The following is a 922,746-nucleotide window of genomic DNA, read 5'->3' as shown; positions in this document are numbered from 1 at the left end:
GGGTTTCCAGCCATTGGCCGTCTTTCCACTCGCCGGTGGTGCGCAGCATGTAGCCACTGGGCATGCTGTTGTTGGCGTCGTCGTCCGTCGCGGGCACCTCTTGCTGGGTGTACGAGCTGAGCTGCACCAGTTCGCCATCGCGCATTTGCCAGCGACTCACACGCATCCAGCAGCAGCCGCGATCGGTTTGCGAATGGATGATGCCGTCCTTGGGGTTGACCGAGAACATCCCGCCGGAGGTCTCGTTCGCCAGGGTGCTCAGCGGGCCGTTGAGTACCCACTGCGTATTGTGCGGGTCTTGCAGGTACACGTCGTAACTGTACTGGAAGTCCTTGGCGGCGCCGGTGTCGTGGCGGATAGCCAAGTCCTGGCGACCGTCGCCATTGATATCGGCGAAGTACAGCAAGCCGGACTCGCCCACCAGGTGCGCCGCATCGGTTTTACCGTCATTGTCCAGCGGCACATTGCCTGCCGGCGTTTCCAGCTGTTGGAGAATCTGCAGGGTGGCGTTGTCGCGCACCGTGACCAACGCCCGCGCCCGCTCGCGCAAGTCCTGGGGGACCTGCGGGAACAGCACCTCAACCAGGAACTGCCCACTGGGGTCATTGACCGAAAACGAACGGGGTTCGGCGATGGCCGAGGTGGCCAGGGACAGAGAAAGCAGCACACCGCTGACGAGCGAACGCATCCAAAGCATCCTTGCTGAAATTCGGGGGCGGCAGTGTAGCGGTTGTTTTCGAACAAATCGCTGTTTGGGTGCGCACATTGGCTGATATGTTTCGTGCCTCCCCCGCCAAGGAAAGTGCCATGCAACCATTAGCCGCAACCGCCGCGTTATTGATCATCGACATGCAGCAAGGCATGCACCAACCGGCGCTTGGGCGGCGCAACAACCCCGACGCCGAGCGGCACATGCAGCGCCTGCTGGGCGCGTGGCGGCAGGCGGGCGGGCCGGTCGTACACGTGCGGCATATTTCCCGCACGCCAGGCTCCGTCTTCTGGCCGGGACAGCCAGGCTGTGAGTTCCAGGCCGCGCTGCAACCGCTTGCGCACGAACATGTCGTCGAAAAAAACGTCCCGGATGCGTTCACACACACCGGGCTGGAGCGCTGGCTGCATACCCGTTCGATCAGGCAACTGGTGATCGTCGGGGTGATCACCAACAACTCCGTCGAGGCCACCGCGCGCTCGGGTGGCAACCTGGGGTTTGAGGTGATTGTGGCGTCGGACGCCTGTTATACGTTCGATCAGACAGACCTGTCGGGGCGCCTGTGGCCGGCTGAGGATGTACACGCGTTGTCGTTGAGCAACCTGGCGATGGACTACGCCAGGGTGGCCGCGACCGATGAGATCCTGATATCGAGTTAAAACACCGCCGCTTTCACGCGGGCCAGCGCCACTGTTGGCGCAGCAACAGTGGCCGGGCAGCTTGTGCTGAATCCACACACGCCATTGCGCCGCAAGACGCTCATATCCCTTTGAAATAAAAGCAATTTCCTCTCTGGCATGGCGCGTGCAATCACCCTTGCATTAACCCCGAAGGATGCTCCCATGCCCCACACCCTGCCCCAGGCGCTGTTGCGCCAAGCACACACGCGCGGTTCAGCGGTTGCCTTGCGCTACAAGCGTCTGGGCATCTGGCAGGTGCGCACCTGGAGTGAACTGGCCGGCGATGTCGGCGAGCTCGCCGCTGCTCTGCACCAGCGGGGTTTGAGTGGCAACGACAACCTGTTGATCATCAGCCAGGCACGCCCCGAAGCCTTGCTGCTGGCATTGGCCGCGCAGTGGTTGGGCGCCAGCGTTACCTTGCTGGACCCCGAGCACGACAACCGCGCGGTGTTGGCCGAACGGCGGCCCAGCTTCGTGCTGGCGGAAGATCTGCAGGCGGTGCAGCAAATCGGTGAATACCGCGTGCTGATATACCTCGACGGGCGCGGTTTGAATCATCCGCACGCCGCCGGTTTGATCGCCTATGCCGACTTGAGCGCAAACGCTCCCGCCCCCGCCTGCGCCACGCAATCAAGCGCCCTCGCCTTTGTGTTTCACGCAGGCACCCCCGTGCAATTAAGCCATGCCCAATTGTTGGCCGGCGCCCGCACCCTGATCGCCCGAGAACACCTGACCAGCGATGAAGAAGCCCTCGCCGCGCGGGTATTCGCCGCCAGCGGCCAGGCGCGTTACCTGCTGGCGCCCTGGCTGCACGCCGGCTTCCGCCTGAATTTTCCCGAAGCGCTGGCCACCCGCGACACCGACCGTCGTGAGTTGGGCCCGACCCTGGTGCTGGGCACCCGCGAATCCTATGGGCGCCTGGAACAGTGGGTGGCTGAACGCCTGCCGTTGCCGGGTACGTTCAGTCATCGCCTGTACCGCTGGGCCATGCAACCCACCCCGTCGCCCGTTCGGCGTTGGCTGGGCCGCTGGCTGGTGCGCCGCCCATTGCTCGATGTGCTGGGCATGAGCCGCCTGCGCGTGCCGTTGCTGGTGGGGCCGCCACTGGCCCCGCGGAGCGCGGCATTCTTTGGCGCGCTGGGTGTTCACCCCGGACATTGGCACGAGCCTTCCCCCCGCCACGCACCTACCGACCCCTTGCTGTCCCGGACTGCCTGAAGAGCCCTCCATGCGCGCACCCACTGACTCGGTTTTACTGCGGCTCGATGATATTTCCCTGTCGTTCAAGGGTATCAAGGCCATTACCTCTATCAGCTTCGACGTCAAGGCCGGCGACATTTGCGGGCTGATCGGCCCCAATGGCGCCGGTAAAAGCTCGCTGCTCAACGTGATCAACGGCGTCTACCATCCCCAGAGCGGCAGCATCCGCTATGCCGGCCGAACCCGCCGACGCATGCGCGCGCACCAGGCCGCCGAAGGTGGGATCGCGCGTACCTTCCAGAACATCGCGCTGTTCAAGGGCATGAGCGTGCTCGACAACGTGCTCACCGGGCGCAACCTCAAGCGCCGCAGCAGTTGGGTCGAACAGATGTTGCGCGTGGGCCGCGCCCCTCGCGAGGACGACGCCCACCGCCTGCATGCGGAACAGATCATCGCCTTTTTGCAGATTCATCCCTGGCGTCACGTGCTGGTAGGCACCCTGCCCTACGGCCTGCAAAAACGTGTGGAACTGGCCCGCGCCCTGGCCTCTGAACCGACCCTGTTGCTGCTGGATGAACCCATGGCCGGCATGAACGCCCAGGAAAAGGCGCAGATGAGCCAGTTCATCCGCGACATCAACCATGCGTTCGGCACCACCGTGGTGTTGATCGAACACGATATCGGCGTGGTCATGGGCTTGTGCGACCACGTGGTGGTGCTCGACTACGGTCGCAAGATCGGCGACGGCACGCCCGAACAGGTGCGCGCCAACCCGGCTGTCATCACCGCCTACCTGGGAACCTGAGCATGCAATTTTTTTTCGAAGTGCTGATCGGCGGCCTGTTGGCGGGGGTGATGTATGCGCTGGTGGCGATTGGTTTTGTGCTGATCTACAAGGCCTCCGGCGTATTCAATTTTGCCCAGGGCGCCATGGTGCTGTTCGCCGCGCTGACCTTTGTCAGCCTGCTGGAACGCGGCTTTCCGTTTGCCTGGGCGTTCTTCGCCACCCTGGCGAGCATGGTGGCGCTGGCCTTGCTGATCGAAAAAGTGGTGCTGCGGCCGCTGGTCAATCGCCCGCCGATCATCCTGTTCATGGCGACCCTGGGCTTGTCGTACCTGATCGAAGGGTTGGCGCAATTTCTATGGGGCGCCCAGGTACACGGGCTGGACCTGGGCATCGCCGATGAACCGCTGGAAATCCGCGGCATGCTGCTCTCGCAATTCGACCTGTTTGCCGCCGCTACCGCCGCCGGGCTGGTACTGGCCCTGTCACTGCTGTTCAACAAGACACGCATCGGCCTGTCGTTGCGTGCGGTGGCCGATGATCCGCTGGCATCGATGGCGGTGGGCATTCGCCTGCCGCGTATCTGGGCGCTGGTGTGGGCGGTGGCCGGGTTTGTCGGGCTGGTGGCGGGCCTGCTCTGGGGCGCGCGCCTGGGCGTGCAGTTCTCGCTGTCGCTGGTGGTGCTCAAGGCGCTGCCGGTGCTGATCATCGGCGGATTCTCGTCCATCGGCGGCGCGATTGTCGGCGGCCTGATCATCGGCGCGGCAGAGAAAATCGCCGAGATCTACCTCGGGCCAATCATCGGCAGCGGCATTGAAAACTGGGTGCCTTATGTCCTGGCCCTGGTGTTTTTGTTGGTGCGACCGGCCGGGTTGTTCGGCGAGCGCGCAATCGAACGGGTTTGATGGTTTTTTGAGGAACTGCCTGCATGCTGTATCAAGAAGTCGGTCAAATCAGCACCTCCTACGCGGCCGAGCGCCGCACCTTTCGCCTGCGCCAGGACCGCATCGGGTTGTGGCTGCTGCTGGGCTTTGCCTTCGTGGCGATGCCCTGGCTGGGCAACGACTATTGGTTCAGCGCGATTCTGGTGCCGTTGCTGGTGCTGTCCCTGGCCGGGTTGGGCCTGAACCTGCTGACCGGCTACGCGGGGCAATTGTCGCTGGGCTCGGCGGCGTTCATGGCGGTGGGCGCGTTTGCCGCCTACAACCTGCAACTGCGCGTACCGGGTTTGCCCCTGCTGGTGAGCTTCGCCCTGGGCGGTGTGATCGCCGCGCTGGTGGCGGTGTTCTTTGGTCTGCCGAGCCTGCGTATCAAAGGGTTCTATTTGCTGGTGGCAACCCTGGCCGCGCAGTTCGTGGTGGAGTGGGTACTCACCCGCTTCAGTTGGTTTACCAACGACAACGCCTCGGGTGTGATCACTTCGCCGCCGCTGCGGGTTGCCGGGCTGGATTTCAGCTCGCCGCGTGGCCGTTATGTGCTGACGCTGGCGGTGGTGGTCGCGTTGTTCTGGCTCGGCAAAAACCTGGTGCGCAGCGAACTGGGCCGCAACTGGATGGCGGTGCGCGACATGGACACTGCCGCGGCCGTCATCGGCATCCGCCTGCTCAAAGCCAAGCTGCTTGCCTTTGCCATCAGCGGCTTTTACCTGGGCGTCGCCGGTTCGCTGTGGGCCTTCACCTACCTGGGCACCGTGGAGCCCCACGGCTTTGACCTGAGCCGCTCGTTCCAGGTGCTGTTCATCATCATTATCGGCGGCCTGGGCAGCGTGCTCGGCAATGTGCTGGGCGCGGCGTTCATCGTGTTGTTCCCGATCCTGCTGGGCAACCTCTTCGCGTGGTTGCCCGCTGGGTTGATGGACGCGGGCCAGCTGGAAAACATCCAGAAAATGCTCTTCGGCGCGCTGATCATCACCTTCCTGATCAAGGAACCTGAAGGGCTGGCCCGGCTGTGGCAGCGCTTTCGCCAACGGGCCAGGGTCTGGCCGCTGCGTTACTGAACTCCCCCCTACCGCTCTCGAGGAATTGCCTTCATGACACACCGCTTATCGCTGCGCCGCCTGGCACTGAGCCTGGCCTTGATGACCGCCGGGCTTGCCAGCGGCGCCCAGGCCGCCAACGAACAGTACTTCCCGCTGCAAAGCTACCGGGTCGGGCCTTACGCGGCCGGCGGTACGGGGTTCTTCGGCGGGTTTATAGACTACCTGCAATACATCAATGCCAAGGGCGGGGTGAATGGGGTCAAGTTGACCTGGAGCGAATGCGAGACCGAGTACGTGGTAGAAAAAGGCGTCGAATGCTACGAGCGCCTCAAGGGTGGGCTCAACGGCGCAGCGGCGGCGGCCACCAACCCACTGTCGGTGGGCATCGCCTACGCCACGCTGGACCGCTCGACCGCCGACAAACTGCCGCTGATCACCATCAACCACGGCCGTACCGACTCCACCGACGGCAGTGTGTTCCCCTACGTGTTTCCGCTGCAACTGAACCCGTATTCGGAAGTCTCGGCGATCATCAACTACATCGGCCAGCGCGAAGGCGGTGCCGACCAGCTCAAGGGCAAGAAAATCGCCGTGCTCTATCACGGTTCGCCCTACGGCAAAGAAACCAACGGCGTGCTGGAAACCCTCGCGAAAAACGCCGGCTTCGAACTGACGTTGCTGGAAGTGCCACACCCCGGCAACGAACAGCAATCGCAATGGCTGAACATCCGCCGCCTCAAGCCGGACTGGGTAATCCTGCGCGGCTGGGGGGTAATGAACCCGGTGGCGCTCAAGTCCGCGCAGAAAGTCGGCTACCCGGCCGATCACATCATCGGCAATATCTGGAGCAACTCGGAAGAAGACGTAGTGCCGGCCGGCAACGCGGCGAAGGGCTATATCGCGATCACCACGCACCCGTCGGGCACCGACTTTCCGGTGCTGCAAGGCATCAAGCAAAGCGTCGTCGACGCCGGCAAAGGCAACCTGGCCGACCCGAAACGCTTCGGCACGGTGTACTACAACCTCGGCGTGGTAAACGGCATTCTCAACGTCGAAGCCGTACGCCTGGCCCAGCAAAAATACGGTGACAAGCCCTTGACCGGCGAGCAGGTCCGCTGGGGCTTCGAACACCTCAACCTCGACGACGCACGCCTGCAAGCCCTGGGCGCCAAAGGCCTGGTGCAACCGCTGAAACTGTCCTGCGCCGACCACGAAGGCGGCGGCGCGGTGCGCTTTCAGCAATGGGATGGGCAACGCTGGAACCTGATCAGCGACTGGGTACAGGCCGACCGAGCCTTGTTGCGGCCGATCATCGAAGCATCGGCGGCGCAGTATGCGAAGGAGAAAGGCATCACGCCGAGGGATTGCAGCAAGGAACAGTAGGATTACTCAGCTGCAACGCAATTCAAACGTGGGAGGGAGCAAGTCGAACCGTCGCACCGCCCCTCCCACCTTTAGACCGCAGTGCTTCAGTTGACTCCCAGCTCCACCACCCCGCCATTCAACCGCACCGGCCACACCCGCAAGCGCTGGTTCGGCGCCTCCAGGCACTGGCCGTCCTGCAAACGGTAATGCTGTTTGTAGATCGGCGCAGCCACCACCAGCTCCCCCTTGATACTGCCCACCAAACCGCGCCCGATCACGTTCGCGCCGGATTCCGGGTCGTGGTTGTCGATGGCGTACAGCGTCTGGTCCTGCGCGCCGGGCAGGTAGAACAGCGCCACCTGCGCGCCGTCGAGCCACACCACCACGCCGGAGTTGCTCACCAGATCGGTCTCGTTGCACACGCTTTTCCAGGCGGCCAGGTGTCGCTGAGTGTTGGGCTGGCTCATCAGGCAATCTCCTCGATGACGGGAATCAGGTTGAGTTCGGCGGCCATGATCGGCCGGCGCTGGCCACGTTCCTGGACAAAGTGGATGTCCGGATCGGGGCGCTTGTCGTTGACGAAGGTGCGAAAGCGCTTGAGTTTTTCCGGGTCTTTAAGGGCATTGGCCCATTCGCATTCGTAGCGGTCGACCACAAGCTGCATCTGCGCTTCCAACTCGGCACCCAGGCCCAGGCTGTCGTGCACGATCACATCCTTGAGGAAATCCAGGCCACCTTCCAGGCTTTCGCGCCACACCGAGGTGCGCTGCAGCTTGTCGGCGGTGCGGATGTAGAACATCAGGAAACGGTCGATGTACTGGATAAGCGTGGCGTCGTCGAGGTCGGTGGCGAACAGTTCGGCATGGCGTGGGCGCATGCCGCCATTGCCGGCGATGTAAAGGTTCCAGCCCTTCTCGGTGGCAATCACGCCCACATCCTTGCTCTGCGCTTCGGCGCACTCACGGGTGCAACCCGACACCGCGAACTTGAGCTTGTGCGGCGAACGCAGGCCCTTGTAGCGGTCCTCGATCAGCAAGGCCATTTTCACGCTGTCCTGCACGCCATAACGGCACCAGGTGCTGCCCACGCAAGACTTTACCGTACGCGTGGATTTGCCATAGGCGTGCCCGGTTTCAAAGCCGGCGGCGATCAGTTCGGCCCAGATGTCCGGCAGCTCGTGCAGTTGCGCGCCAAACAGGTCGATGCGCTGGCCGCCGGTGATCTTGGTGTAGAGGTCGTATTTCTTCGCCACTTCGCCGATCACAATCAGCTTGTCGGCGGTGATCTCGCCGCCCGGAATGCGCGGCACCACAGAGTAGGTGCCGTTCTTTTGCATGTTGGCCATGAAGGTGTCGTTGGTGTCCTGCAACGGCACCAGCGAGGCGTCCATGATCGGTTGGTTCCAGCAGGAAGCCAGGATCGAGCCCACCGCCGGTTTGCACACGTCACAGCCGGTATGGCCGCGCCCGTGTTTGGCCAGCAGTTCTTCGAAGGTGATCACCCCTTCCACACGCACCAGGGCGTACAACTCCTGACGGGTATAGGCGAAGTGTTCGCACAGGCTCTTGTCGACGCTGACGCCACGGGCAATCAACTCATGCTCGAAGACCTGCTTGAGCAAGCCGGCGCAACCACCGCAACCGGTGCAGGCCTTGGTCTGCGCCTTGAGCTGGCCGAGGTCGCTGCAGCCGGCATCGATGGCCGAGCAGATCGCGCCCTTGTTGACGTTGTGGCACGAGCAAACAGTGGCCGACTCCGGCAACGCGCCTGGCCCAAGGGTGGGCGCGCCGGCGGACGACGGCAGGATCAGGCTGGCCGGTTCGGCGGGCAGCGCAATCGCGTTCTGCATGTATTGCAGCAAGGTGTCGTAGTAGCTGTTGTCGCCGACCAGCACCGCGCCGATCACATGCTTGCCACTTGCGTCCACCACCAGGCGGCGGTAGCTGGCGCTCGCCTCGTCGACGAACTGATAGCTGCGCGCACCCGGCGTGTGGGCGTGGGCGTCGCCAATGGAGCCCACGTCGACGCCGAGCAACTTGAGCTTGGTCGACATATCGGCCCCTACGAACGGCTCGGCGGCCTGCCCGCACAACAGCGCGGCAACCCCTCGGGCCATCTGGTACCCCGGCGCGACGAGGCCGAACAGGCTGCCGTTCCACGAGGCGCACTCGCCAATCGCGTAGATGTGCGGGTCGCAGCTCAGGCATTCGTCGTTGATCACCACACCGCCACGCGGGCCGATTTCCAGGCCGGCCTGGCGTGCCAGCGCGTCCTGGGCACGGATACCGGCCGAGAACACGATCAGGTCGGTTTCGAGAAACTCGTCATTGGCAAAGTTCATGCGGTAGCGGTACTGCTCGCCCGCGCTGATCGACTGAGTGGCGCGGGACAGGTGCACACCCACGCCCAACCGCTCGATCTGGGCCTTGAGCGCCAGGCCGCCAAAGTCATCCAGTTGCACCGGCATCAAGCGCGGCGCGAATTCCACTACATGGGCTTCCAGGCCGAGGCTTTTCAAGGCATTGGCGGCTTCCAGGCCGAGCAGGCCACCGCCGACCACCACGCCACGCCGGGCATTGGCCGCCGCCGCGCGAATGGCATCGAGGTCTTGCAGGGTGCGATACACCAGCCGCGAATCGCCTTCGGCGCCTTCAATCGGCGGCACGAACGGGTAAGAGCCGGTGGCCAGCACCAAGCTGTCGTAGGCCACACAGCCTTGCGCGGTGATCACCTCGCGGCGTGCGCGATCAATTTCCAACACCGGTACACCCAAGTGCAAGGTCACGCCCGGCGTCTGGTACAGCGACGCCTCGGACAGCGCCAACGACTCGGCGTCGCGGCCGGTGAAGTATTCGGACAGGTGCACACGGTCATAGGCACGCATCGGCTCTTCGCTGAACACATGCAACTGGTAGTGCTCCAGCGCCCCGCGCTGGATCAACTGCTCCACGCAATGGTGGCCGACCATGCCATTGCCGACGACGATCAGGGTTTTCAGCTCTTTCAGATTGGCGATCTTGGAATTCATATCAGCACCCGACGACGCTCATCACGGTTAAAAAAAGCAAAAAAAAACGCCTGAAACCTTACGGTTCCAGGCGTCTTTGCCTGTTCTTTTGCGGGATCGGTTCGGACGACATCGCCGGATCCATCGCTTTATGCCCATGACCTTTTATGGCCTGTCGATCGTCGTTGACCGAGTGGGGTTGAAGGGGAGCTTGCAGGCTCTGTGCCAATCCGGCGCAAGCCTGTTGTCACGGCTGCGCAAGGCCTTCAACCGCGCCCAACACCTGCGATTGCGCCTCCAAGTGGTGCGCCTCGCCTCAAAACAGCGCACCTGCCCCCGCCGGTTTACCGATGCGGCGTGTGGCGAGCGAGCTTGCCCCGCGCAGTACAGCAAGCCCCGCGCCTCACCAAAAGCCGCTTATGCCACGGGTTGGAAAAGCTGGCGCGTGACTTGCTAGGAACACCTCAAGAGCAATCAACGCTGATTGCCCACACACGACAAAGGCGCCGTGCAGCCCCCGTTTTCAAACGGAGGGTTGCAGGGCGCTTTTTTGTTGTCGGGCAAAAAAAGTTTCGAGGGTTACGGATGGCAAACCAGAACGTACACAGCGTCTGTCCTTATTGTGGCGTGGGCTGCGGCATCGTCATGCAGGTCCAGAACAATAAAGTGGTCAAGGTCGTCGGCGACAAGGACCACCCCACCAACTTCGGCCGCCTGTGCACCAAGGGCACCACCTGCGGGCAAGCCATCGCCGAGTCCGGGCGCATGGAAAACGCTTACCTGCGGGAGAACCGCGAGCACGACCCAGTGCGTATCGCCATGGATACCGCCATCGACGAAACCGCCGGGCGCTTGCGCCACATCCTCGACCGCGATGGCCCCGATGCGCTGGCGTTCTACGTGTCCGGGCAGATGTCGCTGGAAGCCCAGTACCTGATCAATAAACTGGCTAAGGGTTTTGTACGCACCCGCAATATCGAATCCAACTCGCGCCTGTGCATGGCCAGCGCGGGCAGCGGCTACAAACTCTCGTTGGGCTCCGACGGCCCGCCGGGTTCCTATGAAGATTTCGACCGCGCCGACCTGTTCTTTGTGATCGGCGCCAATATGGCTGACTGTCACCCGATCCTGTTCCTGCGCATGATGGACCGGGTCAAGGCCGGGGCGAAGCTGATCGTGGTTGACCCACGGCGCAGCGCCACCGCCGATAAGGCCAACCTTTATCTGCCGGTCAAACCGGGCACCGATCTCGCCCTGCTCAATGGTTTGCTGCACCTGCTGGTTAAAAACGGCCATACCGACCCGGCCTTTATTGCCGCGTTCACCGAAGGTTGGGAGGCCATGCCGGGTTTCCTCGAGGATTACCCGCCGCATACCGTCGCCCAGATCACCGGCCTTGCCGAAGCGGATATCCGCCAAGCCGCCGAGTGGATCGGCCACGCCGCCGAATGGATGAGTTGCTGGACCATGGGCCTCAACCAGAGCACCCATGGCACGTGGAATACCAACGCCCTGTGCAACCTGCACCTGGCCACCGGCGCAATCTGCCGCCCCGGCAGCGGGCCGTTTTCCCTCACCGGCCAACCCAATGCCATGGGTGGCCGCGAGATGGGCTACATGGGCCCGGGCCTGCCGGGGCAACGCTCGGTGCTGGTGGCAGCCGACCGCGCCTTTATCGAGGACCTGTGGCAAATCCCCCACGACAGCCTGCCGCGCGAAGCAGGCACCGGCACCGTGGCGCTGTTCGAGCAGATGGCCGCCGGGCAGATCAAGGCGTGCTGGATCATCTGCACCAACCCGGTCGCCAGCGTGCCGAACCGTCAGACCGTGATCGATGGCCTGCGCGCCGCCGAGTTGGTGATCACCCAGGACGCGTTCCTCGACACCGAGACCAACCGCTACGCCGACATCCTGCTGCCCGGCGCGCTGTGGGCCGAAGCCGAAGGGGTGATGATCAACTCCGAGCGCAACCTGACCTTGATGCAAAAAGCCGTCGAGCCTCCCGGCGAGACCTTGCCCGACTGGCAAATCATCGCCCAGGTCGCCTGCGCGATGGGGTTTGCCGAGGCCTTCACCTACGCATCCGCCAGCGAAGTGTTTGAAGAAATCAAACGCGCCTGGAACCCCAAGACCGGCTACGACATCCGCGGCGCCAGTTACGCGCGCCTGCGCCAACAACCGCTGCAATGGCCGCTCGCCACGGCGGATGCGCCGGCTCGCAACCCGATCCGCTACCGTGATCACGGCACCCTCGCCTTCGCGACCGACAGCGGCAAAGGTCAGTTTTTCCCGCGCCCGCACATGCCGCCGGCGGAAATGCCCGATGACGCCTTCCCCTTCGTGCTCAACACCGGTCGCGTGCAGCACCAGTGGCACACCCTGACCAAGACCGGCAAGGTCGCCACCCTGAACAAACTGAACCCCGGCCCGTTCGTGGAAATCCACCCCGACGATGCCGCGCGGCTGGGCATCAGGGCCAAGGACCGGGTGCAGGTGCGCTCCCTGCGCGGCCACGCGGTGCTGCCCGCCGTGATCACCGAGCGGGTACGCCCCGGCAGCTGTTTCGCGCCGTTTCACTGGAACGATGTGTTTGGCGAGCACCTGGCGATCAACGCGGTGACCCACGACGCGGTCGACCCGATTTCGCTGCAGCCCGAATTCAAGTGTTGCGCGGTTGCCCTGGCGCGGGTCGAGTTGATCGATCACCAGTTCCTCGACCAACCGGCCTCCACCCATCCTGACCTTGCAGAGGACCTCGCCATGTCGCGCGCCGACGCTTTCGCCGAACTCGCCGGTATTCGCAATGGACCTGCACCGTCACTCAGTGATAGCGAGCGCAGCTACCTCGCCGGGTTCCTCAGCGGCCTGCAATCCGTTGCCGGGAGCCAGGCCCACGGGGTACCGGTGATGCCGGCGAGCGCGCCGTTGGCCGAGCAAACGCGGCTGTGGCTGGACGGTATGCTCGCGGGGTTATTCAGTCGCGCGCACACCACCCCGGCGCCCTCCCCGGACGTCACCCTGTTGTGGGCCTCGCAAACCGGCAACGCCGAAGCCCTGGCTGAACGGTTCGCCAAGCGCCTGCGCGAAGGCGGCATCAGCGTCGAACTGAGCGCGATGGCGGACTTCCCGGCCAGCAGGTTGGCCAACACGCAGAACCTGGCGCTGATCAGCAGCACTTTTGGCGACGGCGACGCGCCGGACAATGGCGAAGCCTTCTGGCACAGCCTCAGCACCGTCGAAACACGCCTGGAGTCGCTGCGTTTTGCAGTGCTGGCCTTGGGCGATACGAATTACGACCAGTTCTGCAAACACGGCAAGCGCCTCGACCAGCGCCTGCTGGAACTGGGCGCCACACGCCTGTTGGAACGGGTGGACTGCGACACCGAATTTGAAGAACGCGCCGATGCCTGGCTGACGCGCTTGCAGCAAACGCTGCACCCGACAAAATCCGTTATCCAAGCCACGCCCGCCGGCAAAACCAAGCTGCACGGCTCACGGCTGCTGCTCAACCGGCACCTGAACCCCCACAGCCAACACAAGGAAACCCGCCAGTTCGCCCTCGACCTCGCGGACTCGGGGCTGACCTATGAACCCGGTGACGCCCTTGGCGTGCGGCCGCGTAACTGCCCGGAATTGGTCAGCGAACTGCTCGACCTGACGCGCCTTGGCGCCAACACCACGGTAAACATCGACACCTTCGGCGATGTGCCGCTGCAACAGGCCCTGACCCAGCATTTCGAAATCGCCCGGCCCAGCAGCGAGACCCTTGCCTTTATCGCCGAGCGCAGCGCCAACCCAGGCCTTGAGCAATTATTGCGGCCCGAGCACAAGGCCCAACTGAACGAGTGGCTGTGGGGCCGGCAACTGGTGGATGTGCTGCAACACTACCCCATCGACTGTTCGGCGGATGAGTTGCTCGGCACCCTCAGGCGCCTGCAACCGCGCCTGTACTCGATCGCTTCCAGCGCCAAGGCGCACCCGCAGGAAGTGCACCTCACCGTGGCGGCCGTGCGGTATGGCAAGCGCAAGGGCGTGTCGTCGACCTTCCTCGCCGACCGTGTCGGTGACGGCGAGGTGCCGGTGTTTGTGCAACCGTCCAAGCACTTTCGCACGCCCCGCGACGGCGATGTGCCCATGATCATGATTGGCCCGGGAACCGGCGTGGCGCCGTTCCGCGCGTTTTTGCAGGAACGCCGCGCCCTCGGGCACCCGGGGCGCAACTGGTTGTTCTTTGGCGAACAGCACGCCGCCAGCGACTTCTATTACCAGGACGAACTGCAAGGCATGCAACGCGACGGTTTGCTTACCCATCTGAGCCTGGCGTTCTCGCGCGACCAGGCGCAGAAGATCTATGTGCAGGACCGCATCCGCGAACAGGGCGCCGAGCTGTGGCGCTGGTTGCAGGACGGCGCCAGGCTGTACATCTGCGGCGACGCCAGCCATATGGCCAAGGATGTCGACCAGGCACTGCGTCAGGTGGCGCAAACCCACGGCGGGCTTGGTGCGCAGAGCGCCGTGGAGTATTGGCGCCAACTGAGCGAGCAGAAACGTTATCTGCGTGATGTGTATTGATTGGATACAGAACAATCGCGTTTTGTATTGTGTACAAAAAACCCTAAAGATTTACCTTGGCCGGGCCGAAACATCAGTGATAGCAAATCGCCGTGGTTCTTTTTCTGGAACCTGACGATTTGGCCGCCCTCTACGCTGATGGTCGTCTCGATGAAAATTAAAAATAAGCTTGTACTGGCTTTTGTCTCCGTTGCGTTTATCCCGGTAAGCCTGGTGGCGGTGATCTCTGTGATGAATACACGGACCCAGGCGGTCGATCAGTTCATCGACGGCAGTACCCGCGAAATCCGCCAGATCGACGGTAACATCCGTCAGTTCTTCGACGGCACGCAGCAAAACGTCGATCAGATGGCCACCGATCCTGTATACACGTCCATCGACACGCTGAAGAACTACCAACCCGCCGACGCCGCGAGCCAGCCGATGCCGGCGGCCGCGCAGGCGGTTATCGAGCGCTTCGCGCGTTTCGGCGCGACCCACCCGGCGGCGGCGATCCTGTCCATCGGCCTGGAAGACGGTACCTACGTCAAATGGCCGGATGACCCGCAACTGGCTAAATACGATCCCCGCGCGCGCCCCTGGTACAAGGCGGCAATGGCCAGCCCCGGCAAAACCGTGCGCACCCCGGCGTATTACTACGACAAAGACGACGTGGCCCTGGTCGGCACCGCGCGCGCGTTGCTGGACAACGCCGGCAAAGCCAAAGGCGTCTTCGTGGTCAGCGTGTCGCTGAAAAACCTCACCGAGCTGGTCAAGAGCATCAAGCTCGGCGAAAGCGGCTACGTGATGCTGATCGAAGACGGCGTGGTGCTGGTCGACCCGCGCGACGCCGCCCACAGCTTCAAACCGCTCAAGGATCTCGGTGCGGCCTATGCGCAGCTGGCGAATACCGCCCAAGGCTCTACCGATGTGGAGATCGACGGCGTGCGTTACATGGCCAACGTGTGGACCTCCCCCGGCCTGGGCTGGCGTTATATCGGGCTGATCGAACACAACGAAGTGATGGCCGAAGCCACGCGCATGACCTACCTCACCGTGGCCATCGTCGGCGTGCTGGTGCTGATCTTCGGGTTGCTCGCGGCGGCGTTTTCCAAGGTCATCGTCAAGCCCATCGGCCAGGTCAGCACCGGTTTGCAGTCCATCGCCCAAGGCGAGGGCGACCTGCGTCATGAATTGCAGGTGCAGGGCAAGGATGAAACCGCCGAACTGGCGGGCTGGTTCAACAAGTTTCTCGCGGCCATTCGCCAATTGATCCAGCACATCGGCGCGGCCTCGGCCAATTTGCAGAACGCCTCGAAGGTCAACAGCGAGGTGGCGCATAACATGAACGAGGCCGCCGGGCGCCAACGCGAGGCAGTGGAACTGGTGTCGACGGCATTCAACGAAATGGTCGCCACCGCCAACGAAGTCGCCCGTTCGTGCAGCGGCGCCGCCGAGTCCGCCGAAAATGGCCACCGCCGCGTCGCCGAAGGCAAGCAGCAGATCGAGCTGACGACCGAAAACGTCAACCGCCTGGGCCGCCGCCTCACCGAATCGTCCCAGGCCATGGTCGAGCTGGAGGCCGGCAGCCGCAGCATCAACCAGATCCTCGGCACCATCCGCGCGATTGCCGAACAGACCAACCTGCTGGCGCTCAACGCCGCGATTGAAGCCGCGCGGGCCGGCGACCAGGGCCGGGGGTTTGCGGTGGTTGCAGACGAAGTCCGCGCACTGGCCAAGCGCACCTCCGATTCCACCAGTGAGATCGAGCAACTGCTCGGCACCCTGGGCAGCAAGACCGAAGAAGTCACGCAGAAAATGGGCAGTTGCCTGGACCTGTCAAAGGCCAGCGTGTCGTCCATCGAAAGCGCGCGGGACAGCTTTGAGGGTATCCAGTTATCGGTGAATGAAATCCGCGACCAAAACCTGCAAATCTCCGCCGCCGCCGAGGAGCAACACAGCGTCGCCGAAGAGATCAACCGGCACATCCAGCAGATCTACGACGAAGCACGGCTGGTGGAAAGCCTGGCCAACTCCGCACAGGACGACTCGGGACGGTTGTCGAACCTGTCGGATGAGCTGAATGGATTGGTGGGGCGGTTCAAATCGTAAAGGGCTGGATGCCGGCCCGGCGGTGAACACCGATGTCGGTAACAACAGAGATCAAATGTGTGGGGGCTTGCTTCCGATAGCGGTGTGCCAGCCACCCCACCAGCCAGCCCTGCCGCCGCCATCGAAGCCTCGCTGAAGCTCGACATCTCCCGCAGGGGGATTGGCGGCGGCTGCAGTTCTCATGTGCGATGCACCTCAATCACCACCCCCTCCTCCTCACTCGGCACACAGAAATGGCGTGTGATCAGATCAAACTCGGCATCCGTCGCGGCGAAATCATGGTCACCGCGCGCATTGCGCGCATGCAGCCGTGCACGGCACGTGTCGTCGTCGAGCTCGAGGTAGTGCAGGCGGTGCGGCACCTGGGCTGCCTGGGCCAGGCCAACCAGCCATTCGCGTTGGCTCAGGGTATTGGCCGGAAAATCCAGCACCACGTTATTGCCTGACGCCAGCAGGTTGATAACCAGCGGCCCCAACACCCCACGAATGCGCTGGGCGCAGCGCAGGTAGTCGCTGATCGACAGGATTTCGCCGGGGTACAACTGCGCAAGCCACTGGTCTTCGCTCAGCAGTATCGCGCCGTGTTCAACGGTGAGGCGGTGGGCAAGCGTTGACTTGCCCGAGGCGATCTTGCCGCACAGCAGGTGCAGGGTTGGCATGGGGATGCTTCCTTTGTGTGGCACTGAAGCATGCCATCTTTGACGCTGTTTCCTAACATTTCAGCGTCAATTGCCCTGAACTTTCCTACTTGCGCTGCGTTCACTTCCTATGTGCTGCCCCGACCTGGGGCGTTGATAACGTTGGAAAGCAACAAGGAGTCGCCGCCACCATGACTACCCTCTCCACCTACCGCCCTACGCCAGGCCCGCTGCACGCGACCTTGCTCGCCGGCACCGTGCCGTTGTTCCTTGGCGCCCTGCTCAGTGACATTGCCTACGGCAAGACCTACCAGATTCAGTGGGCCAACTTCGCCTCGTGGTTGATTGCCGGCGCGCTGGTGTTTGCCGGGCTTGCGCTGTTGTTTGCGCTGGTCAACCTGGTGCGCGCCGAACACAAGGCCGGGCAGCCGCTTGCGTACTTCCTGTTGTTATTGGCGACGTGGGTGCTCGGCTTGGTCAACGCGTTCCAGCATGCCAAGGACGCCTACGCGATGATGCCCACCGGCCTGGTGCTGTCGGCGATCGTTGCCGTACTGACGCTTGCGGCGACCTGGATCGGGCTGCGTTCGGGAGGTGCCCGATGAAAACGTCCAGCACATTGACCCTGTTGAGCGCCGCCCTGTTGCTGAGTGCCTGCGGTGGTGAAGGCGACAAGACCCAGGCCCACGGCCCCGATCCCAAACTGGCCGAGCAACAAAGCAGCCTGATACCAAGCATGAAAATCGCCGAACCGACCCCCTGGGGCGAGCAGAAACCCAAGGTACCCGAAGGCTACAGCGTCACGGCCATCGCCACCGACCTGGCGATCCCGCGACAGACGCTGGTGCTGCCCAACGGTGACGTCCTCGTCGCAGAAGGCCGTGGCGGCAGTGCGGCCAAGCTCAAGCCCAAGGATGTGATCGCCAGCCTGATCAAGGCCCAGGGCAACACCCAGGTCAAGGGCGGCAACCGCCTGACGCTGCTGCGCGATGCCGATGGTGACGGCACCTACGAACTGAAGACGGTGTTTGCCGAGAACCTCAACGCGCCCTACGGCCTGGCGTTTGCCGACGGCAAACTCTATGTGGCCAACCAGGACGCGCTGGTGCGCTTCGATTACACCGACGGCCAGACCAAAGCCGCCGGCGCGCCGACCAAAGTCACCGACCTGCCGGCGCAGATCAACCATCACTGGACCAAATCCCTGGCCATCAGCGCCGACGGGCGCCAGCTGTATGTGGGCATCGGTTCCAACAGCAACGTCACCGAACGCGGCATGGAAGTGGAAATCGACCGTGCCATGGTCTGGCAGATCGACGCCGCCACCGGCGCGCATAAACCCTACGCCACCGGCCTGCGCAACCCCACGGCACTGACCATGCAACCCGGCACCGGGCAACTGTGGACAGTGGTCAACGAACGTGACGAACTCGGCCCCGACCTGGTGCCCGACTACCTGACGTCGGTGCGTGAAGGCGCCTTCTACGGCTGGCCCTACAGCTACTGGGGCCAGAACGTCGACCCGCGCGCCCAACCGCAGGACCCGGCCAAAGTCGCCGCCGCGATCAAACCGGATTACAGCCTGGGCTCCCACGTGGCCGCGCTGGGCGTGGACTTTTCCATCCCGGCCATGGGCGACACGTTTGCCGACGGGGTGTTTGTGGGTGAACACGGCAGTTGGAACCGCCCGAACCCGGTGGGCTACAAGGTGATCTTCGTGCCGTTCAGCAACGGCAAGCCATCCGGCGAGCCGATTGATTTTGCGACCGGTTTTCACGGGGACGACGGCAAGACCCGCGGGCGCCCGGTGGGGGTGACGGTGGACCCAAAAGGTGCGCTGATCATCGCCGATGACCTGGCCAATACCGTGTGGCGGGTGACGCGGACTCAGTAACCGCTGATACCTGTCTGCCTGATGGAGATCCAAATGTGGGAGGGCTGTGCCCCTCCCACATTAAACTGCGCAGTTTGTAAGATTTTTATACGATCAATATTGATTTTTCGACTGGCGTTCGCGGGGGACGATGGCCCCCAAAGGTGCTCAGCTGTCGCCTTCACTCTGCAACTGCGCCTCCAGCCAGCCGAGCAACGCCGCTACCTCTGCCCGGCTGCCCGCCTCTTGATGCCGGTAAATCGAAATCGCCTCGGGCAGGTACACCCGCTCGGCGCATGGCCGCACCAGCGCACCACTTTCAATCAACCGGCCCGCCGTACGCTGCCAACCCATGGCGACTCCGTGCCCCTCCACTGCTGCCTGCAACATCAGCGGGTAGCTATCGAACGTGACACTGCGCGCATCCTCGGCCAATGCCTGACCGAACACTTGCAACCAGCTTTCCCACTCCATCAGGTGCGGAGGCTCGGAGCTGTGGTGCAAAAACGTGCATGACTGCAATTGGGCCAGCGACAGCGGTTTTGGCGCGGCGAGATAGGCCGGGCTGCACACTGGAAATACCTCGTCGGAGGCGGTGAACATCAACGGATGCGCGCCACTGGCGCGCCGCGTGCTTTGGAGGGCGACGTCGAAGGGGTCATTGAATTCCGTCAAAGGGCGGGTGGAGGTCACTACCTGGATTTCGATCTGTGGGTATTGCTGGTGGAAGCTCGACAGACGCGGCATCAGCCAATAAAACGCTTCGCACAACTGACAGAGCAACACCACCCGGTTGCTGTGTGGTGAGGCTCGCAAGCGGGCGGCGCTGTCACGGATGCTGTGCAATGCGTCGCTGACCACGCGCGCCAGGTCCTGCCCTTGCGGGGTGAGGAACACCGCACGGTTGCGCCGATAAAACAGCTTCACCCCGAGGTTGTCCTCTAGCCCGCGTATCTGGCGGCTGATGGCGGCCTGAGTAATGTGCAGCTCATCACCCGCCTTGGAAAAACTACCCAGGCGCGCCGCCGCTTCAAACGGCAACAAACTGGCCAGGGGCGGTAGGGTTTTGCCGAGCGTATTCATAATGGGAGGTTATGCATCCAGGGCCGAGAACTCGTTTGTAGCACAGCGGCAGGCCTGGGCACCATGCACCCACTCCCTGATGGATAACCCTGATGAACTCAATGCAAACGTCGATGCGCACCGGCGTGGCGCTGGCGGTGGTGGCGACCCTGGGCTGGGCGCTGAACTTCATCACCCCTTACGTCAGTGGCGCCTATAGCCTCTACGACCTGATGGTGGTGCGGTTTCTGATTGCAGGAATATTGGGCCTGATGGGTACCCTGCTGTACCGTGCCCACCTGCGTGTGCTCGGGCCAGGCCAATGGTGCGTCGCCGCAGCGCTCGGCGCACTCGGTTGCCTGGGGTACGGCGTGTGCATCGCTGCGGGTGTGGTATTCGGCGGCCCGGTACTGACGCCCACGTTGGTCGGCCTGGTTCCGGTGTTGCTGGCGCTGGTGGGCAATGCCAGCGACAAGACCGTGCAGTGGCGTCGGCTGGCGACGCCGCTGGCCAGCGTAACGGCAGGGTTGTTGCTGTCGAATCTCAGCAGCGCGCATCAGCCGTCATTGGGCATCGTCGCCTGGCTGGCCGGGTTGTTTTTTTCGGTGGGTGCAGTGGCCTTGTGGGTTGGCTTCAGTGTGATCAACCAACGGCAATTGATGAAACTGCCGGCGTCAGCCACCGGGCTCTGGAGCGCGCTGATGCTGCTGGGCGCAGGGCTCGCGACGCTGTGCCTGCTGCCTGTTGCGCTGGCGCTGGGCTTGCTCGAACTGCCAACCGCAGGTTTCAGCCTGCCCCAGGCAGGACCGTTGTATGCCTGGGGTTTGATCATCGCGGTGATGTCCACCGTGGTGGGCGCCTGGGCCTGGAACGCCGCAACCCGGCGCCTGCCCATGGTACTGAGCGGGCAATTGATTGCCCTCGAGTCGCTCTTCGCCACGCTGCTCGGCCTAGGGTTTCACGGGCGCTGGCCAACGCCGACGGAAACGGCAGGCCTGGCCGCCGTGCTGATGGGCGTGGTAATGGCGGTGCGGATCATCCTGAGCGGGGCAAGCGTCCCTGTAAAACGGGGCTTGATCGACTCAAGCCCCGGCCGCTTTACAGATCAGTGATTTCCTTGTGGCGCGGCACCAGCGTCTTCATCACGCTCCAGGCCACCAGATACGCCAGCGCGCAGATGGCGAACATGATCATGTAGCCGGTGTGGATGTCGTTGATCGACTTGTAGTAGTCGAACACCCAGCCGCCGATCTTGGTCATCACCACGCCGCCCAGACCACCGGCCATGCCGCCAATGCCCACCACCGAGGCCACGGTTTTCTGCGGGAACATGTCGGACACGGTGGTGAAGATATTGCACGACCACGCCTGGTGCGCGGAGGCGCCCACGCCGATCAACACCACCGGTACCCAGAAGCTGATATAGCCGAGCGGTTGGGCCAGCAACACCACCAGCGGGAACAATGCGATCACCAGCATGGCCTTCATGCGGCCGTCATACGGCGCATCGCCACGCGCCATAAAGTAGCTGGGGAACCAGCCGCCGCCGATACTGCCGACCATGGTCATGCTGTACAGCACGGCCAGCGGCATCACGATATCGGCGCCTTTCATGCCGTACTGCGCCGACAGGTAAGTGGGCAGCCAGAACAGGAAGAACCACCATACGCCGTCGGTCATGAACTTGCCGAAGGCAAAGGCCCAGGTCTGGCGGTAGGTCAGCAGCTTGAACCACGAGACTTTTTTCTCGGCCGTGCCGACGGGCGCCTTGGCAAACGGCTGCACGGTCTGGTCGCTGCGGATGTAGGCCAGTTCTTCGGCCGAAAGACGTTTTTGCTGCTCGGGTTTTTCATACACCGCCGCCCACACCGCCACCCACACGAAGCCGAGCATGCCGATGACCATAAAAGCCGCTTCCCAGCCCCACATGCCGGCAATCAAGGGCACGCAAATCGGCGCCAGGATCGCGCCGACGTTGGCGCCGGAGTTGAAGATACCGGTGGCCAGTGAGCGTTCTTTCTTGGGGAAATATTCGGCGGTGGCCTTGATCGCAATCGGGAAGTTACCCGCTTCGCCAATCGCCAGCACAGCGCGCGACAGCATGAAACCGGCAATCGACACCGGAATCACCGCCAGCCCGATGGCCCCGCTGACGGCGGCGATGCCCTCGCCCATCGGCACCGAGAACGCATGCATGATTGCGCCGGTGGACCAGATCGCAATCGCGATGACATAGGCGGCCTTGGTGCCGATCTTGTCGACAAAGCGCCCGGCGAACAGCATGGAAATCGCATACACAAACTGGAACACCGCCGCGATGTTGGCGTAGTCGGTGTTGCTCCAGCCAAATTGCGTGGACAACTGCGGGGCCAGCAGGCTGAGTACCTGGCGGTCGAGGTAGTTGACGGTGGTGGCGAAAAACAGCATCGCGCAGATGGTCCAGCGATAGTTGCCGACCGCCTGGCCAACACGATGGGCACTGATGGGCTCGTTCAGATTCATGGCATCACTTTTATTTTTGTTAGGTAGGACATAGGTAACGTCATATGTCGTCGTACAACTGTGGCTTTTATATCGGGCCGCTCGCGGGGTGTCAATCTGAAAAATCGCGAATTGTCGAGGTATCACGTGGTTACTAAACGTTTCAGGAAAGCCAGGTTGTAGGATGACAAACGGTTTTAATCCTCAATTGAGAAAAAACACGCTTAAAGGTGAATTATTTCATGTGCGCTTGTATCTGAACTGACAGAGCGGTGCTGTCGCAGTGATAGCACTCCCCTTGTTCAGTTTTAGAGTGGTTCGCATGAAATTACGTAAGAAGAGCGTCAAACCCATCGGGTTGAATGACATCACCATTGTCGACGACACCAAGGTGCGCAAGGCGATCACCGCCGCCGCCCTGGGTAACGCCATGGAATGGTTCGACTTTGGCGTGTATGGGTTTGTCGCCTATGTGCTGGGCAAGGTGTTCTTCCCGGACGCCTCGCCCAGCGTACAAATGATCGCCGCACTCGGCACGTTCTCGGTGCCCTTCCTGATTCGCCCGCTCGGCGGCCTGTTCTTCGGCGCGCTGGGCGACAAATACGGGCGCCAGAAAGTCCTTGCCGCGACCATCGTGATCATGTCGCTCAGTACCTTCGCCATCGGCCTGATCCCCGGCTATGCCTCGATCGGCATCTGGGCGCCGATCCTGTTGCTGCTGTGCAAGATGGCCCAAGGCTTCTCGGTGGGCGGTGAATACACCGGCGCGTCGATTTTCGTTGCCGAATATGCGCCGGACCGCAAGCGCGGTTTCCTCGGCAGCTGGCTGGACTTCGGCTCGATTGCCGGTTTCGTGCTCGGTGCCGGTGTGGTGGTGCTGATCTCCAGCGTGCTGGGCGAAGCCGAATTTGAAGCGTGGGGCTGGCGCCTGCCGTTCTTCCTCGCCCTGCCCCTGGGCATCATCGGCCTGTACCTGCGCCACGCGCTGGAAGAAACCCCAGCGTTCCAACAGCACATGGACAAGCTCGAACAAGGCGACCGCGAAGGCCTGAGCCAAGGCCCCAAAGTCTCGTTCAAGGAAGTTGCCACGCAACATTGGCGCAGCCTGCTGACATGCATCGGGATTGTCGCGGCCACCAACGTGACGTACTACATGCTGCTCACCTACATGCCCAGCTACCTGTCGCACAACCTGCACTACAAAGAAAACAGCGGCGTGCTGATCATCATCGCGATCATGGTGGGCATGCTGTTCGTGCAGCCGTTCATTGGTTTTGTCAGCGACAAGATCGGGCGCAAGCCATTCATTATCGCCGGCAGCATTGGCCTGCTGTTTCTGTCGATCCCGGCGTTCATGCTGATCACCAGCGGCAAGATCGGCCTGATCTTCGCCGGCCTGTTGATCCTGGCGGTGATCCTCAACTTCTTTATCGGCGTGATGGCCTCGACGTTGCCGGCGATGTTCCCTACCCACCTGCGCTACAGCGCGCTGGCGAGTGCGTTCAACGTTTCGGTATTGATCGCCGGTGTCACCCCGACCGCCGTGGCCTGGTTGGTGGAAAGCACCAACGACCTGTACATGCCCGCCTATTACCTGATGGTGTTTGCGCTGGTCGGCCTGGTCACCGGCCTGACCATGAAGGAAACCGCCAACAAGCCCCTGCGCGGCGCGGCACCGGCGGCGTCGGACATGGAAGAGGCCAAGGAGTTGCTGCAGGAACACCACGACAATATCGAGCAGAAGATCGAAGACATCGATGCGCAGATTGCCGAATTGGAAGCCAAGCGCAAGAGCCTGGTGCAGCAGCATCCCCGTATCAACTAAACCCTTACCCCGCGTGGTGGCCGAGGCCACCACGCTGCCGGAGTGTTCAGCATGCTTTCGAGCGTCACCGCCCCACAATCGCTGCTCAGCCCGGAAGAGCGCGCTGCGATTGCCGAAATAGAAGCCACCACCAGCATCCTGCAACTGGTCACGCGCCTGACCAACATGCGATTTGCCGGCATCGCCAAGTTCACGGACCAGGACTGGATCGTGTGCTCGGCCTACGACCCCATGGAAATGGGCATCAACGTAGACGATGTACTCGACCTGGAAACCACCCTGTGCAGCGAGTTCTGCGTCAACCCGCAGACCTTGTTCATCCCCCAAGTCAGCGCAGACGGCCGCTTTGCCACGCGGCCCGTGGTCAAGCAATACGCCATCGAAAGTTACGCGGGAGCGCCGATCTTCCTGCCTGACGGTCGCCTGTTCGGCGCGCTGTGCGCGCTGGATTCGCGCGCGATGCTGTTTGACGACCCCAACCTGCCGGAAACCCTCAGCCTGTTCGCCCGGCTGATCGGCTGCATCTTCTTCGCTAATTTAACGGCGAATGATTGCTAGGCGCCGATTGGCCACGCAGGTCGGCGATATCGCGCTTGGGCGGCACACCGTGTCAGTGGCCGCGCCGTGCGCTGCCGCAGCGCCTGAACCTCTAAATATTTCGCCGGGGCCGCCGATAGCCTGTCATACCACTGACTTGCAGCGAGGCCCTGCGCAAAATAATGCCCAACTCTCTCGCCCCTATCGTCCGCTCGCTCTCCTCTCGCACCAGCTTGTCGCTGACGCGCACCTCACTGTTCAACTTCATGATCCTGCTGGCCGGTGTGTTTGCGGCCGCGGCGTACTCGCTGATCTACCTTGCCCACGACATGGACCGGTCAGAGCAAGCCGAGAGTGCATTTCATACGCATAAAGCCATGCAGGCGATGGAGAAGTCCATGCGTTTGAACGTCAAGGACTACGCCTTCTGGAGCGATGCCTATCGGCATCTTCACCTGCATGTCGATGAAGACTGGGCCTATACGCGCGGCAATGTCGGGGCGACGTTGTACCAGGATTTCGGTTTCCAAGGCGTGTTTGTGGTCAACGATGCCGACCGCACGGTGTATGCAGTGGTCGAGGGCGAACAGCAACCCTTTGAGATCAGCGAGTGGCTCGACCAGCCCCTCACCGCCCTTCTCGAACAGGCGCGGGCGGGGGTTGAAAACGAAACATCGGTGAGCACCCTCATCAACGTGCGCGGCAACCCTGCGCTCGTGGCCGCCGCCGCCATCACGCCAGGCACCGACCCCACGGTGGTCGCCGATGAGCGGCGGGCCTCGGTGCTGGTGTTCGTCAATATTCTTGACGGCGCCAAACTGGGCGTGATCGGCGATGACTTCGGCGTGGCCAAGCTGCACATCGCCACAGCCGCCGACATCGCCAAGGGTGTGTCGCTGCCCCTCGGCGACAACGGCAGCGCGGGCAGCCTGTATTGGCAGCCGGAGCAGCCCGGCAAGCGTTTGATGGGCGTCGCCCTGCCGCTGCTGGGCCTGGCGGCGTTGCTGGTGTGCCTGATGACCTGGATGATTTTGCGGCGCAGCACTGCGGCCGCCCTTGCCCTCGATGCCAGCCATGACTCGTTGCAAAACAGCCAGAACGCCTTGGCCACCAGCGAAGCGCGCTTTCGCGATGTGGTGGAGGCCAGTTCCGATTGGGTGTGGGAGATCGATGCCGAGTGGCGCTTTACGTATTTGTCGGAGCGTTTCGAAAGCGTCACCGGCTTGGCCCGTGATACGTGGATCGGCGCGGCGATGAACGACCTGCTGGAGACCGAAGACGGCTTGCTGTCGCAATGGTTGTGCACGCCGGGGCGCCGCCCCGACCTCAGCGTGCAATGCCTGTACCTGGATGCTAAGGGGCAAGAGCGCACCACCCGGTTGTCGGCGCGGCAAATGCCCTGTGGCGGGTTTCGTGGCACGGCCACCGACGTGACCGAAGAAGTCGAGGCGCGCCGGCGTATTGAGTTTCTGTCCCTGCATGACGCCCTAACCGGGTTGCCCAACCGTACGCGCCTGCAAGCCTTCCTCGACAGCAAACTCAAAGCGCTGCCGCCGCCGGAACGCCCGCTGGTCATGCTCAGCCTGGACCTGGACCGCTTCAAGCCGGTCAACGACTTGCTCGGGCATGCCGCCGGCGACCGCGTGCTCAATGAAGTGTCGAGCCGCCTGAGCGCTTGCGTGCGCCATGGCGACCTGGTGGCGCGGGTCGGTGGCGATGAGTTTGTGCTGATCCTGACCGATGCCGGCACGCAGGACGACGTCGAAAACCTGTGTCGGCGCTTGATCGGGTCGATCGAGCAGGCCATCCGCATCGATGACCAGGACGTGTTTATCAGCGCCAGCATCGGCATCACACTGGCGCCCAATGACGCCAGCGAGGTCACCGAGCTGCTGCGTTACGCCGATATCGCGCTGTACGAGGCCAAGGCGGCCGGGCGCAATACCTGGCGGTTTTACTCGGGTGAGATGAACGCGAAAATCATCGAACGCCGCCGCCTGGAAAGCGACCTGCGCTATGCGATCAAACATGAGGAATTGCGCCTGCACTTCCAGCCACGCTATCGCATCGCCGATGGGCAGATGGTCGGGGCCGAAGCGCTGGTGCGCTGGCAGCACCCGGTGCGCGGGCTGATCGCCCCGGACACCTTCATCCCGATTGCCGAAGAGTCGGGGTTGATCCTGTCCCTCAGCGATTGGGTGCTAGCCACCGCCTGCGCCTGTGCCGCCAAATGGCCGGACAACCTGTTCGTGTCGGTGAACCTCTCGCCCATCGAATTCAAGCGCGGCCACCTGGTACAACGCGTACGCCAGGCGCTGAATACCGCGGGCATCGACCCGGCGCGGGTTGAGCTGGAAATTACCGAGAGTGTCATGCTCGAAGATGCCGTTGTCGCGCTTGAGGTGATGCACACCCTCAAGCAGTTGGGCATTCGCATCGCCATGGATGATTTCGGCACCGGGTATTCATCCCTCAGCTACCTGCGCGCCTTCCCGTTCGATGGGCTGAAAATCGACCGCAGCTTCCTGACCCGGCTCGAAGACAGCGAGGGTGACATGGCCATTGTCCAGGCCATCATCGGCCTCGGGCGCGCCCTGACACTCACGGTGACCGCCGAAGGCATCGAAACCGCCGAGCACCTGGCCATGCTCAAGGCCGTGGCCTGTGATGAGGGCCAGGGTTACTTCCTCAGTCGCCCCATGGATATCGATGCGTTCACCAACCTGCTGATGGATGATCACCAGCGAACCCATCAGGCATAACGCACGTGGGTCAGTAGGACAGTTCTACGCGCGAGGCGTGATGCGCTATTTGAAAAAGTGACTCGGCGTCTTGCCGAACTGCTTCTTGAACATGCTGGTAAACGCGCTCGGGCTGTCATAGCCGAGCGCCAGGGCCACGTCGATGATCTTCTCGCCCAGCGCGATGCGCTCCAGTGCCAGCAGCAAGCGTGCCTGCTGACGCCATTGGCCGAAGGTCATGCCGGTTTCCCTGCGGAACAAGCGCTGGATGGTTTTCTGGTCCAGGCCCAGGCGTTCGCTCCAGTGCGCGACGGTGGAGGCGTCGCCGGGGTCCTGTTGCAGCGCCAGGCAGATTTGCCGTATACGCGGGTCGCCAGGCTGCGGCAAGGACAACGGCAGGGCCGGCAACAGGGCAAGCTCATCGAGGATCAGGTGCATGATCCGGGCGTCCCGCGAGTCCTCGGCATAGGGCGGCTTCAAACTGACCGAGGCCTTGATCAGCTCGCTCAGCAGGGGCGAGATGCTCACCGCCTTGGTCTCGGTGGGCAGGTTGGGGAAGCTGTCGGCGCGGACAAACACGCTGCGCATCTTCAGCGGCCCCACGCACCGCAAGGAATGCACATGCCCGCTGGGCATCCAGAAACCGCGATGGGGAGGCACCGTCCATTGGTTCTGCGCCGAATGCACGACCATCACGCCTTCAGTGGCATAGAGCAGTTGATGCTTATCGTGGCTGTGGTCGGGGATCACCCAATTTTCCGGGTAATCGGTGGCCGAACTGATCACGGCCCAATCGCCCTCGTCGATCTCTTGCAGGAATTTATCCAGGGATTTGATCATTTCGCCCTTTTTGCGACAGTTGTTGCCCCGATTTCGCGAGACAGGCATTTTTCAGGAATCTAGCATAAACCCCGAAACAATTTGAAATGGGCAGCCGGCTCAAGTACTGGCTGCCCCTGTTCGCTGCCTTGTATGGAATGCCTGCATGTCGACACTCACCGCGTCACCCGCTGCTGCAACCAGTACACCCCACGCCAGCCCCTTGGTTATGCGCATCCTTGGCGCGTGCGCCCTGGCGCATCTGATCAATGACCTGATCCAGGCCGTGCTGCCGTCGATCTATCCGATGCTCAAGGCCAACTACGGGCTGACATTCACCCAGGTGGGAATGATTACCCTGACGTTCCAACTGACCGCCTCACTGCTGCAACCGTGGATCGGTTACCACACCGACCGCTATCCCAAGCCCTGGCTATTGCCGGCCGGCATGGTGTGCACCTTGATCGGTATTTTGATGCTGGCATTTGTCGGCAGCTTCCCGGCGATTCTGCTGGCGGCCGGGCTGGTGGGCGTTGGCTCGTCGACCTTCCACCCGGAAACGTCCCGCGTGGCACGCCTGGCTTCCGGTGGCCGCTACGGCCTGGCGCAGTCGACGTTCCAGGTCGGCGGCAACACCGGGAGTGCCTTGGGGCCCCTGCTGGCAGCGGCGATCATCATCCCGTACGGCCAGGGCAATATCGCCTGGTTCGGCCTGTTTGCGGTGTTCGCGATTCTGGTTTTGTACGGCCTGAGCCGCTGGTATCGCAACCACCTCAACCTGTTCAAGCTCAAGCAGGGCGGCAAGGCTACCCACGGGCTGTCCAAAGGCCGCGTGACCTTTGCTCTGGTGGTGTTGGCCGTGCTGGTGTTTTCCAAGTACTTCTACATGTCCAGCCTCACCAGCTATTTCACCTTCTACCTGATCGAAAAATTCAACCTGTCGGTGGCCAACTCGCAGTTGTACCTGTTCCTGTTTCTGGGCGCGGTGGCGGCGGGCACCTTCTTTGGCGGGCCGATCGGCGACCGGATCGGGCGCAAGAAGGTCATTTGGTTCTCCATCCTCGGCGCCGCGCCGTTCACCCTCGCCCTGCCCTACGTCGACCTGTTCTGGACCGCCGTGCTCAGCGTGGTGATCGGCTTTATCCTGGCCTCGGCGTTCTCGGCCATCGTGGTATTCGCCCAGGAGCTGGTGCCAGGCAACGTGGGAATGATCGCGGGCGTGTTCTTCGGCCTGATGTTCGGCTTCAGCGGGATCGGCGCGGCTTTGCTGGGTTTGCTCGCCGATAGCCATGGCATCGAGTATGTCTACACGCTGTGCTCTTTCTTGCCGCTGGTAGGCATCCTGACGATCCTGCTGCCGTCGACCAAAGGCGTGTGACCGACCCGTTGCGCAGTGCCTTTGCACTGCGCAGCGTCATGCAGGCTAAATCGTGCTTAAATCCCCGTTTGGCAGCCCCGTGCGCTTCTCTGCGTATCGCCACTCGCTAGGATTACCGCATGCGCCTGTCAGACTTCATCCTTAGCAACCTCGAACCCATCCTGCAGGACTGGGAAGACTTCGCCAGCACGATCCAGACACCCGGCGCGGCACTGGACCAGGACGGCCTGCGCGATCATGCCGCGCAGATGTTGCACGCCATCGTCCAGGACCTGCGCACCACGCAGACCGTGCAGGAGCAGTTGGACAAGGCCCAGGGCCTGGCCCCCCAGGGAGACGCGGAAACCCCCGCCGAAACCCATGCGGTCACACGCTTGATGGCGGGGTTTTCCATCGACCAGATGGTGTCCGAATACCGTGCGCTGCGTACCAGTGTGCTGCGCCAATGGCTCAAGCGTGTCAAGGGCGGTACAGCGCTGGATGTCGATGACATGAACCGTTTTCATGAAGCTATCGACCAGGCCCTCGCCGAATCCATCGCCAGTTATTCGCGGGCAGTGGAAGCCTCGCGCAACGTGTTCCTCGGCATCCTCGGTCATGACCTGCGCACACCACTGGGCGCTATCTTGCTTGGTGCCGATAGCCTCAGACGCTCACAACTGGGGGGCGAACGCGACAGCCGCGTGGCCACCCAGATCTACACCAGCGTCCAGCGTGCCAGCCAAATTGTCGGCGACCTGTTGGACCTGACACGCTGCCAGATGGGCCCCGGTATTCCGGTAAGACGCACCCAGGTCGACCTCGTGCCGATCTGCGAGCGTATCGTTGCCGAGATCCAGGCATTTGATCCGCACGCCCAGCTACGATTCGAGTCGGCCCCATCGGCGGCGGGACTGTTCGACGGCGCGCGCATGGAGCAGGTGTTTTCCAACATCATCAGTAACGCCGTGCATCACGGCGACTTGCATTCGCCCATTGCGGTGGCGCTGACGGTCACGCCAGACCACTGTGTGTTCAGCGTGCATAACCAGGGCCCGCCGATCCCGAATGACGTGCTGCCCTTCATTTTCAACCCCATGGGGCGCTTTTCCCAACGTTCGGTGATTGAGCATGGCCCGACGGAAGGCCTGGGGCTGGGTCTGTTTATCGCCTCCGAAATCGTCGCCTCCCACCAGGGTTTGATTGAGGTCGAATCCGACAGCCGGCACGGCACGGTGTTTCGTGTGACGGTGCCCCTCAACGGCGCTGGAGCAGCTTGATAGCCGATTGCCACTAATGCTCCGAAATGCCTGTGAAACGCTTACAATCGCGTTTGTCCACGCACCTCAGGCAGACCCGGCAACACATGACACTCGACCCTCCTACCATTTTGGCCCTCACCGTCGCCCTGGCCGCCGCGGCCGCCCTGTACCTCGCGGTGGAATGGCGCAGCGTGCGCGAACCGTCGCTGCTGTTCTGGAGCGCCGGTTTCGCCACCATTAGCCTTGGCTCCACGCTGGCGCTGCTGCGCATCAACGGTTTTTTAGTCATCGGTATCTGGTTCGCCAACGGCTTGCTGGTGAGCGCACATTTTCTGTTTTTGCTCGGCGTGGCACGGTTTACCCAGGTGCGCGTGTCGCGGGCGTGGTTGCTGATGGTCGCCGTCTGGTTTGGCATGCTGGCCCTGCCGGCCGACCCGTCATGGTCCAAAGCCATGCTGGTGGTGCAGTCGCTGCTGGTCGCCCTGCCCACCTTGCGTGCCAGCTTGCTGCTGCGGCCCCATGGCCGGTCCTTGAGCGTGGGTGCGGTGCAACTGCGTTTCGTGCTGCTGATCCATGGGCTGTTCTACGTGATCAAGGCCCTCTCGGTCGTGGTCCCCGGCACGCTGATCGACCTTGCCGCGTTCAAGGGCGAAATCATCCAGGTTTCCCTGGTGGAAGGCGCGATGGCGATCATGTTGATTGCCTTGTCCATGACCGGCTCCGAGCGCTACCGCCGCGAACAACAGATCGCCCGCCTCGCCGCCCGCGACCCACTCACCGCCCTCTACAACCGCCGCGCCCTCGACCTGCGCGCCCCGCGCCTGCTGGCGCAGATCTCGCCGGCCCAACCCGGCGCCCTGCTGCTGATCGACATCGACAACTTCAAAGGGGTCAACGACCTCCACGGCCACACGGCGGGCGACCGTCTGTTGATCGCCCTGAGCGAGATGATCCGCGGCGTCGTGCCCAAGGGCGCACTGGCGGCACGCTTGGGCGGCGATGAATTTGTGATCCTGCTGAGCCCGGCGTCTACCGAGCAGATTGTTGAGCTGGGCAGCGACTTGCGCGGGCAATTCCAGCAATTGGCCGCGCAGAGTTTCAGCACGCCGCAACCGGTGACGTTGAGCATTGGCGCGAATCTGTTCGATCAGCCGGAGAGCCTGGCGGTGTTGATTGAACAAGGGGATTGGACGTTGTATGAGTCCAAGCGGGGTGGGCGCGACAGTATTCGGTTGGTGGATAGGACCGGGCCGGGGGCCTGATGCGGATGAGGGAGCGGCGGTCTTGGAGGCCGTTCATAGCAACCGGGCAATGCTCACGCCGCCGAGTCCGAACAAATTAACGCCCAGCACCCGCACACACAGGGCGTAGAGCTTAATCGGGTCAGTCATCTCGCCGCCCATTCACCACGATGTAAAGTAATGGCCCCACCGACACGAACACGGCGGTCAGCAGAAAATACGGTAGCACCGACATCAGCCTGCGCCCTCGCCGACGCGCATCCCGATACATCCATACGCACGCCAGTACCGCCATCAGGTATAGATCAATCACCACCTGCGCGGTGTCGGGCCGTGATAGCAGTTCCCGTCCAAAGGCCGGCAGCGATTGCTCGGCGGTGAGCATCGTCACCAGGGTATACAGCGAAAACCCGAGCAAAGCGGCCAGGGCGAGAAAGGGTCTGGGCATGGTCTGTTCCTTGACGTGATCGAGCCTCACCTTAGTGATAAGGTTTGGCCCCTCGCAATGACCTCGGAGGTCATCAATACGCCATGGACAACCCTGCCACCGCCGGCGAACACCTGCGCCAGTTACGCAAACAGGCCAAGCTCAGCCAACTCGACCTGGCCTTGATCACCGGCGTGTCCCAGCGCCACCTCAGTTGCCTCGAAACCGGCCGCGCCAGGCCCAGCCCGGTTACGTTGCATGCATTGCTGACCGCACTGGATGCGCCGTTGGAACGCGCCAACCGCGTGTTCCTCGCCGCCGGTTACGCCCCGCGCTATAGCGCCACCCCGCTCGCGTCCCCGGCCATGGCCGCGATTCGTGAAGCGGTCAGCCATGTACTGCATGCCAACAACCCGGCGCCGGCGATTCTGCTGGGCAGTGAGTGGCAAGTGTTGGCGGCGAATGCCAGCGCCGCCGTGCTGTTTGCGCTGCTGGGCATCGAGCCCCGGGCGGCCGACGACCTCAACCTGTTGACCACCCTGCTGCAACCCGGCGGCCTGGGTGACCACCTGCTCAACGCCGAAGAGATCCGCACCCTGGCCTGGCAACGGGCAGCTCGCGAGGCGCTGGGCAACCCGGCGTTGGCCACGTTGCTGGCGCGCCTGCCGCCGCCCACCCACACCCAACTGCCCAACGAAATGCCACCGCTGGTGCTGACCCGCGTGCGTTCAAGCCGGGGTGAGCTGAGCTTTCTGTCGACGTTCACCACTTTCGGCATGCCCCAGGACATCACCCTGACGTCACTGCGTATCGAGCATCTGATTCCTGCGGACGACGCGACCTGGCAGGTGATGCGCGGCGCCTACGCCGATTATGCCGCGCTGGTTTTGTGAAATATCTGTACGTAGACTGCGGCGATACCACAACTGAAGGCGGCGAAGAAAACGTCATGCAAGTTACCGAAGTCTCCATTGCCCAATTGCGCGCTGCGCTTGAATCCGGCCAGACCACTGCGGTGGAACTGGTCAAGGCTTACCTGGCCCGGATCGAGGCCTACGACGGCCCGCAGACCGCCACCGCGTTGAACGCCGTGGTGGTGCGCAACCCGCAAGCCCTGGAAGAAGCCGAGGCGTCCGATGCGCGCCGCGCCAAGGGCCAAACCCTGGGGCCATTGGATGGCATCCCCTACACCGCCAAAGACAGCTACCTGGTAAAAGGCCTGACCGCGGCCTCCGGCAGCCCGGCGTTCGCCAAACTCGTTGCGCATCGCGACGCCTTCACCATCGAACGCCTGCGCGCCGGTGGCGCGATCTGCCTGGGCAAGACCAATATGCCGCCGATGGCCAATGGCGGCATGCAACGCGGCGTGTATGGCCGCGCAGAAAGCCCCTATAACGCCGGCTACCTCACCGCGCCGTTTGCCTCCGGCTCGTCCAATGGCGCCGGCACCGCAACGGCGGCCAGCTTCGCCGCGTTCGGCCTGGCCGAAGAAACCTGGTCGAGCGGACGCGGCCCGGCGTCCAACAACGGCTTGTGCGCCTATACCCCATCGCGCGGCGTAATTTCGGTGCGCGGCAACTGGCCGTTGACCCCGACCATGGACGTGGTGGTGCCGTTCGCGCGCACCATGGCCGACCTGCTCGAAGTGCTCGACGTGGTGGTGGCAGAAGACCCGGACACCCGTGGCGATTTGTGGCGCCTGCAACCCTGGGTACCCATCCCCAGCGTCGCCTCGGTGCGCCCAGCCTTCTATGCCGAACTGGCCGCTCCAGCCGAAGCCCTCGCCGGTAAACGCTTCGGCGTGCCGCGCATGTACATCAATGCCGACCCCGACGCCGGCACCAGCGAAAAACCCGGCATCGGCGGCCCGACCGGGCAGAAAATCAACACCCGTGTCAGCGTGATCGACTTATGGAAAGCCGCACGCGCGGCGCTGGAAGCCGCCGGCGCCGAAGTCATCGAAGTGGATTTCCCACTGGTCTCCAACTGCGAAGGCGACCGCCCCGGCGCGCCGACGGTGTTTACCCGCGGGCTGGTCTCCAAAGAATTCCTGCACGACGAGTTATGGGAGCTGTCGGCCTGGGCGTTCGACGATTTCCTGCGCGCCAACAACGACCCAGCGCTCAACCGCCTGGCGGAGGTAGACGGCCCGCAGATTTTCCCCCACGACCCCGGCACCCTGCCCAACCGCGAAGACGACCTCGCCGCCGGCATGGACGAGTACGTGCGCATGGCGCAACGCGGTATCACGCCGTGGGACCAGATCACCAGCGTGCCCGACGGCCTGCGCGGCCTGGAGCAAACCCGGCGCATCGACCTGGAAGACTGGATGGACACACTGGGCCTGGATGCGGTGCTGTTCCCCACCGTGGCCGATGTGGCCCCGGCCGACGCCGACGTGAACGAAGCCAGCGCCGACATCGCCTGGAGCAACGGTATCTGGGTGGCCAACGGCAACCTCGCCATCCGCCACCTGGGCGTACCCACCGTCACCGTGCCGATGGGCGTGATGGCGGATATCGGCATGCCGGTGGGGCTGACGTTTGCCGGGCGTGCTTATGATGATTCGGCGCTGTTGCGTTTCGCGGCGGCGTATGAGGCGACGGGCAGCAAGCGCCTGGTACCGCCGCGTACGCCGCCGTTGGCAGTTGAGTAAACGCGGCCCGGGTGCGAGATAAGCCCGTTTGATTGCAGTTCAAATCAGCGGGTATAGGGCACGGCAATCAACAGGATTGCCGTGCCGTGGGTCAGCGTCGCCGCCAGCACGCCGTAGCGCATACGCACCAAGGCGCAGGCCAAGCCTTCCAACAAGGTAAACAACAACACCGGCCAAGCCACTGCCTTTGACCCACACAACCAGTCGCCACAACTCGGGCGCCGCCCGTGCAAGCAACATAATCAGTAGCAGCGACAGGCAACCCAGTGCCCCCAACACGAGTGTATTGGCCGAAAAGGCGATCTGTACGTCGCTGCCGACCGCCCACAGGTCTAACGGCGTCATCGCATCTCGCATCAGCACAAACGCCGCCAGCAAGATCAGGATACGCATCGCCACCAGTGAGCGTGGCGTAGCCGCCCACCACACGCCAAATAGCAGCAGGCCAGGCAGCAGATGAAAGAGGTAGTTGACCAGCACGCCGAAGGCGGACGTCATCACCCCCGTGGGCCCGCATTGCGGCGTAACCACTCATCCACCACGTCACCCAGGGTCTTGGGCGTTTCGTCGCGAATCCAGGCCATGAACGGGCGGTCGAATTTGAACGCAGGGCCACAGTGCAACAGCATGAAGCGGCGTACGTTCTGGGTGTTTTTATAGCCAGGCGTCACCGGCGTGGCGCGGGTGAGAGGGTTGCTGTGCCAGTCAAAATCCATTTTTGTTCCCGGGCAGTTTTTGATGTCCGCAGTAGCATAGCTATCTGCCAGCTATCTAGGAAGCAACCGGGTATTCCGAGTAAAACTGGTAGATGTGTTGAGACGTCGTATAAGGGCTTCCTATGCTCAACTGCCCATCTTTTCTGAATATTTCAGATTTCACTTCCCCTCCCCCTAAAAAATATTGCATGGTTGTACGACGACTCAAACTGTCGTAAACATCAACAACAATAAGGAACCCCCCATGCAAAACATCAAAGTGCTGATCGGTTTTCTGTGCCTGTTCAGCGGCTACGTCACGGCTGCCCCTGCCGATCAGGATGTCGCCCAAGCGGTCGACCACCTGACCCAAGCCATGCTGCACAAAGACATCAAGCAGTTGCAGGCGCTCACCGCCGAGCAGCTCACGTACGGCCACTCCAGCGGCAAGATCCAGAACAAACAGGAGTTCATCGCCGATATCGAGACCGGTCGCAGCGGCTTCAAGACCCTGGAAATGCAGAAGCAGACCATCACCCTGCAAGGCGATACCGCCCTGGTGCGCAACCACTTTCACGCCCAGGCAGTGAACAGCGGCGTTGAAGTACCCACCGACATCGAGAACTTCCAGGTGTGGCAGAAACAGAAAGGCCACTGGTTGCTGATCGGTCGTCAGGCGTTCAAATTCTGATCGCCCGCGGGCTCACCACGCCACCACCTGGCGCACCTTGAGCAACGCCCCGCGCAGCGCCGGCATATCCACCGAGCCCAAGGCCAGGCGCAGCGCGTGGGGCACTTGGGCCGAGACGGCAAATGGCTCGGCGGTCGACACCGAGATGCCCTCGCGCAGTAGGGTCATGGCGACTTGATCGGCGCGGGCCTCCTCTGCCAATGGCAACCACAAAAAGTACGATGACGGGTGACTGCTATACGCCAGCCCCTGCAACACGTGCGCCGCCAAGGCTTGGCGCGCCTGGGCGTCATGGCGTTTTTGCGTTTCCAACTGCGCCACCGTGCCATCTTCGAGCCAGGCCACGGCAATGGCGCTCATCACACCGGGCACGTTCCAGGTGGTCGCCATGACGGCGCGTTCCAGCTGTTTCGCCCAGGCCGGCGGTGCGGCGACAAACCCCACGCGCAGCCCGGTGGCGACACTCTTCGACAACCCACCCACGTACACCGTGCGCTCCGGCGCCAGGCTCGCCAGCGGGGGTGGTGCGTGTTCGGCCAGAAATGCGTAGGCCGCGTCCTCAATGATCATCAGGTTGTGCTGACGGGCGACAGCAACCAGCCGTTCGCGTTGCGGCAGGTCCATCACCCAGCCCAGTGGATTGTGCAAGGTCGGCATGCTGTACACCGCGCGGACCGGGCGCTTGCGACACAGGGCGTGGAGGTAATCCAGGTCCGGGCCACGGGGGGTCACCGGGATGGCGACGATTTCCAGGTGCAGGGTTTCGGCCAACACCTTGAACCCCGAATAGGTCAACGCGTCCACGGCGATCACATCCCCAGGCTTGAGCAGCGCCATCATCGTTACCGCCAGACCATGCTGCGCACCGCTGACCATCAGCACCTGCTCGGCTTCCACCGTCAGGCCCCGGCGCAGCAAGTGCCGCGCCATCGCTGCACGCTCATGCAGACGTCCGGCATGGGGTTGGTAACGCAGCAGCGCCTCCAGGTCGCCGGACAACGCCAATTGGCGCAACGCGGTGCGCAGCAGTTCGGCCTGGCCCGGCAACGACGGGTAGTTGAAGTTGAGGTCGAGCAGGCCGGTCGCTACCGTCATTTGCCCACTGCCCTGCCCCGGCGGCAACGAAATCTCGCGCACGAAGGTGCCGCGCCCGGTTTCGCCGCTGACCAGGCCCATGGCCGCAAGCTCCGAGTACACACGGCTGGCGGTGACCAGGGCAAGGCCATGCTCGGCCGCCAGTTGGCGATGGGTGGGCAGGCGCGTGCCGGGGAGCATGTGCCCCGAGCGAATGGCTTCGGCGAAGGAGTCGACCAGCAGCTTGTAGCGGGCACGGGGCATTGGCGATGTATCCATGACAATTTTTTGATTGTCTTGATCTTCGATCCTAGGATGGCTCTCACGCAACCTTTCTTTGTTTCGGACGCCGCCCATGGAACGCACCTCCCCGCTCGACACCCCGGACAGCAATACCCAGGGCTGGATCAACGGCTTTATCGGCGTGCTGATTTTCAGCGGCTCGTTGCCCGCCACGCGCCTGGCCGTGCTGGAGTTCGACCCGGTGTTCCTCACCCTGATCCGCGCCACCATTGCGGCGCTGCTGGGGCTGCTTTTGCTGTGGCTGTTCAAGGAAAAACGCCCCATGCGCAGCCAATGGGTACCGCTGGTCATCGTGGCGCTGGGCGTGGTGATCGGCTTTCCTTTGCTCACCGCCCTGGCGCTGCAATACGTGACCTCCGCGCACTCCATCGTATTCATCGGCCTGCTCCCCCTGGCCACCGCGATCTTCGGTGTGCTGCGCGGCGGCGAGCGACCGCGCCCGGCGTTCTGGCTGTTTTCGGTGCTGGGCAGCGCCCTGGTGATGGGTTACGCCTTGGCCCAAGGCTTGAGTGCCGCGCCTGCCGGTGACGTGTTGATGCTATTGGCGGTGCTGGTGTGCGGCCTGGGATACGCCGAAGGCGCCAAGCTGTCGCGCAGCCTGGGCGGCTGGCAGGTGATCTGCTGGGCGCTGGTCGTGTCGCTGCCGGTGGTGCTGCCGTTGAGCCTGGCCCTGGCGCCATCCAGCTTCACCGGCATCAGCTTGCCAGCGTGGCTGAGCCTGGCGTATGTGTCGTTGTTCAGCATGTTGATCGGCTTTGTGTTCTGGTACCGCGGGCTGGCCCAGGGTGGCATCGCCGCCGTCGGCCAGTTGCAGTTGCTGCAGCCGTTCTTCGGCCTGGCACTGGCGGCGGGCCTGCTGCATGAACAGGTAAGCCTGGGCATGGTACTGGTGACGGTTGCCGTGATCGGCTGCGTGGCCGGCGCCAAGGAGTTCGCCCGCTAGCGCTGCGGCGCGACCATCTTGAACTTGATACGGATGTCGTTGGACACCACGCTGTTGCCGGCCCACTCCCCCTCGCCGATCTTGAAGTCACCTCGCTTGAGGGTGAATTCGCCGTCGAATATGCCAATGCCATCCAGCTCCTTGAGCAGCACCTGCACGTCAACCGGGCGGGTGGTGCCCTTGATGGTCAGGTTGCCGCTGATCTTGAAGCGGTTGTCGCCCAGGGCCTTGACCGCCGTGGACTCATACACGCCCACCGGATAGGTGGCGGTATCAAACCAGGACGCGCGTTGCAGGGTGTCATTGGCATCGTCGCTCCCGGCGTTGATGCTGGCGAGCTGAATCTTCAGCAACGCGTGCCCCGCCTCAGGTTTGCGGGTATCGAAGGTCAACGTACCCTCGAACTGGCCGAAGGTGCCGTAGACCTGCTGCCCCAACTGTTTGTAGGTAAAGGTGATCTGGCTGGCGGTGGGGTTGACGTCCTTGTACTCCACGGCCTGGGCGCTGGCGATGCAGCCCAGCACAAGGGTAAGCCCCAACAGTCGACGTTTCATGCACCGCTCCGCAAAAAAATGGCTGTATTCCCATCAGGCGCGGGTCCTGCTAAACAGAGTAACCGCCCATTACAACAAGGAGTTTGCATGCACTTCCCTTCTCTGCAAGACATCACGGCCCCGGAAGGCATTTGCTACGGTTGCGGCAGCAGCAACCCCCACGGCCTGCACATCAAGAGCCGCTGGGACGAGGACCGCATCCACGTCATCGCCGAGCACCAACCCGAGCCTCAATACAGCGGCTGGCCCGACCTGGTCTACGGCGGCCTGATCGCCATGCTGGTGGACTGCCATTCCAACTGGACCGCCATGGCCTACCACTACCAGGCCGAACACCGCGAACCCGGCAGCCTGCCGCGCATCGACTGCGTCACCGGCAACCTGGGCATCAAATTTATCAAGCCCACCCCCATGGGCGTCCCGCTGACCCTGCGCGCACGGGTCGAAGGCGACGTGGGGCGCAAAAGCCGCGTGGTCTGCGAGGTATACGCGGGCGACGTGCTCACCGCAATCGGTGATTCAGTGTTCGTGCGTGTCGACACCGGCCATCTGGCCGCCGCCGCCCATGGCCGCGAGAGTTGAACCTGGTCTACATTGATTGCCACCACCCCTCGAGGATTGCACCGATGGCTCGTCTCACCGCGCAGGACTTTGCCCCCGAACTGCTGGAACTCTACGACGGCTACGCACATGGCAAGCTCAACCGCCGCGAGTTTCTCGACCGCGCCGCGCTGTTCACCTTCGGCGGCCTCACGGCATCGGCCCTGCTCGCCGCCCTGAGCCCCAACTACGCGCTGGCCGAACAAGTCAAATTCACCGACCCTGACATCGTCGCCGACTACGTCACCTACCCCTCGCCCAAGGGCAACGGCACGGTGCGCGGCTACCGGGTGCGCCCGGCCAAGGCGGCAGGCAAGTTGCCCGCCGTGGTGGTGGTTCACGAAAACCGTGGCCTGAACCCTTATATCGAAGACGTCGCCCGACGCCTGGCCAAAGCCGGGTTTATCGCACTGGCGCCGGACGGCCTGAGCTCCGTCGGCGGCTACCCCGGCAATGACGAAAAAGGCGTGGCGCTGCAACAGACCGTCGACCCTACCAAACTGATGAACGACTTTTTCGCGGCCATCGAATGGCTGATGCACCACGACGACAGCACCGGCAAGGTCGGCATCACCGGCTTCTGCTACGGCGGCGGCGTGACCAACGCAGCGGCGGTGGCCTACCCTGAACTGGGCGCGGCGGTATCGTTCTACGGGCGTCAGCCGCAAGCCCAGGACGTGCCGCGCATCAAGGCGCCGATCATGTTGCATTTCGGTGAGTTGGACACGCGGATCAACGAAGGCTGGCCGGCGTATGAGCAGGCGTTGAAGGCGGCGGGCACGACCTACGAGGCATTTATCTACAAGGGCGCCAATCACGGTTTTCACAATGATTCGACGCCACGCTATGACGAGGCCGCGGCGAATCTGGCGTGGGAACGCACCCTGGGATGGTTTCGCAAATACCTGGTTTAACCCGCGGCAGCCTGCAACAGCCAGCCCTTGAACGCCGCCATCGCCGAGGTCTCGCTGCGCGACTGCAAGCGCGTCAGCCAATAGCTGCCGGTGGTGATGCCCACGTCGAACGGCTGGCGGATCACACCCCCCTCCAGCTGTCGCGCAAACATCATCGCTGGCGCCAACGCCACGCCGGTACCTTGCAGGGCCGCTTCCATCATCGCCAGCGACGAGTCAAACATGATGCTGCGCGGCACCAGGGTGTCGGCCGGCAAGCCGGCGGCGTGGAACCACAGGCTCCATTCATCGGCGCGGTAGGAACGCAGCAAGGTGTGTTTCAACAGGTCACGCGGGGCGTGCAATTGCTCGGCAAGCTGCGGCACGCACAACACGGTCAGCGGCGCTTCCAGCAATGGGCAGGCGTACGTGCCGTGCCAGGCGCCGGCACCGAAGCGAATCGCGTAATCCAGGCCTTCGGCGGCAACATCGACGCGGTTGTTATGGGTGGACAGGCGCAAGTCAATAAACGGGTAGCGTGCGTGAAAGTCCGGCAGACGCGGCAGCAGCCATCCCACGGCAAAGGTACCGACCGCGCCGACCGTAAGCACCTCACGGTAGTGGCCGCCTTCGAACTGGCCCAAGGTGGTGGCGATGCGGTCGAAGGATTCGCGCAGCACCGGCAGCAGCGTTTCGCCTTCGCGGGTGAGCATGAGCCCCCTCGGCAGCCGCTTGAACAAGGTGACATTCAACTGCGCTTCCAGGCTTTTGACCTGATGGCTGACGGCCGCCTGGGTCACGCATAACTCAATGGCCGCGCGGGTAAAGCTCAAGTGCCGGGCTGAAGCCTCGAATGCACGCAGTGCGTTGAGGGGCAGGTGGGAACGCAGCATGGTTGACCCTAAATTTTCTAATGGCTGGTGCGAAATATGATCGGTTGCCTCCAGGCGCCAAACTGCCTAGATTTGCGGCGCCTGCTCAGGCTTTGACCGCCAATGCTTCACCTACATGGAAGCGAAACATCATGCACGAAAAGTCTCATCTCAACGTACGAAACATCTTTATTTGCGCCTTACTGCTCGGTTCCGGCACTTGCATGGCCGCCCCCGATTTGCGCAAGGTCGTGGACGATAACGTCGAACCACTGATGCGACAAGAACAGATCGCCGGCCTGTCGGTGGCCGTGGTGAGCCGAGGCCAGGTGCAATACTTTAACTACGGTGTCGCCTCCAAAGAACAACAGCAACCCATCACCCAAGACACCCTGTTCGAAATCGGCTCGGTGAGCAAAACCTTCACCGCCACCCTCGGCGGTTACGCCCAGGCCACCGGCAAGCTCAAGCTCGCGGACAAGGCCAGCCAACACCTGCCGACCCTCAAGGGCAGCGCCTTCGACCACATCAGCCTGCTGCAACTGGCAACCTACACCCCAGGCGGCTTGACCCTGCAGTTTCCGCCGTCGGCCGACAGTGCCCAGACCATGCTCAGCTACTTCCAACACTGGCAACCGACTTACGCCCCCGGCGCCCAACGCCTTTATTCCAACCCGAGCATCGGCCTGTTCGGCTACCTCGCCGCACAAAGCCTGGGCCAGCCGTTCAATACAGCCATGGAAAACACGCTGCTGCCCAAACTGGGCCTGAACAACACCTACGTCCACGTACGGGCCGACAAGGCCGCGCTGTATGCCCAGGGTTATGACAAACAGCACAAACCGGTGCGCGTCGGCCCCGGCGCACTGGACAGCGAAGCCTACGGCATCAAGACCAGCGCCCACGACCTGGCGCGCTACGTGCTGGTCAACATGCACCCCGACACCCTGGAAAAACCCCTGCAACAAGCCATCGCCACCACCCATACCGGCTACTACACGGTAAACGGCACCACCCAGGCCCTGGGCTGGGAGTACTACCCCTACCCGATCACGCTGCAAGCCTTGATCGACGGCAACTCCACGCCCATGGCAATGGAGCCGCACACGGCCAATTGGCTGGCGACACCGCACGTACAACCCGCCAACGTCCTGTTCAACAAAACCGGTTCAACCAGCGGCTTTGGTGCCTATGTGGCGTATGTGCCGAGCAAGGACATCGGCGTGGTGATCCTGGCAAACAAGAACTACCCGAATGCCGAGCGGGTGAAAGTGGCGCATGCAATTCTGAGTGCGGTGGATCAATAACGCCACTACCTGAGCACGCGCTTGTAGTAATCATCATCAGCAGCAGGTTGGAAGTGAATATCACGAATAAACGCTTCCAGCCTTTTGTTTTTTCGCTGGGTACAGGAGTGTCCAATAACGGCCAGACCGTTGAGGATCCGGCAGTAAGTTTCTTCCATCACGACTATTGCAAGATCGAGCACACCCGCGTCGCCAAATGCTCGGATGATTTCATTCTTTTGGTCAAAGGAGCGCTTTTCCTTAGATAACGGCTGCCCGGCCAGGATCATTAAAAATGACTTTGGCCCTCCTTCGAGATCCGTCGCGAAGCCTTTCTTCGCAAAATGCGGAATATGATTCACATCGCAATAATCATTCACGTATCGATAGTAGACGGCCAGGTCATACAGCAACGCTTTCAACGCCAAGTACGTGTCCTCATCCACAGGCTTCAAACACTGGCAGGCATTCAATAAAAAAACGAAAAAACAGCCCGTATTGGCCTGAGCGATCAACCTGTAGTCGTCCAGCGAAGGCAATGCCGTGCCTTCACTGGCACACACGTCAAGGTGCTGCCCAATATGCAGGGCTTCGAGGCTTTCGAGACCGGTGGTGATGACGCCCTCGTTACCCAGGGAAGCAAGACGTTGGAGACCAGCCAGGTACCCGTGCATTCCTGAAATAATCGCCACCGTCGCACCGTAGGTTTTCCATACCGATGGTTGCCCCCGACGTAGGCAGTCCGCATCGAACACATCGTCATGTATCAACGAAGCGGTGTTCATCAGTTCAACCGACTCACACAACACATGCGCCTGCGCTGCTGGCACACCAAACAGCATGGCAAGCGCCCAGCCAAGCTCAGTGCGGATCAACTTTCCCTGGAAGCGGGACTGGTAGGCGAACGGCTCGATCCACCGAGACTTAGCGCGTGCATAGCCCGTGTTATCAAAGCCGTAGAAAGAGCTGTTCATAGGGCAGGCCTTATTCGTGCAATGTGTTTACTCGCCAGTAAAAGACCCTCACACTGCCAGGCCACCGCTTTACCCAGATATTGATTCCTGCACTTAACCTTAGCGACGTGCACGTCAAACATGCTTTTTTTTAGCAATTAAGAACACTCAACATATAACGCAGAGGCTTATCCCGCCCTGATAGTTAAATAACTGGCTTCGCCAGCAAATCCTAACTTCATTCAAAACCTCTAACGCTCGTTCCCAGGCTCATCTATCTTACATACCAAGTTCCTTTCAAACACCACTGGATACATAAGATGACCGGGTTACTGTCTGCCGGGACGACTTTTCCACTGAGCCCCTACACGGACGAAGCGCAACAACATACTCGTCAGTGGCTCAGCCGCATGGGACTTGGAACCACGCCCCATGCGGCCCATCAATTAGATATCTACGTACCGGGCACTTATGCCGGTTACATGTGGAGTGATGCGCCTGCGGACATACTGATGATTCTGTCAGACCTGGTGGGTTGGTTCAGTTGCCAGGATGACCTCGCCGACGAGGACTGCAGAGACCCTGAAGTCCTCGAACGCCTGATTCGTGGCGTATATACCCACGCGTTCACCGCAAATACGGTGAGCCGCGAACCGCTCGCCTGTGCACTCGCAGATATCATGCGCAGAGCTGCTCGGCTGATGCCACCTATCTGGAAGCAGCGCGTCGCAGAGCAATATGCAACTTACCTCGCTCCATGCGCCATCGCCCTGATGCATCGCTTGCACCACACCCAGCCGGGTAACGAAGGTTATGGACACCTTTGGCAAAATGCCGGTGGGTTCCAGGTGTGCCTGGAGTTCACCTACTTGGCGCAAAACATCAACTTGTCATCAGACCTTTACTACAGTGCTCCCTGGCAGGAACTGCGCAGCGTGGCGCTGAACTTGTTCAAGGCGGTTAACGATGTGTTGTCGTTTCCCATCATGGAAAACCCCGACGAGGATGTATTCAACCTGCTGACTCATCTCAGGCACGCCCATGGAAATTCCGTACACCAAGCAACCCAGAACGTTTCCCAGCGTATTGAGCAGTGGGCTGAGCGCTTTGCACACGCCCAGGCCGTGCTACCCGCACAACTGGCAATCCTGGGGTTTGACGAGCGCAGCCAGGAACAAGCGAAAATCTGCGCCCAGGCCCTGCATAATCAATGGCGCGGCAATATCGCCTGGCATCTGGTAGCGCCGCGCTACCAGACAGTACGCTTCAATGGCGAATGAAAAACACCGGGGACCTCTCCGGCCTGGAAAAAGGCCGATACACGGAGGGCCGCTTCACCGGCACGCAAGACGTGGAAAACGCCATCAACCCACATAGCACGGTGATTCATTCGCCAGCACTGAATGCGCTTCGACCTGGCCCGTTAACAGTCTTTGACAGTTTCTCGACAAAGCAGTCAAAGACCTTCAAGCCGCCCACCAATAGCATTCGAGCCTCCAAACCCTCTGTTGGAGGCTCCTCATGCTTGGCACATTGCGCAGTATTACGCTGCTTGGCTGCCTGTTGGGCAGTGTCGGCTGTCATCGCCAGCCGCCTGCCCCGCCGCCGATTCCCAAGGGCGACTACAGCGCGATCATTCGCTACCTGCAAACCCGCATTGTGCAGGACATGGCCCGGGAGCACATACCCGGGCTGTCCATCGCGCTGGTCAACGGCCAGGAGTTGCTCTGGGCCCGTGGCTTCGGCATGGCCGACACGGCCATGGGCATTGCGGTGACACCCAATACCGCGTTCCGGGCGGGCGCAATCTCCAAGCTGTTGACTGCCGGCGCGGCGCTGCAATTGGTGGAGCAGCGGCGCCTGGCGCTGGATGCGCCGATCCAGCAGACCCTGCGCGAATTCCATGTGCGCTCGAGGTTCCACCAGGACCCGCACGACGCTGACCGCGATATCACCCTGCGCCGCCTGCTCAGCCATCAATCCGGCCTGCCCAGCGAACATCTGCGCGACCTGCGCACCGCCTTCGCCATGGGCCAGATGCCGATGCGCGTGTCGGGTGTATGGCTGAGCGCGCCGCCCGGCACCCAGGTGGCCTATTCCAACCTGGGCTACACACTGGTCGGAGCGGCCATCGAACGCAGCAGCGGCAAGGACTTCGAAACGCAACTGCAACAGGGCCTGCTCACCCCTCTGCAGATGAACCACGCGAGCTTTGTGGGCACCGCCGCGCAATCGAGTTATCGCGCCGTGGGGTATGAGGACGGGGTCGCGAGCGCCGACGCTCAAGTGCGCGACCTCGCCGCCGAGGGCTTGTGGGCCAGCCCCAGAGACCTCAGCCATTACGTGCAAATGCTCTTCGCCGGCGGGCTCTACAAGGGGCAGCGGCTGCTGCACAGCCAATCGATCGATGAGATGTTCCGCCAGCAAAACACCGGCAATGCCCTGGACTTCGATTGCCAGATGGGCCTGGCCTGGTTTCTCGCGCCGTGCGGTGACGAGCCCATCGTCCCTGGCGTGCGAACCTTCCAGCACAGTGGCGGCGGCGATGCGTTTGCCGCGCAATTGAGCCTGCTGCCCGATCAGCAACTGGCCGTGATCATTATGGCCAACGACAGCAACGCCGAAGACCTGGTCGCCCGGCTGAGCACCGATACCCTGCGCCTGATGTTCCAGGCCGCCACCGGCGCACCCGCGTGCAGCGCAGACTGCCAGCCGCCGAGCCACGGGCTCAAGCTGCGCCAGGTACCGACAGCCACCGACCGCAAGCGCCTGGCCGGCTTCTACGCCACGGCCTGGGGCGTATTGCGCATCAAGGACGACAACACGCGGTTGGCCGTTGAATGGGCTGGCGACACCTTCGAACTGGTACGCGATGAAGAGGGCTGGCTACGCGCGCAGAAAAAGCTGCTGGGCTGGTGGCCCAGAGACCTCGGCGAACTGGGCCGCGTGCAATTGGATGTGGTCACAGTGCTGGGCAGACGGATGCTTACCGCGCGCAGTTACGGCCAGCGCATTGCCGTGGGCGAACGCATCGAGGCACCGCCCCTGCCCATGGCCTGGGCCAACACCGTCGGCACCTATCAAGTACTCAATACCCACGAACCCAACGCGCCGTTGAGCGGCATCAGCGTGCGCCTGGAAGACGGCTTCCTGGTGATACGCGGCCAACTGCACAGCGAGCCCCTGACCGACTACATCCTGCTGCCGGTGGACAACGCCCATGCCGTACTCGCCGGCAGCGGTTATGGCCTGGGTGACACCGTCAGCCGCCAGATCAACGGCCTCAGCGCTTCGGGCTATGCCTTCAAACGTACCGACTCCCCGCACCCACCCTTGAGTTTCCGGCAAAAATAAAACCGGGCGGCTGGACGCCGACCGGCTCGAAGGCAGGGGTGAGATCAGGTCATGTGCGCAGATGGGGTGCTGGGCTACACGTTCCGATCGTCCGCGGCTTTAGACATGTTGTTCAGCATAGGCCCAGGTCATTCGAAACGAGGCCCCGCCCCATTCCGAATCCAACACATGCACCTGCCCGCCATGCCACTGCGACACCCGCTGCACCAGCGCCAGGCCGAGGCCGAAGCCGCCGGTACGGCGGTCGCGGCTGGCGTCCAGGCGCATAAAGGGCTGGAAGATTTTCGCCCGGCCCTCTTCGGGCACGCCAGGACCGTCGTCGCACACCCGCACTTCATAGCCGCTGCCGAATGTGATCAGCGACACCTCCACGCGGCGCTCGGCGTAACGGATGGCATTGCGCAGCAGGTTGATCACCGCCCGCGCCATAAAGCGCGGTTCGATCTCGATCACGTCCACCTCGCAGGTGCGCAACGACAACTGAATACCCGCCGCCTCAGCCTCCAGGGCCACGCTGCCGATCACACTGTCGAGCCAGCTATGGGCTTCGATGCGTTCGCGAGTGACCTGGGTCGCGCCGCGCTCCAGGCTGGCGTAAGTGAGCAGCTCGGAGACCATTTCTTCCAGCTCACCCAGGTCGGCATACATATCAGCGATCAGTTCGCCGCGCTGGCGCGGATCGGCCTGTTGCTTGAGCTGATCAAGCTCGAACGACAAGCGCGCAATCGGCGTGCGCAATTCGTGGGATACCGCGTTGGTCAGTTCGCGCTGGTTGGCAATCAGGCTTTCGATGCGTTCCGCCATCTGGTTAAAGTGCCCGGCCAGCTCACGCACCGTGGAACGGCGCGGTAGCAGGATGCGTGACCCCAGGTCGTTGTCGCCGAAACGCTGGGCGGCCAGGCGGATATGCTCCAGGTCGCGCCAATGCGGGCGTACCCAAAAATACAGCACGATCGCCAGGCACACTCCGAGAAACCCATAGGCCCACAGGTACAGCCACTTCGGCTCTTCCGGCAGCTTGATTTCCAGCAACTGCGGGCCGCCATCGATAGTCGCCAGAAACTCCATGAAGTCGCCGCGCACCACCAGCAGGCCGTCGTTGAGCAGCGCCTGTTCGCGGGCTGTGAGGCTAAGGCTGTCTTTGGGCACCAGTTTCAGGCGCAGCCCGTAATGGGCTTGCAGGTCGGCCAGGCGGGCCTGGCGCGCATCGCCAAGCACCGGGCGCAATTGCTCCACCAAACCATAGGCGGGGCCACGCATGGCTTCGCGGTTATAGGTTTCGTTGGCTTCGGGCAGCAGTTCGTCGAAGGTGTAATTGACCAACCAGATCGCCCCCGCCAGGCCGAAAGCCAGAATCACATACAGGCGCAGAAACAGGCGCAGCATCTAAACCTCCCACGCAAACGGATTGAACAGGTAGCCCTTGCCCCAGATCGTCTTGATGCACACCGGCTCGCGCGGGTTGTCGTTGAGTTTGCCGCGTAGCTTGCTGATGTACACGTCGACGCTGCGGTTGAGGCCGTCAAACGCGATGCCCCGCATGCGGTTAAGAATGTCATCGCGGGACAGGATGGTGCCCGCGTTACTGGCCAGCAGCCACAGCAGTTCGAACTCCATGGTGGTCAGGTCGATCTTGTCGTTCCCCAGGCTGACCACCCGGCAACTGCGGTCGATCGTCAACCGGCCGAATTCCACCGCACCGCGCACCGTTGGCTCCGGCGCCTGGCGGCGTTGCAGCGCACGCAGGCGTGCCAGCAGCACCGGCGGCTTGATCGGTTTGATCACATAGTCATCGGCGCCGGACTCCAGGCCGAGGATGTGGTCCAGGTCATCTTCCTTGGCGGTGAGGATCACGATAGGCGTGTCGGACACCGCGCGAATCCCACGGCAGACGTGCAAACCGCTCTGGCCGGGCAGCATCAGGTCGAGCACGACAATCTTGGGCTTGAAATCGAGGAACGCGGCCAACGCCTCGTCGCCCCGGTGCACCACCCGCACCTCGAAACCATGCTGCGCCAGAAAATGCGCGACCAGCCCTGCCAGCTTCTCATCGTCCTCAACGAGCAAGACCTTGCCCAGACCCAGGTTTTCCATAAGTTCTCAGTGTGCAAACGCCGATTGAAGAGGCGGCATTATAGGTGGCAAGCTGCGCAACTGAATCAACTGGCCAGCAGCGCCCGATGAAGCTTCATCCTTTTAAGAGTTTTTAACAAATAGCCTGCAATTTTTAACGCCATTCACAGGGAGTTGTATGCGCAAGGATTACCTGGCGTTCTTTGTCTCGCTGTTTCTGTCACGGCTGGCCGATCAGATTCTGCTGTTCATCGTGCCGCTGATGGTGTTCCAGAGCACCCGCAGTGTGTCGTGGGCCGGGCTGGCATTTTTTGTCGAGTCACTGCCGCGCTACCTGGCGTTTCCCGTGTGCGGGGCGTTGTGCGACAGGTTTTCGCCGGTGCGTATTCTGCATATCAGCCAGGTTTACCGCGCCGTGGCCTGTGGTGTGGCGGTGGCACTGTACGGGATGTTCGAAGGTATTTACTGGCTGGTGATGCTGTCGGCACTGTGCGGGGTGTTGACCACCCAGGGCATCATGGCGCGGGAAGTGCTGATGCCGCATATCTTCAAGCACTACACCTATGCCAAGACCTTGTCCTATTCCCAAATCGCCGACCAGAGCGGCCTGGTGCTCGGCCCGCTGGTCGCGGCGCTGTTGCTTGAGGTGTGGGCCTGGCAGTGGGTGGTGCTGGGCATCGGTGGGCTGTTTGGGCTGGCGGACCTGGCCATGCTGACCTGGCAACGCCACACCACGGTGAACCTGCAACGCCACGCCCAGCAACATGATATCGGGCTGCAACCGCTGCGCATCGCCTGGGGGCATATTCGTAGCCTGGTGGAGCTCAAGCGGGTCATTACCCTGGCCATCGGTGTGAACCTGTTGATCGGCGTGACGCTGGCCACTTCGGCGGCAATGGTCACGGGCCAATACGCGGCCAGCAAGGATGCCTACGCCCTGCTGCAAGGCGCGGGGGCGATGGTTACCCTCGTGATTCTGTTTTACCTGGCGCGCTCATCATTAGGCTTGAAGACCATGGGCGGGTTGTCGTATTCGATGATTGCCGCCGGGGCATTGATTATGGCGATCAGCTCCAATGTGTGGGGCTATGCGCTGGGTTTCCTGCTGGTCAGCGGTTTCGACAAAATGTTCAACGTGTACCTGCGCAGCACACGCCAGCGGGTGATTCCGGTGCAGGACTTCGGCAAGACGGTAGGCGTGATCACCCTGCTCAACAACCTGCCGCAACCGCTGGCGGGCTTGATGGTTGCCGTGCTGGCCGCACCGCTGGGCGCGCAAACGGTGATGCTGCTGCTCACAGCGATCACCCTCTTGATCGGCGTGGCGGTGGCCTCAGGCTGGCACGCCACTGTGAAAGCGGAACTCGATGTCGGGTGACTCGATCAGTTCCTGCTCGGCCGCCCTCACCCGCTCGATCACCTGCGCGACGTCCTTGGCGTCGCCGTACTGGTAGGCCAGCTTCAGGTAACCCTGGAAGTGCCGCGCCTCGCTTTTCAGCAGGCCGAAGTAGAACTTGCCGAGTTCTTCGTCCAAATGCGGCACCAGCGCTTCGAAACGCTCGCAACTGCGCGCTTCGATAAAGGCGCCGACCACCAGGGTATCCACCAGCTTCACCGGCTCATGGCTGCGCACCACTTTGCGCAAACCCGAGGCATAACGGCTGGCGTGCAGTTGGCGCAGCTCAATCTTGCGCTTTTTCATCAGGCGCATGACCTGCTCGTGGTGCACCAGTTCTTCACGGGCCAGGCGCGACATCATATTGATCAGGTCGACATGGCCGTGGTACTTGGCGATCAGGCTCAGCGCCGTGCTGGCGGCCTTGAATTCGCAATTCTTATGGTCGATCAGCAGCGTTTCCTGGTCGGCCAGCGCCGCCTGGACCCAAGCGTCGGGGGTGCGGCAACCGAGGAATTCGTGGATGTCTGGCAGGTTCATCGGGCTCACGGGCAAAAGGATCACAAAAGGTCGGCGATTATACCGACCACGCCGAAGACCACCAGCCACTGGCCTTGATGTGCATCAACATGACGTGCCGCGCCAGGCAACTATAGTTATTCAACGCCCGCCCCTTTTGGAGATCCCGACCATGCAAGCCATCCGCAGCATCCTGGTGGTCATCGAGCCCGAGCATTCGGAAAGCCTGGCCCTCAAGCGCGCCAAGCTGATCGCCGGGGTGACCGATGCACACCTGCATTTGCTGGTCTGCGACAAAAAGCATGAGCATTCGGCGCTGTTGAGCCTGCTCAAGGCCGGCTTGCAGGAGGCCGGCTACAGCGTCACCACCGAACAGGCGTGGAACGACAGCCTGCATGAAACCATCATCGACGTGCAGCAGGCCGAAGGCTGTGGCCTGGTGATCAAGCAGCACTTCCCCGACAGCCCGTTGAAAAAAGCACTGCTGACCCCGGCGGATTGGAAGCTGTTGCGTTATTGCCCGACGGCGGTGCTGCTGGTCAAGACCGCCACGCCCTGGGCGGGCCGCGTGATCCTGGCGGCGATTGACGTGGGCAATACCGACGGCGAGCATCGGTCGCTGCATAACTCGATCATTGATCACGGTTTTGACATCGCCAGCCTCGCCAAGGCGCAGTTACATGTGATCAGTGCCCATCCGTCGCCGATGCTGTCGGCCGCGGACCCGACGTTTCAGCTTAAAGAAACCATCGAGGCGCGCTATCGCGAGCAATGCAAGGCATTCCAAGCCGAGTTCGACGTGGATGACAGCCACTTGCATATCGAAGAAGGCCCGGCGGATGTGCTGATTCCTTTTGCAGCGCACAAATACCAGGCAGCCGTCACCATCATCGGCACCGTGGCGCGCAAGGGGCTTTCCGGCGCGCTCATCGGCAATACGGCGGAAGTGATCCTCGATGCCGTGGAAAGCGACGTACTGGTGCTCAAACCGCAGACGCTGATGGATCACCTGCAGGAGCTCGCAACCGAGCACTGACGCTGATCTCCAAAACAATGAAGATCAATATGTGGGAGCAAGCCCCCACATTCTGGACTTGTGTTGTCAGTCGGCGAGCGCATCTCTCAGGAAACCGGGCGCGATATAGCGCTGGTAATGCGCCTCGGACAGGATAAAAAACTCGCGGTCGATGGCATCGCGCAAGTCCGGCAAGGGCCAGTCGCGAAACTCCGGCAACAGCACCATGCCATAGGCTTGCAGATTGGAAATCACCCGCGCGCCCCGAGCGATCAGTTGGTAGGCCCAGCAGTAAGGCGACTGGTGCGGCACGAAGCGGATCTTGCGCTGCTCCAATTGGCCACGCAGGGTGCCGGGGTCAAAAATTTCCACTTTGCCGGCCATGACCTGCACCAGCAGTTGCTCCAGGCGCAGCCATACTGCGCGCTTTTCTTCTTCGTCATAGCCGTTCCACTGGATCACTTCGTGGTGGAAGCGCTTGCAGCCGCGGCACACCAGATCGCCGTAAACCGTGGAGCACAGGCCGACGCAGGGGGTCTTGATGGTTTGGTTGGGCATGGGCAACGACACGCAAATCAGCGAAACAGTGCGCCATGTTAGCCCTTTGTCTAAGGTTGATCACCCAGCAAACTTGCCGTGGCAACTTACCTTTAGAAATTTTTTGCCGTAGAATCACCCGGCCTTGTAAGGCGCCAATAATCCGCTGGAAGCTGTTTTCAAAGCGTCACGAGCACAGTCGTTCCTTCAGAACGGTGTTGGCGATGGTTATTACCCGGTAGGTCAATAGCCAACGCCAACCCTCATCAGCTCCGTTCTGCAGGCGTAAAACTTTGAAAGCAGCTTCTGTAAGGAATGCCGGCAGCGCTGGCTTTGCGGCCCAAAAAGCCCCCGAGCGCATGCGTGCCGTTCATTTCTGGATGAGCGTCCCGTGGGACCACTGATGAGGGTAATAACTGTGCTTGAAGCCTACCGCAAACATATCGAAGAGCGCGCAGCCCTGGGTATCGTTCCCCAGCCGCTTAACGCCGAACAAACCGCAGGCCTGGTCGAGCTGCTGAAAAATCCTCCGGCTGGCGAAGAAGAATTCCTCGTTGACCTGATTACCAACCGCATTCCACCAGGTGTTGACGAAGCTGCCTACGTCAAGGCCGGTTTCCTGTCTGCCCTGGCCAAGGGCGAAGCCACTTCCCCCCTGATCGACAAGAAACGCGCCGTTGAACTGCTTGGCACCATGCAAGGCGGCTACAACATCGTGACCCTGGTCGAGCTGCTGGACGACGCCACACTTGCGCCTGTCGCCGCCGCCCAACTCAAGCACACCCTGCTGATGTTCGATGCGTTCCACGACGTGGCTGAAAAAGCCCGCAACGGCAACGCACACGCCAAAGCCGTGATCCAGTCCTGGGCTGACGGCGAGTGGTTCCGCAACCGCCCTACCCTGGCCGACAAGATCAGCCTGCGCGTGTTCAAGGTCACCGGCGAAACCAACACCGACGACCTGTCCCCTGCCCCGGACGCCTGGTCCCGCCCTGACATCCCGCTGCACGCCCTCGCCATGCTGAAAATGGCGCGCGAAGGCATCGTGCCGGACGAGCAAGGCAAGACCGGCCCGATGAAGCAGATCGAAGAAATGCGTGGCCAAGGCTTCCCGATCGCCTACGTCGGTGACGTGGTCGGTACGGGTTCGTCGCGTAAATCGGCGACCAACTCGGTACTGTGGTTCTTCGGCGACGACGTGCCTTACGTGCCGAACAAGCGTGCCGGCGGCTTCTGCTTCGGCAGCAAGATCGCTCCGATCTTCTACAACACCATGGAAGATGCGGGCGCTCTGCCGATCGAATTCGACGTGACCAACATGAACATGGGCGACGTGATCGACCTGTACCCACATGCTGGCAAAGTCTGCAAACACGGCACCGATGAAGTCCTGACCACCTTCGAAATGAAGACGCCGGTGCTGCTGGACGAAGTCCGCGCCGGCGGCCGTATCCCGCTGATCATCGGCCGTGGCCTGACCGACAAGGCTCGCGCTGAGCTGGGCCTTGGCCCTACCGACCTGTTCAAGCTGCCTGAAGCGCCTGTCGACACCGGCAAAGGCTTCACCCTGGCGCAGAAAATGGTCGGCAAGGCCTGCGGTCTGCCGGAAGGCAAAGGCGTTCGCCCAGGTACTTACTGCGAACCGAAGATGACCACCGTGGGTTCCCAGGACACCACCGGTCCGATGACCCGTGATGAACTCAAAGACCTGGCGTGCCTGGGCTTCTCGACCGATCTGGTGATGCAGTCCTTCTGCCACACCGCGGCCTATCCAAAGCCGATCGACGTAACCACCCACCACACCCTGCCTGACTTCATCATGACCCGTGGCGGTGTATCGCTGCGTCCAGGCGACGGCATCATCCACAGCTGGCTGAACCGCATGCTGCTGCCGGACACCGTCGGCACCGGTGGTGACTCCCACACCCGCTTCCCGATGGGCATCTCGTTCCCGGCCGGTTCCGGTCTGGTCGCGTTTGCCGCAGCCACTGGCGTGATGCCACTGGACATGCCGGAATCGATCCTGGTTCGCTTCAAAGGCAAGATGAAACCTGGCATCACCCTGCGTGACCTGGTTCATGCGATTCCTTACTACGCGATCCAATCGGGCCTGCTGACCGTAGAGAAAAAAGGCAAGAAAAACGCCTTCTCCGGCCGCATCCTGGAAATCGAAGGTCTCAACGACCTGACGCTGGAGCAGGCTTTCGAGCTGTCCGACGCCTCGGCCGAACGTTCGGCTGCCGGTTGCACCATCAAGCTGTCCAAAGAGTCCGTCACCGAGTACCTGAACTCCAACATCACCCTGCTGCGCTGGATGATCGGTGAAGGCTACGGCGATGCACGCACCCTGGAACGTCGCGCCCAAGCGATGGAAGCCTGGGTGGCCAACCCTGAGCTGATGGAAGCCGATGCCGACGCCGAATACGCCGAAATCATCGAGATCGACCTGTCGGAAATCAACGAGCCGATCCTCTGCGCACCAAACGACCCGGACGACGCTCGTCTGCTGTCCAGCGTTGCCGGCGAGAAGATCGACGAAGTGTTCATCGGCTCGTGCATGACCAACATCGGTCACTTCCGCGCTGCCGGCAAGTTGCTGGAACAGGTCAAGGGGCAGCTGCCAACCCGTCTGTGGCTGTCGCCGCCGACCAAGATGGACGCTCACCAATTGACCGAAGAAGGCTACTACGGCATCTACGGCAAGGCCGGCGCGCGCATGGAAATGCCGGGCTGCTCGCTGTGCATGGGTAACCAGGCACGTGTTGAGCCGAATTCGACCGTGGTGTCGACGTCGACCCGTAACTTCCCGAACCGCCTGGGTGACGGCGCGAACGTCTACCTGGCCTCGGCTGAGCTGGCGGCAGTGGCGTCTACCCTGGGTCGCTTGCCGACTGTCGAAGAGTACATGGGCTACGCAGCGAAACTGGACACCATGGCCAGTGACGTCTACCGCTACCTGAACTTCGACCAGATCGCCGAGTTCCGCAAGATCGCAGCAAGCGCCAACATCCCGGTGATTCAAGCCTAAGGTGTTGATGTAAAAAAACGCCGCGTATCGCAAGGTACGCGGCGTTTTTTATGCCCGGAATACGGTGTTCACAACACTGAAAGGCAAATGTGGGAGGGGGCTTGCTCCCGATGGCGGTGATTCAGTCATTCATATGTGACTGATACACCGCTATCGGGAGCAAGCCCCCTCCTACATTTGGACCTGAACAGTCCTTGAGAACTGTCTCAGACTTCAAGCCATAAACGAATACACCAACGCCGTAATCGCCACCAACCCTACCGCCGTGACAAACACATTGGACGCTTGCCCACGGTACTTGGCCATGGCCGGCACTTTCCGGATGGCGTACATCGGCATCAGGAACAGGATCGAAGCGATAATCGGCCCGCCCAGGGTCTCGATCATCCCCAGGATGCTCGGGTTCAACGTGGCGACAATCCAGCACACCACGAGCATGAAGGCAGCGGTCATGCGGTCCAACGCCTTCGGTGCGGGGCGACGGCCGCTCTTGAGCACCAGGCCCTTGAGGCCTTCGCTGGCACCGATGTAGTGGCCCAGGAACGACTTGGCAATCGCCACGAACGCGATCAACGGCGCAGCAAATGCGATGGTCGGGTTGTTGAAGTGGTTGGCCAGGTACGACAGGATCGACAGGTTCTGCGCCTTCGCTTCGGCCAGTTGCGCGGGCGACAGGGTCAGCACGCAACTGAACACGAAGAACAGCACCATCACCACCATCAGCAGGTGCGCGCGGGACAGGATCTGCGAGCTGCGCTCATCGGCGTGGGCACCGTACTGGCGCTTCTGGTCGACCGCAAAGGCGGAGATGATCGGCGAATGGTTGAACGAAAACACCATCACCGGAATCGCCAGCCACAACGTATTAAGCAAGGCCGAGGGCGCCGGCACGACACTGGCCGTGCTGAGGATGCCGCCGTTCCAATGCGGCACCAGGTAAACCGCCAGGAACAACAGCGCAACGATAAACGGGTACACCATCAGGCTCATGGCCTTGACGATCACCTGCTCACCGCACCGCACCACGGCCAGCAGGCCGAGGATCAGCACGAACGACAGGATCGCCCGTGGCGGCGGCAGGATGTGCAACTGGTGCTCCATGAAGCTACTGACCGTGTTGGTCAACGCCACGCTGTAGATCAGCAGAATCGGGAAAATGGCGAAGAAGTACAGCAAGGTGATCAATGCACCGGCCTTGATGCCAAAGTGCTCCTCTACCACGTCGGTAATGTCGGAACCTTCGCGGCCCGACAGCACGAAACGGGTCAGGCCACGGTGGGCAAAGAACGTCATCGGGAACGCCAGCAGCGCCAGGATCACCAGTGGCCAGAAGCCCCCCAGGCCAGCGTTGATCGGCAGAAACAAGGTACCGGCGCCGATGGCGGTGCCGAACAGGCCGAGCATCCAGGTGGTGTCCTGGCGGCTCCAGCTCGAAAGGGTTGCAGGTGTCGTTGCATAGCGTTCGTCGACGCTATTGGCCTGATCATTCATCCGGTCGGATCTCCGCATTTACACGGCCGGGACGAGTCAGAAAAACCTGACAGGCAGCGCCCCGACCATAGAAGGGGCCGGATTGTCCGGGATTCTCGTGAATAAGCAAAGACTTAGCTGAGGAACGGTTAACCGGTGCAGATGTCGGAATAAGCCATGCGTGACACTGGAAAGCGTCGCCGTAGCCCGTAGGAAATGCCCTTACTGCTGTTGACAGTCACTTCTGCGCGCCCGCATGATCGGCCCATGATGCCTATTCAGTTGAACCTCACCCGTACCACCACCACGACCGCTTATGGCGGGTCTCGCGGTGGCTGTGGGTGCTTGAGCTAAACACTTCACGGATACACCCCAAGGCCCCGCCAGCAATGGACGGGGCCTTTTTATTGCTCCGTCCACCTGGCCTTCGCAAGGAGCAACACCATGGCTGACGCCCTGCTTATCATCGACATGCAAACCGGCTTGTACGATGGCCCGGACAAACCCTTCGAACGCGAACGCGTGCTGGGCGCCATCAACGGCTTGATCCAGCGTGCCCGTGCAGCCGCCGCGCCGATCTTCGTGGCGCGCCATACCGGCCCTGTCGGGTCACCGCTTGAGGCCGGCAGCCGGCCGTGGCAGCTGTGGCACGAACTGGACGTTGATGCAGCCCGCGACCACCTGTTCAATAAAACCCGCCCCAGCTGCTTCCTGGGCACCGATCTGGCACGGCAACTTCACACCGCAAACGTGAAGGAGCTGGTGATCGCAGGCATGAAAACCCAGTTCTGCATCGACACCACGTGCCGCGTAGCGGTAGAGCTGGGCTTTTCGGTGGTGCTTGCCGAAGATGCCCACACTTGCATGGACACGCCGACGCTGAAGGCAGAGGCGATTGTCGAGCATCACAACGCCACGTTGGCCGGCGCGTTTGTGAAGCGAGTAAGGGCGGCGAACGTAGCGTTCCGATGAACTGGGCGGGGTGGAAATTTTCCACCCCAACTAAACGATTCAGCCTACACATCCCGCATACTCTCTCCTCCAACCCCAAGGAAGATCCGTCCGATGACCCCTACCGTCCTGGTCCTGGTTGAAACCATCAACGACTACCTGCCGATCATCGAGAGCAATGACTTTCATGTGATCCTGGCACCGACGCCCGCCGAACGCGCCCAGGCCATCAAGGCCCACGGCGGCCAGATCAAGGCCGTGCTGACCCGCGGCCCCCTGGGTTTATACGCCGAGGAAATCGCCGCGCTGCCGCTGCTGGAGATCATCTGCGTGATCGGTGCCGGGTATGAACACGTAGACCTGCAGGCCGCCAGCAATCGCGGGATCGTGGTCACCAACGGTGCCGGAGTGAACGCGCCATCGGTGGCGGACCACGCGATGGCGCTGTTGCTGGCGCTGGTACGTGGTATCCCGCAGACCGACGCAGCCGTACGGCGCAGCGAATGGCCCAAAGTGATGCGCCCGTCCCTGGGCGGCAAGCAACTGGGCATTCTGGGCCTGGGCGCCGTGGGCCTGGAGATCGCCAAGCGCGCGGCCCTCGGGTTCGGCATGCAGGTGAGTTATCACAACCGCCAGCCACGCGATGACGTGGACTACACCTACTGCGCCACCGCCGTGGAACTGGCACGCACCTCGGACTTCCTGATCCTGGCCACGCCCGGCGGCGCCGGCACGCGCCACCTGATTGATCGCAACGCCCTCGACGCGCTGGGACCGAACGGTTACCTGGTCAATATCGGCCGTGGCAGCGTCGTGGTCACCGCCGACCTGATCACCGCCCTTGAGCAACGCCGCATCGGTGGCGCCGCACTGGATGTGTTCGACGACGAGCCGAAGGTGCCCGACGCCCTCAAGCGCCTCCCCAACACCGTACTCACCTCGCACGTTGCCGGGCTGTCGCCCGAAGCCGCCCATGACACCGTGCAGCGCGTGGCCGACAACCTGGTGGAGTTCTTCGCCGGTCGCGCGGTGCTTACGCCGGTCACCCTGCCCCCGCCCGCAAAATGACCGATCAGGCACGCTGATCATCATTTAACACGCTAACCTATTAAGCCGCCCCGACCTTGTCGGTGGGCGGTTGTGCGCATTAGATTAGCCAATAGTCCAAGGCCTTAAAAATAAGCAGAAGGGATAAGCATGGCGCTGAACGACCAATCGACCCAGATTCGACCCGGTGAAGAACTGGATGCCAGCCTGATCGATCCCTACCTCAAGGCCCATATCCCCGGCCTGAGCGGCACGCCGACCATCAGCCAATTCCCTGGCGGCGCGTCCAACCTGACTTACCTGCTGGAATACCCCGGCCAGGAATTCGTGCTGCGCCGCCCGCCCTTCGGCCACAAGGCCAAGTCCGCCCACGACATGGGCCGCGAATACCGCATTCTCAACCAGCTCAAAGATGGCTTCCCGTATTGCCCCAAAGCCTATGTGCACTGCACCGACAAGTCGGTGATCGGCGCCGAGTTTTATGTGATGGAGCGCGTCAATGGCATCATCCTGCGCTCCGACCTCCCGGCCGAACTGGGACTTGATGCCACCAGGACCGAGGCGCTGTGCAAGAGCTTTATCGACAAATTCGTCGAACTGCATCGGGTCGACTACAGCGCCTGCGGCCTAGCCGACCTGGGCAAGCCCGAGGGCTACGTGGCGCGCCAGATCCGTGGCTGGAGCGAGCGCTATGAAAAAGCCCTGACCCCCGACGCGCCGAAATGGGAGGCGGTACGCGCCTGGCTCCACGACAAGATGCCGGCCGATCACCCCACCTCCAGCATCGTGCACAACGACTACCGCTTCGACAACGTGATCCTCGACCCGCACAACCCGATGCAGATCATCGGCGTACTGGACTGGGAACTCACCACCCTCGGCGATCCGCTGATGGACCTGGGTAACACCCTCGCCTACTGGATCGAGGCAGCGGACCCCGCGCCGGTGCAACTGATGCGTCGCCAACCGAGTAACGCCCCCGGCATGCTCACCCGCCGCGAATTTGTCGACTATTACGCCGAACGCTCGGGCATCCGGGTCGACAACTTCGACTTCTACTACACCTACGGCCTGTTCCGCCTGGCGGGCATCGTGCAGCAGATCTACTACCGCTTCTTCCATGGCCAGACCCAGGACAAACGCTTTGCGCAGTTCATTCAGATGAACAAGCTGCTGGAGCAGATGAGCCTGAACGTTATCGGTAAATCAGCCCTTTAAGGAATTCCCATGTCCAAGACTCACTTGTTCGATCTCGACGGCAAAATTGCATTCGTGTCCGGCGCCAGCCGTGGCATCGGTGAGGCCATCGCCAAGTTGCTGGCCCAGCAAGGCGCCCATGTGGTCGTCTCCAGCCGCAAGCTGGAAGGCTGCCAACACGTCGCCGACGCGATCATCGCCGCTGGCGGCAAGGCCACGGCCGTGGCCTGCCATATCGGTGAAATGGAGCAGATCAGCCAAGTGTTCGCCGGCATCCGCGAGCAATTCGGCCGCCTGGATATCCTGGTCAACAACGCCGCCACCAACCCGCAGTTCTGCAACGTGCTGGACACCGACCTGGGTGCGTTCCAGAAGACCGTCGACGTGAACATCCGCGGCTACTTCTTCATGTCGGTGGAAGCCGGCAAGCTGATGCGCGAGAACGGCGGCGGCAGCATCATCAACGTGGCCTCAATCAACGGCATCTCGCCGGGCGTATTCCAGGGCATCTACTCGGTGACCAAGGCCGCCGTGATCAACATGACCAAGGTGTTCGCCAAGGAATGCGCCGAGTTCGGTATTCGTTGCAACGCCCTGCTGCCGGGCCTGACCGATACCAAGTTCGCCTCGGCGTTGGTGAAGAACGACGCGATCCTGAAAATGGCCCTGGCGCAGATCCCGCTCAAGCGCGTGGCCGACCCAAGCGAGATGGCCGGTGCGGTGCTGTTCCTGGCCAGTGATGCGTCCAGCTACACCACCGGCGTGTCGCTGAATGTGGACGGTGGTTTCCTGTCCTGACAGCGCCTGGGTTTGCTCAGATCGATTTGCGGGTAACCTTGGCGCAGATCGATCTGCCTCAGGATGAAACATGGAATTGCACATCGTCATCAGCGGCCGCAAGGACCTGGCTGCCCAGCTTTATCAACAGTTGCGCGAAGCCATCGCCACCGGGCGACTGTGTGCGGGCGCGCAACTGCCGCCGAGCCGGCTGCTCGCCGAGCAATTGGGCATCTCGCGCAAAACCGTATCCGATACCTACGCCACCTTGACTTACGAAGGCCTGCTGGTTGGCAGGATCGGCCGCGGCACCTTCGTCAATGCGTGGGCGCCGCAGCCTGGTCGCGTGCAAACCGCCACCGACCTGGCCTGCGCCGATAACCTGGCGAAATGGGCCGCACTGCCCTCGCCCATGCGCCACCCCACCCGCGACAGCATCTTGCGCTACGAATTTATCGGCGGCGCCACCAGCCGCCACCAGTTCCCCCAGGATGAATGGCGCCGCTGCACCCAGGACGCGCTGCGCCGTATCGCGCAAAACAGCGGTTTCTACAGCCAGCCCGAAGGCCTGCCGGCGCTGCGCAGTGCGATTGCCGGGCATATCGCGTTTTCCCGGGGAGTCAAATGCCGCGACAGCGACATCGTGGTCACCAACGGCGCGCAGCAGGCATTGGACCTGCTCGCCCGCGTCGTGCTTGAGCCGGGCAGCATCGTCGCCATGGAAGACCCCGGCTACAGCCCGGCGCGTCAGTTGTTCATGGCAATGGGCGCCCGCGTTGCCAGCGTGCCGGTGGATGCCCAGGGCATCCGGGTCGAGCAGATTCCCGAGGGCGCGCGGCTGATCTACGTGACACCGTCCCACCAGTTCCCCCTCGGCATGCCCATGAGCCCGGCGCGCCGCGAAGCGTTGCTGGCGCGTGCGTTCGAACTGGGGGCGATCATCATTGAGGACGATTACGACAGCGAATTTCGCTACGAAGGCCGGCCCACCGACTCCCTGCAAAGCATGGACACGCGCGGCGCAGTTGCATACGTGGGCACTTTCTCCAAGACCCTGCTGCCCGAGTTGCGCCTGGGCTACCTGGTACTGCCACCGGCGATATACCCCGCGGTGCTCAAGGCCAAGCAATTGACCGACCAACACAGCTCTACCCTGGCGCAGTGGGCGCTGGCCAAGTTCATCAGCGAGGGCTACCTGCTCAAGCACATCCGGCGCTGCCACACGGTGTATGCCGGGCGCCGCGAACGCATCCTGCAACGCCTGGCGGGCGATTTGTCGCCGTGGTTCGAAGCGGTGCCCAGCGTGGCCGGGTTCCACATGGCGGCCTTGTGCAAGGTGCCGGTGAATATCCCGCTGCTCAGAGAACTGGCGCGCCAAGTGGACGTCGGCTTGTACCCGCTGGATGTGTTCTTCCAGGACGCGCCGGTGCGCCAGGGTTTGATCATCGGGTTTGGGGCCATCGAGACCCTCGATATCGACCCGGCGCTGGACAAGGTGCGCGATATCCTCCAGCAGATTGGCTAGGGGTTTTTTCAGAAATGTGGGTGGGGGCTAAATGTGGGAGCAAGCCCCCTCCCACAGTTTTAACCGCCTTCAGTCACCGACTCACGGGCGTTTGAACTGGCGCCGCAGGTCTTCAATGCCCTCGCGGCAGAAGCACCCTTCAAGGTGATCATTGACCATCCCCATCGCCTGCATCAGCGCATACATCGTGGTTGGCCCCACATAAGTCCAGCCGCGCCTCTTCAAGGCCTTCGACAACCGCACCGACGCCGGCGACGTCGGGTTAACCGTCCAATAAGCCAGGTCCACCACCGCCGGGCGCTCATCCTCAGCGGGCTCGAACGCCCACAACCACCGCGCCAGCGAGCCGGTTTCAGCCACCAACTCACAGGCACGGCGCGCATTGTTGATGGCGGACACGATCTTCGCCCGATTGCGCACAATGCCCGGGTCTTGCATCAGCCGCTCGATATCCGCCTCGCCATACTGCGCTACCTGGCTAAAATCAAAGCCATCGAATGCACGTCGAAAACGCTCGCGCTTGCGCAGGATGGTGATCCACGCCATGCCCGCCTGGAAACCTTCCAGGCAAATCTTCTCGTACAGCTGGATATCGTCCGCCACCGGCACGCCCCACTCGTGGTCGTGGTAGTGCGGGTATTCGGGCGCCGAGGTGCGCCAGGTGCAATGGCTGCGTCCTGCCGCGTCGGTAGTCAGTCCTGGTGTGTCCATCCCTCACCTCATGAGCCGAGGGGCGGATGATAAGCGAAAATTTTTGCACCCCGCCAACCGCTCAAGCATCGCCCTCGGCGAACCACTGGTCAGACCGGGACCCGCCAGCCGACGAATAATCGCTTGTTATTTCAAAAATACCTGGCCTAGACTGGCCACGCACTGGACTTACCGGTATGACCACAACAATTAAGCCCTGGAACCACCAGGGCACCGAATAGAGATCCCTCCCATGCTCAGATGGTGCTCGCGTTCGATTTTCCTCCAAGTCGTCATTGGCCTGATGCTCGGCATCGCCTGCGGCCTGGCCCTTCCCGAATTTTCCTCGCAACTCAAACCTTTGGGTGACGGCTTTATCAAGCTGATCAAAATGCTAATTGGCCTGATCGTGTTCTGCGTGGTGGTCAGCGGTATTTCCGGCGCCGGCGACCTGAAGAAAGTCGGGCGCATCGGCCTCAAGTCGGTGATCTACTTTGAAGTGCTCACCACCATTGCGCTGGTGATCGGCCTGGTCATGGCGTTCAGCACCGGTATCGGCCAGGGCGCCAATATCCATCTGGAGCAACTCTCCTCCGCCGGCCTGAATGAACTGGCCGACAAGGGCCAGCACATCAAGGGCACCAGCCAGTTCCTGATGGACCTGATCCCCAACTCGGTGATCGGCGCCTTTGCCGACAACAACGTGTTGCAAGTGCTGCTGTTCTCGGTGCTGTTCGGCAGTGCGCTGAACCTGGTGGGCGAAGCGGCCTCGGGCATCACGCGGCTGATCAATGAGCTGAGCCATGTGATTTTCCGCATCATGGGCATGATCGTGCGCCTGGCGCCTATCGGCGTGTTCGGCGCGATCGCCTTCACCACCAGCACCTACGGCCTCGATTCGCTGCAACACCTGGGCAGCCTGGTGGGTTTGTTCTACCTGACCTGCTTCGCTTTCGTCGCGCTGATCCTCGGCGTGGTGATGCGCGTGTCGGGGCTGCGCATGCTGCCACTGCTCAAGTACTTGCGCGAAGAACTGCTGATCGTCATGGGCACCGCCTCCTCCGATGCGGTACTGCCGCAGGTCATGCGCAAACTCGAACACCTGGGTATCGGCAGCTCGACCGTGGGCCTGGTGATTCCGACGGGATATTCGTTCAACCTGGACGGTTTCTCGATCTACCTGACCCTGGCCATCGTATTTATTGCCAACGCCACCGGCACGCCGCTGTCGATGACCGACCTGCTGACCATCCTGCTGGTGTCGCTGATCACCTCCAAGGGCGCCCACGGCATTCCCGGTTCGGCGCTGGTGATTCTGGCGGCGACGCTCACCGCGATCCCGGCAATTCCGGTGGTGGGCCTGGTGCTGGTGCTGGCGGTGGACTGGTTCATGGGTATCGGCCGCGCATTGACCAACCTGATCGGCAACTGCGTGGCCACCGTGGCGATTGCGCGCTGGGAAAAAGACATCGATATCCAGCGCGCCAACAAAGTGCTCGACGGCCAGCAAGGGTACGCCTTCCAGGCCAAGAAGCCGGTATTGCCGGCGCATCAGGAGTTCTGAAGCAATTCGATGAGCACCACAAATCAACGGTGGGAGGGGCTTGCTCCCTCCCACACTGGACCTTCCTCGTATCGAATAATGGGTTCGCAGCTTAAGGAGCATACGACGTGATCAGCACCTCAACCGTCGTCAATTCAGTGGTAGAAAAACTGCGCGCCGCGCTCAAGCGGGGCCAGTGGCGGCGGGGTGAAATGCTGCCCGGCCAACGTGAGCTGGCCGAACAGATGGGCATCAGCCGCCCCAGCCTGCGCGAGGCGGTGATCGTGCTGGAAACCCTTGGCCTGGTGCGCTCCATGCCCGGCAAAGGCGTGGTGGTGCTCGAAACCAGCGTCAGCGAACCGCAATCGAGCGACGCCGTGGCGCATGCCAGCCTCGAAGATATTCTGCAACTGCGCTACACCCTGGAGCCATTCATTGTCGGCCTGGTGGCCCAGACCATCAGCAGCAAGGATGTCGGCCAACTGCGCCTGACCCTGATGGACATGCGCGAGGCCCTGGAGGCCGGTGATGCCGAAGCCGGGATGAACGCCTACATCGGCTTCCACGAAGAGCTGTTTGCCCTCACCTCCAACCCGATCTTCCAGAACGTGGTGCAACAGACCCGCGACGCCCTCAAGCAAAGCGCCCAAGTGCTGCGCAATTCCCCCGAACACCTGGCCGAACGCCTACAGGAAAACGAAGCGGTAGTACGCGCCATACGCAACAAGAACAGTGCCTTGGCCAGCGCCGAGATGCGTCGGCACATCCTCCAGGAAGGCCTGCGCATGGGCATCGCCCTGAACATCCCGGACGACCATCTGGGCAGCTGATTTTTTGGAGACGACCATGACCGTCCACGCTCTGCAACGCGAGCCTTTCCTCCCTGCCCTGCGCCTGGTGGCCGGTAAAAAGCCTTCAGTGGATGACATCTACCCACGGCTGTTCGACGCGATCCTTGAACAACGCATCGCGCCGGCCAGCCGTTTTACCGAGGAAAGCCTGGGTGAAACCTTCGGCGTGAGTCGCAGCGTGATCCGCCGGGTGTTGGCCAAGCTGTCCCATCAGCAGGTAATCATCCTGCGCCCCAATCAACGCGCCCAGGTGGCGGCGCCGGATACCCAACAAACCCGGCAGATTCTCGAAGCACGGCGCATGACCGAAATCACCGTGGTGCAGCTGGCGTGCGCCCAGGCCACACCCGCACACATTCGCCAGTTGCGCGAACTGATCGCGTGCGAACGCGATTGCATAGAACGCGACCAGCGTGGGCCGGCGATTCGTTTGTCGGGGGAATTTCACCTGCATTTGGCGTCGATCGCCGGCAATGGCCCACTGGCCCAGTTCCTGAACAGCCTGGTGCCGTTGACGTCGTTGGTCATTGCCCAATATGAAGCGAAAGCCTGCACGTATTGCGCGTGGCAGGAGCATGTGGCGATTGTGGACGCGATTGAGCATCGGGACTCAACCACCGCAGTGGCGTTGATGACCCAACACCTGGACCACCTGGAAAGCAAATTACTGAAACACCACTGACCTCCAGACTATAAGGTGGTCCAAATGTGGGAGGGGGCTTGCTCCCGATGACGGAGTGCCAATGAATGCACCTCTTACTGACCCACTGCTATCGGGAGCAAGCCCCCTCCCACACTGGACCTTCAGCACTTGATAAATAGTGTTCCAACAAAAAGCCCCCGCCTCTTACGAGACGGGGGCTTTTGGTTTAGTCGCTAAATCAAGCCGGTTGCAGTACCGACTGACCGCTCAACGCCAGGTCCAGCAGTTCACGGTTGGCGACCGCATACATGGCGTAGTCCGTGCCGACCGCGGCACGGATTTCCACCATCATGGCGCGCCAGCGATCGGCCATGTCCTGGTGCTGCTCAAGCCACAGGGCCACGCGGGCTTCCATGTCTTGTGGCGCATCGGCCATTTGCAGTACCGAGATGGTGATCGCGCGTTGCTGCCAGTCCACATCGTCACGGAACGCTTCGCGCGCCTGGGCCTGCCAGTTGTTGGCCACGGGCAGATCACTGATCTGCTGCAGGTACCACGGCAAGTCCAAAGCGCTGCCGACGGCGAAATAAGCCTTGGCCACTTCGGCGGCGTCATGCCCGGTCACGTCGGCGGCTTCGATGATCGGCAGCAAGGTGTACAGGTGGGTGGTACCTGCAACCATGCGCGCCAACAACTCCGGTACGCCGGCCTGGGTGTAGGCCTGGTAGCGGTTCTGCCAGCCTTCACGGGTCGGGCCTTCCAGCAACTCGTCGAGCTTGAGCCCCAGCGCGGCCAGGTGCGGACCGAAGTGCGCGGTGTCACGGCCAGCATCTTGCTCGTTGCGACGGCTGCGCAGGAACCAGCGCGTAGCACGACGGCCCAGGCGCATCAGCTCGTCCATCAGCTCCAATTGCACGTCTGCCGAAACCTGGTGGTCCAGGGCTTCGATCTGACGGAACCAGTGCGGGAGGTGGAAGATGTCGCGCACGATCACATATGCGCCCGCCACGTTCGCCGGGCTCATGCCGGTCGACTCTTTGAGTCGCTGAACGAAGGTGATGCCCATGTGGTTGACCAGGTCGTTGGCGATCTGGGTGCTGACGATCTCGCGCTTCAAACGATGGCGACGCATGGCTTCGCCGAATTTCGCCACCAGGCTCGGTGGGAACGCGGTTTCCATATCACGGGTGAGGTAGTCGTCATCCGGTACCAGCGACTTGAGCAACGCTTCCTTGAGGTCGATCTTGCTGTACGAGATCAGTACCGACAGCTCCGGACGGGTCAGGCCCTTGCCGGCGGAGGCGCGCTCGGCCAACTGGTCTTCAGTCGGCAGGTACTCAATGGCCCGGTCCAGCTTGCCACGGCCTTCCAGGTCGCTCATCAGGCGCTTGTACTCGGCAGCTCGCTCGTAAGCCTTGCGGGCAGCCAGGGACAGGGCCTGGGTTTGCTTGTAGTTGTTGCCCAACACCAGGCTGCCGACTTCGTCGGTCATGCTCGCCAGCAACTGGTTGCGTTGCTTGTCGGTCATGTCACCGGCCTGCACCACTTCGTTGAGCAGGATCTTGATGTTCACTTCGTGGTCGGAGCAGTCCACGCCACCGGCGTTGTCGATGAAGTCGGTGTTGGAGCCGCCGCCATTGAGGCCGAATTCCACGCGACCCAGCTGGGTCATGCCGAGGTTGCCGCCCTCGCCCACCACCTTGCAGCGCAACTCGTTGCCGTTGACGCGCAACGCATCGTTAGCCTTGTCGCCCACATCGGCGTGGCTCTCGGTGCTGGCCTTGACATAGGTGCCGATGCCGCCGTTCCACAACAGGTCCACCGGCGCCTTGAGCAAGGCGTTCAGCAGTTCGGTCGGGGTCAGCTTGTCGGCCTGGATGTCGAAGCGTTCTTTCATCTGTGGCGAGATGGCAATGCTCTTCGCGCTACGCGAGAAGATACCGCCACCTTCGGACATGATGCTGGTGTCGTAGTCGGTCCAGGCCGAACGCGGCAGCTCGAACATGCGCTGGCGCTCGACGAAGCTGGTGGCCGGGTTCGGGTTCGGGTCGATGAAGATATGCAGGTGGTTGAAGGCCGCGACCAGTTGCAGCTTGTCGGACATCAGCAAGCCGTTACCGAACACGTCGCCGGCCATATCGCCGACGCCGACCACCGTGATGCTGTCTTCCTGCACGTTGATGCCGCGCTCACGGAAGTGACGCTGCACACCCACCCACGCGCCCTTGGCGGTGATGCCCATCTTCTTGTGGTCGTAACCGGCGGAACCGCCGGAGGCGAACGCGTCGCCCAGCCAGAAGCCGTAGTCGATAGCGATGCCGTTGGCGATGTCGGAGAAGGTCGCAGTGCCCTTGTCCGCCGCCACCACCAGGTACGGGTCATCGTCGTCATGACGCACGACGTTGGCCGGAGGCACCAGGGCGCCGTCCTTCAGGTTGTCGGTGATGTCCAACAGGCCGGAAATGAAGATGCGGTAGCACGCGATGCCCTCGGCCGCGATCTCGTCCCGGCTGCCGCCCAACGGCAGGCGACGCGGCAGGAAGCCGCCCTTGGCGCCCACCGGCACGATCACCGAGTTCTTCACTTGCTGGGCTTTTACCAGGCCCAATACTTCGGTGCGGAAATCTTCTTCACGGTCGGACCAGCGCAGGCCGCCCCGCGCCACGTTACCGAAGCGCAGGTGCACGCCTTCAACTCGTGGCGAGTACACAAAGATTTCAAACTTCGGCACCGGCTTGGGCAGCTCGGGGATGGCACGCGGGTCGAACTTGAAGCTGAAGTACGACTTGTTCTGGCCGTTGGCGTCGGTCTGATAGAAGTTGGTGCGCAGGGTGGCCTTGATCAGGTCCAGGTAGCGCCGCAGGATGCGGTCCTCGTTGAGCACCTGAACGTCGTCCAGGGCGCTGAGGATCGCTTGCTCCAGGCGTTGCTGCTTGTCTTCCAGGTCATCGGCGGTGAGCTTGCGCGCCAGGTAGAAACGGGTCTTGAACAACCGGGTCAACTCGCGGGCGATGTCGGTGTGGTTGTTCAGGGTGCTGGCGATGTAACCGAGGTCGAAGCCCAGGCGGATCTGCTTGAGGTAACGCGCATAGGCACGCAGCAGCGCGACGTCGCGCCATGGCAGGCCGGCGGTGAGTACCAGGCGGTTGAACGCATCGTTCTCGGCATCGCCATGCACGATATGCACGAACGCGTCCTGCAAGGTGTCGTTGAGCTGCTGGATATCCAGGTTCACGCCTTCGGCGGCGATGAACGCAAAGTCATGGATCCAGAACTCGCGGCCATTGGCGTGGCGCAGGCGATACGGGAACTCGCCCAGCACGCGCAAACCGAGGTTTTCCAGGATCGGCAGCACGTCGGACAGCGCCAGCGGCGTGTCGGCGTGGTAGAGCTTGCAATGCAGCTCACGCTGGCCGGAGACCTGGCCAAGCGGCTGGTAGAAGCTCATCACCAGTGGGTTGGCTTCGGTCAGGCTGAGCAGGTGCTGCATGTCGACCACCGCCGAATGCGCGGCGAAACGCTCGCGGTAACCGGCGGGAAAGCCTTTCGGGAAGTCCGCCAGCACGTTGGTGCCGTGGGCTTCGCCGAAGCTCTCCACCACCAGGCTGGAGTAGTCGTCCTGCCAGCTGCGGCAGGCCTGTACCACTTCTTTTTCCAGTTGCAGCGGGTCGATATCGAGGCGGTTCTTCGGGTCTACCCGCAGAATCAGCTGGACCCGGGCCAGCACGGATTCGGAGAAGAAGGTCCAGAACTCGCAGTCCGAGGCTTTCAGGCGATCCATCAGCACTTGCTGGATCTTCTGGCGCACTTCGGTGGAATAGATGTCGCGCGGCACATAGGCCAGGCAGTAGCAGAAACGCCCGTACGGGTCTTTGCGCAGGAACACGCGGATCTTATTGCGTTCCTGGATCTGCACAATCGACATCACGGTGCTGAACAGCTCGTCGACCGGGGTCTGGAACAGGTCATCCCGCGGCAGCACTTCAACGACTTGTGCAAGCTCCTTGCCCAAGTGCGCCTTGGCCTGGAAGCCCGAGCGGCGTTCGATCTCGGCGACCTTGCGGCGGATGTACGGAATAACCCGCACGCTTTCGCCATACACCGACGAGGTGTACAGGCCCATGAAGCGGCATTCCTTGACGACCTTGCCGTCGGCGTCAATCTCGCGGATCGACACGTAGTCCGGGTAGGCCGGGCGGTGCACGCGGCTTGGGTGCGCGGCCTTGGCGAACGACAGCACGGTCGGTTCACGCAGGTACGACACGGCGTAGTCTTCGATGCGCAGGTCATCGGCGGTGAGGCCGGCGCGCAGCAGCTTGGTCAGACCGAGGAACGAGCCGGCGTCATATTCGATATGACCGCCGTCCGCCTCGTCACGTACCACGAATTCTTCATAGCCAAGGAAGGTGAAGTGGTTGCCCACCAGCCATTCCAGGAAGTTCTTGATCTCGGCTTTTTCTTCGCCGTCGATGCTGAACCGGCTGGCGTCGATCCCGGCGAGCAGGTCCTGGACCTTGGCTTTCATCGGCTCGAAATCGGCCACCGCCACGCGCACTTCGCCCAATACCTGTTCGAGTTCCTTGCTCAACACGCTCAACTCGGCGGTGTTGGCGCAGCGGTCGATTTCCAGGTACATCAGCGATTCTTGCTCGATGCCTTCGCCCTGGGTGCCTTTTGGCAGGACTTCCAGCAACTCGCCCTTCTTGCCACGGCGCACGCTGAGTACGGTGGTTTGCAGGGTATGGATGCTGTAGCCACGGCGATTCAGCTCGGTGCGTACCGAGTCCACCAGGAATGGCAGGTCATGGTGCAGCACTTCGACCGCGGTGTGGGTCGACTGCCAGCCATGACGTTCGTAATCGGGGTTGTAGACCCGCACTTGCGGTTGGGTGTGATCAAAGCGCTCAAGCAGGCGCCAGGCAGACAGGGTGCAACCGGCCAGGTCGGAAAGGCGACGCTGGGTCAGTTCGTCCAGGGAAATGATGCCGAAGAATTGTTCAGCGAACAGCGCCACTTGTGGCAGTGCCTGTTCACTGATGTGCTGCGCCAGTGCCGCTTGCAGTTGATGCTGGAAGTCGGCCTTGCTGGCTGCGGTGAAGAACGCCATCTGTGGTACTCCGCTTGGGCTTGTTATTGATGGAAGCGTCGCGTGTTATCCCCTTGCGGGGAGACCGTCAGCTCTGATCGCTGGTAGCCAGTTAAGCACCATAAACGAATCAGGGTGACAGGTGGGTGAAGCTGGACAGGACAGTCAGGTCACATACAACTTCCATAAGATGCGCACCTTGCCGGGTGACGGTACGACGGGCAGGTCAGGCGCCTGGAACGTGCACATCCGTTGCGCAGCTTAACGAGTGTAGAAGCCCTGCTCTTGCAGCGCTGCGACATATTCGGTCATCGGTAAGCAGGCTAGGGGTTGCGACGGGTGCAACCTGGGATTTGCGGCGGATAAACAGGCAATTTTCAAACCCGCGAGTACCGAAAATGACTGGTTTGGCCCGTAAGGTCATGCCCCGGTTGTGACAGGGCATGCAGCGAAAAATTCGCCGCAATGGCACAATTACCCCGCGCAACGCCCTACCCCACACAGGATTCCCCATGCTGCAGCTGAAAACCGACGCCCTGATGGCCACCCCGTGCGACGAAGAAGAAGACAACATGGCCATGCTCTGCTGCCACGGTAAAAACGGCGAGATGTTCATGCTCAGCCGTTACCCTGATGAAGATGAGGTTGAGCTGACCTGGGATTACGAGCCGTCAACCCTGGATGGGCTGAAAGTCACCTTGAGTGACACCACCCTGGTGATTGAGCTGGCGGCGGGCGATGCCGATGCGCTGGGTGGCAAGGACCAGTTGGCGATCACCCACGCCACGGCTGCCTCCGACCTGGCCGAGGTAGAGACAACCCTGCGAAACATCCTCAACGGAACCGGCACCTTCACCCGGACCTAAGCTGCACCAACGATCAAATGTGGGAGGGGGCTTGCTCCCGATAGCAGTGTGTCAGTCAGCTTATTTGTAGCTGATACACCGCTATCGGGAGCAAGCCCCCCCCACATTGATCGTGCTCCTACACAAAATTCCTACAAGTTTTGCCAAAAATACCCGTCACTCCGTTAGTCGCCTTACCCCGCGATGCATTAAAGTAAGCGCCCCAGGCCGGTGTTTTTTCCCTGACACCCAGGCTCATCTTTCCAGGAACCGTCATCGATGGAACATCGTGAAGCGCTGCTTGCGCTGCGAACCTTTCTTTCTACGCAGATTCTCGGCCAGGAAAAACTCATCGATCGCCTGCTGATCGCCCTGCTCGCCGACGGCCATATGCTGGTAGAAGGCGCGCCGGGGCTGGCCAAGACCAAAGCCATCAAAGAGCTGGCCGAGGGCATCGAAGCGCAGTTTCATCGTATCCAGTTCACCCCCGACCTGTTGCCCGCCGACATCACCGGCACGGAGATCTATCGCCCGGAAACCGGCAGCTTTGTGTTCCAACAGGGGCCGATCTTCCACAACCTGGTGCTGGCGGACGAAATCAACCGCGCGCCGGCCAAGGTGCAATCGGCACTGCTCGAAGCCATGGCCGAGCGCCAGGTCAGTGTGGGGCGCAGCACCTATGACCTGTCGCCGCTGTTCCTGGTGATGGCCACGCAAAACCCTATCGAACAGGAAGGCACCTACCCGCTGCCCGAAGCGCAGCTCGACCGTTTCCTGATGCACGTCAAGATTGGTTTCCCGGACGCGGCCGTGGAGCGGCGCATCCTGCAACAAGCCCGTGGCGAAGCGCTCAACGGCGAAACCAAGCCCGAGCGCCGCGTCAGCCAGCAGGCAATCTTCGCCGCGCGCAAGGAAATCCTCGGCCTGTACATGGCCGATGCGGTGGAGGAATACCTGGTGCAACTGGTCATGGCCACGCGCACCCCGGCCAAGTTCGACCCGGAGATGGCCGAGTGGATCGCCTATGGTGCAAGCCCCAGGGGTTCCATCGCCCTGGACCGTTGCGCGCGCGCCCACGCCTGGCTGGCCGGGCGTGACTTCGTGAGCCCGGAAGATATCCAGGCCGTGCTGTTCGACGTGCTGCGCCACCGCATTATCCTATCGTTCGAGGCCGAAGCCGCCGGCATTGACCAGGACCGCGTGGTGCAACGCATTCTCGACGTCGTTGCCGTCGCTTGAAGCCGATGAACGCCAGCGATGGTATCCGCGTCACGCTCAGTGAGTTGATTGAGATGCGCCACCGCGTGCGCGAAGTGCAGCTGTTTTCCACGCCCAGTCAGCGCAGCCCATTGATCGGCCTGCACCACTCCAAGCTGCGTGGGCGCGGGGTCGACTTCGACCAAGTGCGCGTGTACCAGGCCGGCGACGATGTGCGCACCATCGACTGGCGGGTCACCGCACGTACCCAGGAGCCGCATACCAAGCTGTTCCACGAAGAGCGTGAACGCCCGATTTTCATCATGGTCGAGCAAAGCTGCCGGCTGTTTTTCGGTTCGGGGCAGATGTTCAAATCCGTGCTCGCGGCCCAGGCGGCCAGCCTGATCGGCTGGGCGGCGCTGGGGCATAACGACCGGGTCGGCGGGTTGGTGTTCGGCGACAACGAGCACTACGAAATCAAACCGCGACGCAGTAAACAAAGCCTGTTGCAACTACTGAACCGCCTGGTGCGGGTCAACCAGAGCCTCAACACCGAAAGCCGCCCGGAAGCCGACGCCCTGGGTATGGCCCTGCGCCGTGGCCGCGAGGTGCTGCGCCCCGGCAGCCTGGTGATCGTGATTTGCGATGAGCGTGCGTTGAGCGAAGGTGCCGAACAACAGTTGAGCCTGCTGTCACGCCATTGCGACCTGCTGCTGTTACCGGTCTCTGACCCGCTGGACCATGCCCTGCCCGCCGCCGGGCTGCTGCGTTTTGCGCAGAGAGGCGCACAGTTGGAACTGGACACGCTCAATTTTGATTTGCGCCAGGCCTACAAAGCCCAGGCCGAAGCACGCATCGCCCGCTGGGAATTGCTCGCACAGAAGCTGCGCGTGTTGCTGATGCCCTTGAGCACCCAGAGCGAAATGGTCGAGCAACTGCGCGAATACCTCAACCCGCAACGCCCGGCTAAAAAACAATGAGCAACCTCGACCAACTGCAACCGCTGATCGCCCCGCCGCCCATCGGCTTCTGGCCACCCGCGCCGGGCTGGTGGGTGTTGCTGCTGGTAATCCCTCTGCTCGGTTGGGGGTTATGGTCGCTGCGCCGTTTTGTGCCCGCGCGGCGCCCGCTGGCGCGTGCCGAACAACCGCTGGACCCGCTGCGCATCGCCGCCCTGGCGGAACTGGCACTGATGCCCAAGCCCTACGACGGCGCGCCTGCCGGTGCCTGGCTGCAACAACTCAATGGCCTGCTCAAGCGCCTGTGCCGCAACGACTACCCCTATAGCCAGAGCCACACCCTCAACGGGCGCAAATGGCTGGCATTCCTCGACAACCGTTGCCCGGCCGCCGGCCTCACGCGCTGGATGGTGCTGGTGGAAGGCGCCTACAAGCCCGAATGCAAACTCGACGACAAGGCCATCGCCGGCCTGACCCAGGCCGTCGACACCTGGATTCGCAAACATGTTTGAGTTCGCCTGGCCGTGGATCTTCGCCCTGCTGCCCTTGCCCTGGTTGATGCGCTTGATCCTGCCGGTGGCCGACAGCGGCGAGCCGGCACTTAAAGTCAGCTACCTCGGCGACCTCGAAGGCCTAGCCCGGCGCCGTGCCCGCGCGAACCTGCCGGGCTGGCGCCAACAAGCGCCGTTCGTGGTGCTGTGGCTGCTGCTGTTGAGCGCCGCCGCACGCCCGCAATGGTTGGGTGAACCGCTGCCGATTGCCGCCAGTGGCCGCGATTTGCTGGTGGCGGTGGACGTGTCCGGCTCCATGGATTTTCCCGACATGCACTGGCAGGACGACGATGTAAGCCGACTGAGCCTGGTCAAGCACCTGCTCGGTGACTTCCTTGAAGGCCGCGACGGCGACCGCGTGGGCCTGATCCTGTTCGGCAGCCAGGCCTACCTGCAAGCGCCGCTGACGTTCGACCGGCGCACCGTACGCACCTGGCTGGATGAAGCGCGCATCGGCATCGCCGGCAAAAACACCGCCATCGGCGACGCCATCGGCCTGGCGCTCAAACGCCTGCGCCAGCGTCCGGCGCAAAGCCGCGTGCTGATCCTGGTCACCGACGGCGCCAACAACGCCGGGCAGATCGACCCGCTGACCGCCGCGCGCCTGGCGGCCGAAGAAGGTGTGAAAATCTACCCCATCGGCATCGGCGCCGACCCGGAGCAAACCGGTTCCCTGGGCATCCTCGGCGTCAACCCGAGCCTGGACCTCGATGAACCGGCGCTCAAGGCCATCGCCGCAGCCACCGGCGGCCAGTACTTTCGTGCCCGCGACGGCGAAGAACTGCAAACCATCAAGCAGACCCTCGACCGACTCGAACCCGTCGAACAACAACCGACCCAGGCGCGCCCGGCCCAGGCGCTATACAGTGGCCCATTGGCGCTGGCGCTGATTCTGAGCATGTTGCTGGTGATTCAGGAACGTTGGCCGAACAATGCACTGCAACGCTGGTTCAACAAACTGTCGAGCAAGGGGATCTTCCTGCAACAGCACCCGCAATGGCGCCAGCGCCTGCAACGCCTGCGCTTGCGGAGGCGTCGATGATCGACCTGTGGCCGCACTGGTTCCGTCCCTGGTGGCTATTGCTGCTGCCGCTGCTCGGCTGGTTGCTGTGGCAGTTATGGCACCGGCAAAAACGCGCCGGCCGCTGGCAGATGCTCCTGCCGCCGGCCTTCCATGCCGTGCTGCTCAGCGGTGGCAATGGCCGCGAGAGCAAATCCCCCTGGGTGGTGCTTGGCATGGCCTGGCTGCTGGCCGTGCTGGCATTGCTTGGTCCCAGTTGGCAACGGGTGGAACAAACCAGCCAGAAGCCTTCCGACCCGTTGGTCGTGTTGCTGGAGCTGACCCCGGAAATGCTCGCCACCGACAGCCCGCCCAATCGCCTGGAGCAGGCACGCCGCAAACTGTATGACCTGCTGCAGGCGCGCAGCGATGCGCAAACCGCCATCATCGTGTACGCCGGCAGCGCCCACACCCTGGTGCCGCTGTCGGACGACCTGGCCACCAGCCGCAACCTGCTCGAAGCCCTGCGCCCCTCGATCATGCCCGAGCCCGGCCACCGCGCCGACCTGGCCGTGGAGAAGGCCCTGGGCCTGCTCAACCAGAGCGGCCTTGGCCAAGGGCGCCTGCTGCTGATCGGCTCGTCGTTGTCCAAACAGGAACGCCAGGGCATTCGCCTACTGCTGCAAAGCAACCCGTCGCCGCCCTTGTCGATTCTGGGCATCGGCAGCCGCGAAGGCACACCGGTGACCCAGGAAAGCGGCGAGTTCCTCAAGGACGAACAAGGAGCGATCCTGGTGCCGCGCCTCGACAGCCCGACGCTCAAGGCCTTCGCTAGCGAGATGGGTGGGCGTTACCGTGCGGCGCGCCTGGACGACAAAGACCTGCGCCAGCTCGGCGTGCTCGACCCGCCGCAAGCCCTGCGCAACGACGGCCAGTTGCTGCACCTGGACACCTGGGCCGACCAGGGTTACTGGCTGCTGCTGCCCTTGCTGCTGCTGGCGGCCTGCGCCGGTCGCCGTGGCTGGCTGCTCTGCCTGCCGCTGCTGCTGATGGCCGCGCCGCAGCCCAGCTATGCTTTTGAGCTTCAGGACCTGTGGCTGCGCCCCGACCAGCAAGGCCAATACCTGCTGAAGAAAAAGCGCCCGGCCGAGGCCGCCGAGCATTTTCAGGACACCCAATGGCAAGGCGTGGCGCTGTACGAGGCCGGCAACTATGCCGAGGCCATCAAACGGTTTGCCGAGGGCAACGATGCCTACTCCCATTACAACCGCGGCAACGCGCTGGCCAGGTCTGGTGAGCTGGAAGCCGCCATCGACGCCTACGAACAGGCCCTGGAAGCCCAGCCCGACCTGCAACCGGCGCTGAAAAACAAGGCCCTGGTGGAAACCCTGATGCAGCAGCAGGCGCAGCCCGAGCCCGAGCCGCCGGCAAAAAACGAAGATGACGAAACCACCCAACCCGGCCAAACTGCGCAACCGGGTGCCACGGGGCAAAACGCCACGGGTGGCGAGGAATCGGCCCAGGGCCAGGGCGAAGCCGGCGCCGGTGATACCCAGGCCGGCGCCCCGACGCACACCGGCAATAACGAAGTACCGGGCAGCGAGCTGGGCGACGAGCGCACCACCACGCCGCCGCTGCTTCCCGCCAACGCCAGTCTCGACGGCGAACATCGCCAAGCCCTGGAACAATGGCTGCGGGAGATCCCGGACAACCCCGGCGAGCTGCTGCGCCGCAAATTCTGGTACGAACAGCAACAACATCAGGACAAGACTCGATGAGCCGCCGCACCACCCTTCTGCTTCTGCTCGCGTTATCGGCAAGCGACGCCCAGGCGGCGAACCTGGTTGCCAGCGTCGACCGCAGCCGCCTCAATTCCGGCGAGACAGTAGAACTGACGGTGGAATCGAGCGACGTCACCCAGTTCGGCAAGCCCGACCTGTCGCCGCTGGATGCGCAGTTCGAAGTCAGCGGCACGCGCCAGCTCAACCAGCTCACCACCCTGGGCGGCGATAATCACGCCACCACGCGCTGGATCATCACCCTGCTGCCCAAGGAAAACGGCACGGTGGTGATCCCACCGTTGCAGGTGGGCGACTACCAGACCCAGCCGATCAGCCTGCAAGTGATGGAAACCGCCAGCCAGAACACCAACGCCGAACTGGCGCCGGTGTTTGTCGAAGCCAACCTCGACCAGACCAGCGTGTACGTGCAGGCCCAGGCGCTGTTGACGGTGCGCGTGTACCACTCGGTGTCGCTGTATGACGACAGCAGCCTCACCCCCTTGCAAATTCCCGATGCACGCGTGGAGCAGTTGGGCGAGTCGCGTACCTACGAAAAAGTCATCAACAGCATCCGCCACGGCGTGATCGAAACCCGCTATGCGATCTACCCGCAGCACAGCGGCACCCTGGATATTCCGACGCAGACCTTCAGCGCCACGTTGGTGGAACCCCGCCCGCCACAAGAAAACACCCTGCAAGGCACCAAGCCCGGCAAGCTGATCCACGTGAGTTCGGCGCCGCTGGCGTTGGCGGTCAAGCCCAAGCCGGCGCTGTATCCGGCCGACACCCCCTGGTTGCCGGCGCGCAGCCTGACCCTGAGCGAAGGCTGGAACCCGGAGCCTGAGCATGTACAAGTCGGCGATTCCCTGACGCGCAGCCTCACGGTCAAGGCCGAAGGCCTGTCCAGCGCGCAACTGCCCGCACTGCCGAGCACCGACATCAATGGCCTGCGCCGCTACCCGGACCAACCGGTGCTGGGCAACCAGACCAGCGACCGCGGCCTGATCGGCAGCCGCGAAGACCGCGAAGCGCTGGTGCCCAACCGTATGGGTACGCTGGAGTTGCCGGCCGTTGAAGTGGTGTGGTGGAACACCCACGAAGACCACCTCGAACGCACCAGCCTGCCCGCACGCACCTTGCAAGTGGCCAACAACCCGAGCCTGATGGTGGACACGCCCGCCACACCCACCATCATCACCGCGCCGGACGATAGCCGCCTGTGGCTGTGGCAACTGAGTACCCTGCTGCTGGCCTGCACCACCCTGCTGGGCTTCGGCCTGTGGTGGCGCGCACGCTCGCAACCGGCGGTACTGCGCGCCGCGCAAACCGGCCCCAGCCCACGCACCTTGCTCGACGACCTCAAGCGCGCCACCCAGGCCAACGACCCGCACGCCACCCGCCAGGCCCTCGACGCCTGGGCGCGCCAACAGCCGGAAACCCTGGCCGACATGGCGGCCCGGTTTGTACCGCTGTCGGACGCGCTGGATGGCTTGAACGGCGCGCTGTACAGCGAGAGCGGCCAGTATTGGCTGGGTGAAGACTTGTGGCGGGCGATCAAGGCCATTCCAATGGCCGAGCGTGAACTGGAAACGGCTGCGGATGCCACCAGCTTGCCGCCGCTGTATCCCAAATGACCCACTCTCTCTGGCATCACAAAATGCCTGTGGGAGGGGGCTTGCTCCCGATGGCGGTGAGTCAGTTACAGATAAGCCGGCTGACCCGACACTATCGGGATCAACCCTCCCACATTTGACCGGCGTCATCCCGGGCACCCCATCGGCTTTTACAGGTAAACTCCCCTCCTTTTCATCTTCTCCACGGAGTTCGCCTTGCGTCTGTTCCACACCTCCGACTGGCACCTTGGCCAAAACCTGCACGGCCAGGAACGCGACTTCGAACATGCCTGTTTCCTTGAGTGGCTGCTGCGCCAGATCAGTGACCACCACCCCGATGCGCTGCTGATCGCCGGCGATATATTCGACACGGTCAACCCGCCGCTCAAGGCCCAGGAGCGTCTGTATGACTTCATCATCAGCGCCCACGAGCAAAACCCTACGCTGACCATCGTGATGATCGCCGGCAACCACGACTCCGGTTCGCGTATCGAGCTGCCGGCGCCGCTGATGCGCCGTTTGCGCACCCATGCGCTCGGTTGCGTGCTGTGGCTGGATGACGGCCAACTGGATGCCGAGCGCCTGCTGATTCCCCTGCCGGATGCCAAAGGCAAGATCGCCGCGTGGTGCCTGGCGCTGCCGTTCCTGCGCCCCGCGCAAGTGACCGGCGCGCACCTGGGTGACGACTATCTGCGCGGGATCGGCCAGGTGCACGAGAGGTTGATCGCCGCCGCCAACGCCAAACGCAAAAAAGGCCAGGCGCTGATTGCCGTCAGCCACGCGCACATGGCCGGTGGCTCAGTGTCGCAAGACTCCGAACGCAGCCTGGTCATCGGCAATGCCGAGGCGCTGCCGGCCAGCCTGTTCGACAAAAGTGTCGGCTATGTTGCCCTCGGCCATTTGCACAAGCCGCAAAAGGTCAATGGCGAAGAGCGCATTCGTTACAGCGGCTCGCCGATTCCACTGTCGTTTTCCGAAATCGGCTACAAACACCAGATTCTCGACGTAACGTTCCAGGGCCAAGCGCTGGTCAGCGTCGAACCTATCCTGATTCCGCGCTCGGTCAACCTGCAACGTCTGGAAGCGGCGCCCCTGGCCGATATCCTTACGCAATTGGCCGACCTGCCCGACGTCGATCTGCTGGCCGAAACCCAGCGCCATCCCTGGCTGGAAGTGCGTGTGCGCCTCGACGAGCCGCAACCGGACCTGCGCCAGCAAATCGAAACCGCCCTGCAAGGCAAGGCCGTGCGCCTGGTGCGCATCGCCGCCGAATACGCCGGTAAACGAAGCAGCGAGCACCCAGACGACGAACGCTTGATCGAACTCGACCAGCTCACGCCCCAGGAGCTGTTCAGCCGCGCCTGGCAAGACAGCTACGGCAGTGAAGTGGACGAACAGACCTTGCAGGACTTCGCCGTGCTGCTCCAGGAAGTGCAACACCAGGAGGAGCAGCCATGAAGATCCTCGCCATCCGCCTGAAAAACCTCGCCTCCCTCGCTGGGCCGTTCGAGATCGACTTTACCGCCGAGCCCCTGGCCAGCGCCGGGTTGTTTGCGATTACCGGGCCGACCGGCGCCGGCAAAAGCACCTTGCTTGACGCCTTGTGCCTGGCGCTGTTTGGCGCCGTGCCGCGCCTGGGCGATACCGGCCAGGCCAAAATGCCCGATGCCGACAGCGATATTGCCATCGGCGACCCGCGCACGCTGCTGCGCCGCGGCACTGGCGGCGGCTATGCCGAGGTGGATTTTGTCGGCGTCAGCGGCCGTCGCTATCGGGCGCGCTGGGAGGCCAACCGCGCACGCGACAAGGCCAGCGGCAAGTTGCAGAACAGCCGCCAGAGCCTGATCGACCTGGACAGCGAGCAACTGCTGGCCAGCCAGAAAACCGAATACAAAACCCAGTTGGAACTGGCCCTGGGCCTGAATTTCGAGCAGTTCACCCGCGCCGTGTTGTTGGCGCAAAGCGAATTCAGCGCCTTCCTCAAGGCCAACGACAACGAGCGCAGCGAACTGCTGGAAAAACTCACCGACACCGCGCTGTACAGCCAACTCGGCCGCCGCGCGTTCGACAAGGCCAAAGAGGCCAAGGACGCCCACAAGCAGTTGCAGGACCAGGCCACCGGCGTAGTGCCCCTGGCTGCTGAAGCACGCGCCGACCTGGACCAGCAACTGGCCGACGCCCAGCAACAACTCAAGACCCGGCAGGCCCAACTCAAGCAGTTGGAGTTGCAGCACACCTGGCTCAAGGAATTGCGCGAGTGGCAGGAGCGCCAGCTCAGCGCCACCGAGCAACTGCAACGCGCCGAGGCCGAGTGGGCCGGCCAGGGCCAGCAACGCCAGGACCTCAGCCGCCTGGAACAGTTGGCGCCGCAACGCCATCACTTCGCACGCCAGGCGCAACTGAGCGCATTGCTGACGCCTCTGGCCGCGCAGATTCAGCAGCATATCGAGCAGCAGAGCGCGCTGCAGCTACGCCAGGAACAAGCCCAACAGCAGCAGGCAGCCGCCCAGGCCGCCTTGGCCGATGCCCTGAAAAACCAGGGCGATGCGGTCGCGCCGCTGCGTCAGGCTTTCGACGAACAAAGCACCCTCGCCCACTTGACCAAAGACCTGGCCAAGCGCACCGAAGAGCACCTCCAGCAGCAAACCGCCTACACCGAAGGCCAAACCCTGCTCAATGGCTTGCTCGAAAAGCAAGCGCAGGTTGCCGGGCGCCTGCAACGCCTGGGCGCCGAGCTTGAGCGCAGCACGGCCCTGGCGCCGTTGAGCGAGGGCTGGACCTACCAGCGCGAGCGCCTGCAACAACTCATGGTGATTGGCAGCCGCCTGAAAAAGGGCCAGGAAGAACTGCCGCAACTGGAAGAACGCGCCACCCGCGCCGCCGAACAACTCAGCGCACAACGCGAGTCGCTGGACCTGCTGTACCAAGAGGCCGGCGCCGAACCCCATGCGGTGGCCGAGCAGATCCAACTGCTCGCCAGCCTGTTGCAGGACAATCGCAAGCAGCAGCGCGCCTTTGAAGACCTCACGCGCCTCTGGGACAGCAGCCAACAGCTGGACCAGCAAGCCGTCACGCTGACGCAAAAACTCGCCGACGCCCAGCAACAGCGTGAACAACTCAACAAGGCCGGCCTGCAAGCCAAGGCCGAACTGACGGTCGCCGAGCAGACGCTGACAGTGACCAAGCAACTGCTCGAACGCCAACGCCTGGCGCGCAGTGCCAGCGTCGAAGAGTTGCGCGAGCAGTTGCAGGACGACCAGCCCTGCCCGGTGTGCGGCAGCCATGAGCACCCGTACCACCAACCCGAAGCGCTGCTGCAAAGCCTCGGCCGCCATGACGAAACCGAAGAGGCCACGGCGCAGAAAGCCGTCGACACCCTCAAGGAACAACTCACCGAGCTGCGTGGCGAAGTTGGCGGGCTGATCGCCCAGCAAAAGGAGTTCCTGCACCAACAGGAGCAAGTGGCCGCGCAACAACAGGCGCTCCAGCCCAGCCTGGATGCACATCCGCTGGCCGCTTCGCTGTTCAACCAGGACGCCGCCAAACGTAGCCCCTGGCTGGCCCAGCAACTGGCCCAACTGACGCAAAGCATCAGCCAGGACGAACAGCGCCAGGCCGCCCTGCTCAACCTGCAACAAAACGCCGGGCGCTTGCAGCAACAATTGCAAGCCGCCCAGGACGCCAGCCAGCAAGCCCGTCAGTTGCTGGTGGACCAGCAGCGCGAACTGTCCAACGACCGCGAACGCCTCGACGAAGAACTCAACGCCTTCGCCAGCCTGTTGCCGGCCGAAACCCTGGAGGGTCTGCGCAAGGAGCCCGCGGCAACGTTCATGCAATTGGACCAACAGGTCAGCCAACGCCTGGAGCAACTGGGCCACCAACGTGATGAGCTGGCCGAGCAACAGGAACGCCAACAGGTCATCGAGAAACAACAGACCCACCAACAGCATCGCCAGCAGCAACTTGAGGCATTGGCCCAGCAGGTCGGCGAGCTGGCCACACATCAGCAAGCCGCCGAGGGAAAACTGCGCGACTTGCTGGGCGAGCACCCCAGCGCCGAACAGTGGCAGCAGCGACTGGACCAGGCCGTGGCGCAGGCGCGCCAAGGCGAAACCGACGCCAACGCGCACCTGCAAGAGACGCGCAATGCGCTGGTGCAACTGGCCGCCGACCTCAAGGCCCAACAGGAACGTCAACAGGCGCTGCTCGCCGAACAGCAGGCGCTCGACGCCAGCCTGCGCGAATGGCGCGCGTTGCAGCCCGAGCTGGATGATGCCGGCCTTGCCCGCCTGCTGGCCTTCGACGACGCGCACCTCAACGCGCTGCGCCAGCAATTGCAACACAGCGAGAAGGCCGTGGAACAAGCCAAGGTCCTGCTGCAAGAGCGCGAGCAGCGCCTGGCCGAACACCAGGCCCTGCACAACGGCAACCTGCAAGCCGAACAACTGGACAGCGCCCTCGCCGCCCTCAACCAGCAACTGGCCGAGGGCGACAAACAGGTGGCTGAACTGCGTGCGCGCCAAGCCGAAGACCAGCGGCGCCAGGACGCCAACAGCGCCCTGGCCGACCAGATCGCCAGCGCCTACGACGAGTGGCAACGCTGGGCGCGCCTGAATGCACTGATCGGCTCGGCCACCGGCGATACGTTCCGCAAGATCGCCCAGGCCTACAACCTTGACCTGCTGGTGCACCACGCCAACGTGCAACTGCGCCAACTGGTGCGACGCTACCGCCTCAAGCGCGGCGGCAGCATGCTGGGCCTGCTGGTGATGGACACCGAAATGGGCGACGAACTGCGCTCGGTACATTCGCTGTCCGGCGGCGAGACGTTCCTGGTGTCGCTGGCACTGGCTCTGGGCCTGGCGTCGATGGCGTCGAGTACGTTGAAAATCGAATCGCTGTTTATCGATGAAGGCTTCGGCAGCCTCGACCCCGAGTCGCTGCAATTGGCGATGGACGCGTTGGATGGCTTGCAGGCCCAGGGCCGCAAGGTAGCGGTGATTTCCCATGTGCAGGAAATGCACGAGCGCATCCCGGTGCAGATCCAGGTCAAGCGTCAGGGCAACGGCTTGAGCACCCTGGAGGTCAAGTGAACGAGGCGCTGCTGTATTCGTTCAGGCGCTGCCCTTATGCGATGCGGGCACGCCTGGCGTTGCGCTACTCAGGGGTCGCGGTGCGCATTCTAGAGGTCAGCCTCAAGGCCAAGCCGGCCGAGATGCTGGCGCTGTCGCCCAAGGGCACGGTGCCGGTGTTGAGCGTGAACGGGCAGGTGATTGATGAGAGCCTGGCGATCATGCAATGGGCCCTGGCGCAAAACGATCCTGATGACTGGTTGCTCCAGGGTGAGCCGAGGGTGTTGGCGCTGATCATGGAAAACGATCAAGCGTTCAAACACCACTTGGATCAATACAAATACGCCGAGCGCTACCCACAGCAACCGATGGAATTTTATCGGGCGCAGGGTGAGGTGTTCTTGCAGCGGCTGGAGGGGTTGCTGGCGCAGCGAGACTACCTGCTGGCCGATCATCTGAGCCTTGCCGATGTGGCGCTGGCGCCATTCGTGCGCCAGTTCGCCCATGTGGATCGAGAGTGGTTCGCGGCGACGCCGTATCGGCGCTTGCAGGATTGGTTGCGGCGGTTTTTGGAGTCGCCGCTGTTTATCGCCGTCATGGCCAGGCCTTAACGCAAAGTCGGAGGGGGGGCCAACTCAGCTTGCCCCCCACATTGGATTTCAGTGTGCTTGAACCTTGTGATCCAACGCGGCGTAAAAATTGGCGCTTTGTTGCAGGTATTTCTGGGTGTAGGCGCTGGTGCTCGATGGCTTGCCGGCGACTTCCACACTGGCCGCAGCCGGCAGTGCAACAGTGGCCGATACGGCGGAAGCAGCGATAACAGAGAAGAGATTGAAGTTCATGGCGGTAACCCTTGTGTTCGTTTGGTTGAGTGGCCGGGAAGGCCTTGGAACCAAACTTACGCTCCGAGGGTTACGCCTTAGAAATGCTTTGAAACAGTAGCCGCTATCACTGCAATTAATACAAAGGCTCAGGCCCCGCACGGCGGGGCCTGTGGCTTATTGACGCAGCAGGAACTTGAGGTCGCTGGGCGCATCGATCGGCATTTTTTGCACGGTTTTACCCAGCAGGCCGGTGTTGGGGTCACGTTCGACCACTACGATTTCGTTGCTTTTCTGGTTGGCGATCAGCAAAAACCTGCCGCTGGGGTCGAGGCTGAATTCGCGCGGGTGGTCGCCCTCCACCGAGCGCTGCTGCACTTGCTTGAGGTGCGCGGTGGCCGGGTCAATGCTGAACACCAGGATATGGTTGGCCGTGCCACGGTTGCTTACATACAGGAACTTGCCATCGCTGGAGGCGTGCAGCGCGGCGCCGGCTTTGTCCGACACCGGTTGCCCGGCCGCATAGTCCACCAACTGGGTTTGGGTCAATGTGCCGTCGTGGTAATCGAACACCGCGACCTGGGCACTCATCTCGGTGGTCAGCCAGGCATGCTTGCCATCGGCGCTGAACAGCAGGTGGCGCGGGCCACTGCCCGGCGGCAATTGCACCGAGGCCGGGGCGGCCGCGGTCAACGGCTGCTCGTGGCTGGCCTTGGGGTCGTAACGGTAGACAAAGACCTTGTCGGCCCCCAGGTCCTGCACAAACACGTACTTGCCGTCCGGCGACGACACGACCGAATGCACATGGTTGGACGCCTGGCGTTCAGGGTTCACGCGGCTGGCCGGGTGCCCGCTCAGTTGCACCGGCGGCGACAGTTTGCCGGTGGTGTCCACCGGCAGGATCGCCAGGCTGCCGCCCGGATCTTCCTGCACCGAATAGTTGGCGACGAACAGGTAACGCCCGTCAGCGGCGACGCTGGAATGGGTGGGCTCGTTGCCCAGGCTCTGCACCTGATTGATCAGGGTCAGTTGGTGGCTCTGTGGGTCGATGCGGTAGCTGCTGACGCGGCCGACGGCGTCTTTCTGCCCTGGGCCGTTCTCGTTGACCACAAACAGGTGCTTCTGGTCCTTGGAGACCGTGAGCCACGAAGGGTTGGCCGCCTTGGCCGCCAATACCGGCTTGCCCTGCAACCGGCCGGTACGGCTGTCGAACTGCACACGGTAAATGCCTTCGCTGGTGCCGGCGGTGTAGCTGCCCACCAACAGTTCATAGGTGTCGGCGGGTGCGGCCTGTACCGACATCGCACCCACACTGCCCGCCATCAGCAGGGGCCAGAATTTACGCATCATCATCGGCTTCGTCCTCGTCGTTATTGTTGTCGCCTTTGACAGCCTGCAGGCAAGCCAGGTGATGCTCACCGTCGTCATTGCTCAAGCGCCAGCGCTGCAAGGACTCATCAAAGGTCGCGGCCTTCAGTTGTTCTGGACTGAACGTCCAACGCTTGAGTTCCCGACCGTCCATGCTTTCGATGCGCAAAGCTTCCTCGAAGGTGAAATCAAAGGCGTGCAGTCCGTCGATGATCAGCATATCGCTGTCTTTCAGGGCGGTGCTCAGGTCAAGGGCATTCATCACAAGTCGATCATCTTAAAAAGAAAGGCCGCCATGATAGGCGAGTTTCGCCCACACACCCACCGCTACCGTGAGCCTTGAGGTAACCCGATACCCCTTCTCCCCCTCTGGAACGGCGTTAAGTAATCGCGCATCGCTGCGATGCTCGATTATTCATTCCGGAGAACACTACATGCCGTCCCCCTCGCCCAGCGTGGCCAACACTGTCAGCGCGATGTTCGCCGACTGCCCCAGTTTCGAATCCGTTGTACAAAATCTACTGGCGAAGACCATCGCCGAGCAGTACCCCGACCTGAACCTGAACCTGGACCAGGTCCGACTGGCCAGCCCTGCCCCCACTGCCGGTTGGACCCATCAACTGCTCATGCCCCGCGTGCTCGACTACCTGGCGACGGGCGCCGTACTGGGCATGGGCGAGGTGGACTCGCGCGCGCCGTTTCTTACAGAACAGCCGCCGACCCGCTTGAGAACCCGCGCAGGCGCTGCACTGGATATGCAGCGCATCGACACCCTGATCAAAGAGCTGCCCTGGTCGGTCCCGATCGCCCTGCAAAACGCGCTGACCGACTACTGGAACAACACCGACGACCCGGCCCACAGCCGCTGGCGCCAGATCAGCGACCTGCTGGCGCAAACCCTGCAAATCGCCACCCTGAAACAACCGGGCCTGAGCGACGTGGAGCGCGAGACGCTGCAACAGATCATCGACTGCGCTGACTACGATCAACGCCAGGCGCAAAACGGCCCGACGCAGACCTATGTGTACGCCCTGGAAACCCGTCTTGACCAACAGGAGGCGTTGCTGAGCCCAGACCTGCTGCTGGTGCGCACCGTGCAGACCCGGATCATCGTTCTGCTGTGCCGGCCCGATGGCATGATCAAGTCGTTCGCCTCGATTGACGCGTTCGGTCAATATTGGGGCGCACACATTGCCGATCAGTACCGTTTCGATACGCTGACCTGGACGCGCTACGAGGTGCAAGGCAATGTGTTCGACCAACAGGCGGCGCTGATCCTCAACCAACAATTGAGCAACCTGCAAGCCCTGCGCCTGCCCTGCACGCTGGGACGAGCCACCCTGCAAGCGCTGTTTCGCGAACTCAGTGACCCCGCACGCTACTTTACCGACACCCCCCAGGCCGACCCGCTGCTGGCGAACCTGGGGCGCACGCAACTGCCGGCCTGGCTGCAAAACGCCTCGCCCACTCAACAACAGGCCTACCGCCAATACAGCCTGGGGTTGGCCGGCAGCAAAATCCTCAACAAAGGCCAGACGTTTCTCAGCGGCATTAGCGATATTCGCCGCTACACCGTCGGCGTGCTGTGCAAGGCCCTTGAGGCTGAACAGCAACGCGCCCTGAGCGGCGACGAGCAGCCCTCGCTCCCAGCCAGCTATGACCCCGATAACGTGCTGCTCACCTTCACCAAATACGCGGGCTACCCCGGCGCGCCCGGCATTGCCGATGCGAGGCAGATGAGCCTGACTGAACTGGCCATCACCAATCTGGCCGGGCGCCCCGGCGGGACCCTCACGTTGAAACACCGTGATGGCCTGACGCTGCCGAGCTGGTTGACGGCAGACTTCATCACGCGCACCGACGGCCTGATCGAAAGCGTCGACATCGGCCAACGCTACCCCGACGCTCTGAAACAACAGCTGCTGGGCGACGCCCCGCCCGTGGAAGCGCGTACGCGCCTGTTTGCCGAGCAACTGCGCTATCAATTGCCCCTGCAAGCACTGGAAACACACCTCAAGCAAGAAGGCGGGATCACCGCCACCGGCGCCCGCTACGTCGCCGCGTTGGTACAACCCGGGGCCGATGCGCGCAAGGTGGACGATCAAGCCGTGGCCATTCGCTGCCTGGCGTTGCTGCGCAAAGCTGAAGCGGTACCGGACATCGTCGCGAACATGTTCATCATCGAACCCCTGGACAACACGCAAGGCCCTCACCTGCTTTACCGCCCGCTGTACGCCGAGCCGCTGCTCGAATTCGCCACGCGCCAAGCGTTGCTCACTGCCATCGCGCAGCCGGGGGCGTTGCAAACCAGCGTGCTGACCTGGCTGTCCGACAAGGCCCGCCCGATCTACGACAACGGCGGTTTCCAGGAGCCGCATTACGTACGTTTCGGCCAGGGCGACGAGTTCGCCCCGCTTGAAACCCCGGCGCCGGCGCAACTGGCCAATGACGGCGCCAGCCACGAACTGCTGCAATACCTGCTCAACGGGCAATTGATGCAGTACCTGTATGGCAGCAACGCCAGGGCGCTGGTCGGCCAGGCCAGCCATGAATCGGTGTCCACCCGCAGCAGCCGCTGGTCCGCGCTGATGGAAGCCGGCGGCGTGGTGTTCAATACGCTGTTGCTACCGCTGCTGCGCGGGCCGGCGTTACTCACCGCCTGGTTGATGACGCTGACCGCCAGCTTCGAGCGGGACGTGCCCGCGCTCAACAGCGCGGATCCGGTCACGCGGGAATTGGCCGCCGCCGACGTGGTGCTGAACATGGCAATCGTACTGGGTGAGCTGGCCCCAACGGCGACAGCCGCCGCGCCATTGCCAACCGAGGTCACGGAGGGCGCACTGCGTCTGCCCGCACCGCGCCGCTTGCCGGAGCAGTGGCCGCAACCCAAGGCAGCCGCGATCACCGAAGGGGTGGTGGTCATGGCCGGCCAGTTCCCAGGCGAGCGGCGCACAGCCTTGGATATGGGTTTCGCCGGCGCACACCGGCGACTCTCGGCATTGCAGCAGGCGCGCCTGTTGCGCCTCAAGGTGCCGCGCCCGGCGGCGTTGCCGCAGCCGGTTGTTTATGGTCCGCGTAAAGGGCTGTACGTGATCCACAAAGAATGGCACGTGTTGATTGAGCAGAACCTGTACCGGCTCAGATTGCTGGACGACGACAGCGTGGTGATCGTCGACCCGTTCGACACCACTCGCCAAGGGCCCTATGTACGCGCGGATGCTCAGGGCCGCTGGTCGGTGGACCTCAACCTGCGCCTGCGCGGCGGCATGCCGCTCAAGCGCGTGGCAGCGGAGCGCGAGCGCAAGGCCAAGCGGAAACTGCAACTGACCGACCAGTACAACGACTTCGTGGCCCAACAGGTCGCGCTGCAGCAGGCGCTGGATGTGTCCCAAAGCGTCATGGAAAAATCCGAGCAGGACCCACGCTTCACCGCGTTGCAACGCGCCAGCCAACGGCGCAAGTTCGAGACCGCCCTGGAAAATCAGACCCGCGTGTTCCAACAGCTGCTCGATACCCAGGACGAACGGGTGCAACACGGCATTCCCTTGCCCGCGGATACCCTGCTGGTGCTGATGGAAAACACCATCAACAACGCGCGCAAAGCCGTGGTGATCGCGGAAAAAGACCGAGCGCAGCTTTACGCCGATAACCGCAGCTTCACCACGGGCGGGCTGCAACTGCGGCAAATCATCCGCAATCAATACGCCCGCTACCTGGCATTCATCAATGAGCTGATCGGGATCAATGAGCGCAGCATCCGCAACCTTGAACTCAAGGACCGGCAACTGGCGGCCCTGTATAACCTCGGCGAGGACGGCGTTAAAACCTACGAACGCCTGACAGCGGACCGGCCGGAAGATGAAATCAGCGCGCTGGGGGTGACCAAGCTGCAACTGCTGAGCCTGCGCGTGCTGAGCATCAAGGAGGTGGAACTGGACCTGATGGAAGGTCTGAACGCAATCATCGAGCCGTTGAATGTGCAGGTTCGCTCCCACTCCGAACTCAAGCTCACCGAACTGAGCCCGGTTGAACTGCGCGAAGCCCTGGAGAGCCTGGTCGAGCATTACGGGCAGGCACTGGACGGCCTACAGGGGTTGCGCGAAGTCAACGGCGAAGAGCTGGAAACCGAGCACTTCAATAAGATGTTCACGCTGGTCGAAAAACTCTACGAGGACGCCAGCCAACAATTGGCCAGTGAAGTCAAACCCGACCCCAAACCCCGTCGGCGCCCACCCAAACGCCCCAAAGTCAGAACCGGGCGGGCTTCCAAAAAACTCATCAGGACGCGCAGCGGCGGTGTGGTGATCGGTGACCTCACACCCGCCGCCACCAGCCAGTCGGTCGACCTGGTCGAGGTGCGCTCGGAGGACGATAACCAGCTCATCGCCACCTACTCACGCCGTGAAGCCGAGATCTGGGACGAAGTGCGCGTGGTACGCAAGCCGGACCCGCTGCCGTCCCGACCGATCAACGAGCTGCGGGGTAAAGCGCGCAAGCTGTTCAGCCAATTGGACGGCCACCTGAGCGGTGCCGAGCGCTATAAAAAACTCTGCCGTCACCCACAGGAAATCCAGGAACTGCTCAGCAACGAAGCCTCGCGCCTGGACAAACTCGCGACCGAACTGGACACCGCGATCCAGGCGCAGCCCAGCGCGTCCAGGCTGGCGGCGGACCAGGGCCTGGTTGAGCAGATGCGCGAAGGTGTCGCGCGACTCCTGCGCAAGGGGCATGAGCTGCGTATCGCGTTGAGCCTGGAACTGCCCCCCACCAATGGCAACCTGCAGTTTCTGGTCGATCAAAACCTGGTGCAGGTCGCGGCGCTCGGCGAGCGCATCGCGATGACCGGTGCGCGTAAAGACTTCATCCAGGAATATGCGATCAATGACCGCGAGGGCTACCCGCTGTGGTACGCACACTTTCACTACAGCACCGCGCAAACGCCCAAAGCCGATTACAGCGTGGCGCACCTTAAAACCAAAGAGCAACGCCGTCAGAGTTATTACGCCTTGCTGGAGAAAGCGCAAAGCTCACAGGCGGTGGTAGACATTCATCGCGGCATGCTCGGTAAACCACTGGCCGAACGCTGGTTTTTACCGTTGGCCCACTGAAGGCGAACAGCGGTAGCCGGCTAACACCTGGGTGGTCCAGCGGGCCTTAACGTACACAGGCATCCCTTCTCTCTCGTAAAGGAATACCTGTGACTGACAACCCTGTGAAATCCGCCGTTGAAGCCCAATTTGCCACGCGCCCCAGCTTACGCTCGGTGGTCGAGCGCCTGCTGGCCGACAACCTCAAGGAGAAATACCCACCGTTGACGTTGCCCGTCACGTCGCTGCGCCTGGCGCTGCCCCGTGACGGCGGCGGGCGTGGCCTGACACCGCTGCTCAGCGCCGCGCTGGACTACCTCGCCACGCAACGCCTGCCTGACCTGGCGTCACACAGCGGCCTCGATGCCTACCTGAGTGACGCCACCGGCACCCGCCTCACCTTCGAGTCCAACGGGCCACGCAGCTACGACCTGACGGTGATCAGCGCGCTCATCCGCGAACTGCCGCTGATCCTGGCGGTGGGTTTTCAAGACGCCTTGACCGCCTACTGGAACCAACCCAGCGACGCAGACGGCAGCCGCTGGCAGTGGTTGGCCGCTGTGTTGCAGGGCCGGCTGCGCACCTCGGCGATCCGCCAAACAGGCAGCGATGCCCACGCACTGCAACGCCTTATACACCTGGCCGACTACCCCGCGCGGGAAACCCGCAACCGGCACACCGGCCCGCTGGCTTCGCTGCATGCCTACAGCGTGGAGACCCGGCTGGCGCATGGCGACACCCGCGTGACGCTGCAATCGAGCGATATTGTGCTGGTCGACGGCGAGCAGGTGTGGCTGTGCAGCCTGCAAGGCCGGATCGACAGCTTCGCCAGCCTGGACGCCTTCGGCGAAGCCTGGGGCCGGCGCATGGCGCAGCAGTACGTCGCCGACAGCCTGACCTGGCACCTGTACGAGCCCGACGGCAATATTTTTGAAGTGCAGGCCGCGCTGATCCTCAACGAACACCTGGACAACCTCGCGGCCATCGACTTGAGCGTCGTCACGCCCCTTAACGAGCTTGAGCAGGTGTTCCATAGCCTCACCGACCCCGCCGCACAACTTGACCCTCCAGCCGACACGCCGCCCCAGTCCCTGGCAACCCTGCGTACCGCCCTGCCCGGCTGGTTGCAGCACGCATCGGCCGGCGCGCGCTTTGCCTACCGCCAATGCCTGCTTGAACAAGCCAGCGCCCGGCGCGTGCATGCGGGTAAAACCTGGCTGGACGGCCTGCACAGTATCCGCAGCTATGCCACGCAACATCTGAACAACCAGCTGTGCCTGGCGCGCAATGCCTGGCTGACGGGCCAGCGCACCTGCGAATCCGGCGTCTCGATTTACCAGGCCGACAACCTGCAACTGAGCTTCGCCGTGCCGGTAGGTAGCCTCGGCAGCGGCTACATCGAGCCCGTGCGCATGAGCCTGGTGGACCTGGCCTTGAACAACCTGTCGGGCAAGCCCCAAGGCCGCATGACCGTGCGCAGTACCGACGGCCAGGCGATTGAAGCGTGGTTGACGCCGGACGTGGTGGCGCAACTGGTGCAACGGGTCGACGTCGGCCGCAATTACCCCAACTATATTCGCCGCGAACTGCTGGGCGACACCGACGCGGCACAGCAGCGTAAACGCCTGTTCATCGCCCAGCGCCCGCTTCAACTGAAAAGCCAGGCGCTGGAACACGCGACAAAGCGCGAAGCGGGTTTGACCCCCAAAGGCTTCGAGTATGCCGCCGCCGTGGTCGGCGCCAGCCACGCCGAGCGATATGTCGATGACAACGAGATCGTCATGCGCCCGCTGGCCTTTGCGCGTAAACCCGGCGCCACGGCGGACGTGGTGCAACACATGTTCATCATCGAGCCCCGTAACGGGCTGTCCGGGCCGCACCTGCTGTATCGCCCGGCCTATGCCCAAGCGTTGATGGAGTTCAGCAGCCGCGAGCAGTTGCTGGCGGCCATCGTGCAACCGGGCGAGTTGCAGGACAGTGTGCTGGCCTGGCTGGCCGACAGCGCACGCGCCATTTACAGCAACGGCGGCTTCACGCAACCGCATTACGTGCGCATCGGCGGCATCGGCGCGGAATTCGACCCGCTGCCCGCCGTGCCGAAACCGGCAAAACTGGCCGACCCCTTCGATGAAAGCAACGACGAAATCCTGCAGTCGCTGACCAATGGCCAATTGATGGAATACCTGTTTACTAGCGAGGCGCGCCAATTGCTGGAGCAGGCTGACCGCGAGTCGACCTCCAATGCCGAAAGCCGCTGGAAGCTGATCCTGGAAGGCGCGCAGTTGGGCTTCAACACCTTGTTGATGTTGGTACGCGGGCCCTTGGCGGCAGCGGGCTGGCTGTTGCAACTGGCGCAGGGCCTGGCCCAGGATCTGCCGGCCTTGGCCAGCAATGACCCGATCGCCCGGGAACTGGCCTGGGTCGACTTGCTGCTGAACACCGCAATGGTGCTGGTCCATCAGGTCACCTCCACCTCTGCATCGCCGCGCCCGATCATCGATGAGCACGCTCACCAACGGGCCCTTGCCCGGCTGCCGTTGAGACGCACGCCAGGCGAAGCCTCCCCAGCCCTGCCGACGGTCAAACGCGGGGCCTTCGGCCTGCCCGCCGAACCACCGGGCGGCGGTCATACGCTGCTCGATTTTGACCGTTCGCTGGCCAGCGATGCAGCAGCGGCGCGCTTGTTGGAAAAGCTGCTTGAAGTCAAGGTCGCCTGGCCCACACCTGTGCCGGAGCCCGTCAGCCTGGGCGCGCTCAAGGGCCTGTACAAAATTGACGGGCATTGGCATGCCTCGGTGGGCGGCCTGCTCTTTCAGGTCAACGTGGTTCCGGGGTTTGGCGAGGTGTTCATCGTTCATCCGCAAAAACCCGCGCATCCAGGGATCAAACTCAAGACCGACGGGCGCGGCCACTGGACCTTGGATCGCGGCCTCAAACTCGAAGGCGGCGGGCCGAAACGCATCGCCGCCCTACGCGAGGCAAACCGGCGCAAGACCCAGGAACTGGTGGATCGCATGCAAGCGTTGAGCCTTGAAATAACGCCCAGGATGCACACCTACCTCGAGTCCCAGGCGCGCATGAACAGCGCCTATAAGGCCCTGAAAAAACAAGCCGACACACTGCGCCTGGTGTGGACGCTGCTGCAAAACGCCAGCGAGGCACAGCAGCCGGCCTTGCAGGCGCGACACCTGCGCGAGATGCAGGACTACGCCAAGCGCCGGGCCCACTACGACATTCTGCTCGACGCCCTGCAAACCCAATTCGACCAATCACTGCCCTCACGCCTGGAACTGGTTCAGGTCGGCCAATCCCTGGAAAAAGTCGCAGGCGCCGCCGGCAACGTGCAAGACCGGGCCAAAGTGCTGAAGACCATCGGCGAACAACAGATGGCCCTGCACTTCTATCAGGTCGAGTGGGCGCGCAACCTGCAAATGACCGATCGCGGCGAATCCATGCTGGCCCTGAGCGAACGCATGGTGATCGACAACCTGTGGGGCGATAACACCGCGTTTGAGCAATACGTGGCTCAATCGATCAGCCTGGCGGACGCCATCGAGCGTATGGCCGAGTCCACGCGCAAGATAGAAACCACCCTGGATCAACTGGAGCAGGACTCAGCCGCGGGTCGCGCCATGCGTCAGCAACTGCTCGCACAAATCACCAACCCTCAGGAGTTTTTCCCTGACAGCTTGAAGCTGCGGGCGTTGATCCCCCTCATCAAGGCCAGCGTTGAGATCGGCAGAATGCTGCCGGCGCAGGAGGCCTTTTATGTCGAGCGCCTGAAGCCCGGTGCCTTGATCCAGGCGCTGTTTTCACACATCGAAGTGCGCAGCAGCGCGGACTACCCACTGGAAGACCAGCGCGGCGTGTACGAGACCGTCCTCGACAACTACCGCGAATACGAAAGTGCGATCCAGGCGCTTAAACTCATCAACCCCAACCGCCTCAAACCCGCCAGCGCGCGGTTGCTTGAAGGTCTTCACTACGCACGCACCTTGGCGCAAAACGAGCTGGAAGCGGTGGTGCGCAAACAGGAACAGCTGGAGGTGCAACTGCCGCTGTCCAAAACCCTGCGGCCCAAGGCAGCCACCAAGCGCGTGTTCAAAACCGCCGGCAAGCAATACCTCATCGGCGAACTCCAGCCGGCCGATGCTCAGGTCAAAGTCGAACGCTACACCATCAGCGATGCACTCTCCGGCACCACCGTCACCACGTTCGAACAGCGCCCGGACGGCTGGACCGACGTGCGCGAACCGCAACCTACCGCCGCGCCGCCGGTTGCACCGGCCCGCGAGTTGGCCACGCTCAAAACCCTCGGACAGGCGTTGATCAACGGGCGCGCCGCGATCGAACGCGTCATTGCGGCCCAACAACAAGCCCTCGAATCACCGAGTACCCGGCAAACCGTCAACCCCGGCGACTGGGATGCCCTGCTCAATAGCCAGGCCGCCCAACTCACGGCGCTCGCCGATGAAGTGGCGCGCGAGCATCTGGACAAACCCACGGCCAACGACCTGATCGATGACTTCAAGGCCAATGCCAGGGACATGCAGCGCATGGCGCAACGGGTATGCAGCGCGGCCTACAAACGGCAATGGCCGACGCAGGAGAGCCTGGATTATTTATGGCGCCAGGGTGAGATCGACATCAACCTGACAAGCCCGGCCGACCCGCAACGGCCCACCCTCAGTGGAGATTTTTTCACCGAGTACGCGGTGTATGACAAAACCCCCAAACCGCCGACGGTGCTGTGGTATGCGCATTTCCACTACGCCACCGCCGACGCGGCGCCGGCGGACTACACGCGGGCGCATCTGAAACTGGCCGAGCAGCGCAAATACACGCAGAAGGATCTGCTCAAAGCTCACGTACAGGCGGCGTTGCCGGGCACCGAGCCGGTGCGCCAGATTCTTTACGTGCTGATCACGCCCCCCGTGGACCAGTTGTTCCTGGCGATTGCGCCACGCAGCGGCCCGCGCTGATCGCGGCGCCAAACAAAACGCCCGACGGTCAAGGTCGGGCGTTGCATTTCAACGGCGTCGCGGCCGCGTCAGTGGGCAAACAACGAATTGCCCTTCTGGCCCGCGAGTTTCTCGGGTTTGATCAGGAACCGCGCCAGTGCCGGCAGCAGCCACAGCGCCCCGAACATGTTCCACAACAGCATGAAGGTCAGCATCAGGCCCATGTCGGCCTGGAACTTGATCGCCGAGAAGATCCAGGTGCACACGCCGATGGCCAGGCACAGGCCGGTGAACAGCACGGCTTTACCGGTGGACTTGAGCGTCTGGTAATAGGCTTCCTGCAACGGCAGGCCCGCACGCAAAAAGCTTTCCAGGCGGCTGTAGATGTAGATGCCGTAGTCCACGCCGATGCCCACGCCCAACGCCACCACCGGCAAGGTCGCGACCTTGACGCCGATGCCCATGAACGCCATCAGCGCGTTGCCCAGCACCGAGGTCAGCACCAACGGCAGCACGATGCACAGGGTCGCGGCCCAGGAGCGGAAGGTGATCATGCACATGGTCGCCACGCACAGATACACCAGAATCAGAATGGTCAGCTCCGACTCTTTGATCACTTCATTGGTGGCCGCTTCGATGCCGGCATTACCGGCGGCGAGGATGAATTCCAGGCCGTCCTTGTTGTTCTCCCTGGCGAACGCCTGCACCGCATGCACCGCGCGGTCGAGGGTTTCGGTCTTGTGGTCGTTGAGGAACACCAGCACCGGCGCCAGCGAGCAATTGTTGTTGTACAGGCCATCGGCACGCGCGATGGAGTTGTTCAACACATCCGGGTTGCGCGACAGGGTTTCCCATTTCAGGTTGCCTTCGTTCATGCCCTTGATCATCTGCTTGGACACCGTCACCAGCGAGATCGCCGACTGCACGCCCTCGGTGTTCTGCATCTTCCACATCAACTGGTCGATGGGCGCCATGGCTTCATAGCGCGAGCAGCCTTCGGCCTTGGTCTTGACCATCACCACCAGCACGTCGGAGCTGGTGGAGTAGTTGCTGATGATGAAGTTGTTGTCTTTGTTGTAACGCGAGTCCGGGCGCAGTTCCGGTGCGCCTTGGTCGAGGTCGCCGATCTTCAGGTTCTGGCTGTACCAGAGGCCGCCGCCAAAGGCGACCAGCGCCAGCAGGATCGAAACCGGTGCCACTTTGGCGCTGGCGAACCTGGACAGCAGGCGCCAGAACGGATGGTCACGGTGCGCGTCCTTTTTGCTCCTGGCAATGGCGCGGTGGCTGATGCCGGCATAGGAAATCGCCACCGGCAGCAGGATCAGGTTGGTAAACACGATCACCGCCACGCCGATGGACGCGCCGATGGCCAGTTCGCGGATCACGCCGATGTCGATGATCAGCAGGGTAATGAAGCCCACCGCATCCGCCAGGATCGCGATCATCCCCGGCAGGAACAGTTGCCGGAAGGTGCGCCGTGCGGCGGTGAGTGCGTTGTCTGCCTCGCTCGATTGCAGGGCGATGCCGTTGATCTTCTGCACGCCGTGGGAAATACCAATGGCGAAGATCAAAAACGGCACCAGCATCGAGTACGGGTCGAGCCCGAAGCCGAAGAAATGCATCAGCCCGAGTTGCCAGACCACCGCCACCAGCGTTGTGCTCAACACCGCGACGGTGCTGCGCAGGCAGTTGGTAAACCACAGCAACAGCACCAGGGTGATGACAAACGCGATGCCGAAGAACAACACCACCATCACCAGGCCGTCGATCAGGTCGCCGACCTTCTTGGCGAAGCCGACGATGTGGATCTTGACGTTGGGGTTCTGCGCTTCGAACTTGTCGCGGATCTTGTCTTCGAGCTCATGGGAGAACTTGCGGTAGTCCAGGGCCAGCAACTTGCCCTGGTCCTGCGGGTCCGGGTAGGCCTCCAGCAGCGGAATGTCGACGATGCTCGACTTGAAATCGTTGGCCACCAGGCGCCCGACCTGGCCGGACTTGAGTACGTTGTTGCGCAGTTGGTCGAGGCTTTGCGGCGAGCCGTTGTAGCTTTGCGGGATGACTTCGCCGCCGGCAAAACCTTCTTCGGTCACTTCGGTCCAGCGTACGCTGGGGCTCCACAGCGACTTGAGGCCCGAGCGGTCGACGCCGGAGATGTAGAACACCTCGTCGTTGATCTGGCGCAGGGTCTCCATGTAGTCCTTGGTAAAGATGTCGCCGTCCTTGGCCTCCACCGAAATGCGCACCGTGTTGCCCAGGTTGGCCAGGTCGTTGCGGTGTTCCATCATCTTTTCGATGAAGGGGTGCTTGAGGGGGATCATCTTTTCAAAGCTGGTGGAGGGGCGAATCAGGGTTGCCTGCCAGAACAGGAACACGCTCACCAGCACGCAGATCGCGATGACTGCCGGGCGGTTGTTGAAGATCAGGCGCTCAAGAAAGGTCGCTTTATCGTTGTGATGACTGCTCATTCTTTGCCCGCCTTCTTATTGTTTTGTCGGTTCAGCGCCGGCTGGCGTGGCCACACGAACGCCACCCTGCCCGACCAGAATCAAGTTGCCGTTGCCGGCTGCCGTGACCGCCGACAGTGAAATACGGTCCGGGCGATTGAACACGCTGAACGTTTGGCCGTCATCGTGGCTGACCACCACGCTGCCGCCGTTGCCGACCACCACGATGGAGCCATCGTCCAGCAAGGTCGCGCCCGACAGGCCGAACTCCAGGGCACCGCGCGCGGCGTTCAATGGGACCTGCTCCCAGGTGCCGCCGAAATCGGTGGACCGGTACAGGTTGCCACGCAGGCCATAGGCCAACAGTGTCTGCGCTTGCGCGGTGCCGATGACGCCAAACAACGAGCCCTCGTAGGGGCCTTCGAGCTTTTCCCAGGTCTGGCCGTCGTCGCTGGAGCGGAACATGCTGCCCTGCTCGCCGACGATAAACAGGCCGGCGTCCTTGATGGAGGCGATGGCGTTGAGGTGATATTGGTCTTCGTTGTCGAGGCGGTCGCTGACGTCGGCCCAGGTCTTGCCGCCGTCGGTGGTTTCGATCAGCGCACCGTAGGCGCCTACGGCCAGGCCGTGATTGGCGTCGTTGAACCACACATCGAGCAACGGCGCTTCGCGCTTGAGGTCCTGGTATTGCTGGGTCCAGGTGGCGCCGCCGTCAGTGCTGGCGAGGACTTGCGCATCGTGGCCCACGGCCCAGCCGTGTTGGTCATCGACAAAAAACACAGCGGTGAGCAACTGCCGGGTCGGCACTTTGGCCTGGGCCCACGTGGCGCCCTGGTCATCGGAATAGAGGATATGCCCGCGATCACCGACCGCCACCAGGCGCTTGCCGGCCTGCACCACGTCGATCATCAGGCCTTTGGCGGCCTTGGGGGATTCAATCGCAAACACTGCGCCGGCCGGGGTATCGCCGGCGGCGTGGACGGCGGTCGGCAACGCGACGGCTCCAAACAGCGAGAGCGCTGTGACCAGCAACGCGACCTTGCGTGCGGCGCGTGGGCGGCAAACAACCCAACCCATGACAGGCTCACTCATAGACCTTTCTCCCATTTATTATTGTTAGGTCTTGTCTTTGCTTGCCTTGCCGGGCGCTGAAACCTGCAATCTAGAGCGCCTGAACGAAGCAGGGGCCATCCTATCGGGCTTTGGAATCGTCTGACAATCAGCGCTACGTTATCTTTTGTTAACTGGCGGCTTTTGGCCATGTGGTGAATATAGCTGCATTCGCCAGGCTGATTGTCGGCGGGGGAATGAATTTTTATTCCATCTATTGAATTCAGGGAATTTTTATTCCATTAATGCACGCTCTGAAAACAATAATCCAAAGGACCACGGCAATGCGTGAACTCGGAATCGGCTTGATCGGCACAGGCTTCATGGGCCGAGCCCATGCCTTGGCATTCAACAACGCGCGGGCGGTCTTTGAACTGCCGGTACACCTCAAACTGGCCGCGCTTGCCGATGCCGACACCGAACGCGCCCAACGCTGCGCCACCGCCTGGGGCTTTGCCCGGGCCCATGGCGACTGGCAAGCGCTGATCGACGACCCCAAGGTCGATGTGGTGGCCATCACCACGCCCAATCACCTGCACTACCCCATGGCCATGGCCGCGATAGCTGCCGGCAAAGCGGTGTATTGCGAAAAACCCCTGGCCGTGAGCCTCGAACAGGCCGACGCCATGCGCCGCGCCGCGACCGCCGCCGGCGTGGTGACACGGGTGGGTTACAACTACCAGCACAACCCCATGATCACGTTGGCGCGGCAGCTGATTGCCGATGGCGAGCTGGGCGACATCATCAGCTTCCAGGGCGAGTTCAGCGAAGACTTTATGGCCGACCCGGCCTCACCCTGGTCATGGCGCTGTGAAGTGGCGCACGCCGGCGGTGCGTTGGCGGACCTGGGCAGCCACTTGCTGTCGATGGCGCGTTATCTGGTGGGCGACGTGGTCAGCGTGTGCGCCGATACCCACACCGTGCACGCCCAGCGCCCGGCCACAAAAGGCAGCCACGACCTCAAGGCCATTGCCGTGGACGACCAAGTGCATGCGCTGCTGCGTTTCGCCAACGGCGCGCGCGGCACCGTGAGCAGCAGTTGGCTCAAGCACGGCTACAAAAACCACCTGAGTTTTGAGATCAGCGGGACCAAAGGCACGTTGGCCTTCGATCAGGAATGCTTGAATGAACTGCGCCTGTACCGTCTCGGCCAGGACGGTTTCCAGCGCGTGCTGGCCGGCCCCGCCCTGCCCGGTTACGCCGCGTTCAGCCCAGCGGCGGGGCATCAGTTGGGCTACAACGAACTCAAGACACTGGAGGTGCAGGAACTGATCATGGCGCTGGCGGGCCAAGGCGCGGATGGCACTGACTTTGAGGCGGCATGGGAAGTGGAGCGGCTGGCGACGGCCATTCGCGTGGCGGCCCAGGAAGAACGCTGGGTCAAGGTGAACTCGGTCTGAAACACAGCGCAAACCCCCTGTGAGAGGGGGCTTGCTCCCGATGGGGGAGTGTCAGTTGATGAATCTGTTGCTGACCCACTGCCATCGGGAGCAAGCCCCCTCCCACATTTGGATCACCTGCATGCGGTTACATCAGCGCAAGGCTCGGCGCAGTACTTTGCCCACGGTGGTCTTGGGCAATTCTGTGGTGCGAAACTCCACATACTTGGGCACCTTGTAGCCGGTGAGGTATTCCCGGCAGTGGGCGAGGATCTGCTCCTGGGTCAGGTTCGGGTCTTTGCGCACCACGATGATCTTCACCTTCTCCCCCGTCACGCCATCCTCCACCCCAATCGCCGCCACTTCGCCTACACCGGGGTGCAACGCCACCACGTCTTCGATTTCATTGGGGTACACGTTGAAGCCCGAGACCAGGATCATGTCTTTCTTGCGGTCCACCAGGCGGATGTACCCACGCGCGTCCATCACGCCAATGTCGCCGGTCGACAACCACCCCTCGGCATCCAACACTTCGGCGGTGGCCTCCGGGCGTTGCCAGTAGCCTTGCATCACCTGCGGGCCGCGCACTTGCAGTTCGCCCTGCTCGCCAATGTCGGCCAGCTCGCCGTCTTCACGCATAAACCGCACCCAGGTCGACGGCAGCGGCACGCCGATGCTGCCGGTGAAGTCCATCTCGCGCATGCGTGAGATATCGATAGGGCTGATGCTCACCACCGGCGAGCACTCAGTGAGGCCATAGCCTTCGATGATCGGCAGCCCGGTGACCTCCTTCCAGCGCTTGGCCACCGCTGTGTGGGTGGCCATGCCGCCGGCGATCACCATGCGCAGGTCGGAAAAATCCCGCGCACAGAACGCTTTGTTCTCAAGCAAACCGTTGAACAAGGTATTGACCCCGGCAATGCCGTTGAAGCGCTCCTTGCGCAGGATCATCTGCACCCGTTTCACGTCCCGGGGGTTGGCGATCAGGATGTTGCGCCCGCCCAGGCACATGAACATCAGGCAATTCACTGTCAGCGAAAAGATGTGGTACAGCGGCAGCAAAGTGACGTTGGTTTCCTGCTTGCCCTGGTCCAGTTGATCGCCGACCCAGGCCTTGGCTTGCAGCAGGTTGGCGATGATATTGCGGTGGCTGAGCATCACGCCCTTGGCGTCGCCCGTGGTGCCGCCGGTGTACTGCAGGAAGGCCAGGTCATCAAGAGCCAGGCTCACCGGCAGGTGATTGAGCGCCCGCCCCTGCTTCAAGGTGTGGTTGAAGCGCACTGAACCCGGCAGATTGAACGCCGGCACCTGCTTTTGCACCCGGCGCAGGATGAAGTTCATCGCCGCGCCCTTGAAGGCGCCGAGCAAATCGCCGATGGCCGCCACCACCACGCGCTTGACGCTGCTGCCGACGATGACTTTTCCCAGGGTATGGGCGAAGTTTTCGAAGATCACGACGGTTTCGGCGCCGCTGTCCTTGAGCAGGTGCTTGAGCTCATGGGCGGTGTACAGCGGGTTGACGTTAACCACCACCGCGCCGGCCAGGATCGTGCCCAACAGGCAGATCGGGTATTGCAGGCAGTTGGGCATCATCAGCGCCACGCGGTCACCCGGCTTGACGCCCTGGCCCTGCAGCCAGGCAGCGAACGCGATGCCATGGACCTGCCAATCGGCGTAGGTCATTTCGGTGCCGATACTGACGTAGGCCACGCGCTCGCGGAATTTCTCCAGGTGTTCCAGGAACACTTCGCGCAACGAGGGGTAATCCTCGATAGCCGCATCGATGTCTGCCGGGACGCCGGGCAGGTAAGCGTTCAACCAGACCCGTTCGGTGTGTTCCAGGCTGATAGCGTTCATGGCAGTCTCCTTGTTGTTGTTTTTGGGTTGGCGCTATTTTTCGACGATGGCGGTAATGCCCAGCCCGCCCGCCGCGCAGATCGAGATCAACCCGCGCCCCCCACCGTTTTCATGGATGATCTTGGCCAGCGCCGCCAATTGCCGGCCACCGGTGGCGGCGAACGGATGGCCGCAGCCGAGCGAGCCACCGTTGACGTTCATTTTGGCGCGGTCAATGCTGCCCAGCGGTGCATCCAGGCCCAGGCGCTCGCGGCAGTAATCGGCGTCTTCCCAGGCCTTGAGGGTACACAGCACCTGGGCGGCGAAGGCCTCATGTATCTCGAAGAAATCAAAGTCGGCAAAGCTCAGGCCCTCGCGCTTGAGCATGCGCGGCACGGCGTAGGCCGGGGCCATCAGCAGGCCTTCGCTGCCATCGACGAAATTCACCGCCGCCGTCTCGCCGGTACGCAGGTAGGCCAGCACCGGCCAACCATTGGCGGCCGCCCATTCCTCACTGGCCAGCAGCACCACCGAGGCGCCGTCGGTGAGCGGCGTGGAATTGCCCGCCGTCAGGGTGCCGTTCTGCCGGTCGTAGGCGGGTGCCAACCCGGCGAGTTTTTCCAGGCTGGCATCGGCGCGCAGGTTGTTGTCGCGAGCCAGGCCACGATGGGGGCTGATCAAGTCGTCGAAAAACCCGCGTTTGTAGGCGGCGTCCAGGCGCTGATGGCTGGTGAGGGTCAGTTCATCCTGAGCCAGGCGCTTGATCTGCCAGCGCTGGGCCATGGCTTCGCAGTGCTCGCCCATGGACAAGCCGGTGCGCGGCTCACCGTTGCGCGGTAACAGTGGCTTGAACAACATCGACGGACGCACCTTGAGCAACGCCTTCAATTTGTCGCCCATGCCCTTGGCGCGATTGGCCGCGAGCAAGGTGTGGCGCAGGGATTCGTTGATGCCGATCGGCGCATCCGAGGTGGTGTCGGCGCCCCCGGCGATGCCCACGTCGATCTGGCCCAGGGCGATTTTATTCGCCACCAGCAACGCCGCTTCAAGGCCGGTGCCACAGGCCTGTTGCACATCGTAGGCCGGGGTATCAGGCGACAGCGTGGTCGACAGCAGCGATTCGCGTGCCAGGTTGAAGTCCCGTGAATGCTTGATCACCGCGCCGGCGGCAAACTCACCCAGGCGCTGGCCGTGCAGGTTGTAGCGATCCACCAGGCCTTGCAGCGCGGCCACCAGCAGATCCTGGTTGCTGTCGTGGGCATAGACGGTATTGGAGCGCGCAAAGGGGATGCGGTTGCCGCCGATAATCGCCACGCGGCGGGTCGCGGTCGGATTGAAGCTGTAGTCACTCATTTAACGCTCTCTTTCCAAATGAACAGCCCACGCATATGGGGTTTGTCGCCAGCAAAATTACGCACCTCGAACTCACGGCGCGGGCCGCTCGCGGGGTGGTTCCACAGGGCGACCTGGCCGGGCAGGAAGATCGGCAGCTTGAAGTCGCAATGGGCCTCGGCCTGGTCCAGCCCACCCGGCGGTTGCTGGGCGGCAAGGGCGCGGCCCAGGGTCCACATGCCGTGGGCGATGGCACGGCGAAAGCCAAAGATCTTCGCGCCGATCACTGAAGTGTGAATCGGGTTGAAATCCCCGCAGACGTGGGCAAAACGCCGGCCCAGATCGGCCGGCAACACCCAACGCTGGGTGCGTAGCAGGCCGTCTTCCTGCAACGCCAACCCATCGTCCCAGGGCTCGCCGATGGGGTCTTTGACGTCGCGGCGCAGGTACAGGCTGTCGCTCTCCCACACCAGGGCGCCCGCGCCATAGGCCCGGGTGGCAATGCTTAACGCCTGGCCCTTGGGATGGGCGACCCAGCGTGCGCAATACACCTCCAGGCGCAGCACCTGGCCCGCCTGCAAGCGCTGGTGCTGACGAATACGGTTGGCCAGGTGCACCATGCCGCTGGCCGGGTACGGAAAGCTCGGGCGCGTGAGCAACATCAGGTGCAGCGCGAACGCCAGCACATGCGGATACGACAGCGGCACGCCCTGCTCGGGCCGGAAACCGCAGGCACGCCCATAGGCGGCGATGTCGGCCGCGTGCAGCTCCACCGCCGGGCGCACCAGGCGCTCCTTGGGCAGCGCCGGCATGCCGTCGGGCTTGGGCTTGCGCAGCGCGCGCGCGCCGTCCAGCAGCAGGCGCGTGCGTGAGGGTGGCGGGTCAATAATCTGCGTTACGTAGTCCATGAGGTCAGGCTCCCAACAGGCTTTGGCCGCACACCCGCACCACCTGGCCATTGACCCCGCCCGAGGCCGGGTGCGCGAGCCAGGCGATGGTTTCGGCCACATCGATCGGCTGGCCGCCCTGGCTCATCGAGTTCATGCGCCGCCCCGCTTCGCGGATCATCAGCGGGATCTTCGCGGTCATCTGGGTCTCGATAAACCCCGGCGCCACGGCGTTGACCGTGACCTGTTGCACCGCTGCGCGCGGCGCCAGGCCCTGCACCAGGCCGATCACACCGGCCTTGGAGGTGGCGTAATTGCTTTGCCCGAGGTTGCCGGCAATAGCGGAAATCGACGACACGCACACGATGCGCCCGCCGGGGTTCACGCCCTGGTTTTGCAGCAGTGCATGGCTCAGTTGCAATGGCGCCTCCAGGTTGACCGCCAGCACACTGCGCCAGGCCGCTTCGGGCATTTTGGCGATGGTCTTGTCGCGGGTGATGCCAGCGTTGTGCACCACCACATCGAACGCACCGTATTGGCTGACATGGGCCAGCAACCGTTCAGCGGCATCCGCTGCGGTGATATCCAGCGGCAGCGCCGAACCGCCGACGCTGGCGGCAGCCTGTTGCAGGGCGTCCTGGGCCTGGGGCACATCCACACACACCACATGGGCACCGTCGCGCGCCAATACCTGGGCGATGGCCAGGCCGATGCCACGGGACGCACCGGTGACCAACGCACGCCGACCCGCGAAGGGGGCGTCCCAGTTGACGGCGTAGTGGTCGTCCACGGTTTTATCCACGCGCACCACTTGCCCCGACACGTAGGCCGAGCGGCGCGACAGGAAGAAACGCAGGCTGCTCTGCAACGCGTCTTCGCTACCTGGCGCTACATAAAGCAACTGCACGGTGATCGCCCGGCGCAGTTCCTTGGCCAGCGAGCGCACCAAGCCTTCAAGGGCGCGTTGGGCGATGGCCTGGGCCAGGTCCTGGCAGTGTTCCGGCGCGGTGCCGAGTACCACCACGCGGGCGTGCTGGCCGAGGCGTTTGGCGTTGGCGTGAAAGAACCCATAGAGCTCGTCCAGCTGTTGCACGTCGCGGATGCCCGTGGCATCAAACACGGCGCCCTGCACCTTGACCGTGGACGGCGCCTGCAGCGTCGCCGGGGTGGCGGCCACTGTGTCGGTGGCGCTGAAGACACGCTGCACCTGATCAACCAGGCGCCCTGCCCCGGCGATGATCACCGGGTTGGCCAAGGCTGGCTGGCCGCTGCGATAGCGCTGCAACGGCAAGGGTTGCGGCAAGCCGATAGCCTGGGCCAGGCGATGGCCCCAGGGGGAATTGACGAATGAAAGGTAGTTGTCACTCATAAACACAAATCCTGCCTTGTAAACCCAGTCAAATGTGGGAGGGGGCTTGCTCCCGATGGCGGTGGGTCAGCTACCCATCAGTTGGCTGAAGCACCGCCATCGGGAGCAAGCCCCCTCCCACACTGGCCGCGTTACCGATCTAATTTACCGAGGCGTTTTCGCCCTGGCTGGTACGCCGCTTGGCCGCCGGTTCGAGCGCTTGTTTGCGTTGCTGCAAGGCTTCCAGCAACCCGAAGTCCTGCGCAAAGTCGTCCACCTGGATCGCGTGGTCGGCGTATTCCACGTAGCGCGCCAGTAACGCTTCCTCGTCATCACTGATCAGGTCCAGCGCCCGCGCCTTGACGCGCCAGGCGGTAAACGCCGTGGTGGAGATCGGCAACGGTTCGATCAGGCCCTGCTTGATGGCGGGCTTGAGCCGGGCGTCGATCAGCTCGACTTGCGGCAACAAACGCAAGCCCAGCTCGCCGTAAGCCAATTTGTCGATTTCCGGGCGTGGGATGTAGGAATCGGCCAGCAACCGGTCGCGGGTTTCGCCCGGTGTCTGCACCACATCGGCCACCTGCGCCAGCAACCGATCCGAGGGTTTGCGCAACGGGATGCCGAACGGGAATGTCAGACCGCGCACCACGCCGGCGGCAATGTTGGAGGGGTAGTTCTCGAGCACTTCGGCGAGGGCTTCGTGGGCGCGCAGCAAGGCATCCTGCGCCGACCAATGCACCAGCGGCAGGTCGGCCTGGGGTCGGCCATCATCCTCAAAGCGCTTGAGCACGCAGGACAGGATGTACAGCTGCGACAGCATGTCGCCCAGGCGCCCGGTGATGCTTTCCTTGCGCTTGAGCGCACCGCCCAGCACGCCCATGGAAATATCCGAGATCAACGCCAGCACCACCGACAGCCGATTGGCCTGGCGGTAGTAGGACGCCAGCGCCGGGTCGGTCTTGGCCGGGGCGGAAATCAGCCGCCCGCCGGTCAGCGCATGTACCGCCGCGCGCACGGTGTTGGCCAGTACGAAGCTCACATGGCCGAACATCGCGCTGTCGAAATCCTCCAGCGCCTTGCGCCGGTCGAGGTTGCGCGCCGCTTCCATCTCGCGGAACACATACGGATGGCAGCGAATCAGGCCCTGGCCAAAGATGATCAGGCAGCGCGTCATGATATTCGCGCCTTCCACCGTAATGGCGATGGGGCTTTGCTGGTAGGCCCGGGCCAGGAAGTTGTTGGGCCCCATGCAGATGCCTTTGCCGGCGACGATGTCCATGCCGTCATTGACGATGATCCGCGCGCGCTCGGTGACGTGGTACTTGGCGATGGCCGAAATCACCGACGGTTTTTCACCGGCATCCAGGGATGCCACCGAGACCTTGCGCACCGCATCGCAGGCATACAGATGCCCGGCCATGCGCGCCAGTGGCGCTTGTACGCCTTCGAACTTGCCGATGGGCAGGCCGAACTGTTTACGCATCGCCGCATAGGCCGTGGTACCGCGCACGGCGACCTTGCCCAGGCCGACGTTGGCCGACGGCAAGGAAATCGCGCGACCGGCGGCCAGGCACTCCATCAGCATGCGCCAGCCATTGCCGACCTGTTCGCGGCCGCCGATCACCCATTCCAGCGGGATAAACACGTCCTTGCCGGTGGTCGGGCCGTTCTGGAACACCGCGTTGAGTGGCCAGTGGCGACGGCCGCTGTTCACGCCGGGGTGGGAGGTCGGGATCAGGGCGCAGGTAATACCGAGGGAGCCCGGCGCGCCGAGCAAACCGTCCGGGTCTTCGGCGCGAAATGCCAGGCCAAGCACGGTAGCAATGGGGCCGAGGGTGATGTAGCGCTTGTCCCAGGTCACACGGAAACCCAGTACTTGCTCACCCTCGTGGGTGCCTTTACACACGATGCCCAAATCGGGAATCGCCCCGGCGTCCGAACCGGCATATGGGCTGGTCAGGGCAAAGCAGGGGATGTCTTCGCCACGGGCCAGGCGCGGCAGGTAGTAATTGCGCTGGGCGTCGGTGCCGTAGTGCAACAGCAGCTCGGCCGGGCCCAGGGAGTTGGGGACCATCACCGAAATCGCCGCCGCCGAGCAGCGGGTCGACAGCTTCATCACCACCTGCGAGTGCGCATAGTGAGAGAAGCCTTTGCCCCCGTATTGCTTGGGAATGATCATGCCCAGGAAGCCCGCGTCCTTGGTGTACTGCCAGCACTCAGGAGACATGTCCTGCCAAATCTGCGTGGTTTCCCAATCGTTGGCGATGTCGCACAGGGTTTCCACTTCGTTGTCGAGGAAGGCTTGCTCCTCGGCGCTGAGCTTAGCCGGCGCGGCGTGCAGCAAGCGCTGCCAGTCGGGTTTGCCGCTGAATAACTCGGCGTCCCACCACACGGTGCCGGACTCGATAGCCGCACGCTCAGTGTCGGACATTGCCGGCATGATCGTACGAAACAGGCCCAGGGCCTTGCTGGTTAACAAGGCGCGGCGCAGGGGTTTGATTGTCATCAGCAACGCGGGCGCGATCACCAGCAATGCCGCGACGCCAGCACCAACACCTGCCACCACGTTAAACACGTAACCCAGCGCCAGCCAGATTACGCCAGCGCCCAACCACAAGGTCGCGGCAGCTTGTCGATACGCCAGGGCAATCGCAGCCGCGAAACCCACCAATAACCAGATAACCATGGGGATACCTCTACTTGATTCAGGGTATGGCTTAAGTGCGGCAGGTCGGATGAGCTGCGGCGTAAAACCACACTACAAACTTGAGAAAGCAAATTCAAATTTTGTTTTGAAATTTTTATTTAATACGTGGACGAAAAAACAGCGGCTGATCGGGTCAGCTCAATAGGTTGATTGAACAAGAAAATCGAAACGGGTCGCGTGGGCAACCCGTCGATGCTTCACCCAGATGCACGCCAACAGCGAGATGCGCTAACTGTTGGCGTCTCACGGATGTCGCCGGATCAAAACTCGTAAGTGGCCGATACGCTAACCACATCACCACGCGCCTCTGACTTGCCGTCCAGGCTGGCGCCACCAAGGCGATCGACGTTTTTGGTCCTCAACTTGACGGTCTCCACAAACTGGTGGGAATAAGCGCCGTCGACACTCAAGCCTGGAATTGCGCTGACTTTGTAACCAAAGCCAAGGGACACGAAGGTGCGGTCGCCATCAGGAATACGCGGATCACGGGTGGAGTCCGGCGTAGGCGTCTGGTCGAAAGAAACACCGCCACGCACTGTGAAGTCATCGGTCAGTTTGTAGTCAGTACCGTACGAGAACTGCCAGGCATCTTTGTAGCGATAAGGTATCGACACAATGGTGCTTCCCTCGGATTTAAGGGTCAGCGCCTTGAACGTTGACCAGTCTGTCCAGGTGGCACTAAAGCCGATACCCCAGCGATCATTGATTTGGTGCACCCAATCGAAGGATGCGTTGGCCGGAATATCCAGTTGCGTGGAAGCATTCGCGCCATCGGGGTAAAGATGAAGGCCCGGGTAAGCCATCTCTACGAGGGTTTTTCCGTCGACCACAGGCGTGGTCATCAGTAACCGAGATTGTTCGTCGGCGTAGATGTTGTATTTACCCTCTAACTTGTTCTTTATTTTCGCGTGGTAGTTCAGGCCCAGGGTGTCTTGAGCCGTCGGCTTCCAGGCAATCCCGGCGAACCAGCCCAAGGATGTATTGTCGACTTTGACACGCATCAACGAGAAGCCTTGACCCGCTGCGAAGGGGGTAAAACCGAAGTCTGCGGATTGTGCCGCTGCGGCAAACAAATCGACGTTCTGGCTTACAAAGCCGGACGTATGCTGAAGAATTGCACCGCCCCCAATGGAAAATTCGTCTGTCACTTTAAACGACAGCGAACCGGTCACTCCGACCGTTTCGATCTTGGTATCGACCGCGAAGTCCCTGCCTTTCCAGTCACTGTCATAGCTTGTCCTCGCCCCCATCGGCACCACTTGGCTGAGGCCGAAGGCCAAGCGATCGTTAATAGGCATGACCATGAAGCCGGTAGGCACCCATGCCTCAAAACCCGCCTGTCCGCCGTCTCCCGTGCGTGTGTTATAGATCGCGTTAAAGTCAGGATCCAAGACCGTGGACGAAGTGGGTCGCCCCGAATAGTCGTACGCGCTGCCCTTGTACTTGATGTCGATATTTGCGTAGTTGAGCGTGAACTGAGAGATGTTCTTGTCGATAAATGCCATTGCTGCCGGATTGTTATAGGCCGCTGACGGGTCGTTTTTAAACAACGACCCCCCGCCAAAGGCACGGCCCCAACCGGCGGCGTTGGTAGTAGGCGTCATGTATGCCCCCGCCTGGGCAGAGCCGGCAGCAACCATCAACCCACCGAGCAATGCCAGCCCCAGGAAGGTTTGCGCCTGTGGTTTTTTATTATTCATGCTCCACTCCTTTGTTGTTTTTATGCAGCACCAACAGGTCGACCCCGATGGCTTGTCTCAACAGGTGCCTCTTGCGAGGCACCTGTCTTTACGTGGGTGATCAGCCCAACGAGCGCGGTAGAACGCTTAAGGAACGATCTGCAGCAGCGGCGTGGTGGTCACAGTGACACTCAGACTTTGCAGAGTGCAGGACGAACCCAGCGGCTGACTGGTCGGGCTGCTGGTCAGCGCGCCAGTGCTATTGTTGTAGGCCACCGTGACGGTCGATGGACCGCAGTTAGAAGCGGGGTACAACACAGAGGCCGGAATGGTGTAGCCAACGTTGGTCACATTCCCGGCGCCCGCAGTACCACTCAGGCTGGTGGCAGTCAGTGTCCACGGCACACCGGTGATCTTAGGCAGTTTGCACAAGCTGTTAGAGCCGGAGACGGTGACATTGGTGATACTCGCAACCCCCACCGTATTCACAGAACCATCAAACTTCACGTCACACGTGATGGGCAGTTGAAAAGAGGATGGCGACTTCACCGTTAGCGATCCGGAGGCGGAGAAATTACTGCTGACGGGAGCGATACTGACGGCGTTCGCCATGGAAGCCGCACCCATGCAAACAGTCAAAGCAGTCAACGACACGAGAGTTTTCAAACTTTTCATTGTTGTTCCTCACATGTAATGGCGAGTCATTCGCCAGGGGGTAATGGCCATGAACGAGAGGTCACGTTGAAACTGCAGAACTTCCCTTTCCAGCCAAATTTCAATTCAATGAGCGCTGTACACCTGAAGCGCGTTATTCAACAACTTTGAAGTTCGGTGGCATCTTGATCGACACCGTCTTGATCTTGCAGTCTTCGCCGATCGGGACATTGCTGGCTTCCAACTTGCCGGTGGCGTTATCCCACGTACCCTCGGCGGTCGAAGGACCGCATTTGCCCCCCAGGCCGAAGGCGTGCACATCCACGCTGATCTTCGACATCGAGCCGCTTTTTGTGTCTTTGGCAACCAGTACCCACGGTAAGTTGATGGCCTCGACCCGGCTGCACTTGAGGCCGCCGTCGAACTCGACTTTGTCGACATTGACCGAGGAGCCATCAGCCGCAACGTTGCCGGCCACCTTGATGGTGCAATCGGCGCTGATCAGCTTGCCCTTTGAAAAACTGATGGGGCCCTGGGCCGTGAAGGCGCTGCCGGCCGGTTCGATGCGTGCGGCCTGGGCCTGGTGATAGGCAATAAGGCCCAGTGCGGCCAACAGCACATGGGCGGTGAACTTGGCAGGTGCTTGCATGGTGTACGTCCTTCCCTTTAATTATTGTTGTTCGGGTCAAACCACTTTCTCGGGGCGATAACTACCCGCGCGGCGATTAAGCCCCGAGTACACATATAACGTGCAACGTGTTTAGAACGGCTTGGCGTTGCCGCTGTATTTCTCCAGATACTTCAAACGCTGGGACGGCTGAAGATTGGTCAACCTGATATCCCCGGCGTAATGATTAAGCACCCGATGGTCCATGCGCCTGCGCCACAAGTACGGCACATAAGCCCAGACAATCATGCTCGCGTAACCGTACGGAAGTTGCGGCGATTCATCGAAGTGGCGCAACGACTGGTAACTACGGGTCGGGTTGGCATGGTGGTCGGAGTGCCGTTGCAATTGGAACAGAAAGATATTGGTGACAATCCGGTTACTGTTCCAGGAATGCCGAGGCGAACAACGCTCGTAACGACCATTGGGCAACTTCTGGCGTTTAAGGCCGTAGTGTTCGACGTAGTTCACCACTTCCAACAGCGAGAACCCGTAGATGCCCTGGATAAGCAAAAACGGAATCACCGCCGCCCCCAGCCAGGCAATCATCGCGCCCCACAGCACTACGCTGTACATCCAGGCACTGAGCACACCGTTCTTCCAGTGCCAGGCCGGCAGGCCGAGTTTGCGCAGGCGTTCGCGCTCCAGGTTCCACGCCGAGTGGGCGCTGAACCACACCGAACGCGGCAGGAATGCCCAGAAACTTTCGCCAAGGCGCGAGCTGGCAGGGTCTTCCGGGGTGGCAACACGCACGTGATGACCGCGGTTATGTTCGGTGTAGAAGTGCCCATAGAACGTCGGCGCCAGCGTGACCTTGGCCAGGAACACTTCCAGTGCGTTGGGCTTGTGCCCCAGCTCATGGGCGGTGTTGATGGCAATACCGGTGGCCGCACCGGTCGACATGGCCATGCCCAGGTAGGTAAACCCACTGGGCGTGCCATGTAGCTGGGTGCGGGCGGTAATGTAGCTCGCCACGTGGGAGAGCCAACTGGACGGGTCGAGGCTGGCGGTAGCCTGCACCAGGCCACCCTGCATGATCCACTCTATGCCGCCGGCGGCCAGCCAACCGGTGATGATCACCGAACTGATCACCAACAGCACGCCGGTGTAGACGATCCAGCGGTAGTAACGTTGGGATTCAAGGTGGCTGACGGCGGATTCGGGCGGGTTGCTCACGTCTTCACCGAGCAGGCCGTCGATCAGCGGGATGAGGCCGAAGATCACCAATACGCCGACCCACCACAGCTGCTGGATACCGGTGGAGATGGCCAGGGCCCCGGAGAGTAATGGCGTGGCCAGAGGCATGATACCCAGCCACCACAGATGGCGCTTGCCATCGGCCCATACGCTTGGCGCTGCCAGAGTCTGGTTCATGGCAGCCTCCGCACGCTGGCAACAGGCAGGAAAAACAGGTTCAGGGAGTACTGGGTACTCCGGGAAATCAACCATGCGATAAAAGACGTTTTTTTCATTTTTATTCGCTCTTAGGCACTGCAAAAATCATTTCAAAATAAATATTGAAATATTTTTTTAAATAAATAACGCGGAATCGTTAGGTCGTCAACTACTTTTTCAAGGCCTTTTTACGATGACCGACCAGTCTCTTTTTCAGCGCTTTGGTCAGGTCTCTAGGGCAAGCATTTCGGACCGTACAACCCGCCATGAAGGCCGAGATTATTTGTTCACCAACGCAAAAGGCGCGTGCAGCAGCTTGGCGTTTTGCGGCGGCTTCGCGCGTTTGGCCACCTGCAGCACCGTCTCGACCACACGCGCCGTGGCGGTGATCGGCAACATATGGCCGCGCCCTTCCACCAGCTGCAGCTTGAGGCCCGGCACCTTATCGGCGAGCGCCTGCCCGTGCTTGCGAAAGTCCAATACCTTGTCGCGTGCGCCATAGATCAGGCCGATGGGCAAGCTCAGTTGCGCATAGCGCTTGACCATGTCCGGCAGGTGATCGTTGACCAGGGCGATTTCGCTGGAGGCTGCGTAAAAGTTGCCTGGGCGCATGCCCAGCAGCCCGCCGCCGCGAGTGGCGAAATCAGCAGGGGCCGGGTCGGGCGCGAATACGCCCTTGACCACCGCGCCTCGGGTCAACAGCCCGATGGGCACCGTGAGGGTGTGGGCCACCCAGCGCCGCAGCCAGGCCGGGCGCACCGCCAGCGACCAGAACACCGGTGGCAAGGTCGGTTGGGGATGGGTCAGCGGCGCCACCAGCACCAGGCCCGACACCGACTCGCGATGGTCAAGGGCCAGCGCCAGGGAAATCGCGCCACCGAGTGAATGCCCTAGCACCAGCGGTTTATCCAGGCCCAACCTGTCGATAAACGCCGCCACCTGCCGTGCCTGGGCCGGCAGGTCTGCCGCCGTGCCTTTATGGCGAGTTGAATAACCCGAGCCCGGACGGTCGAGAGTGATCACCCGAAAATGCTCACGCAACTGGCCGGACAAGGCATAGGTCAGGTTGCGACTGCTGCCCATCAACCCATGGATCATCACCAGCGGCGGGCCCTTGCCCTCTTCAACATAATGAAAGCGCTCGCCATCGACCTCCACGTAGCGCCCGTCGCTTGGAACGGCCGCTTCAATGCGCCGTGTCATCCAGGCACTCAACGCCCACAACACCGCACTTGCACCCGCCGCAGCGGCAACCCATTCCACAGCCATAGCTCGGTCCTCTGCATCCCTGCCGCTGGCGACCTGACCGGAATTGATCGAGACCGCAGCCACCGCGCGCGCCCTGGATTCGGATCTCGTTCCAGCTGAGCGCGTCCGTCGGACAAGTCGCACATTCGAAACAAGAACCTGGCGCAGGCGGTATTTTCAGGTAGATTATTTAAAATCTTTTTTAAAATAATTAATTCAATTTTCCTTTGCAATGGTGTTCTATCTAAAAGACACAACAAAAACAGGAGCACATCCGATGCCCACCAAGGACCGCCTATGAATGCCCACAGTGATTCAATCGACGTTGCCATCATCGGCTCGGGCTTTGCCGGCCTGTGCATGGCGATCCGGTTAAAAGAAGCCGGCTTCAACGATTTTTTTATCGCCGAGCAGGCCGACACCCTCGGCGGCACCTGGCGGGACAACCACTACCCCGGTTGCGCCTGCGATGTGCAGTCCCATGTGTATTCGTTTTCGTTTGCGCCCAACCCTGACTGGACGCGGCAGTTCGCGCCTCAGGCCGAAATCCGCGCCTACCTTGAGCAGTGCGCCAAGCGCTTCGAACTGGCGCCCTACCTGCGGTTTGGCATGGCCCTGCAACGGGCGGTGTTCGATGAGCAGCAGCAACGCTGGCAATTGAGCTTCAGCGATGGCCGCCAGGTGAGTGCGCGGGTGCTGGTGTCGGGGATGGGCGGCTTGTCGCGCCCGGCGTTGCCGGATATTCCGGGGCTCGACAGCTTCAAGGGTAAACGCTTCCACTCGCAGCAGTGGGACCACGACTACTCCTTGAAAGGCAAGCGCGTGGCGGTGATCGGCACCGGCGCCAGCGCCATTCAATTCGTGCCGCAGATTGCGCCGCAGGTGGCCCACCTCGATCTGTTCCAGCGCACCCCGCCGTGGATCATGCCCAAGCCCGACCGCGCCATTGCCCCGCTCGAACGTTGGTTGTTCAAGCACTTGCCCTTCACGCAACGCCTGGTACGCGGGGCTTTTTACTGGGCTCTGGAAGGTCGCGTGGTGGGCTTTACCTTGCACCCGCGGCTGATGAAAATGGTGCAGAAGATCGCCCTGCGCCACCTGTACAAGCAAGTGGCACGCCCTTCCCTGCGCAAAACCCTGACGCCGGACTACACCATCGGCTGCAAACGCGTACTGATCTCCAATGACTACTACCCGGCGTTGTCGAGCAGCAACGTCGAGGTGATCACCGACCACGTATTACGCATCGAAGCCGATGGCGTGATCACCGCCGACGGCATCAAGCACCCGGCCGACTGCCTGATCTTCGGCACCGGTTTCCAGGCCAGCGACCCGCTGCCCCGCGATTGCATCATCGGGCGTGACGGCGTGGACCTGATGGACACCTGGCGCGAGGGTGCCCATGCCTATAAAGGCACCACGGTGCCGGGTTATCCCAATTTGTTCCTGATTATCGGGCCCAACACCGGCCTGGGGCATAACTCGATGATCCTGATGATCGAGGCTCAGGTGACCTACATCCTTGACGCGCTCAAACACATGCAGCGTCAGCGCATCGCCACGGTGGACGTCAAACCTGCCGTGGAACAGGCCTACAACCGCCAACTGCAAGACAAACTCAAGCGCACCATCTGGAACACCGGCGGCTGCCAGAGTTGGTACCTCGACCCTCGCACCGGCAAGAACACCACCCTGTGGCCCGGCTCGACATGGCGCTTCAAGCAGGTCACCCGCCAGTTTGCGCTCAAGGACTATGTGACCGAGCAGTTGCCGGTCAGCCCACCCGCGCGCCCTGCCACGGCGCCCTATCCCAGCGCAGAAGGCAGGTTGTCATGAAAACATTCAACGGTCGCGTGGCGGCCATCACCGGCGCGGCATCCGGCATGGGGCGCGCCTTGGCACTGGCATTGGCGCGGGAAGGTTGCCACCTGGCGCTGGCGGACAAAAACGCTCAGGGGCTGGAACAAACCCTGGCCCTGATCAAGTCCTCGACCCTGGCGCCAGTCATCATCACCCTCCAAGTGCTGGATGTGTCCGATCGCCAGGCCATGGAGGACTGGGCCGCGCGCTGCGTGGCAGAGCACGGCCAGGTCAACCTGGTGTTCAACAATGCCGGGGTGGCGCTGTCCAGTACCGTGGAAGGCGCGGATTATGCCGACCTGGAATGGATTATCGGCATCAACTTCTGGGGCGTGGTCCATGGCACCAAGGCCTTCCTGCCTTACTTGAAGGCCAGCGGCGACGGCCATGTGATCAACACCTCCAGCGTGTTCGGCCTGTTTGCCCAACCCGGCATGAGCGGTTACAACGCCAGCAAGTTCGCCGTGCGCGGGTTTACCGAAGCCTTGCGCCAGGAACTGGACCTGCAACGCTGCGGCGTATCGGCCACCTGCGTACACCCCGGCGGCATCCGTACCGATATCTGCCGCAGCAGCCGCATCGACGCGAACATGACCGGTTTCCTGATCCACAGCGAACAACAGGCCCGCGCCGACTTCGAAAAACTCTTCATCACCGACGCCGATCAGGCCGCCAGGGTCATCCTGCACGGCGTGCGTAAGAACAAACGCCGCGTACTGATCGGCCGCGATGCGTATTTCCTCGACCTGCTCGCCCGTTGCCTGCCGGCGGCCTACCAAGCGCTGGTGGTGTTCGCCAGCAAGCGCATGGCACCCAAGCAACGCCGACCGGTGTTTGAAACCAACGACGAGACCCGTCTCTGAACAGGAGCACGCACTATGCTGCCCATCCGCCGCGACCTCCGTTTTGCCCTGCCTGCCGAGCGCATCAAGGACTGGCATGAACAAGGCCCGTTCATCACGCATTTCTTCAACGCGTTATCGCTGCTGTTTCCCCAAGGCGAACTGTTTTTCATGGACAGCGTGCGCCACTACCGCCAGCGCATCGATGATCCTGAATTGAAACAGCAGATCCAGGGTTTCATCGGCCAAGAGGCCATGCACAGCCGCGAACATGTGGCCTACAACGACCTGATGCAGGCCGCCGGCCTGCCGGCACACACCCTCGACCGGCGCCTGAAATTCATCCTCGACCTGCAAAAAAAACACTGCCCGCCGGCCTTCAACCTGGCCATCACCATCGCCCTTGAGCATTACACCGCGATGCTTGCCGAGATCCTGCTCAGCGACCCGACGCGCTTCGGCGATTCGCTCAAGGGCTACCAACAGATGTGGTACTGGCACGCGCTCGAAGAAACCGAGCACAAGGCCGTAGCGTTTGATGTGTGGAACACGGTGATCAAGCCCGGCCCCAAGCGCTACCTGCTGCGCACCGGCACAATGCTGACCACCACGGTGTTCTTCTGGCTGGTGGTGCTGGACTTCCACCTGCGCCTGTTGATCGCCGACCGCAAGGCGGGTGGGCTGCTCAAGGGCTTCTGGCGCATGCTGAAGTTTCTGTATGGCCCCAAGGGGGTTTTCCCACGGATGCTGCGGCCGTGGCTGCACTACTTCAAACCGGGTTTCCACCCTTGGGATCACGACAACCGAGCGCGCCTCAAGGGCATCGAGGGCTTGATCGAGGAAATCGAACAGACGCGACGCGGCTACGAATCAGCCTAGGTGTCGGCCAGGGCCACGCGCTCGCGCACAAAACCCTCCACCTGATCGCCCGGCAGTGCCTTACTGAAATACCAGCCCTGGATAAACAACTCGGTGCCGGTATTCAAGAAGGCCAGCTGCTCGGCGGTCTCGACCCCTTCGACCACCACCCCCAGGTTCAGCGCCTCGCAAAAACGCAGCATGCCGGTCAACACCTGGGCACCCTTGGGGTCGTGCTGGGCCACCACGAAACTGCGATCGATTTTGATGAAATCCACGGGAAACTGGTGCAGGTAACTCAAGGCCGAAAAACCGGTGCCGAAATCGTCGATATAGACCTTGGCGCCGATGGCCTGCAACTTCTGGATGGTGTGGCGCGTGGCCTGGATATCACTGACCAGCGCATCTTCGGTAATTTCCACCGACACCTGCCCGTGGGCCTGGGCCAGGATCTCCACCAGGCGTTCGCCGTAGCCGGCGTCGGTCAGGGTGGCGCTGGAAATATTGATGGTCATCGGCAAGGCAAAGCCCAGCTTTTGCCATTTCTGGTACTGGCGAACCGCCTGGGACGCCACCCACACATCCACATCCGGCATCAACCGCGCCTGCGCCAGCCACTGCAGGAACTCCCACGGCGAATGCACGGTGCCCTGGGCGTCCCGCGCACGCATCAACGCTTCGCAACCGGTGCACAGGCCGGTGCGGGTCGAGACTTGCGGCTGGAATTCGAGATAGAACTCATAGTCGCTGATCTGTTGGATACGGCTCAGCTCGTTGGCTTGGCGCGCCAGGACTTTGTGGGATGCCAGCACCGGGTCCAGCTCGCGCAAGCGGCCTTTTTCTTCCAGGCCACGAAAGGTCATGTCCAGCGACTTGAGATACACCGTGCCACCCTCGGCGGGCTGGCGATGAATCGCCCGCACGTAGGGCGCATATACCAGGGTTCCCAGCCCCAGGAGCGTCACTTGCAACGCCACCGCCGCCAGGTCGCCATGAGTGCTGAGGTAGGCATTGAGCAGCACCGGTGCGGTGAACGGCACACTGGCCACCGCCGGGGACACCCACCCCAGTTGCACCACGCTCAGCGCCACCATGGCGTTCAAGGCGGGCACCACCAGAAAAGGGATGAACAAGCGTGGGTTGAGGATGATTGGCAAGCCGAACAGCAACACTTCACTGACGTTGAACAACGACAGCGGCAAGCTCGCTATCGCCACCAGGCGCATCGACTGGCTTTTGGAAAACAGCAGGATCGCCAGCAACAGGCACAACGCGCCGCCCGAGCCGCCGATAAAGGCAAAACTGCCGAGCAGGCCGCTGTTGAGCACATACTTGATCGGCTCGCCCGCCGCCAATGCGGCACCGTTGAGCACCACTGCCTGGTCCAGCACATCGAACAACGGCTGCAGGGCGTACACGCCGTGAATGCCAAAAAACCACAACAGCGAGTTCATCAGGGTGGTAAACAAACCACTGCCGTAAGGCGACTCCAGGGCATCCAGCACCTGCGGCCCCTGCAACTGCGCCACATAGGGCACCTGCAGGAGCAAGGACAGCACCACCACCAGCGCCAGCGCGGTGATGGCGCCAGGCACCACCATATTGATCGTACCTCTAAGGTTGTGCCCCACCAGGTCCTCATTGACCAGGCGCGTCCAGCGGTAGCGGTGCAGCCAGGCAATGGCCGGCACATTCAACAGCGGCGAAGCGATGGCGATAAACAGCACGAAGGTCGCCGAAGCACGCGGGTATTCGCGCAGGATATACGTGGCCACCACGACATGGGCCAGGCACAGGAACGCCACCGGCAACTGCGGCAGGCGATACTGGATCGCCAGCATATAACCAATGGACGCGGCCACCAGCAGCGGGATCACCGAGCTGATCTGGTTGTGCAGCCCCGCAAGAAAAGCCACGACCTGTCGATCAACACCCAACACCCGCGCACATTCGGACAGGATCAGAAAAAACGCCGAGACCAACAGGCACGGCAGGATCCACAACAGCCCTTCGCGGATCGCGCGTAACGACTCGGTACCGGCCAAAGCAGCCAGACGCTGGGTAAAGAAAAGTTTGAATAGCGTTTGCGCCATGACACATCCCTCTGCCCATCGCCCACTGCCCTTGCAAGGCAGGGCCGGAAACTCCGGGGCTAACGCTACACGTCATGGCACTGGAAGCGAAAGCCTTTTGCCCGGTATACGGGTGATTTTTGCGCAATGAGTGACCGCCTCGACGGGCAGCGCCTCGCGGGCCCCGCTCGGGTACTGAGCGCCTATCTGGTATTGTTCGCGCACCGCCCGATACATGCCTGGGTAAATCCACCCTTACGCAGCCGCGTCCGCTGTCATGCGGCCCGGCACGCGGGCCTTGTTCCACCTGATTTGGAGCACACGCTTGTCACCACCTGGCGATAACCACCAGCGCGCGCTGGACCGATTCCTCAACGAGCACCCCGACGTCGCAGCGGAGCTGGACACCCTGAACCCGCTCGCCGCCCAGGCCAAGGGTGAAACCCAGGCGCAGTATCGCGCCGAACGGCTGCATGAAGCCTTCGAAGCCGAGGCGGAACGCCAAGGGCTATTTGCCTGGGAATTAACCCTCAAGCTCACGGCGGACTCCCCCGAAGCCTTCGAGACCCAGCGCCTGGAAGTGCACAAGGAAGTGGCCCAGATGGCCGGCCTGGGATGGGACGAATACTGCAAGTTGCATGACTTGGCCGGTTAACGCTCAAACCACAGCCACCCGCGGTGCCGCTGCCCGCCCAGCGCTTCGCGTAATTCGGCGGCGCTCAGGGTTCGATACGCCGGGTCCGTGGCCAACGCCGAACGCAGTGCCGGCCAGCAGTGTCTTGGCAATTGACGAGGCCGGTGCAGGGGTTCATTGAGCTGCCGCACACGCCCACGGGCCAACGCAAAGAGTACGCAGGCCGCGCCATACAGGTCGGTACTCGCGCACGGGTACGCGCCGGCTATCAGTTCCGGTGCCGCATAGGCAGGGGTCCAGGCGTTCAAACGGCTGCGGTTCAAACCGGGCAGCCCGGCGGCCTGCTGCGCCTGGGCATGGCCCAGGCCAAAATCGAACAAACGCACGCCCTGCTCGCCCACCATAATGTTGGTCGGCTTTACGTCCCCGTGCACAACGCCTTGCTGGTGGACGGACGCCAGCGCATCCAGCAGCTGCAAGGCCAAGGGTTGCAGCTCGTGCCAGGGCAACCCATCCGGGCATTCCAGCAGCAAGCGGTCCAGGGTCAGGCCTTGCAGTAACTCCATGGTGAAAAACGCCGCCTGGCAAGCGGTGTCGACCTCGAAGGTAAACAGGCGCACCACGTGCTCATGTCGCAGGCTTCGGGTCAGTGCGAACTCGCTGTACAGCAACACATGGCCATCGCACGACTCAGTCAGCGTTTCGCCCAACAGTTTCAGCGCCACCCGCGCATCGGGCTCGCCGAACGCCTCGTGCAGCAGGTCACGGGCACGATAGACCACCCCCATACCGCCAGAACCCAATACCCGCTCAAGCTGGTAACGGCCCGCAAGCAGGGTCGACGGGCCGATGCGCGCGCTCATGGTTGAACCACCACGGCCGTCAGGTCGTCGCGGGCCGGCCCACGCAACGCGTCGGCAAACAACCGGTCCACCACCTGCCGGGGAGTGCCCGCATTCAACGCACGGCCCAACTCGCCATGGCTGAGCCCCTGATACAACCCGTCGCTGCACAACAAAAATACATCCCCAGGATGCGTACTGAGCTCCAGTACCTCCAGGCTCAGAGGCTGTCGACCGCCGAGGGCACGGGTCAGCGCCCTGGCATCCGGATGGGCCCGAGCCTGTTCCGGGCTCAGTTGCTGGGTGTCCATCAGGTGTTGGCGCAGAGAATGATCCCGCGACAGCTGGTACAGGCGCCGCCCACGCCATAGGTAGCAGCGACTGTCCCCCGCCCAGATGCAGGCCGCGCGCTGACCGTCCAACAACAACACGACCACCGTGCTGCCCATGATGCCCTCGCCGGCTTGCTGCGCCGGCTGCCCAAGCCGGCAGTCCAGCCATCGCAAGCATCGCCGCACCGCCTCGACCCGCTCATCGAGGCTGCCCTGGCCTGGCAACGCCGCCAGGCTGCTGATGACCCACTGACTGGCCACATCCCCGGCACGGTGGCCGCCCATGCCGTCGGCGACCGCCCAACAACCACGCTGTGGGCCGTCAAAGAACGCGTCCTCGTTGCGAGCACGCATCTTGCCGCGTGACGTACGCCCAATGCTGCGCCAGCGGGCAGGCATCTGGCTCACAGCTGCTCCGGCAGGCGAAAGGTGCGCCATGCGGCCATCTGAAACGGGCCGGGATTGCGCTGGCTGGTGAGCAGGAAGTTAGCGCGCAGCCCTCCGAGATCGGCCTTGAGCACTTGTGCATCGCGACCGCTGGCGGGCTCGCTATGCATCAAGTCCAAAAACCGGAACAACGACCACGGCCCACTGTTCTTTTCGATCCCCAGCGGCCGCTCCATACCCCGCTCCAGCACCAGGCTGCTGCGGCCGTTGTCCGCGTCGCTTGGCCAATGGAATGCCATGGGCACGATCGGACCATGCCGGTACTCAAGCTGTTTATCGCCAATGCGCAGCACCGCACGGCTGACCGCCTGATCCAGGCTATAGGGTGCCAACGTGAATCGAACGGCCCACTCCCCCTGCTCTTCACTGAAAAAACCCTGGCGAATCATGTGTACTTTCACCAGTTGTTCCAACAACGAACGTGACACCGGCAGGCTGCGGCCATCCAGGCCGCGCAAGCGATAGCGGCCGCCCTCGGCACTTACGAAGGGCCGCAGGTAATGGTCATAAAAGCGTGCCATGCCTCCCCGAGGCTTGAAAAACTCCTGGAAGTCACCGAGGGCGACATCGCTGCCGGCATGGGCATTGAACGGGTAGCGGCGTTGAATCGCCTTAGCATAAAAACCATACACCTCACTTTGATAACGCTGATTCATAAACACATAGGCATCCTCCAGCAGCAACCGCCAACTGTCGTCGGCAATGCCTTCGAACCACCCCTTGAGCGGCGACGGCAGACGCACCGCGGCATCACGCACCTTGCCCAACAATGGCAACTGCCCCTCCATACGATGCTTGACCAGGTTGAATGCCGCCTGTTCGGGCGCGCCCTCGCGGTGAAGGGCCGCCAGTTGCTGCTGCCATTCATCGAGTAGCCGCAACGCCTGTGTCAGTTCGACGCCTGGGTTCTGCTCGGTGTCGAGCAAGCGGTGCAACGGTTCGAAGCGCCGTTGCAATGCGCGTCGCGCCGTATCAGGCGTCGCCTGCCCTGGCCCGCGGCCGGCCAGCACGCTGGCCCCCTCGAACGGAACCTGTGCGGCCAACTCGCCTACCTGCTGGCTGATGGCTTCAGCGCGATCACCCGGCAGCAATCGGGTGTTTTCCCTCACCCGTTGCAACAGTTGCACCAACGGCGACTGGGCTGACGCCAGGCTGGCCAGCTCATCGGCATGCTGCTTGAGGCCGTCGCTCGGCTGCAGGCGGACTTGGCTGATGGCCTGGCTCCAGGCGTCGGCGTACTCGCTGAAATAGCGCTGTTCCAGCACCAGCATCAATTGGCGCAGGTCCATGGCGCTGAGGTCGCCGTTTTCTCCCAGCAGCCAATTATCCTGGGCAATGGCATTGACCAGCCTGGGGCCCTGCTTTTCAAAATACTGCACATACCGTTTGGTGTAGAAACCGGGGATAGGTTGCTCCGCAGCGGCAAATCCGGGGCCTTCTACCAGACGATAGGGTTCCAGGTCGCGGGCTTGTTCGCGCAGCACCCGATAGACCCCTTGCGCCAATGACTCTCCACGCAGGTCCTGGCGAGCGTCTGCCACCAGCGCAGTGTTCAAGGACGCCACGAAGGGTTGCTCTAATAGCTGCGCGAGGTGTTCATTCAAGCGGTTCTGCGCCGAGGCATTCCCGGCATAACGCTGCGACCAATAACCGGCCATGCGCCGCGCCAGCCATGCGTTGTCGCGACGCTCGCGCAGGCTGAGCATCAGGTAGGCGCGCAAGCTGTCCGGCAGCGCCTCGCGATCCCCCAGGTCGGCGCGCACCTGTTCTTCGAGCAGCGCGGTCAGCAAGGGTAGCAACTGCTGATGCAGCGCCTCTGCATAGGCCCGGGTCAGCAGTGGGCGGCTTGGTTCACCTTGATACAAGCCGGCCCGCTCGTGCCACTGACTGTCCTGCGCCGCCGGGAACAACCGCATTGCAGCCAAACGACTGTCCAGCAACGGCAGCAACGCCAGGGTAGCGTCCAAACCGGCATCGGCGGGCGACAGTGGTTGAGTCAGTTCCGCCAACCGCATCAGGCGCTGGTGGTTGAGCCCGTAGCTGTGAGCCCATAGCCCGCCCGCCCCGGCGAGCACCAGGGACGCCGCCAGCGCCAACAGCCCCTGGTGTCGCCGGATGCGTTGGCGCTCCGACGCATGCAGCCCGGCAAGATCGGCCTCGGCAAAGATCACCCGGTTGAATACCCCCTGAATGAAGTAGGCACGTCGCTCACCCGCCTGCGCACAGGTCAGGTAAACGCCACGCAACCCATTGATGTGCTGGAAACGATGAGCGGAAAACGCAGACTCCACGAACTGGCACAGGCGTTCGCCGATTTGCGCAACGTGCCGAGGAAAATCAAGCATCTGGCCACGACGCTCAAGGTTACGCTCGTGCTGCAAGCGCGCAGTCAGCTCTGCCACAAGGCGTTGCAGCAACCCCTCGAACGCCTGGCGGACCTCGGCCATTGCGGTCCCCGTGTTGCCTGCGCCGACATACACGCCCAATACCGCATCTGCGCTGTCACCCTGGGGCGCGTCGAAGAACTCAGTGAAGCCGGGCAGTCGATCCGCCTGGGTCAGCACCAGATAGATCGGCACGTCCAGGTGCAATCTCTGTTGGATATCCTGTAAGCGGGTGCGCACGTGGCGTGCATGCAAATCCAGGTCATGCTCATTGCTGCCAAGCAGCGTCTCTACCGCCAACGTCACCACCACGCCATTGAGCGGGCGCGCCCGACGCCGCGACTTGAGCAACCCCAGAAACGTCGACCAGCCCGCGCCGTCCACCGCACCTTCAGGTTGATCCAGGTATCGCCCTGCGCTCTCGACCATCACCGCTTCGTCGGCCAAGTACCAGTCAAAATACGCGGTTGTACCTGGGGGCACCGACTCGCCCCGATCCAATGGCAAGTGCAGCCCTCCGGCGGCCAGGACACCGGTCTTGCCACTGCCCTGCTGGCCAATCAATAGGTACCAGGGCAAGGCGTTACGCCAACGGTCGCTGCGCTGCGCATAGCGACGGGTAGTCTTCAGCGTGTGCAGGGCCTCCTTGAAACGCCCGCGCACCTGCCTTTGTTCGTCGTCGATCAGCCCCGTGCGTTGATACCGCTCCTGGTACTCAGGCTGCTTCAGTCGTGCAGTACGGCGCGCGCCCACCACGACCATCGCCAGCCCCCACAGCAGAAACAACCCACTGATGGTCACCAGGCGAGCCGTCGAGCCCTGCCAGAACCGGTGGTCAGCCACTGCCAGCAACGGCCCAAAAAACCACACCAGCAGTGCGCTGGACAGCACCAGCAACAGGCTCCAGACCCAACTTTTGCGCAGCACGGTGCCCGCGCCCTTGAAGAATGCGTTCATTCATTGCTCCCAGCGTTACAAGGGCGTCCGCGTCTGATCCGGCGCCAAAGGTTGAAAAAGTTGCAGCACCGTCACGCGCTCATTACCCAAGACCCAGGCAAACCCCGAGTACATCGCCAGCAAACCGGCACACGCCAAAACAGCGACCCAGGTGGCCGACACAATGCGCAGCCGCGCGCCTGGCACGCGCCCTGCGTTCGCGGGGGTAAATATCGGCAGGCGCTCGCCGCGTACATGCCGGATCTGTCGATACAAGGCATCTCGGATGTCCTCGAGCTGCGCCCCTCCCCGCTCCATAACCCGGTACTTACCTTCAAACCCCATCGACAGGCACAGGTACATCAACTCAAGCATGGCCACGTGCTTGACCGGATCGCGGCTCAGCCGCTCCAGCAGTTGGAAAAACTTTTCGCCACCGAAGGTTTCGTTATGAAAGCGGCTCAGCAGGCTCGTCTTCGACCAGTGGCTACGACTACCCCATGCAGTGGTGACGACCGCTTCGTCAATTACGCTGCACAGCACGTAACGCGCGGACATCACCTGGCTGTTCGCTACGCCCTGGTGCAGGGCATGTGCTTCAAACGCGGTAATGGCCGACGACAGTCGGTCATTGAGGCTCTGCAAGCTCTCCCGAGCGGTGCTGCTTCTGAGTTCAACAACCTGTGACAGCAGGTCCCAGGCGGCTGCCACCAGAGCATTGGGCCCCATCTTGAAACCCTGGGCGCCTTGCAGGCTGGCGGTGTAGATCATCCGGTCTTCCAATTGCTCAAAGCGTGGTGGCGAGGGGTAATCCGTCACCGCGGCCTGCGCCGGGGCACGACCCTGGCGGTCGAGCAGAACGGTTTTTTCGTCCTGCGGGTATTCGCTGTCCATGGTCATGGCGTTCAGTTCCTGATGGCCCAGAAGTTGAGTTCAAGCGCCGCAAACTCGCCGCTGGCGTGGAAGGCAAAACCGCCGGACTGTTCCAGTTGCGTGATATCCCGGGCACTGAGTTCGAGCATGAAATAGGTCTTGCCGGCATGGAACGGAATCTGGCGTGGCGCCACCGGCAGCGGTTTTACCTTGATACCGGCCAGGTGCAGATTGACCAGCTCACGTATGCGCTCAACCGGTCCAACCTTGAGATGCGCGGGCAAACGGTGGCGCAGTTCTTCCGAATCGCAGTGGGCGGTTGCCGCCAGAATGAAGGTTGCCGCGCCCAACAATTTCAGATCGCTTACGGGGCACACCAGCACCCCGTATTGCCGTGCTTCCAGCGGGAGTTCGATGGCGTGCTGTTCCAGCACCGCTGACAGCACCTTGCGAATACCGTCCATTAGCCCACGAAAGCTCGCCCCCTGATCTCCATGCCGATAACACCCTTCCACCTGCGCGCGTTTGTCGTCGACGGCGAAGGTAGACAGCTCACCGAGAATCGACAGCAATACCCGGTACACCGCCTCCGGACGCACCTGGCTTTGGCTCAGGTAGTGACGCAATAGCACCTCGGTACGATTGATCAGTTGCAGCATCAGAAAGTCGCCGAGCTGGGCACCGGCCGAACCTCCATTGCCCTGGACGCGGGCGGCAATCGCATCGCCTCGGGCAGCCAGCAGGCTGACCACTTCCTTGACGCATGACGACACATAGCCGGCGCTCTGCACATAAATAAACGTCGGTACGAAGTCCGCGTCCAGCTGTACGCCGGCCTCTCGCGTGGAATCGAGCACCTGGGCTACCTGGAGCTTCACATGCAGCGAATCACTGGGTTGTTCCCCCAATTGCAGGTGTAGATCCGGGCGGGCGCAGTGGATCTGGCAGTGAGCGTTCATACCGACATTCGAGTCTGCGATCTGTGTTTCGTAACTCACATAACGCGCCAGCACATCGCTTTGCTCTGGCTGGCGCACGTCCAGTTGATTGCCGATGGCCAGGGGCAACGCCAGGAACACGGCTTGCCCAGCGGTGTCGGCGGGTACCTGCAACACCAGCGGCGGCATGGTGTTGTTCAATTCGAACAGGCTTCCATCGGGAAATACCCCGCTGGCCTGGTTGACGACCAGCTTGCCCAGATTCAGGTACTGCACATCGATGTCCAGCGTCAGGAACCCCCAGCCATCCCTGCTCAGCAAGCGGCTACGGTTGAGCTGTTGATGGTAATAACGGTCGTTGTGCTGCAAGTGCTGCGGACGCAGCAGCATGCCCTCCCGCCAGATGACTTTATCAATCTGCATTTCAGTTCTCCGACCGGCCGGCTTGAGGGCCGACAGCGCGAACCCCCGACTCGTCAAGTAACAACTGCGCGCGCGTCAGTTGCTGCCGGGTAACGGGCAGTACCAGGCGCCATTGCACATGCGGCAGGTCGCGATAGGCTGCCAACACGCCGATATAACGACTCTGCGGTTCGATGCTGAGCTTGAGCACCTGCTGTTCACCGGGGCGCAACTCCAGCTCTTCGCTGTTGACCCAGTCTTTGGGCAGTGCCTGCTCGGCGTGGCTATAGAGGCTGAAGAAGTCAGCATTTTCGAACGCCGCCGGGTGCCGCAACTCAAGCAGGCGCACGACCACCGGAGAGGGCCGGCCGTGAAGATCGGGGTTGACTGTGTCGCTGGCCGTCAAGCTCAGGTCGAGCTTGGTCAAGGTTGAAAACGGTGAAAGGCTGCCACAACCGGTCAATAGGCCCAGGGCAAGCAGCATTGATATAAAGGTGGCTCGATACATGATTGTCATCCCGGATAAGCCGCATGCAGGGCGCCGACGAGACGCACCTGCTCCTCATACGCTTTGGAAAAGTCGTTGCGTAACAGCTGCTCGCCCAAGGGGTGCTCCTCGCTCAGGCGCATGTAATGGCGTTGGTATGCCCGCCAACGAGCGCCGTCGGTAGCGAACCGGGGCGGGTTGCCCTCACGTTCGAAGCAGAGCAGCAGATGGCCGGGGGCAAACGTCGCGAGCGCGCTGCGCACCGCTGCACGGCAGGCCACGACCAAGGCCAATTGGTGAATTTGCATCTCCCGGCACGCCTGGGCGATCGCCAATTCGGCAGGCAGTTGGCCCGAATCGCCTGCGCCCAACAGCGACGCCAAGGCTGCCTGTGTGTCGCCGCAATCTTGCAAGGGGTTGCGGCGCGTGCGCGCCAGCGCTGTGCCGTCCAGGTTCAACTCACTGTTGAGCTCATCGCGGGTCCGCAGGCTCTGCTGCAACCCTTCGATGGTTTGCCTGAACAGTCTCGCGACCTTGATCGCCAGGGCTTCGCGCCCCAGGGTATCGAGTGCATCCATCTCCACGCCCAGCACAGCGCCGAACTGTGACCAGAACCCTTCACCTGCAGGCGTCGTAACGGTCTGCGCCGCACTGGAAGGCCCAGGGCTGGCGGGTTCGGCCCAACTCGGCACGATCAAGTGGTCTTGTTCTACGGCACCGTGGGAAAGCAGGCCTCCGGGCATTTCTGCACGGGGCTCCGATGCATCCAGATGCTCGGGTAACTCGCTGCCCGGTTGCTCACGCTCCAGGCCGTGCAAGGGGTCCAGTATCAGAAACGCATCGTCGGGAATCGTCTCGTTGCCGGCAAAGGCCGGCCGGTCATAATGCGCCCCCTGCCCTATCAGTTGAGCGCGAATGCTCACCGCCCCCAACTGGTACACATCACCTTCGCTGATCAGACGCGCCTGGCCTTTGCACAACCGCTCCGTGCTGCCAGACACGCCGATACCATTGCTGCTGATATCGGTGAGAAAGTATTGGCCGTCTCGGTAACCGACCAAACCATGGAGACTGGAAAGCAAGCGATCGGGATCGGCAATCACCCAGTCACACCCAGCCCCACGCCCGATCACGCCGCCGACGCCGTCGAAAAGCTTGCGGGCCGGCGGTTCGCCGCTCCCGCTATCACACACCTCAAACACTAACTGCATGGCAGGTTTTCCCAACTCAATGGCCTCGACGGGGCGCCTGGGAGTCACCCAGCGCACGGTAATCAGCATCATCAAAAACGTAATTGCCGTTACAACCGCTCAGCAAACACAACACAAGCACCAAGGCGTGCCAGGGGCGAAGAAGCATCAGGTATCTCCCAGGAAAATGAGGCTGGCGTCGAAGCACCAGGTCCATGCGCGCACCATTCAGCCTTCCCCTCGGGCATCGCTGCAGGGAATATTCAGACGTGCCAGGCGGTACAGCAGCGTGCGGCGCGCAACCCCCAACTCACGGGCGGTGCGGGTTCGGTTGCCACGGTTCTTGTGCAGGCAGTCGATCAAAAATACCCGCTCAACCCGCTCCAGGCGTTGGCGCAACGTTGCATCGAGGGCCATGGCAGTCGGCGCTGGCGACAGGCACAAATGCGCGGGCAAGATCACACCGTCATCGCAGAGCAGTACGGCACGTTCCACCAGGCATTTGAGTTCGCGCACATTGCCGGGGAAAGCATGGCTCGACAGTTGATCCAAGGCCGCACTGGACCACTGCACCGACGTACAGCCGAGTGCCGTACACGCTGTTTGCGCGAACTCTCGCGCCAACAGCAACACATCACCGCCCCGCTGACGCAAGGCCGGCAGTTCGATGGGAAATTGCGCCAATCGGTAGTAGAGATCCTCACGGAAGCTGCCTTCGGCCACCATTGCAGCGAGGTCGCGATGGGTCGCGGCGATGATGCGCACATCGACCTTGTGGGCTGCACTGGCTCCCAACGGACGGATTTCGCCCTCCTGCAACACCCGCAGCAACTTGGCCTGTAATGACAGCGGCATATCGCCGATTTCGTCCAGCAGCAATGTTCCGCCATGCGCGGCGTCGAACAGCCCTGCATGGTTACGCTCGGCGCCGGTGAACGCACCCTTGCGATAGCCAAACAGTTCACTTTCCAGCAACCCTTCGGGAAAGGCGGCGCAGTTCTGCACCACAAAGGCTTTGCCGCTACGCGGCCCGCTGGCGTGAATGGCCCGCGCCACCACCTCTTTTCCGGTCCCGGTCTCGCCGCGCAGCAAAACTGTGTACGAGGTGTTCAGCACCTTGCCAATCAAACGGTAGGTTTCGTCCATGGCTGTGCTGTTGCCGATCAGCCCATACGCCGTCCGGGCGACCGGCGTGCCAGGTTTTGTCGGGGAAGCGCTTTGCACAAGGCGCAGCCCCTTCAAAACGCCCAGCTGGTTCAAGGCGAAACTCCCCAGCAACCGCAATGACGGGCCATGGCCCTGCAAGGATCGGGGACGCTGGCTGGCGCATAACAACAGGCCCGTCACGCTCGCGCGCCGCCCCGACAATGGCACGCATGACAACGCCTGCCAGGGCAACCTCGCGGCCGGCAGAAAGGCACTTTCGTAGACGCTGTTGGCCAGGTCCTCCAGGCTCAAAGAGTGGCCCTGGCTGAGGACATAGTGCAGCAATTGCTCATGCTGGAAGTCATGGCTACTTGCCGGCTCGCCAAGCGCCAGTGCGCCGGGCAAATGCTGGGCAATCAGGTCGAGGCGCCCTGTCACCTCGTCGCGCCAATACAATTGGGCAAGTTCGCACTGGCTTAGTTGTGCCGCAGCCGTCACACAGAGCTGCGCTAACGTGGTCTCGTCAGCGTCGATACCCAAGCGAGCGAACCAGGTGAGCAGCACATCGGCGTAGTCCAAGGGATGGGGCAATTGGGCAAACAGATTGTCGCTCATTGGCTGAACTCACAGGTCGGTTGCCCGCCGGCATCCAGGCATGCATGGACCCGCGACAGGGTTTCGCCGCAGGCCATTGCCTCCAACAGGCGATCAACCATCTGGGGCAACAGGTGGATCTCGATCCATTGGTCGATATACCGCGCACCGCTGTCCCAGTGGTTGCAACGCTCGGCCATATAGGTGATCAGTTCGCGCGTGTAACCGAACGCCAGGTTGCGCAGTTTCAGCCGTTGCCCCAGGCGGTCCAGCTTGAGCCTTGCCAGGTCATGCAGCACTTCACCTACAACCGGGTAATAGGGCACGACACGCATGCGCGCCAGCAGCGCCGGCTTGAAGTAATCGCGTAGCAGCGGATGTATCGCGTCTTGCAACACCTGCGGATCTGGCCGCCGGCCCCCTGCGCATAGATCGACGATGCATTCGCTGCCCAGGTTGGAGGTCATCAGGATCAGCGTGTTACGAAAGTCGATCTCTCGGCCTTCGCCATCATTGGCCAACCCTTTGTCGAAGATCTGATAGAACAGGTTCAGTACGTCCGGATCGGCCTTTTCGACCTCGTCGAGCAGCACCACCGAGTAAGGTCGTTGGCGCACGGCTTCCGTCAGTACCCCGCCCTCGCCATACCCCACATAACCCGGCGGGGCACCGATGAGCCGAGACAGCGCGTGCTTCTCCTGAAACTCAGACATATTGAGGGTAGTGACAAACCGCTCACCGCCGTACAGCAAATCCGCCAGGGCCAGGGCCGTTTCGGTCTTGCCCACGCCACTTGGGCCCACCAACAGAAACACCCCAACCGGAGCGTCGGCCTTGTTCAGACCGGTGGCGACCGCGCGTTGGTTACGGTCGAGCGCCAGCACCGCGTGCTCCTGACCGAGGATGCGTGAGCGCAACGCGTCGGCAAAACCAGACACTGTTTCACTGTGTTCAAGTGCCAACTGCTCAACCGGAATACCGGTCCAGGCACTGATGACCTGTGCCACCAATCGCGGGCAGACACGCGCCGGTTCGACCCGCGCTTGCGACTCAAGCCAGGCTTGCTCCAAAACCCGACGTTCGATCTCGACAGCCGCCAATCGCACGTTCAATGCGCACAAGGATTGCTCGTCCACCGGTAGCCCGGTGTCCTTGTCTCGACTCATTGCCTCGCGCTGCTGCAAGCCTTCAGCATGCTCGGCGTTCAGGCGCTGGAGCGCCTCAGGTGCGGTTGCCTGGCTGATTCGTGCGCGGGCGCAGGCAGTATCCAGTACATCGACGGCCTTGTCGGGCAACTGCCGCCCGGCCAGGTAACGGGCGCTCATGTGAGCCGCCGCGACAACGGCATCGTCACGGACATACACGCCATGGCTGGCTTCATACACCGGCGCCAGCCCGCGCAGGATCGAAATTGCCTGCTCCACGCTGGGCTCGCCGACCAGCACCGGCTGGAAACGTCGCGCCAAGGCAGGGTCTTTTTCGAAGTATTTTTTGTATTCAGACCAGGTGGTGGCCGCGATGGTGCGTAGTTCACCGCGCGCCAGAGCCGGCTTGAGCAGGTTGGCGGCGTCACCGCCACCCGCCTGGGCGCCCGCGCCCACCAGCGTATGCGCCTCGTCGATAAACAGAATCACAGGCTGCGGCGAGGCGTTGACCTCATCGATCACGCCTTTGAGACGGCGTTCAAACTCGCCCCGAATGCTGGCGCCGGCTTGCAGCAAGCCCATGTCCAGCGTGAGCACCCGTACCGCCTTGAGGGGCTCCGGCACCTGTGAGTTGACGATGCACAGGGCCAGACCCTCGACAACGGCGGTCTTGCCCACCCCGGCCTCGCCGACGAGAATCGGATTGTTCTTGCGCCGGCGCATCAGTATGTCGATCAACTGAGCAATCTCTACGTCACGGCACAACACCGGGTCGATACGCCCTTCATGGGCCTGGCTCGTCAGGTCATGGGTAAAGCGCGCCAACAACGACTCACCCCTGGCTGACGAGGGGATAGCGGCAACCTGACTCAACGTAAACTCAAGCACACGCTGCGTATCCAAACGGCTCAAGACCCTTTGATAGGCGCTGCCCGCGTGCTGGGGGTGACGCAAGATCGCCAGTAACAAGGCACCGTGGTCCACTTCGGTCTGGCGCAGTTCCAGATGCGCCACCATCAACGCTTGTTGCAACCATTGCACAAGGGCCGGGGCGAACACCGGATTGCGCGACGCGCTCGCCTGCCCCTTGGGCTGCAGTGCGGCTTCCAGTTCGCCAGCCTCGACCTGCGCATCGGCCAAGGCCCGCACCAGCAGGCCATCCCGTTGTTCAAGCATGGCCAGCAGCAGGTCTTCAACCAGGACGTCGCTGCCACCGCGCATCACGCAACGTTCGGCCGAACGCTCCAAATCTCGACGGGCCAGGGGCGTCAATGTGTTGATAAGTTGTTGCAGGTCTACATTCATCATAATCACTCGTCCCTAATGAGCATTGCCGGCCACGATGACCACACCATCGGCGCACTCGTGCGCCAGCCAACTGGCCCAGCCCAATCGACAGACGTTGTGCTCGCCGATGCGCAACGGCCTTATTTCCTCCCTGGTCAACACCAGGCACAGGTCATATTCCAGGGGCGCCCGTGCGGTCAGTCGAACCAGCGAGCACAACTGCGGATAGTCCGCCCCCGTGGGTAAAAACCCATGAAAACGCTCCCAGTCCAGGTTTTGTATGTGCACCCTGAACTTACCGCTGCGATCCGCGACCCGGCTTCCCAGCACCTGGTCCGAACCCAACGCGCTGTGGGTGACGCCTAAGCGGTTTCGCTGCAAGTGAGCAATCACCACTGTGCGTTCAACCCATTGCTCGATAAACAAACGGTTGTGCTTGAAGTAGTAACGCAGCACCGTCTCGATCAAGGCAGCCGAATGCACTCTCAACCCAAGCAAGCCCAGGTACGGCAGCAGTCGCTTGCAATCCACTTGCGCCGCCGTGCGGATTTGTCGCCCCCTCAGCCCGATCAGCGCAAACATCTGCTCGGAAAAAGCATCAACTGCGCCTTTCTGGAAACTCGCGCGGTAGCGGTACTTGCGCCAGATCGGCAGCATCAGCCGCTGCAAACGATGGTGAAACACATCCAGGAAGTCTCGAGTTACGTGACCGCCCAACCCGTCGGCGAACGCCTGCTCGCCATAAAAAGCCGGCAGCGGCGAACCCGCACCGCAAAGGCCCAGCACATTGAGGCGAAGACGCGCGCGCAACTGCCCGCGCTCAACAAAAAATTCCACCCGCTCGATATCGTGGCCAGGAAAACCAAGACTTGGATTCGCCTGGAATTCCAACCGGTCATACAAGGCGTCGTCATCCAACGCAGGATGCGCGTCGCGCAGGCGCTTGAGCACCTGCACGACCGCCTGGAACAACGAATACTCGCGGATGACGCGAGTGAGTTCCGTCAAAGCAGAGGCTGCTGGCCCATCCGGGGTGGCCATAGGTACACGTCTCCTTGTGTGCTGATGACTCTGAGTTCGTGGTAAGCATTGAGGCTGGCGTAGAGCGCAAAAAATTCGTTGAGCACCGAGGCGAATACAAATGCTTCTCCCTGGCCCAGAAAGCCCTGGGCGTCGATGTTGAGGTCGACCCGCAATCCCCGAAACGGTATTCCACGGTGCAGGCGGTCGACGGCCACATGACTGATGGACCGCAATGCCCCCAGCCGCCGTTGGCTGATCTTCAATGCTTGCCGGTCGTGATAACGCGGCAGGTCGTAGGTTTCGAGGATGACCTTCAACGCGTTGATATCGCTCAGTGACAAGTAGTTGAGCGACATGTTGCTGATTAGCCGCCAGAGAAAATCCTGGTCCAGAGGCGGCGCAAAACTGGCGGTGGGGACGCTGATATTGCGAAACGACAACCCCTCCGGGGTCTGTTCGCAAGGTTGGTTGATCTGCCCAGCCTGCAATTGCCGGGGCAGGTTGTGATTGGTGCATGTCAGTTCGACCGAGAGTGTTTCCTGGACATGTGCCTGGCCACCGCTGAACCCCAGCCATGTATCGAGGCCGGTGTGTTGCGCCGAGGCGCGCTGGCGGATGCTGTAGCTCGGGGGCGCGGCCGACACATCGGTATCGCCGTCATGCTCGAAAGACTCAAACGGTACGTAGGTGTGATACCCCAACCCACCAGGGCGCCACCCCGTGACCTTATCCACGGAAAATACACAGGCGCTCCCTCGCGCATACTCCCCGGGAACCAGCAGGTACTCATCCTGTTTACCGTCCAGGCGAATCGGCACCGCATCGTGTTTGAACAGGTTGACGATGGGCGTGCAATACAGCTTTACGTTATCCAGTGTGGGTCGCTGGAGTTCCTGGGGCTGCGCGCGCAACGCGAAGCACAGCCTTATGCCGCAGGCCTGCTTGAGAAGCTCATCGGGCAAACGTTGCACTGCATCAAGCCCGGCCACCTCGACAAACAAGTACTTGTCAGGGAAAGCGAAGTACTCCTGCAGATGGCGGTACCCTCGAAAGGTATTTTGTGGATAGGGAATAAGCGCCTGCTCCTCGGCAAACCCCACCGGCTGTACCTGGTCGGCGTCCAATCGCAGCGACAGGGCCTCGCCGTCAACGCCTGTGAGTACCTCTCCATCGCGCCCCAACGGCAGCAATTCGATACCCTCCAGGTGACGCAACAGGCTCAGGTACAACCCTTGGCTTATATAGCGATCCCCCGCCAGATGCAGGCGCAACCGTTCGAACCGCACCCCACTGAAGTTGCCCTCGGCACTCATGTCCAGGCGCAGGCTCAACACGCCCTGCTCCCCTTGAACGTTGTAGTCGAGCGCGCTCAGTTGCAGCGGCAGGACCTCAGTGGCGTAACAGGTCTGAAAGCGGCAGCGCTCGCCCTCGACACATGCGCTTTCGACAGGCGTGCCTCGCGCCACCAGCACACCTGGACCTGCGTGCTTCAACGGGTCGAACTGCAAGATGCTGAACGCCGGCATGGGCCGCATGTAGTTGGGCCATAACAGGTGCATCAATGAGTGGGTCAGCTCAGGCAGTTCGTCATCCAGCTTCTGGCGCAGGCGACCGGTGAGGAACGCAAACCCCTCCAGCAGACGTTCTACATCCGGGTCTTGCCCAGGTTCCGCAAGAAAAGGCGCAAGCGCCGGATTGCGCTCGGAGAAACGTCGCCCGAGTTGACGCAATGCACTGAGCTCGCTTTGGTAATAACGGTTAAAAGACATCCGGCGACACCTCGACCTGTCCGGCGTCACGCAGTCGGGCGGTGAACACCACGGGCTGCGCCACCCCGTCGATGCTCAGCGTCGCTTCAATGGCAAACGCCAGGACCAGCACGTCGTGATCCCGAGGCAATGCCCGCACTCGCACATGCTTCAGGCGAGGTTCGTAGGCCCGGATAAAACGCTCGATGAGCAAGCGCGACTGGCTCAAGGATTCATGCAGGCTGCGGTTCATGTCATTGAAGTCCGGCAAGCCGTAATCCGGCAGCGCCTGCACACTTCCCGCGCGGATGCTGAGCATTTTCCCCAGGTGAACCGCCACCGAGGTCATGCCGCATGGCGAAGTCGCTGCCGGGCAATCAAGCCGCTCGAAAAGGCTTTGGTTGGGGCCCCTCCCCTGACGCCTGCTCATTCTTTGTCGAGCTTGCCAACCAGCGACAGCGTAAAGTCGGCCCCCATGTACTTGAAGTGCGGACGTACGCTCAAATTGACGCGGTACCAGCCAGGCTCGCCCTCGACGTCACTGACAACGATGCGTGCCGCGCGCAGCGGTCGCCGCCCGCGCACTTCGGCGCTGGGGTTTTCCTGGTCCGCAACGTATTGGCGAATCCACTTGTTCAGCTCCAGTTCCAGGTCGGTACGCTCCTTCCACGAGCCCAGTTGCTCGCGTTGCAGCACCTTCAAGTAATGGGCCAGGCGGTTGACCACCATCATGTAGGGCAGTTGGGTACCCAAGCGGTAGTTCAACTCGGCTTCCTTGCCCTCGGCACTGATGCCGAAATTCTTGGGCTTCTGCACCGAGCTGGCGGAGAAGAACGCCGCATTGTCACTGCCCTTGCGCATCGTCAAGGCAATGAAGCCTTCTTGCGCCAGTTCGTATTCGCGACGATCGGAGACCAGCACTTCAGTGGGAATCTTGGTTTCGATTTCGCCCATGCTGTGGAAGTGATGCAACGGCAAGTCTTCCACCGCGCCGCCGCTTTGCGGGCCAATGATGTTCGGGCACCAGCGGAACCGCGCGAAACTATCGGTTAAACGCGTGGCAAATGCGTAGGCGGTATTGCCCCATAGGTAGTGCTCATGGCTGTTGACCACGTTTTCCCTATAGGCAAAGGTCTTGACGGGGCATTCAAGGGGGTCGTATGGCGTGCGCAGCAGGAAGCGTGGCACGGTCAGCCCTATGTACCGGGCATCTTCGCTCTGGCGAAAGCTCTGCCATTTAGCGAATTGCGGGCCTTCAAAATGGTCCCTGAGGTCCTTCAGGTCAGGTAGGCCAGTGAAGCTTTCCAACCCGAAAAAAGCCGGCCCGGCGGCGGCGATAAAAGGCGCGTGAGCCATACATGCCACGCTGGAAACGTACTGCATCAGTTTCACATCCGGGGCGCTGGGAGAGAGAAAATAGTTGGCAATGATCGCGCCCACCGGCTGGCCGCCAAACTGACCATATTCGGCGCTGTAGACATGCTTGTAGAGCCCCGCCTGGGTAACTTCCGGCGAGTCTTCAAAGTCATCGAGCAGGTCTTGCCGTGAGACGTTCAGCAGCTCGATCTTAATGTTCTCGCGAAAGTTGGTGCGCTCGACCAACAGCTGAAGCCCTTTCCAGGCCGCTTCCAAAGCCTGGAATTGGGGGCAGTGCAAAATCTCATCCATCTGCCGGCTGAGCTTTTCGTCAATCTCGGCGATCATCCGGTCAACCAAGCGTTTCTTGACCGGTTCACCGCTGTTTTGCGGTTTGATCAATTCTTCGATAAATGCCGAGACGCCACGCTTGGCAATACCATAGGCCTCGTCGTCGGCGCTGAGCAGCGTTTGCGCAATGATGTTATCGAGGATGCTGCAATCATCAGCGGTGTGGGCAGTGATCGGGTTCTGTTTAATGCTCATGGCGTCAGGGTCCTTTTACTGAAAAGTGTCAGGCGCAAGGGCTATTGAGCCCCAACTCCGCGAGTACCCGGGCGCGGCTGTCGTCGTCGGCCAGGGCATGCTCAATGGCCTTGCGAAAGCCCGGCGTATTGCCCAGCGGCCCCTTGAGGGCCATCAATGCTTCACGCAAGGCCATCAGTTTGTGCAACTCGGGAATCTGTTCCACAAGGTTCGCCGGGGTGAAATCCTTCATTGAATTGATCTGCACCCGAATCGGTAACTCTTCGACGTCGGCGCCCTCCTGAAGGCGATTGGGTACGCTCAGGGTCAGGCTTAATGCCTGCTTGGCCAACACTTCATCGAGCGTGTTCTTGTCTATGGCGATGGGTTTGCGATCTTCGAGCTTGCGCACGTCTTCACGCTGGGTGAAATCCCCCAATACCAACAGTTTCAACGGCAGCTCGACTTCCTCTTGCGCCCCGCCGATGGCAGGTTTGAAGGTGATATTGATGCGTTCCTTGGGTGCTACCGAACCTTCTTTGGCCACGGTATTTCTCCTTTTTCATGGCTCGAAAGCCTATTCAAGTACCGCTTCAAGATCGAAGAGGCACAGCCTGCGGTGGGTGTCTTCCTTGCGCTCGCGAGCGGTATGGTTGTGTGGCATCAGGTCGCAGCAGCGGTACAAAAACTGAGCGACCTGCAAGGCCAGTTCAGGCTCCCAGCGCTCCAGGCCCGTGCGCTGCAATTCGATATCCAGGTGCTCAAGCTGGATCTTCGCCAGCTCATGTTTACCCGCGTGTATACACAGTCGGGCCTGGACCAACTGCCAATGGAAGCGGGCGCGGTCACTCCGGGCGGCGCACGCGCCTTGCTTGAGTGCCTGCACGGCCGCCTTGAGCCCGTCCTTTCGCAGCCTGGGCAGCACTTCCTGCAACGCGACCTCCCAGGGTTGCGCATCCGCCACCCCAACGGGAGCCTCGGTTTTTTTCAGGTGACGGGAAACATGCAACGCAATCCAGTCGCGAGTGACCGTGTCGGCAAACGGGGCGCCATCGTGAAAGCGAAACTCCGGCAGATCCGGAAAGCGCTGTAGCAACAGTGCGAAGCTGACCTCGAGTTCAGTCATGGCCAGGTCCGCCTGCAAGGCTTCAAGACACTGCCAGGCCATGCGTACCCCATCGAACCAGAACATCGCACCCGCCAGGCTGGCCTCGAGTTCAAGCAGCAGATCGGCATGCTCGCCCTGGGCGAAACGCTCCCGGTAACGCTTGAGTTTGTCCGGTGCCGGCCCACGCAATGCGGTGACCCGCTGATTGTCGGCGTTCGGATAACTGACGATGACCAGCCATGCCAGTGTGCGATTGAGGCTCAGCGCACGCAGGTCGGTAGCCTGCTGGCGCAGCCACCAGGCACATAACGGACGAGCCTGTTCCTGAAGGGCACGCAACAATTTATGTGCGTCTTTTTCGTTGTTGAGCACCGGCTCGGGCTTGAGCAGTTGGGTAGTCGCCTGCTTGACCTGGGCAATGACCCCACTCACAGCGGCTGCGGGCGCCTGGCCTTGCGCGGCGCGCTCAAGGCGTTGGTCCAATTGCCGGCGAATGGGCAGCAACAGTGGCGCGTCATCGCCCAAATGCAGACTCCAGCGTTCATCAAGGTGCGTCAGAAGCTCCAGCATCGATCGGAACAAGGGTTGCTGGTCTTGAAGCGCCAGGTTTTGCGCAAACAGCGAGTCAAGCCTCAAGGTCAACCAGCCGAATGCTGCGCTGCGGGTACGCAGCTTTTGCGGGTACACGGCAGCCCAATGGTGGTCACACAGGTGGCGCAGCAACCCGAGCCCCGCCAGCAGGCCAGGGAACGATTCGCGCTGGTACAGCGCCCAGGCCAGCCAGACAGCCACCCGTAGATCCTTGGACCGCTCACGCAACAGCAGCTCGCTGGTTTCCACGACTTTTTGCCAATCCGGCTGGCCGGCACCGTGAATGGACTGCACCTTTGCCAGCTCGACTTCCAAGGCTTCGTATTCATTCGAATAGCGCATATCGCTGCCGGCAAAACTTGTTTGCGAACAGGGCAACTGACCGAGATCAAGGTAATAGGCGCAGAGTTTATTCAAATAAGCCATGGTGAACCGCAGATGAACATCAAGATCCGAGCGACGAACCAACACACTGTTTAAATAGTGCGCCAGCGCATCAATTAAACTTCGCACCTTCTGCCGCGAAGTTCGCAAACCTTAGCCATGCAAATACCATTCGGCAAGTATTGGGACGACACTTAAGAAACATCCTACAGCCCAGTAAAACCCGCATGTGCGCAGCATTTTGCGCAGGTAAAACCTTGAACAGCGCAGGATTAAGCTGCAAACAGCACTCACGGGCTCGCCATCTCAATGAGCAACTAAATGCGCAGTAATGTGCAAACAACACTGCACTATAAGAACTTGAAAATCAGCAAACTTATTTAAATTAATATCTTATTGCCCATCAACCCCGCGCCGTTATTGGCGCTAGCACTTTCTGGCACACTTCTTGTTAGAGGCATAGTTCCAACCAGCACAGTTGCCGGCTGGAACTACCTCTCAAATAAGGCAAGGAAACCCGTCATGCCAACACCCGCGTATCTTTCTATCACCGGTGTCAAGCAAGGTTTGATTACGGCAGGCACATTTACCCAGGACTCGGTAGGCAACATCTATCAGGAGGGCCACGAGGACCAGATTCTGGTCCAGGCTTTTTCCCATCAGGTGATCATTCCGCGGGACCCGCAGTCGGGCCAGCCAACGGGCCAGAGAGTTCACAAGCCGTTGATGATCAGCAAGGTCTTCGATAAGTCCTCACCGTTGCTGTTCAGCGCATTGACCAGCGGCGAAGAGGTCAAGTGCAGGCTGGAATGGTTCCGGACCTCTTCGGCCGGCACCCAGGAACATTACTTCACCATTGAACTGGAAGGCGCGACCCTCGTGGACATCCAGTCGCGCATGCCCAACTGTCAGGACCCGGACAACGCGCACTTTACGCACCTGGAAGATGTGTACTTCACCTACCGCAAAATTGTTTGGACCCATGAAGTGTCCGGTACCTCGGGTTCGGATGACTGGCGCAGCCCGGTAGCGGGTTAAGTCGGTTGCGGGCAGAAACGGTCGCCAAGGACGGCGCCGTTTCTGCCCAGCCGCTACACCATCGCCAAAGGGTGCTTGCGCTTGGGCGCGCCAAACACACGGTCGATCGCGTCCAGGTCGTGCTCGTCGAGCACCAGGTTGGCGGCGGCCGCGTTAAGCCGCACATGCTCCGGCGTTACCGCCTTGGGAATGGCGATTACGCCGTCCTGGCGCAAAACCCAGGCCAGGGAAACCTGGGCGGGTGTGACGTCGTGGCGCTGGGCAATCTGCTTGAGGGTCGGGCTGGACAACAGTTCGCCGCCCTGCGCGATCGGGCAGTACGCCATCAACGGCAAATGGTGCTGTTGCCACCAGGGCAACAGGTCAAATTCGATACCGCGCTCTTGGATGTTGTAGAGCACCTGATTGGTGGCGCAGGCCGGGGATGCGAGCTCCTGCAGGTCGGCCACGTCAAAGTTGGAGACGCCCCAGCGGCCGATCTTGCCGGCCTCGCGCAGGCGTTCGAAGGCTTCGACGGTTTCTTCAAGGGGGTATTGGCCCCGCCAATGCAGCAGGTACAAATCGATATGGTCGCTACCCAGGCGCCGCAGGCTGGCGTCGCAGGCGCGCGGAACGCCCTTGTGGCTGGCATTGTGCGGGTACACCTTGCTCACCAGGAACACCTGGTCACGCTTGCCACGAATGGCTTCACCGACGACCTCTTCAGCGCCACCCTCGCCGTACATTTCAGCGGTATCGATCAGGGTCATGCCTTCGTCGATTCCCAGTTGCAACGCAGCGACTTCCTCCCGGCGCCGGCTCGGGTCTTCGCCCATGCGCCAGGTGCCCTGGCCAATGACAGGGACGGGCACACCCGCCAGATCGATGGTACGCATAACAACCTCCTGATGAGTTCGCGGGTTAACAGTGTGGCATTGACCGGACAAAAGGGTTCAACCGAAGTATGGTTGGCGTCTGCCAAGTCGCCAGGAAGGACCTGCAATGCTGTTTGTCGTTATGCTCGGGGGCAAGCACCCACGGGCCAAGATCGAAGTGCATGATGTGGTGTTTGCCGTCGCGGACACGCTGCAAGCCACCTACCCACAACTGCGTGATGCGTGGTTCGGCAGCCCCAAGGGCATGCACATTGATTCGTGGATGGCCGTGGATGGCGTCGACGGGTGGAAAATCGAACTCAGCCATCTGGCGCCACAAGCGGGTGCGCATCATCTGTACTTCATCAACCTGGGCGGTTATGAAGCCGACAGTTTCGGTGAGGCGCACCACTATTTACTGGTGGTCGCCCGTAACAAACAGGAAGCCAAGAGCAAGGGCAAGCAACAGATGCTGCGGCATTGGTCTCAGGCGCATACGGATGCGGTGATGGACATTGATGACTGCCTGCCGATCGACCTGGTGGACGGTCGTTACCTGCATCTGGTGCAAGACCCGCACCATCCCATCATCCGGCAGAACGACTATATCGTCCTGGGTTGAGCGCCCAACTGCGCCGCCCAGGCAATCCATGGGAACTTTGCCGGGAAATAACCGCCTGAATCCGGTACGCTCACCCTTTTCATTCAAGGAGTTACCCACCATGGCCAAAGCCACCGCCCGTCACATCCTCGTTTCCACTGAAGACAAGTGCAACGAACTCAAGGCCCAAATCGAAGGCGGCGCTGATTTCGCAGAGATCGCCAAAGCCAGCTCCAGCTGCCCATCAAGCCGCGACGGCGGCAACCTGGGTTCGTTCGGTCCAGGCCAGATGGTTAAAGAATTCGACACCGTGGTATTCAGCGCTCCGGTCAATACCGTGCAAGGCCCGGTCAAGACCCAGTTCGGCTACCACCTGTTGGAAGTCACCAGCCGTCAGGACTGATGCCTGGATGATGCTTGAAACAACGGCCCGCCTTTTGGTGGGCCGTTGTGCATGTGATGACTGGCGACGCTGATGCCGTTAGCGTACAAATCCTTATTCTTCTTCACCCGGCGTTCAAGACTGATAATGCGATTGGCCTTTTCGACCCTATTGAGCTCCACCCTCGCCCTGCTGCTGGCCAGTGCCGCCGTGATCGCGGCGCCACAACCGTACCTTACGGTGTATGGCGAAGCGGCCAAGTACCCTGCCGGTTTCACCCATTTCGACTATGCCAACCCCAATGCCCCCAAGGGCGGCAGCCTGCGGCGCTCGGCGATTGAGATCGGGCGTTTTGACCATGTGCTGCCCTATATAGACAAAGGTATCGGCGTGTCGCAGGTCGATGGCTGGCTGTATGCGCCCCTGGCCCTGCGCTCCCTGGACGAACCCTATACGGTCTACGGCCTGGTCGCCGAAAAGATGGATCGCGCCGATGACGGCCTGTCGCTGCGCTTCTACCTGAACCCCAAGGCGCGCTTTGCCGACGGCAAGCCCATCACCGCCGAAGACGTGCGCTACAGCTTTGATGTGTTGATGACCCAAGGCAGCCTGCGCTTTCGCACGTTGTTCGCCGACGTAAAGCACGTTGAAGTGGAAAGCGAGCGCCAAGTGCGCTTCGACTTTTCCAGCAATGAAAACCGCACCCTGCCCCTGGATATCGCCACGCTGCCGGTGTTCCCCGAGCACTGGTGGAAAACCCGCGATTTTGCCAATGGCGGCGGCTACGAAGCGCCGCTGGGCAGCGGCCCGTACAAGGTCAGTAAAGTCGACGCCGGCAACACCATCACGTTTACCCGCGACCCGGACTGGTGGGGCAAGGACCTGCCGGTGAGTCGCGGCCTTTACAACTTCGATCACCTGAGCCTGGAGTATTTCGGCGATACCGAGGTGGCTCGCCAGGTACTGCGCGGCGGCGCCTACGATTTCAACCGTGAGTTCTCCGCCACCGGCTATTCCATCGGCTACAACGGGCCGGCCCTTGACGATGGCCGCTTGCAACGCGCGCATTTGGCCAAGGAAATGCCACAACCGGCCCAGGGCTATGTGTTCAACGTGCAGAAGCCGATGTTCAAGGACCGCCGCGTACGCCAGGCACTGGCAATGTTGTGGGACTTCGAATGGGCCAACCGGCAGATGATGCGCAATATGTACATCCGCCAGCAGAGCTTTTTCTCCAACAGTCCGTTGGCCGCCAGCCAGTTGCCCACGAAGGAAGAACTGGCGATTCTCGAGCCGTTGCGCGGGCAAGTGCCCGAGGAAGTCTTTACCCAGGTGTTCAAGGCGCCGGTCACCGATGGCAGCGGCATGATCCGCGACAAGCAATTGCAAGCACTGGCGCTGCTGGAAGAGGCCGGCTGGAAACCGGACGGTGACCGGTTGGTAAATGCCGAAGGTGAGCCGTTGGAATTTACCTTTCTCAACGCCCAGGCGGGCCTTGAGCGCCTGTTGCTGCCCTACAAGCGCAACCTGGCGCAGATCGGCATTACCCTGAACATCCGTCGCATCGATTCCTCCCAGTACGTCAACCGTTTGATGGCGCGGGACTACGACATGATCGTCACCGGTTTTCCGGTCACCACCTCGCCAGGCATGGAGCTGTACAACTATTTCGGTTCAAGCGCAGCCTTCGATCCGGGCGCCAACAACTACATGGTGCTCAAGGACCCCGCCGTCGACACGTTGATCAAGGGCCTGGTCAAAGCGGACACCCAGGCGCAGATGCTCACCTACGCCCATGCCCTGGACCGGGTGCTGCAATGGAATTACCTGTGGATCCCCAATTACTACCCGCCCGGCACCTCCGCCGCGTGGTGGAACCGCTTCGGTCGCCCGGCCATCGAGGCCAAGAACGACGAAGCCCTGGAAACCTGGTGGGAAATCAGCCCCACGCCACTGACCCATGAGCAAATGAACGCCGAGCTGAAAAAACGCGGAGGGGCACGCTGATGTTTGCGTATATCGTGCGCCGCCTGCTGCTGATCATCCCGACCCTGGTGATCATCCTGCTGGTGAATTTCGTGATCGTGCAGGCCGCCCCCGGTGGCCCAGTGGAACAGGCCATCGCCCACCTGCAAGGGATTGGCGGCGGTGGTGTCGGCGGCTCTTCCGGCGAAGGTGTGAGCAGTGGTTCACGCGCCAGCCGTGGCCTGGACCCAAAGCTGATCAAGGACATCGAAAAACAGTACGGTTTCGACAAGCCCGCGCCGGAACGCCTGTGGCTGATGCTCAAGAGCTACGCTCAACTGGACTTCGGCAACAGTTTTTTCCGTGGCAAGACGGTGATCGATCTGATCCTGGAAAAAATGCCCGTCACTATCTCCCTGGGCCTGTGGGCCACGCTGATCACCTATCTGGTGTCGATCCCCCTGGGCATTCGCAAAGCGGTGCGCCATGGCAGCAGCTTTGACGTGTGGAGCAGCACCGCGATCGTGATCGGCTATGCGATGCCCGCGTTCCTGTTCGCGATGTTCCTGATCGTGGTGTTCGCCGGTGGCACCTCGCTGAACTGGTTCCCGGTGCGCGGCCTGGTCTCGGAAAATTTCGAAGAGCTGAGCACCGTGGGCAAGATTGCCGACTACTTCTGGCACCTGGTGCTGCCGGTGACGTCCCTGGTGATCGGCGGGTTCGCCACGCTGACCATCCTTACCAAGAACTCGTTTCTCAATGAGATCACCCGCCAGTACGTGGTCACCGCGCGGGCCAAGGGCTTGAGCGAGCGGCGCGTGCTGTACGGTCATGTGTTCCGTAACGCCATGCTGTTGGTGATCTCCGGAATTCCCCAGGCGTTCATCAGCGTGTTCTTCGCCGGCTCGCTGTTGATTGAAGTGATCTTCTCCCTCGATGGCCTGGGCCGCATGAGCTATGAAGCCGCCGTTTCGCGGGATTACCCGGTGGTGTTTGGTTCGCTGTTTATCTTCACCCTGTTCGGCCTCTTGATAAAACTGATCGGTGATCTGTGCTACACCCTGGTGGACCCGCGTATCGACTTCGCCGCGAGGAACGCCTGATGCTCAATTTATCTCCCGTGGCCCGTCGGCGTTTTGAGCGTTTCAAGAAGAACCGCCGGGGCTGGTGGTCGCTGTGGCTGTTTATCGGCCTGTTTATCCTGACCCTCGGCGGCGAGTTGATCGCCAACGACAAACCGTTGGTGCTCAGCTACCAGAACGCGCTGTATTTCCCGGCATTCAAGCGCTACACCGAGCAGCAGTTTGGCGGCCAGTTGCCCTTTCAGGCGGATTACCGCAGCGATTACGTGCAAAAGCTGATCAAGCAGGACGGTGGCTGGATGCTGTTCCCACCCATCCCGTTCAGCGACGACACGCCCAACTACGAACTGACCCGCCCTGCCCCCAGCCCGCCCTCGGCGGTAAACTGGCTGGGCACCGATGATCAGTCCCGCGATGTGCTCGCACGGGTGATCTTCGGCGCGCGCGTATCGATCCTGTTCGCCTTGGCGCTCACCGCGATCAGCGCGGCCATCGGCATTGCCGCCGGGGCCTTGCAGGGCTACTACGGCGGCTGGGTCGACTTGCTCGGCCAGCGCGTTCTGGAGGTGTGGTCGGGCCTGCCGGTGCTGTACCTGCTGATTATCCTGTCAGGGTTCGTCGAGCCGAACTTCTGGTGGTTACTGGGGATCATGGCGCTGTTTTCCTGGCTGGCGCTGGTGGACGTGGTGCGCGCCGAATTCCTGCGCGGGCGCAACCTGGAGTACGTCAAGGCGGCACGCGCGTTGGGCCTGGGCGATGGCAAGATCATCCGTCGGCACATCCTGCCCAATGCGATGACCGCCACGTTGAGCTACCTGCCGTTTATCCTGACCGGGGCGATTTCCACCCTCAGTGCCTTGGATTTCCTCGGGTTCGGCATGCCCGCCGGCAGCGCCTCGCTGGGCGAGCTGATCGCTCAGGGCAAGCAGAACCTGCAAGCGCCGTGGCTGGGTTTGACGGCGTTTTTCACCCTGGCGCTGATCCTGTCGCTGCTGGTCTTTATCGGCGAGGCGTTGCGTGACGCCTTCGACCCACGTTCATGAGTGAGCCCCTATGAACCTGATCGAAATACGCGACCTCAACGTCGCCTTCAGCGGCCAGACCGTGGTGCGCAACCTGTGCCTGGACGTGCGCCCCGGCGAATGCTTGGCGCTGGTGGGCGAGTCCGGCTCGGGCAAGTCAGTCACCGCCCATTCGATCCTGCAACTGCTGCCCGAGGCCGGCACCCACACCACCGGTTCCATCAAGTATCGCGAACAGGAGTTGATCGGCGCATCCACCGCCACGCTGCAAAAACTGCGCGGCAACCGCATTGCAATGATTTTCCAGGAGCCGATGACGTCGCTAAACCCGCTGCACAGCATCGAAAAGCAAATCGGCGAAACCCTGCTGCTGCACAAGGGCCTGGGCGGTAAGGCGGCGCAGGCGCGCATCCTCGAACTGCTTGAACTGGTGGGTATCCAGAAACCCCAGGAACGCCTCAAGGCCTACCCGCACCAGTTGTCCGGCGGCCAACGCCAGCGGGTGATGATCGCCATGGCCCTGGCCTGCGAGCCGGAACTGCTGATCGCCGACGAGCCCACCACCGCGCTGGACGTGACCGTGCAACGCAAGATCCTGTTGCTGCTCAAGTCGCTGCAACAACGCCTGGGCATGTCGCTGTTGCTGATCAGCCATGACCTCAACCTGGTGCGCAGCATTGCCCAACGCGTGTGCGTGATGCGCGCCGGCGAAATCGTCGAGCAGGCCGCATGCGAGACCTTGTTCACCGCACCGCAACACCCCTACAGCCGTCTGTTGCTGGACGCCGAGCCTTCCGGCGACGTGTTGTGTGCCGACCCGCGCGAAACCGTGCTGGAAGTCAACGACCTGAACGTGCACTTCCCCCTCGGCGGCGGGCTGTTTCGGCGCAAGACCTATTTGCACGCGGTGAATGGCATCAGCCTCAGCGTGCAGCGCGGCAAGACCCTGGGGATTGTCGGCGAGTCCGGCTCGGGCAAGTCCACCCTGGGCCAGGCGATCCTGCGTTTACTCGACTCCACCGGCAGCATCCGCTTCCAGGGCCATGCCCTTGACCCGCTCAACCACCAACAGATGCGCCCGTGGCGCAAGCAGATGCAGGTGGTGTTCCAGGACCCTTACGGCAGCCTCAGCCCGCGCATGTCGGTGCAGCAGATCATCAGCGAAGGCCTGCAAGTGCATGCGCCGTGCAGCCTGGCCGAGCGCGACGCCCAAGTGATCCAGGTGCTCAAGGATGTGGGCCTCGACCCGGCCAGCCGCCACCGCTACCCCCATGAGTTTTCCGGAGGCCAGCGCCAGCGCATCGCCATCGCCCGCGCTTTGGTACTCAAGCCGGCGCTGATGCTGTTGGATGAGCCGACCTCCGCGCTGGACCGCACGGTACAAAAACAGGTGGTCGCGCTGTTGCGTGAGCTTCAGGAAAAATACGGCCTGACCTACTTGTTCATCAGCCATGACCTGGCGGTGGTGCGCGCCATGGCCCATGACATGATCGTGATCAAGGATGGCAAGGTGGTGGAGCACGGCGCGAGCCATGCCGTATTTGAATCGCCACAGCATCCCTACACCCAGGAGCTGCTGGCCGCCGCGTGTGGGCTGTCGACATGAACAGCCGCCTGACGGACTACCAACACGTTCGCGGGCTGGCCATCCAGTCGCTGTTCGAGATCATCGAGCAGTCCAGCGAAGGCACGGTGATTGTCGACCGTGACGCGAATATCGTCTGGATGAACGAGCGCTACGCCAAGCGCTTCGGCCTCAAAAGCGCCGAAGAAGCCATCGGCCAAGCGTGCGAACAGGTGATCTCCAACAGCCTGTTGCGCCAGGTCGTGCGCACCGACCGGCCGATTTTGCTGGATATCCAGGACACGCCCAAAGGCCCGCTGGTGGTAATGCGCCTGCCGATCCACGACGATGCCGGCGAGGTGATCGGGGCGATTGGTTTTGCGCTGTTCGACGAACTGCGCAACCTGTCGCCATTGATCGAGCGCTACCTGAGCATGCAGCAGGAGCTGGCCTCTACCCGCTCGCTGCTGCGCGCACGCCAGAGCAAATACAATTTCGCGCACTTTATCGGCACCAGCGCCGCCAGCCTCGAAGTCAAGCGCCGCGCCCGGCGCAGCGCGAGCGCCGAGTCGCCGGTGCTGCTGCTGGGGGAAACCGGCACCGGTAAAGAACTGCTCGCCCAGGCCATTCATGGTGCATCGCCGCGCGCCCACAAAGCTTTCGTCAGCATCAACAGTGCCGCCATTCCCCATGATCTGTTGGAGGCCGAATTTTTCGGCACCGCACCCGGTGCGTTTACCGGCGCCGACCGCAAAGGGCGTCCCGGCAAGTTTCAGATCGCCCAGGGCGGCACGCTGTTTCTCGATGAAATCGGCGACATGCCCTTGCCGCTGCAAAGCAAGCTGCTGCGGGTATTGCAGGAGAAGGAGTTCGAGCCGGTCGGCTCCAACGAAATGCTGCACAGCGATGTGCGGGTGATTGCTGCCACGTCGATGGACCTGGAAGCGGCGATCAAACGTGGCGAGTTCCGCGCGGACTTGTATTACCGCCTGAATGTGCTGCCGATCCAGGTGCCGCCGCTGCGTGAGCGTTTGGAGGATATTCCTGCGTTGAGCGAGGCGATCCTGGAAGAGTTGCGCAGCCAGCATGAACTGGATCGCGAAGCGCTGGCCCTGCTCGCGCAACATGCGTGGCCGGGGAATATCCGCGAGTTGCGCAACGTGTTGGAGCGTGCCGCATTGTTAAGTGATGACCTGGTGTTGAATGCGGGAGAGATTCGCGCGGCGATTGGCACGTTCAGCCCGGTGGAACGCGGCACTGGCGTGGCGCCGGTTGAGGGCGAAACGTTTACGGCGGCGCGGGAGCGCTTCGACCGGCAAGTGATCGCGGCGGCGCTCAAGGCTTGTGAGGGGAATGTGGTGGAGGCTGCCAACCGGTTGGGGCTGGGGCGGTCGACCCTGTACAAGAAAATGGTCGCACTGGGCATCAACGATTCTCAGTAAAGAGACTAAATTCTCCATATAAAGACAAACCCTGTGGGAGGACGCTTGCTCCCGATAGCGGTATGAAAGTCACTGTATTAGCTAGCTGACCCACCGCAATTGGGAGCAAGCCCCCTCCCACAGTTGATTCATGCATGTCTCTAAAATGAGATATTCTTTCGAGATCGCTTCGAAGTACCGAAAAATACCTTTTAATATCAATACGTTAACTAACTGGCACAAATCTCGCTATAGCCCTCCCCAAAGCACCATCCCACAAAAATAACAATCCAATCTGGAGACACACCATGAGTGTGATCATTGCCCTGGCAGCCCTGGCGCTGCTGATGCTGGCTGCCTACCGTGGCTATAGCGTTATCCTGTTCGCCCCCATCGCCGCCCTCGGCGCCGTGCTGCTCACCGACCCGTCCGCCGTTGCCCCGGCCTTTACGGGGGTATTCATGGAGAAAATGGTCGGGTTCATCAAACTGTATTTCCCGGTGTTCCTGCTCGGTGCGGTGTTCGGCAAGCTGATCGAGCTGTCGGGCTTTTCGCGCTCGATTGTCGCGGCCGCGATCCGCTTGCTCGGCACGCGCCAGGCGATGCTGGTGATCGTGCTGGTCTGCGCCCTGCTCACCTACGGCGGCGTGTCGCTGTTTGTGGTGGTGTTTGCGGTGTACCCGTTCGCGGCGGAGATGTTCCGCCAGAGCAATATCCCCAAGCGCCTGATCCCGGCGACCATCGCCCTCGGTGCGTTTTCGTTCACCATGGACGCCCTGCCCGGCACGCCGCAGATCCAGAACATCATCCCCAGCACCTTCTTCAACACCACCGCCTGGGCTGCGCCTTGGCTGGGCTTGATCGGTACGGTTTTCGTGTTCTGCGCCGGCATGCTCTACCTGGCACGCCAACGCAACAAGGCGCAGCGCGCCGGCGAGGGCTATGGCACCGAACTGCGCAACGAACCGGAAACCGCCGAAAACCTGAGCCTGCCCAACCCATGGGTCGCGCTGTCGCCACTGATCCTGGTCGGCGTGATGAACCTGTTGTTCACCCGCTGGATCCCGCTGTGGTACGGCAAGACCCATAGCCTCAGCCTGCCGGGCATGAGCACCCCGGTGACCACAGATATCGCCAAGCTCACCGCGATCTGGGCGGTGCAGGCGGCGTTGCTGGTGGGGATTATCGTGGTGCTGGTGTTCGGCTTTTCGGCGATCAAGAGCAAGCTGGCCGAGGGCAGTAAAAGTGCGGTCAGCGGTGCGCTGCTGGCGGCGATGAACACCGCTTCGGAGTACGGCTTTGGCGCGGTGATTGCCTCGCTGCCGGGCTTTCTGGTGCTGGCGGACTGGCTCAAGGGCATCCCCAACCCGCTGGTCAACGAAGCGATTACCGTGACCCTGTTGGCGGGCATCACCGGTTCCGCCTCGGGCGGCATGAGCATCGCCTTGGCGGCCATGTCCGAGAGTTTTATTTCGGCGGCCCACGCGGCCAATATTCCTCTTGAAGTGCTGCACCGGGTCGCGGCCATGGCCAGCGGCGGCATGGACACCCTGCCCCACAACGGCGCGGTGATCACCTTGCTCGCGGTCACCGGGCTGACCCACCGCGAAGCCTACAAGGATATTTTTGGCATCACGATCATCAAGACGCTTGCGGTGTTCGTGGTGATCGCTACTTTCTATGCCACCGGCATTGTGTGAGGTTTGTATGACGACATTGAACGGCAAGACCGCGCTGGTCACCGGTTCCACCAGCGGCATCGGCCTGGGGATCGCCCTCAGCCTGGCCAAGGCCGGCGCCAACCTGATTCTCAACGGCTTCGGCGATGCCAGTGCGGTGATCGCCCAAGTGCAGGCGTTTGGCGGCAAGGTCGGGCATCACCCGGCGGATGTCAGTGACCCGGCGCAAATCGCCGACATGCTCGCCTACGCCGAGCGCGAATTCGGCGGCGTGGACATCCTGGTCAACAATGCGGGGATCCAGCACGTGGCCGCCGTGGAAGACTTCCCGGCCGAACGTTGGGACTCGATCATTGCCATCAACCTTTCTTCGGTGTTCCACAGCACACGCTTGAGCCTGCCGGGCATGAAGGCCAAGGGCTGGGGGCGTATCGTCAATATTGCCTCGGTGCACGGCCAGGTCGGCTCCGTGGGCAAGGCCGCCTATGTGGCGGCCAAGCATGGCGTGATCGGCCTGACCAAAGTGGTAGGCCTGGAGACGGCCACCAGCAATGTGACCTGTAATGCTATTTGCCCGGGCTGGGTGCTGACGCCGCTGGTGCAGAAGCAGATCGATGACCGCATCGCCACGGGCGTGGCCCCGCAACAGGCGCAGCATGATTTGCTGGCCGAAAAGCAGCCGTCGCTGGAGTTCGTGACGCCGCCGCAATTGGGTGAGTTGGTGTTGTTTTTGTGCAGTGAGGCCGGCGCCCAGGTGCGTGGGGCCGCGTGGAATATCGATGGTGGTTGGCTGGCCCAATAAGACCAAACACCGCCCCTCCCACATAAGAATTCCAGTGCTTGGAAGACCTGCACAAGAAAAGAGACTTCGCTTATGTCCGACATCCTCTGGCAACCCTCCCCGGAACGCATTGCCAACAGCCGAATGGACCAGTTCCGGCGCTTCATCAACAACCGCCACAACGTGCAGCTCAATGACTACCCCGCCCTGCACCAGTGGAGCATCGACCAGCGTCCCGACTTCTGGCGCGCCATCGTAGCGTTCTTCGACGTACAGTTTCGCAGCCCGCCCAGCGCAGTGCTGGTCGAAGACCTTGAGATGCCCAGCGCGCAGTGGTTTCCCGGCGCGACCCTGAACTTTGCCGAACACCTGCTGCGTCGGCGCGATGAGCATGCGGCCGTGGTTGCGATCAGCGAAGACGGCCAGCGCGAACAACTCACCTACGCCGAACTGGCTCAGCACGTCGCCGGTTTACAGCGCAGCCTGCGCGCAGCCGGTGTCACCCTGGGCGACCGCGTGGCGGCGTGCATGCCCAACACTTGGCAAACCCTGGTCGGCATGCTCGCCACCACCGGTTTGGGCGCGATCTGGTCGTGTTCCTCGCCGGACTTCGGCACCCAGGGTGTCATCGACCGTTTCGGTCAAATCGAGCCCAAGGTGCTGATCACCTGTGCCGGTTACCGCTATGCCGGTAAAACCATCGACCAAAGCCGCAAACTCAATGAGATCCTCGACCGGCTGCCGTCCCTGGAGCAATTGATTGTGCTGCCGTATGCGCGGCCCCAGGCGCGGGTCGAGGACTACCACACCCAGGCGAACGTGGCGCTGTGGGCTGATTTTTACCAAGCCGGCGGCGAGCCCGAATTCGTCGCGGTACCGTTCGACCATCCGCTGTACATCCTCTACTCCAGCGGCACCACCGGCGTGCCCAAATGCATCATCCACGGCACCGGCGGCGTGCTGCTCACGCACCTGAAGGAACACGGCCTGCATGCCGATTTGTCGAGGGAGGACTGCCTGTTCTACTACACCACCTGCGGCTGGATGATGTGGAACTGGCTGGTGTCGGTGCTGGCGATCGGCGCCACGGCGGTGCTGTATGACGGCTCGCCGTTTCACCCAGGCCCCGAGCGCTTGATCGACCTGATCGATGCCGAAAGGATCAGCGTGTTCGGCACCAGCCCCAAGTTCCTCGCCACCCTGGAAAAAGCCGGGTTGCAACCGCGCCGCAGCCATGACTTGAGCAGCCTGAAGACGCTGATTTCCACCGGCTCGCCGCTGTCGCCGCAGAGCTATGACTACGTGTACCGCGAAATCAAGGCCGAGCTGTGTTTGTCATCGATGTCCGGCGGCACCGATATCGTCTCCTGTTTTGTGATCGGCAACCCGGTGTTGCCGGTACGGCGCGGCGAGATGCAGTGCAAGAGCCTGGCGATGGCGATCGAGGTGTGGGACGACCAGGGCCACCCCTTGATCGGTGAAAAAGGCGAACTGGTGTGTACCCGGCATTTCCCGGCCATGCCCATCGGTTTGTGGAACGACCCGAATCAAAAGCAGCTGCGCGCGTCCTATTTCAGCCAATTCCCCGGCGTCTGGGCCCAGGGCGACTACGCCGAGCAACGCCCGAACGGCAGCCTGTTGATCCACGGACGCTCCGACGCGGTGCTCAACCCCGGCGGCGTGCGCATCGGCACGGCGGAGATCTATCGCCAGGTGGACAAAGTCCCGCAGGTGCTGGAAAGCCTGGCCATCGGCCAACGCTGGCAGGACGATGTGCGCGTGGTGCTGTTTGTGCGCCTCGATGACGGGGTTGCGCTGGATGATGCGCTGGAGCAGCAGATCCGCCAGGTGATCCGCGCCAACACCACCCCTCGCCATGTACCGGCCAAGATCGTCGCGGTCACGGATATCCCCCGCACCCTCAGCGGCAAGATCGTCGAACTGGCGGTGCGCAACGTGGTACACGGCGAGCCGGTGAAAAACACCGACGCCCTGGCCAACCCGCAGGCGCTGGAGGAGTTTCGCAACCGCCCCGAGCTGGCGTGAAGATGAAAGGTTTCAGCCCACCGGCACTCCTTTGAAGACAACCCCCAAATGCGTGCTATTTTTTGGGGGTAGTCACTCATTCCCGACTCACGGGATAATGGGTGTTGTCATTTTTCAAAGCGTTACGCTCAGGGCTTTTTATGAAGGAAACATCCACCGTTAGCGAAGCCGCTGCGTTGATTGCACGGCTGGACTGGGCACGAAGCCCGCTCGGTGAGGCCAATGACTGGCCGCAAAGCCTGCGCACCGCCGTGGACATCGTCGTCCACTCGCCGATGCCGATGCTCCTGCTGTGGGGCAGCCAACTCATCCAACTCTACAACGATGGTTTCGCCTTGCTGGCGGGCAACAAGCACCCCGAGGCCATGGGCCAGCCGGCGCACCAGACGTGGCCGGAGCTGGAGAGCTTCACGGCACCGATCTACGAGGCCGTGCTCACCGGCCAGGTGCGCACCTTCAGCGAGCAGCGGTTTGTGCTGCAACGCGATCACCGCGACACCGAGATCTGGCTCGACCTGACCTACAGCCCGGTTCGCGATGAAAGCGGCGATGTGGCGGGTATTCTGGTCACCGCCATCGAAACCAACGAACGTCGCAGTAAAACCCTTGAACTGCAGCAACGCTCCGAAGACAGCCTCAAGGCCCAGCACAACACCGAGCAACGCCTGCAACTTGCCCTGGCGGCCACCGACGCCGTGGGCACCTGGGACTGGGATATCGGCGAAGACCGCTTTATTGCCGATGCCCACTTCGCGTATCTGCATGGCGTTCACCCCAGCGACGCCGGCCTGCTGCCGATCAGCGATTACCTGCACGGCGTCCACCCCGAAGACCGTGGCACGGTGGCGCGCAGCATCAAGCACTGCATCACCCACGGCACCGAATACGCCGAGGAATACCGCCTGTTGCAAGCCGACGGCCAAGTGCGCTGGGTGTTTGCGCGCGGGCGTTGCTACCAGGACCGCCACGGTCGCCCGGCGCGCTTTTTAGGTGCCGCGCTGGACCTCACCGAACGCAAGAACACCGAACAGGCCCTGCGCCAGAGCCAGACCGAATTGCAGCTGATCATCAACGCCATGCCGGTGCTGATCGGTTACGTCGACCACGAACAACGTTTTCGTCTGAACAATAGTGCCTATCTCGAGTGGTACGGCATGACGCCTCAGGAGCTGTACGGCAAGACCATCCGTGAAGTGCTGGGCGATGAGGTGTATGCCGGGCGCGCAGACAAGATCGCCGCGGCGCTCAAGGGCAAGGCGTGCAGTTTCCTGACGGTCACCCCTCATCGCGACGGGCGGCCGCGCCATGCGCTGATGAAGTACCTGCCGCGCTTCAGCAATGACGGCTCGGTCAATGGCTTTTACATTTTTGTGATCGATGAGACCGAACGCAAACTCACCGAAGAAGCCCTGCGCCATCTCAACGAGAACCTCGAAGAACGCGTGGCCCAGCGCACCCAGGCGCTGGCCGAAGCCAACCAGCGCCTGCAAAACGAAATGTACGAACGTGAGCGCGCCGAAGACGCATTGCGCCATGCGCAAAAAATGGAAGCCGTGGGCCAGCTCACAGGCGGTATTGCCCACGACTTCAACAACATGCTCACCGGGATTATCGGCAGCCTCGACCTGATGCAGCGCTATATCGCCGCCGGGCGCAGTGAGGAAATCGGCCGTTTTACCGATGCCGCCGTGTCTTCGGCCCATCGCGCAGCCGCCCTCACCCACCGCCTGCTGGCCTTCTCGCGGCGCCAGTCGCTGGATCGCCAGCCACTGGACCCAAACCAATTGGTAGCGTCCCTGGAGGACCTGTTCCAGCGCACCAAAGGCGCGCACATCACGCTCAAGGTGCAACTGGGCCAAGACATCTGGCCGGTCAACACCGATGCCAGCCAATTGGAAAACGCCCTGCTCAACCTGGTCATCAACGCCCGCGATGCCATGCCGGATGGCGGTGAGCTGCTGATCGAAACCGCCAACAGTTACCTGGACGGCACCGACATCACCACCCTCGAACCGGTCAAGGCCGGCGACTACGTGATGCTCGGCGTGTGCGACAACGGCAGTGGCATGGCGCCGAAGATCCTGGCCAAGGCGTTCGACCCGTTCTTCACCACCAAACCCATCGGCCAGGGCACCGGCCTGGGGCTGTCGATGATCTACGGCTTTGCCCAGCAGTCCGGCGGCCACGTGACCATCCAGAGCGAACCGGGCCAGGGCACCTGCGTGCGCCTGTACCTGCCGCGCCTGCACGGCACCGCGCTGGAGAGCAGCCTGCCCGCCAGCCTCGGCGAAGCGCCGGTGGCATTGGCCGGTGAAGCCGTGGTGGTGGTGGAGGACGACCCGGCGGTGCGCATGCTGGTGGTGAATGTGCTCGACGAACTCGGCTACACCGCTCATCAGGCAGCGGACTCGCGCACCGCATTGCCACTGCTGGAGTCGGACCTGCGCGTGGACTTGCTGGTGACCGATGTGGGTCTGCCGGGGATGAATGGCCGACAACTGGCGGAAATCGCCCGCCAGCGTCGACCTGGCCTCAAGGTATTGTTCATGACCGGCTACGCCGAAAAAGCCGCCGAGCGCCAGGGCTTCCTGGAAGACGGCATGGACATGGTGGCCAAGCCGTTTTCGATTGACCTGCTCGCCACTAAAATCCGCAGCATGATCAACGCCGATGATTCAGTTCAGGCATAATCGCGCGCCGTCGCCTACCTGGTAGAGCCTTATGAAAGCCCAAGCCCGTCACATCCTGGTAAAAACCAGCGAAGAAGCTGAACAGCTCAAGCAGCGCATCGCCAAGGGTGAAGCCTTTGATGTGCTGGCCAAGAAGTACTCCACCTGCCCCTCCGGCAAGCGCGGCGGGGATTTGGGTGAAGTGCGGCCTGGGCAGATGGTGGGGGCCATTGATGCGGTGATCTTCAAGAAACCGGTCAAAGTGGTGCACGGGCCGATCAAGAGCAAGTTCGGGTATCACCTGGTGCAGGTGTTTTACCGCGACTGAGGGGTTGGCTTTAGAGCCGCTATCGGAGCAAGCGGCCATTCACCTCGGTATCAACGCCCCCGGCACCTGAATCACCCGACTCGCCAGCCGATGCCCCGCCAACGCCGCCTCCGCTGGCGAACCGCCCTTGAGCCGACTGGCCACATACGCCGCACTGAACGAATCCCCCGCCGCCGTCGTATCCACTACCCTCTCGACCTTCAATGCCGGCACAGCAAAGTGCTCGGCATTGCAACGGATCAGGCATTCATTCGCGCCGCGCTTGAGCACCACTTCGGCAATCTCCGGGTACGCCGCAAACACCTGCTCGCTGTCGGCAAAACCAAACAGCGCCTGCTCGTCGTCCTCGGTCAGCAAGGCGATATCCACCTCGGCCAGCACTGGGCGATACGCCGCGCGCGCCGCCTCGACACTGGCCCACAAGCGCGGCCGGTAATTGTTGTCGAACACCACCTTGGCACCGCGCCGACGGGCCTCAATCAAGGCCAGCAGCAAGCGCTCACGCCCGACTTCGCCGATTACCGCCAGGGTGATGCCGCTCAAATACACCACGTCGTAACCCGGTAACGCCGCCAGAATGGGTTCAGCCGCAGGCGTAGTGAAGCACTCGCGCACGGCGGCCTCGTTGCGCCAGTACAGGAATTTACGTTCGCCGCCGGCATCGGTCTGGATGCAGTACAAACCGGGCAGCCGCCCAGGCAGGCGCTGGACCCTTTCCAGCCCCAGGCCCTCGTCGGCCCACTGCCGGCACATGGCGTCGCTGAAACTGTCATCGCCCAAGGCGGTGACGTAGTCGACGCTGCCGATAGCGCCCAGCTCGCGGCGCAGGTACACCGCCGTATTCAGGGTGTCGCCACCGAAGCTTTGCTGCAGGCTGCCGTCGGCGCGGTGTTGCAGTTCGATCATGCATTCGCCGATCAGGGCGATGCGCGGGTTTGTGTTCATGCCTTGTGATCTCTGGTGTGGCGGGTGGCCGCTGCGCGACTCGGTCTAGAAGCAGGTATGCAGGCTTTCGATCACGCGCAACTCTGAATCCACCAGGCACCCCACCTGCCACTTATCGAACGTCAGGCATGGGTGGGAAGTACCGAAGGACATAATGTCGCCGACCCGCAACTCGACCCCCGGCGCCACCACCATGAACGCGTGCTGATCCATCACCGCCGTGACCTTGCACGCGCTGACATCATCGCCTTCGGCCGGCACGATCCCGGCCTTGTAACGCTTGAGTGGCACCGGCAAGCCGGCGTCGTAAGCCACATCGCGCTTGCCCATGGCGATCACCGCAAAGCCAGGCTCAGGCAACGATTGCACATGCGCCCAGACTTCCAGCGCTGGGCGCAGGCCTTCGTTGAGATCAGTGCGGCGGTCGAGCACGCAGCATTGCGCGTCTTTGTAGATGCCGTGGTCATGGGCCACATAACTGCCGGGGCGCAGTACGCTGAGGAAACGGCCGGCAGCGTTCTGCTGCTCAAACGACTCAGCGATCAGGTCGTACCAGGCCGACCCCGACGCGGTGATGATCGGCTTGGGCAAGTCGAAAGAACCGCTGTTTTGCAGGTCTACCGCCAGACGCACCAGGCTCGCGGCGAAGTCGCGAATGCCACTGATGGCGTGCTCGCCATGGATCACCCCTTCATAGCCTTCAATGCCGGTGAGGGCCAGGGCCGGTTGGGCCTTGATCGCCTTGGCCAGGTCGCGCACTTGCTGTTCACTGCGGCAACCGCAACGGCCGCCGACCACACCGTATTCGATCATCACGTTCAGGCGCAGGCCACGGGCGGCGAAGAACCGCCCAAGATCGGCGACGTTGTCCGGGTGATCGACCATGCAATGGAAGTCAAACGCCTCGTCGGCCAGCAACTCGGCAATCAACGCCATGTTCGGCGCGCCCACCAGTTGGTTGGCCATCAATACACGACGCACACCACCGGCATAGGCGGCGCGGGTCTGTACCGCGTTGGCCAGCGTGATACCCCAGGCACCTGCCTCAAGTTGGCGCTGGAATAGCGCCGGCATCATGCTGGTCTTGCCATGGGGCGCCAACTGGGCGCCGCTGTTGCTGACAAAATCCTGCATCCAACGGATGTTGTGCTCCAGCGCCTCGCGATGCAGGACCAGGGCCGGCAAGCTGACGTCACGGACCAGGTGTGCACCGAGGGTAGCGGCGCCTTTTTCAACGGCGTTGATGGCGGACATGGAAAACTCCTATTCGTTGATGCGACGGGCCAGGTTGTTGGCGCTGTCGATCAACACCCGGCGATAGTCGTTGTAATTTTTAATCGCGTCGGCGCGTGGCGCGACAATGCACAGGGTCGCGATGCTGACGCCCTGCGCGTCCCGCACCGGGGCGGCAAAGCAATGGGTAAAGGTGTCGGCCACGCTGTCGAAGGAGAAGAACCCATCGAGGGTGGCCTGACGGATTTGCGCCAGGAACGTGTCCAGCGCCAAGCGCTGGCCGTCCGGCAGGATGAAATCGTCGGGGTCGATCAGCTCGACAATCTGCTGGTCGCTCAAGTGCCCCAGCAACAGGCGCCCGGAGGCGGTCCACGGAATCGGTGCGTTTTCGCCGATGTCCGAGGAAATCCGGAAATGCCGCTCACCTTCGCGCATCAGCGCCACGGTGTATTTGCGCCCGTTGAGCAGGCACATCTGCGCGGTTTCGTGGGTTTGGCTGACGATTTCCTGCAAGGCGTGGTCGGCCTCGCGGGTCAGGTCGAAGTGGCGCAAGTGCGCCTGGCCGAGAAAGTACAGCTGGCGGCCCAGGTACACGTGGCCGTCCTTGCCCACGGTTTCCAGGATGCGCCGCTCCAACAAGGAAGCGACCAGTTCGTAGACGGTGGACTTGGGGCTGCCGATGCCACTGGCAATATCATTCGGACGCAGGGGCTGGCCGATCTCCTTGAGGAAATCGAGGATATCGAATGCACGGTCCAGGCCTTTGGCGCGGCGTTTGATGGTGTCTTCGGTCATGACAGTTTTCGGTCCGGTAAAAGGGTTGTGCTGCACAGTGAACCCTGTGGGAGGGGGCTTGCTCCCGATAGCGGTGGGTCAGTGTCAGATGCATTCATTGACACCCCCTCATCGGGGGCTTGCCCCTCCCACACTTGATTTGCCGTGCTTTCAAGAGTCGGGCAATTTAGCCCTTTTTCTTGTAGGCCACGCAATCGATCTCGACCTTGCAATCGACCATCATGTTGGCCTGCACACAGGCCCGCGCCGGGGCGTGCTCGGGGCTGAAGTATTCGCCGAACACCTTGTTGAAACTCCAGAAGTCCCGCGGGTCTTCGAGCCACACGCCCACGCGCACCACGTCCTTGAGTTCGTAGCCGGCTTCTTCGAGGATCGCTACCACATTGCGCATAGTCTGCCGGGTTTGTTCGATGATGCCGCCGGTGATGATTTCACCGTCCACCGCAGGCACCTGACCTGAGACGTACAACCAACCGTCCGCCTCCACCGCGCGGGCGAAAGGGCGCGGCTGACCGCCGCCGGCAGTGCTACCGGCACCGTAACGAGTGATGCTCATAAAAAATGCTCCTGATTAAAAACGAATATTCTTCAAAAATTCAGCCAGGCGCGGCGACTGCGGCCGTTCGAATATGTCTTTCGACGACCCCTGCTCCTCGATACGCCCCTGGTTCATGAACACGATCTTGTCTGAAACTTCATAGGCAAAACGCATTTCGTGGGTAACCAGCAACATGGTCATGCCCTCTTCCGCCAGCCCCTTGATGACGCTGAGTACCTCCCCGACCAATTCCGGGTCGAGGGCCGAGGTGACTTCGTCGAACAGCATCAGGCTGGGGTTCATGGCAATGGCGCGGGCAATCGCCACCCGCTGTTGCTGGCCGCCGGACAACTGGCCGGGGAAGTGGTTGCGACGTTCCAGCAAGCCGACGCGGTCCAGCCATTTTTCGGCCAACGCCACCGCCTCATCCTTGCCCATTTTTTTGACCTTGAGCAGGCCCAGGGTGACGTTTTGCAACGCGGTCAAATGCGGAAACAGGTTGAACTGCTGGAACGCCATGCCGGTCATCGCACGGTGTTGGGCAATCACGCGCTCCGGGTGACGCACGCGCTTGCCACCGATATCGCTGTAGCCGATGGACTCGCCGTCCAGGGTGATCCGGCCGCCCTGGAATTCTTCCAGCAGGTTGACGCAACGCAACAACGTGGTCTTGCCCGAGCCGCTGGAGCCGATCAAGGTCACCACGTTGCCGCGCTGCATCGACAGGTCGACGCCCTTGAGCACTTCGACCGCGCCGTATTGTTTACGCAAACCGCAAATGTTCAGCAGCGGCTCGGTTGTTTGAGGTTGGTTCATGGCAAGGCCACCCGTTTTTCTATGTAGCGCCCGAATAACTCGATGGCGTAGTTGATGACAAAGAACATGAAGCCGGCGAACAGGTAGAACTCCAGGGTCATGAAGGTGCGCGCGATCACCTGTTGGGTGCTCAGCAGCAACTCGGCCACGCCGATCACCGAGAGCAGGGTCGAGGCCTTGACGATTTCCGTGGAGGAATTGACCCAGGTCGGCAGGATCTGGCGCAGCGCCTGGGGCAACAATACGTAGGCCAGGGATTGGCGAAACGTCAGGCCAATCGCCTTGCCCGCTTCCAACTGCCCACGGGGAATGGCTTGCAGCGCGCCGCGCACGATTTCCGAGACGTGGGAGCCACAGAATAAGGTCAGACCGACCGCACCGGCCTGGAATGCGCTGATCTGCCAACCGAGGGCCGGCAGCATGTAGAAACAGGCCAGCACCAGCACAAACACCGGCGTGCCACGGATCAGATCCACGTAAAGACGAAACGGCGCACGCATCCAGAATGTGCCGTAGGTCAGCACCAGCCCGGCAAAAATACCGATCAGAGTGCCGAAGATAATCGCCAGCGCCGAACAATAAATGCTGGTTTGAAACCCCGCCCAGAGGGTGTCCCGGGCGATCCACAACTCCTGCAGCCAACTGGGAGACTCGTACATGCAAACCCTCCTTAACGACGGATCGCCAGACGCTGTTCCAAGTAACGGAGCAGCATGGCAATGAGGTAACAGGCCGCCACGTAGAGCGCGGTCGTGACCAGCCAGGTTTCAATTACCCGGTAGCTTTCAACGTTGATCTTGCGGGCGTAATACGTCAGTTCGGGCACCGCGATGGCAGCGGCCAGCGAGGTGTCCTTGAACAGCGAGATAAAGTTGTTCGACAGCGCGGGCAGCACGTTGCGCAGCATCACCGGCACGGTGATATAAGCGCGGATACGCCACTCACCGAGGCCAATCGCCAGCCCGGCTTCACGCAGCCCCTTGGGAATATTCAACAGCCCGGCGCGGAATACTTCGGTCAGGTAGGCACCGGCGTAGAGCGACAAGGTGATGATGAACGAGGGGATCTTGTCCAGCCGGACCCCCAGGCTGGGCAAGGCGAAGTAGATCAACAGGATCAGCACCAGGATCGGCGTATTGCGGATCACCGTCACATACACCGAGGCGAAGAGGCGCAAGGCGCGGTGCCGGGACAGCATGGCGAAGGCCATCAGCAGGCCGATCACGCAACCGATGGCGATCGACAGCACAGCCAGTTGCAGGCCCAGGCCGAGCCCCGCCAGCAAGGTGTCGAAATCGCGCCACACGGCGGCAAAGTTCAACTGGTAGTTCATGGTCAGCAGTACCTGATTGGGGCGCCCTGACGGGCGCCCCGGTTAGTCCGAATCACTTGAATTCAACAGGGAAACCAATCGCCGGCTCGGGCAGATCAACGCCAAACCATTGCTTGAACGAGGCCTTGTAGGTGGGGAATTCCACACCGGTCATGGCTTCATGCAGGGCGGTATTGACGAAGTTCAGCCAATCCTGGTCGCCACGCTTGACTGCGCACGCATAGGTTTGCGGGCTCCAGGCGTAGGCCGGGCTGCGGTAACGGCCGGGGTTCTGCACCATCAGGTATTTGACCGAGGACTGGTCGGTGGCGGCTGCATCGGCGCGGCCGGAGTTCACGGCCTGGTACATCAGGTCGACGCTGTCGTACTGGTCGACCTTGGCCTTGGGCAGCGCCTGGTGCACCAGTTCTTCGGCATACACGTTTTGCAGCACGGCCACGGTAACGCCGTCGGCGGCGGCCTGCAGGTCTTCAATCTCTTTGTACTTGCTGTTGGCCGGTAGCAGCAGGCCCACCCCTTCGCGGTAGTACGGCAGGGTGAACGCCACTTGCTGCGCACGGCTGGCGGTGACGGTAATGAACTGGCAACTCATGTCGACCTTGTCGGTCAGCAGGTTGGGAATACGTGCGTCGGACGACTGCACCACAAACTCGACCTTGGACGGGTCATTGAACAACCCCTTGGCCACGATGCGACCGATGTCGATATCGAACCCTTGCAACTTGCCATCCGCTCCCTGGAAGTGCCACGGCGCATTGGTACTGCCTGTACCCACGATCAGGTGCCCACGCTTGAGCACGTTATCGAGCTTGCTGTCCGCCGCCTGCACGATGCCTGCGAGGGAAGCCGATGCGGCGAAGAGAAAAACACACGCTTTGAACACGGAAGGTCGGTGATGCATGACAAGCACTCCAAGGGTTGTGTATTCCGCTATAACGGAACTTAGTATGTAACAACGGAATAGACAGCAGAAAGTGTGCCACACATCTGAAGGGCAACCTATCGTCGTCATAAACTCGTTTCTAATCAGCTAGATGGACGGAGCCAGGAGATGAGGCGTTGCGCCAGCATCTGAAATCAAATTGCTACCGAAGGCCCCACACAGGGGTGACAGCGCCACGGAGGTGCATCACCGCCCCGTTACCGGGCATGACCGCCCATGGAAACTTCCTCGGGCTGAATTGGCGGTTGGCCCCGCAAAATGACAACGCGAGCGCGTCTACCTGTGAAGGTTGACAGTAGACGCTGGGAATCCTGTGACTTAGCGTACCCACGACAACATTAAAGCCGGGTGCACAAGGAGGTTCTCATGGGCGTAATCACTTCGGTTATCAAGGACCTTGATGAGTACCATCGGATCCTGAAGAAACACACGCTGGTCATCGTGCTGTTTACCTCACCGTACTGCCAGGCATGTCTCGGGCTTGGCCCACGCTTCCACCGCGTTGCCGAACGGTACGCCGACCGCGTCAAAAGCCTGCTGCTGGACACCAGCCAAACCCCGAGAATCGACGGCGTGGACGGAACCCCTACCCTGGTGGTGTACAAAAATGCCCTTGAGGTAGAAAACCTCAAGGGCATCGGTGAACCGCAGGAACAGGAAGCGATCCTGGAGGAAGTATTCAGTGACTATGCGCCAACGGTACTAACGCCACCTGTGTCACCCGTCGCTCCTCCACCGCCGCAACCGTCAAGCGCCAGCCCTCATGTTCCAGGCTGTCGCCCACCCTTGGCAGGCGATCTAGCAGACTCACTACCAACCCTGCCAGGGTTTGATAATCCTGGGTCGCGACCGCCTTGAAGCCGGTACGCTGACGCACTTGATTGAGGTTCAAGGCGCCGTTGGCACGGAAGCCACCGCCTTCCTCGACAATATCCGGCCCCTCGATCTCACTGGCATCCGGTAACTCACCGGCGATGGACTCAAGGATGTCGGTCATGCTCAATACGCCCATGAAATCCCCGAATTCATTGATCACAAAGGCGATATGGGTCGACTCCTGGCGCATCTGCTCCAGAGCATTGAGGATCGAGAAGCTCTCCAGCAGGTTGATCGCGCGGCGCGCCAGGTGCTCCAGGTTCAGCTCGTTGCCGGCCAGGCACGCCTTGAGCAACTCTTTTTTGTGCACAAAACCCAAGGGCTCATCCACCGCGCCATTACGGATCAGCGGCAAGCGCGAGTAGGACGAATGCATCAGCTTCAGACGAATCGAATCGACATCGTCCGTCAGGTCGATGAAGTCGACCTTGGCCCGCGGCGTCATCAGGCTGCGGATCGGCCGCTCAGCCAATTGCAGCACACCGCTGATCATCACCCGCTCACGACGGTCAAACAGCGGGCCTTGCGCCGCATCCGTCTCACCCAGAAGGTCGGCCACCTCCTCGCCCACTTCTTCCACCGCCAGGCTGCGACCGCCCAGCAAGCGCATCACCGCATGGGCGGTTCGCTCACGCACCGGCAACACACCCTGCGCCGACTTTTTGCGACGAGCGCGAGCAATCTGGTTGAACACCTCGATCAGGATCGAGAAACCAATCGCCGCGTACAGATAACCCTTGGGAATATGAAAGCCCAGGCCCTCGGCAGTCAGGGCAAAACCGATCATCATCAAAAAGCCCAGGCACAGCATGATCACCGTGGGATGAGCATTGACGAAGCGCGTCAGCGGTTTGCTGGCGACGATCATCAGGCCAATGGAAATGATCACCGCGATCATCATCACCGCCAGTTCATCGACCATGCCCACCGCGGTAATCACCGCATCCAGCGAGAACACCGCATCGAGCACCACGATCTGCGCCACGATCGGCCAGAACATCGCGTAAGCCACATTGCCCGCGCGCTGCGCCACATGACCTTCAAGGCGTTCGTGCAGCTCCATGGTGGCCTTGAACAGCAGGAACACACCGCCAAACAGCATGATCAGGTCACGGCCGGAGAAGCTCTTGTCGAACACTTCGAACAGCGGCTGGGTAAGGGTCACCAGCCAGGAAATACTCGCCAGCAGGCCCAGGCGCATCAACAGCGCCAGGGACAAACCGATCAACCGCGCACGGTCGCGCTGTTCCGGCGGCAACTTGTCGGCCAGGATCGCGATAAACACCAGGTTGTCGATGCCCAGCACCAGTTCCAGCACAATCAACGTCAACAGGCCGAGCCAGGCCGTTGGGTCCGCTAACCATTCCATTTATAAAGCCTCTTTAACGATGTTCAGAATGCCAGACACAGCAATGCGCGATCAGTGGACCGGGACAGGATGAGTAGACGGAATACGGGATGCTTCAGCTGGAACAGCGACAGCGGGTGTCTTGGGAAAAGACGACTGGGAGGCTCCGAGAGGGTGTTCATGCAAGTCCTGCGATGGGAAAAGGACTTGAATCGTACAGGCGAAATACAAATGTCCTACAACGCAAAACTATTACAAAACCTGTCTCTATAAGCAGCGGATGATCACAACGTACGAGGGCTTGCCCCTTCCCACACTGTGATCCCCTGTTGAATCAGGATTTTCGGGTGGCGTCGTCCAACGCCAAAATGGTGTGGGCATTCGTGACGGTGGTTGCGAGGGTATTGATCACCCCCGAGCGCAAAGCCCCCAGCGTCGCCGCCGCCTTGGTGTTCTCACTGGCAATCGCCACCACGTCGGGAATCCGAAACAACTCTTGCACCGTCAAGCCGATCACTCGCCCCTGGATGGCGTTGACCGCCGGCTGGCCATGAATGTCGATAAAGTCATAGCCCATCATGTCGCCCACGGTGCCGGACAACCGCGCCTGGGCGATTTCCTGCGGCGAGAACCACCCCATGCGCACCATGTTGCTGTTTTCGCTCATGTCGCCGATGCCGATCAGCGCAATATCCGCCCGGCGCGCACGGTCCAGGGTCGAGCGCACCGTATCGTTGTTGATCAACACGCCGCGCAGTTCCGGGTTGGCCACCAGGGCCGGGGCGTACAGGCTTTCACTTTCACCGCCAAAACGCAGGGCCAGGCGACGGCAGATGTGGTCAGGGTTCATGTATTCGCCCGCCTTGAGCGAGCCGCCGATGGCGCAAACAAACGTACAGTTGCGCGTCACCGGCAAGAACACATTATCGGCAACGGCCCCGACGTTGCGGCCCATGCCCACGGCGACGATCATGCCGTCACTCAAGGTCTTGTTCAGGTAATTCGCCACCAGGCTGGCGACGGCCGAGCGCTGGGTGTCGGGGTCGCTGTGATCGACGGCGATCAGCGCGCGATCCAGCTTGAAGCGCTCCACCAACGCCCGCTCCAGCTCGTTGTTCATTGCCGGATGCTGCAACACACGCACCTCGACAATCCCCTCATCGCGCGCGCGCTTGAGCAAGCGGCTGACTTTCGCGCGCGACAGGTCGAAGCGCTTGGCGATGGCTTCCTGAGTGACGTTCTCGAGGTAATAGAGCATCGCCACTTCGGTCATCTGATCGATATCGCTGGCAATGCGCTGGGTACTGTCACTCATGGGGACGGGCTTCCGTTTCGGCGTCAAAGGCGCATTCTCCCGACTCTTGCCCTGTTACGTCCACTACTGATGCCCATCACGCTCGATCGCATTGATGCGCTCAACCTTGGCCCCGGAACGCGCCGCTTCGAACTCAGACTCCAGGAACGATTTGACGATGCTCTTGGCCAGCTCGGCGCCGATCACCCGCGCGCCGATGGACAGAATCTGCGCATCGTTACTCTTGCGCGCACGCTCGGCCGAGTAGGTGTCGTGAGCCTGGGCCGCGCGAATGCCCAACACCTTGTTGGCTGAAATAGCCATGCCGATACCGGTGCCGCACACCAGTACGCCGAGCCGCTGCTGCCCGTTATTGATCGCATTGGCCACCGCCAGCGCAATGTCCGGGTACAACACCGGCGCCGTGGAATGGGTGCCGAAGTCGGTCACCGGATAGCCCAGTGCCTCGATGTGGCGCTTCAACAGCTCCTTGAGCTCAAAACCCGCTTCATCGCATCCGATAGCCACCGCAAAAGGTGTGTTCATGGCGTCTGGCTCCACTGCCGTGATCGTGCCCAAGACCGATCATATGATCAATCAATGAAATTTTGCTCAGTCATTTCTCAGGCATCTTACAGCCACTGTCAAGCATGTTTTCACTGACTCGGCGGTCAAATCCGTCTAAAGGGGCCTTATTGACCCAATTCATCAGAATTGTAGCTTTTACATGAAAGGGATTGACTGATCAGAATTTCATTTGATACACATATGATCACAGCGAAACATGACTGTGCGACCTAATAAGAATTCACAGCACGAGGACACGCCGATGGCCACGCCATTACTGCTCCAGGCTGAACATGTCGCCAAGGCTTACGCCGGCATCCCTGCCCTGCGTGACGGGCGCCTCTCTCTGCGGGCCGGCAGCGTCCACGCCCTGTGCGGCGGCAACGGTGCAGGTAAATCGACTTTCCTGAGCATCCTCATGGGGATCACCCAGCGTGATGCCGGGACCCTCCTGCTCAACGGCGCACCGGTGCAGTTCAACCGCCCCAGTGAAGCTCTCGCGGCGGGGATCGCGATGATCACCCAGGAGCTGGAACCCATCCCCTCTATGACCGTCGCCGAAAATATCTGGCTGGGCCGCGAACCGCGTCGCGCCGGCTGCATCGTCGACAACAAGACGCTCAACCGCCGCACCCGCGAGCTGCTCGAAAGCCTGGAGTTCGACGTCGACGCCACCAGCCCCATGCATCGCCTGAGCGTGGCGCAGATCCAACTGGTGGAAATCGCCAAGGCGTTCAGCCATGACTGCCAGGTGATGATCATGGACGAGCCGACGTCGGCCATCGGCGAGCGTGAGACCGAGACCCTGTTCAAAGCGATCCGCCGCCTCACCGCGCGAGGCGCAGGCATCGTGTATGTATCGCACCGCTTGAGCGAGCTGGCGCAGATCGCCGATGACTACAGCATCTTCCGCGATGGCACATTCGTGGAAAGCGGGCGCATGGCCGATATCGACCGCGACCACCTGGTGCGCGGCATCGTCGGCCAGGAACTGACGCGCATCGACCACAAGGTCGGCCGCGAATGCGCCGCCAACACCTGCCTGCAAGTCGACCACCTGAGCCGCACCGGCGAATTCCATGACATCAGCCTGCACCTGCGCCAGGGCGAGATTCTCGGCATCTATGGCCTGATGGGCTCGGGCCGCAGCGAGTTCCTCAACTGTATCTATGGCCTGACGGTGGCGGACTCCGGCAGCGTCACCCTGCAAGGCAAGCCGATGCCGGCGGGCCTGCCCAAGGCGACTATCAACGCCGGCATGTCGCTGGTCACCGAAGACCGCAAAGACAGCGGCCTGGTGCTGACCGGCAGCATTCTGTCGAACATCGCGCTGTCGGCCTACAAGCGCCTGTCGAGTTGGTCGCTGATCAATGCCCGCAAGGAAAACCAACTCGCCCAGGACATGGTCAAGCGCCTGCAGATCAAGACCAGCTCCCTGGAACTGCCGGTGGCTTCCATGAGCGGCGGCAACCAGCAGAAAGTGGTGCTTGCCAAATGCCTGTCCACCGAACCGGTGTGCCTGCTGTGCGACGAGCCGACCCGCGGCATCGATGAAGGCGCCAAGCAGGAGATCTACCACCTGCTGGACCAGTTCGTACGTGCCGGCGGTGCGGCCATCGTGGTGTCGTCGGAAGCCCCGGAACTGCTGCACCTGAGCGATCGCATCGCCGTATTCAAGGGCGGCCGGCTGGTGACCATCAGCACCGACACTGCCCTTTCCCAGGAAGCCTTGTTGAGTCTTGCCTCATGAACGCCAAAACACTCTCCGCCCCCGCCACCGTGCCTGTCACCACCGCGCCGCGCAGTCGCCTGCGCCTGTCCCTGGACCGCTTCGGCCTGCCGCTGGTGTTTATCCTGCTGTGCGTGGTGATGGCGTTCTGCAGCGAATACTTCATGACCTGGCGCAACTGGATGGACATCCTGCGCCAGACCTCCATCAACGGCATTCTCGCCGTGGGCATGACCTACGTGATCCTGACCAAGGGCATCGACCTGTCGGTGGGCTCGATCCTGGCCTTTGCCGGATTGTGCAGCGCCATGGTTGCCACCCAGGGCTACGGCTTGCTGGCCGCCGTCAGCGCCGGGATGTTCGCCGGGGCGATGCTTGGGGTGGTCAACGGTTTCATGGTCGCCAACCTGTCGATCCCGCCGTTCGTGGCCACCCTCGGCATGCTCAGCATTGCGCGCGGCATGACCTTTATTCTCAACGACGGCAGCCCGATCACCGACCTGCCCGACGCCTACCTGGCGCTGGGTATCGGCAAGGTTGGCCCGATTGGGGTGCCGATCATGATCTTCGCGGTGGTCGCGCTGATTTTCTGGATGGTGCTGCGCTACACCACCTACGGCCGCTATGTGTATGCGGTGGGCGGCAACGAAAAAAGCGCGCGCACCTCGGGTATCGGCGTGCGCAAGGTGATGTTTTCGGTGTACGTGGTCTCGGGCCTGCTCGCCGGGCTGGCCGGCGTGGTGCTGTCGGCGCGCACCACATCCGCCCTGCCCCAGGCCGGGGTGTCTTATGAGCTGGACGCGATTGCCGCGGTGGTAATCGGCGGCACCAGCCTGTCGGGCGGTACCGGCAGCATTGTCGGCACGTTGTTTGGCGCGCTGTTGATCGGCGTGATCAATAACGGGCTGAACCTGCTCGGCGTTTCCTCCTATTACCAGCAGGTCGCCAAGGGCCTGATCATCGTGTTCGCAGTACTGATCGACGTATGGCGCAAGAAAAAACGCTAGAGAACGCCCCACTACAACAATAACTGGAGTTCCGCTCATGAAACTGGGTACCACCTTTGCCGCCGCGGCGGCTCTCTCCCTGCTCGCCAGCAGTATCGCCCTGGCCGCCGACGGCAAGACCTACAAGGTCGGCGCGGCCGTCTACGGCCTCAAGGGCCAGTTCATGCAGAACTGGGTACGCGAGTTGAAGGAACATCCGGCGGTCAAGGACGGCACCGTGCAGTTGACCGTGTTCGACGGCAACTACGACGCCCTGACCCAAAACAACCAGATCGAAAACATGGTGACCCAACGCTTCGACGCCATTCTGTTCGTGCCGATCGATACCAAGGCCGGTATCGGTACCGTCAAGGCAGCCATGAGCAATGACGTGGTCGTCGTGGCCTCGAATGCCAAAGTTGCCGATGCCAGCGTGCCGTATGTGGGCAATGACGACGTGGAAGGCGGACGCCTGCAGGCCCAGGCCATGGCCGACAAGCTCAAGGGCAAAGGCAATGTGGTGATCATCCAGGGCCCGATTGGCCAGTCGGCGCAGATCGACCGGGAAAAAGGCGAGCTGGAAGTGCTGGGCAAATACCCCGACATCAAGATTATCGAGAAAAAGACCGCCAACTGGGATCGCGCCCAGGCCTTGGCGCTCACCGAGGACTGGCTGAACGCGCACCCCAAGGGCATCAATGGCGTGATCGCACAGAACGACGACATGGCCCTCGGTGCCGTGCAGGCCCTGAAGTCCCATGGACTGACCGCCAAAGACGTGCCCGTGACGTCGATCGACGGCATGCCGGACGCGATCCAGGCGGCAAAAAAAGATGAAGTCACCACCTTCCTCCAGGATGCCCAGGCCCAATCCCAAGGCGCGCTGGACGTGGCATTGCGCGCATTGGCCGGTAAAGACTACAAGCCCCGGTCGGTGATCTGGGAGCGGTATGGCAAGGATGTGAAATGGGCCGATGGCACCGCCAAGAACTACATCCTGCCGTGGGTGCCGGTGACCAATGCCAATGCGGATGCGCTGTACAAACAAGTCAGCGGCGGCAAGTAGTTATTGACTTGAAATACAGCCAAGTGTGGGAGGGGGCTTGCTCCCTCCCACACTTTGATCTCCCCTCTGCTTAAAAATGGAGTCTGTTCATGTCTGGTTTCTGGAACCAAGCCTTCGACCTCACCGGCCGCTGCGCGGTGATCACCGGAGGCGCCGCCGGCATCGGGCTGGCTTGCGCCCACCTACTGGCGGAGCGCGGCGCGCGCGTGGCCTTGCTGGACCGCGACCCGACGGTGGTGGACGTGGCCGCCAAGCTGGGTGCCGGGCACCTGGGCATCGCCGTCGACCTCGCCCAGGTCGGCCAGATACAGCACACCATCGACAGCGTATTCGAACAGTTCCAACGCCTGGATTACCTGATCAACAGCGCCGGCGTGGTACTGCTGGACAAGGCTCTGCAGGTCAGCGAAAGCGCCTGGGACACCACCCTGGATATCAACCTCAAGGCCAGCTTTTTCGTGGCGCAAGCCTGTGCCCGGCACATGCTCGCCCAAGGCAGCGGACGCATCGTCAACCTCGCCTCCCAGGCCGCCGTGATCGGCCTGGACCGGCACGTCGCCTACTGCGCGAGCAAAGCGGCCATCGTCGGCATGACCAAGGTATTGGCCATGGAATGGGCGCCCCGGATTACCGTCAACGCCATCTCGCCCACCATTGTCGAGACCGCCCTGGGCAAAAAAGCCTGGGCCGGCGACGTGGGTGAGCGGGCCAAATTGCAGATCCCGGCGGGCCGTTTTGCCCAACCCGAAGAAATCGCCGGGCTGGCGTTGTACCTGCTCAGCGACGCGGCCCAGATGGTCACCGGCGCCAACATGGTGATCGACGGCGGCTACAGCATTCAGTAATTGATTTTTTTCGTGAGGTCCTGTCATGTCCACCGCTACCGAACGCACACCAGAACAGCTGTCCCCGGCTATCCCGAAAACCATGCAGGCCGTGGTCTGCCACGGCCCGGAAGACTACCGCCTGGAAACCGTCGACGTCCCCACCCCCGGCCCCGATGAAATCCTCACCAAGGTCGAGCTGTGCGGCATTTGCATGGGTGATATCAAGACCTATCGCGGCGCCCCGTCGTTCTGGGGTGACGCCGAGCAACCCCGCTACGTGAAGCCACCGATGATCCCTGGGCATGAGTTCGTGTGCCGCGTGGTCGCACTGGGCCCTGGCGCGGAAAAGCGCGGCGTGGCCGTCGGTGACCGGGTGATTTCCGAGCAGATCGTGCCGTGCTGGGGCTGTCGCTTCTGTAACCACGGCCAGTACTGGATGTGCCAGAAGCATGACCTCTATGGTTTTCAGAACAATGTGCAGGGCGCCATGGCCCAGTACATGATCTTCACCAAGGAAGGCATTATTCACAAAGTGCCGGAGTCCATTGCGCCTGACGAGGCGATCCTGATCGAACCGCTGGCCTGCTCGCTGCACGCGGCGGAACGCGCGAATGTCGACCATGACGATATCGTGGTGGTCGCAGGCGCCGGCACACTGGGCCTGGGCATCATCGGCGCCGTGCGTTTGCGCAATCCGAAAAAACTCATCGTGCTGGACATGAAACCCGAACGCGCCGCCCTCGCCCTGCGCATGGGCGCGGACGAGGTGTGGAACCCCGCCGAAGTGGACGTACTGGCGAAAATCCGCGAGATCACCGACGGCTACGGTTGCGACATCTATATCGAAGCCACCGGGCACCATAAAGCGGTGAACCAGGGGCTGGCGATGCTGCGCAAGTTGGGGCGGTTTGTCGAATTCAGCGTGTTCAACGACGAGGCCACGGTGGACTGGTCGATCATTGGCGACCGCAAGGAACTGGATATCCTGGGCTCGCACCTGGGGCCGTACATGTACCCGAGGGCCATCGACTTTATCGGCAACCGCAAGATCGACATGCGCGATGTGGTGACCCACAAGTTTGCGCTGGCGGACTTCAAGGAGGCGTTTGCAGTGATGGAGCGTGGCGATAAATCACTCAAGGTTGTACTGCAGCCTTAAGCCCACCACCTATCCAAAGGTCTGAGGGGGCTTGCTCCCGATTGCGATTTAACAGTGATAGATAAGCTGACTGACACACCGCTATCGGGAGCGCCCTCCCACCCTGGATAGTGGTGAACCAATAAAAAAAAAGGAGCCCGCGTTATGAATCGAGTCATCAACGATCCGGACCAAGTGGTCGAGGACATGCTGCGCGGCATCCTGGTCGCGCATCCCGAACTGCGCCAATACGAGGCCAACCCGCGCGTCATCGTCAAGGCCAGGCCATCGGGCCAGGGCCGCGTGGGCATCGTCACCGGCGGCGGTTCGGGCCATGAGCCTGCGTTTCTCGGCTATGTCGGCCCGGGCCTGGTCGACGCGGTGGCGGTGGGCGAGATTTTCTCCTCGCCCACCGCCAAAAGCTTCTTCGACGCCTTCCGGGCCGCCGACCAGGGTGCCGGCGTAGCCTGCCTGTACGGCAACTATGCCGGCGACAATATGAACGTGAAGCTGGCCATGAAGATGGCCGCCAGCAAAGACATGCGCATCCGCACAGTGGTCGCCAACGACGACGTGGCCTCGGCGCCCAAGGCCGAGATTGCCAAGCGCCGTGGCGTGGCTGGCGAAATTTTCATGTGGAAGGTCGGCGGCGCCGCTGCCGCCCAGCATTACGATCTGGATGGCGTGATTCGTGTTGCCCAGAAAACCGTCGATCACTGTCGCTCGATCGGCATCGGTCTCACCCCCTGCACCATTGCGGCCGTGGGCAAACCGAACTTCCAGATCCCCGCTGGCCAGATGGAGCTGGGCATCGGTCATCATGGCGAACCGGGCATTCAAGTCATCCCTGTCGAACCGGCCGCCGCGATGGCCGAACGCATGCTCGCGCCGATCCTTGAAGACCGCGATTTCAGCCAGGACGACAGTGTGGTGGTGCTGGTTTCGGGGCTCGGCGCCACGCCGGTGATGGAGTTGTACATTTTCTACGCTGAGGTCGAAAAACAGCTCAAGGCCAAGGGGCTGAAGATCCATCGCTGCTACGTCGGCAACTACTTCACTTCCCTTGAAATGATGGGCGTGACCCTGACCCTGCTCGGCCTCGATGCCGAACTCAAAACCCTCATCGACCAACCCTGCCGCTCCATCGGCATGACCCAGGCGGACTGAACCATGAGCCAGCATTTTTCCACCCACGAGGGCAGCGCCATCGTCGCCGACCTGGTCAGCGTGATCACGGCCAACCGTGAGTACCTCAGCGAGGTCGACGGCGCCATTGGCGACGGCGACCACGGCATCAATATGGCCAAGGGTTTCGCCCATTGCGGGCGCACGATCGAAGGCCGGCAGTTGACCCTCGCCGAAGCACTGGATGAACTGACCCTGAGCCTGATGGAAGGCATCGGCGGCTCTATGGGCCCGTTGTATGGCAGCCTGTTCATCGGCATGGCCGATGAAGTGCGGGGCAGCGAAGACATCGATGCCGCCACCTTCGCTGACCTGCTGCGCGGCGGGCTGACATCGCTTCAAGACATTACCGAGGCCGGTGTAGGCGACAAGTGCCTGATGGACACCTTGATCCCGGCAGTGGAAGCCTTTGAACAGGCACATGCCTCGGGGGTGACCTTCAACGGCGCGCTGGACGCGATGAAAGCCGCCGCGTCCCAGGGCCGCGATTCGACCAAGGACCTGGTAGCGAAGATCGGCCGCGCCAGTCGCCTGGGCGAACGTTCACTGGGCGTGCTGGATGCCGGAGCGGTGTCGTGCTGCCTGATCCTTACGCGGTTGGCGGACTCTATCCAGCCCCGCTTGACCTGACAGGGCCGCAAGCCCGCTCCCACAAGGGATTACCTGGATTTCAGTTTTAGGTTACCAGAAGCGCTGCTGGGTCAAGCGGCTCCACCAGGTCAGCAGCACGCGGTCCACCGAACCGCTGGCCGCCAGGCCCACGCGCTCCTGCAGGCTTTTACGCTCGGCATAGTGCAGGTGGAACACCTCGGCGGTCTTGGCCTTGGTGGCCAGGTATTCGTCGCTGGTCTGCAGTTCGTCGACCAGTTGTTTGTCGAGCGCCGCAACACCCAGCCACACTTCCCCGGTCGCGACCTCATCAATCGCCAATTGGGGGCGATAGCGCGACACGAAGTTCTTGAACAACTGATGGGTGATGTCCAGGTCTTCCTGGAACTTCTCGCGGCCTTTTTCGGTGTTTTCGCCGAATACCGTGAGGGTGCGCTTGTATTCACCGGCGGTCAGCACTTCAAAGTCGATGTCGTGCTTTTTCAGCAGGCGGTTCACATTGGGCAACTGCGCCACTACGCCGATGGAGCCGAGGATGGCGAACGGTGCGCTGATGATCTTCTCGCCGATGCACGCCATCATGTAGCCGCCGCTGGCCGCTACCTTGTCGATGCACACGGTCAACGGCACGCCCGCCTGGCGGATACGCGCCAGTTGCGAGGACGCCAGGCCGTAGCTGTGGACCATGCCGCCGCCGCTTTCAAGGCGCAGCACCACTTCATCCTTGGGCGTGGCCAGGCTCAGCAGCGCGGTGATCTCGTGGCGCAGGCTTTCGGTGGCCGAGGCCTTGATGTCGCCGTCAAAATCCAGCACGAACACCCGTGGCTTGGCCTCGGGTTTATGCTTGCTGTTCTTCTTTTCGGTTTTGCTTTCGGACTTGCGCAAGGCCTTGAGTTGGTCCTTGTCGAGCAGGGTCGATTCCAGGCGTTCACGCAGGCCTTTGTAGAAATCATTGAGCTTGCTGACCTGCAATTGGCCGGCGGATTTGCGACGACCTTTGCTGCGCAATGCCGCGAAGCTGATCAGTACCACCAGAATAGCGACCACCAGGGTGACGGTCTTCGCCAGAAAGCTCGCGTATTCGGCCAGGAAATCCATGTTGCTCCTTACAAGTGCAGTGCGCCAGGCGCGGATTGTCCCAGCATACCGGCGGCCAGGCGTTCGGGCCAGTGATCAAACCGCCAGCAACCCAGCACTCCAACAGCCTTTTAAAACAAGCGTATGTTTTTTCATTGACAGCTCCCTGGCATCCTCATAACCTCGCCAGACTTTCAACGTACCGGGAAAACGGACGTGGGCAGCATCTATCTGATTCGACATGGCCAGGCCTCCTTCGGTGCAGACGATTACGACGTGCTGTCGCCCCTCGGCGTGGAACAAGCCCAAGTCCTCGGTCGCCACCTGGCCGACATGGGCCTGGTATTCGACCGCTGCATAGCCGGCGACCTGCGCCGCCAACAGCACACCGCCAGCGCTACGTTCGATCAATACAGCGCCCGGGGCCTGCCGGTCCCGCCGCTGGAAACCGACGTCGCCTTCAATGAATTCGACGGTGAGGCCATTATTCGCGGGTTGCTCCCTGACCTGCTCGGCGCCGAACCCAACGCGATGCACATCCTGCGTAACGGCGCGCAAAACCGCAGCGAATTCCAGCGCATCTTCGCCCTGATCATCGAGCGCTGGCTGGCCGGCACCTATGATCCGCCAGGGCTGGAAAGCTGGCAGGGGTTCGTCGAGCGCGTTCAAGGCGGCCTGCAACGTATTCTCGAGGCAGCGGACAATTCGCACAAAGTCGCCGTGTTCACCTCGGGCGGCACCATCACCGCCCTGCTCCACCTGATGACCCGAATGCCTGCCGCCCAGGCCTTCGAGCTGAACTGGCAAATTGTTAACACCTCGCTCAACCAGCTGAAATTCCGCGGTCGCGAGGTGGCACTGGCTTCCTTCAACAGCCATACCCACTTGCAACTGTTGAAGGCGCCGCAGCTCATCACCTTCCGGTGAATTGCGGCCAACCGTGACCCCAGGGTCACTGGACTCTACCCCAAAGGATCGAAACCATGACTGACGTAGCTAAAGCCGTAGAAGCAATGAAAGCCAAATTCAACCCAAGCGCTGCCGAAGGCCTGGACCTGGTATTCGGTTTCCGCATTGACGACACCAAGAATTTTTCCCTGGTTGTCAAAGACAAGACCTGCGAGCTGCAAGAAGGCGAAAACCCGGACGCCCAAGTGACCCTGGTCATGGACAGCGAAACCCTGGAAGGCATCGTCGACGGTTCCACCGACGGCATGCAGGCCTTCATGGGCGGCAAGCTGCGCACCGAAGGCGACATGATGCTGGCGATGAAGCTGAGCGAGTTGTTCCCTTCCTGATTCTCGGGCAACCCTGAATCTCTGTGGGAGCGGGCTTATGCCCGCTCCCACATTTTTTTGCGTCGCTGGTAGCTCACCGTCAACGCCGGGTACCTACACAGTGGGGCGCAGCCCGGTTAGAAGATCGCGTAGGTGTAGTTGAAGATCAGACGGGTCTGGTCCTGGTCGGCGGTGCCGGTGTTTTTGCCGTGATAGGTACCGGTACGCAAGGTGGTACCGAAGCCTTTCAGCGGACCTGCCTGCACCACATAGTCCAAGCGGAAGTCGGCTTCGTTTTCTTTCTGGTCGGGGCCACCGGCGACATTGGACTTGATGTCCTTGCCGTCCAGATACGCCACGGACGCCTTCAGGCCCGGTACGTAGGCCTTGAAGTCATAGGCATACTGGCCGAAGTTGACCTGCTCGCCTGCCCGGGAGAACTGGCCGACCACCGCATCGGTAAACAGGTAGAAGTCGCTGCCGCCGGCGCCTTGCGCGTGCGGGTCGGCCAGGCTGCCCTGGTTGACCCAGACGAAGCCACCGTCATCCCCCACGCCAATGTGGCCGAGCATCAGGCTGCTGCCACCCAACTGATAAGTGAAGGCTGCGCTGTAGGTTTTGTTGTCCACTTCGCCAGCATGCTTGGCATAGCCGCCGTTGTTGTTGAACGCATAGCCACTCGAACCATTCTTGCCGTCGCTGGTGCTGTCGAAGTAACGCAGGTCGGTCTTGAACGATTGGTCATTGCCCAACGGCAGCACGTGCACCAGGCCTACATAGTTCTGTTTGTAGAAGTCCTGCAGCTGCGCGTAGTAGTACTGCAGCGTCAGGTTTTTTGCCAGGCTGTTGTCGGATGAACCGAAGGGTTTGTAGTCCACGCCACCGAATTTGAAGCTGTCGCTATCGCGCTGGCCACCGGCAACGCTCAACCCCGTGGAGTTACTGGAAGCACGGCCTTCGACGCGGTTCAGCTCACCGCCGGTGAAGGTCACGTTGGGGATGTCGTTCGAAGTCAGAACGCCGCCGTCAAAGGTCTGCGGCGCCACACGGCTGTCGTTGGCGACCAGGATGGGCAACACCGGTGCCAGGCCACCACCGACGTGCAATTCGGTCTGGGAAATCCTGAACTTCACATTACCCGCAGCGCGACCAAAGGAGTCGGCAGGTTCGGTACCGTTGTTCCTGGTTGGAAAGAAGCTGTTGCCGTTGCCCGCCAGGCCGGGGCCGGCGGCGTGACCGTCGCCGCCATCGAGGCGCAAGGCACCGAACGCCATCACGTCGAAACCGACGCCGAGCGTGCCTTGGGTAAAGCCGGATTTGTAGTCAAAACGCAGCGCGGTTGCGGCTTCGCGCAGGTCGTTGTTGGTACCCGAGCGGTTGTCTGCGCTGTAGTACATGGTTCGTGAGCTGACGGACGCATGACTGTCCTCCACAAAACCGCTGTGACCGTTGCCCGTGCCCAGCGCGCCGAGCCCGAAATCATCCGCGCAAGCCTGCTGTGCCAGCACGGCGGCGGTGATGGATAACGCCAGTGTAGATAGCTTCATTAACGACGGCCCCTGAATATTTTTTTATGTAAAAGGTGTGCGAAACGGCGTTTTCATCCCTACAAACGTGACGATTGTTTCATGGGGGCCGGGGCGGACTCCGTGAAGAATAAGTTAGGAAAACCGCTCGAAAATGAAGTTTTGCCAGGCGCGGTTTTTGACATATTCGTGTCATCTCATTCATTTGCAGAATGAAGTCCAGAGGAATCTTCGTTTGCAAGCGCACCCTGGGCCCAACAAAATCCAGAAAACGGTCACACCTATCACGTCCGTCATCAGGAATTTTTCTATGCCAAGTACCGCACATGTGAGCCCCGACGAGATCCGCAAGGGCTTTTCCAAGGCCATGTCCGATATGTACCGAGATGAAGTTCCCCTGTACGGCGCGCTGATGGATCTGGTGGCCGAGGTCAACACTCGCGTGCTCCAGAGCGAACCGGGTGTGGCGCAACAACTGCAACGCACCGGCGAGATCCAGCGCCTGGACAGGGAGCGCCACGGTGCCATCCGCCTGGGCACTGCAGCGGAACTGGCGACCATCGGCCGCCTGTTCGCAGTGATGGGCATGCAGCCGGTGGGCTATTACGACCTCACGCCGGCGGGCGTGCCGGTGCATTCCACAGCGTTTCGCGCGGTCCATGAGCATGCGCTGCAAACCAGCCCGTTTCGTGTGTTCACCTCGTTGCTGCGCCTGGAGCTGATCGAAAATCGCGAGTTGCGCGCTTTCGCCGAAACCGCCCTGGCCAAACGGTCGATCTTCAGCCCAGGCGCCCTGGCGCTGATTGGGCAGGCGGAAACAGACGGCGGCCTCGATGCCGAGGACGCCGCGCACTTTATCCGCGAGGCCCTGGAAACCTTCCGCTGGCACCACGCCGCCACCGTCACCGCCGCGCAATACCAGCAACTGAGCGACCAGCACCGCCTGATCGCCGACGTCGTCGCGTTCAAGGGCCCGCACATCAACCATCTGACTCCGCGCACCCTGGACATCGACCAGGTGCAGGCCGCCATGCCCGGCAAAGGCATCACGCCCAAGGCCGTGATCGAAGGCCCGCCGCGCCGCCAGTGCCCGATCCTGCTGCGCCAGACCAGCTTCAAAGCCCTTGACGAAGCCATCGCCTTCACCGACGCCCAAGGCAGCCACAGCGCACGTTTCGGCGAAATCGAACAACGCGGCGTCGCGCTGACGCCCAAGGGCCGCGCCCTCTACGACCAACTGCTGAACGCCGCCCGCGACGAACTGGGCGCATTCCCCAACGAGGCTAACGCCGCACGCTACACACAATTGATGGAGCAGCACTTCCAGGCCTTCCCCGACAACCACGCACACATGCGCGAACAGGGCCTGGCGTACTTCCGCTACTTCGCCACGCCAAAAGGCCTCGCGGCACGCGGCCACGCCGACCAACCACGCACGCTGGAGGCTCTGGTCGCCGCCGGCCACGTCGATGTAGAGCCGTTGGTGTATGAGGACTTTCTACCGGTGAGCGCGGCGGGGATCTTCCAGTCGAACCTGGGGGATGGCGCGCAAAGCCACTACGCGGCCCATTCGAACCAGGCGGCGTTCGAACAGGCGCTGGGGCGCAACACAATTGATGAGCTGAAGTTGTATGCGCAAACGCAGCAACGCTCGGTGGATGCGTGCCTGGACGCACTGCTGGCCTAAACCCGATGCCCGCGCCGCTCCAATGGCAAAGGCGTGTGGGTGGCGAGGGCGTGTCAGTTGATGCATCGGTGCCTGACACACTGCTATCGGGAGCAAGTCGAATCGTCGCACCGCCCCTCGCCACGGTCGTTGCGGGACTGCTTAACCCAATCGCCCCACAATTTCATCTTTGATCAGAAGCCGCTTTTTCTTCAGTTTCTCAACATCTTCATCGCTGGCACTGGCTGATTCCGCCTTGAGCACCTCCCCGTCGGCAGCGTCATATTGCGTGAGCAGCGAGTCCAGGCGTTTATCGTTCGCCCTGCGTTCGTGAACGACTTCCTTGCTCAACCCCAAATCCTGATACAGGTCGTGTTTCACTGGCATGGCGTACCTCCGCATGTTGATCAATGGTCTACGCCCTTGAAGCTAGCCCATTCCTGGCGGTCTTGTCATGTTTGCGCTCAATACGCCCCGTTCGTCGCGGTAACGGCGATGGGACAAAACCTTTGCGACGCCCTGCCCTCAACAATAGATCGTCATTCGAGGGAGACCGGTTTCATGACTCACGCGGCTACCACTGTCGACACTCAATGCATCAACACCCTGCGCACTCTGGCCATGGACGCCGTGCAGAAGGCCAATTCCGGCCACCCCGGCACGCCCATGGGCCTGGCGCCGGTGGGGTATACGCTGTGGAGCCGGTTCCTGCGGTATCACCCGGCGCATCCCGACTGGCCCAACCGCGACCGTTTTGTGTTGTCGGTGGGGCATGCGTCGATGCTGCTGTATTCGCTGTTGCATCTTGCCGGTGTGGTGGAGATCGATGCCCAGGGCCAACGCACCGGGCAACCGGCGATCAGCCTGGACGATATCAAGCAGTTTCGCCAAGCCGACTCAAAAACCCCAGGGCATCCGGAATACCGCATGACCACCGGCGTCGAGACCACTACCGGGCCGTTGGGCCAAGGCTGCGCCAACAGCGTGGGCATGGCCATGGCCGAGCGTTGGCTGGCCGAGCGCTTCAACCGCGACGGCCAGGTGTTGTTTGACTACAACGTCTACACCCTGTGCGGCGACGGCGACATGATGGAAGGCATCAGCAGCGAAGCGGCATCGATGGCCGGGCATTTGAAGCTGGATAACCTGTGCTGGATCTACGACAACAACACCATCAGCATCGAAGGCCACACCGAGTTGGCGTTCAGCGAGGACGTGATCAAGCGCTTCCAGGCGTATGGCTGGCACACCTTGCACGTCGCCGACGCCAATGACTTGCAGGCATTGAGCGAAGCCCTGGAGACCTTCCAGGCCAACACCGGCGCACCGACGCTGATCGTGGTCGACAGCGTGATCGGCTACGGCTCGCCCCACAAGCACAACACCGCTGCCGCCCATGGCGAACCGCTGGGCGATGAAGAAATTCGCCTGACCAAGGCGGCGTATGGCTGGCCGCAGGATTCGAGCTTCCTGGTGCCCGATGAGGCACGCACGGTATTACGCGACGCGCTGCAGGCGCGCGCCGAGCCGCTGTACCAGCAATGGAACCGGACCCTGGCCGCTCTTGACCCGCAGTTAGCCGACGAACTGCGGCGCATGCGCGCCGGCGAAATGCCCGCGCAGTGGCAGGCAGATCTGCCGGGTTATGCGGCGGATGCCAAAGGCGTCGCCAGTCGTGCGGCAGGCGGTGAGGTGTTGAATGCCTTCGCCCGGCAAATCCCCTGGCTGATCGGTGGCTCGGCTGATTTGTCGCCGTCGACCAAGACCCACCTCACCTTCGACGGCGCCGGGCGTTTCAGCGCCGACGACTACCGCGGGCGTAACCTGCATTTCGGCATTCGCGAACACGCCATGGGCGCGATTGCCAATGGCATGGCGCTGTCCTACCTGCGCCCGTACACCTCGACGTTCCTGGTATTCAGCGACTATATGAAACCGCCGATCCGCCTGGCGGCGATCATGGAGTTGCCGGTGGTGTTTGTGTTCACCCACGACTCCATCGGCGTGGGCGAGGACGGGCCGACCCACCAGCCCATCGAACACCTGACGCAATTGCGCGCCACGCCGGGGCTGCTGACCCTGCGCCCTGGCGATGCAAATGAAACCCTGGAGCTGTGGAGAGTCGCCCTGGCGCAAACCCATCGGCCGAGCTGCGTGGTGCTGTCACGCCAACCGCTGCCGACCCTGGACCGCACGAAGTATGCGGCAGCGACTGGCGCAGCCAAGGGCGCTTATGTGTTGGCCGGGGCGAACAAGCCCGAAGTGGTCCTGATCGGTACCGGCAGCGAAGTCAGCCTGGCCGTGGCGGCCTATGAACAGCTCACCAACGAAGGGGTCGCCGCGCAATTGGTGTCGATGCCCAGCTGGGAATTGTTCGAAGAACAGGACCAGGCTTACCGCGACAGCGTGTTGCCACCGGCGGTAAAGGCACGGGTAGTGGTCGAACAGGCAGGGCCGTTGGGATGGGACCGTTATGTCGGACAAACCGGCGCCAAGGTGGTGATGAACAGCTTTGGCGCGTCGGCGCCGCTGGCCAAGCTGCAGGAGAAATTCGGCTTTACGGTGGAGCATGTGGTGAAGCAAGCCAAAGCGCAGATCCAACTGAATCAACACTAAACCACATGTGGGAGGGGGCTTGCCCGATAGCGGTGAATCAGTCATGTAAATTTCTTCTGACCCACCGCTATCGGGAGCAAGCCCCTCCCACATTTGAAGCTTTTTTGCGCTTAGGTGAGTGCCCGTGCCAGGAATGGCGCGGTGCGACTCTTTTTGCTCCTGGCGACTTTCTGTGGCGTGCCACTGGCAACCACCTTGCCCCCCAGATCCCCTGCTCCCGGCCCGATATCGATCACCCAGTCACTCTGCGCGACCACGCGCATTTCATGCTCGACCACCACCACCGTGTGCCCCGCATCCACCAGATGGTTGAGCTGGCTGAGCAGGCGATCCACATCCCGTGGATGAAGCCCCGTGGTCGGCTCATCCAGCACATACAAGGTCGCGCCCCGGGCGTTGCGTTGCAGTTCGGTGGCCAACTTGATGCGTTGCGCCTCGCCGCCGGACAGTTCGGTAGCCGGTTGGCCAAGCCGCAGATAACCCAGGCCGATATCGCGCAATACCTGCAACGAACGCAACACACCCGGCTGCTCGGCAAACACCTCGACGGCCTGCTCAACGGTCAGGCCCAGCACCTGGGCGATGCTCAAGCCCTGCCATTTGATCGCCAGTGTCTCGGGGTTGTAGCGCGCCCCATGGCAGGTCGGGCACGGCGCGTACACGCTGGGCATGAACAACAACTCGACGCTGACAAACCCTTCGCCCTCACAGTTGGGGCAACGGCCCTTGGCGACGTTGAAAGAGAACTGGCCGGCATCGTATTGGTGCTTCTTCGCGGCGGGCGTGGCGGCGAACAGTTTGCGCACGTTATCGAACAGCCCGGTGTAGGTCGCAAGGTTCGAGCGCGGCGTGCGGCCAATGGGTTTCTGGTCTACCTGCACCAGGCGGCGGATATGTTCCAGCCCGCTGCTGATGCGGCCACCGAGGGGTTGCGGCGCGTCATCTTCCAGGCTCTGTTCTTCGTCATTGTCGACCACGCGCCCAAGGCCTGCGCCCACCAGTTCCAGCAGGGCCTGGCTGACCAGACTGGACTTGCCCGAGCCGGAAATGCCGGTCACTGCGGTGAAGCAACCCAGCGGGAATTCCACGCTCAGATCATGGAGGTTGTTACGCGTCACACCCGCCAGTTTCAACAGGTGACGGGGTTCACGGCGCGCCTGATTCGACGGGCGCGGTTCGGCAAACAGATAGTCACGGGTCTGCGATGCCTGCACATCCACCAAGCCGGCGGGCGGGCCGCTGTACAGCACTTGCCCGCCCTGCTCGCCGGCGGCCGGGCCGACATCGATCAGCCAGTCGGCGCGGCGCATGGTTTCCAGGTCGTGCTCCACCACAAACAGCGAGTTGCCGGCGGCTTTCAAACGCTCAAGCGCGGTGAACAGCGCCTCGCCATCCGCCGGGTGCAGCCCTGCCGACGGTTCATCCAGCACATAGATCACGCCAAACAATTGCGAGCCCAATTGCGTGGCCAGGCGCAGGCGTTGCAACTCGCCGGACGACAACGTCGGCGTGCTGCGTTCCAGGCTCAGATACCCCAAACCCAGCTCGGTCAAGGTGCTGACGCGCTCCAGCAAATCCTGGGCGATACGCTGCGCGGCCAGGCGCTTTTCCACGGACAGTTTCATCGTGTCCTGCCCCGCCGCCACCGGCCGCAGCAACTCGGCCAACTGCGCCAGCGACAGCTGCGACAACTCGCCAATGTCCACCCCGGCGAACTTCACCGAGAGTGCCGCCCGGGTCAGGCGCTTGCCCTCGCACAACGGGCAGGCGCTGCCCTGCATGAACTGCGCGACGCGCTTTTTCATCAGCGCGCTCTGGGTATGGGTGAACGTGTGCAGGATATAGCGCCGCGCGCCGCTGAAGGTGCCCTGGTAGCTCGGCTCCAGCTTGCGCTTGAGCGCGTCGCGGGTTTGCTGCGGGGTGAAGCCGGCATACACCGGTACCGTGGGGGTTTCTTCGGTGAAGAGGATCCAGTCGCGGTGTTTTTTCGGCAGGTCACGCCAAGGGGTATCCACGTCGTAACCCAGGGTTACGAGTATGTCGCGCAGGTTCTGGCCCTGCCAGGCCAGGGGCCAGGAAGCTACCGCGCGCTGGCGGATGGTCAGCGATGGATCCGGCACCATCAGCGCTTCGGTCACTTCATACACGCGGCCCAAGCCATGGCATTGCGGGCACGCGCCCTGAGGCAGGTTCGGCGAAAAGTCCTCGGCATAGAGCATCGCCTGCCCTGGCGGGTAACTGCCGGCGCGGGAGTACAGCATGCGGATCAGGCTGGACAAGGTGGTGACGCTGCCCACCGAGCTGCGCGCGCTTGGCGTACCGCGCTGTTGTTGCAGGGCCACGGCGGGCGGCAGGCCCTCGATGCTGTCCACGTCGGGCACGCCCACCTGGTCGATCAGGCGCCGCGCATAGGGCGCCACCGACTCGAAATAGCGCCGCTGAGCCTCGGCATACACCGTGGAAAACGCCAGGGACGATTTGCCCGAGCCCGACACGCCGGTGAACACCACCAAGGCGTCCCGGGGAATGTCCACATCGACATTGCGCAGGTTGTGTTCGCGGGCACCCCGCACCCGCACGAAGCCTGGGCGTTGGGCGGTGATCGAAGGGATGTTGCGCGGTGAAGTCATGGTCAACCTTGTCTTGCGGTAAGCACGCGGCGCACGCGTAACGTCAGGGCTTCGGGGCTGTAGGGCTTGCTCAGCAGATGAATGTCGCGGCTCAGCAGGTGGTTGCTGGAGAGGATGTCGCGGGTGTGGCCGGAGGTGAACAGCACCGGCACGGGAGGCGTTTGCCCGCGGGCCCACTGCGCGAGGTCGGTGCTTTTGACGCGGCCCGGCATTACCACGTCGGTAAAAATCAGGTCCGGTTGCAGGCCGTCTTTGAGCTTGAGCATGGCCTGGTCGCCGTCTTCGGCGGTGAGCACGGTGTAGCCCGATTGTTCGAGCACTTCCACGACGGTCAGGCGCACGCCTTCATTGTCTTCGACCACCAGGATCGTTTCCTGGCCGCCCTCGGGCGCCAAGGGTTCGGCCGATGTTTCCGGGCGTTCCTCGCCCAGGTTGCGCGGGAAATACAACTGCACCAAGGTGCCCTTGCCTTCTGCGCTGCACACATCCACGTGCCCGCCGCTTTGGCGCACAAAGCCGAACACCATGCTCAAGCCCAGGCCGGTGCCGTGGCCGTCGCGCTTGGTGGTGAAGAACGGTTCGAACACCTTGGCCTGGATCGCCGGTGACATGCCCACACCGGTGTCGCTCACCGCCAGGCGTACGTATTCGCCGGGGCTGATGCTTTTGCCGATGCAATCATCGGGGTTGAGGATGATGTTTTCACCGCTGATGCGAATCACGCCCTCGCCCTTCATGGCATCCCGCGCATTGATCGCCAGGTTGAGCAAGGCGTTTTCCAGTTGGTTGCGGTCGACATGAATGCGCCACGGATCACGCGGCAGTTGCACATCAATGCGGATGGTTTCACCCAGTGCGCGCTGCAGCAGTTCGCCGAGGTTTTCGTAAATGCGCAACGGGTTGTACACCGCCGGAGACAATGGCTGGCGACGGGCAAAGGCCAGCAGTTGTGTCGACAGCTTGGCGCCCCGCTCCACCGCTGCAATGGCCGCGCTCACACGCCGCTGCACCTGGGGGTTGTCCGGTTCATGGCGGGCCAGCAAATGCAGGTTGCCGGCGATCACTTGCAGCAGGTTATTGAAGTCGTGGGCCACGCCGCCGGTAAGGCCGCCGATGGCTTCGAGTTTTTGCGACTGGCGCAACTGCTCCTCGGCGGTGGAGCGCGCCTGCACTTCAGCGGCCACGCGCTGTTCGAGATTATGGGTGAGTTCCTGACGCACCTGTTCGGACTTCACCAACTCGGTGGTCTCGACCACAATCGCCAGGACGCCGGCCGGTTGCTGGTCATCGCCGGCGACGGGGCTGTAATACAGGTCCAGCCATACGGTTTCCGGTTGTCCGTTGCGCAGCAGCACCAAGTCCTTGTTGTTGAACGACAACGTGCCTCCGGCCAGGCAGGTGTCCACCACATGCCGGTTGAAGTCGGCCACTTCCGGCCAACCCAGCTCCACCGGCGTACCCAGCAGGTACGGGTGGCGACCACCGGCAAACGCCGAGTAGCTGTCGTTGTAGATCATGTGGCCCAGGCGCCCCCACAGCATCACCATCGGCACCGGTGAGGCAAGCATCATTTGCACGGTACAGGCCAGGCTGGTGGACCACTGGTCGATGGGCCCGAGGTCGGTTTTTGACCAGTCAAAGCCGCGTATACGCTGAGCCATTTCACCGGCCCAACCTTCACAGCCATGGGAATTGGATAAGAATTGCATTGTTAAGCTCTGGGCAAAGACAGGACAGTCGCCATTTTTGGAGCTTACACCGAGCAGATGGTTTCATTTGGTATAAATTTGGCAGTAACCACCACGCTGTCCCCAGGCTTCAGTGAAAATCCCGGCTGCGCACATCGATGCCTTCCAGCAATACGCTGAGGTCGGTCAAACGCCCGGCGATCAAGTGCCGCACCTCGCCCACCGCCTCCCACCGCCCGTCCACTTTGAGCAGCCGCGAGCCGACCAGGGCCTGGCGCTGACGTTCGGCCAGGTCGCGCCAGACCACCACATTGAGGTTGCCGAATTCGTCCTCCAGCGTCACAAAAGTCACGCCGCTGGCGGTGCCTGGGCGTTGCCGACCGGTGACCAGGCCCACCACGCTGACGTTACGCCCATGCTCCACCGCCATAAGCTCGCGGGAACTGCGGCACCGACGCTTGCGCAACTCATCGCGCAGCAACGCCAGCGGGTGCGGCCCAAGGGTGGTGCCGAGGGTGGCGTAATCGGCGCGCAGGTCTTCGCCCAGCGTGGGCGCGGGCAAGTCCACCCGCGTTTCATCGCAGCCGGGCAACCCGGCAAACAGCCCCAGTTGTTGGTGTACGCCGGCCACGTCCCAGCGCGCCTGGTGCCGGTTGCCGGCCAGGGCGCGCAAGGCGCCCGCGTCGGCCAACAACGCTTGGGCGCGGGCATCCAGCCCGGCGCGCGCGCCCAGGTCGGCAATGTCGCTGAACGGCCGGCGCTGACGGGCGGCTTCGATGCGCCGCCCGTCCTCTTCGCGAAACCCGCTGATCATGCGCAGCCCCATGCGGATCGCCGGTTGCTGGCCGTCGATGGGCTCCAGGCTGCAATCCCAGTCGCTGGCTCGCACATCCACCGGGCGGATCTGCAAGCGATGGCGCCGCGCATCCTGCAGGATCTGGTCCGGGCTGTAGAAACCCATGGGCCAACTGTTGATCAACGCACAAGCAAACGCCGCCGGCTCGTGGCATTTGAGCCAGCAACTGGCGTAGGTCAGCAAGGCGAAACTGGCCGCGTGGGATTCCGGAAAGCCATAGCTGCCAAACCCCTTGATCTGCTCGAAAATCTGCGCCGCAAAGGCTTCGGTGTAGCCGTTTTTCAGCATGCCGGTGCGCAGGCGCTGCTGGTGCGGTTCCAGGCCGCCGTGACGTTTCCAGGCGGCCATGGAGCGGCGCAACTGGTCGGCCTCGCCAGGGCTGTAGTCGGCGGCGACCATGGCGATCTGCATCACTTGTTCCTGGAACAGCGGAATGCCCAGGGTGCGCTCCAATACGCTTTTAAGTTGCGGCGACGGGTAAGTGGTTGCTTCTTCGTTGTTCCGTCGGCGCAGGTACGGATGCACCATGCCGCCCTGGATCGGCCCCGGTCGCACAATCGCCACTTCGATCACCAGGTCATAAAACGTCCTGGGCTTGAGCCTGGGCAACATCGACATCTGCGCCCGCGATTCGATCTGGAACACACCGATGGTGTCGGCCTTGCTGATCATCGCGTAGGTGGCCGGGTCTTCCTTGGGGATCGTCGCCAGGGCCAGGTCGAGGTCACGATGACGGCGCAGCAGGTCGAAGCACCGGCGAATCGCGCTGAGCATGCCCAGGGCGAGGATATCCACCTTGAGCAGGCCGACCGCGTCCAGGTCGTCCTTGTCCCATTGGATGATGGTGCGTTCGGCCATGGCGGCATTTTCCACCGGCACCAGGGTGTCCAGCGGGTATTCGGAAATCACGAAGCCGCCGGGGTGCTGGGACAGGTGCCGGGGAAAGCCGATCAATTGCCCGGTCAGGGTCAACACACGGCGCAGCAACGGGCTGTCGGGGTCGAAGCCCGCTTCGCGCAGGCGTTCCAGTGGCGGCGTCGCATCACTCCAGCGCCCGCAGCAGTCGGCCAGGGCGTTGATCTGGTCCGGCGGCAACCCCAGCGCCTTGGCCACGTCGCGCACCGCGCCGCTCGCGTGGTAACTGCTGACCACCGCCGTCAACGCCGCGCGGGTGCGGCCATAACGCTGGAACACGTATTGCAGCACTTCTTCACGGCGCTCGTGTTCGAAGTCCACGTCGATATCCGGCGGCTCGTTGCGTTCCTCTGACAGGAAGCGCTCGAACAGCATGTTCGTCAGGCTCGGGTTGATCTCGGTGATACCCAAGGCAAAACACACCGCCGAGTTCGCGGCCGAGCCTCGCCCCTGGCAGAGGATCGAACGGCTGCGGGCAAAGCGCACGATGTCGTGCACCGTGAGGAAATAGCTTTCGTAACCCAGCCTGCCGATCAACGCCAGTTCGTGATTGATCTGTTGCAGGGTCTTGGCATCGATACCCTCGGGCCACCGCTGGGCGATACCTTCTTCGGTAAGAACGCGCAGCCAGGATTGCGCATCATGCCCCTCGGGTACCAATTCGCGCGGGTAGCGGTAGCGCAACTGGCCGAGGTCGAAGGTGCAACGGCGCGCGATGCTCAGGGTCTCGTCAAGCAAGGCTTGCGGGTACAACGCATTCAGCGCATCGAGACTGCGCAAATGCCGCTCGCCATTTGGGTGCAGGCGCGTGCCGGCGTCGGCCACCGAGACGTGATGGCGGATGGCGGTCATGGTGTCTTGCAGGGCGCGTCGACCACGCGCATGCATGTGCACATCACCGCAGGCCACTGCCGGGATATCCAGGCTCGCGGCCAACTGCAGGCGCTGCTCCAGATGGCGCGCATCGTCCTGGCCACAGTGCAGGTGCACCGCCAGCCACAGGCGCCCGGCGAAAGTACGGCGCAGCCACTGGATCGAGGCCTGGGTGTCGCTGTCTTGCGCGACCCACACCGCCAGCAGGCCGTTGAGGGGTTGGTCGAAGTCTTCTTGCAGCAGGCGATAACGGCCCTTTTCGGCGCGGCGTCGGGCCAGGGTGATCAGGCGGCACAGGTACTGGTAGCCGCTGAGGTCTTCCACCAGCAGGACCAGTTTCGGGCCGTTTTCGATGCGCACTTCGCTGCCGATAATCAATGGCAAGCCCACCGCCTTGGCCGCCTGCCAGGCACGCACGATGCCCGACAACGTGCATTCATCGGTGATCGCCAAGGCGCTGTAGCCCTGGCGCTTGGCGCGCTCGAACAACTCCAATGCACTGGAAGCACCGCGCTGGAACGTGAAGTTGGACAGGCAATGCAGCTCGGCGTAGCTCATGCGAACCAGCCTTGCAGCCACAGGCCATCGGCTTGCCCCACCGTGCGGTAGGCCCAGCCTTGCTGGCCGGCGCGGGTCTGGATCAGGTAGTAGTCGCGGCGGATGTCGGCGCCGTCCCACCAGCCGGTTTCGATACGCTCCGGCCCCATGAGGATCCGCACGCCCTGCTCGGCCAGCAAGGTGGGCTCGTTGAGCAGCCAGCCGGGACGTTGCACCTTGTTCAAGGTCGGGCATGGGCGAGTGTCCGCCGCCGCTTGCCAGGCGCATTCGGGCCGATGGTCGGCGTGAAAGCGCAGGCCTTGCACCGCCTCATCGCCCAGGCGCGCGCGCAGGCGTTCGCGCAGTTGCTCCCAGGGCAGGGTCTGTTGCGGGCGGTCGTCGAACAGGTCCTGGCGCTGCGGCACAAATACCGGCAAGTCGCGGGCCACCAGGCGAAAGCCGCGCACCGGGGCGCTGACTTGCAACTGCTCCAGGCGCCCACGGGCCAGTTCGAAGAGCATCGCAGGTTCACGTTCGGCGCTGAGCAGGCCGACCTTGATCACGCTGTCGGGCGCCTGGGCGTGTTCCAGGTGCAGGTCAAAACGCTGCACGCCACTGTCGCGACCACACAGGAATGCCGACAAATCGCCGGTCAAGCGGCGCAGCGGAAACAGCAGCGCCTGGTGGGATTGCACGTCGAAATTCAATTCGATGCGTTCATCGAACTGGTCCGGCGGCTGGTAAAACCCAAGGGCCAAGGGGCGTTGTCCGGTCAGTGCATCCAGGTGTTTGAGCAACGTGGCGTCGAAACGCCGCGCCAAGGTGTGCCGGGGCAAAGCCTGCACCTGCGCCAGGGTACGCAGGCCCATGCGCGACAATGCGGTGGCGGCCTGGGACTCAAGGCCGGCGCGGTCGATGGGCAGCGGCGCCAAGGCTTGCGCCAGGGCCTCATCCGCGACGGCCAGGCCATCGTAGAGATTGGCCAGCACCCGCGCCGCGGCCGGGTTGGGTGCGGCGACGATACGGTGACGAAAGCCCAGTTCGGTCAGCTCTTTGCGCAAACGCGCTTCAAACTGCGGCCAGGGCCCGAACAGTCCCAGGCTCGATTCGATTTCAAACAACAAGGCGCGTGGGTAATACAGGCTGACCTGGGAGCTGAACTGATAGGCCCAGGCGGCCAGGAACTGCTGCCAGCGTTCGATTTCGGCGGGGTCGTATTCGGCGCTGGCAAAGGTCTTGGCCAGGGCATGCGCCGCCGTCAGCGATTGGCCGGGACGCAGCCCCAAGGTACGGGCAGCATCGTTGACGGTTTGCAGCACACGCCGCTGCGGCGTGCCGGCCAGCAACGCCAGGGGTTGCTCGGGTTCGGGATGCACACGCTGCACGCCGTCCAGTGCCAATTGCGGGAACACAATACACACCCAGCGCATAGCAACCTCAATGCCCGCTCAGCGCAATCGGCGCCGGATGAGCCAGGCCGCCACGGCATTTGAGCACCCGCACTTGGGCAGGCCTGGCTTCGACGGTCAGGCGCAGGGCGGCGGGAGATGAGTTGACTGCCTCGCTGATGGATCGCCAGGCAAACGCCAGGGTCTGCCCGGTTTCCGCCGCCACCTGCAAACGCCGCAACGCGCGATCATCGGCCTTGCGCGGCCAACACAACACCGCGCCGCAACTGCCGGAGCGCAGGCATTGCTCCACCGCCCACAACGCGTCGCGCTCCTCGGCCTGCACCACCGAGAGTTGGCGTAAATCGACCCCGGCGTTCTGCCAGGCGTGGGGGTACGGCGTATACGGCGGGGCCACCAGCACAATGCGTTCTCCCGCCGTGGATAAGCGCGCCAGGGTCGGCAGCACCAGTTGCAATTCGCCGATACCTTCATTGGCCAGCAGGATTTCACTCAGGGCCGACTCAGGCCAGCCGCCGCTTGGCAGCACCGCATCCAGCGCCGTAAGCCCGGTAGGATGCACACTGGCCGGCGGCGCGGCGGGCCGGCCTTTCCAGACGCGGCCGCCATTGAACAGCGTATCCAGTGCAACCACGGCGCCCATCAACCTTGCCTCACCAGGCCGCAGAACACCCCTTCAATGGCCAAGTCCTGGTCAGGCCCCACCACAATGGGTTGATACGCGGGGTTGCGCGGCAACAGACGCACGCTGTCGCCATTGCGTTCGAAACGCTTGATGGTGACTTCACCGTCCAGGCGCGCCACCACGATCTGCCCGGTCAGGGCCTCGGCACTGCGGCGTACACCCACTAGGTCGCCGTCGAGAATGCCGTCTTCGATCATCGAATCGCCCTGTACCCGCAGCAGGTAATCCGGCGTTTTCGCGAAGGTAGCGGGGTCCAGTTGCAGGCGGCTGTGTACGTCGGCATCGGCGCCAATCGGCCGGCCAGCGGCGACACGCCCGAGTACCGGCACATCCAGCCATTCGGGACGGGCGGGTTGATTGAGCAGGCGAATACCACGGGCCTGATTGGGGTTGACCTCGATAAAACCGGCTTCGGTCAGCGCCACCACGTGTTTACGCGCGACGCTGCGCGAGGCAAAGCCGAACGCTTCGGCAATCTCGGCGAGGCTGGGGGGCTGGCCTTGCTGCGCGATACGGTCGCGGATAAAGGTCAGGATGGCGGTACGGCGGGGGGTCAGGTTCGTCATGGAGTACATTTGTACTCCTGTAGGAATTTTCTGACAATAGCCGGTAGTCGCGTAGCAGGGAACGTGAGTTGTTGAAACGTCCCACATAAGCGCCGGATAAGCTCTACTCCCCTGCCCTGAAAACCTCTGCAAAGTCCTTCGCCTGAATGTACAGCGCGAGGGAGTGCAGATGGTTTGTTTGGTGATGGGCCTGGTTGATGGGGCCGTGTCTTGATTCCGGTCATTGCCAGCCTGGTCCTGGCCCCCATGGATGCCAAGGCGCCGGACGTTGAAGGCGTCTTGCGTGATTTGCGGGCATGTCTCAACACCTTTGACGACTGGGCCGAAAGCGTCTGGAGTGGCTCGGCGCTTGAGGTGGAGCAGGTTTTCAAAGTCGGCGAAGAGGTTGCGTTGATCGCGCCGGTCTCTTCCAGAAAACCCAGCACAGTGGTCGCCACGTGTGATGCTCAGGGGTCGATGACCCTGGTGCATCTGTTTGAAAGCACGCGCTTCGTGCCTATCGGCAACACGCCGGTAATGCTGCAGGCCATCGCCCGGGATGGCAGCCCGACGGGACCGCCCATCCATCGAACCATCGGCCCCGGCGGCACGCTTGAAATCCAGGAATGTACCCGCGACCAACAATACCAAATTACGTTTTATCCCGACGTTTCCACGGATCACGTCAAGGCGCTGTATGCCTCCTATCAATCGGTGATCGCCGGGCTGGAAACGGGCCTGCGCGATGAGTGGGCGAAGACCTTCAAGCCCCAGTGGGACGAGTTTGCCGACGCCCCGTCTTTGCAACGCAGCGCAATGCAAGGCGCGGCGTTTTCCAGCGGTTTGGCTCAGGCGCTCTACAACCTGTGGGACAACATCACGCAGGTGTATGAGCTGTTATCGGATCTACAGGCCAACAGCGAAAAGTTGTTGGCGTACATCTCTCAGGCCGACCTCGATGAACTGCTGACGCTCGGCAGCGACGCCATTGCCCACGCGTTGCTGGTGCTGAGTGATGAGCCGCTGTTGTTCATTTTTATCTCGGCGATGGTCAGCTGGATACGCCTGCTGCCGCCGCCGCAGATGTTCGAATTGCTCGGCGAGATCACCGGCGAGGTCTTGATCAATCTACTGCTGATGTGGGCGACGGCAGGCACGGGCGTGACGCTGCGCCTGGGTGCTCAGGCGCTGGGGGCCATCAAGTCCGCACGGGTGCGGGGGTTGTTGGAGCTGCTGGCCAGGCACCTTGTGAGGCCAGGGTTGGAACCGCATGTCGCAGCGGCCAGGCCATTGCTGCTGGGCAGCGCGCCAACGCCGATCAAGACGATTCCGGTTGCGCCGTTGAAGGCTGGGGAACACGTGGTTTCGAACCCTGTTCCGTTGGTTCGTAACAAGTCCCAGCGGACGGTATTGGTTCGGCAGGAGTCTGTCGATGATGTGCCGGTCGTGGCTACGAATCCCAAGGGTGACGCGGCGACTTCGGCGGACAAAACAGCGACCAATGGCTGCCCGGTGTCGATGGTCACTGGGGAGGAATTGCTCACCCTCACCGATGGTGTTTTGGACGGGATATTGCCGTTTGAGTGGACCCGTTTGTACCGCACCAGCGCGGTGGAAGTGGATGTTGGGCTGGGGTTTGGCTGGAGTCATTCGCTGGCGCAGCGGCTTTCTGTTTCGGGCGATTCGGTGGTGTGGACCGACCATGAAAACCGTACTGTTTCGTTTCCACTGCCGACCGAGGCGCGACCGGCGATCACCAACAGCCTGGCTGAAGCGGCGATCTATTTGGGGGCTTCGCCGGATGAGTTAGTGCTGGCCCAGGCCTCGCGGTTTTATCACTTTCGTGACGGGGTGCTGGTCTCGATCAGCGATGCGTATGACAACCGCCTGCGGATTGCGCGGGATGTGTTGGGGCGTATTGCACGGTTGGATAACGGTGTGGGTCGCTCGTTGTGTTTGCGCTATGAACTGGGCCGCATGGTGGCGGTGGATTACCAGGTTCAGCGGGCCAAGGGGTACGAGCCTTACGAATGGATCACGGAACAGAACGTTGTTTCCTACGCCTATGACGACGCCGGACGACTGGTTTGCGCGACCAACGCCGTCGGCGAAAGCGAGGTTTATCGGTACGACGAGCAGCATGTGATTCTTGAGCGGGGCTTGGCCGGTGGCGCGAGCTTCTTTTGGGAATGGGAGCGCTCTGGCAAGGCGGCGCGGTGTGTCCGGCACTGGGCCAGTTTTTCGCAGATGGATACGCGGTATGTCTGGGAGGACAACGGCCGCGTGGTCGTGCATAACGCCGATGGCAGTCAGGAAGTGTATGTCCACGATGACCGCGCACGGCTGGTGCAGCGCATTGATCCGGACGGCGCCCAGCACTTCAAATCCTACGATGACAAGGGTCGACTGACGGTCGAGCAGGATCCGCTCGGGGCGGTGACGGCGTATCAGTACGACGATGCCGGACGCTTGGTGGCGTTGTTTCCGGGAGATGATGAACCGACGTCCTACGAGCATGACAACGGCTTCGTACGGGTGGTGCGGCGTGGTGAGGCGGTCTGGAAATACGAGCGTAACGACCAGGGCGACGTGACGCGTAGGACCGATCCCGATGGTGAGGTGACGGACTACAGCTACAACAAGTACGGGCAACTAACGGGCGTTTGGTATCCCGACCACAGTTGTCATCGGCTGGTGTGGAACGAACGCGGCCAGCTCATTGAAGAGCAACTGCCCAATGGCGGCGCCAAGCGCTATCGCTACGATGATCTGGGCCGCCAGATTGCCCGCGAGGATGAACAAGGCGCGCTGACCCAATACCAATGGGACAGCGTCGGCCGATTGATTCGCATCGTGTTGCCAGGCGGTGCCACGCGAGAATACAGCTACAACCCCTACGGAAAAATCACCGCCGAACGCGACGAACTCGGCCACGTCACCCGCTACGAATACGCCGACGGCCTACACCTGATCAGCCGCCGCCTCAACGCCGATGGCAGCCAGGTCAACTACCGCTACGACAACGCTCGGCTGTTGCTCACCGAAATCGAAAACGAAGTCGGCGAAACCTACCGGCTCAACTACCACCCCAACGGCCTGATCCAGCAGGAAATCGGCTTTGACGGCCAGCGCACCGCCTACGTCTACGACCTTAACGGCAACCTTCAGGAAAAAACCGAACACGGCGACGATAGCAGTCAGCTAGTTACCTTTTACCAGCGCGACCACGCCGGCCGACTCGTACGAAAAACCCTGCCCGACGGCAACAAGGTCGATTACACCTACGACCGCCAGGGCAACCTCCTCAGCGTCGACGACGGCCACTGGGCGCTGGCGTACGAGTACGACGCCCAAAATCGCCTCACCGCCGAGCATCAGGGCTGGGGCACTTTACGCTATGGCTATGACGCCTGCGGCCAGCTTCAACATTTACGCCTGCCGGACAACAACCGACTGGTGTTCAACCACGCCAAAGGTGGTCATTTGGCGACAGTTGAGTTGAATGGCGAAACGCTGACCTCGCACCTCTTCAAATCCGGCCAAGAACACCAACGCCAACAAGGTCAACTCCTCAGCCACTACCACTACGACGACCAACACCGCCTGCACGCCCACACCGTCACGCAACAGGAAAACCACCTCTACCAACGCCACTACGATTACGACAAATCCGGCAACCTCACCCGCCTCAACGACACCCGCAAAGGCGAACACCACTACCGCTACGACCCGCTCAACCGCCTCACCCGCGCCGACCATTCGCAAGACCTGCAAGAACGCTTCGGCCACACCCCAGCTGGCAATCTACTGATGCACGACCGCCCCGGCCCGGACATCGTCGCCGGCAATCGGTTGATGATTCAGGGCGACCGGCACTACGACTACGACGCCTTCGGCAACCTGATCCGTGAACGGCGCGGCAAGGGCCATCAACTCGTTACCGAGTACCGCTACGACTGCCAGCATCGATTGATCGGCCTCACTCAACCAGACGGCCACACCGCGAGCTACCGCTACGACCCGTTTGGGCGACGCATCAGCAAAACCGTCGATGGCATAACGACCGAGTTTTTCTGGCAAGGCGACAAACTGATCGCCGAACACCATGCGGATCGGCATCGCAGCTACCTCTACGAACCGGACAGCTTTCGGCCGCTGGCCTTATTGGAAGGGTTTGGTCCCAAAGAAACCAAACCCTACCACTACCAACTCGACCACCTCGGCACGCCCCAAGAACTCACCGCTCCAGACGGAGAAATCGTCTGGTCCGCCCACTACCGCGCCTACGGTCAAATCAGTCGTCTAGATAAAAGCAAAATCGACAACCCTCTACGCTTCCAAGGCCAATACTTCGATCCGGAAAGCGGGCTGCACTACAACCGCCATCGCTACTACAATCCGGACATTGGTCGCTACCTGACGCCAGACCCGGTGAAGCTGGCGGGTGGGATCAACGCTTACCAGTACGCGCCCAATCCTACTGCATGGGTGGATCCGCTTGGGTTGAGCAGGTGTCCGGGTGCCGATGGATGTAAACCGAAACGTCGCACCGAAGATCCGGTGGGAAACGTTAAGTTTAATGCGGGAGATGTAGCCCCCCCTAAAGGGTCAGATACCAAGTTATCAAGAAATGGAGCTTTTAGAAGGGCAAAAGAGATTGGAGGCATACCGCAAAACACTCAACCAATCATGATCTATCGGGAGACCATCCGTGACCAAGATCGTCATATCATGGGCCGCGTGTACGTTTTCAGCTTGAAAAAACACCACCTCACTAGAATCCACGAGCATTCTCTAGGCCACATAGCAGGTAATCACGGACCACATTTCAACACCAAAAACACAGTACATGAAATCAAAACCCCCTTAAAAATCGGTCATGACTCACACACGTACTTTAAGAGATAAAAATGAAAACTATATATATAAATGAATCTGGAGTAAGGCCATGGGAAACCATAAATCCAACGAATGATGCCAGGTTCACCACCACGACATTATTAGACCACGACTTCAATAATGTCTGGGAATCTTGGTGTGATGTAATGGCTTCCTTATTAAACAAATGGCCTATTAAAAGAGAGTGGTCCGCAACAACAAATATCGACTTCAACTCAAAAACAGAAGAATACCTATTCAAAAAAAATACGGCGGACACACTTAACATCGGAGATTTATGTAAAAAAAATGAAAAAAGCAATATTTATTCCACCATTAAAAACTGCCCAAGCAATCCTCGAAAAATACAAAATCTGGCCTTAGGGGGCTCACATGAGGTCGTTCTGTTAATTCAAGAAACCGAAACTGAAATAGAAGACCTCTGGCGCAGAATGACTCTATTTGAAAAACGTATCACAGCCGAAAACATCAGCATCTTCCTGGAGTCCCAACCAAATATGCTGTTATGTAGATTTTACGATTCAGAAACCCACGCAGCAGCTCAGTTCATCTATCAAGCCCATCACGAAAATGAGATCATTTTAAAAAAAATAAAAGCCCGCTTCAAAAAATTAAGCATTGAAGATGTTCACCACTACATAAACGGTACAAAAAAACACAACCACACAAGTAATTGAATGTAACGCTGAGGGATATGGATGATATAGAACGACATTTTCCCAACGTGAAATTTTGTAAACCTAATCAGCCATTGAACAAAACAGACCATGGGACTGAAGTACTCGACATCTCAGGGGGAACCATTAAATAAGTAACTTGCAAGCATGACGAATTACTGATCGCTTTTACCAACCACCAAAACGAACCTTCATTGAATATCTTTCACAGCGCCTATTGCCTTCAAAGGGGTTAACGTGATCGGCAACGAAATATGCGAAATACATAACGAAGAAGACGTTATTTTTTCGCAAACCGTGAAACGTACATCGACTTTGATTATGGTCCTGATGACAGGATCAACGATTCCTACCCCTGGCTGCTATATATTTACGCCTGCGAGTTACATCTCCGATACCAAAAACACACCAACAAACGAGTCGTTGGAGCATGATTTCAACGAGTACCTGAAACCAGGAAAAGCCAAGAAAACTCCCGGTTCCATGTCCAATTCCCAAGCCTGATAAGCGATTAGGCCCTCAACTCCACGCCACCACCAATAACCCCGCCCCCAACACCAGGCACAACGGCGAATAAAACCACGTATCCAGCCGCGCAAACCGCGACCCACTGACCTTCTTGAAAAAACCCACCAACTCCGAATCCCCAATTGCCCTGGCAAACATCACTACGGCAATCGCGCTGATCCCCCACTGCAACGCCCGATGGGACACCGGCGAAAAGTACAACCCGGCACGCAGGCACACCAACAGTGCAATCGCCACCAACCCCATCGCCACCAAAAAGGTGCCCAGTGCCGAAGGTTTGAACGCCGGGCGTGGCCCGCTGGCGAATTCACCGGGAAGTTGGGGGATGGCGGCGAGGCTGCCGAGTTTGCCGCCGGCGGCCCAATACAAGTGGACCATGCTGATGCAGGTAAAAATGCCGACAATCCACCGTGCGACGACGAAGCTCATGACTGGCTCTCCCTGGAAAAGTGCGAAAAAGCATAGTCGCCCTGAGATTTTTTGCAGGCATTTCGTCGGCGGCTGATGGTAAAGTGCCACCCCATGAAAATCGCCCGTGCCGATCGCTCGCTCATTGCCTGGATGCTGTATTGCTGCGTCCTGTTCAATGTGTTCGCCTGCAGTATCGGTCACGGGCAGATGGTGGGGATGCAACTCAATGGGATTGGCGGTCAGTTCTGTACCGTAGACCCGCGCACCCAGGCCCCCAAGCCGACCCACTCCACCGGTGAGAACCTGCCCACGCTGTCCAAGGCGTTCGGTTGCCCGCCGTGTTCCACCGGCGGCATGGGGCCCGCGCTCAGTTCCAGCCTGAATGTGGCGGTGTTGCCGCAACCTCACGCCCCACCACCGGCCATCGTTCTGGCTGCTGACATCCCTGCCCGCTTCACCTGGCCCACGGCTAACCCGCGCGCGCCGCCCGCTTTCGCCTGATACCTGCGCTTTTTGATCTGCACTGACCTGCGTTTCCGTAAGAAAGTACGTACGGCTGTGCGTTGTTTTCAAGCCACGTTTTTCAGGATTCAACCATGAAGCATTTACCCCTGTTGGCAGGCCTGTTCGGCTGCCTGCCTGTCTGCGCCTGGGCGCTCGAACTGGCCCCGACCACCATCGATGGCCAACCAACGCCCGAGCCCGGCCTGGCCCTGGACCAACCCAGCGGCGTGGCGTCGCGGTTGGGGCTAAGCGTGCGGGAGACCCCGGCGTCGGTAGCCATCGCCAACCGCAATGATATCGAACGCCATGGCGCCAAGACCTTCCGCGATGCGGCCAACACCCTGCCCGGCGTCAACGCCAGCGCGCCGCCGGGGTTTGGCGGTTTTGTGTCCTATCGCGGGTTTACCAGCAGCCAGATCACCCAGATGTTCAACGGCATCAACGTCGCCACCGGCCTGGATCTATGATCGGGTGGAACTGGTGGGCGGCCCCTCCTCCCTGATCAACGGCGCCGGCGCCGTCGGTGGCTCGCTCAACTATGTGACCAAGCTGGCCACCCGCGAGGAACAGGCCGCCGAGGGCCAACTGACCTATGGCAGCTACGACACCGCCGGCATGGCCTTCGGCGTCAACCATGCGCTCACCGAGCCGAGCGCCGAGGTGCAGCATTACGCGCGCCTGGATGTGAGCCGCAACACCAACCACAGTTATATCGACCGTGACCAGCGCGACGCCTGGAGCCTGGCGTTTTCCTTACTCAGCGACCTCACACCCAGCCTGTCCCACACGCTGGCCTTGGAGTATCAGGATGAGCATGAAGACAGTCCTTACTGGGGCACGCCGGTGCTCAACCCCAAGGCTGGCGAATTGAAGATCGACACGCACAACCGGTTCAACAACTACAACGTCGCCGATGGCCGCTACGAGCAGCGAACACTGTGGGCGCGCTCGATCATCGACTACCGGATCAACGACAGCACCACGCTGAAAAACACCCTCTACCATCTCGACAGCCAGCGCGATTATCGCAACCTGGAAACCTACCAGTACACCGCCGATAACCGTGCGGTGAACCGCTCGACTGCCTACCAGGTGCGCCATCAAGGTGAACAGAACGGCAACCAGTTCGAACTGCGCCATGACGCCAGCTTGCTGGGGCTGGCGACCACCTGGTCCGGCGGTTTTGAGTACAAGGTCAACAGCACCACCAACAGCCCATTGAATGTATCCGGCAAAAGCACGGTGGACCCAAACCACTACAACCCTGGCAATTTTTATGACATACCGGGCACCCGGCCGGGATTCGTAAGGGACAAGACCAACGCGGTGACCACCCAAGCGCTGTTTGTGGAAAACCGGCTGGGCCTTAGCGACAAACTATCCCTGCTCACTGGCCTGCGTTACGACGCTATCGACCTGGATGTCACCAACCACCGCGTGGTCACGGCGAGCAACCCCCGCCACTTCAAGCGCAGTTGGGAACCGGTGACCGGCCGCGCCGGCCTGACGTACCAGTTCATGCCATCCGCCAACGTGTACGTGCAATACAGCACCGCCGCCGAGCAGCCCACTACCACCACACAAGTATTTGATGTATCGACCGGCAAACAGTGGGAAGTGGGCAGCAAGTTCGACTACCTGGACGGTCGTGGCTCCGCCACCGTCGCGGCCTATCGGATCGAGCGCAAGGACTTTGCCGTGACCGATCCGCTGGACCCGACCAACAGCATCCCGGTCGGCGCGCAGTCGTCCAAGGGTATCGAGGTGGCCAGTTCGCTGCGTATCACTCCAGCGCTTCTGGCAGAGGGCAACTTCGCCTGGGTAGACGCCGAATACGATGAGTTCAACGAGAAGATCGCCAGCGGCGCTGTGGTCTCACGCAAGGGCAACACGCCAACCAACGTACCCAAGCGTGTAGGCAACCTGTGGCTGACTTATGATTTTGCCGATGACTGGCAAGGCGGGGTGGATACGCGGTATGTGGCCCAAGTGTATGCCGACAATGCCAATACGCTGACCGTACCGGCCTACACCCTGTTCGGCAGCTTCCTGCGCTACAAGGTGGACTCGCACACCTCGGTGACCGGTCGGGTACGCAACCTGACTAACGCGGTGTACGCCGAGTTTGCCCATGTGTCGCCGGCTTACTATTTGGGATCGCCAAGAACGTTCGAGGTGGCCGTACACACCCGGTTCTAAGCCCGGCAATACCCTCCGAACGCGGGAGCAGGCTTGCTTGCTCCCGCACTTTTGAGGACCACTCGAAAGCAAGAACGGGGGTTATTTCAGACTCGCTTCAACCTTCCCCGCCACCTCCTCGGTCAACCATGCCTTCCACACCTCAGGGTGTTCTTTCATAAACACCTGGGCCACCTCGCGTGGCGCCGTGTGATTCTCGCTCATGGTCGCCAAGGCTTTATTCAATGGTTCGATCGGAAACTCGACCTTTTCAAAGAATGCCGCGATCTGAGGGTGTTCTTTCTGGAACGGCGTGGACACGCCGATACTCAACCTGGATGCCAACGACCGCGTCGGCTTTGGATCAGGATTATCCGCATCCGTCAGGGTTTTCCAGGCCTCGGCGTCGAACGGTGGTTCCTCCAGCTGGATGAGTTTGTAGCGCCCCATCAAAGGCGTAGGCGACCAGTAGTAGAACAAGACCGGTTTGCCCCGGCGTATCGACGAGGCGATCTCGGCATCCAGTGCCGCGCCGGAACCGCTGCGGAAATTCACGTAGCTGTCGTCCAGGCCATACGCCTTGAGTTTCTGTTTGTTGACCACTTCCGAGGTCCAGCCGATGGGGCTGTTGAGAAAGCGCCCTTTACCGGGGGACTCCGGGTCTTTGAACACGTCCTTGTAACGCGCCAGGTCCTTCACGCTTTTAAGCTCCGGCGCCAGCGGCTTGAGCCCTTTGGCGGGGTCGCCCTTGACCACGTACTCCGGCACCCACCAACCTTCGGTCGCGCCTTTGACCGTATCGCCCAGGCCCACCACCTTGCCTTCGGCCTCTGCCTTGACCCACACCGGGCTGCGGCCGGCCCACTCTTCGCCGATCACCTGGATGTCATTCTTGGCCAGGGCGGTTTCCAGGGTGATGGTGGTGCCGGGCAAGGTGTCGGTGGGCAGGTCATAACCCTTCTCGACAATCACTCGCAGTATTTCGGTGATCAGGCTGCCGCTTTCCCAGTTCAGGTCGGCAAAGTGCACCGGTGCCTGTGCGGCACAAACCGGCAGCGAAGCCATGGACAGGCTCAGGGTCGTCAGCGACGCGGCCAACAGCGTTCTCAATCCTTTCATGCCCTTGCACCTCGCGATATCGCAGCAGATAGCGGACGGCTTTGCTGCTTATGCGCGAAGCCTCTGAGTAGTTAAGTCAACTCAACTGTAGTAGAGGTTCCGGGAGATAGGAGATGTTCGCAGGATGTGCGGATTATTCACTAGCCTTGAACGTGACCAATTCACCCTTGCGCCACTTGGCGGCCTTGCCGGTCACGGCCTTGAGGGTTTTGGTCAGGCCTTCCTGCAATTGTTCGTTGGCGGCAAACACCAGCATCACACTGTGGCCTTCCTTGAACACGATGCCCTGGCCTTCGGCCGAAGAAACAAAGGCGTAGTCGCCCAGGCCATACACCGTCAATTTGATATCGCGAAACTTGAGTTCGAACTTGCCACCTTCGCGACTGGGTAATACCGCTGCGCGGAAATGGTCGCCTACTTTGAGTTCCAGGCGGGGTTTGTCATCCACCACCATCGCCGCTTCGGTATCGATTTCAGCGATGTAGATGCCTTCCGGCGTCTGCTCAGTGATGTAGACGAAACGGGATTGAAACTGCTTGACCAACTTTGCGCGCAAATCACCCAGCACGAACAACGCGTGCATATCCAGATTACTGACTGCCAAGGAAACGCCCCCACATCGAAAAGAGCGCCGTCCGCCAAAGGCGGGCAGCACAAAAAAACGGCCATTTCGGCACGGTTACACACATTTTTTGAAAAAAACTGAAGAAGATCCCGCTGCCCTGCCAGAGGCAGGTACAGGCGTACACGACAAGCCTCACGCGAGGTCATCCTGCGCCACAGGAAATCACAGGTTCAATAGCCAGAGAATACCGGTCGACCCGCTTCAGAGAATAACCCTATTAAAAACGCAGTTTCCGACAGCTCATACAATTGAAAACACGAGCGCTGGAACCAGGTGCCACCCGCCGACGACAATACTAAAACAGCTACGGGGGTCAAAACCACCCGTAACGCTGCTGGTGTATCAACAAGATCGATCGACAGGAGCTGACCATGCAACGACGTCACTACGACGCTACGTCTTCCCGCACTCGTTCATCATGTCAGGAAGAACGGCAATACTACTGCTTGCACAGCGTCAAGGGGTACTCCAATTCAATTCTTTACCAAGTGGTACCCGCCGGGCGCAACTTCTTTCATATCCTTGAAGTGACCAGCGGCAGAATCAAAGGCTTTCGCAGTGACCACATCCAGGCCTGCGAACTGGCCAAGCAGTTGGAAACCAGCCTGCACGGTGCAATCGTTTCGTCACCTGGATGACTTTACTGCGCCGTCGCCCCTCAACAACTGCCATACTGGCCCGTCGATTGAAACTTGCCCCGTGCGGGTCAGGTTTCATCAGTGCAGTTGATTACCTCGAAGGGAAGGCGATACGTGACGGAATTTGATATTGGCGAATTTTTCATCCATGGCGACGCAAGGGAAGTAGACGGTGAGTTTCAAGCGGTGATCGTGATGCGTGCCAAGCCGCCGCTGACTGCCGTCACCCTGCATCAGGTTGAAAAAGACCGCTGGTTCAAGACCCTGGACACCGCCGCTGCCGCCGGAAAAGAATCCGCCCTGGCACTCAAGACGGCCGTGGATTCAGGCGCATTGACTTCCTGACAATCCGATCGAACTCCTGCGCGGCACAGCTCTCCCATGCATAACGATGCTCAGCCTGCAGGGAGAAACCCATGGATACGACTAGCCCAACGCTGCAAACCTTGTTCGAACAACTGGGCCTGGATTCAAGCCAGGAAGCCATCGAACGATTCACGGCAGAGCACCGCCTGCCAGACGATATAAAGCTGATCGATGCGCCGTTCTGGAGCGAGCAACAGGCCGCTTTCCTCAGGGAGCAGTTGCATGTCGACGCAGAATGGGCGCCGGCCGTGGACGACCTCAACGCCCTGCTGCACGAACCTCCCCAGGCCTGACGCTCTTCGCGGCTTGCGGCTTATACCCCAGGCGCAAGCCGCCCCAATGCCGCCCCTTGACCATGATCGGCACCGACAAGTCGTGCATCAACTCGCCGGTATCGCGGGTGTAGGTCTGCAATAACACGGCTTGTTGATGGCTGCCGCAGCGAATCCCGGTACGGTCGTCAAACTTGCGCTTGGTGCGGTTCTGTACCGCATCGACCTGGGCGTCGCCGGTCAAGGCCTGGGAAAACGCATTATTGTGCGTGGGCACATAGCCCTGCTGTGTGCAGGCGATGGCAAACACCAGCCCCTCATGACGCGGCAACAACGCTTCCTGGATCGCCGGCAGGACCTGATCGGTGTAGCCGTCAAATCGTGTGTGGTACTTGCTCGGACGAGTGTTGGGAATGGGCGTGTAAGTGCGGTCGAACAAATCGTCCAGGCTGATGCGATTTTGCTGCACATCGGCCTCCATTTGTGCCGCTATGCGGCTGGCGCCCTCACGCGCCAAGTCGTAGACGCGCTGGTGATAGTCGTCCAGCCCGACTTCCGCCAGGCGCTCGCTGATGGTTTCGGCCTGCCCTTCCATTTGCACCGCGGCATCGGCCAGTTGCCGGGTTTGCTGGTCGCTCACGTCCAGATCGCTGCGCATCTGCTCCACGGCATGGAACAGGCTGTCGAGTTGGGTGCGGTTGGTATCGGTGCCCAGGGCGATCTCATTGACTTGCCCTTCCACATCCGCCGCCAGGCTGGCGATGCTGTGCAGCTGTTCGCCGGCGCGTTCCACCTGCTCGACGCCAGTGTTCAGGTCCGCTGACAACTGGCGAATCTGCTCCACCACCTGGGCCGTGCGCTGCTGGATATCCGCGACCATCACCCCGACTTCATCGGTGGCCGTGGCCGTGCGGCCGGCCAGCCCGCGAACTTCGTCGGCCACCACGGCGAAGCCCCGCCCGTGCTCCCCGGCGCGCGCCGCCTCAATGGCGGCGTTAAGCGCCAGCAGGTTGGTCTGGCTGGCGATGGACTGAATCACCAGGGTCACGCGCTGGATTTCTTCGCTGCGCTGGCTCAAGGCCTCGATCAGCTCGCGACTGGCATTGGCGCGCTGGCTGAGCTGGTGCATGCGGGTGATCGACTGGGCCAGCACCTCACGGCCTTCGGTACTGCGCTGATGGGCCTGGCTGGCGGCGCCCAGGGCGTCGCGGCTCAATTGCGAGGTGACCTGCTCGGTGCTGATCATCACTTCGGCGCTGCTGACAATCTGCTTGGCCGCACTGAGTTGGGACTGTACGCGGGCGGCCAACTGCTTGACCGAATAGGCCACGCCGGCAGCAGACAGTGCGTTATGGCTGGTGGTGTAGGACAGGTCGCGGGTCAGGTCGCCAATCGCATCGTTGGCCGCGGATTGCGCCATGACCGGCTTGGAATGTTTAAGGCGCGGTAGCCAGATCACCAGTACCGCCAAAGGCAGGCAGAGGTAAAGCGGCAGGTTGGCAAATGCCAGGCCCAGCAATACCAGCACCAGGGCGGTGCTCTGCATAAGCGGCGTGAGCCAACCGGGCAACCCGCGTACCACCGCTTGCGGTGGCACTGCTGCGCCCATCAGAGTTCCGTCTCCAGCCATCGTCGTTACCCCGCTGCTTGTCGTTATTGTCTCTGCATTAAACGCCACTACCAGGCCATTATCCATGGGCCTTTAGTGGGGTAGCGTGCAATAGATCAATAGACGGGAGGAGTAACGGGTCTTTCTCTGGGGGACCGCTTGAACAATCCCCCAGTTTCACCGCATCAGGCTTGGCGCTGGTGCTTGTCGATCTGCTCGTGGCGCTCTTGGGCTTCGATGCAGTACTTGGTGGTAGGGCTGATCAGCAGGCGCTTGAGGCCGATAGGCTCGCCGCTGTCATCGCACCAGCCAAAGGAATCTTCCTTGATGCGTTCCAGTGCCCGCTCAAGCTGCGGCAGCATGCGCTGGTCGCGGTCGATGGCGTTGACCAGCCAGGTGCGCTCTTCTTCCACGGAAGCGGCGTCGGCCGGGTCAGCCGGGGTATCCAGGCTTTCAATGGCGATACGGTTCTGTTCAATGCGCTCGTGGTGTTCCACTTTCATGTCTTGCAGCAACTTCTCAAAAAAAGCGTGCTGTTCGGCATTCATGTAGTCATCCGCCGGCATGGCCAGCAACTTTTCCTTTGTCATTGATTTCTCTATAAAAAATACGTGCATTAAGGCGAATAAGGGAGCGTTCCGGTCGACCTTTGCAGGCCTCGGAAGGGCGCCATCCATTCCAAGCGCCACCCGGCACTCAATTTACGAGGGGCGGCAGTCTAAGGCCGACTTGAGGGCGCAGCAACTGAAAAGACAGGCATTTTTACCGATACAACCCCAAAAGGCACCAGGACGGGCTTGGCGAACGGTTATCGGAGTGCGTTTATAGCAAGAAATTCAGTCTTGTGGAGCTATATAGAAGACAAACGGTTGAAACAGACGGTTGATGATCCATTGTGGGAGGGGCTTGCCCCCTCCCACATGGAGTTGTGTTGCCCTTTAAGCCGTATCAGCGCTTGAGCTTGCGCTTGTTGCGGTATTGGTCGATGACGACGGCCACCACGATGATCAAGCCCTTGATGATGTCCTGGATATACGCGTCCACACCGACAAAGGTAAACCCACTGGCCATCACGCCCAGGATCAGTGCGCCGATCACCGTGCCGGTGATACGCCCTACCCCGCCCGCCAGGCTGGTGCCGCCGATCACTGCCGCCGCAATCGCATCCAGCTCATAAGACATCCCCATGCCTGCCTGGCCGGTGGCGGCGCGGGCCGAGGCCACCACGCCAGCCAGGCCTGCCAGAAGACCGGCGATGCTGTAGACGATGATCAAGTGGCGCTTGACATTGATCCCCGAAGTCCGCGCCGCCTGCATGTTGCCGCCGATGGCGTAGGTGTACTTGCCGTACTTGGTGTAGCGCAGGGCGATATGGAAGATCACCGCCACCACCAGGAAGATGATCACCGGCATCGCGCCATGGCCGATGGCGGTGTACGAATCCGAGAGCATGCTCACCGGCTGGCCTTCGGTGTAATAACGCGCCAGGCCACGGGCCGAGACCATCATGCCCAGGGTCGCAATAAAGGGAGGAATACCGGTGACGGCGATGATACTGCCGTTGATCGCCCCGGCCAGCAACCCCACCCCCAGGCCCATGGCGACCGGGATCCAGACCGGCAAGTCCGTCAGGCTGGGGAATACCGCCCGGGAAAAATCGGAAGTCTGCGCCAAACTCGCGGCAATCATCGCCGACAGCGCCAGCACCGAGCCGGACGACAAGTCGATCCCCGTGGTAATGATCACTTGGGTCACGCCAATGGCCAGCAGGCCGATGATCGACACTTGCAGAATCATCAGCACCAGGCGCTGGGAATTCATCAAAAAGCTCTGGTCCCGCACAATCCAGCCGAACATCTCAAACACCAGGCCGATGCCGATCAGCACCAGGAAGATGCTCAGCTCGGTAGGCAATCGCCGCCGGTGCTTGACCGGTACCGTGGCAGGCTTGTTGTCTGTTATTGCGTTCATAGCCAATCACCTTCTTATTCTGTGGCGCGGGCCAACCGCAGGCCCGCGCGGCTGCTCGTCAGTGGACCGCGGTCATACCGGAGGCCAACTGCATGACTTTTTCCTGGGTCGCATCCGCGCGGTCCAGGGTGCCCATCAGTTCGCCTTCGTGCATCACCATCACCCGATCGCTCATGCCCAGCACTTCGGGCAGCTCCGAGGAAATCATGATCACCGCCATGCCTTCGCTGGCGAGGAACGAGATCAAGCGATAGATCTCGGCCTTGGCCCCCACATCGATGCCCCGGGTGGGTTCATCCAGGATCAACAACCGTGGGTTGGTCATCAGCCAACGGGCGAGCAAGGCTTTCTGTTGGTTGCCGCCCGACAGGGTGTCGATGCACTGTTCCAGGGACGGGGTTTTCACCCGCAGCTTCTTGCACATGTCTTCGCACAGCGCGCGCAGGGCTTTCTGCTGGATAAAGCCATTGCCTGAATAGTGCGACAGCACCGCCATCTCCATGTTTTCCAGCACCGACAGGCAGGGGAACAGGCCACTGAGCTTGCGGTCTTCGGTCAACAGCGCAAAACCTTTTTCAATAGCCATGTGCGGGTCGCTGATGCGTACCGCCTGGCCATCCAGGGTGATCTGGCCACCGTCGCTTGGGGTAATGCCGAACAGGGTCTCCGCCACGTTGGTGCGGCCCGAGCCCATCAACCCGGCGATGCCGAGGATCTCGCCGGCGTGCAGGTCGAACGACACGTCCTTGAACACTCCGTCCAGGCGCAGGTCGCGCACCGACAGCAGCAAGTCGCCAATCGGAGTCTCACGCACCGGGAACAACTGGCTCAGTTCACGGCCCACCATCATCGAGATCAGGCTGTCACTGTTCATGCTGTCGGCGCGTTGCAGGCCGATATACTGGCCGTCACGGAACACCGCCACTTCATCGGCGATGGCGAACACTTCGTTCATTTTGTGGGTGATGTAGACGATCCCTTTGCCCTGGGACTTGAGGTCGGCAATGATCGAAAAGAGGTGGGCGACTTCCTTCTCGGTAATCGCCGATGTGGGCTCATCCATGATCAGGATGTCGGAGTCGTAGGACACCGCCTTGGCAATCTCGACCATCTGCCGCTCGGCGATGCTCAGGTTGCCCACCTGCTCTTCCGGGTCGAGGTTGATGCGCAGGCGCGCCAGCAACTCGGCGGTGCAGCGGTGCATTTCGCGATGGTTGACCATGTGCAGGCTGTTGAGCTGCTCGCGGCCGATCCAGATATTCTCGGCGATGCTCATGTGCGGCATCAGGTTGAGTTCCTGGTGGATCATGGCGATCCCGGCCTTTTGCGCCGCCAGCGGTGTTTCAAACACGATCGGCTTGCCGCGCAGGCGGATTTCACCGGCGTCGGGCTGGTAGATGCCGGCGATGATTTTCATCAAGGTCGACTTGCCCGCGCCGTTCTCCCCCATCAGCGCCAGCACGGTGCCGGGGCGCACGCGCAGTTGCACATCGGCCAGGGCCACGACGCCGGGAAAGCCTTTGCTGATATTGACGATTTCCAGCAGGTAGGGTTCTTCCAGCGGCAACGGCTGGATACCGGGAGGCTGCGAGACAGCGGCTTGAGCGAGCATAAAGAAGTACTCCATCGGCAAGGCGGGCACGACCGCCCTGCCGTTTCGTTGTTGTTATGTCAGGGCTACTTGAACTTGGCGACGTTGTCCGGCGTGATCAGTTGGAACGGGATGATCACGTTCTGCTCGATGGGTTCGTTCTTGGCCATCTTGCGCGCCGTTTCGACCGACTTGTCCGCCTGGCCCTTGGCATCCTGGAACGCCGACACCGTCATGTCGCCCTTGGTGATCGCGTTGAGGCCATCCGGCGTGCCGTCGACACCCGCGATCAGCACGCCTTTCTTGCCTGCCGATTTCAGCGCCATGGACGCGCCAATCGCCATTTCATCGTTATTGGCCAGCACCGCGTCGAAATCGCGGCCTTGAGTCAACCAGTCATTGACCAAGGTCATGCCCCTGTCACGCAACCAGATGCCGGTCTGTTCCTGCTCGATCTTGATGCCTGGGTACTTGGTCAGGACCTCCTTCACGCCCTTGGTGCGGTTGGTGGTGGAATTGTTCGCCAGGTCACCCAACAGAATCACGACGTTGCCCTTGCCGCCGAGTTTTTCGGCGATGTATTGCATTTGCAACTTGCCGGCCTCGATGTCATCGGACACCACCGCCGCGACGCCTGGGGCGAGCGTCGCGCTGTCAGGACGGCGGTTGACGAACACCAGCGGAATTTTTGCAGCGGTAGCGGCCTTGATAATGTTCGCCGTAGAGGCGGTGTCCACCGGGTTGACGATGATGGCGTCGACTTTCTGGCTGATAAAATTCTCGACCTGGCTCAGTTGCTTGACCACATCGGCGCGGGCGTCTTCGAACTGCAACTGCACGCCGTCACCTTTTGGATAGGACTTGGCTTGCTTGTCCATGTCTTCGCGCAGGTAGGTTAGGAACGTGTCATCGAAGGCGGACATGCTCACGCCTATCTTCAGGTCGGCAGCCGAGGCAACACCGCTGGCCAGGAGCATGGACAGGGCCAGCGCGGTAAAACGGATCGGGGTCTTCATGAACGGTCTGTCTCCAGTTTCTTGTTGGTTTTGTGGACGTTGCGTTTATCAGAGGTTGCGTTTATCAGCGCTCGGCGGGCAGTCGCACGACCGGTGCGCCGGGAATGCAGCAGACCAGCGCGCCGTGGTTTTCGACGCACAGCACATTAAGGAAGGAGAAGTAGAACGGCCGGGCGCGGGGCAGAGCGCGGGGCGTTTGGGCGGGGCGTAAAACTCGCAGTACAGCGTTGAAGATTTTCATCTGACGGTACCTGGTTGTTTTTGATCTTGTTTTTGTTGAGTCGCCGGGGATCGGGCCCAGACGTACTTTATGCAACCTGGAAAAGACTTTATTGGAAAATAATTTCCATATCAACTTGTTTTAGAATTTAATTCTATTTTTGTTGAAACCACCTGCTGGCGCTCGGCGCTCAGGCGTGCGGCGTCCAATATACGGGTGGTTTCCAGGGCGTCATAGGCGCTCACGGGCAACACGCCCTGCCCTTGCACAGCGGCTTGCAACTGGCGATAGAACTGCGTCCAGCAACCTTTCTCCGACGGCACCCGCTCGCGCTCCCCGCCGTGTTCGAACCAGCCCCAACGGCGATGCTCTTCAGCGCCCCAGTGCTCGCCTTCGGTTTTCGGTGATTTGCCGGCCATCAGCGCTTCTTCCTGACCGTCGAGCCCCTCCACGGTGTAACAGCCCGCACTGCCACTGACGCGAAAACGCGGGGCCTGGCTGTTTTGCAGGGCATTGCCCCACAGGTGGGAAATCACCCCGTTGGCGTGGGTCAGGGACACGAAAAAACCGTGGTCGACGCTGGGGTGTTCGGCCGTGTAGTGCAACTGCGCGAACACCCGGTCCACCGGGCCGAACAATTGCAGCGCCTGGTCCACCAGGTGGCTGCCCAAATCGCGCAGCCAGCCACCGCCGCTGGCGTTGCCCACCGCTTGCGGGCTGTAGCGTTCCACCCGCGACTCAAACCGGGTAATGGTGCCCAGGGCACCGGCGTCGATGAGCTTGCGCAGGGTCAGGTAATCCGAGTCCCAACGCCGGTTCTGGTAGACGCTCAGCAACACTTCATGGCGCTCGGCGGCAATGATCAGTGCATGGGCCTGTTCGGCGTTGGCGGCGAAGGGTTTGTCGCTGACCACCGCCAGGCCATGTTCGATGGCTTCCAGCACCAGCGCCGGGCGGCCTTTGAGAGTGGTAGAGATAACGAGGGCGTCGACCCCGGCTTCGACGATCTGGCCGATGCAGTCGAAGGCTTGGAGGCCGGGGTGGTCGGTATTCAACTGTTGGCGGCGCTCGGGGGAACGGGTGACGACGCCAACAAACGTGGCGCCGGGCAGTGTTGCAATCAGCGGCGCATGAAAAAAGCGCCCTCCATGGCCGTAGCCGACTAGTCCGATTCGCATGAACTCACTCCTTCTTAGAAGTGGAAACCGAGTCAAATGTGGGAGGGGGCTTGCCCCCGATAACAGTGTGTCAGTCAAAAAAAATTTATCTGACCCACCGCCATCGGAGGCAAGCCCCCTCCCACACCGACTGCATTCCACCTGTGGATTTGCGATCAGCCGTAGAAGTGCGGGCGATCCGGCAGGCTGATCTTGACGATCTGCTCACTGCCCTGCGCCTGGATACACGCATCCGCCGCCACCGCCGCCGCGAAACCATCCCACGCCGACGGCCCACCGACCTGGCCAGCGCGCACGCTGTCGATGAACGCCTGCAACTCCACGTCATACGCGCCGATGAACCGGTCTTTCCAATCCATCAGAATCGCATTGGACAACTTCGCGCCGCTGCGCAGTTGCACCTGGGAAGGCTCCGGCAATTTGGCGATACCGGTCTCCCCCACCACTTCGCACTGGATGTCATAGCCGTATTGGCAGTTCACGAACACTTCCACGTCGATACGCGTGCCCTTGGCGGTCTCCAGCAGCACGATCTGCGGGTCGCGCAAGTGCGCCAACGCCTTGCTGGTCTTGCGCGGAAACACCACTTGCACGGAAACGTAGTCGTCGTTGAGCAACCAACGCAGTACGTCCAGCTCGTGGATCAAGGTGTCGGTGATCGCCATGTCGGTCTTGTAGTTCTCACCTACCGTCGGGTTGCGGTGGGCGCAGTGCAGCATCAACGGCTCGCCGATCTGGCCGCTGTCGATCACCGCCTTGAGGGCGCGATAGCCTTCGTCATACGGACGCATGAAGCCCACTTGCACCAGGCGCTTGCCGTGGGCCACTTCGGCGTCGACGATCCGGCGGCAGCCTTCGGCAGTCACCGCCAGGGGTTTTTCACAGAACACCGGTTTGCCGGCGGCGATGGCGGCGAGTACGAATTCTTCATGGCTGGGACCCCAGGAGGTCACCAGGATGGCTTCAACCTGTGGCGAGTTGATCAGCGCATGGCCGTCCGGGTACACCTCGGCGCCCAGTTTCAAATCCGCGACCACCTTGGCCGCTTGCTCAAGGTTGATGTCGGTCACCGCCACCACCTGGCTATTGAGCAGGGTCTGGCTGCAACGACGAATATGGTCACGGCCGATGGCACCGGTACCGATCACTCCAAGCTTCAACGACATACAAACACTCCTCTTGTTATTAGTACTGCCGGGCCTTCGCCAGGTGTTCATTGAGTTTTTTTGCAGCGGCATTCGTGCGTTCGCTGGTGGACACCTGCGCCACGCCCACCCGCCACCACGACAGGTAGCCGTGGACCATGGTTTTGGGCAGGACCTTGATGTCGATCAGGGTCGAGACCGTTTGCGTGCGCGCATCGGCCAGCGCGGCCTGGAGTTGCTCGACGCTGCTGACCTTGTAGGTCTTGCAGCCATAAGCCGCCGCGCTCATGGCGAAATCCACCGGCACCAGGCCGCCGTCGAGCTTGCCGCTCTCGGGGTTGCGGTAGCGGAACTCGGTGCCGAAGCTGTCCATGCCGTTACCGATCTGCAGGTTGTTGATGCAACCGAAGGCCATGTTGTCCAGCAGCACCACGTTGATCTTGCGGCGCTCCTGGATCGAGGTGGCCAGCTCGGAATGCAACATCATGTAGGAGCCATCGCCGACCAGCGCATACACCTCCTTGGTTGGTTCGGCCAGCTTCACGCCGAGGGCGGCGTTGATCTCGTAGCCCATGCACGAGTAGCCGTATTCGACGTGATAGGTGTTCACGCCTTTGCTGCGCCAGGCGCGCTGCAGGTCGCCGGGCAGGCTGCCGGCGGCGGCGACGATGATCGCATCGTCGGCCAGGCTGTCGTTGAGCACGCCGAGCACCCGGCTCTGGGTCAGGCAGGAACCGGTCAGCTCGATAAATTCACGCAGTACCGCACGGTCCAGGTGGTCGTCGACTTCCGGCACGAAGGCATCGCCCGAGTACTCCACCTGATGCACACGGTCCACTTCGGCATCCAGTTGCGCCTTGGCGTCACGCACCTGTTCACCCCAACCGGAGCGGTAATCGCCCAGGGCGTCGGCCAGCGCGTCGAGGGCAACTCTGGCATCACCCAGCACCTGTACGCCGTCGAGTTTCAACGCATCGCAGGGGCTGATATTCAGGTTGAGGAACTTGACCTCGGCATGCTTGAACAGCGACTTGGACGAGGTGGTGAAGTCGGTGTAGCGGGTGCCGATGCCGATGATCAGATCCGCCTCGGGCGCCAACAGGTTGGCCGCCAGGCAGCCGGTTTCGCCAATGCCGCCGACGTTAAGCGGGTGGCTGGACACCAGCGCGCTTTTACCCGCTTGAGTCTCGGCGAACGGAATATCAAAGCGCTCGGCGAAGGCTTGCAGCGCGGCATTCGCGCCGGCGTACTTGACCCCGCCACCGCAGATGATCAGCGGTTTGCGCTTGCCGCGAAAAGCCGCCAACGCATCGCCGATCATCGCCGCGCTGGGCGGGCGCCGGTCAATACGGTGCACGCGCTTTTGCAGGAAGTAATCCGGGTAGTCCCAGGCTTCGGCCTGCACATCCTGGGGCAGCGCCAAGGTCACGGCGCCGGTTTCCGCCGGGTCGGTCAACACACGCATGGCATGGATCGCGGCGCTCATCAGTTGCTCGGGACGGTTGATGCGGTCCCAGTACTTGCTCACCGAGCGAAATGCATCGTTGGTGCTGATGCTCAAGTCGTGGAACTGCTCGATCTGTTGCAGCACCGGGTCGGGCTGGCGACTGGCGTACACATCGCCGGGCAGCAACAGCAACGGAATACGGTTGGCGGTGGCGGTCGCCGCGGCGGTGAGCATATTCGCCGCGCCGGGGCCGACCGATGCGGTGCACGCGTAGATCTTGCGGCGCAAATGCTGCTTGGCAAAACCGATGGCGGCATGGGCCATGCCCTGCTCGTTGCGGCCCTGATGCACCACCAGGTCGCCACTGTCCTGCTCCAGCGCCTGGCCCAGGCCCAGCACGTTGCCGTGGCCGAAAATCGTGAACACCCCGGCGACAAACTTGCTCTGTACGCCATCGACTTCGACGTATTGGTTATCCAGAAACTTCACCAGGGCCTGGGCCATGGTCAGTCGGGTTGTGGTCATGTCGCCCCCCTTAACGTTTTTGCAGGTGGGCAATGCTTGCGCCCAAGGCCTGCTGGATATCCGCCAACTCATGCACACTTTTCGCGAACGGCTCGAACGACAGGTAGCCGCTGTAGCCGGTGCTGAGCAAGGTGTCGATCTGTGCGGCATTGCCAAGAATATCGCCCTCGCCCACCAGTACGCGGTGGCCGTCACGGATCGAGTTGAGCGGCGCCTGGGCATCTTCCACGCCGGAGATATGGACCAGGCCGGTCAGTTGCGGGAAGAACTCCTGCTCGCCGGCCAAGTGATGGTGGAACGTGTCATGGACCAGGCGGAACACGTCCAGGCCACCGATGGACTGGATCGCGTCCACCGCCACGCGTTTGCGGCGCATCGAACATTCTTCGAACCCCAGGGGCTCGACGAAACCCAGAAGCCCATACTCGCGCAGGATCGGCGCCAGCTCGCTCAAGGCGGTGCGCAAACCGGCGGCGCGCTGCGCCTCATTGCGCGTGTCGCCGGGCTCATTGAACGGGCACATCACCAGGCCTTGGGCACCGCATTCACGGGCATAGGTGGCCAGCTCGATCGCCTGGGCGCGGCGTTCGTCGTTCCAGACGTCAAAGGGGTACAGCGCGTTGATCGACAGCACCGTAATGCCCTGCGCCGCGCATAACTCACGCACGCGGCTGGCGGGCGTGCCGTATTCGATTTGACGGTCTGCGAGGTCATTGCGGATCTCGATGGCGTCGCACTTGAGCGCAACCGCCAAGCCGATGAAGTCCGGCAGGGACAGGTTGGGCGCGACCATGCGGTTAAGGGCAAAACGTAGAGGCGACTTCATTGTTGTTGTTCTCCGTCCAAAACCGCTTAAAGGTCCAGCAGCCAGCTGTGCTGCGGGTCGTTGTGAAAGTGCCAGGCACGCTTGGGGCCGGCCATGACGTTGAGGTAATAAGATTCGTAGCCATACGGCACGCTGACCGGGTGATAACCCTTGGGCACCACCACCAGGTCGCTGTTTTCCACCGCCATGGCCTGGTCGATGCTGCGATCGTCGGTGTACACCCGCTGGAACACGAAGCCCTGGGGCGGGTTGACCTGGTGGTAGTAGGTCTCTTCCAGGAAGCTCTGGTGCGGCAGGTCGTCGGTGTCGTGCTTGTGCGGCGGGTAGCTCGATGAATGCCCCGACGGCGTGCGCACTTCCACCACCAGCAGCGAATGGGCCGGCTCGCTGTCGGGCAGGATGTCGCACACATAACGCGTGTTGGCGCCTTTGCCGCGCACACTGCGCTTGCAGTCTTGGGGGCGGATCAGGCGTGGTTCGTAACCCTGCGTACCGGGCGCGGCGCACACCGCAATCTGCACGTCGCTCAAGGCGGTAACCTGGGCCGAGGTGCCAGGCGGCAGGTAGGCGGCGAACGGCGACTTGTCTTCAAATACCGACTGGCGATCACCGAGGTTCTGCCAGTTGAACCCTTCGCCTTCGATATTCACCCGGCCGCTGAGCAGTACCAGGCACAGCTCCTTGTCGCCGGCGCTGACCGGCAGCGTTTCGCCCAGGCTCAAGCGGTAGGCACTGAAACCGACGTACTCAAGGCGCCCTTGTTCCAGGGCAACCATGGTCTGCCCGCGTTTGCTGCTTTTAACCAACAAGCTCATGGTTGGGTCCTCTCATTGAGCAGAGCGCGCAAGGTGTCGTAACCCTTTTTCGCGTAGATATAGCTGGGCGCCACGGCCGGGTCCTGCTCGGCTTCCACCACCAGCCAACCCTTGTATCGCGCGGCCAGCAGCACATCGAGCAGCTCGGCAAAGTCGATATCGCCATCGCCGGGCACCGTGAAGGTGCCGTTGACGATGCAATCGGGGAAGCTCCACATCTGGTTGCGCGCCAGTTGCACCACGGGCTTGCGCACGTCCTTGAAATGCACGTGGCAGACGCGCTCGATATGCGTGCGCAGCACTTGGAGAGGCTCGCCGCCGCCCATGTAGCAGTGGCCCGAGTCGAACAACAGACCGACTTCCGGCCCCGTTCGCCGCATCAGTTGGTCGATGTCTTCGGGGGACTCGACGTAGGCCCCCATATGGTGGTGGTACGCCAGGCGCACGCCCTGGGACAGGGTAAAGCGCGCCAGTTCCGTGAGCTTGTCGGCGTAGTCCTGCCAGGCCTGCTCGCTGTGAAAACGCGGGCGTTCGATCAGGCGAATGCGCGAGCCCTGGATCGAATCGGCCACCTCGCCGTACACCAGCACCGTGGCGCCGTTGTGTTTGAGTAACTCGATATGGCCGGCAATCGCGTCGATTTCCTCGGCCACCGAACGCCGCGCCAGGCGGCTGGAATACCAGCCGGAGACCAGCGCCAGGTCATAGGGGCGCAGTACCTCGCTCACGCCCTTGGCATCCTTGGGGAACTTGCCGTTGAGTTCAAAACCTTCGTAGCCGATCTCCTTGCCTTCGCTCAAGGCGGTGCTCAGCGGCGTTTCACCACCCAGGGCCGGCAGGTCGTCGTTGCTCCAGGAGATCGGGTTGATGCCAATTCGGATTGCGGGCATGGCTGCACCTTTTTGTTGTTTTACCTGAGATCGCTTGGATCTGCTTTATGTGGGAGGGGGCTTGCTCCCTCCCACATTTGATTGCATTGCACCTGTAGAGCGGTGTTCAGCCTCGGGCACTGCGCCAGGCGTTGATAAGCTGTTCGAACGTGGCCTGCACCTGCTGGACCAGGGTTTCATCATCGATCTGCCCCGCCATCCACGCCTTGCTCGGCTCCTGGAAGATCGTGCGACCCACGGCAAACCCTCGGCAGGTAGTGCTCAGGCGTGCTTGCCGAAAGCCGTCGGCCAAGCATTCCGGCGAGGCGTTGAGCCCCAGCAGCACCACGCCACGGCAATACGGGTCGCGCTCGTTGATCAGCGCATCGAGTCGTGTCCACTCCTCGGCCGTCTGCGCTTCGATCTTCCACCACGCCGGGTAGATGCCCAGGTTGTACAAGCGCTTGAGGCTGCGGTAGAGCACGTCCGGGTAGGTGGACGGATGATCCTTGGGCGGGATGACTTCCAGCAGCAGTTCATGACCGCTGACCACAGAGGCGTCGTACACCGCCTTGAGTTGCGCCTCCTGTTCCAGGCGCAGCATGGGCTCGTCGTCGGGATGGTATTGCACCAGGCACTTGATGATCTGCTCCTGGGGCCAGGCGATCAGATTGCTGCCAATCGAACGGCCGTGCTCGAAGGCCAGCGGGCGCGAGTTCTGAACCTCAACCGGGCGCGCGACCCACCAGCCGCGACCGCTGGCGGCGTTGAGCGCGTCCTGGCCGAAGCGCTGGTCGGCCAACAGGCCCACGTCGGCGTCAACGCCCTGCTCGGCGAGCTTGTGTTGCACACGTTCGATGGCCTGGATAAACAGCTGCTTGATATCGCTGATACGCGCCGGGTCCTGGCCGCCGCGTTGCGCCAGGTCGACCAATTGCCAGCGGTGGTCAAACGCGAAGATGAACAGTTGCTTCCAGGCCTTGCGCGGCACGCTGACGCGATGCAGTCGCTGCAGGGTCACGTCCTGGTCGGGCCGGGTGATCGGCACCGGGCTGTTGAACAGATAATCCAGCTCGGCCGGGGTTGGCATCGCCGGGGCGCAGGCGTGGCGCGACACCACCAGGCCACCGCAGGCGTTGGCCAGTTGGCTGCAACGCTCATCGCTGGCGTCGTTGAGCCAACCACTGAGAAAGCCCGACATGAACGCATCACCAGCGCCCAGCACGTTAAGCACCTCCACGCGCACACCGGGGTAGATCGCGCCGTCTTCCAGGCGCGCAGGAATCGCCCCGTGAATCACCGTGCAGCCCTGCGGGCCGAGCTTGACGACCAACGTAGCCGGGGTGATTTCGCGCACGGTACGCAGCGCGGTGAGCAGGTCTTCACTGCCGCCGGCGATCAGGAATTCTTCTTCGGTGCCCACGATCAAGTCGAAACGCGGCAGGATCTTCTGCACATGCGCGCTGACCGTCTGGTCGGCGACAAAACGGGTTTCACCGTCGGCCTTGCCCGCCAAGCCCCACAGCACCGGGCGGTAGTCGATGTCCAGCACGCGCTTGACGTTGTGTTTGGCGGCGTAGTCCAGGGCCTGGATGCTGGCCTTGTACACGTTGTCGGTAGAAAAATGCGTGCCGGTGATCAGCAGCGCTTTGCTGGAGGCGATAAAGGCTTCGCTGATGTCCTCGGCGCGCAGGGCCATGTCGGCGCAGTTTTCGCGGTAAAACACCAAGGGGAAGGTTTCGCGGTCCTTGAGGCCCAGCAACACCAGGGCGGTGAGGCGTTCCGGGTCGACCTTGATGCCGCTGACGTCGCAACCTTCGCGGGCCAGGGATTCCACCAGGAAACGCCCCATATGGTCGTCGCCCACACGGCTGAGCATCGCCGACTTGAGCCCCAGCCGCGCGGTGCCGAAGGCGATATTGGCGGACGACCCGCCGAGGTACTTGGCGAAGCTGGACACGTCCTCAAGCCGCGCACCCACTTGCTGTGCGTAGAGGTCGACGCCCAGGCGCCCGAGGCAAATCAGATCCAATTGACGCCCACTGGCAAAACGAGTCTGGCCCATGCTGGCTCCTGTTATTTTTATCAGCCTGCGTTGTGCCGCCGTGGCGACGGCAAACGCTCTTGGTGGGAGCAGACTAGAACGTTCAGCGACGCCAATCAATATTTATTCCAGAATTATTTTTAGTGGAATATTTTTTCCAATAAGCCGGCATAATGGCACGCCAGCCGCCGTGCATCGTTTCAGCAGGCCACGGGGGCCGTGATGCCGGGGTATTTTTTTGCGCCTACCCTGTAGACTTGCGCCACCCATCAGCGCATCAGACGAACACGCCAGAAGGATTGCCCATGTCCCGCACCGATCCCGAGACCACCCTGGAAGCCCCCCTCGCCAGCCCTCCGATCAATGCCGAACGCCTGTTGCAGCTGATCACCGACGAATACGAAAGCCTGCCCCGCCAACTCAAGCGCATCGCCAGCTACATGAGCCAACAAAGCGACCGGATCATGGTCGACCGCATCAGCGACATCGCCCGCGAATGCGAAGTACACCCCTCGGCCATCGTGCGGTTTTCCCAGCGATTCGGGTTCAGCGGGTTCAGCGAGATGCAGGCACTGTTTCGCGAGGCCTACACCCACAAGACCACGCCGGTGCAGAACTACCAGCAACGCATCCGCAGCATGATCGCCAATAAATCCCAGAAGGCCAGCGGCGGCGACCTGGCGCGCGAATGCGTCAACGCCACGCTGTCGGGCATCGAGCGCCTGGGGCTGGAACTGGATGACGTGGCGTTCGACAAGGCCGTGGACCTGGTGGTCAACGCCGACAATATCTATGTGGTTGGTGTGCGCCGCTCCTTTGCGGTAGCGGACTACCTGGTCTACAACCTGCAGCACACCAACAAACGCATTCACCTGATCTCTGGGCTGGGCGGCAGCTACCGCGAACAGATGCGCAGCGTGCGCGCCAATGACCTGGTGATCGCCATCAGCTTCACGCCCTACGGCAAAGAAACCCAGCACTGCCTGCGCATCGCCCAGCATCACCAGGCCAAGACCCTGATCATCACCGACAGCAACCTGTCGCCCCTGGCCAAGCGGGCGAATGCGGTGCTGTTGGTGAACGAAGGCTCGTCGTTTGCCTTCCGCTCGTTGAGCGCCACCCTGTGCCTGTGCCAGGCGTTATTTATTGCGGTGGCGTACCGGTTGGAGTTGAAGGTGGATGAGATCCACGAGCAAGTCGGGTTCGACGACTGACTAAATGGACCGCGCGGGGCTCGGGGTCAGTGCATGAAGATCGCGATCAGGATGATCACCGGGATCGGCACGCCGAGGAACCACAGAAGTAATGAACGCATGATGCTCTCCTTGAATGAATGGGCCTTGAATTAACGAACGTAGGTTTCGGTATCGACGTACACCACCGCATCGCGACGACGACCGCCGAAGGTGGCAGCGAAGCTGGCGAAGAATGCACCGATCAACAAGGCGATGAACATCCACAGCGCGGTCCAGGCCGCGACTTTGGCGGCGGTGTCGGCGGCCTGTTTGGCTTTGAGCTTGGCGTCTTCGACGGCTTTACGGGCGTCGCCGTAGACCTTGTCGATACGCGCTTCGGCGTCGGCCTGGCTGAGGTTGGTGCGTTGGCTGATCAACTGCGCCAGGTAGGCGCGGTCTTCAGCGGCGAGTTGGCCATCGTTGCTCAGGGTGCGCGCAAAGATCCGCGCGACCACGCCATGGGCGGCGTCATCGCTGACGGCCACGGGGCGATCATCGCGGAACAAGCTGTCGACGTAATAACCGAAGTCGTCGCCCTTCACGCCCTGCGTCGCAGTACCGGCGGCCTGGGCCGCACCCGAGGCCACGCTGGCCCCGGCTTGCACGCCGCCGCCGACCACACTGCTGACCGAGCCGACCACCAGGGTCGCCGTCACCAGCGTGGCCACCGCCCAGGCCAGGAAACCATGGGCGGTGTCGCGAAAATACACCTCATCGCCATGCATATTGGCCCACTTCACGCGCAAGCGGCCGGCGATGTAACCGCCCAGCCCGGACGCCACGATCTGGGTAAACGCCAGCCAAACAATGGTGGAAATGCCCAGCCCCTTTGCGCTGATACCGCTGCCGGCCCACGGCGATACCGCCGAAAAGCCCAGGCCGAAGCCCAGCAATACCAGGATCAGGGACAATGCGGCCGCCGCAGCGGCCCCGGCAAAAATCGCCCCCCAGGAAACCCCGGAGCGCGTGCTCGATTCTTGCAGCATGGATGAGGATGTGATCATTGTTGTTGTGCTCCTGGCAGAAAAAGGGTGTTACCCACTCCAAATTGCAGGCGCCGTGCCAGTCGACAAATAAAACAAAACCTTTATATTTCAACCACCTAACTAAATTGAACTTACCCGAACCATGCAACTTGCAATAAATGACAGCGTGAGGCGGGCGTAATGCATTCCCACGCCCAGCCCTGCGTGGGCGAGAGCGGGCGCGCGATTGAACGGCGGCGGTTCTGCAAAACATGAAGTTTTATTTAGGAAGCGTTCAGGCATTTGTTGGCAAAATAGCCGCACTTCAGTGTGAATCGCTCACCAGGTAATCCTATGACCCGCATTTTGACCATCGAGGATGACGCTGTAACGGCTCGCGAGATCGTCGCCGAGCTGAGTAGCCATGGACTGGACGTAGACTGGGTGGACAACGGCCGCGAAGGCCTGGTCCGTGCCGTGAGTGGGGATTACGACTTGATCACCCTCGACCGCATGCTCCCGGAATTGGATGGCCTGGCCATCGTCACCACCCTGCGCACCATTGGTGTGTCCACGCCAATCCTGATGATCAGCGCCCTCTCTGATGTGGACGAACGCGTGCGCGGCCTGCGCGCCGGCGGTGATGACTATCTGACCAAACCGTTTGCCTCCGATGAAATGGCCGCGCGCGTCGAAGTGCTGCTGCGGCGCAAAAGCACGGTCAAGGAATTTGAAACCGCGCTGCGCGTGGCCGACCTGGAGCTCAACCTGATCAGCCGCGAAGCCAGCCGCGCCGATCAGCCCCTGAGCCTGTTGCCCACCGAATACAAATTGCTCGAATTCCTGATGCGCAACACCGGGCAGATCCTGTCGCGAATGATGATTTTCGAGGAAGTCTGGGGCTATCACTTCGACCCCGGCACCAACCTGATCGACGTGCATATCGGTCGCCTGCGCAAGAAAATCGATCCCCCGGGCCTCACGCCGCTGATCCGCACGGTACGAGGTTCGGGTTATGTCATTGCTGAACCCCTCTAAAGGCTGGCGTTCTTCCAGCAGCCGTTTGCTGGCGCTGTACAGTTCGCTGTTCGTGGCCTGGAGTTGCATCCTCATGGGGGTGCTGTATTTCGAGGTGTCCGGTTACCTGAGTGATCTGTCGCGCCATTCGCTGATGCAGCGCCAGCACCTCTTCCAGCGTTTTGACGGTGAAGAGCTGGTGGAAGCGTTGACCACCAGCATGACCTTCGACATGAAGGGCGTAGACGCCTACGGCCTGTTCGACGAGCAATTCCACCCGCTGAGTGGGCCGATCCGCGCGATCCCGCCCGACCTGCCCCTGGACGGCAAGATCCACCCGCTGAGCAACTGTGTCGACTCCGACGACCCCAAGCTGCCCAAGGACAGCTGCGATGCCGTGGCGACCCACACCGACGACGGCCGCTGGCTGGTGCTGGTGCGCGCCAACGGTTCGCTGTTCGGCGTGACGCGGATTATCTGGCACGCGTTGTTGTGGGCGCTGTCGTTGACGATTATCCCAGGCGCGGCCGGCTGGCATTTGCTACGTCGCAGGCCGTTACGGCGTATCCGTGGGATCCAGGCCAGTGCCGAGGCCATCGTCGCCGGCGACCTCACCCACCGCCTGCCGCTGTCCAATCGGCGTGACGAACTGGACATGCTCGCGGCCATCGTCAACGCGATGCTCGACCGCATCGAGAAGCTGATGAACGAGGTCAAGGGCGTGTGTGACAACATCGCCCATGACCTGCGCACCCCGCTCACCCGCCTGCGGGCGCAGCTCTACCGCATCCGGCAAGAGGCCGATCAGGGTTGCGGCTACGCGCTGAAACTGGACGACGCGATTGCCGAGACCGACACCCTGATGGCACGCTTTCGCGGGCTGTTGCGCATCTCCGAACTGGAAGACCACCAGCGCCGTTCCGGTTTCCTGGTCATGGACCCGCTGCCACTGCTGCGCGAATTGCACGACTTCTACCTGCCGCTGGCCGAAGAAGGTGAATTGCAGCTGCGCCTGGAAACCCCGGAGTCCCTGCCGTGGATCACCGGCGATCGCGCACTGCTGTTCGAAGCCCTGTCCAACCTGCTGAGCAACTCGATCAAGTTCAGCCCGGCGGGCGGTACGGTGATTTTGCGCGGGGTCAACGATGCCGGCAGCACCCGCATCGAAGTGCACGATTCCGGGCCGGGCATACCGGTAGCGGAACGCGCGGCGGTGTTCCAACGGTTTTACCGCGTGGATGAAAGTGACCAGCAAGGCGGGTTCGGATTGGGCTTGTCGATCGTGGCGGCGATCATCAACCTGCATGGGTTCAGGCTGGAGGTGGGCAGCAGTCAGCAAGGCGGCGCACGCTTGGTGCTGGAGTGCCGCCAGCAACTGATGCCCGAAGCCTGATCGATAAGCCGGCGAGGTCCAAATGTGGGAAGCGGCTTGCCCCCTCCCACATGCGTCCGGCATTGCCGGCTAGAGCGAGTCAGGCCGGGAAGTTCGCGCGCAGCGCCTCAAGCCCACCCTGGTAGACGCCAGTAAACAGCTCTTGCGCCGCCTCCTCCGTAATATCCGCCGTCGGGGTAAACACACCGGACCAGGTCACCTTCGCCGACGTGTCGGTCAACGCCTCGACCTGCAACGTCGCCAGGTACGCACTCACCGGAAATGGCGACGCTTCAATGGTGTAGCTGTAGGTACGCGCCACATTATCGAAGGTCTGCAAACGCTCGACGATCGTACCGCCGTCAGCGGTGGTCAGGTGACGCAGGCGGCCGCCTTCGCCAGGTTCGCTCTTGGCGATCAAGGGTAGCCAGTCCGGCAGGCTGTTGAAGCCGCCCACTAATTGCCAGACCGTGTCGGCCGATACCGGGATTTCAATCACTGCAAATGCTGTTGGCACGGTAAATCTCCAAACGTCATGGGAAAACGTTGCCCAGCCTGCCACGCCATGGCCTTCAATGCATCAATTCCCGCAACTGATCGACCCGCTCGGCACCCTATGCCCCTGCCCCAGCGGCCCAAGCGCTCACTTTGAAATGCAGCTAAAAAGTGGGAGGGGGCTTGCTCCCGATTGCAGTGGGTCAGTCAACCGATGCAGTGACTGACCCACCGCCATCGGGAGCAAGTCGAATCGTCGCACCGCCCCTCCCACAGGTCGATCTTCACTTGGCTCGGGATCAGTTCTTGTAGTCGGTATCCGTGCGTTCCAATTGGCGAATCAGTGCATTCCAATGCCGCGCCACGCCGGGGCCTTCGCCGCTGCTGTGGGCCTTGGCCTGTTCTTCCACCTTCGCCACCACCGCCTGCGGCGGGAACACCAACTCCGCGTTGCCGGCCGCCTGGGCCGCGATCTGGATATTGCATGCGCGCTCCAGACTTTGCAGTTGCTGGAACGCATGCTCGACGCTGATACCCGCCGTCAACAAGCCGTGGTTACGCAGGATCATCACGCTCTTGTCGCCCAGATCCGCCACCAGCCGCTCACGTTCGTCCAGGTCGAGGGCGATGCCTTCATAGCCGTGGTACGCCACGCGCCCGGAGAAGGCGATGGAATGCTGGGAGATCGGCAGCAAACCGTCCTTTTGCGCCGACACCGCAATGCCGTCGCGGGTATGGGTGTGCAACACCGCTTGCAGATCAGACCGCGCACCGTGGATGGCGCTGTGGATCACATAGCCGGCGTAGTTGATGCCCAGGCCGGTGGGGTCGTCGACGAGGGTGCCGTCAAGATCGACCTTGACCAGGTTGGAGGCGTTGATTTCATCGAACAACAGCCCGAAGGCATTGATCAGGAAATGTTCCTGCGGGCCCGGCACGCGGGCGGAGAAGTGCGTGTAGATGTGGTCGGTCCACTTGTACAGCGCCGCCAGGCGGTAGGCGGCGGCCAGTTTGACGCGCACCTCCCACTCCTCTGGCGTAACGCGTTGGCGGACGGTGCTGGAAACGTTGGAAATCGAGGTGACGCTGCTCATGGCAAAACTTCCTGGATGGCCTTAAGGTCTTCCAGGCAAGCCTAGGGGTTTGCAAAAAATAATAAAAAGCACATTTTAATCTAAGCTAATTATTATTTTTTTTCATATCAAGCTGCATCCTCGATCTTCTGCAAAGAGGCTGCGACCCACTGGCCGAACGCATCCACCGGCCCTTGCAGGTTGCCCAGAAAATGCGGGTAGATCAGCCACAGGTTCATCACCGGCTTGAAGTCCTTGAGCGGCATCACCGCCAAGTGTTCGCGGTGCGCGCTGCGTTCCAGCAACGGGCGCGGCACCAGGCCCAGGCCCAGGCCATCGGCGACCAGGCCCAGTTGCAGCTCGGTGCCGAAGGTTTCCAGGTTGACCCGCAACGCCAGGCCCTGGTCGGACAAGGTGCGCAGCAAACCGGCACGGAACCCACAGCCGTCCGGGTTGAGGACCCAACCGTTCTGGTACACATCCGCCAGCTTGCACGGTTTTTTCGGCAGTTGCGCCTTGGCACACACCACCACCAGTTCCATCTTGCCGATGGACTCCCCGACGATGTTGTCCGGGAAGATCTTGCCGGCCGGGAACAACGCCGCCGCCGCATCCAGCTCGCCGCGCTCGATCTTGCCCACCAACTGGCTACCCCAGCCGGTGGCGACCTGCGCGCGCAGCTCAGGGTATTCGCTGCGCAGGTGCTTGAGCGCATCCAACAGCACCACATCGCCGATGGTCTGCGGCACGCCCAGGCGCAACAAGCCGGTGGGCGGTGCGTCGGTGGCCACCAGTTCGCGCAGGGCGTCCATCTCGCGCAGGATCAAGCGGCATTGTTCATACACACGGGTGCCGATCAAGGTGGGCTTCAAGGGTTTGGTGTTGCGGTCGAACAACTCCACCCCCAGCGCCTGCTCGAAGTTCTGCACGCGGCGGGTGATGGCCGGCTGGGTCAATTGCAACGACTCGGCGGCATGGCTGATGGACTGGCAACGAATCACTTCGACAAAGGCATCGATATCGTCAATTTTCATTTGGGCCGCACATAGAGAACAGTCATTAAGATGTGTGCGAAGCATAGTTGCGCGAACGGCATCTGGATAGCTCGGCCTGTGATCGATAACGTCTAAGCCTAGTCTGCCCGGTTCTAAATTACCTTCAGCTATAAGCTAATCATTAAAAAATAGCATATTAAATATAAACATTATGCTTAGATAAACCCATCACCACCGACCACTCACTGGAAGCGCCATGACCCAGGCCCGACACCCCGAGAGACTCAGAGCCTTTATAGGCGCCCTGGCGGAACTGATCGACGGCAACCCACGCGAAGGCGACCTGCTGCACCGTGGCGGCAAGCTCCTGGCGCAACTGGTCAGCCATGACGACTGGCTGCCCGACGAATTTGCCCAGCCCGATCCCGAGCGCTACCAGCAGTTTTTACTGCACGCCGACTCGCGCCAGCGCTTCAGCGTGGTCAGTTTTGTATGGGGGCCTGGGCAAAGCACGCCGATTCATGACCATCGGGTATGGGGGCTGATCGGCATGTTGCGCGGCGCGGAATTGTCCCAAGGCTTTGAACGCGCGCCCGATGGCCGCCTGGTCGCCGAAGGCAAGCCGATTGAACTGGTGCCAGGCCAGGTGGAAGCCGTATCGCCCAAGGTCGGTGATATCCATCAGGTCAGCAACGCGCACAGTGACCAAGTGTCGATCAGCATTCATGTGTACGGCGCCAATATCGGTGCGGTACGCCGCGCGGTGTACCAGCCCGACGGCAGCGAAAAACTGTTTATTTCCGGTTACTCCAACGCCTTTCTCCCGAACATCTGGGATTTGTCCAAAGAAAAGAGCCCTGCCCTATGAGCACACCGACCCGCAGCTTCTCGCAGATTCGCCAGGCCCTGTTGGCGCGTGAGGAAATCGCCCTGATTGATGTACGCGAAGAAGCGCCCTTCGCCCAAGCCCACCCGTTGTTCGCGGCAAACATCCCCTTGTCCAAGCTGGAACTGGAGGTGTATTCGCGCATTCCACGGCGCGATACCCAGGTGACCGTCTACGACAACGGCGAAGGCTTGGCCAGCCGCGCCGCCGAGCGCCTGCTTGCACTGGGCTACACCCAGGTGAGCCTGCTTGAAGGTGGCCTCCACGGTTGGCGCAGCGCCGGCGGTGAGCTGTTTATCGATGTGAACGTGCCCAGCAAGGCCTTTGGCGAACTGGTGGAGAGCGAGCGCCACACGCCGTCGCTGGCCGCCGAAGAGGTACAGGCCCTGCTCGACAGCCAGGCCGATGTGGTGGTGCTCGACGCTCGCCGTTTCGACGAATACCAGACCATGAGCATCCCCACCAGCATCAGCGTGCCCGGTGCCGAGCTGGTGCTGCGCGCCCGGACACTCGCGCCCGACCCGGCCACCCGCATCATCGTCAACTGCGCCGGGCGTACCCGCAGCATTATCGGCACTCAATCACTGATCAATGCCGGCGTGGCCAACCCCGTTTCAGCGCTGCGCAACGGCACCATCGGCTGGACCCTGGCCGGGCAGACACTTGCCCATGGCCAGGCGCGCCGCTTTGCCCCGACCGCAGAAGAACACCGCCACATTGCCGCCCAAGATGCGCGCCGCGTCGCCGACAAGGCCGGCGTCGGCCGCGCCACCCTGGCGGATCTGCAACGCTGGCAGCAGGAAACGACCCGCACCACCTACCTGTTCGATGTGCGCACCCCGGAAGAATTCGAAGCCGGCCACCTGCCGGGCGCGCGCTCCACCCCGGGCGGCCAGTTGGTGCAGGAAACCGACCACGTCGCCAGCGTGCGCGGCGCGCGGCTGGTGCTGGCCGATGATGACGGCGTGCGCGCCAACATGTCGGCGTCCTGGCTCGCGCAGTTGGGTTGGGCGGTACACGTGCTGGATGATTTGCAACCCGCGCACTTCAGTGAGAAAGGTGCCTGGGTCGCCCCGGTACCCGTCCCACCCCAAGCCGAACTGATCAGCCCGCACACCCTCGCCGACTGGCTGGGCCATGGCGATACCGTGGTGCTGGACTTCACCGCCAGCGCCAACTATGTCAAGCGCCATATCCCCGGTGCCTGGTGGGTGTTGCGCGCGCAACTGCCCCAGGCCCTGGCCAAGGTGCCCGCCACCGAGCGCTATGTATTGACCTGCGGCAGCAGCCAACTGGCGCGCCTGGCGGTGGCCGAAGTCGAGGCCCTCACCGGCAAACAAGTGTTCCTGCTGCAAGGCGGCACGGCGGCGTGGATCAACGCGCAACTGCCGCTGCAAGAAGGTGAAACCCACCTGGCCTCGCCGCGCATCGACCGCTATCGCCGCCCCTATGAAGGCACCGACAACCCCAAGGAAGCCATGCAGGCCTACCTGGATTGGGAGTTCGGCCTGGTCGACCAGTTGGCCCGCGACGGCACCCACGGCTTTTATGTGATCTGACCTGTCTTCCCGCCTGCACCTGACCGGTGCAGGCCGCACCGACCCCTTTCCCGGCGGAGGTAACCACACCTTTCAATATCTGCCTGGAGCCTATCGCCCATGACATTCGCCACGCCCTTCAAACGCCTGCTATTGAGCGCCGCCCTGGCCGTCGGCCTGGCGACCACCGCCCACGCCGCCGACCTGCAACCGTTGCGGGTGGCCAATCAGAAATCCACGATCAAGGCACTGCTGGAAGCCTCAGGCGAAACCAACAATGTGCCCTACACCATCCAGTGGTCGGAATTCCCTTCCGCCTCGCCGCTGGGCGAAGCCCTGAATGCCGGCGCGGTGGATGTGGGTGCCCTGGGCGATGCGCCGTACGTGTTCGCCCTGGGTGCCGGTGCCGCGCTCAAGGTGGTGCGCATCATCCACGCCGAAGGCCGCAACACCACGGCGCTGGTGGTGCCCAAGGACTCGCCGATCAAGACGGCGGCCGATCTCAAGGGCAAGAAGATCGTCACCGGGCGCGGCTCCATCGGGCATTACCTGGCGATCAAAGCGTTGGCCGACGCCGGCCTGACCAGCCAGGACGTGCAATTCATCTTCCTGCTGCCCGCCGAGTCCCGCCTGGTGCTGGATAACGGCACCGTCGATGCCTGGGCCACCTGGGACCCCTACACCACCGTGGTCACCTCGCAAAGCCATGCGCGGGTACTGGTCAGCGGCAAGCAGTTGCTGAGCAATCACCTGTACTTCGCCGCCACCAGCCAAGCCATCGCCGACAAGCGCCCGCAACTGGAGGACTTCGTCGCCCGCGTCGATCGCGCCTATGCCTGGGCCAACACCCACCCCGAGGAATACGCCGCCGCCCAGGCAAAAATCACCGGCCTGCCGTTGGCGGTGCACATCGAAGTGGCGAAGGACACCCATCTGTCTCCGGTCGCGATTGACGACAGCGTGATCCGTGGCCTGCAAGCCACCGCCGACACCTACCAGAAAGAGGGCCTGCTGCCGCGCCACATCGACGTGTCCCAGGGCTTCGACAAGCGCTTTAACGCCACGCGTACCCCCAACGATCAAGCCTCGCGCTGAAGGAGCAGAACATGAGCCAGTCACATCCATCCACACCACGGCATTTGAAACTGGGGGCCATGGTGCATGGCGTCGGCCACGGCTGGGGCGAATGGCGCCACCCGCAGGCGCAACCAAATGCCAGCACCCATTTTGCGTTCTACAAGCAGCAGACCGAGTTGGCCGAAGCCGCCAAATTCGACTTTGTGTTCATCGCCGACAGCCTGCATATCCATGCCAAATCCAGCCCGCATTACCTCAACCGTTTCGAGCCGCTGACCATTCTGTCGGCATTGGCCGCGCTGACGACGAATATCGGCCTGGTCGCCACAGTGACCGTCAGCTACACCGAGCCCTACCAAGTGGCGCGCCAGTTTGCCTCCCTGGACCATATCAGCGGCGGCCGCGCCGGTTGGAACGTGGTGACCTCCTGGCTCAGCGGCACCGCCGATAACTTCGGTAAAGCCCAACACCCACCCCATGCCGTGCGCTATCGCATCGCCAAGGAACACCTGAATGTGGTCAAGGGCCTGTGGGACTCCTGGGAAGACGACGCCTTCACCTATAACAAGCACAGCGGCGAATTTTTCACCCCGCACAAGCTGCATGCGTTGAACCATAAGGGCGAGTTTTTCTCGGTTAAAGGGCCGTTGAATATCGCCCGTTCGCGCCAGGGCCAGCCGGCCATTTTCCAGGCCGGCACCTCGGAGGACGGGCGCAACTTCGCCGCCGAAAACGCCGACGCGATCTTTGTGCATGTGGAGAGCATCGAGGAAGGCCTGGCCTACACGCAGGACCTCAAGCGCCGCGCCAAAGGCTTTGGCCGCGACGTGAACAGCCTGTCGATTCTGCCCGGCATTCGCCCGATTGTCGGCCGCGACGCCGCTGAAGTGGAAAGCCGCTATCAGCAAGCCGTGGACCTGGTCACCGTGGAAGACGCCATCGTCGCCCTCGGCCGCCCGTTCAACGACCACGACTTCAGCCAATACCCCTTGGACGAACCCTTCCCGGAACTCGGTGACCTGGGCTCCAACAGCCAGAAAGGCGGCTCCGATCGCATCAAGCAACTGGCGCGCGACGAAGGCCTGACCCTGCGCGAAGTGGCCTTGCGTTTCTCGCGGCCCAAGCGCGATTTTGTCGGCACCCCGGAGCAGGTCGCCGATGCGATCCAGGCGTGGTTCGAGGCCGGCGCCAGCGATGGTTTCATCATCAATTCGGTGCTGCCGGACGGTTTGCAGTACTTCACCGAATGGGTGGTGCCGGTGTTGCAACAGCGTGGCCTGTTCCGCAGCGAATACAGCGGCCAGACCCTGCGCGACAACCTCGGCCTGGCAGTGCCGGCCAATCGCTACAGCGTCGTCCACGCCCCGCAAACGGCATTGGCTTGAACAATGCCCCTGCCCTTTTTTTGACCGAGTACTTGTTATGACCCAACCGTCCTTACGCTCCGTGGAAGTCGCGCACTTCGACGCCCTGCTCGAACGTCTCACCCTTGAGCTGGCCGACACCGCGCCGCAGTACGATGAAAGCGGCGCCTTCCCCCATGCCAATTTCAAACGGTTGCACGAGCACGGCCTGCTCGCCCTGACGGTGCCCAAGGCCTTGGGCGGCAGTGGGGCCAGCCTGCCCCAGGCACGCAGGGCGATCAGCGCAATTGCCAAGGGCGAGCCGTCCACGGCGTTGATCCTGGTGATGCAATACCTGCAACACACGCGCCTGCAAGACAGCAAGAGCTGGCCTGCGCACCTGCGTACCCAAGTGGCGACGCAAGCGGTACGCAACGGCGCGCTGATCAACGCGTTGCGCGTCGAGCCCGACCTCGGCACCCCGGCCCGTGGCGGCCTGCCGGCAACCACCGCCGTGCGCACGGCCGAGGGCTGGCGGATCAGCGGGCGCAAGATCTACTCCACCGGCAGCCATGGCCTCAGCTGGTTCAGCGTCTGGGCGCGCAGCGACGACGCCGACCCGCTGGTGGGCACCTGGCTGGTGCCCAAGGACAGCCCCGGCATCCGCATCATCGACACCTGGGACCACCTGGGCATGCGCGCCACCTGCAGCCATGACGTGGTGCTCGACAACGTGCTGGTGCCGCTGGATCACGCAGTCAGCGTCAGCCCCTGGAGCGCGCCGCAACCCGAGCTGGATGCCGAAGGCTTGCTGTGGATGTCGGTGTTGCTGTCCTCGGTGTATGACGCCGTGGCCCAGGCCGCGCGCGACTGGCTGGTGAACTGGCTGGAAGAGCGCCAGCCGTCCAACCTGGGTGCCGCGCTGTCGACCCTGCCGCGCTTCCAGGAAACCGTTGGGCATATCGACACCCTGCTGTTTGCCAACCGCAGCCTGCTCGACGCCGCCGCCGAAGGCCATACCCCGGCGGCCCATGCGGCGCAGTTGAAGTACCTGGTGACCCATAACGCCATTCGCGCGGTGGAGCTGGCCATCGAGGCCTCGGGCAACCCCGGCCTGTCGCGCCACAGCCCGTTGCAGCGGCACTACCGCGACGTACTGTGCAGCCGCGTGCATACCCCACAGAACGACGCCGTGCTGCAAGGCGTCGGCAAAGCCGTGTTCGCCCAACGCCAGAAGGTACGCGCATGAGTCAGGTGATTATCGCCAGCCAACTGGACGAGGACTTCAACCAGGTGATCCGCGAACGCCTGGCGTCGCTGCATCCCCAGGCCCAGGTAATCGGCGTGCCCATCGGGGTACCGAGCGACCTGCCGCCCCACGCGAATATCCTGCTGCTGCGCCCGATCAACGTGCGCGGCTACACCGCCCCAAACACCCCACCACCGGGCTGGCCCTACGGCGCGCAATGGGTGCATCTGGTTTCATCGGGCATCGACTTCTATCCGCAATGGCTGTTCAACGGCCCGCCGGTCACCACCTCGCGCGGCAGCGCCGCCGACAACCTGGCCGAATTCGCCCTGGCGGCGATTTTTGCCGCATCCAAGCATCTGCCGGACATTTGGGTGAAAGACTCACACTGGAATTTCACCCCATTGCGCCCACTCAAGGGCACCACGTTGGGCCTCTTCGGTTTTGGCGCGATCGGTGAGCGCCTGGCGCACAAGGCCCAGGCATTGGGCATCAAGGTGATAGCGCTGCGGCACAGCCAGGCGCCTTTTGCGCCAGGCGTGGAAGCCGCCAGAGACATCCACGATCTGTTCGCCCGCGCCGACCACCTGGTGCTGGCGGCGCCGTTGAACGAGGCCACCCGCAACATCGTCGACCGCGACGTATTGGCCGGCGCCAAGCCAGGGCTGCACCTGATCAACATCGCGCGCGGCGGGCTGCTGGATCAGGAGGCGCTGCTCGAAGCACTGGACAACGGCCGGATCGGCCTCGCCTCACTGGACGTGACCGAGCCGGAACCCTTGCCGGACGGGCACCCGCTGTACAGCCACCCACGGGTGCGTGTGTCGCCACACACATCGGCGATTTCAACCAACAGCCGGCAGGAGATCGCGGATACGTTTTTGGCCAACCTGCACCGCTACCTCCGTGGCCAGGCCCTGGAGAACCTCGTCACTGCGCCGCTCAACAGCCGCTAGCCAGGCGCTCGCGCAGAAACGCCACCAGCGCCTGTACCGGTCGCGAACTCTGCCGGTGCTGGGGATACACCGCCGACAAGGTCAGGGCCTCAGGCGCAAAATCTTCGAGAATCGTGACCAGGCGACCGTCCTTCAACGCATCGCCGACGATAAAGGTGGGCAAGTACGTGACACCTAAGCCGGCAATGGCGGTGTCACGCAGCAGATCGCCGTTGTTCACGCGCATGCGACCGCTGACATTCAGCGCCTGCAGCTTGCCTTTGAAGCGCCACTGCACCTGGCGGCCATGACCATAGGGCAGGCAGTCATGCTCGGCGAGGTCTTCAGGTTTTTGCGGCGTGCCACGCAGCGCCAGGTACCCGGGGCTGGCGCAGTAGACGCGTTCGATACTGGCAATACGGCGGGCAATCAGGGTGGAATCTTCCAGGATGCCGATACGCAGCACCAGGTCGTAACCCTCGCCGATCAGGTCCACCGGGCGGTCGCTGAGGTCGACTTCCACCGACACTTGCGGGTGGCGCTGCAGGAACAACGGCAACAGGCAGCCCAGGTGCGCCATGGCGAACGACAACGGCGCGCTCAGCCGAATGGTGCCGCGCGGTTCGCTGTTCTGGCCGGCGATACCCTGCTCCACCTGTTCGACTTCACCGAGCAGGCGCAAGGCCGACTCGTAGTAACTCTGCCCCAGCGGCGTGATATCCAGGCGACGTGTGGAGCGGTTGAGCAGACGTACGCCGAGGCGGTCTTCCAGCTGGATCAGGCGGCGACTGACGAACTGCTTGGACAGGCCCAGTTGCTCGGCGGCAGCGGTGAAACTGCCGGACTCCATGACCTGGCAGAACAGACGCATGTCTTCGAAGGGGTTCATTGTCGCTTCTCGGTGGACATTTATTGGATTTATAACTGGATAGTCGCAACACCACAAATCAAATGTGGGAGGGAGCTTGCTCCCGATAGCGGTGGGTCAGTCTCAGCATCAATGACTGATACACCGTTATCGGGAGCAAGTCGAATCGTCGCACCGCCCCTCCCACAAGGGACTGCCTACAGCTCTGAGACCGAATTACTTGGCAGTCAACGCCGAGTAGCTGTTCATCAGGTTGCGGTAGTTGGGGATGCGCGGCGACAGCAGGTTGGCCAGGCCTTCCATGTCGTTGCGCCAGTCAACTTGCAGCTCGCAGGCCACGGCGAACCAGTTGACCAGTTGCGCACCGGCAGCGGTCATGCGCGCCCAGGCGGCTTGTTGCACGGTTTCGTTGAAAGTGCCGGAAGCGTCGGTGACCACGAACACTTCAAAGCCTTCGGCGAGGGCGCACAGGGTTGGGAACGCTACGCATACGTCGGTCACTACACCGGCGATGATGATCTGCTTGCGGCCGGTGGCTTTTACCGCCTTGACGAAATCTTCGTTGTCCCAAGCATTAATCTGGCCAGGACGGGCAATGTACGGCGCGTCCGGGAACAGCTCTTTCAACTCGGGAACCAACGGGCCGTTGGGGCCGCTCTCAAAGCTGGTAGTGAGGATGGTCGGCAATTTGAAGAACTTGGCCACGTCGGCCAGGGCCAACACGTTGTTCTTGAATTCGTTGGGGGAGAAATCCTGTACCAGGGAGATCAGGCCAGTCTGGTGATCGACCAACAGTACGACGGCATCGTCTTTGTTCAAGCGTTTGTAAGTCATGGGTTAACTCCTTCGTGGGTTTTTAATAGTCAGAACGCAAAGCATGAGCAGCCAAACGCACCCCAGAAGCCCTGGAAGTCGCTGACCGGCACACTGGAAAGGCGGGCTTTTTCATGGCCGTGGGCATGCACGCCGCAGGGGCCACTGCATTGGTGTACTTGAGCTTGCAAAGGTGAACTGGGGCGCCAGTGGCCCGGCACCTTGGCCACCGGCGACCAGTCGGGCAGCACCGGCACGCGCGGCGGTGCGTAATCTTCGAAGTCGCCGGCGCCGTACACCACGTTGCCGCCGACCACGGTCAGTACCGATTCAATCCACTTGATGGCTTCTTCATCGACGCTGAAAAAATCCGCCGACAGCGCCGCAACGTCCGCCAATTGGCCGACCTTGATCTGGCCTTTCTTGCCCTGCTCGGACGAGAACCAGGCGCTGCCGTGGGTGAACAGCTCCAGCGCGGTGAGGCGCGGCAGGCCTTCGGCGTGCAGTTCCAGGCCACCGACGGTGCGCCCGCTGACCATCCAGTACAGCGAGGTCCATGGGTTGTAGCTCGACACTCGCGTGGCGTCGGTGCCCGCGCCTACCGGCACACCCTCGGCGAGCATGCGCTTGATCGGCGGCGTGGCCTCGGCGGCCTTGGCGCCGTAGCGCTCCACAAAATATTCGCCCTGGAACGCCATGCGGTCCTGGATCGCAATACCGCCGCCCAGGGCACGTACGCGCTCGATGTTTTGCGGCGTGATGGTTTCGGCGTGGTCGAAGAACCACGGCAGGCCATTGAACGGGATGTCGCGGTTGACCTTCTCGAACACGTCGAGCATGCGCGAGATGGATTCGTCGTACGTGGCATGCAGACGGAACGGCCAACGTTGCTCCACCAAGTGGCGCACCACCGGCTCCAGTTCCTGCTCCATGGTCAATGGCAGCTCCGGGCGCGGTTCGAGGAAGTCTTCGAAGTCCGCCGCCGAAAACACCAGCATCTCGCCCGCGCCGTTGTGACGCAGGTAGTCGTCGCCCTGGTGCAGGGTGACGCTGCCGGTCCAGTTTTTGAAGTCGCTGAGTTCTTCCTTGGGCTTTTGAGTGAACAGGTTGTAGGCGATGCGCACCGTCAGCTGTTTGTCCTTGGCCAATTGCTCGATCACCGCGTAGTCATCGGGGTAGTTCTGGAAACCACCGCCGGCGTCGATAGCGCTGGTGAGGCCCAGGCGATTGAGTTCGCGCATGAACTGTCGGGTCGAGTTGACCTGATATTCCAGCGGCAGTTTCGGGCCCTTGGCCAGGGTCGAATACAGAATCATCGCGTTGGGCCGCGCCACCAGCATGCCGGTGGGGTTGCCATTGCTGTCGCGCACGATCTCGCCGCCCGGCGGGTTCGGCGTGTCCTTGGTGTAGCCGGCCACACGCAGGGCGGCACGGTTGAGCAAGGCACGGTCGTACAGGTGCAATACGAACACCGGGGTGTCCGGGGCGGCCTGGTTGAGTTCCTCCAGGGTGGGCATGCGCTTTTCGGCGAACTGGAATTCGTTCCAGCCGCCGACCACGCGCACCCATTGTGGCGTGGGGGTGCGGTCGGCCTGGTCCTTGAGCATGCGCAAGGCATCGGCCAGGGATGGCACGCCTTCCCAGCGCAGTTCGAGGTTGTAGTTCAAGCCGCCACGGATGAGGTGCAGGTGGGAGTCATTGAGCCCCGGGATGACGGTGCGACCCTTGAGGTCGATCACCTGGGTGCCGCTCCCCTTCAGGGCCATGGCTTCACCGTCGGTACCGACCGCAACGAAGCGGCCCTGGCGGATGGCGACGGCCGTCGCGCGCGGGTTTTCACGGTCCACGGTGTGGAATTGGCCATTGAACAGAATCAGATCGGCGTTCATAGGGTTTCCTTTACAGAGGCTTCGAGCCAGGGAGCGAACAGGCGGGTGGCGGCCGGCATCAGCAGGTAGACCACCAGCAGGACGATGGTCAGGGTGACCAGGAAGGTCGAGACCACGTAGTTGGACAGGAACGGGTGCAACCGCAGGATCGGGCCCCAGATAAAGGGCAGCAGCAGGGTTTGCGGCAGAATCACACACAGGCTGACCACCGCCTGCTTCCAACGCGGCGGCTTGGCCGCACTGTCGGCCAGGGGCGAGAACCAGAACTCATTGGCCGCGCCGATTTCGGTGTTGTCGCCGTCGGCCAGCATGGGCGAGGCTTCGGCGATCAGGGTGTTACGTTCGGCGGAGTCGAGCCAGGTTTGCAGGTCATGGGTGGAGCGGTAGCGCAATACACAGGTGAACAGCGTCAGGCCGTTCTGCCGGCTGCGTACCACATCCACGCCGAGGTGGCCGGGACGCTCGCCGGCGATACGCACGATGCGGCGTAGCCAGGCTTCGTAGTTGGCTTCCTGGCCTTGTTTGATCAGGTGTTTGACCACCAGGGTGACGACTTCGTCAGGCCCTGTTTTTGCTGCTGGGTCCATGGGGTGCCCCTCTGCCTTGATGTTTCAGCGATGAGGGGAGTTTGCCGGGGTTGGGGCTGGGGAAAATTGGATGTACGTGCTGTTTGGAGTGAAACCACGGCTACCCCGGCAACGGAATCACCCGCAACGCCCGCACCGACTTATAAGAAAAACTCGAATAGATCTCCTTAACGCAAGGCAACGTCTGCAACACCTCCCGCGCAAACTCACCAAACGATTCGAGGTCCGTGGCCACCACTTCCAGCAAAAAGTCATAGCGCCCCGACACGTTATGGCACGCCACTATCTCCGGGATTTCCAACAACCGCTGCTCGAACGCTCGGGCGATTTCCTGGGTATGGCTCTCCATCATGATGCTCACAAACGCCGTCACCCCATAACCCAGCGCCTTGGGCGAGAGGATCGCCTGGTAGCCGCTGATCACCCCGCTGTCTTCCAGGTTGCGCACCCGGCGCCAGCAGGGGGAGGTGGTCAGGGAGACGCGCTCGGCCAGCTCGGCCACGGTTAAACGGGCATTGCCTTGCAGGGCGTTCAACAAGGCTTTGTCGGTACGGTCCAGAGTGACGGGCATGATTTGCCTCTATTCATGGTTTTTTGAGGATTTTCGTCCCAGGACACGGGATTTTTCGGCAAATTTTGCAATGTTCATCTGCCGTTATGAGCATAGCATCGTAGGAAATAAGGAGCGCCCGACATGAACAATAAACACCCTGCATTCGGCTTTTCCACCCGCGCCATCCACCACGGCTACGACCCCAAGGACCACCATGGCGCGCTCGTGCCGCCGATTTACCTGTCGGCCACATTTGCCTTTCCCACCGCCGAATATGGCGCGGCCTGTTTTGCCGGTGAAGCCTGCGGCCACTTCTATACGCGCATTTCCAATCCGACCCTGGCGCTGCTGGAAGCGCGCATGGCCAGCCTGGAAAACGGTGAGGCGGCGGTGTCGTTCAGTTCCGGCATGGGGGCGATTGCGGCCACGTTCTGGACCCTGCTGCGCCCGGGCGACGAGGTGATCGTCAGCCAGACGCTCTACGGCTGCACCTTTGCCCTGCTGCACCATGGCATCGGCGAATTCGGCATCAAGGTGCGCCATGTCGACCTCACCGACCTGGCCGCCCTGCAAGCGGCGCTGAGCCCCGCCACGCGCATGGTCTACTGCGAGACCCCGGCCAACCCCACCCTGCAACTGGTGGATATCGCCGCAGTAGCCGCCCTCGCCCACCAACAGCCGAATGTGACCGTGGTGATCGACAACACCTATTGCACGCCCTACTTGCAACGCCCCCTGGAACTGGGCGCCGATGTGGTGGTGCACTCGGCCACCAAGTACCTCAGTGGCCATGGCGATATCACTGCCGGTATCGCCGTCAGTTGCCAGGCCCTGGCCCAGCGTATTCGCCTGCAAGGGCTCAAGGACCTGACCGGCGCGGTGATGTCGCCCCAGGACGCGGCCCTGTTGATGCGCGGTCTGAAAACCCTGGCCCTGCGCATGGACCGCCATTGCAGCAATGCCCAGGCAGTGGCCGAGGCCTTGCAGGCGCACCCGGCCGTGGCGTGGGTCACCTACCCCGGCCTGCGCTCTTTCGCGCAGTACGAACTGGCGGCGCGGCAGATGAGCCAGGCCGGCGGCATGATCGCCTTCGAGCTCAAGGGCGGGATCGACACCGGCCGACGCTTCATGAATGCCCTCAAGGTGTTCACACGCGCGGTCAGCCTGGGCGATGCCGAATCCCTGGCCCAGCACCCGGCGAGCATGACCCACTCCACCTACACCCCGCAGGAACGCGCGCACCACGGTATCAGCGAGGGGTTGGTGCGCTTATCGGTCGGGCTGGAAGACGTCGCCGACCTGCTGGCGGACGTGCAGCAAGCCCTGGCCACGTGCACCCGCGCTTGTGCGGCGACGCCGTAACCCAAAAGGCCTCAGGTCGCCTTCACCTTCAAATGCCGCGCGTACCAGGGGCGCTGCGGCACCCGCTTGAACAAGCCCTTGAGCGCGTCTTCATCGGCGCCGAAGGTAATGCGCAGCGCGAGCTTCATGGTTTCCGGGGCCATCTCCATCGAGCGCCCAATCTGCAACCCCGGCGTGGTACTGCAGCCATGGGTGTCGGGCCCCAGCCACGGGTCGCCGACTTCGACCCAGCGCCCCGGCGCGAACCAGGCCACGCCGTTGACCTCCAGGCGGTTGACCTCGCCTGGGTGGAAGCGCTCGTGGGCGCGATACCAGTCTTCGATACGGTCGTCGATCCAGCCGTGGAAGTGCCAGAACACCGGGTTGACGTGGGAGGAGAACGGGTCGCCGAGGAAGTCGTTTTCCGCCGCATACCAACGCGCAGCGAAGTCCGCAGGGTCGCGGGCAAAAGGCACGGGCGCGCCGTTGGAAGGGTCGCGGGGCACCGAGGCCCAGCGCATGTGCAGCCAGTCGTGCAGGCCCAGCTCCATTTCGGAACCGAGTTGCCCCAGGGTGAATCTGGCCAGGTAGCGTGGGTCGCGGTACTGGGATTCCCAGACCTGGAAGTTGCTGTGGTAGGTCTCGGCCGCCTTTATGTCGCTGACCCATTGGGTGTATTCGCTGTCGTCCGGCGCCGACCAGGTGGGCGGCAGCGCGAAGCCGTCGTGGTTGTCGAAATAACGCACGAAACCCAGGCGGTCGCGCTCCAGCGCCGGCTGCGGCTCGGGAAACGCCGGCCACGACGGCAAATCCTGCAGGGCGCGCGCCGTGCCGAGCATATGCCGATGCATGAAAAAAAAGTCGATGCCCGAACCGTTACGGTCCTTGTGTTTGCCCCGTGCGTCGCGTTCCTTGCCCCGGGGGCCGGGTTGCCAGCCAATGCCTCGCAGGGCGTCGCGCTTGTCTTCGGAGAGCTTGTGCCACTGGTCGCGAGTGGCGTGCCACAGTTGGTGGAACAGCCGGTGCTCGGGGGCGATCAGCCAGGCCAGCAGGGTCGGGTTCAGGCCGATACGCTCGCGGGCTTCGGGAAACACCTGCTTGTGGGCGATAAAACGGTTGTCCCGCTCCGTCAGGGCCAGGGCGCGATTCAGGTCCAGGATCTGGCCGCTGAGCGTGCCGCTGCCGGCATTGCCGAAGTCGGCCCAGACCTCGTCGAGGGTCATCTTGAACTCATAGGCGGGCGCGCCATCGGCCGCATCGCGATCGATCAGGCGCCAATAGAGCAAGGCACCCTCGCCCGTCAGCACGTCACCCAGCACGCGGTAGCGCGGTTCGCCGTCGGCACGCAGGTGGGCGGCGGTATCCAGGTAGCCGCGCAGGCCACGGCCACGGGGGGCGATGTCGAGCATCAGCTCCAGGCCTTGCAACGGCAAGCCTTTGAGGCCCGCATCACGACCTTCCAGGCGCAGGCTCCAGACCCCACGCAAGCTGTTCGCCAACTGCTGGCCGGCGGTGTCGGCCAGGTCTACCGTGGCTTCGCCGGGGGTGATCGGAAACTCTTCCGCACGCGTCAACTCGCGATGGGCATAGAAGGCTGCCGGCACGGCCGCGCCGGTCAGCGCCAGGCCTGCGATGAACCCACGTCGAGAGATGGTCATTGTCTACCTTAGGAAACGGTTTTATCAGAGCTAGAACGTTTGCAGGCCGGGGAAATTTACCGCCCACCGGCCGGCGCCTAAATTTAAGCGCCCAGCACTCGTTCTTCCCTGATAGCGAAGGCCTCAACTGACTGAGATGGCAATGACAAAACCACGTTCGAAAAAGGCGCTGTATATCGGCTTGCCGCTGGCACTGGCCATCGGGGCCGGTTACCTGGTCTGGGATCACTGGTTCAAGGGCAACGCCGGCTACCCGCTGGAGGTGATCAAGCAGGCCAATGAGCTGCAGGACCGCCTGCTGTCGTTCGACAGCCATATCACCGTGCCGGTGGATTTCGGCACCGCCGGCAACGAGGCGGACAAGGACGGCAGCGGCCAGTTCGACCTGGCCAAGGCCAGTCGCGGCCGCTTGTCCGGTGCCGCCCTGACGATCTTCGGCTGGCCGGAAATCTGGAACGGCGCCAACGCACCGCACAAGCCCACCGAAGGGTTTGTCGAAGCGGCGCGCCACGAACAGGACGTGCGCTACAAGATCATCAGCGGCCTGGTGCGCGACTTCCCCAATCAGGTCGCCATCGCCTATACCCCGGATGATTTTCGGCGCCTGCACGGCGAAGGCAAATTTGCGATTTTCATCAGCATGCTCAATGCCTACCCCCTGGGCAACGACCTGAACCAGCTGGACCTGTGGGCCGCGCGCGGCATGCGCATGTTCGGCTTCAGTTATGTGGGCAATAACGCCTGGTCGGACTCGTCGCGCCCGCTGCCGTTTTTCAACGACTCGGTGGACGCGCTCGACGGGCTGTCGGACATCGGCAAGCAAGCGGTGCAGCGCCTCAACGACCTGGGCGTGATCATCGATGTGTCGCAGATGTCGACCAAGGCCCTGGAGCAAGTGGCACAGCTGAGCCGCACGCCAATGGTGGCGTCCCACTCGGCGCCACGGGCGGCGGTGGATATCCCGCGCAACCTCAGCGACAAGGAGTTGCAGTTGATCAAGCACAGCGGCGGCGTGGTGCAGATCGTGGCCTTCTCCGCCTACCTGCGCCCGCTGAGCCAGCCGACCCAGGACAAGCTCAACGCCCTGCGTGCCCGCTTCGACTTGCCGCCGCTGCCCAACCTGGCCATGGCCCTTATGCCGGGCGACGCGATCATTGCGGCCTGGCCCGAACACAAGTTCGGTGAGTACGCCAGCGCGCTGTACGCCATCCTCGATGAAGAACCCAAAGCCACCCTCAAGGACCTCGGCGACGCGATCGATTACACCGTGCGCAAAATCGGTATCGACCATGTCGGCCTGTCTTCGGACTTCAACGACGGCGGCGGCATCGACGGTTGGAACAATGTCGGCGAAATCCGCAACGTCACCGCCGAACTGATCCAGCGTGGCTACTCCGAGGCTGATATCGCCAAATTGTGGGGAGGCAACTTCCTGCGGGTGTGGGACCAGGTACAAAAAGCCGCCAAGCCATTGGCCAATCGTTAACCCTGCGCGAAGTAAGCCCATGACTAACCGCCGTACGTTTCTCAAGCAGGCCGGCGTCATCGCCGCCAGCCTGCCGCTGGGCACCGCCCTCTTGCCTCCTGCCCAGGCCGCCACGCCGCAAGACCCATGGACGGGGTTCAAGCAGCTGTTCAACCAGGACCCGAGCTACCTGCACTTCTCCAACTTTCTGCTGGCCTCGCACCCCAAGCCGGTGCGCGATGCCATCGAACGCTACCGCGCGCAGATCGATCGCAACCCTGGGCTGGCGATGGACTGGGACCTGCAGGAAACCTGGAAACGCGAAGGCCAGGTGCGTGAGTGGGCCGGTCGCTACCTCAAGGCCACGCCCGCGCAGATCGCCCTTACCGGCAGCACATCCGAAGGGTTGGCGATGATCTATGGCGGGATCAAGCTGCGGCCGGAGCAGGAGATACTCACCACCGTACACGAGCATTACGCCACCCAGAGCGTGCTGGACTTTCGCGCGCTCAAGCAAGGCACTCAGGTGCGCCGGATAGCGCTGTTCAACAGCGCCAACCAGGTGTCCACCGATGAAGTGCTGGGCAACATCCAGCGCGCCATTCGCCCCAATACCCGCGTATTGGGCATGACCTGGGTGCAGTCCGGCAGCGGTGTGAAACTGCCCATCGGCGAAATCGGCAAGCTGGTGCACGAACACAACCGCCACCGCGACGAGCAGGATCGCATCCTGTATGTGGTCGACGGCGTGCACGGCTTTGGCGTGGAAAACCTCGACTTCCCCGATATGCACTGCGACTTTTTCATCGCAGGCACCCATAAGTGGATGTTCGGCCCGCGGGGTACCGGCCTGGTCTGTGCCCGCGAAGCCGAAAACAAGTACGTCACACCGATGGTGGCCACGTTCTCCGAAGACCAGGACTTTGCCACCACCATGACGCCCGGCGGCTACCACGCATTCGAGCATCGCTGGGCAGCCGACGAGGCCTTCAAGCTGCATTTGCAATTGGGCAAGGCACAGGTGCAGGCACGCATCCATGCGCTGAATACCGAACTCAAAGATCAATTGCTGGCACAGCCACAGGTCGAACTGGTGACGCCGCGCAGCCCCGAACTGTCCGCCGGTTTCACCTTTTTCCGGGTCAAGGGCCGGGACAGCGACGCAGTCGTGGCCCACATGATGAAAAACCGCGTGGTGATCGATGCGGTGGAACGCGATGTCGGCCCGGTGATCCGCACCGCCCCCGGCCTGCTGAACAACACCGATGAAATCCAGCGTTTCATGAGCCTGCTACGCCAGCGCGCATGACACCCACTTTCCCTTTGAACGAGAGGCTCAGATGATCCCAGCCCGACTCAAACCCTTGACCGCCCTGGCGCTGACCGCCTTGTGCGGCGCCCTGCTGCCCAGCCTGGCCCAGGCCGCCGCGCCACAACCGGGCAAAGTGTTCAAGGACTGCAAGGACTGCCCGGAAATGGTGGTGCTGCCCGCAGGCACCTTCACCATGGGCACCCCGGAAGACGAAGTCGGCCGCGAACCGGATGAAGGCCCGATGCATGAGGTGACCTTCGCCAAGCCGTTCGCCATGAGCCGCTTCCACGTCACCGCCGCGGAGTGGGACAGCTATGTGCGCCAGACCGGCGTAAAAATCGCTGACGGCGACACCCGGCCCGGTCGCGAATGCATCGCCAGCAAGCCGCGCTACCCGCAAGGCCCACGCCAGCCGGCGGTGTGCATGGACATGGACGACATAAAAAACTACGTAGCCTGGCTGTCGAAAAAAACCGGGCAGTCGTACCACATGGTCAGCGAGGCCCAACGCGAATACGCCGCACGCGCCGGCTCGACCGGCCCCTTCCCCTTCCCTTTCGATGAAGGCAAGGGCTACAGCATCGCCAAGCACGCCAACACCTATGGCCCTGCGGATGGCTACAGCTATTCGTCACCGGTGGGCAGCTACCCGCCGAACGCATTTGGCATGTACGACATGCATGGCAACGTCTACGAGCGCGTCGCCGACTGTGAGCACGCCAACTACATCGGCGCGCCAACCGACGGCAGCGCGTGGGTGGAACCCAATTGCGAGGGGTATCAGATTCGCGGCAACGACTGGGGCGAGGCGCCGGTATTTTCACGCTCGGGCAACCGCAACACGATCTACCCGCAGACGCGGGGGGACTGGATCGGGTTCAGGGTTGTGCGTGATCTCTGACGGGGTTTGAGCCTGGTCGAAAAAATCCCTCGCCGGCCATCGGCGAGCGGCTAAATTTAGCGCCTGGCCAGACGTTTCACTGGGTATCTGTCTCGATCCCCAAGGAACTCACCCGTCATGTCCCAGCCCAAGCGCGGTGCAATTCATGAATTGTTCACCCTACTGAAACCCTTTCGATGGGTGGTCATCCTGTCCATCCTGCTGGGCATGGTTGGCGGCCTGAGCGTGACCACGCTGCTGGCGACCATCAACAGCGCGCTGCATGCTGAAACCGGTCTGACCCAAGCCGTGGTGCTGCTGTTTGGCGGGCTCTGCCTGATGGCCTTGTTCAGTTCGATCTGCTCGGATATCGGCACCAACTACGTAGGCCAGCACATCATCGCCAAGCTGCGCAAAGAACTGGGGGAGAAAGTCCTCTCGGCACCGATCGAACAAATCGAGCGCTATCGCAGCCACAGGTTGATCCCGGTGCTGACCCACGATGTCGACACTATCAGCGACTTCGCCTTCGCCTTCGCCCCCCTGGCCATTTCCCTGACCGTCACCCTCGGCTGCATGGGCTACCTGGCCATGCTTTCATGGCCTATGTTCCTGCTGCTGGTGGTGGCGATCATCATCGGCACGGTGGTGCAGTTCCTGGCCCAGGGTGCGGGTATCAAGGGGTTCATGGCGGCACGGGACGCCGAGGACGAGTTGCAAAAACACTACAACGCCATTGCCGAGGGTGCCAAAGAGCTGCGCATCAACCGCCCGCGCCGCCAACGCATGTTCGTGTCGGGCATCCAGGCCTCCGCCGACTTCATCTGCAAGACCCAGGTGCGGTCGATCAACACCTTTGTGATCGCCAAGACCTTCGGCTCGATGCTGTTTTTCGTGGTCATCGGCATGGCACTCGCGCTGCAAACACTGTGGCCCAGCGCGGACAAAACCGTGATGAGCGGTTTCGTACTGGTGCTGCTGTATATGAAAGGCCCGCTGGAACACCTGATAGGCACGCTGCCAATCGTTAGCCGGGCAAAAATCGCCTTTGGTCGTATCGCCCAACTGTCCGAACAGTTTTCATCGCCCGAGCCGCACCTGCTGCTCAATGCTCAAGGCGAGCAAGCCTGCCCGGTGCACAGCCTGCAATTGAACAATGTCAGCTACACCTTCCCGGCCGTGGACGGCAACGCGCCGTTTACCCTCGGCCCGGTCAACCTGAGTATTCGCCAGGGCGATATCGTGTTTATCGTCGGCGAAAACGGCTGTGGCAAAACCACGCTGATCAAGTTGCTGCTGGGGCTTTACGCGCCGCAACAGGGCGAAATACTGCTGAACGGGCAGCCCATCGATCCGACCAATCGCGATGAATATCGCCAGCTGTTCACCACGGTGTTTGCCGATTACTACTTGTTCGATGATGTGGTGCAGGGCGACCAGCAAATCCCCGAGGACGCCAATAAATACCTGGAGCGCCTGGAGATCGCCCACAAAGTCAGGGTCAAGGACGGCAATTTCACTACCACCGACCTGTCGACCGGGCAGCGCAAACGCCTGGCCCTGGTCAACGCCTGGCTGGAAGAACGCCCGGTACTGGTGTTCGATGAATGGGCCGCGGACCAGGACCCGACGTTCCGACGGATCTTCTACACTGAGCTGCTGCCCGACCTCAAGCGCCTGGGCAAGACCATCATCGTGATCTCCCACGATGACCGCTATTTCGATGCCGCCGATCAACTGGTCAGAATGGAAGCCGGAAGGGTACGGGTCGAGGCCGACGCCGTGGCCTGATCGGCACCGGCACGCAGGCGCGTCAGTAAAGCCCCTGGGAACTGGTGTTCCAGGGGCTTTTTCATGGGTGGGCTAAATTGCTGCGTACCTGGCTCGTATTTAACAGCAGCGAAGAACAGTACCGACGCACCACGTCTTCGCCGTCGCTATTGCCTGTTTCCCTTTAGCTGGTTTTTTGGAGCTTTTGATCCGGTTTTGCTTACGCGGCGCGTCTAATAATAATTCTTATTAACTAAAAGTCTGCCAAGACACCACTGGAGCCCTTTCACGCAATGAACACCCCAACTCCAAGCTGCTCTGCGACAACCGCCCTACGACCGATATTCAAGAAAACCCTGTTGGCCAGCGCCATGGTGGGCATGGTGCTGGCCTCCAGTCAGTCCCAGGCCACTCCTGTTGCATTGAATATTCCGGCGCAACCCCTTTCCAGTGCGTTGCAGGCCTTGGGCCATCAAGCCGACCTGCAAATTCTATACGGGGCTGACACGGTAAAGGGGCTGCAGTCGGCACCGGTGAACGGCACGCTTGAGCCCGCACAGGCACTTGATACCCTGCTGGGGAGCAGCGGCATCAACTATCAGCAAACCGGTAACACCATTTCGCTGACACCGCCCGGTACCGGCTCTTCGTTGCAACTGGGTGCCATCAGCATTTCCGGCAAGGCACCCGGCTCAACCACCGAAGGTACTGGCTCCTACACCACGGACTCCTCCAGCAGTTCGACCCGGCTGAATATCCCGCTCAAGGAAACGCCGCAATCGATCACCGTGATCACCCAGCAACGTCTTCAGGACCAGCACCTGACCAACCTGACCGATACCCTGGAAGCCGTTTCCGGCATTACCGTGGTGCGTGAAGGCCTGGGCGCCGATACCGACAGCTACTACTCGCGCGGTTTCGCCATCAACAACTATGAAATCGATGGCGTGCCCACCTCCTCGCGTCTGGACAACTACACCCAGAACACGGCCATGTATGACCGCATCGAAGTGGTCCGTGGCTCAACTGGCCTTATCAGCGGCATGGGCGACCCGTCCGCCACGATCAACATGATCCGTAAGCGCCCCACCGACGTGGCCCAGGTGAGCATTGGCGGTGAAGCCGGCAGTTGGGACCGCTATGGCGCCAGCGTCGACGTGTCCGGCCCGTTGACCGAGACCGGCAATATCCGCGGCCGCCTGGTAGTGGACTACAAGAACCAGGGCGCCTGGATCGACCGCTACAAGCAAGACAACAACCTGGTCTACGGCATCACTGAATTCGACCTGTCGGACACCCTGCTGCTGACCGTCGGTTTCAGCTACCAGACCCAGCACACTAACCAGCCACCGCGCAGCGGCTTCCCGCTCAAATACAGCGATGGCAGCCTTACCGACTTCAAGCGTTCGTTCAACACCAGCGCCGACTGGTCCTACTACGACCACGAGCAAACCACCTTCTTCACCTCCCTTGAAAAGCAGTTCGAGAACGGCTGGAGCGGCAAGGTCGAGTACAGCCGCAACGAAAACAAATACGACTCAGAAATCGTCTACCTGGCGGGAGACATCGACAAGACCACCGGCCTGGGTGCCTACGTCATGCCCAACAAGTTCCAGGGCAACCCGATCCAGAACGCAGTGGATGCCTACCTGACCGGTCCGTTCCAACTGTTTGGTCGTGAGCACGAGTTGATCACCGGCGTGACCTTGTCGCAGATCCGCAACGAAAACGCACCGGACTACGGCGGCTGGGTTCGTCCCGGCGGCAGCTACGACGGCACCATTGGCGCGATCGGCGACTGGAACGGCAATGTCGCCAAGCCGGACTTCGTCAATACCGGCCGCCAGGACTTCGAAGAGAACCAGTACGGCGCCTACCTGACGTCGCGCTTTCACCTCAACGATGACACGACGCTGATCGTCGGTGGCCGCGTAATCGATTGGAAGCAGGACGACGAGACCCGCTACTTCTCGGGCGACGTGACCCAATCCAATCGTAAGGAAACCGGGGTCACCATCCCATACGCCGGCCTGGTCTACGACCTGAGCGAGATCTGGTCCGTGTACGCCAGTTACACCAAGATCTTCAACCCGCAGTCGTTGCAGACCACCAGCGGTTCCTACCTCGACCCACTGGAAGGCACCGGCTACGAAGCCGGCGTGAAAGCGGCATTCAACGAAGGTCGCCTCAACACCAGCCTGGCCCTGTTCAAGGTCGAACAGGACAACCTGGGCATTGCCGATGGCAGCAACCTTACCCCGTCCGGCTGGCAAGCCTACAAAACCAGCAAGGGCACCACCACCCAGGGCGTGGAATGGGAATTCAACGGCGAACTGGCCGAAGGCTGGCAAGCGGCGGGCGGTTACACCTACAGCGTCTCCACCGACCAGGATGACAAGCGCATCGCGACCCAGATTCCGCGCCACAGCTTCAAGACCTTCACCTCGTACCGCCTGACCGGTCCGCTGGATAAGCTGACCGTCGGCGGCGGCATCAACTGGCAGAGCAAAACCGGCTTCGACCTCAAGTACTACGAGCAGAAAAGCTATGCGGTCACCAACCTGATGGCGCGTTACGACATCACCAAGAACCTGTCGGCATCGGTCAACCTGAACAACGTGTTCGACAAGGAGTACTACTCCACCACCAGCGCCGGGGTTTACGGCGCGCCACGAAACCTGATGACGTCGTTCAAATACAACTTCTGATCACACCTCGGGCTCCGGTAGTTCAGGAGCCCCTCTCAATAAAAAGGCGCATCAGCTTGGCTGATGCGCCTTTTTATTGGTTGCGATATTCAACGTGAGGTTTAACGGGACAACAGACACGCATTAAAAATGCATCACAACCTGACCGAACGGACAGTAGCAATAAACGCCTAAAACCCGGACATTCGATTTCTCACAAGAACTTAAATTCGTACCAAGGAGAGTCCTATGTCAGGATCAGGTGAAGGGCCCATTGAGTTGGGCCTTACTGAAATCAATGCCGTAAATGAATTACCCATTACTATTCCTGGCGGAATCGGCAGCGGGGGTAGTGGGGCCAATGCAACCAAGATCAATAATGAAGTCCGAACTATAAAAGCCATTGACCTTACGGCCAACAAACTTATTGACACATTGGACACTCATTACATAGCCGAGATCGATAAAAACGATAAAAATCTGTTAGTAGCCACTGAGGCTACGCTTACCGAACTTGAAGGGACGGCTGGTACCGGTAGCCAGTTGCCAATGGAGAAAATAAACCTCCGACTGGAAGCCATCAACAAACTGACAGCCTCGAAAAGCACGGAGCTTGAAATTCAAAAGAGTATTGTCAGTGCTTATTTCTATAAAGACCCGTTGACAGATACTCGAAGGAATGTAGTCGGTACATTCGGCACTCAACTTGGCCGTCAAGGAAGAGATAGGAATCACGCCAGCTTCATTCGTTCATATCAAGCGGCTTATGCAGCTAAACTGATCCAAGCACAAATTGACGTGCTCAACACGCAAGCAGCGGCGGCACGACAGGCATTGCTTGAGGCGCGCCAGATTCAAGCGGCCAACCGGTTTTCTGTATCCGGCCCAGCGGCAAAGGCCGGTGCGTTGCTTGTCACCACCGCCGGTACCGTGATTTCGGTGGAGACAACCACACTCTCGCTTCGCGCTGCGGTCAGTGCGGCCATCGCCGCACTCAATGGTTTGGTTGCCAGTGTCGGCGCTGGACTTATCGTGGGTATTTCAGCACTTTTCTACTCGCCAAAACTCGCGAATGGCGAATTGCCCGAACGCTACACGTTCAGTACCCCGCTCTCAGACCTCCTACCCGATACAACGGATGATCTAAGCGCTATTGCGGCGGAAGGTGGCACGATTGACTTGCCTTATCGACTCAGCTCAAAAACCGCCGCCAACGGGCAATCAGAAGTTTTCGTAGTCAAGACCGATGGGGCCATACTGCCTTCGCGCGTGAACGTCTTGGCAGCGACCTATGACGCGCAACAAAATCTGTATAGCGTCACGACGGCAAACACACCGCCCCGTACCCTGACGTGGACGCCTATCGTTGAGCCGGGCAATAACTCGTCCACCACACCCGCCGAACAGAGTGAACCTGCGATCTACCCCGGCGCCACGGTAACGCCCATTGAAGGGCGAACAGATATATTCCCTGGAGTAGTCGAAGCCAGCTTTGATGATTTCATCACAGTGTTCCCTGCAGATTCGGGAATCCCTCCAATCTATGTGATGTTCAAGGATAGACGGGAGGATCCTGGGGTGGTGACAGGAAATGGACAACCTGTAACGGGCAACTGGTTGGATGCTGCATCGCGAGGGGAAGGCGCGGCTATCGCATCGCAACTTGCTGATCAATTGAAGGGGAAAGAGTTTAAAAACTTCAAAAGTTTCCGAAAATTCTTTTGGACTATAGTATCTCTTGACCCCGTGCTATCGGCTCAATTCAAAGGCGCGAACAGGACGCTGATTAAAAATGGAACGTCTCCTTTCACAATTCCCAGCGAACAAGTTGGTGGACGTGGCCAATTTGAAATTCATCATATTATTCCCGTTCACCCCTCCGGGGCTGTATACGACATTGACAACATGCGCATCATGACACCTAGGCTGCACATCCAAACCCACTCAAAAAAAGGGGATCAATAACATGCTATTGAAAGAAAAGTACGAGGACTACACAGAGGCTGAATTCCTCGAACTGCTTGAGGAGTTTTTTACAAACAAACACAACCTTGAGGATGACGCACTTGGAAAACACATCAATACACTCGCAAACCACTTTACGAAAGTCACAGAACACCCAGAAAAAAATGGCCTTATCTTCTATCCGGCAGAAGGCGTAGAGGATAGCCCTGCTGGCATTCTTAACGTCGTCAAAAAATGGCGAGCCGCCAACGGCAAACCCGGCTTCAAACAGCCCTGAACCTACAAGCTCCCTACCGCACGTGACGGCAGGGAGCCGGCTCCTCCTCCAACCGTTACGCGAATACCTCCCGCAACGCCTGCGCGATCTGTTCCTGCGCTTGCTCAGCCTCGTCAATGATCGCCCCCATGCGCAAGAAGTCATGGGTCATGCCCGGGTACACCGTCACCTTTACCAACGCCCCGCCCTCGCGTAGATGCGCAGCGTAGGCCAGGCATTCGTCGTGCAGCGGATCGCATTCGCCCAACACCATCAACGTTGGCGCAAGGCCTGGAGGCACCGCGCCGAGCAGCGGTGAAAAGCGTGGGTCGCGGCGATCGGCGACGTCGCGCTCGTACAGCCCGTAGAACCATTGCAGCGTGTCTTTTTCCAGCAGGTAACCCGAGGCGTAACGCTCCAGTGAGGGTGTGCTGCGGCTGGCGTCAGTCACCGGGTAAATCAGCACTTGCAGGCGTGGCTGGACCGCCGCGCGTTCGGCGGCCAACTGCGTGGCCAACACCGCCACCAGGCTACCGCCAACGCTGTCACCGGCCAGCGCCAGGCGGCGGGTGTCGATGCCCAACTCGGCGCCCTGCTCTACCAGCCACTGCCAGGCGTCTGCGGCATCGTGGGCGGCGGTGGGAAAACGCCATTGCGGTGCCAATCGGTAAGCCACGGACACCACCGCGCAGCCGGCGATTTCAGCCAGGGCGCGACACAGGGCATCGTGAGAATCAAGGCTGCCGACCACGTAACCACCACCATGAAAGTACAGCACGGCCGCCGAAGGCGTGGCTGGGCTCAGTGGGCGGGCACTGTATAACCGCGCAGCCAACCGCTGACCATCACGGGTCGGGATGCTCACGCTGTCGACCTGCTCGAGGTCGGCGGCACCGGCGTCCATCATCTGCGATGAAAGGTCGAATTGTGCTCGCGCCTCTTCAGGCGACAACTGATGCATCGCCAGGTTTTTTCCCGCCGCGCGACCGCTGTTTACCAACTCAAGAAACGCGGCGATATCAGGATTCAATGACATATAAAAACACTCGCTGAGCCGGGCGGGCGTGGTGCCTCGCCCGGCGTTTATTCCAATAATGTTCAGATGACCGCGGCAGGCTGTGCCAGCGCATTGACCAGCCCCTGCAACACCGACTCGGCGCGCGGCACATCGAAGTGACCACAGCCAAGCACATGCCCGGTGGTGGCCTGCCCCAGTTGCGCGGCCAGGCGCGCGGCCTCGTCGGCACGACCCTCGGTCCACCAGCATTCAGGTTGCACCGGCAGGTGTTCACACGCCGCCAGTTGCAACGAGAGGCGCTTGAGGTGACGTGCCACCATGAACACCTGGGCCAGTTCCTCGGCACCGAAGCCTGGACGGTGTGCATCGCCCCCTTCACAGGTCAAGGCTTCGGTAAACAGCTGGCGCAGGTTGTCGGGCGTTTCCGCGCCGGACGGTTGCAGGTGCGGTGCCAGGCTATGCCGCGTCACGTCGACAAATTCGCGCAGGTCGGCCTGCCAGTCATCCGCCTGGGCTGCCGGTTCACCGGGCACGTAAGTGTCCAGCAAGCCGAGCAGCGCCACCGTCTGCCCCTGGCGTTGCAACTCCGCCACCATCAACGCCGCCAGCGTGCCCCCCAACGACCAACCCACCAAGTGGTAAGGCCCTTGGGGCTGCTGTTGGCGCAAATAGCCGACATAGTCGCGGGCCATGTCCTGCAGCGATTGATCCTTCCACAGCGGGTCGAGCAGCATCCGCGACTGGAGGGCGATCACTTGCCGTTCAGCGCCCAACGCGCGAGCCAGCGGTTCATAGTCGAACACGGTGCCAAAGCCGGCATGCACGCAGAACAGGGGCGCACGCCCCGCCACTGCCGGGCTGAGTGCCAATAACGGGGAACGCTGTTCAGTGGCCGCAGCCTCGGTGGTGAGTTCACCAATCGTCGGTTTTTGCATCAGGTCGCGCAGCTTGAGGCTAAAACCCTGGCCCTTGAGCGTCCGGCAACGTGCGACCAACTGCAGGCTGAGGATCGAATCACCGCCCAGTTCGAAGAAGTTGTCGTCCAACCCAACACGCTCAACCTTTAGCAAGGTCTGCCAGATAGCCGCCAGCGCCTTCTGCACCTCGCTCATCGGTGCCACATAGCCCGCCGTCGCCACACTGGCGGATGGCTCCGGCAGCGCCTTGCGGTCCAGCTTGCCGTTTGGCGTCAATGGCAACTGTTCCAGACGGATCAAATGGGTGGGCACCATGTAATCCGGCAGACTGCCTTGCAGTTGCTCGCGCAGGCGCTGTACCAGACCTTCGTCGGCGCTGCCGTCAGCGGCGATGACATACCCCAGCAGCTGTTTGCCGCTGCCGGTATCGCGGGCGATTACCACGGCGTCACGCACTTGGGCACTGTCTTTGAGGCGCGCCTCGATTTCACCCAGCTCGATCCGGAACCCACGGATTTTCACCTGCTGATCAATTCGCCCCAGGTAGTCAGCGGTGCCGTCCGCACGCAGCCGCACCAGGTCACCCGAGCGGTACATGCGTGCGCCATCACGCCGCGAAGGGTCAGGCACAAACCGTTCGGCGGTCATTGCCGGCCGGTTCAGGTAGCCACGCGCCAGCCCTTCACCCCCCAGGTACAACTCGCCGGCCAAGCCATTGGGCAGCGGGTTGAGGTCCATATCCAATACCTGGGCACTGCGGTTACCGACGCGGCTGCCGATAGGTGCATAGGGCGCACCGCAAACCGCGTCGGGGCCGGCTTTCCAGATCAGCGGCGTCACGACTGTTTCCGTCGGGCCATAGCCGTTGATGATGAACTGCGCACGCAAGGCGCGTTGGGCCAACTCGAAACTGGCCTGCGCCACCGCATCCCCGCCAAAGCAATAGATGCGCACGGGCGGAGGGTTGCCGTCGCGCTCAGCGTGCTCGGCCAACTGTTGCAGGTACACCGGCGGGAACGCCGCCACCGTGACGCCATGGGCGTGCATGGCGGCATAGGTCTGCTCGGGGGTCCACAGGCTGTCATCGCGGATCAACAAGCGGCCACCGTGCGTCAGGGTGGTCAACCAACGCTCGTGGGCGCCGTCAAAGGCGAACGACATGAAGTGCAACTCGCAATCGGCGGGGCTCATCTCATAGCGCTCACCAATGGCCTGGCAATGCATCGCCAGCGGGCCATGACTGACCGCCACGCCTTTGGGCAGCCCGGTGGAACCTGAGGTGTAGATCACATAGGCGAGGTTTTCGGCGTGAATGCTCAGCTTGGGGGCGATGGCCGGGAAGGCGTCAAGCACCAGCTGATCAAGCGCCAGAACATGCACACTGGCCGGTATCGGCAACTGCGCAGCCAGGGCCTGCTCGGTCAACAACAGTGCAATACCGGAGTCCTGCATCATGTAGGCCAGGCGTTCGCTGGGGTAGCTGGCGTCCAGCGGCACATAAGCGCCACCGGCCTTGAGCACCGCCAACAGCGCGATGATCATGCCCTCGCTGCGCGGCAAGGCCACGCCGACCCGTACATCCGGGCCGACACCTTCGACGATCAATGCCTGGGCCAGGCGGTTGGCTCGCTGGTCCAACTCGCTGAAGGACAAGCGCCGCTCGGCAAACAACACTGCGCCGGCATCACCCTGAAGGGTCGCCCACTGAGCGATGCGCTCATGCACCCATTCCGCTGTGCGTGCCGCTGGCGCTACGCCGGCCCCGGACGCAGTGGCCAGCGGCAGACCGATGGCGCCCAGGGCTTGCCCGGCATCCTCGGCCAGACGCAGGAGCAGGCCTTCCATATTGGCGCGAATGCCTTCCACTGCGGCGTCGTTGAAGTGTTCGCGCAAGTACATGTATTCGATCACCAGGCCGTCTTCGAGGGTCACCATCAGGTCCATCGGGAAGTCGGTAAGGCCGGCGCTGGCGGCGTCGCCGAACGCCAGGCTGCCGTCCTGCCATTCGCGCAGGGCCTGGTCGATCGGTTGGTTCTCGAACACGATAATGCTGTCGAACAGCGCCTGTCCGGCCTTGCCTGCCCAGCGCTGGATATCCGCCAGAGGCGTGTATTCGCGCTCGCGCATATCCAGGTTATAGGCCTGCAACTGCCGCAGCCAATCACCCACGGTTTGCTGGGGCGCGATCTCCTGGATCACCGGCAAGGTGTTTATGAACAGGCCCAGGATACGTTCCGAACCCGGCAGGCTTGCCGCACGCCCCGACACGGTGGCGCCAAACGTGACACTGCGCTGACCGCTGTAGCGACTGAGCAGCAGCAACCAGGCGGCTTGCACCAATGTGTTCAGCGTGACCTGCTGGCTTTGGACGAAGCGTTTGAGCGCATCGGTCGCGGCCGCGTCGAAGCGGCTGTACAACGCCTTGTGGCCCTTGCCCTCGGGCACCGCGTTGACGGTATCGGCCAGGTAGGTCGGCTGGTCCAGTACGGCCAGTTGTCGGCGCCAGAACTGTTCGCCGGCCCTGGCATCCTGGCGTTGCAGCCAGCCAATGTAATGCTCGTACGGCAAGGCCGGTGCCAGCGCCTGCCCGGAGTATTGGGCCAAGACCTCGCCGATCAACTGCGAAATGCTCCAGCCGTCGATCAGGATGTGGTGGTAAGTCCACACCAGTTGATGGCTGTTGTCGTCCAGGCGCACCAGGATGATCCGTTGCAGCGGCGGCTGGTCCAGGTCAAACCCCTGCACGCGTTCGCTGTCGGCCAACGCTTGCACGCGCTGCTCAACGTCGGCGCAACCGCGCCAGTCGAGTTCGCGCAGCGGTACTTCCAGATGGTCCATGACAAACTGCAGCGGTTGCTCCAGGTCTTGCCAGACGAAGCCTGTGCGCAGGATCGGATGACGCGCGAACGCCACCGCCCACGCCTGCTTGAACCGTTCCACCTGCAAGCCGGTGACCGGCAGGCACAACTGGTTCACATACAGCTCGGCATCCGGGGCGTTCAGGCCCAGGAACAGCATGCCTTGTTGCATCGGCGATAACGGATAGAGGCTTTGCACCCGGGCGTGCGGGATCGGCAAGTCCTCTAGCTGCTCGGCGCTGAGGCCGTGCAGCACTTGGCCTGGAGTGGCCATGAATTGCGCGTCGCGATCATCCAGAGTGACCACACGCAGTGCCAACGTGCGCACGGTGGGGAACTGGAACAGGTCTTTGGGGCTCAGGCCCAAACCCAACTCGCGGGCGCGGCTCACCACTTGGATCGACACGATGGAGTCACCGCCCAAGGCGAAGAAGTTGTCGGTGACACCCACTTGCTCCAGGCCCAGCACCGCTTGCCAGATACCCACCAGGGCTGTTTCGACCGCTGATTGCGGCGCCACATACGCCTCTTGCACCTGCTCGGGCACCGGCAACGCCTTGCGGTCCAACTTGCCGTTGGCCGACAGCGGCAGTTGCGCCAATGCCATCCATTGCGCGGGCACCATGTAATCCGGCAAGCCGCTGTGCAGGTGAGCGCTCAGCTGCGCCTGCCAATCGGCGTCCGCCGCCGGCTCCAAAACGACGTAAGCCACCAGCTGCTTGCCATCGCGAGCCACCACCACCGCTTCACGCACGGCGGCATGTTCCAGCAGGCGGGCCTCGATTTCGCCCAGTTCGATACGCAGGCCGCGGATCTTCACCTGGTGGTCGATACGCCCGGCGTATTCGATCACCCCATCAGCGCGGTAACGCGCCAAATCGCCGGTGCGGTACAGCCGCTCACCGGCCACGAACGGGCTGGCGACAAAGCGTTCGGCGGTCAGGCTTGGGCGCTGGTGGTAACCCCGCGCCAGGCCGACGCCCGCCAGGTACAGCTCGCCGGTCACACCCGCCGGCAGCGGCTCCAGGCTGCTGTCGAGGATATATGTGGCCAGGTTGGCAATCGGCTGGCCGATCGGCACGCTGTCACGGCCTTCGTCCATGCAGGTCCAGTGGGTCACGTCGATGGCCGCTTCGGTCGGGCCGTACAGGTTGTATAGCCCCGCGTTCGGCAACTTGGCGAAGACCTGCTGCTGGATATCCACCGCCAGCGCTTCACCGCTGCACACGATGCGCTTGAGGCCGGTGCAGCTGCTGACGGCGTCGTCCTGCAAAAACGCCTGCAGCATCGACGGCACAAAGTGCAAGGTGCTCACCTGTTCACGGTTGATCAACTCGACCAGCTTGGCCGGGTCACGGTGATCACCCGGCGCCGCCACGACCAGGCGCGCGCCGGTCATCAGCGGCCAGAAGAACTCCCACACCGACACGTCGAAGCTGAACGGGGTTTTCTGCACCACCGTGTCGCTGGCGTCCAGGCCGTAGGCGCCTTGCATCCAGCACAGGCGGTTGGTCAGCGCTACGTGGCGGTTGCCCGCGCCCTTGGGCTTGCCGGTGGAGCCGGAGGTGTAGATCACGTAGGCAAGGTTTTCGCCGGTCAGGGCCACGCACGGATTGGACGTGTTGTAAGCCGCCAGCCAGTCGCCCGGTTGATCCAACGCCACGCTGCGGATCGACACCGGGATCGGCAGGCGCTGCAACAACGCTTCCTGGGTCAGCAGCAACTGAATGCCGCTGTCTTCGAACATGTAGCTCAGGCGATCCTGTGGGTAGTCCGGGTCCAGCGGCACGTAGGCGCCGCCGGCCTTGAGGATGGCCACCAGCGCCACAACCATTTCGATGGAGCGCTCGGCCGCCACGCCCACCAGCACGTCCGGGCCAACGCCTTGCGCGATCAGGTAATGCGCCAGTTGGTTGGCGCGCTCGTTGAGCTGGCGATAGCTCAGGCGCTCTTCACCGAACGCCAGCGCCGGCGCGTCCGGGGTGTGCCGCACCTGGGCTTCGATCAGTTGCTGCACGGTGTGCTGCAATGGGAAGTCGGTGGCGGTGGCGTTCCAGCCGTCGAGCAAGGTGCTGCGTTCGCTGGCCGGCAGCAGGTCGATATCCCCCAGCAGCGTCTCGCCCTCCAGGCAGCCCAACAGGTTCAACAGGCCTTCGGCGATCTGCTCGATAGCGGCCGTGCGGAAACTGCCCAAGTCATAGCTCAAGTGCAATGACAAGGTCTCGCCGAGGTTGACCAGCACCGTCAACGGGTAGTTGGTCTGCTCGTGGTTGGTCACGGTGCCGAAGCCCAGGCCACCGCTTGCGCCTTGCTCCAATGCGGCGGAGACCGGGTAGTTTTCGAACACCAGGATGTTGTCGAACAAGGCTTCACCGCCCTGCCCGGCCCAGCGCTGGATATCGAACAGCGGCGTGTGCTCCTGCTCGCGCAGGGCAACGTTCTGGCCTTGCAATTGCGCCAGCCAATCGGTCAGTCGCTGTTCCGGTTGTGGGCGGGCCACCACCGGCAAGGTGTTGATGAACAGGCCTATCTGCTGTTCAACCCCAACCAGTTCAGCCGGGCGCCCCGACACTGTCGCGCCGAAGGCAACCGTGTCGTGGCCGGTGTAGCGTTGCAACAGCAACAGCCACGCGCTCTGCACCAGGGTGTTGAGGGTGACTTTCTGCTGACGGGCGAACTCGCCCAGGCGCTGGGTAAAACCGCGATCCAACACACGCACATGCTCGGCGTGCCCGCCGGCCAGCGCCTCGCTACCCTGGCTGATGCTATGGGCCAGGCGCGTCGGTTCACTCAACTGGGCCAACTGCTGCTTCCAGAACGCTTCACTGACAGCCCGATCCTGGCGTTGCAGCCAGGCGATGTAGTCGTGATAGCGCCCGGCAAGCGGCGCCACCGGCGCACCGCTGTAGCGTTGCAGCACCTCACCGAACAACTGCGCATTGCTCCAGCCGTCCAGCAGGATGTGGTGATTGGTGTAGATCAGGTGATAACGATCGGTCGCCGTACGTACCACGGTCAGGCGCAACAGTGCGGGCTGTTGCAGATCGAACGGCTGAACGCGCTCTTGCTCGGCGAGGTCATCCAGCGCCGTTGCAAGCGCGCTGTGCTGTTGCCAGTCATGAAGACTCAACGGCACCACCACGTGCTTGTGCACCACTTGCACCGGCCGCTCGAACGCGCCCTGCCAGAGGAAGCCACTGCGCAGGATGTCATGTTCATCAATCGCCGCCTGCCAGGCCGCGCGGAAACGCTCGACCTGCAAACCGTCGACATCGACACGCAACTGGTTGATATACGCGCCGCTTTCCTGCTCGTACAGGCTGTGGAACAACATACCGTGCTGCATCGGCGACAACGGGTAGATATCGGCAACCGCGCGGGCCGCCCATGGCAAGCTGTCCAGTTGTGCCTGGGTGAGGTGCGCCAGCGGGAAATCCGACGGTGTGACCGCGCTGTGGGCGTCATCACAACAATGGGCGACCAGTGCACTCAGTTCGCGCACATAGTCGTCCGCCAGGGCCTGAATGGTCTGCGGTGCAAACATCCTGTGGCTGAAGGTCCAGCTCAGGCTCAACTCGCCGCCATACACCTGGCTGTTGAGCGTCAACCAGTTGGCCAGCTCGGCGTCCAGGCTTTGCTCGGCACCGGCCGACTCGCCCGCCGGCACGAACAAGGCCTGGTCATCGAACTGGTTATCGAACTGCCCCAGGTAATTGAACGTGATGCGCGGCATCGGCAGGCCACGCAGCGCGGCCTGGCTCGCTTCGTCACCGAGGTAGCGCAACGCACCAAAACCGAGGCCTTTGTGCGGGATAGCGCGCAATTGCTCCTTGACCGCCTTGATCGACGCGCCGAGGTCGTCCGCCACCTGCAAGCGCACCGGGAACAGGCTGGTGAACCAACCCACGGTGCGGGTCAGGTCCAAGTCGTCGAACACCTCTTCACGGCCATGCCCTTCGAGGGCGATGCCCGTGGCGTGATCACCCGTCCAGCGAGCGATCACGCGTGCCAGGGCCGTCAATAGCAGGTCGTTGACCTGGGTACGGTAAGCGGCCGGCGCCTGTTGCAGTAATTGCCGTGTGGTGGTCACATCCAATTGCGTCTGGATCGTCACCGCATGCCGATTCAAGCGCTCGCCGCCCTGGAAGTCGCACGGCAACTGCGCGGTGCCGTGCAACTGGGCCTGCCAGAACGGCAACTCGGCTTGCACGCCGGTGCTGCGGGCATAGCCCTGCAAACGCGTGGCCCATTGCTGGACCGCACTGGTCTTGGCCGGCAGGCGTATGGCCTGGGCGGACGGAACCTGTGCGTAGGCGCTTTGCAGATCCTCCAGCAATACACGCCAGGACACGCCGTCGACGACCAAGTGATGAATGATCAGCAACAGGCGCTGGCTGCCGTCCGCCAGCGTCGCCAGCAAGGCACGTAGCAATGGCCCGTCTTGCAGGTTCAGGCTGCGTTGGGCTTCAAGGCCTGCTGCGGCAAGGTCTTGCGGCCGGTCAAGGTTGACCTGCGACAGCAGCGAATACTGCGCTTGCACGTCGCTGAAGTGGGCCGTCCAGGCGCCCTCCTGCTCGGTAAACCGCAGGCGCAACGCGTCATGATGGGTGCAGACCGCGTCCAGTGCGCGCGCAAGGCTCGCTGCGTCGAGGGCATGGCGTGGCTTGAGCAATACCGATTGGTTCCAGTGATGACGCTCGGTACTCACTTCTTCAAAAAAGTGCTGCTGCATGGGCAACAACACTGCCGCGCCCGTCAGCGGGGATTGATCAATTACCAGCGCTTCGGCACCGGTCTTGGCCACCAACGCCAGGCTTTGTACCGTCTGATGCTGGAACAGGTCTTTGGGCGTGAAACGAATACCGGCCTGACGCGCCCGGCTGACCACCTGGATCGACACAATGGAATCGCCGCCCAGGGCGAAGAAGTTGTCGGTGACGCCCACTTGCTCAAGGCCCAGCACCGTTTGCCAGATACCCGCCAGCGTCACCTCGACCGCATTCACCGGTGCCACATACGCCTGTGCCTGGGCCGTTTCGGGGGCCGGCAACAGGTTGCGCGCCAGCTTGCCATTGGGGCTCAACGGCATCTGGGCCAGCAACAGGATCGACGCCGGCACCATGTACTCGGGCAGTGTTCGCAGCAAGTGGGCTTTGAGTTGCACCGCATGATCAACGCCGCCAAAACCGGCCTCGGTGGGCACCACATAACCCACCAGCTGCTTGCCATCGCGAGCCACCACCACCGCTTCACGCACGGCGGCATGTTCCAGCAGGCGGGCCTCGATTTCGCCCAGTTCAATACGCAGGCCGCGGATCTTCACCTGGTGGTCGATACGCCCGGCGTATTCGATCACCCCATCAGCGCGGTAACGCGCCAAATCGCCGGTGCGGTACAGCCGCTCACCGGCCACGAACGGGCTGGCGACAAAGCGTTCGGCGGTCAGGCTTGGGCGCTGGTGGTAACCCCGCGCCAGGCCGATGCCCGCCAGGTACAGCTCGCCGGTCACGCCCGCCGGCAGCGGCTCCAGGCTGCTGTCGAGGATATATGTGGCCAGGTTGGCAATCGGCTGGCCGATCGGCACGCTGTCACGGCCTTCGTCCATGCAGGTCCAGTGGGTCACGTCGATGGCCGCTTCGGTCGGGCCGTACAGGTTGTACAGCCCCGCGTTCGGCAACTTGGCGAAGACCTGCTGCTGGATATCCACCGCCAGCGCTTCACCGCTGCACACGATGCGCTTGAGGCCGGTGCAGCTGCTGACGGCGTCGTCCTGCAAAAACGCCTGCAACATCGACGGCACAAAGTGCAAAGTGCTCACCTGTTCGCGGTTGATCAACTCGACCAGCTTGGCCGGGTCACGGTGATCACCCGGCGCCGCCACGACCAGGCGCGCGCCGGTCATCAGCGGCCAGAAGAACTCCCACACCGACACGTCGAAGCTGAACGGGGTTTTCTGCACCACCGTGTCGCTGGCGTCCAGGCCGTAGGCGCCTTGCATCCAGCACAGGCGGTTGGTCAGCGCCACGTGGCGGTTGCCCGCGCCCTTGGGCTTGCCGGTGGAGCCGGAGGTGTAGATCACGTAGGCAAGGTTTTCGCCGGTCAGGGCCACGCACGGATTGGACGTGTTGTAAGCCGCCAGCCAGTCGCCCGGTTGATCCAACGCCACGCTGCGGATCGACACCGGGATCGGCAGGCGCTGCAACAACGCCTCCTGGGTCAGCAGCAACTGAATGCCGCTGTCTTCGAACATGTAGCTCAGGCGATCCTGCGGATAGTCCGGGTCCAGCGGCACGTAGGCGCCGCCGGCCTTGAGGATGGCCACCAGCGCCACAACCATTTCGATGGAGCGCTCGGCCGCCACGCCCACCAGCACGTCCGGGCCAACGCCTTGCGCGATCAGGTAATGCGCCAGTCGGTTGGCGCGCTCGTTGAGCTGGCGATAGCTCAGGCGCTCTTCACCGAACGCCAGCGCCGGCGCGTCCGGGGTGTGCCGCACCTGGGCTTCGATCAGTTGCTGCACGGTGTGCTGCAATGGGAAGTCGGTGGCGGTGGCGTTCCAGCCGTCGAGCAAGGTGCTGCGTTCGCTGGCCGGCAGCATATCGACCTCACCCAAGGCACGCTCGGCAGACTCGGCAAGCCGGGCCAACAGCGTCTCCAGGCAAGCCGCCAACCCGGCAACGGCGCAAGCATTGAACTTCGATTCCATGTAGCTGAACTGGAATGCCAGTTGCTCGCCCACGTTAACCAGCAACGTCAGCGGGTAGTTGGTGCGTTCATGGCTGTGTACCGCTCCAAAGCTCAGCTCGGCAGGCTCGCTGTGCTGCAACGCTTCGGAGACCGGGTAGTTTTCGAACACCAGAATGTTGTCGAACAAGGCTTCACCGCCCTGCCCGGCCCAGCGCTGGATATCAAACAGCGGCGTGTGTTCATGCTCACGCAACGCACTGTTCTGTGCCTGCACCCCTTGCAGCCATTGCGCAACACTTTGCTCAGCGGATGGGCGAGCAATGACCGGCAATGTGTTGATAAACAGGCCGATTTGCTGCTCGACGCCTTTGAGTTGTGCCGGGCGCCCCGACACCGTCGCGCCGAAGGCTACCGACGCCTGGCCACTGTAGCGCTGCAACAGCAGCAGCCACGCCGCTTGCACCAACGTATTGAGCGTGACCTTGCTGGCCCGCGCGAAATCACCGAGGTGCCGGGTTTGCGCGCGATCCAGGGTCAGGAAGTGATCGCCATAACCGCTGGCGGATACACCCGCGTGCGGGTTGTAAGCCAGCGCCTGCGCCAGGCGCGTGGGCTCATCAAGCAAGGCCAGTTGTTCGCGCCAATACCCTTGGCTGACATCAGCGTCCTGGGCTTGCAGCCAGCCGATGTAATCGCGGTAGCGCCCGGGTGCGCCTGCAGGCGCCTGGCCGCTGTAGCGTTGCAACACTTCGCCGAGCAACTGGGAGCTGCTCCAGCCGTCCATCAGCAGGTGATGGCTGGTGAAGATCAAGTGGTGCCGTGCAGTGCCCGTACGTACCAATTGCAGGTTGAGCAACGGCGCCTGCGTGAGTTCAAACCCCTGCTCGCGCTGGCTGGCGGCCAGTTCATCGAGGTCGCTTTGCAGCGTCTGGCGGCCTTGCCAATCGTGCAGTGCGTAAGGCAGATCGACCTGCTTGAATACCACCTGAACCGGCTGCTCCAGCTCGCCCTGCCAGACGAAACCGCTGCGCAGGCTGTCATGCGCATCCAGCGCCGCCTGCCAGGCCTGGCGCAAACGCTGCGGATCAAGGCCGTCGACATCCAGACGCATCTGATTGATGTAGTCCACGCTATCGGGCTCATACAACGTATGGAACAGCATGCCCTGCTGCATCGGCGACAGTGGGTAGACGTCCTCGATACGCGCCACCGCGATCGGCAGCGCATCCAACTGAGCCTGGTTCAAGCGTGCCAGCGGGAAGTCCGATGGCGTCACCCCTTGGTGGTGGGCGCAGTGTTCGATCAGGCCAACAAGTTCCTCCTGGAAATCAATGGCCAGGCGTTGAATGCACGCGGGATCAAACATCTGCGAACTGAAGCGCCAGTCCACACTCAGTTCCCCGGCGTACACCTGGCCATTGAGCGTCAGCCAGTTGCCCAGTGGAGCCTCCAGGCTGTGTTCGGCGCCCGCCTGTTCGCCGGATGGCGCAAACAGCGCGCCCTCGGCCTCGTCGAAGCTGCCATCGAACTGGCCCAGGTAGTTGAAGGTGATGCGCGGTGTCGGCAATGCCCGCAAGGCCTGCTGCACCTCTTCGTCGCCCAGGTAACGAAGCGCGCCGAACCCAATCCCTTTTTGGGGAATCGCGCGCAGTTGCTCCTTGATGCCTTTGATCGAATCAGCCAGGGTCGAGGCCGGCGAAAGCTTGACCGGGAACAGGCTGGTGAACCAACCCACGGTACGTGTCAGGTCCAGGTCGTCAAATACCTCTTCACGGCCATGACCCTCCATTTGAACCAGCGTGGAAGCCTGCCCCGTCCAGCGGCAAATCACTCGCGCAAGCGCCGTCAACAGCATGTCGTTGACCTGAGTCCGGTAGGCCGCGGGCGCCACTTGCAACAGCTGTCGCGTCTGCAGGCTGTCCAGGCGACTTTCTACGGTGTGGGCGTAACGGCTTTGCAGGCTGCCATCGGCACGCTGACGCGGTAAATGTGCAGGGGCACCGTCCAGCTGCGCCTGCCAGAACGGCAGCTCGGCCAGCAAGGCAGGGCCACTGGCATGCGCCTGCAAGCGCTCGGCCCAGGTTTTGAACGCGCTGGTCTTGGCTGGCAGTTGCGCCGTGCCGCCGGCGACCAACTGCCGGTAAACGCTCTGCAAGTCTTCAAGCAAAATACGCCAGGAGACACCGTCCACCACCAAGTGGTGGATCACCAGCAACAGTCGCTGGGAGCCGTCGGCAAGCGTCGCCAGCACCGCACGGGCCACGCTCCCACGCGCCAGGTCCAACGAGCGCTGGGCCTGCTCACACAGGTCCAGCAAGGCTTCGGCATCTGCGACCTGGGCTTGCCACAGCAGCGGCGCGGCCTGTAACTGAGTCGGCAGCAGGTACCGGGCAGCCGCTTGCGAGGTGAACGCCATGCGCAATGCGTCGTGCTGCACCACCAACGCCTGCAAGGCCTGCTCCAGGTAAGCCGCGTCCAACGGTGCGTAAGGCTTGAGCAACACTGACTGGTTCCAGTGATCGCGCTCGGGAACAGCCTGGTCGAAAAACACCTGTTGGACCGGCAACAGCGGCGCGTCACCACTGACCGGCGCTTGATCGATCACAACCCGCTTGCCGTCGGTGCGAGCCACCGCCGCAAGGCTTTTCACCGTCTGGTGCTGGAACAGGTCCTTGGGCGTGAAATGAATACCGGCCACGCGGGCGCGGCTGACGACTTGAATAGAGATGATCGAGTCACCGCCCAACTCGAAGAAGTTGTCGTTCAGCCCCACCTGGTCCAAGCGCAGCACTTCCTCCCAGAGGGTGGCAATTCGTTGTTCAAGCTCGCTGCGCGGGGCCTCATAGTCGAGCGCAGACACGCCGGCCTGCGGCTTGGGCAATGCCTTGCGATCGAGTTTGCCATTGGGGGTCAAGGGAAAGGCGCTGAGCACGAGCACATGCGCCGGCACCATATAGCCGGGCAGCACCTCCTTGAGCTGCATCTTGATCAAGCCTGGCAGGCGAGCATCCTGCAGTTGCGCCGCATCGGCCGGCACCACGTAGGCAATCAGTTGCTGCCCGCTCAAGCCTGGCTGGGCGACCACCACCGCCTCACGCACGTGAGGCTGCCCCTGCAGGCGTGCTTCGATTTCGCCGAGTTCAACCCTGAAACCACGGATTTTCACTTGGTTGTCAATGCGCCCGATGTAATCGGTGGTGCCGTCTTCCCGCTGGCGCACGAGGTCGCCGGAACGATACAGCCGCGCACCGGGAACACCGAAAGGATCCGGCACAAAGCGTTCGGCGGTCATCGCCGGCCGATTGAGATAGCCGCGCGCCAGGCCCGTGCCGCCCAGGTACAACTCGCCACTGAGCCCTTGGGACAATGGGTTGAGCTGATCGTCCAGCACGTACGTGCTGCGGTCACCTATGCGGCTGCCGATCGGCGCGTACGCCGCGCCACATTCAAGGTCGGGGCCGGCTTTCCAGATCAGCGGCGTGACCACCGTTTCGGTAGGCCCGTAACCATTAATGATGTGTTCGGGACGCAAAGCGCGCCGGGCCAGTTCGAAGCTGGCCTGGGGTACCGCGTCGCCGCCGAAACAGTAGATGCGCACGGGCGGCGGGTTGCCATCGCGTTCGGCGTGCTCGGCCAATTGTTGCAGGTACACCGGCGGGAATGCGGCGACGGTCACCCCGTACTCGTGCATGGCGGCGTAGGTCTGCTCCGGCGTCCACAGGCTGTCGTCACGCATCAGCAGACGACCGCCGTGGGTCAGTGTGGTCAGCCAACGCTCATGCGCGCCGTCGAAGGCAAACGACATGAAGTGCAATTCGCAGTCCGTTGCAGTCATGGCGTACCGTTCGCCGATCGCCTGGCAGTGCATGGACAACGGGCCGTGGGCGACGCTGACCCCCTTGGGCTGCCCCGTGGAGCCCGAGGTGTAGATGACGTAGGCCAGGTTATCCGGGTGCAGGTCGAGCTGCGGCGCGGTTTCGGGCCCGTCGCGCAGGTCCAGGCGATCCAGCTCAAGCGTGTGCAAGCCTGGAATCTTCGGCAATCGCTCAGCCAGGCGCGAGTCCGTCAACAACAAGGCGACACCGGAGTCCTGCATCAAGTAGGCCAAGCGCTCCTGCGGATAGCTCGCATCCAGCGGCACATAGGCGCCGCCCGCCTTGAGCACAGCAAGCAGTGCCACCATCAGTTGCTCGCCACGCGGCATGGCCACGGCGACGCGAACTTCCGGGCCGACCCCTTCGGCAATCAGCGCATGAGCCAGGCGGTTGGCGCGGCGGTCCAATTGCGCGTAGGTGACCGGTTGGCCGTCGACAATCAGCGCAACGCTGCCAGGCGCCTGCATGGCGATGCGCTCATGCACATAAGGCTGCACGGCGTATGGCTGAGGGCTATTGCCGGCACGCAGCTGCGCCCATTCGTCGGCGGTCAGCAGGTCCAGTGCACCGGTCGGCCGCTGAGGCGATTGGCTGAACTGCTCAAGAAGGTGTAGCAACTGCGCATTCAGGCGGGCAATCACCGGTTCACAGAAACTGCGCAAGGCGTAGCCGTAGTGCAGCGACAACGTCTCGCCGAGGTTGATGCCCACTGTCAGCGGGTAACTGGTTTGCTCCAGCGTCGACACTTCACCGAAGCGTGGGCCGCTGCCTTGCCCTTGTTGCAAGGCTTGCGACAAGGGGTAGTTTTCAAACACCAGAATGCTGTCGAACAAGGCTTCACCGCCCTGCCCGGCCCAGCGCTGGATATCAAACAGCGGCGTGTGCTCGTGCTCACGCAGGCTCAGGTTCAGTGCCTGAACCGTTTGCAGCCATTGAGCCACGGTCTGCTGCGCCTGGCTGCCGGCAATCACCGGCAACGTATTGATGAACAAACCGATTTGCTGTTCGATCCCCTGCAAGGCCGACGGTCGGCCCGACACCGTCGCACCGAAGGCGACCGTGGCCTGGCCGGTATAGCGCTGCAGCAGCAGTAGCCAGGCGCTTTGCACCAGCGTGTTCAAGGTGACTTTCTGTTCCCTGGCAAAAGCGTTGAGGCGTTGAGTGGCGGCGCCATCCAGCAGATGTATCAGTTCGCCATGCCCAGTCACGCCGGCCACCCCTCCCGACACGCTGTCGGCCAGCCGGGTCGGCGCGTCCAGTGCGGCCAGTTGCGCCGTCCAGAATTGTTCGCTGGCGGCGTTATCGCGCGCCTGGAGCCAGGCGATGTAGTCACGGTAACGCCCCGCCGACTGAGCCACGGGGAGCCCCGCATAGCGTTGCAACACCTCGCCGAACAGCTGCGCGTTACTCCAGCCGTCGAGCAGGATGTGGTGATTGGTGAAGATCAGATGATGTCGGGCTTGAGCCGTGCGGATCAGACACAGGCGCAGCAATGGCGCACGATCGAGTACAAAACCACTGTTGCGCTGGGCCTCGGCGGCGGCGTCGAGTGCCGTGGCAAGGTCGTCACGGCCCTGCCAGTCGAGCAACTCCAGCGGCACCTGGACCTGACGCGTGATCACCTGCACCGGCTGTTCGAATACGCCTTGCCAGAGGAAGGCACTGCGCAAGCTCTCATGCGCCGCCAGGGTAGCTTGCCACGCGGCCTCGAAACGATCGCTGTCGAGGTCATCCACGTCCACGCGCAGCTGGTTGATGTAGTCCACTCCTTCCTGCTCATACAGGCTGTGGAACAACATGCCCTGCTGCATGGGCGACAACGGGTAGATATCCTCGATCGTGCGCAGCGAGTAAGGCAGCGCATCCAACTGCATCTGGGACAGGCCGGCCAACGGGAAGTCCGAAGGGGTTACTCCGCTGTGTCCAAGGTCGCAGCAATGGCTGACCAGAGCGGCCAGCTCAACGGCATACGCATCGGCCAGCCGTTGCACCGTGGCGTCGTGGAACATCTCGCGGCTGTAGGTCCACTCAAGACTCAGCTCCCCGCCATAGACCTGGCCATTGACGGTCAGCCAGTTGCCCAGCGGTGCATCAGCATGTTGTTCACTGCCCGAGGATTCACTGGCGGGCACGAACATGGCGTCCTGATCAAACTGACCGTCAAATTGCCCAAGATAGTTGAACGTTACGCGCGGCTCCGGCCGCTCAGCCAAGGCAGCCCGTTCAGCCGGGCCGCCGAGGTAGCGCAGCAGGCCATAGCCCAGGCCTTTTTCCGGTACGGCGCGCAATTGCTCCTTGACGGTTTTCAACGATTGCTCAAGGTCGGCGGCGGGTGTCAGGCGCACTGGGTACAGGCTGGTGAACCAACCTACCGTGCGGCTCAGGTCGATCTGTTCAAAGAGGTCTTCGCGGCCGTGGCCCTCCAGCTGGATCACACTGGAGTCGGCACCGGTCCAGCCGCAGAGCGCCCGCGCCAGCGCAGTCAGCAACAGGTCGTTGACCTGTGTGCGATAGGCCGCTGGAGCGTCTTGCAGCAGTCGCCGGGTCAGGTCGGCACCCAAGCGCGTCTGCACGGTAGCGGCGTGACGATTCTGCAGGCCGCCCTGGTGGTTGTCGCAGGGCAGATCGCCCGCGTCATCACCCAGTGTCTGCAACCAATAGTTCAATTGCCCTTGCACGCCCTCACTGATGGCGTGTTGCGTCATCTGCTCGGCCCAGGCTTTGAAGGCACTGGTTTTGGGCGCCAATTTTACCCGGCGCACCGAGGCCAGTTGTGCGTAGGCACTTTGCAGGTCCTCCAGCAAGATTCGCCAGGACACGCCGTCGACGACCAGATGATGGATCACCAGCAGCAGACGCTGGCTGCCATCGACCATTTGCACCAGCAGCGCGCGCAACAGCGGGCCGTCTTGCAGGTTCAGCGACTGCTGGGCCTCATTGCAACGGGCCTGCAGTTGCACGTCATCATCTGCCTGGGCTTGCCACAGCAATGCCTGGCCGGGTTCGACGCGAGCATGGCTGGCCTGGCCCTGCGGCGTGAAGGTAAGACGCAGCGCGTCGTGATGCGCCAGCAGCGCCTGCAAGGCCTGCTCCAGGCGCAAGGGGTCGATGGTCTGGGCACACGTGAGCAACAACGATTGGTTCCACTGATGCCGCGCGGGAATATCCGTGGCAAAGAACCACTGCTGGAACGCCAGCAACGGGGTGGCGCCAGTGACCGGTTGCTGATCGATCAGCCGCGCCGTGCCCACCTGGGCGACACGCGCCAGGCTCTGGACGGTCTGATACTGGAAGACATCCTTAGGCGTCAGAATGATGCCGGCCTGACGGGCACGGCTGACCACCTGGATCGACACGATGGAGTCACCGCCCAGGGCAAAGAAATTGTCAGTGACGCCCACCTGCTCACGCTTGAGCACTTCTTGCCAGATCGCCGCGATGCGCTGTTCCAGATCGGTTTCAGGCGCGATGTAGACCGCTTGTTGCAGGCTGGCGTCCGGCACCGGCAACGCCTTGCGGTCCAACTTGCCGTTGGCCGACAGCGGCAGTTGCGCCAATGCCATCCATTGCGCGGGCACCATGTAATCCGGCAAGCCGCTGTGCAGGTGAGCGCTCAGCTGCGCCTGCCAATCGGCGTCCGCCGCCGGCTCCAAAACGACGTAAGCCACCAGTTGCTTGCCATCGCGAGCCACCACCACCGCTTCACGCACGGCGGCATGCTCCAGTAGGCGGGCCTCGATTTCGCCCAGTTCAATACGCAGGCCGCGGATCTTCACCTGGTGGTCGATACGCCCGGCGTATTCGATCACCCCATCAGCGCGGTAACGCGCCAAATCGCCGGTGCGGTACAGCCGCTCACCGGCCACGAACGGGCTGGCGACAAAGCGTTCGGCGGTCAGGCTTGGGCGCTGGTGGTAACCCCGCGCCAGGCCGACGCCCGCCAGGTACAGCTCGCCGGTCACGCCCGCCGGCAGCGGCTCCAGGCTGCTGTCGAGGATATATGTGGCCAGGTTGGCAATCGGCTGGCCGATCGGCACGCTGTCACGGCCTTCGTCCATGCAGGTCCAGTGGGTCACGTCGATGGCCGCTTCGGTCGGGCCGTACAGGTTGTACAGCCCCGCGTTCGGCAACTTGGCGAAGACCTGCTGCTGGATATCCACCGCCAGCGCTTCACCGCTGCACACGATGCGCTTGAGGCCGGTGCAGCTGCTGACGGCGTCGTCCTGCAAAAACGCCTGCAACATCGACGGCACAAAGTGCAAAGTGCTCACCTGTTCGCGGTTGATCAACTCGACCAGCTTGGCCGGGTCACGGTGATCACCCGGCGCCGCCACGACCAGGCGCGCGCCGGTCATCAGCGGCCAGAAGAACTCCCACACCGACACGTCGAAGCTGAACGGGGTTTTCTGCACCACCGTGTCGCTGGCGTCCAGGCCGTAGGCGCCTTGCATCCAGCACAGGCGGTTGGTCAGCGCCACGTGGCGGTTGCCCGCGCCCTTGGGCTTGCCGGTGGAGCCGGAGGTGTAGATCACGTAGGCGAGGTTTTCGCCGGTCAGGGTGATACCTGGGTTGACGGTGCTGTAAGCCGCCAGCCAGTCGCCCGGTTGATCCAACGCCACGCTGCGGATCGACACCGGGATCGGCAGGCGCTGCAACAACGCCTCCTGGGTCAGCAGCAACTGAATGCCGCTGTCTTCGAACATGTAGCTCAGGCGATCCTGCGGGTAATCCGGGTCCAGCGGCACGTAGGCGCCGCCGGCCTTGAGGATGGCCACCAGCGCCACGACCATTTCAATGGAGCGCTCGGCCGCCACGCCCACCAGCACGTCCGGGCCAACGCCTTGCGCGATCAGGTAATGCGCCAGTCGGTTGGCACGCTCGTTGAGCTGGCGATAGCTCAGGCGCTCTTCACCGAACGCCAGCGCCGGCGCGTCCGGGGTGTGCCGCACCTGGGCTTCGATCAGTTGCTGCACGGTGTGCTGCAATGGGAAGTCGGTGGCGGTGGCGTTCCAGCCGTCGAGCAAGGTGCTGCGTTCGCTGGCGGCCAGCATCGACAACGTTTCAACCGGCTGTTCTGGCGCGGCCAGCATCGCGTCGAGCAGTGCGAGCCAATGGCCGGCCATGCGCTCGATGGTCGAGGCGTCGAACAGGTCCGAGGCATAGGTAAAGCCTGCCGAAACCCCAGTGCCGTGCTCAACGGTATTGAGCGTCAGGTCAAACTGCGCCGAGTGACTTTCCCACTCCAGCCCCTGCACCTGCAAATCGGGCAGTTGCATGGACGTAGCCTGCCGGTCTTCGGCCTGGTGGTTGAACATGACTTGGAACAGCGGGTTACGGCTCAGGCTACGCTCGGGTTGCAGCACCTCAACCAACTGCTCAAAAGGCAAGTCCTGATGCGCCTGCGCATCCAATGCGGTTTTGCGCACCTGTTGCAGCAGACCGCGAACACTGGTGCGGCTATCCACTTCAGTGCGCAGCACTTGGGTATTGACCAAAAAGCCGATCAGCCGCTCGGTTTCACTGCGACTGCGGTTGGCGATAGGCACACCGACGCGGATATCCGCCTGGCCACTGTAGCGGTGCAGCAGCAGTTGGAACGAGACAAGCAATACCACGAACGTGGTGACGTTCTCACGCTGGCTCAGACGCTTGAGCGCTTCCAGGCGCTGAGCGCCCAGCTCAACGTTGACCGAGGCGCCGGCAAAGCTCTGCACCGCTGGGCGCGCATGGTCGGTGGGCAGCTCAAGTACCGGCTGCTCGCCGGCCAACTGGGCCTGCCAGTAGCCCAATTGACGCTCGCGCTCCCCCGCCTCCATCCAATGCCGCTGCCACAGTGCATAGTCGGCATATTGTACCGGCAGCGCCGGCAGTTGTGCCGGGTGCCCCTGGCTGAAGGCTGCGTACAGCTGCACCAACTCATTGACCATGACCTGCAAGGAAGCACCGTCACAGATGCTGTGGTGCAAGGTCAGAACCAGCACATGCTGGTCCTCGGCAAGCCGAAGCAGACGAGCCCGAATCAGCGGCCCCGTTGCCAGATCGAACGGCTGGGCGATCTCGGCTTCTACCACGGCCTGCAAGCCGGCCTCACCTTCGGCCGCCCATCGGGCTTCATGGGCCTCGGCCACCAGCGATGCGCCGCCTGTCGCGGCAATGCACTGCAGCACACGGTCTGCGCCCTGGACAAACGTGGTGCGCAGGCTTTCATGGCAAGCCATCAGTCCCGCCAGGCTGTTATTCAAGGCGTCAAGATTCAAGCTACCCGTCAGGCGCAGCGCCTTGGACAGGTTGTAGGCCGCGCTGTCAGGTTCCAGTTGCCACAGGAACCATTGGCGCTGCTGGGCGTATGAAAGCAATAGAGGCTCGTCGGCGTCACGCTTGAAGATAGGCGCAACACCGAACAGGTTAATTCCTTTTTGCTTGAGCAAGACGGCCAGCGCCTTCCTTTCCTTCGCAGAAAGCGCTCCCACCGACTCGATTAACTTTTGCACGCCATAGCCCTCAATTAAGAAATCAGTTTCTCAAGATCATTGGCTGATAGACGTTTGAGGGCCTCCAGAGATTTAGTCAGTTCATCCTGCAAAGGCTGTAAATCGCCTTGCAGGCCCTGTAGTTCACTGCAGAATTCGCCCAGGTTTTGTGTGCCGAACAGCAGGTTGAGCGGAACATCCAGCTCCAGTTGCTGGCGAATGCGCATGACCACTTGCGTCGCCAACAACGAGTGCCCGCCCAGCGCAAAGAAGTTGTCGTTGAGCCCCACTTGCGCGATTTCCAGCACGCTTTGCCAGATCTGCGCCACCTGTTGGGCCAGCTCGCTGTCCGGGGCCACGTAGGCCTGGGCCGCCTGCCCGGCGTCCGGCTTGGGCAGCGCCTTGCGGTCGAGCTTGCCGTTGGGGCTGAGCGGCATACGCTCCAGAACCTGCACATGGTTGGGCACCATATAAGCAGGCAGCGCCTGGCCCACATGTAGCTTGAGTTCAGTGGCCGGGGCTGGGTGTTCGCGCCGACCTTGCTCGCCAAGCACCACGTAGGCCACCAGTGACGTATCGTCGACGGCTACCACCACCGCCTCGCGTACATGCTCATGCTCAAGCAGCCGTGCTTCGATTTCCCCCAGCTCGATACGCAGGCCGCGCAACTTGACCTGGTGATCGATACGCCCGGCGTATTCGATGACCCCATCGGCGCGATAGCGCGCCAGGTCACCGGTGCGGTACATACGCTGGCCCCGCCCTTGCGGGCTGACGACAAAGCGCTCGGCGGTCAATGCCGGGCGCTGGTGATAACCCCGCGCCAGCCCTTCACCCGCCAGGTACAGCTCACCCAGCACGCCCGCCGGCAGCGGTTCCAGATTGGCATCCAGAATGAAGCACGCGAGGTTGGCGATCGGCCGCCCGATCGGCACGCTGTCACGGCCCTCGTCAAGGCACGTCCAATGGGTCACATCGATGGCCGCTTCGGTCGGGCCGTACAAGTTATACAGCCGCGCCTTCGGCAGCCGCGCGAACACCTGCTGCTGGGCGTCCACCGGCAGCGCCTCGCCGCTGCATACAATACGGGCCAGGCTCAGGCAACTGTCCACAGCGTGCGCCTGCATGAACGCCTGCAACATCGAGGGCACAAAATGCAGGGTCGTCACCTGCTCACGGTTGATCAGCTCAACCAGCCGTGACGGATCACGGTGGTCGCCGGGAGCAGCCATCGCCAAGCGAGCCCCTGTCATCAATGGCCAGAAAAACTCCCAGACCGACACATCGAAGCTGAACGGGGTTTTCTGCAAGACCGTGTCCGCGGCACTGAGCCCGTAGGCCTGCTGCATCCAGCACAACCGATTGACCAGCGCCGAATGCCGGTTGCCCGCGCCCTTGGGCTTGCCCGTGGAACCAGAGGTGTAAATCACATAGGCCAAGCCTTCGGGGTGCACGCTGACCCGCGGGTTGGCGGCACTGTAACCTTCAAGCCAGGTGGCCGGCTGGTCCAGCAGCAGGGTGCGCACACCGGCGGCGAGCGGCAGGCCATCAACCACCCCCGCTTGACTCAGCAACAACGAGACGCCGCTGTCCTCGATCATGTAGCGCAGGCGATCCTGCGGGTATTCCGGGTCCAACGGTACGTAGGCGCCCCCCGCTTTGAGGATGGCCAGCAAGCCGACCACCATTTCAATCGAGCGCTCCAGCGCAATCCCCACCAACCGCTCAGGGCCCACGCCGGCTTCGATCAGCTTATGCGCCAGGCGGTTCGCCCGCGCATTGAGTTGCGCATAGCTCAGACGCTCGTCGGCAAACACCAGCGCCGTGGCGTCGGGCGTGCGCAGCACTTGCTGCTCGATCAGGTGCTGGATGCTGCAGGTCAATGGGTAGGTGGTTTCAGTGGCGTTCCAGCTGTCTACGATCTGTTGACGTTGCGCACCGTCCAGCAAGCGCAAATCGCCAAGCCTGGCCTGCTCGCTGCTGTCCGCCATTTGCAGCAACAGGTGCTGAAGGTGCCCGGCCAATTGCTTGACCACGCCAGCATCGAAGTGTTGGCGGTCATAGGCAAACTGCAGCGACAGCGTCTGGCCGGCGTCGACCAGCACCGTCAACGGCACACTGGTCTGCTCATGGCTGCTGACCTCGCCAAACGCGATGCCCGCCGGCGCACCCTGCTCCAGCGCTTGCGACACGGGGTAGTTCTCGAACACCAACAGGCTGTCAAACAGAGCGGTGCCGCCATGCCCCGCCCAGCGCTGGATATCAAACAAAGGCGTGTGCTCGTACTCACGCAAGGCCAGGTTGAGCGACTGCACGTCTTGCAGCCAGGCACTTACCAACTGTTCACTGCGAGGGCTGGCGATCACCGGCAATGTATTGATAAACAAGCCGACCTGCTGCTCGACACCCGCCAAATCGGCGGGACGCCCCGACACCGTGGCACCGAAAGTCACGGTCGGCTGCCCGGTATACCCCTGCAACAGCAGCAGCCAGGCACCTTGCACCAGGGTGTTGAGGGTGACTTTGCGAAGTCGGGCAAAGTCGCCAAGGCGCTGGGTGTGCTCGCGATCAAGCAGCTGCTGATGGCTACCGTGGCCAGGCTGCGACTCACTCTGCGGCGCGTCAAGACTGCGCGCCAGCAAGGTCGGCTCCTCCAGCCTGGCCAACTGCTGCTTCCAGAACGCTTCGCTGGCAGCGTCGTCCTGACGCTTGAGCCAGGCAATGTAGTCGCCATAACTGCCCGTGCGCGGGGCCGGAGCTTGCCCGCTATAGCGTTGCAACACCTCGCCGAGCAACTGCGAGTTACTCCAGCCGTCCATCAAGATGTGATGGCTGGTATAGATCATTTCGTAACGTTCGGGAGCCGTGCGAACCACCGCCAGACGCAGCAGCGGCGGCCGTGCCAGGTCGAAGCCCTGATGCAATTGCTGTTGCGCCAGCGTCTGCAGGGCGGGTTCCAGATCCGCGCGTTCAAGCCAGTCATGGGTTTCGAAGGGCAACTCGGCGTGACGCTGAACAATCTGCAGGGGCTGCTGATGTTCGCTTTCCCAGATAAACCCGGTGCGCAAGACATCATTGTTATTGACGCTGTCTTGCCAGGCCGCTCGAAAACGCTCGACGTCGAGCCCCTGGACGGCAACGCGCATCTGGTTGATGTAATCGCCACCGTTTTGCGCAAGGCGACTGTGGAACAACATGCCTTGCTGCATCGGTGACAAAGGATAGATATCGGCGATATCACGCGCAGGAACTGCCAGGCGGTCCAATTGCACCTGACCCAGGCCAGCCTGGAGGAAGTCCGTAGGCGTGACGCCTGCCGCCCTCCCGTCACAGCAATGTGCGATCAGCGCCTTGAGTTCGAGCATGTACTCGTCCGCCAGCCGCTGCACGGTGGTTTCAGCAAACATCTGCGTGCTGAAACTCCAGTCCATGCTCAGCTCGCCGGCGTAGACCCGACCATTGAGCGACAGCCAGTTGCTTAGTGGCGCCCGCTCGCTCTGCTCGGCACCCGCGAATTCTGTAGCAGGGACGAACAACGAGGTTTCATCGAACTGGCCGTCGAACTGCCCCAGGTAATTGAAGGTGATCCGCGGTACAGCCAACTGGCTAAGTGCCGCACGGGACGCCTCATCGCCCAGATAACGCAACACGCCAAAGCCGATGCCCTTGTGCGGGACACCGCGCAATTGCTCCTTGATCGCCTTGATCGAACCGTCCAGCGAGACTTCGGGTGTAAGGCGTACCGGGAACAAACTGGTGAACCAGCCCACGGTGCGGGTGACATCCAGGTTGTCGAAGAGTTCTTCACGCCCATGGCCTTCCAACTGGATCAGCGCACTGCTTTGTGCGCTCCAGCGCGACACCACGCGCGCCAGCGCCGTCAGCAGCAGGTCATTGACCTGGGTGCGATAAGCCGCGGGGGCCTCTTGCAGCAACTGGCGGGTCAGCGCCGGGTCCAGACGTGACTGCACGGTTGCCGCATAGCGGTTTTCCAGGCTGCCCTCGATGTTGTCACACGGCAGTTCGCCAGTGGCGCCCTGGGCCTGCCAGTACGCGAGTTCAGCCTGCAACTGGGTACTTTGGGCGTATATCTGCAAACGCTCGGCCCATGTTTTGAAGGCGCAAGTCTTGGCGGGCAAGCGGATGGTTTGCGCGCCATGAGCCTGACGGTAGGCCAGTTGCAGATCCTCCAGCACTATGCGCCAGGACACGCCATCGACCACCAGATGATGCACAACCAATAACAGGCGCTGGCTGCCGTCGGCCATGTGCGCCAGCAATGCGCGCAGCAGGCCTCCCTGCAAGTCCAGCGAACGCTGGGCGCGATCGGCCCACTGCGCAAGCGCCTGGCTGTCGTCGACCTCGGCTTGCCACAGCACCACCGGCCGGTCAGCGGGTGAGCGGTGGCTGGCTTCCCAGCCCTGTGCGCCCTGGCTGAAACTCAGGCGCAAGGCATCGTGATGCCCGATCAGCGCCTGCAGCGCCTGCTCCAGTGCCTCGGCCTGCAAGGCCTGGGCAGGACGCAGCAACACCGACTGGTTCCAGTGATGGCGCTCGGCAATAGCCTGTGCAAAAAAGTCCTGTTGAATCGCCAACAGCGGTGTGGCGCCCGTCACCGGGCCCTGTTCGACCACGGCCTGCGGCGGCGCATGCCGCGCCACGCGTGCCAGGCCCTGTACGGTTTGATGGGTAAACAGCTCTTTGGCGGTGAAGTGAATACCGGACGCACGTGCGCGGCTGACCAACTGGATAGAGACAATCGAGTCACCACCCAGCTCGAAGAAGTTGTCGCTCACCCCCACCTGATCGAGTTTCAACACCTCCTGCCAGAGCCCAGCCAAGCCTCGCTCCATTTCATTGCGAGGCGCCTGATAGCCCGCCAGGGCAGGCTGTAATTCAGGTACCGGCAACGCTTTGCGGTCAAGCTTGCCGTTAGGCGTCAGGGGCAAACGCGCCAGCGTGACCCACTGCGCCGGCAGCATGTACTCGGGCAAGGTCTGCTTGAGCCAGTCACGCGCGTCTTCATGCAACGCCTGCGGCGCCGGCTGTTCAGACACCAGGTAGGCGATCAAACGGGTACCGTGCTCACCGTCATGGGCGACCACCACGGTTTCGTCGATCGAGGGGTGTTGCAGCAGCCGCTGTTCGATTTCCCCCAGCTCGATCCGGAAACCACGCACCTTGGTCTGGTGGTCGATACGTCCCAGGTACTGGATGTGACCATCGGCCAGGTAGCGCACCAGGTCACCGGTGCGATACAGGCGCTGCGCCCCCGCCCCGAAGGGGTTCGGCACAAAGCGTTCCGCGGTCAGGTCCGGACGCTGCAAGTACCCACGGGCGATACCGGCGCCGGCCAGGTACAACTCGCCCGCCACGCCGATCGGCACCGGCTGCAAATGCTCGTCAAGGACATAGCTGTCGGTACCCGCCAACGGCCGCCCGATGCTCGGCTGCCCGCCCGCTACTCGTCGCACATACGTCGAATAGGTAGTGTCTTCGGAAGGGCCATACAGGTCGTACACATGCTGCAGCGTCGGGTGACTGTAAAGCGCGTCGACCAGTGGCTGCTTCAACGGCTCACCGGCCAGGTTGATGATGCGCACGCTGGCGGGGATTTGCCCGGCCGCATGCAGGGCGGCAATCGCCGACGGCACGGTGTTGATCAGCGTGACGCGATCGCGCGCCGGCAAATCGGCGAGGGCCAGGGCGTTTTCGGCGAGCACAAAGAAGCCACCGCTGCCCAGGGTCACAAACAGTTCCCAAACCGACAGGTCAAAGCAGATCGAGGTAGACGCCAATACGCCCTGCAAGTCTTCGCGACGATAGACCCCCTGGGCCCACTGGACCAGCGACACCGCGTTGCGATGGCTGATGGCGACGCCTTTTGGCTTGCCCGTGGAACCCGAGGTGTAGATGACATAGGCCAGGTTGTCGGCATGCGCGAGTGCAGGCAGGTCGGCACAGTCCGGGGCGCTTGCATCAACGTCTTCGGGTACGACCACCAGCACGTGCGCACCACCAACCTGGGCCGGGTCATTGCTCAGCACCAGGCGCGCCTGGCTGTTTTCAAGCATGTAGGCAATGCGATCGGCCGGGTAATTCGGGTCCAGCGGCACGTAGGTGCCTCCCGCTTTGAGCACCGCCAGGAGCGCCACGACCATTTCCACCGAACGTGGCAGCAACACGCCCACGCGAACCTCAGGGCCTACGCCACGAGCCCGCAGGCGTCGAGCCAGGCGGTTGGCGCGCGCATTGAGCTGGCGATAGTCCAACGCCTGCTCGCCAAACAGCATCGCCAGTTGCTCGGGACCTGCATCGGCCTGAGCTTCGAACAGCTGGTGCAGGCCGCCGTCGAAGGTGGCCGGTAGTTCAAGGCTGTTCCAATCGCGCAGGATAACCTGGCGCTCGTCGGCGCCCAGCAGCGGCAATTCGCTGATCGCCTGTGCAGGCTGGCTGACGATAGCGCGCAACAGGTTCTGCCAGTGGCGCGCCAACTGCTCGACGGTGCCGCGTTGGAACAAGTCCGTGGCGTAGGTCAACGACGCCGCCAACCCGCCCGCCACTTCCACCGTATCCAGGGTCAGGTCGAATTGCGCCGTGCCACTGTCCCAGGCGATGCCTTCAATGGACAGGCCCGACAACCGGACCTGGCGTTGCTCGCGGTTCTGATGGTTGAACAGCACTTGGAACAGCGGGCTATGACTCAGGCTGCGCTGGGGCTGCAAGGCCTCGACCAGTTGCTCGAACGGTAAGTCCTGGAACGTTTGGGCCTCGAGCACCGACTGGTGAACCTGCCGCAACAGGGCTGTGAACGACAGCGCGTCGCCGAACTCGGCGCGCAGCACCTGAGTGTTGACGAAAAACCCGACCAGCCCCTCGGTTTCCAGGCGATTGCGGTTGGCCACCGGCACGCCGACACGGATATCGTTCTGGCCGCTGTACCGGTGCAGCAGCATCTGGAACGAGGCCAGCAACACCGTGAACAATGTGACCTGTTCGCGCCGCGCCACCTGCTGCAAGGCGCTCGCCAACTCGTCAGGCAAGGCGAAGTCCAGGCGGGCGCCTCGAAAGCTCTGCTCGGCCGGCCGGGAGAAATCGACCGGCAACTCCAGCACCGGCTGCTCGCCGCCCAGTTTGTCGAGCCAGTAGGCCAATTGCCGCGCATTGTCGCCACCGGCGACCCATTGGCGCTGCCAGGCGGCATAGTCGGCGTATTGCAAGGGCAAGCTCGCCAGCACGGGCTCGCTGCCCGCACAGAATGCGGCGTAAAGACTGACCAGTTCGTCGACCACGATCTGCATCGACCAGCCATCAGAGACGATGTGATGCTGGGTGATCACCAGCACATGGTGGTCTGCGGTGATCGCAAGCAATTTGACGCGCATCAGTGGCCCGTTGAGCAGATCGAACGGGCGCTGAATCTCCGCTTCGACACATCGTTGGATCTGCGCAGCTTCCACGTTTTCTCGCAGCACCGGCAGTTCAACGTGGGCATGGATCACCTGCAAGGTACGTTCGCCCTCCTCCACGAAGGTGGTACGCAACGCCTCATGCCGCTGCACCAGTGCCTGGAACGCTTGTTCAAGCGCAGGCACATTCAATTGGCCGCGCAAATGCAACGCCGTCGGTACGTGATACGCCGCACTGTGCGGATCCAGTTGCCAAAGGAACCACTGACGCTCCTGGGCCGACGACAGCGGCATCGGCGCCCCACGCTCCATCGCCACCATGGGAACACTGTCCTGCGCCTGCAGGCTCTCGCAAGCCTGGGCAAAACCCAGCAACGTGGGATGCTCGAACACGCTGCGCAGCGGCACTTCCCGCTTCAGTTCATGGCGCACACGGGAGACCACCTGGGTCGCCAACAGCGAATGCCCGCCACGCTCGAAGAAGTGGTCACCCAGGCCGACCTGCTCAACCTGCAACACCGCCTGCCAGATGGCCGCGAGTTGCTGTTGCAGAAGGCTCTGCGGCGCCAGGTAGGCGGCCCGCGGCTGATTCAGGTCGGGCGCGGGCAAGGCGCGGCGGTCGAGCTTGCCATTGTTGTTCAACGGCAAGGCGTCCAGCAGCACCCAGTGCGTCGGCACCATGTAGTCGGGCAAGGACTGGCGCAACACCGCTGCCAACCCTTGGCCGTCGATGCCGGCCTCACGGGCGACGACATACGCCACCAGTTGCGCGCCGGCTGGCCCGGCCACGGCAATCACTGCCGCCTCGCGCACCTGCGGCAGCGCTTGCAGGCACGCCTCGATTTCGCCCATCTCGATCCGGAAACCACGGATTTTCACTTGATGGTCGATGCGCCCTACGTATTCCAATGCCGCGTGTTCGTTGTAGCGCGCCAGGTCACCGCTGCGGTAGAGCCGCGCGCCGGGCACACCGGAAAACGGGTCCGGCACAAAGCGTTCGGCGGTGAGCGCCGGGCGGTCGAAATAGCCCTGGGCCAGGCCGGCCGCGGCGCCGATGCACAACTCACCAACGCCGCACGTCGGCAGCAACTGAAACGCACTGTCCAGCACGTACAGCGTACGCCCGTCGATAGCGTGCCCGATCGGCATGCCAAAGGTGTCATTGGCATCCGCCAGCTGACAGTCGTGCACGCTGGACACCACGGTGGCCTCGGTCGGGCCATAGGTGTTCACCAGGCGCACGTTGCCCAACCCCGCCGCGTGCCAGGCGCGTACGCCCTCCACCGCCATGGCTTCGCCGCCCACATGCACCTGGCGCAGGCTACCCAGAGCGCGGCCGTCAACGGCGCACTCCTTGGCCAGCAAGTACCAATAGGCCGCGGGCAGGTCGGCGAGCGTCACGCCCTGGTCGACGATTTCCCGAGCCAACTGCCCGGCATCCCACAGTTCGTCGCCGCGCATGATCAACGCCGCGCCGACGCACAACGGCGGGTAGCACTGTTCGACAAACCCGTCGAAGCTGAAGGTCGCAAATTGCAGCACGCGGTCCGCGGGTGTCAGTGCGCTGTAATGCGCCGCCGTTTCACAGAATTGGCCGAGGGCGGCATGGTCGATGGCCACGCCCTTGGGCCGCCCCGTAGAGCCGGAGGTGTAGATCACGTAGGCCAGGTCTGCCGCCATGGCCTGATTGGGCGGGTTGGTGGCCGGGTAGACGGCCAGTTCCGCACCCGACACGGTGAAGTCGACGCGCACCAGGGCGGCGGGTAACGGCAGATCCTGCAGCAACCCGGTTTCGCTGAGCAACAGGTCGAGGCGGCTGTCGGCCAGCATGTAGGCCTGGCGTTCGTTCGGATAGTTCGGGTCCAGCGGCACGTACGCGGCGCCACTCTTGAGCACCGCGAGCAGGCTGACGATCAGTTGCGGCCCGCGCCGTGAGGCCAGGCCGACCCGCTGCCCCGGCCCGACACCGTGCGCCAGCAGGCAATGCGCCAGGCGGTTGGCCCGCTCATTGAGCTGGGCATAGGTCAGGCGCTCATCCCCGGCCTGCACCGCCAGTGCGTGCGGCGAGGCCTCGGCCTGGGCCGCAATGCGCTCGTGCACACGGTCATGACGGGCCACCGAACCCAGCGATTGGCTCAGGGCAAGCAGGTCGCGCTGCCCGGCGGTGTCGAGCAGTTGCAAACGGCCCAACGGTGCATTGGCATCCGCCACCCATTGCACCAGCAGGTGCCGCAGGTTGGCGGCCAGTTGTTCAACCTGGCGCGCGCTGAAACGCGCACGGTCGTAGCTGAACTCCAGGCGCAGGCTGGCGCCCAGTTCTATCCCCAGGGTCAGCGGGTAGTGGGTGCGTTCATGGTTGTGCATCCGCCCGAAGGTCAGGCCTGCCGGTGCGCCTTGCTTCAGGGCCTCGGCGACCGGGAAGTTTTCAAATACCAGCAGGGTGTCGAACAAGGCGCCCTGTTGCCCGGCCCAGCCCTGGATGTCGTAGAGCGGCACGTGTTCATGGTCGCGCAGGCTTACGTTCAAGGCTTGCAGTTCACGCAGCCGGTCGCCGGTGGATTGCGCAGCCGAAAACGTGCTGATGATGGGCAAGGTGTTGATGAACAGGCCCAACTGCTGCTCGATCCCCGGCAACGGCGCCGAGCGCCCGGCGACAGTGGCGCCGAAGGCCACGCAGTCCTGACCGGTATAGCGTTGCAGCAAGAGGCTCCAGGCGCCCTGCAGCAGGGTATTGAGGGTGACTTTCTGTTGACGGGCAAATTCGCTCAGCTCACGCGTTATGGCGTCTTCCAGCACGAGCTGATGCTCAGCCGTGCCGCCGCCGTCAACCGGTGGCCGCAAGGCTTCTGCCAGCAAGGTCGGCGCCTGCAACGGTGCCAGGGCGGCTTTCCAGAACGCCTCGCCCGACCCTTGCTGTTGCAGCCAGCCCAGGTAGTCGCGGAACTGCCCCAACGGTGCCGGTACGGCCTGGCCGGCGTAGTGGGCAATGACTTCACCGAGCAACTGGGCGTTACTCCAGCCATCCATCAGGATGTGATGGCTGGTGAAGATCAGATGCCAGGCCTCGCCGGCACCGCGCACCAGCATCAGGCGAAACAACGGCGCGGTATCCAGCGCAAAACCTTGCTCGCGTTCGGCGCCAGCGAGGGCATCGAGGTCGGCATTGAGGTCTTCAATCACGTGCAACTGCACGTCAACCTGGCGCTGGATCAGTTGGTGGGCGCTGTCCAGGCCCAGCCAGTGGAAGCTGCTGCGCAGGATGTCATGTCGGTCCAGCGCAGCCTGCCAGGCGCGGCCGAACGCCAACAGGTCGAGGCCCTGGATATCCAGGCGCAACTGGTTGATATAGGCCTGGGCGTCGGGCTCATACAGGGTGTGGAACAACATGCCCTGCTGCATCGGCGACAACGGGTACAGATCGGCGATGGCCGGCCCCGCCACGGGCAATGCGTTCAATTGCTGCTGGCTCAGGCGCGCCAGCGGGAAGTCCGAAGGCGTGGCCTGCCCGGCCGGCGTGGCGCAGCAATGTTCGATCAAGGCCTTGAGTTCCGTCGCGTACTCATCGGCCAGGCGCTGGATGGTCGCCGTGTCGAACATCTCGCGGCTGAAGCCCCATTGCAGCGTCAGTTCGCCGCCATACACCTGCCCTTCCACGGTCAACCAGTTGGCCAGCGGCGCCTCGGGGTCCTGGGCTTGGCCGCTGCCCTGGGCCGCCGGCACAAACAGTGCCGACTCGCTGAACTGGCGGTCGAACTGGCCCAGGTAGTTGAAGGTGATACGCGGCGCCGCCAGGCCCGCCAGGGCTTCACGGGCGGCCGGCGCTCCCAGGTAACGCAACAGGCCATAGCCGATGCCTTTGTCGGGCACGGCGCGCAGTTGCTCCTTGACCGACTGGATCGCACTGGACAATGGCCCCTCAGCCTGCAGGCGCACCGGGAACAGGCTGGTGAACCAGCCAACGGTACGGGTCAGGTCAAGGCCATCGAACAGGTCTTCGCGGCCGTGGCCTTCCAACTGGATCAAGGCACCGGGCTGACCGCTCCACCGGCTGACGACACGTGCCAGGGCGGTCAGCAGCAAATCGTTGACCTGCGTGCGATAGGCCGCCGGCGCTTCTTGCAGCAACCGGCGGGTGTACTCGGCGTCGAGGCGCACGTCGAGTTTGCTGCCCAGGCGGTTTTGCAAGCCGCCGTGGGGGTTGTCGCAGGGCAAGTCCATGTCGGCGGACTGGGCCTGCCAGTACGCGAGCTGTTCATCGAGGTTCAGGGCATGGGCCTGCAACTGCTGCGCCCACTGCTGGTAGGCACTGGTCTTGGCCGGTAGCGATGCCTCGGCATACGCCTGCTGCACGTCTTCAAGCAGGATGCGCCAGGACACGCCGTCAATCACCAGGTGATGGACCACCAGCAACAGGCGCTGGGTGCCGTCAGCCATGTTCACCAGCGCGGCGCGCAGCAGCGGCCCCTGCTCAAGGTCAAGGCTGCGCTGGGCTTCGTCGCAGAGCGCGGCCAGCTCAGTGTCATCGACGGCATGGGATTGCCACAGGGCAGGCCCGGTGACCGGCGCGCCATGAGTTTGCAGCCAGCCGTCGGCCCGTTGCGCAAAACGTAGGCGCAGGGCGTCGTGATGGTTGAGCACTCGGGTCAGGGCGGCTTCCAGGCGCGTCGGCTCCAGGGCTTCACGCGGGGTCAATAGCAACGACTGGTTCCAGTGCTGGCGCGCCGGGATGGCCTGGGCAAAAAAGCTCTGCTGCACCGGCGTGAGGATCACCTCGCCGCTGACCGGCCCCTGGTCGATAACGCTGGCCTGCTCCAACGTCGCCACTAGCGCCAGGCTGCGCACGCTCTGGTACTGGAACAGGTCGCGCGGGCTGAGGCGAATCCCGGCCTGGCGCGCACGGCTGACCACTTGGATGGAGATGATCGAGTCGCCACCCAGCTCGAAGAAATTGTCTTCCAGGCCAACGTGCTCGACACCGAGCACGTCGCTCCAGATCGCCGCAAGGGCTTTTTGCAGAGCGTTCTGCGGCGCGACAAACCCCTGCTGCGGCGTGGCGTCCGGCAACGGCAGCGCCTTGCGGTCGAGTTTGCCATTGGCGGTCACCGGCAGCTTGGCCAGGTACACCATGTGGGTCGGCACCATGTATTCCGGCAGACTGCCGAGCAACCAGGCCTTGAGGTCCGTCGGCGCTTCGCCGTCCGGCACCAGGTAAGCCACCAGTTGCTTGCCGCCCTGCACCAGCACCACCGCCTCACGCACGCCGGGGTGTTGCATCAGGCGTGTCTCGATTTCGCCCAGCTCGATACGCAGGCCACGCAGCTTGACTTGATGGTCGAGGCGCCCGAGGTATTCGATGACACCGTCGGCACGTTGGCGCACGCGGTCGCCGGTGCGGTACAGGCGCGCGCCGACGGCAAACGGGCTGGGCACAAAACGTTCGGCGGTCAGCGCCGGGCGCCGGTGATAGCTGCGGGCCAGGCCGGTGCCGCCCAGGTACAGCTCGCCCGACACGCCGGCAGGCACCGGGTTGAGTTGGGCGTCGAGTACATAGGTGCCGAGGTTGGCGATCGGGCGACCGATAGGCACGGCGTCGCGGCCTTCGTCGGTGCAGGTCCAGTGGGTGACGTCGATGGCTGCTTCGGTGGGGCCGTACAGGTTGAACAGCCCGGCCTGGGGCAGTTTGGCGAACACTTGCACCTGCGCATCCAGCGGCAAGGCTTCGCCGCTGCACACGATGCGCTTGAGGCTGCCGCAGGCCTGCACGCCCGGCTCATGGATAAACGCCTGGAGCATCGAGGGCACGAAGTGCAAGGTGGTAATGCCATGGCGGCCGATGGTGTCGATCAGGCGGGCCGGCTCGCGGTGTTCGCCGGGGGCGGCAATGACCAGCCGCGCGCCGGTCATCAGCGGCCAGAAGAACTCCCAGACCGAGACGTCAAAGCTGAAGGGGGTTTTTTGCAGCACCGCGTCGCTGGCGTCGAGGCTATAGGCCTGTTGCATCCAGCACAGACGGTTGACCAGCGCGCGATGGCTGTTGCCCGCGCCCTTGGGCTTGCCGGTGGAGCCGGAGGTGTAGATCACATAGGCGAGGTTCAGCGCCTGGATCGTCACGGCCGGTGATGCGCTGCTGTAACCGTCAAGCCAACCGGTTGCCTGGTCCAGGACCATCACACGGATTGCGTCGGTGGGCAGCAACGGCAGCAGGCTGTGCTGGCTGAGCAGCAATTGGATGCCGCTGTCCTCGATCATGTAGGCCAGGCGGTCCCGGGGGTATTCGGGGTCAAGCGGCACGTAGGCGCCACCAGCCTTGAGAACGGCCAGCAAGCCCACCACCATCTCCACCGAGCGCTCAACGCAAATGCCCACCAATGCATCGGGGCCCACGCCCTGTTCGCGCAAGGCATGGGCCAACCGGTTGGCGCGGGCGTCGAGCTGGGCGTAGCTCAACGTGGTGTCGCCGAACACCAGTGCCGGGGCCTGCGGCGTGGCCCGGGCCTGGTCTTCGAGCAACTGATGAATGCCGCGCTCGGTCGGGTAGGTTTGGGTGGTCTGGTTCCAGTCCCGAACCAGCACCTGCTGCTCTGCGGCGGTTAGCATCGGCAGTTCGCCGATGCGCTGCTCGCCGTCGGCAACCATGGCCTGCAACAGGCTGATCCAGTGCCGGGCCATGCGCTCGATGGACGACGCGTCGAACAGGTCGTTGGCATAGGTCAGCGCGGCGTGCAGGGTGCCGGATTTTTCATAGGTATCCAGAGTCAGGTCGAACTGGGTGGTGCGGCCCTGCCACTCCACCAGTGCCAGTTCCAGGCCGGAGGCGGTACTGACGGACGCGATATCGGCGACCGCCGGCTGGTGGTTATACATCACCTGGAACAGCGGCGTGTGGCTGAGGCTGCGCTCGACTTTCAGGGCTTCCACCAAGCGCTCGAACGGCAATTCCTGATGGGCCTGGGCGCCGAGCGCGTGCTCCTTGATGCCTTGCAGCAACTCGGCAACGCGGGTTTGCCCGGTCAGCTCGGTGCGCAACACCTGGGTGTTGACGAAGAAACCGATCAGCCCTTCGACTTCACTGCGGTTACGGTTGGCAATCGGCACCCCGACACGGATATCGCCCTGGCCGGTGTAACGGTGCAGCAGCACGTTGAAGGCGCCCAGTAACAGCATGAACAGCGTGACGTTGTGCTGTTGCGCGCAACTGCGCAGCTGCGCGGCCAGTGCCGGCGCAATCGCGAAATTATGACGCGTGCCCTGGTAGCTGGGCATCGCCGGGCGTGGGCGGTCGGTGGGCAGTTCCAGCACCGGATGCTCATCGCCCAGGCGCGCCTGCCAATATTCCAGTTGACGCGCCTGCTCCCCGGCTTCCAGCCAGCGGCGCTGCCACAGGGCGTAGTCGCTGTACTGGATGGGCAGCGCCGGCAATTGCGGCGCCTCGTTGCGCTCATGAGCGTCGTAAAAGCGGATGAACTCGTCGATCAGCACGTTCATTGACCAGCCATCGGAGACGATGTGGTGCAGGGTCAGCAGCAGCACGTGTTCCCGAGCATCCAGCTTGAGCAACTGCACCCGTAGCAGCGGACCGTGCTCCAGGTCGAACGGCAACAGCGACTGGTGGGTCGCCGCATCATTGACCGCTTGCTCACGTGCCGCCGGCGCCAAGCCGGTCAAATCTTGCTGTTCAATCTCCAGCAACGGCTCCAGGGCGACCTGCCGCAGGCGCTCATCGGGCTGGCGCTGGAATACCGTGCGCAAGGTCTCATGCCTGGCCACCAGGCCGGCGAACGCCTGCCGCATCGCACTCAAGCTCAGCTCGCCCTTTAAACGCACGGCGCCTGGCAAGTTATAGGCGCCGCTGGCCGGGTCCAATTGCCACAGAAACCACATGCGCTGCTGCGCATAGGACAGCGCCTGGCGGTCCTCGGCCTCTACCCCTGCCGGAATCGGAAACCGCGAGAAATCGACCCCTTCTTTCTGCAGTGCCTGCAGGAACAGCTGGCGCTTTTCCAGGGGTAACCCGATAAACCGGCGAGCAAGTTTCAAGGAGTCTTCAGCATTCATTTGTTGGGATCCGGAGCAATAGGCAGGAAGCACAAAGGCACGTCGTCCCTATAAAACGAATCGCAAAGGGAAAAATTAGCGGCGGCTGGAAGGCTGGGAAGGAGGCGTCATCAAGGGTTACATCAATTTCAGGAAAGCCACGCAGACCGGAGCTAGCATTGACGCCCATCACTTTTTGCAACTACATTTAGTTACACGCAGGGAACGCCGTGTCCAAAAATGAAAAGCTGCTCGCCAAATTGCTCAATGAACAAACGTTATTTACCTGGCCCGAATGGGTCACGCTATTGCGACGGCTGGGCTACACACAGATTGAAGGGGCTGGAAGCCGCGTCAAGTTCGACATCGGCAACCCCAGTGCAATGATCACCTTGCACAGGCCTCACCCCGGCAACGAACTGAAACACTACATTCGGCGCCAGATCATCGAACACTTGCGATCAGGAGAACTGATTCCGTGAACAACCAACTCAAATACAAAGGCTACATAGGCTCCATCGAAGCCAGCCTCGAAGACAACTGCCTGTTCGGCAAGATTCTGTTCATCAAGGCTTTGGTCAGCTATGAAGGCAAAACCGTCGCCGAACTGGACGCGGCGTTTCACGAGGCGGTGGATGACTACCTCGCGACGTGCCAGTCGCTGGGGCAAACCCCGGAGAAACCTTGCAAAGGCTCGTTCAACGTGCGCGTCGGCCATGAACTGCATCTGGCTGCGGCCCTGGCCGCGGCACGAAAAAAAGTCACGCTCAACGACCTGACCCGTCAGGCGCTGAACGAATTCCTGCACCATCACAGCGCGGATGCAGGCCCGGCGATTGGCTGATCAGCCCAAGCGCCGATAACCCAACACTGCCGAGCCCGATACCACCGCCCCTGCCGCCAACGCCACCCAGAAGCCGCTGGTGGCGCCGAAATGGTCGATCATCCAGCCGGAGCCGGCGGCACCGATGGCCACGCCGATGCTCAGGCCGGTGATCAACCAGGTCATGCCTTCGGTCAGGCGACTGGCTGGAACCACCTGCTGCACCAAGGCCATGGACACGATCAGAGTGGGCGCGAAGAACAGCCCGGAAACGAAGATCGCCACCGCCAGGCCCGGAATGTTGGTTACCAGCAACAACGGCAACGTGGTCAACGCCGTGGCCACCCCACAGAACAGGAACTGCCGGGGCAACGGCGCCTTGAGCTTGAGCGTGCCAAACGCCAGCCCCGCCAGGCACGAACCGATGGCGTACACCGACAGCACGATACTGGCCGCCGCCGGCTGGCCCTGATGTTGGGCAAACGCAACGCTGACCACATCCACCACGCCGACGATGACGCCCATGGCCAGCAGCAGGATCATCAAAATCAGTACCGAAGGCGAAGCGATCAGCCAGCCCGCGTGGTGCGCCTGGTGTTCATGCACGGGGGGTTCAGTGGCCCGTTGCAACACGAACGTGGTCACTCCTGCCGCCAGCAACAGCGCGGCCACCAGCGGCCCGGCTTCGGGAAACAGCACCACACTGAGGCCCACCGAAATCGGCGGGCCGATGATAAAGCACACCTCGTCGAGCACGGACTCCAGGGCAAACGCGGTTTGCAGCTGCGGCTGCCCCCGGTACAACTCGGTCCAGCGCGCGCGCACCATGGCCGACATATTCGGCATACAACCGGCCAGGGCGGCAAACAGGAACAACGTCCAGTTCGGCGCCTGCAAACGGGTGCACAGCAACAGCATCAACAACGCCCCGCCGCCGATCAACGCGGCAACCGGCAGCACCCGCCCCTGGCTGTAACGGTCCACCCACCGTGATACCTGCGGCGCGCAAAACGCCGTGGCCAAGGCAAACACGGCGGCCACCGAGCCCGCCAGGCCATAGCCGCCATGCACCTGAGAGAGCATGGTAATCAGGCCGATACCGGTCATCGACACCGGCATGCGCGCCAGCATGCCGGCCAATACGAAAGCCCGGGCGCCAGGCACCTGGAACAACTCGGCGTAGGGGTTTGCCATGATTTAGAAGCCTTCTGTCCTTAAATTGCGCAGCCTGTTATCACACCAGCCGCTTGATCTGCTTATGTCGCCACACCAACCGGTAGTACGCGACCTGCAAGGCCAGCATCGCCAGGTAAGTCACCGGAAATGCCATCCAAACCCCTTCAAGGCCAAAGTGCGCATTGAACAGATACGCCACCGGCAATTCCACGCACAGCACGCAGAATATCGAGATGGCCACCGGCATCAACACCACGCCGCTGGCGCGCATGATCCCGCCGATGACCGCCTGAAAGCCGAACACCAGGATGCTCCACAGCATGATGTGCAACAGGTGTTCGGCATTGACTCGCGCCGCGTCGTCGGTGATGAACAGCCCCAGCAACCAATGAGACAGCCCATACCCCAGCACAATCAGGCCACCGGTGAGACAGGTGTTGATCAACAACCCAGTGCACAGGATCGGCCCGATGCGCTCCAGGCGCCCGGCACCAATCGCCTGGGCGCCCAGGATCGAGGCGGTGATGGCAATCGACAGCGCCGGGAACTGCACGTAGTTGACGATCTGCGTCACGGCGCCGTAAGCCGCCGTGGCCTGGGAACCGTGGCCATTGACCAGCGCCAGGATGACCAGCTCGGACAACGACAACACCACCATCTGCAAGCCGGTGGGCAGGCCGATACGCAGGACTTTGCCGAGGATCGCGCGGTCCAGGCGCAAGGCCGCAAGCAGTTCGCGATCCGGCGCCATCACATGGCGCTTATGGCGCAGGCGCAACACCAAAAACAGCATCGCCAAGGCGTTACCCACCAGCCCGGCATACACCGCGCTCTGGATCCCCATGGGCGGCAGGCCGATCCAGCCGCGAATCAGCGCAGGCGTCAGCAACAGGCCTGCCAGCGTTGAGACCATCAACGCCAGCAAGGGTGAAACGGTGTCGCTCACGCCGCGCAGCAACTGGGTATAAAGGATAAAGACCAGCAGCAGCGGCATGATCAGCATCATCATCTGGGCGTAACCCACCGCGTCGTCAAGCACATCAATCGGTGTGCCCAATGCCTGCAACGCCGGCCGCGCAAACAGGCTGCCCAACACCGCCGCGATCAACCCCACCAGGGCGCCCAGGGCCAGCGTGGCGCCGGTAATCGACTTGACCATCGCCGTTTGCTGGGCGCCCCACGCTTGGCCGATCAGCACCGAAGCGCCCGCCCCCAGGCCGATCACCAGGGCGATAAAGAAAAATACGATGGGAAACATCCCCGAAACCGCCGCCAACGCCTGGGTACCCAGCATTTGCCCCACATAGATACCGTTGAGGGTGCCGGAAAAGCTCTGCAGGAAGTTGGACAGCACCATCGGTGCCAGAAAGAGCAGGTAGACCTGCCACAGCGGGCGTTGCAAAGGGCTTTGCATGAAAAACGGGGCCTCGAAGAACAAAAGCGTCCGAGGGTTATACCGTAAGTGGATCCAATGTTCTTGTGCTTTGACAGCCGAGCGTATTGGCGCCGAGCCCGCACAGCGGCCCCCGCATTGGCCCTGGCCGCGATCTGAAGGCGTGGGAACCAGGGCCAATCGGTTCGGCTGGAATTCGCGCAACCATCAAATGCTAGGGTGCGACAGGCAGCGCCCGCTTGTGCGCGGTCTTGCGGTACGCCCCCTCGACAATCGCTCGCACCTGCTCGCTCACCGGCTCGCCCATCAAGTACGCATCAATCTCGGCGTACGAGCAGCCGTATGCGGCTTCATCCAACTTACCCGGAGCCAGTTCTTCGAGGTCGGCGGTGGGGTGTTTGTGCACCAGGTTCGCCGGGGCGTCGAGGGCGCTGGCCAGCAGGCGCACCTGGGTTTTGGTCAGGCCGGACAAAGGGGCCAGGTCGCAGGCGCCGTCGCCGAATTTGGTGAAAAAGCCCATCAGCGCCTCGGCGCCATGGTCGGTGCCGACCACCAGCCCGTTATGCAGGTTGGCCACCGCGTACTGCGCGATCATGCGGGTGCGCGCCTTGACGTTACCCTTGATGAAGTCGAGCTGGGCAGCGTTGGCATCGCCAGCAGACAGGCTGGCCATGAGGCCGTCGACGCCGGCGGCTATGTTGAGGGTGTCGATATGGTCCGGGACGATGTAATCGAGGGAGGCCTGGGCGTCACTTTCATCGGCCTGGGTTTTGTAGGGCAGGCGCATGGCGATAAAGCGTGCGGTGTAGCCTTCGTCGCGCAGTTGCTCCACCGCCAATTGGCACAAGCGCCCGGCGGTGAGCGAGTCCACCCCGCCGCTGATGCCAAGTACCAAGGCCTTGCAGCCCGACTCACGCAACGTGGTCTTGATGAAGTCGATACGCCGTTGGATTTCCTTGGCTTCACCGCCCTTCACCAGGGTGCGGTCGATCTTCAGTTCCCGCGCGATACGGTCTTGCATGTCACACCTCCACGTTGCCGACATTGAATACCTTGGCTGCATACTGCAAAAACGAGGCGTCTTCGCAGACGTTCTTGATCGGGTCATCCGAGAATTTCACCACCGGTTCGCCGTGGACCCGCACCAGCTTCATCACGATGCTCAGGGGTTCCACACCCTCCACATCGCAGGCAAGGCTGGTGCCCATGCCGAAGCCGAATTTGGCCTTGCCACGCACATGGCGCAGGATCGGCAGGCATTTTTCGAAGTTCAGGCCATCGGAGAACATAAGGTCTTTGGTCATGGGGTCGATACCGAGTTCCTTGTATTTGGCCAACACCTTGTCAGCCCAGGCGATGGGGTCGCCGGAGTCCTGGCGCAGGCCGTCATAGAGCTTGGCGAAGTACAGGTCGAAGTCCTTGAGGAAAAAATCGGTGCTGATGGTGTCGGTCAACGCAACGCCCAGGCGGCCACGGTATTCACGCACCCAGTTTTCCAGGCCGGCGTTCTGGCTTTCGCGCAGGCGGCCCAATTGCTGGTGCACCATCATCCACTGGTGCGCCATGGTGCCGATCAGCGGCAAATCGAACGCGTAAGCCAGGTGCGCGTTGCTGGTACCGACGAACTGGCCGGGGAAGTCGCGACGCATGATGTCCACGACCTCGCGCTGGGCCTTGAACGACAGGCGACGGCGCGTGGAGAAGTCCGAGACACGCAGGTCGGCGAGCTCCTCGCGACTGAGGTTTTTTTCCAGCCAGTCGAATTTCTGATAGAGCTTGCGGGTGACAGCTTCCAGGGTCACGTCGGGGTATTTATCACGGTTGCGCAATTCGCTCACCAGTGCCAGCACCGGCTGCTCGAACATGATGCAGTGCAGCATCGGCCCGATGACACGGATGTTCAGTTGGCCGTCGACCTCGCTGACGTGGATGTAGCGCAGATTGAAGCGGAACAGGCCAAGGAAGCGCTCGTAGTCCGGGGTGAGGTATTCGCGAAAGCGCGGGTTGAACAAAAAGCGCAGCTCGCCTTCACGCATCTGCAGGCCGGCGAGCTTTTCCAGCTCGTCGCGTAACGGCGGGATCAAGTGACCGAGGTTTTCCTTGGAGCGCACGATGAAGTTGTATTCCACATCCACATTGGGGTGCTGGTGCAGCACGGCCTGCATCATGGTGAAGGTGTAGTAATCGGTGTCGAGCAAGCCCTGGATCACCGGGGTTTCGTAGTCGTAGGCACTTTCCATGGTGGTTCTCCTTAACGCGTGGCCATCGCGGCCAGTTCTTCGCGGGTGCTGCTGATCACAGCACCGGCCTTGAGCAACTCATTGACAGCCTGTACGCCGCCCTCCTCGCTGATACCTCGGCAGGCCGGCAGGTGCAGGACGACCTCCAGGCCGGCCTTGAGCAACTGCAAGGCGGTGGTCTTGACGCAATAGTCCAGGGCCAGGCCACCGACAAGCACGCGGACCACGCCTTGGGCCTTGAGGTACTCGATCACGCCGGTGGACAGTTTGTCGTGCAGGTCGTGGTAGCACGCGCCGTACGGGTGAAGGTCGGGTTCGACGCCTTTCCAGATGAAGTAATCGTAGTCATACGGCGTGGGCAGTTCATCGAGCAGGGTAAAGCCGTCGGTACCCGGTACGCAGTGGCTGACCCAGGTGAGGTCGGCATGCACAAGGCCGGTGGGTTTCATCATCTCGCTCGGGTGGGTGACCACCCAGGGCGCATACGGGGTGTGCGCGTCTTTGCTACCAACGCGATGCCCGGCGAGGCTGGCCATGTAATTGAGTTCAGCGCCGATCTGGTCGCCACCGGCCACAGGCAACTCGTTGGGGCACAGCGGCGTGAAGCTCTTTTGGGCATCAACATCGAATGAAGCAAGGGCGGTTTTCGCAAGGGTCATGATGATTCTCCTATGGCCTGGAAACAAAAGCACACGTCATGTACTTTCATTGCAAGAAACATTTATTTACCTGTGCTGGAGCAAGTACATGACATCGCTGTTCGATCCGCTAGACTGTGCCCCACCGCCGTTCGGAAGGACTTCACATGCCACTTAGCGCCTATCTCCACACCGTCGACCTGTGCGTACTGTTTTACTGCCGCACCTCGGGCGAACTCAAACTGCTGCTGAACAAACGCGACGCCGAGCCCTTCGCCGGGCATTGGGCGCTGCCGGGTGTGGTGGTCAATGGCGGCGTGCAAGATCTGAGCCTCAAGGATGCCGTGGAACGGTTGCGCGCCAGTGACAAAGTCGGCCTGGAGCTGGCCTGGAGCGAGCAGGTTGGCACGGTAGGCGACGCGTTTCGCGACCCGCGATGCTGGTCGTCGTCCACTTATTACCTGGCGATTGTGGCGGATGAGGTAACCCTGGCTGAACATCAGGCCTGGTTTTCGCTGAATGCGGTGGCGGACGGCAGTATCAAGCTGCCGTTCGATCACAACCAGATCGTGGCGGCCGTGCAGGAACGCCTGCTGTCCAAGTCGCTGTACAGCAGCTTGCCGCTGATGTTTCTGGGCAAGGAATTCAGTGCGCCGCAAGCGACTGCGATTTTTTCCCTGGTGCTTACACGGCCCGTGTTGAAGACCAGTATTCGCCAGCGGTTGCTGAAGCTGACCGAGGCGGGGTATTTGCGTGAGACGGGGCGCAAAAAGCCGGGTGAAGGCGGCAGGCCCCAGGCGACGCTGGAAAGCCTGAAGCCCGGTGAGGTCTATTTCTTCGATCGCAGCTTTGCTGAATAGTCAGGCTCATGCAGATCAGCTGTGGGAGGGGGCTAGTTCATCCAATTGCCGCCATCGACGTTGTACGTCTGGGCCACTACATAATCAGCCTCTTTCGAAGCAAGGAAGATCGCCATGCCGGTGAGGTCTTCAGCCGTCCCCATCCGCCCAAACGGCACCTCAGCGCCTACCCGTTTCTTCTTCTCCCCCGGCGCCAGCCCTTCATGCCGGGCGAACAACGCATCCACCCCATCCCAATGTTCACCGTCAACCACGCCGGGAGCGATGGCGTTGACGTTGATCCCGTGCTTGATCAGGTTCAACCCCGCCGATTGCGTCAGGCTGATCACCGCCGCCTTGGTTGCGCAATACACCGCCACCAACGACTCGCCACGCCGCCCGGCCTGGCTGGCCATGTTGATGATCTTGCCGCCGTGGCCCTGGTGGAGCATCTGCCGGGCCGCAGCCTGCAATGTGAACAATGTGCCGGCGACGTTGATCGAGAACAGCCGCTCGAAGCTGTCGCGGGTGATGTCGACGATGGGCGCCAGGTCGAACAGCGCCGCGTTGTTGACCAGGATATCCAGCTTGCCGGCATGGGCCACCACGGCACTCATCGCGGCATCGATGGAGAGTTGGTCGGTGACGTCCATCTCCACCGCGTAGGCCTGTGGCCCCAGTTCGGCAGCCGTTTGCCGGGCGCGTTGCAGGTTGATATCGGCGATGGCGACGGTGGCGCCTTCGGCGATATATGCCTGGGCAAACGCGCGGCCGATCCCGCGCGCCGATCCGGTGATCAGCGCACTTTTACCTTCAAGTCGTTTCATGAGGATGTCCTGTAACAATCACTTCGGGTATCCGGCGCGTTTCATTTCGCGCTCTGTGGTCGATTGCGCCTGCATCAACGCCTGATCAACCGTCATGCCACCGGTCAGCGCCGCCGAGAACAACTTGCCGACCGAGGTGCCGATGGCCTGGAACTCGGGGATGGTCACGTACTGGATGCCCACGTACGGTACCGGCTTGACCGACGGGTGCGCGGGGTCGGCGTGCTTCATCATTTGCAGGGTCACCTGGGCGAACGGCGCGGCGTTCAAGTAGGCGTCGCTGTAAGTGGACTGGCGCGTGCCGGGCGGTACGTTAGTGAGGCCGTCTGTGTCGGCGACCAGTTGAATGTAGGCCTTGGACGTGGCCCAGGTGATAAAGGCCTTGGCGGCGTCCTTGTGCTTGGAGGTGGCCGGGATCGCCAGGGACCACGCGTAGAGCCAGGAGGACCCTTTGTCCGTAACTTCTGTGGGCGCGGCGGCGAAACCGACACGGTCGGCCACCTTGCTCTGGCTGGCATCCGTGGTAAAGGAGCCGGCGACGCTGGCATCCACCCAAATGGCGCATTTGCCGCTGTTGAACAGTGCCAGGGTCTCATTGAAACCATTGCTGGACACGCCCGGCGGGCCATATTGCTTGAGGGTATTGACGTAGAAGTTGGCGGCGGCGGTCCACTCGGGGCTGGTCAGCTCGGGCTTCCACTGTTCATCGAACCAACGCGCACCAAAGGCGTTGGCCATGGTGCTCAACAGCGCGATGTTTTCGCCCCAGCCGGCCTTGCCGCGCAGGCACATGCCGTATTCGCCCTTATCCTTAGCCGTGAGCTGGGCGGCGAACTCGCCGAGTTGGGTCCAGGTGGGGTGCGCGGGCATGCTCAGGCCGGCATTTTTGAACAGATCGGTGCGGTAATAGGTGACGGTGCTTTCACCGTAGAACGGCAGGGCGTAGAGCGTGTTATTGACCGACAGCCCCTGGCGTACCGAGGGGAAAATATCCTCGACGTCGTAATCGGCCGGCAGCTGGCTCAGCGGTTCCAGCCATTGCTTGGTACCCCACAGCGGGGTTTCGTAAGTGCCGATGGTCAGCACGTCGAATTGGCCGCCCTGGGTGGCAATGTCGGTGGTCAGGCGTTGGCGCAGCACGTTTTCTTCGAGCACCACCCAGTTGAGCTTGATCTGCGGGTGCTGCTGCTCGAACACCTTGGACAGGCGCTGCATGCGGATCATGTCGCTGTTGTTGACCGTGGCGATGGTCACGGTCTCGGCGGCATGACTGGGCAGGGCCAAGGCCAGGCCGCAGAGCAGGCACAGTGCTGTGGGGAACGTGGCTTTACACTTCGGGAGCATGGCGGTTTCCACCTGTTGTTTTTGTTGTGAGCGCCGATTACAGCAGCTTGGCCAACCCCTCACAAACGAATGGCGGATGCCCAGGTGATACTTTTTTAACCACGCCCCCAGGATCAAAAAAGTACCAGTGCCGGACAACATCGAGGGTAGCGCCTGAAGGCCTGGGGCGCGTATTTTTAGGGCAATCCAATAAAAAACCGACAGCACCATGCCCGTTAGCCGCGCCCAACTGTTTGAACACCGCCCCGCCGAACTCGAAGTGATCCTGCCGGAGCCGGATCACTGCTTCCGCTGGTTCGAGCATGATTACCCCTACGACCTGGCGCGCTGGAACCACCACCCCGAATTTGAGATCCACCTGATCCGCCAGGGCAGCGGCAAGTTGGTGGCGGGCGACTATATCGGCGCGTTCGGTGCCGGCCATGTCGCGTTGATCGGCCCGGACCTGCCACACGATTGGATCGGCGAACTGGCGCCCGGCGAACATCTGAGCGGACGCGATGTGGTGCTGCAGTTCGACGGCGCCGCCCTCCTCGCCCTGCGCAAGACCCTGCCGGAACTGGGCGATCTGCAAGCGCTGTTCGAGCAGGCGCGGCGCGGCCTGGAGTTCAGCGGCGCCACCGCGCTAGAAGCCGCCCGCTTGATGGAAGACATCGGCCGCGCCCATGGCCTGCAGCGGCTGATCCTGTTCCTGCAACTGCTCGACACACTGAAAAACGCGCCCCCTGCACACACCAAGCCCCTGGCCAGCCCCTGCTATGCGCCCACGCTCGACGCACGCAGCGCCGAACGCATCAACAAGGCCTTCGACTACCTCATGCGCGAACTCACCGGCGACCTGCGCCTGTCGGTGATCGCCCAGCAACTGCAGATGAGCGAACCAGGCTTCTCGCGGTTTTTCAAGCGCAACACCGGCCACGGCTTTATTGACCTGATGCGCAAATTCCGCGTGCAGCGCGCCTGCCGGCTGTTGCTGCAAAGCGATATGTCAGTGGCCGATATCTGTTTTGAAGTGGGCTACGCGAACCTGTCCAACTTCAACCGGCACTTTCGTATCGAGATGAACCAGACACCGAGCGAATATCGCCGTGAAACCGCCATGCACCTGTTCAATCGCAGCGAACAAATGACACCCAGTCATTTCTGATCGAAAGGTCGACTAATCCGGCTTTTTGTCAGCTCATTCAAGCTGTTGAGTAAAGTTGGTACAGCGTGTGCAAACGTTTGCGATAAGAGCTTGCTCGCCAAGTTCGCCACCACTCGCAGAAGCGGGTTCACATCGCGTACGAATAGGGATTTTCAATGCACTTCACCTCAAGGCCTCGTGCTTGCTTTGGTGTTTCCTTGCTACTGGCCGCCGTTACGGGAGTACTCAGCGCACCCATTTTGGCGCAGGAATCCCCCTCCAATGACTCAGCACAGGGCGAAACCCTGGCCCCTGAAGCCACCCCGGCGAAAAAAAACGTCTATCTGTCGGAGTGGTTCAACCAGGACCTGACGCTGATCGGCAGCAAAGACATCAGCTTCGGCCCCAAGCCGCAGGACGATGTCTACCTGGAATACGAGTACTTCGGCCGCAAGGGCCCCTTCGAGCTGTACGGCTACATTGACGTGCCTAAGATCCTCGGCATCGGTAACAGCAATGACAAAGGTGCATGGGACCATGGCTCGCCGGTGTTCATGGAGCATGAACCGCGTATTTCCATCGATTACCTGGCCGGTCGCAGCCTGGCCATCGGCCCGTTCAAAGAATGGTACGTGGCATTCGACTGGATCTACGACCACGGCAGCAATAAGCAAAACCGCGCCAACACCCTGTACAGCGGCCTGGGTACCGATATCGACACCCACTCGCGGGTCAACTTGTCGGCCAACTTCTACGGGCGTTACCAGTGGGAGAACTACGGCGCCAGCAACGAATATTCCTGGGACGGCTACCGCGCGCAGATGAAGTACATCGTGCCCATCGCCTCGTTCGACAACGGCGCCTCGTTGACGTACATCGGCTTCACCAACCACGATTTCGGCTCAAACCTGCACAAGGACAACCCGGCACGCACCGCCAACTCCACCGTGGCGACCAACGTGCTGCTGTATTCCTTCACCCACCTGCGCTTCACGCTGGTCGGCCGTTACTTCCACAACGGCGGCAATTGGGAGGATGGCAGCGAGTTGAATTTCGGCGAAGGCAACTTCCGCGCGCGCTCAGACGGCTGGGGTTATTACGCCGGCGTGGGCTATCAATTCTGATCAAGGAGCTTTAGATGAATACCTTTACCCACCTCTCGATAGCCGCAGGCCTTGCCCTGCTACCCCATGTGGCGCTCGCCCAAAACGCGCCGATCAAACCCAAGGTGATGCTGATCACCATGTTCGCCCCCGAGGCGCAAACCTGGATCGATCGCCTGGAACTCAAACAGGAAGTGCGCGTGCCGGGCCTGTCCGCCGAATACCCGGTGATCCGCTGTAACACCCAAGAGGTGTGCCTGCTGGTGACCGGCATGGGCCAGACCAACGCCGCCGCATCTACCCTGGCGCTGGCCTTGTCGCCCAGTTTCGACCTGCGCCAGAGCTACTTTCTGGTCGCCGGAATCGCCGGCATCAACCCCAAGCACGGCACGATCGGCACCGCCGCCTGGGCGCACTACCTGGTGGAGTTCGGCACTCAGTGGGAGCTGGACTCGCGCGATGCGCCCAAGGAATGGCCGACCGGTTACATCGGCATCAACACCAAAGGCCCCAACGAAAAGCCGCCGCTGGACTACAAGACCGAAGTGTTCGAACTCAACCCCAAACTGCAGGCCAAGGCCTTTGCCCTGTCGCACAAGGTTGAACTCACAGAGAGCAAGGAATCGACCGCCTGGCGCAAACACTACCCCGCCGCCCCCGCCAACCAACCGCCGCAGGTCACCCGCTGCGACACGCTGGCGGGCAATACCTGGTTCTCCGGCACGCGCCTGAGCGAACGCGCCGAAGTCTGGACCCGATTACTCACGGACAACAAAGGCGAATACTGCACCACCCAGCAGGAAGACAACTCCACCTACGAGGCGCTGCTGCGCGCCAGCCGTGAAGGCTTGGTGGATATCCAGCGCCTGGCCGTGGTGCGCGCGGGTTCCGATTTCGACCGTCCTTACCCAGGCTACAGCGAAGTGGATAACCTGTTGAAGTACGCGGACCAGGGCGGGTTTGTACCGGCGCTGGAAAACCTCTACCGCACGGGTAACCCACTGGTACAGGCGATCCTCAAGAACTGGTCGGCCTGGGAAAAAGGCGTGCCCGACGCCTAGTCAAAATCAAGCTGTGGAAGGGGGTTTTGCCCCTCCCACACTTGGCTCGTATCACGGCAGGAAGATGATCTTATCCACACTGCCGCCGTTGACTTCCTGGTAACTGCGCACGCCGTCCACCAGCGCCACTTCACGCAATCCCGTCGGCAACGGCAGCGAACCTTCATCGAAAAAGCGCCCGAACTGCTCCAGCATCACTGCGCATTGCTCGCAGTTATAAAGCAATGAATTGATGCCCACCACCGACCCGCCCTTGCGGTACAGCGCCAGGGCCGGCAACTGCACGTGGCCGTCCACCGGGGCCGCGATGATCGCGATGCGACCGAACGGTGCCAGGCCTGCGACGGCGGCGGGCAGCCAGAAACCCGTGGTGTCGAAGATCACGTCGGCGCCGCCCTGGTATACGGCATTGACCTGCGCGCCCAAACCTTGCGGCTCGCCCAGCACAATCGCCTGCATACCTTGCGCCTGCAATGCCTCGGCCTGATCGGCTTTGCGCACCGCCGCCAGCACCTGGGCACCGCGGATCTTCGCCAAGGCCAGCGCCGCACTGCCCACGGCACCGTTCGCGCCGATCACCAGCAACCGCGTGCCCTTGCCCACACCGCTGCGCTCCAGCGCGTCCCACGCGGTGGTGTACGGCACGCCGAGGCTGGCGGCCTGGGCAAAGCTCAGATGCGTGGGCTTATGCGCCACCCCCTTGGCCGACACCCTGAGGTATTGGGCGTGGGAGCCGTCGGCGAAAAAACCCAGATCGCGGCCGGTACCCCAAACGTCCCGACCCAGCAGCGCCTGCGGGCCTTCAACGACCACACCGGCGAAATCCCGGCCGGGAATACGTGGCAGCGTGGTGTAGGGGAAGCGACCGAGCACGTTCTTGACGTCACTGGGGTTCAGGCCCGCCGCCTTGATCCGGACCAGCACTTCGCCGGCAGCCGGCACCGGGGTTTCAACGTCGACAAGGCTCAGCGCGGCGAGGTCGCCGGTGGCGGAAAATTGCAGGGCTTTCATGGGCAACATCCATCGCAGGAAAAAGGAGTCAAGACAACCAACCGCTGACCAGCTGCCGCCCCATGGGCCACAGTTTTTCGCCGAGCAGCATGCCCGTCAGGCCCACCAGGGCGATGGCGGGCGGTGCGGGTGAGCGGAAATCCAGGGCACCGTAGATCACGCCGACCAACAGGCCGATGGCGAGGGAAATCAGGTAATTCATGGGGGCAACGCCGTGTGGGTGGATGGGCTTAGTCTAAGCAGCCCCGCGTATCGCCATCGGCCAACTGCTTCAGCCTTTCGGCCAAACCTCAGCCGGTGTACTGCGAAGGCGCAACACCCAGTTCACGGCGGAACATGTCGCTGAAACTGCTCGGTGAATAGCCCAGGGAGCGGGCAATACCGTTGACCGGCCGGCCCTGGATCAACTCGGCCGCCGCCGTGGCCAGTTGCACCTGGCGGCGCCATTCGGCGAACCCCATGCCCAGGTGGCTCTGAAACAGCCGCGCCAAGGTGCGCACGCTGGCACCGGCCGTTTCGGCGTGCTGTTCGAACGGGATATCCAGGGACGGCGCGGCCATGACCGCCTGGCATGCACTGACCAGACGACGGTCGGTGTCCGGCGGCATGGCGATGCGGATCTGTGAACGCCGCGCCCGTTGCAACGCCAACAGGGCCAGGCCGACCACCGCGTCGTAGTACGTCGCATCGTCGCCGTCCCCCTCCTCCACCAGCGTGACGATCAGCTCGCGCAGCAACCCACCCACCTCGATCACTTGCACCTGGCTGTCCAGCGTCGTCGCCAGGGCCGGGCGCAGGTAGATATTGCGCATCTGCAGGTCCGAGACCACGCGAATCCCATGCTCCACCCCCGGCGGCAGCCATACCGCGCGCTGGGGTGGCACCACCAGGGCTTCGCGAGGTGTCTCGACCCACATCACCCCGCTCATGGCATACAGCAATTGGCCCCAGTCGTGGCTGTGGCGCTCCACATACAAACCACGCGGATAGGTTCGCGCCAAAGGTTGCACGGGGACGGCGTGATCACTCAAATCGGGGGGCGCAGCCAGGGCCATAGGGCGCACATCATTGGAGGGACAGGCCACCATGGTAATGATGACCGCTCGACAATCCGAGTGAATTTTTACAGGCCCCGGGGATCACTTGTTTACACCACAGGATTGATGGACCAATGAATAACGCAAAACTGTTTGTAATCGACTACACCCTTCATGGCGAAGCCAAGTCATTCATTATCCGGCTGGAAAAGCTCGATGCCTTGGAAGCCTGGCATTGGGCGAGCTGCGACGCCGGCGTGGGGCGTATCGGCCGCTTCGCTCGCGAGCAGGTCAAGAAGACCAGCCGGGAGCAGGCCGAAAAGTTCGGCATCACCAACGTGCAATGGCGCCGCTCGGACGCGCGCGCCCAGGCGTGATCAAGGAGAAAACAGCATGAATTTACCCGCACTGTTCAATGGCAAGGCGCGCATTGACTACACCCAGGACACGCTGTTTGGGCCATTGGCCAAGCACGTCGAATGCCAGGTGAGCGTGCAACGACGACCCGGCTGGCTGGTGGTCAAGGTGTTCCAGCCGTTGCCGGAAGACTTGCACGATGCGCAGACCGTGGTGTTTGCGCTCGAAGGCCGTCGCACCAGCGGGGTCGTCAAGGATCGTCAACGCCTGTCGGACCACAGCCTGAGGCTTGAGCTGGAAACCCAATAGCCGCGGCACACTAACGTGTGGGAGCACATACGCCCCCACACGGTTTTGGCTTTCAGCCATGAGCCGACTTGGCGCACTCGCAGCCCGTGGCCGAAGCACAAGGCTCGCCATGGGCATGGTGTTGCGCACAGCCCTGGCAGCAATAACCCTTACCGTCTTTCATGACCGCGTCGGCGCCCAGCACGCATTTGCAGTGTGGGCAGGCACAGGTTTGATCTGGCATGTTCAGACTCCTCTTTCATGGTCGTCCCGGTGCGGCGAGCGCCGGCACCTTAAGCAATGACTGCGGGCCCACGCCGATCGTTCAAACCATCAGTCGGTGCGCGTGTTGCTGCGGTACATGAACACCAGCGCCAGCGCCAGGCACGCCATCGCCAACAACCGGCTGCCGGACAGTTCGATGGCAGGATTGCCCAGCCAGCCGAAGTTATCGATCAACATGCCCATGGCCAACTGCCCCGTGATCACTGCCACGGTCGCCACCGCCGCACCGACCACCGGCACCGCACCGACCATCACCATCATGTACACCACGCCAAACAGCGCGCCCGTCAGCTGCCATTTCGGTACGTCGAGCAAACTCACTGCCTGTGCCGGTTCAAAGAAGAAAATCAACAGCGCCGTGACCAGCGCGCCGACCGCAAAGGTCACCAGGCTGCTGCGCAGCACGCCGACCGTCTGGCCCAAGCGACCGTTGATGGCCGCTTGCACGCTCAATACCGCGCCGGCGGCCACCACCACGACCAATAACATCATCAGATTCATCCGCTTACCCTCGTGCAATCAAAACCAGTGCCGCCACAATCAACGCCAGCGCAATCCACCGCTCGCCGTTGACGCGCTTGCGCGCCGCGCCGAACCAGCCGAAGTGGTCGATCAACACACTCTTGCCCACCTGCCCCGACAGAATCGCGATCATGGTCATGGCGATACCGATGTGCGGCGTAGCCAGGGTCAGCACCACCACGTAAATCGGCCCCAGCAAGCCGCCGATCAGTTGCCAGCGTGGCAGCTCAGTGAGCGCCGGGCCTTTTTGCGGGCCGCTGAACAGCAGCAGCAAGACCAGAATCGCCGAGCCCACGCCAAAGATGCTCAAGGTTGCCCACAAATGCCCCACTTGCTCCCCCAGCGGCCCGAGCAAACCGGCCTCGACCGACAAGCCCATGCCCGCCAGGATCACCAGCGGCAGTAACAACAACCGCAGAAGGTTATTTTTTGGCGCGGCTTGCGCCACACCCTCGACAGAACTGGCTCGCATACATCACCTGCGCTTCAACAAAGAATTGGATGGCGCGCATTATCCGGTGGTGGTCCTGTGCGATAAATGGGAGCATGCCGACAACACCTTTGCGTAAAACGCACAGCCTGGAGCCACGATGCAGGGTTTGAATGAATTGAGTTTCAAGGCGCTGCGCCTATTCGTCGCGGTGTTGGACCACGGCAGTTTTTCCGAAGTGGCGCGCCGCGAGGGCCTGGCGCCCTCCTCGATTTCGCGGCAAATCCAACTCATGGAACACGCCGTCGGCCAGCAATTGCTCTATCGCCATACCCGCGCCGTCAGCCCCACCGAAGCCGGGCGCTTACTGGGGCGGCATGCACGCTTGATGCTCGAACAGCTGGAAGCCGCCAGCCAGGCGTTGCAGGAACAGGACAGCGAACCCAGTGGGCTGGTGCGCATCAACGCGCCGATGGTGTTCGGCCAGCGCCATCTTTCGCCCTGGCTGGGCGAGTTGTGTCGGCGCTACCCGAAGCTGCAACTGGATATCCAGCAAACCGACACCTTCGTCGACCCGTTGCAAGACGGCACCGACCTGCTATTTCGCATCGGCGTGCTCAATGATTCCAGCATGCAGGCGCGTATTTTTGCGCCCCAGCGTTTCCGCATCGCCGCCAGCCCCGCCTACCTGGCAAAACATGGCACGCCCACGCACCCAGACGAACTGGCCAACCATCAATGCCTGGCCTACAAAGGCGTCAACGGCCAGGAGCGCTGGTTCTTGCGCCGCGACCAGGGCAACTGGACGCCTTACAGCGTCACAGGCCCGATCACCGGTAACCATGCCGACACCCTCACCCACGCCGCCGAACAGGGTCTGGGCCTGGTGGTGTTTCCATCCTGGCTGATCGGTGACAGCCTGCGTGCCGGCACCTTGCAAGCGGTACTGACCGACTATCAGGTGGCAACCACGCTGGAGCCGCAGCAGATCGCGGCGTTGTGGCCGGGGAGCCGGCGCTTGTCGCTGAAGGTCAGGACCGTGATTGACTACTTTGTGGCGTGTTTTGGGACGGTCCCGTATTGGGATCGGTAAGCGAATCTCATCGTCGCCTGGCCAAAACAGGGCGCAAGCCACCTGATGACCGTGCCCTGGGGTGAAGCAAAAACACTCGGTCAAACTACCAAATCCGTGAGGCCCCACTGTTCGATCAGAACAGCCACTGCCCTATCAACCACCCATTCGCCCCACTGATCACCGCAAACAGCAACCACACCAACGCCTTGGTAGGAAGCCGATTGACGAACGCGCCCATCAGCTGTTTGTCGCCGGTCATGCGGATCAGCGGGTACAGGGCAAACGGCAACTGCAGGCTGAGCACCACCTGGCTCAGGATCAGCAACTTGCCGATCGCGTCATCGCCCATCAGCCACACGCCCAGAAATGCCGGGATCAGCGCCAGCCCACGGGTGATCAGGCGGCGTTGCCAGCAGGGAATGCGCAGGTTCAGGTAGCCTTCCATGATCACTTGCCCGGCGATGGTGCCGGTAAACGTCGAGCTTTGCCCGGACGCCAGCAAGGCGATACCGAACAGGATGCTGGCAAATGCCCCTCCTACCAAGGGGTCAAGCAGGTGGTAGGCGTCCTGGATTTCCACCACGTCGGTATGCCCGGTCTTGTGGAAAGCAGCGGCGGCCAGTACCAGGATCGCGGCGTTGACCAACAAGGCCAAGGCCAGGGAGCCGATGGTGTCGATACGCGCCAGTTTGACCGCGTCCTGTTTGCTGGCCAGGTCTTTGCCGATCAGGCGGGTCTGCACCACCGAGCTGTGCAAATAGAGGTTATGGGGCATCACCGTGGCACCCAGGATACCGATGGCCAGGTACAGCGGTGCGGCATCGCTGATGGCTGACAGCGACGGCGCGAAGCCGCTGAACACGTCGGGCCAGTAAGGCTTGATCAACGCCAGTTCAATAAAAAAACACACGCCGATGGTTGCCACCAACGCCAGCATGATCGCTTCCAGGCGACGAAAACCGCGGTTTTGCAGGGCCAGCACCAACAACGTATCGAACGCCGTGATCACAATGCCGGTGGTCAGCGAAACCCCCAGCAGCAGGTGAAACGCCAGGGCGCAACCGAGCACTTCGGCCAGGTCGGTGGCAATGATGGAGATCTCCGCCAGCGCCCATTGGGTGCGGGCCGAGCGCTTGCTGTAGCGCTCGCGGCACAGTTGCGCCAAGTCCTTGCCGGTGGCGATGCCCAGCCGCGAGCACAGGCACTGCACCGCCATCCCCGCCAAGCTGGCGAGCAGTACCACAAACAACAGGCTGTAGCCGTAGCGCGAGCCGGCTTCGATAGCGGTGGCCCAGTTGCCGGGGTCCATATAGCCGATGGACACCAGCAGGCCGGGGCCCGCAAACATGAGGATGCGCTTGAAGAACGAAGCCTTGGGGTCGACGGCGACAGAACCGGCCACTTCCGGCGGGCAGAACGGGGCGGTAGCGATTTTCGGCAGGCTGAATTTCACGCGGTATCCCAGGCAAACACACTAAACAGGCGCGCAGCTTATCAGTCGGATGCAACCGTGCGCATCACCGTGTCACGGGGCAAGTCAAACGCCTCCACCACCTGCACCACCAAGTCCATCTCCTGGTTCAGCGCTTCACGCTCCATGCGCTGGCGAATCACCCCGATCACCAGCACCGCCAGGGTAGTGATCGAATAGGCCGGGCCGGAAAACGCCCGTACACCGCTCACCAACAGCATGGCCGCCGCCAACGCCTGGCCCACCACTGGAATAGCCGTGGCCGCGCCCCGGCGCAGGATAAACCCGGTCAACCCGGCCAATGCCGTACCGCTCAACGCGGTAGTGGCCGTACGGCTCACGTCGATGCGATGGAACACGCCCTGCTCTTTTTGCGCGGCGGCCCGGAGCTCGGCGTCGAATACCTGCCGATCGGCGTTGCTGAGCTTGTCCTTGTACTGCTCGATGAGTGTTTCGGCCACCTGAGCTTCAATGTCTGCCAGCACCACACTGTCAAGCGGCTGCTCAAACCTGATGCCCAGGCGTCGCGCCACGGCTTCGGCGATCTGGCGATAACCCACGCCATGGCCACGGGCCAGGTTCATAAAGCTGTCACCGCCCATGCGCTGTAACTCGATGGCCAACTTGAGCGGCTCGCGCACGCCGGCATCAATCGACGCGCTGCGTTTTTGCGCCATCAACTCGGCCAGGAACTTCAGTTCCTCCGGCCGCGCCCGCACCAGGGCCGGGAACAAGTCTGCGTCCTCCTCGGCAAAACGCACCTCGGCGCTGCGCTGGTCGGAGCGGATCAGGCCGCGCCGCTCCTGCAACAGGTCGGTGTACTGCACCACCGTTTGCAACTGCGGCCAGTAGGCGGCGTGGTCGAAGCTGGCCAAATGCACATTGCTGACCTTGGTCTTCAGCGCCGGCGTCAGCGGGATGGCATAACGGCCTATACAGCGCTCGGTATCGGGTTTCAGGGCCAGGGCCCAATCCTTGCTGGAATGGCAGTTGATCACCCGCCCCTTGAGCGGTGCCGCCACTTCATCCCAAGGGCTCGACGTACAAATCGCCCCGCCCATCAGCAGCAGGTTGTCCAACGGCAGCTCCCGTGCGGTTTCGGGGCTGGCCAGCAGGCTCTTGACCAGAATCCGCGCGCCCAGGGAATGGCCGATCAGGTTGATGCGCCGCACCTGCAGCGACTCACCGTGCAGGTAGGCGGCCAGTTCCGGCAGTAAGCTGCCGGCCACCTCGTCCACCCGAGCCTCGACACTTTTGTAGTGATCAAGAAAATACGCGATCGCCTTGCCCACCCCCACGGTGGCTGCGCCCACGCCGCCGCCGAGCATCGCGGCGATCACCTCCTTGAAGGGCGCAAACAGGTTTTCCAGAAAGTGCCCCGCCGGCCAGAACAGCATCAGGTTGGTGGAGCCTTCGATACTCGCCAGTTGCGCCTTGAAATTGCCCAGTTGCTGGCGATTGAAGAACGCCGAATAACCATGGACATAGAGATTGAGCACATCGCCCCGGGGCTCGCCACACAGTACGAACGTGGGTTTGCGGGTGCGGTGCATTTCATCCCACTGGCGTTGCATGGGGCGGTGACTCCTGGTGACGGGGGCAGCGATAGTAACAAAGGGTGAGCGACAGGACGGTGAATCCTGACCGGCGCGGGTCCTGGCGCCTGAAGAGGCTCAATAAGCGCCATCAGCCCATAGAAATGGCGAGGCATCCCCCGACATGCCGCAAAAACACAATTTTCGAAATGTAAAAAGCGCTCTAATACGCACCTGTTGATTGGCTTTAAAGATCCTGGAGTTCGCAATGCCCCATGAAGGCAACCTGTTACAAGCAGCGGTGGTGTTCCTGCTCGCCGCTGTGCTCACCGTGCCGCTGGCCAAGCGCCTGCAACTGGGCGCGGTGCTCGGTTATCTGTTCGCCGGTGTGATCATCGGCCCCTCGGTACTGGGCCTGATCGGCAACCCGCAAAGTGTCGCGCAGTTCTCTGAGCTGGGGGTGGTGTTGCTGCTGTTCATCATCGGCCTGGAGCTGTCGCCCAAGCGTTTATGGGTGATGCGCAAGGCGGTGTTCGGTGTCGGCCTGGCCCAGGTGCTGTTGACCGGGGTGGTGATGGGTGCGGTGGCGCTTTGGGTATTTGGCCAGGCCTGGAACAGCGCCATCGTGCTGGGCCTGGGCCTGGCGCTGTCGTCCACGGCGTTTGGCCTGCAAAGCCTGGCCGAGCGCAAGGAGCTGAACCAGCCCCACGGCCGGCTGGCCTTTGCGATTCTGCTGTTTCAGGACATCGCCGCGATCCCGCTGATCGCCATGGTGCCGCTGCTGGCCGGCAGTGATCACCCCACCACCGAAGCCGAAGGCGTGCAGCACGTGCTACAGATCCTCGGCAGCATCGCCGTGGTGATCATCGGCGGGCGTTACCTGCTGCGCCCGGTGTTTCGCATCGTCGCCAAGACCGGGCTGCGGGAAGTGTCCACGGCCACCGCCTTGCTGGTGGTGATCGGGACGGCCTGGCTGATGGAGCTGGTGGGAGTGTCCATGGCCCTCGGCGCCTTCCTTGCCGGCCTGCTGCTGGCGGATTCGGAGTACCGCCATGAACTGGAATCCCAGATCGAACCGTTCAAGGGCCTGCTGTTGGGGCTGTTCTTTATCAGTGTGGGCATGGGCGCCAACCTCAGCCTGCTGATCAGTTCACCGCTGGTGGTGATCGGCCTGACCCTGCTGCTGATCGGCCTCAAGCTGCCGCTGCTCTATGCCGTGGGCCGGCTGGTGGGCGACCTCAACCGCGAAAGCGCCCTGCGCCTTGGCGTAGTGCTGGCCGCCGGCGGTGAGTTCGCCTTTGTCGTGTTCAAGATCGGCCGTGACCAGGGCCTGTTCGAACCCCACCTCTACGACATCCTCGTGCTGACCATTACCCTGTCCATGGCGGTCACGCCGCTGCTGTTGCTGGTGTGCCCGAAGTTGTTCAAGCCCAAGGTCAAAGCAGTGGAAGTGCCCGAGGAATATCGCGCCATCGAAAGCGACGCGCCGCGCGTGGTGATCGCCGGCATGGGCCGCATGGGCCAGATCGTCGCGCGGATCCTGCGCGCCCAGAACATCTCGTTCATCGCCCTCGATACCTCGGTGGAAACCATCGAGTTGACCCGCAGCTTCGGCGGCATGCCGGTGTTTTACGGTGACCCGCAACGCCCCGAGATCCTGCACGCGGCCAAGGTCGACCAGGCCGAGTTCTTTGTGATCGCCATGGACGACCCGGAGATCAACATCAAGACCGCGGAACTGGTGCGCAACCTCTACCCGCACATGAAGATCATCGCCCGCGCCCGTAACCGCCAGCACGTACACCGCCTGGTGGACCTGGACGCCTCGCCGGTTCGCGAAACCTTCTACTCCAGCCTGGAAATGAGCCGCCGCACCCTGGTGGGCCTGGGGTTGAGCCAGGCCCAGGCCGATGCACGCATCAACCGCTTCAAGAACCACGACCTGCAAGTACTCGCCGCCCAGCACGCGGTGTACGACGACGCGGCCAAAGTCATGCAAACCGCCCAGGAAGCCCGTGCGGAACTGGCGCGGCTATTTGAAATGGACAGACTTGAGGAAGAGTCCGACAAGGTGTGACGCTGCGGATGAACGATATTGCGAATTTTCTGACAGAATGCTCCGCAATCTCGTTCATCCCTTGGAGCGCTTCATGGCCACCTTCACCAAGACCGCTGCCCTGCTGGCCCTTGCGCTAACCGCCGGCAGCGTGTTCGCCGCCGCCAAACCGACCACCCAGACCGTCTCCACCCTGGGCGGCAAGTTCACGTTCACTCTGCCCAAGGCCTACACCGCCGACACCCTGCCGGCCGGCAAGGCCGAGGATGGCACCGCCGACACCCAGGGCACGATGTACGCCAGCCAGACCACAAAAAGTGTAGTGATCGTCGCCGAAACCGTGCGTAAAGACGGGGTCAAGATCGGCGACAACGACCCGCAGTTCCTCGATGGCGCGGTGGCCGGTTTCGTCAAGGACCAGAGCGCCGCCCTGCCCGACTTCAAAAAACAGGCCGAGAAAAAACTCACCGTCAAGGGCCTCGGCCTGCGCCAGGTGGACAGCACCGCCACCCAGGGTGGCGGCAAAACCCTGAACTCCACGTTTCTCGGTGGTTCGGGCAACCAACTGGTGGTGATCCAGGCAATCTCGCGGGCCGATGATGCCAAGGGGCATGCGGCGCTGGTGAAACAAATCACCGGCAATAAGTAACCCGATCGCCCCAACAGTGAATAGCCAATGTGGGGGCCACAGGTTTGCCCCCCTTTATTTCAGGCTTTTTTCCAGCCAGGCCTTCAGGTCCTGCACTTCCGCCTCACTGATGGTGTGGTTCATCCCCGGGTAGCCATGAAACTCGGGGTTGAGCCCCAACCCCACCAACACCTCATTCGCCCGCGTCGCCGAGTCATACGGCAGCGCCTGGTCCAGGGTGCCGTGGCCAATAAAGATCGCCAGTTTGCCCAAGCGCTCGTCCGGCTTGAGCTCGGCCCTGAGCACCGGCAGCACGCTGCCGCTGAGCGCCGCAATACCGCGCACCAACGGTGGGTCACGCAAGGCCACCTCGTAAGACATGATCGCGCCCTGGCTGAACCCCACCAGGAACACCCGGTCGGGCTGGGTGTGGTACTTGGCGGTGGCCTTGCCGACAAAATCCTTGATCAGCTTGGCGCTGCTCTGCAGATCAGCCGTTACCCCATCGTATTCGCCGTCGCCCGGCGTCTTGGTGAACCAGCGAAAGCCGTTCGGTTGCACCGGCGTCGGCGCACGCACCGACAAGTAAGTCCAGGTGGAAGGCAATGCGTCCTTGATGCCGAACAGGTCTTGCTCATCGCTGCCGAACCCGTGCAAAAAAATCACCAGCGGCTCGTTGCGCGCGTCGCTTTGGGTCTGTTCCAGGTACGCGAGCGGCAAATCGGTGTGCAACCTGGCATCAGCGTGGGCAACGCCGGCCATCAGGGCCAGGGCGAGGGCAATGGGTTTGAACATGGGACGCTACCTCAGGGTTTGCGCAATAAATAAGTGTCCATGATCCAGCCATTGGCCAGGCGCGCCGCCTTGCGCACCCGATGAATTTCGTCAGCTACCTCGCCGACCTTGCCGCTGACCAGGATTTCATCCGGCGTGCCCAGGTAGGCGCCCCAGTAAATATCCATGTCCTGGTCGGCCACGGTGCGGTAGGAGTCTTCGGCGTCGAGCATCACCACCAAGGTATCGGCATCACTGGCCTGCCCCGCCGCCAGGCGTCGACCGGTGGTGATCTCGACGGACTTGCCGATGCGGTTCAAGGCCACCTTATGCCGGGCGGCCAGGGCCTGCACGCTGGTGATGCCGGGGATCACCTCGAATTCAAAGGCACAACGACCACTGGCCAGGATCGCCTGCAGGATGCGGATCGTGCTGTCGTACAGCGCCGGGTCGCCCCAGGCCAGGAAGGCGCCCACCTCACCGTCCGCCATGTGCTCGTTGATCATGCGCTCGAAGGTGGCTTGCTTATCGCGGTTGAGGTCCTGCACGGCGGTGGTGTAGTCGATCTCGCCGCGCACGCGCTCGGGGCAATCGGCCTCGACAAAACGGTAGCCGGGCTCGGTGATATAGGTGTCGCAGATCTCGCGGCGCAGGTCGAGCAACTTGTCTTTGCTCTGGCCCTTGTCCATCAGGAAAAACACGTCGGTGCGGTTCAGCGCCTTCACGGCCTGCATCGTGATGTAGTCAGGGTTGCCGGCGCCAATGCCGATGATCAGGATGCGTTTCATGGGTTGCTCTCATTGCGGGACGTGAATGTTGCCATGTTTGCCCACTCAGGCGTGAGCTTCCAGGCGCAGGCGCCACACGTCGTTGAAGCGCAGCTCGGTGGCGGACAGCGGTTCGACGTCGATCAGGTAGAACATCGAGATCGGAAACTGCATGACGTACAGCATTGCGGCACGGATCACCAAGGGATGGGTCACGGCCACCACATGGCCGGGGTGGTGTTCGAGCGACTTCATCCATCGCCCTACCCGCGCGCAGACCTTGTCGACCGACTCGCCGCCGTGGGGCGCGCTGGCGTTGTCGGTCAGCCACTCCATCAATTCGTGGCGATCTACTGCGTTGACGTCCTGCCCCGCCCAACGCCCCCAGTCGCCATCACGCAGGGCTTTTTCGACCTTCGGGTCGCGACCGAACAGACCTGCGGTCTGCCGGGTGCGCGCTTCCGGCCCACACAGCAAGCGCGGGTTTTTCTTATAACGACCCGCCAGGGATAAGCTCGCATTGCGCCAATCCATCACCACCGACTCGTCAGCGGCAAAACGCCCCTGTTTTTGAAAAGGGGTGACGGCATGGCAGATAAGGGTCAAACGGGTGCCCTGCATCGCAGTTCGCTCCAACACAACGGACGAGACCACCAAGACTGGCGCAGATAACGCTGTTGCGCAACGCTAATCAAACCACTCCCGCCGCCCCTCGAATGTGCCGACGATCAGTTCCACAATCACCCGCACCGCCTCGGCATCGCGCACCTGCACGTTCACCGCCAGCCACACCTGGCGCTGCATGCTATCGGCCAACAACCCCGGCAAAGCCACCAGGCCACGGTCGAAGCTGCTCATATAGTGCGGCAGCAACCCGATACAGGCGCCGCAGCGAATCATTTCCAACATCAGCGAATAGGCATGCACCTGCACCACCGCGGCCAGGCGCCGTTGCACCACTTGGTTCCACGGCTGCAAGGCGTCGACCTGTGCGTCGGGCTGCCATTGCACCAGCATGTAGTCATCAAGGTCCTCGACGCTGTCCGGCCGCGTGGTCAGGCGCGAATAGCGCTTGGCGATGTGCGGCAAATACTGCAACCGCGCAAGCGATCGCGGCGGTTCGATGGCGAAGCTTGGGCCAGGCACCGGGCCGTCGGTGTCCGACAACCACAGCACCACGTCCACCTCCACCGCTTGCAGGGACTGTTGGCTGTCGATGGCGATGATCTCCAGGCGCACGCTGGCATTGCGGCGCAGCAAGGCGATCAGGTCGCGACCGAGGATGTCGTGCAGGATCGGTTCGGCCACCGCCAGGCGAATCAACGGTTGCTCTACCACCGGCAGGCGTCGTTGATGGGCCAGGGCGACCAGTTGCGCCTGCAATTGCAAGCCGTCGCGACTGAGCACCAAGCCGTTACCCTGGTAGGTGAACAGCGAGTGCCGCAGGTGTTCCTCCAGTTGCGCCAGGCGTTTGCGCAGCAAGGTCGCCTTGATGTTCAGGCTGCGCGCCGCCTGCATAAAGCAGCCGCAACGCGCGCTCACCAGAAAGTAGCGCGCCACCTCCGGGTCGATCTGATGCGCCAGCGCCAGCCAATGGCCGCGTGGCTCGACCGCTGCGCGATAGGCTGCGGGCCCCTGAGGGCCGGACGGTTCCAGTAATGCCATGGGAGACTCCTTGTCTGATGGGCGTGTGCATCCAATGCGGGGTGCGGCGTCTACTCCAGCACCTTATTCAATTGGGCGCCGTCGATACTCAAGGTCGCGGTGTTGAGCATGCCTTCGAGGTAAGCCTTGGCGATCTGTTCCTGGCGCTGGGCACGCAGCGCCTCGGTGAGGCGCTCGCGCAGTTCGTCGAGGGTCGCGGTGCGTGCCGGTTGCTGGGCGATCAACTTGAGCACGTGAAACCCGGCCGGGCTCTGCACCGCCTCCGAGACTGCGCCGACCTTGAGTCGCGCCACCGCCTCGCGCACTGGCGGCACCAGTTGCTGCAACGGCTGCAAACCGGAATCGCCACCGCGCGCGGCGCTGTCCGGGTCCTGGGAGAATTGCGTGGCCAGCGCGGCAAAATCCCCCGGTGCGGCCTGGGCCTTGCGGCTCAGTTCCTGGGCCTGACGGCGTACCGCGTCGAGGGCTTGCGGGTCACTCACGGCGAGGAAAATCTGGCTCACCCGGTACAACGGCGGCGTCACCCACTGGGCTTTGCCGCTGTCATACGCCTGTTGCAACTCGGCGGCGCTGGGGTAATCGGCCGGGACCTGGCTGACCGACAGCATGTAATCGCGAAACACGATCTGCTCAGTCGCCGCGCGGGTCTGTTGCTCCACCTCCGGGCGCTGGCGCCAGCCCTGGGCATCGGCCTGTTCGAGTACGGCTTTTTGCGCGAGCCGCGAGCGAATCCAGGTTTCCAGGGCGCCACGGTTGCCGCGCAGTTGCTCGCGGGTTTCGGCCGGCAGGCTGGCCAGTACGCTGTTGAGTTCCGGCAGGTCGATCTGCTGGTTGCCCAGGCGTGCCACCGCCGGCCCGCCAGGTACGGGGCTGGTCGAGGGCGCCGGTTGTTGCGCCGCCACCGGGTCGCTGCCCGGGCGCAGGCTCAAGCCCACCGCCACCACCAACAGGGCCAGCGCACCCGCGCCGACCATCAGGGTTGGCTTCTTCACAGTGCCGAGGCCTCTTCAGCGACCGCCGCAGGCTGGGCCTGCAACTGCGCCGCGTGCTGGCTGTACTCACGCAGGTAAACGATAAATTCCTGCAGCAGGCGATCCCACAGTTCCAGTTGGCTGCGCAAGTGCGTGGCGCCGACACCGGCCACCACCACGTCCATTTCCATCAGCAAGAATTCGCCCTGCACCGACAACCGTGCAAAGCGGCGCGAGGCATTCCACACCGGGGCCAGGCCCTCGGGCAACTCGCCCTGTACCCGCAGCGCGCAGCTGTAGGTGAAGTCTACGTACGCGCCCTGCTCCGTCGCCGGGTTACCGAAGCGCACCGCAAAACCGATGCCCTGGCTGGCGCTGAGCAACTGCACGATGCCGTTCTGTTCGCTCTGGTTGACCCGATAACCGGCTTCCTGCAACAGCTCGGTAAGGCTCTGGACGCTGACGCTGGTGATCAATTCGCTCATGCTCTGTGCTTCCTTGTCGATCAATGGGTAACGCCCGCCTGGGGCGCATCAAAACGGCTCTTGTACAGATCGTCGCCAAAGCCCTGGGCCAGTTCTTCGAACTTGACCCGCGTGCTGCTGGCGAAGGGCTGGCGGATACTCATCACCTGCGCCACATCGATTTTTTCGTAGGCCGCGAGCAACTGCTGGGCCACGCCGTACATCTGTTGATTCTTGACTGAACATTGCTGCACTTGTGTGTCACGTTCAGCCAGCCTGGCCTGGAGGCTGGCACGCTCAGCCTCCTTGCCCTTGGCCAGCACCAGCAATTCGTCGTAGGCCTTCTTGAACTTGCCGATCTGCTCGTTGCTCGCATTCACCTGCGCTTGCGCCTGACTGTGCAGGCTCTGCTGCTGGCCGGCCAGTTGCTCGGCCACGCCACGGGTCTTTTCCAGCTCGGCCGTCAATTGCTTGATCTGCGCCTGGGCCTGCCTGGCCTGGGTTTCGGCGGCCAGGCGCGCGGCACTGGCCTGGGCCTGTTCACTTTGCAGCGCCTGCAACTGCTGGGTGGTGCTGCGCAGTTGGGTGCGCAGGCGCTCTTCCATGCCTTCGGCCGAGGCGCCAGTGGCGACCAGCAGCAACAACAGCCCGCCTATTCGAATGTTCATGTGGCATCTCCCTGCGCGTCAGAAGCGCGTGTTGAGTTCCAGTTGCATCACATCGACTTCGAACGGCTGGCCATACACTTCGGACGCGCTCAACCAACGCGCACTGGCGTAGATGTTCTTGTCGATGCCGTAGTTGGCGCCGATGAAGTAACCCTTGGCGTTGGTGCCGCCCAAGTGAAACGAGGAATCGTTGAAGCCATCGGGCAAGGCGTCGGGCTGGATGTACTTGTAGCCGGCCAGCACGTTCCAGTCGCCGCGCGTGCGCATTTCCAACGCACTGCCAAGGGTGAACGAGACCATCAAGGCATTGCCGCCACTTTCAAACTGGCCGTTGCCGTTGATGTTGTTGACGATCTCGCCTTCGCTGCGCTTGAGCATTTCGCCCTTGTCGTAGGCCAGGTTGTGGATGAAGTTGCCCTGGGTGCGCAGCTTGAAGTCGCTCGGCAGTTCGCTGTCCCATACCAGGTTGAGGTCCAGCACATCGAACTTCGACGCCAGGCCGACGAACTGCGGGTCCGGCGTTTTGGCCGGGTCCGTCGGGTTGGTGGTGTTGTTGCGCAGGTTGAATACCGTGTTGCCTTTTTGCATAAACGCCACACGCGTGCCGTCGGTGTCGCAGCCCGCCGCCCCCTGCCATGTGGAGCACGGGCTGGAGCGCTCGCCTTCGATGTCCTGGAACTGGTAATAAGCGGCGGCGAGCTTGAGGCGGTTGCTGCGGTTGATCTTCCAGTCTGCGCCGATCTGCCCGCCAAACAGCCATTTGGTCTGGCTGTCTTCCTTGTCGATCCCATTGCTGCTGGCGGTGTCGGAGGTGTATTCGACCGGGAACGCGCCCAGGGTCCCGAACAGGCCCCATTCGCTGTTGAGGCTGTGGTTGAAGATCGCCGCCACGCCATCGAAGTTGAGGTCGTTGGAATACATCATGTCGGTGGAATAAAACGGGTTGCCGATGCGCCCGGCGGTCAGGGTCATGGCATCGGTGGTTTTCCAGCTCAAGTAACCCTGGTCGAGCCAGATGTCTTTTTTGCCGAAGCCGCCGCCCAGGGTCTGGGTGGTGGACACCGGGTTATTGTCCGAGCCGGTGGCGATGCGGATGCCGGCGGTCCATTCCGGCGAAATCACCGCTTTCATGCCCAGGCGTGCGCGCAGGCGGAACAGGTTTTCGCGGTCCTCGCGGGTGTTGAGCAAGGGCGGGAACCGGGTGTTGGAGTTTTTGTTGACGTCGTACGGGCCGGTGTCGTTGAGCTTGGCGTAGTCGGTGATGGTGTTGTCGTTGCGGCCCGAGAAATAGCGCGACTCGTCACGCAAACGGATATCGCCATCAAAACTGATGCGCGAGATCCAGTCCGGAAACGTATTGGGCTGGGCCCAGTTTTCCTGCTTGGCGGTCGCCATGACTTCAGCCTTCACCTGGTCACGGATCTGATCGCGTACCGCTTGCGGCACGTACTGCACGCGCACGTCGCCAGGGGCTGCGGCGGGGCCGCTGGCAACCGTCGGCGCCGCATTGGCCTGGCGTGCCTGCCGGGCCTCATTTTCGGCCTGGGCGATCAGCCCGTTGGCGGTGTCCTGGGTCAATACACCCTGCTGCACCAGCAGGCGGATCAGGTTGATGGTGACGTTTTCCGAGGGGGCGACCGGGGCTGCCGCCGCCTGTCCGACCAGGGTCGCGATGACCATGCCAACCGCCAGGGTCAGTCGATTCACGGGGGAAATCATGTGTACGCAACTCCTGTAAAAAACCGTTGAGAAATGCAGTTGAAGAGTGCTCGATCAATCCGGGCGCCGGCCCTTGAGGGACAGGCGTACCGGCAGCGTTACCGAAGCCGGCACCCGTTGCGTGGCATGGGGCGCGCGCAAGGCCGCCAACACCTGGGCATCGGTTTGGGCATCGCCGCTGGACTTGGCCAACTCGGCGCGGATCACCTGGCCTTCAGCGTTGAGCCACAAGTCCGCCTGCACCGTGTAAGCCTTCTTGCGCAATTCCGGGTCTTCACGCAGCAGGCGTTGAAACACCCCGGCCAGGTATTGCTTGTACGTGCCGGCGCCAAGGCCACCGCCGCCGGAACCGGCCATGCCGCCGCCCTTGCCCGCGCCAATGTTGAAACCATCGTTGCCCGACTGCGCATCGCCATCGATCTGCATCGGGTTGGCCAGGTCATCGGCCGGTGACGGCGGCGCTTCCTCGGCCGGCTTGACCTCTTCCGGCGCTGGGGTAGGCACCGGCTCCGGGATTTTTTCTTCCACCTGGGGCTCGGGCTCCTTGGGTTTTTCCGGCGGCGGCGGTGGCGGTGGCGGCAACGGGATAATCGTCGGCACCTTCGGCGCTTCGCGGCGTACGCCACTCATGTCATTGGCCCACTGCCACAACAGCCAGGCCGCCACGGCCCCCAGCAACAGGCCGGCGCCCCACTTCAGCGGGCGCAACGGCGGCGTGTTCTTGACCGGTAACGGCCTGATCGGGATCTGTGCGGTCATGACTCAGCCCTGGCTCGGTTTGCCGGTAACCAGCCCGACCTGGGACAGCTCCAGCCGGCGCAACAAGTCGAGCACTTCAATGACCTTCTGGTACTGCACCATGGCATCGCCGCGCACGATCACCGGGAAGTCCGGGTTCAGCGCTTTCTCGATACGCAGGCGCTCTTCCAGCTCGCCGAGGGTCACCGGGTAAGCGTCGAGGAACACCTGGCCGCCGTCATTGACGGAGATGGCCTTGGTCTTGGCCTCTGACAACGACACCGAGGCGCTGGCCTTGGGCAAGTGGATCTGGATACCCGAGACCTGGGCGGTGGCGGTGAGGATAAACATCACCAGCACCACCATCAGCACGTCCACCAGGGGCGTGATGTTGATGCTGTCGACGGCGGCATCATCGTCATCGTCGTGGGAGGCATTTACGCTAGCCATGGCAATTCTCCTCAGGCCGGAACCGACGCGTGATGCTCGCGGCGGTGCGCCGCTTCACTGTGCTGGCTCTCGCCGTGCATCTCCGCCAGGCGAGTGATGAACTCATCGACAAACACGCGCATGTCGGCGCTCACTTCCTTGTTGCGCGTGATCAGGCGGTTGTAGCCAAACAGCGCGGGGATCGCGACGAACAGGCCCATGGCCGTGGCCAGCAACGCGGCGGCCATACCGGGGGCAATGGCGTTGATGTTCACGTCACCGGCCATGGCCGTGCCGAGGAACACCACCATAATCCCCAGCACAGTGCCGAGCAGGCCGATGTACGGGCCACCGGCGATGGCGTTGGACAGGGTCGAGAGTTTGGCGCTGAGCGCCTGGTTTTCGCGGGTGCGCACGCCGTCCATGGAGCAACGGATGGCTTCGATGGTGGCCGCCGACACCGACGAGGTATCGGCGCCCTGGGCGCGGCGGGTGCGAATCTCCTTGACGGCCACCAGGTACAGGCGCCACAGCGAGGAATGCGTCAGGCGCTCACCCAACTGGGCGTCATCGGCGTACATCTCCAGGCGCGTGCCGATCTGGGCGAAATGCTCGCGGAACACCTCGTTGGCAGCGCTCACGCGGCTGACCTGGCGGTTCTTGCGCAGCATGATGAACCACGACTGCACCATCATTGCCACCAGCACCAGGATGATCACCCAAGCATCCACCGGCACGGCGTTGAGCAGAAAGCCCAGGCTGCCGAAGCCCATGCCCGACTGTTCCTCATCCACCCCATAAGCCACCAGTTTCGACTCGGCGCCCTGAGCATTTGCGTCGGCCAGCAACAACGCGGGCGGGCGGGCCACTTTGGACAAGCGCAACTCATCCATGGCCCCGGCGAATGGCTGGTGTGTGCTGCTCGCTTGGGGCAGGTCGGCGCCCACGGCCAGTTGCGAATTGAACGCCGGCATTGCCACGCCAAGGTTGGCGGTTTCGCGGCCGTTGACATACAACGCGACTTTTTCACCTTCAGCGGTAAACGCCAGGTGCTGCCATTGGCCGGGGTTCAGCGGTTGGGTCGATACGGCGCGCTGGCCGTCGATCTCGATAAACGGCATGCCTTGGTTCAGCCCCAGCAACAGGCTATGGGCGCCATCGCGACGCGCCAGAACGATCTGCTCGCCACTGGCCTGGTCCAGGCGCAGCCAGGCACTGAAGGTGAACGCGCCGCCGGCGGCGTGTTGCAGCGACGGGCTGGCCGGCAACAGCAGCGGCTCACCGGCGAACTGCAAGGCGCGGCCGATTACGCCGTCGATGCTTGTGCCGGTGGCGTTCAGCGCGGTGTTGGCGTAAGCCGTGGTATCGCGTGGCGGCGTCGCATTGGCACCGTCAAAGTGGTACAGCGCGGTGTAATTGGGGTCGAAGGTCAGCTGGCCGTTGGCGGTGGCCGGTGCCTTCTGGTTGCCGTAATACATCCACAGGTCCTGGCGCTGTCCGCCTTCGACCTTGGGCACATCCACCCAGATCAGCGCCATGCCCATCAGCGGGTCGAAGCTCTCGATCTGGTGATTGAACACGGTCTTGTCATCGGCGCTGACAAAACGCAGGTCGGCGCCGTCGTCCTTGATCCCGTCAAAGCTGAAATTGCCGGTGTGCAGGCGCACCAGCAGCGCAGTGCGGCCCAGGGCCTGGCTGATCGCGGCGCCTTGGGCGGTGGTGTCTACCGAAATCTGCTTGCGGTAGTGCCAGTCATCCTGCCACCAGGCATGGGCGGTGGCCGGGAGCGCGAAGCCCAGGCAGATCAACAGGCTCAGAAATAGGCGTTGCATGGGTGAAGTCTCCGGAAGAAAAAGTCAGAAAGTCGCCTGCACACTGAAGTGCAGCCGCGAGTCCTGTTTCTGGGTGTTCGGTCCATCGAGCAGCGGGTAGCCCCAATCCAGGCTGCCGGATAACCATTTGCTCAAACTGGCGCGGGTGCCCAGGCCGACACTGGCCAGGCTGTATTCATCTTCTTGCTCGGGCAGCGGGTCGTGCAGGCGCAGGCGCGCGCCTTCGGCGAACGCATAGAAACGCCACTCCTGCACATAGCTGCCGAGAAGCTTGGCCAGGGACGGCGTGCGCAGCTCCTGGGACAGCAGCACGCCCTCATCGCCGGTGCGTTCCGCCGCCAGGTAGCCGCGCACCGAGGTGGCGCCACCGGCCGAGTACTGTTCGTTGGATACCAGCGGCCCCGAGGCCAGTTGGAAGCCGGCCTTGGACGCCGACTGCCAATCGTTGGCGAAGGTGTAGCTGTAGGTGAGGTCGCCCTTGAGCACGGCGAAACTGGCGCTGGCCTTGTAGCGCTTGTAGTCGAACTCTTCGGCGTCGCTGCCATAGCCAAAGAAGGCGCGGGTGCCGACGATCAGGTTCAGGCCCAGGCCCAATTGGGATTGTTCGGTGTAGCGATAGCCGTTGTAGCCCAGGGTGAACGGCGCGTATTTGAGCGGCACCTGATCGCTGCTGGACCCGAATTTCATCTGCTCGTCGAAGTCTTTGAAGTCGATACCGAACGAGAAGGAATTGGCCCAGTTACCGGCGGCCGGCAGGCTGTAGATCGCCGACACCCCATAGGAATGGCCCTTGCCCAACACGTTGCTGCCGCCGATGGTGGCGATGTTGCTGTCGGACTGGTAACCGGAGAACTGCAAGGTCCAGCGCTCGTCCAGCGGCGCGCTGTAGGAGCCGGACCAGACCTTGGCGTTCGAGGTGTCCTCGGGCGCGGTGAAATAGGTCAGGGAAATGCTGTGGCCCAGTTGCCACAGGTTGTCGTAGCCCAGGGTTGCGACCGAGCGCAGTTCCTTGGTGTCGGCGCTGTAGTCGTTGTTCAGGCCAAGGCTGGCGTGCCAGGGGTTCTGGTCTTCGACCTGCAAATCCACGTCCATGGTGCCGGGGCGCTGGCCTTCGCGCACCAGCGGCGTGACCTGGCGCCCGGCACTGCGGTTGAGCCCGGCCAACTGGGTTTGCACGCTGGCGAAGTCCGGCACGGCGCCCTCCTCCAGGCCCGGCACTTGCTCGCGGATCTCCACCGGCGAGTAATGTTTGGCGCCCACCACGCGCACCCGGCCGACCTTGGTTTCACTGACCTGCAGGTAGACGATACCGTCATCGACCTTCTGCTCCGGCAGCTCGACAAACACCGACTGGTAGCCGCGCGCCTGGTAGATCTTCTGCAGCGCATCGCGGGCGCCTTCGATATCGTCGAGGGTCTTTTGCGGCCCCAGGAACGGGTACACCGCCTCTTCGATGGTTGCCGCATCGAGCACGGTATTGCCGCGCACGAAGTACTCGTTGACGTCGACCCTGCGTGCCGGCTCCTGCGCCTGCGCCGGCAGGGCCATGGCCCCAAGCGTCAAGCAGCACAGCGCCAGCGCTGATTTGAACAGATGCTCCACACCGCCCCCTGACTTGCTGATTTTTTGCGCCGTCATTGCTACGGCGTTCGGCCGGCTCAATTGCTGGCGATCGAGGTGTTGCCGTGACGTGCCAGCCAGGTGTGCAGCAAGGCGAAGTTCAACGAGAACTCCGGCATGTGCAGCAAGGCGCCACAGAACACGTCACCGATGATTTTCTGGATGAGTTGCACCGCACGCGGGTTGCTCAGCAGCGTGGCGATGTCGCGGGTCAGCACGTGAATGCTCCAGACCTTGTGGTTCAGGTCCAGGCCGACGAACCAGCGGAACAACAGGTTGTAATTGAGCTGCTCATGCAGTTGCTGCTCGCTGGGCACCGAGTACAGCAGTTGCAGCAGCAATATCTGCAACACGGTCTGCGGCGCGATCAACATCGAGGGCTCGGCCACCAGCCACTCACGGTGCTGTTCGAGCACCTCGTCGATCCGCGGGCGCAGCAACACCAGGGAATGGCCGGCGGGGATGTAGCTGGAGACTTCCTTCAAGGCACCTTGCCAATCGTCCTGGGACACGATCCACACCCAGGGCGCGCCATAGCGATAGACCGACACCGGCTTCTTGCGCGCCGCTTCGACGATCTTCGACAGGCGCTGGTCGAGCTCCTGCATGCCCACTTTCGAATAACGTTCCATAGTTCCCATTGCCCCACTCCTGGCGTACAGCCGGCGCCTTGAACAACACCGTGCTGGTGTTCTTGAGCGCGTTACACAGGAGAGACGGGAGTGGCCATGGGCTACCGAACTTTTGTCATGAAAGGTTCATTCGGAATTGGGAGGGGGGCATTTTTTGGGCTGGATTGGGTACAACGCCGTGCAAAAAAACGGGGCGATCAGTGATCGCCCCCAAGGTACAACGAGAGGTCTGGGCACCGCCCTACAAGGTAATCTGCTTGCGCTCCTCATCCGTCAAACGCGCCCGCGCCTGTTCGCTCAATGGCCCCGCGCCCAGCACCTGCACCGGGCTGTTGGGGTTGTACGCCGAGGTTTTCTGCTGTTCCTGCGGCTCACGGGGCACCGGTTCGGTGCCAAACCCCAGCACCTCCACGGTCACGATCGAAGCCCGGCCCTGCTTGGCCGCCGCCTGCTGGCTGCGCGCCGCGTCTTCGGCCGCCTGGGACGCCGCCGCCCCCGCCGCGCTGGCCGAACTCATGGCGCCGGCGTTCACCGTCGCTGTCGCCGGCACGCCCGACGACTTGCCCTGGGTCTGGATATTCGCCGCGTTCACCACGCGCAAGGCCGCGATGTTGACGTTCCCGCTCACTCGAATCCCCGCCTCGCCCGCATCGATCGTGCCCAATGGCGCGATCAGGTCGATATCCCCCGCCGGTACTTCCGGGATCGGGTTGAGCGTGGCGATCCCGGCACCGGTGCTCGGCACCGACGGCGATAGGCTCACGTTGCCCCAGTTGTCATAGACGCGCTTGGGCGGTGTGTACACCACGGTGGTCTTGGAGCCGCGCCCGGCGTTGATATCGCCGGCGCTGGTCCAGCCCATGATCGAGCCGCCGAAGGTGGTCATGATGCGGCTTTGGCCAAGCAGGATGCTGCCCAGGGAGTACAGCTGGATATCCCCCGCGCCCTGCGTGATCACACCCGCCGTCGACGGTGGTGCCGCGCCTTCGATGCCGAAGGTCTGGCGGCCGCCGGGGGTGAGCATCTGGATCGAACCACCGAAGTTGGTGTGCACGCCTGCGCCGCCGAACATCGTGATATCGCCCTTGTAGGTGATCGGGTTGCCGGCCACATCCGTCTCGGGGAACAACCTGGCAATCGCGGTACGGCCGCGCACGTAGCTGCCCTGGCGCACACTGCCGTCCTGGTTGTACTCACGGCCGGCGGCCTTGAGTTCGGCGAAGTACACGTCGCGGGCGAAGATCCGTTGTTGTTCGGCGGGCAGTGCGGCGTAGTAGGTACGGGCCTGTTCGCTGTCGCCGGCAAAGCCGAAGCGTTCGGTGAGCCAGGTAACCAGCTCGTTTTCGTAAGTCTTGGCCACCTTGGCGCCTTGCAGGGATTCACCCGGTTGCGCCAGGTTGGCGGGGTTCAGGTAAGCCTCGACGAAGCGGCGGTAATCCGGGCCGTTGGCGCCCATGCCGGCTTGCATGACGATGCTTGCGCCAGGGCGGCTGTCGCCGGCCGCCACAGCGCCCAGGCTGTTCACCGCGACCCTGTCTTCCATCTGGATGTTGCGCCCCGCCGTCAGTTCCAGGGTACCGGGGCCGGCAACGTTGAAACTGCTGTAGAGGATGTCGCGGCCAGCGCTGGCGATGGAGATATCGGTGGGGCTGTTGTGCACGAACAGGTTGCCGGCGTAGGTGTATTCACCCGTGGTCTTATTACCGCCATTGGCACCGCTCAGTGGCGTACCGCTGCTGACGATGTCGCGACCGGCCTGCATCCAGACCGGACCGGCACCCTCGTAGTAGGTCTGCCCAAAACGCGGGTCCTTGGAGGCGTCAGTAGTAATGGTGATTGCACGCCCGCTGTTGACACCCAGCAGGTCCCCGCTCAGCGCGTAGAAACGTGCCGGTTCCAGGGCGTCGCCCCAGGCCGTGCTGGCGGTGTTGGGGCCAAAGGCAAACAGCGGCGAAACCGTGAAGGTGGCAATGCTGCCATCGCTGGACAGATTACCGCTGCCGCTGACCGGGTTTTGATCAGTCAGAAAACCAAGAAACGCCGGGCGCAAAATCGTCGCCAGGCTTTGCGGGGCTGCGCTGGAGCGGCTGATGGGCAGGTCGCCGCCGTAGATCGAGTCGCCGGCGAGCAGTTCCAGTTGCCCGTTGGCCGAAGGCGCCAGCACCATGGCCCTGAGCGGCGGCACGGTACTTGGGTCACCGTACGATGCGCGACCGTAGTACAGGCTGCCGCTGGCGGCGACGGCGCGCAAGGTGGCGGGATAGACGGCCGCCATGTCGGTGTCCAGCGTTTCGGTCAGGGGCGTGAGGTTGCCCCCGGCGGAAAACAGGTCAACCGCCGTGCGGTCGGTCCACAGGCTGAACCAGCTGTGGCCAATCCCGTTGACGCCACCGTTGGCGTAGGCCAATGCGTTGACTTGCGGCGCGCGGCCCGGATCGGCGACATCCTGCAGCACCAGGTCACCGCGGGTGGCGAGACTGAAGGTAGCGTCACCCGGCAACAGGCTCAAACCACCCGCCGCCCTGGCGGACGTGGAGCGCAGCGGGTCGTAGGCGCGCACCTCACTCGGGCTCTGGTAGCTGGCCTGGTTACCATACAGCAGCGTCAGGCTACCCAGAGCGCCGCCAGTGAGCTGTACATGCCCTCGCGTATTCACCAGTACGCCATTGAGGTGGTTCAGGTTGATCTGGCCGGCTGGGTTGAGCGCTCCGCCGACCCGCAGGTTCAGATCGCCGCCACCGGTCAGTTGGACGCTGCCATCGGTGGCGACGCGACCGGTGCCGCCGATGGCCAATACCAGGCCTTGGCTGCGGGGGCTGACGTTCTGCGGCTGCGACGACGCGTTGAGAATCCCCGCATCGCCGCCCACATCAACGTTAAGGTTGCCTCCTCCCAGGGTGCCGAAGCCCGTGAACCCAACCATCTGGTCCGCGCTCGGGTAGGCCATGCCGGGCACGTAGGTACCAAAGTTGACCCACCACGCGGTGGCCTGCGCCTGGCTGCCACTGAGGCCATTGCCCTGACGCCACAGCCAATTGCCGACATTGGCTGAGTCCTGGCCCAGGTCGCTGGGCACCGGACGGCCGACGCCATTCAGCGCCGGGCTGGTGATATTGCCAGTCAGGTTGCCGCCCACTTTAAGCAGCAAGTTGCCACCCGTATCCGGGTACCAGGCACGGTACGGGCTGGCAGTGTCTGCGTTGACCAGCTTTTCGTTGCCCCCGGCGTTAGCCAATACCTTGCCATTGCTGCCCAGGGCTCGCTTGAGGTTATACGGATCGTTGGCCGAGGTGCCGGTGGACGAACTGCCCGCCGTGTATACGCCGAACAGCGACTCCATGCTCAGGTTGCCGGCGGCCAGCAGGTCAAGGTCGGCAGCGCCGGTGCGGATTACGCTGAAGCGAGTGCTGCCGCCCACCAGCAGCGTGTAGTCAGTACCACTGATAACGCAGTAATCCGGGAGGTCTTCACATATCCCCGGGTATTGTATTGCGTCGAAATCAACCGGTTGGCCTACCATGCTGTCATCGCCGAACCACCCCTCTGAGCCCGCCAGGGTCCAGACCTGGGCGCCCTTCCCAAACGTCCCGTAGTGACTGTCCGCCAATCGCAGATTGCCGCTTACCGGGTGCGGCTGCAGCAGGCGACTGTCGGCTGCCTCGGTGTCGGCCCCCGCAACCAGGCGAATCGACCACGACTGCGAGCCCTCCTCCAACATGGGAGCAATGGCCCAGTTTTTGCCCGGATGGCCGGTGTCACGCAACGTCACCGACGCCACGCCGCCCGGCAGCTTCACGTCTGTCCCAGACGGCAACAGGGCGCCACGGGGCAGCACTTTGCTGGCGGTCAGGGTCACCTTGGTGGCCAGTGGCACGCCCTTGGGCCAGATCAGGCTGTCGACACTGGCTGAAGTGCCCAACAGGCTGCCGGCCTCCAGGACACTGCCACTGGCGAGGGTCTGGCTCTGAGTCAGCAACGTGCCCGCAGCGAACAGCACAGTGCCCGAGGCATCCCGAACAGCCGCCGCCAACACCGTACCCGCCGGGAGTACCAACGGTTGAGTCAGCTTGGCCGCCACGGGCAAGCGGGTGCCCGCCGGCAGAAACAGGGGGTTGGTCAGTACATCGAAATTAAGCGCAGCGCCCGCAGGGAACACGGTGCCCACATCCAGGGTCACGCCGCTGCCCGGTACCACCACAGTGCCGCCGGTGTGGTCGATACCGGCGCGCAGCACCCAGCCACTGTCATCGTCGGTGGGCGGTGGCGCGGCAAAGCCATCGTTGATGCTGCCGTAGATGTTCAGGTCGCCGCCGGCGCGCAGGGTCAGGCTGCCGGACTCGGTCTTGGCCGTTGATTTAAGGCTGGCGTATCGATAGCTGGAGAGGTCCAGATCGCCCTGCACGACCAGATCACCGTCCGGGGTTTTACTGATGATTTCTACACCGGGGCGCAGGTGGAACACGTCGCCGTAGGTCGCGTTGTTCAAGCCGGCGAGCTTCTGCAGCAAGTTGCTGTTAACGCGCGCGGCATCGATGAATGTCGTATTCGCGTCATTGACGCCATTGAGGTAGTCCTGATCAATCACTTGGTACGGGCGCCCATCCGGCGTTTCATCGGTTTTGGTCGGGGCATCGTCGTAGGTTCTCATGCCGTTGAGGGCAATCGAACGCGCGCCCTGGATAGTCAACGGCCCACGGGCGTCGATGGCGATGTCATTGCCACCCACGCGCGGCGCGTTGAGTTCCAGCGTGCCACGGTTGCGCCCGTCGTTGCCGGTCGCGGCCTCGGTGCCATGGCGCAGGTCGATGCGCGCGCCAGTGGCCAGGGTCAACTGGCCCTGGCCAGAACTAAGGACCACGATGGCGCGGTTAGGCGAATCGATGATCTTGCCGTAACTGTCCACGCGTAATTGTGTGCCATGGGCGTCCAGCACGGCGCTGCCGTCGAGGGTCAGGCCATTTTTTGCGGCCAGGTTGATGCTGCCCACGCGCTCGCCGCCGGCATCCACCAGGCCGGTCACGCGCAGGCTGCCATTGTCGATCGAGACGTTGACGCTGCTGGCCTTGACGTCGCTGCCGATGGTCAGGTCGCCCTGCTTGAGCTGGAAGCTGCGCGCACCGTAGACCTGGCCCTGGTTGAGGCGCTGGTTGAGCGCGGCGAACTGGTCGCTGAGGGTGCCATTGCCGCCCAGGCGTTGGGCCTGGATCTGCACGGCACCCGCGAGGTAGGGCACCCGCGTGCCACCGGCATCGTAGTCACCGCTGCTGCCGGCAATGATCTTGCCTGCCAGGTCGACGATCCCCGCTGCGCTGGCCACCGCCACTGCGCGCAACGTGCCCGCCTGGTTGTGCTGCGCCGACAGGTCGATGGTCGATCCGGCGGCCTGCTGCACATTGCCCGCACGGCTTTCCAGCAACACCTCGCCGCCGGCGCTGTATTTGGTCACGTCATTGAAGGCAATGGCCCGGCCGGACACATCGATCGACGCGGCATCGGTCAACACCACGTCGCCCCGCGCGCCCAAGGTCACCTTGCCGCTGGGCAGCACCACGGCAGTGGCCAGGCGCAGGCTATCGCCTTGCAATGACAATTCGCCGCCGATGCCGTCCACCTTGCCTGCTGCGCCAGCCGAGGCGCTGACATCAATCGCGCCACCGGCGGTAATACGGTTGACCGAACCGGCCTCACCGGTCATCAGCGGCGTGAGGATATTCAGGTTGCCGCCGCTGTAGGCAAAGCCCTTGGTCGCATCAAATGCACCCTGGCTCTGGTACACCGACAGGCTGCCCTTGTGGTTGGCGGTGATGCGCTCACTGGCATTAAGGTTGAGGTTGGCAAAGCCCAGGGCCAGGCGGTCGAAGGTCTTGGTGGTGCTCGGCTGGGCAAAGTCGCCGTAGCCGAATTCGATACGTTCGGCATTGATATCCAGGCGCCCGCTGCCGCTGCCGGCACCACCGGTCACCGCCGCCACAGGAGCTGCCTCGGCACCTTGCCAGATCAGGTTGGCGGTGTGGATAGTCGCCACGTCGTTCAAGCCGCCAGAGCCGTAGATCGCCGGCGTGGACAGCATCAGGTTGCTCAGCAATGACTTGCCGGTCACCGCGTCATAAGTGTCCAGGGTGCTGGTGCCGTAGAAGTTGAAGCTGTCACGCGCCGACAGTTGCAGGGTTTCCAGCGCCGGGGCGCCGAATTGGCTGTCGCCGCGCAGCAGGCGTTCCAGCACTTGCTGGTTGAGGGTCATGCCCACCGGCAGGCGATTGTTGGCGGCTGCAGCGGCCAGGGCTTCGGGGCTGCCGACGTTGATGCTGGACACGCCCAGGTTCAGGTGACGGGTGCCATAACGTACCTCGTCGCCCATCTGCAGGGTGCTGTCGGTGACGGTAACGATGCTGCCCTCGGAATACAGGGCCGTCTGCCCACTGCAGGATGCGTTCGCGCATACGCCTAACTGAATGCCCTTGCTGGGGACTCCACCCGGCGACGGAGCGGCGATGACATTGAGCAAACCGTTGGACACCGCCAGCACATTGCTCAGGTTGTAGATAAAGCCGTCACGTGCGTCGTAGCTGGCCTTGCCCTGGCCTATCGTGTTGATCGAGGCGCCTTGTTCGAGCGTAATTTTCCCGGTGACGGTCGCCAGTAATACCTCCGGCGCCGTCAGGTTCGCGCCGTCGCGCAGGATGATGGAGCTGGTGACGTTGCTGGGGAGGTTGATGTAGTTGCCGCCCTGGCCGTACGTGACATAGGTCATTCCACCGATCAGCAGGCGAGCCGCGCCCATTGCGTTCAGGCTGTCCGCATCCACCGTAATGCCTTTGAAATTGGCGGTGGCCGCGTTGCCTGCCGCGACAATTTCGATGTCGGTTTTTTCTCCGTTTATCAGCGATACGGTCCCGCCGTAACCGCCAGCATCGGCCTCGAAGCGGCCGATGCCCTGGAACGAAAAGGCATCCGCACCTGCGCCTGGCCGCAGGGCCAGTTGCAGGGTCTTGGCATCCACCGGCAGCAGTGCCCGAGGGACACCAAGCCGGGTGGCATCGGCCACGGCGAAGGGTGAATAGCCGGTCTCGTTGTATTGAGAGTAACGACGCAACCTATCGGCCGACGTGAGAATCACCTGGCTGGGCGCACTGTTGCTGATACCGGTATTGGCGATGGACAAGCGCCCTGCCGTGGCCCATGAGCCATTGCGCAACGCCTGGGTCGCACCGTCGGCGCCCATACCGGCCAGGCCGTTGATCTCCAGCCGGAAAGCCCCCGGCATCAATGCATAGGTGGACGGCATCAGCGTATAGGTGCCGGCCGCCAGGCCCGGCACGCCGGCGCCGATTGTGATCTGCTGGCCGATCAACGGATCGACCGCGCCACCTTCCGGCGCCACCGGGGCATAACCCGGTTGCACGCCCGGCACAATTGCATAGATCGGGTTGGTACTCAGACCCGGCAGTACAAACCCGCCGTTCGCACCGAACTGTACCAGTGGGTTGTAACGTGCATCCGTAGACCCCCCGCGCCCGGAAATAAAGCCGGCGCCGAGCAGTTCGCCACCGCCGGACAGATCCAACGTCGCCTGCGGCAGCACCGCCACCGTCTGGCCCCCCAGAATCACCCCGACGTTCAGACTGCCTGCACCGTTGCCGCCACCTTGGCCTATGAACGTTACGGTCTTGCCGTTGTACTTGTAGATCTGGCCATCCACGGTACCGCCGTAAGGCAATACCAGGCCCTTGCCACTCACCGACGTGAGGCTGCCCGGCAGCAGTTGCACGTTTGTAGAACCCAGGTTGCCGATCTCGATCAGCCCCAGGGGCGCACGCACCACCCCGTCCTGCTTGATGGTAGGCCCGCCCAATTGCAGACGACCAAAGACCGAGTAAGGCATGGCGGCATTGCTGTTGGCGGTGCGTGCGATGGTCAGGGTGCGTGTCGGATCGTAATTGAAGCCTGTGCCATTGCTGGCAGCATTATTCACATAGCCCGCCAGTACCCGGGCGCCGACTTCCGTCGCCGGATACAACTGCGCCGCGCGCAGGGTCATGTCACCACCGGTCACTAACTGCGTGCTGATGCCCTGGGCAATCACATCTGCCCCCGCCCCCGCCAGGAAGCGCAAGTCGCCCTGGCTGGTCAGTTGCACATCATCAAACCCACGCCGCTCAAGGCTGGCCCGGCTGTTGTCGGGCCGCAACAGATAGCTTTTGTTGCCGAACACCACATTGCCACGCACCTCGATCAGGTTGGCGTTGGCGTTGAACTGCGCCGTGGTGGCCAGCACCGAGGGATTGGGCAACACCGGCACCGCGCGGGTGTAGGCCTCCTTGCCGGTTTCTGCGGGCGCGAGCAGGCCGGCCAGCAGCAGGTACGGGGCCGACAGGTTGACCCGTGAACTGGCCGCGGCGGGTTCACTGAGGTTATAGCTGCCACCGTAGAGGCGCAGGCTCTGGCCCATGCTCAACGACACATCGCCGTCGAAACTCAGCAAGCCGTTGCTGAGCAGCGCCAGGTTGTCGAAACCGCCGGCGGTGACCTGGTCCACCCCGAGGCGGCCATGGCCGTATTCCAGGCTGGCGTTCGGGCTTGTTTGATGGGTCTGGCTGAGCACCAGTTCACGCACGTTGAGCACCCGGTCATTGACGCCGGCCTTGAGGTAATACGGGCTTTCCAGCGCAAGCGCCAAACTGCCGCCCGCCGCACCCGCCCCGCCCGCACGGGCAACGAAGCTGCCGTCCAGGTACAGGCCGTTGTTCGACGCAAAGCTGATACTGCCGCCATTGCTGGCCACCGGCACGCGACCCTGACCGGGCACGTCGAGCACCGCCTGGGCACCGGAGGCGTCCAGCCGCGCGCCCTCACGGACCACCACAAACACATCGCCGGCACTGGCAATCCCGGTGGTCAGGTTGATATCGCCGCCGATGCTGATCTTGCCGCCATTGAGGACCTGGCCGTACACGTTGCCCCGGCTGCTCACCGCCGTGACCGCTCGCGCTGCAACGTCGATCAACGCCTCTTCGCCCACCCGGATCGAGCGGTCGTGACCCGCGGCAATCGACGGTTCCCAGGTCTTTGGCGAGACACTCAAACCGCCCAGGCTGACACTGCCGCCCCAGGCATTCAGGCTGCCATTGAGGGTCAACTGGCCGATGCTACGCAAATTGATGCCCTGGCCGGGGTCGACATTAATCACTGCCCCCCGGCCTACCGTCAGGGCGGTGGTCGCCAGTTCTGCGGCGGTGGAATCCTTGGAGCCGGCCGTCAGCGTCAGGCTGGCACCCCGGCGCTGGGTCAGAACGCCCTGGGTCGAGTTTTCCTGGTAGAGCGTCGGCGTCCAACGCTCCAGAGCCGTGGCCGGGTCGCTGCCACTTGGCGTCATCGCTGTCTGCTCGCCCAAACGGTAAACCGGCACATTCACATCGACCTGGGTACCGTCGGTGACGAGCAGCCCCTCGTTGCCGGTGATGTCATAGGCCGAGAACCCCTTGTTAAAGAAGCCGCCAGTCAATTGCAGCGTGTCGGTATCGGGTGCATTGGCGCTGTCGCCGATCTGCACCTTGCGCCCCTGCAACGCCAGCGTGCCGCCGCCGTTGACGCCATAACCGCGAATGTCGCCGCCCAGCGCCAAGGCCCCAAGCGCCCCCAGCGTCACGTCGCCGCCCTTGCCGCCGCTGAGCTTGCCGTCAACGCCGAGCGTGCCTGCGGAAGACGTATCCACCAGGCTGCCGGTCGCCAGATCAAGCGTACCGGTACTGCGCAGCGAGACCTTGCCACCGTTCACATACGCCAGACCTTCACGAATGTTCGGATCCAGCGCCAGGTTGTTCCAACGCCCGCTGGCATCGAGCTTGACGCCCGCCGCCACATCGACCCGCCCGCTGCCCGCGAGGATCACATCGTCGAGCGCATTACCGGCATTGAGATTGACCTGATTGAGGATGTTGCCCGCATTGATGCTGCCGCCATGGGCGGTGAGGTTGGCGTTGAGGTTGACCACTGGCCCGAACAGGGTGATCTCGCCGCCATCCGCCACATTGAGCGCGCCCTTGACGGTGATCTGCTGCGTGACACCGGCTTTGATCTGATTGGTGACGCCGACTTTGATCGCGCCCAGTTGATAGCCATTGAGCTGATCACTGTCGAGCACCATCTTGCCCTGGCGATCCGCTGGCAGAGCGGTGGTGAGGTCGAGTCCGTCGGCGATTTTCTGCGTGTTGCGGTCAATCAGCACCTCATCGGCAATGCCGGTCAACGCATAACGCAGGGTGCCGGTGCTCTTGTTGTAGACCGGCGTGTAGCCACCAATGATCAACTGCGCGCGCTGGGCCATGGCCTTCTGCGACTGCTGATAACCGTCGAGGTTGATATTCGGTGCCTGGGTCTGGCGATCGCCCTGGAACACATCACTGACCACCTGCCCTTCGAGCACCGCGCTGGTGGTGCCGACCACCAGCTTGCCGGCATCGCGGCCCACGGTGTACCCGCTCTCGAAACGGCGTTGCCTGGCAATCATCGGGTTGTAGTAGTAATCGGTCTGGCCCCAGCGCTTGCTGGTGTCTTCATAGCCCTTGTAGAACCCGGAATAGAGAATGTCCCCCGGCGCGTTGGACAGCTCATACAAACGCCCATCCGGACCCTTGAGCCAGGTCTGCTGGATATAACCATCCTGCACGTCCACGGTGCCGCCCGACAGGTTGATCTGCGCGCCCTTCTGGGTCACCACCTCCTTGCCGGTAAAGGTCACGGTGCCGCCCTGGGCCATCCACTCGCCCACCGAGTGGCCTTGCGTGCCAAGGTAACCGCCGACTTCCAGCAAACCGCCGGCGGTGTACCAGCGATCCGTTGCATAGCCGTTGGTGCCTGCGGGTACAAACACCAGATCGCGCAGGTCGACCCACACATCGTTGTTGATCAGCTTCCCGTCTTCACGGTTGACCGGCGCGTCGCGCTGCTCGTTGCCCTGCACGTTGATCTTGATGTTGTTGGATTCCATCGACACCTTGACGCCCACCGCGCCGGACACGTCGATCAGCGCCCCATCGCGTAACAGGCTGCGCCCGGCGGCACTGACCGCGACCTGCCCGCCGGTGGCCAGGGTGATCGAGCCTTTCTGGAAATCCACGGTGCCGCCGCTGACGATCTCGATGCGCGACTGATCGGTACGGTCGGCCACCGTGCTGAGGTTATTGAAACGCCCGGTCGCCTGATTGGCCGGCATACCGTCGAGGTTGACCAGGCCATTGCTTTGCTGGCTGTTCAGCGCGGTGCTGCCACTGCTGTCCAACAGGATCGCGGTGGTGCTGCCCTCGCCCAGGGTCACACTGCCGGTGGTGTCGGTGGCGGAGTTGAGCAGGTGAATCGTGCCACGGGTGTCCACCGAGGTGCTGGCCAGGGCCACGCCATTTTGCTGCACCTGGTGCCCGGTCAGGGTGATGTCCCCAGTGGCGGCCATGATCAGGCCATTGTTGCTGACCTTGCCGGCGCTGCTGCCGGGTTTGAGGCTGGTCGCCACTTCGTTGCCACGCGTGGTGGAGCGGTCATTGCCGGACGTGCTCACGCCCTTGCGGATGTAAAAACTGTCACCGGCCGCCAGGGTGGTCTGGCCCTTGGCGGTGATGATCGTACCGGCGTTGTCCACTTCCGAACCGAGCAACAAGGCGTAGCCACCTGCATCGGTGGACGTGGCCGGGTTGTGAGTCTGGATCAGCGCGCCGCGCTGCACCTGGACCTTGCCCGCCGCATCGGTGAAGGTCGGCTGGGTGCCGGTGCCATCCACATAGAGACCGCGCAGGGTGAACTGCTCATCGGTCATGTTCGCTGCGGCGGCCACCAGGTTGCGCACGTTGACCTGGCTGGTGCCGCCGAAAACCACGCCGTTGCGGTTCATGATCATCACCGTGCCGGCGCCATTGATCTGGCCCTGGATCTCACTGGGCCGCGCATCGGGGTCGTTGACGCGGTTAAGCACGGCCCAACTGGACTGCTGCTGGAAATCCACGGAGGTGTTGCGCCCGACGTTAAAGGTCTCCCAATTGAGGATGGCCTTGTCGGCGGTTTGCTCGATACTCACCGTGGTCTTGCCGCCGGACTGGCTTTGGGTCGGGGCCTTGGCGTTGGTCCAGCCCTGGGTGAGGCTGTTATCCACCTGCAGGCCACCTTTGCCGAGGCCATCGGGAATCGTCGAGACCTGGCCGAACGCCGCCTGACGCCCCGCCGCTTGCGCGGCCTGCTGCGCCGCAATCGCCGCGACGCTGGTGTTCAAGGTGCTGATGGAACGCGCCAACTGCTGGTTGACCCGCGCCTGCTGGTTCAGCGAAGGAATTCCCGGCACCTGCCCGGCACTGATGCGCGCCGCCGTCGCCGCTTGCGTCGCACCTTTGTCGGCAAACCAACTGGAACTGAACGCCGTGGCCGCATGGGCATTGCCCGCCACCATCAACAAGGCAATGGCCTGGGCCAATGGCTTGAGGCGCAGCACGGTTTCTTGGGCTTTCAGGTTGACCGGTGATTTGCAGCGGACCATCGGGAATCTTCCTTCTTTGTTATCACGCAGGGAGCAAGACAGGCTCACGTATGAGGGTTAGGCGGTTGGCGGGAGACGGGACTGAACTTATGTCATGCAAAGTTCACATAGGGCTGGTAACGGCGGGCACCCACGCAAAAAATCAGCAACGGCGCAGGCCGTTGCTGATCAGGTGGTGCAGGTCGTTGAAAGCGAGGGTTACAGCGGACGACCGATACCGTTGCAGACGTTGGTGTTGCCGATGCTCAGGGCGTTGCTCGCGGTCAGGAAGCTGGCGCGAACGGTGGCTTTCCAAGCGGTTGGCAGCGGCACGAAAGCGTTGGCGGTGATGGCTGCATCGTTGTTGTTGGAGGCGCCGTAGTGCTTGGCGAAGAAATCACGCACTTGGCTGGTCTGGGTGGCATCGGCGTAGCACTGGCTGAAGATCAGGTTGGTGAAGCCCAGGATCGGGTAGCCCGAGGTAGGGTAAGGCTGCACGCCGGCGGTGTTGGCTTTACCGAACACTGGAACCCAGGCGTCCGGGTTGCCACGCTCGGTGGAGGCCGGCACGGGTACGGCGTTGATGGCAGCGGAGACGTTAGCGGCGGCAGGCGAAACGCCCGCAGTGTTGGTCGCGACGTCCTTGCCGACACGTGCCACTTTGGTCGCGTCGTCCAGACCGGCCAGGGTTGGGGCCGCGAAATCAGGGCTCATATAGGTGATACCACCGTCGGCGCCGGCCAATGCGGTCATCACACCTTGGCTGCCGGCGGCAGAAACGGCGCCGGCAGGCAAACCACCGGTGTAGCTGGTGCCGAACGTGGTGGAGATATTGAAGGTGCCGGTTTCAGCGCACTTGGCGTTGAGGAAACGGGTGAACAACTCGGTGGTGCCACTGCTTTCGCTACGGTAGACCACGGTGATCGCGCCGGTACGGCCGGAACCGGAAATACCGCTCCAGTCAGTGATACGCCCCGAGAACACACCGCACAGCTCGCTGACGCTCAGGTCAACCGCTGCGGTGCCGCTTTTGTTGAAGGGAATAGCGACCGCAGTCCCCACCGACGGCACCTGGATCAACTTGCCCCAGGTCGGTTGCTTGGCAGACGCGTAGGTCGACAGCTCAGTGGCGCTCAGCTTGGAGTCGCTGCCCGCCCAGTGCACGTTCTTGTTCGTCACGCCGGCCTGGAACTTGGTGTAGTCGTTGTTCAGGAAGGCGGCCTTGCCGTTACCGCTGCCCACGCCGATGTACGGGGCAAAACCGGCAGTCAGCACGCCGGAAGTCTGGTACAGCGCTTGTGGCAGGGTTGCACCACCACCGTTGATGTCAGCCAGTGCAGCCTGGGCCGAGCACAGTGCGGCGAGGGTCATGGATACCGCGAGAACGTTGCGCTTAAACATGAAGAATCTCCTTTCGTCGTGTTTGTACGTTTGGGGTAGATGGCTCTTGCATGACGCCATGGCTTCGGTCCCAGGCCGGTACGCGGGGGGTGGCCTGGGTGAAAACCATGGGAACGAAACTCGCAGTTTCCGATGACAGATATAGGAAAAAACCTCGGGAGGAAGCGCTTGATTTTAAAAAGATTCTCGGGTGTTTTGGTCATGCTTTCGAGCGGTTTTGGCCCACGTGACAGCGGCGTTTCAGTACGGCTTCGCAACCCTGGGCTGGAGACCGCACGGAGCGTGTCGAGCGGTTGAAACATGACAGGATGAGGAACCCGAGTTCGCTCCGCTGACCTAGGTGACCAACTGATTGATCTCGATGATCGGCAACAGCACCGCCATCACGATCACCAGCACCACCGCGCCCATCACCACGATCATCAGCGGCTCCAGCAACGCGGTCATGCCCATGGCCCGGCGTTCGATATCCCGCGACAGGGTTTGCGCCGCGCGCTCAAGCATCGGTGGCAGCGAGCCGGTCTTTTCGCCGCTGGCGATCAGGTGGATCAGCACCGGCGGGAAGACCTTTTCCACCGCCAGCGCCGGGGCCAGGTTGACCCCTTCGCGCACCTTGGCGGTGGCGTCGTTGACGCACTGGCTCAAGCGCTCGTTGGACAAGGTTTGCCGCGCCGCTTCCAGGGCGCGCAGCAGCGGCACCCCGGCACCGCCGAGGATCGCCAGGGTCGAGGCAAACCTGGCGGTGTTAAGGCCCAGCACAAAGCGCCCGATCAGGGGCAGGCGCAGCACGCGGCTATGCCAGTTCAGCCGCGCCACCGGGTTGCGCAGGTACAGGCGCCAGCCCCAAAAACCGCCGACAATGCCGGCAAAACACAGCCAGCCCCAGGCGCGAATAAAGTCACTGGCGTTGAGCATCGCCAGGGTCAGCCCCGGCAGATCCTGGCGCGCCTGGGAAAACGCGCTGACGACCTGGGGCACCACGTAGCTGAGCAAAAAAATCACGATACCGATGGACACCAACCCCACCACGCCGGGGTAGATGAACGCGGTGAGAATCTTGCCGCGCAGGTTGTTGCGCTCCTCGATGTAGTCCGCCAGGCGCTCCATGACCTGGGCCAGGTCGCCGGACTCCTCCCCCGCCGCGATCAAGGCGCGGTAAATCGACGGGAAATCCCGTGGCCGCGCCGCCAACGCATCGGCCAGGCGCATGCCGCCGCGCACATCGGCGCGCACGGCGGCCAGGGTCTGGGCAATGTGCTTTTTCTCTGCCTGCTCCACCGTGGCACTCAGCGCCGCTTCCAACGGCAAACTCGCGCCGAGCAGGCTCGCCAGTTGCCGCGTGGCCCAGGCCAGGTCGTTGTCCGACAGTTTCGCCGTAAACAGACCGCCGCCGGCAGCCGCTTGCCGAGTACCTTCGACCTGCACCCGCAACGCCGTCAGGCCACGGCTGCGCAGCAGCGCAAACGCCCCGCTCTGGCTGTCGGCTTCCAGATGCCCGGCCTCGACCTTGCCGTTGGCATCGGCGGCTTCATAGCGATAGCGATTCATCAGGCGTCCCGTGTCACGCGCAGGATTTCTTCGGGCGCGGTGGCGCCGCTGCGCACCCAGCGCTCGCCGTCTTCACGCAGGCTCAACATTCCGGCGCGGCGCGCGGCCAGGCGCAGGTCCTGCTCATTGGCGCCCTGGTGGATCAGGCTGCGCACGTCATCGTCGACGCAAAACAATTCATGGATACCGGTACGCCCGCTGTAGCCGATCTGATTGCAATGGGCACACCCCACCGGGCGCCACATGCCGGGCGCGGCCGGGTCTTGCTGCTTGCAGTGCGGGCACAGCCGCCGTACCAGCCGTTGCGCCAATACGCCCAACAACGACGAGGCCAGCAGGAACGGTTCGACGCCCATGTCGACCAAGCGATTGACCGCCGACACGGCGTCGTTGGTGTGCAGGGTGGCGAGCACCAAGTGGCCGGTGAGCGAGGCTTGCACGGCGATCTGCGCGGTCTCCAGGTCGCGTATTTCGCCGATCATGATGATGTCCGGGTCCTGGCGCAGAATCGCTCGCAGCGCCAGGCCGAAGGTCATGTCGATCTTGGCGTTGACCTGGATCTGGCTGATGCCGGGCAGGTCGTATTCCACCGGGTCTTCCACGGTCAGGATATTGCTGGTGCTCGCATCCAGCCGCGCCAGGGCGGCGTACAGGCTGGTGGTTTTGCCGCTGCCGGTAGGGCCGGTGACCAGCACGATGCCGTGGGGCTGGCGAATCAACGTGTCCAGACGCGCCAGCAATGCCGGGGCCATGCCCAGGGTTTCCAGTTGCAAACGCCCGGCCTGCTTGTCCAGCAAACGCATGACCACGCGCTCGCCATGCCCGGTGGGCACCGTCGACACGCGAATATCAATCGGCCGCCCGGCCACGCGCAGCGCGATGCGCCCGTCCTGGGGCAGGCGTTTTTCGGCAATATCGAGCTGGGCCATGATCTTGATCCGCGACACCAACGCGCCGTGCAGCGCCTTGCGCGGCGACACCACATCGCGCAGCGTGCCGTCGACGCGGTAGCGCACCACGGAATGGGTTTCATAGGGTTCGATGTGGATGTCACTGGCTTCATCCCGTGCCGCCTGGGTGAGCAAGGCGTTGATCATGCGGATCACCGGCGCGCCGTCCTGGGTGTCGAGCAGGTCGGTGATCTCGGGCATGTCTTGCATCAGGCGGTCCAGGTCCACCTCGTTTTCCGCGGCGCCCACGACAGCCGCGGCGCTGCCGGTGTCGGCATAAGCACCGGTGAGCAGGCCGTCGAGTTCGTCGTCGCGCACCTGCTCGACGCGCGCCTGGCCGAATTGGCGCTGAACTTCGCTGATCGACCAGCCAGGGGTTGAAGGGCAGACGGTCAGCAGCATGCCCTCTTCGCCTGGGCGCAGGAGGATGCGTTGGGACTTGGCCCAGGCGTAGGGGAGCAGGCTCATGGTTGCGTACCTACCGGCACCGCCCGGATTACCGCCCTGGGCCCCTGCTGGCCGGGAATCGCCTTCTCCACCGACGGCAGCTGCGGCGCCTGCACGTCCGGCATCGCCCAGCTGTGCTCAGGCTGCAACCCACCCTGGGCCCGGCGCATGAACTCGTAGCGGTTCAACGTGATACTGCGCCCCGCCCCACTGTCGCGAATGATGTAGGGCCGCAGGAACACCATCAGGTTGGTCTTGCTGAGACTGCGCTTTTCATTGCGAAACAACGCGCCCAACCCCGGAATATCAGCGAGCCACGGCACCGCGTCGTTGCTCTGGCTGTAACCGTCCTGCAGCAACCCGCCAAGCACCATGATCTGCCCGTCATCCAGCAAAATGCTGGTGTCGATCGCGCGTTTGTTGGTCACCGTGCCCGCGTCCACCGAGGTGCGCGTGTCCACGCTGCTGACCTCTTGGTAGATATCCAGCTTGACCGTGCCGCCCTCGGAAATCTGCGGGCGCACGTTCAACTTGAGCCCCACCTCTTCACGCTGCACGGTCTGGAACGGGTTGTTGCTGGTGCCGCCGCCACCGGTGACGTAACTGCCGGTGACGAACGGGATGGTCTGCCCCACGAAAATACTCGCCGCTTCATTGTCCAGGGTCAGCAGGTTGGGTGTGGACAGCACGTTGGTGCCGCCTTTGCTCTTCAACGCACGGGCCAGCACTTTGAGGTCGAGCACCTTGCCGATCCCCGGAATATCCACGGTGCCGTTGACCACGCCGACGTTCAGGCCCTTGGGCAGCACGTCGAGGCTGGTCTTGGCGGTGGTCGCAAGGCCGCTGCCGCCGAGGTTGACGCCACCAAAGCCGCCCTTGCCCGCCAGGTTGCCGGCCTGCCATTGCACACCGAACTCGGTGGCGTCGTCCTCGCCCACTTCGACGATCAGGCTCTCGATCACCACTTGGGCGCGGCGTTGGTCGAGCATGTCGATCACTTCGCGCAGGTTGCGGTACAGCGGGTCCGGCGCGGAAATCAGCAAGGTGTTGGTGGTGGCGTCCGCCTGGATGGTCACGCCGCCGGCGCTGAAGGCGGTGTCCTGATCCTTGGAGGTGCTGTTGCTGCCGGTGGTCGAGTTGGTTTGCCCATACCCCGGCGACACACCGCTGCCGGTGGGCGTGCCACTGCTGTTCTGGGCCGCGCCGCCTTGCGCGCTGTTCTGGCCGCTGCCGCCCATGCTGCTGAGCTTGCCGCGGGCGTCGTCGCTGACGCCGGACTCGCTTTCCCCGGTGAGCAACCCGCGCAGCGACTGCGCCAACTTGCCCGCCTGAGCATTGCGCAGGTACACCACGTGCATATTGCTCGGGTTGCTTTGGGCGTTGTCGAGTTTGTAGATCAGGTTGCGCGCCAGCTCGGTACGCTCGGGGCTGCCAGAGCGGATGATGATCGAGTTGGAACGCGGGTCGCCGATCACGTTGATTTTCTGGGTCTGGTCGGCGCCCTGGGTTTCCAGAAGCTCGGCAACCATGGCGGCGATGTCCACGGCGATGCCGTTCTGGATCTGCACCACATCGGTATCGATGGCGCTCGGGGTGTCGATGCCACTGATGATCTGCGCGACCCGCGCGAGGTTCTCCGCGTAGTCCGTGATGACGATGCTGTTGTTGCCGGGGTAGGCATTGATCGGGTTGTTGGGCGACACGATGGGGCGCAGCACCGGGATCAGGTTCACCGCGTTTTCGTATTGCAGGCGAAAGGTGCGGGTCTGCATGCCGCTGCTGCCGGCACTGTACATCGGCCCGCCAAGCAGCTTGGCATCGGCCTCTGGCACCACTTGGGCCACGCCGCCCACGTCCACCACGCTGAAGCCCTGCATGCGCAGCGCGGCCAGCAGCATGTCGTAAGCCTGGTGTGCGGGAACCTGGCCTTCGCTGACCAGGGTGAGGTTGCCTTTTACGCGCGGGTCCACCAGGAACTGCTGGCCGGTGGCGCGGGACAGTGCGCGCACCACCGCCTGGATATCGGCCTCGACAAAGTTGAGTTGCACCGACTGGTCGCCCAGCGGGTTGCGCGCCTTGACGGTCGTCGGCGCCTGGCCTCGGGCGCTGTTGGTCAGCCGGTGGGGTGCGGCGGCTTTGGGCACGGCGTCGCGCTGGCGATCGAGCACGGTATCGCCATGGCGACGAGTGTCGGCCAGCGGCTGGCCGAGTTCGCTGTCCACCAGCAACGGCTTGGCGGCCTCCTGGGTACTGCACGCACTGAGGGCCAGCAACAGCAATGGCGCAACGGTGCGAAACGGCGGGACTGACCACTTCATGAAGCTTCCTTAGCGCCAAGCGCCTGATCCATGCGAACGGTCCCGGACACAGTGCCGGCCGAGGTGTCGACGGCATCCACGGCACGTTGCAAGCGCGCCTCGGACACCTCCAGAGAAAACGAACGGGGATTGCCCAGCAACCAGCCCACCACGGCGTCTGCCGGGGCGTTATCGAAGGTCAGCCGCCAACCGGAGCCCAGCGCCTGCACCTGGTAATGGCCTTGCAGGCCGGCACTGTCCAGGGTCTGGCGCAGCGCGGTTTCATCGGCGAGCCGAGGCGCGGCGACGTCCTGCAACAGCACCTGCAAGGCGGCGGCCTGGGCGCGTAACTTGGGCGTTTCGGCTTGCCAGTAGTCGATTTTTTTCAGCGCGGGCTGCACCAGTACTAACCAGCTCAACAGGCTCGCCAGCACCAGGCCGGCACCGGCCAGCATGCGTTTTTCACGCACGGCCAGGCCGTTCCAGAACACGTTGGCCTGGCCGCGCATGCGCTGCCATTTATTCATCGCCAACCTCCGCTTGTTCAGCGGCGGGCGTCGGCGCGATGCTCCAGCCGTGGTCATCGCGCGTGGCGGCAAACCCTGCCTGGCCCAACGCGGCTTGCCACTCGCCCTCGGCGGCGGGGCTGCGGCTGTCGGCGAGCATTTGCAGGTGCAGGCGCCCCTGTTCAAAGGTCAACGTATCGACGCTGCCCACCATAAACGGCAGGTGGCTGCCCGCCAGTTGCAGCAGGCCGGGAAAGCGCTGGCCGGGGTCGGCGGCGGCGCCGGCCTGGCGGGCGGCCAATTGTTGACGCGCCTGTTGCAACGGGTTGAGCACCACCGGCAATTCGGGAAACGCCTGGCGCACTTGGCGGCTCATCAAGGCCTTGAGCCGCTGGCCCTCTTCGACTTGGCGGGCCGCATAGAGGTTGAGGCCCAGGCTCCAGATGGCCGTGGCCAGCGCGACGCACCCCAGCGCCCTGCCCCAGCCGCCGCTGGACGGTTGGCGAAGACGAGCGTGCAAGCCCCACGCGGGAACGGCACCGGCCCAACGCTGCGACGCGTCCACCAGCGGCACATCCAGCACCTGCACACCCAATGGATGCACCGCCGCTTGTTGCAGGCTGTCGCGCGTCAACAAATACCCTTCGTCCAGCGTCGCAGCTCCTGCCGGCAAGGCATAGGGCGCCGGGTACAGGCCACGCAACCTGAGCTGCGCCTGCGCCAATACCTGGCTCAGTTGCGCCAGCCCGGCCTTGGGCACCCAACCCACCTGCACGCGCCCATCGCTTTCGCGCGGGCCATGGGCCACGTGCATCGCCTCAAGCGGCCCCAGGATCAACGCCTGCGCCGCGCAGGCCACGGCGGCGGCGGTTTTGGCGGCGGCCAATGGTGGCAGCTCCAGGCTTGTCAGCAGGCTGTCGCGGGGATGCAGAAAGCAGTCCACTGCCGGGTGGTTTTTGCCCAGCCGCGCCAGGCTTTCATGACCTTCGCACACCACCCTGTCGCGCTCCAGCCAGGCAAATGTCACGCGGCTGTCCACGGTCAAATCAGCCAACGGCGGCAAGCCAATGCGCAAGCGTTTCATACGCCCACCCGCGCCCAGATCACCTGGGGCCGCTGGTTTTCCGGGCGATGCAGCAACGCGTCGAGGGTCACCCTGCGTTGGTCCTGGCGCGCCTGGCCTTGCAGGCGAAACCACTCGCTGGTGATGCCCACCTGTACCGCATCCACCGCCACTTGGGGCAAGTGCAGGCGGTTGACGAAGTCCCCCCGGTTGATAAACCAATGCCCGGCATCCCGCTCGGCCACCAACGCCTGGGCCTGGGACAGATTCAACGACGGCACCACGGCGCTGAGCACTTCGGCGCGGGCGGTGTTGCCGTTGACCCAGGTGATATCGGGCAGCACGCTGATATACGCCTGCATGCGCTGCAACAGCGCCGGGTCGAGGCCGTCGATACCGCTCAGGTCATGCAGGCTGCGCAGCATCGGGTAGCCGGCGGGCTGATCGAGCTGGTCATACGATGCGATCACCCGCTGGCTGACGCGCCGGCTTACCGCCGGGTCGACCCCGATCAGCCGACACAGGCGCTCGAAGCTTTGCAACTGCTCGGCATCCACCTGTCGCCGGTTGACCAGGTTACGCAGGTTGAACTTGCCCTGTTCGTCTTCCACCCGGCCGGTGAACGCACCGCCCTGGGCGCGGGCCCAGGGCTGGTCGAGACGGGTCAGCACGTCCTTCTGGCGTGCTTCCCACAGCATGTGTCGAGTGCGCTCGAGGCTGCCTTGCAACAACCATTGACCCTGGATGCGCGATTGCTCGGCTTCCAGGCTGCGGGTGAACACGCTCTGGCGCGTCAACATGGCGCCGGCAAGCACCGCCACCACCGCCGCGATCAGCAACGCGCTGATAATCGCCATGCCGCGCTGCTTCGCCGCTGCGGGCGAATACCGTTTCATGGCGCGCCTTATAGCTGCCAGGAGCCGATATCGGCATTCACGCCATCGCCGTCCGGCTGGCCGTCGGCGCCCAAAGAGAACACATCGACTTCACCGTTGGCGCCCGGGTTGAGGTAATGATACGGGTGGCCCCAGGGGTCGTTGGGCAAGCGGTCGAGGTAGGCCCGCCAGGTGTTGTTCTTGGCGTCCGCCGGGCGTTCCACCAGCACTTTCAGGCCTTGGTTCATGCTCGGGTAAGTGCCGTGGTCGAGGCGGTAGAGTTTCAGCGCCTGCATCAAGCCGCCGATATCCTGCCTGGCCGCCGTAGCCCGCGCCTGGTCCGGGCGGTCGAGTACCTTGGGCACCACCATCGCCGCCAGGATCCCAAGGATGACCACCACCACCATGATCTCGATCAGGGTGAAGCCACGCTGGCCGCGAGGGCCTGGCAATGGGCGGGTTAGGCGCGCGATATCCATCTCGACATTCCTTGGGTTGAGTGCATTTCGTGGCGCAGTGTTGCAAGAACACATGTCAGTCGTATTGAAAATCCTCGGGAGTTTCGGTCGCCAATCGGTCAACTCAGGGCGCTAGTCTGCGGGCCTGTTTCCAGGTTTTGAGAGTGCCATGCACGGCCACCGCAACGAGCGAGGATTTACCCTGATCGAGGTGCTGGTGGCGCTGGCGATCATCGCCGTGGCCATGGCCGCCGCCGTGCGCGTGGCCGGGTTGATGACCCAGAGCAACGGCGTGTTGCGCGACAAATCGATAGCGTTGCTGGCGGCGCAGAGTCGCCTGGCGCAGGTGCGTCTGGAGGGCCATCTACGCAGCGGCAAGCACACCTTCGAATGCGACCAAGGGCGCTTGAAACTGCGGTGCGAGCAAACTGTCAGCGCCGATGGCCCGCTGTTTCAGGTTTCGGTGCTGGTGCTGGATGCCAGCCGCGAAGCACCGCCCCTGGCGCGCCTGGCCACTCAGGTCATGGCCGAGTGAGCCGTGGCAAGGCGGGCGCGTCCGGCAGCTTATCGAGGTTGACGCGCAGCTTCTCGCCGCCACGCTCAATCTCGACCGCGTCACCTTCGATGGCGGTCAAGCGCACGCCGGGGCTGAGGCGCTCACCCAACAGAAAACTGCGCGGCGGGCCGTCGTTGAGGCTGAGGATCGCCACCGCGCCGCGCGCCCCGGCCAGCACGCCGGTGACCTTGACCTGCAACGCCGTCGGCGCATTGGCAAACCATTGCAGCGCCGGGTTATCGCTGCGTGCCGCCAATGCCTGCGGGGTGGCCTGGGGCGTATGGGATTGGGCATTGGTGAGTAGCAGCGGCGCCCATACCGCCACGCCGGCCAAGGCCGCGAGCAGCGCGCCGACCTGCACGCCCTGTGCCGCTGAAAATCGCAGGGAAAACGCCATGAGCAGGACCTCCTGTTTGTCCGTGGCATCAGCCTACAGCTCAATTCGCACGTTTTTATTTCACAACCTCACCAGTTCAGCAGGTGCCCCGCGATGAAACAAACTGGCTTTACCTTGATCGAGCTGATGGTAGTGCTGGTGATCATCGGCATCGCCAGTGCCGCCATCAGCCTGAGCATCAAGCCCGACCCACTGCACCTGCTGCGCAAGGACGCCGAGCGCCTCAGCCAACTGCTGCAAGTGGCCCAGGCCGAAGCCCGCGCCGACGGCCGCCCGATCACCTGGCGCGCCGACGCCAAGGGCTTTCGCTTCAACCGCCGCAGCGATGACGGGACAGCGATGGAAGGGTTCCAGGGCGACGCTCAACTGCGCCCGCGCGCATGGGAGAGCACGCCGATGCAAATCAACCTCGAACCCCGGCAAACCCTGGTGCTCGACGCAGAATGGATCAACCCGCCGCTGCGCCTAGTGCTGTCCGACGGCCAACACAGCCTCAGCCTGCAACGGGACGCGGCAGGCTTGATGCGCGTGGTCAGCCAGCCATGAACAAACCCCAGCAAGGCTTCACCCTGATCGAAGTGATGGTGGCGATCATGCTGATGGCCGTGGTCAGCCTGATCGCCTGGCGCGGTCTCGACAGCGTGACCCGTGCCGACCATCACGTGCAGGCAAGCACCGAGCAGACCGAAGCGCTGCTGCGGGTGTTGAACCAGATGCAACGGGACATCAGCCTGCGCGCCGGCGTGGAGCTGACCGGGCCCAAGGACGAGGCCGCCGGGCTCGCGGCCATAACGGTGCGCAGTTCCGACAGCCAAGGCTTTCGCCTGGACGTGATTCGCAGCGCCCCGGTGGCCGGCGATGGCCTGCAACGCGTGCGCTGGTGGCTCAAGGGCGACAGCCTGTACCGCGCGGCGGCGCCTGCACGGGATCGCTTCCCGCTGCCGCCGGCCAAAGACGGCGTGGTGGTGTTGAGCGGGGTCAGTGACGTGCAGGTACGGGTATGGGAAACGGACAAGGGGTGGCGGCAGTTGAGCGGCAACCGGCGCGAAGACCCGCTGGGACTGGAGATCAACCTGGTGCGCCAGACGCCGCAAGGGGTGGAGCGGTATCGGCAGGTAATCGGGCCGTTGCGATAAGGCCTGATGCCTGAGCTGCCGCTGAGCTAGCTCAACAGCACGACGCCACCGGGCAACTCGGTACATTTGGCCCCATACGCATCCCGAATCAACAGCGCCACCCCCGCCAATTGCTGCAAACTGAACCGCGCCTGCACCCGGCGCCGGCCCAGTTCCTGGTTGAGCAGCACCAGCATTCCCGGCCGGTAGCGGTTGATTTCATCCACCACCGTCGCCAGCGTGGCGTTGTTGAATACCAGCACCTGCTCACGCCAGGCCACCACCGCCTGGGTGTCCACGCTCGTCACTTCGCTGATGCCGGCCGCGCCGTAGCTCAATTGCCGGCCACTGCCCAGGTTCACACGATGGCCGCCAATGTCCACCGACAGCGCCCCGTCGATACAGGTGACGCAGACCGTGCGATCGGTGTGCCGCACGTTGAACCGCGCCTGCGCCGCGCTCATCCAGCCCTCGGCGGCCTGGACCTTGAGCGGCTGTACAGCCTGGGCGAGCACTTCGACTTCACCCTCAAGCAATTCGATACCCTGGCCCACCCGGCTGATGCGCGTCTGCGTATTGAGCTCCAGGCTCACACCCTCGCTCAACAGCACATGCCGCTGCTCACCGACCTCGGTGCGATAGTCCGCCGTGAGCCCGGCAAAACCACCCGGCACGCCGACCCGCACCATCACTACCGCCGCCGACGCCGCAATGGCGCCGCCCAGGAACGCGCGCCGGCCAAACTGACGCGGGCGCTGCGCCGTTTCGGCCGCCGCGCCCACGTGCCGCCACAACATTTTGGCGCGCTCGAACGCCTGGGCATGCTCCGGGCTCTGGGCGCACCAGGCTTTGAGCGCCTTGGCATCGGCCACGGTGGCGCGGCCCGAGGTCAGCAGAACCAGCCAGTCGCGGGCTTCGTCGTGCAAGGGGCTGGCGGCGTTTTGCCGGGCGATGGAGAAGCTAAAAATGTTCAAGCGCGCACGTACTCACGGTTTTATCAGGGACTCAACACTAAGACGGTTTTCCGGCCCCGGGACCGAACCGCTGGATGACTTTTCTTTCCAGGCGCTTGGCGCAGTGGCCCAGGGCGGCCTTGATTTCCTTTTCGACCATGCGCGTGGAAATGCCGAAACGCTGGGAGATTTCCAGGTGCGGCGCCTCCTCCAGGCGCGCGGCGATGAGGATCTTGCGTCGGCGCGCCGGCAGTTCGTAAAGGGCCTTGACCAGGGACTGGATTTCTTTCTGGCCGCCCACCACCCGCGACGGGTCCTGGGCTTCATCGGCACTTTGCAGCAGCTCTTCCACCTCGCTGCCGGTAAGCAAACGCGCGTCGGCCTGGCGGCGGTCGGCGGCGATGTTCAGGGCCATGCGGTACAGGTAAGCGTTGGGTTGCGCGAGGTTCGGCGGCATGTCCATGCGGTCGACGCGCAGGTACGTTTCGTGCAGCACGTCGTTGGCCAGGTCCTCCGAGCCCAGGCGCTTGCGCAAACGGACCTTGAAGTCTTCGTAGGAGGCCAGGAACAAGCTGACCATCGTACTGTGCCCGGTATTTTTCATCCGCCCCAGGCTCCTTTTGCTGCTGTGCATTCCATGCGCGTTCCTGTTGTGTCGGGCATCAAAAGTAAAGTCACCGGTTGGCGCAATGAACTGGGCGCCGGGCGCTCCACCCGTGCAGTGCCCAGGCTGCGTACCAGTGCTTCATCGCGTTGTTCGTCGCCGGTGGAGCTGACCAGCCGGCTGTGTTCGATCAGCCCCTCACGGTTGACCCACACCTGCACCAGCGCGCGAAAACTGCCGGGGCGCGTGAGGGGCGACCGGCACAGGCTGGTTTCGATGGCCTGCTGCAAGGCCGTGGCATAGCTGTTATTGATCCGCGCGGCATTGCGCGCCGCCACGCCATGGGCCGGCGGCGGCTGGCTGACCTCGGGCAACTGCAAGGTAAACGCATCGCCGCGTGCATAACGTGCCATCAGGCCGCTTCCTGTCAGCAACATCGCCAGAGCCTCCTGCGCCGTAAAGCGCCCGCGCACCCCGATGGCGCGCCGGCCCCGCGTCAGCTCGCGGTCTACCAGCACGGCCATGCCGGTGGCGCGGCTATACGCTTGCAGTGCAGGCTCCAGGTCTTGCGCCGGCAGGTTCAGCAGCAACAGCGGTGCTTCTGCCTGCGCCAGGCGACCGCCGATCAGCAGCAACAGCAAGCCCAGGGCGCATACGGCGCGCCGACAGGCTCCCTGTTCACCCCCTGCTCCGCATCGCTGCACGGCCGACGCACCCTAGAAAACCGTCATCCTGAGGCCCGTTTATGAACCTGATGTTACGGTGATAGCAAAAAAAACATCACGGTGACGAGCAGCCCGCTGCACTACACTTTGCAGCCTTACCGGCCCACTCCCGCGGCCCGCCAGGAGGCCATGATGAAGCTGCTCCCGTTGCTTGCCAGTGTGTTGCTGTATACCGCCGTGCCCGTGCTTGCCCAGGCCGACAACGCTGCGGGCGGTTGCACCGAGGTCACGGTGGATGGGTACAAGGCGCCCGACTATGGCTGCCTGGGCCAGCAGATGGGCAATGACACGAACGCGGCCAAGGCCGCGCAAAAGAACCGCGAGGCGCAGCAGCTTTCGGTCCAGAAACGAACGCCGAATGCGCTGGGCTTGTCGACCCCGGCGGCGACGGGAGTGCGCATGGGTAATACGTTTGGAACATCCGTCAAACCACAACGGCCGTAAGGCCAATCGACGCGCGTAGACGCTGAAACGTTCAACCAAGCACGTCCATACAATTCCCCCCGCGCCCCTGCCCCTAACCTCACGGCTTTCTATCCCGTAGAAGCGCTGGAGAATGGGCATGCGTAACAAAGCAATCAAAGTAACCGTGGCATTGACGCTGCTGGCGAGCGCAATGATGGGCAATGCCTTCGCGGCAACCCCGAGCGTGGCCGTGGCGCCGCAATATGACACCAGCCATGTGTATGTCGCCCCGGCGGATGTGGACCGTTTCGCCCAAAGCTTCCTGGCCACCTTCGGCGGCAAGAGCACCGCCCAGGTGGTGGTGAATGTGCTGCCGGTGCCGAGCAGCACCACCTCGCAACTGCTGCAGACGCCGGCGGGCACGGTATCGCTGTTCGGCTTTACCACACCGATCCCGCACCCGTTTGGCCAGGAGCGCAACGGCTATCTGGTCAAGGACATGGACGTCGCGCTCAAGGCCGCCCGCGACAACGGCGCGGCGGTGATCGTCAGCGATTTCCCGGACCCCATCGGGCGCGACGCGGTGGTGCAATGGCCGGGCGGCGTCAACATGCAGCTCTACTGGCACACCAAGACCCCGGACTATGCCGCCTTCCAGACCGTACCGGAAAACCGCGTGTACCTCAGCGCCGAGCGGGCCGACGCCTTTATCAAAGGGTTCGTGGGCTTCTCCCACGGCAAAATACTGGCCGATGACCAGCACGCGCCGGGCATCGATGTAGGCCAAGCCAGCGGCACCTACCGGCGTGTCGATATCGAGTCGCCGTTCGGGCGCATGGCGGTGCTGGTAACCAACGGCCAACTGCCCTACCCCTTCGGCCACGAAACCACCGGCTACCAGGTGGCCGACCTGAGCGCCACGCTGGGCAAAGCCACCGGCTCCGGTGCCAAAGTGGTGGTGCCGGCGTTCGACAGCAAAGGTCGTCGCAGCGCGCTGGTCGAATTCCCCGGCGGCTACGTCGCGGAAATTCACCAACTCAACGCCGCAAAATGAAGCGTCGTACAGGCTGGAGCCTGGCCGTGCTGTGGCCGCTGCTCGCCGGCAGCGTCCACGCCGACGAGCAACCGACGCGGCCGGCCATCAAGGCCAATCGCTGGCAGGAAGACTGGTCCGTACTGCAGAACCCGGCGCTGCGCACGCAAGCGCTGGACAACCTCAAGTACATCCCGTTGTCAGGCGCCAACCCGTACAGCTACCTGTCGCTCGGGGCGACCTTGCGCGAGCGCTTCGAGATGAACGACGCCAGTGGCTTCGGCGTGAAGAATGTGCAGCGTGATCGCTACCTGATCCAGCGCTTGCAGGTACACGCCGACCTGCATCTGAACGAACACTGGCGGGTATTTACCCAGCTGGAAGATGTGCGGGCGTACGACAAGACCACCGTCGGTGGCGCCGACCAGAACCGCGTCGATTTGCGCCTGGCCTTTGCCGAGTACGTCAACACCTTCGACAGCGGCACGTTCAAGGCGCGAGCCGGGCGCCAGGACTTTGCCTTCGACTTGCAGCGCTTTATCTCCTCGCGGGACGGCCCGAATGTGCGGCAGTCGTTCGATGCGCTGTGGGCCGACTGGGAGACCACCCACTGGCGCTTTATCGGCATCGCCAGCCAGCCGGTGCAGTACCAGGACGGTCGACATTTCGACGACAAGTCCAACAGCGACGCGCGCTTTCACATGGTGCGCGTCGAGCGGCTGGTGGGTGGCAAGAACGAGCTGTCGGCCTACTACGGCGTGTATGAACGCAGCGCCGCGCATTACCTGGATGCCGACGGTGACGAGACCCGCCACCTGTTCGATGCGCGCCTGGGCGGCGCGGCCATGGGGTTCGACTGGGACATCGAAGCGATGCTGCAAAGTGGCTCGGTGGGCAGCAAGGACATTCATGCCTGGGCCGGCGGCAGCCGCACCGGCTACACCTTTGACAGCCTGGCCTGGAAACCGCGCATCGGCCTGCAACTGGACATCGCCTCGGGCGATCGCAAGGCGGGTGACGGCACCCTCGGCACCTTCAACCCGCTGTTTCCCAACGGCTATTACTTTTCCCTGGCGGGCTACACCGGCTACAGCAACCTGATCCACGTCAAGCCATCGATCACCGTCAAGCCCCTCGACAAGCTCAGCGTGCAAACCGCCGTCGGCCTGTTGTGGCGGCAAACCACCGATGATGCGGTGTACACCCAGCCCAACCTGCCGGTGGCGGGAACCGCCGGCCAGGGTGATCGCTGGACCGGGGCCTACGCGCAACTGCGTACCGACTATGGCTTCACCCCCAACCTCACCGGCGCGGTCGAAGCGGTGCACTACGCGGTGGGCCAGACCCTGCGCGATGCCGGCGGCGCGGACAGTAATTACCTGGGGGTCGAACTCAAGTTCAGTTGGTAGCCCCAAACAAGCACACCGGTACAAGCCGTGAAGCCGGTTTAACGGCCATAGTGATCCCGCGTTTTACCCACCCCTATCAAGGAGTTTTGCATGAGCACATTCGTTGCCAAAGACGGTACCCAGATCTACTTCAAGGACTGGGGCAGCGGCAAGCCCGTGCTGTTCAGCCACGGCTGGCCGCTGGATGCCGACATGTGGGAATACCAGATGGAATACCTGAGCAGCCGCGGCTACCGCACCATCGCGTTCGACCGCCGTGGTTTTGGCCGTTCGGACCAGCCGTGGACCGGCAACGACTACAACACCTTCGCCGACGATATCGCGCAGTTGATCGAACACCTGGACCTCAAGGACGTGACCCTGGTGGGCTTCTCCATGGGCGGTGGCGACGTCGCGCGCTACATCGCCCGCCACGGCAGCGCCCGTGTTGCCGGCCTGGTGCTGTTGGGCGCGGTGACGCCGATCTTCGGGCAGCAACCGGATTACGCCCAAGGCGTGCCGCTGGAAGTGTTCGCGGGTATCAAGGACGGTTTGCTCAAGGACCGTGCGCAGTTCATCTCAGACTTCAACACCCCGTTCTTTGGCCTCAACAAAGGCCAGGTGGTGTCTGAAGGCACCCTGAGCCAGACCCTGCAGATCGCCATGCTGGCCTCGCTCAAGTCGACCGTGGACTGCGTCACCGCGTTCTCCGAAACCGACTTCCGCCCGGACATGGCCAAAATCGACGTGCCGACCCTGGTGATCCACGGCGACGGCGACCAGATCGTACCGTTCGAAACCACTGGCAAGGTGGCGGCCGAGATGATCAAGGGCGCCGAGTTGAAGGTCTACAAGGACGCGCCCCACGGGTTCGCCGTGACCCACGCCCAGGCGTTGAACGAAGACTTGCTGGCGTTCCTGAACCGCTGAAACAGCTGAAACACCGCTCTCCTTATTTGGCCGGGCTTGCCCGGCCCTTTTTATTCAGGCAAACCGCCCGCCCAATGTGAAGCGACCCGGCCCGGCGAGCAGTACGCTGGTAAAGATGATCAGCAGCAACCAGCCGAACTGCCCTTCCAACAACGTCCACTGCGGATGCACCACCAGCATGGCGATCAACAGCACCGCCAGGATCGGCAAGCAGGCCAGGCGCACCAGCACCCCGGCGACGATCAACACGGGGCACAGCACCTCGGCAAAAATCGCCAGTAGCAAGGTCATGTGCGCGCCCAAATGAAACGGGTCTTCGATCTGCTTCAACTGTTCGCTGTAGTCGAGCACCTTGGGCAAGCCATGCACCCACAGCAGGAACAGCGCCCCGCTCGCCCGCAGAAACAACAGCCCCAGATCCTGGTGTTTTGATTCGTTCATATGCGCTCCCTGTAGGTGGTTATCGACGTCGATTGTGTCCACCGAGGCGCATGCACGCTTGCAAGCCTGTGCTGACCTTTACTCCCCCGTGCCGGCGAACGCCGTGACGATTTCCTCGATCACCGCGCGCACCCGTGCGGTGTGACGCAGGTCGGCGTGGGTCACCAGCCACACGTCATACGGCAACGGCCGTACACGCTGCGGCCACAGGCGCACCAGGCCGTCGCGTTCGCCGGTGCACACCGGGATCTCACCGATGCCCAGCCCGGCCGCGATGGCGCGGCGCACCAACAGGCTGGAACTCAACGCCGCGACGATGCGCCCCCGGCCCAAAGGTTCGCTGACCAGCGTCAGGTCCTTGTGGGTTTGCAGGTAGGGTTGGTAGACCACCAGGTCGTGGCCGTCGAACAGGCCGCCCGGCTCAGGGCTGCCGTGGCGCTCGATATAGGCCTGCGACGCAAACAGCCCCACCGGCCAACGGGCGATGCGCCGGGCGATCAGATCGGGATTGTCGGGACGGGTATTGCGCACGGCGATATCGGCTTCGCGCTTGGCCAGGCTGAGGATCTGGGTGGAGGCGTCCAATTGCACGCGCACATCCGGGTGCTTGCCGTGCAGGCTGGCGATGGCCGGGATCAGGAAATCGATGGCCAGGGAGTCAGTGGTGCTGACCCGCACGATACCGGTCAGGCGGTCGTCCAGGCCTTGGATCTGGCGCTCCAGGTCCAGGGCCGAGCGCTCCATTTTTTCCACCGAGTGCAGCGCGGCCTCGCCCACGGCGGTCAGCGCATAGCCTTCGGAGGTGCGCAGGAACAAGGTCGCGCTCAAGGATTTTTCCAGGGCATTGATCCGCCGCCCGACCGTGGCCTGATCCACCCCCAACACCCGTGCGGCACCGCGCAATGTGGACTCGCGGCATACCGCCAGGAAAACCCTCGCATCATCCCAATTCATCTCCGCTCCCGCTGCATATATGCATCATCGTGCCGTGTAATCGCTGCATTATTGCACCTTCAATCCTGGATATGCTGGGCACCGGAAAAAAATCCTCAGGATCGCCATCATGCACGACACCCCACCCCGCAGCGCTGTCTGGCTGCCGATCTTCGCCGGTTTGTGCGCCAGCCTGGTCAGCATCGGCCTGGCGCGCTTTGCCTACACCCCGTTGATTCCTTCGTTGATCCAGGCCCATTGGTTCAGCGCCAGCGATGTGGTGTACCTCGGCGCCGCCAACCTGGTCGGCTACTTGATCGGCGCGTTGATCGGTCGGCCCATCGCTCAGCGCACCTCCAACAAAACCGCCCTGCGCCTGATGATGGTGGCGGTGACCCTGGCGTTTTTTGCCTGTGGTTTTCCGCTGTCGCTGACCTGGTTCTTCGGCTGGCGCCTGCTGTCGGGCATCGCCGGCGGCGCGATCATGGTACTGGTGGCCGCGACCGTGCTGCCGCATGTTCCCGTCGCGCGCCGGGGCCTGGCCAGTGGTGCGATTTTTCTCGGGATCGGCCTGGGCATTGCCGGTTCCGGCACGCTGGTGCCGCCGCTGTTGAGCCTTGGCCTTGCGCAAACCTGGTTCGGCCTCGGCCTGCTGGCCGTGGCGCTGACGGCCGCCAGCTGGTGTGCCTGGCCCAGTGGCACGCCGCAGCAAGCGCCGACGCCATCGGGCGTCTCTGCGCCCACACCGCCGGGCGTCTATCTGCTGTTTGCGCAATACGCCTTTATGGCTGCGGGCCTGGTGCCGGCGATGGTGTTCCTGGTCGACTACGTGGCCCGGGGCTTGGGTGCCGGGGCGCATGTGGGGGCGATGATCTGGGTGATGTACGGCCTGGGTTCGATTGCGGGGCCGGTGACCTACGGTTTTCTGGCGGATACGCTGGGCGCGCGCTTGAGTATCCGCCTGGTGCTGGTGGTGCAGGCCATCGCGGTGGGTGCATTGGCAATGGCGAGTGACTTCATGGCCCTCGCCACCCTGGCGGTGATCCTCGGTTCGTTCCCGCCAGGCATCGTGCCGCTGGCGCTGGCGCGGGTGCACGAGCTGATCCCCAACCATCACCAGCAACAAGTGGCCTGGAGCCGCGCGACCGTCTCCTTTGCCACGTTCCAGGCGATTGCAGGCTTTGCCTATTCGGCGCTGTTCAATCTCAGCGGCGGCCAGCATGCTCTGTTGTTCGTAATCGCCGCCGTGGCAATCGTGGTTGCGCTGGCGCTGGAACTGGGCATGATCCTGCTGAACCGCCGACCGCTCGATACGGTCCCAACCCATACGCTCATCGCTGCAGGTACTCTCAAATGACGCTTCCCAACGACATGACCCTGATTGAAATCACCACCCCTGGCGACCCGGATGTGCTGCAACCGCGCCAGGTCGACGTGCCGGTGGCCGGCCCCGGCGAGATCCTGATTCGCGTGCACGCCGCCGGGGTCAACCGCCCCGACGCCCTACAACGTGCCGGCAAGTACCCGATGAAACCCGGCATGAGCCCGTACCCCGGCCTGGAAGTGGCCGGTGAAGTGGCGGCATTGGGCGACGGTGTGTCGGCGTTCAAACTGGGTGACAAGGTGTGCGCGCTGACCAACGGCGGCGGCTACGCGCAGTATTGCGCGGTGCCTGCCGGCCAGGCGCTGCCGGTCCCCAAGGGCATGGACTGGATTCAGGCCGCTGCGGTGCCGGAAACTTTCTTCACCGTGTGGGCCAACCTGTTCGGCCTCGGTGATGCGCACACCGGCCAGCGCGTGCTGATCCATGGCGGCACCAGTGGCATCGGCACCACCGCGCTGATGCTGTGCCGCGAGTTCGGTATACAGGCCTTCGCCACCGCCGGCAGCGCCGACAAATGCGCGGCCATTGCCAAGTTGGGTGGGGAGCCGATCAATTACCGCGAGCAGGACTTCGCCGAGGTCATCAGCCAACAGACCGACGGCAAGGGCGTGGACGTGATCCTCGACATCATGGGCGGCTCGTACCTCAACAACAACCTCAAGGCCCTGGCCATGGACGGGCATCTGGTGATGCTGGGTTTCCTCGGCGGCGCCAGGGCCAATGACGTTGACCTGCTGACCATCCTCGGCAAGCGCGCGGTGATCACCGGCTCGCTGCTGCGCGCGCGCACCCGTGAAGAAAAAGCCGCGATCGCCGAACAACTGCGCGAGTACATCTGGCCGGTACTGGAGGCCGGGCGCTGCCTGCCGATCATCGACAAGGTCTATGCCTACACCGACGCGGCCCAGGCCCATGCGCGGATGGAGGGTGGGGATCATATTGGCAAGATTGTGTTGCAAGTCAGCTGACCTGACAGCCCCCGACGGCTCAAGGGGTTGAGGTGCTTGGCCTCAAGCCCGGCCTTGTGAAAATCTCAAACCAAATGGAGTTTCCCTGTGGGGGCCGCGTGTTTATCCGGGGTACGTGGGGTAGTCGGTATAGCCCACTGCCCCGCCGCCATACATGCCCTCTTCCCGCAGTGGGTTCAGCGGCCAGCCGTTGAACAAGCGTTGCGGCAGGTCTGGGTTGGCAATGAACGGTCGCCCGAACGCGATCAAATCCGCCAGCCCCGCGTCCACCAGTTTGGCAGCGCGTTCAGCGGTGTAGCGCCCGGCGTAGATAATGCGCCCGCTGAAGGTGCTGCGTACGGCTTCACGGAAGCTGTCGGGCAGCACGGGCGCGTTGTCCCAATCGGCCTCGGCGATGGAGACATAGGCAATGCCCGAAGCTTGCAGCACCTTGATCGCTTCGATATAGGTGTGGTGCGGGTCTTCTTCCACCAGGCCGATGTAGACGCGGTCCTCGTCGGTGCCGCTGAACAACGGTGAAAAACGCACGCCCAGGCGTTCCGGCCCGACCACCTTGCACACGGCTTCGACGATCTCGCGCAGAAAGCGCAGGCGGTTTTCCAGGGAGCCGCCGTATTCATCATCACGGGTGTTGGAATGGGCGGAGATGAACTGGTTGACCAGGTAACCATTGGCCGCGTGGATTTCCACCCCGTCGAACCCTGCGTCCAGCGCATTGCGTGCCGCTTGTGCGTAGTACCCGACCAGTTCCTCGATCTCCAGCACGGCCAAGGCACGCGGCACGGGTGGCGGCATCAATTCTCCAACCCCAGCACCGGTTTCAATAAAGGCCTTGGCCTGCAACGCCGGCAGCGCGGAAGGCGCCACCGGTGCGGCGCCGCCCGGCTGCAAGGCGTTATGGGACACCCGCCCCACATGCCACAACTGAGCGAAGATCACCCCGCCTTCGGCATGCACCGCGTCGGTGACCTTGCGCCAGCCATTGATCTGCGCCGGGGTGTAGATGCCCGGTGTCCACGCATAACCCTGGCCACGCGGTTCGATCTGCGTGCCCTCGCTGATCATGAAACCGGCGCCGGCGCGCTGGCGGTAATACTCGGCCATCAGGTCGGTGGCGATATCACCGGGTTGCGCGCTGCGCTGACGGGTCAACGGTGGCAGCACCACGCGGTTGTTCAAGGTGCGGTGCCCCAGCTTTACCGGGGTGTTCAAAATACGGTCATTCATAGCGGATCTACCAAATTCAGGACGAGTAAACGCATTGGCGGCCCGTTTGGGTCGCCAATGAATGGAGCGGTCAGTCAGGTCAAGCGGTGAGTTTCAGCAGGGCCTTGGCCACCTCGCTGGAACTGCCGGGGTTCTGCCCGGTGACCAGCAGGCCATCGACGATCACGAAGGACTGCCAATCGGCACCCTTCTCGTACTGGCCGCCCAACTGCTTGAATTCATCTTCAATCAGGAACGGCACCACCTTAGTCAGGCCGACCGCTTCCTCTTCCGAGTTGGAGAAGCCGGTAACGCGACGGCCCTTGATCAACGGCTCGCCGTTGACCGCCTTGACGTGACGCAAGGCGCCCGGCGCGTGGCAGACAAAACCAACCGGCTTGCCGGCACGCTCAAACGCTTCGATCAGCGCGATGGACACCGGCGACTCCGCCAGGTCCCACAGCGGGCCGTGGCCGCCTGGGTAGAACACGGTGTCGAAGTCGTCGGCGTTGACTGTGTCCAGCTTCACCGTGGTGGCCAGGGCCTGCTGCGCGGCCGGGTCCTTGCCAAAGCGCTCAGTCTGCTCGGTTTGCGCATCCGGCTCATCGCTCTTAGGGTCCAACGGAGGCTGGCCACCGGCAGGGGATGCCAGCACCACCTCGGCACCGGCGCCCTTGAACACGTAATAGGGAGCGGCAAACTCTTCGAGCCAGAAACCGGTCTTGCGCCCGGTATCGCCAAGCTGGTCGTGAGAGGTCAGTACCATTAATACTTTCATGTTCCAGTGCCTCGATCAGTGAATGTCAGTGTGTTCAGGGTGACCCAAGAGCTGTCGGGTCAGCAGCAGCGCCTCGTCGAAAGGCGCGGGTGTACGGGTGATCTTGCTCATCACGCTGGCGCCCAGCCATAACGCGTAAAGCTGAGGGGCCAGTTGTTGTGCGCTGTGCCCAAGGTTCAGCGAGCCTTCGTCGACGCCACGTTGCAGGGCTATCGCCAGCAGTTCGATGGTGCGTGACGTACCGCGCTGCAACGCCAAACGCATCGGCTCTGAAAGATCGGACACCTCGGCACCCAGTTTGACGGCAAGGCATTTACCCGCGTCGGTGCAGCCGGTCTGGTTGTCGGTCCAGGCTTGCCAGTAGCGCATCAACTTGGCGCAGTGGGTCAAACCGGGCTGATCGAACAGTTGCCGCATGCCGCGCACGTAGTTGTCGAAGTAGCTATCGAGCAACACCACGCCGAACGCATCCTTGGAGCTGAAGTAGTGATAAAACGAGCCTTTGGGCACTGCGGCGGCCTGGAGGATTTCGTTCAGGCCCACCGCAGTAAACCCTTTGCGGCCGACAAGCACTTGCGCCGTGTCGAGAATGGTCTGCCGTGCACTTTTGGTTTCGCTGTTCATGCTTGATCCCGTCCGATTAGACCAGTCGTCTAGTTCGTTGGGGCCATGTTAGAAGCCGCGCCGGACGCTCACAATGTCAGATGCGCAAGGATTACGGACATGCCGCGAAGTCGGTTGCCGTTTGCCAGGCACGCGCCGACAATCGCCTCTCCCGACCGCTTGGAGAATGATGATGCACAGCGTTGCGCTGATGGTTTACCCGAACTTCCAGTCGCTGAGCCTCAGCCTGGGCTCGGTGTTCGAGTGCGCCAACCTGCTGCGTGGCGAGCCGGCTTATGAGTTCCACCTGGTGTCGGAATGCGGCGGCGCGGTGATGTCGTCCCTGGGGTTTTCGGTGAATACCTCAGCGGTTCGGCCCGAGGGCTATGACACGCTGATCGTCAGCGGCTACCTGGAATTTCGCCTGCCAGAGGCCAACCTGCTGGAGCTGGTCAAGGCCGCTTCGGCCCAGTCGCGCCGGGTCGCCTCACTGTGCATGGGCATCTTTGTCCTGGCCGACGCCGGCTTGCTGGAAGGCAAGCGCACCACCACCCATTGGATTCACGCGCCGGCATTTCGCAAGCGCTACCCGGCCATTCGCCTGGAAGAAGACAAACTGTTCGTCGTGGATGGCCAGGTGTGGACCGGCGCCGGCATGAGCGCCGGTGTGGACCTGGCGCTGGCCATGGTGGAGAACGACCTGGGCAGTGATTTGGCCCGGCGCATTGCGCGCAAACTGGTGATCGCCCAGCGCCGCGGCAGCGAGCAGTCGCAATTGTCGGCGCTGCTGGAACTGGACCCCAAGTCCGACCGCGTCCAACTGGCCCTGGCCTATGCCCGCGAAAACCTCACGCATGACCTGTCGGTGGAAGCCCTGGCCGATGTCGCGCGACTGAGCCCGCGCCAGTTCAGCCGGGTGTTTCGCGAAGAAACCGGGCAAACCCCGGCCAAGGCCATCGAAGCCCTGCGCGTGGAGGCCGCGCGGGCGATGATGGAAACCAGCCGTCATCCGGTTGAAGTGGTGGCGCGTGAAACCGGCTTTGGCGACCGCGAACGCATGCGCCAGGCGTTTCTACGCGCGTTCGGCCAACCGCCGCAGGCGATGCAGCAGGCGTTTAATGCAACGCCGCACGGGTGATCAGGTAACTCACCAACTGCGGCTCATCCTCAAGCTCGATGGCGTGCACCGGGCGCGGCAGGTTATCCAGCACCGTGCGCCAGAACGCTTGGGACACTTCGTCCTGGTCATAAAAACGCACCAGCCAATCGGCCTCGCCGCTGCACAGCACCTGGCTGGCGATGGCGCGGCCGATGCCTTTGCGGCGGTAGCGCTTGAGGATGAACAGGTCGGCCAGCTCCAGGGCGTCGACGCCAGGGACTTCACTGTCTTCGATCAACAGGAAACCGGCGATGAAACCATCGACCAGCAGCAGGTTGGCGCTCCAACGCGGGTCCTGCCAGTAGCGGGCCAGGTGTTCGTCGTGGATGTAGAAACGGCCGTCGGCCTCGACATCCTCCTGCTCCCAGTCCGAGGATTCATAAGCGTAGTACTGGTAAAGATTGCGGATCAGTTGGGCCTCTTCAGGGCCGGTCTGGATCAGTTCGACAGTGGTTTCAGGCATGGGGCTCTCGGTGAAAAATGCACGGCGACATTGTTCACAAATCGGCGGAACAGTCCAATACAGCGGCGAACCTTTCTACTTGCTGAACCGATTGCAAATAGCCGTGCCCTGCTGCCGAAGCGCTGAAACATTTCGAATAGACTTCGCCGAAATCCCCCTTTCTCAAGGACATGTATTTTGACGAACGTCTGTTCCGCCGGCCTGGATGTGGGCTTTGCGTCCCTGGATTATTTGCAGATCTTTATCCTGGGGGTGATCCAGGGCATCACCGAATTGTTGCCGGTGTCCTCTACCGCCCATATGCGCGTGGTGCCCGCCCTGCTTGGCTGGCAAGACCCCGGCTCGGCGTTTTCGGCGGCCATGCAGTTGGCGGCGCTGGCGGCGGTGGTGAGTTACTTCTGGCGCGACGTACGCCAGGTGACCACCGGCAGCATCGGCGCGGTGCGCCGAGGTGACTATAACGACCGCTGGTTCAAGCTGGCGGTGGCGATCGTTTTGGCGACTATCCCCATCTGCATCGCCGGGCTGGCACTGTCTTCGACCTTGAATGCCTGCAACTCGCCCTTGCGCGGGTTGATGGTGATCGGCATTTCCTGCCTGGTGATGGCGGTGTTGCTGGCAGCGGCCGAGCTGCGGGCACGGCACACCCGCGAGGTGGGCCAGATGCGCCTGCGGGATGCATTGATCGTGGGTATCGCGCAGATTGGTGCGTTGATTCCCGGGGTGTCGCGTTCCGGCTCCACACTGACCGCCGCGCTGTTCCTGAACTTCAAGCGTGAAGAAGCCGCGCGCTTTTCGTTCCTGCTGGGCCTGCCGGCCATCGCCCTCGCCGGTTTGAAAGAACTCTGGGTGTTGTTGCACGCCGACCTGCCGGTCCACGCCTGGCCGCATCTGCTGTTCGGGCTGGTGGTGGCGAGCGTCTCGGCGTTCTTTGCGATCTGGGGGCTGATGAAATTTCTGGAGCGCTTCTCGACCTGGCCGTTCGTGATCTACCGCGCGCTGCTGGGGGTGTTCCTGATTGTCGCGGTCAGCACCGGACTGCTGCCAGGGTAGTGGCTCTTTTGAGTCATGTGCTCTTCAGCCCCTCGTTTGGCACTCGCTCCACACCTGACGTATCAGTGCTTTGAGCCTCAACGCCTCGGCCCAGCGATCGCTGATCTCACGCCCATCCGCGCCGGTAATCGCATAAGGCGGCGGGCCCAGTTCGCAGGTGAACGACAAACTCCGCGGGGTATCAGCCCGGGCCAGCCAGTCGTCGATGCCGTAGCGCCACCAACCGGTAAAGCGCTCGACCCAGGCGTGGTGCTGGGGAAACTCAAGCGATACCTGCACCTGCTCGCTGCTGGCCACGCGCCCATGGAAGCCCCAGCTGTGACGCAGGATGGTGCGGATCTGTTCATCGTCCTCAACGGTGCCCGGCTCCGGCAACTCACGCCCGACAACATAGTGCGACAGGTCGGCGAGCAGCTTCAGGTCGGGCATTTGCGCCAGCAGGTCGAGGGTGAACAGCAGGTCGTTGGTCAGCCGATAGCGGTGAGTTTCCAGCAGCACCGGAAAGTCCACCTGTTCGGCCAGGCGTTGCCAGCCTTCGACCAGCCGGGCGGCTTCGGCCTGGGTGCGCGGGCGCACGTCGGCTTGCAGCGTGAGGTGGTGGCAGCCATAACCGCTGATCACATCCAGCGCGGCGGCCAGGTCGTCCACCGTTTGCGGGAACAACTGGCCTTCGACCTGTAAGCCCCGCGATGTGGCGGCGGCGTGCAAGCGCGCCACCTCGGCGGGCCGCCAATAGTGATCGGTGATGCCGTCGAAGCCGGCGGCGGCGATTCGGTCCAGCTGCGCTTCGAGCGGACCGGGTTCGGTTTGCATGGCCCACAGCGATTGAAATACCAGCAATTGGCGCATCGTCAGCCTCGCAGTAACTGTTTAAGGGGCAACTCAGGGTCAGCCAGATGGGCCGCGGTGAGCGGGATCCGAGCACTGATCAGGCGTTCGCACAGCTTGATGTCCTTGGCCACGCTGTTGCCGATGCCCCAGCCGCAGGCACCTTGCAAATGGCCCTCGGTATCGAGGTAAAACAGCAGCAGACCGCCGGCCGGCAGTACGCGACCGGCCGTCGTCGCGGTCATCACGCCCACCGTCTGCAGGCCCCAGTCGTATTGGTCGGACCAGAAACCGGGGATCGCGTCAAAAGCCACTTCACGGCCCAACAGATTCAGCGCCGCATGCCGCCCCTGCGCCTCGGCGTTACGCCAGGTTTCCTGGCGTTGATACTCGCCCCCCTGGCGAAACTCACAGACATCGCCGGCCGCATAGATGTTCGGCGCGCTGGTCCGCAGGTAGGCATCCACGCGAATGCCCTGCCCGACCTCCAACCCTGCGTTGGCAGCCAGTTCGAGATTGGGTTGCATACCGATGCCCACCACCACCAGGTCACAGGGCAACATCTGCCCGTCGACCAATTGCACGGCATCGTCATGGATGGTTTCCAGTGCCACATTCAAACGAACATCGACCCCTTGGCCGCGATGCAGGTCCAACAATGCCTGGCTGATCACCGGCGGCAACACCCGGCCCGCCAGGCGCGGCCCGGCTTCGAGCACGCTGACCTCACAGCCCAGGCTTCTAGCGCTCGCGGCGACCTCTAGGCCGATAAACCCGCCGCCGACAATCACCAGCCGCGTGCCCGGACGCAAGGCACTGCGCAGGGTCAGGGCTTCATCATGGGTGCGCAGGTAAAGCACGTTGGCCTGCGCTTGAGGCAAACGCCGCGCCCTGCCGCCGGTGGCCAGCAGCAACCCGGCATAGGCCAGCCATTGGCCGTCGGCGAGTTGCAGCCGCTGTTGCCGTGGCTGCAACTGGGTCACCGGGTTCCCGGCGATATGTTCGATATTCAACTCAGCCATCCGTGCGCTGTCGCACAGGCTGCAACCGGCCAGGTCCGCGGTGCCCTGCAGCAACCCCTTGGACAGCGGCGGTCGTTCATAGGGCAAGTGCGGTTCGTCGCCGATCAGGATCAGGCGCCCGGTATACCCTTCTTCGCGCAGGGTCAGCGCCGCACGGCCGCCGGCATGGCCGGCGCCGACGATGATCATGGGTGCGCTGATCATCACGCCGTGACCGCGAGCAATACCCGCCCCGCTTCAACGCGCACCGGGTAGGTCTTGAGGTTGACGCACACCGGCGCGCCGAGGGCCTTGCCCGAGCGGTAGTCGAAGCGCCCGTTGTGCTTGGGGCACTCGACCACATGGTCCATCACCAGGCCATCGGCGAGGTGGATTTTCTCGTGGGTGCACAGGCCGGCTGTGGCAAAAAATTCATTGTCGGCGGAGCGGAACACCGCGTAGGTGTGGGCACCGTGATCGAAGCGCAGCACGTCTTCTTCGTCTATTTCGCCCACGGCGCAGACGTCGATCCATTGATCGTTCATGGCGTTATCTCTTGTTTTAAGGAGGATTAGCTAACAGCAGCTTCTGCATGTGTCGGGGCACTGGCAGCCGGTTCTGCCTGGGGGCGAATCGGCCGCTGCACGAAATACGTCGGGTCGCGGCGCTGCTTCAGGATCGTCGGGATGATCTCTTTGTAAGCCTCGAACAGATTGGCGTAGGGCGGCGGGCAGTCGTTGCGGATCTCTTCGTGCAACTGCGCCAGGGCGTGGTACGGCACCATTGGGTACATGTGGTGCTCAAGGTGGTAATTCATGTTCATGTAGATAAAACGCAGCACGCGGTTCATGTAGATGGTGCGGCAGTTGCTGCGGTGGTCGAGCACGTCTTCGGCCAGGCCCACGTGCTGGGTCAGGCCGAACACGTAGCCGAGCCAGGCGCCATAAATACTCGGCAGGCCCACCAGCATCAGCGGCAGCCAGCTGTGCAGGTACAACGCCGTGCCGATGAGCAGCGCATATATACCCACCCAGATCCGCGCGGCGCGGTACACCTTGGGCCACTCCGATTCAGGGATAAAGTCCTGCTCCTGGGCGCTCATTTGGCCGACGGCATGGCGCGCCACACCGCTGAAGGTTTTCCAGGCGAGGGGCAGATTGAACAGGCTGAGAAACATCATCCACAGACTCGGCGGGCGCGGCTCGACGATCTCCGGGTCGCGGCCGACCACGATGGTGTCGGTGTGGTGACGGGCATGGCTCCAGCGCCATACATGCGGTTCGAAAATGCACATGAAGCAGGCGACCTGGTACAGCACGTCATTCATCCAGCGGGTCTTGAACGCGGTGCCGTGGCCGGTTTCGTGCCAGCGCGGGTTGGAGGCGGTGCCGTATAACACGCCATAGGCGAGGAAGAACGGCACGCAGGCCCACGAGCCCCAGAACCAATAGCCGCCAAAGCCGGTGGCAAACAGCGCGATCACCCAGATGGCGGTGTCGAGCAGCGCCGGGCCGTCTCGGCGTTGCATGAGTTCTTTCATGCGTTTACGGGAAATCGGCGACTGGTACCAACTGGCCGAGACCAGGCCTTTTTCGGCCGCGCGGGCAGCTTCGGGGCCGGTCAGGCTGTAGTCGCGCCGGGCGGTTTGGGCGGTGTGTTCAGGCATTGTTATTGTTCTCCGCAAGCGAAAAGTTTCAGATGCGTTGCGAGACCCACCATAGAGTGCGGCCAAATCCCCCTCAAGGCCTTGAATCCATTCCCTATCAAGCTATCATCCAGGCCCAGCGGGACTTGATAGTTTTCTATCAAGACGCACAAGGGGCCAGCCATGCACACCACCAAACGCCCAACCATCGCCACCGTGGCCGCCCAGGCGGGCCTCAGTGTGGCCACCGTCGACCGCGTATTGAACGCGCGAGCGCCGGTGAACCCGGACACCGCCGAACAGGTGTTCCAGGCCGCCGAAGCCGTGGGCTACTTTGCCGCGCGGCTGATCGGCCAACGCATTCGCGAACGCCGCCCCACCTACCGCTTCGGCATCCTGCTGCTGGGCACGGCGCAGGCGTTCTATGCGAACCTGGCGCAGTCGATCAGCGACGCCGCAGAGCATCACGCCACGGCCAACCTCAGTTGCCAATTCGAATACATCAACGACCGCACCCCAAGCGCCATCGTCGCGCAGATCGAACAATTGGCCGTGCAGTGCGACGCCCTCGCGGTGGTCAGCTTTGCCCACCCGCTGATCAATGCGTGCCTGGCCCAGATCCGCGCGGCCGGCGTGCCGGTGGTGGCGCTGCTTTCGGATATTCATGAGCAGGCCCTGGAACCCTACGTGGGCCAGGACAACCACGTGGTCGGGCGCACCATGGGCTGGTTGCTCGCACGCACGTGCGGCGCGCGCAAAGGCAGCGTGGGGATCCTGCTCGGCGGCCATCGCTTCCTCGGCCACCAGGCACGGGTCGAAGGCCTGCACAGCTACCTGGCCGAACACGCGCCGGGGCTCAAGCCGCTGGAACCGCTGATCAACCTGGACAACTGCGACATTACCGAAGAAGCCACCCTCGACCTGATCAGCCGCCACACCGACCTGCGCGGCCTGTGCGTGGTGGGCGGCGGTGGCGACGGCATTATCAGCGCCCTGGCGCAACTGCCCAAGCGGCCCGCGCTGTGCTGCATTTTGCAGGAGTCCACCGAATTGTCACGCCAGGCGTTGAGCCAGGGCCTGATCGATGTGGTGATGGACTCGCAACCGCGCCAGACGGCGCTGGTACTGGTGCAGTTGCTGGTGGAGTTGCAGAGTGCCGAGGGGTTCGATGCGCTGCGGCATCGGGTGCATATAGCGCCGCAGATTGTTACCTCCGAGAATCTTTAGCGCGCCCGGCACTCGACCTTCAACCCGCCCTCCTCCTGCTCGTGGGTTTCAATCACTACCGGCAGGAAGCGGCAGATCACCGCCATATTGCTGTGCAGATGGTCGCTCATCTGCGGCGTGGTAAAACTGCCACCGCCCGCCAATGCCATCGGTAACAGCAGTTGATCGGCCAGGTGTTCGCCGACCGCCGTGTCGCTGGCCAGCCATTGCAGGGCCTGGTTGATCGCCTCATCGGCCACGGTTTCGGCGCGAACCCTGGCCATGCCAAAGGCGCTGAACACTTCGGTGACGTGCTCGTGTGTGTACTCCAGCATCAGCACATTGCCCGGGCCTTGATCGGGGTCTATCTCGACCGCAGACAACTGCTCCAGGCTGAAGTCCAGTCGCTGGCGTACGCGCTTGAACTCACGCTCGCTCACCTGGGGGGGCAGGCCGGCGCTCAGCGTGGTCGCCCGCGCTTGCAGCAATGTGCCACGCTGCATCAGGTGCAACGGCGCCAGTTCGCCGGGCTGGATAAACGCCTGCAACTCGCCGCCACCGGCCGGGACGAAACCATGCCGGAGCAGCGTCAACTCGACACGCGCGCCCATGCGCCGCAACAACGGCAACCAGGCACGTTGCAAAAAGTCCACTGGCGGCGCCAGCGGGTTATGAGTGCCGCCGCACAGGGTCACGCGGCTGGCGCCCGGTGCCCGCAACAACGCCGGCAACAGCGTTTGCAACACCAGGGTGCAACTGCCCGCCGTGCCAATCGCAAAGCGGTAGTCGCCGCCCTGAATCGGCCCCGGCGCAAAGCGCAGGGTTTGCGATCCCAGCTCAGCGCCTTCCACCCGCGCGCCACACACCTGGGCTGCGGCCAGCACGGCCGTCAAGTGTTGGCGCATCAACCCCGGGCGGCTGCGCCTGGCGCGGATGTTCCTGATGAGCAACGTCCGCCCGGTTACCATCGACAGGCTCACGCCACTGCGCAATACCTGGCCACCGCCGATGGCACCATCCAGTTCAATCACGTCCTGTTTCATAGTCGTCCTTATGCAAACCGTTTGACCGTGTCCCGCAGGTAGCGGTCCAGTCGTTGCGAGTCTTCCCGAGTGCGTGGCAATACCGGTACCTCGCGTTCCAGCTCAGCCACGATGAAGGCATGCAACGCCGGCCGCCGCGGACCATAAGCCGCCTCACCGGCATTGCGTTTGAGCGCCAGCAATGTCGCCACTTCGTCCAACAGAGGCGCGTCGCTCACCGTGCTCAGCAAGTCGGCGAAGGTCATCGGCGGGCGCCCCAGGCCCAGATCGATCCAGCGCACCGCCAGCAACGGCCGCAGCACGTAGAAGTACTTCTTGAAGCGTACCGTTTCGCCTTGCAGGTAACCGCGAAAGTTCTTCCTGGCCATCGACAGGTAGTGATTACGCGCAGCCGGCGGGCTGTAGAAGGCTTCGGCCAACGCCCGCAACTGCGCGGTGGCCTCGGTTTGCTGGCGATACACCAACGGCGAATCCAGCCACTCCAGTAACGTGGGATTGGATTTGCGCAGCAGACCCAAAGTCTTGCGCAGTTCCCAGCCACTCACGTCCAACTCGTCATCCAGCGGACGTTCGATCACGTCGCGCGGCGCATCCACCTGCATGAACCAATCAGGTTTTTCCACATAGACAAAGCGCACATCGTAGTCGCTGTCGGTGGAAGCAAAACCCCAGGCGCGACTGCCGGATTCGCAGGCATACAGCACTTTCACATTGCGCTCGCGCTCTATTCGGTCCAGTTCCTGCGCAACCCGGGCGCGCATGGCGTCGCTCAACGGGTGCCGTTCTTCCCTTTGCATTTCGATTCCTCCGTTTATCCCTTGACGCACACCACCTGATGCAAGGTGTGCAGCACCTGCACCAACTCGCGCTGGGCGTGCATGACGCGGTCGATGTCCTTGTAGGCCATCGGTATTTCGTCGATCACATCGGCGTCCTTGCGGCACTCCACATGGGCGGTCGCGCGGATCTGGTCGGCGACGGTAAAGGTGTTCTTCGCCTTGGTGCGGCTCATGGTGCGGCCCGCACCATGGCTGCACGAGCAGAACGATTGTTCGTTGCCCAGCCCGCGCACGATGAAGCTTTTTGCGCCCATGGAGCCCGGAATAATCCCCAACTCGCCTTTTTTCGCGGAGACCGCGCCCTTGCGGGTCACCAGGATGTCTTCGCCAAAATGCCGCTCTTTTTGCACATAGTTGTGATGGCAGTTCACCGCTTCCAGCGCCACTTCAAACGGTTTGCTGATCACTTGCCGCGTGGCCTGGACCACCGCGCGCATCATTAACTCGCGGTTCTGCCGGGCAAAATCCTGAGCCCATCCCACGGCTTGCACGTAGTCATCGAAGTGCTGGCTGCCCTCATCGAAATACGCCAGGTCGCGGTCCGGCAGGTTGGCCAGGTGCTGACGCATGTCTGCCTGGGCCAACTGGATAAACAGGTTGCCGATGGCATTGCCCACGCCCCGCGAGCCGCTGTGCAACATGAACCAGACACGGTTGGCCTCATCCAGGCACACCTCGACAAAGTGGTTGCCGGTGCCCAACGTCCCCAGGTGTTGGCGGTGGTTGCTGCGCTCCAGTTGCGGGTACTTGTCGGTGATCGCCTTGAAGCGCGGATGCAACGTGGCCCATACCTGATCGGCCTGGGCCGGCACGTCTTCCCACGCGCCTTTGTCACGGCCTTTACGGCTGCGGGTACGGCCATGGGGCACGGCGGCCTCGATGGCACAACGCAGGCCATGCAGGTTATCCGGCAGGTCGCCGGCCATCAGCGTGGTGCGCGCGGCGATCATGCCGCAGCCGATATCCACCCCGACCGCCGCCGGGATGATCGCGCCCACGGTGGGAATCACGCTGCCGATGGTCGAGCCCTTGCCCAGGTGCACATCCGGCATCACCGCGAGGTGCTTGAAAATAAACGGCATCCTGGCCGTGTTCATCAGTTGCTGACGAGCTTCGGGCTCCACCGGAACGCCTTCGGTCCAGAGCTTGATCGGTTTGCCGTTGGCGACTTCCAGCAGTTGGTAGGTGTTGTTTTGCATGATCTCGGTTCTTTTTTGAAAAGCCGTCGTTACGGCGTCGTGCTGGTGACAGCAGCAGACGTGCCAGGTTTTACGCTCGGCGTTAAAAAACACGTAATAGATTGTTTTATATAACTATTTTTATCCGCAATCTTTTTATCGCTGAAAAACGATGACAAACCCATCCCCCTATTTCTATCCTTACATATCGTTACTTATATTTTGGTCCAGCCATGAAACACAAGCGCACGGTCGCCATCGGATTTATCGGTTCCAAGCTGGATCGCGTCGGCAAGGGCGCCAATCGCTGGAACCACTGGCGCCCCAGCGTCGGGCTGTGCCAGCAGGATGATCTGCAGATCGACCGCCTGGAACTGATCCACGACGTCGACGCCCGCGATGTCAGCCTTGCCGAGCGAGTGCGCGCCGACATCCAGCAGATCTCGCCCCACACCGAGGTGCGCCTGCACCCGATGCCGCTGGCCAATCCCTGGGATTTCGAAGAGGTGTACGGCGCGTTGCACGACTTCACCAGTGCCTACCGCTTCGACACCGAGCGCGAGGATTACCTGGTGCATATCACCACCGGCACCCACGTGGCGCAGATTTGCTGGTTCCTGCTCACCGAAGCGCGCACCTTGCCGGCCCGCCTGATACAAACCTCCCCCAGCCGACGCCTGGATGCCGACGCACCCGCCACCGGCACCCACACCCTGATCGACCTCGACCTGTCGCGCTACGACCGCATCGCTTCGCGTTTCGCCCACCAGCGCCTGGAAGGCCTGGCGTTTCTCAAATCCGGGATCGCCACACGCAACCCTGCGTTCAACGCTTCCATCGAACAGATCGAACGCGTGGCCGTGCGCTCCACCGCGCCGATGCTGTTGATCGGCCCAACCGGGGCCGGTAAATCCTTCCTCGCCCGGCGCATCTACGAACTCAAGCGCAGCCGCCATCAACTGCAGGGCCGCTTCGTTGAGGTGAACTGCGCCACCCTGCGCGGCGATGGCGCCATGTCCGCGCTGTTCGGGCATATCAAGGGCGCCTTCACCGGCGCGCAAAACGCCCGCGACGGCCTGTTGCGCGCCGCCCACGGTGGCATGCTGTTCCTCGATGAAATCGGCGAACTGGGCCTCGACGAACAGGCCATGCTGCTCAAGGCCATTGAAGAAAAACGCTTCTACCCGATGGGCGCCGACACCGAAGTGGCCAGCGACTTCCTGATCATCGCCGGCACCCACCGCGACCTGCGCGAGCGGGTCGCCGACGGGTTGTTTCGCGAAGACCTCTACGCGCGCATCAACCTATGGACCTTCGACCTGCCCGGCCTGGCGGGCCGCCGCGAAGACATCGAGCCGAACCTCGACTTCGAGCTGGAGCGCCACGCCCGCGAACAAGGCCGTCGCGTACGTTTCAACCTGGAAGCGCGGCGCCGCTACCTGGCGTTTGCCTGCTCCAGCGAAGCGGCGTGGCTGGGCAATTTTCGCGAACTGTCCGCCTCCATCACACGCATGGCGACCCTGGCCGACAGCGGGCGTATCGATCAAGCCCAGGTCGAGGAAGAAATACAGCGCCTGCGTTATGCCTGGGGCATCAGCGCACCCCACGCGTGCCTGCCGGCCGACCTGGATCTGTTTGACCAGCTACAACTCAAAGCCGTCATCGACGTATGCCTGCAAGCCGACAGCCTGTCCGATGCAGGCCGACGCTTGTTTGGCGTCTCACGCCAGGCCAAGGCGCAACCGAACGATGCGGATCGGCTGCGCAAATACCTGGCGCGGTTTTCGATTGACTGGAAGCAGTTGAAGCCGTAGCGCAGGTGGTAATCGCGGCGCAGGCGCTCGCTCACGCACCGTATTTTCCATGTGGGGCTAATTGCATTTGGTCATGGCTTGTAAAGGGCCAGCAAGGCGCCTCCCTTTTAATTGCAGGACGTTTCCTAGACAATCTCCGCCGCCTTGTGCCTGTTGCAATCGGTGGCTAGTCTTCGCTGCGTCGCTGGATTTCAGTGATCGGGTTTAGCAGCCTGACGTCAATAGGCACACGGTTCACCTCTGCGTTTTATGGTGGCTGTGCGCGGGGCACCCTCGGGTGCGCTGGTTTTCCTATTGACCGGTCTGCTAACCCGCGTACAGCTGCCACCCTCGTTTAGCAGCGTTGGCGGTAGCTCCCTTGCTCAATAGGAGTTACACAATGAATAAAGTCCTACCCGACCCACCCCGCGACCCCGCCAAAGACCGTGCCGCCTTTAACCGCGCCATCGACCACTATTTGCCCACCCAAGGCTTTCACGCCATCAACGAAGACCTGAGCTTCGAAGATGCTCTGCTCTACACCGCCAGTTTGCTCGACAGTGCTTCGGCAACTGCGCTGGATTGCGGCGAGGCACTCGACAATCCTCAGCGCGCGAAGATTCTGGCGGTGTGGCATTTGCTGGAGATTGCCAGGACCACAGTGGATCGCTCTATCGAGTGCATGAAGCCCTCGGCCTAAACTCAGTTCAAATGTGGGAGGGGCGGTGCGACGATTCGACTTGCTCCCGATTGCGGTGGGTCAGCTCAGTAAATTTCAACTGACCCACCGCTATCGGGAGCAAGCCCCCTCCCACATTGTCTGCGGCAGCCAAGCCACACCGACTCAGCCAGCCAGAGGCCAACCGATGCGTGCGGCACGGCGCAGGCTGGCCTTGACGACCAAACGGTGAAAGGGGGCGATCACGAAGAGGTAGGCCCGGCCCAGACGGTTGTGGCACTGGACCACGGTTGAAAAAACCAGTTGGCGACTGCCTTCCGCCTCTGCCTCTTCAGAACACAGGACCGATATCCGGAAGTCGAGGTGCATGTCGTCCTCTCCCAACACGATTTCAGTCTGGTTCGTGCTGTAGACCTTGAAGGGGCCAACCCGATCAGCCAGTGATGCCAGATGCTTGGCTGTCTTGAGCCCCAGACACACAACGAGAGTGTCTCGCACTTTCAGGAGCCATCCGATCCAGGACGGCTGGTGGAAAAGGATGAATCGAGCCAGCAAATCCGGGTTGCTCGATGTGCCCACCGGGAGCCGGATCGCAAAAGCGTCTGTCAGGTTCGTTGACGTGTAAAGGTGGGTAATGCCGGACCTCGAGGGGACGGGTACGCACATAATGGGTTCAACTTCGCGGGGCATCGGGATCTCTCCTTAGATCTGACTACTCAATAGGTTTCTTGCTACCCAGCCGGCAGAACCGGGCGCAACGTCGCACGGCGCTTGCCGACATCGAACCAGATCAACCAACCATCCCATCCTATAGTGCGCCGACCGGCACCCGCCAGCGCAGAGTTGCGCCATACCCTCTCATCCGCCCCGAAAATCCCCGGCACTCAACCCAAACCGACTCATCTTGTTATACAGCCCACCCCGCGACACGTTCAGCTGTTGAGCGGCCAGGCGGATATTGCCGCTGGTGTTTTTCAGCGCGGCGACGATAGCGTGCATTTCGTGGCTGCTCAGGTCCCGCGTGGGTTGCGACTCATAGGCACGGACCAGTGGGCGAGGCTTGGTGTCCAACGGCAGATCGCCGGGCTGGATCAACTCGCTCATGGCCAGGTTGGTTGCCCGTTCGATGGCGTTTTCCAGCTCGCGCACGTTGCCCGGCCAGGCATGCGCCGAGAGCAAGGCCAATGCCTGCGGCGAAAAACCCTGCACCGATTTACGCAGCGAGCGTGCACAGCGCGTGAGAAAGTGCCGCGCCAGCAGTGGGATGTCATCGCGGCGCATGCGCAGGGGCGGTACGGTCAGGTTCAGTACGTTGAGGCGATAGTAGAGGTCCTCGCGAAAGGCACCCTCCGCCACGGCCTGGCTCAGGTTGCGGTGGGTGGCGGCGATGATACGCACGTCCACTTGGCGTGCGCTTTTGGCCCCGACGCGCGCAATTTCGCCTTCTTGCAACACGCGCAGCAGGCTGACCTGGGCGTCGAAGGACATGTCGCCAATTTCGTCGAGAAAAATGGTGCCGCCATCGGCCAGTTCGAACTTGCCCGCCGAGCCGCCACGGGCCGAGCCGGTGAAGGCGCCCTCGACATGGCCGAACAGTTCGCTCTGCACCAGGTCCCGGGGAATCGCGCCGCAGTTGACCGCCACGAACGGGCCGTTGCAACGCTCGCTGGCGTTATGGATGGCCTGGGCGAAGAGCTCCTTGCCGGTGCCGCTTTCTCCCAGGATCAGCGTAGTGGAATCACTGCGGCTGGCGATGCGCGCCAGGTGCAACGCATCCTGGATCGCTCGCGAGGTGCCCTGGATGGTGTCGAACGTATAGCGCGCCTGGGTGCCGACGATACGCCGGGTGATTTCACGGATGCGCCGGTTTTCGCGCAGCGACACAATCACCCCGCCCTGCTCCAGCGGGCACACCGAGACCAGGCACGCGAGTTGGCTGCGGTCATGCAGTTGGAAGGTGCAATCCAGGTCGCGCACGGGCTCACTCAGCGGATCGCTCAACTCACTGCGCCCCAGTCGCTGGAAGGGACTGCCAATCAGCTCCAGCCCCACCCCGAACAACTGACGGGCATAGCGGTTGAGCGCCTTGATGCAGCCGCGCTCATCCAGCACCACGAGGCCTTCATTGAGCACTTCGAGCATGGCTTGCTGTTCTTCGAGCAAGGCTTGCAGGGCCATCTGCCGAGAGACAGCATCGGCCGCCGCCTGCACGGTGCCCAGGGTGTGGAAGTGGAACCAGCCGGGTTCGGCGGTGAGGGTAAGCATGGCCAGGGTCTGGCCCTGGGCATTTTTGATCGGCGCGGCGGCGCAGTGCATGCGGCGCTGGCGCAGGCCGACGGCGAAGTTTTCTTCGGCCAGCACATACACCAGACGGTCTTCGGCCAGGGCCAGCCCGGTGCAGTTGGTGCCTTGTACCGACTCCAGCAAGCGGCTGCCCACCGGCGTGATATCCAGCCCACAGAAATACAAGGTGGTGCCGTCTGCATCGGTGAGGTTGATGTGCCCGCGCGGGTTGTAGGCCAGCAAGCCATGCATGACCTGTGCGGCGGCGGCGATCAGTACGCGGTGGCGGGCCAGGGTGGCAGCCAAGGTTTGCGGCGCAACAAAGCGGTACTGGCTGTCGGCGGGGTCGATAGCGGCCTCGACACTGCGTCGCCAGGATTCCCAGATCACTTGGCGCACGTCGGCCGGGCGTTCGCTGCGGCCCTGCTGGCAATCACGCCACGCCTGCTCCAGCGCGGCAACCGGGCCGTCGTTCAACGCGGCCGGCCCCAGGGTCGTGAGGTAATCGAGGTCTTGTACGCTGAAGGCCAGGCTCATCCGATGCGTCCATGTTCATGTTTTTGACATGTCAGTATAGGCATGTCATCAAAATGAACATATTTTGTTTAATCGATTTTAAAAACACAATAAAATCAATGCGTTATCAATTGGCACAGCCTTTGCTCCCTCCTCTTTGCCCATCAGGATCGTCCTGAGGTCAACAATAAGAAGGGGTTACCACATGAGTACACAGAACATCCGCCTGGGCCTGATCGGTGCCGGTCGCATGGGCAGCTTCCACGGCCTGACTGCGGCGCGGCATATTGCCGGTGCCCGCCTGACAGCGATCGCCGACCCCACCCCCGGTCAGGCCGCGCGCTTGGCCGCTGAGCTGGGCGTGGACAAGGTCTACACCGACCCACAACAGTTGATCGACGACCCGGACATCGACGGCGTCATCATCGCCGCCCCTGCCCGCAGCCATGCCGAGCTGGTGATCAGCGCCGCCCGCGCCGGCAAGGGGATCTTCTGCGAAAAACCCATGGCCATCACCCTCGATGAAGCCGACCGCGCCATCGCCGCCGCCGCCGATGCCCGCGTTCCGTTGCAGGTCGGCTTCAACCGGCGCTTCGCCAAGAGCTTCCGCACGGCCCACCAAGATGTGCTGGCCGGGCGTATCGGTACACCGCAATTGCTGCGTTCGCTCACCCGCGACCCGGCGCTGAACAACCCGGCCGCGTCGCCACAATGGGTGATCTTCCTGGAAACCCTGATCCACGACTTTGACACCCTGCGCTACCTCAACCCCGGCGCCGAGGCGGTGCAGGTCCACGTGATGGCCGACGCGCTGATCGCCCCGGACTACAAAAGCAAAGGCTTGCTCGACACCGCCGTGGTCACGATCCGCTTCGACAACGGTGCGATTGCCACCGCCGAGGCGAATTTCCAGGCCGTGTATGGCTACGATGTGCGTGGTGAAGTGTTCGGCAGCGCCGGCATGCTCACCATGGGCGGCGTGCAGGAGTCCGACCTGGTGCGCTACCTGGCACCGGGCATCCAGGCCGACACTCAGCGCCTGGACACCGACCTGCTGCGCGACGCCTACGTCGCCGAGCTCAACCACTTTGTCGATTGCCTGCGCAGCGGCGCCAAGCCCTTGGCCAGCGGCGAAGATGCGCGAGCGGCGCTGGCGATTGCGCGCGCCTGCATCGAGTCCTATGAGCAAGGTCAGGCGGTGACCCTGTGATCCCGTTCAAGCTGGCGATCAGTGCCGAGATGGTATTTCTCGACCTGCCCTTCGTCGAACGCGTCAAACGCATTCATGCACTGGGTTTTTGCGCCGAAATCTGGAGCTGGACCGACAAGGACATCAACGCCCTCGCCGCCACTGGCGCCGATTTCACCTCGATGACCGGCTATATCAGCGGCACCCTCACCGACCCCGACGGCATCCGCCGCTTGCTCGACAGCGCCCGCGAATCCTTAAGTGTTGCCGAGCGGCTCAACTGCCCCAGCCTCAACCTGCACGGCACCGGCCTGGGTGACGACGGCCTGCCGGTGCAGCCCGTCAGCCAGACCACCGGACGCATGTGGTTGAGCGCCTGCAAGACCCTGGAGAAAATCGCGCGACTGGGGGAAGACGCCGGCCGCGTATTCCTGCTGGAAAACCTCAACACCGCGGTCGACCACCCCGGCACCCCGTTCGCCCGCGCCGACGACACCCTGGCGTTGATCGAAGCCGTGGGCAGCCCGCACCTGAAAATGAACCTGGACCTGTACCACGCGCAGATCGGCGAGGGAAACCTCATCGAACTGATCCAGCGCGCGGGCCCTGCCATTGGTGAAATCCAGGTGGCCGATGTACCGGGGCGCAAAGAACCCGGTACCGGCGAAATCCATTACCCGACCATCGCCAGGGCCTTGCATCGCATCGGCTACAACGGCGTGGTCGGCCTGGAAGGCTGGGCCAGTGGCGACAGCGAACTGGCCCTGGCGCGTTTCCGCCAAGCGTTCACCCTATAACAACAAAAGGAACACCCCCATGCCTCGCTATTCATTGCTCGTTGCCACTCTGTTACTGCTGTTCAGCCAATGGACCTTCGCCGGTTATCACATCGGCGTCAGCATCGCCAAGGTCGACGATAACTTCATGACTTACGTGCGCACCGGCCTGGAAGCCGCCGCCAAGCAGCAGGATGTACAGATCCAGTTCGAAGATGCCCAGGGCGACGTGGTGCGCCAACTCAACCAGGTCGAGGGTTTTCTCAACCAGAAGGTCGACGCGGTGATCGTGCTGCCGGTGGACACCTCCGCCACCGCCAACATGACTCGCGCCGCAGTCGCCGCCAAGACGCCGCTGGTGTACGTCAACCGCCATCCGGATGAACGCACGCTGCCCAAGGGCGTGGTCACCGTGGCCTCCAATGACATCGAGGCCGGGCAGTTGCAGATGCGCTACCTCGCCGAAAAGCTTGGCGGCAAGGGCAATGTGGCGATCATCATGGGCGACCTTGCGCAGAACGCCACCCACGACCGCACCGAAGGCGCCAAACAGGTGCTCAAGGACTTTCCGGGGATCAAAGTAGTGGAGCAGCAAAGCGCCGAATGGCAACGCAGCAAAGGCATGGACCTGACCAGCAACTGGCTGCTGGCGGGGGCGCAGTTCGATGCAATCATTGCCAACAACGACGAAATGGCCATTGGCGCGGCCATGGCCTTGCAGCAATCCGGCAGGGCCAAGGGCGAAGTGGCGATTGTCGGTATCGATGGCCTGCCCGATGGTCTGGCGGCGGTCAAACGCGGGATGCTGGCGGCGTCGGTATTCCAGGATCCCAAGGCCCAGGCCACCCAAGCGGTGGCGTCGGCGATTAGGATGATCAAGGGTGAACCGATCGAAGCCGAAGTTTGGGTACCGTTCGAGCTGATCAAGCCCGAACAGGTGGCGGTGTTCGAGCAACGCTACAAATAAACGGGTATACACCGCTCCAAATGTGGGAGGGGGGGCAAGCCCCCTCCCACACTTGAATCTCAGTCAGTCCAGATCACTCGCGTCATGCCGCTCGGCCAACTGCTCTGAAAGCTCGCCCGACACCCGGTTAACCCGGCGCCCCCGCTGCACCGCCGGTCGCGCGTCAATCGCATCCGCCCAGCGCTGCACATGTGTGTACTCATGCACCGATAAAAATTCCGCCGCGCCATACAAGCGGCCTTTGACCAAGCCACCGTACCAAGGCCAGATGGCGATGTCGGCGATGGTGTATTCGTCACCGGCGATGTATTCGCTGACTGCCAGACGCTTGTCCAGCACATCCAACTGGCGCTTGGTCTCCATGGCAAAACGGTTGATCGGGTACTCCATCTTGCTCGGCGCATAGGCGTAGAAATGCCCGAAACCACCGCCCAGGTACGGCGCGCTACCCATCTGCCAGAACAGCCACGACAAACACTCCGCACGTGCGGCCGGTTCCTTGGGAAAGAACGCGCCGAATTTCTCGGCCAGATATTGCAGGATCGCGCCGGACTCAAACACGCGAATCGGCGTGGCGCCGCTGTGATCCATCAAGGCGGGGATCTTCGAGTTGGGGTTGACCGCCACGAAGCCACTGCCGAACTGGTCGCCGTCGCCGATCTTGATCAGCCAGGCGTCGTATTCAGCGCCCGCGTGGCCCAGGGCGAGCAGTTCTTCGAGGAGGATGGTGACCTTCTGCCCATTGGGCGTGGCCAGGGAATAAAGTTGCAACGGGTGCTTGCCCACCGGCAGCGCCTTGTCGTGGGTGGCGCCGGCGATGGGCCGGTTGATGCTGGCGAAGGTGCCGCCGCTTTCGGTGTCCCACGTCCAGACGGCGGGAGGTACGTACTCGGTCATGCTCACTGCTCCTGAGGCGATCAACGAAGCGCTCCAGACTAAACCAAAGACTCGCTGTGCGGGAGCCCGCTGAATCAGCACCGCTCCCACACTCGATTGCAGGGTCTGGAAAGTCGCGCGCTACACCCAGCCGCCGTCGACGATAAAATTCTGCGCCGAACACATCGCCGAGGCATCCGAGGCCAGAAACAACGCCATATTGGCGATATGTTCCGGCATGACACTGCCGGGCATGCACTGGCTGCGGGCGATCAGCTCCTTGGCCGCATCATCTACCCACATGGCCAGTTGTTTTTCGGTCATCACCCAACCGGGCACCAGCGTATTGACGCGGATATGGTGAGGCCCCAGCTCCCGTGCCAGGCCGCGGGTCATGCCGTGCGCGGCGGCCTTGCTGGCGGCGTACACCGGGTAACCGGCGGAGGCCATCATCCAGCCGACCGAACCCAGGTTGATGATCGAGCCGCCGCCGGCGCCTTTCATCATGGGCACCACCGCCTTGGCGGCAAAAAATGCGTGCTTGAGGTTGACCGCAATCAGCTGGTCGAACATCTGCGAGTCAACGTCTTCCAAGGTGTGGCGCACGTCGTTCGCCGCGTTGTTGACCAACACCGTGATCGGCCCCAGCGACTGCTCAAACCGCGTGATTGCCGCCCGAAAGCCAATTTCGTCGGTGATGTCGCAGCATACGAATTCCACCGTACGCCCCTGTGAACTCAACAGCGCCGCCAGGCGTTCGCCCTGGCTCTGTGCGCGGTCCACAAAGGCCACCTTGGCGCCTTGTGCGGCAAAGGCGCGCACCATGAATTCACCGATACCCGAGGCGCCCCCGGAGATCAGTACGGTCTTGCCTTCAAGGTCGGGATAAACAGCCTGTGCAGTACTCATATAACGGTGCCTCGATCAATTAGTCTTATTTTATTTTACGAAATCGGCGTTTAAGGCTATAAATTCGCTGTCACACCGACAAAATATCGCTATTAGTAGAACTATTCCACTCAAAACAACAAAAGGAAGTTCGACCATGAAGCACCCTCGATACCTGCTCTCGGGCCTTGCCATGTCCATGCTGATCGCCAGCGGCGGCGCCCAGGCGGCAGGGCTCAGCAGCGAGCACAAGCCTTTCGGTAAAACCAACGACGGCACGCCCGTCGAACAGTACATCTTGCGCAACAGCCATGGCATGCAAGCCACCGTCATCACCTACGGCGGCGTACTGCAGTCGCTGAAGGTGCCGGACAAACACGGCAAGGTCGACGATGTGGTACTCGGCTTCGACGACGTACAGGGCTACCAGGCCGGTACGGCGTTTTTCGGCGCGACCATCGGGCGCTTCGGCAATCGCCTGGCTGGCGGCGCCTTTGAGCTCGACGGCAAACGCTTCCAGGTGCCGCTCAACGACGGCCCCAACGCATTGCATGGCGGCGCGCAGGGCTTCGACAAGCATGTATGGAAAGCCGAGCCGGTCAAGGGCAAGGACTCGGTTGGGGTCACCCTCACCTACTTGTCCAAGGACGGTGAGATGGGCTTCCCCGGCAACCTGAAAACCGAGGTCACCTACAGCCTCAACGACAAGAACGAACTGCACATCGACTACAAGGCCACCACCGACAAACCCACGGTGCTCAACCTGACCAACCACAGCTACTTCAACCTGGCCGGCGCGGGCAATGGCGACATCCTCAAACAGGTTGCCACCTTGCATGCCAGCCACTACACGCCGGTCAATGCGACGCTGATTCCTACCGGCGAACTCGCCCCCGTCAAGGGCACGCCGATGGATTTCCTCAAGCCCACGCCGATCGGCCAGCACATCAAGGACGATCATCCGCAGCTCAAATTCGCCGAACCGAAGCAAGGCGGGTTTGACTTCAACTGGGCGCTGGACACCAAGGGCGACGTGAAAAAGCTGGCCGCCGAAGTGCATGACCCGGAGTCCGGCCGGCGCTTGCAGCTCTACACCAGCGAACCGGGGGTGCAGTTTTATACCAGCAACTTCCTCGATGGTTCGGTGAAGGGCAAAGCAGGCAAGACTTACCTGCACTGGAGTGGGTTTACGCTGGAGACCCAGCACTATCCGGATGCGCCTAACCAGCCCAGCTTTGCATCAACTCGCTTGAACCCAGGGCAGACCTACACCCAGAACACCGTCTTCAAGTTCAGCGCCGAGTAAAACTGTGGGAGGGGGCTTGCTCCCTCCCACCTTTGCCCCTCACAGGGCTTTTGATCAGCGTTGTTTCATACGGTCGATGACCACCGCCAGCAACAGGATCGAACCACGGATCACGTACTGATAGAACGTGTCGATGTTCTTCAGGTTCATCGCGTTCTCGATGATCGCCAGGATCAGTACCCCGGCAATCACATGGCGGATCATACCGACCCCGCCGCTCAACGACACACCGCCCAGCACGCACGCCGAGATCACCGTCAGCTCGAAGCCCTGGCCGATCATCGGCTGGCCCGAGGTCATGCGCGACGCGAGGATCACCCCGGCCAGCGCGCCGATCAGACCGTGCACGGCAAAGATCAGGATCTTGGTGCGATCAACGTTGACCCCCGCCAGCAATGCTGCTTCCGGGTTGCCGCCGATGGCCATGGTGTTGCGCCCGTAGGTCGTGTAGTTGAGCAGCCAACCGAAGAACAGGAAGCACAGGATGGTGATCAGGATCGGCACCGGCACGCCGAACAACTGGCCGTTGCCGAAGATGAAGAACTGGTCCTGGGACACGCCCACTGCCTTGCCGTCGGCAAAAATGTAAGCCAGGCCGCGCACGATCTGCATGGTCGCCAGGGTGGTGATCAGCGCATTGACCCGCAGCTTGGCAATGACGATGCCGTTGATCAACCCGACGATCAGGCCCATCCCCAGCGCCGCGCCGATGCCGAGCATGACGCTGTCGGTATCGCGCATGACAATGGCCGCGACCACGCCGGCGCAGGCGATCACCGAGCCCACCGACAAGTCGAAATGCCCCGATGCCAGGCAAAACAGCATGGTGCACGCCGCGATGCCCACGGTGGACACCGCCAGGCCCAGCCCGCGCATGTTCAGCGGCGAAAGGAAGTTATCGATCAGCAAGGCGCACAGCACAAAAATGCCCACCGCCGCCAGCAGCATCGCCCAGTTGTCGAGCAGCGCGCGCATATCCAGGGGTTTGCGTGCGGTTGGCAACGCGTTGTTTTGAGTGGTCATGGTCTTCTCTCAGTTCGTCACGCGGCGCGGCAAGGCCAGCTGCAGCAGGTTGGATTCAGTGGCGTGCGCGCGCAGTTGTTCGCCGCGCATGGCGCCTTCGCACAGCACCAGGATGCGGTCGGAAATGCCCATGACTTCCATCAGGTCGCTGGACACCACGATCACCGCGATGCCTTGGGCTGCGAGGTTGTGAATGATCTGGTAGATCTCGGCCTTAGCGCCGATATCGATGCCCCGCGTCGGTTCGTCGAGCAGCAGCACTTTCATCGGCATCGACAGCCAGCGGCCGAGAATGGCCTTCTGCTGGTTGCCGCCGGAGAGGTACATGATTTTCTGCGCGGCGTTCGGGGTCTTGACCTTCATGGCCTTGATTTGATGCTCGGCGTTGCCCTTCTCCCAACCGTCGCGCAGCAGCCAGCCGAAGGTGGAATGGGCGCCCCGCGCGCTGATGTTGATGTTCTCGGCCACGCTCGACAGCGGAATGATGCCTTCCTTTTTACGGTCTTCCGGGCACAGCAATACGCCGGCGGCAATGGCGTCGCGGGGCGAGCGCAACTGCAGTTTTTCGCCGCACAGTTGCAGGCTGCCGGCACTCGCGCGTTCCAGGCCGCTGAGCAGGCGGAACAGCTCGGTGCGCCCTGCCCCCACCAGCCCGAACAGGCCAAGGATCTCGCCTTTGCGCACCGCGAAACTCACCGGCTCACGCAGGCCAGGACCGAGCAAGCCGTCGACCTTGAGCGCTACCTCGCCATGCTCGCGCGGGCGGTAATCGTAGATGTCCTGAATGTCGCGACCGACCATGCAGGTCACCAACTGGTCGTGGGTCAGCGTGCTCATGTCATCGAAGGTGCGCACGTAACGGCCGTCCTTGAACACCGTCACCGCGTTGCAGATGCGGAAGACTTCTTCCATGCGGTGCGACACATACAGCACCACTTTGCCCTCGTCGCGCAGGCGCGTGATGATCGCCATCAAACGGTCGATCTCGCGCGCCGAGAGGCTGCTGGTGGGTTCATCGAAGGCAATCACATGGGCGCCACGGGACAGCGCCTTGGCGATTTCCACCAACTGGCGCTGGCCGAGGGACAAACGCCCGAGCTTCTCGTCCGGGTCGATTTCATCGGCCAGGCCCTTGAGGCAGGCCAGCGCCTGCTTACGCAGCTGGCCGCGGTTGACCACGCCCAAACGCGTCGGCAAATGCCCCAGGAACAGGTTCTCGGCCACGCTCATTTCCGGCACCAGGTGCAACTCCTGGTGGATCACCGCCACGCCGCTGGCGATGCTGTCGGCGGCGCATTTGAAGGCCATGGTCTGCTCGCCGATCTGCACCGTGCCGCTGCTGGGAATGTAGGCACCGCCGAGTATCTTCAGCAGCGTCGATTTGCCGGCGCCGTTCTCGCCCATCAAGGCGTGCACCTGCCCTGGGTGGGCGGTGAAACAGATGCCGTCCAGCGCCTTGACGCCGGGAAAGGTTTTGCCGATACCGTCAAACCGCAGGGCCGCAGCAGTCATTTCCACAGCCCGATTTTGGTCAGTTCTTCCTTGAAGTTCTCGCGGGTGATCAGGGTCACTTCGTCCATGGCGGTGTACTTAGGCGGCTCGGTGCCTTTGGTCACCCACTCGTACATCATCTCGGCGGTTTTGTAGCCTTCGATGTGCGGGCTGGGCAGCATCGAGCCGAAGAAGCCGCTGTTGGCTTTCTTCAGTTCGCCGATGGCGTCGGTGCCGTTGATACCGATGCCGATCACGTTGGCGGCGGCAAAACCGGCGCTTTCAGTGGCGCGCACGCCACCGAGCACGGTGTTGTCGTTCATGCCGCCGATGATCAGGTTTTTCGCGCCACGGGGCAGTTTGACCAGGGCCGAGTTGGTGGCGTCCATGCTGCCGGGAACGTCGAGGGTTTTCAGCGGGGCGGTGAGGATGTGGTCCTTGGGAATGCCGGCCTCTTCCAGGGATTTGATCGAGCCGTCGGTGCGCTTCTTGCCAGTGTCGAGTTCATTGAAGGTGTTGACCACGGCATAGGTCTCCTTCCAGTCCCACCCGCGTTTTTTCGCTTCGGCGGCCATCGCGGCGCCCTGCTTCTGGCCCACTTCGAAGGCGGCCATGCCCAGGTACGGCACGTCTTCCATGAAATTGCCCTTGGCATCGACGAAGCGGTCATCCACGGCGATCACTTTCATGTCGTTGAGCTTGGCCTTGGCCACGATGGCCGGGCCCAGGGACACGTCCGGCGGGCAAATCACGAAGCCCTTGGCGCCGTTGGCGGCCAGGCTGTCGATGGCCGAAAGGGTTTTTTCGCCATCGGGCACGGCGATTTTGATGAGTTTGAAACCCTTGTCCTGAGCGGCTTTTTCGGCAAAGGCCCATTCGGTCTGGAACCACGGCTCCTCGGCCTGCTTGACCAGGAAACCGATCTTCACTTCTTCAGCGGATGCGAGGCTGCTGAGGCTGCTTAAAGCAACGGCGGCAGCAAGGACGCGTAGAGCCTTTTTCATGAACGACACCTCTTGTTGTTGTTTTTCGAGTTTTTGGAGTTAACCGGCAAAGCGATGGCAAGGCTTGCCGGGTACATCAACATCAATGGCCAGCACGGCACCGTCCAAGGGGTGAGCCAAGGGGCTGGCCGCGCTGGTGATAAACAGGGTGGTGAGGTTGGGCCCACCGAACACGCAACTGGTGGGGCGGCTGACCGGCAGTTCGATGATGCGATCCACCTCGCCCGCAGGCGTCAGGCGCAGCAGGCAACTGCCATCCCAGCGGGCGTTCCAGATAAAGCCCTCGGCGTCCATGGCCGAGCCATCCGGGCCGCCGCGCGTGTGCGGCCCAAACCACACCCGTGGCGGTGCGAGCTGGCCATCGGCGTGGATCGAATACTGATAGAGCGTGCCGTCCAGGCTGTCACCGAAATGCACCTGGCTGCCCTCCTCGTTCCACAGCAAGGTGTTGGGAATGCCCAGGCCTTGCAGCAACGGCGTGACCCGCGCATCGGCATCGATACGGAACAGGCCGCCGGAGCGCCGGGTAATCGGCAGGTCTTCACCCTCCTCGCCAATGTTGTTCTGCATGGTGCCCAGCCACAGGCGCCCCTGGGCATCGCAGCGTGCTTCATTGCCACGGTTGCCCGGTTGCGGGTCGGCCACGCAGAGCAGGGTCAAGGCTTCGGTCGCCAGGTCCAGCCGATAGACGCCGCTGCTCAGGGTCACCAGTGCATCGCCGCGTTCACACGGGATAAACGCCGAGACATGCTCGGGCAACTGCCAGATGCGCAATTGCCCGCCCATCAGGCGCAGCGCTTGTTTACCGGCGATATTGACCCAATACAGCGCCTGGGTCGGCACGTCCCAGAACGGCCCTTCGCCCAACTGTGCACGGTGTGCAGTGACCGCATTCCACAACATGAAACCTCCGGGTTCCTTACAGCGACTCGCGCGATGGCGTGCCGTCCACCAGGCGCTGGATACGCAGCGGGTTGGCGTTTTTCAACGCGTCGGGCAGCAGGCTATCAGGGTAATTCTGGAAGCACACCGGACGCAGGAACCGGTCGATGGCCAAGGTGCCGACCGAGGTGCCACGGGCATCGGACGTCGCCGGGTACGGGCCGCCATGCACCATCGAATCGCACACTTCGACGCCGGTCGGGTAGCCGTTGAGCAGGATGCGCCCGACTTTCTGCTCCAGCAGCGGCGTGAGTTCGGCGAACTGCTGAAAATCCGCCGGCTCGCCGATGACCGTCGCGGTGAGCTGACCGTGCAGGCCGTGCAAGGCGGCGCTCAGTTGAGCCTGGTCGGCCACTTCGACAAACACCGTGGTGGGGCCGAACACTTCTTCCTGCAGAGCCTCATCGCCGTTGATCAGCAAGCTGACATCGGCTTTGAACAGTTGTGGCTGCGCCTGGTTGCCGGACTGGGCATTGCCCGCCAGGTGCTGGATGCCAGGGTGCGCCAGCAGTTTTGCCAGGCCCTTGCCGTAGCTGCTCAAGGTGCCGGCGTTGAGCATGGTCTGCGCCGGTTGCGCGCCAATCAGTTGCGCCACCTGTTGGGTGAACGCGGTGAATGCCGGCGAGGCGATGCCGATCACCAGGCCTGGGTTAGTGCAGAACTGACCGCAGCCTTGCACCACCGAAGCGGTCAGGTCGCGGGCGACGGTTTCGGCGCGGGCGTGCAGGGCCTGGGGCAACACGATCACCGGGTTGATGCTCGACATCTCGGCAAACACCGGGATCGGCTGCGGGCGTGCCGCCGCCATATCGCACAGGGCACGACCGCCTTTGAGCGAACCGGTAAAGCCCACTGCCTGGATCGCCGGGTGCTTGACCAGCGCCTCACCGACGCCGCCGCCGAAGATCATATTGAACACACCGGCCGGCATCTCAGTGGCTTCTGCTGCGCGAATGATCGCGTTGGCGACCTGCTCAGCCGTGGCCATGTGACCGCTGTGGGCCTTGAACACCACCGGGCAACCGGCCGCCAGCGCAGCGGCGGTGTCGCCGCCGGCGGTGGAAAACGCCAGGGGGAAGTTGCTGGCCCCGAACACGGCGACCGGGCCGAGGCCGATGCGGTATTGGCGCAGGTCCGGGCGCGGCAGTGGCTGACGATCCGGCAGCGCCCTGTCGATACGCGCACCGTAGAAATCACCGCGACGCAGCACCGTGGCAAACAAACGCATCTGGCCGCTGGTGCGCCCGCGCTCGCCTTTGATACGCGCAGCCGGCAGTGCGGTCTCGCGGCACACCAGCTCGACAAAATTGTCGCTCAGCGCATCCAGCTCATCGGCGATGGCGTCCAGGAACTGCGCGCGGCGCGCGGCACTCAGGGCGCGATAGGCCGGGTAAGCCTGCGCGGCGGCCTGGGCGGCGGCGTCGACTTCCTGCGCGGTGGCCTGGTAGAAATCCTGGGGCAAGGCTTGGCCCGTGGTGGCATCGACGCTTTGCAGCTTGACGCTACCGTTGGCGCTGCGCTGGCCGCCGATGAAATTGTGGCCGAGGAACTGGGTCATGGTGGTCTCCTTTAAAGGGTGATGACGTTGCCGGGTTCGAATGCCGCATCAACGCTGCCGACACTGTTGACCAGCGGCGCGCCGAACTCGGCCTGGCTGATCTCGAACACGTCGCCCGGCTGGGTACGTATACCGTCGGCAAATGACAGCGTGGCGGTGCCGAAAAAGTGGATGTGCACATCGCCCGGCTTGAGGAACTGGCTGTATTTGAAGTGGTGGTATTCGAGATTTTCCAGGCTGTGGCACATATTGGCCTCGCCGCTGAGGAATTCGTTCCGCCAGATTTCCTCGCCGTTGCGCAGGATACGGCTGGTGCCGGCCAGGTGCGACGGCAGTTCGCCCACGCGCAGTTCCGGACCATAGCTGCAACTGCGCAGTTTGGAATGAGCCAGGTACAAGTAGTTCTTGCGCTCCATCACGTGGTCGGAAAACTCGTTGCCCACCGCAAAGCCCAGGCGATAGGGCTTGGCGTCGTGACCGATCACATAGAGGCCGCCGATCTCCGGCTCTTCACCGGCGTCTTCGGCAAATGGCGGCACCGGGAACGCCTGGCCGGGACGCACGACGATGCTGCCGTCGCCCTTGTAGAACCACTCCGGTTGCACACCGGCCTGGCCGGCGGCGGGTTTGCCACCCTCCACGCCCCATTTGAAGATGCGCATGGTGTCGGTCATGGCGCTGTCGTCGCCGGCCTGCTGGTGCATCTTGTCCCGCGCCGAGGCACTGCCCAGATGGGTGAGGCCGGTGCCGCTGATCAGCATATGAGCGGGGTCCGGATGGTCCAGCGGCGGCAGAATTTTCTGCTCGGCCAGCAAGGCTGCGTAGTCATGGCTGGCGCCCAACCCGAGGCTTTCGACCTGCTGTTGCAGCTTGATGCCCGCTTCGATGGCGGCCAGCGCCAGTTCACGCACGCTTTGCGCACCCAGCACTTCGCGCAATTGGCTGCCGTCTACGACGCCGACACGACGCTGGCCATTATTGAGTTCGAACTGCACTAAACGCATGAAGGTTCTCCAAAAATTAAGTACGTGTGGCGCCACGGGCGCTGGCGGCGAATTGGTCGGCCGGCAGTACATGCTTGCGCTCAAGCACGCGATAGACCACGCCGGTCAGCACCAGCCCGAACACCATCACCGTCGACAGAAAGTACAGGCCCGAGGCCAGATTGCCGGTGTATTCCTTGAGCGCGCCGATCACGAACGGACCGATATAACCGCCGAGGTTGCCCACCGAGTTGATCAACGCAATGCCCGCCGCCGCACTGGCGCCGGCGAAGAAACGCCCCGGCAAGGTCCAGAACACCGCCGTGCAGGAAAACAGCGCGAACGCCGCCAGGCACAGCGCCGCCATTTGCAGCACCGGCGCGCTCAGCCAGGCGCTGCAGAACAGCCCGATGGCGCCCAGCACATAGAGCACGGCGAGGTGGCCGTAGCGGTCGTTCAAACGGTCGGAACTGCGCGGGATGATCAGCAGGCCAATGATGCCGAAGATGTACGGCACGGCGGAGATGAAACCGGTGGTGAGGTCGCTGCCGCCGAACTGCTTGATCAGGGTCGGCAACCACAGGCCCAGGCCGTAGATGCTCAGGGTCACCGGCAGGTAAAACAGCGCCAGCAACAGCACGCGCTTGTCTTTGAGCGCATGCAACGGGTTGCCGTGGCGGGTCTGGCCGTAGGCTTGCAGGTCTTTGTTCAGCTCACCAGTCAACCAGGCCTTTTCGGCGTCGTTCATCCACTTGACTTGTTTCGGGCCGTCCGGCAGGTAACGCAGCACCGGCCAGGTCAGCAGGATCGCCGGCGTACCGATCACGATGAACAGCCACTGCCAGCCGTGCAGGCCGAAGATGCCGTCCATGCCCAGCAGGCCGCCCGAGACGGGGCCGGTGATCATCATCGCGATCGGCTGGGAGAGAATAAACAGCCCCAGGATTTTGCCGCGATGGCGCACCGGGAACCATTGGGTGATGTAGTACAGCACGCCCGGAAAGAACCCGGCTTCAGCCGCGCCGAGCAAAAAGCGCATCACATAGAAGCTGTGCGGCCCCTGCACAAAGGCCATGCCGATGGTAATGGCGCCCCAGGTGATCATGATGCGCGCGAACCAGCGCCGCGCGCCGAAGCGGTCGAGCATCAGGTTGCTGGGGATCTCGAACAGGAAATAACCAATGAAGAACAACCCCGCGCCCAGGCCGTAGGCCGCGTCCCCGATGCCGACGTCGGCACCCATGTGCAACTTGGCGAAGCCCACGGCGGAACGGTCCACGTAGGCAATCAAGTACAGCAGGATCAGGAAGGGAATCAGTTTCAGCGTGATGCGCCGGATAAGCCGCAATTCCTCGCTCATGGGGGTCGATCTCCGATTGTTGTTCTTATAGGAATCGGGAACGCCTCTCGCGGAAATCCGCCAGGGTCGTGCCTCAGTTGAGATCGACTATATAGTAGTACTATTTGCGAAACAACTCTTCCAAATGGAAGAATTTGCGCTTATGTTTAGCCGCAGAGAGAACATATAGTCATACAATAAGAGAATCGATCATGTCTGATAAAAAGCCCGGCCTACGCTCCGCCCAGTGGTTTGGTACCGCCGACAAGAACGGCTTCATGTACCGCAGCTGGATGAAGAACCAGGGCATTGCCGATCACCAGTTCCATGGCAAGCCGATCATCGGCATCTGCAACACGTGGTCGGAGCTGACCCCGTGCAACGCGCATTTCCGCCAGATTGCCGAGCACGTCAAACGCGGCGTGATCGAGGCCGGCGGTTTTCCGGTGGAATTCCCGGTGTTCTCCAACGGCGAATCCAACCTGCGCCCCACCGCCATGCTGACGCGTAACCTGGCGAGCATGGATGTGGAAGAGGCCATTCGCGGCAACCCGATCGATGGCGTGGTACTGCTGACCGGCTGCGACAAAACCACCCCGGCCCTGCTGATGGGCGCCGCCAGTTGCGACGTGCCGGCGATTGTGGTCACCGGCGGGCCGATGCTCAATGGCAAGCACAAGGGCCAGGACATCGGCTCGGGCACCGTGGTGTGGCAGCTCAGCGAACAAGTGAAGGCCGGCACCATTACCCTGGATGATTTCCTTGCGGCAGAGGGCGGCATGTCGCGCTCGGCGGGCACCTGCAACACCATGGGCACCGCGTCGACCATGGCCTGCATGGCCGAGGCGCTCGGCACCTCGTTGCCGCACAACGCGGCGATCCCGGCGGTGGATGCGCGGCGTTATGTGTTGGCGCACATGTCCGGCATGCGCGCGGTGGAGATGGTGCGCGAAGACTTGAAGCTGTCGAAGATCCTGACTAAAGAAGCGTTTGAAAACGCGATTCGCGTGAACGCCGCCATCGGCGGTTCGACCAACGCGGTGATCCATTTGAAAGCCATCGCCGGGCGCATCGGCGTGGAATTGGACCTGGACGATTGGACCCGCATCGGCCGCGGCATGCCCACCATCGTCGACCTGCAGCCGTCGGGGCGTTTCCTGATGGAAGAGTTCTACTACGCCGGCGGCCTGCCCGCCGTGCTGCGCCGCCTCGGCGAAGCCAACCTGATCCCGCACCCGAACGCCTTGACCGTCAACGGCAAGACCCTGGGCGAGAACACCAAGGACTCGCCGATCTACGGCCAGGACGAAGTGATCCGCACCCTCGACAACCCGATTCGCGCCGACGGCGGCATTTGTGTGCTGCGCGGCAACCTGGCCCCACTGGGTGCAGTGCTCAAGCCGTCGGCGGCCAGCCCTGAGCTGATGCAGCATCGTGGCCGCGCGGTGGTGTTCGAGAACTTCGACATGTACAAGGCACGCATCAACGACCCGGAGCTGGACGTGGACGCCAACTCGATCCTGGTCATGAAAAACTGCGGGCCCAAGGGTTACCCGGGCATGGCTGAAGTCGGCAACATGGGCCTGCCGGCCAAGCTGCTGGCCCAGGGCGTGACCGATATGGTGCGCATCTCCGATGCACGCATGAGCGGCACGGCATACGGCACCGTGGTGTTGCACGTGGCACCGGAAGCCGCCGCGGGCGGGCCGTTGGCCACGGTCAAGGAAGGCGACTGGATCGAGCTGGACTGCGCCAATGGCCGCTTGCACCTGGACATCCCCGACGCAGAGCTGGCGGCGCGCATGGCTGACCTGGCGCCACCGCAGAACCTGATCGTCGGCGGCTACCGCCAGCTGTACATCGACCATGTGCTGCAGGCCGACCAGGGCTGCGACTTTGACTTCCTGGTAGGGTGCCGTGGGGCTGAAGTCCCGCGTCATTCCCACTAATTGGGATGCTATGATGCCGCGAATTTAAGCCAGAGCATCCCGCCCGTTATGGATCACCAGCCGCCCAAGCCGCGCAAGAGCATGCATGCCCAGATCGTTCAGGACTTGGGCATGCACATCGTTTCCGGTCGCTTCAAGCCCGAAGAAAGGCTGCCCATGGAGGCCACGCTCTGCGAGGAGTACAAGGTCAGCCGCTCGGTGCTGCGCGAAGCCACGCGAGTGCTCAGCGCCAAGGGCCTGGTGTATTCCAAGCCCAGGGTGGGCGCGGTGGTGCGGCCGCGCTTGAAGTGGCACCTGCTCGACCCGGACGTGCTGTCCTGGCTGATGCAGTCCACGCCCCATAGCGAGTTCTTCAATACCCTGGCGGGTGTGCGGCGCATCCTCGAACCGGAAATCGCCGCCATGGCCGCGACCACGGCCACCGATGAAGACATCGCCATTATCGAGAAGGCCTACTGCGGCATGGAAACCGCGAAGACCCACGAAGACCTGCTACAGGCCGACCTGGACTTCCACCGCGCTATCGCCGACGCCACGCGCAACGATCTGCTCGCGTACATGTGCAACATGCTGTCGTTGCCGCTGCGCGAATCGATCAACATCACCAACCGGCGCCCGGACATTCAGGGCTTGAGCCTGCCCCGGCACAAGGCGATCCTCACCGCGATCCAAAACCGCGACGCACTGGGCGCGCGGCATGCCTCGCTGGTGCAGTTGGATGACACGCGAGTGGCGCTGGATACGGTGATGAATGTGTTGACGCCGCTTTAAAGCCACTGGAGAGCCAAATGTGGGAGGAGGCTTGCTCCCTCCCACATTTGGAGTTTCACCTATCTTGAGAGCGTGGGCCTGCCCACACGTCCCGCAAGCGCTTTAACGCAAGCCGTAGGCGTGAATGCCGACGTCGTAAAGGTGACTTTGCCTGGCCCAGAACACGCGGTCGCTGGCGCCGTCGAAGCCGCGGATGCCGTGTTCAGCACCGTCCAGCGCCAGACGTCTCCACGACTGGCCCCAGTTCGTGGAATAGAACACCGCCCCCGACGAGATGCTCGCCTTGCCCCACCAGTACAGCCAGCGCGGGGGTTGATGTTGGCTGTAGGTGCTGATCATCAGGCTGTTGCGCCCCACCCACAGTTTTTGGGCCACGGTGCTGGCGGCCAATGGCGAGAACACATTGGGCACCTCGCCCAAAGGTTGCCAGGCCAGGGTGGTGGTGTTCATTTCAGCGACCACGGCCTGCCCATCCGGGCCATGGTCGATCAGGCCAAGCACACGCCCCGCGCCATTGTTGGCAAGGTCGGTGATGTACAGGTCGTCTTCACGCTGGGCAGTGCCCGTCTGCCATTGCCCGTCCACGCGCGTCAGTTCCACGCGCGTGGTGACGCTGACGCTCACATTGCCACCCTTGTCATCGGGGGCGACGCCCCAGAAGCGCTGGGACACCCAGATGTAGGCGCGTCGGGCATCCAGTTGCAGCACGTGGGTCACCTGATCGTTCGAGTCGTGCCACTGCTTGATATCCGGGCGTTTGCGGCTCACGTATTCACGCCCTACCACCAGCGGATGTGGCGTCGCGATCAACGTACTGTGCAGGCCGCCATCGGCGGAGTAATACACCCCGGTCGATACACGGTTGGATTCATCCTCCATCTCATCGGGGAAGCTCCAGGCCCAGACCTCGTCCTTGCTGTAAAAGTACGGATCGAGCAGCATCAGCGCGCCCCCTATCGCGGGGAATAGTTCGCCGGCCAACAAGGTCCAGGTCTTGCCTTGGTCATCACTGGTGAACACCACCTGGCCATCGGCCCCGTTGGGCCGCTTGAGGTCGGTGAGCAGCAACACGCGCGCGCCATCGGCACTGGCCACCAGGGATGCGGCGCCGCTGAGCTGGGCCACTTGCTTGAACTGGCCGTCAGCCTCCAGCCGCGACACGATGGTGGTCTGGGGCTTGCTGCGCGAGAAATAGCCGAAATAGGTGTTTTGCTCTTGCGGCGCCTTCGGCGCCTTGCCGTAGAGCTGCTCGGTCAGGTTTACCGGCCCGGCGGACGGTTCGAAGGTGTGATATTCGTCGTCTACCAGCCCCACCAACCATGTGCCTTGAGCCGTCACCACCACGCCGGTTCCCCACTCGCCAAAATCACGTGGCGTCAGGCCCTGCAAGCCCCCCACCGCCTGCTGATCCGGGCTGGCGCCGCCGATTTCCAGCTTGGGGCCGGTGATAATCCACATGTACCACAGCGCAGCGCCGACCAGCAGCGCGACGACCAGGCGGGGGATAAGGATTGAACGAGGCATGGGATGTCCATCTCCGGGAAAATGGGCACGGTTTTCTCATCTATCGGGCAAGCGGTAAACGCTTATTTGAGGGAACGCGGGGTTTTCTGCCGAGACTGTGAGGTGGCGTGCAAACACCCGCGGATGATGCACGCCACCAGGCAGAATTACAGGGAGTAGGAGATACCCACCTGCACCGTGCGCGGCGCGCCGGGATAGGCGTAGATATTGCCGAAGGCGCCTTCTTCGTATTCACGATTGAACAGGTTCTTCACGTCCAGGTTCAGGCGTACTTGCTCGTTGACTTTGTAGTAGCTGAGGAGGTCGACGACGGTGTAGGCGTCCATGGAAAACGGAGTATTGGAAGTTTGCCCGACTCGTTCAGCGACATACTTGCCGCCGGCGCCCAGGCCAAGACCTTTAAGAGCGCCATCCTGGAACTCGTAAACGTTGAGCAAGCTGAAGCTGTTGCGCGGAATGTTTGCGAGACGAGAGCCAACACGGATTGAGTTGTCCTTGGTGACCTCAGCATCTACATAAGCGTAACCGCCTATTACACGCCATTCAGGCGTGATGTTGCCGGCGACGTTAAGGTCAAAGCCACGGCTGCGGACCTGACCTGCTGCGACCTTGGAGTTTTGATCCAGAGGGTCCGTGGTGAGTACATTTTTCTTATCGATCTGGTAGATCGCTGCGTCGACACTCAACTGACGGTCCAGCCCTTCCCATTTGATACCCATCTCATAGGACTTGCCTTTCTCCGGTTCGAACCCACTGCCCTCACGGCTGGCGCCGGTATTAGGCTTGAAGGAGCGCGCTGCATCAGCATAGACCGCAAGCGTATCGGTAAGGTCGTAGATCACACCCACGCGTGGGGTGACTGCGTTGTCACTAGCCTCCCAACTTTTAGCATCCGCCACATAGGTTTCATATTCGTGTTCAAAACGCTCAAAACGAGCGCCCGCCAATACTTTCAAACGCTCGGTCAGCGCCACCTGATCCTGAATGAACGCTGAGTAAGTCTTGAGGTTTTCTTTATCGTGGGTAGGGGTAAGCGTCAATGCCGGACGAGGCTTGCCGTAGACAGGATTGAAAATATCGGTTGTGTAAGGGTTAAGCGCCGGGTTGGAGCGCTGAATGATCGACTTGTAATCGTAATCTTCATACTCGATACCCGTCAGTAACGTGTGATCAAAACTGCCGGTGGAGAAATGACCGGTCAAATTGAGCTGATAATCCTTGTCCGTCCACTCTAGCTTGCGGTAGTTGAAGTTACGGCGGAGGGTCCGACCGTCGGCGGCTAAGGTGTTAGCTTCGATAGCATTGCCCTGTAATGTCCCATCCAACCACTGAAAACCACCACCCAAGGTCCAGTTGTCATTGAGCATATGCTCGAAGCGCAACTGCGCCATGTTGTTGTCGTTGTGCAACTTGCCTGCGTCCTTGTCGCCCCAGAACGTGTCGCGCGACGGCGTACCACGCTGGTTGGGGAAACGCGTCAAACCACGGTCCAGCGGGTGATTGTTGCGTATGAAATCACCCTCGAAGATCACCTTGGTCGCATCGGTGGCCTGCCAGGTGATCACCGGGGCTACGCCGTAGCGTTCGGTCTCGACGTGATCACGGAAGGTGTCGCCGCCCTCGCCCACCACGTTGAGGCGATAGGCCAGGCGGCCTTCTTCGTCCAGCGGGCCGGAGGCATCCAGGGTGCCGCGCTTCATGCCCTGGTCATTCAATTGGCTGCCAAGGGTCACAGTGCGTTCGGCCAGCGGCTGCTTGGACACCACATTGAAGGTGCCGCCGGGATCGCCACGGCCGTACAGCATGGTCGCCGGGCCGCGCAGCACTTCAAGGCGTTCGATGGTATTGGCGTCGGGCGTGGCCGGATAGCCGCGGTTTACGGGGAACCCATTGCGATAAAACTCGGCTGTGGTAAAGCCACGCACGGTGAAACTGGTAAGCCCCTGCCCGCCAAAGTTGTTGGCCCGGCCCACACCGCCAGCGTAATCCAGGGCGTCTTGCAGACGGGTCGCACCGATGTCCTCGACCACGTCCTTGGACACCACGCTGATCGACTGCGGGGTTTCATGAATCGAGGTATCGGTGCGCGTCGCACTCGCTGAACGCGTGGCGTGGTAGCCCTTGACCGGCCCCTGCGCCGTCTCGTAGTCCGCGGCGCCGGTCACGTTGGTCGCTTGCAGTTCGAGGCTGGCTTTTTCGGTGGGCGAAACCTCTGCCCAGGTAAAAGGCGAAAACGCCTGAAGCACGCAGATGGAAATCAGGGTACGACGCATGGATGTTGCACCTAGTGAATGAGCCAGATGGGGCGGCAAACCTGCCAAGAATTCGCGGCGCATGGTATATCAACGCATTCTTGTTTGATATCTATTCTCATTCGTTATTTTTTGGGTATCCGCTTTGTGACGTTCTCCCGCACCCGCGCGCCATCCAGGTACACACAATCCTTGCCATTACCCTTGGCGGTGTACAGGTTGCGGTCGGCACACTTGAGGACCGCCGACATGTCGGCACCCGCCGAGAAACGCGTCATGCCTGCACTGCAAGTGTAATGATGGGGCGGCGCGACGCTGCTGCGAATCGCCTGCAACAGGCGCAGTGCGAAATCGCCGGCAGCCCAAGGGTCATCCCCCAGCACCAACACACCGAACTCTTCGCCGCCGATCCTGCCGAAACTGTGGCTGCCTGGGGTGTTTTTGAGGCTGGCGGCCATGGCGCAGAGAATCCTGTCGCCAACATCGTGGCCGAACTGATCGTTTTTCAATTTGAAACTGTCGATATCCAACATCATGAACCAGCCGCCTTCATTGGCGGCGATCAACTTGGCGAAGCTCTCCATGAAAGCGCGCCGGTTGAGGATGGAGGTCAAGTAATCAGTCTGGGCCAATTCACGAAACTCACTTTCCACCAACAACACTGAGCGCAGGTTTTTCAAGTAGGAGAAGCTCAGGATGAAACCAATCGACACCGACGATAAGCAGAAAATGAACAGATAGGTCTGCGCACCCGGATAAAAACCCGCCGTGATGGTGGGCCACAGCACGGCCCACACCAATGCCGCGCAAAGCAGAAAATCCGCGACGGCGATAAAGAGGATGGCGCTGCTGATGACCACTGTCACCGCGAGCGGTAAGGCAAACACCTGCAGTTCAACGTTGGCGCTGATCACGTAGGCGAAGCCGGCGCAGAGCAGCACCGCGTAGACCACGCCCAATAGGCGCCACACCCGATAATTGACCGCCACGCGATGGCAGCCAAACACGATCAGCAAGCCCAGCGTGATCGCCATCAGGTCCAGCCCCCATATCACCGGGCTCGCCAGCAACACCCCCAACCAAGCGATGATTCCGAGCAATTCGGCCTGGGTGACTGCAGGCGATAACAAGCGCTGCATTCGCGGCCTGAGCTTCAAAATAGCCGGCATGATTTCCTTCCCTGTATTAGTTGCCTATGTACTATCGGCCTGGCTCAACTGAAGGCTGTGTAAGCACGTCGCAAACGAATACGCCATAAAGCGTCTGACCAAATAAATAAACGGCGGCAGCACTTCAAGTTGGGTCTTTGAATGAATCTTGAAATATCCCCGGTCCGCGCCCTCTTGTACCAAACGAATAACATGGGTTTTGGACACCGATAACTGCTCTGCGATTGCAAGATAGGAAGACGACCTGAAACTTGCACCCTGGTTATCCGGCGCACAGGCATCGTTATAAATCGCCAACATCAACATGTGCCCGGCATCGCGCTTTACCAGCCAATAACAGTCAGGCAGTAACAGATCGATGGTCGCGTTGTGCGTCAGCAGAACCGAAAAACCTTTGAAATAACGTGCCAGGTAAGTGCGGTCATCCAACCCCGCCATTTGCGCGACAACGGACTTTTCGGGGCACATCACGCCCAGTGGCTCCACCACGGACGCGAGCATCAGCCTGATCTCCCGGCAGGCCTGGGACGAAGGCCTGAATACCCGCAAGCGGCTGTCATCGGAATGGCCCGTGACCTTCATGAACCCCAGCGCCCGGAACAACAGGAAGATCGACTCCAAACTGTTTCCCGAACAGAACCCGCGCGTCATGCAAAATTCTTTGACCTCGGAGAGTAACGGCACGGGCTTGGAGAAATAAGTGCTCAACAGCGTAAAGGACACCATCAAACGGCTGAACTTTAACGCGGTCTTGTAAAAAAACGGTCTCTTTGAATAGGGCTCCAGCAACATTATGTAATGATTGCGCACGCACGCTTCAAACTTTTCATGACGCTCAAACGCTTGCGCCGAATGCTCCATTGCCAACTTCAACGAACTGCCACACATGAGAAAGAGCCCTGATCAAACAACTTGGATTCACTGATCTCAATTGCAGTACCGGTAATGGCTTTTTGCCTTGAGCGCAATCTATCGTAATTACGCCAACGGACAGCGTCGCTACCAAAATTGTTCCGAAAATGCCCGAGTGGCTTAACCCTTTCAGTGAGCCTTCGAACCTTCCCCCCAGCCCGGCGTCCGAGCTAAGGCACTGTTTGCTTACCGTTCACCGCGAGGTTGTCGTTTGAAAGCCGCCATCATCAAAAAATACCGTTTGATCATCAAGACCATGGGTTACGTAGGCTGGTCGCTGTTCTGGCTGCTGCTGTGGGATATCGCCGTCACGGTGGATTTCATGCTGTTTCTCAACGCCAAGGTCAACTTGCCGCTGATGCCGCTCACCTTGCTGGGTTCGGCGCTCATTGTGTTGATCAGTTTTCGCAACAGCAGTGCCTACAACCGCTGGTGGGAGGCGCGGACCTTGTGGGGCGCGATGGTCAACAACTCACGTAGCTTTGCGCGCCAGGTACTGACCCTGCTGGACGACCCCGGCAGCGACGTGAACCCGACCAAATCCACCCTGCTGCGCCGCCATGTGGCCTATGTGAACTGCCTGGCCGCACACCTCAAGGGCGAGCCGTGCCCGGATGAAGTACGCGCGTTCATCCCCACCGACGAATTCGCGCGCAACGGCGCTACCAATAATTTTGCCAACGATATCCTCACCGGTTCGGCGGCGTTGTTGGCTCGCGAATACAAGGCCGGGCACCTGGACAGCATTCGCCTGGCGCGGTTGGAGTCGACGCTGGTGGACCTGTCCAACGCCCAAGGCGGCATGGAGCGTATCGCCAACACGCCCCTGCCCTACCCTTACGTGTATTTTCCACGGCTGTTTATTTCGTTGTTCTGCCTGATCGTACCGGTGGGCCTGGTGGAGTCCCTGGGCTGGTTCACGCCGTTGGCGTCGACGGTGGTGGGCTTCATGCTGTTGGCCATCGAACGCATCGGCACCGATCTGCAAAGCCCGTTTCGCTCCAGCGAACACCAGATCCAGATGGAAGCCATCTGCGAAACCATCGAAAAGAACCTGCAATCGATGCGCCGCGACGCCCTGGCCGACGACCAAATCGGCTGATCACACCTCGCGCCCTAAAGTGCGTGCCCTACCGGTCGATAAACCAAGGGTACGCATGGCCATATCCCCTCATAACAACACATGCGGCGTTCAGCACTAGCGTTTCTCCTTGCCAAAACTACAAATACCCGCAGGTGAAGTCATGAATATCAAGCAGAAGTTGACCTGGGCGTTCGCGGCAATCGCGTGCCTTCCGGTCATACTCGTGGCCGTGTTGGTAGTGCTGAATCTGCGCGAGGGGGCCCTGGCCAATTTCCTCGACAGCAGCGGTCGCGAAATACGCCAGATCGACAACGGCATGAAGCAGTTCTTCGACGGCATCAGCCAGAACGTCGATTTCGTGGCCAAGGACCCGCGCGTTGTCGCGGCCAAGGACCTCAAGAGCTACGCCGGCGCCGATGCGGCGCAAATCCCGCTGACCCAGACCAACAAAGAGCTGCTGGCGATTTTCGACCAGTTCGCCAAAAGCCATCCCACCACCGCCTACCTGTCCCTGGGCCTGAGCGACGGCGGCTACGCCAGTTGGCCGGACGACACCAAACTGAACAACTACGACCCACGTGTGCGCCCCTGGTACAAAGCGGCCATCGCCGCCCCCGGCGCCACCGTGCGTACCGGCGCCTATTACTGGGCGCCGGACGACGTGGTGTTGATTGGCACCGTACACACCGTCGCCGATGCCAGCGGCAACATCCTCGGTGTGGTCGGCCTGGATGTGTCGCTCAAGCAGCTCACCGAACTGGTGCGCAACATCAAGCTGGGCGACAGCGGCTACCTCATGCTGGTGGAAGGCAACGGCAACGTGCTGGTGGACCCCAGCGATGCCAAGCACAACTTCAAACCCCTGGCCGAGCTGGGCCCCAACTACGCCGAACTGGCCAAGCGCAGCGACGGCGTGACCCAGATCGACATCGACGGCGTGGCCTACATGGCCAACGTGGTCAGCTCCAAAGACCTGGGCTGGCGCTTTATCGGCCTGATCAAGCGCGATGAAGTGATGGCCGAAGCGACCCGCCTGACCTGGCTGATCGGTGCCATCGCGGCGGTACTCGCGGTGGTCTTCGCCATCGTCGGCGCCAGCTTCGCCCGAGTGATCGTGCGGCCGATTCGCGGCGTGGCCGACGGCCTGCAAGAGATCGCCGAAGGCGAAGGCGACCTCACGCGCCAGCTCAAGGTGCAGGGCAAGGACGAGACCGCCAGCCTGGCGGGCTGGTTCAACCAGTTCCTGAGCATGATCGCGCAACTGGTGCAGCGCATCGGCAACGCATCGTCGGACCTGCAAAGTGCCGCCGCCGACACCAGCGAAGTGGCCAACAACATGAACCAGGCTGCCGGCCGCCAGCGCGAAGCGGTGGAACTGGTGAGCACTGCGTTCAACGAAATGGTCGCTACCGCCAATGAAGTGGCGCGTTCGTGCAGCGCCGCGGCAACCAGCGCCGATGAAGGCTACCGCGACGTGCACGACGGCCAACAGCACATCGGCGAAGCCACCGGCAGCGTGCTCAAGCTCAGCGAAGACCTGCAGAAATCGACCCAGACCATGCAGTTGCTGGAGCAGGACAGCCAGAACATCAACACCATCCTCGACACCATCCGTTCGATTGCCGAGCAGACCAACCTGCTGGCGCTCAACGCCGCCATCGAAGCCGCGCGCGCCGGTGACCAGGGCCGGGGTTTTGCCGTGGTCGCCGATGAAGTCCGCGCGCTGGCACGCCGCACCGCCGATTCCACCGGCGAAATCGACAGCCTGCTGGGCAACCTCGCTCGCCGCACCCAGGAAGTCACGCAGCAGATGCAAGGCAGCCTGCTGGTGTCTCACACCAGCGTGGAGCGCATCCAGCAGGCCCGCGACAGCTTCGACAAGATCCGCGGCTCGGTGGACTCGATCCGCGACCAGAACACCCAGATCGCCACCGCGGCCGAGGAACAGCACCAGGTTGCCGAAGAGATCAACCGCCACATCGCACAGATCCATGCCGATGCGCAGTTGGTGGAAGGCTTTGCGCATTCGGCGCAAACCGGCTCAGGCCGCTTGACCGATATTTCCGGTCAGCTCAAGGGCCTGGTGGGTCGCTTCAAGTTCTAGCCGCTGTCACACCGGGGTCGCCTGCGGGGGCGTGTATTGGCTACTATAGCCACGCGTTTCCCGCCCTTTGCCCAACCACCCCGGAGCCTTAATGCCCAACCCCAAGGACACGGCCGCCGACAGCAGCACCCCGATGATTCCCGAGCAGCGCCGTGAGCAAATCCTGCGGCAGTTGCGCAAGCATCAGGTGATGAGCGTGCACCAGTTGATGGAGATGTTCGATTGCTCGCACATGACCGTGCGCCGCGACATCGCCTTGCTGGAGCAGGAAGGCCGCGCGTACTCCGTCACCGGCGGAGTGCGTATCGCCAGCCAGTTACACAGCGAACCCAGCCATCAATCCAAAGCCGTCGTGGAACTGCCGCAAAAGCAGGCCATGGCACGGCTGGCCGCGCGGCTATTGCACGCGGACATGACGGTATACCTGGACGCCGGCACCAGCACATTGGAGATCGTCCCGTATATCAAGGCGCTGTCCGGCATGACGGTGGTGACCAATGACTTCGGGATCGTACAGGCCTTGATGGATGCGCCGCAGGTCATGGTGATCCACACCGGCGGCCAGCTGGACCACGACAATCACTCCTCGGTCGGCGGGCTGGCCGTGGCGACGCTGCGCCAGGTGGTCACGGACATTGCGTTTGTATCGACCAGTTCCTGGGATCTGCACCGGGGCATCACCACCCCTTCGGCGCTGAAAGTCGAGGTCAAGCAAGTGGCCATGCAATCGGCGGCTCAAGTGGTGCTGGTGGCCAGCAGCTCCAAGTACGGCACCTTCAGCATGTACCGCATCGCCGGGCTGGAGCCGTTCGACGTAATCATCAGCGACGACGCCCTCGCCCCCGCAGCGGCCGATGGCATCCGCAAGCGTGGCATTGAATTGATGCTGCCGGGCGATCCGTCGCCGGCATGAGCCCCGAGCAATGGCGAGGCTTGGATGGCGGTGGCAGGGCTGGCTGATGGGGTGGTTGGCACACTGCCCCCTCCCACGCGACTAGTGGGCGGCTTTCCAGTCCCGCAACCATCTCAGGCCCGCCGAGGTATCGCCCTTTGGCCGGTACTCGCAGCCCACCCAGCCGTCGTAGCCCAACCGGTCGAGCAGTTCGAACAGGAACGGGTAGTTCAACTCGCCCTGGTCGGGCTCGTGGCGGTCCGGTACGCCGGCAATCTGGATATGGCCAATACCGTCGAAATCGCGGCGCAGTTTGGTGGCTACGTCGCCTTCGACGATCTGGCAGTGGTAGCAGTCGAACTGAACCTTGAGGTTGCTTGCGCCGACTTCCCTGCAGATGGCCTGGGCCTGGTCCTGGCGATTGAGGAAAAACCCCGGCATGTCGCGCGTATTGATCGGCTCCAGCAATACCGTGACGCCGACCTTGGCCGCCGCCGCGCTGGCGTAGGCCAGGTTTTGCAGGTACACCGCGTGATGGCGCTGGCGCAGGTCTTCCGAGGGCAGCAAGCCGGCCATGACATGCACGCGGTTGTTGCCCAGCACGGCGGCGTATTCCAGGGCGCGATCAAAGCCACGGCGGAACTCGGCCTCGCGCCCCGGCAGGGTCGCGATACCCCGCTCCCCCGCCGCCCAGTCACCGGGCGGCGCGTTGAACAGGGCCTGCACCAGGCCGTTGTCCCTCAGGCGCTGGCCAAGCACCTCGGCGGGGTAGTCATAGGGAAACAGGTACTCCACCGCGTCAAAACCATCGGCCCTGGCGGCATCGAAGCGGTCGAGAAACTCATGTTGCGGGTACAGCATGCTCAGGTTGGCAGCGAAACGAGGCATAGAAACTCCCGAAAATCAGACAAAAGGCCAGATCAGCAGTGTAATCACGAAACCCAGGGTACCCAGCAAGGTGGTGATGACGGTCCACGTTCGCAGCCCATCGGCCACATTGAGCCCGGCGAGTTTGGTGAAGATCCAGTAGCCGGCGTCGTTGATGTGCGACATGGCCAGCCCGCCACCGCCCATGGCCAGGCACAGCAGCGCCAGGTGATTGGGCGTCAGGTTGAGGGTGGCGATCAGCGGGCTGATGATACCGGCCGTGGTCACCAGGGCGACGGTGGTGGAGCCCTGTACCGCGCGCAACAGCATGGTCAGCAGGAAACCCAGGGCCAGCACCGGCAGCCCGGTAGTACGCAACAGGTCGGAGACCACCGCGCCGATCCCGGTGTCCACCAGCACTTTACCGAACACCCCACCGGCGCCGGCGATGAGGATCACCATGGCCACGCCCGGCAAAGCCGAGCCGATCACGTCCGACACCTGGCTGCGGCTCCAGCCCCGGCGCGAGCCCAGCAGCCAGGCGCACAACAAGGTGTCGATCAACAGCGCCACCAGGGGCGCACCGAGCACCGTCATCACCCCGCGCAGTGCCGATTCAACCGGCAGCAACGAGGTGGCCAGGGTGCCCAACAGGATCAATACGATAGGCAGCAGAATCAGGTTGACGATCAGGCCAAAGCCCGGCGCCGGGGCCGGCGGCAGCTTGGCGACGATGGCGCTGGTGGATTCTTCCAGGCCCATCGGGGCTTCGGCAACGCCGGCCTGTTGCACCGCGTTGTCGTTACCGTGGGTCCAGGCGCGCAGGTCTTCATTGGTGACATGAGGGCCGTAGACTTCGGCGCGGATGTCGTCGGTCATCGGGTAGAAGCGCCGCGTCATGCGCCCCGCCACGCGGTAACCGACGTAGCACAGCAAGGCGGTGATCGGCAGACCGAACATCAACACCCGGCCCAGGTCCGCACCCAATTGGCTGGCCGCCGCCACCGCGCCCGGATGGGGCGGCAAAAACGCATGCACCGTCAGCAGCGCCGCGCACATCGGCAACGCAAACACCAGCAACGGCTTGCGTGCCCGGCGTGCGACACCATAGGCCAGCGGCATCAGGATAATTACCCCCACTTCAAAGAACACCGGCACGCCGATGATGAACCCGGCAATGGTCAGCGCCAGCGGCGTACGGCTGTTGCCAAACCGCTCGATCAACGACTTGGCCAAGGCCTCGGCCCCGCCGGACAGCTCAATGATGCGTCCGATCATGGCGCCCAGGGCGATGATGATCGCGATATGGCCGAGGGTCTTGCCCATGCCGCCTTCGATGGTCGCCACCAGATCAGCCGGTTTCACCCCGGCGACCAGCGCTACCACGATACTCACCAGCATCAGCGCGACAAACGGCTGGAATTTGTACTTGAGGACCAGAAACAGTAGCAGCGCGATGCCCGCGCCGGCGGTCAACATCAAAATCAATGGGCTCATTGGTAAATGTCCTGTTGTTATTGTTTTTGGGCGCAAGCGGGCCCCATCGAGCGCCGCGGGCGGTTCTCGAGTGGTGCTTGCAATGTCGGTCTACGGGTTACCAGTGCGCGCCGAACGTCTCGCGCAGTTCATCCAATGCGGCCTGGCCAAGCGGCTCGGGCCGGGGGTTGCTCATCAACCACAGGCGTGCGGTTTCTTCCAACTCTTCCAGGGCATAGCTGGCCTTGGCCACCGAGCTTTCCCACACCACCGGCCCGAGGCGTTCGAGCATCACGCCACGCACGCTGTTGGCCAGTTGCGCCACTTGCTCGGCGACGTTGGGCGAGCCGGGGCGCTGGTACGCAATCAGCGGAATGTGCCCGACTTTCATCACCTGATAAGGCGTGAGCGGCGGCAGGATATCGTCCGCCCGCCACACTCCGGCCAGGGTCAGCGCCACCAGATGCGTCGAATGGGTATGCACCACGCCGCCCACCGCCGGGTTGCGGTCATACACCTGGCGGTGCAGGGCCAGGGTTTTTGACGGCTTGTCACCCGACACCCATTCGCCGTCAAGATTGACCTTGGCAATGCACCCGGGCACCAGGCGACCCAGGCAGACATCGGTGGGGGTGATCAGCCAACCATCGTCCAGGCGCGCACTGATATTGCCGGCGCTGCCGACGGTGTAACCGCGTTGGTAAAGGCTGCGGCCCACGTCGCAGATTTCTTCGCGCAGGGCCTGCTCGTTGATGGCGCTCATTGGGCGCCTCCCGCCAGTTGCGCCAGGGCTTTGGCAAAGAAGTCGCGCCCCCCGAAGTTGCCCGATTTCAGCGCCAGCGCCAGCGGTTCGGCGCAACTGCTCACCGTGGCCGGCACGCCGGGATCAATCTGCGCGCCGATCTGCAACAGGGTGACGCCAAGCGCCTTGACCACCGCGCCGGACGTTTCGCCGCCCGCCACCACAAAGCGTCGAACGCCCTCTTGACGCAAACCGGCAGCGATCTCGCCCAGTGCATCTTCCACCAGGGCTCCGGCGCGTTCGACACCCAGTTGTTGCTGCACCGCCTTGACCTCGTCCGGGGTGCTGGTGGCATAGATCAATACGGTGTCGGCACTGTCGCGGGCAAAGGCCAGCGCTTGCGCCACCACCGGTTCGCCGTTAGCCAGGGCGATGGGGTCAAGACGCAACGCCGGGCGCCCCGCTTCGCACCAGGCCGCCACCTGGCCGAGGGTCGCCACCGAGGCGCTGCCGGCGAGCACCACCTCGCCACCGCTGACCGTGGGGCATGCCGTGACATCGAAGTCGCCCAGTTTACCGGCGCGGCGGAAATTGCCCGGCAGGCCCAAAGCCAGGCCCGAGCCGCCGGTGAGCAACGGCAAGTCGGCGCACGCACTGCCCAGGGTGTAAAGGTCCTGGTCCGACAGCGCGTCGGCGATGGCGATGCCCACGCCTTGCCCGCGCAGTTCGACGATCTTGGCGCGGGCGGCATCAACCCCCGCAGCGAGCGTGTCGTAGCGCAACAAACCGACCGGCAATTGCGTCTGCTGTTGCAGCACGCGCACCAGGTTCGCATCGCCCATGGGCGTCAGCGGGTGGTGCTGCATGCCGGACTCGCTGAGCAACTGGTCTTGCACAAACAAGTGACCGCGGAAAATCGTGCGGCCGTTTTCTGGAAACGCCGGGCACGCCAGCGTGAAATCGCTGCCCAGCGCCTTGAGCAACGCCTCGCTGACCTGGCCGATATTACCGGCGGCGGTGGAGTCAAAGGTTGAGCAGTACTTGAAGAAGATCTGCTCGCAGCCCTGCCCGCGCAGCCAGTCCAGCGCGGCCAGCGATTGCTCGACCGCCTCGGCTGCGGGCGTGGTGCGCGACTTGAGCGCGATGACGATGGCGTCGGCCTCCAGCCCCTGGGCGACTTCGCGGCTGGGGATACCAATACTCTGCACCGTGCGCATACCGCCGCGCACCAGCATGTTGGCAAGGTCGGTGGCGCCGGTGAAATCGTCGGCGATGCAGCCCAGCAAGGGACGTGCGTTGGAGTCAGTCATGCGGCGTTCCTCAAACAGGCTCGGGCTTGGCGGTGGGCAGGTCGATACCCGGGAAAATCTTGATCACCGCCGAGTCGTCCTCGCGGCCGAAACCGGCGCTGGACGCCTGCATGAACATTTGGTGCGCCGTGGCCGACAGCGGCAGCGGAAACTTGCTGGCGCGGGCGGTATCGAGCACCAGGCCCAGGTCCTTGACGAAAATATCCACCGCCGACAGCGGCGTGTAGTCGGCCTTGAGAATGTGCGGCACGCGGTTCTCGAACATCCAGGAGTTACCGGCACTGTGGGTGATGACTTCGTACAAGGCGTCGGCATCGACCCCTTCGCGCAGGCCCAGGGCCATGGCCTCGGCGGATGCGGCAATGTGCACCCCGGCCAGCAATTGATTGATGATCTTGACCTTCGAGCCCAGGCCATGCACGTCGCCCAGGCGATAAACCTTGCCCGCCATGCCCGCCAGCACCGCTTCGGCCTTGGCGTAGGCGGCCTGCGGGCCGGATGTCATCATGGTCATTTCACCGGCGGCGGCCTTGGCCGCGCCACCGGAAATCGGCGCATCCAGATACAGCAGGCCGTGTTCGCCCAGGCGCTGCCCCAACTCCACGGCGTACGTCGGCGCCACGGTGGCGCAGCCGATCACCAGGCTGGCCGCACGTAGCGACGCCACCGCCCCGCCCTCACCGAACAGCACGGTCTCGGTCTGTTCGGCGTTGACCACCACCGTGATGATCACATCGCAGGCCTGCGCCATCTGCGCGGGCGACGCACACGCCACCCCGCCTTCGACGGCGAACTGCTGGGTGACCGTTTCACGTACGTCACACGCATGCACATTGAAACCTGCGCGCAACAGCGAGCGGGCAATGCCCAGCCCCATCGCGCCCAAACCGATCACACCGACATTCTTATTATTCATGGGGTACTCCAGGGGAAAACGGCGGCTGACACCACACCGGCGAGCCGCGTTGGAATGGCGATCGATCATCCACCAATGAACGGATTATGTGAAGTATTTTTTCAATCTAACATTTTTTAACATCGGTAGCCCTGGCCGTTGTCGCCTCGCGCAGGGCCGGCGGCATGCCCGCGTCGTCCGGCGGCCAGGCTTTGTGTGAAAGGACGTGATGGAACACAAGCAGCAACGCCCGCGTGTAGGCGGGCCGATGATGCACAGGACAAGGAAGGCGCAGGCGTGGTGTATCGAGGAGGTAGTGACGGCGTTTCGTTGAACGTACCGTACGCGTCGCGCGGCACAGGCGCGACGCGTACAGCCACGCAGATCAGCTGAACAGGTCTACCCCGAGCTGGAACGCTACCCACAGTGCCAGCCCCGTGGCGAAGAGCAGCGCGATGTTCTCGAACAGGTTATTGCGGTATTCCTTGCCGAGCAGCGACTTCTGGTTGGACATGATCAGCAGGCCCAGGGAAATCACCGGCAACCCGATGATGTTCAACGCGCTGACGCCGATGGTCAGCGTGACGAAGTCCGGCATGCCAGGCAGCGACCAGACCAACGGGGTCACCAGGATGAACAGCATGAACCACTTATGCATCGGGTCATGGTGGAATTGCTTGCCGTAACGCTCGCGCCGCCCTGGCCGTACGTGCTGGAACGCGTCGGTGATCAGCATCGGAAACGCAGTGGTCTTGCCGGAGATGCTGGCAAACAGCGTGGCGAACACGCCGATGAAGAAGATGTACCAGCCAATCGGGCCAAAGAAGATTTCCAGCGCCTTGCCCAGATCGCCCAGTGTCTTCACTTCGATACCGTTGGGCCGAAGGATTTCGGCACCCACGATCCAGATCGCCAGGTTGATCACAATGCCGACGAACACCGCAAACAGCAGGTCGTTACGCTGGATGCGCTTGTGTTGCGGGCCCGTCCACCCCTTCTGGCGCATGACATACGGGTGCACGAAGTTGGCGATCGAACCCGCCACCGCGCCGATCACCGATACCGCGACCAGCAGCGCGCCATGCACGCCCTCGTCCGGCGGGATGCTGAAACCGATCGTGCCTTTGACGATCCCTGCCATGTCCGGCCCGGACATGACCGCCAAGGCAATGAATGCCAGGGTCATGATTGCCAACAGGCCTTTCATTACGCCTTCGATCATCGAGTAGATGTTGCGCCCGACCAGCATCCACACCGCCAGCACCACCGCCACCGAACACAGCAGTGCGTAGTCGGTCTTGAAGAGCATGGCCAGGGCCTCACCCGCACCCTTGATCATGTAGGCATTCATCAGGTGCCCCATGAGCAATGCGTACACCAGCAGGAACCAGGCAAAAAACGGGTTCAACTGGGCGTAGCCCTGCAGGATCGTCATGCCTTGGTTATTGCATAACTGGAAGCGCGCAATGATGTTGACGATCAGGTACCTGAGCAGCAGAGACACCGCCAGCACCCACATCATGGCGTAGCCATAGTTGGCGCCCGCCACCGAGGAGGTGATCAGATCACCGGCTCCCAACCAGGACAGCACGGCAATCACGCCAGGGCCAAGCAGCTTTAGAAGTCGTACAACACGGCCGGACGCAGGTGCCGCAGCCTTGCCTTCGATGGAAGGGAAACCGGTCATCGGAGAGTCTCCTTTGTTTTTTTTGTGAGAGCGCGGCTAGTCGAACACAGTTGATATGACGTCGTACAACCATAAGGGTTGGATAAGTATTAAAAAATGTTTCTTCTGCGCGAGTGGCAATACAGCCCTCAATCACACGCCACGCCGTGCTGATACTCCCGTGGCGTACACCCGTACTCACGCCGGAACACGGTGTGCAGGTACTGCGCCGACTTGAAGCCGCACTGTTGGGCAATGTCGGTAATCGCCAAATCGCCGTGTTCCAGCCCCTTGGCCGCCGCCGCCAGTTTGAAACGCAGAATCTCGTCATGCACGCTGCAACCGCGCACCTTGCGAAAGTGCGACTCCAGGGATGAGCGCGACACGCCGACATAGGCCGCGACCTGGGCGGTCTTGATGCCCTGGCAGGCGTATTGCCGGATAAACAGCAGCGCCTGCATCACGTAAGGGTTGCCCAAGGGTTGATGCAAGCTGGAGGCCTGCACATTGATGGCCTCCGGCGGCACCAGGATTTGCGTACCGGCGCAAGGCTTGCCGTGCAGCATCTGATGCAATAGCGCGGCGGCGGTGCGGCCCATGGTTTCAGTGCCCTGGATCACCGAGCTCAAGGGCACGCGCGTAAGGGTGCGGGTCAGCGGGTCGTTGTCGATGCCGATCAGCGCCACCTGCTCCGGTACCGCGATACCGGCGGTAAGGCAGGCCTGCAGCAATTGCCGAGCGCGGGCGTCGGTGACGGCGATGATGCCGATGGGTTTGGGCAGGCTATGCAGCCAGGCGATCTGCAGTTCCACGGCGCTGTCCCAGAGTGGCGCGCTGGTGCCCAGGCCGCGATAGATCTCCACGTGCAAACCGTCGCGCTGCATCAGCCGGCGGAAGGCTTTTTCGCGCTCCTGGGCCCAACGGTTGGCCTGGGCTTCGGGCAAGCTGAAACAGGCAAACCGCGTCAGCCCGGCCTCGATCAGATGCTCATAGGCCAGCTTCATCAACGCGTCATTATCGGTCGCCACGTAGGGAATGCCCTTGGGGTAGGCACGCGCATCCTCATAAGAACCGCCCACCGCCACCACCGGCAACTTGATCCCCGCCAATGCTTCGCCGATCAACGGGTCGTCGAAGTCGGCAATGATGCCGTCGCCCTGCCAACGCTCTATGCCTTTGAGGCGGCATAGAAAGTCCTCTTCCAGAAACAGGTCCCACGACGCACGTGTGCTGCTCAGGTAATTGCCGATGCCAGCGATGATGCCACGGTCATAGATTTTGCTGCCGTTGAACAGCAAGGCGATGCGGTGAACGGGCGGTAGGGTTTTCATTGTTGTTGTCCTGTGGCCGGTCGCCAGAGACTAGCCCCCGCCACTCAAAATCGCACGCCCCTTTGGTGATTTTCATAATCAGCAGCCCCCAGGCCATTGCTAGTATCCAGACACCGCCAAGAACAATAAGGAAAACGCCATGCCGTACTTCCCAGGTGTCGAGAAGGTTCGCTTCGAAGGCCCCACCAGCGACGCCCCCCTCGCCTTTCGCCATTACGATGCCAACAAGCTGATCCTCGGCAAACCCATGCGTGAGCACCTGCGCATGGCGGCCTGTTATTGGCACACGTTCGTGTGGCCGGGTGCGGATATGTTTGGCGTGGGGACGTTCAAGCGGCCGTGGCAGCGCAGCGGCGACCCCATGGAACTGGCCATCGGCAAGGCAGACGCGGCCTTTGAGTTTTTCTCCAAGCTGGGCATCGACTACTACAGCTTTCACGACACCGATGTGGCCCCCGAAGGCAGCTCGCTCAAGGAATACCGCAACCACTTTGCGCAGATGGTCGACCACCTGGAGCGCCATCAGGAACAAACCGGCATCAAACTGTTGTGGGGCACCGCCAATTGCTTCAGCAACCCACGCTTTGCCGCCGGCGCCGCGAGCAACCCGGACCCGCAGGTATTCGCCTATGCCGCCGCCCAGGTATTCAGCGCCATGAACGCCACCTTGCGGCTCAAGGGCTCCAACTACGTGTTGTGGGGCGGCCGCGAAGGCTATGAAACCCTGCTCAATACCGACCTCAAGCGCGAGCGCGAACAGCTCGGACGTTTTATGCGCATGGTCGTGGAGCACAAGCACAAGATCGGCTTTAAGGGCGACCTGCTGATCGAACCCAAGCCCCAGGAGCCGACCAAACACCAATACGATTACGACAGCGCGACGGTGTTCGGCTTCTTGCATGAGTACGGCCTGGAACACGAGATCAAGGTGAATATCGAAGCCAACCACGCCACCCTGGCCGGGCACAGTTTTCATCATGAGATCGCCACCGCCGTGTCCCTGGGGATCTTCGGCAGCATCGACGCCAACCGCGGCGACCCGCAAAACGGCTGGGACACCGACCAGTTCCCCAACAGCGTCGAAGAAATGACCCTGGCCACCTATGAAATCCTCAAGGCCGGCGGCTTCAAGAACGGCGGCTACAACTTTGACTCCAAGGTGCGCCGCCAGAGCCTGGACGAGGTCGACCTGTTTTACGGCCACGTCGCCGCCATGGACACCCTGGCCCTGGCCCTGGAACGCGCGGCGGCCATGGTGCAAAACGACCAGTTGCAGCAATTCAAGGACCAGCGTTATGCCGGCTGGCAGCAGCCGCTGGGCAAGGCCGTGCTGGCGGGCGAGTTCAGCCTGGAGTCGCTGGCCGAGCATGCGTTTGCCCATGAGCTCAACCCGCAGGCCGTGAGTGGGCGCCAGGAAATGCTTGAAGGAATGGTCAACCGTTTTATCTACAGTTAAGGGGTTGTCGTGAGCGGGCTTGCCACAGGGGCGGCCCGCTAGCCACACCCACAGTGTTCGCCTAAAGTCTTCACCCAGTGTCTTTCCAACAACAATAAAAGGACGCACCACCATGAAGTCATTCAAACGTACCCTGCTCGCCACCACCCTGGCCCTGCTGACCCTGCCGGTCATGGCCGACCCGGCCCATCCGAAAATCGGCTTCTCTATCGATGACCTGCGCCTGGAGCGCTGGTCCCGTGACCGCGATTACTTCGTGGCGGCCGCGGAGAAACTCGATGCCAAGGTCTTCGTGCAGTCCGCCGATGCCAACGAACAAAAGCAGATCTCCCAGATCGAAAACCTGATTTCCCGTGGCGTCGATGTGATCGTGATCGTGCCGTTCAACGCCACGGTGTTGACCAACGCGGTGGCCGAAGCCAAGAAGGCCGGGATCAAAGTGGTGTCCTATGACCGCCTGATCCTCAACGCAGACATCGATGCCTACATCTCCTTCGATAACGAAAAAGTCGGCGAAATGCAGGCCGGCGGCGTGCTGCAAGCGGCGCCCAAGGGCAATTACTTCCTGCTCGGCGGCGCGCCCACCGACAACAACGCCAAGGTGCTGCGCGAAGGCCAGATGAAAGTGCTGCAGCCGGCCATCGACAAGGGCGATATCAAGATTGTCGGCCAGCAATGGGTCAAGGAATGGAACCCCACCGAAGCGCTGAGCATCGTCGAAAACGCCCTGACTCGAAACGACAACAAGATCGACGCCATCGTCGCCTCCAATGACGCCACCGCCGGCGGTGCGATCCAGGCCCTGGCCGCGCAGAAACTGGCGGGCAAGGTGCCGATCTCCGGCCAGGATGCCGACCTCGCCGCCGTCAAGCGCGTGATCGACGGCACCCAGACCATGACCGTGTACAAGCCGCTCAAACTGATCGCGACCGAAGCCGCCAAGCTGTCGGTGCAGTTGGCGCGTAACGAGAAGCCCACCTACAGCTCGCAATACGACAACGGCAGCAAAAAAGTCGACACCATCCTGCTCACTCCGACCCCGCTGACCAAGGCCAATATCGATCTGTTGGAGAAGGACGGGTTCTACACCAAAGAGCAGATCGGCGGGCAGTGAACGCCATGGCCGCCGACTACCTGTTGCAAATGAACGGCATCGTCAAAAGCTTTGGCGGTGTCAACGCGCTGAACGGCATCGATATCAAGGTGCGGCCGGGGGAATGCGTGGGCCTGTGCGGCGAGAACGGTGCCGGTAAATCCACCCTGATGAAGGTGCTGTCGGCGGTGTATCCGTACGGCAGCTGGGACGGCGAAATCCTCTGGGACGGGCAGCCGCTCAGGGCGCAGTCCATCAGCGAAACCGAGGCGGCCGGCATCGTCATCATCCACCAGGAACTGACCCTGGTGCCCGACCTGTCGGTGGCCGAGAACATCTTCATGGGCCACGAGCTGACCCTGCCCGGCGGGCGCATGAACTACCCGGCGATGTTCCACCGCGCCGAAGCGTTGATGCGTGAACTCAAGGTGCCGGACATGAATGTGGCGCTGCCAGTGTCGCAGTACGGCGGCGGTTACCAGCAGTTGGTGGAAATCGCCAAGGCCCTCAACAAACAGGCGCGCCTGTTGATCCTCGACGAACCCTCCTCGGCGCTGACCCGCTCGGAAATCGAAGTGCTGCTGGACATCATCCGTGACCTCAAGGCCAAGGGCGTGGCCTGCGTATACATCTCCCACAAACTCGATGAAGTGGCCGCCGTGTGCGACACCATCGCGGTGATCCGCGATGGCAAGCACATTGCGACCACGGCCATGGCCGACATGGACATCCCGCGCATCATTACGCAGATGGTCGGCCGCGAGATGAGCAACCTCTACCCCACCGAGCCCCATGCGGTGGGCGAGGTGATTTTCGAGGCGCGCCATGTCACCTGCTACGACGTGGACAACCCCAAGCGCAAGCGTGTCGATGATATTTCGTTCGTGCTCAAGCGCGGTGAAATCCTCGGCATCGCAGGTCTTGTGGGCGCCGGGCGTACCGAGCTGGTGTCGGCGCTGTTCGGCGCCTACCCTGGCCGCTACAGCGCCGAGGTGTGGCTGGACGGCGCGGTGATCGACACGCGCACGCCGCTCAAATCAATCCAGGCCGGGCTGTGCATGGTGCCCGAGGACCGCAAGCGCCAGGGCATCATTCCCGACCTGGGCGTGGGCCAGAACATCACCCTGGCGGTGCTCGACACCTACGCGCACCTGACCCGCATCGACGCCGAAGCGGAACTGGGCAGCATCGACCAGCAGATCGCGCGCATGCATCTCAAGACCTCCAGCCCGTTTTTGCCGATCACCAGCCTGTCCGGCGGCAACCAGCAGAAAGCCGTGCTGGCGAAAATGCTGATGGCCAAGCCCAAGGTGCTGATCCTTGACGAGCCCACGCGCGGGGTGGATGTGGGCGCCAAATATGAGATCTACAAACTGATGGGCGCGCTGGCGGCCGAAGGGGTGGCGATCATCATGGTCTCCTCGGAACTGGCCGAAGTGCTCGGCGTGTCCAACCGTGTGCTGGTGATCGGTGACGGCCAACTGCGCGGCGATTTCATCAACGAGGGGCTCACCCAGGAACAGGTGCTCGCCGCCGCGCTCAGCCAACACAATAACAATCGGAAGACCGCGTAGATGAATCAGCTCAAACAGCTGTTTACCCGCTACAAAATGCTCGCCCTGGTGATCGCGGTGGCCGTGATCTGGCTGTTTTTCAGTTGGCAGACCGAGGGTGGCTTCCTGACGCCGCGTAACCTGTCGAACCTGCTGCGGCAGATGTCGATCACCGGGATTCTGGCGTGCGGCATGGTGCTGGTGATTATCAGTGGCGAGATCGATTTGTCGGTGGGCTCGTTGCTGGGGCTGCTGGGTGGGTTGGCGGCCATCCTGGACGTGGTCTATCACATCCCGCTGCTGGCCAACCTGAGCCTGGTGGCGCTGTGCGGACTGATGATCGGCCTGGCCAACGGCTACATGACCGCGTATCTGCGCATCCCGTCGTTCATCGTCGGCTTGGGTGGGATGCTGGCGTTTCGCGGGATTTTGCTGGGGATCACCGGCGGCACCACCATCGCGCCGGTGTCGCCATCGCTGGTGTATGTGGGCCAGGGCTATTTGCCGCATACCGTGGGTGTGGGCCTGGGCGTGCTGCTGTTTGCGCTGACCTTGTTCCTTACCTGGAAACAACGGCGCAACCGCGCCTTGCATGGTTTGGCGGCGCATTCACGGGTGCGTGACGTAGTGCGCGTAGGGGTGATCGGCGCGGTGCTGGCCGGGTTCGTCACTACGCTCAACAGCTACGACGGCATCCCGGTGCCGGTGCTGTTGCTGCTGGTGCTGCTCGGCGTGTTCAGCTACGTCACCAGCCAGACCGTGTTCGGCCGCCGCGTGTATGCGGTGGGCAGCAACATGGAGGCCACGCGCCTGTCGGGCATCAACGTACAGGCGGTAAAACTGTGGATCTTCGGCATCATGGGCGTGATGTGCGCCCTCGCCGGCCTGGTCAACACCGCCCGCCTCGCGGCCGGCTCACCGTCGGCGGGCAACATGGGCGAACTGGACGCCATCGCCGCGTGCTTTATCGGCGGCACCTCAATGCGCGGCGGCTCGGGCACGGTGTACGGCGCGCTGCTGGGGGCATTGGTCATCACCAGCCTGGACAACGGCATGTCGATGCTGGACGTGGACAGCTACTGGCAGATGATCGTGAAGGGCAGCATTCTGGTGCTGGCGGTATGGGTGGACGTGAGCACGCGCGCGGGCCGGCGCTGAACCCATTCTCACCGACACCACATAACCCTTGTGGGAGGGGGCTTGCTACCGATGGCGGTGCATCAGCCAGCTTATCGGTAGCTGACCCACTGCCATCGGCAGCAAGCCCCCTCCCACAGTTGACTGCATTTCAAGGTTGGATCGAGGTGGCCAGTCTTATTCAAACGCCTGGCGATTCTCCGGCGTGATCAACTTGAACGGCACCCATACCACCGTCGACTCCAACACTTCGCCGCGGACCAGGCGGAGCGCGGTGTCCACGGCACCGCTGGCCTGGCCGGCGGCGTCCTGGAACACGCTGACCGCCATCTTGCCCTCGGCCATCAGTTTCAAGCCGTCCGGTGTGCCGTCGATACCGCCGACCCAATAGTCCTTGGCCTGCTTGCCAGCCTTTTCCAGACCCATGATCGCGCCGATTGCCATTTCATCGTTATTGGCGGCGACGATCGAAAAATCGACGCCCTGCTTGACCCAGTCAATGACAATCGTGGCGGCCTGACTGCGCTCCCAGTTGCCGACTTTTTTCTGTATCACTTTCATGTCCGGGTATTTGGCGACGACTTTTTCCACATCCTCCGTGCGCATCAACGAAGATGCGTTGGCCGGGTCGCCCACCAGAATCACCACGTTGCCTTTGTAACCGGCACGGCGCGCCAGTTCTTCCATCTGCAAAGTGCCCGACTCCAACTCGTTGGAGCCGACAAACGCGGTCTGCGCCGGCCACTTTTCCGGGTTCGGGTTACGGTTGACGAACACCAGCGGGATCTTGGCCTGCGAGGCCAATTGCATCATTTGCGCCGCGCTCTTGCCGTCCACCATCGCGATGATGATCGCATCCACTTTGGAATTGACCAGATTGCGGAATTGGCGCATCTGCAAATCGACGCTGTCCTTGCCGTTTTCCATAAAGATGTCGGCGTTCATGACGCCGGCCTGCTGCTGCACCCCATTGCGCAGCAGGGTCTGGAAGTTATCGTCGTATTTTGCCATCCCCACACCCAGCAAGGGCGTGGCGGCCTGGGTGGGGCCCGGAACGAACAGCGTCGCCCCCAGCGCGAGCATTAACCATGCTTTCATGTTCTGACTCCTGCGGCTCAAACGCTGAAATGATGGAGCAGCTCGCGCTGCACTTTGGCCATGTCCGACAGTTCCTGGCTGCTGACGGCGGACTGTTCGGCGCCGTTTGCGGTCAGTTGGGCCGAATCGTTGATCTGGATGACCATCCGACTGGTTTCCTGCACCGTGGCGCTTTGCTGCTCGGTGGCGGCGGCGATCTGAATATTCATGTCGCGGATACTGTCGACCGCGCCGCTCATGGACAGCAACAAATCACCGGCGCCCGAGGCCAGGGACACGCATTGGCTGGACTGCGCCTGGCTTTCGTTCATCACGTGCACCACCGAGTGAATTTTTTCCTGCATGAGCCCGATCATGTCCTGGATTTCGCTGGTCGAGGCCTGCGTACGGCTGGCCAGGGAGCGCACTTCATCGGCCACCACCGCAAAGCCGCGTCCCTGCTCGCCGGCCCGGGCCGCTTCGATCGCCGCGTTCAGGGCCAGCAGGTTGGTCTGTTCGGCAATGGTGCGAATGGCCACCACAATGCCCTCGATGTTCTGCCCGTACTTCTGCAGCTCATCGGTCACCTGCGTGGCTTTGTTCACCTGGTCGGCCTGCTGGCGGATATTGACGATGGTCTCGGCCACGCGCTCCTGCACTTTGTGCGTGAGGTCACTGGTATCGTCCACCGCCTGGCGGGTGTCCTGGGCGCGCCGCGCCACTTCTTCGACCGTGCTTTCCATCTGCGTCATGGCCGAGGCCGCCGACTGCAAACGGTCTTTCTGTTCATCCACCACGCGGGTGGTCTGCTCGCTGTTCAAGGCGTTGCTTCCAGCGGTCACGGCCAGTGCATCGGCAGAGCTGATCAATTCACGGAAGGTTTTCTGCAGGGCCTTGGTCAGTTCGTTCAGGTAGCCGCCCAACTCACCGAACTCATCTTTGCGGCTGACATCGAAACTGACTCGCATGTCGCCGGCGGTGAGTTTCTTGAGCACTTCACGGAACGCCGCCAACGGCCGCCGCAAGCTGAAGGCGACCCACGTACCAATCGCCACCGCCGCCAGCACCGCCAGCACACACGCAATCAACAGCAAGCTGCGGCTGGTGCCGATGGTGGCATTGGCCGAGTGACTGGCCTGGTTGGCGACCTCCAGGGACTGGCTGCCGAACTCGCCAATCCGCTCCAGGGTGGCTTTGAGCGCCGCATCCACCGCATCGCGTTGTTGCTGCACCTGCGTGGCGAGTTTCGCCTCCACTTGATAGGCCTGGAGCAGCCCGTCAGGGGCGGTCAGGTCCGTCAGCAGGCGATTGACCATCACGCCGGCGATACGCCCGGCTCGCGGGTCAATCGAGGTGAGGGCCTGGGCGCGAGAACTGATCACTTCGTCCTGCAGATTGAGCACGCGCTGTAATTTATCAATGGCGGGCGTGACGGTATGAGCGGCGAAGCCATCGTAGGATTTGTTGACTTCCAACAGCAGTTTTTCCGCGGCGGCCACCTGTTGCGGCTCGCCGGCACTGCGTGCCTGCGCGATGTAGTCGCGCAAGTAACTGGTCAACTGTATCGCCTGCGCACTGCTGTAGCCTTGCAGTTTGCGCGTCAGTACCAGCTGCTGCACATGCTGCAAGTGGGAGGTCATCAACGCTTGCGCCTGCTCGGCGTAGGCCGCGACCTGTTGACGCTGCTGCGCCAGGTTCGCCCGCAGAGCCTCATGCTCGCCGGTATAGGCAAGGGTGCTGTCGAGCAACTGGTTGAACTGGGCGACGCTCTCGGTAAACGGGCGCTTGCCGTCCTCGATCTGCTTGGGGTCGGCACTGATCTGAATGGCCAGCAACGCCTGGTTGGCGCGCAGGATATGCACGTACAACTCACTCGCGGCCCGGCTCAAAGGCGCCGACTGGCCGGTGATAATGGTCAAGCGGCTGCCGATGGACTGCGTGTTCTGATAGCTGATCCCGGCCATGATCAGCAGCAACAGCACCAACACCGCAAATCCGCCGATCACGCGCTGCAATATGGTCATGGCTACCCCTTTTTGATTTTTATTGGTTGACCTGAACGACGACCAGGTATGCACCTAGTGGCTATATCGGCCTGGCGGGCGGGGACTTGAGTGCTGAAGGCAGGTTGAAACGCGGTCAAAAAAAAGTGAGAGGGGCTTGCTCCCGATGGCGGTGGGTCAGTCGATATCTACCTTGACTGACCTACTGCTATCGGGAGCAAGCCCCCACATTTGGATCGGTTTACACCTGATGGGTCAGGCTGATTTTTACACCGCGGTTACTGGCTCAACACCACATCGCGCATCGCCGGGATGTAACCGTAGTCGTAAGCCTCCTGCACAAACGAGCGATCGCCCTTCAAGACAATCCTCACCGTGGGCGCTTCGGTGCCGCCGATGCGGAAGTCGTCACCGGTGGTGGGCACGCTGTCGATAAAGGACGTCACCAGGCCGTTGGGCATCACGCAATGAGAATAGGTCTGGAACGGCTGCGAAGGTGGGTTGCCGAGTACCAGCCCGGACGCGTTCATCGGCGTGTAAGGACCAAACAGATGATCGCCAACAAAGCCGTAGACGCCATCAGGGCCGGTCACCCCATCCGCGTAGGTGAATTTATGGCTGATGGTGAACAGGTAGTATTTGCCGTCCTGGAACACATAATGCGGCCGCTCGGTTTGATCGTTCACCCCCACGGCAGTAACCAGCGGCGGCAGGATTTCCCATTCGTCACCGGCAAGGTCCTTGGCGACCGCGAGGCCGATGCAGCCGACCTGATAGCGCGCGCCACCCACGCCCTCATGCCCGGGCGGCACCAGGCCCAGCTCATCCGGGCCCACGTCGTGGGTGCCGCGTTCGCCGGCGACGTTGCCTTCAAACACCATGTACAACTTGCCATCCACCGGGTCGATAAACGGGCTGGGGTCGCGAAAGTTCCAGGTCGAGTTCTGCGCTTCGGTCTGGTAATAGGTGCCGTCCGCTTCGAATAGCGCCTTGACCTGGGTGAAACCGCGTAGCTCCACACCGTTATCGGACGTGACGACTTGGCCCCTGACCTTGGCGATGGTCGCACCTGGAGTCACACAGGTGTAATACAGGTCGATGTCGCCGCCGTTGTTGAGCAGGATCGGCGTGCCGGCCCATTCACGCGTGGTCGGCGATACCCCTTCGGCCATGACCCGGCCGCCGAAGATCCAGTCCTTGCCGGTGCGCGAGTACCAGTAGCAGATGCGCGCATGGCCATGGCGATCTTCCCAATCGCGTTTGATGTCGTAGCGGCCGTCGGCATTGATGAACTGTGGATCGTGGGGACGACGGTCGGCCGTCAGGGTGAAAATAACGGACCAGCCGTCGACCGACACCACCGTGCCATCCAGCGTGCGCAATGGCATGGTGTCCCAGATAAAGACTTTGTCGCTCATCACTGGAAAGTCGCCAGGCACCAACGGCTGGGTAGTGGTCGGGTCGTTTTCGTTGACTTTGAGCGCATCGGCGCGCGTCCAGCGAGTGGGGATGATCGTTGTGTGTTTCATCATTAAGTCCTTTTAATACCGGTGAGTTAGTCCATGACTGCACACAGTGCCTTGGGTGGCTGACATGACCCTTCCTGGGTGATCAGCACTTAAACACTGTGTTTATATACAGTATTCAGCGTTCGCCACGCCGTCAACCCTTACGCAAAAAAAATGTGGAAGGGGGCTTGCTCCCGATTGCGGTCCGTCAGTCATGGAGAGGTCGACTGAACCACCGCTATCGGAGCAAGCCCCCTCCCACAGGGGTGCTGGAGTGCCTGTTGAATCCTATTTGGAAACCGGCATCGCAAACTCCGCGCCCTGTTCGATGCTCTCCGACCAGCGCTGCATGATCGACTTCTGCTTGGTATAGAAGCGCACGCCTTCAGTGCCATAGGCATGCATGTCGCCAAACAGGCTCTTCTTCCAGCCGCCAAACCCGTGCCACGCCATCGGCACCGGGATCGGCACGTTGATGCCGACCATGCCCACCTGAATGCGCCGGGCGAATTCGCGGGCGATGTTGCCGTCGCGGGTGAAGCAACTGACGCCGTTGCCGAATTCGTGGTCGTTGACCAGTTGCACGGCTTCGGCGAAGTCGTTCACGCGCACGCAGGCCAGCACTGGGCCGAAGATTTCTTCGCGGTAGATGCTCATCTCTTGGGTGACGTGGTCGAACAGCGTCGCGCCGAGCCAGAAGCCGTTTTCCAGGCCGGGTTCGGTGGGCACATAGTCGCGCCCATCGAGCAGCAATTGCGCGCCGGCCTGCACGCCTTGTTCGATGTAGCCGCTGATGCGTTCCAGGGCAGCGCGAGACACGATCGGGCCCATTTCGGCTTTCAGGTCGCGGCCGTCGGTGATGCGCAGTTGCTTGGCACGCTCGCTCAGGGCGGCGATGACCTTGTCGCCCACATCGCCGACCAGCACGGCCACGGAGATGGCCATGCAGCGTTCGCCGGCACTGCCGTAGGCGGCGCCCATCAGTGCGTCGACGGTTTTTTCGATATCGGCGTCAGGCATCACCACCATGTGGTTTTTCGCACCGCCCAGGCCTTGCACACGCTTGCCGTGACGCGCACCGGTCTCGTAGATGTATTGGGCAATCGGCGTGGAGCCGACAAAGCTCACGGCCTTGACGTCCGGGTGTTCGATCAGCGCGTCCACCGATTCCTTGTCGCCTTGCACCACGTTGAACACGCCTTTGGGCAGGCCGGCTTCGCGCAGCAGTTCGGCCATGAACAGCGATGCACTCGGATCGGTAGGGCTTGGCTTGAGGATGAAGGTGTTGCCCGCCGCGATGGCGATCGGGTACATCCACATCGGCACCATCACCGGGAAATTGAACGGGGTGACACCCGCCACCACACCCAGGGGTTGGCGCATCGTCCAGTTGTCCATGCCACGGGACACCTGGTCGGAATATTCACCCTTGAGCAGGTTGGGAATGCCGCAGGCGAATTCGAGGATGTCGATGCCACGGTCGACTTCACCCTGGGCGTCGGTGAAGACCTTGCCGTGCTCGGCGACGATGATGCGCGCCAGGTCGTCCTTGCGCTCACGCAGCAGGTGCAGGTATTGGAACAGCACACGGGCGCGGCGGATCGGCGGGGTGTCGGCCCAGCCGTCGAAGGCGGCCTGGGCGGCGGCGACGGCTTCGGCCACGGTCTGGCGGCTGGCCAGCGCGACGCGTGCGGTTTTTTCGCCGGTGGCCGGGTTGAAGACGTCCTGATAGCGATCATCGCGGCTCACGCGCTGGTCGTTGATGTAGTGCTCGATGGTGGTGGTCATGGCAGTCGATCCAGGTGGGTAGCGGTGGAACACACCTTAGGCTTTCGCTTTGTTCCAAACCAGAGCAGAATCCTGAACTTATTGTCCATAAACGCGAACAATACACCCATGGAAAAAACTGAGATCGAGGGGCTTTGGACCCATATCCACTGGCTGTCGGTGCTGGAAGAGCAAGGCACCTATACCGCCGCCGCCGCGCGCCTGGGGGTGAGTAAATCGGCGGTGAGCCAGCGCATTTCCGATCTGGAAAAAGCCACCGGCACACGGCTGGTCACGCGCACCACGCGCAGTGTGCGCTTGACCGATGCGGGGCTGTCGTTGACCCGTGAAGTGCGCAGCGCCTACGCGCAAATCGCCCGCGGTTTTTCGTCCGTGCGCGACTCGGTCGGGGAGATTCGCGGGCTGGTGCGGCTGACCGCGCCGGTGGCGTTCGCCAGGCAGCAATTGGTGCCGCATCTGTCGGAATTTTTACAGCAGTACCCGCAGGTGCGTATCCAACTGGATGTGTCCGATGCCTTGAGTTCGCTGGCCGCCGAAGGTTACGACCTGGCCGTGCGCCACGGCTTCCAGGTGCCGGAAACCCACGTGGCGTGGAAGCTCTGCGACACCGGCTCGGTGCTGGTCGCCAGCCGTGATTACCTGCAGCGTCACGGCGAACCGCGCGCCCCCGGGGACTTATCCGCCCACAACTGCCTGTTTTACCCTCGGGGCACCGACCAACCGGCGTGGACTTTCGAGCGCGGCAGCCAGAACGTCGAGCGTCTCACCGTGCCCATCGCCGGCAGTTTCGCCACCAACAACAGTGAAGCCCTGCGCGATTCGGCCCTCAACCACCTGGGCATCGCCCTGCTCCCGGACTTCAGCGCCCACGCCGCGCTGGCCAACGGCACGCTGGTACAAGTGCTCAAAGACTGGACGCTCAAGGGCGCCTTTGCCGATGAGATCTACTTGATCCGGCCGTACTCGCCCCACGTACCGAAGTCGGTGAGCGCACTGGTGGGTTATTTGAAGGAAAAGTTGTCGCTTGGTTTTCGCTACGGTGGGTAAAGCTGACCGTGCACCGTTTGAAGACGTGACCAGCCATGACGTTTTTGCACAACGCATCGGTATTTTTAGGCGTTCATCTTCAGATTTATGCATGCCTATACTCGGTCCGGCCTGCTGTTGAGCCGCAGGCAGCCGCACAATAAAAAGGTCCCTACAACAATAATCAAGGACACCGACCATGACGCATCCCTTCCTGGCCGCCCGGGATTTCCTGCTCGCGCACCGCACCGACTATGCCACTGCCGTCCGTGACTTCCGCTGGCCGCAGTTGGATGCGTTCAACTGGGCCCTGGACTACTTCGATGTGATGGCCGAGGGCAATTCGGCCAACGCACTGTGGATCGTCGAAGAGGACGGCAGCGAGCAGCGCTACAGCTTCGCGCAATTGGCTGCGCGCTCGAACCAGGTGGCCAACCATCTGCGTGCCCTCGGGGTGCGTCGTGGTGAACGGGTGTTGTTGATGCTCGGCAACGACGTGGCGCTGTGGGAAACCATGCTCGCCGCCTTCAAGCTCGGTGCCGTGGTGATCCCCGCCACCGCCCTGCTCAACCCGGATGATTTGCGTGACCGTATCGAGCGCGGCCAGGTGCGCCACCTGGTGGTGGGTGCGGCGCATGTCGATAAGTTCGTCGGCCTGGGCGACGGCTGCAGCCGCGTTTGCGTGGGCGCGGCGCCCGCGGGTTGGGTCGCGCACAGCGCCGCCTTCAATTACCCCGAGCAGTTCCAGGCCGAGGGCCGCACCCTGGCCACCGACCCGATGCTGCTGTATTTCACCTCCGGCACCACGTCCAAACCGAAGATGGTGCTGCACAGCCACCAGAGCTACCCGGTGGGGCATCTGTCGACGATGTACTGGATCGGCCTGCAACCGGGCGACCTGCACCTGAACATTTCGTCTCCGGGCTGGGCCAAGCACGCCTGGAGTTGCCTGTTCGCCCCCTGGAATGCCGGTGCGTGCATCTTTATCCATAACGTGGCGCGGTTCAGCGCACAGGCTTTGCTCGGCGCGCTGCAACACTATGGCGTGACCAGCCTGTGCGCCCCGCCCACGGTGTGGCGCATGTTGATCCAGGAAGACCTGGCCAGTTACAAGCCGCGCCTGAGCCTGCGCGAACTGGTGGGTGCCGGTGAGCCGCTGAACCCGGAAATCATTGAGCAGATCCAGCACGCCTGGGGCTTGCCGCTGCGCGACGGTTTCGGCCAATCGGAAACCACCGCCCTGGTCGGCAACACCCCCGGCCAAGTGCTCAAGCCGGGCTCCATGGGCCGCTCATTACCGGGCTACCGCGTGGCGCTGCTCGACCCCGATGGCGTGCCCGCCGGCGAAGGCGAAGTGGCGCTGCCCCTGGATGTGCGCCCGCTCGGCTTAATGCTGTGCTACGAGGACAGCCCGGAAAAAACCGCCGAAGTGATGCGCGACGGTTACTACCGCACCGGCGATACCGCGCAGATCGACAGCGACGGCTACATCACCTTTGTGGGCCGCGCCGATGACGTGTTCAAGGCCTCCGACTACCGCATCAGCCCGTTCGAACTGGAAAGCGCGCTGATCGAACACCCGGCGGTCATGGAAGTGGCCGTGGTGCCCAGCCCCGACCCGCTGCGCCTGGCGGTGCCCAAAGCGTTCCTGATCCTGGCCCACGATGCGCCGGGCAGTGCGGAGCTGGCCGCGCACATCCTCGCGTTTGCCCGCGAGCATCTGGCGCCCTATAAGCGGGTGCGCCGTATCGAGTTTGTGAGTGAACTGCCCAAGACCATTTCCGGGAAGATCCGCCGGGTGGAACTGCGGCAGATGGAGGTGGTGCGGCGCCAGGGGCAGACGCGGGGCGAGCACGAGCATTTCGAGGAGGATTTTTCTTGAGGGCAAAACCTGGTGTTGCGGCAGGCTACCAGTGGTACCAGATGCTCCAGATAATTGAGGCACCGAACCATATAGCTCCAAAATTATAGGGCCACAACGCCCAACGCTTAAGGGATAGGGGGATGGCGGCCAGCTCGGCTTCGGTCACATCCCCTCGCTTGATATGCGTTTTGGGCATCGCCAACAACTGATTGATCAGGCACATGCGGTGAAACCTGTCGATATGGGTATTTCTGCCCCAAAAACGTTTGTTATCGCAGACCACCTTGTTCTCGCTGAAGTAGCTTTCCAACTCTTCGAGCTTTGTGTATTCGGCGTAGAAAGTGAGCCCCGAGAAAACCAGGCACGCTGCAAATACAAGAACTGTAAAGATGAGAAAAAAATCCATGGTTAGGCGCCTTCTGGTTGATAGATAAAGTCACCATCGATCTCCAGGATGTTGCCGCCCAGAAATGCGCCCCCGTCGCCAAATATATTGCCTCCCGCATACCCTCCCGCAGCGCCGCCAATAACTGCACAGGCCAACGCACCGTTTCCTTTAGCCGCAACGCCCAAAAGAATCGTACAGACTTGAGAGGCGAATTTTGCACCGAACTTCCCTCCTCCATAAGCTCCCGCCACGCCAGCCACCAACCTCCCAGTCTCCACATACTTGGCCCGCCGACACTGCGCCTCTCGCCCTTCGACACACGCTTGCTTGATCTCCAACCCTGCCACTCCCACATCCATCGCCAATCCCACGTACGTCCCCTTCCCCAACCATTTCGACGTCTGCGCAATCGCCCGCATCCGCTGCGCATACCCGGCAATCTCGCCCTTGTGCAGATAGCTTTTGGTGGAGATCCCAATACCTTCTTTAACGCCTGATTGCCCCGCAACCCCGTGCCAAATCGCGCCGCGCCTTGCAGCTGGGTTTCCAGCAGCCCGAACAGGACCTTGCGCTGGTGAAAAAACGCTTCTCGATCCAAACCGCCCTCCCTCAGGCGCTGATGCAATCGCTCGATCTCCTCCAGCGTATGCGCCACCTCATCCAGATGCCGTGACCATGCCGATGTTGCGCTGCCGATGCCCAACGAGCTGTACCCCAACAGGCTTTGCAGCAAGTCATAGTCATTGACCACCTGGGTTCCGCCCGCATTGTCCAGCTCCCGGCGAATCGCCTGCGCCTGACGCACCAGCCAGGCCTCCTCCATGGAACAGCTGGCGCTGTAGGCATCGGGAATAATGACCAACTGCCCGGGCATCACCAGCCCACGGCGCAGATGATGGTTCAACACATCGAAATGGTCCGAGCGTTCCCGACTCAAACCGCTGGCCATCAAGCGGGATTTCAAGCTCTGGTAGTCCGCCGTGCGGTCGTTGATATAGCCCTGCGCCATGTCCTACATCCCAGGAGGCAATGAAGATGGCGTCGGAATATAAGCAAGGGAATAGACCCCGGACACAAGCCCAGGGGGTCTGAATTACATTTGGGAAGTTGCCTACATTTCAGGGAAAAAGCGCCTACGCAAAAGCCGCACTTGAACCTCGACGGACAACTGCCCCCATTCAGGGCAGTGCCGCCAAGCTGCGGTGTGACCGTGCGAAACCGGCCCCGCGCGAGTGGTGAAGGGGTGCCGCTTACAGGTCGTAACGCAACGCCATGCCAAAGGTGCGTGGCGCTCCCGCATCGATGATTTCGTCATCGCGGTTGTTGGTGACGTAGCGCTTGTCGAAGGCGTTTTTCACGAAGCCCGACACCGCCACGTGCTGGGTGACTTTGAATTCGCTGCTGAAATTGGCCAGCACGTAGTTGTCACTCCTGCGCTCGCCATTGACCTTGCCCGCCGCATCGAACTCGTACGCGGACGGGGTCGTGCTCTGATACGTAACGTCGGTGTTGAAGGTCAGGCGGTCGTTGATGCGATAGATGCCGCCCACCGACATCTTGTACTTGGGCGCGTACAGGAACGCCTGGCCACTGCGGTCCTGGCCATTGCCCGCGATGAAGTCCTTGTATTTGCCGTCGGTGATCGCCCCCCCGACGGTCAAGGTCAACTGCTCGCTGAGGTCTTTTTCGACGAACACTTCCAGGCCCTTGATATCACTGCGACCGGCGTTGTAGACGTCAATGATATTGGTGTTGGCCTGGCGCACGCTGACCTGTTGGTCTTTCCAGTCGGTGTAATACAGGTTGGCGCGGGCGCGCAGGGTGTCTTCGAAGAATGAACCGCGGTATGACAACTCGTAGTTGGTGGTGTACTCAGGGTCGTACGACTGGTGGCCGCTGCCGGAGCGCACATTCACGCCGCCGCCGCGATAGCCCTTTTGCACCATAAAGCCCAGGTACTGGCCGGCGGCGAGTTCGTAGTTGATACCGAGTTTGGGCAGCACGGCGGCGAACGACTTGTTGACCTTGGCGGCGTCGGACAGATCGTCCTGCTTGATGTCAGTGTCGTTGGTCTCGTGGTCGTAGCGCAGGCCGGTGACCAGCGTCCAGCGCGGGGCAAAGGTCCAGTTGACTTCACCGAACAGCGCTTTGTTTTCGATAGTCGTGTCGCCTTTGACCGTCGCTGCCAACTCACCAGCAGACAACAACCGGTCGTGGAAATTGTTGGTGTTGTGGCCGTAGTAGGCCCCGATGAAACTCTTCACCGTGTCCGAGCTGTAGTTGAGGCGCAGTTCCTGGCCGAACAGTTTGCCATCCTGCTTGCGCAGAATAACGTCGTTGTCCACGGCGTTCTGGTCGAAATCCAGGCGGTTGCTGTAGTCCGAATTCGTGTTGGTGGTGAGGCTGGTCAGCGACCACTGATCGTCGAGGCGGTAGTCGAGTTTGGCGCTGACGGTGTCCTGGAGAAGGTTGTCGAACGCCTGGGTGTTGGAAGACACCTTGTAGTAACGCACCTTGTCCGGGTTGCGGATGACCGAGTTGTCACCCTGGCGGTGTTCGTTGTGGGCATAGGTGAGCAAGACGTCGAGGTCGTCGCTGGGCGTGATCAGCAGCTTGCCGCGTGCATTGCTGGTGCGATGGGGGTTGGCGTCCTTGCCGAGCGCGATGTTATCGATATAGCCATCGCCATCCTGGTAATCCAGGGCGATGCGCCCGGCGATCTTGTCATCGACAATGCTCCCGCCGCCGGCAACCGCCGCGCCTTTTTCACCGTAGTTGCCCACATTGGTTTGCGCCGAAAAGCTGGGTTGGAACGTCGGGTTGCGGGTCTGCACCACCACCGCACCGGCCAGGGAGTTGCGCCCCTGGGTGGTGGATTGCGGGCCGAGGAAGACCTCGACTTGCTCGACATCCCACAATGTCGTGGGGCTCAGGGTCAGGGTACGGTTGGGTTGCACGGCGCCGTCCACATACACCGACACAGCGCCGTTGAGGGTGGCCGGGCCCTGGTCGTCGAAACCGGACACCGGCACACCGCGAATACCCCAGTTTTCGTTACCGGCCTGGCTGTACACGCCCGGCGTACGAGCGAAGACATCGACCAGGCTGTGGTCGGCCTTGTCGCGCAGTTGCTGTTCAGTCACCACCACTACGCTGGATTGGGTTTGCTCAAGGCTGCGGTTGATTTTTTCCCCGCTCACCGTGATCGGGGCAATTTCCAGGGGGGCCGTTTCAGCCGCCCAGGCGCCACCTGTCACGCACACCACCGACCCTACCGCCAGTGCAATTGTATTCTTTTTGAAATTCACGCCCGCGCCCCTGTGACCGATCATTATTGTTTTTGCGGCGTGCCAAAAAGCAGCCAAACGCCAGCAGGGCGGAGTTTAAGGGATACCCAACAGGAAGTGAATGTAATTGATAAACAATATCATTCGTCATGAATGCGCATTCGTGTATCCGATTGATTACATCGGCCCTGCGTCAGCGTGATCCGGCCGCAACGCAGTCAGAAATCGACCGTGGCCGACAGCTGCAACGTACGTGGATAACCCGGCGAAAACGCCCCATACGACGCCACACCCGACCAATACTCGCGATCAAACACGTTCTGTACGGTCGCGCGCAAAGTGGTGGGCCGCCCTTCTATCTTCGTCACATACCGCGCGCCCGCGTCGATGCGCGTCCAGGAATCCAGCGCCTGGGTATTGGCCTGATTGACGTATTGGCTATCGGTGTAGATCGCGCCGCCGGTGAGGGTAAAGCCTTCCAGCCACAGGGTGTCGTACTCGGCCCACAGGTTGGCCTGGATGTCCGGCACGCCCACGGGTTTGTTGCCACGGTTGGCTGCGGTGGCGGACTTTGTCAGCTCACCCTCAAGAAAGGTCACGCCGCCCATCAACCGCGTGCGGGGTGCCACTTCGCCGTACGCGCTCAGTTCGACGCCACGGTTGCGCTGCTCGGCCTGTACCGAATACACACCATTGGCGCCCAGTTCGCCGCTGGGCTTTTCGATCTGGAACAACGCCACGCTGGTCATGAAAGTACCGTGCTCATACTTCACGCCCAGCTCATGCTGCTTGGACTTGTACGGCGCAAAGGTGTCGCCGGCGTTGCTCGCCGTGCCTGGGGCGGTGTCGCCTTTGCTCAGGCCCTCGACATAGTTGTAGTAGAGCGACACGTCATCCCACGGCTTGACCACCACGCCCACCAGCGGCGTGGTCGCGTTGTCTTTGTAGCGTGAGCTGACCGCGCCCGCGGCGTTGTAGTTACGTGACTCAATCGCCTGGCGACGCACGCCCAGGGTCAGTTGGATGCGCTCATCCAGAAAGCCCAGGGTGTCCGTCAGCGCCACGCCGGACAAATCCGATTCGGAAACGCGCAACACCCGGGGCGCGTTGATTGATTGCTTGGGCGCGTCCACCGGGTGATACAGATTGGAGCGAACCAGCGTGCCACTGTTGATGCCACGGGACAGTTCGTCCTGGTAACGGGTTGCCATCAGCGTAGCGGTATGGGTCACCGGGCCCGTCGCGAACAACCCGCGCAGGCCCACATCGGCGGTGGAGCGGTCAACGTTGAACTTGTAGTAACCGGGCGTGTTGCTGGTATCACCGGCGGCGTTGAGAATTTGTGGCACCTGGTCGGACATGCGCTTCACATCCGACCTGCCGCCACCGGCGTGGGCGAACACGGTGAGCGAGTCGCTCAGGTCATATTCGCCGCCGAGCAACGCCGACTGCTCCTTGGTGTCCGACCAGCCCCACTTCTGCGGCAGGCTGGTGCGGCCGTTCGCGGCAGACGGCACGTCCGCGCCCGGCGCAATGGTGAAAGGCCGCGAAGCGCCTTCAAAGCTCTCTTTCTGACTGAGGTAATCGAGGTTCAGGCGCAGCCGCTCGCCGCGATAATCCAGGGCGATGGCGCCGATACCGACATCGCGGTTCTGGCTGTCCACGGCAGTGTCGCCGCCCTGGAGGCTACCGTTGAAGCGCACGCCAAACTGGTTTTCGTCGCCAAAGCGCCGGCTGATGTCCAGGTGGCCACCCACTTGGGTATCGGAGGCGTAACTGCCGGTGAAGCGGGTCAAGTCCTGATCCAGCGGGCGCTTGGGCACGATATTGATCACCCCGCCGACGCCGCTGTTGGGTGAAATGCCGTACATCAACGCTCCCGGCCCCTTGAGTACTTCGACGCGTTCGGCGTACTCGGTAAATGCACGGTAGTTGGGCGCCACGCCGTACACGCCGTCATACGCCAACTCGCCCAGGTTGCCCTCGCCGATCGCAAAGCCACGCACGAAAAACGAGTCGACGATACCCCCGGTCTGCCCGGTGGAACGCACCGAGGGGTCGCGCTCCAGGGCATCGGCCACGGTCACGGTTTGCAGGTCGGCGAGGGTCTTGGCGGTGTAGCTGGTAACGCTGAACGGCGTGTCCATCACATCCTTGTTGCCCAGCATGCCCAGGCGCGCGCCACGGGCCACCTGGCCACCGGCGAGCACATCGGGCAGGTCGGTGGGGCCGGTGTAGCGAGCGTTGACGTTCGTCGCGTCAAGGGTCAGGGGCGGCGGGCTGTCGTCGGTCGGCTCGGCGATAGCGGCCCAGGCGTTGCTGCTGGCAGCCGCCAGCAACAGGGCGGTACGAATGGCGAGTGTTAACCGGCTGGCAACAGGCATGGCGTCAGGGTCCTTTCATCGAGAGCAGAGGGGAATTACTGCTGATGCCAGCCGACGCGCGAAAAAGTATCACCTGCCCTGCGTTTTCTTTCGAACCAGGCGGTCGCCGCGTGCGCGATTGCAATGCGCGGCGGTTGTCATTTAGTATTGGGAATACTTCTCAGTTGCACGAATCCGCACCATGAGCGACAGCCTCCCCGCCCCCAACACCTCTCACCTGCGTGCAATCGAGGCGCTGTACAGCGGCCATCACGGCTGGCTGTACGCCACGCTCAAACGCAAACTCGGCAACGCCATGGATGCGGCGGACCTGGCCCAGGACACCTTCACCCGCATCCTCGCCTCCCAGGTCACGGTGATCGACCAGCCCCGCGCTTATCTGACCTGCGTGGCCAAGGGCATCCTGGTCAACTGGTACCAGCGCAAGGCGTTGGAGCGTGCGTACCTGGAAGCGCTCGCCAGTGTCCCGGCCCACGAGGTGCCGTCACCGCAAGCGCACTTCATCGTGCTGGAGACCCTGCACGAAATCGACGCGATGCTCGACGCGCTGCCGCCGCTGGTCAAGCGTGCGTTCCTGCTGTCGCAGCTCCACGGTCTCCAATACCAGGCCATCGCCGAGCAACTGGGCGTGTCGCTGATCACCATCAAGCGCTACATGAAACAGGCGTTCATGCAATGCCTGATGCGGGTCGAATAAGTGCTCAGCCTGGGCAAGGAACCGCCGCTGCCCGCCGATGTTCTGGAAGAAGCCGCCGAGTGGCTGATGCGCCTGAGCGAAACCGACCTGAGCGCCAGCGAGCGCGCCGAATGGGAACGCTGGAAGGTCAGCAGCCCCGAACGCGCTCGCGCCTGGGCTCGGGCCCAATTGCTGCAAAGCACGCTCGGTGGCCTGCCGCCGTCCCTGGCGATGTCGACCCTGGACCGCCCAAGCAACCCGCAACGCCGCGCCGCCCTGGGCAAACTGGCGCTGCTGTTGGCGGTGATGCCGGTAGGCTGGGGCAGTTGGAAGCTGACACAGTCCCAGCAATGGACAGCCGACCACCGCACCCGCGTCGGCGAACGCCGCGAACTGACCCTGGCGGACGGCTCGCGCGTGACCCTCAACACCGACACCGCCATCGACGTGCTGTTCGACAGCCAGCAACGCCTGCTGCACCTGCGCGAAGGCGAAATCCTGGTGCAGACTGCCGCAGACACCGCACGCCCGTTTCTGGTCAGCACGCGCGAGGGCCGCCTGCAGGCCCTGGGCACGCGTTTTACCGTGCGCGAACTGAACGAACGTACCCACCTGGCTGTGCTCGAAGGTGCCGTTAAAGTAGTGCTGGCCGAAAACGACCAGCGGCCGCCGTTGATCGTCAACGCCGGGCAACGCATAGACTTTTCCACTCAACATTGGGGCGCGCTCAGCCCCACGGATCGCAATGTCGGTGCCTGGACCCAAGGCATGCTGATGGCGGACAACATGCGCCTGGCCGACTTTGTCGCCGAACTGACGCGCTATCGCCGTGGCTTCGTGCGCTATGACCCGGCGATTGCCGACCTGCGCATTTCCGGCGCGTTCCCCATCGCCGACACCCAGCGCACCTTGAACATGCTGGTGCAAACCTACCCGGTTCTCGCCAGCGGCCATCTGAACGGCTATTGGGTCACCCTGTCCCCGGCCTGACAGCCGCAACAATAAATCCGCGCCGGGTGATACTTTTTTTGATCTCGACTGGCAAACACAAGCCCCCTTCCCTCTTATCCATAGGGCTGCCTTCCATGCTTGTCATTCGCAGCGCGCTGCTCAGCCTGGCCCTGGCCGGTACCGCCCTGGCGGACGTGCCGGCGCCATTGGAGACGGCGCGGGTGCGTGCTTATCAGATTGCCCCCGGCCCGCTCGGAGCCACGCTGTCGAGTTTTGCCATGGAGGCCGGGATTGCCCTGTCGTTCCTCCCTGCCCTCACCGAAGGCCTGACCAGCCCGGGTTTGTCCGGTAACTACTCGCCCCGGCAAGCCATGAGCCGGTTGCTGGCCGGCAGCGGCCTGGAGGCGGTACTGCGCAACGACGGCAGCTACACCCTCGTATTGCGCCAAGTCACGCTGTCGGACACCACGGTCAGCGGCGTCGAGCCACGCACCAACAGCCTGCCACCGCTGTACTCCGGCAACCAAGTGGCCACCGGTGGACGCCTGGGCATGCTCGGCAATACCGACATCATGGACGCGCCTTTCAGCGTCAGCACCTACAGCGCGGCGCTGATCAAGGACCAGCAGGCGACCACCGTGGGCGATGTGCTGGAACGCGATTCCTCGGTACGCTCCACCGGGCAGACGGGCGGCATTGTCGACTCGTTTTTCATCCGTGGTTTTCCGGTAGGTGAAGGCAACCTCGGCGAGTTGGCATTCGACGGTGTGTACGGCGTGGCATCCAATTACCGCGTGTTTACCGATTACGCCGAGCGCATCGAAGTGGTCAAGGGCCCCGGCGCGCTGCTGTACGGTATGGCGCCCAACAGCGCGGTAGGCGGGGTGATCAACATCGTGCCCAAGCGCTCTCTCGATGAAGACCTGACCCGTTATACCGCCAGCTACGCCCAGGATGCGCACTGGGGCAACCACCTCGATATCAGCCGACGGCTTGGCGAGGCGCGGCGCTTGGGCGTACGCATCAATGCCAGCGTGCAGAATGGCGACACGGTGATCGACCAACAGTCGCGCAATATCGACATCGGCGCCCTGTCTCTGGACTACCAGGGTGAACGCCTGCGTACCAGCCTCGACCTGATCTCCCAGCAAGAGACCTTCGATGCGGCCTCCCGCCCGTTCCTGATCGATAGCGACGTGGCCATCCCAACCGCCGCCAACGGCCGCACCAACGTCAGTCAGGACTGGGGCTGGTCGCGCACCCGGGACAAATCGGCTTTGCTCAGCGGCGAATACGACCTCACCGAGGCCCTCACCGTGTTCGCCCACGCCGGCGGCGGCAAATCGGCCGTGGCGCGCCTGTCCGACCAGACCCCGAGCATCGTCAACGCCGCCGGCGACACCTCGTCGATCCCCGGCTACTACCGCTTCAACGTGCAGCGCTACACGGTCGACGTCGGAGCATGGCTGCGCTTTGACACGGGGCCGATCAGCCACCGCAGCACGCTACAGGCCAGCCGTTATCGCGATGAACTGTCGCGGGGGATCATTTCTGGTGCGCCGGTACTGTCGAATATCTATCACCCGGTGAACCGGCCAGAACCGTCGATTGCCAAGCCGGATATGCCCAAAGTCTCGGCCTCCGAACTCTCCGGCGTCGCCATCGCCGACACCTTGTCGATACTCGACCAGCGGGCGCAGATCACCCTCGGCCTGCGCCAGCAGCGTATCCAATCGAGCAACTACAACAACGCAGGCGCCGTCACCAGCGCCTATGACGACAGCCAGATCACACCGCTGTTTGGCGTGGTGCTCAAGCCCTGGGAGCATGTGGCGTTCTACTACAACGCTCTCGAAGGCCTGAGCAAAGGTGACGTGGCGCCCTCCAATGCCGCGAACGCGGGGGAGGTCTTTGCGCCTTACGTGTCCAAACAACACGAAGTCGGGGTCAAGATCGACTACGGCACGTTCATGTCGACCCTCGCACTGTTCCAGATCCACAAGCCCAGCGGCGAATTGGCCGCCGGGCGCTTTTCGGTACAGGGCCAACAGCGCAACCGCGGCCTCGAACTGAGCGTGTCTGGCGAAGTCACCCAAGGCACGCGCCTGCTCGGCGGCGTGACCCTGCTGGACGCGCGACTGACCAAGACCGCGAATGCCGCCAACCAAGGCAACGCACCGGTGGGTGTGCCCAAGGTGCAAGCCAACCTGTGGGCCGAATGGGACACGCCATGGGTCGAGGGCCTGACGCTCACCAGCGGCGCGCTCTATACCGCCCGCCAGTACGCCAACCAGGCCAACACGCAACAGCTCGATGCCTGGACACGCTTCGATATCGGCGCGCGCTTCAGCACCCGCATCGCCGAACAGCCAACCACATTTCGCGCCACGGTACAGAACCTGTTCGATCGCCAGTATTGGTCAGGCGTTGCCTCATACGGCGCGTTTTCCCAAGGCTCGCCACGCACGTTGTCGTTGTCGGCTACGGTTGATTTCTGATCGAGACCGACAGTCAAGGCCACACAAAAAAAGCCCGCAAGCGCACCCACATGCACTCACGGGCAACACCAAGCGACCTGCTTCAAAAACGTGGTTTGACGGTTTTCCAGTCCGGTTGATAACGCCGCATCTGTTTCACATCGTCGCGCTGGCGAATGCCGCAGCTCAGGTATTGATCGTGCAGCATGCCCAACTGGTCATGGTCCAGTTCCAGGCCCAGCCCCGGTGCGCGGGTGACCTGCACGCAGCCATCGATGATCGGCAATTTGCCGCCCTTGATCACTTCCTCGTCCGGTTCCTGCCACGGGTAATGGGTGTCGCAGGCGTAGTCGAGGTTGGGCACCGACGCGGCTACGTGGGCCATGGCCATCAGGCTAATGCCCAGGTGTGAATTGGAATGCATCGACACGCCCAGGCCAAAGGTCTGGCACATCTTCGCCAGCACCTGTGTGTCACGCAGGCCGCCCCAATAGTGGTGGTCGGCGAGTACGATCTGCACGCTGTCCAAGGCCACGCTGCGCCGAAATTCGTCAAAGTCGGTCACGACCATATTGGTCGCCAGGGGCAAGCCGGTGCGTTTGTGCAGCTCGGCCATGCCGTCCAGGCCGGGGGTCGGGTCTTCGTAATATTGCAGGTCGTCACCAAGAAGTTCAGCCATGCGAATCGAGGTTTCCAGCGACCAGTTGGCGTTCGGGTCGATGCGCAATGGCACGCCGGGGAAAGCTTTCTTCAAGGCCTTGATGCACGCCACTTCATGTTCGGGCTCCAGGGCCCCGGCCTTGAGCTTGATGCTTTTGAAGCCGTAGGTTTCGAGCATGCGCCGGGCCTGGGCGACGATCTGTTCTTCGTTGAGCGCTTCGCCCCAACTGTCGGGCTTGTAGGGCGAGTCGATGTGCTGGGCGTATTTAAAGAACAGGTAGGCACTGAACGGGATCCGATCGCGAACCGCGCCACCGAGCAGGTCCACCAGCGGTACATTCAGCGAATGCGCCTGCAAGTCGAGAAACGCCACCTCGAACGCCGAATAGGCATTGCTCACCGCCTTGCTCGCGTGGGAGCCCGGCGCCAGCTCGGCACCGGCCAGGCTTGCCGGTTTATGCGCCGCCACCGTGGCTTGCACAATGGCGCGCAGTTGGTTGAGGTTGAACGGATCGAGCCCGATCAGCTGCGACTGCACCTGTTGCTGGATCGCCAGCGCCGGGGCATCGCCATAGCTCTCGCCGAGGCCGATGTAGCCGGTGTCGCTCTCGATCTCGATGATCGAACGCAGCGCGAAGGGTTCGTGAATACCGCTGGCGTTGAGCAATGGCGGGTCACGGAAAGCAATCGGGGTGACGGTAACGCGGACAATTTTCAAGAGGCGGCTCCCTGTGGACCTGGACGCATGGCGTGATGATGAGAAGAAGGAGTTGGCCCTCGAGGCGTGGCGCGGGCAAAGAACACCATCACCGCAGCCACCAGCGAGGTCGCGGCGAGGCCATACAAACCACCCTCGATGGACCCGGTGGTCTGCTCCAGCAACCCGAAAGTGGTGGGCGCCACGAAACCGCCCAGGTTGCCCACCGAATTGATCAAGGCAATTACCGCCGCCGCAATGCGCGCATCCAGGTAGCCCTGAGGGATCGGCCAGAACAGCGCCGAAGCCGCCTTGAAGCCGATCGCGGCAAAACAGATGGCGACGAAGGCAAACACCGGCCCGCCGGTGGTGGACATGAACATGCCGAACGCGGCGATCACCAGCATCAGCGACACCCACGCCTGCTGGTGTTTCCACTTGCTGGCCAGGGATGCGAACCCGTACATGGCGACGATCGAAATCAACCACGGAATCGAGTTGAACAAGCCCACCTGGAAGTCGCCCAGATTGCCCATTTTCTTGATCATGCTCGGCAACCAGAACGTGGCGCCGTAGATGGTCAGGGCGATGGAAAAGTAAATAAAGCAGAACAGCGCGATCTGTTTGTCGGCCAGCAGCTTGAACATCGATGGCCGCACGCTCTGGCTCGCCTCGCGTGCCTGCTGCTCAAGCGCAATGGCGCTGACCAGCGCGTGTTTTTCGTCGTCGCTGAGCCACTTGGCCTGCTGCGGGTGGGACTGCAACCAGAACCACACACACCCACAGAGCGCGATGGAAGCAAAACCTTCGATCAGGAACATCCACTGCCAGCCGTGCAGGTTAAGACCGCTGACATTAAGCAACGCCCCCGACACCGGCCCGGAGATCACCGAGGCGATGGCCGAACCACTGAGAAAAATCGCCATGGCCTTGCCGCGCTCGCTGGCCGGCAACCATTGTGTGAAGTAATAGATGATGCCGGGGAAGAAACCGGCCTCGGCGGCGCCCAGGATGAACCGCAAGATATAGAAGCTGGTTTCCCCGCGCACAAACGCCATCGCCATCGCCGCCGCGCCCCAGGTGAACATGATGCGCGTCAGCCAAGCCCGCGCGCCGTAGCGCTGCAGCAGCAGGTTGGAGGGCACTTCGAAGATCGCGTAGCCGATAAAAAACAACCCGGCCCCCAAGCCGTAGGCCGCCGCGCCGATGCCCAGGTCGGTTTCCATATGGCTGCGTACGAAACCGATATTGACCCGATCGATGTAATTGACGATGAACATCACCACGAACAGCGGCAGCACATGGCGCTTGACCTTGGCCGCCGCGCGGGCAAGCACGGTCGGGTCTGGCGGACTCTGGAGGATATCCACGGGCAACTCCCATTGATTGTTTTTTTAAGGGACGAGTCGATGATGGACGCCGAGGATTGTTCCCGTCTAATCTAACCTGACATGCGATTGATACCGGAATTAGATCAATGTTTGAGATGACGCAATTGCGCTGCTTCACCACCGTGGCCACCGAGCTGAATTTTCGCCGCGCCGCCGAACGGCTGAACATGACCCAGCCGCCACTGAGCCGGCAGATCCAGTTGCTGGAGCATCACCTGGGGGTGGAACTGTTTACCCGCACCACCCGCAGCGTCGCGCTCACCGCCGCCGGCCGGGCCTTTTTCATCGAGGCGCAGAACCTGCTCGAACGCGCCCAGCAAGCGGCCATCACCGCGCGGCGCTTTGCCGAAGGCGATATCGGCACGGTCAATATCAGCTTCGTCGGCAGCGCGGTGTATGAGTTCCTGCCCAAGGTGATCGCCGAAGCGCGGCTCAAGCAGCCGCAGGTGAAGATCGACCTGTCGGAGATGAACACCTACCAGCAATACGAAGCCCTGCGCGCCCGGCGTATCGACCTCGGCATCGTCCGCGCACCGCTGCTGGAACCGGGCTACGCCACCGAATGCCTGGTGCGCGAACCGTTTGTACTGGCGGTGCCGAGCAGCCATCGGCTGGCACACGCCGATACGGTGAGCGTGCAGGACCTGGATGCGCAGCCCTTTTTGATGTACGCCCACGCCGCCTACCCGCCGTTCAACGAACTGCTCACCGGCCTGCTGCGCTCGGCCCGCGTCGCGCCGCAATACGTACAGTGGCTGGGCTCGTCACTGACCATCCTCGCGCTGGTCAACGCCGGCATGGGCCTGGCCCTGGTGCCGCGTTGCGCCAGCAGCGTGGTGTTCAAGAACGTCATGTTCCGCGACATCGACCTGGGCGAAGGCGCACAGAGCGAACTGCACCTGATCTGGCGCGAAGACAATGACAACCCGGCGTTTGCCATGTTGCTGGAAGGGATTCGCAGCGCGGTGCGCGAGGGCTGGGCGTGAGTGTCGATGACCGACAGGCCATTGTGGGAGGGGGCTTGCTCCCGATAGCGGTGGGTCAGAAGAAAGTCACGTGACTGATTCACCGCTATCGGGAGCAAGTCGAATCATCGCACCGCCCCACCCACATTTGCAGCACGTTCGGCGTTGCATACCGGTCGGCTCTAAGGCCGCCGCGCTTTTGATCTTGATCTTGGATCGCCCCGTCAAACATGCTGGCCGAAATTCGATATTGATTGGGGGGGCAAACCGGCAGGGATGCCGGTTTAGCCGCCCCGCGCCATGGATGGCGCGTGGCGGCGGCCCCCAAATCAATGTCGGATTACGGGCACACCGAGCCTGAGCGAGGTGCCGAGTGTTGGGGCGAAGGCTTTTTGGTTACTTTTGTCTGGGCCGGCTTCCGGACTTTACAAAAGTGACACGCCGTAAGGGCGTAACCCTAAGTGGCCGTTACCGCAGCAACGGATATGTACTCGATCTGATCCAACATCCTGGCCGGCTGTCAGGCTGCTATCGGGAGCAAGCCCCCTCCCACAGGGGATCTGCGCTTGACTGACTGGCATTGGGGCAAGCCCCCTCCCACACAGGCAGCCAACCACCAAAGCCCGACGCAGTCACCCAATCCTGTTGAATACTTGCCTGATCCTCTGAACTTGAGCCCCATCAGATAGATAGCCCTTGCGCCGTAGTCTAGAGTTCGACGATGGGCGACCTGCGGTCGCACCCTCCTATAAGAAACCCGCACCACCAACCGATGATCAGCAGGTGAGCCCGCCATGGAATTACGTATCAACCAAAAGGCCTATCAGGTCGATGCCGACGCCGACACGCCACTGCTGTGGGTGATCCGCGACGATCTGGGCCTGACCGGTACCAAATACGGCTGCGGCCTGGCCCAGTGCGGCGCCTGCTCGGTGCTGGTGGACGGCAATGTGGTGCGCTCGTGCGTGACGCCAGTGGCCGGGGTGGTCGGTCGCGAGATCACCACCATCGAAGCCATCGAAGCCGATGAGGTGGGCAAACGCGTGGTCAGTGCCTGGGTCGAGCATCAGGTCGCGCAATGCGGTTATTGCCAGTCCGGCCAGGTAATGGCGGCCACAGCCCTGCTCAAGCACACCCCTGCCCCCACCAAGGGCCAGATCGACGCGGCGATGGTCAACCTGTGCCGCTGCGGCACCTACAATGCCATCCATGCCGCCATGGATGACCTGGCCGCCGGGAAGGAGACCGCCTGATGAACACGCCTGAACTGATTCCCGGTGTGCCCCTGGGCGAGCCGATCAACCTGTCGCGTCGACGCTTCCTGGCCAGTACCGCCGTGGGTGCGCTGGTCATCGGCTTTGGCCTGCCACTCGGGTCTGGCCGGGTGCAGGCCGCCACCGGCGTGGAGCGCGGCACCCAAGTGCCGGCATTTCTGGAGATTCGCCCGGACGGTACGGTGCGCCTGCTCAGCCCGTTCATGGAAGGCGGCCAAGGCACCCACACCGCCATGGCGCAAATCGTCGGTGAAGAACTGGATGCCGACCCGGCCACGTTCATCGTCGAAGCCGCGCCGCCCGGCGATGCCTACGTGGTGATGGACAACGGCATGCGCATCACCGGCGGCAGCATGTCGGTGCGCATGAGCTACCCGACCATGCGCCGCCTCGGCGCCCTCGCCCGCGCCATGCTGCTGCAGGCCGGCGCCGAGCAACTGCGCGTGCCGCTGAGCGAACTGAGCACCCAACCCGGCCGCGTGGTACACGCCGCGTCCGGCCGCTCCGTGGGCTACGGCGAGTTGGCCGCACGCGCGCTGGATATGCCGGTGCCTGACCCGGCCACTATTACCTTGCGCGATCCGAGCCAGTTCCGCTGGATCGGCAAACCGGTCAAACGCGTGGACGCCTACGACAAATCCACCGGCAAGGCGCTGTACAGCATCGATTTGAAGGTCGACGGCATGCTCCACGCCGCCGTGCAGCACGCGCCGCGCCTGGGCATGACCGTGGGCGGCCTGCGTAACCAGGCACAGGTCGAAGGTATGAAGGGCGTGCATTCCGTGCACACGTTGCCTGGCGCGGTGGCCGTGGTGGCCGAACGCTGGTGGCATGCCAAGCGCGCGGTGGAGGCAATCCAGGTTGACTGGCAAGAACCGACTGCCGACTCCACAGTGCGCACCATGCCCGCTGAGTTTTCCAGCGATGGCTACCGCGACTTCCTTGCGACCCAGCAAGGCCCGGCCCGCGACGATGAAAACGAAGGCGACGTGGCCGCCGCGCTGAAAAACGCCAAGACCCAGGTCGAAGCCACTTACCACAACCAATACGTCAACCACGCCCAGTTGGAGCCGCCTTCCGCCCTGGCGCGTTTCAACCCCGACGGCTCGTTGGACATCTGGTTGCCCAACCAGGCACCGGACATGTTCCGCGCCGACATCGCCAAGCGCACCGGCCTGGCCCTTGAGCAGATCAACCTGCATTCGCCGCTGCTCGGCGGCTTTTTCGGCCGCCACTTTCTGTATGACTCGGCCAGCCCTTACCCACAGGCCATCGCGTTGGCCAAGGCCGTGGGCCGCCCGGTCAAGCTGATCTGGAGCCGGGAAGAAGAGTTCCTGCGCGATGTACTGCGCCCGGTCGCGGTGGTCAAGTTCCGCGCCGCGCTGGATGCCGACGGCTTGCCGGTGGCCATCGAAGCAGTCAGCGCCACCGAAGGCCCCACCGAAGCCATTGCCGGCAAACAGGGCGATAAAATCGACCCCACGGCCCTTGAGGGGTTGTCGGGCAAGAGCTACGCCATCCCCAACAAACGCATCGCGCAGATCTACGTCAAAGGCCCGGCGATGCTCGGCTACTGGCGCTCGGTGGGCAACTCGCTCAACGACTTTTTCTACGAAGCCTTCCTTGACGAACTGGCCGACACCGGCAAACGCGACCCGTACGAGCTACGCCTGCATTTGCTGCGCGACAATCCGCGGCTGACCACCCTGCTCAAGGCGGTGGCCGAGTTGTCCGGCGGCTGGAAGCGCGGCCCCTACACCGCCGAAGACGGCACACGCCGTGCACGTGGCGTGGCCATGGCCTCACCGTTCGGTTCACACGCGGCGGTGATCGCCGAGGTGTCGATTGAAAGCGGCCAGGTCAAGGTCCACCACATCTGGGAAGCCATCGACCCAGGCAGCATCGTCAATCCGGCGATTGTCGAGGCGCAGGTCAACGGCGCGGTCGCGCTGGGGTTATCGCAAACCTTGCTGGAAGAAGCGGTGTATGTGAACGGCAAGCCACGGGCGCGCAACTACGACCTTTACCCGATCCTGCCGCCCTCACGCATGGCGCAGGTACACGTGAAGATCGTGGAGAGTGGCGAAAAGATGGGTGGCATCGGCGAACCACCGCTGCCCGCCGTGGCACCGGCCGTGGCCAATGCCGTGGCGCAGTTGACCGGCCAGCGTATTCGCAGCCTGCCCCTGAGCCGATACACCTTCAGCTAACCGAGCGAGACCGCCCATGAACACCCGTCGATTCGCAAGAACCGCAGGCTGGCTCGCGCTGCCCTGCGTGGTCGCCGCCGGCCTGCTGGCCTGGTACGTCACCCGTCAACCCGCGACACCGTTTGAACAGCAACAAGCCGTCAGTTTCGACCCGGCCCAGGTCAGCCGTGGCGAGTACGTCGCGCGCCTCAGTGACTGCGTGGCCTGCCACAGCCTGCCGGGCAAGGCGCCGTTTGCCGGGGGCCTGGAAATGGCCACGCCGCTGGGGGCGATTCATGCCACCAATATCACGCCGGACCGCGATAACGGCATCGGCACCTACAGCCTCGCCGACTTCGACCGGGCGGTGCGCCACGGCGTCGCGCCGGGCGGCCGCCGGCTCTACCCGGCCATGCCGTACCCGTCTTACGCCAAGCTCAGCGACGACGACATTCGGGCGATGTATGCGTTTTTCATGAAAGGTGTGCAACCGGCCAGCCAAGCGAACATCCCCAGCGATATCCCCTGGCCGCTGAACCTGCGTTGGCCCATCGCGCTGTGGAACGGCCTGTTCGCGCCAACCGCCCCCTATGCCGCCAAGGCTGATCAGGACGCGTTGTGGAATCGCGGCGCCTATGTCGTCCAGGGCCCCGGCCACTGCGGCAGTTGCCACACGCCGCGTGGGCTGGCCTTTAACGAGAAAGCGCTGGATGAATCCGGCAAGCCGTTCCTCGCCGGTGCCTTGCTTGATGGCTGGTATGCACCGAGCCTGCGCCAGGACCCCAACACCGGGCTGGGCCGTTGGGGCGAGCCGCAGATCGTGCAGTTCCTCAAGACCGGGCGTAACCGCCACGCCGTGGTCTACGGGTCGATGACCGAGGCGTTCAACAACTCCACGCAGTTCATGGCCGACGATGACCTGGCCGCCATTGCCCGCTACCTCAAGTCACTGCCCGGCGACCCGCAGCGTGACGGCACGCCCTGGCAGTACGTGGCCACCGAGGTGCGCCCGGATACCCCCGGCGCCCACACCTACGCCACCCGCTGCGCTTCTTGCCATGGTGCCGACGGCAAGGGCCAGCCCGACTGGATGCCACCGCTGGCCGGTGCCACTTCGGCATTGGCCAAGGAAACCGCGTCGGCGATCAATATCACCCTCAACGGCTCGCAACGCGTCGTGGCTGCCGGGGTGCCGGACGCGTATCGCATGCCGGCGTTCCGTGAGCAGTTGTCCGACCAGCAAATCGCCGAGGTGCTGACCTTTGTGCGCGGCACCTGGGGCAATCAGGCGGGTGCGGTGGCCCCCGAGGCAGTGGGCACGCTGCGCGGGCACACCGACCCGGCCAGCAGCAGCCCGATCATTTTGCATATGCGCTGATGCCTAGCCGCGCAGGGAAGCGAGAATCTCTGCGCGGCACACCTGGAGAATTTCGTCGGCGAGGGGCGAATCATCCGGGCAGGCGCGCGAGAGGATGACGGCACCGACTGCATGGGCCAACGTGTCGAGCATTTTTGCACGGCTGTCCTGCCCCGTTGCCTGGGTATCCGCCGAGACGCTTTGCTGCAGCGCCCGCACTGTGTTTTCAACGCCGTCGGCAAAGGTCGTCTTCAGCGCACCGGATTGACGCGCGGCGTCCGCACACAACGCAGCCAAGGTGCAACCGTCGCCCCGTCCGTCGCGGTGCTCGCGCGACACGTACAACTGGATAAATTGCTCTACATCGAGGCCTTCGGTGCTGGCCAGCGATTGCGCAAGACTGTTTTGCGCCGCCTCGGCCATCAGGTCCGCCTTGGAACCGAAGTGCTTATAGAAGCCGCCCTGGGTGAAACCGGCGGTGGCCATCAGCTCTGCCACCCCCACCCCATCGTAGCCACGCTCGCGAAACAGCTCTGAAGCCGTCTGCACGATATGCGCGCGGTTGGCAGCCGATTGCGTCTTGGTGATTTTCATGGACCTGTCCCTCTACGGCCTAAAACAATGGCCTGAGCATACTATGATTACGACCATAATCAAAACTGTTGACAGCTTTGATTATGGTCGACATCATAAAACCGCCAACGCAAATTGTTGCCGGCATGGCGCACGTCGCCCTCCCCTGTATTCGAGGATCCATTCATGAGCAGCTCCAAGACCGTTCTTATCACTGGCGCTTCCACCGGCATCGGCGCCACCTACGCCGCGCGCTTTGCCCAACGTGGGCACGACCTGGTATTGGTCGCTCGCGACAAGGGGCGACTGGACGCCTTGGCAGCCAAGTTGCGCGAGGCGCACAACGTTAATGTTGACGTGATCCAGGCCGACCTGACCCAAACCAGCGACCTGAACCGCGTAGAAACCCGTCTGCGCGATGACGCGGCGATCGGCATCCTGGTCAATAACGCCGGCGCCGCGCAGTCCGGTAGCTTTATCGAACAGTCCACCGACAGCGTGGCGCAGTTGGTCACGCTCAACACCACCGCCTTGGTGCGGCTGGCCAGCGCCATCGCCCCACGCCTGGCCCAGGCCGGCGACGGCGCGATTATCAACATCGGCTCGGTGGTGGGCCTGGCGCCGGAATTCGGCATGACGGTATACGGCGCGACTAAAGCCTTCGTGTTGTTCCTGTCCCAGGGCATGAGCCTGGAACTGACGCCCAAAGGCGTCTACGTACAAGCCGTACTGCCGGCCGCCACGCGCACCGAAATCTGGGATCGTGCCGGCATCGACATCAACACCCTCAGCGAGATCATGGAAGTGGGCGACCTGGTCGATGCCGCGCTGGTCGGTTTCGACCGTCGCGAGCCAGTGACCATTCCGCCCTTGCAGGACGCTGCGCGTTGGGATGACTTGCAGGGCGCCCGCCAGGGCTTGCTCGCGCAGATCAAGCAATCCCAGGTGGCCGAGCGCTACACGGCCAAGGCATAAACCGCACTACACTCACTTCGGCGCACTGAGAGTTGAATCACCATGAAGGCATTTTTGATCGACCGTTACGGCAAACACAACGGACGCATCGGCGAGGTTCCCACGCCTGAGGTGGGCGACCATGACGTATTGGTCCAAGTGCGCGCCGCCAGCGTCAACGTGCTGGATTCGAAGATCAGAACGGGCGAGTTCAAGCTGATCCTGCCGTATGCATTCCCGCTGATATTGGGCAATGACCTGGCCGGCGTGGTGATCCAGGTGGGTGCCGCCGTGAGCGGTTTCAAACCCGGCGATGAGGTTTATGCACGTGCGCCCGACGCGCGCATCGGCAGCTTCGCCGAGTTGATCGCGGTGCATGAAGACGCGCTGGCGTTGAAACCCGACAACATCGACATGGAACATGCCGCCGCCCTGCCCCTGGTGGCGCTGACGGCATGGCAGGTACTGGTGGAAACCGCCCAGTTGAAAAAAGGCCAAAAGGTGTTTATCCAGGCCGGTTCCGGTGGCGTCGGCAGCATCGCTATCCAACTCGCCAAGCATCTGGGTGCCTTCGTCGCGACGACTACCAGCAGCGCCAATGTGCAATGGGTCAAGGCGTTGGGCGCGGATGTTGTCATCGACTACAAACAGCAGGACGTCTACAGCGCCCTGCACGATTACGACGTGGTGTTGCATAGCCTGGGCGCGGACGAACTGGAGAAATCCCTCGGCATTCTCAAGCCGGGTGGCCGCCTCATTTCCATCTCCGGGCCGCCGACACCGCAGTTCGCCCAGGCGCACATGCTGCCCTGGGTGCTGGGGTTGGCCATGCGTGTGTTGAGCAGCGGTATCCGCCGCAAAGCACGCAGGAAAACCCTCAACTATGACTTCGTTTTTATGCGCCAGAGCGGCGCCCAACTGAAGCAGATCAAACAGCTGGTGGAGGCCGGCGCGATCAAACCGGTGGTTGACCGCGTGTTCCCGTTCGACGCGACCGCCGATGCCCTGGGCTATGTGGAACAGGGGCGGTCAAAAGGCAAGGTGGTCATCAGCCTGAAATGACCGCCCCCTCACACCGCAGTGCCCTACTGGGGTGCCGGCTGCACTGCTTCGAAACTCAATCCTGAACTGCCCGTCACCTGCCAGGGGTTGGCGACGCCGTAGTGGCTGAACACCACGTTTTCGAAGCGCGAATTTTTCAACCCGTCGATCCGTGCCCCGGCGGCGCCACGAAAACGCACGCGCTGGAACACCAACCCCTCGTGGTAGGCATTGTGCTGGCTGTCGCCCTTGACCTCGATGGCCCGGCCCTGGGCGTCCTCGACGCTCACATCGCTCACGTGGATGTCCTTGAACTGCCCGGCCACCGTGGAGCGCTGGTAATCGAGTTTGGCGTTGGGGTCGTTGTAATCCAGGGTAAAGATGAACGCCTGCTTGACCGTATTGCGCAGCGCCGAATCACGGAAGATGACATTGCGCGCCCCGCCGCCCATGAAGTTGGTGCTCTTCATGCGCAGCCCGGCGTCGGTGCCGTCGGAGACGTTGTCTTCGGCCAGGATGTCCTGGATCCACGCACCGGTATGACTGCCGGCCACCACCATGCCGTGACCTTTGCGGAAGTAGTTATTGAAAATCCAGGCGTCCTGCTGGGGCGGTTGATGCACCGCATTCGCACCGGTGCCGGCGGCGAAATTGACGCAGTCGTCGCCGGTATCGAAGACGTTGTTAAACACCATTGCGCCTTTGCTGTTGGCGAACTCGATGCCATCGCCGTTGTTGGCGTCGTAGGTCGTATGGGTGGTATTGGCCAGCACCACGTTTTCGCTCTCCAGGTTCATGATGCCGTGGAACGCCGGGTTCACCACGGTGAAACCGCCGTAGAACACGTTCTTGACGTTGCGCAGGGTGATCAGCGACGAGCGCATTTGCCCGTAGGCATCCTTGACATTCATGCCCCGCGCCACGGCTTGCTCCACCTGGGCTTTGGCGAGGATGCCGTCCTGGGCATATCGGGTGTTGTCGCTGGGCAGGTAAAACGGCAAGGCCCGGCCTCGCTCATCGATCACATCCGGGTTACGTTTCCAGCCATTGCCGTCGAGGGTGCCTTTGCCGACGATGCGGATATTTTCGAACGCCTGATGCGCGCGCGGATCGCGCGGCAGGGCATTGATCAACGACGCCGGGCGCACGGTGGTGGAATAGGGATATTGGATGTAGCCCGCCAACGGGTAATCCTCGGCGCGCTCAGAGCCGAGCAAGGTTGCGCCTTCGGCGATCTCCAGGGTCATGTGGCTCTTGAGGTAGAGCGCGCCACTTTTGTAGATACCTTTGGGTAGCAAGACCTTGCAGCCCGGCGTGCACGCATCGATCGCGCGCTGGATCGCCAGCGTGTCGAGGTGGCTGCCATCGCCCTTGGCGCCGTATTTTTTCACGTCGAACAGCGCCGCCACAGGGGTGGTGCGCTGCACGACGGCGGGGCTGTCGGCAGACTCCGCGCCGTTGCCATCCACCGAACGTACGGTGAAGCGGTACGCGGTATCGGGCTTGAGGCCCTGTGCGGTGTAGCTGTGGATGCCGATGCGGTGGTGAAAGTGCGCGGTGTCTTGGCGGTAGAACTGGTCGATATAGGGCTTGGCCGGCGACACCTGATCATTATTGGCATGGGCGCTGCCCAACAGCGTGCCGTTGGCGTAGACCCGGTAGTCCTGGATATCGGCATGATCGGTGGGTTTTTCCCACACCAGAATAATCTGCCGGTCATCGTAAGCCAGCGTCGGCACTTGCAGCCCGGACGGCGCCTGCAGCGCCCAGGACAGCGGGCTGCAACCGAGGGCGACGAGGGCCAGGGCAGCGCGTGCGAAGGTGTCTCGAGGGGGTTGGTACGGCATGTTGTTCTCCTTGTTGTTGCCGGTTATCCGTGTTGTGTGGCTGGCGTGCTTCAGCCGACCTGGCGGCGTTCCGACGCCTGGCTGAAGTCACGACTGGCCTGCACCAGCATGCGCGTGTAATCGTGCACCGCCTGGTCCTGGCTGAGCGCCTGGCAGTCGAGCAGTTCAACGAGCTTGCCGTGTTGCATCACCGCCACCCGGTCGCACAGGTGCGTGACGACGCCCAGGTCATGGGTGACCAGCAGGTAAGTGAGTTTCTCGCGCTGGCGCAGGTCTGCCAGCAGGTTGAGGATCTCGGCCTGCACCGACACGTCCAGGGCCGAGGTCGGCTCATCCAGCAACAGCACGCGCGGTTCCAGGATCAGCGCGCGGGCAATGGCCACGCGCTGGCGCTGCCCACCGGACAATTGGTGCGGGTAGCGAAAGCGAAAACTGTCGTTCAGGCCGACCTTGAGCAGGATCTCGTTGATGCGGTCATCCTTGTCCCCTACCCCATGGATAATCAGCGGCTCACGCAGGGCGGTGTCGATGGTGTGCCGGGGGTGCAGGGAGCCGTAGGGGTCCTGGAAGACCATCTGCACCTTGCGAAAATGTTCCTTGGGGATTTTGTGCTGCAACGGTGCGCCGGCAATGCTCAGCGCGCCGCTCCAGTGCCGGTACTGCCCGGCCAGGCAGCGCAGCACGGTGGTCTTGCCAGAGCCGGACTCCCCCACCAGGCCGAACGATTCGCCGTCGGCCACACTCAGGTTCACGTCGTGCAGCACCTGGTTGATGGCGGCACCGGTGCCGAAGCTAAGGTTCAAGGCGTGTGCTTGGATCATGGGCATGCTCAGGGTCCTTATTGGGTCAGCCAGAGGGGGTCGCGCTTGAGCACCGGCAGGTGCGCGCGGCGGTTGTCCATGCTTGGCAGCGCGGCTAGCAGGCCCCGGGTGTAGGGGTGTTCGGCGTAGTGCAGGTCGCAGGCCGCGAGAGACTCGACGACGCGCCCGGCGTACATCACCAGCACGCGGTCGCAGTAGTTACGTACCAGGTTGAGGTCGTGGCTGACAAAGATCAGCCCCATCTGCTGTTGGTCCACCAACTCTTCCAGCACGTTGAGCACTTGCTGGCGCACCGAGACATCCAGCGCCGAGGTGGGCTCGTCGGCGATGATCACTTCGGGGCGGGTAATCACCATCATCGCGATCATGATGCGCTGCCCCATGCCGCCGGACACCTCGTGCGGGTACAGGTTGTACACGCGCTGGGGGTCGCGAATGTGCACCTGTTCGAGCATCCGCAGCACACGCTCGCGGGCATCGCTGCGGCTGGCCTTGTGGTGGGCCAGGTAGGCTTCGGCGATCTGCTCGCCCACCTTGACCACCGGGTTCAGCGAGTACTTGGGGTCTTGCATGATCATCGAGATGCGCTGGCCCCGGATCTTCTGCATGGCCTTTTCACTGGCCGACAGCAAGTCCACTTCGCCAAACGTCATGGCCTTGGCGGTGATCTTCGCACTGGGCGGATGCAGCTTGAGCAGGCTGCGCCCGACGGTGGATTTGCCCGAGCCGGACTCACCGACAATCGCCAGTTTCTCGCGCCCCAAGGTGAAGGACACATCGCGCACGGCGTGGGTTTCTTTCTGGCCACTGACAAAGCGCACGTCAAGCCCTTGGACATTCAATTTAATCGCGGACATCAGGTGGTCCTCCGGTTATTCGCTACGCGGATCAAGGATGTCCCGCAGGCCATCGCCCAACAGGTTGAAGGCCAGGCTGACCAGCATGATTGCCGCGCCGGGAACCACCACCAGCCACCAGCATTCGAGCATGTAGCGCCGGCCGGTGGAGATCATTGCGCCCCATTCGGGCAACGGCGCCTGGGCACCCAGGCCGAGAAAGCCCAGGGCGGCGGCCGTGAGGATGATCCCGGCCATATTCATGGTCAGGCGGATGATCACCGACGACAGGCACATCGGCACGATATGGCGCAGGATGATCCGCGCCGGCGACGCCCCTTGCAGCTCCACCGCGACCACAAAATCGGCATTGCGCAGCGACAGGGTCTCGGCCCGCGCCAGCCGCGCAATCGGCGGCCAGGACGTCAAGGCAATCGCCACCACCGCATGCTCCAGGCCAGGGCCGAGGGCTGCGATAAACGCCAGCGCCAGGACCAGGCTGGGAAAGGAAATAAAGATATCGGTCAAGCGCATGAACACGGTGTCGACCGCCCCGCCGAAATAGCCCGACACCGTGCCGATAAACAGGCCGATCGGCCCCACGATCACCGTGACCAGGCCAATGATGTACAGGGTAATGCGCGAGCCGTAGACCAGGCGGCTGAAGATGTCCCGGCCATATTCATCGGTGCCGAACCAATGCGCCGAGCCTGGCGCCTGCAAGGCATTGGCGAGGTTCTGCGCCACCGGATCGTGGGTCGCGATCCACGGTGCGAAAGCCGCCACCACCACCAACAGCAGCGCCACCAGCAGGCCCGCCAGGGTCATGGGGTTACGCAACAGGTGTCGCAACACCCGCACGCCGCTTTTGCACAAGGCGTCGAAGCTCGAGCCCGGGGAGCGATCCACCGGGCGCTTCGCCGCCGTTTCCATGGAAGACAGATTGGCATTCATAAGCATCTTCTCTGTGTGAATTCTGGAAGCACTCAACGCTGCTTGTAGACACCCAGGTAACGGGTGGCCTCGGCATCGTCACCGCTGAAACCCTTGACGTCGGCCGCGCTGACCACGGTGTCGGTCATCTGCGAGATCATCAGGATCGGCCCCACCTGCTGGTCGTAGAGGTGCTGCGCCTGGTGGTACAGGCTGATGCGCTGCGCCGAGTCGCGGGTGACCCCGGCCTGGTCGATCAGGCTGTTGAGCTGCGGGTTGAAGAACGAGGCGCGCCAGCCCTGGAAGTTCGGCAAGCCGGCATCGTCGCTGTTGTTGGGGTTGTAGGCGAAGGTGCGCAGGCTGAAATACGGGTGCGGATAACGCTCGGCGCCCCGCGCCACGATGATTTCGAAATTGCGCGCACGCATCGCGCCGTACACCTGGTTGCCGGTGCCGGTGACGATGCTGGCCTTGATCCCGCCTTCAGCCAGGGTCGCTTGCAGGCGCGCCGCGATATCAATGAACGGCGGCTCCGACAAGGTGCGAATGGTGGTGGTGAAACCGTTGGGATAGCCCGCCTCGGCAAGCAGCTTTTTCGCCTTGGTCACGTCCATGTGATAACCCGGGTCCGGCAAGCGCGCCTCCAGCCCCAACTGCATCGGTTGCTGATTGAGCTTGCCGTAGTACGGCATCACCTGTTCATCCAGGCCCTTGTAGTCGATCAGGTTGCGCACCGCTTCACGCACCTGGGGCTTGGCAAACTCGGCTTGCTTCATGCTCATCGCCACGTAATACATGGTGCCCCGTGGCAATGACTGCACCTGGATCTTGTCCGAGCCGTCGATGGCGCGAATGTCCGGCGCGGCCATGCCATAGGCCAGGTCGAGATCGCCACGTTCAAGCATCAGGCGCAGCGACTGCGATTCGGTCATGTGCCGCACCACCACGCGCTTGAGCTTGGCCGCGCCGCCCCAGTAACCGTCGAAACGGGTCAGCAACAGCGAGTCGTTGGCGCTCCATTTGCTGAGCACGAACGGGCCGCTGCCCGCTTCGTTGGTCACCAGCCAACCGGCGCCCAGATCGCCGTTCTTTTCATGGGCCAGGGCGGTCTTGCGGTCCACCACCACGGCGCTGGGCGAGATCGCCAGGGAATCCACCAGCAGCAGCGGGTCCATGGTCTGCGGCAGGTCGACCACCAGGGTATGGGCATCGGTGGCGCGAATCAGCGATTGAATGTTGTCGAGGTTGTAGCCATAGGCCTTCCAGGTGGTGGCCAGGCCGAAGTTGAGTTTCATCACGCGGTACAGCGACCACGCCACGTCCTCGGCGGTCAGCGGGTTGCCCGAATGGAACTTAACGTCCTGGCGCAGGTGGAAGGTCACCTGCTTGCCGTCCTCGCTGATGTCCCAGCGCTCGGCCAGTTGTGGCAGGTGTTTTTCCGGGTTGCCCTGGTCACGCTTGATCAGCGTGTCGTAGAGGTTGGCGTTGACGCCGGACGCATCCAGGCCAGGCGCGTTGGCGGGGTCGATGGAAAACAGGTTGACCATGCTCATGCCGACGATCAGTTGATCGGCCGGGGTTTTGGCGTGGGCCATTGTCATCGGCCCGAGGGCGAGAACGGCCGCGAACAGGCCAAGGTGCAGTGTCGAAAATGTCATGGAAAATTCCTTGTTTTTATTGGTTTTATCCGTGCCGCGTTTTGGGTTAACGGGTGCGCGGGTCGAATACCTTGTACAAGGCATCGCTGATCAGGTTGAGTGCGACGAAAATCAGGCCGATCACCAGCACGCAGCCCATCACCGCATTCATGTCACCCAGCATCAGGCTGCTGGTCAGGTACTGGCCGAACCCCGGCCAGGCAAACACCGTTTCGATCAACACCGCGCCCTCCAGCAACGAGCCGTAGGCCAGCGCCACCACCGTCAGCAACTGCACGAGGATGTTGCGAAACGCATGCCCCCACACCACTTGGCGACGGGACAAACCCTTGACCCGCGCGGTGATGATGTACTCCTGGGACAGTTGCTCCAGCATGAAGCTGCGGGTCATGCGGCTGATGTACGCCACCGAGTTCAAGCCCAGGATCAGCGCCGGCAACACGATATGACGCAAGGCGCTCGCGAAGGCGTCCCAGTCGCGCGCCAGGCTGGTGTCGATCAGCAGCAGGCCGGTGACCTCGGGCACCATGCCGTCATAAGCCAGGTCGATGCGCCCCGCTCCACCGGCCCACCCCAGCCAGGCGTAGAACACCAGCAGGCCCATCATGCCCAGCCAGAAAATCGGTGTGGAGTAGCCGAACAACGTGATCACCCGTGCGACGTGATCGCCGAGGCGGCCTTGGTTACTGGCCGCGCACACGCCCAGTGGCAAGCCGATAAGTACGCCGAACAGGATCGCCAGGGTGGCCAACTCGATGGTCGCCGGGAACACGCGCAGGATGTCGTCAAGCACCGGGTGGCCGGTCAACAGCGCATTGCCGAAGTCACCGTGGAGCAGGTCGTTGAGGTAAAGCCCGAACTGGGTCCAGATCGGTTTGTCCAGGCCCATTGAGCGGTACACCTGGTCGTAGGTGGACGCGTCCGCGTCGGGCCCGACCACGGCCAGCACCGGGTCCAGCGGCATGACGCGGCCGATGATGAAAGTCAGCGCCAGCAGGCCGAGCAAGGTCACCAGCACGGTGCTGGCGCGCCGCAGGGTGTTGGAAGCGCGAGCGCCCATGACAGAGGCAGTCATAACAAACATAGTGAGCTCCTGATTAATCGATCAGCGCTTTTTGTAGACGTCTTTGTAGCGCGTGGTCGCAGCGGTGTGGCCCTGGAAGTCGGCTACGTCGGTGTATACCACCACGGTGTCGGTCATTTGCGAGACGGGCAAAATAGCCCCCACCTGCTGATCGACTTGCGCCTGGATATCCCGGTACTGGGCCAGTTGCTTGCCGGCGTCGGGCTCGACTTCCGCGCGCTCGATCAGTTGATTGAGTTCAGCGCTGTAAAAAGAAGTACGCCAGCCCTGAAAGTTGGTGAGCTTGGCTTCATCGCGGTTATCCGGGTTGTACACCAGGGTGCGCAGGCTGGAATGCGGATGCCGCTCTGCGCCGCCACCGCCGCGTCCGACAATGATGTCGAAGCTGCGCTCACGCATCGCGCCATAGATCTGGTTGCCGGTGCCGGTAATGATGCTGGCCTGGATACCGGCCTGGGCCAGGGTCGACTGCAGGTTGGAGGCAATGTTGATGAATGGCGGCTCGGCCAGCACGCGGATGGTGGTCTTGAAGCCGTTCGGGTAGCCGGCTTCGGCCAGCCAGGCCTTGGCCTGCTCGACATTGAGCGTATAGCCGGGGTCGGGCAGGCGCGCGGCCAACCCGAGCGGCATCGGCCGTTGGTTGATCACGCCGTAATGCGGCATGACCGTCTGGTTGATGCCCTGGTAATCGATCAGCGAACGCACGGCCTTGCGCACGCGCGCATCGGCGAACATCGGCTGCTTTACGCTCAGCGCCACGTAATACAGCGTGCCGCGTTGCAGGGTCTGGGTGCGCACCTTGTCGCTTTTTTGCAGGGCTTCGATGTCCGGCGCGGACATGCCTTTGGCGATGTCCAGGTCGCCGCGCTCGATCATCAGGCGCAACGACTGCGACTCGGTCATGTTGCGCATGACGATGCGCTTGAGCTTGGCCGGGCCACCCCAGTAACCGTCGAAACGGCTCATCAGGATGACATCGTTGGCGCGCCAGTCATTGAGCACGAACGCGCCACTGCCGGCCGCATGCGTCACCAGCCAGGCGGCGCCCATGTCGTTGTTTTTCTGGTGTTCGAGGACTTTTTCGCGGTCGAGGATAAACGCACTGGGCGAGGTCGCCAGGGTGTTGAGCACCAGCAGCGGATCGGTCGGCCGTGGCAGCTCTATCACGAAGGTCGCGGCATCGGTGGCGCGCATATAGCGTTCGACGTTTTCGGCGGTGAAGCCGTAGGCCTTCCAGGTCGACGCCAGGGCCAGGTTGAGTTTGAGCACGCGATGCAGCGACCAGGCCACGTCTTCGGCGCTCAGGGTGTTGCCGGACTGGAACCTCACCCCGTCGCGTAAATTGAAGGTCAGGGTCTTGCGGTCATCACTGACCTGCCAGCGTTCGGCCAGCGCCGGCACCAGGCGGTCAGGCTGGGCGACGTCCTGCACCAGCAGCATGTCATAGAGGTTGGCGTTGATCTCCGACACGTCCAGGCCGGTGGCGGCCGCCGGGTCCAGGGACAACAGGTTGATCATGCTCATGCCGACAATCAGTTGATCAGCCGGGGTTTTGGCAAAGCTCTGGGGTACCGCGGTCACGGCCAGGGCGGCGACGAATACCCGCGCCCACAGCGAAGGGAAAATAGTCATAACAAGAGTGCCTTTTTTATATTTATAGGGCTCTCGGCCAGCCCGGCTTATGCCGAACGGGCCGTGTATACGTCAGAAGCTCTTAAGCGTGTTGGTCTCGATGTAGTTGAAGTCGATGTCTTCACCCAGGCCCGGCAAGTCGGACAGGTGCACAAAACCGTCATTGTCCATCGGGTCCACCAGGCGCTTGAGGTAGGCCGGAACGTCGTCGTAGTCCAGGTACGGGTGCAGCAGGCCGCGTTCGTACCAGGTGCAGTTCTTGATGGCGCCGACCACCGCCAGGTTGGCGGCGCCGTTGCCATGGATCTCGCAGTCCATGCCAAACGACTCAGCCAAATGCGCCACCTTCAGGCACGGTGCAATACCGCCGACGCCCGCCACGCCGGCACGCAAGATATCGCAGACATCGTGCTTGACCCAGCTGGCGCGGCTCAGGTGCTTGCCGGACAGGGTTTCCGGGCCCAGCACTGGTATATCCAACTGCCCCGCGAGCCAGGCATAGGACTCGGCGGACTCTTCCATCATCGGCTCTTCGAACCAGGCAAAGTCGAGCTTCTCCAACTCGCGCCCGATGTACAGCGCCTCGGTGCGGCTGTACCAGTGGTAACCATCGAGCATCAATGCAATGTCCGGCCCGACAGCTTCGCGCACGGCCGCACAGGCTGCGACATCGATGCGCGGGCTTGGCGCAAAAGACACCGGCGGCATCCACGTGTGCAATTTGATGGCCTTGTAACCGCGCTGCACCAGGGTTTCGGCGAACCGGCCGTAGTCGTCGGGGGTCGCCAGGCCGCCGGGCAACTCATCGCCGCACATGGTCGAGCCATAAGCCGGCACCTTATCGCGGAACCCGCCGATCAACTTGTGCACCGGCACGCCCAGTGTGCGCCCCGCCCAATCCCACAGCGCCTGCTCAACCAGGGCCAGCGCGCGGTCAGTCAACTGGCTGGCGCTGCCGCGCTGCCAATGCGCCAGGTCGTGCCAGATCTTCTCGCGGTCAAACGCGTTTTGGCCCACCAGCACTTTGCGCACAAAGCCGTCCAGCACATAGGGGCGGATCAACTCGGGGGCGCCAAAGGCATAACCCTCCTGGCCATCTTCGGTCTGGATACGCAGCAGCGCCATCTGCGCCTGGGAGACATCACCGGGGTGAGCATGGCCGGCGCTGTCCACTGCGCGGCGGGTCGGGTAGGAAAACACCTGGACGTTGACTGCTGTGATTCTCATGGACGTCTTAAGCCTTCTTATTGGATTTGAGACAGGAATGTCGTCTGTTGCGACCGATCATAGGTCATCGTACAACGCTTGAAAAGACCCAATAATCCGCCTCCATTTCTGCGGTTTTCTCGGCAAAACCCCACATAAGCCCGATTTTTAAAGACAACCAAGGAATAACAGGATTGGCTTTAAAGCCCTATTCACTGGGTACATATATTTCAAGATGTTTCAAAACCACCGATAACCCGTAGACGAGTCGTCTTGTCGTACGATAACGTATATCGGCAGCATAGATGAGATCCATACGCAACAACGTACTGCCGCAGCATCCTCAAACGACCCTAACAAAAACAAAAAAGAAGACCGTATGAACACCACCCTACGCACGCTCGTCACTGCCCTGGCCCTCAGCCTGCCGCTCTATGTCAGCGCTGACTCTGCCAGCATCAACTACCGCCACCAGTTCACCGAGGAAGACAGCGCCCACGCTGATCGAATCAAGCTCAATTACCGCCTGGACAGTGGCCTGGGTTTTGAAGCGGAAATGAAATACCGCACCGCCGGGGACCGCGAAGACGTCGCCTATGACAACCTGGTCAACAACGGTCACGAGTTCACCGTCAGCTACAACTACAAGCTCAGCCCGCAGTCGACGTTGACCCCGGCATTCCAGATGGACAGCTCGAAGGACTCGACCACCTACAAGCTCGGCCTCAAGTACAACTACAAGATCAACGATGCTTTCTACGCGGCGACGCGCTACCGGCTGGATACCAAAAAACTCGATCGCGACCAGGTCGACGAAGACCTGCCCGACCACATCAAGGATGACCAGACCACCCACCGCTTTGAGGGCTGGCTCGGCTATACGCCGGCGAGCAAATGGGCGTACGAATACCAGTTCATCTATTTCAAGACGGACTACATTCGCTACGACAACAAGAAGAACGACTACGAACAGAACCTGATCGTCAAATACAAACTGACCAAGGAATGGGCACCGTTCATGGAGATCGGCGACGTGAAGGTCAACGCCACCTCTGAAGACCGCCAGGCACGCTGGCGCCTGGGTGTGCAGTACAACTTCATGTAATGCCCCGCGCCACTTGCCTTGCTTGTGCGCATCGCTCGCCAGGCAAGTGGCACGCAGTCAACCAGCAGTAAAGCGCCACGAGCAGCCTGCCTCCGTTGGGCCGGGCTGCCGGCTCAGGGCCGCGCGGTTACTACGGCCGGGCCGTGCGACAACTGCGCGGCAGCCGCTTCGTAGGCACGGCGCATACGCTCGCGGCTGTTGGACAGGTGCAGGCGCATCGCGGCACGAGCGGCGTCGGCATCGCGCCGCAGGATGGCTTTGTAGATATCCTCATGCTCACGACTCAAGCGCTCCAGGTAGGGCTCCTTGTTGTCGTTGGCCAAGCGTTTGGAGTGCAGGCGCGTACGCGGCAGGATGTTGACCCCCAGATGCAGCATGATATCGGTGAAGTAGCGATTGCCGGTGGCCAGCGCGATCTGCTGGTGAAACTGGAAGTCCGCCGATACCGCATAATCGGCACTCACCGCTCGCGAGTTAAGCGCATCCAACGAGTCGCGCATCACCCGCAACTGCTCATCGGTACGCCCCACACACGCCAGCCCCGCCGCCTCCACTTCCAGACTGATGCGCAACTCAAGCACCGCCAGCACATCCTGCAAGGTCACGATGGTCTCTGGGTCGATCCGGAACCCACTGGGGCTGGGCACATCCTTCACAAACGTGCCGACGCCATGCCGGGTTTCGACCAGGCCCGCAGCTTGAAGACGCGAGATGGCCTCACGCACCACGGTGCGGCTCACGCCGTGCTCGGCCATCACTTGCGATTCGGTCGGCAGCTTTGTGCCACGCGCCAGCTCACCGGCGCAGATGCGTCGGGAAAGTTCGGTGACCAGCTCTTCGGCCAGGCTTCGGTGTCGGCGGCGAACCGTGGGCTGGACGTTCGGGTTGTCCATCAAGAACACAAGTCTCGGTTTACGAAGGAAGGCGCATCATAGCGCATTGGTTGTACGACAACGTAGACGCGCGTGATGGACACCCCGGTTACTTGCTCTCTTGAGCCTTGCCCTCCTGCATTTGCACCGACGATTTGCTGCCATCGGTGTTGTTCTTGGTGGTGTTATCGGCGCTGTCGAAACAGCCCTGAAGCATCAACATGCTGCACATTACCAGGCAGAATCTGTTCATGACGGGTCACCTGCTGACGGGTTTTATGAACGAGCCAAGCAGTGGCTCAGCCCCTTGATTTATCAGGCCGCCCGACCGACCCATACGTTCAACAAAACCGCTCAGGGCCTGACAAGTGGTTGCGGCGGGCAACGCAAAACCGGTGGCAAGCCGTATTACCCATTAAAAAAAGCTGCCCTTTGGCACCGATAACATCGTTTCTCGGGCGCACAGCCAGTCCCTATATTGAGCCGCACTATCCAGTGAACGAACCAACGTTCACGCCTCTTCAGTGCGAGTAGTCTCAATGAACAAAAAACCTGACAGCGCAGGGCTTGATAATGCGGGCGCCGGGACCCGAGCGGTCTGGGGTGGAGAGCAAGTCAGGCACCCCTACAACGCCACCCAAACCCCCATCGTGGTCAGCGCGGCTTACGGTTACGACGATATCGACGTCTGGTATGACGTGGCGCTGGGCAAGGCTCCAGGCTTCATCTATAGCCGAATGAGCAACCCGACGGTCGAAACCCTCGAAGCCAAAATCAGCGAGCTGGAAATGGCCGAGTCCGCCGTCGCGTTCAGCAGCGGCATGGCGGCCATCAGCAGCGTGCTTTACACCTTCCTGGCCCACGGCGATCGCGTGGTGTCCACCAAGGACAGTTATGGCGGCACCAACAAGATTTTCGAAGAATTCCTGCCGCGCATGGGCGTGGAGGTCACCTTGTGCGAAACGTTCGACCACGAGGCCATCGAACGCGAAATCGCCCGAGGCTGTCAGGTGCTGTACCTGGAAACGCCGACCAACCCGACCCTCAAAATCCTCGATATCCAGCGCCTGGTGGCAGCGGCCAAGCGCGTCGGCGCCCTGGTGGTGGCCGACAACACGTTCGCCACACCGCTGAATCAGAACCCGCTGGCGCTGGGGGTGGATGTGGTCATCCACAGCGCGACCAAATTCCTCAGTGGCCACGGCGACGTATTGGGCGGCCTGGTCTGCGGCGCTCAAGCGCTGATGAGCAAGGTTCGGCATTACCGCGAAATCAATGGCGCGACGCTCGACCCGTTCTCGGCCTACATGATCATCCGCGGCATGAAAACCCTGGTGCTGCGCATGCGCCAACAACAACGCAGCGCCCATGCCCTGGCGGAGTTTCTGTGCACTGAACCCTTGGTCGCGTCCGTCAATTACCCCGGCTTGCCCAGCCACCCGAACCACGCAGTGGCCTGCGCGCAAATGGGCGGTTTTGGCGCCATCGTCAGTTTTGTGCTGATTGGCGGCATGGACACGGTCAAGGTGCTGCTGCCGCGCCTGCGATTTGCTCACTGCGCCGGCAACCTCGGTGCGGTCGAAACCATCTACGGCCCGGCCCGCACCACCAGCCACGTGGAAAACACGCTTGAAGAACGCCTGGCGCTGGGTATTTCCGAAGGGCTGGTGCGTGTTTCGGTGGGGATCGAGGACACCGACGACTTGCTCGACGACCTGAAACAGGCGTTCGCGTTTGTGCGCTGCCTGCGCGAGGAAACAAGCCACCAGCCTGCCTGAACGCAAGTCTCAAACCCCACGACAGGGCCGTCTGTGGGGCGTTTCATGAAGAGGAATAATAATAAAACCAAGTGGCGAGGTTCCGACCTGCCCTAACAACTTTCATGAGAACAACCATGTCCATAAAAGAACAAAAACTCAACGCGCGCGCCGGTTTCAAACAGGAAATGCAGACCCGCCACATTGTCATGCTGGCCCTGGGCGGCGTGATCGGCACCGGGCTGTTCCTGACGTCCGGCTATACCGTCAACCAGGCCGGCCCCTTAGGGGCGGTCATCGCCTACATCATCGGCGCACTGATGGTCTACATGGTCATGATGTGCCTGGGTGAGCTGGCGGTGCAGATGCCTGAAACCGGCTCGTTCAGCACTTACGCCACGCGCTTTCTCGGCCCCGGCACCGGCTACACCGTGGCCTGGCTGTACTGGCTGACATGGACCGTGGCCATTGGTTCGGAGTTCACCGCTGCCGGTATCTTGATGACACGCTGGTTTCCGGACACGCCCGTATGGATCTGGAGTGCGCTGTTCGCCGGCACGGTGTTCCTTACCAACGTGGTCTCGGTCCGTCTGTTTGCCGAGACCGAATTCTGGTTGTCGCTCATCAAAGTGGTGACGGTGGTGGTGTTCCTGGCCATCGGCGGCGGGGCCATTCTCGGGCTGCTGAATATCGACCAGGCGCACAGCATCGGCTTGGCTAACTTTACTCGCGAAGGCTTGTTCCCCACCGGTTTCATGTCGATCGCGATGACCTTGCTGGCGGTCTCGTTCGCCTTCTCGGGCACCGAGTTGATCGGCATCGCCGCCGGCGAAACCAAAGACCCTCAACGCAATGTGCCGCGAGCCATTCGCACCACCGTGCTGCGCCTGGCGGTCTTTTTTGTCGGCACCATCTTTGTGCTGGCCACCCTGCTGCCACGCGAACAGGCCGGTTTGGTGGAAAGCCCCTTCGTAACGGTGTTCACCTACATCGGTATCCCCTACTCGGCCGACATCATGAACTTTGTGATCATTACCGCGCTGTTGTCGGCGGCCAACTCCGGGCTTTACGCCGCCTCACGGATGCTCTGGACCTTGAGCGACCAGGGTCACCTGCCCAAGCAGTTCTCGCAGCTGACCCGCATGGGTACGCCGTTGAATGCCATTATCCTGAGCATGATCGGCGGCGGCGCGTCCCTGCTCAGCAGTGTGTTCGCCGCCGACACCGTTTACCTGGCACTGGTATCGATTTCCGGGCTGGCGGTGGTGGTGGTGTGGATGAGCATCGCCGCCAGCCAAATTGCCTTTCGCCGGCACTATGTGGCCAACGGCGGCGATGTGCGCGCGCTGAAGTTCCGCGTCCGGGGTTACCCGTGGGTGCCGCTGGGCGCGCTGGCCTGCTGCAGCCTGGCCTGTGTGGGGATCGCTTTTGACCCGGAACAGCGGGTCGCGCTGTACTTTGGCGTGCCCTTCATCGCCTGGTGCTACTTCGTGTATTACATTACCCGCAACAGCCGCGAGCGACGCTTGTCGCTCGCCTCCACAGTGCAACCGTCCGATGCGTTCTAGGCTCGTTCGACGCCGTGGGTCAGCGTGCTCAGTGCAGCGTCAATGAGGTCCAGACCATGAAGCAAAAGCCGCTCCCCCCCTTGAACTGGCTGCGGGCCTTCGAGGTGTCCGCCCGCTGCTTGAACTTCACCCACGCCGCCGACGAACTGTGCTTGACCCAGGGCGCGGTCAGCCAACAGATCCGCCAACTGGAAAGCCATCTGGGGGTGGCGCTGTTCAAACGCCTGCCTCGCGGGCTGGGCCTGACCGAAGAAGGCCAGGCTTATCTGCCGGTGGTGCAGGATGCGATCACGCGATTGGCGGTGGGTACCAGCGAGATTTTTGGTCAGCACAAACGCCGCCCCATCAAGGTGCGCGGCAGCCTGGCGTTTTTCGTGCACTGGTTGGCGCCCAAGCTGGTGGACTTCCGTCAGTTGCACCCGCACGTCGATATCCGCTACATCAGTAATATCTGGGTCAAGGAACTCGATGGCGAAGACGATATGGAGATTCGCTGGGGCCATGGCCAATGGCCCGGCCTGGTGTCCCAGCGCCTGACCTGGGATACCCTGTTTCCGGTCTGCTCGCCGGCCCTGATGACGCGCTCGCCCCTCAAGGCGGCAAGCGACGTGGCCCAGCACACGCTATTGCATGTGCTGGGGTACGAAGAGGGTTGGGGCTACTGGCTGAAGATGGTCGGCGCCGACGCGGTCGACTCATCGCGCGGCCTGCAGTTCGATACGCTGATCTCGACATTGCGTATGGCGGAATTAGGGCAAGGCATTGCATTGGCCCGCTCTTCAATGGTCGACGAAATGCTCCACGACGGGCGCCTGGTTGAACCCTTCGACCAGCGCATCGAAGCCAGCGAATCGTTTTACCTGGTACGCGGTTCCGGCGCCGACGAGCATCCCGACGCCGTGATGTTTTCCACCTGGCTGGTCGAGCAGGCACACCGTTATAAATAAGTGGCCGGAGCCAAACCATGCGCTACGTGAGTACCCGAAACACGGCCGTGCAGGCCGACTTCGAACAGGTTGTATTATCCGGCATCGCCGATGACGGCGGGTTATTCGTCCCTTTGGCGCTGCCGTTGTTCGCGCCCCAGGACATCGCTAACTGGTCAACCCTGCCCTACGCCGAACTGGCGTATCGGATCATCCGACCGTTTGTGGGGGCGGCGATTGCTGAAACAGACCTCAAGCGCCTGCTCAACGCAGCCAGCAGTCGGTTCCAGCACCGTGCCGTAGCGCCGTTGCATCAGGTCGACCGCAATGAATGGGTGCTGGAGCTGTTCCACGGCCCTACCTGTTCCTCGAAGGATTTTGCCGCGCAACTGCAGGCGCAGTTGGTGCAGCATTTTCTGCAGCAGCGGGGTCGACGCGCAGTGCTGCTCGGCGCCACCAATGGCGACACCGGCCTGGCCGCCATCGAAGCGTTCAAACACAGTGCCGAGGCCCACGTGGTGGCGCTCTATCCCGAGCGCGGCGTGCCCCCGCATCAGTTGCAGGCGCTGTTGGCGGTGGCGCAGCCCAATGTGCATCTGTTCGCTGTCGACGGTAGCTTCGATGAGTGCCAGGGCATTGTGAGCGGGTTGTTCAAACAGTGGCCGTGCGCGCCGTACGCGGCGATCAGCTTCAACTCCAGCAACTGGGTCAACGTGCTGGCACAACTGGTGGTGTATTTCCACGCGGTCCTGCAACTGGGCGGCGGCCAGCGGCCGATCGGCTTCAGCGTGCCGGCGGCGAGTTTCGCTGAAGTCTATGCCGGCTATATCGCCCAGAAGATGGGCTTGCCCATCACCCAACTGATCGTCGCCACCAATACCAACGACGCCCTGCATCAGTTGTTTTTGAAGAACCATTATTCCAGGCTGCGCGCCAACAAGACCTTGTCACCGGCCATGGACCTCTCGACCTTCTCCAACCTGGAGCGTTTTCTCTGGGAGGTATACGAACACGACGCCGACGCGGTGCGCGCGTTGATGGACGGGCTGGAGTCCAGCGGCGAAATGACCATCGCCAATGACTGCTGGCTGCGGGCGCGAGTGATCATTGACTCCTATGCGGTCAGCGATGAGGAAACCCTGAACGAAATAATCGCGCTGCACCGTGACACCGGCTACATTGTCGACCCCCACACCGCCACCGGCGTGATTGCCGCCCGCCTGTACCGGCGCAGCCTGGTGGCGCCCATGGTCACGCTGGGGGAAATCTCGCCGGTCAAATCGGCGGCGCTGCTCGACGAACTGGGGATCAGTGTGCCGCGCCCGGCGTGCCGCAGCGCGCAGCACAACGGCCCGGCGCATCAGCGGATCAGGCCCGACAATATCGCCCTGCTCCTTCAACAGCTCGACGCGCTGTGAGGGCGCCGTCACTGGAGGCTCAATGAAGCGCATTCTGGACCCTCTCGATGAACGCATCATCGCCGAGCTTAGGCTCAACGCCCGGGCCGCCCACGCGGAGCTGGCGGCCAAGGTCAACCTGTCGCGCAACGCTGTGCGCCAGCGTATCGAACGTTTGGAACGTGACGGCGCCATCCTGGGCTATACGGTGCTCACCGGCGACGGGCGACAAGCCGCCGCGCAGATCAATGCGGTGATCTTCGTCTATCGCTATGACCGTATGCGCGGCGAGGATGTATTGCAGGCACTGCGCGCAATACCCGAAGTCATCCAGTGCGACGTGATGAGCGGTGAGTTCGACCTGATGCTGCGCGTCGGCGCAACGAGCCCGCAGCGGGTGCACCAGGTGTGGACCCAGATCTCGGCGCTGGCGGGCGTGGAAAACACCGTGACGTCCTTCGTCTTATCGTCTGTGGTCTGAGCCGTCGCTGCGATAAAAAAGCCAACCTGCGTTGGCTTTTTTTATGCCCGGCGTATGCGCCGCTCCTTGGTCAAAACGCCCATAAAATAGAGCAAATCGGCATATTTCACTGCCCTGGTAGCGCCCTTAACCTAGAGCACAACCACTCCTCACCCAGATCAGGGGCAATAAAAAAATGACTGAATACAAACTGGCGCTGGTCGGCTTCGGCGGTGTCAACCGGGCCTTGGCGCAACTGATTGCCGAGCGTAATGAGCGCTGGAAAACCGAGTTGGGTTTCAGCCTGACAATCGTCGGCGTTACCGACTTGTTCCAAGGCTCGGTGATCAACCGACAAGGGCTGGATGCCGCCGCATTGGCCGCGCTGCCCGTGGTCGAAGGCGCGTTGGCGCAATTGCCGGGCGGCGACGCGACGGCAAGCAATGAAGCCGTGATCAAAGACTGCGGCGCCGACATGATTGCCGAAGCCACGTTCACCAACCCGGTGGATGGTGAGCCGGCAACTTCGTTCTGTCGTTGGGCGCTGGAAAACGGCAAACATGTGGTCACCACCAACAAAGGGCCGATTGCCCTGCACGGTGCCGCGTTGAAGGCTCTGGCCCAGCGCAACCAGGTGGGCTTTGAATACGAAGGGTCGGTGATGAGTGGCACGCCGGTCATCCGCCTGGCCAGGCAGTTGCTGGCCGGCAGTACCATCAGCGGTTTCGAGGGCATTCTCAACGGCACCTCCAACTTCGTGCTCACCCGCATGGAGAGCGGCCTGGGTTTCAGCGAGGCGGTCAAACAGGCGCAGACGTTGGGGTATGCCGAAGCCGACCCGACGGCGGATGTCGAAGGCCATGACGTACGCCTCAAGGTGGTGATCCTGGCCAACGAACTGCTCGATGCAAAAATCAATGTCAACGATGTGCGCTGCAACGGTATCAGCGCCCTCACCCTCGGCGACATCGAGCAGGCTCGCCAGAACAATGCCCGCTGGAAACTGATCGGCGCCGCCACACGCAATGCCGACGGCTCGGTCAGCGCCAGCGTCGAGCCGCGCCTGTTGAGCAACGATCATCCGTTGGCCAGCATCGGCGGCGCCACCAATGCGGTGTCGTTCACCACCGACCTGATCGGCACGGTGACGGTTTCGGGGCCTGGCGCCGGGCGCACGGAAACCGCGTTCGCGCTGCTGTCGGACATCATCAGCCTCCATCAATGCGCCACACAGCACCGGAAAACATGCCCATGAACGTCTCGAATCTGGCCCGCACTGTCGTGGCACCGCAGATCCAGGTCTTCAACCCTTTTGACGGTACGCCGGTCGGTGCCGTCGCGGACGTGTGTGCGTCGCAGGTTGCGCACCTGTTGGAACAGGCTCGCCACGGCGTTCGCGCTTGCGCTGCGTTGCCGCGTTACCGCAGGGCGCAGATCCTCGAACAGACCGCCTTGCACGTTGAACGCGACGCCCGGGCGTTCGCCCGGCTGATCGTCGACGAAGCCGGCAAGACCCTCAAGCAGGCCGAAAAGGAGGTCAAGCGGTGTATCAACACCCTCAAGTTGTCTGCCGAAGAAGCCAAGCGCAATGCCGGAGAAGTGATTCCATTCGATGCGTACGAAGGCTCGGAGTCGCGTCAGGGCTGGTTCACCCGTGAACCCCTGGGGTTGATTGTCGCGATCACGCCCTACAACGACCCATTGAACCTGGTGGCCCATAAACTCGGGCCGGCCATCGCCGGTGGCAACGCGGTGATTCTCAAACCGTCCGAACTGGCGCCGTTGTCGGCGATAAAACTGGTGGCGTACCTGGTCGAGGCCGGGCTGCCCGAATCGGTGGTCACGGTTGCCACCGGCGGTGCCGAGCTGGGCAAGGCCCTGGTGGCGGCGCGGGAAGTTCGCATGATTTCGTTTACCGGCGGCTTTGCCACCGGCGAGCAGATTTCCCGCACCGCGGGCTTGAAGAAACTGGCGATGGACCTGGGCGGCAACGCCCCGGTGATCGTCATGGCGGACTGCGACCTTGAGGCCACCGTGGCGAGTTGCGTATCGGGCGCGTTCTGGGCGGCGGGGCAAAACTGCATCGGCACCCAGCGGCTATTGGTGCATGCGTCGATCTATGCGGCGTTCCGGGCACGATTCGTCAGCCAGACCGAGGCATTGACGGTCGGGAACCCCCTGCTTGCCACCACCGATATCGGCCCGATGATCACCCAACAAGCGGCACAGAATGCCGAGCGCGTGGTGGCCGACGCACTGGCCCAGGGCGCCACGTTGCTTTGCGGGCATCGGCGCCAGGGCGCCTGCTACGCCGCCACGGTGCTGGAAAACGTCGATCACGCCAGCCGCCTCTGGCGCAACGAGGTCTTCGCGCCGGTGGTGGTGTTGCAGCCGTTTGAATCGTTCGAGGAAGCCATCGCACTGGCCAACGAACCCGACTACAGCCTGCACGCCGGGATCTTCACCCGCGATCTGGCCACGGCGATGACCGCTGCTCGCCGGATCGAAGCCGGCGGCGTGATGATCAATGATTCCTCCGACTATCGCTTCGATGCGATGCCGTTTGGCGGTTCCAAATACGGCAGCCTGGGCCGTGAGGGGGTGCGCTTCGCCTATGAGGAAATGACGCAACCCAAGGTGGTGTGTTTGAACACGCTGGGTTGAGCGATGCAAATCAGGTAGTTGTGCATTGGGCCGGTCCAGCCAACCGCCCAATGCGTTTTTCCGCTGATCAAGCCGCTTGCGCAGTCAAAGGCGAAAGCCGATCAGCACCTCAATCGCGGCGCAAAAGCGTATTCGGCGCCACCCCAAAGGCTTTGCGAAACGCATGGCTGAAATGAGAGAAGTCAGAAAACCCGAAGTCCAGCGCCGCCTGGGACACACTGCGCACCTGACCGCGTTCAATCGCTTCACGGCTGGCGTTCAGGCGCTCTTTCCAGATTTCCGCCACAGGGGTTTTCTGGTACCGGGCAAAGGCGCGCGTGACGGTACGGGTGGACACATTGTGCGCCTGGGCGATGATTTCGATCGACAGGTCCGGCTCGGTCAGATGCCGTTGGATGTACTTCATGATGCGCCCGTACAGGTCCAGTTCCTGGTGGGTGGTGTTCAGGTCCTGGAGTTCCAGGCTGAGCACCAGCAGGTCAAGCAAGGCCGTCGAATAACGCGTGGCGATGTGCTCATCCTGCAACGACGCCGGCGTATTCGCAGCCTGACGCAGCATTTCACGCAAGGGAATGACGCCAGGGCGGCGGTCATCGAGGACCATTGCGGTGTACTCCGCAATGCGCGGCAGACGCTCGGTGAGCAAGGCTCGCGGAATCCGCACCAAGTGGTTTTCGGTACCACCGAAGCTGAATCGAAACGCCTGGGTTGCGTCATAAAGAAACAAATTGCCCGCGGCCAGGTTGGCTTTTCTTGAGCCTTGTTCAATTTGACCATGGCCATTTCGAGCGAAACCCAACCACAGATCCTCCGCCGGACCGCTGCGCAGGTGCCGCTCGGAGCGCTCCCAATAATGCAGTGGCGAGGACAGTGAACACAGGTCCAGATCGCCGACGGTAGTGACCGCCAGCGCGCCATCGAAACTGCTCTGGGACAAGGGTTTGCTATCGGCCGCCAGGCAATGGCGACAGACCACTTCTTTCCAGTAATCAAAGCGACGTGGTGCAGGAACGGCAAGGGTCGAATACTGGGTGCTTGGGTTCATGGCACGGACCTCGGTACAGCGATGTCGTAACAGCGCGAGAAGGTGTAACTGACCTGTCACTGTTAGCAATTAATAGGCCAAGCACATTTTCATCGGCCCCAGGCGCCCAACCTGGTTATCCGCGCGCCGGGGCGGCAAAGGTTGCCTTCGCCCTGCTCACTTAAAGGTCGCCGTGCACCAACGACGATCATCGGCGGGCCGGCAGTTCCAGCGTGTCTTTTCCAACCAAACGGTTGTCTTGACGAACCAAGCGGCCCCTCGCCGTCCCGCCTAATTTCCTCCTCACAGCAGCTCATACCCCCGCTGATGAGGCACGCCATGCATCGACCCTACGCACAACGCCTGTCTGATGCCTCCTGGCTTCTACAGGTGCGCGACCTGGTACCTGAAGAGTCGGCTTGTTGGTTGATCGAATGGGGGGCCATGAAGTTGCTGCATCGAGCGGCTACCGCCGCAGCGCTGACGCCCACCCGTAGGCCTGAACGAAAATAACGAGGAGCTCACCATGGAATCTGCAATCGACACCCATCTCAAATGCCCGCGCACCCTGTCCCGCCGGGTGCCCGACGAGTATCAACCGCCCTTCCCGATGTGGGTCGCCCGCGCTGACGAACAGCTGGAACAGGTGGTGATGGCTTACCTCGGCGTGCAATATCGCGGCGAGGCCCAGCGCGAGGCCGCACTGCAAGCCATGCGTCACATCGTCGGCAGTTTCAGCCTGGCCGATGGCCCGCAGACCCATGATCTGACCCACCACACCGACAGCAGCGGCTTCGACAATCTGATTGTCGTGGGCTACTGGAAAGACCCCGGCGCCCACTGTCGCTGGCTGCGCTCGGCGCCGGTGAACGACTGGTGGGCTTCGCAGGACCGCCTCAGCGACGGCCTGGGTTATTTCCGTGAAATCAGCGCGCCGCGTGCCGAGCAATTCGAGACGCTGTACGCCTTCCAGGACAACCTGCCCGGTGTCGGCGCGGTCATGGACACGACCAGTGGCGAAATCGAGGAACACGGTTACTGGGGCTCGATGCGCGACCGCTTCCCCATCTCCCAGACAGACTGGATGAAGCCTACGACCGAACTGCAAGTGATCGCGGGTGACCCGGCCAAGGGTGGGCGTGTCGTGGTCATGGGGCATGACAACCTAACGCTGATTCGTTCAGGCCAGGACTGGGCGGATGCCGAGGCGGACGAACGCTCGCTGTACCTCGACGAAATCCTGCCGACCCTGCAGGACGGCATGGACTTCCTGCGTGACAACGGCCAACCCCTGGGCTGCTACAGCAACCGGTTCGTGCGCAATATCGACCTGGACGGCAACTTTCTCGATGTCAGCTACAACATCGGCCACTGGCGTTCGGTGGAGAAACTCGAACGCTGGGCCGAGTCGCACCCTACCCACTTGCGCATTTTCGTGACGTTCTTCCGTGTGGCCGCCGGTTTGAAAAAGCTACGGCTGTACCACGAAGTGTCGGTGTCGGACGCCAAGAGTCAGCTTTTCGAATACATCAACTGCCATCCGCACACCGGGATGCTGCGGGACGCACAAGCGGCAACCGCCTGAGCATTCGCACGCTGAACGCCCATTTTCGCTGGCTTGCCACCTTACCGGGTGGCACGGCATCCCTTTGCGAGGAACACACCATGAACAAGATCCGCTTGCTGACACTTACCACGGTATTGCCGATGCTCCAGGCTCAGGCCGTTGAGGTCGCCCCTGGCGACTATGAGCAATACCCCGTGGGCGCGACCATCGGTGCGATCTATTACCAGCACGCCACCACCGACTCGGCCTACGCCAACGGCCATAAGGCAAGCTCGGATTTCAGGCTGAATTCTGACGTCGGCATCCTGCGTCTGCTGCATGTGTATGCGTTGAGCGACACCGTCACTATCGACCCACAGTTCCTGCTGCCCTTTGGGCACGTCTCCAGCGACGGTGACGCCTCGGCCCTGGGCAGTACGCGCGGGATTGGCGACTTGATCCTGACGGCGCCGCTGAAGTGGCGGTTCAACGCTGCTCGCGACACCCTCAGTATCGCCCCCTATGTATATGTGCCCACGGGCACCTACGACAAAGATGACGCGCTCAACATCGGTGAGAACCGCTGGAAATTCGAACTGCAGAGCGCCTACGTCAAGCACTTCACGGAACACTGGGCGATGGACATGGTGGGCGGCGCGACCTGGTATGGCGATAACACCGACTACGGCGCCAATGCCGACCGGCTAAAGCAGGACGTGTCCTACGCAGCACAGGTGATGGGGCGCTATATGCCCGATGCCACCACCGCGTTCGGGATCGGCTTCGGACGGACCTGGGGCGGTGAGACCAACATCGAGCACGTCAACCAAGATAACGAACTGGGAACCACCAACGTGCGCCTGACGGCCACCAAGTTCGTCACGCCCCAGGACCAGATCCAGCTGCAATTGGGCAAGGACCTGTCGGTGGACAACGGGGCCAGGGAGGACTTCCGGATGAACCTGCGCTACGCGCGCGTGTTTTAAGGCGCTCCCGAAGACAGCGGCCGACCGCCCCTCGCGCTCAGCGCCGGGGGGTGTCCGGCCCAGCCAAGTCGCTGTCCGTTTCAACCAAGCCTCTGCCCGCAGGCGCGGATTATCTTGAGCGCCAGGCCACTTACGATAAGGACTGCCCTCCATGGCAATCGTTCGCCCCACCCTTGAGCAGCTACTGGACATGACGAGCCGCCTGCATATGCGGCTCAGCCCCGAGCAAGCCAGTGAATACCTGACCCTTATGCAGGCGAGTTTCGACGCCTATGACCTGATTGACGCACTGCCCGACTTCGTCCCGCCGACGCGGTATGAACGCACTGCGGGCTATCGCCCCTCGGCGGCGCACAACCCGCTCAACGCCTGGTATTACCGCACCGAAGTCAACGGTGCCCGCGAAGGCAAGCTGGCGGGCAAGACGGTTGCGCTCAAGGACAATATCTCGCTGGCCGGCGTTCCGATGATGAACGGCGCCAAGCCGCTGGAGGGCTTTGTGCCCGCGTTCGATGCCACCGTTGTCACCCGCCTGCTGGATGCGGGCGCAACCATCCTCGGCAAAGCCACCTGCGAGCATTACTGCCTGTCCGGCGGCAGTCACACCTCCGACCCGGCGCCGGTGCATAACCCCTACCGTCACGGTTTTGCCTCGGGTGGCTCGTCCTCCGGCAGCGCGGCGCTGGTTGCCGCGGGCGAGGTCGACCTGGCGGTGGGCGGAGATCAAGGCGGCTCTATCCGGATTCCTTCCGCATTCTGCGGCACCTACGGGATGAAACCGACCCACGGCCTGGTGCCTTACACCGGCATCATGGCCATTGAAGCAACCATCGACCATGCCGGCCCCATCACTGCCACCGTGCGCGACAACGCGTTGATGCTGGAGGTCATGGCCGGCGCCGACGGCCTCGACCCGCGCCAGGCCGCGCCGCAGGTCGACACGTACAGCGCTTACCTGGACCGTGGTGTGAAAGGGCTCAGGATCGGCGTTTTGCGCGAAGGCTTTGAACTGGCCAACCAGGACCCGCGCGTCGCCGCCTCGGTGCGCAATGCCATTGCCCAGTTTGAGCGGTTGGGCGCGCAGGTGGAGGACGTGTCGGTTGCCGAACATGCGATTGCCGGCGCCCTGTGGCACCCGATCGGCTGTGAAGGTCTGACCATGCAGATGATGCACGGCAATGGCGCCGGTTTTAACTGGAAAGGGCTGTACGACCTTGCGTTACTGGACAAACAAGCCGGATGGCGCGAACAGGCGGATGACCTGTCCGCGTCCCTGAAGCTGTGCATGTTCGTCGGCCAATACGGGGTCGAGCGCTACAACGGGCGTTACTACGCCAAGGCGCAAAACCTCAGGCGGCTGGCACGGGCCGGTTATGACGCGGCCTTGGCACGCTATGACCTGCTGGTGATGCCGACCGTGCCGATCATTGCCCAGCCCCACCCGGAGCCGGGTTGCTCGATCACCGATTACGTGGCGCGCGCTCTGGAAATGATCGGCAACGCCTCTGCCCAGGACATCACCGGCCATCCGGCCATGTCGATTCCCTGTGGCCTGGTGGAGGGGTTACCGGTCGGGCTCATGCTTGTGGGCAAGCACTATGCCGAAGGCACGATTTACCAGGCTGCCGCCGCGTTCGAAGCGGCTGTCGACTGGAAAAACGCCTGACCGGTTCGTCCCATGCAGCGCAAAAAAAATAAAGCCGCCAGGCGCTGCTTCGAAGTTCAACGATGAGGAATCCACTGATGACCAGCCAACACACCCCCTCTACGCCCGGCGAACGCGCACAGGCGCTATTGCAGGTGCTCAAGCAAAAGGACCTGATCCCCGAGGGCTACATCGAACACATGACGCAACTGATGGCGCACGAATGGAGCCCGCAAAATGGCGCCCGCGTGGTCGCCAAGGCCTGGGTCGACCCGCAGTTTCGTGCACTGTTGCTCAAGGACAGCACCGCCGCGTGCGCCCAGTTCGGCTACACCGGCCCGCAGGGCGAGTACATCGTCGCGCTGGAGGACACGCCCGGGGTCAAGAACGTGATTGTCTGCAGCCTGTGCTCGTGCACCAACTGGCCTGTCCTGGGCCTGCCGCCTGAGTGGTACAAGGGCTTTGAGTTCCGTGCGCGCCTGGTCCGGGAAGGCCGCACCGTGCTGCGCGAACTGGGGACGCAGCTGCCGGGTGACGTGGTGGTCAAGGTCTGGGACACCAGCGCCGAAACCCGTTACCTGGTGCTGCCGGTCAGGCCTGAAGGCTCCGAGCACATGACGCAAGAGCAGCTGCAGAACCTGGTGACCAAAGACGTGCTGATTGGTGTCGCCCTGCCCCGCGTTGGCTGAACAAACCACGCATCACCGTTCAATTCCCGGAGTTTTCATTATGGATGGCTTTCACGATCTCGGCGGTTTCCAAGGCTTTGGCAAAGTCCCCCACACCATCAACAGCCTGAGCTACCAACCGGTATTCAAGCAGGACTGGGAACACCTGGCCTACAGCTTGATGTTCATCGGTGCCGATCACTTGAAGAAGTTCAGCGTGGACGAAGTGCGTCATGCCGTCGAACGCCTGGACGTTCGCCAGCATGTCGGCACCCAGTACTACGAACGCTATGTCATCGCCACCGCCACCTTGCTGGTTGAAACCGGCGTGATCACCCAGGCCGAGCTTGATCAGGCCTTGGGCTCGCACTTCAAGCTGGCAAACCCCGCACACGCCAACGGGCGCCCGGCGATCACCGGCCGCGCGCCCTTCGAGGTGGGCGACCGGGTGGTGGTGCGAGACGAGTACGTGGCCGGGCATGTGCGCATGCCGGCCTACGTGCGCGGCAAGCACGGTGTGGTACTGCACCGCACCTCACAGACGTGGCCGTTCCCGGACGCGATTGGCCATGGCGATACGAGCGCGGCGCATCAGCCGACCTACCATGTCGAGTTTCGCGTGAAAGACCTGTGGGGCGATGCGGCCGATGAGGGGTTCGTGGTGGTCGACCTGTTCGAAAGCTATCTGGACCACGCCGACCGCCCGGTGAGCGCATGATGGACGGCGCCCTGACAGGCCGACTGCCGGTGACGGTGCTTTCCGGCTTCCTCGGCGCCGGCAAGACCACCCTGCTCAACCATATCCTGCGCAACCGTGAAGGCCTGCGCGTGGCGGTCATCGTCAATGACATGAGCGACGTCAACATCGACGCCGCCGAGGTGCAGCGCGACGTGTCGCTGCACCGTGGTCGCGATGAGTTGATCGAGATGAGCAACGGTTGTATCTGCTGCACACTGCGCGCCGATCTGCTGGAGCAGATCAGTGCCCTGTCACGCCAGCAGCGTTTCGATTACCTGCTCATTGAGTCCACCGGTATCTCTGAACCGATGCCGGTCGCGGAAACGTTCGCCTTCCTCGACGCGGAAGGCTTCAGCCTCAGCGAACTGGCGCGGCTCGATACCTTGGTGACGGTGGTCGATGGCAGCCGCTTTCAGGCGTTGCTCGAATCACCACACACGGGTGCCCGCGACGACGCACAGGCGCATACGCCGATGCGCCCTCTGGCGGATCTGCTGATCGAACAGGTGGAATACGCCAACGTCATTCTGGTCAACAAGCTCGACCTGCTCGACGAAGCAGGTTACCAGGCCGTGCATGCGATCCTCGCCGGCCTTAACCCCAGCGCGCGGATCGTGCCCATGGCGCACGGCAATACCGAGTTATCCGGCATCCTCGGTACCCACCTGTTTGATTTACCCAGCCTTGCGGCGGCACCGGGCTGGATGAGGCAGATGGAAGCGAGCGACGCAGCAGCCTCCGAGACGCACACCTATGGCGTGACCTCCTGGGTCTACCGCGAACGCGCGCCTTTTCACCCTCAGCGCTTGCTCGACTTTCTCAATCGCCCCTGGAACAACGGACGGCTGTTGCGCAGCAAAGGTTATTTCTGGCTCGCCAGCCGGCACCTGGAAACCGGCCTGCTGGCGCAAAGCGGCAGGCAGTTCCAATGGGACTATGTCGGGCGCTGGTGGAATTTCATCGAGCCGTCGCAATGGCCGCGTGATGCGTATCGGTTGCAGAGTCTGATGGACAAATGGGACAGCGTTGTCGGCGACTGTCGGCAAGAGTTGGTCTTCATCGGCCAGGACCTGGATACCCACGCATTGCAACGCGAACTCGACGCCTGCCTGCTGAGCGCCGAGGAAATCGCCGCCGGCCCGTCGGCCTGGCAAGCCCTGCCGGGGGCGGCGGCCTTTGACAGCCGGGCCTTGTCGGCGCCGACGCCGTCCTTGCCGGCAGATCCCACTTGACCGAGGTAGAGGTGCTCCATGCTTTTTTTCAGCCGAACCACCCGCTGGGTACTGGCACCGCTCGCCGACAGGCTGGACCAGCCTGATCAGGCGAACACGCCGCTGTCGTCGAACCACCCGCTGTTGCGCCGCATCCTGGCCGGCGTCGAGCGGTTGCTGCAAGAGCGGCGCAGCCTCAACGAGCAGACCCGCGCGTTGACGCTGGAGGTGACGCAACTGGACGAACGCCTGACCCGTAGCGACAGCCAGTTGCGGCAGTTGCAAGCGCGCTGGGCATTGATCACCCGCGGGGCGGATGAACTGTTCTGGGAGCTGGACCTGGATGACAGCGCTGCACCTGCGCCGGAGTGTGCGCTGGAGTGGACAGGGTCTACGTCGATCCAGACCCAGGGTATCGATCAGTTGGCGTGCTGGAGCGAACAGCTGCACCCGGCTGACCGGCAAGCGCACCTGGAGACGCTCGGCCGGCACCTGGCCGACCGCAGTGGGCGCACGCCCTTTGCGTTGAGGGCGCGGATGAGGTCCGCAAGCGGCGGTGACTATCGCTGGTGCAGCATCAGCGGTGTTTCGCGGCGCGATGCGCAAGGCTTGCCTGTGGCCATCGGTGGGACCCTGCGTGATGTCCACGAGCAACACCTGCACAACGAGACGCTCGAACTGGCGGCCACTCGTTTCGACATCGCCCGGGAAATGCTCCACGACGGGCTCTGGGACATTGAAGTCGTGGCCGGCGACCCGGCGAACCCGAAAAATACGATTTGGTGGTCTTCGCAAATGCGCCGGCTGCTGGGCTGCAACACGGTCGAGGAGTTCCCCAACACCCTGGAAAGCTGGACCTCGCGCCTGCATCCCGACGATAGCGCACGGGCGATTGCAGCGTTTGTCGCGCACGTCGACGACCGCAGCGGCAAGACGCCGTTCGACGTGGACTATCGCCTTAAACACAAAAATGGCAGTTACCGCTGGTTCCGCGGCCGTGGGCAAACGCGCCGCGCCGCGGACGGTTCGCCGCAGAGGGTGGTAGGCGCCATTACCGATATCCATGCCCACCATGAAGAAAGCGCGATGCGCGAGGCGCAGGCACAGCAACATCGGGTGATGCAGGAAACCCTCAGCAAGTTGACGCAAATCGTCGCCACCATCCAGGGCATTGCCAGCCAGACCAACCTGTTGGCGTTGAACGCCGCCATCGAGGCGGCGCGGGCAGGCGACGCCGGGCGCGGGTTTGCGGTGGTCGCCGATGAGGTTCGCAAGCTTGCCACCCGAACCAGCCAGGCGACCCGGCAAGCGGCCGAGATGATGGACAACTAGCCGGATCGACACGCCTTCGCTCGACGCGGGCACACAACACATTCCAACAATAACAATCAGGTACGTTATGCGCGATTACGACTCAGCAGTGACCTCCTTCGACTATCTGCAACTGGCTGCCCAGGACTTGCACGGCAAACTGAATGCCTTGAACGCCTGCATCGAATGCTGCGACCGGCACGCCCACGGCAATGCCGTGGCGTTGTACTGCGAAACGCGCGATGGCCGCGCCACGCGCTACACCTTCAGCGAGTTGCAGGCGTACGCGGCGCGCTTCGGCAATTTCTTGCGCGAGCAAGGGGTCAAGCCGGGCGACCGTGTGGCGGGCCTGATGCCCCGCACGGTTGAACTGTTGATCGCCATTTTGGGCACCTGGCGCATCGGCGCGGTGTACCAGCCCCTGTTTACCGCCTTCGGGCCCAAGGCGATCGAGCAGCGCCTGGGCTGCTCCGGGACACGCTGGATCGTGACCGATGCGCACAACCGTCCCAAGCTGGACGACATTCCCGACTGCCCCCGCATCCTCGTCACCGGCGGCCACGCAAGGCTCTCAAGCGATTACGATTTCTGGAGCATGCTGGAGCGCCAGCCGGCTGAGTGCCCCCCCGAGATGCTGGACGCCGACGCGCCCTTTTTGCTGATGTGCACGTCGGGCACCACGGGGCCGGCCAAGCCGCTGGAAGTACCGCTGAGGGCCATTCTGGCCTTCAAGGGTTATATGCGTGATGCGATTGACCTGCGTGAGGACGATCGCTTCTGGAACCTGGCCGACCCCGGTTGGGCCTATGGTCTGTATTACGCGGTGACCGGCCCTTTGGCGTGCGGCCATGCCACGCTGTTCTATGACGGCCCGTTCACGGTGGACAGCACCTGCCAGATCATCGCCAAGTACGCGATCAGCAACCTGGCGGGTTCGCCCACCGCCTACCGCTTGTTGATCGCGGCAGGGGCCGAGTTCGCCAGCGCCGTGCGTGGCCACTTGCGCGCGGTCAGCAGCGCCGGCGAGCCGCTCAACCCGCAAGTCATCCGTTGGTTCGCCGAACAGCTCGGCGTGGTTATCCACGACCATTATGGCCAGACTGAAATCGGCATGGTGCTGTGCAATCATCACGGCCTGCGCCACCCGATACGTGAGGGCTCGGCCGGTTATGCGGTACCCGGGTACCGGATTGTCGTGCTGGACGAGGCCGCCCGTGAATTGCCGAAGGGCCGGCCAGGCGTGCTGGCGGTGGATCGCGAGCACTCGCCATTGTGCTGGTTCAACGGCTACTTCGAGATGCCCACCAAGGCCTTCGTCGGCCGTTATTACTTGAGCGGCGACATCGTGGAGTTCAATGACGACGGCAGTATCAGCTTCGTCGGCCGTAACGACGACGTGATCACCACGTCCGGCTACCGCGTCGGGCCTTTCGATGTCGAAAGCGCGCTGATCGAACACCCGGCGGTGGTCGAAGCCGCCGTGATCGGCAAGCCCGACCCGCAACGCACCGAGCTGATCAAAGCGTTTGTCGTACTCAATACCCAGTACCCGCCAGGCGCCGAGTTGGCGGAAACCCTGCGCCTGCACGTGCGGGAGCGCCTGGCCGCCCATGCTTATCCGCGCGAAATCGAGTTCGTCGAACAGTTGCCCAAGACGCCTAGTGGCAAGCTGCAGCGGTTCATTCTGCGCAACCAGGAAATCGCCAAACAACAGGCGCTCGACGCATGACACAGGAGGAATTCCAGCACCGAGCGCTGGAGTTGTTCCAGGCCCGCAGCTTCAGCCAGGTCAGCATGCGCGAACTGGCGGCTCACGTGGGCATCAGCCCGGGCGCGATTTATCACCATGTCGAGAGCAAGGAAGCGCTGCTGTTCCAGTGGTTGATGGAGCTGTACCAGGCGTTGCTGTCGCACGTTGAGCAGATCAGGAAACGCCGACTGACGCCCGCGCAACGCCTGACAAAACTGATCGAGTGCCATCTTCAATTGCACGAACACATGCACGCGCACTTCAAGCTGGCCGTCATGGACGCCGGCTGCCTGAGCGCGTCGATGCAAGACAGTGTCCGGCGAGCGAGAGAGGCCTATGAGGCAGAAATACTGAGTTTGGTCGAACAGCTCGGCCAAGGACCTGGCGGCCCTTTGCGCGAGGGTGCGCTCACGGTCATCCTGCCCATGCTCAACAGCCTGCCCGCCTGGTTGAACCCGTTGATGGAGCGCACTCAGCGCCGCGTCATTACCAGGACCCTCGTCAACGCGCTCGTGCAGGCCATCAAGTCGCTGCCTTGAGCCGGGTATTGCGCGCAACGCCACGCCGGCAAGCGGGTCCATTCGGGCCTGGGTGTCTACACGACGTTGGGGTGGGCCTGAACCTGGAATGAGGGAGCTTGCTCCCCCCGTGACGGCTCGGGGACAAACGACGACCTAACTGACACCCCACATTTAGGTCGCGGCGCATCAAGTAGATGTCTACCCGCTGTCCGGCCGTCACGTGAGCAACCTCACGACAACGAAACGCCATCGCGCCCCCGTGCTTCGTTCGATATCCAGTTTCTTTTGCACCTCGCAGGCCCATCCGCCATGCCCACGCACTGCCATGAGGCACGTTGAAACCGCCCGATAAAATCGTTGAAAAAACCTGGGGACAGCGAAATTTCGCCGTGTTATGTTGATAACACAAACGCCACAAATGATCCTTCGATAACATTTTGGCCAGACTTTTTGATACCGCTGCGGGCTTCTCATGGACAAAACAGGTTTCCTGGACATGCTGGACAGCCGGTTCGCCGACCTCACGCCGACCGGTAAACGGATTGCCGGCTACCTGCTGGCCAACCCGCAGAAACTGCCGTTCGAGACCGCGGACAGCATTGCGCAGCAGACGGATACCACCGGCATATCGGTCGGCCGATTCTTGCGCTCGCTGGGTTATCGCAACATTGACGATGTGAAAAAAAGCCTGCGTGACGATGACGACAGCGCCTGGGTCATCACTGACAGGCTGGGGGCGTTTCGTGAGGAAAAGGTCCATGGCGATACGCTTGAGCGGTCAATGAAGCGTGAAGTCGAAGCCATCCAGCGCGTGTATGCGCTGGCGCGTGGGCCCACGTTCGCGCGGATCGTCGACCGGCTGTGCACCGCCGATGCGGTGTTTATCGTCGGCATCCAGTCGACGCGTGGCATTCTGAATGCCTTCTTCAGCCACCTGGAGTACATCAGGCCCAAGGTCTATTACGTGGATGGCCTGTCGGGCACCTATGCGGAGTCGTTGAATTCTCAATTCGAAAACCCCTACGCAGTGATTGCGGATTTTCGTATGTATTCAGCCGTGGCGCGGACCTTCTGCGATGTCGCCCACCAACAGCACCTGCCGCTGGCCTTCATTACCGATTTTCAGTGCCCCTGGGCACGGGATTATCCGCATGACCTGCTTCAACTGGATTCGGACGTGGGGCAATTCTGGGACTCGCTGGCGCCGCTTTCCTGCCTGCTCAACCTGATCGTTTCCGCAGTGGCCGAGCAACTGGGCGACAGCCTGGATGAACGCCTGGCAAGGAACCGCGAGTTGCAACAACTGTTCGGTCAATTTGATTGATCACGTGGCGATGCCCCATTCAACGTCTGTGCTGGAGCCTTGAAGTGAATAACAACCCCCTCATCGAAGTGGATGCCCAGGCGTTGAAAATCGAGGTCGACCTGGTGTACGCCAGGGCCGATAACCTGGCCGGCAAACAGATCTATCAGGACCCGCGCTGCCTGTTACACCCCGACGCTCACGCCTGCCTGCGCAAGGCCTGCCAACTGGCCCACCAGGCGGGTTTGAGCCTGCGCATTCTCGACGCCTACCGGCCGCCGTACGCTCAATACCTGTTGTGGGCCGCGCTGCCCAATGCCGAATACGTTCGCGACCCCGCCCTGGGCTCGCATCACAGTCGCGGCGTGGCCGTCGATCTCACGCTGATCGATGCCAATGGCAAGGCATTGGATATGGGCACCGGGTTTGACGACATGCGCGAAAAGTCGCACCAGTTCTATGTTGATCTTCCTCCCCAGGTGCAACAGAACCGCTTGATCCTGCTAGGGATCATGCTCGCGTCCGGATTCACCTACATAGACAGCGAGTGGTGGCATTACGAATTACCTGATGCACAGCAGTACCCACTGATTGACGACCCGTCAGTCGCGCCCGCCCCTTGATCCAATGACCGTGACACCCGACCGGGGCCTCTATAAATCCCGGCGTAGAACAACAGCAACACTGGGTTGCCCTGACGCAGCCCGTTTACTGCCCGGTAAAGCACCAATAAAAAACCTGAAAAATTCCATACATCGAACGATAAAGGAACCGGCATGAAATCAATCGTTGAACCTCGTCATCTGGCGATGGCTGTTTTCTTCAGCGCAATGGGCCTCGGCTCATTTCAGGCGGCCAGTGCGGCCGTACCCCAGGACACCTTGATGATCGGTAAACCGTCCGATCCTCAAACGCTCGACCCGGCGGTGACCATCGATAACAACGACTGGGCCATTACCTACCCGGCTTATCAGCGCCTGGTGACGTACAAGGTCGAAAACGGCAAAGGCAGCACCGAAGTGCAAGGCGAACTTGCCGCCAGTTGGTCGACCTCACCGGACAACCTCACCTGGGAATTCAAGCTCAAGCCCGGCAACAAGTTCGATGACGGCTCCGAGGTGAATGCCGAGGCGGTCAAGTTTTCCTTTGATCGCGTGATGAAACTCAAACAAGGGCCTTCGGGAGCGTTCCCTGAAGATATGGACGTCAGCATGGTCGACCCAATGACGGTGCGCTTTACCCTCAAAGCGCCCTATGCACCGTTTCTGTCGACGCTGGCGCACAACGGCGCCGCTATCGTGAACCCCGCCGTGGCCAAGAAGCCTGAAGGTGCCGAGACCTATCTGTCGACGCATACCGCCGGCTCCGGGGCGTTCAAACTGATCAACTGGCAGAAAGGCCAGGCCCTGACCATGGAACAGAACAGCTACTACGCCGGCCCCAAGCCGACCCTGAACAAGGTCGTCGTCAAGATCATCGGCGAGGCCTCGGTACGCCGCCTGCAACTGGAACATGGCGACCTGGACATCATCGAAGACATGCCGGAGGACCAGCTCCAGGCCCTGGCGAAAAAACCCGGGATTGTGATCGGTGATTACCCCTCGCTGCGGGTGACGATGCTCTACCTGAACACGCAGAAAGCGCCGCTGAACAACCCGGATGCCCGCCGCGCAATCATTGAGTCGGTCGACTACAACGGGATTATCCAAGGCATCCTGGGCGGCAAGGCAAAACCATTGAACGGCCCGATTCCACAGGGCATGTGGGCGTATGACGAAAAGCTGCCGGCGCTCAAGCAGGACCTGAGCAAAGCCAAGGCGGACCTGGCCAGGGTCTCGCCAAAAGTCAGTAACCTGACCTTCATGTATTCCGACAAAGACCCGAACTGGGAACCCATCGGCTTGACCTTGCAAGCCGGCCTGCAATCGATCGGCGTCAACCTGAAGATGGAAAAACTGGCCAACGCCAGCATGCGTGAACGCTTGGGCACGGGGGATTTCGACGTCGCCATCGGCTCATGGAGCCCGGATTTTGCCGACCCCTACATGTTCATGAATTTCTTTTTCGACTCCAAGCTCAAGGGGCTGGCGGGCAACCGTTCCCTGTACGACAACCCGGCGGTCGACAAACTGATTCGTGAATCGGCCACCACCAACGACATGGCCAAGCGTGTCGAGCTGTATCAGCAGGCGCAGAAGATCGTGCTCAATGACAGCGTCTACGCCTATCTCTACCAAAAGGCCTACACCTTGCCGATGAGCGACAAGGTCAAGGGGTATGTGTTCAACCCGATGCTTGAGCAAGTCTTCAACATCGGCACGATCACCAAGTAAGCCACGGCGGGCGGCAGCGGCCTCGCGGCTCACGCGAGCCCGCTGCCACGCCATGCCCGCGAGCAGCCTGGCCCTGCCCCCCTTTATAGAGTGACCGAGGTGCCCTATGGCCTTCCTGAATACAGTGCGAAAACGTCTCGGCGGCCTCCTTCTGGTGGTGTTCGGGGTTTCGCTGATCACCTTTTCGATTTCCCATCTTATCCCCGGCGATCCGGCGCGCCTGATCGCGGGCGACCGCGCCACGGATGCGATTGTCGAGCATATTCGGCATCAATTGGGCCTGGACCTGCCGCTGTACCAGCAATACGGGCGTTACATGCTTGACCTGTTTCATGGCGACCTGGGCACCTCGATCCGAACCAGCCGCCCGGTGCTTGAAGACTTGCAGGCGTTTTTCCCGGCCACCCTGGAGCTGGCCTTCGCCGCGCTGACATTGTCGATCCTGGTGGGCGTGCCGCTCGGTGTGTTGTCGGCGGTCTACCACAATCGCCTTATCGACCAGATCGCCAGGACCCTGGCGGTAACCGGCATCTCCACCCCCGCCTTCTGGCTGGGCCTGGGGCTGATCGTCGTCTTCTACGGTCATCTGAACTGGCTGCCCGGCAGCGGGCGACTCGATGAAGGCTTGACCCCACCGCCGACGTTTACCGGCTTCTACCTGATCGATTCACTGATTGCCGGCGACATGGCGCTGTTTTGCAACGCACTCAAACACCTGATCCTGCCCGCCGTCACCCTGGGGTTCGTCAACCTGGGGGTTATCGCGCGGCAGATCCGCTCGGCGATGCTGGATCAGCTCGGCGAAGACTACATACGCACGGCACGCGCCTACGGGTTGTCGAAGTGGACCGTGATCCTTCGCCATGCGCTGCCCAATGCACTGATTCCTTCCATCACGGTGCTGGGCTTGACCCTCGGCGACCTGCTGTATGGCGCGGTGCTGACCGAAACGGTGTTCGCCTGGCCGGGCATGGGCGCCTACGTCGTCAAGTCAATCCAATCGCTGGATTTCCCGGCCGTCATGGGCTTCGCCATCCTGGTGTCGTTCATCTACGTACTGCTCAACATGACCATCGATCTGTTGTATCGCGTGATCGACCCGCGCATTGGCGAGGTTAACTGACAATGTCTGATTCCCTGGTTGCACCTGCCGTCAAACCGCTGCCGAAAATGAACCGCTGGCAGGACAAGCTCGCGTACTTGGCCCACCAGCTAAGGCGCAGCCCGCTGACCATGGCCGGGCTGCTGATCACCCTCGCGGTGCTGCTGGTGATGCTGTTCGCACCGTGGCTCGCGCCCCATGACCCCAACGCATTGAACCTGGCGCAGCGGCTGGCGGCGCCTTCGGCGCAGCATTGGTTCGGCACCGATGAAGTCGGGCGTGACCTGTTCAGCCGGGTGCTGTACGGCAGCCGGCAATCGGTGGGCGTCGGCCTGTTCGTGGCCTTCACGTCGTGCCTGGCCGGTGGCTTGCTCGGTTGCATGTCCGGGATCATTGGCGGGCGCTTCGACCGCCTGGTGATGCGTGTGATGGACATCATGCTGTCGGTGCCGTCGCTGGTGCTGATCATGGCGCTGGCCGCCGCGTTGGGCCCCAGCCTGTTCAATGCGATGCTGGCGATTACCCTGGTGCGGGTTCCGTTCTATGTGCGCCTGGCGCGTGGCCAGGCCCTGAGCATTCGGCAGATGGGCTACGTGAAAGCCGCCGAAACCTTCGGCGCTGGGCGCTGGCACATGGTGAGCTGGCACGTCGCCCGTAACGCCATGCCGCCCCTGCTGGTGCAACTGAGCCTGGATATCGGCAGCGCGATCCTGATGGCCTCCGCCTTGGGCTTCATCGGCCTGGGTGCGCAGCAACCGACCGCCGAATGGGGCGCCATGGTCTCAACCGGACGCAACTACATTCTTGACCAGTGGTGGTACTCCACCTTTCCAGGGGTCGCAATCTTGATCACCGCGACCGGGTTCAACTTATTGGGCGACGGCGTACGCGACCTGCTCGACCCACGCCAGCAGGGGAAATGAGCATGCCTATCCAGCCACAGGTCACTGCCCATTCACGCGAACCCGTGCTGTCCATCGACAACCTGCGGATTGAATTCCCGGCATACCGCAGCACCGTAAAAGCGCTCAACGGTGTCTCCCTGGAGGTCAAGGCCGGCGAAATTGTCGGCGTGATCGGTGAGTCGGGCTCGGGAAAATCGGTGACCGCCATGCTGAGCATGCGCTTGCTGCCGGAACGCGCCTACGCGGTCAAAAGCGGGGCGCTGCGCATTCTGGGACGAGACATGCTGGGCGCCTTGGAAAAAGATCTGCTCAAGGTGCGTGGCAAAGACGTCGCGATGATTTTTCAAGAGCCGATGACCGCACTCAACCCGACCCGGCGTATCGGCCGGCAGATGCTCGATGTGATCATTCATCACCAAAAGCTGAGCACGTGCGCAGCCCGCGCCAAAGCCATCGCCTTGCTGCGCGACATGCACATCGCCGACCCCGAGCAGGTCATGCACAGTTACCCGTTCGAACTGTCCGGCGGCATGCGCCAGCGGGTCATGATCGCCTTGGCGTTCTCCTGCGATCCGCAATTGTTGATCGCCGACGAGCCGACCACCGCGCTCGACGTCACCGTGCAGCGCCAGGTCTTGTTGCTGCTGCGCGAAAAGGCTCGCCAACGGGGCACGGCGATCCTGCTGATTACCCATGACATGGCTCTGGTCTCGCAGTTTTGCGACCGGGTGTACGTGATGTACACCGGCGCGGTGGTCGAGCAAGGCATGACCGCCCAGGTAATGGCTGATCCCCGTCATCCCTACACGAAGGGGTTGCTCTGCGGCTTGCCGGAACAGGTCGAGCCAGGTCAGGACCTGATGACCATCCCAGGCCAGGTGCCCAACCTGGCCGCCTTGCCCGAAGGCTGCACGTTTCGCGAGCGCTGCCCCCATGCCATGGCGCGATGTGCCGAGCGCCCGCCGATGCAGTCCGTCGATGCCCGAACCGGCCACCAAAGCGCGTGTTGGTTGGTCGAGGCGCCCTCCCCCTCATCCCTGGAGTTGCACTCATGAATGACATCGCCACGCTCGCCACCCGCCCGCCCATCCTGGGCTTGCAGGACGTCAGGGTGCACTACCCGATGGGCACTGACTGGTTGGGAAGACCCAAAGCCGTGGCACACGCGCTCAATGGCATTGACCTGCAGGTGCAGGCCGGTGAAACCCTGGGCATCGTCGGCGAATCAGGCTGCGGCAAGAGCACCCTGGCGCAACTGTTGATGGGTTTGATCAAACCGACGTCGGGCCGGCTCGACTGGGTATACAACACCGACAGCGAGCGCAGCAGCCATGTGCAGATCGTCTTCCAGGACCCGCAGTCCTCGTTGGACCCGCGCCTGCCGATCTGGAAAATCATCACTGAACCGCTCTACGTACAACGTAGCGCTCCCCGCCAGAATATGCGCGACATCGCCGCCAAAGTCGCCGCGCAGGTCGGCATCCGGGCTGAGTACCTCGACCGCTACCCTCACCAGTTTTCCGGTGGGCAGCGCCAACGCATCGCGATCGCGCGGGCACTGTCGTCGAACCCGGACATTATCGTCCTGGACGAGCCCACCTCCGCGCTGGACATTTCGGTACAGGCGCAAATCCTCAATCTGTTGAGTGAGCTGCAGCGCGCTCGGCAACTGACCTATATCCTCATTTCCCACAACGTATCGGTGGTGCGCCATATGGCGGACCGGGTGGCCGTCATGTACCTGGGACAGGTGGTGGAGCTGGGTTCTGCGGCTCAGGTGCTGGAGCATCCGCGCCATCCCTATACGCGCTTGTTGCTCGAAGCCGTTCCCCGTCTGGGAGCCCCCGTGGACGATGCGCATGTCTCGGCACCGACCGAGTTGCCCGGCAATCGCAACTTGCCCAAAGGCTGCTTTTTCCGTGATCGCTGCCCGCAGGCGACGGTTGGCTGTGAACGACCTCAAGCGTTACTGCCGGCCAGCCGCTCCAGTGGCACTGAGCAAGTCAGATGCCACCTGGCGTCAGCCGAGCAAGGGCTGCCAACCCAACCGGCCGGTTAGCGCGCGGCACAGGCATTGATCGGCGGTACCCGCCCCCGCCACGGCTGCGCCCGCTCCAACTGTGCAGCAAGCGCGAACAAGGTACTTTCTTCGCCAAAACGCGCAGCAAAATGCGCCCCCATCGGCAGGCCGGCCGCGCTCCAGTGCAACGGTACCGACATCGCCGGTTGCCCGCTGGCATTGAACAGTGCGGTGAACGGCGAGTAGCTGTGGAAGCGCTCGATCAACTCATCCAGGCTCAGGCGGTCGTCCTGCAGGTCCAGCTCACCGATCGGTACCGGCGCACGGGCCAGGGTCGGCGTGAGGATCAAGTCGTAGTTCTGCATGAACACCGCCAGTTGACGGCCCAAGGTATGGATCCATTCCACCGCGCCGGCGTACTGCGCACCACTGACCTCGCCCTTGCTGCGCAAGATGATCCGCGTACGCGCCTCCAGCTCCTCGGGCTGCACCGCAAAGCCGCGCATCTGGCCCAATACGTCGAGGTAATGACGGGTGCTGGCGCCAATGATGGTAAACACCTGATCGAGAAACTCCGGCAGCGCCACCGGCAGCTTCACCGGCTCGACATGGTGACCCAGGGATTCGCACAGCCTGGCCGCCGCGCGCACGGATTCGACCGCTTCGCTGGATGTCGCCCACGGCCCGAGTTGCTCCACCAGTGCAATCCGCAGCGGCCGTGGATCACGTTGCAGCGCCGAGACATAGGGCTGCGCCTGCAAGGGCGCGGCGTATGGCGCCCCAAGGTCGATACCCGCCGTCGCATCCAGCAACGCGGCACTGTCGCGTACCGACAAGGTGATGGCGTGGGGCGTGCCCATCCCCGCCCACCCTTCGCCAATCATCGGCCCCGAAGGTAACAACCCGCGACTCGGCTTGAGGCCAAACACCCCGCAGCAGGAGGCCGGCACGCGCAGCGAACCACCGCCATCGTTGCCATGGGCAAACGGCACCACGCGCGCCGCCACCAGGGCCGCCGCGCCGCCGCTGGAACCGCCCGCGCTGTGGCTGATGTTCCAAGGGTTGCGCGTGGCACCAAAGCGGTTGGACTCGGTGGAGTACGAGGTGCCGAATTCGGGCGAGGTGCTGGTACCGGCAATCACGCAACCGGCTCGGCGCAGACGGGTCACGAGCTCAGCGTCGAAGTCGGCGCGAAACCCTCCCAGCGCCTGGGAACCATTGGTCATGGCCGCGCCGTTGACCGGCGAGAACAGGTCCTTGATCAACGTCGGCACGCCGGCAAACACCCCGGCACCGGGCTGCAGGGTGCGAGCGGCTTCACGGGCCGAATCGTACAGGCGCTCGGCCACGGCATTGAGCTGCGGCTCGACCAGCTCGATGCGGTCGATGACCGCCTCCAGCAGCTCGCCGGGTTGCAGCTCGCCGCGCCGCAGCCACTCGGCCAAGCCGGTGGCGTCTTCGGTGTCCAGCAGGTTGTGGATGTCCATGTGCATGTCCTCTTGATTACGAATGACTTGAGCCGAACGTTCGGGTCGCCGCCTTGCGTCGCGCTTGCAGGCCGGCCAGCGCCCAGACCAGGGCGGAGACCACACTGGCGAACGCCAGCCACTGAATGGAAAGGCGCAGGTCGCCAGAGCGGGCACTGAGCAGTGCCACCACCAACGGGCTGACGAACTGGCCGAAATACAGGCAAGAGGTGAACCCGCCCAGGCCGCGCCCACGGGTTCTGGCGCTGAGGGCATTCATCACCGGCGCCATCGCGTTGGGCACCAGCAGCCCGGCGCCCAGGCCATGAATCAGCACCGCCAGCAGTACTGCGTTGTAGCTTTGCCCGCGCATCAGCAGCCACAGCCCCAACCCCAGCAACGTCAGCAGCAACGCGTTGCAGCCGGCGATACCGATGCGGCGGCGCAGCAACGGCCAGGCCAGCGAACCGCCGAGGGTCGCCAGCAGGCTCAACCCCGCTGACAGCCCGATCATCGTGCTCGACGTTACGCCCAGGCCGACCAGCAGAATCGGCGCCTGGATCGGCACCACAAAACTCAGGATCATGCCGCACAGAATCAGCAGGTAACCGATCACCACGGGCAGGATCGCCACCCGCCCCTCTTCAGGCCTATCGACGGGCTGTCGGCTGGCCGCGGGCTCCCACAGCACTTTCATCATCACCGGCACCAGCAACAATGGCAGCAGGTACAGCAGGAACGGTTGGCGCCAGGAATGCTCGCCCATCGCCCCGCCCACTACGAAGAACAGCGCGCCCACCAGGCCGATGGTCACCACTTGCCGGTTGATGTAGCGCATGCGTTCCTCGCCGTGCCAATAGTCGGCGATCAGCGTGGCGCAACAGGTCATGACCGCCGCTTCGGCGGCACCGAACAACAGGCGTATCCCCACAATGGTCGGCAAATTGTCCAGTACCGCCGGCAACGCGCCGAGCACGGCGTAGAGCAAGGTAGCGAGGATCAGCAAGTTTTTGCGCCCGACCCGGTCGGCCAACCAGCCGGCCAGGGGCGCGCACACTGCAATCGCCAATGCCGGCCCGGTAACCACCAGCGGCACCAGCATGTCGGCATGCGATTGCAGCGGGCCGAACTCGGCGCCGAGCTTGGGCAGCACCGGCGCCACCATGACCGCGCCCATGATGGTCAGGCTACTGCCCAGCATCAGCACCAGCCCTTCGCGGCGCCCGGTGGCTTGACGGGGTGATGCGCTATCAGAACGTAATGGGTTCATGGCCAGCCCCTTAAAAGCTTTGAGAAATACGCAGCGCCACGGTGTAGCCTTCGGCCCGGTTGCGGGCGTCGGTTTCCTTGTAGGCATGCAGCCAGATGGGTGGCAGGCCGGGCTTGAAGTAGCTCACCGCCGGCCCCACCGCCAACACTCGTGCGCGATTGCCCGATTGCAGCCCCGGCGCGTCGTCATCGCTGAACTGGCGGTAGTAGTAACCGCCCAGGCCCAGGGTCCAGGGACCCACATGCTGGCCCACGGCAAATTCGTGGCGGTACTCGACACCGTTTTTGTAGTCGGTCGCGGGGTTGCGCGTGTTGACGTCGACTTCAAAGCTTGAAGACACCTCAAAGCCACTGTCGGTGATGTAGGTGGCGTTGACGATCGGCGAGAACGTCCAGTGGTTGAGCCCCGGGGAAATCAAGCGATTCTTGTCGTAGTCGCCGGTGGGTGCCTGGATCTGCAACTGGGTGTTGATGAACAGGTTCGGCGACAGGTTCCACTGCAGGATCAGCGGCAGAAATTGCATGTCGGCCATTCGGAACGGATCGGCTTCCAGATGCAAGGGCCCGACCGGCGTCGGCACCTTGACGGAAGCGTCCATCTTGAAGAACGGCACCACCACCCCGTAGCCGTAGTTGGCGCCCAGCACGGTGTGATCCGTCATGCGCATGTAGGCGACGCCGATGGACAACACATCCAGTGAGAAGTGGTTGTCGACGGAGCGCCCGTGGCGATCCTTCTGCACGTTGGCCGAATAGAACGCCGTTCGCAGCCCCAGCGTGCCGAACGGCGTGGCCGGCGGCATCATCCCCGCGCCGAAGTCATACACCCCGACCGCCGTGGTCGGCGCACCGTTCTCGGTAGCCTGGGCCGCGGCGCAGCAGCCGAGCAACCCCAGGGTGAACAGCGTCATGCGTGCGGCGCTTGCGTTATTGTTGTTGCTCATCGAATGCCCTCCCATCAAGTGGTGTGGGCCATCGTATTGAGCAGCGCTGGGGGCGGGTTATCCGTTTTCAGCAGAGTTGAGCGCGTCGCAGGGTCTGCGAAGGGCTTTCGCCAAACATGGTGCGGTAATCGCCCGAGAACCGGCTCAGGTGCCAGAAACCCCAGCGCGCCGCCACGGCCTGGACCCCTTGCGGCGGCATGCTCATACGCAGTTCGCGACGCACCGCGTTGAGGCGCAATGCACGCAAATAGGCCACCGGGTTGATCCCCAGGGTTTCCTGGAAGCAGTACTGGAGTTTGCGCCGGCTGGCGCCGATGTGGTTGCACAGGTCGAGGATCGACAGCGGCTCATCGAGATGACTGAGCGCGTACTCGCGGGCGCGGTCGACCATTCGTTTACGCGCCGTGGGGTTCAGGGGTGGCGCCTGGTCCGGCGCAATCAGCTCCAGTACGTGCAGCATCACCGTATCGCGGATGCCGCGACGGATCGCGTCATGCCCGAACAGCGCGTCACGCTTTTGCTCGCACCCTGCCAGTGCGTCGAACAAGGACGAGAGTGCCTGTTGCACCGGTGAGTCGCCCAAACGGTAACACTTGGGAAGATCGGTAATTCGAAAGGGGCTGCCCTGTCGTTCCAGAATGTGTTGCAGCACGTGCTCGTCAATCGCCACGCTGAGCAGGTCAAGGTGCTGGGGCGTATGCAGCTCGGGCAGGTTGCGCCCGTGGGCAACCAGCAGGCTGGGGTCGTGAATCGGGTGCCCGGCACAGTACACCGGCCCATGCGCACTCAGCGGCAAGCTGAAGGTGATCGCACCGTCCCAGGCTTCTCCGCTCTTGATCATGGCTTGATTAGAGCGGTCGCGGGCCAGTTGCATCCAGCCCGAGCGGAACTCAATCAGCTCGCCTTCAAAGGCACCCGGCGATAACTGATCGTAGCGAACTTGCCAGCCCTGCATATTGCGGGCGTGCTCATCGATGTCACTCGTCAGGAAGCGCTGGAGGGGCGGCATAGACCGCACCGTCTTCGAAACCGCGGGCATCCGCTCATTATTGTTGTTCATGGACCCGACCTTTTTCAGTTGCAAGGCTTACGGGTCACCTACAAGGCAAGTTCCATTCCGAACTCAGGACAGGTCGCGCATTTGTGCCGAAAAGGGATAGTGCGCGGGACCAACACAGGTCGCCCGCGGGCCAATACGTTCATCTGTTAACGATTTTTTGCGCATCACGGCTTTATATTTTTCAGCTCGTTGAGCAGGCCCAGCAACTGCTCCATTTTTTCCGCGCCAAACTGTTCTTCGATCTTGCGGTAGTTGCTTTCCATGCCTTCGCTCATCGACACAAAACACTGCTGGCCGCGTTCGGTGAGGCCGACGAATACGCGCCGCTGGTCCTGGCTGGACTTTTGCCGACGCACCAGGCCATCGCGCTCCAGGCGGGTCAATACGCCGGTCATGCTGGGTTTCAGGATGCAGGCCTGCTGGGCAAGTTGATGGCTTTCCAATTCGCCCTGCTGGCGCAGGATGCGAATCACCCGCCACTGCTGTTCGGTCAGTTCATGCTTGTTCAGCGCCGGCCGGAAAAACGCCATGGCGGCTTCACGGGCTTGCAGCAGGGTCAGGGTCAGCGAAGGTCTGGGGTTGGCCATATCGGCACCACGTGGATGATCGAGTCGGCAGCTTAGTGTCGCCGCCCGGCGCACGCAAGCCTGTGAAAAGTGCAATCGGTTCCGTGTAAAAGCCATTCTGTGCGAGCGCCGCGCTGGTCATGCTGACCCGACGAAATCAACAAGACCAAGGCGCAACGGCCCATGCCTGGCTCAACGCAAACCCAATTGCCGCTGGCGATACTCCCCCGGCGTGAGCTGTGCGTAGCGCTGGAAAAAACGACTGAAATAGGCCGGGTCCTTGAACCCGAGCTGGTAGCAGATTTCGTTGGCGGAGCTGCCGGTGAACAACAGCAGGCGCTTGGCCTCCTGCATCAGGCGCTCCAGGATCAGGCGCTTGGACGGCAGGTCGGCGATGCGTCGGCACACATCGTTGAGGCGCGCCTCTGTCACGCCGATGCCTTGCGCATACCGCGACAACGGCCAGTGTTGCAGGTAGTGCGCTTCGATCAGTTCGTTGAAACGGTGGAAGATCTTCAAGTCTTCGTGCCGCGCGGGCGTGGCTTTCAACGAATGGGAGCACAGCCGCAACAGGCTGACCATGATCAAGCGCGTCAAGCTGTCCAGGGCCGCGCCATGCCCTGGGCGACGGGCGTCCACCTCTTCGCTCAACTCATCGAACAAAAAATCCAGCCGGCGTATTTCACTCGCGTAGTGCGGGCCCAGGTGTGCCAGCGCGACGCACGCCGCCGGCAATTGCGCACCGGCCGGCGCCAGGCTGGGGTCGGTCTCGATCAGTTGCCAGACCAACTGCTGGCGCACCGTCAGCACGTGCCCATCGCTGTCGGCCTCGGTGACGAAGGAGTGCGGCACGGTAGGCGGCGTGAGGAAAAACATCGGCCCGGACTCGACGTACTGCTGGTCGTCCAGGTACACGCGCACGGTGCCGCTCTTGACGTAGTGCACCTGGAAGAACCGGTCATGCCGGTGCACCGGCATGTTGCGTCCGAAGAAACCCGCCAGGTTGGCCAGCCGGTCGTAATGCACCTGCGCGTCGCGGTAGCGCTGGTCGTACACCTGGCCAATGTTGATGTTGGGGATGGGTTGGCGGTCAGTCATCGCACGCTACTCGTTTTTATTGTGATTGCCGTGGCGCCCATCCTGCACCGAATCGCGCAGCGCAACCACCGTGAAGAACGTTTGCCACGCTTGACGATAGTTAACATCTTAATTATAACTGTTAACACATTAACAAACGGAGCCACCCATGGCTCTGCCAGGAGAAAGCATGAGCCGTGCCTTGCATGACGTCGCGACCGGCACCCTGTTCGGTGTCGCGCTGAACTACCAGGGGCTGCTCAAACAGCGCCTTGGCGAATTCGAACAGCCGCCGTATCAAACGCCGCCGATCAAACCGGTGCTGTTTATCAAGACGCCCAACACGCGCAATCGGCACGGCGCCGCGGTGGTACATCCAGGCCAGGGCCAACGCTTGCAACCTGGCCCGGCGCTGGGCGTGGTGATGGGCAAAAGCGCCAGCCGTGTAAGCGCCGCCGAAGCCCTCGACTACGTCGCCGGCTACACCATCGTCAATGAGTTCAGCTTGCCCGAAGACAGCTACTACCGCCCTGCCGTCAAAGCCAAATGCCGTGATGGTTTTTGTGCCGTGGGGCCCGAGTTGATCCCCACCGCGCAAGTCACCGACCCCCATAGCCTGGCGATCACGCTGTACGTCAACGGTGAGGTTCGCCAGCAAGACACCACCGCCAACTTCGTGCGCAACATTCCTTTGCTGATCGCCGAAATCAGCGAGTTCATGACCCTGCACGCCGGCGACGTGTTGATCACCGGCACCCCGCAAGGTCGTGTCGATGTGCAGCCGGGCGACACCATCGAAGTTGAAATCAGCGGTTTGGGCCGCCTCGCCAACCACGTCGTGGCCGAGTAACAGGAGCTTGCATGAAACACGCCCGTATCCAATTTGAAGGCGAAGTCCACCTCGCCCATGTCGAAGACAACAACGCCGTGCGCCTGGCCGATGGTCGGCTGCTGGCCGAGGACCAGGTCCAGTGGCTGCCACCGGCCACCGGCAGCATGTTCGCCCTGGGCCTGAACTACGCCGACCACGCCGCCGAACTGGCGTTCAAGCCGCCCACCGAGCCGCTGGCCTTCATCAAGTCCCCCGGCACCTACACCGGCCACAACCAGGTGACCTGGCGCCCGGATAACGTCGCCTACATGCACTACGAGTGCGAACTGGTGGCCGTCATCGGTAAACCTGCGCGCAACGTCAAGCGCGAACACGCCCTGGACTACGTGGCCGGCTACACGGTGTGCAACGACTACGCCATTCGTGACTACCTGGAAAACTACTACCGCCCCAACCTGCGCGTGAAAAACCGCGACGCCACCACGCCTGTCGGCCCGTGGCTCATCGACGTGGCCGATGTGCCCGACCCGAGCAACCTGAGGCTGCGCACCTGGATCAACGGTGAGCTGCGCCAGGAAGGCAGCACAAAGGACATGATTTTCGACATCCCCTACCTGATCGAATACCTGTCCAGCTTCATGACCTTGCAGCCCGGCGACATGATCGCCACGGGTACGCCAGAAGGCCTGGCCGACGTCGTGCCCGGCGATGAAGTGGTGGTGGAAGTCGAAGGCGTAGGCCGCCTGGTCAATCGAATTGTCAGCGAAGCGGCGTTCTTCAACGCCCGTAAAGAGGCTTGAACAGCATGATCAACCATTGGATCAACGGCCGTGAGGTCGAAAGCAAAGACGTGTTCGTCAACTACAACCCGGCCACCGGTGACGCCATCGGTGAAGTCGCCAGCGGCGGCGCCGAGGAAGTGGCGCAGGCGGTGGCGGCGGCCAAGGAAGCCTTTCCGAAATGGGCCGGCACCCCCGCCAAAGAACGCGCGCGCCTGATGCGCAGGCTCGGCGAGCTGATCGAACAGAACGTACCGCGCCTGGCTGAACTCGAAACCCTGGACACGGGCCTGCCGATTCACCAGACCAAAAACGTGTTGATTCCACGTGCATCACACAACTTCGATTTCTTCGCCGAAGTCTGCACGCGCATGGACGGTCACAGCTACCCGGTCGATGACCAAATGCTCAACTACACCCTGTACCAACCGGTAGGGGTTTGCGCATTGGTCTCGCCATGGAACGTGCCGTTCATGACCGCCACCTGGAAGACCGCGCCATGCCTGGCGCTGGGCAATACCGCCGTGCTGAAGATGTCCGAGCTGTCACCGCTGACCGCCAACGAACTGGGGCGCCTGGCCGTCGAAGCCGGCATCCCCAATGGCGTGCTGAACGTGATCCAGGGTTACGGCGCCACCGCCGGCGATGCATTGGTGCGCCACCCGGACGTGCGCGCGATTTCGTTCACCGGCGGCACCGCCACCGGCAAGAAGATCATGCAGACCGCCGGGCTGAAAAAGTACTCCATGGAACTGGGCGGCAAATCGCCGGTGCTGATCTTCGAAGACGCCGACCTTGAGCGTGCCCTCGACGCGGCGCTGTTTACGATTTTTTCGCTCAACGGCGAACGTTGCACCGCCGGCAGCCGGATCTTTATCCAGGAAAGCGTTTACCCGCAGTTCGTCGCCGAGTTTGCCGCGCGCGCCAAACGCCTGATTGTCGGCGACCCGCAAGACCCGAAGACCCAGGTCGGCTCGATGATCACCCAGGCCCACTACGACAAGGTCACCGGCTACATCAAGATCGGCCTCGAAGAAGGCGCCACCCTGCTCGCCGGCGGCCTGGAGCGCCCGGCCAACCTGGCGGCGCACTTGAGCAAAGGCCAGTTCATCCAGCCGACGGTGTTTGCCGATGTGAACAACAACATGCGCATTGCCCAGGAAGAAATCTTCGGCCCGGTGGTCTGCCTGATTCCGTTCAAGGACGAAGCCAGCGCCCTGCAACTGGCCAACGATACCGAATACGGCCTGGCGTCTTACATCTGGACCCAGGACATCGGCAAGGCGCATCGTCTGGCCCATGGCATCGAAGCCGGCATGGTATTCATCAACAGCCAGAACGTGCGCGACCTGCGCCAGCCGTTCGGCGGGGTGAAAGGTTCCGGCACCGGCCGTGAAGGCGGCCAGTACAGCTTCGAGGTGTTCGCCGAAATCAAGAACGTGTGCATCTCGATGGGCAGTCATCACATTCCACGCTGGGGCGTCTGAGCAACACCAAAATCCCCTAAGACAACAACAACAATTTCAGGAGAATCATCATGGGCGAAGTCGTCCTGGCCGCGAAAATCTGCCACGTCCCCTCGATGTATTTGTCGGAGCTGCCCGGCAAACACCATGGCTGCCGTGAGGCGGCGATTGCCGGCCACAAGGAAATCGGCCGGCGTGCCCGCGAACTGGGCGCCGATACCGCCGTGGTGTTCGATGTGCACTGGCTGGTCAACAGCGCCTATCACGTCAACAGCGGCGAGCACTTCAAGGGTATCTACACCAGCAACGAACTGCCGCACTTCATCAAGAACATGGAGTACGAGTACCCGGGCTGCCCGGAGCTGGGCGAGCTGATCGCGCTGGAGGCCAACGCCGCCGACGTGCGTACCCTGGCCCACAACATTCCGAGCCTGGAGCTGGAATACGGCACGCTGGTGCCGATGCGCTACATGCACATGGGCGTGCCGGACGATCAGAAACTCAACGTGGTCTCGATTGCCGCCTGGTGCGCCTGGCACCGCCTGCAAGACAGCTTCACCTTCGGCGCCGCCGTACGCCGGGCCATCGAAAAGAGCGATCGCAAAGTCGTGGTGCTGGCCTCGGGGTCGCTGTCGCACCGCTTCAGCGACGACCGCAACGCCGAAGCCAATATCCACAACTGGACGCGCGAGTTCGACAAGCAGGTCGACCTGCATGTGGTGGAGCTGTGGCGCCAGGGTCGCTGGAAAGAATTCTGCGCCATGCTCCCCGACTACGCCGAGCACTGTTTTGGCGAAGGCAAGATGCACGACACCGCGATGCTTCTGGGGTTGCTTGGCGGGCCGGATTACACCCAGCCCGCCGAGATCATCACCGAACCCTTCGGCAGCTCGGGCACCGGGCAGATCAACGCCATTTTCCCTGTTTGACCGCATGGCCGCCCGGCATCCCCGCGCGGCCAGAAGGAGCCACCATGCCCCACTTCATCGCTGAGTACACCGACAACCTCGAACAGCAGGCGGACCTGCCCGGCCTGTTCGAAAAAGTCCACGCCACCCTGGGTGACAGCGGCGTGTTCCCGCTGGGCGGCATCCGCAGCCGTGGCGTGCGCCTGGACACCTGGCGCATGGCTGACGGCAAGCACGACTACGCCTTCGTGCACATGACCCTGAAAGTCGGCCATGGCCGCGACCTGGCAACCCGGCAGAAGGTCGCCGAAAAACTCTTCGAGGTGATCACCGCGCACTTCGCCGCGCTGCAAGCCCAACGCCTGCTGGCCTTGTCGTTTGAAATGGTCGAACTGCACGAACAGCTCAATTTCAAGCAGAACAATGTGCACGCTTTCCTCAAGGCACAGGTGGGCTAACCCGCCCTGCCCGTTCGTTCCATCGGCCTCTCAGACAAAAAGTATAAAACCATGAGCACAGCCAATACCGCCGACACACCGGCCACCATCGCCCGCGACCGCACACACGGCCTCATCACCTGGCGGCTGATGCCGCTGTTGTTGATCTGTTATCTGTTCGCACACCTCGACCGCATCAACATCGGCTTCGCCAAGATGCAGATGAGTACCGACCTGAACTTCAGCGACACCGTCTATGGCTTCGGTGCCGGTCTGTTCTTCATCGCCTATGCGCTGTTCGGCGTGCCGAGCAACATGGCCCTGGACCGTGTCGGCCCGCGCCGCTGGATTGCCACGCTGATGGTGGTGTGGGGCGCGCTGTCGACCTGCATGTTCCTGGTCGACAGCGCGATGGGCTTTTATGTGCTGCGCTTTTTACTCGGGGTGGCCGAGGCGGGTTTCTTTCCGGGCATCCTGGTGTTCCTGAACCGTTGGTACCCGGCAGGCCAGCGTGCGCAAATCACCGCCTTGTTCGCGATTGCGGTGCCGATGGCCGGGGTGATCGGCGGGCCGCTCTCGGGCGGCATCCTCGAACATTTTCATGACCTGGGCGGCCTGCGCGGCTGGCAGTGGATGTTCGTGATCGAGGGCGCGCCGGTCATCCTGCTCGGGCTGGTGGTGCTCAAATGCCTGCCGGACAGTTTCGAGACCGTTACCTGGCTGACGCCTGCGCAAAAACAACAACTGCGCGAGCAACTGCACGGCGAAGAACAACGCAAATCCATCACCTCGTTCTCCGCCATCCTGCACAACCGCCAGGTGTGGTTGCTGGTGGCGGTGTATTTCGCGGTGATGCTGGCGGTCAACACCTTGGCGTTCTGGATGCCGACGCTGATCCACGGCGCCGGGGTCGGCAGCGACGGCAAGGTCGGGTTGCTCAGTGCGGTGCCGTACCTGGCCGGTTGTTTTTTCATGATCGGCTGCGGGCGCTCGTCCGACCGGCACCGTGAACGCCGCTGGCACCTGTGCGTGCCGTTGCTGATGGCGGCGGGCGGCATCGCCATCGCCGGGCTCGCCCCGGCCAACCCGGCCCTGGTGCTGGGCGGCCTGATCATCGCCGGCATGGGCGCCAGCGCGGCGTTGCCGATGTTCTGGCAGCTACCGCCAGCGTTCCTGTCCAACCACACCCAGGCCGCCGGCATTGCCTTGATCAGCTCCTTGGGCAGCATCGCTTCGTTCTTCGCGCCCTACCTGATCGGCTGGATGCGCGACACCACCCACAGCGCCAGCCTGGCCCTGTACGCCCTGGCATTGCTGATTGCACTCGGTGGCGTGCTGGTGCTGCGCACCCAGGCGGCCATCGTCAACCCTCACTAAGAGACCCTTGTCATGCTCGATCAACCGCTTATCCAGCAAGCCGCCGCCCGCCTCGACCAGGCGGAACGCTCCCGCGAGCAGGTGCGCCAGTTTTCCCTGGAGCACCCGGCAATCACCCTTGACGACGCCTACGCCATTCAGCGTGCGTGGGTCGCGCAAAAAATCCGCGACGGGCGCAAGCTGGTCGGCCACAAGATCGGCCTGACCTCACGCGCCATGCAGGTGTCTTCCAACATCAGCGAGCCGGATTACGGTGCGCTGCTCGACGACATGTTCTTCGACGAAGGCAGCGATATTCCCTTCGAGCGCTTTATCGTGCCGCGCGTCGAGGTCGAATTGGCGTTCATCCTGGGCAAGCCGCTCAAAGGCCCGAATGTGACCGTATTCGACGTGCTGGACGCCACCGAATGGGTGATCCCGGCGCTGGAGATCATCGACGCGCGCATCCAGCAGGTCGACCCGCACACCCAGGCGACCCGCAAGGTGTTCGACACCATTTCCGATAACGCGGCCAACGCCGGCGTGGTGATGGGCGGACGCGCCGTGCGCCCCACCGAGATCGACCTGCGCAAGGTGCCCGCCGTGTTGTACCGCAACGGCGTGATCGAAGAGTCCGGCGTATCGGCCGCCGTACTCAACCACCCGGCCAAGGGCGTAGCCTGGCTCGCCAACAAACTGGCCGCCTACGACGTCACCCTGCAACCTGGGCAAATCATCCTGGGCGGCTCCTTCACCCGCCCGGTGGCGGCCAACCCCGGCGATACCTTCCATGTCGACTACGACATGCTCGGCTCGATTGCCTGCCGTTTTGTGTAAGTGGAGGATTGCTCGATGGATATGCCTGTGAACACCTTCAAACAACGCCTGCGCAGCGGCGAAACGCAGATCGGCCTGTGGCTGGGACTGGCCGATGCCTACTGCGCGGAACTGGCCGCCAACGCCGGCTTCGATTGGCTGCTGATCGACGGCGAACACGCGCCCAACGACCTGCGCGGCATGCTCGGCCAGCTCCAGGCCGTAGCGCCTTACCCCAGCCACCCGGTGATCCGGCCGGTGATCGGCGATACCGCCTTGATCAAGCAAGTACTGGACATCGGTGCGCAGACCTTGCTGGTGCCGATGGTCGAAAGTGCAGCGCAGGCGCAAGCACTGGTGAACGCCATCCATTACCCGCCCAACGGGGTGCGCGGCGTCGGCAGTGCGCTGGCACGGGCATCGCGCTGGAACAGCATCGCCGGTTACCTCGACCAGGCCGATGCGCAAATGTGCCTGCTGGTGCAGATCGAAAGCCGCGAAGGCCTGGCCAACCTGGACGCCATCGCGGCCGTGGAAGGCGTCGACGGCGTGTTCATCGGGCCGGCCGACCTGAGCGCCTCAATGGGCCATCGCGGCAACCCCGGGCACCCCGAGGTGCAGGCGGCGATTGAAGACGCCATCGCCCGCATCCGCCAGGCCGGCAAGGCAGCCGGCATTCTCAGTGCCGACCCGGCATTGGCCAGGCGCTACATCGAACTGGGCGCGGCGTTCGTCGCGGTGGGCGTGGACACCACGGTGCTGATGCGTGGGCTGCAAAGCCTGGCGGCAGCGTTCAAGGGTTCAGCGGCGCCCGCCAACGCGGCGGGAGCTATTTACTAGAGCGTGCGATAGCGAGGGGTTGAGGTGTTCGGCCTAAAGCCCCGGCAAGATCTCAAGATAAATGGAGATCCCCTGTGGGAGGGGGCTTGCTCCCGATAGCGGTGTATCAGACTGTCCTAACAGTTGCAGTCTCGGCTCAACGCTTCAGGGTTTTGAGCTCATTGAGCAAACCCAGAAGCGTCTGCAACTTCTCCTCGCCAAACCCCGCTTGCAAGCGCTGATAATTGGCCTCCATGCACTGGCTCATCGAAGCAAAACAAGCGTGCCCCTTCTCGGCCAGCCGCACCAGCACGCGCCGTTGATCCTGGTGCGCCTTGCGCCGCTCGACCATGCCCGCCGCCTCCATGCGTACCAGCACCCCCGTCATGCTTGGCTTGAGGATGCAGGCCAACTCGGCCAGGCGATTGATCTCCAGCTCTGGATGCTGGCTCAAGATCCGGATGACCCGCCATTGCTGCTCGGTCAACCCGTGCTGGTTCAATGAAGGACGAAAAAACCCCATGGCGGCTTCCCGCGCATGGAGCAAACTGAGGGTCAGGGATTGGCGCAATTGAGGCATATAAAGGTCGACGTCATATTTAGTTAACAGATTAACAAGATTCTAGCATCGGCACCGGTCCCCCGTGTGCAGCTTTACCCTTACGCAGGCTTCAGTGGCAGCCACGGTCAAGCGCGGCGGCACACAGAATCAAGACACCTAACGCGCGGAAGGCACCTAATAGCAGCCAACAAGCATAGAGCTCAAACCCGGCTCTGCAGTGAGTTCCCCTTCACTTTTCCAGGCTGCGCAATGATTAATATCGAAACGCCCACCTACTATTCGGCCACCAAAAAATACAACCTCAGCTTCCCGACCCTCGAACAGGACGTAGACGCCGACGTGGTGGTGATTGGTGGTGGTTTCTCCGGCATCAACACCGCGCTGGAACTCGCCGAAAAAGGCATCACCAACATCGTGGTGCTTGAGGCGCGCTACCTGGGCTTCGGTGGCACGGGCCGCAATGGCGGGCAAATCATGGCGGGGATCGGCCATGACCTGGAAAAGATCAAGCAGCAAGTCGGTGACGAAGGCCTGCGCCAGATCTTTGAAATCAGCGAGCTGGGCGCCGGCATCATCAAGGACCGCATCGCCAAATATTCCATCGACGCCGACTTCTGCCACGGCTACGGCTACATGGGCTTCAATGCCCGCCAGGAAAAAACCCTGCGCGCCTGGGAGAAGGACTTCAAATCCATCAACACCAAGGACGAAATCCGCTTCATGGCGGGGTCCGAGGTCAAGCAGATCATTGGTTCCGACGCCTACAGCAGCGCGTTGCTGCACATGGGCGGCGGGCATGTGCACTCGCTCAACCTGTTGCTGGGCGAAGCCAAGGCGTTGGCCGGGCATGGCGTGCGCATCTTCGAGCACAGCCCGGCCCTGGAAATCAGCTATGGCGAGCGCATCACCGTGCGCACCGGCCGTGGTTCGGTCAGGGCCGCCAAGTTGCTGTGGGCCTGCGACAGTTTCCTCAACAAGCTTGAACCCGAGTTGCACCAGACCACCGTCAACACCTACGCCTTCCAACTGATGACCGAACCGCTGTCGGACGAGATGATCAACCGTATCAGCCCTATACGCGGGGCCTACAGCGACATTCGCCCGGTGATCGACTACTACCGCGTCACCCGCGAAAACCGCCTGCTGTTCGGCGCCGCCACGCCTTTTGTCGAGCACATCCCGCTGGACCTCAAGGCCTGGAACCGCAACCTGATGTTGAAGATTTTCCCGTACCTCAAGGACGTGAGGATCGACCTGGCCTGGGGCGGGCCGATGGCGACCGGGGCCAACCTGTTCCCGCAGATCGGCACGCTCAGCGGTCGCCCCAACGCGTTTTACGTGCAGGGCTACGCCGGCTTCGGGGTCACGCCCAGCCACATTATCTGCAAGGTATTGGCCGAGGGCATGAGCGAAGGCTCTTCGCGCTATGACCTGATCAGCTCGGTCAAACACGCACAGATCCTCGGCAAAGACCATATCCGCCCGCTGCTGCTCACCGCCGGCAAAAGCCTTCACCAACTGTCGGGCTACTTCAACGGTCGCCGTTGAGCCCCCGCTGTTTCATTCACAGGAGAACCGCCATGCCCGTTACCCCCCTGAAGAAAGACATTCAATTATCGGAGCTCGACCCCTGGGGCACGGTTGCCGACCTCGGCTCCGAGATCCTCGAAGGCGAGGTCAAGGCCTTCGGCAAGATGACCTTCGGCGCCCCGACCGACCCGGTCAGCAGTGCCTATTTCGGCACCACCCAAGGCAAGTTCCGCATGGTCTACCCGTTCGCCGAACAGGCCACCGTGGTCACCGGCGAAGTGGTACTGACCGACGAAAGCACCGGCCAGAGCACCCGCTACAAGGCCGGCGACAGCTGGTTCGTGACCAAAGGCACACCGGTGCTGTGGGACGTGGTCAGCGAGAGCTTCGTGAAGCACTATTTTGCGGTAGGCTGATCGCTCCCGCTGCCGGCGTGTGCCGGCAGCGTTTTTTCCGGCGCAGGTAACCGACCATGCACGCCATCCCCGCCCAGGAAGTCGCCGGCCACTGCCTGCAGGCTTTCACCCAACTCGTACCCGCCAGCCAGGCGGCGTTCTATTGCGTCGACCGCCACCTGCAAGCCCGTGATTTCAGGCTGCTGGGCATGAGCGGTGAGATGCACCGCGATTACCTGGACAACTACCGCCAATTCGATCCGTTGCAGCCGCGCAACTGCCTGTCCACCGGGCTCACCGTGGTGCCGCTGGGGCTGGCCATGGCCCGGCAGCCGCTGCGTGACAGCCGCCGCTACCGCGACTTTCTGGCGCGCTACGGGGTGGTCGATGTGGTGGAGATCGTCGCCCATCGCGCCGACCAGCCCCAGGCCGCCATCTCGCTGCTGCGCACGGCTGAACAAGGGGTGTTCACCCTCGACCAGTTGGCCCAGTTGAATGCCTTGCAGGTGATGCTGCAAATGGCCGTGGCTAACATGCAGCCCACAGACGACGGGTTGGCCGGGCTTACCCCCAAGGAGCGCCAGATCGCCTGGTTGCTTCGCCAAGGCGCGAGCAACAAACAATTGGCCCAGGCGCTGGACGTCGGCCTGCCCACCATCAAGACCCACCTGATTCACCTGTTTCGCAAAACAGGCGTCAGCAGCCGCACCGAACTGGTGGCGGCGCTGTTTCTTTAAGCGGGGTCAACCATTCGGTTGATAGGCGCGCGCCCTTCCCCACCGCATGCTCCGGGTTGTCAACTCAACCCCGTGGAGCCATGCAATGACCACCCCATCCGACTGGATCACCGTAGGCGCCCTTGCCGACGGTTTCGCCCCTGAAGCCTTTATCCTGCCCAACCTGGCCGACCTCAACGGCAAGACGTTCACGCTGTACTTCGCCAACGGCTGGCAGATCGAGCACCGCTTTGAAACCGACACGCTGCACTGGAACGCCGCCGATGGTCACTCCAGCGGTGCGGCCGCCTACCGCGCCACCTCGGTGCGTCCGGGCCTGTACCTGGTCGATTTCATCAAGCACGAAGCCGGGCAAGCCTGGTCGATCAGCCTGGTGCTGGATACCGCCACGTCGTCGTTCACCGCCGTGATCGGCAGCATGCCGAGCCGCGAGCAAACCGAACAAGGTCTGTACAGCCGCGCGCTGGCCGGCAAGGCCCTGACCTCGGTGCACGTGGAATTTCTACAGGGCAGCCTGAATCAACCCTGGCAGGCTGGCCAGTGCCCGCACGCACCGACCCAGGAACTGACCGGCTTGCGCAACCTGTACCGCTACAGCCCCAGCGAGGTCTACGAGCACATTTACCTGAACGATCAGTTCTACTCCTGGCAGTGCATCAAGGGTGTCGAACAGGGCCTGTGCGATACCGATCGCTGCCACTACTACAAGATTGCCGACCAGTTGTACCTGTTCGTCTGGCGCGAAAAGATCATCCCGACCCTCGGCCTGGTGTTGATCGATCTGCAACAGCACCGCAGCGACGGCAAGATTTTCGGCTACGCCGGTGCGTCCTTCGATGAGCTGTCGAACTTTCCGGTCAGTTCCTACTGCCAGGTCCTCAACCATACGGAGTATCCCGATGCCTGACGCCCGAACCGTGGTCATCACCGGTGCCGGCACGGGCATCGGTGCCGCCTGCGCGCGGCTGTATGCTGCCGAAGGCGCCAACCTGGTGCTGATCGGCCGGCGTCGCGAGCCATTGGAGCAGGTCGCCGCACAAACCGGTGGCCTGGTGCTGGTCGGCGACGCGGCCTGCCCGGATACGTGGGACAGGTTCGTCGCACAGATTCGCGCACACCATGGCCGACTCGATGTGCTGCTGGCCTGTGCCGGTGGGCATGGCGTGGGCAGCGCCAGCCAAACCAGCCCGGCCACCTGGGTAGCGGCGCTGCGCAGCAACCTGGACAGCGCGTTCTACAGCGCCCGCGCCTGCCTGCCGCTGCTGATCGAGAGCGCCGGGTGCATCGTGCTGCTGGGCTCCATCGCGTCGTTGGCCGCCGGGCCCGAGGTGTGCGGCTACACCACCGCCAAACACGCACTGCTCGGGCTTAACCGCTCACTGGCGCGGGACTACGGGCCGCGTGGCGTGCGAGTGAACGCCGTGTGCCCTGGCTGGGTCACCACGCCGATGGCCGACGAGGAGATGCAGCCCTTGATGAACTTCCACGGCGATACGCTGCAGCAGGCCTACGCCCGTGTGTGCGCCGACGTACCGTTGCGGCGTCCCGCCAGCGCCGAAGAAATTGCCAGGGTATGCCGCTTCCTGGCCGGCCCCGACGCCTCGATCATCACCGGTGCCAGCGTGGTCGCCGACGGTGGTTCGAGCATCGTCGATGTACCGACCCTGGCCTACGCCCATATGGAGCAGCCCTATGTCTGAAGACCTCGATTTCAGCGGCAAAAGCGTGCTGGTCACCGGCGGCGCGCAAGGCATCGGCCGGGCCGTTGTCGAAGCGTTTGCGCTGCGTGGCGCGCGCGTGATGATCGTTGACCTGCGTCGGGCGCAAGCCCAGGCGTTGGCCGACGAATTGGCTGCGCGGGGGTGCAGGGTCCAAGCCATCGAACTCGATCTGGCCGAGGCGACGGCGGTGTTCGACGGGATCAAAGGCATCGAGCGCGACTGGGGCCGCCTGGACATCCTGGTGCACAACGCTGGCTATTTTCCGTTGACCGCGTTCGAGCAGATCACCCCGGCCGTGCTGGAGCGCACGCTGGCGGTCAACCTCTCGGCGCTGTTCTGGCTGACCCAGGCCGCCTTGCCGATGTTTCAGCGTCAAGGCGGCGGTTGCGTGCTGGTCACCTCATCGGTCACCGGGCCACGGGTCGCCTATCCGGGGCTGAGCCACTACGCCGCGTCAAAGGCCGGGGTCAACGGGTTTATCCGCAGTGCCGCACTGGAACTGGCCGGCAACCGGGTAAGGGTCAACGGCGTGGAACCGGGGATGATCGCCACGCCGGCCATGGGCAACCTGGGCGATGCTCAGGTCAACGCCGACATCGCCAGCCGCGTGCCACTCGGCCGCCTCGGCGCGCCGCAGGACATTGCCGGGGCCATGCTGTTTCTGGCCTCGGACCTGGCGAGCTACATCACCGGGCAGACCATCATTGTGGATGGCGGGTCGACGTTGCCCGAAGTGAAGTAAGGCCTGTCAGGCATAACCCACAGTTGGATCGCGGGCATCAGTTGGGTAGTTGCCTGCTCCCGAGCCGTGATGTTGCCTGAGGTGAAACAAGGCCACCTAAACCGCGCCCACCGCCTGTTGCAGATGGGTCGAACGAAAATCCTTGGGCGACAGCTCGAATTGCTTCTTGAACGAGCGACTGAAGTGCGCCGAGTCGGTGAAGCCCCACTTGTAGGCAATCGAGGTGATCGACTCGCTCTTGAGGAACGGGTTGGTCAAGTCATCCGCGCTGCGCTTGAGCCGCGCACGCTGGATGTAGCGGCAGACACTGTCGTCCTGTTCTTCGAACAAACGGTACAAATGCCGCACCGAGATATTCAAGCGACTGGCCAGGCCCACGGGGCTCAGGCCGGGCTGGGTCAGCGACTCGTCGATGACTTTCTGCACATAGCTGCGCAGGTTGTTGCCCTGCAGGCAGGCCATGCCCTCACCGGGCGCGTCATGCGCTTCGAAGGCGGAACCGAGCAAGGATACAAACGCCGCTTGCAGGGCCTGCGCCTCCTCGTTCGGGTCCTGGTCGCCCAACCCTTCCCGGCACAGTTGGTCCATCAGCACATGGAGCATGCGGCCACAGGCCTTGCTCGACGAGATCTTGCCGAAGGTTTTCGCGGCGCCACCCAGTTGCTTGCACACTTCATTGCGCGAGAGTGACAGCGAGGCGTGTTCGATCAGGCCAAACGGGCTGATCTCGATCGAGCCCGTGGAGTCCATCAGCAGCATGTCGCCGGGGGCCAGTTGCACCACCTGGCCGTTCTGGGTGATCTGGCAATAGCCACTGCGTTGGCTGACGAGAAAACAATGCTGGTCCCTATCGTGATCGGCGTTGGGTCGTTCGCGCTTGATCAGCCCGGCATTGGTGCGCAGGTTGGCCAGTGACAGGCCACCGCGCTCGCGCTTGGACACCTCACCGATAAACAGTGAGCGGTTAAACGCCAGTTCCGTGTCGAAATGGCCGCAGGCCGCGCGCAAATCCCGAGTCCAGGTTTCCAATCCATGGTGCGCAGATTGATAGGTGCTCATGGCAACTCCACAGTGGCTTATTGTTTTTGTCGGCCAATAGTTAACATGTTATCTATATAGGCGCAACAAGCACAGCATCCCAACTGTAAAAGCACTAATGATGCCAACTCATCACAACCCGCTCAGCACTCGCTGCAAGCCCGCCAGCACCGTGAACAGACTGGCGCGCTGGGCTGGGCTCAGGGCGATGTAACGACGAAACGCCGGCATGCGGTTGACCACTTCGCTGCCGCCCATGTGCTCCAGCCGGACGCGCCATTGCTGTGCCTGCAACTCGATGCGCAGGTGCTTGAAATCCAGCGCCATCAGGGCTTCGTGCAACGACGCATCACCCGCCAACGCAGCCTCCAGCCGGGCCAGCAAAGTCGCTTCGCCCGCCCGTTGCCGACACGCCAGCCCCGTGCGCCGAATCGACCCGCGGTGGTGCAGGTCCCAGCGTGCGCTGCCCTGCTGTGAAGCGGGCAACTGAATCCTGAACTCGGTCATCACCAGGTGCATCAGCAGTTGCGCTTCGGTGCGCTCGACAATCGTCACCTCAAGGCCACTGGCGTCCAGGCTGAACACCGCACTGGCCGGCCCGGTGGAGGTAAAACTTGCCAGGCCAAGGTTGCGCCGCAGGTATTCAAGCGTGACCCCGGGCCGATAGCCGGCCGGGGCGCGTTGCGCACTGAACAGCTCAGACAGCTTTTGCAGCATGCTCGAAAGGCTCGTTGTAAAGGTTGCCAGGCTCATGGGAAAACTCCTTGGCCAGCACGTCTTCGACCGACGCCGGCTTGAATGGATTGACCTTTTGCACCACCAATGTCCAGAACAGCGCGTAGGCAGCGGTAATCGCCAGCATCACGCCGAACGGCACGTAGATGTCGGCGGGGTTCATGCCCGGCGGGGTGATGAACCACATCCCGAGCAAGATGCCGATGCTGGACAGGATTTGTGGCAACGGGAAGAACGGCGAGCGATAGGCCCGTGGCAGATCAGGACGGCGAATGCGCAGGATCACCACCGACAGCGTCACCAGCAGGTACGAGAAACTCCAGGCACACACCGCCGCCAGCACCAGATGCATGATGTTGTCAGCGTTGCCGCCCAACCACAGGGCGTGCAGGCACGGAATCAGCATCGCCACCAGGATGCACAGCAACGGCGTCTTGAAGCGTGGGTGCAGGTAGGTGAACACCTTGGGCAGCGCGCCGTCCACGGCCATGCCATAGAGGATGCGCGGCACGCCCGCCATCAGCGTGTTGATGGTGGCGGCACCGGCAAACAAAAAACCGATGCCCAGCCACAGCGGGCCGACCTGCCCCATGACCTGCTCGGCAAAGCGCGGAATCGCCATCGGCGTGTCCAGCAGGTGCACGCCGGTGGCGGCATCCAGCAACACGTTTTCGACCTGGCGCTTCATCGCCGCGCCGTAGATAAACATACAGGTGGCCACGCTGAGCAAGCCCAACAGCATGGCCTTGGGCATCACCCTGGCCGAATTGCGCAAGTCCGGAGCCAACGGCGTGACGAACTCGCAACCGACAAACATGAACATCGCCATGCCTACCAATGACAGGACGGTGACCACGTCGGTGCCCACCAGTGACACACCGAACCAGCCCTCCAGTTGCACCGCCGGCGCCGCGATCAGGCCCAGCACGCCGAACACCATCAACGTGGTCCACATGCCGAAGGTCAGGATGATCTCGGCCCTGCCGAAGGCGCTGACGCCAAAGGCATTCAAGATGCCGAACACCACCACGAAGCCGACCCCGAGCAACCACGAGCCCCCGGCGGATTCCGCCAGGGTGTTGAGGTGCTCGAAGTTCACCAGCGCCATGACCCCGGACAGAATGGTTTCAGCGGTACCGGCAAACACATGCACGATCAGGTACGCCGACAAGGTGCCGGTGATCGCAAAAAAACGGCCCATGCCGCAATTGATGTAGTCGTAGACCGAGCCGGTGGTCGGCAGGATCGCGGCGGCTTCGGCGAAGGTGGTCGCCTGCGCCAGCATCATCACCACCGCAATCAGCATGGCCACCGCAAAGGCGCTGCCGCCGATCCCGAAACCCATGGTCGCGGTGAGAATCACCGGGCTGGCCATGATCAGGCCAATGGTGCTGGCCAGCGCGGTCGGAAAGCCGACGCTGCCTCGTTTCAAATGCTGCGTGAGCCGGTCATTGATCGACATGGTGCGGATCCTCGAAAGCGGATTTCTGATTGGATGCATCGAGCCGTACAAGGAGCCGGCGTTGAAGCCCTCCCCAGCCAGTCCCTGATCGAAACGGCCTCGAGCGAAAATCACTGTGCGCCTCCAACGCGCCGAGCGTCTTGCCCATGTGTGCCGTCACTTTTGTTGCTGTCTGCCACGGCACACCGCTTGGCGGGCAGGATCAATTACCTGGCACGCAGATGAAAGACTTCCCCCGCTCCCAGCCACTTAATGCGCCCTCCACCTAACCATGCTGGGGATTATAAAAATGGAGCACACACTCAAAACCCGCACGTTGTCCAAGGCTGTCGGCCTGGGCATCGCGCTCTTGATCACCCATTCGTCGGCCCAGGCCTACGCGCTGTACGCCGACGAAGACACCCACCTCAACGCCGACTTCCTGGCGGTCTACGGGATGTTCAACAGCCGCCACAACTACAATGGCATGCCGGGCGGCTCCACCTGGCGCGAAGGGTTCATCAAGTACGGGGTCAGCGGCGATCAGGGCCTGGCCGGGTACGGTACCGGTTATGGCGCCCTCAATTGGGTCAGCTCCGGCACCTGGGGCGACGGCGATGCGGGGGGCAATACCGTGGGTTCGGAACGCACCACAAAAATCGAAGACGCGTACCTCGGGTGGCGCTCGGCCGAGCTGTTCCCGGCACTGGGCAAGGACGGGGTGGATTTTTCCATCGGCCGCCAGGTGGTCAAGGTTGGCCGTGGTTTTTTGATCAACGACGACGGCCCCAACCTGGGCAAGGGCCCGGCTGACGGTACGTTGAACCGCGGGGGCGGTTTCTACCTCGGCGCCCGCCACGCCTTCGACCGCACGGCGGTCCTGCGCCTGGGCGGGCAGGATGGCCTGCATGGTTCGGTGCTGTGGCTCAAATCCGACAACCGCGCCCAGGCCGAAACCGAGCTGGCGGCGGGCACCCTCGACTACACGGCGGCGGCCGGTACGCTGGGGTTGACCTGGGTTCACGGCATGGGCGTCACCGACCCATGGGCCAGCGACTTCCAGAAACAGCGCGACGGCATGAACACCTACAGCCTGCGCGGCGAAGGCAGCGCGGGCATCGACAACGCCAGTTTCGCCTTCGAATACGCTTGGCAGGACAAGGACGCCGGGCCGGAAAAAGCCTGGTACGGCGAAGCCGGCTACACCTTCGCCGACGTCAGTTGGGCACCGAAACTGACCTATCGCTACACCCGTTATTCGCAAAAATGGGACCCGCTGTTCACCGGACTCAGCACCGGCTACGGCACCTGGATCCAAGGTGAAGTGGCCGGCAATTACGCCGGCCCGTTCAACAGCAACACCGGGGTCCACCATGTCGGCCTCAAAGCCACGCCATTGGAAAACCTGACGATTGCGGCGCTGTACTTCGATTTCAATACCCTGCGCAAGCACGATGCGCTGAACCTGGACGCTCGCGAGTTGGACCTCTACGCCGAATGGGCCGTCAACAGCCACCTGATCATCAGCCCGCTGGTGGGCCTCTACCAACCGAAAAAGGGCGCTGACACCGGCGGCAACCAAGTCGGTGGCAACGGCACCAACCTTTACAGCCAACTGACCGTGGCCGTACCCTTCTGAGCCCTTTCAGGCGCTGCCCCGCGCAGCGCCTGCGGCACGCTAGGGTGTGTGCTGATGCAGCATGCTCCCTTGCCACATGCAGCAATCAGCAATCAGCAATGACGGATCAGTTGCTTCAATACCGTCTTGAACGTTTCGATCTGCGCCTCAGTGAACTCAGCGAATACCTTGTCCTGCTGTTCGCGCGCAATCGCCCACAGGTCTTCGGTTTGCTCCACGCCCGCAGCGGTCAGGCGCACGCCGCTGTCGTCGTCGCTCACCAGCCCCTTGCGCTTGAGGTTGGCCACGGCTTCGTCGATTTCGCGCACCGGCATAGCCACCTCGCGTAGCAGGTCGCCGGCGCTCAGCCGGGCGTCGTTCTCCAGCACCATCAGCATGCGCGCCTCGTTGGTGCGCAGGCCGGTGGACAGTTGCCGGGGTTGGTAGGCCGATTGGTAGGCGCGCACCGCCTGGGTCATCAGGTAATACAGGTTGTGGCTCAGGCGCCCCTGGAAATGGCTGCTCGGCGGCTGGCTGTCGTCACGCTTGGTCATGCGCGTGTGGGGTAGGACCATCGAGTAGGCGCCCTGGTGATAGAGCAGCGGCGCACGCCCGAAGTCATCGAACGCCACCACCTTGCCGATCATGATCCAGTGATCGCCGCCGTCCACCTGCTGGTAGTTCTCACAGTGAAACCGCGCCGAACAATCGGCGAACACCGGCGCGCCACCCTCGCCTGGCTGGTACTCGATCTCGGCGAAGCGATCGTCCTTGGGCCGGGCAAAATTGTTCGACAGGTCGATCTGGTCCGCCGCGAGCACGTTGACCGCGAAATGACTGGCCTGCTCGAACACTTCATGGCTGTTGGAGCGTTTGTCGATACTCCATAACACCAACGGTGGGTCGAGCGACACGGAGTTGAAGCTGTTAGCGGTGACGCCCACCTTGCGCCCGCTGGCGTCGGCGGCGGTGACCACGGTCACGCCGGTGGCAAAGTTGCCCAAGGCGCGGCGAAAGGCGCGTGGGTCGAAGGTCGATTCAGACATGCAAGACTCCCGGGCTGCGTCAGGCGCAGCCCTGATTGTTGTTATCAAAGACGGGTTCAGATCATGCTCGGGTCGGGCTCCAGGCCCATCAGCTCGCGGCCGAGGATCTGCGCGCACACGTCGTAGTCGGTGTAGGCATGGGCGCCGGTCATGTGCGAGTCACGGAACAGGCGCTGCATCTCGTTGTGTTCGAACCAGGCATTGCCGCCGGCGGCTTCAAACAGGCGATCCACCGCCTGGATGCACATCTTGGTGGCGTACGCCTGGTTGGTGCGCCAGAACGCCAGGGTTTCGCGGCTGGGGTAGCGCTGCTGCTCACTGTGCTCGGCATGATCGGCCCAGGTCTTTTCAAGAAACGCACGCGCGGCGCCCACTTGATGCGTCGACTCGGCCAGCCGCATCAACGCCGGCGTGGCCGCGCCGACCGCCGCCCCGGTGTAGGCGCGCACGCGGGTCTTGGTCTTTTCGCGGAACACATCGAGCATGCGCTCGGCGACGCCCAGGCTCACGGTGGAAAAGCCGCTGGCAAAATACGGACGGTACGGCGAGTAGAACACCTTGCTGTCGGGGTACAAGCCAAAGCCCGCGGACTTGCCCTCCATCATGTCCTTGGCCTTCTGGATACGGTGCTCCGGCACCCAGGCCTTGTCGATGAGCAGGGTCTTGGTGCCGCTACCTTTCATGCCGGCGGCAAACCAGTCGTCGCGGATCTGATAGTCACTGCGCGGCAGCACGGCGAAGCAATAGTCCTGCGTGCCTTCGGCATTGGGCCGGCGGAAACCGACAATCGCCCACTCGGCATGGTCGCAGCCGCTGCTCCAGCCCATCTCACCGCTGAACAGCACGCCGCCCTCGACCTCTTCGGTACGCCCAAAGGGCGCGATGCTGCTGCTCGCCGTGGCGTTCGGGTCGGTGCCCCAGACTTCCTGTTGCAGGGTGGCCGAGAACAGCGCCAGCTGATGGCTGTGGGTGCACAACAAGCTCATGGCCCAGGCGGTACTGGCACATGCCCCGGCGAGCGCGGCGATGCAGTCGGCAAACTGTGGCAGCGACAACTCCATGCCGCCGAACGCCTTGGGCTGGAACGCACGATGCAGGCCGATGCCCTTGAGCAACGCCATATTCTCGGCGGGCACCTGGCGGTGCTGTTCAGCCTGCGCAGCATTGGCCGCGATGGTCGGCAGGATGGACTTGAGGTCTTCAAGGAGCGGGTTTGGCTTTTTCATGGATGGCCCTGCTTATTATTGGATGTCCGGACAACCACAGGAATCGAGGCGGGGCGCCGGATGCAGGGCCAGTATGGCGGGCGCCCCTGGGGCATAAAATGCACGTTCCACAGCCAAGATTGCACTTTTCATAGGCCTGGCAGCCACAGACATAGCACGCGGCAGGCACAGTCAAGCCTGGCATGAAGCGGTGGCTTAACCTCGGGGTTTTCTTTGTTCACGACCAGGAAAACCCCATGAGCGATATTCCACTGCTGCCTCAGGTCGAAGCGTTTTTGCGTCGACAACACGCGCTGTTTATCGACGGTGGCTACGTACAGAGCCACTGCGGCCAGACGTTGGAGGTGATCAACCCGGCCACCGGCCAAGTCATCGCCCAGGTCGCCGACGCCGACGCGGCCGACATCGACGCAGCCGTGGCCTCCGCGCGCCGTGGTTTCAAACAATGGTCCCAGGTCGCCCCGGCGACACGCGGCACGGTGTTGTTCAAACTGGCCGACCTGCTAGAGCAGCACCGCGAAGAACTGGCGCAGATCGAAACCTGCCAATCGGGCAAGATCATCCAGATTTCCCGCGCCTTCGAAGTCGACCAGGCCGCGCATTTTTTGCGCTACTACGCCGGCTGGGCCAGCAAAATCACCGGGCAGACCATCACTCCCTCACTGCCCTCGTTCGCCGGTGAACGCTACACCGCCTTCACCCTGCGCGAGCCGGTCGGGGTGGTGGTGGGGATCGTGCCGTGGAATTTCTCCACCATGATCGCGCTGTGGAAACTCGCTTCGGCGCTGGTGACCGGTTGCAGCATCATTATCAAGCCCAGTGAGTTCACGCCGCTGACCATCCTGCGCATCGCCGAACTGGCGATGGAGGCCGGGCTGCCGCCGGGTGCGCTCAACGTATTGACCGGTGCTGGCCTGGTGGGCAAAGGGCTGGTCGAACACCCCGGCACCAACAAGGTGTCGTTTACCGGCTCGGTGCCCACCGGCATTGCCGTGGGCCAGAGCGCCATGGGCGCCGGGCTGACCCGCGCCACCCTGGAACTGGGCGGGAAAAACTCGGCGGGGTTCCTGCCCGATGTGGACCTGGAAACGGCGGTCAACGGCATCATCGAGGCGGGCTTTTTGCACTCCGGGCAAATCTGCGCCGCGGCCGAACGCTTCTTTGTGCATCGCTCGCAGATCGACGCGGTCATGGACAAACTGGCGCAGCGCTTGAGCGCGCTGAACATCGGTTCGCCGCTGGATGAGCGCACCGAGTTCGGCCCGGTCGCCAACCGTCAGCATCAACTCAAACTGGGCGCGTTCTTTGACAAGGCACGAGCGCAAAACAACCGCATCGTGCACGGCGGCAGGCTGCTTGACCGGCCGGGTTGCTACGTCGAACCGACGATCATCCTGGCCAATGGGGTCAACGACACCTTGCTCAACGAAGAGACCTTTGGCCCGATCGCTACGTTTTTGCCGTATGACACTGAGGAGGAACTGCTGGCGTTGATGAACAACACGCCCTATGGCTTGAGCGCCAGCCTGTGGACTAATGATTTGGGCAAGGCGCTGCGGATGGTGCCGGCCATTGAAGCGGGTACGGTGTGGGTGAATATGCATACGTTGCTGGACCCGGCGGTGCCGTTTGGGGGCAGCAAGTGCTCGGGGGTGGGCCGGGAGTTTGGCGGCGCGTTTATCGAGGAGTACACCGAGTTGAAGTCGGTGATGATTCGTTACTGACGATAATCCGGCTATACCGGGAACCAAATGTAGGAGGGGGCTTGCTCCCGATAGCGGTGTGTCAGTCAATGGATCTGTCACTGACCCACTGCTATCGGGAGCAAGCCCCCTCCCACATGGACCTCACTAATGGATCCACTAATTAATAGGCTGTTCGATAATCGCCCATTAAACCCCCTTTCACAGCTTGACTACCCCCTACCCCTCCAATCTAATGGATCCAACAAATAAAAATAATCCATTGCCTGGAGAGTCACCATGTACCCCAAGAACACGTGGTATGTCGCCTGCACCCCCGATGAAATCGCGCACAAGCCGCTGGGCAGGCAGATCTGCGGTGAAAAAATGGTGTTTTATCGTGGCCTGGAAGGCGCGGTGGTGGCGGTCGAGGACTTCTGCCCCCATCGTGGCGCGCCGTTGTCGTTGGGCTATGTCGAGAACGGCAACCTGGTGTGCGGCTATCACGGCCTGGTGATGGGCTGCGATGGCAAGACGGTTGAGATGCCTGGCCAGCGGGTACGCGGTTTTCCCTGCAACAAGACCTTCGCGGCGGTTGAGCGCTACGGCTTTATCTGGGTATGGCCGGGTGATCAGGCCCAGGCCGACCCTGCGCTGATTCATCACTTGGAATGGGCCGTGAGTGACGAGTGGGCGTATGGCGGCGGGCTGTTCGATATCCAGTGCGATTACCGCCTGATGATCGACAACCTGATGGACCTGACCCACGAAACCTACGTGCATGCCTCCAGCATCGGCCAGAAGGAAATCGACGAGGCGCCGCCCGTGACCACGGTGGAAGGCGACGAAGTGGTCACCGCCCGGCATATGGAAAACATCATGGCGCCGCCGTTCTGGCGCATGGCCCTGCGCGGCAATAACCTGGCCGATGACGTGCCGGTGGATCGCTGGCAGATCTGTCGCTTTACCCCGCCCAGCCATGTGCTGATCGAAGTCGGCGTGGCCCATGCCGGCAAGGGCGGTTACCACGCCGCGCCCGAACACAAGGCGGCGAGCATTGTGGTGGATTTCATCACCCCGCAGACCGACACGTCGATCTGGTACTTCTGGGGCATGGCGCGCAATTTCAACCCTCGTGATGAAGCACTCACCGCCAGCATTCGCGAAGGCCAGGGCAAGATTTTCAGCGAAGACCTGGAGATGCTCGAACGCCAGCAACAGAACCTGCTCGCTCACCCGACGCGCAACCTGCTCAAGCTGAATATCGACGCTGGTGGCGTGCAGTCGCGCAAGGTCCTGGAGCGCCTGATCGCGCGCGAACGCGCCGGAGCGCCATCATGATCGAGGTGGTGGTGACGTCGCGGCGCGTCGAGGCGCTGGACATTTGCAGCTATGAACTGGCCCGTGTCGATGGCGCACCCTTGCCGCCGTTCAGTGCCGGGGCGCATATCGATGTGCACCTGCCCGATGGGCTGACCCGCCAGTATTCCCTGTGTAATCACCCTGAGGAACGCCATCGCTACCTGATCGGCGTGCTCAATGACCCTGCCTCGCGGGGCGGCTCGCGCAGCCTGCACGAACAGGTGCATGAAGGCGCCCGCCTGACCATCAGCGAACCGCGCAACCTGTTCCCGTTGGTCCATGAAGCCCGGCGCAGCCTGTTGTTCGCCGGTGGCATCGGCATCACGCCGATATTGTGCATGGCCGAACGCCTGGCCCAGGGCGGGGCCGACTTCCAATTGCATTACTGCGCCCGCGCCAGTGAACGCGCGGCGTTTGTGCAGCGCCTCAAGGATTCGTCGTTTGCCGAGCGGGTATTCCTGCATTTCGATGAGCAACCCGACACGGCGCTCAATACCGCCCAGGTACTGGCGGCACCGGCGGACGACGTGCACCTGTATGTCTGCGGCCCCGGCGGCTTCATGCAGCATGTGCTCGACAGCGCCCGCGCCCAGGGCTGGCAGGAGGACTGCCTGCACCGCGAATACTTCTCGGCGGCGCCGGTGGACAACAGCCTGGACGGCAGCTTTTCGGTACGGATCGCCAGCAGCGGCCAAGTCTATGAGGTACCGGCCGACAAGAGCGTGGTCCAGGTGTTGGAACACCACGGCATCGAGATTGCCGTGTCCTGCGAACAAGGCATCTGCGGCACCTGCCTGACCCGCGTGCTGGAAGGCATACCGGAACACCGCGACCTGTTTCTCACCGAGCAGGAACAAGCCCTGAATGACCAGTTCACGCCGTGCTGCTCACGCGCAAAAACCGCGCTGCTGGTGCTCGATATCTGAACCGCGTCACGACGCGGGCAAGATCACCTTCATGCGTGCATCGGCGGTGGCGCTGCTGAAGATCTCGGCGTAGCGCAAGGTTGCATTGGCGTGTTCGCGCATGATGGCTTCGGCCCGGGCGCCCTGGCGATTGACCAGGGCGTCGAACACCGAATGGTGTTGCATGTGGGCATAGTTGAAGCGCCGGTATTCGCGGGCCATGTCCTCACGGTCCACCGCCAGCGCCGTCACCGAGGCGAACGGCAGGTGATCGTTGCGCGCCAGCGCATCGGCAATCGCCGGGTTGTGGCTGCCTTCGACGATGACCTGGTGAAAACGCATGTTCAGGTCGTGGTAGACCTCCAGGTCGTCCTCGGTGACGTAGCCCTTGTCGAACAGTTGATCGCCTTCGACCAGGCAACGCTCAAGCACCCTGCGCGCCTCGTCGGACAAGCCCCGCTCAGCGGTCTGGCGCGCCGCCAGGCCTTCAAGCACACCGCGCACTTCGACCGCCCCGGCAATATCGTCGGGGCTGACCGAACGCACCTGATACCCGCGCCCGCCAAACGGCACCAGCAACCCTTCCTGCTCCAGGGTACGGAACGCCATGCGTACCGGCATGCGCGACACACCAAAGCGTTGCGCCGTGGGGATCTCCATCAAGCGCTCGCCTGCCGCCAACTCGCCGCTGGCAATCATCTTGCGCAGCGCAACCAGCACCAATTGACCGGGCTTACTCATCCAGGCAACTTCCAGAAAACGTGGGCCGCCATAGTACCGCAAGCCTGCGGTGCCGTCAGACGAACGCCAGAGCCAGAACAGACGGAGGTCTACCTGATGTATGGAGATCAAAATGTGGCAGGGGCTTGCCCCCGATGGCAGTCTGTCAGCCGACCACTGAGTGATTGATGCACCGCTATCGGGAGCAAGCCCCCTCTCACATTTAGATCGCGCGATGTCAGTCAGATAGTTGCCGGCTCCCGAGCCGTCACGGGTGCCAGGCCGGGTTTTCGATCAACAACGCCATCCCCTGCCCGCCCCCCACGCACGCAGCCGCAATCCCATAACGCAAATGGTGCCGACGCAGTTGCCGAGCCAGGCTCATGACCAGCCGCAGCCCGGTGGCGGCCAACGGATGCCCGAGCGCAAGGGAGCCGCCCTCGACGTTAAGCCGTGTGCTGTCCAGTTCCAGCGCCTGGGCCACCGCCAGCACCTGCGCGGCCTGGGCCTCGTTGATCTCGAAGCGGCCGATATCGCCCTGGCTCAGCCCGCTGCGTTGCAACAGCAGGCGAATCGCCGGGGCCGGGCCGATGCCCATGAACTCCGGGGCCACCCCCACCACCGCACTGGCCACCAGCCGGGCCAGCGCCGGGCGCGTGCTGTCGCAGGCTCGCCCTACCAGCGCCGCCGCCGCGCCGTCGACCACCGCACAACTGTTGCCGGCGGTTTGCACACCGTCGGCATGAATCGCGCGCAAACGCGCCAGGGCGCCCAGGTCGGTAGGCCGTGGGTGGCTGTCCACGCTGACCGTACCGGCCTGGCGCGCCAGGCTGATCCCCCTCGGCTGGTACCCCTCAAGTTCGAATACCTGGCTCTCCACCGCCACGATCTCTTCCACCCAGGCCCCATCACGTTGCGCCTGCAATGCGCGCTGATGACTGTCGCAGGCATACCGATCCACCGCCTCGCGGCTCAAGCCGTATCGGCGCGCCAGGTTGTCGGCGGTGGCGATCATGTCCACCGCCGGGGCCGGGTCGTACAGCGCCTCCCAGAGGAAATCCTTGAATTGCACCTCGCCCCCCAGGCGAAACCCGCCCCGGTGGGTGTAGGCGGCAATCGGGTTGCGCGACATCGACTCAGCCGCCACGCACAACGCCAGTTGCGTCCCATCGCGCAGTTGCCCGGCGGCCTGGCGCAACAGCTCGAAACCGGTGGCGCAGATGCGCTGCACCCCCAGCGCCGGGACCGCTTGCGCCACACCGCTGTACAACCCGATATGCCGTGGCAGCAAGTAGGCATCGAAACTGGCCTGGGCCATGGAGCCGGCCAGTACGCTGTCCACCGCCTGCGCTTCGATGCCGGCGCGGGCCAGCACCTCGCGGCCGACCTTGATGCCCAGGTCGATCGGCGACACTTGCGACAGCGCCCCGCCAAGGTCGACCCAGGGCGTGCGCACCGCGTCGAAAATCGCTACATCGGCAAACGCCGCGTACTGCCCGGCGCCGCTCACGCCTTGGGCTCGGCGCGCAGGATCGTCGGGTCTTCACCGCGATACAACGCCTCGACCTTGGCCGCGCGCCATTGCAGCACTGCGCGCTGGTTGATCGAGCCTTTGTCGGTGATTTCGCCACGGTCGATGGACGCCGGTTCGTCGAGCACGGCAATCCACTCCAGGCGGCTGGCATTGCCGGTGGCTTCGCGGTTGAGGCGCTGCAACCAGTCGCCGAACCACTGGCGCACCGGCGCGCTGGCCAGTACCTCGGCGTCACTGGCATCAACGCTCAAGCCCGCCAGGCGACGGCATTCGTAGGGCCTGGGAAAAACCAGGGCCCCCAGGCATTCACGGTCCGGCGCGGCGATCACCAGGTCCTGCACGTACGGCGAGCCTTCGAGCACCGCGCGATTGCGCAACGGGCCGACGCTGACAAACACCCCGGAAGACAGCTTGAAGTCCTCGGCCATGCGCCCGTCGAACATCAGCCCCAGTTGCGGCCGCTCAGGGTCGGCGAGCTTGATCGCATCGCCCGAACAGTAAAAACCCTGCTCATCGAATACTTCGGCGGTTTGCTCGGGCGCCCGCCAGTAGCCCGGCATGATGTGCGGCCCGCGAAAGCGCCCTTCGAACTTACCGTCCAGCGGCACCAGGCGCACCTCGCACCCCGGTGCCGGCAAACCGATGTAACCGGCCATCGACAATGGCCCGGTGGTGAAGGTGCAGGACGGCGCGGCTTCGGTCATGCCCAGCCCGGCCATCATGCGGATGCGCTCGCCACAGTGCTGCTCGGCCACTCGGTCGAGGCGGTCCCAGACCCGTTGCGAGAGACCGGCGGCCGCAAAAAAGAACAGCTTCATTCGCGCAAAAAAGCGCTCGCGCAACTCGGCGTCCTGTTCCAGGGCCGTGACCAGCTCTTCCCAGCCCTTGGGCACGGTCAGGTAGGCGGTGGGCGAAATCTCCTTGAGATTGCGCAGGGTCTCGGCAATGCCCTGGGCGGTGGGTTTGCCATTGTCCAGGTAAAACGTGCCGCCGTTGTAGAGCACGATGCCGACGTTGTGGCTGCCGCCAAAGGTGTGATTCCACGGCAGCCAGTCCACCAGCACCGGCGGTTCCTCGCCAAACACCGGAAACGTCTGCAACAGCATCTGCTGGTTGGCGCAGAGCATGCGTTGGGTGGTGACCACCGCCTTGGGCAACTTGGTCGAGCCGGAGGTGAAGAGAAATTTGGCGATGCTGTCCGGCCCGGTGGCGTCAAACGCCGCCTCGGCCTCGGCGCCACCCGGCGTTTGCAGCAGGCTCGCAAAGCTTGCCTGGCTGCGCCCCGACACTTGGCCGCGCACGCAGATCAGCGGGGTGTCGGCCGGCAACACGGCGTCGATCGCGCGCTGGTATGCCAGCGCATCACTGACGAACACCAGCCCCGGCTGCAGCAGGTCGCACACATGCCGCAGCTTGGCGAAATCCTGGGACAACAATGAGTACGCGGGCGACACCGGGCAATAGGGAATACCGGCATACATGGCGCCGAGCGCGAGCTGCAGATGCTCGATATCGTTGCCCGACAGCAGCGCCAACGGCTTGTGCGCCGACAGCCCATAACCGAGTAAACCCTGGGCAATGGCGCGCACGCTGTCGAGCATTTCCCGGTAGCTGACGCGGCGCCACGCGCCGTCGGCCTGGCGTGCGGCGATAAAGGTTTGCTCGGGCCGCACCTGCGCCCAATGCACCAGCCGGTCGAGTAAGCGCGGCGGCAACTCGGCCAGGGGTTCCAGGGAACGCATATGCAGCACGCCCTGTTCTTCAGTGACCTCGACCGGCGCATGGCCGATGGACACCGCGCGGTATCGCGGCGGGTGCTGCTCGGGCTGGGGTTGCGCTCTGAATTCGGAACTCACAAGGATGTCCTCCGTCAAGGCGGGCCAACGCCGCCTTGTTATTGTTAGGTCGCGATGCCTGCTCAGATCGGATAGTGCCGTGGCCCGTTCTGCAAGGTCACCCAGCGCAGTTGCGTAAAGTGTTCAATCGCAGCCTTGCCGCCGAAACTGCCGTAGCCGCTGGACTTGACCCCGCCGAAGGGCATCTGCGCTTCGTCATGCACGGTCGGGCCGTTGATGTGGCAAATGCCCGACTCCACCCGTTGCGCCAGCGCCAGGGCACGCCCGGTGTCGCGGCTGAAGATCGCCGCCGACAGGCCAAATTCGGAGTCATTGGCCAGGCGCAGCAGCGCTTCATCACCCTCACCACGCAGCAGCACCGCCACCGGGCCGAAGGACTCTTCGCGGTACAGGCGCATGTGTTCGGTGACGCCATCGATCAGCGTCGGTTGCAGAATGCTGCCGTCCAGTTGCCCACCCGTCACCAAGCGTGCGCCTTTGCTCAGCGCGTCGTCGATCAGCGCCTTGATGCGCGTTCCGGCGCTGGCATCCACCAGGGAACCCAGCACAGAATCCGGCGCAGCGGGATCGCCCGCGTGCAGGGTCGCGACCTTGGCCGCCAGCTTGGCGACAAACGCATCAGCGACCTTGGCGTCGACAATCAGGCGTTCGGTGGACATGCAGATCTGCCCCTGATTGAAATAGGCGCCAAAGGCCGCCGCCGCTACCGCCGCATCCAGGTCAGCGTCGTCGAGCACCAGCAACGGCGCTTTACCGCCCAGTTCCAGCAACGCCGGTTTGAGGTGACGTGCCGCTAGCTCGCCGACAATCCGTCCGACATGGGTGGAGCCGGTGAAGTTGACCCGCCGCACCGCCGGGTTGGCGATCAGCCGTTCGACGATGGCGGCGGCATCCGCCGGGGCATTGCTGATCACATTGACCACGCCATCGCCAAGGCCGGCGTCTTGCAACACCTGGCCGATCAGACGGTGCACCGCCGGGCTCAACTCCGACGCCTTGAGCACCACGGTGTTGCCGCAGGCCAGCGGCATGGCGATGGCGCGGGTGGCGAGGATGACCGGGGCATTCCACGGCGCGATGCCCAGCACCACGCCGCACGGCTGACGCAAGGCCATGGCGAAACTGCCGGGCACATCGGAGGGGATCACGTCGCCCGTGATCTGGGTGGTCATCGACGCGGCTTCGCGCAGGATGTTGGCCGCCAGGCGCACGTTAAAGCCATACCAGTTGGCCATGGCGCCGGTCTCGCCGGCAGCGGCGATAAATTCGGCGCTGCGCGCCTGCAAGTGTTCGGCGGCAATGAGCAAACGCGTGCGGCGCTCGTTGGGCGCCAGCGCCGCCCATGTGGGGAACGCGGCCTGGGCAGCGGCCACGGCGGCGTCGGCGTCGTCCAGGGTGGCGGCGGCCACCCGCGAGACCACGTCACCGGTCACCGGGTTGCGACGCTCAAAGGTTCGACCGTCGCGGGCAGGGCACGACTGGCCGCCAATCAGTAGGGGCACGTCCAGCATGGTGATTCCTCTTTATTATCTTTATCGGGAATACGTTCAGCTTCGGTCACAGCAGCGCGGCCCGAGGGCCGCGTGTCTCAGCGTTTATACGCCTGCAGGCCAGGCTTGATGCTCTTGTCGTCGAGGAACTGCTTCATACCCTGCTCGCGACCGCCCTCGGTGTCGAGCAAGCGCGACTGATCGAGCTTGGCGTAGAGGTAATCCTCGTTCTGCTCCCAGGTCAGTTCGCGGCAACGTTTGAAGCCATGTTTGGCCGCACGCAGCACCACCGGGTTTTTCTCCAGCAGGTTACGCGCCAGCTCAATGGTGACTTCGCGCAGCTGGGCCAGCGGTACGCTCTCGTTGACCAGGCCCATTTCGGCGGCTTTGCGCCCGTCGAAGGTCTTGCCGGTCATGATGTAGTACAGCGACTGGCGATGGCCCACGGTGTCGGCCATGGCCTTGCTTACCAGGTTGCCCGGCGGGATGCCCCAGTTGATTTCCGAGAGGCCGAAGGTGGCTTCGTCGGCGCAGATCGCCAGGTCGCATGCCACCAGCGGGCTGAAGCCGCCACCGAAGCACCAGCCATTGACCATGGCGATGGTCGGCTTGGCGTACATGCGCAGCAACTTCCATTGCCATTGCGAGGCTTCGCGGCGGATTTTTTCCTGGAGGATTTCCGGGCCGGCGTCCACTTCGCGAAAGTATTCCTTGAGGTCCATGCCCGCGGTCCAGGCTTCACCGGCGCCGGTCAGCACCAGAACACCGGCGGCCGGGTCCTGCTCGAGGGTCTCCAGCACGTCGATCATTTCCCGGTTGAGGGTCGGGCTCATGGCGTTGCGTTTTTCCGGACGATTGAGAATGACCCAGGCAATGCCTTCCTCGATCTCGACTTTGACGGTGGTCCAACGGCCTTCGTAATTGCTCATGGCGGTACGCTCTTGTTCTGGTGTGAAGATGATTCGAAATTAAACCGCAAATATAGTTATGTCAATTAACTATTAATCCAGATAACCACTATTTTTCGCGCCGGCACCCAGGTTTTTTTCGGGCGGCGTAAAAAGCCGGCATAGCCATTGCTCGCCAACCCCGGCAAACTAGATAGCCTTCTTAACCGCCACCTTCTGAGGACTGCACTGCCCATGGCCAAGCCTTCCAACATCGCCGCCAGCCAGGCCCTACCCGACCACGACGAGGGGCGGCCGCCGCTGGATTCAGCCCTGGACGATCTGATCGGTTATGCCATGCGCCGCGCCCAGCTCAAGCTGTTCCAGAACCTGATCAGCCGGCTGGCGGACCACGACCTGCGCCCCGCGCAGTTCTCGGCCCTGGCGATCATCGAGCAAAACCCAGGGCTGATGCAGGCCGACCTGGCGCGCGCCCTGGCCATCGAGCCGCCCCAGGTGGTGCCGTTGCTGAACAAACTGGAAAGCCGCGCCCTCGCCGTGCGCGTGCGTTGCAAACCGGACAAGCGCTCCTACGGGATCTTCCTCAGCAAACCCGGTGAAGCGCTGCTCAAGCAACTCAAGGACATCGCCACGCAAAGCGACCTGGACGCCACCGCAGCCCTGGACGTCGAGGAACGTGCAGAGCTGCTGCGCTTGCTCAAGAAGGTCTACCAGGACGGATGACCTACCACAGCGCCACGGTGTAGAGCACCAGGAAGCGGGTCTGGTTTTCATCGCGAAACGCCGCGCCACCAGGGAAGTCGTTACGGTAGATCGACTTGCGCGCCATCAGCCCGAGGTTTTTCAGCGGGCCACTCTGGATCACGTAGCCCAGTTCCATCTGGAACTCGCGCTCCTTGCGCTCCTCGGCATTGAAGGCTGCCAGCTCAATGTTGTCACCCCGCACATAGCGCAGCCGGGTCTTCAGGCCCGGCACGCCCGACGCGGCGAAATCATAGTCATAGATGGCCTGCCAGGTGCGCTCCTTGGCGTTGAGAAAGTCCGAACTCATGGTCAGTTCGCTCATGCCCATCAATTCGGTGCCGGAGATATAGGGCGTGGCCGTCTCCCCACTGGAACGCATGTAGCCCAGGCTGACCCGGTGGCCGCCCAGGCGGTAGCCGAACAGCGCCGAGAGGTTGCGGTTGTCGACCTTGCCGGCCTTGGCGCTGCCGTCCTCGCGGCTGAAGAAACTGCGCAGGTCGCTGGTGAACACGCCATCGCCCACCGGCAGGTTGTGCAGCAACGCCAGGGTGTCCTGCTGGTACAGGTCCGCCACTTCGGCGTGGTACGCGCGCAGGCTGAGGTCCTTGTTGACCTGGTAATCGCCGCCCACATACGCCAGGTGCGAGGTGGTGGCCGTGGCATTGAAACGCCGGTTGGGCGAGGCAATGGTCATGGCCTGGTAGTCGGTGGAGTCGCGCTTGTTGATGCGGTCGATGTAACCGGTGTTAAGCGTCAGGCCGTCGATGTCCTTGGAGCTCAAGGTGGTGCCGCGAAAGGTTTGCGGCAGCAGGCGCGACGGGCTGGCAAACGCGAACGGCAGGAAGATCGACACGTCGCCGGCCTTCACCGTGGTTTGCGCAAACCGCAGTTTGGCCGTCGGCGCCAGGCGCGAATATTCATCGGCGGCACGCTTGTCGCCGGCCGACACCGGCAATAATTCGGTGCCGCTGCGGTCCGGCGACGAGTCCAGCTTGACCCCCATCAACCCACGCACATCCAGGCCAAAGCCCAGCGGGCCAGGGGTATACCCCGATTCCAGGTTGAGGATGAACGCCTGCGCCCATTCCCGCGCGGCGGTCTTGGCGCCGTCGTCCTTGTAGTCACGGTCCAGGTAGTAATTGCGCAGCGTGAGGGTGCCATGGCTGTCGTCGATAAAGCCCGCCGCCCAGGACGGCGCTGGCAGGGCACTCAACATCAGCAACGCGCTGATCAGGCGTGGAGCGCTGTGAGGCACACAGCAGGCGGCCGCAACGGCGCCGGTGGGAAGTTTCGGCATGTTCGATGTCCATTTTTTGTTGTTGTTTTCGGGGCGGCACGCGCTTGGTCCAAGCGGCTTCGCGAATAGAGAATGGAAACAGCAGGCGGCACTCGTCAACAGCCACTGACCGATAATCGAACATTAATAAACGTATCTATTTGGCATTTTCCTACGCGCGCTAATCTCAAACGGCCGGGGTAGACGGCTCTTTTCATGATGGCGTGCGCAGATCCGCCGCCCTTCTTTTTATAGTTATATTTGTTATCTTAATTGCCAGCGGCCGGCCAGGCTCGCCACAACAAAAACAACAATGAGGTTTGCCCATGAACAGTCCATCGCGTCGTTCGACGCTGACGATCGCTCTGTGTTTTATCGTTGCGCTGATCGAAGGCTTCGACCTGCAAGCGGCCGGCACCACCGCCGCAGGGTTGCGCCACAGCTTTGCCCTCGACCCGAAAATGCTTGGCTGGGTGTTCAGCGTCGGGATCATCGGCCTGCTGCCGGGCGCGTTCTTTGGCGGCTGGATCGCCGACCGTATCGGCCGCAAGAAAATCCTGGTGATGGCGGTGCTGCTGTTCGGGCTGTTCTCCCTGAGCACCGCGTTTGTCGACAGCTACGGCAGCCTGTTGCTGGTGCGCTTCCTTACCGGCCTGGGCCTGGGTGCTGCGCTGCCCAACCTGATCGCCCTGTGCGCCGAAGCGGTGAGCGAGCGTAACCGCGGCACCGCCATCAGCGTGATGTACTGCGGCGTACCGCTGGGCGGCGCATTGGCGGCGGTGGTGGCGATGTTTTCCAGTGAACACTGGCAAACCACGTTTATCATCGGTGGCCTCGCGCCCTTGCTGGCCGTGCCGTTGATGATCCTGCTGCTGCCTGAATCCAGCGCCTTTCGCCAACAATCGCCCACCACGCCCGGCGCCCGCGCCTCTACCCGCCAGGCCCTGTTCGGCGAAGGTCGCGCGCGCACCACACTGGCGTTGTGGCTCAGTTATTTCTTCACCCTGACCGTGATGTACATGCTGCTCAATTGGCTGCCGTCGTTGTTGCTGGAACAAGGCTTCAGCAAACCCCAGGCGGGCATGGTGCAGATGCTGTTCAATATCGGCGGCGCCCTGGGCTCGCTGCTCGGCGGCGTGCTGCTGGACCGCTGCAATGCGCTCAAGGTGGTGGTGTTCGTATACGTCGGTTTGCTGGGCGCGCTGGCGGGTGTCGGCCTGTCGGTGGGCATCGTGCCCATGGCCATCGCGGGCTTCGCCGCCGGTTTGTTCGTGATGGCCGCGCAACTGGTGCTATACGCCAGCGCCCCGCCCTCCTACCCCACTGCCGTGCGCGCCACGGGTGTCGGGGCGGCCGTGGCCATCGGGCGATTGGGCTCGGTGGCCGGGCCGCTGGCAGCCGGGCAATTACTGGCGGCGGGCGCCGGTACCACCGGCGTGCTGCTGGCGACTTCGCCAGGGGTGGTCATTGCCGCACTCACCATCATCAGCGTGATGGTGCGTACGGCGCCCCTGAACCTGCCCGGTACCTCGACCTCTAGAACTGATGCAGCCAGTTGAGCACCAGTTTGTTGCCCTGGGTACGGTTTTGCGCCTGCTGCTCAAAGTAGGCGTTCACTGACAGCACGTTTTCCTTGTTGAACGCGTAGACCAGGCCTGGGCCGATGGCCCAGACCTTTTCGCGACGCCCGCTCACCGCGTCCCCATCAACCTTGGTGTCGGTGATCTGCTTCAACCAGTAGCCGTTCAACCCCACGCTCAGCTGTTGGCTCACGGCGTATTGCAACGTCAGGTTGGCGTGCAACGCCTGGCCGGCCTGGGTGCTGGAGACATCGCCAAAGCCGGCCGCCGGCTCATCGTTCTTGCCATTCCACAGGTACATGAAGCGCCCACTGGCCGACCACGTGGGGTTGAACCAGTAGGTGGCTGCGTAGTACGGGTTGAATGACCAGAAGTTACTGCCGGGGTTGATCGAGCGCTTGCGATCATAGGCGCCCACCGGCACCGAGATGTCGGCCTCGACACGCTGGGTCAGCAGCGGGCTGCCGTCAGCGCGGCTCATGGTCGGCAGTTGCAGGAAAGGCCCGATCACCACATCGCCAAACCCCGCGCGGGAACTGAGCGCAGCATTGTCCAGACCGTCATCGACATCCACATGGGCCAGCGACGTATTGATCAGGGTAAGGCCCGGCATCGCGCCGTTGGCCAGGGGTTGGCCGACGTAAATGATCTGCGTGGTCGGCGCCACCACTTCGACGTCCTGGCGGGGCAGCGCCAGCTTGTTACCGTGGGCATCGTTGAATCGGCTGGCCCGGGAGTACGTCAGGTATTCCTCAAGGTACCAACCGGGCCCGGCGGGTGCCGGCGAGCCATCATAGAAACTGGTGCTGCCCAGGTTAAGTCCTGGCAGGTCGTAGGCGTATGCGGTCGACGACAGCGCGACAAACGTGGTGGCCGCAACCGTCCGCAAGATAGGCTTGAGCATCTTGTATGTCCTGTATTTTTGTTGTTGTTCAAGACCCCCGGCGCGTTGGCTGCGCACCGGGGCTTAACGGGGTGGCAAGGCCTACACGTAGGTGGCCGCCAAGCCGCCATCCACCGGCAGGTTGACGCCGTTGACCCAGCGCGCCGCGTCCGAGCAGAGGAAGGCAATCACCGCCGCCACCTCGTCGGCCATGGCCGGGCGAGTCATGCGCCGGCTGTCCTGGGCCACCCGCTCCGGGCCGAGCATGCTGACGAAGTCACCGAGGATCGGCGTGAACACCGGCCCCGGCGCGACGCAGTTGATGCGCACACCGTGATCGCGGAACCAGGCCTGGGACTGCGCAAAGCTCCAGACAATCAGCGCCTCCTTGAAGTACTGGTAACAGCTAGCCTGCTCGACCGGATGGTCGTTGAGCCATTGCTGCCCGGCGCGGTAGCTTGCAGTCGCCGCCAACGCCTTGTGCTGCGCCAGCCGTTGCGGCCACTGCGCGCCGAGGACCGAGGCGACATTGACGATGCTGCCGCCCACCGGCAGGCGGGGCAACAACGCTTGGGTGAGATGGCGCAGCCCCAGGTAATTGACCTTGGCCACCGCTTGCACCGGTGCCGTGCCGGGCACGCCGGCAATGTTGCAAAGCGCGTCGACCCGCGCCGGCAGGCGCGTCACCAAGGCATCAATGCTGGCAGGGTCGCCCAGGTCGGCCTTAAAAAAACCATCCAGGGTCAACTGCGGTTCATGGCGATCGACACCAATGACCGTGGCGCCCTGGAAGCGCGCAAGCCGTGCCAACTCGGCGCCAATGCCTGAGGCGACGCCGGTGACGACCAGGGTTTTGTTGTGCAGGTTCATAGTCAAGCCCTCTTGTTTTTGTATAGGCGTGGGTGCATCAAAACCGCGAGCCGGGGCTCAGAAAGGGTAAGTCGGCGCAGTGTTTTTCACGGTGACCCACTGCCACTGGGTGTACTCGTCCCAGTCGGCCGGCCCGCCGACACTGCCGCCATTGCCGGACGCACCGCGCCCACCGAAGGGGTTGATGCATTCGTCTGCCACGGTCTGGTCGTTGATGTGCAGCAAGCCGACGTCAAGCCGCTCGCCGATGGCCATGGCACGCCCCACCGACGGCGAGATGATGCCGGCCGAGAGGCCGTATTCCGTGCGGTTGGCCAGCTCGATGGCCTCCTCGTCCGTGGCAAAACTGACCAGCGTGGCCACCGGGCCGAATATTTCATCTTCAAAGGCGCGCATGCCCGGCCGCACGCCGCTGAGCACGGTGGGCTGGTAAAACAACTGGTCGTATTCGCCGCCGGCTTCCAGCCGCGCACCGGCTTGCAGGCTGTCGCTGACGATCTCGTGTACACGCTGCAATTGGCGCGCGTTGATCAACGGGCCGAGCGCGGCTTCACCACGGGCGGCATTGCCCACGGTCAGGGCCCGAGCCTTGTCCACCAGCTTGCGCGTGAAGCTGGCGGCAATCGATTCATGCACCAGGATCAACCCGGTGGCCATGCAGATTTGCCCTTGGTGCAGCCAGGCGCCCCAGGCGGCGTTGCTCGCGGCCAGGTCGAGGTCGGCGTCTTCGAGGATGATCAACGGGTTCTTGCCGCCCAATTCCAGCGCGACTTTTTTCAGGTGTCGTCCGGCCACCTCGGCGACTTTGCGCCCCGCCGCCGTGGAGCCGGTGAACGCGATCATCCGCACATTGGGGTCGCGGCACAGTGCCTCGCCCGCCGGCGCGGCACCCGGCAACACGTGCAGCAGGCCCTTGGGCAGGCCAGCCTCCTCGAACAGCCGGGCGATGAGGAACCCGCCGCTGACCGGGGTTTGCGGGTCCGGCTTGAGCACCACTGCATTGCCCGCGGCCAGGGCCGGCGCCACCGAACGCATCGACAGCACCAACGGGAAGTTGAACGGGGAAATCACCCCGACCACGCCATGGGGTTGGCGCCGCGCATACGACAAGCGTCCCGCCGCACTGGGCAGCACCAGCCCATGGGGTTGGGACAACAGCCCCGCCGCCTGATGCAGCAGCACAATCGCCTCGCGCACTTCGTGTTCGCCCTTGAACAGCGCCGCCCCGGTTTCCCGCGCGACATACAGCGCCAGTTCGGCAAAGGACTGCTGGGCCAGATCGGCCGCCCTGCGAAACACTTCGGCGCGCTCCCGTGGGCCGAGGGCGGCCCATGCCGGTTGGGCCAGGGCCGCGCTGCGGCTGGCAATGGCGACGTCGGCGGGGCTGGCCATGGCGCAACGCATCAAGGGTTCGCCGGTGGCCGGCTCGATAACAGGGACCGCAGCCCCCGAGGCGGGTATCCAAGCGCCGTTGAACAGGCACTCGGACTCAATGGCCCGCTGTAGCAGGTGGGTGGTTTCAGACACTGACATGGCAACTCCGGTTCTTGTAATTGTCATCGTCCGCACAGGGTGCAAACGCCGCCTCAAGCCTTGAGCAAAGGCTGTGCCGTTTGCACGCGCCGGCCGGAGCATCCGCCGGCGAAGGCTCTAGGCCGGGGCCTGCCGCACACTGCCCAGGCACGCCGCGCCCAGCGCCGAGAAAAACCGCAGCCTTGCCACTTGTTCAATTGATAAGGTTATGTTTAATAACTATCTCAGCGGTTACTCATATCGATCATTCGCTTTGCAGGGGCATAACAATGACTAATCCCCACGGCGCTGTGCCTGAACATCCGACGGCCACTGCGCCCTATCATCCGCGTGGCGACAGCCGCCAACTCAGCGACAACAGTTCGCCGACGCCGGCGGAACTGACCGACTGCCTGTTTTTTTCGCCCGAAGACGGACGCATCTGGCTCAACGACCAACGCATGCTGCTGCTGCACAGTTCCGCCTTCGGCACCCTGCGCGGGGAGGTCATCGAAAGACTCGGGCTGGAGCAGGCGCGCGGCCTGTTCACACGCACCGGTTACGCCTCGGGCTTGCGCGATGCGCGCCTGATCCGTGAACGCTGGCCCCAGGCCGATGCCGCTGCGGTGTTTCGCGCCGGCACGCACCTGCATACCCTGGAAGGCATGACCAAGGTAGAGCCGCTGCACTTCAAATTCGACGCTGACTCGGGGTTCTATGAAGGCGAGTTTCTGTGGCACCACTCGTGCGAGGCCGACGAACATGTCAGCGCCTATGGCATCGGCCAGGACCCGGTGTGCTGGACGGAAACAGGCTATGCCATCGGTTTCGTCAGCGGCCTCTTCGGGCAAATGGTGATTTTTCGCGAAGTGCAATGCCGTGGCATGGGCCACAGCAGTTGCCGGGTGATCGGCAAGACGGCCGAACAATGGGGCGACGTGGAACAGGACCTGCGCTACCTGAATGTATCCCAACCCATCACCAGCCCCGCCGTTACCACGCCCACCCCACCGCTCAATGAGGGCAGCAGGCTTGATGCGCCCCCACCGCTGATTGGCGCCAGCGCCGCCTTCAACGCCGCGACCCAAGCCCTGCAACGTGTCGCGCTGACCCCGGCGACGGTACTGATCAGCGGTGAGTCCGGCGTGGGCAAGGAGATGTTTGCGCGCCAGTTGCACCAACTCAGCGCCCGCCGCGACAACCCATTCGTGGCCCTCAATTGCGCGGCCATCCCCGACAACCTGATCGAGGCCGAGCTCTTCGGTGTGGAGCGCGGCGCGTATACCGGCGCCACGCATTCGCGTCCCGGGCGTTTCGAGCGCGCCCAGGGCGGTACGTTGTTCCTGGATGAAATCACCAGCCTCAGCCTGGCCGGGCAAAGCAAACTGCTGCGGGCCTTGCAGGAACGCGAGATCGAACGCGTCGGCGGCGTGCGCGGCATCAAGGTAGACGTGCGGGTGGTGGCCGCCACCAATATTGATCTGCGTAAAGCGGTGGCGGACGGCACGTTTCGCGAAGACCTGTTCTACCGGTTGAATGTCTACCCCATCGCCCTGCCGCCACTGCGCGAACGCCGGGATGACATCCCCCTGTTGATTAATGCGTTCCTCACACGGTTCTGCCAGGAATATGCACGCACGCACGCAGGCTTGACCATGCGCGCCCTGAAAGTCCTGCTGCGCTACGACTTCGCGGGCAATGTGCGCGAACTGCAAAACCTGATCGAGCGCGGCTTGATCGCCAGCGATGAGGGCCAAGCCATCGACTTGGTGCACCTGTTTCGCAACGAAGCCCTGCCCGCCGCTGCGTACAGCCTGGACGATCACGGCAGCCTGTCGAACAGCGGCCCGGTTGCGTGCCCCGCACTGCTGGACACCCTTGGCCAACTGGACCAGGGGTTTTCCATCGAAGGCCTTGAATCTCGCCTGATCAACGAAGCCCTGCAACGCAACGCCGGCAACCTGGCCGCCGCCGCCCGGCTGGTGGGGCTGAGCCGCGCCCAATTTGCCTACCGCTTGAAGAAACATCAGCGCCAAACCCGCTGAGTTTGCGCAGGCAAGCGCGCTGCCCGACAATCAGTGCTTTAAAAGCTTTACCCATTTAAGTATTTTGCTGGGGTAACGGGCGACCAGCGCCCTCTTTTTCCTCGTGACAAGGACCTCCCGTGAGCGGACTGCGTGAACGTCAGAAAGCCGAACGACGGCAAGCCATCAGCCAGGCAGCCATCGAACTGTTCGAGCGCCAGGGTTTCCAGAACACCACCATCGAACAGATCGCCAGCCAGGCCGGCGTGTCGCCGCCCACGGTGTTCAAGTACTTCGGCAACAAGCAGGAAATCATCCTCGAAATCCTGCACAACGCCGACCAGCGCGCCATCAGCGACACCCGCAGCCTGATCCAGGACATCCAGGACCCGGTCGATGCGATGTGCCATTTGGAGCGGCTGTTGACCGGTTACGCCTTGGAGGTCATGCACCCCAGCCTCTGGCGCGAACTGCTGCCGCTGATCCTGTTCGGTGGCAGCAATGAATTGCCCGCAGGCTATAGGGCCATGAACGATGCGCTCAGGGCCGAAATCAGCCAATTGCTCCGGGAACTGCAGCAAGCCGGCAAACTGCGCCCGCAACTGGATGTGGAACTGGCCGCGTTCCTGTTGAACGACTACTCACACCTGCAACTGTTCAGGCTGGTCAACCAGGAACAGCCGGATATCGAGGCGCACTCCTTGCAGGTCAGGCGCATCACCGAGTTGCTGTTTTATGGCATGCAGGCCTGATACCGGTAGCGGTAGGTCAGTGACCCATGTACTGACTGACCCATTGCTATCGGGAGCAAGCCCCCCTCCCACATTTAACTTGTGCTGTTTCTGGGGGCTCAGCGGTGCAGGTACGCCATAAGCCACCTGCTCGGCCGTCCCTGACCACCACAGCCCCCCCTCCTACATGGATGAATCCGCGACCCACCCCGTCAGCCGCGCTGCTCAGCGGTTGGTCTTGATGGCGGTCCAGGTACGGTTGCGGATGCGCTCCACCGCGGAGGGCACCGGCTCCAGGGCGAACAGGGTCTTGCGGGCCTCTTGCGGCACGTACATGTTGGGATTGTTGCGAATGCCGGCATCCACCAACGCGGTGGCGTCCTTGTTCGGGTTGGGGTAGCCGATCTGGTTGCTGATGCGCGCAATCACGTCCGGGCGCAGGATGTAATTGATGAACACGTGGGCCTCGGCAGTGTCGGGCGCATTGGCCGGGATCATCATCACGTCCGACCACATCGGCGCGCCTTCCTTGGGCAGCGCCATCGCGACCTTGACGCCCTTGCCGGCGGCATCGGCCAAGCGCGTGGCCAGGGCCACACCGCCGGACCAGCCCACGCCGATACAGATATCGCCATTGGCCAGGTCCATGCCGTAGCGCGACGAGTTGAAGTAGGTCACGTAGGGCCGGATCTTCATCATCAAGGCCTGGGCCTGGGGGTAGTCCTCACGTTTCTGGCTGTTGGGGTCCAGGCCTTTGTAGTGCAGGGCAATCGGCAGGATTTCATTACCGGCATCGAGAAAGCCCACGCCGCAACTGGCGAGCTTGGCGAGGTTTTCTTCCTTGAAAATGATGTCCCAGCTGTTCATCTGCACGTCCGGCCCCAACGCCTTGCGCACTTTGTCGACGTTGTAGCCGATCAGCGTGGTGCCCCACAGGTAGGGCGCGGCATAACGATTGCCGGTGTCGCCCACCACCTCCAGGGATTGCATGAACTGCGGGTCCAGATGCTGCCAGTTCGGCAACTGCCGGCGGTCCAGCGGTTGCACGGCACCGGCCTTGATCAAGTGCCCCAGGTTGGCGGTGCCGGGGAACACCACGTCATATCCCGAGTTGCCCGTCAGCAGCTTGGACTCCATGGTTTCGGCACTGTCGAACACGTCATAAATCGGGCGAATACCGGTTTCTTCCTGGAAGCTCTTGAGTACGTCAGGCGGCAGGTATTCGATCCAGTTGTAGATGCGCACGGTTCGTTCTTCGGCCAGGCAAAAACCGCTGATCAACAGCGAAGCAAGCGTGCCCAGCAAGGTGTTACGCAAAAAACCATTCATGATGAAAACACTCCAGCGCGGCCGCGATGGCTCGCAGCACTTAATAGCGATAGGTGAAATACAGCTCCAACGCACTGAACTTCTGGTCGTTGCCGAATACCTGCCTGGCAGCGGCCAGTGGCTTGACCCAGTTATACGACAGCGACGTATAGAACGACGGCGTGGGCGTCCAGTCGAGGAATATCACGCTCTCGTCGGCAAAGCGCCGGTCACTGACCGCCGCGCCCATGTAGTTTTTTTCATCCAGCCAGAACTGGTAGTGAATCGCGCCGAGGGTCAGGGTTTCGTTGAGGTGGGTCTTGAGCGAGAACTGCTGGACATTTTCGTTGCTGTTGAACAGCAAGTAGTTGCCGACCACGTCACCGACCAGCCACGTGCTCCAATCGACGAAGCCTTTGCTCAGCGGGTCCCAGGCTTTCTGGCGGTTATCGGCCAGGTTGTCGTCACCGGAAAAACTCGCGTAGCGATAGCCGATCACCGGCGTCAGCGGCAACGTGTTGAAGGCATAGTCGGCCTGGCCGTACCAGGCGTTGGCAGCGTAATCGACACCCTCGCCGCTGCCGCGCTCAAGGGCGTATTCGGCATTCAACGTCAATGCCTGAACACCGGGCACCTTGGCATTGAGCGCCCGCAGGTTGTACACCTGCATCCCGTCGCGACGACGCGGCAGCGTGCTGCCTTTGGGCCCCAGGGCGTTGACCTTCATGGCCATGGCGCCCAGCGTAACCTGGTCAGCGAGGTTGTAATCGAGGTTGACGCCGGTCATGCGGAAATCGCCCAGGTCATCATCGGTGCGCAAGGTGAACACCTGCGACTTCAGCGCGCCGTGGTTCCAGGCCAGGATCGCCGAATCCTCGAAGGCCGTGCGCGGGCCCAGCCAGTAGGCGGCGTCCTTGAACTGGTCGAGGTTGCCATCCATGACGATGAACCCCGTACCGATCATGTAGTTCTGGCGCCCGGCGGTGAAGGTCCATTCGCCGGCGCGCACGCCTGCATAGAGTTCTTCGGCGGCGACCTTGCCGTCGGAGCTGCGGGTGAAGCCGCCTGCATCGCCGTCGCCGAAGGTGGTGGCCGCCACCAGGGAACCGCCGGCCAGCAGGCTGAAATCGGGTTGCAACGCATACTCGAGCTTCACCCCCGGCTTTACGTAGAACTCTTGCCAGTTGATCCGGGTGCCGCCATTTTTGCCGTTGCGCCCATCGACACGGCCACTGCCGAAGTTGACGCCACGGGTAGACAACGTCGCGCCGCCCGCCGTGAGATTGACTTCACCCTTGAGGTTACCGTCCTCAAAGGTGTAGCCCGCCCACGCGACATGGGTGGTCAAGGGTAAGCCGAACGCTAAGAGCGCTCGAGAGAAACGCTGGGTGAAAACCATAAGAAGCTCCTGTGGAATTATTGTTGTTACAGGGCAGTCAATGGCGACGCAGCGCGCCGCCAACACCTGGCCAAGCCAGGTGAATAGAACGCAAGACTCTTATTGTTTGGCGTGTATCAGTGGCTCAGGTGGGCGGCGATGCTGCGCAGCATGCGCACGCTGTCGCCATCGAACGGGCTGACCGCCTCGGTCAGCGAGGATTGCTTGACGATCACCACGCCGGACGGTTTGTCGATGAACAGGTATTGGCCGTGGATCCCACCGGCCATCAAGGCCTGGCTGTGGTCGTTGAATACGTACCACTGGCTTCGATAGGACGCACCCGGCGTCCAGCGGGAGAACTCGGTATTTTGCGCGTAGATCGCCGGATCGGCCCCGGCGGCGATACGTGCCACGGTGTGTGGCGAGAGCAGCTCAACCCCTTCATGACGCCCGTCATTGGCCAGCAGACGGCCGAAACGCGCCATGTCTCTCAAGGTCGCGCTGAACCCCGCCCCGGCGACATTGCGCCCCCACGGGTCGGCCATGAAATAGCCGTCGCGCTCGCAACCCAGGCGCTCCCAGATCTGTTCCAGCATCTGGCTGCACGCCTGGCCCGAAGCGCGCTCCATGACCCAGGCCAAGGCCTCGGTGGTCGCGGTCACGTAATGGAAAAAGCCCCCATGAGCGCCGCGCTTTTGCAACGACGGCAGGTACTGATACAAGGACTCGTACCGCGTGTATTGCGCCGGTGCCGGTTGGAAGCCGCAGGCATAGCCGTATTGCGAGCTCTCTGAAGCGGGATCGTCATACACCTCGCTGTAGTCGATGCCCACCGCCATATCAAACAGCTGACGCACCGTGGCATCGCCAAACGCGCTGCCCGCCAATTCAGGCACGTAGTACGCGGCAGGCAAGTGGGGCTTGAGCGCGCCCTGGGTGACCAGTTGCTCACCCAGGGTACCGATCAGCGACTTGGTCACCGAGAACATGATGTGCCGGTCACCTGCGCGCTGGCCATTGAAGTAACGCTCGAACAACACCGTGTCGCCCTGCATCACCAAGAAAGCGTCGGTCTGGCTGGCCAGCAAATGATCGATGACACGGATGCTCAACCCGCATTCACTGTCGAAGTACAACGCATCCAGTGCCGTGGGCGCGTCCTTGAGTGGACCGGCAGGCGCCGCGCCGGCCTGCACATCAATGGTGGGGCGCAGGCGCGCCAGGTTGCGAAACCCCCATTGGCTGTAGGGCGAGCGCATCCAGTTGCCCCACGTTACCCGCTGATTCGGCTCTGCCGGGAAGCCCTGCATCAGTAATGGTGCCAAGCGAGGCTCGGCTAAGGATTGCGCAGCCTGGGCATACAGGCTGGCGAGTGACGGCGTGATTTTCTGACCCATGGCATAACCCTGGAAATGACTCTGCGTTTGAGCAGATGCGCCGCAATCATTAACCAGGCATTATTCTTTAGTCAATAAAATATTTTACCGACACTCACAACTTTCAGCCTTCGAACAATGCCGTCAGCAGGCCTTCGACGCGTGGCCCAGACGGTGGTAGGCACGGTTGAAATACACCAGCCCCTCGTCGGCGCCGCTCTGGCGAATGGTCTGGATCTGGCAGTAAAAAATACTGTGAGACCCCACCTCGTGTACCTGCACGATACGGCAGTCGAAATTCACCAGCGCTTGGAGCATCACCGGCGCGCCGCTTTCCAGCGTGGTCCACTCGGTGACGGCAAACCGTTCATCCATTGTCAGCGTGCGGTCGGCAAACGCGCCGGACAGGTGCTGATGATCACCACACAAGGTGTTCACGCACACCGAACCGTTACGCTTGAAATGCTCGTTGGAATGCGAGGAACGGTTCATGCACACCAACAGCGTGGGCGGTGAATCGGTCACGCTGCACACCGCCGAGGCGGTAAAGCCGAACCGACCCGCCACGCCGTCGGTGGTGATCACCGACACGGCACCGCCCAGCATGGCCATTGCATTGCGAAAGCTGCCTACGTCTACCATGGTCGTTCCCCTTAGATATCCAGCACGAGTTTTTTGGATTTGGCGCGTGAACAGCACACTAGAATTTGATCATTCCCGGCCTTCTCCTCGTCCGTGAGGTACACGTCCCGATGGTCCGGCTCGCCTTCAAGCACATCGCACAGGCAGGTACCGCACACGCCCTGCTCGCAGGAAATCTCGATCTTGATGCCGACCTGCGCCAGCGCGGCGAGAATGCTCTGCCCTTGCGCCACCTGTACGGTCTTGCCACTGCGGGCGGCCACCACTTCGAAACTGCCGCCCGAGCTGTCCACGTCCACCTGGAAATACTCCCTGTGGATGTGCGCCTCGGTGTAGCCCCGGTCGCGCGCGCCCTGGATCACCCAGTCCATGAAACCGGCGGGGCCGCAGGTGTACAGGTGCACGCCGGCCTCGCCACGGCCCAGCACCTTGGCCAGGTCGAGCTTCTGTTCGGCGCCTTCATCATCGAAGTGAGTGAACACCTGCGCAGCAAACGGCGCGCCGGCCAACTCTGCGAGAAAGGCACTGCGGCCGCGCTCACGCCCGCAGTAATGCAGTTCGAATGACTTGCCGGCCGCGTGCAGGGCGTAGGCCATGGCGATCATCGGCGTGATGCCTATGCCGCCGCCCAGCAGCAGCGAACGCCGCGCCTGCGCCGCCAGCGGGAACAGGTTGCGCGGTGTGCTGATCTGCACTTCGCGGCCTTCGAACAGGGTGTCGTGCACCCCCACCGAACCGCCGCGCGAGGCCGGGTCTTTGAGCACGCCCAGGCGATACAGGCTCGGGTCGGCGGGGTCGCTGCACAGCGAATACTGGCGCACCAGCCCCGGGCCGATATGGATGTCGACATGCGCACCGGCATCGAACAGCGGCAGCGGCGCGCCGTCACGACGGGTCAGGTCCAGGACGACAACGCCGTCCCCTTGCAGCTCGCGCTTGCGCACGACTACGTCCAACAGTTGTTCAGTCATGGCCGTTATTCCATGGAGTTCGCAAAGGCCGCCGTGGCGGCCGTTATCAGTCAGCGCATGAACAGGCCGCCATTCACGTCCCAGGTGGCCCCGGTGGTGAAATAGGCTTCGGGCCGTGCCAACTGCACAATCAGGTCACCCAGAAAATCCGCATCGCCAAGACGCTGCACCGGAATATTGGCCAGCAGGCCCGGCAGGCGTTCGGGCGGGATCGCCGCGCGCACCGCCGCCGACTCGATCGGCCCCGGAGCGATCGCGTTCACGGTCACCCCGCGCGCGGCAAATTCCTTGGCGAAGATCTTGGTCAACGTGACGATGCCGCCCTTGCTCGCGGCGTAATGCGCGCCGGTCGCGGTACCGCCGTTCTGCCCGGCCAGGGACGCCATGTTGATGATGCGTCCGTAGCCGGCCTCGGCCATGTACGCGCCCAACACCTGGCAGCCGAGGAACACGCTGCGCAGGTTCAGGCCCACCACGGCGTCGAACTCCTCGGGGCTGATCTGCAGCAACGGCGTGGTCTTGGTCACCGCGGCGTTATTGACCACCACGTGCAGCGTGCCGAAGCGCACCAGCACCTGGTCCAGGGCCGCTTCGAAATCGGCCTTGCTGCCGGCGTCCAGTTGCAACGCAAGCGTGCGCTCTGCGCCGGGGTCCAACTGCCTGGCGCAGGCTTGTGCGGCCTCAAGGTTGAGATCGCTGATTACCACCGAGTACCCGGCCCGCAGCAGGCTGGCACAGAAATGCTGCCCCAGGCCCTGCCCCGCGCCCGTCACCAACGCAATCTGGTTCATATCGGCGCGCCTCAGAGGATGTAGCCGATACCGGCGAGGGCATCGTCACTGTTAATCAGGCTGACCACCTTGCGGTGGATCTTGAAACCGCTGTCGCTGCGGATCAGGTCGTAGGTCAGGTCGGCGCTGTAGAACTTCAGGCTTTCCTTGCGAAACTCGCGCACGTTCTGCGCACAGCGCACGCTGACCTGGTTGCCGTCGTCGGCCAGCACGCGGAACCGCGATTGCAGGCGCACCGTGCGCGGTTGCGGGCTGGTGGAGATCGACTCGCCGCCGGTCAGGCGCTGCACCCGCAGCTCACGCATGGCGTGGTCGTCGTAGGCGTAGTTAAGGCTGTTCTCGAAGTCGGTTTCCTTCGGGTTGATCGGAATGATGTAGGTGCCCTTTTCGGTCCACATCTTCAACCAGCCGTCGTATTCACCGTGGTCGAGCATGTCGCCTTCCTGCCAGATGAAAGCGGTGACTTCTTGCAGTAATTGCAGGTTCATAAGGTTCTCCACAGGTCAGGCCGACATCATCTTCTTCCACTGCTGGTACCCGGCGCGCATGCCGGTCTCGGCACTCACGTCGGACACTCGCCCGTCCTCACTGGCCTGCTCGCCGGGCAGGCCGCGATTGAGCATGATCCACAGGTCTTCACCGGCGCCGGCGCCTTTTTGAACCCGTTCCCAGGCTTCGGAGTCGTCGGGAGTGCCGAAGCCCATCGGGCCCTGGAAGTGCTCGTGCAGGCGCAGGCGGTAACGGTTGGCCACGGCCGGGCCGCCGTCCATGGTGATCACCGCGTGGTGGATTTCGGTCTCGGTCACCGAGATCGGTTGCAGTACACGAAAGAACGCCATCGAACAGGCGACGTTGGGAAACAGGTTGAGGTTGAAGCCAGTACCACCGACCGCACGCACGATCCGGCGGACTTGTTGCTCGTCGATGCCTTCGTCGCGCAGCTCGGCCGCCAGCCCTTCGAAACGCTCGGGGATCGGTTTGTCCAGGTCGGCCTCGAGGTCGATCAGGTCGGGAATCATCACCATCACGCTGTGGCCGTTGCCCAGGTCTTCGACGTAGCCGGGGCCTTTGACGAAGTCGAACAGCGCCATGGTCTGTTCGTCCACCGATGACAAAAAGCTCTTGTGCACCAGCGGGAAGTGGTAGGCGTCGGTGGTGTTTTCCAGTTGGATCTTCCAGTTGCCGGGGAAGCGGAAGCGGTGTTCGCCCGGCACCTTGATGCCGTAGCCGGCGCCCTGTTTCATGAACAGGTCCATCCATTTTTTCGCCGCGCCAAGATAGTCTTCCAGCGGCTCGATATCGTCCTTGAACGTGGCGAAAATCATGCCGGCATAGCTTTCGGTGCGCAGGCTGACCAGCGGCAGCTCGGCCTTGTCGATGCAGTCGCCGTAGCTTTCCGGGTGCGGAACGCCGCGCAGCGATCCATCCAGTGCGTAGCCCCAACCGTGGTAGGGGCAGACGAAGCTGTTGGTCTTGCCCTTCTTGTGTTCGCACACCGTGGCGCCACGGTGGCGACAGCGATTGAGCAGCACGTGTACGTCTTTCTTGCGATCACGCACCACAATCACCGGCTGCTTGCCGACGTAGGTGGTCTTGTAGCTGCCGTTGTCGGGTATCTCGCTGTCGTGGGCGACCCAGATCCAGGTGCTGTAGAAAATCTTCTCAAGCTCGGCGTCGAACAGTTGCGCGTCGGTGTACATCGAGGTGTGGACGCGGTCGGCCTGCACCAGGTCGGCGGGGTCTACGGCGAGGTTTACAGCGGGAATCAACTTGCTCATGGAAGTGTCCTCGTCGGCATCAAGTACGCTGGATGATCAGCTCGCGCCCAACCCGGGCTTCAACCTTGGTGTAGCGCCACAGCTTGTAAGGGCCATCGCCCACCGGCGTGCTGCGAAACAGGTTGCACGCGGCATGCACGGTCTCGATGTCCGGCACGTCGGCCAGCAGGTAGGTGGTCCAGGGGAAGCCATCGGACGGCCCGACCATGCTCTGGTCGTCATCCATGTTGCCCAGCACCTTGACCCCGGCGAGGTCGTGGATACCGTTCCACATGGCGCTGAACGCTGCCCACACCTGCAATTGCTCATCGCGCGGGGCGTCGAAAAAGTTCTGGTTGATGCCCATGCAGAACAGCACGCGCAAGGTCTTTTTATCGCTCATTTTTTTGTTCTCGATGGTTAGAGGTAGCCAGGCAGAGGCTGTTTGCCGAAGAACATGGCTCCGGCGTTCTGATAGGTGATGTCGCCCATGAAGGCGTGCTGGGTGACCACTTGGGCATCGTTGACGCAGCGCGCCAGCGGGCTGTCGTTGTACACACCGCTCATGCCCGAGAGCATTTGCGCGGTACGCGCCACGTCAGCGGCGACGCGGGTGGCATGGGTCGACGACAGCCGCAACAGGTTGGTCGCGGCCACGGGGACCGCGTCGCCGGCCAGCACGTAGTCCCAGGCGCGGTCGATGGATTCGTAGAAAAACGCACGCGCGGCGCGCAGTTCGGCTTCGGCGCGGGCAATGTCGACCTGGGCCAGTGGCCGATCGGCAATCGCCGGGGCGCCGGTGACCGACACGCGACCGCTGGCCATGTCCGCCAGCGCATCGAGTGCCGCACGCGCCACACCCAGGCCGACCACCGAGAGCACCTGGGTGGCGAATGACAGCGATGGGTAGCGGAAAAACGCCTCGTCCAGATTCGGCAGGCCACCGCGCACGAACGTCCATTGCTCGTCGACCCGCACGTTGTCGGCGACCAGATCATGGCTGCCGGTGCCGAGCAGGCCGACGGTGTCCCAGGTCTGCTCGACGCGAATCGCGCTGCGCGGCATCACCGCAATGCGCGGTAGGCCGAAGGTATCGCCACTTTTCGGGGCGATGCCGACACCGACGATGTCCGCGCCCAGGGAGCCGCTGGAGTACTTCCAACGGCCATTGACCACAAAGCCGCCCGCGACCGTTTCAGCCGGTTGCGGCGGGAAGATGCCGCCGGCGAACACCACGTCAGGGCCGTCGGCATACACCTGGGCAATGCTGGCGGGCGGCAGTGCCGCGAGGTAGACCGGGCTCATGCCGAAACTGGCGACCCAGCCAGCAGATCCATCAGCCTGGGCAATACGCTCGATCAGTTGGCAGAACTCGGCCGGCGAACACTCCAGGCCACCAAAGCGCTTGGGCACCAGCGCCCGGTAGACACCGTGATGCTTGAAGGCTTCGATCACATCCGGCGAGATATGGCGCTGGCGGTCGAATTCACCGGTACGGGCCCGTTCACGCACATCGACGAGCAACGCTTCGAAAGCGGGGCCACTGGCAAGCGGACTCACCGCACCCACCGCTGGTTTTTTTAGCGAATGCATACATTTACTCCGTTGTCAGGAACGGTATTGGGCTGGGCAGGAAATCAGGGTCGAGATGGGGCGAGACGCGCAACGAGCGGGATGGATCGGCATAGTGATTACCTTTGTTTTTGTGGGTGCCGTTGGCGGTGAATCTGGTCCTTAATACGTGAATTGTCAATTGATTTATCACGCTAAACAACACCACTAATCACGCAATTAAAAGCGGGAATTACTGGAACAAACAACTATATCTATTTGTTTTTAATCAATAAAAAACACACAAAACACCCCGTATAAAACATGAAACCCGCGAAAAATTACTTATTTTTTACACACAAAAATATGGGAGCGGGCTTTCTCCCGAAGGCGGTGTATCACGTCAACATGAGTCGACTGATACACCGCCTTCGCGAGCAAGCCCGCTCCCACAGGGGGTCTGCGTTGTTTTGGGGTACGGGGTTATGCGTCAGCGCTTGAGGGCACCGGTAGCTCGGCGTCGCTGTTCCATGCCTGCACCGGGCGGCCGAACAGGTTTTCGGTCTGGAAATGCGCCATGCGCCAGTGCCCATCTTCCTCGGCGAAGCGCACCGTCAGGCGCGCCGCATTGAGATGGGAGGCACCGCTGGCGAAGGTCGACGTCTGCAACATCACCCAACTGCCGATGACCGCATCGTCGCGCACCTCGATCAGCTCACTGGTGAGGAAGTGCACGTTGAGGGCAAAGTGTGCCGGCGTTTTCATGTAGCCGGCGAACATTGCCGCAATGGCCTCGCGCCCACGGTAGCCACCAAAACTCTTGGCGTACCTGGCGCCCTTGCCCTCCCACACCGCGTCCCGGGTGAACAGGCCGGCCAGCTCATCGAGCGGGGTGTGGGCGTCGAGGGCATCACACAACACCATGTAGCGGTTCATGCAGGCGCGGGCGCTGTCCTGGGTTTCAAAACGGCGCAGGCGTTGTTCCAGATCGGCGCGTGGGGCGGCTGTGTTCATGTCAATCCTCCTGCCCGGCGTAAAGGCGTTCAAGCAAGCGCCCGGCGATGGCCAGCAGTTGTTCATCGGCGCCCTTGGCCCCGACCAGTTGCAAGCCGACCGGCAGGCCCTCGGCACTGGCCAGCGGAATGCTCAGCGCCGGGTGCCCCGACAGGTTGAACGGGCGCACGAAGGCGGTCATGCCCAGCACCGCCTGGGTGTCGCCCGCCTCGGCCAGGGTCAGGGGTAAGTCCGGCATAGTCGGCAGCACCAGCACGTCGACCAACTGCAAGGCGGCGTCGACTTCGGCACTGAACTGCACGCGCACCTGCTCGGCCTGCGCCAGTGCCGCAGCCGTGGTGTGGCCGGCGGCGGCCAGGCGCGCGGCGATATCGGCGCCCACTTTGCCGGTTGCCAGCAAGTGCCCGCAGGCATCGAAGGTCTCGCGGTTGATCACCACCATGCCGGCCTCATAAGCCGCCTGGAGGCTGGGCAGTGCAAGGGTTTGGCCCGGCAACCGGCTGCCGGCGATGGCCGCGTCGATCACGCGCTGTACGGCTGCACTCGCCTGCACGGCCACGATGCCCAGGCGCGGCGAAGCCGGCGCCGAGACAGGTTTGAAGGTGACGTCGATGGCTTGCATGGCGGTAACCAGCATCGGCAGGCTCGGGGCAAACGGGCCAACGCAATCGAGGCTGCTGTGCGCCGGCATCACCCCGCGCCGGCTGACCCGCCCGAACGTTGGTTTAAAACCGAACACGCCACAGCAACACGCCGGGATGCGCACCGAACCGCCTGTGTCGGTCCCCAGGGAAAAATCCGCCAACCCGGCCGCCACGGCCGCCGCCGAACCACTGGAGGAACCACCCGGAATACGCCCAGGGAAACGCGGGTTCGGCGCGGTGCCGGTCCAGTGATTGATGCCCGTGGTGCCGAACGCCAGTTCATGCAGGCTGGTCTTCGCCACTATGCGGCAGCCTTGGTCCAGCAGCGCCTGTACCACATCGGCGTGGGCGGCTGCCGGTGCGGCATCCGCCAGGGCCTGGCTGGATGCGCGGGTCGGCGAGCCGGCGATATCGATGGTGTCCTTGACCATGACGGTCGGCCCATCGCCGCCAAGGGAAAGCTGTTCAATCACCAGGGTCATGTCACGTCACCTTCAGTGCAAAATGCGCAATCAGGGCGCCCGATGCGCCCTTTGCTTTTTTCACACTCACCGAATATTACGTGAATTGTCAATTATATTTCCGCGCACAATGGCGTCTGTAGGGCGGTCAAAACCCGTGTCGGATTCACGAGAAAAGTCTATGATTACTCGCCTCCTTCGACATGAGCAGACCATGAGCCCACCCAAGAAACACGCAGGCCGCTACGACCCCGGCAGTGAAGACTTTCACAAGGAAGATTTCCCGTTCTACTGGCTCGCCATGGTGCATGGCCGCTACAGCCAGTACATGGAAAAGGCCCTGAAAAAAATCGGCCTGGACATCCCGCGCTGGCGGGTGCTGTTCATCCTCAAGGAGAACGGCCAGTCGAGTATTTCGGAAATTTCCACGCATGCTATCGCCAAGCTGTCGACCATCACCAAGACGGTTTACCGCATGAAGGAAGACGGCCTGGTGGATACCGCGCCGTGCGAGGACGACGGCCGGGTCACCCAGGTGCGCATCACCGCGCAGGGGCGCGAGGCGATTGAACGCATCCAGGCGGCTACCGGTGACGTGTTCAAGCGCAGTTTCACCGGCATGACCGAAGCGCAGATCCAGCGCCTGAACCGCATGCTCGAAACGGTGTTCGATAACCTCGGCGAACCCTAGGCCGGCGCGGCACTGCCTGTCAGGCATAACCAAGTTCCAGGCGGGCTCGCACAAGCCGGCAAACGCGCATCCGTTTTTAATGCAAAGGTCTTTCGAGCGCGCTTCGGGCGCGACGAACCTTTCATTGGAGCGCCGCCATGCACATTGCCTTACTGCCTTCAGTCGTTGCCTTCCTGGGCCGCGACCACTCCAACTTCATCGACGGCGCCGCGCACACCAGCGCGTCCACCCAGCGCATCGGCGTGGTCGACCCCGGCACCGGCGAAACAATCGCCCATCTGCGCGACGCCCAGGCCGAAGACGTAAACCTGGCCGTCAACAATGCGAACGCAGCCTTCAAGGGCGCCTGGGCGCAGGTCACGCCCTACCAGCGCGGTGTCCTGCTCAACCGCCTGGCCGACCTGATCGAGGCCCATGGCGAAGAACTGGCGCAGTTGGAAACCCTGAGTTCCGGCAAGTCGATCAACCTGTCGCGCCATATCGAAGTGGGCCAGAGCGCGGTGTTCCTGCGTTATTTCGCCGGCTGGGCGACCAAGATCGGCGGCCAGACCATGAGCCCCTCGTTTCCCAGCCTGGACGGCGAGCAGTACAGCGCCTATACCCTGCGCGAACCGGTAGGCGTGGTAGCGGCCATCGTGCCGTGGAATTTCTCGCTGATGATCGGCGTGTGGAAACTCGGCGCCGCGCTGACCACCGGCTGTACCGTGGTGCTCAAACCCAGCGAGTACACCCCGCTGTCCCTGTTGCGCCTGGCGGAACTGGCAATCGAGGCCGGGATTCCGGCGGGCGTGATCAATGTGGTCAATGGCCGTGGCCAGGTCGGCCAACAGTTGATCGAACACCCTGGCGTGCGCAAGGTGTCGTTCACCGGCTCGGTACCCACCGGTATCGCCGTGGGCAAGGCCGCCATGGCCGCCGACCTGACCCGTGTCACCCTGGAACTGGGCGGCAAGAACGCCGCCGCGCTGCTGGCCGACGCCAATGTGGATGACGCCGTGGCGCGCTTCGTGCAGTCAGCCTATGTGCATCAGGGCCAGGTGTGTGCATCGCCCGAGCGTTTGTTCGTGCACCGCTCTCTCATCGGGCACGTCACCCAGAAAATGGTCGCGACGTTGTCGCAGCTGGTCATCGGTTCGCCCCTGGATGAACATGCCCAGTTCGGCCCGCTGTCGAACAAGGCGCACCTGGACAAGATCCTCGGCTTTTTCGACCGAGCCCTGCAAGGCAACCAGGTGGTATACGGCGCGCGCGCCGTGGACCGCGCCGGCTACTACGTGGAGCCGACGCTGATCGTGGCCACCGGCAGGGACGACCCGCTGCTGCACGAGGAAACCTTCGGCCCGGTGGTGTGTGTGCTTGCGTTCGACGACGAAGAGGAACTGGTCGAACTGATGAACGACAGCCCGTTCGGCCTTACGGCGAGTATCTGGACCAACGACTTGTCCAAGGCCCTGCGCCTGATCCCGCAAATCGAAGCGGGCACGGTGTGGGTCAACATGCATACGTTTGTCGACCCCAGTGTGCCGTTTGGCGGCGTGAAGGCTTCGGGCATTGGTCGTGAATTCGGCAGTGCGTTTATCGATGATTACACTGAGCTGAAATCGGTGATTATTCGTTACTGAGATGGGTGGGGGTGCTTGTTTGCGTGGCGGCCTTAGGGCCGACCAGGTTCTTTGGGTGTGAGTACATATCCGTTGCTGCGGTCACGGCGGCTATGGGTTCCGCCCTTACGGCGGGTCACTTTTGGAAAAGAGCCCCAAAAGTAACCAAAAGGGCTCTTGCCCCAACACTCGGCACCTCGCTTAGGCTCGGTGTGCCCTCACTCCGGCTTGAATCCGTGGGCCGCCGCCACGCGCCATCCATGGCGCGGGGCGGCTAACCCGGCGTCCTGCCGGGTTACCCACGGATTCAAGCCTGCGTTCGGCCAGCGTGTTTAACGGGGCGCCTAAGATCAAAAGCAAAAGCAAAAGCCAGATCAAAAGATTGCTGACTTCGTCAGCGGCTGAGGAAGTAGAAGCGGCACCGCGTACGCCTCAACGGTCAGGTCGGCTCTAAGGCCGCCTCGCTTTGTTTTTGATCTGGAGCGCCCCGTTAACCACGCTGTCGGATTACGGGCACACCGAGCCTAGGCGAGGTGCCGAGTGGTGGGGCAAGAGCCTTTTGGTTACTTTTGGGCTCTTTCCAAAAGTGACCCGCCGTAAGGGCGGAACCCATAGCCGCCGTGACCGCAGCAACGGATATGCACACACTAAACCCCAAAAAAAGCGTTCACCCCGCCCCCCAGCAACCCAGCCTCAGTACCCACGATGTCTATAACTGCTCGGTGTCAGCCCCGTCTGCCTCTTGAACGCCTTGGAAAAATGCGCCGAATCGGCAAACCCCCAGTAGCTGCCAATATCAGTGATCGAACGATGCGCGCAAACGGGGTCGCGCAGGTCTTGCGCGGCCTTCGACAACCGCTCCCGCAGGATGTAGCGGCAGACACTGTCGCCACTTGCCTCAAACAACCTGTAGAGCTGACGGCTGGAGATGCCCAGCTCTTCGGCCAGCAACGCCGGAGACAGCCGGGGTGATTCAAGCCGTTGCTGAATGAGCGATTGCACCTCATGCAACTGCCATCCCGGCGAGTGGTCGCTCGCACGGTACTCCAGCACCGAGGCCAGCAAGGCCACCAGCGCCCTTGGCACACCCTCGCCATCCTGCGCGCAAGACCACTGCGCCAGCTCGCCCGCAGCGAGCTGACGGACCAGCGTGCCCAGCAGTTGGCCGCACACCCCGGTGGTCGACAGCTTGCCGAAGCGGTTGCGGTCCAGGCCCTTGAGCAACTCGCTCGGCAGCGGAATCGACACATGGGCGAACAACCCCATGGGGGTCATTTTCACCGCGCCGCAAAAGTCCAGCAAAGCCAGGTCACCCGCGCGCAGGTCAAGCACCTTGTCGCCCAGCTCGATACTCATCGAGCCCTGCTGCTGCAACACCAGAAAACACCGCGCCGATGAGTCGCGCCCGCTTGAGCCGGCGGCCTTGGCAATCACACTGGCATTGCTGCGAATATGGGCGACCGCCGTGGTGCCCACCAGCGTCTGTCGCATGTCGCCGATGAACAGGCTCTGGCAATGGTCATAGCGCGTATCGAAACGGCCACAGGCCGCGTGCACACGCTCGTTCCACGCCGACAACGCTTGACCGCGCATGGGTATTCCCCTTGTTACTCGCTCACACCCCGGACATAACGGCGCTGCCCGCAGCCTGGGTACGCTGGAATGCCAGTTGGGCTCTCAACACCGCCGCACCATAGATGGCCAGCACCGCCACCGAACAGGCACCCGAGAACACCAACACCGCCGAGTAGCCGAATGCCTCGATCAGAAACCCACCGATGGCCGGCCCGAACGCCGCGCCGAGGGACAGGCAGAGCGCGCCCAGCGCGACGAGCTTGCCCGAGAGGTCAAACTCGGCCATGACGCCAAAGGTATAGGCCAGCACGAAGCCGATCGAAAACAGAAAACAGATCACGCCTATCACGTAGCTCGTCAGGGAAGCGAACTGCGCCAGTGCCACCAGGCCCAGCAACTCTGCGAGGATAACCACGGCCACCGGCATGAAGCGCCCCACGTTCAGGCCGATCGCCGACGCGATGAAGCCACCGCCCGCATTGATCAAAAACCCCAGCGCCAGCACCATGCCGATGGTGTCGGAAGCCAGGCCGGTCTTTTTGCCCATGAGCTCGAGGAACGCCCATACCGACATAATGCCGGTCAGGAACACCAGGCTGGCCACCAGGCTCAACCACACGATGGTGCGACTCTCGGCGCTGGCAATCCGCACCTGGGCACCGGCCGCATCCCGTTGCCGCTCGCTGCGACGCGGCACCCAGGGCAGCGGCAGGATCCCCATCACCACCATGGCAATCGCGATGGTGATCAACATACCTTCAAACCCCCACACCGGCGCCACCGCCACCGGCAGCACGATGAGCAGCAAGGCGCCCGGCACGGTCTCGATACCCAGCTTGAAACCAAACGCACGTTCAGGCTGCGAGCTGTCACCGAAAATCGTCATCGCCAGGGCATACAAGGCACCTGTGCCGGCGCCCGCCAGGGCCATGATCACCAGCAGCGCTTGATAGGACGGGTTGCGCAGCACAAACAGGATCGCCCCCACCACCAGCGCCGACGACAACGCCGAAATGACCCGCCAACTGAGCCGGTGAATCCACAGCAAAGACGCCAGCCCGAACGCGCCAAACCCCAGGTTCATGGCCATCGCCAGGTTGCCCAGTTGGTGCTCGCCAAGCCCAAAACGCTCGGCAAACGCGCCAAACAGCAAGGGCAGCACGTTCAACAACAGCGCACCTGCGCCCGAGACCAGCCCTGCACACACATAGACGGAGGTTTTATCGATCGGATTTATTTTTGTAGTTTTCATTCCAATATCCTGGTTTTTTTAACAGCGGCTCACGTTTGCTCGACAACATCCTGCACCGCGACCGCGCGGGCAGGCATACGCAGGCTGACTGCATAGGCAACAAGGCAACCCAGCCCACAACATCCCACCACCAGGCACATCGGCCAGGCGCTGCCATCAGCCAAGTGGCTGACCCACAGGCTGGCCAGCGCTCCAATAGCGAATTGCACCGAAATCCCCAAGGCCACGCTTGCACCGGCCTGGCGCGGGAACAGCGCCATCAGGCTGGCCGTGCAATTGGCGCCGAGCAAGCCGGTCACACCCATATAGAGCACCATGCAACCCACGATGCTCGCCAGCCCGCCCCAGCCGGTAAACCCCACGATCAGCAGCGCCAGCCCTGCCCCGCACGCCAGCATGGCGCCCACCCCGAGCATGCGTTGCGGCCCATAACGGCCCACCCAGCGTGCGTTGATAAAGGTCACCAGGATGATGCCGAGGATATTCAGGGCGAACAGCGCGCTGAACATGCGTGGCGACACCCCGAAGTACACGACATACACAAACGGCGAGGCGGTGATAAAGGCGAACATGCCGCCGAACGCCAATGACATGCACAAGATCAGCGCCACCGCCCTGGGTTGCCGGGCAATGGCCAGGTAAGCCGCGAACGCCGCCTGCACCGACGCCCCCCGCTCCTGCGGCGGCAGGCTTTCTTTCAAGGTCACCGCAACCAGCAACAGGCACAGGCTGGACAGGATGAACAAGGCCGCGAAGATCGTGCGCCAGCCCTGGATCAATACCAGCCAGGTGCCGATCATCGGCGCGACCAGTGTCGCCATCATGGTCAGCACGTGCATCCACGACAGCACTTTGGCCGCCTGCACCAGGCCCACCAGGTCCCTGGCGACCGTGCGGGCCAGCACCAACGCACCCGCCCCGCCCAACGCCTGGACAAAGCGCCAGGCAATCAACTGCTCGACGCTGCCGGCAAACAGGCAACCCAGGGTCGCCACGACATACAACGCCAGGCTGCCCAGCAACAGCGGACGACGGCCATAACGGTCCGACAACGGGCCGTAGCACAACATGCCCAGGCACAACCCGGCGAGAAAGGCGCTGATGGTGTGTTGCACCTGCGCGGTGCTGGTCGACAGGTCCTCGGCGATCTGCGGGAAGCTGGGCAGGTAAGTATCAATCGAAAACGGCCCGAAGGCCGTCAGCGATGACAACAGTGCGATCAGGCGTGCTTGCGTCTTCATTGACCCGCAATCGCGAGGCTATCCAGGAACTCGATGACCAGCCGGTTGAAGATTTCGCCCTGGTCGTCATGCACATAGTGACTGGCATCCGCCACCTGCGCCGTGCGCACCCACGCATTGCTGTCACGCAGGGCTTGCAGCGTCGCCGCCGGCAGAAAGTCCGAGCGCATACCTCGAATGAACAAGGTCGGGCAATCCAGGGCGCGTACCGCCGGCCACAGGTCGGTCGGCTCAATGCTCAGGCGCGCCTCGGCGATACCTTGTTGGTCGTGGCGCCAGGTAATCGCGCCCGCGCTTTCCTTCATCGAATGCGCCAGCCGCGACGTCAGGCCCGCTGCCGACAAGCCGGGCCGCGACGCCTGCCAGAAGGCGCGGGCGGCGTCCCAAGTGTCGAAACGCAACGGGGTCTGGGCCATCTCGCGACGAATGCGCGCCGCACCGTCGCCCTGGCTTGAGGAACCGGGCCCGATGTCTTCGATGATCAGGCCAATCAAGCGCCCCGGATGCTGGCGTGCATACTCCAGCGCGTTGGCGCCCCCCAGCGAGTGCCCCAACAACACGAAGCGCTGCAAGCCGACATGGGCGACGAAGTCCTCCAAGTCGTGCACATAGGATTGGGTGTGGTAGCTGGCGGCCGGCGCCCAGTCACTCAGCCCGCGACCGCGCTGGTCCAGGGCATAGATGCAATAGCCATCGCCCAGTGCATCGACCAGTGACTCCCAGGTCTGGGCGTACGCGCGCAAGCCGTGCAGCAAGACCAAAGGCACGCCGCTCGGGTTGCCCCAGCGCAGCACATGCAGGTTCAGGCCTGAACGATTGGTGAAAAAACGGCTGTCCGGGTGCATAGGGTGGCTCCGCTAATCCGGGTAAAAGCGAGGGGCGTGGGGGGTGGACCTCGTTAGAAACGCTCAAACCGATAGGGGCTCGGGTCGATGATCGGGGTATGCCCGCTGACGATATCGGCGGCCAAATGGCCTGCCGCCGGCGAGGTGCCGAAGCCGTGCCCGGAGAAACCGGTGGCCACGGTCAGGCCGGGGATTTGCGCAACCGGCCCGATCACCGGGTTGGAGTCCGGCGTCACATCGATCGTGCCCGCCCAGGCCTCGGCTATCCGCGCTTGCTCGAACACCGGCCAGGCGGCCTTGAGGTTGTTCATCGCATCGTTATTGAGCCGGGGGTTGGCCGCCGGGTCCTGTACGCGCACGCGTTCGAACGGGCTGACACTGTCAGCCGACCAGCGCCGCGCAAGTGCCAGGTCGTTAAAGAAATATTTGCCCAGCGACACGTTCAACACACTGCGCTGCGCGCGAAATTGCGGCATGTATTGCTTGGCCAGCAACAGGTGATCGAGGGTCAGGAACGCGTCCAGCTTGCCGCGCTGGGTAATGATGAAGCCGCCATCCTTGTGCTTGCGAAAAGAAAAGTCCGGCGCGCCCACGGCAATTTCGGTGGGGCCCTGCATCGGATGGGTGCGCAACACCGAACAGGTCAAGGCCAGGGTCGGCAGCGACACCCCCAGGTTACCCAGGAAGCGCCGCGACCACATGCCGCCGGCGAGTAACACCTGGTCGCAACGAATCTCGCCTTTTTCGGTGACCACGCCACTGACCTTGCCGGCCGACATCTGCAGCGTACGCACCGCGCACTGTTCGATGATCACCACGCCCAGCGCCATGGCGGCCTTGGCGATCGCGCTGCTGGCCAGGGTCGGTTCGGCACGCGCATCGGACGGCGTGTAGATCCCGCCGGCCCAGGCCCCCTCGCCGCCCGGCACCAGCGCTTCGATCTCGCGCTTGCTCAGCAACCGCGAGTCAAGCGACAACTGCTCGACCGATTTAAGCCAGCCTTCATGCATTGCCATTTGCGCCTCGTTATGGGCGACAAACATGATGCCTTCCTGGCGGTAGCCCACGTCCGCACCGACCCGCTCGGGCATTTGCGCCCACAAGCGGTCAGCGGCCAGGGCCAGTGGAATATCGTGCGCGTGGCGGCTGGTCTTGCGCACCCAGCCCAGGTTGCGCGAGGACTGCTCGCCGGCGATACGGCCTTTTTCCAAAACCACCACCGGGATATTGCGTTCGGCCAGTGTCAGTGCAGCGCTCAAGCCGATAATGCCGCCGCCGATGATGACAACGGCGGTGGCGGTGGGAAACTCGGTGGACGTATTCACGGGCGCAATAGTCGGGGCCATGATCAGGACTCGCAAAACAATTGAGGTCGGCCGCGCGAGGGCGCGGCCGCGGGACGGGTTATTGCGCCAGGCGAATCACTTCGACCTGGGCCTTGGAGGCGTTGCGATACGCCGTCACTTCCAGCTCCACCTTGTACACCGTCGAACCCAACGGCGGGCAGGTCACGGTGCTCGCCGGATCGACACCGCGGAATTTCTCGCCGATCAGGCCCATCACCGCCGGCACGTCCTTGGGGTCCTGGATAAATACCCGCGAGCACACCACATCGGCCAGGCTTGCATCGACGGCGGCCAGCGCGGTTTCGATGTTGGCGAACACTTGGTGCGTCTGCTCGAGGATGTCTTCAGGGATCAGTTTGGTCTGCGGGTTGCGCCCGGCGGTATTGGACACATAGATCCAGTTATCCACCACCACCAGGCGCGAATAGCTGGCCTGGTCTTCAAAGGGGGAACCGGTTTTGAGCTTGATGATTTTAGTCATGTCACAGGTCTCGTCAGTGGGGTAAAGGTTGGCTTAGCGCAGGACGGGGGTTTCCCACAGGTTGAGCTTCACGCCGATGCCTTTTTCCACGGCATTGCGGTACACCACGGTGCCCCAGGCGACGTCTTCCACCGGCATGCCGCCCACCGACATGATGATGATCTCTTCATCGTTGCGACGGCCCTGGGCATCACCGGCGACGATCTTGCCGATGTCTTCAAGCTCTGCGTGCTGCATCTTGCCTTCGGCGATCATGTCCATGAACCGCACACCAATCACCGGCACGCAGTGGTGCGCAGGCTTGGGCAGCTCTTCGAACCAGGCTTCGTAGAGGCCGGTGTTGTCGAGTACCTTGCGCACGTCGGCGCGCTCCATGCCTTCATCCAGCGAGCACGATGCCGGCATCGCCATGAAGCACCCCGGCTTGACCCACTCGCGCTTCACAATTGGGTAGATCGAGGGGTCGCCTGTCTCGCCGGAGCTACAATAAGTAACAAGGTCGGAACCACGCACCACCTCTTCGAGACTGTCGACCACCTTGATCGTGGTCACCTGCGGGTAAGTGTTTTTCACCCAGGCAATAAAATCGTTCAGGCTTTTCTCGCCACGGCCTTTGATCTTCAAGGTGTCGATGTGCGGGCAAACGGCGATGAATGCGGCGAGCGTGGTCTTGCCCATCACCCCGGGGCCGAGCAGGCCGACTACCTTCGAATCCTTGCGCGCCAGGTGCCGCGCGCCCACGCCGGGGATGGCGCCGGTGCGGTAGGCCGACAGCAGGTTGGCGGACATATGCGCCAGCGGTGCGCCGGTGTCGGGGTCGTTGAGGGTGAACATCAGGATCGAGCGGGGCAGGCCTTTTTCGCGGTTGGCGATATTGGAGCCGTACCATTTGACGCCCGCGGTGCAGAAGCTGCCGCCCAGGTAGGCCGGCATCGCCATCATGCGGCGGTCGGCGGTGGGCTTGGGCATGTTCGGGAACGGCGAATCCTTGGGGAATACCACCATCGCGCCATGGGAATCATTGTTCGGCCCGGCCATGCGATAGTCGCCGCTATAGAGCAGGCCGAACATCTCTTCCATGGTATTCACACAGGCGAGCATATCGGTTACGCCAGCGCGGATCATGTCCTGCTCGGACAGGTAGATGAAGTCTATTTTTGTAGTAGTGGACATAGTTATTCTCGGGCTGAAGGTGATATCGCTGCGGTAGGCGCTGCTCCCACGCTATCGAGGTCGAGTATCACGGCGCGTTTTGCGCCGGTATTGTAAATTTCGGACATCAAGGCCCGGCCCGCTCGTCTGAGTTGGCGCGAAAAATGCGTGAATATTCCCGCTTTTAGCCAACCCGAGTCCGCTCATGATCAACCCGAGTACGCCAACGCTGCGGCACCACACCGCGTACGAACAACCCTGGTTCGTGCTCAACTCATCGCGCTATTCGGTCATGCCTTCCCAACACCCGGCGATCTCGCATTTCTACGCCTTCGATGTGGCCCACTCGGCGGACCTGCTGGCGGTGCCGGACGGCTGCGTGGACATCGTGTTCGACTGCGACGCCACGCGCCCCAGCGTGAGGATCTGTGGCACACCGCTGCAAGCGCAACGGGTCGAGCTGCTGCAGGATCACCACTACTTCGGCGTGCGCTTCGCGCCGGGGGTGATTCCAGGCTTCATCAATGTGGTGGCCGAAGACCTGACCGAACAGGAATGGGACCTGCTGGAAGTGTCGGCCTTTGCCCAGCGCATTTTCGAGAGCATCGTGCAGGCCCCACAGCTGCACGAGCAGATGAAATTATTCAGTGACTACCTGGCCCCGCGCCTGATGGGCAGGACCTCAAAACTCACGGCCATGGTCATTCAACAAGCGCTGGCCCATCGGGGCGACCTGCGCATTCAGCAACTGGAAGACCTGAGTGGCTACACCAGCCGCACGATTCATCGCCAGTTCAGCCAGGACACCGGCGTGTCGCCCAAGACGTTCTGCCGGATCATTCGCTGCCAGGCGGCGCTGGAAACCCTGAACACCCGCAACGACGTATCGTTTTCGGACCTGGCCCTGGACCTGGGTTTTTCCGATCAGTCGCACTTTTTGCGCGACTTCAAGAAGCTGGTCAGCACGACCCCCTGCGACTACCAACGCAAAATGCTGCAGAGCGCCTGCAACGAGCGCATCCGTTTCGCCTGAGCGGCCCCTCCTCCCAGCTCGACGAATATTTATTCGCCTCTCCATCATTTCTCCATAAAACCTTCGCTGAACGTGCATGCTTGCGGTGCATCATCCAACCCGTTGCTGAAAAACCGTGCACCGAACGAGCAGACCATGACTGAATCACTCCCTGCATCACCCGCCCACCAGGCGCTGGTGCTGATCGCCGAAGACGAACCGGAAATCGCCGACATCCTCACGGCCTACCTCAAGCGCGCGGGTTTTCGTACGGCGCATGCGCCGGATGGGCGTCGCGCGCTCGAACTGCATCAGCAGCTCAAACCGGACCTGGTGCTGCTCGATGTGATGATGCCCAAGCTGGACGGCTGGAAGGTGCTGGCAGAGCTGCGCCATCGCGGCAACACGGCGGTGATCATGCTGACCGCGCACGACCAGGATATGGACAAGCTCATGGGCCTGCGCATCGGCGCGGACGACTACGTCGTCAAACCTTTCAACCCGGCGGAAGTCATCGCCAGAACCCAGGCCGTGCTGCGCCGCTGCGGCGAACAGGGCCATGGCGCCGACCGCCGTGTACTGCGCGTCGACGCCTTTGAAATCGACATCGACAGCCATGAGGTGAACGTCCACATCGGCACGCCAAAACAGCCGTTGCACCTGACGGTCACCGAGTTCAAGTTGCTCGCCCAGTTGGCCAAGGCGCCGCGCCGAGTGTTCAGCCGTGCCGAACTGCTGGTGCTCTGCTCGCCGGAAAGCGACAGCCTGGAGCGTACCGTCGACAGCCATATCAGCAAGCTGCGCCGCAAGATCGAAGACCTCGGCCTGCAGGGCGTGCCCGCCAGCATCCGTGGCGTCGGCTACCGGTTCGGGAGCCAGGCATGAACGTGGCCAACAGTCTGAGCCGGCAGATCATCGTGTCGATGTCGGCCGTGGTCCTGTGCGTGATTGCGCTCGCGGTGGTGGGTTCCTATGTGTTCTACGCAGTGCTCTGGACAATCGCGCCACCCACGGAGTTGGAAATGGAAGCGAACGAATGGCTGCCCACAGGCGTGGAATGGGTGTGGATGGGCCTGATCACCTGCGTCAGCCTGGGGGTCGGCGCGGCGGTGGCCGTCAAGTTGTCCAAACGCATTCTGGCGCCGCTCAATTCGGTGGCGGCGAGCCTGCGCAGCCTGGCTGACGGTGACCTGGATGCCCGCGCCGTGGCGCCCGATCTTTCCCTGGGTGAAGCCGCCCTGTTGGTCAATGACTTCAACAGCATGGCCAACCGACTCAAACGCATGGCCGAGGAACAAGCCTTCTGGAACGCTGCCATTGCCCACGAACTGCGCACCCCGCTGACTATCCTGCGCGGCCGTCTGCAGGGGCTGGCCGAGGGCGTTTTCGCGCCGGATACCGCGCAGTTCTACAGCCTCCTGGGCCAGGTCGAGGGCTTGACCCGACTGGTCGAAGACCTTCGCGTGGTGGGCATGAGCGACAACGGCCATTTGGAGCTGGCACTTCAGGAGGTGGAACTGGCCGACGCACTGGAGGCTGAAGCTCGCTTGTTCGAACCCAGCCTGAACGGTGCCGGTTTTGCCTTGCAATTAAACCTGCGCAAGGGCCCCGTGCACTGCGACGCCGATCGCATCCGCCAGGCCTTGCTGGCGCTGCTGGACAATATTCGTCGGCATGCCACGCCGGGCATCGTCAGCATCGAACTGGGCAGTGACGAGCGCGGCCATTTCCTGAGGGTCGCGGATGAGGGCCCGGGGGTCGACGCGGCGTTCGCCGAGCACATTTTCGAGGCGTTCCAGCGCGGCGAACGTTCACGCTCGCGCGCCCAGGGCGGCAGCGGCCTGGGCCTGACCGTAGTACGCGCGATTGCCATCGCCCATGGCGGCGCAGTGACCTGTCGAACCGCGCTCAACAGCGGCACGTTATTTGAACTCAGCTGGCCTGGCGCCGCGCTGTTTAAGACTCAACCCTGACAACTTATCCGTACTAAATCGCACCAAGGTGATGGCATGCATTGCTCTATTGGCCTGTTCAAAAGAGTCAAAAAATACCGCCACTTTGCCTTACTGGACACACACGGACGTTGTATTGCTTTTATGAGTTGCCAAGGGATTCCCGCCAGGGGTGAATGGGTGGAAGTCAACGCAGTCAATGTCGCCTGGCTCGGCCAAACGCTGCCAGGCCGTGGGCACCCGGGCCAACAATAGCCACATCGTCGATGGCCCGGCTCCGATGTTTAACGTTGTTACTTGGATAACTGTTATGCCTACACAGCATTCAGCTCGGCACTCTATCGACCTTAAACAACTGGAAACGTCATTGACGCTCTATGCGTTTAAGTTGAGAAAGTTGCAACGCGTGTGGATCCCCCTGCAGCAGTACGCGCCGCAATGTGTATTGGCGCTGTGGTTGATCGGCGTGTGCGTTTCATTAGTCACGCTGTCGTATTACCACTGGCTGGTCATTGCCCCGGCTATTGGCCTGTTGATCACGCTGGAAATCATTATCGAGGAAGTCCAGATCGACCTGTTGTTGATGACTGACGAAGCGCGTTATCTGCTCGACGTCACCCGTGACATCTATCACCGCTCGACGCACTCCACAGGTGCCCCATGCCGTCCGTAACGCCGCCAAATGTGGGAGGGGGCTTGCCCCCGATGGCGGCCTGACCGGCGACCAGGATGTTGGATCGAGTAAATATCCGTTGCTGCGGTAACGGCTGCTTAGGGTTCCGCCCTTACGGCGGGTCACTTTTGGAAAGGAGCCCCAAAAGTAACCAAAAGGGCTCTTGCCCCAACACTCGGCACCTCGCTTAGGCTCGGTGTGCCCGAACGCAGGCTTGAATCCGTGGGTCGCCGCCACGCACCATCCATGGCGCGGGGCGGCTAACCCGGCGTCCTGCCGGGTTACCCACGGACTCAAGCCTGCCTTCGGCCAGCGTGTTTGACGGGGCGCCTGAGATCAAAATCTAAAGCAAGATCAAGAGCGGCTCGCTTCGCATCGTAGTTACCGATCCAGCTGATACATGGCGATCAAACATGTAGAAGCGCGCTTTGTCGTGTCAGTACTGTGCCCGGCGTGTTTCGGACGGCGATTCGCCGAACAGCTCACGATAGTGCGTGGCGAAATGGCTCAGGTGGAAAAACCCCATGGCCACAGCAATCTCACCCACGTTTTTCTCGCACGCGGGGGTGGCGATCAACTGTCGCCGGACCGCGTTGAGGCGCAGGTTGCGCAGGTATTCGACCGGCCGCATATCAGTCACGGCCTGGAAGCTGTTCTGCAGGGTCCTGCGACTGACGCGCAGTTGCTCACACAGGTCAAGAATGCTTAACGGCGCATCACCACTGGCAATAAGCAGTTCCTGGCTGCGCCGGACCAGGTAGGCACTCACCGCGAAATTGCCACGTCGGCAACGCACCTCATCGCCGGCGTGGCTGAACAGATCGAGGAACGCACCGAGCAGTTCGTCCTCGAGCATTTTTTCCGACGCCGGGCTGATCGCGTGCGCATGTTCCAAAAAGTGACGAAACAACGGGTGGATGCGCTGGCGAATACGCAACAGTAACGTTTCATCCACGCTGAGCGCCGACACGCTGGTGAGGCGCTTGAGCTGATCATTGGATAATTCCACCGCAGCCAGTTTGGCAAAACGTACGGCGTCGACGTTGAGCGCAAAAAAGTGCGTGCCTTGCGGCGCATGTAACACGAACTCTTCGCCGTCGCGCAGCAACACCACACTTTGCGCATTGACCTGCTGCCCCTGAACCACCGGCGGGCTGCCCAGGGACATGGCCGCGCACAAGCGTCCCTTGGGCGAGCGGCCGTGCTGCACCACGCGCTTGTCCAGCACCTCCTGGAAGATCTGAAAGCGATCGCCGGACAACTGCCACAGCTCGCTGGTCAGGCAACCACGGCCGAGCTGGTCATACACCTGCTGCCAGCCCTGGATCGAAACGGCGTGCTGTTGAGAGTCATTGAAGGTGCGGACTTGCGCGAGCATATTCGTCGTTCCTCGGCGGCCGGTTGCGTGGCTTGGGCCTGAAGGGGGCTTTGTCATCCCTGACGGCAGCTGGCGTTTACGCGGACGCGATGCCCGCGTGAAAAACCAAAGCCAGTTCCGTGCCAAGCATGTGCAGACGATACGTGCCCGGCTGAATATCCAGCGGTGCCAGCAGCGCACCGGACAGCACAACCTGCCCGGCCTCAACGCCCTGCCCGGCTGCCAACAGGCGCCGCACCAGCCAACACAGGTTCAACAGCGGGCTGTCTTCACGCTGCTGAGTGTCGCCGCTCCCCAATGGCGCACCGTCGTGTTCCAGGCGATAGGGCACGCAGCCATGCAGTGCCGGATCGAACGGCGTACGCGGGCCAACGCAATACAGCCCGGCGGCGGCGTTATCGGCAAGGAAGGCACCAAGCCCGAAACGCCAGCCCTGCCAGCGGCAGTCGGCGATCTCGAACGCCGGCGCCACTTCGGCCACGGCCGCCAGAATCGCCTCGTCGCTGTAGGCGCCCGGCGCCAGCGTGCGCCCGAATACCAGCGCCAGTTCGATCTCGAGCTTAGGCTGGATCAGCCGCGTAAACGGCACCGTGCTGCCCGGTTCAACTTCCATCGCAGGTGTAAGGGCGCCATACACCGGTTCATCCAGGCCAAAACGCGCTTGCGCCGCACGGCCGGCGAGGGCCACTTTCCAGCCACTCACACGCTCGCCCGCCGCCTGGCGGCGCGCCACGCCCTGATGCAGCAGCGCGTAGCCCTGCTGCCGGTCCAGCGCCTCTAGCGCAAGGGGTGCGAGCGCCCGAGCGCGGCGCCCGGCCTGGTGCAATTGCTCAAGCAGGTCATGGTCGTGGCTCATGACAGTTGCTCCGCCAGTTTGCGCAGCACGCCATCCAGGCGTTCGGGGGTGGTGATGGCGGCGACAAAGCGGTCCGGACGCACCACGACGATGCAGTCGCGTACCTTGGAGAACCATTCGCCCAGGCGGTTATCCACGTCCTCCACGCTCAGGGCGTCGGTGGCCGTCAACGGCTGGTTGCGCCCCACACCGCTGCGCGACCGGTTGACTTGAATGAACCGCGTGCCCCAACGCGCCCAATACTCGGCCATGGGTTGGCTGAGCTGGTCACGCGGGTTCACCCGGTAGCCAAGCACGGCATAGCCACTGCCCAGCATCTCGTCCAGGCGGCGGCGCTGGCCCTGGGCGTCTTCGATGTTCGGCTGGATGAACAACTGGCCCACCAGGTCGTCTTCACGCAGCTCGGCGCGCTCGTGATAAACCAGGCCCTTGGTGATGGTGGCCTTGGGTTTGAACTTGAACTCCAGCAAGTGCGAGCGCAGGTTGTCGACGCTGTTCACCGCCTGGAACAACCAGTCGCGCACGCCGGCCATCAGCGGGTTGGTCAGGCCCAGTACCGCCCCCATGTTGTCGGCCAGCGCCACCAGCTCGGTGGCGTGGCCACGGCGTTCCTGGTCGTAGCTGGCCAGAATCGACGGCGCCGCGCGGCCCTGAATGATCGCCGCCAGTTTCCAGGCCACGTTGGCCACGTCGCGAAGGCCGGAGTTGAGGCCCTGCCCGGCCCAGGGTGGCGAAATGTGCGCCGCATCACCCACAAGTGCCACTCGCCCTTGGACAAACCGCGCCGCGACCCGCGAATGGTGGGTATAGGCACGAATGCGGATGATATTGAGCTGGTCGACAGCGTCGCCGATATGCCCATGGATCAGTTGGCGAATCGTCGCCTCTTCGCACATTTTGGCTTCGTCTTCGCCCTCCATCAGCATGAATTCCCAGCGCCGCTGCTGATAAGGCAGGTAGATGCACACAAACGGCCGCTGCGGATCGGCATGCAGCGCGGTATAGGGCGCATCCAGGGTGTCGTTGGCCGTATCGACCACCACCCATTTGCGCGGATGGGTCAGCCCGAGCAGCTCGATACCCAGTTGTTTGCGCACGGTGGAACGGCCACCGTCGGCGCCGATCACGTAGTCGGCCTGCAGTGCATAGACCTCGCCAGCGGCGTCGCGTACCTGCAGGGTCACGCCGTGCTCGTCCTGCTCAAGCTCAAGCAGTTCATGGCCCTGGCGCAATTGGACACTGGCATGCTGCCCGAGCCGTTCGCGCAAGGTGCCTTCGAGCAGCTGCTGCATGAAAATATTGCGCATCGGCCAGCCGTACTGCGCGGCACTTGGCTTGACCTCGGCGAAACACACGCCGCGCGCGTTGTAATAGCGCAGCGGTACATCGCAAATCATGTCGCGCACCGCCAGCTCGGCAATGCCGATGCCCTGCAGCACGCGCAACGCCTCGTCGTCCATGCCCACCGCACGCGGGTAAGGCAGGATGCCGTCGGCCAGCTCAAGGACGACGCAGTCGATACCGTACATGCCCATAAAGTGCGCGGCCGTGATCCCGTTGGGGCCACCGCCCACGATGACAACCTGGGTTTTCTCCTGCTTCATCGCTATTCACCGCTTTCTTGTTGTGGTTTTTGTTCCAGCATCGCTCAAGCACGGGCGCGTATCAGTGCAGCCCGTCGATACCTTTTACATCCTCGGCGCGCAGGCCGCCCAGCCGCGCATGCAAACGCCCGCGCGTGGCGAAGGCCCAGATCACCACCACCTCATCCGGCGACGGGCCGTCACCGAAGGTCAGGGAAATACTGTCGTAATGCGAGCGCACGTACAGCGCGTCTTTATGGGCCAGCGGCACGTCTATGGTGGTGCCGGGGCCGCCACGCTTGCCGGTGGACGGCACCCACGACTTGCCGCCGCCCAGCGCCACGCGAATCGGATCGGCCGCCGGGTTGGTCAGGAACGCGTTGCCGTGCTCGTACTCGCCCGCGCTGCCCACCAGGATCGCCTTGCCATAACTGACAATCGGCTGCGCGCCGGCCAGGGCCTGGATGCGTCGACCAAACTCTTCGCCCAGCAGCGGCGACGGCTCGACCAATTGCCCGAGGTCTTCGCTGTAGCGTCCGGCATAGGGGTTGGCGATCACGGCGGCCACGGCGTATTTGAACAACGGCTCGCCATCGGCCAGTTGGCCGGTTTCGTTGGCCAGGGTTTCTTCAACGAAGCTGTACCATTTGCGGATGTGGTAGCTGGCGAAATTTGCGCTTTTCATGCTGTTTACCTTTGTTCAAATAGGGTCGAGGGGGTCGAGCGTGTAGTTGCGACTCGGCGCGCCGGCCGCCTTGAAGCGAGCCTTGCCGCGCGCATCGTCGTGCTCGGTCTCAAGGAAGAATTCCATGCGGTTGCAATCGGGGTCGTTGAAGTACAGGCCATGGCCGATTTCGTGGTCGGTGATCTTCACCACCTCCACGCCCTTTTTCAGCAACATGCCGTAGAGCTGGCGCAAGGTGGTCATGTCACCGGCGATTTCCAACCCGTAGTGCTGCAGCCCCAGCCCGCCCTGGTGAGCGCCGGGTTCTGCGCGAATCAACGCGATGTCGTGATGCTTGGTGCCAAACGCCATCATCACCCAGCTCTCGCCACGGGCGCTTTCATGCATGCCCAGGATGTCGGCGTACCAGCGCGCCGACACATCAGGATCACTCACCCATAGCGATAAGTGAGTGCGAAGGATTTCGACTTTCATCGCTCGCTACCTCAATGCTGTTTGACGATGGATTGGTGCCCGGCCTTGATCTGCGCCACCGCGGGCGTCCAGAGCACATCGGCGATTTCACTGAACTCGCGCCAGTGTTTCTGCCAGCCGTCACCGCCATTGTCGGAGGTGAACAGGTGACCGTACTTGGTACCGGCGACGATTTGCCGAGGGTTGGCCGGGTTGAACGCCAGCGCCCACACACACGAGTTAGGCTGTTGCGGCAGCGGCAGCACTTGCCAACTGAGCGCGGCGTCACGCGACACCAGCACCTTGCTGGTGGTGCCGGGGGTGCCGTCGGAAATGCTCAGGTACACGGTGTCTTGCGAGCCCGGCGGTGCGTTCATCGCACGCAGGTAATACAGGCCGAAGGCTTCACGGCCGATGATGCCGGTCCAGGTCAGCCCCTCGTCGAGGCTGCGATAGACCGCGTTGACGCACACCACCACGATGACTTTCTGGCCATGGTTGGGCAGCACGACGATGTTGTGAACGTCCGAGTTGAAGTCCCACAGCAGGCGGTCATCGACGCGGGTCCAGCTGTCGCCACCGTCGCGGGAATGGAACAGCCCACCCTCCTCCAGGCCGAACCACAGCTGGTTGCGGTCGCAGGGGTCATAGGCGAAGGCCAGCAAACGCGGACGACTGACGCCATCGCAGAATTCAGGAATCTCCACCGGCGCGCGGTCCCAGCTTGCGCCGCCGTCCAGGGTGCGCCACAGCACCGCGCGCGAGGGCGCCCCGGTGCCGACGAAAATCCGCCGGGCATCCTGCGGGTCCACCGCCACCTTCCACACGGTCTGGCCGTTGAACGGCGAGTCGACCTGTTGCCAGCGCCCACCGGTGTCATGGCTGACGCACAAACCGATATCGGTGCCGGCATAGATCACCTCCGGCGTGCCGGGGTGCAGGCTCAGCGAACGGGTGATCGCGTCGAATTCCAGGTCTTGCCCCAGGCCCAGGCGATGCCAGGTCTTGCCGTCGTCGGCGCTGCGGATAACCGCCTGGCCGACGGTGGCGACTAACAGGGTTCCGTTACTCATCGCAGTTGCTCCTCAGATGAAGATGCCACGGGTCAGGCCGCCGTCGATGCCGATGGATTCGCCGGTCACCGCGCCTGCCTTGGGGGATGCGAGGAAGCCGATCAGCCAGCCCATTTCGATCGGCGCCAGCGTGCGGCGAATCGGCGTGGCGTCGATATAGCCCTGTTCGACCTGCTCCGGGGTCTTGCCCTGCTTGATCCCTTCGCGCTCGTACAGCTCACGGATGTGCGGGGTGTCCACGACGCCGGGGTGGATCAGGTTGACCGTAATGCCGCTGGCGCCCAACTGGTCGGACAGGGTCTTGGTCATGTGCGCGATGGCCAGGTTGCGCATGCCCGACAGCACTTTGCTGCTGCGCCCGGTGAGGCCACCGATATTGATGATGCGCCCGAAGCCGGCGGCCTTCATGTGTGGGGTCACGGCCTTGGCGCAACGGAAATAGCCGATCACCTTGGTATTGAGGTCCGACAGCAGTTCGTCGTCGCCGGCATGTTCGATGTCATTGCGCACCACGCCGGATGGCGCCGCCGCACCGTTGACCAGAATGTCGATGCGCCCGAAGTGCTTGTGCGCCGCTTCGACCATGTCCGACACGGCCTTCATGTCATTGGTGTCGCAGAACAGCGGCAGCACTTCATTGCCGGTCTGTGCGCTGATCTCTTCGGCGGCCTGGGTCAGGAACGCCATGCGCCGTGCGCAGATCACCACCTTGCAGCCTTCCTCGGACAGAAAACGTGCGACTTCCTTGCCGATGCCCATCCCACCGCCGGTGACGATGGCCACGCGGCCTTTCAATTCCAGATCCATAGCAACTACCTCGTAGTGATGATTCAGTTCAGGCCAGATCGACGAATACGCTTTTGGTCTCGGTATAAGCGTCGATCACGTTCTTGCCCATTTCCCGGCCCCAGCCGGATTGCTTGTAGCCACCGAACGGCGAAGCCGCATCGACGACGTTCCAACAGTTGACCCACACCGAACCGGCCTTGAGCTGCGCCGCCAGGCGGTGCGCCGAGCGCAGGTCGCGGGTCCACAGGCCGGCGGCCAGGCCGTACGGCGAATCGTTGGCGCGCAGTACCAGTTCGTCGACTTCGGTCCAGCTCATCACGGTGAGCACCGGGCCGAAGATTTCTTCGCGGGCCACGCAGGCGCGCTCGGCACGGTCGAGAAAGACGCTGGGCTCAATGAAATGACCGCGCTCCAGGTGCGCCGGACGCTCGCCGCCGCAGATCAGTTCGGCGCCCTCTTCCCGACCACGCTGCAGGTAGCCCTTGACCGTCTCCAGTTGGCGCCCCGATACCAGCGGGCCCATGCTGCTCGCCGGGTCCAGGCCGTTGCCGAGCACATGCGCGGCGGCATGGCGTTGCAGCTCTTCAAGCACCTGGTCGAGCACGCTGGCGTGTACATACAGACGCGAAGCGGCGGTGCACACCTGGCCCTGGTTGTAGAAAATGCCATCGGCGGCGCCCTTGGCGGCACGCACGATGTCGGCGTCGGGCAAGATGATGTTGGGCGACTTGCCCCCCAGCTCCAGCGAGACCTTTTTCATGTTGCGCGTGGCCGCCTGGGCGATCAGCCGGCCGACCTGGGTGGAGCCGGTGAAGGCGATCTTGTCCACATCCGCATGCTGCGCCAACGGCGCGCCGGTTTCGGCGCCCAGGCCGGTGATCAGGTTGACCACGCCCGCCGGAAACCCCGCGGCCTCGATCAACTGCACCAGCCGGATCGCCACCAGCGGCGTCTGCTCCGCCGGCTTGAGCACCGCCACGCAGCCGGTCGCCAGCGCCGGGCCGAGCTTCCACACGCACATGTTCAGCGGGAAATTCCACGGCACGATCAAGGCACATACGCCCACCGGCTCGCGCAGGGTGTAGTTGAGCATCGGCGCGCCGCTGGCCGGCGAAACCGGCAAGGTGCCGCCTTCGATCTTGGTCGGCCAGCCGGCGAAGTAACGAATGATGGTGGCGGCGCTGGCCGCTTCACCGCGAGCGGTGGCGATGGTCTTGCCGTTCTCCAGGGTGATCAGTTGGGCCAGCTCCTCGCGGTGCTGGTCGATAAGGTCCGCCAGGCGAAACAGCAACAGACCGCGCTGGGCCGGCGACTGCATGGCCCAGGTGCCGGTAAAGGCGGCGCGGGCGGCCGCGACGGCGGCATCCACGTCGCGCTCGTCGCTCTGCGCAACCTCCGTCAGGGTCTCCTGGGTAGCCGGGTTTTCCACGGCAAATCGACGACCGCCGGCGGCGTCCTGCCAGGTTCCGCCGATGAACAGGCGACCGGGTTGCGCCAGGAACGCGCGCACTTGGGGTAACACATCAAGCTGCTTCATCATCGACTCCTTCACAGTGCCATTTCGATCAGGCAAGGCCCCGCATCGGCGGCGGCGTTGGCCAGTGCGCGTTGCAGTTCGGCGTTGGTGTGTACGGTGCAGGACGGCACGCCGTAGCCTTTGGCCAGGGCTTTCCAATCGATGCGCGGACGGTCGAGCACGGTCAGCTTGAGGGCCTGGGGGTCGAGTTCGGTCATGCCGAAACGGCGCAATTCGTTTTGCAGGATCGCGTAGCGGTGGTTGGCGGCGATCAGGATCACCACCGGCAATTGCTCGCGGGCGATGCTCCACAGGGTTTGGATCGTGTACTGCGCGCTGCCGTCCGATTGCAGGCAGAACACCCGATTGCCACGCTCGGCCAGCGCGGCGCCGAAGCCCACCGGAATGCCCTGGCCGATTGCGCCGCCGGTGTTGGTCATGACCCGATGCCGTTTGGCGCGCGCCGAGGCGGTAAAAAACGGATAGCCGCAGGTGCCGCCCTCCACCGAGACAATGCAGTCGTCCGGCAGCGCGGCGGCCAAAAGCTGGCCGACCGACTGCGCGCTCAACGCCGCTTCGCCCGGCGGCAGCTGGATGTCCTGCGGCGTGGGCACATAGGCCGGGGCATCCAGCGCATCGGCCAGCGCGGTCAGCGCCCCGGCCACGTCGTCGCCGACCTCGGCCAGCGACAACAGGCGCTCACGCTCGGCCAGCCGCGACGGGATACCTTCATAACCGAAGTAACTGATGGGCTCGGGTACACCGGCACACACCACTTTGTCGTATTGCTCAAGGATTTCGATGGCCACTTCCGGGAAATACGGCAGGCGATCCAGGTCGGGCAAACCGCCGCCGCGGTAGCTCAGGCGCGGGAACGTTTCGGCGAACAGCCGCACGCCGGGCAGTTGCGCCAGGCGCCCCGCCGCTTCCAGCCCGGCCACCGACAAGCCATGGTCACCGACGATGAACACCAGGCGCTGGCCATCGCGCACCGCCTGGGCCACGGCTTCAATGCGGTCGCCGGCAAAGCGCCGCACCGGCGCCCGCAGTGGGCTGAACCGGCCGGTGTGGGTCACGGCGTTGGCTTGCAGGTCCATCGGCAAAATCAAGCTGGCAATCTGGCCCTTGGCTTGCCAAGCGGCACGCATGGCTTCTTGCAGGTCTTCGCCGACTCCCGAGGCGGTGCGCGAGGTGCGCACCCAACTGGACACGCTGCCGGCCAGGGCCTGGATATCGCTGGCCAGGGGCGGATCGTAATTGACGTGCCACGAGGCGTGATCACCGATCACATTGACGATGGGCGTGTTGGCGCGCCGTGCGTTGTGCAGGTTGGCGATGCCATTGGCAAAGCCCGGGCCCAAGTGCGTGAGGGTCATCGCCGGTTTGCCGGCGATACGGCCATAGCCGTCCGCGGCGCCGGTGCACACCCCTTCGAACAACGACAACACCGGTTTAAGGGCCGGCGCGCTGGCCATGGCCGCCACCAGTGGAATCTCGGTGGTTCCCGGGTTGGCGAAGCAGTACTCGATACCGCTTGCCGCCGCCGCATTCACTATCAGTTGCGCGCCATTCATGCTCTGCCCTCTCGCTTGAGCGTTTTATGTGGTGAGATTTATCACATACAAAAACACACCAAACAAGCATTTTTTATTAGTTTGTCTCTTATTTTGAGATTTATGAATATTTAATGCCTATCTAAATTGCATTTATCGCGAGCTGATGTAATGTGGCGCAACCCCGCAGGCCGTCTGTGGACGCGGGCTTGGATCTGCGCTGTTTTCGCCTATAGTGCTTAGCCGCGTGCCACCCCCCCTTTCTAGGAACGAAATGAGCAGCCTGAGCAAATTGCTGAGTGTCCTGGACCTGTTCGGTCCAGCGACGTTGAGGATCGACCCGGACACCATCGCCGAACGCATGGGCCTGTCGCGCGCCACGGCGTATCGCTACGTCAAGGATCTGTGCGACGCCGGCCTGCTGACCCGTGTGGATGCCGGCAGCTATGGCCTGGGGCCGCGTGTGATCGAACTGGACTGGATGATGCGCCAGTACGACCCTATCCTGCTGGCGGGGCGCGAGCTGATGCACGAGCTGTCGGCGCAGACTGGCCTGGCGGTGTTCGCCAGCGTTTTTTATGACGGGCGCATCATCAATACCTACATCGCCGAACCCACCGATACCTACCACTTCTCCTTCGGGCGCGGGCACCCGTTGCCGTTTTTTCGCGGGGCGCAATCCAAGGTATTGATCGCCTTTCAGAAGGGCCGACGCCTGCAACGCCTGTTCGACGAACACATGGCCGGCGACCCGGACAGCCCCTACGACTGGGCAAGCTTCGCCAAGGCCACGAAAAAGATCCGCAAGGATGGCTATTGCCTGACCCACGACGAACTCAACCTGGGCCTGACCGGCATCGCCGCGCCGATCATCCAGCCGGATATCGACGAGGTGATCGGCAGCCTGTCCGCCGTCGGCAGCACCCAGAGCTTCAAGTTGCTGCGCCAGGAAACCGTGATCGAAATGGTGATGGACACCACGCGGCGCATCGCCGAGAACATGCGCAATCACCCCCGCACCGCCGCGCCCTGAAACGCGACGGTGATGGCGGGTCAGAACGGTACGGCGACGGTCAGCTGGCTGTACAGGTTGGTGCCGTTGCCGACGGCCTGGTTGCCGCCGCTGGTGGCGTCTTCCTTGGGTTTGTAGAGGCCGATCAGCGGCGTGATGATCAAGTGCGGGTTGACCGCCCACTCGGCATACAGGTCCAGCTCCTGCGCATTGAGGTTCAGCGCATTGCTTTTGCGCACCGTGTCGAAGTCGAAGTACAGCGCGCCCAGCGTCAGGTTTTCCAGCGGCATGGCCTTGAGGCTCACATGCTGGATGCGCGTGTTGCTGTTGAACGGCCCGGCATAGTTGCCGGCCACTTCACCCTGCAACCAGGTGCCGTAGCCGGTGCTCAGGCCGGTGAACAGCGAATCCCACTTTTGTGAATAACGGGCATAGCGATAGGTGACCTTCGGCGTCCAGGCGACATCGGCGAAGGTGTAGCCGGCTTCGCCGTACCAGGCTTTTTCGGGCCCGCTGTCCTTGTCCTGCCAGGCATATTCGAACGCCAGGTTCACGTTCGGCAGGCCGGCGTCGCCTTCACCGCGCACACTGTAGACGTTCATGCCCTTGCGCTGGCGCTGAAAATCGCTGGCCCAGCGCTCGTTCACATCGATGCCATGCACCCAGGTCAACCCCAGGGTGCCGGGCTTGGTGGTGTAATCCAGCGTGCCGGCGGCCACTTCGCTTTCAGCCTGGGCGCGGTTGTCGGATTTAAGCCACAGCAGGCTGCCGTGCAGGCCGTCTTTGCCGCCCAGGCGCAGAAACGCGGTTTGATCGAAGGCATGCCGCGCGGCCAGGTAATACGCACCGCCACGGTTCATCGCGCCATCGGCCGGGCCCTTGCCCAGGTTCGGGCCGTCATCGTTGATCAAAAAGCCACTGCCGAGCTTGACCACCTGGCGCCCACCGGAAATATCCACGCCGTCCTGGCCCAGGGCCGGAAACAGATCTCCGGAGCGCCACCCCAGGTAGGCGTCTTCGATCTTGGTGGTGCGTTCGCTGCCGAGGGTATTGCCGGCCGGGTCGCCATCGCCCCAGGTGGCGGAACTGACCAACGCAAAGGCGCCATAGGCAGTACCGTTACCGGCCAGGGACTGGTCGCCGCTCACACCATACTTGATGAAGCCTTCGCGCCAGGTAGAACCGCCCGCCGTGCCGTCGTAGTTTTTGCGGCTGTTGAACATGCCGAATACGGCGGTCATGTCGGCGTTGAGATGACGGCTTTCATCGCTGTACAGCTCGTAGGCCTGGACCTGGCTGATGGCACCGAGCGACAAGGCGCAAGCCAATGTGCCGCCCAGCATTGAAGTGGATGGATACCGCATGATCGAAGCTCCTCAGGGTGCGCCTTTAAAGGCTGTCTTAGCTATTGGCATGAGAGCGGCGCAGCTTTGCTGCGCCAGGTGGGCAAGGCTTACTCGGCCGCGCGCTTATTGACGAACAGCAGCTGTTGACCGGTGAATTCGAGCAACCCTTCCAGGCCGAACTCGACGCCGAAACCAGACATTTTGCTGCCGCCGAACGGGGTATTGGGCTGGATGCGCGCGTGGCAGTTGACCCACGCCACACCGCTTTCCAAACGGCTGGCCAGCGCCTGGGCCTGCGCCACATCCGGGCCCCATACCGAGCCACCCAAGCCCATGTCGCCGGCGTTGGCGCGGCTCAGTACGTCTTCGACGTCGCGGTAGGCGATCAGCGGCAAGACCGGCCCGAACTGCTCTTCATCGACCAGGCGCTGGCCGTCGGTCACATCGGCGACCAGCGTGGGCGGGTAAAAGAAGCCTGGGTGATCCAGGCGCGCGCCGCCGCACAACACGCGCGCGCCTTGGGCCCGCGCATCGTCGACCAATGCCTCGACCAGCTTGAGTTGATCCAGGTTCTGCACCGGGCCGAAGTTGACGCCGGGCTCCAAGCCATCGCCCACCACCTGGCGCCCCGCGATCAGCGTCAATGCATCGGCAAATGCCTGGTACTGGGATTCGTGGATATACAAACGCTTGAGCGCCGCGCAGGTCTGGCCCATGTTGAGAAACGCCGCCTGGAATATCTCCTCGGCCACCTCAACCGGCGTGCCGGGCAGGACGATGGCGGCGTCGTTGCCGCCCAGTTCCAGGGTGAGGCGCTTGAGGTTACTGGCGGCGCCGCGCATGACGCTCTGGCCGGTGGCGGTAGAACCGGTGAAGACGATTTTCTGGATACCCGGGTGCGACGTTATCGCACTGCCGAACCCCTGCTCGCCAGTCACGCAGTTGATCACCCCCTTGGGCACATGCCGCGCAATGATGTCGACCAGGCGCAGGGTACTCAGCGGCGTCAGGCTCGACGGTTTGCTGATCACGCAGTTACCGGCCCTCAGCGCCGGCATGATGTGCCACACGGCGATCATGAACGGCCAGTTCCACGGTGTGATGGAGGCCACCACCCCCAGGGGCTTGCGGTGCAGCTCGACGCGCTGGGTCGGGGTTTCTTCCACCAGCTCGACGTCGATCTGTTGCCCGGCGGCGTAGCGGGTCCAGGCGGCGCCCCCCATGACTTCGGAAAATGCCAGCTCCAGCGGTTTACCTTGCTCAAGCACGATCAGCCGGGCCAATGCGTCGGCATTTTGCTCAATATCATCGGCAATCGCCATGAGGCGCTCGCAACGCAGCGCATGGGTACTCAGGCGCCAGGTTTTGAACGCGGCCTGGGCGGCGTCTACCGCCGCGTCCAGTTGCGCCAGCGAACCGGCCGGGCACTGCGCGAAGGCTGTGCCGGTGGCTGGATTGATCACATCAAACTGCCCGTTTTCACCGGCAACCTGAACCCCGTTGATAAGCATTGTGTAGTGCTGCATGTGGACGCTTCCTTTAACGCAGACGAGCTTTGGCGTGCGACGCAAAATAAGTCGCAGTGGGTGTGTCGGAACGTGCTTTAGAGCTTGTGGCTACCCAGGGCCAGGAACCGCTGCGGCGCAACCTTGCGCAGGCGCGCGGCCAGGTAGATGCCGGCCAACAAGGCCGCCGGAATGACCGCACACAGGCTGTAGGACAACAGTTGGCTGGCACCGGTCAGCACATCGAAATGCACCACCGCCAACACCAGCACCATCAGCAAGGCCAGGCAGGAGAAAATCGGCAGGATGCGTCCACGCCAGATCCCGACTTTGAGCTCGGGATGCCGATGGAAGTACACGCACACCGCGACCGAGGTCATCGCCATCAGCAGGATCACGCACAGGGTGGCCAGGTTGGAGAACCAGGCGAACAGTTGCAGGATCGGGTCGGCGTCCATCGCCGCGAAAATCAGCACGACCACCGCGGCGATCAGGCTTTGCAACGCCGAGCCCATGTGTGGGCTCTGGTGCACACGGTGGGTGGTGCCCAGCAGGCTGTGCAGCAAGCCGTCACGCCCGATGGCGTAGAAGTAACGCGCCGCGGCGTTATGAAACGCGAGCAGCCCGGCGTAGATGCTGACCATGAACAGCACGCGGATAACCTGGGTCAGGTGCGGCCCGACAAAGTGGTCGGACATGCCGTAGATAAACGTGGTCGGGTCCTGCAGGGCTTGCAGCATCGGCACGATCTTGTCCGCGCCCACGCCCACCACCATCGCCCACACCGACAGCGCATAGAACCCGCCGATCAGCAGCACCGAGCTGTAGGTTGCGATTGGAATCGTGCGCTGCGGGTCTTTCGCCTCTTCACCATAAATGGTGGTGGCCTCAAAGCCGATGAAGGCGGCAAAGCAGAACAGCAGGCCGATTGACGGCGTACCGCTGAACACGTGCTGGCTGCTGAAGGAATCAAGGTTGACCCCGCTGTCGCCACCGGTCTTGAGAATGGCGAAATCCAGGGTGAGGATCGCCAGGTATTCAGCGATCACCACCACCGACAACACCCGCGCCGACAGGTCGATCTTGCGATAGCCGAGAATCGCAATGCTGACCATCGCCAGCAGCGAATAGGACCACCAGGGCAACACCAGGCCGAAGACACTCTCCATGGTGCCGCTGACCACACCGCCGAACATGCCGTACAGGGCGATCTGCAAAATGTTGTAGGCGAACATCGCCAGCACCGCCGCCGAGCCGCCGGCCAGGCCGCCCAGGCCACGCGAGGTGAAGGCGTAGAAACCACCGGCGTTGGTGACGTGCCGCGCCATGGTGGTGTAACCCACCGAAAACGCCATCAGCACCGCCAGGGCCAGCAACAGCAACGCCGGGGTGCCGGCGCCGTTCCCCAGCATGATGCCGATCGGGAATCCGCCGGCAATCACACTGAGCGGACTCGCCGCCGAAATCACAAAAAAGATGATGAAGCCGACACCCAGGGCGCCACGCTTGAGCTCCGTAGAGCCATTGACCGGCATAGTTACACTCATGTTATTGACCTTATTGTATGAGGCAGTCGCTGTGGGGTGGCGCCGACTCAGGCTCTATCGGTGCCGGGTAGCGCTTTTATTCTTGAGGTTGCACGCTGGATTCGATCCTATGCCCGCCTACGGAACCCTCGCTATCCCAAATCGGTAACATCGCCGCCAGCGCCCCAAAACAGGTCACCCGCCGCGACACTCCACGCCGATTTGGGATAGTCGCGCGCAGCTGCTGGCCTGCATGCTAGGTTCAGGCCCCCTCTGCCCGGCTGTCGGCCAGTGGCACCAACCGCCAGTCGGCCCGTGGCAAACGCCTGTGCGCAAAACGCGGCGCCGGCCGATGCACTGACAAACCAATAAGAAATCGGTGGCCCAGGCCAACCGATGATCGTTCAACACGCTGTTCACCCGTGAGATAGCCCAATGTTCGACACCCTCTCCATTCGCTTGAAAATCGTGCTGCTCTCGGGCTTGTGCCTGCTGGGCGTGATCAGCCTGATCGTCGGCATGAACCTCTACCAGAGTAGCCAGAACAACCGGTTGATCAGCACCTCAAGCAGCCGGATGCTCACGGACAGTGGCGAGAACCTGCTGCAGGCCAAGGCCGCCGAGCAGGCCAGCAACCTGCAACGGGTGTTCGGCAGCAGCCTGCAGACCATCAGCGCCTTTGCCGACCAGGCGAGCCACCTGCGCGACATGGCCGCCCAGCGCGGGTTGGCCGCCACGACCTTGCGTGAAGAACTCAACCAGGCGCTCAAGACCACGTTCGACCACAACCCGCAGGTACTGGGGCTTTGGCTGGTCTACGAACCGAATGCGCTGGACGGCAGGGACGCCGAATTCGCCAACGACGCCGCACGTGCCTCCAACGAAAACGGACGCTTTGCCAGCGCCTGGAACCGGGGCGCCGGCCAACCGATGAATATCCTGATACCCGAAGCCGATTTGCAGAAAACCGAACTGAGCATCAGCGGCACGCCTTACAACAGTTGGTACACCTGCCCGCGAGACACCGGGCGTACCTGCCTGATGGCGCCCTACGCCGACACGCAGGCCGGGCAGGTGCAACTGATGACCACCTTGTCCATGCCCTTGATCGTGGATGGCAAGGTGGTCGGCACGCTCGGCGTGGACCTTGCGCTCGGCGCCCTGCAAGCGGCCGCGAGCGATGCCCAGCGCGCACTGTTCAACGGTTCGGGGCGCATGCTGATTGTGTCCGACAGCGGGGTGCTTGCCGCCTACAGCAGCGACGCCAGCCAGATCGGCAAACCCATCAGCGCGCCGTTGGCGCAGGAAGGCCAGGCGGTGCTCAGCGCCCTGGCGCAAAAAAAGCCGGTCGTGCTGGCCCAGGATCAATCGATTCGCGCGGTCTACCCTGTCGCGCCGATCCCGCAGGCGGCGCCCTGGGGCGTGGTCATTGACCTGCCCAGGGAGGTCTTGCTGGCCGACTCGGTGAAACTGCAAGCCTTGCTTGACCAGACCCAGACCCGCGACACCCTGGAGTCGCTGCTGGTGGCCATCGGCGCCGGGCTGCTGGGCCTGCTGTTGATCGGGTTCACCGCCTCCGGCGTGACGCGCCCGATCAACAGCGTCGCGCAGATGCTCAAGGCGATTGCCAGCGGCGACGGCGACCTGACTCAACGGCTCAATTACCGCAAAAAGGACGAACTGGGCGAACTGGTGCAGTGGTTCAACCGCTTTCTCGACAAGCTGCAACCCACCATTGCGCAGATCAAGCAGAGCATCACCGATGCACGCGGCACCGCCGACCAGTCTTCGGAAATCGCACGGCAGACCAGTGAAGGCATGCAGGTGCAGTTTCGCGAGATCGACCAGTTGGCAACCGCCTCCAACGAAATGAGCGCCACGGCGCATGAAGTCGCCAGCAGCGCGTCGAACGCCGCCCAGGCGGCCCGGGGTGCCGACCAGGCGTCCAAAGACGGCATTACCCTGATCGAACGCAGTACCCACGACATCAACGCCCTGGCCAATGAAGTCAGCAAGGCCGTGACCGAAGTCGAGGCGCTGGCGGTCAACAGCGAGCAGATCGGCTCGGTGCTGGAGGTGATCCGCAGCATTGCCGAACAAACCAACCTGCTGGCACTCAACGCAGCAATCGAGGCCGCACGCGCCGGAGAAAGCGGGCGCGGTTTTGCGGTGGTGGCCGATGAAGTGCGCAACCTGGCCAAGCGCACCCAGGATTCGGTGGAGGAAATCCGCCTGGTGATCGAACGCATCCAGACCGGCACGCGTGGCGTGGTGGCCACCATGCATTCAAGCCATGCACAGGCCCAGAGCAATGCCAGGCAGATTCACCAGGCCGTGCAAGCGCTTGGCAAAATCAGCGAGGCGGTGACGGTCATCAGCGATATGAACCTGCAGATCGCCAGCGCGGCGGAGGAACAAAGTGCGGTGGCCGAGGAGGTCAATCGCAATGTCTCGACTATTCGCGGGGTGACCGAAACGCTGACCGAACAGGCGGCCGAATCGGCGCAGGTCAGCAGCCAGCTCAATGCGCGGGCCAATCATCAAATGCAGTTGATGGACCAGTTCCGCGCCTAGGCGGCGGCCGGTATCGCTACAGCGGCGCCAGGCCATTGATGCGCCATGGCGGGCGGGTGTTCAGGCGCGCGCGCAGGCAGGGATGGCGGCACGCGCGGTTTGCGAGGGCAACTCGGCGAACAGGGCGTGGTACTCCTCGGCAAAATGGCTGAGGTGATAGAAGCCCCATTGGGCGGCGGCATCGCCGACCGAGAGACGGGACGCCGCGGTCGACATCAAGGCGCGGCGCACACCGTTGAGCCGCACCGAGCGCAGGTAGTTCAGCGGCGTCGTCTCGGCCACCGCGCGAAAGCTGTTCTGCACGGTGCGGCGACTCACCTGGAGGCGCTCGCACAGTTCGTTCACGCTGGGCACGTTGAGCATCTCGGCCGTGGTCAGCCGGTGGCATTTCTCGACAATGAAGCTGCGCGTGGAGCTCGGGCTGCGCTGCTGTTTGTCACAGGCCGGGTCGGTGAGCAGCTGCATCAGTTCATCGAGCAGGGCCTGCTCAAGCCTGGGCTCACACGCGCTGTCGGGCGCCTGGTCGGTCACCGCCAGGGACAGCATCGCCAGCAATCGCCCTCGGGCCTGGGCAAAGCGCTGCGCGCAGACCCGGATCACCGGCTGACGCAACAACCGACCGATCTCCCCGGCCGACGCCGTGTGCGTCAACGCCTGCTCGAACCATTCGCGCTCGAACGTGACGGACAACAGCTCCATGCCCATCGGCATATGGAACATGAACTCCTCGCCGCCGTGCAGGAAAAACAGGCTGCTGTCGTCCACCTCGCGGCCCTGCATGCGCGTCGAGCCCGGCACGCTGATCGGCACGGCGAAGCACATCTTGCCGCGCGGCGCCACGCCGTGCTGCACCACGCGTTGGTTGATCTGCTCGCGGAACACGTGGCAACGCGCCGTCGTCAGTTGCATCAAAGAACTTTCGGCCTGGCCGGCGGTTAACTGGCTGTAGTCCTGGCTCCATTCCTGGACAGTGGCGGCATGCACATGGATATCGCGAAAGTGGCTCACATGATGGTTTTGCATGATGGGTGAAAACCTCTGCCGATAGTGTTGTTTCCAGCCTGCCGTGTTTTGCGATAGTCCCACATAGGTCACGCATTGCAAATTCTTTGTATCTGCCGCCATGCATCGGCAACGGCGCAGCTCATGCGCGTCGATTTGCCGATTCGGGCTAACGGTCAAGGCCCTGTCATGAGAATGATCGGCTCACTGAAAACCGTCAGCCAGAGAGTTCGTCATGAGTGAGTCCAAATTAGAAGCCCTGCATTTTGCGGATGCGCCGCGAATGATTTCCACAACCCTGCCCGGCCCCATGACCCGCGAGGCGCTGGCATTGTCGGCACGCACCGAGTCGATGGCGCGCGGCGGCGGGCGCATGCCGATCGCCATGGACCGCGCGTTCGGCGCGACCTTCAAGGACCCCGACGGCAATACCTACATCGACCTGTCGGCGGGCGTGGGCGTCAGCAGCGTCGGGCGCTGCCACCCCAAGGTGGTGCAGGCCATCCGCGACCAATCCGAAGTGCTGATGCACGCCCTGGAAATCAACAGCACCCGCCGCACCGCACTGGCGGCCAAGCTTTCGGAGATCGCGCCCGAGGGCCTGCGCGGTGACTGCATCACGTTCTTCACACAAAGCGGCAGCGACGCGCTGGAGGCGGCGGTCAAGTTCGCCAAACGCATCACCGGGCGTCACCAGATCCTGGCCTTCCACGGCGGCTACCATGGTGTGTGGAATGCCTCCGGCGCGCTCACCACCGGCACGGCCTACCGCAAGGGCTACGGCCCGATGATGGGTGGCGTGATCCATGCGCCCTACCCCTACGCCTATCGCTTTCCCTTCGACACCTCGCACGCAAGCGCCGAGCAGATCGCCGGCGACTACGTGGATTACCTGCTCAACAGCCCCTACACCGCCGCCGATGATGTGGCCGCCGTGATCGTCGAACCGGTACAGGGCGAAGGCGGCTACGTGCCGCCCTCGCCGCAGTTCCTGCAACTGCTGCGCAAAGCCTGCGACCGCGCCGGCGCGCTGCTGATTGTCGATGAAGTGCAATCCGGCGCGGGGCGTACCGGCAAGATGTGGGCGGTGGAGCATTCCGGCGTGAAGCCCGACATGCTCACCTTCGGCAAGGGTATCGGCAGTGACCTGCCGATGGCCGGACTGATCATGCGCTCGGACCTGGCGGCTGCGATTCCCGACGGGTCGATGCCCAATACCTTCGCCGCCAACTCGTTGTCGGCAGCCGTGGCGCTGACCAACATCAGCATCCTGCAAGACCCGGAACTCGGCCTGCTGGAGCGCGCCCACACCCTGGGGCTGGAAGCGCAGGCACACATCCGCGCGTTCAACAGCCCGCTGGTGGGTGAAGTGCGCGGTCGCGGCCTGATGATTGGTATCGAGCTGGTCGAAGACGCCGCCACCAAGACCCCGCTGGCGGGCGAAAAGATCGGCCGGCTCATGGGCTACCTGATGAATCACGGCGTGCTGATGATCCCGTGCGGCCGCTACGGCAACGTCATGCGTGTGATGCCCTCGCTGACGATCCCGCGCGCAATGTTCTTCAAGGCGCTGGACGTATTCGGCGACGCCCTGGCCTCCCTTGAGGCATGAGGTATATGCCCCCTGCTCATCACCCCCGGACACTCACATGAATCAGCACCTGAACCACTTCATCCAAGGCGCGTCGTGCGAAGCCAGCGACAGTGGTCGCATCCCGCTCATCAACCCCGTGACCGAACAGATCTACGGCAGCTGCGCCAGCGGCACCGTCGACGACGTGGCCCGCGCCGTGGCTGCGGCACGCGTCCAGCTTGAAGGCGGTGATTGGAGCCGGCTTGACGGCGCCCAGCGCGGTCGGCTGCTGTCGAAACTGGCGGACCTGGTGGAACGTGACAGCCAATTGCTGGCCGACATGGACGCCGACGCCATCGGCCGTTCGCCACTCGAACCACGCCGGATGGACCTGCCCAACGCCATCGCCAACCTGCGCGCCGCCGCCGGCTGGGCCAACCAGTTGGAGGGCCGCACCATTCCCACCGGCGGCTACTTCGGCAGCAAGACCCTCTCGTACACCGTGCGCGAACCGGTGGGCGTGGTCGGCGCCATCGTGCCGTGGAACTCACCGCTGATGATCACGGTGTGGAAGCTCGCCGCCTTGCTGGCGGCGGGCTGCACGGTGGTGGTCAAACCCTCGGAAGAGACCCCGCAGTCGGCTCTGCACCTGGCGGTGCTGGCGCAGCAAGCGGGCTTTCCGGACGGGGTGATCAACGTGGTCACCGGCTACGGCGCGCAAGTGGGCCGCGCCTTATGCGAGCACCCACACGTCGCCAAGATCAGCTTCACTGGCAGCCCCGAGGCCGGGCGCGAGATCCAGCGCACCGCCGGTGTGCTGTTCAAGCGAGTGGCGCTGGAGCTGGGCGGCAAGAGCCCGCAGATCGTGTTCGACGACGCGCCATTCGATGACGCGCTGTTCGGCTGCACCCTGGGCCTGTTCGTCAACCAGGGGCAGATCTGCGCCTCCGGTTCGCGCATCCTGGTGCAGCGCAGCCTGGCCGAACGCTTCGCTGCCGCGCTGGCCGATGCCGCGCGCGCGGTCAAGGTGGGTGACCCACGCGAACCCGAGGTGCAGATGGGGCCGGTGGCCAAGAAAGCGCAGTTCGACCGCGTCAACCGCTACATTCAGTTGGGCATCGATCAAGGCGCGACGCTGTTGGCCGGCGGGGTCTCCCCTCCTGGGCAAGGCTGGTTCGTGCGACCGACGATCTTCGCCGACGCGCGCAACGACATGGCCATCGCCCAGGACGAAATCTTCGGGCCCGTCGGTACGGTGATCACGTTCGACAGCGAAGAAGAGGCCGTGGCACTGGCCAACGACTCCGCCTACGGCCTGGCGGCCACGGTCTGGACCACCGACCTGGCGCGCGCGCACCGCGTGGCCGCGCAGGTCAAGGCCGGCGCCATCGGCGTCAACTGCTGGAGCCCGCTGGACGCCAACCTGCCATGGGGCGGCGTCAAGGCCAGTGGTCTTGGTCGTGAAGGCGGGTTGAGCGGCGCGCTGGCCTATACCGAGGAAAAAGTCATTACCGTGCTGCTGCCCGACTGACCCTATACCGCCCCAGCCACTCTGCGGCCCTGTGCCCGCGGGGTGGCCACCCAACCGTGCATTCCTCACGCCGTTGAGGATCAATGGAGAGCCCACGATGAACCCAATAGATCAACCGACAATAGATCGGTATCCGACCTCCCTGCGCGCATTGCACTGGGTACGTGCCGTGCTCGTCCTGGGCCTGCTCTGGGCAGGCTGGCACATGACCGGCCTGAATGATGAAGTGGCGAGCAAATACGAGTTCTATTACCCCTGGCACAAGTCCTTCGGCGTGCTCACGCTTTTGCTGATACTCACCCAGATCGTCCTGCGCTGGCGGGCGCCGAGCATTCCCCAACCACTGGAAACACTGGCCCCGTACGAACGGGTGTTGTCCAGGCTCACACAACGTGTGATGTATGCGCTGTTGGTGATCGTGCCGCTGATGGGCTACTCCATGTCGAGTACATACACCATGAGTGACGGGGTGTTCTTTTTCGGCGTGAACCTGCCGGAGCTGCTGGCCAAGAACGACGATTGGTTTGTCGTCTTCCAATGGCTGCACAAAGTGCTCGCCTACACCCTGCTAGGGCTGATCACGCTGCATGTGGTGGGCGCCCTCAAGCACCGCTTTTACGACCCAGACCCTCGCAACGATGTGCTGCGCCGCATGCTCTGATCGGCACGCCTATTGCGTTCGCGAACTCGAGGGAGCCGGACGCAAGCATGCCGGTGTACCGCTTTGAATCGCCGGCATTGGCACCCGCACGTCTTGATCATCGACGCGCATCAAGCGACTCAGCTGAGCGCTGCATCGATTACCGCGCACGTCCAAGGTGACTTCGTATTCAGCGTAGGCTTGTGGGGTTAAATCGAGTTGCAGACCGCACGACCAGTTGTATCCGTCGGTGCTGAGAAAGATATAACCCGGGATGCGCGGCCTGACCTTGATTTCCAGAAAGCCTCGGGCTTTGGCCGGTGGCGCAATGATCATGTCTGCACGGCGTGGGGTGTCAGGCACGTATAGGGTGTTGAGCTCGCCCGTCGCACCCTCGCAGCGCTGGTCGTCAAGGTAATAGAGTTTTGCGTTAGAGGTATTGGCAACGAATCGCAGTTTCGCCGCGTCGGGCTCTACGGCGTCAACGTACGTGTTCCTGGCTGCACACCCAGCCAGCAACGTGGAAAACAACGCGGCGACGCCAATGGCGGCGGTGAGCCGAAGCGAAAAAAACGGCATGGGTTTCATCCTTGAGGCGCTAAAGCGAACGCGTGATGCTACGGAAGGGCATTAGCGCTGTCCACTTAAGCTATCAAGGCCGCAGGCGCAGGCATTGCAGCAAAGGACTACAAACCAAACGGAAACGGCCGACTGGAACGCGTACAAAAAAAGACTTCTTACTAAACGCCCACCACCCCAACAGGTGGGCCGATAACAATAAAAAGAGGTCTGTGCCATGAACGTATCCACGAGTCCCGTGCGCGTCGCCGTTGTGCAATTCGATCCGCAAGTCGGTACGCAAAACCGCCCCGCCAACCTGAACACCAGCCTGAGCCTGGCCCTGGAAGCGGTGAATAACGGCGCCAATCTGATTGTGCTGCCGGAGCTGGCCAATACCGGTTACCTGTCCTCGTTGCTGGGGGTGCTGGTGTGGCGTCAGCAATGGCGCAAACGGGGCTGGTACCCGACCTATGTGCCCTTGGTGTCGGTGGTACCTGCGGTGGTATTGGCCTATGGCGGCAGCATGACGGTGATTGTGAGCAGTGCGCTGCTGGGGGCGCTGGTTGCTCCGCCGCTGGCGTGCTCGATTGCCGGACGGCTGCCGAGTTATCTGCATCCGTATATTGGGAATGTACTGTCGATGGCGATCAGCACGGTGTTGATCGTGCCAACCATCGGCTATTGGCTCGCCCAGTGACCCGCTGACGGGCTCGCCCATTTTCACCTCCGCCGGTCGCGTGCGCTGCCCTGTTTGAGTGGCAGCGCATCCAGGCCGGTATCACCGGCTCATTTACCCCCCGTCACATCCAGGAACGTCCCGGTGACGAATGACGCCTCGGCGCCGGCCAGCCATAAAATGGCCTGTGCCACTTCCTCCGGTTGGCCACCCCGCCCCATGGGGATCGAGTCCTTGACGCGATCGACCCGCCCCGGCTCGCCGCCGCTGGCATGCATGTCGGTATAGATGTGCCCAGGGCGAACACCGTTGACGCGTATCCCCTCCCGGGCCACCTCCTTGGCCAAGCCTATGGTAAATGTCTCCAAGGCGCCCTTTGATGCCGCATAGTCGATGTATTCATTGGGGCTGCCGAGGCGCGCCGAGGCCGAAGACACATTGATCACCACGCCGCCCGGGCCGTTGTGGCGGTAAGACATGCGCTTCACCGCCTGCTGGGCACAGAGTATCGGCCCAATGGAGTTGACCGCGAATATGCGCTGCATCCGCTCGAAGCCCAGGTCCTCCAGGCGTGACTGCTTCTCCAGCATCCCGGCGTTGTTGACCAGTACGTCGATGCGCCCGAACGAGCGGTCGATGGCGGCAAACAAATCGGCCACCTGTCGAGGGTCCGCACTGTCGCGCGGACGGCCAATGCCCTGCGCCCCATTGCTTCGACCTGCGCCGCCACCGCCAACGCCGCCGGCTCGTTGGCAACATAGCTGATCGCCACGTCATAGCCCTTTGCGGCGGCCAGCCGGGCGGTCGCCGCCCCCACTCCGCGCCCTCCCCCGGTGATAAGCATCAGCGGAGCCTGCAAGACGTTAACCATGGAAAATCCCCCAGAGCAGTGGGCTGCATCAGCCGATGATGATGGCGCCGCTGACGATCACGACGCACGCCAGGATCCGGCGAACGGTGAGCGTCTCGCCGAGAAACAGGTAACCGATCAGTAGCGCAAACAGCACGCTGGTTTCGCGCAATGCCGATACCGCGCCCAACGGCGCCTCGTTCATGGCGTAGATCACCACGCCATAGGCGAGCAGCGAGACCAGCCCGCCGACCACGGCGGTCACGGTGCCGGGCCGTACGGAAAACAGGCTGCGGGCGTCGCGCAGGCCGATGTACACCAATGGCATCAGCACGCCCCACAACGCGCACATCCACACCGTGTACGCCAGCGGCGCGCCGGAAAGCCTGGCCCCCATGCCATCGACGACGCTGTAGGCCGCGATAAAGCAGCCCGTGCCCAGCGCATACGGCAAACTGGGCACCGACAGGCTGCGCCCCCTGAAGGCCAGCGAAATAATCCCGCCTGACACCAGGGCAATCCCGAGCAACTGGCCGGGAGCGATGCTTTCCCCGGCAAAGGCCGCCGCCCCCAGAGTGACCAGCACTGGCGAGGACCCACGCGAAATCGGATAGACCTGCCCCAAATCGCCGACCCGGTAACTGCGCACCAGGAACAGGTTGTAGCCCACATGCAACAACCCCGAAAGCAGCGCATAGCCCCAGCTTTCAGGCGCGGGGGGCGCCATGAATGCGGCGGCGACCACACAGGCAATGGCGATGGCGATGCACATCACCGTCATCGACCAAAGCCGATCGGCACCGCCGCGCAGCAACGCATTCCAGCTGGCATGCAGGAGCGCGGCAAACAGAACGAGGACAACGAGATGGATAGGCATGCGCCATCTTAGGCAACCCAGCCCCCGGACAACAGAGAAGTCTCCTCATCGCAGCATGAATAGATGCTCATGCATCATTCATCCGCCCGCCGCACTTTCAGCGCCTCGCCGATCAACCATTGGCGAAAGCTGACCACGTGCGGCTGCGACTCCAGGCCCTTGGGGCACACAAAATAGTAGGCAAGCGGCGATGGGAACGGCACATCGAACAGTCGCACCAGACGGCCATCGCTGATTTCGTTCTCGACATGCCCGCTGCGCACCAACGCGACGCCCTGGCCGAGCAAGGCGGCCTCGACCGTCATGTTGGTATCGCCGAACCTGACGCTCTCCTTGAGCGGCGAAAACACCAGCCCGACCGCTTGAAACCACACCTCCCATTTCGGCACCAGCTCGGCGCCATCCCGGGTCAGCAGCGGAAACTGCAACAGTTCGGCGGGGCTGCAGGGTGTGCCGAGGCGCTGCAGCAGTTCGGGACTGGCCACGGGAAATACCTGCTCGCCGAACAGAAACTGCGCATGCAGGCCAGGGTAATTGCCCTTGCCGAGCCGGATCGCGACATCTGCCTGGGCATCGGAGAAGTGGATGATTTTGTCGGTGGTGTCCAGCGAGACCAACAGTTCGGGGTGTTGGCGAGAGAGACTCGGCAAGCGAGGCAGCAGCCATTTCAAGGCGAACGAATAGGTGGTGCTGACGCTCAGCCGCACCCGGCCTTTTTGCTCGCGCAGGTCAGCCAACGTCGCTTCCAGGCTCATGAAAAACTCGCGCACGATAGGCGCCAGCGTGGCCCCCGCTGCCGTGAGGCGTAACGCCTTGCCCCGTTCAAACAACTGCAACCCCCACAGCGCCTCAAGGTGCTTGAGCTGGTGGCTGACCGCGCTCTGGGTCACATGCAGCTCCTGGGCGGCAGCCGTAAAGGTCGGGTGCCGGGTGGCGACTTCAAAGGCGCGCAGTGTCGCGGTCGGCGGCAGGTCTTTCATGGGTAGGGCATCCGGCGAGTGGTAAGGGCAATTGCACACATGAGCATTGGCTCATAGTAGAGCAGATCCGTCACCTATCGCCGTTGGCGAGAGACGCGCACCGCCGGCAGGCACCGGTTTGTTTTAGGGGACACGGGGATGAGCAGCGTTGGCGTATTGCTCCAGCAGCCAGGCCAAGTCCTGGTAACAGATCGCCAAATCAGGCGCCCCAAGCCTTCTCATCGACCTTGCTGTGCGGCGCGCCTGCGCGGCGCTGATCGCCGGGTCGTAAGCATATCGAGCCATCCGCCGAGCGCCGGTTTGCGCGCATTGGGCCACCGGCGATCCAGGGGCAATGCCGCTCGCTTCACGCTGTAGCCGGCTCAATTGCTTACTCAGTTGCAGCGACAGGTAGCCCGCCTGGTCATCGTGCTGGTGATCGGCGCCCAGCACTGTTGTGAGCGCGACGATCCGGTGGTGTTGTGTGGCTTGCCATCTAGAGTGATCGACAGCACCCGCCTGGCGAAGTAGCCGACGGGTGTCCTGATGGAGCGAACGCCTCAATGCCTGAATATGTTTAGCCGGGTCCTTGGGCAATATCTGGAACGCCAACAGGCAGATAAGCATGGCCGCGAACCAGGCCAGCGACTGGTTCGCGAAACCGGCGAAATCATAGAGGGCGGTATCACCGGTACTCACCAAGGTGTTAAACCCGATCAGGTAGGCAACGCCTTGCAGGGCGCTGCGTGGTTGGCTCGTCGCGTGAATCCCGAACGACCAGAACATCGCCAATAGCAAAAATAACAGCGGGAACCCGTTGATCTGCGGCATCAGCAGGAACTTGCACAGCGCTGCCGCCAAAACCGCATAGAGCGTGCCGCGTATAAAGCTGGCAATGCCTTGGGCGGGTGCGGGCGCCGTTGCCAACAGCGTGCAGCACGGGCCAAGGACCGCCAGCAGTGTGGGCCCTTGATCCCAGCCGCTGATATACCAGACCCCACCGGCGGCCAGCGTGGCGAGCAGCGCCCGGATGCCGTTTCGCGCCGCATCGGCGTAGTTGCGGTGATAGCCCACGGCGCGCACCCGCTGTGGGCGCGCGTGATCGAGGCTGGAGAAATTCAGCAGGGCCTCGCTCAGGTCCGTCAATTGCTCGTACAGGCGTTCACCGGGCAAGCGTGAATCAGGGTTTGAGTCAGCCAGAGCCTGCGCCAAGCCACGCAGTTGCCCCACCGTATCGGCCGCGGCCAGAAAGTCGCAGCGGGGGTCGAGCATCCGCTCACTCAACTGTTGTAGCGCGGTGCTTATTTGAGCCCGCGACGTGAGGTCGATGCCGGGGTATGGGTCGCCCGCCTGCACGTCGAGCACAGCGGAGCGCAGATGCGCCAGGCCTGCCTGAATCGCCAACTGCCGGGAGCGAATCAGCGACGACTCGCCCCGTGCGAGCCCCAGTTGGTCGTCCACCTTGCCAATCTGCATCGCGAGCGAGCGACCTTGCTTTGCCCGTTCCGCAGGCTGCTCGCCAGACAGTCTCGCGGCAATCAGCCGGGCACTGCGGGCACAGACGTCGACCAGCGAGCGTCGAACTGCATGCTCCATCGTTTTGGCGCTGAACAGCGTGACGACCAGGCTCAGGCTCAGCACCCCTAACGCCACCGCCGTGCCACGGGTGATGATGTGGTCGAACCCCTGCTCAGGCGCGACGATGGCCGGGCCCAACGCCAGGCACACCGTATAGCCCGCCACCACGGCCGCCGTGGCCTGGTAATGGCGCAAGACGGTCATTGCCCCCACACACAGGCCCAGCCACAGGCCGATGCCGAGGATGAACAACAACATCTGTTGCGCGAACAACCCTGTCAGCAGCAAGGCCGCGACCAGGCCGATCAGGGTGCCGAGCATCCGGTGGACGCCCTTGCCACGAACCGCCCCCTGGATCGGCTGTACCAGCAGCAGCACGGTGGATGCGCCCGAGAACGGCGAGTCCAGATGCAGCTGGAAGCCGAGCCACAGCGACAGACCCGCCGCCACGATACTGCGCAGCACGTAAAAAAAGGTGGCGGGCGTCCAGGGCCGGGGGGATCGCCGCGAAAAGGCGTGTCGCCATACGCGTCATCACATGAAGGCCTGTAACCATTGCGTGAGCCGCCAGCGCGGCGCGGCGTTGGGCTGTGTCACTTCGACACTGGCAGTCATGCCGGCCGCCAACTCAACGCCGTCCGGTACGTTTTCCAACTCGATGCGCACGGGTACACGCTGTGCCAACCGAATCCAACTGAAGGTAGGGCTCACCGTGGGCAAACCGCTGTCGTTGCGCAGTTCATTGGCGTCGGCGATCCCCCGGCCCATGCTTGCCACATGCCCTTGCAACAGTGCGGCAAACCCCATGAGTTTGATTGACACCGGCGCGCCGATGCGCACGCCCGGCAGCTTGGTCTCCTCAAAATATCCGGTGACCCAGAAACTATGGCCATCGACCACGAACAGGTTGGTAGTGCCGGCCTGCGCATAGTCACCAGGCTGCAGCCGCAGTTGAGTGACGTAGCCGTCTACCGGCGAACGCACCGTCGTGTGGTCCAGGTCGAGCTGCGCCTGGGCTAACTGGCTTGCCGCAGCGTCCAGGCGCGCCTGGGCCACCGCCAAGTCACGCGCCGCATTGTCAATTTCTTCCCGGGCGATGGCGTCGGCCAACTGGGCTCGGCGCTTGAATTGCGCACTGCGCTGCTCGAACACACTGCGCGCCTCTGCGAACTCCGCCGTGCGCAACTGCACCGCCAGCCGATAGGCGCGCGCATCGATGCGATAGAGTAAATCGCCCTTTGCCACCCATTGGTTGTCACTGGCCGACAACCGATCGATCTGGCCGGAAACCTGCGGCGCAATACGGATAACCTGCGCGCTCACCCGCCCGTCCCGCGTCCAGGGCGCCAACACATACGCCCGCCAGAGTTGCAGGCAGAACACCACAGCCAGCAAGCCAAGCGCCAGCGTGGCGGCAGGTTTGAGAATTTTGACGATAACCATGGCCGACCTCGCTCAGCAGTTGACGACCATCGCCGACACGACGATGAGTGAAATAAAAAAACGCGCCAGCGCCGGGTGCCACGCCGCGTCCAGCCAGCGACGGCTCAGGCGGTCGATAAGCGTGTAGACCAGCACCGATACGCCCAGGTAGATCAACAAGGGCGGAAAATAGAGGTTGGCAATGGAGATTTCGCTGAGCATGGCAAGCACCGGATTCGCAGGCTTCTGACATTCGCCCGCATCCAGAAGGGGCTTGCCGGGGATGCTAAGTGATTAGCATCGCTGCCGATATTGAGTAGACTGCCAAAATATAATCAAATCCAGACACGCTTCGATTGCACGCCATGGCCCAGATCCAGCCCTTACCCACCGATCAGCTCGAGTACGACAACCTTGCGCAACCTGTCGTAGCGCTGACGCTCGAAACCCAGCGCAACGACAGCGAGTCCGCCGTACATACGCACCGCAAGGGGCAACTGGTAGTCGCCTATGGCGGCGGCATTGTGTGTACGGGAGAAGATGGCGTGTGGATGGTTCCGTCAGGGTTCGGCGTGTGGATACCGGGGGGCGTCGCTCATAGCAACCGTGTCACGGCCAACGGCCAAGTCTGTTTTTTGTTCGTGGAACCCGGCGCCGCGTCACTGCCGGATCGCTGCCGCACGCTGGCGCTGTCACCGCTGCTACTGGAGCTCATCCGCCACTTGAGCGGCCAGGCCCAGGACTACCCGCCCCACTCTCGCACCGCACGCTTGGCCAGCGTGTTGCTCGAAGAACTTGAACTGGCCCCCACTGAACAGCTCTACCTGCCGTTGCCCGCCTCTACCCCGCTGCGCACCATCGCCCGGGCGCTGGCGCAAGCCCCCTCCGACCGCGCCACCATGGCGAGTTGGGCACAGCAAGTGGCCATGAGTGAACGCTCACTGGCCCGCCTGGTAAAAAGCGAGACCGGCCTGACCTTCGGCCAATGGCGCAAGCAATGGCAGATCATTGTCGCGTTGCAAAGCCTGGCCGAGGGGCTGTCGGTGCAGAGCACCGCTGAAACGCTGGGCTACGAGTCTGTCAGCTCGTTCATCAGCATGTTTAGAAAGACACTGGGCACGTCGCCGGCGCGTTATGTGCGCAATACCCGGCTACGGCAGTGAGCCGGTGTGCATCGATACCGCGGCCACTTTGCAGTCGCCGGGCTTCAGAGGTCAGCTACATTGCATTAAGATGCGCCAGCCAACGCTATTCAGAACCGCGGATTTCAGCCGATATCAAAAGCAATCGGAATTCCTGACCCCGCTGGGGGCTTTCGCAGGTTTGGCACACAAAAGAACTGCAGCGGATGCAAACATATAATTAATAAGGGACACCATGCTGTCGGAAAAACACAACACACTGTTCATTCACATACCCAAGTGCGGCGGAACATCAGTCGAGTCGGCCATCTGGGAAGAACATGAGAAGACTGAAGAAAACCTTTGGATGGGATTTCTTGATCAGTACCACAACAAGTTCCAGACCGGAGGTTTGCAACACCTGAAAGCGATGCAAATCAGGCAGCAGATTGGCCGCGAAAAATTCGACAATCTATTCAAATTCTCAATCGTCCGAAATCCATTCGCTCGAAGTGTTTCGCAATATCTATACATGTCCTCCAGGGCTGACTTGCGAGACTACATAGGCATGGAGGCAGGCGATAGTTTCTTGACGTACCTGCATAAAATCCAAAGAAGAAGCCACGTCCAATGGCAGCAGCAGGTTTCGTTCCTGTATGACTATAAAGGCAACCTTCTGGTTGACCTGGTTATTCCCTTGGAGCAAATAAGTGGCCTTCCCGAGCTCTTGAGAGAAAACACATCAATTAATATAGAGCGCGTCCCGAAGACAAATACCTATACGAAAACGTATGACTACCAAGATTACCTTTGCAATGAATCCGTGGCGCTAATCTCCGATCTGTACCTGGAAGATTTCGAAGCGTTCGGCTATTCCATTACGCCTTGATTTATCAACATAAGTAATACGGCTCTTTACCACTCTATCAAGACACTGTGTACACCTCGAGCGACGCATTGAAGGTAGCAAAACACTTTACGATAGCGTCGGCGGGTCTGGGCGTAGCTTACTCACGACGGAGCACCTTCGCTTAGGTCTCCTATTACGAGAACATAGGGCATTGTGCGCTCTGTATGTGTGACCAATTCTGAAGCACTACCCGCATGCGTTTGTGCTTCACGCTAAGTTAAGATCCGTCAATGCTGCTTATTTCAATGTATGTCGCACAAGACAGCGGGGTTGTGAGCGTTTCGCAAGCGCGGGCTTAAGTACACCGACAGATAGCAACGTCTGTGTTTCTCTTGGGGGCATTTCGTTCAGGCTAGCGTGATGGCTACGGCAGCCCGACGCCCCCAAGCGCGATCAGTTAGCACATCTGTACTGCCAGGTGTTGCCTTGGCAAGACAGGCATGGAATGTTGCAAGCAAATACTGTAGATTTCGGCCCTTCTCGAAAAATTGTTCTTTCAAAAATCGAAGGCGCTTGGGGATATGAGTCATCGGAAGACAGCTACAGCGAGGCTTAATCGTTGGCGGTACAGAGTGTCGATGGTTATAGTTTGTGCAGTTTTTATCGTTAGTTTTATCCCTACGCTGCTGGCGATCTTGCCGTCGCTTACAGAGGGCAATCGGGTCACTTCGACAGTTAGTAGTAATTATCTCAATAAATTTTCGGACTGGTATTCAGCTAAAGTTGAGCCTGTCCAAGAGCTGAGAAAACTGCAGACTTTTCCTAGTACTTGGGTGGGCGGCCCCGTTGACCTTGACAAAAACTACGCGAATTTTGAGAAGTGGTTTTCTGACAACTTAGGTCTGCGCAATCTAATGATTCGGGGAAAGAACGAACTGGACTACCAGCTTTTTCGATCATCGTCCAGGGTGTACTTCGGAAAGGATAATGAAATCTACGGAAGAAACCTCGTTGATCGGCGAATTCCAGCAATGGAAGCAATGTTAAGAACCCAGGCGAATAGAGACATCATTCATCGAGGTATTGTATATTTTTCCGATGAAATGAAAGCGCAAGGGGTTACAGTGATAGTCGTAATGCCGATGCAGAAGCCCTATTTCTATAGTGCAAGGCTTCCTTTTTTTGCTCCGGAGCTCCCAGAAAAAACTAATTTTATGGCGCTGTATAAGGATCTTAGCGTCGACTCCCAGCTGCACATGGTAGATGTCTACGGAATCCTTAACTCGATCAAGGATGATTACCAAATATTCTACACGCAAGATTTTCACTGGACTGAGGCAGCTGCGCTCTCAGTGTCTAAAGACGTGGTCAATCGAATCGCTGCGCTTGAAGGCACCCATAACCGATGGAATCACGACATAAAGATAGAAGAGAAACCGTACGTCGGCTCTGATGCCAGGTTTTCTGCTCGTCTAGACTCTTCGCGCACGGCTACAGAACCATTTATCGTCCCCGACTGGCCCGTAACTCATCAAAAAATACAGCTCAATCCGAAGGTTACAGGCTTTGAATTTGAGACTGATGATTTAAGTGACAAGGGGCTGCTGCCAGCCACCTGCATGTATGGGAATAGCTTTAGTGATGGGATGGTCCAGTCAGGCATTTCTGAATACTTTCAGAGATTTACCAAAATTGATCGAGAGCGACCACTCTCGGACATCCCTAAACTGGTGAGTGGCAAGTGCAAGTATTTGATTGTCCAGATATTGGATATATCTACTGGGCACTGGATGTCGTTTAAAAAATAGCGTCTGTGCCCATACAAGAAATCACAAAAGAGCCTTTGCATTATGGTCTTCTCATCCCCGGCATTTCTGTTTATCTTTTTCCCTTTGTTTTACGGGATATATTTCCTAGCGCCCAAGTCGCTTAGGAATGGCTTTGTATTGATTGCTAGTTTCGCGTTTTATGCGCTTGGCGCAGGAGCTTTAACGCTAGTAGCGCTGCTATTGTTACTGATTAACTGGATTATCGCAGGTGTAATATCTCGATTGCTTGAGCGCAGCGAAAAAGCCGCACTTGCAAAGATTGTATTCATCATTTCCATCATTACGAATCTTGCGCCCCTCATATTTTTTAAATATCTATTGTTCTTCGCACAGATGGTCAGCGATGTAACCGGCATGCCTGCGCAGTCTGTAGTGGGTGGATGGGAGATTGCACTACCGCTTGGGATATCTTTTTACACGTTTCACTTTATTTCTTATCTGACCGATGTTTATCGTCGTCAAATTTTGCCCGAGAGAAGCCTTCAGAAATTCGCAATTTATATATTTCTGTTCCCTCACCTTATCGCTGGCCCCGTGGTTAGATTTTCTGAGGTCAAGCAACAACTGGATGTGAAACGTCGAGTATTGGTTAGCCGTGATATTTTCTGGGGAATGGTTATTTTCGTAATCGGCCTTGCGAAAAAAATCCTGATAGCCGATCCATTGGGCTCTGTTGTCGATGCTGTGCATGTACCGGGGCATGTGCTTACTACCTATTCAGCATGGCTGGGCGCAGTCTGCTATTCCTTTCAAATTTACTTCGACTTTTCCGGTTACACAGACATGGCCATAGGCATGGCGCGGATGATGGGGTTCAGGTTTCCTCGAAACTTCAATCGACCTTACGCGGCCCAAAGCATCACCGAGTTCTGGCAGCGCTGGCATATGACGCTGTCACGGTGGTTTCGCGACTATGTATATATTCCACTTGGTGGAAACCGTACTACTTCATTCAAGATATACCGTAACTTGTTCGTTGTGTTTGGCCTGTGTGCGCTTTGGCATGGTGCCGCTTATACGTTTCTAATATGGGGTTTCGGGCATGGGTGCCTGATAGCGCTGGAACGTGCAGGCGTATTGAAAATTCACAAGTGGAGAATGGCAAGTTTTCCTGTGTTTGTTTTCGCTACCCTGCTGTGGGTACCGTTCCGAGCGGAAAACGTGTCTCAGATGAATTCATTCTGGCGAGCAATGACAGGCCTGGATTCCACTATCCCCTTTTGGACGGCGGCCGACATGGGCCTGGCCGATATCAAGGTGATCTTCCTGCTTGCGCTTGCTTTTCTGATTTGTCTTGTTGGCGACAAACTGTTCTATCGCTTGAGAAGGCGAAGCTTCAAGATGCCTGTCACTGTGGGAGCCTACGTATTCGTGCTGTATGTGCTCTCTTGCATTTCAGTGGTTGAGCGCGGCTTCAATCCGTTTATCTACTTCAAGTTCTGACTTGGTCTGGCCGCGAGGGAGGGCGGCATGATGCCGGCCCATCCTGCATTGCATACGGCAACTGCTCCAGTACGTCCCGCAGTGACATATAGGCTCTTGGCCGTTGAGCTGCTTGGCGGTCTCAAACAGGCCTAGTTCCGAACGCATGCCTGCTCTTGTTGAGGAAGACGAAAAATACAAGCTATCACCGCCACCTTAATGCCCAACTCGGCCAGCGCGGCGAGGCCATCGACGGACTTTTCAGAAGTCCGCAGGCCTGAGATAGAGATAGATTTTTTCGACGTTTGCGTGGGGACGCATCTGATTTACTGGCCCAGGAGGGAAGCAGGAACACAGCATCCGGTTGCAGCCAAGTGCGTTGAACGCGGGTTCGTGAAGCGGATACGCGTATCCTGCATGCGTTCAGCTCCTTCCCTTTATTGATTACGACGTGTCTGCGATACTCTGGACAACTCGCCCAAAACCAGCCGCTGACAGAGAGGTGAGCCCCATGTGCGTTGGTTCACTGATGTATTAAGGAACCCTCACGCCAAGCGCACCCTGTGATAGCACCACTGTCAAGCGGATCTGCATCCGCAGGAATTCAATGCAACGAAGTCTAATTCAGTTCGCTCGCTACCTGCTCGTAGGGGGCCTAACTTATGGCGCAGACCTTAGCGTATTCCTTCTGCTATTTAATATTTTCGGTATGGACTTACTCCTTGCCAATATGATCAGCAAGGTTTTAGCCGGGCTATTCTCGTTCGCGGCACACCGAGCCTTCACTTTTGGCGTGATCGACGCCAAGGGCCGGACGAGGCAAGCGGTACGTTATTTCACGCTCCTGGCGCTGAACATTCCAATTTCAGCCTTGATTCTGTCTGCCATGCTATGGATCACATCGCTGGAAGTCGTCGCCAAAATTCTGTCCGACGTACTTCTTGTGCTCATTAGTTATGCACAATCGAAATTTATAGTTTTCAAAAGGAACGAAATTTCTCATGAGTGACTTATTGGATGATGGCATTCATATTGTCAGGCGTAACAGCTATAGCAATGATCTGATTGCGCAATGGACTCGTTTATTCCAGAGATGCTTCGGAGGCTCCGAGGACAATGCGACCCGCGTGTTTCAGAAGTACTTGCTCAACGACTCGAGAATTTGTTATTCGGTCAAAGAAGGCACCATGGTGGCTGCGTACTGTGGGTTACGACTAAGCCACGAAGACGGCGCCGTTTTTCTTTCGACAGACACGATGTCCGACGGCACCCAAAAAGGGTCGTCGGTGATTCTTGGGAAACGGCTGTATAAATCCTTCGTTGAGGAAGGTATTGATATCGTTTGTGGCTACCCTAATAAGAACATCAGAAGAATACGCGAGAAAGGCCTGGGTTGGACGCTGAATGGAAACTTGTACTTGTACATGGGCATTCCCTTTCTTTGGCGTTTTTTCAAAAAACCGATGAACCAGAATGCTTTATGGAAACTGGCAAGACCCGCCGGTGGTTGGTTCACTAGAAAAAAACCACCCTTGGTCAATCTGCTCGGCAGTGATGGGTTGTACTCCTCCAATCCCGGACTTGTCATTACCTTGTCTGCCTACCGGCCTGGCGTCTTTTTTATCAAAGTTCCAGGTTTTCTTTTCGAACCGAGAAGTTTTGGCTACAAATGTCTTACCGAGCAGACAGAAAAAAACAATGCCTTCTTGGAAAAAATCAAGTACCTCAATATCGACACCATTGATATACCTTGATAGCGGGTACCGACATGAAGCCAAGTTCTATATTTTTGATGGCCCACCAGGACGACGAGTTCGGGGTATTCCATCAAATCGAGCACGAGTTGAAAGCTGGCCGTTGGGTCCGTTGTGTATATGTCACCGATGGGGCTGCCACTGCTGATTCCGACCGTCGAGATCTGGAATCGCGAGCCGTCCTCCAAACATTAGGGGTTGCAACAACCGACATCCTTTTTGTTGGCCGACAATTGTCAATTGGTGATGGTCAGTTACATCAACATGTTGGCGTATTTGCAGACTGGCTGGATGGTTTCTTTAATGATCATTCAACGCTTCAGTCGTGTTTTGTGCCTGCCTGGGAAGGCGGCCACCCTGATCATGATTTGTTGCACGCTATTGCGGTGGAGTTACTGACGACTCGTGCGACCTCGGTCACCGTCAGGCAGTACTCCCTTTACAATGCTCGAAATTGCAAGGGGCCATTCTTCCGCGTCTTATCACCACTTCCAGAAAATGGGCCCGTTGAACAACAACCTATTGCCTGGCGAGATCGGCTTCGATACATAAGGCTTTGCCTGTCATACCCTTCTCAATGGAAAACTTGGCTGGGCTTATTTCCATTCGTGGGCGGGCATTATCTGTGTCATGGCGTCCAGCGCTTACAAGATGTCAATCGCCAGCGACTGGACCAGCCTCCGCACCAGCAACCTCTTTATTACGAACGACGCGGCTTTCTCGATTGGCCTACGATGCAAAAAGCTATTGCTGAGTTGCAGCAAAAATTGTCGGGTTTGAACCCACCGTAAATGATCGCCCCCCATTGAGCCGGGGGGTCGCATCCACCCTCTCGGCAGCGGGCATTCGCCTTCAATGGGCCTCCTTGCCGGCACCGCATGCCTGCATCAGTAAAAGCACAAAATGTCGCACTTTGCTTTACTGCTTCAAAAAAAAGCGTAGATTGCTTTTTACATGCAGAGAAAGCAGGTCAATTTAGAAATGGCACATTTTGCGACACCCGCTGACGCCGCGTTGCTCGGCTTGGACAGTGAAGACGTCTGGGATACCGAGCGGGCCTTTGCGCACCTCAAGGCGTTGGGCGAGGCGGATACCAAGCGCACCGCAGAACGACGCCTTCACACGCTGGGCCTGCTTCCTAACGAACTGTCAGAGCACGACCTGCGGGACGAACTGGATCGCCCTGCGAACCAACTCATTCTGCATTGGGCTCTCGAACAGGCGCGCAAACGGCGCGACCGTGTGCTCTTTGCCCAACTCTACCCTCTGCCCAGCGGCAAGCCGGCACTGCATGCCAACGATGCCAGGGGCGCACGCTTCTGGGTACCGCTCGCCAGCGCCGAAGATGAAGTCATTCAAAAAGCCTTGGGCGCACTTCAGCAGCACCTGGGCAAACCCATTGCGCTCTTTGCGCATGGTCAGTTGGTCGGCGTAACACGTTCAATGCATCCGAACGCCAACATCCATTTCTGCCCACAAACCTTCAAACCCGTGCTCCCCGCGCACTTGCACCTCCCCAGCCCTCACGCCGAGGTGCAGCGTTTTGCGCACCTCAAACGCCTGGAAGCCGAAAGCATCCACGTTATTCGCGAGGCCGTCGCAGAGGCGCAAAACCCGGCCATGCTGTACTCCATCGGCAAAGACAGCGGCGTCCTGCTGCATTTGGCGCGCAAGGCTTTCCTTCCTTCTGCGCCGCCCTTCCCTTTGCTGCACATCGACACGCGCTGGAAATTCCAGGAGATGTACCTGTTTCGCGATTTCATGGCGCGCGAAACCGGTATGGAGATGCTGGTGCACACCAACGCGCAGGCGATCGAGAAGAACATCAACCCCTTCGACCACGGCTCGGCCCTGCATACCGATATCTGGAAGACAGAGGGCCTCAAACAAGCGCTGGACCATTACAAATTCGATGTGGTTTTTGGTGGTGCCCGTCGCGATGAAGAAAAGTCCCGCGCCAAGGAGCGGTTTTTTTCCTTCCGCAGCGCCACTCACTGCTGGGACCCGAAGAATCAGCGCCCGGAGCTCTGGAACCTGTACAACACCCGTAAAAAACAGGGTGAGAGTATCCGGGTTTTCCCGCTTTCCAACTGGACCGAACTCGACATCTGGCAATACATCTACCAGGAAAAAATCCCGGTTGTACCGCTCTATTTTGCACAGCCTCGGCCAGTGGTGGTGCGGCCCGAAATGACCATGATGGTAGACGATGACCGGTGTCGGCTGTTACCGGGCGAGGACATTCAGATCAAGAAAGTGCGCTTTCGAACGCTGGGCTGCTACCCCCTCACCGGCGCGATAGAGTCTGATGCGCAAACCCTGGAAGACATCCTGCTGGAAGTTGCCAACACCCGACAGTCCGAGCGCCAGGGCCGCGTGATTGATGCCGACAGCGCCGGCTCCATGGAGAAGAAAAAAAAGGAGGGATACTTTTGATGCCCACACATTCGACTTCAATACTCATCGTCGGCGGGGGATTCAGTGGCACGCTCACTGCGATTCATCTATTGCACGCCACCGCCGGTCAAAGCCTCTCGATCACGCTGGTCAACCCCGCATCGGCACTGGGTCGTGGCCTTGCCTATCGCAGCAACGACGACAATCAGATTCTGAATGTGCCTGCCGGCAATATGAGCGCGTTTGCCGAGACACCCTCGCACTTCGTCGAGTTCTGCCAGGGCATTGACCCGTCGATCAACCCAGGCAGCTTTGTATCGCGCCGCCTCTACGGACGCTACCTGGAGCAATGCCTGCACACAGCGGTTTCAGCACACCCCGAGCGCTTTCATGCGGTGGAGGGGGAAGTCGACGAGGTTCACGCGCTCCCGGCCAAAGACGGGTTCACGGTCAATCTCGCGTCGGGACACTGCTTTATTGCCGCGCATGTGGTCCTGGCCATGGGGCATCAGTTGCCACGCTTCCCACTGGCATTGGACGAGAAGACGCGTGCTTTCGTGATAGACGCCTGGGACTTCGACAGCATGAACCGGCTTGCGCCCGACGCATCCGTTCTGATTATCGGAACCGGCCACACCGCAGTGGACGCGCTCTTTCATCTGACGCAGCAAGCTCAACCGCGCATGATCACGATGCTTTCACGGCATGGGCTTTTGCCTCAACCTCATCGACTGAACCCCAACCCGCCCCCCGTTGGCCAGTACCCGGAATACCTGGGTGAGGCGCCATTGCGTATGCGCACGCTGCTGCGCCGACTGCGGCAAGAGGTCGCGCGCCACGCCGACTCAGGGGGGGACTGGCGTGATGTACTCAACCAGCTTCGCCCCCACACGCCACGGCTCTGGCAAGCACTATCGCTGGTCGAACGGCGGCGGTTCCTACGCCATGCGGTGGCCTTCTGGGACGTGCATCGCCATCGCCTGGCGCCGCAGGCCGCCGACCGCCTGAACGCTCTGCTCCAGACACAGAAGGTGCAGGTGCTGCCGGCACGACTATTGGCCATGCACGTTTGCGCCGCTGGTGAGCTGAGCATTGAACTCAGGCCACGGGGCCAACAGGCCGCGCAAACACTTGCGGTGACAGCGATCGTCAATTGCACCGGCCCGAGTATGGCGATTGGCCCGAGATCGCAGCGCTTGTTTCAACAACTGGTCGCAGACCAACTGCTGACCCCTTCCCCTTGCGGCTTGGGCCTCCAGATCAATGACCGATATCAACTCATCGGTGCGCAGGGGCATGCAGTAAAGGGGTTGTGGTACGTGGGCCCGATGCTCAAGGCGCGCCACTGGGAAGCCATCGCCGTACCTGAATTGCGCGTACACGCACAGCAGCTTGCACAGGAACTGGCCAAGCAATTGGCTGCATGTTCCGCGCTGCCTGCTCAACCCGAGTCAGTCTGAATATGCCTACTATCAAATCGCGCCTGCGCAAGCCTCAACCCGCGCCACACACACTGAGCCTGGCTGACCTCTTCGAGCAGCAGCGCCATCAAGACTTGCTGCGCTTCATTACCTGCGGCAACGTGGACGACGGCAAGAGTACGCTGATTGGCCGCCTGCTCTGGGAATCCCGGCACGTCTTCGACGACCAGCTACGTGACCTGCAGATCGACTCCAAACGCCATGGTACGCAGGGCAATGAGCTGGACTTCGCACTCCTCGTCGACGGGCTGACTGCCGAGCGTGAACAAGGTATTACCATCGATGTGGCCTATCGCTTTTTCTCGACGCCTCGGCGCAAGTTCATCGTCGCCGACACCCCGGGGCATGAGCAGTACACCCGTAACATGGTCACAGGCGCCTCAACCGCCGATGTTGCGGTGTTGTTGGTCGATGCTCAACGAGGCGTGCTCACCCAGACTCGACGGCATGCCTACCTGGCGTCGCTGCTAGGTATCCGCCACATCATTTTGGCCATTAACAAGATGGATCTCGTGGCTTACGACCGGCAGGTCTTTGACACAATCCGGGCGACCTTCCAAACGGTGGCCGAATCACTGGGCTTTCAAACCCTGACGGCCATTCCGTTATCGGCGCTCAAGGGCGACAACATCACCACTCGGTCAGCCAACACGCCCTGGTACACGGGCCCAACCTTGATCAGCCACCTGGAAACCATCGAGGCCCCGCGCTCCAGCGGCGATAAAACGGTGTTTCCAGTGCAATGGGTCAACCGCCCCAATGCCGATTTCCGGGGTTTCAGCGGCACACTTGCATCCGGTGAACTGGCCCTGGGTGACCAGGTACGCATTACCGCCTCAGGGCAAACCGCAAAAATCGCGCGGCTTTTAACCGTTGATGGCGACCAGCCCAAAGCCAGTGCTGGGGATGCGATAACGCTGGTGCTGGATCAGGACGTGGACGTCTCTCGTGGGGATGTGATCGCGCGGGCAGATCAGCCGTTGGAAATGACGGATCAATTCGAAGCCACGCTGGTATGGATGGCCGACGAAGCAGGGCTGATCAGCCGGACTTATGATCTGAAGCTCGCCACCCAGTGGGCCGCTGCCAGCATCACCACCTTGAAGTTCCGGGTGAATGTAAACACTCAAGCACACGAAGCGTGCCGACAACTCAGGCTCAATGACATTGTCGTGGCGAACCTGGCCCTCAGTAAGCCGCTGGTATTTGCGCCCTATGCACAATCGCAGACGCTGGGTGGCTTCATCCTGGTCGACCCTTTTACCCAAGCCACCGTGGCCGCCGGCATGATCCGGCACAACCTGCGCCGGGCCCAGAATGTACATCGCCAAGCGTTGAGCATCAGCCGTATAGACCGCGAGCGGCTCAACGGGCATACCGCGAAAGTTATCTGGTTTACCGGCCTTTCCGGCTCCGGTAAGTCAGCCCTTGCCAACGCGCTGGAAAAAGAACTCCACGCTCAAGGCAAGCGCACCTACATATTGGATGGTGACAACGTTCGCCAAGGCCTGAACAAGGACTTGGGGTTTACCGACGCTGATCGGGTAGAGAACATTCGTAGAGTGGCCGAAGTCGCCAAACTGATGATGGATGCCGGCCTGATCGTAATGACAGCCTTCATCAGCCCCTTCAGGGCCGAGCGCGAGATGGCGCGGCAATTGATCGGAGAGGACAACTTCATCGAGGTGTTTGTGGACACGCCACTGGACATCTGTGAGCGACGTGACCCCAAGGGGCTCTACAAAAAAGCGCGAAGCGGTCTGTTGCCGAACATGACGGGTATCAACAGCCCCTACGAAGCGCCCGAACAGCCAGCCCTCAAGCTTGACACGTCGGATCTGGACATCGAGATGACGGTCAAACACTTAATGGCACTGCTGCTCAATAATCGATGAAGCCAACCTGCCGGCCAGGCGCCGGGTAATCAGTTCCAGGGCGGGCACGTCTTCCGACTGCCCGACCTGACTTGCCCCCTGCCCTGCAAATCGCAAGGCAGCTTATACGCGCGGCCCCACATTATTGACGCCGGGTCTGCGAATACTCCGGTGAAGGGGGCGCACGGGAACCGAAGCTACGTCGTAACTGATAAACCCCAGCAGAAACTGTATGCCGGCGATAATCGGCAGCGCCGACATCATTACCGTTCCAGCCGGTGTGGGCACGCCCATCTGGGCGGAACTCACCCAATGGTAGCCACCGTACAAAAGCCCGAAACCCAGAAAGAGCAGGCCCAGCGGCAACTCCAGGGAAGCGACAGACATGTCTCGCAGGTAATAGCTGTAAAAGATTCGCTTGTTGAAGTTGCGCACGTGCTTGACCAGAAACTCGCCGACAATCTTGGAGATTTTCAGATTGCTGACTTCGTCGACATACTTGGCATTCATCGGCACATCCACCACCACCGCGCGGATGGTGTTCAGCCGAAACAGCATGTCCGTTTCGAAAAAGTAACGATGGCTTATTTTTTTGAAAGGCAAGTGCCTGGCCACTGTCACATGAATAGCGGTATAGCCATTGGTGGGATCGAACAGATCCCAATAACCTGACGACAGCTTGGTCATGAACGACAACATTGCATTGCCGAACAAGCGCATACGTGGCATTGCCCGAATTTCTTCCAAATCGAAAAAACGATTGCCCTTGGTGTAATCGGCTTCACCGGCGAGGATCGGCGCAATGAAATCAGGGATCAGGCTCGGGTCCATCTGACCATCACCATCGACCTTCACAATGATTTCCATATTCTCGTCAATGGCGGCTCGATAGCCCGTCATCACCGCACCACCAACGCCCTGATTCTCGGAATGTCGTAGAACAGTCACCCGTTCATCGGTGCAGTTGGCCTCGATGAAATCACCCGAACCATCAGGGCAGCAATCGTCGATAGCATAGATACGCACCACTTCAGGACCGATTCCGCCAATCACGCCAAGAATATGGTTCTTGACCTTATAGCAAGGAATCACCACGGCTACTTTGGGTGGAGAACTATTCGTCATGGTCATAATTTTTCCGTTTGCAAGTACGAGACTGACCGTTAGCCAAGCGTGCGGGCAGCGTGCTCCGCAAGGTGCATCCGCCCTTGCACATCATTGGGTGACTTCATACATTTCCACACCCCACAACTCCGCCATTCGCGGGAAATGCTGTTGGATGTAGGGGCCAAGCGCCGCACGTACTTCTGGCGTCGTACAGCCATCCATAACGATGTGGCTTACTTGGTTTTCCGCCAGGTAACGTGCGAATTGCGCAGTATCGAGCAACTGTGATTGCCGGCTCGCCCAGCTGTAGTTGTGCCACGTCGTGTAAATGGTTCGACCTTTGAAATAGGCGCCATAAGGGCAACCCAGCAGCAATACCGTGGGGGTTTTGCGCAGCGAAGCAGCGAGGATATTGCCCATGTATTGGTGGGCGTTGAGCATTTCTTCGGCGTAATTTGCCGATGTCACTCCACGATAAGGGCTCGGCGATAGCATGTTCATCGCTGGAATATGCATCATCCCGTTAACAAAGCGGCTCGCCGGCAACCCGAACAGATTCGCGGCAAACAGGCAACCGAGGATGATCATCCACAATACGTTTTGTGGCCGCTTGATAACGATATGCAGGTAGTAGGCGATGCTCATCGCCAGCAGGGCCATACCCGGTAAAAAGTAACGCAGATACTGGATCTGGGCACCAACCGCAACCAGGTAGATCACCCCGATACCCAATGGCACCAACGCCAGCAGGTTGCGCCGGCACACCGCAACCAAACTTCCCGCACAGGCCAACAAAAACAAGATTATCAGCCCCATGGAACCATCACTGGATTCCTCGTAGCGGGACGATTCAAAGGTCATTTTCCAGGGCAAGTCCCAGCTGAGGTGACCAGCCCAACGACCATCCAGGAAGTTGATAGGATCCCAGTAGGGTGATTTGAACACGCCGTTAAAGAACGGAAAGAGTGGGTTGCCGGTCTTCAGCCACGCCACCACGTAAAAAAACAGTGCCAGCGCCAATGCAGCCAAAAGGATCAGCGACAAACGAAGCCGATCGGTGGTCTTGCCGATCTCGCGCCAATTGACCACCAGCACCGCCAGGATCACTGGCGCCAGCAGCAAGCCGAACGTCTTGGTCGCACTGGCGCCTGCCGCGCACAGAGCCGCCAACAACGCCAACTCGATGGATTTGTGACGCAGCGAAGACGTTAACAGGACCGCCGATGCGAGGATGAAACCACACAGGGTCACCTCGATGAACAACCCCGAAACCTCACGCACGAACATCGGCACAAAGGCCAACACCGCCGCCATGGCCACGCCGGTGGGGCGCAAACGGAAACCGCCGCCCGTAGCGACGAGCGCCAGCATGACGAGAAATTGCAGTACAAGCTCAACCTTGACCGCCTCGACGTTCCCGGCAATGAACATTGCGCTGAAATTAAGCTGAGGCGCGAGTGGCATGACCGCAAATACGTACTCACGGACGTCGTAACCCCACATGCCCTTGCTTTGCATCTCACGGGCGATGCGCATATGCATCGTCATCGCGTCCCCGTCAAACCCGGGATGCACGGACGCCACAATTAACAGCATGATGGACAGAAGCAGGAAGAACCGCGGAACTTTCCAGCCCCCCACCGCTCTCAATTGCCTTGGACGAGAAACGAGAAGCTCGCGCAGCACACGCACGACCTCGCCACGCCCAATCGGAGAAAGCAGCAACAGCGCGCCCATCAGCGCGCCTTCCATGAAACGTGTATTGATCGGGAAAAAACTGAGTGCGGCGAGGATGAGCAAAAACATCGCTTTTCCCACCCAGAATGCCAGCGCTATACGCGCCAGGTCCGAGCGGGCAAGCTGCGCGCGTGCCTTCAGCCCAATAAGCTGATACCCCAACGCGGCGGCAACGAAGCTTGCGGCCAATGCCCATAACGTTGCGACCGGCCCCGCCATGAGGACAAACGCTGCAAGTACCGCCACTACGCCATTGACCGGATGAGGCCGAAAGGTAGCGACAAATGCAACGAGGGTGAGCACCACTACGATGGTTGCGGCGTTGCGTACCTCATAGATATTGCCCCAAAGCGCGGTCAGAGCGCTCGCAGGCTTACCGGTAAGGAACACGATGAGAACTACGCACATTAAACAGGCCAGCAGGACCTGGAGCCCCAGCGGAAAAGTCCCGTTTGCGCGCCACCAGGGAGCCTTGGCACTCAGCTTATTTCGGATAGAACTCACGTACTCGCATTCCTTTATATTCACGGGACATTGGGTAACGTCCACGCCAAAGCATCCATTGACGATATCGGCTGACAGGACGGTACCGCGCACCCACTTCTGCGACCCTTGCCGCTTGGGATAAACCGGGCGCCGACCAGATCATTCAACGGTTCAACAAGCCAATCAGCGAGCGACGTGGCTAATACGCAAGCCCACGAAATGCTTCCCTGACTCTTGCCTGGAAATTGGCACGCGCGAAGCGCTCGATGGACTTTTGCGCTCGTTCACCGATTTGCGCCAGCATTTCAGGCGAAGCGTTAACCAACATCCCCATTTGAGTCGCCAGCATTTCGTAAGTCGAATAACGAAACCCAAGATCCTCACTGGCGACGATTTCCCGCTGGCCGGCCGCGTCGAATACTACCGGAACACAGGCACAAGCCATAGCCTCGCAGGTGGTCATGCCAAAGTGCTCGAAGCGCTCCGGAAATTGTTCGACGCGCTCTCCCCAGCCAGCACCGTGCCAATATATCGACGCCTTGCGATAGTAGGTCAGCAGATCAGCAAAAGGCAGGTCGGGAAGAATATCAATGGGGTGGCCCGCGCACAGTTCCGTGAGGCGATCAAAGTAATCAAGATGCATCTGGTGCTCACGATGCCGAGAGCCAACAAATACCAGGCGCCAGCCGTCTGGAATGACGCCTTCCTGCCGCAGGCGAATAAATGCGCTCGCGATCTCGTGGTGCTTCTTGTTATGGCCCCCGGCAAAAAAACGCCCGACGGTAAGAATGATTTTTTCTTTTGCAGGCGGACCGTCGAGGCCAAAGAGTTTAGTGTCGATCGGCGGCTGCAATTCGGTGGAGGGCAATTGCCAGCGCCGATCAATCCACTCCGACGTGAAATTCGATATGGATATGATCCGGTCATAAGCTCGCAGCGCATCACGCGGACTGTGTCGTTTAAGAGCCCCTTCACTTCCCCATTTGAGCGAGCGCGTGTCGATACAAGCGCCCAACTGTCGAGAGTCGGATGAAAGCGCCAGTTCGCTCATCACGACCGGCTTGCAAAAAATCGAAAGAAGACGGCTATGGCGCTTATCATTCGGCTTGCAGGGCACGTGCAGGATATTGCCTTCCATGTGCCAAGGCAGCTCTTCGCCATCCAGTCGAATCATTTCAATACCGTTGTAGGCCTCTGGCCACAGAGGAATCCTCACAGGGCGGGACTGTGCGCCAGCCACCATCAAAATAGCCTCGGCACTGATCCAGGCACGCCCATCAGGCTCAACGTCATACACCCCGGCAACTGGCGTAATGACGTCACCTCGCCGACGGCCGATACGCAGTAAGTCTCTCTTGCTGCCGCGCACAAGTTCGCGAACCCATTGCACGGCTCGCCCACGCATCGACGACAAGGCATCGACACGATGTGGAAAATAACAAATCAATGCCGACTTCTTCGCGCGCGGCATCAGCGATGATGAGTAAGTGCTGTTGACGAATAAATCGTAATGCGAAGAACGGGGCGACAATCGCTCGCATGGCTCGTTCGGCCATTCCCGCATGGTGCATCGGGACAGATCCAAGTGAAGCCTTGACTCCAGACGGCTCCAGTCCACAGGTTCAATCGATATCAACTCAACTTCGTGGTCTCTGGACAATATTTCAGCTACCGAACCCGTGTAGTTTTCGCCGCCACCAAACGTATTCCAGTATCGATTGTAAATGCCGATTTTCATTAGCGATCCTTTCGCATTAGTACCCGCAGACGCTTCCCTAAAATAGCGGGAAGCATCAACGTCGCTTTCAGAAGTGCCTTGAACTCGATTTGCTGAGGCGTCATCTCATTCAATGACCTTCCGCGCCACGACAATAAGCCGAGACGTCTATTAACTCGAACTGCCCGCACAAGCACACGGATAAACCGAGCGGTTTGTACCACCAAGTGGCTCGCCCCGGCATTTTTAAAAACGTTAAGCCAGTAATTACGCGTCACGTGGTAGCGAAAAACCGGCGACCATTCACCACTGCTTCCCGCATGAATGTGACGAACCACCGAACGGGGCTCATACAGAAGCTTCCAGCCCGCCTTGCGAATGCGCCAGGAAAGGTCGGCATCTTCGTAATACATGAAGAAGCGCTCGTCGAATCCGCCATGGTCGATAAACAGCTTGCGGGGTATCAGCACACTGCAACCGCAAAAAGCCTCCAGCTCCCGAGGCTGATCAAATTGCCCGGCATCGGGCTGATTGATCCCGATATCCGCAGCATTCCCTCGGCCATCAAGGGCGCTGCCCGCATTGTTGACAACCCACTCGGCGTTATTTGCCACATCGGCGGGGACATCGAACTGGAACTGCGCGAACCCTTCATGCACGAGACAAGTGCCGAGCGAATGCCCGTCGCATTCAACTTCCAGGCAAACGCCTTCAGGCCGCCCAATGGCAGTCGCTACGACACTCAGCGTCAGTGGCCCGCCCAGTTGCGCCTCTCCTACAGGTAGCATCAACTCGGCCGTCTCGCCGGTCCAACGCACGACCCGGCCCTCGGGCCAGCGCTCCTCGTGATAAAAACCCTGGCCGACGATAGGCTTTATGTAGGCAACGCCCACAAATGCAGTTTCCGATAGATCGACCGCCACCCCGAGCATCCGCCCATCGTCACCGCCTGGCGATTGAGTCGGCGCACGCAGCTTGATCTTCAGGAACCGTTTGAAATAAACAATTTTAGGAGATACGGCACCCACCTTCTCTCCCGCTGCGGTGCCTTGCGTCCAAGTAGCCACGAGCCCTTCAAGCCACGTGTCGGAAACCACCGTATCGTTGTTGATCAACGCCAACAACGGAGAAGTGGCGGCACTCACGCCCAGATTGTTACCGCCTGCAAACCCGAGGTTGACTTCGCTACGCACGACCTTGACCGAGGGAAACTCCTCACGCAGAAACTCTACAGAGCCGTCATGAGAGGCGTTGTCGACCACAATAATTTCTGCAGGCAGATAGGTCTGGCGCAGGAGGCTCGCGATCAGCTCGCGCAAGAACGCTTTACCGTTGTAGTTGACCGTTACCACGCTGACGTTGGGCGAAATCCGCTTCATCATTTCGGTACGCCGCGCCTCGACGTAGGCAAAATGTTCTTGTCGCGCCGACCAGACTTTATCCTTGTCCTGAAGGATCAGATCCCGCTCATGTGAAATTCGCTGAACCTCTGCGACATGTTCCGTTGCTACCTGCCCGAGGCGCTCGGACCATATCCGATCCTTTTCCGTCAGCATTACATCGCGCTCGTGCGCCAACCGCTGAATCTGCGCGACATGATCAATTTCTATCTGCTCGACACGCTCCGCTAGCGTCTCATCCTTGGCGATCACAATTTGCTGGGCCAGCGCGGCATGATCAGCCACCACCTGCTCGACCCGGGCCGCCCAGATACGGTCCTTCTCCTGCAACTGTTCATCACATTCGGCGACACGCCGCTCCAGCCTTACGGCCAGCCCCTTGCTGTCGCGCAGCGACGAGGTCAGTCGGTCGACAATACTCTGGCTCAACGGCCCCAAGGCATTCAGCAGCACTTCTGTATCAAGTACCGAGACGATCGAATAGATTTCGAGGGCATCCAAACTGATGCGCCCCTTCTCCACCCACGTCGTAACGTCCAGCGCCACTACCGTGGCGGACGAAAGGTGAGCTTCGTCGATATTGCGCGAGCAACTCAAGCCGACATAGAGCAGCTCACCCACTACGCAGATACCCCGCGTATACCCGTCCAGGACTGCGGCGCGTACAAGCTTGCCGTCCGACGAGTACTCACGGATTTCCTTGGTCTCGGAGTTCGCAAGCAACAGGTTGTTGCCGTAAGGAACCAGGCTGTGGGGTTGCGACAGGCCCTCGATATATTTTTGCCCAGAGAACAAATCCTGAACAAACCCGGCGCCCTGGGTGTTGCCTTTATATCCACGGGTTGTTTCAGACATTCCGAAGGCGGAAAAGACGATGGTGTCTTTCCAGCGGGCCAAGCAGTTCAGGTGCCAGGAGTCGGGCTGCTCAGAAAACGTCCAGCGCTGCGTCTCGATGCCTGCCTCGTTGAAGCAGACAACTTCGTTTCCGGTGGTGCCAACGACGTAGCACAGCTCGCCATCAAACAGGACGTCATGCACGTCATCGACCAACTTCGCGTCACCTGTCAGCGACCAATTGCGATGGCCTGTCAACGACAACCCGGCGGGCTGAAGCCCCAGCAGAACGGAAGCCCCGCTGACATCAAGGCCGGTGCAACCCGCAGAGTCCAGACGGTTTGCCTTCCCCCCATGAACCAAGAAAAGTCCACCGTCATTCGGGCACGAAACCAGCAAACCATCAAACAAGCTATGCATTCATTTCCACCGAACATTCAAAGCCAAAATCGATCAGTTCCGTTGCTCGATTATCGACGACAGGCAATACACGGAAGGCGACCACATCAACCTTGCGATGCAGCACCATTTCTTCTTTCGAATCATCGCAACCGAACACACCCGCATTCAGGAAAAACACGCCGGGGTTCAAATGACATTTAAAGGAGTACTCGACCGATATCCGGGTGCCCGGCTCGACCACTAAAATCGCGTCGGTGGGCCTCGAGGCAGATAATCCACCGCCCAAGGGCATTCCGCTGGATGACCTGATCGACATCCCAAAACGGACATTGGTCACAAGCTGGTCGAAGGATACGTCGTAACGGAAAAGGTAGGTGCGCCCCCGCACCAGCCCATTTACCTGGACGCCTTCAGGGGTAAAGATCCGCGTATCGCCGATCGTCGCCCCACGGGATTCGAACACGATCGTACTCTGGGGTACGAACTCAGGATCAAAGGACTCTTGATCGGCGTCGGCGCTCTCGCTGACGCAAGCGCTGCCCGTCACGACCGGCGCGTCACCTTCCTGCTCGGCGCCGATCGGATCATGGCGATTGGCACGCATTGCCTCACGAAGCTCTTCTCGCGTAGCCGCCGGCGCATAAAGGAGTTTTTGGTAGCTACCGACAATACGTTTCGGCTCTCCGACCGCGAGCAGCTCCCCAGAGTCCAACAGGATAGCGCGGTCACATAAGCCCACGACTGTTGATGCGGAGTGAGAAACGAATAGAATCGTCGCCCCCGAGCTTCGTATGGTTTCTATGCGTGAGAAACATTTGCGCTGAAACAACTCGTCGCCAACCGACAGCGCCTCGTCAACGATAAGAATGTCCGGGTCAACGTTGATGGCTACCGCAAACGCCAACCGTACGATCATTCCGCTTGAATAGCTTCTGATCGGTTGCTCGATAAACGTCCCGATTTCGGCAAAAGCCGCGATATCGTCAAAGCGCTGATCGGTTTCCTCTTTGCTGAGGCCCAATATCGCCGCGTTCAGATAGACGTTCTCACGCCCGGTAAACTCCGGATTGAAACCCGCCCCCAACTCCAGTAACGCGGCAACTCGCCCCTGGGTTTGAATGCTGCCGTCAGTCGGGTTGAGCGTGCCGCAGATCATTTGCAGGAGCGTCGACTTGCCACTGCCATTACGGCCGACTATTCCGACGGTTTCTCCTTTTTTTACCTCAAAATTCACCCCTCTGAGCGCCCAGAACTCTCGATAATACTGGCGCGAACGCATACCGAGCGTGCGCTGTACGGGAGGGAGCACAAACTGCCTGAGCCGGTCGCGAGGCTGGTCGTAGATGTGGTAGCACTTGCTAAGGTTCTCGACCTTAATGGCAACTTCAGAGGACATCAGCAAACCCCTTGCGTGTTTTCTGGAACCAGGCAAAGCCCAACCAGGCAACAAGGCAGGTAGCCGCCAAATAGGCCGCCAAGAGGGCAAAGTCCGGCGACGCTCCGAAGTAAAGTACCGCCCTGGCCTGCTCGATGACGGTAGTGAGCGGATTGAGGTAGAGCAGATAGCGATAGGTTTGCGGCAGTGCCGTGACTGGATAAAAAATCGGACTTAAAAACATCAGCGACATCGTGACCACGCCAATGAGCTGCGAGACATCCCGCAGATACACGCCAAGCGATGCCAGCGCCCAACTCAGCCCCATGATCAACAACGCCAGCGGTAGCAGGATGAGCGGCAGATAAAGCACGGTCAGGTGAGGCGGCCCGATCAGGATCACATAGGCCAGCAACCACACCACCAAGCTGACGCCCATGTGAAACAGCGCCGACAGCAGCGTGACGAAGGGCAGGATTTCCAGCGGAAACACCACTTTCTTGACGTAGTTGACGTTGGAAAGAATAAGGCCCGGCGCGCGATTTATGCACTCGGAGAACAGGTTGAAGACCATCAATCCGGCAAACAACACCAAGGCAAATTCAGCTTTTGAATCACTGCCGCTGCTCCATCGGGCCTTGAACACCACGCTGAAAACAAAGGTGTACACAACTAGCATGAACACGGGATTGAAGAACGACCAGAGCAACCCCAAGGCCGACCCGCGGTACCGCCCGAGCACTTCTCGCTTGGCTGAAGCCCAGATAAGTTGTCGGTAGCGCCATAAGTTGACCAGCATTGCCGTAGGACCCGCAGAATGCACTTGCATCAGGCTATGTACTCCCTGATCGCTACAGGCACATTGCCATCACCCGACATCTCGGTAAAAAAAATCGCGGGGCTTTTTTGACCGCTTAAAAAGATGCTGCCGTTGTGTTTCATGCTGATCCTTAACCTAATAATCTTGCATCATTCAGGGCTATGGCGTTCCCAGCGAAGCTCGCCGCAGAGCTTACCAGCAGCAAACACAAAGCTGTTGGACGCCATGCCGGCTTGTTGCAGAAAATGGGAATACTTTGCCGCGGCACAGTGCCGCTCGATTTCAGGAGTAAGGTTTTCGCCAATGATGCATCTGGCAGAGGTCTCACCACGAGCCTGGCTGGCATGCCCACGCAAAGCGCTGCCGCAGGTTAATCGAGCAGCAAATGGCTTTCCGTGAAGACACTACTCATGATTGCCATTGATTAAATTTTCCCGAAGACGGCTGCCGTGATAAGCCCGATATTTCCGAGCAACGTTTGACGGTAAATACCCGTGCGTTTCAGACAAATCAAACGTGGGATCAAACTCATTTTGCGGGCTGCCATAAAGCGGTGAAGTATTTTCCGGTTTTCGGGAGTGAGTCGATGCTCGAGTGCGCTCAAGATGACAATATTGCTATCGCCCCACTGTTTAAAACGCCCCTGAAACAACATGCGAATACGCTTGAAGCGAGACATCCAGCCAGAGTTGGTGCCCACCAGGTTACAACCATGTTGACGGTAACGCAGAGTCGGCTCGGGGTCGTAAAAAACCTGGCCACCACAGCCCGTCACTAACATATATGCCCACCAGTCATGGGTGACGACCGGTCTGTGTTCCCCGGCCTCACGCAGGAGCTGCCTGGCACAGTTATTGAACACCATGGTGTTACCACCACCGATGTTTTGCATCAGCGCATTGGCGAAACTGGGAGGTTTGGAAAAGAGTGGCGAAAAGCCGATTTCATGGTTGTCGGCATCAACCAACCGGGTGCGGGAGCAATATAAGCCAGGTACATCTGCGGGTAAGGTTTGCAACCACTGCACTGAGCGGGCCAGCTTATCCGCCTCCCAAATATCGTCCTGATCGGAATAGGCGTAAAAATCCGCTTGGATGGTGTCATTACACGTCAGCGAGACAAAGTTGGCGGCAAAGCCCTCCGCCGGCCCAGAGAACACATGCAACGAACCTTCAGGCCACTTTTGCTGGTACGCCGCAAGAATCCCTCGCGTGTCATCCTTTGAACCGTCATCGGAGGCCCAAACGCTCCAATTGGAGTGAGATTGGGTCTCGAAAGAAGCCAATTGCTCAGCCAGATAGCGTTGCCCCTGGTAGGTACAGAGCAAAATAGCAACTGTGGGCAAAGCTGTGCGCGCACCCGTCCTGGAATCCAAGTCGGAATTAGGTTGCTCACCTGAAGGGTTTGAGTCGCAGTTCAATTGATCTGCCAAATTAAACTGAAGCATCCATTTATCCGCCTTAGCCGCTTGATTTCATACCGACAATGCACCTTCCGTGGCCCTTTAAACCCATCAAAGTCCAACACTTACCCCCCAATACGAAAAGGCGCATGAGCTTACCTTTACATATACGGTCAGGCAACCGCGCACTTTCCCACCCGCTCCAAAGCAGCGTCCCATGTCAAACGCCGCTCTTCTCGCAGCCTAAGCCGCTGTAATACGAGGAAATACTTTATGCAGACACCGCCCGATCAAATAAGTTGCGCATGGTTTCCGGTGTTTGTGCGATGAGAGTAGACGCACGCCGCAATGGGGCGCCGGCGCGGTCCGCGCCGGCCTCTCATCACCTGCGCGCCGCATCAAGCATTCAACCCGATCCAGCCATGAAAGCCCACGTACAGGCCAACACCGATGATCAACGCACTGGACAAGTATGGCGCCCGGCGAGCCACGGTACCCAACCATGGCCAACGGCTGGAAGCCTGCCTGGCACCCACCGCCGCCGCAGCGCCGACCGTAACCAAGGTGAGCGCCAATCCGATGCTGAAACACAGGACCAGCATGCCCCCCAGGGCAACCTCTTTAACCTGCAGACACAGCAACAGCACGGTGATGGCTGCCGGGCAAGGAATCAGGCCGCCCGTCAGGCCGAACATGACGATCTGGCCGGTCGTGACTTCGCGGCGGGTGAAGCGCTTGCGGATATCGTTGGCATGGGCACGTTCATGCGCATCCTGATAGCCATCAGTCGACAGCTCCAGTCCGGCATGCGCATGGTCATGCTCCTGGTATTCCAAATCGTAGTCGTGGGAGTGGCCCGCATGCCCAAGACTCAAGCGTGCGCTGAACTCATGAGGCTCCGGGACATCGATGGCAGACTCCAGGTAGCCGTCGCGCTCTACGAAAGAGAACGATTGCCTGGCGCCGTCCGGACGGGTTGTCATCAGGCGAACATCGGCGGCGCCCCACGCATGGCCGGTCAACGTTGTCAGGCGCCAGCGCGGCGGAACGCCGTCTTCGAAGATCGCCAATTCAACACGGCCATGGCCAGTATCGATCCGGTGGGTCTCATCATGAGGGTCATGGGAATGACCAGCGCCCTGCTCGGACATAAACATCCGCTCACCACGCCAGGTGCGCCACAGCATCCAAAGCGCAATCCCGATGATCAGTGCCGCAGACGCAAGCTGGAAGTAAGGTTCGGTGGTTTGCGCGTCCAGCCCCTTGCCCAGGTACATGCCACCGATGGCGACCAACCAGACCACGGCCGTGTGCGACAACGTCGCGGCCAGCCCCAGTAAAACCGCCTGTTTGACCGAGCCACGGATGGCCACGATGAACGCGGCCATCATGGTTTTCGAATGGCCCGGCTCCAGGCCGTGCAGCGCCCCCAGCAAAATAGCGCTGGGGAAATACAACCAGGCGTTAGCCCCGCCTTGTTGCAGCAGTTCAGCAAAATTAGGCATGTCGGCTCAAAGGTACTTAGTGATTTGTTTGAACGCTTCCAACGGACCGCGCTCGCCGGTGCCCAGCGCCGAAACGGTATCTTCCAGGCAATGATCGATGTGGTCCTGGATCAACGTGCGCTTGGCCTGGCATACCGCTTTTTCCACCGCGTGCAGCTGCTGGGCGATGTCCACGCATTCACGACCTTCTTCGATCATGGTGATGATGCTGCGTAGATGGCCGTCCGCGCGCTTCAGGCGCTTGATGATCGCCTCATGACTTTGATGGGTATGTGGGTGGCTGTGTTCGTGCTCACTCATGACTTGACCCTCGGGAATCAGTGAATTGCGCCGGCATCCTATCCCCCCTGGGGGGATATGGTCAAACCGATCATCGTTGACCTGGCAGGTTTCTATCGCTGCTCCCGATCGCGCCGCGCGATGACGTTTATTGCCGACCGGGCTATGCTGATGCGCCATCCGCCCGGCTGGCCTGGCTTGCAAGGAATGCGTCATGGAGTTCGTGGTTCATAGCTATTGCCTGAAAGGCGCACGCCAGGAGCTTTTGCTGCCGCCTATCACCCTGATACCGGCCTCCCTGACCTTGACCGTCGCCGAGCTTATTCGCCTGACCGTTACCGAACAGATTGCCGCGCTGTCGGTGCAGCACTGGCTGGAACACCTGTCGGTGCGCGAAGTGCTCGACCGCCAATACCTGAGCGAGCACGACATTCGCCAGCAAGCCGGTGCCGGCGCGATTGCGATGCCTCAGGCCAGCGCGCCTGCGCAGTTGGATGTCGGTGTTGAGGTCGAGCGCGCCTTGAAAGGGTTTGAAACCCGTGCGTTTCGCGTTCTGCATAACGGCGTCATGCTGCAACGGCTTGATGAGTCGATCCAATTGGGCCCACCTTCCACCCTCGCATTTATCCGTCTGGTGCCGCTGATTGGCGGTTGATCCTCGTCGCTCACTTTCTCGGATACCCATCATGCACTCACGCCGCCCTGCGCCCGACCAAGCCACCCGCCTCGCTGCGCTGCGAGCATTTTGTGACAGAGCGCTGGATGACTATCCCGAACTCAGCCGATATGACGAATTCGAACTGGACTTCTGGGACGGCATCGACTTCCTGCGCATCGCCGATGACTGGGTCAGGCACCAGCCCAAGGATGGGCCCAAAGCCCTGGCTGATGGTTTTGTGTTCCCTACCGTCTGGGACGACCTGGAGGATCGCCGCGATCAACAGCGCTATGGCCTGCAATATCGAGTCTGTGATGCGTGGGTCACGGCGCATCCGGACGCCTACGCGCTGGAGCAGATCTGCGCGCGACTGCGGCACATGCTGCAATTTGCCTTCGAAGACAGCGACTACCCACTGCCCACTGACGAAGACGGCCCCGCCTATTACCGCAGGCGCCCGGACCAGGCCTGGGCCTTTCCTGACGTTCAAGCTTGCATCAACCGCCTGAGCAACTACCCGCCAACCGCAGCCTGGCAGGCGTTCGCCGAATGGTTGCTGGACGGCGACTGGAACCGCGAGCAGCCCCCTTCAACGCCAGACGAGGAGCCTACGAAAGTCGCCGACGCGTATCCCTACGTGCACCAGGAAATCGAGCGCATCGCGCTGGGCCTGCTCGAAGCCGGCCGCCTCGATTACCCGCGCTTCGTGCGGGCGGCCACTACCTGGGGGCGCGCCATGATGTTCTACACAGACGACACCGGGCTGGACAGCGATGATGTGGACATGGATCGGTACGCCGATGACGTGCTCGACGATGACGAATCATCCCACAGCGATGCCCCCACTACGCGAGCACCCGCAGCCAGCCATCCTGAGCTGGCACGCTTCACCGTTCGCTATATCGAGGACGCCTTGGCTGGGTTGCCCGATAACGCCCAGAAGCTGGCCGACACGTTCCGTTCGGTTGAGGTGTATCAGGCCCGCTGGCTGCTGCAGGCCCTGGCGGTCGTCGAACGACTGCGCATGACGCCGGAGGATTTTTTCGAGCGTTGGGCCGATACCGCCGCAGTGCTCGAGCGCTTCCTGTTGCTTCAGGCATTGCCCAAGCCCTCGTCGGCGGAGCTGCTCGCGGCACTCGGCGGGTTTTCAAGAAACAGCCTGCTGACCGCCCTGCCCTATGCCGGGCAAGCCAGCCGAGTGGTACTCGACGCTCTCGGCTGGAGTGACCTGCAAGCCTTCCAGCGTGAATACCTGAGCATTGCCCTGGCACCTCAGTCCGACTGGGGCACCGACCTGCCCAATACGCTAGATGAAACCGTGGGCGTGGTGGACCGTTACCTGCTGGACAAGGCGCTGGCCGAAGCCGACCCAAACCACCTGCGCGAGTACCTCGCGGCACTCGCCCCCTCGCCCTGGGCGTTTCCCGAGACGCGAATACTGCTCGACGCCTACCAGGGCATCGGCCGAGCGGCGCTGGAAAAGAAGTTGACCCGCCACGCACAGGCGGCAATGCGCATCTACGGCGTGCTGCCCGTCACGGAGGCGGACGATGTACGCCAACGCTATCTGACATTCAAGAAACTGCATAAAGACGTGCGTAAATACGGCGCCGAACGGCAGGCCAACTCCCATGCGGCGATACAGGCTGGCCTGGAAAACCTCGCACGCGTCGCCGGTTACCCCTCGGCAATCCGCCTGGAATGGGCCATGGAAGCGCAGATCGCCGAAGCCGCCGTAACGGCCGCCCACATCGATGGCTACGACATCACCCTGCTTATTGACGGTTTGTCGCCCACGCTGCACATCGGCAAAGCCGGAAAAACGCTGAAAACCGCACCGCCTGCGATTCGCAAACACACCGCCTTCATCGCGCTCAAGATGCAGCAAACCGGGCTCAAGGAGCAGATCGCGCGCTTGTGCCGCACCCTCGAAGCGATGATGAGCAGCGGCGAAACCCTGGCGCTCGAAGACCTCAAACCCCTGTTGAACATGCCGGCGGTTCGCCTGCTGATGGAACAACTGATCGTGCAGGCCGACGACACTGTGCTGGGCTGGCTCGATAGCACAACGCTGACGGTGACTGACCTTGAGGGCCGCCAACATCTCGCGAAAAAGAACCTGCGTATTGCTCACCCTTTCCATCTGTTCACCGCAGGCCAACTCTCGGCCTGGCAAAAAGAAGTGATCACCCATCGCCGCGTGCAGCCGTTCAAACAGGCCTTTCGCGAGTTGTACTTGTTGACGCCTGCCGAGCGAGACAGCGGCCTGTGGACCCACCGTTTTGCCGGCCATCGCCTCAAAAGCAAAGTCGCCGCCCGGCTGCTGCAGGTCCGTAACTGGTCGACCTCAAGCGTCGAAGACATCTATTACGAGAGCAAGGAGCACGGCATTTACGCCCTGTTCAACTTTTTGGACACGGGCCATTACCTCTCGGAAACCGAGCACGTCACCTTCGACACGATCGCGTTCTACCGCGACCATAAAGCTATCCCCCTTGAGCAAGTGCCGCCGCTGTTGTTCTCGGAAGTCATGCGTGACGCCGACCTGCTGGTCTCCGTGGCCCACGCCGCAGACGACTACAGCAGCAGCAACGAAACCCTGCAACGCCGCGCCGAACTGGTCGGCGAATTGATTCAGGGGCTAGGGTTGAGAAACGTTAAATGCGCAGGGCATTTTCTGTACATCACCGGGCAGCGCGCGAACTATCGCATTCATCTGGGCAGCGCAGCCATCCATATCGAGCCCGGCAATTACCTGTGCATCGTGCCCGTCGGCAGCGGCGTCAAGGAGTTCTACCTGCCGTTTGCCGACACCGATCAGAAAATGGCCGAGGTGCTGAGCAAGATGTTTCTGTTACTGGACGACATGAACATCACCGACAGCCTGATACTGGAGCAGATACAACGCCGCGAGTGAGTCGGTTTTTATCCCTGACTCAGCGAAGCATCCAGGGGAATAACCAGGGTAAACGTCGCGCCCTGCCCGGCGCCGTCGCTGTGTACAGTCAAGCGCCCCCCCATTTCCTGTGCCGCGAGTGCGCAGCTGTGCAGACCAAAGCCGTGACCGTCTTTGCGAGTGGTGAAGCCATGCGAAAAAATCCGCGCCAGGTGCTCTGGGGTAATTCCGCTGCCGTTGTCGGCCACTGAAATGCGCAGTGCTGATGCGTCATCCAGGCACGCTTGGAGCGTGACGCTCGGGCTACGATCGACCACGCCCTCCAACGCGTGCTTGGCATTGCCGATCAGGTTCACCAAAATCAGCAGCACCCGGTGCCGGTCCAGCGAGAGCAGGGGCAACTCGGCAATCGCCTTGACCACCGCTACCCCCTGGCGCTCCAGTGAGCCGGCACTCATGCGCAAGGCATCATCGATTAGCGCCGTGACCGAGACTGCCTCCACGACACTGACAGCAACGGCGTAGGACTGCTGGGCCGCAACTATGGTTTTGATGTGGTCGATGCCCTTGGTGAGTTGCCCGAGCTCTTGGACAATGCCTTGCTGCTCTGCCGTCACCGCCTGCGCCAGCTTGACCAGGTAATCGGGCAGCATCTTGCCTTTGGGGTCTTGGGTGAGAAAGTCGCCCAGGTCGTTGGCGTGCTCGCTCATCAACTGAGCCACCCTGCTCAAGCCCTGGGCTTTCGAAGCGCGCAACTGGTTGCTGACCAGGTCTGCCGAGACGTTCACGCTGTTAAGAACGTTGCCGACGTTATGCAGCACCGCCGTGGCGATTTCGGCCATGCCCGCCTGGCGGGACTTTGCGTGCAGTTCGGTTTGTACCTGGCTCATGCGTAGCGCCGCGCGGACGCGAGCCTTGAGTTCCAGCGGCGAGAAGGGTTTGGCGAGGTAGTCATCGGCGCCACTTTCCAACCCGGTTACGCAGGCATCACTACCGCCGCGGGCGGTCACCAGGATCACGGGCAAATGGGCAAAACCCGCGCTGGCTTTGATCCTGGCGGTCAGGCCGAAGCCGTCGAGCAGCGGCATCATCACATCCGAAACGACGACATCGATGGGTCGACGCTGCAGGAGTGCCCACGCCTGTTCGCCATCCGTGGCGGTGGCGACGAGGTAGTCGTCGTGCAACAGCTCGCGCAGATAGCTGAGCATTTCCGGGCTGTCGTCGACCACCAGCACTCTGGATCGCGAGGCGTGTTCCGGCAGCTGCTCGTCGTCTGCGTCATGCGTCGAACCGTCCTGGCGGCCGTCGTCGAAACGCAGCTGGCGCTGCTCGGCCGAGCCTGTCGCGCTCGGTGAAGACTGCTCGCGCAGCGTGCCGGCGTCGGTCGGCACGGTGTTTTTCTCAACCCCCAGCGCCAGTCGAACGAAGAAACACGAGCCGCGTCCGGGTTCGCTGTTGACGCCGACTTCGCCCCCCATCAATTCGACCAGATCCTTGACCAGCGCCAGGCCGATGCCTGTGCCGCTGTAGTGGCGCGTGGCGGAATTATCGATCTGGGAAAAGCGCTGGAACAGCAGCGGCAGTTTGTCGGCAGCAATGCCAATCCCCGAGTCGTGCACCGCCAGCTCAAATCGCTCGCCATCGATCGGCGTGACTGCCACGTGCACCGTGCCGCCAGCGGGGGTGAACTTGATGGCATTGCTCACCAGGTTGAGCAGGATCTTCTCGAAGTGCCGGGGGTCCAGGAACACCGTGCCCAGCGAGGGATCGATGCTGCACGTCAAGGTGCAGCCTTTGCTCTCGGCCACCAGGGCGGCATCCTCGGCCAACACGCCCACTGCTTTGTTCAAGTCGACGGGCGCTGGGCACACCTCGAACTTGCCCGCTTCGGCCTTGGAGAAATCGAGGATGTCGTTCACCCGGTTCATCAAGCGCAGCGCATTGCGCTGGGCGCGCTCGATCTGTACTCGCCAGTCTGCGGGCGGGGTGGCCGCCGCCGAAAGCTGCTCCAGAGGCGCGAGAATGAGCGTCAAGGGGGTGCGCAATTCGTGGCTGACGGTGGCCACGAAATCGCTTTTCGCCTGGTTGGCCGTATCGGCCTGGTTGCGCGCCTCAATAAGCTCGACGGCCTGCGCCTCCAGCACCTCGGTCTGGTGATGCAGGGTGTCGGTGCGCTCGGCGACCATGCGCTCCAAAGAGGCCTGGACTTGCTGTCGTTCGGCTTCGGCCTCGGCCTCCAGCACGCGGATGCGCAGGGCAGTTTCCTGGAACACCCGAACGGCGCGGGTCATGATGCCAATCTCATCACCGCGCCCGGCGCTGGCGATTTCGGCGTGCAGGTCGCCCGCCGCAAGCCGGCGCATGACCGAGGCCAGGGCCACAATGGGCTGCGCGATAAATCGTGAGGTGCTCCAGGCAATGGCGCCGGCCAGCAGGATAGCGACGGTGACCGCAATGATCGTCGCCAGCATGCCGCGATCATTGTGGACCAAGGCGTCGGAGCGCGCTTGGCCCGCAAAACGAGCAACCAACAGGCCCGCGCTGCGTGCTTCATTGCGAACCTGGTCGCGCGCGTCGCTCAAGGCGTTGCTCGCTTGATGGAACCTGGCGAATGCCGCCCGATAGCCGGCAATCTGTTCGCTGACCGTCAGCGGCGTCGCCGTGGCTTGCAGCCCCACGGAGGATGGAAGCACCCGAGAGAGACGGGATAGCTCGTCCAGGAGGGTGACGACGGATTTGGCGACCTCGGCCGACGGTGACAGACGAAACGACAAGGTCTGCGCCTCCAAGGTCGCCACGCGCTCGGCGAAACGCTTGGATAGCGCGGCGGCATTGTGCAGCAAGCCGGTGGCCGCCTGAATATCGCTGGCGTCGTGGGCGACGTCGCCATCCACATCATCCAACATCGTCTCGAGGCGTCCCGCCCCATCTGCGACGGCGGCCAGATGCCGCAAGGCTTCGCCCCCTCGCAGTCTGGGCGCCTCGCCAAGGCGCTCAACCGCCACGCCAGCCGCCGCGAGCGCTGCGGCCAACTGGTCGAGGGCCTCGCTCTGCTGCGGCGCCCCCATCACCTCGCGCAATTGTTCGACCACGGGCTGGAGCGCGACGCTAGCGCTATGCGCCGCAGCGGCGGCTGCCGCATCCCCGGTCACCAGCACCCTGGCGACATTGGCGGTAATGATCCGTTCGCCGTTGCGCAGGACATTGAGGATGCGGTGGGCACTGTCGATGTCGCTCACCCGCGCCTTGTGCTCAACGGCGCGAGCGTCGAGCCCCTTCAACCCATCGGCGATGCCCTGTTCGACCAGGGTCGTTGCCTCTCGCATCCGGCCGTAATGGGCGGTCATGTTCTCGGTTTCGCCATCCATGGTCAGGCTCGCCACGCGCAAGGCCGTGATCGCTGCGGCGAGCCGCTCCAGGCTGCCGTTGAGCGACTGCGCTTCGGCCACCGGAATAGCGGTGAGCCCGGCGATAGCCGTCGCAACCATGCTTTCGGCCTGGGCCAGGCTTTGCTGGTCGCGGGTGGCGATGAAGTTTTCCACGCGACCGGTGGCCGCGTTGACCGACGCCAGAATTTCTGCGGAATGGCTGGCAGAATCCACCGCGCGCACCATGCCTCGCAGCCCGTAGAGGTTCACTAGCGAAACCGCCAGCATCAGGAACACCAATGCGGCGACCGCCAGGCCAATTTTGACGGCAATGGGCCGGTCCACGACCGGTTTGAATGTCAACATGGCGCCCCGCATCCTCGCTCCCTGCCCGCCATTACTGCTTCATCACCTCCGGCAAAGGCGCCGGCGGCGCCGTATGGTTGATGGCCGCGTCGATCATTGCCGCAACGGAAGCCTGGCTGTAGAACGGATTGGCGGCCCCCCCCACCGGCATGTCGGCAAGCCAGGCGTCCAAGTCTTTCGCATCGATACGCACCAGCGGCACCTCGACGAATTTGGGCACCTGCTTGCCCGCCAGAACCTGCTGGGCGACCCAGAACCCCACTTGGGAGACACTGGGGGAAGCCGAAACAGAGACGGTCTCGTAGCCATTGGCATCGCGTTCCTGTTTCCACAGGGCAAGTTCATCCTGACGGTTACCCATCACGATGATCGGCAATGGTCGGCCCGCCGCCTTGAACGCCATCGCCGCGCCATACCCGTCGCCCCCCTGGGTCGCGACGGCATCAATGCCGGGCAGCGACGGCAGCGCCAGCGCCACCTCCTTGCGCGCCACAGCGCCTGTCCAGTTCCCGTACACGGTCTTGGCGAACTTCAGGCCCGGATATTCACTGGCGGCCTGACGAATGCCGTCGCTGATATTTTTATCGGTGGCATCACCAGCAATGCCGCGGATCTCCAGCAGCGTGCCGTTACCCTTGAGGCGCTTGGCAATGTAATCAATTTCTATGCGGCCCATGGCGGACCAGTTGTAGTCCACGGTATAGACGCAGCCTTCGGTGACCAGGCTGGCCATGACCACCACCACGATGCCGGCGTTACACGCATCGCGGATCACCCCATCGAGCGCCGTGTCGGACGCGGCCAGGATGACGATGGCGTCGACGCCCTTGACGATCAAGTCCTGGATATGGGCCGCTTGTTCCGACGCCGAATTATTGGCACTGACCACCGGCGCCTCACGGATCAAACCCTCCTTTTGCGCTTGCGCTGCTATCTCCTGCCAATTGCGCACCATCACCTTACGAAAATCGCTGCCCGCGTATGAATTGCTGAAGGCAATGCTATGGCTTGCGGTCGGGCCGCCGGCGATACCGCTGTCGGCAGCGTGGGCCGGACTGGCGGCAATCATCAGCAACCCGCCCATGCAGGCGGCGAAGCGCCAGAGGACTGCGTAGATCGGGTCAGCCTTCATACCGATCTCCATCGTGCCTGGGATTGACTGCCTGTGGGTGAGGCCACTGCGGCGTTGCCGACCAACGCTTCTTCGGCGGGCCGGACGGCTCATGAGGCCATTGCGATAATAGAACCGGGTATGAAGAACCAGACACGTACAGACTCCTTTCCTTGGCGGACGACAACTCAAACCAGTACATGGCCTGCAGTGGCGATTAGCATAGTCTTAACATGCCCACTGCGCGCAGACCCGGCGGATTTTGGGGGTCGGTGCTGGCGTGCCATGCATTCTGGAACTGCGTTTTTACACAGCATGGGCCGGAAAGACCTGTAGGCATGGGCGAAAGCAATTTTCAGGCACAAAAAAAAGCCACTCATCTGAGTGGCTTTTTTCTGAATCTTGGAGCGGGAAACGAGACTCGCATCAGGTGTCCGACTCGTTGAAATCTAAGGGGTTTCTTTTCTTGCCGAAGCAGGAAAAGACTTAATTCTGGACTCGTTTTTGGGGAGTATCAAGGGCCAAGAAGGGGTGACTCCGGGCTGTGCCATTTCCTTCTATCCATAGCCAACCGGACGGGAAGCGTCCGGTCTGGACAGTTAGGCGGTGGTTTACGAGATGACGATGACGCGTCGGTCCGTGAAGGACGGCAGGCTCATCTCGTCACGAGCGAGCACGCGCCGACCGAGTCAATGATGCCTTTTCAGCACCAGCGGAACACGCCCGCCATGTGGACTGCTTGTGCCCAAAAACTCTCTGAAATTTAACATCCGCTCCGACCGAGTTGACCTAAACTCGCGATAGATTGGGATGGCAGACTGCATGTACACATTAGTGACCTTCTCCATTGCGGAACTGTTCGAAAAAGTATGGGAAACGCCGATGGTCAAGTTGGCTCAGGACGTCGGTGTGTCTGACGTCGCCGTCGCCAAGGCTTGCCGCAAAGCTGGTATCCCTCTCCCTGCCCGTAGCTACTAGGAGAAGCAGGGAAAGCAGCGCGCGCAGCTGGATCTTGAGGCAACCAATACCGACGCCGGATTGCTGCATCTCTGTCTATTCGCTTCGCCAATGGGCGGCAAACATGGCTGGAGGGCTTGATATATGCAGACAGTATTGCGGGGCGCGCCTGCAGGGGCTCAGCCGGGGCAACCGCCTCCCATCGATCTCAGTTGGCCAGAGGTTTTCCTCAATCACCAGCATGCGGTGGCTTACCACCACTGCTCGATTTGAAGACCGATATTCGAACCATGTAAGTCACTGTCAAAGGTACCGGTACTGGACAGTGTCGAGCCTGGATCAAACTGGTCCGCCGCGGCTTGAGCCGCCTTGTTCCAGACTGCATAGGAGTAGAACAACCTGAACTCCGGTCGCGACTTGAACTGCGGCCCCTTTGGCGACCAGGTGGGGGCCACGGTGAACTTGCTCAGCTTGCGGGTACCGCCCGAGGCCTGAACACTATCATGCCCCATTTCGGTAGAGACCTTGAACCGCTCGGAAAAACCGTAAACCAGGCGACCGCCCAGTGAGGTCCAGTGCAGATCGCTGCCGTTCGGACGCTTGTCACGTTGATATACCGCGGCGAGCTGGCCACCCCAGTTGCGGGTCAACTGCCAGTCGAAGTAATCCAGCACGCGATAGGAAACGTCAGCGTTGCTCAGGGTCGAATCGCCGGTGCTGCCTAGCGCCGTGCCCGGGCCCTGGCCTCCTTGCACAGCAAAAGTGTTCACCCCGCCCCACCCCATGAAATCGCTCTGTTTGTGCTGCAACGTCACAGCCACACCACTGTGGGCATTGGCCTGTCGGCTGGGTTTTTCGAGATAACTCAAACCAATCTCGAGCGCGCCCTTGGGGTTGGTTTCAAACCCCGCCACGTTAAAATCAATGCGACTCTGCACTTCTTTCTGGTTTTGGTTATCCTTGCGCGAAAAGGCCAGGCTGTACTTCAGGCCACCGACATTAACGTTCTCAAGGCCCGCGCCGGTCGCACTCTGGTTCCAATAAAAAAAATCTGAAATATTGACGTCATTACGTTTGTAGTAGCGTCGGCCTGCCCATAGATTACCGCCGTTGAGCGCGGCAATATTATTCCAGTAACTGTAGGCCTGAACCGCGCGTATTTGCCCGTTGTCACCGTTGAAGGTCGGTGTTCGATCGTATTGATTGAGAAAGCCAACCATGCCATACACGCCGAACACCGAACCGTCGCCGAGGGTATATAAATCCTGCTTGAGGCCAAGTTCGCCATATTGCTCACACTCATTGCCCAAGCGATATTTTGATTGAGCGCCCTGCAACTTGAAACAGCGCATCGCGCCGGATCCCGAAGAGTTACCCAGCCCGCTACGCAGGTACCCGTCGGTTTCGAGTGCCTGGGCATCTTGATGAAAGACTATCGACACTAACAAAGCGGCTAGCAAGCCTGTGTTTATATTCATGATATGCTCTCTAATTATTATTTTAAGGTGAAGCGCGCAGCAAAAACCAAGTTTTAAAAAAACGACTTTTAAAACACTGGCAATTTAGATTCAAGCAACCTTAGTTACTCATATTGCTTTCATTCAGACGTCGGCATTACGCATAAACGATATCGCTATTTTAACAACAGCCTTTCGTGCAGATGCCGCTCCTGCTTGCCGATTGCTCAAAGCCTCGGCAGCAGGAGATGTTTAGGCTTGTTTTTAACTGTGCTCAGCACACTCCGGACCACTGTTAGTAATCCGCGTTGGCGTGGCTATCGCTCGTCCACCCAGACCCGCATTTCGCCTTCTCCCCGATTGGCCCAAGCGAAATAAGGCGTGAAGGTCAACGTCTGCGCACTCGGCCTCGGGGCAGCGGCCTGGCTATACAAGCTTTGCGGCTGCTCTGGATCAACCGTCGCTAATCGTAGCCCTTCAGTTTTAAGTTGCACCATCCCCTCCAGCGCGCCCTGGCCATCGACCTCAGTGAAAACGGCCGTTTGCGCCAATGCCAATTGATGCAGCTCCGTACCGTTGTCAGCCTGTTCCAGGCAATAAACTATCGGACCGCGTTGCACGGCGACCTTGCCGGCTAATTTGCGTACGGCGGGATGGGCCCTGAGTCGCACAGGTGACATCGGCAGGATCACATCGACTCGATCCCCCTCACTCCACTCTCGTTCTACTCGCAAGTAGCCCGCAAGCATCGACGCCTCTGACTCGAACCGTTCGCCGTTTACCCAAACCTCCGGAGCAGCACACCAGTCCGGCATACGCAGGGCCAGGGTTAGGCTTACGCTTTCATGCCCCCTGAGGGTGAAGCTGATTTTTCCCTGCCAAGGATAGTTGCCACGCTGTTGCAGATGCCAAGTCTTACCAGCAACCTCAAACCGCAAGTCGCTGCCTATATACAGGTTCACATAGAGGACGTCCTGGCGCAGAAGGTAGATGTACTGATCCAGCGCGCCCAGGATGCGTGCAATATTCGGCGGGCAGCAGGCGCATCCAAACCAGCGCTGGCGTACCGCTTTGACGTGATCGTAGAGATGGTTGCCCGCCAAATCCGACGGGTGCACTTCAAGGGGATTGACGTAGAAAAAGTGCCGACCGTCCAGGGCCATGCCGGCGAGTACCGTGTTGTACAGTGCGCGCTCCATGACGTCGGCGTAGCGCGCTTCTGGCGTCAGTTCAAGCATGCGCCGGGCGAACATTACCAGGGCAATCGAGGCGCAGCTCTCGGCATAAGCGGTGTCGCTGGGCAGATCATAATCGCTGGCAAGGGCCTCGCCATGGCTTTGCGCGCCGACGCCGCCGGTCACGTACATCTGGCGCTGAGTCAGGTTGTCCCAGATGCGATGGCAGGCTGCGGCCTGTTGCGTATCGTTACTCAGTCGCGCCAGATGGGCGACCCCCGTATAAAGGTAAAGCAAGCGAACCGCGTGCCCCACCGCTTTTGTCTGCTGGACGATGGGCTCATGCGCCTGGCTGTAGGCCCTGTCTTTGATCATCCACGCGGGCCCGTGGCTGTGCCAGTAGAAGGTGTGTCCTCGGCGTGCATATTCCTCATCATAGAAGTGAGGTGTCCGCCCACGCTCCTCCACGAAAAAACGGCACAGACGCAAATAACGCTCCTCGTTCGTGACCTCGTAGAGACGCGTCAACGCCAATTCGATCTCAGGATGACCGGGGTAACCTCGCAATTGGCCCGGTGCCGGACCGAAGACGTGATCGATGTGGTCGGTCAACCGTCTCGCGATTTCCAACAACGCAGTTTTCCCTGTGGCCTGGTAATAGGCTACCGCTGCTTCGATCAAGTGCCCGGCACAGTACAATTCGTGACATTCGGCCAGGTTGGACCAGCGGTCTGCCGGCGCCTTGACTGTGAAATAGGTATTGAGGTAACCGTCTTCCTGCTGTGCGGCACCGATGAGTTCGACCACCTCGTCAACGATCGCCTCATAAGTTGAATCGCCGGCCCCACTCAATTGATAGGCGACCGCCTCGATCCACTTGGTGACATCGCTGTCCTGAAACACCATGCCATGGTGTTCTCCTTGTTGCCGACCCGCCGCGATACGGAAGTTCTCGATCGCATGACTAGGCTCGGCTTCATCAATGCGATCATTCAACGCGTCCCATTGGTAGGGAATCACGACGTCCCTGACCAACTTCTGGTAGGTCGTCCAAAAGCCATCCACGACTTGTGCACGTGTGTTGCCGATGCTGTTGTTGTAATCAGACATGAAATATTCTCCTTTGGGATCAAACAGTCTTCAATTCTGCGGATATGCGTTTTAGTAAAGTTCGATCCAACTTGCAGTAAGCCAGCACTGCGGCCAGCAGCAGATGAAATGCGGCGGGAATCAGGGTTTGCAGCAGAGTAATGCCACCCAGGGAGGCGGGGGTCTGCGCAGACTGGCCCGGCTGGTAGGCCACTAGGGTGAAGAGAATGCTGATAACCAAGGCGCCGGAGGCCCACGCCAACTTGATGCAGAACAGATTGGCCGCGAAGTTCATGCCCGACGAGCGAATTCCGGTTTTCCAACGACCATAATCATCGGCGAAGGCCATGAAGGAAAAATGCAAAGGTAATGTCATGCCCTGGATGAGGCACGTGATGAATATCAACGCTAGCCACAGACCTGCTTGGTTTTCGGAGGCTGGGACAAAATAGAGCCCGGCGCTCCAGAGCGCCAACCATAGGTTGATCCCTAGGTACAGTTTCAATGGATCGATGCCGCGCGACAAAATCGGCACTAGAAAGGCTCCCAGAATGGTCGCCACAGCCACCATGCCGAAAAACAGCGACGTATAGGCCGTATCGCCGTACAGGACATAGGTAATGAAATACAGATAACCGCCGCCGCGAATATTGAGCACGTTAATCAATAGAAATGACAACGCCAGCATCAACATCAGTTGATCGTTCTGGCGCATGCCCGCCAAGTGCTGGCGTAGGCTGAAGGTACCCAGTTCGGTCAGCGTGATGCGTTCGCGCACGCTGAAGAAGCACCATAGAAACATGGCCACGGCCACGCCACAGAGTATCGTCACGCCCCAGTGGTAACCTTTTGCGATGTCGCCCTGCCCAAGCATGTCGACCATCCACGGCAGGCCCACCGACACCAGGAAACCGGAGACGCCACAGAGCATGAAGCGCCAGGTCTGGCAAGACATGACGTCCTGATGGTCCTTGGTCATGGTGCTGATCAGCGCGCAGTACGGTACGTTGATTGCGCTGTAGCTCAGCGACAGTATTAGGTAGGTGATAAAGGCGTAGGCGATCTTGGCCGTAGCGCTCAACTCCGGCGTGCTGAAGGTAAGAATGCCAGCCAAGCCTATAGGCAAGGCAGCCCAGAGTTGCCAAGGGCGAAAACGCCCGAAACGGCTATTGGTGCGGTCGGCGATGGCGCCCATTAAGGGGTCAGCGACGGCGTCCACGACGCGCAACAACAGAAATAACGTGCCCACAACGGCAGGGGTCAGTCCAAAGACGTCGGTGTAGAAGAACGTGAGGAAGTTGGCAATCAAGCAGGTGATGATCGTGCCTCCCGCATCACCCAAGCCATACCCAAATTTTTCCGAGCGGGATAATGTTGTAGGCTGCGATTGCGTCGAGGCCGCAACCGCGGACGCCAAGGCTGACGTAGTCATGCAATGCTCTCCAATTCTTGTAATTATTAGCGCCTGGCTGCATAACAGGCGTTTGGACGGTATTGCGCTTGAAAACGCAGGCCGTGTGGTCAGTATGGTGGCACCTGCCCGAGCCTCTCCTCAAGAGAGCTAAACGGTAGAAGAGCGGGACGATTCCGACTTTCCTTGAAGGTTTACACGGTAAGTACGTCAGTTGGCTATTGGAGAGCGTTCTTATGTTGGCTTTGAAATTCGCAAGTCCAATCGTGGCGCAGAACGGCGGCTATTTCATTTCGCGCGGGGTGGGTCGGCATCCGCGAAGGGTCATCGACTCTTACGAGTTGATTTACGTGGACAAGGGCAGTCTTGCTTTGCGCGAGCAAGACGAAGACTTCGTGTTGGGTGCAGGCGAAACCCTACTGCTGCAACCCGGACAATTGCATGAAGGAATCACTGATTATGACCCCGCATTGCGTTTCTACTGGTTGCATTTCGAGCTGGCGCCCACTACCGCTCCGGAGAGCGGGTCCTTTGTGGTGCGACGCCGAACTGCAGTGACAGAGCCTGAGCGATTCGTGGCCCTGCTCAGGCTTTTTCTCGGTGAACAGGAAGATGGCGCACCGCCTGAAACCTTAGGGCTGCTAGTGCTCCTGATGCTGCAGCGGCTGTCCCGTCATCAGGAGAAAACGGGCATTGCCGAACGAGGCATGGCCTTGGCCTACCGTGCCCGACAACAGATTGGCATCCGGTTCGGGGATGAGCTTGGCGCGTCGTCGCTCGCTGAATTGCTTCGTTGCAATGCCGACTACCTTGGACGGGTATTTCGCCAGGCATTCGGCGTCACCATCACAGAGGCGATTCATCGCCAGCGAATCACGGCAGCGGAGCGAATGCTTTTGAGAAACGACTCATCGATCGCGGTCATTGCGCAACGTTGCGGCTTCAAGGATAGCGCCTACATGCGCCGTCTTTTCATACGCAAGGTCGGTATGACGCCTGCCGTTTACCGAAAGTTATATTGCAAGGAACATGTCAATTTTGAATGATTCAACCTGCGGTCTATCCTCTTGCACGCGGGCATGCCCGATCGACAACTATTGGCCGAATGTGTTGAAAAAATCGGATTTTCAGTTCGCCTGAACTCAGCACATCCAATGAAGCCGAAATTGCCCAACTGATCAGTGAGGAACATGGCAAGACGCTGGAGGACGCAACGGGTGAACTCAAGCGCGGGATTGAGAACATCGAGTACGCCTGCGCCGCGCCTGAAATTCTCAAGGGCGAGTTCAGCCGCAACGCAGAGCCGAGTATTGATGCCTGGTCTGACTTCCAGCCCATCGGCGTGGTAGCGGGCATTACACCCTTCAATTTCCCAGCCATGGTCCCATTGTGGATGTATCCATTGGCGATCGCCTGCGGCAATACCTTTATTCTCAAGCCATCGGAACGTGATCCGAGCTCAACGCTATTAATTGCGCAACTGTTCCACGATGCCGGCCTACCCAAGGGCGTTCTGAACGTCGTGCCTGGCGATAAGATTGCGGTCGACGCGCTAATCGAGGTACCGGAAGTCAAGGCGCTAAGCTTTGTCGGCTCCACGCCTATTGCTGAGTATATTTACACTGAAGGCACCCGACGCGGCAAACGCGTGCAGGCGCTGGGCAGTGCAAAAAAACACGCTGTGGTTATGCCGGACGCTGATCTCGACAACACGGTCAACGCGTTGATGGGCGCCGCATACTGCTCCTGTGGCGAACGCTGCATGGCCATCTCCGTCGCCGTTTGTGTGGGTGATCAAGTGGACGACGGATCGCCAAGCTGATGCCACAGATCAAGGCACTGAAGATCGGTGCCGGCACCGAACGCGGATTGGACAAGGGCCCGCTTGTCACACGCGCGCACATGGACAAGGTCATCGGCTATGTGAACGCAGGCGTCGAGGCCGGAGCGAGCCTGGTGGTAGATGGTTGGGATCTCAAAGTGCCTGGCCACGAAAAGGGCTTCTTCATCGGCGGTTGCCTGTTCGACCACGTCACCACCGACCAGACTATTTGTAAAGAAGAGATCTTCGGACCGATGCTTTGTATCGTGCGTGTGAACAGCCTTGAAGAACAATATGACGCCTTGGTACGGTTCTCAGAGTTCTCGACGCCACCGGCGGAACATCGGTTGCTGATCCATTGCCTCACGGAAATAACCTTGATCTTTATGATGGATGATATACGTCAATTCCATGCCGTATCACGAGCGCACTTCATGGAGTGCTGGGCCCCCCATTCCTTCCGCCCCAGGGGTAAAACTGCCGCCGTAGAGAGTGGTTTGGTGTGTTGCGCCGGGTAGATGAGACTTGTTGCTCCAAGGCTGAAAGTTTTCGCACTAGCGTCTATGGTAGATAGTTGCAGCTGCGGCCAGCCTCTAATAACAAGATCGCAGTGATGGTCCTTTGTGGCCTTCACGCCTTATGGGAGCATTTCATGACCTTGCATGACACGCAGACGATCCCCAGCGAACTCGCGGCGTTCGTCAACGACCATTTTTCCGGGCGCGGCCTCAGGCCCGATGGGGTCATTGCACAGTCCTGGTACCGCAGCGTCGTGCAGCACCGGCTGGATCCGGGCGCGGCGAGCCGCAAGAATATCCTTGGCGCCGAGGACATCCGTCGTCACCAGGAACAGCATCAGCAATATCTTTCCATTGCCAGCCAGGGTGTGAACGGCCTGGCCCGGCGCGTGGTGCCCGCCGGCTTTGCCGTACTGCTGAGCGATGAGCACGGCATCACCCTGGATTCCCGGCTGCCCAGCCAGCACGATGCCTACACCCGATCCGGGCTGGTGGTGGGCGCGCGGTGGGATGAGTCGGAGGTCGGCACCAACGGCATCGGCACGACCCTGGCGGCGGCGCAACCGCTGATCATTCACCGGGAAGAGCACTTCCTGGCGTCCAACTTCCGCCTGAGCTGCTCGGTGGCGCCGATCTTCGACGCGCAAGGCTTGTTGCGCGGTTGCCTGAATGCGACCTGCATGAACAACGAGGGTCCTCGGGAAAGCCAGTACCTCACGTTGCAACTGGTGATCATGTACGCCCGCCTGATCGAGAACGCACACTTTCGCCAGAGCTACCGCGACCGCCTGACCCTGTCCCTCAAACCCATCGATGAAATCGCCGACCTGGCCAACGAGCAACTGCTCGCTTTGGATGAAAGCGGTCGCATCATCGGGGCCAACCGTGCCGCGTTTGTCGCCTTGGATCTGGCCGACAATCCCAGATTGCTCGGCGCTCGCATCGATAGCCTGCTCCCAACCACGGTGGACGAACTGCTCCAGCTCACCAACGGTGGCGCCCAGGGGGTGCGCTTGCGTGGCCTGCGTGATGAGGCCTTGCTGGACGTCGGCCTGCGTATCCCCTCCGAACAGCACCGCCCGCTGCCCGTCGCCCGCCCCGCCCTTCAGGCCCACCCGGAACTGCAACAACTCGCAGGTAGCGATGCCCGGCTGCAACAGAACGTGCGGCGCGTGCGCAAGGTGATCGACAAGGGCATTGCGATCCTGATCACCGGCGAGACCGGCACCGGCAAGGAGGCCTTTGCCCGTGCCATTCACCATGCCAGCAGTCGTCGCGCCGGACCTTTCGTTGCGCTGAACTGCGCGGCTATCCCGGAGACGTTGATCGAGAGCGAACTGTTCGGCTATCGCGCCGGCAGCTTCACCGGCGCCAACCGAAAGGGCATGAAAGGCAAGCTGGAACTGGCAAACGGCGGCACCCTCTTTCTCGATGAGATCGGCGACATGCCCGCCCACCTGCAAACCCGCTTGCTACGCGTGCTGGCAGAACGAGAAATTTCGCCACTGGGGGCCGAGGCGCCGGTGATGCTGGACGTCCAAGTGATCTCGGCCACCCATCAGGATCTGCACAGCATGATCGGCGAGAAGCGCTTTCGCGAAGACTTGTTTTATCGCCTCGCCGGCATGAACCTCGCGCTGCCGGCGTTGCGCGAGCGCAGTGACCGAGCCGAGCTGATCGACACGCTGCTCGCAGCCCAGACCGACGCCCGCGGGTTGCGGCTGGACGCCGATGCCCGCCGATGCCTGTTCGATTACCCATGGCCCGGCAACATTCGCCAACTGCTCAACAGCCTGCGCTACGCGGTGGCCCTGGCCGAAGGCGGCGTGATCGATCTGGACTGCCTGCCCTGCGAATTGCTGACACCGCAGAGGCTGCCACTGGCTACCGGCGTTAAGCCGCAGGCCGGCAATCTGGAAGAACAACTGGGCGGCGAAGAGTCCCGCCACTTGCTGGGCACTCTGCGCCGGCATCGCTGGAACATCAGCGCCGCCGCGACGGACCTGGGCATCTCGCGCTCGACGCTGTATCGCAAGATGAAAAAGCACGGCGTCGTCGCGCCCAACGACCAGCCCTGATACCACGTCCGCACCAATAAAAATGCCGGCGCCCTCACGGGTGTCGGCATTTCTCTGCGCACGGACCAGCGATCAGATCTGAATGTAGACCACGTGGGTGTGGGTGTATTCATACAAGCCGTGCTTGCCGTCCGCGCCGCCAATGCCGGATTTGCGCGTCCCCGCATGGAAGCCCTGCATCGCTTCGAAGTTCTCGCGATTGATGTAGGTTTCGCCAAAATCCAGTTCATGACTGGCGCGCATGGCCGCGCTCAGGCTGCGGGTGTAGATCGATGAAGTCAGGCCGTATTCGCTGTCGTTGGCCAGGGCGATGGCTTCGTCCAGGTCTTCGACGATCTGGATCGGCAACACCGGGCCAAAGATCTCCTGGCGCATGATCGCCATGTCGCTGCCACAGCCGGCCAGAACGGTTGGCTGGTAATGGAAACCCTGGCCCTTGTCGGCCACGGCGCCGCCAGTCACCACTTCGGCGCCCTGCCCCGTGGCGCTCTTGACCATCTGCGCGACCTTGTCCAGCGCGGCCTGATTGATCAGCGGCCCCATGTCCAGATCGTCTTCGGCCAGCGGGTCGCCGTACCGGGTAGCGGCCATCGACGCGGCAATCTGCTCGATGAACTGATCGGCGACCTTGCGTTCGACGTACACCCGCTCGGCGCAGTTGCAGACTTGCCCGGTGTTGATCACCCGCGACGCGGTGACGGCCTTGACCGCCAGCTCCAGGTCGGCGTCCGCGAGCACGATAGCCGGCGCCTTGCCCCCCAGTTCCAGGTTGAGCTTGGTGATGTTCGGCGCCGCCGCGGCCATGATCCGCGAGCCAGTGCCGACGCTGCCGGTAAAGCTGATCAGATCAATGCCGGCATGGCTGGTCAGCTGATGCCCCACTGTCGCCCCCGTGCCGCTGACCACGTTGAACACCCCGGCCGGCAGGTCGGTCTCGGCCACCAGGCGGGCGAACTCGAAGCAATTGATCGGGGTTTCTTCACTGGGCTTGATCACGATGGTGTTGCCGGTCACCAAGGCTGGCGCCATTTTGCGAGCGATCAGGAAGAACGGGAAGTTCCACGGCAAGATGCCGGCCACCACACCCAGGGGTTTGCGCAGCAGGAAGATGCTTTCGCCGACGCGGTCGCTGGTCAGCACCTCACCTTCGAGACGCCGTGCCCATTCGGCCATGTAATCCAGGTAATCGGCGGTGAAGTTGACCTCCACCCGCGCCAGCCCCAGCACCTTGCCTTGCTCGGCGGTGATGATGTGGGCGAGTCGTTCGGCGTTGTCGCGCACTTTGCTGGCGATCTTGCGCAGGTAGCCGGCGCGTTCGATGGCCGGTCGGGCCGCCCAGCTTTTCTGCGCCTTGCGCGCCGCGGCAATAGCCGCTTCAACGTGCTCGCCACTGGCTTCGGGCACCCGCGCCAACAGTCGGTCGTTGGCCGGGTTGCGCACTTCGATGCTGGGGTCGCCAGGAACGAAGGCGTTGGCGATGAAGTTCTGGTAATCGATGATTTCGTTCATGTGCTTGCTCTCGCGGACAGTGTCGAAAACGATGCAGGGGCGCCCCGCCCCCCTGCATCGCGGGCGTTCATTTGGCGCTAAAGGTTTTCCAGACGCCGCCTTCCTGCTGCAGGTCGTGGGCGCGCTTGATCAGGTATTGATGGATCTGCTCCACCTGTGCCGGCGTGAAGGCGTCGGCAAAGGACGGCATGCCGTCGGGCACTCGGCCACCGAACAGAATGCCGAGGAACATCTGGTGTTTTTCCGGCGTCAGCTTGCGCAGGTCCGGCAGCACGCCGCCGCTGACCGCATGGATGCCGTGGCACTGCGAGCAATAGCCGTCATAAAGTTTGCCGCCGGCGTCCACCGCGGCGGTCTCACCGGTCAATGGCGGCGGTTTTGGGGTGTCGGCAAGCGGTGCCGGCTCGTTGAGCTTGGCGGTGCCGCCCAGTTTGTAGGTCAACACCTGGGAAAACGGCCGGACCCCGGCGCGCAAGGACAAGGCACCCGCGAACGTCGAGAAGGCACCGCCCCAACCGGCCATGAAGGTGACGTATTGCTCACCATCCACGCTGTAGGTAATCGGCGCAGCCATGACACCACTGGCCGCTGGCTGCTCCCAGAGTTTCTTGCCGGTGTCGGCGGCATAGGCGATCACCCGGCCATCGGCGCTGCCCTCGAACACCAGGTTGCCGGCGGTGCTCAAGGTGCCGCCGTTGAAGATCGTCACGTAGGGCACTTCCCAGGCCGGTTGCTGCTTGACCGGGTCCCAGGCGATGAGTTTGCCCGACCAGCCCTTGGCCATTTCCAGCAACCCATCGGCGTCCTCGGGCATCATCCCGGTGCGCAGGCCCAGTTGGTACATGCTCTTGAACGGGTTGCGCTTGGGCGCTTCGGGGATGTGTTCGTAATAGGCGGACATGATGTGCGCCGGGATGTACACCAGGCCGGTGTTCGGGTTGTAGGACATCGGCTGCCAGTCGTGGGCGCCCCAGAACGCGGGCGTGACCAACTTGCGCTTGCCGTCCTTCCAGTACGCGGCGTTCTCGTCATCGACGATGGGCCTCCCGGTCTTCATGTCCATGCCCTTGGTCCAGCTTTGCGGAACGATGCCCTTGGCCGACAGCAGCTCACCCGTGGCGCGGTCGATCACGTAGAAGAAGCCGTTTTTCGGCGCCTGCATCAGGACTTTGCGCGGCTTGCCGTTGATCGGCAGTTCCGCCAGGATCATGTGCTGGGTGGCGGTGTAGTCCCAGGCGTCTCCGGGCGTGGTCTGGTAATGCCAGGCGTACTCGCCCGTGTCGGCGTTGACGGCGACAATCGAGGACAGGAACAGGTTGTCGCCCTTGGCCTGGCTGCGCCATTTCGGGTCCCACAGCGAACCGTTGCCAACGCCGATGTACAGCAGATTCAGATCCGGGTCGAAAGCGAAGGAATCCCAGGCCGTGCCGCCACCGCCTTGAGCAACGTAGGCATCGCCGTGCCAGGTCTTGGCGGCGATGGCCATGGCCTTGTCTTCCGGCGGCAGCTTGGGGTCACCCGGCACCGTGAAGAAACGCCAGGCCTGCTTGCCGGTTTCGGCGTCGTAGGCGGTGACATAACCGCGTACGCCGAACTCGGCACCACCGTTGCCGATCACCACTTTGCCGTTGACCACGCGAGGGGCACCGGTGATGGTGTAGCTGCGCGTGTGATCGGCCCGGGTGTCCACCGACCAGACGCGCTGGCCGGTCTTCGCATCGATGGCCTCCAGGCGACCATCGAGCACACCCACGTAGACCTTGCCCTTCCACACCGCGACGCCACGGTTGACCGCATCGCAGCACGCCTCGCCGGCGCGGTTGCGGTCGGACTTGGGGTCGTACTTCCAGATCAGCTTGCCGTCGCGTGCGTCCAGGGCGTAGACCACGGAGAACGGACCGGTGGTGTACATCACGCCGTCGACCACGATAGGCGTGGCTTCGACGCCCCGATCCAGGTCCAGCTTGTAGCTCCAGGCGAGCCCCAGCTGGCCGACGTTCTGGTCGCTGATTTTCTTCAATGGGCTGTAGCGCTGCTCGTCGTAGGTGCGGCCGGTGCTCATCCAGTTACCGGGCTCCTGATCGGCGGCGATGATGCGCTTGCCGTCGACATTCGCTGGCATGTCCTCTGCCCAGCCCGGCGCGGCATTGAGCGTCAGCGCCAGCACGACAAATAGCGTCTTGAGCGGAACACGAAGGGGCGCGCTCCGAGAAGCAGTAGGCACGGCGAGGCCAATCTGTGTCATGGGGGAACTCCTGATTCTTATTAGTAGCGAAGCCATTGCGCTGCGCAGAGGAACAAGAGCAACCCCTATGCCAGTCCTCGCTAAAGAGCTGTAAGCCACGTCGTATCGGGCTTACAACCAGAATCGATAACTGAGTCAACCTGCGACAGTTGTCGCACCTACGGGGCATTTGTGTCACTCCTGGCACACTTCTGTTTGCCCTAACCTCGGCATGTATCGCCATGGTTTTTTCCATCAGCCCCTCTTAAGACAGCGACGCGACGATACCCTGGTCCTTGCTGACACAGGCTTACTGCCCGATCGGTCGCTCGGATCATAGATAGATCGATGTGTCCGTCCAGGCAAAAGGTCCAGAGGAAAAAAATGACAAAATAATCCGCCGCCCCCCGCTAAATGAGAGACTTCTTAGGTACCTTTGGCGCGCAGAATTTTTTGATCAAAAGCGATGCATGGACTAGTCGGCACTGCGATATTTGCTCAAACCCACTGGGACATTATTAGAACAACGGCGGGGAGCGCTATGGCTGCCAACATGGTTTGGCAAGCGATGATTCCAGCCATGAGAGGCGCGTCTCCCCCTAACTGCCTTGCCATGATGTAAGAGGATGATGCAGTAGGCAGTGCCTGGAATAGCAATGCTGCAATTGCGGCCTTTCCGTCTAGCCCAAACAGATGGCAGGCGCAAAGCGTGACTAACGGCATGATTAAAAACTTTACTAACGACGAATATCCGACAGGGCGCAGCCATTGTCGTAAACTCACGAACTCAAGCGCGGCACCAACGCAGAGTAAACCGAGCGGCAATGACGCTTGCCCCAAGGCTTTGAGCACCGCTTCGATACCTACGGGTAACCCCCAGCCTGACGCCTGTATCAATCCGCCTGCGAAGCAAGCCAGTACCAGCGGGTTCAGAGCTATTTGCTTTAGAACTTTGCTGAAAGGCATCCTGCCACCCGATCCATACTTCGCGATAACCATCACACACAAGATGTTCACTGTGGGCACTATCGCCGCATTCGCGACGGCTGCCAGGGCGATGCCTTGCGCACCGAACAAGCCGGCTGCTGCAGACACGCCCACGTAATTATTGAAACGAATGCCACCCTGAAAAACCGAGGTGAACGCCGCATTGTCCGTAGTGATTAGCGCTCGCGCTCCCAGCAGCATTAGCGCCACCACCACAGTCGACAATATGAGCACAGAGACCATGCTTTGAAAGGGCAGCCCATCAAGCTTGGCGGTCGCCAGTCCGTGAAAGAAAAGTGAAGGCAGCAATACGTAATACGCCAAGCGTTCCGCCTGCGCCCAAAAAATATCTGCTAAAAACTGACGACGCTTAAGCCATGCACCCAGCACGATCAGTATTGCGATGGGCAATAAGGCAATCAACAGAGAGAGGGTCATGCACTTGTCTCGATTTTTTTGAACCAACCGTTCACAGCCCGCGATTTACTCATCGTGGCCTCGAGGAACCGTCGGAGTGGGCACCACGATAAGAAGTCAGTCCCTAAAATAAAAACGATTTAAAGTTTAGCAACCAACAAGTATTTCTCATTGGTCATCGGATGGGGAATGCGCGATTACGGCGTGTGCCAACGCTGTAGCTAATCGCCCAAGAGGACGGTCTTCGCGCTCCAGCAATACCACACGCCTGGTTTTCTGAGGCGTGCCGAATGGCTCACAAGCGAGCTTCGTCAGGCTTTCAACCTGATGCCGCGCGAGCGGAATTATTGATATGCCGAGTCCGTTTGATACCATCTGAATAATCGCATTCTGGCTATCAAGCTCCATGCTGGTTTGCACCCGCTGTCGCATATTGCGAAGCTCTCGCTCAATTGTCCGACCTGCCCAAGCGCGGAGATCAAAGCGGATGAAAGGTTGGCTTTTAAGTAGAAGATGCAAGTCCTCATGCGCGTGCGACACTGGCGCAACGATCCAGAAACCCTCCTCGTAAAGCACCGTGCTCACCAGACCGTAAGGGTGCGGCCTCACCGGTTCCGTGGTGATCGCCACGTCTAGCTCTCCCGCTTCTACGCGCGTGGCCAACTCAGCGGACATTCCTGATGCAACAGTGATTCGCAGGTGCGGATGCTCGGCGCGTAATGCCGCAAGCGCGAGTGGCAACGGGCCTGCCAGCGCGGTTTGGATGGCGCCGATTCGAAGCTTGCCGCGTAACTCGATATCACCGCCGATTTCAGATGAGATGCCGTCGTAGAGACTTAGAATTTCTCTCGCGCGCTCCACGGCGATATGGCCCGCATAGGTAAGAACCGGCAAGCGCCGTGAACGGTCAAACAGGAGTGCATTGAAATCCTCCTCTAACGACCGAACATGAAGACTGACTGCGGACTGGGTGAGATGCACGGCGTCTGCTGCCCTGACGAAAGAACCGTATTGGGCAATGGCAAGAAGTGTTCGAAGTGCGCGTAGTGACATGGCCATTCATCCAGCGTGTTGAGCCATGGAATGTGCCCTATGGCGAGCACCATCCTGAACTGGCAGAGGAGGGATCCTGAATTGATCGAAGTTGCACTCGCCCACGTCGATAAAGATGAGGTGCGCAGCGCCTATAACCGAGCGGATTGCATCGAGCGCAAACGCCCAATGATGGCCTGGTGGAGCGACCATATCCAAGAAGCTGCTTTCGGAAACCTATCAGTGTCAGTCGTCTTGGAAAACAGAGACTGGAAAAAATAGTTCCAATACGCTGATCCGCATTTTTAGTACTGAAGACATTAAAGGTTCTGGAATAACACGAAGTCATTACTCGGGTATGTGGCACGCTCGAAAGCCGGATGCTTACGTCATCGCCATGGATCGAACTCAGACAGACCACTCGCTGATAGCCTGGATGCTCTATGCATGCTTCTTGTTTAATCTATTGGCTTGCGGTACTGCGCACGGACAGCATCGATCGGCGCTCGACCATGAAAGTCGAGGCAGGCTCCTGCGCAACCTAGAAGAACAACTCAGCGAGGGACGATGAAAACACTTCAACTCACCAATCATTGCTTTACTGTCTGATGGAGAAGCACTGAGGTAGGCGACGGTCGCGGCAATCCATTAAATCCAAGCGCTTTGAGGTTCGCATAACACTAGACCGATTCCCAGTTGAAATCGATATGAGGCACGGGGTCTGCCGCCGATGATCCGGGTTACCCGCATCACCGGCGATTGACTTCATTGCCCGTTTTTAACCCGACTCCAGATACGCGTGCGCAGCCGGTCGGTCTCTAGCGGCATCGCTTCCAGCACGAAGAGTTTCTTCATCACGCTTTCAGGCGGGTACACCATCGGGTCGTTGAGAATAGCCTGGTCGACCATGCCCTCAGCGGCAGCGTTGCCGTTGGCATAGTGCACGTGGTTGCTGATGTCAGCCATGACGTTGGGTTCCAGCAGGTAGTTCAGAAACGCGTAACCGGCCGCTTCATTCGGAGCATCGGCAGGCATGGCGACCATGTCGAACCACATCGGTGAGCCTTCCTTGGGAATGGCGTAAGCAATCTGCTGGCCGTTCCCGGCCTCATTGGCTCTTGCTGCCGCCTGCATCACGTCGCCAGAAAAACCCACGACCAGACACACATCGCCCGTTGCAAGATCGCTGGTGTACTTGGAGTTATGGAAGTAATTCACATAGGGCCGCACTTTGAGCAGCAGGGCCTGGGCCTTCTCGTAGTCGGCCTTGTCCTTGCTGTGGTGTGCAAGCCCCAGGTAGTTCAAGGCGATGGGAAGGATCTCAGGGCCATTGTCGAGCATGGCTACGCCGCATCGGGCGAGTTTCTTCATATTCTCCGGCTTGAAGACGATGTCCCATGAATCTATCGGCACATCGCCCAGGACCGCCTTGACCTTGGCGACGTTGTAGCCAATGCCTGTGCTGCCCCACAGGTAAGGGAAACCGTATCGGTTGCCGGGGTCATTGGCCTCCAGAACTTTCATCAGCGTCGGGTTGAGGTTCTGCCAGTTTGGGAGTTTGCTGCGGTCGAGCGGTTTGAGTGCGCCGGCCTTGATCTGCCGGGCCATGAAGTGATTGGAGGGAAACACCACGTCATACCCGGAATGGCCGGCCATCAGCTTGGCGTCGAGGACCTCATTGCTGTCGTACAAGTCATACTGAGTCGGGTGCCCGGTATGGCTGGTAAAGTTTTGCAGGGTATCTGGGGCGATGTAACTGCTCCAGTTGTAGATCCTGACGGTGTCTGCAGCCTGAGCGGTGGACGCGATCAACAGTAGCGGAACGATCGACTTCAACATACGAGACCTCAACCTTTGTTCTTTACGTTATGGATGAAGGCAGTTCAGAAAATCAGCACGTAGCTTTTGCGAACGGTTTCTTGTATATCCCAGACTCCCGTGGTGTTCGCAGGCAACATCAATGCGTCGCCGGCCTGGATATGAAGGATCTCACCGCCATCCGGGGTGAAGGTGCAGCGCCCCTGGATGAAATGGCAGAACTCCTGCTGCACAATCTGGCGCCGCCAGCGGCCAGGGGTGCATTCCCACACGCCGGCCTCGACGCCGTCATCGCGCTTAACGCTGATCGCGGCAACCTGTGAAAGCGGCTCACCCAGCGGTATACCGACAGTGCTAGGTTCCCCGAGAGACAAGCGCGTGGTGTCGCGGAAATGATCGATCTTCATGCGAACGGCTCCTTGGACTTCATCAGGCGTTCCATGCAACCAGCCAAACCCTCAGCCATCTGGCGGCGCCAGCGCGGCGCATGGAGGTTGGCCAATATCCGATCTTCATGAACAAAGCTCTGGATAATGGCGTTGTAACCCAGCCAGCGCAGGGGCTCTGGCTCCCAGCGTGGCAACGAGGCCAGCGGACGGTCGGCCAACACCCAAGGCTGGCGGGTCAGTTCATTGTCCTGACCAAGAATCAGTGCGGCCACGGTGCGGCCACCCAGGTTGCTGGCGCCTACACCTTCGCCGCCATAACCGCCGGCGAGTGCGATCTTCTGGCGGCGGTCGGCCAGCATGTGCGGGTGAAAGCTCCGGGCGACGCCCAGATTCCCGCCCCAGGCATGAGTCAGGCGAACATTGCGCAAAATAGGAAATAGCTCGCTAAACAGGTACTGACGCAACTCACGTTCGGCCAGACTGAGGTTGAAGTCACTGCGCAGGCGACCTCCAAAGCGATAGCCACCGCGGGCACCAAACACCAAGCGGTCATCGCGGCTGCGCTGACCGTAGGTGACTTGGCGACTGTTTTCGCTGAAAGCCTGACCACGACTGAGTCCAATTTCGGCCCATACATCGGCCGGGAGCGGCTCAGTCGCAACGATCAGGCTCTGCGCGGCCAGTTGATATTTGTTCAACGGGGGCAAGGCGCTGGCATACCCCTCGACCGCCGGGACCACCCAGTCGGCGCTCACGCGACCGTGCTCGGTTCGAACTTGGCCTGCCTTCCAGTCGAGCACAGTGCTTTGCTCGAAAATGCGCACCCCCATGCGTCCCACGACTTCGGCTAGCCCCCTTACCAACCGGGCAGGTTGAATGGTCGCGCAGTGGGGTGAATACAGCGCGCCGTACGCCTGGGCCACATTTAATTGTTCGCGCAGGGCCTGAGGACTCAACCAGCGATAGTCGTCTTCACCCAGGCCTTGCGCACGGGCGGCAGCGAGTTGTTCGCGCATGCGCCGTTCTTGCTCGGGATACCGCGCAGCGCAGTACAGCACGCCACCTTTACGCAGATCGCAATCGATGCTTTCGATGTGGCACACCCGCGCCACCTCATCGGGGATCCCATGCAGCAGTTGATACCCCGAATGACGTTGCACGGCAGGCAAAGGCCCCAGGAGCCGGTCTTCGCCTAGCAGATTACCCATCAACCAGCCGCCATTGCGGCCGGAGGCGCCGAAACCGGCAATATGTGCCTCAACTATGACGATGTTTAGGTGCGGTGCTTGCTGTTTCAGGTAATAGGCCGTCCAAAGGCCGCTGTAACCCGCGCCGATGATTACCACATCTGCTTGCAGATCCTGATGCAACGCCGGACGCGGCGTCAGCGCCTCGTCGACTTGCTCCATCCACAAACTCACACCACCCCAGCCAGCCATCATTTGCTCCATCGGTTGATTGCCGACAGAGCTTAATGCGCAGCGAAGGGGCTTGTGTTATCTGCGGGTACGCGCGCAATTGGCCTTCAACCAGGCTTTAGGTGTGCAGCCGGTATGACTGCGGAAAGCCTTGTAGAACGCCGAGGTGGAATTAAATCCGGCAGCCACCGCGAGGGCATCGATGGGTGCGTTTTCGTCGTAACTGGCGAGGCGTTCAAGGAGGTAGGCCAAGCGAGCCTGAGTCACGTAGCGATAGAAGCTTTGCCCCAGCACTTGATTCAATAGGTAAGACAACTGATTACGGCTGTACCCGGTGGCGCTGGCGATCCGTGCAAGATCCAGATCAGGGTCCAGGAATGGCTGCTGGCGGGTAAAGTAATCGGCCAAGTCTCGCGCCATGAAGCTCAACTGGCGCGCCGAGAGCCCTAGCTTACTGATGGCGGGGGCGCAACGCCCGGCGTGCGGCTCGCCGTCGCGCACCAGTGACGCATATTCGTTTACACGCAGGATCAGACCATCACATACCGTGATCGCCTCGCTGGTACGAAAAACCACCCGCTCGCCACTGCCCTTCAGAGCAGTCTGGTACTGGATGAATGCCGTGCAGCCGTCCGCGCGGATGCGGTCATTGTGCTCAAGATACTCATCGGGATGGCGCGGCAACGTGCCGGTGATGTAAGCGCGCAGCTCTCTCAGGCCCATGCTGCGGTTCTGGAAAAAATCGTTGTACTGCACTTGCGGGTGATAGAGCGCTAGTATCGCTTCCAGGTCGCGCTGCTTCCAGGCCATGTGATAGCGCAGCACCACCTCGAGGGTGAGCTTTGTCTGTTCGACGGTATCTGGCGGGACGAGGAGCATAGTCTGACGGGCCTGATGACTGGACCGCACCAGTCTAGTCCTTGAGCGGCTGAGCGAACAAATACAGGCAGGCCCAGGCGTACCTGATTGAGAGATCTGAGCCTCTAGCTGCCTGTGGCGCTGCCATGTTTGCCGCCCAGCACCAACGCAACACCACCCAGTACAGCGACGGATGCCAATACCATCCTTATGCTCAGGCTTTCCCCCAGAAAAACGATACCAGCCAGCGAAGCCAGGATGGGTACGCTCAACTGCACTGTCGCTGCTTGAAACGAGGCAAGATGACGCACCGCGACGTACCAGGCCGCGTAGCCGACGCCTGACGCCAGCGCTCCGGAAAGAACACCATAAAGTACCCCCAGCGGGTCCCAACGCAACCCCGCCAGAAACGGCAAGCTTGCCATCAGGACCAGCGGAATGGAGCGGATGAAGTTTCCGGCAGTGACCGCCAGAGGATCACCGACACCTTTACCAAGCAGTGAATAAACTCCCCATGCCAATCCCGACAACAGCATTGTGAACGCGCTAGCGGGGTCAGGGGCGGCTGCGCCTGGAAGCAGCAGGCTGACCAAGCCAGCAAGCGCCAATACAAATCCAGCGATTGCCTGCGTGTGCATCCGCTCGCCTTTGAGCATGCCGTACAGAACCATACTCAGCTGAACCGCCCCAAACAGCAGCAACGCGCCCGTCCCGGTCTCCAAATGACGGTACGCGAAGGAAAAAGCGAAAACGTAAACGAACAAAGCTGCGGCCCCCTTCCAACTGCCTTTGATCGTGGTTGAGGACCGTCTCAAGGCACACATCAGCCATAACACCACGGCCCCGCTGGCCAGCCGGACAATACTGAAACTCGCGGCATCGATGTCGGTGTGTTTAAGCGCCAGGCGGCACAGCAGCGAGTTCGCGGCAAAGGCGAACATGGCGAAACAGGTCATCGCTATCAATCTTGTCGATGCTGACGATTTGAACGCCCGAGTGAAGTGTTTGCTCATTGTCATGGTCGATCCCAATGCCTGGGTAGGCTCTCAGAACTCTCGACGCCACCGCGCCCTTTGAAACACGTTCAACTACGGTGGGCTTATAGACGCCTCTGTACCGATCGGTCAATACAACTATCTTCCTGCGACTATGGGATGAGCTCCTCCCGTCTGTATCCTTCAGCGCGCACGCATGGGTATGATTGACGCTCAACCGGTTGGAATTGACCCATGGGAAGAAAGAACACCGTCGTCGCTGCCGAACCTGCTGAAACAAGCACCAAGGAACGGATACTGAAGATTGCTGCGCAGTTGTTTTCGACGCGCGGCTTTCACGCGACCGGCATGGCTGAGTTGGAAAAAGCCACTGGACTGGCTCGAGGCGCGCTGTATTACCACATTGGCAGCAAGGAAGAATTGCTGTTCGAAATCACGAGTCGGTATTTGCGGGTGCTCATCGCCGAAGGTAAGCCTCTGTGCGAGAGCGATCTGCCCGCGGAAGATAAATTTCGCCAGTTTTCGGCCATCGTGATGCGCACGATTGTCACCCACCTGGCCGAAATGACGGTGTGTTTCCGGGAAGTGTATTCGGTCATTGGCGAGCGCCAGACCGAGTTGCTCGATCTGCACCGCCAGTATGAAAAGCTCTGGTCGCAGATCCTCAAGGCCGGTGTGAGCGAAGGCACCTTCTGCACATCGGACTCGTTAGCCGTGAAGGCTATCCTTGGCATACACCACTACAGCTACCTGTGGATCAAGCCCGGTGGCCCGCGCTCTCCGGAATCCATCGCGATGTTCTTCTGCGACACCCTCCTGCCCGGACTGAAGGTTGAGCCGCGCCCGGCTTGACTGTCATCTGCGGCGCTTCAATGCGCCGCCTCCCTCGTCCCCCTCATTCAAGCTCCATCACCGATGGTTGTCTTTGCGACTGGACCACGCGCGTTTTTCGTTCTAGGCTAACCACAGACCGACCGATCGGTCTATAGACTTGCTGTTGGGTCCATCCCGACAAAGAACCAGAGGGAACAACAATGACAAAAAAATCCATGGTCCCCGCCAAGCAAGACACGCCTCAAACATCGTTGGCTCGCAGGGATTTCCTGATTAAAAGCGGGGCCGTTATCGGTACCGCTGCCTTTGCTCTGGGTGATAGCGATCTTGTCAGCGCCGAGACGACCAACATCGCCCCTCTTGATCCGAACCTGCCTCTTGAAGTCCCGCAATGGACCCGTAGCCTTGGCGCCCCCACGGCAAGCCCTTATGGCAAACCTTCAACGTTCGAAACCAAAGCCGTCAGGAATCTATATCCCGGCCTGAAGGACACGATGTCCGCCTACAGCACCTCCCCACTTCAAGAGCTGGACGGCATCATTACCCCGAACGGCCTGTTCTATGAGCGCCATCACGCGGGCGTCCCGCAAATCGATCCGGCGGAACACCGGCTGGTGATCCACGGCCTCACCGAAAACGCCTTGATCTTTACCGTGGACGAGATACGCCAGTTCCCCGCCGTGTCACGCGTGCACTTCATGGAGTGTTCGGGCAATCCATCGTTTCTACCTCCCTGGGGTAAAACCGCAGCCGAAGTGAGCGGCCTGGTGAGTTGCGCTGAGTGGACGGGCGTTACCCTGAAAACCCTGCTGGATGAAGCCGGGCTGAAGCCGCAAGCCAAGTGGATCATCGCCGAAGGTGCGGACGGTGCGGCAATGACGCGCAGTATTCCCATCGAGAAATGCCTGGACGATGTGATGGTCGTCTACAGCCAGAACGGCGAGCGTCTGAGGCCGGAACAGGGCTACCCGCTGCGCCTGTTTGTCCCCGGCTACGAGGGCAATACCCACATCAAATGGCTACGCCGACTTCATGTCACCAATGCGCCCGCCTACAGCCGGGAAGAAACCGCCAAATACACCGATTTGATGGCCGACGGCAAAGCTCGGAAATTTTCCTTTGTCATGGAATGCAAATCACTGGTGACCTACCCTTCCGGCACCCAGAAACTGACGCGCAAGGGCCTGCATGAGATGCGTGGCATCGCCTGGAGCGGCCACGGCAAAATCACCCGTGTCGATGTTTCCGTTGATGGCGGCAATACCTGGACGCAAGCCAAATTACAGGAGCCCATTCTGACCAGGGCGCTGACCGCCTTCAGGGCTCCTTTCGAATGGACCGGCCAAGAGTTAATGATCATGAGCCGCGCCATCGATGAGACCGGATATGTTCAGCCGATGCTGGAACAGTTGATCAATGAACGCGGCAAGGTCTCTTTCTATCACAACAACTCGGTGCAACCTTGGCGCGTGGCCAGCAGTGGGGAGGTGACCAATGGACGGGCTTAAAGGTGGTTCGTTATTCATAGGTTTGCTTTGCGCCTGTGCGCTGACTCATGCCTCAGCACAATCCCAATACGGTTTGGGCACTAAGGCTACCGAAGCGCAGATCGCCAGTTGGAACATCGATGTCGCGCCCGACGGCAAGGCTTTGCCTCAAGGGCGCGCGACGGTGGCGGACGGGGAAAAGGTTTACATGAACAGCTGCGTTAGTTGCCATGGCGTGAAGCTCGAAGGCGGCGTCGGTCCTGCGTTGGTGGGGGGCGAAGGAACCCTGACTACTGACAAACCGCTCAAGACAGTCGGCAGCTATTGGCCGTATGCAACGACGCTTTTCGACTACATCCGCAGAGCCATGCCCTTCCAGGCGCCACAGTCATTGTCCAACGAACAAGTCTACGCAGTGACCGGCTACATCCTGCACATGAACAAGCTGCTGGAAGCCAACGCGACCGTGGATGCATCGACCTTGGCAAATGTAATGATGCCGAATCGAGACGGCTTTTATACCGATGACAGACCGGACAGCAAGGCTGTTGCCTGTATGTCGAACTGTTTAAAAGTTCACTGACAGATCAAAAAATGTAAAATCCGCTCGCCGATAAACCGTTCCTTCTCAACGAGCTTTGCTGATGAAGCTGGCCAGCCGCGAAAAATCGATGATTGCCTGGGTGCTGTACTTCAGCATCCTGTTCGGTTCGTTGCTGTGCGCGATGGGCCATGGACAAATGGCCGGCTTGCGATTGAGCGGTTTGGACAGTGGGCTGTTTTGCACTTCGAACAGCGGCGCGGTATACGAAGGCCTGCAGGATGTGCCCGCCCCTCCGCTGTCCGTCGATGGCGATTGCGTCATTGCCAGCCTGTTCGGTGCGATTCTGCTGGCTGCGTTCTTCGGACTGCTCGCCATGCTTGGGGGCGAGCCAGCCAAGCCCTTGCCCACACAACCGGCGCGCTGCTCACCCAGGCAGCGCTGGCCCCTAATCAATCCTCGCGCCTCCCCCGCCCTGCTTCCCGCGCTTTGACATCATCACCACTTGCCGCTGCATGACGCACGGCCGGTGTGTGCTCATAGAATTAAGCCAGGAAGCTTTTCATGTTTCGCTTGACTACTTTAGCGCTGCTCGCAGGCAGCACCTGCGCGTGGGCGCAAGACGCCACCCTGAACTTGCCCACCAGCTACATCAACGCCTCGGCCGAACAGCCGAAACCGGCCACTATCCTCGACCTGGACACCCCCATCGAAAGCGGCTCGCGCCTGAACCTCAGCGCCCGGGAAAATCCCGCCTCTGTGAGTGTGGCCGACCGCAAGACAATGGAACGCATTGGAGCACGAAACTTTCAGGACGCGGCAAACGCCCTGCCTGGGATAAACGCTTCTGCACCGCCCGGCTGGGGCGGCTATGTGTCGTACCGTGGCTTCAACGGTGCCCAGATCAGTCAGCTGTTCAACGGCATCAACCTGCAATACGGTGGCGCAGCCCGTCCGGTCGGGGCCTGGATTTATGACCGGGTGGAGTTGTTAGGCGGCCCCTCCTCGTTCCTCAACGGTAGCGGTGCCGTTGGTGGCAGCCTGAACGTGATCACCAAGCTTGCCAACCGCGACGAAGATACCTTCGAAGGCCGGATGAGCTACGGTCGCTACGACACCTGGGAAACCGCGGTCGGCTTCAATAAAGCGCTCAACAGTGGCGATGGCCCACGCCACTATGCGCGCCTCGACTACAGCCGCACCAACAGCAACGGCTACATCGACCGCCAGGAGAACGGTGCGGGCAACCTGGCCTTCTCGCTGCTCAGCGACATCAACGACCAACTCTCCCATACGCTGGCGATCGAATATCTGGAAGAGAAAGAAGACAGTCCTTACTGGGGCACACCGGTACTGCAACCAATGACCGGCAGATTGCACATCGACAAGCGCAACCGCTTCAACAACTACAACGTAAAAGATGGCCGCTACGAGCAGCGCACCCGCTGGATACGCTCGATCACCGACTACCATCTGGACGACAACACCCAGTTGCGCAATACCTTCTACCATTACGAGGGCCAGCGCGATTACCGCAACCTTGAGGTTTACCGCTACAACAGCGATAACAGCGCCATCGCCCGCTCCGCCGGTTACCGCCAAAGGCACGATCAGGAGGTCAACGGTGACCGTATCGAGCTGACTCATCAGGCTCAACTGTTCGGCCGGACCAGCGATTGGGCCCTGGGCGTGGATTACAACACCAACCAGCAAACCAACTACCCATTGTCCAAAGGCGCTTTCGACACTATCGATCCAGATGGCTTCGAGCCGGGCCACTTCCTGGACATTCCCGGGATGGATGCGCCGCGCAGTAAAGGTCGCAGCACCTGGACTGATACCACGTCGGCTTTCGTCGAGAACCGTACGCGTCTGACCGAGCGACTGGCGCTGATTACTGCGCTGCGCTATGACCATATCGACTTCGAGGTCGTCGATCATGCGGCCCAGGCCAGGTTCGACAAACGTTGGGATGCAGTCACGGGTCGCCTGGGCCTGGTGTACGACCTGACGTCGAATATTAGCCTTTATACCCAATACAGTACGTCAGCCGAGCCACCGGGAGGGACGCTTACCGGCGCCTCCATTTCTCAAGTGGGCGACTTCGACTTGAGCACCGGCCGCCAAATCGAGGTGGGCAGCAAGTTCGATTTTCTTGACGGTCGCGGCTCGGCCACCGCCGCGGCCTACCGCATCGTGCGCAAGAACATCTCCGTCCCCTCCTCTACGGTACCCAACACCACCGAACAAGCGGGTCAGCAGACTTCTACCGGCATCGAGCTGGCGACTTCGTTCAAGATCACGCCCAAGCTAGTGGCCGCCGGTAACTTCAGCTGGGTCAGGGCCGAGTACGACGAATTTAATGAAACCATCGCAGGCGTCGTTTACTCGCGCAAAGGCAAGAATCCGGTGAACATTCCAGACCGCGTAGCCAATCTCTGGCTGACCTATGACGTGGCTCCAGACTGGCAACTCGGGGCCGACGCACGTTACGTGTCGTCGGCCTACGCCAATACCGCCAATACGACGTGGGTGCCGTCGTACACCGTCTATGGTTTGTCCATGACTCACGACCTGGACAAACACGTGCAGCTCAGCGCGCGTCTGCGTAACCTGACCGACGAGGTCTACGCCCGTTTCATCCACCAGAGCAACACCCAATATTACGTAGGGGAGCCGCGCAGCCTGGAAGTCGCTGTGCAGTGGAAGTACTGACGAGGCTGAACGGTAATGCCATGCGTGACTTGGCTGGCTGATCGGCCTGACGTGTCTGTTCATGATTCGGAGTACAGGCTGTCCCGCGCCGATTAGCCTGATAGCTTGGCCTGTTGAACGGGACCGCCAGGGACGGCGGTTTTTACTGTTTTTTCTCTAGATGAGAGCGGTTGGCACATGGCATTGTTTCATTCCCAAGGGGCTTACCCCGGCAATTAAATGCCCATTGTTTTGTACAGATTAATATTTGAATCGCCCGACCAATCCTTGAAGCTGACCAGAAATATCCGTCATTCGCCCCGATCCGGCATGCGCTGAATGCGCATACTCTTCTACCGTCTGCGTATCGGCGTGGATCTGTGCAATGTGTCGATTGATTTCCTCCGCCACCTGAAGCTGCTCCTCTGCCGCCGTGGCGATCCGGGTATTCTGGCCGCGACTCGAGTCCACTGAAGCGCGGATCTTGTCGAAGCTGTCGCGGACCCGCTGGATCCGCTGCAGGCTAGCCTGTGACGCTTGCAAGCTGCCGTGCATCTGCTGGGTGACTTCCTGGGTACGGCGAGCAAGGTTACTCAGTAGGCTGTCGATTTCGCCGGTGGAGTAGGAGGTGCGACGAGCCAGGGCGCTGACTTCATCCGCGACCATTGCAAAGCCATGCCCTTGATCACCAGCGCGGTCGGACTCAATGGCGGCGTTGAGCGCCAGCAAGTTGGTCTTCTGGGCAATCGGGCGACCAATGTCGGGAATGGCATTGATGTTTTTGCAGTCTTGTTCGAGGAGTTGCATGGTCTGGGCCGATATCACCAGGTCCTCACTGAGCTTGAGCACGCTGCCGGTCGTTTCGCTGATTTGCTTCTGAGTATCGTGCACATCTCGGTAGCCTTCGGCAGTACTCAACATCGCGGCACCATAGAACGCGCGACCTCATTGGAAGTGGCGAGCATTTCATTGAAAGCGGTGCTTACCAGTTCCACGGCCTCACGTTGGCGGCCCGCAGCCAGGTTCATGTTATTGGCGACTTCGTTGGTATTGGCGGCGGCGATTTGCAGATCGAACGACGCATTGCCGATGCGCTTCACCAATTGAGCAATCATACTTGGGAGTTGGTTGAACCAACTGGCCAGGTTGGCGGTTTCGTCCTTGCCCCGTACTTGGTGTTGACGTGTAAGGTCACCCTCACTTTCGGCGATCTCTTGCAAGCCATCAGCTACGCCACGAATCGGGCGCACGATCATGCCGGAAAAACCAGCACCGACGATGGCAAAAAACGCCGCCAATGCGGCTGCGATGGCTGCGATCAACCAGGTCAGACTCATGGCATCGGCCATCACCTCGTCACGCTGATTAGGCCAATAAAACGCCATCCAGGCCATAAGAATCATTTTAACCAACCCAGTCAGTTACTTGAGCGATACGTCCACGCCAACGACGCCACGGGGGGACCACTCGCGTCATTGATGGTGCGGATCGTACTGACCTTCACCACGTCTCCAAGTGCCCAATCTTGGGCTCCCGCTCACCGCTTGACGCAGGCATCCATGCTGCTCGCGGCCAGATTGCTACTGCTACTGCTTATCGCGACCTGCTGGGACAAAGCAGTGAGGTCGCCGATTCGCACAAGGACCGCCGCTAGGTCTAAGATTCCTTCTCTCTGCGCTAACTTCAAATCATGGGCGCGTGTCTGACCCAGCTCCGCAAGGTCGAGGAAGTATTGATCGTCGAAAGGAATGCCGTATCCGATAACCCGCTGGTCTTTGCCGTTGAAAGCGACCTGGTCTCTGGCGGCAACTTCCACACAGAACCAGTGACCATGGCCGCAGACAATATGGCATTGGCGATTGCTGAAATTGGTTCGCTAGCTGGGCAGGCGTGTTGTTTGGATGAAGCCTTTCCTTCGGGTCCGATAAGACCTGTGGCGAAATAGCGCACCCAGGAAAAATTTACTTCATTATTTAAAGCGGGCTAAATAGCCCCCCCTTCGCGGCGATTTCATTTATGAGTTCGTTGAAACGCATCCGTCCCTGGATCGCCTGTCTGGCCATCCTGCTCAACCTGATCACCACGCCGATGAGTCGTGCGATGCAGATGCCGGACATGCGCCTGATGCTTTGGGGTGGTTTTTGTTCGGGCGGAAACTTGAGTGTTTTGCCAAAAGATCTCGGCAAGGCGATTGATGGCCTGCAACTGCCTCAGTCAAAATCTGCCATGCAGCACGGCGACTGCTGTTGCGGACATGCCGGACTCGCGGCATTACCGTCCAATTACTACCGGCATTTTCTGCCGCAGTACGCCGCCAACACTGCCCTCGAGAACCCTGTCCTGCCGACGCTGCATCCACGCATTCGCTGGCCCAGCTTGAGTCCTCGCGCCTCTCCCTTCGCCTGATCAAAACATCGCTGATGTCGTGCGGTGTTGCCTGCTTTAAATCTGTTTAGCGACCTGAGAAGGACGCTGAACGCCCTTAAAGTTTCTTGATGATCAGGAAGTGCGCTTTATGCCTGCTCCGTTTTCTTTGCGCTATGCGAAGCGTTTGTCTGTGTCCCGCTCCATGTGGCCCGTGTTTTCAATCGGCGTGCTCGCACTGAGCCCGCTGTCGCTGGTATTGGCTGAAGCCAGTAAACTCGAAAACTCAACGCTGACGCTGGGTGCGGTGAATGTCCAGGGCTCGGCCAGCGGCCCGTTAAGCACCAATAGCGTACTGAGCTCAATCGATATCCTGGGCGCGGATATCCTTGAAAAGATGCCCGTCAACTACAGCTGGGAGCTGTTCAGCCGCGCACCGGGTGTGATGCTGACCGAGTTCAATCAAGGCACCACCTCCGGCAAAATCTCCTTTCGAGGTTTCAACGGCGAAGGCGAAGTGAACGCGGTCAAATTGCTGATCGACGGCATCCCCAGTAACAGCAATGACGGCAACATGCCGTACATGGACATGATTTTCCCCATGGAGCTGGACAGCATTGAGGTGGTGCGTGGCACCAGCGACGCACGCTATGGCCTGAACAACATTGCCGGCAACGTCAACATGCTCACTCGTACGGGTGGCGATTACAACAAGGTGCGGCTGCGTTATGGCAGCTTCAATACTCAGGAGGCCCAACTCGCCAAGGGCGTTGAGAGCAGCAACTGGACACAGAACTATTTCTTCGCCTATCAAAAATCCGATGGTTACCGGAATCACGCCGAAGCAGACAAGTTTTCAATGTCAGGCAAATGGTTCTACACGCCGGACGATGAAAGCTATCGCATTGGACTGATCGCTCGTCACTACGAAACCGAGGCTCAAGAGCCAGGTTATCTGGCTGAGGGCGATGCCCGACATCATCCGGAAATGACCAACAGGTTCAACGCGACGGACAAAGGCACGCGCCGCATGAACCAGGTCAGTATGCATTTCGATACAGACTTGGCTGATACCCTCGCCTGGTCAGCGAAGACCTACATCAACACCTTCGACGACAGGCGCTGGACGGAATATTGGCGCACAAGCTCGCAGCAAGAGCGCGACACCTACGAGACGCAATATGGCCTCCTCACCTCTCTTACCTGGCGCCCGGATGTCAGTTGGCTCTACGATTTCGCCCTCGAAGGCGGTGCGGACGTGCAACAGCAGCAAAACAAAAGTGAGCGCTATCGCACCAAAGACCGTGTGCGCCTGGCGACCACGCGCGACCAGCGGTTTGATTTCGATACTCACGGCGCATATGTCCAGGCCGAGATTAAACCAGTCGAGTCGTTGAAGATCGTACCGGCCTACCGCGTCGACAGGATCCAAGGCAACTTTACCAATGAAATGACCAACGCAAACTACAACATCAACGATTATGGGCTGATCAAACAGCCAAAAATCAGCGTGGTCTATTCCCCGTGGGACATCGTCAGTTTCTATGCGAACTGGGGACGAACCTTTCAAGTGGGCGCTGGAGCTGCGGCTTACAAGATTCCACCCAGGGATACAGACTTGGCTCCGTCGATCAACGAAGGTTGGGAAACCGGGATCAAGTTCACGCCGGCTGACTGGGTGGACGGGCGTGTTGCCCATTGGCAGCAAGAGGCTTCAGGTGAGGTCAGTCGGAGGCTAAACGACCCGAGCGGCGAATCAGATAACGTCGGTGAAACCCGGCGGTGGGGTTATGACTTGCAGATAAACCTTCACCCTAATGACCGAACTGAAATATGGATTGGGTACTCTTGGCAGTACTCGAAAATACTCCAGCCAAGTGCCACGCTGCCTGACAGCAAAGATCAGGAAATCGATCACATCCCGCATCACCTATACAACGCTGGCGTCAGCTATGACGCGACACCTGCCTTACAGCTGACCGCCTGGATGAACGGCCAGACTAATTATTACCTGGAGCGGGAAAACAAGAAAGGTACTTATGGCGGTTACGTGTTGATGAACCTCGGTGCAACCTACAAAGTGACGCAGTCAGTGAGCGTCGACCTACAGCTGAAAAACCTAACCAACCGATATTATGAATACGTCTGGTACGACCCGGACGGTGCGCAGGCATCACTGCATTCGCCTGGTGATGGTCGCGCATTTTATACCGGAGTGACTGTGGAATTCTGATGTGGGAGATTGCTGAGGCCTATTTGGCTCAGCATTTCGGAAACCTGAGGTGCCGAACTTGTTATACTTGATCATCTGAAATGACAAGTAGACTAACTAAGCGCCTCAGGAAATCTAGAGCATCAGACTCATACACTCCCGCATTCAAACACAATTTTACGGGATCGAGAAGCTAACAGACCTATCAAATTCTGCAGTTGACATGACAAAAAATGGGCATGCATTGCCTGTTGATCGTGCCATAAACACTCGATTATCCAACGATTTGGTTCGGAAATATTTTTTAACTCACATTTGACGACACCCGACGAATTGCTTATCAACAACTCAAGAATAGTAGAAATCCTGTGCTCAAAATCATCATCCATGTTCACTTCGAATCCCATAGCGCTCTTCATAAGACCCGACATAAAATGAACCTCCACGCTGACATAAGTTAATGAAGCTGGGCAAACTGTTAACCAAGACATAAGGATAGTAAGTGTCACTAAAAACCTCACATGTGACATCTGGCTATCCTGCATAGCTTTAGATAAGCCTAACAATAGACGGAAATCGGTTAGAAAAATGACAAAACGTTGATGATTCCTGCCAAGATCCCCCCAGTCCACGAAGTGCTCTCTAAGGAGGGTTTAATCCAAAATGCCTAGCAAATCTGTTCAGATCATTACCTACCCTGAAGTCAGCCTGCTCGACTTAGCTGGCCCTTTAGACGTGTTTATCGCGGCGAACCATTTCGCGCATCCCGATAATCCGCCTTACTCTTTATCCATTCTATCGTTGAGTCGCACGACGGAGATTTTCTCCAACTTCTCGCTAAACGCCGCTATTTTGGAAGCTGAAACACCGGCAGCGCACACGCTGATCGTGCCAGGCGGGCCTGGGATTCATAAATTTTGTGACCATCCAAAATTTTTTACACAATTTGTAAGACATTCTGAAAAAGCTAAGCGTCTAGTTTCCGTCTGCACGGGCATATTTGCGCTAGCGACTGCCGGAAAATTAGACGGGCGAAACGTGACGACTCACTGGTCTGCCTATGACAAGTTGGAACTTGACTTCCCTCTCGCAAAAGTAAGGCGCGGGCCTATATTTATTAACGATGGAGATCTATGGACTTCGGCTGGCGTTACGTCAGGCATCGATCTAGCTCTTGCAATAGTCGAAGCAGACTTGGGGCATGCTGCGGCACTAGAAGTTGCACGACATTTGGTTGTTTTTCTGAAGCGTCCTGGAGATCAGAACCAATTCAGTTCATCATTGACTCTACAATCCAATAGCAGTCAATTTTCAGACCTACACGCATGGCTTAACGCCAATCTTAGTGGCGATTTATCGGTATTTTCGCTAGCCAATTTCATGAATATGAGTGAACGAACATTTGCTCGGAAGTATCGTGAGGCCAATGGCTGTACGCCTAGCAAAATGGTAGAGAAAATTCGCTTGGAAGCTGCTCGTCATATGCTGGTCACGTCACGTACGCCACTCAAAACGATTGCCCACAAGTGTGGCCTAGGTAATGAAGCAACCTTGATACGCTGTTTTATGAAAAACTATGCTGTAACACCTGGTGAGTATCGCGCACGCTTCAAGTCTAGTGAGGAAACAAGAAAATGAAGCGCCCAGAATTCTTTCACAAGCAAGCAGCTCGTAGGTTATTACTGAGCTTTGAGGCCTAAAGACAACAAACGCTCAATCCTACCTGTTGATTCACGCATTAGGTTAATGAGCGTCGGCAAGTCGCGCTCATTTTTGCGGTATTGAGGAATAGTTGCGGAAATAGAACCTCGAATTTTACCATCGACAAAAAAAGGCACTGCTAAGCCAAAAGCCCCTAGCACACGCTCACCTTCACCAGTTGCCCAACCCCGTTTTTTAATAGTTAACAGATCCTCCTTAAGTGCCTTGCGGCAGGTAATGGTAGCATCCGTAATTTTTACAAGATCAAGAGAGTCAACTAAGTGTGGATCGCAGTGAGCCAATACAGCCTTCCCGGCAGCACCGGCATAGAGAGGGACATTCACGTTGATTTGAAGCTTGTATTGGATTGGTCTCCATCCCTGTATGACGTCAAGAAACTCGGCTTTTCCAGTCACACCATCGAATGAAAGAAGCGCAATTGTTTCACCGGTCTCTTGGACTAATGAAGACAATATTTTCTTGGTAATATCAGCAAGATTGCGATGGGCGGAGTTCATCTTTGCCGCCCATTGGTAAAGCCTTGGGCCAGGGAATAAAGTACCCCCAAACAAGCTGACCAGTTCAGCCTCAACACCAGACTGTATGAGTCGCTTGGCCGTGGCCGCATTGCAAAGAAGATGATCATTTAAGTGAGATGACGTAATTATGCCGTCAGGAAAGGCGCAGGAAAGCAGGAGAAGCCTCTCAAGACGGTTAACTGTAGACTTACTATCTTTCGTAGAGATGCAGGGATGGGCCTGAAGATTTTGAAGGCTCTTCGACTCAATGTCAGCCATTATCTGTCCGATGACTCGTAGCACATCTGCATCCAACTGCTGTTGCATTTTTGAGTATGCATTTCCAGCGGAGTGGAGAGAGACTGATACGATAAGTCCGTTCGTTGCACTTCCTACGCGGATGGACAAAGCGCTGGGGAACTCAGGCTCCGATAACTGCCCTAGGGCATCATTCGTCCGAAAGATGTAATCTACATCACCCTTCTCATCTCGCGGGCTTAAACGTGAAGCAATGGTCTCTAGATATTTAGCAAACTGTCTACCAATATCTCCAAACGTAAGTGGGTACACCACGCCTAGCTGAGGCCTGAAGGTAAGTGTTGCATTAGCTTCGCTACATGCAGCTATAAAATAGCCCCTACTTTGCGGGCAGTAGACAGAGACAAGAGCTGTGCACTTTGAGGCATCAGCGAGCTCACTGAGCAATTCACCGTTCCGGCCAAGAAGCACACTTGAATCGCTGAGCGCTTTCGTCAGGACGTCGATTCTGGGCCCTACGCTGTACTTACCAACTCCTAACTCACTCGCTAGGCCGATCTCAACCAACGAGACCAGAATCCGATTAACGGTGCTCCGGCTCTCTGAAAGCTCTGCCGCAAGCTCTCGCACGCCCCACGGCTCCCCGCCAGTTCGCCTCACGAGTGCATCGACAATCTGAATCAACCTGGTATGGCTGGACGCCGGGGCAACAGCCAATGACGTTGGAATAGAGCGATTTGATTGAGACATCACGAGTCATATCAAGGGTTCGGACCCCCATTCTGGGGTCTAACGCTGCCCAACGGCAAATCACATCCTCGCTGTTGACAACAGGCCCAGCGTTCTAGAAGCTAGACAAACAATAACAGGACGCTGTCCCATTTTTTGAATGAGGCCTATGTCCAATAACCCGAGGTGCCCATGAACAACAATAACGTTATGGCCGAGCCCGTCGTGCAGACCGTCGAAGAGACGGAACAGACAAGAAAGGCCAAGAAAGCAACGCGGGCTGCTGTATTTGGTACATTTGTCGAGTATTACGATTTCAGCGTCTACGGATATGTAGCCGCGACCCTCGCAGCGGTTTTCTTTCCCTCGGACAATGCGACAACCGGCCTGCTTAACACTTTCCTTGTATTCGGGTCCGCGTTTTTGGTGAGACCACTTGGGGCTATCGCTTTCGGCTGGCTAGGTGACAAAGTAGGCAGACGCTTCAGTCTGATCGCTAGCATCACCCTGATGGGTGCCGCGGCTACGCTCATTGGTCTACTGCCAGGCTACGCGCAAATCGGTGTATGGGCCCCTATCCTTTTGGTTGCGTTGCGCATGCTTCAGGGGTTCTCTGCCGGTGGCGAGATCGGTGGAGCGGCGAGTTACATTCGCGAATGGGCACCACCTAAACGCCGCGCCTTGTACATCTCTTTTCTTCCTTCCATTGCACAGTTCGGTAAAGGCTTGGCGGCAGCGATTGCCGGTTTGGCAGCGGCCTATCTCACAGATCCTGAAATGCTAGCTTGGGGCTGGCGTATCCCATTCCTTCTAGCTCTGCCGCTCGGGATTATTGGTCTTTACATGAGACTGAGCATTGAGGACAGCCCTGAGTTTGCCTCCAAGAAGAACGATGCCGAAGTCAAGAAAGGCCAGCCTTTCGCTGAGCTGATCCGCGACTATCGCAAGCCTTTGACCAAGGTGATCATGATCTCGATGGTGCAAAACATCGGCACCTATATCGGAACTGTATTCATTGCAGCGTACTTCAGTTCAATTCTCGGATACTCCAAAAGCCAAGCGTCCACCATCGTGTTGGTTGCTGTGATCCTTGCTGCGTTTTTAATTCCCCTCGCTGGTCAGCTCGGCTCGTATCGCGGCGGAAAATCGATATTGCGCTATGCATACGTGGCCTATGCCTTGTTATCGATACCGTCCTTCATGCTGATGCAGCAAGGCTCAGTAAGCTTGGCTATGGTCGGACTTGCCCTCGGCATGATCCCTTACGCCCTCTGCCAGGCGGGCACCTACTCGGTAATGCCGGAATTCTTCCCGATGCATATCCGCCACACCGGTGTCGCATTTGGCCACAGCGTAGGCGCGGTTATCGGCGGAGGCTCAGGCCCATTCCTGGCCACATGGTTGATCGGAGCCACCGGCAACCAGTCCACGCCCGCATTCATTCTGTGCGCATCAGGTCTCTTGGGACTGATCGTTATCTCGACCGTTCGAAAAAATGCACCGGCGGCTGGCGATGACGCCAACACCCACCAATTCTCATAAGGTGATAATCATGTCTTTGATCTATGTGACAAGCCCTATCCATCCAGATGTATTGAAAGCCCTTTCTACGGTAGGTGAAGTTCGACTCGGCTATGGCCCAGATGCGGTGTCTTATGCAGATATCCAACAACGAGTAGGTGCCGTATTTTTGCGCGGTGGCCACATCTCTGCGGAGATGATCGCCGCCTCCCCTAAACTGCGGATCGTCGCTCGGCACGGAGCGGGATACGACAACGTTGACTACAAAGCAGCAGCCGAGTTGGGTGTCTGGGTAACCAACACACCAGGCGCAAACAGAAGAAGTGTTGTCGAGCATGTGTTCGCTTTACTACTGGGTATCAGCCGCAAGCTTCAGCTAGCGACTGATCAGACCCGAAATAATATTTGGGCGGCAGATCGGCTGTCTCTCACGGGCATAGAACTCGAGGGTCGCACCTTAGGTTTGATTGGATTTGGCGACATTGGTCGGCACGTTGCGCCAGTTGCTGAGGCCTTTGGTATGAAGGTTCTGGCGACTGACCCTGCTTATGATTCGAGCTTCGATAAACGCATGGTCGATCTCGATACCTTGTTAACTCAGGCAGACGTTGTGAGCCTCCATGTTCCTCTGCAAACAAGCACTGAGAGTCTCATTGGTGGGGCGGAAATCGAAAAGATGAAGACCGGTGCCATCCTGATTAACACCAGCCGCGGTGGCGTGATCGATGAAGCTGCAGTTGCTGACGCCCTGCGCAGCGGCAAGCTGGGTGGCGCGGGAATTGATGTTTTGGCTGCTGAAAACATCGACATGATCACCCCGTTCAGTTGCAACCAATTCCCCATTGCCGATCTTCCAAACCTACTTGTGACGCCTCACGTCGCAGGGCAAACAAATGAGTCATTGTTGCGCGTTGGCATGAGCGCAGTTGAGGCTATTGCCGCTGTCTTGCGCGGCGAAGCTCCCCAACATCCAGTCAACAATCCTGTATCCAAGACGTTCAACTAATAGCACTCCGAACAGATTCACGCCGAGGTCACCATGTTTATCAATGTATCTGATGAAAGCATTACCGTGAGCGCAGATTGGGAACGCGCTTCCCTTAAAGAAGTTGAAGAGATATCCCATTACCCGGTTGCACTAATCGGTGACGTATTACAGCGCCTCGGAATGATGGCGTCCGCTATCCACCACGTTGCAGGTAAAGCTTCGTTCTACGGAACGGTACTGCCTATCCTCACTTGGGAAGGTGACAACCTGGCCATCCACCGGGCGTTAGACGATGCCAAACCAGGTGATGTTCTAGTGATCAACGGCAACGGTGAAACCAACCGTGCGGTCTTTGGTGATTTGCTGGGTGAAGTGTGTCTGGCTCGCAAGGTCGCAGCGGTGGTCATAGATGGCGCGGTTCGAGATGTGGAGGAGCTGACTGCTATGGGGCTTCCGACTTATGCGCGCGCCGTGAGTCCTGCTGGCCCATCAAAGTACGGCCCGGGCCAGGTCGGTGCTCCGGTTGCCTGTGGCAATGTTGTTTGCAACCCGGGCGACGCAATTTTGGGCGACAAAGACGGGATTGTCGTCATCAGCCGCCACCTCGTTCCAACGCTCGCAGACAAGCTCAAGATCCAGGATGGGATCGAAAACACTTTCAGAGAAAAGGTCCGCGCGAGCATTCGCTAAGAGCCGCCGGAGCTTACAGGGGTATTATTTAGCCACCCGTGAATAACGTTCGAGCACTGAATTCCTTTTGGAGAAATTGCTTCAGCGCTCGTGAAATCCAGAGCCGACAGGTTGAAGTAGAGAAGTCATCTCACCCGACGATGAAATCCGAATAACCCATCGGTGCCCAAGTCCTCGATCTGGCACCGGAAAATGTGATCGGCGCTTCATCCTTCGGGATAATGCGGTGAAGCTATACGACTTCGATACCTAATCTCTCAAACATCCCTAAGGGCATCGCCGTCTTTCCGACGGCCCAAAGTTAGTTAGCCAAAAAAGCCGCAAAGCGGCTGGAGTTCTATCATGATCGCACGGTTGCCACCGCCCAAAAATCAAAGCGTGAGCTACAACGACTTTCTGAAGCAGCTCGCTAAAACAGGCTTCCGAGGGGACATTGTTCACAGCTACGGGCAGCGGATGGCGCTTGCGACGGATAACTCTATTTATCAGCGAATGCCTCAAGCAGCCGTATTCCCCGTTGACGCTCAGGACGTAGCGATCCTGGCGACTCTGGCCGCCGATCCTAAGCATAGGTCGGTCGTGCTGACACCACGAGGTGGCGGCACCGGCACCAATGGTCAGTCGTTGACTGATGGTATCGTCGTCGACCTGTCACGCCATATGAACACCATTCTTGAAATTAACGCTGAAGAGCGGTGGGTGCGCGTTCAAAGTGGTGTGGTGAAAGATCAACTGAATGCTGCGCTTAAACCTTACGGACTTTTCTTCGCGCCGGAGTTATCCACGTCCAACCGAGCAACGATTGGCGGCATGATTAACACCGATGCCAGCGGCCAGGGCAGCTGTACTTATGGCAAAACCCGCGACCACGTTCTAGAGCTTTCCACGGTATTGCTTGGAGGTGAGTTACTCCGCAGCGGGGTACTAGAGCAAGGTGCTCTGGAGCAAGAAACTGCGCGCCCGGATCGGATCGGTGAGGTTTACCGGTGTGCGGTCGACATCGCGGATAATCAGGCAGATCTGATTGAGCATACCTTTCCTAAACTCAACCGCTGCCTCACGGGCTATGACCTTGCGCACCTTCGCGAACGGGGTGATCTGTTCAATCTTAACAGTGTGCTGTGCGGCTCCGAAGGCTCCCTGGGTTTCATTATTGAGGCCAAACTCAACGTCTTGCCGATCCCTAAGTATTCCATCCTGGTTAACGTACGTTATGCCAGCTTCATGAATGCGTTGCGCGATGCGAAGGCATTAATGCTGCTCAAACCTTTGTCGATTGAGACTGTCGACTCTAAAGTCCTGATGCTGGCGATGAAGGACATCGTCTGGCATGGCGTTGCCGAATACTTTCCTGCAGACCCGGACAAACCTACCTCGGGCATCAACCTCATCGAGTTCAGCGGCGACGATGAAGCTGCTGTCCAGCAAAGCGTTCATGACTTCGTCTTGCATCTACAGAGCGACACGTCTGTGGTGCGCTTGGGCCACACATTCGCAATAGGCGCCGATGCAGTCAAGCGTGTCTATGCGATGCGTAAACGGGCGGTTGGACTGCTGGGCAACGTCACGGGTGAAGCTAGGCCGCAGCCTTTTGTAGAAGACACCGCTGTGCCTCCAGAGAACCTTGCTGACTTCATCCAAGAGTTTCGGGCGCTGCTGGACGGCTATGAATTGCAATACGGAATGTTTGGTCATGTTGACGCCGGCGTACTGCATGTGCGCCCGATTCTGGACATGAAAGACCCGGTCCAGGCTGCATTGATCCGCCCCATTTCCGACGCCGTCGCTGCCTTGACTCAAAAGCATGGCGGCTTATTGTGGGGCGAACATGGGAAGGGATTGAGATCCCAATATGTCCCAGATTACTTCGGTGACCTTTACCCTGCGTTACAAGATTTAAAGGCTGCTTTCGATCCGTACAACCAACTTAATCCTGGAAAAATCGCAACCCCCAAAACGGTACCTGAAGCTCGGCTTACTCAGGTAGATGGCATTGAGTTACGAGGCGACTTAGACCGCACAATCGACGAACGCGTATGGCGAAGCTTCGACACCGCTGTCCACTGCAACGGGAATGGCGCCTGCTACAACTTTGACCCAGACGACGCCATGTGCCCCTCATGGAAAGGCACCCGTGACCGCGTTCATTCACCCAAAGGACGTGCTTCCCTTATTCGCGAATGGTTGAGACTGCAGGGTCAGCAAGACATAGATGTGTTGGCGACAAGTGATCACATTCGGTCAATCAGCAACGTCGCCAGCCTCGCAAAACGAGCAGTCAACACGGTCGCACAGAAAATGGGGCAGCAAGACTTTTCCCACGAAGTTTATGAAGCAATGGCTGGGTGCCTCGCGTGTAAATCCTGCGCTGGACAATGCCCGGTCAAAGTAAACGTGCCTGAGTTCCGCTCGCGTTTCCTAGAGCTGTATCACAGCCGTTATCTGCGTCCTTTAAAGGATTACTTGATCGGCTCGCTGGAATACACGATTCCCTACATCGCTCGCTTTCCGCGCCTGTATAACTTTGTCATGGGCTCCCGCCCGGTACGCTTCGTTCTGGAGCATGTCGCCGGGATGGTCGATAGCCCATTGCTCAGCATCACGGACTTCGACGCTGTATGCCTTCGTTGGAACGTTCAGATCGCAACGCCTGAACTCCTGTCGACATTGGGTAAACAGCAGCGCGCTCGCAGCGTAATCATCGTCCAGGATGCCTTTACCCGCTACTTCGAAACCCCCGTGCTCTCGGACTGGATCGAACTGATTGCAAGGCTTGGCTATCAGATCTACCTCGCCCCGTTTGCGCCCAATGGCAAACCGCTTCAGGTGCAAGGTTTCATCAGCACTTTTGAAAAAGCTGCCCATTTCAACAGTGACGCTCTGAGTCAGCTTCAGGGCTACGAAATAGCGCTCGTAGGGCTCGATCCCGCGATGACTCTGGTGTATCGCCAGGAGTATGCGAAGACATTGGGCAGCAGCAAAGCCCCCACAGTTCTACTGCCTCAGGAGTGGCTGTCCAGCACGGTTCAACAAATTCCGAGTGCCAAAGATGCCGCGCCCTATTACTTCCTCCCACACTGCACTGAAAAAACTAATGAGCCGAGCAGTATCGGTCTTTGGCAGCAAATCTATGAGCGCATGGGACTGAATTTACAGATTCAACCAAGCGGGTGCTGCGGCATGTCTGGTACCTATGGACATGAGGCAAAGAACGTCGACACTTCAGAGGTGATCTACAAGCAGTCTTGGGCGCCGCTCGTGACAAAATTCAATGCTTCTGGCCGGTTATTGGCCGATGGATATTCTTGCCGTAGCCAAGTAAAACGACAGGACGGAGTAACCGTTTTACATCCACTACAAGCCTTGCTCTCTGTTGTCAGGAAAACGACAGCCTAAGCGCCGAAACAGCATTACCACTGCAGAAGACTGAGTCAAAGGCTCGGCTACAGGCTCACTGCAATGCGCTTTAGCCCTCATTTCGCAGAAAACGTACGCCGATATTCAGAAGGCGATGTGCCGAGGTGAACGCTGAATTGTTGCCTAAACGATAAAGGCGTTCCAAATCCTGCTTCACCCGCAACACATTCGATAGGCAGGTCAGTGGTCTCCAAAAGCTCCTGTGCTCTGGCAACCCGCTGAGCATTCAACCACTTTGAGACGGTACTGCCAGTCGCCTCTCTGAATCGCCGAGTAAATGTGCGCCTACTCATCTTCGCCATGTCGGCCAATACGTCGAGCGACAGATCGTTAGAAAGGTTCGCTCGGGCCCACGCCATAACTTCAGACAGATGAGTCTCGCTGGACAGGTGCGGCACAGGGTGTTCAACGTACTGAGCTTGGCCTCCCTGTCTGTGCGGCGGCGTCACCAGCATCTTCGCGGTGCGATTCGCGACATCAGCACCGAGGCGCTGGCGAATCAGATGAAGGCAACAGTCAATTGCCGCCACAGTTCCCGCAGAAGTCACGATATTGCCATCGCTGACGTAGAGCACTTCAGGCCTGAAGCGAACTTCTGGGAAACGTCGCGCAAACTCTTCTCGGGCGGCCCAGTGAGTGGTTGCTTCCTTGCCATCCAGTAATCCAGCATCTCCCAGGACGAATGAGCCTAAACATAACCCAACTATAAGCTTACCTTGAGCATTGGCCAGTTGGAGCGCTTTCACCAACTGGGCAGATGCACCTACTAATTGATCGCCCCATGCTGGGATGACGATTACATCAGATTCCTCCATCAGTTCGAGACCATGAGCGACCGTTAAGTCGAGGTATTGGTCGCTAGCGACCATCCCTATCTTTTCTGCGCAATAATTGACCTCATACTGAGGTTCACCAGGTGCGGATTGAGCAGTGCCTAGCACCATTCCAGGCACAGAAAGATGGAACAGGCTGACACCTTCAAAAGCCAAAACAGCAACACGTATGGATCGCATCAAATAGCCTCGCGTTGACAGTCGACCGCTTAAACAAGAGCGCTTTCGGTGATTGAATGCTTCTCTCGTGCTGTCTGACAGTTTCGCCGATCGACTGGCCCGATTATATCGAAATATGTCCTTCAGGCCACTATTGTGATGCGACGCAGTCGGCAAGAATGCGGTTCTCTACAGACTAATAGGATCAAATCCAATGATTTTCAGAAAACTGCCTCTGGCACTCAGCTTCGCTTGCGCTACTGCCAGCACATGGGCATTCGCCAATACAGATGTCTCGCCCGCACCGATCACGACCCAAAAAGTGGATTTTCAGCAAATTCGTAACGCAACAGTGAAAATCACCTACGGCGACACAACGTTCCTGATCGATCCGATGCTCGCGAAAAAAGGAACCTATCCTGGATTTGAAAATACGTACCGAAGCGATCTCCGCAACCCAATGGTCGATCTCACCGAATCACCTACCGAAGTAATCACTGGCGTGGATGCTGTCATCCTCACACACACGCATCTTGACCATTGGGACGATGCCGCGCAGAAAGCGCTGCCTAAGGAAATCCCTCTATTCACTCAAGATGAGGACGATGCGAAACTGGTTCGTTCCCAAGGCTTTAAAAATGTGCACGTACTGACTGGCGAAGCTGAGTTTGGCGGAGTCAAAATCACTAAGGCAGGTGGTCAGCACGGCACCGATGAGATGTATGCCGTGCCTCCCCTCGCGAAACTTCTGGGCGAGGCAATGGGCGTTGTGTTTCAAGCCCCAGGCTACAAAACTCTTTACCTTGCCGGCGACACCATCTGGCGAAAAGAAGTAGATCAGACTATTCAAAAATATCAGCCCGAAGTTATCGTACTTAATACCGGGAAGGCGAAGGTGAATGGGTTCGATAGCGCAATCATCATGGGTGAGGACGACGTCCTACACGCATCCCAAGCGGCAAAAAACGCGAAGATAGTCGCCGTGCATATGAATGCTATTAACCACACCTCGCTAACACGTGAAGCGCTGCGCATTTACGTCAAGAAGCAAGGTATCGAGAGTCGCGTAGATATTCCGGAAGACGGCGCTTCGCTGGAGTTCTGAATTAAACCTCTCTAGGTCGGGGTAAAGACAAATTCTTTACGCCCCGATCTCGGCCTTAACCACCATATTTAGATAAATTGACCGGAGATCGTTCATGAAACGAGGTCTTGTAGTAGTTGATCTGCAAAACGAATACCTACCTACCGGCAATTTGCCTTTGACCGGCATTGACGCTGCTGTAGAGAATGCTATCCGGGTAATCAGCCACGCGCGCGATACGGGTTTTCCTGTTTTTCACATACGGCATGAGTCTGCTAAAGACGCTCCGATCTTTGCAAAAGGATCGACTGGTGCGGAAACTCAACCAGACGTAGCTCCGCAAGGTAACGAGCCTGTAATCGTAAAAAAACACATTAACGCCTTCAGGGAAACTGATCTGAGGCAGCAACTGGAAGCCGCTGATGTGAAGGAAATCGTAGTCATAGGCGCGATGAGCCACATGTGCATCGACGCCGTAGTACGCGCTGCAGCAGACATGGGATATCCCGTGACCGTACTGCATGATGCCTGCGCCACCTTGGATCTGACATTCCACGGCGTGACCGTTCCTGCCGCCCAAGCGCATGCAACCATGATGGCCGCATTTGAATTCGGCTATGCAAGCGTCATATCGGTAGACGAATATCTGAGGGCTTAAACGCTTATTTTTCGGTTGAGGAAGCGCTAATTGCCCCACTCTAGGACAGCTCCAATTCCAGTGCGTTTGGGGACAACGCAAGCAAGACGAATAGGGTATCAGGTACGCCAAGGGAGCCCGGCTTTACTAAGCCAGGCTCTCATGGACGGGAAGAATCAATGCGTCCTTCCATCACAAACCAGGGAAAACAGCTACCCCTAGGTCACAAACTGGTTGGCGAGCGCCTGCTGCTTGATGGCCAACGAATTAATAGATCTGCTGATTTCCTGAGACTCTTGCGCCTGCGCTGAAAGCGATTCGGTGACATCCCGAATTGTGACCACGTTTTGGCTAACCTCCTCCGCGACCCTGCTCTGCTCCTCGACCGCAGCGGCGATTTGGAAATTCATTTCGCTAATGATTCCCACAGACTCTTTGATTCGGTCAAATGCCCCTGAAGCTTGGCAGACGTGCCTAACAGCGACACTGGCCTGAGTTGAACCTTTTTTCATTGCGCTAACAGTCTCAAGGGTATTTCTCTGCAGTTGCTGGATAACGTCACGAATTTCCTCGATGGAATCACTGGTGTTGCTGGCAAGATTGCGAACTTCGTCAGCCACTACTGCAAAACCCCGCCCCGCCTCTCCCGCCCTTGCAGCCTCGATTGCAGCATTGAGCGCGAGAAGATTGGTTTGCTCAGCAACCGCCTGAATCACCTCAAGGACATTGCCGATGCGCTCGCTACTGCCGGCTAGCCCTTCGATCTTGGACATTGCCAAAGAAAGATCCTTAGCCAAACTTTCGATCGTCTCGGAAGTAGACCTAATAACTCGCAAGCCATCCTGAGTGGCAATACTAGCTACTCCCGTAGCGTCAGCCGCCCTAGTTGCGCTACATGACACTTCCTGAGCTGAGGAGCTCATCTCATTTGAGGCTGTCGCCGCTTGGTCGATTTCTCGGTACTGTTGCTGCATTTCCATGTTGATCTTACTAGAGATGATTGCAGATCGATCAGCATTACTGTGCGCTTCTAAGACTAACCGCTTAAGCTCAGACATCATAGGTTGTAACTTATCGAGAAAAGCGTTAAACCACATCACCAACACTCCCAACTCATCATTGCGAGGATACTGCAATCGCTTCGTAAGATCACCGCCAACACCCGCGACCTCCCTAAGCATTTCAGAAATGTGGTGAATCGGAACTGTTATCCTGCGAGCGATTAAACTAACCATAATCAGCCCAAATACCAAAGCCGCTAATCCAGATACTGACGACCATGCAGCATCAACAAAATTGCGCCCATCCAATTTTACTTTAAGAGCATTGGCTGGCTGCATCACAACATCGCTAGGAATATCTAGAACGATGCCCCAATAAGAGGAGCCTGGAATTGGTTGTACGGCAACAGTGACCCTTTGACTGTTGTTTATGACCCCGAGAGACGTCAGACCACTTTTAATTGAACTCTCTAGCTTAAGTGCGTCACCAACACCTGCTCTAACTAATTGCAAACCTAGTTTTTTTGCATCTCCGCTATGACCCGCTAAGAGACCGGTAGGGCTGAAAATGCTGACCTGTCCTTCACCATCAAACAGTTTTTTGCTACTTTCCTCTACTAATTGTTGCACAGACTCCAAACTAACATCCATGCCGACCACTCCCAGTACCCTTCCATCCTCTATGAGAGGAAAGGATAAGGTCGTGATTAGTGTCTTCCTGCCAGATGACTCATCAAAATAAGGAGAAAGCAAACAAGGTTTACCAGTGGACTTCGGACAGGTGTACCATTTATTAAAATGGGTACCATCAAGCATAATCGTTGTATCAGCTATCAGAGCCTCAGGCGTTGGTTGCAATACAAGACGCCCATCCTGCTGTGCAGCGTAAATAGAAAAGCGACCAGCCTCATTACTACCTAGCTCTTTAAGACCGATAAAATCATTATCGCGCCCATCAAGAGAATTAGGCTCAAACACGATATAGAGGCTCAGCAACTCAGAATGTAGAGCGAGACTATCTGCCACCAACTTTGTAAGCTCTCGCCTAGCTGTTACAGCCTCTAAATCGCCGCCAAGTACCATTCTTCGAAATTGAACTGCACTTCCTGCTAGATCAACCCCACTCTGGTAGCCTGCTTGAAAGTATTTTTGCACTAAGCTACTTTGCAGCACGCCTTCGGCCAGGAGCAATTTGTTAGCAGAACCTTTGAGAAGTTCCTGAGCCTCAGCACTGGCCAAATCTGTATTTTTATTGGTTCTGTATATAGATATAGAGACTAATAAAAGCACTATCAAGCCGAGACACGCACCCACCATTACAAGCATGCGAAACTTAATTGAATCCCTGAGCAAGATCATCGCACATCCTCGAAATTAGTACGGAGACCACATCAAGAGATGCAAAGTCGATCCGTGCTGATCGCTTCCATTATTTTTCAGTGAGCAATACGAAAAGACCTCATAGCCAAGAGAGCAAGAGTTTGCTCCCAACGAATCATGAAGTCCTCAACGCTCTAAATCTTCCTAAACTTTATTCAGTCAAGCACATTAGAAAGCTACATGGATAGGCCCTGAGTGGCTTGAAAACCCTCAAGGCCTGCGTTACCTACTCAATAGGTTCGTAAGGAAGCCCCACGTAATTTTCTGCAATCGTCCGCCGTCCAGCCTCAGAACGGACAAAGTAGTCGAGCTCGGCCTGCTTTATTCGCTGCCCAAAATCATCATTACCAGGGAAACGATGCAATATTGAAGTCATCCACCACGAGAAGCGCACGGCCTTCCAGATTCGGCGCAGACAAACTTCAGAATAGCGTTCGAGAAGATCCGTACGCCCCTCTTGGTAAACCTTAACAAGAATTCGGCTGAGTGTGCTTACATCGCTGGCCGCAAGGTTAAGGCCTTTTGCACCGGTTGGAGGCACAATATGCGCCGCATCACCCAGTAGAAAAAGGCTTCCGTACTGCATAGGCTCGACAACGAAACTCCGAAGTGGAGCAATACTCTTTTCAATGGACGGGCCAGTTATGAGCCGGTCAGCTGTTTCTGTAGGGAGCCGTTTTTTCAGTTCCTGCCAGAAACGATCGTCAGACCAAGCTTCGACTTTTTCATCGGTAGATACCTGAATGTAATAGCGGGTCCGCGTAGGTGACCGCATGCTGCATAAAGCGAAACCGCGCTCATGGCTGGCATAGATGAGTTCCTCACTCACAGGAGGTGTATCCGCTAACACCCCCAACCAACCGAATGGGTAGACACGCTCAAACTCCTTGAGAACCCCTTCCGGGATTGTCTTGCGCGAAACCCCATGAAACCCATCACAGCCTGCGATGTAGTCACAGTCCAAGCGAACAGTCGATCCATCATGATCAAAGGTAATGTAGGGCGCCGGTGATTTTATATCTTGCGGTTGCACGTTCGTGGCGCTGTAGTAGGTAATACCTCCGCTGGAGCTTCTAGCCTCCATTAGATCGCGAGTAACCTCAGTCTGACCGTAAACCATTACCGTTTTACCGTTGGTCAAACCTTTCAAGTCTATATGCTCACAACGCCCATCGAACGCCAAGTCAAATCCGTCATGAACAAGCCCTTCGCGATCCATTCGCTCAGCAACACCCGCCTGTCGCAGCAAATCTACAGTCCCTTGCTCAAGCACGCCGGCACGGATGCGCCCCAGTACATAATCAGGGCTCTGCCGTTCGATGATGACATTATCAATACCAGCCTTTTGGAGCAGTTGACCAAGCAATAGACCAGAAGGGCCAGCGCCGATAATTGCAACTTTTGTTCTCATCGTTTTCGTCCTAAACGGGTGAATGCCACCATGGCGATTCTTTGTAATTTTCAGCCAAATCGAATGCTTTATGCCGCAACTGACATAAAGCAAAACTACTACCCCACACATGCGATTGTGGGCGAAGGGATTTAGAACGAAGTTCCTACAATAAGCTGTACGTAAGTGTTGATGTCATCACCACCTAACTGCGAACCTCCTTGGCTGGCAGCTTTCTCCGGCTTATACAAGCCCAACACCGGACTGACAAAAATATGATCAGTTACCGCTACCTCGGCATATATGTCGAACTCCCTTCCGCCGAGGTTCGCTAGGCTACGATCAACCGGATCAAAGTCGAAGTAAAGCGCTCCTAACGTAAGGTTTTCACGTGGTGTGACCTTCAAACCGAAGTGATGGACGCGCGTATTACTGTTGAAAGGGCCTGCATAATTAGAGGCCACTTCGCCCTGAAACCATGTGCCATACCCACGGCTATTGCCATAGAACAATGGATCGAATGATTCAGAGAAGCGACTATAACGATAGGTGACTATGGGCGACCATGGGATGGCCGCAAAAGTCCAGCTGCCCTCAAGATACCAAGCGTTCTCTCTACCACTGTCTCGAGATTGAGTGGCATATTCGACCGCAAGATTTAAATTTTGGACTCCTAAAGAGCCTGCTCCCCGTAGACTGACGGTTTGCATACCGTCACGTTCTGATTGGAACGGGGTCGCAAAACGCTCATTGACATCGAGACCTTTGATGTACGTGAGGCCCAAAGCTCCCTCATCGGCCACATGCTCTAAAGTAGCCACAGCTAACTTGGTTTCTGCTTGGGCTCGATTATTTGAGCCCAGCCACATGAGGTCTCCCCTCCACCCCTTTTCCCCACCCACACGAAGCACAGCTGTCTTATCAAACGCCTTACGAGCAGCTAAATAATAAGCGCCGCCCCGATCATAGTTATCACCGAGATCGACATCGCCCAGGCTAAGTGCATCACCTTTAATTAAGAATCCGTCCCCAACAATCACTTCCTGGCGACCGGTGGAAATCTCAATACCATTTTCGCCAAGGCTAGGAAAAAGGCTCCCTGAACGCCAACCAAGATAGGCATCTTCAACCGCGGTCCGCCGCTCAGTGCCTTCCGTGAAGCCTGCTGCATCGCCGTCACCCCACGTCCCTGAACTCAGAAGGCTAAAAGCGCCATACACACTTGCTTTGCCCTCAAGTTCGCTGCTTCCATTCAGCCCATATTTGACAAAGCCTTCTTGCCAGTTCGAAGAGTCAGAATCCCGCGTCCCAGTCGTGGCGTAATTTTCGTCACTGTGCATCGCGGCAAATACGGCCTCGACCTTAGCATTAAGTACCTGGCCGCCCTGATTGTAGAGTTCGTAAGCCCGGGACTCTAGCGGAAGAGCCAATGCACCTACAGCTAAAGCGACCGAAGTATATCCACATTTCTTAGCTTCATATTTAAACGACATAACGAACCCCTTATCTTATATTTATTATTGGATTTTACGCTAGAGAATTACTGCAACATTCACAAACAAATATTCCCACAGTACGCCTCGATACTTTTTTCGACACAGTCAGCCATAAATTCACCTTCAGGCAGACTGATTTTTTGGGCGTAGCGGTCTTCTTGGCAATGGCGTTTTGCTGATCGAATGATCGCCAATTAAGATTAAGTCGCGCGCACGCGCAGATGCAGATCAAGCATACGTATCTCATGAGCTGTGCCTATTCGCGCGTGACTACGTGCCATCGAGCAAACGTCGGTTCAATCACCGGCTATGATCGAACGATCAGCGTTTGAGGATTGCCAGCCTGAACCGCTGGGAGAAAAATCGGGGTTACCAATAACAATTCAAATCCCGTCTTCAGGGGAGGCCTGTATGCAAAGTGAGCCAACACAGCCTGGGCTCAAGCCCAAGTCTTTAGGTGTCTCCGACATCGTCTTTTTTGTAATTGCAGCTGCGGCGCCGCTCGGCGCTACGCTTGGTGCTGGCCCTGTGGTTTTCGCCATGGGAGGTACAGGCGCTCCCGGTATCTATCTGATCGCCTCGCTCGTATTGCTGCTGTTTGCAATTGGATTTGCAGCGATGAGTCGCCATGTGATCAGTGCAGGTGGCTTCGCCGAGCTAGTGACTCACGGATTAGGGCGAGCAGCTGGCAACGCAGCTGGTGGAATTGCGCTGCTTGCGTATATCGCCATGTTGACTGGCATTTACGGACAATTCGCTGCCTTTGGGGCAGACCTTGCTATGTCGATTGCGGGATTGCAGGTGGACTGGCGCGTCGTAGCTCTCCTTATCATCGGACTGGTAGGAATCTTCGGCTACATGGACGTTAAGGTGTCAGCCAAGGTGTTAGGCGTGCTGATGATCTTCGAGATCCTGATCTTGCTTGTCTTTGACGTCGCGGTCATAGCCCAAACGAATGCAGAGAGCTTCACTTGGAATGGCTTCATGCCCTCTCAGATATTCACTCCTGGTCTCGGGGTGGCATTGATGTTCGCGTTTTGTTGCTTTGTTGGGTTCGAGTCCACAACCATTTACGGAGAAGAAGCTAAGAACCCAAGTCGCACCGTTCCCCTTGCTACGTATGTAGCCATTGCCATTATCGGTATCTTTTACACGCTTACAACTTGGTGCCTCGGCCTGGCTTATGCAAATAGTGACGTCCAAAGTGTTGCCGGCGCAGACATGATCAATTTTGTGTTTAATGCCAACACACAGTACGTAGGCCCCCTTTCCACAGAAATCATGAAAATTCTGGTAGTCACGAGCGTGTTTGCGGTCTTGCTCTCCTTCCACAACGCTCTCAGTCGCTACCTTTTCGCACTGGCTCGCAACCATTTCGTACCTCGACAGCTCAGCCGAGTACATCCCAAACACGCAAGTCCGCACGTCGCTAGCGTTGTGCTTTCAATCACAACCCTTGTTGCAGTGGGATTATTCATGGTCACCAATGCAGACCCAATCCAGCATCTCTATCTGTGGATGGTTGGGCTTGGCACCCTCGCCGTTCTCGCCCTACAAACCCTAGGTGCTGCCGCAGTCGTCGGATTCACTCTCAAGACTCAAAAGTGCAGCAGGTGGCAAGGGATAATCGCCCCAACGCTAGGTGGATGCGGATTGGCAACTGCTGTTTTTCTCGCCGTGGCGAATTTTGACGAGCTGACTGGCGCGAAGGAAGGTATCGCAACTCTGCTGCCTTGGCTCGTTGTGATAGCGGCATTGGCAGGAGTTATTAACGGACTTAGGGCCAAAGAGAAATTTCCTGTCACACCAGTAGTTTCGTAGAACGGCAACCTTCCAACTATTTAAATTGAACAACAGTTACAGATGACTCCTTACTCGCGGAGTCATCTCGTGAAGGCTGCGACGCAAAATTAATTCCACGTCGCCAATAAATTCGGAGAATAACGTGAACAATCATCAACCTTATAGCGACCTCAATCTGCAGCTGATAGGAGGAGTTTGGCGGGAAGGTCGGACAGGACGATCTATGACTGTTAGCGATCCTTTCACCCAGCAGACTCTGCTCGAAATCCCTTTGGCCAATAAGGAAGACTTGAACGAAGCTTATGCAAGAGCTAAAACAGCCCAGCCTGCTTGGGCGGCCATGGGGCCGTCCGCGCGAGCCGGAGTGCTGCTAAGAGCAGCTCAGATTTTTGATAAGCGCCACGACGAATTGGTCGATTGGATCATTTCGGAATCAGGAAGTACGCGCATAAAAGCCGAGATTGAATGGGCGTCAGCGAAAGCTATCACTTTGGAAGCTGCTTCCTTTCCAAGCCGGATTCATGGTCGCATCGTGGAGTCCGATGTGCCGAACAAGGAAAGCCGAGTATATCGACGCCCGCTCGGCGTAGTTGGCGTGATTAGCCCATGGAACTTTCCATTCCATCTCACCCAGCGATCGCTCGCCCCGGCATTGGCACTCGGTAACGCCGTAGTTGTGAAACCTGCCAGCGATACTCCAGTAACCGGAGGCTTGCTGCTTGCACGCATCTTTGAAGAGGCCGGGTTGCCAGAGGGTGTGCTCAGTGTAGTGGTAGGGGCAGGCTCGGAGATTGGAGACGACTTCGTGCTACATCCAATACCGAGCTTTATATCCTTCACCGGGTCCACGCCGATTGGCCAGAATATAGCCCGCCAGGCAGGCAGCGGCGACTACTTGAAACATGTCGCGCTGGAACTAGGCGGTAACAACCCCTTTGTGGTGCTCGCTGATGCGGATCTCCAGCAAGCAGTTCATGCGGCTGTTGTTGGCAAATTTCTGCACCAGGGTCAAATCTGCATGGCCATCAATAGGATTATCGTGGAGGAGCCGATTTACGACTCATTCGTTTCCCTGTTTATCCAGCGCGTGAGCCATTTGATAATCGGTGATCCTAAAAATTCGGCAACCTCGGTTGGGCCCGTCATCAACCGGAAACAGTTTGACGGATTGGTACGCAAGATCGAACAAGCGAAGTCAGAAGGCGCAACGTTGGCTTACGCTGGCGAATCTGCAGGACTGGTATTTGCGCCGCACGTTTTCACTGAGGTGACATCCGATATGGAGCTGGCCTACGAAGAAATTTTCGGGCCTATTGCAGGAATAATGCGCGCGAGGGATGCCGATCACGCATTAGAACTGGCTAACGCTACTCGTTTTGGACTTTCCGCTGCGGTCTTCTCAGGTGACATTGACCGCGGCGTCCATTTCGCGAGGCAAATCCATTCTGGCATGGCCCATGTGAACGACATGCCTGTGGCAGATGCCCCTAACGTCCCATTTGGTGGGGAAAAGAACTCAGGCCTCGGAAGATTCAATGGCGACTGGGCAATCGATGAGTTCACCACCACTCAATGGGTGTCTGTCCAGCGGAAACCACGCCATTACCCCTTCTGAGAATCCCCTCCAGTTGATTGACTGGAGGGCCAGAACAACACACTCCTGGGGGGCGCGAGCGGCTAAGCAACTTCGAAGCGACGAGCCTCAGGAATACATGAAAGAGAGTTTTCAAGGGTTTCTGTCACACAGCGTCGCAGCGATCTAACAGCTGGAGACCTGTTGCCAGCAAGTGTGGCCAAAGCCAACGAGCTCCTTGGCGCGTCAGCCAATGGCACATACCGCACGCCCGGGTGACTGAACAAGCGTGTGGCGGTAAGTGGGAAGGTATCAAACGCGCCACCATAGGCGACCGCAGCCAAACTCTCTGGAATCGATTGGACATACGCGCCAATCCGGCTAGCCTCCTGCCGCTCTGAGCCCAAACTCCAGTAAGCGGCCCATTCAGTCGGGGCTCCCTCTCCCGCTACTGCAAACGGTTGCTCGATCAGATCTGAGATTGTAAGGATCGAGGCCTGCGCCATTTCGTGGCTGGCCGGTACGGCAGCCACTCGCGGCTCGTCAAACATCACATCGAGTTCAAGACGCGGGTCGCTGATCGGTAGCCTAACGAGGGCGGCATCCACTTTGCCCGAGATCAGCGCCTGCACTTGGTTTGTCATGGACAGCTCAGTAAACACTAGCCGAATGTCAGGATTACTCTGCTGGAATAACGTAAAAATAAGGTGAGTAAGTTCGCCCGCTGCATCGCCAAAGAAGCCTAACTTCAATACACCCCGGCTGTTTTCAGCAAGGGCACGGCATTCCAGGATCGTATTGTTCATGTTTCCCAAAAGCGTTCGAGCTTGCTCTACGAATCGCTGGCCTGCCTCCGTCAAAGAAACACGATGACTGGTGCGTTCAAACAATTTGAAGCCTAGCTCGCTTTCAAGTTTGGCAATTTGAGCGCTCAGGCCAGATTGAGCAATGTTCTCGATTTCGGCTGCCTTGCCGAAATGAAGGGTCTCAGCAAGCCTGGTTGCCAAAAGAAGCTGTCTAGTGTCCATTGAGGGGTACCCTCTACTCACGGAGCGTGTATGAACCTAACATCTAGCAAGATTCATGCTAATTTTTGACTTCACTGGTGAATAGCGATGGCTATCGATCTGTGGGTTAGCCGGGGGCCTTTACCTAGGCTGACACCGCTCCCCAATCGAGCAAATCGCAAAAAAAAAGCACTCGCGTAGCATATCTATGACGTTTGACACTCTTGCGCAATGAGCACTAGGTTCAAAATGCCGATCAAGAACCCGTGGTACCTTCGCGCCCCCTCAGAAACGTTACTAGCCAGTACGCATCATGGGCAGGTAGGAAGCAGTCGGTAACAAAGCCTTTTCCCACGGTAACACACCGGCGCCCCAGCCTCGGCTGCGCCGAAGCAGCATTACTTCCCAATTCAAGCCCTTCAGTTTGAGTCCTTTCGATTCAGGAAATTGAAGAGGCTACGCATTATTTTCAGCGATATAGCTTTCAGTCTATGGAGGCTTCTTGAAAATACCAGCGATCACGAAACCTGATCAAACGATCTACAAATGACCATTGCTCTGATACTAACAGGAAAAATACTATGGCCTAAGCTTTAGTCAAGTGCACAGGAACAGAAGCTGTACTAGTGATTATAATCCGGAACAGTCCGGCACCTCATGAATTTTAATTTCGGTGTCGAATCCCAAGATAGAAATATGCATAAACCATTGGCAAGTCTGAGACTTTCAAAACAACCATAATTTAAGTAACTTTGGAAATAGCCATGAAGCTTAATTACCAGCAGTCGCTAAATAATTTCTCTGAAGCCTTTCACCTTTCAAAGAAAGAAACCTCGAAAGGAAAGGAATACATTCCAGGAGGTTTTAGCAGACGAACATTTGGCTATGGCCCACATGCGATTTTCATCGATAAGGGCGAGGCTCAATATCTTCATACTATCGAAGGAAAAAAGCTACTCGACCTCAATAATAATTTCGCCACTAATGTATTGGGCCACAATCATCCAGCGATCATAACGGCAATTCACGAAACGCTGCCAAATGGATTCTCATTTGGGAACCCTACGAATCACGAGCTCGATCTTGCCAAACTGATTTGCGAGCGCATTGACTCCGTTGAGCAGGTTAAATTCTTTTGCTCTGCCAGTGAGGCATGCTTGAGTGCCGTGCGGATCGCACGAGGCTATACTGCACGTAAAAAAATTGCGAAATTTGAAGGTGGTTACCACGGTTTTTCCGACGACCTAGCGATCTCGGCTCACCCTAACCCGAACAATTTCCCCGGCCCGGATACTAATCCTAAGGCACTTCCAGATTCCGATGGGATCCCTGCGTATAAAAGCGACAACGTCATCGTTTTAACTCAAAACGACTTCGAGTCTTGCGAAAAAATTCTCCGGGGCAATGCGGAAGAAATCGCGTGTCTGATCATGGAGTTACAGACCTGCGCGGGAGGTATCGTAGAGCTCGATAAAGATTTCGTGCAAAAGCTTCGAACTCTTACAAAGGAACTGGGAATCCTCTTAATCGCTGATGAGACCATCACACTTCGAGCGAATATAAAGGGTCTGCAAAGCGAGTATCAAATCAAGCCAGATTTGACAGTCCTCGGCAAAATGATCGGTGGGGGCCTACCTATCGGGGCGGTGGGCGGTAGCAAAGAGGTTTTTCGAGTCATCGAGGAAAACCAGGTCATGATCTCGGGCACCCACCATGGCCACCCATTGGCATGCGCAGCGGGCATTGCCTGCCTTAAGGCCATGGATGAGAAGGCTTATGCACGACTCAACGAAATGGCGGCTAAGATCAAATTCGAGCTGAATACTTGGGCGAAAGAATCCAAATATCCGTTTACCGTTTTCGGCTCCTTTTCGGTATTCGCCTATGCATTCACTAGAGAGCTAGGTCAGACCATCAACACGCATCGTGACTACTGGCATAAAATCGACGAAAACAGCATGGGCATCTACGCATTGGAAATGGCGACTCGCGGCTACTATCCTGTCCACCGTGGCCAGGTAGGACTCACACTTCCGATGACTGACGAGGACGTCGACGGCTACATCGAGACCACAAAGGACATTATCCGTCTAATTTACTCCTAGCCATCAAAGGCTTGCGTATCCGTATCGGATACGCAAGCCTTTGTTATCAGCATTCAAAAAGCAAATTTCTGACTATCACTCTACAAATGTCCTTAATAGCATTTGCTCGCTGATGAACTGTAAGCCCGCTCCGGATGGTCAATATCTGCTCGCTGACCAGAAGACTAACACCGTTATTGCCAAACTCTCCTCTCTCAATTATTCCGTTAGCCTGCTGGGCGTGGACAAGGTGCGACTACTGCGATTTATTTCTCGAAGCCTGGAAATAAGAAAATTTTATTTTGAGACAAAGAGTTACGGAAAAACCAGCAGCACGAAAACTTGGAATTGAAGATACCTGCGTTATTGATGAAAGCATCCACACCACCAAATTAGTTGTCCGCCATGTCAACCTACGCTATACCCGTAACTGTTCTGGCGATGTCACCATCATGTACACGAACTTTACTGCCTGGGGCATAATTTTCTTGCGGCCCCGGTAATCTTTTCGGCATCCCTGCCACCTAACACAAACCAGGAGAAAGATTATGTTGATATTCTACGCAGAGCGGCTGAGGCCTGATCAGTGATCAGTGATCAGAACTGGGATTTAAAGGCCAATTTGAGATCCCAAATTATAAACTATCTGCAATCCGACGACGGCTCCATTGCTGCTAACCTCGGCCTGTGGATTGTAGAAGTTGCTGGGGTTGAACACGTACTGCACGCTTGGCTGGAGTGCTAGATAAGGTGTCGCCTGCCACACCATGTTGAGCTCTACTCGCGACTCTCCTTTCGACACTCCTTGGTCAACACCGGTGGCCAGAAGTCGCTGGTCATGCTGATATTGAACTTGCTTGTCTCCCAAACGTAGATAGCTCGCTTTCAAGCTGACTGAATCTTGAGGGCGCCCGAATGGGCCAACACGGGTTATACCTGCCTCCACGAAGTGTTCGAAAGGCTGCAGATCGTCAGCACTCCAAGTCCATGCGCCGAATACTTGCCACGCTTTGTCTGGGTTTCCGGCAGAAGAACCGCCTTCGCGAGATAGCGTTTGCATAAAGCGGTAAATTAAGCCGCTGCTTCCACGACGGGTCGAGCCATCCAATATGTCGGTCTGTTCGGAGGTATTGTAAAAACTATTAAGCTCGTAGTGATAGGCCAAGGGAGTCTGCGCGAAGTTTTTTTGAGCACCGATGCCTGCCAACCAAGTGATACCACTCGCGTCGCCCGGGTCCCAGTTCCACCCCTTGGTGCGTTTGATGTAATGAGTAGGGTTGGACTCGAAAGCGCCAGCATGTATGTACTGACCATTGTCGAATGAGTAACGCGAGTAACCGCCCCAGCTACCGTATGGGTAAGGTAATATTCCGGTGGTGTTTTCAATGATTGGGTCATTACAAGTAACCCAGTTTTCGCAATTTATGATGTAAAAATGCCGCTTAGGATTGCTACGACCAACGTCGATCTCAAGATGGTTATCCAACAGCATTTGTTGGTATTCAAACTTCGACAGATATCCCTTGTCGATGTCGTTACGCATAGCTGCGCCACCTAGTGCACTACCTGTGGCTCCTTGCCAAGCGTTAGCAGTCGGCTGACCTTCATTGCGCATCCACGGAAAGAATGTGTATTCAAACTGGAACGTGCCGCCTGTTAACCCCATGATTTTTGACATGTCAAAATCGGCGCCAGCGAAAACTGCACCAGCGTTGGCGAATGTATGGGGGCGAGGTCCAGTGTTAAGGTTCTCCAGCATCAGATCGATAACGATCAGGTGTGCCTTGACTGGACTACTGTCTGTGGTCGACGAATCGGCCCATGCCGAGTTCGCCATACTACCCAAAGCCAAACCAGCGGTTACACAAAATCGGCGCGCAGAAGTACCTGCGACGAGTGAGATCGCGTTCATTCATTTAATCCGAGAAAGGTTTTTGGTCGCGCAGCCAGTGCAGTTGCGCTTAAGGTAAGACCAGTCGATCAGTGTGCGATGGGCGAAAGTGGACCAGGCCCCCAGATCGACTCAAGCGTGCGACCGATTGCCAGAAGTTGGGCATCCGTTCCAGGCAATCCGTCAATCTCCATTCCTACAGGAAGTCCGGACTCTTTCCCAACACCTACCGGAATACTAAGACCAGGCATCTTCACGTTGCTGCTCGGGTCGGTATTTCGAATAATCCGACCAAATTTTTGAGGCGTTCCGGCGGCAGGGCCGGCCTTGATTGCCACCTCTGGAACCGTGGGGAACAGAAGAGCATCGAGCTTGTTCTCCTCGAATGTCTTTTTATAGAGAGCTAGCAAGGCTGGGATACCCGTCTTGATCGCTTGCGCATAAGCCGGGCCGCCAGGAATCATCTTTCCATCAGACCCAACGACATTACCAGGCACCACCATAGCCGAGAAAATACCTTGGACGTCGGGACTCGAAATTTTGGTGGCCAGGGTTTCGAATGACACTCCGGTGGATTGTGATTTCAGGTAGTCAGTCAGGGCCTTACGCGCTTCCATTATCGCAACTGGCGTTGCCACAGCTGATGCCAATTGCCCCATACCCGGCATGCTGACTGAGACGATCTCAACTCCCGAACTGCGGAGCTTCTCTACAGCGGCGTTAGCTTGTGCCGAGACTTCCGGTTCTAGATCAGCCCAGAAGAAATCTGGAATGCCCAGTCGAATATGATGGGCAGGTATTGGCTTCAGAAGAGAGGCACCGCTGAGAATCGAATCCAGCAGTATGATATCTCCGACGCTGTTGGCCATTGGGCCTGCCGTATCGCGACTGGTCGAAATAGGTGTGATGCCTACACTGCTGTATCGCCCAACCGTTGGGCGAAATCCAACACAACCATTCAACGCGCAGGGCGCACGGCTTGAGCCACCTGTGTCCGTTCCCATTGCGATCGGAATCAACCGAGCCCCCAGGGCGGCGGCACTCCCCGATGACGAACCACCGGCAATGCGAGAGTTATCAAACGCATTGCGTACACCGATCAGCCGTGGAAGATGAAAGGCAGTGTTGTAACCGGTAGCGCCAAACGAGAGCTCATGCATATTGGTCTTGCCGATCACAATGGCGCCTGCGGCCTGAAGCTTATCGATAATCGGCGCATTTACCTTCGGAAAGAAATTAACGAGAGCTGGAGTACCGGCTGTGTTCGCAAAACCAATGACCTGAATGTTGTCCTTTATCGCTATAGGGACGCCACCCAAGGGAAGGCACTGCTCACCCTTAGCGAGTCGCGCATCAGCAGCACGGGCCTCGCTCAAGGCTCTCTTTGGGTTTAAAGAAATGAAAGCGTTGAGCTCGGGATGCGCGTCAATGCGGCCCAGCCAGTAGCTGACAACCGATTGACTGGAAACCTTCTTCGCGCAGATGGCTTGTGCCGTCTGCTCAGCGCTCATCAAGTAGAAGTCTTTCGGTATGTCCGACGCCGATACGCCAGCGCTTGCTGCCATAAGGCCGATCGCTAAGCAAGAGAGTCTGGTCTTCACGGATATTCCTTGCGAATCATTCGATCCCCACTGCAGGTCTCGATTATTCATTTACGCACATGGAAATATCCGTCAAACATCCTCATTAATGAGGAGGTGTCAGTGCGCGCCCATACGCATGGCAAGCTCGGTTCGATTACCAGAGTTTGTCTTGATCATCGCGTTCTTCAAATGAGTTCGAACCGTGGTGAAACCTATGGACATTATACGGGCGATCTCTTTATCGCTTCTACCTGCCGCAACGTGCTCTACAACAGCCCGTTCTCGTGGACTCAAAGCACCCTTAGGAGGCATTTCAGCTGCAAGTGCTTTCTGAAAATAGGGTGTGAGCGCGTTAAGCAGTGAAAGCTCTCTAATTCCAAACGCAGGTTGATCGACGCTACGCCATATGCGCAAATCACCCACATCCCGACCTTGGTTGAAGAAGAAAATGTTCACTCCATGGTGCATCCAGCACGGCTTGAGGAATTCGGCGTAGAGCTCACTTTGCTCTAAGCTTCGCCGACTGATCACGTCGTCGACACAGATAGCTTGGCGCTTGGATCTCAATGCCGGTGTTAAGATATCGTTCACGTGAATTCGCTTGTCATACTCCCTAAGCATTTGCGCATCAATATTGACCGCCGCGCAACGGGTTGATCGACTCAGTCCGCTATCCCAAAGGTACGAAGCTCCAAAGTCCGACCGCAGTAACAGCGTAACATCACCAAGCACCTGCTGACGCACGTCGTCACCCGCGCCACCTGTGCGGAGTCGCCAGACGACTTGAGCGAACAAGTCAAGCTCATAACTCGTCATAGTCATTTGGTTGATTTGCATGGCATGCCTCTGTAATTAACCCGGGCGTCCGAGCAATTTCTGGGCCTGATTGAGTCGGCTGGTAATGCGAAGAGTCTCAAAAAATCGTGGTATCGGTCGTGACTTCACTAGCGTAGGGCTCTTGCACTTATCTCGCTGCGATTTTCAGCCGGTTAGGAAATGGTTCCTATAGCACTGCTGATTGACACAGTTTTCTCCCTTTTTAGGTGAGTCGAATATTCTCGCCAAACGATATGTAGCTTCGATAAGTAACGTTCTTGGCGCTGCGACTTCACTTAACGACGACGCAACATAGCCATGATCAATAGATGCCTGACCATCTCCCGCTGAGCCACTGACGTCGAACACTAACGCCAACAACCAGACAAAGGCCTACTGCACAGCCTTGCCCTCGTCAATGGAGTCTTGGCTGTCCAGACCGTCCCTGCGAAGCTGGTCCATCAGCACATGGAGCAGCTGGCCCCAGGCCTTGCTTAAGGAAATCTTGCCATTCCGCAGAACCCCGAATTGGCAATTGAAGCCAATATTCCCGCAGGTGCGCTGAACATTTTGATCGGTGGCGGCTCTAGTAGGCAGAGGTTTGGTCGAACCCCCGGGCACAGACAAGGTTTCGTTCACCGGCTCGATACCGACCGGTATCGCTATCGGCGAGAGTGCCATGGGGGCCAGACTGACCCAGACCACGCTTGAACTGGACGAAAACTCCGCACGCTTCCTGCGTGATGTCGAACTGGCCAGGGCTGTAAGCGGCATTATCGAAGCCGAATTCCTGAATCCTAGAAAAATCTGCGCTACGAGCAAGCGTTTCTCTGTCCATCGCTTCCAGCTCAATCCAATCATGGACGAACTGCCGCAATGCATGGGCAAACTGAACATCAGCTCCCCCCCTGGATGAAAGCACTGATTCAGCCCGTCACTAACCGCGCGCGTCAACTTAAACTCGGTTAGTTTTTCGCAAAGGCTTGCGCAGAAACAGCACAATGATTTGCGGCTGCAATGCACACCATGACTGGATTTCTGGCGACGCACGAGGCCATCGCGCTCCAGCCGACTGAGAACCCCGGTCATGCTTGGCACGAGAATGCAAGCATGGTGAGCAAGCTGATGGCTCTCAGGCTTCCCCTGCTGACGCAATATCCGAATGATCCGCCATTGCTGTTCCGTCTGATTGTGCTTGTTAAGTGCCGGTCGAAAAAATGCCATTGCGGCTTCGCGGGCTTGCAATAACGCCAGCATCAGGGGAAGTCTAGGGGGAGCCATATAGAAATACTGGAATAGGCGATTCGGCAGCTTAGTGTCGCCAGCCTACCGGCCCAACGCCCCGCTTGCCCATCCCTCCCTCGGTCAAGATCAATGCATTCCTGCCAAAGCACTCTGAAAAGTGCAATTAATTCACCGTAAAAGCCATTTTTACGTACCCAATCGGCGGCCATGATCATCAGCACAAAATTAATAAGACAACAGCCAATTCACCTATGCTCTGCTCAACGCAACCCCGGCTACCGCTGGTGATACTCCCTCGGAATGATCTGCGCGTAGCGCTGGAAGAACCGACAGAAGTAAGCCGGATCCTCGAACCCAAGCTGATAGCAGATTTCATTGACGGAACTGCCTGTGAACAGCAGCAGACGTTTAGCTTCCTGCATCAGACGTTCCATCATAGACCGTTTGGGCGGCAGGTCGGCGATACTCCGACACACGTCATTGAACCATGCTTCCGCCACCCCGATACCGTCAGCGTAACGCGAAAAGGGTCAATGTTGCAGGGAATGAGCTTCAATCGATTAATTGAACCGGTGGAAAAGCCGGCCTTGCTTCCAACGAGTTGGAAAACAGGCACAACAAGCTCACCATGGTCAGTCGCGTCAAACTATCCAGCGCCGCGCTACGCCCGGGACGATAACTCACCATCTCTGCGCTCAACTCCTCGAACAGATAATCAAGGTTCCGACACCAGTCATGGAGGCAGCCAGTACAGCTTCGAGGTGTTCGCCTAGATCAAAAACGTGTGCATCTCGATGGGCAGTCATCACATTCCACGCTGGGGGGTTGAGCAACACCGGAATCCCCTAAGACAACAACAATTTCAGGAGAATCATCATGGGCGAAGTCGTCCTGGCCGCGAAAATCTGCCACGTCCCCTCGATGTATTTGTCGGAGCTGCCCGGCAAACACCATGGCTGCCGCGAGGCAGCGATTGCCGGCCACAAGGAAATCGGCCGGCGTGCCCGTGAACTGGGCGCCGACACCGCCGTGGTGTTCGACGTGCATTGGCTGGTCAACAGCGCCTACCACGTCAACAGCGGCGACCACTTCAAAGGCATCTACACCAGCAACGAGCTGCCGCACTTCATCAAGAACATGGAGTACGAGTACCCCGGCTGCCCGGAACTGGGCGAGCTGATCGCGCTTGAGGCCAACGCCGCCGACGTGCGCACTCTGGCCCACAACATTCCGAGCCTGGAGCTGGAATACGGCACCCTGGTGCCGATGCGCTACATGCACATGGGCGTACCGGAGGATCAAACACTCAACGTGGTGTCGATTGCCGCCTGGTGCGCCTGGCATCGCCTGCAAGACAGCTTCACCTTCGGCGCCGCCGTACGCCGCGCCATCGAAAAGAGCGACCGCAAAGTCGTGGTGCTGGCCTCGGGGTCGCTGTCGCACCGCTTCTCGGACGACCGCAATGCCGAAGCCAATATCCACAGCTGGACGCGCGAGTTCGACAAACAGGTCGACCTGCATGTGGTGGAACTGTGGCGCCAGGGCCGCTGGAAAGAATTCTGCGCCATGCTCCCCGACTACGCCGAGCACTGCTTTGGCGAAGGCAAGATGCACGACACCGCCATGCTTTTGGGGTTGCTCGGAGGGCCGGATTACACCCAGCCCGCCGAGATCATCACCGAACCCTTCGGCAGCTCGGGCACCGGGCAGATCAACGCCATTTTCCCTGTTTGACCGCATGGCCGCCCGGCATCCCCGCGCGACCTGAAGGAGCCCACCATGCCCCACTTCATCGCTGAGTACACCGACAACATCGAACAGCAGGCGGACCTGCCCGGCCTGTTCGAAACAGTCCACGCCACCCTGGGCGACAGCGGCGTATTCCCGCAGGGCGGCATCCGCAGCCGCGGCGTGCGCCTGGACACCTGGCGCATGGCCGACGGCAGGCACGACTACGCCTTCGTGCACATGACCCTCAAGGTCAGCCATGGCCGCGACCTGGCGACACGGCAGGCCGTCGCCGAAAAACTCTTCGACGTGATCATCGCGCACTTCGCCGAGCTGCAAGCCCAACGCCTGCTGGCCTTATCGTTTGAAATGGCCGAATTGCGCGAGCAGCTCAATTTCAAGCAGAACAATGTGCACGCCTTCCTCAAGGCACAGGTGAGTTAACCCGCCCCAGCCCGTTCGTCCCATCGGCCTCTCAGACAAAAAGTATAAAACCATGAGCACAGCCAATACCGCCGACACCCTTGCAACCGTCGCCCGCGACCGCACCCACAGCACCATCACCTGGCGGCTGATGCCGCTGTTGCTGATCTGCTACCTGTTCGCCCACCTCGACCGCATCAACATCGGCTTCGCCAAGATGCAGATGAGCGCCGACCTCAACTTCAGCGACACCGTCTACGGGTTCGGCGCCGGCCTGTTCTTCATCGCCTACGCGCTGTTCGGCGTGCCAAGCAACATGGCCCTGGACCGCGTCGGCCCACGGCGATGGATCGCCACGCTGATGGTGGTGTGGGGCGCACTGTCGACCTGCATGTTCCTGGTCGAAAGCGCGACGGGCTTCTATGTGCTGCGCTTTTTGCTCGGGGTCGCCGAGGCGGGTTTCTTTCCGGGCATCCTAGTGTTCCTGAACCGCTGGTACCCGGCCGGTCGGCGCGCACAAATCACTGCCTTGTTTGCGATAGCGGTGCCAATGGCCGGGGTGATCGGCGGGCCGCTCTCGGGCGGCATCCTTGAGCATTTTCATGACCTGGGCGGCCTGCGCGGCTGGCAGTGGATGTTCGTGATTGAGGGCGCGCCGGTGATTCTGCTCGGGCTGGTGGTGCTCAAATGCCTGCCGGACAATTTCGAGAGCGTCACCTGGCTGACACCTGCGCAAAAACAACACCTGCGAGAGCAACTGCACAGCGAAGAACAGCGAAAATCCATCACCTCGTTTTCCGCAATTCTGCACAACCGCCAGGTGTGGTTGCTGGTGGCGGTGTATTTCGCGGTGATGCTGGCGGTCAACACCCTGGCATTCTGGATGCCGACGCTGATCCACGGCGCCGGGGTCGGCAGCGACGGCAAGGTCGGTCTGCTCAGTGCAGTGCCGTACCTGGCCGGGTGCTTTTTCATGATCGGCTGCGGGCGCTCGTCCGATCGGCATCGTGAACGCCGCTGGCACCTGTGCGTGCCGTTGCTGATGTCGGCGGGCGGCATTGCCATTGCCGGGCTCGCCCCTGCCAATCCAACCCTGGTGCTGGGCGGCCTGATCATCGCCGGCATGGGCGCCAGCGCGGCGCTGCCGATGTTCTGGCAACTGCCGCCGGCGTTCCTGTCCAACCACACCCAAGCTGCCGGCATTGCCTTGATCAGCTCCTTCGGCAGCATTGCTTCGTTCTTCGCGCCCTACCTGATCGGCTGGATGCGCGACACTACCCACAGCGCCAGCGTGGCCCTCTACGTCCTGGCGCTGCTCATTGCACTCGGAGGCCTGCTGGTGCTGCGCACCCAGGCAGCCATCGTCAACCCTCACTAAGAGACCCTTGTCATACTCGATCAACAGCTTATACAGCAAGCCGCCGCACGCCTCGACCGCGCAGAGCGTTCAGGCGAGAAGGTGCGTCAGTTTTCTCTGGACCGTATGCGTCCGGCCAACACACCTTCCTGACCCCGGCGCCAAAGGCGATGGTGTCCACCTGAAAATGGACACCATCACCTTTGGTATTGTGGTCAGAAAGGTGTATTGGCCAGGCGCACGATCGAGCAATACCGAAGAAGGTTACCAATTAAGGCAGGGCTGCACTGCAACGGGTTTCAATCGAAACCGATGTCGATCTGTTTGCCTAGCACGGTATCCAGTTGCGCGACCAACCAATCTATTTCTTCGCGCGAAAGGATCAAAGGTGGGGACACCTGGATAAGCGGGGTACCCTCATGATCAACAGCGGCGCGACACAGCAACCCGGACTTGAACAAGGCAGGCCCGAGGCGAGTGCTGACAAACTCCTGGGAAGGCACAGCGGATGTCCAACTGCGGCTGGCCTTATCGGTGACCAGCTCGAGTGAGTAGTGATAACCATCGCCGCGCACGTCCCCCACAATAGAATGTACCTTGAGTCCTTCGAGCTTGGCACGGAAGTAGTCCTGATTGCGCCGTACATTTCCGAGTACGTCCTCGCGCTCCATGATTTCGATATTTGCAAGTGCAGCAGCGCATGCAGCCGGATGACCGCCATACGTCAGGCCATGCAGAAACATCTGGTGCGGACCGTTGAGAATGGGGTCCATAACAGCATCGCTAGTGATCATTCCCCCCAAGGGAAAATAGCCCGAGGCGATACCTTTAGCGAACGTGATGATGTCCGGCTTGATTCCGTAGCGTTTCGAGCCGAACCACTCACCAAGGCGGCCAAAGCCGCAGATCACCTCATCCGCGACCATGAGCACGGCGTACTTGTCGCACAGCGCGCGTAAACCCTCAGCATAACCGGCGGGCGGTGTCAGACTACCGCCAGCATTCTGCAGGGGCTCAATGAAAATCCCCGCAACGGTATCAGGCCCTTCCTGAATTATCAGGGATTCGATTTCATCGAGCAGAAACGCCGTAAACTGCGCTTCGCTTTCCCCTTCCGGACGCTTGTAGCGCTTGGTATTAGAAACATGTCGGACACCCGGTAGCAAAGGCTCGAAGATGTTTCGGATGTTGGTCATGCCGTTGAGTGAAAGCGCTCCATAACTGGTGCCGTGGTAGGACACTCGCCGAGCAATAAATTTGGTTTTGGCATGGTCACCCCGCGCCAGATGATACTGCCGAATCACCTTCATAGCAGACTCGTTGGACTCTGAGCCGCTTGATGTGAAAAAAACACGGTTCATCTTCGGCGGTGCCAGTGAGGCCAATTTCGCTGCCAGGCGAATGGACGGCTCGTGCGCAAAACCCCAGTTGGTGAAGTAAGGCAGTTGACTCATTTGACGTTTTACCGCTTCACCAATTTCTGCGCCGTGGCTGTAGCCAATATTCACGCAGTACAGACCGGCCAAACCGTCGAGATAGCGATTGCCGGACTCATCCCACACCCAGCACCCTTCGCCACGACTCATGATTGTAAGTGGGGTACTGTCGTAATAGGCGGCGTGAGTGAAGTGCATAAGCAAATGCTTCTTCGCCAAGGCCTGAAGCTCCTCACTTTTGCTGGAAGGAGCAGTCACATTTTCAAGGATCGTCATGGTAAAAATCTCTACGCAGATTAATTAACCGCCCCGGTAAGGGTGTCGTCATTGATGGTGTTTTCATCATCGTGCTGGTGCAATTGCGGCGTCGGCTTACGAAAGCCTTTGGTCAAACAGAACAGGTAAAGCAGCCCCCCTCCAAGCCAGACCATGCCCACCTCGAAAGTGGCGTGCGAAAGGTTGGTCCAAAGCCATAGCGTCAGGAACAGGCCGACCAACGGAACCACGCCGTATCGCACAGAGGCCTGGGGCCCTCGCAGTCCTTTGTCCCAGAGGAAGTGCTTGATGACGGCAAGATTGACGAAAGAGAACGCAGTCAACGCGCCAAAGCTGATCATTGTCGAGGCCAGGTCAAGACTGATGACCAGTGCGATCAGAGACAACAGGCTCACTAGTACAGTGGTTGAAATAGGGGTACCAAAACGCTTACTGGTCAGGCCGAAGATACGCTTGGGCAGTACGCCATTACGGCCCATGGCAAAGAGAATGCGCGCGACGCTGGCTTGTGAAGTGATCGCGCAGGCGAAACTCCCAGCGACATAAATAGCCGTGAAAAACGCGGACAGCAGTTGTCCGCCTACGTGCTGTATCACTTGAAAACTTGCCGAGTCGACATTTTCAAATGTACGCCAATCCGGAAACGCCAAGTGGCTGACATAGGCAACGGTGATGAACAGAAAGCCGCTGAACAAAGTGCACAACATGATGGCGCGCGGCAGGTTGCGCGTTGGGTTGCGGGTTTCTTCAGACAGCGTCGAAACCGCGTCAAAGCCCAAAAAGGACAGGCACAACGTGGCGGCACCGCTCAGTAAACCTTGATAGTTCATATCAGGGCTATAAAAAGGTGCAGAGAAAGAAACTGGAGGGGAGCTGGATAGTGAGACGACCGAGACTGCAATGAATACAACAATGAACAGGAACTGGACACCAATCAGAGCGAAGTTAACCTTGGCCAAGACTTTGATACCTAGAACGTTCAGCACCAATGCGGCAAAGATGCTGCCACAGATCCACATCCACATCGGCACGTCAGGGAAGTACTGGGCCATGTAAATACCGATGACTAGGTAGCAAATCATTGGGACGAAAAGGTAATCGAGCAACAATGCCCAACCGACCATGAAGCCGACTTTTCCACCGAATGCTGAACTGGCATAGGCATAGGCCGAGCCGGCATATGGCAATGAGGCGGCCATCCGTCCATAACTGTATGCGGTAAACACCATGGTTATCAGGGTAACAACGTATGCGGCGGGCAGATGCCCACCCGTAGTCTGGGTGACGAGCCCGTAAGTGGTGAAGACGGTCAGCGGCACCATATAGGCCAGACCAAACAGAACCAGTGAAGGCAAGCCAAGAACACGCGCCATGCGTCTCGGCGGCGTGGTATTGGAACTGGATGTACGCGAGCTGGGGAGCGCTGTGCCCTCTGCGGCTATTTGATTCATGCGTTTTAGTCCTGTACGTGGTTGACATCCAACGAACGGGCGGCTTCTAGGGTCGCCATTTGCACGCTTATTCTCTGGGCGACCGCGTTCGCTAAGTCAGAGCCGAAAAGGACAAAACAGGGGATAAAATCGGACAACAGGTATGGCTTGCGAAATGCGCCGGCAAGCACTCTGATTGCTAATGAACGATGCGGGCAGGACAACGCAGGCAAGCAACAAAGCTCACTTGGAAGTCGCCATTCGATAGGTAAGTAGCGACCGGGAAAGGGAGGTGATTTCGGCGCGAACGTGATCAGCCAATGGTCTGGTGGCGATACTCGCTGGGGGAAAATCCGGTCCATCGGCGAAAGGCATGACGAAAACTGGCGATGTCGCTATAGCCGAGGAATTCCGCAATTACTGCAATTTTTACTCCCTCCAGCAGCAATTCCTCAGCCCGCTTCTGACGTGCCTCGTCGAGCAATTGCTGGAAGGAAATGTCGATCGACTTCAGACGACGCCGCAGCGTCCGTTCCGTAAGGAAAAAATGCTCCGCCACGCGCCCCAATGAGCTGAATTCATTCAGGTCCCGATTGAGCAAACCGCGAATCTGCGAGATAAGGTCACTGGTGACCTTAGCCGCACCATCGCGTTCCATGTCGAGGCATTGCAGATAGAGTGCCTCGCCGCTGACGGCATTGGCCAACGCAGCAGGCTGATTCAACAGAACAGTGGGGAAATAAATCGCATTCTCGGCCGCCCCGTAACGGACTTCGCAACCAAACAGATCAGTGCAGTAGGCATGATACGAAGGGCGAGTGTGTTGAAGGGTAACGTCGAGCGGTTGTATCGGACACCCGGCGAGGTCCGCGATTATCGCCATGATCGCGGCGAGCATCATGTCTGTGCACATGGGTTCGAGCTGTTTTGCGTAGAAGTAATCATCAACAACGATCGCTGTCCAGTCACCCTCCTCTCGCATGGTGACGTTAAAGTACAGGCCCATCAGCAACGGGAAGTTGCTCAAGCACTGGATGGCATCCTTGACCGTTGCGCTGACCAACATCGTATAGCCAGGCAGGCCGAAGCAGGACACGTGTAGACGCCTTCCAATCTCAAGCCCTACCGTCGCATCGCCGCTGAGCATCAGAAGATTCTCGAACACTTTCAGCTCTTGCTCTCGGGTCAGGCTGGTGGAGGGCGAATGCAAGCGATCCGCCTGTAAATGGCAGTCGCGCAGAACGGCATCTACGCTGAGGCCACGTTGCCGGGCGAAATCGACGACCAACGCTATGGCGTGTGCCGTTACGGGTATCTGACCAGGATGTACGGACCGAAGAAACATACGCGTTTCGTTCGCCTGATCGAACAGCGCATGTTGAGCGACGACACACTGTCCCTTGAAGCTTATAACAGGGGAAGCGCTGGGTACTCGTAAATGATGCATATGTGCCCCACAAGCGAATTGCCAATTTTTTTGGCCAAATCGGTAGCAAGCTTGCCAATTGCCCGTACCGCAAACCGGAATCGGTAAGCGAAGTGAACGAATAAAGCAACTTCTGCGCCATGCACTGAACTTATGCACCAAAGCCCCGCCAGTAAACGTGAGGGGCAGATGCACCAAAAGGTGCACCGTCTCAAATCACCGCGGATCTGCAATAGTTCTCCGCACCAATGGAGCACATTGTCTCGTTTACGCTGCAATGGATGTTCAGGTCGCCCTGATCGCCCACTGTTGCAGGTGCACCACGCTGTCGCGATAGGGTTTCAGACTCAAGCTCAGCAACAGAACTGAGAACAACACCGCGATGCTGGTAACAATCATCAGTGAGTAGCGAAGTGACATATCATCGCCAAAGACGTAGTCGGTCATTACCGCTACCGCCGTTGGCCCAATGCCCAAGCCGATCAGCGTTATCACAAACAGGTAAATCGCCGATGCCTGGCCGCGCATCGAGTTGGGCATGATCTCCTGAATGGCTGCCGGCGCCACACCAAACGGCATGCTCAGAAAGAACACGGCGGGCGCGACCAGAATCGCCGCCCATTGCGCGCTCTCCATCACAGGAAAGGCCAGTACAAAAGGTAAAGCACCCAAGGCAGCATATAGACCCACACGCATATTGGCGTCGCTGCTGCCCCGCCTCGCAATCCAGTCGGCGAGCCTCCCGCCGAATACGACTCCCAAGCAACCAAATATTGCCATTATACCGCCGTATACGATCCCGACCTGACCGGCGTCCCAGCCATAGGTGCGAATGAAGAATGTCGGAACCCAGGCTGCACTGCCGTAACCGGCGAAGGCCAAGCCGGCAAAGCCGAAATTATGGCAAAGCACGGTCCGTTTGTTGGCACGCAGATACCGGCCGACCTCCAATAACGGCACTGCGATACCGGCCCCGGCGCCGTGTCTTGCAGGCTCCCTGATCGCTAACAGAAGCAGGTTGAAAAGTACCCCCGCGGCGCCAAGGGCGAGAAAAATCAGCTGCCACGGACGCACTTCACCGAGCACAGGCAGCAGTACATCACCTTGGGCAGAGACCAGCTTGATGACCAAACCACCAAACAGAAACGCAAAACCCGAGCCGAGGTATACCCCCATCGAATAAACACTGATTGCCGTAGCACGGCGCTCGGCGGGAAAGCTGTCCGCTATCAGTGAATAGGCCGCGGGTGATAAGGCTGCCTCGCCGACGCCGACGCCGATCCGGCAGATCAGGAATTGCCAGTAAAGCCTGGCCAAACCACAGGCTGCGGTGGCCGCGCTCCAGAACAATATGCCAAAGGCGATCAAGCCGCGCCTGCTCCTGGTGTCGGCCAGGCGCCCGAGAGGAATGCCGCATACAGTGTAGAAAAGCGCAAACGACAGTCCCATCAACAGACTCATCTGGGTGTCGCTGATCATCAGGTCGCGACGTATTGGGCCCACCAGCAGATTGAGGATTTGCCGGTCAACAAATGACAACACGTAGGCCATCATCAATATGGTGACCGTACCCCAGGCACGGGCTTTGGAGGGATAAATATTATTGTTATTGGGCATGGCAACTTCCTTGAAAACATTAGCTGACAAACCGCAAGGCAGAGTTTTCTTGCCTGCTTGATCTGGTCGTGATGACTACTTGTTTCCGTACACCACGTACGTTCGTGTAAGCGGCTCTCGACCAGATGCAAGCTGGATGATCACTCACCAACGATCTCAAACTCCTGAAAGCAAAATAATTATCCTCGCGCCGCGAGCTCGGTCTTTCGTATTAATTTCTTGTCAACTTTGCCAACGCTTGTCTTGGGGATATCATCGACAAACAGAAATTTTTTAGGGATGGCCCACTTATTAATGCTGCCATTGTCGACGAACTGCATCAGGTAATCTTCCAGATTCGCCTGATTAATCTGCAATGATGGTGTGCATACAACCATCGCCATTGGCCGTTCGCCCCACTGAAGATCAGGAATACCCACCACCGCAACGGACATGACGGCAGGATGCTTACTGATCAGACTCTCCAATTCCAAAGAGCTGATCCACTCGCCGCCAGTCTTGATGACATCTTTGATACGGTCCTTGATTTCCAATACACCGCGCGCATTGATAGAACCTATATCGCCGGTGTGCAGCCAGCCTCCATCCCAGAGTTCGGCACCTTTTTCCGGGTCATGCAGGTAGCCCTGGGTCAACCAGGGCGCACGTACCACCACCTCCCCCATCGACTCCCCGTCGTGCAAAACGTCCTTGCCACAGGCGTCGACGATCTTCAGGTCGACCATCGCAGCTGGTACTCCGGTTTTGATCCTGAGCGGTAGCTGCTCCTCCATTGACTGTTCAAGCTCAGAAGCGCGCAGATAAGTTGCACATAGAACCGGGCAGGTTTCGGACATACCGTAACCGCTGAACACCTGCATGCCAGTCGCTGCTGCCTGACTTGCGGTGCCAAGTGCCAGGGCACTCCCGCCCAAGAGCATTTTCCAGCGACTGAAGTCCGTCCCGGCTGCCTCAGGGCACCCCATAATCATCTGCAGTATGGTTGGCACGCAGTGGCTGAACGTAACCTTCTCTTGCCTGTAGAGGCGAACCAGCGTATTGGGTTCGTAGCGTCCCGGATAAACCTGTTTCACCCCCATCAACGTCGCCACATAGGGCACTCCCCAGGCGTGTACATGGAACATTGGGGTGATTGGCATATAGACATCGTCAGAGCGAAGCAGCGGCAACCCTTGATAGGCACTAAAAGTGCCCACCATGGACAGGGTGTGCAGCACCAGCTGACGATGGCTGAAGAACACCCCCTTCGGGTTACCGGTCGTGCCTGTTGTGTAGAACACGGTGGCAACCGAGTTCTCGTCAAAATCGGGGAAGTCATAAGTCGCAGGGGATTGCGACAGCAACTGCTCGTACTCGCCCACTACGGGCAAAGTCGTTGCCTTGGCCGTCTCGTCGCTCAGTTGGATGTAACCTTTGACAGTTGTCAGTCCGCCATGAATTTGTTCCAGCAGCGGCAGAAAATCATCATGGGCAAGGACTAAATCATCCTGCGCATGGTTCATCGTATAAAGCACCTGCTCGGCAGACAGGCGAATATTTACCGTATGCAGCACGGCGCCGATCATCGGCACCGCGAAAAAGCACTCCAGATAGCGATGACTGTCCCAATCCAGCATCGCCACGGTGTCCCCAGCCTTGACGCCTGCAGCGGTCAGCACGTTGGCCAGTTGCCGGATACGCTCATTGAGCGTGCGGTAGCTGTAACGCAGCTTGTCAGCGTAGACAATCTCCTGTTCTGTTTCATAGCGCTGCCCTGAAAGCAGCAGACTCTTGATCAGCAATGGGTATTCGTACGCGCCTGGCGAAGGGAAAATTATTTTTGTTTTAACCATGAGGACATCTCCCAGAGGGATTTCATCGAATTTCAATAAGGTCTTGTTGGCGCTGGCACCATCGCTTGAACTGATGTGGGCCAGCGCTCCGAGGGGTCAGAACTGCGCGGCGTCGAGTTCGTAAAGCGACTCACTGCCGGCCTTTACTGCCGCGCTCAATGATTGAATGCGTGGTAATAGACGAGCGAAGTAGAAGCGCGCAGTGCCGAGTTTGCTCACATAAAAATCTTCTTGTTCCTGCTTGTCCAAAGCTGCGCGCGCCATCAGCGCCCACATGTAGGCGTATGCGGTGTAACCGAATACCTGGAGGTACTCCACCGAGGCGGCGCCGATCTCATTTGGATTAGCCCTGGCCTGCACGATGACCCAGGCGGTGAGCGCATCAAGGATGTCGATGGCGGCTTGCAACGGTACGGTGAATTCGCTCAGTCTCGCATCGGCAGCGCTGATGAAATCCTTCACTTCGTTACTGAAATGTTTGTAGTAACTACCACCGCAGCCGACCACCTTGCGTCCCATCAAGTCGAGCGCCTGGATGCCATTGGTACCTTCGTATATCTGGGTGATACGGCAGTCCCGAATCAACTGCTCCTGGCCCCACTCGCGAATGAAACCATGACCACCAAAGATCTGTTGGCCATGCACCGTGGTCTCTAACCCCATATCAGTGAGGAACGCCTTTGCGACGGGGGTCAACAAGGCCACCATTTCTTCGGCACGCTCTCGCGTGGTGGCATCTTCGCTGTACTTGGCAGTGTCCAGTTGCATCGCCACGTAGCTGTAGAAAGCACGCCCCCCTTCGTTCAGAGCTTTCATCGTCAGCAACATTCGGCGAACGTCCGGGTGCACGATGATCGGATCAGCAACCTTGTCTTTGGCTTGGGGTCCCGTCGGTGCGCGACTCTGGATACGGTCCCGGGCGTATTCGACCGCGTTCTGGTATGACCGCTCGCCTAACGCAAGACCTTGAATACCGACGCCCAGGCGCTCGTAGTTCATCATGGTGAACATCGCCGCCAGTCCCTTGTTTGGTGCATCGACAATCCAGCCGGTGGCGCCGTCGAAGTTCATTACACAAGTGGCCGCGCCCTTGATGCCCATCTTGTGTTCGATCGAACCGCAGTGGGCTGCATTGCGTTCACCCAACGAGCCATCGGCGTTGACCAGGAACTTAGGCACGATAAAAAGCGAAATACCTTTGGGGCCAGCAGGGGCGTCCGGAAGCTTGGCCAGTACCAGATGTATGATGTTTTCGGTCAGGTCCTGCTCGCCACCGGTAATGAATATTTTGGTGCCGGTGACCGTGTAGCTGCCATCGGCCTGCGGTTCGGCCTTGGTACGGATAATCCCAAGATCGGTACCCGCATGCGGTTCAGTCAGGCACATTGATCCAGTCCACCGGCCCTCGTACATATTGGGCAGGTATTGGCTCTTAAGCTCTTCACTGGCGTGGTTCAAAATCGACAGGCAGGCCCCGGCAGTTAACATCGGGTATAGGGCAAACGACATGTTTGCCGAGTTGACCATTTCTTCGACATGGGCGCCGATCAATTTAGGCATGCCCATCCCGCCAAATTCCGGCGCACCGCCGACACCCACCCAGCCACCTTCTGCATAGGTTCGGTAGGCCTGGGGGAAACCTTCAGGAGTCTTCACCGCGCCGTCGCGCCATGAGCATCCCTCTTCGTCGCCGCTTCGATTGAGCGGAGCGATCACTTCACCAGTAATTTTGCCGGCCTCCTCCAAGATGGCCATAGCGGTCTCTTCATCTGCCACCTCGGCCAAGGCAGGCATTTGAGCCCACAATTTAGAGACTTCGAGCACTTCATTGAGGACAAAGCGCATATCGCGCAACGGAGCTTTGTAATCAGCCATAACAGAGTCTCTTAATATTGTTTGCATGGGTATGTAGTGGTTGATGTAGGGCCAGCTTCACTTGCGAGCTATACGCTTGCGGGTCGCGGGAACATTCCAAAGAACGGAGTGCACCGGCAACGGCAGAACGCTGGAAAGCGATCCAAGCACAATTGCACTCAATACTGCGGGCCTCTGCGACGCTGTCAGTTCAGACTGTTCAAGCCAGCTTGGCAGGTTGTTCAACCAGGCCATTACCGCGTGCACGGTCGCCGCAAGCACCGGCGAGGGTGCGTTCGCCCCAGCCTCGCGCAACAGCACCAGAAAACGATGTTCGTACTCTTGTCGCATCTTGCAAATGTGTTGCTGATGCTCCAGCGAAAGGCAGTGGAACTCACGCTCAGCGATTAGAAAGTGCATGGCGCGTCGCTCGTGCAAGCCAATATGCGCATGCACGAACGCCTTCAAGCACGCAAGAGAGCAATCCTTATCGCGGCATCGCGCTAACGCAATCAAGTCGGTGAAGAGCTCCTCGATCAACTCGAACAGCAGCTGTTCTTTGCTCTCAAAATGGCAGTAGAAGGAGCCGGGGCCCATCCCCAGTTGCTGCGCCAGTTCACGCAAGCTCACCCGAGCAAAACCTCGCTGGGCGAAAAGCTGCAAGGCGGTTTTGCGCAGTGGTTCCAATCGCGAAGAGATAGACTCCTCAGTGCCTTTATCACCCAATTGATTCATTCACCGACGTACCTCTAGACTCGCTCAAAGATCGCTGCGATGCCCTGACCACCACCGATACACATGGTCGCCAATGCATAGCGTCCCTGGATGCGATGGAGTTCGTGGACAGCTTTGGTCACGATCATCGCTCCGGTAGCACCCACTGGATGGCCGATGGAAATGCCTGACCCATTCGGGTTGACTCTGGCAGGATCAAATTCAAGCTCGCGTGCCACAACAAAGGCCTGGGAAGCGAAGGCTTCGTTGGACTCGATCACGTCAAGGTCTGCGACCGTCAAGCCGGCGCGTTTCAGAGCAAGACGAGTAGCAGGAATTGGTCCCAGCCCCATCAGCTCCGGCTCAACGCCGGAACACGCGTAGCTGACCAGACGCGCCAGCGGACGCAAGTTATCGCTCCTGACCGCCGCATCAGTTGCCAACAGCAGCGCTGCGGCGCCGTCGTTCAAGCCCGAAGCGTTGCCGGCGGTAACTGTTCCGTCCGGTTTGAACGCCGCTTTCATAGCTGCCAACTGTTCCAGCGTGACATCACCGCGCACGTGCTCATCAACCTCGAACAGTTGCATGCCTTTACGCGTTTTCACTTCAACCGGTACGATTTGCCCGACAAAGCGACCCTCAGAGATGGCGCGAGCCGCGCGTTTCTGGCTTTCCAGCGCGAGCGCATCCTGATCGGCGCGGCTGACACCATAACGCTCGGCGATGTTCTCGGCGGTAATGCCCATGTGAATGCGGTGAAAGGGGTCATGCAAAATACCCAGCATGTAGTCAATCGCCTGCATGTCGCCCAGACGCCCACCCCATCGTGCGCCAGGAAGCATGTACGGCCCACGGCTCATACTCTCGGCACCGCCGGCAATTGCAACCTCGTTTTCCCCCAACAACAGGCCCTGTGCCGCTGAAATAATCGCCTGCAGGCCGGACCCGCACAGGCGGTTGACGTTGAACGCTGGAGTCTCCTTAGGTATGCCAGCCTGGATGGCGGCAACCCGAGAAAGATAGGCGTCACGCGTATCGGTTGGGATTACAGTGCCCATCACAACATTGCCGACACGGTCCGGTGCGCAACCGCTGCGTTGCAGGGCAGCCTGCACGGCCGTCGTCGCCAATTGCGATGGCGGTATATCCTTTAGCGTGCCACCGAAGGTGCCAATTGCAGTTCGTGTGGCGCTGACGATAAACACTTCAGGTGTAGACATGGAAACCCCACTCAGTTTTTTTATTAAGTTGCACATGCTCTTCGGCCAGCTTGAAAATCAAGTCTCGTCGAGTTAGTTACTCTCTCACTCAGTTTTTGCTGGCGCTGCCGTTCGCAGACAGACTTACGATGTAATCGATGATCGCCTTGCGATCAGCATCTCCACTGATCTGCAAAGAAATACCGCGCATCCAGAGCCCAAGCTGATCGGCGTGACCGCCACTGCCGCGCACCCCCTGCACGTAGTTAACGAGCTGACGATCGAGATAGCTGGCGTCGAGAATGCGCAGGTTGGGTGCCTTAAGGTAGGCAAAGCCCTCGCCTTCTGGCCCATGGCAGCTGGCGCAAGTACCCTGGTAAATATTCCGGCCCCGTGCTGCCTGCTCGCCAACTACGACCTGCGACCGCGGCGGCTCCAGACTCGCGTAATGAGTCGCCAGGCGTTCGATTTCAGCCTCGTCGATATTGGCCACTATGGCGCGCATCTGTGCGCCGTAGGTGTCCTTGGGGTCGTAGCCGCGCGAACCGGTTTTGAAACCGCGCATCTGCTGTGCCAGGTAAACGGGATGCTGACCCGCCAGGTTCGGCACACCTAGCGCGGCATTGCCCTGCCCCTGCGCACCATGACATGCGACACAGGTCCCGAGCGTCGTCGCGTTGGGCGCCTCGGCAGCCCAGACTTTCAACGTCGCGACAAGCAGGAGCAGGCCGAAACTGATGTTTGCTTTCATGGGTTCAGGTTCCCTTGCGTTGTTGTTCTTCTTGGTGGGCGATACGCTGAAGCAACTCGTTACGAACCCCCTCAATGTCAGGTACAGCAACCTGACGCCATTCGTGCAACTCCGCGCCGGTGTAGGGTTTAAACCCGGAAGGCAGTTCGGCGGCACTAAAGGTCTCCAGCATCCAGTTAAGGACACCTGCCAGCGCGTCATCCGAAAGCCCCGAGAGGGCCGAGCCAGGCACCTGGACCAAAAAGGCGCGGCCGCCCGGCACGCTGAGGAATTTACCCAACTGGCCGGGAAATGCCGGCACCTGCCGCTGTGGGTTGCCGCTGCCATCCGGCAAATGACAACCCTGGCAATTGAGCATGTAATCGAACTGACGCTGTTCCGTGGCCAACAGCGAAGAAGAACCGATCATCATGAGACAGGCAAAAGCGGCGGCGGGAAGAGTGCGAGCCGACATCAACTTACCCCTTCACGCCGATTACCACGGACAGCGAGCAGTGATAAGGCATATCTGCATGACTGCCGGCGCACCAGTTGATGTCATTGGAGCTCTGCGGACGGTACATGGGTGAATCGCCCTGGTCGCGCTGGCATATGCAACGGCCACAGTTTTCCTTACCACAGCAATCGTTATAGGAAATCACATAGTCCTTCCCATCGGCCGGGTTATGGCATGTACCGATCCACGTAATATCCGAACGTACGGTGCCTGGCGGGCAACTGGTCGCCGACCCACCGCAGCAACCGCAAAGAAATCCATCGATCGCGCAATATCGCCAGTATTCACAACTGTTAGGGTCGCCCTCCTCTACCAAGGTGGAAGCCGACTGAGCAAAAGCACTACCGCGGTAGACCGGCAGGAGCGTCGCCGCTCCCGCGCCGATCAGTACTGTGCCCAACCCACCCAGAAAGCCGCGCCGCGAAGTACTGCGAGCCGTGGTGCGGGCAAAAATTTCGGTGGCCTCGTCAAACCATTTGATCGCCATTCTCAATGCACCTGCTTGTAAAGGGAGTGTTCAGTCCCAGTCTGGGCAGCTTGAAATGCCTGCATCGATGCAAAGCCCAGCGCCTGAGCTTCGAAGAGGCTTTCAAGATGCTCGCGGGTGTTGATCAGCCCGTGAGTGGCCACGGTGCCCGTAGCATCGATCAGCACGCCGTAGGGCAACTTGCTGATTTGGTAGGCCAAACCCACCTCCCGAGAAAGCAGATAAGGGAAACCCTCCAAACGTTGCGCCTGAATAAATGTCTGGTGAGAGGCGATGTCACCGTCACTGGCGAGAACGACTCGAAGACGTCCACGTTCGTGCTCGATAATCGACTTGATCACGGGCAACAAGGTCTTGCACACCGGGCATGTATCGGACAGGAAAAACAGCAGGGTCAATTGTCCCTGGGCATTGCCCCCGCCGATGCTGACCGAGCCACCGTTCAAGCTGGGCAACGTAAAGCTCGGCGCGATTTCACCGGCCTTGATGGTCTTGCCAAGTGATAACGCGCCCACGGGCTTGATTCGCTCGTGAAGAAGGCCGATCTGGCGCGCCAGAGCCCATACGGCCAGGGCCAGCCCCAATGTCATGAGCCAGGAAAAAATACTCGAGATAATCAGTGCATTCATCATGATGTTCACAGCGCTCGCAGGGAAACACGGTTGGAGATCAGCAGATTCGTCAGGATGTAAAGGGCTGCAACGCTTGGCAGCAGGAAGCCCAGCGTGACGGCGTCGAACCACACCAGTGGTCGATCCTGCATCGGCGCCATCAGGTTCAACACTGGCAAAAGCAACAACACATTGCGCCATACCAGCGCCCCACTCAGCGCTTGATGATTGCCGCCAAAATTGCAGCCACAGTCTTCAATGACCGCCCCACGCGCGACACTTATTGCCAGCACCACGGCATAGAGCCCAATGAGGATCGCCGCACCCAGCGCAGCCCAAGGCATCCATAAGCTCACCAGGAGTCCAGTGGCGGCTATCATTTCCAGCCAAGGGAGCAGACGCGCCAGTACCGAACGCAACCAACGAGGCAGCACCAATCCCAACGCAGTGCGGTAGTCGTCCAACACCCGAGCAAAACTTTGCCCATCCTGCAACTTGTGCAGTGCTGCCGCCCCCAGTAACAAACCGAGGCCGAGCGCGCTGGAGAGATGTACAACTGGATCCTGGAGATAAGTTGCAGTCACCACGACATCACCTCGTTCATAGCCCCTACCGGTATCTCATCGATACTACGCAAGTGCTTTCCACTGTCGGCATCATACAAATTGATACTCTGGCGCATGAGCGGCATGAGCCCAGCCTCGCCTTTGGACGTATAGATTGCGGTTATGAACTCCGCAGGCATGGGTACCATCCAGTCCAGACTGTAGAGGCGTGGTTGTTCGCCCTTACTGACGGCAATGGCAACGCTTAATTCGTTAAGCTTTATGCGAGACACTCGTTGCTGGGTTTTAGTGTCATAGACCCAAACTTCGGTACCGGGCTTCTGGTAGTTTTCCGGCTTGTCTTGATGCATCAGAACGTACAGGCGACCGCTCTTTTCGTGCAGCGCAGTACCGTGATTACCAGCCACTCCCCACCCGTCCGCCCGCTCCTGGTCGCTGACTAATGACCACCGCTGCGACTGAGCTATGCCACTGGCGCTCATCTGGAGCCCATAGGCAAAGTTTTTCTGAGACACGAAGTACCAGGTATTGCCCTTGCGAGTACCGGTGGTCAGCAAAAGATCCTGCAGTGGATCGAAGAGTGGAGCACTGCGCTCTTGCTTGATCACCTCACCTTGATCGTCAAGCTTGAGGTGCAAGAAGGCACCGTTGCCGCAGATGGAGTAAAAATCCCGTGGGCCGGCAGAATACATAGCAGCGCAGCCAGGCGTGGCGACCTCTTTCACAAACCGATTGTTTTCGAGGTCAACGATGCTGACCGATTGCGCCGGAGTGAAGTTGAACACCAAGAGGAAACGATCATCGTCCGACAGTGCACTCAGCCCCGTGGAAATCAGGGCGGTCATGCGCTTGGCTGGAATAGCGATCTCGCGTTTGGGGCTCAACGTCTTGGAGTCGTAGACGGTGACCACATCTGTGCGCTCACCGCGAACACCTCGACTGAAGTAGGTTTCCACAGCGTAGAGTTCGTCGCGCTTTCGCGAGGGCACCAGGCTGTTGAACCACATCCCGGTGCTCAGCTGCCCGAGATTGCGACCACTGTCATCAAACAGCAAGACGCGACCACTTGCCATGCTTGGAGCATTACTCCCCCAAGCCCAAAACCAGTTTTGGTCACGGTGATCGCCAAGTACTTCGACTCGAACTTCCTCCGGCTCGAATTGCGTCGCGGATGTCATTGGTGCCGGAGACGCTACTACTGGCGACGCCACGTTGATCAATGACAGACCGCACATCAGATATCGGAGTGAACGATTGAGCATAGGGTGTGATCCAGTGACTTGCGGTAATTATTCATGTACTTGCAGCTTAAGTTCGTTGACGTCGATCGGCTTGACCCGACATGACAAAACGTTTGGCAGCAGGTGTCACAAACAATTATCAAAGCTTGAAACGCCCAATATGCTGCCCAAGGTCCTTCATCTGTTTCGCCACTTCGGCCTGTTCCTGCTCTGCTGAAATAGCTAGTTGATTGATCTCCTCAGCCATCTGACCTACGGCGGCAATGTTGCGGCTCACCTCCTCAGTGACGGCACTCTGCTGTTCAACCGAAATAGCAATCTGGGAAGCCAGATCGGAAATCTCTCCCGCTGCGCCGATAATCCCTTGCAGTGCACCCTCCGCTGAATCGGCATGCGCGACACTGCCATGCAAATGCATCAAGCTACGCTCGATTGCCACCACCGCGCGGTGGGTGCCCTCCCGGATACCGTTAACGATGGTTTCGATCTCGCCACTCGATTTTTGAGTGCGCGCTGCCAATGCCCGCACCTCGTCGGCTACCACGGCAAAACCTCGCCCATGTTCTCCGGCACGAGCGGCCTCTATAGCAGCGTTTAAAGCGAGAAGATTTGTTTGCTCGGCCACGCCACGAATGAGCTGCATAATCAGGGCAATGCGAACTGAGTCCGCATCCAGTTCGCTGACGATTGCTTGCACCACTCCGACTTCCTCCAGCAACCGCCGAACTTCGCTGGATCCTTGGCGCATAATTGCTCCGCTCTCTTGGGCTGCACCGTGCGAACGCTGAGCCGCGACCGCTGCAGTTGCAGCGTTACACGCGATCTGTTCCACCGAAGAGGCCATCTGATTGATAGCTGTCACCACTTCGCCGATCTCGCTGTGCTGTCGCTCGATTTGCAAAGTGGAGGCACGCCCGAGTTCGAAACTGGTGCGAGTACGCTCCTCCACCAACTCCTGAGAATTGCGTACCTCCGACAGAAGTCCACGAAGGCCCGCCAAGAAGCCGTTTACGCTGAGCGCCAGCGCTCCAACTTCATCCCCCCCCCTGACTGGCAGACTTAACGTTAAATCACCACTACCCTTGGCCAGGCTCTCCATCAAATGACGCATATGCTTTAACGGTCGAAGGGCGTGACCACATAACCAAGCCATAAGTAGCAACCCCAACGAAGCCATCAGGATCGAGATGCCGGTTTGCTGCAAACCAGTGCGCCGCGCACTGCTGGCTAGATCGGCACGTAGCGCCTCTGCATCCGCACTAGCAACATCCTGTTTAATACGGTAGACGGCGATCCAGGGGGCCGTCCCGTCAACCAGCGGTATTGGCAGTATTAGATGAAAGTAACCGTCGGGCAGCGACTCGAGCTTCGCCTGCCCGTTGCCGGGCAACTCGCGCAGCCTATCCAGCCCAAACCAATCGGTGCTGTTTAAAGAAGTCCCAACACGCTGCGGCGCTCCACTGTACCCGGCAATGATTCCGCCCGGCGAGACTAGATAAAGCGAACCTTGACCGTCGAAAAGCTCGGAGTTGACTCGCGCTAGAAGCGCCTGAACAAAGTCGAGACGCAGATCGAATCCCACCATTCCTTTGGTCATGCCATCGACTGACACCGGTAGAGCAATGGTGCTTACAACCGCAGGCCCTTCCGTAAAATCATAGTTATAGGGTTGCAGTACACAAAGCTTGTTACTGTCTATCGCACATCGATACCAATGATTGGTTTGCTTGTCTGCCAGCAGCGCCTCATCAATGACCGCGTGGCTAACGTCGCTATGAACATTGCGCGACCAGAACGTCGCAACGCGGCCGCTGTCATTGGCGCCATCTTCAGTACGCCCGGCAAAAGCGCTGTCATTACCATCGAAAACGTCCGGTTCGAGCACCGCATACGCTGCATAGCTATAGTGGTTAGCCTGCAACGCGTTTTTCACGTCGCGATCAAGTGCAACTCGCGCTTCGGCAGCCCGCCCGTCCCTGCGCGCCTTCTCGATATGACTGCTCATCTGACGAGCCAGCAACTCTCCCTGAGCCTTTGAAGACTGGAAGGCATTGCTGATGGACGAGATCTCGACAGCAAGCGCCTGGCTCAATCGTCCTTGCACGGTCCCCAGTACGAACGGTTCGATGCGCTGGGTTACTTCATCCTGCCCCCTTAACGCCGAGCGCATCCCAAAAGACACGAGAACAATGGTAATAAGGGACAGCAACAAAGCATTGAGTAATATTAGCTTGAGTCGCAACGACAACTTACCGAACCATATCTGCATGCAGGCACTCCTTGTGATGAAACCCGATGTGATGCATCTGGGTCCTGCGCATCTCGTTATCAAAGGCATGCGTCAAGAGCGAACACGGCGTCGATGTGACTCGGATCTGCGCAGGAACGTGGATTAAATAGAAGTCGACTTTCGCCACTACGCCCAGATGTATAAAGGTGCATGCGACAATCGCCTCTCTCCAGGTTATTGCTGCACCACTCCTACAGAACCGAACAGCAGCAGACGCCCATCATCTAAGGGTGCCAGCGCAGACAGGTTAAGACGATCCTCCCTGCGCGAGGCGTTAAAGCGCTCCAGGTTGGCGTCCGATTCGGCGACCAGCCCACCGTTACCCACCAGTGTCACGCGACCATCAGACCGCTGGGCGACAGCCGTGATTGCCTCCTGGCTGCCACTGCTCAGTTCGCGCCAGCTGTCACCCAGGTTGTCGCTGACCAACACTCGGCCACTCATTCCAACAAGAAGCAATCTGCCGGATCTCAGACCGAGACCACCCCACAGCGACCCCCTGACTCCAGTATCGAGCTTCTGCCATGTAGTGCCGCGATCCATAGAGCGGTAGGCATTCCCCATCTCTGCAGCAACGAAAAGGCTGTTGTCGGGCCCCGGGAAAATATGATTGAGATGATAGTCGTCCCCCTCTTCGCCGACACTCAGACGTGTCCAGCTCTGGCCTCCGTCCTCGGTCTGGGCAGCATAACCGTAAGCGCCAACAACGATGCCGTGACGGGTATTTTCGAACCAGACCGAAAGCAGCACTGGCTGCCCCTCCATACGTTGCAGCAGGGTCCAGGTTTCGCCGCCATCATCGGTCTTCAGCAGCACGCCACCGTGGCCGACTGCCCAGCCTTGCTGGGCATCCACGAAGCTCAGAGCGGTGAGCAGTCCATCTACCGGCACGCTCTTGGCCTGACGCCAGGTGTGACCATCGTCAGACAGGATCACCACACCGTGATCGCCAAGCGCAATCATGCGCTGACCGGCCTGAGTTACAGCGAGCAACGGAGCGTTTTGTGCGTGGGCCAGCGGCATGGCTACACCCCCGCCTTCAGCGGCGGCTCCCAGCAGAATTAGCGACAACAACATCGGACGCAGAGAACGAATCACGGACATCAGATGTACTCCTATCAATGTGCAACCAGGGGAGCACGAACGGGACCCCGTCGAGGAATGAGGACATCCAGCATTACGGCGATTGCTGGCAAAAGGGTAATGGCCATGATCATGTTGATCATGAACATAAACGTCAGCAGTAGCCCCATGTCGGCTTGAAATTTCAGTGCAGAGAACGACCACGTGGCAACACCTACGGATAAGGTGATCGCAGTAAACACAGTGGCCACTCCAACCTCACGCAGAGCAAGTTGAAAGGCTTCAACGATGTTCAGGCCCTCGACAAGATGCATCTGGAGGCGGTTATAGATGTAGAACGCGTAGTCCACACCGATACCCACGGCAAGTACCATTACCGGTAAAGTCGCGACAGTAAGTCCGATATCCAGTTCCTTCATGAACCAATAGCCGAGGAAGGTCGCGAGAGTTAGCGGAAGGCAGCAGGCAACCATCGCTCGCCAGTCCCTATAGACCAGCAACACCAGAAGCAAGATGGTCAGATAGACGTAGAGCATCATTGGCAGTTCAGAGGTTTCCACCACCTCATTAGTCGCTGCCTGCACGCCGGCGTTGCCACTGGCCAACCGAACCGATACGCCCTCGAGGGTATGCTCCAGGCGGTAGAGTTCGACAGCCTGCACCACCTGCTTCAAGGTACTGGCCTTGTGATCGGCAAGGTAAAGGTTGATCGGCAACAAGGTACAATCGGCGTTATACAGTCGCAGAGATTCAGGCACCTGGCGCACCGCCTCAGCCAGAGACAGTTCGTCCACCGGCAGAGCCGCCCACTTCGGATTGCCTTCGTTCACGCCAGAAGCTGACAGCTTTGTCAACGCCGGCAAGGATTGGGCGGAAAGCACCCCCTGCACATTACCCAAGTGCCAGGTCAAACGATCCACGTAACTCATCACATCGTGTCGGTAGCATCCACCTTCGGGTGTTTCCACTGCGACGGTGAACAAGTCCAGCCCCAGTGAGAAGTGACGCACTACGCTCTCGACATCCTGGTTATAGCGCGAATCCGAATGGAGCTCGGGTGCTCCAGGCAAAACGTGACCCACATGACGTCCGTGACTCTGCCACACCGCGAGCACCATTAATGCAAGGCATATGACGCCGCCAATTGCGGCATTACGTGGCTCAGCGATTCGACCCAGCCCAACCATCACATTGTCACGCCGCTGGCGCAGGCGCTCCACCCTGGCCACGTAGGCAGCGTCGAAGCGGAAATAGCTAGCCAATACTGGCAGCATGATCAGATTGGTAATGATCTTATAGGCTACGCCTACCGACGCGGTAATCGCCAACTCGCGGATCATTGGGATCGGCACCAATACCAGAGTGGCAAAACCAACGAAGGCGGTAATCAATGCCAAGGTGCCGGGAATTAGAAGCCCCCCAAAACTTCGGCGCGCGGCTGTCATACCATCAGCACCGGCACAAACCTCCCTGGAGATAAAGTTAACCTGCTGCACCCCGTGAGATACGCCAATAGCGAACACGAGGAACGGTACCAGAATCGCAAGCGGATCAAGGCCGAAGCCAAGTAAGGTAATCGTGCCAAACTGCCAGACTACCGAAACCAAAGAGCAAAACAGCGGTAAGAACGTCAGTGCCCACGAACGTGTGTACCAATAAACGGCGAGCGCGGTGAGAACGAACGCCAGTGCAAAGAAACCTATGACACTCTTGGCGCCTGCCCCGATATCGCCCATTTGCTTGGCGAAACCAATGATTTGCACATCATAGTCGGCGTCGGCATATTTACTGCGCAGATCGTTCTCAAGACGCTGACTGAACTCCAGGTAGTTCAAACGCTTGCCTGTCTGCGGGTCTGGATCTGCAAGTTCAGCGACGATCATGGCACCCGAATGATCGTTCGCTACCAGACTACCCACAAAGCCGCCGATAAGCGTTCGTTCGCGAATACCTGAAATGGCCTTGTCGTCGAGGGTACCGACGGTGACGTCACCACCCACCACGTCTTCGGCTTTCATACCCTCCTCGGTAATCTGAACAGCTCGCGTGTTGGGTGTCCAAAGCGAAGTAACACTGCGGCGATCAACACCCGGCATGAAGAACACTGCCTGAGTCAGGTCATACAATCGGGTCAGCGCTTGCTTGTTCCAGATGTCGCCGTGCTTGGCATGCAGTACCACAATAATGCGGTTGGCACCGAAGAGCACATCCCTGTACTGGTTGAACGTCTTGATAAACGTATGCTGCTGTGGAAGTTGCTTGTCGAAACCCGCCGACATTTCCAGACGCGACGCGAACAGGCCCATGACAAGCGTAATCACCGCCAACACGGCAAGGGTCGCCAATCGATGGCGAAAGAAGAAACGCTCGAGTCCGAGCACCAGAGAAGCCAACATGGAGAGTACCTGAAGGAGTTAGTAGCCCCCTCCAATGAAGGGGGCATGGGCTCAGAACGAGTAGGAAACGTTGCCGCTGAGGAAGTCGCGATCAGCCATCAGATTGTTGCCGCCACCGCCCCAGTACTGCACCCATTGGAGGCCCCCCTTCCAGCGATCGCGGTAGTTGAACAGTAAAGAACTGGTCAGCGACTTACGACCTTCTATAAAGGGCAATGCGTTCGGCGTAGTCCCGTTAACGTCATGACTGAAGTCAAGCTGTGGCGTGACAGTTATGCCGCTCCCAAAGAGATTGGGATAATTGATGCCGATCTCCGCGATATAGCCCCAGGAAGTTTTGTCTGGAAGTGAGTAGTCCGGCAGAAAGTAGGGAGTTTCGCCAGAGGTGTCGAGATCCGGGTAGTAGGTAACTGCTGCCTCAGCCAGGATAAATCCGTCAGATGCACCAAGACTGCTGGGAATGAAACCGAGCGGATCGTTAGCGGCGAAGGTGTAGATGGCGTTAACATCAACCTGCCACTTCTTCTCTTCGACGTAACCATTATGTACACCGGTGTCGTATACGCTGTACTTGTTAAATGAGCCGGTGAAAGCCCGACCGAATGGAACCGTCGGGTCGATGCCGACACTGTCGTTGGGTCGGAATGACACTTCTCCTGCGACAGCCACCGGGCCAACCATGGTGGACATGGACAGGCCAAACAAGTCTTTATCTTCTCCATAGTTGACGAAGAAGTTATCCGTACGCAAGGCATCAGGGTTAGCTACAGCGGTGTAGCCAATGAACGGGAGCTTGTCGTGATAGCGCTCGTAGTAGAAGCCGAATTCCGTCCCGATCTCCTCCGCCGTCCAGCGCAGTGCCACACCATATTGGCCGCCATTATCAGGCTTGCGTTCGCCGCCGTAAGGGACAGCGAGCCCGTTGGCGACCAACGCTGCGTTATTCAGGCCGCTGATCAACGGCTCACCACATCGACCGGTTGGCGTGCTCGCACTACAGGTACCAGCGCCTGAAAAGCTGTCGACGTAGTCAGTGGAATAGTAAATAGGTCGTCGACCTTCACCCACCACGTCGGCACCAGAATAATAGGTTCCTACCGGATCCAGACCATAGGCGTTCCATTTGAACTGATAGTAGGCCTCCAGATTCAAGGTATCTGTAAGCCCCACGTTGAAGGATGCCATCGGAGCCGGGATGAATACTTCCTTCAATTGCGTTCCGGGTGTGTGGTATTTGGGCAAGCTGAGGGCGTTAATCTGGTTGATGCCACCGGTTATAAAGATTTCCTCCCCCCAACTGATCACCTGGTTACCCACCTTGACCTTGGAGGGCATATCGCCAAGATCGAAGCTCTTGGCCACCCACAGGTCGAGAAGATCGAGACGCTCAGTGGCATCACGTTCAGCTTCATCGTCCAGATGGGTGCGCCGAGTGTTGTCCATCTTGAAGTCCTTGGCCCACGCAACTCGGCCCAGAGCACTCCAGCCATCGCCAAATTGCAGACTCAGCTCATGAGTTCCCTTCAGCACCTCAGAAAAAACATCATGCTTGTTGTAGTTGAGATTACCGTCATCGGAATTGGTGTAGTTGATATCGGCGTTGGCGTACCCGTTGCCCTTGGTCAAGTTGTAGTACTTACCGAGCCCGGTGCTGGTACCGTTACTGCAACCACCACTATCGCCTCCTAGGAGTTTGCAGTCCGGTGACTGCATGCGAGTGGCAAATCCGTAGCTCAGGGTGGAGTCGAAGCTACCTGATATGCCCTCTTCAGAACCGAAGCGGAACGCGTGGCTCGGTTGCGCCCACATCAGCGTCGATACCGTCAAAACCCCAAGAGTCAGTGTGCTGCAGGCGTACGGAAAACCCTGCGGCACCATCGCACCGCTTTTTTTATTTTTATACATTTGGGTGAACTCCGAGAGAATTAACGCTCGCCGCGACGGCGCAGTTCGTTTGAATTGAACATCTTGTCGGTGACGCGCCCTTCCATACCGGCGGTCAAGTCAAGTACCTCGCCTTCCTGGGTGAAACCGTCTGCGATATATCGACGAGCGACAAGGTCGTAACTGACGTACTCGAAACTAGTGCAGGCCTGAATGCCCGGGTCCGCCCAAATACTGCCTTCCTGCACACGCCAGAGATTGCCCTTGGCGTCATACATATCGACATGCAGCAATGTCCAGCTGTCCTCGTCGATGAAGAACACCCGCTTGGAAAAGGAGTGTCGCTTGTCTGCCTTCACCGTCGCTTCGACTACCCATACGCGATGCATCTCGTAGCGCTGCGCGTCGCGTTTAAGGTAGTCCTGCCCAATCAGATTCTGATACTTGTTGGCCTTATCCACCAACTTGTAGGAGTTGTAAGGCACGACGATCTCTTTCTTGCCGATAAGTTTAAAGTCGTAACGATCAAGGGCTCCAGTGAACATGTTGATCTGATCGACAAAATACAGACCGTCGCCACCCGCGATCGGGTTGTCATAGGCGAAGGATGGCGCACGTCGCACGCGACGCTGACCGGGAAAATAAATCCAGGCGTCCTGTGGTTTATCGAGGTAGCCATGGACCAGATACATCTCACCCGCGCGAGACGATGGAGTCAGAATGTCGTACAGTAGTTTGGCTTCAATGTCGCCGGTGTCAGCTGGGCCTTTGACCGAAGGATCATTGTAAGGGTAATACTCATAGGCCCATTGTTTGACCTCAGACAACGCACCTGCAGTATCCCGTGCCAAGTAAGAGATCTGAGCGCGACGCCCTTTTGCCATGTAGCGAAGTTTGTAATTCCACATCACCTCGATGCCACTCTGTGGCACTGGAAACGGCACCGTAGCGCCAACTGCCTGCTCCAGGCGCCAACCGTCCGCACCGATCTTGCCCTGCCCGGAAAACTCCTTGGTACGTTGTGCGACTTCAGCTGGGATAGCACAACTGCGTCGGGTGGGGTACACATCTAGACGATAGCCGGGGTACATCTTGATCAACTCTACCTGACCGGCTGGTAGTTTCGATTGATACTGCGCCACGTTACCAGCATCAATCGAATAGAGCGGCTTGTCGGCAGCGTATGGATCGCCATGACCTGGTGACCAACCCGCAGGCGCCTTGGTAAGCCCCCCGTCCCACGCTGGAATAGTGCCATCGGCACTGCCTGCCCTCTGCGCACCAACCGGGGTAAGGTCGCCTCCGAGCTTGCCAACATCAACGGCCCCAGACGCTTGTAAACTAACGGCGCCAAGCGCAGCGCAGAACGCACCGCTCAGCAATGAGAAAGTGAGGGTTTTCATGTAGCTCTCCTGAGTTTTTTTTGTAATTGGCCAGAAGCATGGCTTTGAACTGACGGGAAACCGGTCAAGCTCTGGATGCACGAATACGAAGCGACACCGTTGTTCTGACGAAGAAACCGACAGAAATCCGTTCCGGGACATCGACACCGACACCGACACTTTTCATATCGCGTTGAATCAGGTAGCTCGTATGCCCTTAAATCACTCAATCAACAGATGCGTTTAAGTTACTGCTCACCTAGCAAGCAAAATATTCACAATTGGAGGCAGCTGCTTGCCACGCGATGACAGAGTCGTTGACATCAAGTGACAATCGATTTCATACGGTAGGAGTGAACCGAGATTTTCGGCAATGACGCAGATTGGGGAATTGGAGATTAGACGTGAGAGCTTTGGCAGCGTCGATACGTTTTCCTCTTAAACATAAACGCCGTCGCTACAACCAGCGGCGGCGCCTCAGCAAACCGATACTTGTGATTATCGGTGCTTAAATATCGCTTTCCTCTTGTCAAGAAACGCGCCCATCCCTTCTTTTTGGTCTTCTAAAGCGAAGGCAGAATGAAAAAGGCGCCGCTCGAACAACAGACCTTCCGCAAGACTGCTTTCGAATGCACGATTAACAGACTCTTTAATCATCATCGTGACAGGGAGCGAGAAGCCAGCGATAGCCTGGGCCGCGCTTAATGCTTCATCCAGAAGACGCTCAACAGGCACTACACGTGCTACAAGACCGGATTTTTCCGCTTCAAAAGCATCCATCGTCCGGGCCGTGAGACACAAATCCATGGCTTTAGCTTTGCCAAGGGCACGAGTTAACCGTTGCGTGCCCCCTGCCCCCGGTAAAATTCCAAGCCGAACTTCGGGTTGACCAAATTTTGCGTTCTCGGCAGCAATGATGATGTCGCACATCATTGCAAGCTCACACCCGCCCCCGAGGGCAAAACCCGCCACTGCGCCTATTACCGGTTTTCGAGACTTACCCACTCGTTCCCAATTACGGGAGACAAAATCAGTCTTATAGGCACGCATATAATCGAATGACTTCATCGCTTGGACGTCAGCGCCAGCCGCAAAGGCTTTATCGCTGCCTGTGAGAACGATGCAACCTATTTCCTCATCGGTCTCGAACAAGTCGATCGCATCAGAAATCCCGTCCATAACCTCATCATTCAACGCATTATGAACATCAGGCCGATTGATTTTAATCAATCCTACACGCCCATGAACCTCAACGACGACAGTGCCATGACTGTTCAATTTTTAATTCCCCGAAATGTACAGTTGGGTCATCATTCAGCGCGAGACTACGGACTGCTGATCAACCACGCGTCACACAAACCCGTGAACACGTTAATAGGCTAATCAGCTTACCGTGACCAGAAGCTCGCGCTGAATTTATGGTTAGGCGGACATCAATTAATATTGGTAAAAGCCACGGCCTGTCTTACGTCCGAGATAGCCCGCCTCTACCATTTCCACGAGAAGTGGGGCTGGGCGATATTTGGAGTCTTTGAAGGATTCGAATAGAACTTGCATCACGGCTAATTGAACATCAAGACCAATCATGTCGCACAGTGCCAGCGGGCCAATAGGATGGTTAGCACCCATTTTCATGGCCTCATCAATTTCCGACGCCGATGCAAGATTTTCGCTCAAGGCGAACACAGCTTCGTTGAGCATTGGGCAAAGCAAGCGATTTACAACAAAGCCGGCGCTATTTTTTACTTTGACCGGCGTCTTACCTACCGCCTTGGCTAATGCCTCCATCGAATCAAACGCGGATTCGCTTGTCTGAAGGCCGCGGATAACTTCAACAAGAGCCATGACAGGAACGGGATTAAAAAAGTGCAATCCCACCACTCGTTCAGGTCGCGTAGTGGCTGCAGCCAATCGGGTAATAGAGATCGATGATGTATTAGATGCCAGGATTGCTTCCGGCCGAACAATGGCGTCTAGCTGAGCCATCAGTTGCAACTTCAATTCAAGGTTTTCCGTCGCGGCCTCAATCACCACGTCGCAATCAGCCAGGTCCGAGAGATTGACACCGGTTCGAATCCTGGACAAAGCATCCGACTTCTGTTGACCGGTAATTTTTTCCTTACTGAGCAGGCGCGACAGACTTTTGTCTACGGCATCCATCGCTCGGTCAAGCGCGGCAGCCGAGATGTCAATGAGTGTGACGTTGTATCCATTGATTGCGAAAACCTGACTGATCCCGCTGCCCATGGTACCCGCGCCAAGAACACCGATTTTTTGCATATTCATATGAACTCCTCAAGACAACAATAAGTTAAAGATTTACTTCAAATATTTTTTACTGCATGCTTTGAACTCTTCAGTTCCAGCGCATCGCAGCAATTCAAATAGAACCATCTCTCTTGTAACCAGAATTACGCCCGCAGTTAGTAATCGACTTAATGCCGCCGACTTGTCGATTTCCGCTCGTGAACCAACAGCGTCGATCACCACGAAAACCTGTTTTCCAGCAGCGACGAGGTCCAATGCAGTCAGCATCACGCATGCGTGTGTTTCAATCCCGCACAGAATCCATTGTTCTTGCAAACCGAATTCTCTAGCGGTGTCCCCACCTTCTTCAACGCAAGAAAAGTACTTTTTATTTATAATCGTAGGTTTCTGCGAGCACGCCAACAGATCATCTGAAATAGGACCCAAGCCGTTGGAATAGTGCGCGGAAAATCGTACGGCGATCTCAAGATCTTCACACAACCCTAGCAACCACTGACAGTTCTGAAGGATTTTCTGGTGATCCGGTACTAGTCGCAACACCTTGGGTTGCATATCTATAACTAGCAGCGCCACTTTAGCTCTATCAATCTTCAAGGTCATTTCTCCGTTTTATTTTTCGTGCCACCGGAACCACCACGCCGCGATTGCGCCCTCGTCACCAACTTACCCACTTCAGAGCTCACAGGCAGTTCACCGCTTTCGGCATAGACCTGGCAATTCAAGTCGATTTCATCAGGCTTATAAAAATAATTAACCATCAATCCGTAAGATTGCCGAAGACCCGCTTTTGAATTATCTGCCAACCAATTTATTTGTCCTAAACTCGCACCATTGGAAAAATGAAATTTCGCCACCGGATCGACAGGCGCTCCATTTTTCTTTTCTTTTGTGAGAAAATATGAAACTTCACTTTTAAGCCAATCTTTTAATTGACTGGTCAACGCTGCGGTATTGCTTGCTGTCGAGCCAAGCTGATCGCGAATTGCTGCTGGGATATCTGCTTTGTTATTTAAAAAAAACTCACGCAAATTATTCGGCAGCTGATCCGGGAGTTCCAGTACTCTATTTAACCAACGGGAGAATCCAGGAACTGGGGATAGTGTAGAAAACGTTTTTAAATTGGAAAACTCATGCAGTAATTGCTCTACCACACGTTTGATCAAAAACTCACCCATACTCACGCCGCGCAGTCCATCCTGCGCATTGGAAATGGAATAAAAAATCGCGGTGTCGGCTAAATGTGGATCCAACGTAGGCGAATTTTCGTCAAGTAACGCTTGAACGTTTTCCGCGATACCTCGTACCAGGGCAACTTCTACAAAGATCAATGGCTCGTCAGGCATCCGAGCGTGAAAAAAGGCATAACATCTACGATCGGAATCAACCCGGTTACGCAAATCTCCCCAAGATGTAATCTCGTGGACAGCCTCATATCGGATCAATTTCTCAAGCAAAGAGGCAGGTGAATTCCAGCCGATGCTCTTAAGCTCTAGAAATCCGGAATCGAACCAGCCCGTGAACAGGCGTAACATATCCTGATCCATGCCCGCCAGGTCCCCGTTTTCCTGCACGCGGAGCAGTTCAGCCCGCATGTCCACTAATTCTTGAACGCCCTGTGGAAGAAGGTTGAACTGGCGCAAGATACGGCAGCGCGGGCTTTCCAGGCTTTTCAACAAACTACCGACGGTAGCCGACCTTGAGCGACTGTCAGAAGAATTCAAATAAGCGTCTATCGATTTACGAACACCCTTTTCATCCACATCGAATGATTCGTTCAATAAAGACATAAAACGCTTTCGATCTTCGACCGAGCAACGGCGATAGAAATCCAGTATGCGCCCTACGTTGGCGCGGGACTTGGCTTCACTTCCATTTTCAGAGGCTGTTTCGTGCAGTAAAAGTCCAAGCAACTCCCAATCAGGAGGCCCGAGCGGGTCGCACGAGGCATTGGTGATGCGTTTACCAACCAACTGCTTGAAAAGCTGAAGTATTGAACGACTTTTTCTGTGCATACTGGGAAGTTTGATAGCAGAATTCATTAACTAGCCCTCAACTCTTAAGAAAAACGCACAGATCTATTGACGAATCCGACTGAAGCGAAGCTCACCATCATTCGCAAATGCCGCGCTGCATGCTTACGTCGAGTCTAAAGTGATGAGTCATATTTATTTTGCATTGCAGGCCAGAAATTATGCAGAATACGCCAAGATTAGAGCGTCTTTGATACGCCTCATTTTCCGCCAAGAGGAATGTCAGTAATGCATCCACATTTTTTAAGCCGCTCCACACTCTCCGAAACCGCACTGACGATTTCTGGACACTTTCTAGAAGCCATGCTACGGAAAACCAAAGCGACTCACGGCGATGCGGCAGTGCTGAATATTATTCGAAAATCTAACATTCCTGATGCTTGTCTCTATCAACCAGAGTTGAGAATCAGCCGCGCTCAATTCATAGCAGCGTACAAAGAGAATGTCATTCTGTTGGACGACGAAATGCTCGGATTATGGTCCCGTCCGATCCGCAGTGGAACGTTAAAATACATGATGTTGAACTTGTTGGATGCAGCCAATATCTCCATAGCGCTCAACCGATTCACACGCTTTTGGAATTTACTGTTAGATGACTATCAGTTAATGCTTGTCCGCGACCAAACCAGGATCGGCGTCGTTCTCAAACCTCGAACGGGAGCGTGCGAAGTCAATATCCTGGGTCACGAACTAATGATAAAACTTTTTCACGGAATTATTAGCTGGTTGCTAGACACAAGCATAGACATTGAGAATATTCAGTTTGCTTTTCCAAAGCCGGATCATTCCAGCGACTACGCTTTTTTGTATCCAGGACCTGTAAATTTCGGCGCAGAATTCAGTGCAATCTGGTTTGATTCAACACTCGGCCTGCGAAGTTTTCGCCGGACTCGCGTTGAGCTTTGGGCGTTCCTACGACGCGCGCCGGAAGACTGGGCATTCAATACTGTCAACACGGGCTTGTTGAGCACTAAAGTGAGGCAATACCTGGCAACTTCGGAAATTCCATCAGGTGATGTTGAAGAGGTTTCCAATGTATTAGGGCTTTCGGTTCGCACTTTGACTCGCAGACTACATGCTGAAGGAACTACATTCAGAATTGTCCGAGACAATTTACGCCGCGACCTCGCCGTTCAATTACTCACACAATCCAGAATTTCAATAGATGGTGTTTCCGCCCTTGTAGGCTTTGAGAACACCGCTGCTTTTTGTCGTGCGTTCCGAGGCTGGATGCAAGTTAGTCCTGGCGCTTATCGAAATCGAAATATCTAATTGCCCCTCAGACAACAAGGGGTGATTGCTCAAATAAGAAGCAATCACCCCATTTACTATAGTGCGCCCATTATCGACTTTGTTTCTAAAAACTCATCTAAACCCGAGGCGCCCCACTCCCGCCCATTCCCCGATTGTTTATAACCACCAAAAGGAGCATTAATATCAATCGGCGCGCCGCATAGATGAACCATCCCCGTGCGCATGCGTTTCGCAACAGCCTTAGCACGCGCTGGACTCGATGAATGAACATAACCAGAAAGACCATATATCGAATCATTAGCGATAGAAATAGCTTCCTCTTCGCTATCATAACCAATGACGACTAACACAGGGCCAAAAATTTCCTCCCGTGCAATTCGCATTGTATTGTCCACCTGAGTAAATACGGTTGGAGATATGTAAAAGCCCGCATTGTCCTTTACTGGATTTTCGATCCCTCCGACTAAGAGCTTTGCGCCCTCATCGATACCCACCTGGATCAACTCCCGTACTAAATTGTACTGGCGCTCGTTCGCCATTGGACCCATCGTGGTTTCAGGGTCCATCGGATCACCCACTTTGATCTCCGAGCACACTGTCGTGATAATTTCCTCGACCTTCTCAAGTAGAGCATGAGGGACAAGCATTCGAGACGGAGCTGTACACGACTGACCGGAGTTAGACATCATGTGTAGAACTCCGTGTCTAACTGCTTGCTCTAAATCAGCGTCAGGCAGAATAATGTTTGCAGATTTACCGCCCAACTCTAGTGACATTCTTTTTACGGTATCTGCGCCGGCAATGGTAAGACTCGCTCCGGCTTGGGTGGATCCTGTTAATGACACCATATCGACCAGTGGATGTGATGCTAATTGTTGTCCCAGTTTTCGTCCCTCACCGTTTACCAAATTGAACACACCGGCGGGAACGCCCGCCTCCTCCATGATTTCGGCTAATATCAGAGCCGAATAGGGAGCATTCTGACTTGGCTTCAGCACCATAGTGCAGCCCACAGCCAGCGCTGGTGCGACTTTGCATACAGTCTGATTCATCGGCCAGTTCCAAGGCGTAATCAAAGAGCACACGCCTATAGGTTCTTTGGTGATGAGCGTCGACCCACGTTGAGTTTCGAAACTGAAATCTTTAAGTGCTGCCAATGCCGCTTGAAAATGCCAGAGCCCAACCGAGGCCTGGAGCGGGCGGGACAATTGATGAAAAGGCGCCCCCATCTCAATGGTAATCGCCTCGGCTAGCTCATCTGAACGCCGCTCATAAACTGCACAGATTCGCTCCAGGAGCGCTATACGAAACTCCACAGTGGTAGTGGAGTACTCAGGGAACGCGTCAAAGGCTGCCTGTATAGCTAAATCCACATCAGCCGCTGAACCAAATGAAACCGACCCAGAAACCTGGCCATCGGCAGGGTTGATAACATTGTGATACTGCTGCTGGCCCTGTGGACTAACCCACGCACCGCTGATAAAAAATCTATTACGATTTTTACTTTGCAGAAACATCTTCACTCTCCGAAGTAGTACATAGCTCAGGTAAAAGCTACCGAAACCACGACGGATAGGCTTGTCCGCGCATGACTAAAATGACGACATCATGCGCCAATCAGTGAAGGCTTCACCTGTACCTGCTGCCTGTATTGTTGAGGTGTTAGCTGCATCCACCGTCGGAACGCGCGACTGAAGGAGCTAGCCTCGGTGTAACCGAGCAAAAGTGCGATTTCGGTTATGCTATGGGTGGAGCAAGATACATAATTTTCTGCTAGAGACCGACGGACCGCTTCAACAAGATGACTAAAATCCAGATCATGATCAGCCAAACGTCGTTGCAGGGTCCGCACCCCCATATTCATGGAGGCGGCGATTTGTTCGATGCTTGGGCATCCGCTACTCAGGCTATCAGCGACGTGGCGCAAGAGGCCATTAAGTAAATCGTTAGGGCCAGTTCTCATTACCCGCCGTTGCTCCAGGAATACTTCTAACGCTTGGAACAGGCGAATATCGGCAGTTCGCACCGGCATTTCCAGCAAGCTGGTCGAAAAAAACAAGCGATTCTCGGGACGATTGAAAAGTACCGGGCAATTAAATATTTCTCTGTAGATGTTCAAATCCCCGGAGGCGCTATGCTCAAACTCTACACGAATCGGCAACAGGTCAGGACAGCCAGTAACCTCACGTATCAGGCTGAGCCCAGAAGCGATCGAAAACTCAGAATCCTGCCTGCGTTGAATTATTAGAGGATCGACAACTTGGTAACCGATACCAATAAACTTGTCGGACTTGGTGATATCTAGTCGAACTCCTTGAGTGAGCACCCCTATGAAATGACTTAAACAATGCAGGACCAGTTGCATCGTCGGCGCACTCCGGACCGCATGCCCCCAAACCCCCCACCCATGGCAGTTGGTAAGCAGGCCAACTTGAAGCCCGATATTGGGTGAGATTTCCTTCCCCAGTATTTCCCATAAAGCGACATACTGAGATAAAGGGATCTCGTACCCAGGCGAATGCAAAATTTCTCTACTGAGTCCTACGGCGGTCAAATAGGGGGAAAATAACTCGGCGTGCTGTGTGAAAAAGTTTTCGGCGTATATGGTATGGCAATGATGTAAAGTCATATATGCCTCACTCAAGCATTGATTAACTGATTGACCTGCCTGGATTGCGTCCAGGAAAATCTCAATTTTTATTGGAAGCTCAATCTTAGGGTGATAAAGCGATAGAAATTTGCTCAGTAGGCCAGCAGTTGTGCAGAACGAGCCAAACAAGCAATAGAAGCTTGGCGCTCGTCCTGGCATCGCTTAACATCATTAGAACTAGTACTCGCACGCCAATATAAAACTCACAATACATTAAGCAGCCAATAATGAATGACCTACTACCTGTAGATTTTATGCTTAGAAATATCGAACTGCCATCGAGCAGACTCTCTAAGCCAGATCAGTCTGAAGACAATTTTATCGAAATACCGGGTTCAGCCACTCCAAACCCGATCCGTCATCGTACCTATATCATGCAAGGCCTGTTTGAATCTTTAAATCGAGAAGCCCATCGTTTAGTATTGGAGGGCGCAAGACCTGCGGATGTTGATAATCTCGTGGGGATTTCGAAATTCAATATGGGAATATTGGCATCGAATGATCACTACGGAATAGATGTGTTTTTTTGGGAGCGCATAAAAAATCGCAAGCTGCAAATGAATAATCCTAATTACTTTGCACTTGGAAAAGAACTATTTATTTTAGGCAGGTATGGAAAAAAATCTGGGAGAGGGTTTTATCTGTACGAAAACTCATCAAAACAACCAGACCCAGAGCTCTCATTAATAGCAGCGATGCTTGCCCACGAAACAAACATCAACTATCGGCCTCACATTGCCGAGCAGGAAATCATGGAGCGCCTCTTGATAACTCTAATAATCGAAGGTGCAAAATTGACACAAGAACTTCCAGGCATCTCCTTTCAGGACGTTGATCTCGTATTTTCTCAAGAGTTTAATTTACCATTACAGCATAAAACCCCGATGCAAAGTGCAACACTACTAGGCTCAGAGTTTATTTTAGATAAAATAGATCACTATCAACACACGTTGGGTAATCATGGCAAACAATGGTTTGCCTGCCCACCTTTACTGAAAAAACTAATAAATTCATCGTCGGCAACTTATTGACCCGGACTTAGCCCCCGGTAGCGCTCATGAAACGAATCACCTGTACTTCGTCTGCGCGGTCAAAACCATGCGCAGCCGGCTTTAATTTCATTGCATCGATTATTTTTGATTTCATTGCGTCGCGACTATAACTGCTATCACGCAATATCCGCTTAAGATCAATTGCGTTATCCTCTCCAAGGCAAAGAATAAGCTTTCCGTCCGCCGTCACTCGAACTCTATTACACGCACCGCAAAAATTATGGCTATAGGGCGATATAAAGCCTATTCTGCCGTCATAGCCTCTTACGCTGTAATATTTTGAAGGACCTCCGGTACGTTCTACAATAGGTGCCAGATCTAAATTATCACTCAAACGCTCAAGCACTTCATCACTAGTAACTAGCGTTTTATTACGATCATGACTATTCACTACGCCCAATGGCATTTCCTCAATAAAACTAATGTCCAAACCTCGACTCAGTGCAAAAATAGCCAGGTCATACACCTCATCAAAATTTACCCCTCTTTGAATGACACTGTTAATTTTTAGCCGCTTGAAGCCTGCCCCTATCGCTGACTCGATACCCTCGAGAACCTTTTCCAACTTATCCCTTCGTGTCAGTAGAGCAAACCGTTCGCGCGAAAGTGAATCAAGACTTATGTTGAGTCTTTGTACTCCCAGGTGATGTAATTCGATTGCTTGCTCAACTAACTGCGTGCCATTCGTTGTTATTGCCAAATCTGTCAACTCTGTATGACCAGCTAATTTGCTCAGTAGCCGGTTCAAATCCTTCCTTACCAGAGGCTCGCCCCCCGTAATACGGATTTTGCGCACTCCGAGGGCGATAAACGTACTTGCCACCTCATGCAGTTCCTCAATACTCAGCAATTCATCTCGAGCGCTGAAGCGCATGTTTTCAGGCATGCAATAAATGCAGCGAAAATCACAACGGTCGGTCACTGACAGTCTGAGATAATCTATTCGTCGACCAAATGGATCGACTAACTGAACATCAGCCATATGCCTCTCTTAGTTCATTAGGTAAAACATCCTGACAAATTATCTGCGGGCGCCCATGTGACATATACACAACATCATACATTCGCCCTATTTGGGTCACCTCTTGATTTTAGCTGGGCGCTTGTCTAGAAACGCGCCTATGCCTTCGATGGCGTCAGACTCCATGGCATTACACGCCATGACTTCAGATGCGTATGCATATGCATCCTCAACGGGCATCAATTGTTGACGATAAATCATTGACTTACCATATCTAACGGCTGTCGCACTCTTTGAGGAAATGGCAGAAGTTAAAACGTCCACAGCGATATCGAGATCATCACGTTCGACTGACTCGTTGACCAACCCCCACTCCACCGCTGTTTTTGCATCGATAAATCTCCCGGTAAACAACATCTCGAAGGCTCGCTTGGCAGACACGTTGCGGGTCAGCGCAACAGAGGGCGTAGCGCAAAAAAGCCCCAAATTAATACCTGAAACCCCAAAGCGGGCCTCTATTGCGGCAACTGCCAGGTCACAGCTCGCGACCAGCTGGCAGCCTGCCGCAGTTGCAACGCCTTGCACACGAGCGACTACGGGCACAGGTAACGACTGGATTCTTAGCATTACATCGCTGCATAAACGAAATAGGTTCTGGTAAAAAACCGTATTCTGGTTTTGCTGCATCTCGCGCAAATCGTGACCTGCACAAAAGGCATTTCCTTTCGCGGCCAACACGACACAGCGAATGCTGGAGTCGGATGCGATTAAATCTAACTGTTCTTTCAGCGCACTTAGCATTTCTTCCGACAACGCGTTGAACTGTTGCGGCCTGTTAAGCCATAACGTCACAACGTCGTTTCGACGCTCGTGCAGGACTAAATCATCTACATTAAACATGGATTATCACCTTTATACCTGCGCATGCTCGAAAAAGCTTGCGCAGGATGCTTCTGTTCACTCAGGAGTAACTGCCTACCGTAATTTGAGCTTTAATGGAGTTCCCTATAAAGCATCTTTTATGTGCGCTTGCATGCATACGAGCGATGGCTTTTTCATCGGGCTGTTTCTCCCCCGAGAATACTATTTTTGGATAAAGCTCAATCAAGGTAATTTCCAGATTGCCACTGTCAGCTTTCTCAAGGTACCCGACAGGCGTGTCGCTGTAGGACTCTGGGAGAAATCCCTGTTGCTCAGCGATCGCCAGAAAAAAAAGCATATGACAACTAGCTGCAGCGGTGACCAACAGTTGTTCCGGATCCGCACATAGTGCATCGCCCTTGTATTCAATCGCAGCTGAAATGTTTAATTTCTGCTGACCTTCGAACCGACCAACGTGATTACGCGAGTAGGTGGAAGCGTCATCCGCATGGGTATTTTTTTCCCAGCTTATCTCAGCAGCATGTTCAGACATGATTTCTCCTCAATATTGTTGTTTAACAAAACATGTTTACAACACCATCACTACAACAACCAGACAACTAAACCGTCGAGACGTTGTCGATTAGTTCCTGATAATATTCCATCGCTGCTGGCGCTTCATCGCTGTAAGGCGACACATAGACCAAGCACGTATGAGCGGCACATCCCTGGCTAAATTTTGATGAAGCAATGTCCAGTGTCAGAATATTTGGATTGCCCGCGAGATCCAAACTGTTTTGCGCTGTTGTTGTTAACCAGGCACCGGTCGGGAGTACGACTACTCCCAGACTTACCGTGTCAGTAATCGTTGCACATGCCAAACAAGCACCCCGGGCATTCCAAACTTTTACTGTATCGCCGTCTAAGATATTAAGCCGCTGGGCATCTTCTTTGTTGATTTGTGCTTGTTCTCGCCCGTTGCGCTTTAACGCGAGACTGGCTTTGCCAGTTTCTAATTGACTGTGCAATCGACCCGCAGGTTGATTAGATATGAGATGCAGTTGTGACGGGGCTGCGTTACCTAGCCATTCTGCAGGTTCCAACCAGGCGGGGTGAGACAAGCAGTCATCATAATTTAATTTCGATAAAACGGGACTGTCGAGAACAATCTTGCCGCTCTCTGTTTTGAGCTGATGCGTTTCCGGCGAATTTCGAAACTCTTTCAAATATGTATGATTACTTCTTGTGGGGCATTGCGCGTAGCCTTGCTGCCAGAACGCCTCGAAATCGGGCATCTTAAAGCCATGCCGGCTCAAAGCATCCAGTCTTGTTTCATTATATATATATTTCAACCATTCGATTTCATTGCGCCCTTCGTTAAATTTTTCAGCCACTCCGAGCTTCGCCGCAATAGCGTCAAAGATATCAAAATCTGATTTAGAGTCACCTACTGTCTCGATGGCCCGATGCATAGCCAGGATATAATCAGATCGTTTACTGGCGGCAATGTCATTACGTTCGATGGACGTGTTGGCGGGAAGCAAAATGTCCGCACGCAACGCAGTCGGCGTGAACATCGGATCTTGTACAATAATCGTTTCCGGTCGCTTCCAGGCTGCGTCCAATCGGTTTAAATCTTGATGATGGTGAAATGGGTTGCCCCCAGCCCAATAGACAAGCCGCACATCTGGATAAGTTTGCTCTTTTCCCTCATAAGTGAACGCCATTCCAGGATTCAACAACATGTCGCTAATGCGTGCAACCGGAATGAAGTTAGATATCGGTCTTTTAAGCTGAGAAATGGACGGCGACTTACTGAGGTTTACCGGAGCCCCCATTCCACCAAGCGAAGCATAGCCGTAACCAACGCCTCCGCCGGGCAATCCTATTTGCCCAATCATTGCAGCAAGCGCTAAGGCTGCCCAATATGGTTGTTCACCATGATGAGCACGCTGTAAGCTCCAGCTCAGCGTCAGCATTGATCGAGTACTTACAAGCACTCTGGCCAGTTCCTGAATACGGACTAGGTCGATACCAGTGATGGAAGACGCCCAAGCTGCATTTTTATACGTGCCGTCCTTACTTCCATCTAGATAGTTAATAAACTCCTCTGACCCGCTCGTATACCGCGCCAGAAATTCTTTATCATGCAGTTCTGAATGTAAAATCTCACCTGCCAGACCCAGCATCAGAGCAGTATCTGTATTCGGGCGGATTGGCCACCACTCAGCATTGACCCACTCAGGCAAATCATCTTTCAAAGGCGATACAAGGATAACTTTTATTTTTTTTGCAACTATTTCTCTAAGATAATTTTCCAGAGAATGCTTAGCAATGCTTCCGGCTTCATTCTGCGAAGTTCTGGGTGTTAGGCCGCCTAAAACTAGAAGAGTCTGCGTGTGCTCCACAATTGTATCAAACGTACTTGCGTCCCCCGTGCAGGCGCCAGCCTCGCCGAGCACATGTTTAAGTATCGTGGGGCCGGCAGCGATAGAATAGGTATCGACGTGTCCGGTATAGCCGCCGACGAGATTTAGCATACGCTTAAGCAAGGATGGCGCATGGTGAAGTCGACCACAACTTGTCCAGCCATAAGAACCTGCAAAAATCGCTTCGTTTCCGTGATCGGAAGATACTCGCTTGATTTCCTCGGCCACCAAAGTCGTGACGTCTTCCCAGCTCATAGGTATGAACTTGTCATCACCGCGCGCGGAGCGATCACTCTTCCCTCGGTTCTTCAGCCAGCCTGCACGAACCATGGGCTGCTTGATGCGGCGATCAGAACGCGCCCATTCACGAACGGAATCAATTATCGGCGAAGGCGCTGGGTCATGCTCGAATGGCTCAATCCCGACAATTTCATTATTTTCGACGAGAATTGAATAGGCTCCCCAATGGCTGCAATGGGCGTAGCGTTCAACCTTCATGATAGGGTCTCCAATTTTTCTTCTTATACGATGGATAATCGGTGTGTCTTGGCGGACCGCTCGCTGCGGCTTCTCCCGGGATCCCTGAAGCCAGGCCGCGAACGCCCGACTGGCATGCATAAAACCATCGCAGAACCCCCGATCAATATTCACCGGGCTTGCCTAGCAAACAAAGTAATCAGTACGGGAGACTGGGGCTTGCCAACAGATGACAGAGTCGTTGTCATCTAATGCCATTCGAGAGTTGGGCATCCATTCCTGTCTGCGACAATCGATCGCACTCGATTCCCCCGACTCGACTGGGCCCCATGGTGTTTGGTGCACGCCAATGGCAAGAAGAAAGCCAGACTCAACTACATTCATTACCCTCTAGGGCAGATGCAGTATCGAGCTCACCGGCGCCTTTTCAGTGGCCGTCGAGATGGTCGTGACCTTTTGCAGTTTCGATAAAGTTGTCTTCAACAAAGACATTGGCAGCCTGGAATTAGCCACCTGGGAATTGACTGCGGTTGTGGTAGCAGTCGCTACGCAAAGGTCGACCATGTGAAGCGAGCTGTTAGTGCTGGTGCGTCGAAACAAGATGTAGCTGAGGCGATCATGGTGGCGACAGTCCCTCGCGCTGGCGGCGGCATTACGCATGGCTGGCAAGCGATAAAAAAATCGCTGAAACTAAGTAGGGGTCAAAAAGCCTCGTTGAGCCCACGTCAACCTAACGGTCGAGGCCCGCTAGGAGCGACGTCCGGCGAGGCAGCCACGACTGGCACTTGAGATCTTATGCTGGCGAGCTCTCCAAGCCGTAGCGCGATACCGAAGCTTTTCCCCAGCCACTGCCAAGCTAAATGTCACGCTTCTCGCCGTAGGGCAGAAAATTCGTAAACTGCAGTCATGGGTGGGCAATTCCTTGTTTTAGCGCTCGAGCAGCTCCACTCACCAGAAGCTCATGACATCTATCAAACGGCCTATAGATATCTATTGCGGGGGGCCGCTCGGGTACTCAAAATTACTCAGCGATCCGTCAGATGAACGAATCCAGATTTTGTTTCTTATGGAGTAGCTATTTATGCGTCCTAAATCCATACAATTCATAACCTACCCGAAAGTAAGTTTACTTGACTTGGCAGGACCTCTCGACGTGTTCATGGCAGCCAACCGCTTTTCCCGCCCCGATCACCAACCATATGCGATTTCTATTTTAGCGTTAAACCAGACCACTGAGATATGCTCGAATTTTTCAGTAAACACTGAAACTCTGCAAGCAGAAACCTCTTCACCGCATACATTAGTTATACCTGGCGGACCAGGCATACATGATTTCTGCAAAGACCCGAAGTTCGCCACGCACTTCATAAACCACACAGAAAAAGCCAAGCGGTTGATTTCTGTTTGCACTGGCATATTCGCACTAGCTTTTGCCGGAAAACTGGACGGACGGAAAGCAACTACTCACTGGTCCGCGTATGACGAATTGGAGAGACTTTTTCCATCAATAATAGTTAAGCGCGGCCCTATATTTGTTAATGATGAATATATATGGACATCTGCAGGTGTTACATCAGGAATTGACCTAGCACTATCCATCGTAGAAGAAGACCTGGGACACGCCGTTGCACTAGAGGTTGCTCGACATCTGGTAATGTTTCTCAAACGCTCGGGAGATCAGAATCAATTCAGCCCATCCTTGATCTTGCAATCGAAGAGCAGCCAGTTCTCAGATTTACACGCCTGGATTAATGAGAATCTAGGCACCGATTTAAAAGTGCCAGTGCTCGCAAATTTCATGAACATGAGTGAAAGAACATTTATACGTAAGTACTCAGAATCTATGGGGAAAACGCCAAGCAAAATGGTAGAGCTACTCCGATTAGATGCGGCCCGCGATATGCTGACAAATTCAAACAGCCCACTCAAGACCATAGCCCAACACTGCGGACTGGGTAGTGAGTCGACCCTTATTAGAAGGTTTGTGAAGAATTTTGGCATCACACCCAAAGAGCATCGCGCACGATTCAAATCGACCCAATAACATTCCACACCTACAACGCAGCGGTGCTTTTTTATACAACGTTGCCTTTCCCAAACTTAAAGTAATCTCATCTACCGCTGGAGAAGACCCAAAGGGCCTGCTCATCTGGGCCAAAATCCGTCTAAATCTGGCGGATACAATCAATATTTTGTCATTTTCTCGCAACAGTTTTTCTATAAATTATTCCCAGCTCAAAAACAATCTATTACCGCTACAAAATAGCAGTGGCTAGGATGTGGAGATCCAGAATTTAGTTCTCGTAAAAATAATTTGCCTAAGCACCTCCCGCCATGCTCTGCGTCAGAGGCTTTCATATGTAAAAACTGGCAATCAATACAATTGAGCTACAAGCACAAGTGGATGACAACCTGTACATGGAGATTTTGTCGCTACTAAAAAATATAAAATGAATTTCGCCACACTGCGTTGACTACAACCTCACACCAGCTACAAGCTCCGAAGGCTGGATTATAAAAACCGCCTGGTTTGATGCAGCCTCGATGCACAATCACTTTTCCTCTGAATCATTGCAGGCCCTTCTCACGTTATTAGTTTCGAGCTGTTCGAAACTCTGCTTTGAAGAAACATTGAGTACTGTGGGTTGAGACTGCTTTGCCACTCTGGTAGGACACGATCATAGACCCGAAATCCAAAATTCTCCCGAATTTCCACCGTATCCACGGTTCGTACCCCAACCCCGGTTCGATATGCATTCACACGCGAATCTAAGACAATCCGTAAACGGTCGGCGGGTAACGAAGCTGTCCGCACCTACCGGCAAGGTCATGACGGCGGCTTGATGGCGCTGAAACTTGGCAATCAGGCTCCCATCGTGAGGCCTTTAGTTCGAGTGGCGTCGTGTTCGGACATTAGGCGCTGTCTGTATCTGCGTCTAATATCATGCCTCGAACGCGCGATCACGAGGCTAATGGTGGGACGCCTTCATATATATTTCTGCGAGCAGCGTAGGGGAAGATCCCTTCGGTAGATTCGACTTATTGGGTCAAAGTGCTCAAAGATTGGCATAATCAATTTTTTGCAGAATCTTCATACCGTAAATCTGGGATACTTTTAGGGATCAATACCAATCATGAAAGACGCCACCATCGCGCTGCACCATGGTTTCAAGTCGGACCCGACTACCAAGGCCGTGGCAGTACCTATCTACCAAAACGTTGCCTTTGAATTCGATAATGCCCAACACGGCGCCGACCTCTTCAACCTGGACGTGCCAGGCAACATTTACACCAGAATCATGAACCCCACCAATGATGTGCTGGAACAACGTATGGCCGCCCTAGAAGGCGGCATAGCAGGTCTGGCCGTATCGGCCGGCAGCGCGGCGATCCACTATGCGATCCAAACTCTAACCCGCGCAGGTGACAATATCGTCACCACTCCACAACTCTACGGCGGCACGTACACTCTGTTTGCGCACCTGTTGCCGAGCTTTGGCGTGGATGTGCGTTTTGCCCGGGATGACTCTGCCGAGGCTATCGCCGAACTCATCGACGACAATACCAAGCTGGTGTACTGCGAAAGCATCGGCAACCCCGCTGGCAACATCATTGACCTCGAAGCTCTGGCTGATGCTGCTCATACCCGTGGCGTGCCGCTGGTGGTCGACAACACCGTAGCTACGCCAATCCTTTGCAAGCCGATTCACTTCGGGGCCGATATCGTCGTGCATTCAGTGACCAAATATGTCGGCGGGCACGGCAACTCACTAGGCGGTGTGATCATTGACAGCGGCAACTTCCCTTGGACCCAATACCCGGAAAAATTTCCCAGCCTTAACCAGCCCGAGGCGGCGTACCATGATGTGATTTATACTGAGAAGTTCGGCCCCGCCGCCTTCATCGCGCGTGCCCGCACTGTGCCATTGCGAAACACTGGCGCGGCATTGGCCCCTATGAACGCGTTCCTGTTGCTTCAAGGATTAGAAACGCTCGCGTTACGCATGGAGCGCCATACTGAAAACGCCCTGAAGATTGCGCAATTCTTGCAGAGCCATGCAGAGGTGGAATGGGTGAGCTATGCCGGTCTCTCCGACCATCCTCACTACGCATTGGCGCAAAAATACATGCAAGGTAAGCCGTCGGCGATCCTATCGTTTGGTTTGAAAGGCGGCTATGACGCAGGTGTGCGCTTTTACGATGCCCTGCAAATTTTCAAGCGGTTGGTGAATATCGGTGATGCTAAATCCCTTGCCTGCCATCCTGCTTCCACTACTCATCGGCAGATGAACAAGCAGGAACAAGCGAAGGCTGGCGTGAAGCCAGAAATGATTCGTCTGTCGGTAGGAATCGAGGCGATTGAGGACCTTATCGACGATTTGCGCCAGGCGCTGGGTTCGTCTCAAACTTGAGGCTAAAAGGTCGGCTAGGGTGATCCTAATATCCGCAGCTCATCCAGTAGGTAGCTATGTGTTCTGCGAGGCGTGGGGGGGCTGTGCGGTGCGGCCCTCTGCTTAACAACATTTGCGCCAAATTCACTGATTTGAAGTTTGCGCGAACGCCGCCAAGTACCGGATAACAGTCCGGGTACCTGGCGCCGTCGCCCGCCTCAGACATCAGCGGCATAGTAATGGTGAGCCCGCCTTCCAATATGGCGGAATTAATCAATAATTTGTCATTTTCGCGACGAAAGAATGCAGTAGATTATTCTAAATAATCATAAATTTTTATCACCATAAAATCAGAGCGCCCTCTCGATAAGAAATCAAATAAAAACCGACTCATATAAACACAAGACAAACAACTCACCCTCTTCACAACAGACCAAACATATAATTCACTATATAAACCACGCACAAAAATAATACTTCACACCCACACTATGAAACGATAGCTACGCACTAACCTCATCGATAGCCCCCATCTCATGCGGGTTCCACACCGAACAATCATACGCCAACTTGCAAAATCAGGAGCAAAACATCTCAATGGAGTGACTCTTTATGTATGCGACTCAAAGCTGCAACCTCTATGCAAAACTTTTTTATAGGCCCATTGATGCAGCCTTGCGTTGGTGCAACTTGATTACCTACGAAAAAGAAATACTCGAAGTGGCTCAGCGCTGCCCAAGCCGGCTCAAAAATAGCTTCCCGCAGTGGCCCTGCCTGCATGCAAATACGGAAAAAATTATCGATGCCATTCAACACGGGGAGCTCGCTTATGGGTGTTTCGGCGTACCAGTGGCCATTGGCACTCCCGTTAATTACGACCACATAACCGTCCGCCACACTGATCTAAGATTTTGGATGTCGCGATATTATCCTGACCAACGACCAGCGTTTCTCTTTGGGGAGGGGCCCAATCAAAAAGGAGCCATTAGTATTGAAACATACTTAGCATTACAAGGTGATCGGGATGCTTTGCAAGTGCAAATAAAAATTTTGGACGCAGCTCATCAGCAGCTGCTTAACGACCTTGAAGCCATCGGATTGGAAAGAAAGAACATACATCACTTGCTCAAGACCAATCGTAAAATCAGCGATCGCAGCGAATCCGTCTATCTCAACATTATCGGGGCGATGGTCAATCTATTTCTCGACAAGTCCCCAGCTGGAAAACCATTGTCGGTTTTCCAATCCCAAGCGGCCATCGTTGACGCGCTAACCGCTCATTATAAAAACGTACCGGGCATAACCAAGCGTACGCTGGACGAAAAATTTGCTGCTGGTAAGCGCAGCCTCATAAATCGATGAGGCTGATTGCACTGCAATCACTCCCGTTGCGGCGCAATGACTCCACGTCTTTTCCACTATTTAATACAGATCACTTCCCACTACGCGCCAATCGAAGCCAGGAGTGACCATCATGCCCAACCATCCCGCCCCCATCACTGAAGCAAATCAACCATCGGTCGAACGTCACATCATGCGGCGTGAGGAAGTGGAGCGTAAAACCGGCTTCAAGCGTGCGCATATCTACAACTTGATGAAGGAAGGTAAATTCCCTCAGGCCAAACGCATTGGACTGCGCGCCGTCGGCTGGGACTCACGAGAGATCGAACGATGGATCACTGAGCGTTTGGCGCAGCAGGCCTGATGCCATGCGTGTGGTCTCGGTGGTGTCCACTAAAGGTGGAGTAGGCAAAACCACAGTGGCTGCCAATCTCGGCGGTCTGCTGGCGGATGCTGGTCTACGCGTCCTGTTGCTCGATCTGGATATCCAACCCACTCTCTCCAGCTATTACGCTTTGAACCAGAAGGCTGACGCAGGTGCGTACGAACTCATTGCGCTCAACCAGACAGGTCCTGCGCAGATAATTTCCACGACGGTGGTTGCCGGTCTGGATCTGATCCTCTCGAACGACGACCAAGGCCGACTGAGTACTTTGCTGATGCACGCCCCTGACGGGCGATTACGGCTGCGCAATCTGCTCGACGATTTCCGCCCCCGTTATGACCTGCTTTTGATCGACACCCAAGGCGCACGCAGCGTGCTGCTGGAGATGGCCATCCTCGCCTGCGATACAGCCCTCTCTCCCATCACACCGGAAATGCTAGCCGCCCGCGAACTGCGCCGCGGCACTTTGAGGCTGTTCGGTGAACTCGAACCATTTCGCCACCTGGGTATCACACTGCCGCCGTTACGACTGCTGCTAAACCAAGTTAGTAGCATCCGAGTAGACACGCGAATGATCATCCGTGGCTTACATGACGCCTTTACTGGGGCTCCCAACATCTCAGTCCTAGACACAGTAGTTCCAGACCGAGTGGCTTATCTCAACGCCGCCTCCCTTGGTCTACCAGCCCACCGAATCGAGACTCGCCAGTCAGGTCAACGACGCTCACGTCCAGCGCTGAAAACCATGCAAGCGCTAGCCATCGAATTGTTTCCAGAATGGCGTGAACTGATTTCTAAAGTGAGCAGATACGCAGAGGTTCGATAAGGCGAATCCCGAAACCGGTATTTCTCCCCAGGCCATTTTGTTTGTTCAAACTTGAGGCCAACAGCGTTGGCGAGGAGTCTTTTAATGTTGGATCAGTTTCCCATCATCGTTCAGCCAGCCATTCGACAAGATCACCCACCAAGCGAGGAGTACTGCACCGTGGTCTTTCGCCTGCAGGGTGGGCGCTCGGCCATGGGTGGGTTTCTCGCGGAACTGTCTCGGTATTTCGAAGGTTCGGGTACAGCCGAGATCGTTAAGTTCAAGGTCGGTGACCATTTGCGCAACCGGCGCTAACTGAGGCTGTTCAAATGAAAAAGCTCAGTCCGGAGGAGATCACCGACAAACTGCACCAGGACCATTTTCCTCGGGGTCCAGAACTGGAGCGACTGTCCGATCCAGTCATCGACACCCCGATGCTAGTCACGCTGGAGCAGTTGCGGCCCTACGAACACAACCCACGCTTCATCCGCAACCCGCTGTATGACGATATAAAAGCCTCGATCCGTGAACGCGGGCTGGATCAACCGCCGCCGATTACCCGCCGCCCGGGAGAAATCTATTTCATCATCCGCAACGGCGGTAATACGCGCTTGGCAATTCTCGGCGAGTTGTGGCAGGAAACCCGCGATGAACGCTTCTTCCGTATTCATTGCCTATTCCGACCCTGGAGCAGTGAAATCACTGCCCTACTCGGCCATCTGGCTGAAAGCGATCTGCACGGCCAACTCACCTTCATTGAGCGTGCTCTGGCGGTAGCCAAACTCAAAACCATGTTCGAACCAGATGGAGCGACACTCTCGCAACGAGAGCTGGCACGACGTTTTGCCGCTGGGGGCTACCCCATTTCACAGTCGCACATCAGCCGGATGCTGGACACCCTTGAACATTTATTGCCCGCCATTCCACAAACCCTGTATGCCGGGTTGGGGAAACCAAAAATTGAACGCCTAATTGGTCTGCGTAGCCAGGCTGAAAGAACCTGGAATCGTTATTCAACCGACGCCATCGCTTTTCCCGAGTTTTGGCTCGACACCTTAGGACAATTTGATGCAGACCCAGAGTCCTTCGACATTGAGCAAATCCAGGATGAGTTGCTCGAACGCATGAGTCGCTTACTCGGACAGTCCTACCGCATGTTGGCCCTGGAGCTGGGCGATACCCACCGGGTTATCCGGGCGCCCGACGTTGTCGTCACGCCCCCGGAGAGCAACCCTCTGCCGAGCGTCAATGAGCCCGCGGCCGAGCTTCCCCCCTCCGAGCCGCATTCCAAATCAGCTGAATCCAAGACCCCGGCCGAAACAGAGCGAGAGGAGCAGCTCACGCTGCCCGAAACGAATGTCGCATCAGCAGTCAGCCCTCCGTCACGTGTCCAGCAGATCCGCGGACAGATTGAGCGCGCCGCTGCCCCCGAAACAGCACAGACCGTCGCAACCAGCCCGATCGACGACATCTGGATCATCGCACCCACACTGGATACCCCCGAACAACTGCGTTTATCCATTGCCAGCCTGGCTCGGGAAATGGCGGCCTATGCCGGACATCCTGAGAGCATCATCGACCAGACGCACGGCTTGGGCTTCGCCCTGAACATAGAGCAACTTGATCTTGCTGCGCCTCGTGCGGCCGGCGTTCACCTGATGCTCCTGGCCCTATTGCGCGCTCAAGACGACGTTAGTTGGGAGGATCGCAAGCAACTGCCCTCCGCCCTGTTCGGCCAGTTGCTACTGGGGGTCTACCAACTCCCACTGATAGATCGTCCGACTATGGACGTAGGACTGGAGCGACTGCCCGACGATCTGTTAATCAAACTGTATCGCCTCATTCGCTTAGCCCGGCGCCTGATCGACTTAACGCTTACCCATGAAGACGATTCACCAAGGGAGCTGCCATGAACCTGTCCTTCAATGTGCTCAACCAGGCCATGCTGACCCAGGTCCTTCACGAGTTGCGTCTGGGTAATCTGCAACGCTGCAAAGCACTCGGACTGGGTGAAGACGACATCTACCTGTTGCAATCCTTACCGCCCACCACACTGTCACGTCTGGCCCATGCCACCGTCCCCTGGGTTGAGGTCAAGATTGATTCGCCGGTGCTGCATCGGTTGATCGACCAGGCCGAACGCGACGAACAGAACGAGCGGCTGATCAACAGAGCGCTCAAGCTCGGTGCCAGCAGTACCATCATGTATCAGTGCTTCGGCTTGGCGCATTCGGAAACCGCCCTGCGCCGACGTCTGCTCAAGATAGAAACCCGTAAGGGCCGCCCCCAGAACTTGAGCGAAGCGCAGGAACATGCGCTCTGGCAGCGTTGGTGCCAACTACGCGCTGAGGACGGTGTTGAGGATCAGCTCGACGCCATGATGATGTTGGCAGAAGAGCAACAGATCAGCTTGACCATCGTTTGGCAGCAGATCGACCATTACAGCAACGGAACATGAACACTGCCCCGTCCGGTCGCTGGCAACGTGTTCTGCAGCAATGCACCCAACAACTAAGTGAACGTTGGCCCGCACGCCCCACCACTGAACCTCCTTCCAACCAGGCCCTGCAGGCGGGCTTTTTGTTCAGTGGCCAATCTCACGAAGTCGTGCCGCGTCGCTTGCTGCTGGATAGTCGGCTAACGCCATTGGAACGGAATGCCTGGCAGGTGTTTCGACTCATGCTACACGGTCAGGGCGTCGTCACACCGCGCTATGAAGATCTGCAGCCTTATCTGTCGAGCGTGCCCTACGGTGCGTCAGCCTCCCGCGAGACCATCGCTCGCGTCTTGACGATGCTCAGGTTGACGCGCTGGCTTAGCTTGGTGAGTCGTGGCCGCGATCAGTTCAGCGGACGCCTGCAAGGTTCTCTGTACGTCCTGCACGATGAGCCGTTGACACCCGCCGAAGCCATGGAGCTGGATCAGGATTATCTGGAGCTGGTCGGACATGCCCTCACCCATGCAACCAAGGCTGTGCGAATTGTCGCTCAGCATGTTTTGGAAGAAATTCGTCAGGACACTGATATCGATTTGGGTCGACTCCCCACCCGGCTCGACAGTTTGAGCGAGCATTGGACACAACAAGGATTGGATAAGGCGCCCGATGAAGCGTTACACGATTCCGAACGGGGTGGCGATCACCGCGTTCGGAATCATGCGGGACCTCGTTCGGATTCCGAACCGGGTCTGAACGCCCATGTTTCCGGCACCGTTCGGAATCCGAATGCCGCCTGTACTGTATTAAAAGAAAGTATATGTACTGTACCGCGCGCGACCCCAGCAGTGGATAACCTGCACTGGCCTGATCCGTTGCACCTGAGTCTGAGCGAGCGGCAGGCCGTCACCGTGACGCTGAACAAGCTAAAACCAGCAGATCGGCAGGCGGTGCTCAACGAAGCGGGCGCACGCTGTGCGGCAGGACGCGTCCGCAAACCGGCGGCGTATCTGATGGGCCTGATCCAGCGGGCGCTGAAAGGCGATTTCCACCCTTGGGCAGGTAAGGCTGAATCGTTACCCATGACAGAGCCGCCACCCGCTCCCCCGCGCCAACTTAGGAAAAAGGGCGAACCCGCCTCTGCCCTCGCCCAAGCGTGCCTGGATGAACTACGCCAGCTACGTAGCAAACGCCCTGGACGTCAGTAGATTTGATGCCACTGGCATCATTGTCGAGCGTGTCGGGAATTCGCCGTTTCGAACCAAACCGAACAGACCGCATTCAGCTTTTTGGCTGTCCTTGACCTTCATCTGTCGCAACGTTCCCGTCCAAGCCTATGCGAGGACGACACCGTGGCCGATCACTATCAGCTCAACCTGGGCTCATTGCGCAGCAGCATCACCCTGACACTGCATACCCACCACGCCGCCCGAATCTGGCAAGGTCGAACCGCACGCGAAGGCGTCCACTCGATTATGGGTATGGCCGGCTACATCAGCGTCACTAACCTGATCAAACAGGCCGCAGCGCAGGACGACCCCTATGCCGATTGGGCGATCGTGCAGCTCGAAGAAAAATTGATGCAGGCCAAGGCTGGGATGCTGGAACTGACCCAGCAGTTGGACCGGATCAGACAAGAGCTGCCGACGCAGATCGACATGGGCGACAACCTCAACATCCATCCCGTCACCTTGCCGTTGTACATCGGCAGCCAACTGGGCTTCCTCGCCGTCTACCTGCTGACTGACTACGACACCTTGGTGCGCCATACCCTGTTGGCCCATCACACCGCTTTGATCGGGCGACGGGACATGGAAGCTTGGATCGACGACGGTGCCCATTTGCTGCGTAGCCTGTTCGGCCAGGCCCAGCGTTATCGGCATGCTGGCGTCACCCGTGATGACATGGCGGCGAACAACGCTCGTGCTCTGGCGGCCATGGAGAAGTTTGGATTACCCCCTATAGACATCCTAGAGGGGCATCGCCGCTCCCAGTTCGCGCCACCCATCATTCGTCATGGCTCTGTGGCAGTGGATGACGCTGACGCGCTGGTGGAGGAAGCGTTAGAGCCATCTGCGACAGTCGATGAGCCGGAGGATGAAGTATGAAGCCTCTAATCCCAATTCAACCAATGCCCCTCGAAACACTCACACCGGATGCCTATCGACAGCTCGAACACGCTGCCTCCCTAAAAGGCCTTTTAAAACCTTTTAAGGGTAAGGGGGAGCTGGAGTACCTGGCGCAGGTGGCGAGGGAAACCGAGGCGCAGTTACGTCGCCTGATGGAGGCGGTGGCGCAGCAGGCCGGACAACCGCCTTACTCGTTGCTGGATATTCGATTGGTGCTGCAGAACACCAGTGCGGGCAGCACCTTTTTGCGATGGCGCACCCGCGACTTCGCCCGTATGGGCGTTGCGGTCTGGGAACGCCAGGTCTCCAACAAGGGCTTGCCGCAGGCCGTACGCGAGGAATTGCACCGTTTCGAATGCAAGCGCATTGCACTGAACTTGCAGATGAGCGTGGTGCATTCGCTCTACCGTCAGGCTTCAACCTGTGCAATCAAAATGGCGAGCGCCGAACGGCTGCTGCGCCAGTTCACACCAGCAGCGGAGATATCACAATGAGTACCTTTTTCGTCGGCGAAGGCAACATCGGTAGTGCTCCAGAGTTCCAGGAGTTCCCGTCAGGCAATGACGAGCCACGGCGCTTGCTGCGCCTGAATGTGTACTTCGACAACCCCGTGCTACGCGATGGCAGCTATGAGGATCGAGGCGGCTATTGGGCGCCGGTCGAGCTCTGGCACCACGAGGCTGAACACTGGAGCACGCTGTACCAGAAAGGCATGCGCGTGTTGGTAGAGGGCCGCACCGTGCGCGATGAGTGGGAGGACAGTGAAGACAATGCGCGGGTGACCTTCAAGATCGAGGCGCGTCGTGTCGGCATCCTGCCTCATCGCGTGCAGAACGTGCTCATGCGAGAGCGCTCCAGTGAATCAACCTCATCTGCGGCTCACGTCGGGCAGGCTCCAGACCAGGCAAGCTCGCCTGCGTCGAAGTCCAAAAAACGCAGAGGGCAGCCACCATCGGCATGATGGGCTTGAGGCATAAAAATTGCGCCTTTACGCGAAGTTCCTGGTCTGTCATTACTCGTTGCTCGTGAAGCACTGTCATCCACGCGACTACTAGGTAGCAGCCTCGCCCACAAGACCGCCCTCACCGACTAATATGAGGAACCTGCCATTCAGGTTTCTCATAGCTCGCCACTGCTGTTGCCAACGAGGCTGTTCCGAACTCAACCCGGAGCAGTTCTATGCGTCTCTTTCTCTGCGAGAAACCTTCCCAAGGTCGTGACATTGCCAAGGTTCTCGGAGCCAGCCGACGTGGCGATGGTTGCTTGATCGGACCCGAGACAACCGTCACCTGGTGTATCGGTCACCTGCTGGAAACGGCCCCACCTGAAGCCTATGGCGATCAGTACAAAACCTGGTCGTTGGATCATCTACCGATCATTCCCGCGCAGTGGAGGGTTGAGGTCAAACCCAAGACTGTCGCGCAGTTCAAAATCATCAAACACCTGCTCAGCGAAGCTACCACCGTCGTCATCGCCACCGACGCCGATCGCGAAGGTGAAATGATTGCCCGCGAGTTACTGGAGCTCTGCAACTACCGTGGTTCTGTTGAGCGCCTCTGGTTATCCGCACTCAACGAGGCGTCGATTCGCAAAGCACTGTCGTCGCTGAAGTCTAGTCAGGAGACCTTCCCGCTCTATCACTCAGCCCTCGCCCGCAGCCGCGCCGATTGGCTGATTGGTATGAACCTCAGTCGTTTGTTTACCCTCTTAGGACGGCGGGCGGGCTATGACGGCGTGCTGTCGGTTGGACGCGTCCAAACACCCACTTTGCGCTTGGTGGTTGAACGAGACCGCGCGATTGCCAGCTTTGTCTCTGTGCCGTACTGGGTGGTGGATGTGCACCTGTCTTCAACGGGGCAACCCTTCATCGCGTCGTGGATACCGCCAAGCTCAGGACGTGACGAAGCCGGTCGCTGCCTGCAGCAGGCGCTCGCCAGTCAAGCCGTCCAAGCGCTTTCTGGCAGCAAGACCTCCACCGTAGTCTCGCTGCAGATTGAGCATTTGCGCGAAGCGCCACCCCTGCCCTTGGACCTGAGCACACTGCAAGAAGTCTGTTCACGCAAGTTGGGACTCGGCGCTCAGGAAACGCTGAACATCGCCCAAGCCTTGTATGAAACCCACAAAGCCACCAGCTATCCGCGCAGCGATTGCCGTTATTTGCCAGAGAGCATGTTCAACGAGGTCGCCGCGGTATTCGATGCCTTGCTCAAAATGGATCCCGCGTTACGCCCAGCGCTCGGAAGCATCGATCGATCATTGCGCTCACGAGTATGGAACGATGCCAAGGTCACCGCGCACCACGCCATCATCCCCACCACCGAGCCGGCGAATCTTGCGCGGATGTCCGAACAAGAGCGCCAAGTCTACGAATTGATTCGTAGCCACTACCTAGCGCAATTTCTGCCGCATCACGAGTTTGATCGAACCGAGGTCGAATTGGAGTGCGGCGCCGAGCGTTTGACTGCTGTTGGCAAACAAATCCTCGTCCATGGCTGGAAAGGCTTACTCTCCGACAACGCCGAAGACGATGAACCCAGTCAAAAGTCCCAGGTGTTGCCCGCCTTACAACAGGGGATGCAGTGCGCAGTGGACGACGTCGACCTCAAGTCCATGCGCACCGCTGCGCCCAAACCGCTCACCGAGGGCGATCTGATCAAGGCGATGAAAAACGTGGCCAAGCTGGTCAACGACCCGCGCCTGAAACAGAAACTTCGGGATACCACAGGTATCGGCACCGAAGCCACGCGAGCCGGCATTATCAAGGGGTTGATTGATCGCGGTTATTTGTTGAAAAAAAAACGTGCATTAACGGCCTCCGCAGCGGCCCATACCCTAATCGAAGCGGTACCCGCAGCAGTCGCGGATCCGGGTATGACAGCGATCTGGGAGCAAGCTCTGGATGAAATCGAAGCGGGACGTCTGACCTTGGATGCATTCGTTGCCAAGCAGGCGCACTGGATTACGCAGTTGATCTCAAACTGCGGAGCACTCACCTTTTCAGTACCGGTCGAAGCCGGGCCTGTCTGCCCCATTTGCAACGCCTCAATGCTTAGGCGGAAGGGAAAATCAGGACCATTCTGGTCATGTTCCCACTACCCGGACTGCAAAGGCACTGTGCCGATCAGTAAAGGTATACGTCGTCCATGAGGCACCATTGGCGCTCACATGCACCTCGGGAGTGTTGTCAGTGCATCATCAACGGCGCTTGATCCTTCTCCAAGTCGTCTAGCGGTTGTCCGATTTCACGGGCCAAGGCGATGCCTGTCGCGATCCATATCTGCCCCAGTTCATTGAACGCTTTCAGGTGAGCAGGATCTTCGTTTAGCCAATGAACGAGGCTCTCGAGATGTTCAGGGCTATCAGGGCAGTCATGGATCTTGATGAACAGCTCCAGTGTTCGATCCCAGATCAGGTCCATGACGTTCTCGCGCGGCTCATCCATGCTCAACCTTACCTCCCTTTGGCCCTATCAGACCGCTCAGTCTCGCTGGTCACTTCGGCCTCTGATTCCTGGAGGAATAGATGTCACGTCGCGACAAACAGCTATTTCAGTCAATATAACAACCTTCTAAGTCGATACTCAACCGATAAGGATGTTCATGTCAATGGGTCTTTGCTCAACCATTCGGGTTGAATTGGAGAACTCATCACTTGGCACATAAACATCCAACCCAAGCCCAAATCGGGCGCATGATCGCGAAGCACCGAACCCAGCGTAATCTGACCCAAGAAGAGGTGGCTGAACGCCTGGGGATCGGCAGCGAAGCCATTTCGCGCCTTGAGCGGGGTGTGGTGGAGCTTTCCGTGGTCAAGCTGATGCAGTTAGCAGATATTTTCGACTGCCGGATGGATGAACTGCTGACGGAGTCGAGCAATCGTCCCAATGACCAGGGCCAGATGATCGCGGGTCTGCTCCGCGGACTGACAGAAAGCGACCGTGCCTTTATCCTGGCTACCGTCGAACAATTGGCTGCTCATCTTGCCAATAAATAAGCTCATTCACTCGTAGTCGATCTCGAGGCATTGAAGGTTGCCCTCAGCCTTGACGTCATCCTTCTCTCTCTGCTGTAGTGCCTTCGGATCATCGCCAACGGCGACCCAAGACCGATGCGCTCCGGGTAGCTCGGTCGAACTCGTAGAGTTCGGGGCCTTCTCTATCAATGGGATTTCATTCCTGTTTGTGCTTGACCTGATCAATATGGCGGATGACCGCTGTTGCCTCTGCCAGGCAACAGCGGTCATCCGCCATGGCGATCATATTCAGCCCCGGAGCCCACCGGGGAAACACTGGGCACCCTTTGTGCGCGGATGCGTGCCAGCATGTTCCGACCCAGGCCACGACAAGGGTCGGTTGGCGAATCATGGCGCAGTTAAATCAAGTTTTGTGAGGCGCTTGTCGACTACGTCAGACCGCCTAAGGTGGCTTTTCTGTTCCTCGCCTGGCACCCCGCCAGGCCCACTCTTCACTTTCTTCACTCCAGTAACTGCCACTGTATTCCGGCCATAAAAAATCAGCTTGCGGCGTCTTGACGCTCCCCTGTGACAGGCTTATACAAAGGGCGTAGTTCGCTGTCGTTGACAGCCCAGCCCAGGTAGCTTGAACCTTCAAGGCTACGCCACGTTTGTGGTGGTTTACCCAAGTGCGATCAGCATTCGGAGGCTCGCACGTTTACCGCTTCCGCGGTGATGAATGCCCACTACCCTAGGTCCGCAGACCTGCTGCGGATTTCTCCTCGGCTGCACCGCTATCCTTCAGGCGCATCGATCTGATGGTCATCGGCTTGCCGGTGGCGTGTCTTTCATCGCTCGCCTTCACCTTACCCACCCTGACGGGGCTCACTTCCCCGTCAGGGGCTGTGCGTCGCCGTTTTCCCTTGAAACAGGAGAACCACCATGGCCCACGCCAACCAATCCCAAGAAGCGAGCACTTACTTCAATCTGCACACCGTCGGTATCGGCTACCTAAACCGTGTCCGCGAAGTACAAGTCCGTCGCGGCCAGCCATTCATGGCCTGCGATATCGCGGCTCTGCACGGCGCCACCGATGCAGTCGAGTACACCCGCTTCGACTGCAAGGTCGCTGGCGGCGAAGCTGAACGCTTGATTCGTCTCTATATGGACGCCGTCAAAGCCGAGAAAAAGGTCTTGCTATCGTTCCGTATCGGCGATCTGTGGATCGACCCATTTCTCTATGAGAAAGGCAATAAACAAGGCCAACCGGGCGCCAGTCTGAAAGGTCGTCTGCTGTTCATCGACTGGATCAAGGTCAATGGCACGTTCGAGTACAAAGCACCTGCCAGGCAGGAGGCAACAGCACCTGCTGAGCAAGCGCCAAACAGTGAGCCATCCCCAACGTCGGCTGATGCCGAAGCTGAGGATACCGACAACCCAACAGAGACCAGGATCAAACCTGAATCTGCACCCACTCCCCGCACGGCCCGCCGTGTCGCTACACGTGCTGTTCAGTCCGCCTGAACGATTCAGGATGTTTTACATCAAGGCGCTCAATCGAGCGCCTTTTCTTCAACCAGCACAGGAAAACCCACATGGAATCCTTCTGGCTTTGCGACGACTGCCTGTCCGCTACGGCTTACGAGGACTACAGCATGTTATCGCTCTTCTACACGACAGATGAGATCGAGAAACGCATCGCCGGTCTTCCTCATGGGCTGGTTCGGCTAATACCCATCAGTGCCGACTTCGACCCCGAAACTGGCCGTGGAATAAGAACCTTCTCCCCATTGCGCTGCAACGGTTGTGACTCACACCTGCACGGACAACGCCACCGATTCACTCGGCTGTAAACAGCGCGTCATCGGGCAATGCCCGTGACTCTATATCCACCTCGGGGACACCACTCCCCTCGGGGTGTACCCCCGGATTGTTCCCTTCGGAGGTACCTCATGAACACCCAGCTCACCCTGATTGAAGCCTCGGATGTCGAGGCTGATCGCATCGCCCAGGAAAACCAGCTGATCGACGAAGCGCTGCACATTCTGGATCGTCGGCTGTTCACCCGCGGCCCCAGCCTGACGTCACCTGACGCCGTGGCGTCATATCTAAAACTGTATGTTGCACCCCAAGAGCATGAGGTTTTCGGTGTGATTTTTTTCGATGCTCGCCATCGCGTTCTGGCGTTCGAAATCCTCTTTCACGGAAGCATCGATGGCGCCAGCGTTTACCCCCGCCAAGTCGTCAAGCGCTCCCTAGCGCATAACGCAGCAGCCGCCATTTTTGTTCATAACCACCCCTCGGGATGTACGGAACCCAGCCAGGCAGATCGCGTCTTGACCGCACGGTTGAAGGAGGCCTTGGCGTTGATCGAGGTTCACGTACTGGATCACTTCATCGTGGGTGAAGGTCGCCCACTTTCTCTTGCCGAATACGGTTGGCTTTAACCCTTACAGGCGCCTTCGGGCGCCTTGTTCATTTCATCCTGGAGAATACTCATGAACTCCGCTACCCAAACCCCAGCCATGCTGGGGGCCTCAAAACCATTTGTTCGCGGCTATGACAATCTATCTATCGAACGGCTGCTACTGATCACCTACGCAAACGACTGCCCTCCCTGCTTTCGCTCCATACACGACTCACAAGTTCATCTACCCGACGATGCGCTGGAACTGTTCCCCTGCCTTTTCAACGATGATTTCGCCTTGATCAGCGAAGGCCAATTCATTCCGGATGAGCTGGATGAATGCTGTCCGTCCACCGGGCTGGTGCGCCAAGTGGTTTACTCCGTGACTGGCGAGATGCTCAGCGAGCGACATCACGTCGGCGACTTGTACTCCCTGGAAGAAGCCCAAGCCATGGTCCATCGCTTGAAGTTCGAAACGGGACACTACAGTCGAGCCTGGGAGATCAGTACCGCACACCTCACTGAAGAGGCGTTGCGCTACTTGGAACGCCGGGCTAGCAATTTCAACTCCGGACCAACCGGTCTGCTGTTTGAACCCTTCGCCCTGACAGACGGCAATGGCCTCGGGTGTAAGCTGATCGGCACGCCCTGGACCGACGAAAATCTGATGAAGATTGAGGGCGGTCTTTACACATCGCTGAGGCAGGAGCAGCTCGACGCTGGCACACCGGAAGCCCTGGTCAACGTACTGTATCTGGCGGCATTGGCGGATGTGAGGTTGTTGATTTTCGACCCCGACGCTGCCGTCTTGGATGGGCTCGCCATTTATGACGAAATAGCAACGCGTTCAACTTAAACACGACCCGTCTTGAATCAACTTACTCACTGAATCGTTCCTTCACCTCATGTCAGGTTCTGCACTGAATCTGACATGAGGTTTTTTCCATGGAGCGTTTTTTCACGCCTGTCTGCCTGCTGGGTTTATTGAGCGCCTGCACGGCGCAGATCCCCACCCCATTGCCGACTAGTCCAGAGAATGCCGGTGGTTCCAATCGGGCCCAGCTTTCGAGGAGTACAGCCGAAGAGAGTCACCCGACAGAGCTCCGCTATGGCCGCTATACGCTGGTCAGCACCGAGCCCACGGCAGAGCAACGTAATCTTCTCGCTCAAATCGTTGACGTGAGCATTCCGTCGAACCTGAATCCTTCGGTACAGGAAGCGATGCACTACGTGCTGCAGCGCTCAGGTTATTCGCTCTGCCCTGCTGCCGAACCAGTAAAAATACTGTTTACCCGGCCTCTGCCCGCCGCCCATTACCGGCTCGGCCCGATCTCACTACGCAACGCGCTACAAGTGCTGGCTGGCCCCGCCTGGCAACTCACAAGCGATGAGGTCAGCCGTTCGGTCTGCTTCGAACGGCAAAAAAATGATGCTGCCGTCGTGCGGGTCGCACCCAGCGCGGCCCATCAGCCGGAGGCACGCCCATGAAAGCCTCGACGTTTCAAACCCTCATTGTCGGCTCACTTTGTCTGGCGGTCTCCGGGCTGAGTGGTGGCTTGTATAACCAGTATCAACGCGTGACCGAGCTGGAAAATACGAACGCCCAACGCCTACAGACCCTAAATGCCCTGCAACGTGATTCAAGCACCCTCTTGAACGCACAGGAGAAGCTGCAGTACGCACTGAAAGACCTGAAGCAGATGGTCGATTCCGGTGAGCAACAGGTCAATACCCTCGATCCGATGTTGGATCAATGGGCGCAGGAGATACAGGAACTGCGCGATGGTCTGGCAGCCCGTGCTACCGAAGCCGACATGATCGCGCTACGTGCACGACTTGAGCACGTCGAGCAGCAACTCCTGGACCTCAAAAGCCAGCCACCACTCCCACCACCGACGCCTTCCTCGGCCAAGCCGAAAAAAACCGCTCAGCCCAAGCCTGCCCCGCTCCTGCCGCCATTTTCAGTGTTGAGCGTCGAGTACCGCGGTGGCGAGCGCTTTCTGGCGGTAGCTCCTCCTGATAGTCGCTCGCTCAAGGATATCCAGTTGCTGCACAACGGCGAACAGCTCGGCACATGGCAGCTGAAGGTGCTGGAGCAGAGCGCGGCCGTCTTCGCGGTGACCGCTCAGCCAGACCAGACCGTGCACCTCCCTTGAGAAGCGATCATGAACAGAGCTCCGCTGAGCCCCATCGTCTGTTTCATTTCATTGCTGAGCACGGGCGCTGCGCTGGGCAACCCCGTCACGACACCGTCACGGACCCAGGACACGCAGTCTGCTCCGCTGGAGCGTTCGCACTCTGAACAGGCGGCAAGCTGGGGTCTGACGGAGCAGGAGTGGACACGCTTCGAACAGATCCAAGCCGGCCCGCGTGGTTACTGGAGCCCGAATCTCGATCCGCTGACTGCACTCGGCGTCGAAGCAGAGAACGACCAAGAGCGTCAGCGCTATGCCGATTTGCAGGTAGCGCTGGAAGCCAAACGTGCCGAGCGCGAGTTGGCTTACCAAAACGCCTACACCGCAGCTTGGGCCAAGCTGTTTCCTGGACTGTTGCCGATTCAGGGTATGGCATCCCCGCCCGCTGCTAGCTCACCGGTAGAGCCGCGCCGTGCTCTGTTTGTCGAAGACCATTGCCCTGCGTGCACCGCTGAAGCGCAGCGTCTGCAAAGCAGTGATACAGCGTTCGATATCTACCTGGTGGGCAGCCAAGGTGAGGATGAACATGTCCGTGGCTGGGCGCGGCAAGCAGGCATTGATGCGAGCAAGGTCCAACACCGGCAAATCACCCTGAACCATGATCGCGGGCACTGGTTCAGCCTGGGAGCCCCGAGACCGTTACCCGTCACATTTCAGCAGGTGAACGGACAATGGCAACGTCTCGATTGATTGCTATTGCGCTCCTGCTGACGGTGCACGCCGTCCGGGCAGACGAACTTCCGCCTCCGGCTTATCAACTGGCGGCGCATGACGCCAACGTCCCTTCCACGGTGTTGTTCGCGATTGCCCTGCAGGAGAGTGGTGCCCGTCTCCGTGGTCGGCTGCGGCCCTGGCCCTGGACGCTGAATATTGCCGGTAGCCCTTACCGTTTCGCCAATCGTCAGACCGCCTGTCACGCCTTGCTTCAGGCGCTTGCCCGGTATGACGCCAAGCGGGTCGATGCCGGGCTTGGGCAAATCAACCTGGGTTATCACGGACAGCATTTTTCCAGTCCCTGCGAAGCCCTCGAACCCTACCGCAATCTGGCCGTAACTGCCGCGCTGCTGCAAGAGCATCACGCCGTCACCGGTGATTGGGTGTCAGCTGCTGGCCGATATCACCGCCCGGCAGGAGGAACGCTGGCCGCGCGTTACCGCGCCGGCTTTGCCCGACAACTCGAACGATTGCAGGTTTCCTCTAAAGAGGGCACACCACCATGAAACGAATTCCCAGTGCGTATAACTTCGCCATGCTCTTGGCAGCGTTCGCCCAGCCGGGACTGTCGTTTGCAGAAGTTCAGCCTGGCGGTTTCACCCGCCCCCAGTTTGAAGCTTCCAGGCCGCCAATAAACAACAAGACCCAGCCTGCTCGGGCCATACATGCAGACCTATCTGCATTTGCCGATGAAACCTGGATACTGCCCGTGCGCAGCTCTCACTTGAGCCCAGGCCAAATCACAACTCGCACCCTGGACATGCCGGGCTTGCAGCCATTTTTCCTTGTCGGGGAGGATCCCCAATCGTTGGCTTGGCTGCATCAGCGTGCGACTGAACTGCAAGAAATGGGGGCGGCCGGCCTCGCCGTCGTAGTGACCGATACTCAAGCCCTGGCCCGGATTCGAGCAGCCGCGCCGGGCATCACCATCCTGCCGGTCAACGGCAACGACATCGCCTCTCGCCTGAAAATTGAGCACTACCCTGTCTTAATCACAGCCACCTCACTGGAACAGTGAGTCTGGGTCATGGCCGAGCATGCGATGGAGTCCAAACTCCGGCCCGCAGTCGAGCTGTATACCGTGGCGATCTGCGTCGCCGCGGCGGTGTTATGCGTGTATTCGCCCTGGGCCGTGGCGCTATCGCCCGAGATCGGTCTGATTGCGGCCCTGGCCTATGCCCTGTTCGGTTTGATCCGCCTCCGACAAGCCTGGGAGGTGTTGCGCTATCGGCGCAATATCCGCCGGCTGCCTCGCTACGAGCTGACCAGCCGGCAGATTCCGGTGAGCCGCAAACGTCTGTTCATGGGCCGAGGCTTTCGCTGGACCCGCCTGCACACCCAGCGCTTGGTCGAGGCCCAGGATCCGGCCGTCGCTCACTACGTCGACCAACCGACCCGTTACCGCCTGGCACGTGGACTCGAACGTCGCCTGGAACATGCACCGTTTCCGCTCTCGACACTGGCCCGGGTCACGGCCTGGGACAGCGCCTTTAATCCGTTGCGCCCTTTACCTCCAGTCGGTGGCTCACCGTTGTTGCATGGGGTTGAGCCGGACGAAACGGAAGTCAGTCTGCCGCTGGGTGAACGAGTCGGACATACCCTCGTGCTGGGCACGACCCGTGTCGGCAAGACGCGGCTCGCCGAGGTGTACATCACCCAGGACATCCATCGCGTCGAACATGAGGTGGTCATTGTCTTCGATCCGAAGGGCGATGCCGACCTGCTCAAGCGCATGTACGTCGAAGCCAAACGCGCCGGTCGGGAGAAAGAGTTTTATGTGTTCCATCTGGGTTGGCCGGAGATCTCCGCCCGCTACAACGCCGTGGGACGTTTCGGACGCATTTCGGAAGTGGCATCGCGTATCGCCGGGCAGCTCAGTGGTGAAGGTAACTCGGCGGCGTTTCGCGAGTTCGCCTGGCGTTTCGTCAACATCATCGCCCGCGCCCTGATCGAGTTGGGCCGACGTCCGGACTACCTGCAAATCCAGCGACATGTGGTCAACATCGACGCGCTGTTCATAGAATACGCCCAGCAGTTTTTCGCCAAGACCGACCCAAAAGCGTGGGAAGTGATTGTCCAGCTTGAAGGCAAGCTGACCGAAAAGAATATTCCCCGGCATATGATAGGACGCGAGAAGCGTGTGGTGGCCATCGAGCAGTATCTGGCGGTGAAGCGGGTATTTGATCCGGTAATGGACGGACTGCGTTCGGCGGTACGATACGACCGTACTTACTTCGACAAAATCGTTGCCTCGCTACTACCGCTGCTGGAGAAACTTACCACCGGCAAGACCGCCCAGTTACTGGCCCCCAACTACACCGATCTGGACGATCCACGGCCAATCTTCGACTGGATGCAGATCATCCGAAAACGCGGCATCGTCTATGTCGGCCTTGATGCACTGACCGACGCCGAGGTGGCCGCCGCGGTGGGCAATTCCATGTTTGCCGACTTGGTGTCGGTCGCGGGACATATCTACAAACATGGAATTGACCATGGCCTGCCGCAATCGAGCAGCAGTAATGACAAGCTACCGATCAACCTACACGCCGATGAGTTCAACGAGTTGATGGGCGAGGAGTTCATACCACTGATCAACAAGGGCGGTGGCGCTGGCATCCAGGTAACCGCCTACACCCAGACCCTCAGCGATATCGAAGCACGTATCGGCAACCGCGCCAAGGCCGGCCAGGTGATCGGCAATTTCAATACCGTGCAGATACTACGCGTGCGTGAAACCGCTACCGCGGAGTTACTCACCAAGCAGTTGCCTATGGTGAATGTACTTACGAAAACGCTGGTGTCCGGTGCCACCGACACCTCCGATCCCGACGCCAACACAGACTTCACTTCGTCTTCGCAGGATCGCGTCAGCAGCACTAGCGTGCCGTTGATCGAGCCCGCTCACATCGTCAGCTTGCCCAAGGGGCAAATGTTCTCCTTCCAGGCCGGTGGGCTGCTCTGGAAAGTCCGCATGCCTTTGCCTAAGCCCTCCAACGATGATGCCATGCCTAAGGACCTTCAGGAGCTTACCCAGCGGATGCGGGCCACCTATAACGAACAGGCGGGCCAATGGTGGAGCGCGAGCGGTGGCGGCCCAACAACCAACTTCGATCTGGATCAGGTGCGGTAGCCCGCCCCGTTACAGGTTTTGATTCAGCAAACACGTATTCGGCAGGCGCCGTGGCAGCATCAACTTAACGGTGCGCAATGGAGTAAAGGATGGCGACTTCCGTACAGAACACGCCGCCACAACCGATCCAGCGCCCGGGATTGATCGTCTCGGTTATTGGCTTGGTCTTACGCATTATCGGTTTGCTGATCGCCTCGTTGCTGTTCTCGATACTCATCGAGTGGGCCGGTCTGCTGCTGTTCTGGGGTAATCAAGGCTGGCGACACAGTCAGGCGATGCTGAGCAGCGAACTGGGCTGGCTCAGTGAGCACTTCACATCCTCACTGATTATCCAACAGCCTGGACAGACGATTGTCCAGTGGCTGGATTTCCTCCAGCAGTGGTTACTGGTCAAGACCGGTTTTACGGATTTCGCCCAGCAGGCGCGGGCGTCGAGCCAGGACAACGGTTTCTGGAGCGGGCTCAATCAGCTGTATGTGAGCATCGAGGATTTTGTACTGGCGGCGGTGTATGTCACTTTCACTTTCGTGGTGCGCCTGACCATTCTGGTCTTGGCGACCCCCTTGCTTCTGCTGGCCATGTTCACCGGCATTATCGATGGTTTGATGCGCCGCGACCTGCGTAAATTCGGCGCTGGGCGCGAAAGCAGCTTTGTCTATCATCGGGCCAAGCGAGCGGTCATCCCACTGCTGATCGTGCCCTGGATCCTTTACCTGTCCCTACCCTTTTCGCTCAACCCAATGGCGGTACTTCTGCCTTGCGCCGTGATGCTCGGGGTCGCCATGGCCATCACGACGGCGACATTCAAAAAATATCTCTGAGTGCGACACGAATGCTTATCTGCGGAAGTGTTCAAGAGGCCAGCTCATGAGAGGCCCAAGCTCCCGGTCGTAAGGAGCCGCCAGTCCCGCGTTAGTGGACAACCCTCACAGGTGTTTGGCTTCGAGAGGAGTTTGATCATGGCATTGGTTGGTAGACGAGATGGACGCAATTTTGGCTATGGCCGACAACTGAGTTATGCCGGACCGCAAGCCTTGCTCGATCTTTTTGGCGGCGGGCATTACGCCACGGTCAAGGCGCACAGTGATCGCTGGCGGGCGTTTGTCCGCTGGTGTCGTTCGGAGGATGGGCCGGGGTTTAACGAAGCGCGACAGATAGATCGGCAGACCTTGCTGGACTACGCAGGGCATCTGCGCCAACAAGTTGAACAAGGCGCCATCGGCATCGCCACCGCGCAAAACCGGTTGTCCAGCGTGAACCGGACTATGGCGGCTCTTCGCGGCGATCAGTCTGTGGCGGTGCCAAGCCCGAGTAAGGCCTTGGGAATACGGCGTACCAGTGTTCGTCGCTCGACGCCGCAAGGCCAAGACCATGAGCAGGTGAAGCGGATCGTCGACGTGCTCTGCGAACACCAAATGCCGCGCGCGGCGGCCATCGTTCAGTTGGCGCGAGCCATCGGCATGCGCTTGCGCGAGGCCATTTTGGCCGACCTACCGCGCCTAAAACATGAGACCGAACACTACGGCAAAATCAACATCCGAGATGGCATCCAAGGTGGCCGCTCACGTGCGTCGGCGCTTCGTTGGATTACGGTAAATGATTCTATACGTGACGCGCTGAAATTTGCCGCACAGGTTTCACCCAACGGTAGCCGCAATCTGCTTGCACCGAACGAAAGCTATGTCGATTTACAACGGCAAATCGTCCGCCCCGCACGAGAGATCCTCCATTCGCACAACCTCAAAGGCTTCCACGAGCTTCGGGTTGCCTATGCGTGCGAACGCTATGAACAGAGCACTCATCATCTTGCGCCCATCAACGGTGGCCGTTGCTACCAACTCGACCGACGCCGAGATCAGGATGCCTGAGTGCAAATCAGCTACGAGTTGGGACTCGGCCGTATCGACCTGTTATCGACTTACATTGGTGGTCGAACATGAGTAAGCCATTCGATATGAAGCCGTTGCTACTGCTCGCGAACATAGTCCGACATGATCGGATCGGCCGTGACGTGTGAATTGTGCTGGTGGATCTTTGGGAATGGCATGGTCTTTTCCTAGACTTCGCTGCCGTAGCCGATGGCCACGACTTTCGTGCGCTCATCGAGCCCATCGCGCGGAAATGTCGGCTAAGCCCTGGCTCCGGCCTTTTTCCCAATCGGCAGCATCAGGGCCTGTGTAGGGGTTGTTGTCTGTACGTAAGCAACTTGTCCTAGATCAGACCTCGCCAAAGCATGCCAGAAGGGCCAGCACGATAAAGGCGACCGCCCCCAAGCGAATGCCAATCCGTTCATCCGAATCCAGTCGGATAAGTTGTTGCAGTGCGTACTGGTGTTCATCAGTGGTTAGGCACGGGTTTACAGACTGTTCCAGCATGCGGACACGGTGTTCGTCACGGCCGATGGCGTTCCAGAGTGGGTAGGAGGCCAAGATAAAGGCCGTGAACTTGAGGCATTTGATCATCGGTACTGGCACGTCAAAACGCCACTCAGCTGGATAGATTTGATAGACAACGCCATATCCAAACGCGATGGCGATCAAAAGGAGCAAAAGCGACTTCGGAGAGAGCAGGTGGTAACGAGCTTGGAGAAATTCTTTCATGGTGTTCCTTAGTGAGAGGTAGTTGTGAGGTGTGAGTGGGTAGCGATGACGTGCTTTTGATCAAGAGTGGCGCAGTACCTTACGCATGGCACCGAATTTTCCTAGACTTCGCTGCCGTAGCCGATGGCCACGACTTTCGTGCGCTCATCGAGCCCATCGCGCAGAAATGTCGGCTAGCCGACTCGCTGAATCGGCTCTCGTCAGGCCCCGCCTAAGCAAGGCGTGCCGAATCACTCCTTGATCAGAACGCCCCAGTTTATGTCGTCACGTTCTTCAACAACGATATTGATGCCGCAGAAAAGTTGTTCTCCAACGCGGGTGTAGCTGAAGAGACGCGTCTTAACGACACCTTTCACGCTGACATGCCCCTCCATGGCAGGAACATGCACGAAATCCCCAACGTTGGGTATGAGAGCGAAACCCGATTCACTTTCAAACTCTACGCCGACGACATCTCCGTTATCCGAAGGGCGCTGATGGCCTGCGTGCAGTTGCTGATAGTCGATGCTGTACTTCACATTTCTCTCCTTGAATTGGGGTACACAGTGTGCGTCCCCCTTTACGGCCCCAGCCCAGCATGGGCTGGGCTTGGGCGGTACCGCGTTTTCCTAGCTATCAGCGGATTTTCGCCTCAGCAGTTATCAAGCCTTTTGGCTGCGAGTTCGTCCTGCTCGCGTTGGTTTTCCTCATGCTCGTCATCTTTGAACTCTTTGATTTGGAGCAGAACAATTTCGTCATCGCTCAAACCATCCCAAACGCCTCCCTTCATTGTTTTTTCGTAGTAGGTAGGATCAAACTCTGCTTCCCACTCATCATCCGAAGGCGTGAGCCTCCGATTTACGCTATCTGTCATGTCGTTGTCCCTGCTCGATCCTGGGCGCGAAAATCGCCCCCTTCTACTGCCACAGCCCAGCGCATGGCTGGGCCTGGGTGTACCTGGTGCGTTTTCCTACTTCGGCTGTAACGTTTCGCTCTAGCCGCATGAATGACACTTTTGGCCGCACTGTAATACGAGAACACCTTCTTTCTCCCATGCGGCGCTAGGTCGTGTCATGGTTATTGAGAAAAGTGCCTTACTGGGTTCCAGCGCACCGCCACAACCCGGGCATTTCTCGGCCTGGGCCGAATTACCGAGAGCATTCAGTTGATTGCGACGTGCGGCCCTTTGGTGGGTTTCAGCACCAAATACGGCTGGCCTTTCTCATTCACCGCAGCAGCGATATCCAGCTCGAAACCGTTTTCCAGCAGCACATGGTAGTGAGTTTTACCAATGTTAATATCGCCAAGACCGCCAATGCTCTTGATCGTTGGACACTCACCGACAGACTTATGAAACTCATCAATCGTTATAGAAGTTCGGGCTCCAGCTACCACGGTGAACAGCGTCTGGTTTGGGTTGATGTCTGCGCTCCCAATCCCCCCGATAACAATCTGAACAACTGTTGAGGTTTCCTTATCTTGGAAGTCTGGAAAAACCTCTTTCACGATCTCGCCAATGCGGCCACGATTTTCTTCAGTCCCAACAACCCCTTGGGCGTCCATGGCGACTTGCAGCTTACGCGCCAATCCAAAGCTTCATAGGTCGGTCCAGTCTCTGAGACACGGGAATCGTGCCTCTCTACTGGCTCAGCCCCGATTTTAGGTCGGGGCTTGGGTATATCTGGTGCGTTTTCCGTGATTGAAACAGTTCAACAGCCGAACCGCTTTACGTATTGCAGCGCTGGATGACCCGACTCCTTGGATCAGGTAAAACCATTTGCTCGACGTACAACGCCGCACGTTTCAAACTAGAAAGACTTGCCATTTCATAGCTGCCAACGCAGCTAAGATTTCCATTGTGCCTGTTTATCTCTACGGAGATATTTTCCAGTTCATCCATGCAATGCTTTCGATATTTTTCAAGCTCCAACTCTAACCGTTGATCCGATTCGCCTTGGTAGTTGGTCGAAATTAGAGATTGATCGAATAAAAGACTGTGTGCCAGGAAATCAAATATCGCGTTACTCATTTTTGTCTCCTTGATTAGCCATCCAGACCAACGCCGTGGTAGTCGCCGCCGCTCTCGAAGACCAGTCCGGCCTTATACACCGCGTAAACGCACAGACGTTCATTGCCGTATTACGCAGTTCATTCTTCCATCCTTACACATCCCCCTACCACATCAGCACGACGACGCCATGGTTCACCTGGTTACCTGCACGCAACTTCGCAGCGGTTGCGTGTAGCGCCTCGTTCAGGTGTGTCACGGGCGGACTTTCCGTGGTTTGTGCAACTGGTGGTGGACGGGGTGACGTGTCGCCCTGGACGAAAGCAGCCAGCAAGCCCATGGGCGCGGTAGCCGTTCTTTCGTATTTCAGTCTAATAGACCTTGCTGGGTCGCAAGCTCTTTTGCATCGCTGAATACACTCTGCAACACATCCGCCCGCGGCCCACCATCTACTGGCCAGCAGCGGAAGTCATTAACACCACTTCCATGGCGCGCTATCACTTCTGGAACAGGATACCCATGAGGGTCAAAATACAAGTCGAACCTCCCCTTGGTGCCAAGAAATTTGCAATCACCTGGGTGTTCTGCATGTTTAGGTCGAGACATGTGGATTTTTCCGTCAATTAGTATTTTTCGAGGCTTCGCTTTGCTGAGCTGACGCAATCGCCGTATCCGCTAGCGTCCTCGCTGTCAGCGTAAACTTCATCGCAGATCTGCTTCGCTTGCTGCGTCGAGGATGCTGTATGTGCCGGTGGATTGCAGGCTGAAGTATTCGCAGCAATTATGGCGGCGATAATCAAACCCAAAGCTATCAGCGTATGACGGGGCTCCATGCTTCGCTTTCCTATGCCGATCTGCGTTTGCCGATGCCCTTGCGAGCCTCACAGTCGTACCGAAGGTATTTGGGTATTTCGCAGAGTCACAACGACTACTGCGTTCGTGATCTCGCCTGAGCTCTTCGATGACGTTTACGCTCAGCTTTTTCCAAGCGAGCTATGTCGCTCATAGTCATTGGGACAACCGAGGCGTGGCGCTGCATATCAGCCGTGGTGTGGGAGTGCTTTTCAACAAATGGGCTCACCATTATCCATTCGTTAATGATCGCTATGTGGCCATAGCTTTTAAAGTACTCGTGCCACTGCATGAAGAAATCATTTTTAGTACCTGGGGCCTTGGCCAGATACGCAGTCTCGCAAGCTATTGCGACGTTGCGTAACGCATCCCCGCGATTAGCCGTAGCTGGTAGGTTTACATCTAGATCCAAGACGTCGCCTGGCATGGCCTGCATGGTGGTCAGCTTGAGCAGGATCTGAAAGAAACGCTCAGAGAATGATGGATGGACTCCTGCCCCGTCATTCGTGTTCGGAAACGTTGTTATGATCCAGAACAGCGCGTAAATTACATAGCAACGAATATCGATGTCCTGGACGCCTGGGAGCCATTGCTGAACAGCGCGGTATACTGCTGCCGCAGCGCATAGGTCAGCATCATGTTCGAAAGCACGTAGCACATGGTCATGGGATCCAAGTTCGATTTGGACCTGATGATGTGCGCGGAACAAATGAGCGTATTCGTGCGCCAAGACCCATGTGAGGCCTATCTGAGGAAACAAATCTGGCAAGCCATCCAGATAGTCCTCATTCCCTGCTTTCACCTTCGATGATGGTATGGCCGTATCAAAGCAGTGCTTAATCATGCCTTGGCTGACCACAATAAGGCCAAGCGGATTGGCCTGAGCCTTGATTTCATCTGTTGTGAGCACAAAAATTTCTGGGACCGGTACGTCCACAGAAAACCTTACGCGCATTAGTTCCAATGCTGACCGCGCTTGCTCAAATACAGAGGCTATAGCTGCACGCCGCAAAGGATCTGTGACGCTTTCGAGATACTCACTTACAGGTATCGTCCGGGCATCGCTAATCTCCATGAAGTTTTCCATCAGGTTTTCCTACACATCAGAACCAGGTGGCGTGAGCTTTCTCAACTCATTGGTTAGATCATTGGCCAGCTGGACATAGCTGACCACAGCATCAGTATCTGGTGAAAAATCGGGATCATGTGTTGCACGGTTGCGCAGTTGTTGAAGCTCGCTCAGAGCAAGCACATGGTTCGGGCTGAGAAGTCCTGATTTAGCGATCCCCTGGATGGCACCGAGTGGGTAGCGGCGAGCAGTTGGCTGCACCAGATTGCGCGACAGCGCTAACGTTATTGCCTGCTCCTCGACAGCTAGCCATGCCTCTAATATCGCTCCACGTGGGTTCACAGCCGCATGACCGATAGTGGTAGGAGACACCGAAGAAGATGGTAAATCAGGGACAGATGCCGCCACATCCGCTACACGTCGAGCGAACTCAAATTCCAAGCTGCCGAACTTCCCTTTAGTGAGGGCCTTTGAGAGATCCGCTAACTGCTTACGAAAAAGCGAACCGAGCAAAACTGCAGCTGCAGGCCATGCCACAGCTTTAACTATTTCTACGATGAAGGTAAGACCATCCATTGTCATTATTCCGATATGTCCGGTTCATTGCCCCATATTGCGGAAGCCGCTCGCTGTGCCCTCGCAGATCCGGCCCGATTAGCGACTGCAAATGGTGAGCTGATGGCTGCACTTTGTGTAGAGCGGTACACCAGGCGATCACCAACGATCGAGCCGACGTAACGCCCATCAGTACCGAATACTCTGTCCCCCTTGATTCGCCCCACTACCTTCCCTGACTGGCTATACACAGTCGTTCCCGAAACCTGGAGAGGCTTGCCATTCTTTGTGTACAGATCCATATCCTTTGCTCCCTTTTTCCTATCCACTTCGGCATGCAAGTGGTTTCTGTTTAGAGCCGGCTAGCGGCTCACTTTGCCCGAACGCACGTCGAGGTAAAGTCGATTGGCTGTGGTCATGCCGCCGCAGTACATGAAATACATACCTTCACCTTTGACAGGCGATGCCATCCACCCACCGATTTCTTCGAAGTCACCGGCAGTGCAGGTGCCGTTGTCTATAAGCTCACGGGTTGCTTTGGTGAACTGGGCGCGGTAGAGAGGGTAATCATCCGAGTTTTTGACCAGTACGTCGTCACCGGAAGCACCCTCCCCTGGGTCTGCAGGTCTGTCTTTTGTAAGCGACTTTGTAGGCACCCACTCTGCGAACATCCCGTTATTGATGCCGTTGCTGGCGACGCACGCGGAGTTACCGCTCTTCACGTATTCACTGAAGCCACCCGAGCAAGAAGCTGAGTAGGGCTTGGTTACGCGGACCCAAGCGCCTTTCGTCTCCAAAACCTCGACGCCTTCGCGGAACATTAGCTGACCAGCAACCCCACATTTAACGGATGGACAGGTATGACGCGCCACTCGGTCGGCAGCTACCCAGAGACTCGGTTCTGCGACAGCAATGTTAACGGACGTCAATAAGGCCATGGCAGTGAGCAAGGCGGGCATTTTGGTTGCGATTTCCATGTCGTCATTCCTTTGTTTTCGCGGACACGAAAATGGGCGTCCTCCTAACCCGCACCGCTGCGAGGAAGGACTTGGTCGTACCTAGGCCTTTTCCTATTTAGTGGGAAGCGTCTTCAACCAGTTCAAACGCGTTGCCCAAGATAGACGGGCGACGTGCAGTGCCAGCCAGCTTTCGGCCATCGGACAGGACCACTTCAGCACGAATAAGCCCATCACGGATGAGATTGGTTGGATGGTCGACCATAACGGACCAGGTACGATGTGGCTCGTTATAGAACAGGGTAGCTATGACGCCGGGATGCGCTATAGGCGTTTCACGGCCAGGGGCGCTGTAGATCAGGGTCAAGTCGATGGGGCCGATGTAGTCCATGGTGCCTTTCATTCCTTCAAAAAGTGAGGCGCGAAAGCCGCGCTTTGTTACTGCAATGGGCCGGTTGTGCAGCGATTTTTCCTATGTCGACGGTACGACTGATCTATGCATTGGACCGGAGTAGTCAATTGGCCCGCCGCTGAGTTCTTCGATGACCTGCCTTTTAGCGTCCATCCAGTCCTGCATTACTCCAATTCGGTCGTTAATCAGAGAATGATTCTTTGCAGCTGCAACCGTAAGGAATGCAATCGCCTGACCTACCTCCACACATGCCAACAATGCGTGATTTACCTGCCAACTATTACTGCCGTACACACCAGTAAGCTCAAACCCATGGAGGCCTTCGCCGGCGGGGCCGGAATCCTCAAGATGATCAATTACTGACTTCCGGTTCGGATGTGCTCCGAAGTCAATCGCGGCCTCGTAGTGCGCCATAACATATTCAGCCATTGGCGGGGATATTGCCTTCAATTCGTCGGCGGCTTTCTGTGCCGTGAACGTTCGGCGGCATGCTTTCAGCGAAGCCTCGGATAAATGTCGATCAGACCAAATATCGGCTTTGATCTCGTCCCGCGCCAACAGCGCATAGCAGGCGGACTCAAGGGCTGCCCGAGCGATAGGGAAGGTAGATACGACGTGCCCTGATAGCGCCTGTCGAACAGCACTTAGCAACGTCACATAGGCGTTCATTACGAGCAATCCCACAGTGGCGTTCGCTTCGTACTCTTGGCCAAATATCTCTTTTTGAAATATTTCGTCCATTTGTTCAACCATAAACATCAACTGGGGATGCTTGTCTGAGTGTTCAGTCGCTACTTTCAGTGTTGCACTCAGGTAGTCGCTGAGCGAGCCTGCGTTAAATTTCATGACGGTTTTCCGTGACTTTAAATCGTTAAGCGATGCGTGTGATTTTTTTAGTTAGCGCACCTGGTGCTGTCCAGGTTTTAATCTCACTTGGTTCGCCGTTATCAATGCTGGTGATTAAATAGAGGATGTCTCCTAATGCATCGTCTACATTCAACCGCCCTTCACTGACCGCGGTAAGGGCCTCCTTCAAAGCAGATTCCATGCTCTCTAGCGTTTCGTCGTCAAGCGCTGACTCGCGAACATTGTCCATATCGACTTCTCTGGGCTGAGCGCGATCATCGTGCTCCTCTACGTCCTCGGCCCAGCGCATAGCTGGGCTTGGGTGGACCTGGTGCGACTCTCCCATCACTTACTGAGGCTATCGACCTCGGCACTCAACTCTGCAACGCGTCTGCGCAGTGATTCACCTCTTTCTTCGTGCCTGCGATCCTGGGCTCCACTCCCATCTTCACGGCGAGAGTCATATTCTTCCCACTGATCCAGCTCCTGGATGGCGCGTTCCAGCTCTGCTTTTTTATCCTCTAGCGTACTGCTCATCATCGTGATCCTTGGCTAAGTGAGCGCCGACCCGGTGCTGCTTTACTGACTTAGCCCGCACAAGGCGGGCTGGTGGCTGCAGCGGACTTTCAAAGGTGGTTGCCATGCACCGAGCGCGTATAGCCGAGAGCCACATTGAACAATTCAGACTGGCTCGGATTCAAATAGCAGCTGCGCAGATCAATAGTGACTCTCAAGCCATCACCATCACGCTCGGCATCAATGCCACGCGTCCGACACAAGGCGATAGATTGATCTGCCAACTTATCGGTAATGCGTTGGCGACCAGGGTTACTAGTCCTCAAATCAAAGTAAAAAGTGCTTCTCATCGACCCGGCATCGCTGGAGAGGCGGTTTATAGTGGTTTCGATACAATTGTCGATGTCACGCATGGTTATAGACATTTCAAGGTCTCTTGGACATTTTGGAAGCTTCCATATTGAACCTTTAACTCTCCACAATCAATATCTTATTTTAAAAATAAGAATCAAATAAGAGCGTTTATTTTTTCACACCATTGCGGCGTCTACACTGGCATAACCTGCGAGCCCTTGAAATTGGGCGGGTAGCGACCATTGCTACGTTCAAAGCGCGACCTCAAACGCCCGGCGAATCGTTTCCTGGCACACGCTTAGATAAGGCTTGCTATGGTCAAGGCAGGCATGGCCAAGAATGGTCTGCACCGTTTCAACGTCACCAGTTGCCGCCAATACCTTTGCCGCCAGGGAGCGCCTGCCGCTGTGCGACGACCCCTGCTTGATACCTGCCTGCCGGTAGAGCCTGGTGATGGTCTGTTGCAGCGCATCACAAGCCCGGTACACCTCCGGCCCACTGTCCAGCTCCCGATGCTTGAATGCCAGTTCAAAAGCCTGCCCCTTGTGCGTCATGACCAGCTTTGAACCTGGGGGCAGACCTCGATACTCATCGGCACCTGAAAGCCCCCAGCAGCGCCGGGTACGCACATCAAACCAAGCATCAAGCGCAGCAAGGCATCTGGTATGGGTCAGGTACACGTTACGCGGTCGGCAGCCCTTAGTGATGTCTGCGCGCAAATACACCTCGGGCTTGATAGCTCCGCTCGGGTACAGCACGTCGGCCACCTCCAGCAATGCCAGCTCGGTGACGCGGATACCGGTCGTGTGAGTAAGCCAAAGCAACATCACATCGCGCTCTGGTAGTCGACCAGTCACGGATGCAACGCGAACAAGGTGTTTGAATTGTCCAGGGCGAAGCGAGGTGGCACGGCGGGGAGTCATACGGGCTCTCTGTCAGGATTGCGCGGGAATCGCGATGAATCTGTAGAGAGTGGTCAGCGGACCTCCTGAATAGCTTACAGGCACGCCCGCTGTAATGTTCACGGAAAATGGGGGGGACGATATCGTCATCAACGAAGCTCATCGAGAGTGGAAGTTCCTTAGAGCCTCAACCACTCTCTCCACCCAAGATCGAAGGACCACATTAGCTGCAACGTAAACATCCCCAGTCCTTTCCCAGAAAAAGCGATTCATTAGACCTCAGGTTTCTTACGGAATAATTCGACCTTTGACTTGATTCTGCTCCCAGCTCCATATGGGAGAGCATCATGCCGACTACCGTCTTTCGCTGCTTACTACTCTCGCTGGCTATCGTTCACGGCAGCAGCTATGCCGCCTCGGCTCATGAGCAGGATCAACTCAGCCTTATCCAGCGGCAACTCGACACCATCGAACGCCTTACGACACGAGCTGAGGCAACCAGCACGGCTGAACCAGTCGAGCGCTATCGTTTCGACTATCGCCGTCTGTCTAAGGACATCCAACGTATTCGCCAGGGGGTGCAGGGCTATATGTCCCCCTCTCGCGCTCAACCCCGCGATGCTACTGAATTGGTCGGCGATTACGATCTGGACGCACTACCCGCGGAGCCGTCGCCATGAGCATGACTGACGCTCAGATCGCTTCCTTCCAAAATGCCTCCGGCTTCTCGACGCAGAGCAGTTCGACGCTGTGGATCTCCCTAGCCCTGGTCCTGGCTTTGCTTTGGTGTGCCTGGGTGATGTGGACGGCTTACCGGGGTTGGGCCGCTGGCAGTGTGCGCTTTGGAGCCTTCGGCGGTAGTGCTGCGCGCGCACTTCTCACCTTGCTGGTTCTGATGTTCTTCACCCTTTCCTAAACCAGGAGATCGCCGTCATGCTCAAGTGTCTTATTCCCCTGAAAAACAATCTGCGTGATCGTGTGAGCCAACGCTTGATCGGCCTGCTGCTGGTGCTCGGTCCGAGCCTGGCTTTTGCCGAGCTTCCCACCATGGAGGCTCCTTCACGTGGTGAGGGTTCCGGGTTGATCGAGACGATCAAAAACTACGCCTACGACGGCGGCATCCTGCTCGGTCTACTGATCGCATTGCTCGCTTTTCTTGGTGTGGCCTGGCATTCCCTGACCGTCTATGCCGACGTGCAAAACCAGCGCAAGACCTGGAAAGACCTCGGCGCCGTAGTCGGCATCGGAGCCCTGCTGGTGGTGATCATCATCTGGTTCCTGACGAAGGCTGCCGCAATTCTGTGAGGTCGACATGAACGACACTATCGAACGCCTTGCCGATGGCACCTTGGTTTTTCTGCCCGAGCGACTCAATCGTGATCCCGCCGTGTTGCGCGGTTTGACCAATGATGAAATGTGGGTAGCGCTCGGCACCGGCGCCGTCATTGGCCTGCTGCTGGGCGTTCCTCTAGCGATCGCCACCGCCTCTATTGCCGTGGCGCCGACCAGCATGATCGCAAGCATGGTGCTGGTGCTATTTGTCGGGGGCACGCTACTGCGTCGAGCCAAACGGGCCCGGCCAGAGACCTGGTTGTACCGCAAGCTCGAATGGATACTCGCTAGCCGTTGGCGCCTGGGTCGCGGAAGTCTGATCCTTCACTCCGGCGCCTGGACGGTTCGCCGGGCGCGTCGACTGCGCCCTGCTCTGTCCCGGTGGCAACCATGAGTCGTTTTCGGAACAAGGTGGATGCCCAACAGGCCCATATCTTCAGCCTGCGTATGGCGGTAGCGATCCTCGCCCTGGTCTGCGCCGGGCTCTGGTATGGCTGGCGCTCGGCACCGACCGATCTGACCGTGCATGTACCGCCGGATCTGCGCTCCGGCAGTACCCGCAAGTGGTGGGATATTCCTTCAGAGAATGTGTATGCCTTTGCCCTGTACATCTTTGGCCAACTCAACCGCTGGCCTTCCGACGGCGAGCAGGACTACCGCCGCGCCATCTATGGCTTGCAGCCCTATCTGACCCCCGCGTGCAAGGCCTTCCTCGACGGCGACTACGAGTACCGCAAGGCCGCCGGCGAACTGCGCCAGCGGGTGCGTGGCGTCTACGAAATTTTGGGCCGAGGCTATAGCGAAGATCCGGAACTCAGGGTCAAGCAACTCGACCGCGACAGCTGGCTGGTCAAACTCGACCTCAACGCCGATGAGTATTACGCCGCCGAACCGGTGAAACGGGTGGTGGTGCGTTATCCATTGCGTGTGGTGCGTTTTGATCTGGACCCCGAACGCAATAAGTGGGGGCTGGCACTGGATTGTTATCAGGGCACTCCGCAAAAAATCTCGCTGCCTGGAGGTGAGCCATGAAGCGGATGTCTACCCTGGGACTCACCGTCGTACTGATGTTATGGGGAGCTGCTTCGCAGGCCGTCGAATTGATGCACTGGGAACGCCTCCCCCTCGCGGTCTCACTGGTGATCAATCAGGAGCGGGTGGTCTTTATCGATGAGGCTGTTCGCGTCGGCGTGCCCTCAACCCTGACAGGCAAACTGCGTGTGCAATCAACTGGCGGCACGCTGTACCTGCGAGCGTCGGAAGCCATTGCACCGACCCGACTGCAGCTGCAATCGGTCACGACTGGCGAGATCATCCTCCTAGATATCGCGGCCACGCCTGGTGATCAACCGCTGGAGCCCGTACGTATTCTCAAGAATGCTCAGGGGCAAACTACCGAGGCTGAATCTAGCACTGTCCCTGTTCCAGAACGCACGCCGATCCCGGTCGCTTTGACGCGCTATGCCGCACAGAGCCTGTACGCGCCGCTGCGCACCGTAGAATCCCTACCCGGCGTACGCCGCGTACCGCTCAAGCTGCGCACCGAATTGCCGACCCTGCTGCCGACCGAAAATGTGTCCAGCACACCCATCGCCGCCTGGCGACTCGGTGACTACTGGGTCACGGCGGTGAAGTTGCGCAACCGTGGTTCAGAGACGGTGCAACTCGATCCGCGTCGGCTGCAAGCCAAGCTGTTCGCTGCGGCCTTCCAGCATGCTTTCCTCGGGCCTGTCGGCAGCGCTGAAGACACCACGATTGCCTACCTTGTCACCCGCGGTGCGGGCCTCGGACACGCCGTGCTGCTCCCGCCCGTTGCGCGGGGTGCTAACGATGAAAGCTAACGCCTTGCTCAAATGGCTGGTACCGGCTGCGCTGCTGGGCGTGGTGCTGATCATCCTGAAAACCTGGGTCGCGGGTGGCAGCACGCCCTCCCCAGAGCACCCAGTTGATCAGGGCAACCTTCAGTTATCGGCCGAGCAAGCCAAGTCGCTCGGTATTGCTGGTGATACCCCTCGCGATACAGTCGCCACCCTGGTCGGCCAGGTGAAGGCCATGCGCAGCGACTTGCTCGGTTTGAAGAAACACAACGATTCGCTGCAGACGGAGAACAACCGCCTTCGCGAGCGGGAAAGCAGCGTCGATTCGCGTATCCAGACGGCGCTTGGCAGCGTGACCCAGCAGGTCGACGAAGGCCGTCGCCAAGCCAACGAGGCCCGACTCAAAGCGGAACAAGACAGTCGCCAGGCTCGTGGTCTGCTGACGCAACTGCAGGAACAGCTGTCGGGGCTGACCGGCAAAGGCAAGGATATGCCGATTGGATTGGGGCTTGAGCCGGGCGACGGGGCGCAGTTCGAAGGGCAGCACTCAGCCAATGATGCGCTGCAGTGGACTGAGCCCTCGGATGCTCCGTCCACCGACGCCCGAGGCAAAACTAAGACCGCGTCCGCTCTGAGTCTGCCTACTGCCTTCAGCTCATTGGAGGGTTTGAAGGACAATGCCATCGACCGCAGCCAGAAGCAGTTACGCGAGGTCACCAAGGGTGAGCGTGACCTGACGCGATCCGCTGATCGTACCGAAGGCGCGAAGCCGGTCTACACCATTCCCGAAAACGCCACGCTGATGGGCTCCGTCGCGATGACTGCGCTGATCGGCCGAGTCCCGGTGGATGGCACCGTGAATGATCCCTACCCCTTTAAGGTGCTGGTCGGTCCGGAGAACCTGACAGCCAACGGCATCGATCTGCCGGACGTCGCAGGGGCCGTGATGAGTGGTACAGCCTCCGGCGACTGGACCCTGTCGTGCGTACGCGGACAGGTCGAGTCAATTACCTTTGTGTTTACCGACGGCAGTATTCGCACGGTGCCTCAGCCGAAGGCAGTCGCCAGCCGCAATGCCTCCACCGCCCAGAGCTCGAACACAGACAAGATTCGTGGCGGACTCGGTTATCTGTCCGATCCGTATGGCATTCCTTGCATTGCCGGTGAGCGCCGCTCAAACGCTCAGCAGTACCTCGGCAGCCAAAGTCTGATCACGGCAGCTGGCGCCGGTGTCGCCTCCTTGCTCGGGGATGGGCAGAACAACAGCAGCGTGATCAGTTCGGGCGGCAGTACGCTCGGAATCACCAGCAGCAGTGGTAATAGCGCGCTGAATTCAATTCTCAGTGGCGGGGTCAGCGACATCCGTGAGTGGATCAACAAACTCTACGGCGAAGCCTTTGCTGCCGTATACGTGCCGCCGGCCGCCCAAGTCGCGCTGCACCTCGACCATGAGATCACCATCGACTACGAGCCCAAGGGCCGGAGCGTTCGCCATGAAAAAGACCATGCCTCTTTGCCTGACCTGGATTAGCCTGTTCTGCTGGGGCCTGGCGGGGTGTTCCACCGACAAGGAGACGCTTCTGCCCCATGGCGAGCAAACCATGCTGGACATCTGGAATGGCGCCGGTTCGCAAGGCACTCAGCAGCAACTGTTAGATGCTCGGCAGCAGCTGCGCCGCCCGCTGGCTCAGGCAGATGTCTCCGCAGCTCTACAGCAACCGTACACGCGCACAGCGGGGAACGAGATCCGCAACCTGTTCCCTCGCCTGCCCAATCCCGATCTGGTGCTGTATGTGTATCCGCACGTGAGTGGTACCGAGCAGGCACCGATTCCCGGTTACTCAACCGTCTTTCCGTTCTACCAACGGGTGCAATACGCACTGCCTGGTGAACGACAGGAAGACTTGTAGTGCGTACCGGCGATTCGCGGAACTGTGCTCCTGCGTGGAAAGCCTGGCGCAACCCATTGCGCCCTCGCGCCACGCTGGCCGATGACGCCGCACTCTATGCACACAATCCCAGCTTCACCGATCACCTGCCTTGGGTCGAATACCTCGACACCGAGCAGTGTTTTCTGCTCGATGACAATCGTTCGGTGGGTGCGGTGTTCGAGTTGCTGCCCATCGGCACTGAAGGACGCGAACCCGATTGGTTGATGGCGGCCCGCGATGCCCTTGAGGATGCCCTGCAGGATAGCTTTGACGAGCTGGATCAAGCGCCGTGGGTGGCGCAGTTTTTCTGCCAGGACGATAACGATTTCACCCCCTACCTGACGCGGCTCACCGATTATATTCAAGACAGCGCGCGAGGCACGGTCTTCACCGAAACGTTTTTGGAACTCAGTCGTCGTCATCTGCAGGCCATCGCCAAGCCGGGAGGTCTGTTCGAGGACAAGGCCGTCACGCGCCTACCCTGGCGCGGCAATAACCGCCGGGTGCGCCTGGTGGTCTATCGCTGGCTTGAGTCTGGCGCTGACGAGACGGGACTCACCCCTGTGCAATTCCTGCAGCAGGCTTGCGAACGTATTGCGGCTTCGTTGCAGGCGTGCGGCGTGCAATCGGCGCGAGTCGATGGCCACGGTCTGTATGCTTGGTTATTGCCCTGGTTCAATCCGGCACCCAGGCTCACCGATGAAGCACCCGAGGGCTTTTACCAACGTGTTGCCTATCCGGAGCCTGCTGATGGCGAGTCGCTGGAATTACCCTTCGATCACGACTTCGCCGAACGGCTGTTTTTCAACGAACCGCGTTCGGATGTGCAACAGGGACTTTGGTACTTCGATGGGCAACCCCATCGGGTCATCGTGGTGGACAAACTGCGACGCGCACCATCGATTGGGCAACTCACCGGAGAAACCCGTAAGGGTGATGCAACCAATGCCCTATTCGACCAGTTACCCGAAGGCACGGTGATGAGTCTGACCTTGGTGGTCAAGCCGCAGGATGTGCTCGAAGACCAGTTAAACCGATTGGCGCGCAAAGCCATCGGTGAAAACCTGGCCTCGACCCAGACCCGTCAGGATGTCGAAGAGGCTCGCTCGATCATCGGCCGTCAGCACAAGCTGTACCGGGGCACCCTGGCATTTTACGTGCGCGGTCACGATGAACAGCAATTGCACCAGCGATCGGTCAGCCTGGCCAACGCGCTGTTGGGCGCGGGGCTGCAACCGGTACGTGAAGGCGATGAGGTAGCCGCCTGCAACAGCTATCTGCGCTGGTTGCCTATGGCCTATAACCCGGCCCGCGACATGCGCAACTGGTACACACGCCTGATGTTCGCCCAGCACCTGGCGAACCTGGTTCCGGTGTGGGGTCGCAGCACCGGCACCGGCCACCCGGGCATCACCCTGTTCAACCGCGGTGGCTCGCCATTGAGCTTCGACCCATTGTCACGCCTGGACCGGGCCATGAACGGTCATCTGCTCTTGTTCGGTCCGACCGGCGCCGGCAAGTCGGCCACTCTGGTTACCTTACTGATGCAGGTCATGGCGGTGTACCGTCCTCGCCTGTTTATCGTCGAAGCCGGCAACTCGTTCGGTTTACAAGGTGACTACTTCGCAACGCAAGGCCTGTCGGTCAACAAGGTCCAATTGAAACCTGGCGCCTCGGTCAGCCTCGCGCCTTTCGCTGATGCTTACCGTCTAGTCGAGCAGCCAGATCAGGTGGCGAGTCTTTCCATTGATGAGTGGGACGATGAGACGGCAACCAGCCGAGAAGACCAGCGCGATGTTCTTGGCGAATTGGAGATCACCGCCCGGCTGATGATCACTGGCGGTGAGGCCAAGGAAGAGGCGCGCCTGAGCCGGGCCGATCGCAGCCTGATCCGTGAGTGCATTCTGGATGCGGCGCAGGCGTGTGTCGCGGCGGGTCGCCAGGTACTGACACGCGACCTGCGTGACGCCTTGCTGCGCGTCGCCGCTGACCCGCATTTGCCAGAGAAGCGTCGTGAACGTGCCCAGGAAATGGGCGAGTCCATGGACCTGTTTTGCCAGGGTTTCGAGGGTGAACTGTTCGATCGCGAGGGCACACCTTGGCCCGAAAGCGATGTGACCATCGTCGACCTGGCCACCTATGCTCGTGAGGGTTACGAAGCACAGATGTCCATCAGCTATATCAGCCTGATGAACGCCGTGAACAACCTTGCCGAACGCGACCAGTACCTGGGACGGCCGATCATCATGGTCACCGACGAGGGTCATATCATCACCAAAAACCCGCTGTTGGCGCCGTTCGTGGTCAAGGGCACGAAGATGTGGCGCAAGCTCGGCGCCTGGTTCTGGCTGGCCACACAAAATCTTGCCGACTTTCCCACGGCTGCACAGACGATGCTCAACATGATCGAATGGTGGATCTGTTTGAACATGCCGCCAGCGGAGATTGAGGAAATCGCCCGCTTCAAGAAGCTCACCCCGGCACAGAAAGCTTTGTTGCTCTCCGCCAGTAAGGAGCCCGGGAAATACACTGAGGGGGTCGTGCTGTCGAAAAAACTCGAAACGCTGTTTCGAGCCGTACCACCCAGCCTCTATCTCGCCTTGGCCATGACGGAGCCCGAGGAAAAAGCCGAGCGCTGGACACTGATGCAGAGCACCGTCTGCTCGGAACTGGAGGCGGCTTACCGGGTAGCTGAACGGATCGATAGGATGCGAGGAATTAAGTGAAACGGAGCTGATCCTAGGTTTCGATCAACTCGGCAGCAAATCCTTGAACACCTTCTCCACGTAGGCTTGCATGAACCAGTCAGGGATCTCATCAGCCCTGAATTCAAGGTCAGTCCCGTCTGTTACTTCAGCGAGCAGCACCAGATCAGCGCCGGAGTTATCAAAGATATAAGCCCGGTTCGAGGCTGCGATGGCTGCTGGCAATAGGTTCAGGCAACGACCGTAGCGCTGCACAATTTTTTCCGTGGGGACTGGGTGCCCACCTGCCGCGACACGGTTCTTGACCCTGTTGATATTGATGTCAGGATCTTCAGTGGCGACAAAGTAGAGGTAGGTTCGATATCCCGACGCTTTTGCCTTAAGCATAAAAGCGACTTTGTCCTCGCTAGACATCACCGTTTCGAAGGTGAAAGACAACTGGGCTTCAAGGAGCTTGTGCCGCATGAAATCAGAGAGCACGGAAGCAAAATAGGAATTCATCGCGACGGACTGGAAATTCAGGCCGTTATTGCTGAAGTCTATATTGGATGCCTCTTCAACGAGCTGGGTCGACCGAATCAGTCGGTGCGCCTTGATAAAGCCGAGAACCTCGTCGCCTTCGACTTCCAGTTGAAAATCGCTGAATTCCAGGCGTCCGCCCTCTTTGGCAGCCTTTTCGATTTCATCCGGGTTGATGTAGATCCCGATCAGGTGGGAAGGGACGGCACTTTTCATTGTGCTTTTACCGGAACCATTAGGGCCGGCAAACACCCTCAGCCGAGGGACGGTCATGAGCAGCGGTGCACCTTGATAATCCCGCCCAAGGTCACTTTATGCTTGGGCTTGGCCACTCGAATAACCTTGTGCTTACCGTCGGCAGTCGTCTCAACGAGCTGGCCGTCCATGACTTCCATCACGCTGCGTCCGGCCGCCAGCGCGTTGATATAGGCCGTATTGATCGCACCTTCAGCCATGGCTGGGATTTTACCCTCCAGTCGGCTCACCAGATCGTCACTCAACACTTGGTCGGCTTTCATACCGCGCTCCACGTTCTCAGAGCGTGCAGAATCTGCACTTATCAGAATCCTAGCTATGTAAATCTGTTTATCACAGACCAACGCCATTTCTGTCAGATCTCCATTCTAGAGGAATGGAGCCTGGAACCATACCTTCCAACAGATTTTCGTGCCGTAAGCCCATATCACCAGGACCGGGAGCCGTATGGTTACGATGACACGCTCCGAAGCCTTTGCTGAATTCTCAATAAAAAACCGGCTTCGAAGGCATCCTGGCAGTCTCCTGCAGGACAGGTCTTCCGTGCCTGCGCCAGTTCCCACCACAGCGGTACGTCACCGGGTGTATTAAGCCAGGCCTGGGCGCATTGCACGCCACGTTCGATCATAGGCGCAAATTCGCTGCCCCACGGTGTCAAAAGGCTCGGGCAGCCGTCCGCCGCCGGAATTGAAACGTAATTTTCGTCCATAGACACCTTAGCTTTCGATTATTTATTAATGCTCGGTCTGTTCTAAGCAGCATAGAAACAAAATTGACACTCGGCTTAAGCATCAAAAAAGCCCGAATCAGAGCCAATGTAGACTATATCCCGTGGATTGAGAGTCCCTCAAGGCGCAGTTTGCGCGCATGACTCAAGACTACGAACAGCTTCGTCTGCAACTGGCGGAAAACATCCGCTCGATGCGGCGTGTGAAGAACCTTACCCAGGAGCAATTGGCGCTCATGGCCGAGGTGGATCGTACCTATGTGAGTCAAATCGAACGAGGGGTAGGCAACCCGTCGTTATTGGTCCTCTGCAAGCTCGCCAATATTTTCGAGATCAAAACGGACCAACTGCTCATTGAGTCTGACGCGCTTGCTCGTACGCTGAACGCTGAATGACCCTCTGCCGATAAACCGACGATCCTACGTTCGGCTTTCTCACTGACACCCCTCTCTCGATTATCGAACCTGTCCAGGCCATACACCCAGAGCCAGGATCATGTCTGCTGCCTGCCCGCACATTCCGTCCCAGAAGTTGCATCCTTTGGTGCTGAGCATTCTGCTGGCATCCGGGCCAAGCGTAGCGTTGGATACCGGCAGCATTGCCGCCTCCGTGCTCACGCCGGACTGTCTCGAATACAAGGTCGTCGGCATCTGCTTTTGGTTGCTCTGCACCCCCTTCGGCTGCACTGTGAAAACCTCAACCAAGGTTCGTCACTTCATTCCTGAGCTGGTGGTCTCGAGCTATGCCACCACTGGTGCCAATCCTTGGACCGAGATGGCCGCGCTCTCCTCTCCCACCAGCGGTGCGGAAGGTGGCGGAAACCTGATCACGCCAAACACGCAACGCGACAACCTGCCTCGTTTCAAAAACGTTGACGGTATCGGCCATCCCGGTGGTTGGGCCGCCACACAACTTGCCTCGCAATCCGGCTATGCCTGCGCCAGCGGTGCCACTGCGTTCATGCCCTACTACCTGAGCACTTTGGACTCACTGGCCTGGCGTCATGGCATCCCGGAAAGCCTTTATCCCGAGTCGCTCTTACCGGGAGTCCGTGAGATCGGTCGTCAGCTCGCGGGGAATATGTGGGGCAACGTCTATCCCCGGCAAGGATTTCTGGTACAACCCGACGACTTCAAAGCCGCTGCAGTGATGGCGCAGCGGGCGGGCGATGTCATTACCCGCAACTGGCAACCGCACGTGTATGTCCCACTCATACCCGTACCACGCGACGGTTATTGGCCGCCTGGCCCAATCGTTGAAAACGATGCTTCGACCCATAAATGGCAATTGCTCTCCCCCCTGGTTCAACCCACATGTGCCATCTTCCCCAGCGATCCGGTGCAGAGCGCGGATGGCGGCTACGCCTGGTCGCTCTGGCGTCCTTATAGCTGCTGCAAGCGTGAGGGACAGACCTTCTTGTTCAGCATCGACTTCGAAGGTGGTGCTTCATGAGTAGGCATATTGCAAAACCCTGGTTGGGCCCGATGGGTTTGTTGCTCTGCGGACTGCTCGCCTTGGCCACGCATGCCGACGCCGCCGAGGACGATTACCGTCTAGGCACTCAAGGTGAAGTGCTCGACGACAGGGTGATGTACACCATAGGTGGTGGCTCGGCAGCGGGCTCGCCGAGCTCACTCTATCGCCCCAACGGTCTCGGAGTCGGCGGATCCTGGCAGGCGAACATGATGTGCGGAAACATGAGCCTCACCAACACCTTGCAAAACCAGTTGAACGGCGTCACCGAAGGGTTCCAGCAGATCATGGGCAGCATTGTGCAGAACGCGACCCAAGCGGTGATGTCGCTGCCTGCGTTGATCATCCAGCGCGCCAACCCCGGGCTTTATGAGTTGTTGAGTAACGGGGTGATGCAAGGGCGCATCGACTTCGACCGTTCCAAACTGACCTGCCAGGCCATGGCCGAGAAGATGGCTGACAAGGTCGGCCAAGCCGGCTGGGGCGCATTGGCCAAGAACCAGGAGATGCAGGGCAACCTCGAACAAACCGGCGGTGATGCGGTGGCCGCGGTGAAAAACACCGAGGCCCGTAACGGCAATAATGGGGTGTCATGGGTCGGCGGGCAGAAGGCTGGAGGTAGCGGACAAACACCCATCCGGGCAACCTCCGATGTGGTGCGCGCGGGCTACAACCTGCTACATAACCGGTCCGTGGATGACAGCGCCTCGATCAGTAGCAGTGATTGCCTGGGCGGCGCTATTTGCCAGGCATGGACCTCACCCCAAGAGGAATCCGAATGGGCTGTTCGAGTGTTGGGCGAGACCGAAGTCGCGACCTGCGACACCTGCGAGACTCTACGGGCTACCGCTGGCAGCGGACTGACGCCGCTAATACAGGAGGCCTACAGTGAACACCTCAAGACCCTGCAAGGATTACTGTCCGGTTCTCTTCCGCCTAGCCCTGACAATCTGAGCAAAGCCTCCAGCCCGATGCTGCCGGTGACCCGGGGGGTGATCGAAGCCCTGCGCGACGATCCTGATCAGGAAATCCTGGCGCGGCGCCTGGCCAGTGAGACGGCTCTATCCAGCGTGCTCGACAAAGCGCTCCTGCTATTGCGCACGCTGCTGGCAGGCAGCCACGAACCTAACATCGCTTCCGCCGAACCGGCCCAAATGGCCTTGACGAAAAACATCGACACACTGGAGCGCGAGATACGCCTGCTACAAACCGAGTTGCAGGTCCGGCAGATGCTCACAACCAATACCGCCAGCCTCGTGCTCGATCGACATGCCGGAGGTGCCGATGCGTCGCGCACCGTCGAGCAAGGCGACCCCGAACCTGGCCGACTCAACGACGCTGACGCCAGGCGCAAGTGAGCCATGAAACGCTCACTGCTATTCACTTTGCTTTCAAGTCTAGGGATCGCCGCAGGGATGATCCTGACCGCCGCACTGATCGCCTGGATCGGCCGCACTGCGCTGGGCAGTTTCGAGGTCTGGCAGCAAGCCTTGGAATCGATACGGCCTTACCTGCGGTGGTGGCGAGCCTTGCTCTACGGCGTCCTATTAGCACTCTGGTGGGACCTGCTGAGGCGCTATCGACATCGACCTCAGGACCGACTGCGCGTGAAGCGCGCCGGGACATTAGGGCTCTTGCTCTTTACCTGCGTCGAGCTCACTCGGTTGTGAGGTCACTACCATGCTCATGAGCACCAACAGCTACCTGGAGTTTTACCTCTCGCTGCTGGCCTGGATCATCAACAACGGTATCTGGAACGTCCTGTCCGATACTGGCCTGTTCGCCGCCCCCTTTGGTGCAATCATCTTGCAAGAATGGTTGTCGGCCCGTCAGCAAGGCGCGGATGAAGGCAACAAAGGATTGCTCTCGGTACCTCGAATCGAGAACCGGCTTTGGCTGGCCTACATTGTCGTATTGTTCGGCTGCGCGCCGGTCTTTCCGCTAAACCTCGCTTCAATGGCGTTCGACGATGCAGCGAGCCAACGCTGCGGTGTCAGCGTGGCCAAGCCAGCGGAAACCGCCTGGGGTACCACTTTCAACACCATCGGAGAACGCTCTGCCAACGTGCCAATCTGGTGGTTTCTGGTGCACGCCTTGAGTAAAGGAGTGACCGCAGCGGCCACCGCCTCCATTCCCTGCGCACCGGACATCCGACAGATGCGCATGGAGATCGACAGTTCTCGCATTGATAACCAAGTGTTGCTACAGGAAGTCGCCGATTTTACTCGCGACTGCTACGGCTATTCCCGCTCTCGGCTGTTCACCAATCGTCCGCAGCTGGACAAGGCACAAAGTCGTGATGCGTCCTGGATCGGCTCAAGCTATTTTCTCGACACTCCGGGCTACTACGACACTGATCGCTCACGGACACCGCGAGTCAGTTGGCCCTATGATGAAACCCGCGATGTTTCCTTGCCACGACTAGAGAATGGGGCGGGCTACCCCACTTGCAAACAGTGGTGGAATGACAGCAGTGTCGGGTTGCGAGAGCGCTTGATCGAGCAAGTCGATCCTTCGCTGCTGACTCAGCTGAAAGGCTGGTTGACTGGCCGCTCAAGCAACGAAATCGAGGATGCCACCCTGCGCGAACTGGTCAGCCCGCGCCAACAATCGATGTCCATGTCGCCCGGACAGGTGTACCAGGACTATGGCTCCAGTGCTCGCGGTGGGTCGATCAATCAGGGGCTCAACAACCTGGCCACCAACACTGGGCTGGCTCTCGGCTCCTTCAGCAATTTCCCGGCGATGAACGCGCTACGCGCCGCTCTGCCGATGGTGCAGGCTTTCCTGATCATGGGCGTCATAATCAGCTTGCCGCTGATCCTGCTGGTCAGTACCTACCAGCTAAAGACCGTCATGACGGTGACGTTCGCGCTGTTCACGCTGCACATGCTGACCTTCTGGTGGGAGCTGGCCCGTTGGGTCGACTCCAGCATGCTCGATACCTTGTACAACCAGGTGTCGGCGTCCAATCAGGTGCTGTTATCCCTACCCACATCCGGCTTTATGGACGGAACCGTCACGGCGCAGGTGATTGAGTATGCGATGGGGGCGATGTTCATCGTACTGCCGATGTTGTTCCTTGGAGCCATGAGCTGGACGGGATATGCAGTAGGAAATGGGATTCAAGGCATGTTGGCCAATGGCAGCAAAGCCGCAAGTGATTCAGCAAGCAAAGGTACGGATCAAATAATCGGGGCTGCTAAGCGCTCAGTTAGATGACTTGCTATCGCCGATGTAGTGCCCGTTGTCATCGAAGTCACCGATGTAGAGGTCGGCACCGAGATAATCTGGTCCTGTTTCCGCCTCTTTAAGATCCCCATCAATGGCAGCCTTGGACACCAGAAGTCCAATCACAGCAATCATCGTTACCACAGAAGCGACCAACCAGAAACCGATAAAGAGCAGCCCAAGAATGAGTGCCAGCTTCGTAACCAGAAAGCCTCCACGAACCAATAGCCCCCCCGCGGGCATACCTGTCGCCACCGCACGTTTAGCCACACGAGATTCAAATCCTTTCAACCTGCGATAAACACGTTTTACCGACATACCGCATGCATATGCCCAGCGGTGTGCGCGGGAGATTTGAAGTGGCTGCTGAGCCGGCATGATTGCGCCCTCTTCTGAGCGTATTCCTGTGAAAATCGAGATTACAGCCTACTACTGAAAACCGCCCATGCTTAACCGTTTATCAGCTTGTTCGGTCGAAAAATCTTCACTGGAAGACAGAAGACGCACCTCGTACAACAGTGCCTTTAAGGCCGTTGACCCATCCATATCATCCAGCTACATAGAGGGTACGGATCGCTGTTATCGACAGCACCTTCCCAGGTAGCCAGAGCCTTCAAAGCTACGTCACTCCGGTGATGGTTCCGCCCAAGTGCGATTAGCGTTCGGTGGCTCGCACGATCACGTTTCACGGGTGATGAACGCCTACTGCTCTCCCGAGCGTCTTTCGAGCTCGGCTCGTCCCAAACCCTCTTGCTTTTCTTCAACCCACTGCGGGGAAATTCTTTCCCCTATGGGACAGGTTTCTTCGCGCTATCAACGGAGGCACACCATGTCCGACTCACTCACAAGCAAAGCACTGAACACTCTGCGCTTGCCCGTTGTGTTCACTCCAGACGCGTGGCAACACGCAGTATTGCTCGATGGTTCAAGTCATCCTGAAAAGCTGCAGCTCGATAGGCTGAGCAACGTCGTACGCGCAGCCTTCAAAGCTCACCTGGCCGATCCAAACACACCCTACGTGGTGTTCGAGGTAGCCAAGTTCGGCTCAGCGAGTGATGCAGATCATGAGCCATTACTGCGACTGAGCCTCAGCCTGCTTCAGGCATCAGACCAACCTAACGCCTTGCTGATAGCGCTTGCGGAAGAGCAACAACGCTAAACGCAAACGGCCATACCCGGCCGCCGATTCACACTCAAACGGTGCGCGGTATTGCGCCATTCCAACCAACACCCACCGGGGAACCCTCCCCGACGGGAAAGGCGTTCCTCCGTTTTCTCCGAGGAAAATGCCATGCGTAATATCTATCAAGACGTGACTGACAAAATTGTTGCCGCGTTAGACCAAGGCGTAGCGCCCTGGATCAAGCCCTGGTCCTCAAGTGGCTCAACTGACGTCGGTCATCACCAACCCTATCCCATCAACGCCGTCACGCAGCGTCCCTATTCGGGCATCAATTTACCGTTGCTCTGGGCCGAGGCTAGGTTGCAGGGGTTCACTCAAGATCGCTGGCTGACCTTCAATCAAGCCAAAAAAGCCGGCGGGCATATTCGTAAGGGTGAGCACAGCACCCTGGCAGTGCTCTACAAGCCGATGGAGCGCGAGGAACAGACCGAGTCAGGTCAACCCGTACTCGATGAAAACGGTCAGCCCAAGGTCGCTCACTTTGGCATTCTCAAGACGCATTTTCTGTTCAACATCGAGCAAACGGAAGGGCTCGAAACGCTCAACGAAACCGTGCTCGAGACAGAACCGAGCGATCCCTTCTTCCCCAACGGCGCTGCGGAAAATCTGTTGTTACGTTCGGGCGCAATCATCATTCATCGATCTGCCGACGAAGCCTTTTACCACCCGATCAGGGATCTCATCCAACTGCCGACAAAGTCGCAATTCCACGATCAAGGTGGATACTACGCCACTGCACTTCACGAGCTGACGCATTGGACCGGACACCACTCTCGATTGCAGCGCGAAGGCGTGACCTCTCCTGGTCCATTTGGCTCGCCAGGCTATGCATTTGAAGAGTTGATCGCCGAAATGGGCGCCGCTTTTTTATGTGCCTACGCCGGTATACGGGGAGAGCTTCGGCACGAGGGCTATATCGACTCCTGGCTCGGCCTGCTCAAGGCTGACAACCGCGCGATTTTCCGCGCCAGTGGCCAGGCCCGATGCGCTTCGGAGTATGTGCTCAACCTGGAGCAGCAACGGAAGCAGACGGGAATGGATGACTCGCGATGCATGAACGATGGAGCTTGATCGTTACCTCACTGCTGCAAGCGCTTCACAGGGTCCAACACGAGTTGGACCCTTTTTCTATACCCAGGAAATTCCCCACACTGCGGAGCTCTGACGCAAAGAACATGAGGTAATCCCGTAACCGCAGTACGCCGTTACGTATCCAGATTCTCAGCCAGGTAATCCACCAGCTCGAGTGGACTTCGGCTGTCGATCACCTTGTAGATCAGATCGCGTTTGCTGCGCGGCAACTTCTTGACCACGCTCTTCGCCGAGGCCCTGACGGCTTCGTCTGTTCCATGGATACGTGCCGCGAGCAGCAGTATGAGCGTGGCGTCAGTGAGGTTCATGGCAAGACTCAATAAAATTCGCACCGCAGTGTACCGACACTTTCCTTTTTCGTACCAGCATGCGCGTCCTATAAAACGGCACCAGGACAAATCAATATTCCGATTGCCGCACAAAGGGACACACGGCAAAAGGACGGGTAAGGGTTGGAAGGGAATGGGGGAGTCAAGGGTAAGAGCCCTATCCGAAAAGGCTAAAAGGTCACTGACTTTGCCAGTTCCCGGGAGGACCATGATGCTCAGTCTGTTTCGGCACAAAAGGCAAAAGCCTCCTCCGCCACCCACCGGAAACGTCGCCGATGGGTACCTGTCCATCGAATCGTCCCAGAGCTTGTTAGCAGCCGAGCATCGCCGCCAGTTGCTTGATCGCATTTGGCAGTACACCGCCCTCTCCCATCCGCAATTCAGCCAGCTCTATTTAAATCCGATCCATCGCTACGCCGAGCTGGTCCAGCAGCTTCCAGCCAGCGAGACGCACCACCATGCTTATCTTGGCGGCATGCTCGACCATGGTCTGGAGCTGGTCGCCTGTAGTCTGAAACTGCGTCAGTCGTATCTGCTGCCCACAGGTGCCGCCCCCGAAGACCAAGCCGCTCAGACCGACGCCTGGTCCGCTGGCATCGCCTACGGCGCCCTGCTGCATGACATCGGCAAGATTGCCGTGGACCTGCTGGTCGAACGCCAAGACGGTAGTGTCTGGCATCCTTGGCAGGGATCCCTGGATCAGCCCTACCGTTTTCGCTACCTCAAGGATCGTGACTACCACCTGCACGGCGCGGCCGCAGGCTTGATCTATACCCAGATTCTCCACTGCTCAATCCTCGATTGGCTCAGTGGATTTCCAGCACTGTGGGCCAGTTTGCTGTATGTCCTGGCGGGCCAGTACGAACGTGCCGGCGTGTTCGGTGAGTTGGTGATGCAGGCCGACCGCGTTTCCACCGCACAGAACATCGGTGGTAACCCGAGCAAGGCGCTGCAAGCACCGATTCATTCGCTACAACACCACCTGATCGGCGGACTACGTTATCTGATTCAACACGAGCTGAAACTCAACCAGCCGGGTGCCGCGGGATGGCTGACCCAGGACGCACTGTGGCTGGTCAGCAAGACGGTCACAGACAAGCTGCGAGCCTATCTGCTGTCGCAATCGATTGAGGGCATTCCCTCGTCCAATCTCGCAGTGTTTGACGAGCTGCAGTCACATGGATTGGTTGAGTCCACGCCAGAAGGCAAAGCCATCTGGACCGCGCTCGTGGCACAGGGAAATTGGCAGCAGAGTTTCACCTTTCTGCGCCTTCAACCCGCACTGATTTGGGGAAACGAAGACCGGCCCAAAATTTTCAGCGGAACAGTGACCATGGTAGTCGATGACCACCCGACTGACGCTCCGGTATCACCACCAGTGCCCAAGGCAGGCGGAACAGGATCACATCAAAACCAATCGCTGGAAGATTCACTAGCGATGGATGCCGATTACCTCGGAACGTTGCTGAATATGTTCGAATTGGCAGAGCCCGAGACTCCTGAATCACCACCCGAAAGAGCTCTTGAAATCCGAAGCTCCCCTTCGGACAACCCCGGTCGGGCATTCCTGAAATGGGTCAAGGAAGGCATCCAGAGCCACAAGCTGATCATCAACGACAGCAAGGCTAAAATCCACACGGTGAGCGGCAGCGTGCTATTGGTCACACCAGGTCTCTTCCAACGCTATGTGCAGGAGTTTCCTGGTATCTCACAGGATTTCGATCAAGAGATTGAAGAATGGCGTTGGGTGCAGAAGCAGTTCGAAAAACTGAAGGTCCACAGGAAACGAGACGATGGCTTGAACATCTGGATCTGTCATGTCGAAGGTCCTCGGAAGAAAGCAAATCTTAAAGGTTATTTGCTCGAGACCCCGGCGTTGTTGTTCAATATTGTGCCGGCCGATAATCCTTTTCTTAAAATCGTAAATGCTTAGATTCCCATAGAAATCTATTGGATCCTACGACATTCTGCACCGCGAGTATTAGGACTGCCGAACTCATGGCCAGCCACAATACTGTGACGCCGTTGCAGTTTGAGAGACCGCACACTACAGCCTACACCGACGCGGTGAAATTATGACAGCGTGCCCCGGTTTGACACAGGGTCCGCCAGGGGGGCTCCGTCTCTCTTCGCCCCCTTTCTATCTCATCCCTGAACCCGCAGATGATCACTAGTAAGGATGTTTGCCCACGCAGTCCTGAAGTCTCGCAACGCCTGGTTCGATGCTGGCTTCCCACGGAAAATCATTGGTGAGCTAGGCTCGTGCCAAGCTCACAGCCAAAAGCGCGCATTCGCACCGAAGGAATTGTCAAACACAAATGACTTTGTATTTGATGACGGTATGGCTACAGAAGAGCTCACCTTTAGCGATCCATTGAGTCTCCTGTTTTGCTCTCACCATCAACCGAGCTGGGTGGAAAAAACAAGTCTCAGATAGATAGGCGTTCTTCTGGCAGAGATTCATACCGAATCACACCTCGTGCCCATAGATCGCCTTTGCGAGCGGCCCTCCGGATGGATGAAGGCGAGATCACGAGCCACTTCCCAATTTTCGGCTTAACCAAAGGCCTCCCCATTCGGGCGTGACAGGCCGCAAGGAACGGCTCCATCTTTTCGATGATATGCGGTGCGAGCTGGGCTACCTCCGACGATGCATAGCTGGCTTCGGGTGCATAGGTCAGTCCTTTCGGAAAAGCGTACGCTGTATCCCAAAATACTGCCGGCATTTCGCACGCTAAGAAACCTGCACCCGCAGGTAGGTAGTACGTACCCAAGTCGATAATCGAGCCATCGAGTTCCACCCAATAATGAGAATGCTCGCCAGACTCAGATGCATACCCGTGAACGAAGCCCCTTCGCTGATCCTGCGAAACCACAAAGGCTGAAAATCTGCCCCCCAGCACCTCAGGGCTATGTCCCAGCGACTGCAAGAGACTGTGTACACCAAAAGATGCATACAAGCATCGTTTGTAGTAGTCATCGGGAAACTGGGCCTTCAGGCATCTATCTACTACACAGAGAACGCGCTCAACAACCGTAGCATCGACCAAAGCAAGCTCCTTCTCAGATTTGGTGCTCGAAGATAAATATAGTGGCCATTACATGGCATAACATGACTAAAATCCACCCCGGCACCTGACGGATCGCCTTGCGCTGAAACGCCGAATTACCACGCCCAGCGCAACATGCAACGTCAGGGCCATCTATATACCTCTCTCAGCGGTAGCAGGCGACTGATGAGACTCTCTGCAGGTAAGCTATATGGATGAGCAGGTTGCGCTGAAGTTGATCGCCGAGAAGGCCTATGACGTCGGGTACTCCGCCAAACTTCACTTCTCCACCTACGACATTGTGGAGAAAGCTCCAGGCTGGATCGGCCTGATCTCCCTGGTGATTGGCGTGCTAGCGCTCTACATCGATTTCTTGGCGGCAAAACACATCTCGGCGCTCATTACGGTGATCGGCATCTGCAGCCTCTACATCACCTATTACGGCGATACCAAAGAGCAGTATTTCCAGGCTGGGAACAAGCTGACGCAGTTGCTGGATCAGCTGAAGAGCATGTCTGCCCGGTGCAAATCCAATCACCAGTTCAACTCCGCCGATCAAGCCGAACTGGATCAAATCACCACCGATTTCCGCTCAGCCTGTCAGAGAAAGCACATCCTGTTCTCAGGCTGGCTTGCTCACAAGAAATTCTTCTGGGATCAACAGGTCGACTGGATCGCTGAGCACCGTGAGTTTTCGTTTTTCAGGGACAAGATCCCGTTTTCCGTTTACGCGCTAATTGTGGTGGTTCTGATCGCTTATGCCGGCGGGTCATGGCTTGCCGCGCATCCAGATCTTCTGCTCTCCCTAAAGGACGCTTGCACCCATGAGTAAAGAGCTTTTTGAGCAATTTCGAAGAAACCTGGCCGTCAAGAACGCCGACGAGATCTCCAAAAGCTACCGGCAGATCACCGAGAAACTGAACGGAAAATACTACGACAGTGCCTCAGACATCCTCCACTGCCGCCAGGTCGGCTCGTACGGTCGCCATACCGCCGTCCACGGCGTAAGCGATCTGGACATGGCGTTCGTGCTGCCATGGTCGGTCTACGATCGCTTCCAGCGTTACGAAAATAACAAACAGTCGGCGTTACTCGGAGAGATACGCCTAGCCCTGAAGGAGCGCTTTCCTAATCATGAGGTCAGGGCTCAGCAGCAGGTAGTGTCGATCAACTTCACGGATTACGTGGTCGAGGTGCTACCTGCGTTCGAGCATGAGGATGGTAGCTACACTTATCCGGATGCGAATGACGGGGGCAACTGGGAAACCTGCAACCCGGTCGCTGAAATCGATGAGATTAACGCGCTGAACCAGGCCAAAAACCATAACCTCAAGCGCCTATGCAAAATGGTGCGGGCCTGGAAGAACGACCACGGCGTGCCGCTTAAAGGGATGATGATCGACACTCTCTGCTACCAGTTCCTCAAGAGCACCGCAGACTACGACGCCAACTCCTATTCCGCCTACGGCGAAATGACTCGGGATTTCTTCGCATACCTGGTGGATATCGACGAGGACAAGGAGCAATGGCGTGCGCCTGGAAGCGGCTCGATCGTCACGAAGTCAGGTAACTTCCACCCCAAAGCCAAGAAGGCCCTGAGGCGTTTACAGGAGGCTCTGGAAGATGCTGAGGTTGCCCATGAGCGGTGGAGCACTGTCTTTGGCGAACATTTCCCAGAGTATGTCGAGCAGGAAAAGAAGCAGGCGATAGCGGAAAATCGCGTCAAAAATGGCGAACAGTACATTGGCCGAAAATTCAGCCTCGACATCCAGTACACCCTTCGTATCGATTGCTCGGTCAAAAATGAGGGTGACCGACTTCGCAACCTCATGTCACGCGTTATGACCTACCGGATCCCGAAACAGCGTGAGCTGACATTTTGGGTAGCCGAGATCGATGTGCCGCCACCTTATAAAATCTACTGGAAGGTGAAGAATCTCGGCCCGGAGGCCATCGAGCGGAACATGATTCGCGGGGAAATCCGTATCGACAGCGGCCACCATCAAATCACCGAGCACTCAACCTTCCAAGGCGACCATTACGTGGAATGCTATGCGGTGAAAGACAACGTGTGCGTTGCCCGCAGCCGAATCATCGTGCCGATATGAGTACTGTCGAAGTGTTTCAGGAGACAGTCCGCACTTACGCGACTTTTTGCGACGAAACTACAAAGCACTGGTAAAAAAACAATGCCATACGCTATCGGCGAGGGAGGCAGCTTTGAAGCAATATGCAGCGAATAGCGTCGACGAGTTAAACCAGCTCCTTGGGACCTTCGGTGAGAATATTTTGTTTCGTGGCCAGATCTCCCATTACGGTGAGGTGGGAGCCCCCTCCATAGGAACGTCCTTCGACAGGAAGGGGTGCATACCGAGCGAAATGCTCAAGTGGTGTCGCTACTCCCAAGGCGTGTTGGATGCCTACATCGCCCAGCACCGATCAGACTTTGCCTACCAGCAGGCCCTCCTTCAGCACTACGGGTGGCGTTCGTTTTACGTCGATTGCACTTCAAGTGCAGCCGTAGCTGCATGGTTCGCCAGCCACAAATACAGTGAAGCAACCACGCTGGAGCTGTGCGAGGACTGTGACGAGGTGGCGGTGATGGTCAGAAAGCGCATGGCCCGCTATGCACCTGTGATCGGCACTGGCCATCTGTATGTGCTCAGTAAGCAGGCCGCTAATCATGTAGGCCTAGTCAACTTGGCTACGTTGACGGTTGAGGGCTACAGGCCGCGCCCCGTGGCTCAGTCAGCTTGGCTTCTTGGCCCTCTGCACAATCCGATTCCACAGAATTGCTATCTCGCACAAATCACTGTCCCGAGCGACGTTCTGCAGGCGTATGCCGCTGCCCGTGGCTTAACCGACACGAACACGCTCTTTCCCTCTCCCGCAGACGATCCGATCTTAAGATCACTGCTGGGATTGCCGTGGGAGGAGATCAAGTTTGAAGCAAGCCTCAAAAATCTGCCTGCGTTCAAGCGAGCACTGGAGCTTCCGGAGTACCATCCAAGCTTAGTGAAAATCGCAGGTGCGCAAACGGCGTTCTATCGTGGTGCAAGGATTCTGGATACCCAGGATTCGATTGATGGTAACCCTCACAGTGGAATCTTCGTCGAAATCCCGGACATGGTGCTCTATGGCTCAGCCGACCCGAGCAAGCCCCTTCGCTTCCCTGAAATCGAGAAGCTAATCAACGAGAATGGCACGGTAGCATTCGAAGCAGACACGTTGATCAAGCATCCAACCCTAGATCACCTGACGCTCTACCAGAAGGGCGTCGGCGTCATACCTCGCGGGCCCGACCTATTTGAGGTTTGTGAACTCACCGTCAACCACCCAGGGCTCCGACTGAGCGGCGCCGGCTTCATCACGGGCTGGACATATCGGAGGCAGGCAAGCGGAGTGTGGACACGGGAAGCGCAGACCACAGATTGCTCATGCGGCAATCCCATCGTCCATGCACAGCACATCAGCGCACTGCACATCGCCGAAGAGTTCCTGAGAGATCCCAAAGGCTTCAATTGACGAAGCTCGTGCACTCAGCCGTGCCGATCACTAAGGAGCACGGACGGCTAGCCTCGACCAATGTCGAGATGAATCTCGACTCATCGCTGTACCCGACTCACTACGCTATCCTGATCAAACTCGCAGGCGCTTCCAAAACTTCAATCAGATGGGTTTGAGGTTCATCTTGGCTTCAAAAATCAGCAGATCGCTTTCCTCGTTGGTGATCATCATGTTGACTAGGCGAGGGCTCACTTCGATCTCGCCGCCGAGCGTCGCACGCACAGTTTCGGGATACCGTTCGAGCATCAGATCCGCCAGGCCATGGCTGTAGCCATCGCGGATGAGCTTGATCTTGGTGTCATCCGCAGTGCCGTATTTGATGAGTTTGTAGAACCCTGGATCCAGGGCGCCTACCCCATTCAGCACCTCGACGAACTTGAAGATCTTGTTGTCGAAGAAATCGTCCTCGTCCTTGAGACGGACGATTGCCAGGTTGATACGCTCGCCGTCATCCTTCTGGGAGATCCTTACCCAGTTCTCGTACTTGCTGTCGCGATATTTGGTATCACCCCATTTACCCACGAACACGTGATCGCTATGGCTAGTCTCGACCAGCTTTTTCCAGTACGCGAGCGTCTGTCGGATCGTCTGCTTGACGCTGAGTTTCTTCAGCTTCCAATCCAGGATCATGGCGTAGAAATTCCGGGCAGGCTCTTGCTTGAGACGCACCAGGTCGCTGTACTCTCGGCTGTTGTCGAAGTGATCGACGAACGATTTGGAGATCGCAAGCATCAGCCGGTCAACGGTGTTGATGACGCCGTTCGCCTCGATGCCTCGCCTGATCTTCCGTTCAATAGCCTCCTCCTCTGAGAACACGTCAATTTCACTGACACTGTTCGCGATTAGGAGCTTGCCCACCTGAGTGGTAACGTACCGACACTCTCGATCTTTAACCACGCCAGGATGCAGATTCTCAAGACGAGCCACGGCGTCGTCGTAGAGAACCGACACCTTCCCATCGATGATCTTGGTGGCTTCAAGCAGAACGTTGCTGACAGTGTCCTTGACCACCTTTGAAACGTTGACGGATTTATCGTAGAAAGTCTCAAGCGCTGCATTGTCGCGGGTGTAGCCATTTACGCCCAACAGGTAGATGCTGGACTCCAGCTTTCTCAACGCAGCCTTAGCTCCAGGCGCGAAGACCTCACTGAACCGGTTAACGCGTCCGACCAGGTTCTTGAATTGAGATGGCGTCAGCTTTTGCTTCCCTTTGAAAAAATCAAAGACGAAGAGTCGTTCGATCGGCAGGTTCACCCCTTCCAGAAGCGTGGAGTTGCAGACCAAAAACCTCATCTGCTTGGAGCTGCTGAACAGGTTCTCCAAGTAAAGACGGATGGTGTCAGGGATCGAACCATGGTGGTACATAACCCCTTTGCGCAGGCAGCCGATCAGTTTGTAGCGTCGGTCAAAAAGCTCTTCTAGCTCGGCACAGGCAGTCTGGATCAGCGGACAATCTACGAGCGGCAGCACGGCTGCCAGTTCAACCGCAAATGACTCAATGCTTTTTTTCCTGTTGCCGTAAACGATGTTTTTGGACAGTGCTTCGCCTTTGATGAGCTCGAAGCAGTTGGCATACCTCCGATCGAATTCCATCCAGTCATTCAGGAAATGATCGTAGAGCTTGAGCTTCGTCTGGCCCCTCCCTGCCCTAAAATCCTTAATGTAGAAGCGCTCAGACTTGATGTACTCGTCGATCTTGAATCCGCTCGGGATCATGTCCAAGAAGCGCACACGGACATTGAGTTCATCGCATAGGAAGGGAGTTAGGAACTTGAATGATGTTTCCGGATTACGAGCCCCCAGGATGCACAGCATGGCAGCCAGTAACTCACTTCTGCGGTCGCTCTGCAGCAGGTTGTGGGCCTCGTCGACGAAGACCATATCGAAGCTCAGCCCGGCGTTCTCGTTCAAGAGCCTGTTGAGCCGCTCCTGGGTCAGGACAAATGCCCTGTTCTTCCGTTCAACTGAATACATCTCGGGGTGGGTCACCACCTTGCCCAGCCCCTCAATGTCCGCGTAGATCAACCGTTTTTTCGTCTGGGCCAGCAGAGCCTTAGAAGGCACGAGGATCAGGATCCGCTGCCCTGGATTTTCCCTCACCGATTGGATGATGAGCTCAGATTTACCGTAACTGGTCGGAGCAACCACGACTGACGACTTACGGTACTCCGACTGAACAAATGTCCGCAGGGCATCCTGTTGCTCAGTCAGCACGATGCCTTGATCACGGAAGGTATCGATGTAGCTGCCCACGATGTTTCGGATGAACGACTCGCTGCGGTGATCATCCTCGGAAAAGTAGCTGCTGATTACTGCTGAGACAGGGTGCAGACCACTGTTGAGTGCTACATCGTACAGCGCCTGGTACTGACCCGAAGCGTTACCGTAAAACAGGATAATGCGGTAGCCGAGACGCCGAATTTCGAGGGTTTTGTGGTTAAGGAGCAGCACGGCGATCGCCAAAAGTTTCACAATCTCTGTGTTACCCAGTTCGTCTCCCTTGAGGAGTTGGAAATACAGATCCTTGAACTTGGTGTTGCCCAGTTTTCTGATAGTCAGCTCTTCCATGCTACTGCTCCGCCTCCTGCCTCAAAAACTCTTCCAGCTTTTCCATGGTGCCTTTGTGGAGGGACAGCACCCACACCGTTTTGAACACAGCTTCAGCTACCAGCTTGGTGGTGAAATTTGACACGGTATTTTCGGCGATAGCCTGGGACACTTCGCTGAACAGGGCAGAGACCAGAAACACATTGTTGTCCGAAGCACTCGCTCCGTCTTCTTCAGCCAAATCACCTTCCATCTCCAAGATCTCAATAACCGAGTCCCGGTAATTAGCTTTGTTGTGGATCGCATTTTTCGCGGCATTGATCGCGTTAAGCCAGTGATTGAGCTCCGGCTCAGCCAAACGCCTCTTGAGGTCATCCCGAGCCAAACGCAATTGCGCACTTGTGGCCGAGCAAGAAGTCTTGTCCGCCCCTCTGCCGCCCGACTTGACCTCGGTGATCCAGACGTTGTTGGTTGAGGTCTCGTATAGGAGGAGATCGAAGCCCTTCCGGATACTCTTCTCTTCCATATTGAAGAACGGGGAGACCACATCGAAGTTGGGGAAGAGCTTCAGAATGATGACGTGAGACAGGAGCTCACCCAGCATACCAATCCGGGTTTCCCAAGTTTTCTTGGAATAGCGTTCGTTCCAGAAGTGCTTAATCGTCGCAGGGTATTTGTAGATCGCCCTGTCCTTGCTGGCCTGATCAGCACCATGGCAGATACGGGTGAGGTTTTCCCTCAGCGCGAGCTTAAGCTCATCAGAAAAATTCTCGACACAACACAGCGCATACTGGTCTACCTGCTTGAAGCTCACGCCATCCATAACACTTCCTACAAACACTAAACCGCAGAATCCTCTTGCGGTTGCTGCGCGCGATCAATGATCCCGCCCTGAATAAGGGTAGGCACCAGCTGAGCAGCCGTGCGCGCGAGTGAGATCTAGTCAGGGATGACCGATAGCGGCACTGTGCCAGCGTCACCGCAAGTTAGCGTGATTAACGGGACCGGTAAACAAGATCGGAGACTATTTTTGGTGCAAATCGTCGGAGTTTGCGTAACAGCTGTATAAATATCCAATTCTTCGTAGGTCAATCAGAGTCGGACTGAAAGATACGCAGCACTGTGGACAGCCCCCATCCAACGCCGCTGGTCATTCCCGACTGAGAGGTAGGCAGCGTGAGCCACTCCCCCGCACTTATGAACTACTGAAAGCCATCTGAATCCATCTGGCTCTGTCGGAAATCGCCACTCGCGAATCTGATGCACTGGGGCAAAACTGGGGACACATTTGAATTTTTTCCGCCTGAAAATACCTTCCTACAGCCAAGTCAAAATGTTTTTCGGATATAACGACCTTGACTGTATTTACAGGCTTGGTGTTCATCAAGCTTTCCGACGGGCTCAGCATCAACCTCAATCACGTAAGGACGGCATCCATAGCTCTAGCAATTAGGTTAATGCGTGTGATCGCGGCCCGAGCGTCCATCACCAGGAAGTTGATAGCCCCCATCGAAAAGAACCTCCGCCGTGGGAAGCATGTGCTATCCGATGACTCTACCGGAGTCTGAGCGACTGTCCGGATCACCTCACCAGCAATAGAAAGCTCCGCGCTCCCTACAGCCGTAACCCGAAGCTTGCCTTGCGGAATGTCCAGATAGGCAACCCACTGATGAATGTCTTCGCATCTTCAGACTCTCGAACGCCATCTGAGACGGCATACCGAAATCCACGATATCCGTGGGAGTAAATGTGGGAGTAATTTTTCAGATATGAAAAAGCCGAACTGATTAGAGTTCGGCTAAGTCATTGAATTAAATGGTCGGGACGGAGTGATTCGAACACTCGACCCCTAGCACCCCATACGTGGGATAGCTGAATTCCATGTTTATCCGCCAGCCGTACCTGCCGAACATCGAGTAGGAGGCGGATTTACATCCGCCGTCCTCTCACACCACCGTACGTACGGTTCCGTATACGGCGGTTCAGGTTATGCGGATAAGCCGTTTATCGTATCCAGTATCGAGACCAGTCCGAGTTGATTCCACAGTTTTTTTCGGTAGCGCCTGATTCACATGCGACGCTCCCGAGTTCCACCAAGGACCTCGGCCATTGGCTGCTGATGTATGAGCACGTCCTTCCTGGATCCCTAGACGCATCAGGTTGCGCGCCCTCGTCGAGGGCTGCTTCCATTGGCGCCACAGGACGCATCGAAGTCTGCGTCGTACCCAGCCGTCCAGCTCCTCAAGTGGCTTCCTGCTCTGGCTGAACTTGAAATAGCCTGACCAACCGCGCAACACCGGGTTGATTCGCTCGATGATTGCACTCATCTTGCAACCCCGTGCGCCTTGCAACAGCTCTTTGAGCCGGTCGCGCAGGCGATTTAGGCTCATCGTCGACACTTTCAGCCTCGGCTGTTTATGCCAGCTCATCCCATAACCCAGGTAATCGCAGACCCACGGCCTTGCCACACGGCTCTTCTCTCGATTCAGCGCCAGTTTCAGACGCTGATTCAGGAAGCGCTCGACCCCGGCCAACACTCGTTCGCCAGCACGACGACTACGCACGTAAATGTTCGCATCATCGGCATAACGCACGAAGCGATGGCCCCGTCGTTCCAACTCTCGGTCGAGTTCGTTGAGCAGGATGTTCGACAGCAACGGCGAGAGCGGGCCGCCTTGCGGCGTCCCCTCCTGCCGTCGGCTGACGATCCCACCCGACATGACTCCAGCCTCAAGGTAGCGACGGATCAGTCTGAGCACCCGCTTGTCTTTGATTTGACGCTCGACGTAGGCCATCAATACATCGTGGTTGACCCGATCGAAGAACTTCTCCAAATCGAGTTCCACACACCAGCGGTGACCCGCCGCCACATGGGCGCGGGCTGTTTCGATGGCTTGATGAGCGCTTCTGCCCGGACGAAAGCCGTAGCTGTAGTCCGAGAACAGAGGATCGAAGATCGGCGTGAGCTGTTGCAGCAAGGCCTGTTGGATCAGACGATCCACGACGTTGGGAATGCCCAACTGCCGCGTTCCACCTTTGGGTTTAGGGATTTCGACGGCGCGCACACCTTGCGGGTGATATTCGCCGGCCAGCAACCGAGCCTTGAGGATCGGCCAATACTGATTCGTGTAGTCCGCCAGTTGCTCCACCGTCATGCCATCGGCACCCGGTCCGCCCTTATTACTGACCACACGTTGATACGCACGCCGCAGGTTGGCGGGTGCAAGCACCCGCTCCATCAGCGTGTCCGGCTCCGCGTTCGTCCACGCCACAGACGCCGCCGATGCCTGCGCACTGCCAGCCGCAAGCCCTGGATTCCGTCCAGAACTTGGGGTTACAGCCCTCTTGTCGAGAGATTTCTGCTTTTCGGACATTCGACGAGACTCTGACGCCTACTGGCGGCATAACCTGTTCGGCCCTTCATCGCCCAGGTTTCGGCGATTACTACGGCTTCAGCTGACTTCTGCATGCTCATCCCGTCGCCTCTCGACGCTCGGTAGCACAATGGCAAGCATGCAGATCTCCCAGGGTAATTCGCGCGACCTTCCTGCTTATGCCTGTCGGATGTACGTCGTGGCGTTCCGTGCAAGTATTGGGCTTTGACGATATGCGCCGTCTTACCCCGCCACGCCGCCTAATCCGCTTCCTGTTCGTCAGGCCAGCATTTTGCCTCGGGCTTCCTTCAGATTCGCAGTCACCCGCGACACCCTTGCCTCTGGCTAACACTTCCCCTTGCCGGGTGTGTAGAGGACTTTCACCTCCAAGTCACCAGCATGGCCACCACAGCCAAGCTGGTTGCGCTTACGCGCAACGCGCCATGCCTGGCGCACGCATAAAAAACCCGGCACGAGGCCGGGTGATTACCTGCCCCTCCGAAACGCAGCCCCCAAATGAGAGGGATGGAGAGCTGGCAAGAGAGTGCGGGAACGGGATACTGCCAAATGGTGCCTTCCTGCGCAATAGATTCCTCTAGCCGACCAGCTCCGAAACATCAGGCGACTTGTGTAGTCCCGCTAGATAGCCCCAAGGAAGCTGCGACATCCGTTATCACCGCACGAAACAGCTCCTCAGCTTGGGCCCAGGGCACTGCAAACGATTCGTGCTGTCACGTCGAAATTCTCCAAAGTGAGCACATCGATTGGCGAACGCCCCTTCAGTCGCTCATGAGGCTCACAGACCGTCCGATAAAGGCTCCACCCATCGACATCCGGAAACCGCGCTAACGCAGCAAGTACCAACTTGTGCCGCAGTGGATCAAGCTGCCAATCTGGAATGCGCTGACCACGATTCCCCAGGCTCAGGGACAGCAGACGGCGAGCCTTGATATCACGGTTGATCTGATCTCGGGATTTGCCGGCCAATTTAGCGAAAACCAGTAACGGCAAATTACTAGCGGCCTCATAAATGGCAAGCATCTCGGCACGTTCTCGCTGGATGTCAGACACGTGAGATTGATGCGGCTTTTCAGTCGGGACCGGGTGAGGTACGACAGGCGACTGGTGCAACATAATAAGAGCTGGTTCGTCACTAACCGAAGCCTTGGGCACCGAGACGGTTGCCTTTGGAAAGGCTTCGTTATACTGAATGGGATTCGTGTTCACGTTTTCCAGCGACGGCAGCGAAGCGGCCCCCTCCAATCGGATGGTGAGCGAAGAGCTAGCCGCTTTCAGTTGGCCCTGTCCCCATAAATCCAGACGGTTCGCCCAATCCTGCATCATGGTCCGGCGCTGCTCGACGTATTCCGCGTGATTGTAGGCCGCACTCACCTTGTCCGGATCAGCATGAGAAAGCTGGGCATCCACCCACACCTTCGGGTATCCGATTTCGTTCAGCGCCGTCGAGATCGTCGCCCTCATCCCATGACCCGTGAGTTGATCGGCATACCCCATCCGGCGCAACGCGCCATTCAGCGTGTTCTCACTGATACGCTTGCTCAGGTCGCTTCGATGCGCAAATAAGTAGCGCTGTGCGGGGACAACCTGGTCCAGCAAGTGACGCACGATCTCCAGCGCCTGGACCGACAGCGGGACAATGTAGGGTGGTACATTTTGAATCTGCTTACCTGGCTTGCGCATCGCTAGCTGGAGTTGTTTCACCACTTCCGCCGGTATGACCCACAAGCGCTTCTCCAGATCGAACTGGTCGGGTGTCGCCAACCGCAATTCGCCCGTGCGGACACCGGTCAGCAGCAACAACCGAAGGCCAAGCCGCGTTTGGCTGGCGCCACCGTAATTTTGAAGAGCAACCATCAATCCTGGGAGCTCGTCCATTCGGAGGAATGGATTGTGCGTAACAGGAGGTTTGGGAAGTGCGACCACATCAAGGTCTGAAGCCGGGTTGTGTTCCAGTCCCTCGATTTTCACCAGCGCATAGCGGAACAATTGGTTGAACCAGGTCCGGCATTTTTCGGCGGTCGTTAAGGCCTTGCGCTGTTCGATCCTGCTCAGTAAATCCAGCAGATCGTGACGATTGATATCGTAGATAGACCGCCCGCCCAGGCTGGGCAGGACGTCTTTATTGAAGATTCTCAATATCTGCGAGAGCGTGCTTTGACGCCCTTCCTTCAGGCTCAGCCTGCGGAACTCCACCCACTGATTGAACACAGCCTCGAAGGTGTGCTCCTTCGCAGCATGAACAGCAAGCCGCTGTTGTTTGCGATGCTCATAGGGATTGATGCCTTGGGCAACCAAGGTACGGGCTTCATCACGACGGGTACGGGCTTCTTTAAGCCCAATTTGGGGATAACTACCGAGGGACATGCGCTTCTGCTTGCCCGCCCAGTAGTAGCGGAAGAGCCAGACTTTGCCGCCTCTGGCCGTCACATTGAGTGTGAGACCATCACTGTCGCCGAGGGTGTAGTCATTACCGGTGATTCGGGCGTGCCGAACTGTCATTTCTGAGAGTGCCATCGCGAGCTCCTGAACAGAGTCAGGGCCAGATGCTCGTCTCGTTGCGCAAACTGCTCCAGCAACAAACCGATTCAGTGCTCGTCAGAATTCTGGACTCAATTCTGGACTTAAACGCACCGGATAGTGCTGGATTTCAGTGGTTCCCGCTGGAACGAAAAAAGGGCCTAAAGGCCCTGATTTCAATCACTTACAGAATTCAGTGGAACTCTGTAGCGCAATATTTGGAGCGGGAAACGAGACTCGAACTCGCGACCCCGACCTTGGCAAGGTCGTGCTCTACCAACTGAGCTATTCCCGCTTGGTGATGCGCATTCTATAGAATCCAGCGCACCCGTCAAGCTCTTGATTCAAAAAAGTTTTATTTCTTTTCAACAGTGGTGCGCAGATGCGGCCAGGCGGCGCGCAGGTACTGGAGCATGGACCACAGGGTCAGGCCCGCAGCGACGAGCAGCAAGGCGTAGCCCAGCAGGACCCAGAAGGAGAAGTCAGACGGGTTGGCCAGCAGGATGACCAGCGCAAGCATTTGCGCGGCGGTTTTCCATTTACCCATGTTGGAGACGGCGACGTGGGCACGGGCGCCGATTTCGGCCATCCATTCGCGCAGGGCCGAGACGACGATCTCGCGGCCGATAATCACCGCAGCCGGCAGGGTCAGCCACAGGTTGCCGTGTTCCTGTACCAGTAGCACCAGGGCGACGGCCACCATGAGTTTATCGGCCACCGGATCGAGGAACGCGCCGAAGGGCGTGCTTTGCTCCAGGCGGCGGGCCAGGTAACCGTCAAGCCAGTCGGTGGCGGCCGCAAAGGCGAACACTGAACTGGAGGCCAGGTAGCTCCACTCGTACGGTAAATAGAACAGCAAAATAAAGATCGGGATGAGCAGGACGCGTAGAACGGTGATCAGATTAGGGATATTCATCGGCACAACTGGCTACGAGGTGGAAAGGCATTCTATTCGCTGTGCAGATTCGCATAAATCAACTCAGCAAGTTTTTTACTGATACCGGGTGCTTTGGCTATCTCGTCAATGCTGGCACGGGACAGCTCCTGCAAGCCACCAAAATGTTTAAGCAAGTCACGACGCCGTGTCGGGCCTACCCCCGCCACCCCTTCCAGGGTTGAGGTTCGCCGGGTTTTGCCGCGACGGGCACGGTGGCCGGTAATGGCGAAACGGTGGGCTTCGTCACGAATCTGTTGGATCAAATGCAGTGCCGGGGAGTCGCCCTTCAAAGTGAACTCATGGGCGGCATCATTCAAGTACAACGTCTCGAAACCAGCCTTGCGCGTGGCGCCCTTGGCCACGCCGAGCAGGATCAGGTCGGGCACCGCCAGTTCGTTGAGCACGTCACGGGCCATGGACAACTGGCCCTTGCCGCCATCCACCAGCAGGATATCCGGCAACTTGCCCTCGCCGTCCTTCAATTTGCTGAAGCGCCGCGTGAGCGCCTGATGCATGGCGGCGTAGTCATCGCCGGCGGTGACGCCTTCGATGTTGTAGCGCCGGTAGTCGGACTTGATCGGCCCTTCCGGCCCGAACACCACGCAGGAGGCTACGGTGGCCTCGCCGCTGGAATGGCTGATGTCGTAGCACTCCAGGCGCTGTGGCGGCTCGTCCAGGTTGAGCACTTCGGCAAGGGCATCAAAGCGTGCGGCGACGTGCTGTCGGTTGGCCAGGCGCGCGCTCAGGGCTTGCTCGGCGTTAGTGACGGCCAGTTGCTGCCAGCGGGCGCGGGTGCCACGCACGCGGTGGCTGATGTCCAATTCGCGGCCACGCAACTCGTGGATCGCTTCGATCAACGTGGGGAAGTCTTCATGCACCACGTTGACAATCAGCTCCGACGGCAGGTCGCGCTCGGGGCTGCTGACGTAGTACTGGCCGAGGAACGCGGCCATCACTTCAGCCACGTCTTCGTCGATACCGGTTTGCGGGAAGAAGTTCTTGCTGCCCAACACTCGCCCGCCGCGCACGCTGATCAGGTGCACACAGGCGCCACCTGGATTGACGAAGGCGGCGATCACGTCGACATCGCCGGTGCCGCCTTCCATGCTTTGCTGGTCCTGCACACGACGCAGTAGGGAGATCTGGTCGCGCAACTCAGCGGCCCGCTCGAAATCCAGGGTGCCGGCCGCCTCTTCCATGGCCGCGGAGAGCTCATCGGTCAGCGCATTGCTGCGTCCTTCGAGAAACATCACCGAATGGCGCACATCCTCGGCGTATTCCGCCGGCTCCACCAGGCCCACGCAAGGTGCCTTGCAGCGTTTGATCTGGTATTGCAGGCACGGCCGCGTGCGGTTCTTGTAGAAACTGTCTTCACACTGGCGCACAAAAAAGGTTTTTTGCAACAGGCTCAGGCTTTCACGGATGGCCCCGGCGCTGGGATAAGGGCCAAAGTACTTGCCCTTCGCCTTCTTCGCACCACGGTGAATACTCAGCCGTGGGAAGTTGCCGTCGGATAAAAACACGTAGGGGTAGGATTTATCATCACGCAGCAGGATGTTGTAGGGCGGCCGCCACTCCTTGATCAGCGTCTGCTCAAGCAGTAGCGCTTCGGTTTCGTTGGCGGTGATGGTGGTTTCAACCTGAGCGATACGCGCCACCAGTGCGGCGGTTTTGGGCGCGAGACCGGTCTTGCGAAAGTAGCTCGCCAGGCGGTTTTTCAGGTTTTTGGCTTTGCCGACGTAAAGCAGGCGCGCCTCGCTGTCGAACATGCGGTACACGCCGGGGCGGCCACTGCAGGTTGAGAGGAAGGCACTCGGATCAAACGGCGTAGTCATGTCAGGCGCTGGCGTCCACCATGCCGTGGCGCACCGCGAGCAGGGTCAATTCAACATCACTGCTGATGGCGAGCTTCTCGAAAATGCGATAGCGGTAGGTGTTGACGGTCTTGGGCGACAGGCACAGCTTGTCGGAGATGGATTGGACTTTCTGGCAACCCACAATCATCAGGGCGATCTGGATTTCCCGCTCCGACAGCGCGTCGAATGGCGAGTCGCTGGTGGGTTGGAAAGACTTGATGGCCAATTGCTGGGCAATCTGCGGGCTGATATAGCGCTGGCCGGCGAACACCAGGCGAATGGCCTGCACCATCTCCGCCAAGCCTGCACCCTTGGTCAGGTAACCCGCAGCGCCCGCCTGTAGAAGACGGGTCGGGAACGGGTCTTCTTCGCACACGGTCACCACCACGACTTTGATATCCGGATGGCTGCGCAGCAATTTGGTCGTGGCACCAAGACCGCCGATCCCAGGCATCTTGACGTCCATTAACACCACATCGGGCTTCAACTCCCGGGCCTTGATCAGGGATTCCTCCCCCGACTCGGCCTGGCCGACTACTTGCAGGCCATCGATGTCAGCCAGCATTCGTGTAATGCCTGTACGAACGAGATCATGGTCATCGACTACTAGCACCCTAATCAAGCAGACACCTCGCGAAATGGTCTTATAGGTTGCTGAACACCTTAGCAAAAAACCAAGGCGCAGACCTAGCTGCAAGCGTCATATATATGGAGTTTGGGTAAGCGGCAGCCATCCGCCGGGAGGCAGACGGCTCAATTTGTTGGGCGAAGAGTCAGGAATCCTGGGCTTTCGGCTTGGCCTTTTCATTCACAGCAACGCAATGTTTGGCCAAGGTCGACGTCAGGCGACGGATCGCATCCTGGTCTTCCTTGAACATCGCACGGTAATCGCCGAGCACCTTTTCTTCGATCTGGCTCAGGTTTTCCAGTTGGATGGGCGTGGCCGTGCCGGTCAACACGTACAACACATCCACACCTCGTTCAGCGACGCGAGACAAATAGTCCGCTTTAGGCGCGCGCCCGCCACTTTCGTATTTCCCTTGTGCGTTGGCTTCAACGCCGCCGATCTCGCCGAAACTTTTTTGCGACAAGCCAAGTCGCTCTCTTTCTTGCCTCAAACGCGAACCGATTCCACTCATTTGGATGTATTATCCTGTCTGGCACACCCCAAGAGGTGACACACTCATCTCTTTATTAAACAAACTTGAACGGTTTTGAACTATGCCCGGAATCCGTACTGCCGCACAAGCCAAGGCCTGGCTGGAACATCAAGGAAAGTCAGTTCAAGCGTTCGCCCGTGAGCATGGCGTTGATCCGGCTACCACCTATCAAGTGCTCGCGGGGCGCAAAAAGGGACGGCGTGGAGAGGCCCATAAGGTCCCGGTCCTTCTGGGCATGAAAGAAGGGATCATCCTTGCTGAGGCTGATGGCCAAAACAATGATCAGGAAGTCGGCTCCTGAGAGCTGTATGCGCTTATTCGGCCTGTGCGCAGGGTTTAGCTTGAGCGGCAGACACGCTCCATTCGCCAGAAGTAGTCTTCTTCACCAACGTTACTGAACCCCATGCGCTCATAGAGCAGCTTCGCCGGGTTCGTCTTGAATACCGTCAGGCGCAACAGGCCAAGCGCCTGCGCCTTGAGCGCCATCTGCTGCAATACCCAGCTCCCTGCGCCACCCCCACGATACGCTTCGAGCATATGCAACTCGCGGATATACAGCGCGCGGCTGTCGCGGCTCAGGCTGACAAATCCCAAAACGACGTCGCCCCGGCAAATCAGCCAGTTTTCCCGACCGGCCCAGGCGGTATCGAAGCCATCGTTGGACCACCACAACCCGTACTCTACGTAGTAACGGGTCATGGCCTCGTGGGTCAGCGTTCGCGCAAAGGGCAGGTCCTGGTCCGTCGCAGCGCGTAGATAAAATGCCATTTACAGGGCGACCACTTCGCTGGCCCAACGCTCGCCATCGCGACGGGCGATCAGCAGCGCCTCACCCAGCCCTGGCACAGCGGCAAGCAAACCGCCATCGGTGCCCCAGATCGCACTGCGACCGGCACACGCCCAACCGCCCGACGGGCCGCCATGGTTGGCCATCAACACCAACAGGGCATGTTCAGCTGCATAGCCTCGGAGCAGCGCACTGTCCGTTGCGTACCCTCCCTCACTGATCAACACTCCGGCGGCATACACCGTAGCGCCCGCTTGCGCTGCAGCAAGCGGATGGCTGGCATGGGAAAAGTCTGCACACACTGCCAGTGCAACCTGCTCCCCCTCGAATTCAAGGGCCGCACCGCCCTGCCCTGGGACAAACGCGGCCTCTTCGCCGTCGTGCAAATGCTGCTTGGTGTAGACCGCCAGGGAGCCATCCGCACCCAGTACCAGTGCAGCAATAAACACACCCGCCTCCGGCGCCAGTCGAATCGGCATCCCCACCACCGCCGTCAGTCGCAGTTCTTGCGCCATTTCGCGCAGGGGCGCCAGCACCCGGTCCTCTGGCGCAATCGCCAGTGCAGCGGCCAGCGCCGGCTCATAGCCTGTCAACGACAACTCCGGGAACACCAGCAGTTGCACACCCTCGGCCGCCGCCGCCCGCATACACGCCAAGTGGCGTTGGATATTGGCCCGCACATCGCCCGCAATGGAGATGGATTGAGCTGCAGCAACAGTGAAGGCAGTCATGGTCGCGTCCAAGCAATCGGTAACTAAGTATGACCAGCATATCGACACTCACCCCATAGCCGTAAGTCCCTTCACGCAATAGAAATTACTGATTGAATCTCCCCGCGTGCCTCTAGTAAGCTCCCCGCATCATTTGGAGACACACCATGTTGCAACTCACCCACACTCAGGTTTGCCCTGCCGCCAGCGCCCCGCGCTCGGTGTCGGCCAGCCGTGTGAACGGTTCGAGCGCAGCTGTCAGCTTTTATTTTGGGTATTGGTTTAGCCACTGGCGCGCCTGATACCTGAAATCGGCGCCCACCATTCAAGGGGTCGCCTGCCAGAGAAATCTAACCCCCGGTCGGCTCCCCGACCGGGGGTTTTGTTTTTCCAGGCCCCTGAACATTTTGTTTGATCAAGAACACTTAAAAGGACTCACGACATGAACTACGCCACCTATTACCGCTACGACACCTCCACTGCATGGCGATTTAGCCAGCTCCGCTCGGGACAGCCTGCCGCCTCCGATCGGTCACCTATTGGTGGCAAGCCAACACACCAGGCCAGTACGGCCAATTGTCGAACACCCCAGTAGGCCAAGCGCGCGGGAACAACCCGCCGCTTGCCCAGGAAGCCTTGAATATGAACTCGTCCATCGCCGCTCTGCCCGTTTCGAACCTGATCAGCGCCAATGAAGCCCTGACCCAGCGCCTGCCCAGCTCTCTTGAGCTCAAGCATCAGTTGCCCCTCAGCCCGTTCCTCAATGAACAGATCCACGCCCATCGCCAGGCCGTGCGCGCCATCCTCAAGGGTGAAGATTCACGCTTGCTGGTGATTGTCGGCCCGTGCTCGATCCACGACCCGGAATCGGCCATGGAATACGCTCGCAACCTGAAGAAACTGGCACTCGACGTCAGCGACCAGATGCTGCTGGTGATCCGCGCCTACGTCGAAAAACCGCGCACCACTATCGGCTGGAAAGGCCTGGCCTACGATCCGCACCTGGATGGCAGTGACGACATGGCCGCCGGCTTGACGCTGTCCCGCGAGCTCATGCGCGAAATGCTGCGCCTGGGCCTGCCGGTCGCCACCGAGCTGTTGCAGCCCATGGCCGCCGGCTACTTCGATGACCTGCTCAGTTGGGTCGCCATTGGCGCACGCACCACCGAATCGCAAATCCACCGCGAAATGGCCAGCGGCCTGGGCATGCCCGTGGGCTTCAAGAACGGCACCGACGGCGGCGTCTCAATCGCCTGTGACGCGATGCGCTCGGCGTCGCACCCGCACCGCCACTTCGGCGTCGACAGCCAGGGCCACCCGGCGATCATCCAGACCCCGGGCAACCCCGACACACATCTGGTGCTGCGCGGCGGTCACCGTGGGCCGAACTATGATGCAAAGAGCGTGGCGCAGATCAAGCAGGACCTGGCCACGTCCAAGGTCACGCCGCGGATCATGATCGACTGCAGCCATGCCAACAGCGGCAAAGACCCGTTGCGCCAACCGGCGGTGTTCAACGACGTGCTCGAACAACGCCTGCAAGGCGATACTTCGCTGATCGGCATGATGCTTGAGAGCCACCTGTTCGAAGGCTGCCAACCGTTGAGCCCCTCGATGAAATACGGCGTGTCGGTGACCGACGGCTGCCTGGGCTGGGCAGGTACCGAGCAGCTGTTGCGCAGTGCCGCCGAGCGCTTGCGGGCTCAGGGCTGATGGCCAGGGAAACCGAGCTTGAGCGCGGCCATCGCTGGCTCAGCCCCAAGGCCATCGCACCGACGCGGGACTAAACCCCGGCCACGGGCCTGCGGGATAATTCCCGCAGCCACGGCAACACCCGCAGGCCCTTGGTGGCCTCGGGTGGGTCGATGATGTCCATGAAGTGTTCAAGGGTGACGTTGTCCGGCACGCCGGGCAGGCGTACCAGCACCGCCGGCGTTGCACCGGCAGGCTTGCCCAGGTCCAGATGGTCGTAGACCAGCACGTGGCGGACCTGGGGTTGCGGCTCACAGGCATTGACCGCCAAGCCCGCATTGATGATCAGCACATCAAAACGCTCAGCGGGGATGGCGGTGAGTATCTGGACTTCTTCAAAGGTTTGTACCGGGACAATCCGGTGGTACCCCAACTGGTTGAGCATTTTTTCGATGTGCAGTCGTTGCAGGTGCTGTTCATCGGCAATCAGGATAGACAGTGCTTTGTTCGGCATGGCAAACCCCTGGGCTGGCAGCGCTCGTCAGTAAGAGGCGATCATTTTCCAGACATATCCCGCAGACAAAATCAGCGATGTTCCCCCTTCGCGTAGGACTTATCCCAAAATCGCCAAATGGCTATCTACTGCCGTCAAGCCCGATTGCATTGCCGAAGCAGGCTGTGATGCACCTGCGCAATGGCCACGCCCAACGCCTCAACCGAAACGCCCAACGCCTCGGCATCCCGCCGTTCACATACACCCTCCAAGGCCTCGCAGCAAACCACCAGCCCCTCGGCCTTAACCATGCGCGCGCCGCCTTTTACCCGATGGGCCAAGTCATGCAGCTTGGCAAAGCTCACCGGGTTTTGCAGGGTCGGCAACAACGCGCCGTCCTCTTCCAGGCTGGCGAGCAAGGGCACCAGCAATTCGTCGAGCGCGGCCGTGTCCTCCCCGGTCAGCGCAATCAGCAGGCTTAAATCAATGACCGATTCAGCGGTGGCCGTGGCGGTCGTGCGCGATGCCAAGGCCAAGCGCAAGTCCTCAAGCCCGGTCGGTTTGAACAGACAGCCATCCATGCCCGCCTGGCGGCAGCGCTCAGCCTCCTCTGACTGGGCGTTGGCGGTAAAGCCCAGCAACAGGCAAGGAATCAGGCCGCGCTTGCGCTCTTGCGCGCGAATATCACGCGCCAACGCATAACCGTCCTTGAGGGGCATATTGCAATCGGTGATCACCCCATCAAACTGCCCGGCCTGCCACAGGGCAAGCCCTTGAATGCCGTCCTGCGCCGTGACGATGCGATGCCCCAGGAAACTCAATTGCCGCTCCAGCAACAGGCGGTTGGCGGGGTAGTCATCGACCACCAGGATGCTTAACGCACGAGCCGGCGGAAGAGACGGAACGGTCAGGGCCGCCGGCGTTGCCGTGGTCAGCGCCAATGTCAACATCAGATCCACCCGCGTGCCCTTGCCCAGCACGCTGCTCAGGTGCAACTGGCCACCCATCATCTCGCACAGGTTGCGGCTGATCACCAAACCAAGGCCTGAGCCGCTGCGCGCCGATTGTTCATTGTTGCTGCCCTGGATAAACGGATTGAACAAACGCTGCTGATCTTCAGCGCTTATGCCCATCCCGGTGTCTTCCACCCAGACCCGCAGGCTCAGATGGTCGTCGGACAATGCCGGTACGCCCTGGGCGCGCAGGCGTATCTGGCCGGTGGCGGTGAACTTGATCGCATTACCCAGCACATTGAAAATCACTTGTTTAAAGCGCAGCGGGTCGATCAACACCAGGCGGTCGATCAAGGGGTCCAATTCCACTTGCAGGACCAGCCCCTTGTCCCGCGCCAGCCCCTCGAACACTCGCGCCACCGAGGCCAGCAGCTCATGCACATTGGCCGCCTCCAGGCTCAGGGACAAGTGGCCGGATTCGATCCGCGCAATGTCGAGAATATCGCCGATCAACTCCAGCATGCTCCGGGACGCCACCGACGCCACCTCCAGCGCATCGCGGTCTGCGCGCCCTTGCTCGGCATTTTTCAGGGCCAGCTCAATCATGCCGATCACCGCGTTCATGGGCGTGCGGATCTCGTGGCTCATGGTCGCCAGGAAGGTCGTCTTGGCACGGTTTGCGGCGTCGGCCTCCTCCTTGGCCTCCTGCAACTGGCCCAACAAGCGCTGGCGCTCACTCACGTCCACCCAGCCGGCGATCATGCCCACCACTTTCTCGTCGCCATCGCGGTACGGCAACATCCACTGATAAATAGTCAGCACATCGCCATTGGGCACTTTGAGAATGCGGTCATGAATCTGCGGCTCGCCCTGTTCCATCAGACGCAAGTAGTCGGCATGGAACGACCGGGCCTGGGGCGGGTTGCCGGTATCGGTTTGCACCACGGTCTTGCCGATGACGTCTTCTAACTTGAAACCAAAGACGTCCAGGTAAGCGTTGTTGCAAGCCATCAATCGGCCCAGGCGATCACGCACGTAAATCGGGTGGGGCGTGCCGTCGATCAGCACGCTCATAAAGCGCATCTGGTCGCTCAAGGCCCGTTCGGCCTGGGCGCGCTTGCGGATCAGGTTACGCAGGTAAAGCACCCAGCCCAGGGTGATCAGCAGCAACAGTGCGGCCAAGCCAAAGCCCTGGATAATAACGTTGCGGTGACGCGTCCAGTAGCTGTCCTCGATGAGGATCTCGCTGCGCCAATGGTTGGTCAGTTCGTCCATCTCTTCGGGCGTTATGCTCAACAGTGCTTTGTCGAGGATCGAGTACAACTCCAATTGGCCGCGGTTGACACCAAACGCAATCCGCGCAGGCTCCGTACCCACCGTGCTGGTGATGCGCAGGCGGTCCCGATAGTTACGCGCAATCATGTAGCGTGCGCTGATCAGCGACAACAGCGCGGCCTCGGCCCGCCCTTTGGCAACCGACTCCAGGGCCTGCTCAGGATTCTCGACGTCGACAAACCCGATGTCTGGATAATCCCGGGCGATCTGCGCGGCAAGGCTATTGCTGCGAATGAGCGAAAGCCGTTTGCCAGCCATGTCTTCCAGGGTGATCAGGCGGTCATTGTCGGCACGCACCACCAGAACGTAGGGGTTGGACAGGTAAGGCCGGGTAAAGCGCATCTTGTCGGCACGCTCGACGCTCGGCGTGATCGCCGCCACCATATCTACCCGGCCGGCGTCCACATCATCCAGTTGCCGAGGCAGTGAACTGCCGCGTACCACCTCGAACTTCAACCCGGTGCGCAAGCTGATCTGCGACAGCACTTCGGCGCTCAGCCCTTCGAATTGCTCTTGTTCATTGAAGTACGACAGCGGTACCAATTTATCGAGCACAGCCACCCTCACCCAGGGGTGCTTCTCCAGCCAGCGCTGTTCGCTGTTACTCAAGCGCAGCCGCCCGGCCTCCAGGAAACCACTGCTGCCGGCGCTCCAGCGACGCAGGATTTCCATCTGTTGGTTGACCGGCACCACCGCCAGTGCGGCATTGAAAATATTCAACAGACGCGCATCGCCCTTGGCGAACGCGAAACCGAAGGGGTTGACCTCCAGCGCGGAAAAATCCGCCATGCGCACGTTGTTCAAATAGTTCTTGTTGATCAGGTAGCGAGTGCTGATGGCGTCGCCCAGGTAGACATCCGCCTGGCCGAATGCAACGGAGCCGATGGCTTCGAAGGTCGAGCCAAACAACTGCAACCGCGCTTTGGGATAAAACGCCTGGACAGTATTGGGCTGCATGTAGTGGTAGAGCATCGCAACGCGCTTGCCCGAAAGATCAGCTTTCAGCGCGTGATTTTCGCCGGCGCGGGTCACTAAGACGGGCTGATCGTTGGCGTAGGAGCGCGACAGCAGCAATTGCGGATCGGCTGCCTCATAACCGTTGGACGACCCCACGAAATCCACGGCACCGGTCTTGAGGGCTTCGATGACTTCGTCACGGGTATCGTATCGGCGCACCTCAATCGTGACATTCAGCGCCTGCCCGATCAGCGCGGCGTAATCGGCGGTAATGCCTTCCAGCTCGTTGCTGTTGCTCAGGTCAAAGGGCGCATAATCGGGCGCCGACACGCCCATCGACAGCGTGCGGCGCTGGCGTAGCCAACGCCAGTCAGCTTCGTCCAGCGTCAATGAAGGGTTTGCCAGGGTGGAATGCCCCAGCAGGCGCAGGCTCTGTGGTTCATCAAGGGCCGCCGCCGCACCGGGCAACAGCCCCAGCAGCACGATGGCCATGCATTTCAGCCGCCGCGAAGTGGCCATTTCAGATCAAATGATTACGCTGGGCAAACTTGGACAGGTGTACCACCGACGACATGCGTAACTTCTCCTTAAGCCGCGTCTTGTAGGTACTGATGGTCTTGTGGCTCAACAGCATGTCCTCGGCGATATCCTTGTTACCCAGGCCCAAAGCCAGTTTTTGCAGCACAGTCAATTCGCGGTCGGACAACGCGTCCACCAACTCCTGCTCGGTAGATTGCAGATCATCGCGGCGCACCGAACTGGTAGGCAGGCTGGGGAAGCAACTGTAGCCGGAGCGGATCGCCCGGATTGCCTTTTGCAACTCATCGAGCTCTCCAGTCTTGGCGACAAACCCCATCGCTCCGGCGCGCATGCAGCGGGTGGAAAAAAACACCGCCAAGTACGAGGTCAGCACCAGGATCTTACAGGGCAGTTCCAGCGCCTTGATCCGACTGATCACCTCCAACCCGCCAAGCTTGGGCATTGCCAGGTCGAGGATGACCAGATCCGGCCGCTCTTCGCGTGCAACCTGCATGGCGTCGGCACCGTTACCCGCCTCGAAAATCGTATCGAAGCCTTCCTGCTTCAACAGATGCTTCACGGTGGCGCGTATAAAAGGATGATCGTCCACAATTAAAGCTTTATTGCTCATAAGACTCCCCTAGGAAGATCAGTACGCTTACATATCACGCGAGGCCCAACTACCTGTGAAAAGTAACAGTTCCGATAAACGGCACTGATTACGCTGCGCAACGCCTCAGGCAGTAAAAGCCCCTCATCTTGAAATCACAGTCACCACGTAACGCCGCACCTTGACTGCTGAGCAGGCGCAAGCGCGCAAACCTTAACAACGGCATGCCGTTTTGGATGAAGGGATAGTCTCGCGTAGTAGTAGGACTTTTCCTCGGCACAGTCAGCCTGCGCCCAGGCAGCTATTCGGTGGTACTGGGGCTCCAGAAGGCCTGTACCACCAAGGTTGATCTGGAGATCCGCGCCACCAGCGCATCCAGCTCGTCACCATCTACTGAGGTCACCGCCAATGTGGCTTCGATCTCCACTTCCTCGGTACCGAAGGGCCGCACATCGACATCGCTGGCCGGGTAGTTACAACGCGCCAACTCGGCTTCCAGCAATGCCAACACTGCGGTTTGCTGGGTCCGTCGCGCAATCACATAGAGGATGTTGGTGACCTCCGCCGACACCACATCCAGCGGTTGGCGGTTGATGTTATTGACGATGGGCCGCAGCAGGGTGTTGGCCGCCAGCACAAACAGCGTGCCCAGCAGCGCTTCAAGCACCAGATCGGCACCGGCGCATGCCCCTACCGCCGCCGACGCCCAGAGCGTGGCGGCGGTGTTGAGCCCGCGCACATTGCCTTCTTCACGCATGATCACGCCGGCCCCCAGAAAACCGATGCCCGACACCACGTAGGCGACCACGCGCACCGCGCCTTCCGCGCCACCGAGGCGGCTGGCCATGTCGACAAAAATCGCCGCGCCCACCGCCACCAGCACATTGGTGCGCAAGCCCGCCGTGCGCTGGCGGTACTGGCGTTCGAACCCGATCAGCCCGCCAAGGATAAACGCGGCGGTCAGGCTGACCAGGGTGTCGATGAGGGAGTCGAGGTTAATGTTGTTGATTGCTTGCATAAGCACTTTCCCTGTATGCCGCCGCCGACCCCTGCGGGGCCGGGGGCATTTGAGCTGAGGTTGTTACTGCCAGCCGAATGTGCGGATGTAGTAGCCCTTCACGGCCTGGGTAAGCGCCATGTACGCCAGCAAAATCACCGGCAGGAACACGAAGTACAGCGACGGCAACGCCTGCAGTTTGAAGTAATGCGCCAGCGGCCCCATCGGCAGGAAAATCCCTACGGCCATGATCACGCCGGTCATCACCATCAACGGCATCGCCGCACGGCTTTGCAGGAACGGGATTTTCGGGGTACGGATCATGTGCACGATCAGCGTCTGGGTCAGCAGCCCCACCACGAACCAGCCCGACTGGAACAGCGTCTGATGGTCTGGTGTGTTGGCATCGAACACGTACCACATGAGTGCGAACGTAGTGATGTCAAAGATCGAACTGATCGGCCCGAAAAACAGCATGAAACGGCCCACATCCCCAGGCTGCCAGCGTTGCGGCTTGGCCAGCATTTCGTCGTCGACGTTATCGAACGGAATCGCGATCTGGGAAATGTCATACAACAGGTTTTGCACCAGCAGGTGCATCGGCAGCATCGGCAAAAACGGGATAAACGCACTGGCCACCAACACCGAGAACACGTTGCCGAAGTTGGAACTGGCGGTCATCTTGATGTACTTGAGCATATTGGCGAAGGTGCGCCGGCCTTCCAGCACGCCCTCTTCCAGGATCATCAGGCTCTTTTCCAGCAGGATGATGTCGGCCGCCTCCTTGGCGATGTCCACCGCGCTGTCCACCGAAATACCGATATCGGCCGTGCGCAATGCCGGCGCATCGTTGATCCCGTCGCCCATAAAGCCCACCACATGCCCGTTGGCTTTGAGCAGGCGCACGATGCGTTCCTTGTGGCTGGGCGTCAGCTTGGCGAACACATTGGTGGTCTCGACGGCCTTGGCCAGTTCAGCGTCGGTCATGTCCTCGATGTCGTTGCCCATCAACAGGCCCTGTTGCTCCAGGCCCACTTCGCGGCAGATCTTGGCGGTCACCAGTTCGTTGTCGCCGGTCAGTACCTTCACCGCTACGCCATGGGCTTTGAGGGCTTTGAGCGCCGGCGCGGTGCTTTCCTTGGGCGGATCAAGAAAGGCCACGTAGCCGATCAGCGTCAGGTTGTTTTCATCCGCCAGGCTGTAGGTATCGCGCCCCGGCGGCATCGGTTGTGCGGCCACGGCCACCACGCGCAGGCCTTCTTCGTTGAACGCCGCGGTCACTTGGCGAATACGCGCCAGCAATGGCTCGGTCAGCGCCTCGCTGGTGTCGCCATGGCGCACGGTGTTGCACACCGACAGGACTTCTTCCACGGCGCCCTTGCAGATCAACAGATGCGGCAGGCCTTGCTCGGCCACTACCACCGACATGCGCCGGCGATTGAAGTCGAACGGGATCTCATCGACCTTATGGAAGGCGGTACCGACCTTCAGCTCCCGATGTACCTCCACATGCTCCAGCACCGCCACGTCCAGCAAGTTTTTCAGGCCGGTCTGGTAGTAGCTGTTCAGGTAGGCCATTTCCAATACGTCGTCGGACTCTTCACCCCACACGTCCACATGGCGTGCCAGGAAAATCTTGTCCTGGGTCAGGGTGCCGGTCTTGTCGGTGCACAGCACGTCCATCGCGCCGAAGTTCTGGATCGCGTCCAGGCGCTTGACGATGACCTTTTTGCGCGACAGAAACACCGCGCCCTTGGCCAGCGTCGAGGTCACAATCATCGGCAGCATTTCCGGGGTCAGGCCCACGGCGATCGATAGCGCGAACAACAGCGCTTCGGTCCAGTCGCCCTTGGTGAACCCGTTGATGAACAGCACCAGCGGCGCCATCACAAACATAAAGCGAATCAGCAGCCAGCTGACCTTGTTCACGCCATGCTGGAACGACGTGGTGGCGCGGTCGGTGGCTGTCACACGCTGGGCCAGTGCGCCGAAATAGGTGCTGTTGCCGGTGGTCAGGATCACCGCCGTCGCCGCACCGGACACCACGTTGGTGCCCATGAACAGGATGTTTTCCAGGTCCAATGGGTTACGGGTGTTGGCGTCCTGCTGCTGGGCAAATTTTTCCACCGGCATCGATTCGCCCGTCATTGCGGCCTGGCTGACAAACAGGTCCTTGGCGCTGAGCACGCGGCAATCGGCGGGGATCATGTCGCCGGCCGACAGCACGATCAGGTCGCCCGGTACCAACTGTTTGATCGGCAACTCTATGCGCTTGGCGCCATCGCGGCGTAGCACGGTGGCCGTATTGCTGACCATGGCTTTGAGCGCATCGGCCGCTTTGTTGGACTTGGCTTCCTGCCAGAAACGCAGCAGCGTCGAGAGCACCACCATGGAGAAGATCACGGTGGCGGCCTTCATGTCTTCGGTCAGCCAGGAGATCACCGCCAACAAGGTCAACAGCAGGTTGAACGGGTTTTTATAGCAATGCCACAGGTGCGCCCACCATGGCAGCGGCTGCTCGTGCTCGACTTCATTGAGACCGTATTGCACGCGCAGGGCGTCGGCCTCTGGAGCACTCAGGCCCTCGACATGGCTGCCCAACGTACCGAGCAACTGCACGGTGTTGTGGTTGGCCGCGGCCACCAGGGTTTGCGCCAAGGTCGGCGGCACTTCGCGGCTGACGCTGGCGTCGGCCACGGTGTCGAGCATGGCCAGGCGGCGGAAGTGCCGGGCGATGTGCCGGGTCCGCAGAAAACCGGCAAAGAACTCTTTCAACAGGGTGAGGTTCATGGTGTAACTCCTGCGCGAGGAAAAAACCGTCGTGCAGGTACCGCCCCTCCGCACCGCGCCTGTTACACAGGCACAGCCGGCTTGGCCCGCCCACCCTAAAAGGCAGGCGCGTCCGTCGCATCCCGAGGTTACCCAGGTGCTGGTCAGCGTCGATGAGAGGGAATCAAACAGCTGCCAGGACAGGCCGCTGCCGAGATGCCGCTTCTCGCTTTTTTGGCGAGACAACGGCATCGGATGAATGCGCGTTACCTTGCCAAGCCTGTGCCGGTTACCGAAACCGGCCGACTACTGTCACTCGAACAAGTACCCACTGAGGGTCTCCGCTATTGATGAAAACGCGCGAAGCTTACGCCCCGACCTCAGGAGAGTAAACCGTAGGAAAGTGTCCGAATGGTGAATAAGAAGATTCTTCAGGATGGGTTCAGGAACCGGCTTCTGCACATGCAGAAGATCAAATGTGGGAGCTGGCTTGTCGAATCGTCGCACCGCTGCGATAGCCATAGGTATCTGCACAATTTTAAAATTGAAAAACCTCCCTGTGGTGAGCGGGCTTGCCCCGCGCTGGGCTGCGCAGCGGCCCTAAAACCTGCACCTCGGTTAACCTGACACACAGCGGTGACCTTATTGGGGCCGCTTCGCAGCCCGGCGCGGGGCAAGCCCGCTCACCACAACAGTCCATTCGCCATAGATTTTTTGCTCACTGGGAGTTGTGTAGATTCCTATGCCGCTATGGTGTGCCTGGTCGATCCCGCTCAACCAACGCCAGGTAGTCCTCAACGCTCCCACCCGCCAACGCCTTGACCTGAATCGATACCCTGTTCACCTGACGACCCATCGCAATCCCATCCCGTGTACGCACCTGCACATACCCAAGTTTGGGCCAGAAGCGCTCGGCCCTGGTGTTACCCACCACCACCGTCAAGCGCAGCCACTGGGCGCCATTCTCTAATGCCCAACGCTCAAGCTCCGCATGCAGCCGCTGCGCAAAGCCAGTGCCATGCCTGCCCGAGTCCACCAGCAACAACCCGATATGCCATACGCCCTGCGCGAGCAAATCCGCCGCAATATTCACCACGGCGACCAAGCGATCATCAGCGTCTCGATAGCCCAGCCAGTACATCCGGCTGCACGTCCACCCGGCCGGCAACGCCCCCTGCAACTCGTCGCGCGCTTCGGTCGGCGTGGCAGGCTCACCGTTGACCGCGATGAAGTAATCCGGCGCCTGCTCGAAAAACCGCTGCAGCTCGGCTGCGTCGCCGGCATTCAGCTCATCCACCCGAAGCCCCTCAAGAGAGCAAGTGATATCCATATCTCGCGCCTCTCTCAATCATCCCGCGTCAGCACTTCCAACAGCTCAATCTCGAAATGCAGGTCACTGTGGGGCGTAATATGCGCGCCCATCGACCGCTCGCCATAAGCCAGATGCGCCGGCACGAACAACCTGCGTACCCCGCCCACCCGCATGCCCATCAAGCCCTGGTCCCAGCCTTTAATGACGCGCCCGGTGCCGATCACACACTGGAACGGCTTACCCCTTTCCCAGGACGAATCGAACACCGTGCCATCTTCCAGCGTGCCGGTGTATTGAGTGGTGATCAGCGCGCCCTTGACCACGGCTTTGCCGGTGCCCATGCGGGTGTCAGTGATCTGCAGTTCGTCGTGGCTCATGGGGTTCTCGTTGAAGGCGTAAAGGCTGGGGTTTTCCCAGAATCGGTGGAGTTTGGCAAGTGTAGGAACAGTTGGAGCCGTATCGCTTCCCTCGCACCTACGAAAGAACACGACTTGCCCTCACAAAAAATCACCCTCTGCTTATTCTCGATCAAATCGCCTAAGTTCAATCTATAAAGAGATCATCATCTTTACCGAGGTATATCAAAATGACCATTGGCTCAAACTTCAATTACCCTGCTGATATTGCACAACAGCTGCATAGGAAAAAGCGCTCCACCCCCAACAAATGGAGAGCCGTATTCCCCAACCCACCGGACTTATGTTTTGACTACCGCGAACTGGTGGAACAAATAAATGGCGTTGCCAAAGCCACTGCACCCCATCATAAAATTTGCATTATTGGAGCAGGCATTACAGGATTGACAACCGCACGTGAACTTTATAGATGTGGTTTCACAAACATTACTTTACTTGAAAAATCGAAGCGCGTAGGCGGCCGCCACCTTACCGCACTCGGGCACAACAACACCAACACTATAGGCAGGCCTCCTTTTGAAATGGGCGCAATGAGAATGCCATTTTTCAACACATCAAACGAACCACCCAAAAACGGTAGATCGTTGATGGCCTATTATGCGACACAATTTGAATTAAGGCATTCAGACTTTCCAAACCCAGGCAGTCCCGCAGTTCGATCAACTGGAATATACCTGCGAGAAGGAAGCATTGACGATAACAGTGAACCGACCATGCTTGTGTGGAAAAACACCGATGGAAAAACGGCACCTCCCGGACAGACACTGGGTAAAGTCTTTGCAAAATGGAAAACTTTTGCCGAGCGTATGACTCTGAGCGTCGCCGAGCATTACGGTTCCGAACAGTGGGAAGACATGTGGGCCTCCATAGTAAAAAAATACGAACGTATCTCCTTCCGTGACTTAGTCAAGATGCCAAGCATTGATAGATGGAGCCAAAATGATCCTGGAAATTTTGGCGGAATGGGTATGACTGCGCAGGAATCTGCTGTTTTCTACTCTATCGGTATTGGAGATGGCAGTTGGGGAGCCTTCTATGACGTTTGCTCTCTGTATCCACTGCGCACTGCAATATTCGGATTCAGCAGTCATTTGCAGTTAATTCACGGACGCGTTGATGCGCACGGAAACCCTATGGCCTCACCGTACTTAAACGCTAAAAAAGTTTTGGATTCAAGAGGACTTAGCTTCAACAAACCTAACTACGTAGGCCTTGGATCCCTGGCCGAATCGCTGCTCTTTATAAAAGCAGAAGAAACGCCTCTGTCATTGTACGAGCACCTTGTTAAAAGCCGCTCAGGTCTACTGACTGATAGCGCAGCAACAAAACTGGAAAGGCTCAACAATGGAAAAATTCGCGTCTATTATGAGTGGAATACCACATCAAAAAGCGCAAAAAATCTAGAGTTCATAGACTGCGATTCGGTTGTAATGACGCTGCCCTCCTGGTTAATAGAAACCCAAATATCAATTGAGAATTTCAGTCAGGACGTCCTCCCATTCAAAATCATAGAAGCCTACAAGACAGCCCACTGGGAAACGAGCTGCAAAGTTTACGCCCCTCTAAAAAAGTCATTTTTGTCAGACAACAAAAACATTCCCCAAACCATTGTAACCGATAGTTTGATCCATGACGTATACACCTACCGCTATAACGACAACACCACTTATGATTGCATTCTCCTTAGCTACACCTGGGAAGATGACGCCACCAAACTTTCTTTATTCAGCGATGCGGAGCTTGTTAAGAAATGCGTCGACGAACTTGATAGAATACTTTTGAAGTCAACCAATATAAAAGAAAAAATCTCACCCTATATTGCGCAAAAACAGGCAATTGTTCAGCGATGGATGAATGATAAAAACTCACTTGGCTGCGCGAAGCTCTATCGAGCAGGCACTTATTACGACGCGGTGAGCCTAATGAAATACAACCGAGACTACTCTCACACTTCAGGACTCTATCTCTGTGGCGAATCTTTCTCCGTTGATGCGGGCTGGACTGAACCGTGCTTCAGAGGGGCCATTGATACGGTGATAAATATATGCAGTAAGACCCGCGCCATTTTCAACGGCGGCTTTACGATGCGGGACTACCCTGAGTATCAGACTGACGCCTAAGAGAAGCAGGCTACAAAACGATAGGAAGCATCCGACTTTTCATTAAACACTTTGTCACTTCTTATAAACATTCAACCACCGCGCTGAATAACGATAAGAGGTCACTTCCATGAGCGAATCAATAAGTCCCGTCCGCGTAGCTGTCATTCAACTCGACCCCCAAGTTGGCATGACCAACCGGACCGATAATCTGCATCAAAGCCTTGCGCTTGCGACCGAAGCCGCAATCGGCGGCGCCAACCTGATTGTGTTGCCTGAACTCGCGAACTGCGGCTATTTCTTCAGTAACCGACAAGAGGCCTTCGATCATGCCGAAGCGGTTCCGGAGGGTGCCAGCGTAAGAGCTTGGGTGGATTTTGCTTGCAAGCATAAGGTGTATCTGGCGGCAGGCCTCAACGAGATCGATGGTCAGCAACTATTCAATACCGCCGTCTTGTTAGGACCAGAAGGGTTTATCGGAAAATACCGAAAAGCCCATTTATGGAATATGGAAAAGCTCTGGTTTACTCCTGGTGATACGGGATTTCCGGTGTTTGAGACGCCGATTGGACGCATCGGTTTATTGATCTGCTGGGACATCTGGTTCCCGGAAGTGCCGCGCATTCTTAGCCAACAAGGCGCCGATATTATTTGTAGCCTGAACAACTGGGTGTGGACCCCACCACCATTGTTCGATGAGGCGGGAAAATGCATGGCCTCGTACCTGACGATGACCGCCGCACATGTAAATAATGTGTTTATTGCCGCTGCCAGTCGCATTGGTGAGGAACGTGACGCGCGCTATCTCGGTTGTTCTTTGATTGCCGGGACGAACGGTTGGCCGATCGGCGCAATCGCTTCAGCCAATCGCCAGGAGATACTGTTTGCCGATATCGATATCACCAGTGCCCGCAGCGCGCCGATATGGAACAGCCTGAACGACCTACAACGTGACCGACGCAACGACCTTTACGATCAGATGCTTGGATATTCCCGGCACCCTGCCCTACCGCGCTGAACGGAGGGCAAATAAATGGAAACGTCAGTCAACAAAACAGTATCTGTCCGTTCACGAGCGGATATCACAGTCCTCATCTCAGGCTTGATAAGCGTCTTGCTCGTGATTTGGGTTTCAACCAACTATGGAGGTTCTTGGCCGGGGTACAGCGAGATGGTGACGAGCCTCCCCGATCCCGCCGCTTGGCTGCGCTGGGTACTGGGAGACATCAGCGAAGTGGCTTTTTACAAACACGAACTCGCCTCCCTTGGCCTGCTATCCGGCGCCTATTTGGCTTGGTGGGCAAGCAAACGAGGAAAAGCCTGGCAAGGCTTTCCCATTTCCTACGGCACAGGGCTGTGGCCTTGGCTTATAACCAGCTCGCTGTTAGGGCTGATACTGAGCAACTTGCTGTGGGGCTGGAGCGTCACCGCTGAAACTTGGCAACCGACATTCGCGGCGTTCGTTTCACTCCCGGCGGCGATGGTATTGATGTTCGGTGGCGGTTGGAAGGTTGCATTCAATGGTGCGGTATTAGGAGCACTGCTTGTTACCCCAACCTGCTTATTGATCGTCAATTACGTATGCGTACCACTGGGATTGCCGGTAGTTATCGGCAATGTATCGGGCATGGCAATCGGAAGTGTCATTGCGTTTTTGCTTTGCCGGCGTTTACCCGTTTTGGTGCGTTGCGACTACATCACACCGACCAAACCCATACCCGCTAAACCACCTACCTACAATCTGTTATGGAGCATACGGCGCGTGCTAGCGGACTTTTCAGAAGCACCGTTCTTCGGTAATGAACTCGCAAGTCTAGGTTTATTGGCGGGAGTGTTGTTGGCATATGTACTGAATCCCTTGAGCCCAGGCTATGGTTCAGGCCTCATCCTGCCTCTCGTCGGAGCACAAGCCCTGACGTCAGCGATAGGCGTCGTGATCTGGCGACAACAATGGATCAAACGTGGCTGGTATCCTACCTATGTGCCTCTAGTCTCCGTCGTACCCGCTGCGGTGTTGACCTACGGCGGGAGTTGGGCGGTGGTAGGCGCAAGCGCATTGCTCGGTGCACTGATCGCACCACCGTTAGCGTGCACCCTCGCCGGGCGCTTACCAGCACACATCCATCCGTACATCGGCAATGTAATTTCGATGGCTCTGAGCACGCTGATTATCGTGCCGTTGGTGGGCCGGTTAGCCACATAGTGATGGCTGGCTTTGTAGTAGCAGGTCTAAGGATCAAGCTCATCCAGCAAGGTCTTGCCACCCTGCAGCAGCCCTAACGCCTGCACCACATCGTTGACGGCGCCCACAGTGCCCAGGTCTTCTGGGCTGACGGCGCCGTCGACCAATGCCTTCAAGGCCTTCAAGAACGCAACTCTGCCCCAATCGACCCTGTCGGACTTGCTCAACTTTGGCGAGATACGCTGCAACGCGGCCGTTATTTCTCTTGTCAGGTAATCGTTAAACTCAGGCTTGTTCACGGTCAGCTTCCTTCTTCAATCGCGGTCGGACAGCAACAGCCTACGAATCCCACAACGCCTTGCCTACTGTCAGACTTAACAGGTCTATACCAGTCAGCACGGCGGCACAGAGGGTCGGCCCTGGCTCAAATGCCCCCTCTAACCGGGTGCATTTCATACTTCCCACAAGCGCATTTCTTTGCACTATCCAGCCCCTGGGCTGTCGGAGTTTGCATGCGCTTTTTCCAGGGAGACACCATGAGCCAGGACGTCCTTGCCAAAGAAACCAACCGTCGCCAACTGCAGCAGATCATCTCCGGGCTGTCCGACGGGGTGATTCTGGCCGAGGTCGACCAGACCATTCTCTGGGCCAACGAAGCTGCGCTGGCCATGCATGGGGTGGGCGACGTGATGGGGCTGGGCGCCAGCGGGCAGCAGTATGTCGAACGCTTCACCCTGCGCTACCGCAATAACCATCCCGTGCAACCGGACAATTACCCGTTGGCCCGCGCAGCGGCGGGTGACGAATTCAGCGACGTGGTGGTGGAAGTCACTCCCACCGCCGACCCGGACAAAACCTGGGTACACCGCCTGCGCAGCCTGGTGATCAATGATTCTCGCGGCGAGCCGGAGTTGCTGGTGCTGATTCTCAGCGATGCCACCGAATGGGCCAGTGCCGAGCAGCGCTTCGAAAAAACCTTCAACGCCAACCCGGCGCCCGCGGTGATCTGCCGTTTGAGCGACCTGCGTTACATCAAGGTGAACCAGGGCTTTTTGGAGATGACCGGCTACAACCGCGACCAGGTCATCGGCAAATCGGTCTATGAGCTGGACGTATTGGAACAGGCCGAGCGCAAGGACCTGGCCATCCAGCGCCTGGGCGAAGGCTCGACCATCCCGCAGATGCAGGCGGAACTCAGACTGCCCGAAGGCGGCAGCAAACTGGTGATCGTGGCCGGCCAGCCGTTGGACATGAACGAAGAAGACTGCATGCTGTTTTCATTCATGGACCTGGAGCCGCGCCGCAAGGCAGAGATTGCCCTGCGCCAGAGCGAGGAGCGCTTCGCCAAGTCGTTCCGCCTCACGCCGGTTCCCACCCTGGTGTGCAACGCCGCCAACCGCCAGGTGGTGGACGTCAACGAAGCGTTCATGAGCATCACCGGCTATATCAGCGAAGAACTGATCGGCAAATCCATCGAAGACATCGACTTTATCGACAACGCCGCAGTGGGTGCGCAGCTGTTCGCCACCCTGGAAAAAGCCGGCAACCTCGACGGCCAGGACCTCAAGGTGCGTAAGAAGGGCCATGAGGTGATCGACTGCGTGGTGTCGGCCGACACGGTGATCATCCAGGACGTACCGTGCTACCTGTTGGTGCTGATGAATATTACCGAGCGCAAACGCTCGGAACTGGAGCTGGTGGCGGCGATCGAGGAAGTGATGCAGGACGCCTCCTGGTTCAGCCAGACCCTGATCGAAAAACTGGCCAACGCCAAGAGCGTCAACAGCCCCAACGCGCCGAACGTCAGCTACACCGACCTCACTGCCCGTGAGCGTGACGTGCTGGGCCTGATCTGCGAGGGGCTGGCCGACAAGGAGATCGCCTCGCGCCTGAAACTGGCGCCCAACACCGTGCGTAACCATGTGGCCACGGTGTACTCGAAGCTGGGGGTGCACAGCCGTAGTGCAGCCATCGTATGGGCCCGGGAACGCGGGCTGTTTGCGGGGGAATTACGGTTAAAAAACCAGCGTTGACAGTGCAAATGCACTAGTAGGGCTAGTGCGAATTCGCCTTATGGTGCTTGCGGGCAATCAATAACCTTTAAAGCATGAACCTATGCTTTGAAGGAACCCGCATGTTTACCCTCGCCCAACTGCGAAATTGCATCGAAGAAGGTTTGTCGCCCCTGACCTGCGAATTTACGCTGTGCCGGGATGCGTCCTTGACCCTCAAGGTCTACGACGCCGAAACCGGCCGGGTGGACCTGGTGGTCACCGGGATCAGCACCAACCGGCTGCAGACGCCGCAGGAAGTGGAAAAGATGGTTGAAGAGTTGCGCTACGAACTGCACAGCAACAACGTAGGCAAACTCACGCTGGAGGATTGGCCTTCAACGACGCCCCGATGAAATAGAACACCCCACCGCCGATGATAAAGGCACCCAGCATGTAGAACATGGAGTGCGCCGGCAGGCTGGCCAATACCAGCCCACACAACACCGGCCCCAATGCCGCGCCAAGGTTGGACAGATTCTGCGCCCCGTAGTACATGCCCCGCAGGTGGTCCGGGGCGATTCGGTCGATAAACATGTACTCGGCCGGGAACACGATAATCTCCCCTACCGTGAACACCGCCATCGCCAGCACCCACCACAGCACGCTGGTGGACAACGCAAAACCAATCAACCCCAGCATGAACATGCTCAAGCCGACAATCAGCCACTGGCTCAGATAACGATGGGAGATACGCTTGCCAATCAGGTATTGCAGGGCGATCACCAGCACGGCGTTGGTGGTGAGCACGGCACTGATCACGGTGTAGGTGTATTCGGCGGTGGTGGTGGTCACCAGGTATTGCGACAGGTATGCCGTGAACTGTCCGAACACCACCGCACTGAGCAGGCCGCCGAGGGTGAAGCACACCAGACGGTGGTCCTTGAGCAGCACACCGCCCACCGCCAGGAATGACACCGGTTTTTGTGCGACATCCACACGGGTCAGCGTGCGGTCGCCCCAATGCCAGTACAGCAGGAAGAACCCCGCCCCCAACAGCGCCGACAGCATAAATGGCAAGCTGATATCCAGCTTGGCCACCATCGCCCCGAAAAACGGCCCTACCGCATAACCGATATTGGTCAGGGTGTATTTGATGGAAAACACTTCGCTGCGTGCGTCTTCAGGCAACAGGCTGGCAAACCCGGCCTTTACCGCGATGTCGATGACCGCGTAGGCCAGGTTGATCAGAATCAGGCAGCTATAAAACGCCCAGATGGTCTGCGCCAGCAGCGTGCCGATAAACCCCAGCACAAACAGCAGGCTCATGCCGAGCAGCAAACGATAGTTGTTGATGCGGTCAACAAGAAAACCACCATAGACACTCAACAACGAACCGACGATCAGCGAACTGCCGATCACCAGGCCGACCTGGCTGATATCCAAGGCAAAGTGACGGGTGAGGTAGATCACCAGGTACGGAAACGTGATCGCTTTGGCCAGCGTCAGCAGCAACGTGGCACACAGCAACAGGTTTACGGTGCGAGGGTAATTTCTAAGGGTGGCAAGCATCCTGCTCTCATTCTTCCAGAGGTAACGCGACCATAGAGGCCGGTTACCTTAACGCAAGAACAGCCAAAAAGGAGGTCACTTTTTAACAGGCGTGATCTCCAGAATGGTGCCGTTGGTGGTTTTGAGCAGCACGTATTTATCGCCCACGCGGGCCCACTGGCTTTCTTCTTCCGGCTGTTTGAGGCCGCGTTTTTTCCAGTCGCTGATGGCCGACTCCTTGCGCATCAGAATATCCGGGGCACGGTCGCCCTCTTTTAAATCACGGGCGTTGATGTTGGAAGGCTGCACGGTTTCCTGGGGAGTATCGCCGGCCTGCACCACAAAGCTGGCGGTGGACAGGCTGGCAGCGACTAAAACGCAGGCAAGCAGGGATTTGGACGTCATGGGTACTCCTTCAATGAATGGCGCGTACCCAGGTTCCGACCGCAGGCGCGCGCAATCATTCACCGAATGAAATCGGCCTGGTATCGCGCGCTATGTTTGTGCCACTCCAGATTCCCTGCCACCCATGCCTTAAGCCCCATGAGGTAGCGTTGCAGCAGCGGGGTTGCGTCCGTCAATAGCGCACGCTCAACTGCTTCGTATTGATGCATCACGTCGTCATGGATATCGGCAATCCTGTTGATCGCTTCCTGAAGGGAGCAGTGGTGTTGTGCCGCCAGCAGATACGGCAGTTTGAACGTGCCAACCTCGTTCAGGTGCTCCTTGTAGGCCGAGTACAAATCGTTGACCAAGGTAGTAGCAAGGGACGCCAGGGCCGTGACACGGTGCACCTGCGGTTGCGAATACAGATTGGCCGGGACTTCATAACCGCCGACGGGGTCGATCAAGACCAGGCACGGCCAGAAGCTGTTGATATGCCGACTGGCAAGGTACTCGGCGACAGTCGGCCGGGTGCCATACACACGCCAGGCTCCCTCGGCGGCCATCGCTACAAACATTGCAATACTGATTTGGCGCACCCTGGCAACTTGGGACGGTGTGCAAAACTGGCTGACGCGCCGCATATACGCGCGCAGGCCAATCAGCACCGGATCGCAGTTGAGCTGAATGTCCAGTTGAGCATCAAAAGGCGCAGGCAGGTAAGCGGGGTCCATGGCGGCAATCGCAAACGATAAGCGCGGCGCGACTTGGCGGGGATCGCAGCCAAGTGAACGGTCGTCGCAATAATGGTCGTCGACGGCAAACAATGCCGCCAGGCATTGGCCCTGGAGCAGCAGCCGGTCGGGATCATCGGTATCCACATGGCACAACATGGCGTAGCGACCAAAATCCGAGGCGCGAATTTTGTCCCGTTTGCCGGGAAAAATACCGATATGTTCGATCCATTTCATAAGCCGCTCATTCACCTCCCGCCCCAATGCTTCGTCGATGCGGATGGGAGAGGGGCAATGAAGCGCCCGCACCGTAAAGGGCGGAATAACCGACGTTGGGTCAGCAGAACACTCGTTCATAGCAATATGCCTTTATCTTTGCGACTGGGCAGTACTGCTGACCCGACTGCGTGAAGGATGTGTATGAAAACTAGCGAATAACCTCTCGTTTCTCCATGGCGCGAATAGAACAATTGGCTCTATTAAGGTCAGCTCGAACAAACTGCGTGCGCCCGGCACGTCCGCCACCGTTCACCTGCTAACCTTGCGCCAGCCCTATTCTCGAGTCTGACAATAATGAAAACCGCCCTGACCCGAACCAAACTCCTCGCCAGTTCCTTGGTGGTTATCGCCATACTCGGTGGCGCGACCTATTACCTGGTTGACCGTCACGTTGTCACAGGCTTGGTCAGCGGCCCCGACTACAGTGAAGAACAGCTCAATGAAGGGGCGGTGGACGACCTACATAGCCTGACACTGGAGCAAGCGAAAAAACGCCTGAACTACCTGGTGATGGATGCACGCGACAGCATCAACCAGATCGCAATGATCGAGAGCATGCGCCTGGAGATTTCGCCGGTAGCCGACACCGCCGCGTCGTCCGGCGAGAAAAAACAGCTGCGCTATGACGAGCCTTTCGTGCCCTTCCCCGCTGCCGAGCTGAAAACGGCGCTGGAAGCGCTCGCGCAGAAGATGCCTGCGTTCGAGCAGTTGTTCTTCGACAACCAGTCGGGGCTGAAACTGGATGTGGAGCCGATCCGCGAGGTGCTCAAGCGTGGCGCCCTGCCCGACCAGCGCGAGGAAGAACGTTATGCGGTACAAACCGTGTACTTTCGCGACGGGACGCAACAACACTTTGCCGCTGTTGGGGTCGACAACGCAGAGGAGCAGGACACGTCCAAAGTCGAACTCAAGGTCAATAAGCCGGTGGAGCGCGTCAGCGTCACTCTCACATACCCGAGCTACCCCGGCGTCAAAAAAATCGTGCTGGACGCGAAACATCCGAAAGTCACCGGCGACGACGGTGAGGTCTACCAGTTGACTGCCCTGGCTGACGATCGCGCGTCCCTGCTGCTGGCCACCCCCAAGAACAAGAGCTACGTGATCGAGGGTCTCAGCGCCGACGGCAAGACGCTCTACAGCGGCGGTAACAGCAGCAACTCCTCACCTACCGCCGAGCAAAAGGCCAACCTGCGCGCGTACTATGACGAACTGCTGCGCATGCAGGACAATTTCTCGCGCTATACCACCAGCGCCGCGCTGCAGGAACACCTGGAGCAATTCGTCAAAGGCCTGCCGGATAGCGCCGGCGCCCTGACCAACGTGCACGCCACCTACCAGTTCGAAGACACCCCGGCGAGCATCGTCATCTACCTGCTGGACCCCGCACAACCGCAAACCCTGGCGCTGGAGATGCACAACAGCGTGCCAGCCCAGGCTCGCTATATCGCTTACGACAACGCCACGCAAAAAAGCGGCTTTATCGACAACCACGGGCAATGGGTGGTCAAGCCGCGCTTTGAGCGCATCGAGTACAGCCCGATGCCTGGTGTGTTCAACATGCAGGTGGGCCGCACACCGCAGAAAGATGGCTGGAGCCAGTTGCTGTTCAAATACTTTGCGTTCGTGCCCGGCGGGCATACGTTGAAGGAATTGCCGTTCGAGATTATCGAGAAACCTATCAACGCGGACCTGATGATCGTCGAACGCGAAACCAACGGCCCTTATGGCGTGTACGACGTGAAGAAACAGCAGGTGGTGGTGCCGATGAAATACGTCAATGTCGAGGTAGTCGGCGACCTGTTCATTGGCCGGCCCGGGCTGAAGACCTACGGGGGCGATTCGTCCTATGGCGTGTGGAACCTGGCCGGCAAGGAACTGCTGGCGCCGCGGTTCTCCAACATCGAAGTCATCGGTGACTTCCTCTACAGCACCTCCGATGACGGTCGCCAGAAAGACATCTACACCCTACAACTGCAAAAGCTCAACCCACCTGGCAGCACGGCCATCGGGGCGTTTATCCAAGGCCAGCCGCAACTGCTGCAAGACCGCAAGAGCGGGAAGTACCGCTTCATCAACCCAGAAGGCAAAAGCGTGCCCATCAGCCTGCCCTATGACGAAGTCGAACCGTTCTCCAACGGCATGGCCGTGGTCAAAAAGGGTGAACACTACGGCGCGCTCGATCTCACCGGCAAGCTGCGCGTGCCCCTCAAATACACCCGACTCAACCCCTTCCAGAAAAACCTCGCCTCGGCGGAAATGGATGGTTTCAGGGGCCTGGTACTGATCGACAAAAACAACACCCTGGTGAAAAAGCTTGGCTCGTACACCACCTACAGCCTACCCACCAACAGCAACGACGCGACTTACAGCATCTGGGACGCGAAAAACGAAAACCGGGTGAATGTGTTCAATGCCGACGGGGAGCAGGTGGACAGCTACGAACGCGAGTAACCACCGCTGCGGTGAGGGAGCAAGCTCCCTCGCCACCCGGAGTCAACGACCTGGCTCGCCATTGCCAGCATGAAATTAATCCTGTATTTTTTCATGAAATTTTTAGACGTAAATTTCATGACACCACAAGAAGAACTCGCTACCCTCGCGGCCTTGATCCACGATCTGCGCAAGCACAAGAAGCTGACCCTGGCCCAACTTGCCGAAAAAATCGAACGTTCGGTGGGCTTTGTGTCCCAGGTCGAACGTGGCCTGTCGCGCCCCACCGTGGCCGATCTCACCGCCATCAGCCACGCCCTTGATGTGCCCACCACGTATTTCTACAGCCAGCCCAAACCCAAGGCGGTCGACTGGATCACCCGCCCCAACGAGCGGCGCACGCTGTATTACGCCAACGGCATCACCGACATCCTGGTCTCCCCCAGCATGAACGGTGCCTTTTCCATGCTCGACAGCCTGCTGGCACCCGGCGCCAACAGCGGTGAACAGCCCATGAGCGACCGCGCCGAGCAAGCCGGTTTTGTGCTGGAGGGCGAGTTGACGCTGTGGGTGGAGGATGAGGCCGATGCGGTCACCCTCGGCCCTGGCGACAGTTTTCACCTGGCCAGTTTTGCGCATTGCCGCTATGCCAACCTGACCGACCTGCCCGCCCGCGTGCTGTGGGTCTACAACTAGGAGCAACACCCGTGAAAAGCCATTCCCCCGCGTTGCTCGCCGAAGTACGGACCTTTCGCCAGCAGCATCCCGACGTGCGTTATGTCGACCTGATCGCCCTGGATATACCCGGACACTTCTACGGCAAGCGTTACCCCATCGAGATGCTGGAAAAGGTCGCCGCCGGCAGCCCGTTGAAACTGCCGCAGAACGCAGTGCTGCTCGGGGCTCAGGGTGGCTTGTTCAACATCGGCGATTACTGCTTCAACGACGGTGACCCCGACGCCAACCGCCGCCTGGTGCCGGGAACGCTCAAGCCAGTGAGCTGGGAATCGCAACCCTTGGGGCAAATGTTGATCACCTCCGACGGCACCGAAGCGCCTATCGAATTCGAACCTCGGGAAGTGCTGGCCAAGGTGCTCGAGCGCCTGCGCCACAAAGGTATTCATCCGGTGGTCGCGTTTGAGCTGGAGTTCTACCTGTTCGACAAAAAACTCGACCACGGCCTGCCGCAGTTCGCCCGCGACCCACTGAGCGACGATGCCGATGACCAGCCCAACCTGCATATCGAACGGCTGTCGCGTTTCAGCGAGGTGCTCAATGACATGGCGCAGACAGCCAGGGACCAGGGCATCGACATCACGGTGATCACCGCCGAACTCGGCCCGGGCCAGTTCGAGATCAACTTCGGCCACCAGGACGACAGCCTGCGCGCCGCCGACTGGGCCGCACTGTTCTGCCGCAGCACCCGTGGCGTGGCGCTCAAGCAGGGTTACCGAGCCAGTTTCATGGCCAAGCCGTACCTGCAATTTCCGGGCAGTGGCATGCACGTGCATGTGAGTCTCTATGACGGTGCGGGCAATAACCTGCTGGCGGCCCACCAACAGCAACCGCTGCGCCATGCCGTGGCCGGATGCCTGGAATTGCTGCCGCACTGCATGCCGATCTTCGCGCCCAACCACAACGCCTTCCGCCGCCTGGGCGGCACCGTGAACGCCGCCACCCGCGCCTGCTGGGGGTTTGAAGACCGTGATGCGTGCGTTCGCATCCCCGAGTCCGACCCGCGTAACTTGCGTATCGAACATCGCCTGGCCAGTGCCGACGCGAACCCGTACCTGGTGCTGGCGGCGATCCTTGTTGGCCTGGAACATGGCCTTGAAGCCAGGCAGGAACCCATCGCGCCCCTGAACGAGGACCGCACCAGCGGCGCCGACTTCCCCGTGGAAATGCTCGACGCCGTGCGCGCCATGCAACATCAACCTGTGTTGCGCGATAAGCTTGGCGCCGAATTTGTCGACGTGTACTGCGAGAACAAACGCCAGGATCACCTGGCCTTTCAACAAGAAATCAATGCGCGCGAATACCGCTGGTTTCTCTGACGATGGCACTCCCATGACCGCCCACAGCGCCCCGGCTCTCAAGGAAGTCGTTAACGGCGTGCCACTTTCCCAGCCGGTTTTATCGGTCAGGCCTCGCCCAGCAACAGCTTTTGCTCGCGCGCGCACAACTCCACCACGTAATCCCACAACACGCGCAGGCGCACCGACTTGTGCAGCTCCCGGCGCGAACTGATCCAGTAGCTGCGCTGGATGCCCTCCTCGGGCAGCAATGCCACCAGGTCCGGGTCGCCGGCGGCCATGAAGCAGGGCAGCACCGCGATGCCCAACCCCGAGCGTGCCGCCTGTTGCTGGGCGATGACGCTGGTGCTGTGGAACACCACTTTGGGGTTGCGGCAGAAACTGCTGAGGAACTTCAATTCCTGGCTGAAGAGCAGGTCGTCCACATAATCAATCCACGAATGAGCCGCGAGATCTTCGCGCTTTTCAATCGGCGGATTGCGCTCCAGGTAGGCACGGCTGGCGTAAAGGGAGAGGCGGTAATCGGTAAGCTTGCGCGTGACCAGTTGATCGACGCTGGGGCGTTCGAGGTGGATGCTGATTTCCGCTTCGCGGTTGAGGATGCTCACAAAGCGCGGCACCGCCACCAGCTCCACTTCCAACCCCGGGTAGCGTTCGAACAGCCCACTCATGCGCCCGGCCAGAAACATCACACCCAGGCCTTCGGCCACGCCGAGGCGGATCTTGCCCAAGGGCGCGGCGCAATGGGTGAGTTCGTCTTCGGCCAACAGCGCGACGTTTTCCATGGCTTCGGCGTGTTTGAGCAGGGCTTCGCCGGAGGGGGTCAATTCGTAGCCTTGGGCGTGCTGCACGAACAACGCCGTGCCGAGGCTTTTTTCAATGGCCTCGATATGCCGCGCCACGGTGGCATGGGTGGTCTTCAAACGTTGCGCGGCGGTGAGCAGGCGGCCGCTGCGCTGCAACTCAAGAAAGAACCGCAGGTCATTCCAGTCGAACATGTCGCCTCCATTCCATCAGCCTGGGCAGCGCTGTTTAAAAACGCACAGCAGCTGGGTAAAAACTAACATTTTTAAGACGAAAACTAACAACTAGGATGGGGCCAATAAGAAAAACAAGCGAGACCTCAGATGCCCATTGCAGCTGCTGAATATGATTACGTGGTAGTAGGCGCCGGCCCCGCAGGCTGCCTGCTGGCCAATCGACTGTCCGCCAACCCCGCCCACCGCGTGCTGCTGCTCGAAGCCGGTGGTCGCGACAATTACCCTTGGATCCATATCCCCGTCGGCTACCTGTTCTGCATCGGTAACCCGCGCACCGACTGGTGCTTCAAGACCGAAGCCCAGGAAGGCCTGCAAGGGCGTGCGCTGAGTTACCCACGGGGCAAAGTGCTGGGCGGCTGCTCGTCCATCAACGGCATGATTTATATGCGCGGCCAGGCCCGGGACTACGACGGCTGGGCGGCCGAAGGCAACTCCGGCTGGGCCTGGAAAGACGTGTTGCCGCTGTTCAAGCAAAGCGAAAACCACTTTGCCGGCAGCTCGGAGTTCCACAGCGACGGCGGTGAATGGCGGGTCGAGCAACAGCGATTATCGTGGCCGATCCTTGATGCCTTCCGTGAAGCGGCGGCGCAGAGCGGTATCGCGCCTATCAATGACTTCAACCAGGGCGACAACGAGGGCTGCGGCTACTTCCAGGTCAACCAGAAAGCCGGGGTGCGCTGGAACGCGGCCAAGGCGTTTCTCAAGCCGATCCGCCAACGGCCCAACCTCACCGTGCTGACTGGCGTGGAAGTAGGCCGCGTACTGCTGGAAAACGGCCGCGCCTCAGCCGTGGTCGGGCGCCAGCACGGCCAGCAGGTGCAGTGGAAGGCGCGCAAGGAAATCGTACTCTGCGCCGGCGCCGTCGGTTCGCCAGGCATTCTGCAACACTCGGGCATCGGCCCCGCCGGCGTGCTCAAGCCGCTGGGCATCGAGGTGCTGCACGACCTGCCCGGCGTCGGCGGTAACCTGCAGGACCACCTGCAACTGCGGCTGATCTACAAGCTGGAAAACGCCCGCACCCTGAACCAGATCGCCGGCTCCGTATGGGGCAAGATGGGCATGGGCCTGCGCTACCTGTATGACCGCAGCGGCCCGCTGTCGATGGCGCCCAGCCAGCTCGGTGCATTTGCCCGTTCCGGCCCGGAGCAGACCTCGGCCAACCTTGAATACCATGTGCAACCCCTGTCCCTGGAGCGTTTTGGCGAGCCGTTGCACGGGTTCCCGGCGTTCACCGCCTCGGTGTGTGACCTGCGCCCGCAGAGCCGTGGACGTATCGATATCCGTTCGGCCAACCCGGCGGATGCGCCGCTGATCCGGCCCAACTACCTCAGCCATCCCGAAGACCTGCGCGTGGCCGCCGATGCGATTCGCCTGACCCGACGCATCGTCGCCGCCCCGGCCCTGGGCCAGTTCAACCCGGTCGAATATCTACCGGGCGATTCACTGCAGACCGAAGCCCAACTGCACGAAGCCGCGGCGCGTATCGGCACGACAATCTTTCACCCGGTGGGCACCTGCCGCATGGGCAGCGACAAAGACGCGGTGGTCGATGCGCAATTGCGCGTGCATGGCGTACCCGGCCTGCGCATCGCCGATGCCTCGATCATGCCGCGTATCACCTCCGGCAACACCTGTTCACCGACGCTGATGATCGCGGAGAAAGCCGCGCAACTGATCCTTTCGCCGCCTACAAGGAGCCTCGCCCCGGAGAAAGAACTGATTCATGCAATCTGAATAGCGGCGCCGTACCCGGCGCCGACAGTGGAACAACAATAAATAATCACTGTGAGGGCTACCCGATGTCAGAACACGCTCAAACCCTGGGCTCGACGCGCGACGCGAGCACCAGCAACGACTCCAAGAAAGTCATCTTCGCCTCGTCCCTGGGGACGGTGTTCGAGTGGTATGACTTTTTCCTCTACGGCGCCCTGGCGGCGGTGATCAGCAAGCAATTCTTCGCCGGGGTCAACGACACCACAGCGTTTATCTTTGCCTTGATGGCCTTTGCGGCCGGCTTTGTGGTGCGCCCATTCGGCGCGTTGGTGTTCGGCCGCCTGGGCGACATGATCGGGCGCAAGTACACCTTCCTCGTCACCATCATCCTGATGGGCGTGGCGACCTTCTGTGTCGGACTGTTGCCCAATTACGCGAGCATCGGCATCGCAGCCCCGATCATCCTGATCGTGCTGCGCATGCTGCAAGGCCTGGCGCTGGGCGGCGAGTACGGCGGCGCGGCCACCTATGTGGCGGAACACGCGCCGGCCGGCAAGCGCGGCTTGCACACCAGCTGGATTCAATCCACCGCGACCATCGGCCTGCTGCTGTCGCTGCTGGTGGTGCTGGCCTGCCGTTACTTCACCGGTGACCAGTTCGAGGTGTGGGGCTGGCGGATTCCGTTCCTGTTCTCCATCGTGCTGCTGGGCATTTCCACCTGGATCCGCATGAGCCTGCATGAGTCGCCTGCGTTCCTGAAAATGAAAGAGGAAGGCAAGGCCAGCAAGGCGCCGATCCGTGAGTCGTTCGGCAAATGGGAAAACCTCAAGGTGGTGCTGATCGCGCTGTTCAGCATCAACGGCGGGCAAGCCGTGACCTTCTACGCGGCGCAGTTTTATGTGCTGTTCTTCCTCACACAGTTCCTGAAGATGGACCCGGCGCTGGCCAACATGCTGCTGATCATCAGCGTGGTGATTGGTGCACCGTTCTTCATCTTGTTTGGCTGGCTGTCGGACAAAGTCGGGCGCAAGCCGGTGCTGATGCTCGGCCTGCTGCTGGCAACCGTGCTGTACTTCCCGATCTTCAAAAGCCTGGCGCACTACACCAACCCGGCGATGGACCAGGCCAGCCGCCAGGCACCGATCACCGTGCTCGCCGACCCCGCCACCTGCACCTTCCAGTTCGACCCGGTGGGCAAGGCGCGTTTTGACAGCCCATGCGACAAGGTCAAGACCTTCCTGGTCAAACAAGGCCTGCCGTACAGCAGCGTCGCCGCACCTGCCGGCAGCCCGGTGCAGGTGAGCATCGGTGAGGTGCGCATCGACGGCTTTGACGAACAAGCACTGCGTGGCGCCGTGACCCTGGCCGGCTACCCGAGTTCGGCGGATGTGGCGCAGGTCAACAAAGTGATGGTGGTGGTGCTGATCGTCGCACTGATCCTGATTGCGGCCATGTGCTACGGCCCGCTCGCGGCGTTGATGGTGGAGCTGTTCCCGACGCGTATCCGCTACACCTCGATGTCGCTGCCCTACCACATCGGTAACGGCTGGTTTGGCGGGTTCCTGCCGACCGTGTCGTTTGCGCTGGTGGTGTATACCGGGGATATCTTCTACGGCTTGTGGTACCCGGTGGTGATTACCGGGGTGAGCCTGATTGTGGGGTTGTTCTGCCTCAAAGAAACCCGGCATGTGGATATCGATAAGAACTGATTCGACACACACCGCGACCTCTGTGGGAGGGGAGCAAGCCCCCTCTCACATTAAAAGTTCAACCAGCCACACACATTGCTGTACATCCATACAGATAATAGTTGCCGAATCGGCCTTGACTGCGCATCCTGCACAGCATCAACCCGATCTGATGTGACGACCATGCGGCTGTACCTCTGTGAAAAACCCTCCCAGGCCAAGGACATCGCGGCCGTGCTCGGTGCCAGCCGACGCGGCGACGGCTGCTGGCTGGGCAATGGGGTCACCGTCACCTGGTGCATCGGCCACCTGCTGGAAACCGCCCCGCCCGATGCCTACGACGCCAAGTACAAACGCTGGGTGCTGGCCGACCTGCCGATCGTCCCGGAAAAATGGAAAATGCAGGTCAAGCCCAAGACCGCCAGCCAGTTCAAGGCCGTCAAGCGCTTGCTGGGGGAGGCCCAGGAACTGGTGATCGCCACGGACGCCGACCGCGAGGGCGAGATGATCGCCCGCGAGCTGGTGGAGCATTGCCGCTATCGCGGGCCGATTCAGCGCCTGTGGCTGTCGGCGCTGGACGATGCCTCCATTCGCAAGGCCCTGGCGGCGCTCAAGCCCGGCGCGCAAACGTTCAGCCTGTATCACTCGGCCCTGGGCCGCTCGCGCGCCGACTGGCTGATCGGCATGAACATGAGCCGCCTGTTTACCCTGCTTGGACGTCAATCCGGCTATCAAGGTGTGTTGCCGGTGGGCCGGGTGCAAACGCCGACCTTACGCCTGGTGGTGGACCGCGACCGCAGCATCGCCGATTTCGTACCGGTGGCTTACTGGGCCATCGATGTGGACCTGCGCCACGCGCGCATGACCTTCACCGCGCAATGGCGCGCAGCCGAGGACGCCTGCGACGATCAAGGTCGCTGCCTCAACCCGCGACTGGCCCGCGAAGCCGCCGATGCAATGAGCAATGCCGCCAGCGCCCGGCTGCTGAAACTGCGCACCGAGCGCATGCGCGAGGTGGCGCCCCTGCCCTTCGATCTCGGCACGCTGCAGGAGATCTGCTCCAAGAAGCTCGGCCTCGGCGCCCAGGAAACCCTGGATATCGCCCAGTCGCTCTACGAAACCCACAAAGCCATCACCTACCCGCGCAGTGACTGCGGCTACCTGCCATTGAGCCAGCACAGCGAGGCCCCGAAGATTCTTGCCGCGCTGGGCCGCGCCGACCCGGCGGTGGCCGAGCTGATGCCCCATGTCGATCCGCAGCGTCGCTCACGGGCCTGGAACGACGCCAAGGTCAGCGCCCACCACGGCATCATCCCCACCGGGGCCGGCAAGGAGGTGGGGCAACTCAGTGGCAAGCATCGCGCGGTATACACGCTGATTCGCGCGCGGTACCTGGCGCAGTTCCTGCCCAACCATGAGTACGATCGCACCCAGGCGGATTTCGACTGTGCCGGGTTTGCGTTGCGCGCGGTGGGCAAAGTCATCATCGAACCGGGCTGGAAGCGCGCCCTGCCAGAAGCCCTGGCGCCAGCCAAGGGCCGTGAGGCCCCCGCACCGCAAGCCCTGCCGGCGCTGATGCAGGGCCAGGACTATGCCGTGGCCAAGGTCAACCTCAAGGACCTGTGGACCCAACCGCCCAAGCCCTACACCGAAGGCGACCTGATCAAGGCGATGAAAAACGTCGCCAAACTGGTGGAGGACCCGCTGCTCAAGCAAAAGCTCAAGGACACCACCGGCATCGGCACCGAAGCCACCCGTGCCGGGATTATCCAAGGGCTGCTGGACCGAGGCTACCTGGTCAAAAACGGCAAGGCGCTATCGGCCACCCCGGCGGCGTTCAGCCTAATCGACGCGGTACCCCGTGCCATCGCAGATCCTGGCACCACCGCCATCTGGGAGCAGGCGCTGGACATGGTGCAAAGCGGCGAGATGAGCCTGGAAGAATTCGTCGCCAAGCAGGCTGCCTGGATGAGCAAACAGGTAGCGCGCTGCAATGGCATGCGCATGACCATCACCGGCCCCGCCAGTCCGGCGGGCAAAGGCGCCACGCCATGGAAAAACAAGCGCAAAACCGCATCACGCAAAGCAGCGGCCAGCCCCAAGCGCGGTAAAAAACCGGTTATTGCAGGGTAAACGTACAAAAAAACCGGTAAATGACGTTTTTCGACGGGTTTAACGCCGCTTTAGATCTTGCCCCGACGCAGGCGGTCTAGGATTCTGTAGGTGACCCGCTGACGTCCCAATAACAACTCCGGAGTGGCTGCCATGAAAACCGTCGCACAATTGCTCAAAGCCAAGGACCAAAAAAACCAGGACGTCCACACCATCAAATGGGATCACACCGTGTTTGAAGCGCTGGTGCGCATGTCGGAGAAAAACGTCGGTGCCTTGCCGGTGGTCAAGGATGACGTGGTGGTGGGCATCATCAGCGAACGTGACTACGCGCGCAAAATCATGCTCAAGGGCCTGTCGTCGGTCACCACCAAGGTCCACGAAGTGATGAGTTCGCCAGTGATCACCGTCGATACCCATAAAAGTGTCGAAGAGTGCATGAACATCATGACCGACAGTCACCTGCGCCACCTGCCCGTGGTCGAAGACGGCAAACTGCTGGGCCTGCTCTCCATCGGTGACCTGGTCAAGGAAGCCATCGCGGAACAGGCTGACCTGATCAAGCAACTGGAGCAGTACATCCGCGGCGAATAGGAGAAACCATGCTCGATACCCTGGCACATCAGGAAGACCATCTCGATACCTTGTACCGAGCCATGGCCGATCGACGCTTTCTGGTGTTGACGGGGGCAGGCATCAGCACATCATCGGGAATCCCCGACTACCGCGACAGCGAAGGGGTGCGTCGAGGCAAGGCGCCGATGATGTACCAGGAATTCCTGGCCACCGCGCAAGCACGACGCCGTTACTGGGCGCGGGCGATGCTCGGCTGGCCGCGAGTACGCATCGCCCAGCCGAACAATGCCCATAGGGCGCTCGCGAACCTGCAACAGCGCCAGCGCATCACCGGCCTTGTTACCCAGAACGTCGACACCCTGCATGATCAAGCCGGCAGCCATGATGTGATCGAGTTGCACGGTAGCCTGCACCGCGTGCTTTGCCTGGATTGCGGGCAGTGCAGCCAGCGCGATGTGATCCAGCGAATGATGGAGCTTGATAACCCCTACCTGGCCGGCGTCGATGCCGTGCAGGCACCCGATGGCGATACCCTGCTCGACCCGGCGTTTGAAGAGCGCTTCCAGGTCCCACACTGCCCCCACTGCGGCGGCCAACGCTTGAAGCCGGATGTGGTGTTTTTCGGCGAGAACGTCGCCCCACCGACGGCGGCGAAGGCAATGGCTGCAGTGGAGTGTGCAGAAGGACTGCTGGTGGTGGGCTCGTCGCTGATGGCTTATTCGGCGTTTCGCCTGTGCAAGGCCATGGTCGAGCAAGGCAAGCCGGTGATCGCTATCAACCTGGGCAAGACCCGTGGGGATGAACTGTTGCAGGTGAAAATCCAAGCCTCTTGCGAGGCGCTGTTGCCGCTGCTTGCAGAGCGACTCGGATAGGGCAAACAACACACGGCAATGAGGGGCTTGCGTGGAGTTTTCCCCTCGTTCAAGCGACCAACCGTTCCAAAAAATGACGCCAAGGTCACGTTTCCACGCATCCCACCGCCCCGCCTGAAGTTTATGTAGTGCGCAAAAATAATCACTACATAACCGTTGACGTAACCTTTTTGTCCTTGCATGATCTAGACGTCTCCCGCATCGGGAGCGTTGGTAACAGATGTTTTGAAAGCGCTCGTCTGACCGCCGAGCTGTTTTTTCCGGATGTGCACTGCCCACAAGGCAGATTGATGAAGCTGACCGGTTCCGAAAGGAACGGGTACAAGAAGCTCAAAGGCTGCTTGTCTTCGTTATGAATGCATTGCGTAGCAGTTCATCAGCAAAACTACATGCATCAGGTTCAAGACCCTGCCCGTATTCGGCAGACCGTCACTGACGCCCGGCGTTTAACGCCGGAGACAACTAAGCAGTTTTAACGGAATCAACTGATAGATCGCCAACTGGTCAAGGGGCTTACACATGAATCTGAACAATCAACCTACTATCGATGAATTGGCTGAGATGTTCGCAGCGCAGAAAGATACACTCGACGATCATATTCTGTGGGTAGGAAAATCGGGCGAAGTGCAAATTGACTGCCTGGCGCCCCATACCGAAGAAGCCGAGTTTGACCGCAATCACCGTGAGCTGGCGGCGCGCCTGAAGATGTACCGCCGCGGCCAGGGTTATGTCGGCAAGAAGGCCGCAGCCGATCGCAACTTTATCGAGCAGGTATTCGACACACTTAACCATGCTTGGGACTCTTTCAAAGACAGCTCGCAAGTTAAAGTGATCGATCGTTACTACTAACTAAATCTCGACCTCAAGTGGGAGTTGGCTTGCCAACTCCCACTTGTGTTTGTTGGCACTTTTCAAAAAGTTGGAAACCTGCCTTGTTCCGCCTCACTGCGAAAAATATCGAATAACACCTGCGCCGCCGCCGACAGTTCATGCCCCGGCTTGGTCAACACGCCAATCGGTCGTTCGATCACCGGGCCATTCAATGTAATGCAATGGGCCCCCGCCTCCTCCATCTGCTGCGCGCATAACGCCGGCACGGCACTTACGCCCAGGCCGCTGGCAACCATCTTACCCACCGTTGCCAATTGATGGCTTTCCAGGGCCACGGGCAGTTTCATCTGCAAGGCACCCAAGTGCTCCTCCAGCATGACCCGCACGGTGGACGGCCGCTGCAAGGTGATGAAAGGCTGTTCCAGCAAGGTTTTCCAGGCGATCTCGTCACATTGCGCCAACGGCGAGTCACCCGGCACCACAGCGATGAAACGGTCCAGGTACAGCGGCGTAAACGCTAATGAAGACCCCTCTGCCGGCTCAAACGCAACGCCCAGCTCCACCTGGCGGTCGCGGACCATCTCCAGCACCTGCTCGTTGATCAGGTCATGCACCGTCACATTCACCTGAGGGTAACGCGCACGGAATATCTTCAGGATCGGCGGCAGTAAATTGCCTGCGAACGACGGCATCGCCGCCACCGTGACGCGCCCACGCTGCAAGGTAAAGCGCTGGCGCAGCTCATCTTCGGCATTGTCCCAGTCGGCAATCAATCGACGCGCCAACGGCAACAAGGATTCACCTTCGGGAGTCAGCGCCACGTTGCGGGTGTTACGGCTAAACAGGCGACCGCCCAGCCCTTCCTCCAGCCCCTTGATGGTCAGGCTCAGCGCCGACTGGGACAGGTGCAGGCGCTCGCAGGCAGCGGCAAAACTCAGGCTCTGGGCCACGGCCAGGAAGGCACGCATTTGTTTAACCGTCATGGCGCTGCTCCGAAAGGGATGGACTATGCTGTTTTCTAAATCAATCGACCTAAAAAAACAACTTAACAAATCAATGCGTCGGCGCAACACTCGGCTCATTGGCTGGCCCACACATAATAAATAGAGGTGCATGCACATGGCAGGTTTCGACAAACGCGTGGCGTCCTACGAGGAAGCACTGGCAGGCCTGGAAGACGGCATGACCGTGCTTGCCGGCGGTTTTGGCCTATGCGGCATTCCGGAAAACCTCATCAATGAGATCAAGCGCAAAGGCACTCGCGACCTGACGGTGGTTTCCAACAACTGCGGCGTCGACGGTTTTGGCCTGGGCGTGCTGCTGGAGCAAAAGCAGATCAGCAAAGTGATTGCCTCCTACGTGGGTGAAAACGCCCTGTTCGAGAAGCAATTGCTCAGCGGCGAAATCGAAGTAGTCCTCACCCCCCAAGGCACCCTGGCGGAAAAAATGCGCGCAGGCGGTGCCGGCATTCCGGCCTTCTTCACCGCCACCGGCGTCGGCACCCCCGTCGCCGAAGGTAAGGAAACCCGCGAATTCAACGGCCGCCCCTACCTGATGGAAGAGTCCATTACGGGCGACTTCGCCATCGTCAAAGGCTGGAAAGCCGACCACTTCGGCAACGTCATCTACCGCCACACCGCCCAGAACTTCAACCCACTGGCCGCCACCGCCGGCAAGATCACCGTGGTCGAAGTCGAGGAAATCGTCGAACCGGGCGAGCTGGACCCGGCGCAGATCCATACCCCTGGCATCTACGTCGACCGGATCATCTGCGGCACATTCGAAAAGCGCATCGAACAGCGCACCGTGCGCAAATAATCTGCCCCAGCCCGAACAATAAGGACTCATAAAATGGCTCTTACCCGCGAACAAATGGCTCAACGCGTCGCCCGCGAAATGCAGGACGGCTTTTACGTGAACCTCGGCATCGGCATTCCGACCCTGGTGGCCAACTACATCCCCGAAGGCATGGAAGTGATGCTGCAATCGGAAAATGGCCTGCTCGGCATGGGTCCGTTTCCGACCGAAGAAACCATTGATGCGGACATGATCAACGCCGGCAAACAAACCGTGACCGCGCGTATCGGCGCGTCGATCTTCTCCTCCGCCGAGTCCTTCGCAATGATTCGCGGCGGCCATGTCGACCTCACCGTGCTCGGTGCGTTTGAAGTGGACGTGCACGGCAACATCGCCTCGTGGATGATCCCCGGCAAGCTGGTGAAAGGCATGGGCGGCGCCATGGACCTGGTGGCCGGCGCGGAAAATATCATCGTGATCATGACCCATGCCTCCAAGGACGGTGAATCCAAGTTGCTCAGCCAATGCAGCCTGCCGCTGACCGGTGCCAACTGCATCAAGCGGGTACTGACGGACCTTGCGTACCTGGAGATCGAAAATGGCGCTTTTGTCCTCAAGGAACGCGCACCTGGCGTCAGCGTTGAAGAGATTGTGAGCAAGACCGCCGGTAAACTGATCGTCCCGGACCACGTTCCGGAAATGCACTTCCAGTGAGGACAGATTCCATGCAAGACGTCGTGATTGTTGCTGCCACCCGCACCGCCGTGGGCAGCTTCCAGGGTTCGCTGGCGAATATTCCGGCACCGGAACTGGGCGCCGCCGTCATCCGTCGCCTGCTGGAACAGACCGGTCTGGACCCGGCCCAGGTCGACGAAGTGATCCTCGGCCAGGTGCTCACCGCAGGCAGCGGCCAGAACCCGGCGCGCCAGGCCTCGATCCTCGCCGGCCTGCCCCACGCCGTGCCGAGCCTGACCCTGAACAAAGTCTGCGGTTCGGGCCTCAAGGCGCTGCACCTCGGTGCCCAGGCGATCCGTTGCGGCGACGCCGACGTGATCATCGCCGGCGGCATGGAGAACATGAGCCTGGCACCGTACGTACTGCCCGCTGCGCGCACCGGTTTGCGCATGGGCCACGCCAAGATGGTCGACAGCATGATCACCGACGGCCTGTGGGATGCATTCAACGATTACCACATGGGCATCACCGCCGAGAACCTGGTGGACAAATACGGCATCAGCCGCGAAGCCCAGGATGCCTTTGCCGCCGCTTCTCAGCAAAAGGCCAGAGCGGCAATCGAAGCCGGACGCTTTGTCGACGAAATCACGCCGATCCTGATCCCGCAGCGCAAGGGCGACCCCGTAGCTTTCGCGGTGGACGAACAACCTCGCGCCGGTACCACCGCCGAATCGCTGGGCAAGCTCAAGCCGGCATTCAAGAAAGACGGCAGCGTAACCGCCGGCAACGCCTCCAGCCTCAATGACGGCGCGGCCGCCGTGTTGCTGATGAGCGCCGACAAAGCCAAGTCCCTGGGGCTGCCCGTCCTGGCCCGCATCGCCAGCTATGCCAACGCAGGCGTCGACCCGGCCATCATGGGCATCGGCCCGGTTTCGGCCACCCGTCGATGCCTGGACAAGGCCGGCTGGACGCTCAGTGAATTGGACCTGATCGAAGCCAACGAAGCCTTCGCCGCGCAATCCCTGGCGGTGGGCAAAGAGCTGGAGTGGGATGCCGACAAGGTCAACGTCAATGGCGGCGCCATCGCCATCGGCCACCCGATCGGTGCCTCGGGCTGCCGCGTGCTGGTGACCCTGCTGCATGAAATGATCAAGCGCGATGCCAAGAAAGGCTTGGCAACGTTGTGTATCGGTGGCGGCCAAGGCGTCGCCCTGGCCCTTGAACGCAGCTGATTCAAAGAGCAACACTGGAAAGGCCCGGTTCCACGAAAACCGGGCCTTTCCTTTATCCGGTAGACCTGAAAAAAACCCCTCCCACACCAGATCCTCGTTACCTGTCAGATTGAGGCACCGCAAACACCGCATTCGCCCGTGCCACCACCTTCTCCCCTACCTGCAGGCTCACCGTGGCAAACGCCATTTGGCGCCCGCGCTTGTGATGCTCCAACCGCACCACGACCCACTCCCCCACCTGCACCGCCCCCAGGTAATCCACGGTCATGCTCGCTGTAATCAATGGCAACGGCGGCTCGCTGGAAAACGCCATGGCGTAGCCCATGCCGATATCCGCCAGCGTCGCCAACACCCCGCCATGCACGGTGCCGCGCCCATTGGCATGGCGATTGTCGGTGCGCAGGCCGATTTCTAATCCCAGGCCTTCGCCCCGGCAGTATGCCGGGCCAAGCAGATCTAGCAGTGGGCTGCTGCGGGGCAACGAAACAAACCCTTCGGGCACAGTGTGAGTGATCATGATGCGTTCTTCCTTGATGTCAGGCTCAAGATGTACGCCTGCTCCCGAACCCCGGCCACCACCATCAGGCGTGCAAATCTTGCGCGATACTTTGCGTTAATCCGCCGGACCCGCTTTAATCGCCGCCAATTTCCCCCGCACATCTTAAGGATCCGCAATGCGCCATCTGGACGGCAACCCGCTTCGCGTCCCGCTATTGATCTTGCTGACCGGCCTGGCGCTGGGCGGCTGCTCGCCCAAGGAGCACTCCCGCGCCGCCGCCATCAGTGGCGAACAAGGCCGGGCCGGCGCACAACTGGCCTACGAACACGAACTGACCTTGGCCCTGCCCGGCGCCCTGCTCGCGCCGCGCATGCAGGCCACCCGTGAGGCCTGCGAAACGGCGCGGTTCGGCGCCTGCAATATCCTGGGCATCACCGAAGACAGCAACGGCGGCGAGATCATCCTGCGCATCGCCCCCAACGGCGTAGAACCAATGGTCGCCCTGGCCGCTGAAGGCGGTAAGCTCGGCCAGCGCATCACGACCGCCGAGGATCTGGCCGACGCCGTCGACGATGTACGCCGCCGCCAGGACCGCCTGCAAACCCAGCAACAACGCCTCGATGAACTGGCCAAGCGCAAAGACATCACCGTCAGCGACCTGATCGCCCTGAGCAAGGAACAGGCCGGCATCGAAAACGATCTGCAAGCGCTGGCCCAGGTCGCCGCAGGCCAGCAACGTCGTCTCGACACTAACCGTGTGACCCTGAACTTCCGTTCTTCGGACGGCGCAAACCAAGCCTCCCGCTTCAGCCGGATGTTCAGCAACCTGGGCACGAATATGGTCGAAGGCACGGCTGACGCGCTGGAACGCGCCAGTTACATACTGCCCTTTGTGGTCCTGGCGTTCCCGGTGGTCTGGTTGTGGGTGTGGCTGTGGCGCAAGTTTGTGCGCCGCCGCACGTAGTCAGCGCTTCATACAGCGCTGATAGCGCTCATCGACGCGCTTGGCAAACCAGGCCGTGGTGAGGTTGCGGGTGATCTTCGGGCTCTTGAGCACGATGCCCGGCAGGATCGCCCGTGGCATCGGCGCGCCGTTGGCCTTGTCGGCCAGGGCAAACACGCGTTTGTAGAGGGTGGTGTCTTCAAAATCCAACCGCTCGCCCTGCTCCAGTTGGCTGCGAATGCTGGGGTTACGCACGTCCAGCCTGGCGCCCAGGGAACGTACCGCCAGTTCGGTGGTGCCGGGCAGCAATGAGCCATAACGAATCAAATCCCCATCCAGCGCCAGCTCAGTGCCCGAAGCCCGGCTGACTGCCGCCTGGAACGCCGCATTGCGGCTGGCATACCACCCGGCGTTGAAATCGGCGAAGCGGTACAACGGCTGATCGTAGCTCACGGGGTAACCGAGCAAGTGGGCGATGCCGAAATACATGCCGCCACGCCGAGTGAACACCTCGCGACGAATCGTGCCCTCCACCGGGTAGGGATAACCCCGCGCCTGTCGCTGCGCAAAGTCGATGCTGACCTGCATCGGGCCGGCGGTATGCACCGGGTTGAAGCCGCCAAACAGGGTGTTGCCCAGTGGCACCATGCTGATGAAATCATCGAAGATACCGCTGAGATCTTTCTCGGTGCGCGCCGCGTTCAAACGGTCGGCGTAGGACTTGCCGCTGGGCGACTTCAGCTGCAGCGCGCTGCGCACCACAAAGGCCGGCACATGCACCTTGCCGGCCCGGCGCAGGATTTCGTCCTGGGCAATCTTGCCCATGTTCGGCACGGGTGGGTCGACCTGAAACGTCGACTCCTGCTCGGTTACCGCCAGCACGGCGCAGATGTTCTCGGTGCTGGGGTAGATCTTCTGGGTATCGAAGGCAGTGTAGATGTCCTGGGCCCAGCCATTGCGATCCGCTACCTTGGCCGGCAGCAAGCGCACGATCTGCGCCTTCACCTCGGCCTCGCTGCGCTCCGGCTGCTGCGGGCCGCGTGAAGTGGAACAACCGGCCAACACCAGCCAGGGGGTGAGGCACAGGATCAGGCGGCGTAGGGACATTGGGCTTCCTTGAAGGCGATGGGCCGGGCGTTGCGATATGGACCGGTAAGTCTGGCGTGGGTTCGCCAGGTTGCCGGGAACGTTCGGCCTGCGCCATCCCGCGCGGACACGCTTTTCCTCCGGTCGCACAGATACTGTGATTGACCCTACCGGTAACTTGAAGCTGTAGGACTGCTTAACCTGTAATCCAGCTCCTACGACGGCCCCCGCATTTACCCGAAGTTTTGGCGAAACCTCCTAGCCGTCCTGGCGAACAGCGCCGACTTCTTTACCTGATAAACCTCTCCAAAGTCTCTCGCCTGATCATTCAGTGCGAGGGACCGCCATGTACCTATCCGTTAATGCCCTGCCCACCAGGGCTGCCTCTTGATTCCGGTTATTGCCAGCTTCGTTCTGGCGCCCATGGATGCCGACGCGCCGGATGTTGAACGCGTCCTGCGTGACTTGCGTAATTGCCTGAACACCTTCGACGACTGGACCGAAAGCGTCTGGAGTGGCTCGGCGCTTGAGGTGGAGCAGGTTTTCAAAGTCGGCGAAGAGGTTGCGTTGATCGCGCCGGTCTCTTCCAGAAAACCCAGCACAGTGGTCGCCACGTGTGATGCTCAGGGGTCGATGACCCTGGTGCATCTGTTTGAAAGCACGCGCTTCGTGCCTATCGGCAACACGCCGGTAATGCTGCAGGCCATCGCCCGGGATGGCAGCCCGACGGGACCGCCCATCCATCGAACCATCGGCCCCGGCGGCACGCTTGAAATCCAGGAATGTACCCGCGACCAACAATACCAAATTACGTTTTATCCCGACGTTTCCACGGATCACGTCAAGGCGCTGTATGCCTCCTATCAATCGGTGATCGCCGGGCTGGAAACGGGCCTGCGCGATGAGTGGGCGAAGACCTTCAAGCCCCAGTGGGACGAGTTTGCCGACGCCCCGTCTTTGCAACGCAGCGCAATGCAAGGCGCGGCGTTTTCCAGCGGTTTGGCTCAGGCGCTCTACAACCTGTGGGACAACATCACGCAGGTGTATGAGCTGTTATCGGATCTACAGGCCAACAGCGAAAAGTTGTTGGCGTACATCTCTCAGGCCGACCTCGATGAACTGCTGACGCTCGGCAGCGACGCCATTGCCCACGCGTTGCTGGTGCTGAGTGATGAGCCGCTGTTGTTCATTTTTATCTCGGCGATGGTCAGCTGGATACGCCTGCTGCCGCCGCCGCAGATGTTCGAATTGCTCGGCGAGATCACCGGCGAGGTCTTGATCAATCTACTGCTGATGTGGGCGACGGCAGGCACGGGCGTGACGCTGCGCCTGGGTGCTCAGGCGCTGGGGGCCATCAAGTCCGCACGGGTGCGGGGGTTGTTGGAGCTGCTGGCCAGGCACCTTGTGAGGCCAGGGTTGGAACCGCATGTCGCAGCGGCCAGGCCATTGCTGCTGGGCAGCGCGCCAACGCCGATCAAGACGATTCCGGTTGCGCCGTTGAAGGCTGGGGAACACGTGGTTTCGAACCCTGTTCCGTTGGTTCGTAACAAGTCCCAGCGGACGGTATTGGTTCGGCAGGAGTCTGTCGATGATGTGCCGGTCGTGGCTACGAATCCCAAGGGTGACGCGGCGACTTCGGCGGACAAAACAGCGACCAATGGCTGCCCGGTGTCGATGGTCACTGGGGAGGAATTGCTCACCCTCACCGATGGTGTTTTGGACGGGATATTGCCGTTTGAGTGGACCCGTTTGTACCGCACCAGCGCGGTGGAAGTGGATGTTGGGCTGGGGTTTGGCTGGAGTCATTCGCTGGCGCAGCGGCTTTCTGTTTCGGGCGATTCGGTGGTGTGGACCGACCATGAAAACCGGTCGACTGAGTTTCCACTGCCGACCGAGGCGCGACCGGCGATCACCAACAGCCTGGCTGAAGCGGCGATCTATTTGGGGGCTTCGCCGGATGAGTTAGTGCTGGCCCAGGCCTCGCGGTTTTATCACTTTCGTGACGGGGTGCTGGTCTCGATCAGCGATGCGTATGACAACCGCCTGCGGATTTCGCGGGATGTGGTGGGGCGTATTGCACGGTTGGATAACGGCGTGGGGCGCTCGCTGTGTTTGCGCTATGAACTGGGCCGCATGGTGGCGGTGGATTACCAGGTTCAGCGGGCCAAGGGGTACGAGCCTTACGAATGGATCACGGAACAGAGCGTTGTTTCCTACGCCTATGACGACGCCGGACGACTGGTTTCGGCGACCAACGCCGTCGGCGAAAGCGAGGTTTATCGGTACGACGAGCAGCACGTCATTCTGGAGCGTGGACTGGCCGGTGGGGCGAGCTTCTTTTGGGAGTGGGAACGCTCCGGCAAGGCGGCACGCTGTGTCCGGCACTGGGCCAGTTTTTCGCAGATGGACACGCGGTATGCCTGGGGTGAGGACGGCCGCGTGGTCGTGCAGAACGCCGATGGCAGTCAGGAAGTGTACGTCCACGATGACCGCGCACGGCTGGTGCAGCGCATTGATCCGGACGGCGCTCAGCACTTCAAATCCTACGATGACAAGGGTCGACTGACGGTCGAGCAGGATCCGCTCGGGGCGGTGACGGCGTATCAGTACGACGATGCCGGACGCTTGGTGGCGGTGTTTCCGGGGGATGACGCGCCGACGTCCTACGAGCATGACAACGGCTTCGTACGGGTGGTGCGGCGTGGTGAGGCGGTTTGGAAGTACGAGCGTAACGATCAGGGCGACGTAACGCGTAGGACCGATCCCGATGGTGAGGTGACGGACTACAGCTACAACAAATACGGGCAACTGACGGGGGTTTGGTATCCCGACCACAGTTGTCATCGCCTGGTGTGGAATGAACGCGGTCAGCTCCTTGAAGAGCAACTGCCCAATGGCGACACCAAGCGCTATCGCTACGATGATCTGGGCCGCCAGATTGCCCGCGAGGATGAACAGGGCGCGCTGACCGGGTATCAATGGGACAGCGTTGGTCGGTTAACGCGTGTTGTACTGCCGGGCGGCGCAACCCGCGAATACAGCTACAACCCCTACGGAAAAATCACCGCCGAACGCGACGAACGCGGCCACGTCACCCGCTACGAATACGCCGATGGCCTGCACCTGATCAGCCGCCGCCTCAACGCCGATGGCAGCCAGGTCAACTACCGCTACGACAACGCCCGACTGCTGCTCACCGAAATCGAAAACGAAGTCGGCGAAACCTACCGGCTCAACTACCACCCCAACGGCCTGATCCAGCAGGAAATCGGCTTCGACGGCCAGCGCACCGCCTACGTCTACGACCTTAACGGCAACCTTCAGGAAAAAACCGAACACGGCGACGATAGCAGTCAGCTAGTTACCGTTTACCAGCGCGATCACGCCGGCCGCCTTGTACGAAAAACCCTGCCCGACGGCAATACCGTTGATTACGCCTACGACCGCCAAGGCAACCTCCTCAGCGTCGACGACGGCCACTGGGCGCTGGCCTACGAGTACGACACACAAAACCGCCTGACCGCCGAGCATCAAGGCTGGGGCACCTTGCGTTATGGCTACGACGTCTGCGGTCAACTGCAACACCTGCGCTTGCCGGACAACAATCGACTGACCTTCAACCATGCCAAAGGCGGCCAACTCGCCACCGTTGAGTTGAACGGCACACTGCTGACTTCCCACCTTTTCAAAGCCGGCCAAGAGCACCAACGCCAACAAGGTCAACTGCTCAGCCACTACCACTACGACGACCAGCACCGCCTGCACGCCCACAGCGTCACGCAGCAGGAAAACCACCTCTACCAACGCCACTACGACTACGACAAAGCCGGCAACCTCACTCGCCTGAACGACACCCGCAAAGGCGAACACCACTACCGCTACGACCCACTAGGCCGCCTCACCCGCGCCGACCACTCGCAGGACCTGCAGGAACGTTTCGGCCACAACCCGGCCGGCAACCTGCTGATGCACGACCGTCCCGGCCCGGACATCGTGGCGGGCAACCGCCTGATGATCCAGGGCGACCGGCATTACGACTATGACGCCTTCGGCAACCTCATCCGCGAACGGCGCGGCCGCGGGCATGCGTTAGTCACCGAGTACCGCTACGACTGCCAGCACCGGCTGATCAGCATTACCCAGCCCAACGGCCAAACCGCCAGCTACCGCTATGACCCGTTTGGGCGGCGCATCAGCAAAACCGTCGATGGCATAACGACCGAGTTTTTCTGGCAAGGCGACAAACTGATCGCCGAACACCATGCGGATCGGCATCGCAGTTTTATCTATGAACCGGACAGCTTTCGGCCGCTGGCGCTGCTGGAAGGCTTCGGCCCAGACGAAACCCAGCCCTACCACTACCAACTCGACCACCTCGGCACGCCGCAGGAACTCACAGCTCCTGATGGCGAAATTGTCTGGTCCGCCCACTACCGCGCCTACGGCCAAATCAGCCGCCTCGACATAGGAAAAATCGACAACCCGCTGCGTTTCCAAGGCCAATACTTCGATCCGGAAAGCGGACTGCACTACAACCGCCATCGCTACTACAATCCGGATATTGGTCGTTACCTGACGCCAGATCCGGTGAAGCTGGCGGGTGGGATCAACGCCTACCAGTACGTGCCCAATCCTACGGGGTGGGTGGACCCGCTAGGGTTGAGCAGGTGTCCGGGGGAGGATGGATGTAAACCCAAAAAACGCTCAGAAAATCCGGCGGAAAACGTTAAAGTCAATGAGGGTGACGCTGAGATACCCAAAGGCTTTGATACCAATCTTTCTAGAAATGGAGCTCTTAAAAGGGCAAAAAAAATTGGAGGTGTACCTAAGACTCAGCATCCCGAACGTGTTTACCGAGAGATCATCACTGACCAAGATCGCTACATTCAAGGAAGGGTTTACGAATTCAAATTACTTTATAGAGATGTAGAAATTCGTGAACATTCGTTAGGTCATGAAAAAGGCAATCATGCTCCACACTTCAATACCGAGGTAACCGTAGAGGGTGTAAAAGTTCCGTTAGACATCGGCACTGACTCTCATACGTATTTTAAAAGGTGATCAATGGACACAGTCTTCATACACAAAACCGGTATACACCCCTGGGCCTACCCACATCCAACAGAAGACCAAGGGTATGTCACGATCACATTTCTCAATCAAGACTTTGAAAGCGTATGGAAAACTTGGCTCGCCCTCGCACTAGTATTGAAACATGAGTGGCCAGTAATACTCACTTGGTACACCACAAGAGCTCCCAAATACAGCAAGACACAGGAGTACCTAGCGTTAAAGCGCTTTGCGAAAAGCTCAGCACTCAAAGACATATTCAGAAAAAATGAAGAAACCTCAATTTATTCAGGAGTTGAGCATCTAAACACCAATCCAGAACATATAGATCCAAAAAAGTTAAAGACATATCGTAGCCATGTAACCTTAATGGCAAAACAAGACTACCAAGTAGAGCTATTGTGGCAGCGACTAAGTCATTTAAAATACATCTCCACTACTGACGACTTGAAATTAATATTGGCAGATGAAGAAAATTTGGCATTCAGGTTTTATGACACTGAAACACATGGCGTCGCTCAAGTCATATGTCACTCTATACATGCACCCAGACTAGAACATGCGATCAGCACCTTAAACATTGAGGAAATCTCCCATACAGGGGTGTACGAATACATTCACAGCTAACCTCACCCAAACATTCAGCGTCAACATCGGATAAAGATATTCTTGCAAATAAGGTAAGCACCCCCTAGTCAAACGGTAAAATAGTTGAAATTCGCGAACATTCCTTAGGTCATAAAAAAGGCAATCACGGCCCACACTTCAATACCAAAGCAATCGTCGATGACAAAAAATCGCCACTCACAATTGGCGATGACTTCCCCACATAATCGCACAGCTCATATGTCATGGCGAACATGCAAACAACATCATCGAAAAACTCTTTAAATATAGAGAGAATCAAAAAAAGATGTGTACGACTATCTCCACAGCTAGACAAAAACAGATTAAATAAATTAACACTGAAACCTCTATGAAAACCGTTAATAGGCAAAGTATCAATAAGAGAGCCCTTTCCAACAGAACCGTGCGAATTGAAAATAACAAACAAAGCGACAGAAAAATATACCCAGCCCACCACCTACCAAGACGATGAAAACCCAGACCCTAGAAAACTTGATAACCGAGTATTTAGCGCAAGTAAAAAAGCGACAGATTTACTTGAGCAATCATTTGGAACAAAAAACATTCTCAGGCTATGGCGCTCAAAGAAGATCCCGCAACGAGGCTCAGTCACGGACGACGTAACTTACGAGCTGCATGGGATTGGTTGCAGTGTTTATCTATCTGAAATATGTGTCAACTTTGATTACGGCCCAGATGAACGGATCGATGGTTTCGACTCTTGGAGGTTATATATGTACGCTTGCGAAGTGCCGAGCAAGTATAAGAAATACACTCATAAAGAGTCTCTAGAACTTGAGTTCAGCGAGTACCTGAAAAAAGGCAAAGCCAAAAAAATTACTGGATCCCTGTCCAACTTGTACTTCATGCAACCTTGACTGCTTGGTCTGTCCCAGGGACAGGTCGCCAATCACTTATCCCCACCTCCCTCCAACACCAGACACCACGGCGAATAAAACCACGGCGCCAGTCAGGGCAAAGCGATTCTTCAGATAGACCGGCGGTCAGTAGTGGGGCTGCTACGCAGCCCAACGCGAGCAAGCTCGCTCACCACAAAAGCTCGCTCGCTGAACCACAGGGTTTCGCAAAGGCTTTAGATCCCCGCCAACGCCAAATCCAGCGCAAAGTAGGTAAAAATCAAATCCGCACCCGCCCGTTTGATCGAGCCCAGGGTCTCGCGAACCACGCGGTCCTCATCAATCGCCCCCGCCTGGGCGCCGAACTTGATCATCGCGTATTCACCGCTTACCTGATATGCCGCCACCGGCAGGCGTGAGGCTTCGCGGATGTCGCGGATGATGTCCAGATAGGCACCGGCCGGTTTGACCATCAGGGCGTCCGCGCCTTCCTGTTCGTCGAGCAGCGATTCGCGCACGGCTTCGCGGCGGTTCATCGGGTTCATCTGGTAGCTTTTGCGGTCGCCCTTGAGTGCGCTGCCGCCGGCTTCGCGGAAGGGGCCGTAGAGGGCCGACGCGAATTTGGTCGAGTAGGCCATGATCGGGATGTGGGTGAAACCGGCGTCGTCCAAGGCGCGGCGGATGGCCTGGACCTGGCCGTCCATGGCGGCAGACGGTGCGATCACGTCGGCACCGGCACGGGCGGCGGCCACGGCTTGTTTGCCGAGGTTGATCAGGGTCAAATCGTTGTCGACATGGGCGCCGTGCATGACGCCGCAGTGGCCGTGGTCGGTGTATTCGCAAAAACAGGTATCGGACATCACGATCATTTCCGGCACAGCGTCCTTGATGATTGAGGACATGCGCGAGACCAGGCCGCGTTCTTTCCAGGTGTCGCTGCCGCTGGCGTCCAGGTGGTGGGACACCCCAAACGTCATCACCGACTTGATGCCGGCGCGGGCATAGCGCTCGATCTCGCCGGCCAGTTTTTTCTCAGGGATGCGCTGCACGCCCGGCATGCTGGTGATCGGCACGAAGTCGTCGATTTCTTCTTCGACGAAAATCGGCAGCACCAGGTCGTTGAGGGTGAACTCGGTTTCCTGGAACAAACCACGCAGCTCCGGAGAGCGGCGCAGGCGGCGTGGGCGGGCTTGGGGGAACTGGCTGGTCATGGTTTTCCTGGGCAAGACAAAAAACTGTGGGCAAAAGCTTATGCCCCAGCCCCCCGTAGCACAAACGCCCAGGGGCCAACAGTGTATTGCGCGGCCCGTAATAATTCATTGATCTAGAGCTGTAGACGCCCTTCAATACACACCGCGACGGCACCACCGACCCAGATATTTTCGCCTTGGCGTTCAATGCGAATACGCCCCGCGCGCCCCAATACCGTGCCTTGGCTGACCACATAGTGCTCAGGCGCCAGTTCCTCACCCAGCAGCCATTGCGCAACGCCGGCATTCAGGCTACCGGTGGCGGGGTCTTCCGGGGCGCCGTCACCGGCGATAAACCCGCGCACTTCAAATTGCGCGTTCACGTCGTCGTGCGCCGGGTTGCAAGGGCCGATCACGCCTACCGCGAGGCCAAGCAATCGGGCGTAGTCAGGTTGCACGTCGAGTACCGCCTGGCGATCGGCCAGCATCACCGCCAGCCAACCAGCTCCGTTGTCCACCCATTGGCTGCGCACGATTGCCTGCGGCGCAAGGTTCAGCCCCTGGCGCACGCGCTCCAGCACGTCGTCTTGCACCGGGCCTGAGCGCAACAAGGGCGGCGCAATAAACGCCAGCTCGTCGCCTTGACGGCGGATATGCACCAGGCCGACTTCGCACTCCTGGATGATGACTTCGCCTTTGGGCACGCCGCCCGCTTTCAGCCACGCGTGGCAACTGCCCAGTGTCGGATGCCCGGCGAAGGGCAGTTCCTGCACAGTGGTGAAAATTCTTACCCGATAGTCAGCCCTTGGATCGCGCGGTGTCAGCAAAAACGTGGTTTCGCTGAGGTTGGTCCAATTGGCGAAGTCGGCCATCTGCTGGTCGCTGAGGCTGTCCGCCCCAAGCACCACCGCCAGCGGGTTGCCTTTGAGCGGTACGCTGCTGAAGACATCCAGTTGCTTGAAATCGAAGGTCGGCATGCTTCAGCTCGGAATATTCAGGCCACGGATCACCGCCGGTCGAGCGATAAACCCATCCAGCGCGCGCAGTACATTGGGGAAGTCGGCGATGCCCACCAGATCGCCCGATTCGTAGAAGCCGATCAGGTTGCGGATCCAGGGGAAAGTGGCGATATCGGCGATGCTGTAGTCATCGCCCATGATCCAGGTGCGCCCCAGCAGACGTTTTTCCAGCACTTGCAGCAGGCGGCGCGATTCGGCGGCGTAGCGGTCGCGCGGGCGTTTGTCTTCGTAGGCTTTGCCGGCAAATTTGTTGAAGAACCCCAGTTGGCCAAACATCGGACCGATGCCGCCCATCTGGAACATCAGCCACTGAATCGTTTCATAACGTGTCGCCGGATCTTCGGAGAGCAACTGGCTGGTTTTCTCGGCCAGGTAGATCAGGATCGCGCCGGACTCAAACAGCGCCAGCGGCCGGCCGGACGGGCCATTGGGGTCGATGATCGCGGGAATTTTGTTGTTGGGGTTCAGGGACAGAAACTCGGGGGACAACTGGTCCTGCGTGTCGAAGCTGACCTTGTGCGCCTCATAAGGCAGGCCCAATTCTTCAAGCATGATCGAAACCTTGACGCCGTTGGGCGTGGGTAGCGAGTACAGCTGCAGGCGCTCAGGGTGTTGGGCAGGCCATTTGCTGTGGATCGGAAAGTCAGCGAGTGAGTTCATCGGGCGGTCCCTGGGGCAGAAAGTACCCATCATAGTCATCTGGACGCTGTCCTGCATGGGTCATCAATACGCAATATCCGCTGGCTATTATCCCGCGAGGGCGAACCAATACGCCCTCGCGCACTCTTAAGAGCGCTCACGGTGAATGGAGGCACCTCGCTATTTCGACAGGGAACACCGCAAGACGCCCCCGGCGTCATCGGGGCCAGGCTTGTCCGCCTTAACGTGACGCACGAAGACTCGAACCGACCATGAAGATCAAGCCTCTGCGCCTTGTGCAACGCCTTAGCCACTACGCCTACATCATGCTGCCGCTGCTGCTGGTCAGCGGCGCCATGGTCGCCGCCCTCGACGCCCGTGAAAGCCGCGCCCAGCCCGTGGACGGCGTGCAAACCCTGGTATTCCTGCGCCACGGTGAAAAACCCGCCGGCGGCCTGGGCCAGCTCAATTGCCAGGGCCTGAACCGCGCAATGAACCTGGCGACGGTATTGCCGGAAAAATTCGGCAAGGCCGATTTCGTTTTCGCCGCCAACCCGACGCGCAATGTCGAGGAAGGTGAGCTGGACAACTCCTATAGCTACATTCGCCCCTTGATGACCATCAGCCCCAGCGCCATCAAGTTGGGCCTGCCGGTGAATATCAAGTTCTCGGCAAACGACACCAGCGACCTGGCTGATGAACTGGTCGAAGACAAATATCACAATGCCACCATCTACACGGCCTGGTCACACGGCTATCTGCCGGAGTTGATCAACAAAGTGGCAAGTGAAGCCTCCGGTGAAAAACACACCATCACCGACGACTGGTCCGGCAGCGACTACGACACCTTGTATGTACTGACACTGACCTGGCACAACGGCAAGGCCTCGCTGCTGAGCCGCAACTACAAACAAGGCTTGAACGACGGCGAACAGACCTGCCCGGAACCTACACAGGTGAGTGCTGACAGCTGAGAGCGTATGATGCGCCGCTATTGACTCATCTACGGATCATCACCATGTCCAACCCTGCCTCCATCCAGCCCGCCCGGGGCTGGTCATTCTGGTGCAAACCCGCGCTGTTCCTGCTGGTCGCCTGCGTCGGCCTCTACTACGTGAAATGGTCGCCCTACTACTTCAAAGCGTTTGTGGCGGCGGATAACCACAGCATCGGCGCCTCGATTCTCAATGATCAGCAAAGTTCGCCCCTGGCGGCGGCGCTGGCCTACGCCCAGGTTTACTTCCTGGCGATCTGGAAAGCGGCTGTGCTGGCGGTAATCCTCGGTTCCTTGCTGCAAGTGCTGATCCCCCGCGACTGGCTGCTGCGCCTGTTCGGCCGTGCCGGGCTGGGCTCGACCGTGCGTGGCGGGCTGTTCGCCTTGCCGGGCATGATGTGCAGTTGCTGCGCGGCACCGGTGGCGGCGGGCATGCGGCGCCAACAGGTCTCGGTGGGTGCGGCGCTGGCGTTCTGGATCGCCAACCCGGTGCTCAATCCAGCCACCCTGGTGTTCATGGGCTTTGTGCTGGGCTGGGGCTTTACCGCGTTGCGGCTGGTGGCGGGCATCGTGCTGGTGGTGGGCGTTTCGCTGGTGGCGCAGCGCATCGCACGCCCGGACCAAGTGCCGGAAGCGGCGCTGGATGCTGTGGCCGAAGTCAGCGCCGCAGAGTCCAAACCGTTCCTGACCCGCTGGTTGCGCACGCTGTGGCAACTGTTCTGGAGCACCATCCCTATCTACATCCTCGCGGTGCTGGTGCTGGGCGCGGCGCGGGTGTGGTTGTTCCCCCACGTGGACGGGGCCATGGCCAACAGCCTGGTATGGCTGGTGCCGCTGGCGATTGTCGGCACGCTGTTTGTGATTCCTACAGCAGCCGAGATCCCTATCGTACAAACCATGATGACCCTGGGCATGGGCGCCGGCCCGGCCGTGGCCTTGCTGATGACCCTGCCGAGCGTGAGCCTGCCGTCACTGCTGATGCTGCGCAAGGATTTCGATGCGCGGGTACTGGTGACGGTGGCCGGGTTGACCATGCTGGTGGGGGTGGTATGTGGGCTGATCGGCGCCGCTATCCTTTAATCAAGGCGCGCTCGCGCAGGTAAGCAATCACGGCGCCCTGCTCTCCCGCAAACTCGATACGTGCGCCTTTGCTTTCGCGCTGGAAGGCGTACATCGGGTCGTAGTACTCGCGCAATAGCCCTTCGATCCAGCCGCGATGCAGCTCCACGGCGCCGCTGCGCGCCTGTTCCGCCAGGGCGTCCTGCATGATCGCGTGCAACCGCTGGAAGCGTTCGCCGCCCAAACGCTTGTGGATATTGGCCAAGCTCTGGGTCAGGCGTTCGGCAAACAACGCGTAGCCGTTTTCGCCAAACACCGCGATAAACTCGGCGCACAGGTTGATCACATAATCGCGCAGGATGCGCTCGACGCGCCCTTCAACGCTGTCTTCCAGCCATACCATCGCAAAGCCCTGCATGCCCTTGTGCAGTGGCAATGGCAGAGCGCAGCTGCCGATCATGCGGCTCTCGTCCTCGACCACGAAGCGTTCGATACCCGCCGCGCGTTTTTTCAGCAGGTCCACTGCCAGGCGGTTTTCGAAGTCGATGTTGGACGGCTGCGTCGTGGCACGCTTGCCGAAGCTGGAACCGCGATGGTTGGCGTGGCCTTCCAGGTCCAAGGCGTTGTTCAACTGGGTGAGCACCTCGGTCTTGCCGGTGCCGGTCATACCGCCCAGCAATACGAAGTCACACTGGGCCGTAGCCTGCTCGATGGTCTCCACTAGGAACGTACGCATGGCCTTGTAGCCACCGCCGACGCGCGGGTAGTCGATGCCGGCTTCGGTTTTCAGCCATTGCTGCACGATCTGCGAACGCAGCCCGCCGCGAAAGCAATACAGGTACCCGTTGGGGTTGGCCTGGGCAAACTGCGCCCACTGCTCGATACGTTCAGCCTTGGTGGCACCGGATACCAACTGATGCCCAAGCACGATGGCCGCTTGCTGGCCCTGCTGCTTGTAGCAGGTGCCGACCCGCCGACGCTCGTCATCGGTCATCAGCGGCAGGTTGACCACGCCGGGGAACGCGCCCTTGGTGAACTCGACCGGCGCACGGGTATCCATCATCGGCCGGTCGTTGAGGAAGATGTCGCGGTAATCGGTGATGTCAGCCATCAAGCCACCTCTACCGCGTTGCTCTGTCGCTCAACCAGTACGCCGATCGGCTCCAGGTTCAGGCCCAGTTCGGCGGCCACCGCCTGGAATTGCGCGTCGCCCTCCGGGGTGACGGCGATCAACAGGCCGCCGCTGGTCTGAGGGTCGCACAGCACACGTTTGTGCAACTCCTGCAAACGCCCCAGTTTGCTGGCGTAGCTGTCGAAGTTGCGCAAGGTGCCACCGGGTACGCAGCCTTGTTCCAGGTAGTACTCGACCCCTGGCAGGCGTGGGACTCTTTCATACTCGATACGCGCAGTCAGGCCGCTGCCGTCAGCCATTTCTACCAGGTGGCCCAACAGGCCGAAGCCGGTGACGTCGGTCATCGCGGTCACGCCAGGCAGTTTGCCGAAGCGGCTGCCCGGGGTGTTGAGGGTGCACATCCAGTCACGCGCCAGGCCGATATCCGCCTCGCGCAACTTGCCCTTCTTTTCGGCGGTGGTGAGGATGCCGATGCCCAAGGGCTTGGTCAGGTAAAGCTTGCAGCCTGCAGTGGCGGTGTCGTTGCGCTTCATATGGCGCTTTTGCACGATGCCGGTCACGGCCAGGCCGAAGATCGGCTCCGGCGTGTCGATCGAATGCCCGCCCGCCAGGGGGATACCGGCGGCGTCGCACACCGCGCGACCGCCACGGATCACTTCCCGGGCGATTTGCGGCGCCAGTACGTTCACTGGCCAGCCAAGAATGGCGATGGCCATCAAGGGGTCACCGCCCATGGCATAGATGTCGCTGATGGCGTTGGTGGCGGCGATACGGCCGAAATCGAAGGGATCATCGACAATCGGCATGAAAAAGTCGGTGGTGGAGACCACGCCGCGCTCGTCGTCGATGGCGTATACCGCTGCATCGTCGCGCGAAGCGTTGCCGACCCACAGGTTGGGATCAAGGTTCTGGGCGCCGCTGCCGGCGAGGATCACTTCCAGGACCTGTGGCGAAATCTTGCAGCCACATCCCGCGCCGTGGCTGTACTGGGTAAGGCGAATCGGCTCGTTCATGGTGGACCTCAAGCTATCAAGTGCGCCGATTCTACCAGACAGCAAAAAGCCGGCTGGGCTCTTGTGAGCACAGCCGGCCTGTTTGTTTCAGCGGTTACTGGCGGGCAGCGAGCAAACGCTTGTGGCGGTTGCGCCGTGCAATGTTCAAGCACTCGATGGCCGCCGAGAAGGCCATGGCCGCATACACATAGCCTTTAGGCACATGGGCTCCGAAGCCTTCGGCGATCAGCGTCATGCCGATCATGATCAGGAAGCCCAGGGCCAGCATCACCACGGTCGGGTTGTCGTTGATGAACTTGGCCAACGGTTCAGCCGCCACCAGCATCACGATCACCGAGGTCACCACGGCAATGATCATGATCGGCAAGTGTTCGGTCATGCCTACCGCCGTGATGATGCTGTCGATGGAGAACACCAGGTCGAGCAGCAGGATCTGCCCGATGGCCGCCGCGAAACCGATGGCCACGGTGTTACCCACTGTGGCTTTCTCTTCGGGCTCCGGGTCCATGCTGTGATGGATTTCGGTGGTGGCCTTCCATACCAGGAACAAGCCGCCGGCGATCAGGATCATGTCCTTCCACGAGAACGCTTGGCCGAACACTTCAAACACCGGCGCCGTCAGTTGCACGATAAACGCGATGGTGCTCAACAGACCCAGGCGCAATATCAACGCCATGCTGATACCGATGCGCCGTGCCTTGGCCCGGTGCTGCTCGGGCAATTTGTTGGTGAGAATCGAGATAAAGATCAGGTTATCGATGCCCAGCACGATTTCCATGACGATCAAGGTAGCCAGTGCAACCCAGGCGGTCGGGCTGGCGGCCAGTTGTAAAAGGTAATCCATGGTTCAGTCCTGACGTTGTGCTGGGAAATTAGGCTTCTTTGCTGTTCGATTCAGACGCTTGTTCTTGCTGATCGTCCTTTTTTTGCGGCGTGATCAAGCCTTGCGTCGCTTCACTCAATGCCTGCTCGGCGGCCTTGTGGGTGTCATCGATGGCTTGCTTGGCCGACTCAGTGGCTTTGCCCAGCACCTGTTGCGCACTTTTCTCGACCTGGTCGCAACCGCTGGTCATCACCAATGAAAGCGCAAGCAACGACGCCGCGCCCAGGGAATTGAGTGTCATGTTGTATTCCTCGTTAGAACCATTGGGTCCAAATAGTGGCCCCGCGATAGCGAGGCATTCTATGCAGGCGAACACTTCAGGAAAATTCGTATTTTTTTCGCTTATACTTCGGTTTTTACGAAGTGACCGCACCCATGCTCAATTACCGACAGTTGCATTACTTCTGGGTTGTGGCCAAGACCGGCAGCATCGTGCGCGCCTGTGAGCAACTGAACCTCACACCCCAGACCATCAGCGGGCAAATCAGCCTGCTGGAGCAAACCTTCGGTATCGCGCTGTTTCAACGGGTCGGCCGCCAGCTTGAACTCACCGAAGCCGGGCGCCAGGCCCTGCCCTACGCCGAGCAGATGTTCCAGACCGGCAATGAGTTGGAAGCCATGCTGCGCGCGCAACCCAATGAACAGCAGATTGTGTTTCGCGTCGGCGTCGCGGATGTGGTGCCCAAGTCCATCGTTTACCGGCTGATCGCACCGACCATGGAGTTGAGCGAGCCGATCCGTATCACCTGTCGCGAAGACAAACTCGAACGGTTATTGGCCGACCTGGCGATCCAGCGCCTGGACCTGGTGATTTCCGACAGCCCCATGCCAACGCACCTGGACATCAAGGGCTACAGCCAGAAGCTGGGCGAATGCGGCATCAGTTTTTTCGCCACCCAGGCACTGGCTGACCGCCATCGCGGCGATTTCCCACAATGCCTGCAAGGCGCGCCGTTGCTGATCCCAGGCGCAGAGACCGTGGTACGCAGCCGTTTGCAGCGCTGGTTCGCCGAGCAGCAGATCCAACCGAAAATCATCGGTGAATTCGACGACAGCGCCCTGATGCAAGCGTTTGGCCAATCCGGCAGCGGGATTTTTATCGCCCCCAGCGTGATTGCCGATGAAGTGGTGCGCCAGTACGGCGTGGCACTGATTGGCCAGACCGATGCGGTCACCGAGTCGTTCTATGCGATCTCGGTGGAGCGCAAGGTCAAGCATCCCGGCATTGTGGCGATTACCGAGGGCGCACGGCGCGAGTTGTTTACCGCCCTGCCCTGACCGGTCAGGCGCTGGACGCGACCGGTTGTCTGGCAGTCATCAACCATAGCGCCAGCAGGATCGACACCAGGATAAACCCGGATGCGGCAAACCCCAGGCTGCCCAGGCCAAAAGTGTCGATCACATGCCCGCCGACCAACGCCCCCAGACCAATGCCCAGGTTGCCCCCGGCAATGCTCAGCGACGCGGCAAAGGCCGGGGCATGGGGCGCGGCCTTCATCAGTCGCACATGGCTGACCAGAAACATCGCGGCCTGGGTCACGCCCCACACGGCCATTGCCGCCGCCAGGCCGGCGCTGGAGTGAATCGCCGGCACCAGCGCCACCATGCCCGCGATCATGAACCCGCAGAACACCATGGACGCAGCCCGGCCTGGGCGCGGGTGACCGAATGCCGCACAGGTCGGGCCGTTAGCAGCGGCATGCTAGACTCCGCGCCCTGTTTCTTACAGAACATTCCGCCCGTACTGCTGCGTCCTATTAAAAAAACTAGAGACAACTGTTTATGACTGCTGCCCCCACCCTGTTACAACGACTGATGCGCGTCAGCCTGGTCACCCAAATCGTCATCGGCCTGATCGCCGGGATTCTGCTGGCCCTGCTCCTGCCCGAGGCCGCCAGGGCTACCGGTTTTATTGGCAAGGTGTTTGTTACGGCGTTGAAAGCTGTGGCGCCGATCCTGGTGTTTGTGTTGGTGATGGCGTCGATTGCCAACCATAAGCACGGCCAGGAAACCCATATCAAACCGATTCTGTTCCTGTACTTGCTCGGCACCTTTGCCGCAGCCGTCGTGGCGGTGGTTGCCAGCATGTGGTTTCCGTCGTCGCTGGTACTCGCCAGCCATGACGTCACCGTCAGCGCGCCGGGCGGCATCGGCGAGGTGCTGCAAAGCCTGCTGCTGAGCGTGGTGGACAACCCGGTGAGCGCACTGATGAACGCCAACTTCATCGGCATCCTGGCCTGGGCCATCGGTATGGGCATCGCCATTCGCCATGCGGGCGCTGCCACCCGCACCGTGCTGGACGATTTGTCCAACGGCGTGACCCTGATCGTACGTGTGGTGATCCGCTTTGCGCCGCTGGGTATCTTCGGCCTGGTCGCGTCGACCCTGGCCACCTCCGGCTTCGGCGCGCTGCTCGGCTACGCGCACCTGCTGGTGGTACTGATCGGTTGCATGCTGTTCGTGGCACTGGTGGTCAACCCGGCGATCGTGTTCTGGAAGCTGCGTCGCAATCCCTACCCACTGGTGCTGATGTGCCTGCGTGAAAGCGGTATTACCGCGTTCTTCACCCGCAGTTCGGCGGCGAACATCCCGGTGAACCTGGCCTTGAGCAAGCGCCTGGGCCTGCATGAAGACACTTATTCAGTGTCGATTCCACTGGGGGCCACCATCAACATGGCCGGGGCCGCGATCACCATCACGGTATTGACGCTGGCGGCCGTGCACACCCTGGGCATCAACGTTGACCTGCCCACCGCCGTGCTGCTGAGTGTGGTCGCCGCCGTTTGTGCCTGCGGCGCCTCGGGCGTGGCCGGCGGCTCGCTGCTGCTGATCCCCCTGGCCTGCAGCCTGTTCGGTATTCCAAGTGAAATCGCCATGCAGGTCGTGGCTGTCGGTTTCATCATCGGTGTGTTGCAGGATTCTGCGGAAACCGCACTCAACTCCTCCACCGACGTGCTGTTCACCGCTGCCGCGTGCCTGGGCAAGGAAGAACAACCGGCCTGAATAATCCCCCGATAAAAGCCCGGTACGTTCCCGCCAAGAAACGACCGGGCGTTTTGGTTTTACGGGCCGTCAGGCACTGGAACTTTCAACGCGAAACCCCTCAAGCGGCACGCCATACCTTTTCTTGCTTTTAGGATCGTATGCGAACCACTTACCCAGCACCTCGTCAAATTTTGCGGTGATTTTTGATGTATCGCCGAGGGTGTAGGTGCCTACCGCAATACCCTCCTGTTTATCCTGATAAGCCCGATTTACACCGCGGTTGGTGGAGACTGCCTTCCAAGAAAAAGTGCCTTTGCCCAGCAATGACTGATGCAGTGGCAACCCCCTGCTGACAATTGCCTTGCCTCCCGCAACGGATTGGCCGCACTGACGGCTGCGCGTGCCAGTATGCCGCCGGCCTTTTTCACCTGGCCCCCCAGGCCTGCAATTTTACCGGCGGCGAAATAGCCACCTAACGCAAAGCCAAAAACGTCGAAGCCCAAAAATGCGAGCCCGCCGCTGACGTCGCCTTTTTGGAAACGATCGATGGCCGATGCAAAAGGCACCAAGGCTCGGGTGACTGCCTGGATTTTTTCAAACTCCGTCACTTCACTGTCAAAGGTGGTAAAGCCCCTCGCCGCCTTGACCAGCTCATTGCGCTCGCCTGGTTTGAAGAGGTTATTGAGGACCGTATCAGCAATATATTGGGTCCTTGCAGAGTTGAAGGTCTGCACGAGCGCTGGAGATTCGTCCCGCGCTTTGCGTTGCTCAGCCTCAGCCCCCTGCGCCTTGATTTCCCGTATCGACTTGTTGCGCCCCAAATGCACCCACTCACCTTGTCGGCCTGGCTTAAGATCGGGCGACAGATCCGTTCGCTTACGCACAAACCCTTGCTGGGGATTCACCTCGTACACGGTTTTACGCCCTTGGTAGGTTGTCACGAACAGGAGCGAGCGGTTGTCGTCGGGCTGCCGACTCTCGTAGGAAAACTGTTCGACCCGGTTTGCAAAGTGGCTGGTACGCGTCACATCTTCTTCGGCATAGACACTCAATTCACCGTATTCCAAGGCTTTCTTATCATCCTCAGGCAGTAGCGACATTAAATGTTTGATCGCAACGTCCGCGCCCCCCTTAAGCCCGGCGTAGTAATCCGTGACGTTTTTTTCGAACACTTCGTTAATCGGCGCAAGACGGTAGAACGCCTCTGAAATTTGCTCAAAAGGGACGGTTGAGTCCTGCGAATACCAGCGTGTGTGTTTGGGCCTGTCGAGATAGAGGTCCAGCATCGAATAAGGTCCGAGCAAATCCCGTTCCCTCTCAGCAGGCATCAGTACTTTTTTTTCGAAGTCTATGTCGCCGTAGGCCTTGAAGTGCGCCTTTAGAGTTGCGAGCGCCAACTCTTTTCGGGTGGCTAACTGCTTACGGGACGCTTGCGAGGCTTTTTTCAACGTATCGAAGCGCTCACCGGCCAGGGCACTGGCACGTTCGATCTCTTCGGCCGAGTAATTATTGTCAGGCCGCTTCTCGATGGCACCGTCCGCCACCGCCCAATGGATCAACCCCTCCCGCCCAGCCAATGCCTCGACGTTTTTTTCTTCGGCAGAAATCGGACCAAGGTCGTCCTTGAGCAATTGCTCGTAGGATTTACCTGCCGTGGAGCCGGGGGCACGGTATTCGGCCTTGGCGACAATAGACTTCAGGCTGACCCAGGCAGGCGAGCCATAAGACACGTCATCCGGAATATCCTTGACCAGTAATTCGGGCGCATGGTGTGACAACAGCAGGTAGGCGGCAACCGGAGCATTTTTGCCGTAAGACCGACGCAGATGTTCAGTCAGACCATGAGCGACCACAGACAGTGGCTTACCCCAATGCTCACGTTGCGACAGGTCGAACCCAGCCAGCCTGTTCTTTTCTTCCGGGTGCCAGAACGCCTGCGGATTCAAGCCGATCTGCAAAGCGGAGAGCGCGCGCTGCCAGCCCCCTGAAACTGGGCTCGCAGCGCTTCACCCAGCGCCTGTGCGGCGGGGGTTTTCAACAGTTTCGTTATCGCATCGCGCGGATTTTGCAGATCCGCCTCGGACCAGTTGACGGTTTGACTCAGAAACCCGAACGCCGTTTGGCTCAACTTCAGCGACTTGAACTCGGGCAATTCAAATGTGTTGTAGTTAACCGCGTCGTAAATTCGCTGCTGTTGTGCCCGATCAAGCGGAATGGGCCACGACAACCCGCCGCCCAGATCACCGTGCGGCGGTCGGGAGACCTGACGACGGAACAGCACTTGGCCCATGTTTTTAAGTTCGGCCAGATCGACGGGGCGATCCCAACCTTGCCCCTCCATGAATTGTAAAAGGCTCACGGACTGCCCCGCCTTCGGCTGGTTATCCACGTGAAACCCGGAACGCGGGTCCAGCTTGAACGGTTGATTTCGCAAAAAAGTCGCCAACCCCTCTGCATGGTCGTAGGGCGCGCGGCTTCGGCGCGAGTGAATAATCGCCTGCTCATCGAGATAGGCCGGTGCCTTGACTATCGCCGCCACCAACGCATCCCTGAACCTGAGCAGGTCGCGTTTATCGGCAATAAGGCTTTTATGGGCGTTGAGTGCCTGTTCGGACCTCGCTTCTCCCGCACCCGCGGTCGCAAATCCGCCGTGCTGTTGCAGTTGCTGAGCACGCTGACCATCTTTGAGCGGGTCGTCGTGGAACGTTTCGCCATAGAACTGCGCCACCATGGAAACCGGCACACTGTCGGCATACACGGCCTTGCGCGTAATCCCGTTGGGCGCCAAAGCGTGAGCGGCAGTCAGAATCGCTTGGGATACCTGCGCCCACCCCGAGTCGTCATCGAGAGAGAACCTGCATTGCTCGCCGTTTTTATTCCACGCCTGCAGCTCCCCCGATTGAGGGACGGAGCGTCACCAAGGATAGGTGAAGTCCGTTCGCGTTAAACCATGTCAAAAAGTCTTTGTCTTCTAACGCCGCACGTAATTGCGCGCGCCACTGGCCGAAGCTGGAGTTAAGCGCAATGTCCGTGATGTCCCCAGCGCGCCAAGGAGGCAGTGTGCTTTCTTCGAGGGCCTTTGCGTATTTGGCCGCCAATTCACTGTTGCCCTGATCGCGTAATGAGGACCGATGGGCGCCCGCCTGCGTCGATGAGCCGTCTTGCGCCACCTCGCGCCGGCTGCGCGTCTTTGGCTCAAGTGGGTTATTCGGGGCTGGTTGCGGTAGGACACAAGCTTGCGAAGGTGCGGCAGCGGGCGCCGACTGGAGGGTATTTATCATTAAGCCTTTCGCCTCTAAAGCGTTAGATGAGTGAAGTGGGTACCTCCCTTGAGTGTGTCCGCTGACGCATCGGTTGCCCGCAATTGTGTAACGCCCTGCGAACAGCAGCAGGTCAAACACCCGCACACAAAAAAGCCCGGAATCGCCCATTCAAGGGCGGTTCCGGGCTTTTTCAGCGCCTGGGTTTAGAAAGCGCCCATGTAATCACGCTTGCCCACTTCCACGCCATTGTGACGCAGCAAGGCGTAGGTGGTAGTGACATGGAAGAAGAACTGCGGCAGGCCGTAGGTCAGCAGGTAGGATTGGCCGCTGAAGCGCTTCTCTTTAGGCGTGCCCTGGCGGGTGATGATCTCGATGCCTTCCTTGCCGTCGATCTGTGCTGGCGTGATGGTATCGACGAATGCCAGGACCTTGGCGATCAGCGCTTGCAGCTCGGCGAAGGTCACTTCGTTGTCTTCGTATTTCGGCACTTCGATTTCAGCCAGGCGGGCGGATACGCCCTTGGCGAAGTCGACGGCGATCTGCACCTGGCGCACCAGCGGGAACATGTCGGGGAACAGGCGCGCCTGCAGCAAGGCATTAGGCTCGATGTTTTTGGCGCCCGCGTGGGCTTCGGCTTTGTTCAGCACATCGCTCAGGGCGTTGAGCATCTGCTTGAAGACTGGGACGGAGGCGGCGTACAGGGAAATAGTCATGACAGTCTCATCGGTAATGGCAGGGTAGGAACCAGCGGCGATTATAGCCATGCCTGCCGCTTGTCTTTTATTTTTTCAGGATTAGGCTAGTGGGCTTCACAGCATAGGGAACGCGCGATGACCGCCGAGCACGACACCGACACCCCTGAGCCGCGCCTGAACAGCACGGAAATCCGCGTCCTGGGCTGCCTGATCGAAAAACAGGCGACCCATCCGGAAACCTACCCCCTGACCCTTAACGCGCTGGTACTGGCCTGCAACCAGAAAACCAGCCGCGAGCCGGTGATGAACCTCAGCCAAGGCCAGGTTGGCCAAAGCCTGCGTGTACTCGAAGGCCAAGGCTTTACCCGCCTGGTGATGGGCAGCCGCGCCGATCGCTGGGAACATCGCGTGGACAAGGCACTGGAGCTGGTGCCGGCGCAGGTCATCCTGATTGGGCTGCTGTTTTTGCGCGGCCCGCAGACCGTCAACGAGCTGCTGACCCGCAGCGGGCGCATGCATGATTTCGAAGATGCCGAGCAAGTGGTTCATCAGCTCGAACGCCTGATCGCGCGCGGGCTGGCGCTGCTGGTACCGCGCCAGGCGGGGCAGCGGGAAGACCGCTACACCCATGCGCTGGGCGACCCGGCGGATATCGAGGCGATTATCGCGGCGCGAGCAAGCCCGGTGGAGCGCGGGGCTGGAGTGTCTGTGGACCGGATTGAAGAACTGGAAGCACGCATTGCGGCGCTGGAAGAACGCCTGGCGCAGTTGGAACAGGCGTAATACAGGCAAAATGGGCGGTGCGACGATTCGAATTGCTCCGATAGCGGTGTTTCAGACATATGAGCATTGACTGACCCTCTGCTATCGGGAGCAAGCCCCCTCCCACATTTGATCACCAGTGCCCTTCAGCTTCGGGCAAATGCCACGGCTTTTTCGAACTGTGCCTGGGTTGGTCGCACACCGGTGTAAAGCACAAACTGCTCCAGCGCCTGGATCGCAATCACTTCCAGCCCGGTAATCACCCGCTTGCCCTTGGCCCGCCCCCGCACAATCAACGGTGTTTCGGCGGGGATTGCCACCACATCGAACACTGTTTCGGCTTTATCGATAGCATCGGCCTCGAACGCCAACGCATCGGCCTCAGGCCCACCGGTCATGCCAATCGGTGTCACGTTGACCAACATCCGTGGGCGCAACCCGCCAAGGTCGGCCTGCCATTCATACCCCAGGTTCTGCGCCAATCGGCGCCCCGCCGCCTCGTTGCGCGCCACGATCACACCGTTGGCATAACCGCCGTCAAGCAAGGCACTGGCCACGGCCTTGGCCATGCCGCCGCTGCCGCGCAGGGCGAAGGTCGAGTCCTTGGGCACCGCATGCGTCTTGAGCAGTTGCTCGACCGCAATGTAGTCCGTGTTATAGGCCTTGAGGTGGCCGTTGGTGTTGACGATGGTGTTCAGTGAGTCAATCGCTTGAACCGAAGCGTCGAGTTCGTCCACTAAGGCAATGGCAGCCTCTTTGAACGGCATGGACACCCCGCAACCCCGAACCCCCAAAGCCCGGATACCGCCGATCGCGCCGGGCAAATCCTGGCTGCTGAAGGCCTTATAGTAAAAATTCAGACCCAGCTGTTCATACAGGTGGTTATGAAATCGCAGGCCGAAATTGCCAGGGCGGGCGGACAGCGACATGCACAGTTGGGTGTCCTTGTTGGGGTGCATCTGCATGGAAAACTCCTTTGAGTAAGCAAATCGGTACAGACCTTACACAACCTTTACTTAGCGGCTGTGCTGTTTTTCAGAAATACGTTGTCTTAAAAGTATCCCCGCGACGTTACTTGAGTCTATTGACTGCAGACCACAAGCGCAGGGGCTAATCGAGGAATGACCATGAATCGTAAAATCCCCAAGATCGCCTTGCTTATCGGTGCACTCGCCATGGCAGGCCAAGCCTCCGCCCACGGCGGTGGATGGGCGGGTCCGGCCGCCTTGGGTGCGTTGGTCGGCGCCGCCGTGGTGGGCTCCGTGGTTGCCAGCCAACCTCGTGAGGTGTACGTGCAACAGCCCGTGTATGTACAACCGCAGCCGGTGTACGCCGCGCCACCGCCGGTGTACTACGCCCCGCCACCACCGGTGTATGTACAACAGCAGGTCTATTACCGCCCGGCGCCGGTTTATTACGGCCCGCCACATGGCTACTACTATGGCCCTCCTCACGGCTACTACCGTCGCGGCTGGTAAACCCCTGGTGTCACGTGCGAAACAGGCCTCGCCCCCGTGCGAGGCCTTTTTTTGCGCGCAAAGTCCGGATTTATCGCGTCAAGGTCGCTATAAGGACAATGGTGCCGACGCCAATCCCACAGGATAAGGCCCAAAGTCTACTTGCTCGACAGGGGCCAGCGCTGTCATGTTTGTGTCACGCCGCACTCCCACTATCGATCCTGTCCACTCAATAACAACAAGGACGACTGACCATGCCCACACAAAACCCGCACCGCACCGCTGGCCTCTGCACGTCCAGCAAGGTTTACAGCGCACTCACCGAACTCAAGCACTTGGAAGGCCACCGCAGCGCGAAATTCCTGGCGTTGCTGGCAGAAAACCTGGTGCGCAAGGGCCTGCTCAACGAGCAGGAAGTGGTGAGCATGCTCGATCAGGTGGTCGACTGACACGTTGCGTTGATGTCGACTATCGAGCCAGGTGATTTTTCCTTGGCCGCCTGGCCTCGTAAGGTGACCTCCATAGCGATTGGAGGTATCTATGCCCACTGTTCAAATCATGTCTGTCATCGGCAGCGCCGTCCCCGCCCCGCTTCGCGCGTTGGGAGTGCTTGCCTGCTGGTACCTGGTAAGCGACGGCGAGGCCATCAGTGGCCCCCTCACGTCGCTGTCCGCCGCCGAAAAACAGCTGCAGCAAGCGTCGAGCTTCAGGCTTGACGCCTGAGACTCAAGGCAGTGGCAGCTTGACCCGCGGCTTGCTTTCGACAAACAGCGCCCAACTGGACATGAACAGCGCCGCCACCAGCGGCCCGATCACGAACCCGTTGAGGCCGAACACCGATAAACCGCCCAGGGTCGAGATAAGGATCAAGTAGTCCGGCATCTTGGTGTCTTTGCCCACCAGGATCGGACGCAGCACGTTATCCACCAGCCCGATCACAAACACGCCAAACAGGCCCAGCACCACGCCCTGCCAGATCGAACCGCTGAGCAGGAAGTACGCGGCCACCGGCCCCCACACCAGCCCAGCCCCCACCGCCGGCAGCAGCGACAGAAACGCCATCAACACCGCCCAGAGCAACGCGCTGGGAATGTCCAGGAACCAGAAGATCAAACCGCCCAGCGCGCCCTGGGTCACGGCTACCAGCACGTTGCCCTTGACCGTGGCGCGCACTACCCGGTTGAACTTGAGCTGTAGACGACGCTTCTGTGGTTCGGCCAGCGGTACCGCCGTGCGCACTTTGCGCACCAGTTCCGGGCCGTCGCGCAGCAGGAAGAACAGCAAATACAGCATGATGAAAAAGCTCACCAGGAAATCAAACGTCCCCTGGCCGAAGCTGAACGCCTGGGTGGCAAAGAACTGGCTGCCCTGCATCGCGCTCTTGACGATCTTCTCACGCAGCCCTTCCAGGTTGCCCATGCCAAAGCGGTCCAGCAGATGCTGGAAGTACGGCGGCAGAAAGTGCTTGAACTGCTCGATATAACCGGCCACGTCGAGCTTGCCGCTCTCGATGTTCTTGTAGAGCGCCGCGCCCTCTTGCACCAGCAAGGCGCTGGTGATGATCACCGGCAGAATCGCAATCACCAGGCACACCATCAAGGTGGTCAGGGACAACAGGTTGCGGTTCCAGCCGAGGCGTTGCTGCAGGCGGCGCTGCATCGGCGCAAAGATGATGCCCAGGATCACCGCCCAGAACACCGCGCCGTAAAACGGCAGCAATATCCAGATAAACGCGATAGTCACCAGGACCAGCAACAACAGCAGGGTCTTGAATTGCAGAGTGGTTTGATTCATGTCCGGTCCATGTCAGAAAGCTCGGCGCGCGTGCGCCCTGCTGCTTAGTCCGTTGCAAATCCTGTGAGTGCCATCTTTGTTGCGGTAAGCGTAGACCCAGATCAATAACCCCTTCGGCGCCGCCCGGTACCCTCGCGCCCTTTTGCGGTCCGATTTGCCATGCCTCTGCTCCTTAGCCCTGAACTGTTGGCCCCCGCCGGCACCCTGAAAAACATGCGCTACGCCTTCGCCTACGGTGCCGATGCGGTATACGCCGGCCAGCCGCGCTACAGCTTGCGCGTGCGCAATAACGAGTTCGACCACGCCAACCTGGCCCTCGGCATCGACGAAGCCCATGCGCAAGGCAAGCGCTTTTACGTGGTGGTGAACATCGCGCCGCACAATGCCAAGCTCAAGACCTTTCTCAAAGACCTGGCCCCGGTGATCGCCATGGGCCCGGATGCGCTGATCATGTCCGACCCGGGGCTGATCATGCTGGTGCGCCGACACTTCCCACAGATGCCGATTCACTTGTCGGTACAGGCCAATACCGTGAACTGGGCCAGCGTCGAGTTCTGGCAGCAGCAAGGGATTTGCCGGGTGATCCTGTCGCGGGAGCTGTCCCTGGAAGAGATCGGCGAAATCCGCCAGCAGGTGCCGGCCATGGAGCTGGAGGTGTTTGTGCATGGCGCCTTGTGCATGGCCTATTCCGGCCGCTGCCTGCTGTCGGGGTATATGAACAAGCGCGACGCCAACCAAGGCAGTTGCACCAACGCCTGCCGCTGGAAATACCAGGCCACGCCGGCGGTGGAAAACACCACGGGGGAGATCGTCCAGGCGTATCAGCCGACCCTGGGGATTGGCACGCCGACCGACCAGGTGTTTGTGCTGCAGGAAGCCAACCGCCCCGACGAGCACATGCCCGCCTTCGAAGACGAGCACGGCACCTACATCATGAACGCCAAGGATTTGCGCGCGGTGCAGCATGTTGAGCGTTTGACCCACATGGGCGTGCATTCGCTGAAGATCGAAGGTCGCACCAAGTCGCACTTCTATTGCGCGCGCACCACCCAGGTGTATCGCCGGGCCATCGATGACGCCGTGGCCGGTCGCGCGTTCGACCGCAACTTGATGACAGACCTCGAATCCCTGGCCCAACGCGGCTACACCGAAGGCTTCCTGCGCCGCCATGTGCACGACGAGTACCAGAACTACCAGAACGGCAGCTCGGTGTCCGAGCGCCAGCAGTTTGTCGGCGAGTTAACCGGCGAGCGCCGGGGCGAATTGGCCGAGGTCAAGGTGAAGAACCGTTTTGCCGTGGGGGATCACTTGGAATTGATGACGCCCGCCGGCAACCTCCACTTTGACCTGGACACCTTGCACAACAGCAAGGGCCAAGCCATTGACGTGGCGCCGGGGGACGGGCACACGGTGTACGTGCACGTTCCGGCGCAGATGGACCTGCGTTTTGGCCTGCTGATGCGTGACGTGTAAACACTGTTGGGGCGAGCAAGCTTCCTCGCCACAGGGTCAGATCTTGAATTGCCCCACCAGTTGTCCGAGCCGCTGGCCAAGGTCGGCCAGGCTGCGCGAGGTCTGCGCGCTCAACTGCGTCTCATCGGCCACGTTGTCCACCGCCACGGCAATCTGATGCACGCTGCGGTTGATCTCTTCGGCGACGGCGGTCTGCTCTTCGGCGGCGCTGGCAATTTGCGCGTTCATCGAGTTGATGGTGCCGATCAACTGGGCCATGGTGTCCAGCGACGCCCCAGCTTGGTTGGCCTGGGCGGAGGTGCCGTCGCCGGCATCACTGGAGCGGCGCATCGCGTCCACGGCGGCCACCGTGCCGGTTTGCAGGCGGTCGATCATGCCCTGGATTTCCTGGGTGCTGGTCTGCGTGCGGCTGGCCAGGGCGCGCACTTCGTCGGCGACCACCGCAAAACCACGGCCGGCCTCCCCTGCCCGCGCGGCCTCGATCGCCGCGTTGAGGGCCAACAGGTTGGTCTGTTCGGCAATCGAACGGATCACGCTGAGCACACTGACAATCGATGACACATCCTGCTGCAAGCTGTCGAGGGACACGCCGCTGCTGCGGATGTCATTCACCAGCGCATGGATCTGCGCAATGCTGCCGTCCACCACGCGCTTGGCGGCCTGGCCTTCGGCGTCGGTCTGTTGTGCCGCCACGGAGGCGCCTTGCGCACTGCGCGCAACTTCCTGGGCCGCAGACGACATCTGGTTAATGGCGGTGGCCACTTGGTCGGTTTCGTGACGCTGGCGCTCCATGGCCTGCTCGGAACGCTGGGCCTGGTCGGACACCTGGCTGACCAGCCCGGTCAGTTGCGCGGTCATGTCAGTGATCTGGCGTACCAGGCCGTGGATCTTGTCGACAAACCGGTTGAACGCCCCCGCGAGGTCGCCCAACTCATCCTGGCTGGTGATCGCCAGGCGGCGGGTCAAATCGCCCTCACCGGCGGCGATGTCATCCAGGTTGGCTTTCATCAAGTGCAACGGACGCAGGATGGTATTGGCCAGCACCATGCCCACGGCGGCAATCACCAGCAACACCACCACGGCCACGCCGAGGATGCTCAGCAACACACCCTCCATGCGTTTTTCCACCTTGGCTTCGACCACCGCCACCTGGGCTTCGATGCCATCGAGGTTCACCGAGGTACCGATGACCATGTCCCATTTAGGCAGGTATTCGGTGTAACCCATCTTGGGCACCAGTTCGGTCTGGCCAGGCTGGGTCGAGCTGTATTGCAGGTAGTGAGTGCCGTCCTTGCCGACCTTGACCAGGTCGCGGTTGACGTACACACCGTTGGGGTCGCGATTGTCCTTGAAGCTCTTGCCCACGCCGTCCGGGCTGTTGCCCTTGAACAGGCGAATGGTCTCGGAGTCGTAGCCGAAGAAGTAACCGTCCTTGCCGTAGCTGGTGTTGGAGAGCAACTTCACCACCTCTGCCCGCGCCGCCGTATCACCGGGAGCGGCGGCGTCGTAGAGCGGTTTGACAGTGCTCATGGCCACTTCCACATAACTTTGCAGGGTGGCCTTGGCGTTGTTGAGCAGGCGCTCGCGGGTTTCAGCCACCTCGTTGCGTGCCTGGCCCTGGAGAATCCACACGGTGGTCAGGCTGATCACCAGGGCAAACAGCAACACCGGGACGACGGCGAGGGACAGGACTTTGGCCTTCAGACTCAGACGCATGACTTTTCTCTCTTATTAAGCGGCTTGAGAGGTTATCGGCCAATTACCCTGATTCTGTAGGACAACACGCATTTGTGGTCATGGGCGAGCAATGAGGTTACAGGGTCATGGCGGCCAACCAGCCAAATGCCAGCAACGGCAGGTTGTAGTGCAGGAAGGTCGGCACCACGGTGTCCCAGATATGGTGGTGCTGGCCGTCAATATTCAGCCCGGAGGTAGGGCCGAGGGTGGAGTCCGACGCCGGCGAGCCCGCATCGCCCAGCGCACCGGCCGTACCGACGATGCACACGATGGCCATCGGGCTGAAGCCCAGTTGCACGCACAGCGGCACAAAAATCGCGGCGAGGATCGGCACCGTGGAAAACGACGAGCCGATCCCCATGGTCACCAACAGGCCCACCAACAGCATCAGCAAGGCGCCGACACCACGGCTATGGCCGATAAACGCCGCCGAGGCTTGCACCAGCGAACGCACGTCACCGGTGGCCTTGAGCACTTCGGCAAACCCTGAGGCGGCGATCATGATGAAGCCGATCATGGCCATCATCTTCATGCCTTCGGTGAACAGGTCGTCGGTATCGCGCCAGCGCACGATGCCCGACACCGAGAAGATCAGGAACCCGGCAAGGGCGCCGATGATCATCGAGTCCAGCCACAGTTGAATGATGAACGCCGAAGCAATCGCCAGACCGGCCACCAGCAGGGTCAGCGGGTTGTACTGCACCGCCACTTGCTCGACCCGCTCGATTTTCTCCAGGTCGTACACGCGTTTTTTGCGGTAGCTGATAAACACCGCCACCAGCAGGCCGGCCACCATGCCCAAGGCCGGCAGGCTCATGGCGTGGGTCACGTTGACCTGGCTGATGTCCACGCCGCTGCCGGCGACGTTGGCCAGCAGGATCTGGTTGAGGAAGATATTGCCGAAGCCCACCGGCAGGAACATATAGGGGGTGATCAGGCCGAAGGTCATTACGCAGGCGATCAGGCGGCGGTCCAGTTGCAGTTTGGTCAGCACGTACAGCAGCGGCGGCACCAACAGCGGAATAAACGCGATGTGGATCGGCAGAATGTTCTGCGAGGCAATCGCAACCACCCACAACAGGCCGATCAACAGCCATTTGACGTGGCTGCCACCCGTGGCGTCCTGGCGGTCGACCAGCAACAGGGCCTTGTCCGCCAGCGCATGAGCCAGGCCGGACTTGGCAATAGCCACCGCGAAAGCGCCGAGCAGTGCGTAGGACAACGCCACGGTCGCGCCCCCACCCAAGCCGCCATTGAAGGCCTTGAGCGTGGCCTCGATGCCCAGGCCACCGGCCAGACCACCCACCAGGGCGCCGACAATAATGGCAATGACTACATGCACGCGGGACAGGCTGAGCACCAGCATGGTGCCGACCGCGGCGATGACTGCGTTAATCATGGTTACCTCAAGCAGAAACATAAAAGACAGGCATGCCCGCGCCCAGATGGCCATTGACTGGCAACCCGCTCGCAGACTTTAAGGAGGTCTTATTAGAGGGCGCGCACTTTGCAGCAGGCGGGCGCGCATGTCAAAAAGCGGCGCCGCTTTCGGGTTTGGATTGATCGCTTGAATAAACAAAACTGTCGATCGCCACGGCTGAGCCAGGCGTTGAACCGTCTGGCAAATCCGCCGCAGGGCTTGAGGGAGCAATTTTGGATTGAATGCCTTTACACATCGTGGGAACGAAGACTTTTCCCACAGCTTGATGGGGGCATGTCAGGCGTGGCGCTTGGGCAGTTCGATCAGCACCTTGAGCCCACCCAATTCACTGTCCTGCAATTGCAACACGCCACCCCACACCTCGACGATATCCCGCACGATGCCCAACCCAAGCCCGTGGCCCTCAGTCTGCTCGTCCAGCCGCGCGCCACGACTGAACACCTGGTCCCGTTGGGCTTCGGGGATGCCGGGGCCGTCGTCTTCCACCGTCAGCAGGTAAACGTGCCCGGTATCGCTGACGCTCAGGCGAATTTCGGCGTCCGCCCACTTACAGGCGTTGTCCAGCAGGTTGCCGAGCAGCTCCAGCAGGTCTTCGCGGTCCCAAGGCAGATACAGGCCAGGGGCGGCGTGGTAGCTGAGGTCCAGGTGTTCGCCGTGGATCATGTTCAGGGTGGCGAGCAAGCCAGGCAGTTCTTTTTCGCAGTCGAACAACGCCCCCGGCAGGGTTTCGCCGGCCAGCCGTGCGCGGTTGAGTTCACGGTTGAGGCGTTGCTGCACTTGTTCCAGTTGGTCGCGCAGCAGTTGGCTCAGTTCGGGGCGGTCCTTGAGCGCCTCGCTTGACGCTGCGCTCAATAACACGGCCAACGGGGTTTTCAGCGCATGCCCCAGGTTACCCAGGGCATTGCGGGAGCGCTTGAGGCTGTCTTCGGTGTGGGCCAGCAGGTGGTTGATCTGCGCGACCAGCGGCTCCAGCTCCTGTGGCACCTGGGTGTCGAGTTGCGAGCGTTGGCCCTGTTGCAACTGAGCGATCTGGTTGCGTGCGTTTTCCAGCGGGCGCAGGGCGCGACGCACCGTGAGCCGTTGCAGGATCAACACCAACAGCAGCGCCGCCAGGCCCAGCACCAGGCCGATCTGACGCATCAGCTGGAAACTTTCCCGCACCGGTGTGTAGTCCTGAGCCACGCTGATGGAAATCGAGTGGCCAAAGCGCTTGTAGTCCGAACGCAGCACCAGCAGTTGTTGGCCTTCGGGGCCCAGTTGCAGGTTGCCCTTGAGCCCGGCTTCGGGCAGTTGGGGCAATTCCTGGTCCCACAGCGAACGAGAACGCCAGTGCACATCGGCAAAGTCGATACGAAAGTAATGCCCGGAAAACGGCCGTTGATAGGCCGGCGACAGACGCTGCTCATCCAGCTGCACGCCGTTGGGCCCACGCACCAGCGCCACCAACAGGTTTTCCGCGTCGTTACGCAGCCCGGCTTCCAGGTAACGCTGCAAACCGGCCTCGAACAACCACAGGCTGGTTTGCGCCAGCACCACACCGACGACCACCATCACGCTGATCAGGCCCAGGCTCAGGCGTCGCTGAATCGACCTCATGCGGGGTTGGCGCCAAACCGGTAACCCTGGCCACGCCGGGTTTCGATCACGCTGCGGCCCAACTTGCGGCGCAGGTGGTTGACGTGGACTTCCAGCACATTGGAATCGCGTTCGGTCTCGCCATCATACAAATGCTCGGCCAGGTGGCTTTTCGACAGGATCTGCTCGGGGTGCAGCATGAAATAGCGCAGCAGGCGAAATTCCGCGGCGGTGAGCTGGATCTCTTCGCCGCCGCGCAACACGCATTGGCGGCCTTCATCCAAGTGCAGGCCGGCGGCTTGCAGGGTGGGTTGGTTGGCCTGGCCGTGGGACCGGCGCAACAGCGCCTGGATGCGCAGGTGCAGCTCTTCAGGGTGAAAGGGTTTGCTCAGGTAATCGTCGGCACCGGCCTTGAGCCCTTCGATACGCTCGGCCCAGGAGTCGCGGGCGGTGAGCACGAGCACCGGAGTGGCGAGCGCGGCGGCGCGCCATTGCGCCAGCACTTCGAGGCCAGGCAAACCGGGCAGGCCAAGGTCGAGGATGATCAGATCATAGGGTTCGCTGCGGCCCTGGTAAGCGGCGTCGCGCCCGTCAGCCAGCCAGTCCACGGCATAGCCCTGGCGCTGCAAGCCGGCCAGCAGTTCATCGGCCAGGGGTACATTGTCTTCTACCAGCAGCAGGCGCATCAGTCTTCCTCATCTTTAATCAGCGCACCGGTGGTAGCGTCAAGTTTGATCTCGCGCACCACACCCTCGGTGGTCACCAGCTCCACTTCATAAGCATATTGGCCGTGTTTTTTCTCAAGCTCGGCCTCTAGCATACGGGAGCCCGGATAGCGCGCCATGGCCTGCTGCAACAGCTGCTCCAGCGGCAGGATCACGCCCTGCTGGCGCAACGCGAGGGCTTCGTCCTGGTTGAGGTCGCGGGCCTGCAAACTTGAGCAGAACACCACAAGCACCAGTGCCACCCGACTGCCGGTGCGTAAATTTACCTTCATTACGTATCCTGATGATTCTTGAGAACCTGCCCGGTGAGCGCGTCCAATTCAACGTCCCATTCGATACCGTTGCGATCTTGCAGCTCGACCTCATAAACGTACTTGCCGTAGGCCTCATCCAGGTCGGTGTCCAGCAGCGTAGAACCGGGGTGCAGGGCCAGGGCCGTGGCTTCCAGTTGGTCAAAGGCGACAATTGTAACAGTGCCGGGTACGACCAGTGGTTTGTCCGGGTCCACGGCTCCGGCCTGGGGCGCCGCACAGGCGATGATAACGGCGGCGACCAGAGCGGTGAGGCGTTTCATGATAAATCTCCGTTACGCGATGTTATTCCTACACACGCCACGGTAACGGCTGCAACTTAACTGAAACTGAATTGCCACCATGGCAATTGCGCGTAGGCCTTTTCCCACAACCCGCGAGATTTTCTATACTGCCCCCTCGCTTCAATCGAGACCGGTATGACAGCCATCCACATCAAGTTTCCCGCCCTGACCCTCAAGGCCGGCAAACGCGCCCTCGCGCGCATCCGCGAACAGGGCCTTGCGCCTGCCGACGTCGGCATTCTGCCCGGTGCGGCCGGTGGCCCCAAGGCGCTGGGTATCCAGGGTCTGGACCTGGCGCTGTTCGGCGACTGGCTGCCGCGCGCGCCACGGGAACGGGCGCTGATCGGTGCGTCCATCGGCTCCTGGCGCTTTGCCAGTGCCTGCCTGCCCGACCCGGTACAAGGCCTGTTGGACCTCGGCCGGCTGTACAACGAGCAGCGCTTTGCCAAAGGCGTGACCATGGCCGACGTCAGCCAGAGCTGCCGGCGCATGCTCGACGACCTGCTGGCCGGCCGCGATGCGCGGGTGCTGGACAACCCCGACTATCGCCTGAACATCATGGTAGTCAAAAGCCACGGCCTGCTCGCCGATGACCATCGCGGGCGCCTGGGCCTGGGCCTGTCCTCGGTGATCGCCGATAACCTGCGTGGCCGCGCGCGGCTGTCGCGGCATTTCGAACGGCTGATCATCCATGACCCGCGCCAGCCGCCACCGGTGCATCCGCTGCAGGATTTTCCGTCGCGCTTTGTCGAATTGGATGCAGGCAACCTGCGCCAGGCATTGCTGGCCTCCGGCTCGATCCCCATGGTGATGCAAGGCGTACGCGACCTGCCTGGCGCCGGCAGCGGCACTTACCGCGACGGCGGCCTGCTGGACTACCACCTCGACCTGCCCTACCACGGCGACGATATTGTGCTGTACCCGCACTTCACCGACCGGGTCGTCCCCGGCTGGTTCGACAAGGGCCTGCCGTGGCGACGCAGCAATCAACAGGGCTTGCAGGATGTGTTGCTGCTGGCGCCGTCCAGGGACTACTTGGCCCGCCTGCCCCACGGCAAACTGCCGGACCGCAGCGACTTCAAGCGCTTCGTGGGCGATGACGCGAGCCGCAACACATACTGGCAAACCGCGATGAGCGAGAGCCGGCGGCTGGGGGATGAGTTCCTACAGTTGGCCGATAACGGCGGGCTGGGCGAGCGCTTGCAGGCGCTTTGACCGAGCGGTATGCGCGGCGAGGGATCAAGCTGTTAAACTCGCCGGCTGCCAGATACCTGACCGAGCTGAAAATACTGTGGAAATCTTCAAGGAATTTACATTCGAATCCGCCCACCGCCTGCCGCACGTGCCGGACGGCCATAAATGCGGGCGCCTGCATGGGCATTCGTTCAAGGTGGCTATCCACCTGAGCGGCGACCTGGATCCCTATACCGGCTGGATTCGCGACTTCTCGGAGATCAAGGCGATTTTCAAGCCGCTCTATGAACGCCTCGACCACAACTACCTCAATGACATCCCCGGCCTGGAAAACCCGACCAGCGAAGTGCTGGCCAAGTGGATCTGGAACGAACTCAAACCCCTGTTGCCGGAACTCAGCGCAATTCGCATCCACGAGACCTGCACCAGTGGCTGTATTTATCGCGGCGAATAAGCCTGCGATGTGTGTAAAAAACCACCCTTGCGGTGGTTTTTTTCGGCCTAGATGATTTACCACGCAGCCACCGTTTGACTGATCCATTTTGTATCACCCCTGCACCGCTTTCGTGCCCGACTGGGCAGCGCGAACACTCCCTCCGGCATTTCTTGCCTGTTTGGCTATAAATACTGTGCACGCTGCACAACTCACACCGTGCGCCCGTCACTGCTGCTGATTTGGCACGGGCGGTGCAATAGGCCTGCGTCACTCATTCAGGGAGCACGGCACATGACGCAGCAAGAACCGGGCAACGATTACCCTTTAAGCGAAGTCCCCATGCATGCGCGCAAAGGCCTGGCATCCACCGCCATGGTGCTGCTGGGCTTTACGTTTTTTACCGCGACCATGTTTGCCGGCGGCAAGCTGGGGGTGGCGTTCAGCTTTATCGACATGCTCGGCGTGGTGGCCTTGGGCAACCTGCTGTTGGGTATTTACGCGGCGGGCCTGGGTTATATCGCGTTCAAGAGCGGCTTGAACTCCGTATTGATGGGGCGCTTGTGCTTTGGCGAAGTCGGCAGCAAGCTCAGTGACTTGATCCTCGGCTTCACCCAGATCGGCTGGTACGCCTGGGGCACCGCCACGGCTGCCGTGGTGCTGGGTAAGTACTTCGAACTGAGCCAGGGCAACGTGCTGGTGTTGATGCTGGTGTTTGGCCTGGTATTTTGCGCCACGGCTTACGTGGGCTATCGCGGGCTGGAGATTCTTTCCTACATCGCGGTGCCAGCCATGGGGCTGCTGCTGTTTCTGTCGATGTGGGTCGCCACGGCCAAAGTCGGCGGTTGGGACGGCCTGCTGGCGGTGACGCCAACCGCTGAATTGGATTTGTCCACGGCGATCACCCTGGTGTTCGGCACCTTCGTCAGCGGCGCGACCCAGGCCACCAACTGGACGCGGTTTTCGCGCTCGGCCAGGGTCGCGGTGCTGGCCAGCCTGATCGGTTTCTTTATCGGCAACGGCCTGATGGTGCTGATCGGGGCCTACGGCGCCATCGTCTATCAACAACCGGATGTGGTCGAGGTGTTGCTGCTGCAAGGCTTTGCGCTGGCGGCGATGGCCATGTTGCTGCTCAATATCTGGAGTACCCAGGACAACACCATCTACAACTTCGCCGTGGCCGGCTGCAACCTGTTGCGCACCCAACGCCGCAAGACCGTGACCCTGGCCGGCGCGGTGATCGGCACCCTGCTGGCGCTGCTTGGCATGTACGACATGCTGGTGCCGTACCTGATCCTGCTGGGCACGGTGATACCACCGATTGGCGGGGTGATCATGGCCGACTTTTTCTACCGCTATCGTGGCCAATACCCGCGCCTGGCCGAGGCTCGCCTGCCGGCGTTCAACTGGCCGGGGCTGGCGGCCTATGCCGTGGGCACCGTGCTGGCATTCAACTCGCCCTGGGTCGCGCCGCTGGTAGGGATCGCAGCCGCGTCGCTTACCTACATCGTGCTGACGGCCGTACTACGTGTGCGTGCGCCATTGGCTGACGCTCAAGCATGAGCCTGACCGTCGCCGATGTGCTGGCCCTGCCTGGCCTTGAATCCATGCGCCTGCGCGCCGGCGAGGCAGGCCTGGACAACCCTGTGCGCTGGCCCTACGTGGCGGAAAACAGCGGGATCGCCGAGTGGGTGCTGGGCAGCGAGCTGGTGTTTGTCACCGGCATCAATCACCCACGGGATGAAGCGAACTTGCTGCAATTGCTGCAAGAAGCCTGTCAGCGCAAGGTGGCCGGGCTGGTGATTCTCACCGGGCCGGCGTATATCCAGGCGATACCCCAGCGGCTGCTGGATGCCGCGCACGCAGCGGGCATGCCGCTGATCGAGCAACCCTACTCGTTGAAAATGGTGCTGGTAACCCAAGCCATCGGCTCGGCGCTGATCCAGTTCGAGCAGTTGGGGCGTTCGCGCCATGATGTGTTGGAACGCTTGCTGACCGGTGACTTTCAATCCCTGGAAGTGCTGCTGCACAGGGCCGCGCAACTGGGTATGTCCCTCAACGGGCATTGGCAGGTGGTGCAATTGCAATTGGAGGGCAGCGAGTCGCTGTTTGCCCAGAACGATACACAACAGGTCGAAGCGCACCTGGCTCAGCAACACGACGGCATCAGTCGCCGCCTACGTCAGTGGTCGGCGGGGTTGCCGTTATTGGGCCGGGCCGGGAATTGGACACTGCTGCTGCCGGCCCCCGACGCGGTTGCGGCCCTGGCTAACCGCCAACAATTGGCCACCTGGTTGAAGCCGCTGAACCTGCGCCTGGCGCCGCTTAAATTGTTTACCGGCCTCAGCGCCGCCGCGCACCCACCTGCGCGCCTGGCCCAGGCCCAGGATGAAGCGCGCCAGGCGTTGGCCGCCGCGCGGCGTTTCAGCGAACGCGCCGGGCTGTGCGTGTACGACGAACTGGGCGTGCTCAAGTTACTCAGCGGCGTGCGTGATCGCGCCCTGCTCGACCACTTTCTCAATGAACGCTTGGGCCCGTTATTGCGCCACGACTTGCACCATGGCCCCAGCCTGATGCCGACTCTGGAAGCCTGGTTTCACGAGAATGGTAACCTGATGGCCGCCGCCCAGCGCCTGGCCCTGCACCGCAACACTGTGACGCACCGCGTCCAGCGCATCGAAGCCCTGTGCGGGCTGACGCTGGATAACGCCTATGACCGCCTGGACATCGGCATCGCCCTGATGATCTGGCGGCTGTCTGCCTGATTGTTTTTAGCCAAGAGGAACTTGCCCATGCACATCATCAACGCCCGCCTGCGCAACCATGAAGGCCTGCATGATCTGCACCTGGAAAACGGCCGGATCGCCAGCATCACGCCACAAACCAGGGCGCCGATTTTAACCGCCGATGATGTGGACGCGGCCGGCAATCTGGTGATCCCGCCATTCGTCGAACCGCATATCCACCTCGATGCCACGCTCACCGCCGGCGAACCGCGCTGGAACATGAGCGGCACACTGTTCGAAGGGATCGAGTGCTGGGGCGAACGCAAAGCCACCATCACCCAGCAAGACACCAAGACCCGCGCCAAGCAGACCATCCAGGCGCTTGCCGCCCACGGCATCCAACATGTACGCACGCATGTCGACGTCACCGACCCGGACCTTACGGCGCTCAAAGCCATGCTGCAAGTGCGTGAAGAAAGCACGCACCTGATCGACCTGCAAATCGTCGCGTTTCCCCAGGAAGGCATCGAGTCGTTCCACCATGGCCGCGAACTGATGGAAGAAGCCATTCGCCTGGGCGCCGACGTGATTGGTGGCATCCCTCACTTTGAATACACTCGCGACCAAGGCGTGAGTTCGGTGAAGTTCCTGATGGACCTGGCCGAACGCACCGGTTGCTTGGTGGACGTGCATTGCGACGAAACCGACGACCCGCACTCGCGCTTCCTCGAGGTGCTGGCCGAAGAGGCCCGAAGCCGCGACATGGGCGCCCTTGTCACCGCCAGCCACACCACGGCCATGGGTTCTTACGACAATGCTTATTGCGCCAAACTGTTCCGCCTGCTGGGACATTCCGGCATCAGCTTCGTGTCGTGCCCGACCGAAAGCATCCACCTGCAAGGCCGTTTCGACAGCTTCCCGAAACGCCGTGGCGTGACCCGCGTCAACGAGCTGCTCGAAGCCGGCATGAATGTTTGCTTCGGCCAGGACTCCATCGTCGATCCCTGGTACCCCCTGGGCAACGGCAACATCCTGCGGGTGCTCGAAGCCGGTTTACACATTTGCCATATGCTCGGCTACCGCAACCTGCAAAGCGCCCTCGACCTGGTGACCGATAACAGCGCCAAGGCGATGGCCCTGGGTGATCGTTATGGCCTGGAACCCGGACGGCCAGCCAATTTGCTGATCCTCTCGGCGCACAGCGACTACGAGGTGATTCGCAGCCAGGGCCTGCCGCTATACTCGATTCGCAACGGCAAAGTACTGATGAAACGCCAGCCGGCCCAGGTTGAGTTTATGTAACCACCGTGATCAGACGATGGAGTCGATATCCAACGTTTGTGCCCTGCCCCGATCGCTATCCGTCACGGGCGGAATGCTGGCGATTGGGGACAGTGCTCGGTTTTCACGATGGCTGAACCAACGCATGAGGCTCGGTTGCAAGTGCGCGGCGTGAGCATGGCTGCCGTAGACATCGCGCGCCCCAAGACGACGCCACCGCAGGCTTTGCAGGCGCTGGCGACTGAGGTGCAGGCGTTCGATTTCGGCATTCAACGGCTCATGATGTTCATAAGCCCGGTCATTGGCCGGTCGATGCCGAGTCAATTCTCGCCGCTTGTCTTGCAGTTGCTTGCGCATGGTCGCGAGGGCATGGTCGAGCAACTCAAACTCTCTTTCGGTCACCAGCGGGACGTTGCTGTCCAGGGTCTGTTGCCAGCGCCGCAATGTGGCCCAGGCAGCCGGGATGTAGCTGGCGGTCATGAAGTGCTGCTTGTATTGCACCAACTGCCTGATCAACCCGTCGCGCTCAGGCATATCGCCGCGCGCATGCAACGCCCGATTACGACCGGCCTCTTCAATGGACTCACATCCGGGCCTCCACAACACCGATGAATGCGTGCCATCCGGCAGCATGATCGGCATGAAATGCTGTTGTTCACCATGGTGTTGGTAGGGGTTGCCGCCGAAACGCACCAGGCCGGCGGCGAACAACAGGCCTCCGGCGGCGGGAGCGCTGAATAACGTGACGGCGCCAGGGATCCAGAGCTTGGCGGTGGTGTTCATCCAGGGCGCCGGGACGCTGGGAACGGGGTCGTTGTGGTTGACGATACGGTGGTGGACCAGAGCGGATGCGCCGACAGTGAATTCGGAGTCGGCGGCACGCGGGGCGCCGTAGGTGTAGAGGAGGATGTTGTAGTTGGCCTCCGGTATTCTGCGCAGACCTTCTGCCAACAGCAACGCAATGGCACCGCCGAGGCTGTGGCCACAGATGACTATTCGTTGGGCTGTGTAAAATTGGTTGAGGTATCGCAGCACAAAATCACGCATCGCCCGATAAGCCTGATAGAACCCCTCGTGAGCCTTACCGACGCCTTCGGTAAAAGGTGTCTGATGAGCGTTGGCATCGCGCAATCCGTCGCTTGGGCTGGCAGTACCACGCACGGCTATCAGGATGACCTCATCGTGGTGAGTAATGAACGCCTGGGTGTCGGTACCGTCTTTTTCGTCATCAAAGAAGTGCAGGCGCGAAGGGTATTCCTGTTGTTCCTCAAGCTCTGGACGATTTTGTGGATACAACTCGGGATCGAAGGGCAAAATTTCAAAACGCCTGGAGTAAGGAACGTCTTCGTAGAGCGGATAAAAACGCTGAGTTTGTTCAGGATCAATCCGCCAGGCCTCGTCGTACCCCGAAAGCTGTTCGGCAAAGAGATTTCCAACGCTCGGGCCCAGTGGAAAATGAACTTTATCCAAAGGCTTCTCTGGTGGCTCCTGGCCGAAATTGCAGTAACTCAATGCTGCGAATAATGCCAAATGATACAAGTTCAAGGCGCAGAATTTGTCTTCAGTGGAAAGTAGCGGACGTAACGAACGCAGCGGCCGTACTTCCAGAGCGGTGTGGTTGTTGGGGAATAAGACGATGCCCGATAACGTTGACTGGGGTGGGCCGAAGCCCAGGTCGGCCAGCATTTTCAGGGCATGCCGTGGGGGCTGGTGAGTCCGGGGCGCGATGGGAGGCAAGTGTGCGACATGCCTGACCAGATCGCGTACTTCGACCTGATAGAACCGATTGGCCTGCTGTCGAGCGGGATTACTTTCAACGCGCCGACCATCCGCCGCAGCAAATCGAGTTCTTTCTGCGCGATACTGAAGTTCTGTAATAGGAAGCTTATAAGTGGAGCGCGTCATTAAGTACTCATAGGGTTGCGCCGTCCCTGAATAAAGATCGTCAAAAACCAGAACCACCGGGCCACAGTAACTATCCGTTAGTTTGGCAAAGCCGTCCCCATTCAAGCGTCCTTTATAGTGTTGCCCAACACTGTCGTAGAGGGTGTACGGCAGCCCCCCATATGAAGAGCCTGCTCCGAACTCATCAACCAAACAAAAACTGATCCAATGCCCTCGCAACGAGCAGGCAGGTTTTATATCACTGAAAAAAGGTTGCTTCCGTGCGTCAAGCTTCATGAATTTCTCCTTTTTACTTGCAGGATGGATAAACCTCGCAGGTGCGACCATCCGGCATTTTTATAGGTTTAAAGTCGGTGACATTACCGTTGCAGAAAGCGTACGGGTCTTCGAAGCTTTTCCCTTTGCAGCGCTTCCAACCATCCGGAACGGCTACCCAGTTATCGTCGATAGCGGGCGCCTCCTCATCAATTACCCTCAGCGCCATCCTGAGGGTTTTCCCCGCTAGCTGATCTCGTTGCGCCAAACCACCAATGGGTGTTTTTTGCAGTTGGCCCAAGGCGTCCAGCGAATTGCATTTAAGAAGTTTTATGATTGCCTGCTTGGGCCCCACCGTCCGAAATAACCACTGACACTGCCCAGGCAACTGCTGAACACCTGAATCTGGCATTTCCGATGAATGGATATCGGAGCGATCCAAAATTGCGATACTGCCCAGATCCCCGTCAAGATCTGAATCGCGACTCCCCCACTTCGCATATACATCGAACTCCACCCCTCGCAATACCAACGGGCATCCATTGACAGTTTCCGTCAGCGGCAGTTGATAACTCAGCCGATGGGCCACTGGTGTGTAATCGGTAAAAAATACCTTGCGCTCAGGCCTCTTGCCTCGACGCTGTGGCAAGGTGCACGTTTCCCCGGTCGCTGGTCGGTAATTGGCGGCAGTTTTGAGTTTAAAATTCGCCGGCAAATCCACCTCCAGCGTGAAGCTGTCAACCGGCCGCCCCACGCACCCAAAAAGCCCGGTGATACCCAGTGCAAACAGCACGCCTAAAACTTGTCTATTCATCCTTGTTCTCCATCAAACACCACTGCCGCACCACTCGTTCGAAATGATCTTCGGGGGTTTCGCCAACCTTTGGCTGCCAGCAAATCACACTGCTGCGCGTAGCCTCTTCCAACCTGCGTACGACTAAAAATTCCAATTGTTCGGGCCGGGTCCATTGCCAGGCGCGAGCCTGTTCCAACACGTGGGTCAACCAGACTTTGGGGTCTTGAGACTCGACCAGCACAACCAGGTCTTCACTGTGTTCAGCCAGCAGGTAGCGCAGGATATTGGCGTGCAGAATGGCGCCGGCGTTTGGGTTGGGCGTGTTCAGCCAAGGGGCGGGATCGGGCACCGGGTACTCGTCTGGAGCAGGATTATCGGCAGTGTGCCAGCGGTCTTCGTGCCAGTAGCACACGCTGAGCAATGGGCCGAGGAAGGCCGGCCGATGCTCCAATGGCAAATAAGCCACTGCACGTGCCAGCGTGCGATTGTCGTGAAAGCGGTACAGCGACTGGTTACCTGGCGACCCGAGCAGCATCCGGTTACGCCAGTGGCGAGTCACGGCCGTCAAGTCAGCGGTTGGCAGGCTGCCCAGCCAGCCCCAATTCGTTTCCGGCTGCGTTAACAGATCACGCAGCGCCGCTTCGTTCACCTGATCCAGCAGCAGGATCACCGGGCCCGCCATGACCATTTCCGCCAGCGGCGTTTGCGCGTAAACGTTGCAATACCCTGATAACTCGCGGGTGGCCATCATGGGTTGGCGTGCCGCGTTATCGCCCTCAAGCACCAGGCACAGCCAGCGTCCCGCCTGTTGTTGTTGGGCCATCCATTGGTTTGGAAGGTTGTTCATCAGGCTACCCTTTCACTGAGCTCGCACAGCCCTTCGCGGCAGCGCTCACAAACAGGGCAGAAGTCCGCGCCCAGTTGCCTGGCCAAGGTCATGATGGCGCCTTGTGCGGCGGCGACTTTCGGCCCCTCGACCGCCGATGGAACACTTGTTGATGAGGTTGCACACGGCGCACCGCCGAGGGTGATAGGGCGACTGCAAAAAATACCCCCCGCCTGGATAACCAGGTGCTCTCCACCGGCCATGAAGCTCAGTTGTGCGCCTGCGTCGATCACCAGCCGGGCACCGGCCTTGAGGTGAATCTGCTGGCCGGCTTCAACCTCCACGGTCTGCCCCACATACGTACGGCTGTCGCCCTGCACATCCAGGTGATCGTTAGCCCGCAGAACCACCGTGCGATCTCCGCTGACATGGCGATGCTCGTCGTTTTCCAGGTGAACCGTGCTCAAGCCGCGAATGATTTCCCGCCGCGCCCCCGCCACCTCCAGGCGGCTGTCATGGCCCACCTGTTGTTCCAAGTCTCGTTGGGCCCTCAAGTAGATGAGCTCTTCACCGTGGCGGTCTTCCAGGTACAACTCATTGCAACCATCGCCGCCCAAGGTGCTGCGGCTACGCAGGACGCTGCGGGTCTTGTGCTGCGGCAAGGGGTAGGTGGGAAGATGCGAGGCATTGGGTAGGCATCCGTTGATCAACGGTTGGTCCGGGTCGCCTTCCAGGAATGTCACCAACACTTCCATGCCCACCCGCGGGATCACCGTTGCGCCAAACCCGTCACCAGCCCAACTGGACGCCACCCGTATCCAGCAACTGCTTTTGTCATCGGACTTGTCCAGCCGGTCCCAGTGAAAGCGCACCTTGACCCGGCCATACGCGTCGCAATGCACCTCTTCACCGGCAGGCCCGGTTACCGTTGCGGTCTGGCTGCCATTGATGGTCGGCTTGGGGTGGTTGAGGGGCGGTCGATAGGTCGCGCGCCAGGGTGTCGCCTTGAAGCGATTGCGATACCCCTGGAACCCTTCAACCTCACCTGTCGCCTCCTCCAGCACCTGGGGCTGATACCCCTCGTGACGTACCGAGGTAATCAACCACAGGTCATTGCAGGATGGGTCCGGGTGATCGCGCAATTCCAGGAAATGCCCGCTGCGCAGCGCCGGGAGATCGCTTCTGCCCAATGCTCGATGGCGGTCGCTCTGATGGCGCTCGAGCCCCCTGCGAGCCAGGCGCCCGCCCCTTGCACGGCCCTTGAAACCTGCGGGGTAGTGGTAGTCTTCAAGAGGCTGTATCGAAGCGTCGCCTGCCGTGTCCTGCAAGCGCAGGGAAGGATGCTCGAAATCATGATCGCGTCGCACCGTTTGCCGGCTGCGCGTGGCCAGGCGCACATCGAAACGCTGGATAACCTGCGTTTCGGCCGCCGGCCCTCCGACAGGTGAGTAACGCTGCAAGGGCAAGCGGCGAAATACGGTCTGGTCATCGCCAAACACCAGTACATGCGCGTCGTCGCTGTGGCGGAAGTGGTAATGAATACCCTCCTCCGCGCACAGCCGTTGGATGAAATGCAGATCGGTTTCCGCGTATTGCACGCAAAACGTACGCGGCGGATAAACCACCGGGCCTAGTTCGAACACGTAGGCGTCGGCCAGGATGCCGTGGTGTTCAAGGACTGCCGCGATGATCTGGGGCACGCTGCGTTGCTGGAAAATCCGCTGGTCACGCCGATGAGCCAGGTTGGCCAGGCGCGGTGCCAGCGTCAGGCGATACCGGGTGAGTCGGCGCCCGGGGTCATCGCGGCCGATCGCGTAAACCTGCCCGTGCAGCCCCTCTGCCCCTTCGCCAAAATCGAGATAGGCGGGTTGATGAAGCAGTGCTTCCAGGTCCAGGCTGGGGTTCTCACTGAGCACCTGCACCTGAATGAAAAACGGTTGATCGATGACCTCGTGGCCTTTAAACGCAAGCACCTGAAAGTCTGTCTCTATTCCTGGAACGATAAAGTTGAAACGTGACGAAACAAACGCGTTAACCATCCGTTGTTACCCGCCATCTTTTTTATTGCTGAATTGAAATACTTCCCCTCGGCCATACAGCGAATGAATGACCGAGAAAAAGCACCTGAGCGCACTGAAGCTTAGCGATTTCAGGTAAAAATCGGCCGCTTAAAAATAAAAAAGAAGTTTCGTACAACGGAGATAGAAGTATCTTTTACAAAATAATAAAACGAGGCATTAACTAATTTTTAAATATAAGAAACACCCTACAAAAACTTACAACTAAATATCTAACTCATTACGAAACAGCTGACACCCAGCCAAGGTATCAGCCGCACATAAAACCTCATGCCTGACGGCGGGCAGTCCCGAACAGACTGACGTTTAGCAATGTGTCGGCCTGCGTATGCAAGCGCACCGGCGCGGTGCCACCTGGCATCACCACCGCAACTTCGCCGCCCTCGACCCAGCCCGCACGCCACGCTGCAACAGCCACTGCGCTGGCGCTGGTTCCGGAAGACGCGGTAGGCCCCTCTCCCCGTTCGAACACGCGTGCGACAACCCGGTTACCGGATTGCCTGGCGGCCCACTGCAAATTGATCCCGGCTGCACAAGGTTGGCCGGCTCCCGCCGGAGGCGCAAAGGCAATCGCCCGCAGTGGTTCGAACAGGGTTGGCTGGTGCATCTGCAGGTTCTCCGGCAATGCTGAAAGCTGTTCGACCAAGGTGACACAGTGAGGATTACCCACCCGCACAAACTGGCTGTGAGCCCAGTGCGGATTGATCGCCGCCAGCGCATTCACACGGTTCAGTTCGGTGCCGCCCAGAAAGGCTGGATCAACCCCTTGCGCGCCCACGGCAGACGGCCCGAACGCGGGCAAACCCAGGTCCAGCCAGAACCCGTCGACCTGCTCATATACCGCCGGTTCAACCCGAGTCGCCACCGGCGATGCCGCGTCGGCCTTGTCATGATGGACCCGCAGTTCACAGGCTGCAGTCATCAAACCCTGGTCGGTGAGCGCCTGGGCAAAAATCGTCAAACCGTTACCGCTGCGCTCGGCCAGGGTGCCGTCGGTGTTGACGATCAACAGGTCAAACGGCGGCTCGGTCTGAAAAGGCCCGACCAACAAACCATCACAGCGATGCACCTTGGCGCCGACCGGGCGCACCCCCCAACCGCATTCGGAGGCAATGGCCGACTCGGCCCACACGCTGCGGGCAGCTGCGGCCAGAGAAGCACTTTCGGGCACCTTGATGCCTCGGCTCCTTAGAAAGACTGGGCTGACCACCCCATAAATGTTGCCTCGTGCGTCATAGAACAGGGTCATGGCGCTGCCCGCCTGAAAACTTTCATCGGTTCGTCCGTTCGGTTGCCTACATGCTGGCCAAGCAGCGTATTACACAACGCGGTTTTTTTGTGAAGCGGCCTGGAAGGTGGCAATCCACCGTAAGACCCCCGGGGTTCACCGACTCTCGCGGGGATTACGCACCTTCCAGAACGCCTCCTGCGAACTCGACCACCTCTATGTGATGCTCAAGGCCAATCGCGTTCCCGGTTTGTACAAATAAAATTCATCGACAGTCATCCCAAGGGAACCCTGGCTCGCTCGCCAAGGCCTGATGTGCAAGGATGTCGCGCCGGACATCGTTCGTTGAACGCAAAACCAAGGACTTTTCATGACTGCCATTCCCACCTCAGCGCCCGTGGTTCCCGGGCGGCTGGAGCAAATGTCGACGCGTATCGCATTTTTCATCGCCGGCTTCGGCATTGCTGCCTGGGCCCCGCTGGTGCCGTATGCCAAAGCGCGTGCGCAACTGAATGAGGGCACGCTGGGCCTGCTGCTGTTGTGCCTGGGTGTAGGTTCGATCATCGCGATGCCCGCGGCAGGCGCATTGGCCTCACGTTACGGCTGCCGGCGTGTACTGACCGCCGGTACGATCATGATCTGCCTGGCCTTGCCGATGCTGGCGACGGTCAGTTCGGTTCCGTTGCTGATCGCCAGCTTGTTCCTGTTCGGCGCGGGCCTGGGCACGGTGGACTCCACAGTGAACTTGCAGGCGGTGATCGTTGAACGGGCCAGCGGCAAGACCATGATGTCGGGCTTCCACGGGTTGTTCAGCCTGGGCGGTATTGTCGGCGCGGCAGGGGTTGCCGGGTTGCTGGGGCTGGGCATGTCACCGTTGCAGGCAACCTTCGTCGTGATCATCGTCATGGCCGTTGCGCTGCTCAAGGCCGGGCCGCATTTGCTGCCCTACGGCAGTGAAAGTTCGGGCCCGGCGTTTGCGATTCCCCATGGCGTGGTGCTGTTTATAGGGTGCCTGTGTTTCATCGTGTTTTTGGCCGAAGGGGCGGTGTTGGACTGGAGCGCGGTGTTCCTCAGTGCCGAACGCGGGCTTGATGAGGCCTACGCAGGCCTCGGTTATGCGGCTTTTGCACTGACCATGACCGCAGGAAGGCTGACCGGTGACGCCATCGTGCGGCGCCTTGGCGCGACTCGGGTGATCGTGATCGGCGGTGCACTGGCAACTGCCGGCTTGTTACTGGCGACCTTGTTACCAGCGTGGGAAACCGCGCTGCTGGGTTATGCACTGGTTGGCGCCGGCTGCTCGAATATCGTGCCGGTGCTCTACACCGCCGTCGGCAAGCAAACCGTCATGCCGGAACATATTGCAGTGCCCGCCATCACCACCTTGGGGTATGCCGGAATTCTCGCAGGCCCCGCGGTGATCGGCTTTGTCGCCCACGGTAGCAGCCTGAGCACGGCCTTCGTACTGATCGCAGTGTTGCTGGCGGGTGTGGCCATCAGTGGCAAAATCCTCAGGGTGTAAGCCTGGCCATCAGCGCGCCTTGTGAGCCTCGTCCTGCTCCAGCCAGCGGTCGAGGCTTTTGTTGCTGAGCCAGCCGTCCTTTTGCGGTGGACCAAACAATCGACCCGCATTTGCACGCTCCAGTGCGGGGAGTAAACCGGGGCGCTCAAGAATGTTCTTTGCCGTGTAGACGCAGAACTCGCTGTATTTGGGCCTGGGCATACCGGTGGACGGGTCCAGCACCGGGGCGCCCTCTCGGTCAACAGCATAAGGGTCCTGCATGACGGCCTTGAGCGCGGCAATTTCGACGTACTGATGATGCTCGAAGAGAAACGTCCGATCGTGTGCCTTGTCTCTCAATTGCTCAAACTGACCTTGCAGCGCGTGGACCACCTGGGCGTTGCTGCTGGCATGAAACGGATCCTGGCTGAAAACGTTTGGCGAGCTGTTGCCCTGCAGGGCTCGGGCCGCGGCCCTGAGACTGTCCCGTGTGATATCACCGTCGCGGCTCACGATTGCATCGTTGAGCCGCGGACGCTTGAGAATTTCGCAGACCACTTGGATCGTTCGATCCAGCGCTTCACTTTCACCCGTAGGTGCGGCGGTAATCCGTTGTAATGACGACTGGGTCAAACGCCCGTCGTTCAGGAACGGGTGCAGCAGGCCAAAGGCTTTTTCAAGGGCCGTGGTCAATTGGTTGTCGGTGGACGTTGCACCCGGCGGGGAAAGATTGGCCCGCTCAGCAGGCAAGTTCTGCAACGCCCGGTGGTGCAGCACCGACAAGGTCCCGCGCAGCAGCCGCGGCCTGCGTGGTTCGAAGGCCGGGCGCTCAGGGCCGTCGTCGAGCCAGGTTTCAGTGGCGGTGACCGGTGCTGGCGCCGTGGGTCGTAACGCTGGCCCGTCGAGGGCCAGGGGTCGAACGTGAGGTAATGCACCCTCGATTGTCATGGGTTTCTCTCCAACTTTTCCGATACATACCTGCCCGATGATCGCCACCGCGGCGGCCAAAAAAATCGAATGGACTCCACCCAGGCAAGCCCCTCATAAGTGGTTGGGTGGGGACGCCGGTTCCAGATGATCGACGGATACCCATGACAGCATGTAAAAACGTGGCGAGCAGGTCAGGTGGCTGCCACTGTCAGCGACGCCACCAGGCCGTGAGGCTGCTGATCAGCCCGGTGTGTTTGGGTGGCCGCCCATCGTCACTTGCCATGTGTTCAATGGCGAGCATGGCCCGGGAAAAGTCATCCGCGACAGGTGCCTGGAATTTGCGTTGGCCCTCGAAGGTCTTCATTCGTCGGGCTTCGACGGTATGCACATTCGACACGATCGGTAGCTCCTGTTCAGCACGGTCAATGGTGGACACAACCGGTTCGGCAATGTGGGCACCGCGAAAGCATTCATGGCAGCCGTGCTGGGAATGAAACGAGGTTGAAGTCACTGCTTGGCCCTCACTCGGGATCTGGAACGCGACCGACTGATCAAAGCCGATGGATATCACCTATGTGGCGAACCGGCGTAAGCAGTTCCTGACACAACAAAGGCAGGCGCCGCCCTGGGGTTGCGGCGCCTGGGTTGCGGTCAGCGAGACAGCAACAGAAGCGCTTTGCGGCTGATTCGACCGTCATTATCACGCCCCGCGAGGTTGTCCATGGTTTTCAAGACATCACCGCGTCTGAGGATTTCCCGGGCCAACTGGATCAGGTGACTCTTGGGCGAGTCGCCCGTCAGGCTCTGGCCCGCCAGCGCTCGCAGATCGCTGAGTTTCAGGTCTCGCCCCCACCCCCTGCCCTTCAAGGCATCGAAATGTTCAAGCATCTCCTGGGCCAGTTGCTTGTCTGAGTTGTATTTGAAGAAGTTCGTGTCGCTGATGACCATGCCCAGTTTTTGCCGGTTGATCAGGCCATCCAACGCCCCCGTGGAGCGATGCCGGTCAATGGCATCCACCAGCTCCGGGCGCCGCAGCAACTCTTTGGCCAAGCGGATGTTCTGATTCATGACGGGGTCATGTGACCAGCCTTTTTTGGCCATTTCGCGAATGCTGTTGACGCTGACATAACCGGCGTTCCCGCGATCCTTGAAGGCGTCGAAGTTGTCCAGCAACTGCTGGGCCAACTGCTCTCTGCTCTTGTTTGCGTACCCAGGATCAATGCCGTACGAGGGCGACGGGTAAGGCCTGCCGCCAACCGGATGTGGCCTGGCGGGGGCGCAATCACCCGGCATCGGCCTGGGTGGCGCACTGCCGCAACCCGGATGCACAGGCGGGCGCTGCCCACCCCACCATTGGCTCATCCAATGGCTGAATTGATGCATAACGCTCGTCGGCGCAGGAGTGCCGTGAGGATGTGCGCTGTGACCGGCATGGCCGTGATGCAGTGCCGGCGCTGGATGCCTGCCGAATACCGGGCCGCTCGGATTTGCCAGGGGGGAGAAGTTGACGTTTGCGGCGTGTTGACCATTGAAGGACAACGTGGACAACCCAGGACGGCTGGCTTTGGCCTCGGGCTGTGCAGTGGCGTTGGCCTGCACACGCTCAGGGGGCAAGGGGTTGGATACAGGTGTATCGAGAGACGATACCGACATGGCTTTCTCCATTACAGTGGGCGCGATTTTCAGCTACCCCTGTGTGGCGTTTGTGTCGGAATCGGTTCCTGATCCCACGCTGATACGCGGTGTGGGGCTGTAGGAAACAGGCAAAAAAAATCGCAGCCCGTTGTGGCGCTGCGATTTTCCCAAGGGTTATAGGTCAGAAGCCTACGCTGGCCTGTACAAAGAACGTACGAGGCTCGCCCAGGTACAACCCGGCGTTGTTGTCGCTGGAACGGGTGTAGTGCTGCTGGTCAAATAGGTTTTTCACCCCTACCCCAACCTTCAGATTCGATAGCTGCTGGCCAAAGTCATAGCCACTGCGCACGTTGACGGAGACATACCCCTGGATATCACCGAACTGGCCGTCCGCCGTGCCTTGGGTGACGTAGGTGCTGGTGGTGCCCGGCGCCCGCTGGCCGGATTGGGCGTATACATCCAGGTTATGGGTCCAATGATTGACGTCGTAGCGCACGCCCAGGGTCGCCACTTCACGCGAATACAGCGGCAGGTCGCGGCCTTTAAATGGCACATCGCCTTCGGCCGTGGCCTTGGTATAGGTGAAGCCGGCATTGGCGGTCAGGCCGTTGAGGCGTGGGTCCAGGTTCGACAAATCATAGTGTGCCGACGCTTCGATACCGGTGTGCTTGGTGGCACCGAGGTTGGTCCAGCCCACGTCGTTGCTGACGTATTGCAGCTCATCCGAGAAGTCGATGTAGAAGAAGGTCAGTTCACCGCCCCACACGCTGTCGTTATAGCGGGTGCCGACCTCGTAGGTCTTGGCTTTTTCCGGGTTCAGGCCGTTGGCGGTCTGGTCGCCGGTGCCGCCCTGCCCCAACTGGAAGTATTGCAGGCTGCCAAACGAGGTCTCGTAGTTGGCGAACAGTTTCCAGGCGTCGGACAGGTGATACATGACGCTCAAGGCCGGCAACGGTTCGTTGTTGTGAATCTCGCGGTGTTTTTCCTGGGTACGGGTGCCGTTCAAGGCGACCACGGGGCGGTCGTGCCATTCGGTGCGGATATCTTCGAAGCGGATGCCGGGGGTGATGGTCCACTTGCCGATGTCCACTTTGTTATCGATATAGAACGCGTTGGCCTCGGTGCCGCCCGTGCGATCCTGATACACATGGCCGTCGCTCTGACCGCCTGGTGTCGGCACGTTGTTGACCAGGTTCAGGCTGGTGGCCTGCTCGTGCATGCCTTCTTTGAGGTAGCGATAACCGACGCTGACTTCCTGGGTGCTGGGGCCTACGTCAAATACATGGGACACGCGCGGCTCGATGCCGAAGGTGTAATAGGTACGCGGGTAGGAGCCGAGGGTTTTGCCGTCGCGGTTGGCGATGTTGCTGCCACGGAAGCTGTCGGAGTAATAGGTCAGCACTTCAGCCTGGGTCCGGTCGTCGATCTGGCGGATGTACTTGAAGGACACGTCTTTGCGGCGGCCGCTGAAGTTGTCCCAGTCGCGCACCGATTGGTACGGGTTGGCGTCGAACTGCCGCTGTGTCAAGCCACCCGGCATGTCGGCGCTGGCGTCGTAGTAGTGCACGTTCAGCGAAAAATCGTCTTGATCGGTCGGCGCCCAGTGGGTCTTGAAGATCACGTCGTCTATATCGTTGGCGTTGTTGCTGTTGCGGTAGCCATTGCCATTGACCCCGGAGTACAGCAGCGCCACGCCGATGCCGTTGTCTGCGGTGCCACCGATAAAGGCGTTGTCGACATGCTTCCAGCCACCGTGGGCGGAGGTTTGCAGCGTGGTGCCGACTTCACCGGAAAATTTCTCGGGGATCGCGCGAGTGACGAAGTTGATCACACCCCCGACGTTTTGTGGCCCGTAACGCACGGAACCGGCTCCACGCACCACGTCGATGCTGTCCAGGTTGCCCGCGGAAATCGGCGCCATCGACAGTTGCGGTTGGCCATACGGCGCAAACGCAGCCGGCACGCCGTCGATCAATACGGTTGAGCGTGGCGACAAGCGAGACGTCAGCCCGCGTACACCGACATTGAGCGAAATATCGCTGCCACCGGTACCGTTGGACTCTTGCACCTGCACGCCAGGCACGCGGCGCAGCACGTCGCCGACGTTCATCGCGCCCTGCTCCACCATGGCTTCGCGGCGGATCACCGTGCGTGCGCCGGGGTGGTTCTGCACCAGCTCGGCGTTGGCATCGCCGAGCCAGTCGCCCACCACTTTGATATCGGTGGCCCCCAACTCCAGGGGCGAGCCGACGTCACCGCTGCCACTGCTCAGTGGGCGCAAGGTCACGGAGCCGGCGTCGATCTGGTAGTCCAGGCCACTGCCTTGCAGCAATTGGTGCAAGGCTTGTTCGGGTGAAAGATTGCCGTCTACCGCAGGCGCCTGTTTGCCCGCAACCATGTCCGGGCTGAAGAACACTTGCAGGGATGTCTGTTGGCCCAGTTGGCTCAGTGCCGCGCCGAGGGGTTGGGCCTGGATATGGATAACGTCGCCAGCAAAGGCGCAAGGCATCGCGGCACTGACCGCAAGGGCCAGGGCCAGCGGGACCCAGCAAGCGATTTTATTGTTGTGAACGGCAGTTTTTTTCACGTTGAGCCTAGTCCTGTGAGCGCAAAAGTAAGCGGCTGTTAATGCAAACCAGTTGCAGTTGCAGGAGAAGACGAAGAGCTCGGAAAAAACCTGAATGTCAGCGTGAAATTATTTCCTGGCTGCCATCCGGCAGTGCTCGCACCGCGACAGGCAGGATGTGCGGCAAGGCCTTGAGCAAGGCGTCGGTGTCGTTGGCCTTGAATACGCTGGTTAACCGCAGGTTGCCCACGCCAGGCGTACTGACCCGCAGGGGTTGCTCGCGATAACGCGACACCTCACGCGCCACGTCCGCCAGCCTTGCGTTGGTGAACACCAGCTTGCCGCTACGCCAGGCTGTCAGTTCCTCGGTATTTACCGTGTAGGCCCCCGCCACCAAGCCTTTTGCGTCCACTTGCGTGCCCAGGCCCGCCGTCAGTGTGACCACGTCGTATGGCGAACGGCCCTGTACCTTCACCGTACCCGCTTCGACCGCCACGCGGGTCTGGTCTTCATCGCGGCGCACATCGAAGCGTGTGCCGGTCACGGTTACCTGCCCGGCCCCGGCGGCGACCACAAAAGGTCGGCTGGTGTCATGTTCGACGCTGAACAGCGCTTCGCCCTGTTTGAGTTCCACAGTGCGCCGGGCTTTTTCGTAATGCACCGTGACCACGCTGCGGCTGTTCAAATCCATCACCGAGCCATCGGGCAACGCCACCTGGCGATGCTCGCCCAGGCGCGTGCTGAATTCGGCGCTGTACGGCTTGGGGTGTTCGAGCCCGCTGAACAGGCCCAACCCCAGCGCCACGGCAACTAAGCTGGCCGCGACGGCATAACGCAACGCCGCACGACGTTTGGGGCGCTCGGCCGGGGCTTCGCACAATGCCTGCAAACGGGCCTTAGGCAGCAGGTCAGCGGCACGCCACATGCCTTGCAACACGTCGAACTCGTATTGGTTCTGGGGCTGCTCCGCACGCCAGGCGTCGAAGCGCTGGCGCTCGTCGGGGCTCAGCTCGCCCTCTTGCAGGCGTACAAACCACTGCGCGGCTTCGTCGCGGGCACGGCTATCCATCATGGAAGGTCCTGTTTCAGAGCGAGCTTGGGTCATGGGGCCATCGCGTCCAAGCGATCACGCAGATGCCGCAGGGTGCGGATCATATACTTTTCCACCATATTCTTGGACAAACCCAGGCGTTCGGCGATTTCCTGCTGAGTGAGGCCCTCGATTTTCTGCCAGATAAACACCTTGCGACAGGTGAGCGGCAACTCGGCCAACGCCCTTTCAACGGAGTCTGCCAGTTGGATCGCATGCATGAACTGCTCGGGGTCGCCACTATTAAGCGGGCTCTGGTCAAGGGCCTCCAGCGCAATTGCCTCGCGCCGGTCTTCGCGGCGGTAGGCGTCCACCGCGATATTTCGCGCGGTCTGGTGCAGATAGGCGCGCGGTTGCACCACTTCGGTGGAGGCGGACTCGAGCACCCGCACGAAGGTGTCATGGGCAATGTCTTCGGCCTGCTGGCGGTTTTTCAGGCGGCGCGTCCAGGTCCCGATCAACTCTTCGTAGTGCTCGAAAAAGCCTGTTCTGCGGGGCGGCTGGGGGATCATTGCGGGAGGCACCGGGGAGGCGGGCGTGAATAGTAATGCTTCCTATTAAGTGGGGCAATTGCTACCCGTCGAGCCCGCCCCGGTGATGTAACTACAACGCCTGTTTAAGGCGACTCAACTTCTCCCGGCTACCACACACACTCATCTGGCACCATTTGCGCAGCTTGTTCTTGGAGCTATCGAGGAAGATCCAATCGCAGTCGGTGGCGGTGCAGATCTTGAGTTCGCGAAGGTCGCCCGACACCAGCAATTGCGTCGCATCGATTGCCAGGCGCCCGATCAGCAGGGCCGTCAGTTCCTGGGCATTGGTACAAGGTTTCCATGCCCAGGCCGGCATGCCGTTCACCGAGTGCAGCACGCGCCAGGTGACGCCTTGCTGGAAGGTCAGGTTGATCTGCTGCAAGACCTCAGCGGGCGCGGCCTGGCCCAGGGACAACGGATGAAACACCGCGTACAGGCATTCCCTGAACGCAATCACGGCATCCAGGTCCGGCTGGTACGAGATGGGCGAGTCAAACACCATTGAGCTGTAGGCATCGAACTCCTGGGCAGAGACCAGCGAGGCATGCTGGGCCCATTCAAAGAAGAACTGAAAGCTGGTGAGGCGTTCTTCCATCACCTTGAGTGCAGTGCCAGGGCGCCGGCCATTGGTGGTATTGATAAAGTCCAATACCCGGGCCCCGCCAACCAAACGAATCGATTTTGCAGTGCCGGTGAAATGCGTCATGCCTGCTCCTGAAAAACGCGGTAATGCTGCGATGACGCACATTACCTTGTTTTACGCACGTGCAGACACTGGCGGCCTACCCAACATGAACACCATCATGCATTGCACGAACAGCAACAGGGCAACCACCCAGTACACGCTGGAGAACGAACCGGTCAGGTCCTTGGAGAGCCCACCCAGAAAGTTGCCGCACACCCCGCCCAAGCCAATCAATACGTTGGCGATACCAAAGGCCTGGGTCAGACGGCTGACCGGTACGATCTGGCCGATATAGCTGGGGACCAGCCCGAAGATGGGATAGAACGCCAGGGCAAACAAAAACGCTGCCACGTAGAACAAAGGGAGGCTGTTGCAACCGAACACCACTGCGGCGGCCAGGCCGGCGCTTAAAAAACACATCGCCAGCGACGCCCGCACCCCGACCTTGTCGGCAATCCACCCCACCAGAAAGCCCGAGGCCATGCCCACCGCGCCAATGGTGGTCCAGATAAAACCGGCGTCCTGCACCGACACCCCCAATTCATCACGCAGGTACGGCGCCAGGTAGGTCTGGAATGGCAACAACGCCATGCCATTGAGAAAGGCGATGGCCCAGGTCAGGTACAACGAGCGGCTCAGCCAGGGCGTGCGGTTGTCCAAGGTTACCGAGCCCTCCCGCGACGGACCGCCCGTTCCCATCGTGCGCAACAAGTACCAGGCCAGCGCACACAGGCCCAGCGATATCAGGCCCGCCGTCAGCCAGATAGAACGCCAGCCGCCCTGCAAGGTCAGGAACGACACAAGCAAGCCGTTAATAAACACGCCGTAGCTGGTGCCACTGGAAATCAGCCCCATGACACGCGAGCGATTACCGGGGCTGAAGCCCTTGGCCACGATCTCCGCCAGCGGGATGTACACCGAGGCAGAACAGCCCCCGAGCAAAATCAACAGCGCACCGGACAGCCAGACATTATTGCTGACGCTCAGACCCAGCAGCGCGAGGGACGTGATCAGCGTCGACACCAGGCTGATTTTCCAGCCCTCGACATAACGGCTGATCACGCTGGTCACCGATGAAAACAACAGGAAGCCGATCTGCGCGCCACCGGTGATCAGGCCTACGGTGGTGTAGCCAAAACCGATGTCGCGGCGCATATCCACCACGAGATTGGCGAACAGGTAAACGCCAAAGCCGTAGGTGCTGGCCACGAAACCGGTCAACACCACCGCCAGCACCACACTGTCCACTGGGCGGGCGCTGCTCTGGGGCAGAGTGGTCATGCCGTTTTCCTCGCCGTGTGGATGACAAAATCACACTGCATCATGTCGTAGTCAGGCTGAAAATCACCGTAACTGCGATGCTCCGAAAACCCCGACGCAAGCACCTCGGTCTTTAACTCGCCCGGCAACAGCGGATACACCTGCAGCCGGTATTCTTCTGCGTTATCAAAGGAGTAGATGAACTCACACAGATCGGCATGCACCTCGCCCAAACTGACCGACGCATGCGTGCCGCAATAATAGTAATTACCGCTGGATTTGAATTGACCGGCCCGTATGGCGAAGAAGTTGCGTTGGTCGACAACCAACAAGCCACCCGGCTTGAGCAATGCCCTGAACTTTTCCAGCACATTGCGCCGGGCTTGGGCCTCAAACACATGGCACAGCGAGCTGCCCAGGCAAACCACCGCATCGAACTGCCCCAGTTCTTGTGGATCCAGGGAAAGCCAGTCCCGGTAATGGGATTGGATCTGCAACCCATGCATTCTGAAATTCGCCCGAGCCTTGGTCAGCATCGTGCTGCTGCCATCCGTGGCGACCACATCCAAGCCCGCCCGTTTAAGCTGCACCGCATGAAAACCACTGCCCGTGGAGACGTCGATCACCGACTTCACGCCGTGCCCCTTGAGCAAGTCCTCAAAGAAACCGTTCTCCCCGGCCTTTCTTTTTTCCCAGTCGATCAAATCATCCCAGCGCTCCACGAAACTCTTGGAATATTGCGCGGAGTAACTGGCGACTGCGTTGTGCTTGTGGCGAGATAACTGACTCATTACACACCTACCAGGTTGAATGCTGAAAAGACTGGTACTTGCTCGCCAACTCGTGGGCGAACTCGGCTGACTGCTCGATGGACATGGTTTTTTTGGAGTACCCGAGCATCGCCTGCATCACCGCCATGCAGTGCGGGTTGAACGTGACCGAACCATCGCAATGGATCTCGTCGATGCCATCGTGGCTCTGGCAGATGCTATTGATGCGCACGGCCTCATCCTGCGGGCAGGCGTCAGAGAACTGCACCTTGATCTGCCCGTTGTGCAGCCACACCGGATAGCCGCCCGGAAGCCCCAGCGGGCCGGGCGCATGCACCAGCACAGGCGTGGCTGAGCACAACCCTTCGATCACCGTGACGGCCGAGCACGCGGTGAGGAACTGCCCATCGACCCCACCCAAGCGGCGGAAGTCGGTTTTGACCGTGGAGAAAATCGCCTCGGCCGGCAGGCGTGCCGCCTCCGGGCGGCCTCGCTGCTCATACAACAAGCGATAACTGGCACGCGGCGGCAAACCACCGCGCGGTACGTAATGGCTGAAATAGTGCTGGGCATACAGCTGCACCTGCACATCGGCAGGCGCACACTCCAATCGCCGTGCAATGGCAAAACGTACTGCAGGAATCAGGTTAGCCACGTTGCCCACGCCGATATCCGGCGCCAGGCCGAGCCTGGCCAGAATCGGATTGACCGCATCCGGGAATGCCGCGTTGATTGTCGTGGTCACGATGCCGGAGGCTTTCACTGCCTGCATCACGTACTGCATCAACGTGAGGTGCATGGGCAGCCAAGGGCCGAACTGGGCCTGATCGAGCTGCTCGAACACGCGCTTGGGCAAGCCGGTGATGACCCGCCAGGACTGCAATGACGCGCAGTTGACCAGCATATCCGGCGCCTCTTCACGCAGGATCCGCGTCACCTTGTTCACATCCGTCAGGTCGGCGATCACCGGTTTGATCGCAATGTCGTGCCCCAATTGCGCACACGACAGCGCCACCAGGTTGCACAGGCGCAGGGTCGATTCCTCGTTGCGCCCCAGCACCACGAATTCGAAGGCATTTTTGGGCCCGAGGATCTTCAGGATTTGCAGGCACAGGTTGCCCGCGCCCACCAGCAGCAGTTTTTTCTTGGGGGTCTGCGGGTTCATCGTGGGTAGGCTCCGTTGTCCACCGGGATAACCCTGCCGCTGATATGGCGCATGGCATCGCCCACCAACAACAAAATCACCTCGGCGACGCCGCCCGGCAGGATGGGGTCCTTGAGAATCTCCTGGCGCGCATATTCGTTGCGCCGGTAGGCGGGGATGGTGTCGTAGATGGCGGTGTCGTGGATCAGCGCGGGCGACACCGCGTTCACCCGCACGAACGGCGCAAAATTCCAGGCATTGGCTTTGGTCAGGCCGATCACCGCCGCCTTGGTGGCCCCGTACAACGCATCGCAACTGCCCACTTCGCCGGCGACCGAGGCGATATTGACGATACTGCGCGCCGCTTCGTGGCGCATTTCCCGCTCGGCAAATTCTTTGGAGAGATAGACCAGCGCCTTGAGGTTTACATTGAGGATCTCGTCAACTTCGTCATCAGAGTAGTGATAGACACTTTTGCCGTGATAAATCCCGGCATTATTGACCAAGCCATAAATAGTGTCGTGGCGTTCGTACAGCGCTGGAATAAAACCTTTGATCACCGCGCTATCCGAAAAGTCGGCGACGTGTGTCTCTAATACTTGCGAGCCGTGAATACGTTGCAAGGCATTTAGCCCTTCGCCGTCCTTGTCGACGCCAATGACGAAATAACCTTGTTGAATGGCCTTTTCCAAGGTCGCCCGCCCAATTCCATTGGCCGCCCCGGTAATAATCAACTTTTTCATAAAACAATCCTTATCGACAAAATGCATTCATGCGCGCGTAAAAGGGGCGATGGTATTCGTACAGGTCTTTAAGTTTGGGAGAGCGTTCGAGCATATCCATATCCACCTGTTGTGGATCCGAGCAAACAATGCGCTCGCTGTTTTCCGCCGCCACATGCCAACGCCTCCAGGTTTTCCATTGTGGCGGGCACTCACGCTTCCACGTCATGGCATGGGGCAGGAACTCTATGTGCAAGTAGTCGCACAATGAGCGAATTATTCGCTCGGGCTCGGCGGCAAGATCATCGGCGTTAATCACATAAGGCACGTTGCCCGTGAGTTCGGTCACGACACAAAAGATCTCGTATAAGGCTTTATGCCCAATGGCTTGCAACGGCATATCGGGGTGAACCCGATAATGGGAAACAATGCTGCTGGCCGGTTCACGGATAATAAAAATATTGTGTTGTTGCGCCAGGAACTCGCGATCAACTTTCAGATCATCCAGGCAGTGGTAGCACATGTCTTTGTGGAACACATTGCCACGCCCTTTAGCCTCAAGCAGTTGCGCTTTGATGCCCTGATATGTGGTGGGCGCGCTGTGGTCCCACTCATCCGACGGGATCGCCGACGCCTCGGAAAACGCCATGTGCGCGAAGGGTTCGTGAAACACTTCGAAATCCCCGCGCTCAATAAACACCCGCTCCAATACCGTGGAGCGTGAGCGCGGGTGTGCCCATAACCCGACCATTTTGTTCATGCCAACACCCCGTATTCGGCGGCCAGGACGGCATTGAGCGAGCGGCTGAACGGCTTTGCCACGGGGCACAGGCGCACGCAGTAATCGATCAGACGCCGGTGCGCGCTGTTGGCTTCGTTGCAGGCGTTGATAAACGCTTCGTGGTTGCCGAAGTCGTAGGGGTCGATGCCGTCGCGCCAATAGGCTTCGCAGAAGTACGGAATACGGATGAGTTTTGCCAACGTCTCGGGCGGCGCCTGCCAGGGTTCGCTGGCGGGGACCACGGGTTTGCCGTGGCTTTCACGTTCGATCAGAAACTCCACCACATCCGGGGTCAGCGTGTAGCAGGTGGCTGTCAGCCCGGTTTTTTCCAGGTGCCAGCAGTGCTTGTGACCACGCGCGTCGACATCGACCTTGATGCTGGAAAGCAGGGTCTTGACCGGCACTTTCGACGCAGCCACCAAGGTTTGTATCTGCTGGTAAATCAACAGTTCGGCCCACCGCAGCTCCTCCGGCCCCAGCACCAGGCCGCGTTCCGCGGCCTGCAACGTGAACTCAGGCTGACAGGCGAAACGCCCGATCATAAAGGTGATCACGTACTTGCAACGGCGGGTGTCGATACCCTGGCTATGCGCCATGGCGATGCCCCGTTCTATCGCCTGGAGACCGGCCTGGAACTGCGAGACGGTAAAGCAGAACGTGACGTTGACAGAAACGCCCTGGGCCACCAGTTGCTCGACCGTCGCGACCCCCTCCAGGCTGCCGGGTACTTTGACCATGACATTCGCGGCCAGGCGATGCAGTTCCAAGCCACGGGTGGTCATGCGCTCGCTGCAGCGCACGTCCGAGGGGTCGACCTGCGCACTGATCCAGCCGTCGGCCTGAGCTGAATGCACCCACAGCGGTGTGAGTGCCGCAGCCCCTTCGAGGATCACCTCGTTGTAGAGCTTTTTGCGCAACTCGGCAGGCGTCAGGCTGGCCAGGCTGAAGCGCGAGGACCAGTATTCGCGCTTATCCAGGAGCGCCGCCGTCACCAACCGAGGGTTGGTGGTGACGCTGCTGAACCCTCTGGGCTGCGAAATATCATCCGGCATCAATTGCTCGATATGCGCCAGTGCGGCCGGGTATTTATCCAACAAATGTTTTTTATAAGGCGCGTAGATCACCGGCGATGAATCCCACCACACCTCGGAACATTGATCGTTATGTTTAAGACGTTCCAGATAACCCTGTGTGCCCACAATGCGTGCTCCTTGAGTGGGTGGATCAAATAATAGTCAGTAGTTCACGCATATCGGCAAACGGTAACGCCCCCGCCTCGGCCAACTTCGCATGCCGATGCACCGGGCCAAAACCCAGGACTTTTATATTGGCCGCGCGCGCGGCTTGAATACCGGTCACACTGTCTTCAATCACCCGCGCATCGGCGACCGCCACGTTGTAAGTTGCACAGGCGGTTAAAAACACTAACGGGTCGGGCTTCCAACGTCCCAATTCATAACAACTGAATATTCGCCCTTCGAAATAAGGAAGCAGCCCCACCAGTTGCAAACAATGTTCTATCTTCTTGCGCGGCGCGCTGGAGGCGACACAGTAGGGAATCGTCAGTTGCTCCAATACCTCTAGGATGCCATCGGTCGCTTTCAACTCAAGCGTCAAAGCGGCCAATGCCTGCGCCCGAAAATCTTCTTCGAACTCACCACTCAAACCAATATTCAATAACTGCTCGGCTTCACGTAAACACTCGGCAATCCTGCGCCCACGGAAGTGTTCAATAAAATACGCACTTTCCAGTGTCTTGCCGTCATGCACGTGAGCATTAAGCAGGGAGATCAATACAGACAGGGTGATTTCTTCACTTTGAACGAGTACGCCGTCGCAATCGAAGATCACTAACTTAGGCAACCGTGTTGCCCCCTGCTCTGGTAGTTCCCCTATAACTGCCGATAAACACATAGGCATCTCTTATAGGTGACTCCGCATGACTTCCGAACTACCAGCGGAGCGGGTTGAGGTGTGCCTATAAGACACGCGGGTAAAAATCCTGTCAAACGCTTTTGAGCGGTTTTTTAGTATCTTATGGTTATTTTTTATAGTTCTTTTATTCCATTTACCACCATGGTTGTAGTCGTCAAAATCACAGCGCTGAACTTCCATTGCGCAGCGCCAGTCAGCTGACTGAACTCACGAATTAAAAGGCTGGGTGGCAATGCATATCTCGCTGGAGCAACAAGTGGCCTTGGTGACGGGCGCCAGTTCAGGCATCGGCGCCGGCGCGGCCAAGGCCCTGGCTCAGGCCGGCGCGGCCGTGGTGCTCAATTACAACCGCCAGGCAGCGCCGGCTGAAGCCCTCGCGGCGCAGATCAACGCCAATGGCGGCCGGGCGATTGCAATCGGCGCCGACGTGTCCCAGGAAGCCGATGTAGAGCGGCTGTTTGCCAAGACGCTTGAGGCGTTTGGCCACCTGGACATCCTGGTGGCCAACTCCGGCATGCAAAAGGACGCCGCCGTGGTCGACATGACCCTTGACGACTGGAACAGCGTGATCGGCGTCAACCTCACCGGTCAGTTCCTCTGCGCCCGGGCCGCCGTGCGCATTTTCAAGCGCCAGGGCATCCGCGAAGGCGTGTCACGGGCCGCCGGCAAGATCATCCACATGAGCTCGGTGCATCAACTGATCCCATGGGCCGGGCATGTGAATTACGCCGCGTCCAAAGGCGGTGTGGACATGCTGATGCGCACCCTCGCTCAGGAAGTCAGCGCACAGCGCATCCGCATCAACGGTATCGCGCCCGGGGCCATTCGCACGGCGATCAACCGGGCAGCCACCGAGGGTGCCGCGCAGCAAGAACTGCTGAAGCTGATTCCCTATGGCCGCGTCGGCGATGTGCAAGACGTGGCCAATGCGGTGGTGTGGCTGGCCAGCGATGCGTCCGACTATGTGGTCGGCAGCACCCTGTTCATCGATGGCGGCATGAGCCTTTATCCGGAGTTTCGTGACAATGGTTGAGTTGAAGAACGAACCCCAAAGTGCCATCGACGCTCACGGCATCATCGGCGACATGCGCAGCGCCGCGCTGGTCAACGATACAGGCAGCATCGACTTTTTCTGCTGGCCGGAATTCGACAGCCCGTCGATCTTTTGCGCGCTGCTCGACACCCCGGACGCGGGCATTTTCCAGCTGACTCCGGACCTGCCCAACGCCCGCCGCGAGCAAATCTACCTACCCGACACCAACGTGCTGCAAACCCGCTGGCTGAGCGATGAGGCCGTGGTGGAAATCACCGACCTGTTGGCCATCAGCGAAGACGTCGACGACCTGCCCCTGCTGATTCGGCGGGTGCGCGTGGTCAGCGGCACGGCCCATTTTCACCTGCGCTGCGCCGTGTGCCATGACTATGCACGCGCGGCCACCCACGCCAGCCTCGATCACGCCGCGGTGTGCTTCAACGCCGAGGGCCAGCCCGGCTTGCGCTTGTCCAGCAGCCAGCCGCTGCGGATCGAGGATAACGCCGCCGTGGCCCGCTTTACCCTGGGCCAGGAAGAAGACGCCGCGTTTGTTCTCGGCGGCCAGGACGATGGCCGGGTCGACAGCCGCTGCACCGACCTGGCGCTGGCCCACACATTGAAGTTCTGGCGCGCCTGGATCGCCCAATCGAACTACCGCGGGCGCTGGCGTGAAATGGTCAACCGTTCGGCCCTGGCGCTCAAGCTGCTGACCTCGCGCAAGCACGGCGCGATCATCGCTGCGGCGACGTTCAGCCTGCCCGAATCACCCGGCGGCGAACGCAACTGGGACTACCGCTATACCTGGATCCGCGACGCCTCGTTTACCGTCTACGCCTTTATGCGCCTGGGCTTTGTCGACGAGGCCAATGCGTATATGCGCTGGCTCAGGGGCCGGGTCAGCGACTGCCGCGGCCAACCGCTCAAGATCAACATCCTCTACGGTATCGACGGCCGTCGGGAGCTGCCCGAAATACACCTGGAGCACCTCAGCGGTCACGGGGGCGCCAGGCCGGTGCGCATCGGCAACGAGGCGGTCGACCAGATCCAGCTGGATATTTATGGCGAGTTGATGGACGCGGTGTACTTGGTCAACAAGTACGGCGAGGCCATTTCCCATGAGGGCTGGAAGCACGTGGTGGAAGTCGTCGACCAGGTCTGCGAAATCTGGAACCAGCAGGACGTGGGCATCTGGGAAATGCGGGGCGAGCAGCATCACTTCCTGCACTCGCGGCTGATGTGCTGGGTGGCACTTGACCGCGCGATCCGCCTGGCGTCCAAGCGCTCACTGCCGGCGCCGTTCGCGCGGTGGGACCAGACCCGTCAAGCGATCTACGCTGACATCTGGAGCAACTTCTGGAACGAAGAACGCGGGCATTTTGTGCAGCATATCGGCGGCACCGCACTCGACGGTTCGATGTTGCTGATGCCGCTGGTGCGCTTCGTCGCGGCCACCGACCCGCGCTGGTTGAGCACGCTGGAGGCGATTCAGAAAAGCCTGGTGCGCGACGGCATGGTGTACCGATACCGTAACGACGACAGCCAGATCGACGGCCTGCAAGGCACCGAAGGTGCATTCGCCGCGTGCTCGTTCTGGTACGTCGAATGCCTGGCCCGCGCCGGGCAGGTGGAGAAAGCTCATCTGGAGTTCGAGCAGCTGTTGCGCTATGCCAACCCATTGGGGTTGTATGCCGAAGAGTTCGACAGCCAGGCGCGGCATTTGGGCAATACGCCGCAAGCGTTGAGTCATCTGGCGTTGATCAGTGCGGCAACGTTTCTGGATCGCAAATTGAGTGGGGAGAAAACCGTGTGGCAACCCTGAAAAACGTACGAACCCGCATGCTCGACATCGCCTACGAGACCCACGGGCCTGACGACGGTGAACCGGTGATCCTGCTGCATGGTTTTCCCTACGACCCTCGCAGCTACGACGCGATCGCGCCCGTGCTTGGCGAGCGCGGCTACCGGGTGCTGGTGCCCTACCTGCGCGGGTATGGACCCACGCGGTTTATCGATGACCGGGTGATGCGCTCCGGACAACAGGCGGCGCTGGCCAAGGATCTGCTGGACTTCATGGATGAGTTGGCCATCACGCAAGCGACGTTGGCCGGCTACGACTGGGGCGGGCGCGCCGCGTGTATCGTTGCCGCGCTATGGCCGGAACGCGTGCGCGGCTTGGTGACGGGGGATGGCTACAACATTCAGGACATTGCCAAGTCGCTCAAGCCGCGGCCGCCGGAGACGGAACATCGGTTGTGGTACCAATACTACTTCCACACCCCGCGTGGCGTGGACGGTTTGACCGCCAACCGGCGCGCGCTGTGCAAGCTGTTGTGGTCGTTGTGGTCGCCCTCCTGGGCCGAGGGACCGCTGCTGTATGACCAGACCGCGCCTTCGTTCGACAACCCGGATTTTGTCGAGGTGGTGATTCACTCTTACCGCCACCGTTTCATGTACGCACCCGGCGACCCGGCGCTGGCGTTCATCGAAGAGAAACTCGCAGAACAACCGCCGATTTCGGTGCCGAGCATTGCCTTGTTCGGCGCAGATGACGGCGTGGGCCCGCCGTCGCAACAGGACGAGGATGTAGGGCTTTTCAGCGGCTTTTACCGGCGCCGGGTGCTGCCCGGCGTGGGCCACAATATCCCGCAGGAAGCGCCGCAAGCCACCCTCGACGCGCTGCTGGAGCTGCTTGCCTACGACACCGGCGAAAAGCGTTCGCGATAAGCCTGGGGCGTCACCGACAAGGCCCGCAGGAAACTGCGGCGCAGTGTTTCTTCGCAGCCAAAACCGCATTGCACGGCGATGCGCTTGATTGACGCGTTGCTGTCGGCCAGTTGTCGACGAGCCGTTTCGACGCGGATCAGCTCGACGGCACGCGCCGGGGTCTGACCGGTCTCGGCGCGGTAATGGCGCACAAAACTGCGCTCACTCATGCCGACCTGGGCGGCCAGGGTTGCGATGTTCAGGTCCAGGGTGAGGTTTTCGGCCATCCATGCATGGAGTTCGGCAAAGCGGCTGTCGCTTTTTTGCAGGGACAGCGTGACGCTGAACTGCGACTGCCCGCCAGGGCGCTTGAGAAACACTACCAGGTGCCGCGCCACCTCCAGCGCGACCGCGCCGCCGAGGTCTTCTTCCACCAGGGCCAGGCACAGGTCGATGCCGGCGGTCACACCGGCGGAGGTCCACACGGCGCCCTGCCGGATAAAGATCGGGTTGGGCTCGACCGTCAGCGCGGGAAACTTGCGCGCCAACTCTTCGCAGCGCGTCCAGTGGGTGGCCACGCGGCAACCGTCGAGCACGCCGCTGGCGGCCAGCAGAAACGCGCCCGTACACACCGACGTCATGCGCCGGGTGTGCCGGGCTTTTTCGCGTACCCAGTCGACCAGCGCGAGGTCTTCGGCGGCGCCGTATACCCCCCAGCCGCCAGCGATCACCAGCGTGTCGCAAGGCGCCTCGGCGGCGGGCAGCGGCTCGGCGACCAACGCCAGCCCGGCGGAAGTCATCACCGGTTCGGTTTGCGCGGCAATCACCGAGACGGCGTACGGCAACGGCAAGTTGCGCTGCCGGGCCAAGTCGTTGGCGCAGGCGAAGACCTGCAACGGCCCGGTCACATCAAGCACTTGGGCGTTATCAAAAGCGAGGACATGGACGATTCTGGGCATGATTGGCGTGATTTGTGGGTCCAATGGCGTATTCGCCAAAGCCTAGGCCTCTAGAGTGAAGCCGTCCACCCCTTTATCGGAGCAGCATTGATGACCTTGCAGATCGGCTTTGTAGTGTTTCCCGGCATCCAGCAACTGGACCTGACCGGCCCCTATGACGTACTGGGCTCGCTGCCGGATGTGAAACTTCACTTGGTGTGGAAAGACCTCGCGCCGGTCGTTTCCAGCACCGGGTTGGCGTTCACCCCGACCACGACGTATGCCGAATGCCCGGGTCTGGATGTGCTCTGCGTGCCAGGCGGCGCAGGCGTCGGCGCGTTGATGGAAGACCCGCACACGCTAGACTTCCTCAAGGCACAGGCGCAGACCGCGCGCTACGTGACGTCGGTGTGCACCGGTTCGCTGGTCCTCGGCGCGGCGGGTTTGCTGCGCGGTCGCAAGGCCACCACCCACTGGGCCTACCACGACATGCTCGCCCCGCTCGGCGCCATCCCGGTGCAGGAGCGCGTGGTGCGCGACGGTAACCTGTTTACCGGTGGCGGCATCACCGCAGGTATCGATTTTGCGCTGGTCCTGGCGGCAGAGTTGTACAGCGAAGCGGCGGCGCAATTGGTGCAGTTGCAGATCGAATATGCGCCGGCGCCGCCGTTCGATGCCGGCAGCCCGCACACGGCACCGGCGCATGTGCTGGAAGAAGCGAAGAAACGCACGGTGGAATCGCGCAGGGTGCGCGGTGAGATCACGGCGCGGGCGGCTGCGCGGTTAGGGTGAGCCCACTCCCTGGCGATCTCAAGACTGATGGCGAGCACGCCTGCTCGCCTATATCAATTGGGACGGGACATCACGGCCAAGCGCACGGCCAGTAGCATCAGCACGGTCGCCAGGCCCCATTGCTGAAGCCGTGCGCTCTTTGAACGCCGCGCAAAAAGCCGGCTGAGCGCCCCGCCAAAAACCCCCAACAGTGCATGAAACACAACGGCGATCAAGGTCAACACGCCGCCAAGCAGCATCAGTTGCGTGGCGATGGGGCCTGCCTCGGGCCTGACAAACTGTGGCAGGAACACCACAAAAAACAGTAACGCCTTGGGGTTGAGCAAACTGTTGAACATGGCCTGCCAGCATACCCGGCCCAGCGGTATGAGGCTGACGCGAGCCGTGTCCAGGCCCGGGCTTTTCTGCAACGTCTTGAACACCAGCCACAGCAGGTAGATCACCCCGGCATACCGGATGACATCAAACGAGGGTGGCCAACTGGCGACCAGCGCCGTTACCCCGGTGGCAGTCAATGCCGTCAGCAGCAGGTCCGCCACACCGATACCCAAGGCCGACGCCACCCCGCCTCGCCAGCCGTGGGTCACACCATGGCTGATCACAAAGGCCATATTCGGCCCCGGCGATAACAACAGCAGAAACACCGCACCGGAAAAAACCGCCAGGGTCGCAAGGTCGATCATGCTCAAACACTCGTCCGGGAAAACCCGCAGATTACTGCGCGGGCAGGCATCAAACAAAAAATTGTGCTGGATACATTGCCCACCGCAAATGCCTGCGCCAGCGATTGCCCATTGCCATCCACCGCGCATAGAATGCGAAACATTATCAATTAAAACTGCTGCGCCAGGATGCCCATGTCGAGCGATCACCCACTGGACCATGCCGCCATCGGTCAGCTGTACCATGCCCATCATTCCTGGCTGCGCGGCTGGCTGAACCGCCGCACCGGTTGCCGGGAACATGCCGCCGACCTGGCTCAGGAAACCTTCGTGCGCCTGCTCAAGGCGCGCAAGCAGCAGACCTTGCAGCAGCCACGTGCGTACCTGAGCAGCATCGCGCGCAGCTTGATGATCGACCACTACCGGCGCCGTGAACTGGAGCGCGCCTACCTTGAAAGCCTCGCGCATTTCCCTGAAGTCGACGTGCCGTCGGAAGAAACCCGGTGGCTGATTCTCGACAGCCTGGAACGTATCGACCGCCTGCTCGACCAGCTCAAGCCACGTGCGCGCGAGGCGTTCCTGCTGGCGCAACTGGACGGTTTGACCTGCGCACAGATCGCCGCGCGGCTGGGCGTGTCCAAGGCCACCGTGGAGCGCGACCTGTCCAAGGCGTTGCACGCCTGCTATCGGTTGCGCTATGCCGAACTGTGACCCGCGCCTGCTCGACCAGGCTATCGAGTGGATGATCAGGCTGCGCTTCAACGTCGCCGACGACGCCAGCACCGCTGCGTTCGAGCGTTGGCTGCACACCAGCGCCGAACACCAGCAGGTGTGGCAACGTGTGGCGACGATGAATGATGATTTCAAGCAACTGCCGGCGCAGGTCGGGCGCCACGCCCTGCGTGGTGCGCGCCAACGCATCAGCCGCCGTGAAGGCTTGAAACTGCTGGGGCTGGTGGCCGGTGCGGCGGGGTTGACCTGGCTCGGTCGCGACTACACACCGTTGCCGGCCTTGATGGCCGATTACCGCACCGCTACCGGCGAACGACGCTGGGTGGCATTGGACGATGGCAGCAGTGTCCAGCTCAACAGCGCGAGCGCCATTGATACAGCGTTCAATCAAGAGCGGCGCCTGGTGCAGTTGCGTCAGGGGGAAATACGCGTGGACACCGCCGCCGACAGCCGGCCGTTCTGGGTCAGCACCCGCGATGGCCACCTGCGCGCCCTCGACACGCGTTTGCTGGTGCGCGAAGACGACCAGGGCACGCTGCTCGCCGTGCAACAGGGCAGCGTGACGCTGTTTGCCGACAGCCATGGCGCCAGCGCGCGGCAGGTGATCAACCCTGGCGAACAAGTGGTGTTCGACCGCAACGGCATCCGCCCTCCCATCGCCAACGGCCTTGACCCCTGGGCCTGGAGCGATGGCGTGATCAGCGCCCAGAATATGCGCCTGGATGACTTTCTTGCTGAGCTGGGCCGTTATCGAAATGGCTTGCTGCGCTGCAGTGAAGCAGTGGCCGGCCTGCGCGTATCGGGTACATACCAATTGGACGACACCGATCAAGTGCTGATCCTGGTGGCGCAATCGCTCAAGGTCGATGTCACCTTCCGCAGCCGATATTGGGTGACCGTTTCGGCCCGCGTATAAAACGCTAAAAATAAATGAGGTGAATTCGCATCTCCACTCGACCTGTAAGGAAAGGCCGATCAACAGGCCGGTTCTGTTCACTTCCTTCAGGAGCATCCCGCGGTCATGCAAGCGTTCCCCTCCCAACGTTCCTCCCTCAAGCGCGCGGTGCAGGCCGCCTTGCTCGGCGCCTGCCTGGGCGGCGGCGCCGCGCCGTTGGCCGTGATGGCCGACACCGCGAGCAGTGATACCCAGGCCCGCGACTGGAGCATCGCCGCCGGCTCGCTCGCCGGTGCGCTGGACCAGTTCGCGCGCCAGGCGGGCATCAGCCTGTCGTACGACGCCACCAGCATCGCCGGCAAGACCAGCCCAGGCCTGCGCGGCAGCTTCGACCGCGAGCAGGCACTCGGCCAATTGTTACGCGGCCAAGGGCTGCAAGCCCAGCGCCAGAGCAACAGCACCTGGTTGCTGTTGCCGCAGGTGGCGGACAGCGGCGCCCTCAACCTGGGCGCCACAATGGTCACTGGCGAGCGTCTCGGCGCCACCACCGATGGCACCGGTTCCTACACCACGGGCGCAGTGACCATCGGCAAAGGCCAGCATAGCCTGCGGGAAACACCGCAATCGGTCAGTGTGTTGACCCGCCAATTGATGGACGACCAGCACCTCACCACCATCGACGACATCATGGAACGCACGCCGGGGATCACCACTTATGAATCGCCTATGGGCGGCAAATATTTCTATTCCCGTGGTTTCAAGATGCTCGGCCAGTACCAGTACGACGGCGTACCGCTGGACATGGGCAAGGACTTCGTACAGGCCGATAGCTTCAGCGCCAACATGGCGATCTACGACCGCGTGGAAGTGCTCAAAGGCGCGGCCGGGATGCTCAAGGGCGCGGGTACCGCCAGCGGCGCGGTGAACTTCGTGCGCAAGCGGCCCCAGGCCAAGCCCACTACCAGCCTGTCGCTGTCCGCCGGCACCTGGGACAACTACCGCACCGAGGTCGACACCGGCGGCCCGTTGAATGACAGCGGCACCGTGCGTGGCCGTGCGGCCGTCAGCCAGCAGACTCGCGGCTCTTACATGGATATTGCCAAGCGCCAGGACCGGGCATTCTACGGCGCGCTGGATATCGACCTGAGCCCCGACACCACGCTGGGCGTCGGCGCCAGCTACGAAGACGTCGATGCCACCCCCTGCTGGGGCGGCCTGCCGCGCTACGCCGACGGCAAAAGCGCCAAGCTCAGTCGCTCCACGTGCCTGGGCCAAGCCTGGAACGATTGGCAGAGTCAGCGCACCACGTTTTTTGCCGACCTGACCCACGCGTTCAACGACGACTGGAAACTCAAGGTATCGGCAGTCCACAGCCGCAACCTGCAAGACACCAAATATGCCGCCAGCGAAGGCACCATCAACTATGGCAACCCGGCGCCCACGGCCGGCTCCTATGCCGCGCTGATGGACTACGATCACAAAGACTTCGGCCTTGACGCCTACCTTGACGGCAAGTTCGAAGCCTTCGGCCTGGAGCACGAACTGATCCTTGGCGCCAACGGCAGCCGGGGTACGCAGGACGACATGTATGCGATCCAGAGCCTGCCTTCGCGCCAGAGCATCTACCAACCTGACCATCACTTCACGGAACCGGCCGACAGTACCTTCTGGCCAAACATGTATCGCGGCGGTACGGTGAAGGAAACCGCCACCCAATACGGCACCTACGCCACCTTGCGCCTGCGCCTGGCCGAACCGTTGATGCTGATCGTGGGTAGCCGCGTAAGCTGGTACGAGAATCGGCGCACGTCCAACAACCTGGCCTGGGGAGAATGGGCGGTACAGGATGCGCGTACTCGGGAAACCGGCGAAGTCACGCCGTTCGCGGCGCTGATCTACGACCTTGACGAACACCTGTCGGTGTACGCCAGCTATGCCGATATCTTCCAACCGCAAAGCTCCTACGCTACCGTCGACGGCGCCGCGCTCAAGCCGAAAATCGGCGATAACTACGAGCTGGGCATCAAGGGCGAATGGTACGACGGGCGCCTCAACGGCTCCCTGGCGCTATTCCGTGCCGTGGAAAAAAACGGCGCCGAATCGGACTACATCGCCCAATGCGCGACATCCGTCGATGGCTTTTGCTACACCGATAAAGGCAAAGTGCGCGCCCAAGGCGTGGAGGCCGAAATCAGCGGTGAGGTACTTGAGCGCCTGCAACTGTTCGGCGGCTACACCTACACGCAGACCAAGGCGCTGAATACCATCGACGTGGCGAAAGAAGGCGGTGTTTCCAACACGTATGTGCCGCGCCACATGCTACGCCTGTGGGGCGATTACCAGCTCGACGGCGCGCTGTCGAAATGGAGCGTGGGCACCGGCGTAAATGCCCAGAGCAGCAACTACCGCGTGCAGACCATCAAGCTCGAACAAGCCGGTTACGCAACGTGGAACGCGCGCCTGGCCTACCGCATGGACGACACCTGGACCGTGGCGCTCAACGGCAACAACCTGTTCGATAAAACCTATTACAACACCGTCGGCACCGCCTCCTGGGGCAACTTTTATGGAGAACCACGTAACTTTACGGTGAGTTTGAAAGGCAACTTCTGATCCAGCGAAAACCTGTGGCAGGGCGCGCAATGCGCCCTGCTCGCCTGTCAGCGCTATCAGTCATCCAGTGGTTGCGGCGCAGCTTTGCCGCCCGGCTTGGCCGGCTTGACGGGTTTTGCACCCTTGGCCGGAGCGGGCTCGACCGGCGCGGGTTCAGCAGCGGCAGCCGCTTCTTTCTCCGCCATGGGCATCTGATCAATCGCGCTGAAGAACTCCTTGAGCTCGAGGGTATCCGGTGGCACGGTCTTCTCGAGTTTTTTCTCGCCGTCCTTGCCGATAAGGATCACCTTGGTACCACTGCCGACACCGAGTTTGAGGGCGCGAATCAGCGCATTGGTTTCCGGCGGTGTCAGCTTTTTGCTGTCCTTGGGGTCCTTGGCGAACTTCTCACCTTCGGCACCGATGCTGCCGAACTTCACGGTGTAGAACACCATGCTGCGCTCTTCAAAGGACTGTTTGGTCGCAGGTTCTTCCAGCTGTTTTTTCAGCGTCGTCAACGTGGGGTTACCCGCATCGAGTTCCACTACCACCAGCGGGCGGGCCTTGCCCATGTCCTGCTTCAGCGGATTATCATCAGCAGCCAACAGCGGCCCCGTAAAAGCCATCAAGGTAGCCAGGGTCAGCGACCGGATGAGCATGCGCACCTCCTTTGAATTCCATGCAGGGTTCTTGAGTTTCATGTCTGCGACAGCCAAATTCAAGGATGATTCCTACACAACTTTAAGAAAGCGTAGGTCAGGGCGCCCACTACGCAAGGGGCGCGGGGCACGGCGGTGATTGTTTCCTCTGATTGCGGAAACACTACAAGACCTTCCACTGCGGCCAATGCCGTGCAAATACGGGCGCCACGATAGGGTCGGCATCCACCTGCGACAGGGTTTTGGCAAAGGCTGGCGCCACGGCGCTCAACGCCTCCCGCGCCTCATCCCAGCGCGACACCGCTGCCGCCATGATGCCCAAGGCATTCGGCTGACCGCTGGCGGCAAACAATTGCCCGGCGAACTGATCGGCAAATACCACCCTGGCTTGGTGCAGGTAACGGCGCGTGCCCGAGGCCAACCGCGCCTTCATGCAAGAGCCAGACTTGTCCGTGCCATCGAGCGTGTACATGGGCGTTCCTCCGGATAATCATCACCAATGACAACAATGCTGCGCCTTGGCATCACGACGCAAGCGTTCTAGAACAAGCCCATTTGCCCCCCGACCAGCGTGCCAAAGTCGTCATTCACGAACGGCAGGATCGCATCGGCCACCGGCTGCAATTGGCGGGTGACGTAGTGGTCGTAGTCGATGGGTGCTTGGCGCACTTCCAGGGGTTCGGGGCCGTTGACGCTGATCACATAGCTGATCCAGCCACCGCGTTGGTACTGGCGCGGGCGCCCCAGTCGATCGTTATATTCATCGGCCAGGCGTGCAGCGCGCACATGAGGCGGCACGTTGCGTTCGTAGTCGTTTAATTGGCGGCGCAGGCGCTTGCGGTAGATCAGCAGCTCGTCGAATTCACCGCTCAGGGTTCGACGCACATAGTCGCGGATGTAGTCCTGGTGGGGCTGGCGGTGGAAGATGCGCTGGTAGAGTTCCTGCTGGAATCGCCGGGCCAGGGGCGACCAGTCACTGCGCACGGCTTCCAGGCCTTTGTAGATCATTTCTTCGCTGCCATCGGCACGGGTGACCAGCCCGGCGTAGCGTTTTTTGCTGCCCTCCTCCGCGCCACGAATGGTGGGCATGAGAAAGCGTGTGAAGTGGGTTTCGTATTGAAGTTCCAGGGCACTTTGCAGGCCGAACGCCGTTTGCAGGTGCTCACGCCACCAGTCGTTGACGTGCTTGACCAACGCCTGGCCGATGCGGCTGGCGTCTTCCTGGGAATGGGCGCTGCCGAGCCAGACGAAAGTGGAGTCGGTATCACCGTAGATCACTTCATGGCCCTGGGCTTCAACCAATTGGCGAGTCTGGCGCATGATCTGGTGGCCGCGCATCGTGATCGACGATGCCAGACGTGTATCGAAAAACCGGCAACCGCTGGAACCGAGTACGCCGTAGAAGGCGTTCATGATGATTTTCAGGGCTTGGGACAGCGGCGCGTTGTGTTCGCGCTTGGCCACTTCACGGCCTTCGGACACCCCCGCGACGATGGACGGCAGGCAGTGTCGCGTGCGGGAAAAGCGTGCACCACGAAAGCCTTCCACCGAGTCGCTGTCATCGGGGTGCTTGAGGCCTTCGATCAGGCCAACCGGGTCGATCAGGAAGCTGCGGATGATCGACGGGTAAAGGCTTTTGTAATCGAGCACCAGCACAGATTCGTAGAGGCCGGGGCGTGAGTCCATGACAAACCCGCCTGGGCTGGCCTCGGGAGGTTTGTCGCCCAGGTTGGGGGCGACGAAGCCCTGGCGGTGCATCAGCGGCATGTACAAGTGGGTGAACGCAGCAACCGAGCCACCGTTGCGGTCGGCCGGCAGGCCGGTGACGCTGGCCCGCTCCAACAGGAACTTAAGCAGGTCGGTCTTTTCGAAAATGCGCGTGACCAGCTCGCAGTCCTTGAGGTTGTAACGCGCCAGGGCGGGCTTGTCCTCGGCGAACATGCGGTTGATTTCATCCATGCGCTGATACGGTGTGGAGATGTCCTTGCCTTCACCGAGTAGAGTCTGCGCGACGTTTTCCAGGCTGAAGGATTCGAAGCTCCAAGTGGCCGAACGCAGCGCCTCGATACCGTCAATGATCAAACGCCCCGCCGCTGCCGCGAAATAATGGTTGCGGCTGCCATGCTCGCGCCAGGCCATCGGCTCGTCACCACGCCCGAGCATGAGCGGCACCTTGAGACGTTGGGCATGTTCATGCAGCACCCGCAGGTCAAATTGCACCACGTTCCAGCCGATGATCGCATCGGGGTCAAAGGTGGCGAGCCATTGGTTGAGGCGTTCGAGCAATTGGGCGCGGGTATCGCAGTAGTCGAGCTTGAAATCTACCGCGGTGGTTTGGTTGGGTGGGCCGAGCATGTAGACCTGGCGCTCACCGCAGCCTTCGAGCGCAATGGAATACAGGTCGCCCTGGGCAGTGGTTTCAATGTCCAGGGAGACCAGTTTGAGCGGAGGGCGGTATTCGGGGGCGGGTTTCATCTGCGCATCGCATAGGGTGCCCGCCGCATCAGGCGTACCACCAAACCAAACCGGAGCGGTGATGAAGCGCTCCATCATGTAGCGCTCCGGCGGGCGCACGTCAGCTTCGTAAACGTCGACACCGGCGGCACGCAGGCGCTTTTCCACATCCATCAACTGACGGTGCTGGCGGGTGTACAGGCCCAGAACCGGACGGTGATGGAAATCGCACAACTGCAGCGGGCGCAACTCGATATCGCGCTCGCCCTTGAGCAGCCAATCGAGCGGTTTGCGATGAGCCTCGGGGATAAACATCACCGAGGTCTGCACAGGTAGGCGGATGTACCGTGGCCCCTGGTCGGTGGCCAGCCAGAAACTGACCTCCGTGCCCGCCGGGGTGTCGCGCCAATGCCGGGTCAGGACAAACCCCTGCTGTAAATCCACCGTGCCGCACCTCAAGAATCGCTTTCAGGCAGTGATTCTACGCGGCATCTGCCCAAACGCGGCGGGTAAACCGCAAACTGCAAAATTTGTTGCATGTCGTTGTACGTCCAAAGCGGTCAGCTCTGGTGCGTACCGCCTTCAAAAAAGAAGCGTGCTTGAGCGTTGGGGATAACACGGATGGGCATCAGTGATGATGCCCACTTTGTGGGTCGCGCCTTGGGGCTTCGTTCAGATAGTTTTCGATATTGCCCATTTGTTCATCCCAGCCACGTGAGTTCATCTTGAATGCCTTTTTCCGACGAGCTTCAGGCACCCTGTCGAAACCCGACTCCATCACCCGTAGCAGAATGCCCGGCGCGCGGTCCTCAATTGTGAACTCAACCAAGGTCGGGGTTTCGATGTCGTAGTCGACGCCCTCCTCCACCGCGAAGGGATGCCACCGGAAAGAGAACAGTGTTTGCGGCAGGATGCGTTCGATTTTGACCTTCCAGATTACGTGCTCGTAACCGGGGTAAGTAATCGGCGCCTCAATGGTATCTCCCGCGACAAAGGTTTTGCCCTTGAGAGCAATGCCAAACCAGGTGCCGAATTGCTCGGCGTTGGTCAGTGCTTCCCATACTTGTTTACGTGAAGCCTTGAGCAGGACTTTTCGCTCTATGCGATCTAATACGTGCATAAGTCACCTCCTTCATTGACAGTAGGCGACATCAAATAATGCGCAACCTGAGGTTGTAAGCAATGATGATGCCCCGTCCTTGAACCGGCAATACGTTATGACTGACCCATTGAATGGAAGTTGCTTCTGCAAAGGCGTGCACTACCAGATAAGCCGCCTGGATATGCTCATCAGCCACTGCCACTGTTCCACTTGCCGCAAAGTACATGCGGCGCCATTTGTCGCCACCGCCGGGGTGATGCGTGAACATTTTCGCTGGACGCAGGGGGAGGAGTTGTTGTCGTCATTTGAATCTTCCCCTGGAAAATTCAGGCATTTCTGCTCGCGTTGCGGCTCACATCTGATGGCGGAACGTGGGCATCAGCCCCATGTGATTGTGCGGGTGGCGACGCTGGATGATGATCCAGGCGTCAAGCCTACCTCGCACATCTGGACGGCACACGATGTGCCATGGCTTGCCCATGAAGGCATCGAGCACTGGGGCGAGGGGCAGGTATGACTTAAACGTGCGGATCCCCTGGGGCTTTTGCCGGCGTCGCGTATTGCGGCTTCAGGTGGCCTTCCTGGTCAAGTAACCAGGCGTCCATGATCTGCCGTACCACGGGCCCGGCGACACGACCACCGGCTTCGCCGTTTTCGATCATCACCGAGATCACGATCTTCGGATGCTCAGCGGGTGCGAAACCCACGAACAGGGCATTATCGCGATGGCGTTCCAGCGTCTTCTCACGGTTGTAGCGCTCGCCCTGCTTGATCGCCACCACCTGCGCGGTACCGCTCTTGCCGGCGATGCGGTATTGCGCACCTTGCGCTGCCGCCCGTGCAATTCCACGGGGGTCATGCATGACCAATTGCATACCGTGGTTGACCTGCTCCCAGTCATGCGGGTCCTTCAGGACAACGTTCGGCATGGGGTTTTCGTCCACCGGTGGCTCGCCGTTGATGGTCTTCGCCAGATGCGGTCGGTTCCACACGCCTTTATTGGCGATCAGTGCGGTGGCCTGGGCCAGTTGCAACGGCGTAACCTGCATGTAGCCCTGGCCGATGCCAAGGATCACCGTTTCGCCCGGGAACCAGGGCTGACGACGCGTGGCACGTTTCCAGGCCTGGGATGGCATCAAACCAGCCGATTCCTCGAACATATCCAGGGACACTTTCTGGCCAAGACCGAATTCGGCCAAGTAGTCGTGCAAGCGATCAATGCCCAGTTTGTGGGCTAGGTCATAAAAGTAGGTATCGTTGGAACGCATGATGGCGGCGTCCATATCCACCCAACCGTCGCCGCTGTGATTCCAATTGCGGTATTTATGGTCAAAGTCGGGCAGTTGATAGTATCCGGGGTCGAACACGCGTGTCTGAGCGGTGACTACACCGCTGTCGAGCCCGGCAATGGCCACCTCTGGCTTGATGGTCGAGCCCGGTGCGTACAGGCCTCTAAGGACACGATTGAACAGCGGTCGGTCAATGGAGTCATGCAATGCAGCATATTCCTTGAAGCTGATGCCAGTGACGAAGAGGTTGGGGTCGAAACTCGGCTTGCTGACCATGGCCAGCACTTCGCCGGTCTGTGGGTCGAGGGCGACCACCGAGCCACGGCGATCACCCAGGGCTTGCTCGGCCGCTTCCTGAAGTTTTACGTCAAGACTCAAGACAATGTTTTTACCAGGGGTCGGGTCTGTGTGTTTGAGCACCCGCAGTACCCGACCTTGGGCATTGGTTTCGACCTCTTCATAACCCACATGGCCGTGCAACTCGGACTCGTAGAAACGCTCGATGCCGGTCTTGCCGATGGATTGCGTGCCACGATACTCCACTGAATCGAGAGCCTTGGATTCTTTCTCATTGATCCGTCCTACATAGCCGATCGAGTGAGCAAAGTGAGCGCCCAGTGGGTAGTGACGGACGAATTGCGGTTCGACATCCACGCCTGGTAGACGGAATTCGTTCACCGCCAGCAATGCGATTTGCTCCTCGGTCAACTCATAAAATAACGTCACTGGGACGAAGGGATGGCGTGCCTGCTTCAAGGCCTTGTCAAATATGGCGCGGTCTTCGACGGGCAGGTGCAGCAAGTTGACGATGGCGTCGAGCTCA

General features: G+C 60.5%; 742 protein-coding genes, 1 tRNA gene and 27 pseudogenes (2 of these 770 only partly in view). 350 read left to right on the top strand and 420 right to left on the bottom strand.

The genetic code is table 11. The annotated features are described in order from the left end of the window. Positions 1 to 688: the 5' portion of an XAC2610-related protein gene (locus KSS96_RS13885; protein WP_068934855.1), read on the bottom strand. Its footprint begins 701 nt before the window's first position; the window shows 688 of its 1,389 coding nt (coding positions 1–688); its start codon is at positions 686 to 688; its stop codon lies off the left edge, out of view. Between the two features lie 119 nt (positions 689 to 807). Here KSS96_RS13885 and KSS96_RS13880 point away from each other — a divergent pair, with 119 nt between their 5' ends. From KSS96_RS13880 to KSS96_RS13855, 6 genes are all read left to right on the top strand, one after another. After that, positions 808 to 1,368, top strand: a complete 561-nt coding sequence (locus KSS96_RS13880; RefSeq protein WP_116079789.1) for a cysteine hydrolase family protein — start codon at positions 808 to 810, stop codon at positions 1,366 to 1,368. Between the two features lie 183 nt (positions 1,369 to 1,551). Beyond that, complete coding sequence (locus KSS96_RS13875) at positions 1,552 to 2,607, top strand: AMP-binding protein (RefSeq protein ID WP_217854949.1); 1,056 nt, start codon at positions 1,552 to 1,554, stop codon at positions 2,605 to 2,607. A 10-nt stretch (positions 2,608 to 2,617) separates the two neighbouring features. Next, entirely contained in the window at positions 2,618 to 3,394 is a 777-nt protein-coding gene (locus KSS96_RS13870) for an ABC transporter ATP-binding protein (RefSeq protein ID WP_217854948.1), read from the top strand. A 2-nt stretch (positions 3,395 to 3,396) separates the two neighbouring features. Continuing rightward, positions 3,397 to 4,278 (top strand): branched-chain amino acid ABC transporter permease, encoded by an 882-nt coding sequence (locus KSS96_RS13865; protein WP_065878497.1) that lies wholly within the window; start codon positions 3,397 to 3,399, stop codon positions 4,276 to 4,278. Positions 4,279 to 4,301: 23 nt separating this feature from the next. Then, on the top strand, positions 4,302 to 5,369 hold the full coding sequence (locus tag KSS96_RS13860) for a branched-chain amino acid ABC transporter permease (protein WP_068934841.1): 1,068 nt from the start codon (positions 4,302 to 4,304) through the stop codon (positions 5,367 to 5,369). A 33-nt stretch (positions 5,370 to 5,402) separates the two neighbouring features. Beyond that, positions 5,403 to 6,734, top strand: a complete 1,332-nt coding sequence (locus KSS96_RS13855; protein WP_065878489.1) for an ABC transporter substrate-binding protein — start codon at positions 5,403 to 5,405, stop codon at positions 6,732 to 6,734. 86 nt (positions 6,735 to 6,820) lie between these two features. Here the strand turns inward: KSS96_RS13855 and nirD are convergent, their stop codons facing one another. Together nirD and nirB are read right to left on the bottom strand one after the other, a co-directional pair. Continuing rightward, positions 6,821 to 7,183 (bottom strand): nitrite reductase small subunit NirD, encoded by a 363-nt coding sequence (gene nirD, locus KSS96_RS13850; protein WP_017530412.1) that lies wholly within the window; start codon positions 7,181 to 7,183, stop codon positions 6,821 to 6,823. Beyond that, complete coding sequence (gene nirB / locus KSS96_RS13845) at positions 7,183 to 9,744, bottom strand: nitrite reductase large subunit NirB (protein WP_065878487.1); 2,562 nt, start codon at positions 9,742 to 9,744, stop codon at positions 7,183 to 7,185. Before nirB ends, nirD begins: the two co-directional genes overlap by 1 nt. 564 nt (positions 9,745 to 10,308) lie before the next feature. Between nirB and KSS96_RS13840 the strand changes: the two genes are divergently transcribed. The 3 genes and pseudogenes from KSS96_RS13840 to KSS96_RS28340 all read left to right on the top strand — a co-directional run bounded on the left by KSS96_RS13840 (position 10,309) and on the right by KSS96_RS28340 (position 16,386). Further along, positions 10,309 to 14,295 (top strand): bifunctional nitrate reductase/sulfite reductase flavoprotein subunit alpha, encoded by a 3,987-nt coding sequence (locus KSS96_RS13840; RefSeq protein ID WP_217854946.1) that lies wholly within the window; start codon positions 10,309 to 10,311, stop codon positions 14,293 to 14,295. A 138-nt stretch (positions 14,296 to 14,433) separates the two neighbouring features. Beyond that, a pseudogene (locus KSS96_RS28345) lies at positions 14,434 to 15,531 on the top strand (cache domain-containing protein); the annotation flags it as partial. 87 nt (positions 15,532 to 15,618) lie between these two features. Continuing rightward, positions 15,619 to 16,386, top strand: a complete 768-nt coding sequence (locus KSS96_RS28340; protein WP_370737722.1) for a methyl-accepting chemotaxis protein — start codon at positions 15,619 to 15,621, stop codon at positions 16,384 to 16,386. Positions 16,387 to 16,565: 179 nt separating this feature from the next. On the opposite strand, the gene KSS96_RS13830 is transcribed toward KSS96_RS28340, so the two are convergent. Continuing rightward, complete coding sequence (locus KSS96_RS13830; protein WP_017530417.1) at positions 16,566 to 17,045, bottom strand: P-loop nucleotide/nucleoside kinase family protein; 480 nt, start codon at positions 17,043 to 17,045, stop codon at positions 16,566 to 16,568. Positions 17,046 to 17,215: 170 nt separating this feature from the next. On the opposite strand from KSS96_RS13830, the gene KSS96_RS13825 reads away from it, so the two are divergent. After that, positions 17,216 to 17,629: a DUF2231 domain-containing protein gene (locus tag KSS96_RS13825; protein WP_017530418.1), complete on the top strand. Its 414-nt coding sequence runs from the start codon at positions 17,216 to 17,218 to the stop codon at positions 17,627 to 17,629. Further along, positions 17,626 to 18,918: a PQQ-dependent sugar dehydrogenase gene (locus tag KSS96_RS13820; protein ID WP_135196560.1), complete on the top strand. Its 1,293-nt coding sequence runs from the start codon at positions 17,626 to 17,628 to the stop codon at positions 18,916 to 18,918. The genes KSS96_RS13825 and KSS96_RS13820 overlap by 4 nt, the downstream gene beginning before the upstream one ends. A 147-nt stretch (positions 18,919 to 19,065) precedes the next feature. On the opposite strand, the gene KSS96_RS13815 is transcribed toward KSS96_RS13820, so the two are convergent. Then, positions 19,066 to 19,980, bottom strand: a complete 915-nt coding sequence (locus KSS96_RS13815) for a LysR substrate-binding domain-containing protein (protein ID WP_065878481.1) — start codon at positions 19,978 to 19,980, stop codon at positions 19,066 to 19,068. 92 nt (positions 19,981 to 20,072) lie between these two features. On the opposite strand from KSS96_RS13815, the gene KSS96_RS13810 reads away from it, so the two are divergent. After that, positions 20,073 to 21,071: a DMT family transporter gene (locus KSS96_RS13810; RefSeq protein WP_065878479.1), complete on the top strand. Its 999-nt coding sequence runs from the start codon at positions 20,073 to 20,075 to the stop codon at positions 21,069 to 21,071. Here the strand turns inward: KSS96_RS13810 and KSS96_RS13805 are convergent. Then, complete coding sequence (locus KSS96_RS13805; protein ID WP_017530422.1) at positions 21,058 to 22,461, bottom strand: MFS transporter; 1,404 nt, start codon at positions 22,459 to 22,461, stop codon at positions 21,058 to 21,060. The two genes, KSS96_RS13810 and KSS96_RS13805, sit on opposite strands and share 14 nt — an antisense overlap. A gap of 301 nt (positions 22,462 to 22,762) precedes the next feature. Between KSS96_RS13805 and proP the strand changes: the two genes are divergently transcribed. The 3 genes from proP to KSS96_RS13790 all read left to right on the top strand — a co-directional run bounded on the left by proP (position 22,763) and on the right by KSS96_RS13790 (position 27,564). Then, entirely contained in the window at positions 22,763 to 24,265 is a 1,503-nt protein-coding gene (proP, locus tag KSS96_RS13800; RefSeq protein ID WP_068934837.1) for a glycine betaine/L-proline transporter ProP, read from the top strand. A gap of 51 nt (positions 24,266 to 24,316) precedes the next feature. Then, complete coding sequence (locus tag KSS96_RS13795; RefSeq protein WP_017530424.1) at positions 24,317 to 24,823, top strand: GAF domain-containing protein; 507 nt, start codon at positions 24,317 to 24,319, stop codon at positions 24,821 to 24,823. A 161-nt stretch (positions 24,824 to 24,984) separates the two neighbouring features. Then, positions 24,985 to 27,564 carry a bifunctional diguanylate cyclase/phosphodiesterase gene (locus KSS96_RS13790; RefSeq protein WP_137220282.1) on the top strand — a complete coding sequence of 860 codons (2,580 nt, stop codon included), beginning with the start codon at positions 24,985 to 24,987 and terminating at the stop codon, positions 27,562 to 27,564. 45 nt (positions 27,565 to 27,609) lie between these two features. On the opposite strand, the gene KSS96_RS13785 is transcribed toward KSS96_RS13790, so the two are convergent. After that, a complete protein-coding gene (locus tag KSS96_RS13785; RefSeq protein WP_020379923.1) occupies positions 27,610 to 28,431 on the bottom strand; it encodes an AraC family transcriptional regulator in 822 nt (273 codons plus the stop codon). 97 nt (positions 28,432 to 28,528) lie between these two features. Here KSS96_RS13785 and KSS96_RS13780 point away from each other — a divergent pair, with 97 nt between their 5' ends. The 3 genes from KSS96_RS13780 (at position 28,529) to KSS96_RS13770 (ending at position 32,243) form a co-directional block, all read left to right on the top strand. Next, positions 28,529 to 29,740: an MFS transporter gene (locus tag KSS96_RS13780; RefSeq protein WP_017530427.1), complete on the top strand. Its 1,212-nt coding sequence runs from the start codon at positions 28,529 to 28,531 to the stop codon at positions 29,738 to 29,740. A gap of 119 nt (positions 29,741 to 29,859) precedes the next feature. Then, positions 29,860 to 30,999, top strand: coding sequence for a sensor histidine kinase (locus KSS96_RS13775; protein WP_116079799.1), 1,140 nt, complete (start codon positions 29,860 to 29,862; stop codon positions 30,997 to 30,999). 86 nt (positions 31,000 to 31,085) lie between these two features. Continuing rightward, positions 31,086 to 32,243 carry a GGDEF domain-containing protein gene (locus KSS96_RS13770; RefSeq protein WP_065878469.1) on the top strand — a complete coding sequence of 386 codons (1,158 nt, stop codon included), beginning with the start codon at positions 31,086 to 31,088 and terminating at the stop codon, positions 32,241 to 32,243. Positions 32,244 to 32,364: 121 nt separating this feature from the next. Here KSS96_RS13770 and KSS96_RS13765 read toward each other — a convergent pair whose 3' ends face one another. After that, entirely contained in the window at positions 32,365 to 32,670 is a 306-nt protein-coding gene (locus KSS96_RS13765; RefSeq protein WP_065878468.1) for a DUF2834 domain-containing protein, read from the bottom strand. 83 nt (positions 32,671 to 32,753) lie between these two features. Between KSS96_RS13765 and KSS96_RS13760 the strand changes: the two genes are divergently transcribed. Together KSS96_RS13760 and KSS96_RS13755 are read left to right on the top strand one after the other, a co-directional pair. After that, positions 32,754 to 33,542, top strand: a complete 789-nt coding sequence (locus tag KSS96_RS13760; RefSeq protein WP_017530431.1) for a helix-turn-helix domain-containing protein — start codon at positions 32,754 to 32,756, stop codon at positions 33,540 to 33,542. Between the two features lie 56 nt (positions 33,543 to 33,598). After that, complete coding sequence (locus tag KSS96_RS13755; protein WP_137220280.1) at positions 33,599 to 35,305, top strand: amidase; 1,707 nt, start codon at positions 33,599 to 33,601, stop codon at positions 35,303 to 35,305. A 44-nt stretch (positions 35,306 to 35,349) separates the two neighbouring features. Here KSS96_RS13755 and KSS96_RS13750 read toward each other — a convergent pair. Together KSS96_RS13750 and KSS96_RS13745 are read right to left on the bottom strand one after the other, a co-directional pair. Next, a pseudogene (locus KSS96_RS13750) lies at positions 35,350 to 35,806 on the bottom strand (hypothetical protein). Next, positions 35,803 to 36,021: a DUF6434 domain-containing protein gene (locus KSS96_RS13745; protein WP_017530433.1), complete on the bottom strand. Its 219-nt coding sequence runs from the start codon at positions 36,019 to 36,021 to the stop codon at positions 35,803 to 35,805. The pseudogene KSS96_RS13750 and the gene KSS96_RS13745 overlap by 4 nt, the downstream one beginning before the upstream one ends. 244 nt (positions 36,022 to 36,265) lie before the next feature. Between KSS96_RS13745 and KSS96_RS13740 the strand changes: the two genes are divergently transcribed. Continuing rightward, on the top strand, positions 36,266 to 36,691 hold the full coding sequence (locus KSS96_RS13740; RefSeq protein WP_068934827.1) for a nuclear transport factor 2 family protein: 426 nt from the start codon (positions 36,266 to 36,268) through the stop codon (positions 36,689 to 36,691). Positions 36,692 to 36,703: 12 nt separating this feature from the next. Here the strand turns inward: KSS96_RS13740 and KSS96_RS13735 are convergent, their stop codons facing one another. Further along, a complete protein-coding gene (locus KSS96_RS13735) occupies positions 36,704 to 38,029 on the bottom strand; it encodes an aminotransferase-like domain-containing protein (RefSeq protein WP_217856433.1) in 1,326 nt (441 codons plus the stop codon). A gap of 91 nt (positions 38,030 to 38,120) precedes the next feature. Between KSS96_RS13735 and KSS96_RS13730 the strand changes: the two genes are divergently transcribed. Continuing rightward, entirely contained in the window at positions 38,121 to 39,011 is an 891-nt protein-coding gene (locus tag KSS96_RS13730) for a DMT family transporter (RefSeq protein ID WP_065878461.1), read from the top strand. On the opposite strand, the gene KSS96_RS13725 is transcribed toward KSS96_RS13730, so the two are convergent. Further along, positions 39,008 to 39,565 (bottom strand): YceI family protein, encoded by a 558-nt coding sequence (locus KSS96_RS13725; protein WP_065878459.1) that lies wholly within the window; start codon positions 39,563 to 39,565, stop codon positions 39,008 to 39,010. The genes KSS96_RS13730 and KSS96_RS13725 overlap by 4 nt on opposite strands. Before the next feature lie 87 nt (positions 39,566 to 39,652). Between KSS96_RS13725 and KSS96_RS13720 the strand changes: the two genes are divergently transcribed. Together KSS96_RS13720 and yghX are read left to right on the top strand one after the other, a co-directional pair. Beyond that, positions 39,653 to 40,147, top strand: coding sequence for a PaaI family thioesterase (locus KSS96_RS13720; RefSeq protein ID WP_017530438.1), 495 nt, complete (start codon positions 39,653 to 39,655; stop codon positions 40,145 to 40,147). A 44-nt stretch (positions 40,148 to 40,191) separates the two neighbouring features. Continuing rightward, complete coding sequence (gene yghX / locus KSS96_RS13715; RefSeq protein ID WP_137220278.1) at positions 40,192 to 41,079, top strand: YghX family hydrolase; 888 nt, start codon at positions 40,192 to 40,194, stop codon at positions 41,077 to 41,079. Here yghX and KSS96_RS13710 read toward each other — a convergent pair. After that, positions 41,076 to 41,951 (bottom strand): LysR family transcriptional regulator, encoded by an 876-nt coding sequence (locus KSS96_RS13710; protein WP_137220277.1) that lies wholly within the window; start codon positions 41,949 to 41,951, stop codon positions 41,076 to 41,078. The two genes, yghX and KSS96_RS13710, sit on opposite strands and share 4 nt — an antisense overlap. Positions 41,952 to 42,082: 131 nt before the next feature. Here KSS96_RS13710 and ampC point away from each other — a divergent pair, with 131 nt between their 5' ends. Next, a complete protein-coding gene (gene ampC / locus KSS96_RS13705; RefSeq protein WP_065878451.1) occupies positions 42,083 to 43,237 on the top strand; it encodes a class C beta-lactamase in 1,155 nt (384 codons plus the stop codon). 5 nt (positions 43,238 to 43,242) lie between these two features. Here ampC and KSS96_RS13700 read toward each other — a convergent pair whose 3' ends face one another. Next, a complete protein-coding gene (locus KSS96_RS13700; protein WP_065878449.1) occupies positions 43,243 to 44,190 on the bottom strand; it encodes a polyprenyl synthetase family protein in 948 nt (315 codons plus the stop codon). Between the two features lie 299 nt (positions 44,191 to 44,489). Here KSS96_RS13700 and KSS96_RS13695 point away from each other — a divergent pair, with 299 nt between their 5' ends. Further along, a complete protein-coding gene (locus KSS96_RS13695) occupies positions 44,490 to 45,449 on the top strand; it encodes a terpene synthase family protein (protein ID WP_223271448.1) in 960 nt (319 codons plus the stop codon). 241 nt (positions 45,450 to 45,690) lie between these two features. Then, positions 45,691 to 47,523 carry a serine hydrolase domain-containing protein gene (locus tag KSS96_RS13690; protein ID WP_217856432.1) on the top strand — a complete coding sequence of 611 codons (1,833 nt, stop codon included), beginning with the start codon at positions 45,691 to 45,693 and terminating at the stop codon, positions 47,521 to 47,523. A gap of 99 nt (positions 47,524 to 47,622) precedes the next feature. Here KSS96_RS13690 and KSS96_RS13685 read toward each other — a convergent pair whose 3' ends face one another. Together KSS96_RS13685 and KSS96_RS13680 are read right to left on the bottom strand one after the other, a co-directional pair. After that, complete coding sequence (locus tag KSS96_RS13685; protein WP_065878443.1) at positions 47,623 to 48,909, bottom strand: ATP-binding protein; 1,287 nt, start codon at positions 48,907 to 48,909, stop codon at positions 47,623 to 47,625. Next, complete coding sequence (locus tag KSS96_RS13680) at positions 48,910 to 49,617, bottom strand: winged helix-turn-helix domain-containing protein (RefSeq protein WP_065878441.1); 708 nt, start codon at positions 49,615 to 49,617, stop codon at positions 48,910 to 48,912. Between the two features lie 157 nt (positions 49,618 to 49,774). Here KSS96_RS13680 and KSS96_RS13675 point away from each other — a divergent pair, with 157 nt between their 5' ends. Beyond that, entirely contained in the window at positions 49,775 to 50,974 is a 1,200-nt protein-coding gene (locus tag KSS96_RS13675; RefSeq protein ID WP_017527913.1) for an MFS transporter, read from the top strand. Here the strand turns inward: KSS96_RS13675 and KSS96_RS13670 are convergent. Continuing rightward, positions 50,930 to 51,532: a MiaE family protein gene (locus KSS96_RS13670; protein WP_017527914.1), complete on the bottom strand. Its 603-nt coding sequence runs from the start codon at positions 51,530 to 51,532 to the stop codon at positions 50,930 to 50,932. The two genes, KSS96_RS13675 and KSS96_RS13670, sit on opposite strands and share 45 nt — an antisense overlap. 151 nt (positions 51,533 to 51,683) lie before the next feature. On the opposite strand from KSS96_RS13670, the gene uspL reads away from it, so the two are divergent. Next, on the top strand, positions 51,684 to 52,547 hold the full coding sequence (gene uspL / locus KSS96_RS13665; RefSeq protein ID WP_065878438.1) for a universal stress protein UspL: 864 nt from the start codon (positions 51,684 to 51,686) through the stop codon (positions 52,545 to 52,547). A 66-nt stretch (positions 52,548 to 52,613) separates the two neighbouring features. On the opposite strand, the gene KSS96_RS13660 is transcribed toward uspL, so the two are convergent. Further along, a complete protein-coding gene (locus KSS96_RS13660; RefSeq protein ID WP_017527916.1) occupies positions 52,614 to 53,084 on the bottom strand; it encodes a DUF1289 domain-containing protein in 471 nt (156 codons plus the stop codon). A 397-nt stretch (positions 53,085 to 53,481) separates the two neighbouring features. On the opposite strand from KSS96_RS13660, the gene acnB reads away from it, so the two are divergent. Next, the gene (acnB, locus tag KSS96_RS13655; protein WP_017527917.1) at positions 53,482 to 56,091 is read left to right on the top strand and encodes a bifunctional aconitate hydratase 2/2-methylisocitrate dehydratase; all 2,610 of its coding nucleotides are present in this window, start codon (positions 53,482 to 53,484) and stop codon (positions 56,089 to 56,091) included. Between the two features lie 213 nt (positions 56,092 to 56,304). Here acnB and KSS96_RS13650 read toward each other — a convergent pair whose 3' ends face one another. Beyond that, positions 56,305 to 57,582, bottom strand: a complete 1,278-nt coding sequence (locus KSS96_RS13650) for a serine/threonine transporter (protein ID WP_017527918.1) — start codon at positions 57,580 to 57,582, stop codon at positions 56,305 to 56,307. A gap of 423 nt (positions 57,583 to 58,005) precedes the next feature. Between KSS96_RS13650 and KSS96_RS13645 the strand changes: the two genes are divergently transcribed. From KSS96_RS13645 to pdxR, 5 genes are all read left to right on the top strand, one after another. Beyond that, positions 58,006 to 58,533, top strand: coding sequence for a cysteine hydrolase family protein (locus tag KSS96_RS13645; protein WP_068934813.1), 528 nt, complete (start codon positions 58,006 to 58,008; stop codon positions 58,531 to 58,533). Between the two features lie 93 nt (positions 58,534 to 58,626). Beyond that, on the top strand, positions 58,627 to 59,580 hold the full coding sequence (locus KSS96_RS13640; RefSeq protein WP_017527920.1) for a 2-hydroxyacid dehydrogenase: 954 nt from the start codon (positions 58,627 to 58,629) through the stop codon (positions 59,578 to 59,580). 129 nt (positions 59,581 to 59,709) lie between these two features. Continuing rightward, positions 59,710 to 60,777, top strand: coding sequence for a phosphotransferase family protein (locus tag KSS96_RS13635; protein ID WP_217856430.1), 1,068 nt, complete (start codon positions 59,710 to 59,712; stop codon positions 60,775 to 60,777). Positions 60,778 to 60,786: 9 nt separating this feature from the next. After that, positions 60,787 to 61,554, top strand: a complete 768-nt coding sequence (locus KSS96_RS13630) for an SDR family oxidoreductase (protein WP_217856428.1) — start codon at positions 60,787 to 60,789, stop codon at positions 61,552 to 61,554. A 70-nt stretch (positions 61,555 to 61,624) separates the two neighbouring features. Further along, the gene (pdxR, locus tag KSS96_RS13625) at positions 61,625 to 63,058 is read left to right on the top strand and encodes a MocR-like pyridoxine biosynthesis transcription factor PdxR (RefSeq protein WP_065878431.1); all 1,434 of its coding nucleotides are present in this window, start codon (positions 61,625 to 61,627) and stop codon (positions 63,056 to 63,058) included. Between the two features lie 81 nt (positions 63,059 to 63,139). Here pdxR and KSS96_RS13620 read toward each other — a convergent pair whose 3' ends face one another. Further along, positions 63,140 to 63,769, bottom strand: a complete 630-nt coding sequence (locus KSS96_RS13620) for a DNA-3-methyladenine glycosylase I (protein ID WP_217856426.1) — start codon at positions 63,767 to 63,769, stop codon at positions 63,140 to 63,142. A gap of 217 nt (positions 63,770 to 63,986) precedes the next feature. Here KSS96_RS13620 and KSS96_RS13615 point away from each other — a divergent pair, with 217 nt between their 5' ends. From KSS96_RS13615 to KSS96_RS13605, 3 genes are all read left to right on the top strand, one after another. Further along, positions 63,987 to 65,312: a C4-dicarboxylate transporter DctA gene (locus KSS96_RS13615; RefSeq protein ID WP_177412897.1), complete on the top strand. Its 1,326-nt coding sequence runs from the start codon at positions 63,987 to 63,989 to the stop codon at positions 65,310 to 65,312. A 107-nt stretch (positions 65,313 to 65,419) separates the two neighbouring features. Beyond that, positions 65,420 to 66,121 carry a FadR/GntR family transcriptional regulator gene (locus tag KSS96_RS13610; RefSeq protein ID WP_017527926.1) on the top strand — a complete coding sequence of 234 codons (702 nt, stop codon included), beginning with the start codon at positions 65,420 to 65,422 and terminating at the stop codon, positions 66,119 to 66,121. A gap of 16 nt (positions 66,122 to 66,137) precedes the next feature. Further along, positions 66,138 to 66,824, top strand: a complete 687-nt coding sequence (locus KSS96_RS13605) for a GntR family transcriptional regulator (RefSeq protein WP_065878427.1) — start codon at positions 66,138 to 66,140, stop codon at positions 66,822 to 66,824. A 199-nt stretch (positions 66,825 to 67,023) separates the two neighbouring features. Here KSS96_RS13605 and KSS96_RS13600 read toward each other — a convergent pair whose 3' ends face one another. Next, positions 67,024 to 71,892: an NAD-glutamate dehydrogenase gene (locus KSS96_RS13600; RefSeq protein ID WP_017527928.1), complete on the bottom strand. Its 4,869-nt coding sequence runs from the start codon at positions 71,890 to 71,892 to the stop codon at positions 67,024 to 67,026. Positions 71,893 to 72,383: 491 nt separating this feature from the next. Between KSS96_RS13600 and KSS96_RS13595 the strand changes: the two genes are divergently transcribed. The 10 genes from KSS96_RS13595 (at position 72,384) to KSS96_RS13550 (ending at position 85,500) form a co-directional block, all read left to right on the top strand. Beyond that, on the top strand, positions 72,384 to 72,737 hold the full coding sequence (locus KSS96_RS13595) for a hypothetical protein (RefSeq protein ID WP_017527929.1): 354 nt from the start codon (positions 72,384 to 72,386) through the stop codon (positions 72,735 to 72,737). A 258-nt stretch (positions 72,738 to 72,995) separates the two neighbouring features. Next, the gene (locus tag KSS96_RS13590; protein WP_003174327.1) at positions 72,996 to 73,955 is read left to right on the top strand and encodes an AAA family ATPase; all 960 of its coding nucleotides are present in this window, start codon (positions 72,996 to 72,998) and stop codon (positions 73,953 to 73,955) included. Between the two features lie 5 nt (positions 73,956 to 73,960). Continuing rightward, complete coding sequence (locus tag KSS96_RS13585) at positions 73,961 to 74,893, top strand: DUF58 domain-containing protein (protein ID WP_017527930.1); 933 nt, start codon at positions 73,961 to 73,963, stop codon at positions 74,891 to 74,893. Continuing rightward, positions 74,890 to 75,384 carry a DUF4381 domain-containing protein gene (locus KSS96_RS13580; RefSeq protein WP_017527931.1) on the top strand — a complete coding sequence of 165 codons (495 nt, stop codon included), beginning with the start codon at positions 74,890 to 74,892 and terminating at the stop codon, positions 75,382 to 75,384. The genes KSS96_RS13585 and KSS96_RS13580 overlap by 4 nt, the downstream gene beginning before the upstream one ends. Further along, positions 75,377 to 76,465, top strand: coding sequence for a vWA domain-containing protein (locus tag KSS96_RS13575; RefSeq protein ID WP_065878425.1), 1,089 nt, complete (start codon positions 75,377 to 75,379; stop codon positions 76,463 to 76,465). The genes KSS96_RS13580 and KSS96_RS13575 overlap by 8 nt, the downstream gene beginning before the upstream one ends. Further along, positions 76,462 to 78,201, top strand: a complete 1,740-nt coding sequence (locus KSS96_RS13570; RefSeq protein WP_065878423.1) for a tetratricopeptide repeat protein — start codon at positions 76,462 to 76,464, stop codon at positions 78,199 to 78,201. Before KSS96_RS13575 ends, KSS96_RS13570 begins: the two co-directional genes overlap by 4 nt. Continuing rightward, entirely contained in the window at positions 78,198 to 79,838 is a 1,641-nt protein-coding gene (locus KSS96_RS13565; RefSeq protein WP_068934807.1) for a BatD family protein, read from the top strand. The genes KSS96_RS13570 and KSS96_RS13565 overlap by 4 nt, the downstream gene beginning before the upstream one ends. Before the next feature lie 195 nt (positions 79,839 to 80,033). Then, complete coding sequence (locus tag KSS96_RS13560) at positions 80,034 to 81,275, top strand: exonuclease SbcCD subunit D C-terminal domain-containing protein (RefSeq protein ID WP_135196550.1); 1,242 nt, start codon at positions 80,034 to 80,036, stop codon at positions 81,273 to 81,275. Next, entirely contained in the window at positions 81,272 to 84,910 is a 3,639-nt protein-coding gene (locus tag KSS96_RS13555; protein ID WP_137220271.1) for an AAA family ATPase, read from the top strand. The genes KSS96_RS13560 and KSS96_RS13555 overlap by 4 nt, the downstream gene beginning before the upstream one ends. After that, positions 84,907 to 85,500, top strand: a complete 594-nt coding sequence (locus KSS96_RS13550; protein WP_065878415.1) for a glutathione S-transferase — start codon at positions 84,907 to 84,909, stop codon at positions 85,498 to 85,500. The genes KSS96_RS13555 and KSS96_RS13550 overlap by 4 nt, the downstream gene beginning before the upstream one ends. Before the next feature lie 48 nt (positions 85,501 to 85,548). Here the strand turns inward: KSS96_RS13550 and KSS96_RS13545 are convergent, their stop codons facing one another. From KSS96_RS13545 to KSS96_RS13535, 3 genes are all read right to left on the bottom strand, one after another. Beyond that, a complete protein-coding gene (locus KSS96_RS13545; protein WP_065878413.1) occupies positions 85,549 to 85,731 on the bottom strand; it encodes a hypothetical protein in 183 nt (60 codons plus the stop codon). Positions 85,732 to 85,887: 156 nt separating this feature from the next. Further along, positions 85,888 to 87,063, bottom strand: coding sequence for a lactonase family protein (locus KSS96_RS13540; protein ID WP_065878411.1), 1,176 nt, complete (start codon positions 87,061 to 87,063; stop codon positions 85,888 to 85,890). Continuing rightward, positions 87,050 to 87,340 carry a DUF5629 family protein gene (locus KSS96_RS13535; protein ID WP_065878409.1) on the bottom strand — a complete coding sequence of 97 codons (291 nt, stop codon included), beginning with the start codon at positions 87,338 to 87,340 and terminating at the stop codon, positions 87,050 to 87,052. Before KSS96_RS13535 ends, KSS96_RS13540 begins: the two co-directional genes overlap by 14 nt. 172 nt (positions 87,341 to 87,512) lie before the next feature. On the opposite strand from KSS96_RS13535, the gene KSS96_RS13530 reads away from it, so the two are divergent. Next, complete coding sequence (locus KSS96_RS13530) at positions 87,513 to 92,186, top strand: dermonecrotic toxin domain-containing protein (RefSeq protein ID WP_217856424.1); 4,674 nt, start codon at positions 87,513 to 87,515, stop codon at positions 92,184 to 92,186. Between the two features lie 89 nt (positions 92,187 to 92,275). Beyond that, a complete protein-coding gene (locus KSS96_RS13525; RefSeq protein WP_068934797.1) occupies positions 92,276 to 97,147 on the top strand; it encodes a dermonecrotic toxin domain-containing protein in 4,872 nt (1,623 codons plus the stop codon). 68 nt (positions 97,148 to 97,215) lie between these two features. Here KSS96_RS13525 and KSS96_RS13520 read toward each other — a convergent pair whose 3' ends face one another. Together KSS96_RS13520 and KSS96_RS13515 are read right to left on the bottom strand one after the other, a co-directional pair. Next, positions 97,216 to 99,591: an efflux RND transporter permease subunit gene (locus KSS96_RS13520; protein ID WP_065878403.1), complete on the bottom strand. Its 2,376-nt coding sequence runs from the start codon at positions 99,589 to 99,591 to the stop codon at positions 97,216 to 97,218. 15 nt (positions 99,592 to 99,606) lie between these two features. After that, complete coding sequence (locus KSS96_RS13515; RefSeq protein WP_017527944.1) at positions 99,607 to 100,647, bottom strand: WD40/YVTN/BNR-like repeat-containing protein; 1,041 nt, start codon at positions 100,645 to 100,647, stop codon at positions 99,607 to 99,609. Between the two features lie 317 nt (positions 100,648 to 100,964). Between KSS96_RS13515 and KSS96_RS13510 the strand changes: the two genes are divergently transcribed. Then, on the top strand, positions 100,965 to 102,080 hold the full coding sequence (locus tag KSS96_RS13510) for a Gfo/Idh/MocA family protein (RefSeq protein WP_065878400.1): 1,116 nt from the start codon (positions 100,965 to 100,967) through the stop codon (positions 102,078 to 102,080). Positions 102,081 to 102,212: 132 nt separating this feature from the next. Here KSS96_RS13510 and KSS96_RS13505 read toward each other — a convergent pair whose 3' ends face one another. From KSS96_RS13505 to KSS96_RS13460, 10 genes are all read right to left on the bottom strand, one after another. Continuing rightward, positions 102,213 to 103,916, bottom strand: a complete 1,704-nt coding sequence (locus KSS96_RS13505) for an AMP-binding protein (protein WP_065878398.1) — start codon at positions 103,914 to 103,916, stop codon at positions 102,213 to 102,215. 33 nt (positions 103,917 to 103,949) lie between these two features. Beyond that, positions 103,950 to 105,248 (bottom strand): acetyl-CoA C-acetyltransferase, encoded by a 1,299-nt coding sequence (locus KSS96_RS13500; protein ID WP_217856422.1) that lies wholly within the window; start codon positions 105,246 to 105,248, stop codon positions 103,950 to 103,952. Continuing rightward, positions 105,245 to 106,135, bottom strand: a complete 891-nt coding sequence (locus tag KSS96_RS13495) for a MaoC/PaaZ C-terminal domain-containing protein (RefSeq protein ID WP_017527948.1) — start codon at positions 106,133 to 106,135, stop codon at positions 105,245 to 105,247. Before KSS96_RS13495 ends, KSS96_RS13500 begins: the two co-directional genes overlap by 4 nt. A 4-nt stretch (positions 106,136 to 106,139) precedes the next feature. Then, complete coding sequence (locus KSS96_RS13490; protein ID WP_065878393.1) at positions 106,140 to 107,483, bottom strand: 3-oxoacyl-ACP reductase; 1,344 nt, start codon at positions 107,481 to 107,483, stop codon at positions 106,140 to 106,142. Between the two features lie 139 nt (positions 107,484 to 107,622). Then, positions 107,623 to 110,148 (bottom strand): acyl-CoA dehydrogenase, encoded by a 2,526-nt coding sequence (locus KSS96_RS13485; RefSeq protein WP_065878391.1) that lies wholly within the window; start codon positions 110,146 to 110,148, stop codon positions 107,623 to 107,625. Positions 110,149 to 110,429: 281 nt separating this feature from the next. Next, positions 110,430 to 111,869, bottom strand: a complete 1,440-nt coding sequence (locus KSS96_RS13480) for an outer membrane protein transport protein (RefSeq protein ID WP_017527951.1) — start codon at positions 111,867 to 111,869, stop codon at positions 110,430 to 110,432. 126 nt (positions 111,870 to 111,995) lie between these two features. Then, positions 111,996 to 112,523, bottom strand: a complete 528-nt coding sequence (praB, locus tag KSS96_RS13475; RefSeq protein WP_017527952.1) for an alkane oxidation protein activator PraB — start codon at positions 112,521 to 112,523, stop codon at positions 111,996 to 111,998. A gap of 133 nt (positions 112,524 to 112,656) precedes the next feature. Continuing rightward, positions 112,657 to 113,151, bottom strand: a complete 495-nt coding sequence (gene praA, locus KSS96_RS13470) for an alkane oxidation protein activator PraA (protein ID WP_017527953.1) — start codon at positions 113,149 to 113,151, stop codon at positions 112,657 to 112,659. A 111-nt stretch (positions 113,152 to 113,262) separates the two neighbouring features. Continuing rightward, positions 113,263 to 114,543, bottom strand: coding sequence for an alkane 1-monooxygenase (locus KSS96_RS13465; protein WP_065878386.1), 1,281 nt, complete (start codon positions 114,541 to 114,543; stop codon positions 113,263 to 113,265). A gap of 300 nt (positions 114,544 to 114,843) precedes the next feature. Next, a complete protein-coding gene (locus KSS96_RS13460) occupies positions 114,844 to 115,833 on the bottom strand; it encodes an alpha/beta fold hydrolase (protein ID WP_225913334.1) in 990 nt (329 codons plus the stop codon). Positions 115,834 to 116,109: 276 nt separating this feature from the next. On the opposite strand from KSS96_RS13460, the gene KSS96_RS13455 reads away from it, so the two are divergent. Genes KSS96_RS13455 through KSS96_RS13445 form a run of 3 tightly spaced genes read left to right on the top strand, consistent with a single transcriptional unit; the run spans position 116,110 to position 119,393 of the window. Next, complete coding sequence (locus KSS96_RS13455; protein ID WP_217856420.1) at positions 116,110 to 117,648, top strand: flavin-containing monooxygenase; 1,539 nt, start codon at positions 116,110 to 116,112, stop codon at positions 117,646 to 117,648. Then, positions 117,645 to 118,535: an SDR family NAD(P)-dependent oxidoreductase gene (locus KSS96_RS13450; RefSeq protein WP_217856418.1), complete on the top strand. Its 891-nt coding sequence runs from the start codon at positions 117,645 to 117,647 to the stop codon at positions 118,533 to 118,535. The genes KSS96_RS13455 and KSS96_RS13450 overlap by 4 nt, the downstream gene beginning before the upstream one ends. Positions 118,536 to 118,550: 15 nt before the next feature. Then, on the top strand, positions 118,551 to 119,393 hold the full coding sequence (locus KSS96_RS13445; protein ID WP_217856416.1) for a metal-dependent hydrolase: 843 nt from the start codon (positions 118,551 to 118,553) through the stop codon (positions 119,391 to 119,393). Here the strand turns inward: KSS96_RS13445 and KSS96_RS13440 are convergent. Then, entirely contained in the window at positions 119,390 to 121,465 is a 2,076-nt protein-coding gene (locus tag KSS96_RS13440; RefSeq protein WP_017527959.1) for a PTS sugar transporter subunit IIC/EAL domain-containing protein, read from the bottom strand. The genes KSS96_RS13445 and KSS96_RS13440 overlap by 4 nt on opposite strands. A gap of 304 nt (positions 121,466 to 121,769) precedes the next feature. Here KSS96_RS13440 and KSS96_RS13435 point away from each other — a divergent pair, with 304 nt between their 5' ends. Further along, the gene (locus tag KSS96_RS13435; protein ID WP_017527960.1) at positions 121,770 to 122,099 is read left to right on the top strand and encodes a DUF6388 family protein; all 330 of its coding nucleotides are present in this window, start codon (positions 121,770 to 121,772) and stop codon (positions 122,097 to 122,099) included. Here KSS96_RS13435 and KSS96_RS13430 read toward each other — a convergent pair. From KSS96_RS13430 to tssA, 15 genes are all read right to left on the bottom strand, one after another. Continuing rightward, complete coding sequence (locus tag KSS96_RS13430; protein WP_017527961.1) at positions 122,096 to 122,941, bottom strand: serine/threonine-protein kinase; 846 nt, start codon at positions 122,939 to 122,941, stop codon at positions 122,096 to 122,098. The genes KSS96_RS13435 and KSS96_RS13430 overlap by 4 nt on opposite strands. Continuing rightward, positions 122,938 to 123,651 carry a PP2C family protein-serine/threonine phosphatase gene (locus KSS96_RS13425; protein WP_032883446.1) on the bottom strand — a complete coding sequence of 238 codons (714 nt, stop codon included), beginning with the start codon at positions 123,649 to 123,651 and terminating at the stop codon, positions 122,938 to 122,940. Before KSS96_RS13425 ends, KSS96_RS13430 begins: the two co-directional genes overlap by 4 nt. 5 nt (positions 123,652 to 123,656) lie before the next feature. Beyond that, entirely contained in the window at positions 123,657 to 127,040 is a 3,384-nt protein-coding gene (gene tssM / locus KSS96_RS13420; protein ID WP_217856414.1) for a type VI secretion system membrane subunit TssM, read from the bottom strand. Between the two features lie 15 nt (positions 127,041 to 127,055). Continuing rightward, positions 127,056 to 127,919, bottom strand: coding sequence for a type IVB secretion system protein IcmH/DotU (gene icmH, locus KSS96_RS13415; RefSeq protein WP_068934785.1), 864 nt, complete (start codon positions 127,917 to 127,919; stop codon positions 127,056 to 127,058). A 5-nt stretch (positions 127,920 to 127,924) separates the two neighbouring features. Next, complete coding sequence (tssK, locus tag KSS96_RS13410) at positions 127,925 to 129,253, bottom strand: type VI secretion system baseplate subunit TssK (protein WP_017527965.1); 1,329 nt, start codon at positions 129,251 to 129,253, stop codon at positions 127,925 to 127,927. A gap of 1 nt (position 129,254) precedes the next feature. Then, positions 129,255 to 129,740 (bottom strand): type VI secretion system lipoprotein TssJ, encoded by a 486-nt coding sequence (gene tssJ, locus KSS96_RS13405; protein ID WP_083221651.1) that lies wholly within the window; start codon positions 129,738 to 129,740, stop codon positions 129,255 to 129,257. 5 nt (positions 129,741 to 129,745) lie between these two features. Then, the gene (tagH, locus tag KSS96_RS13400) at positions 129,746 to 130,930 is read right to left on the bottom strand and encodes a type VI secretion system-associated FHA domain protein TagH (protein WP_135196540.1); all 1,185 of its coding nucleotides are present in this window, start codon (positions 130,928 to 130,930) and stop codon (positions 129,746 to 129,748) included. Between the two features lie 207 nt (positions 130,931 to 131,137). After that, positions 131,138 to 132,670, bottom strand: coding sequence for a sigma-54 interaction domain-containing protein (locus tag KSS96_RS13395; RefSeq protein ID WP_017527968.1), 1,533 nt, complete (start codon positions 132,668 to 132,670; stop codon positions 131,138 to 131,140). Beyond that, a complete protein-coding gene (locus KSS96_RS13390; protein WP_217856412.1) occupies positions 132,667 to 135,102 on the bottom strand; it encodes an AAA family ATPase in 2,436 nt (811 codons plus the stop codon). Before KSS96_RS13390 ends, KSS96_RS13395 begins: the two co-directional genes overlap by 4 nt. Positions 135,103 to 135,114: 12 nt before the next feature. Then, a complete protein-coding gene (gene tssG / locus KSS96_RS13385) occupies positions 135,115 to 136,122 on the bottom strand; it encodes a type VI secretion system baseplate subunit TssG (RefSeq protein ID WP_068934777.1) in 1,008 nt (335 codons plus the stop codon). Continuing rightward, positions 136,086 to 137,873 carry a type VI secretion system baseplate subunit TssF gene (gene tssF, locus KSS96_RS13380; protein WP_068934775.1) on the bottom strand — a complete coding sequence of 596 codons (1,788 nt, stop codon included), beginning with the start codon at positions 137,871 to 137,873 and terminating at the stop codon, positions 136,086 to 136,088. The genes tssG and tssF overlap by 37 nt, the downstream gene beginning before the upstream one ends. Beyond that, positions 137,863 to 138,282, bottom strand: coding sequence for a type VI secretion system baseplate subunit TssE (gene tssE, locus KSS96_RS13375; RefSeq protein WP_065878371.1), 420 nt, complete (start codon positions 138,280 to 138,282; stop codon positions 137,863 to 137,865). The genes tssF and tssE overlap by 11 nt, the downstream gene beginning before the upstream one ends. Beyond that, positions 138,279 to 139,754, bottom strand: a complete 1,476-nt coding sequence (gene tssC / locus KSS96_RS13370) for a type VI secretion system contractile sheath large subunit (protein WP_217856410.1) — start codon at positions 139,752 to 139,754, stop codon at positions 138,279 to 138,281. Before tssC ends, tssE begins: the two co-directional genes overlap by 4 nt. Before the next feature lie 28 nt (positions 139,755 to 139,782). Next, positions 139,783 to 140,280 (bottom strand): type VI secretion system contractile sheath small subunit, encoded by a 498-nt coding sequence (gene tssB, locus KSS96_RS13365; RefSeq protein WP_017527974.1) that lies wholly within the window; start codon positions 140,278 to 140,280, stop codon positions 139,783 to 139,785. A 30-nt stretch (positions 140,281 to 140,310) separates the two neighbouring features. Then, the gene (tssA, locus tag KSS96_RS13360; protein ID WP_135196537.1) at positions 140,311 to 141,858 is read right to left on the bottom strand and encodes a type VI secretion system protein TssA; all 1,548 of its coding nucleotides are present in this window, start codon (positions 141,856 to 141,858) and stop codon (positions 140,311 to 140,313) included. A 480-nt stretch (positions 141,859 to 142,338) separates the two neighbouring features. On the opposite strand from tssA, the gene KSS96_RS13355 reads away from it, so the two are divergent. Continuing rightward, positions 142,339 to 142,854: an Hcp family type VI secretion system effector gene (locus tag KSS96_RS13355; protein ID WP_017527976.1), complete on the top strand. Its 516-nt coding sequence runs from the start codon at positions 142,339 to 142,341 to the stop codon at positions 142,852 to 142,854. A gap of 53 nt (positions 142,855 to 142,907) precedes the next feature. Here the strand turns inward: KSS96_RS13355 and KSS96_RS13350 are convergent, their stop codons facing one another. After that, positions 142,908 to 143,729 (bottom strand): aldo/keto reductase, encoded by an 822-nt coding sequence (locus KSS96_RS13350; RefSeq protein WP_017527977.1) that lies wholly within the window; start codon positions 143,727 to 143,729, stop codon positions 142,908 to 142,910. Positions 143,730 to 143,835: 106 nt separating this feature from the next. Between KSS96_RS13350 and KSS96_RS13345 the strand changes: the two genes are divergently transcribed. The 12 genes from KSS96_RS13345 (at position 143,836) to KSS96_RS13290 (ending at position 159,248) form a co-directional block, all read left to right on the top strand. Continuing rightward, the gene (locus KSS96_RS13345) at positions 143,836 to 144,330 is read left to right on the top strand and encodes a DUF1543 domain-containing protein (protein WP_065878369.1); all 495 of its coding nucleotides are present in this window, start codon (positions 143,836 to 143,838) and stop codon (positions 144,328 to 144,330) included. 100 nt (positions 144,331 to 144,430) lie between these two features. After that, positions 144,431 to 144,712, top strand: coding sequence for a peptidylprolyl isomerase (locus KSS96_RS13340; RefSeq protein ID WP_065878367.1), 282 nt, complete (start codon positions 144,431 to 144,433; stop codon positions 144,710 to 144,712). A 126-nt stretch (positions 144,713 to 144,838) separates the two neighbouring features. Beyond that, positions 144,839 to 146,698, top strand: a complete 1,860-nt coding sequence (locus KSS96_RS13335; RefSeq protein ID WP_017527979.1) for an extracellular solute-binding protein — start codon at positions 144,839 to 144,841, stop codon at positions 146,696 to 146,698. Next, the gene (locus KSS96_RS13330) at positions 146,698 to 147,759 is read left to right on the top strand and encodes a microcin C ABC transporter permease YejB (RefSeq protein ID WP_017527980.1); all 1,062 of its coding nucleotides are present in this window, start codon (positions 146,698 to 146,700) and stop codon (positions 147,757 to 147,759) included. The genes KSS96_RS13335 and KSS96_RS13330 overlap by 1 nt, the downstream gene beginning before the upstream one ends. Then, a complete protein-coding gene (locus tag KSS96_RS13325; RefSeq protein WP_017527981.1) occupies positions 147,759 to 148,781 on the top strand; it encodes an ABC transporter permease in 1,023 nt (340 codons plus the stop codon). Before KSS96_RS13330 ends, KSS96_RS13325 begins: the two co-directional genes overlap by 1 nt. 10 nt (positions 148,782 to 148,791) lie before the next feature. After that, entirely contained in the window at positions 148,792 to 150,366 is a 1,575-nt protein-coding gene (locus KSS96_RS13320) for an ABC transporter ATP-binding protein (protein WP_065878363.1), read from the top strand. Then, positions 150,363 to 151,766: a sigma-54 interaction domain-containing protein gene (locus KSS96_RS13315; protein WP_068934772.1), complete on the top strand. Its 1,404-nt coding sequence runs from the start codon at positions 150,363 to 150,365 to the stop codon at positions 151,764 to 151,766. The genes KSS96_RS13320 and KSS96_RS13315 overlap by 4 nt, the downstream gene beginning before the upstream one ends. 287 nt (positions 151,767 to 152,053) lie before the next feature. After that, positions 152,054 to 153,445 (top strand): GntP family permease, encoded by a 1,392-nt coding sequence (locus KSS96_RS13310; RefSeq protein WP_017527984.1) that lies wholly within the window; start codon positions 152,054 to 152,056, stop codon positions 153,443 to 153,445. 7 nt (positions 153,446 to 153,452) lie between these two features. After that, the gene (locus tag KSS96_RS13305) at positions 153,453 to 154,226 is read left to right on the top strand and encodes a 3-hydroxybutyrate dehydrogenase (RefSeq protein ID WP_068934770.1); all 774 of its coding nucleotides are present in this window, start codon (positions 153,453 to 153,455) and stop codon (positions 154,224 to 154,226) included. A 72-nt stretch (positions 154,227 to 154,298) separates the two neighbouring features. After that, entirely contained in the window at positions 154,299 to 156,251 is a 1,953-nt protein-coding gene (locus tag KSS96_RS13300; protein WP_017527986.1) for an acetoacetate--CoA ligase, read from the top strand. A gap of 140 nt (positions 156,252 to 156,391) precedes the next feature. After that, on the top strand, positions 156,392 to 158,941 hold the full coding sequence (locus tag KSS96_RS13295; protein WP_026067271.1) for a PAS domain-containing hybrid sensor histidine kinase/response regulator family protein: 2,550 nt from the start codon (positions 156,392 to 156,394) through the stop codon (positions 158,939 to 158,941). 31 nt (positions 158,942 to 158,972) lie between these two features. After that, positions 158,973 to 159,248, top strand: a complete 276-nt coding sequence (locus KSS96_RS13290) for a peptidylprolyl isomerase (RefSeq protein ID WP_003174397.1) — start codon at positions 158,973 to 158,975, stop codon at positions 159,246 to 159,248. 39 nt (positions 159,249 to 159,287) lie between these two features. Here the strand turns inward: KSS96_RS13290 and KSS96_RS13285 are convergent, their stop codons facing one another. The 8 genes from KSS96_RS13285 to KSS96_RS13250 form a co-directional block, all read right to left on the bottom strand. Further along, positions 159,288 to 160,193, bottom strand: a complete 906-nt coding sequence (locus KSS96_RS13285) for a sugar kinase (RefSeq protein ID WP_217856408.1) — start codon at positions 160,191 to 160,193, stop codon at positions 159,288 to 159,290. A gap of 45 nt (positions 160,194 to 160,238) precedes the next feature. Then, positions 160,239 to 161,447 (bottom strand): amino acid deaminase, encoded by a 1,209-nt coding sequence (locus KSS96_RS13280; RefSeq protein WP_065878352.1) that lies wholly within the window; start codon positions 161,445 to 161,447, stop codon positions 160,239 to 160,241. A 9-nt stretch (positions 161,448 to 161,456) separates the two neighbouring features. After that, positions 161,457 to 162,221, bottom strand: a complete 765-nt coding sequence (locus KSS96_RS13275) for an IclR family transcriptional regulator (protein WP_017527990.1) — start codon at positions 162,219 to 162,221, stop codon at positions 161,457 to 161,459. A 166-nt stretch (positions 162,222 to 162,387) separates the two neighbouring features. Then, the gene (locus tag KSS96_RS13270) at positions 162,388 to 162,777 is read right to left on the bottom strand and encodes a RidA family protein (protein ID WP_017527991.1); all 390 of its coding nucleotides are present in this window, start codon (positions 162,775 to 162,777) and stop codon (positions 162,388 to 162,390) included. 15 nt (positions 162,778 to 162,792) lie between these two features. Then, a complete protein-coding gene (locus KSS96_RS13265; protein ID WP_017527992.1) occupies positions 162,793 to 163,575 on the bottom strand; it encodes an amino acid ABC transporter ATP-binding protein in 783 nt (260 codons plus the stop codon). Further along, entirely contained in the window at positions 163,572 to 164,234 is a 663-nt protein-coding gene (locus tag KSS96_RS13260) for an amino acid ABC transporter permease (protein WP_065878347.1), read from the bottom strand. The genes KSS96_RS13265 and KSS96_RS13260 overlap by 4 nt, the downstream gene beginning before the upstream one ends. A gap of 11 nt (positions 164,235 to 164,245) precedes the next feature. Beyond that, positions 164,246 to 164,908, bottom strand: a complete 663-nt coding sequence (locus KSS96_RS13255; RefSeq protein ID WP_017527994.1) for an amino acid ABC transporter permease — start codon at positions 164,906 to 164,908, stop codon at positions 164,246 to 164,248. Between the two features lie 52 nt (positions 164,909 to 164,960). Then, entirely contained in the window at positions 164,961 to 165,809 is an 849-nt protein-coding gene (locus tag KSS96_RS13250; protein ID WP_217856406.1) for a transporter substrate-binding protein, read from the bottom strand. Between the two features lie 408 nt (positions 165,810 to 166,217). On the opposite strand from KSS96_RS13250, the pseudogene KSS96_RS28185 reads away from it, so the two are divergent. Then, positions 166,218 to 166,484 (top strand): annotated as a pseudogene (locus KSS96_RS28185) (thioredoxin family protein); the annotation flags it as partial. Between the two features lie 46 nt (positions 166,485 to 166,530). On the opposite strand, the gene KSS96_RS13245 reads toward KSS96_RS28185, so the two are convergent. The 3 genes from KSS96_RS13245 to rpiB form a co-directional block, all read right to left on the bottom strand. Continuing rightward, positions 166,531 to 168,096 (bottom strand): TerC family protein, encoded by a 1,566-nt coding sequence (locus KSS96_RS13245; protein WP_137220262.1) that lies wholly within the window; start codon positions 168,094 to 168,096, stop codon positions 166,531 to 166,533. A gap of 313 nt (positions 168,097 to 168,409) precedes the next feature. After that, positions 168,410 to 169,390 carry a sugar-binding transcriptional regulator gene (locus KSS96_RS13240; RefSeq protein ID WP_017527998.1) on the bottom strand — a complete coding sequence of 327 codons (981 nt, stop codon included), beginning with the start codon at positions 169,388 to 169,390 and terminating at the stop codon, positions 168,410 to 168,412. Between the two features lie 63 nt (positions 169,391 to 169,453). Beyond that, positions 169,454 to 169,915, bottom strand: a complete 462-nt coding sequence (rpiB, locus tag KSS96_RS13235) for a ribose 5-phosphate isomerase B (RefSeq protein WP_017527999.1) — start codon at positions 169,913 to 169,915, stop codon at positions 169,454 to 169,456. A gap of 283 nt (positions 169,916 to 170,198) precedes the next feature. On the opposite strand from rpiB, the gene KSS96_RS13230 reads away from it, so the two are divergent. The 7 genes from KSS96_RS13230 to dhaL all read left to right on the top strand — a co-directional run bounded on the left by KSS96_RS13230 (position 170,199) and on the right by dhaL (position 177,497). Further along, complete coding sequence (locus KSS96_RS13230) at positions 170,199 to 171,686, top strand: sugar ABC transporter ATP-binding protein (protein ID WP_017528000.1); 1,488 nt, start codon at positions 170,199 to 170,201, stop codon at positions 171,684 to 171,686. Continuing rightward, complete coding sequence (locus KSS96_RS13225) at positions 171,683 to 172,672, top strand: ABC transporter permease (RefSeq protein ID WP_017528001.1); 990 nt, start codon at positions 171,683 to 171,685, stop codon at positions 172,670 to 172,672. The genes KSS96_RS13230 and KSS96_RS13225 overlap by 4 nt, the downstream gene beginning before the upstream one ends. A gap of 37 nt (positions 172,673 to 172,709) precedes the next feature. After that, entirely contained in the window at positions 172,710 to 173,717 is a 1,008-nt protein-coding gene (locus KSS96_RS13220; protein WP_017528002.1) for a substrate-binding domain-containing protein, read from the top strand. Between the two features lie 89 nt (positions 173,718 to 173,806). Next, positions 173,807 to 174,562 carry an SDR family oxidoreductase gene (locus tag KSS96_RS13215; protein ID WP_017528003.1) on the top strand — a complete coding sequence of 252 codons (756 nt, stop codon included), beginning with the start codon at positions 173,807 to 173,809 and terminating at the stop codon, positions 174,560 to 174,562. 25 nt (positions 174,563 to 174,587) lie between these two features. Further along, positions 174,588 to 175,703, top strand: coding sequence for an MDR/zinc-dependent alcohol dehydrogenase-like family protein (locus KSS96_RS13210; protein WP_065878341.1), 1,116 nt, complete (start codon positions 174,588 to 174,590; stop codon positions 175,701 to 175,703). 144 nt (positions 175,704 to 175,847) lie between these two features. Then, the gene (locus tag KSS96_RS13205) at positions 175,848 to 176,849 is read left to right on the top strand and encodes a dihydroxyacetone kinase subunit DhaK (RefSeq protein ID WP_068934757.1); all 1,002 of its coding nucleotides are present in this window, start codon (positions 175,848 to 175,850) and stop codon (positions 176,847 to 176,849) included. A 3-nt stretch (positions 176,850 to 176,852) separates the two neighbouring features. Beyond that, entirely contained in the window at positions 176,853 to 177,497 is a 645-nt protein-coding gene (gene dhaL / locus KSS96_RS13200; protein ID WP_116079584.1) for a dihydroxyacetone kinase subunit DhaL, read from the top strand. Positions 177,498 to 177,548: 51 nt separating this feature from the next. Here the strand turns inward: dhaL and sohB are convergent, their stop codons facing one another. Further along, entirely contained in the window at positions 177,549 to 178,574 is a 1,026-nt protein-coding gene (gene sohB / locus KSS96_RS13195; RefSeq protein ID WP_017528007.1) for a protease SohB, read from the bottom strand. Positions 178,575 to 178,769: 195 nt separating this feature from the next. On the opposite strand from sohB, the gene KSS96_RS13190 reads away from it, so the two are divergent. Next, positions 178,770 to 179,480: a histidine phosphatase family protein gene (locus tag KSS96_RS13190; protein ID WP_135196533.1), complete on the top strand. Its 711-nt coding sequence runs from the start codon at positions 178,770 to 178,772 to the stop codon at positions 179,478 to 179,480. A gap of 56 nt (positions 179,481 to 179,536) precedes the next feature. Then, entirely contained in the window at positions 179,537 to 179,851 is a 315-nt protein-coding gene (locus KSS96_RS13185; RefSeq protein ID WP_005788868.1) for an SCP2 sterol-binding domain-containing protein, read from the top strand. Positions 179,852 to 179,967: 116 nt separating this feature from the next. Here KSS96_RS13185 and KSS96_RS13180 read toward each other — a convergent pair whose 3' ends face one another. Next, complete coding sequence (locus KSS96_RS13180) at positions 179,968 to 181,377, bottom strand: OprD family outer membrane porin (RefSeq protein WP_137220260.1); 1,410 nt, start codon at positions 181,375 to 181,377, stop codon at positions 179,968 to 179,970. Positions 181,378 to 181,666: 289 nt separating this feature from the next. Between KSS96_RS13180 and hglS the strand changes: the two genes are divergently transcribed. Next, positions 181,667 to 183,043, top strand: a complete 1,377-nt coding sequence (gene hglS, locus KSS96_RS13175; protein ID WP_017528010.1) for a 2-oxoadipate dioxygenase/decarboxylase HglS — start codon at positions 181,667 to 181,669, stop codon at positions 183,041 to 183,043. Positions 183,044 to 183,184: 141 nt separating this feature from the next. Here hglS and KSS96_RS13170 read toward each other — a convergent pair whose 3' ends face one another. Next, positions 183,185 to 183,409, bottom strand: a complete 225-nt coding sequence (locus KSS96_RS13170) for a DUF465 domain-containing protein (protein WP_017528011.1) — start codon at positions 183,407 to 183,409, stop codon at positions 183,185 to 183,187. A gap of 174 nt (positions 183,410 to 183,583) precedes the next feature. Here KSS96_RS13170 and tkt point away from each other — a divergent pair, with 174 nt between their 5' ends. Beyond that, a complete protein-coding gene (gene tkt, locus KSS96_RS13165) occupies positions 183,584 to 185,638 on the top strand; it encodes a transketolase (RefSeq protein WP_017528012.1) in 2,055 nt (684 codons plus the stop codon). 110 nt (positions 185,639 to 185,748) lie between these two features. Here tkt and uvrA read toward each other — a convergent pair whose 3' ends face one another. From uvrA to lexA, 6 genes are all read right to left on the bottom strand, one after another. Next, complete coding sequence (gene uvrA, locus KSS96_RS13160) at positions 185,749 to 188,268, bottom strand: excinuclease ABC subunit UvrA (protein ID WP_217856404.1); 2,520 nt, start codon at positions 188,266 to 188,268, stop codon at positions 185,749 to 185,751. Between the two features lie 2 nt (positions 188,269 to 188,270). Further along, a complete protein-coding gene (locus KSS96_RS13155; protein WP_017528014.1) occupies positions 188,271 to 189,977 on the bottom strand; it encodes an ATP-binding protein in 1,707 nt (568 codons plus the stop codon). 109 nt (positions 189,978 to 190,086) lie between these two features. Further along, complete coding sequence (locus KSS96_RS13150) at positions 190,087 to 193,179, bottom strand: error-prone DNA polymerase (protein WP_206665933.1); 3,093 nt, start codon at positions 193,177 to 193,179, stop codon at positions 190,087 to 190,089. Continuing rightward, a complete protein-coding gene (locus KSS96_RS13145; protein ID WP_065878322.1) occupies positions 193,155 to 194,567 on the bottom strand; it encodes a Y-family DNA polymerase in 1,413 nt (470 codons plus the stop codon). Before KSS96_RS13145 ends, KSS96_RS13150 begins: the two co-directional genes overlap by 25 nt. Positions 194,568 to 194,574: 7 nt before the next feature. After that, the gene (gene imuA, locus KSS96_RS13140; protein ID WP_065878320.1) at positions 194,575 to 195,189 is read right to left on the bottom strand and encodes a translesion DNA synthesis-associated protein ImuA; all 615 of its coding nucleotides are present in this window, start codon (positions 195,187 to 195,189) and stop codon (positions 194,575 to 194,577) included. After that, entirely contained in the window at positions 195,189 to 195,806 is a 618-nt protein-coding gene (gene lexA / locus KSS96_RS13135) for a transcriptional repressor LexA (protein ID WP_017528018.1), read from the bottom strand. Before lexA ends, imuA begins: the two co-directional genes overlap by 1 nt. Positions 195,807 to 196,007: 201 nt before the next feature. On the opposite strand from lexA, the gene KSS96_RS28180 reads away from it, so the two are divergent. From KSS96_RS28180 to KSS96_RS13120, 3 genes are all read left to right on the top strand, one after another. Beyond that, entirely contained in the window at positions 196,008 to 200,684 is a 4,677-nt protein-coding gene (locus KSS96_RS28180; protein WP_217856402.1) for an RHS repeat-associated core domain-containing protein, read from the top strand. 2 nt (positions 200,685 to 200,686) lie between these two features. Further along, positions 200,687 to 201,352, top strand: a complete 666-nt coding sequence (locus KSS96_RS13125; protein ID WP_217856400.1) for a hypothetical protein — start codon at positions 200,687 to 200,689, stop codon at positions 201,350 to 201,352. A 237-nt stretch (positions 201,353 to 201,589) separates the two neighbouring features. Further along, a complete protein-coding gene (locus KSS96_RS13120; RefSeq protein WP_217856510.1) occupies positions 201,590 to 201,856 on the top strand; it encodes a hypothetical protein in 267 nt (88 codons plus the stop codon). A gap of 15 nt (positions 201,857 to 201,871) precedes the next feature. Here KSS96_RS13120 and KSS96_RS13115 read toward each other — a convergent pair whose 3' ends face one another. Further along, on the bottom strand, positions 201,872 to 202,309 hold the full coding sequence (locus tag KSS96_RS13115) for a DUF3995 domain-containing protein (protein WP_017530336.1): 438 nt from the start codon (positions 202,307 to 202,309) through the stop codon (positions 201,872 to 201,874). 93 nt (positions 202,310 to 202,402) lie between these two features. On the opposite strand from KSS96_RS13115, the gene KSS96_RS13110 reads away from it, so the two are divergent. Further along, positions 202,403 to 202,792: a DUF2946 domain-containing protein gene (locus KSS96_RS13110; RefSeq protein WP_217856399.1), complete on the top strand. Its 390-nt coding sequence runs from the start codon at positions 202,403 to 202,405 to the stop codon at positions 202,790 to 202,792. Positions 202,793 to 202,887: 95 nt separating this feature from the next. Continuing rightward, positions 202,888 to 204,994: pseudogene (locus KSS96_RS13105) on the top strand (TonB-dependent receptor). An 81-nt stretch (positions 204,995 to 205,075) separates the two neighbouring features. On the opposite strand, the gene KSS96_RS13100 reads toward KSS96_RS13105, so the two are convergent. Continuing rightward, a complete protein-coding gene (locus KSS96_RS13100; protein WP_017530333.1) occupies positions 205,076 to 206,092 on the bottom strand; it encodes an ABC transporter substrate-binding protein in 1,017 nt (338 codons plus the stop codon). 133 nt (positions 206,093 to 206,225) lie between these two features. Then, positions 206,226 to 206,675, bottom strand: a complete 450-nt coding sequence (locus KSS96_RS13095) for a hypothetical protein (protein ID WP_050554011.1) — start codon at positions 206,673 to 206,675, stop codon at positions 206,226 to 206,228. Positions 206,676 to 207,088: 413 nt separating this feature from the next. Here KSS96_RS13095 and KSS96_RS13090 point away from each other — a divergent pair, with 413 nt between their 5' ends. The 3 genes from KSS96_RS13090 (at position 207,089) to KSS96_RS13080 (ending at position 208,014) form a co-directional block, all read left to right on the top strand. Further along, positions 207,089 to 207,355: a hypothetical protein gene (locus KSS96_RS13090; RefSeq protein WP_026067460.1), complete on the top strand. Its 267-nt coding sequence runs from the start codon at positions 207,089 to 207,091 to the stop codon at positions 207,353 to 207,355. A 114-nt stretch (positions 207,356 to 207,469) separates the two neighbouring features. Then, entirely contained in the window at positions 207,470 to 207,700 is a 231-nt protein-coding gene (locus tag KSS96_RS13085; protein ID WP_026067459.1) for a hypothetical protein, read from the top strand. A gap of 71 nt (positions 207,701 to 207,771) precedes the next feature. Then, the gene (locus KSS96_RS13080; protein ID WP_017530330.1) at positions 207,772 to 208,014 is read left to right on the top strand and encodes a DUF2789 domain-containing protein; all 243 of its coding nucleotides are present in this window, start codon (positions 207,772 to 207,774) and stop codon (positions 208,012 to 208,014) included. On the opposite strand, the gene KSS96_RS13075 is transcribed toward KSS96_RS13080, so the two are convergent. From KSS96_RS13075 to KSS96_RS13015, 13 genes are all read right to left on the bottom strand, one after another. Continuing rightward, positions 207,980 to 209,239 (bottom strand): methyl-accepting chemotaxis protein, encoded by a 1,260-nt coding sequence (locus KSS96_RS13075; protein WP_411736606.1) that lies wholly within the window; start codon positions 209,237 to 209,239, stop codon positions 207,980 to 207,982. The genes KSS96_RS13080 and KSS96_RS13075 overlap by 35 nt on opposite strands. Positions 209,240 to 209,787: 548 nt before the next feature. Further along, positions 209,788 to 210,192: a TraR/DksA family transcriptional regulator gene (locus KSS96_RS13070; protein WP_003191666.1), complete on the bottom strand. Its 405-nt coding sequence runs from the start codon at positions 210,190 to 210,192 to the stop codon at positions 209,788 to 209,790. 358 nt (positions 210,193 to 210,550) lie between these two features. Continuing rightward, entirely contained in the window at positions 210,551 to 211,573 is a 1,023-nt protein-coding gene (locus tag KSS96_RS13065) for an ABC transporter permease (protein WP_026067458.1), read from the bottom strand. 58 nt (positions 211,574 to 211,631) lie between these two features. After that, positions 211,632 to 213,185 carry a sugar ABC transporter ATP-binding protein gene (locus tag KSS96_RS13060; protein ID WP_026067457.1) on the bottom strand — a complete coding sequence of 518 codons (1,554 nt, stop codon included), beginning with the start codon at positions 213,183 to 213,185 and terminating at the stop codon, positions 211,632 to 211,634. A 65-nt stretch (positions 213,186 to 213,250) separates the two neighbouring features. Then, on the bottom strand, positions 213,251 to 214,180 hold the full coding sequence (locus KSS96_RS13055; protein ID WP_017530326.1) for a sugar ABC transporter substrate-binding protein: 930 nt from the start codon (positions 214,178 to 214,180) through the stop codon (positions 213,251 to 213,253). A gap of 64 nt (positions 214,181 to 214,244) precedes the next feature. Further along, the gene (locus tag KSS96_RS13050; RefSeq protein WP_175404205.1) at positions 214,245 to 214,421 is read right to left on the bottom strand and encodes a hypothetical protein; all 177 of its coding nucleotides are present in this window, start codon (positions 214,419 to 214,421) and stop codon (positions 214,245 to 214,247) included. Positions 214,422 to 214,531: 110 nt separating this feature from the next. Continuing rightward, the gene (locus tag KSS96_RS13045) at positions 214,532 to 215,578 is read right to left on the bottom strand and encodes a Gfo/Idh/MocA family protein (protein ID WP_017530325.1); all 1,047 of its coding nucleotides are present in this window, start codon (positions 215,576 to 215,578) and stop codon (positions 214,532 to 214,534) included. Between the two features lie 155 nt (positions 215,579 to 215,733). Next, on the bottom strand, positions 215,734 to 216,744 hold the full coding sequence (gene iolG, locus KSS96_RS13040; protein WP_017530324.1) for a bifunctional inositol 2-dehydrogenase/D-chiro-inositol 1-dehydrogenase: 1,011 nt from the start codon (positions 216,742 to 216,744) through the stop codon (positions 215,734 to 215,736). 19 nt (positions 216,745 to 216,763) lie between these two features. Beyond that, a complete protein-coding gene (gene iolD / locus KSS96_RS13035) occupies positions 216,764 to 218,695 on the bottom strand; it encodes a 3D-(3,5/4)-trihydroxycyclohexane-1,2-dione acylhydrolase (decyclizing) (protein WP_017530323.1) in 1,932 nt (643 codons plus the stop codon). A 10-nt stretch (positions 218,696 to 218,705) separates the two neighbouring features. Next, positions 218,706 to 219,521, bottom strand: coding sequence for a TIM barrel protein (locus tag KSS96_RS13030; protein WP_017530322.1), 816 nt, complete (start codon positions 219,519 to 219,521; stop codon positions 218,706 to 218,708). Positions 219,522 to 219,547: 26 nt separating this feature from the next. Next, entirely contained in the window at positions 219,548 to 220,336 is a 789-nt protein-coding gene (gene iolB, locus KSS96_RS13025) for a 5-deoxy-glucuronate isomerase (protein WP_017530321.1), read from the bottom strand. Next, positions 220,333 to 221,226 carry a myo-inosose-2 dehydratase gene (iolE, locus tag KSS96_RS13020; protein ID WP_217856397.1) on the bottom strand — a complete coding sequence of 298 codons (894 nt, stop codon included), beginning with the start codon at positions 221,224 to 221,226 and terminating at the stop codon, positions 220,333 to 220,335. Before iolE ends, iolB begins: the two co-directional genes overlap by 4 nt. Before the next feature lie 106 nt (positions 221,227 to 221,332). Then, positions 221,333 to 223,270 carry a bifunctional 5-dehydro-2-deoxygluconokinase/5-dehydro-2-deoxyphosphogluconate aldolase gene (locus KSS96_RS13015; RefSeq protein WP_217856395.1) on the bottom strand — a complete coding sequence of 646 codons (1,938 nt, stop codon included), beginning with the start codon at positions 223,268 to 223,270 and terminating at the stop codon, positions 221,333 to 221,335. Positions 223,271 to 223,554: 284 nt separating this feature from the next. Between KSS96_RS13015 and KSS96_RS13010 the strand changes: the two genes are divergently transcribed. Continuing rightward, entirely contained in the window at positions 223,555 to 224,463 is a 909-nt protein-coding gene (locus KSS96_RS13010) for a MurR/RpiR family transcriptional regulator (protein ID WP_017530318.1), read from the top strand. A 131-nt stretch (positions 224,464 to 224,594) separates the two neighbouring features. Here the strand turns inward: KSS96_RS13010 and KSS96_RS13005 are convergent, their stop codons facing one another. Beyond that, positions 224,595 to 225,488, bottom strand: a complete 894-nt coding sequence (locus tag KSS96_RS13005) for a hypothetical protein (RefSeq protein WP_017530316.1) — start codon at positions 225,486 to 225,488, stop codon at positions 224,595 to 224,597. A 315-nt stretch (positions 225,489 to 225,803) separates the two neighbouring features. Between KSS96_RS13005 and KSS96_RS13000 the strand changes: the two genes are divergently transcribed. Beyond that, positions 225,804 to 226,487: a response regulator transcription factor gene (locus KSS96_RS13000; protein WP_010564812.1), complete on the top strand. Its 684-nt coding sequence runs from the start codon at positions 225,804 to 225,806 to the stop codon at positions 226,485 to 226,487. Beyond that, positions 226,465 to 227,859, top strand: a complete 1,395-nt coding sequence (locus tag KSS96_RS12995; protein ID WP_017530315.1) for a sensor histidine kinase — start codon at positions 226,465 to 226,467, stop codon at positions 227,857 to 227,859. Before KSS96_RS13000 ends, KSS96_RS12995 begins: the two co-directional genes overlap by 23 nt. A gap of 79 nt (positions 227,860 to 227,938) precedes the next feature. On the opposite strand, the gene KSS96_RS12990 is transcribed toward KSS96_RS12995, so the two are convergent. From KSS96_RS12990 to KSS96_RS12980, 3 genes are all read right to left on the bottom strand, one after another. Continuing rightward, entirely contained in the window at positions 227,939 to 228,355 is a 417-nt protein-coding gene (locus KSS96_RS12990; protein ID WP_017530314.1) for an SRPBCC family protein, read from the bottom strand. Positions 228,356 to 228,632: 277 nt separating this feature from the next. Then, positions 228,633 to 229,427, bottom strand: a complete 795-nt coding sequence (locus tag KSS96_RS12985) for a class II aldolase/adducin family protein (protein ID WP_068934748.1) — start codon at positions 229,425 to 229,427, stop codon at positions 228,633 to 228,635. 107 nt (positions 229,428 to 229,534) lie between these two features. After that, on the bottom strand, positions 229,535 to 230,440 hold the full coding sequence (locus KSS96_RS12980; protein ID WP_065878315.1) for a LysR family transcriptional regulator: 906 nt from the start codon (positions 230,438 to 230,440) through the stop codon (positions 229,535 to 229,537). A 217-nt stretch (positions 230,441 to 230,657) separates the two neighbouring features. Here KSS96_RS12980 and KSS96_RS12975 point away from each other — a divergent pair, with 217 nt between their 5' ends. The 6 genes from KSS96_RS12975 to KSS96_RS12950 all read left to right on the top strand — a co-directional run bounded on the left by KSS96_RS12975 (position 230,658) and on the right by KSS96_RS12950 (position 237,450). After that, entirely contained in the window at positions 230,658 to 231,269 is a 612-nt protein-coding gene (locus KSS96_RS12975) for a cysteine dioxygenase family protein (protein WP_017530311.1), read from the top strand. Then, positions 231,266 to 232,846: a rhodanese-related sulfurtransferase gene (locus KSS96_RS12970; protein ID WP_065878313.1), complete on the top strand. Its 1,581-nt coding sequence runs from the start codon at positions 231,266 to 231,268 to the stop codon at positions 232,844 to 232,846. Before KSS96_RS12975 ends, KSS96_RS12970 begins: the two co-directional genes overlap by 4 nt. Before the next feature lie 99 nt (positions 232,847 to 232,945). Beyond that, positions 232,946 to 233,920, top strand: coding sequence for an ABC transporter substrate-binding protein (locus KSS96_RS12965; RefSeq protein WP_017530309.1), 975 nt, complete (start codon positions 232,946 to 232,948; stop codon positions 233,918 to 233,920). 11 nt (positions 233,921 to 233,931) lie between these two features. After that, complete coding sequence (locus KSS96_RS12960) at positions 233,932 to 235,287, top strand: LLM class flavin-dependent oxidoreductase (RefSeq protein WP_065878311.1); 1,356 nt, start codon at positions 233,932 to 233,934, stop codon at positions 235,285 to 235,287. Positions 235,288 to 235,324: 37 nt separating this feature from the next. Next, complete coding sequence (locus tag KSS96_RS12955; RefSeq protein ID WP_065878309.1) at positions 235,325 to 236,494, top strand: acyl-CoA dehydrogenase family protein; 1,170 nt, start codon at positions 235,325 to 235,327, stop codon at positions 236,492 to 236,494. After that, complete coding sequence (locus KSS96_RS12950; protein WP_065878308.1) at positions 236,491 to 237,450, top strand: D-isomer specific 2-hydroxyacid dehydrogenase family protein; 960 nt, start codon at positions 236,491 to 236,493, stop codon at positions 237,448 to 237,450. The genes KSS96_RS12955 and KSS96_RS12950 overlap by 4 nt, the downstream gene beginning before the upstream one ends. Here the strand turns inward: KSS96_RS12950 and KSS96_RS12945 are convergent. The 5 genes from KSS96_RS12945 to KSS96_RS12925 form a co-directional block, all read right to left on the bottom strand. Further along, complete coding sequence (locus KSS96_RS12945; protein ID WP_017530305.1) at positions 237,437 to 238,318, bottom strand: LysR family transcriptional regulator; 882 nt, start codon at positions 238,316 to 238,318, stop codon at positions 237,437 to 237,439. The genes KSS96_RS12950 and KSS96_RS12945 overlap by 14 nt on opposite strands. Positions 238,319 to 238,513: 195 nt before the next feature. Continuing rightward, positions 238,514 to 239,131: an isochorismate family cysteine hydrolase YcaC gene (gene ycaC, locus KSS96_RS12940; protein WP_017530304.1), complete on the bottom strand. Its 618-nt coding sequence runs from the start codon at positions 239,129 to 239,131 to the stop codon at positions 238,514 to 238,516. Positions 239,132 to 239,160: 29 nt separating this feature from the next. Beyond that, on the bottom strand, positions 239,161 to 240,999 hold the full coding sequence (locus KSS96_RS12935; RefSeq protein ID WP_135196526.1) for an amidohydrolase: 1,839 nt from the start codon (positions 240,997 to 240,999) through the stop codon (positions 239,161 to 239,163). Beyond that, positions 240,996 to 241,586, bottom strand: a complete 591-nt coding sequence (locus tag KSS96_RS12930) for an antibiotic biosynthesis monooxygenase (protein WP_065878303.1) — start codon at positions 241,584 to 241,586, stop codon at positions 240,996 to 240,998. Before KSS96_RS12930 ends, KSS96_RS12935 begins: the two co-directional genes overlap by 4 nt. A gap of 100 nt (positions 241,587 to 241,686) precedes the next feature. Continuing rightward, on the bottom strand, positions 241,687 to 242,157 hold the full coding sequence (locus tag KSS96_RS12925; RefSeq protein WP_017530301.1) for an Lrp/AsnC family transcriptional regulator: 471 nt from the start codon (positions 242,155 to 242,157) through the stop codon (positions 241,687 to 241,689). Between the two features lie 123 nt (positions 242,158 to 242,280). Here KSS96_RS12925 and KSS96_RS12920 point away from each other — a divergent pair, with 123 nt between their 5' ends. After that, positions 242,281 to 243,501, top strand: a complete 1,221-nt coding sequence (locus KSS96_RS12920; protein ID WP_135196525.1) for a methionine gamma-lyase — start codon at positions 242,281 to 242,283, stop codon at positions 243,499 to 243,501. Positions 243,502 to 243,512: 11 nt separating this feature from the next. Here KSS96_RS12920 and pvdP read toward each other — a convergent pair whose 3' ends face one another. Beyond that, the gene (gene pvdP / locus KSS96_RS12915; protein WP_217856393.1) at positions 243,513 to 245,138 is read right to left on the bottom strand and encodes a pyoverdine maturation tyrosinase PvdP; all 1,626 of its coding nucleotides are present in this window, start codon (positions 245,136 to 245,138) and stop codon (positions 243,513 to 243,515) included. Between the two features lie 142 nt (positions 245,139 to 245,280). Here pvdP and pvdM point away from each other — a divergent pair, with 142 nt between their 5' ends. The 7 genes from pvdM to KSS96_RS12880 all read left to right on the top strand — a co-directional run bounded on the left by pvdM (position 245,281) and on the right by KSS96_RS12880 (position 255,494). Then, positions 245,281 to 246,624 carry a pyoverdine-tailoring dipeptidase-like protein PvdM gene (pvdM, locus tag KSS96_RS12910; RefSeq protein WP_017530298.1) on the top strand — a complete coding sequence of 448 codons (1,344 nt, stop codon included), beginning with the start codon at positions 245,281 to 245,283 and terminating at the stop codon, positions 246,622 to 246,624. Positions 246,625 to 246,643: 19 nt separating this feature from the next. Continuing rightward, positions 246,644 to 247,912: a pyoverdine-tailoring periplasmic protein PvdN gene (gene pvdN / locus KSS96_RS12905; protein ID WP_017530297.1), complete on the top strand. Its 1,269-nt coding sequence runs from the start codon at positions 246,644 to 246,646 to the stop codon at positions 247,910 to 247,912. Between the two features lie 31 nt (positions 247,913 to 247,943). Further along, positions 247,944 to 248,816, top strand: coding sequence for a dihydropyoverdine dehydrogenase (gene pvdO, locus KSS96_RS12900; protein WP_017530296.1), 873 nt, complete (start codon positions 247,944 to 247,946; stop codon positions 248,814 to 248,816). Between the two features lie 117 nt (positions 248,817 to 248,933). Further along, a complete protein-coding gene (locus KSS96_RS12895) occupies positions 248,934 to 250,586 on the top strand; it encodes a cyclic peptide export ABC transporter (RefSeq protein WP_065878297.1) in 1,653 nt (550 codons plus the stop codon). A 272-nt stretch (positions 250,587 to 250,858) separates the two neighbouring features. Further along, complete coding sequence (locus KSS96_RS12890; protein ID WP_065878296.1) at positions 250,859 to 253,273, top strand: TonB-dependent siderophore receptor; 2,415 nt, start codon at positions 250,859 to 250,861, stop codon at positions 253,271 to 253,273. A gap of 228 nt (positions 253,274 to 253,501) precedes the next feature. Beyond that, complete coding sequence (locus KSS96_RS12885; RefSeq protein WP_068934733.1) at positions 253,502 to 255,217, top strand: pyocin-S2/colicin E7-DNase domain-containing protein; 1,716 nt, start codon at positions 253,502 to 253,504, stop codon at positions 255,215 to 255,217. A 1-nt stretch (position 255,218) separates the two neighbouring features. Then, on the top strand, positions 255,219 to 255,494 hold the full coding sequence (locus KSS96_RS12880; RefSeq protein WP_065878292.1) for a bacteriocin immunity protein: 276 nt from the start codon (positions 255,219 to 255,221) through the stop codon (positions 255,492 to 255,494). A gap of 55 nt (positions 255,495 to 255,549) precedes the next feature. On the opposite strand, the gene KSS96_RS12875 is transcribed toward KSS96_RS12880, so the two are convergent. From KSS96_RS12875 to KSS96_RS12865, 3 genes are all read right to left on the bottom strand, one after another. Further along, positions 255,550 to 256,509: an alpha/beta hydrolase gene (locus KSS96_RS12875; protein WP_065878290.1), complete on the bottom strand. Its 960-nt coding sequence runs from the start codon at positions 256,507 to 256,509 to the stop codon at positions 255,550 to 255,552. Between the two features lie 62 nt (positions 256,510 to 256,571). Beyond that, positions 256,572 to 277,256, bottom strand: coding sequence for a non-ribosomal peptide synthase/polyketide synthase (locus tag KSS96_RS12870; RefSeq protein WP_217856391.1), 20,685 nt, complete (start codon positions 277,254 to 277,256; stop codon positions 256,572 to 256,574). A 77-nt stretch (positions 277,257 to 277,333) separates the two neighbouring features. Next, on the bottom strand, positions 277,334 to 292,762 hold the full coding sequence (locus tag KSS96_RS12865) for a non-ribosomal peptide synthetase (protein WP_217856389.1): 15,429 nt from the start codon (positions 292,760 to 292,762) through the stop codon (positions 277,334 to 277,336). A 209-nt stretch (positions 292,763 to 292,971) separates the two neighbouring features. Between KSS96_RS12865 and KSS96_RS12860 the strand changes: the two genes are divergently transcribed. Beyond that, positions 292,972 to 293,223: a type II toxin-antitoxin system HicA family toxin gene (locus KSS96_RS12860; RefSeq protein ID WP_065877936.1), complete on the top strand. Its 252-nt coding sequence runs from the start codon at positions 292,972 to 292,974 to the stop codon at positions 293,221 to 293,223. Continuing rightward, positions 293,220 to 293,585 (top strand): type II toxin-antitoxin system HicB family antitoxin, encoded by a 366-nt coding sequence (locus KSS96_RS12855; RefSeq protein WP_065877934.1) that lies wholly within the window; start codon positions 293,220 to 293,222, stop codon positions 293,583 to 293,585. Before KSS96_RS12860 ends, KSS96_RS12855 begins: the two co-directional genes overlap by 4 nt. On the opposite strand, the gene KSS96_RS12850 is transcribed toward KSS96_RS12855, so the two are convergent. The 5 genes from KSS96_RS12850 to KSS96_RS12830 all read right to left on the bottom strand — a co-directional run bounded on the left by KSS96_RS12850 (position 293,586) and on the right by KSS96_RS12830 (position 299,032). Then, positions 293,586 to 294,758 carry an MFS transporter gene (locus tag KSS96_RS12850; RefSeq protein WP_065877933.1) on the bottom strand — a complete coding sequence of 391 codons (1,173 nt, stop codon included), beginning with the start codon at positions 294,756 to 294,758 and terminating at the stop codon, positions 293,586 to 293,588. It lies immediately after the preceding gene. Positions 294,759 to 294,798: 40 nt separating this feature from the next. Continuing rightward, positions 294,799 to 296,154, bottom strand: a complete 1,356-nt coding sequence (locus tag KSS96_RS12845) for an MATE family efflux transporter (RefSeq protein WP_065877943.1) — start codon at positions 296,152 to 296,154, stop codon at positions 294,799 to 294,801. A 193-nt stretch (positions 296,155 to 296,347) separates the two neighbouring features. After that, on the bottom strand, positions 296,348 to 297,154 hold the full coding sequence (gene nadE, locus KSS96_RS12840; protein WP_017530277.1) for an NAD(+) synthase: 807 nt from the start codon (positions 297,152 to 297,154) through the stop codon (positions 296,348 to 296,350). Position 297,155: 1 nt separating this feature from the next. Continuing rightward, positions 297,156 to 298,373, bottom strand: a complete 1,218-nt coding sequence (pncB, locus tag KSS96_RS12835) for a nicotinate phosphoribosyltransferase (RefSeq protein WP_017530276.1) — start codon at positions 298,371 to 298,373, stop codon at positions 297,156 to 297,158. A gap of 11 nt (positions 298,374 to 298,384) precedes the next feature. After that, on the bottom strand, positions 298,385 to 299,032 hold the full coding sequence (locus tag KSS96_RS12830) for a nicotinamidase (RefSeq protein ID WP_116079732.1): 648 nt from the start codon (positions 299,030 to 299,032) through the stop codon (positions 298,385 to 298,387). A 146-nt stretch (positions 299,033 to 299,178) separates the two neighbouring features. Here KSS96_RS12830 and KSS96_RS12825 point away from each other — a divergent pair, with 146 nt between their 5' ends. Then, positions 299,179 to 299,871 carry an NUDIX hydrolase gene (locus KSS96_RS12825; RefSeq protein ID WP_017530274.1) on the top strand — a complete coding sequence of 231 codons (693 nt, stop codon included), beginning with the start codon at positions 299,179 to 299,181 and terminating at the stop codon, positions 299,869 to 299,871. A gap of 32 nt (positions 299,872 to 299,903) precedes the next feature. On the opposite strand, the gene KSS96_RS12820 is transcribed toward KSS96_RS12825, so the two are convergent. Together KSS96_RS12820 and KSS96_RS12815 are read right to left on the bottom strand one after the other, a co-directional pair. Continuing rightward, complete coding sequence (locus KSS96_RS12820) at positions 299,904 to 300,677, bottom strand: L-iditol 2-dehydrogenase (protein WP_065877931.1); 774 nt, start codon at positions 300,675 to 300,677, stop codon at positions 299,904 to 299,906. A gap of 18 nt (positions 300,678 to 300,695) precedes the next feature. Continuing rightward, positions 300,696 to 302,021 carry an ABC transporter substrate-binding protein gene (locus KSS96_RS12815; protein ID WP_065877929.1) on the bottom strand — a complete coding sequence of 442 codons (1,326 nt, stop codon included), beginning with the start codon at positions 302,019 to 302,021 and terminating at the stop codon, positions 300,696 to 300,698. 208 nt (positions 302,022 to 302,229) lie between these two features. Here KSS96_RS12815 and KSS96_RS12810 point away from each other — a divergent pair, with 208 nt between their 5' ends. The 3 genes from KSS96_RS12810 to KSS96_RS12800 all read left to right on the top strand — a co-directional run bounded on the left by KSS96_RS12810 (position 302,230) and on the right by KSS96_RS12800 (position 305,311). Further along, complete coding sequence (locus KSS96_RS12810; RefSeq protein ID WP_116079730.1) at positions 302,230 to 303,168, top strand: AraC family transcriptional regulator; 939 nt, start codon at positions 302,230 to 302,232, stop codon at positions 303,166 to 303,168. Between the two features lie 155 nt (positions 303,169 to 303,323). Next, complete coding sequence (locus tag KSS96_RS12805; protein WP_017530270.1) at positions 303,324 to 304,271, top strand: nucleoside-specific channel-forming protein Tsx; 948 nt, start codon at positions 303,324 to 303,326, stop codon at positions 304,269 to 304,271. A gap of 14 nt (positions 304,272 to 304,285) precedes the next feature. Continuing rightward, entirely contained in the window at positions 304,286 to 305,311 is a 1,026-nt protein-coding gene (locus tag KSS96_RS12800; RefSeq protein ID WP_065877925.1) for a purine-nucleoside phosphorylase, read from the top strand. 51 nt (positions 305,312 to 305,362) lie between these two features. Here KSS96_RS12800 and KSS96_RS12795 read toward each other — a convergent pair whose 3' ends face one another. From KSS96_RS12795 to KSS96_RS12785, 3 genes are all read right to left on the bottom strand, one after another. Continuing rightward, complete coding sequence (locus tag KSS96_RS12795) at positions 305,363 to 306,322, bottom strand: quinone oxidoreductase family protein (RefSeq protein ID WP_017530268.1); 960 nt, start codon at positions 306,320 to 306,322, stop codon at positions 305,363 to 305,365. Between the two features lie 28 nt (positions 306,323 to 306,350). Next, the gene (locus tag KSS96_RS12790; RefSeq protein ID WP_017530267.1) at positions 306,351 to 306,524 is read right to left on the bottom strand and encodes a DUF1427 family protein; all 174 of its coding nucleotides are present in this window, start codon (positions 306,522 to 306,524) and stop codon (positions 306,351 to 306,353) included. Positions 306,525 to 306,612: 88 nt separating this feature from the next. After that, positions 306,613 to 307,377 carry an AraC family transcriptional regulator gene (locus KSS96_RS12785; RefSeq protein ID WP_026067451.1) on the bottom strand — a complete coding sequence of 255 codons (765 nt, stop codon included), beginning with the start codon at positions 307,375 to 307,377 and terminating at the stop codon, positions 306,613 to 306,615. A 116-nt stretch (positions 307,378 to 307,493) separates the two neighbouring features. Between KSS96_RS12785 and KSS96_RS12780 the strand changes: the two genes are divergently transcribed. Continuing rightward, positions 307,494 to 307,736, top strand: coding sequence for a DUF6555 family protein (locus KSS96_RS12780; protein WP_017530265.1), 243 nt, complete (start codon positions 307,494 to 307,496; stop codon positions 307,734 to 307,736). A gap of 16 nt (positions 307,737 to 307,752) precedes the next feature. Further along, on the top strand, positions 307,753 to 308,025 hold the full coding sequence (locus KSS96_RS12775) for a hypothetical protein (RefSeq protein WP_017530264.1): 273 nt from the start codon (positions 307,753 to 307,755) through the stop codon (positions 308,023 to 308,025). 52 nt (positions 308,026 to 308,077) lie between these two features. On the opposite strand, the gene KSS96_RS12770 is transcribed toward KSS96_RS12775, so the two are convergent. From KSS96_RS12770 to KSS96_RS12760, 3 genes are all read right to left on the bottom strand, one after another. Then, positions 308,078 to 308,248 carry a metallothionein gene (locus KSS96_RS12770; RefSeq protein ID WP_017530263.1) on the bottom strand — a complete coding sequence of 57 codons (171 nt, stop codon included), beginning with the start codon at positions 308,246 to 308,248 and terminating at the stop codon, positions 308,078 to 308,080. Between the two features lie 89 nt (positions 308,249 to 308,337). After that, entirely contained in the window at positions 308,338 to 308,790 is a 453-nt protein-coding gene (locus tag KSS96_RS12765) for a DMT family transporter (protein WP_017530262.1), read from the bottom strand. A 4-nt stretch (positions 308,791 to 308,794) separates the two neighbouring features. After that, the gene (locus KSS96_RS12760; RefSeq protein WP_116079726.1) at positions 308,795 to 309,283 is read right to left on the bottom strand and encodes a DMT family transporter; all 489 of its coding nucleotides are present in this window, start codon (positions 309,281 to 309,283) and stop codon (positions 308,795 to 308,797) included. 118 nt (positions 309,284 to 309,401) lie between these two features. Here KSS96_RS12760 and KSS96_RS12755 point away from each other — a divergent pair, with 118 nt between their 5' ends. Further along, the gene (locus tag KSS96_RS12755; RefSeq protein WP_017530260.1) at positions 309,402 to 310,334 is read left to right on the top strand and encodes a LysR family transcriptional regulator; all 933 of its coding nucleotides are present in this window, start codon (positions 309,402 to 309,404) and stop codon (positions 310,332 to 310,334) included. Positions 310,335 to 310,449: 115 nt separating this feature from the next. On the opposite strand, the gene KSS96_RS12750 is transcribed toward KSS96_RS12755, so the two are convergent. Both KSS96_RS12750 and KSS96_RS12745 read right to left on the bottom strand, forming a co-directional pair. After that, the gene (locus tag KSS96_RS12750) at positions 310,450 to 311,769 is read right to left on the bottom strand and encodes an Nramp family divalent metal transporter (RefSeq protein WP_017530259.1); all 1,320 of its coding nucleotides are present in this window, start codon (positions 311,767 to 311,769) and stop codon (positions 310,450 to 310,452) included. Positions 311,770 to 311,810: 41 nt separating this feature from the next. Further along, complete coding sequence (locus KSS96_RS12745) at positions 311,811 to 313,361, bottom strand: DUF726 domain-containing protein (protein ID WP_068933689.1); 1,551 nt, start codon at positions 313,359 to 313,361, stop codon at positions 311,811 to 311,813. A gap of 229 nt (positions 313,362 to 313,590) precedes the next feature. Here KSS96_RS12745 and KSS96_RS12740 point away from each other — a divergent pair, with 229 nt between their 5' ends. Then, a complete protein-coding gene (locus KSS96_RS12740) occupies positions 313,591 to 315,399 on the top strand; it encodes a monovalent cation:proton antiporter-2 (CPA2) family protein (protein WP_017530257.1) in 1,809 nt (602 codons plus the stop codon). Between the two features lie 73 nt (positions 315,400 to 315,472). Then, positions 315,473 to 316,027: a DcrB/PsbP domain-containing protein gene (locus KSS96_RS12735; protein ID WP_065877917.1), complete on the top strand. Its 555-nt coding sequence runs from the start codon at positions 315,473 to 315,475 to the stop codon at positions 316,025 to 316,027. Positions 316,028 to 316,081: 54 nt separating this feature from the next. Here KSS96_RS12735 and KSS96_RS12730 read toward each other — a convergent pair whose 3' ends face one another. From KSS96_RS12730 to gspG, 22 genes are all read right to left on the bottom strand, one after another. Beyond that, positions 316,082 to 316,801, bottom strand: coding sequence for an alpha/beta hydrolase (locus KSS96_RS12730; protein WP_065877915.1), 720 nt, complete (start codon positions 316,799 to 316,801; stop codon positions 316,082 to 316,084). Positions 316,802 to 316,812: 11 nt separating this feature from the next. Continuing rightward, positions 316,813 to 317,568 (bottom strand): precorrin-6A synthase (deacetylating), encoded by a 756-nt coding sequence (gene cobF / locus KSS96_RS12725; RefSeq protein WP_065877913.1) that lies wholly within the window; start codon positions 317,566 to 317,568, stop codon positions 316,813 to 316,815. Positions 317,569 to 317,613: 45 nt separating this feature from the next. Beyond that, entirely contained in the window at positions 317,614 to 318,168 is a 555-nt protein-coding gene (locus tag KSS96_RS12720) for a histidine phosphatase family protein (RefSeq protein ID WP_017530253.1), read from the bottom strand. Positions 318,169 to 318,234: 66 nt separating this feature from the next. Further along, positions 318,235 to 319,212, bottom strand: a complete 978-nt coding sequence (locus KSS96_RS12715; protein WP_017530252.1) for a LysR family transcriptional regulator — start codon at positions 319,210 to 319,212, stop codon at positions 318,235 to 318,237. Between the two features lie 50 nt (positions 319,213 to 319,262). After that, positions 319,263 to 320,204, bottom strand: a complete 942-nt coding sequence (locus KSS96_RS12710; RefSeq protein ID WP_116079724.1) for a peptidylprolyl isomerase — start codon at positions 320,202 to 320,204, stop codon at positions 319,263 to 319,265. After that, the gene (locus tag KSS96_RS12705) at positions 320,201 to 320,668 is read right to left on the bottom strand and encodes a YbjN domain-containing protein (RefSeq protein ID WP_017530250.1); all 468 of its coding nucleotides are present in this window, start codon (positions 320,666 to 320,668) and stop codon (positions 320,201 to 320,203) included. Before KSS96_RS12705 ends, KSS96_RS12710 begins: the two co-directional genes overlap by 4 nt. Positions 320,669 to 320,688: 20 nt before the next feature. Further along, positions 320,689 to 321,315 carry a hypothetical protein gene (locus KSS96_RS12700; protein WP_017530249.1) on the bottom strand — a complete coding sequence of 209 codons (627 nt, stop codon included), beginning with the start codon at positions 321,313 to 321,315 and terminating at the stop codon, positions 320,689 to 320,691. Between the two features lie 18 nt (positions 321,316 to 321,333). Continuing rightward, entirely contained in the window at positions 321,334 to 323,034 is a 1,701-nt protein-coding gene (locus KSS96_RS12695) for a putative porin (RefSeq protein WP_137220411.1), read from the bottom strand. Positions 323,035 to 323,088: 54 nt separating this feature from the next. After that, positions 323,089 to 323,793, bottom strand: a complete 705-nt coding sequence (locus KSS96_RS12690; RefSeq protein ID WP_017530247.1) for an energy transducer TonB family protein — start codon at positions 323,791 to 323,793, stop codon at positions 323,089 to 323,091. Between the two features lie 3 nt (positions 323,794 to 323,796). Then, entirely contained in the window at positions 323,797 to 324,222 is a 426-nt protein-coding gene (locus KSS96_RS12685) for an ExbD/TolR family protein (protein ID WP_010211136.1), read from the bottom strand. An 11-nt stretch (positions 324,223 to 324,233) separates the two neighbouring features. After that, a complete protein-coding gene (locus tag KSS96_RS12680; protein WP_217856387.1) occupies positions 324,234 to 326,033 on the bottom strand; it encodes a DUF2341 domain-containing protein in 1,800 nt (599 codons plus the stop codon). A 24-nt stretch (positions 326,034 to 326,057) separates the two neighbouring features. Continuing rightward, positions 326,058 to 327,635, bottom strand: a complete 1,578-nt coding sequence (locus KSS96_RS12675; RefSeq protein WP_065877940.1) for a ShlB/FhaC/HecB family hemolysin secretion/activation protein — start codon at positions 327,633 to 327,635, stop codon at positions 326,058 to 326,060. Between the two features lie 56 nt (positions 327,636 to 327,691). Then, entirely contained in the window at positions 327,692 to 328,285 is a 594-nt protein-coding gene (locus KSS96_RS12670) for a transposase (RefSeq protein WP_017530244.1), read from the bottom strand. Positions 328,286 to 328,526: 241 nt separating this feature from the next. Further along, positions 328,527 to 340,802, bottom strand: a complete 12,276-nt coding sequence (locus KSS96_RS12665) for a filamentous hemagglutinin family protein (RefSeq protein ID WP_217856385.1) — start codon at positions 340,800 to 340,802, stop codon at positions 328,527 to 328,529. Positions 340,803 to 341,000: 198 nt separating this feature from the next. After that, complete coding sequence (locus tag KSS96_RS12660; RefSeq protein WP_217856383.1) at positions 341,001 to 342,182, bottom strand: substrate-binding domain-containing protein; 1,182 nt, start codon at positions 342,180 to 342,182, stop codon at positions 341,001 to 341,003. Between the two features lie 336 nt (positions 342,183 to 342,518). Beyond that, on the bottom strand, positions 342,519 to 343,730 hold the full coding sequence (gene gspF / locus KSS96_RS12655; protein ID WP_017530241.1) for a type II secretion system inner membrane protein GspF: 1,212 nt from the start codon (positions 343,728 to 343,730) through the stop codon (positions 342,519 to 342,521). Then, positions 343,730 to 345,148 carry a type II secretion system ATPase GspE gene (gspE, locus tag KSS96_RS12650; protein WP_017530240.1) on the bottom strand — a complete coding sequence of 473 codons (1,419 nt, stop codon included), beginning with the start codon at positions 345,146 to 345,148 and terminating at the stop codon, positions 343,730 to 343,732. Before gspE ends, gspF begins: the two co-directional genes overlap by 1 nt. After that, positions 345,145 to 347,445, bottom strand: a complete 2,301-nt coding sequence (gene gspD, locus KSS96_RS12645) for a type II secretion system secretin GspD (protein WP_217856381.1) — start codon at positions 347,443 to 347,445, stop codon at positions 345,145 to 345,147. Before gspD ends, gspE begins: the two co-directional genes overlap by 4 nt. Further along, complete coding sequence (locus tag KSS96_RS12640; RefSeq protein WP_017530238.1) at positions 347,442 to 347,951, bottom strand: type II secretion system protein M; 510 nt, start codon at positions 347,949 to 347,951, stop codon at positions 347,442 to 347,444. Before KSS96_RS12640 ends, gspD begins: the two co-directional genes overlap by 4 nt. Then, positions 347,944 to 349,014 (bottom strand): type II secretion system protein GspL, encoded by a 1,071-nt coding sequence (gspL, locus tag KSS96_RS12635; RefSeq protein WP_065878542.1) that lies wholly within the window; start codon positions 349,012 to 349,014, stop codon positions 347,944 to 347,946. Before gspL ends, KSS96_RS12640 begins: the two co-directional genes overlap by 8 nt. Next, the gene (gene gspK / locus KSS96_RS12630; protein WP_158555756.1) at positions 349,011 to 349,889 is read right to left on the bottom strand and encodes a type II secretion system minor pseudopilin GspK; all 879 of its coding nucleotides are present in this window, start codon (positions 349,887 to 349,889) and stop codon (positions 349,011 to 349,013) included. The genes gspL and gspK overlap by 4 nt, the downstream gene beginning before the upstream one ends. Positions 349,890 to 349,897: 8 nt before the next feature. Continuing rightward, positions 349,898 to 350,347 (bottom strand): type II secretion system major pseudopilin GspG, encoded by a 450-nt coding sequence (gene gspG, locus KSS96_RS12625; protein WP_017530235.1) that lies wholly within the window; start codon positions 350,345 to 350,347, stop codon positions 349,898 to 349,900. 148 nt (positions 350,348 to 350,495) lie between these two features. Here gspG and gspI point away from each other — a divergent pair, with 148 nt between their 5' ends. After that, a complete protein-coding gene (gene gspI / locus KSS96_RS12620) occupies positions 350,496 to 350,861 on the top strand; it encodes a type II secretion system minor pseudopilin GspI (protein WP_017530234.1) in 366 nt (121 codons plus the stop codon). Here the strand turns inward: gspI and KSS96_RS12615 are convergent. After that, complete coding sequence (locus KSS96_RS12615) at positions 350,848 to 351,279, bottom strand: type II secretion system protein N (protein WP_017530233.1); 432 nt, start codon at positions 351,277 to 351,279, stop codon at positions 350,848 to 350,850. The genes gspI and KSS96_RS12615 overlap by 14 nt on opposite strands. A 93-nt stretch (positions 351,280 to 351,372) precedes the next feature. Here KSS96_RS12615 and gspH point away from each other — a divergent pair, with 93 nt between their 5' ends. Together gspH and KSS96_RS12605 are read left to right on the top strand one after the other, a co-directional pair. Then, a complete protein-coding gene (gene gspH, locus KSS96_RS12610; protein ID WP_017530232.1) occupies positions 351,373 to 351,825 on the top strand; it encodes a type II secretion system minor pseudopilin GspH in 453 nt (150 codons plus the stop codon). Then, entirely contained in the window at positions 351,822 to 352,415 is a 594-nt protein-coding gene (locus tag KSS96_RS12605) for a PulJ/GspJ family protein (RefSeq protein ID WP_065878540.1), read from the top strand. Before gspH ends, KSS96_RS12605 begins: the two co-directional genes overlap by 4 nt. 26 nt (positions 352,416 to 352,441) lie before the next feature. On the opposite strand, the gene KSS96_RS12600 is transcribed toward KSS96_RS12605, so the two are convergent. From KSS96_RS12600 to KSS96_RS12590, 3 genes are read right to left on the bottom strand one after another with little or no spacing between them, the layout of a single operon-like run. Continuing rightward, positions 352,442 to 353,368, bottom strand: coding sequence for a FecR family protein (locus tag KSS96_RS12600; RefSeq protein WP_217856379.1), 927 nt, complete (start codon positions 353,366 to 353,368; stop codon positions 352,442 to 352,444). Between the two features lie 37 nt (positions 353,369 to 353,405). After that, positions 353,406 to 353,951, bottom strand: coding sequence for an RNA polymerase sigma factor (locus KSS96_RS12595; protein ID WP_017530229.1), 546 nt, complete (start codon positions 353,949 to 353,951; stop codon positions 353,406 to 353,408). Next, on the bottom strand, positions 353,948 to 354,592 hold the full coding sequence (locus KSS96_RS12590; protein ID WP_017530228.1) for a secretin and TonB N-terminal domain-containing protein: 645 nt from the start codon (positions 354,590 to 354,592) through the stop codon (positions 353,948 to 353,950). Before KSS96_RS12590 ends, KSS96_RS12595 begins: the two co-directional genes overlap by 4 nt. Positions 354,593 to 354,808: 216 nt before the next feature. Between KSS96_RS12590 and KSS96_RS12585 the strand changes: the two genes are divergently transcribed. The 4 genes from KSS96_RS12585 to KSS96_RS12570 all read left to right on the top strand — a co-directional run bounded on the left by KSS96_RS12585 (position 354,809) and on the right by KSS96_RS12570 (position 358,432). Then, a complete protein-coding gene (locus KSS96_RS12585) occupies positions 354,809 to 355,120 on the top strand; it encodes a hypothetical protein (protein ID WP_017530227.1) in 312 nt (103 codons plus the stop codon). Positions 355,121 to 355,238: 118 nt separating this feature from the next. Next, on the top strand, positions 355,239 to 356,135 hold the full coding sequence (locus KSS96_RS12580; RefSeq protein WP_017530226.1) for a VOC family protein: 897 nt from the start codon (positions 355,239 to 355,241) through the stop codon (positions 356,133 to 356,135). Further along, on the top strand, positions 356,132 to 357,523 hold the full coding sequence (locus tag KSS96_RS12575; protein WP_065878539.1) for an alginate export family protein: 1,392 nt from the start codon (positions 356,132 to 356,134) through the stop codon (positions 357,521 to 357,523). The genes KSS96_RS12580 and KSS96_RS12575 overlap by 4 nt, the downstream gene beginning before the upstream one ends. Before the next feature lie 90 nt (positions 357,524 to 357,613). Next, a complete protein-coding gene (locus tag KSS96_RS12570) occupies positions 357,614 to 358,432 on the top strand; it encodes an alpha/beta fold hydrolase (RefSeq protein ID WP_017530224.1) in 819 nt (272 codons plus the stop codon). Positions 358,433 to 358,486: 54 nt separating this feature from the next. On the opposite strand, the gene KSS96_RS12565 is transcribed toward KSS96_RS12570, so the two are convergent. Both KSS96_RS12565 and KSS96_RS12560 read right to left on the bottom strand, forming a co-directional pair. Continuing rightward, positions 358,487 to 358,873, bottom strand: a complete 387-nt coding sequence (locus KSS96_RS12565; protein WP_017530223.1) for a DoxX family protein — start codon at positions 358,871 to 358,873, stop codon at positions 358,487 to 358,489. Between the two features lie 78 nt (positions 358,874 to 358,951). Next, on the bottom strand, positions 358,952 to 359,827 hold the full coding sequence (locus tag KSS96_RS12560) for a LysR family transcriptional regulator (RefSeq protein ID WP_137220409.1): 876 nt from the start codon (positions 359,825 to 359,827) through the stop codon (positions 358,952 to 358,954). Between the two features lie 109 nt (positions 359,828 to 359,936). On the opposite strand from KSS96_RS12560, the gene KSS96_RS12555 reads away from it, so the two are divergent. Together KSS96_RS12555 and KSS96_RS12550 are read left to right on the top strand one after the other, a co-directional pair. Further along, a complete protein-coding gene (locus KSS96_RS12555; RefSeq protein ID WP_135196941.1) occupies positions 359,937 to 361,163 on the top strand; it encodes a YbfB/YjiJ family MFS transporter in 1,227 nt (408 codons plus the stop codon). After that, positions 361,160 to 362,158, top strand: coding sequence for an NAD(P)H-quinone oxidoreductase (locus tag KSS96_RS12550; RefSeq protein WP_017530220.1), 999 nt, complete (start codon positions 361,160 to 361,162; stop codon positions 362,156 to 362,158). The genes KSS96_RS12555 and KSS96_RS12550 overlap by 4 nt, the downstream gene beginning before the upstream one ends. A 102-nt stretch (positions 362,159 to 362,260) precedes the next feature. On the opposite strand, the gene KSS96_RS12545 is transcribed toward KSS96_RS12550, so the two are convergent. From KSS96_RS12545 to KSS96_RS12535, 3 genes are all read right to left on the bottom strand, one after another. Next, the gene (locus tag KSS96_RS12545; RefSeq protein ID WP_217856377.1) at positions 362,261 to 363,385 is read right to left on the bottom strand and encodes an alkene reductase; all 1,125 of its coding nucleotides are present in this window, start codon (positions 363,383 to 363,385) and stop codon (positions 362,261 to 362,263) included. A 79-nt stretch (positions 363,386 to 363,464) separates the two neighbouring features. Next, positions 363,465 to 364,142, bottom strand: coding sequence for a type 1 glutamine amidotransferase domain-containing protein (locus tag KSS96_RS12540; RefSeq protein WP_068932214.1), 678 nt, complete (start codon positions 364,140 to 364,142; stop codon positions 363,465 to 363,467). A 15-nt stretch (positions 364,143 to 364,157) separates the two neighbouring features. Then, on the bottom strand, positions 364,158 to 364,766 hold the full coding sequence (locus tag KSS96_RS12535; RefSeq protein WP_017530217.1) for a TetR/AcrR family transcriptional regulator: 609 nt from the start codon (positions 364,764 to 364,766) through the stop codon (positions 364,158 to 364,160). 172 nt (positions 364,767 to 364,938) lie between these two features. Between KSS96_RS12535 and KSS96_RS12530 the strand changes: the two genes are divergently transcribed. Next, positions 364,939 to 365,883, top strand: a complete 945-nt coding sequence (locus tag KSS96_RS12530; RefSeq protein ID WP_017530216.1) for a GlxA family transcriptional regulator — start codon at positions 364,939 to 364,941, stop codon at positions 365,881 to 365,883. On the opposite strand, the gene KSS96_RS12525 is transcribed toward KSS96_RS12530, so the two are convergent. Beyond that, a complete protein-coding gene (locus KSS96_RS12525) occupies positions 365,861 to 366,367 on the bottom strand; it encodes a GNAT family N-acetyltransferase (RefSeq protein WP_017530215.1) in 507 nt (168 codons plus the stop codon). The genes KSS96_RS12530 and KSS96_RS12525 overlap by 23 nt on opposite strands. A gap of 177 nt (positions 366,368 to 366,544) precedes the next feature. On the opposite strand from KSS96_RS12525, the gene KSS96_RS12520 reads away from it, so the two are divergent. Next, positions 366,545 to 367,420, top strand: a complete 876-nt coding sequence (locus KSS96_RS12520; protein WP_217856375.1) for an undecaprenyl-diphosphate phosphatase — start codon at positions 366,545 to 366,547, stop codon at positions 367,418 to 367,420. Between the two features lie 24 nt (positions 367,421 to 367,444). Here KSS96_RS12520 and KSS96_RS12515 read toward each other — a convergent pair whose 3' ends face one another. From KSS96_RS12515 to KSS96_RS12500, 4 genes are read right to left on the bottom strand one after another with little or no spacing between them, the layout of a single operon-like run. Continuing rightward, entirely contained in the window at positions 367,445 to 368,269 is an 825-nt protein-coding gene (locus KSS96_RS12515) for a sugar phosphate isomerase/epimerase family protein (RefSeq protein ID WP_217856373.1), read from the bottom strand. Positions 368,270 to 368,271: 2 nt separating this feature from the next. Further along, a complete protein-coding gene (locus KSS96_RS12510) occupies positions 368,272 to 369,474 on the bottom strand; it encodes an NAD(P)/FAD-dependent oxidoreductase (RefSeq protein ID WP_017530212.1) in 1,203 nt (400 codons plus the stop codon). Further along, positions 369,474 to 369,794, bottom strand: coding sequence for a MocE family 2Fe-2S type ferredoxin (locus tag KSS96_RS12505; RefSeq protein WP_003173381.1), 321 nt, complete (start codon positions 369,792 to 369,794; stop codon positions 369,474 to 369,476). Before KSS96_RS12505 ends, KSS96_RS12510 begins: the two co-directional genes overlap by 1 nt. 26 nt (positions 369,795 to 369,820) lie before the next feature. Continuing rightward, positions 369,821 to 370,915, bottom strand: coding sequence for a fatty acid desaturase family protein (locus tag KSS96_RS12500; RefSeq protein WP_017530211.1), 1,095 nt, complete (start codon positions 370,913 to 370,915; stop codon positions 369,821 to 369,823). Positions 370,916 to 371,077: 162 nt separating this feature from the next. Between KSS96_RS12500 and KSS96_RS12495 the strand changes: the two genes are divergently transcribed. Beyond that, a complete protein-coding gene (locus KSS96_RS12495) occupies positions 371,078 to 372,121 on the top strand; it encodes a LacI family DNA-binding transcriptional regulator (protein WP_017530209.1) in 1,044 nt (347 codons plus the stop codon). Here KSS96_RS12495 and rtcA read toward each other — a convergent pair. The 3 genes from rtcA to KSS96_RS12480 are packed head-to-tail and all read right to left on the bottom strand — an operon-like array spanning position 372,118 to position 375,181. Continuing rightward, a complete protein-coding gene (gene rtcA / locus KSS96_RS12490; protein WP_065878524.1) occupies positions 372,118 to 373,143 on the bottom strand; it encodes an RNA 3'-terminal phosphate cyclase in 1,026 nt (341 codons plus the stop codon). The genes KSS96_RS12495 and rtcA overlap by 4 nt on opposite strands. A gap of 8 nt (positions 373,144 to 373,151) precedes the next feature. Then, positions 373,152 to 373,940, bottom strand: a complete 789-nt coding sequence (locus KSS96_RS12485) for a nucleotidyltransferase domain-containing protein (protein WP_017530207.1) — start codon at positions 373,938 to 373,940, stop codon at positions 373,152 to 373,154. A 14-nt stretch (positions 373,941 to 373,954) separates the two neighbouring features. Beyond that, entirely contained in the window at positions 373,955 to 375,181 is a 1,227-nt protein-coding gene (locus tag KSS96_RS12480; protein WP_068932211.1) for an RtcB family protein, read from the bottom strand. A 212-nt stretch (positions 375,182 to 375,393) separates the two neighbouring features. Here KSS96_RS12480 and rtcR point away from each other — a divergent pair, with 212 nt between their 5' ends. Together rtcR and KSS96_RS12470 are read left to right on the top strand one after the other, a co-directional pair. After that, positions 375,394 to 376,974 carry an RNA repair transcriptional activator RtcR gene (gene rtcR, locus KSS96_RS12475; protein ID WP_137220403.1) on the top strand — a complete coding sequence of 527 codons (1,581 nt, stop codon included), beginning with the start codon at positions 375,394 to 375,396 and terminating at the stop codon, positions 376,972 to 376,974. Positions 376,975 to 377,353: 379 nt separating this feature from the next. After that, a complete protein-coding gene (locus KSS96_RS12470; protein WP_003173369.1) occupies positions 377,354 to 377,653 on the top strand; it encodes a DUF6124 family protein in 300 nt (99 codons plus the stop codon). A gap of 144 nt (positions 377,654 to 377,797) precedes the next feature. Here KSS96_RS12470 and KSS96_RS12465 read toward each other — a convergent pair whose 3' ends face one another. Then, positions 377,798 to 378,322, bottom strand: a complete 525-nt coding sequence (locus KSS96_RS12465; RefSeq protein ID WP_068932209.1) for a DUF2867 domain-containing protein — start codon at positions 378,320 to 378,322, stop codon at positions 377,798 to 377,800. A gap of 168 nt (positions 378,323 to 378,490) precedes the next feature. Further along, positions 378,491 to 380,452, bottom strand: coding sequence for a sigma-54 interaction domain-containing protein (locus KSS96_RS12460; RefSeq protein ID WP_217856371.1), 1,962 nt, complete (start codon positions 380,450 to 380,452; stop codon positions 378,491 to 378,493). A gap of 184 nt (positions 380,453 to 380,636) precedes the next feature. On the opposite strand from KSS96_RS12460, the gene KSS96_RS12455 reads away from it, so the two are divergent. Genes KSS96_RS12455 through KSS96_RS12445 form a run of 3 tightly spaced genes read left to right on the top strand, consistent with a single transcriptional unit; the run spans position 380,637 to position 383,363 of the window. Beyond that, positions 380,637 to 381,641, top strand: a complete 1,005-nt coding sequence (locus KSS96_RS12455) for a Gfo/Idh/MocA family oxidoreductase (RefSeq protein WP_017530200.1) — start codon at positions 380,637 to 380,639, stop codon at positions 381,639 to 381,641. Continuing rightward, positions 381,638 to 382,417, top strand: coding sequence for a TIM barrel protein (locus KSS96_RS12450; RefSeq protein WP_017530199.1), 780 nt, complete (start codon positions 381,638 to 381,640; stop codon positions 382,415 to 382,417). Before KSS96_RS12455 ends, KSS96_RS12450 begins: the two co-directional genes overlap by 4 nt. 19 nt (positions 382,418 to 382,436) lie before the next feature. After that, positions 382,437 to 383,363 carry a sugar ABC transporter substrate-binding protein gene (locus KSS96_RS12445; RefSeq protein WP_017530198.1) on the top strand — a complete coding sequence of 309 codons (927 nt, stop codon included), beginning with the start codon at positions 382,437 to 382,439 and terminating at the stop codon, positions 383,361 to 383,363. 63 nt (positions 383,364 to 383,426) lie between these two features. On the opposite strand, the gene yghU is transcribed toward KSS96_RS12445, so the two are convergent. Continuing rightward, on the bottom strand, positions 383,427 to 384,260 hold the full coding sequence (gene yghU / locus KSS96_RS12440) for a glutathione-dependent disulfide-bond oxidoreductase (protein WP_065878518.1): 834 nt from the start codon (positions 384,258 to 384,260) through the stop codon (positions 383,427 to 383,429). Positions 384,261 to 384,380: 120 nt separating this feature from the next. Continuing rightward, positions 384,381 to 385,148: an SDR family NAD(P)-dependent oxidoreductase gene (locus KSS96_RS12435; protein ID WP_068932207.1), complete on the bottom strand. Its 768-nt coding sequence runs from the start codon at positions 385,146 to 385,148 to the stop codon at positions 384,381 to 384,383. Between the two features lie 136 nt (positions 385,149 to 385,284). Here KSS96_RS12435 and KSS96_RS12430 point away from each other — a divergent pair, with 136 nt between their 5' ends. Continuing rightward, positions 385,285 to 386,433, top strand: a complete 1,149-nt coding sequence (locus tag KSS96_RS12430) for an aldose epimerase family protein (protein WP_065878515.1) — start codon at positions 385,285 to 385,287, stop codon at positions 386,431 to 386,433. A gap of 54 nt (positions 386,434 to 386,487) precedes the next feature. On the opposite strand, the gene araH is transcribed toward KSS96_RS12430, so the two are convergent. From araH to KSS96_RS12395, 7 genes are read right to left on the bottom strand one after another with little or no spacing between them, the layout of a single operon-like run. Further along, positions 386,488 to 387,456, bottom strand: a complete 969-nt coding sequence (gene araH, locus KSS96_RS12425) for an L-arabinose ABC transporter permease AraH (RefSeq protein ID WP_017530734.1) — start codon at positions 387,454 to 387,456, stop codon at positions 386,488 to 386,490. Positions 387,457 to 387,465: 9 nt separating this feature from the next. Next, positions 387,466 to 388,968: an L-arabinose ABC transporter ATP-binding protein AraG gene (araG, locus tag KSS96_RS12420; RefSeq protein ID WP_065876809.1), complete on the bottom strand. Its 1,503-nt coding sequence runs from the start codon at positions 388,966 to 388,968 to the stop codon at positions 387,466 to 387,468. Further along, positions 388,965 to 389,951 carry a substrate-binding domain-containing protein gene (locus tag KSS96_RS12415; RefSeq protein ID WP_068932179.1) on the bottom strand — a complete coding sequence of 329 codons (987 nt, stop codon included), beginning with the start codon at positions 389,949 to 389,951 and terminating at the stop codon, positions 388,965 to 388,967. Before KSS96_RS12415 ends, araG begins: the two co-directional genes overlap by 4 nt. Before the next feature lie 39 nt (positions 389,952 to 389,990). Then, positions 389,991 to 390,854 carry an SMP-30/gluconolactonase/LRE family protein gene (locus tag KSS96_RS12410; protein ID WP_217856369.1) on the bottom strand — a complete coding sequence of 288 codons (864 nt, stop codon included), beginning with the start codon at positions 390,852 to 390,854 and terminating at the stop codon, positions 389,991 to 389,993. Between the two features lie 16 nt (positions 390,855 to 390,870). After that, a complete protein-coding gene (locus KSS96_RS12405; protein WP_217856367.1) occupies positions 390,871 to 392,451 on the bottom strand; it encodes an aldehyde dehydrogenase (NADP(+)) in 1,581 nt (526 codons plus the stop codon). Between the two features lie 11 nt (positions 392,452 to 392,462). After that, complete coding sequence (gene araD1 / locus KSS96_RS12400; RefSeq protein ID WP_116079630.1) at positions 392,463 to 393,455, bottom strand: AraD1 family protein; 993 nt, start codon at positions 393,453 to 393,455, stop codon at positions 392,463 to 392,465. Between the two features lie 16 nt (positions 393,456 to 393,471). Beyond that, entirely contained in the window at positions 393,472 to 394,794 is a 1,323-nt protein-coding gene (locus KSS96_RS12395; RefSeq protein ID WP_017528384.1) for an MFS transporter, read from the bottom strand. Positions 394,795 to 394,985: 191 nt separating this feature from the next. On the opposite strand from KSS96_RS12395, the gene KSS96_RS12390 reads away from it, so the two are divergent. Beyond that, the gene (locus KSS96_RS12390) at positions 394,986 to 396,722 is read left to right on the top strand and encodes an IlvD/Edd family dehydratase (RefSeq protein ID WP_065877889.1); all 1,737 of its coding nucleotides are present in this window, start codon (positions 394,986 to 394,988) and stop codon (positions 396,720 to 396,722) included. Positions 396,723 to 396,770: 48 nt separating this feature from the next. Further along, positions 396,771 to 397,493, top strand: a complete 723-nt coding sequence (locus KSS96_RS12385; protein WP_017528382.1) for a FadR/GntR family transcriptional regulator — start codon at positions 396,771 to 396,773, stop codon at positions 397,491 to 397,493. A gap of 102 nt (positions 397,494 to 397,595) precedes the next feature. Here KSS96_RS12385 and KSS96_RS12380 read toward each other — a convergent pair whose 3' ends face one another. The 4 genes from KSS96_RS12380 to KSS96_RS12365 all read right to left on the bottom strand — a co-directional run bounded on the left by KSS96_RS12380 (position 397,596) and on the right by KSS96_RS12365 (position 403,299). Next, positions 397,596 to 399,017: a hypothetical protein gene (locus KSS96_RS12380; RefSeq protein WP_217856365.1), complete on the bottom strand. Its 1,422-nt coding sequence runs from the start codon at positions 399,015 to 399,017 to the stop codon at positions 397,596 to 397,598. A 146-nt stretch (positions 399,018 to 399,163) separates the two neighbouring features. Further along, positions 399,164 to 401,290 (bottom strand): TonB-dependent siderophore receptor, encoded by a 2,127-nt coding sequence (locus tag KSS96_RS12375; RefSeq protein WP_068932183.1) that lies wholly within the window; start codon positions 401,288 to 401,290, stop codon positions 399,164 to 399,166. Positions 401,291 to 401,394: 104 nt separating this feature from the next. Further along, positions 401,395 to 402,438 carry a GGDEF domain-containing protein gene (locus KSS96_RS12370; RefSeq protein WP_026067297.1) on the bottom strand — a complete coding sequence of 348 codons (1,044 nt, stop codon included), beginning with the start codon at positions 402,436 to 402,438 and terminating at the stop codon, positions 401,395 to 401,397. A gap of 24 nt (positions 402,439 to 402,462) precedes the next feature. After that, positions 402,463 to 403,299: a hypothetical protein gene (locus tag KSS96_RS12365; protein WP_065877883.1), complete on the bottom strand. Its 837-nt coding sequence runs from the start codon at positions 403,297 to 403,299 to the stop codon at positions 402,463 to 402,465. A gap of 262 nt (positions 403,300 to 403,561) precedes the next feature. Here KSS96_RS12365 and KSS96_RS12360 point away from each other — a divergent pair, with 262 nt between their 5' ends. The 4 genes and pseudogenes from KSS96_RS12360 to KSS96_RS12350 all read left to right on the top strand — a co-directional run bounded on the left by KSS96_RS12360 (position 403,562) and on the right by KSS96_RS12350 (position 407,451). Beyond that, positions 403,562 to 404,452, top strand: a complete 891-nt coding sequence (locus KSS96_RS12360; RefSeq protein ID WP_017528377.1) for a bestrophin family protein — start codon at positions 403,562 to 403,564, stop codon at positions 404,450 to 404,452. Positions 404,453 to 404,594: 142 nt separating this feature from the next. Beyond that, a pseudogene (locus KSS96_RS28335) lies at positions 404,595 to 405,674 on the top strand (cache domain-containing protein); the annotation flags it as partial. Between the two features lie 348 nt (positions 405,675 to 406,022). Next, positions 406,023 to 406,538 (top strand): annotated as a pseudogene (locus tag KSS96_RS28330) (methyl-accepting chemotaxis protein); the annotation flags it as partial. A gap of 91 nt (positions 406,539 to 406,629) precedes the next feature. Further along, positions 406,630 to 407,451: a DeoR/GlpR family DNA-binding transcription regulator gene (locus tag KSS96_RS12350; RefSeq protein ID WP_017528375.1), complete on the top strand. Its 822-nt coding sequence runs from the start codon at positions 406,630 to 406,632 to the stop codon at positions 407,449 to 407,451. A gap of 81 nt (positions 407,452 to 407,532) precedes the next feature. Here KSS96_RS12350 and otnI read toward each other — a convergent pair whose 3' ends face one another. The 7 genes from otnI to KSS96_RS12315 all read right to left on the bottom strand — a co-directional run bounded on the left by otnI (position 407,533) and on the right by KSS96_RS12315 (position 415,717). After that, positions 407,533 to 408,318, bottom strand: a complete 786-nt coding sequence (otnI, locus tag KSS96_RS12345) for a 2-oxo-tetronate isomerase (protein ID WP_068932184.1) — start codon at positions 408,316 to 408,318, stop codon at positions 407,533 to 407,535. A gap of 15 nt (positions 408,319 to 408,333) precedes the next feature. Beyond that, positions 408,334 to 409,794: a GntT/GntP/DsdX family permease gene (locus KSS96_RS12340; RefSeq protein WP_065877879.1), complete on the bottom strand. Its 1,461-nt coding sequence runs from the start codon at positions 409,792 to 409,794 to the stop codon at positions 408,334 to 408,336. A 97-nt stretch (positions 409,795 to 409,891) separates the two neighbouring features. Continuing rightward, positions 409,892 to 410,536, bottom strand: coding sequence for a 3-oxo-tetronate 4-phosphate decarboxylase (gene otnC / locus KSS96_RS12335; RefSeq protein ID WP_017528372.1), 645 nt, complete (start codon positions 410,534 to 410,536; stop codon positions 409,892 to 409,894). Further along, complete coding sequence (gene otnK, locus KSS96_RS12330) at positions 410,533 to 411,825, bottom strand: 3-oxo-tetronate kinase (protein ID WP_065877876.1); 1,293 nt, start codon at positions 411,823 to 411,825, stop codon at positions 410,533 to 410,535. The genes otnC and otnK overlap by 4 nt, the downstream gene beginning before the upstream one ends. Before the next feature lie 10 nt (positions 411,826 to 411,835). Then, a complete protein-coding gene (gene ltnD / locus KSS96_RS12325) occupies positions 411,836 to 412,810 on the bottom strand; it encodes an L-threonate dehydrogenase (RefSeq protein WP_223271474.1) in 975 nt (324 codons plus the stop codon). A 295-nt stretch (positions 412,811 to 413,105) separates the two neighbouring features. Further along, positions 413,106 to 414,407, bottom strand: a complete 1,302-nt coding sequence (locus tag KSS96_RS12320; protein WP_065877874.1) for an Nramp family divalent metal transporter — start codon at positions 414,405 to 414,407, stop codon at positions 413,106 to 413,108. A gap of 128 nt (positions 414,408 to 414,535) precedes the next feature. Further along, positions 414,536 to 415,717: a XylR family transcriptional regulator gene (locus tag KSS96_RS12315; protein WP_017528368.1), complete on the bottom strand. Its 1,182-nt coding sequence runs from the start codon at positions 415,715 to 415,717 to the stop codon at positions 414,536 to 414,538. Between the two features lie 139 nt (positions 415,718 to 415,856). Between KSS96_RS12315 and xylA the strand changes: the two genes are divergently transcribed. The 4 genes from xylA to KSS96_RS12295 all read left to right on the top strand — a co-directional run bounded on the left by xylA (position 415,857) and on the right by KSS96_RS12295 (position 420,977). Next, positions 415,857 to 417,173, top strand: a complete 1,317-nt coding sequence (gene xylA, locus KSS96_RS12310) for a xylose isomerase (RefSeq protein ID WP_017528367.1) — start codon at positions 415,857 to 415,859, stop codon at positions 417,171 to 417,173. 112 nt (positions 417,174 to 417,285) lie between these two features. Further along, a complete protein-coding gene (gene xylF, locus KSS96_RS12305) occupies positions 417,286 to 418,287 on the top strand; it encodes a D-xylose ABC transporter substrate-binding protein (RefSeq protein ID WP_017528366.1) in 1,002 nt (333 codons plus the stop codon). 5 nt (positions 418,288 to 418,292) lie between these two features. Then, on the top strand, positions 418,293 to 419,840 hold the full coding sequence (xylG, locus tag KSS96_RS12300) for a D-xylose ABC transporter ATP-binding protein (protein WP_032883461.1): 1,548 nt from the start codon (positions 418,293 to 418,295) through the stop codon (positions 419,838 to 419,840). Beyond that, entirely contained in the window at positions 419,841 to 420,977 is a 1,137-nt protein-coding gene (locus KSS96_RS12295; protein WP_017528364.1) for a sugar ABC transporter permease, read from the top strand. A gap of 156 nt (positions 420,978 to 421,133) precedes the next feature. Here the strand turns inward: KSS96_RS12295 and KSS96_RS12290 are convergent, their stop codons facing one another. From KSS96_RS12290 to KSS96_RS12275, 5 genes and pseudogenes are all read right to left on the bottom strand, one after another. Beyond that, positions 421,134 to 422,054 carry a substrate-binding domain-containing protein gene (locus tag KSS96_RS12290; protein ID WP_017528363.1) on the bottom strand — a complete coding sequence of 307 codons (921 nt, stop codon included), beginning with the start codon at positions 422,052 to 422,054 and terminating at the stop codon, positions 421,134 to 421,136. Between the two features lie 17 nt (positions 422,055 to 422,071). Continuing rightward, positions 422,072 to 422,827 (bottom strand): methyl-accepting chemotaxis protein, encoded by a 756-nt coding sequence (locus KSS96_RS28325; RefSeq protein WP_371911986.1) that lies wholly within the window; start codon positions 422,825 to 422,827, stop codon positions 422,072 to 422,074. A 102-nt stretch (positions 422,828 to 422,929) separates the two neighbouring features. Further along, a pseudogene (locus KSS96_RS28320) lies at positions 422,930 to 423,349 on the bottom strand (HAMP domain-containing protein); the annotation flags it as partial. A gap of 965 nt (positions 423,350 to 424,314) precedes the next feature. Continuing rightward, positions 424,315 to 425,565 carry a glycoside hydrolase family 68 protein gene (locus tag KSS96_RS12280; protein ID WP_065877868.1) on the bottom strand — a complete coding sequence of 417 codons (1,251 nt, stop codon included), beginning with the start codon at positions 425,563 to 425,565 and terminating at the stop codon, positions 424,315 to 424,317. A 267-nt stretch (positions 425,566 to 425,832) separates the two neighbouring features. Continuing rightward, positions 425,833 to 427,332: a CoA-acylating methylmalonate-semialdehyde dehydrogenase gene (locus KSS96_RS12275; RefSeq protein WP_017528360.1), complete on the bottom strand. Its 1,500-nt coding sequence runs from the start codon at positions 427,330 to 427,332 to the stop codon at positions 425,833 to 425,835. Positions 427,333 to 427,440: 108 nt separating this feature from the next. Here KSS96_RS12275 and KSS96_RS12270 point away from each other — a divergent pair, with 108 nt between their 5' ends. Beyond that, a complete protein-coding gene (locus KSS96_RS12270; protein WP_017528359.1) occupies positions 427,441 to 428,379 on the top strand; it encodes a LysR family transcriptional regulator in 939 nt (312 codons plus the stop codon). 178 nt (positions 428,380 to 428,557) lie between these two features. Then, entirely contained in the window at positions 428,558 to 430,240 is a 1,683-nt protein-coding gene (locus KSS96_RS12265) for an AMP-binding protein (protein WP_137220188.1), read from the top strand. A gap of 25 nt (positions 430,241 to 430,265) precedes the next feature. On the opposite strand, the gene KSS96_RS12260 is transcribed toward KSS96_RS12265, so the two are convergent. The 4 genes and pseudogenes from KSS96_RS12260 to KSS96_RS12245 form a co-directional block, all read right to left on the bottom strand. Beyond that, positions 430,266 to 430,628, bottom strand: coding sequence for a hypothetical protein (locus tag KSS96_RS12260; RefSeq protein ID WP_065877864.1), 363 nt, complete (start codon positions 430,626 to 430,628; stop codon positions 430,266 to 430,268). Between the two features lie 2 nt (positions 430,629 to 430,630). Continuing rightward, positions 430,631 to 431,619: pseudogene (locus tag KSS96_RS12255) on the bottom strand (hypothetical protein). A 241-nt stretch (positions 431,620 to 431,860) separates the two neighbouring features. Beyond that, complete coding sequence (locus KSS96_RS12250; RefSeq protein WP_065877900.1) at positions 431,861 to 433,918, bottom strand: TonB-dependent receptor; 2,058 nt, start codon at positions 433,916 to 433,918, stop codon at positions 431,861 to 431,863. A gap of 197 nt (positions 433,919 to 434,115) precedes the next feature. Next, the gene (locus tag KSS96_RS12245; RefSeq protein WP_068932187.1) at positions 434,116 to 436,281 is read right to left on the bottom strand and encodes a TonB-dependent receptor; all 2,166 of its coding nucleotides are present in this window, start codon (positions 436,279 to 436,281) and stop codon (positions 434,116 to 434,118) included. 181 nt (positions 436,282 to 436,462) lie between these two features. On the opposite strand from KSS96_RS12245, the gene KSS96_RS12240 reads away from it, so the two are divergent. The 3 genes from KSS96_RS12240 to KSS96_RS12230 all read left to right on the top strand — a co-directional run bounded on the left by KSS96_RS12240 (position 436,463) and on the right by KSS96_RS12230 (position 440,406). Beyond that, positions 436,463 to 436,978 carry a sigma-70 family RNA polymerase sigma factor gene (locus tag KSS96_RS12240; protein WP_217856363.1) on the top strand — a complete coding sequence of 172 codons (516 nt, stop codon included), beginning with the start codon at positions 436,463 to 436,465 and terminating at the stop codon, positions 436,976 to 436,978. After that, positions 436,979 to 437,947, top strand: coding sequence for a FecR domain-containing protein (locus KSS96_RS12235; RefSeq protein ID WP_065877858.1), 969 nt, complete (start codon positions 436,979 to 436,981; stop codon positions 437,945 to 437,947). A 95-nt stretch (positions 437,948 to 438,042) separates the two neighbouring features. Further along, entirely contained in the window at positions 438,043 to 440,406 is a 2,364-nt protein-coding gene (locus KSS96_RS12230) for a TonB-dependent receptor (RefSeq protein WP_217856361.1), read from the top strand. Between the two features lie 82 nt (positions 440,407 to 440,488). Here the strand turns inward: KSS96_RS12230 and KSS96_RS12225 are convergent, their stop codons facing one another. Both KSS96_RS12225 and KSS96_RS12220 read right to left on the bottom strand, forming a co-directional pair. Next, positions 440,489 to 441,763 carry a glucarate dehydratase family protein gene (locus KSS96_RS12225; RefSeq protein WP_017528350.1) on the bottom strand — a complete coding sequence of 425 codons (1,275 nt, stop codon included), beginning with the start codon at positions 441,761 to 441,763 and terminating at the stop codon, positions 440,489 to 440,491. Further along, positions 441,760 to 443,112: an MFS transporter gene (locus KSS96_RS12220; RefSeq protein WP_065877848.1), complete on the bottom strand. Its 1,353-nt coding sequence runs from the start codon at positions 443,110 to 443,112 to the stop codon at positions 441,760 to 441,762. Before KSS96_RS12220 ends, KSS96_RS12225 begins: the two co-directional genes overlap by 4 nt. Positions 443,113 to 443,219: 107 nt before the next feature. On the opposite strand from KSS96_RS12220, the gene KSS96_RS12215 reads away from it, so the two are divergent. The 4 genes from KSS96_RS12215 (at position 443,220) to KSS96_RS12200 (ending at position 448,939) form a co-directional block, all read left to right on the top strand. After that, positions 443,220 to 444,119: a LysR family transcriptional regulator gene (locus KSS96_RS12215; RefSeq protein ID WP_217856359.1), complete on the top strand. Its 900-nt coding sequence runs from the start codon at positions 443,220 to 443,222 to the stop codon at positions 444,117 to 444,119. A 773-nt stretch (positions 444,120 to 444,892) separates the two neighbouring features. Then, positions 444,893 to 445,351, top strand: a complete 459-nt coding sequence (locus tag KSS96_RS12210; protein WP_017528347.1) for a (2Fe-2S)-binding protein — start codon at positions 444,893 to 444,895, stop codon at positions 445,349 to 445,351. After that, entirely contained in the window at positions 445,351 to 447,582 is a 2,232-nt protein-coding gene (locus KSS96_RS12205; protein WP_017528346.1) for a xanthine dehydrogenase family protein molybdopterin-binding subunit, read from the top strand. Before KSS96_RS12210 ends, KSS96_RS12205 begins: the two co-directional genes overlap by 1 nt. A gap of 16 nt (positions 447,583 to 447,598) precedes the next feature. Continuing rightward, the gene (locus KSS96_RS12200; protein ID WP_017528345.1) at positions 447,599 to 448,939 is read left to right on the top strand and encodes a c-type cytochrome; all 1,341 of its coding nucleotides are present in this window, start codon (positions 447,599 to 447,601) and stop codon (positions 448,937 to 448,939) included. Between the two features lie 3 nt (positions 448,940 to 448,942). On the opposite strand, the gene KSS96_RS12195 is transcribed toward KSS96_RS12200, so the two are convergent. Beyond that, the gene (locus KSS96_RS12195) at positions 448,943 to 449,512 is read right to left on the bottom strand and encodes a TetR/AcrR family transcriptional regulator (protein ID WP_017528344.1); all 570 of its coding nucleotides are present in this window, start codon (positions 449,510 to 449,512) and stop codon (positions 448,943 to 448,945) included. 165 nt (positions 449,513 to 449,677) lie between these two features. Between KSS96_RS12195 and KSS96_RS12190 the strand changes: the two genes are divergently transcribed. After that, complete coding sequence (locus KSS96_RS12190) at positions 449,678 to 450,466, top strand: SDR family NAD(P)-dependent oxidoreductase (protein WP_017528343.1); 789 nt, start codon at positions 449,678 to 449,680, stop codon at positions 450,464 to 450,466. 42 nt (positions 450,467 to 450,508) lie between these two features. Then, complete coding sequence (locus KSS96_RS12185) at positions 450,509 to 451,507, top strand: NADP-dependent oxidoreductase (protein ID WP_068932189.1); 999 nt, start codon at positions 450,509 to 450,511, stop codon at positions 451,505 to 451,507. Positions 451,508 to 451,530: 23 nt separating this feature from the next. Here the strand turns inward: KSS96_RS12185 and KSS96_RS12180 are convergent, their stop codons facing one another. The 8 genes from KSS96_RS12180 to KSS96_RS12145 all read right to left on the bottom strand — a co-directional run bounded on the left by KSS96_RS12180 (position 451,531) and on the right by KSS96_RS12145 (position 461,524). Then, entirely contained in the window at positions 451,531 to 453,333 is a 1,803-nt protein-coding gene (locus KSS96_RS12180; protein WP_217856357.1) for a glycosyl hydrolase family 28 protein, read from the bottom strand. 50 nt (positions 453,334 to 453,383) lie between these two features. Further along, on the bottom strand, positions 453,384 to 454,160 hold the full coding sequence (locus tag KSS96_RS12175; protein ID WP_065877842.1) for an ABC transporter ATP-binding protein: 777 nt from the start codon (positions 454,158 to 454,160) through the stop codon (positions 453,384 to 453,386). A gap of 11 nt (positions 454,161 to 454,171) precedes the next feature. Next, positions 454,172 to 455,011: an ABC transporter ATP-binding protein gene (locus KSS96_RS12170; protein WP_068932190.1), complete on the bottom strand. Its 840-nt coding sequence runs from the start codon at positions 455,009 to 455,011 to the stop codon at positions 454,172 to 454,174. A gap of 15 nt (positions 455,012 to 455,026) precedes the next feature. Beyond that, positions 455,027 to 455,944, bottom strand: a complete 918-nt coding sequence (locus KSS96_RS12165) for an ABC transporter permease (RefSeq protein ID WP_217856355.1) — start codon at positions 455,942 to 455,944, stop codon at positions 455,027 to 455,029. 32 nt (positions 455,945 to 455,976) lie between these two features. After that, entirely contained in the window at positions 455,977 to 457,581 is a 1,605-nt protein-coding gene (locus tag KSS96_RS12160; protein ID WP_065877838.1) for an ABC transporter substrate-binding protein, read from the bottom strand. A gap of 46 nt (positions 457,582 to 457,627) precedes the next feature. Continuing rightward, the gene (locus tag KSS96_RS12155) at positions 457,628 to 458,641 is read right to left on the bottom strand and encodes an ABC transporter permease (RefSeq protein WP_370737731.1); all 1,014 of its coding nucleotides are present in this window, start codon (positions 458,639 to 458,641) and stop codon (positions 457,628 to 457,630) included. Positions 458,642 to 458,686: 45 nt separating this feature from the next. Next, positions 458,687 to 460,297 (bottom strand): ABC transporter substrate-binding protein, encoded by a 1,611-nt coding sequence (locus KSS96_RS12150; RefSeq protein ID WP_068932191.1) that lies wholly within the window; start codon positions 460,295 to 460,297, stop codon positions 458,687 to 458,689. Positions 460,298 to 460,369: 72 nt separating this feature from the next. After that, positions 460,370 to 461,524 (bottom strand): mandelate racemase family protein, encoded by a 1,155-nt coding sequence (locus KSS96_RS12145; protein ID WP_026067292.1) that lies wholly within the window; start codon positions 461,522 to 461,524, stop codon positions 460,370 to 460,372. 358 nt (positions 461,525 to 461,882) lie between these two features. Here KSS96_RS12145 and KSS96_RS12140 point away from each other — a divergent pair, with 358 nt between their 5' ends. Then, entirely contained in the window at positions 461,883 to 462,608 is a 726-nt protein-coding gene (locus KSS96_RS12140) for an oligogalacturonate-specific porin KdgM family protein (protein ID WP_017528335.1), read from the top strand. A gap of 113 nt (positions 462,609 to 462,721) precedes the next feature. Here the strand turns inward: KSS96_RS12140 and KSS96_RS12135 are convergent, their stop codons facing one another. Both KSS96_RS12135 and KSS96_RS12130 read right to left on the bottom strand, forming a co-directional pair. After that, positions 462,722 to 463,501: a FadR/GntR family transcriptional regulator gene (locus tag KSS96_RS12135; RefSeq protein ID WP_017528334.1), complete on the bottom strand. Its 780-nt coding sequence runs from the start codon at positions 463,499 to 463,501 to the stop codon at positions 462,722 to 462,724. Between the two features lie 88 nt (positions 463,502 to 463,589). Continuing rightward, entirely contained in the window at positions 463,590 to 463,733 is a 144-nt protein-coding gene (locus KSS96_RS12130) for a hypothetical protein (RefSeq protein ID WP_017528333.1), read from the bottom strand. Positions 463,734 to 464,019: 286 nt separating this feature from the next. Between KSS96_RS12130 and KSS96_RS12125 the strand changes: the two genes are divergently transcribed. The 7 genes from KSS96_RS12125 to KSS96_RS12095 all read left to right on the top strand — a co-directional run bounded on the left by KSS96_RS12125 (position 464,020) and on the right by KSS96_RS12095 (position 472,252). Further along, positions 464,020 to 465,258, top strand: coding sequence for a cystathionine gamma-synthase family protein (locus KSS96_RS12125; RefSeq protein WP_017528332.1), 1,239 nt, complete (start codon positions 464,020 to 464,022; stop codon positions 465,256 to 465,258). A 116-nt stretch (positions 465,259 to 465,374) separates the two neighbouring features. Continuing rightward, a complete protein-coding gene (locus KSS96_RS12120; RefSeq protein WP_017528331.1) occupies positions 465,375 to 466,805 on the top strand; it encodes an amino acid permease in 1,431 nt (476 codons plus the stop codon). A gap of 56 nt (positions 466,806 to 466,861) precedes the next feature. Then, positions 466,862 to 467,752: a LysR substrate-binding domain-containing protein gene (locus tag KSS96_RS12115; protein WP_017528330.1), complete on the top strand. Its 891-nt coding sequence runs from the start codon at positions 466,862 to 466,864 to the stop codon at positions 467,750 to 467,752. A gap of 17 nt (positions 467,753 to 467,769) precedes the next feature. Beyond that, positions 467,770 to 469,149 (top strand): threonine synthase, encoded by a 1,380-nt coding sequence (gene thrC / locus KSS96_RS12110; protein WP_065877834.1) that lies wholly within the window; start codon positions 467,770 to 467,772, stop codon positions 469,147 to 469,149. 22 nt (positions 469,150 to 469,171) lie between these two features. Next, positions 469,172 to 469,609 carry an Lrp/AsnC family transcriptional regulator gene (locus KSS96_RS12105; protein WP_017528328.1) on the top strand — a complete coding sequence of 146 codons (438 nt, stop codon included), beginning with the start codon at positions 469,172 to 469,174 and terminating at the stop codon, positions 469,607 to 469,609. Positions 469,610 to 469,784: 175 nt separating this feature from the next. Continuing rightward, on the top strand, positions 469,785 to 470,843 hold the full coding sequence (locus KSS96_RS12100) for a homoserine dehydrogenase (RefSeq protein WP_017528327.1): 1,059 nt from the start codon (positions 469,785 to 469,787) through the stop codon (positions 470,841 to 470,843). Then, positions 470,840 to 472,252, top strand: a complete 1,413-nt coding sequence (locus tag KSS96_RS12095) for an aldehyde dehydrogenase family protein (protein WP_017528326.1) — start codon at positions 470,840 to 470,842, stop codon at positions 472,250 to 472,252. Before KSS96_RS12100 ends, KSS96_RS12095 begins: the two co-directional genes overlap by 4 nt. A 109-nt stretch (positions 472,253 to 472,361) precedes the next feature. Here the strand turns inward: KSS96_RS12095 and KSS96_RS12090 are convergent, their stop codons facing one another. After that, positions 472,362 to 473,297: an AraC-like ligand-binding domain-containing protein gene (locus KSS96_RS12090; RefSeq protein WP_217856353.1), complete on the bottom strand. Its 936-nt coding sequence runs from the start codon at positions 473,295 to 473,297 to the stop codon at positions 472,362 to 472,364. A gap of 505 nt (positions 473,298 to 473,802) precedes the next feature. On the opposite strand from KSS96_RS12090, the gene oxdA reads away from it, so the two are divergent. From oxdA to KSS96_RS12010, 16 genes are all read left to right on the top strand, one after another. Then, a complete protein-coding gene (gene oxdA / locus KSS96_RS12085; protein WP_017528324.1) occupies positions 473,803 to 474,861 on the top strand; it encodes an aliphatic aldoxime dehydratase in 1,059 nt (352 codons plus the stop codon). Between the two features lie 80 nt (positions 474,862 to 474,941). Then, complete coding sequence (locus tag KSS96_RS12080) at positions 474,942 to 475,808, top strand: transporter (RefSeq protein WP_068932193.1); 867 nt, start codon at positions 474,942 to 474,944, stop codon at positions 475,806 to 475,808. Positions 475,809 to 475,959: 151 nt separating this feature from the next. Next, positions 475,960 to 477,474, top strand: a complete 1,515-nt coding sequence (locus KSS96_RS12075; RefSeq protein ID WP_017528322.1) for an amidase — start codon at positions 475,960 to 475,962, stop codon at positions 477,472 to 477,474. Positions 477,475 to 477,551: 77 nt separating this feature from the next. Beyond that, positions 477,552 to 478,142 (top strand): nitrile hydratase subunit alpha, encoded by a 591-nt coding sequence (nthA, locus tag KSS96_RS12070; protein WP_217856351.1) that lies wholly within the window; start codon positions 477,552 to 477,554, stop codon positions 478,140 to 478,142. A gap of 40 nt (positions 478,143 to 478,182) precedes the next feature. Further along, complete coding sequence (gene nthB, locus KSS96_RS12065) at positions 478,183 to 478,839, top strand: nitrile hydratase subunit beta (protein WP_003173242.1); 657 nt, start codon at positions 478,183 to 478,185, stop codon at positions 478,837 to 478,839. After that, positions 478,836 to 480,092 (top strand): GTP-binding protein, encoded by a 1,257-nt coding sequence (locus KSS96_RS12060; RefSeq protein ID WP_217856349.1) that lies wholly within the window; start codon positions 478,836 to 478,838, stop codon positions 480,090 to 480,092. Before nthB ends, KSS96_RS12060 begins: the two co-directional genes overlap by 4 nt. A gap of 18 nt (positions 480,093 to 480,110) precedes the next feature. Next, positions 480,111 to 481,403 carry a methyl-accepting chemotaxis protein gene (locus KSS96_RS12055; RefSeq protein WP_217856347.1) on the top strand — a complete coding sequence of 431 codons (1,293 nt, stop codon included), beginning with the start codon at positions 480,111 to 480,113 and terminating at the stop codon, positions 481,401 to 481,403. Between the two features lie 67 nt (positions 481,404 to 481,470). Continuing rightward, on the top strand, positions 481,471 to 483,111 hold the full coding sequence (locus tag KSS96_RS12050; RefSeq protein ID WP_217856345.1) for an AMP-binding protein: 1,641 nt from the start codon (positions 481,471 to 481,473) through the stop codon (positions 483,109 to 483,111). Beyond that, positions 483,108 to 483,671 (top strand): TetR/AcrR family transcriptional regulator, encoded by a 564-nt coding sequence (locus tag KSS96_RS12045; RefSeq protein WP_017528317.1) that lies wholly within the window; start codon positions 483,108 to 483,110, stop codon positions 483,669 to 483,671. The genes KSS96_RS12050 and KSS96_RS12045 overlap by 4 nt, the downstream gene beginning before the upstream one ends. A gap of 454 nt (positions 483,672 to 484,125) precedes the next feature. Further along, entirely contained in the window at positions 484,126 to 484,977 is an 852-nt protein-coding gene (locus KSS96_RS12040; protein ID WP_017528316.1) for a MurR/RpiR family transcriptional regulator, read from the top strand. Positions 484,978 to 485,021: 44 nt separating this feature from the next. Next, positions 485,022 to 485,579, top strand: coding sequence for a D-alanyl-D-alanine dipeptidase (gene ddpX, locus KSS96_RS12035; protein WP_017528315.1), 558 nt, complete (start codon positions 485,022 to 485,024; stop codon positions 485,577 to 485,579). 153 nt (positions 485,580 to 485,732) lie between these two features. Next, positions 485,733 to 487,289 (top strand): ABC transporter substrate-binding protein, encoded by a 1,557-nt coding sequence (locus KSS96_RS12030; protein WP_217856344.1) that lies wholly within the window; start codon positions 485,733 to 485,735, stop codon positions 487,287 to 487,289. A gap of 106 nt (positions 487,290 to 487,395) precedes the next feature. Continuing rightward, the gene (locus KSS96_RS12025; protein ID WP_137220197.1) at positions 487,396 to 488,412 is read left to right on the top strand and encodes an ABC transporter permease; all 1,017 of its coding nucleotides are present in this window, start codon (positions 487,396 to 487,398) and stop codon (positions 488,410 to 488,412) included. Between the two features lie 2 nt (positions 488,413 to 488,414). Beyond that, positions 488,415 to 489,314: a D,D-dipeptide ABC transporter permease gene (ddpC, locus tag KSS96_RS12020; protein ID WP_217856342.1), complete on the top strand. Its 900-nt coding sequence runs from the start codon at positions 488,415 to 488,417 to the stop codon at positions 489,312 to 489,314. Between the two features lie 2 nt (positions 489,315 to 489,316). Beyond that, on the top strand, positions 489,317 to 490,351 hold the full coding sequence (locus KSS96_RS12015) for an ABC transporter ATP-binding protein (protein WP_217856340.1): 1,035 nt from the start codon (positions 489,317 to 489,319) through the stop codon (positions 490,349 to 490,351). Beyond that, positions 490,348 to 491,355 carry an oligopeptide/dipeptide ABC transporter ATP-binding protein gene (locus tag KSS96_RS12010; protein WP_065877816.1) on the top strand — a complete coding sequence of 336 codons (1,008 nt, stop codon included), beginning with the start codon at positions 490,348 to 490,350 and terminating at the stop codon, positions 491,353 to 491,355. The genes KSS96_RS12015 and KSS96_RS12010 overlap by 4 nt, the downstream gene beginning before the upstream one ends. On the opposite strand, the gene KSS96_RS12005 is transcribed toward KSS96_RS12010, so the two are convergent. The 6 genes from KSS96_RS12005 to hpaA form a co-directional block, all read right to left on the bottom strand. Continuing rightward, a complete protein-coding gene (locus KSS96_RS12005; protein ID WP_439653348.1) occupies positions 491,352 to 492,803 on the bottom strand; it encodes an amidase in 1,452 nt (483 codons plus the stop codon). The two genes, KSS96_RS12010 and KSS96_RS12005, sit on opposite strands and share 4 nt — an antisense overlap. A gap of 16 nt (positions 492,804 to 492,819) precedes the next feature. Beyond that, positions 492,820 to 494,052, bottom strand: coding sequence for an MFS transporter (locus KSS96_RS12000; protein ID WP_065877812.1), 1,233 nt, complete (start codon positions 494,050 to 494,052; stop codon positions 492,820 to 492,822). Positions 494,053 to 494,062: 10 nt separating this feature from the next. Beyond that, on the bottom strand, positions 494,063 to 494,995 hold the full coding sequence (locus KSS96_RS11995; protein WP_017528307.1) for a SphA family protein: 933 nt from the start codon (positions 494,993 to 494,995) through the stop codon (positions 494,063 to 494,065). A gap of 67 nt (positions 494,996 to 495,062) precedes the next feature. Beyond that, positions 495,063 to 496,055 (bottom strand): helix-turn-helix domain-containing protein, encoded by a 993-nt coding sequence (locus tag KSS96_RS11990; protein WP_026067289.1) that lies wholly within the window; start codon positions 496,053 to 496,055, stop codon positions 495,063 to 495,065. Between the two features lie 164 nt (positions 496,056 to 496,219). Continuing rightward, positions 496,220 to 496,642: a homoprotocatechuate degradation operon regulator HpaR gene (gene hpaR / locus KSS96_RS11985; protein WP_017528305.1), complete on the bottom strand. Its 423-nt coding sequence runs from the start codon at positions 496,640 to 496,642 to the stop codon at positions 496,220 to 496,222. Between the two features lie 171 nt (positions 496,643 to 496,813). After that, complete coding sequence (gene hpaA, locus KSS96_RS11980) at positions 496,814 to 497,719, bottom strand: 4-hydroxyphenylacetate catabolism regulatory protein HpaA (protein ID WP_017528304.1); 906 nt, start codon at positions 497,717 to 497,719, stop codon at positions 496,814 to 496,816. 169 nt (positions 497,720 to 497,888) lie between these two features. Between hpaA and KSS96_RS11975 the strand changes: the two genes are divergently transcribed. Genes KSS96_RS11975 through hpaI form a run of 8 tightly spaced genes read left to right on the top strand, consistent with a single transcriptional unit; the run spans position 497,889 to position 505,132 of the window. Then, on the top strand, positions 497,889 to 498,548 hold the full coding sequence (locus tag KSS96_RS11975; protein WP_065877810.1) for a fumarylacetoacetate hydrolase family protein: 660 nt from the start codon (positions 497,889 to 497,891) through the stop codon (positions 498,546 to 498,548). A gap of 11 nt (positions 498,549 to 498,559) precedes the next feature. Next, the gene (locus tag KSS96_RS11970) at positions 498,560 to 499,330 is read left to right on the top strand and encodes a fumarylacetoacetate hydrolase family protein (RefSeq protein ID WP_017528302.1); all 771 of its coding nucleotides are present in this window, start codon (positions 498,560 to 498,562) and stop codon (positions 499,328 to 499,330) included. 5 nt (positions 499,331 to 499,335) lie between these two features. Beyond that, positions 499,336 to 500,796 carry a 5-carboxymethyl-2-hydroxymuconate semialdehyde dehydrogenase gene (gene hpaE, locus KSS96_RS11965; protein ID WP_065877806.1) on the top strand — a complete coding sequence of 487 codons (1,461 nt, stop codon included), beginning with the start codon at positions 499,336 to 499,338 and terminating at the stop codon, positions 500,794 to 500,796. 50 nt (positions 500,797 to 500,846) lie between these two features. Next, on the top strand, positions 500,847 to 501,704 hold the full coding sequence (gene hpaD, locus KSS96_RS11960) for a 3,4-dihydroxyphenylacetate 2,3-dioxygenase (protein ID WP_017528300.1): 858 nt from the start codon (positions 500,847 to 500,849) through the stop codon (positions 501,702 to 501,704). A gap of 44 nt (positions 501,705 to 501,748) precedes the next feature. Further along, positions 501,749 to 502,141, top strand: coding sequence for a tautomerase family protein (locus KSS96_RS11955; protein WP_017528299.1), 393 nt, complete (start codon positions 501,749 to 501,751; stop codon positions 502,139 to 502,141). A 51-nt stretch (positions 502,142 to 502,192) separates the two neighbouring features. Beyond that, complete coding sequence (locus KSS96_RS11950; RefSeq protein WP_217856335.1) at positions 502,193 to 503,497, top strand: MFS transporter; 1,305 nt, start codon at positions 502,193 to 502,195, stop codon at positions 503,495 to 503,497. A 12-nt stretch (positions 503,498 to 503,509) separates the two neighbouring features. Next, a complete protein-coding gene (gene hpaH, locus KSS96_RS11945; RefSeq protein WP_065877802.1) occupies positions 503,510 to 504,313 on the top strand; it encodes a 2-oxo-hept-4-ene-1,7-dioate hydratase in 804 nt (267 codons plus the stop codon). Positions 504,314 to 504,328: 15 nt separating this feature from the next. Continuing rightward, on the top strand, positions 504,329 to 505,132 hold the full coding sequence (hpaI, locus tag KSS96_RS11940) for a 4-hydroxy-2-oxoheptanedioate aldolase (RefSeq protein WP_017528296.1): 804 nt from the start codon (positions 504,329 to 504,331) through the stop codon (positions 505,130 to 505,132). Positions 505,133 to 505,268: 136 nt separating this feature from the next. Here the strand turns inward: hpaI and hpaR (KSS96_RS11935) are convergent, their stop codons facing one another. After that, positions 505,269 to 505,691 (bottom strand): homoprotocatechuate degradation operon regulator HpaR, encoded by a 423-nt coding sequence (hpaR, locus tag KSS96_RS11935; protein ID WP_017528295.1) that lies wholly within the window; start codon positions 505,689 to 505,691, stop codon positions 505,269 to 505,271. 231 nt (positions 505,692 to 505,922) lie between these two features. On the opposite strand from hpaR (KSS96_RS11935), the gene KSS96_RS11930 reads away from it, so the two are divergent. From KSS96_RS11930 to KSS96_RS11905, 6 genes are all read left to right on the top strand, one after another. Next, positions 505,923 to 507,221 carry an NAD(P)/FAD-dependent oxidoreductase gene (locus KSS96_RS11930; RefSeq protein WP_065877800.1) on the top strand — a complete coding sequence of 433 codons (1,299 nt, stop codon included), beginning with the start codon at positions 505,923 to 505,925 and terminating at the stop codon, positions 507,219 to 507,221. Positions 507,222 to 507,253: 32 nt separating this feature from the next. Further along, positions 507,254 to 507,619, top strand: coding sequence for a cupin domain-containing protein (locus tag KSS96_RS11925; protein ID WP_017528293.1), 366 nt, complete (start codon positions 507,254 to 507,256; stop codon positions 507,617 to 507,619). 56 nt (positions 507,620 to 507,675) lie between these two features. Beyond that, positions 507,676 to 508,335: a response regulator transcription factor gene (locus tag KSS96_RS11920; protein WP_065877798.1), complete on the top strand. Its 660-nt coding sequence runs from the start codon at positions 507,676 to 507,678 to the stop codon at positions 508,333 to 508,335. A gap of 85 nt (positions 508,336 to 508,420) precedes the next feature. After that, the gene (locus KSS96_RS11915) at positions 508,421 to 509,242 is read left to right on the top strand and encodes a molybdenum cofactor biosynthesis F family protein (RefSeq protein ID WP_026067288.1); all 822 of its coding nucleotides are present in this window, start codon (positions 508,421 to 508,423) and stop codon (positions 509,240 to 509,242) included. Beyond that, positions 509,235 to 510,035 carry an SDR family NAD(P)-dependent oxidoreductase gene (locus KSS96_RS11910; protein ID WP_065877796.1) on the top strand — a complete coding sequence of 267 codons (801 nt, stop codon included), beginning with the start codon at positions 509,235 to 509,237 and terminating at the stop codon, positions 510,033 to 510,035. The genes KSS96_RS11915 and KSS96_RS11910 overlap by 8 nt, the downstream gene beginning before the upstream one ends. Next, positions 510,028 to 510,798 carry an SDR family oxidoreductase gene (locus KSS96_RS11905; protein ID WP_017528289.1) on the top strand — a complete coding sequence of 257 codons (771 nt, stop codon included), beginning with the start codon at positions 510,028 to 510,030 and terminating at the stop codon, positions 510,796 to 510,798. Before KSS96_RS11910 ends, KSS96_RS11905 begins: the two co-directional genes overlap by 8 nt. Positions 510,799 to 510,894: 96 nt before the next feature. On the opposite strand, the gene feaR (KSS96_RS11900) is transcribed toward KSS96_RS11905, so the two are convergent. The 3 genes from feaR (KSS96_RS11900) to KSS96_RS11890 all read right to left on the bottom strand — a co-directional run bounded on the left by feaR (KSS96_RS11900) (position 510,895) and on the right by KSS96_RS11890 (position 514,033). Beyond that, the gene (gene feaR, locus KSS96_RS11900) at positions 510,895 to 511,857 is read right to left on the bottom strand and encodes a transcriptional regulator FeaR (protein WP_017528288.1); all 963 of its coding nucleotides are present in this window, start codon (positions 511,855 to 511,857) and stop codon (positions 510,895 to 510,897) included. A 111-nt stretch (positions 511,858 to 511,968) separates the two neighbouring features. Further along, positions 511,969 to 512,553 (bottom strand): DUF3156 family protein, encoded by a 585-nt coding sequence (locus tag KSS96_RS11895; RefSeq protein WP_017528287.1) that lies wholly within the window; start codon positions 512,551 to 512,553, stop codon positions 511,969 to 511,971. Then, entirely contained in the window at positions 512,534 to 514,033 is a 1,500-nt protein-coding gene (locus tag KSS96_RS11890) for an APC family permease (protein ID WP_065877794.1), read from the bottom strand. Before KSS96_RS11890 ends, KSS96_RS11895 begins: the two co-directional genes overlap by 20 nt. A gap of 289 nt (positions 514,034 to 514,322) precedes the next feature. On the opposite strand from KSS96_RS11890, the gene KSS96_RS11885 reads away from it, so the two are divergent. Further along, on the top strand, positions 514,323 to 515,651 hold the full coding sequence (locus KSS96_RS11885) for an alginate export family protein (protein ID WP_017528285.1): 1,329 nt from the start codon (positions 514,323 to 514,325) through the stop codon (positions 515,649 to 515,651). Positions 515,652 to 515,743: 92 nt separating this feature from the next. Here KSS96_RS11885 and KSS96_RS11880 read toward each other — a convergent pair whose 3' ends face one another. Together KSS96_RS11880 and KSS96_RS11875 are read right to left on the bottom strand one after the other, a co-directional pair. After that, complete coding sequence (locus tag KSS96_RS11880) at positions 515,744 to 516,676, bottom strand: p-hydroxyphenylacetate 3-hydroxylase reductase component (RefSeq protein ID WP_017528284.1); 933 nt, start codon at positions 516,674 to 516,676, stop codon at positions 515,744 to 515,746. A gap of 56 nt (positions 516,677 to 516,732) precedes the next feature. After that, complete coding sequence (locus KSS96_RS11875) at positions 516,733 to 517,902, bottom strand: p-hydroxyphenylacetate 3-hydroxylase oxygenase component (RefSeq protein WP_065877792.1); 1,170 nt, start codon at positions 517,900 to 517,902, stop codon at positions 516,733 to 516,735. 236 nt (positions 517,903 to 518,138) lie between these two features. Here KSS96_RS11875 and KSS96_RS11870 point away from each other — a divergent pair, with 236 nt between their 5' ends. From KSS96_RS11870 to KSS96_RS11860, 3 genes are all read left to right on the top strand, one after another. Then, positions 518,139 to 519,626 carry an aldehyde dehydrogenase family protein gene (locus KSS96_RS11870; protein WP_065877790.1) on the top strand — a complete coding sequence of 496 codons (1,488 nt, stop codon included), beginning with the start codon at positions 518,139 to 518,141 and terminating at the stop codon, positions 519,624 to 519,626. 258 nt (positions 519,627 to 519,884) lie between these two features. After that, positions 519,885 to 520,925 (top strand): Rieske 2Fe-2S domain-containing protein, encoded by a 1,041-nt coding sequence (locus tag KSS96_RS11865; RefSeq protein ID WP_017528281.1) that lies wholly within the window; start codon positions 519,885 to 519,887, stop codon positions 520,923 to 520,925. After that, positions 520,922 to 521,872, top strand: a complete 951-nt coding sequence (locus tag KSS96_RS11860) for a PDR/VanB family oxidoreductase (RefSeq protein WP_065877788.1) — start codon at positions 520,922 to 520,924, stop codon at positions 521,870 to 521,872. Before KSS96_RS11865 ends, KSS96_RS11860 begins: the two co-directional genes overlap by 4 nt. 6 nt (positions 521,873 to 521,878) lie before the next feature. Here the strand turns inward: KSS96_RS11860 and KSS96_RS11855 are convergent, their stop codons facing one another. The 5 genes from KSS96_RS11855 to KSS96_RS11835 all read right to left on the bottom strand — a co-directional run bounded on the left by KSS96_RS11855 (position 521,879) and on the right by KSS96_RS11835 (position 528,380). Next, on the bottom strand, positions 521,879 to 522,592 hold the full coding sequence (locus tag KSS96_RS11855; RefSeq protein WP_017528279.1) for a GntR family transcriptional regulator: 714 nt from the start codon (positions 522,590 to 522,592) through the stop codon (positions 521,879 to 521,881). Between the two features lie 247 nt (positions 522,593 to 522,839). Then, entirely contained in the window at positions 522,840 to 524,081 is a 1,242-nt protein-coding gene (locus KSS96_RS11850; protein ID WP_065879545.1) for a thiolase family protein, read from the bottom strand. Continuing rightward, a complete protein-coding gene (locus KSS96_RS11845) occupies positions 524,078 to 525,961 on the bottom strand; it encodes a feruloyl-CoA synthase (protein WP_065878557.1) in 1,884 nt (627 codons plus the stop codon). Before KSS96_RS11845 ends, KSS96_RS11850 begins: the two co-directional genes overlap by 4 nt. A gap of 62 nt (positions 525,962 to 526,023) precedes the next feature. Further along, a complete protein-coding gene (locus KSS96_RS11840; RefSeq protein WP_065878558.1) occupies positions 526,024 to 527,472 on the bottom strand; it encodes an aldehyde dehydrogenase in 1,449 nt (482 codons plus the stop codon). Positions 527,473 to 527,549: 77 nt separating this feature from the next. Next, complete coding sequence (locus KSS96_RS11835) at positions 527,550 to 528,380, bottom strand: p-hydroxycinnamoyl CoA hydratase/lyase (RefSeq protein WP_017528275.1); 831 nt, start codon at positions 528,378 to 528,380, stop codon at positions 527,550 to 527,552. A 213-nt stretch (positions 528,381 to 528,593) separates the two neighbouring features. Between KSS96_RS11835 and KSS96_RS11830 the strand changes: the two genes are divergently transcribed. Further along, positions 528,594 to 529,082, top strand: a complete 489-nt coding sequence (locus KSS96_RS11830) for a MarR family winged helix-turn-helix transcriptional regulator (protein WP_068932200.1) — start codon at positions 528,594 to 528,596, stop codon at positions 529,080 to 529,082. A gap of 1 nt (position 529,083) precedes the next feature. Here the strand turns inward: KSS96_RS11830 and KSS96_RS11825 are convergent, their stop codons facing one another. After that, positions 529,084 to 530,400, bottom strand: a complete 1,317-nt coding sequence (locus KSS96_RS11825; RefSeq protein WP_065878560.1) for an OprD family porin — start codon at positions 530,398 to 530,400, stop codon at positions 529,084 to 529,086. Positions 530,401 to 530,705: 305 nt separating this feature from the next. On the opposite strand from KSS96_RS11825, the gene mhpT reads away from it, so the two are divergent. Further along, entirely contained in the window at positions 530,706 to 531,938 is a 1,233-nt protein-coding gene (gene mhpT / locus KSS96_RS11820; protein WP_135196984.1) for a 3-(3-hydroxy-phenyl)propionate transporter MhpT, read from the top strand. Here the strand turns inward: mhpT and KSS96_RS11815 are convergent. From KSS96_RS11815 to KSS96_RS11805, 3 genes are all read right to left on the bottom strand, one after another. Beyond that, a complete protein-coding gene (locus KSS96_RS11815) occupies positions 531,916 to 532,863 on the bottom strand; it encodes a SphA family protein (RefSeq protein WP_065878564.1) in 948 nt (315 codons plus the stop codon). The two genes, mhpT and KSS96_RS11815, sit on opposite strands and share 23 nt — an antisense overlap. Positions 532,864 to 532,944: 81 nt before the next feature. Beyond that, positions 532,945 to 533,712 carry a coniferyl-alcohol dehydrogenase gene (locus KSS96_RS11810; RefSeq protein ID WP_017528270.1) on the bottom strand — a complete coding sequence of 256 codons (768 nt, stop codon included), beginning with the start codon at positions 533,710 to 533,712 and terminating at the stop codon, positions 532,945 to 532,947. A gap of 57 nt (positions 533,713 to 533,769) precedes the next feature. Continuing rightward, on the bottom strand, positions 533,770 to 535,245 hold the full coding sequence (locus KSS96_RS11805; RefSeq protein WP_017528269.1) for a benzaldehyde dehydrogenase: 1,476 nt from the start codon (positions 535,243 to 535,245) through the stop codon (positions 533,770 to 533,772). A gap of 269 nt (positions 535,246 to 535,514) precedes the next feature. Here KSS96_RS11805 and KSS96_RS11800 point away from each other — a divergent pair, with 269 nt between their 5' ends. After that, positions 535,515 to 537,269: a sigma-54-dependent Fis family transcriptional regulator gene (locus KSS96_RS11800; RefSeq protein WP_217856333.1), complete on the top strand. Its 1,755-nt coding sequence runs from the start codon at positions 535,515 to 535,517 to the stop codon at positions 537,267 to 537,269. A 119-nt stretch (positions 537,270 to 537,388) separates the two neighbouring features. Further along, the gene (locus KSS96_RS11795) at positions 537,389 to 538,000 is read left to right on the top strand and encodes a TetR/AcrR family transcriptional regulator (RefSeq protein ID WP_017528267.1); all 612 of its coding nucleotides are present in this window, start codon (positions 537,389 to 537,391) and stop codon (positions 537,998 to 538,000) included. Positions 538,001 to 538,204: 204 nt separating this feature from the next. On the opposite strand, the gene KSS96_RS11790 is transcribed toward KSS96_RS11795, so the two are convergent. The 12 genes from KSS96_RS11790 to KSS96_RS11735 all read right to left on the bottom strand — a co-directional run bounded on the left by KSS96_RS11790 (position 538,205) and on the right by KSS96_RS11735 (position 549,896). Next, positions 538,205 to 539,308: a polyamine ABC transporter substrate-binding protein gene (locus KSS96_RS11790; RefSeq protein WP_017528266.1), complete on the bottom strand. Its 1,104-nt coding sequence runs from the start codon at positions 539,306 to 539,308 to the stop codon at positions 538,205 to 538,207. A 40-nt stretch (positions 539,309 to 539,348) separates the two neighbouring features. Next, a complete protein-coding gene (locus KSS96_RS11785) occupies positions 539,349 to 540,686 on the bottom strand; it encodes an alginate export family protein (protein WP_017528265.1) in 1,338 nt (445 codons plus the stop codon). Between the two features lie 116 nt (positions 540,687 to 540,802). After that, positions 540,803 to 542,065 (bottom strand): serine hydrolase domain-containing protein, encoded by a 1,263-nt coding sequence (locus tag KSS96_RS11780; protein ID WP_065878574.1) that lies wholly within the window; start codon positions 542,063 to 542,065, stop codon positions 540,803 to 540,805. A gap of 123 nt (positions 542,066 to 542,188) precedes the next feature. Next, entirely contained in the window at positions 542,189 to 542,686 is a 498-nt protein-coding gene (locus KSS96_RS11775; protein WP_017528263.1) for a flavin reductase, read from the bottom strand. Positions 542,687 to 542,697: 11 nt separating this feature from the next. After that, a complete protein-coding gene (locus tag KSS96_RS11770; RefSeq protein WP_017528262.1) occupies positions 542,698 to 543,657 on the bottom strand; it encodes a PDR/VanB family oxidoreductase in 960 nt (319 codons plus the stop codon). 50 nt (positions 543,658 to 543,707) lie between these two features. Continuing rightward, complete coding sequence (locus tag KSS96_RS11765; protein WP_017528261.1) at positions 543,708 to 544,448, bottom strand: SDR family NAD(P)-dependent oxidoreductase; 741 nt, start codon at positions 544,446 to 544,448, stop codon at positions 543,708 to 543,710. Between the two features lie 11 nt (positions 544,449 to 544,459). After that, positions 544,460 to 544,936 carry an aromatic-ring-hydroxylating dioxygenase subunit beta gene (locus KSS96_RS11760; RefSeq protein ID WP_017528260.1) on the bottom strand — a complete coding sequence of 159 codons (477 nt, stop codon included), beginning with the start codon at positions 544,934 to 544,936 and terminating at the stop codon, positions 544,460 to 544,462. Positions 544,937 to 544,951: 15 nt separating this feature from the next. After that, positions 544,952 to 546,226 (bottom strand): aromatic ring-hydroxylating oxygenase subunit alpha, encoded by a 1,275-nt coding sequence (locus KSS96_RS11755; protein WP_017528259.1) that lies wholly within the window; start codon positions 546,224 to 546,226, stop codon positions 544,952 to 544,954. 19 nt (positions 546,227 to 546,245) lie between these two features. Further along, positions 546,246 to 546,608, bottom strand: a complete 363-nt coding sequence (locus KSS96_RS11750; protein WP_017528258.1) for a hypothetical protein — start codon at positions 546,606 to 546,608, stop codon at positions 546,246 to 546,248. Between the two features lie 17 nt (positions 546,609 to 546,625). Then, positions 546,626 to 547,798: an indole-3-acetate monooxygenase gene (gene iacA, locus KSS96_RS11745; RefSeq protein ID WP_065878576.1), complete on the bottom strand. Its 1,173-nt coding sequence runs from the start codon at positions 547,796 to 547,798 to the stop codon at positions 546,626 to 546,628. Positions 547,799 to 548,239: 441 nt separating this feature from the next. Continuing rightward, positions 548,240 to 548,770, bottom strand: a complete 531-nt coding sequence (locus tag KSS96_RS11740; RefSeq protein WP_017528256.1) for a nuclear transport factor 2 family protein — start codon at positions 548,768 to 548,770, stop codon at positions 548,240 to 548,242. Between the two features lies 1 nt (position 548,771). Continuing rightward, positions 548,772 to 549,896, bottom strand: a complete 1,125-nt coding sequence (locus tag KSS96_RS11735) for an amidase (RefSeq protein WP_065878578.1) — start codon at positions 549,894 to 549,896, stop codon at positions 548,772 to 548,774. 193 nt (positions 549,897 to 550,089) lie between these two features. Here KSS96_RS11735 and KSS96_RS11730 point away from each other — a divergent pair, with 193 nt between their 5' ends. Both KSS96_RS11730 and KSS96_RS11725 read left to right on the top strand, forming a co-directional pair. After that, positions 550,090 to 550,566, top strand: coding sequence for a MarR family winged helix-turn-helix transcriptional regulator (locus KSS96_RS11730; RefSeq protein ID WP_017528254.1), 477 nt, complete (start codon positions 550,090 to 550,092; stop codon positions 550,564 to 550,566). Positions 550,567 to 550,703: 137 nt separating this feature from the next. Beyond that, positions 550,704 to 552,188, top strand: a complete 1,485-nt coding sequence (locus KSS96_RS11725; RefSeq protein ID WP_065878580.1) for an aldehyde dehydrogenase family protein — start codon at positions 550,704 to 550,706, stop codon at positions 552,186 to 552,188. A gap of 672 nt (positions 552,189 to 552,860) precedes the next feature. On the opposite strand, the gene feaR (KSS96_RS11720) is transcribed toward KSS96_RS11725, so the two are convergent. The 7 genes from feaR (KSS96_RS11720) to KSS96_RS11690 are packed head-to-tail and all read right to left on the bottom strand — an operon-like array spanning position 552,861 to position 560,080. Continuing rightward, on the bottom strand, positions 552,861 to 553,760 hold the full coding sequence (gene feaR / locus KSS96_RS11720; protein ID WP_217856331.1) for a transcriptional regulator FeaR: 900 nt from the start codon (positions 553,758 to 553,760) through the stop codon (positions 552,861 to 552,863). A gap of 22 nt (positions 553,761 to 553,782) precedes the next feature. Next, positions 553,783 to 554,994, bottom strand: coding sequence for an MFS transporter (locus tag KSS96_RS11715; RefSeq protein WP_065878586.1), 1,212 nt, complete (start codon positions 554,992 to 554,994; stop codon positions 553,783 to 553,785). 29 nt (positions 554,995 to 555,023) lie between these two features. Next, positions 555,024 to 556,235, bottom strand: a complete 1,212-nt coding sequence (locus KSS96_RS11710; protein ID WP_068936439.1) for a multidrug effflux MFS transporter — start codon at positions 556,233 to 556,235, stop codon at positions 555,024 to 555,026. Then, complete coding sequence (locus KSS96_RS11705) at positions 556,232 to 557,080, bottom strand: alpha/beta fold hydrolase (protein ID WP_017526992.1); 849 nt, start codon at positions 557,078 to 557,080, stop codon at positions 556,232 to 556,234. Before KSS96_RS11705 ends, KSS96_RS11710 begins: the two co-directional genes overlap by 4 nt. 53 nt (positions 557,081 to 557,133) lie before the next feature. Beyond that, positions 557,134 to 558,426: an NAD(P)/FAD-dependent oxidoreductase gene (locus KSS96_RS11700; RefSeq protein ID WP_137220207.1), complete on the bottom strand. Its 1,293-nt coding sequence runs from the start codon at positions 558,424 to 558,426 to the stop codon at positions 557,134 to 557,136. Positions 558,427 to 558,484: 58 nt separating this feature from the next. After that, the gene (locus KSS96_RS11695; protein ID WP_017526990.1) at positions 558,485 to 558,907 is read right to left on the bottom strand and encodes a RidA family protein; all 423 of its coding nucleotides are present in this window, start codon (positions 558,905 to 558,907) and stop codon (positions 558,485 to 558,487) included. 33 nt (positions 558,908 to 558,940) lie between these two features. Then, complete coding sequence (locus KSS96_RS11690; RefSeq protein WP_065878590.1) at positions 558,941 to 560,080, bottom strand: ornithine cyclodeaminase family protein; 1,140 nt, start codon at positions 560,078 to 560,080, stop codon at positions 558,941 to 558,943. 184 nt (positions 560,081 to 560,264) lie between these two features. On the opposite strand from KSS96_RS11690, the gene KSS96_RS11685 reads away from it, so the two are divergent. The 4 genes from KSS96_RS11685 to KSS96_RS11670 all read left to right on the top strand — a co-directional run bounded on the left by KSS96_RS11685 (position 560,265) and on the right by KSS96_RS11670 (position 563,696). Next, positions 560,265 to 561,092 (top strand): helix-turn-helix domain-containing protein, encoded by an 828-nt coding sequence (locus KSS96_RS11685; protein WP_017526988.1) that lies wholly within the window; start codon positions 560,265 to 560,267, stop codon positions 561,090 to 561,092. Positions 561,093 to 561,227: 135 nt separating this feature from the next. Continuing rightward, positions 561,228 to 561,956 carry a response regulator gene (locus tag KSS96_RS11680; RefSeq protein ID WP_217856329.1) on the top strand — a complete coding sequence of 243 codons (729 nt, stop codon included), beginning with the start codon at positions 561,228 to 561,230 and terminating at the stop codon, positions 561,954 to 561,956. Continuing rightward, the gene (locus KSS96_RS11675) at positions 561,953 to 563,044 is read left to right on the top strand and encodes an ATP-binding protein (RefSeq protein ID WP_017526985.1); all 1,092 of its coding nucleotides are present in this window, start codon (positions 561,953 to 561,955) and stop codon (positions 563,042 to 563,044) included. Before KSS96_RS11680 ends, KSS96_RS11675 begins: the two co-directional genes overlap by 4 nt. Positions 563,045 to 563,333: 289 nt before the next feature. Beyond that, positions 563,334 to 563,696 (top strand): hypothetical protein, encoded by a 363-nt coding sequence (locus tag KSS96_RS11670; protein ID WP_026067202.1) that lies wholly within the window; start codon positions 563,334 to 563,336, stop codon positions 563,694 to 563,696. Between the two features lie 436 nt (positions 563,697 to 564,132). On the opposite strand, the gene KSS96_RS11665 is transcribed toward KSS96_RS11670, so the two are convergent. The 9 genes from KSS96_RS11665 to KSS96_RS11625 all read right to left on the bottom strand — a co-directional run bounded on the left by KSS96_RS11665 (position 564,133) and on the right by KSS96_RS11625 (position 573,603). Continuing rightward, the gene (locus KSS96_RS11665; protein ID WP_065878594.1) at positions 564,133 to 565,074 is read right to left on the bottom strand and encodes a helix-turn-helix domain-containing protein; all 942 of its coding nucleotides are present in this window, start codon (positions 565,072 to 565,074) and stop codon (positions 564,133 to 564,135) included. 76 nt (positions 565,075 to 565,150) lie between these two features. Then, positions 565,151 to 565,930, bottom strand: coding sequence for a 2-keto-4-pentenoate hydratase (locus KSS96_RS11660; protein WP_017526982.1), 780 nt, complete (start codon positions 565,928 to 565,930; stop codon positions 565,151 to 565,153). Beyond that, positions 565,927 to 567,534 carry a bifunctional 3-(3-hydroxy-phenyl)propionate/3-hydroxycinnamic acid hydroxylase gene (locus KSS96_RS11655; RefSeq protein WP_017526981.1) on the bottom strand — a complete coding sequence of 536 codons (1,608 nt, stop codon included), beginning with the start codon at positions 567,532 to 567,534 and terminating at the stop codon, positions 565,927 to 565,929. Before KSS96_RS11655 ends, KSS96_RS11660 begins: the two co-directional genes overlap by 4 nt. Before the next feature lie 61 nt (positions 567,535 to 567,595). Further along, the gene (locus KSS96_RS11650) at positions 567,596 to 568,198 is read right to left on the bottom strand and encodes an amino acid synthesis family protein (RefSeq protein WP_017526980.1); all 603 of its coding nucleotides are present in this window, start codon (positions 568,196 to 568,198) and stop codon (positions 567,596 to 567,598) included. A 15-nt stretch (positions 568,199 to 568,213) separates the two neighbouring features. After that, a complete protein-coding gene (locus KSS96_RS11645) occupies positions 568,214 to 568,672 on the bottom strand; it encodes a VOC family protein (RefSeq protein WP_017526979.1) in 459 nt (152 codons plus the stop codon). 11 nt (positions 568,673 to 568,683) lie between these two features. Further along, positions 568,684 to 569,724 (bottom strand): VPS10 domain-containing protein, encoded by a 1,041-nt coding sequence (locus tag KSS96_RS11640; protein ID WP_017526978.1) that lies wholly within the window; start codon positions 569,722 to 569,724, stop codon positions 568,684 to 568,686. Between the two features lie 12 nt (positions 569,725 to 569,736). Further along, positions 569,737 to 570,531 carry an SDR family NAD(P)-dependent oxidoreductase gene (locus KSS96_RS11635; RefSeq protein ID WP_017526977.1) on the bottom strand — a complete coding sequence of 265 codons (795 nt, stop codon included), beginning with the start codon at positions 570,529 to 570,531 and terminating at the stop codon, positions 569,737 to 569,739. Between the two features lie 28 nt (positions 570,532 to 570,559). After that, entirely contained in the window at positions 570,560 to 572,050 is a 1,491-nt protein-coding gene (locus tag KSS96_RS11630) for an aldehyde dehydrogenase family protein (RefSeq protein WP_068936444.1), read from the bottom strand. Between the two features lie 11 nt (positions 572,051 to 572,061). After that, positions 572,062 to 573,603 carry an acetolactate synthase large subunit gene (locus KSS96_RS11625; protein ID WP_017526975.1) on the bottom strand — a complete coding sequence of 514 codons (1,542 nt, stop codon included), beginning with the start codon at positions 573,601 to 573,603 and terminating at the stop codon, positions 572,062 to 572,064. Positions 573,604 to 573,856: 253 nt separating this feature from the next. On the opposite strand from KSS96_RS11625, the gene KSS96_RS11620 reads away from it, so the two are divergent. Continuing rightward, complete coding sequence (locus tag KSS96_RS11620; protein ID WP_017526974.1) at positions 573,857 to 574,615, top strand: IclR family transcriptional regulator; 759 nt, start codon at positions 573,857 to 573,859, stop codon at positions 574,613 to 574,615. Between the two features lie 20 nt (positions 574,616 to 574,635). Here KSS96_RS11620 and KSS96_RS11615 read toward each other — a convergent pair whose 3' ends face one another. The 3 genes from KSS96_RS11615 to KSS96_RS11605 form a co-directional block, all read right to left on the bottom strand. Beyond that, entirely contained in the window at positions 574,636 to 575,958 is a 1,323-nt protein-coding gene (locus KSS96_RS11615) for an alginate export family protein (RefSeq protein ID WP_177412893.1), read from the bottom strand. 89 nt (positions 575,959 to 576,047) lie between these two features. Beyond that, entirely contained in the window at positions 576,048 to 577,466 is a 1,419-nt protein-coding gene (locus tag KSS96_RS11610; protein WP_065878597.1) for an aldehyde dehydrogenase family protein, read from the bottom strand. A 77-nt stretch (positions 577,467 to 577,543) separates the two neighbouring features. Then, on the bottom strand, positions 577,544 to 578,992 hold the full coding sequence (locus tag KSS96_RS11605) for an APC family permease (RefSeq protein WP_217856327.1): 1,449 nt from the start codon (positions 578,990 to 578,992) through the stop codon (positions 577,544 to 577,546). A 414-nt stretch (positions 578,993 to 579,406) separates the two neighbouring features. Between KSS96_RS11605 and KSS96_RS11600 the strand changes: the two genes are divergently transcribed. Next, positions 579,407 to 581,545 (top strand): methyl-accepting chemotaxis protein, encoded by a 2,139-nt coding sequence (locus KSS96_RS11600; protein ID WP_217856325.1) that lies wholly within the window; start codon positions 579,407 to 579,409, stop codon positions 581,543 to 581,545. Positions 581,546 to 581,605: 60 nt separating this feature from the next. Here the strand turns inward: KSS96_RS11600 and KSS96_RS11595 are convergent, their stop codons facing one another. Next, the gene (locus KSS96_RS11595; protein ID WP_068936452.1) at positions 581,606 to 582,568 is read right to left on the bottom strand and encodes a helix-turn-helix domain-containing protein; all 963 of its coding nucleotides are present in this window, start codon (positions 582,566 to 582,568) and stop codon (positions 581,606 to 581,608) included. Between the two features lie 214 nt (positions 582,569 to 582,782). Between KSS96_RS11595 and KSS96_RS11590 the strand changes: the two genes are divergently transcribed. The 3 genes from KSS96_RS11590 (at position 582,783) to KSS96_RS11580 (ending at position 586,312) form a co-directional block, all read left to right on the top strand. Beyond that, a complete protein-coding gene (locus KSS96_RS11590; RefSeq protein ID WP_017526968.1) occupies positions 582,783 to 584,159 on the top strand; it encodes an aspartate aminotransferase family protein in 1,377 nt (458 codons plus the stop codon). 37 nt (positions 584,160 to 584,196) lie between these two features. Next, positions 584,197 to 585,651, top strand: coding sequence for an aldehyde dehydrogenase family protein (locus tag KSS96_RS11585; protein WP_065878602.1), 1,455 nt, complete (start codon positions 584,197 to 584,199; stop codon positions 585,649 to 585,651). Positions 585,652 to 585,748: 97 nt separating this feature from the next. Next, the gene (locus KSS96_RS11580; protein ID WP_065878605.1) at positions 585,749 to 586,312 is read left to right on the top strand and encodes a cytochrome b; all 564 of its coding nucleotides are present in this window, start codon (positions 585,749 to 585,751) and stop codon (positions 586,310 to 586,312) included. Between the two features lie 9 nt (positions 586,313 to 586,321). Here KSS96_RS11580 and KSS96_RS11575 read toward each other — a convergent pair whose 3' ends face one another. Next, positions 586,322 to 586,870 (bottom strand): hypothetical protein, encoded by a 549-nt coding sequence (locus KSS96_RS11575; RefSeq protein WP_065878607.1) that lies wholly within the window; start codon positions 586,868 to 586,870, stop codon positions 586,322 to 586,324. 217 nt (positions 586,871 to 587,087) lie between these two features. Here KSS96_RS11575 and KSS96_RS11570 point away from each other — a divergent pair, with 217 nt between their 5' ends. Next, entirely contained in the window at positions 587,088 to 587,549 is a 462-nt protein-coding gene (locus KSS96_RS11570; RefSeq protein WP_065878609.1) for a nitrilase-related carbon-nitrogen hydrolase, read from the top strand. Positions 587,550 to 587,638: 89 nt separating this feature from the next. Here the strand turns inward: KSS96_RS11570 and KSS96_RS11565 are convergent. The 6 genes and pseudogenes from KSS96_RS11565 to KSS96_RS11540 form a co-directional block, all read right to left on the bottom strand. Continuing rightward, a pseudogene (locus KSS96_RS11565) lies at positions 587,639 to 588,372 on the bottom strand (SDR family oxidoreductase). A 55-nt stretch (positions 588,373 to 588,427) separates the two neighbouring features. Further along, a complete protein-coding gene (locus tag KSS96_RS11560; RefSeq protein ID WP_017526962.1) occupies positions 588,428 to 589,255 on the bottom strand; it encodes an EamA family transporter in 828 nt (275 codons plus the stop codon). Between the two features lie 74 nt (positions 589,256 to 589,329). Further along, entirely contained in the window at positions 589,330 to 590,235 is a 906-nt protein-coding gene (gene gcvA / locus KSS96_RS11555; RefSeq protein ID WP_017526961.1) for a transcriptional regulator GcvA, read from the bottom strand. Positions 590,236 to 590,358: 123 nt separating this feature from the next. Further along, on the bottom strand, positions 590,359 to 592,257 hold the full coding sequence (locus tag KSS96_RS11550) for an FUSC family protein (protein ID WP_225913333.1): 1,899 nt from the start codon (positions 592,255 to 592,257) through the stop codon (positions 590,359 to 590,361). 69 nt (positions 592,258 to 592,326) lie between these two features. Then, on the bottom strand, positions 592,327 to 593,235 hold the full coding sequence (locus tag KSS96_RS11545) for an efflux RND transporter periplasmic adaptor subunit (RefSeq protein WP_217856323.1): 909 nt from the start codon (positions 593,233 to 593,235) through the stop codon (positions 592,327 to 592,329). Between the two features lie 12 nt (positions 593,236 to 593,247). Then, positions 593,248 to 593,436 (bottom strand): DUF1656 domain-containing protein, encoded by a 189-nt coding sequence (locus KSS96_RS11540; protein WP_065878617.1) that lies wholly within the window; start codon positions 593,434 to 593,436, stop codon positions 593,248 to 593,250. Positions 593,437 to 593,579: 143 nt separating this feature from the next. Between KSS96_RS11540 and KSS96_RS11535 the strand changes: the two genes are divergently transcribed. From KSS96_RS11535 to cysN, 10 genes are all read left to right on the top strand, one after another. Further along, positions 593,580 to 594,377 (top strand): AraC family transcriptional regulator, encoded by a 798-nt coding sequence (locus KSS96_RS11535; RefSeq protein WP_217856321.1) that lies wholly within the window; start codon positions 593,580 to 593,582, stop codon positions 594,375 to 594,377. Positions 594,378 to 594,591: 214 nt separating this feature from the next. After that, positions 594,592 to 595,224 carry a sulfotransferase family 2 domain-containing protein gene (locus tag KSS96_RS11530; RefSeq protein WP_065878619.1) on the top strand — a complete coding sequence of 211 codons (633 nt, stop codon included), beginning with the start codon at positions 594,592 to 594,594 and terminating at the stop codon, positions 595,222 to 595,224. 599 nt (positions 595,225 to 595,823) lie between these two features. Further along, complete coding sequence (locus KSS96_RS11525) at positions 595,824 to 596,993, top strand: alginate O-acetyltransferase AlgX-related protein (RefSeq protein ID WP_135196845.1); 1,170 nt, start codon at positions 595,824 to 595,826, stop codon at positions 596,991 to 596,993. Positions 596,994 to 597,035: 42 nt separating this feature from the next. Next, positions 597,036 to 598,457, top strand: coding sequence for an MBOAT family O-acyltransferase (locus KSS96_RS11520; RefSeq protein WP_065878624.1), 1,422 nt, complete (start codon positions 597,036 to 597,038; stop codon positions 598,455 to 598,457). A gap of 586 nt (positions 598,458 to 599,043) precedes the next feature. Beyond that, positions 599,044 to 599,445 carry a GtrA family protein gene (locus KSS96_RS11515; RefSeq protein WP_017526953.1) on the top strand — a complete coding sequence of 134 codons (402 nt, stop codon included), beginning with the start codon at positions 599,044 to 599,046 and terminating at the stop codon, positions 599,443 to 599,445. Then, a complete protein-coding gene (locus KSS96_RS11510) occupies positions 599,438 to 600,190 on the top strand; it encodes a glycosyltransferase family A protein (protein ID WP_017526952.1) in 753 nt (250 codons plus the stop codon). Before KSS96_RS11515 ends, KSS96_RS11510 begins: the two co-directional genes overlap by 8 nt. Positions 600,191 to 600,204: 14 nt before the next feature. Beyond that, positions 600,205 to 600,981 (top strand): PIG-L deacetylase family protein, encoded by a 777-nt coding sequence (locus tag KSS96_RS11505; protein ID WP_135196830.1) that lies wholly within the window; start codon positions 600,205 to 600,207, stop codon positions 600,979 to 600,981. A 190-nt stretch (positions 600,982 to 601,171) separates the two neighbouring features. Then, positions 601,172 to 602,626, top strand: a complete 1,455-nt coding sequence (gene cysD, locus KSS96_RS28095) for a sulfate adenylyltransferase subunit CysD (protein WP_241665017.1) — start codon at positions 601,172 to 601,174, stop codon at positions 602,624 to 602,626. Then, positions 602,626 to 604,047, top strand: a complete 1,422-nt coding sequence (locus KSS96_RS11495; RefSeq protein WP_217856319.1) for an FAD/NAD(P)-binding protein — start codon at positions 602,626 to 602,628, stop codon at positions 604,045 to 604,047. Before cysD ends, KSS96_RS11495 begins: the two co-directional genes overlap by 1 nt. A 2-nt stretch (positions 604,048 to 604,049) precedes the next feature. Continuing rightward, a complete protein-coding gene (gene cysN, locus KSS96_RS11490) occupies positions 604,050 to 605,963 on the top strand; it encodes a sulfate adenylyltransferase subunit CysN (RefSeq protein WP_017526948.1) in 1,914 nt (637 codons plus the stop codon). A 102-nt stretch (positions 605,964 to 606,065) separates the two neighbouring features. Here the strand turns inward: cysN and KSS96_RS11485 are convergent, their stop codons facing one another. The 9 genes from KSS96_RS11485 to KSS96_RS11445 all read right to left on the bottom strand — a co-directional run bounded on the left by KSS96_RS11485 (position 606,066) and on the right by KSS96_RS11445 (position 619,027). After that, positions 606,066 to 607,073 carry a glycosyltransferase family 2 protein gene (locus KSS96_RS11485; protein WP_017526947.1) on the bottom strand — a complete coding sequence of 336 codons (1,008 nt, stop codon included), beginning with the start codon at positions 607,071 to 607,073 and terminating at the stop codon, positions 606,066 to 606,068. Positions 607,074 to 607,157: 84 nt separating this feature from the next. Next, a complete protein-coding gene (locus KSS96_RS11480; protein WP_223496281.1) occupies positions 607,158 to 609,290 on the bottom strand; it encodes a hypothetical protein in 2,133 nt (710 codons plus the stop codon). 181 nt (positions 609,291 to 609,471) lie between these two features. Then, positions 609,472 to 611,010: a glycosyltransferase family 4 protein gene (locus KSS96_RS11475; protein ID WP_017526945.1), complete on the bottom strand. Its 1,539-nt coding sequence runs from the start codon at positions 611,008 to 611,010 to the stop codon at positions 609,472 to 609,474. Next, positions 611,010 to 613,643 carry a glycosyltransferase gene (locus KSS96_RS11470; protein WP_065878628.1) on the bottom strand — a complete coding sequence of 878 codons (2,634 nt, stop codon included), beginning with the start codon at positions 613,641 to 613,643 and terminating at the stop codon, positions 611,010 to 611,012. Before KSS96_RS11470 ends, KSS96_RS11475 begins: the two co-directional genes overlap by 1 nt. After that, the gene (locus tag KSS96_RS11465; RefSeq protein WP_017526943.1) at positions 613,636 to 615,021 is read right to left on the bottom strand and encodes an ABC transporter ATP-binding protein; all 1,386 of its coding nucleotides are present in this window, start codon (positions 615,019 to 615,021) and stop codon (positions 613,636 to 613,638) included. The genes KSS96_RS11470 and KSS96_RS11465 overlap by 8 nt, the downstream gene beginning before the upstream one ends. Further along, on the bottom strand, positions 615,011 to 615,829 hold the full coding sequence (locus KSS96_RS11460; protein WP_017526942.1) for an ABC transporter permease: 819 nt from the start codon (positions 615,827 to 615,829) through the stop codon (positions 615,011 to 615,013). Before KSS96_RS11460 ends, KSS96_RS11465 begins: the two co-directional genes overlap by 11 nt. Positions 615,830 to 616,244: 415 nt before the next feature. Next, on the bottom strand, positions 616,245 to 617,267 hold the full coding sequence (locus KSS96_RS11455) for a glycosyltransferase family 2 protein (protein WP_017526940.1): 1,023 nt from the start codon (positions 617,265 to 617,267) through the stop codon (positions 616,245 to 616,247). A 353-nt stretch (positions 617,268 to 617,620) separates the two neighbouring features. Continuing rightward, entirely contained in the window at positions 617,621 to 618,727 is a 1,107-nt protein-coding gene (locus tag KSS96_RS11450) for a nickel/cobalt efflux protein RcnA (RefSeq protein WP_017526939.1), read from the bottom strand. A 6-nt stretch (positions 618,728 to 618,733) separates the two neighbouring features. Continuing rightward, positions 618,734 to 619,027 (bottom strand): metal-sensing transcriptional repressor, encoded by a 294-nt coding sequence (locus KSS96_RS11445; protein ID WP_017526938.1) that lies wholly within the window; start codon positions 619,025 to 619,027, stop codon positions 618,734 to 618,736. Positions 619,028 to 619,220: 193 nt separating this feature from the next. On the opposite strand from KSS96_RS11445, the gene KSS96_RS11440 reads away from it, so the two are divergent. Continuing rightward, a complete protein-coding gene (locus tag KSS96_RS11440) occupies positions 619,221 to 619,661 on the top strand; it encodes a hypothetical protein (RefSeq protein ID WP_217856317.1) in 441 nt (146 codons plus the stop codon). A 31-nt stretch (positions 619,662 to 619,692) separates the two neighbouring features. After that, positions 619,693 to 622,581: a DUF4132 domain-containing protein gene (locus tag KSS96_RS11435; RefSeq protein ID WP_065878631.1), complete on the top strand. Its 2,889-nt coding sequence runs from the start codon at positions 619,693 to 619,695 to the stop codon at positions 622,579 to 622,581. A gap of 8 nt (positions 622,582 to 622,589) precedes the next feature. On the opposite strand, the pseudogene KSS96_RS28315 reads toward KSS96_RS11435, so the two are convergent. The 7 genes and pseudogenes from KSS96_RS28315 to KSS96_RS11410 all read right to left on the bottom strand — a co-directional run. Next, positions 622,590 to 622,931 (bottom strand): annotated as a pseudogene (locus KSS96_RS28315) (ATP-binding protein); the annotation flags it as partial. A gap of 519 nt (positions 622,932 to 623,450) precedes the next feature. After that, positions 623,451 to 623,786, bottom strand: a pseudogene (locus tag KSS96_RS28310) (response regulator transcription factor); the annotation flags it as partial. A gap of 198 nt (positions 623,787 to 623,984) precedes the next feature. After that, positions 623,985 to 625,034: pseudogene (locus KSS96_RS28305) on the bottom strand (sensor histidine kinase); the annotation flags it as partial. A 1,294-nt stretch (positions 625,035 to 626,328) separates the two neighbouring features. Beyond that, positions 626,329 to 627,429 carry an ABC transporter substrate-binding protein gene (locus KSS96_RS11425; protein ID WP_083221669.1) on the bottom strand — a complete coding sequence of 367 codons (1,101 nt, stop codon included), beginning with the start codon at positions 627,427 to 627,429 and terminating at the stop codon, positions 626,329 to 626,331. A gap of 1,187 nt (positions 627,430 to 628,616) precedes the next feature. After that, a complete protein-coding gene (locus tag KSS96_RS11420; protein ID WP_217856313.1) occupies positions 628,617 to 629,843 on the bottom strand; it encodes a maltoporin in 1,227 nt (408 codons plus the stop codon). A gap of 296 nt (positions 629,844 to 630,139) precedes the next feature. Beyond that, a complete protein-coding gene (locus tag KSS96_RS11415) occupies positions 630,140 to 632,107 on the bottom strand; it encodes a glycoside hydrolase family 127 protein (protein ID WP_217856311.1) in 1,968 nt (655 codons plus the stop codon). A gap of 19 nt (positions 632,108 to 632,126) precedes the next feature. After that, complete coding sequence (locus tag KSS96_RS11410; protein WP_217856310.1) at positions 632,127 to 633,518, bottom strand: glycoside-pentoside-hexuronide (GPH):cation symporter; 1,392 nt, start codon at positions 633,516 to 633,518, stop codon at positions 632,127 to 632,129. Between the two features lie 215 nt (positions 633,519 to 633,733). Between KSS96_RS11410 and KSS96_RS11405 the strand changes: the two genes are divergently transcribed. From KSS96_RS11405 to KSS96_RS11395, 3 genes and pseudogenes are all read left to right on the top strand, one after another. Then, a complete protein-coding gene (locus tag KSS96_RS11405) occupies positions 633,734 to 634,543 on the top strand; it encodes a helix-turn-helix transcriptional regulator (RefSeq protein ID WP_217856308.1) in 810 nt (269 codons plus the stop codon). A 101-nt stretch (positions 634,544 to 634,644) separates the two neighbouring features. Then, positions 634,645 to 635,609: pseudogene (locus KSS96_RS11400) on the top strand (aldehyde dehydrogenase family protein); the annotation flags it as partial. Between the two features lie 362 nt (positions 635,610 to 635,971). Further along, positions 635,972 to 637,915, top strand: coding sequence for a sigma-54-dependent Fis family transcriptional regulator (locus tag KSS96_RS11395; protein ID WP_217856306.1), 1,944 nt, complete (start codon positions 635,972 to 635,974; stop codon positions 637,913 to 637,915). 72 nt (positions 637,916 to 637,987) lie between these two features. Here the strand turns inward: KSS96_RS11395 and aldA are convergent, their stop codons facing one another. From aldA to KSS96_RS11375, 4 genes are all read right to left on the bottom strand, one after another. Next, the gene (gene aldA / locus KSS96_RS11390; protein WP_217856304.1) at positions 637,988 to 639,424 is read right to left on the bottom strand and encodes an aldehyde dehydrogenase; all 1,437 of its coding nucleotides are present in this window, start codon (positions 639,422 to 639,424) and stop codon (positions 637,988 to 637,990) included. A gap of 67 nt (positions 639,425 to 639,491) precedes the next feature. After that, positions 639,492 to 641,669 (bottom strand): PQQ-dependent dehydrogenase, methanol/ethanol family, encoded by a 2,178-nt coding sequence (locus KSS96_RS11385; RefSeq protein WP_217856302.1) that lies wholly within the window; start codon positions 641,667 to 641,669, stop codon positions 639,492 to 639,494. Between the two features lie 477 nt (positions 641,670 to 642,146). Next, on the bottom strand, positions 642,147 to 643,073 hold the full coding sequence (locus KSS96_RS11380; protein WP_217856300.1) for an AEC family transporter: 927 nt from the start codon (positions 643,071 to 643,073) through the stop codon (positions 642,147 to 642,149). Between the two features lie 147 nt (positions 643,074 to 643,220). Then, on the bottom strand, positions 643,221 to 644,105 hold the full coding sequence (locus KSS96_RS11375) for a LysR family transcriptional regulator (RefSeq protein WP_217856298.1): 885 nt from the start codon (positions 644,103 to 644,105) through the stop codon (positions 643,221 to 643,223). 18 nt (positions 644,106 to 644,123) lie between these two features. Between KSS96_RS11375 and KSS96_RS11370 the strand changes: the two are divergent. Further along, a pseudogene (locus KSS96_RS11370) lies at positions 644,124 to 644,380 on the top strand (integrase); the annotation flags it as partial. A gap of 469 nt (positions 644,381 to 644,849) precedes the next feature. Here the strand turns inward: KSS96_RS11370 and KSS96_RS11365 are convergent. From KSS96_RS11365 to KSS96_RS11345, 5 genes are all read right to left on the bottom strand, one after another. Next, positions 644,850 to 645,923: a polyamine ABC transporter substrate-binding protein gene (locus tag KSS96_RS11365; protein ID WP_225913332.1), complete on the bottom strand. Its 1,074-nt coding sequence runs from the start codon at positions 645,921 to 645,923 to the stop codon at positions 644,850 to 644,852. A 44-nt stretch (positions 645,924 to 645,967) separates the two neighbouring features. Further along, entirely contained in the window at positions 645,968 to 646,309 is a 342-nt protein-coding gene (locus KSS96_RS11360; protein ID WP_217856294.1) for a cupin domain-containing protein, read from the bottom strand. Continuing rightward, positions 646,306 to 647,730, bottom strand: coding sequence for an NAD(P)/FAD-dependent oxidoreductase (locus KSS96_RS11355; RefSeq protein ID WP_217856293.1), 1,425 nt, complete (start codon positions 647,728 to 647,730; stop codon positions 646,306 to 646,308). The genes KSS96_RS11360 and KSS96_RS11355 overlap by 4 nt, the downstream gene beginning before the upstream one ends. Before the next feature lie 57 nt (positions 647,731 to 647,787). Next, positions 647,788 to 648,588 (bottom strand): helix-turn-helix domain-containing protein, encoded by an 801-nt coding sequence (locus tag KSS96_RS11350; RefSeq protein WP_217856291.1) that lies wholly within the window; start codon positions 648,586 to 648,588, stop codon positions 647,788 to 647,790. A gap of 104 nt (positions 648,589 to 648,692) precedes the next feature. After that, the gene (locus KSS96_RS11345; protein ID WP_217856289.1) at positions 648,693 to 649,580 is read right to left on the bottom strand and encodes a DMT family transporter; all 888 of its coding nucleotides are present in this window, start codon (positions 649,578 to 649,580) and stop codon (positions 648,693 to 648,695) included. Between the two features lie 216 nt (positions 649,581 to 649,796). Between KSS96_RS11345 and KSS96_RS11340 the strand changes: the two genes are divergently transcribed. From KSS96_RS11340 to KSS96_RS11320, 5 genes are all read left to right on the top strand, one after another. Further along, a complete protein-coding gene (locus tag KSS96_RS11340) occupies positions 649,797 to 650,414 on the top strand; it encodes a TetR/AcrR family transcriptional regulator (protein WP_217856287.1) in 618 nt (205 codons plus the stop codon). A gap of 182 nt (positions 650,415 to 650,596) precedes the next feature. Continuing rightward, positions 650,597 to 651,904: a sulfite dehydrogenase gene (gene soxC, locus KSS96_RS11335; RefSeq protein WP_225913331.1), complete on the top strand. Its 1,308-nt coding sequence runs from the start codon at positions 650,597 to 650,599 to the stop codon at positions 651,902 to 651,904. Further along, positions 651,891 to 652,466 (top strand): c-type cytochrome, encoded by a 576-nt coding sequence (locus tag KSS96_RS11330; RefSeq protein WP_217856285.1) that lies wholly within the window; start codon positions 651,891 to 651,893, stop codon positions 652,464 to 652,466. The genes soxC and KSS96_RS11330 overlap by 14 nt, the downstream gene beginning before the upstream one ends. A gap of 61 nt (positions 652,467 to 652,527) precedes the next feature. Beyond that, positions 652,528 to 652,917 carry a DUF2946 family protein gene (locus KSS96_RS11325; RefSeq protein WP_217856283.1) on the top strand — a complete coding sequence of 130 codons (390 nt, stop codon included), beginning with the start codon at positions 652,528 to 652,530 and terminating at the stop codon, positions 652,915 to 652,917. Between the two features lie 71 nt (positions 652,918 to 652,988). After that, complete coding sequence (locus KSS96_RS11320; RefSeq protein ID WP_217856281.1) at positions 652,989 to 655,139, top strand: TonB-dependent receptor; 2,151 nt, start codon at positions 652,989 to 652,991, stop codon at positions 655,137 to 655,139. Positions 655,140 to 655,379: 240 nt separating this feature from the next. Here the strand turns inward: KSS96_RS11320 and KSS96_RS28300 are convergent. Both KSS96_RS28300 and KSS96_RS28295 read right to left on the bottom strand, forming a co-directional pair. After that, positions 655,380 to 655,874 (bottom strand): annotated as a pseudogene (locus KSS96_RS28300) (methyl-accepting chemotaxis protein); the annotation flags it as partial. Positions 655,875 to 656,032: 158 nt separating this feature from the next. Continuing rightward, positions 656,033 to 656,521, bottom strand: coding sequence for a HAMP domain-containing protein (locus KSS96_RS28295; RefSeq protein WP_225913329.1), 489 nt, complete (start codon positions 656,519 to 656,521; stop codon positions 656,033 to 656,035). Positions 656,522 to 656,640: 119 nt separating this feature from the next. Here KSS96_RS28295 and KSS96_RS11310 point away from each other — a divergent pair. From KSS96_RS11310 to KSS96_RS11295, 4 genes and pseudogenes are all read left to right on the top strand, one after another. Beyond that, positions 656,641 to 657,000 (top strand): annotated as a pseudogene (locus tag KSS96_RS11310) (aromatic amino acid lyase); the annotation flags it as partial. Positions 657,001 to 657,134: 134 nt separating this feature from the next. Continuing rightward, the gene (locus tag KSS96_RS11305) at positions 657,135 to 657,524 is read left to right on the top strand and encodes a DUF2946 domain-containing protein (protein WP_217856279.1); all 390 of its coding nucleotides are present in this window, start codon (positions 657,135 to 657,137) and stop codon (positions 657,522 to 657,524) included. A gap of 163 nt (positions 657,525 to 657,687) precedes the next feature. Continuing rightward, positions 657,688 to 659,715 carry a TonB-dependent receptor gene (locus KSS96_RS11300; protein WP_217856475.1) on the top strand — a complete coding sequence of 676 codons (2,028 nt, stop codon included), beginning with the start codon at positions 657,688 to 657,690 and terminating at the stop codon, positions 659,713 to 659,715. Positions 659,716 to 660,357: 642 nt separating this feature from the next. After that, a complete protein-coding gene (locus KSS96_RS11295; protein WP_217856277.1) occupies positions 660,358 to 661,332 on the top strand; it encodes a GlxA family transcriptional regulator in 975 nt (324 codons plus the stop codon). A 41-nt stretch (positions 661,333 to 661,373) separates the two neighbouring features. Here the strand turns inward: KSS96_RS11295 and KSS96_RS11290 are convergent, their stop codons facing one another. Continuing rightward, the gene (locus tag KSS96_RS11290; RefSeq protein WP_217856275.1) at positions 661,374 to 662,921 is read right to left on the bottom strand and encodes an IclR family transcriptional regulator domain-containing protein; all 1,548 of its coding nucleotides are present in this window, start codon (positions 662,919 to 662,921) and stop codon (positions 661,374 to 661,376) included. 171 nt (positions 662,922 to 663,092) lie between these two features. On the opposite strand from KSS96_RS11290, the gene KSS96_RS11285 reads away from it, so the two are divergent. The 4 genes from KSS96_RS11285 (at position 663,093) to ydiJ (ending at position 669,495) form a co-directional block, all read left to right on the top strand. After that, on the top strand, positions 663,093 to 664,442 hold the full coding sequence (locus KSS96_RS11285) for an MFS transporter (protein ID WP_217856273.1): 1,350 nt from the start codon (positions 663,093 to 663,095) through the stop codon (positions 664,440 to 664,442). A gap of 10 nt (positions 664,443 to 664,452) precedes the next feature. Beyond that, entirely contained in the window at positions 664,453 to 665,427 is a 975-nt protein-coding gene (locus KSS96_RS11280; protein WP_217856271.1) for a hydroxyacid dehydrogenase, read from the top strand. A 33-nt stretch (positions 665,428 to 665,460) separates the two neighbouring features. After that, a complete protein-coding gene (locus KSS96_RS11275; protein ID WP_217856269.1) occupies positions 665,461 to 666,099 on the top strand; it encodes an RraA family protein in 639 nt (212 codons plus the stop codon). Between the two features lie 342 nt (positions 666,100 to 666,441). After that, positions 666,442 to 669,495 (top strand): D-2-hydroxyglutarate dehydrogenase YdiJ, encoded by a 3,054-nt coding sequence (ydiJ, locus tag KSS96_RS11270; RefSeq protein ID WP_217856267.1) that lies wholly within the window; start codon positions 666,442 to 666,444, stop codon positions 669,493 to 669,495. Positions 669,496 to 669,572: 77 nt separating this feature from the next. On the opposite strand, the gene KSS96_RS11265 is transcribed toward ydiJ, so the two are convergent. Then, positions 669,573 to 670,529, bottom strand: coding sequence for a GlxA family transcriptional regulator (locus tag KSS96_RS11265; protein WP_217856265.1), 957 nt, complete (start codon positions 670,527 to 670,529; stop codon positions 669,573 to 669,575). Between the two features lie 193 nt (positions 670,530 to 670,722). Between KSS96_RS11265 and KSS96_RS11260 the strand changes: the two genes are divergently transcribed. Both KSS96_RS11260 and KSS96_RS11255 read left to right on the top strand, forming a co-directional pair. Beyond that, positions 670,723 to 671,613 (top strand): MBL fold metallo-hydrolase, encoded by an 891-nt coding sequence (locus KSS96_RS11260; protein WP_217856263.1) that lies wholly within the window; start codon positions 670,723 to 670,725, stop codon positions 671,611 to 671,613. A 94-nt stretch (positions 671,614 to 671,707) separates the two neighbouring features. Then, on the top strand, positions 671,708 to 672,250 hold the full coding sequence (locus tag KSS96_RS11255) for a cysteine hydrolase family protein (RefSeq protein WP_027912478.1): 543 nt from the start codon (positions 671,708 to 671,710) through the stop codon (positions 672,248 to 672,250). A 197-nt stretch (positions 672,251 to 672,447) separates the two neighbouring features. Here KSS96_RS11255 and KSS96_RS28290 read toward each other — a convergent pair whose 3' ends face one another. The 4 genes and pseudogenes from KSS96_RS28290 to KSS96_RS11240 form a co-directional block, all read right to left on the bottom strand. Next, entirely contained in the window at positions 672,448 to 673,203 is a 756-nt protein-coding gene (locus tag KSS96_RS28290) for a methyl-accepting chemotaxis protein (protein ID WP_436263393.1), read from the bottom strand. Positions 673,204 to 673,305: 102 nt separating this feature from the next. Then, positions 673,306 to 674,313: pseudogene (locus KSS96_RS28285) on the bottom strand (cache domain-containing protein); the annotation flags it as partial. A 523-nt stretch (positions 674,314 to 674,836) separates the two neighbouring features. After that, positions 674,837 to 676,021 carry a 4-hydroxybenzoate 3-monooxygenase gene (gene pobA, locus KSS96_RS11245; protein WP_217856259.1) on the bottom strand — a complete coding sequence of 395 codons (1,185 nt, stop codon included), beginning with the start codon at positions 676,019 to 676,021 and terminating at the stop codon, positions 674,837 to 674,839. A gap of 131 nt (positions 676,022 to 676,152) precedes the next feature. Beyond that, complete coding sequence (locus tag KSS96_RS11240; RefSeq protein ID WP_225913327.1) at positions 676,153 to 677,493, bottom strand: alginate export family protein; 1,341 nt, start codon at positions 677,491 to 677,493, stop codon at positions 676,153 to 676,155. A gap of 414 nt (positions 677,494 to 677,907) precedes the next feature. Between KSS96_RS11240 and KSS96_RS11235 the strand changes: the two genes are divergently transcribed. Continuing rightward, positions 677,908 to 679,317, top strand: a complete 1,410-nt coding sequence (locus KSS96_RS11235) for an APC family permease (RefSeq protein WP_032833226.1) — start codon at positions 677,908 to 677,910, stop codon at positions 679,315 to 679,317. Between the two features lie 124 nt (positions 679,318 to 679,441). Next, a complete protein-coding gene (locus KSS96_RS11230) occupies positions 679,442 to 680,914 on the top strand; it encodes an aldehyde dehydrogenase family protein (protein ID WP_217856257.1) in 1,473 nt (490 codons plus the stop codon). A gap of 62 nt (positions 680,915 to 680,976) precedes the next feature. Here the strand turns inward: KSS96_RS11230 and KSS96_RS11225 are convergent, their stop codons facing one another. Next, entirely contained in the window at positions 680,977 to 681,900 is a 924-nt protein-coding gene (locus KSS96_RS11225; RefSeq protein WP_025214394.1) for a LysR family transcriptional regulator, read from the bottom strand. Between the two features lie 743 nt (positions 681,901 to 682,643). Here KSS96_RS11225 and KSS96_RS11220 point away from each other — a divergent pair. Beyond that, entirely contained in the window at positions 682,644 to 683,984 is a 1,341-nt protein-coding gene (locus KSS96_RS11220; protein WP_025214395.1) for an aspartate aminotransferase family protein, read from the top strand. Between the two features lie 589 nt (positions 683,985 to 684,573). Here the strand turns inward: KSS96_RS11220 and KSS96_RS11215 are convergent. From KSS96_RS11215 to KSS96_RS11190, 5 genes and pseudogenes are all read right to left on the bottom strand, one after another. After that, positions 684,574 to 685,875, bottom strand: a complete 1,302-nt coding sequence (locus tag KSS96_RS11215; RefSeq protein WP_027912484.1) for a carbohydrate porin — start codon at positions 685,873 to 685,875, stop codon at positions 684,574 to 684,576. A gap of 68 nt (positions 685,876 to 685,943) precedes the next feature. Continuing rightward, complete coding sequence (gene iaaH / locus KSS96_RS11210; RefSeq protein ID WP_225913326.1) at positions 685,944 to 687,506, bottom strand: indoleacetamide hydrolase; 1,563 nt, start codon at positions 687,504 to 687,506, stop codon at positions 685,944 to 685,946. Positions 687,507 to 687,554: 48 nt separating this feature from the next. Next, complete coding sequence (locus KSS96_RS11205) at positions 687,555 to 688,274, bottom strand: helix-turn-helix transcriptional regulator (RefSeq protein WP_027912486.1); 720 nt, start codon at positions 688,272 to 688,274, stop codon at positions 687,555 to 687,557. A 1,008-nt stretch (positions 688,275 to 689,282) separates the two neighbouring features. After that, a pseudogene (locus KSS96_RS11195) lies at positions 689,283 to 689,534 on the bottom strand (MarR family transcriptional regulator); the annotation flags it as partial. A gap of 239 nt (positions 689,535 to 689,773) precedes the next feature. Continuing rightward, positions 689,774 to 690,224: pseudogene (locus KSS96_RS11190) on the bottom strand (helix-turn-helix domain-containing protein); the annotation flags it as partial. A gap of 14 nt (positions 690,225 to 690,238) precedes the next feature. Here KSS96_RS11190 and KSS96_RS28280 point away from each other — a divergent pair. From KSS96_RS28280 to KSS96_RS11170, 5 genes and pseudogenes are all read left to right on the top strand, one after another. Next, positions 690,239 to 690,325, top strand: a pseudogene (locus KSS96_RS28280) (hypothetical protein); the annotation flags it as partial. Between the two features lie 49 nt (positions 690,326 to 690,374). After that, positions 690,375 to 691,232, top strand: coding sequence for a 3,4-dihydroxyphenylacetate 2,3-dioxygenase (gene hpaD / locus KSS96_RS11185; RefSeq protein WP_217856256.1), 858 nt, complete (start codon positions 690,375 to 690,377; stop codon positions 691,230 to 691,232). 45 nt (positions 691,233 to 691,277) lie between these two features. Then, positions 691,278 to 691,670, top strand: a complete 393-nt coding sequence (locus tag KSS96_RS11180) for a tautomerase family protein (protein ID WP_217856254.1) — start codon at positions 691,278 to 691,280, stop codon at positions 691,668 to 691,670. Positions 691,671 to 691,722: 52 nt separating this feature from the next. Next, positions 691,723 to 693,027 carry an MFS transporter gene (locus KSS96_RS11175; protein WP_217856252.1) on the top strand — a complete coding sequence of 435 codons (1,305 nt, stop codon included), beginning with the start codon at positions 691,723 to 691,725 and terminating at the stop codon, positions 693,025 to 693,027. Between the two features lie 12 nt (positions 693,028 to 693,039). After that, positions 693,040 to 693,129: pseudogene (locus KSS96_RS11170) on the top strand (2-oxo-hept-4-ene-1,7-dioate hydratase); the annotation flags it as partial. A 176-nt stretch (positions 693,130 to 693,305) separates the two neighbouring features. Here the strand turns inward: KSS96_RS11170 and KSS96_RS11165 are convergent. From KSS96_RS11165 to KSS96_RS11055, 24 genes and pseudogenes are all read right to left on the bottom strand, one after another. Beyond that, positions 693,306 to 694,718 (bottom strand): aspartate aminotransferase family protein, encoded by a 1,413-nt coding sequence (locus tag KSS96_RS11165; protein WP_217856250.1) that lies wholly within the window; start codon positions 694,716 to 694,718, stop codon positions 693,306 to 693,308. 20 nt (positions 694,719 to 694,738) lie between these two features. Further along, positions 694,739 to 696,169 (bottom strand): APC family permease, encoded by a 1,431-nt coding sequence (locus KSS96_RS11160; RefSeq protein WP_217856248.1) that lies wholly within the window; start codon positions 696,167 to 696,169, stop codon positions 694,739 to 694,741. Between the two features lie 292 nt (positions 696,170 to 696,461). After that, complete coding sequence (locus tag KSS96_RS11155) at positions 696,462 to 697,595, bottom strand: AraC family transcriptional regulator (RefSeq protein ID WP_217856246.1); 1,134 nt, start codon at positions 697,593 to 697,595, stop codon at positions 696,462 to 696,464. 264 nt (positions 697,596 to 697,859) lie between these two features. Continuing rightward, entirely contained in the window at positions 697,860 to 699,191 is a 1,332-nt protein-coding gene (locus KSS96_RS11150) for a spinster family MFS transporter (RefSeq protein WP_217856244.1), read from the bottom strand. Positions 699,192 to 699,370: 179 nt separating this feature from the next. Beyond that, a complete protein-coding gene (locus KSS96_RS11145) occupies positions 699,371 to 701,023 on the bottom strand; it encodes a fatty acid--CoA ligase (RefSeq protein WP_217856242.1) in 1,653 nt (550 codons plus the stop codon). A 96-nt stretch (positions 701,024 to 701,119) separates the two neighbouring features. Then, positions 701,120 to 702,898, bottom strand: a complete 1,779-nt coding sequence (locus KSS96_RS11140; RefSeq protein ID WP_217856240.1) for an acyl-CoA dehydrogenase C-terminal domain-containing protein — start codon at positions 702,896 to 702,898, stop codon at positions 701,120 to 701,122. 57 nt (positions 702,899 to 702,955) lie between these two features. Then, a complete protein-coding gene (locus tag KSS96_RS11135; RefSeq protein WP_217856238.1) occupies positions 702,956 to 703,612 on the bottom strand; it encodes a TetR/AcrR family transcriptional regulator in 657 nt (218 codons plus the stop codon). Positions 703,613 to 703,626: 14 nt separating this feature from the next. Further along, positions 703,627 to 704,811, bottom strand: a complete 1,185-nt coding sequence (locus KSS96_RS11130) for an acetyl-CoA C-acyltransferase family protein (RefSeq protein WP_217856236.1) — start codon at positions 704,809 to 704,811, stop codon at positions 703,627 to 703,629. A gap of 88 nt (positions 704,812 to 704,899) precedes the next feature. Beyond that, positions 704,900 to 705,541, bottom strand: coding sequence for a c-type cytochrome (locus KSS96_RS11125; protein WP_217856234.1), 642 nt, complete (start codon positions 705,539 to 705,541; stop codon positions 704,900 to 704,902). 4 nt (positions 705,542 to 705,545) lie between these two features. Further along, positions 705,546 to 705,995 (bottom strand): hypothetical protein, encoded by a 450-nt coding sequence (locus tag KSS96_RS11120; RefSeq protein ID WP_225913325.1) that lies wholly within the window; start codon positions 705,993 to 705,995, stop codon positions 705,546 to 705,548. Positions 705,996 to 705,999: 4 nt separating this feature from the next. Continuing rightward, complete coding sequence (locus KSS96_RS11115) at positions 706,000 to 706,518, bottom strand: methylamine dehydrogenase light chain (protein ID WP_439653354.1); 519 nt, start codon at positions 706,516 to 706,518, stop codon at positions 706,000 to 706,002. Between the two features lie 8 nt (positions 706,519 to 706,526). After that, positions 706,527 to 707,153, bottom strand: coding sequence for a methylamine dehydrogenase accessory protein MauD (gene mauD / locus KSS96_RS11110; RefSeq protein WP_225913324.1), 627 nt, complete (start codon positions 707,151 to 707,153; stop codon positions 706,527 to 706,529). A gap of 8 nt (positions 707,154 to 707,161) precedes the next feature. Beyond that, the gene (locus KSS96_RS11105) at positions 707,162 to 707,719 is read right to left on the bottom strand and encodes a MauE/DoxX family redox-associated membrane protein (protein WP_217856228.1); all 558 of its coding nucleotides are present in this window, start codon (positions 707,717 to 707,719) and stop codon (positions 707,162 to 707,164) included. After that, complete coding sequence (locus tag KSS96_RS11100; RefSeq protein WP_217856226.1) at positions 707,716 to 708,963, bottom strand: amine dehydrogenase large subunit; 1,248 nt, start codon at positions 708,961 to 708,963, stop codon at positions 707,716 to 707,718. The genes KSS96_RS11105 and KSS96_RS11100 overlap by 4 nt, the downstream gene beginning before the upstream one ends. 118 nt (positions 708,964 to 709,081) lie before the next feature. Continuing rightward, positions 709,082 to 709,669 (bottom strand): annotated as a pseudogene (locus KSS96_RS28275) (methyl-accepting chemotaxis protein); the annotation flags it as partial. Between the two features lie 270 nt (positions 709,670 to 709,939). Beyond that, a pseudogene (locus KSS96_RS28440) lies at positions 709,940 to 710,947 on the bottom strand (PDC sensor domain-containing protein); the annotation flags it as partial. Between the two features lie 459 nt (positions 710,948 to 711,406). After that, positions 711,407 to 712,336 carry a WD40/YVTN/BNR-like repeat-containing protein gene (locus KSS96_RS11090; protein ID WP_217856222.1) on the bottom strand — a complete coding sequence of 310 codons (930 nt, stop codon included), beginning with the start codon at positions 712,334 to 712,336 and terminating at the stop codon, positions 711,407 to 711,409. 14 nt (positions 712,337 to 712,350) lie between these two features. Continuing rightward, a complete protein-coding gene (locus KSS96_RS11085; RefSeq protein WP_217856220.1) occupies positions 712,351 to 714,711 on the bottom strand; it encodes an efflux RND transporter permease subunit in 2,361 nt (786 codons plus the stop codon). Between the two features lie 51 nt (positions 714,712 to 714,762). Continuing rightward, positions 714,763 to 716,616 (bottom strand): DUF1302 domain-containing protein, encoded by a 1,854-nt coding sequence (locus tag KSS96_RS11080; protein ID WP_225913323.1) that lies wholly within the window; start codon positions 716,614 to 716,616, stop codon positions 714,763 to 714,765. Positions 716,617 to 716,636: 20 nt separating this feature from the next. Next, entirely contained in the window at positions 716,637 to 717,998 is a 1,362-nt protein-coding gene (locus tag KSS96_RS11075; RefSeq protein WP_217856218.1) for a DUF1329 domain-containing protein, read from the bottom strand. Between the two features lie 477 nt (positions 717,999 to 718,475). Then, positions 718,476 to 719,255 (bottom strand): enoyl-CoA hydratase, encoded by a 780-nt coding sequence (locus KSS96_RS11070; protein WP_217856217.1) that lies wholly within the window; start codon positions 719,253 to 719,255, stop codon positions 718,476 to 718,478. Between the two features lie 159 nt (positions 719,256 to 719,414). After that, positions 719,415 to 720,263 (bottom strand): 3-hydroxybutyryl-CoA dehydrogenase, encoded by an 849-nt coding sequence (locus tag KSS96_RS11065; RefSeq protein WP_217856215.1) that lies wholly within the window; start codon positions 720,261 to 720,263, stop codon positions 719,415 to 719,417. 33 nt (positions 720,264 to 720,296) lie between these two features. Further along, entirely contained in the window at positions 720,297 to 720,839 is a 543-nt protein-coding gene (locus KSS96_RS11060) for an isochorismatase family protein (protein WP_217856213.1), read from the bottom strand. 2 nt (positions 720,840 to 720,841) lie between these two features. Further along, a complete protein-coding gene (locus KSS96_RS11055; RefSeq protein ID WP_217856211.1) occupies positions 720,842 to 722,284 on the bottom strand; it encodes a malonyl-CoA decarboxylase in 1,443 nt (480 codons plus the stop codon). 219 nt (positions 722,285 to 722,503) lie between these two features. Here KSS96_RS11055 and KSS96_RS11050 point away from each other — a divergent pair, with 219 nt between their 5' ends. Next, positions 722,504 to 723,547: an AraC family transcriptional regulator gene (locus KSS96_RS11050; protein WP_217856209.1), complete on the top strand. Its 1,044-nt coding sequence runs from the start codon at positions 722,504 to 722,506 to the stop codon at positions 723,545 to 723,547. Between the two features lie 56 nt (positions 723,548 to 723,603). Here KSS96_RS11050 and KSS96_RS11045 read toward each other — a convergent pair whose 3' ends face one another. Together KSS96_RS11045 and KSS96_RS11040 are read right to left on the bottom strand one after the other, a co-directional pair. After that, positions 723,604 to 725,046, bottom strand: a complete 1,443-nt coding sequence (locus KSS96_RS11045) for an aldehyde dehydrogenase family protein (RefSeq protein ID WP_217856207.1) — start codon at positions 725,044 to 725,046, stop codon at positions 723,604 to 723,606. Between the two features lie 89 nt (positions 725,047 to 725,135). Continuing rightward, complete coding sequence (locus KSS96_RS11040) at positions 725,136 to 726,338, bottom strand: AraC family transcriptional regulator (RefSeq protein ID WP_225913322.1); 1,203 nt, start codon at positions 726,336 to 726,338, stop codon at positions 725,136 to 725,138. Positions 726,339 to 726,406: 68 nt separating this feature from the next. Between KSS96_RS11040 and KSS96_RS11035 the strand changes: the two genes are divergently transcribed. Further along, positions 726,407 to 727,210, top strand: coding sequence for a 3-hydroxyacyl-CoA dehydrogenase family protein (locus KSS96_RS11035; protein WP_217856205.1), 804 nt, complete (start codon positions 726,407 to 726,409; stop codon positions 727,208 to 727,210). A gap of 7 nt (positions 727,211 to 727,217) precedes the next feature. Here KSS96_RS11035 and moaA read toward each other — a convergent pair whose 3' ends face one another. The 4 genes from moaA to KSS96_RS11015 all read right to left on the bottom strand — a co-directional run bounded on the left by moaA (position 727,218) and on the right by KSS96_RS11015 (position 731,980). Continuing rightward, positions 727,218 to 728,213 (bottom strand): GTP 3',8-cyclase MoaA, encoded by a 996-nt coding sequence (moaA, locus tag KSS96_RS11030; protein ID WP_217856203.1) that lies wholly within the window; start codon positions 728,211 to 728,213, stop codon positions 727,218 to 727,220. A 96-nt stretch (positions 728,214 to 728,309) separates the two neighbouring features. Next, entirely contained in the window at positions 728,310 to 729,092 is a 783-nt protein-coding gene (locus KSS96_RS11025) for an enoyl-CoA hydratase (RefSeq protein ID WP_217856201.1), read from the bottom strand. Between the two features lie 61 nt (positions 729,093 to 729,153). After that, positions 729,154 to 729,606, bottom strand: a complete 453-nt coding sequence (locus KSS96_RS11020) for an OsmC family protein (protein WP_217856199.1) — start codon at positions 729,604 to 729,606, stop codon at positions 729,154 to 729,156. Positions 729,607 to 729,673: 67 nt separating this feature from the next. Next, positions 729,674 to 731,980 (bottom strand): molybdopterin-dependent oxidoreductase, encoded by a 2,307-nt coding sequence (locus KSS96_RS11015; RefSeq protein WP_217856197.1) that lies wholly within the window; start codon positions 731,978 to 731,980, stop codon positions 729,674 to 729,676. Positions 731,981 to 732,238: 258 nt separating this feature from the next. Here KSS96_RS11015 and KSS96_RS11010 point away from each other — a divergent pair, with 258 nt between their 5' ends. From KSS96_RS11010 to KSS96_RS10940, 15 genes are all read left to right on the top strand, one after another. Next, positions 732,239 to 732,430 (top strand): hypothetical protein, encoded by a 192-nt coding sequence (locus tag KSS96_RS11010; RefSeq protein WP_217856465.1) that lies wholly within the window; start codon positions 732,239 to 732,241, stop codon positions 732,428 to 732,430. A gap of 307 nt (positions 732,431 to 732,737) precedes the next feature. Further along, positions 732,738 to 732,890, top strand: a complete 153-nt coding sequence (locus KSS96_RS28165; RefSeq protein WP_217856463.1) for a LysR family transcriptional regulator — start codon at positions 732,738 to 732,740, stop codon at positions 732,888 to 732,890. A gap of 150 nt (positions 732,891 to 733,040) precedes the next feature. Beyond that, the gene (locus KSS96_RS11000) at positions 733,041 to 734,003 is read left to right on the top strand and encodes a GlxA family transcriptional regulator (protein WP_217856196.1); all 963 of its coding nucleotides are present in this window, start codon (positions 733,041 to 733,043) and stop codon (positions 734,001 to 734,003) included. Between the two features lie 1,090 nt (positions 734,004 to 735,093). Further along, positions 735,094 to 736,371 carry an O-acetylhomoserine aminocarboxypropyltransferase/cysteine synthase family protein gene (locus KSS96_RS10995; RefSeq protein WP_217856195.1) on the top strand — a complete coding sequence of 426 codons (1,278 nt, stop codon included), beginning with the start codon at positions 735,094 to 735,096 and terminating at the stop codon, positions 736,369 to 736,371. Between the two features lie 591 nt (positions 736,372 to 736,962). Continuing rightward, positions 736,963 to 737,712, top strand: a complete 750-nt coding sequence (locus KSS96_RS10990) for a hypothetical protein (RefSeq protein WP_217856193.1) — start codon at positions 736,963 to 736,965, stop codon at positions 737,710 to 737,712. A gap of 112 nt (positions 737,713 to 737,824) precedes the next feature. Beyond that, positions 737,825 to 738,055, top strand: coding sequence for an AlpA family transcriptional regulator (locus KSS96_RS10985; protein ID WP_217856191.1), 231 nt, complete (start codon positions 737,825 to 737,827; stop codon positions 738,053 to 738,055). Between the two features lie 4 nt (positions 738,056 to 738,059). Further along, positions 738,060 to 738,902, top strand: a complete 843-nt coding sequence (locus tag KSS96_RS10980) for a ParA family protein (protein WP_217856189.1) — start codon at positions 738,060 to 738,062, stop codon at positions 738,900 to 738,902. 84 nt (positions 738,903 to 738,986) lie between these two features. Then, positions 738,987 to 739,196, top strand: coding sequence for a hypothetical protein (locus KSS96_RS10975; RefSeq protein WP_217856188.1), 210 nt, complete (start codon positions 738,987 to 738,989; stop codon positions 739,194 to 739,196). Positions 739,197 to 739,210: 14 nt separating this feature from the next. Further along, a complete protein-coding gene (locus tag KSS96_RS10970; RefSeq protein ID WP_217856186.1) occupies positions 739,211 to 740,794 on the top strand; it encodes a ParB family protein in 1,584 nt (527 codons plus the stop codon). Next, the gene (locus KSS96_RS10965) at positions 740,791 to 741,339 is read left to right on the top strand and encodes a DUF2857 domain-containing protein (protein ID WP_217856184.1); all 549 of its coding nucleotides are present in this window, start codon (positions 740,791 to 740,793) and stop codon (positions 741,337 to 741,339) included. Before KSS96_RS10970 ends, KSS96_RS10965 begins: the two co-directional genes overlap by 4 nt. Then, positions 741,336 to 742,523 carry an STY4528 family pathogenicity island replication protein gene (locus KSS96_RS10960; protein ID WP_217856182.1) on the top strand — a complete coding sequence of 396 codons (1,188 nt, stop codon included), beginning with the start codon at positions 741,336 to 741,338 and terminating at the stop codon, positions 742,521 to 742,523. Before KSS96_RS10965 ends, KSS96_RS10960 begins: the two co-directional genes overlap by 4 nt. A gap of 144 nt (positions 742,524 to 742,667) precedes the next feature. Next, complete coding sequence (locus tag KSS96_RS10955; protein WP_217856180.1) at positions 742,668 to 743,423, top strand: PFL_4669 family integrating conjugative element protein; 756 nt, start codon at positions 742,668 to 742,670, stop codon at positions 743,421 to 743,423. Further along, positions 743,420 to 743,938 (top strand): DUF3158 family protein, encoded by a 519-nt coding sequence (locus KSS96_RS10950; protein WP_217856178.1) that lies wholly within the window; start codon positions 743,420 to 743,422, stop codon positions 743,936 to 743,938. The genes KSS96_RS10955 and KSS96_RS10950 overlap by 4 nt, the downstream gene beginning before the upstream one ends. Beyond that, a complete protein-coding gene (locus KSS96_RS10945; protein ID WP_217856176.1) occupies positions 743,935 to 744,405 on the top strand; it encodes a single-stranded DNA-binding protein in 471 nt (156 codons plus the stop codon). The genes KSS96_RS10950 and KSS96_RS10945 overlap by 4 nt, the downstream gene beginning before the upstream one ends. Positions 744,406 to 744,623: 218 nt before the next feature. Continuing rightward, positions 744,624 to 746,591: a DNA topoisomerase III gene (locus tag KSS96_RS10940; RefSeq protein WP_217856175.1), complete on the top strand. Its 1,968-nt coding sequence runs from the start codon at positions 744,624 to 744,626 to the stop codon at positions 746,589 to 746,591. Positions 746,592 to 746,628: 37 nt separating this feature from the next. Here KSS96_RS10940 and KSS96_RS10935 read toward each other — a convergent pair whose 3' ends face one another. Continuing rightward, complete coding sequence (locus KSS96_RS10935; RefSeq protein WP_126587189.1) at positions 746,629 to 746,886, bottom strand: hypothetical protein; 258 nt, start codon at positions 746,884 to 746,886, stop codon at positions 746,629 to 746,631. Between the two features lie 209 nt (positions 746,887 to 747,095). On the opposite strand from KSS96_RS10935, the gene KSS96_RS10930 reads away from it, so the two are divergent. The 13 genes and pseudogenes from KSS96_RS10930 (at position 747,096) to KSS96_RS10875 (ending at position 757,784) form a co-directional block, all read left to right on the top strand. Next, positions 747,096 to 747,437, top strand: a complete 342-nt coding sequence (locus KSS96_RS10930) for a helix-turn-helix domain-containing protein (RefSeq protein WP_212796463.1) — start codon at positions 747,096 to 747,098, stop codon at positions 747,435 to 747,437. A gap of 900 nt (positions 747,438 to 748,337) precedes the next feature. Continuing rightward, a complete protein-coding gene (locus KSS96_RS10925) occupies positions 748,338 to 748,919 on the top strand; it encodes an STY4534 family ICE replication protein (RefSeq protein ID WP_217856173.1) in 582 nt (193 codons plus the stop codon). A gap of 71 nt (positions 748,920 to 748,990) precedes the next feature. After that, positions 748,991 to 749,248, top strand: coding sequence for a hypothetical protein (locus tag KSS96_RS27985; protein WP_225913321.1), 258 nt, complete (start codon positions 748,991 to 748,993; stop codon positions 749,246 to 749,248). A 99-nt stretch (positions 749,249 to 749,347) separates the two neighbouring features. Then, positions 749,348 to 749,842 (top strand): JAB domain-containing protein, encoded by a 495-nt coding sequence (locus tag KSS96_RS10920; RefSeq protein ID WP_217856171.1) that lies wholly within the window; start codon positions 749,348 to 749,350, stop codon positions 749,840 to 749,842. A gap of 51 nt (positions 749,843 to 749,893) precedes the next feature. Continuing rightward, positions 749,894 to 750,658 (top strand): DUF5983 family protein, encoded by a 765-nt coding sequence (locus KSS96_RS10915; RefSeq protein ID WP_217856170.1) that lies wholly within the window; start codon positions 749,894 to 749,896, stop codon positions 750,656 to 750,658. 89 nt (positions 750,659 to 750,747) lie between these two features. Further along, entirely contained in the window at positions 750,748 to 751,290 is a 543-nt protein-coding gene (gene pilL2 / locus KSS96_RS10910; protein WP_217856168.1) for a PFGI-1 class ICE element type IV pilus protein PilL2, read from the top strand. After that, positions 751,287 to 751,958: a chemotaxis protein gene (locus KSS96_RS10905; RefSeq protein WP_217856166.1), complete on the top strand. Its 672-nt coding sequence runs from the start codon at positions 751,287 to 751,289 to the stop codon at positions 751,956 to 751,958. The genes pilL2 and KSS96_RS10905 overlap by 4 nt, the downstream gene beginning before the upstream one ends. A 9-nt stretch (positions 751,959 to 751,967) precedes the next feature. Then, entirely contained in the window at positions 751,968 to 752,687 is a 720-nt protein-coding gene (locus KSS96_RS10900) for a TIGR03759 family integrating conjugative element protein (protein ID WP_217856164.1), read from the top strand. Continuing rightward, positions 752,669 to 753,217, top strand: a complete 549-nt coding sequence (locus KSS96_RS10895; RefSeq protein WP_217856162.1) for a lysozyme family protein — start codon at positions 752,669 to 752,671, stop codon at positions 753,215 to 753,217. Before KSS96_RS10900 ends, KSS96_RS10895 begins: the two co-directional genes overlap by 19 nt. Continuing rightward, entirely contained in the window at positions 753,214 to 753,729 is a 516-nt protein-coding gene (locus KSS96_RS10890; protein WP_217856160.1) for an integrating conjugative element protein, read from the top strand. The genes KSS96_RS10895 and KSS96_RS10890 overlap by 4 nt, the downstream gene beginning before the upstream one ends. Positions 753,730 to 753,738: 9 nt before the next feature. Then, positions 753,739 to 755,844 (top strand): type IV conjugative transfer system coupling protein TraD, encoded by a 2,106-nt coding sequence (gene traD, locus KSS96_RS10885; protein WP_217856158.1) that lies wholly within the window; start codon positions 753,739 to 753,741, stop codon positions 755,842 to 755,844. 89 nt (positions 755,845 to 755,933) lie between these two features. Continuing rightward, entirely contained in the window at positions 755,934 to 756,665 is a 732-nt protein-coding gene (locus tag KSS96_RS10880) for a TIGR03747 family integrating conjugative element membrane protein (protein ID WP_217856156.1), read from the top strand. A gap of 138 nt (positions 756,666 to 756,803) precedes the next feature. Beyond that, positions 756,804 to 757,784, top strand: a pseudogene (locus tag KSS96_RS10875) (integrase domain-containing protein). 276 nt (positions 757,785 to 758,060) lie between these two features. On the opposite strand, the gene KSS96_RS10870 reads toward KSS96_RS10875, so the two are convergent. From KSS96_RS10870 to KSS96_RS10815, 12 genes are all read right to left on the bottom strand, one after another. Beyond that, positions 758,061 to 758,444, bottom strand: coding sequence for a hypothetical protein (locus tag KSS96_RS10870; RefSeq protein WP_217856154.1), 384 nt, complete (start codon positions 758,442 to 758,444; stop codon positions 758,061 to 758,063). 230 nt (positions 758,445 to 758,674) lie between these two features. Next, entirely contained in the window at positions 758,675 to 758,962 is a 288-nt protein-coding gene (locus KSS96_RS10865; protein WP_217856152.1) for a hypothetical protein, read from the bottom strand. A gap of 113 nt (positions 758,963 to 759,075) precedes the next feature. Further along, complete coding sequence (locus KSS96_RS10860; protein ID WP_217856150.1) at positions 759,076 to 759,297, bottom strand: hypothetical protein; 222 nt, start codon at positions 759,295 to 759,297, stop codon at positions 759,076 to 759,078. 287 nt (positions 759,298 to 759,584) lie between these two features. Continuing rightward, the gene (locus KSS96_RS10855) at positions 759,585 to 760,010 is read right to left on the bottom strand and encodes a hypothetical protein (RefSeq protein WP_217856148.1); all 426 of its coding nucleotides are present in this window, start codon (positions 760,008 to 760,010) and stop codon (positions 759,585 to 759,587) included. A gap of 139 nt (positions 760,011 to 760,149) precedes the next feature. Beyond that, positions 760,150 to 760,452 (bottom strand): hypothetical protein, encoded by a 303-nt coding sequence (locus tag KSS96_RS10850; protein ID WP_217856146.1) that lies wholly within the window; start codon positions 760,450 to 760,452, stop codon positions 760,150 to 760,152. 907 nt (positions 760,453 to 761,359) lie between these two features. Beyond that, positions 761,360 to 762,370, bottom strand: coding sequence for a phage exclusion protein Lit family protein (locus KSS96_RS10845; RefSeq protein ID WP_217856144.1), 1,011 nt, complete (start codon positions 762,368 to 762,370; stop codon positions 761,360 to 761,362). Positions 762,371 to 762,379: 9 nt separating this feature from the next. Continuing rightward, positions 762,380 to 762,928: a hypothetical protein gene (locus KSS96_RS10840; protein WP_217856142.1), complete on the bottom strand. Its 549-nt coding sequence runs from the start codon at positions 762,926 to 762,928 to the stop codon at positions 762,380 to 762,382. A 341-nt stretch (positions 762,929 to 763,269) separates the two neighbouring features. After that, positions 763,270 to 763,884, bottom strand: a complete 615-nt coding sequence (locus KSS96_RS10835) for a hypothetical protein (protein WP_217856140.1) — start codon at positions 763,882 to 763,884, stop codon at positions 763,270 to 763,272. A 97-nt stretch (positions 763,885 to 763,981) separates the two neighbouring features. Further along, positions 763,982 to 764,254 (bottom strand): hypothetical protein, encoded by a 273-nt coding sequence (locus KSS96_RS10830; RefSeq protein WP_184744798.1) that lies wholly within the window; start codon positions 764,252 to 764,254, stop codon positions 763,982 to 763,984. 81 nt (positions 764,255 to 764,335) lie between these two features. Next, positions 764,336 to 765,121: a hypothetical protein gene (locus KSS96_RS10825; RefSeq protein ID WP_217856138.1), complete on the bottom strand. Its 786-nt coding sequence runs from the start codon at positions 765,119 to 765,121 to the stop codon at positions 764,336 to 764,338. 25 nt (positions 765,122 to 765,146) lie between these two features. Further along, the gene (locus KSS96_RS10820; RefSeq protein WP_217856136.1) at positions 765,147 to 765,371 is read right to left on the bottom strand and encodes a hypothetical protein; all 225 of its coding nucleotides are present in this window, start codon (positions 765,369 to 765,371) and stop codon (positions 765,147 to 765,149) included. A gap of 95 nt (positions 765,372 to 765,466) precedes the next feature. Continuing rightward, positions 765,467 to 765,658 carry a hypothetical protein gene (locus KSS96_RS10815; RefSeq protein WP_217856135.1) on the bottom strand — a complete coding sequence of 64 codons (192 nt, stop codon included), beginning with the start codon at positions 765,656 to 765,658 and terminating at the stop codon, positions 765,467 to 765,469. Between the two features lie 104 nt (positions 765,659 to 765,762). Between KSS96_RS10815 and KSS96_RS10810 the strand changes: the two genes are divergently transcribed. Beyond that, positions 765,763 to 766,101: a hypothetical protein gene (locus KSS96_RS10810; RefSeq protein WP_217856133.1), complete on the top strand. Its 339-nt coding sequence runs from the start codon at positions 765,763 to 765,765 to the stop codon at positions 766,099 to 766,101. 141 nt (positions 766,102 to 766,242) lie between these two features. Here the strand turns inward: KSS96_RS10810 and KSS96_RS10805 are convergent, their stop codons facing one another. Continuing rightward, entirely contained in the window at positions 766,243 to 766,914 is a 672-nt protein-coding gene (locus KSS96_RS10805) for a tyrosine-type recombinase/integrase (protein WP_217856131.1), read from the bottom strand. A gap of 326 nt (positions 766,915 to 767,240) precedes the next feature. Here KSS96_RS10805 and KSS96_RS10800 point away from each other — a divergent pair, with 326 nt between their 5' ends. From KSS96_RS10800 to KSS96_RS10760, 9 genes are read left to right on the top strand one after another with little or no spacing between them, the layout of a single operon-like run. Next, positions 767,241 to 767,573, top strand: coding sequence for an integrative conjugative element protein, RAQPRD family (locus KSS96_RS10800; protein ID WP_217856129.1), 333 nt, complete (start codon positions 767,241 to 767,243; stop codon positions 767,571 to 767,573). Next, on the top strand, positions 767,570 to 767,809 hold the full coding sequence (locus KSS96_RS10795) for a TIGR03758 family integrating conjugative element protein (protein WP_217856127.1): 240 nt from the start codon (positions 767,570 to 767,572) through the stop codon (positions 767,807 to 767,809). The genes KSS96_RS10800 and KSS96_RS10795 overlap by 4 nt, the downstream gene beginning before the upstream one ends. Before the next feature lie 17 nt (positions 767,810 to 767,826). Continuing rightward, positions 767,827 to 768,198: a TIGR03745 family integrating conjugative element membrane protein gene (locus KSS96_RS10790; protein ID WP_217856125.1), complete on the top strand. Its 372-nt coding sequence runs from the start codon at positions 767,827 to 767,829 to the stop codon at positions 768,196 to 768,198. Between the two features lie 7 nt (positions 768,199 to 768,205). Then, complete coding sequence (locus tag KSS96_RS10785) at positions 768,206 to 768,619, top strand: TIGR03750 family conjugal transfer protein (protein WP_217856123.1); 414 nt, start codon at positions 768,206 to 768,208, stop codon at positions 768,617 to 768,619. Further along, the gene (locus KSS96_RS10780; RefSeq protein WP_217856121.1) at positions 768,616 to 769,257 is read left to right on the top strand and encodes a PFL_4703 family integrating conjugative element protein; all 642 of its coding nucleotides are present in this window, start codon (positions 768,616 to 768,618) and stop codon (positions 769,255 to 769,257) included. The genes KSS96_RS10785 and KSS96_RS10780 overlap by 4 nt, the downstream gene beginning before the upstream one ends. Then, the gene (locus KSS96_RS10775) at positions 769,254 to 770,066 is read left to right on the top strand and encodes a TIGR03749 family integrating conjugative element protein (RefSeq protein ID WP_217856119.1); all 813 of its coding nucleotides are present in this window, start codon (positions 769,254 to 769,256) and stop codon (positions 770,064 to 770,066) included. Before KSS96_RS10780 ends, KSS96_RS10775 begins: the two co-directional genes overlap by 4 nt. Next, a complete protein-coding gene (locus KSS96_RS10770) occupies positions 770,056 to 771,573 on the top strand; it encodes a TIGR03752 family integrating conjugative element protein (protein WP_217856117.1) in 1,518 nt (505 codons plus the stop codon). The genes KSS96_RS10775 and KSS96_RS10770 overlap by 11 nt, the downstream gene beginning before the upstream one ends. Continuing rightward, entirely contained in the window at positions 771,536 to 771,952 is a 417-nt protein-coding gene (locus KSS96_RS10765; protein WP_217856115.1) for a TIGR03751 family conjugal transfer lipoprotein, read from the top strand. Before KSS96_RS10770 ends, KSS96_RS10765 begins: the two co-directional genes overlap by 38 nt. Continuing rightward, entirely contained in the window at positions 771,952 to 774,699 is a 2,748-nt protein-coding gene (locus KSS96_RS10760) for a conjugative transfer ATPase (RefSeq protein WP_217856113.1), read from the top strand. The genes KSS96_RS10765 and KSS96_RS10760 overlap by 1 nt, the downstream gene beginning before the upstream one ends. A 24-nt stretch (positions 774,700 to 774,723) precedes the next feature. On the opposite strand, the gene KSS96_RS10755 is transcribed toward KSS96_RS10760, so the two are convergent. From KSS96_RS10755 to KSS96_RS10745, 3 genes are all read right to left on the bottom strand, one after another. Continuing rightward, complete coding sequence (locus KSS96_RS10755; protein ID WP_217856111.1) at positions 774,724 to 775,470, bottom strand: ATPase; 747 nt, start codon at positions 775,468 to 775,470, stop codon at positions 774,724 to 774,726. Beyond that, positions 775,467 to 775,715: a hypothetical protein gene (locus KSS96_RS10750; protein WP_058545077.1), complete on the bottom strand. Its 249-nt coding sequence runs from the start codon at positions 775,713 to 775,715 to the stop codon at positions 775,467 to 775,469. The genes KSS96_RS10755 and KSS96_RS10750 overlap by 4 nt, the downstream gene beginning before the upstream one ends. A 188-nt stretch (positions 775,716 to 775,903) precedes the next feature. Further along, on the bottom strand, positions 775,904 to 776,161 hold the full coding sequence (locus tag KSS96_RS10745) for a LasR-specific antiactivator QslA (RefSeq protein WP_217856109.1): 258 nt from the start codon (positions 776,159 to 776,161) through the stop codon (positions 775,904 to 775,906). A 158-nt stretch (positions 776,162 to 776,319) separates the two neighbouring features. Between KSS96_RS10745 and KSS96_RS10740 the strand changes: the two genes are divergently transcribed. The 5 genes from KSS96_RS10740 to KSS96_RS10720 all read left to right on the top strand — a co-directional run bounded on the left by KSS96_RS10740 (position 776,320) and on the right by KSS96_RS10720 (position 780,874). Further along, positions 776,320 to 776,574, top strand: coding sequence for a helix-turn-helix domain-containing protein (locus tag KSS96_RS10740; RefSeq protein ID WP_005787013.1), 255 nt, complete (start codon positions 776,320 to 776,322; stop codon positions 776,572 to 776,574). A 100-nt stretch (positions 776,575 to 776,674) separates the two neighbouring features. Then, positions 776,675 to 777,631, top strand: coding sequence for a TIGR03756 family integrating conjugative element protein (locus tag KSS96_RS10735; protein ID WP_217856107.1), 957 nt, complete (start codon positions 776,675 to 776,677; stop codon positions 777,629 to 777,631). Beyond that, a complete protein-coding gene (locus KSS96_RS10730) occupies positions 777,628 to 779,010 on the top strand; it encodes an integrating conjugative element protein (protein ID WP_217856106.1) in 1,383 nt (460 codons plus the stop codon). The genes KSS96_RS10735 and KSS96_RS10730 overlap by 4 nt, the downstream gene beginning before the upstream one ends. Before the next feature lie 3 nt (positions 779,011 to 779,013). Continuing rightward, complete coding sequence (locus KSS96_RS10725) at positions 779,014 to 779,322, top strand: hypothetical protein (protein WP_217856104.1); 309 nt, start codon at positions 779,014 to 779,016, stop codon at positions 779,320 to 779,322. 10 nt (positions 779,323 to 779,332) lie between these two features. Next, positions 779,333 to 780,874 carry a conjugal transfer protein TraG N-terminal domain-containing protein gene (locus KSS96_RS10720; protein WP_217856101.1) on the top strand — a complete coding sequence of 514 codons (1,542 nt, stop codon included), beginning with the start codon at positions 779,333 to 779,335 and terminating at the stop codon, positions 780,872 to 780,874. Here the strand turns inward: KSS96_RS10720 and KSS96_RS10715 are convergent. Continuing rightward, on the bottom strand, positions 780,863 to 781,261 hold the full coding sequence (locus tag KSS96_RS10715; RefSeq protein ID WP_217856097.1) for a DUF3742 family protein: 399 nt from the start codon (positions 781,259 to 781,261) through the stop codon (positions 780,863 to 780,865). The genes KSS96_RS10720 and KSS96_RS10715 overlap by 12 nt on opposite strands. 451 nt (positions 781,262 to 781,712) lie before the next feature. Here KSS96_RS10715 and KSS96_RS10710 point away from each other — a divergent pair, with 451 nt between their 5' ends. Together KSS96_RS10710 and KSS96_RS10705 are read left to right on the top strand one after the other, a co-directional pair. Further along, the gene (locus tag KSS96_RS10710) at positions 781,713 to 782,042 is read left to right on the top strand and encodes a hypothetical protein (RefSeq protein ID WP_065942165.1); all 330 of its coding nucleotides are present in this window, start codon (positions 781,713 to 781,715) and stop codon (positions 782,040 to 782,042) included. A 132-nt stretch (positions 782,043 to 782,174) separates the two neighbouring features. After that, positions 782,175 to 783,137, top strand: coding sequence for an ArdC family protein (locus KSS96_RS10705; protein WP_217856095.1), 963 nt, complete (start codon positions 782,175 to 782,177; stop codon positions 783,135 to 783,137). A gap of 134 nt (positions 783,138 to 783,271) precedes the next feature. On the opposite strand, the gene KSS96_RS10700 is transcribed toward KSS96_RS10705, so the two are convergent. Then, entirely contained in the window at positions 783,272 to 783,466 is a 195-nt protein-coding gene (locus KSS96_RS10700; RefSeq protein WP_027912535.1) for a DUF7740 domain-containing protein, read from the bottom strand. A gap of 232 nt (positions 783,467 to 783,698) precedes the next feature. On the opposite strand from KSS96_RS10700, the gene mobH reads away from it, so the two are divergent. The 4 genes from mobH (at position 783,699) to KSS96_RS10680 (ending at position 790,062) form a co-directional block, all read left to right on the top strand. Continuing rightward, the gene (gene mobH, locus KSS96_RS10695) at positions 783,699 to 785,420 is read left to right on the top strand and encodes a MobH family relaxase (RefSeq protein WP_217856461.1); all 1,722 of its coding nucleotides are present in this window, start codon (positions 783,699 to 783,701) and stop codon (positions 785,418 to 785,420) included. 1,328 nt (positions 785,421 to 786,748) lie between these two features. Further along, complete coding sequence (locus KSS96_RS10690) at positions 786,749 to 787,369, top strand: SLATT domain-containing protein (RefSeq protein ID WP_104993657.1); 621 nt, start codon at positions 786,749 to 786,751, stop codon at positions 787,367 to 787,369. Continuing rightward, on the top strand, positions 787,362 to 788,645 hold the full coding sequence (locus KSS96_RS10685; protein ID WP_217856093.1) for an SMODS domain-containing nucleotidyltransferase: 1,284 nt from the start codon (positions 787,362 to 787,364) through the stop codon (positions 788,643 to 788,645). The genes KSS96_RS10690 and KSS96_RS10685 overlap by 8 nt, the downstream gene beginning before the upstream one ends. A 112-nt stretch (positions 788,646 to 788,757) precedes the next feature. Continuing rightward, positions 788,758 to 790,062, top strand: coding sequence for an FRG domain-containing protein (locus KSS96_RS10680; RefSeq protein ID WP_217856091.1), 1,305 nt, complete (start codon positions 788,758 to 788,760; stop codon positions 790,060 to 790,062). Positions 790,063 to 790,206: 144 nt separating this feature from the next. Here KSS96_RS10680 and KSS96_RS10675 read toward each other — a convergent pair whose 3' ends face one another. The 9 genes and pseudogenes from KSS96_RS10675 to KSS96_RS10635 form a co-directional block, all read right to left on the bottom strand. After that, positions 790,207 to 792,672, bottom strand: a complete 2,466-nt coding sequence (locus KSS96_RS10675; RefSeq protein WP_175361344.1) for a DEAD/DEAH box helicase — start codon at positions 792,670 to 792,672, stop codon at positions 790,207 to 790,209. A 1-nt stretch (position 792,673) separates the two neighbouring features. Then, positions 792,674 to 793,474 carry a Hachiman antiphage defense system protein HamA gene (locus KSS96_RS10670; RefSeq protein ID WP_032875176.1) on the bottom strand — a complete coding sequence of 267 codons (801 nt, stop codon included), beginning with the start codon at positions 793,472 to 793,474 and terminating at the stop codon, positions 792,674 to 792,676. Positions 793,475 to 794,638: 1,164 nt separating this feature from the next. Then, positions 794,639 to 795,923: pseudogene (gene ltrA, locus KSS96_RS10665) on the bottom strand (group II intron reverse transcriptase/maturase). A gap of 795 nt (positions 795,924 to 796,718) precedes the next feature. Then, the gene (locus KSS96_RS10660; protein ID WP_217856089.1) at positions 796,719 to 798,560 is read right to left on the bottom strand and encodes a tyrosine-type recombinase/integrase; all 1,842 of its coding nucleotides are present in this window, start codon (positions 798,558 to 798,560) and stop codon (positions 796,719 to 796,721) included. Between the two features lie 222 nt (positions 798,561 to 798,782). Then, positions 798,783 to 798,858 (bottom strand) — tRNA-Gly (locus KSS96_RS10655). A 60-nt stretch (positions 798,859 to 798,918) separates the two neighbouring features. Then, entirely contained in the window at positions 798,919 to 799,479 is a 561-nt protein-coding gene (pgsA, locus tag KSS96_RS10650) for a CDP-diacylglycerol--glycerol-3-phosphate 3-phosphatidyltransferase (protein ID WP_017530524.1), read from the bottom strand. Positions 799,480 to 799,511: 32 nt separating this feature from the next. Next, a complete protein-coding gene (gene uvrC, locus KSS96_RS10645; protein ID WP_017530523.1) occupies positions 799,512 to 801,335 on the bottom strand; it encodes an excinuclease ABC subunit UvrC in 1,824 nt (607 codons plus the stop codon). A 1-nt stretch (position 801,336) separates the two neighbouring features. Continuing rightward, positions 801,337 to 801,978 carry a response regulator transcription factor GacA gene (gacA, locus tag KSS96_RS10640; RefSeq protein WP_017530522.1) on the bottom strand — a complete coding sequence of 214 codons (642 nt, stop codon included), beginning with the start codon at positions 801,976 to 801,978 and terminating at the stop codon, positions 801,337 to 801,339. A gap of 151 nt (positions 801,979 to 802,129) precedes the next feature. Continuing rightward, positions 802,130 to 802,495, bottom strand: coding sequence for a helix-turn-helix domain-containing protein (locus tag KSS96_RS10635; protein WP_017530521.1), 366 nt, complete (start codon positions 802,493 to 802,495; stop codon positions 802,130 to 802,132). An 82-nt stretch (positions 802,496 to 802,577) separates the two neighbouring features. Between KSS96_RS10635 and KSS96_RS10630 the strand changes: the two genes are divergently transcribed. Beyond that, complete coding sequence (locus tag KSS96_RS10630) at positions 802,578 to 802,817, top strand: DNA-binding protein (RefSeq protein WP_065879546.1); 240 nt, start codon at positions 802,578 to 802,580, stop codon at positions 802,815 to 802,817. Between the two features lie 35 nt (positions 802,818 to 802,852). On the opposite strand, the gene KSS96_RS10625 is transcribed toward KSS96_RS10630, so the two are convergent. Together KSS96_RS10625 and KSS96_RS10620 are read right to left on the bottom strand one after the other, a co-directional pair. Then, positions 802,853 to 803,284, bottom strand: a complete 432-nt coding sequence (locus KSS96_RS10625; protein WP_017530519.1) for a GNAT family N-acetyltransferase — start codon at positions 803,282 to 803,284, stop codon at positions 802,853 to 802,855. Beyond that, positions 803,285 to 804,034, bottom strand: a complete 750-nt coding sequence (locus KSS96_RS10620) for a carbon-nitrogen hydrolase family protein (protein WP_217856087.1) — start codon at positions 804,032 to 804,034, stop codon at positions 803,285 to 803,287. Positions 804,035 to 804,655: 621 nt separating this feature from the next. Between KSS96_RS10620 and KSS96_RS10615 the strand changes: the two genes are divergently transcribed. Beyond that, positions 804,656 to 805,726 (top strand): 3-deoxy-7-phosphoheptulonate synthase, encoded by a 1,071-nt coding sequence (locus KSS96_RS10615; protein ID WP_065878637.1) that lies wholly within the window; start codon positions 804,656 to 804,658, stop codon positions 805,724 to 805,726. A 70-nt stretch (positions 805,727 to 805,796) separates the two neighbouring features. Here KSS96_RS10615 and KSS96_RS10610 read toward each other — a convergent pair whose 3' ends face one another. From KSS96_RS10610 to KSS96_RS10580, 7 genes are all read right to left on the bottom strand, one after another. Beyond that, complete coding sequence (locus KSS96_RS10610) at positions 805,797 to 806,219, bottom strand: ANTAR domain-containing protein (RefSeq protein WP_065878639.1); 423 nt, start codon at positions 806,217 to 806,219, stop codon at positions 805,797 to 805,799. Positions 806,220 to 806,353: 134 nt separating this feature from the next. Beyond that, complete coding sequence (locus tag KSS96_RS10605; protein WP_217856085.1) at positions 806,354 to 809,962, bottom strand: transporter substrate-binding domain-containing protein; 3,609 nt, start codon at positions 809,960 to 809,962, stop codon at positions 806,354 to 806,356. Position 809,963: 1 nt separating this feature from the next. Beyond that, positions 809,964 to 810,593 (bottom strand): response regulator transcription factor, encoded by a 630-nt coding sequence (locus KSS96_RS10600; protein ID WP_017530514.1) that lies wholly within the window; start codon positions 810,591 to 810,593, stop codon positions 809,964 to 809,966. 280 nt (positions 810,594 to 810,873) lie between these two features. After that, positions 810,874 to 811,590 carry an MgtC/SapB family protein gene (locus KSS96_RS10595; protein ID WP_017530513.1) on the bottom strand — a complete coding sequence of 239 codons (717 nt, stop codon included), beginning with the start codon at positions 811,588 to 811,590 and terminating at the stop codon, positions 810,874 to 810,876. 63 nt (positions 811,591 to 811,653) lie between these two features. Further along, on the bottom strand, positions 811,654 to 814,359 hold the full coding sequence (gene mgtA / locus KSS96_RS10590) for a magnesium-translocating P-type ATPase (RefSeq protein WP_068934559.1): 2,706 nt from the start codon (positions 814,357 to 814,359) through the stop codon (positions 811,654 to 811,656). Positions 814,360 to 815,086: 727 nt separating this feature from the next. Next, complete coding sequence (locus KSS96_RS10585) at positions 815,087 to 815,668, bottom strand: GNAT family N-acetyltransferase (RefSeq protein ID WP_065878645.1); 582 nt, start codon at positions 815,666 to 815,668, stop codon at positions 815,087 to 815,089. 14 nt (positions 815,669 to 815,682) lie between these two features. Next, positions 815,683 to 816,027, bottom strand: a complete 345-nt coding sequence (locus tag KSS96_RS10580; protein ID WP_065878646.1) for an FKBP-type peptidyl-prolyl cis-trans isomerase — start codon at positions 816,025 to 816,027, stop codon at positions 815,683 to 815,685. A 209-nt stretch (positions 816,028 to 816,236) separates the two neighbouring features. Between KSS96_RS10580 and KSS96_RS10575 the strand changes: the two genes are divergently transcribed. The 3 genes from KSS96_RS10575 to KSS96_RS10565 all read left to right on the top strand — a co-directional run bounded on the left by KSS96_RS10575 (position 816,237) and on the right by KSS96_RS10565 (position 820,368). Further along, positions 816,237 to 818,186, top strand: a complete 1,950-nt coding sequence (locus tag KSS96_RS10575) for a flavin monoamine oxidase family protein (RefSeq protein WP_116079646.1) — start codon at positions 816,237 to 816,239, stop codon at positions 818,184 to 818,186. 109 nt (positions 818,187 to 818,295) lie between these two features. Continuing rightward, positions 818,296 to 819,183 (top strand): nitrilase family protein, encoded by an 888-nt coding sequence (locus KSS96_RS10570; RefSeq protein WP_078824225.1) that lies wholly within the window; start codon positions 818,296 to 818,298, stop codon positions 819,181 to 819,183. Between the two features lie 15 nt (positions 819,184 to 819,198). Beyond that, positions 819,199 to 820,368, top strand: coding sequence for a hypothetical protein (locus tag KSS96_RS10565; RefSeq protein ID WP_175404209.1), 1,170 nt, complete (start codon positions 819,199 to 819,201; stop codon positions 820,366 to 820,368). 26 nt (positions 820,369 to 820,394) lie between these two features. On the opposite strand, the gene KSS96_RS10560 is transcribed toward KSS96_RS10565, so the two are convergent. Further along, entirely contained in the window at positions 820,395 to 820,646 is a 252-nt protein-coding gene (locus tag KSS96_RS10560; RefSeq protein WP_065878652.1) for a hypothetical protein, read from the bottom strand. Positions 820,647 to 820,883: 237 nt separating this feature from the next. Here KSS96_RS10560 and KSS96_RS10555 point away from each other — a divergent pair, with 237 nt between their 5' ends. Both KSS96_RS10555 and KSS96_RS10550 read left to right on the top strand, forming a co-directional pair. Beyond that, positions 820,884 to 822,380, top strand: coding sequence for a PAS domain S-box protein (locus tag KSS96_RS10555; protein WP_217856082.1), 1,497 nt, complete (start codon positions 820,884 to 820,886; stop codon positions 822,378 to 822,380). A gap of 101 nt (positions 822,381 to 822,481) precedes the next feature. Then, positions 822,482 to 822,754 (top strand): DUF1652 domain-containing protein, encoded by a 273-nt coding sequence (locus tag KSS96_RS10550; protein WP_017530507.1) that lies wholly within the window; start codon positions 822,482 to 822,484, stop codon positions 822,752 to 822,754. Here KSS96_RS10550 and KSS96_RS10545 read toward each other — a convergent pair. The 3 genes from KSS96_RS10545 to KSS96_RS10535 all read right to left on the bottom strand — a co-directional run bounded on the left by KSS96_RS10545 (position 822,717) and on the right by KSS96_RS10535 (position 825,364). Beyond that, entirely contained in the window at positions 822,717 to 823,910 is a 1,194-nt protein-coding gene (locus KSS96_RS10545; protein WP_065878656.1) for an MFS transporter, read from the bottom strand. The two genes, KSS96_RS10550 and KSS96_RS10545, sit on opposite strands and share 38 nt — an antisense overlap. Before the next feature lie 75 nt (positions 823,911 to 823,985). Continuing rightward, the gene (locus tag KSS96_RS10540) at positions 823,986 to 824,294 is read right to left on the bottom strand and encodes an RcnB family protein (protein WP_017530505.1); all 309 of its coding nucleotides are present in this window, start codon (positions 824,292 to 824,294) and stop codon (positions 823,986 to 823,988) included. A 59-nt stretch (positions 824,295 to 824,353) separates the two neighbouring features. Then, the gene (locus KSS96_RS10535; protein WP_065878661.1) at positions 824,354 to 825,364 is read right to left on the bottom strand and encodes a terpene synthase family protein; all 1,011 of its coding nucleotides are present in this window, start codon (positions 825,362 to 825,364) and stop codon (positions 824,354 to 824,356) included. A 216-nt stretch (positions 825,365 to 825,580) separates the two neighbouring features. Here KSS96_RS10535 and KSS96_RS10530 point away from each other — a divergent pair, with 216 nt between their 5' ends. The 3 genes from KSS96_RS10530 (at position 825,581) to KSS96_RS10520 (ending at position 829,770) form a co-directional block, all read left to right on the top strand. Next, positions 825,581 to 827,737, top strand: a complete 2,157-nt coding sequence (locus tag KSS96_RS10530) for a WG repeat-containing protein (protein ID WP_217856080.1) — start codon at positions 825,581 to 825,583, stop codon at positions 827,735 to 827,737. Positions 827,738 to 827,854: 117 nt separating this feature from the next. Beyond that, positions 827,855 to 828,412, top strand: a complete 558-nt coding sequence (locus tag KSS96_RS10525) for a helix-turn-helix domain-containing protein (RefSeq protein WP_017530503.1) — start codon at positions 827,855 to 827,857, stop codon at positions 828,410 to 828,412. A gap of 11 nt (positions 828,413 to 828,423) precedes the next feature. Beyond that, the gene (locus KSS96_RS10520) at positions 828,424 to 829,770 is read left to right on the top strand and encodes a glutamine synthetase family protein (RefSeq protein WP_065878668.1); all 1,347 of its coding nucleotides are present in this window, start codon (positions 828,424 to 828,426) and stop codon (positions 829,768 to 829,770) included. A gap of 86 nt (positions 829,771 to 829,856) precedes the next feature. Here the strand turns inward: KSS96_RS10520 and KSS96_RS10515 are convergent, their stop codons facing one another. Beyond that, entirely contained in the window at positions 829,857 to 830,747 is an 891-nt protein-coding gene (locus KSS96_RS10515; protein ID WP_017530501.1) for a LysR family transcriptional regulator, read from the bottom strand. 129 nt (positions 830,748 to 830,876) lie between these two features. Between KSS96_RS10515 and KSS96_RS10510 the strand changes: the two genes are divergently transcribed. The 6 genes from KSS96_RS10510 to KSS96_RS10485 all read left to right on the top strand — a co-directional run bounded on the left by KSS96_RS10510 (position 830,877) and on the right by KSS96_RS10485 (position 838,599). Then, positions 830,877 to 832,523 (top strand): GMC family oxidoreductase, encoded by a 1,647-nt coding sequence (locus tag KSS96_RS10510; RefSeq protein ID WP_217856078.1) that lies wholly within the window; start codon positions 830,877 to 830,879, stop codon positions 832,521 to 832,523. A gap of 65 nt (positions 832,524 to 832,588) precedes the next feature. Then, positions 832,589 to 834,211, top strand: a complete 1,623-nt coding sequence (locus KSS96_RS10505) for an MFS transporter (RefSeq protein ID WP_017530499.1) — start codon at positions 832,589 to 832,591, stop codon at positions 834,209 to 834,211. A gap of 162 nt (positions 834,212 to 834,373) precedes the next feature. Further along, entirely contained in the window at positions 834,374 to 836,323 is a 1,950-nt protein-coding gene (locus tag KSS96_RS10500; protein ID WP_065878670.1) for a DNA topoisomerase III, read from the top strand. Between the two features lie 132 nt (positions 836,324 to 836,455). After that, entirely contained in the window at positions 836,456 to 836,896 is a 441-nt protein-coding gene (locus tag KSS96_RS10495; RefSeq protein ID WP_065878672.1) for a CBS domain-containing protein, read from the top strand. A gap of 8 nt (positions 836,897 to 836,904) precedes the next feature. Then, positions 836,905 to 837,750, top strand: coding sequence for an NAD-dependent protein deacetylase (locus tag KSS96_RS10490; RefSeq protein ID WP_017530496.1), 846 nt, complete (start codon positions 836,905 to 836,907; stop codon positions 837,748 to 837,750). Between the two features lie 519 nt (positions 837,751 to 838,269). Then, the gene (locus KSS96_RS10485) at positions 838,270 to 838,599 is read left to right on the top strand and encodes a hypothetical protein (protein ID WP_017530495.1); all 330 of its coding nucleotides are present in this window, start codon (positions 838,270 to 838,272) and stop codon (positions 838,597 to 838,599) included. Between the two features lie 62 nt (positions 838,600 to 838,661). On the opposite strand, the gene KSS96_RS10480 is transcribed toward KSS96_RS10485, so the two are convergent. Beyond that, on the bottom strand, positions 838,662 to 839,564 hold the full coding sequence (locus KSS96_RS10480) for a LysR family transcriptional regulator (protein ID WP_017530494.1): 903 nt from the start codon (positions 839,562 to 839,564) through the stop codon (positions 838,662 to 838,664). Between the two features lie 136 nt (positions 839,565 to 839,700). On the opposite strand from KSS96_RS10480, the gene KSS96_RS10475 reads away from it, so the two are divergent. Genes KSS96_RS10475 through KSS96_RS10465 form a run of 3 tightly spaced genes read left to right on the top strand, consistent with a single transcriptional unit; the run spans position 839,701 to position 842,285 of the window. Continuing rightward, positions 839,701 to 840,399, top strand: coding sequence for a CoA transferase subunit A (locus KSS96_RS10475; protein WP_003173073.1), 699 nt, complete (start codon positions 839,701 to 839,703; stop codon positions 840,397 to 840,399). Between the two features lie 33 nt (positions 840,400 to 840,432). Then, positions 840,433 to 841,092, top strand: a complete 660-nt coding sequence (locus KSS96_RS10470; protein ID WP_032886654.1) for a CoA transferase subunit B — start codon at positions 840,433 to 840,435, stop codon at positions 841,090 to 841,092. An 11-nt stretch (positions 841,093 to 841,103) separates the two neighbouring features. Then, a complete protein-coding gene (locus KSS96_RS10465) occupies positions 841,104 to 842,285 on the top strand; it encodes an acetyl-CoA C-acetyltransferase (RefSeq protein WP_217856076.1) in 1,182 nt (393 codons plus the stop codon). Between the two features lie 97 nt (positions 842,286 to 842,382). Here the strand turns inward: KSS96_RS10465 and KSS96_RS10460 are convergent, their stop codons facing one another. Beyond that, the gene (locus KSS96_RS10460) at positions 842,383 to 842,802 is read right to left on the bottom strand and encodes a PaaI family thioesterase (RefSeq protein ID WP_065878674.1); all 420 of its coding nucleotides are present in this window, start codon (positions 842,800 to 842,802) and stop codon (positions 842,383 to 842,385) included. A 157-nt stretch (positions 842,803 to 842,959) separates the two neighbouring features. Here KSS96_RS10460 and KSS96_RS10455 point away from each other — a divergent pair, with 157 nt between their 5' ends. Next, on the top strand, positions 842,960 to 843,748 hold the full coding sequence (locus KSS96_RS10455) for a DUF4349 domain-containing protein (RefSeq protein ID WP_065878676.1): 789 nt from the start codon (positions 842,960 to 842,962) through the stop codon (positions 843,746 to 843,748). On the opposite strand, the gene KSS96_RS10450 is transcribed toward KSS96_RS10455, so the two are convergent. Beyond that, complete coding sequence (locus KSS96_RS10450; protein ID WP_217856074.1) at positions 843,749 to 844,834, bottom strand: DUF1615 domain-containing protein; 1,086 nt, start codon at positions 844,832 to 844,834, stop codon at positions 843,749 to 843,751. Between the two features lie 366 nt (positions 844,835 to 845,200). Between KSS96_RS10450 and KSS96_RS10445 the strand changes: the two genes are divergently transcribed. The 4 genes from KSS96_RS10445 (at position 845,201) to KSS96_RS10430 (ending at position 851,388) form a co-directional block, all read left to right on the top strand. Then, a complete protein-coding gene (locus KSS96_RS10445) occupies positions 845,201 to 849,874 on the top strand; it encodes an RHS repeat-associated core domain-containing protein (protein ID WP_217856072.1) in 4,674 nt (1,557 codons plus the stop codon). Between the two features lie 3 nt (positions 849,875 to 849,877). Further along, complete coding sequence (locus KSS96_RS10440; RefSeq protein ID WP_135196982.1) at positions 849,878 to 850,510, top strand: hypothetical protein; 633 nt, start codon at positions 849,878 to 849,880, stop codon at positions 850,508 to 850,510. An 80-nt stretch (positions 850,511 to 850,590) separates the two neighbouring features. After that, a complete protein-coding gene (locus KSS96_RS28160; RefSeq protein WP_116079853.1) occupies positions 850,591 to 850,716 on the top strand; it encodes an HNH/endonuclease VII fold putative polymorphic toxin in 126 nt (41 codons plus the stop codon). A 204-nt stretch (positions 850,717 to 850,920) separates the two neighbouring features. Further along, on the top strand, positions 850,921 to 851,388 hold the full coding sequence (locus KSS96_RS10430; protein WP_175404163.1) for a DUF6896 domain-containing protein: 468 nt from the start codon (positions 850,921 to 850,923) through the stop codon (positions 851,386 to 851,388). Positions 851,389 to 851,603: 215 nt separating this feature from the next. Here KSS96_RS10430 and hemB read toward each other — a convergent pair whose 3' ends face one another. From hemB to KSS96_RS10415, 3 genes are all read right to left on the bottom strand, one after another. Next, positions 851,604 to 852,578, bottom strand: a complete 975-nt coding sequence (gene hemB / locus KSS96_RS10425; protein WP_065876548.1) for a porphobilinogen synthase — start codon at positions 852,576 to 852,578, stop codon at positions 851,604 to 851,606. Positions 852,579 to 852,691: 113 nt separating this feature from the next. Beyond that, complete coding sequence (locus KSS96_RS10420) at positions 852,692 to 853,534, bottom strand: PhzF family phenazine biosynthesis protein (RefSeq protein WP_065876547.1); 843 nt, start codon at positions 853,532 to 853,534, stop codon at positions 852,692 to 852,694. Positions 853,535 to 853,537: 3 nt separating this feature from the next. Next, positions 853,538 to 854,236, bottom strand: a complete 699-nt coding sequence (locus KSS96_RS10415; RefSeq protein ID WP_017526772.1) for a glutathione S-transferase N-terminal domain-containing protein — start codon at positions 854,234 to 854,236, stop codon at positions 853,538 to 853,540. A gap of 251 nt (positions 854,237 to 854,487) precedes the next feature. On the opposite strand from KSS96_RS10415, the gene KSS96_RS10410 reads away from it, so the two are divergent. Both KSS96_RS10410 and KSS96_RS10405 read left to right on the top strand, forming a co-directional pair. Further along, positions 854,488 to 855,189 (top strand): hypothetical protein, encoded by a 702-nt coding sequence (locus KSS96_RS10410; protein WP_017526771.1) that lies wholly within the window; start codon positions 854,488 to 854,490, stop codon positions 855,187 to 855,189. A gap of 44 nt (positions 855,190 to 855,233) precedes the next feature. Continuing rightward, a complete protein-coding gene (locus KSS96_RS10405) occupies positions 855,234 to 856,289 on the top strand; it encodes a permease (RefSeq protein ID WP_068931631.1) in 1,056 nt (351 codons plus the stop codon). On the opposite strand, the gene mnmH is transcribed toward KSS96_RS10405, so the two are convergent. From mnmH to KSS96_RS10385, 4 genes are all read right to left on the bottom strand, one after another. Beyond that, entirely contained in the window at positions 856,279 to 857,382 is a 1,104-nt protein-coding gene (gene mnmH, locus KSS96_RS10400) for a tRNA 2-selenouridine(34) synthase MnmH (protein ID WP_026067177.1), read from the bottom strand. The two genes, KSS96_RS10405 and mnmH, sit on opposite strands and share 11 nt — an antisense overlap. Further along, positions 857,379 to 858,413 carry a selenide, water dikinase SelD gene (gene selD, locus KSS96_RS10395; protein WP_116079843.1) on the bottom strand — a complete coding sequence of 345 codons (1,035 nt, stop codon included), beginning with the start codon at positions 858,411 to 858,413 and terminating at the stop codon, positions 857,379 to 857,381. Before selD ends, mnmH begins: the two co-directional genes overlap by 4 nt. A 94-nt stretch (positions 858,414 to 858,507) precedes the next feature. Next, a complete protein-coding gene (locus tag KSS96_RS10390; protein ID WP_017526767.1) occupies positions 858,508 to 859,257 on the bottom strand; it encodes a TerC family protein in 750 nt (249 codons plus the stop codon). A 28-nt stretch (positions 859,258 to 859,285) separates the two neighbouring features. Beyond that, positions 859,286 to 859,537, bottom strand: a complete 252-nt coding sequence (locus KSS96_RS10385; RefSeq protein WP_017526766.1) for a hypothetical protein — start codon at positions 859,535 to 859,537, stop codon at positions 859,286 to 859,288. A 134-nt stretch (positions 859,538 to 859,671) separates the two neighbouring features. On the opposite strand from KSS96_RS10385, the gene nhaR reads away from it, so the two are divergent. Continuing rightward, positions 859,672 to 860,574 (top strand): transcriptional activator NhaR, encoded by a 903-nt coding sequence (nhaR, locus tag KSS96_RS10380; protein WP_017526765.1) that lies wholly within the window; start codon positions 859,672 to 859,674, stop codon positions 860,572 to 860,574. 4 nt (positions 860,575 to 860,578) lie between these two features. Here the strand turns inward: nhaR and KSS96_RS10375 are convergent. Next, positions 860,579 to 860,938 (bottom strand): annotated as a pseudogene (locus tag KSS96_RS10375) (MFS transporter); the annotation flags it as partial. A 140-nt stretch (positions 860,939 to 861,078) separates the two neighbouring features. Here KSS96_RS10375 and sstT point away from each other — a divergent pair. Further along, positions 861,079 to 862,299 carry a serine/threonine transporter SstT gene (sstT, locus tag KSS96_RS10370; protein ID WP_065876544.1) on the top strand — a complete coding sequence of 407 codons (1,221 nt, stop codon included), beginning with the start codon at positions 861,079 to 861,081 and terminating at the stop codon, positions 862,297 to 862,299. A 251-nt stretch (positions 862,300 to 862,550) separates the two neighbouring features. Here the strand turns inward: sstT and KSS96_RS27980 are convergent, their stop codons facing one another. The 3 genes from KSS96_RS27980 to KSS96_RS10360 all read right to left on the bottom strand — a co-directional run bounded on the left by KSS96_RS27980 (position 862,551) and on the right by KSS96_RS10360 (position 866,257). Then, a complete protein-coding gene (locus tag KSS96_RS27980; protein WP_225913320.1) occupies positions 862,551 to 864,239 on the bottom strand; it encodes a hypothetical protein in 1,689 nt (562 codons plus the stop codon). Beyond that, entirely contained in the window at positions 864,224 to 865,039 is an 816-nt protein-coding gene (locus KSS96_RS27975) for a hypothetical protein (RefSeq protein ID WP_225913319.1), read from the bottom strand. The genes KSS96_RS27980 and KSS96_RS27975 overlap by 16 nt, the downstream gene beginning before the upstream one ends. A 708-nt stretch (positions 865,040 to 865,747) precedes the next feature. Beyond that, complete coding sequence (locus KSS96_RS10360) at positions 865,748 to 866,257, bottom strand: DUF1993 domain-containing protein (protein ID WP_065876542.1); 510 nt, start codon at positions 866,255 to 866,257, stop codon at positions 865,748 to 865,750. A gap of 117 nt (positions 866,258 to 866,374) precedes the next feature. Here KSS96_RS10360 and KSS96_RS10355 point away from each other — a divergent pair, with 117 nt between their 5' ends. Next, complete coding sequence (locus KSS96_RS10355; RefSeq protein ID WP_065876541.1) at positions 866,375 to 867,022, top strand: YceH family protein; 648 nt, start codon at positions 866,375 to 866,377, stop codon at positions 867,020 to 867,022. A 125-nt stretch (positions 867,023 to 867,147) separates the two neighbouring features. Here KSS96_RS10355 and KSS96_RS10350 read toward each other — a convergent pair whose 3' ends face one another. Continuing rightward, complete coding sequence (locus KSS96_RS10350) at positions 867,148 to 867,966, bottom strand: shikimate 5-dehydrogenase (protein ID WP_217856070.1); 819 nt, start codon at positions 867,964 to 867,966, stop codon at positions 867,148 to 867,150. Between the two features lie 156 nt (positions 867,967 to 868,122). Here KSS96_RS10350 and KSS96_RS10345 point away from each other — a divergent pair, with 156 nt between their 5' ends. The 3 genes from KSS96_RS10345 to KSS96_RS10335 all read left to right on the top strand — a co-directional run bounded on the left by KSS96_RS10345 (position 868,123) and on the right by KSS96_RS10335 (position 869,181). Beyond that, a complete protein-coding gene (locus KSS96_RS10345; RefSeq protein ID WP_017526758.1) occupies positions 868,123 to 868,479 on the top strand; it encodes a hypothetical protein in 357 nt (118 codons plus the stop codon). Positions 868,480 to 868,712: 233 nt separating this feature from the next. Beyond that, positions 868,713 to 868,907, top strand: a complete 195-nt coding sequence (locus KSS96_RS10340) for a hypothetical protein (RefSeq protein ID WP_003173044.1) — start codon at positions 868,713 to 868,715, stop codon at positions 868,905 to 868,907. Between the two features lie 91 nt (positions 868,908 to 868,998). Continuing rightward, on the top strand, positions 868,999 to 869,181 hold the full coding sequence (locus KSS96_RS10335) for a hypothetical protein (RefSeq protein ID WP_017526757.1): 183 nt from the start codon (positions 868,999 to 869,001) through the stop codon (positions 869,179 to 869,181). A 3-nt stretch (positions 869,182 to 869,184) separates the two neighbouring features. On the opposite strand, the gene KSS96_RS10330 is transcribed toward KSS96_RS10335, so the two are convergent. Beyond that, complete coding sequence (locus KSS96_RS10330) at positions 869,185 to 870,252, bottom strand: AI-2E family transporter (protein ID WP_065876538.1); 1,068 nt, start codon at positions 870,250 to 870,252, stop codon at positions 869,185 to 869,187. A gap of 159 nt (positions 870,253 to 870,411) precedes the next feature. On the opposite strand from KSS96_RS10330, the gene trhP reads away from it, so the two are divergent. Then, entirely contained in the window at positions 870,412 to 871,725 is a 1,314-nt protein-coding gene (gene trhP / locus KSS96_RS10325; RefSeq protein WP_017526755.1) for a prephenate-dependent tRNA uridine(34) hydroxylase TrhP, read from the top strand. Positions 871,726 to 871,761: 36 nt separating this feature from the next. Here the strand turns inward: trhP and ctpM are convergent, their stop codons facing one another. The 6 genes from ctpM to KSS96_RS10295 form a co-directional block, all read right to left on the bottom strand. Next, positions 871,762 to 873,441, bottom strand: a complete 1,680-nt coding sequence (gene ctpM / locus KSS96_RS28435) for a methyl-accepting chemotaxis protein CtpM (protein WP_065876537.1) — start codon at positions 873,439 to 873,441, stop codon at positions 871,762 to 871,764. Between the two features lie 97 nt (positions 873,442 to 873,538). Further along, positions 873,539 to 874,858 carry a Na+/H+ antiporter family protein gene (locus tag KSS96_RS10315; RefSeq protein ID WP_161979905.1) on the bottom strand — a complete coding sequence of 440 codons (1,320 nt, stop codon included), beginning with the start codon at positions 874,856 to 874,858 and terminating at the stop codon, positions 873,539 to 873,541. Between the two features lie 321 nt (positions 874,859 to 875,179). Continuing rightward, positions 875,180 to 876,499 (bottom strand): sensor histidine kinase, encoded by a 1,320-nt coding sequence (locus KSS96_RS10310; RefSeq protein ID WP_065876536.1) that lies wholly within the window; start codon positions 876,497 to 876,499, stop codon positions 875,180 to 875,182. After that, on the bottom strand, positions 876,496 to 877,164 hold the full coding sequence (locus KSS96_RS10305; protein ID WP_017526751.1) for a response regulator transcription factor: 669 nt from the start codon (positions 877,162 to 877,164) through the stop codon (positions 876,496 to 876,498). Before KSS96_RS10305 ends, KSS96_RS10310 begins: the two co-directional genes overlap by 4 nt. Beyond that, complete coding sequence (locus KSS96_RS10300; protein WP_017526750.1) at positions 877,164 to 877,475, bottom strand: PepSY domain-containing protein; 312 nt, start codon at positions 877,473 to 877,475, stop codon at positions 877,164 to 877,166. The genes KSS96_RS10305 and KSS96_RS10300 overlap by 1 nt, the downstream gene beginning before the upstream one ends. Beyond that, positions 877,475 to 877,777 (bottom strand): PepSY domain-containing protein, encoded by a 303-nt coding sequence (locus KSS96_RS10295; RefSeq protein WP_017526749.1) that lies wholly within the window; start codon positions 877,775 to 877,777, stop codon positions 877,475 to 877,477. The genes KSS96_RS10300 and KSS96_RS10295 overlap by 1 nt, the downstream gene beginning before the upstream one ends. Before the next feature lie 156 nt (positions 877,778 to 877,933). On the opposite strand from KSS96_RS10295, the gene KSS96_RS10290 reads away from it, so the two are divergent. The 5 genes from KSS96_RS10290 to codA all read left to right on the top strand — a co-directional run bounded on the left by KSS96_RS10290 (position 877,934) and on the right by codA (position 883,453). Beyond that, complete coding sequence (locus KSS96_RS10290; protein ID WP_065876535.1) at positions 877,934 to 879,013, top strand: patatin-like phospholipase domain-containing protein; 1,080 nt, start codon at positions 877,934 to 877,936, stop codon at positions 879,011 to 879,013. 76 nt (positions 879,014 to 879,089) lie between these two features. Continuing rightward, the gene (queD, locus tag KSS96_RS10285) at positions 879,090 to 879,446 is read left to right on the top strand and encodes a 6-carboxytetrahydropterin synthase QueD (protein ID WP_017526747.1); all 357 of its coding nucleotides are present in this window, start codon (positions 879,090 to 879,092) and stop codon (positions 879,444 to 879,446) included. A gap of 273 nt (positions 879,447 to 879,719) precedes the next feature. After that, positions 879,720 to 880,988 (top strand): cytosine permease, encoded by a 1,269-nt coding sequence (gene codB / locus KSS96_RS10280; RefSeq protein WP_017526746.1) that lies wholly within the window; start codon positions 879,720 to 879,722, stop codon positions 880,986 to 880,988. Further along, a complete protein-coding gene (locus tag KSS96_RS10275; protein ID WP_017526745.1) occupies positions 880,985 to 882,190 on the top strand; it encodes a PucR family transcriptional regulator in 1,206 nt (401 codons plus the stop codon). The genes codB and KSS96_RS10275 overlap by 4 nt, the downstream gene beginning before the upstream one ends. Before the next feature lie 27 nt (positions 882,191 to 882,217). Beyond that, positions 882,218 to 883,453, top strand: coding sequence for a cytosine deaminase (codA, locus tag KSS96_RS10270; RefSeq protein ID WP_017526744.1), 1,236 nt, complete (start codon positions 882,218 to 882,220; stop codon positions 883,451 to 883,453). A gap of 9 nt (positions 883,454 to 883,462) precedes the next feature. Here codA and KSS96_RS10265 read toward each other — a convergent pair whose 3' ends face one another. From KSS96_RS10265 to KSS96_RS10245, 5 genes are all read right to left on the bottom strand, one after another. Next, complete coding sequence (locus KSS96_RS10265) at positions 883,463 to 885,613, bottom strand: lipase family protein (RefSeq protein ID WP_217856068.1); 2,151 nt, start codon at positions 885,611 to 885,613, stop codon at positions 883,463 to 883,465. Positions 885,614 to 885,626: 13 nt separating this feature from the next. Further along, a complete protein-coding gene (locus KSS96_RS10260) occupies positions 885,627 to 886,406 on the bottom strand; it encodes a hypothetical protein (RefSeq protein WP_217856066.1) in 780 nt (259 codons plus the stop codon). Beyond that, positions 886,399 to 887,235: a DUF4123 domain-containing protein gene (locus KSS96_RS10255; protein ID WP_065876532.1), complete on the bottom strand. Its 837-nt coding sequence runs from the start codon at positions 887,233 to 887,235 to the stop codon at positions 886,399 to 886,401. Before KSS96_RS10255 ends, KSS96_RS10260 begins: the two co-directional genes overlap by 8 nt. Further along, positions 887,235 to 889,253, bottom strand: a complete 2,019-nt coding sequence (gene tssI, locus KSS96_RS10250) for a type VI secretion system tip protein TssI/VgrG (protein ID WP_065876531.1) — start codon at positions 889,251 to 889,253, stop codon at positions 887,235 to 887,237. Before tssI ends, KSS96_RS10255 begins: the two co-directional genes overlap by 1 nt. A 307-nt stretch (positions 889,254 to 889,560) precedes the next feature. Further along, positions 889,561 to 890,541 carry a diaminopimelate epimerase gene (locus tag KSS96_RS10245; protein ID WP_017526739.1) on the bottom strand — a complete coding sequence of 327 codons (981 nt, stop codon included), beginning with the start codon at positions 890,539 to 890,541 and terminating at the stop codon, positions 889,561 to 889,563. Positions 890,542 to 890,890: 349 nt separating this feature from the next. Here KSS96_RS10245 and KSS96_RS10240 point away from each other — a divergent pair, with 349 nt between their 5' ends. Beyond that, a complete protein-coding gene (locus KSS96_RS10240) occupies positions 890,891 to 892,042 on the top strand; it encodes an MFS transporter (protein WP_017526738.1) in 1,152 nt (383 codons plus the stop codon). A gap of 9 nt (positions 892,043 to 892,051) precedes the next feature. Here the strand turns inward: KSS96_RS10240 and KSS96_RS10235 are convergent, their stop codons facing one another. From KSS96_RS10235 to KSS96_RS10170, 14 genes are all read right to left on the bottom strand, one after another. Then, the gene (locus KSS96_RS10235; RefSeq protein WP_223271491.1) at positions 892,052 to 893,029 is read right to left on the bottom strand and encodes a type III secretion protein; all 978 of its coding nucleotides are present in this window, start codon (positions 893,027 to 893,029) and stop codon (positions 892,052 to 892,054) included. Between the two features lie 130 nt (positions 893,030 to 893,159). Continuing rightward, positions 893,160 to 893,348, bottom strand: coding sequence for a type III secretion effector protein (locus KSS96_RS10230; RefSeq protein WP_225913318.1), 189 nt, complete (start codon positions 893,346 to 893,348; stop codon positions 893,160 to 893,162). Positions 893,349 to 893,602: 254 nt separating this feature from the next. Next, positions 893,603 to 894,604 carry a type III secretion effector protein gene (locus KSS96_RS10225; RefSeq protein WP_116079848.1) on the bottom strand — a complete coding sequence of 334 codons (1,002 nt, stop codon included), beginning with the start codon at positions 894,602 to 894,604 and terminating at the stop codon, positions 893,603 to 893,605. Between the two features lie 163 nt (positions 894,605 to 894,767). Next, positions 894,768 to 897,173 carry a TonB-dependent siderophore receptor gene (locus tag KSS96_RS10220; RefSeq protein WP_135196979.1) on the bottom strand — a complete coding sequence of 802 codons (2,406 nt, stop codon included), beginning with the start codon at positions 897,171 to 897,173 and terminating at the stop codon, positions 894,768 to 894,770. Between the two features lie 97 nt (positions 897,174 to 897,270). Continuing rightward, positions 897,271 to 898,224 carry a FecR family protein gene (locus KSS96_RS10215; RefSeq protein ID WP_217856064.1) on the bottom strand — a complete coding sequence of 318 codons (954 nt, stop codon included), beginning with the start codon at positions 898,222 to 898,224 and terminating at the stop codon, positions 897,271 to 897,273. A gap of 29 nt (positions 898,225 to 898,253) precedes the next feature. Next, the gene (locus KSS96_RS10210) at positions 898,254 to 898,754 is read right to left on the bottom strand and encodes a sigma-70 family RNA polymerase sigma factor (protein WP_065876526.1); all 501 of its coding nucleotides are present in this window, start codon (positions 898,752 to 898,754) and stop codon (positions 898,254 to 898,256) included. Between the two features lie 91 nt (positions 898,755 to 898,845). After that, positions 898,846 to 899,481 carry a CGNR zinc finger domain-containing protein gene (locus KSS96_RS10205; protein ID WP_017526731.1) on the bottom strand — a complete coding sequence of 212 codons (636 nt, stop codon included), beginning with the start codon at positions 899,479 to 899,481 and terminating at the stop codon, positions 898,846 to 898,848. A gap of 51 nt (positions 899,482 to 899,532) precedes the next feature. Then, positions 899,533 to 900,741 carry an MFS transporter gene (locus tag KSS96_RS10200; RefSeq protein ID WP_017526730.1) on the bottom strand — a complete coding sequence of 403 codons (1,209 nt, stop codon included), beginning with the start codon at positions 900,739 to 900,741 and terminating at the stop codon, positions 899,533 to 899,535. Next, positions 900,738 to 901,511 (bottom strand): class I SAM-dependent methyltransferase, encoded by a 774-nt coding sequence (locus tag KSS96_RS10195; protein WP_065876525.1) that lies wholly within the window; start codon positions 901,509 to 901,511, stop codon positions 900,738 to 900,740. The genes KSS96_RS10200 and KSS96_RS10195 overlap by 4 nt, the downstream gene beginning before the upstream one ends. Positions 901,512 to 901,518: 7 nt before the next feature. Next, positions 901,519 to 902,655, bottom strand: a complete 1,137-nt coding sequence (locus KSS96_RS10190; protein WP_065876524.1) for a Rossmann-fold NAD(P)-binding domain-containing protein — start codon at positions 902,653 to 902,655, stop codon at positions 901,519 to 901,521. Next, complete coding sequence (locus KSS96_RS10185; RefSeq protein ID WP_217856062.1) at positions 902,652 to 903,377, bottom strand: SDR family NAD(P)-dependent oxidoreductase; 726 nt, start codon at positions 903,375 to 903,377, stop codon at positions 902,652 to 902,654. Before KSS96_RS10185 ends, KSS96_RS10190 begins: the two co-directional genes overlap by 4 nt. A 10-nt stretch (positions 903,378 to 903,387) precedes the next feature. Beyond that, on the bottom strand, positions 903,388 to 904,116 hold the full coding sequence (locus KSS96_RS10180) for a sulfotransferase-like domain-containing protein (RefSeq protein ID WP_026067171.1): 729 nt from the start codon (positions 904,114 to 904,116) through the stop codon (positions 903,388 to 903,390). Then, positions 904,113 to 905,336, bottom strand: coding sequence for a transaldolase family protein (locus KSS96_RS10175; RefSeq protein ID WP_217856060.1), 1,224 nt, complete (start codon positions 905,334 to 905,336; stop codon positions 904,113 to 904,115). The genes KSS96_RS10180 and KSS96_RS10175 overlap by 4 nt, the downstream gene beginning before the upstream one ends. Positions 905,337 to 905,361: 25 nt before the next feature. Then, the gene (locus tag KSS96_RS10170) at positions 905,362 to 906,051 is read right to left on the bottom strand and encodes an HAD family hydrolase (RefSeq protein WP_017526724.1); all 690 of its coding nucleotides are present in this window, start codon (positions 906,049 to 906,051) and stop codon (positions 905,362 to 905,364) included. A 253-nt stretch (positions 906,052 to 906,304) separates the two neighbouring features. Here KSS96_RS10170 and KSS96_RS10165 point away from each other — a divergent pair, with 253 nt between their 5' ends. Genes KSS96_RS10165 through KSS96_RS10155 form a run of 3 tightly spaced genes read left to right on the top strand, consistent with a single transcriptional unit; the run spans position 906,305 to position 909,829 of the window. Continuing rightward, entirely contained in the window at positions 906,305 to 907,105 is an 801-nt protein-coding gene (locus KSS96_RS10165; RefSeq protein ID WP_068931622.1) for a glucose 1-dehydrogenase, read from the top strand. Next, on the top strand, positions 907,098 to 908,924 hold the full coding sequence (locus KSS96_RS10160; RefSeq protein ID WP_017526722.1) for a glycoside hydrolase family 15 protein: 1,827 nt from the start codon (positions 907,098 to 907,100) through the stop codon (positions 908,922 to 908,924). Before KSS96_RS10165 ends, KSS96_RS10160 begins: the two co-directional genes overlap by 8 nt. Before the next feature lie 17 nt (positions 908,925 to 908,941). Further along, on the top strand, positions 908,942 to 909,829 hold the full coding sequence (locus tag KSS96_RS10155; protein ID WP_050553982.1) for an alpha/beta fold hydrolase: 888 nt from the start codon (positions 908,942 to 908,944) through the stop codon (positions 909,827 to 909,829). Here KSS96_RS10155 and KSS96_RS10150 read toward each other — a convergent pair. Further along, positions 909,799 to 910,767 (bottom strand): GlxA family transcriptional regulator, encoded by a 969-nt coding sequence (locus KSS96_RS10150; RefSeq protein WP_137220468.1) that lies wholly within the window; start codon positions 910,765 to 910,767, stop codon positions 909,799 to 909,801. The genes KSS96_RS10155 and KSS96_RS10150 overlap by 31 nt on opposite strands. 90 nt (positions 910,768 to 910,857) lie before the next feature. Between KSS96_RS10150 and KSS96_RS10145 the strand changes: the two genes are divergently transcribed. Further along, positions 910,858 to 911,538, top strand: a complete 681-nt coding sequence (locus KSS96_RS10145) for a DJ-1/PfpI family protein (RefSeq protein ID WP_065876521.1) — start codon at positions 910,858 to 910,860, stop codon at positions 911,536 to 911,538. Positions 911,539 to 911,591: 53 nt separating this feature from the next. Here the strand turns inward: KSS96_RS10145 and KSS96_RS10140 are convergent, their stop codons facing one another. Further along, positions 911,592 to 912,221: a LysE family translocator gene (locus tag KSS96_RS10140; protein WP_017526718.1), complete on the bottom strand. Its 630-nt coding sequence runs from the start codon at positions 912,219 to 912,221 to the stop codon at positions 911,592 to 911,594. A gap of 174 nt (positions 912,222 to 912,395) precedes the next feature. On the opposite strand from KSS96_RS10140, the gene KSS96_RS10135 reads away from it, so the two are divergent. The 3 genes from KSS96_RS10135 (at position 912,396) to KSS96_RS10125 (ending at position 916,440) form a co-directional block, all read left to right on the top strand. After that, complete coding sequence (locus KSS96_RS10135; RefSeq protein ID WP_017526717.1) at positions 912,396 to 912,911, top strand: sigma-70 family RNA polymerase sigma factor; 516 nt, start codon at positions 912,396 to 912,398, stop codon at positions 912,909 to 912,911. Then, positions 912,898 to 913,848: a FecR domain-containing protein gene (locus KSS96_RS10130; RefSeq protein ID WP_065876520.1), complete on the top strand. Its 951-nt coding sequence runs from the start codon at positions 912,898 to 912,900 to the stop codon at positions 913,846 to 913,848. The genes KSS96_RS10135 and KSS96_RS10130 overlap by 14 nt, the downstream gene beginning before the upstream one ends. 105 nt (positions 913,849 to 913,953) lie before the next feature. After that, positions 913,954 to 916,440 carry a TonB-dependent siderophore receptor gene (locus KSS96_RS10125; protein WP_017526715.1) on the top strand — a complete coding sequence of 829 codons (2,487 nt, stop codon included), beginning with the start codon at positions 913,954 to 913,956 and terminating at the stop codon, positions 916,438 to 916,440. A gap of 56 nt (positions 916,441 to 916,496) precedes the next feature. Here KSS96_RS10125 and KSS96_RS10120 read toward each other — a convergent pair whose 3' ends face one another. The 4 genes and pseudogenes from KSS96_RS10120 to KSS96_RS10105 form a co-directional block, all read right to left on the bottom strand. Further along, positions 916,497 to 917,078 (bottom strand): DUF4174 domain-containing protein, encoded by a 582-nt coding sequence (locus KSS96_RS10120; RefSeq protein ID WP_017526714.1) that lies wholly within the window; start codon positions 917,076 to 917,078, stop codon positions 916,497 to 916,499. A gap of 163 nt (positions 917,079 to 917,241) precedes the next feature. Beyond that, a pseudogene (locus KSS96_RS10115) lies at positions 917,242 to 917,499 on the bottom strand (glutathione S-transferase); the annotation flags it as partial. Between the two features lie 119 nt (positions 917,500 to 917,618). After that, positions 917,619 to 919,976 (bottom strand): DNA polymerase II, encoded by a 2,358-nt coding sequence (locus KSS96_RS10110; RefSeq protein ID WP_068931620.1) that lies wholly within the window; start codon positions 919,974 to 919,976, stop codon positions 917,619 to 917,621. 184 nt (positions 919,977 to 920,160) lie between these two features. Beyond that, a complete protein-coding gene (locus tag KSS96_RS10105) occupies positions 920,161 to 920,652 on the bottom strand; it encodes an SRPBCC family protein (protein WP_017530701.1) in 492 nt (163 codons plus the stop codon). Positions 920,653 to 920,749: 97 nt separating this feature from the next. Between KSS96_RS10105 and KSS96_RS10100 the strand changes: the two genes are divergently transcribed. Beyond that, positions 920,750 to 921,151: a GFA family protein gene (locus KSS96_RS10100; RefSeq protein ID WP_032883631.1), complete on the top strand. Its 402-nt coding sequence runs from the start codon at positions 920,750 to 920,752 to the stop codon at positions 921,149 to 921,151. Between the two features lies 1 nt (position 921,152). Here KSS96_RS10100 and mrdA read toward each other — a convergent pair whose 3' ends face one another. Then, on the bottom strand, positions 921,153 to 922,746 hold the 3' portion of the coding sequence (gene mrdA, locus KSS96_RS10095) for a penicillin-binding protein 2 (RefSeq protein WP_065876517.1). It continues 299 nt past the right edge of the window; the window shows 1,594 of its 1,893 coding nt (coding positions 300–1,893); the start codon falls outside the window, past its right edge; the stop codon is at positions 921,153 to 921,155.

The organism is Pseudomonas asgharzadehiana (assembly GCF_019139815.1).
Classification (GTDB): domain Bacteria; phylum Pseudomonadota; class Gammaproteobacteria; order Pseudomonadales; family Pseudomonadaceae; genus Aquipseudomonas; species Aquipseudomonas asgharzadehiana.
This window is presented reverse-complemented; position numbering and strand designations above follow the sequence as displayed.

Bases quoted from the DNA above. Each gene is read 5' to 3' on its own strand.
- KSS96_RS10440 (WP_135196982.1), top strand. From the start codon at position 849,878: ATGGACACAGTCTTCATACACAAAACCGGTATACACCCCTGGGCCTAC.
- KSS96_RS10420 (WP_065876547.1), bottom strand. From the start codon at position 853,534: ATGCCGACCTTCGATTTCAAGCAACTGGATGTCTTCAGCAGCGTACCG.
- praA (WP_017527953.1), bottom strand. From the start codon at position 113,151: ATGCAAGCACCTGCCAAGTTCACCGCCCATGTGCTGTTGGCCGCACTG.
- KSS96_RS11650 (WP_017526980.1), bottom strand. From the start codon at position 568,198: ATGAAAAGCGCAAATTTCGCCAGCTACCACATCCGCAAATGGTACAGC.
- gspH (WP_017530232.1), top strand. From the start codon at position 351,373: ATGAAACAAACTGGCTTTACCTTGATCGAGCTGATGGTAGTGCTGGTG.
- KSS96_RS12130 (WP_017528333.1), bottom strand. From the start codon at position 463,733: ATGAACAGATTCTGCCTGGTAATGTGCAGCATGTTGATGCTTCAGGGC.
- KSS96_RS10960 (WP_217856182.1), top strand. From the start codon at position 741,336: ATGAACACTGCCCCGTCCGGTCGCTGGCAACGTGTTCTGCAGCAATGC.
- KSS96_RS13395 (WP_017527968.1), bottom strand. From the start codon at position 132,670: ATGAGCGACAATCTGTTTGCCCAATTGCCCCATCCCTTGGACTACGCC.
- pdxR (WP_065878431.1), top strand. From the start codon at position 61,625: ATGGAATTGCACATCGTCATCAGCGGCCGCAAGGACCTGGCTGCCCAG.
- KSS96_RS13055 (WP_017530326.1), bottom strand. From the start codon at position 214,180: ATGAAGACCCCGATCCGTTTTACCGCGCTGGCCCTGTCCATGCTCCTG.
- KSS96_RS11805 (WP_017528269.1), bottom strand. From the start codon at position 535,245: ATGTCAGTGTCTGAAACCACCCACCTGCTACAGCGGGCCATTGAGTCC.
- KSS96_RS10275 (WP_017526745.1), top strand. From the start codon at position 880,985: ATGAGCCTGACCGTCGCCGATGTGCTGGCCCTGCCTGGCCTTGAATCC.
- KSS96_RS12965 (WP_017530309.1), top strand. From the start codon at position 232,946: ATGACATTCGCCACGCCCTTCAAACGCCTGCTATTGAGCGCCGCCCTG.
- KSS96_RS13350 (WP_017527977.1), bottom strand. From the start codon at position 143,729: ATGCGTACCATCGATCTGGCGGGTGTGCCCGTCCCTGTCATTGGCCAG.
- KSS96_RS12160 (WP_065877838.1), bottom strand. From the start codon at position 457,581: ATGACATTTTCGACACTGCACCTTGGCCTGTTCGCGGCCGTTCTCGCC.
- KSS96_RS10100 (WP_032883631.1), top strand. From the start codon at position 920,750: ATGACTGACCCATTGAATGGAAGTTGCTTCTGCAAAGGCGTGCACTAC.
- KSS96_RS12015 (WP_217856340.1), top strand. From the start codon at position 489,317: ATGCCTATCCAGCCACAGGTCACTGCCCATTCACGCGAACCCGTGCTG.
- KSS96_RS11660 (WP_017526982.1), bottom strand. From the start codon at position 565,930: ATGAGCCACGACCATGACCTGCTTGAGCAATTGCACCAGGCCGGGCGC.
- KSS96_RS13305 (WP_068934770.1), top strand. From the start codon at position 153,453: ATGACGACATTGAACGGCAAGACCGCGCTGGTCACCGGTTCCACCAGC.
- KSS96_RS11855 (WP_017528279.1), bottom strand. From the start codon at position 522,592: ATGAGTAAGCCCGGTCAATTGGTGCTGGTTGCGCTGCGCAAGATGATT.
- KSS96_RS11990 (WP_026067289.1), bottom strand. From the start codon at position 496,055: ATGAACAACAATAATGAGCGGATGCCCGCGGTTTCGAAGACGGTGCGG.
- KSS96_RS13090 (WP_026067460.1), top strand. From the start codon at position 207,089: ATGCAACGACGTCACTACGACGCTACGTCTTCCCGCACTCGTTCATCA.
- KSS96_RS10360 (WP_065876542.1), bottom strand. From the start codon at position 866,257: ATGACTATTTCCCTGTACGCCGCCTCCGTCCCAGTCTTCAAGCAGATG.
- hpaI (WP_017528296.1), top strand. From the start codon at position 504,329: ATGGATATGCCTGTGAACACCTTCAAACAACGCCTGCGCAGCGGCGAA.
- KSS96_RS10530 (WP_217856080.1), top strand. From the start codon at position 825,581: ATGAAAACCGCCCTGACCCGAACCAAACTCCTCGCCAGTTCCTTGGTG.
- hpaR (WP_017528295.1), bottom strand. From the start codon at position 505,691: ATGCCTCAATTGCGCCAATCCCTGACCCTCAGTTTGCTCCATGCGCGG.
- KSS96_RS11345 (WP_217856289.1), bottom strand. From the start codon at position 649,580: ATGAGCAAACACTTCACTCGGGCGTTCAAATCGTCAGCATCGACAAGA.
- KSS96_RS11380 (WP_217856300.1), bottom strand. From the start codon at position 643,073: ATGACCCTCTCTCTGTTGATTGCCTTATTGCCCATCGCAATACTGATC.
- KSS96_RS11970 (WP_017528302.1), top strand. From the start codon at position 498,560: ATGAAACACGCCCGTATCCAATTTGAAGGCGAAGTCCACCTCGCCCAT.
- codA (WP_017526744.1), top strand. From the start codon at position 882,218: ATGCACATCATCAACGCCCGCCTGCGCAACCATGAAGGCCTGCATGAT.
- KSS96_RS13060 (WP_026067457.1), bottom strand. From the start codon at position 213,185: ATGCTCGCTCAAGCCGCTGTCTCGCAGCCTCCCGGTATCCAGCCGTTG.
- KSS96_RS12560 (WP_137220409.1), bottom strand. From the start codon at position 359,827: ATGAATTGGGATGATGCGAGGGTTTTCCTGGCGGTATGCCGCGAGTCC.
- KSS96_RS13425 (WP_032883446.1), bottom strand. From the start codon at position 123,651: ATGCCTGCCCGCTGGCGCAGCATTGGGCGTACGTCACGCGGCAAGATG.
- KSS96_RS10330 (WP_065876538.1), bottom strand. From the start codon at position 870,252: ATGAATCAAACCACTCTGCAATTCAAGACCCTGCTGTTGTTGCTGGTC.
- KSS96_RS11040 (WP_225913322.1), bottom strand. From the start codon at position 726,338: ATGCCAGGACGAGCGCCAAGCTTCTATTGCTTGTTTGGCTCGTTCTGC.
- KSS96_RS12245 (WP_068932187.1), bottom strand. From the start codon at position 436,281: ATGCCTGTTGCCAGCCGGTTAACACTCGCCATTCGTACCGCCCTGTTG.
- KSS96_RS11585 (WP_065878602.1), top strand. From the start codon at position 584,197: ATGAATCAGCACCTGAACCACTTCATCCAAGGCGCGTCGTGCGAAGCC.
- KSS96_RS13215 (WP_017528003.1), top strand. From the start codon at position 173,807: ATGTCTGGTTTCTGGAACCAAGCCTTCGACCTCACCGGCCGCTGCGCG.
- KSS96_RS11440 (WP_217856317.1), top strand. From the start codon at position 619,221: ATGGAGTTCGTGGTTCATAGCTATTGCCTGAAAGGCGCACGCCAGGAG.
- hpaH (WP_065877802.1), top strand. From the start codon at position 503,510: ATGCTCGATCAACCGCTTATCCAGCAAGCCGCCGCCCGCCTCGACCAG.
- aldA (WP_217856304.1), bottom strand. From the start codon at position 639,424: ATGAACGAAATCATCGATTACCAGAACTTCATCGCCAACGCCTTCGTT.
- KSS96_RS11600 (WP_217856325.1), top strand. From the start codon at position 579,407: ATGTTCGACACCCTCTCCATTCGCTTGAAAATCGTGCTGCTCTCGGGC.
- hpaD (WP_017528300.1), top strand. From the start codon at position 500,847: ATGGGCGAAGTCGTCCTGGCCGCGAAAATCTGCCACGTCCCCTCGATG.
- KSS96_RS12280 (WP_065877868.1), bottom strand. From the start codon at position 425,565: ATGAAACACACAACGATCATCCCCACTCGCTGGACGCGCGCCGATGCG.
- KSS96_RS10845 (WP_217856144.1), bottom strand. From the start codon at position 762,370: ATGGAAAACTTCATGGAGATTAGCGATGCCCGGACGATACCTGTAAGT.
- KSS96_RS11625 (WP_017526975.1), bottom strand. From the start codon at position 573,603: ATGAATGGCGCGCAACTGATAGTGAATGCGGCGGCGGCAAGCGGTATC.
- KSS96_RS13255 (WP_017527994.1), bottom strand. From the start codon at position 164,908: ATGAACTACCAGTTGAACTTTGCCGCCGTGTGGCGCGATTTCGACACC.
- KSS96_RS13230 (WP_017528000.1), top strand. From the start codon at position 170,199: ATGGCCACGCCATTACTGCTCCAGGCTGAACATGTCGCCAAGGCTTAC.
- KSS96_RS10825 (WP_217856138.1), bottom strand. From the start codon at position 765,121: ATGAAATTTAACGCAGGCTCGCTCAGCGACTACCTGAGTGCAACACTG.
- KSS96_RS12680 (WP_217856387.1), bottom strand. From the start codon at position 326,033: ATGCAACGCCTATTTCTGAGCCTGTTGATCTGCCTGGGCTTCGCGCTC.
- otnI (WP_068932184.1), bottom strand. From the start codon at position 408,318: ATGCCTCGTTTCGCTGCCAACCTGAGCATGCTGTACCCGCAACATGAG.
- KSS96_RS13300 (WP_017527986.1), top strand. From the start codon at position 154,299: ATGTCCGACATCCTCTGGCAACCCTCCCCGGAACGCATTGCCAACAGC.
- KSS96_RS10725 (WP_217856104.1), top strand. From the start codon at position 779,014: ATGAAACGCTCACTGCTATTCACTTTGCTTTCAAGTCTAGGGATCGCC.
- KSS96_RS10990 (WP_217856193.1), top strand. From the start codon at position 736,963: ATGTATGCGACTCAAAGCTGCAACCTCTATGCAAAACTTTTTTATAGG.
- KSS96_RS10820 (WP_217856136.1), bottom strand. From the start codon at position 765,371: ATGGACAATGTTCGCGAGTCAGCGCTTGACGACGAAACGCTAGAGAGC.
- KSS96_RS11835 (WP_017528275.1), bottom strand. From the start codon at position 528,380: ATGAGCAATTACGAAGGCCGTTGGACCACCGTCAAAGTCGAGATCGAG.
- KSS96_RS13315 (WP_068934772.1), top strand. From the start codon at position 150,363: ATGAACAGCCGCCTGACGGACTACCAACACGTTCGCGGGCTGGCCATC.
- KSS96_RS11645 (WP_017526979.1), bottom strand. From the start codon at position 568,672: ATGAAAGTCGAAATCCTTCGCACTCACTTATCGCTATGGGTGAGTGAT.
- KSS96_RS10770 (WP_217856117.1), top strand. From the start codon at position 770,056: ATGAAAGCTAACGCCTTGCTCAAATGGCTGGTACCGGCTGCGCTGCTG.
- KSS96_RS10605 (WP_217856085.1), bottom strand. From the start codon at position 809,962: ATGGCCACTTCGCGGCGGCTGAAATGCATGGCCATCGTGCTGCTGGGG.
- KSS96_RS13075 (WP_411736606.1), bottom strand. From the start codon at position 209,239: ATGATCAGCACCGAGCAGGTCACCTCGCAATTGAGCCGCGACGCCCTG.
- KSS96_RS13295 (WP_026067271.1), top strand. From the start codon at position 156,392: ATGAAGGAAACATCCACCGTTAGCGAAGCCGCTGCGTTGATTGCACGG.
- KSS96_RS10190 (WP_065876524.1), bottom strand. From the start codon at position 902,655: ATGAACCCGCAGACCCCCAAGAAAAAACTGCTGCTGGTGGGCGCGGGC.
- KSS96_RS11955 (WP_017528299.1), top strand. From the start codon at position 501,749: ATGCCCCACTTCATCGCTGAGTACACCGACAACCTCGAACAGCAGGCG.
- KSS96_RS12320 (WP_065877874.1), bottom strand. From the start codon at position 414,407: ATGACCGGTTTCCCTTCCATCGAAGGCAAGGCTGCGGCACCTGCGTCC.
- KSS96_RS11410 (WP_217856310.1), bottom strand. From the start codon at position 633,518: ATGACTACGTCAGCCTTGGCGTCCGCGGTTGCGGCCTCGACGCAATCG.
- KSS96_RS10170 (WP_017526724.1), bottom strand. From the start codon at position 906,051: ATGTGTTTATCGGCAGTTATAGGGGAACTACCAGAGCAGGGGGCAACA.
- KSS96_RS12290 (WP_017528363.1), bottom strand. From the start codon at position 422,054: ATGAAAGCATGGTTAATGCTCGCGCTGGGGGCGACGCTGTTCGTTCCG.
- rtcR (WP_137220403.1), top strand. From the start codon at position 375,394: ATGAAACACAAGCGCACGGTCGCCATCGGATTTATCGGTTCCAAGCTG.
- KSS96_RS11815 (WP_065878564.1), bottom strand. From the start codon at position 532,863: ATGCTCAAGCCTATCTTGCGGACGGTTGCGGCCACCACGTTTGTCGCG.
- KSS96_RS13670 (WP_017527914.1), bottom strand. From the start codon at position 51,532: ATGAACCTGCCAGACATCCACGAATTCCTCGGTTGCCGCACCCCCGAC.
- KSS96_RS11590 (WP_017526968.1), top strand. From the start codon at position 582,783: ATGAGTGAGTCCAAATTAGAAGCCCTGCATTTTGCGGATGCGCCGCGA.
- KSS96_RS11415 (WP_217856311.1), bottom strand. From the start codon at position 632,107: ATGTCTGATTACAACAACAGCATCGGCAACACACGTGCACAAGTCGTG.
- KSS96_RS12075 (WP_017528322.1), top strand. From the start codon at position 475,960: ATGGCAATCGTTCGCCCCACCCTTGAGCAGCTACTGGACATGACGAGC.
- KSS96_RS10790 (WP_217856125.1), top strand. From the start codon at position 767,827: ATGCTCAAGTGTCTTATTCCCCTGAAAAACAATCTGCGTGATCGTGTG.
- nirB (WP_065878487.1), bottom strand. From the start codon at position 9,744: ATGAATTCCAAGATCGCCAATCTGAAAGAGCTGAAAACCCTGATCGTC.
- KSS96_RS11775 (WP_017528263.1), bottom strand. From the start codon at position 542,686: ATGGTAGACGTAGGCAGCTTTCGCAATGCAATGGCCATGCTGGGCGGT.
- yghX (WP_137220278.1), top strand. From the start codon at position 40,192: ATGGCTCGTCTCACCGCGCAGGACTTTGCCCCCGAACTGCTGGAACTC.
- KSS96_RS13730 (WP_065878461.1), top strand. From the start codon at position 38,121: ATGGAACGCACCTCCCCGCTCGACACCCCGGACAGCAATACCCAGGGC.
- KSS96_RS13735 (WP_217856433.1), bottom strand. From the start codon at position 38,029: ATGCCCCGTGCCCGCTACAAGCTGCTGGTCGACTCCTTCGCCGAAGCC.
- KSS96_RS10775 (WP_217856119.1), top strand. From the start codon at position 769,254: ATGAAGCGGATGTCTACCCTGGGACTCACCGTCGTACTGATGTTATGG.
- KSS96_RS11905 (WP_017528289.1), top strand. From the start codon at position 510,028: ATGTCTGAAGACCTCGATTTCAGCGGCAAAAGCGTGCTGGTCACCGGC.
- KSS96_RS10935 (WP_126587189.1), bottom strand. From the start codon at position 746,886: ATGGATGAGCCGCGCGAGAACGTCATGGACCTGATCTGGGATCGAACA.
- sohB (WP_017528007.1), bottom strand. From the start codon at position 178,574: ATGGATTTCCTGGCCGAATACGCGAGCTTTCTGGCGAAGACCGTCACC.
- KSS96_RS13755 (WP_137220280.1), top strand. From the start codon at position 33,599: ATGCAAGTTACCGAAGTCTCCATTGCCCAATTGCGCGCTGCGCTTGAA.
- KSS96_RS11830 (WP_068932200.1), top strand. From the start codon at position 528,594: ATGGCCAAGCCTTCCAACATCGCCGCCAGCCAGGCCCTACCCGACCAC.
- KSS96_RS13700 (WP_065878449.1), bottom strand. From the start codon at position 44,190: ATGAACAGCTCTTTCTACGGCTTTGATAACACGGGCTATGCACGCGCT.
- KSS96_RS10915 (WP_217856170.1), top strand. From the start codon at position 749,894: ATGAACTCCGCTACCCAAACCCCAGCCATGCTGGGGGCCTCAAAACCA.
- KSS96_RS10850 (WP_217856146.1), bottom strand. From the start codon at position 760,452: ATGAGTAACGCGATATTTGATTTCCTGGCACACAGTCTTTTATTCGAT.
- KSS96_RS13515 (WP_017527944.1), bottom strand. From the start codon at position 100,647: ATGGGTTGGGTTGTTTGCCGCCCACGCGCCGCACGCAAGGTCGCGTTG.
- KSS96_RS13185 (WP_005788868.1), top strand. From the start codon at position 179,537: ATGACTGACGTAGCTAAAGCCGTAGAAGCAATGAAAGCCAAATTCAAC.
- KSS96_RS13445 (WP_217856416.1), top strand. From the start codon at position 118,551: ATGCTGCCCATCCGCCGCGACCTCCGTTTTGCCCTGCCTGCCGAGCGC.
- KSS96_RS13650 (WP_017527918.1), bottom strand. From the start codon at position 57,582: ATGAATGATCAGGCCAATAGCGTCGACGAACGCTATGCAACGACACCT.
- KSS96_RS10670 (WP_032875176.1), bottom strand. From the start codon at position 793,474: ATGGATGGCGTGAGCTTCAAGCAGGTAGACCAGTATGCGCTGTGTTGT.
- KSS96_RS13785 (WP_020379923.1), bottom strand. From the start codon at position 28,431: ATGCCTGTCTCGCGAAATCGGGGCAACAACTGTCGCAAAAAGGGCGAA.
- KSS96_RS11530 (WP_065878619.1), top strand. From the start codon at position 594,592: ATGCTGTCGGAAAAACACAACACACTGTTCATTCACATACCCAAGTGC.
- KSS96_RS11545 (WP_217856323.1), bottom strand. From the start codon at position 593,235: ATGGTTATCGTCAAAATTCTCAAACCTGCCGCCACGCTGGCGCTTGGC.
- tssG (WP_068934777.1), bottom strand. From the start codon at position 136,122: ATGGCCACCCCGGATGGGCCAGCAGCCTCTGCTTTGACGGAACTCACT.
- KSS96_RS13630 (WP_217856428.1), top strand. From the start codon at position 60,787: ATGTCCAAGACTCACTTGTTCGATCTCGACGGCAAAATTGCATTCGTG.
- KSS96_RS11365 (WP_225913332.1), bottom strand. From the start codon at position 645,923: ATGTTGAAGTCGATCGTTCCGCTACTGTTGATCGCGTCCACCGCTCAG.
- KSS96_RS12530 (WP_017530216.1), top strand. From the start codon at position 364,939: ATGCACAGCGTTGCGCTGATGGTTTACCCGAACTTCCAGTCGCTGAGC.
- KSS96_RS10755 (WP_217856111.1), bottom strand. From the start codon at position 775,470: ATGACCGTCCCTCGGCTGAGGGTGTTTGCCGGCCCTAATGGTTCCGGT.
- KSS96_RS13440 (WP_017527959.1), bottom strand. From the start codon at position 121,465: ATGGCGCAAACGCTATTCAAACTTTTCTTTACCCAGCGTCTGGCTGCT.
- KSS96_RS12185 (WP_068932189.1), top strand. From the start codon at position 450,509: ATGAAGGCATTTTTGATCGACCGTTACGGCAAACACAACGGACGCATC.
- KSS96_RS13570 (WP_065878423.1), top strand. From the start codon at position 76,462: ATGATCGACCTGTGGCCGCACTGGTTCCGTCCCTGGTGGCTATTGCTG.
- KSS96_RS11225 (WP_025214394.1), bottom strand. From the start codon at position 681,900: ATGGACACTAGACAGCTTCTTTTGGCAACCAGGCTTGCTGAGACCCTT.
- KSS96_RS12960 (WP_065878311.1), top strand. From the start codon at position 233,932: ATGAGCCAGTCACATCCATCCACACCACGGCATTTGAAACTGGGGGCC.
- KSS96_RS12585 (WP_017530227.1), top strand. From the start codon at position 354,809: ATGAAGCTGCTCCCGTTGCTTGCCAGTGTGTTGCTGTATACCGCCGTG.
- KSS96_RS13680 (WP_065878441.1), bottom strand. From the start codon at position 49,617: ATGGAAAACCTGGGTCTGGGCAAGGTCTTGCTCGTTGAGGACGATGAG.
- moaA (WP_217856203.1), bottom strand. From the start codon at position 728,213: ATGGCTGATGTTCAGTTAGTCGATCCATTTGGTCGACGAATAGATTAT.
- KSS96_RS10575 (WP_116079646.1), top strand. From the start codon at position 816,237: ATGACCATTGGCTCAAACTTCAATTACCCTGCTGATATTGCACAACAG.
- KSS96_RS10180 (WP_026067171.1), bottom strand. From the start codon at position 904,116: ATGAACAAAATGGTCGGGTTATGGGCACACCCGCGCTCACGCTCCACG.
- nhaR (WP_017526765.1), top strand. From the start codon at position 859,672: ATGCTCAATTACCGACAGTTGCATTACTTCTGGGTTGTGGCCAAGACC.
- KSS96_RS13780 (WP_017530427.1), top strand. From the start codon at position 28,529: ATGTCGACACTCACCGCGTCACCCGCTGCTGCAACCAGTACACCCCAC.
- KSS96_RS10945 (WP_217856176.1), top strand. From the start codon at position 743,935: ATGAGTACCTTTTTCGTCGGCGAAGGCAACATCGGTAGTGCTCCAGAG.
- ddpC (WP_217856342.1), top strand. From the start codon at position 488,415: ATGTCTGATTCCCTGGTTGCACCTGCCGTCAAACCGCTGCCGAAAATG.
- KSS96_RS11560 (WP_017526962.1), bottom strand. From the start codon at position 589,255: ATGCCTATCCATCTCGTTGTCCTCGTTCTGTTTGCCGCGCTCCTGCAT.
- gspE (WP_017530240.1), bottom strand. From the start codon at position 345,148: ATGAGCCTGCTCCCCTACGCCTGGGCCAAGTCCCAACGCATCCTCCTG.
- KSS96_RS11145 (WP_217856242.1), bottom strand. From the start codon at position 701,023: ATGGTTAAAACAAAAATAATTTTCCCTTCGCCAGGCGCGTACGAATAC.
- KSS96_RS11155 (WP_217856246.1), bottom strand. From the start codon at position 697,595: ATGCATCATTTACGAGTACCCAGCGCTTCCCCTGTTATAAGCTTCAAG.
- KSS96_RS13865 (WP_065878497.1), top strand. From the start codon at position 3,397: ATGCAATTTTTTTTCGAAGTGCTGATCGGCGGCCTGTTGGCGGGGGTG.
- KSS96_RS10610 (WP_065878639.1), bottom strand. From the start codon at position 806,219: ATGCCGAACAAAGCACTGTCTATCCTGATTGCCGATGAACAGCACCTG.
- KSS96_RS11460 (WP_017526942.1), bottom strand. From the start codon at position 615,829: ATGCAAGTGCATTCTGCGGGTCCTACGGCAATGCTGGTCAACTTATGG.
- KSS96_RS11725 (WP_065878580.1), top strand. From the start codon at position 550,704: ATGCACATTGCCTTACTGCCTTCAGTCGTTGCCTTCCTGGGCCGCGAC.
- KSS96_RS11675 (WP_017526985.1), top strand. From the start codon at position 561,953: ATGAACGTGGCCAACAGTCTGAGCCGGCAGATCATCGTGTCGATGTCG.
- KSS96_RS13820 (WP_135196560.1), top strand. From the start codon at position 17,626: ATGAAAACGTCCAGCACATTGACCCTGTTGAGCGCCGCCCTGTTGCTG.
- KSS96_RS13430 (WP_017527961.1), bottom strand. From the start codon at position 122,941: ATGAGCGCGCGCATCGGCCCGTCGACCCTGCTTGCGGGCCGTTACCAG.
- KSS96_RS13240 (WP_017527998.1), bottom strand. From the start codon at position 169,390: ATGAGTGACAGTACCCAGCGCATTGCCAGCGATATCGATCAGATGACC.
- feaR (WP_217856331.1), bottom strand. From the start codon at position 553,760: ATGCGCGGTCAAGCGTTGTCGGCGTGGAACGAGCGTGTGCACGCGGCC.
- otnC (WP_017528372.1), bottom strand. From the start codon at position 410,536: ATGAGCGCCATCAACGAGCAGGCCCTGCGCGAAGAAATCTGCGACGTG.
- tssK (WP_017527965.1), bottom strand. From the start codon at position 129,253: ATGCAGATTGATAAAGTCATCTGGCGGGAGGGCATGCTGCTGCGTCCG.
- gcvA (WP_017526961.1), bottom strand. From the start codon at position 590,235: ATGAAAGACCTGCCGCCGACCGCGACACTGCGCGCCTTTGAAGTCGCC.
- KSS96_RS13320 (WP_065878363.1), top strand. From the start codon at position 148,792: ATGAACCTGATCGAAATACGCGACCTCAACGTCGCCTTCAGCGGCCAG.
- KSS96_RS12760 (WP_116079726.1), bottom strand. From the start codon at position 309,283: ATGCGAGCCAGTTCTGTCGAGGGTGTGGCGCAAGCCGCGCCAAAAAAT.
- KSS96_RS13545 (WP_065878413.1), bottom strand. From the start codon at position 85,731: ATGAACTTCAATCTCTTCTCTGTTATCGCTGCTTCCGCCGTATCGGCC.
- KSS96_RS13870 (WP_217854948.1), top strand. From the start codon at position 2,618: ATGCGCGCACCCACTGACTCGGTTTTACTGCGGCTCGATGATATTTCC.
- KSS96_RS13125 (WP_217856400.1), top strand. From the start codon at position 200,687: ATGAAAACTATATATATAAATGAATCTGGAGTAAGGCCATGGGAAACC.
- KSS96_RS10405 (WP_068931631.1), top strand. From the start codon at position 855,234: ATGTCCAACCCTGCCTCCATCCAGCCCGCCCGGGGCTGGTCATTCTGG.
- KSS96_RS12315 (WP_017528368.1), bottom strand. From the start codon at position 415,717: ATGAAAACCCTACCGCCCGTTCACCGCATCGCCTTGCTGTTCAACGGC.
- trhP (WP_017526755.1), top strand. From the start codon at position 870,412: ATGCCTCTGCTCCTTAGCCCTGAACTGTTGGCCCCCGCCGGCACCCTG.
- KSS96_RS11885 (WP_017528285.1), top strand. From the start codon at position 514,323: ATGGAGCACACACTCAAAACCCGCACGTTGTCCAAGGCTGTCGGCCTG.
- KSS96_RS11025 (WP_217856201.1), bottom strand. From the start codon at position 729,092: ATGTTTAATGTAGATGATTTAGTCCTGCACGAGCGTCGAAACGACGTT.
- KSS96_RS11465 (WP_017526943.1), bottom strand. From the start codon at position 615,021: ATGTCCTCTGAAGTTGCCATTAAGGTCGAGAACCTTAGCAAGTGCTAC.
- KSS96_RS12415 (WP_068932179.1), bottom strand. From the start codon at position 389,951: ATGAAAAAGGCTCTACGCGTCCTTGCTGCCGCCGTTGCTTTAAGCAGC.
- KSS96_RS12715 (WP_017530252.1), bottom strand. From the start codon at position 319,212: ATGGCATTACTGGAACCGTCCGGCCCTCAGGGGCCCGCAGCCTATCGC.
- lexA (WP_017528018.1), bottom strand. From the start codon at position 195,806: ATGTACTCCATGACGAACCTGACCCCCCGCCGTACCGCCATCCTGACC.
- rtcA (WP_065878524.1), bottom strand. From the start codon at position 373,143: ATGAAACAGGACGTGATTGAACTGGATGGTGCCATCGGCGGTGGCCAG.
- KSS96_RS13250 (WP_217856406.1), bottom strand. From the start codon at position 165,809: ATGCATCACCGACCTTCCGTGTTCAAAGCGTGTGTTTTTCTCTTCGCC.
- KSS96_RS12005 (WP_439653348.1), bottom strand. From the start codon at position 492,803: ATGGACATCCACAACCTGCTGGACACCGAAGACGCCACCGGCTTGGCC.
- KSS96_RS10140 (WP_017526718.1), bottom strand. From the start codon at position 912,221: ATGATCGACCTTGCGACCCTGGCGGTTTTTTCCGGTGCGGTGTTTCTG.
- KSS96_RS12090 (WP_217856353.1), bottom strand. From the start codon at position 473,297: ATGAACCCAAGCACCCAGTATTCGACCCTTGCCGTTCCTGCACCACGT.
- KSS96_RS11375 (WP_217856298.1), bottom strand. From the start codon at position 644,105: ATGTCACTACGCGCACTTCGAACACTTCTTGCCATTGCCCAATACGGT.
- KSS96_RS13220 (WP_017528002.1), top strand. From the start codon at position 172,710: ATGAAACTGGGTACCACCTTTGCCGCCGCGGCGGCTCTCTCCCTGCTC.
- KSS96_RS11405 (WP_217856308.1), top strand. From the start codon at position 633,734: ATGTTGGCTTTGAAATTCGCAAGTCCAATCGTGGCGCAGAACGGCGGC.
- KSS96_RS12615 (WP_017530233.1), bottom strand. From the start codon at position 351,279: ATGGCGTTTTCCCTGCGATTTTCAGCGGCACAGGGCGTGCAGGTCGGC.
- KSS96_RS10355 (WP_065876541.1), top strand. From the start codon at position 866,375: ATGACCGCCGAGCACGACACCGACACCCCTGAGCCGCGCCTGAACAGC.
- KSS96_RS11150 (WP_217856244.1), bottom strand. From the start codon at position 699,191: ATGCCCAATAACAATAATATTTATCCCTCCAAAGCCCGTGCCTGGGGT.
- icmH (WP_068934785.1), bottom strand. From the start codon at position 127,919: ATGACCATGGACAGCGAATACCCGCAGGACGAAAAAACCGTTCTGCTC.
- KSS96_RS10135 (WP_017526717.1), top strand. From the start codon at position 912,396: ATGTCGAGCGATCACCCACTGGACCATGCCGCCATCGGTCAGCTGTAC.
- KSS96_RS12980 (WP_065878315.1), bottom strand. From the start codon at position 230,440: ATGAAAATTGACGATATCGATGCCTTTGTCGAAGTGATTCGTTGCCAG.
- KSS96_RS12465 (WP_068932209.1), bottom strand. From the start codon at position 378,322: ATGCCCCGCGAAGTTGAACCCATTATGTGCGTACCCGTCCCCTCGAGG.
- traD (WP_217856158.1), top strand. From the start codon at position 753,739: ATGGCCGAGCATGCGATGGAGTCCAAACTCCGGCCCGCAGTCGAGCTG.
- KSS96_RS11860 (WP_065877788.1), top strand. From the start codon at position 520,922: ATGATCGAGGTGGTGGTGACGTCGCGGCGCGTCGAGGCGCTGGACATT.
- KSS96_RS13765 (WP_065878468.1), bottom strand. From the start codon at position 32,670: ATGCCCAGACCCTTTCTCGCCCTGGCCGCTTTGCTCGGGTTTTCGCTG.
- nirD (WP_017530412.1), bottom strand. From the start codon at position 7,183: ATGAGCCAGCCCAACACTCAGCGACACCTGGCCGCCTGGAAAAGCGTG.
- KSS96_RS12695 (WP_137220411.1), bottom strand. From the start codon at position 323,034: ATGATTTCCCCCGTGAATCGACTGACCCTGGCGGTTGGCATGGTCATC.
- KSS96_RS10810 (WP_217856133.1), top strand. From the start codon at position 765,763: ATGCACCGAGCGCGTATAGCCGAGAGCCACATTGAACAATTCAGACTG.
- KSS96_RS10295 (WP_017526749.1), bottom strand. From the start codon at position 877,777: ATGAAACGCCTCACCGCTCTGGTCGCCGCCGTTATCATCGCCTGTGCG.
- KSS96_RS10255 (WP_065876532.1), bottom strand. From the start codon at position 887,235: ATGAACAACCTTCCAAACCAATGGATGGCCCAACAACAACAGGCGGGA.
- KSS96_RS12790 (WP_017530267.1), bottom strand. From the start codon at position 306,524: ATGAATTACCTGATTTCCCTCGCCATCGGCCTGTTGGTCGGCGTGATC.
- KSS96_RS11875 (WP_065877792.1), bottom strand. From the start codon at position 517,902: ATGAAAAAGCCAAACCCGCTCCTTGAAGACCTCAAGTCCATCCTGCCG.
- KSS96_RS12875 (WP_065878290.1), bottom strand. From the start codon at position 256,509: ATGTCATTGAATCCTGATATCGCCGCGTTTCTTGAGTTGGTAAACAGC.
- KSS96_RS11640 (WP_017526978.1), bottom strand. From the start codon at position 569,724: ATGAGTAACGGAACCCTGTTAGTCGCCACCGTCGGCCAGGCGGTTATC.
- KSS96_RS12455 (WP_017530200.1), top strand. From the start codon at position 380,637: ATGAGTACACAGAACATCCGCCTGGGCCTGATCGGTGCCGGTCGCATG.
- KSS96_RS12150 (WP_068932191.1), bottom strand. From the start codon at position 460,297: ATGACTATTTTCCCTTCGCTGTGGGCGCGGGTATTCGTCGCCGCCCTG.
- KSS96_RS11520 (WP_065878624.1), top strand. From the start codon at position 597,036: ATGGTCTTCTCATCCCCGGCATTTCTGTTTATCTTTTTCCCTTTGTTT.
- KSS96_RS12595 (WP_017530229.1), bottom strand. From the start codon at position 353,951: ATGAAAAATACCGGGCACAGTACGATGGTCAGCTTGTTCCTGGCCTCC.
- KSS96_RS11475 (WP_017526945.1), bottom strand. From the start codon at position 611,010: ATGAAAATCGGCATTTACAATCGATACTGGAATACGTTTGGTGGCGGC.
- KSS96_RS11750 (WP_017528258.1), bottom strand. From the start codon at position 546,608: ATGAGCGATAAAAAGACCTTGCGCGTGCTGTTCTGCATGGGCATCAAC.
- KSS96_RS11140 (WP_217856240.1), bottom strand. From the start codon at position 702,898: ATGGCTGATTACAAAGCTCCGTTGCGCGATATGCGCTTTGTCCTCAAT.
- KSS96_RS11395 (WP_217856306.1), top strand. From the start codon at position 635,972: ATGACCTTGCATGACACGCAGACGATCCCCAGCGAACTCGCGGCGTTC.
- KSS96_RS13505 (WP_065878398.1), bottom strand. From the start codon at position 103,916: ATGAACGCTATCAGCCTGGAACACACCGAACGGGTCTGGTTGAACGCT.
- KSS96_RS10300 (WP_017526750.1), bottom strand. From the start codon at position 877,475: ATGAAGGTAAATTTACGCACCGGCAGTCGGGTGGCACTGGTGCTTGTG.
- araD1 (WP_116079630.1), bottom strand. From the start codon at position 393,455: ATGCGTTTAGTGCAGTTCGAACTCAATAATGGCCAGCGTCGTGTCGGC.
- KSS96_RS13590 (WP_003174327.1), top strand. From the start codon at position 72,996: ATGGAACATCGTGAAGCGCTGCTTGCGCTGCGAACCTTTCTTTCTACG.
- KSS96_RS11165 (WP_217856250.1), bottom strand. From the start codon at position 694,718: ATGACGATCCTTGAAAATGTGACTGCTCCTTCCAGCAAAAGTGAGGAG.
- KSS96_RS13490 (WP_065878393.1), bottom strand. From the start codon at position 107,483: ATGAGTGACAACTACCTTTCATTCGTCAATTCCCCCTGGGGCCATCGC.
- iolD (WP_017530323.1), bottom strand. From the start codon at position 218,695: ATGACCACAACCCGACTGACCATGGCCCAGGCCCTGGTGAAGTTTCTG.
- KSS96_RS10635 (WP_017530521.1), bottom strand. From the start codon at position 802,495: ATGAGTGGAATCGGTTCGCGTTTGAGGCAAGAAAGAGAGCGACTTGGC.
- KSS96_RS11800 (WP_217856333.1), top strand. From the start codon at position 535,515: ATGACTAATCCCCACGGCGCTGTGCCTGAACATCCGACGGCCACTGCG.
- KSS96_RS11760 (WP_017528260.1), bottom strand. From the start codon at position 544,936: ATGAACCTGCAATTACTGCAAGAAGTCACCGCTTTCATCTGGCAGGAA.
- KSS96_RS10535 (WP_065878661.1), bottom strand. From the start codon at position 825,364: ATGAACGAGTGTTCTGCTGACCCAACGTCGGTTATTCCGCCCTTTACG.
- KSS96_RS12825 (WP_017530274.1), top strand. From the start codon at position 299,179: ATGCCACTTAGCGCCTATCTCCACACCGTCGACCTGTGCGTACTGTTT.
- KSS96_RS11240 (WP_225913327.1), bottom strand. From the start codon at position 677,493: ATGTCGTTTAAATATGAAGCTAAGAAATGTGGATATACTTCGGTCGCT.
- KSS96_RS12040 (WP_017528316.1), top strand. From the start codon at position 484,126: ATGGACAAAACAGGTTTCCTGGACATGCTGGACAGCCGGTTCGCCGAC.
- KSS96_RS12670 (WP_017530244.1), bottom strand. From the start codon at position 328,285: ATGGAACGTTATTCGAAAGTGGGCATGCAGGAGCTCGACCAGCGCCTG.
- KSS96_RS12605 (WP_065878540.1), top strand. From the start codon at position 351,822: ATGAACAAACCCCAGCAAGGCTTCACCCTGATCGAAGTGATGGTGGCG.
- iolB (WP_017530321.1), bottom strand. From the start codon at position 220,336: ATGAGCTTGTTGGTTAAAAGCAGCAAACGCGGGCAGACCATGGTTGCC.
- KSS96_RS12765 (WP_017530262.1), bottom strand. From the start codon at position 308,790: ATGAATCTGATGATGTTATTGGTCGTGGTGGTGGCCGCCGGCGCGGTA.
- KSS96_RS13645 (WP_068934813.1), top strand. From the start codon at position 58,006: ATGGCTGACGCCCTGCTTATCATCGACATGCAAACCGGCTTGTACGAT.
- nadE (WP_017530277.1), bottom strand. From the start codon at position 297,154: ATGCAAGACCGTATCGCGCGGGAACTGAAGATCGACCGCACCCTGGTG.
- KSS96_RS11925 (WP_017528293.1), top strand. From the start codon at position 507,254: ATGCCCGTTACCCCCCTGAAGAAAGACATTCAATTATCGGAGCTCGAC.
- hglS (WP_017528010.1), top strand. From the start codon at position 181,667: ATGCCAAGTACCGCACATGTGAGCCCCGACGAGATCCGCAAGGGCTTT.
- KSS96_RS12200 (WP_017528345.1), top strand. From the start codon at position 447,599: ATGAACACCCGTCGATTCGCAAGAACCGCAGGCTGGCTCGCGCTGCCC.
- ctpM (WP_065876537.1), bottom strand. From the start codon at position 873,441: ATGCGTCTGAGTCTGAAGGCCAAAGTCCTGTCCCTCGCCGTCGTCCCG.
- pvdN (WP_017530297.1), top strand. From the start codon at position 246,644: ATGACTAACCGCCGTACGTTTCTCAAGCAGGCCGGCGTCATCGCCGCC.
- KSS96_RS12445 (WP_017530198.1), top strand. From the start codon at position 382,437: ATGCCTCGCTATTCATTGCTCGTTGCCACTCTGTTACTGCTGTTCAGC.
- KSS96_RS28295 (WP_225913329.1), bottom strand. From the start codon at position 656,521: ATGATTCTTATGGCCTGGATGGCGTTTTATTGGCCTAATCAGCGTGAC.
- KSS96_RS13080 (WP_017530330.1), top strand. From the start codon at position 207,772: ATGGATACGACTAGCCCAACGCTGCAAACCTTGTTCGAACAACTGGGC.
- KSS96_RS11785 (WP_017528265.1), bottom strand. From the start codon at position 540,686: ATGGTTTTCACCCAGCGTTTCTCTCGAGCGCTCTTAGCGTTCGGCTTA.
- KSS96_RS11825 (WP_065878560.1), bottom strand. From the start codon at position 530,400: ATGCCGAAACTTCCCACCGGCGCCGTTGCGGCCGCCTGCTGTGTGCCT.
- KSS96_RS10200 (WP_017526730.1), bottom strand. From the start codon at position 900,741: ATGACCACTCTGCCCCAGAGCAGCGCCCGCCCAGTGGACAGTGTGGTG.
- KSS96_RS13510 (WP_065878400.1), top strand. From the start codon at position 100,965: ATGCGTGAACTCGGAATCGGCTTGATCGGCACAGGCTTCATGGGCCGA.
- KSS96_RS10485 (WP_017530495.1), top strand. From the start codon at position 838,270: ATGAATCTGAACAATCAACCTACTATCGATGAATTGGCTGAGATGTTC.
- KSS96_RS12350 (WP_017528375.1), top strand. From the start codon at position 406,630: ATGCCCAACCCCAAGGACACGGCCGCCGACAGCAGCACCCCGATGATT.
- nthA (WP_217856351.1), top strand. From the start codon at position 477,552: ATGACCAGCCAACACACCCCCTCTACGCCCGGCGAACGCGCACAGGCG.
- KSS96_RS11840 (WP_065878558.1), bottom strand. From the start codon at position 527,472: ATGCTGGACGTGCCCCTACTGATTGGCGGCCAGTCGTGCCCTGCCCGC.
- KSS96_RS12000 (WP_065877812.1), bottom strand. From the start codon at position 494,052: ATGAACCCATTACGTTCTGATAGCGCATCACCCCGTCAAGCCACCGGG.
- KSS96_RS10215 (WP_217856064.1), bottom strand. From the start codon at position 898,224: ATGATGGATAGCCGTGCCCGCGACGAAGCCGCGCAGTGGTTTGTACGC.
- KSS96_RS11615 (WP_177412893.1), bottom strand. From the start codon at position 575,958: ATGCGGTATCCATCCACTTCAATGCTGGGCGGCACATTGGCTTGCGCC.
- xylF (WP_017528366.1), top strand. From the start codon at position 417,286: ATGAAGTCATTCAAACGTACCCTGCTCGCCACCACCCTGGCCCTGCTG.
- KSS96_RS10565 (WP_175404209.1), top strand. From the start codon at position 819,199: ATGGAAACGTCAGTCAACAAAACAGTATCTGTCCGTTCACGAGCGGAT.
- KSS96_RS12025 (WP_137220197.1), top strand. From the start codon at position 487,396: ATGGCCTTCCTGAATACAGTGCGAAAACGTCTCGGCGGCCTCCTTCTG.
- KSS96_RS12170 (WP_068932190.1), bottom strand. From the start codon at position 455,011: ATGTCCGCGATTAAATTGAATGTCCAAGGGCTTGACGTGCGCTTTGTC.
- KSS96_RS12555 (WP_135196941.1), top strand. From the start codon at position 359,937: ATGCACGACACCCCACCCCGCAGCGCTGTCTGGCTGCCGATCTTCGCC.
- KSS96_RS13000 (WP_010564812.1), top strand. From the start codon at position 225,804: ATGACCCGCATTTTGACCATCGAGGATGACGCTGTAACGGCTCGCGAG.
- KSS96_RS13530 (WP_217856424.1), top strand. From the start codon at position 87,513: ATGCCGTCCCCCTCGCCCAGCGTGGCCAACACTGTCAGCGCGATGTTC.
- KSS96_RS12775 (WP_017530264.1), top strand. From the start codon at position 307,753: ATGAATTTACCCGCACTGTTCAATGGCAAGGCGCGCATTGACTACACC.
- KSS96_RS11910 (WP_065877796.1), top strand. From the start codon at position 509,235: ATGCCTGACGCCCGAACCGTGGTCATCACCGGTGCCGGCACGGGCATC.
- KSS96_RS11015 (WP_217856197.1), bottom strand. From the start codon at position 731,980: ATGAAGGTTGAACGCTACGCCCATTGCAGCCATTGGGGAGCCTATTCA.
- KSS96_RS12690 (WP_017530247.1), bottom strand. From the start codon at position 323,793: ATGACCGCACAGATCCCGATCAGGCCGTTACCGGTCAAGAACACGCCG.
- KSS96_RS12925 (WP_017530301.1), bottom strand. From the start codon at position 242,157: ATGCCCGTCACTCTGGACCGTACCGACAAAGCCTTGTTGAACGCCCTG.
- KSS96_RS13775 (WP_116079799.1), top strand. From the start codon at position 29,860: ATGCGCCTGTCAGACTTCATCCTTAGCAACCTCGAACCCATCCTGCAG.
- KSS96_RS12195 (WP_017528344.1), bottom strand. From the start codon at position 449,512: ATGAAAATCACCAAGACGCAATCGGCTGCCAACCGCGCGCATATCGTG.
- KSS96_RS12485 (WP_017530207.1), bottom strand. From the start codon at position 373,940: ATGCAAAGGGAAGAACGGCACCCGTTGAGCGACGCCATGCGCGCCCGG.
- KSS96_RS11930 (WP_065877800.1), top strand. From the start codon at position 505,923: ATGATTAATATCGAAACGCCCACCTACTATTCGGCCACCAAAAAATAC.
- KSS96_RS11295 (WP_217856277.1), top strand. From the start codon at position 660,358: ATGCCTAGCAAATCTGTTCAGATCATTACCTACCCTGAAGTCAGCCTG.
- uspL (WP_065878438.1), top strand. From the start codon at position 51,684: ATGCAAGCCATCCGCAGCATCCTGGTGGTCATCGAGCCCGAGCATTCG.
- xylA (WP_017528367.1), top strand. From the start codon at position 415,857: ATGCCGTACTTCCCAGGTGTCGAGAAGGTTCGCTTCGAAGGCCCCACC.
- pobA (WP_217856259.1), bottom strand. From the start codon at position 676,021: ATGAGAACAAAAGTTGCAATTATCGGCGCTGGCCCTTCTGGTCTATTG.
- KSS96_RS10975 (WP_217856188.1), top strand. From the start codon at position 738,987: ATGTTGGATCAGTTTCCCATCATCGTTCAGCCAGCCATTCGACAAGAT.
- KSS96_RS10245 (WP_017526739.1), bottom strand. From the start codon at position 890,541: ATGACCCTGTTCTATGACGCACGAGGCAACATTTATGGGGTGGTCAGC.
- KSS96_RS10410 (WP_017526771.1), top strand. From the start codon at position 854,488: ATGAAGATCAAGCCTCTGCGCCTTGTGCAACGCCTTAGCCACTACGCC.
- KSS96_RS10580 (WP_065878646.1), bottom strand. From the start codon at position 816,027: ATGAGCCACGACGAACTGCAGATCACTGACACCCGCATGGGCACCGGC.
- gspI (WP_017530234.1), top strand. From the start codon at position 350,496: ATGCACGGCCACCGCAACGAGCGAGGATTTACCCTGATCGAGGTGCTG.
- KSS96_RS11035 (WP_217856205.1), top strand. From the start codon at position 726,407: ATGAATGACCTACTACCTGTAGATTTTATGCTTAGAAATATCGAACTG.
- KSS96_RS13740 (WP_068934827.1), top strand. From the start codon at position 36,266: ATGCAAAACATCAAAGTGCTGATCGGTTTTCTGTGCCTGTTCAGCGGC.
- KSS96_RS10570 (WP_078824225.1), top strand. From the start codon at position 818,296: ATGAGCGAATCAATAAGTCCCGTCCGCGTAGCTGTCATTCAACTCGAC.
- KSS96_RS11235 (WP_032833226.1), top strand. From the start codon at position 677,908: ATGCAAAGTGAGCCAACACAGCCTGGGCTCAAGCCCAAGTCTTTAGGT.
- xylG (WP_032883461.1), top strand. From the start codon at position 418,293: ATGGCCGCCGACTACCTGTTGCAAATGAACGGCATCGTCAAAAGCTTT.
- KSS96_RS13280 (WP_065878352.1), bottom strand. From the start codon at position 161,447: ATGTCCGCCATCAACGCCGTTGAAAAAGGCGCCGCTACCCTCGGTGCA.
- KSS96_RS11610 (WP_065878597.1), bottom strand. From the start codon at position 577,466: ATGCAGCACTACACAATGCTTATCAACGGGGTTCAGGTTGCCGGTGAA.
- KSS96_RS13095 (WP_050554011.1), bottom strand. From the start codon at position 206,675: ATGCACGCGTTGTTCGTGCTGGGTGATTTGCGCGCAAAGTTGGTCAAG.
- KSS96_RS13760 (WP_017530431.1), top strand. From the start codon at position 32,754: ATGGACAACCCTGCCACCGCCGGCGAACACCTGCGCCAGTTACGCAAA.
- KSS96_RS12795 (WP_017530268.1), bottom strand. From the start codon at position 306,322: ATGAAAGCCCTGCAATTTTCCGCCACCGGCGACCTCGCCGCGCTGAGC.
- KSS96_RS11120 (WP_225913325.1), bottom strand. From the start codon at position 705,995: ATGTCGGCTCGCACTCTTCCCGCCGCCGCTTTTGCCTGTCTCATGATG.
- tssM (WP_217856414.1), bottom strand. From the start codon at position 127,040: ATGAACGCATTCTTCAAGGGCGCGGGCACCGTGCTGCGCAAAAGTTGG.
- KSS96_RS10335 (WP_017526757.1), top strand. From the start codon at position 868,999: ATGCCCACTGTTCAAATCATGTCTGTCATCGGCAGCGCCGTCCCCGCC.
- KSS96_RS12175 (WP_065877842.1), bottom strand. From the start codon at position 454,160: ATGCCCATGATCCAAGCACACGCCTTGAACCTTAGCTTCGGCACCGGT.
- KSS96_RS12505 (WP_003173381.1), bottom strand. From the start codon at position 369,794: ATGAACGATCAATGGATCGACGTCTGCGCCGTGGGCGAAATAGACGAA.
- KSS96_RS12010 (WP_065877816.1), top strand. From the start codon at position 490,348: ATGAATGACATCGCCACGCTCGCCACCCGCCCGCCCATCCTGGGCTTG.
- KSS96_RS11895 (WP_017528287.1), bottom strand. From the start codon at position 512,553: ATGCTGCAAAAGCTGTCTGAGCTGTTCAGTGCGCAACGCGCCCCGGCC.
- KSS96_RS11425 (WP_083221669.1), bottom strand. From the start codon at position 627,429: ATGAAGGCTGACCCGATCTACGCAGTCCTCTGGCGCTTCGCCGCCTGC.
- KSS96_RS10515 (WP_017530501.1), bottom strand. From the start codon at position 830,747: ATGTTCGACTGGAATGACCTGCGGTTCTTTCTTGAGTTGCAGCGCAGC.
- KSS96_RS10510 (WP_217856078.1), top strand. From the start codon at position 830,877: ATGCCCATTGCAGCTGCTGAATATGATTACGTGGTAGTAGGCGCCGGC.
- KSS96_RS10465 (WP_217856076.1), top strand. From the start codon at position 841,104: ATGCAAGACGTCGTGATTGTTGCTGCCACCCGCACCGCCGTGGGCAGC.
- KSS96_RS11055 (WP_217856211.1), bottom strand. From the start codon at position 722,284: ATGAATTCTGCTATCAAACTTCCCAGTATGCACAGAAAAAGTCGTTCA.
- KSS96_RS10900 (WP_217856164.1), top strand. From the start codon at position 751,968: ATGAACAGAGCTCCGCTGAGCCCCATCGTCTGTTTCATTTCATTGCTG.
- KSS96_RS13340 (WP_065878367.1), top strand. From the start codon at position 144,431: ATGGCCAAAGCCACCGCCCGTCACATCCTCGTTTCCACTGAAGACAAG.
- pvdO (WP_017530296.1), top strand. From the start codon at position 247,944: ATGATCCCAGCCCGACTCAAACCCTTGACCGCCCTGGCGCTGACCGCC.
- KSS96_RS13880 (WP_116079789.1), top strand. From the start codon at position 808: ATGCAACCATTAGCCGCAACCGCCGCGTTATTGATCATCGACATGCAG.
- KSS96_RS13155 (WP_017528014.1), bottom strand. From the start codon at position 189,977: ATGCAATTCTTATCCAATTCCCATGGCTGTGAAGGTTGGGCCGGTGAA.
- KSS96_RS13575 (WP_065878425.1), top strand. From the start codon at position 75,377: ATGTTTGAGTTCGCCTGGCCGTGGATCTTCGCCCTGCTGCCCTTGCCC.
- KSS96_RS11285 (WP_217856273.1), top strand. From the start codon at position 663,093: ATGAACAACAATAACGTTATGGCCGAGCCCGTCGTGCAGACCGTCGAA.
- KSS96_RS12705 (WP_017530250.1), bottom strand. From the start codon at position 320,668: ATGAGCGAATTGATCACCAGCGTCAGCGTCCAGAGCCTTACCGAGCTG.
- KSS96_RS10390 (WP_017526767.1), bottom strand. From the start codon at position 859,257: ATGGATTACCTTTTACAACTGGCCGCCAGCCCGACCGCCTGGGTTGCA.
- KSS96_RS12165 (WP_217856355.1), bottom strand. From the start codon at position 455,944: ATGAATGCCAATCTGTCTTCCATGGAAACGGCGGCGAAGCGCCCGGTG.
- KSS96_RS13555 (WP_137220271.1), top strand. From the start codon at position 81,272: ATGAAGATCCTCGCCATCCGCCTGAAAAACCTCGCCTCCCTCGCTGGG.
- KSS96_RS11160 (WP_217856248.1), bottom strand. From the start codon at position 696,169: ATGAATCAAATAGCCGCAGAGGGCACAGCGCTCCCCAGCTCGCGTACA.
- ampC (WP_065878451.1), top strand. From the start codon at position 42,083: ATGCACGAAAAGTCTCATCTCAACGTACGAAACATCTTTATTTGCGCC.
- KSS96_RS11710 (WP_068936439.1), bottom strand. From the start codon at position 556,235: ATGAAGACGCAAGCACGCCTGATCGCACTGTTGTCATCGCTGACGGCC.
- KSS96_RS13005 (WP_017530316.1), bottom strand. From the start codon at position 225,488: ATGATCACATCCTCATCCATGCTGCAAGAATCGAGCACGCGCTCCGGG.
- KSS96_RS13290 (WP_003174397.1), top strand. From the start codon at position 158,973: ATGAAAGCCCAAGCCCGTCACATCCTGGTAAAAACCAGCGAAGAAGCT.
- gspK (WP_158555756.1), bottom strand. From the start codon at position 349,889: ATGAAACGGTATTCGCCCGCAGCGGCGAAGCAGCGCGGCATGGCGATT.
- KSS96_RS11340 (WP_217856287.1), top strand. From the start codon at position 649,797: ATGGGAAGAAAGAACACCGTCGTCGCTGCCGAACCTGCTGAAACAAGC.
- KSS96_RS13855 (WP_065878489.1), top strand. From the start codon at position 5,403: ATGACACACCGCTTATCGCTGCGCCGCCTGGCACTGAGCCTGGCCTTG.
- KSS96_RS12515 (WP_217856373.1), bottom strand. From the start codon at position 368,269: ATGCGCCAATTGCTGGTATTTCAATCGCTGTGGGCCATGCAAACCGAA.
- KSS96_RS13790 (WP_137220282.1), top strand. From the start codon at position 24,985: ATGCCCAACTCTCTCGCCCCTATCGTCCGCTCGCTCTCCTCTCGCACC.
- KSS96_RS11635 (WP_017526977.1), bottom strand. From the start codon at position 570,531: ATGGATCTGGAATTGAAAGGCCGCGTGGCCATCGTCACCGGCGGTGGG.
- KSS96_RS10625 (WP_017530519.1), bottom strand. From the start codon at position 803,284: ATGGCATTTTATCTACGCGCTGCGACGGACCAGGACCTGCCCTTTGCG.
- KSS96_RS12550 (WP_017530220.1), top strand. From the start codon at position 361,160: ATGACGCTTCCCAACGACATGACCCTGATTGAAATCACCACCCCTGGC.
- KSS96_RS12575 (WP_065878539.1), top strand. From the start codon at position 356,132: ATGAAGCGTCGTACAGGCTGGAGCCTGGCCGTGCTGTGGCCGCTGCTC.
- KSS96_RS11205 (WP_027912486.1), bottom strand. From the start codon at position 688,274: ATGCAAATCAACCAAATGACTATGACGAGTTATGAGCTTGACTTGTTC.
- KSS96_RS10490 (WP_017530496.1), top strand. From the start codon at position 836,905: ATGCTCGATACCCTGGCACATCAGGAAGACCATCTCGATACCTTGTAC.
- KSS96_RS10240 (WP_017526738.1), top strand. From the start codon at position 890,891: ATGACTGCCATTCCCACCTCAGCGCCCGTGGTTCCCGGGCGGCTGGAG.
- KSS96_RS11445 (WP_017526938.1), bottom strand. From the start codon at position 619,027: ATGAGTGAGCACGAACACAGCCACCCACATACCCATCAAAGTCATGAG.
- KSS96_RS13485 (WP_065878391.1), bottom strand. From the start codon at position 110,148: ATGGTTATCTGGTTATTGGTGGGTTTCGCGGCTGCGATTGCCCTGGCG.
- KSS96_RS12865 (WP_217856389.1), bottom strand. From the start codon at position 292,762: ATGAATGCTGAAGACTCCTTGAAACTTGCTCGCCGGTTTATCGGGTTA.
- tssI (WP_065876531.1), bottom strand. From the start codon at position 889,253: ATGGTTAACGCGTTTGTTTCGTCACGTTTCAACTTTATCGTTCCAGGA.
- KSS96_RS10385 (WP_017526766.1), bottom strand. From the start codon at position 859,537: ATGACACTCAATTCCCTGGGCGCGGCGTCGTTGCTTGCGCTTTCATTG.
- KSS96_RS10210 (WP_065876526.1), bottom strand. From the start codon at position 898,754: ATGATCCCCCAGCCGCCCCGCAGAACAGGCTTTTTCGAGCACTACGAA.
- KSS96_RS12735 (WP_065877917.1), top strand. From the start codon at position 315,473: ATGGCCACCTTCACCAAGACCGCTGCCCTGCTGGCCCTTGCGCTAACC.
- KSS96_RS11525 (WP_135196845.1), top strand. From the start codon at position 595,824: ATGGTTATAGTTTGTGCAGTTTTTATCGTTAGTTTTATCCCTACGCTG.
- gspF (WP_017530241.1), bottom strand. From the start codon at position 343,730: ATGAATCGCTATCGCTATGAAGCCGCCGATGCCAACGGCAAGGTCGAG.
- KSS96_RS12730 (WP_065877915.1), bottom strand. From the start codon at position 316,801: ATGTTCAAACCCATTGCCCTCGCCCTGGCCCTGATGGCCGGCGTTGCC.
- iolG (WP_017530324.1), bottom strand. From the start codon at position 216,744: ATGTCGTTGAAGCTTGGAGTGATCGGTACCGGTGCCATCGGCCGTGAC.
- KSS96_RS10145 (WP_065876521.1), top strand. From the start codon at position 910,858: ATGACCTTGCAGATCGGCTTTGTAGTGTTTCCCGGCATCCAGCAACTG.
- KSS96_RS10155 (WP_050553982.1), top strand. From the start codon at position 908,942: ATGCTCGACATCGCCTACGAGACCCACGGGCCTGACGACGGTGAACCG.
- KSS96_RS12895 (WP_065878297.1), top strand. From the start codon at position 248,934: ATGTCCCAGCCCAAGCGCGGTGCAATTCATGAATTGTTCACCCTACTG.
- KSS96_RS12845 (WP_065877943.1), bottom strand. From the start codon at position 296,154: ATGCAAAGCCCTTTGCAACGCCCGCTGTGGCAGGTCTACCTGCTCTTT.
- KSS96_RS10950 (WP_217856178.1), top strand. From the start codon at position 743,420: ATGAAGCCTCTAATCCCAATTCAACCAATGCCCCTCGAAACACTCACA.
- KSS96_RS13045 (WP_017530325.1), bottom strand. From the start codon at position 215,578: ATGCGAATCGGACTAGTCGGCTACGGCCATGGAGGGCGCTTTTTTCAT.
- KSS96_RS10780 (WP_217856121.1), top strand. From the start codon at position 768,616: ATGAGTCGTTTTCGGAACAAGGTGGATGCCCAACAGGCCCATATCTTC.
- mgtA (WP_068934559.1), bottom strand. From the start codon at position 814,359: ATGAACCTCACCCTGTTGAAAGAGTTCTTTGCCGGTTTTCTGCGGACC.
- KSS96_RS13535 (WP_065878409.1), bottom strand. From the start codon at position 87,340: ATGAATGCCCTTGACCTGAGCACCGCCCTGAAAGACAGCGATATGCTG.
- KSS96_RS13565 (WP_068934807.1), top strand. From the start codon at position 78,198: ATGAGCCGCCGCACCACCCTTCTGCTTCTGCTCGCGTTATCGGCAAGC.
- KSS96_RS12495 (WP_017530209.1), top strand. From the start codon at position 371,078: ATGCACACCACCAAACGCCCAACCATCGCCACCGTGGCCGCCCAGGCG.
- KSS96_RS12430 (WP_065878515.1), top strand. From the start codon at position 385,285: ATGAAGCACCCTCGATACCTGCTCTCGGGCCTTGCCATGTCCATGCTG.
- KSS96_RS13455 (WP_217856420.1), top strand. From the start codon at position 116,110: ATGAATGCCCACAGTGATTCAATCGACGTTGCCATCATCGGCTCGGGC.
- KSS96_RS12930 (WP_065878303.1), bottom strand. From the start codon at position 241,586: ATGGACCCAGCAGCAAAAACAGGGCCTGACGAAGTCGTCACCCTGGTG.
- KSS96_RS10805 (WP_217856131.1), bottom strand. From the start codon at position 766,914: ATGACTCCCCGCCGTGCCACCTCGCTTCGCCCTGGACAATTCAAACAC.
- KSS96_RS12770 (WP_017530263.1), bottom strand. From the start codon at position 308,248: ATGCCAGATCAAACCTGTGCCTGCCCACACTGCAAATGCGTGCTGGGC.
- KSS96_RS12375 (WP_068932183.1), bottom strand. From the start codon at position 401,290: ATGCGTCGTACCCTGATTTCCATCTGCGTGCTTCAGGCGTTTTCGCCT.
- pncB (WP_017530276.1), bottom strand. From the start codon at position 298,373: ATGGAAAGTGCCTACGACTACGAAACCCCGGTGATCCAGGGCTTGCTC.
- KSS96_RS10980 (WP_217856189.1), top strand. From the start codon at position 738,060: ATGCGTGTGGTCTCGGTGGTGTCCACTAAAGGTGGAGTAGGCAAAACC.
- KSS96_RS12120 (WP_017528331.1), top strand. From the start codon at position 465,375: ATGTCCATAAAAGAACAAAAACTCAACGCGCGCGCCGGTTTCAAACAG.
- KSS96_RS10150 (WP_137220468.1), bottom strand. From the start codon at position 910,767: ATGCCCAGAATCGTCCATGTCCTCGCTTTTGATAACGCCCAAGTGCTT.
- KSS96_RS10470 (WP_032886654.1), top strand. From the start codon at position 840,433: ATGGCTCTTACCCGCGAACAAATGGCTCAACGCGTCGCCCGCGAAATG.
- KSS96_RS13745 (WP_017530433.1), bottom strand. From the start codon at position 36,021: ATGGATTTTGACTGGCACAGCAACCCTCTCACCCGCGCCACGCCGGTG.
- KSS96_RS12395 (WP_017528384.1), bottom strand. From the start codon at position 394,794: ATGAGCGAGGAATTGCGGCTTATCCGGCGCATCACGCTGAAACTGATT.
- KSS96_RS12215 (WP_217856359.1), top strand. From the start codon at position 443,220: ATGTTTGAGATGACGCAATTGCGCTGCTTCACCACCGTGGCCACCGAG.
- KSS96_RS10415 (WP_017526772.1), bottom strand. From the start codon at position 854,236: ATGAACTCACTCGCTGACTTTCCGATCCACAGCAAATGGCCTGCCCAA.
- KSS96_RS11920 (WP_065877798.1), top strand. From the start codon at position 507,676: ATGCACGCCATCCCCGCCCAGGAAGTCGCCGGCCACTGCCTGCAGGCT.
- tssJ (WP_083221651.1), bottom strand. From the start codon at position 129,740: ATGTATCGAGCCACCTTTATATCAATGCTGCTTGCCCTGGGCCTATTG.
- KSS96_RS10340 (WP_003173044.1), top strand. From the start codon at position 868,713: ATGCCCACACAAAACCCGCACCGCACCGCTGGCCTCTGCACGTCCAGC.
- KSS96_RS10205 (WP_017526731.1), bottom strand. From the start codon at position 899,481: ATGACGCATTTCACCGGCACTGCAAAATCGATTCGTTTGGTTGGCGGG.
- KSS96_RS12265 (WP_137220188.1), top strand. From the start codon at position 428,558: ATGACGCATCCCTTCCTGGCCGCCCGGGATTTCCTGCTCGCGCACCGC.
- KSS96_RS13245 (WP_137220262.1), bottom strand. From the start codon at position 168,096: ATGGAATGGTTAGCGGACCCAACGGCCTGGCTCGGCCTGTTGACGTTG.
- KSS96_RS11385 (WP_217856302.1), bottom strand. From the start codon at position 641,669: ATGACACAGATTGGCCTCGCCGTGCCTACTGCTTCTCGGAGCGCGCCC.
- ltnD (WP_223271474.1), bottom strand. From the start codon at position 412,810: ATGATCGATCGCCATTCCAACGCGGCTCGCCGGTGTGGTGTCAGCCGC.
- KSS96_RS12060 (WP_217856349.1), top strand. From the start codon at position 478,836: ATGATGGACGGCGCCCTGACAGGCCGACTGCCGGTGACGGTGCTTTCC.
- iolE (WP_217856397.1), bottom strand. From the start codon at position 221,226: ATGCCCGCAATCCGAATTGGCATCAACCCGATCTCCTGGAGCAACGAC.
- KSS96_RS10450 (WP_217856074.1), bottom strand. From the start codon at position 844,834: ATGTCCCTACGCCGCCTGATCCTGTGCCTCACCCCCTGGCTGGTGTTG.
- KSS96_RS11075 (WP_217856218.1), bottom strand. From the start codon at position 717,998: ATGAAAACCCTCACTTTCTCATTGCTGAGCGGTGCGTTCTGCGCTGCG.
- KSS96_RS10160 (WP_017526722.1), top strand. From the start codon at position 907,098: ATGGTTGAGTTGAAGAACGAACCCCAAAGTGCCATCGACGCTCACGGC.
- KSS96_RS12660 (WP_217856383.1), bottom strand. From the start codon at position 342,182: ATGTTTAAGCGCAACGTTCTCGCGGTATCCATGACCCTCGCCGCACTG.
- KSS96_RS12095 (WP_017528326.1), top strand. From the start codon at position 470,840: ATGAACGTCTCGAATCTGGCCCGCACTGTCGTGGCACCGCAGATCCAG.
- KSS96_RS10795 (WP_217856127.1), top strand. From the start codon at position 767,570: ATGAGCATGACTGACGCTCAGATCGCTTCCTTCCAAAATGCCTCCGGC.
- KSS96_RS12880 (WP_065878292.1), top strand. From the start codon at position 255,219: ATGCTATTGAAAGAAAAGTACGAGGACTACACAGAGGCTGAATTCCTC.
- KSS96_RS13815 (WP_065878481.1), bottom strand. From the start codon at position 19,980: ATGAATACGCTCGGCAAAACCCTACCGCCCCTGGCCAGTTTGTTGCCG.
- KSS96_RS13585 (WP_017527930.1), top strand. From the start codon at position 73,961: ATGAACGCCAGCGATGGTATCCGCGTCACGCTCAGTGAGTTGATTGAG.
- KSS96_RS10870 (WP_217856154.1), bottom strand. From the start codon at position 758,444: ATGAAAGAATTTCTCCAAGCTCGTTACCACCTGCTCTCTCCGAAGTCG.
- KSS96_RS11175 (WP_217856252.1), top strand. From the start codon at position 691,723: ATGAGCACAGCCAATACCGCCGACACCCTTGCAACCGTCGCCCGCGAC.
- KSS96_RS12210 (WP_017528347.1), top strand. From the start codon at position 444,893: ATGGAATTACGTATCAACCAAAAGGCCTATCAGGTCGATGCCGACGCC.
- KSS96_RS12500 (WP_017530211.1), bottom strand. From the start codon at position 370,915: ATGCCTGAACACACCGCCCAAACCGCCCGGCGCGACTACAGCCTGACC.
- dhaL (WP_116079584.1), top strand. From the start codon at position 176,853: ATGAGCCAGCATTTTTCCACCCACGAGGGCAGCGCCATCGTCGCCGAC.
- KSS96_RS12815 (WP_065877929.1), bottom strand. From the start codon at position 302,021: ATGCTCCCGAAGTGTAAAGCCACGTTCCCCACAGCACTGTGCCTGCTC.
- KSS96_RS12945 (WP_017530305.1), bottom strand. From the start codon at position 238,318: ATGAACCCCTTCGAAGACATGCGTCTGTTCTGCCAGGTCATGGAGTCC.
- iacA (WP_065878576.1), bottom strand. From the start codon at position 547,798: ATGCATTCGCTAAAAAAACCAGCGGTGGGTGCGGTGAGTCCGCTTGCC.
- KSS96_RS12080 (WP_068932193.1), top strand. From the start codon at position 474,942: ATGAACAAGATCCGCTTGCTGACACTTACCACGGTATTGCCGATGCTC.
- araG (WP_065876809.1), bottom strand. From the start codon at position 388,968: ATGACTGCTGCGGCCCTGCGGTTTGACGGTATCGGCAAAACCTTTCCC.
- KSS96_RS13520 (WP_065878403.1), bottom strand. From the start codon at position 99,591: ATGAGCAGTCATCACAACGATAAAGCGACCTTTCTTGAGCGCCTGATC.
- KSS96_RS10985 (WP_217856191.1), top strand. From the start codon at position 737,825: ATGCCCAACCATCCCGCCCCCATCACTGAAGCAAATCAACCATCGGTC.
- KSS96_RS11495 (WP_217856319.1), top strand. From the start codon at position 602,626: ATGCCCACACATTCGACTTCAATACTCATCGTCGGCGGGGGATTCAGT.
- KSS96_RS11870 (WP_065877790.1), top strand. From the start codon at position 518,139: ATGAGCGATATTCCACTGCTGCCTCAGGTCGAAGCGTTTTTGCGTCGA.
- KSS96_RS12745 (WP_068933689.1), bottom strand. From the start codon at position 313,361: ATGCAACGCCAGTGGGATGAAATGCACCGCACCCGCAAACCCACGTTC.
- KSS96_RS12580 (WP_017530226.1), top strand. From the start codon at position 355,239: ATGCGTAACAAAGCAATCAAAGTAACCGTGGCATTGACGCTGCTGGCG.
- KSS96_RS13720 (WP_017530438.1), top strand. From the start codon at position 39,653: ATGCACTTCCCTTCTCTGCAAGACATCACGGCCCCGGAAGGCATTTGC.
- KSS96_RS12295 (WP_017528364.1), top strand. From the start codon at position 419,841: ATGAATCAGCTCAAACAGCTGTTTACCCGCTACAAAATGCTCGCCCTG.
- KSS96_RS13325 (WP_017527981.1), top strand. From the start codon at position 147,759: ATGCTCAATTTATCTCCCGTGGCCCGTCGGCGTTTTGAGCGTTTCAAG.
- KSS96_RS11515 (WP_017526953.1), top strand. From the start codon at position 599,044: ATGCAACGAAGTCTAATTCAGTTCGCTCGCTACCTGCTCGTAGGGGGC.
- KSS96_RS11915 (WP_026067288.1), top strand. From the start codon at position 508,421: ATGACCACCCCATCCGACTGGATCACCGTAGGCGCCCTTGCCGACGGT.
- KSS96_RS13660 (WP_017527916.1), bottom strand. From the start codon at position 53,084: ATGCCCAACCAAACCATCAAGACCCCCTGCGTCGGCCTGTGCTCCACG.
- KSS96_RS13580 (WP_017527931.1), top strand. From the start codon at position 74,890: ATGAGCAACCTCGACCAACTGCAACCGCTGATCGCCCCGCCGCCCATC.
- KSS96_RS10965 (WP_217856184.1), top strand. From the start codon at position 740,791: ATGAACCTGTCCTTCAATGTGCTCAACCAGGCCATGCTGACCCAGGTC.
- KSS96_RS13285 (WP_217856408.1), bottom strand. From the start codon at position 160,193: ATGAACACAAACCCGCGCATCGCCCTGATCGGCGAATGCATGATCGAA.
- KSS96_RS11455 (WP_017526940.1), bottom strand. From the start codon at position 617,267: ATGCTTCAGTTTAATTTGGCAGATCAATTGAACTGCGACTCAAACCCT.
- KSS96_RS11000 (WP_217856196.1), top strand. From the start codon at position 733,041: ATGCGTCCTAAATCCATACAATTCATAACCTACCCGAAAGTAAGTTTA.
- KSS96_RS10690 (WP_104993657.1), top strand. From the start codon at position 786,749: ATGGATGAGCAGGTTGCGCTGAAGTTGATCGCCGAGAAGGCCTATGAC.
- pvdP (WP_217856393.1), bottom strand. From the start codon at position 245,138: ATGACCATCTCTCGACGTGGGTTCATCGCAGGCCTGGCGCTGACCGGC.
- KSS96_RS13635 (WP_217856430.1), top strand. From the start codon at position 59,710: ATGGCGCTGAACGACCAATCGACCCAGATTCGACCCGGTGAAGAACTG.
- KSS96_RS11715 (WP_065878586.1), bottom strand. From the start codon at position 554,994: ATGAAAACTACAAAAATAAATCCGATCGATAAAACCTCCGTCTATGTG.
- pilL2 (WP_217856168.1), top strand. From the start codon at position 750,748: ATGGAGCGTTTTTTCACGCCTGTCTGCCTGCTGGGTTTATTGAGCGCC.
- KSS96_RS13225 (WP_017528001.1), top strand. From the start codon at position 171,683: ATGAACGCCAAAACACTCTCCGCCCCCGCCACCGTGCCTGTCACCACC.
- KSS96_RS13600 (WP_017527928.1), bottom strand. From the start codon at position 71,892: ATGGCGTTCTTCACCGCAGCCAGCAAGGCCGACTTCCAGCATCAACTG.
- KSS96_RS11220 (WP_025214395.1), top strand. From the start codon at position 682,644: ATGAAGCTTAATTACCAGCAGTCGCTAAATAATTTCTCTGAAGCCTTT.
- KSS96_RS13310 (WP_017527984.1), top strand. From the start codon at position 152,054: ATGAGTGTGATCATTGCCCTGGCAGCCCTGGCGCTGCTGATGCTGGCT.
- pvdM (WP_017530298.1), top strand. From the start codon at position 245,281: ATGACAAAACCACGTTCGAAAAAGGCGCTGTATATCGGCTTGCCGCTG.
- KSS96_RS10925 (WP_217856173.1), top strand. From the start codon at position 748,338: ATGGCCCACGCCAACCAATCCCAAGAAGCGAGCACTTACTTCAATCTG.
- KSS96_RS12100 (WP_017528327.1), top strand. From the start codon at position 469,785: ATGACTGAATACAAACTGGCGCTGGTCGGCTTCGGCGGTGTCAACCGG.
- rpiB (WP_017527999.1), bottom strand. From the start codon at position 169,915: ATGAACACACCTTTTGCGGTGGCTATCGGATGCGATGAAGCGGGTTTT.
- KSS96_RS12935 (WP_135196526.1), bottom strand. From the start codon at position 240,999: ATGAACGCCGATCTGATTCTGTTCAATGGCCAATTCCACACCGTGGAC.
- KSS96_RS13805 (WP_017530422.1), bottom strand. From the start codon at position 22,461: ATGAATCTGAACGAGCCCATCAGTGCCCATCGTGTTGGCCAGGCGGTC.
- KSS96_RS12700 (WP_017530249.1), bottom strand. From the start codon at position 321,315: ATGAACATTCGAATAGGCGGGCTGTTGTTGCTGCTGGTCGCCACTGGC.
- KSS96_RS10685 (WP_217856093.1), top strand. From the start codon at position 787,362: ATGAGTAAAGAGCTTTTTGAGCAATTTCGAAGAAACCTGGCCGTCAAG.
- KSS96_RS10700 (WP_027912535.1), bottom strand. From the start codon at position 783,466: ATGAACCTCACTGACGCCACGCTCATACTGCTGCTCGCGGCACGTATC.
- KSS96_RS12410 (WP_217856369.1), bottom strand. From the start codon at position 390,854: ATGTTGTGGAATGCGGTCACTGCACACCGTGCACAGTTGGGCGAAGGG.
- araH (WP_017530734.1), bottom strand. From the start codon at position 387,456: ATGACCACTCAAAACAACGCGTTGCCAACCGCACGCAAACCCCTGGAT.
- KSS96_RS12805 (WP_017530270.1), top strand. From the start codon at position 303,324: ATGCACTTCACCTCAAGGCCTCGTGCTTGCTTTGGTGTTTCCTTGCTA.
- tagH (WP_135196540.1), bottom strand. From the start codon at position 130,930: ATGCAGTTAGTGTTTGAGGTGTGTGATAGCGGGAGCGGCGAACCGCCG.
- KSS96_RS13265 (WP_017527992.1), bottom strand. From the start codon at position 163,575: ATGAACCAACCTCAAACAACCGAGCCGCTGCTGAACATTTGCGGTTTG.
- KSS96_RS10350 (WP_217856070.1), bottom strand. From the start codon at position 867,966: ATGCAGATGCACCCCAACAAGGACACCCAACTGTGCATGTCGCTGTCC.
- KSS96_RS11045 (WP_217856207.1), bottom strand. From the start codon at position 725,046: ATGTTTCTGCAAAGTAAAAATCGTAATAGATTTTTTATCAGCGGTGCG.
- KSS96_RS12740 (WP_017530257.1), top strand. From the start codon at position 313,591: ATGCCCCATGAAGGCAACCTGTTACAAGCAGCGGTGGTGTTCCTGCTC.
- KSS96_RS12800 (WP_065877925.1), top strand. From the start codon at position 304,286: ATGAATACCTTTACCCACCTCTCGATAGCCGCAGGCCTTGCCCTGCTA.
- KSS96_RS10120 (WP_017526714.1), bottom strand. From the start codon at position 917,078: ATGCTCATCCGGTCGCTGACCCTGGCTACCTTGATGGCTTTTACGGGG.
- KSS96_RS11350 (WP_217856291.1), bottom strand. From the start codon at position 648,588: ATGCTCCTCGTCCCGCCAGATACCGTCGAACAGACAAAGCTCACCCTC.
- KSS96_RS13145 (WP_065878322.1), bottom strand. From the start codon at position 194,567: ATGCGCTGGGTGTGTATTGTGTTCCCGCAATTGGCACTGGACGGCGTG.
- KSS96_RS10620 (WP_217856087.1), bottom strand. From the start codon at position 804,034: ATGACTGCCTTCACTGTTGCTGCAGCTCAATCCATCTCCATTGCGGGC.
- KSS96_RS13690 (WP_217856432.1), top strand. From the start codon at position 45,691: ATGCTTGGCACATTGCGCAGTATTACGCTGCTTGGCTGCCTGTTGGGC.
- KSS96_RS11630 (WP_068936444.1), bottom strand. From the start codon at position 572,050: ATGAAGCAGCTTGATGTGTTACCCCAAGTGCGCGCGTTCCTGGCGCAA.
- KSS96_RS11330 (WP_217856285.1), top strand. From the start codon at position 651,891: ATGGACGGGCTTAAAGGTGGTTCGTTATTCATAGGTTTGCTTTGCGCC.
- KSS96_RS10995 (WP_217856195.1), top strand. From the start codon at position 735,094: ATGAAAGACGCCACCATCGCGCTGCACCATGGTTTCAAGTCGGACCCG.
- KSS96_RS12340 (WP_065877879.1), bottom strand. From the start codon at position 409,794: ATGAGCCCATTGATTTTGATGTTGACCGCCGGCGCGGGCATCGCGCTG.
- tssC (WP_217856410.1), bottom strand. From the start codon at position 139,754: ATGAGCATTAAACAGAACCCGATCACTGCCCACACCGCTGATGATTGC.
- KSS96_RS11080 (WP_225913323.1), bottom strand. From the start codon at position 716,616: ATGTATAAAAATAAAAAAAGCGGTGCGATGGTGCCGCAGGGTTTTCCG.
- KSS96_RS11050 (WP_217856209.1), top strand. From the start codon at position 722,504: ATGCATCCACATTTTTTAAGCCGCTCCACACTCTCCGAAACCGCACTG.
- KSS96_RS12470 (WP_003173369.1), top strand. From the start codon at position 377,354: ATGAATAAAGTCCTACCCGACCCACCCCGCGACCCCGCCAAAGACCGT.
- KSS96_RS11695 (WP_017526990.1), bottom strand. From the start codon at position 558,907: ATGACTAAAATCATCAAGCTCAAAACCGGTTCCCCCTTTGAAGACCAG.
- imuA (WP_065878320.1), bottom strand. From the start codon at position 195,189: ATGGGCGCCGTGGTTGCACTGGATACGCTGTTCAATGGCGGCCGCGTC.
- KSS96_RS11305 (WP_217856279.1), top strand. From the start codon at position 657,135: ATGAGTTCGTTGAAACGCATCCGTCCCTGGATCGCCTGTCTGGCCATC.
- KSS96_RS12050 (WP_217856345.1), top strand. From the start codon at position 481,471: ATGCGCGATTACGACTCAGCAGTGACCTCCTTCGACTATCTGCAACTG.
- gspD (WP_217856381.1), bottom strand. From the start codon at position 347,445: ATGAAGTGGTCAGTCCCGCCGTTTCGCACCGTTGCGCCATTGCTGTTG.
- KSS96_RS10305 (WP_017526751.1), bottom strand. From the start codon at position 877,164: ATGCGCCTGCTGCTGGTAGAAGACAATGTACCCCTGGCCGATGAACTG.
- KSS96_RS13830 (WP_017530417.1), bottom strand. From the start codon at position 17,045: ATGCCAACCCTGCACCTGCTGTGCGGCAAGATCGCCTCGGGCAAGTCA.
- hpaE (WP_065877806.1), top strand. From the start codon at position 499,336: ATGATCAACCATTGGATCAACGGCCGTGAGGTCGAAAGCAAAGACGTG.
- KSS96_RS11705 (WP_017526992.1), bottom strand. From the start codon at position 557,080: ATGCACCCGGACAGCCGTTTTTTCACCAATCGTTCAGGCCTGAACCTG.
- KSS96_RS10890 (WP_217856160.1), top strand. From the start codon at position 753,214: ATGAAACGAATTCCCAGTGCGTATAACTTCGCCATGCTCTTGGCAGCG.
- KSS96_RS10730 (WP_217856106.1), top strand. From the start codon at position 777,628: ATGAGTAGGCATATTGCAAAACCCTGGTTGGGCCCGATGGGTTTGTTG.
- KSS96_RS11450 (WP_017526939.1), bottom strand. From the start codon at position 618,727: ATGCCTAATTTTGCTGAACTGCTGCAACAAGGCGGGGCTAACGCCTGG.
- KSS96_RS10475 (WP_003173073.1), top strand. From the start codon at position 839,701: ATGGCAGGTTTCGACAAACGCGTGGCGTCCTACGAGGAAGCACTGGCA.
- KSS96_RS11700 (WP_137220207.1), bottom strand. From the start codon at position 558,426: ATGGCCCCGACTATTGCGCCCGTGAATACGTCCACCGAGTTTCCCACC.
- KSS96_RS10195 (WP_065876525.1), bottom strand. From the start codon at position 901,511: ATGAGTCAGTTATCTCGCCACAAGCACAACGCAGTCGCCAGTTACTCC.
- KSS96_RS12405 (WP_217856367.1), bottom strand. From the start codon at position 392,451: ATGACCCAGTTCCTCGGCCACAATTTCATCGGCGGCCAGCGCAGCGCC.
- KSS96_RS13875 (WP_217854949.1), top strand. From the start codon at position 1,552: ATGCCCCACACCCTGCCCCAGGCGCTGTTGCGCCAAGCACACACGCGC.
- KSS96_RS11540 (WP_065878617.1), bottom strand. From the start codon at position 593,436: ATGCTCAGCGAAATCTCCATTGCCAACCTCTATTTTCCGCCCTTGTTG.
- KSS96_RS11690 (WP_065878590.1), bottom strand. From the start codon at position 560,080: ATGTCCACTACTACAAAAATAGACTTCATCTACCTGTCCGAGCAGGAC.
- KSS96_RS10720 (WP_217856101.1), top strand. From the start codon at position 779,333: ATGCTCATGAGCACCAACAGCTACCTGGAGTTTTACCTCTCGCTGCTG.
- KSS96_RS12535 (WP_017530217.1), bottom strand. From the start codon at position 364,766: ATGAACAGCGAAACCAAAAGTGCACGGCAGACCATTCTCGACACGGCG.
- KSS96_RS12140 (WP_017528335.1), top strand. From the start codon at position 461,883: ATGAACACCACCCTACGCACGCTCGTCACTGCCCTGGCCCTCAGCCTG.
- KSS96_RS12810 (WP_116079730.1), top strand. From the start codon at position 302,230: ATGCCCGTTAGCCGCGCCCAACTGTTTGAACACCGCCCCGCCGAACTC.
- KSS96_RS13010 (WP_017530318.1), top strand. From the start codon at position 223,555: ATGTCCCGCACCGATCCCGAGACCACCCTGGAAGCCCCCCTCGCCAGC.
- KSS96_RS11680 (WP_217856329.1), top strand. From the start codon at position 561,228: ATGACTGAATCACTCCCTGCATCACCCGCCCACCAGGCGCTGGTGCTG.
- KSS96_RS10740 (WP_005787013.1), top strand. From the start codon at position 776,320: ATGACTCAAGACTACGAACAGCTTCGTCTGCAACTGGCGGAAAACATC.
- KSS96_RS12230 (WP_217856361.1), top strand. From the start codon at position 438,043: ATGCTTGTCATTCGCAGCGCGCTGCTCAGCCTGGCCCTGGCCGGTACC.
- KSS96_RS13595 (WP_017527929.1), top strand. From the start codon at position 72,384: ATGCTGCAGCTGAAAACCGACGCCCTGATGGCCACCCCGTGCGACGAA.
- KSS96_RS13355 (WP_017527976.1), top strand. From the start codon at position 142,339: ATGCCAACACCCGCGTATCTTTCTATCACCGGTGTCAAGCAAGGTTTG.
- hpaA (WP_017528304.1), bottom strand. From the start codon at position 497,719: ATGACTGACCGCCAACCCATCCCCAACATCAACATTGGCCAGGTGTAC.
- KSS96_RS13180 (WP_137220260.1), bottom strand. From the start codon at position 181,377: ATGAAGCTATCTACACTGGCGTTATCCATCACCGCCGCCGTGCTGGCA.
- KSS96_RS12155 (WP_370737731.1), bottom strand. From the start codon at position 458,641: ATGGGCGCTCGCGCTTCCAACACCCTGCGGCGCGCCAGCACCGTGCTG.
- KSS96_RS11755 (WP_017528259.1), bottom strand. From the start codon at position 546,226: ATGAGCAAGTTGATTCCCGCTGTAAACCTCGCCGTAGACCCCGCCGAC.
- KSS96_RS12785 (WP_026067451.1), bottom strand. From the start codon at position 307,377: ATGGCCCTGGCTGCGCCCCCCGATTTGAGTGATCACGCCGTCCCCGTG.
- KSS96_RS11685 (WP_017526988.1), top strand. From the start codon at position 560,265: ATGATCAACCCGAGTACGCCAACGCTGCGGCACCACACCGCGTACGAA.
- KSS96_RS11730 (WP_017528254.1), top strand. From the start codon at position 550,090: ATGAGCCCACCCAAGAAACACGCAGGCCGCTACGACCCCGGCAGTGAA.
- iaaH (WP_225913326.1), bottom strand. From the start codon at position 687,506: ATGAATAATCGAGACCTGCAGTGGGGATCGAATGATTCGCAAGGAATA.
- KSS96_RS13540 (WP_065878411.1), bottom strand. From the start codon at position 87,063: ATGATGATGCGTAAATTCTGGCCCCTGCTGATGGCGGGCAGTGTGGGT.
- pgsA (WP_017530524.1), bottom strand. From the start codon at position 799,479: ATGAATATCCCTAATCTGATCACCGTTCTACGCGTCCTGCTCATCCCG.
- KSS96_RS12950 (WP_065878308.1), top strand. From the start codon at position 236,491: ATGAGTCAGGTGATTATCGCCAGCCAACTGGACGAGGACTTCAACCAG.
- KSS96_RS12205 (WP_017528346.1), top strand. From the start codon at position 445,351: ATGAACACGCCTGAACTGATTCCCGGTGTGCCCCTGGGCGAGCCGATC.
- KSS96_RS11470 (WP_065878628.1), bottom strand. From the start codon at position 613,643: ATGCATAGCTTGTTTGATGGTTTGCTGGTTTCGTGCCCGAATGACGGT.
- KSS96_RS12435 (WP_068932207.1), bottom strand. From the start codon at position 385,148: ATGAGTACTGCACAGGCTGTTTATCCCGACCTTGAAGGCAAGACCGTA.
- KSS96_RS12890 (WP_065878296.1), top strand. From the start codon at position 250,859: ATGAACACCCCAACTCCAAGCTGCTCTGCGACAACCGCCCTACGACCG.
- KSS96_RS12260 (WP_065877864.1), bottom strand. From the start codon at position 430,628: ATGGATTTTTTTCTCATCTTTACAGTTCTTGTATTTGCAGCGTGCCTG.
- KSS96_RS10260 (WP_217856066.1), bottom strand. From the start codon at position 886,406: ATGAATAGACAAGTTTTAGGCGTGCTGTTTGCACTGGGTATCACCGGG.
- KSS96_RS12975 (WP_017530311.1), top strand. From the start codon at position 230,658: ATGACCCAGGCCCGACACCCCGAGAGACTCAGAGCCTTTATAGGCGCC.
- KSS96_RS13205 (WP_068934757.1), top strand. From the start codon at position 175,848: ATGAATCGAGTCATCAACGATCCGGACCAAGTGGTCGAGGACATGCTG.
- KSS96_RS10545 (WP_065878656.1), bottom strand. From the start codon at position 823,910: ATGCTTGCCACCCTTAGAAATTACCCTCGCACCGTAAACCTGTTGCTG.
- KSS96_RS11085 (WP_217856220.1), bottom strand. From the start codon at position 714,711: ATGTTGGCTTCTCTGGTGCTCGGACTCGAGCGTTTCTTCTTTCGCCAT.
- KSS96_RS10630 (WP_065879546.1), top strand. From the start codon at position 802,578: ATGCCCGGAATCCGTACTGCCGCACAAGCCAAGGCCTGGCTGGAACAT.
- KSS96_RS12180 (WP_217856357.1), bottom strand. From the start codon at position 453,333: ATGCCGTACCAACCCCCTCGAGACACCTTCGCACGCGCTGCCCTGGCC.
- KSS96_RS11360 (WP_217856294.1), bottom strand. From the start codon at position 646,309: ATGAAGATCGATCATTTCCGCGACACCACGCGCTTGTCTCTCGGGGAA.
- KSS96_RS12720 (WP_017530253.1), bottom strand. From the start codon at position 318,168: ATGCAGGGCACCCGTTTGACCCTTATCTGCCATGCCGTCACCCCTTTT.
- KSS96_RS10675 (WP_175361344.1), bottom strand. From the start codon at position 792,672: ATGGAAGAGCTGACTATCAGAAAACTGGGCAACACCAAGTTCAAGGAT.
- KSS96_RS10130 (WP_065876520.1), top strand. From the start codon at position 912,898: ATGCCGAACTGTGACCCGCGCCTGCTCGACCAGGCTATCGAGTGGATG.
- KSS96_RS11320 (WP_217856281.1), top strand. From the start codon at position 652,989: ATGTTTCGCTTGACTACTTTAGCGCTGCTCGCAGGCAGCACCTGCGCG.
- KSS96_RS12190 (WP_017528343.1), top strand. From the start codon at position 449,678: ATGAGCAGCTCCAAGACCGTTCTTATCACTGGCGCTTCCACCGGCATC.
- KSS96_RS11765 (WP_017528261.1), bottom strand. From the start codon at position 544,448: ATGAACCAGATTGCGTTGGTGACGGGCGCGGGGCAGGGCCTGGGGCAG.
- mobH (WP_217856461.1), top strand. From the start codon at position 783,699: ATGCTCAGTCTGTTTCGGCACAAAAGGCAAAAGCCTCCTCCGCCACCC.
- KSS96_RS11605 (WP_217856327.1), bottom strand. From the start codon at position 578,992: ATGAGTGTAACTATGCCGGTCAATGGCTCTACGGAGCTCAAGCGTGGC.
- KSS96_RS13345 (WP_065878369.1), top strand. From the start codon at position 143,836: ATGCTGTTTGTCGTTATGCTCGGGGGCAAGCACCCACGGGCCAAGATC.
- KSS96_RS10105 (WP_017530701.1), bottom strand. From the start codon at position 920,652: ATGCACGTATTAGATCGCATAGAGCGAAAAGTCCTGCTCAAGGCTTCA.
- KSS96_RS13390 (WP_217856412.1), bottom strand. From the start codon at position 135,102: ATGATGAATGTAGACCTGCAACAACTTATCAACACATTGACGCCCCTG.
- KSS96_RS12135 (WP_017528334.1), bottom strand. From the start codon at position 463,501: ATGGACAACCCGAACGTCCAGCCCACGGTTCGCCGCCGACACCGAAGC.
- KSS96_RS13115 (WP_017530336.1), bottom strand. From the start codon at position 202,309: ATGAGCTTCGTCGTCGCACGGTGGATTGTCGGCATTTTTACCTGCATC.
- KSS96_RS13675 (WP_017527913.1), top strand. From the start codon at position 49,775: ATGCGCAAGGATTACCTGGCGTTCTTTGTCTCGCTGTTTCTGTCACGG.
- KSS96_RS13070 (WP_003191666.1), bottom strand. From the start codon at position 210,192: ATGACAAAGGAAAAGTTGCTGGCCATGCCGGCGGATGACTACATGAAT.
- yghU (WP_065878518.1), bottom strand. From the start codon at position 384,260: ATGACCGAGTACGTACCTCCCGCCGTCTGGACGTGGGACACCGAAAGC.
- KSS96_RS11790 (WP_017528266.1), bottom strand. From the start codon at position 539,308: ATGAATGGTTTTTTGCGTAACACCTTGCTGGGCACGCTTGCTTCGCTG.
- KSS96_RS11975 (WP_065877810.1), top strand. From the start codon at position 497,889: ATGAGCCGTGCCTTGCATGACGTCGCGACCGGCACCCTGTTCGGTGTC.
- KSS96_RS11810 (WP_017528270.1), bottom strand. From the start codon at position 533,712: ATGAACCTGCACAACAAAACCCTGGTCGTCACCGGCGTCGCCTCAGGC.
- KSS96_RS12665 (WP_217856385.1), bottom strand. From the start codon at position 340,802: ATGGTCCGCTGCAAATCACCGGTCAACCTGAAAGCCCAAGAAACCGTG.
- KSS96_RS12540 (WP_068932214.1), bottom strand. From the start codon at position 364,142: ATGAAAGTATTAATGGTACTGACCTCTCACGACCAGCTTGGCGATACC.
- cysD (WP_241665017.1), top strand. From the start codon at position 601,172: ATGGCACATTTTGCGACACCCGCTGACGCCGCGTTGCTCGGCTTGGAC.
- KSS96_RS11780 (WP_065878574.1), bottom strand. From the start codon at position 542,065: ATGGGTCAGAAAATCACGCCGTCACTCGCCAGCCTGTATGCCCAGGCT.
- KSS96_RS10860 (WP_217856150.1), bottom strand. From the start codon at position 759,297: ATGACAGATAGCGTAAATCGGAGGCTCACGCCTTCGGATGATGAGTGG.
- KSS96_RS12565 (WP_017530223.1), bottom strand. From the start codon at position 358,873: ATGAACGAATCAAAACACCAGGATCTGGGGCTGTTGTTTCTGCGGGCG.
- KSS96_RS13495 (WP_017527948.1), bottom strand. From the start codon at position 106,135: ATGGACTACGTAACGCAGATTATTGACCCGCCACCCTCACGCACGCGC.
- KSS96_RS10165 (WP_068931622.1), top strand. From the start codon at position 906,305: ATGCATATCTCGCTGGAGCAACAAGTGGCCTTGGTGACGGGCGCCAGT.
- KSS96_RS12370 (WP_026067297.1), bottom strand. From the start codon at position 402,438: ATGCCGGCTATTTTGAAGCTCAGGCCGCGAATGCAGCGCTTGTTATCG.
- KSS96_RS11880 (WP_017528284.1), bottom strand. From the start codon at position 516,676: ATGTCTGAATCGACCTTCGACCCACGCGCCTTTCGCCGCGCCTTGGGC.
- KSS96_RS13825 (WP_017530418.1), top strand. From the start codon at position 17,216: ATGACTACCCTCTCCACCTACCGCCCTACGCCAGGCCCGCTGCACGCG.
- KSS96_RS10540 (WP_017530505.1), bottom strand. From the start codon at position 824,294: ATGACGTCCAAATCCCTGCTTGCCTGCGTTTTAGTCGCTGCCAGCCTG.
- KSS96_RS10505 (WP_017530499.1), top strand. From the start codon at position 832,589: ATGTCAGAACACGCTCAAACCCTGGGCTCGACGCGCGACGCGAGCACC.
- KSS96_RS10585 (WP_065878645.1), bottom strand. From the start codon at position 815,668: ATGGATATCACTTGCTCTCTTGAGGGGCTTCGGGTGGATGAGCTGAAT.
- ycaC (WP_017530304.1), bottom strand. From the start codon at position 239,131: ATGACTTACAAACGCTTGAACAAAGACGATGCCGTCGTACTGTTGGTC.
- KSS96_RS11580 (WP_065878605.1), top strand. From the start codon at position 585,749: ATGAACCCAATAGATCAACCGACAATAGATCGGTATCCGACCTCCCTG.
- KSS96_RS13030 (WP_017530322.1), bottom strand. From the start codon at position 219,521: ATGAAGTCGCCTCTACGTTTTGCCCTTAACCGCATGGTCGCGCCCAAC.
- KSS96_RS11130 (WP_217856236.1), bottom strand. From the start codon at position 704,811: ATGTCTACACCTGAAGTGTTTATCGTCAGCGCCACACGAACTGCAATT.
- ydiJ (WP_217856267.1), top strand. From the start codon at position 666,442: ATGATCGCACGGTTGCCACCGCCCAAAAATCAAAGCGTGAGCTACAAC.
- KSS96_RS10185 (WP_217856062.1), bottom strand. From the start codon at position 903,377: ATGAAAAAGTTGATTATTACCGGGGCGGCCAATGGAATTGGGCGGGCG.
- KSS96_RS10970 (WP_217856186.1), top strand. From the start codon at position 739,211: ATGAAAAAGCTCAGTCCGGAGGAGATCACCGACAAACTGCACCAGGAC.
- KSS96_RS13770 (WP_065878469.1), top strand. From the start codon at position 31,086: ATGACACTCGACCCTCCTACCATTTTGGCCCTCACCGTCGCCCTGGCC.
- KSS96_RS12030 (WP_217856344.1), top strand. From the start codon at position 485,733: ATGAAATCAATCGTTGAACCTCGTCATCTGGCGATGGCTGTTTTCTTC.
- KSS96_RS10815 (WP_217856135.1), bottom strand. From the start codon at position 765,658: ATGAGCAGTACGCTAGAGGATAAAAAAGCAGAGCTGGAACGCGCCATC.
- KSS96_RS10525 (WP_017530503.1), top strand. From the start codon at position 827,855: ATGACACCACAAGAAGAACTCGCTACCCTCGCGGCCTTGATCCACGAT.
- KSS96_RS12115 (WP_017528330.1), top strand. From the start codon at position 466,862: ATGAAGCAAAAGCCGCTCCCCCCCTTGAACTGGCTGCGGGCCTTCGAG.
- KSS96_RS11950 (WP_217856335.1), top strand. From the start codon at position 502,193: ATGAGCACAGCCAATACCGCCGACACACCGGCCACCATCGCCCGCGAC.
- KSS96_RS11355 (WP_217856293.1), bottom strand. From the start codon at position 647,730: ATGGCTGGCTGGGGTGGTGTGAGTTTGTGGATGGAGCAAGTCGACGAG.
- KSS96_RS13795 (WP_017530424.1), top strand. From the start codon at position 24,317: ATGCTTTCGAGCGTCACCGCCCCACAATCGCTGCTCAGCCCGGAAGAG.
- feaR (WP_017528288.1), bottom strand. From the start codon at position 511,857: ATGAGCACCTATCAATCTGCGCACCATGGATTGGAAACCTGGACTCGG.
- KSS96_RS12045 (WP_017528317.1), top strand. From the start codon at position 483,108: ATGACACAGGAGGAATTCCAGCACCGAGCGCTGGAGTTGTTCCAGGCC.
- KSS96_RS11420 (WP_217856313.1), bottom strand. From the start codon at position 629,843: ATGAATATAAACACAGGCTTGCTAGCCGCTTTGTTAGTGTCGATAGTC.
- KSS96_RS10835 (WP_217856140.1), bottom strand. From the start codon at position 763,884: ATGGAAATCGCAACCAAAATGCCCGCCTTGCTCACTGCCATGGCCTTA.
- KSS96_RS12545 (WP_217856377.1), bottom strand. From the start codon at position 363,385: ATGAATGACCGTATTTTGAACACCCCGGTAAAGCTGGGGCACCGCACC.
- KSS96_RS10615 (WP_065878637.1), top strand. From the start codon at position 804,656: ATGAACTCGTCCATCGCCGCTCTGCCCGTTTCGAACCTGATCAGCGCC.
- KSS96_RS12145 (WP_026067292.1), bottom strand. From the start codon at position 461,524: ATGAGAATCACAGCAGTCAACGTCCAGGTGTTTTCCTACCCGACCCGC.
- KSS96_RS13275 (WP_017527990.1), bottom strand. From the start codon at position 162,221: ATGACCGAAGACACCATCAAACGCCGCGCCAAAGGCCTGGACCGTGCA.
- uvrC (WP_017530523.1), bottom strand. From the start codon at position 801,335: ATGACTACGCCGTTTGATCCGAGTGCCTTCCTCTCAACCTGCAGTGGC.
- KSS96_RS11770 (WP_017528262.1), bottom strand. From the start codon at position 543,657: ATGACTGAACAACTGTTGGACGTAGTCGTGCGCAAGCGCGAGCTGCAA.
- KSS96_RS10310 (WP_065876536.1), bottom strand. From the start codon at position 876,499: ATGAGGTCGATTCAGCGACGCCTGAGCCTGGGCCTGATCAGCGTGATG.
- KSS96_RS11735 (WP_065878578.1), bottom strand. From the start codon at position 549,896: ATGACCCTGGTGATTGAACAGCTTTCCCTTGGCGGCGATGGGCCGACC.
- KSS96_RS12970 (WP_065878313.1), top strand. From the start codon at position 231,266: ATGAGCACACCGACCCGCAGCTTCTCGCAGATTCGCCAGGCCCTGTTG.
- KSS96_RS13335 (WP_017527979.1), top strand. From the start codon at position 144,839: ATGCGATTGGCCTTTTCGACCCTATTGAGCTCCACCCTCGCCCTGCTG.
- KSS96_RS12850 (WP_065877933.1), bottom strand. From the start codon at position 294,758: ATGGCAAACCCCTACGCCGAGTTGTTCCAGGTGCCTGGCGCCCGGGCT.
- KSS96_RS12820 (WP_065877931.1), bottom strand. From the start codon at position 300,677: ATGAAACGACTTGAAGGTAAAAGTGCGCTGATCACCGGATCGGCGCGC.
- KSS96_RS12480 (WP_068932211.1), bottom strand. From the start codon at position 375,181: ATGCAAAACAACACCTACCAACTGCTGGAAGTCGCCAACGGCAAACCG.
- KSS96_RS13480 (WP_017527951.1), bottom strand. From the start codon at position 111,869: ATGAATAATAAAAAACCACAGGCGCAAACCTTCCTGGGGCTGGCATTG.
- KSS96_RS10595 (WP_017530513.1), bottom strand. From the start codon at position 811,590: ATGCAAGCAATCAACAACATTAACCTCGACTCCCTCATCGACACCCTG.
- KSS96_RS10920 (WP_217856171.1), top strand. From the start codon at position 749,348: ATGAACACCCAGCTCACCCTGATTGAAGCCTCGGATGTCGAGGCTGAT.
- KSS96_RS27985 (WP_225913321.1), top strand. From the start codon at position 748,991: ATGGAATCCTTCTGGCTTTGCGACGACTGCCTGTCCGCTACGGCTTAC.
- KSS96_RS12780 (WP_017530265.1), top strand. From the start codon at position 307,494: ATGAATAACGCAAAACTGTTTGTAATCGACTACACCCTTCATGGCGAA.
- gspL (WP_065878542.1), bottom strand. From the start codon at position 349,014: ATGAAACGCTTGCGCATTGGCTTGCCGCCGTTGGCTGATTTGACCGTG.
- KSS96_RS11485 (WP_017526947.1), bottom strand. From the start codon at position 607,073: ATGACCATGACGAATAGTTCTCCACCCAAAGTAGCCGTGGTGATTCCT.
- KSS96_RS11595 (WP_068936452.1), bottom strand. From the start codon at position 582,568: ATGCAAAACCATCATGTGAGCCACTTTCGCGATATCCATGTGCATGCC.
- KSS96_RS11100 (WP_217856226.1), bottom strand. From the start codon at position 708,963: ATGCTCAATCGTTCACTCCGATATCTGATGTGCGGTCTGTCATTGATC.
- KSS96_RS11300 (WP_217856475.1), top strand. From the start codon at position 657,688: ATGTGGCCCGTGTTTTCAATCGGCGTGCTCGCACTGAGCCCGCTGTCG.
- KSS96_RS12885 (WP_068934733.1), top strand. From the start codon at position 253,502: ATGTCAGGATCAGGTGAAGGGCCCATTGAGTTGGGCCTTACTGAAATC.
- KSS96_RS12240 (WP_217856363.1), top strand. From the start codon at position 436,463: ATGAGCGACAGCCTCCCCGCCCCCAACACCTCTCACCTGCGTGCAATC.
- KSS96_RS10125 (WP_017526715.1), top strand. From the start codon at position 913,954: ATGCAAGCGTTCCCCTCCCAACGTTCCTCCCTCAAGCGCGCGGTGCAG.
- tkt (WP_017528012.1), top strand. From the start codon at position 183,584: ATGACTCACGCGGCTACCACTGTCGACACTCAATGCATCAACACCCTG.
- KSS96_RS13710 (WP_137220277.1), bottom strand. From the start codon at position 41,951: ATGCTGCGTTCCCACCTGCCCCTCAACGCACTGCGTGCATTCGAGGCT.
- KSS96_RS13620 (WP_217856426.1), bottom strand. From the start codon at position 63,769: ATGGACACACCAGGACTGACTACCGACGCGGCAGGACGCAGCCATTGC.
- KSS96_RS10800 (WP_217856129.1), top strand. From the start codon at position 767,241: ATGCCGACTACCGTCTTTCGCTGCTTACTACTCTCGCTGGCTATCGTT.
- KSS96_RS28290 (WP_436263393.1), bottom strand. From the start codon at position 673,203: ATGCAGCAACAGTACCGAGAAATCGACCAAGCGGCGACAGCCTCAAAT.
- KSS96_RS12105 (WP_017528328.1), top strand. From the start codon at position 469,172: ATGAAGCGCATTCTGGACCCTCTCGATGAACGCATCATCGCCGAGCTT.
- KSS96_RS10345 (WP_017526758.1), top strand. From the start codon at position 868,123: ATGACCATGAATCGTAAAATCCCCAAGATCGCCTTGCTTATCGGTGCA.
- praB (WP_017527952.1), bottom strand. From the start codon at position 112,523: ATGAAAAGTTTGAAAACTCTCGTGTCGTTGACTGCTTTGACTGTTTGC.
- KSS96_RS13725 (WP_065878459.1), bottom strand. From the start codon at position 39,565: ATGAAACGTCGACTGTTGGGGCTTACCCTTGTGCTGGGCTGCATCGCC.
- KSS96_RS13210 (WP_065878341.1), top strand. From the start codon at position 174,588: ATGTCCACCGCTACCGAACGCACACCAGAACAGCTGTCCCCGGCTATC.
- KSS96_RS13500 (WP_217856422.1), bottom strand. From the start codon at position 105,248: ATGAGTGACTACAGCTTCAATCCGACCGCGACCCGCCGCGTGGCGATT.
- mauD (WP_225913324.1), bottom strand. From the start codon at position 707,153: ATGAATGCACTGATTATCTCGAGTATTTTTTCCTGGCTCATGACATTG.
- KSS96_RS12995 (WP_017530315.1), top strand. From the start codon at position 226,465: ATGTCATTGCTGAACCCCTCTAAAGGCTGGCGTTCTTCCAGCAGCCGT.
- KSS96_RS10265 (WP_217856068.1), bottom strand. From the start codon at position 885,613: ATGAAGCTTGACGCACGGAAGCAACCTTTTTTCAGTGATATAAAACCT.
- KSS96_RS11890 (WP_065877794.1), bottom strand. From the start codon at position 514,033: ATGTCGATCAATGACCGGCTCACGCAGCATTTGAAACGAGGCAGCGTC.
- KSS96_RS11665 (WP_065878594.1), bottom strand. From the start codon at position 565,074: ATGCTCGCGCAAGTCCGCACCTTCAATGACTCTCAACAGCACGCCGTT.
- KSS96_RS10550 (WP_017530507.1), top strand. From the start codon at position 822,482: ATGTTTACCCTCGCCCAACTGCGAAATTGCATCGAAGAAGGTTTGTCG.
- nthB (WP_003173242.1), top strand. From the start codon at position 478,183: ATGGATGGCTTTCACGATCTCGGCGGTTTCCAAGGCTTTGGCAAAGTC.
- KSS96_RS12920 (WP_135196525.1), top strand. From the start codon at position 242,281: ATGAACAATAAACACCCTGCATTCGGCTTTTCCACCCGCGCCATCCAC.
- KSS96_RS11570 (WP_065878609.1), top strand. From the start codon at position 587,088: ATGAACGTATCCACGAGTCCCGTGCGCGTCGCCGTTGTGCAATTCGAT.
- tssE (WP_065878371.1), bottom strand. From the start codon at position 138,282: ATGAGCAGGCGTCAGGGGAGGGGCCCCAACCAAAGCCTTTTCGAGCGG.
- KSS96_RS11995 (WP_017528307.1), bottom strand. From the start codon at position 494,995: ATGAGCAACAACAATAACGCAAGCGCCGCACGCATGACGCTGTTCACC.
- KSS96_RS10715 (WP_217856097.1), bottom strand. From the start codon at position 781,261: ATGCCGGCTCAGCAGCCACTTCAAATCTCCCGCGCACACCGCTGGGCA.
- KSS96_RS10290 (WP_065876535.1), top strand. From the start codon at position 877,934: ATGACAGCCATCCACATCAAGTTTCCCGCCCTGACCCTCAAGGCCGGC.
- KSS96_RS12275 (WP_017528360.1), bottom strand. From the start codon at position 427,332: ATGACCACCACCATCGAGCACTACATCAACGACCAGCGCGTGAGCCGC.
- hpaR (WP_017528305.1), bottom strand. From the start codon at position 496,642: ATGGCCAACCCCAGACCTTCGCTGACCCTGACCCTGCTGCAAGCCCGT.
- KSS96_RS11740 (WP_017528256.1), bottom strand. From the start codon at position 548,770: ATGAACACAGCCGCCCCACGCGCCGATCTGGAACAACGCCTGCGCCGT.
- KSS96_RS12365 (WP_065877883.1), bottom strand. From the start codon at position 403,299: ATGGAGCATTCGGCGCAAGCGTTTGAGCGTCATGAAAAGTTTGAAGCG.
- KSS96_RS10500 (WP_065878670.1), top strand. From the start codon at position 834,374: ATGCGGCTGTACCTCTGTGAAAAACCCTCCCAGGCCAAGGACATCGCG.
- KSS96_RS13110 (WP_217856399.1), top strand. From the start codon at position 202,403: ATGAAAATCGCCCGTGCCGATCGCTCGCTCATTGCCTGGATGCTGTAT.
- KSS96_RS13330 (WP_017527980.1), top strand. From the start codon at position 146,698: ATGTTTGCGTATATCGTGCGCCGCCTGCTGCTGATCATCCCGACCCTG.
- uvrA (WP_217856404.1), bottom strand. From the start codon at position 188,268: ATGACTTCACCGCGCAACATCCCTTCGATCACCGCCCAACGCCCAGGC.
- KSS96_RS13050 (WP_175404205.1), bottom strand. From the start codon at position 214,421: ATGAAAATCTTCAACGCTGTACTGCGAGTTTTACGCCCCGCCCAAACG.
- KSS96_RS11575 (WP_065878607.1), bottom strand. From the start codon at position 586,870: ATGCCGTTTTTTTCGCTTCGGCTCACCGCCGCCATTGGCGTCGCCGCG.
- KSS96_RS11290 (WP_217856275.1), bottom strand. From the start codon at position 662,921: ATGTCTCAATCAAATCGCTCTATTCCAACGTCATTGGCTGTTGCCCCG.
- mhpT (WP_135196984.1), top strand. From the start codon at position 530,706: ATGAACAGTCCATCGCGTCGTTCGACGCTGACGATCGCTCTGTGTTTT.
- KSS96_RS10710 (WP_065942165.1), top strand. From the start codon at position 781,713: ATGTCCGACTCACTCACAAGCAAAGCACTGAACACTCTGCGCTTGCCC.
- KSS96_RS11325 (WP_217856283.1), top strand. From the start codon at position 652,528: ATGAAGCTGGCCAGCCGCGAAAAATCGATGATTGCCTGGGTGCTGTAC.
- KSS96_RS10745 (WP_217856109.1), bottom strand. From the start codon at position 776,161: ATGGACGAAAATTACGTTTCAATTCCGGCGGCGGACGGCTGCCCGAGC.
- KSS96_RS13810 (WP_065878479.1), top strand. From the start codon at position 20,073: ATGAACTCAATGCAAACGTCGATGCGCACCGGCGTGGCGCTGGCGGTG.
- KSS96_RS12525 (WP_017530215.1), bottom strand. From the start codon at position 366,367: ATGCCTGAAACCACTGTCGAACTGATCCAGACCGGCCCTGAAGAGGCC.
- KSS96_RS11435 (WP_065878631.1), top strand. From the start codon at position 619,693: ATGCACTCACGCCGCCCTGCGCCCGACCAAGCCACCCGCCTCGCTGCG.
- KSS96_RS13685 (WP_065878443.1), bottom strand. From the start codon at position 48,909: ATGCTGCGCCTGTTTCTGCGCCTGTATGTGATTCTGGCTTTCGGCCTG.
- KSS96_RS10600 (WP_017530514.1), bottom strand. From the start codon at position 810,593: ATGAGCAATAAAGCTTTAATTGTGGACGATCATCCTTTTATACGCGCC.
- tssA (WP_135196537.1), bottom strand. From the start codon at position 141,858: ATGGCTTATTTGAATAAACTCTGCGCCTATTACCTTGATCTCGGTCAG.
- KSS96_RS13695 (WP_223271448.1), top strand. From the start codon at position 44,490: ATGACCGGGTTACTGTCTGCCGGGACGACTTTTCCACTGAGCCCCTAC.
- KSS96_RS11275 (WP_217856269.1), top strand. From the start codon at position 665,461: ATGTTTATCAATGTATCTGATGAAAGCATTACCGTGAGCGCAGATTGG.
- KSS96_RS13605 (WP_065878427.1), top strand. From the start codon at position 66,138: ATGACCGTCCACGCTCTGCAACGCGAGCCTTTCCTCCCTGCCCTGCGC.
- KSS96_RS10895 (WP_217856162.1), top strand. From the start codon at position 752,669: ATGGCAACGTCTCGATTGATTGCTATTGCGCTCCTGCTGACGGTGCAC.
- KSS96_RS10765 (WP_217856115.1), top strand. From the start codon at position 771,536: ATGAAAAAGACCATGCCTCTTTGCCTGACCTGGATTAGCCTGTTCTGC.
- KSS96_RS12830 (WP_116079732.1), bottom strand. From the start codon at position 299,032: ATGACCCTTGCGAAAACCGCCCTTGCTTCATTCGATGTTGATGCCCAA.
- oxdA (WP_017528324.1), top strand. From the start codon at position 473,803: ATGGAATCTGCAATCGACACCCATCTCAAATGCCCGCGCACCCTGTCC.
- KSS96_RS12390 (WP_065877889.1), top strand. From the start codon at position 394,986: ATGTCTGATAAAAAGCCCGGCCTACGCTCCGCCCAGTGGTTTGGTACC.
- KSS96_RS10705 (WP_217856095.1), top strand. From the start codon at position 782,175: ATGCGTAATATCTATCAAGACGTGACTGACAAAATTGTTGCCGCGTTA.
- KSS96_RS13260 (WP_065878347.1), bottom strand. From the start codon at position 164,234: ATGTACGAGTCTCCCAGTTGGCTGCAGGAGTTGTGGATCGCCCGGGAC.
- KSS96_RS13860 (WP_068934841.1), top strand. From the start codon at position 4,302: ATGCTGTATCAAGAAGTCGGTCAAATCAGCACCTCCTACGCGGCCGAG.
- KSS96_RS11510 (WP_017526952.1), top strand. From the start codon at position 599,438: ATGAGTGACTTATTGGATGATGGCATTCATATTGTCAGGCGTAACAGC.
- KSS96_RS11535 (WP_217856321.1), top strand. From the start codon at position 593,580: ATGGCCCAGATCCAGCCCTTACCCACCGATCAGCTCGAGTACGACAAC.
- KSS96_RS11655 (WP_017526981.1), bottom strand. From the start codon at position 567,534: ATGAAGCAGGAGAAAACCCAGGTTGTCATCGTGGGCGGTGGCCCCAAC.
- sstT (WP_065876544.1), top strand. From the start codon at position 861,079: ATGACTGCTGCCCCCACCCTGTTACAACGACTGATGCGCGTCAGCCTG.
- KSS96_RS12460 (WP_217856371.1), bottom strand. From the start codon at position 380,452: ATGAGCCTGGCCTTCAGCGTACAAGACCTCGATTACCTCACGACCCTG.
- KSS96_RS11505 (WP_135196830.1), top strand. From the start codon at position 600,205: ATGAAGCCAAGTTCTATATTTTTGATGGCCCACCAGGACGACGAGTTC.
- KSS96_RS10940 (WP_217856175.1), top strand. From the start codon at position 744,624: ATGCGTCTCTTTCTCTGCGAGAAACCTTCCCAAGGTCGTGACATTGCC.
- proP (WP_068934837.1), top strand. From the start codon at position 22,763: ATGAAATTACGTAAGAAGAGCGTCAAACCCATCGGGTTGAATGACATC.
- KSS96_RS10660 (WP_217856089.1), bottom strand. From the start codon at position 798,560: ATGGCACTCTCAGAAATGACAGTTCGGCACGCCCGAATCACCGGTAAT.
- KSS96_RS11670 (WP_026067202.1), top strand. From the start codon at position 563,334: ATGCCTACACAGCATTCAGCTCGGCACTCTATCGACCTTAAACAACTG.
- hemB (WP_065876548.1), bottom strand. From the start codon at position 852,578: ATGACCAGCCAGTTCCCCCAAGCCCGCCCACGCCGCCTGCGCCGCTCT.
- KSS96_RS11020 (WP_217856199.1), bottom strand. From the start codon at position 729,606: ATGTCTGAACATGCTGCTGAGATAAGCTGGGAAAAAAATACCCATGCG.
- KSS96_RS12125 (WP_017528332.1), top strand. From the start codon at position 464,020: ATGAACAAAAAACCTGACAGCGCAGGGCTTGATAATGCGGGCGCCGGG.
- KSS96_RS10905 (WP_217856166.1), top strand. From the start codon at position 751,287: ATGAAAGCCTCGACGTTTCAAACCCTCATTGTCGGCTCACTTTGTCTG.
- KSS96_RS11065 (WP_217856215.1), bottom strand. From the start codon at position 720,263: ATGAATATGCAAAAAATCGGTGTTCTTGGCGCGGGTACCATGGGCAGC.
- KSS96_RS11265 (WP_217856265.1), bottom strand. From the start codon at position 670,529: ATGCGATCCATACGTGTTGCTGTTTTGGCTTTTGAAGGTGTCAGCCTG.
- KSS96_RS10480 (WP_017530494.1), bottom strand. From the start codon at position 839,564: ATGACGGTTAAACAAATGCGTGCCTTCCTGGCCGTGGCCCAGAGCCTG.
- KSS96_RS13465 (WP_065878386.1), bottom strand. From the start codon at position 114,543: ATGAACCAGACTCTGGCAGCGCCAAGCGTATGGGCCGATGGCAAGCGC.
- KSS96_RS10750 (WP_058545077.1), bottom strand. From the start codon at position 775,715: ATGAAAGCCGACCAAGTGTTGAGTGACGATCTGGTGAGCCGACTGGAG.
- KSS96_RS10880 (WP_217856156.1), top strand. From the start codon at position 755,934: ATGGCGACTTCCGTACAGAACACGCCGCCACAACCGATCCAGCGCCCG.
- selD (WP_116079843.1), bottom strand. From the start codon at position 858,413: ATGAACGAGCCGATTCGCCTTACCCAGTACAGCCACGGCGCGGGATGT.
- cysN (WP_017526948.1), top strand. From the start codon at position 604,050: ATGCCTACTATCAAATCGCGCCTGCGCAAGCCTCAACCCGCGCCACAC.
- codB (WP_017526746.1), top strand. From the start codon at position 879,720: ATGACGCAGCAAGAACCGGGCAACGATTACCCTTTAAGCGAAGTCCCC.
- KSS96_RS13450 (WP_217856418.1), top strand. From the start codon at position 117,645: ATGAAAACATTCAACGGTCGCGTGGCGGCCATCACCGGCGCGGCATCC.
- tssF (WP_068934775.1), bottom strand. From the start codon at position 137,873: ATGTCTTTTAACCGTTATTACCAAAGCGAGCTCAGTGCATTGCGTCAA.
- KSS96_RS10735 (WP_217856107.1), top strand. From the start codon at position 776,675: ATGTCTGCTGCCTGCCCGCACATTCCGTCCCAGAAGTTGCATCCTTTG.
- KSS96_RS13015 (WP_217856395.1), bottom strand. From the start codon at position 223,270: ATGGGCCAGACTCGTTTTGCCAGTGGGCGTCAATTGGATCTGATTTGC.
- KSS96_RS11090 (WP_217856222.1), bottom strand. From the start codon at position 712,336: ATGTCCGTGATTCGTTCTCTGCGTCCGATGTTGTTGTCGCTAATTCTG.
- KSS96_RS12755 (WP_017530260.1), top strand. From the start codon at position 309,402: ATGCAGGGTTTGAATGAATTGAGTTTCAAGGCGCTGCGCCTATTCGTC.
- KSS96_RS13840 (WP_217854946.1), top strand. From the start codon at position 10,309: ATGGCAAACCAGAACGTACACAGCGTCTGTCCTTATTGTGGCGTGGGC.
- KSS96_RS12055 (WP_217856347.1), top strand. From the start codon at position 480,111: ATGCTTTTTTTCAGCCGAACCACCCGCTGGGTACTGGCACCGCTCGCC.
- KSS96_RS12380 (WP_217856365.1), bottom strand. From the start codon at position 399,017: ATGCCTCGTTCAATCCTTATCCCCCGCCTGGTCGTCGCGCTGCTGGTC.
- KSS96_RS11280 (WP_217856271.1), top strand. From the start codon at position 664,453: ATGTCTTTGATCTATGTGACAAGCCCTATCCATCCAGATGTATTGAAA.
- KSS96_RS12640 (WP_017530238.1), bottom strand. From the start codon at position 347,951: ATGAATAAATGGCAGCGCATGCGCGGCCAGGCCAACGTGTTCTGGAAC.
- KSS96_RS11125 (WP_217856234.1), bottom strand. From the start codon at position 705,541: ATGAAAGCAAACATCAGTTTCGGCCTGCTCCTGCTTGTCGCGACGTTG.
- KSS96_RS13460 (WP_225913334.1), bottom strand. From the start codon at position 115,833: ATGGCTGTGGAATGGGTTGCCGCTGCGGCGGGTGCAAGTGCGGTGTTG.
- KSS96_RS10555 (WP_217856082.1), top strand. From the start codon at position 820,884: ATGAGCCAGGACGTCCTTGCCAAAGAAACCAACCGTCGCCAACTGCAG.
- KSS96_RS10225 (WP_116079848.1), bottom strand. From the start codon at position 894,604: ATGTCGGTATCGTCTCTCGATACACCTGTATCCAACCCCTTGCCCCCT.
- KSS96_RS12510 (WP_017530212.1), bottom strand. From the start codon at position 369,474: ATGATCAGCGCACCCATGATCATCGTCGGCGCCGGCCATGCCGGCGGC.
- hpaD (WP_217856256.1), top strand. From the start codon at position 690,375: ATGGGCGAAGTCGTCCTGGCCGCGAAAATCTGCCACGTCCCCTCGATG.
- KSS96_RS11215 (WP_027912484.1), bottom strand. From the start codon at position 685,875: ATGAACGCGATCTCACTCGTCGCAGGTACTTCTGCGCGCCGATTTTGT.
- KSS96_RS11620 (WP_017526974.1), top strand. From the start codon at position 573,857: ATGAGCAGCCTGAGCAAATTGCTGAGTGTCCTGGACCTGTTCGGTCCA.
- KSS96_RS11135 (WP_217856238.1), bottom strand. From the start codon at position 703,612: ATGAATCAATTGGGTGATAAAGGCACTGAGGAGTCTATCTCTTCGCGA.
- KSS96_RS11180 (WP_217856254.1), top strand. From the start codon at position 691,278: ATGCCCCACTTCATCGCTGAGTACACCGACAACATCGAACAGCAGGCG.
- KSS96_RS13170 (WP_017528011.1), bottom strand. From the start codon at position 183,409: ATGCCAGTGAAACACGACCTGTATCAGGATTTGGGGTTGAGCAAGGAA.
- soxC (WP_225913331.1), top strand. From the start codon at position 650,597: ATGACAAAAAAATCCATGGTCCCCGCCAAGCAAGACACGCCTCAAACA.
- KSS96_RS12955 (WP_065878309.1), top strand. From the start codon at position 235,325: ATGACCCAACCGTCCTTACGCTCCGTGGAAGTCGCGCACTTCGACGCC.
- thrC (WP_065877834.1), top strand. From the start codon at position 467,770: ATGCGCTACGTGAGTACCCGAAACACGGCCGTGCAGGCCGACTTCGAA.
- KSS96_RS12385 (WP_017528382.1), top strand. From the start codon at position 396,771: ATGGATCACCAGCCGCCCAAGCCGCGCAAGAGCATGCATGCCCAGATC.
- KSS96_RS28340 (WP_370737722.1), top strand. From the start codon at position 15,619: ATGAACGAGGCCGCCGGGCGCCAACGCGAGGCAGTGGAACTGGTGTCG.
- KSS96_RS10455 (WP_065878676.1), top strand. From the start codon at position 842,960: ATGCGCCATCTGGACGGCAACCCGCTTCGCGTCCCGCTATTGATCTTG.
- KSS96_RS10495 (WP_065878672.1), top strand. From the start codon at position 836,456: ATGAAAACCGTCGCACAATTGCTCAAAGCCAAGGACCAAAAAAACCAG.
- KSS96_RS10840 (WP_217856142.1), bottom strand. From the start codon at position 762,928: ATGGATGGTCTTACCTTCATCGTAGAAATAGTTAAAGCTGTGGCATGG.
- KSS96_RS11865 (WP_017528281.1), top strand. From the start codon at position 519,885: ATGTACCCCAAGAACACGTGGTATGTCGCCTGCACCCCCGATGAAATC.
- KSS96_RS10460 (WP_065878674.1), bottom strand. From the start codon at position 842,802: ATGATCACTCACACTGTGCCCGAAGGGTTTGTTTCGTTGCCCCGCAGC.
- KSS96_RS13640 (WP_017527920.1), top strand. From the start codon at position 58,627: ATGACCCCTACCGTCCTGGTCCTGGTTGAAACCATCAACGACTACCTG.
- KSS96_RS12570 (WP_017530224.1), top strand. From the start codon at position 357,614: ATGAGCACATTCGTTGCCAAAGACGGTACCCAGATCTACTTCAAGGAC.
- KSS96_RS13100 (WP_017530333.1), bottom strand. From the start codon at position 206,092: ATGAAAGGATTGAGAACGCTGTTGGCCGCGTCGCTGACGACCCTGAGC.
- KSS96_RS12985 (WP_068934748.1), bottom strand. From the start codon at position 229,427: ATGAGCAGCGTCACCTCGATTTCCAACGTTTCCAGCACCGTCCGCCAA.
- KSS96_RS12270 (WP_017528359.1), top strand. From the start codon at position 427,441: ATGGAAAAAACTGAGATCGAGGGGCTTTGGACCCATATCCACTGGCTG.
- KSS96_RS13065 (WP_026067458.1), bottom strand. From the start codon at position 211,573: ATGAACGCAATAACAGACAACAAGCCTGCCACGGTACCGGTCAAGCAC.
- KSS96_RS10830 (WP_184744798.1), bottom strand. From the start codon at position 764,254: ATGGACTACATCGGCCCCATCGACTTGACCCTGATCTACAGCGCCCCT.
- KSS96_RS12685 (WP_010211136.1), bottom strand. From the start codon at position 324,222: ATGGCTAGCGTAAATGCCTCCCACGACGATGACGATGATGCCGCCGTC.
- cobF (WP_065877913.1), bottom strand. From the start codon at position 317,568: ATGAAACGCATCCTGATCATCGGCATTGGCGCCGGCAACCCTGACTAC.
- KSS96_RS10785 (WP_217856123.1), top strand. From the start codon at position 768,206: ATGAACGACACTATCGAACGCCTTGCCGATGGCACCTTGGTTTTTCTG.
- KSS96_RS11260 (WP_217856263.1), top strand. From the start codon at position 670,723: ATGATTTTCAGAAAACTGCCTCTGGCACTCAGCTTCGCTTGCGCTACT.
- otnK (WP_065877876.1), bottom strand. From the start codon at position 411,825: ATGACTGACTCCAACGCACGTCCCTTGCTGGGCTGCATCGCCGACGAT.
- gspG (WP_017530235.1), bottom strand. From the start codon at position 350,347: ATGGATATCGCGCGCCTAACCCGCCCATTGCCAGGCCCTCGCGGCCAG.
- KSS96_RS11255 (WP_027912478.1), top strand. From the start codon at position 671,708: ATGAAACGAGGTCTTGTAGTAGTTGATCTGCAAAACGAATACCTACCT.
- KSS96_RS13270 (WP_017527991.1), bottom strand. From the start codon at position 162,777: ATGAGCATCACTCGTTACGGTGCCGGTAGCACTGCCGGCGGCGGTCAG.